This window comes from Pseudonocardia alni, assembly GCF_002813375.1.
Taxonomy (GTDB): Bacteria; Actinomycetota; Actinomycetes; order Mycobacteriales; family Pseudonocardiaceae; genus Pseudonocardia; species Pseudonocardia alni.
The window spans coordinates 914539-1837284 of the sequence record NZ_PHUJ01000003.1 but is presented as its reverse complement, the minus strand read 5'-3'; the positions used below and the strand labels follow the sequence as shown (position 1 = coordinate 1837284).

The following is a 922746-nucleotide window of genomic DNA, read 5'->3' as shown; positions in this document are numbered from 1 at the left end:
GACCGCGGCGACCGTTCCGCAGGCACCGGTCGTGCCTCAGCCCGCCGAGGTGCCGGAGTACCGCACGTACCCGTCGTGGCTGCCTGCCGCGGGCGGGGCCGCGGCGCTCGGGGCGCTGCTGATCGCCGGCGCCGTCGCGATGTCCCTGCACGGACGGCGCCGCCGGTCCCGCTGATCGCGGGGCCCGGGGCGCCGTCCGAGGCGGTCAGAGGCGGCGCAGGACCGCCACGACGCGGCCCAGGATCGACGCGTCGTCACCCGGGATCGGGTCGTAGGCGTCGTTCGCGGGCATCAGCCAGATGTGCCCGTCCTTGCGGCGGAACGTCTTCACGGTCGCCTCACCGTCGATCATCGCGGCCACGACCTCGCCCTGCTCGGCCACCGGCTGCTGGCGCACGACGACCCAGTCGCCGTCGGTGATCGCGGCGTCGACCATCGAGTCGCCCTTGACGTTGAGCAGGAACAGCGTGCCCTCGCCGACGATCTCGCGCGGCAGCGGGAACACGTCCTGCACGGCCTGCTCGGCCAGGATCGGGCCACCGGCGGCGATGTCGCCGATGAGCGGCACGAACGCCGGCGCCGGCCGCGCGGAACGCAGATCGGCGGTGTCGGTGTCGGAGTCCGGCCCGTCGGTACCGGCGATCTGCTCCGGGCTGCGGACGTCGACCGCGCGGGTGCGGTTCGGGTCGCGCCGGAGGAAGCCCTTGCGCTCCAGGGTGCGGAGCTGGTGGTGCACCGACGAGGTGGACGTGAGGCCCACCGCGTCACCGATCTCTCGGACGCTGGGCGGGTAGCCGTACCGGTCCACCCAGTCCCGGATGACGGCCAGGACCTTCTTCTGCCGCGGGGTCAGGCCGCGGGTGTCGGCCGCGGGGTCGGGGAACTCCCGGACCTTCGCGGATCCCCGGTCCGCGGCGGTGCCGGTCACGCCGGGACCACCGTGTCCGGTGTCGTCCGCTGCCATCGCATTCGCCTCCTCGGGGTACTTACGGCGACGACCCTAGCCGCCACGATCCCGTTCGCCAAACATGCGTTCGAAGTCGCCCGGGGCGTGTCGTGGATTCCGTCGGGCCGCGGTGGTACAACATCGCACAGGCGTTCGATCGAACACGAGTTCGATCGGACGCGGTCCGCGTCGCCGTCCGGCCGCGCGGGGGCGACCGGCAGCGGGAACGGCAGCGGGGGTGGCGATCGTGGGTTCGGCGGTCATCGGGGACGTGACGGTCATCGGGCGGGTCGCGGTGCGCACCACGACCGACGGGGTGCGGCCCGGTCGGGCGCCGGGCGTCGTGCGCCGTGCGGTGGGCGCATCGGGTGTCCTGCTCGCCTCGGCGGCCGCGGTCGTCGCGCTCGGGGTGCTCGCCGACGTCGCGGTCGCCACCCACGGCCCGGCCGGGCCGCCCGCGGCCGGCGCGCCACGCTGAGAACGTCCCCGGCACGGGGGAGGACCTGCGGGAACGCGGTCGTTGTCGGTGTCGGGTGCTACACCGCTCGTACGCCCGTTCGACCGGGCTCGGGGAAGGGCCGGTCGGGAGCGGGGGAGACGAGACCCGCCCGGGGGACGGGCGGTCCGACGGCAGGAGGAACCATGCGAGAGCTCGACGAGCGGATCCGCGACCACGGCGCGGTCGGCTGCCTGACCGGCGCCCCGGCGCCCGGCACCCCCACCTCGCGCGCCCGGCGCGCCGCCCGGGAGCGGGTGCGGGCCGCCGACGGTCTCGCCGGTGTGGCCGGTGCCGGCCCGTCGGCCGCCGCGCGCGCGGCCCACCGGTGGGCGGCCCACGGGGCGCACGAGCGCGCACTGGCCGAGTCGGTGGCCCGTCATCCCGCCGCCCGTTCCCGGCGCGCTCCGGCGTCCGGTGCCCGAGGGGCCGGTGTCCCGGTGTCCGGTCCCGCCGGCGGTCCGAATCTCGCGGTCCGGACGCCCCGCTGCACCACCGCGGACCCGGCCCCGAGTGCGACGGCGACCCTGACGCGGCCCGCACCGACCCTGACGCGGCCCGCGCCGGCCGTGGCGCCGCCCCGTCCTCGGTCGGTGGCCGTGCCGGCACCGCGTACCGTCCGTCCGCCGTCCCGGCGCTGCCTGGTCCCGGCGCGGCCGCGCCCGGCCCGCAGCCGCGCCGGCGGGCGCCTGGAGCGGTTCCTCGCCGGGGTCACGGCCCTGCTGTGCGCGACGACCGCGGTGGTGGCGCTCGGGCTGCTGGGCGACGCGGCGGCGGGCTGGAACGCCCCCGCGGCGGCCGTGCCGTCGATCGGCGCCGTGCGCTGACGTCGGCCGGCGCCGCGCAGCGCGACGCCGCACCCCGTGGTGCGCACGGCTGTGCGCTGCGGGTGGCCCGAGGTGGTGACGGTGCGGAGCGCCGGACGCGGTGTCGGCGGCGCATCGGGTGACGGCGTGCACGGGGGTGGTTCGCGGGTGTCGGACGTGGTCGCCGGGATGTCGCCGGGGGAGTCGGCGACGTGCCGCCGGGCGCGTCCGCAGGGCGTGTCCCCGCATCGGGTGGCCGCCGGTCGCGGTCCCTCCGGCGCGACGGGCGGCGCTGCCCGCGACGTTTCTCCACGCCACCAGCGCCGATGCCCCGCTCCATGATCGTCGGCGACGGACCGGTCGCGGAACGTGGTGTGCGAGGCTCGGATCCCGATCGGGCGAAGCTCGGCGTGGCACCGGGCCCGGGATGGCGTACCCCTAGATGTAGGGGTTACATTGGTGTCGTTCCGCCACAGCTTGGGGGGACGGATCGCTGCGGAGAGTTTCCGGAACGTCACGGAAGAGGGGTGTGAGCGTCCATGCGCTGCCCGTTCTGCCGACACCCGGACTCCCGCGTGATCGACTCCCGGACCGCCGACGACGGGACCTGTACCCGCCGGCGCCGGTCCTGCACCTCGTGCGGACGACGGTTCACCACGGTCGAGGAGGCCGTGCTCGCCGTCGTCAAGCGCAGCGGGGTGACCGAGCCCTTCAGTCGGCAGAAGGTCGTCGGCGGGGTTCGGCGGGCGTGCCAGGGCCGGCCGGTCGACGAGGACGACCTGCAACAGCTCGCCCACCGGGTCGAGGAGACGGTGCGGGCGCGCGGGGCGGCGGAGCTTCCCAGCCACGAGGTCGGGCTGGCGATCCTCGGGCCGCTGCGTGAGCTCGACGAGGTCGCGTACCTGCGGTTCGCGAGTGTCTATCGGTCCTTCTCCTCCATCGAGGACTTCGAGAAGGAGATCGCCGACCTGCGTTCGGCGGCTGCCGGGGAAGCAGCCGACGACGAGGCCGGTCACCACCCGGGCGGCTGAGCGGCGCGTCGTCGTCGCCGGTCGTACCGGGAAGAGAGCCGTCCGCGCACCCCAGCGTGCGGGCGGAGAAGCGTCGGATGTGCGGAGGCAGTTCATGACCGAGACCGTCGGGGGCCCGACGACAGACACCGGTGACAGCGCGGCGGCCAAGCCGTCGCGTGGCCGCGGGAAGACCGGCGCCAAGCGCGCGCCCGGCCTGACCGTGCAGCGTGTCTTCACCACCGAAGGGGTCCACCCCTACGAGGAGGTGGAGTGGGAGCGCCGCGACGTCGTCATGACGAACTGGCGCGACGGCACCGTCAACTTCGAGCAGCGCGGCGTCGAGTTCCCGCGCAGCTGGTCGGTCAACGCCACCAACATCGTCACCAGCAAGTACTTCCGCGGCGCGGTGGGCTCGGACACCCGCGAGTCCAGCCTCAAGCAGCTCGTCGAGCGGGTCGTCGGCACCTACAAGCGGGCCGGTCTCGAGCACGGCTACTTCGCCACCGACGGCGACGCCGAGATCTTCGACCACGAGCTGACCTGGATGCTGATCCACCAGGTGTTCAGTTTCAACTCACCGGTGTGGTTCAACGTCGGGACCGCCAGCCCGCAGCAGGTCAGCGCCTGTTTCATCCTCTCGGTCGACGACACCATGGAGTCGATCCTGAACTGGTACCGCGAGGAGGGCCTGATCTTCAAGGGCGGCTCCGGTGCCGGCCTGAACCTCTCGCGCATCCGCTCGTCGAAGGAGTTGCTGTCCTCCGGCGGCACCGCCTCGGGCCCGGTCTCGTTCATGCGCGGTGCCGACGCCTCCGCGGGCACCATCAAGTCCGGCGGCGCCACGCGGCGCGCGGCGAAGATGGTCGTCCTCGACGTCGACCACCCCGACATCGAGGAGTTCGTCGAGACCAAGGCCAAGGAGGAGGCCAAGGTCCGCGTCCTGCGCGACGCCGGCTTCGACATGGACCTGGGCGGCTCCGACATCACCTCGGTGCAGTACCAGAACGCCAACAACTCCGTCCGCGTCACCGACGAGTTCATGCGCGCCGTCGAGGGGGGCACCGACTTCGGTCTGCGTGCCCGCATGACCGGTGAGGTCATCGAGCGCGTCGACGCCCGCAAGTTGTTCCGCGGCATCGCCGAGGCGGCCTGGAACTGCGCCGACCCCGGCATCCAGTACGACGGCACGATCAACGACTGGCACACCACTCCGGAGTCGGGGCGCATCAGCGCGTCGAACCCGTGCTCGGAGTACATGCACCTGGACAACTCCAGCTGCAACCTGGCGTCGCTGAACCTGCTGAAGTTCCTCGACTCCGACGACCGGTTCGACGCCCGGACCTTCGCCAAGGCCGTCGAGCTGATCATCACCGCGATGGACATCTCGATCTGCTTCGCGGACTTCCCGACCGAGCCGATCGCCGACACCACGCGCAGGTTCCGCCAGCTGGGCATCGGCTACGCCAACCTCGGCGCGCTGCTCATGGCCACCGGCCACGCCTACGACTCCGAGGGCGGCCGGGCGCTCGCCGGGTCCATCACCTCGCTGATGACCGGTGCCGCGTACAAGCGCTCCGCCGAGCTCGCCGGTGTCGTCGGCCCGTACGAGGGCTACGCCCGCAACGCCGAGTCCCACCAGCGCGTCATCCGCAAGCACGCCGCGGAGAACGACCGCATCCGCACCTTCGCCTCCAGCACCCCGGTGCAGAAGCTCGCCACCGAGGTCTGGAAGCAGTGCCAGGACATCGGGCAGGTCAACGGCTGGCGCAACGCGCAGGCGTCCGTGCTGGCCCCGACCGGCACGATCGGCCTGATGATGGACTGCGACACCACCGGCATCGAGCCGGACCTGGCGCTGGTCAAGTTCAAGAAGCTGGTCGGCGGCGGCTCCATGCAGATCGTCAACCAGTCGGTGCGCCGCGCCCTGGACAACCTCGGCTACCAGGCCGAGCAGGCCGAGGCGATCGTCGAGTACGTCGCCGAGCACGGCCACGTGGTCGACGCCCCGGGCATGAAGCCCGAGCACTACGAGGTGTTCGACTGCGCCATGGGCGACCGGACGATCGCCCCGATGGGCCACGTCCGCATGATGGCCGCCGCGCAGCCGTTCCTGTCCGGTGCCATCTCCAAGACGGTCAACATGCCCGAGCGGGCGAGCGTCGAGGACGTCGAGCGGATCTACCTCGAGGGGTGGCGCCTCGGCCTCAAGGCCCTGGCGATCTACCGCGACAACTGCAAGGTCGGCCAGCCGCTGTCCGCGGGCAAGGGCGGCGACACGAAGGCCGACGCCGAGCCGGAGAAGCACGTCGTCGTCGAGCAGCGACCGGTCCGCAAGCGTCTGCCGAAGAAGCGGCCCAGCGAGACCGTGTCGTTCACCGTCGGTGGCGCCGAGGGCTACCTCACCGCCGGCAGCTACCCCGACGACGGCCTCGGCGAGATCTTCGTCAAGCTCGGCAAGCAGGGCTCGACCCTGGCCGGCGTGATGGACGCCTTCTCGATGTCGATCTCGGTGGGTCTGCAGTACGGCATCCCGCTGGAGTTCTACGTCTCGAAGTTCTCCAACCTGCGCTTCGAGCCTGCCGGGATGACCGACGACCCGGACGTGCGGATCGCGACCTCGGTGCTGGACTACCTGTTCCGCCGTCTGGCGCTGGACCACCTGCCGTACGAGAAGCGCGCCCAGCTGGGCATCTTCTCCTCCGACGAGCGGTCCGCCCAGGTCGAGAACGACTACGGCACCGGCGAGAAGCTCGACATGGAGGAGTTCCGCTCCTCCGTGCCGACGACCGAGGAGCGCAAGGAGACCGGTGTCGATCCGGCGCCGGTCGAGGTCGGCAGCTCCACCGAGCTGCTCGAGCTGCGTCTGGGCAAGGCCGCCGACGCTCCGCTGTGCATGACCTGCGGGACGAAGATGCGCCCCGCCGGGTCCTGCTACCTCTGCGAGGGCTGCGGCTCCACCAGCGGCTGCAGCTGAGCGACACCGCACCACACCGGGGCGGCTCCGACACCGGAGCCGCCCCGGCGCGTGTGGTGGAGGCAGGGATCGGGGACCATGTGACCGAGGACCGCACCGCGGAGGTGGCCGGGCGCCTCGGCGTCGACGTGCGGGTGCTCGCCGTACTCGTCGCCGCCCCGTGGCGCGCCGCGGACGGCCACGACACCGGGCCCGTCGCGGAGCCTGCGGGGGAGCGCGGGACCGTCTACGTCGGCGTCCCGTCCCCGGCGGAGCTGCGCGAGCTCGACCTGCCCGCCGACGGGTTGCGGCACTTCGGGCTGACCCCGGCCGACCTGCGTCGCGGCGGCTGGACCGACGCCGACCTGCGCTCGGCGGGGCTCCTCCCGCCCGGCGCGACGCCGGACCCGGTGGCCTGGTTCGTCGCCGGGGAGCCGCCGCAGCTGATGCTCGGGTTCGCCCCGGCGGGTCCGGTGCTGCTGGCCCGCCCGGAACCACGATGGGACGGCCGCCTCCCGGTGCTGGACCCGGCGGACGCGGTGGAGGTACCCGTCCTGCCCGGCTGCGACGACCCGGACGGCGACGCCGGGCTCGCCGTCCGCCAGGTGCGCGACGGTCTGCTGCGCCGGGCCCGGCGCCGGCTCACCCACTGCGTGATCTGCCTGCGCCCGGTGCACCGCGCCGCGACGACGCACGGCGCCTGCCACGGCTGTGCCGGCACCTGGCTGGGGTTCGTCTTCTGACCCCGGGCTTCGGTCAGGTCGCCGACACCGGTCCCGGCCGCGTCCCGGCGACGCCGGCGGGCGGAGGCGCGGGGCAGCGCAGCAGCTGACGCCACTGCTCCGGGCTCCACCGCGCCGGGTCGGTGGACCCCAGGAACTCCTCCAGCACCCCGACGAACCGGGCCGGGTCGCTGTGGTGCGGGAAGTGCCCGGCGTCGTCGAAGACCTCCAGCCTGCTGCCCGGCATCGCGGCGTGCGCGGTGCGGGCGTGCGCCAGCGGCACGACGGCGTCCCGGGCGCCCCACACGAGCATGGTCGGCATCCCGCGGGTCAGGTAGCAGCGATCGAGCATGGTCACCACCTGCCCGCGCCAGTCGACGACGGCGCGCAGCGTCCGGATGAACGCCGTCCGCGACGTCGCGTCGGGCAGCGCGTCGACCAGCCGGAGCAGGTCGGCGGCGTCGCGGCCGAGGTCGGCCCCGACCAGGCGCAGTGCGTCCAGGGCCCACCCGAGCTGCCACCGCAGCAGCGGCAGCTGCGAGGCCGCCAGCACCGCGTGCGCGCCGGGCAGGCTCACCGCGCGCAGCAGCGGCGTGACCTCCGGCCCCGCGCCGCCGGTGCCGACCAGCACGAGACGCTCGGTGCGTTCGGGGTACTGGTAGGCGAACTGCATGGCGACGCCGCCGCCGAGCGAGTGCCCCACCAGCGTCGCGCGGGGCACCCCGAGGACTCCGAGCAGGTCGCGGACCCCGTTGGCGTAGGCGGCGACGGAGTAGTCGGCGCGCGGCTTGTCCGAGTGCCCGTGCCCGAGCAGGTCCGGGGCGATCACCAGATGCCGCCGGGCCAGTGCGGGGAACACCGCCTCCCACGTCGCCGAGCTGTCGCCGATGCCGTGCACGAGCACGACCGCAGGCCCGGAGCCGGCCACCCGGAACGCCCGCCGGTAGCCGTGCACGGTGCGGAACCGCAGCTCCGAGTCCCGCGGCGGCACGACGCCGAGCCGGTCGCCGACCGGTGCCGGGCGCGAGGTGGGGGCCGCCATCCGCCCGACGGTAGGACCGCCGGGTTACCCCGGTGTTGCCGTCGGCGAACGGCGGTACGGCACCTAGGGTCGACGGCGTGAGCGAGCGCTACCGGGTCGTCCCGGCGTCCTACGTCCTGCTGCTGCGCGGCACCGGTGAACGCACCGAGGTGCTGCTCCAGCTGCGGGCGGGCACCGGGTTCATGGACGGCCACTGGGCCGCCGCCGCGGCCGGGCACGTCGAGGCGGGCGAGGACGCGGCGGCCGCCGCGGTGCGCGAGGCCCACGAGGAGCTCGGCATCACCGTCGATCCCGCCGACCTCGTCCCGCTGACCGCGGTGCACCGCACCCAGCGCAACGGGAACCCGGTCGACGAACGCGTCGACTTCTTCTTCACCTGCCGACGCTGGGCCGGCGAGCCACGTCGCGCCGAGGACGGGAAGACCGCGGGCCTGGACTGGTTCGCCCTCGCCGACCTGCCCGCCGACACGGTCCCGCACGAACGCGCGGTGCTCGAGGACCTGCGCGACGGCGGCGTCGCCGCGGTCCGCAGCCACGGCTTCCGGTAGCGGACTACTCCGGGTCGACGAGCTGGATCTCGATGGTGACGTCCGGGCTGTCGGTGTCGTCGGGGTCGACCGCCCAGTGCAGCACCCAGTCGACCTCATAGTCGTCGCGCCGCCGGCCGGGCGGGGCGAAGTTGACCCACTCGCCGGCCCGGGGCAGCGTCTGGAACAGGCGGACGAAGTCGGGCTGCTGCCCGATCCTCACCCGCGCGGTGATCGGTGTCTGCGACGACGGGGAGCCCACGGCCGCGATGCTGCCCGACCGGCTCCCCGCGCGCCACGCCCGCCGGTTCAGGGCCGGACGGCACCCAGGAACCAGCGGTCCACCGAGAACGGCTCGTCGCCGCAGGACGCGACGCCCGACGCCCACGCGTCGACGTCGGCCCGGGTGAGCCCGCACCGGCCCGGCGCGGCGTCGGCGACCATCTCCCGCAGCGCGGCGCCGTAGCCGGTGGAGGCCGGCCCGCGCATCGGCATCCGGCGCGTCCACTCCCCGTCGAACCCGGCGCGCTGCAGCAGCGGGCCCAGCTCGTAGGGCAGCCGCGACCGCGGCACCGTGGTGCACCATGCGTCGCGGATGCGGCGGTGCCGGTCCTGCCCGGGCCCGGGCCAGTGGAGCGAGGTCCAGTCCGTGTCCAGGACCAGCAGCCGCCCGCCCGGGCGCAGGACCCGGTACAGCTCGGCGACGGCCGCCGGCAGGTCCTCGAGGAACTCGAGCACCTGCAGACAGGCCACCGCGTCGTACGGCCCGCCGGGCAGCGAGCCCGGACCGGCCAGCGCGCGCTGCGTGACGACGGCCCGGGTGCCGCACCGGCGTCGCGCCAGCGTCACCATCACCGGGTCCGGGTCGACACCCGTGGCGCCCGGACCGACTGCCCGCGCGACCTCGTCGAGCAGCTGTCCCGGCCCGGTCCCGACGACCAGGATCTGCTCACCGGCCCGCGGATCCAGCAGCTCCAGGGTCCGCTCCCGTTCGGTGCGCGCCTCGGCGGTGTCGTAGGTGTCCGCGACCCGCCGCGCGCTCGCGGCGTCGACCGGCAGCATTCCGGTTCCGTGTCTCACCCGCCGGTGTAGCGCGCCGACTCGATCAACGCCTCCACCGACTCGGGTGGTACGCGGAACGAGCGTCCGAAGCGCACCGCGGGCAGCTCCCCGGAGTGCACCAGCCGGTACACCGTCATCCGGGAGACCCGCATCCGGTCCGCCACCTCCGCCACGGTGAGGAACGGCGCGTCCTGCCCGGACCGTTGCTCCGGGATCCCTGCCGCCATGCTGCGCCCCTCCTTCGCCGACCCGCCCCCAGGTCGACCTCTGATCACCGAACGCAGGGACGGTAGCGCGGATCGGACCACCCTCCCGGTGCGAACGTGTCCCACCCTCGGGTGGACTGTCCGGAAACTGTCGGCTCTCGGTGGTCGTCCGGACACGCGGAGTGATGATGTGACCCCGTGGAGGGTGCCGCGGGCCCGGACGCGCGTGCACGGTCATCTATCGTCGGGAGGTGACCGCCGCTCCCACCGTGACCGATGACGACCCGGACGGCGACTGGACCGCGCCGGGCGTGTTCCGCAGTGCCCCCGGCGTCTACCGGATCCCGTTGCCGCTGCCCCAGGACGGGCTGCGAGCCGTGAACGTCTACGCGCTCGCCGACGACACCGGCTGGACCCTGATCGACTCCGGCTGGGCGATCGACGAGGCCCGCGACCTGCTCGGCAAGGCGCTGGCCGCGCTGGGCTCCGGTTTCGGCGACGTCCGTCGCTTCCTGGTCACCCACGCCCACCGGGACCACTACACCCTGGCCGCGGTGCTGCGCCGCGAGTACGGCACCCGCGTGCTGCTCGGCGCGGGGGAGCGGCCCAACCTGGAGATCATCACCGATCCCGACCGCCCGCAGGGCGAGCCCGATCGGACCCGGCTGCTGCGTGCCGGTGCCGCCGGCCTGGTCGACGAGCTCGGCCGGGCCGGGCCGTGGCCGCGTCCGCTCCCCGAGGAGTGGGAGGCCCCGGACGAGTGGATCGCCGACCGTGCCGCCATCGCCGTCGCCGACCCGGCGGGTACCCGCACGCTGACCGCCGTGGAGACTCCGGGGCACACCCGCGGGCACCTCGTGTTCGCCGACGAGGCCCACGAGCTGCTGTTCGCCGGCGACCACGTGCTGCCCCGGATCACCCCGTCGATCGGCCTGCAGCCGTCGCCGGTGGCGAGCCCGCTCGGGCAGTTCCTCGACTCGCTGCGCCTGGTCCGGTCCCGGCCGGACGCGACCCTGCTTCCCGCACACGGCCCGGTGGGCGGCAGCGCGCACGCCCGCACCGACGAGCTGCTGGCCCACCATGACGTCCGGCTCGCCCAGTGCCGCGACGCCGTCGCCGCGGGCCACCCGACGGCCGACGCCGTCGCCCGGGTCCTGCGCTGGACCCGGCGGGAACACCGGCTGGAGGACATGGACCTGTTCAACCGGACCCTCGCGGTCCTGGAGACCGGGGCGCACCTCGACGTGCTCGCCGACCTCGGCGAGCTGCGCCGGGCCGAGGTTCCCGACGCCGCCACCGGGGTCGCCGTCGCCACCTACACCGCCTGACCCGCGCGCCGGGCCGCGACACGCCGGGCGCCGTTCACCCGGTCGTCGTGTCGGGGTGGCTCCCCGGAGCGGAATCGGGCAGAGTGAGGCCACTGAAGGCCACTCACGCCACGGAGGTCACCACACCCACATCCAGCACATCAGTACCGCGGGTCCGAGCACCGGCCGCGCTGCGCCGAGGACGTAGGGGAAGACGATCCTCGTCGACGACAGCGGAGGTTGGCAGTGAGCACACGCGGAGTGGTGTTCGTCCACTCGTCGCCGACTGCGGTCTGTCCGCACGTCGAGTGGGCGCTCTCGGGCGTTCTCGGAACGCGGGTCTCCCTCGAGTGGTCCGCGCAGCCGGTGGCGTCCGGTCAGATGCGGGCCGAGTGCACCTGGAGCGGTCCCGCCGGTAGCGGTGGGGCTCTCGCGGGGGCGCTGAGGGCCTGGTCGATGCTGCGGTTCGAGGTGACCGAGGAACCGAGCCCCGGCGTGGACGGGGAGCGGTTCATGCACGTCCCCGGCCTCGGCATGTGGCGCGGGCGCACCAGCGCCAACGGTGACGTCGTGTTGCCCGAGGACCAGCTGCGCACGGTCATGGCCGAGCACGGCGGCGCCGGGCTGTCCCGGCGCCTCGACCAGCTGCTGGGCACGGCCTGGGACGACGAGCTGGAGTCCTTCCGCTTCGCCGGCGACGGCGCGGCGGTGACACTGCTGACCCACCGGGTCGGCTGAGCCGAGCCGGGCCGGGCAGACTGTCGTCCCATGGGGGGCGAGGAATGAACGGCCGGGCCGCGATCACGGTCGGCGTCCTGCTGGTGGCGCTCGTGGCCGTCGGCGGTGTCGCGTGGACGGTGTCCGGGACGACCCGTTCCGGCGTCGCCCCCGCCTCCGCACCGCAGACCGTGCCCGACAGCGGCGCGGGCAGCAGCGAGGTGACCATCAGCGCGGGCGCGGCCGAGCATCCGGCCGCCCAGCTGGTGATGCAGCAGGTGCAGCTCTACTTCAACGCCGTCAACGGCCGCGACCACGCGACCTGGGCCCGCGTGGTGAACCCCGAGACCGCCGACCGGCAGCCCCGCGAGACGTGGCTGGAGGGGATCGGCTCCACCACCGACGGCACCATCCGCATCGATCGGATCGACTCCGCGACCGGCGGCGCTGTACTCGCCCTGGTGCGCTTCATCAGCGTCCAGGACCCGAACGACGGCCCGCCCGGCCTGCACGTCGGCCGGATCTGCTGGCAGATCGCCTTCCCGATGGCGGGCTCGCCGCCGCGGATGGACGTCGGCAACCCCGACGGGATCCTGCGCGCCCCCTGCTGAGCGGGTGTGCGGGTCCCCGGCCCGGGGACCCGCACGGAACCGTCAGGCCTTGGTGAACACCAGCGAGGCGTTGTGCCCGCCGAAGCCGAACGAGTTGTTGACGGCGGCGTCCACGGTCATCTTCCGCGGCTCACCGGCGACGACGTCCAGCTCGACCTTCGGGTCCTTGTCGGTCAGGTTGAGCGTCGCGGGGACGATGTCGTCGCGCACGCTGAGCAGCGCGATGATCCCCTCGACGGCCCCGGCCCCGCCCACGAGGTGCCCGAGCGCCGACTTCGGTGCGGTGAGCACCGGGTGGTCGCCGAACGCCCGTTTCACGGCGGTCGCCTCGCCCACGTCGCCGACCACCGTGGAGGTGGCGTGGCAGTTGACGTGGACGATGTCGGAGGCGGTCAGACCGGCCCCGGCCACGGCCTTCTGCATCGCCCGGATCTGGCCCTCGCCCTCGGGGTCGGGCCCGGTGATGTGGTACGCGTCGGACGTCAGACCGATCCCGGCGAGGCGGCCGTGCACGGTGGCGCCGCGGGCCTTGGCGAACTCCTCGCGCTCGAGCACGAGCACGCCCGAGCCCTCACCGAGGACGAAGCCGTCCCGCCCGGTGTCGAACGGCCGGGAGGCGCGCTCCGGGTCGTCGTTGCGGGTGGACAGCGTCCGCGACTGCACGAACCCGGCCACGGTGATCGGCACGATGCAGGACTCGGCGCCGCCCGCGAGGACGACGTCGACCTCCCCGTCGCGCAGCAGCTTGTAGGCCCAGGCCAGTGCCTCGGCGCCGGTGGCGCACGCCGAGGCGGGGGAGTGCACCCCGCCCTTGGCCTTGTACTCCAGGCTCACCAGCGCGGCCGGACCGTTGGGCATGAGCATCGGCACGGTCAGCGGCGAGACCTTGCGCAGCCCGTGCTCCTCGAGCAGGTCGTCCTGCGCGAGCAGCGTCGGCGCGCCGCCGATGCCGGCGCCGATGACGACGGCGAGCCGCTCCGCCTCGACCGCGGCCCCGTCCTCGCCGGGGATCGCGCCGAGCCCGGCGTGCGCCCAGGCCTCCTTGGCGGCCACCATCGCGACCTGCTCGCACCGGTCCATCCGGCGGGCCTGCACGCGGGGCAGGACCTCGGTGGGCTCCACGGCGAGCTGGGCCGAAATGGACACCGGCAGGTCGAACCGCTCGGTCCAGTCGGCCCGGGTGGTTCCCACCCCGGACTTCCCGGCGAGCAGCGCCTCCCAGGTGGAGGCGGCGTCCCCGCCGAGCGGGGTGGTGGCCCCGAAACCGGTGACGACCACTCCGTCGGTCATGACGTCTCCTTCTCCCCGGCGGACAGCGCTACCGGTGCGTGCCCGCCGGTACGGGTCACTGGTGCTTGGCGATGAAGTCGACGGCGTCGCCGACGGTCTTCAGCTCGGCGAGCTGGTCGTCCGGGATCTTGGCGCCGAACTTGTCCTCGGCCTGCACGGCGATCTCCACCATCGACAGCGAGTCGATGTCCAGGTCGTCCACGAAGGACTTCTCGGGGGTCACCTCGGCGGTGTCGATGCCGGCGACCTCCTCGACGATCTCGGCCAGCCCGGTGAGGATCTCGGCGTTGTCAGCCACGATGGTTCTCCTTGCGCGGTGGATGGGTGCGGGTGCCAGGTCTCCGGTGCCCCGTCAGGGACAGACGACGACCTGTCCGGCGTAGGACAGTCCTGCGCCGAAGCCTACGAGGAGCAGCACGTCGCCGGACCGTACCCGGCCGGCCGTGCGCATGTGGTCCAGCGCCATCGGGATGGACGCGGACGAGGTGTTGCCGGAGTGCACGATGTCGTCGGCGACGACCATGTCCTCCCGGGCGCCGTGGCGGCGCAGCTTCTTCGCGATCGCCTCGACGATGCGCAGGTTCGCCTGGTGCGGGATGAGCACGTCGATGTCGGCGGGGGTGAGCCCGGCCCGCTCGACTGCGTCCAGCGCGACGGGGGAGATCGCCGTCGTCGCCCACCGGAAGACCGCCTGGCCCTCCTGGTGCAGCTTGTTCGTGGTCTCACCGAGGATCCGGATGGTCGACGCGTGGTCGCCTGCGCTGCCCCAGCTGACGGGGCCGACGCCCACCTCGTCCTCGCCGTCCGCCGGTCCGAGCAGGGCGGCGCCCGCGCCGTCGGCGAAGATGATGCAGGTCGAGCGGTCGTCCCAGTCGACCCAGTCCGAGAGCTTCTCGGCGCCGATGACCAGCACGTGCCGGGCCGAACCGGCGCGGATCATGTCCGAGGCGACGGCCGTGCCGTAGCTGAAGCCGGCGCAGGCCGCGTTGAGGTCGAACGCCGCGACGCCGTTCGCGCCCAGGCCGGTCGCCACCTGGGCGGCGGCGTTCGGGATCGGGTTGGGCATCGTGCAGGTCGCGACGATCACGGCGTCGAGCCCGGCCGGGTCGAAGCCGGCGTCGGTCAGCGCCGCCGCCCCGGCCGCCGTCGCCATGGACGTCAGCGAGGTGTCGGCGTCGGCGATCCGGCGCTCGGCGATCCCGACGCGGCTGCGGATCCACGCGTCGTCGGTCTCGACCCGCTTCTCCAGGTCGGCGTTGGTGATCACGTGCTCGGGCTGGAAGCTGCCGAGGCCCAGGAAACGGGCCCCCGCGACGGTCGGGGTCGCTCGCATGGGGCTCACTTCCCGTGCTCGGAGATCAGGTCGACGGCGGCGTCGAGCTGCTCGGGGGTCTTGAGTGCCAGCGTCGGGGTGCCCTTGACGGCGCGCTTGACCAGCCCGGTCAGCGTCGCGCCCGGGGGCAGCTCGAGGGTCGCGCCGGTCCCGCGGTCGGCGAGGGTCTGCATGCAGGCGTCCCAGCGGACCGGCCGGGTGACCTGCGCGACGAGCCGGCGCAGCGCCTCGGCGCCGGTGTCGACGGTCCCGCCGTCGGCGTTGGACAGCAGCGTGAGCGTCGGGTCCGACACCGGCACCGACGACGCGTGGCTCTCCAGCGCGGCACGCGCGGGCTCCATGTGCGCGGTGTGGAACGCCCCGGCGACCGGGAGCTCCTTGACCCGCGCCTTCTCCGGAGGCGACGCGACGAGCTCGGTGATCGCCTCCTTCGCCCCGGCGGCGACGATCTGGCCGGCCCCGTTGCGGTTGGCCGGGTCGAGACCCAGCTCGGCGAGGCGGGCCAGCACGACCTCCTCCTCGCCGCCGAGCACGGCGGCCATCGAGGTCGGAGCGACGGCGCAGGCGGCGGCCATCTCACGGCCGCGGACCCCGGCGAGGGCGACGGCGGCGTCCTCGGTCAGCACGCCCGCGATCGCGCAGGCGGTGATCTCGCCGATCGAGTGCCCGGCGACGACGGTCCCGGACGGCAGCTCGACCCGCTCTCGCAGGCGGCGCGCGGCCAGCAGGCCCAGGGTGACGATCAACGGCTGGGTGACCGCGGTGTCGGTGATCTCCTCGGCGTCGGCGGTGGTGCCGAGACGCGCCAGGTCGAGCCCGACGGCGTCGGACCAGCCGGCCACGGCCTCCGCCGCGGCCGGGTCCTCCAGCCACGGAGCGAGCATGCCGGGGGTCTGGGCCCCCTGGCCGGGTGCGAGCAGGGCGATCACGGGGACATCACACACCTCTCGGGGGCGGCGCCGGGATACCGGTTACGACGAAGTCGGACCACCGAAGTTGTAGGAAACCTACGAACCACAGGTGTGACCGGGGCCTCGTTACCGATCCGTAGGGGCCGGTGTTTGTAGGGTTCACGACAACGCCCCGCCCACCGGGACACGGACGCCGTCGACCTCCTGATCATGCTCCCCGGTCGGGTCCAGAGGAGTCAGCGGGGTGTGCGCGGCGACGGCCGGGCCGTCGGACGCGCGGGCGGTGCGGTCGGCGACGAGCGCGGCGCGCAGCACGAACGCCTCCCGCGGGTCGGTGGGGGAGCGCCCGACGAGCTCGCCGATACGGCGCAGGCGGTAGCGCACCGTGTTGGGGTGCACGTAGAGCGCGCGGGCGCAGCCCTCCAGGCTCGCCCCGCCCTCCAGGTACGCGGCCAGGGTGCGCAGCAGCTCGCCACCGGTGTCGTGGAGCGGGGCGAGGACGTCCTCGGCGAGCCGGCGCCGCGCGGCCGGGTCGCCGTGCAGCGCGCGCTCGGGCAGCAGGTCGGCGGCGTCGACCGGGCGCGGGGCGTCGGGGTGGCCGGGGGCGGCGGCCAGCCCGGCCAGTGCCTCGGCGACAGCGGCACCCGCGGTGGCCAGGTCGGTGCTGGGCGGGCCGGAGACGACCGGTCCGGGCCCGAAGCGCGCCGCGACCTCGGCGAGCACCCGCGCGGTGACCGCGCTCGTCCCCGGGGCCGGCCCGGGCCCGGTCGGCGCCGCACGTGCCGAGGTGGTCTCGGCGAGCCGGTCGGCGACCCGGCGCGCGGGCCGCCCGGTCAGATGCAGCAGGACCACCAGCCGTCGCCCCTGGACGCCGACGAGCACGTCGTGGCCGAGCCGCGCGGCGACCCGGCGCAGCTCCACGATCAGCTGCGGGGACTCGGGGCCGGAGCCGGGGGCGGAGCCGACCAGGCAGTGCACCGGGGCGGCGGGGTCCCAGCCGAGCGCGGCGGCCCGGGACACGAGCGCGCCGTCGGTGTCACCGCGCAGCACGGCGTCGACGACGAGCGCCTCCAGCCGGGCGTCCCAGGCGCCGCGGGACTCCGCGGCGCCGGCGTACACGGTGGCGGCGGCGAAGGCGATCTCCCGGCCGAAGCGCAGCACGGCCTCGGTGAGCTCGTGGCGCTCGGTGCCGTCGTCGGCGAGCGGGGGCAGGTGCTCCTCGAACACGTCCGCGGCGATACGCACCAGCTCGACGGTCTGGCGCAGGCTGATCCGCCGCGCCAGGTCGCGCGGCGCGATCCGGAACGCCTCGGCGGTGAGCGGGGTGGTGCGGGCGGGCTCGCGCAGCCAGGACACGAAGTTCGCGACGCCGGTCTGGGTCACCAGCGCCACGCCCGCGCGCTGGTCGGCGGGCAGCCCCGCGAACCACGGGCAGCGCCGCTCCATCTCCGCCAGGCATGCCGCGGCCAGCCGGGACGAGGCGAGCTCGAGGCGGCGCAACGTCGCGTCCGCGACCGGGTGGCGGTGCACGTCGGGCAGCATGACACGACGATGGACGCACCCACAGGACACGTCACGCTGTACCGCTCCGGCTCGCGGGCGCGCACGGAGACCGGCTGGCTCGACTCGCGGCACAGCTTCTCCGCCGGGGCGCACTACGACCCGGCCAACACCCACTTCGGGTTGCTGCTGCTGCACAACGAGGACCGGCTCGTCCCGGGGCGCGGCTACGACGAGCACCCGCACCGCGACACCGAGATCCTCACCTGGGTCCTCGACGGCGAGCTGGAACACCGCGACAGCACCACCGGGCGGACCGCACGGGTCGGGCCGGGCGGGGCGCAGTACCTGGGCGCGGGGTCGGGGGTGCGGCACTCCGAGCACGCGACGCCGGACGGGGGCGTGCGGTTCGTGCAGATGTGGGTGGTGCCCGAGGAACCGGGCGGAGACCCGCGCCACCTCGTGCGTGCGGCGGACGCGGGGGAGCGCAGGGACACGGTCGTCCTGGCCTCGGGCCTGGAACGGCACCGCGAGGCGACCCTGCTGCCGCTGCGTCAGCGCGCGGCGGCCCTGTCGGTGGCACGGCTCGCGCCGGGGGCGGCGACGGAGCTGCCGAGCGCCCCGTTCGTGCACGCCTTCGTGGCACGTGGGGGCGCGACGCTGGAGGGCGTGCCCGGTGACGAGCTCGGTACGGGCGACGCGGCCAGGGTCGTCGACGACGGCGGCCGGCGGATCACCGCCGGACCGGACGGGGCCGAGATCCTGGTGTGGGAGATGCACGCGGCGCTGGGGTGGTGACACCCGGGCGCCGCGGAACCGGCCGGGGCACGCGGGGCCTCGGCCGTGACGGTCTGCTGCCGGTCACCACGACGGACGGGTGACCGGACGGCTCAGAGCGGTGTGACCCCGCTGGCCTGCGGCCCCTTCTGCCCCTGCTCGATGTCGAACGACACGCGCTGCCCCTCGTCGAGGCTCTTGTAGCCGTTCGTCTGGATTGCCGAGTAGTGCACGAACACGTCCGCACCACCACCGTCGGGGGCGAGGAAGCCGTAGCCCTTCTCGCTGTTGAACCACTTGACGGTGCCTTCTGCCATTCCTGCTCCCTGGAGATCATCGGCCCGGAGCACCTCGCCCCGGGACCGCTGGCCAGCGACGCACACTGTCGACGCCCTGGTCAGGACGGCGAGTCGCGAGGACGAGTGATCACCGCCACTGCCGTCGCGCGGAGCCTATCGTGATCTGCGTCGCCCTGGGAGGGGCGAAAATCGGCGACGGCCCGCCGCCCCGTGCGGGGGCGGCGGGCCGTCGTGTGCCGGTGGGGTCAGGCGGCCCCGCCGTCGCCGATCTGCGGGCCGGCGGCCTGCGGGTCGTCGATCTTGTAGCCGGCCGCGGCCTCGGCCGCGGTCTCGGTCTTCACCAGGCCCTGCTTGGCCAGCACCGAGAGCGCGCCGACGACGATCGACTCGGCGTCGACCGCGAAGTGGCGGCGCACGGCCGGACGGGTGTCGGACAGGCCGAACCCGTCGGTGCCCAGCGACAGGAACGGCGCCGGGGACCACTGGCGGATCTGGTCGGGGACCGCACGCATCCAGTCCGAGACCGCCACGACCGGGGCGTCGCCGTGCTCGCCGTCGCCCAGCTTCTGGGTCACGTACGGCACGACCGGCTCGTCACCGGGCTTGAGCAGGTTGGCGTGCTCGGCCTCGACGCCGTCGCGGCGCAGCTCACCCCAGGACGTCACCGACCAGACCTCGGCACGGACGTCCCACTCGTCGGCCAGCATCTTCTGCGCGGTCAGCGCCCACGGCAGCGAGACCCCGGAGGCGAGCAGTCGCACCACGGGGCCGTTGCCCTCGGGCGCGGCGGCGAAGCGGTGCATCCCGCGCAGGATGCCCTCGCGGTCCACGTCCTCCGGCTCGGCCGGCTGGCGGTAGGGCTCGTTGTAGACCGTCAGGTAGTAGATGACGTTCTCGGGCTTCTCGCCGACCATCCGGCGCAGCCCGTCCTGGACGATGTGCGCGACCTCGAAGGAGAACGCCGGATCGTAGGCGACGACGGCCGGGTTGGTCGCCGCCAGCAGCAGCGAGTGCCCGTCGTTGTGCTGCAGACCCTCACCGGTCAGCGTCGTGCGGCCCGCGGTGGCGCCGACGAGGAAGCCGCGGGCCATCTGGTCCGAGGCGGCCCAGATCGAGTCGCCGGTCCGCTGGAAGCCGAACATCGAGTAGAAGATGTAGACCGGGATCATCGGCTCGTCGTGCGTGGCGTAGGACGTGCCCGCCGCGGTGAACGACCCGACCGAACCGGCCTCGTTGATGCCCTCGTGCAGGATCTGGCCCTGCTCGGACTCCTTGTAGGCGAGCATCAGGTCCGCGTCGACCGAGGTGTAGTTCTGGCCGTTCGGGTTGTAGATCTTCTGGCTCGGGAACATCGAGTCCATACCGAAGGTACGGGCCTCGTCCGGGATGATCGGCACGAAACGCGGGCCGATCTCCTTGTCCTTGATGAGCTCGCGCAGCAGCCGGACGAACGCCATCGTCGTGGCGACCTCCTGCTTGCCGGAGCCCTTCTTGACGAAGTCGTAGACCTTGTCGCCGGGGAGCACCAGCGGCTTGCCGGTGGTCCGGCGCGACGGCAGCGGCCCGCCCAGCTGGCGACGGCGCTCCCGCAGGTACTGGATCGCCTCGTCCTTCTCGCCGGGGTGGTAGTACGGCGGCAGGTACGGGTCGGCCTCGAGCTGCTTGTCCGAGATCGGGATGCGCTGCTCGTCGCGGAACTGCTTGAGGTCGTCGAGCGTGAGCTTCTTCATCTGGTGGGTGGCGTTGCGGCCCGCGAAGTGCGTGCCCAGGCCGTAGCCCTTGATGGTCTTGGCCAGGATGACGGTCGGCTGGCCGTGGTGCGCGGTCGCGGCGGCGTAGGCCGCGTGCACCTTGCGGTAGTCGTGCCCGCCGCGCTTGAGCTTCCAGATCTCGGCGTCGCTCATCGGGTCGACGAGCGCCTTGGTCCGTGGGTCCCGGCCGAAGAAGTGGTCGCGGACGTAGGCGCCGTCGTTGGCCTTGTAGGTCTGGAAGTCGCCGTCCGGCGTGGTGTTCATCAGGTTGATCAGCGCGCCGTCACGGTCGCCGTGCAGCAGCGAGTCCCACTCGCGGCCCCAGATGACCTTGATGACGTTCCAGCCGGCGCCCCGGAAGAACGCCTCCAGCTCCTGGATGATCTTGCCGTTGCCCCGGACCGGGCCGTCGAGGCGCTGCAGGTTGCAGTTGACGACGAAGTTCAGGTTGTCCAGGCCCTCGTTGGCCGCGACGTGGATCAGGCCGCGCGACTCGGGCTCGTCCATCTCGCCGTCGCCGAGGAAGGCCCACACCTGCTGCTGCGAGGTGTCCTTGAACCCGCGGTCGCCCAGGTAGCGGTTGAACCGCGCCTGCATGATCGCGTTCATCGGCCCGATGCCCATCGAGACCGTGGGGAACTCCCAGAAGTCCGGCATCAGGCGCGGGTGCGGGTACGACGGCAGGCCGCCGCCCGGGCCGGCGTGGCTGAGCTCCTGGCGGAAGCCGTCGAGCCGGTCCTCCGACAGCCGTCCCTCGAGGAAGGCGCGGGCGTAGATGCCGGGGGAGGCGTGGCCCTGGATGTAGATCTGGTCGCCGCCGCCGGGGTGCTCCTTGCCACGGAAGAAGTGGTTGAAACCGACCTCGTAGAGCGTCGCCGAGGAGGCGTAGGACGAGATGTGCCCGCCGACGCCGATGCCCGGGCGCTGCGCGCGGTGCACGGTCATCGCAGCGTTCCAGCGCAGCCAGCGCCGGTAGGTGCGCTCGACGTCCTCGTCGCCGGGGAACCACGGCTCGCGGTCGGTCGGGATGGTGTTGACGTAGTCCGTCGCGGTCAGCGACGGGACGCCCACGTGCTTCTCACGGGCGCGCTGCAGCATCGTCAGCATGAGGTAGCGGGCGCGCTGCTGCCCGGCGTTGTCCAGGACCGCGTCCAGGGAGTCCAGCCACTCGGCCGTCTCCTCGGGGTCGATGTCCGGCAGGTGGGCGGCCAGCCCGTCCCGGATGACGTTGACGCGGCGCTTGTCGTCGCCGGGCGTGCTGCTCTGCGCGGTCAAGGGTTCTCCCTGCCTGATTCCGTCGGTGGCCGGGATCGCCCGGCCCTGTCTTTCCGCCGCCGGCTGTGGGGCGACGTCGCCGGCCGGACTCGACGGTCGTGGCCGTGGCTCGGTCCATCGTGCCTGTTCCGGCGCGGTCCCGAAACTCGTCGTTCACGAAGTCGGGCTCTGGCCGCGAGGATAGGTACTACTCGTACGTAACTGAACGGAGGGCGGGGTGACCTGCGCGTCACCGCACCGCGCACCACGAGCCGGTTGCATCCGGTCGTGCCCCCGTGATCGGATGCCCCATCCGATTTCGCGCGAAGGGTGGCGCCCGCACGCGGAACCGAAGACGATGGACTGCGTGAGCAGCGTGAAAGGGGAACGAGTGGTGACCGCGGCAGATGCCGGTGCGTCCGACATCGCGGCAAAGCTCGGCATCGAGCCGGGCATGATCGTCCAGGAACTCGGGTACGACTCCGACATCGACGACCAGGTCAGAGAGGCCGTCGAGGACACGACAGGTGAGGAGCTCCTCGACGAGGACGCCCAGGAGGTCATCGACGTCGTCCTTCTGTGGTTCCGCGACGGGGACGGCGACCTGATCGACACCCTGGTCGACGCCCGAACGCCCCTCTCGGACGAGGGCTTCGTGTGGGTCCTGACACCCAAGACCGGCCGTGACGGCCACATCCAGCCCTCCGAGATCGCCGAGGCGGCTCCGACCGCCGGACTGTCGCAGACGTCCAACGCGACGCTCGGGGACGACTGGGTGGGGTCGAAGCTCGTGCCGCCGAAGCAGGGGAAGGGCAAGCGCTGAGCCCAGTAGTCGAGGGTGCGGCCGCCCCGGACTTCGAGCTCCCCGACCAGAATCGACAGCCGGTCTCGCTGGCGTCGGTCCTCGGGTCGGGGCGCTCGGCGCTGATGGTCTTCTTCCCGTTCGCGTTCTCCGGGATCTGCGGCGGGGAGCTGTCGGCGGTCCAGGCGTCGCTCCCGGAGTTCCAGAACGACGCCACCCAGGTGCTGGCGATCTCCTGTGACCCGACGTTCTCGCTCGGGGCCTGGGCCGCGTCCGCGGGGTTCGGGTTCCCGCTGCTGTCGGACTTCTGGCCGCACGGGGCCGTGGCGTCGGCCTACGGGGTGTTCGACACCGCGAAGGGGATGGCGCTGCGGGGGACGTTCCTGGTCCGCCCGGACGGCACCATCTCGTTCGCCGAAGTGAACCAGCCGGGGGAACCGCGGGACCAGGACGGGTGGCGTCGGGCCCTGGGGGCCGTGTGAAGATGTCCGTCCCGGGCGCGTAGCTCAGCGGGAGAGCACTCGGTTTACACCCGAGCGGTCGCAGGTTCGAACCCTGCCGCGCCCACGCATCTGACCAGGGGTTCCATCCCCAGCAAGATCACTCAGCAGCCCGCGTGACACGTTTCGTGACACGAAGGGCTCGTATCCTCGGCCCATGACACGGGCGAAGGCCGGTCGCCGGAGGCAGCGCGGGACGATCGACAGGCTCCCGAGCGGTGCGCTGCGCGTCCGCGTCTACGGTGGGCAGGACCCGGTGTCGGGGAAGCGGAACACCCTCGTCGAGGTGATCGAGCCCGGCCCGCGCCAGGAGGCCCGCGCCGAGGCCGCGCGGACGCGGCTCCTCAACGCCGTCGACGAACAGCGCAGCCCCCGCACGAGCGCGACGCTCGACCAGCTGCTCGACCGGTACCTGGAGACCCTCGACGTCGGCGTGACCACGCACCGGGCGTACACCCGGTACCTGGAGCTGCACGTCCGTCCGTTCCTCGGCCGGACGAAGGCCGGCGCCGTCGGTGCCGAGGCCCTGGACTCGCTCTACGCCGAGCTGCGGCGGTGCCGCGACCACTGCTCGGGGTCGGCGAAGCGGATCGATCATCGGACGCCGCGGGAGCACGAGTGCGACGACCGGTGCCGTCCGCACCGTTGCCGCCCGCTCGCGCCGGCCACGATCCGGCACATCCACTTCGTGCTGAACGGCGCGTACTCGCGTGGGGTCCGGTGGCGGTGGGTGTCGGTCAACCCGGTCGAGTTCGTCTCGCCGCCCGCGAAGCCGCCGCCGGACCCGCAGCCGCCGTCCGCGGGCGAGGCGGCGCGATTGCTGAACGAGGCGTGGCGGGACCTGGACTGGGGTGCCCTGGTCTGGCTGTTCATGACCACCGGTGCCCGACGGGGCGAGCTGTGCGCGCTGCGCTGGTCGAAAGTCGATCTGGAGTCGGGGACGTTGACGATCCGACGGGCGATCGCGCAGGACGGCCGGGCGTTGCAGGAGAAGGACACCAAGACCCACCAGCAGCGGCGCCTCGCGCTGGACTCGGAGACTGTGGAGGTGCTTCGAGACCACCGGGAGCGGTGCGAAGAGCGGGCCCGGGCGCTCGGGGTCGAGCTGCGGCCGGAGGCGTTCGTGTTCTCGCTGGCGCCGGACGGGTCGGCGAGTCTGGTGCCGGGCTCGGTCACACAGCGGTACTCGCGGATGGCGGCGCGGCTCGGGTTGGACACGCACCTGCACAACCTGCGGCACTACTCGGCGACCGAGCTGATCGCGGCCGGAGTGGACGTGCGGACGGTCGCGGGGCGTCTGGGGCATTCCGGCGGCGGGGTGACCACGCTGCGGGTCTACGCGGCGTGGGTGTCGGAGGCGGACCAGCGGGCGGCGAGCGGGCTCGGGTCGCGGATGCCGGAGCGGCCGGCGGGGCCGGGGCCGGGGTCGGAGATGGAGCGGGTGCGGCGGGATCCGCGGTCGGCGCGGGAGCGGCTGGCGGTCGAGCTGCTGGAGCGGATCGAGTCCGGGGCTGTGCCGGTGGGTGGGCATCTGCCGGGGGTCAAGGTGCTGGCTGCCGAGCAGGGACTCGCGCCGAGCACGGTGCATCGGGCGTTCGAGCTTCTGCGGGAGTGGGGTGTGCTCGCCGGTGCAGTGGGGGAGCGGCCGACGGTCGTTGTGCCGTCGGCCGTCGTGGATCGCCCAGCCGAGACGGCTCCGCCGGAGCCCGAGCCGTTGGAGCCCGCGGCCGGGCAGGCCGCGAGCTACTTCACCGTCGTCGTCCGAGGGTCGGGTGGGCGTCGGTACCCGGCCCGGGTGGTGACGGGCAGCCTCGCTGACCCGTCGACGTTCCGGGCCCACCTGCTCGGCATCGCGCGGATGGAAGACCCGGAGGTGGCGGACGAGGGAGAAGGGTGGATCGGACGCTACGAGATCGAGGTCGTCCCGCTCGCGTCCCCGAACCAGGATCCGATGGTCTTCCGCTGGTAGTTCTGCCGTCTTGAGGCCCCTGATCGGGAGCTGTAGTCCTGGTGCCGCGCGACCATCAATCGGCGACAAGCTGCCTGGCCGGCTTGCGTCGACCCGGGTAGACGCGACAACTAGAACTTGGGCGTACATGAAGGCCCCGGCCTTCCCCCTCCGCAGGTGGGGCCGGAGCCTCTTCGTTGTTCAGTCGAGCCGGCGCAGAACGTCCTCGATGGGCGCGCCGACGATGTCGTCCGGCACGCCGGGGACCAGATCCTCCAGCCCGACCGCCTGGAAGAAGGCCCTCCGCTGGGCGGGGTCGTCGTGCCCGGAGACCATGGCGGAGAAGTAGATGCAGCCTCGCCGCTGCGACTCCTCGAGCAAGGCCCGGAGCAGGAGCTTGGCCGCTCCACCTCGCTGCCGGTCCGGGGCGACGGCGATGAGGCTTCCCCACGCCTGCGGCCCGGGCACCCCGGCGAGCGTCGCCCGATCGGGGATCGGGACGTCGAAGCGGCCGTCGATGAATCCGACGAGCACACCGTCCTCGTCGAGAGCGACGATGCGGTGGTACACCGACAGCCTGGAGAAGTCGAAGGGATCGAGCCCGACGTCGGTGAGGATCTTGTCGATGGCCTTGTCGTCGTCGGCGGTGCCGACGCGCAGGGTCATGGTCGTGTTGTTCGTCGGCGTCATCGTTCCAACCCGGGATATCTGATCGCGGTCCGGCCGGACCGCGACCATCGACCGCCCCTTCGATGGGTGCATGTCCAGGGACACGCCAGGAAGGCCGTTGTCCCGTCCGTCGAGCGGCTCCGCGTGCTCGACGAAGGGAGCAGAATACACGGAGTGACCGTTCGTCCGCTGTTCGCTCACCGCAAGTGCGCGCCGTTCAGCTATCCGGAGTAAGACACGTAGCTATCTGTCAGACCAGGTACCGACCGTCGCGCGCCGCCGACCGGTCGACGGTGTACCTCCGGCCCGGGATAGCGGACCCGCTAGATGTGGGATCACGCTTGTACCTGCACGCCACCAGTAGTGGTGGCCTGGGTACGAGGAGGCATCATGGCCCGTCACCGACGGCAACGTCCACCCCCGAGATGGCTGAGGCCTCGTCCCGAGGAGTTGCCGCTCCCCGAGGCCGAGGCCCCGTCCACATCGTGCGCTCAGTCGAGCACAGGCAAGCCCGACCGTAGCGCGACACTGAGCACCTGTCACCCGGCGCGTCCGACCTCAGAGCCGGCGACGGCTTCAAAGATCGTCGGCTCCCTGGTGCTGGCGGCAGTCACCGAGGTTGTTCGGCGCGTTGTGCGCGACGCGCTGGACAGCTGGTGGCCGGTCAGCTGGTGGCCCGGCTCCTGGCCCTTCGGGCAGTAAGACAGCCGTGGCCTCGCCCGCCGGTACTCGCCAGCGGGCGGGGTCACTCCAGTGCGGTAGGGACCAGCACGCAGCCCGCCGTGACAAGCAGCGCCTCGGCGTCTCGCTCACCCGAGGAGCTGCGATGAGTCCGGCCACCTACCTATCCGACCCGCCGGCACGCGTCGTGGTTGCCGGTTGTGGTGAGCCGTCTCCACCACCGGCGCTTCCATTCGGCGGGTGTGTCGGCTCTTGGTGGATCTCGAAGGTGTTTCGACGGATGCCGCGTCTCGCGATGAGTTCGCCAGACGCTGAGGAGGAGCCCTTTCATCGCCGCCCTCAGGGCGACGAGATGTCCGCCGATGCGGAGGCTCCTGTCTTCCGCGCCGCCTCCTCTGTCCGGCCGATACTCTCGGCAGAACTGTCCGCCGAACCGTGGAGCGTAGTCGCTGTGGCCCCTCGTGGGACTTCCCGCTGCATCGCGGAGGATCTCCGCCATCGCATTCGGGACGGCGTTCTGGTGCCCGGCTCGCTCGTACCCTCGGAGGCACGGCTCTGCGAGGAGTACGGCGTGGCCCGAGGGACGGCTCGTGCCGCCCTCGCGCTTCTCGTGGACGACGGCCTCGTGGAGGTCGTCCCGGGGGTCGGCCGCCGGGTAGCCGGAGGCACGGGAGCAGACCGGACCACGGCGTACGGCCGCATCGCCGAGGACCTCGCCGAACAGATCCGCGCCGGAACGCTTGCGCCGGATGCCCCGCTGCCGAGCGAGGCTGTCGTGATGGAGCAGTACGATGTCTCCCGCAACACCGCGCGTCGCGCGTTCAAGGTGCTGGCGGACTCCGGGGTCGTTGTCGTGCGGCATGGAGTCGGGGCCTTCGTGCGGCCCGTCGAGCCCTGACCGAGAACGCTACGGTCGCTTCATGACGAGCCCGGACGACGTCTGGCACGTGCACAGCGAGCGCGTGATCTACGACAACGAGTGGGTAACCGTCGGCCTGGCCGACATCTCCCAGCCGTCGGGTGAGCGTTTCGAGCACCACACGGTCACGCTGCCCGCGGCCGCCATGACCGTGGTCCTGGACGACGACGGCCGCAACGTCCTGCTGTCCTGGCGTCACCGCTTCGTGCCGGACCTGTGGAACTGGGAGCTTCCGGGTGGCCTGCTCGACGACGGCGAGGCGCCCGTCGAGACCGCGGCCCGGGAGGTCGAGGAGGAGACCGGTTACCGGCCTCGGACGGTCGAGCACCTGGTGACGTTCGAGCCGATGGCCGGGACCGTGCGCAGCGCGCACCACGTGTTCCTCGCCCGCGGCGCTGAGCAGGTCGCCAATCCGACCGAGCTCAACGAGGGCACGTTCCGGTGGGTGCCGCTCGCCGACGTCCCGGACCTGATCGCGGACGGGAAGGTCGGGAACTCCGGCGCGCTGGTCGGGCTGCTGCACGTCCTGGCGTTGTCCGGGCCGACGGCGCCGTTACGGGCCGAGTAGCTCGCGGATCCCTCGCCGCTGCCGCTCGGACCCGGTCCGGCCGGCCAGGCGACCCGCGCGTTCCGCCTGGGCCCGCGACTCGGTGACTTCACCTCGCGCCCGCAGGGCCAGCGCGAGGTCGACCCGCAGGCTGACCTCAGCGCGGCCGTACTGACCCTCCGGCATCGCGGCCAGGGCGGTCCCGAGATCGTCGATCGCGGACGCCTCGCCGAGACGAGCCAGGCAGTGTCCGCGCCACCGGGCCAGGTGTCCGGCGTCGAGCATGAGGTAGGGCAGGGCGTGCTCCGCCTGCGTCGGTAGGGCCGCTGCCGCGGCGTCGAGCGACCGGAGCGCGGCGTCCCGGTCGCCGAGTGCGGCGAGCGCCTCGCCGTGCGCGGCGTGCAACCAGGCCAGCAGCTCGCGCGGGGCCGGGCCGCGGGCGATGTTCTGCGCCGAGGCGATCAGGTCGAGGGCATCCTCGGCGCGTCCGGCGTCGAGCAGGATGAACGCCTGCTGCGCCCGCGAGTACCCCAGCCCGGCCGGTAGCCCGCTCTCGCGCGCTGCCGCGGTCGCGATCTCGTGCAGCCGCCACGCCTCCGGGAGGCGTCCCATGTCGAGCGCCTGCCACCCGGCGAGCGCCGCGGCCTGGCCGAGTTCGTCGGCCGCCTGCTCCCGCGCCGTCCCGGGCAGGGCGTTGCGGACCAGGCTCTCCACGGTCTCGACGTGCGCGACGGCCTGGCTGTGCACCGTCGCCCCGCCGAGTCGGCGGTCCAGGAGGCGGATGGTCTGCGTCTGGGACCGCAGGAGGTCGACCAGGCCGGGGTCGAGGCGGGTGAACTCCGGCAGCTCGAACGGCTCGGTGACGGGGTCGATCGCGACCGGCTCCGGGGACGGTGGCTCGACGAGACCCAGCTCGACGGCGGAGCAGCGGTACACCTCGCACAGCAGCTCGCGGTAGAAGTCGCCGACGACGCCGTCCTGGTTCTCCCAGACGGCGACGCGGCGCCCGAGGCTCTCGTCCTTGGGGAGTTGCTCGCCCCGCCGGGTCGCTGCCGCCCGCAGCTCGTGCAGCAATCGAGCCTTCTTCCAGCCGCGCTCCGCGCGGACCTGCGCGAGCCGGTTGCCCATCGACGCCCCCTCGTCCCGAGATCAACGGTGACTTGCTGACCTGGGGAAATCAACCCTGATGCGGATGGTCGCATCACCTCACGTCATCCCGCGTCATCTCCCGACAACACCGTTCGCGACTGCAATCTCGGTTCACGGAAGGCCACGGCGATTGACTCCGATCGCCACTCGTGCCTTACTTGTTCAGTACATGTACCTAACATGTACAGATTGGGGTCATGATGAGTGTTCTTCGAGGGTCGGAGACGGCGCCGCTGGCGCCGAGGTTCTACAGCGTGGCGCAGGTCGCGGCGCTGCTCGGGATGTCGCCGATGACCGTCTACCGGGCGATCGCGGCGGGGGAGTTCCCGGCGGTCCGGATCCGCGGGCGGCTGATCATCCCAGCGAAGGCGATCGAGGCCATCGCCGACCTCGCCGTCGCCGAGCAGACCGTCGTCGACGCGTCGGGCTGGGCGCCGGTGCAGCACGGGAGCGCGGGCTGATGGGCAGCGTCGGGGTGCTGATCCTGTTCATGGTGCTCGGTGCGGTGATCTGCGCGAAGGCGCGGGTCGCGATGGGCGCGGTGGTGTTCTCGCTGATCGCGCTCGTGCTGTTCATCGCCACACCGGTCGGCTCGGGGCTGCCGGACGCGATCTCGACGTTCGTGTCGGCGTTCGACCAGGCGGCCACGCCCGCCCTCAACGGCGCGGGTGCGTCGGCCGGGAGCGGGCAGTGAACCCGGCCGCCGGTTCCGATGGGGGAGACCTCGCCCTCACGGCCGGGCGGGCCGAGGACCGGGGTGGACCCGCCTGCGGCGGGCGGAGGGCCGTCCGGCCCGAGTTTGGCCCGGCCTCCCTCCCCGTCAAGGGCGCTGCGCGTCGCTGCGCGACCGGACTGCGTCCGGCCCTTGACGGCGAGCCTCCGAGGCCGTGCGCGCCTGACGGCGCGGTGGCGGACGGGACGCCGCCACCGGAGGGCCGGACCAGCCGACCCTCCTCAATCTCCTCGGAGGCCAGCGTGAGCGTGATCTTCCTGCCAGGCCCGCCCGTCGTGGACCTGGGCGACGACCGCATCGACGTCACAGATCTGGTGTGCCCGGGCTGCGCCGGCCCCGTGGTCGACGCGCCGCCGTCGGGGTGGCCCGCTCGCGCCGGGCGTCCGCCGGAGTTCTCCCACGCCGATGGCTCGGTGCTCTGCCCGGACGGCATGGGCCGGGTGCCGGATCCGGTGGAGGCGGCGGGGCTGCGCTACGGGCTGACCGAGGCCGGTGCCGCCGTGTGGCGGGACGAGGGCGCTGGGTGGTCGGCGTGAGCGTCCGCCCCGCGCCGGAGTGGGCGGTGCGCGAGCGGGTCGTGCAGCCCGAGGACCTGGACCCGCGCTTGCTGCGCCCGACCGGGCGGACGGACCGGTTGCAGGTCGTAGTCGAGCACTACGTGGTCGGGGCGGGTCGGTGTCCGGGGTGTGGGTGGCCGGTGGTGCGTCGGCAGGAGTGCCCGTCTCGGCAGGTCGCGGTGTGTCTGCTGGAGAACCGGCCGTTGCCGGTCCGGCTCGCGCACCTGGCCGACGTCGTCCCCTGCGCCCGAGCGGGCCGGGACTCGGCGGCCGACCGGCACCGAGAGCGGGCGGAGCTGGACGCGTTGCCGGGGCTTTTCGCCGCCCCGGCTCGGTCCCCGGAGCGAGGGGACACGTCGTGACCGAGGCGAGCACGCAAGAGATGGGACGGCCCGGCGACGGGTTCTTGGCGGAAGCACACCGCCGGGCCGCTCTCACCAACCAACAGGAGGTAGGAGAGATGTTCACCGTAGACCCGAACCCCGGGCGGGGCGAGGAGCTGGACTGGCGGGCCCGCGCGGGCTGCCGCGACGTCGACCCGGAGCTGTTCTTCCCGACCGCGACCGCCGGTGCGGCCCTGGCCGCGGAGGAGCGGCGGGCTCTGTGGGTGTGCGCGGGGTGCCCGGTCATTGCCGCGTGCCGGACGTGGGCCATCGCCGAGCAGCCGCACGGCATCGCCGGTGGGCTGACCGAGGACGAGCGGCGCCGCGCCCGCCGGGCCACGCCTCGGAGTCGTCGCGTCGAGCGACGGCCGGCCGTCGTGCCCGTGCCGTCTCCGCGGACCGATCGGGCGCCGGTCATCGCTGCGGGCTGCGCCGCGCTCACCGCGGGAGCCGACCGTGGCGACGTCGCCCGCACGCTGGGCGTGACCCGTCGGACCGTCGACCGGTGGGCCGCTGCCCTCGTGGTCACCGCGGGCGGTGGTCGGTGATGAGCGTGTTCGACGCGTCCCCGAGGACCGCCGTGTCCGGTCGGGTCCGTGAGCTGGTGCGCCGGATCGCCGTCGAGGCGTTCGGCGCGGCCGAGGCCGAGGTCCCGATCCCGGGGTTCACGGTGTTCACCGACCGCCGCCTCGACGACCCGCTGGCCGGAATCCGGGCCGCGCTGCTCGTGCACACGGTGGCGGAGTCCCAGCTGACTGAGTACGCCCGGGCCGCCCGCGCGTCGGGCCGGTCCTGGGACCAGATCGCCGACGCGCTCGGCATCACCACCGACGAGGTCGCGGTCGTGGGGGAGGCGGCGTTCGACTGGCTGGTCTGCGGCCGGGCCCCGGACCCCGAGCCGGACGGGGTGCGCTCGTTCCGGACGCCGTGCGCGTACTGGCGCTGCTCGACCTGCGACGGCCTGGTCACCGACCACGGCCCGTTCGAGGGCAACCCGGCCAACAGCGAGGACGGCCACGCCAAGGGCTGCACCCGCCACGCCGCCGAGGTGCAGGCGTGGAACGAGGGGTGGGAGCACTGATGGAGATCCTGGTCAGCTCCACCGCGCTCGTACTCGCGATGTTCGCCGCGGGCGCGCTGCTCGCCTGGGCCCGCGGCGCCCGAGCGTTGGCCGCCGGCCTCGCCCTGGTCGCGCTGCTCCCGGCCGCGACGATCGTCACCGCCCTGTCCTGGCCTGCACTCGTCGCCGTGGTCGGGCTGGCGGGGGTGATCGTGTGGCACCGCTGGTCGCGCTCGTCGGCCACAGTGTCCCGCTGGGCCGCGCGGTCCCGCCGGAAGGTCGGCGTCGCGTCGTCGCTGGACATCGTCCGCCACGCCGGGACCCTGGCCGTCCGCCGACGGACCGGCACAGTCCGCCCGTCCCTGGCCGGTCTCCCGCGGTGGCAGCGGGCCCGGCTCGCCACGAGCGAGGCCGCGGTGGAGTTGTGCCGTACGGGCGTGTTGCGGGTGTGGGCGCTGGTCGAGGACGTGGTGATCGTGGTCGGCGGTCCCCGCACCGGTAAGACCGGCTGGCTCGCCGGGCGCGTCCTGGACGCCCCCGGCGCGGCCCTGGTGACCTCGACCCGCACCGACCTGCTCGACCTGTGCGCGCCGCTGCGCCGCCAGACCCGGGGTGAGGTGTTCGTGTTCAACCCCGCCGGCCTCGGCGGCCGGGCCAGCACGATCACGTTCGATCCGCTGACCGGCTGCACCGACCCGGTGAGCGCGACCGAGCGGGCCACGGACATGCTCGCCGCCGTCGCGTCCGGGTCGGGTGGGGATCGGGAGTTCTGGGACGGTCAGGCCCGCCGCGTCCTCGCCGCCCTGCTGCACGCCGCCGCCCTCGGGCACAAGCTGATGGCCGACGTCCTCGGCTGGGTCGCCGACCCCGACACCGCCGGCCGCGAGGTCCCCGCACTGCTGCGCCGCTCGGGGGTGACCGCGTTCGAGCAGGACGTCATGCAGTTCCTGACCACCAACGAGCGCACCCGTTCCTCGATCACCTCCAGCGTGATGCCCGCCCTCGGGTGGCTGACCCATCCCGCGGCGGCTGCGGCGGCGGAGCCGGGGGACGGCTTCGACGTCGCCCGGCTCCTCGACGACCGCGCGACGGTGTTCCTGCTCGGCGCCGAGGAGGCCCAGACCGCCCCACTGGTGTGTGCGCTGACCGGGCACATCGCCCGCGAGGCCCGACGGCTGGCCGCCGGGCAGCCGAAGGGGCGGCTGGATCCGCCGCTGGGGTTGTTCCTGGACGAGGCCGCCCTGATCTCCCCGGTCCCGCTGGAGTCGTGGACCGCGGACATGGGCGGTCGTGGGGTGACGATCCTGTGCGCGTTCCAGTCCCGGGCCCAACTCCTGGCCCGCTGGGGTGAGCACAAGGCGGCGACCATCCTGAACAACACCGCCGCCGTCATGATCTTCGGCGGGACCCGGGACAAGGCGGACCTGGAGTTCTGGTCCACCCTGGCCGGAGAGCGGGACGAGCGGGTCACCACGACCGATGACCACGGCCGCGTCGCCTCGCGCAGCGTGCGGAAGGTGCCGGTGCTCGCTCCGGCGCAGATCGCGAACCTGCCCGCGGGGCGGGTGGTGGTGATCCGCCGCGGGATCGCCCCGGTGATCGGGCGGGCGCAGATGGCGTGGCGTCGCCGCGATGTGCGGCGTCGGGCGCGGGTGCTGGCGCGGATCCAGGCCGAGAACCGCTGGCACCGCCGCGGTGAGGCCGCTCGGGTGTGGGCCGATGGCCAGCTCGAACGCCTCCTGGTCCTGCTCGCCGCACGGTGGCCAGACCGCTACAGCGAGGCGGCCGAGCGGGTCCGGTCGTCCAACCGGATGTTCGCCGAGCTCCGCGCGATCCGCCGCGGTACCGAGGCTGACCAGGCCGTCGAGGAGACCGCGCCGCACGAGCCCGGTCCCGATTGCGAGGGCGGTCGTCCCGCTGGCCCGGCCGGTGGCGCGAGTGATGGGCGGTGGACCCGATGAGCGAGCGCTACGAGATGTGGACCCCGGCCCAGGCCGTCGACCGGCTCGCCGCCGACCTCCCCGGGGGCCGGACGGACGCGGAACAGGTCGTCGCCTCCTACCTGCGCGACGCCACCGGAGTGCACGGCCGGCCCTCGTTGGGCTGGCGGCTCGACGAGTTCGACCTCGACGACGCCTGCGCCAGGTTCGGGTGGGTGGACTTCGCGGGTGGCGAGACCGTCGCGCAGGCCCGCGCCCGTGCCGATGCCGCCGCGGTCGCGGCGCTGCGGCAGGCGCGGGGGACGTCGGCGATCACCGAGCGGGATCGGCTGGCCGGGCTGCACTCCGACGCGGAGATGTGGGGCTACCGCGCCCATCGGGTCGGGCTCGACGAGCTGACCAACACGACCGGCTGCGACCCGCAGCCGCGGCTCGTGACGGTCGCCCGGGAGGGCCGGGAGCGCTCGCACCGCGAAGCCGTCGCGGCTCACGACGCTCGCGTCGCCGCAGCAGAGGCCGCCGCAACCGCCACCGCCCTCACCGGGCAGCACCAGGACCAGAACAACCGCGACCAGGAGGACGACGTGCACACCCCGAACGACCGCCCCCCGGCGGAGATCGAGGAGCCCGGAGACCGTGAGCGGGTTCTCGCCGAGGGGCACGGTGCGTCCGTCGGCGGGATGTGGCTCACGCCGGACGAGACCGCCGAGGACGGGGTCCGGCCGCTGACCGAGGCCGAGGCCCGCCGCTTCTCCGACCTGGTGCGCGCCTCGCAGGCCGAGGCCGTCGCCGACCAGCTCGACGACGCACCGGCCCCGGGCCGGGCCCCGTCGGGCGACGGTGACGGGGCGGGGTGGGAGCGGTGAACCCGCCGTCGCACCCCGAGCCGGGTGACGGCGGGGCGCTGGCCCGGCTGGCCGGTCAGGTCGACACACTGCGCCGCCAGGTCGCCGAGCTGGAGCCGATCCGCGACCAGGTCGGGGAGCTGGGGCGGCTCGTCGGGCAGCTCTCGGAGGCATTGGCCGCGGTGACCGCGCGCCGGCGGATCCCGGCGGCGCCGTCGTGGCTGCTGGCCCCGACCGACACCGCCGAGACCCGGCGGCTGCTCGACGAGCTGTGCGGGTGGGCGCAGGCGGTGTTCCTGCGCTATCCCGACGCGGCGAAGGTGCTGCCCGAGTGCTGGCTGTGGCACCCCGAGGTCGTCGAGGAGCTGCTCTGGCTCATGCACGCCTGGCTCGCCGCCTACCAGGGCCCGGCCGCGTCGGTCGGCGCGGCGGGGGACTGGCACGACCGTCAGCGGCCCGGGGTGGTCAACCGGATCCGGAAGGAGGCCGGGTCGTGCTCGATCGAGCGCCACCAGACCCGCCCCGGCTGGAGCGCCCCCGGCGGCGCGGCGCTGCCGGTTCCGGGCACCGATCACGTTGAGGAGATCGCACGGTGGTGGGCCGGGCAGCGCGACCAGGCCCCGCCCGAGCCCGCCCCGGCGGTCGACGCCGGCCCGATCGGGACGGCTCTGCGATGACGGCCGCGGGAAGCGGGGCGCGCTGGGGTCGGGCGTCGGTGTGGCTGCCGGGCCTGGCCGTCGCGATCGGCGCCGCGGTGGCGACCGCGCACGGCCTGTTCGAGGTCGCGGTTGCCGCGCGGGTCCCGGTCGCGGTGGCGTGGATCTACCCGCTGATCACCGACGGCCTGGCCCTGGTCGCCTACACCGCGACCGCGCGGCTGTCCGGTGGCGCCGCCCGCTACGCGTGGAGCGTGGTGATCGTCGCCGCCGGGCTGTCGGGTCTGGCGCAGGCGGTGTTCCTCGCCGGGCCCGCCCCGGCTCCCGGGGCCCCGCCGGTCGAGGCGGATGCGGTGTTGCGGTTCGGGGTCGGGGCGTGGCCCGCGATCGCCGCGGCCGTCGTCGCGCATCTGCTCTACCTCCTCGCCGAGACCCGCCCCGAGCCGAGACCTGCGGACCGGGATCGGCCCGATTCCGACGGCGTGTCCGCGCCGCGTGCCCGGGCGACCATCACCGTCCCGCCGTCCGGCCGGACACCGGTGGAACACCACGACCCGGTGGGACACGGCCCGGCTGTCCCGCCCGCGCTGGACGGGCCGGTGATCCCGGCCCCGCCGCGGCTGGTGTCCCGCCCGGCACCCGGCCCGGCGGTCCGGCCGGAGCCCGGGACCGGTGCGGGCGCCCAGGAACGCGCCCGCACGACCGCCCAGACCCACCGCCAGCGCCACGGCAACCTCCCGACGGTGCGCGAGCTGCAGGACCTGGCCGACGTCGGCCGCGGCACCGCCGCCCGAGCACTCCAGCAGCTCCGCGACACCCCGCAGCAGGCCCCGAACACCCTGCACCTCGTCCCCGACGAGCCCCAGAACAGGACCACCCGATGACCACCAGCAGCCAGAACATCACCGCGACCGAGCACGCGACGAGAACCCAGAGCGACTACCCCGAACAGAGCAATTAGAGCCCAAGATCAAAGCGATCACACCCTTGCATCACGATCCGCGGGTCCGGGCCGGCCTTCGGCCTCCCGGCAACCCCGACACCCGCCGCGCAGACCTGCCCGGCCCGGCTCGCCGCCGTCGCGGGGTGGTCGCGGTGCTGAGGATCGTCAACGGCTACAGCCCGGAGTACCTGTTGAAGGAGGTCGCGACCGGGCGGGAGAACTACTACACCGGCGCCGTCGCCGACGGGGAGCCCCCGGGCCGCTGGTGGGGCGCCGGAGCGGAGAAGCTCGGGCTGCACGGCCTGGTCGAGGCCCAGGACATGCGCGCGGTCTACGAGCGGTTCCTCGACCCGCGGGACACCGCGTTCCACGACCCGTCCCAGTGGGACACCGTCCCGACGCTGGGACACACCGGTCGCAAGTACCTGTCCGAGGACGAGATCTACGCCGCCGCGCTGGAACGCGAGCCGGACGCCGCGGCGGAACGCCGCGCCCAGCTCCGGACGGACGCAGGCAAGTCGGCCCGGCACAACGTCGCGTTCTACGACGCCACGTTCTCCGTGCAGAAGTCGGTGACGCTGCTGCACACCGCGTTCGAGGCCCGTGAGGTCGCCGCTCGCCAGGCCGGGGACGAGGCGACCGCCGCGGCGTGGGGGCAGTTCCGGGCGGCGGTCGAGGACGCGATCTGGGCCGGGAACAACGCCGCGCTGGAGCTGCTGCAGGACAAGGCCGGCTATACCCGGGTCGGGCACCACGGCGGTGCCGCCGGCCGCTATGCCGACGCGCATGCCTTCACCGTGGCGTCGTTTTTCCAGCACGACTCTCGTGACCGGGACCCGCAGCTGCACGTCCACAACACGATCCTTAACCGTGTCGAGGGCCCGGACGGGGTGTGGCGCACCGTCGACGGCCGGAGTCTGCATCGCTGGCGTCCGGCTGCCGCCGCGGTCGCGGAGCGCACGACCGAGGAGCGGATCACGGCGTCGCTCGGGTTGGTGATGGCGACCCGCCCGGATGGCAAGGCTCGCGAGGTCGTGGGGGTATCGGAGCAGGCGATGAGCCTGATCTCGACGCGGCGGAACAAGGTGACCGCGAAGACCGCGGAGCTGGTCGAGGCGTTCGAGGCCCGCTACGGGCACGCCCCGAACGGCTACCAGCTCGAACGCCTCGCCCAGCAGGCCACCCTCGCCACCCGGGCCCGTAAGTCCCACCAAGGTGAGACTCGTGAGGAGCTGCTCGACCGGGTCGCGGCCCGGATGGACGCCGAGATCGCCGGTGGCCTGGCCGGGATCGCCGACGCCGCCCTGGCCGCCCGCCCGGGCGAGGTCCCGCCGATGCAGTGGTCCCCGGCCGAGGTCGTGTACGTCGCGCTCGCCGAGGTGCAGAACTCCCGGACCGTGTGGACCCGCCCGGACCTCATCCGCGCGCTGAACAGTGCGCTGCCCGACCACCTCGGGATCAGCGACGGCGCGCAGATCGCGAAGCTCCTCGATGTCCTCGCCGACGAGGCCATGACTGCCGACCTCGCCAGTGTGCAGACCAAGCGCCCCGCGGCCGACGTCCTGCCGGATGAGTACAAGCTCGCCAACGGCGACTCCGCGTTCGAGGCCCCCGGCGCCACTCTCTACGCGACGACCGGGCACGTCCACACCGAGCGGATCCTCGCCGGTGCTGCCGGGCGTCACGACGGCGAGCGCCTGCCCGACGCCGTGATCGACCGGTTCCTGACCGGACTGGCCGCGAACGGCACCCGGCTCGGGGCCGCGCAGGAGGCCGCCGTCCACGGCATCCTCGGGTCCGGGGCTCGGGTCGAGACCCTGGTCGGCCCGCCCGGGACGGGGAAGTCGTTCACCGTCGGGATGATGGCGCGGGCCTGGACCGCCCCCGACCTGACCAGCGGTGGTCCGCCGCGGCGGGTGTTCGGGCTCGCTACCGCGCAGGCGGCAACGACGGTGCTGGCCGAGCAGGGCCTGACCGCGCGCAACATCGCCGCGTGGCTCGCGACCCAGGACCGGCTCACCGCCGGCCGCCCCCGCGACGACGCGGATCTGGGGTTTCGGCTGCACTCCGGGGACATCGTGGTGGTGGACGAGTCGGCGATGACCGACACCCCCGCCCTGGCCGCCATCCACGGCCATGTGGATGCGGCGGGGGCGAAGCTGTTGCTGGTCGGGGATCCGCGCCAGCTCGCCGCGATCGGCGCCGGCGGCGGCATGGATCTGATCTCGCGGGCGGGCGGGGCGCGCTACGAGCTCAACGAGGCCCGCCGCTTCACCCACGCATGGGAACGCGAGGCATCGCTACGGCTGCGCGAGGGCGACACCACGGTGCTCGACGAGTACCACCGCCACGGCCGTCTGATCGACTGCGGCCCGCGGGATGCGGCCGAGGCCTCGGCGGCGCGGGCGTGGCTGGCCGACACCCTGGCCGGGAAGGCGTCGCTGCTGCTGGTCGACACCAACGACCAGGCCGACCGGCTCTCCTCCGAGTTGCGCGCGCAGCTGGTCGACCTCGGCCTGGTTACCGAGTCCGGGGTGCGGCTGGGCCGCACCGGCGCTTACGCCGGGGTCGGTGACGTCGTGGAGGCCCGTGCGATCGGCCACGACCTTGCCGGGTTCGAGGGCAACATCCGCGCCCCGCACACCCGGGAACGCTTCCGCGTCGTCGGGGTCCGCGATGACGGCGGCCTGGACGTCACCACCGACCTCAGCCGCGACGGCGACGAGGCGGGGGAGCGGATGGTGCTCTCGCCCCGGTTCGTCGCCGACGACCTGGCCCTGGGTTACGCGGGGACCCGCTACTGCGGGCAGGGCGCCACGGTGACGACCTGCCACTCGGTGGTCACCGACCGGACCGACCAAGCCGCCGCCCTGGTCGGGATGACCCGCGGGACCGACGCCAACACCGCCTACGTCGCCACCGTGACCGAGCTGCCCGACGCCGCGGACGGCGGCCGGGACCACCAGCTGCACCGCTCCCCGAAGGCCGTCCTGACGACCGCATTGGAGCTGGCCGAACCGGACCGCTCCGCCCTGACCATCGCCGAGGACTCCGCCCAGTGGGCCGAGTCGATTCCCGTCGCGGCCGAGCTGTTCGCCGACGCCGCCCACCAGGCGTCGGTCCGCCGCACGAGCGCGTGGCTGGACCGGCTCACCGACACCGGAGTCCTGACCGTCGAGCAGCGCGACCAGCTCGCCGCCGAGGACGCCTCCACCTCGCTGACCCGCGTGCTGCGCCGTGCCGAGGTCTCCGGCACCGACCCCTACGCCGCGTTGCACGCTACGATCACCGGCCAGCCACTCACCGGCGCCCGCAATCTCACCAACGTCATCCACGCCCGTCTACGCGACCGGCAGCGGTTCGAACCCGACGTCGGCACCTGGGCCGATCGGGTCCCGCACCTCGACGACCCGCAGATGACCCGCTACCTCGACCGGCTCGCCGAGCACCTCGACCAGCGCACCGCCGAGCTCGGCGCCGCGGCCGCGGCCGGGCCGCCGAGCTGGGCGACCGAGCTGCTCGGTGAGGTGCCCGACCGGGACGCGGCCGAGGCCCGCACGGAGTGGGAGCGCAGGGCCGGCGCCGTCGCTGCCTGCCGCGCTCTGACCGGCCGCGAGGACATCGACGCGACCGAGGCCGGCCCCGCCGAGGCCCTCGACGTGCTCGGCGCCGCACCGAAGCCCGGAATGGTGGAGCACCACGCGGCCTACTGCGCCGGGTGGGAGGCGCTGGGCCGGCCCCGCGCGGACCGGGAGGAGTTCGAGCTGTCCGACGGCGCGCTGAGGATGCGCGTGCGCGCCTACGAGCGTCAGCAGGCGTGGGCGCCCCGTTACGTCGCCAACGAACTCGCCGGGACCCGCCAGGCTGCCGAGCACCACCGCGGCGCCGCCACCCTGCACCGCGCCGAAGCCGACGCAGCCACGGACCCGGCCCGCGCCGCCGAGCTGCACCAGGCCGCCGACGGAGCTGCCTCCCTGGCCGCCGAGCTGGACCGGCGCACCGGCGAGCTGGAGGAGGTTGAGGCCGCCCGCGGGCGTTGGCTGCTGCGGACCGCCGTCGATCGGGACAAGCACGACCGGGCGGTGATCGCGCTCGCGCACCGCAACAGCGACCGCGACACTCCCGATGAGCGGGTCACCGCCGACGAGTGGCTTACCGCTCACGACGAGGCCATGCGCGCTGAGGACGAGCACCGCCCGATCACCGAGCACGACCTCGACGACACCGTCGATGAGTCCCATACGCTCGACGACGGCCCGGTCCTGGAGACCGCGGTCCCCGACCTGCGCGAGACCGCCGCGACCCAGCCGCGGGAACGGCACGAGGACGACGTCCGTGTGCCGACCACCGCCGAGTCCGAGCACTCCGTCACCCGCGCCCGTCGGGCCCTTGACGAGATCCAGGCCCAGGAGGTCTACGAGGCCGGCCTCGACACCTCCGAGGCCCGCGACGTCGACCACGCCCGCAACGACCCATACGCCGACGAGGTCGGGGACGGCGAGGACGACTACGCCGACCGCTGGGGCTGACCCGGATCGGTCACGATCGCCTCGACGACGGCCCGCCACAGCGGCCACCGCTGCGGCGGCTCGTCGTCGGGGCGCACCGGCCACGCCATGTGATAGCCGTCGTCCTCGATGTCGAGGTACGCCTCGGCGATCTCCACAGCCGACCACGCCCGCGGGGACCGCCACAGCTCCAAGGCCGCGGCCACCGGCGCCGGTAGCCGGCCGCCCGGGATCCGCTGCGTCGGACCCCACGACGCCGTGACGACCGGACAGCCGTCCGCGCGGGTCCCGGTCTGCACCAGCTCGGCCGGGTTCCACCGCACGACGTGCTCACCGACCCGCGGCACGTCGACCAGGACGAGCCCCGTCGGTAGTAGCTCGCCGGGGCGCTGCAACGCGATCTGTAGGTCCGCCTGCTCCCAGGCCAGCACCAGCCGCGAGGCGTTCGCGAACGATGCGACGACGCCGAGGGCCTCGACGGCCGTGTGCGCGTCGTCGCCCGGGTAGAACGGCCGCGTGCGGACGTAACCCGCGTACGGATGACGACCCAGGTCCTCGCAGAGCATGTGCATCGTCGGGGGCGGTATGAACCCGCCCTCGGCCAGCATCGTGTCGGTCGTCGCGACGGCGATGTTCTCCAGCTCGTCCACCAACTGCTGCTCGGTCATCTCCACGTCAGCAGAGTCTGCGACAGCCCCCCGACAGTTCTCGGAAGCTTGAACAACCCCTCCCGGGGGCGTTCACGAACCTTTTTGATCGACCACAGCTTGGAAATGGCATCCGCGAGCGCTGCGACGACCGATCTGACGGTGGTGAGCCCACTCTGGCTCACATGAACGCGCGGACCTCCGGCACCCTCTTGAGCAGACAACGTGTTGTTCAGTCGGCGACAAGCTCGCTCCGGCCGCCTCACGCCGCGAACCGCGGTGCCATCGCTTCCATCTGCTCGATCACGAGTCGAATGGCGTCGGGCTGCTTGTCCGGCGGATACTTGTACTTGACGAGCAGCCGTTTAATCGAGGACCGGAGCTTCGCACGCACGTCGTCGCGAACCATCCAGTCGGTCTTGATGTCCCGGCGCATGACCGCGACCAACTCGCGGGCTATCTTGGCCAGGACCTCCTCCCCCTGTAACGCGACAGCTGATCCGTTGGTGCTCACCGCGTCGTAGAAGGCCAGCTCGTCGTCGGACAGCGGCGGGGTGAAGTCCTGGCCGCGGTTGCCTTCGGCGGCGACCTCCTTTGCCATTTCGACCAGCTCCGCAATGACCTCGGCGGAAGTGAGCTGCTGGTTCGTGTACTTGTTCATCAGCTCCTTGATCCGCTCGGAGAAGGCGCGCTGCCGCACGAGGTTGTTGCGGGTGACGGCGGCTGACTCCTCGGTGAGTAGGTCCCGCAGCGCTTCGATGGCGAGATGCGGGTTCTCCGCCTCCTGCGCCCGGATCGTGAACTCGGGTCCCAGATCCGAAAGCGACGGCTTGGGCATGCCGGCCGCCTTGTAGATGTCGACGATCTCACCGGTTGCGGTCGAGGAGGCGACGAGGCCGGCGAGGAGGCGCTGGATCTCCTCGGGGACCGGCCGCCCGGAGGCCTGCCGTTCCTGGGCGTCGAACTTCGCCATCCAGACGCGGACCTCTTCGTAGAACTTCGCTGTCGCACGCAGGTCCGCGAGGGTCTCGCTGCCGGCCGCCAGCGCCCAGGCCCGGGCGAGCTGGTTGGCCAGCTTCCGGAAGCGCTGCCCGAGCGTCTCCTCCCCGTCGGTCGGCTGGTTGCCGGGCGTCGCCGGGGAGCGCAGGTAGTTGGTGAGCCCCACAGCCGCCTTAATCCAGCTCTTCGGATCACCGCGCAGCTGCTGCCGCCAGGGATAGCCAGAGCAGATCGCGTCGAGTGTCTCGATGAGCGTTCGCGCGAGCGCGGCCGCCTCGTCGACGTCGCGGCCGACCGGCCGCTGTGTCTGGTCGGTCGCGGTGTACTCGGCAAGCGCCGCATTGAGATTGTCCGCAAGCGGGGCGTAGGCCACCAGCAGCCCGTCCGGCTTGCCGCGAAACGTCCGGTTGACCCGGGCGAGGGTCTGCATGAGCAGCGCGCCCTTGAGCGGCCGGTCCAGGTAGAGGGTGTGCAGGGGTGGAGCGTCGAAGCCGGTGAGCATCATGTCCTTAACGATGACGATCTGCAGCTCGTCGTCGGGATCCTTGAGCCGAGACTGGATCACCTTGGTCTGCGCGTCGCGGCGCACGTGTTTGGCGACCAGGCCCGTGTCGGCCGCGGAGCCGGAGTACACGACCTTGATTGCGCCCGTGTCAACCGCGTCGGCATGCCACTTCGGGCGCAGCTTGATGATCTCCTCGTACAGATGGGCGCAGATCTCCCGGGTGCCGCCGACGATGAGCGCCTTCCCGGGCACCGTGACGAAGGGCCGCATCGCCGCGGTGCGCTGGTCCCAGTGCTGCAAGATGTCCGCGGCGAGCGCGCCGAGCCGCGCCGGTGCCCCGTAGAGCGCGTTGATCACCGCGACGGACTTCTCGATCCGGGACCGCTCGACGTCGTCCAGGCCGAGGGTCGCCTCGTCCGCGGACGCGTCGAGCTGGTCCTCGGTGACCTCACCGGACAGCTGGATGGCGATCAGCCGCGGCTCGAAGTACACCGGCACCGTCGCGCCGTCGGCCACGGCCCGGGTGAGGTCGTAGGTGTCGATGACGGCCCCGAACACCTCCTGTGTGTTGCGGTCGGCGAAGGAGATTGGGGTGCCCGTGAAGGCCAGGAACGCCGCGTTCGGCAGCGCGTCACGGATGTGCCGGGCGTAGCCGTCCAGATCGTCGTAATGGCTTCGGTGAGCCTCGTCGACGACGACGATGATATTGCGACGGCCCGAGAGCAGCGGGTGGTCCCGGCCGGCCTCCCGTTCGGCGTCGGTGAGGGAGAACTTCTGCAGCGTCGTGAAGTAGATGCCGCCGGTGGCGCGATTGCTCAGCTCGTCTCGGAGCTGCCCCCGCGTGGTCACCTTGACCGGAGTCTCGGCGAGCAGCCGGGAACGGGCGAAGGTCTCGAACAGCTGGCTGTCCAGCTCGGTGCGGTCGGTCACCACGACGAGCGTTGGATTCTTCAGCTTCGGCTGGGCGCTGACCAGATGCGCGTAGAGCTCCATCTCCATGGACTTGCCCGAGCCCTGGGTATGCCAGACGACGCCGGCCCTGCCGTTGCTCTCCGCCGCGTCGACGGTGGACCCCACGGCCTTGGTGACCGCGAAGTACTGGTGAGGCTTCGCGATTCGCTTCGCGTAGCCGTCCGCGCCCTCGTCGAAGGCGACAAAGTTGCGCTGCAACTGGAGGAAGCGCTCCTGGTTGAACAGCCCGTCGATCAGACACTCCAGCTCGACGTCCACGCTGAGGTCGTCGGCGTCGCTACCGAGCTTGACCGGCTCGCCGTCGTCGTCGACGTTCCATGGCGAGTAGTGGTTGAGCGGGGTGAACGGCGTGCCATATCGCGCGGTGATGCCGTCGCTGATCACGGTGAGCACACAGAACCGGAAGGCCATGCCGAACTCGCGCAGGTACGTTTGGAGCTGCGCATGCGCCGAGGCGGTGTCAGCCTGCTCGGATCCAGCCTTCTTCAGTTCGACGATCGCGAGCGGCAGCCCGTTGCAGTAGGCGACGATGTCGAAGCGCCGCTCGACCTCTGCCGAGCGGATCGTCACCTGGTTGACGGCCAAATACTCATTGTCCTCGACCCGGTGCCCGATCAGCCAGATTGTCGGGTTCTGCTCGATGCCGTCGGTGTCGACGTAGGAAATCCCGCGATAGCCGTGCACGAGAATCTCGTGCAGCCGAGCGTTCTCCGCGATCGCGTCCTGTGACTTCGGAGCCACGACCTCCGCGAGCGCCTGCTCCAGGTACTCGGCTGGCACCAGCGGGTTCAGCCGCCGCATCGCCGCCAGAAGCCGTCCGCGCAGCACGATGTCGGCCCAGGAGTCCCGACCGCCCTCGGCTCCCGGCGCGACTGCCGCGCCGGCGACCGATTCCCATCCGTGCTCGGCGAGCCGGTCGAGCGCAATTGTCTCCCACTCCGCCTCGCTGACCATCAAACCACCGCCTCCACGGTCTTCTCCGCGTCTGAAACGCGGATCTTGCCCGACATGAGCGGTGGCAGCAGCTCGTCGCGGGTCGCGGCAAGCCGATCGTTTTCGGTGCGCAGCGCCAGTGCCAGGTCATCGAACTGGCGCAGTTGTCGGCCGAGCTCGGCCTGCATCGCCGGTGGCGCCAAGCGTAGTTCGAGAGCGCCGAGCAGGTCCCGGCGCAATTCGGTTTGTCCGGTGCTCCCTTCGGCCAGCGCCTCGATCTGACTCTGGAGTTCCAGCAGCCCGACGCCAGCACAGGCAGGCTCCGTCAGCTTGTCGTCGAAGCGCACGATCGTGATGTGCGAATCGACGGTGACTTCCAAGTCGCTCCGAGTCCAACGTGCGGCGCGTCCCAGTGTTCCGAAGCCAGTAGAGTTGACCAGAACATCATTTCGTCTTAGAATTCGTTCTCTTCGAGACTCTAGCGGCATCATCATTCGCGCAGGGCTCAACTCCACGCGCTGCCCGCGCACGCACTTCTGATTTAGGACCGTCATTCCGTCAGACTCGACGTACTTCGGCGTCACACCTCGGGTGATGAGCGATGCCACCTTGTCGATCCGCTCCCGGGATCCATTTCTGGCCGCTCGGTCGAACAACGCTCGGACCAGCTTCTCGCCGATGCCTACCGCACACTCGTTGGCGACGATCTTGTCGTCGAGTGCCCCCAGAACCTCCGCGATCGCCCGCTGCTCAGCGATTGGGGGGCAGGGCACCTCAAGCGTTGAGATCATGGCCTTGGTCAGGGCGTTGCGAGTTCCGCCATCACTCGTCGCTAGTAGGTAGTTCTTCATCGGCGGGTTCACAAGCACGCGCTGCAGGTACCGGGAGTCCATCGCAGTGGTAGTCCGGATGATCGCGACATGCTGGCTCACCCGCGCCGGCAACACGCGTTCCTCAATCAAGCAGCACCGAGCAATGGAATCGCCCGTGATGTTGAGGAGCACATCGCCCGCCTCGACGGTGACTCCACGAAGAGCGCTGGCAGCTTGATCATCAATGCGGGCCAGCTCGTCTAGCCGCATCCTGTTGTCGAGCACGTTCTGAGAGCGGATAAACGCGGTCCCCTCAGGTTGATAGACGTTAGCGCCTCCTCGGGGCGTCGCGCCAGAACCGATCTTTGTGGTGACATCACCCAACTTGATCAGCTTCATGCCAACCGCTCCAGCTGCTCCCGAACGACCTTTTCCAGCCGCGCAGACTCATCGAAGCAGATGAGCAGTTCCTTGCTGAGCCGCTCGATTTTGGCGTCCACCGGCTCGCCGTCGTTCGCAACCTCGGCGGCCCCGACGTACCGCCCCGGCGTCAGGGCATAGTCCGCAGCCTTGATCTCGTCCAGAGTCGCCGACTTGCAGAATCCCGGCACGTCTTCGTACGTCACACCCTTCGCTGCGGCCGACGGGGAGCCACGCCAGGCGTGGTAGGTGTCGCCGATGCGGACGATCTCCTCGTTGGTGAGCGCACGCTCGGCGCGGTCAACCATGTAGCCGAGCTCGCGGGCGTCGATGAAGAGCACCTGGCCAGAGCGGTCGATCGAGCCGTGCTTGCCCGCGCCCTTGCCCTTGGCGAAGAACCACAGGCAGACCGCGATTCCGGTGCTGCGGAACAGCTGAGTTGGTAGCGCGACCATGCAGGAGACGAGGTCGGCCTTGACGATCTCAGCCCGGATGTCTCCCTCACCGTTGGAGTTCGACGACATCGAGCCGTTGGCCATTACGACGCCGGCCTTCCCACCCGGTGCGAGCTTGGACAGGATGTGCTGGATCCAGGCGTAGTTGGCGTTGTTGGCGGGCGGAACGCCGAATCGCCAACGGGGATCTTCGACGTTGCGGGTCCAGTGCTTGATGTTGAACGGCGGATTCGCCAGGACGTAGTCCATCTTGACGTCACCGTGGACGTCCCGGGCGAACGTGTCGCCCCAACGCGGGCCGAGGCCGGCGTTGTCAATGCCGTGGATGGCGAGGTTCATCTTCGCCATTCGCCAGGTCTCCTCGATGGACTCCTGGCCGAAAATGGAAATGTCCTTCGGGTCGCCGTCGTGCTCGTAGATAAAGCGCTCGGTCTGCACGAACATGCCGCCTGAGCCGCAGCACGGGTCGTAGACGCGGCCCTTGCTCGGCTCAAGCACCTCGACGAGCACCTTCACCACCGACGGGGGTGTGAAGAACTCCCCGCCTCGGCGGCCCTCGGCGCGGGCGAAGTTGCCGAGGAAGTACTCGTAGACCTCGCCCATGAGGTCGCGGGCGCGGTGCTCGCCCTGACGGCTGAACCGGGCACTGTTGAACAGGTCAATCAGCTCGCCGAGGCGTCGCTGGTCGATGTTGTCCTTGTTGTAGAGCCGCGGCAGGGTGCCGCGCAGGCTCTCGTTCGCGCGCATGATCGCGTCCATGGCCTCGTCGACCAGCGACCCGATGGTGCGCGCCGGCTGCGCGCCGACCGCCGGCTTTCCCTTGGCGTTCTCGGCCAAATACGCCCAGCGGGCCTCGGGCGGCACGACGAACACGCCGTAACCCTGGTACTCCTCGGGGTCGTCGATCAGGTCTGCGATCTGGTCCGCGTCGTACCCCTCGGCGGCCAGGTCGGTGCGGATCGCCTCCCGGCGCTCGTCGTAGGCGTCGGAGACGTACTTGAGGAAGACCAGGCCGAGGATGACGTCCTTGTACTGGTTCGCCGACAAGGAGCCGCGCAGCTTGTCGGCCGCCTTCCACAGCGTGTCCTTGAGTTCCTTCATGGTGGACGGAGCGAGCGGCTCCGTCGTCTTCCGTGGTGGCATTAGCCCGCTCCCAGGGTGGTGATGGTTGGGTCGATCGTGACGGCGCCTCCGGCCACGCCGTGGATGAGATTCGTGACGAGGTCCTGCAGCGCCTGCTCGTGGCGGCCGAGCTCAGCCTTCCGAGCCGCGGCCGCCGCGAGCGCCGCGTCGAGCGCACCGGCCTCGACGGGCGGTAGGTCGGGGACACTCCACGTCGGCCACTCACTGCGCTCAGGGGCGATCTCATTGATGATCGCCGCGAGGGTGTGCGGGCCAACCGGGCTGCCGGGCCCCAGCCGGAGGATCCGGCTGGGTGCGGCGACCATCGCCCCGCCCTCCGTGTCGACGCGAGCCGCCGGGCGCGGCCGCTCGAGGAAGACGACGTCACCGGGCTCGGTCCGTGTCGCCCTCGGATAGACCCGCGCCACGTCGAACGGGTCGAGGCGCAGGGCGTCCGTGGTGCCGTCGGCGGAGAGCACCCGGATGCTGCCGCCCGGGACGGCCAGACCTCGGTCGATGCGGTTGCCGCGCCGGAGCAGGAGCCGGCCTGCCTCGTGGAGTTCGCCCAGGGAACGTCGGCGCAACACGATCTGACCCGGCGCGGCCGCCACCGTGACGTCGAAGCCGGGGACCGGCGCACTGGTGGTCAGTGTGGCGGCGTAGATGCGGTCGAGTTGAGTGGATGCCTCGGTCCTCGCCAGCCTCACCGCGCGCACGCCACGCGGCACCACCGACGCGGCGGCGAGCACGGTGGCGAGCTCGGCTCGGCGCGCATACCGGTAGGAGCGGTGCTCGGTGTGCTGGAGCGCGGCCAGGACGTCCGAGGCGAGATCGTCGGGGACAATCTCCTCCGCATCGAGGTCGGCCAGCCACACAGTGCCCGCTTCACCTGCGCCCCTCAGTATCCACAACGCGAGGCTCTGTCGGTGCGCACCCTTCCACAGGCCACGCGGAAGCCGGGCCGCCAGGACCAGGTTGCCTGGACGGAGCGTGGCCGACCGGGACTGTTGAAGATCGCCGACCAGAGGGTCGCAGAGCAGGGAAGCGGCGCCAAGGACCACGCCGAGGTCGGTCGGACGCAACTCGAGGACGAGGTCGTCGGTGGCCCGCATCGCGTCCGCGTCCGGCATGCCGACCACGGAGAGCACCCGCACGAGCGCAGGCGCGCCGTCGAGCACCTCGATTCCCTCGATTACGGCACGACGACGTATCGCACGCGCTGCGGGATCGTCAGCGAGAACGATCCCGGCGAAGCCCTCGGCGAGCCGCCGGATCAGCCGGTGATCCGCCGGCGGCACGAGCGCGGCCGTTTCGTCGGTGAAGGACAGGCGTACCGCGGTCGTGATGGAGCAGAGCAGGTCGACCAGCTCGTCGGTGGGACCGCGCTCAGCAGCGTCCCGGCGAAGGCGACCGCGCTCCACCCGTTGGAGGGCGTCGGGTACGCCGTACGACGCCTCGACGAGGTCATCGACGTAGCGCAGCAGGTGCATAGCGCCGCCGACTGCGCGGACCTCGTGTAGCAGGAGTCGGTCGTGCGGGTCGGCCTTCTCGGCCAGATCGCTTAGCTCGGTTGCGGTGCGGTCCATCAGCTCGGCCCCGGTGAGGGCGTGGAGACAGAGGAACGTGACGGCGTCCTCGAGATCGACCCCGTCGGGCACCGCGGCCGCGGGCGCGTCCAGCCGGTTATCGACGTTGTTGCCGCGGCCCGTCGTCTCCAGGTACGCGACGATCTCTTCGCGGTCGAAGTGCTCGATCCGCCCGGTCCGAAGGACCGGCTTCGGGAACGGGACGACCTTGCCGTCGATCTGCGGTCGGCGCCGCCACATCGACACGACGGGCCGGCTGACACGCGCCAGATCGGCGATGTCCTGCAGGGTCAGGGTGCCCAGCTGTGCCACCATGGCGCCCTCCTCCCGCTCGCCGACGTCTTGACTCTAGGGCTGGGCTCGCGTTCTGCCGAGTCACGATGCTGATAATCGGGCTTATCAGTGCTCATGCTTGTCCTGTCGCCTCGCGATCCGGAACCTCGGCTTCACCCGGTCAACCCGACCGGCGACGAGGAAGCGAGGCAGTCATGACTGCACACTTCGATGCATCCGGCCCTGCCGTGGTGGTCGCCCACCTCGATGTGCGTGATCCAGCCGTCGTCGCGGAGGCGCGGCGCTGGTCGACCGGCCACCGGGCCACGGCGGTGGCCGCGGAGGACATGGCCGGCGCGGATCTCACGACGTTCGTCACCCAGGCCTTGGTTGTCGGCTCGCACGCCATCGCGACCGCCGGCGGCGCCCAGGAGGCCTACAACCTCGAGGCGCTCGTCACCGAAGTCGGCGAGCGCCCTGCCGAGGCGTCCCGGCAGGCTACTCAGGCCACCGACGAGGCGATCCGGAAGGCGACCGTGACCATTGAGTCGTCGACCGCCGCCGCGCGCACGGCCATCAACGAGCTCGGAGCGGAAGCTCGCCGGTCATTCTCCGAGGATGTCGAGACCGCCCGCAAGGCACTGAGCATCGAGGTCAACCGTCTGTTGGGCGGCGAGCACCCGGAGCTGCTCACCCGGCTCGCGCCGGTCATCGAGCGATTCGGCCGTGACCTCGAGGGCCGCTCGTCGCAGCAGACCAGCGAGCTGATCGCGAAGGCGGCCCGGCAATTCGACCCGGCAGACCCGGCCTCGCCGATGGCACAGCAGACCCGCATGCTGGCCGAGCAGCACAGGACGCTTGCCGAGGCGCTGGCCAAGGACAGTGCGGAGCTTGCTCGGAAGATCGACGGGCTGGCCGAGACGGTCAAGCTGGCGCAGGCCGCCTCCGGTGCCCGGGTAGCTACTATGCAGCTGTCCACGCTCAAGGGCAAGCCGTTCGAGGACGCCATGCACCAGGTCCTCGCGGAGCTGGCCGCGGGCTTCGGCGACGAGTACATCAACACCTCAGCCACGGCCGGCCGGTCGCCGCGCAGCAAGAAGGGCGACGGCGTGCTAGCACTCCACGGGGGCGATGTCCGGGTGGTCGTGGAGATGTCCGACTCGGACCGCGGGCGGGGCGGGGTGGGGCGCCTACCTCGACGAGACTGGACGCAACCGCGACGCCCGGGCCTCGCTCGGCATCGTGCGCTCGGCCTCGCAGCTCGGCGGCCACGCCGTCCTTAGTCTCGGTCCGCGCCGCCTGCTGATGGCCTTTGATCCGGAATCCGACTCGGTCGACCTGCTGCGGACCGTGCTCCAGCTGCTGCGCCTCGCGGCGCTGACCACCGCGCACGACGAGGGGACGGGCGAGGTCCGCATCGCCGAGGAGAAGATCACCGCGGCGATCGGGGTCCTGGACAGGATCGACAAGGTCAGCAAGTCGGTCGGACTCATCCGGCAGCACGCGTCCACGATCGGCGACGAGTCCGAGGCCCTGCGCACCGAGCTGTCGCGACTGCTCACGCAGGCACGCGCCGCCCTGGGCACGATGAGCAGTGCCGGAGTCGGCGATGAAGCCGCATGACCAAAGCGCGGCGGTTCTCGCCCTCGCCCTGCCGAACCCCGACTTCGGACTAGTGGTTCCTCCCGCTGCCCTCGCGGTCACGCCCCACGCGGTGCAGCGTTACCGCGAGCGGGTCGAGGGAGTGTCACGTCCAGTCGCCGTGCGCAGGATCCAACACCTGCTCGCGACGGCCCAATGGCGGAGCCGGCCGCGGCCATGGACCCTGGTCGTTCTGCACCCGCACGCGATCTACGGCTACAGCGTGGACCGGCCCGACGTTTGCCTTCTCATGCGGCGGCAGGTGCTCGTGATGGCGCTGTCGCGTCGGTTCCTGGAACAGTCGGCATCTCGCGGTGCGATGGGCAGCCGGGTGGGTATGAGGGTCGCCCTGGGCCTGCCGGCGCATCTGATGGCACTTCCGTCCGTCCGAATGCCTCGGTGGACGGGGGTTCGCGCTCAAGGCCGCGGCCCGGCAGTGCTGCTGGAGATGAACGCCTCAACGCGGACTTGTCTCAGCCGGCCTCCCAGCCGCGGGCGAGAACGTGACACGTGTCGTGACGCGAAACTGCGGCAACGACCGGTCCCGAGGACAGCACGTGGAGTCGCTTGCGAACCATCGCTGCAGGTAGCGGTCTCGTGTGGTGTCTCGCACGCTCTTTACACCCGAGCGGTCGCAGGTTCGAACCCTGCCGCGCCCACATATCTGACCAGGGCCTTCTCTGGCCCCATGATCGCGTAGCTCCGCTCGTGGAGCCTTTCGTGGTGCGAAGCCCTCGTATCCTGCTCCACGTGGCGGCAGCCGGGAGGCCGCGCGGACGACCGCGCGGGACGATCGAGGAGTTGCCCAGCGGAGCGCTCCGGGTCTCCGTCTACGTCGGGAAGGACCCGATCTCCGGTCGGCGGCACTACTTGCGCGAGACGGTGCCCGCCGGGGCGGGTGCCAAGAAGGAGGCCGAGAAGGTCCTCCGCCGCCTCAACCACGACGTCGACGAGCAGAGGACGACGCGGACGAGCGCGACGCTGGATCAGCTGCTCGACCGGTACCTGGAGACCCTGGACGTCGGGGCGACCACGCACCCGGGCGTACACGCGGTACCGGGAGCTGCACGTTCGTCCGTTCTTGGGGCGGACGAAGGCCGGCGCTGTCGGGGCGGGGGCGCTGGACTCGCTCTACGCCGAGGTGCGTCGGTGCCGGGACCACTGCTCGGGGTCGGCGAAGCGGATCGATCACCGGACGCCGCGGGAGCACGAGCGCGATCACCGGTGTCGTCCGCACCGCTGTCGGCCGCTCGCGCCGGCCACGGTCCGGCCCATCCACTTCGTGCTCAACGGCGCCCACTCTCGCGGCGTTTGCCGGCGGTGGGTCTCGGTGAACCCGGTCGAGTTCGTCTCCCCGCCCGCCACGCCGCCGCCAGACCCGCAGCCGCCGTCCGCGGGGGAGGCCGCGCGGCTGCTGAACGAGGCGTGGCGGGATCTGGACTGGGGTGCGCTGGTCTGGCTGTTCATGACCACCGGGGCCCGTGGGGCGAGCTGTGCGCATTGCGCTGGTCGAACGTCGATCGGCATTCGGGGACGTTGACGATCCGCCGGGCGATCGCCCGGGACGGGCGGGCGTTGCAGGAGAAGGGCACCAAGACCACCAGCAGCATTGAGATCACGGACTCGACCACCGCCGCGCTCTGGCTGCTGTCCGACGAGGCCCGCTTCGTGACCGGACTCGAGCTGCTCGTCGACGCGGGCGGGAGCACGAAGTAGCGCCGTTGCGCACGTGCGGGCCCGTTGGTTCGTCGTCCACCCACGACCCGATCCTCAGCCTCACGTCGACTGTGGATCCGAGCTCGATCAGACGTAGTTCGCGGCGGAGCGGATCTCCCTGTCCGCGTCCGGGCGGATGGCGCCGACACCGGCCAGCGCGCGGATCTCGCCGGGGACGAAGCCGAGCTCGGCGAGTACGGTCTCGGTGTCCTGGCCGAGGGCGGGGACCCCTCGCCCGGTCTGTGCGCGACTCCGCGACATGCGCACGGGATGGCGGGGCAGCTGCGCGGCCGGCTGGCCCGCCACGTCCACGTCGACCAGGAGTGGGCCGGCCCCGACACGCGACCCGTCGAGGAGCGTCCGGAGCCCGAGCCGGGGAGCACAGGCCAGTCCTGCGGTCTCGAAGACCTCGAGAGCCTGCAGGTTCGTCAGCTCGGCGACGGCTGGCGCGAGAAGAGCTGTTGCCGCCTCCCCGTTACGCGCCTGGAGGTACGGCGTCGAGAACTCTGCCCGCTCGGTGAGGTCGTCGACGCCGAGTTCCCGGCACAGCGGGCCGAGTGCGTCCGCGTCGACGACACCGACCACGGTCACGGTTCCGTCGCGGGTCGTGAACGTGGCCCGGTACCCCAGGTCGTCCCATCCGGGGCTCCGCCCGTACATCGACAACGATGCGACCTCCGATCCCTGCATGGCGAGTGCGGTGTCGAACAGGCTCACCGTCACCTCCTGTCCGCGGCCCGATCGGCCTCGCTCGAGGAGCGCTCCGAGGATCCCCTGAACCAGCAGCGCCGAGGCCGCGTAGATGACCGGCGTGCCGGGAAGGGATCGCGGGAGGTGACCACTCCGGCCGCAGCCGGTGTGGGTGAGCCCGCTCGTGGCCTGCGCGAGTAGCTCGTGGCCCGCCGGGGCGGCTGTGGAACCGATGGAACCGGCGCTGCTGATCGAGGCGTGGATCAGGCGCGGGTGGCCTCCCGCGAGATCGGCGTGGCCCAGCGCGAGCCGCTCGATGCACGGCGCCCCGTGGTCGTGGAGCAGGACGTCGGCGCGCTCGACCAGACGGCGCACGACGTCCTCGCCACCGGGCGTGGCGAGGTCGACGCAGATGCTGCGCTTGTTGCGGTTCGCGGCGGCGAAAGCCGGTGCCATGAGGTCGTTGTCGACCGCCTGCCGGTCGACCGGGCGAAGGGCGCCCCCCCGGGCGCCGTGCTCCACCTTGACGACCTCGGCTCCGAGGTCGCCGAGCGTCTGCCCCGGCTGTGGGCTGAGCGCACCGCTGCCGAGCTCGACGACGCGGATCCCGTCCAACACCGGGCTCACGGGCGCTGGACCCTCGGTGAAGTGAGACGCCTACCGCTCACGCCAGCGGCTCCGGGGTGAGCACGCCGTCGACACGGCGGGGGATGCCCAGCGGGTTGGCGTCCGCCAACGCTGCCGGGAGCAAAGCGTCCGGAATCGACTGGTAGGCGATCGGGCGCAGGAAACGGCGCATGGCCGTGGCGCCCACTGATGTGTGGATCGATGTCGTCGACGGGTGGGGGCCGCCGTGGTGCTGTGCCCAGGTGACCGCGACACCCGTCGGCCAACTGTTCCACAGGACGCGGCCGGCGAGCGGAGCGAGGAGAGGAAGCAGCGCTGCCGCGTCGCCGTCGTCGGGCCCCGCGGCATGTACCCCTGCCGTCAGCGACCCCTCCAGCAGGGCGACGGCGGACCGCAGCTCGTCGGCGTCGCGGTAGGTCACCACGAGGGAGAAGGGTCCGAAGCGCTCCGCCAGCAGTTCGTCCTGGAACCCGGCGAGCTCGGCGATCGTCGTCCTGGCCAACACGGGGCGGACGGCCCGGCCGTCGCCTTCCGGGGCACCGGCAAGGATCCGCACCGCGGGATGCGTCGCCAGGGCCCGCGTCCCGTCCACGTAGGCGTCGCCGATCCCGTCGTGCAGCAACGTGACCGGTGCGGTGTCCGCCTCGGCGGCGACGATCTCGGCCATCCCGCTGTCCTCGGGCACGAGCAGCAGGCCCGGCTTGGTGCAGAACTGGCCGGCGCCGAGCCCGACCGAGGCCAGGTAGTCGCGGACGATCCCCTCGCCCCGCGCGGCCGCGGCCGCCGGCGTGACGAACACCGGGTTGAGGCTGCCCAGCTCACCGTAGAAGGGAACGGGGGAGGGGCGACCGGCGGCCAGGTCCGCGAGCGCCCTCCCCCCGGAGGTGGAGCCGGTGAAGCCGACCGCGGTGATCCGCGGGTCCATGACGAGGGCACGGCCCGACTCGAGTCCCGACACGACCCCGAAGGTGCCCTCGGGAGCACCGGCTGCGGCCAGCGACTTCGCGACGACCTCGGCGTAGGGGCCGGAGAGCCGCGGTTGGGCGGGGTGCACCTTGGCGACGACCGGGCAGCCCGCGGCCAGGGCCGACGCGGTGTCCCCGCCGGCGAGCCCGAACGCGAACGGGAAGTTGCTCGCCCCGAACACGGCGACCGGCCCCAGAGGCACGAGCATGCGGCGCAGGTCGGGCTGCGGGCCGAGCGGCCCCTCGGGGTTCGCCCGATCGATCACGGCCTCGAGCCAGGAACCCTCTTCGACCGCTTCGGCGAACATCTCGAACTGCACCGCGGTGCGCTCGACCTCGCCGACCAGCCGCGCCTCGCCCAGGGCGCTGTCCGCATCCGCGAGCGGGACCAACTCGTCGCGCCGGGCCCGCAGGCCGGCCGCGACCGCGCGCAACAACCCGGCTCGCTCCCCGGGCGACATCGCGCCCAGTGCGGGCGCCGCCGCGGCCGCGGATTCCAGGACCTGCTCGAACTCCGCCGGGCTGGTGCTCGGCTGCTCGACGCCGGACATCGCCGTCTCCCTCGGTCGGGGTGGCCCGTTGCCACGCTCGGCGGACACCGTCGCGCCGTCGTCGGGAAACCGGCACCTCCTGGTGGAGGTACCGAGGCGGATGAGGGCGGCACAGGATCTCGAAGCAACGCGAGGCGACCACAACGAGGAGGAGCGTCCTGCTGTGCCATCCCTGACGTCCACATCGGAAAGTTCCGGTCCGCTGACCGGCATCCGCGTGCTCGACATGACCCGCCTGGCTCCGGGCCCTTACGGAAGCATGCTGCTGGCCGACCTGGGGGCCGAGGTCATCTCCGTCGGTGGCGGCAGGTCCGGGCTCCCCGTCCCCGCCCTGGCGCGCGGGAAGCAGTTCGTGACCCTCGATCTCAAGACAGCGGACGGCCGTGCGGCCCTGCACCGGCTGGTCGAGGTCTCCGACGTGCTGATGGAGGGCTTTCGGCCCGGCGTGGCCGACCGGATCGGGGCGGGTTACGAGGAGCTGCGCCGGATCAACCCGCGGCTGGTCTACTGCAGTGTCACCGGATACGGGCAAACCGGTCCGCTCGCGCAGGCCGCCGGACACGACATCAACTATGCCGCCGTCGGCGGCGCCCTGGGGACGTTCGGGCCCGCCGACGGGCCACCGGTGCCGCCGCTCAACCTGCTGGCCGACTTCGCCGGTGGCGGCCTGCTGGCGGCGTTCGGCATCGTGTCCGCGCTCTACGAGCGGGAGCGTTCCGGGGCCGGCCAGTACCTCGACGCGGCGATGGTCGACGGCGTCCTGTCCATGATGGGCATGAACTTCGCCGACTGGGGCCACCGGTCCCTACCAGCCCGGGGGGAGGGCGTCCTCACCGGCAGCATGCCGGCGTACCGGTGCTATCCCTGTGCGGACGGTCGCCACGTCGCGGTCGGCGCGCTGGAGAACGCGTTCTTCGCCAACCTCTGGGCTGCGCTGGAACTCGGTGAGGTCCCGGACCACCTCGACCCCGAGAACTGGACCGAGATCGGCGAGCGCCTGACCGCGGCGTTCGCCACCCGCGACCGCGACGCCTGGGCGGAGCGCTTCGCCGGCGTCGACGCCTGCGTCACGCCGGTCCTCGAGCCCCACGAACTCGCCGGCTTCGGGCAGATCAAGGAGCGCTACGACGGATTCGACCCCGGCTCCGTCCCGCCCGTCCCGGTGTTCTCCCGCACCGCGGCCCGGGCCGGGCACACCGACACCGCAGACGCCACGGAGGCGGTGCTGACCCGGCTGGGCGTCTCCGCGGACGCCGCCCGCCGTGTCACGGCGGGCGGCGGGGGTCCCGCCGTCACCGGCCTCAGCTGGCCACCGCTGTGAACCACCTGCACGATCGTCGAAGGGAAGACGACATGGACACCCAGTACGACGACTTCCGGGACATGGTCCGGAGGCTCGCCGCCGATCGCATCGCCCCGCATGCCGGCGATGTCGACGACAAGGAGCGCTTCCCCGAGGAGGGCTGGGCGGCGCTGCGCGAGGCCGAGGTCGCGGGCCTGCCCTACGCCGGGGCGCTCGGTGGCGGCGACGGAGACCTGTTGTCGCAGGTCATCGCCGTCGAAGAGGTTGCCGCCGCCTGCGGGAGCACCGCGCTCGTGCTGCTGGTCAACTGGGCCGGTACCTCGACAGTGGTCAGCCACGGCTCGGACGAGCTCAAGGCCGAGATCGTGCCGCGCGTCGCGGCCGGTGATGCGGGGGCCGCCTGGTGCATGACCGAGCCGACCGTCGGCTCCGATCTCTCCGCGATCGCCACCACAGCGCGTCCCGACGGCACGGACTGGATGCTCACCGGCCAGAAGCGCTTCATCAGCAACGCGCCGTGGGCCGACTGGTACGCCGTACTCGCCCGGTCCGGGGGAACGCAGGACTTCGGCGTGTTCATGGTCCACCGGGACGACCCGGGCGTGTCCTTCGGCCCGCACGAGAAGAAGATGGGCATGCGGGGCAGCCCGACCGCCGACGTCAACTTCGACGGTGTGCGGTTGCCGGCGAGCCGCGTCGTGGCCGACCCGGTGCAGGGCTACCGCTACATCAACGGTGAGCTCAACACCAGCCGCGCGCTCATCGCCGCGCAGGCCCTCGGCGTGGCGCAGGGCGCCTTCGACGCGGCGGTGGCCTACACCTGCGAGCGGCACCAGTTCGGTCAGCCGCTATCACGCTTCCAGATGCTGCGCGGGATGGTCGCCGATATGGCGGTCAAGATCGAGTCCGCCCGCGCACTGCTGTACGACGCCGTTCGTCTGATCATGGACGGGAACCCGCGGGCTCGCGGCAGGATCTCGATGGCGAAGCTGCTCTGCAGCGACAACGCCATGTCCGTCACCACGGACGCGGTGCAGCTCCACGGCGGGTACGGCTACGTCCGCGACTACCCGGTGGAACGCATGATGCGCGATGCCAAGATCACCCAGATCTACGAGGGCACCAACCAGATCCAGCGGCTGCTCGTGGCGAAGTCCGTCTACGAGGGTCGGTGATCGGCGTGTCACAGCCGCTGAGCGGGATGACCGTGCTCGACCTCGGCGAAGTGGTGCAGGGCCCCGTCGCCGCGCAGGTGCTCGGCGACCACGGCGCCGACGTGATCAAGGTCGAGCGCGGTGTCCGGGGCGACATGCTGCGCTCGCTGGACCGCCCGGCGATCGAGGCAGGGGAGCCGTCGTCGTACTACGCCGGTGTCAACCGCAACAAGCGCAGCATCGCCCTCAATCTGAAGACCCGGGAGGGCATGAGCGCGCTGCACCGGCTACTGGCCAGGGCCGACGTTCTCGTGCACAGCTACCGGCCGGCGGCCGTGGAACGCCTGGGTCTGGCGTACGAGCTGCTCGCCGAGCGCTACCCGCGGCTGGTGTACGCCTCGGCGTCCGGCTTCGGCGAGAGCGGCCCCTACGCGCACAAGGCCGGGCAGGACATGCTCGCCCAGTCGCTGAGCGGGATGGCCCGGACCGTCGGGGACCGGACGCTGTCCGCGCACCTCAATCCGGTCCCCGCGGTGGACTACGCGTCCGGGATGTTGCTGGCGCAGGGGATCCTGGTCGCGCTCTTCGAGCGCGAGCGCTCCGGCAGGGGGCAGAAGGTGAGCGTCAACCTGCTCGACACGGCACTCGCTCTGCAGACGCTGGAGAGCGCTTCGCTGCTGATGTACGACCACGAGACCAACTGGGTCACCGACTGGTACCACGGGGTCTTCCCCACCGCGGACGGCATGGTCACGGTCCTGGGCCTGTTCCGCGACAACGCTCTCGGCATGCTGTGCAAGGCGCTGGAGGTCGAGGACCTCAGCCGCAGGCCGGAGTTCGCCACCGCCGACCTGCAGGCCCGCAACGCCGCCGCCGCCAACGAGTTGCTGCGCGACGCGGTCGCCGCACTGACCACGCGAGATGCCACCGAGCGGTTCGACGCCGTCGATCTGCTGTCGGCCCCGCTGCTCACGTTGCGCGAGACGCTGGAGGATCCGCAGGTACTGGAGAACGGCACCGTCACCACCGTCGACGTCGAAGGCCGGCGCACGACCAGGATCCTCGGCAACCCCGTCCGACTGTCGCGTACTCCCGCGAGCGTCGCCCGCGGGGTGTCCGGGGTGGGCGCGGACACCGAGGCGGTGTTGCGCGAGGCGGGCTTCGACGACGACGAGCTCCGTGCCCTCCGCGAGAGCGGAGCGGTGCGATGAAGGAGGACACCATGGGCGATCGCGTCGCCGTCGAGCTGACCGCATTCGGCGAGGACCTGCAGGTGGGTCACCGTCCCGCGAGCGCACCGCAGCCGGGCGCCGTGACGGTCGACGTCACCCACGCCGGGGTCTGCGGCACCGACATGCACCTGCAGCAGGGCCGGATGGAGATTCCGCTGCCGATGATCCTCGGGCACGAGGCGGTGGGCCGGATCAGCGCGCTCGGGAACGAGGTGACGACCGATGCGCTCGGCGCCCCGTTGCAGCCGGGCGACGCGGTGTCCTGGGCGTCGAACATCCCGTGCCACGAGTGCTTCCACTGCACGAGCGACGAGCCGTCGCTCTGCGAGACGCGCAAGGTGTACGGCATCAACCAGAGCAGCGGGGTCTGGCCGCACCTGTCGGGCGGCTGGGCCGAGCAGATCTATCTGCAGCCGGGCTCGACGATCGTCAAGATCCCGGAGGACGTCGGCCCGGAGCAGGTGATCGCCCTGGGCTGCGCGGGCCCGACCGCCGTGCACGCCATGGGCATCGGAGGTCCCCGACCCGGTGACGTCGTGATCGTGCAGGGGAGTGGGCCGGTCGGGCTGGCCTGCGCCATGCTGGCGACGCTCGCGGGCGCCGTCAAGGTGATCATCGTGGGAGGGCCTGCGGGACGGCTGGACGCCGCACGCGCCGCCGGCATCGGTGACGTGTACGTCGACATCTTCACCGAGTCCGACTCCGTCGACCGCGCCGCGAAGATTCGGGCCGAGACGCCCGACGGGCGTGGTGCGGACCTCGTGATCGAGGCGACGGGCGTCCCGGCAGCGGTCGCCGAGGGCATCGACCTCACCCGCCGCGGCGGTACGTACCTGGTGGTCGGCCAGTACACCGACCACGGCACGACCCCGATCAATCCGCACCACATCACCAAGAAGCAGCTGAGGGTGCTCGGCAGCTGGGCATTCTCGCCGCGCAACCATCTCGACTATGTCCTGAGCCTGCCCGAGCTGGCGAGGCGGTTCGACCTGGAGAAGCTCGTCACCACGTACCCGCTCACCGATGCCGGGCGCGCGCTGGCGGACATGCGAGGCGGAACCGTCCTGAAGCCCGTGCTGCTGCCCGGCCAGGTGAGCTCGTCATGAGGACCTACGACCACGACGAGGCCGTCCGACTGCTCGTCGAGCGGACCGACGCCACCTTGGCGTCGGATCAGCCGGGCTACCCGCACTACGCGGACCCCGCTGACGGCACCTGGCGTCGGACCCCCGATGGATTCTGGACCGGCGGCTTCTGGGGCAGCCTTCTGGCGTTGGCGGCGGTGGCAACCGGCGAAGAGCGTTACGCCGCGGCGGCCGACCAGGTCGCGATCGGGCTGACCGGACGTGCCGAGTCCGACACCGCCTTCCGCGGGTTCCTCTTCCATTACGGCGCGCTGCTGCCCCATCTGCTGACCGGCAGCAGTGCGGCTGCCGAGTCGGCGCTGGCCGGGGCGCGTGGTCTGGCGAGCGCGTTCAACGGCGACGCCGGGTTGATTCCGCTGGGCAGCCAGGCGGAGGAGGCGGGCGACGTCGGCGCGGGTGCGGCCAACATCGACGCCGTTCCGGGCACGGTCGCGTTGCTGTGCTGGGCCGCCGAGAGGACGGGCGAAACCGGTCTGGCGGAGATCGCGCGCCGGCATGCGGCACGGCACGTGGAGTACTGCGTCCGGGACGACGGGTCCGTCGCCCAGTCCGCGGCCTTCGACGAGCGCACGGGTGAGCTGAAGTGCCGTTACACGCACAAAGGACTGTCCGACGGCAGCACCTGGGCCCGGGCCCAGGCCTGGGCCATGCTCGGCTTCGCGCAGGCTGCGCACTGGTCGGGCCCGGAGTTCCTCGACCCGGCTCTGCGCGTCGCGGATCGATGGATCGAGTGGCTGCCCGATTGTCGGGTCGCCCCCTGGGACTTCGCGGCAGGCGTCGACGCCCCGCGGGACACCTCGGCCAGCGCCATCGCCGCTGTAGCGCTTCTGAGGCTGGCCGACCAGTCGACCGATCGTCCGCACTACCGCGACCATGCCGCGGCCACGGTGCGGAGGCTCGTCGTGGACCACCTCACCCCCGTGACGGAGGACGACACCCGCCCTGCGGGGATCCTCACGGCCGGATGCTTCGACCAGCGACGGGGAGAAGCGACCGCGCACGAGCTGATCTGGGGCGATCACTTCCTGCTGGAGTCGTTGCTGCGGCTTCGGGGTGACGTCGCCACCTCCATCCCCTGACCTTCGACGAACGGGGGAACGATGCCCCGGCGGATACGCTTCGAGGACCTCGACGAGGAGAGCGCCCATGCGTCGCAGTACCGAGCCGAACCGAGTCGTGCCCGGCGACGCGGTGCTGGACCAGCTTGCGCTGCGACACAGCGAGCTCCTGGTCCTGCTCGACGAGTCCGCGGCGATGAACGCCGTGGCCCGGAGAATCCGCGAGGTCGGTGGGTTCGACATGTCGCTCGTCGGACGGGTCGAGTACGACGGCGCGATGGTGCACCGCAGTTGGCTCGGGACGCAGAGCACCGCGCTGCATCGGCTCCTGGTCCCTGAGGGACACGGTCTCGGGGGCAAGAGCCTGCTGCAGCGGCGCCCGGTCTGGGTGCGGGACTACCTCGCGTCGAGCGCGATCACGCACGAGTTCGACGAGCTCGTCGCCCGCGAGGACCTGCGGGCGATGCTGGCGGTACCGATGATCTACGACGGCGAGGTGCTCGGTGCCGTCTACGTCGGCGTGCGGGGCACAGTCAGCTTCGGGGAGCAGGTCGTGTCGCTGGTCGAGGAGGCGGCATGTGCCGCGTCGGCGACACTGGTCAGCGCACGCCGTGCCCAGATCCAGACCCGAGTCGCAGTCCAGGCCGACCGGCGGCGCAAGGCCGCCGAGCTGCACGACTCGGTGAGCCCGGTGCTCTTCCGGATCGGCGCAGAGCTACGGAGCCTGCGTGCCGTGACCGGGGCCGAGTGCGTCCGTGCACGGGTCGAGGAGCTCGAACGCCAGGTCCAGGACGTCACGTCGATGTTGCGCTCCACGCTCGCCGAGCTCAACGAGCAGCCGCCGGACCGACATCTGGCCGTGAGTATCCAGGAGGACTGTGAGGCGTTCGAGGAGCGGACCGGGACCCCGGCGCGGTACGTGCCGCTGGCGGTGATTCCGGACCTGGGGCCGGGCCGCAACGAGGCGCTGCTCGGGGTGGTGCGTGAGGCTCTCGTCAACGTCGAGAAGCATGCGCAGGCCTCGGCGGTGGTGGTCACCGTTTCCGTCGTCGGCGACACGCTGAGTGTCGCGGTCGCCGACGACGGATGCGGGTGGTCCGAAGACAGGGCCGACCCGGCTCCTGGTCATCTCGGCCTCTCGCTGGCGGCGCAGCGGATGCAGCGGCTCGGGGGCGGCGTCGTCATGAGCGCGAACGACGACGGCGGCAGCACGGTGCGGGCGTGGGTGCCGTGCTGCGCGGGGAACCGCAATGGGTGAGCTCCGTCCGGTGCGGGTCTTCGTCATCGACGACCATCCGGTCGTACGCGGCGGGGTGGAGCTGCTGGCCGCCGAGGACCCTTACATCACAGTCACCGGCGGTGCGAGCACCGCTCGTGAGGCGATCGATGCCCTGCGTCGCATCGAGAGCGACTTGGTCCTGGTGGACCTGCGGCTCCCGGACATGCCGGCGCCGGAGCTGGTGGGGCAGCTCCGGCGCACCCAGCCGCGAACCCGGATCATGCTCTTCACCGGCTACGCCGATCACGGCGCGATCGACCTGCTGCTCGGGGCCGGCGCAGACGGGTGTCTCGTGAAGGACGTCACGGGAAGCGATTTCTCCACCGCCGTGCACCGCGTGATGAGGGGCGTGCGGGTCGTCGACCCGCGGCTGGCCGGTACGCGATGCTCGGCCGGCCCCGAACTGCTGAGCCGGGTGGGACTCACCCGGCGCGAGTACGAGGTGCTGCGATTCGCGGCGATGGGGCACAACAATCCCGAGATCGCCGAGCAGCTGGAGCTGGCCCGCAACACCGTCAAGGCTTATCTGAAGACCGCCATGCAGAAGCTCAACGCCCGGAACCGGGTGGAAGCGATCGCGAGGGCGCACGAGCTGCGCCTGCTCTGAGCTGGGCCGGCCCAGAGCGGAGCCGAACCCGAACAGTCCACAGAGGACACCCCTGGCCCGTCGTGCGCCGGGTGGTCCCGGACGGCCTCGGCCGGCCCGCACGTTCCGTCGCATCTTCACGAAGGAGTGGACATGTCAACGACCTCCCGGACCCGCAAGGCGGGTCTGGCCAGTGCTGTCGGGACCACGTTCGAGTGGTACGACTTCTTCATCTACGGCACCGCGGCCGGTCTCGTCTTCAACAAACTTTTCTTCCCGCAGTTCGATCCGCTGATCGGGACGCTCCTCTCCTTTGCTACGTTCTCAGCCGCGTTCGTGGCTCGCCCGATCGGTGGCGTTCTGTTCGGGCATTTCGGAGACCGGGTCGGTCGCAAATCCGTGCTCGTCCTCACATTCAGCATCATGGGTGTCACGACGTTCCTGATCGGATTGCTGCCGAGCTACGCCACGATCGGAGTGGCCGCGCCGATCATTCTGGTGACCTTGCGATTCATTCAGGGACTCTCCCTCGGCGGTGAGTACGGCGGCGCCGTGCTGATGGCGGTCGAGCACGCGCCGCCGAGACGTCGCGGCTACATCGGCAGCTGGGTCCAGATGGGCGTGCCCGCCGGCCTGATCCTGGGCAACGGCGTGTTCCTGCTCCTCGGTGGAATGGCTGAGGACGCGTTCATCGAATGGGGATGGCGGATACCGTTCTTGATCAGCGGCCTGTTCGTCATCTTCGGACTGGTCGTCCGTCTGCGGCTGGCGGAGAGCCCGGACTTCGCCGAGCGCAAGGAGCAGAGCGGGGTTGTCAAGCTGCCCATCGCCGTCATCGTGCGGCAGTACCCGAAGGAGGTGGTGCTCACCGCGGGTGCCTACCTCGCCATCGGCGTCACCTTCTACATCACGACGGTGTTCGGTCTCAGCTACGGGGCACAGCAGCTCGGGTTCAGCCGCAACGCCATGCTCGTCCTGGTACTGCTGTCCATGGTCCTCGCTCTCGCCGCCCTGCCCTACTTCGGACGGATGTCCGACCGATTCGGGCGCCGACCGGTGTTCCTCGGCGGCGTCATCGCCATGGGTGTCCTGGTCTTTCCGTGGTTCTGGTTGCTCAACGCGGGATCCTTCGTGCTCGCCCTCATCGGGTATCTCGCGATCACCTGTGGCTTCGCCGCTTCGTTCGGACCGCTCGCGGCTTTTTTCGCAGAGAGCTTCGAGACGAGGGTTCGCTACTCGGGAATCTCCTTCGGCTACACCCTGGGGACCCTTGCGAGCAGCGCTGTCGCACCGATCATCGCGGCGTGGCTGCTGGAATGGACCGGCCACTATTCGGCCGTCGGTTGGTACATGATCGCGATGATCGTGTTGTCGGCGGCCTGCACCCTGCTGCTCCCGGAAACCTACGACCAGGACCGACTCGAGGAGACCCGGTGCGCCGCCGATCCGGAGCGAACCAACACCGAGGCGCGATAGCGTATTCTTGCCGGCGTGTTCTTGTCAGGATTGCTCGATGCGGGGACACGAACGACCCGGGATGCCTCGACCTCCCGTACGGCGCACATCTGGACGTCTCCTGGCTGGTGGTGCTTCTCATGAACGACGTTGTACAACACACATTTCTGGAGGCAACCGGAGAAAAAAGGCAAGTGGCGCAGTGGGTGGGGCCTTCAGGGCAGGAGGTGTATGTCGAACGCGGTCATCAGTAACTGGTCGTCGACCTTGCGGAAGATTCGTGATCGGGCTTCGTTCGCGATGGCGGAGCGAGTGAGGGGCGAGTTCTCTGGTCGAGCAACGCCTGGCCGACGCGCTGCTGTAGACGACGGGCCCACACTGATCTCCCGGCGTCCGGGGTGGTTCGCAGCAGTGGTCGCAACAAATGATCAAGAATAAGTGTCTGTGTTGCCGTCCCGTCGTGCCGCAAGGGTCATCCTGGCAACCGTGCGCAGTCGGAGAATCGTCAGTGGTTCCTGTGGCTGATCACCGAGGGCCGGTCGGTGTACGCCGCGCGGCGCGAGGTCGGTGTGTCCCGCACGACCGGCCTACCCGCCGGAGTTGCGTGAGCGGGCGGTGCGCATGGTCGCCGAGGTCCAGGCTGATTACGAGTCGCCGTGGGCGGCGATGAACGCGTCGCCGAAAAGGTCGGAGTGGGCACCGGGGAGACGGTGCGCAAGTGGGTCCGCCAGGCCGAGACCGACGGCGGCGTCCGGCCCGGGACGACCAGTGAGGAGTCCGAGGAGCTGCGCCGGCTCAGGCGGGAGAACGCGGAGCTCAAGCGGGCCAACGAGATCCTGAAGGCGGCGTCGGCTTTCTTCGCGGCCGAGATCGACCGGCCACGCACGCGTTGGTGAGGTTCATCGACCAGCACACGCCCGCACCACGGCGGGCCGGCGGTGGGGTGTCGCTTCGATCTGTGCCCAGCTCGGCGAGCTGGGCGCGGCGGTCGCCCGTCGACCTACTACGCCGCTGCGGCGCTGACCCGAGCGCAACGCCGCGACGAGGCGCTCTGGGCCGAGATAGCGCGCGGGTGCACGCGCAGAACTACGGCGTCTACGGCGCCCGCAAGGTCTGGGCCCAACTCAACCGCGAGGGCATCGAGGTCGCCCGCTGCACCGTCGAGCGGCTGATGCGCGCCGACGGCCTGGTCGGCGCTCGGCGCGGCAAGCGGATCCGCACGACGAGCGCCGGGCCCGAGGCGCGGGCGGCGGACCTGGTCGGACGCCGGTTCAACCCGCCGGACCGGACCAGCTGTGGGTCGCCGACTTCACCTACGTCCCGACGTGGTCGGGCATGGTCTACGTCGCGTTCGTCATCGACGCCTACTCGCGTCGGATCCTGGGCTGGCGCGCCGCGACCACCATGCGCACCGAGCTGGTCCTCGACGCCCTCGAGCAGGCCGTCTGGACCCGCACCCGGCAAGGACACGACGATCTGTCCGGGCTGACGGCACACTCCGGTGCCGGGTCGCAATACACGTCCATCGCCTACACAGAACGCCTGGCCACAGGTGTCGCCCCCTCGGTCGGATCCGTCGGCGACGCCTACGACAACGCCCTCGCCGAGTCGACAATCGGGCTGTTCAAGACCGAGCTCATCAAACCGAGAGGCCCGTGGCCCACGGCCGAGCAGGTCGAGATCGCCACTCTCGAATACGTCGACTGGTTCAACCACCGCCGGCTACACGGCGCCGCCGCAGACCTCGCACCCGCCGAACTCGAGACCGCGCACTGCCGTCAACATCACGTCCAACCCGGGTCGACCCCCGGCTTCAAGGCCGAGATGGGGTCCGGGTTGCGCAAGGGGTAGGGCCAATAGGGCACCAGTTGCCCGAGGACCACGGCACGGTTGCGCGCCCCGAGATCCCACCTCTCCGCGGGAATGACCGTGTTGATGCCCGCCATGTTTGACCCGTCGAAGGTGGGGTCGATGTTCACGAGCACCGTCGCGGCGACCGCCCGTGCGGTGTCGGGGGGAACAGCATCAGCGGGGCATGAGAGCACCAGACGACACGCCGCCTCGTCCGAGGTCGAACGGGGCAAGAAGCCTCAGCATACCGGGCTGATGAGTCGCGATACGACCGGTGGGAATCGACGCGAATACGTGACGGTCTTCCGTGGCGGGGACGGTGCGTCCGGTGACACGAGTTCTCGTGATGCGTCGATCGTCTTGATCGGGCACGGAGAAGCTCTGCCGATCTTCTGTTGGCCGCAGAGTTCCGCTCATGGCCGCGCGGCCGAGAGCCCCGGTGGAACGCCTTCGGCGTGGCCTGCCGGCCCGGTGGCTCGGCATGGCCGGTCTCCCGGTCAAGGGCGCTGCGCGACCGGACTTCGTCATGCGCTTCGCCGGAACCCCGAGCAGCAGCTCGGCATCACCCTGGCTACCGTGCTGGTCTACGTGAGGATGCATCGCACCGGCACCGGTTGATCAGTGAGGTGCCGGCGGAGAATGCGGGGGTCCGGGTGCGGCCGGCGGTCGACCGCGGGACGCCCGGCTCAGCGGCCGGTGGGGCGGTGCAGGTAGCGGCCCCTCGGCTCCCCGCAGACCGTGCCGCCGTCGAAGATCCGACGGCCGCGCAGGAACGTCGTCTCGACCGTCGCGCCGATCTCCATCCCGCGGAAGGGCGTGTACTCCTGGGTGGACTCCGAGTCGGCCGGGTCCACCACGACCGAGCGGTCGGGGTCGACGAGCGCGATGTCGGCGTCGAACCCGGGGGCGATGTCGCCCTTGGTGGGCAGCCCGAGGCGCTGGGCCGGGTTGGTGGACACCAGCTCTGCGACCCGGGACATCGACAGTCCGCGCTTGCGTCCCTCCCCGACGAGGCCGGGCAGCAGGTACTCGGTGCCCCCGAAGCCGGACTTCGCGGCGAACACGTCGTCGCGGTCCTCGCCGAACTTCTTCTCCTCCTTGCAGCAGGCGTGGTCGGAGACGACCCAGCTGACGTCTCCGGCGAGCAGGTGCTCCCACAGCTTCTCGACATCGGCGCGGGGCCGCAGCGGCGGGTTGACCTTGCCGCCGACCCCGTCCGCGGTGGTGACGTCAGCGAGAAGGTGGCCGATGGTCACCTCCCGGCGGAAGTCCACGTGCGGGAAGGTCCGGGCCATCAGCATGGCCGCCTCCATCGCCTTGGCCGACGACAGGTGCAGCAGGTTGATCGTCGGCAGCCCGGTCTCGTGCGCCAGGTAGGAGGCGATCGTGACGGCGAGGCCCTCGGAGTGCGGGGGCCGCGAGGCGCTGTAGGCCTCCAGCCCGGACAGCTCGCCCTGCTCCTCGACCATTCGCGTGTAGGCGGTCATGATCTCGGCGGTCTCGCAGTGCAGGGACAGCGAGATCTGGTCGGCGATCTCCGGGTTCGCCTCGCGGGCGGCCTGGATCCCGCGCATCACGAACTCGAAGTGCGCGATGTCGTAGCGCTCCCCCTCGGGGATCATCAGGAAGTCGCTCTGGTCGGTGGAGCGGCCGTGCAGCCCGTGGCTCCCGTAGAACATGAAGATCTTGAAAGAGGTCACGCCGTGCTCCCGGACCAGCGCCGGGATCTCGTCGATGTGGCTGGACTGCATCGGCGCGAGGTGGAAGGCGTAGTCCACGTAGGACCGGCCCTCGGCGGCGGCGAGCACCTCCGGGAAGACCTCGGAGTAGGGACCGCCGCGGTTGAGGTAGTACTGCCCGGTCCGCATGTAGGTCAGCGACGTGGTCACGCCGCCCTGCGCGCACGCCCGGCTCTCGGTGGCGGTGTCGTCGGACAGCGGGTTGTAGATACCCCAGTGCTGGTGGGCGTCGACGACGCCGGGGAACGCGAGCAGGCCGCGCCCCTCGTGCACCTCGGTCCCTTCCGGCACGGTCAGACCCGGACCGACCTCGGACACGACGCCGTCGGTGACGGCGATGTCGGCGGCGACCGGCTCGCCGCCGCCGGGACGGACGACGCGGACGTCGCGGATGATCAGGTCGGGCTGGGTCATCGGGCACCTTCCGGAGCGGTGGAGCGGACAGTGGGGACCGACCGGGCGAGGTGCCCGGCGGCGAGATAGGCGAGGCCCAGCGCGGGCAGCAGGCCGTTGCCGGCCAGGTAGCCGGCCGCGCCGTGGCCGGAGATGCCGGCGGCGGCGCCCCCGGCGGCGTAGAGGCCGGGGACCGGGTCCCCGGCGGTGTCCAGGACGCGCGCGTGCTCGTCGACGAGCAGGCCGCCCTGGGTGTGGAACAACGCGGGGACGATCTCCACCGCGCACAGTGGTGGGACCAGCGGGGTCGCGCTCGTGCGGCCGAACGGGTCGTCCCGTTCGCCGGACACGACCCGGGCCAGGTCCTCGACCTCGGCCGCCAGCGTGTCGGCCGGGACGCCGATGACGGCGGCCAGCCCGGCGACCGAGTCCGCGGTGCGCACCGCACCGGCGGCCAGGACGTCCTGGTAGTCGCCGAACGCGCGGCACAGCCCGTCGATGCGTTCGTCGAACACCATCCAGCCGCGGCCGCCGGGGCGCGCGGCGAGCGCGGCGGCGTATTCCGAGTAGCCGGTGGTCTCGTCGCCGAAGCGACGGCCCCCGGTGTCGACGACGGCCGCGCCGTGCATCACCGCGGTCCAGGTCACCAGCGTCTGCGCCGCGGCCGAGAGTGCGGCGTGGCCCTGGTAGGCGTCGAGGTAGCCGGTCGCGGCACCGAGCTCGGCACCGATCCGCAGCGCGTCGCCGCGGGAGTGCTCGCCGCCGTGGTAGGTCGCCCCGGCGATCTCGGGCAGGTGGGTCCGGACCAGTCCGGCGTCGGCGCCGTAGCCGTTGGTGGCCAGGAGCACGGCCCGGGCCACGATCTCCTCGCACGTGCCGTCCGGGTCCTCGACGACCGCGCGCACCCCGCGCCCGACCTCCGGCCGGACCGCGACCAGCCGGGCCGGCACGAGCAGGTCGATCCGGTCGCTGCGTTCGACGGCGTCGGTCAGGTGCCGCAGGAGGGTCGACCCGTGCCGGCCGGGCAGGCTGTGCACCCGCGGGACCGAGTGGCCGGGGTAGGCGAAGTCGGTCGGCAGCTCGATCGGGACCCCGACGTGGTCGGCCAGCCACTCGACGAGCTCGGCGCCGACCTCGGCCAGCGCCGTCGCGATCCGGAGGTCGGCGGTCCCGCCGGTCTTGCGGACGATGTCGTCGAGGAAGCGTTCCGGGGAGTCGTCGATGCCGGCGGCGGCCTGGAAGCGGGACCCGGGCCCGGGAACCATCGCGGTGGACATCGAGGTGTTGTTGCCGCGCCGGAAGTGCGGGTCGGGGTCGACCACCAGCACGTCGAGACCGAGCTCGGCGGCCCGCACCGCGGCGGCCAGTCCTCCACCGGCGCCGGCCACGACCAGGTCCACGTCGGGCGTCATCGTCCCTCCCACCTCGATTTGTCAGTTGTTCCGTTAGGCGGAACATCACGGTTGAACCGTCGACTGCTCGATAACAGCAGTCTTGCTGCACTGATGCAAGTCAGGTGATGCGACTTCTTGACACACAAGCTCGACACACCACATTCTCGTTCCGGTAAGCGGTACGGGACAGAGGGAGGCGTCGTGACGGAGACGACCGGGGGCACCGGGGCGACGGAACGGGTGGCCGACGTGCTGCTGCTGTTCACCGACGGCCCGCCCACGCTCGGCGTCAGCCGGGTCTCCCGCGACCTCGGGCTGTCCAAGGCGGTGGTGCACCGGATCCTGCAGTCGCTCACCGCACGCGGCCTGATCGCCTACGACCCGGCCAGCCGGGAGTACCGGCTCGGCCCGGCGGCCGCCGCGCTGGGCAGTCGCGCGCTGCGCGACTCCGACCTGCGCACCGCGGCGCTGCCGTTCCTGGCCGAGCTGCGCGACCGGCTGCACGAGACCGTCACGATCAGCGCGAAGGTGCACGGCGGTCGGGTGTACCTCGACCAGGTCGTCGGCACCCACGAGATCACCATGTCGGTGGAGCTCGGGCGCCGGTTCCCGCTGCACGCCGGGTCGTCGGGCAAGTGCATGCTGGCGCACTGCGCCCCGGACGAGGTCGACCGGCTGCTCGACGGCGAGCTGGTCGCGCTCACCCCCTCCACCCCCACCGACCCCGCCGCGTTGCGCGCCGAGCTGGTCCGGATCCGCGAGCGCGGGTACGCCGCGTCGGCCGGTGAGCGGCAGGGCGACGCCGGCTCGGTCGCGGTGCCGGTGTTCGGCCCCGGCGGCCTGGTCGGCGCCGTGTCGGTGTGCGGTCCCCGGTTCCGGGTCACCGACGACTTCGTCGCCGTCACCGCTCCCCGACTGATCGAGACGGCCGACCGGATCACCGCTCGGCTGGGCGGCACCGCGCCCCCGCGCACCGTGCCCACCTCCACCGAAAGGACGTCATGACGTTCGACCACCCGGCGGCGCTGGAGGGCCTGAAGGTCCTCGACGCCTCCACGCTTTTCGCCGGTCCCCTGGCCGCCACCCTGCTGGGCGACCACGGCGCCGACGTCATCAAGATCGAGCACCCGCGCGGCGACCCGGCGCGGACCCACGGCGCGCAGAAGGACGGCGTCGGGCTCTGGTGGAAGATGCTGGCCCGCAACAAGCGGGCGATCACCCTGGTGCTGTCCACCCCGCGCGGGCGCGCGCTCTTCCTCGATCTCGCCGCGGACGCCGACGTCGTCATCGAGAACTTCCGCCCGGGCACCCTGGAGCGCTGGGGGGTGGGCCCCGACGAGCTCCGGGCCCGCAACCCGCGGTTGGTGCTGGCCCGGGTGACTGGGTTCGGCCAGATCGGCCCGTACGCGTCCCGGCCCGGGTTCGGCACGCTGGCCGAGGCGATGAGCGGGTTCGCTGCGATGACCGGCGAGCCGGACGGACCGCCCACGCTTCCGCCGTTCGGGCTGGCCGACGGCGTCGCCGCGATCACCACGGCGTTCGGCATCATGACTGCGCTGCGGGCCCGCGAGTCCACCGGCCGCGGCCAGGTGCTCGACACCGCGATCATCGAGCCGCTGCTGCACCTGCTCGGGCCGGGCCTGATCGCCTACGACCAGCTCGGCGTGCTGCAGCCGCGCACCGGCAACCGTTCGACCAACAACGCGCCGCGCAACACCTATCGCTGCTCCGACGGCCGGTGGGTCGCGGTGTCCACCAGCGCTCAATCCATCGCCGAGCGGGTGATGCGCCTCGTCGGCACCCCGGAGCTGATCGACGAGCCGTGGTTCGCCAGCGGCGCGGGCCGCGCCGAGCACGTCGAGGAGCTCGACGCCGCCGTCGGGACCTGGATCGCCGCCCGCGACCGGGACACCGTCGTCGAGGCGTTCGAGAAGGCCGAGGCCGCGGTCGCCCCGATCTACACCGCCGCCGACGTGCTGGCCGACCCGCACTTCACCGCGCTCGGCAGCATCGTCACGATCGACGACGACGAGCTGGGCCCGGTCCGGTTCCAGAACGTCCCGTTCCGGCTCTCTGAGACCCCCGGTGCGGTCCGGACCACCGGCCCGCGCCTGGGTGCGCACACCGCCGAGGTCCTGGGCGGGCTCGGGGTCGGCGCCGACGAGCTGGAGCAGCTGCGGGCGCAGGGGGTCGTGTGACCGGCCTCGGCCGCGCCCGCAGCTGGCTCTACGTCCCCGGGCACCGCGCCGACCTGGTGCGCAAGGCGCTCGACGGCCAGGCCGACGCCGTCGTCGTGGACCTGGAGGACGCCGTGCCGCCCGCGGACAAGGACCGGGCCCGCGAGACTGCCGTGGCGACCTGCGCCGCCCGTCCCGGCGAGGTGTGGGTCCGGGTGAACGCGGCCGGGACCCCTTGGGCCGAGGCCGACACGGCCGCACTGGCCGGCGGCACCGTGGCCGGGCTGCGGGTCCCGAAGGCCGAGGACCCCGCGGCCGTGGCCGCACTCGCCGAGCGGACCGGCGCCCCCCTCCACCTGCTGGTCGAGAGCGCCCGGGGGCTGCGCCGGGCGTTCGCCCTGGCGGAGTGCCACCGGCTGGTCGCCGGCGTCTCCACCGGCGAGACCGACCTCGCCGCCGACCTGCGGATCCGCGACCGTCGCGAGCTCGGCTGGGCCCGCGCCCGGATCGTCACCGCGAACCGGGCCGCCGGGCTCCCCAGCCCGGTCGCCAGCGTCTGGACCGACCTCGCCGACCGCGCCGGGCTCACCGCCGACAGCGCCGCCCTGCGCGACGCCGGATTCTTCGGCCGCTCGGTGATCCACCCGGACCAGATCGAGCCGGTGCACCGCGCCTTCACCCCCGACCGCGCCGAGGTCGAGCGGGCCCGCGCCCTGCTCGACTCGGTCGGCACCGCGGGCACCGCCGCCTGGGTGGACGACCGCGGGCGCTTCGTCGACCCCGCCGTCGTCGCCGGGGCGCGCTGGGTCCTCGACCTCGCCGACTCCCTGACCGACCACCACGAACCGGCCGGCGCCACGGCCGGGAAGGAGACCTCGTGAGCACCTCCACCACCGCGGGCCCCGGCCTGCTCGACGCCGTCCGCGCCGGGACCCGGGTGATCGAGCTCGGCCACCCGCTCTACACCGGGATGGCGGGCTCGCCGAACCACCCGGGCTTCCGGATGACCCTGGAGCGCCGGCACGGCGACGTCGTCCGCCCGGACGGCGGCTCGGCGTCGAACGAGGTGATCGTGACCGGTGGGCACACCGGCACCCACATCGACGCGCTCGCCCACGTCAGCCACGACGGCCTGCTGCACGGCGGGGTCGACGCCGCCGAGGCCCAGCGCGGCGGCAAGCACACCGCGCACGGCGCGGAGACGATCCCGCCGATGGTCACCCGCGGTGTGTTCCTCGACGTCGCCGCGGTGCACGGGGTCGACGTGCTCGACGGCGGCTACGGCGTGACCGTCGAGGACCTGCAGCGCGCCGCAGAGCGTGCCGGGGCCGAGCCCGGCCCCGGGGACGTGGCCGTGGTGCGGACCGGCTGGGGACGGCTCTTCGCCGACGCCCCCGCCTACGTCGGGAAGGAGACCGGCGTGCCCGGCATGACCGTCGAGGGTGCGCACTGGCTGGCCGAGCGCGGGATCGTGGCGACCGGATCGGACACCACCGCCTACGAACAGATCCCGGCCGGCGTGGGGCACCGGGTGCTCCCCGTACACCGGGTACTGCTGGTCGAGCAGGGCATCCACATCGTCGAGCACCTGGCCCTCGAGGACGCGGCGGCGGCCGGGCTCGGCGAGTTCCTCGCCGTGTTCGCCCCGCTGCGCATCGTCGGCGGCACCGGCGCCCCGGTCCGCCCGCTGGCGGTGGTGCCGGCATGAGCACCACCACCCCCGCGCAGCGGATCGGCGAGGTCGGCGCCCGGCTGGCCGCGGACGGCGTCGACGACGTGCTCGCCGACGACCTCGTCCGGCGGATCGTCGACGTCGTCGGCAACTCGCTGGCCGCCACCCGCGAGGAGCCTGCCCGGATCGCCGGAGCGGTGACCGCCGAGTGGGGCGGCGCGCCCGCCGCGACCGCGATCGGGCAGGCCCAGCGGCTCCCGGCCCCGTCCGCGGCCCTGGTCAACGGCACCCTGGCGCACAGCCTCGACTTCGACGACACCCACCTGCCCTCCGTGCTGCACCCGTCGGCCGCGGTCGTCCCGGCCGCGCTGGCCACCGCCGAGCGGGTCGGGGCGAGCGGGCGCGCGTTGCTGGCCGCGGCCGCGATGGGCATCGAGGTGACCTGCCGGCTGGGCATGGCGGGCTACGACGAGGACCTGGGTAACTCGGTGTTCTTCGAGCACGGCCAGCACGCGACGGCGATCTGCGGCGCGATCGGCGCGGCGGTCGCCTCGGGGATGCTCTCCGGCCTGGACGCCGACCGGCTCACCTCGGTGGTCGGCATCGCCGCCAGCATGGGCGCCGGGGTGATCGAGGCCAACCGCACCGGCGGCACGATCAAGCGGGTGCACTGCGGCTGGGCCGCGCACGCCGGCGTGGTCGCCGCCGACCTGGCCCGGCACGGCCTGACCGGGCCGCCGACCGTGGTCGAGGGCCGGTTCGGGTTCCTCCGCGCGTTCTGCGGCGAGCGGGTGCACCCGGAGCGGGTCACCGAAGGGCTCGGCGAGCGGTGGGAGACCCCCGGGGTGTTCTTCAAGCCCTACCCCTGCAACCACTTCACCCACGCCGGGGTGGACGCGGCGCTGGCGTTGCGGGCGCGCGGCGTGCGTGCCACCGACGTGCGGGAGCTGACCCTGGGCGTGCCCGCGCCGGTGCTGCGGACGATCGCCGAGCCGGCCGAGGAGAAGGCCCGCCCCCGCTCCGGCTACCACGCGGCGTTCTCCGGGCCCTACACCGTGGCCGCGGCGCTGGTCGGCGGCGGCGGACTGGGCGTGTTCCACGAGGACTTCACCGACGCCGCCGCGGCGGACCCGGCACGGCTGGACCTGGCTGGGCGGGTGCGGGTCGTGGCCGACGACGAGGCGACGGCCGGGTTCCCGCGCCAGTTCCCGGCGGTGCTGACCGCCGAGCTGGCCGACGGGAGCACCGTGACCGAGCGGGTGCGGACCAACCGCGGCGGGCCCCAGCGGCCGCTGTCGGCCGACGAGCTCGCCGCCAAGTTCACCGGCAACGCCGAGCGCGCCGTGCCCTCCGACGACGCGACCACGATCGTCGCGACGCTGTGGGACCTGCGCGACGACCGCCCGGTCGCCGACGTGATGAGCGGGTTGCAGGAAGCCACCATTCGTTCCGCTCAGAGAAACAATTGAGCATTCGCTTCCACGCTGTCATCGGAATTAACTCCCGGCTCATTGACTCACAGCGTGGCATCCATCGAGAATTACCGGACGACGGAGTCTGAATTGTTCCGCGGAGCGGAACACGGGATTCGCAGGGACGCGAATCGGATGCGAAGGACGCAATCATGGGTACACGGTTCCGCTTCGTGACGTTGGGGCTGGTCGTCGGCCTCATCGTCATCAACTACATCGACCGGAGCGCGGTCTCCTACGCGGTCGAACCGCTCGAGCAGGAATTCGGGATCACCACCGCGCAGTACGGGATCATCAGCTCGGTCTTCTCGCTCGGGTACATGGTCGCGGCATTCCTGTCCGGGCCGCTGGTGGACCGGTTCGGCACCCAGCGGGTACTGCTGGTTGCCGTCGCACTGTTCTCCGTGACCACGGCGCTGATCCCGGTCGCCGGGTCCTTCGCCGGGCTGCTGATAATCCGGCTGCTGCTGGGCATCGGCGAGGCACCGGCGTTCCCGGCCGCGACCCGCACGGTGAGCCGCTGGCTGCCGATCCGCGAGCGCGGAGTGGCGCTGGCGCTGTGCGGCGGGGTCGCGGTCTCCGGCAGCCTGCTGATCTCCGGGCCGCTGCTCACCTGGCTCACCGACCTCGTCGGCTGGCGCGGCATGTTCTGGACCCTCGCGATCTTGGGTGTGGTCTGGGCGGTGTTCGCGCTGGCGTTCCTGCGCGACCTGCCCGAGGAGTCGTCGCGGGTCGACGCCGCCGAGCGGGAGCTGATCACCGCCGGCCAGGAGGCCGAGGCCGGGCCGGGCCGGGCCCGCGTGCGGTGGCGCCCGCTGCTGACCAACCGCAACCTCTGGGTCGTCTCCGGCGGCTACTTCGCGTGGGGCTTCATGTTCTGGGGCTTCATGTACTGGCTGCCCTCGTTCCTGTCCGACGCCTACGGGCTCAGCATCAAGCAGGCCGGCTCGTTCTCGATCGCTCCGTGGGCGTGCGGCGTCGTCGGCGCGCTGGCCGGCGGCGTCATCGTCGACCGGGTCTACCGCCGCAGTCCGCGCATCCGCAGCCGGTTCTCGGTGATGGGCGTGGCCCTGCTGCTCGCGGGCTGCTCGCTCGTGCCGCTGGCGATCTCGCCGACGCTCACCGTCGCGCTGGTCTCGATCTCGCTGGGGGTCGGGTTCGGCTTCATCACCGGCGGGATCTGGTGGGTCGCGGCCATCGACGCCGCTCCGGACCAGCCGGGCAGCGCGGCCGGGTTCGCCGACGCCGCGTTCGCCTCGTCCGGCATCGTGGCCCCCTCGGTGATGGGCTTCATCGTCTCCAGCACAGGCAGCTTCACCAGCGGGTTCGTCGTGATGGCCTGCCTGGCCGTCACCGGGGCCCTGCTGATGCTGCTGGTCCCGCGGGAGCCCGTGACCGCGGCGGTCGCCGCCGCGGAGACCGCGGGCAACCCGGCGTGACCGGTCGCGGTCCGGAGCGGACCGCCGCCCGGTCGGCCGTGCGGGCCGCGACCGGCCGGCTGGGCGCACGGGTGGCCGGGCTGCGCTGGGCCGACGTGCCGTCGGAGGTCCGCGAGCGGGTGTCTGCCGTGCTCGTCGACGCCGTCGCGGTCACCGCGCTCGGCGCGCGCGAGCCCGCCCAGCGCGCGCTCGTCGAGGCCTGGGACGCCCCGGCCGGGCCCGCCCCGCTGTTCGGGACCGGCCGCGAGGTCGCCGTCGACGCCGCCGCCTGGCTCAACGCCACCGCCTCGGTCCGGCTCGAGCTCGACGACGGGCACCGGCTCGCCGGCGGCCACCCGGCCGCGCACGGGTTCCCGGCGGTCCTCGCGCTGGCCGCGCGCCACCGGGTCCCGGGCGAGGAGCTGTGCTGCGCGTTGCTCGCCGCCTACGAGGTCGCCGCCCGCTTCGGCCGGGCCACCCGGCTGCGGCCGGGCACCCACCCGCACGGCAACTGGGGCGTCGCCGGGGCGGCGGCCGGCTGCGCCCGCGTCCTGGGCCTGTCCGCGACGGACACCGCGACCGCGATCGACGCCGGCGGCGGTCTGCCGGTCGCCGGGCCCTTCGTCGCCGCGCTGGACGGCAACCCGGTCCGCGACCTCTGGATGGGCGCGGCCAACCAGTCCGGTCTCGCCGCGGCCCGGCTGGCCGCGTCCGGGACCGGGCACCCGACCGGCGTGGCCGCCGACGCGCTCGGCGACCTGCTGGGCACCCTGGACCCGGACCTCCTGGACGGCGGGGACGGCTGGGAGGTCCTCGGCGGCTACTTCAAGCAGCACTCGTCCTGCTCGTTCACCCACGCTGCCGTCGACGCCGCCCTGGACCTGCGCGATCGCGTGGACGGTGAGATCGAGCAGGTGCTGGTCGAGGTGCACTCGCTCGGCGCGCAGCTCGACCGTACGTCCTGGCCGACCCCACTGGCCGCGATGTTCTCGCTGCCCTTCGCCGTCGCAACCGCGTTGCGCCGGGGTCGGATGGCCCCGGCCGACACCTCCCCGCACGCACTGGGCGACCCGGCCACCGCGGACCTGGCACGCCGGATCACGGTGCGCGCGGCCGCGGACCTGGACGCGCGGCTACCCACCGAGCGCCCGGCCCGGGTCACCGTGACCACGGCGGCCGGGCCGCTGGTCGCGGAGCGCCCGAACCCGGTCGGCGACGCCGCACACCACCCGTTCACCTCGCGGGACCGGGACCGCGTCCTCGGTGCGCTGCTCGGCTCACCGGACACCATGGCCGACCTCCGCACCCGTTGTGCCGCACTGCCCACCACGCCCGACGCCGGGGAGGCGCTGCGCGCGCTCGGCGCGGCGATCCCCGTCCGATGAGGAGGACCCGATGCTCGTCCATGCCGTCACCCCCATCGTCGTCGGATCGGCCGAGGTGGCCCGGCGGCAGGCCCGCTACGACGCGCTCGCCCCCGCGGGCGTCCGGGTGGTCCTGTCCGACCTGGCCCCCGACGGCCCCCGCGCGCTGGACACGGCGGACCAGGTGCGGCACTCGGAGGAGCTCGTCGCCGCCGCGCTGTCGGCGGCCCCCGCGGGCGACGCCGTGCTGCCGGACTGCGTGCTCGACACCGGAGTCCCGGTCGACGGCGGCCGGCTCGGCGGGCGGCCCGCACTCGGTCTGCTCCGGCTGACCGTCGGGGCCGCGGTGGCCGCCGGGCACCGCGTCGGCGCCGTGGCCCGGAACCGGGCGATCGCTGACGAGCTTCTGGACCGGGTCACCGCCTACGGCTGGGCCGGGAGCTTCGACGAGGTCGCTGTGCTGGACCTGCAGGTGACCGACATCGACGACGCCGCGCGCTGGGACGAGGCGATGCGCCCGGCCCTGCTCGCGGCCCGCGCCGCCGGGGTGACGGCGGTGGTCAACGGCTGCTCGGCCGTGGACACCGCCGTCCGGGACCCGGACCTGCCCCTGGTCCTCGACCCGATCCGGACCGGGCTCGGCGTGCTCGGGGCGCTCGGTGGGACGCCGGCCCGCTGAGTCGTCGCGACCCAGCCGGTGAGAGCGCATCGTCAAGCCGCAAGAAGGCCGTCTGGCCCAACTGGGGGCGGAAACACGACGTCGCACCTACGTGGCTGGGTGGAGTCGACCTCTCGACTCACCGAGAGCAGCACCTGACTCCAGATCGTGGGATCCGACCACTCCGGGGACGACTGAGTTCGCCGGCAGGAGGCCGGTACTGGTGCGGTATTCGGGGCCTGCGGTATTCGTCGGGTTATCCATGGCTCAGGACTCGGTTCAGCGCAGCCCGTCCGGCTGGACCCCATGCCGGCTTGCCGCCGGGCAGGCGGTGCTCGCCGTTCTGGCCCATCAGTATGAGGAACAGGCTCTTGAGCCCTGAGCGTCGAAGCGCTCGGACCGCCGCCCAGCCTGCCGACGCAGAGGGTGGGCCGCCCAGGCCATGTGCACGACGAGGTCGGCGGGCTCGTTCGTCGCGCCGACACGGTGCTGCTGCCGGTCGAGACGGTACCGATCTCGTCGGACGGCAGGCCCCCACGGAGGCCCTGATCGACCCGCCCCGGTGTGAGCCATGCCATGCACGCGCGGGGTGGACCATGCCGCAACGGCATGAGCTGTGATCGACTCCGACCGATCGCCGACCGAAGAACGAGGTGACACCCATGCCCGACCGCCCGGACCGCACGTTCGTTCGTCGTCCTGATGCCGTCGGACTCGCCGAGCTGCCAGAGAAGGCGTTGCTCCCTGTCGCCCACCGCCTCCGGAACCGGGCACCGACCGAGGACGTCCATTGCGCCGCGACTTCGTGACCGGTCCCGTGCATCGCTTCGCGGCGATCCCGGTGGCCGTCACGGCCGGGATCGTGGCGGTAGTCCACCTGACCCTGGCCGCCGTGCCGCGCAGCTGGCTCGACGAGGACCTGATGCTGGCCATCGGCCGCCACCACCTCGACATCGGTGCGGTGGACCAGCCGCCGCTGACACCGCTGCTCGCCCGCCTCGCCGACACGCTCGCCCCGGGATCACAACTGGTCCTGGCCGTGCCCGCCGTACTCGCCACCACCGCCGCCGTCGTGCTCACCGCGCTGGTCGCGCGCGAGCTCGGCGGCGACGCACGCGCGCAGACCCTCGCCGCGCTGGGCCAGGCCACCTCGATCGCCGCCGCCCAGTTCGGGCACTGGCTGACCCCCTACACCCTCGAACCCGCACTGTGGACCGCGTTCCTGTGGCTGCTCCTGCGCCGCCACCGCACCGGCGACGACCGGCTCCTGCTCGCCGCCGGACTGGTCGCCGGTGTCGCCGCGCAGACCCGGTTCCAGGTCTTCGCACTGGGCGCGGCCCTTGTCCTCGCCCTGCTGGCCGTCGGGCCGCGGAACCTGTTGGTTCGCCGGGCCACATGGGCCGGCGCCGGAATCGCGCTGCTGGTCGCCGCACCCACGCTGGTCTGGCAGGCCGCGCACGGCTGGCCGCAGCTGGGCATGGCGACCGCGGTCGCCCAGGAGAACACCGCCATCTACGGGCACCCGGTCGTCGTCGCCGCACACGGGCTGGCCGTGACCGGACCGCTCACCCTCGGGCTGGCGGTGTCGGGGCTGCTCGCGCTGCTGCGCGACCCGCAGTGGCGGCCGCTGCGCTACCTGGCAGTGGCCTACCTGCTGTTGTTCATCGCGGTCCTGGTCTCCGCGGGCCGGCACTACTACCTGACACCGATCTACCCGGTCCTCGGTGCCGTCGGTGCCGTCGCGCTCCAGCGACGCCGGGAACGCCGCGGGCCACGCCGCGCCTGGCCGGTGGTCACCGCCGGCGCAGTGCTGGCCACGGCCGGTGCCGCGTCGTCGGTGCTGCTCGCGTCCCCGGCCTTCGCCGCCCCGCTGGCCACCACCACCGCAGCCACCTGGTCCGCGTTACCCGACGAGGACCGCGCGCGCACCGCACTCGTGGCGGTTCCCTACGTCCACGCTGCGCTTCTCGACGCCGCCCCACCCGACCTCGGCCTGCCGGCGGTCCACGGAACCAACAGGGCGTACGGCTGGTTCCCGCCCCCGCCGGACACATCCGACGCGATGCTGCTCGTCGGCAGTCCCGACCTCTTTCGCCCCTACTTCACCTCCGCCCGCCCACTGCGGACAGTGACGGCGTCGACCCCGCTGGGGACCTACGGGGGCCTGGTGGAGGAGAACACGACCATCTGGCTGCTCGAGGACCGGACCGTCACCTGGCAACAGATGTGGTCCGAGCTCAGAGACCTCTCAGTCATCGGCCGGTGACACCCGGTCCCCACCGGGCCGGTGCCGACCCGGAGCCCGAGCACGTCTCGCGCGCCGTCGCAGTTGATGTCGATCACGACGTAGATCGGGTGATCGGCCACCTGGCCTTCGCGGATCTGGACGTACAGCGCGTATATGAACACCACGGGTCGGCCCGATCGAGGGGGGCTCCGTCGGGCGGTGATTTCGTCGACCACCTTGTCGGTGACCTCCGAGGCCAACCCCTGCGGCACGGTGGCGCCAAAGACCTCGCCGAGTTCCGCGGGACCTTCACCTCGACGCCCGATCTCGATGCGCACCGTCTTCGCGAACTCCCATTGCGGTGGTTGTCGCCGCGCGAAACCGAACGATCTTCGGGGTCGCAGCTCAGGTGCTCGTTCATCTCGGTGCCCAGCGCGGTCTGCAGGACCGCGCGGCCCCCCCCCGGGGCCAGCGGGCCGTCCGGGCCGATTGGCGAGGCCTCGGATCGGCACGCCTCCTCGATCAGCTCTTGAGCAAGTCGCACGTCTGACCCGGTCGCTTCCGGTGGCAGGTTCTGCTGGTCAACGGTCGTCTCCGCTGGCGGTGGTCGCTGGGGACGAGCACGGCACGGGTGCGGTCGCCCTGGAGGCGACGCAGGGTTGGTGATGCGAGGTCGGCGGCGTAGTGGCAGAGCCGGTGTGCCGAGAGGGCCGCGACGGTGGCCCGGTGGGCGAGGGTGAGCTCGAAGCGTGGGGGTCGCGGTGGCGCCGGGGTGTAGTGCCGTGCCGGGCCGGTTCTGCCGGGTCGTGCCGGTCAACGCTCGTCGGTGATCGTGATCGCGAGCGGCGACGGATGGAGGCGGTCGGTGACCAGCAGGGCCCGCTCGACGGGGCTGCCCCGCCCGATGATCAGTTGCAGGGCGGTGCCGCGGCTCGCGGCGTGGGTGTGCGTGGTGGTGAGCATGGTGATGGCGTGGACGGAGAGGAAGGTGACCTCGCGCAGGTCGAGCACGACCCGGTCGGTGGTTCCGCTGTAGTCGCGTAAGCGGCGTTCCAGTGCCGGGCTCGTCGCGGCGTCGATCTCGCCGTGGATCGTGAGCAGTACGGCTCCGGTGGGGTGCTCCCGCTTCTCGACGAGCATGACGTGGGTATGTGGCCGGGGCCGGGTCACGGGCTCACCACTCGCGGCGGGACGGTGCAGCTGGTCCGGGGCCGGTGGTGTCCGGGCTGGAACCATCGGGCTGTTCCGGTCACCGGCGGGTTCGGCGGCCGATGACCAAGCGGTAGATCACGAGCAGGACGATTGAGCCGATCAGCGCGATGATCCAGGTGCGGAGGTCGAAGAAGGCGCCGGTGCCGATCCCGAAGAGCCGGGAGCTGACGAATCCGCCGAGCAGCCCGCCCAGGATGCCGAGAATGACCGTGACGAGGATGCCGCCGGGGTCCTTGCCCGGCATGACCAGTGTGGCCAGGGCGCCGGCGACGAGGCCGACGACGACCCATCCGAGGATTCCCATGATGTGTCCGTATCTGTGAGCGCACCACGCTGATGGCGCTTCGTGCGGAGTGCTGCGTTCAGGGCTGTGTGTCGGTGACCGGCCGCGGCTGCGGCTGCTGGGGGGATCGGTCCGGCGCCGGTGCGTGGGTTCCGTGTGTCCGGTCGCCGGTACCGGGGGGCGTGGTGCCGGTGGCGAGCGGACCGCGGGCTCGGCGGGCGAGCATGCGCTGTGCCCAGGTCAGGACGTGGGTCAGCGCGGAGGGGCCGTGGCGGCGTTCGATGGCGCGTCCGAGCGCGCCCAGGACGCGGCTGAGCAGCGGGACGGCGATCGCGAAGATCGCCCAGGTGCGTAGGTGGCGGGACAGCAGGACCCACATGCTGCAGCTCCTCGGGTGTCGGTCGTGGTCGGTGGTCATGAGCTCGGACATCACGCGGGACCGGTCCTCACGCCGCTCACCGATGACGTGGGTCACGATGACCGGGTCAGTCGAGGACGTCGTCGATGATCACGATGATCTGGGTGGGATCGAGGTCGGTGAGCTGTCGTACGCGGTCGGTCACGGCGCGGCGGACGTCCGCGGCCAGCTGGTGCAGTGAGCGGCCGTAGTCGGCGGCCAGAGTGATCTCGATGACGGTGCTGGTGCCGGCGACTCCGACGTGGACCTCGGAGTCGGTGTCCTGGTGGGAGCCGGTGAGGTCCCTGCTCAGCGCGACGCGGACGCCGGGTACCTCCTGGGCGCTGTGACGGGCGGCGACGACCACGACCCGGGCCGCGACGCGGGTGGTGCCCTGCGGGCCGCGCAGGGTGGCGTAGTCGGTGTCCTCGACCGCTCCGCGGATCCGCGCGAGTGCGGCGTCGATCCCGGCCTCGGGGGTGTCGACCTGTTCCGCGGCGAGCTCGCGCATCGGTGACCACAGCCGGTCGAACTCGGCCAGGGCCGCCTGGCAGTGGACACAGTGGTTCTGGTGGGGGTCGAGGGTGGCGGCGTCGCCGCGGGCGACCTGGTCGAGCAGATCGTCGCGGGACCGGGCGCAGGGCAGCAGGTCCGGTCGCAGAGGGATGTGTCCGCCGCCGGAGGCCTGGTCCCCTGTGCGGTCGTGCTCGTGGCTGGTCATGTCCACTCCCGCATGGTCTCGGCGAGCTGTCGGCGCCCACGGGACAGGCGTCCCCGGACGGTCGGTTCGGAGACGCCGAGGATGCTCGCCGCCTCGTCGTAGCTGAGCTGCTCGATGTCGATCAGCACGATCGGGGCGCGCTGGTCGGCCGGGAGCCCGGCGAGCGCGGCGAGCGCCGCGCGCAGGCGGTCGCGTGCCTCGGCCTGGGCGTCGGCGCCGGGGGACCTGGCGAGGTCGGGATCCTCGAGGGGGGTGTCATGGCGGCGGCGCTTGAGGTGGGTGATGCAGCGGTTGACCACGATCCGGTAGAGCCAGGTGGTGAACATGCTGTCACCGGCGAAGCCCGCCAGTGCGGTCCAGACCTGGATGACCACGTCCTGGGTGATGTCCTCGGCGTCGTCGCGGTTGCCCAGCATGCGCAGCGCGATGCGGTGGATGCGGTCGCGGTGGCGCCGGATGAGGACCTCGTAGGCCTCGATGGAGCCGAGCTGGGCCTTGCCGACGAGCCAGGCGTCGGCCTGGTGGTCGATCTGGTCGGCGTTGCGGCCGGGGCCTGCGCCGGCAGGGGGCCGGCCGGGGCGCGCCGGTCCATCGGTCGCGGCGACGGCGCGGTCGCTGCGCCGGTGGTCGGGGTGTGGTCGGGAGGCGCCGGTCATCGCGGCGGGCCGTTCGGACGGCGGCGGTGGCTCTGCGCACGCTGGCGCCGTGGGGCCGGGTCCGGGTCCGGGTCCGGGTCAGACATGACACCTCTTCTGGATGATGGCCGAGTGGTCCTCCGCCTTCTGCCGCATCCGGAGCCCTACAGGTGACGGGCGTGCGGGCCGGGTCCCTGGGTCCGCGGTCGTCGGTCGGCAGGCCGGTGCGGAGTGGAGAGCGGCGGGCCGTTGCGGCGCGCCGGTCGCGGTGGCGGAGGGCCGTACCCGGCGGGGTGTGGGCGGTGCCGGTGCGAGGCCGGCGGCGAGACCTGGTGTTCGGGAGCGACGGGCGAAGGCGGTGGCGGGGCCCGTGGTCCCTGGAGAGCACGGGCCCCGTACCGCGAGAGGAATGCCGCAGGCCGAGCTTCGGTCCCGGGTGGCTCCGTCGGAGCGAAGGGGATGTGCGCTGCTCGGAGGTGTCGCGGTCAGTCCTTGGTGAAGGTGTCCTTGACGTTCTTGGCGGTGTCCTTGGCCTTCTCGCCGGCCTGCTTGGCAGCGGCCTCGGCCTGGTCGGCCTGCCCGTCGCGCTTGAGGTCGTCGTTGTCGGTGACGTCGCCGATCTTCTCCTTGGCCTTGCCGACCGCGTCCTGGGCCTTGTTCTTCGCCTTGTCGGTGAAGCTCATCGTCGTTCTCCTGTCGTCTGACGGATGTGTCGCCGGTCCCCGGACCGATCGAGCCGGGTGACGGTCGTGCCACGGCAGACAGCGACGGCGTCCGCGGCGGTGGACGACGGTGCGGCCATCTCGTCCGCAACGGCCATCCGACAGTTCTGACGACTCCCGGCCCCCGATCCTCACGCGCCGGGATGGTGACTCGTGTCACGGACCGGTGAGGGTGAGTGCAGAAGCCGCCGGGTTCACCGACGTGCCGTCGATCGGGATGGCGACCGGATGAGCCACGCTCAACACGACACCGATCGCGATCCCCGTTCTCGCCCAGCCGCGGAGGGGCCGAACGCGAGAGCGACACCGAGGTCTCCCACGGTGTCCCCGGCGATCACGGCGGTGCCGACTCCTCCGATGACGAGCAGGGCGGTTCCAGCGCCTCCGCGGCGCTGCTGCGCAGCAGGGTGGGCGGGTGCGGATGTTCGCGACCGCGGTCCGCTCCGGAACCCCACTCGACGCCGACGCCACCGTCGTCGACCTCATGGTGAACCTGCGTGCAGACCGCGACATCCGACAGAATCCGTCGTGACCGTCGGTCACGACACTGTCCTCCACATCCGGTCGACTCTGCGCCGGGCCGCGCGCGTGATCGATGAGCACGACTCCGGACTGCCGTGGCGTGCGGCGGGACGAGGAGCCGGGAGCGCGACCGGGCAGGCGAGGTCGCTGATGACGGTGGTCATTCCGGCCGGCTCAGCGGATGCTCGTCGCGGGGATCGGCAGCCTCGGCTCTCCGCCGCCGGAGATGCTCGGCGAGACGTGCCAGCAGGTACACCTGTGTCACGATCGCGACCGAACCGACGAGTGCGGCGGTCGGTGACGCGGGCATCATGAACGCGGTGTGCGACACGAGGATGCCGCCGATGAGCCGGATCCGGTGCCGGTCACTCCACCCGGGCGATGCCTGCCAACGCAGGAGCAGCCAGCCGAACGGGACGGCGGTCATCAGTCCGACGACCAGCCGCTGGGCGGGGGACATCAGGTCGCCGAGCAGCATCGTGGGGCCGAGGCCGAGCGGGAGCAGCGTGGTGAGGAACGCCATGGTCAGGTACCCGGACACGACTCCGACCAGGGTCGGGTGGGGCGTCTTCCGGGCCCCGCGAACGCGGGCGGTGACGCCGCGGCGGGGGAGGACCAGCAGCGCGACCACGCCGAGCGTCGCGATGAGTGCGAGGAACAGGAGCGTGAAGCCCCAGGGGGTCCGGTAGCCGGGGTCCTCGGTCGCCGAGATCAGGTGGCGGAGCCCGAGCACGCCCAGGACCGCGAGGGAGCCCGCGCCGGCCAGGCCCCGGTTGCCGAGGTAGGGCCGGTCCCGTTGTGCCGGGAAGAGGAGGTCGGTGAGGGTGATCGGAACGAGGACGCTGAGCACGACGTGCACGCCGACCTGGGATTCCCAGTAGGTCCAGTTCACGCCGAGCGCCCGGAATCCCCAGTCGGCGGCGCCGTACATCCGGGGGCTGGTCAGGGCCTGCAGGCCCAGGCCGTCCTCCGCGACCTGGTAGGCCACGCCCAGCAGTACGAGGCTCGGCCAGGTGCCACCGGCCCGCACGGTCGCCTCGCGGAGCACGAGGACACCGGCGCCGTACATCACCATCAGCAGCGGCACCAACAGCCAGGTGAACGGCACCGCGACCGCGGTGAAGGTGAGCTCCGCGCACACCGTGGTCAGCAGTGCGAGCGTCCAGGGCGCCCGGTTCCACCGCCGGTTCCCTGACCGGTTCATCCAGTGGCCGCCTCTCTGCGTGTCGGGTGGTGCGGTCCCGGTGGCGGCAGCGACCGTCGTGTGTGCAGGAGCTCGTCGAGCTTCGCGTTCTGGGCCTTCGCCATGGCCGTGGCCGCCTGTTCGACGACCGCGCGTTCGGCCGGGTCGTCCGGCATCGGCGGGGCGAGATCCGGATGCAGGCGGGAGGCGCGCAGCCAGGCGTCGATGTCCGGGTTCGCTGCCCAGCGCAGCTGTTCCGCGTTCGCCGAGAGGGCGAACCGGAGCCAGTCCACGTCGCTGCTCGGGTAGGGGGTGACGGGACAGAGTTCGTTGCGCACGGTGTCGTCGGGACCGGTCACCTCCACGTGTGCGACGAGTGCGGCGCTGAACACCGGCTGGCACGCGCGGACCGGCTGCAGGGTGATCAGTCCGTCCTGGAAGATCGGTACGACGGGCAGCTGCTTCACGGCGTCGGCGGTGCAGTCCACGTGCAGCACCTGGGGGCCGGTCGGGAGCGTGCCGCCGTCGAGTTCGATGGCCGTCGGGTCGATGCGTGTGACCCGGCCGAGGCGGACGACGTCGGAGATCCTGCGCAGCTGTTCCAGCTCGGCCCGGGAGACGGTGGCGCAGCGGAACGCCGTCGGCCGCTCGTCCGGGGAGATCCTCAGCAGCGCTCCCGCCGCGTCGAGCCGGTCGAAGAGGTCGCCTACCGACTCGGCGCCCATGATCGCGGAGTGCTTCGCGGCGTGGTCCGCCGCGATCTCCGCGGGGCGGCGCAGCGGCATCGGCTGCACCGTCGCACGGTCGATGAGCCACGGCGCTCGGGGCATGATCCAGGTCAGGTCGGCGGGGTCGACGCCCTGCTCCAGCAGCCAGAGGCAGGCGTCGATCCCGGTCTTGCCCGCTCCGACGACGACGTAGCGGTCGGAGGGCTCGCGAACGGCGGGCAACTCGTTCGGCGGCACGACTCGGATCCCGTCGGCGACCGGGAACGCCGGCGGCCGCATCGCGGGCACCGTGACGCCCTGGTAGGTGGTGTCCACGATCCTGCGCCGCACGGTCACCCGGTACCGGGTGCCCGAGGTCGTCACGTGGAACCGTCCGCCACCCCGGTACTCGGCCATCGGGAAGTAGGAGACCCGCCCGGACGGCAGGAACGTCCGGCGCATCACCTGGTCGAAGTAGTCGCAGATCTCGGCGGCGCCCGCCAGCTCGTACATCCCGGCGTTCCAGCCCGTCCGGTCGACCCGGTCCTCGCCGAGCGGGCGGGAGTTCACGCCGTACACCGCCGACGGTTGGTGCAGCCGTACGAAGGGGTAGGCGATGGTCCAGTGTCCGCCGGGTCGGTGGTAGCGGTCGACCATGGTGACGGTCGCCCGCGATTCGGTCAGCACCGTGTCGACGAACGCCATCGCGGTCGCGCCTGCGCCGATCACGAGGTAGTCGGTGTCGATGTCGGTCACCATCGGGTCGCTCCTGTCCGTCTGTTCGGTCGGTTCAGCCCGATGCGGCCATCGCGGCGATGGCGCCCTTCGTCCGGGCGATGGCCGTGCGCACTGCGGGACCGACGGCCTGCCCCGTGGCGATGTCGCCCATCCGTGTGCGGACCTGCCTCCGGTGACCGGTGGGCAGCGCGCGGCGCCACAGCCTCGCGGCGTGCAGCACGCCGATCAGGGCAGCGGTGCGCTCGTCGGGCTCGTTCCCGTCGAGGACGGCGTCGGCGAGCCTGCTGCGGATCTCGGATCCGGCCGAGGAGTCCTGTGTGGGGTAGCGGTGCGCCGGGACGAGACCGAGCAGCCGGCCGCGTCGGCGCCGGAGCACACCGCGTTCGACGAGCGCGGCGATGGCGCGCCCCGGCGCCCCGGCGCGCGTCCGTCGCAACAGCGTCGAGACCTTCACCCGGCCCGCGACCTCGGCGAGGACGGTGTCGAGGTGCCCGGCCCCTGTCGGGGCCGGGTCCACGACCGTGACGACGTCGTCGTCCCCCACGGCGATGCGCTCGGCGAGGGCCAGCTCGACGACGACCGCACCGGCCACGGCCCAGTCCAGGCCGAGGCGGGTCCCGCCCCTGCCGGTGTCCTCGTCGAGGGCGATGAGGACGACTTCCTCGGCGACGGTGAGCATGGGGATGTCCTTTCCGGTCCGGCGGGCGGTGCGGGGCGGATCGCCGGGTGGCGAAGCTCCGGCTCGCTGACTGCGTACGCTGTAGCGAACTACGCGTACACTGTCTCCGCGAGGACGTGAGACGGTCAATAAATCGTGTTCAGATGCCTCTGCAAAGTGAACTAGTGCAGCGGAAGTGAACTAGTGCACTTCCCTCGCTGTCGACGACGACGCTCAGGAGGTCCGCATGTCGGAGGACGCTCAGCCGGAGCCGCTCTACCGGCGGATCGCCGGGGAGTTCGCGGCCCGGATCCGATCCGGTGATCTGAGGCCGGGGGACCGGATCCCGTCCATCCGGCAGATCGCCGACCGGTGGAACGTCGCGATCGCGACCGCGACGAAGGTTCTTGCTGTCCTGCGCGACGAGGGCCTGGTCGAGGCGAAGGTGGGCTCCGGCACCGTCGTCAGCGCCTCCACGAACGGGCCGCGCCGGCCGGGCCGGGCGCACACGTCCGCTTCCCGGTCGTTCCCGCCGCGTCCGGCCGGCGGAGCGAGGCAGGCACTCGGTCGCGAGCACGTGCTGCGGACCGCTGTCGCGATCGCCGACGTCGAGGGTGCGGGGGCGGTGTCCATGCGGCGGGTCGCCGCCGAGCTCGGCGTGGGGGCGATGTCCCTCTATCGCCACATCGCGAACAAGGACGACCTGATGACCGAGATGGCCGACCTGGTCTTCGGGGAGCTGGAACTCCCCGACCCGGGACCCGACGGCTGGCGAGCCAGACTGGAGCTGATCGCGCGGTGGCAGTGGGGGCTGTGCCGGCGACACCTGTGGCTGCCCCGAGCGGTGTCGTTCACCCGGCCCTCGATGGCGCCGAACATGATGGTGCACACCGAGTGGACCCTGCGGGCGCTCGAGGGTCTCGGCCTGTCACTGCGCACGCGGATGCAGGAGGCGCTCGCGCTGCATTCGTTGGTGATCAACGCTGCACTGTCCACAGCGGACGAGGTGGAGGCCGAGCAGGAGACAGGTGTGTCGCTGGGCCGGTGGCGGCAAGCGCAGCGTGCACGGACCGACGCGCTGTTCGCCGGCGGGCGCTTCCCCTTGCTGGCGCAGGTCCATGAGCGAGTCGTCCCCGACGTCGACGAGCTGTTCGACTACAGCCTGGCCCGGCACCTGGACGGGTTCGCGGTCCTGGTGGGGGAGCCACCGTCGAGCAACTCGCGGTCGGCCCCGTGACCGCCGGCTCCGTGCCGGGACTCCTCGAGGGGTCAGTCCGTGACGGGTTCGAGCAGCACCACCGGCACCTCCCGGTCACCGGTCAGGACGGCGCGCTCGCGCAGGTCGGCGAAGAACGGGTACAGCCCGTCGGCGTAGGCGAGCCAGTCCGCGCGTTCGGTGCCCTCGGCGACGCGCGCGGTCATCAGCGCCCGGCGGGCCCCGTCCTGCAGCTGCACCGTCGGGTGCGCGGTCAGGTTGTGGAACCAGCCCGGGTGTCGGGCCTGCCCACCGGCCGACGCTCCGAGGGCGTAGACGCCGCCGCGCTCGATCCGCATCAGGGGGGTCTTGCGCAGCGTGCCCGACCGTGCCCCGCGGGTGGTCAGGACGACGACGGGGCCGCCCAGCATGGTCGCACCCTCCCGGCCGCCGGTGCGTTCGTAGAGCTCGACCTGGTCGCGGGTGGTGGGATCGGAGCTGGGGACGTACTCGCCGTCCAGCAGGTTCGGTGTCATGCCGGGTCGTTCCTTCCGTCGGTGGGTCCCGGGCCCTGCGGGCCGGGGTCAGAGGGTGATCACGGTCTTGCCGACGCTCCGGCCGCTCTCGACGAGCGTGTGTGCGGCCCGCATGGCCTCGGGGGTCAGTCCCTGCAGCGTCGTCGTCCCGATCGGACGCAGGCGGCCCGCCACGACGTCGCCCGCCGCGCGGGCGAGGATCCGGCCCTGACGGGTGGCGTCGCCGCCGGTGACGATCGTGCTGAACACCATCTCGCCGTGCAGCGACAGCGATCTGCCGGCGGCCGCCTCCAGGTCCCAGCGCCCCGGCGCGTCGACGAAGGCGAGGTGTCCGAACGGGCGCAGCAGCTCGACGTACGAGGTGAGCCGGCTGCCGGTGTCCGAGGTGGACAGCACGAGGTCGACGGGGCCGACCCCGGCGTCGCGCAGCTGGGCGGCGAGGTCGCGGTGGTGGTCGACGACGAGGTCGGCCCCCAAGGCGGTGGCCCACTGCCGTGACTCGGGCCGCGACGCCGTGCCGATCACGAATGCCTGCGTCCACGTCGCCAGCAGCTGCGTGGCCATCGAGCCCACACCGCCCGCGGCGCCGACGACCAGGACGTTCCCGACGCCGGCGGGCAGTGCGTCGCCGTCGCGGACGAGCGCCTCCCACGCGGTGAGCACGCCGATCGGCAGGGATGCGGCGTCGGCGAACGTGAGCTCGTCGGCGATCGGGGCGACGACCCGGTGGTCGACCGCGACGCGTTCGGCCCAGCTCCCGTCGCGGGTGATGTCGCCGGTGCCCATCACCCGGTCCCCGACCGCGAACCCGGTGGCCGCGGGCCCGGTCGCGACGACGACGCCCGCGAACTCCCATCCGAGGACGACGCGACCGCCCGGCGGCGCACTGCGGGTCCGCCGGATCGCGGCCTCGCCGGGGTTGACACCGATCGCCCGCACCTCGACCAGCAGGTCGCCGGCCCGCAACCGCGGTTCGGCGACGTCGACCAGATCGATGGCGAACGCGTCGAGCAGGTGCGCCCGCTCGTAGGCGAGTGCCTTCACCGCGCCTCTCCGTCCGGGTCCTGGCGCAGGGCGTGCAGGGCCGAGAGGGGGCCGCCGACCTGCATCAGCCGTCCGCCGTCGCGCAGCGGTCCGGCGTCGACCGGGGCGAACCCGATGCGGTCGGCGAGCTCGTGGAACGTGGCCTTGGCCGCGGTGCTGTCGCCGGCGTGGAACAGCAGCTGCCGCCCTTCCGGGTGCCGGGGGTCGGCGGCGATGTAGCGGGCGTAGAGCGTGTTGAACGCCTTGACCACGCGTGCGCCGGGGGCCAGCGCCGCCACGAGCTCGCTCGGCGTCGTCGCGCCGGGATCGACGTCCGCCGACTCCGGCATCCGGTTGGTCGTGTCCACCAGGATGCGGCCGTCCCAGGGTGGGAGCCCGGCCAGTGCGTCGCCGACCCGCGGCCACGGCACGGTCAGGAACACCATGTCGGCCCGCGCGGCGTCCTCGACCGGCGCTGCCCGCACCGACGACCCCAGTCGCGCCACGACATCGCGCAGCGAGTCGGGGCCGCGGCTGTTGCTCAGGGTGACGGTGTGCCCCGCCCTCACCAGATGAGCGGCCACGGCCTGCGCGACCGTCCCGGCGCCGATGGTTCCGAACCGCACGACAACCCCTCCTTTGATGATGAACGACATCAATAACTACACGACCGGAGGTGGGTGCCGTCAAGCCGGACGGCCAGTTTTGATGGTGGCCATCATTGAAATTCGGCTAGACTCGGCCGGGTCCTGGCCTGGGAGGTGGTCGACATGCCCCGCGTCACACGGGAGCAGAAGCAGCGCAACCGCGAGCGGATCCTGGCCGCGGCGGGCGAGGGGTTCCGGCTGCGCGGCATCGACGGGACGGGCATCGACGGACTGATGAAGTCGGCGGGCATGACCCACGGCGGCTTCTACAACCACTTCGCGTCCAAGAGCGACCTCGCCGTCGAGGTCCTGCATCAGGGCTTCATCGACTCGCTGGCGGTGCTCGACGGCCTCCGTGCGGCACATCCCGGTTCGGCGCGCGCCGCCCTGGACGGCATGATCGACCAGTACGTCGACGCCGAGCACCGGGACCACCCCGAAGCCGGATGTCCCTCGGCCGCACTCGTCTCCGACGCGGGACGGCACGGTGCCGGCGCGCAGGCCGAGTACCGCCGCGGTCTGGACGGCTACTTCGACGCCATCGCGGAGATGGTGATCGAGTGCGGCCGGGAGATCGGTACCGAGATCACCCCGGCCGAGGCCAGGGAGCAGGCGGTGGCACTGTTCAGCCAGATGGTCGGCGCGCTCCTGCTCGCCCGGGCGGTGGCCGACGTCGCCCCGGATCTGTCGGACGAGGTCCTCGCGGCCAACCGGAACCAGCTCAAGGACCGGTGAGCGCGCGGCGCAGCGGGCTCACGGGCCGATGATGCGCCGCTCGCCCGCGTGGTGATCGTCGGCGGCTCAGGTCCCCGAGCGCTCCACCGGCGCCTCCCGGCGAGGCGGGTAGGCGCCACGGATGCGGTGCAGGGTGTCCGTGACGACGGCGCGGACGTCGGCCTCCTGCAGCGGGGCCGGGCTCAGCGCCGAACCGAGCGAGAAGCCCTCGACCAGGGTGAGCAGCAGGAGCGCTTCGCGGTGCAGTGCCTCCTCGTCGATCACACGGTCGGCGAGTGCCGCGCGCAGGAGCGACCGGATCGCCTCCGCGGCCGCGAGCGAGGTCGTGGCGACCTCGGCTGCGAACCCCGGGTCCGTGCGTGCCATCACCCGGTACTCGACGAGTGCGATGTTCTCCTTGCGTTCCTGCTCGCTGGTGGGTGCGACGAGGACGACCAGCTCGGCGACCCGGCTCGCCGGATCCCCGGAGAGTCCCGGGTTGCGGTGCTCCGCGCGCTGGAGCAGGACGCCCAACGTGAACGACATGACCTCCCGCAGGTTGTCGCCGAAGTAGTGCCGGATGCTCCCGATGGCCAGGCCGGAGCGTGCGGAGATCCGGGCGAGGGTCACCGAGCGGAGTCCGTGCGCGGCGATCTCGTCGATCACGGCGTCGGCGACCTGCGCTCGCCGGGCATCCGGGTCCACGCGTCTGGGCATGGCCCCACTCTATCGCCCGATGTGGCATGAGCATGCTACGTTTCTAGCACGTTCATGCTAGAAACCGCGTCGGTCCGGGCGTAGCACCCACCCGGCCGCGCCGCCGTCGAGCCCACAGCGGTCCGCGTCCGGCGCATCCCGGTCACGGTCGGCAGGTCCTTCCGCACCTGCAGGTCGTCGACCCGGTCGGACGCACATCGCCGCCGCACCCGGACCCGCCCCAGGAGAGACATGTCCTCGTATCGCCGACGCCCGCACCGATCGCGACGGACCGTGCCGCGTCTCGCCGTGGCCCTCACCGTCATCCCCCTCGTCCTGTCGGCGGCCTGCACGTCGGCGACCCCGCCGGAGCCCGCTGGGCAGGCGGACATGGCCGCCTACCTGACGCAGGAACCGGACTGGGGCAGCTGTACGGACACTGCGACCAACGCCGCGGACGCCGAGCTGTTCGCGAACCCCGCACTGGAGTGCGCGTCGGTCGAGGTCCCACTCGACTACGACGCCCCGGCGGGGGAGAGGGCACGGATCGCCCTCACCCGTCTCCCCGCCCGGGGAGAGGCCGAGGGGTCACTGCTGATCAACCCCGGCGGCCCCGGCGGATCCGGCACCAGCTTCGTGGCGTCCTTCCTGCCCCAGTGGCAGAACGGTCCCGTCGCCGAGCGCTTCGACATCGTCGGCTTCGACCCGCGCGGGATCGGAGCGTCGACCCCGGCTCTCGACTGCTACACCGACGAGGAATACGACGCAGGGGACGTGCCCCGGTTCGGCGCCGTGTACGACATCACCAGCGCCGAGCAGGCGGTGGACCACGCGCAGCGCTGCATCGACGGCTCCGGAGGCGTCGAGAACCTCGTCAACGCCGGATCGGCGAACGTCGTGCGGGACATGGACATCATGCGGGAGGTCCTCGGCGACGAGCGGCTGACCTTCCTCGGCTACAGCTACGGCTCCGAGATCGGTGCCATGTACCTCGCCGCGCACCCCGACAAGGTCCGTGCCGTCGTGCTCGACAGCGCCGTCGGGCCCGACTGGACACCGAGCGAGCTCCGCCTCGCCCAGTTCACCGCCTCCCAGGCCCGGTTCGACGAGGTCGCCGCGCTCTGCGCCCAGTCACCCGACTGTGTCCTCGGGCCCGATCCCGCGGCGGCGAACGAGCGTCTGCACGAGATCGTCGCGCCGCTGGTCGGGACGCCGGTGCCCACCGCCGACGGCAGGGACGTGAGCGTCTGGGACGTGTATCTCGGGATCACGGCGGGCCTGGCGGCGGAGGCCCACTGGCCCACGCTGATCTCCGCCCTGACCGCGCTCGACGCGGGGCGGGCCGAGGAGATCCTCGCCCTGCGCGACGGCTTCTACAGCCGCACCGCCGACGGCGTCTACACCACCGACATCGATACGAACATCGCCGTGCGCTGCATGGACTGGCCCCGCCTGACTCCGGAGGAGCAGACCGCGCACGCGCGTGAGGTCGCGGAGGTCGCGCCGATGTTCGATGTCGACGTGCTGACGGGCGGGACCTTCCACAGTGAGTGCGAGGGCTGGCCGGCGCCACCGACCCGCGACGACCCGTGGCTGCCCGCCGAGGTCGAGGGCCTTCCCGAGACGCTCGTCGTGGGGGTCACCGGTGACCCGGCGACGCCGTACGAGGGCAGCGTCTCCATGGCACGAACCCTCGGCGCGAGCCTGCTCACCGTCGACGGCAAGCAGCACGGCGCCTACCTCCTCGGTGGCAGCGCGTGCGTCGACGATGCGGTCAACGCCTACCTTCTCGACCTCGAGACCCCGCCGGCCGATGCCCGATGCAGCCTCTGACCCGCTCGGGACCCCGTTCCCGCAGACAGGAGAAGGTGACGATGGCCCTCCGACCCGTTCGGCTCCACCAGGCACTGAGCCGCACCGTTCACACGATCACGCTGCCGGACCCCGACGGCCCAGCCGTCTGGGCCGTCGAGACCCGCACCACCGAGGACCACCGCGCCCGGCTCTACCGGGACGGTCAGCGCACCGGCACGGCCGAGATGCCCGCCACCTTCACCGTCCCCGGAGGGAGGATCGAGGTCGACGCCGGGTTGTACGGCGTCACCCGGGTCCATCTCGTCACCCCCGACGGACGGGAACGCAGACTGGCCCCGGCCCCGGGGACCCTGGAGCACCGGCGCGCAGCCCTGACCCGGGACCGCCCGCGTACGAGCCGGGCGATCGCCGCCACCGCCGTAGTGATCCTGCTGGTCAATCTCGTCCTCGCCACACCCGTATGGCTCGAGATGGTCACCTCGATCCCGGAGGTGGCGGACCGGGTCGGGACGTTCACCTCACCGGTGCTCCTGCCCGGCTGGCTGCTCGGGACCCTCACGGTCGCCGGTGTCGTCGCCGCCGTGGAACGAGCAGTCACCTGGCGGCACCACCGCATCGTCGACGCCGAGACCCTCTGGACCTCGCTCTAGCTCGCACCTCCACCTCGTGACACCCCACCGACCGGGGAGACGACCGGCGTCTGGTCCGGCATCCCGTCGGCCCCGGACAGGAGCCGCACCGACGTCCTGGTGATCGGCGCCGGCCGTCCCTGTCACAGTGGCTCGCACACGTGCACGAGGGGGCACGTGTGCGAGCCACCTCTGTGGAGACCCCGGGTCAGCAGTGGCTGGTCGTCGCTGGTCCTGGACAGGGGAGTGGGAGGCGGCCGGAACGGAAGCGCAGCGTCCCGACCGCCCGCGCTCCGACGGCCCGGGGCATGGACGTCGGTGGGCGGACACCGCCCGGGCGCGTGTCCCGTCGCGGTGTTTAACCGTGCCCACGACGGGTCACCCCGACGGGTGGACCTGACGAGGCCAGAGCTGAACGGAACGCCGGACGAGTCGGAGCGCAGCACCGACGGCGCGTCCCCCGTCCCGTACGCCGCCACGGCCGACGCCGACGCCGACGTCGTCGGGCAATTCCGACGTCTCGCACCGGCGCTCCTGGACTGTGCGACGGTCGCCGAGGTGCTGGACCGTGTGCTCGACGCCGTGACACGCGTCGTGCCCGTGGCGGCGATGGCGAGCGTGACGATGCGCGACGACGCAGGCCGCTACTACACACCGGTGTCCACCGGCGGGCCGGCCGAGGAGATCGACGTCGTGCAGTACCGCAGCGGTCACGGTCCCTGCGTCGACGCCGCCCGCGAGGACGGCCCCGCGTCCGCGGTGTCGGACGACCTGCGGCACGAGGAGCGGTGGCCCGAGCTGGCCGGGACCGCGGTGGGGCACGGGTTCCTCTCGGTGGCCGCGGTCGAACTGCTCCCCGACGCCCGGCCGCCCCGGCTGCCGGGCGCGCTCAACGTGTACGCCTCCGGACCGCAGGCCTTCGGCCGCGCCGACATCGACCGCCTGACCATCCTGGCCGGCTACGCCTCGCTCGCGCTGGCGACCACCGACGCGGTCTCGGCCGCGGAGCTCAAGCAGGCACATCTGCAGACGGCGATCGAGACCCGTGATGTCATCGGCCAGGCCAAGGGCATCCTGATGGCCCGCCGCGGGCTGGACGCCGACCAGGCCTTCGACCTGCTGCGGCGGACCTCGCAGGACATCAACGTGAAGCTGGCGCGCCTGGCCCGCACGGTCGCCGAGCGTCCCCAGGACATCGACTCCCTCTAGCGTCGGCGGTCCGGCGTTTGGGCATCGGCGCAGCGGGCAGACGCGCCGCATCCCGAGCGTCGACCCGGGGCGATGCGAGGGCCAGGCCGGGGCGGTTGAGTTCCGACAGCCGCTCCGGCCGAATACCGGTGCCCGTCGGCAGGTTGCCGTGCCGGGCCCGCGCGTCTAGGCCCGGTTCCCGGCGGGGGGAAGACCGAGCGCGGCGAGGGCCGCGCCCGTCAGCTCGCCCGCCGCCGCCGGGTAGCGCCGCAGGTGGGGGATCCGCGCGCAGTCGTCGACGATCGTCCTCGCGGTCCTGACCAGCGTCGCGGCGTCGGCGTCGGGCAGGTCGGGGCGGGCAGCGGAGAGCCATCGCTGCCACTCCGCGACGTCGTCGGCCTGGATGCGGTCGATGCGCTCGCGGGCGGCGTCGGGCAGGGAGAGCCGTTCGGTCAGCCGGACGGCGAGCAGGTCGGTCGCCTCGAGCGCGACGCGGACGTAGCCCCCGACGAGCAGGCCGAGGACCGCGTCGTCCGGGCCGGGGGTGCGCAGGGCGCGCGTCGTCTCCAGCGCGAGCCACTCGTGCAGCCGGGTGACGGCGGCCACCAGTATGTCGGCCTTGGTGTCGAAGTACCGATAGAGGGCGGGCCCGACGACGCCGACCCGGCCGCCGATGTCGTCGATGCTCACCCCGGCGAAGCCCTTCGCGCGGAACTCCTGCGCGGCCGCCCCGACGAGCTGCTCGCGGCGGGAGGACGGCGCCCGGTCGGTCGCCTGCACCGGGGCGTCCGCGACGGTCGCCGCGGGGGCGGCGATCACCCGCCTGCTCGCCTCGGCCAGCTGGTGGGCGAGCCGGGCGCGGGGGAGCGGGGTGTCGTAGAAGCCCGCCCCGGAGATGATGCTGACGATGACCCAGCTGCGGAGGTCGGTCACCCCGGGGGACAGGTCGCCGCGGGCAGGGGTGAGGAGGAGCTCGTCGAGCTGCTGTGCGATCCACCGGGTCCTGCTGCGGACCAGCTGGAAGTCTTGGGCGTCCAGGTGGCGTGCCTCGCGCTGCCACAGCAGGGAGAGCCGCCGGCTGTCCAGCGCGGCCTCCGTGAGTGCGGTGAGAGTGGCGTCCAGATCCCGGTCCCCTGGCGGCAGCGCGGTCAGCGTGGTGATCGTGTCGACGACGTGCTGCTGGTCCTCCAGCACGACGTGCGAGAGCAGGGCCTGCTTGTTGGCGTAGTGGCGGTAGAGGGCCCGCGCGGTGATCCCGCTGGCCTCCGCGATGTCGTCCATGCGGACGCCGTGGAACCCACGGAGGCTGAAGAGCTCTCCCGCGTTGCGGGCGATCTCGGCCCGCCGGTTGCGGGGCCGGGACCGCGGCGGCGCGCTCGCTGCGTCCATGCCGTGGTCTCCTCTCGCCGCCTCGATCCTAGCGAGGGGAGACCACGGCCGGGCTTCAGGCGGGCGTGCCCCGCCGCCCCACCGACGCCGTGGCGATCGCCCCCGTGGACCGTCCCTGGACGAACTCCTCGAGCGTGGTCGCGTTGCAGCTCATGTACAGGGTGTCGAGGTCCTCGCCGCCGAACGCGCACGCCACGGCCTGCGCCCCGGCCACGGGCACCGTGTCGGTCAGCTCGCCGCCCTCGACCACCCGGTAGAAGCCGGCGTCGTCGCCGGTGGTGAGTGCGTTGCCGAACCACACCCCACCGTCGGCGTCGAGGGCGATGCCGTCCGGCATGAACGCCTCGGGGAGCTGCGCCCAGACCTCCGGGCTCGACAGGGTCCCGTCGGGTGCGCGGTCGTAGGCGGTGATCCGGTGCAGGAAGGTCTCCGCCAGCAGGAGCCGGCCGTCGGGGGTGAGCGCCATGCCGTTGGGGAAGAGGACCTCGCCCTCGACGCGCCGGACGGTGCCCTGCGGGTCGACGTGCGCCAACGCCGTCGGCCGGGGGTCCTCGGACCCGACGGCGAACCCGAAGTTGCCGACGTAGGCGTGCCCGTCGGGGGTGACGAGCAGGTCGTTGCCGGGGCCACCGGCGATGGCGCTGAAGTCGGCGTAGGTGCTCAGCGTGCCGTCCGTCCCGATCCGCTGGACCGTCGCGTCGGCCTGGGACACCACCAGGGGGGTGCCGTCGGGCAGGAAGCCCAGGCCGGACGGCGCGCCCGGGACCGTGGCGACCGTGGCGGCGTCCCCGTCGGGGGCGAAGGTGAGCACCGTGCCGGCGAAGAAGTCGCTGGCCCAGAGGGCGCCGTCGTGCCAGCGCAGGCCTTCGAGGAACTGGTGTCCGGTGACGAACCCGGTCGGGGTGTGCAGCTTCATCGCGTCACTTCCGTGTCGATTCGAGGGTCGTGTGCTCGCGCGCCAGCTCGCGGAGCCGGAACTTCTGGATCTTGCCGCTGGGGTTGCGGGGCAGGTCGTCGAGCAGGATCAGGCGCTCGGGGAGCTTCTGGCGGGCCGTCCGCCGCGCGGTCAGCCATTCGACGAGCCCGGGCAGCGTCACCTCGCGACCGGTCTCCGGGACGACGACGGCGCAGACCCGTTCGCCGAGCACCGGGTCGGGGGAGGAGACGACGGCGACGTCAGCGACCGCGGGGTGCTCGAAGAGCTGGTCCTCGATCTCCTTGGCGCTGATGTTCTCGCCGCCGCGGATGATGATGTCCTTCTGCCGCCCGATGATCTCGACGTAGCCGTCGTCGTCGATACGGGCGAGGTCACCGGTGCGCAGCCAGCCGTCGTCGGTGAAGGCCGCGGCGTTGAGCGAGGCGTCGAGGTAGCCGAGGAACAGCTCGGGCCCGCGCACCTGCAGCTCGCCGTCGGGGGCGAGCCGGACCTCGGCGGGGCCGATCGGCCTGCCGTCGGTCCGCGCACGCTTGTCGACAGGGTCGTCGGCGTTGCAGGCCGACGCCGTCGGGTACTCGGTGGACCCGTATCCCCGGCTGACGGTGCAGCCCAGCGCCGAGGTCGCGGCCCGGACCAGCTCCGGCGGCACGTCGGCGCCGCCGCACGCGAAGACGCGAAGCGAGCTCACGTCGCGGTCGGGCAGCGACGGGTGGTGGACGAGCCCGTGCAGGAACGGGGTGGCCGCGACCGTGAACGTGCACCGGTGCTCCTCGATGAGCTCCAGACCCCGGCCGGGCTCCCACACGTCGAGCAGGACGACCGCGCTGCCCAGCATGAACGGCAGCTGCAGCCCGTAGAGGACACCGATGATGTGGCCGACCGGCGAGGGCATGAAGACGACGTCGGTCGCGGAGAGCCCGAAGAAGTCGACGATGCTGCGATTCTCGTGGTCGAGGGTGTGGTGGCTGTGCAACGCGCCCTTGGGCGCCGAGGTCGTACCGGAGGTGTAGAGCAGCAGGGCGATGTCGTCCGGCGCCCGGGGCGTCCGGACACCGTCCGCCCGGCCCTCGTCGAGGAGCTCGTCGAAGCTCAGCCGGCCGTCCCCGCCGTCCACCACGACGACGGTCTCCAGCCCGGGGACCTCGTCGCGGATCTCGTCGAGCATGGCCGGGTAGTCGAAGTCGCGGAACAGCCGTGGTACCACGACGACCTTCGAGCCGGCCTGGCGCAGGATGAACGCCGTCTCGCGGTGCCGGTAGATCGGGATGATCGGGTTGCTGACCGCGCCGAGCCGGATCGTCCCGAGGTGCACGACGACCGCCTCGGCCCGGTTGGGGAGCAGCCAGGACACGACGTCCCCGCGGCCGACCCCGCGCCCGCGCAGCGCGGAGGCGAACCGGTTCACCGCCCCGTCGAGCTCGCAATAGGTCCAGCGCCGTCCCCGGTCGACGACGGCGGTCGCCTCGGGGCTGCGCTCCGCGGCCGTGGCCAGGTAGCCGTCGACGAGGTTCCCCGTCCAGTGACCGGCCTCGATGTTCCGCCGGGCGTGCTCGTCGTCGAGCCTGGTCGCCTTCATGGCTGCCTCTCGGGGGCCAGGAGCGCTGCGCCGATGTGGTGCTGCAGCTCGGTCTCGTCGCCGTACCAGCCGCGCAGCGCCAGGGCGCGCCGGTAGTACCAGCTGACGTCGGTCTCGGTCGTGAAGCCCATGCCGCCGTGGAGCTGGATCGCGTCCTCGCAGACCCGGACGGCGGCGTCCGCCGCGTGCGCCTTGGCCGTCGAGGTGATCAAGTCCAGCTCCGACGGCGACGCCCCGCGGGCGTCGGCGAGGGCGGCCAGGCAGAGGTTGTGCAGGCCGGTCGACCGGGCGGACATGTCGGCGGCGAGGTGCTGGACGGCCTGGAAGCCGCCGATCGGCCGGCCGAACTGCTCGCGCTGCCCGACGTGGGCCACGGTGCGGTCCAGTGCGCCGCGGGCGAGGCCGCTGAGCTCGCAGGCGAGCAGCAGCCGGGCCCACGACCGGATCCGGTCCCCGAGCCCGTCGTCGGTGACCAGGGTGTGGGCCACCGCGCCGTCGAGGGAGACGGACGCGAACGCGACCCCCGGATCGGCACTCGCCAGCGGCTCGATGTGCACTCCGGGCGCGCCGGGGTCGACCAGGCACACCGTCGCACCGGCGAGGACGACGAGCACGCCCGCCTGCGCGGCGAACCGGACGGCGGAGACGGACCCGGCGAGCTCCCGCCCGGTGAGCGCGACCGACCCCAGGTCGCCCGGGACGGACGCCCCCGGATCGACGAGCGCGGGCGGTGTCCCGTCGGCGTCCGGGTCGATCCCCTCGACCAGCGCCGGGAGCAGGCTGTTCTCCAGCAGCGGCCCGATGAGCAGGTGCCGCCCGTACTCCAGGAACACGTGGCCGAGACCGGCCGGTGGGGCACCGAGACCGCCCCGGTCCTGCGACACGGCCAGGGAGTACCAGCCGAGCTCGGCGAGCTCGGCCGCGAGGCCCGCGTCCCAGCCGCCGCCGTCCAGCAGGTCGCGCCGGCGGTCGCCCGCATAGGACCGGGTGAGGTAGTCGTCCACTGCGGACACGAAGTCGTCGTGCTCAGCCACGGGGCAGCCCCAGGAGTCGTTCGGCCACGATGGTGCGTTGGATCTGGGCGGAGCCGCCGTAGATGGAGGCGGCCCGCGAGTACAGGTGCTCACGGGCCCAGCGGTCGGACCGCAGGCCGCCGGGCCGGGCGACGGGCACCGCACGCAGGGCGCCCAGCAGCCCCGCGATCTCGGCGAACACGGTCTGCTCGGCGTCGTTGAGCACGAGCTTGTCCACCGAGTCCAGCGGAGTCGGGCCCGCGCCTGCGACGAGCCGGGCGGTGGTCTGCCGGGTCTGCGCGTCGAGGACCCGCATGGCGACCTGGGCCCGCCCGACCGCGGCCCGGGCCCGGTCACCGACGGCGCCGTGCGCGCGGAGCTCGCCGATCGCGTCCTCCAGCGCGACCTCGAGCTCCACCCGGCGGCGTAGGGTGGCGGCCCCGCGTTCGCTGCCCAGGGTGTGGGTGGCGATCGCCCAGCCGTCGTTCTCGGCCCCGAGCAGGTTCCGCCGTGGCACCCGGACCTCGTCGAGGAAGACCTCGCAGAACTCCCGGTCGCCGGTCATCTGCCGGATGGGCCGGGCGGTGACCCCGGGGCTCGCCATGTCGACGAGCAGGTAGCTGATGCCCGCCTGCTTGCGCACGGCCGGGTCGGTGCGGACCAGCAACGCACACCACTGCGCCTCGTGCGCCCAGCTGGTCCAGATCTTCTGGCCGGTGACCACGTAGTCGTCGCCGTCGGCGACCGCGCGGGTACGCAGGGAGGCGAGGTCGGACCCGGCGTCGGGCTCGGAGAAGCCCTGGCACCAGATGTCCTCACCGGAGAGCATGCGGGGAAGCAGCTCGCGGCGCTGTCGGTCGGTGCCGTAGCGGTCGATCGAGGGGCCGACGACCTCGAGCCCGATCAGGCCGACGGGCTGGGGGGCACGGGCCCGCACGAGCTCCTCGACGAACACCAGCTGGTGGGCGTGGGTGAGCCCGCCGCCGCCCGCCTCCCGCGACCAGGCGAGACCGAGCCAGCCGGCGTCGGACAGGGTCCTCTGCCAGCGGCGCAGCACGGCGAACCGGGCGTCGGGGTCCACTGGGACATCGGGTGCGCCGTTCGCGGCGAGCCAGGCCCGGGCCCTGGCCCGGAAGTCCTTCAGGGATTCCACGGTCACCGTCCCGTGTAGACCGGTTCGCGGCGCTCGAGGAACGCGTTCACGGCCTCCTTGGAGTCCTCGTAGCCGGACAGCTCACGGGTCCGGTCCTGCTCGAACTCGTAGCCGGACTTGAGGTCGCGGTACTCGATGCCGTTGAGGCTGCGCTTGGCCAGCCGCAGGGTGACGGGGCTGTGCCGGGCGATGGAGTGCGCCAGCTCCCGGGCCTTCCCGAGCAGCTGCTCCTCCGGGACGATCTCGACGATGCCGCCGTAGGGCAGCAGCGTCTCGGCGGGGTAGAGGTCGCCGGTGTAGTGCATCAGCCGGACCACGCCCTGCGGCACGAGCCGGGACAGGTGCTTCGCGCCGCCCAGCACCCCGACGGTGACCTCGGGGGTGGCGAACCGGGCCCCCTCCGCCGCGACGACGAGGTCGCACGAGGCCGCGATCGCCAGGCCCGTCCCCACAGCGGCCCCGTGGACCGCCGCGATGACCGGGTAGGGCGAGTCGTAGATCGCCCAGAACGCCTCCCGGGCCTGCTCCAGCTGCTCCGGGGCGTTGTCCGGGTCCAGGGTCTGGAAGGCGGCGAGGTCGTTGCCGGCGCAGAAGTGCCTGCCCCGCCCGGCGAGGACGACGACGCGTGCCTCGGGGAGGTGACGCTCGACGTCGCCGAAGAACGCGCGGAGCTCGCGGTAGAACTGCTGGTCGACCGCGTTCACCGGCGGTCGGTCGAGCCAGACGGTGGCGACCGGTCCGTCGGTCTCCCACTTCAGGAACTGCAGATTGCTCATGTGGTCTCCTCTGCTCAGCGGTGGTAGGCGGCGGCAAACGCCTCGAGCTCGCGCGGGACGTCGCTGCCCGCGGGCTGGAAGTGGACCCAGTCGCACCCGGCCTTCTCCAGCTCGGCGAACCGGTCCCGCCACTGCTCACGGGTGAGCGCGAGCCCGGCCGCGGTCATCACCTCGCCGTCGACGAAGGGGCGGTCGACGTCGTTGACCCCGACCACGTGCCGGTCGTGCAGCGCGATGTGGCGCACGTTCTCCGGGATGTGGTCGTAGGCCGCGGCCCACGCGTGGCCGCCCTCGCCGAGCAGCTCGTCGATCACGCCGTGCTCGACGGCCCAGTGCAGGAACAGCCCCGCGCCGTGGCCCGCGGCGTCGATCACACGCTCGGAGCCCGGGTCCTCGCCCTCGTCGAGCACGGTGCCGATGAGCATCATCATCTGCGGCCCGAAGTCCGGCTCGGGCGCGGTGATCCGGAACAGCTCCGCGCCGAGGTCCCGCGCGACACGCGTCCCCTTCGGACCCTCGCCCGCGACGCCCCAGGCGACCGAGATCGGCAGAGCCGGGCCGAAGCGCTCGTCGGGCTGGATGAGCTGCATGATCGCGCCCTCCCACTCCACCTGCTCACCGCGCAGCAGGGCCCGCACGACCTCGGTGTAGTGCTGGACCCGGGCCCACTGCACCGGCGGTCTGCCCATGGCGAGGCGGCCGGTGAAGCCACTTCCGATCCCGATCAGGACGCGGTCCGGCCCGGCCGTGTGCACCAGCGTGGTGATCGCCGAGGCGGTGACCATCGGGTGGCGCAGGCTCGGGATCAGCACTCCGGGCCCCAGCACGATGCGGTCGGTCCGCTCCGCGGCCTGGTTCAGGACCATCCAGACGTCCGGGTACAGCGCGGGCGAGTCGTAGCACAGCGCCCTCTCGTAGCCGAGCTCCTCCGCGATGCGGATGTGCTCCGGAGTCTCCAGCGACGTGGCGAACGAGCATCCCAGCTTCATTGTCGGGTCTCCCGGTCGAAGGTGTCGGGAGCTGGAAGTTAGGGCCGATGGACATAGCTTGTCAATTATCGGTAACTGGCCAACATGGCCGAGCATCACGTTCAGCAGTCTTCGATGCTCGAATGTCTATCGCTGCTCACTTGTCCGACAGGGAGGTCGACATGCTGGTGCACTGCCTGACGCTCACGTTCACGGAGTCCGCGACCGCGGCGGACGTCGAGGCGTTCCGGGACGCGATTGCGCGGCTGCCCGGCCAGGTCGGCGTCCCCTGCGCACCCGGCAGGGTCGCGACGTCGGTGAGCGTCCGACGAACGCCGACTATGCGGTCGTCTCCGAGTTCGCGAGCGTCGAGGACTTCCGGACCTACCTCGCCCACCCGGCCCATCTCGCGGTGCCTCGGGGCCACGTCCGGTCCGCGCACAGCGTCCAGTTCCTCGTCGCCGACCCGGGACTGAGCCCCGCCGACCCGGACTGAGCCCCGCCGACCCGGACTGAGCCTCGGCGGCCCGGGCTCCGGCGCCGACCCGTCGTGGCGCGCGCCGGGTGCGCCGGCGTGCCCGTCGCCCGGCGGGCGGGTCAGCCGCGCGGGTCGCGCTCGGCCCGCTCGCGACGGAGTCGGTCGAGTTCGTCGTTCGCCAGCGCGCTCCAGAACCGCAGGGCGGCGTGCTCCATCTCCAGGCCCAGCTCGATCGTGATCATGCGCGGCTCGGCCCACTCCTCGCGGCCGTGCCGGGCGACCATGTCCTCGTAGTCGGCGATCCGGCTCTCGTGCTGGCGGATCTGCTCGCGGGCGAGCTTCTCGACGTCGTCGGAGGATCCCGCCTCGTTGAAGAACAGCTTGAGCTCGGCGATGTCGCGCATCTGGAAGTGCTCGGCGGTGGGTGCTGCCAGCCACTCGCGCAGGGCCGCCCGGCCCTCGTCGGTCAGGGAGTAGGTCTTGCGCCGCCGTCCGTGCTCCTCGGTGTCGAGGGCGAGCAGGCCTGCGTCGGCGAGCCGGTCCGGCTCGGAGTACAGCTGCGCGTGCGGGAAGTGCCAGAAGTAGCCGACGGAGCGGCTGACCGCCCGCTTCAGGTCGTACGGCGTCGAGGGCCCGCGCAACGCGATCATGCCCAGGACCAGATACGACGTCGTGGACAGTCGCATCCGCGCTCCTCTCGTGCCGGCCGGTGCTCCGCGGACTCTAGACGAGGCGGGTCGTCGATCCGCGGATGCGGCTCGACCCTCGCACGTGCGTCCCGTCACCGATGACCGCCCCTCCTCCCGGCGGATGCCACCGGACGGGGTCGCTCCCGAGGCCGGTGGAATCCGGGGCTTCCCCTCTGACAGTATGAACCGTATGGTCTGAAACAGACTAACGACGAGGGGGTCGGATGGACCTGGTGACGACGCTGCGATGGGCGGTCGAGCGCAACCCCGACCGGCCGGCGGTACGAGGAACCGGCAGGTGGCTCTCCTACCGGGAGTGGGACGCGCGGACCGACCGGCTGGCCGGGGCCCTGCGGAGCCTCGGCGTGGAGCGGGGGGCCCGGGTGGGCCTGGTGATGCACGGCGGCGAGCAGCTCGCGAGCCTGCACCTGGCCGTGCAGAAGCTCGGCGCGGTCTCGGTGCCGCTCTCGACCCGGTTCGGGGTCGAGGAGCTCGGCTACTGCCTGGGCGACGCCGACGTCCGCCTGGTGGTCGCCGACGCCGCGCACGCCGAGCGGGTCGCCGCCGCCGGCCTCGGGGACCTGCTGCGGGACGTGGCAGCCGTCGACGAGCTCGCCGAGCGTCTCGACAGCCCCGTCTGCGTCGCCCCGGACGAATCGGACCTCAGCGTCATGCTCTACACGTCGGGGACCACCGGGAAGCCGAAGGGCGTCCCGCGTACCCACCGGGCGGAGCACATGGCAGCGGTCGCGCACGTGATGCAGACCCGGCAGCGGCAGGGGGTCGCGACCCTCGGGGTCATGCCGCTGTTCCACACGATGGGCCTGCGCACGCTGCTGGCCTCCGTCGTCGTCGGCGGCACGTGGGTGGGCCAGCCCGCCTTCGACGCCGACGAGTCGATGCAGCTGATCCTCGAGGAGAACGTCGGTTCCCTGTACCTGGTGCCGACGATCTACTGGTCGCTGCTGCGCACCGGACGGCTCGGTGACGCCCGTGCGCTCGACAACCTCGCCTACGCCGGTGCCGCCATGACCCCGTCGCTCGCCGAGAAGCTGGTCGACCAGGTCGCGCCCACCTCGTTCGTCAATCACTTCGGCTCGACCGAGATCTACACGTTCACCATCGGGCCCGACGTCGCCGCCAAGCCCGGCTGCGCCGGCCGGGCGGGGCTGTTCTCCCGGGTCCGGTTGATCGCGCCCGACGCGGGCGCCCCCGTCGACGAGGAGGTCCCGCGCGGGACGCAGGGTCAGGTGATCGTCTCGATGGCCTCGCCCGAGGCCTTCGGCGGCTACCGGAACCGGCCGGACGCGAACGCCAAGGCCATCCGGGACGGGTGGTACCACACCGGTGACCTCGCCGTCGCCGACTCCGACGGCGACCTCTGGGTCTCCGGCCGCACCGACGACATGATCAACTCCGGTGGCGAGAACATCTACCCGGACGAGATCGAGTCGGTCCTGACCCGCTGTCCCGCCATCGACGACGTCTGCGTGGTCGGACTGCCCGACGAGCGCTGGGGACACGCGGTGACCGCGTTCGTGGTCCCCGCCCGCGGGACCGACCCGCTGGCCGCGGCCGAGCAGGCCCTGGCCTGGGCCCGGGAGCAACTGCCGTCGCTGAAGCGGCCGAAGCGGGTGATCGCCGTCGACTCGATCCCGCGGTCCGGGGTCGGCAAGACGCTGCGCCGCACGCTCGCCGCGGGCGAGTACGACATGAGGGGAGAAGCACGTGTCTGATGTGTCCGATGTGTCTGTGGCCGCCCGCACCTGGGTCCCCAGCCGGGACGAGGACGCCGCGCTGGTCACCGGCCGGGGCGCGTTCCTCGACGACCTGGACCCGCTGCCCGGCACGCTGGTCGCCACCGTCGTGCGCTCCACCCGTCCGCACGCCCGGTTGCGTTCGGTCGACCTGAGCCGGGCCCGTGCCCATCCGGGGGTGGCGGCGGTGATCGGCCCCGACGAGGTGCGCGCCGCGCTGCGGCCCTTCCCCCTGTCGACCGGCGCGGTGATGCCCTACCTGCCCACCGGTGTGGACAAGGTGCGCTTCGTCGGCGAGCCGATCGCCGTCGTCGTCGCCTCGGACCGCTACGTCGCCGAGGACGCCGCCGAGCTCGTCGCCGTCGAGTACGACGACCTGGGTGCGGTCACCGCGGCCCGCGCCGCGCTGGAGCCGGATGCGCCGCTGCTGCACGAGGACGCCGGGTCCAACGTCGCCACCGACCGAACCTTCTCCTTCGGTCCGGTGGAGGAGCGGTTCCGCGACGCCGCGCACGTGGTGACCGGCCGCTACGACTTCCCGCGCTACTCCTCGGTGCCGATGGAGTGCTACTCGGTCATCGCGCAGTGGAACGAGGGCGACGCCGGCCCCTCGGTCGAGGCCTGGGCGAACTTCCACGGACCGTTCTCGATGGTCCCGGTCATGGCCGGCGCGCTCGGGATCCCGACGTCGCGGGTGCGGCTGCACGTCCCCGCCGACATCGGCGGCAGCTTCGGGATCAAGGCCGGCATCTACCCCTACGTGGTGCTGATGGCGCTGGCCTCCAAGCACTCCGGCACGCCGGTGCGGTGGGCCGAGGACCGCGTCGAGCACCTGATGGCGAGCTCCACCGGTGCGGACCGGGCGATGACCTTCTCCGCCGCGGTCGACGCCGACGGCACCGTGACGGCCCTGCGCACCGACCTGATCGACAACGTCGGCGCCTACCTGCGCCCGCCGGAGCCCTCCACGCTCTACCGCTGCTACGGCAACATCACCGGGCCCTACCGCATCGACGCCGTCGAGATCCGGGCCCGCGCCGTGGTCACGAACACCATGCCGACCGGGCTGAACCGGGGCTTCGGCGGCCAGCAGCTCTACTTCGGGCTGGAACGGCTGATGGACGCGGTCGCCGCGGCGACCGGGCGCGACGTCGTCGAGGTGCGGCGGCGCAACCTGGTGTCGACGTTCCCGCACGAGACGGCGACCGGGGGCGTCTACGACTCCGGCGACTACGCCGCGGCGCTGGATCTGGCCGTGAAGAACGCCGACCTCGCCGAGCTGGAGCGCCGGCGCGAGGCGGCCCGGGCCGAGGGCGCCTTCTACGGCATCGGCACCGCACTGGTCGTCGACCCGTCCGGCACCAACATCGGCTACGTCGGCCTGGCCACCCCCGCCGAGGACCGCAAGCCGGGCCGGGACAAGTCCGGCTCCACCGAGCACGTCCGGATGTCGGTGGACCTGCAGGGGATCGTCACCGTGCTGCTCGGGTCGGTTCCGCAGGGCCAGGGCCACGCCACCGTGGCGCGGAAGGTCGCGGCGCAGCGGCTCGGGCTGCCGATCGCGCAGGTACGGGCGGTCGTCGACATGGACACCGCGACGACCCCGTGGACGGTCACGTCCGGGTCGTACTCGTCGCGGTTCGCGCCGCTCGTCACGAGCGCGGTCGTCGCCGCCGCGGACACCATCGCCGCCACGGTGAAGGCGGCCGGGGCCACGCTGCTGGAGGGGGCCGACCCGGGCGAGCTCACCCTGCTCGACGGGAAGGTCGTCCACCCGGACGGTCGTTCGGTCGCCTTCCGGCACGCCGCCGGTGTCGTGCACTGGGACCCGGCGTCGCTGCCCGACGGTGTCCCCGCCCGGCTCTACGCCGAGGCCGAGTTCTCCCCGCGGGAGACCCGCGCGGCCACGGCGGACGACCGGATCAACTCCTCGCTCTGCTACGGCTTCGTCGCCGAGATCGTCGCGGTGCGGATCGACCCGGACACCCTGGAGATCGAGGTCGACCGGGTGTCCTCGGTGCACGACGCCGGGACCGTCCTCGACCAGACCCTGCTCGACGGCCAGGTCTACGGCGCGCTCGTGCACGGCCTCGGCGGTGCCGCCTACGAGGAGTTCACCCACGCCGACTCCGGGCAGCCGACGGCGGCGACGTTCCTCGACTACCTGTGCCCGACCAGCGCCGAGGCCGGGTTCGACCTGCGAACCGACCACGTGGTGACCCCGTCACCGCTGACCCCGCTCGGCGCCAAGGGCTGCGGCGAGGGGTCGTCCATGAGCTTCCCGGTGGCCTACGCCAACGCCGTCGCCGACGCGCTGGCCCCCCACGGGATCGAGATCACCCGCCTGCCGCTGCACGGCGAGGTACTGCACCGACTGCTCACCGAGAAGGAGAACTCCTGACATGGCACTCACCGGCGGCGACGTCGTCCTGGAGCGCGCACACGACGGGCGGGTCGCGTACCTGACCCTGTCCCACGGCAAGTACACGGTCGTCACGATGGAGATGCGCCGGCTGGTCGCCGAGCGCTTCGCCGAGATCGACCGGGACCCGCAGGTCCGCGTCGTGGTGATCCGCTCCGACGGCCAGCACTTCACCTCCGGCGGCGACATCGCCGGGTTCATGGAGGTCGACCCGATCGACCTCACCGACCTCGGCCAGGACGTCACCGCCCCGGCCCGCAGCACCAAGCCGGTCATCGCCGCGATCGACGGCTACTGCTTCGGCGTCGGGCTGGAGATGGCGCTGTCCTGCGACATCCGGCTCGGCACCGGCCGCACCCAGCTCGCGCTGCCCGAGATGAACCTCGGCATGATCCCGGGCTCCGGCGGCACCCAGCGCCTGGCCCGGCTGATCGGCCTGTCCCGGGCGAAGTTCCACATCATGACCGCGACCCGGATCCAGGCCCAGCAGGCGCTCGACTGGGGCATCCTGGCCGGCCTGTACGACGACCGCGACGCGCTCTACGCCGAGGTCGACGCGCTGGCGCTGAAGATGGCCGGCTTCTCCCCGGCCGCGCTGCGCACCGCCAAGGAGGTCCTCGACCGCGGCGTCGACGGCCCGCTCTACACCGGCATCGAGCTGGAGCGGAAGGCCTACTCGATGCTGCGGGCGACCGAGGACTTCGCCGAGGGCGTGAAGGCCTTCGGGGAGAAGCGCACCCCGAACTTCACGGGCCGCTGATGAAGGCCGCACCGTTCGCCTACGTCCGCCCCGGCCGGCTCGACGACGTGCTCGGCGAGCTCGCCGGCGGCGACGGCAAGGTGCTGGCCGGCGGCCAGTCCCTGGTGCCGGTCCTCGCGATGCGCCTGGGCCGCCCCGGCACCCTGGTCGACATCACCGCCGTGCCCGAGCTGACGGCAGCGGGACCGGAGCAGGACGGGTACCGGATCGGCGCGGCGGTGCGGCAGCGCGCGGTCGAGCACGACCGGTCCGCCCGCGCGGTCCCGCTGATCGGGATGGCCATGCCCTTCGTCGGGCACCGGGAGCTGCGCAGCCGGGGCACCGTCTGCGGCAGCCTCGCCCACGCCGACCCGGCCGCCGAGCTGCCCGCCGTCGCCTGCTGCGCGCAGGCGACGGTCGAGCTGGCCGGCCCGGCCGGGCGGCGGAGGATGCCCGCCGAGGAGTTCGTGACCGGCGCGATGACCACCGCGGCCGGGCCGGAGGACGTCGTCGTCGCGGTGACGTTCCCGCACGCCCGGCCGGGGGAGGGCTTCGGGTTCGCCGAGATCGCCCGCCGGCACGGCGACTTCGCGCTCGCCGGGGTGGTCACCCGGGTGCGGGTCGGCGACGACGGCGCGGTGACCGAGGCCCGGCTGACCGGGTTCGGGATCTCCGACCGCGCCGTGACCCGCGACGTGACACCGCTGCTCACCGAGCACGAGGACGACCTGCGCCCGGCCACCGCCGCACTGGCCGACGAGGTCGTCGACACCGGCGGGGACACCCACGGATCCACCGGCTACCGGCGCCGGTTGTTCGGGGTGCTCGCCGCCCGCGAGCTGTCCCGTGCGCTGCACCGCGCCCGGGACCGGAAGGAGCGTTCATGACCACGGTGGAGCCGAGGCGAACAGGTACTGCGGAGCCGCGGGACCGCGTCGCCGCCGACGAGACCGTCGGGATCAGGATGACGGTGAACGGCACCGAGACGACCGTCACCGTGCCGCCCCGCGCCCACCTCGGTGACGTGCTGCGCGAGCAGCTCGGCCTCACCGGCACCCACCTGGGCTGCGAGCACGGCGTCTGCGGCATGTGCACCGTGCTCGTCGACGGCGAGGCCGCCCGCGCCTGCCTGCTGTTCGCGGTGCAGTGCGAGGGCGCGGAGATCGTGACCGTGGAGGGCCTGGGCACCCCCGAGGACCAGCACCCGCTGCAGCAGGCGTTCTCCGCCCACCACGCGCTGCAGTGCGGGTTCTGCACCCCCGGGATGCTCATGAGCAGCTACGACCTGCTCAGCAACACCCCGGAGGTGGAGAGCGAGGAGCTGCCCGAGCAGATGTCCGGCGTGCTCTGCCGGTGCACCGGCTACCGCGGGATCCTCGCGGCCGTCGACGACGTGCGGCAGAGCCACCCGGACGGCGTCCCCGGGCCCCGGGCGTGCGGCGCGCGGACCCTGGTCGGGCGGGGGACCGGTGGCGGCAGCGGCGCCGGAGCCCCCGCCGAGGAGGTGCCGGCGGCGGCGCTCGCGCAGGAGGTGCGGCTGCCCTCCGGTCCGCCGTCCGCGGTCGTCGACGTCACCAGCGCGCTCCGGCAGCCGGTCGAGCGGGTCTGGGCGGTGCTCGACGACTTCGACCTGCTCGCCCGCTGCCTGCCCGGCGCCCGGCTGACCGAGGTGCTCGACGGCGACCGCTACCGGGGCCGGGCCGTCGTCGCGCTCGGCCCGGTGAAGCTGTCCTTCGACGGTCTGGCCCAGGTCGTCGAGCGGGACCCGGCCGCGCACCGGCTGCGGTTCCACGCCCAGGGCGCCGACGCCGGCGGCAGCGCCACCCAGGCCGACGTCGTGCTGGCCGCCGAGGCCGGACCGGACGGCGGCACGGTCCTGACCGCGCACGCCGACGTCCACCTCACCGGCCGCGTCGCCCAGTTCGGCCGGGCGTTGGCCGGGGACGTCTCGCGGCGGCTGTTCGAGCAGTTCGCGACGAGCGTCGACGAGGCCGCCGAGACCGGGTCGGTCACCGAGCCCGGCCGCGGTGCGCAGCTCCGCCTGGTGCTGGGGACCGTCCGGGACACCGTCGGCGCGCTCGTCCGCCGGGGCCTCACCCGCGTCCGCACACTGCGGCGCCGGTAGCCGCCCGCTCCCTGCCCGGTGAGTGATCGCAAGGAGGCGACACCATGACCGCATCGACCGACGAGCCCGCCGAGGGCCCGGCCGCCGCACCGCCCACCCCGCCGGCCGAGCCGCGGCCGACCCGCCGCATCGAACCCGGCCCGGGGATCCGGTCCGGGCTGCGCGGCCTGCCCCGGCGGCTGAACCCCGCAACGGTCGGAGCCGGGGTGGTCGCGGCCGTGTTCGGCTGCACCGGGCCGGCGCTGATCGTGATCGACGGTGCCGCCGCGAACGGCCTGGACAGCCGGGTGATCGCGTCGTGGATCTTCGGGATCTACGTGTTCGGCGGCCTGATCTCGCTGTTCCTCGCCCTGCGCTACCGGATGCCGGTCGTCGGCGCCTTCTCCATCCCGGGGGCCGTCCTGGTGGTGGGGGCGCTGGGGACGTTCCCGTTCTCCGCCGTCGTCGGCGCGTTCCTCGTCGCGGGACTGCTCGTGCTCGTGCTCGGGCTGTCCGGCCTGATCGGCACCGTGTCCCGGTGGCTGCCGCAGCAGATCGTGATGGCGATGATCGCCGGGGCGCTGATCCGGTTCGGCACCGGGGTGGTGACCGCGGCCGAGTCCGCGCCGTGGATCGTCGCGGCCGCGGTGGCCGGGTTCCTGCTGCTGTCCCGGTTCGTCCCGGCGGTGCCCGGCGCGCTCGGTGCGCTGGTCGCCGGGCTGGTCGCGGCCGCGGTCACGGGCGGGTTCGCCCCGCAGGCCACCGCCGTCGACGGCTGGACGGCGCCGGTGCTCGTGGCACCGACGTTCGACCTCGCCGCGATCCTGGCCGTCGGGATCCCGCTGGCGGTCCTGGTGATCGCCGCGGAGAACGCCCAGGCCTACGGCGTGCTGCTCAGCCAGGGCTACCGGCCCCCGATCAACGCGATGACGGTCGCGAGCGGCGTGGGCGGGCTGCTGGCCCCGCTGACCGGCGGCCACAACGCCAACGTCGCGGGCCCCATGACCGCGATCTGCTCGGGTCCGCAGGCCGGGCCGGACCCCGATGCCCGCTACGCCGCGAGCGTGGTCAACGGCGTGCTGTTCATCGCGTTCGGCGCCCTCGCCGGGATCGCGGTCACCGCGGTCACGGCGCTGCCGACCGAGCTGGTGGCGGTGGTCGCGGGGCTCGCCATGATCGGGGTGCTGGTGTCGTCGTTCCGCGGCGCGTTCGGCGACGGCCGGTTCCGGACCGGTGCGCTGACGGCCCTGGTGGTGGCGATGAGCGGGGTCGCGCCGCTGGGGATCTCCAGCCCGTTCTGGGCGCTCGTCGCGGGGGTCGCGATCTCCGCGGTGGTCGAGCCGGGTGACTTCAGGGTGCGGTCCGAGGCCGGATGAACGCGTGCGCGCCGGCACGGTGACACGGTATGGAACAGATGGTCCGGGGTGATCTGTGGAGCTTCATCAACTTCGGTACATCGTGACGATCGCGCACGAGGGGAGTTTCACCTCCGCGGCCGCCCGTCTGTATCTGTCCCAGCCGTCGTTGTCGGTGCAGATCCGCAAGCTGGAGCAGGACGTCGGTGCTCGGCTGTTCGAGCGGACCGGCCGGCACATCGTGCTGACCGCGGCCGGATCCGCGCTGCTCGAGCACACGGAGATCGCGCTCGCCGAACTCGAGCGCGGCCGGGAACGGGTGGCCGAGGTCAGCGGTCTGCGCGAAGGTGAGGTCCGGGTGGGTGTGTTGCCCAGCATCGGCGCGCGGATGCTGCCCGAGGTGCTGGCCCGGTTCCGGCGCGCGCACCCGCTGGTCGGGGTGCGGATCGTCGAGCACGACATCTCCCGGGAGTTCGAGCAGCTCGTGCGCTCCGGGGAACTGGACCTGGCGATGACCCGGATGCCGCTGACCCTGAGCGGGCTGTGCGTCGACGTGCTGGTCCGCGAGCCGGTGCTCGTGCTGGTTCCCGCCGCGCACCGGCTGGCCTGCCGTGCGGAGGTCGCGCTCGCCGAGCTGGCCGGCGAGGATCTCGTCGGGATGCGTACCGGGTACGGGCTGCGCGACCTCGCCGATCAGTTGCTGGCCGAGGCCGACGTCCGTCCGCGGGTGGTACTGGAGACCGGACAGTTGGCGATCGTGCACGGGATGGTGGCCGCCGGCATGGGGGTCGCGCTGCTGCCGAGGATGGCCGCGGGCAACGGCCCCACGGTCCCGATCGCCGACTCCTGTGCGTTCCGTGAGCTGGGCGTGGTGTCGCGGGCCAGCGCGCACGTGTCCCCGCCGGTACAGGCGTTCCGCCGGTTGCTGCTGCGCACGGCGCGCGAATGAGCGCGGAGCTCGGCCGCACGTCTACGACCGGTGCACGACAGCTCGTCCGTCCCGCTCGCCGGTCCAGCGGGCGACCGCGTCGGTGTCGACGTCCAGGAGGTCGAGCGCCCGACCGGTGGTGTGCTCGACGATGTCGGCGACGCTGTGCGGGTGTGCGTAGAAGGCGGGCACCGGCGGCATCACGATCGCGCCGGAGGCGGTGACCTCGGACATCAGCCGTAGGTGGCCTGCGTGCAACGGGGTCTCCCGCAACAGGAGCACCAGGCGCCTGCGCTCCTTGAGCACCACGTCCGCGGCCCGCACCACGAGCGACTCGTCGTAGCTGGCGGCGATCCCGGACAGCGTCTTCACGCTGCAGGGCGCCACCAGCATCCCGGCCGTGCGGAACGAGCCGGAGGAGATCGGCGCGCCCAGGTCGCCGTCGGAGTGCACGACGTCGGCGAGTGCGCGCACGTCGGCGACGCTGTGGTCCGTCTCGTAGCCGATCGTCGCCCGCGCCGCCTTCGTCAGCACGAGGTGCGTCTCGACGTCGGGCACCTCGCGCAGCAGCTCCAGCGCGCGGATCCCGTACACCGCCCCGGACGCCCCGGTGAGCGCGACGATGATGCGTCTCATCGGAGGTCCCCCAGCTCCGCGAGATGGCGCTCGAGAGCCGACGGGTCGGCCGGGGCCACCGTCATCTGCCGGTAGCGGTCCCGGTCGGCGGCCGGGACGGTGGCGTCGAGGCCCAGCTTCGCGGTGAGCCCCTGCTCGGCCGAGGGATCCAGGCTGCTGCCCTTCGCCTTCGGCACCACCAGCAGGTCCCGGTCGGGTTGGGTCCGGGTGGCCACCGCCCAGGCCACCTGCTCGTCGTCGGTGATGTCCACGTCGTCGTCGACGACGGTGACCTGCTTGATCGTGGACGCGGTGAGGAACAGCGTCATCATCGCGGTGGTCGGCGCTCCCGGCGTGGGCCCGCGGAGCGCCACGACGGCGGTGAGCCGGCACGAGCCGGACTCGGGTAGCCGCAGCGCCGCCACGTCCAGCCCGGCCCGGCGCAGGGCCCGCAGGCAGGCCGCCTCGCGCGGTACGCCGCCGGCGTAGAAGTGCTCGCGGCCGCCGGAGAGGATCGTCTGGAACACCGCGTCGTCACGGTGCCAGCCGTCCACCAGCTCGATCACCGGGGCGGGGCCGCCGGGACCGTAGGTGCGCGGATACTCCCCGAACGGCCCCTCGGCCTCGCGGCGTCCGGCCCGGAATCGGCCCTCCAGCACGAACTCCGCCCGGGCCGGCACCAGCGCGTCCACGGTCGGGGCGGCGACCAGCTCGACCGGAGGGGCCAGCGCGTTGGCCACGGCGTAGTCGTCGAGCTCGCGGTCGGCGGGGGACTGGCTGGCGAGAACGAGCGCCGGGTGCACCCCGACCACCAGGGCGACATCGAGGTCGCGCCCCGCCGCCTCGGCCTCGGTGAAGATCCTCCGCAGCCGCCCGGGCAGCAGCAGCGCACGCAGCTCCCGCTCGCCCGCGGCCAACAGCCGGTTGATCGAGAGGTTCATCCGCCCGCTGACCGGGTCGCGGACCGCCAGCAGCGCCGAGGTCAGGTACCTGCCGCCGTCCTCGGAGTGCTGACGGGTCAGCGGCAGCGCCGAGAGCATCCGGTCGCCGTGCATGCGGTTCGCCAGCACCGGGGCCCCGGACGCCTCCACCTCCGGGCAGCGCTCCGGGGCGTCCAGGGCGGCGGCGAAGCGGTCGGCCACCCCGGCCGGTTCGCAGCCCAGTACCAGGCCGAGGTGCGTCCGGCTCGGAACGGTGTTCCCCACCAGCGGGAACTCCGCGCCGATCACGTCGCCGAACCGCACGGCGCGCCGTCCGTCGGCACGAGTCAGTACCGCGGCGACGTCCTGGTCCGGGTCGATCGGGGACCTCAGCCGGGCGAGCTCGCCGCGGCCGTCGAGCACGTCGAGCCAGGAACGCAGGTCGGAGCTCATGTGAACACCCCACCGCCGTCGACGACGACGGTCTGGCCGGTGACGAACCCGGACGACGGCGACGCCAGCCACATGACGGCGCCGACGAGGTCGCCCGGGGTCATCTCGCGGCCCAGCGCCCGCCCCTTCGCCGCCGCGGCGATGTAGTCGCCGGTGTTGAGTGTCCGGCTGGCGGCGTCGCTGACGAGGCCGGGCGCGACGCCGTTGACGGTGATCGCGTCGGATCCGAGCTCACGTGCGGCGGCCCGTGTGAGCCCGTCCACGGCCGCCTTGGAGGCCACGTAGTGCGCGAACCCGGGCGCACCCATCCGCGCCACGGTGGAGGAGATGTTGACGATCCGTCCGCCGCCGCGGGCGCGCATGGCCGGGGTCACCGCTTTGATCGCCTGCCAGGTGCCGCGCACGTTGACCGTCAGCACCCGGTCCCAGGCCTCGGTGGTGAGCTCGGTCAGGTGCGACTTGGTGCCCAGGCCCTGATAGATCGCGGCGTTGTTGACCAGCGCGTCGATCCCGCCGAACTCGGCGCCCGCGGTGGCGACGACGGTCTCCCAGTCGGCGTCGGAGGTGACGTCGGCCGTCACGAACACGACCTTCCCCGCGCCGGCGGAGCTCACCTCGTCGGCCAGGGCGAGCCCCGCGTCGGCGGCCCCGGCGACGTCGGTGGCCACGACGTTCGCGCCCGCCGCCGCGAACGCGGCGACGTAATCGCCGCCGATCCCGCCGCCGGCGCCGGTGACGAGGACGGTGCGGCCCAGGTGCTCGCCGCTGCGCTTCTCGTTCGTGCTCATTGTGATCCTCCCGGGAGGGGCTCCGGCCGGTCGGCCGTGGCGGTGGGTGACGGACTGGGAACGGCGTCGCGTGGGTCCTCCCGGTCGAGCGCGCCGCGCGTCTCGGGGACGAACGCCGCCCCGAGCAGGAACAGCGCGACGACCACGGCCAGGAACAGCGCCAGCCGGCTGGGGATGTCCGGCACGGTCGGGCTGGCCAGGCTGACGAACGTGGTGGTCAGCCCGCCGATGGCGAACCCGCCGTTCCAGATCAAAGCGGTCGCGGTCGCACGCAACCGGGTCGGGAACAGCTCGTTCAGGAAGATCGGCACCGCGGCGATGGGGGCGTTGGCCAGCATCGTGATCATCAGGCCGTAGCCGAGCAGCGCCCCGGTGTCCTCCGGCCCCAGCCCACCCATGGCCAGCGCGAGCAGCGGCAGTGCCACCAGGTTCACGATGCCGGTGGCCAGGAACACCGGGCGACGGCCGAACCGTTCTGAGGCGTGCCCGGCCAGCAACGCGATCGGCAGGATGGCCAGGCTCGTCCAGACCAGCAGCAGCCCACGCGCGCCCGCCGGAAGCTGGTTGATCTCGTCCAGGAACGTGGGCAGGTAGCCCGAGGTGAGGTAGTACTGCGCGCCCGCGCCGGTCACCAGCGCGGCGGCCGCGACCAGCGTCCGCGGCCGTACCGCGGTCGGCAGGTCCCGGGCCCTGGCCGGCGGCTCCGGCACCGCACCGGCGGCCCGCGCCCGCGCGGCGGACCACACCGGGGACTCCTCGAGCAGCCGGAAGAACGCGAGGCTCGCCAGCGAGGCCACCAGGCCGGTGAAGAACATGACCCGCCAGCCCCACGCGTCGAACGCGGGTCCGGGGAACGCCGAGGACACGGCCAGGAACACCACCGACGCGATCACGGCGCCGAGCCCGGGCCCGCCGCCGGCGACCAGTCCGGAGACCAGGCCGCGCCAGCGCTGGGGCACCGTCTCGGTGCCGAGGGTGTGGGTCGAGGCGACGACGCCGCCGACGAGCAGGCCCTGCACCAGACGGAGCGCGACGAACACCAGCGGTGCGGCGACACCGATCGCGGCGTAGGTCGGCAGCGTTCCCATCAGGGCGGTGGCCAGACCGACGCCGCCCACGGTGACCAGCATGGTCTGCTTGCGGCCGTGCCGGTCGGCGTAGCGGCCGAACACCGCGCCGCCCAGCGGGCGCATCACCAGGCTCACCCCGAACGAGGCGAACGTGGCCGCGAGCGTGAGTGTGGGGCTGTCGGTGGGGAAGAACAGGGGGCCCACCGTGGAGGCCACGTAGAGCAGGATGAACAGGTCGAACAGATCGAACGCGAAACCGACCGTGGACGCGGTGCCCGCGGTGACCATCTGACGGGTCGTCGGCGCGGGGGCCGGGGCCGGGCCGGGCACGGCGGCGCTCACCAGGTCACCGGCAGCCGCCGGACGCCGAGGTGACGCCCTCCGCCCTCGAGCGGGTCGGTCCGCTCGACGTCGCCGTCCACCCGGAACCCGGGGATGCGCTCCAGCACGACCTGGACCGCCGTGCGGATCTCGAGCTTGGCCAGGGCCATCCCGGGGCAGGTGTGGATCCCGGCGCCGAACGCGAGGTGCCGGTTCGGCCGCCGGTCGATGACGATCTCGTCGGCGCGGTCGAAGACCTCGGGATCGCGGTTGGCCGAGGCGAACAGCAGCAGCACTCGTTCACCCGCCTTCATCTGCTGACCGTGCAGGCAGGTGTCGGCCGTGAGCTGTCGCGGGAACCAGTGCAGCGGGGTCTCGTGGCGCAGCATCTCGTCGATCATGGAAGGGATCAGCTTCGGCTCGTCGAGCAGCCGCTGCTGCACATCCGGATGCTCGGCCAGGTACAACAGCGTGTTGCCCAGACCGAGCGCCGTGGAGTCGTGCCCGGCGTAGGTCAGGATGAACATCATGTTGGCGAGCTCGTCGTCGGTCGCCCCGAGTTCGCGGTTGGCCTCGACGAGTCCGGTGAGGAAGTCCTCGCGTGGGTTCTCGCGCCGGTCGGCGAACAGACCGACCCAGTACCGGCACACCCGGTCGATGATCTCTGGGCCGCGGGAGCCGGAGGCGTGGGTCAGGAACTCCTCGGAGTAGCCGCGGATCTCCTCTGTGTCCTCTGGACCCAGGTCATAGAGCCGGGTGATGACCTCCAGCGGTAGCGGAGTGGCGAGCTCGGCAGCGAGCTCGGCGCGGCCCCGTCCGGTGAACCCGTCGACGAGGCGTTCGGCGATGGCGCGGACCGCCGGTTCCATCGTCTTCGCTGCGGCGCCGCTCGTCAGCGGCGCGATGAGCTCGCGGAACCCGGCGTGTTCGGGCGGGTCGTGGTCGATCGGGGGGAACCGGCTCCCGGACACCGGGGGCAGGTAGACGCCGCCGGTCGAGGAATAGGTCGTGTGGTCGGTAGCGGCGTCGCGGACGTCGGCGTACCGCGCGATCGACCAGTAGCCGCCGTGGCGCTCGCCGTGCGAGACCGGGCAATGTCGGCGCAGCTGCGCGTAGGTCGCGTAGGCGCGCTCGGGAGACAGACCGGGATCGTGCGGATCGAAGTGCGGGAGGACCTCGCGCGGACTGTTGTCGGGCACCGTTGCCTCTTCTCTACCCTCGGCTCTCCACCCGCTGGCGCGGTGTGCCCCGAGTCTGCGCGGCAGAGCGCCGCCCGACGATGCGCAGCTGGCTATGCCAGCGATAGTCGTCCGGCCAGGTCCCGACCACCGGGTGCGGGTGCAGGCCCCGCATCCCGGCGGGACCGCCGTGCGGGATCCACCGGGCGAGCAGGTCCCGGCCGGACGATTTGTCGACGACCGGCAGGAGGCCCGCCCCGGTGGGTCAGGGCGTGGCGGCCGGAGCCGGCCAGACGACGCGGTCGTCCTCGGCGTAGTCCTCGCACCGGACCCGCAGCGCCGCGGTGACCTGGCCGGGGGCGTCCGCCCCGACCAGGAGCCGGAACGGGCCGTCGGGCGCCTGGACGTGCCGGCGCAGGGCGTCGACCGCCTCCGCGACGGGCGCCCCGAGCGGCCCCTCGGCCCGCCACGGCACCTCGGCCGTCCCGAAGAGCTCGCGCCGCAGGTCGTCGTAGACGGCGGACGGGGTCGCGAAGTGCATCCCCGCGCCGGCCCAGTCCGTGTCGAACCCGCCGAGCTGGGCCACGGAGACGCGGACACCGAACCGGGCCACCTCACCGGCGAGCGCCTGCGAGAAGCCCTCCAGCCCCCACTCGCCCGCGTTGTAGAGGCCGAGGGTCGGCATGGCACCCACCGCGCCGGTCGTGGAGATCTGGATGATGTGTCCCGCTCCGCGGGCGCGGAGATGGGGCAGCACCGCCTGGGCGACCGGTGGCAGCTGCGGACCGGGGCGCTCGACCACGCCTACGCCTACGCCTACGCCGTCGTCCGGCGCGCATGCCGCGCTCTCGCGCCCGTGGCTCCGTTGCTGCCACGGTTTGTCCCCGCGATCCGGGCCCGGTGCGCCTCGACGGCGTCCCACCTCACCATGCGCGTAGTAGATCGGACGGGACCTTCCGGCGGTAGCCCAGCGGTGGTCACGGGCACAGGCCACTGGCTCGGCGCGTCGGGACCTGGGCGGAACACCTCAGTCGCGAGTGGAGGTACGGCGCAGAGCGATCTCGGAAGCGGTGAGGAGATCCGCCACCGCGGTGACCTCGGCGGAGAGACCGGCGGTGCGGTCCACCTCGTCGTCTGCTCCCGGGTCGCGGCCGGTCGGGGCGTCGTGGAGCAACTTCTGCCGCAACCGTCGCTCCTCCGCCCGGCGGCTCTTCTCGATAGCGTCCTCCGCAGCCATCCGCTCCCGGTGCTGCGTCAGCCGCGCTGATGCGTCGAGGACCTCGGTCAGGTGGCCTTCGACGGCGTCGAGGCGCCGTGTCTCGTCCGCGAGATCGGCCAGCGTCGTTCTGGCGATGTCCTGCAACGCCTCGTGTCCCAGTGCGGCCTCGGCATCGCGACGCCGCCGATCCACTGTGAGGCAGCGTCCGGCGCCCGACCAGAGCAGGACAGGCAGCTGTCGGGCGGTGTCGATCGTCCGGTCCTGCCACGGCGTGGTCACCGCGATCTTCCCGGCAAGGACGCACAGCCGCCACGCCGCGGCGTCGTCGGGTGTCACGACATACGACCGCGGCTCACGTAGCCGTCTGGTTTGTGCGAGGGCGCGCTGGTCGGCTATCCGGTGGATTGCGCGAATGCTGGGGCGCATCAGCAACGGCACTGCGATCAGGAGGACGACCACGCCGAAGAGGAACGGACCCGGTCCCGTCCCTGTGATCATCACCAGGACGACACCGATTAGTGCGATCCATCCGAGAGCCACCGCGGCCCGTTCCGCGACGCCGGTCCGATACGGGGGAAGAGTGGCCGTTCCGTCGGACCGTACGCCGAGACCGAGCGTCGGATCCGCCACCACGAACCAACCGCGCTGGTTCCCGGGGGTGCGGAAATGCGCGATAGAGGGGAAGAAGGGGACCGTCTCCCGCTCAGGAATGTCCTCTGACCACCATGCTCGTTCCCGAGGGTGCATCGTCACTGCATTCGCCTCACCGCCGCGCCTCATGCGGCGCCTGGGGGCGTCGCAAGGCCGATCTTGGCGGGCGCCGGGCCGTGATTCCGCACGAGACTGCGAAGTCTCATTAACTCTGATGATGTCGGCGGCCGGTGCCGGGACAGCCGGCACCTCACCGCGCGACGACGACGATCCCGTCCTCGTCGGAGTAGAGGATCCCGCCCGGGGTGAAGTCGACCCCGCCGAACGTCACGGTGCCGTCGACCTCCCCGGCCCCGGTCCTGCTGCTCCTGCGGGGATTCGTGCCCAGCGCCTTGAGGCCGAGGGGGAGCGCGGCGAGTGCCACGCTGTCGCGGACGACCCCGTTGACGACGATCCCGGCCCAGCCGTTGGCCACCGCCAGGCCGGCGATGACATCGCCGATGAGCGCGCAGTGGGTCGAACCGCCGCCGTCGACGACCAGGACCGCCCCGTCACCGGGGCCGTCGAGCGTGGCGCGGAGCAGGGCGTGGTCGTTCTCGCACCGCACGGTCCGCACGGGACCGCCGAAGCGGGAGTGTGCGCCGAAGGAGCGGAACTGGACGTCGCAGGAGTGGACGGCGTCGCCGAGGTCGTCGGCGAGGTCGGCGCTGGTACGGCGGCCCAGGAGGAACTGCGGGTCGATCGACATGGTGCCCACTCTCGTCCGGACCGGGCCCGGTGCCAGCGGGGGGTCCGGCGCGTCCGAACGGGGCGGCGGAAGGGCCGAACGGGGCCCCCGCTCTGTGACCGTGACCGCGCTCCGTAACCGGCGCGCGTCCGAATCGTTGAACCGGCACGGCTACCAAAGGGGGGCGTCGTGCCAGGACCGAGATGGGACCCGGACTCGGGTCGCTGGGTGCTCGGGGACGAGTCGTCCCCGGCGCCCCGACGTGGACGTCGCCGATCGGTCGAGGTGATGGACCGGTCGGACGACGTCGTCGAGGCGTCGGCCCGGGACCTCTCACCCGAGGACCTCGTCGCCGGGATCGTCTTCCCGTCCGCCCGGGAGCCCGAGCCCCGGCCGGCCGCGCCCCGTGGCCGTCCCCGGTCGATCACGGAGCGTGACGATCTGGCCCGGCCAGGAGCGGACCGGGCCGACCACGGCTCCCGGCGCGGGCGTCGCCGCGTTCCGGAGACTCCCGGACCGGACGCGCTCTCGACCGATCGGCACCCCGGGGGTCCGTATGCCGGGGAGCCGCGCCCGAGCGCGACGACTCCGCCCCGGCCGCTCCCGGTGCGCCGGCCGCCGGCGGTCGCGTCGCCGCCCGGGTACGACCACGGCGGTCGTCCCCGGCACGGCGGACGGCGTCGGGCCGAGGACCGCGACGCCGGGCCGTACGGCGTGGACGGGTTCGCGGTCGCCGGACCCGGCGACACCACCGCCCCGTGGGACGGCCCGGAGGCCGGACCGGGCCCCGACCCCCGCGACGGCCGGGCCCGGCCGGTGGACCCGCACGATCTCGGGTACGACCCGCGCGACCTCGACCTCGACCTCGCTCCCGACGGGGACGGAGCGGAACCCGACCCGGCCCCCGGTCCCGACGACGTCGTCGAGGACCCGCCGCGCCGTGGGCGCCGCCGCGCCGCGCAGGAGGACCCCCGTCGACGCCGATGGCCGTGGGTCGTCGGCGTCGCCGCGGCGGCTGCCGCGGCCGTGCCGATCGGTCTCGCGGTGTTCGGTGGCACCGGGGACGAGACCCCGGCGGCGTGGCGCGAGGGCTCGGTCGCGTTCGGTGCGTCGACCGGTGGCGGCCAGCCCGGCGTCGTCCCGGCCACCGAGGTGTCCGCGGCACCCACGGCACCCACGGCACCCGCGGCGGCCCAGATCACCTACGAGGTCACCGGGTCCGGCTCGGGGGTCACGATCACGTTCGGCCGCGGCACCTCGGTCGCCCAGGTCTCCGGCACGGATCTGCCGTGGGAGCGCACCGCCCCGGCCGCCGGCGAGCCCACCGACTACTCGGTCACCGCCGCAGGCGGGTCCGGTGAGCTCTCCTGCCGGATCCTCGTCGACGGCGCCGTGATCTCCGAGGAGTCGGCCGACGGCGACTACTCCGCGGTCTCCTGCAACGGACGCCGCTGACGGCGGGCGGTCACCGGGGCCGCCCGTCCCGGAGTGCTCAGTGCGGCGTATCCCGGAACCGCTTCCGCGACGCCTCCAGCTCCGCCTCGGCCGCCGCCCGGTTCGCCCAGTCGGCGCCCTCGACGCTCTTGCCCGGCTCCAGGTCCTTGTAGATCTCGAAGAAGTGCTGGATCTCCCGGCGGTGGAACTCGGGCAGGTGGTGGATGTCGCGCAGGTTCTCCAGACGGGGGTCGTGGGCCGGGACGCAGAGCAGCTTGTCGTCGCCGCCCGCCTCGTCGGTCATCCGGAACATGCCGATGGTGCGCACGAGCACGAGGACGCCGGGGAACAGCGGCTCGCCGGTGGTGACGAGCAGGGCGTCGAGCGGGTCGCCGTCCTCCCCGAGGGTGTCCTCGACGAAGCCGTAGTCGCCCGGGTACTGGGTCGCGGTGAACAGTGTCCGGTCGAGCCGGATGCGCCCGGACTCGTGGTCCACCTCGTACTTGTTGCGGCTGCCCTTCGGCACCTCGACCAGCATGTCGAACTCCACAGGGTCCTCCTCGACGCGGCAGCGGAACGGCAGGTCCAGTCAGTACACGGTCGGCCGCCCCGATGCACGTCCCGGCGCGCCGGACGGCCGGGTCAGGGGCGATTCGGCTCCCACGACTCCCATGCGGAGAAGTCGCCGAGCCCGGCCCGGGTCAACCGTCGGGCGAAGGCGAACAGCGCCGGGCAGTCGTCCGGGTACACGTCCAGGGACTCGCGCAGCTGCGGCCCCAGGCACGGCAGGTCGGTGAACAGTCGTCGCGTCCACACGGTGCGCACGGCGTCGTCGGCACCGGTCAGGGGGCCGAGATCACGGACCCCGGTGAGCAGCGCGACGAGGGCGTCGTGGACGGCGACGGTGCGGGCCGCGGCGGCGACCTCGCCGAACCCGGCCCAGGCCAGCTCCTCCAGACGGTCTGCCGGGCCGTCCCGGTGGGCCCGGAACGGCGCGGCGAACCGGGCCACCGCGGTGTCCCGGTTCGCCCGTCCGTCGATGAGGTCGGCCACCACGTCCCGGAACAGGACCGCGTCCTCCATCATGGGACGAGCCTAGGCGCCCTGGTGCGCCCCCCGGATGTGCGCTGCCAGCCGGGCCCGGACGTCCGCCACGACGCCCGGAGGGCCACCGCGCAGGTCGTAGGCGTGGTCGGCGCCGGGGACGTCGATGTGTTCGACCAGCGCACCGGCCGCCCGGAGACGGTTCGCGTACCGGACGGCCTCGTCGCGCAGTGTGTCCAGCTCGGCGGTGACGACGACGGCCGGCGTGATTCCGGTGAGGTCGGCGTCGTCGCCCGGAGCGGCCGGGGAGGCCAGCGGGTTGCGGGCCGCCTCCGGCGCCGGGAGGTAGGCGGCGTTGAACAGCCGGGAGATCCGCGGTCCGATGAGGGGCTTCGCGGTCCGCGCCCGCTTCGTCCCGGGCTCGCCGGCGAGGTCGAGGGGCGGGTAGTGCAGCACCTGCAGTGCGATCCGGGGTCCGCGGCCCGTGGCGAGGACGTGGCGTGCGGCCGCGGCGGCCAGACCGCCGCCCGCGCTCTGTCCGCCGACCGTCAGGCGGCCTCCGTCGCCGCCGTGCGCCGTCTCCGGGGCTGCGGCCCAGGCCAGGACGTCGAGCGTCTGCTCGACCGCAGCCGGGAACGGATGCTCGGGAGCGAGGACGTACTCGACGTCCAGCACGGTCACTCCGGTCGCGGCGAGTGTCCGGCACCATTCCTGGTCCTGGTGACGGCCGGGCAGGACGTAGCCGCCACCGTGCAGGTTGACGTGCACCGGGCTCCCGTCCCCGCCGGGGTACACCGTCACCGGAGCCGCACCGTGCCGGGTGGGCGCGCTCAGCGTGCGGGTCCCGGCGGGCGCGACCCGCGACCGTGGTCCACCGGGCGCGTGGCGGAGCAGTCCGATCGCGGCCCGCACCAGCAGCGGATTCACGCGTGCACCCGGTCGGATCCGGGATCGGTGCGCGCGGCGAAGCCGGGGGGCAGCTCGTCGGGGCCGACGGCGATCACGGTCTCGTCGTCGACGCCGACGAACTCGAACAGGGTGATCTCGGCGAACTCGGGGATCGTCTCGATCGGGTGGGTCGGCCCCGCGTCGCGCAGCTCCCGCATGCGGTCGAGGTGGTCGTTCTGGAAGCAGACGGTCTCCGTGCCGTCGTCGGCGATCCAGCGCGGGAAGAAGATGGTGCCGTGCAGACGCCGCCGGGCCGGCATCACGCAGACCACGACCGAGGTGCCGGTCGGCTCGTTCCAGGACAGCTTGTAGACGCCCTCGTCGAGCCGGACCAGGTCCACCTCCTGGTCGCGCACCCAACGCCCGCCGACGTGACCACTGTGGATCCGGTAGTCGATGGTGTGGTCGTTCTTGACGTACATCTCGTACTGCCAGCCGGTGTCGTAGGTGTAGATGAACCGGTGCCCGACGACGGCGGTCAGATCCTCTTCGTCCATGGCGATAGTATTGCAACAAAACTATTTTGTGAGCAATGCGTCGTGCGACACTGCCCCGGTGACGACGACCGCCGCGCTGATCGGCCGCGAGCTCGGCCCGCTGCGCCGGACCCTGCTGCGCCGCACCCGTATCGCCGCCGATCTGCCGGACCTGTCCGAGGCCCAGATCGAGCTGCTCCGCACGCTGGCGGCGGAAGGGCCGCTCGCGCCGAGCGAACTGGCGGCGGCGCTGCATCTGGCACGGTCCACGGTGAGCAACCTGCTGCGCACGCTGACCGCCGCCGGATTCGTCGAGCGGCGGGCGGGGGCGAACCAGCGGACGGTGGTCGTCGCCGTCTCCGCGCGCGCGGCCGGGGCGCTGGAACGCTACGACGCGGCGGCCGAGGCCCTGCTCGGTGCGGCGCTCGACCGCCTCGCCCCCGCCGAGCGCGCCGCCCTGGCCGCCGCCGCTCCTGTACTGGCCCGGCTGACCGGCGCGCTCGACGCCGGCTGACCCCGCCTCCTCCCTGCGATGGAGACACGGATCGTCCTCCGGACCGATTCGCCGGGCCGCGCCGACGGGCAGGCTCGCAGGTGTCCGTCCCCGAGCCACCGGCGAAAGGCCCCACGATGACCACCGAGAGCCCGGCCATGGTCCGCCTGCGCGACGCCGTCGGCCGCACCGTCGCGGCCGGCACCGCCCGTGCCACCCTGCTGATGGACATGTCCGGGACCCGCGCCGTGGGCGAGGCGCTCCCGCGGCGGCGGCGCCCGCTCCCGGCCCTGGCGCGGGCCGTCCTGCGCCGGGTGCCGCGGGAGGTCGTCACCAGCGGAGTCCTCGACCTCACCCGGCGCCGCGCCATGGTGGGCCACGACCACATCGCGTTCGTGCAGATCGAGGACCGGGTCTGGAGCGGCCGGCCGGGCCGTCGGCTCGACCGGCTGGGCCTCACCGATCCCGGCCGGATCGTCACCCCGCTGGCGGCCTTCGACCGGCTCGCCGACGTCACCGAGGCCCACGACCACGGCGTCGTCGCCGACCGCGGCGAGCGGTGGCGACGGCTGACCGTCACCACCGGCGACGGTGAGCCGGGCGAGGTGTGGCTCGACGGCGCTCACGTGCGCCGGATCCGGCTGCCCGAGCAGCGCCAGGACTCGACGACGGTGACGCTCGACGCGTTCGGCACCGACGTCGACGACCGCGACTGGACCCGGCTGCCCGGCTGAGAGCCCGGGTCAGCCGGCGGCCGCGGTCATCCGCTCGTTGTCCCGGCGCACCGTGCGGGCGGCGAGGAACAGCCCGGCCGACGCGATCGCCATCGACAGCGGCACGATCACGGCGAGGGCCTGCCGCAGCCCGTTCGCCGCGGCGTCGGCCGGGCTCGCGCCCGCGGCGAGGGCGTCCGCGGCGAACGCGTCCGACAGGGCACCGGCGATCACCGGCCCGACCGCGCCGCCCAGCAGGTAGAACGCGGCGAAGAACACCGCCGTCGCCGTCGACCGCAGCCGCGGCCCGACGACGTCGGCGACGGCCGGGTAGGCCGAGGTGTAGTAGAGGTACTGCAGCAGCCAGCCGGCGCCGAACAACACGACGAACGTGCCCGTCGCCTCCGGTCCCACGGACAGCGCGAACCAGGTCAGGGGGACCGACACCAGCGTCGCCACCGCACCGACCAGCACCCGCGCACCCGTCGAGCGGCGGGCCGCCCGGTCCGACACCCAGCCGCCGACGAGCAACCCGGCCAGCCCCGTCACGCCGACGACGACGCCGGTCAGCACCGCCGCCCCGGTCAGGGACGCACCGAAGTAGCGCTGGAACAGCGGCACGGTGAACGTGTTGACCGAGTAGGCGGCGAGGTTCGCGCCGATCCCGGCGACGATCAGGAACCACATCGTCGGGACGGCCAGGATCCGCCGGAACGGCCGGTCGACCGGAGCCGGCGTCGCCTCGACCGTGGTCGTCGACGCCGGTTCGGACGCCCCGCGGCGGGGCTCGCGCACCAGGAAGAACCCGGCCGCGATGAGCAGCCCGGGGATCGCGGCCAGCACGAACGGGGCCCGCCACGTCCCGAACGCCTCGGCGATCGCACCGACCGAGAAGTAGGCGAGCACGAGCCCGACCGGCAGCCCGAGCTGGAACAGCCCGAACGCCCGCGCCCGCCTCCCCGCCGGGTAGAGGTCGGCGATCGTGGAGTTCGCGGCGGGCGCGTAGCTGGCCTCACCGATACCGACGCCGACCCGCATCAGCAGCAGCGAGACGTAGTTCCAGGCCGCGCCGCTCGCGGCCGTCAGCAGGCTCCACGCGACGATGCCCCACCCCATGATCCGGGCCCGCGAGCGGTGATCGGCGAGGCGCCCGAGGGGGAGCCCGCACAGGGCGTAGACGACGGTGAACGCGGCGGCCAGGACGCCGATCTGCAGGTCGGAGAGCCCGAACTCGAGTTTGACGGGCTCGGCGACGATCGCCGGTACGGCCCGGTCGTAGAAGTTGAACGTGTTGGCGGCGAACAGCAGCGCCAGCACCCGGCCGGCGTTGGGGGCCTGTTCGCCCTGCTCGGTGGGCAGGAAGCGTTCCCGTTCGGTCGTCATGTGACCCCCCGGTCTCGGCGTGGCCGCACCGTTGCGGCCACGCCGGTCAGACTGCCCGACGGGGACGAATCCGTCACCGTCCACGGCTCACGCCCCGGTCGGGGCCACCACCATCGACCGGGTCCGGTCCGCGGTGTGGTCGGCCGGGCGCAGCCCGACGGCGCGCCGGGAGCGCACCGTGGCCACGGCGAGCACCGTCGCGGCCGCGACCAGGGCCACCGGCACCGCGACCACTCCGACCGGGAGGACCCGGTGCAGCGAGCCCGTCGCGGCGACGGCGAGCACGAAGACCGCGATGCGGGCGCCGGCGCCGGGGTTCCAGCTGCGCCCGGCCGGGTCGACCATGCCCGACACCCAGTTGGTGACGACCCCGGTGAAGTAGTTGGTGGGGGTGCCGGCCGGACCGATCCGGCGCAGCGCCGCCCCCTGCAGTCCCATCGCCAGCGTCGCCGTCCCGATCATCGGCTCCACGGGGAAGGCGTGTCCCGGCCCGCCGAGCAGCCACGCGAGGCCGAACGCGGACAGGACCGCGAGCTCCAGGCCGAGCGTGACACCCACGGCGCCCCGGGCCGGCAGTCTCCGCTCGGCCAGACCCGCCGTCACGGTGCCGGCGACCAGGCCCAGCACGTAGCCGCCCAGCGCCCAGGCCGCGGGGGCGAGCGCCCCGACCGACCCCAGCCCCCGGCCGAGCGCGACGAAGCTACCGGTCATGGCGCTGACGACCACGTCGTGGAACGCCGTGAACGAGGCCCCGTCCAGGGCGCCCGCCGCCGCGGCCAGCAGTAGCGGCACCGCCGCGAAGATCCGGGCCGTCTGCTTGTCATGATCTGTGGCGAGCACGGCGGCAGCATTCGGCCGTTCGGCCTAAGGCGACGCTAAGCGGTGGGCAATGATCAGCTCGCCGCCCGGCCGAGTCCCCGCCCACCCGGCCTGCGCGGTGTGCGGAGGACTCGGATGGTTCGATCACCCCATGCTGCGTGCCGAGCGGACGAGCGTATGGCGCCGCGACTACGAGTTCACACTGGACGGCGCGCCGGTCAGCACCTTCAGCTCGCACTGGTGGCGCTCCGGCGGGCAGATCCAGGTCGAGGGCCGCGAGTACCAGATCGGATCGACCGTCTGGGGCAGGACCTACACGATGACCGACTCCGCAGGGACCGTCGTCGCCACGGCGGAGCGGGCTGGTCGCAAGCACTGGACCGTCACCGCCGACGGCCGGTCCTACCGCTTCCGCCGGGCCTCGGTGTGGAGCTCCGAGCAGCACCTCGTCGAGGGCGACCGGACCGCCGGGACGATCCGGAAGTCGAGCTGGTGGCGCGGCGGGGCCGAAGCGGCCTTGCCGGGTCTGAGCCTGCCGGCGCAGCTGTTCGTCGTCGCGGTCGTGCTCTCGGTGTGGGAGCAGCAGAACGCGGCCGCCGCGTCGAGTGGGGGAGGCTGAACCGGTGGGGGAGTCTCCGGACGGATCTGTCCCCGGCCGGCGGTGCCGCCTCCGGCACGATGCCCGCTCCGGGTCAGGACGCCACGACGCTCGCCGCCCGGAACGTCTCACCCGGCATGGGGCGGCGCAGCTTCCAGGTGATCGCGATCGGCTTGCTGCCCTGGTGGGAGACGTACCGGCAGGCGCCGAGGCACAGGAACGGCGCGCCCGGGCCGATGTCGTCGCCGGGGGAGTCCCGGACGAACAGCACCACGTGGCTGCCCTGCTCGGCGTGGGTCAGGTAGCGCCGGCCCATCCCCGTCTCCGGGGAGGCCGCGTTCTGCGACTCCCAGTGGAAGAGGTCCGGCTGCAGCGCGAAGTCGCGGTACATCGTGGTGGGTGAGAAGTCGCGTTCGGTCTTGTGCAGGTTGACCAGCAGCGCGTCGACCCGGGTCTGCTCGGCCCACACCACCCCGGTGGCGTGCCCCGATGCCTTGCGCGTCATCGACGCCCAGTCCAGCGCGGCGAGGATCTCCTCCCGCCGGTAGTGGGCGTGGCTGTGCAGCGGCACGTGCTGCAGTCCCTCGCCGAGCGAGCGCGGCAGGTGCCGGGCCTGATCGAGGGTGAACGCGGTCAGCTCGCCGATCTCGGCGCACACCGCCGGGTGGCGGCGGAGGTGGTCGATCCCGGCCTGGTAGCTGTCGAAGCCCCCTCGATCGGGCCAGAGCTGGAAGAACAGCATCCGCGCCAGCCACCGTTCGCGGGCGGTCAGCTCGGCGTACGCAGGGCCCGCCGGGTCCGCGACCCGCGCGTAGACCGCGGCCCGCTCCGGGTCGTCGACATGGGTGAGTGCGGCGAGCCGGCGCAGCAGCACGGTCTCGTCCGGGCCGGGACCGGCGACGGTGAGTCCGGCATCGCGACGCAGCATCGTCCAGGAACCCTTGCCGCGGTAGACGTCGGCCAGCTCGCCGCCGGACTCGTGCAGGTAGCGGGCCAGGGCCGACTCGCCGTGCGAACGGACGTCGGCGATGAGGTCCCTGCGGGACAGGCGGAGCCGGCTGCGCACGTTGGCCAGCACGATGTCGCGGGCGACCGGGTCCAGCACCATCGCCGAGCCGGACGGCAGGAACGGGAAGCCCTCCTCGACGTCGCGGACGACCCCGGCCCGGCTGCTGCCGGTCAGTGCGCGGAAGCGCAGGTCGAACCGGAACTCGCGGCGGTGCTGGCCGATGAAGTCCAGGACGGTGAGCACCGCCTTGTCCGGAGCGCGTCGCAGCCCGCGGCCGAGCTGCTGGAGGAACACGGTCGCGCTCTGGGTGGGGCGCAGCAGCAGGACGGTGTCGACCTGCGGCACGTCGAGCCCCTCGTTGAACACGTCGACGGCGAACAGGCAGTTCACCCGACGGTCTCGCAGCCGCCGCAGGGCGCCGTCACGGTCGTCGCGGGCGGTCTGCCCGGTGACCGCCTCACTGGGGATGCCGGCCGCGGTGAACACCCGCGCCATGTACTCGGCGTGCGCGACCGAGACACAGAACCCGAGCGCCCGCATCGCGGTCACGTCGGTGACCTTGGCGCGGGTCTCGCGGACGACCTTGGCGGCGCGGGCGTCGTTACCGGTGTAGAGGCCGTCGAGGGAGGTGGTGTCGTAGCTGCCGCGCTTCCACTCGATCCCGGTGAGGTCGACGTCGTCGGCGACCCCGAAGTAGTGGAAGGGCACCAGCAGGTCCGCCGACAACGCATCCCACAGGCGCAGTTCGGCGGCGGTACGCCCCTCGAAGAACAGGTCACGGACGTCGACGCCGTCGGAGCGTTCGGGGGTCGCCGTCAGACCCAGGAACTCGGCGGGCCGCAGGTGGTCGAGCAACGCGCGGTAGGTGGGCGAGGCCGCGTGGTGGAACTCGTCGATCACGACGACGTCGAAGTGGTCGGACGGGATGTTCTCCACCCCGTAGGACGCCAGTGACTGCACCGAGGCGAACACGTGGTTCCAGCGCTGCGGGCGGTCTCCACCGACGTAGGTCTCGCCGAAGGCGCCGTCGGCGAGCACGTTGCGGTAGGTGCGCCGGGACTGGTCGAGGATCTCCTTGCGGTGCGCGACGAACAGCAGCCTCGGGTGCGCGTGGCGCAGCCGCGCGTAGTCCAGCGCCGCGACGACGGTCTTGCCGGTCCCGGTCGCGGCGATGACGAGGTTGCGGTGCCGGTCGTGCACCTCGCGCTCGGTCGCGAGGGCTTCGAGGATCTGCTCCTGGTGCGGGAACGGGCGGACCTCCAGCCCGGACAACGGGGTGGTGTCGTCCTGGTGACGGCCCAGGGCGTCGGCGAGACGCTGGGAGTCGGCGGGCAGGTCCGGGTCGTAGGAGACGAAGTCGGGCGCAGCCCAGTAGGAGTCGAACGTCGAGGTGAACTTGCGGATCAGCTCCGGCGTGGCCACCGAGGACAGCCGGACGTTCCACTCCAGACCGTCGACCAGGGCGGACCGCGACAGGTTCGAGCTCCCGACGAACGCGGTGTCGAAGCCGGAGTCCCGGCGGAACAGCCACGCCTTCGCGTGCAGCCGGGTGGTCGCGCTCGCGTAGGTGACCCTCATCTCGGCGCCGTGCCGCCGGACGAGTTCGTCGACCGCCCGCTGCTCGGTGGCGCCCATGTAGGTGGTGGTGATGACCCGGAACGGGACGCCACGCTCGTGCAGGACGTCGAGCTCGGTCTCCAGGAGCCGGATGCCGTGCCAGCGGATGAACGCGCAGAGCAGGTCGACCCGGTCGGCGCTGGACAGCTCGGACTGCAGCGCGGTGTGCAGCTTCGGTTCGCCGGCGGCGTTGGTGAACAGCGCCGCGTCCGACAGCGGGGTCAGGGGACGCCGGACCTCGTGCACCCCGGGTGCGATCTCCCGGGTGAGCGCGATGAGCTGCTGCAGGTCGGCGGAGAGCTGTTCCTCGCGCTCGACCTGGGCGAGCAGCCGGTTGACCAGCGCGACCCGCTGCTCCGGATCCCGGTCGGCCAGCGCCTGCTCGACGACCCCGGCCACGTGCCGGGACAGCACCCGCGGCTGGGTCGCCTCCTCCACCTCGTCCCAGCGCGGGGTCAGGTCGCCGACGGCGGCGAGGGCGGTGTCGAGCCGGGCGGTGCGCAGACGTTCGTGCGCCCCGGCGCGCAGGGGTTCGCTCACGCCGTCAGCGTGCCGGGTGACCCCGGCGGACACGCGGCCGTCGCGCATTGTCGCCGGCCAGCCGGCGTGTCATCCCGCCGTCCCTTCCCCGGCCCGCGCGCCGGTCCCGCCGCCCACCCGCACCGGCCACGACGCCCGCCGCGTCCGCACCCGCACCCCGCCGGTGACCCGGCCGCCCGACAGGTCCCCCGCGCGCAGGCAGAAGTGGGTCCACATGTGCAGCTGGACCTCCTTCCCGACCCGCAGCACGTCGAACACCAGCGCCGAGGGCCGGTCCCCGGGCCGCGACCACGTCTCGATCCGGAACGCGACGCCCCGACCGGTGTCGTGGGCGGAGAACTCGATCTGCCCGGCCTCCAGGTGCCCGGCCAGCGTCGCGAACCGGAACGAGGTCGCGTCGCGGTGCACCACCCGTACCGGCCCGTTCCACGGCGCCGGCATGTGCACGACGTACTCGTCACCGACCGCGACCTCGCCGAGCCGCCCGCGCTTCTTGCGGAAGGTCACCACCTCCGACGGGGCGGCACGGTCGAGATCGGCGCACACCCGGTCCATCAGCGCGGCGGCGTCGAGGCCGCTGTCCCGGACGTCGACGGTGAAGATGCGGTGCAGCAGGGGACCCGAGCCCTCGCCGACGGTCTTGAGGTGCGCGTCGACGAACTCCTCCGGCAGTGCCGGCGGGAGATCGGAGGCGTCACCGGTGTCCTCGGCGCGGTCGACGTGCGGGAGGCGTCGCAGGTAGCGGGTGGCGGTGAGTGCGAGGCCCGCGGGGTAGCGGAGTACGGCCCCGGCGCGGGCCACCGGGCCCGGCTGGGGGGTCGGCTCCGAGCGCCGCGCGGTGGTGAGCCGGGTCTGCGTGGCGTAGTGCTCCACCGCATCGACCAGCCGCTCCGGCTCGGCGACGGTCACGGTGACCCCGGGGTGGCGCAGCGCACCGAGGGGGTCGAGCGCCGGGACGGGGCGGTGGAACCGGATGCACGCCCCACGCTCGGTGGTGCTGCCGAAGGTCACGCCCCGGTCGGCGAGCGACAGCCGCGCACCGAGGGCCTTCGCCGCCCGGAACGGGCCGGTGACCTGGGCGCCCGCGAGGTTGCGGACCGGCGTGACCAGCGAGAAGTGGCCGAAGCGGACCCGTAGGCCGTCGTCGTCGAGGTCGACGTGGGCGTCGGTGGGATCGCACACCCCGAACGGCAGCAGCACCGCGCCGAAGCGCGGGTCGAGGTCGAACGGGTGGCGTCGTGGCGACGCGGCGAAGTCGGGCACGCCCGCGGGTACCCGGTGCGCGCGGATCGACGCGGGCCGCGAGGTCACCCTCGCGCCCGCTTGAGGATCACCCCGATCTCGATGGTCTGGCCCGCACCGACCGCGGGCACGATCGTGCCGACCGTCTCCCACCCCTGCGCGCCGAGCTCGTTGAGCTCCTTCTCCATCCCCGGGTAGTCGAAGCCCTTCCAGCCGAGCTTGTACTGCAGCACCTTGTGTTCGAACATCGGTCGTTCCTCTCCGTGAACGGGTGGTCAGTGGGGGGCCCGCAGCAGCGCTGCGAGGCGGACGAGGACGTCCACCTGGGCCGGGTTGTAGAGCTCCCGCATCGCCGCGCTCGTCGTCTCCGCGAGGACCTGTGCTCCGCGCGGGGCGTCGTCGTCCGGGCCGACCAGGCCCGGATGGGCCTCCCGTATCCGGCGCACGTGCGGTGCCATCCGCTCGGCGAGGCCGGCGCGGACCTCCTCACCGGAGTCGGCGGGCAGGCGGTCGAACTCGCCGTCGGTCGGGTCGGCCGGCAGGTCACGCAGCAGCTCGCCGTAGGCGGTCAGCTTGCGCGGCCCCATGAACCGGCTCATGAGCAGCATCACCGACCGGTCGGACTCGGTCAGCGCGGCCGCCTGCGCCGGCGCCATGGCCACCGGCAGGTCCGCCGGAGCACGTCGGTCGATGATCGTGGCGAGCTCGAGGCGGGCCCGCTGCAGCCGTTCGATCGTGGCGGCGAGCTCGGCGTCGAGCGTGCGCAGCGCCTGCTCGGGGTGGTTGCGGTCGTCGAGGGTGTCGGCGATCTGAGGCAGCGAGAACCCGAGGTCGGCCAGCCGCTTGATCCGCAGCAGCCGCACGAGGTGCTCGACCCCGTACTGCTTGTACCCGTTCGCCCGTCGTGCGGGCTCGGCGAGCAGCCCCACCTCGTGGTAGTGCCGCACCGCCCGCAGGCTGGTGCCGGCCAGCTCGGCGATCTCCCGGGTGCTCCACGTCATGGGGCGAGCCCACACCGTGCCGTCGCGGCACGGTCAAGCCGACAGTGACCTGGACCACACGACGGGCCCTCGGGCTTGAGTGTGCCGTGGCGGCACGGCCTTCCCTCGTTGCAGCACATCACGACGAGGGAGGACGGCATGACCATGACCGAGCCGCAGCACGACCGGACCCGCGACCGCGCCACCCCGAGCCTGCTCGACCAGATGGGCGGGACCGCGGGGTTCGTCTACTCGACGATCCCGGTGATCGTGTTCGTGACGGCGAACGCCTTCCTGTCCCTGCCGCTGACCATCGGCATCGCCGTCGCGACCGGGCTGGCCCTGTTCGGGTACCGGCTGCTGCAGCGGGAGAAGTTCAGCTCGGCGGTCGGCAGCCTGCTCGGCGTCGCGCTGGCGGCCGGGATCGTCGCCTGGACCGGGTCGGCGCGCGACTTCTTCGTGATCGGCATCTGGGCCTCCCTGGCCGGGTTCGTCGTCACGGCCGGGTCGCTGCTGGCCCGCCGGCCGATCACCGGCGTGATCTGGAACGCCGTCCACGGGGGCACGCACCCCTGGCGCTCGACGCCCGCGGTCCTGCGCGCCCACGACCTCGCCACCGGTGCCGCGGCTCTGGTGCTCGGCGCGCGGTTCGGGATCCAGCAGTGGCTCTACGTCGCCGAGGCGACCGGCGGGCTGGGCATCGCCCGGGTCGCCATGGGCACCCCGCTGACCGTGCTGGCCGCGCTGGTGGTCGTCTGGGCGTTCCGGCGCAGCACCAAGGCCCTGGTCCGGTGAGCACGCTGCGACGCAGCCCGGCGCTGTGGCTCGCCGCCTACGGGCTGACCCTGCTCGGCGGCGGGATCATGGCGGCGGTCCTGCCGCTGCTGGTCCTGCAGCGCACCGGGGACGTGCTGGCCGCGGGCGTGCTGGCGACGGTGACGACCACGGCGTCCGCGCTGACCGGGCTGGTCTCGGGGCTGGTCGTCGACCGCGTCGACCGCAGGCTGGTGACCGTCGTCGCCGGGGTCCTGGGGGCCGCGGTGGTCGCGGCGCTGCCGGTCGTCGACGCGCTGTGGGGGCTGGGCATGACCGCCTTCCTGGTGCTCGGGGTGCTGGGCGCGGTCGTGCGGGTGCCCGCGATGACCGCGCAGGAGGTCCTGCTCCCGGCGCTGGTCCGGCTCGACCCGCGGCCGGGCCGCCTCGACCGGCTGATCGCGCTGCGGGAGAACCTGGCCAACGTGCTGCTGCTGGCCGGCCCGGCGATCGGCGGTCTGCTGGTCGCGCTGGCCGGCCCGGCGTCGACGGTGCTGGTGGTGACCGCGTCGACGAGCCTGCTCGCGGCGCTGACCGCGGCGCTGCTGGACCCGCGGGCCGGACGGGTCGAGGGGGTTCTGCGCACCGCTCCGGGGGGTGCGGTGCGCAGGGCCGTGCGGGATCTCGCGGCGTCGTGGGTGTTCCTCGCCGGGCAGCGGCTGGTGCTCGGGGCGACGCTGGTGTCGGCGGTACTGGTCGCCGTCATCGCGGCCCTGCAGACGACGCTGATGCCCGCCTACTTCACGGCGCTGGACCTGCCCGCGCTCGCCGGGCTGACGCTGAGCGCGCTCGCCGCGGGCGGGCTGGCCGGCTCCGTGCTGTACGCGGCGCTGGTGAACCGGGTGCGGCGCCGGACCTGGTTCGTGGTCGGGATGCTCGGCTTCGGCGCCGGCTTCGCGCTGGTCGGGAGTCTGGCCTCGCCGTGGGTGGTGCTCGGCGCCGCCGCGCTCGTGGGGTTCACCAACGCCCCGGTCGGCGCGGTGCTCGGTGTGCTGACCATCGAGGCCACCCCGGACGCCCTGCGCGGCCGCGTCCTCGGGGCGCAGAACACCCTGCTGCTCGCCGCGCCCGCACTGACCGCGGCGCCGGTCGCGGCGCTGGCCTCCGCGGTCGGCCTCGGCGCCGCCGGGATCGCGCTCGCCGCGGTCGCGGTCGGCACCGCACTCGTCGCGCTGGTGGCGCCCGCGTTCCGTGACCTCGGCGAACCGGGTACGGCCGACGCCGCCGCGCCGGCCCCGGCGACGGCGGGTGCCCGGTGAGCCGGCGGCTGCGGCCGCTGCGCCGCCACCAGATCCTGACCCGCTCGCTGTACGCGGCCCCTCTCCCCGAGCCCGGCGGGCCCGGCGCGATGTGGACCGTCGAGGTCGACCAGGCGCGGGACTGGGACGCACGCCTGTACCGGGACGGCGAGCAGGTCGCGCGGGCGGAGATGCCGGCGTCGCTGCCGGTGCCGGGCGGCCGGATCGAGGTCGACGCCGGCCTCTACGGCATCACCCGGATGCACCTGGTCACCGACGACGGCGGGGAACGCAGGCTGCCCCCGGTGCCCGGCACGCTGGAGTACCGCCGCGCGCGGCTGGCCCGCCGCTCACCGGCGGTGAGCCGCACGATCGCGACGGTCGCCGTCGTCGTGCTGCTCGTCAACCTCGTCCTGGCCGTCCCGGTGGCGCTGGAGCTGCTCACCGGCATCGACGCCGTCGCCGCCCGGTTCGGGACGTTCATCTCACCGGTCGCCCTGCCCGGCTGGCTGAACACGGGCCTGCTGGTCGCGGGCGTGATCGCCGCGGCCGAACGCGCCCTCACCTGGCGCCGCCACCGCGTCGTCGACGCCGAGACGATCTGGACCGCGCTGTGACCCCGACCCCGGAGACCACCATGGCCCTGCCCGACCCGATCCCCGCCCGTGACCTGCTGCGGATGCCCGACCGCACCGCTGCCACGATCTCCCCGGACGGCACCCGCATCGCCTTCCTGGCCCCGTGGAACGGACGCCTGAACGTGTGGGTGTCCGATGTGGATGGCAGCGGCGAGCGCTGTGTCACCGCCGACGAGACCCGCACCGTGCTCCGCTACCACTGGACCGACGATCCCCGCTACCTGCTCTACCTGCAGGACACCGGCGGCGACGAGAACTGGCACGTGTTCCGCGTCGACCTGACCGCGCCGGAGGCACCCGCGGTCGACCTCACCCCGTTCGAGGGGGCGACGACGTTCGGCGTCGAGCAGCGCCCGGAACGCCCCGGGAAGCTGCTGCTGCAGAGCAACGCCCGCAACCCCGTCGAGTTCGACCTGTGCGAGCTGGACGTCGCGACCGGGGAGATGACGGTGCTCGCGCAGAGCCCCGGCGGTGGCGACGGCTGGACCCTCGTCGGCGACGAGCTGCTGCGCGAGACCCTCACCGCGGACGGCGTCGCGCAGGTGTGGCGCGGCGAGGAGCTGGTCGCGACCTTCGACGGTGATGCCCACCCGATCGGCGTGTACCCCTACGAGCCGACCCCGGACGGCACCGGCATCTGGATCGGCACCTACGGCGACGGCGACCGGCTGCACCTCGGCCGGCTCGACACCAGGACCGGCGAGGTCACCGAGGTCGACCGGCACCCCGAGCACGACATCGACATCCGCGCCCAGATCTTCCCCAGCCTCCCGTCGGCGCTGATCCGGCACCGCGGTACCGGGGAACTGCTCGGCGTCCGCTACCTCGGTGCGCGCCAGGAGATCCGGGCCGTCGACCCGGACTTCGCCGAGGTGCTCGTCGCGCTGCGCGGCCTGTGCGACGGGGACCTGTCCGGGGTCTCCGGCGACGTCGACGGGCGCCGCTGGGTGGCGACGTTCGCCCACGACCGCGACCCGCAGACCTGGTTCCACGACCGCGCCACGGGGGAGTCGCGGCTGCTGTTCCGCCCGCGCGCCGACCTCGACCCGGCCGCGATGGCGCCGATGGAGGCGGTCACGGTCACCGTCCGCGACGGCCGGGACATGCTCGCCTACCTGACGCTGCCCGTCGGCGTCGCACCCGAGGGCCTGCCGCTGGTGCTGATGCCGCACGGCGGGCCGTGGTCGCGGGACTGGTGGGGCTTCGACGCGAGCGTGCAGCTGTGGGCGAACCGCGGCTACGCGGTGCTGCAGCCGCAGTTCCGGGGGTCCTACGGGTTCGGTCGCGCCCACATGGAGGCCGCGGTCGGGGAGTTCGCCGGCGCCATGCACGACGACCTGATCGACGCCGTCGACTGGGCCGTCGCCCGCGGGTACGCCGACCCGGACCGGGTCGCGATGTTCGGCGGCTCCTACGGCGGTTACGCCACCCTGGTCGGGGTCGCGTTCACCCCGGGCCGGTTCGCCGCGGCGGTGGAGTACGTCGGCATCTCGAACCTGGCGGACTTCCTGCGCACCGTGCCGGAGTTCACCCGGCCCGGGCTGGTCAACAACTGGTTCCGCTACGTCGGCGACCCGGCCGACCCGGGGCAGGAGGCGGACATGCTGGCCCGCTCGCCGATCACCCGGGTCGACGACATCCGCACCCCGCTGATGGTGGTGCAGGGCGCCAACGACGTCCGGGTGGTGCGCGCCGAGTCCGACAACCTCGTCGCGGCGCTGCGCGGACGCGGGGTCGACGTCGACTACCTGGTGTTCGACGACGAGGGGCACGCCATCGTCAACCCGGAGAACCTGGCCACCATGTTCGAGGCCGCCGACCGCTTCCTCGCCACCCACCTCGCGCCCCGCGCGGACCGATGAGTCCGCCCGCCCGGAGCGGTCCACCCCGGTGGACCACCCACCCGCCGGAAGGACCCGTCCATGACCACCCCCGAGCTCCTCGAGGTCACCGCCCGCCCCACCGCCGTCGTCCGCGGCACGGTCCCGGCGACCGACCTGCCCGCGTTCTTCGACCGCGCCTACTCCGTCCTCCCCGGGACCGTCTCGGGGCAGGGGGTGACGGTGACCGGACCGGCGTTCGCGCTGTACCGGGGGCCGCTGACGGCGACCGCCGACCTCGAGACGGGGTTCCCCACCGACCGGGAGGTCGTCCCGGACGGCGACGTCGTCGCCGGCTCGCTCCCCGCCTGCCGGGTGGCGCGCGTCGTCCACGCCGGTTCCTTCGACGGGCTCGGCGCCGCCTGGCAGCGGCTGGGGGAGTGGGTCGCCGCGCAGGGCCTGCGCGGCGGCGACGTGTTCTGGGAGGTCTACCTGACCGAGCCGTCGCCGGACATGGACCCCGCCGACCTGCGCACCGAGCTGAACATGCCGGTGATCTGACCGGAGCGGCACCGGTCGGCAGGAGTGGGACCGCGGATCGCGGGTAGCCGCGGTGCGACCCTGTCGCCGCCGCAAGAGGACGTGTTCGTGACCGATACCGCCGCCGTGGTCGCCCAGCTCCGTGTGCTGGAGCAGCTGACCCGCACCGAGAACCGGATCGCGCGCCTGCGCACCGTGCAGGCCCGCACCGACGAGACCCGCCGCGAGCTCACCGACAACGCCCGCCGCGCCGAGGACCGGCTCGGCCGCATCCAGGACGCCCTGCGTGAGCTCGACGCCGTACCCGACCTGGTCGGCGCCGTCGGCGGCCGGATCCTCGCGTTCGTGAAGAGCCAGGTCGAGCAGGCCCAGCGCTTCGACGAGGCGCTGCTCGGGGACCTCGCGCTGGAGCGGCAGCTGCAGGACCGCGCCCGCTACCTGCAGGCGCTGACCGCGTCCGGGCCGGAACGGGTGCACCGCCTCGCCGGTGAGCTCGTCGAGGCCCACAGCGAGACCGTCGAGTGGCTGACCACGGTGCTCGCCGAGGAGGCCGTCGGCGGTCCCGCGCCGCTGCGGGCCACCCCGCTGCAGATCGCGCGCGGCGCCGTCACCGACGCCGTCCGGCTCCCGGCCCGCCTCGGCGCCGTCGGCCTGAACCGGGCCGGGCACGAGCTGACCCGGGCCGGGGAACGGGTGCGGCGCACCGCGTCGGCACTCGGCGACGGCGCCGACCGCGCCGGGCGCGACGCCGCCGACGTCCTCGGCTCCGGGCTGGACGCCGCCCTGGAGCGTGCCGAGGACATCGCCCGCCGCGAGCGGGCCGGCGACGCCGCCCGGGCCCTGCACGACACCCGCCGGTCCCGCGGCGCGCTCGGCGCCGGCGAACTCCCGGTCGACGGCTACGACGATCTGTCCGTCCCCGACGCGGTTCGCGCTGTCCGCGAGCTCGACGCGCCCGAGGACGTGCAGGCCGTGCTGCGCTACGAGGAGCAGCACAAGAACCGGGCGGGCGTGCTCACCGCGGCCCGCACCCGGCACGCCGAGGTGGCCCGCGAGACGGTCGCGCACTGACGTGGCGCCCATGCTCCTGACCCCGCCCGGGGTCTACCGGCCGCAGTCGGACTCGCAGATGCTGGCCCGCGCCGTCGCCGTCTCCGGGCGGGCCCGCGGGGCCGTGCTCGACCTGGGCACCGGCACCGGGACCGTGGCGCTCGCCGCGGCCCGCTGCGGTGCCGGCGCGGTCACGGCGGTCGACCTGTCACGGCGCGCCGTGCTCGCGGCACGGGTCAACGCCCGGCTGCACCGCACCGCGCTGACCGTGCACCGCGGTGACCTGTTCGGCCCCGTCGACGGCCGGCGGTTCGACCTCGTCACCGCCAACCCGCCGTACGTGCCGTCGCACACCGACCGGCTCGTCCGCCACCGCCGGGCCCGCAGCTGGGACGGCGGCCGCGACGGCCGCGCCGTGATCGACCGCATCTGCGACGGCGTCGCCGCCCATCTCGGACCGGGCGGCGCGCTGCTCATGGTGCACAGCGCCGTCTCCGGGGTGCAGGCCTCGCTGGACCGGCTCGCCGCGGCCGGGCTCACCGTGCGGGTCGCCGACCGGTCCCGGATCCCGCTCGGCCCGGTGATGCGGGCCCGCACCGCGCTGCACGAGGCCCGCGGCCTGGTCGAACCCGGCGCCGCCGACGAGGAGCTCGTGGTGATCGAGGCCGTCCGTGGGTCGTGAGACCGGCGCCGGGCCCACGCGGGTGCGGCTCACCGACGACGGCCCGGTCCTGGTGACCGGCCCGGTGGAGGTCGAGCTGCCCGACGGCACCCGGGTGACCTCGCGGCGCCCGGTCACCGCGCTGTGCACCTGCCGGCGCACCCGCCGCCCGCCGTTCTGCGACACCAGCCACCGCACCCGCGTGCGACAGGAGGACCCGACGTGACCGCACCCCCGCACCCGGGCACCGGGACCGCGCCGCTGCCGGCGGCGCGCGGCCCGCTGTCCGGCGCCGTCCTGGCCCGGCTGGGCGGCGATCCCGCCGCGCTGCCCGCCGCGGGCGACGCCGACCCGTGGGGCGAGGACCTGCACCTGGCCCTGCACTGCTGCTACGAGCTGCACTACCGCGGCTTCGCCGGGGTCGGCGACGAGCACGAGTGGGAGGTGGCCCTGCTCGGGTTGCGCGTGGCGCTGGAGGAGCGGTTCCTGGCCGCCCTCCGTGGTGCGGTCCCGCCCGGCGACGACGTCGACGCGACCGTCGCCGAGCTGCTCGTCGAGCCGGTCGGGCCGGGCGCGGAGACCGGCGTGACCCACCACCTGCTGCGCCGCGGCGAGCTGTGGCAGCTGCGCGAGTACGTCGTGCACCGCTCGATCTACCACCTGAAGGAGGCCGACCCGCAGGCCTGGGTGATCCCGCGGCTGCCCCCGGCCGCCAAGGCGGGCCTGGTCACCGTCGAGCACGACGAGTACGGCGCGGGCGACGCCGCGGGCATGCACGCCGTGCTGTTCGCCGACATGATGCGCGACCTCGGACTGTCCGAGGCCTACGGCGCGCACGTCGACACCGTCGGCGCCGAGACCCTCGCCGAGGTCAACTTCATGTCGCTGTGCGGGCTGCGGCGCAGCCTGCGCGGCGCGCTGGTCGGGCAGTTCGCGCTGGTCGAGCTGACCTCCTCGCCCGGATCGGAGCGCCTGGTCCGCGCGATGCGCCGGCTCGGCTGCGGCCCCGCCGCGATCCGCTTCTACGACGAGCACGTGGAGGCCGACGCCGTGCACGAGCAGGTCGTGCGTCGCGACGTCCTCGCCCCGCTGCTGCGTACCGAGCCCGGCCTGGCCGCCGACGTCGTGTTCGGCATCCGGGCCGCCGGGCTGCTCGGCGACCGGCTCGGCGGGCACGTGCTGGCCCGCTGGGCGGCGGGGGAGTCGAGCCTGCGCCGCCCGCTCGACGACGGGCCGGGCCGGTGACCGCCGCCCCGGTCGAGCTGGAACAGGGCTCCTTCTGGGACGACACCGACGAGCTGCGCGCCCGCCTCGCCGAGCCGCTGCCGCGGATCCCGCCCTGGTTCGGCTACGACGCGCTCGGCTCGGAGCTGTTCGAACAGATCACCGAGCTGCCGACCTACTACCTGACCCGGTGCGAGCGGGCGCTCCTGGAGCGGTACGGCACCGACATCGCGGCCCGGTTGGGCTGCCCACGCGTCGCCGAGCTCGGGTCCGGGAGCGCGAAGAAGACGCGGCTGCTGCTCGAACACTGCTCGGCGGCCCGGCCGACGACCTACCTGCCGATCGACGTGAGCCGCGAGATGCTCGTGCTCAGCGCCGAACGCATGGCGGACCTGCCCGGGCTGAGCGTGACCGGGCTGTGGGGGCGGTACGAGGCCGGTCTCGACCGGCTGCGCGACGACGGCGGCGCCCCGGTGGCCGTGCTGTTCCTCGGTGCGAACATCGGCAACACCACCGTCGACGAGCGCGCCGCCCTGCTGGCCCGGATCGGTGCCACCCTGCGCCCCGGTGACGCGCTGCTGCTCTCGGCGGACCTGGTCAAGCCGCCGGAGGTGTTCGAGACCTGCTACAACGACCCGCCCGGGTACGACGCCTTCGCCCGGTTCCGGCTCAACCACCTCGACCACCTGGCACGCCGGTTCGGCGGGAGCGTCGCCCTCGACGCGGTGCACCCGGCGGCGCACTACGACGCCGCCGCCGACGTCGTCGACGGGCGGCTGTGGGCGCGCCGGGACCAGACCGTGGTGCTGCCCGGCCTGGACCGGACGCTGGAGCTGCGTCGCGGCGACAGCGTCAACGTCGGGTTCTCGGCGAAGTTCGAGCCCGACCGGCTGCGCACCGACGTGGCTCGGCACGGGTTGCGGGCCGAGGCCGAGTGGGTCGACGACGAGCACCGCTACGGGCTGTTCCTGTTCCGTCGGGACTAGAGCACCAGGACGACCTTGCCGGTCACGTGACCCTGTTCGACCAGGGCGAGCGCCGCCCCGGCCTCGGCCAGCGGCCGGACCTCGCGCACCAGCGGGTCGAGCTCCCCGGCCGCGACGAGTGCGGCGAGCGCGTCGAGCACCGCGGTGCTGCGGTCGCGGGTGACGTCGCGGCCGCCCAGCTGCGCGACCAGCGGCTTGTCCGCGATCGAGTACAGCGCCGCGGGCGGGACGAGCCCGGCCACCGCGCGCAGCGCGTCGCCGCCGACCAGGTCCAGGGCGCCGTCGACACCGCCGGGCGCGGCCGCGCGGATCCGGTCGGCGACGCCGTCGCCGTAGGCCACCGGGACGGCGCCGAACCCGGCGAGCAGGGAGTGTTTGCCGGGGCTCGCCGTGCCGACGACCGTCAGCCCGCGGCGGCGGGCCAGCTGCACCAGAGGCAGGCCGACCCCGCCGCCCGCCCCGTTGACCAGCAGCGTCGCCCCGGCGGGCAGGTCGAGGTTCGTGAGGGTGTCCCAGGCGGTGCCCGCGGCGACCGGCAGCGCCGCCGCCTGCTCGGGCGAGACCTCCGGCGGGCGGTGCGCGGCGAACCCGGCGGTGACGCGCGCCCGCGGCGCCCAGCCGCCCTGCATGTCCGGGCAGCCGCCGAACACCTCGTCGCCGGGGGCGAACCCGGTGACGCCGTCGCCGACCTCCAGCACGGTCCCGGCGACCTCGCGGCCGAGCACCGCGGGACCGGTGACGCCGTAGTCGCCGTCGCGCATCCGCCGGTCGCCCGGGTTGACCCCGGCCGCGCGGACGGCCACCAGCAGCTCACCCGGCCCCGGCCGCGGTTCGGGGACCTCGACGAACGTCTGCTGTTCCGGGCCACCCGCCCGCACGAACCCGTACCCGCGCATCCGCGCACCTCCCTGGTCGCACACCGGCCGCTCACGCTACGACCACCGGGCGGGATGCGCGAAGATCACGATCCGGTATATCGTTAGCATATGCAAAGGAGTGTGACGACCGTGCCCGAACGCCTCCTGCGGGCCCGTGACCGGTTCGTCGCCTCCGACCCGGGGCTGGTGCGCCTGGTGTCCGCGCTGCGGGCGGTGCTGGCCATCGGCACCGCGCTGGGCGTCGAGTACCTGGTCGCGGCCGCGACCGGCACCCCTCCGCTGCTGCCGATGATGATCGGGGCGGTGGTGGCGATGCTGGCCTCGTTCGGGATCGCCGACGCGACCCGCGGCGGGCAGGCGGTCACGCTGTGCTGCCTCGCGGTGTCGATGCTCGGCGGGATGGGGGTGGCGCTGCTCGTCGACCGCAACCGGCTCGCGTCGCTGGCGGCGTTCGTCGTCGTGGTGTTCGTCGCGGTGTGGGTCCGCCGTTTCGGGCTGCGCTGGTTCGTCTGCGGGATGGGCGGGTTCATGGGCTATTTCTTCGCCCTGTTCCTGAACCTGCGCCCCGAGATGCTGGCCGGGGTGGCCGCAATGGTCGCGGTGGCGGTCGTCTGGGTGATGCTGCTGACCCTGGTCCTGCTCCCGATCCGCAACGACCGGGTGCTGCGCCGGATGCTGCGCTCGTTCGAGGCGCGCCTGGCCGGGATCGCGGGGACCGTGCTGCTCGTCGCCGACCTGACGCCCGGTACCGCGGAGCGGCAGCGGGCCGAGGCCCGGCTGGCGAGCCTGCTGGAGCGGGTCACCGAGGCGGCCCTGGTCATCGACGGTCAGCTCGGGGCCCCCGGCGCCGTCGCCGACGACGCCGCCGCCCGTGACGTCCGCCGCGCCGTCCTGGACGCGGAGCTGGCCGTCGCCGCCTCGGCCCGGACCGGCCCGGACCTGCTCGGCCCCGGGACCGAGCGGGACACCGGCACCGCAGGGTCGCCGCGCGCGCTCCTCGCGATGCTGCACCGGGGGCGCTGGGACGCGGTCGCGCAGCAGGCGCCGGCAGCGGCGGACCGGATGGCGGCCCCCGGCCCGCGCCGGCTCCTGCTCGACGTCGCGGTGCTCGCCGGGGCCCGCGCGGAGTGGGCCGGGGCCCTCGCCGCCACCCCCACCGGCCCGGGTGCCCCGACGGTGGAGGAGGCGGGTGCGTTCAGCCCGGCCGTCCAGCTGTTCGGCGGTGGCTTGCCCGGGTCCGCGGGGACGGTCACCCGGCTGCACCGCCCACCCGACGGGACCCGGCCCGCGTCGCGGCTGTCGCTGACCACCCGGCAGGCCGTGCAGGTCGCGGTCGCCACCGCCGTCGCGATCGCCGTCGGGGACGCGCTGTCGCACCAGCGCTACTACTGGGCGGTGCTGGCCGCGTTCATCGCGTTCACCGGCACCGCGACCGTCGCGGAGACGGTCCGCAAGGCCGTGCACCGCATCCTCGGCACCATGATCGGGCTGGTCGGGGCGATCGCACTGGTGCCGGTGCTCGGGCCGGACGTCGCAGTCGTGCTGCCGGTGATCCTGGTCAGCATCTTCGGCGCGCTCTACCTGTTCCGGCTCTCCTACGTACTGATGATCTTCTTCATCACGCTGATGCTGGGTGAGCTGTACGCGTTGCTGGGCACGTTCTCGGTCGACCTGATGGTGCTGCGGCTGGAGGAGACCGTCGTCGGCGGGGTCGTGGGCTGCGCGGTGTCGGTGCTGGTGTTGCCCACGCGCACCCGCTCCGCGGCCGGCGAGGCGCACCGCGGGCTGCTCGACGCGTTGACCGGGCTCCTGGAGTCGGTCGACCGCACCCTGCGCCACCCGGGCGCCGGCGACGACCTGTGGGCCGCGGCCCGCGCTCTCGACGCGGCGGTACACCAGACGCTGCTGCTCGGCCGCCCGCTCACCCGGACCTGGCTCGGGGCCACCGACCGTGACGTCGCGCGGTGGCTGGCGGCCTGCACCGCCGTCGCCGCGCACGCCCGGCGGCTCGCCCGCTCCGCCCGGCCCGGCGCCGGGACACCGGCGGTGACCGGGGCCTGCGCGCGGCTCGCGCAGCTGACCGCGGCCGCCGTCGCGGGGCGACCGGTGCCCCCGGGCAGCTGTGACGCCGTGGTGGACCTGCTGGTCGGCGCCGCCGCGGGCAGCGGCCGGACCGCCGTGCTCGCCCGCGAGGCCGGGTTGCTCGCCGCCGAGCTGCCCACCCTGCTCGAAGGTGCCCGGTCCGACGACCCCGCGGACGCGCCCGCGGTCGGGCGGGTCCGCGGGCCCGGCGGTGTGCCGGTCGCGGCGGCGGTCACCGTGGTCGACGTCGCCGGCCGCCAGCTCGACCGGGTCACCACCGCCGACGACGGGTCCTTCGCCGTGCACGTCGGCGCCGGGACCCACCTGCTGGTCGCCGCTCCGGTGGCGGCCGGGACCGCGCCGTACGGCGGGCACGTGGCGCTCGGACCGGGGACGGTGCTGGCCGACGTGGTGCTGGACGACGGCACCGCACCCGGCGTCGTGCCCGGCGCGGTGCGGCACGGGGCCACCCGTGCGGCCGCGGCGCCGACCGGTGCCACACCGGTGCGCGGGCCGGCACGCAGCGTCGGGCGGTCGTGCGTCCGGCACGCGTGACCCGGCACGCCGAGGCCCCGGCCGCGTCCGCTCAGGCCGTGCTCGCCCGGACTCCCTCGGCCGTGGGGCGGTGTCGGCGGGACAGCAGGACCGCGGCTGTCGTGGCGACCGTGGGCACGGCGAGGAGCAGCAGCACAGGGGCACCCGTGCCGCCGAGCAGGTCGGTGTGGACCACCAGCGCGAAGGCGAAGCCGACGGTGTTGTTCAGGGCGTGCAGGACCACGGCCGTCTCGAGTCCGCCCGTGTGGCAGGTGATCAGCGCCGCGCCGACGCCGAGGGTGAGGTAGTGGATGTTGAGCCACGGGTTGCCCTGGACGTGGATCGCGGCGAACAGCACCGCCGACACCACCACGCCGAGAACCAGCGACGTGCGCGGGTCCCGGCTCCAGCTGCTCGCGACACGCAGGACGAGCCCCCGGAACCCGAACTCCTCGCCCGCCGCCTGCAGCGGGGTCAGCAGCAGGGTGACGGCGAGCAGACCCACCAGGTCCACGGTGGAGAACCGCGCGGGCTCGACCGGGGTCACGAGCGAGACCGCGGTGATGCAGAGGACCGAGAGCGGGCCGGCGAACACCAGTGCCCGTCCGAACTCGTCGAACCGGAACCGGGAGACGACCGAGACCAGCGAACGCCCCCGCACGCCGTAGAGCAGGCGCTGCACGACCATGCTCCAGGGGATGAGCACCGCGACCGAGGCCGCCCCGGCGGCCTGGAAGGCGATCGTGACGTCGTCCCCGCCCAGCGTCGGGTTGACCCGCCCCATGGCCAGGTCGATCCGGGCCGCCAGCCACGTGATGGCGGATCCGGCCCCGAACAGCCCGACGACCACGAGCGTGATGGCCGCGATCCCCCGCCCGACCTGACGACGGTCGCCGACCAGAGCCCGGTGGTAGGGAACGTCCTCCGGGTGTTCGGCGCCGGTCCGCGCGGAACGGACCGCCCGCGCTGCCACGGTGTCGCCTGCCATGCTGTTCTCCCGTCCTCCGGTGCCGGTGGCGCGCATCCGGCGCCGCGAGCGAGTGCACACGTTGACGCGACGTCACACTCAAGACCCGGCAGGGGGTGCAGATGGCCTGGAGCACCAGGGAGCTCGCCGAGCTGGCGGGCACGACGGCACGCACGGTCCGTCACTACCACCAGATCGGGCTGCTGCCCGAGCCGGAGCGGCGGAGCAACGGCTACAAGCAGTACGGCGTGACCCACCTGGTCCGGCTGCTCCGGATCACGCGGCTCGCCCAGCTCGGGGTCGGTCTGCACACCGTCGCGCAGCTCGGCGACGACGAGCATCCGGTCGAGGCGCTACGGGCGCTGGACGCCGAGCTCGTGGAGCAGATGGACCGGTTGGCCGGCGCACGCGCCGAGATCGCCACGATGCTGAGCGAGCAGCTCGCCACGGACCTGCCGCCGGAGTTCGCCGTGACCACGGCCGTGCCGATGTCCGACGCCGACCGGCGTCTGACGTCGGTCCTGGGGCGGCTGCTCGACCGCGACGAACGTCGGGCCTACGCGGACCTGCTGGCCTCCGACTCCCGCAGCGACGTCGACGACGACTTCGAGCACCTCGCCGCCGATGCGGGGGACGCCGCCCGGCAGGATCTCGCCGTGCGGATGACCGCGCGCCTGAGGACGCTGCGTGCGGACCACCCCGGCGCCTTCACCCTGGGCTCGTCGGATCCCCGGCGCTTCCACCGGACCGTGGAGCAGGTCTCGCAGGAGCTCTACAACCCGGCCCAGCTCGACGTCCTGCGCCGGGTGGCCGTGCTGTTCCGGCGGGGCTAGGGCGACGGTGTTCACGGGGGCGGGACGAGCTCCGCGTCGAGACCCTCGTCGACGCTCGCGAGCGTGTCCACGTGGTGGGCCAGCCACACCATGAACTGGGTGTCGGAGGACCGGATGTCCATCCCGATCGCCCGCGAGACCCGGTCCAGCTTGTAGCGCGTGGACTGCCAGAAGATCGCCCGTTCCGGTCAGGCCCCCGAGGGGGTCGTCCGCCGCTTCTTCGCCGGAGAGGTCGAGGTCGCCGTCTCCCGTTCCGACGGCGAGGTGCACGCCACCTCGAACCACTGCAGCCACCTCGACTGCCTGCTGTCCAGCGGCAAGGTCACCGACGCGGGACTGCTGTGCTCGTGTCACGGCAGCGTCTTCGACTACACCTCCGGCGAGCCGCTGTGCCCGCCGGCGACCCGGCCCATCACCGTCTTCCCGGTCCGGGAGGAGGAGGGCCACATCTGGGTCGGCGTCGACGACGAGCTCGCCGAGGCGGCCATGCGCCGGCGTGCGGTCGGGGCCCACAGGCTGGGCGACGCTGCAGGCTGATCGGCTGAGCTGATCAGCCCTGCGACTCGCAACCGATCCCGTCGGAGTCCGCGTCCAGGCGGTGCCGGTCGGTCCCCACGACCCGGAACGGCCCGCCGGACAGGTCCCCGCAGTCGAGGTCGGTCGCCGAGAGCGGCACGCAGGGGGTGTAGTTCGGGTCGCAGCCCCCGCCCGCCGGAGCGGCCGCCGGGGCGACCGGGGCCGGGGCGGGCGCGGCGGCGGGACGACGCTGCTCGGCGGCGGCGTCGCGGGCCGCCTGCTCGGCGGCGGCCTCGGCGCGGGCGGCCTCCTCCCGGGCGACGCGGTCGCGCTCGGCCTGCTCGGCGGCCAGGCGCTGGGACTCCCGTGCCGTCGACGCCTGCTCGGAGAAGCGGACCTGCAGTGTCCGGGCGTCGTCGGAGGCGGTGTCGAGGACCCCGGTCAGACGGGCGCGGTCGAGTTCGGACAGCACCGCCCAGGCCACACCCGCCCGGTGTGCCCGGAAGTCGGCGTCCAGCCCCGCCAGCACGGTCAGCGCGTCGACGGCCTCCCGGCCGGCGGCGTCGAGCTGCGCCGGGTCCGACGACGGCGACGACGACCGCTGTGCCAGCCCCGCGACGGTGCCGCGGGCCCGCTCCACCTGCGCGGGGACGGTGCAGGACACCGTCGTCGCGTACAGCCCGCGGCCCGCTGCGCGCGCCTCCTCCTGGGCCTCGGTGACCTCGTCGAGGTAGCGATCGTTGCCGCCGACCACCATCGCGGTGCCGAGTCCCTCCCGGGCGAGCTCGGCGTTGACCAGCCGGCCCCCGGTGTCGTGCACCCCGGCCAGGGTGCGGCCCCAGCCGTCGACGCGCTCGTCGTCGTAGGACAGGTCGACGGTGCTGCCGACCGGGATGAGCGCGGCGAGCCGGGCGGCCGCCTCCGGGCCGAGGCACTGGACGGTGGAGTCGGGATCGACGGTCTCCGGGGTGTCGATGTTGAGCAGCCGGACCGTGGTGCTGCGGCCGTCCAGGGTCGCCTCGAACGTGTCGCCGTCGACGATGCGGGTCACGACGGCCTGGTCCGACCCGCCGCTCGTCACGAGCCCCACACCCGCGACGGTCGCGGTGACCGCGACCACCGCGGCGATCATCTTCCCGAGCACGACCCACCCCTGTTCCCGTGCGCGACTGCGCGCATCGGACCGATCCGACGGTGCACACGGCGCATCGCGGAACGGACGGGGGCGTTATCGGTCGGCCGGGCCGATCCCCACTACTGATGATCGCCGGCGGTGGGCCCGGTTCAGCCGTCCCCACTCTCCGCGGCGAGGGCCTTCCCGGCGCGCACGAGCACGTCGAGCTGGGCGCGGTTGTACAACTCCCGCATCGCCCGGCCCAGGGTCTGCTCCGCCCGCTGCTCACCGACGGGTGCGTCGGTGTTCGGCGCGACCAGGCCGGGATGGGTCTCGTAGAGCGCGCGCATGTAGGGCACCATCCGGTCGGCGAGCTCCTGGCGGGTGGCCTCGTCGGCGTCGGCCGGGAGCGTGTCGAACCGGTTCTGCGTCGGGTCCGGGCGGGCGTCGGCCAGCATGTCCGCGACGGCCTGCAGCCGCTCCGAGCCCAGCACCCGCGGAAGGACGAGGGTGAGCGACCGGTCGGCCTCGGACATCGGCTGGTCGGCGGCCGCGGCGAACTCGGTGGGCAGGTCGGTGGGCGCGGCACCGTCCAGGATCAGGGCCAGCTCGGTGCGGGCCTGCTGCAGCCGCTCGATGGTGGCGGCCAGCTCGGCGTCGAGCGCGCGGGCGGCCTCCTCCGGGTGGGCGTCGGCGTCGTTCATGTCGGAGATCTGGGCCAGCGAGAACCCCAGGTCGACGAGCCGCTTGATCCGCAGCAGCCGCACCAGGTGCGCGACCCCGTACTGCTTGTAACCGTTCGTGCGCCGCTCGGGCTCGGCCAGCAGCCCGATCTCGTGGTAGTGCCGCACCGCCCGCAGGCTGGTCCCTGCCAGCTCGGCGACCTCACGGGTGCTCCAGGTCACGACGTCCCCCTCGTCCGTTTCCCGCCTTGTGCCCACCGTGCCGTATCCGGGGCGGGCGTGCGGCACGGGGTGGCTCAGCGGTCCGCGGCGACCACCCGGTCCCGCTCGGCGAACAGGCGCGGCGCGAGCGCCCCGGAACCGGCGGTGACGAGCGAGATCCCGACGAGCAGCAGGGCGGGCATGGCCGAGGAGCCCCCGCCCGCGGCCAGCAGCGCCGTCGCGGCCAGGGGCACGAACCCGGACACCACACCGGCCAGGTTCGACGACAGCGCGACCCCCGAGTAGCGCAGGTGCGCCGGGAACAGCTCGGTGAGCAACGCCCCCGAGACGGCGTAGGGCACCGACAGCAGCGCGGTGGCCACCGTGACGCCGAGGACGACCAGGACCGGCGAGCGCGAGTCCAGCAGCCAGAACGCCGGGAACGCCGCGACCGCGGACGCGATGCCGCCGGCGACGGTGACCCGCCACGCGCCGTGGCGCTCCGCGAGACGGCCGCCGAGCACGACGACCCCGATCTCGACGACCGCGGCGACCAGCGTCGCGCCCAGCATCAGCGAGCGTGGCAGGCCGAGTGTCGCGGTGCCGTAGCTGATCGCGAACGTGGTGATCAGGTAGAAGCCGCCGACCCCCAGGAACGCCGACCCGGCGCCGACCGCCAGCTGCGGCGATGCCCGCGTCACGACCTCGCGCACCGGCGACGACGCGCGCTCGTCGGTCTCGAGCATCGTCGCGAACAGCGGCGACTCCTCGACCCGGCGTCGCAGCCACAGCGCGATCCCCAGCAGCGGGAACGCCGCGAGGAACGGCAGCCGCCAGCCCCAGGAGTCGAAGCTCTCCGGGGGGAGCGTCGCCACCGCGAGGAACGCGCCGGAGGACAGCAGGGTGCCGACGGGGGCGCCGACCTGCGGCATCGCCGCGTAGCGGCCGCGGCGCTCCGGCGGCGCGTGCTCGACGGCGAGGGTGACCGCGCCGCCCCACTCGCCGCCGACCGCGACGCCCTGCAGCAGCCGGAACAGGGTCAGCAGCAGCGGGGCCGCCAGCCCGATCGACAGGTAGGTGGGCAGCAGGCCGATCAGCCCGGTGACGATCCCGATCATCGTCACCGTGACGATCAGGCAGCGGCGCCGGCCGATCCGGTCGCCGAGGTGGCCGAAGATCACCGCCCCGACCGGGCGCGCGGCGAACCCGACCGCGAACGACGCGAACGCGGCCAGCGTCGCGACGACCGGGTCGCCGGTGGCGAAGAAGAGCCGGTTGAACACCAGCGACGCCGCGGTGCCGTAGAGGAAGAAGTCGTACCACTCGAGCGCGGTGCCGACGAACGCACCGAAGGCGACCCGGCGGGCGTCCGCGTCGGTCACGGTGGGCGTGGCGGGGCGGTCGGTCATGGGCGGCCTCTCGCTGCGCGGGCGGGGACAGGAGTTCCGCACAGCATCCGCAACCCACGCGCGTCTGTGAACAGCCGGACGTCGCGCGTTGCGCCGCGATCGTTGTGCAGATGCACACCTCGGGGTTCGGAACACGCGGCGTCCGGGGGCTGCCGCGGCGCCGCCGTGCGTGGTGGGCTCGGGTGGTGACGAGCTTCGCCGAGGACTTCACCGCCCTGTCCGCGATCGGTGCCACCGCCGGCGGCGGGGTGCACCGCGAGGCGGCCTCCGACGCCGACGCCGCCGCCCACGAGTGGTGGGCCGGACGGCTGACCGCGTACGGCTTCCGCGTCGTCCACGACGGCGCCGGGAACCAGTTCGGGCTGCTCGAGACGACGCCCGGGGCGCCGTACGTGCTGCTCGGGTCGCACCTGGACAGCCAGCCCCGCGGCGGCCGCTGGGACGGCGCCTACGGCGTGCTCGCCGCCGGGCACGCCGCGCTGCGGGTGGCGCGGCGCCGTGCGGGCGGCCCGCCGCCGCGGCACAACATCGCCGTCGTGAGCTGGTTCAACGAGGAGGGGTCGCGGTTCACCCCGAGCCTGATGGGCAGCTCGGTGCACGCCGGGCTGCTCGACGCCGCGACCGCCCTGGACGCCCGCGACCTCGCCGGGGCGCGCGCCGGGGACCTGCTGGCCGCCCAGCACCGGCTCGGCGGCCCGGGCACCGGTGCGCCGGCGGTGTCCGACGTCGCCGCCTACGCCGAGATCCACGTCGAGCAGGGCCGGATCCTGGAGGAGACCGGGACGACGATCGGCCTGGTCGAGGCGACGTGGGCGGCGCACAAGTTCGCCGTCACCGTCGAGGGGGAGCAGTCCCACACCGGGGCCACCCGGATGCACGAGCGCCGCGACGCGCTGCTGGGCGCCGCGCACCTGACCGTGCTGGCCCGCGAGCTGTCCGACCGGCTCTCCACCCCGGAGGTGCCGCTGCACACCTCGGTCTCGCAGCTGACGGTGGAGCCGAACAGCCCCGTCACGGTCGCCCGCGAGGTGCGCCTGCACCTGGACCTGCGCTCGCCCGACGAGACCGTGCTGGAGCGGGCGTCGGCGCTGCTGGCCGAGCGCGTGCCCGGCATCGAGGACGCGGCGCGGGTCGGCATCCGGGTCGTCCGCACCCACCACTGGGGTGTGCGGCCGCTGCCCGCCGCCGGGGTGGACCTGGCCGCCGGGTGCGCGGACCGGCTCGGGCTGAGCCACCGCCGGATGATGACCCTCGCCGGACACGACGCGATCCCGATGAACGGCGTCGTCCCCACGGTGCTGCTGTTCGTGCCCAGCGTCGGCGGGGTCACCCACAACGAGGGCGAGCTCACCCACGACGCCGACGCCGACGCCGGGATCGACCTGCTCACCGAGGTGCTCGACCGGCTCGTCGACGGCGTGCCCGTGGGGTGAGCGGAGCTGGCAGGCTCGCCCCGTGGACACCGCGCCGCCCGTCACCGGACACGCGACCGACGCCGCGGACGAGGCCGTCTGGCTGCGGCTGGTGGCGCGCGTCCGGAGCCGGGTCCCGGACCTCGCCGAGCACTTCCTGCGGCTGCTCGACGACGGCGGTCACTACCGCGCCGAGCCGGTCACCGCCCCGGACCTGCGCGAGACCGCGGAGGAGGCGCTGGCCCTGCTGCTGGACCGGCTCGCCGACCCGGGCCGTCCCGCCGACCCCGCCGGCCAGGCCGAGCGGCTCGGGCGGCGGCGGGCCCGCCAGGGCGTCGACCCGGACAACCTCGTGCGGGCCGTGCGGCTCGACTTCCCCGTCGTGTGGTCGGCGCTGCTGGCCGAGGCGGCCGGCGAGCCCGGGGCGGTCGAGGTCGCGGCCCGGCGCGCCGACCGGCTGTGGGCGGTCGTGGACGCCTACGTCCGCCGGGTGCACGTCGCGTTCCTGTCCGAGCGGGCGCTGCTGGCCGAGCAGCACCGCGACGAGCGCCGCCAGCTGCTCGACGTGCTCTTCGCCGCGGGCCCGCGCCCACCGGAGGTCCTCGCGCGGGTGGCCGCCGGGCTGCGGGTCGCCGCCGGGGACACCTTCGACGTCTGCGCCGGGCTCGGCGATGCCGCCGCCACCCTCCGCGGGCGCGCGGCCCGCCTCGACGGCGGCCCGACCGGCCTGTTCCTGCGCGACGCGGAGCTGGGCGTCGTGGTGTTCCGTCCCGCCGCCCCCGACGACGGCCGGGTGCTGGCCCGCCTCACCGACGGCGTCGCGTGCGTGATCATCCCGGCGGTCGGCGGGCTCGCCGCCGTCCCGGCCGCGGCGTCGGCCGCGGTGGCCATGGCCCACCTGCTGCCCGGCGACGCCGCTCGCCCGCACGACCCGCACGACATGTGGCCGCGGGTCGCCCGCGCCGCCCTCGACGAGCACGGTGGCCTGCCCGCCCGGGTGCTGGCCGGTCTGGCCGCGGCCCCGCCGGAGGAGACGGCGGTCCTGCGCGCGACCGCGCGGGCCTGGCTGGAGCACGGCAGCGTCACCCGGGTCGCGTCCGCGCTGTACTGCCACCGCAATACCGTTCTGAACCGGATGCGCCGTTTCCGCGCGCTCACCGGGCTGGACCTGACCCGGCCCCGCGACGCGGCGCTGTGCCTGGTCGTGCTGTCCGCCGGTCGCACGGATCCCGGCGATCGGTGATGCTGGCGCCGTGGCGGTGGTGGTGATCGTCGGATGCGGCGCGATGGGCTCGGTGTACGCCGGGCTGATGGCCGACACCGGGCACGAGGTGCACGCCGTCTGCCGGCGCGCCGGGCACACCGCGGCGCTGACGTAGCCCTCGCCCGGCCCGCGGACCTGGTGGTCGTCGCGACGAGGCCTACGACGTCGCCGTCCCCGGTCAAGGACACCGTCACCCGGCTGGTCCGGGCGCCTGAGCCGGCCTTGCTGCGCCCCGGCGCTCGGCCGCCCGCGCACGACCCGGCGTAGTCGTCGACGGACGGCGGCCGCGGTCGGCTCGCGGCACGGAGTTCGTATCGCGACGTTCGTATCGCGACGCCGCCGCGGCTGCCAGACTCCCGGGGATGACCGAGCACCTCATCCGCTACTCCGGCCGCGGCGGCTTCACCCCCGGCGTGATCGCCCGGGCCCAAGGGAGCGCCGTCACCACCGAGGACGGCCGTGAGCTGCTCGACTTCACCTCCGGGCAGATGAGCGCGATCCTCGGGCACTCGCACCCGGAGATCGTCGCGACCGTCCGCGACCAGGTCGGACGGCTCGACCACCTCTACAGCGGGATGCTGTCGCGGCCGGTGCTGGAGCTGTGTGAGCGGCTGTGCGCCTCGGTCGGCGGCGGCCTGGACCGGGCGATGCTGCTGACCACCGGCGCGGAGTCCAACGAGGCCGCGATCCGGATGGCCAAGCTCGTCACCGGCCGGCACGAGATCGTCTCCTTCGCCCGGTCCTGGCACGGCATGACCCAGGCCGCGGCGAACGCGACCTACGTCGCCGGCCGCGCCGGGTACGGTCCCGCCGCCCCCGGCAACTTCGCGCTGCCGGTGCCCGACCGCTACCGCCCCGACCTCGTCGACGACGCCGGGGAGCTCGACTGGCGCCGCCAGCTCGACCTCGGGTTCGCCCTGATCGACGCCCAGTCCGTCGGCAGCCTCGCCGCCTGCATCGTCGAGCCGGTCCTGTCCTCCGGCGGGGTCGTCGACCTGCCGCCGGGCTACCTGGCGGCGCTGCGCGACAAGTGCCACGAGCGCGGCATGCTGCTGATCCTCGACGAGGCCCAGACAGGTCTGTGCCGCACCGGCGACTGGTACGCCCACCAGCGCGACGGCGTGGTCCCCGACATCCTCACGCTGTCGAAGACGCTCGGGGCGGGCCTGCCGCTCGCCGCCGTCCTCACCACGGCCGCGATCGAGCAGGTCGCGCACGAGCGCGGCTTCCTGTTCTTCACCACCCACGTCAACGACCCCCTCCCGGCGGCGGTCGGGCTCACCGTGCTCGACGTGCTCACCCGCGACCGGCTCGACCTGCGCGCCCGCGAGCTGGGCACGCTGCTGCAGGACGGCCTGCGGGACCTGGCCCGCACGACCGGGATGATCGGCGACGTCCGCGGCCGCGGCCTGCTGGTGGGCCTGGAGCTGGCGGGCTCCGACACCGACGCGCTCGGGGCGGCCGTCACCGCGCGGTGCGCCGAGCTGGGGCTGCACATGAACATCGTGCAGCTGCCCGGCATGGGCGGGACGTTCCGGATCGCGCCGCCGCTGACCGCGACCGAGGCCGAGATCCGCCGCGGCGTGGACATCCTCGGCACGGCCCTGGGGGAGGTGGCTCAGCCCTCGACGGCGGCCGTGCGCCGGTCCGGCGTCGCAGCGACGTGACGGCTCGCGCTCGGCGACCTCGCGGTCACGGGGTCCGGACACCCGTCAGCGCGGCGTGACGATCGTCAGCTTCCCGTCTGGCCGGACCCGTACCGCCGCCCCGGCCGGGTCGCCGGCGAGCAGCTCCGGCAGCTCGTCGTCGCGACCGCACCCGACGAACCGCGCACCGCCGTCGTCGAGCCGGCCGACGACGACCGCGTGCCGGCTGCCGTCGCGGTCGTGGCGCACCGTCCAGGTCTCGACGGTCGCCGCGCCGTCGGCGGCGGTCGTCGTCGGGACGGTGGGAACGGCGTCGAGCCGGGCCTGGAGCGCGGCGCTGTCGTCGTCGCGCCAGGGGGCGGGGCGGGTGGAGTAGACCCCGGCGGAGTACTTGGACAGGAACCCGCCGTTCGCGCCGACCAGGCCGTACGTACCCGGGTCGGCCCGCAGGCGTCGCACGACCTCGGCGACCGCGTGCATCGAGTAGTCGTTCCCCGGCCCGCCGAAGAACGGCAGCCCACCGGTGACGGTGAGCCCGCGCGGGTCGTCGGCGGCCAGCCCGAGGGGGTCGGCGACCGAGGACACCGCGATCGGGAAGCAGGAGTACAGGTCGATCGCGGCGAGGTCGTCCACGCCGGTCCCGGCGCGGTCCAGGGCGTGCCGGACGGCGGCCTCGGCGGCCGGGTAGGCGCCCAGGTCGGGGCGGTCGAGCACGGCGTGCTCGGTGAGGTCGGCGTGGCCGTGCAGGAACACCCACCGCTGCGGGTCGATCCCCAGGTCGTGTGCGGTGCCGACCGAGGTGAGGACGACCGCGGCGCCCTGGTTGACCTGGTCGCGCGAGACGAGGAACCGCGGGTAGGGGTCGGTGATCATCCGGTTGCGGTCGTCGGTCGTGACGAGCTCGTCGGGCTCTCGGACCCGCGGTGCGGCGGCGTGCGGGTGCCCGGCGGCGACCCGGGTGAACGGCGCGAACAGCTCGCCCATCCCGTGGGCGTAGGCGTCCCGTGCGAGGCCGAGCCGGGCGCGGCGGGCGTTCTCGCACAGCGCGTAGTAGGCGGCGGGGGAGAGCACACCGTGCGCCTCGGCGGCCGGGCTGCGCAGCTCCGAGCCGTACCCGCGGTCCTCCAGCGTGCCGCCGACGTGTTCGCCGTGGTCGGGCCGCTCGGCCTCGGGACGCGACATCAAGTCCCGCACGGTCGACATCGCCTCGGCCCCGACGAGCAGCACCGCCCCGGCCTCCCCGCGGGCGATCGCGCCGGCGAACTCGCTGACGAGCCGTTGCGGGGACTGCCCGCCGACGACGTCGAGCACCGCCCGCCGCGGGTCGGCGCCGACGCGGCGGGCGACCGCACGCGGGTAGTTGTCCGCCCGGCCCAGCGGCGCGACCGCCCCGGGCACCGACATCTCGAACTGCCGCACCCCGGCGACGACGGTCAGCGCCGCCGCGACCGCGGCCGGGTCGGCGCCGGTGTCGGCGAGCGCCGCGGCCGCCGCGGCGGCACCGAGCCCGACCGGTGACAGGGCGGCGTAGCCGGGCTCGCCGATCCGCTCGGAGGCCTCCCCGACCCCGACGACGACGGGTGTCCGCGGGTCGAGGCTCATCGGACCAGCCCCGCGAGCGCGGCGATACGCTGCTCGCAGTCGCGCGCCATCTCCCGGGTGATCTCGCCCGCGCCGCGCAGCTCGGTGAACGCGCCGACGACCTGCCCGACGAAGAACGACTGCAGCTCCTGGGCGCCGGGGTTCCCGGCGTCGGCTGCGGCGTCGATGCTCGACCAGGCCTGCAGGGTCAGCAGCGGCTGCAGCGGCATCGGCAGCGGCGCCGGCGCGCCGGGTGCGGACCACGCGTCGTGGTAGGCGCTGCGCAGCTGCCGGGCGGGCTTGCCGGTCCGGGCGGGGGAGCGGACGGTGTCGCCGCTGCCCGCGGCGAGGAACTTGCGCTTCACCGACTCCGGCGCCACGTCCTCGACACTGCACAGCCACACCGAGCCGCACCACACCCCGGCCGCGCCGAGCGCGAGCGCGGCGGCCATCTGGTCGCCCGAGGCGATGCCGCCCGCGGCCAGCACCGGACGGTCCCCGGCGACATCGACGATCTCCGGGGTGAGCACCGTCGTCGCGATCGTGCCGGTGTGCCCACCGGCCTCGGTGCCCTGCGCGACGAGCACGTCGACCCCGGCCGCGAGCTGCCGCTCGGCGTGCCGGCGGGTCCCGACCAGCGCGGCGACGGCCATCCCGGCGTCGTGCGCGCGCTCCACGAGGTGCGGCGGCGCGGTACCGAGCGCGTTCGCGACGAGCGCGGGCCGGTGGGCGAACACCGCGTCGAGCTGGGCCTCGGCGCCGCGCCGGCTCATCCCCGCCGCGATCGCGTCGCGCCCGGGGTCGACCGGCACCCGCGGGATGCCGTAGCGGTCGAGCAGGTCGTCGATGAAGGCGAGGTGCTCGGCCGGGAGCTGCGCACGCAACGCGGCGACGAGGTCCTCCCGGTCGGCCCCGGTGTCGGCGGTCTTCTCCGGGACGAGCAGGTCGACCCCGTAGGGCCGCCCGTCGAGCTGCTCCTCGATCCAGGTCAGCTGCGCATCGAGCTCCTCGGCGGTGTAGGAGACCGCGGCGAGTACCCCGAACCCGCCGGCGCGGCTCACCTCGGTCACCACCGCGGGGGACCGGTTGAACCCGACGATCGGGTGCTCGACGCCCAGCAGATCGGTCAGCGCTGTCCTGATCACACCGGTGAGCGTATTACGGACGGACACCGTCCAGAAGTGGGTCGGTGGTCACAGCACCGTCTGGCAGGATCGCCGCCGTGCCCCCGCCGTCGCGCCGCAGCGGACGTCCGCGCGACCCGGACGTCGACCGTCGCGCCCTCGCCGCCGCCCGCGAGGTCTACGGCGAGCGAGGCTGGTCCGGGCTGTCGCTCGAGGAGGTGGCCCGCCGGTCCTCGATCGGGAAGGGGTCGCTGTACCTGCGCTGGCCGACCCGGGCGGCGCTGCTGGTGGCGGCGGTGCGTGACCGGGCCCGCTTCGTCGCCGACATCGACACCGGCTCGCTGCGCGAGGACCTGGTGACCTTCGCCGAGCTGTGGACGGCGTTCGCCACGAGCGACGACGGCCGGCTGGTCGAACGGCTGCTCGTCGACTCCCACCGGGTCCCGGATATCGCGGGCGCGCTCGCCGACGACGCCTACCCCGAGCACGTCCGCGGGGCGCGCACGATGGTGCGCCGCGGCATCGAGCGCGGTGAACTGCCCGCCGGGACGTCGGTGGCGCTGGTCGCGGACCTGGTCGCGGGGGCGGTGCGCAACCACGTCGCGACCACCCCCGCGCACCTCGCCGCCCGCGACGACGCCCGGGGTTACGCGGCGGCGGTCGTCGACACCGTCCTGGCCGGGGTACGGGCGCGGGCTCAGCCCTCGCCGTAGGCGGCGGCGATCTCCTGCGGCCCGGCCCACCGGCTGTAGGTGGGGCCCTGCGGCCAGCCCTCCGGCGAGTCCTGCCAGACCTCCTGGCGGCCGTAGGGCAGCACGTCGACCAGCGGGAACAGGTAGGACAGCTGCTCGGTGCCGCGGCCGTCGGTGTGCCAGGTGCGGAAGACGCGGTCGCCGTCGCGCAGGAACACGTTGACCGCGAAGCCGCCCCCGGGCGGGGCGCCGACGTCGGTGCCGAAGCTGCTGTCGGCCGTCGAGTACCAGGCCATGGTGTTGCCGACGCGACGCCGGTAGGCCAGCGCCTCGTCGATCGGGCCCTGGGTGACGACCACGAAGCGGGCGTCGAACTTCTCCAGGCCGGCGAGCCGGGTGAACTGCGAGGTGAACCCCGTGCACCCGCCGCACTGCCAGACGGCGCCGTCGTGCCACATGTGGCTGTAGACGATCAGCTGCGGGTGGCCGTCGAAGATCTCGGCGAGGCGGACGGGGCCGTTCTCGCCGCGCAGGACGTAGTCGGGCATCTCGACCATCGGCAGCCGGCGACGGGCGGCGGCGATGGCGTCCAGCTCGCGGGTGGCGGCCTTCTCCCGGACGCGCAGCGCGGCGAGCTCGCGCTCCCAGGTGGCGGTGTCGACGACGGGTGGCAGGGCGGCGGTGATCGGCTCGGTCATGTGAGGCGTGACCGGCGTCGCGCCCGGAACTCATCGCTCACAGACCGCGCACAGGGACCGGACAGCATCGCGACAGTGCCGGCGTCGACGGTGGGGTCCTGCCGCCACGACCCCTGAGGAGATCATCCGTGAGCACTGCGACCCCGGTCCGGCCGGGACGGGACCGCGCCGGCGCGCCGCCCGTCCCGGCCCCGCCCGCCGCCCCTCCCGCCGTCCCGCCGGGGCGGGTGGCCCGCCTGCTGCGTGGCCCGGCCGGTGACCCGGGCTGGGCGCGGCCGGGGCTGCTCGTCCTGCTCGCCGGGACGGCGTTGCTGTACCTGTGGGACCTGTCGGCCTCGGGCTATGCCAACGACTTCTACGCCGCCGCGGTGCAGGCCGGGACGCAGTCGTGGAAGGCATGGCTGTTCGGGTCGCTGGATTCCGGGAACGCAATCACCGTCGACAAGCCGCCCGCGGCGCTGTGGGTGATGACGGCGTCGGCGCGGCTGTTCGGGTTCTCCTCGTGGAGCCTGCTCGTGCCGCAGGCGCTGATGGGTGTGGGCGCGGTGGCCCTGCTGCACGCGACGGTGCGGCGGTGGGCCGGGCCCGCCGCGGGGCTGCTCGCGGGTGCGGTGCTGGCGCTGCCCCCGGCGGCGGTGCTGATGTTCCGGTTCGACAACCCGGACGCGCTGCTGACGCTGCTGCTGGTCGTCGCGGCCTGGGCCGGCTCGCGCGCCGTCGACGCCGCCTCGGTGCGGGCGTCCACCTGGTGGCTGGTCGCGGCCGGGTCGGCGGTCGGGTCCGCGTTCCTCACGAAGATGGGGCAGGCGCTGCTGGTCGTCCCGGCGCTCGGGCTTGTGTACCTGGTCGCCGGCTCGCCGCGGATGCGGATCCGGATCGTGCAGATGGGCGCCGCGGTGGCGGCGATGGTCGTCTCTGCGGGGTGGTTCATCGCGCTGGTGGAGCTGTGGCCCGCGTCCGACCGCCCCTACATCGGCGGGTCGACGACGAACTCGCTGCTCGAGCTCGCGCTGGGCTACAACGGCCTCGGCCGGCTGCTCGGCGGCACCGGCAACGGTGGCGGTCCCGGCGGGGGAAGCGGTGGTGGCAACACCGGCTTCGGCGGCTCGGCCGGTCCGTTGCGGCTGTTCACCGGTGAGCTCGCCTACGAGATCTCCTGGCTGCTGCCGGCCGCGCTGATCCTCCTCGTCGCCGGGCTGTGGGTCACCCGGCGGGCGCCGCGGACCGACCGGACCCGCGCGGCGCTGCTGCTGTGGGGTGGCTGGACGCTCGTCACGGCGGCCGTGTTCTCGATGATGAGCGGCACGATGCACCCGTATTACACGGTGGCGCTGGCCCCGGGGCTCGCCGGAGTGGTGGCCGTCGGCGGGGCGGCGCTGTGGCGGGATCGGGGTGCCCGGTGGGCGCGGATCGTCGCCGCGACGACGGTGCTCGTCACCGGTGGCTGGGCGGTCGCGCTGCTGGTGGTGAGCGCGGAGTCCTTCTCCTGGCTGTCACGGCCGGTCGGGGCGGTCACGGTGGTCGCGGCGGGGCTGATGCTCGGGCCCGGCCGGGGGCGAGCGGTGGTGCGGTCCGGTCTGGTCGCGGTGCTGGTGGCGGGGATGCTCGGGACCGGGGTGTACGCGGTGGCGACGGCGTCGACCGGGCACACCGGCAGCATTCCCTCGGTCGGGACGGTGTCGAGCTCGTTCGGCACCGGCACCGGCACCGGCACCGGCACCGGCGCGTCCGGTGGTCCCGGCTCGGGCCCGGCCGGCCCGGGTGAGGCCGACGGCACGGGTGGGTTCGGTGGTGCCGGGGCAACAGCCCCGGGGCAGGGCGGTGGCGTGCCCGGCTCCGGTAGCGCGACCTCGGCGGAGCTGACCTCACTGCTCGCCGCGACGCGGTCCTTGTCGGGGACGACCTGGTCGGCCGCGGTCGCCACCTCCCAGACCGCCGCGTCGCTGGAGCTGGCGAGTGGGACCGCGGTCATGTCGACCGGCGGGTGGGCCGGCAGCGACTCCGCCGTCACCCTCGCCGAGTTCCGGTCCGACGTGGAGCAGCGCCGGATCGCCTACTACGTAGCGGGCGGCCAGGGCGGTGGGCCCGGCGGCCCCGGTGGGCAGAGCGACTCGACGAGTAGCCGGATCGCGACCTGGGTCGCCGAGCACTACACGGCGACGACCGTCGGTGGTCAGACCGTCTACGACCTGTCCGCCCCGACCTCCTGACACGCTCGCCACCACCTCGCGCACCCCATCGGATCGGTGGGGTGCGCGCGGCGTTGCCGCTGGGTGCCCGGGCGCGGAGCTGTATCCACGCCCGGTCGTCGGCGTCGAGGTCATGTCGGTGCACACGGTGGTGGTGTGGGCGGCGGTGGTGCCGGACCGCAGTACCTGTGTCCGGTCGGTGTCACGGTGACCACGATGCCGTCCGGAGCGCGGAAGACCTGCCAGCCGGGTTGTTCGCGGACGTGGTTGTGGAACTCGCACACCCGGCGTCCATTGTCGAGCTCGGTGCGTCCGCCGTCGGCGTCGCGGTGGATGTGGTCGAGGTGGCGGACGGGTGCGTCGCAGTAGGGCTCGGTGCACCGGTTCTCTGCACGGGCTCTGACGAGGGTGGCGAGGAGTCCGGTGAAGGTGCGTCGCCGGGCGTCGCCGCCGATGACGATGCCCTGGTCGGTGAGCAGGCGGCGCAGGGACTTCGTCCCCTCTGGGGTGGCGAGCAGGTCGGCGGGGACGGGTCCGAGGCCGGGGATCTCGGCGGGGAGCGGGGAGGTGTGGTCGAGCAGGGCCTGGACCGGGACGGTGACCTGGACTTCCAGGTTGACGGCGGTCGCGGTGGCCTGGCCGGTGACCCGCTCGACGAGGGTGTCGGCCAGGACCTGCCCGCGGGTGCGGGTCAGCGGCTGCGGGTGGACCTGGACCTCGACGAAGGCCTTCTGCAGCGCGGCCAGGCAGGCGGCGCCCTGCTCGACCGGGACGTAGGCGGTCAGGTAGCTCATCGCGTCCGGCGCGGGTCGCAGGGTGACCCGTCGTTCGGCCTTGGCGGCGTGGACGCGGGCGCGGAAGCGCTCCGGGGTGATCTCGGCGACCAGGCGGCGGGTCATCGCGCGCAGGCGCCCGATGCCGTACCGGGTCAGGTCTCGGTTGGTGGCGAGGCGGGCGTCGATCTGCGCCCGCTGGATCGTGTCGAGGTCGCGGCACTCGACGGCGATCGCCGTGGCCTTGGCGGCGCTGAGCTGTCCGGCTTCATGGAGGCGCCGGACGTCGTCGAGCCCGGCGTGCAGGTCGCGGGCGTCGGCGACGCGGGTGCGGGCCTCGGTGGTGGAGACCCGGCAGGCCAGTTGGATCTGGGCGACGACGCTGCGGTGGATCTTGTCGACGTCGATCCGGTCGTCGACGCGGTGGCTGTCGACATGGGCCTGGGCGAAGGCGCGGATCCGGTCCGTCTGGAGGGCGGCGAGGGAAGCCCGGAGAGTCTCGATCTCCTGGATCTGGTCGATCAGCTCGGCTTCGGACAACGTGGAGGTGTCGGCGGCGAGGGCGTGGTCGAGGTGGAACCGGAGCAGGGTGAGGTCACCCGAGGGGAACCCGCCTGCGAGCACGCCGGTGGCGTGGGCGGGTGGTTCATGGGTGGCGGTCACACCGTCGACGATACTCGAACGTGTGTTCGATCACTAGTTTTCGTTCGCTATCGCGAATCCTTGAGCTGGGGTGATGTCTCCGGCACGAGAGGGAAGCACCTGCATACCGGTTCTCACCTGGACGGCGCGACCACCGCCGGCCAGGTGGCGGGGGACGGGATCATTCGACTCCCCGGGGGCGGCTGGTGGGGTGGACATCGCGCATCACCCCGTTCGTCGTCGGCCCCGACGGTGGGCCCGACCGGGCCCCACGCGAACCCCGGGGCCTCAGCCCCACTTCTCCCGCACCGAGGTGAACACCTTCTGCCCGTACGAGAACTCCACGACGTTCCCGTCCGGATCGGTCAGCGCGCAGATGTACCCCACCGGCCCCGGCATCTGCCGCGGCTCCCAGTGCAGGCACCCCGCGTCCCGGGCGCGGTCGGCGGCGGCGTCGACGTCGTCGCGGGTCGGCACCTCGATCCCCAGGTGGGCGAAGGGGCGCAGCAGCCCCAGCTCGCCACCCTGCTCGGCGTCGAACGACACCAGGACCAGCACCATCGGTGTCTCCACCTGACCGGCGTTGGACAGCCAGGCGCTCCGCCCGGCGTCGTCGGAGAAGCGTTCGACGACGGTGAGGGGTGTCATCGTCGTGTAGAAGTCGATGGCGGCGTCGAGGTCGCCGGTGGGCAGCGCGACGTGGGTCCACCGCGCCTCGGTCAGCTGTGCGTCGGTCACGGGGATTCTCTACCCGACGACGCCGCGGTCGTGCAGCCCGCCGATGGTGCGCTCGTCGAGACCGAGGACGTCGGCGAGTACCTCGTCGGTCTCCCGGCCCAGCTCGGGGGCGGCACCGGGGTCACCGTGGTCGGCGTCCCACCGGATCGGCGAGCGCGCGGTGATACCGGTGGCGCCACCGGGCAGCGCCAGATCGGCGAGCAGCGGGTGCCCTCCGGCGCGGTGCTCGGCGACGACGTGGGTCATCCCCTGGTAGCGGCCCCACAGCACGCGGGCCCGGTTCAGCTCGGACTCCACGGTCGCCGAGTCGCGCGCGGCGAACCACGGCCGCAGCACCGCCGCGATCGTCTCGCGCAGCCGGTAGCGCTCGGTCTCCGAGGTCAGATCGGCGTCGAGGGCGGGCTCCAGTGCGGCGAACACGTCACCGGTCCCGGTGACCGACACCAGCGCGTTCCACTGCGCCGGGGTCAGCGCGACGACCATCACCCGGTTCCCGTCGGAGCAGGCGAAGTCGACGCCGAAGCTGCCGTAGACGTGGTTGCCGTGCCGGGGCCGCTCGTGCCCGCGCTCGTCGGCCTCGGAGAGCCAGCCCAGGTTGGCGACGCCGGCCAGCGCCACGTCGGACAGCGCGATCTCGGAGTACACCCCGGCGCCGGTGCGGGAGCGCTGGTACACCCCGGCGAGCACGGCAGTCGCGACCGACATGCCGGTGACCAGGTCCCACGCGGGCAGTACGTGGTTGACCGGGGCCGCGCCCTCCTCGCTACCGGTGATCTGCGGGATCCCGACCTCGGCGTTGACGGTGTAGTCGACGGCGGGACGGCCGTCCGGGTAGCCCTGCACGCGCACGTGCACCAGGTCCGGTCGACGCGCGACGAGCGCGTCGTTGGCCATCCAGCGGCGGCCCACGACGTTGTCGACGAGGACACCGCGGTCCGGGCCCGGCGCCGTCGCCAGGCCCAGGACGAGCTCGCGGCCCTCGTCGGAGCGCAGGTCGATGCTGATCGAGCGCTTGCCCTTGTTCAGCGAGGCCCAGTAGTAGGAGTCGCCGGTGCCGTGCCCGGCGGCGGGCCAGCGACCGTGGTCGGGGCCGCCCCCGAGCGGGTCGATGCGGATCACCGAGGCCCCGAGCTGCGCGAGCGTCATGCCACCGGTGGGACCGGCGACGAAACTCGCGCACTCGACGACGTGCAGACCGGACAGCGGACGCGACATGGCGACCATCCTGCCCGGCGATGCGGCCGGACGGATCAGAGGTGTTCGATCAGCCGCTGACGGGCGAGGCGCTCGACCATCTCGGGGAGCGCTGCGGCGGAGACGACGTCGAGGTCGCGGCGGGAGCCGCGCACGACGTGGTCGACGAGGTCGGCGGAGAAACGGCCGGCGAACTCGGCGGTGAGCCGGTCGACGGCGCCCCGGACGGTGGGGTCGGTGACGGGTGGGTGGACGGAGGCCTGCACAGGAATGGTCGTTTCGGTCGAGGTGGTGTCCGGTACGCGGCGGGGTGCCGCGCCGCGCGGGATCGCGCGGTGCCGGTACGGGGTCGGTGGCACCGGCCGTGGCCGGGGCGCCGGGTGGGCGCCTCCCGGGGACGGTCCGGGCGGTTCGTCGCGGCCGGCGTGTCACCGGGCGCGATCGACTGGCATCACCGTATCGGACATACGGGCTGCGCGTCGACCGATTACGCGGGTCCCGGCTGATCGCGGTCGAGGTGGACCTCGCGGTCCGGCTCGACCGCGGCGACCCCGGTGACCGTCCGCAGGGCGTCCGGGTCGCCGCACGTCCCGACGACCACCCCGACCCCCGTGAGCACCTTCTCCACCTGCAGCCCGGCGGCCGCGCAGGCCCGCGCGACGTCGTCGGCGACGTGCCCGTCGGCCACCGACACCAGCAGCCTCCCGGTCGTGCTCATCGGCCCGGGGCCCGGACGAGGCCCGCGCCGACGTCGCCCGAGGGCAGCGGCAGCCGCTGGGCGGCCTGCGTGAGCTGGGTCCACAGGTCGCGCCCGCGGGCGCCGGTGCGCTGCGACCACAGCGCCGCGATCCCGGAGACGTGCGGGGTGGCCATCGAGGTGCCCGAGATCGTGTTGGTGCGCTGGGGCATCGGCCACGACGAGTAGACGTCCACACCGGGGCCGGCGATGTCGATCTGCCCGCCCTCGACCGCGGAGCTCGCCGCGGAGAAGTCGGCGATGGCCAGCGCGGCGTCGACCGCGGCGACCGCCATGATCGACGGGCTGTTCGCCGGGACGCCGACGAAGCCGACGTTCCCGGTCGAGCGCTCGGCGTTGTTGCCGGCCGCGGCGACGATCAGGGTGCCCGCGTCGAGCGCGCGCCGCCCGGCGTTCTCGTAGGCGGCGGAGACCTCGTCGAGGTCCGCGCCCAGCGACATCGAGACGACCTGCGCGCCGGAGGAGATCGCCCACTCGATGCCCTCGAGGATGCCGGCGTCGGTGCCGGATCCGTCGTCACCGAGCACCTTGCCGACCAGGATCCTCGCCTCGTGGGCGATGCCGTAGCGGCGTCCCGAACCGGGGGCGAGCGGCCCGCACGAGGTGCCGATGCAGTGCGTGCCGTGCCCCTGCACGTCGGCGACCTCCTGGCCGTCGACGAACGAGCGCGACTCGATCTGCCGCCCGGCGAAGTCGGGGTGGCCGAGGTCGAGGCCGGTGTCGAGGACGGCGACGGTGATCCCGGCGCCGGTCTCGGCGGCGACGTCCGCGCCGGTGGCCTGCAGTCCCCAGGTGACCTGGTCGTTGTCGGCGAACCGGGCCGCGGCGGGCGCGTCGGCGGTCTCCGACGCGGCGGCGCGCTCGGCCAGGAAGCCCGCCGCGTCGGCGAACCCGCGCAGGTAGTCGGCGCTCAGCCCGGGCCGGGACAGGGCGCGCAGCACGCGTTCGGGCTCCACCGACAGCACCCGGCGGTCGGCCCGCACAGTGCGCAGCCGGGCCGGGTCCAGCTCGGCGACGGCGACGCCGAGCCGGGCGAACAGCGTCGGGTGGACCCCCGGGGTGTCGTCGCGGCTGCTGGTCACCTCGGACAGGCCGGTCAGCTCCGCCACCGCCGAGCGGGCCGTGTCGTGGTCGGCCAGCAGCTCGTCGCTGAGCACCAGCAGGTACCGGCCGGTCAGCGTGCCTGCGGTCCGGCCCGGGACGGCCGCGTGCGGGTCCACCATGTCGCCTCCGTCGATCGACTCGTGACCATCCATCGTGCCCCAGTGATCGCGCTCCGGCACGGTCTGCGGGCGAACGGGTGGTGACGGCTCAGTGCCGCTGCCCGACCGTGTCCGCCAGCAGCGCCTCGGCGACCACGTGCAGCTTCCGGTTCGTCTCGTGCGAGAGCCGGCGCAGCAGGGTGAACGCCTCGTCGGCGGAGCAGCCGCGCTGGGCCATGAGGGCCCCCTTCGCCTGCTCGATGCTGACGTGCCGGGAGAAGCGGGCCCGCAGGTGACTGTTCTCGGTGTCCAGGGCGCGGGCCAGCGCCGCGGCGGCGAGGTCGCTGCCCTCGGCGCCGGGGCTGATCAACCCGGTGACGTCCTCGATGTGGTGCAACACCCCGATGACCCGCCCGTCCGGGGCGACCAGCGGGGAGTTCACCGTGACCCACACCCGTTCGACGAAGCCGGGCGTGCCCGTCGCCGCGGGCACGTCGTGACGCTGCACCGGCAGGTGGTCGCGCAGCCCGAGGCGCAGCACCCGCGACAGCGACGCCGTCAGCCTCGCGACGCCGTCGGCGCCGGGCCGGTGCGGGTTGTCCGGCAGCGCGGCCGTCAGCGGCCTGCCGACCAGCTCGCCGGGCGCGCGCAGGGTCGCCGCACAGAAGGCCGCGTTCGCCCCCACGACCGTGAACTCCCGGTCGACGACCAGGTACGGGGAGCGCGTGGCACGGAACGCGGGATCGTCGCAGCAGGCGCGCAGGATCTGCGCGTCCGAGGACCCGGAAAACATCTCGACCTCCGCCGCGCCGGAACGCGACGGTTCGGCGGGTGCCGCGGCGAGCGGCACCGGAGACCTGGCCCGGCGCGTCCGGCAGATGATGTCTGCGGAAACGGTTCCCGGGGCGGACCCCGGGATGCCGGGCCGGTTGCTTGACCCTGCGTGCTCGCGTCCGGAACCTGACGGTTCGCGGACGTCGGGAAGAACGTTAGGACAGTGCGTCACGCCTGCTGACAGCGGGTGTCCGATTACTCCGGACGCCGCGTTCGCGACCCCCGGATGCAGTGACCGGATAGTCCAATCCATATCCGGAGTTACGGTAGGGTCGCGTCGACCCCACCCCGGAAGCCCCCAGGAGCAACGATGCTCGGTCTGATGCAGGACCGTCCCCTGACGCTGCCGCACGTCTTCCACCGTGCCGAGCAGTACTTCGGACACAAGGAGATCGTCACCGCCACCCCGGCGGGGACGGTCCGCACCACCACGGTCGCCGAGTGGGCCGTACGCACCCGCCGGCTGGCCACCGTGCTCGACACCCTCGGCGTCTCCGCCGACGGCCGGGTCGGGACGTTCTGCTGGAACACCGACCGGCACCTGGAGCTATACCTGGCGGTGCCGTGCACCGGCCGGGTCCTGCACACGCTCAACCTGCGGTTGTTCCCCGACCAGCTCGTCTACGTGGCCGACCACGCCGAGGACGAGGTCGTGTTCGTCGAGCGCTCCCTGCTCGGCCTGTTCTGGCCGCACGTGGACCGGATGACCACGGTGCGCCACGTCGTCGTCATCGACGACGGCGCGCCGACCGAGATCCCCGACGACCCGCGCATCCGGCTCTACGAGGAGCTCCTGGCCGCGGCCGAGCCGTTCGCGGGCCGGTTCGTCGTCTCCGACGAGAACACCGCCGCCGCCATGTGCTACACCTCCGGCACCACCGGCAACCCCAAGGGCGTCGTCTACTCGCACCGCTCGACGCTGCTGCACTCGCTCGCGACCCTGTTCGCCGACGGCGTCGGGCTCTGCGAGCGCGACGTGGTCCTGCCGGTCGTCCCGATGTTCCACGCCAACGCCTGGGGCCTGCCCTACGGCTGCCTGCTCGCCGGCACCTCGCTGGTGCTGCCCGGGCCCGGCATGACCCCGGACGCGGTCCTGACGCTGATCCAGGACCACCGCGTCACCGTCGCCGCGGGCGTCCCGACGATCTGGATGGGCCTGCTGCCCAAGCTCGGCGAGTACGACTGCTCGTCGCTGCGGATCCTGCTCTGCGGCGGCTCGGCGGTGCCGAAGTCGATGTCGGAGGGCTTCCGCACCGCGATCGGCCTGCCGGTCCTGCAGGGATGGGGGATGACCGAGACCTCGCCGGTGGCGACCCTGGGCGTGCTGCGCTCCCAGCACGACGACCTGTCCGACGACGACAAGGCCACCGTGCGCGCCCTGCAGGGCCCCCCGGTCCCGCTCGTCGACCTGCGCATCGCCGACCCCGAGACCGGTGCCGAGCAGCCCTGGGACGGCACCACCAGCGGTGAGGTACAGGTGGCGGGCCCGTGGATCGCCTCGGAGTACTACCGCGGCGAGGGCGGCGGCACGCAGTTCACCTCCGACGGCTGGCTGCGCACCGGCGACGTCGCCGTCGTCGACGGCTCGGGCTACGTCAAGCTCGTCGACCGCACCAAGGACCTGGTCAAGTCCGGTGGTGAGTGGATCAGCTCGGTGGAGCTGGAGAACGAGATCATGGCGCACCCGAAGGTCGCCGAGGCCGCGGTCATCGCGATCCCGCACGAGCGCTGGGTGGAGCGCCCGATGGCCTGCGTCGTGGTGAAGGACGGCGAGACCCTCACCGCCGACGAGCTCCTCGCCTTCCTGACCGACCGGGTCGCCAAGTGGTGGCTCCCCGATGCCGTCGAGTTCATCGACGAGGTGCCCAAGACGAGCGTCGGCAAGTTCTCCAAGAAGACCCTGCGGGAGAAGTTCGAGGGCTACTCGCTGAGCTGAGCGGCCGCCTCGCGGTCCGTGGTCCCGGTGCGTGGCGCCGGGACCACCGCCGCGCCGCCCTGCTCGGGGATGACACCGTCCGGGACGGCCGCGGCGGCCCCGGCGAGCAGGTCGAGGCAGTGCACCTCGCCGCACCCGTCCCCGACGACCACCGTCCCGCCCCCCACCGCGACCGCGGTCAGCGGCGCGTCCAGCGGCACCCGGCCGAGCGCCGTCGCCGAGGTCAGGTCCCACAGCACCGCCGTGCCGTCCGAGCCCGCGGTCACCGCGCGGCACCGGCCCGCACCGGCGGCCGCGGTCAGGTGCGCCGCGTCGGCGCGCACCGTCGTCACCGCGGCCGACCCGGCCCGCCAGACGTGCACCCGGCCGTCGGCGTCGCAGACCACGCCGTGGCAGCCGTCGTCGTCGACGGCGACGGCGGTGACCAGCCCGGCCGGCAGCGCCACCGTGACCACCTCCGCCGCGGCGGGCCGCCAGCAGGCCAGCAGGCCGTCCGCGGCGAGCAGCACCGTCGCCCCGCCGGGGGTCGGCGCGGCCACCCGCGGTGCCGACGGCAGCCGGGTGGTGCGGAAGGCCCGCCCGCTGCGCGCGTCGCGCACGGCGACCGTGCCGTCCGTCTCACCGGTCACCACCAGCGCGCCCCGCCCGGCCAGCACACGGCCGGGCAGCGACACCGCGCCGGCCCGCACCCCGGTCGTCGCGTAGCGCTCCTCGACGGTCGCGGTCCCGGTGACGGCGAACAGCCTCGTCCCGGACGGGTCGAACCACAGCGGGCCCGCACCGGCCGGGACGCTCCAGCGACGCGCGCCGGTGGCCGGATCGTGCGCGAGCAGCCCGTCGGAGCGGCGACCGGCCGAGACGACCAGGCCCGTGCTCGCGGCGACCGCACCGACCGCGGGGGAGACCCCGGTGTGCCCGCCGGCACCCGGCCGGGCCCGTGCCGGATCCCAGACCAGGACGCGGCCGTGGTCGTCCCCGGTCGCGACGACGGTGCCCGCGGCGTCGGCGGTGACCGCCCGCACCGCGGCGCCGTGCCCGGCGAGCTCGGCGACCGGGCCGGGGCCGGTGGTCGGGACGAGCTGCACGGTCCCGTCCACCCGCCCGACGACGACCCGGCCCGCACCGGCGCACGCGGCCGCGGTGACCGCGACCCCGTCGCCGGGGACGTCGAGCCGCACCGCGTCCTGCGGCACCCCGTCGACCAGCGCGAACACGTGCAGCGCACCGTCGGCGGTGGCCGCGAGCAGCTGCCCCGCCGCCGGCACCACCACGGCGACCACGGCGGGCCCGCCCTCCAGCAGTCCCAGCGGGGCCCCGGTCGCCGGGTCCCAGGACCGCAGCGTGCCGTCCACCCCGCCGGACACGACGGTGCCCTGGCCGGTCGCGGTCAGCGCGGTCACCGGGCCGGCGTGGCCGCGGGCGACCGAGACGGCCGCGCCGCTGGTCACGTCCCACACCCGCACCGCGCCGTCGGCGCCGCCCGCGACCACCCGGGTCGGGGCGGTCCCGGTCACCGCGAGCGCGGTCACCGGGCCGGGCCGCCCGGCCAGGGTCGTCACCTCGGCGCCGCGGGCCGGGCCGTCGGTGGCCAGCACCCGCACCACGGGGTCGTCACCGGCGAGGGCGACCAGGCCGCCGTCGGGGGACAGGGCGACCGTCCGGGCGTGGACCGCGGAGGCCGGGGGCCGCGGACCGCCGGGCCCGGCGAGCGGGTCCGGGACCGCGTGTCCGGTCCCGGCGTCCCAGGCACCGCTCTCACCGGAGGCGTCGAGCGACAGCAGCAGGCCGTCCGGTCCGGCGAGCAGCGCGACGACCGCGTCGCCGTGACCCTCCAGGACCCGGCTCAGCGCGGCCGACGGCGGCCGGGTGCGCCAGCGGGTGGTCAGCGCGGGGACGCCCTGGGCGGTGAGCCGGGCCCGGGCTGCCCCGGCCAGCGCGGCCTCCCCGGCCAGGACGGCCCCGGCGAGCAGGTGTTGGGCGACCGGCGCGGTGCCGGAGCGGCGCAGGTGGTGCGCCTCGAGGTCCAGGACGCGGCGCAGCGCCTCGGGCGTCACCCCGTCCGGCGCGACGCCCGGGTGCTCCCCGTGTGGCGGTTCGCCGGCGGCGATGCGCCGTTCCAGCCCGTCCCAGAACGTCTCGACGGCCATGCGTGTGAGCCCTCCCCGGGGTCGCGTTCGGTTACCTGTCGTGGCCCCGCGCCCCATCGTTAACGTGGGAGGGGGTGTCGCCACCCGAACCGGCGGTGACCGGCGGCGAGCCCTCGGCGACCGGCGCGCGGCCCGTGGGTGTCGGGAGCAGGGGCTACCGTCCGTCCCGTGCCCGCCACCACTCGTGCCGTCCTCTCGCTCGCCGAGATCGCGGTGTTCGCGCCGCTGGTCATCGCGCGTCGCACCGCCCGGATGCTCACCTCGGGCTTCCCGCCCCCGGCGCGTGAGGTCCGCGAGTTCCACCGGATGTGGGCCGAGAAGGTCGACGGGTTCTCCCGGGCCGCGGTCGTCCTGGTCACCTCGAAGCCGGGGCCGGAGACCCTCGGGCGGGCGCTGGAGCCGATCCGCACCCGGGTGCGGGCCAACGCCCGCCGTCTAGGCTGACCGCCCGGCGAGCACTCGGGGGTGCGGTGTGACGGAGGGGACGGCGGTCCGGCGCGGACGGCGGCCGATGAGCGACCGTCGCCGCACCCTGCAGCGCCTGGAGATCTCCCGGGCCGCGATCCGGCTGTTCCGCGAGCACGGCGTCGCCGCGACCGGCGGGGAGCAGATCGCCGAGGCGGTCGGGCTGTCGGCGCGCACGTTCTGGCGCTGGTTCCGCACGAAGGAGAGCTGCGTCGAGCCGGTGCTGAGCCTGGCCACCGACGCGTTCACCGCGAGCCTGACCCGCTGGCCCGCGGGCGTCGGGCTGACCGAGCATCTCGCCGGGGACTACGCCGAGCACCCCGACGCGGGCCCGGACGACTTCGACCTCGTGCTCGCGGTGATCCGGATGAGCCGCGACGAGCCCGCGCTGCGCGCGATCTGGCTCGTCGTGCAGGAGCGGGCGGAACCGGTGCTCGCCGGGATCCTCGCCGGCCGGTTCGGCCGCGCTGCGGGCGACGTCGCCGTGCGGGTGCAGGCCGCGGCGCTCAACGGGGCGCTGCGGGTCGCGACCGAGGACATCGCCGCCGCCACCGCCGGCGGGCGCCGCCCGCCGGCCACGCAGCTGCGCGAGCGCCTCTCGGCGGCCGTCGACGCCGCGACCCACGGCGTCGACGGCGAGCGGGCGGCCGGTCAGGGACCGACCCGCAGCACGTAGCCCGCGCCGTTGACCGCGACGAGCACGGAGCCGTCGTCGGCCGCGGCGATCCCGGCGAACGGGGTGGGCCGGGTGGCCGCGCCGCTGCGGCAGTCCGCGGGAACGTGCGGCGGCCGCACGTCGAAGGGCAGCCCCGACGCCGCGACGGTGACCGTCCGGCCGGCCGGGTCGATGCGCAGCAGCCGCCCCGCGGCGGCCTCCGCGCACCACAGCACGTCCCCGGCCACGGCGATCCCCTCCGGCCGGTGCAGACCCGCGGCGAGCACGGTGGCGTCGCCGTCGCGGGTGAGCCGCACGACCTGCCCGCCGCCGGTCAGCGTGGCGTAGGCGGCCCCGGTGCCGTCGACGGCCACGTCCACCGGCCCGTCGAGACCCGTGGCGAGCACGGTGGCGGTGCCGTCGTCGGCGAGGTGCAGGACCCGCCCGGCGCCGGTCTCGGCGACCAGCAGCCCGTCCCGGCAGGAGGCGACGCCGGTCGCCCCGGCCAGCCCGTCGGCCAGCGGGGTCCAGGAGCCGGGATGCCCGCGCCACACCCCGGTCCCGGTGGTCACGACCGTGTCACCGCGGTGCCGGGCGAGTCCGCGGACCCCGCCGCGGACCTCGGTGACGACGTCGCCGAGCACGGTGACGGCTCCGTCGGCCACCCGGGCCAGGGAGAAGTGGTCGGCGACGAGCGCACCCGCACCGTCGGCGGCCACGCCCCAGGGGCCGCACAGGCCCGCCGGCAGCGCCGTGGTCACCGTGCCGTCGACGCCGGCCCGGACCAGCCCGCCGTGGAAGGCGCCGGTCACCCAGGCCGCGCCGTCGGCGGTGAACACGACGTTGTCCGCGCCGCCGACGCCGGTGTCGAGGGTGGTGGTGATCCGCCCGTCGTCGGCGGTCCACAGGGCGCCGCGGTCGCCGTTGGACAGGATGCGCAGCCGTCCCGCGGGGTCGAAGCGCACGGCCACCGGCCGGTCCAGCCCGGTCAGCAGCCGTTCGGGGGTGCCGCCGTCGGGGTCGACCCGCCACACCTCGCCGGAGAGCAGGTGCGGGTAGTACAGGAGCTCGTCCGGGCCGACCTCCATCGCGTTGCCGAGCGCGAGCCCGGTCGCGAGCACCCGCGGCGGCCCGCCGGCCGGGTCGATCTCCAGCAGCCGGCCGTCCGGGCACAGCTCGTTGACGAACAGCCGCCCGCGGTGCCAGGCGATCCCGTCCGGGGCGGTGATCCCGTCGGCGACGACGGCCGTCGCCCCGTCGGGGGCCCGGCGCCACACCAGCCCGGCGGGCAGGTCGACCACGAACAGCTCGCCGTCGGCGCCGAACACGAGGTCGTCGGGTGCGGTGAGCGGCCCGTCCGGCCCGAGCACCGTCTCGAGCCCGCCGGTCGCCGGGTCGAACGCGGACACGGTCCCGCCGAGGAACTGCGCGATCCACAGCCGGCCGTCCGGGCCGGCCACGATCCCGTTGGACGCCCACAGCGGGTTCGGCGGGCACAGCGGCGCGGCGCGCAGCCCGGGTGCGGTCCGCACGGGTCCCCGGTCCGGCCCCGCGACCGGGCGCACGCTCACGCGTCCCCGCCGGGGAACACATCGTCCATCCCACCGGCGCGCCAGTCGCGCAGGATCTCGTGGAACTCGACCGGGCCGCCGCCGAACTGCTCGCTGCGCGTCCGCGGGCGGCCCTCGAAGTTGTAGTAGCCGGGCGTGCACCCGGCGAGGAAGGCGTGCTGGTCACGGGCCCGCTCGCGGATCGTCGCGACCCAGGCCGCCTCCGCCGCCGCGGTCGGCTCCACGACCCGCGCCCCGCGCCGCGCGGCCTCGGCGCAGACCGCCGCGATGTGCCCGGCCTGCTCGTCGAGCACGTGCGCGAAGTTCACCGACGCCGAGTTCTGCCCGGCGCCCACGTGGAACAGGTTGGGGAAGCCGCGGCTGACCCAGCCGTGCAGGGTGGACAGCCCGTCCGCCCAGTGCTCGGCGAGGGTGACGCCGTCGCGGCCGCGGATGTCGGCCCCGGCCCGGGTGGCGGGGTCCGCGCCGAGCTCGAACCCGGTGGCGAACACGATCGCGTCCACCGGGTACTCGACGCCGTCGACCACCAGGCCGTCGCGGGTGATCCGCTCGACGCCCTGCCCGGCCGTGTCGAGCAGGGTCACGTCCGGCCGGTTGAAGGTCTGCAGGTAGGTGTCGCTGAAGGTGGGCCGCTTGCACAGCTGGCGGTACCAGGGCTTGAGCGCCGCGGCCGTCGCCGGGTCGGTGACGATCTCGTCGACCCGGGCCCGGATCTCGTCCATCTTCTCGGCGTCGGCGATCTCCAGCGCCTCGGCCGGATCCTCGGTGCCCCGGGTCCGGGCGAGCCGCTGCGCGCCCCGGATCGGGGCGGTGTCGGTCCACCTGTCCGCGACGCCGTCGGGGCCGGAGGAGCCGTGCGGCGCCGGGCGCATGTCCATCAGGTGCAGGAAGTCCTCGCGACGGCGGCGCTGCCAGCCCGGGGTCAGTGCCCGCCACCAGGCCTCGTCGTAGGGGGCGTCGTCGCGGGTGTCGACCGACGACGGCGTCCGCTGCACGACGTAGAGGTGCCGCGCGGCCCCGGCCAGGTGCGGGACGCACTGGATCGCCGTCGCCCCGGTGCCGACCACCGCGAGGGTGCGGTCCCCGATCCGGTCGAGCGGGCCGCCCCGCTCGTCGCCGCCGGTCCAGCCGTAGTCCCACCGGCTGGTGTGGAAGGTGTGCCCGGCGAAGTCGGCGATGCCGGGGATCCCGGGCAGCTTGGGCCGGTTGAACGGCCCGGAGGAGATCACGACGAACCGGGCGGTGACCGCGTCGCCGCGGTCGGTGCCGACCTGCCAGGCCCGCGCGTCGTCGTCCCAGACCAGGGTGGTGACCTCGGTGTGGAACAGGGCGTCGCGGTAGAGATCGAAGCGCTCGCCGATGGCGCGGGCGTGCGCCCGGATCTCCCCGCCCGGTGGGTAGCGGCGGCTCGGCATCCCGCCGATCTCCTCCAGCAGCGGCAGGTAGATCGAACTCTCGATGTCGCAGGCGATACCGGGGTAGCGGTTCCAGTACCAGGTCCCGCCGAGGTCCCCGGCGACGTCGACGATCCGGATCCGCTCGTGGCCGGCCTGCCGCAGCCGGGCCGCGGCGACCAGCCCGCCGAAGCCGCCGCCGACGACCAGCACGTCCACCTCGTCGCGGACCGGGTCGCGGTCGGCGGGCCCGGACCACGGGTCGTCGGCGTAGAAGCCGAACTCGCCGGTCGAGGCCCGGTACTGGGCGGTGCCGTCGGGGCGCAGCCTGCGGTCGCGCTCGGCGCGGTAGCGCTCCCGCAGCCGGTCCAGGTCGGCCGCGGTGGGGTCGGTGGTCCCGGTCGTCGTCACGCTCGTGGCTCCCTCGACGTTGCATGATCACGTGCTCGACCAGCGTGGCACAAACTGCCAAATAGGCACTGTGAGACGAGCGTCTCGTGGCCGGTACCGGCCGATCTCCTTACTGTCGGGCAGTGACATGAAGACACTCGACGACACCAGACGCGGGCGTGCGCCGATGAGCGACCGCCGGCGCGAGCTGCAGCGCCTCGAGATCTCCCGTGCGGCTGTGGCGCTGTTCCGGGAGCACGGCGTGCACGCCACCAGCGGCGAGCGGATCGCGGAGGAGGTCGGGCTGTCCGGCCGGACATTGTGGCGCTGGTTCCGCACCAAGGAGAGCTGCGTGGAGCCGCTCCTCGCACGCAGCATCGACGCCGTCGTCGCGACGTTGCGGCGCTGGCCGGCGGGGGTGGGCCTCGACGAGCACCTGCTCGCCGAGTACCGCCCGCCCCAGGACCCGGTCGACGCCGCCGACGCCGACGCCGCGATGGCCGTCATCGCGCTGTCGCGCACCGAGCCCGGTCTGCGGGCGGTGTGGCTGGCGGTGCACGAGCGGGCCGAGCCGGTGCTCGCCGAGGTGATCGCGGCCCGCGCCGGCCGCGAGCCCGGCGACCTGGACGTCCGGGTGCACGCCGCCGCCGTCGCCGCCGCCCTGCGGATCAGCGGCGAGGACCTCGCCGTCGAGCTCGCCGCGGGCGTCCGGTGCACCGACCCCGTCGACCGACTCGGCCGCGCCCTGCGCGCGGCCACCACGACCCTTCCCCGGGCAGGAGATCCCGCGTGACCACCACCCCGTCCCGTACCGAACCGGTAGCGGCCGACCGGACCGGAGCGTTGATCGCCGTCCTCGTCGGCGCCGCGTTCGTGATGATCCTCAACGAGACCGTGCTGAGCGTCGCGCTGCGTGACCTGAGCGTCGACCTCGGTGTTCCCGCCACCACCACCCAGTGGCTGACCAGCGGCTTCCTGCTGACGATGGCCGTGGTTATCCCCACCACCGGCTACCTGCTCGACCGCTTCACCCCGCGGCAGGTCTTCCTCACCTCGCTCGGGTTGTTCACCGCGGGGACCGCGATCGCCGGGTTCGCGCCCGGGTTCGCGGTGCTGCTCATCGGCCGCATCGTGCAGGCCGGCGGCACGGCGATGATGATCCCGCTGCTGATGACCACGATCCTGCGTCTGGTGCCGGCCGAGCGGCGTGGCGCGACGATGGGCACGATCACGATCGTCATCGCGGTCGCGCCCGCGGTCGGCCCGACGATCGGCGGCGCGATCCTGTCCGGTCTGGGCTGGCGCTGGATGTTCTGGCTGGTCCTGCCGCTGGCCGCGCTCGCCATGGCGGCCGGCGCCCGGTGGCTGCGCATCGACGGCGGCGGCCGCCCGGTCCCGCTCGACGTGGTGTCGGTGCTGCTGTCCGCCGTCGGGTTCGGCGGCCTGGTCTACGGGTTGTCCTCGCTGGGCGGCCACGGCGGCGGGGGGCTCCCGCCGTGGGTGCCGGTCGTCGTCGGGCTGGTCGCGCTGGCGGTGTTCGTGCTGCGCCAGCTGCGGCTGATGCGCTCCGACCGCGCGTTGCTGGACCTGCGCCCGTTCCGGCGCCGACAGTTCGTCGTGGCGCTGGTGCTCACCGCGCTGGTGCTGCTGTCGCTGATCGGCGTCGCCGCGGTGCTGCTGCCGCTCTACCTGCAGACCGTGCTCGGGACGAGCACGCTGGTCTCCGGGCTCGTGGTGCTGCCCGGTGGGCTGCTGCTCGGACTGCTCGGCCGCCCGGTCGGCGCGCTGTTCGACCGCGTCGGCGCCCGCCCGCTGGTGATCCCCGGCGCGGTGCTGATGGCGACCGGTCTGCTGCTGTTCTCCACCCTCGGCCCGGGCACCCCGCTCGGCGTGGTCGTCGGCTTCCACCTGGTCCTGATGGGCGGGCTCGCGCTGATGATGACGCCGCTGATGACCGAGGCGCTCGGCTCGTTGCCCGACGAGCTGTACTCCCACGGCAGCGCGATCCTGTCCACGCTGCAGCAGGTCGCGGGCGCGCTGGGGACGGCGCTGTTCGTCACCGTCGCCGCGCTGGGCTCGGCGAGCGCCGCCGGGGCCTCCCCGGACGCCGACGGGCTGCACGCCGCGTTCGCCGTCGCCGGCGGGGTCGGGGTGCTGGCCGTCCTGCTGTCGCTGCTCGTCCGCCGCCGCACCGTGGCGGAGGCCCCGGTCAGCTGAGGGCGGCGCGGTGCTCGCGCTCGGTGGCGGCGCTGAGCACCTGCACCTTGTCCCCGACCCGGAGCCCGGCGAAGAACTCCTCCGCCGGCTCCGGGTCGAGTTTCACACACCCTGCCGACGCCCGGTCCCGGTCGCCGCCGTGGAACGCGACCCCGCCGTCGGCGAAGAACACCGACCACGGCATCGGGGCGGGCTCCCCGTCGGGTGTCTCGAACTCGCCGCTGCGGTGGTCGGCGGCCTTGCGGTACACCCGGAACGAGTGCCCGACCGGCGTCTCCTGGCCCGCCCCGCCGGAGGCGACCGGGACCGGGCCGTAGGACACGGCGCCGTCGGTGACCAGCCAGGCACGCTGTGAATCCAGGTCGACACACGCCCGCGCCGACACCGAGCACGGCGTGCCCGGCACCTGCGCCTCGGCGTGCGCCTGCCGCGCGACCTGGCTGTTCTCACCCTCGGTGGCACCCGAGGAGGTCTCCGAGGCGGCGGTCGCGCCGGCGACCCCGGCGCCCGCGACCCCGGCCAGGACGACCAGTCCCGCCACCATGCCCGCCGCCCGCCGGCTGATCGGATCCGTCACCGGCGCTCCCCGCTCGTCGAAGTCCGTCACCTCTCCAACGCACGGACGGGGATCCCGTGACGGTCGGCAGGCATTCTGCGTCACCGATGGGTGACCGTCGGTGACCGGACGGGTCACGTCCCGGCGGGCATGTGCACCGGGTCGCCGACGGCGATCGCGCCGGAGGTCAGCACCCGGCAGACCGCGCCGCCGCGGTCGTGCAGCGCGCGGCGCGCCCCCGGCCCGACGGCGGTCTCCATGACCCGGCACGGTGCGGCCCTCCGCACCACCTCCAGCTCGACGTCGCCGAGCCGCAGCAGGGTGCCGGGCGTCGTCGGGACGGTGCCGTGGTCGACGGTGACGGTGCGCCGGGTGCCGCCCGAGGGCACCGGGGCGCCGAGCGCGTCGGCGGCGGCGTCGAGCTCGTCGCGGCTCTGCACCGAGACGTGCCGGTGCCGGGTGCCGAAGTACCGGTCGCCGACGACACCGCTGCCCGCGACCACCTCGACCCGCTCGACGTCGTGCATCGGCGCACCCCGCTCCGCGGCCACGTGCAGCCCGAGGACCCTCACTCCACCGTCACCGACTTCGCGAGGTTCCGCGGCCGGTCCACGTCGCGTCCGAGCGCGACGGCGGCGTGCCGGGCCAGCAGCTGCAGGGGGATCCCGAGCAGGATCGGCGCCAGCTCCGGCTCGGTGCGCGGCACCCGCAGCACGGCGTCGGCGAGCCCGGCGGGCAGCTCGGCGTCGGTCACCGCGATCACCGGCCCGCCCCGGGCCCGGATCTGCTCGATCGTGCCGACGTTCTTCGCGAGCAGCTCGTCGTCGGGCACCACGACGACGCTGGGCATGTCCGGGGTGACCAGTGCCAGCGGGCCGTGCTTGAGCTCGGAGGCGGGGTAGGCCTCGGCGTGGCAGTAGGAGATCTCCTTGAGCTTCTGCGCGCCCTCCCGCGCGACCGGGCTGCACCGGGTGCGCCCGACGAAGAACATCGACGACGCGTGCGCCCAGCGCTGCGCGACCGCGGCGACCGTGCCGTGGGCGGCGTCCTCGGCGAGCACGGCCTCGACGTGGCGGGGCAGCGCCGCCAGGCCGTCGAGGAGCCGCCTGCCGTCGGCCACCGAGAGGTCGCGCACCCGGCCCAGCAGCACCGCGAGCATCGCGAACGACACGCTCATCGTGGTGACGGCCTTGGTCGAGGCGACCGACACCTCCGGCCCGGAGTGCAGGAACACTCCCGCGCCGCACTCGCGGGAGATCGCCGAGCCGATCACGTTCACCGCGCCGATCACCCGGCCGCCCTTGCGGCGCAGCTCCTGCACCGCGGCGAGGGTGTCGGCGGTCTCGCCGGACTGGCTGACCGCGACGTAGAGGCAGTCCGGGTCGACGACCGGGTTGCGGTGGCGGAACTCGCCGGCCGGTTCGGCCGCCGCCGGGATCCGGGCCAGCTGCTCGACCAGCCCGGCGCCGATCTCCCCCGCGTAGTACGCCGACCCGCAGCCCAGGAACAGCACCCGGCGCACCCCGCGCAGCTCGCGCGGGTCCATCCCGAGCCCGCCCAGGCGGGCGGTGGCGAACCGGGTGTCGAGCCGCCCGGCCAGAGCGCGACGCAGCGCGTCGGGCTGCTCGGCGATCTCCTTGGCCAGGAAGTCGGGGTGCCCGCCGAGCGCGTAGTCCTCGGAGCCGGTGTCGACGGTGGTCGGGCTGATCCGGGTGGAGCCCTCGACGCCGTCGGCGCGCACGGTGACGATCTCGCCGTCGTCGAGGAAGACGACCTTCTGGGTGTGCCGCACCACCGCGGCCAGGTCCGAGGCGACGACCATCTCGCCGTCGCCGATGCCGAGCACGATCGGGCTGCCGTTGCGCGCGACGACGATCTCGTCGGGGGTGCGGGCGTCGAGCACCGCGAGGCCGTAGGTGCCCTCGACGCCGGCGAGCGCCGTGCGGACCGCGTCGGCGAGGGTTGCGGCCCCGCCGTCGAGGGCCTCGGCGACCAGGTGCGCGAGCGCCTCGGAGTCGGTGTCGCTGCGCAGCACGACCCCGCGGGCGGTGAGCGCGGCACGCAGCGCCTCGGCGTTCTCGACGATGCCGTTGTGCACGATCGCGACCCGTCCGGACGCGTCGGTGTGCGGGTGCGCGTTGGCCTCGCTCGGCTCGCCGTGGGTGGCCCACCGGGTGTGTGCGACGCCCGACCGGCCCGGTGGAGGGGCGTCACCCAGCAGCGTGCGCAGGTCCTCCACCCGCCCGGCGGTGCGCCGCACCGTCACCTTCCGGCGGTGCGCCACGGCCAGGCCCGCCGAGTCGTAGCCCCGGTACTCCAGCCGGGACAGCCCGTCGAGCAGCACGCCCGCCGCCTCCCGCGGCCCCACATAACCCACGATCCCGCACATGCACGTTCCCCCGTCGTCCGCTCAGCCGTAGACGATCCGGCGCAGCCGCCGCTGGGAGACGTCACCAGGGCCGACCACCCGCGCGGCGAGCTCGGCCGCGATCCGCGGCCAGATCTCGTCGTTGCGCCGGTCGCGGGCCTGCAGCTCGCGGTGCCGGCGGCGGACGAACTCCTCGGTGGTCTCGCCGAAGTAGGCGACGACGTCGGCGACCACGCGGGCCGCCACCGGCTCGGCGAGCCCGGTGGTGGCGGCCACGTGCCGCACGAGATCCGGATCCACGCCGCCGATCCTGACCGGCCATGGGGCGGAGGACCAGGAATCTGCCCGGAATCGGGCAGGAATCAGCGGTCGCGGGCGATCCGGAACGTGAACTCCAGCAGCCGCCACTCCCCGTCGGGCTCGACGCCGTCGGGCATCGGGCCGCTGCGCGGGGCGAAGTCCACGACCAGGTCCTCCTTCACACCGAACACCGTGTCCGAGTCGAGGTGCTCCCCACCGGCGACGAACAGCTGCGTGATCAGCTGCCGGTGCCCCGGCGCCTGGATGAGGAAGTGCAGGTGCGGCGCCCGGAAGGGGTGCCGTCCGGTGGCGTGCAGCATCTCCCCGACCGGTCCGTCGGCCGGGATCGGGTAGGCGGCGGGCAGGATCGAGCGGAACCGCAGCCGGCCGGCGTCGTCGGTACGGAACCGGCCGCGCAGGACGGGGCCCTCGGTCTCGAGCAGCTGCAGGTCGTAGAAGCCGTCCTCGTCGGACTGCCAGATGTCGACGACCGCCCCGGCGACCGGCTCGTCACCGGTGTCGGTGACGACCACGTCCACCCACAGCGGGGTGCCCTTCTTCCCCGCGGAGACGTCGGTCCCCTGGTCCAGCTCCGGCGGGCCGTCGGTGTAGAACGGCCCGAGCACGGCCGAGGACGTGGTGTCCGGGGTGCGGGAGTTGGTCAGCACGTCCACCACACTGGACAGCCCGAGGGTGTCCGAGAGCAGCACGAACTCCTGGCGCCGCTCGTCGGTGAGGTGCCCGGTCCGGGTGAGGAAGTCGATCGCGGCCTGCCACTCGTCCTGGGTCAGGTCGTGCTCGCGCGCGTAGCCGTGCAGGGTGGCCGCGAGCGCGGCCAGCAGGGTGCGGAGCCGCTCGTCGGACCCGCCGAACGACGCGGTGACCTGCGCGGTCAGCGTGTCCAGGGTGGCGCGCACCGGGTCGCCCGGCCGCTCCCCGGCCCAGGCCCGCCCGAGCAGGGCGCGCACACCGTCGCGGGTGACCGGCACCGGGTTCGGGTACGGCCGGGCGACGGCCTGCTCGGCGAGCCGGTCCAGGTCGGCCTCGTCGACGCCCAGCCCGGCCAGTGACGTCGGCCCGCCCGCGGCGACGAGCAGGTCGAACACCGTCCCGGCCGGGTCCGGTCCGAGCGCCTCGGCGATCCGCGGTGCGGCCGCGGCGTTGTGGGCGATCACGTGCGGCAGCAGTACCGCGTGGGTCGGGGCGTGCGGCAGGTCCAGGGAGCCGCCGACGGTGTGGGCGAGCTTGTGCTGCAGCGCCATCCCCGCCCGGTCCAGGCAGGTCCCGGCCAGCCACGCCCCGCGGAGCAGCGCGTCGGGTTCGCCGTCGCGCAGCCCCGCGGTGAGCAGCCGCACCGACTCCAGCGCGGCGGCCTCGGTCAGCGGGTCGCGGTCGGTGCTCCACAGCGCCTCGACGGCGTGTGCCAGCGCGTTCACCGCGCTCGGCACCCCCACCTGCGACGGCAGGTCGGCGACGAGCGTCGTGTCGTAGACGACGGTCTCCGGCCGGATCGCCGGGTCGGTCCGGGTGGTCTTCACCCCCGGCGTGTCCACCCCCAGCTCGCCGAGCACCGCGGTGCACTCCGAGCCCGAGTACGTCGTGGGGACGACGACCTGGTCCGCACCGGTCCGCACCGCGAGCGCCTTGGACAGCCCGATCTGCGAGCCGCCCCCGATCGCGACGACGCAGTCCGCCCCGGCCGCGGTGAACGCCGCCAGCGCCTCGTCGGTCACCGTCACCGGGGTGTGCACGGCGGCCCGGTCGAACCGCCCGGCGAGCAACGACCCGAGCGCGGCCCGCGCCCGGTCCGCCGCGCCCGCGGGGTGGCGGCCGCCGACGAGGAACACCCGCGACCGGCCGAGCCGCGTCACCTCCGCGGCGAGGTCGTCGATCGTGCCGGGGCCGAACACCACCCGCGCGGGGGAGGGGTCGTGGACGAAGCCGGTCATGCGGTCACCTCCGGGGTCCGGTCCAGGATGTTCCCCAGCACCTCGCGCAGCGCGGCCGCCGGGTCGGCGACGAGCGCGTCGCTGCGCCAGGCGACGTGGGCGTCCGGGCGGACGAGGACGCAGCCGTCCTCGCCGACCTCGCGCAGCCGGGCCCAGTCGTCGTAGAGGTCGGTGTGCTCGCGGCCGGGGCCGACCACGTGCGCGGCCAGGTCGATCCCGAGCTCGGCGGCGACGGTCTCCGCGGCCGTGGCCCAGGCGCCGCCCGCGATGCCGGTGAGCAGGGCGAACCGGCCCTTGCCGGTGATGTCGTGGGTGGAGACCCGGTGCCCGTCGCGGCCCAGCCAGCAGTGCGGCAGCCGGTGCCCGGGCCGGGTGGTCGGCCGGTAGAACAGCTCCGGGTCGCGCTCGGGCGGCGGCTCGGGCGTGCCGTCGGCGACGACGCCGGGGCCGGTGTAGGCCTGGCCCATCTCGACGCCGTGCGCGTTGAACTCGTAGTCCTTGGCCTCCAGCGCCGCCCGCAGCTCGCCGCGCCGCCGGGCCCCGGTGGGGGAGTCGTCGGCGCGGGCCGCCATCGAGGCGCGCATGGCCTCGGGATCGGCGCCCGGGGTGAGCCCGAGCGCGGTGAAGATCGGGCCGAACTCCTCCACCGAGCGGTTGGCGCGACGCACGATCTGCTCGCCGACGGGGGCGCGCTCGGCGTCGTAGGAGTCCAGCAGCCCCGGCCCGGCGGTGCCGCGCAGCACCATCGCGAGCTTCCAGCACAGGTTGTAGGAGTCCTGGATCGAGGTGTTGGAGCCCAGCCCGTTCGACGGCGGGTGGCGGTGCACGGCGTCACCGGCGCAGAACACCCGGCCCGACCGGTAGCGGGTGGCCCACTGCTCGTTGACCGTCCACACCGAGGTCGAACGGATCGTCACCGGCACGGAGTCGTCACCGATCAGGTCGTGGACGATCGCCGTCGCCGCGGCGTCGTCGAGCTCCGGCGGGGGACCGGCGAGGTCGTAGCCCCAGATCGCCATCCAGCGGGTCCACGGCCGCACCATGCGCAGCACGCCCATCCCGATGCCGCCGACGTCCGCACCGGGCTGCAACACCCAGTACAGGACACTCGGCCGGTGCTCGACCAGCGCGGTGAGGTCGGCGTCGAAGACGATGTTCATGCTGCCCGCGAGCTCGCCGCGGCCGTCGAAGGGCAGGCCCGCGTCCCGGGCGACGGCGCTGCGCCCACCGTCGGCGCCGATCACGTAGCGGGCCCGGATCGTCAGCTCCGCCCCGGTGAGCCGGTCGCGCGCGGTGACGGTGACGCCGTCGTCGTCCTGGACGTGGTGGCTGTACTCGGTGTCGAAGCGGACCCGGCTGCCGCGCTCGGCGGCCCGGCCCACCAGGATCGGCTCGAGGATGTTCTGGGGCAGGTCGCAGTGCGACGACGGGCTGGCCAGGGTGTAGTCGGCGCGCCGCGCGGGGTGGGTGCCCCAGGTCCGGACCCGGCCGAGTTCGTCGCCGGCGAGCGCGGTGCAGAACACCGTCTCGCCCATGAGGTGCGACGGCGTCCCCTCGGCGACGACGTCGGCCTCCACCCCCTGGTCGCGCAGGATCTCGACGGTGCGCTGGTTGGTGATGTGCGCCCGCGGGGTGTCGGCGGTCCACCGGTACTTGGTGATCACGAGGTGGTCCACGCCGAGACCGGCGAGGAACAGGGCGGCCGAGGAGCCCGCAGGCCCGCTGCCGATCACGAGGACGTCCGTCGTCACGGTGCTCACCGGCGCATCATCGTTGAAGAGTCAACGATCGTCCAGGTCCGTCGTCCGGATCCCCATCGCGCGTCCGGCCTCGGGGGAGATGTCGTCGGAGATCCGGGTGATGAAGGCGTCCATCGCGTCCTGCATGCGCGAGCGGAACGACGACAGCAGCGCCAGCGTCGCGACCGGCTGCAGCTGCTCGACGGTCTGCTGGATCCGGGGCGCGTCGCCGGCGGGCAGCCCGGCCTCGACGTGGTCGTCCCACACCTGCCGGGCGAACAGCTCGACGAACATCTCGGCGACGGCGCCGGTGTGGTCGTCGAGGCGCCGGCGCAGCCCCACCAGCGCGGCGGGCGGGATGCCCAGCCGTACGGCCTCCGCGGCGGCCCGGGCGAGGTCGGGCCGCAGGATGCGCAGCCGTCCGTGCGCCGCGGTCTCGACGACACCCGTCGCGCACAGGTGCCGGACCAGCTCGTCGGCCGACACCGCGTCCGGGTCGAGCCCGAGGTGGGTGGGCAGCTCCGTCCCGTCGACCTCGACGGGCTCCTCCGGCTGCCACGGGGCGAGCATCCCGCGGTAGAGCCGCAGCGCCTCCTCGGCGGTCCGTTCGGGGTCCTGGGTGACGAGCACCTCGATCGCCCCGAGGGAGAAGCCGCGCCGGCGCAGCCCGTTGACCAGGTCCAGCCGGGCGAGGTGGGTGTCGGTGTAGCGGGCGGCCCGGCCGGCCCGCTCGCCCGGCGGGAGCAACCCGCGCGTGATGTAGGACCGCACCGTCCGCACGGTCATCCCCGCCCGGCGGGCCAGCTCCTCGATCGGGAAGTCCGCCACCCGGACGATCCTAGACAGTCGATCTCGACATCGTTGACGGAGAAACCGATGTAACGTTCCCGCAGGTCGGAGGCCGACGCCGTCGTCACTGGTGACGGGGGTGTCGCCGTCCCAACTTGCCGTCGCCACCGAGATCGGGTCCGATGGCCCCCGACCGCGACGACGAGGTGGGTCATGACCGACGCCGTACTGCCGAGGGGGCTGCGCCGCGTACGCAAGGCGGCCGCCCGTTTCACCACGCCACTACTGCCCGACGACTACCTGCTGCTGCTCAACCCGCTGTGGTCGGTGCGGGAGCTGCGCGGGCGGGTGGTGAAGGTCGTGCCCGAGACGGCCGACGCCGCGACACTGGTCATCCGGCCCGGCCTGGGGTGGTCGTTCGACCACCGCCCCGGCCAGTACGTCGGGATCGGCGTCGAGGTGGAGGGCCGTTTCCACTGGCGCTCCTACTCGCTGACCTCCGAGCCGCGCCGCGACCGCAGGCACATCTCGATCACCGTGAAGGCGATGCCGGAGGGGTTCCTGTCCCGCCATCTCGTCGACGGCGTCGGGCCCGGCACGGTGGTGCGCCTGGCGCTGCCGCAGGGCGAGTTCGTGCTGCCCGACCCGCCACCGGAGCGGCTGCTGTTCCTCACCGCGGGCAGCGGGATCACCCCGATCATGGCGATGCTGCGGACCCTGGACCGTCGCGACACCGTCACCGACGTGGTGCTCGTGCACTCGGCCCCGCGCGACGGCGACGTCATCTTCGCCGACGAGCTCGACGCCCTGTCCGCGCGGCACCCGTCGCTGCGGGTGCAGCTGCACCTCACCGGTGAGCACGGCAGGCTCACCCCCGACGGGCTGGCGGAGTACTGCCCGGACTGGCGCGAGCGCAGCACCTGGGCGTGCGGCCCGGAGGCGATGCTCGACGAGGCCGAGGACCTGTGGGAGTCCGCGGGCCGCGGCGCGGCGCTGCACGTCGAGCGCTTCTCCGCGTCGTTGCGCGGGGGAGAGGCGGAGGGCGGCACGGTCACCTTCGTCCGCCGCGGCTCCGCCGCCACCTCCTCGGGCGACGGCGACACCACCGTCGACATCGACGGCGCCACCACCCTGCTCGACGCCGGGGAGCAGGCCGGCCTCGACCTGCCCTACGGCTGCCGGATGGGCATCTGTCACACCTGCACCGTCGGCCTGCGGTCGGGCTCGGTGCGCGACCTGCGCGACGGCACCGAACGCCGCGGCGACCCCGACACCCCCGCCGAGAGGATCCAGACCTGCATCACCGCCGCCGCCGGTGACTGCGTCCTGGAGATCTGACACCGAGACCCGACACCGCTCACACCCAGGAGGAACGTCGTGGCCATCTCCGACGTCAAGGAGTTCGCCCACCTCACCGAGGCCGACGTGGAGGCGATCGGGCACGAGCTCGACGCGATCCGCGCCGACGTCGAGGAGCGTCGCGGCCAGTACGACGCCGACTACATCCGCACGATGATCACCTGGCAGCGGCGGCTGAACGTCGCCGCGCGGGTCACGCTGTTCGGCAGCCGGATCCCGCCGCTCTGGCTCGCCGGCACCGCCATGCTCTCGGTCGCGAAGATCCTGGAGAACATGGAGATCGGGCACAACGTCATGCACGGCCAGTGGGACTGGATGAACGACCCGGAGATCCACTCGTCGACGTGGGAGTGGGACAACGTGTGCCCCGCCGAGCAGTGGCGGCACTCGCACAACTACCTGCACCACACGTACACGAACGTGATCGGCAAGGACAAGGACGTCGGCTACGAGATCCTCCGGGTCCGCGCCGACCAGCCCTGGCACCCCGCCTACCTGGGGCAGCCGTTCTGGAACGTCCTGCTGATGCTGTTGTTCGAGCACGGTGTGTCGCTGCACGACCTCGACGTCGACGGCCTGCTGAAGATGCAGCTGGAGGACCCCGAGGAGTTCCGCCGCAAGCTGCTCGACGTCGGCCGCAAGCACGCCCGGCAGATGCGCAAGGACTTCCTGCTGTTCCCGCTGCTCACCGGCCCCGCCGCGGTCTCGACGTTGACCGCGAACGCCACCGCGAACGTCGTCCGCAACATCTGGTCCTACGCGATCATCTTCTGCGGGCACTTCCCCGACGGCGCCGAGGTCTTCACCGAGGAGGAGCTGGAGGGGGAGACGCGCGGCGAGTGGTACCTGCGTCAGCTGCTCGGCTCGGCCAACTTCACCGGCAACCGCCTGATGCACGTCATGTCCGGCAGCCTCGGCTACCAGATCGAGCACCACCTGTTCCCCGACCTGCCGTCGAACCGGTACCCGGAGATCGCGGTGAAGGTCCGGGCGCTGTGCGAGAAGTACGACCTGCCCTACACCACGGGCCCGTTCCCGCGGCAGTTCTGGCAGGCCACGCGGTCGATCTGGCGGCTGTCGCTGCCCGCGCGCGGGATCCGCGAGTCCGAGCACCGCCGGGAGCGCCGCGGGCTGCGGCGCCGCCCGGCGGCGGCCCGGGCGGCCTGACTCAGCGCGCTCGCGGCCGCCGCCCGGTGGCCGCGAGCGACACCGCCAGTACCGCGACGAGCACGAGCATCCCGGCCGGTGCCAGCACGGCCCAGGGGGCGCGCTCGACGTAGGGCATGCCGTCGGCCAGCAGCCGTCCCCACTCCGGGCTCGGCGGCTGCGGGCCGAGGCCGAGGAACCCGAGCGAGGCCAGCGCGAGCGCGGTGCCCGGCAGCCGCAGCACCGCGTGCCGCACCAGCGGGCCGGCCGCGGCGGGCAGCACGTGCGCCCCGAGCGCGCGGGCGGGCCCGACGCCCAGCACGGGCAGCACCCGCACGTGCGGCTGCGCCCGGATCTCGGCCACCAGCGACGCCGTGTGCGCGGCCAGCGGCGCCCAGCTCACCAGGGCGACGCCGACCGCGGCACCGACGGCCGACGGGCCGAGCACCGCGGCGACGACCAGACCGGCGAGCACCGGCGGCGCCGCGTTCGCGACCTCGGCGAACCCGGTCGCGATCCGTGGCGCCAGCCCGATCAGCACGCCGACGACCAGCGCCACCAGCACGACCAGCAGCGCGGTCCCGGTGGTGAGCAGCGCCCCGTGGGCGACCCGGGCGAGCAGGTCGCGCCCGACGGCGTCGCTGCCGAGCGGCAGGGCCGGCGAGGGCGACGCCAGCCGCGGGTGGGCGGAGGTGAACGGGTCGCGCGGCAGCCCGGCGAGCACGACGAGCGCGAGCACCCCGCCCGCGACCCCGGGCACGACCCAGCGGGACCGGCGCACCGCCGTCACCGCGGTGGGGACGGGCACGTCGCCGGTGCGGGCGGCCCGGCCGAGCACCGCCCGGCGGGCGGCCCCCGCCCCCGCGCCGGCGAGCACGGCGACGGCGAGCAGGGCCAGCACCCCGCCCTGCAGCAGCGGCAGGTCCAGGCCGGCCGCGGCGCCGAGGGTCGTGCGCCCGAGCCCGGGCACGGCGAAGACCTGCTCGACGGCGACGGCCCCGCCGGTGAGCCCGACCAGCACCAGCCCGATCTGGGGCAGCACCGGCGCGGTCGCGCGGCGCAGCACCGCTGCGGCGGTCCGCCGGCGCGGCAGCCCGGCGGTCTGCCAGGTGCCGACCCACGGTTCGGTCGCCGCGGACGCGACGGACTCGGCGAGCAGGCGTCCGACCAGGCCGCCGGCGGGCAGTCCCAGTGCCAGCGCGGGCTGGACCGCGTACCGCGGGCCGGCCCAGCCGTAGGGCGGCAGCCAGCCGAGCCAGACCGCGACGACCACCAGCAGGAACGTCGCGAGCAGGAACTCCGGCAGTGCCGTCAGCGCGGCGCCGGCCGCGCCCGAGCCCCCCGCCGTCCCGGCCCGCGCGCCGCGCACACCGCGCCGCAGGGCCGGGACGACCAGCACCGCCGCCACCAGCGCGGCGACGACGAGCGCGAAGCCCACCAGGGTCAGCGACACCCCGAGCCCGGACAGCACCGACCCGAGCACCGGCGCACCGGAGGCCCACGAGGTGCCCAGGTCCCCGGTCGCGACACCGGACAGCCAGCGTCCGACGACCACCCACGGCCCGGCGTCGAGCCCGAGCTCCGCGCGGATCGAGGCCAGCGCCGCCGGCGTCGCCTCCTGCTCGGCGGAGCGGGCCCGCAGCACGGCGAGCTCGGGGGAGCGCTGCGACAGCCAGGGCAGCATGCCGACGCCGGCGACCACCGCGACCCCGGCCAGCACCCGCGACAGCGCGACGACGGCGCCGTCGCGCGGCCCGGACCACCGCGGCCGGACCGTCGCCGGGACGGCCACCGCGGTCACGGCGCCCCCAGCACCGTGTCCGTGGTGACCAGATCGCGTTCGCGGGGGTCGCGGGCGACCCCGCCGACGCGCGCGGACTCGCCCTGGATCACCCGCTCGTGCAGCAGCGGGACGGCGGCGTCGGCGGCGAGGACGGCGGCCTCGGCGCGGGCGGTCGCGGCGCGGCGCTCCGGTCCGGCCTCGGTGCCCGCGGCGCGCTCCAGCGCGGCCTGCACACCCGGGTCGCAGAACTGGGAGATGTTGAACCCGCCGCCGCAGCCGAAGTCGCTGGCCAGGTAGGCGACGGGGTCGCCGGAGTCGAGCACGGTCGCGCGGGACAGCACGAACGCGTCGAACGCGCCGTCGAGCGCGTCGGCCTCGATCGCCGAGTACTCACGCACGTCCTGGGTGACGACGAACCCGGCCGCCTCCAGCTGCTGCTCCAGCAGCACCGCGACCTCGGGCAGCTCGCTGCGGTCGGTGAAGGTGCCCAGCGTGATCGGCACGCCGCGCACCGCCGCGGGCGCGGGGCGGGCGGCGAGTGCCTGCGCGTAGGAGGGGTCGTCGCGCAGCGGCGCGGCCCACGGCAGCGCGGGCCCGAGCAGGCCCTGCGCGACGTCGGCGCGCCCCTCGTAGGCGCTCGCGACCAGCGCGGCGCGGTCGACGGCGGCACGCGCGGCGGCGCGCACGGCGGGGTCGGCGAACGGGCCGCGGGCGGTGTTCAGGTACAGCGTGTTGGTGCGCGGCATGGGGACCTCGTGCACCAGCGCGGGGTCGAGCAGCGGGTACTGGCCGGGCGGGACGGCCTCGACGACGTCGGCGGTGCCGGTGCGCAGCGCCGCCGCGCGGGCGGTGCCGTCCGGGACGAACGTGACGTCGATGCCGGCGACGCGGGCGGGCTCGCCCCAGTAGCCGTCGTGGCGGTCGAGGGTGGCCGAGGTGGTGCCCTGCACCGCGGTGAGCCGGAACGGGCCGGAGCCGTGCCCGACCGGGTCCACGCGGTCCCCGGTGTATGCGGCGGGGGCGAGCACGGACAGCTGCGGGCTGGACAGGCGCTGCGGGACCAGCGGGTCGGCCACACCGGTGGTGACCAGCACCGCGTCGTCGCCGTCGGCGCGGGCGGCCAGGTCGACGCCGTCGAGGATCCGCGGGGGCGGCGAGGCGCGGGTCGCGCGGGTGAGCACGTCCGCGACGTGCGCGGCGGTCAGCGCGGTGCCGTCGTGGAAGACGACGTCGTCGCGCAGCGTGAACCGCCAGGTCGTGGGGTCGGCGCGGGACCAGGAGGTGGCGAGCATCGGCCGGGCGTCGCCGGCGGCGTCGAGCTGCACCAGGGTCTCGGCCGTGCGCCAGCGGGAGAGCTTGAACGCGTCGTCGCTGAAGGGGGTCAGGCCGGAGCGGGGCGGTTGCAGCATCGCGACGGCGACGCGGTCGCCGACGGCGCCCGTCCCGCCGGTCTGCGGTGGGGCGGCGAAGCATCCGGTGAGCAGCAGCGCGGACGCTCCGAGCGCGAGGGTTGCCGCGACGCGGCGGGGTCGGGACACGGGTGTACTCCGGGTTCGTGGGTGGTGGGACGGTTCAGACGGACAGGGGGGCCGCGGCGTCGACGAGCGCGGCGACGGCGGGGTGCTGCGGGGCGGCGAGCAGCTCGGCGGTCGGGCGGTCCTCGACGACCAGGCCGTCGTGCAGGACGACGGTGCGCGGGCAGAGCGCCGCCGCGACCGCCAGGTCGTGCGACACCAGGAGCAGCCCGGTGCCGCGAGCGGCGCAGGTGTCGGCGAGCAGGTCGACGACCTGGTCGCGCAGCGCCGGGTCGAGCCCGCTCACCGGCTCGTCGGCGAGCAGCAGGCGCGGCCCGACGACGAGCGCGCGCGCCAGCGCGACCCGCTGGGCCTGGCCCCCGGACAGCTCGCCCGGACGCCGGTCGGCCAGCGCCGCGGGCAGACCGACGTCGTCGAGCGCGGCCGCGGCCGCGCGGGCCCGCCCGGCCGCGGACCGGGCGGCCGGGTCCCCGAGGCGGCGCAGCGGTTCGGCGACGAGGTCGCGCGCGGTCATCCGCGGGTCGAGCGACCCGGCGGGGTCCTGCGGGACGTACTGCACGGCGCGGCGGAAGGCACGCAGCCGCCGCACGGGTCCGGGACGGACGTCCGCGCCGTCGGCGGTGACCGACCCCGCGTCGGCGGGCTCGAGGGCGAGCAGGATCCGGAGCAGCGTGGACTTCCCCGCCCCCGACGTCCCGGCCAGGGCGACGCGCTCGCCCGCGTGCACGGTGAGGTCGACCCCGCGCAGCGCGGCCACCGGCGCCGGGCGACGCCGTCCGGGCCCGGGGTGGACGCGGTGCAGGCCACGGGCGACGAGCAGCGGGCCACCGGGGCCGGCGGACGCCGCGGGAGCGGGCCGCGGGGTGTGCGCCGGCAGGGGGGCGGGATCGACGACGCGCCCCCCGCGCAGATGCACGGCGCGGTCGCAGAGCTCGTGCGCGGCGGCGGTGTCGTGGCTGATGAACAGCAGAGCGGTCCCGGTGCCGGCCAGGCCGGATGCCAGCAGGTCGAGCACGCGCCGCCGGTTGACCGGGTCCAGGGCCGTGGTCGGCTCGTCCGCGACCAGCAGGTGCGGGCGGCAGGCCAGGGCGAGCGCCAGCTGCACGCGCTGGCGCTGCCCGCCGGACAGCTCGCCGGGGTGCCCGCCCAGGACGCGGCCGGGGTCCTCGATGCCGGTCGCCGCGAGGGCCCCCCGCAGCGCCCCGGGCCGGTCGTCACCCCCGTTGGCCCGCACCGCGGCCCGCAGCTGGGCCCCCACCGCCACCAGGGGGTTGAGCGCGGTGCGGGTGTCCTGCCCGACGGCCGCCAGCCGGACCGCGCGGTCCCGCCGCGCGGCCGGGACCGCGCCCACGTCGGTACCGCCCAGCAGGACGCGGCCCCGCAGCGACGCGACGGCGGGGAGGCGCCCGAGCACCGCGGCAGCGGTCAGGGATTTGCCGGACCCCGACGGGCCGAGGAGCGCGACCCGCTCACCCGGTCCGACCCGCAGGCCCACCCCGTCGACGACGTGGCGACCGCCGACGGTGACCGTCAGCGCCTCGATCGCGAGCAGGGGGGTGGCGGAGCCGGGTCCGTCCGAGTGTGTCGACATCACCGGAACGATAACCAAGACGGTTATCGTTTGTCCCCGATGTCCCGATCACACTCGCCGGCCCGGTCCCGGACGGGGTGCGACGACGCCGCGCCTGCGGCCCGTCGGCCCAGCGTGCCGGGGTGGCGACGCCACGAGCCCGCTGACCTGCGGCGATGCGGAAAACCGACCCCCCTGTGAACGGCGTCCGACGGACCGTGTAACTTTCTTCCTGTCAGCGAGTGAGCCGGACAGAACGGGCCCTGAGAGGCCCGGTCAACAGGCCCCGCGGACAGCGACCCCCGGTGGTTCGCCGAGTTTCTCGGTGTGGTTGTCTTGGTGGGTCAAGGCGATCCGTCTTCAGGATCCTGCTTCCTTTTCAGGGGGTTGGGTGAGTGCGGTGCGGGTGTCTTTTGAGAACTCAACAGTGTGTCGAGCTATTTTGATTCGGTTTGGCGTTTTGTGCCAAATTGTTTGTTTGGTTGCAGCATTCGATCCCGTCGGGTGTTGTGGCCAGTTGTTTGTTGCAAGTCAGGGTTTTGTTGGAGAGTTTGATCCTGGCTCAGGACGAACGCTGGCGGCGTGCTTAACACATGCAAGTCGAGCGGTAAGGCCCTTTCGGGGGTACACGAGCGGCGAACGGGTGAGTAACACGTGGGTGACCTGCCCTCCACTCTGGGATAAGCCCGGGAAACTGGGTCTAATACCGGATAGGACCACTGATCGCATGGTTGGTGGTGGAAAGTTTTTTCGGTGGGGGATGGGCCCGCGGCCTATCAGCTTGTTGGTGGGGTGATGGCCTACCAAGGCGGTGACGGGTAGCCGGCCTGAGAGGGCGACCGGCCACACTGGGACTGAGACACGGCCCAGACTCCTACGGGAGGCAGCAGTGGGGAATATTGCGCAATGGGCGGAAGCCTGACGCAGCGACGCCGCGTGGGGGATGACGGCCTTCGGGTTGTAAACCTCTTTCGCCAGGGACGAAGAGCAATTGACGGTACCTGGAGAAGAAGCACCGGCCAACTACGTGCCAGCAGCCGCGGTAACACGTAGGGTGCGAGCGTTGTCCGGAATTATTGGGCGTAAAGAGCTCGTAGGCGGTGTGTCGCGTCGGCCGTGAAAACTTGGGGCTTAACTCTGAGCGTGCGGTCGATACGGGCATCACTTGAGTTCGGCAGGGGAGACTGGAATTCCTGGTGTAGCGGTGAAATGCGCAGATATCAGGAGGAACACCGGTGGCGAAGGCGGGTCTCTGGGCCGATACTGACGCTGAGGAGCGAAAGCGTGGGGAGCGAACAGGATTAGATACCCTGGTAGTCCACGCCGTAAACGTTGGGCGCTAGGTGTGGGGACCATTCCACGGTTTCTGTGCCGCAGCTAACGCATTAAGCGCCCCGCCTGGGGAGTACGGCCGCAAGGCTAAAACTCAAAGGAATTGACGGGGGCCCGCACAAGCGGCGGAGCATGTGGATTAATTCGATGCAACGCGAAGAACCTTACCTGGGTTTGACATGCACCAGACATCCCTAGAGATAGGGCTTCCCTTGTGGTTGGTGTGCAGGTGGTGCATGGCTGTCGTCAGCTCGTGTCGTGAGATGTTGGGTTAAGTCCCGCAACGAGCGCAACCCTTGTTCCATGTTGCCAGCACGTAATGGTGGGGACTCATGGGAGACTGCCGGGGTCAACTCGGAGGAAGGTGGGGATGACGTCAAGTCATCATGCCCCTTATGTCCAGGGCTTCACACATGCTACAATGGCTCATACAGAGGGCTGCGAGACCGTGAGGTGGAGCGAATCCCTTAAAGTGAGTCTCAGTTCGGATCGGGGTCTGCAACTCGACCCCGTGAAGTTGGAGTCGCTAGTAATCGCAGATCAGCAACGCTGCGGTGAATACGTTCCCGGGCCTTGTACACACCGCCCGTCACGTCACGAAAGTTGGTAACACCCGAAGCCGGCGGCCCAACCCTTGTGGAGGGAGCTGTCGAAGGTGGGACTGGCGATTGGGACGAAGTCGTAACAAGGTAGCCGTACCGGAAGGTGCGGCTGGATCACCTCCTTTCTAAGGAGTCCCATCATGTGATGGGGCGCCACAATGCTCTGTGAGTTCTGCTCATTCTGAGTCTGTGGTTCCTTCATTGAATCGCATTTGCGGCCCCGTTCGTGGGTCGGGTGCGTTGGGTGGAACGCAGCACGTCGAACCGTTTGGCTTGGCACACTGTTGGGTCCTGAGAAGACGCCCTGTGGGTTGTTTTCTTTGGCCGCTCAGGTTGAGGGTTGTCCTAACGCCCCGGTTGGTTCCGGGTGTGGTGGTTTCTTCTTGGTCTGGTGTGGTTGTGGGTTGAGTGTTGCATAGTGGATGCGAGCATCTTGTTGTGGTCAAGTTGTTAAGAGCACATGGTGGATGCCTGGGCATCAGGAGCCGATGAAGGACGTGGGAGGCCGCGATAGGCCTCGGGGAGCTGTCAACCGAGCTGTGATCCGAGGGTGTCCGAATGGGGAAACCCAGCGCCCGTCATGGGGCGTTACCCGTACCTGAATTCATAGGGTGCGTGGAGGGAACGTGGGGAAGTGAAACATCTCAGTACCCACAGGAAGAGAAAACAATAGTGATTCCGTGAGTAGTGGCGAGCGAAAGCGGAAGAGGCTAAACCGTGTCCGTGTCAAGCCGGCAGGCGTTGCGGGTGCGGGGTTGTGAGACGTGTCGTTCATCTTCTGCCGAGGATGGGACAGCAAGTGCCTGTGTTAGCGGAACGACTCTGGGATGGTCGGCCGTAGTGGGTGATAGCCCCGTACGCGAAAACACTGGGTTCTGTTGTGGGCGTGTTCTCGAGTAGCAGCGAGCCCGTGAAATTCGCTGTGAATCTGGCGGGACCACCCGTCAAGCCTAAATACTACCTGATGACCGATAGCGGACAAGTACCGTGAGGGAAAGGTGAAAAGTACCCCGGGAGGGGAGTGAAATAGTACCTGAAACCGTGTGCTTACAAGCCGTCAGAGCCTTTCGGGGTGATGGCGTGCCTTTTGAAGAATGAGCCTGCGAGTTATGCTTCGTGGCGAGGTTAACCTGTGTGGGGTAGCCGTAGCGAAAGCGAGTCCGAATAGGGCGTCTGAGTCGCGGGGTGTAGACCCGAAGCGGAGTGATCTACCCATGGCCAGGGTGAAGCGTCGGTAAGACGTCGTGGAGGCCCGAACCCACCAGGGTTGAAAACCTGGGGGATGAGCTGTGGGTAGGGGTGAAAGGCCAATCAAACTTCGTGATAGCTGGTTCTCCCCGAAATGCATTTAGGTGCAGCGTCGTGTGTTTCTCACCGGAGGTAGAGCACTGGATGGCCTAGGGGGCCGACAAGCTTACCGAAGTCAGCCAAACTCCGAATGCCGGTGAGTGAGAGCGCGGCAGTGAGACTGCGGGGGATAAGCTTCGTGGTCGAGAGGGAAACAGCCCAGATCACCGGCTAAGGCCCCTAAGCGTGCGCTAAGTGGGAAAGGATGTGGGATCGCCCGGACAACCAGGAGGTTGGCTTAGAAGCAGCCACCCTTGAAAGAGTGCGTAATAGCTCACTGGTCAAGTGGTCCTGCGCCGACAATGTAGCGGGGCTCAAGCGCACCGCCGAAGCCGTGGCAATGACACTTTGGTGTTGTTGGGTAGGGGAGCGTCCTGCATCTGGTGAAGCCCGGGAGTGATTTACGGGTGGAGGGTGTGGGAGTGAGAATGCAGGCATGAGTAGCGAATGCAGAGTGAGAATCTCTGCCGCCGGATGACCAAGGGTTCCTGGGCCAGGTTGTTCCGCCCAGGGTGAGCCGGGACCTAAGGCGAGGCCGTCAGGCGTAGTCGATGGACAACGGGTTGATATTCCCGTGCTCGTGATAGTGCGTCCATGCCGAGGCTGGTGATGCTAACCATCCGAACCCACCTTCGCTCCTTCGGGAGTGTTGTTTGTGGGGGAGCGTGGGATCCGATCTGGTAGTAGGCAAGTGATGGGGTGACGCAGGAGGGTAGCTCCGCCACGCGGTGGTTGTCGTGGTGTAAGCCTGTAGCCCGAGTCCTAGGTAAATCCGGGGCTCATTAAAGGGTGAGAGGTGATGCGTAGCCGATTGAGGCGAAGAGAGTGATCCCATGCTGTCGAGAAAAGCCTCTAGCGAGTGCTGTTGCGGCCCGTACCCCAAACCGACACAGGTGGTCAGGTAGAGAATACCGAGGCGATCGAGCGAACTGTGGTTAAGGAATTCGGCAAAATACCTCCGTAACTTCGGGAGAAGGAGGGCCGGTTGTCTTGAGGCTCCTTGCGGGCTAGGGACGGCCGGTCGCAGAGACCAGGCCCAAGCGACTGTTTACTAAAAACACAGGTCCGTGCGAAGTCGCAAGACGATGTATACGGACTGACGCCTGCCCGGTGCTGGAACGTTAAGAGGACCTGTTAGCTCTTCGGGGCGAAGCGGAGAATTTAAGCGCCAGTAAACGGCGGTGGTAACTATAACCATCCTAAGGTAGCGAAATTCCTTGTCGGGTAAGTTCCGACCTGCACGAATGGCGTAACGACTTGGGCGCTGTCTCGACCACAGACTCGGCGAAATTGCACTACGAGTAAAGATGCTCGTTACGCGCGGCAGGACGGAAAGACCCCGGGACCTTTACTATAGCTTGGTATTGATGCTTGGTTCGGCTTGTGTAGGATAGGTGGGAGACTGTGAAGCTATCACGCCAGTGGTGGTGGAGTCGTTGTTGAAATACCACTCTGGTCGAATTGGGTGTCTCAACCTCGGGCCATGATCTGGTTCAGGGACAGTGCCTGGTGGGTAGTTTAACTGGGGCGGTTGCCTCCCAAAGAGTAACGGAGGCGCCCAAAGGTTCCCTCAGCCTGGTTGGCAATCAGGTGTTGAGTGTAAGTGCACAAGGGAGCTTGACTGTGAGACTGACGGGTCGAGCAGGGACGAAAGTCGGGACTAGTGATCCGGCACCACCTTGTGGAAGGGGTGTCGCTCAACGGATAAAAGGTACCCCGGGGATAACAGGCTGATCTTGCCCAAGAGTCCATATCGACGGCATGGTTTGGCACCTCGATGTCGGCTCGTCGCATCCTGGGGCTGGAGTAGGTCCCAAGGGTTGGGCTGTTCGCCCATTAAAGCGGTACGCGAGCTGGGTTTAGAACGTCGTGAGACAGTTCGGTCCCTATCCGCCGCGCGCGTTGGAGACTTGAGGAAGGCTGTCCCTAGTACGAGAGGACCGGGACGGACGAACCTCTGGTGTGCCAGTTGTCCCGCCAGGGGCACGGCTGGTTGGCTATGTTCGGGAGGGATAACCGCTGAAGGCATCTAAGCGGGAAGCCTGTTCCAAGATGAGGTCTCCCACCACCTTCGAGTGGGTAAGGCTCCCAGTAGATGACTGGGTTGATAGGCCGGAGATGGAAGCCCTGTGAGGGGTGGAGTTGACCGGTACTAATAGGCCGAGGGCTTGCCACAACGAGTTGTTCGCATCCACTGTGTGACCCTGAGTCCACAACCGTCCATGTTCCCGGTGATCCGGGGATCGTGGGGTCGGTTTGTGTGCTCGACCCCCGCCTCTCGGGGTTTTCTGGGGGGTGGGGTGATAGTTGGATAGTGTTGTCGGTGGTCATTGCGGTAGGGAAACGCCCGGTCCCATTCCGAACCCGGTAGCTAAGCCTTCCAGCGCCGATGGTACTGCACTCGCCAGGGTGTGGGAGAGTAGGTCGTCGCCGACATTCAACTTCATGGGATGTGCCCCGGACTGTCGAGTCCGGGGCATTTCTCATTTCCGGACTTTTTTCGGTCCGATGCGTGATGCCGGCCCGGGCCGGGCATGAGTGTGTCCGTTCGTGGTCCCTGGCGCGGGTCCCTCGGGGCCGGTGGTCGGGGCGTGGAGCTCTCTGGGGGGAGTCGCATCCGGTCCCGTCCTGCCGGTGGGGTCGGCGCACCTCACACGCCTTCCTGTGACCTCGCACCCTCTGCAGGGGCTGCGAGGTCGCAGAAACGTGTGCGACGTGGGGTGCGAGGAGGGCGGCCGGCGGGAACACCGGCCGCCGCAGGCGTCAGAGGTCGGCGCCCACGGCGTCGTCGACACACGAGAAGCCGTCGGCGCGCAGCAGCGCCGCGAGCTCGCGGCGGCTGCGCAACGTCCTCACCGCGCATGTCGTCGGTGTCGGGACGCGCGGGCGGAACACAGACGGGGGTCGGGTGGAACCGGACGGGCCTCGTGTACGACAGTGACGGTATGGACTGTCAGGGCTACCGCGAGGTGTTGTCCGCCCGTCTCGACGGTGAGGCGGGCGACGACGAGCGCGCGGCGGCCGAGGACCACCTCGCCGGGTGCGCGTCCTGCCGCGCCTTCGCCGACGGCGCCGACCGGCTCGGACGGCTCGCGCGGGTCGGTCCGGCGGACTCGCTCCCCGATCTCACCGACCGGGTACTCGCCGCGCTCGGCGTCTCCGCCCCGGCACCGGCACCACCGCTCCCGGCCGTCCCGCGGCTGAGCTGTCTCGACGGCGGCTGCTGCAGCGGGGCGGCGGGACGTGCCCCGGTGGGTGTGGTGCCCTCGGCCTGCGGGTGCGCGAGTACCTGCGGCTGCGGTTGCCAGCAGGGCGCACCCTGCCGCTGCGCCGTGCGCGCCGCCTAGGGGAGCGGTGCCGACCGGGGCAGCCGATCCGGTGCGGCCGGAACCGCCGGGCGGTGCGCGCGGCGGGCTCGCCGACCGGCCCCCGGCGCCACCCCGTCGGTGCCACCCCGTCGGTGGCGCCGCGGCCGGCGCCGTCGTGGTGCAATGGCCGTCCCGACATCCCGGCACCAGTGACGACGAGGGAGCCGCATGAGCGCACCGCGTACGCCCGGCCCGGGCGCGCTGTCCCCGCAGGCGTCACCCGAGCTCGCCGACGAGCTCACCCGCATCGCATGGCGGGTCGACCGCTGGATCGACCCCGGTCCCGCCTCGGTCGTCGCCGGGGCGGGGGTCGCTGCCGTCGTCGCCGCGCTGCTCATGCCCTGGTCCACACGCGGCGCCGGGTGGGAGGTCCTCGTCGGCCGGGCCGCGATGGGGCCGCTGCCGTGGCTGTTCACCGTGGTCGCGGTCGTCGCGGTGGGGGCGTCGGTGCTCGCCCTCCTGACCCGGTTCTGGCCGCTGGCCTGGACCGCGGCCACCGTCACCGGCGTGGGCGCGGTCACCGGGCTCTGGGCGGTGTGGTCGCGGCAGACCGCGGTCGCCGGCACCGACGACATCGGGCCGGGCCTGATCGTCACCGTGCTCGGGGTGCTCGTGCTGTTCGGCACCTGGGCGCGCACCGTCGTCGCCTGCGGGCCGCGCGCCCCGCACGGCCCGCCCGCCTGACCCGGCAGGTCAGGCCACGAGCGCGGGGACCCGACGCGCGGCCAGGTCCTCCAGGACGCCGACGGCGTCCTCCACCGGCGGCAGCGCCAGCATCGCGCGCTGGGCCGAGCGCATCCGCGCGCGGACGTGGTCGTCGCCCAGGAGCCGGGTGCACGTCGCGGCGATCTCGGCGGCGTCGGGCGTGCAGTGCGCGCCCAGCCCGAGCTCGGCGATCCGGCCGGCGTTGTGCTCCTGGTCCCCGAACTGCGGCAGCACCGCCAGCGGGACGCCGTGCCGCACGGCCTCGCGGACGCCGTTGTAGCCGCCGTGGGTCAGGAACAGGTCCGCGACCTGCAGGAGCAGCGGCTGCGGCACCCACGGCGCGGGATGCACGTGTGCAGGCAGCGCCAGGTCGTCGACCGGGAGGCCACCGGTGGACAGCACCACCTCGGCGTCGAGCCGGGACGCCGCCTCGGCCACCGTGCGCAGCGCGGCGTGCGGGTCGACGGGGGCGCGGCGCTCGGCACGCCCGGCCATCGCCGGCATCGCCGTCCCCAGCCCCGCGACGACCAGCGGCCGGCTCCCGGGCAGCGCGCCGACCCAGCCGGGCAGCGTCTCGCCGCGGGAGACCTGGTCGTCCTGGCGGAACGCCCGCGCCGGCGCGATCTGCGGGCCCGCCAGCGAGAACTGCGGCGGCATGCAGTCCAGCCGCCCCCACCGGTGCAGCGCGGCCGGGTCGTCCGGGGCGGCGAAGCCGAGCTCGTCGCGACGCTCCGCCAGCGCGTCGGCCACGACGTCCGGCGAGAGGACGTTGCCCGCACCCGACGGCGCCGCCACGCACGGCACCCCCAGGTGCTCGGCCACCAGGAACCCCGCGGTCTCGCCGCCGTCGCGCAGCACCAGGTCCGGCGTCCCGTGCGACTCCACCAGCCCGAGCAGCGCCCGGGCCGAGCCCGTCACCTGCGGACCGGCGAACAGGGTGGGCAGGAGCGCCGTCGTCACCTCGGTCGCGGTCAGCGTCGCCAGCGCGGCGGGACCACCGAGCCGGGCGACGGCCGGGCCGAGGTGCTCGGCGGAATCGGCCATCGTCGCGAACACCGGCTCGACGACGACCGGCGCACCGTCGAACACCCCCGCGACGTCGGGCGGGCACGCCACCACGACCCGGTGGCCCGCGTCGCCCAGCGCGCGGGCGAAGGGGAGCACGGCCCGGCCGTGCGAGGGGGAACCGGTGACACTGCAGAGGACGAGCACCCGATCATGATCGACCCGATCGTTGCGGTAAGCAAATGATCAGGTGCGGGTCCAGCGGCCCAGCACCATCAGCGTCCGGGTCCCGGTGACCGTGCCGTTGCGCCGCAGCCGGTCGATCACCTCCTGCAGGTGCGCGAGATCGCGGACCCGGACCTGCACCAGGGCGTCGAGGTCACCGGCCAGGGTGTAGACCGCCTGCACCTCCGGCTGGCGCGACGCCGAGTCGACGATCTCCGAGACGCTCGCGGTGCCGGCGTAGCGGATCTCGCTGAACGCCTCGACCGGCCAGCCCAGTCTGGCGTGGTCCACCTGCACGGTGAACCCGGTGATCACCCCGGACTCGCGCATCCGGTCGACCCGGCGCTTGGTCGCGGCGGTGGACAGCCCGACCCGCTCGGCCATGTCGGCGTAGGTGCGGCGTGCGTCCTCGTGCAGCAACCGCAGGATCGCGTGGTCCAGGTCGTCGACCTCGGGCTCGGGCACGGCACCTCCAGCGCAACGGATCCACGTTCTCGTGGATCGTCGACGGTATCTGTTGCGTATCCGCGGCGATCACCACCGCAGGCATTGTGTCGGGGCCGTCGTCGCGCTGTCCTGGTGCGGACGCGCCGCCCGACTCGCCGAGGAGCCGAGAATGACCGTGCTGGACGACAAGTACCTCGCCGCCCACGGTCGGGCCCCGATGAGCGGGATCCAGGCGCTGGTCCGCCTCGTGCTCGAGCAGGCCCGCCTCGACACCGCCCGCGGGTTCGACACCGCCTCGTTCGTCTCCGGCTACCAGGGCTCCCCGCTCGGCACCTTCGACGCCGAGCTCGGGCGCGCCCGTGCCCACCTCGACGCCGAGCGCGTGGTGTTCCGGCCCGGGCTCAACGAGGAGCTCGCCGCCACCGCCGTCGCGGGGACCCAGCTGCTCGACGCCGTCCCCGGCCGCCGCCACGAGGGCGTCGTCGGCTGGTGGTACGGCAAGAACCCCGGCCTCGACCGGGCCGCCGACGCGATCCGGCACGGCAGCCTGGCCGGCACCGCCCGGCTCGGCGGCGCCGTCGCCATCATCGGGGACGACCCGTCCTGCAAGTCCTCCACCGTGCCCAGCTCCTGCGAGCCGATGGCGCAGTCACTGGCGATGCCGCTGCTCGCGCCCGGCTCGGTGTCCGAGGTGATCGAGTTCGGGCTGCACGCCGTGGCGCTGTCCCGGGCCACCGGCCTCTGGACCGGCCTGAAGATCATCGCCGACGTCGCCGACGCGTCCTGCACCGTCGATCTCGGTGCGCTGCGCCCGGAACTGGTCGGCGTCCCGGCCCCGCCCGCCACCGACCGCGCGCAGTCCGGCCCGCTCGTCGGGCCCGCCGCCGTCGAGGCCGAGCACGACCAGCTGACCCGCAGGCTCGACCTGGCCCGCCAGTACGCCCGCGAGACCGGGCTCAACCGCGTCACCTTCACCTCCCGCGACCCGCATCTCGCCGTGCTCGCCTCGGGGACCGGCTACGCCACCGTGCTGCGGGCGTGCGAGGACCTGGGCCTGGGCGAGGCCGAGCTCGACGCGCTCGGCGTACGCCTGATCCGCCTCGCCATGCCGTTCCCGGTCGACGCCGACGCGCTCGCCGGGCTCGTCGCGGGCTGCGCGGAGGTGCTCGTCGTCGAGGACAAGGTGCCGTTCCTGGAGGGCCACCTGCGCGACGCGCTCTACGGGCGCGACCACCGGCCCACGGTCACCGGCCGTCGCGACGAGCGCGGCCGTCCGCTGCTGTCCGCCCGCGGCCAGCTCGGCGCCGAGGACGTCGCCCGTGCCCTCGCCGCCCGGCTCACCGCCGCCGGGCGGATCCTCCCCGCCGCGGCGGCCGCGCACCTGGAGCGCCTCGCACCGCCCAGGCCGTCGCGGATCGGGCTGGACCTGCTCGGGAACCGGACGCCGTACTTCTGCTCCGGCTGCCCGCACAACACCTCCACCCGCACCGGCGACGACACGCTCGTCGGGGTCGGGATCGGCTGCCACGCGATGATCGCCCTCGACGGCGAGCACCGCGGCCACCAGATCGGGCTGACCCAGATGGGCGGCGAAGGGGCCCAGTGGATCGGCCTGGCCCCGTTCACCGACGACCGCACCCTCGTCCAGAACCTCGGCGACGGCACCTTCCACCACTCCGGCTCGCTCGTGATCCGCGCCGCCGTCGCCGCCGGGGTCACCATGACCTACAAGCTGCTCTACAACGACGCCGTCGCCATGACCGGCGGGCAGCGCGCCGAGGGCCGGATGAACGTCCCCGACATCACGCGCTCGCTCGCACTGGAGGGCGTGCGCCGGATCGTCGTCACCACCGACAGCCCGCGGGACTACCGCGGCATCGCCCTCGACCCGATCGCGAGCGTGCGTCACCGCGACGAGCTCTCCGCGGTCGAGGAGGAGCTGAAGGCCCTCGACGGCGTCACCGTCCTGATCCACGACGACCGCTGCGCCGCCGAGGAGCGCCGCCTGCGCAAGCGCGGGAAGCTGCCGGCCCCGGCCGAGAAGGTGCTGATCAACGAGCGGGTCTGCGAGGGCTGCGGTGACTGCGGCGAGGCGTCCACCTGCCTGTCGGTACTGCCGGTGGAGACCGAGTTCGGTCGCAGGACCGCCATCCACCAGGCGTCCTGCAACACCGACTACTCCTGCCTCAAGGGCGACTGCCCGTCGTTCCTCACCGTGGTGCCCGGCACCCGGCCCCGCCGGGAGATTCCGGCGCTGCCGGTCACGCTCGTCGACCCCGAGCCGCGGGTCGACCCGGACGCGACCCTGATCCGCATGCCCGGCATCGGCGGCACCGGCGTCGTCACCGCCTCGGCGATCCTGCAGATGGCCGCCCACCTCGACGGGCTCTTCGCCGCCGGGCTGGAGCAGGTCGGGCTCGCGCAGAAGGGCGGCCCGGTCGTCTCCGACGTCCGGATCTCCAAGCAGCCCCACCACGGGATCCTGCGCGCCTCCCGCGGCACCGCGGACGTGCTGATCGGCATGGACCTCGTCGGCGCCGCCTCCGACGCGACACTCGCGGTCGCCCGGCCCGGACACACCGTCGCCGTCGTCAACACCTCGCTCGTGCCGACCGCGGCCATGGTCACCGGCCGGGTCGTGCTGCCCGGCTCCACCGACGACGCCGTCGAGCGGATCGGCGCGGTCACCCGGGACCTGCTCGCCGTCGACGCCCAGACGCTGTCCGAGGCGCTGTTCGACGACCACCTCCCGACCAACATGCTGCTGCTCGGTGCCGCCTACCAGCACGGGGTGCTCCCGGTGTCGGCCGACGCGCTGGAGGAGGCGATCCGGGTCAACGGCGCGGCCGTGGAGACCACGCTGACGGCGTTCCGCTGGGGCCGGGCCGCCGCGATCGACGCCGCCGCCGTGCGCAGCGCGCTCGTCACGCCGCAGGCGGCCCCGGTCGCCGTCGACGAGGCGTCCGCGGCGCTGGCCGGCTCGGTCGCCGCGGGCACCGGGTTCGCCGACCTGCTCGCCACCCGGATCGCCGACCTCACCGGCTACCAGGACGCCGCCTACGCCCACCGCTACGCCGAGGAGGTCCGCCGGGTCGCGGCCATCGCCGCCGCGCGGGCCGGGGACGCGGCCGGGCAGCGCGTCGGCGCCGCCTACGCCCGTGGCCTGCACCGGCTCATGGCCTACAAGGACGAGTACGAGGTCGCCCGGCTGCACCTGGACCCGGTGGAGACCGCCCGCCGCGACGCCGCGTTCGGGCCCGACGCCCGGGTGTCGGTGATGCTGCACCCGCCGGTGCTGCGCGCGCTGGGGATGAACCGCAAGATCGCCCTCGACGGACGGCTGGCCGCACCCGCGTTCCGGGCACTGCGCGCGGCCCGGAGGCTGCGTGGCACCCCGCTGGACGTGTTCGGCCGGGCCGGGGTCCGCCGCGTGGAGCGTGAGCTGGTGGGGGAGTACCAGACGCTGGTCCGCGCGGCGCTCGACCACCTGGTCCCCGACACCGTCGAGGCGGTGGTCGAGGTCGCCGGGACCGCGGAGCTGGTGCGCGGTTACGAGGACGTCAAGCTGGGCAACGTCGAGCGGTTCCGCGAGCAGGCCCGGGCCGCGCTCGATGCCCTGACCGGCTGACTCTCAGCGACTCGCGCGGGCGGGTCTCAGGCGCCCCTCAGCGTTGCGGCGCACAATCGTCGCCGTGGGGGAACGCGCGACGGCACGGCAGTGGTTCGACCGGATCCCGGGGGCGGCCCGCCTCCGGCGTCACGCCCGGGGTGGGCACGGGAGTACCTGGGAGCGGGCCCGTCGCCGGGGCGGGGCGTCCGCGGCCGCGGGACGGCCGTGGCGCGCCCGGGTCGACGGCCGGACCGCGCGGCGGCTCGGCGCGGCGGTGCTGGCCGGGGGACTGGTGCTCGCCGGTTGCGCCGCACCGGCCGCGGCCGGCCTCGCCGCGGTCGCGTCCACCGTCCCGGACGGCGCCACCGGGGACCTCCCCGACGCCGCGACACTGCCGGCCGCGACCGTCCTCACCGACCGCGACGGCACCCCGATCGCCTACCTCGACGAGCAGTACCGGATCCCCGTGTCCTACGACCGGATCGCCCCGTCGATGACCGCCGCGATCGTCGACGTCGAGGACCGCCGGTTCTTCGACGAGTCCGGTGTGGACCCCGTCGGCACCCTGCGCGCGCTGGTCACCGACGCCGCGGGCGGCGCCGTGCAGGGTGGCTCCACCATCACCCAGCAGTACGTGAAGAACTGGCTGGTCGACGTCGTCGACCGCGACGACCCCGCCGCCCAGCGGGCCGACCACGCCGACACCCCGACCCGCAAGATCCGCGAGGCGGTGCTCGCCCAGCGCGTGGCGCACGGCACGTCCAAGCAGGACGTGCTCGCCGGGTACCTCGACACCGTCGAGTTCACCGGCAACGTCTACGGCGTCGAGGCCGCCGCGCGCGCCTGGTTCGGCACCGACGCCGCACACCTCACGGTCCCGCAGGCCGCGCTGCTCGCGGGCGCGGTCAACAACCCCACCCTGTTCGACCCGTTCCGCCACCCGCAGGCCGCGACCGACCGGCGCAACACCGTGATCGCGGCCATGCGCGACGCCGGGTCGCTCACCCCCGCCCAGGCCGCCGAGGCCACCGCCGCGCCGCTCGGCGTGCGCGCCGGCGGGCCACAGGTCCCCGGGCACAACTGCTACGGCGCCACCGACGGCGCCGGGTTCCTCTGCGAGTACGCGGTGTCCGAGCTGGAGCGGGCCGGGTTCACCGAGCAGCAGCTCGACACCGGCGGGTACACGATCCGCACCACCCTCGACCCGGCCGCGACGGCGTCGGCGCAGCAGGCGGTCGACACGAACGTGCCGCGCACCCAGGACGGCGTCGCCGACACCCTGGCGCTGATCCGGCCCGGCCACGGCGACGCCGCCACCGGCGACCACCAGATCCTCGCCATGGTCGCCAACCGGCGGCCCGGCACCGACGCGGCGGCCGGCGACACCACCCGCGACCTCGTCGCCGCGCCGTCGAACGTCTTCGGCGCCGGGTCCACCTTCAAGATCTTCACCACCGCCGCGGCGCTGGAGGCGGGCACCGTCGGCTACGACAGCACGCTGCCCGACCCGGCCTCGGCGTGCTTCCCCGGCGCCGGGAGCAGCTGCTACCCCGTCAGCAACGACACGCCGGACTACCCGGACCCGATCCCGCTGCCCGTCGCGCTCGCGACCTCGCCGAACACCGCGTTCGTCGGCCTGGAGGAGCGCACCGGCATCGCGAACGTCGTCGACATGGCGCGCCGGCTCGGACTGCGCGACACCCTGGCGTCGAACGCGGCGGGCGGGACGCCGGACCCGTCGTCGCCGGACGCGCGGATCTCCCAGCCGCAGTCGACCTTGTTCGCCGACCTGCCGTCGTTCACCCTCGGGGTCAGCCCGGTGTCCACCCTGGAGATGGCGAACGTGGCCGCGACCGTCCAGAGCGACGGCGTGTGGTGCGCCCCGGACGCCGTGCTGTCGGTGAGCGACCGGAACGGCGCCGCGATGCCGGTGAACCGGCCCACCTGCGAGCAGGCCGTCGCCCCCGGGATCGCGCACACCCTGTCCGCCGGGCTGGGAGGGGACACCGTGTCCGGTACCTCGGCGGCCGCGGCGCGGGCCGCGGGCTGGACGCGGCCGACGATCGGCAAGACGGGTACGACCAACTCCTCGGAGTCGGTCGCGTTCGTCGGGGGCACCGGGGGCATCGACGGCGTCGCCGGGTCCTCGATGGTGTTCGCCGACGGCCCGGACCCGTCCGAGATCTGCCCCGGGGACCCCGTGCACCTGGGCGACTGCGGACACGGCGCGTTCGGCGGGACCGTCGCGGCGCCGCCGTTCTTCGCCGCCGTCGAGCCGCTGATCGCCGGGCGGGCCGATGTGCCGCTGCCCGACCCCGACCCGGCCCACCTGCAGCCCCGCGACGGGTGACCGGGCCTACTTCAGCAGCTTCTGGACCTCGCGGAAGCGCGGGTGCGTGGCGTCGCGCAGCCACTCGAACAGCACCATCTCCGAGGTGACGATCTCGGCCCCGGCCGCGCGGGCACGCTGCAGCGCCAGCTGCTCGTCCTCGACGAACCGTGAGCCGACCGCGTCGGCGACGAGCACCACCCGGCGGTCGTCGGCGAGCAGCTCCAGCACGGTCTGCAGCACGCAGACGTGTGCCTCCACCCCGGCGACGACGATCTCGCCGCGGCCGGGCGGGAACAGCACGTCGTCGTCGGCGGCGAAGCGGGTCTTGGGCATCACCAGGTGCGGCAGCCCGGCGAGCCGCTCGACGGTCGGGCCCAGCTTCTCCGGGACCTGTTCGGTGGCCAGCACGGGGACCTCGAGCAGGGTCGCGGCCTCGGCGAGCCGGGCGGCCCGGGCGACGACCCGCTCGCCGTCGTGCATCGCGGGGACCAGGCGCTCCTGCAGATCGACCAGGAGCAGGACGGCGTTGCCTGCGTTCATCAACACCCCCCGACCGTACGGGCACCGCCGTCGCGGTCAGCTCCGCGACGCGTCGATCACCCGGTCCAGCACCGCCCGCAGCTCCTCCAGCTCGGCCAGCGGCATCCCGAGCCGCTCCACGACGGCCGGCGGGATCGCCTCGGCCCGCGCGCGCAGCGCCCGGCCCGCGACGGTGAGGGAGACCGCCATCGTCCGTTCGTCGCCGGGGACCCGGCGGCGGTCGACCAGTCCGGCCGCCTCCAGTCGTTTGAGCAGCGGCGACAGCGTGCCCGGGTCGAGGGCGAGCGCGCGGGCCAGCTCACCCAGCGAGCGGGGGGAGCGCTCCCACAGCGCGAGCATCACCAGGTACTGCGGGTGGGTCAGGCCCATCGGCTCGAGCAGCGGCCGGTAGAGCGCGATGACGTTGCGGGCCGCGACGGCGAGGGCGAAGCAGACCTGACGGTCGAGCCGCAGCAGGTCCCCGCCCGGGGCGCCGTCGGTCGTGTCACCGTCACGCGTGTCACCCTCGTCCGGGGATGCGCTCGCCATGACGGACATCGTACATTGTTGGTGCACCAAGAATTGGGGGTCCAACTGTGAACGAGCGGCCGAACCCGTTGCGGTGGCTGGCCTACGTCTACGGTGCCGGGCTGCCCGCCCGGCACCGCGGCTGGGTGCTGCACGACGTCACGACCCGGACCTGGCAGCTGCGTCACCTCGTCCGCACCACCGTCCAGCTGCTGCCGGTCGGGGTGCTGCTGTTCCTGCTCATCCCCGGCCCCGTGTACGTCCGGGCGCTGTCGGTGCTGGCCGGGGCGATCCTCGGCTACTTCTACTCGGTGGCCTACATGTACGAGTCCGCCGAGCACCGCGTCGCGAAGGCCGGGTACCCGGTCGGGCACGCGGCCGCCGTGCGGGAGCAGGCCGACGCGGGGAATCGGGACGCGGCCCGCGAGCGCTACGAGCGGCGCTGGCGCGGCTGAGGCCGGCTCACCCGCCCATCGTCTCGGGCAGCCACAGCACCACACCGGGCAGCGCGGCGAGCACGGCGACGAGCACGAGCAGCGCCGCCACGTAGGGCAGGACCCCGACGAAGATCTCCTCGGCCGGGCGTCCGGTCGCCTTCGACACGATGAAGACGTTCATCCCCAGCGGCGGGGTGACCAGGCCGATCTCGGCCAACAGGATGATCATCACACCGAACCAGATCGGGTCGTAGCCCAGCTGCTCGACCACCGGCAGTACAACCGGGACGGTGAGCGCGAGGATCGCGAGCTGGTCGAGGAACGCCCCGAGCACGAGGTAGACCAGCGCGATCAGGGCGAAGATCGCCAGCGGCGGCGCGGCGACGCCGGCGATCGCGTCGACGAGGGTTCCGGTGATCCGGGTCAGCGTCATGAAGTAGCCGAACAGGTACGCCGAGGCGATGATCAGCAGGATCATCGCGGTCGAGGTGAGGGTCTCGACGAGCGCGTCGCGGATCCGGGCGAGGTCGAGCCGCCGCCGGGCCAGCCCGATGACCAGCGCACCGGCGACACCGAGGCCCGCCGACTCGGTCGGCGTCGTCAGCCCGAGGTAGATCGAGCCGACGACCAGCAGGAACAGCAACGCGACGGGGCCGAGGACGGGGACTGTCCGCAGTTTCTCGGCCAGGGTGTAGCGGCGACCGGCCGGCGCGAGCGCGGGTTTGCGGTGCACCAGGACCAGGGTCGTGACGATGATCGTCACCGTGACGAGCAGCCCGGGCACCAGGCCCGCGACGAGCATCTGGCCCACGCTGACCTCGGCCAGGATCGCGTAGAACACCAGGATGATGCTGGGCGGCACCATGGCTGCGAGCGTGCCGACGACGGCGACCAGACCGTTCGCGAGCCGGCCGTCGTAGTGTTCGCGCTCCATCTCCGGGATGGTCGTCGAGGCCAGTGCGGCCGCGGCCGCGGTGCTCGACCCGGAGACCGCGGCGAAGGTGGCGCCGGTCGTCGTCGTGGCGACCCCCAGACCCGCCGGGACCCGCCCGACCCACACCCGGGCCGCGGCGAACAGCTCGGTCGTGACCCCGCTCTTGAGCACCAGCTGGGCCATGAGGATGAACAGCGGGATCGCCGCGAGGGTGTAGGTCGAGACCGCCGCGTACGGGGTGGTCTCCAGGAAGCCGACGGCGGCGGACGGCCCGCCGTGGGCGAGCAACCCGACGACGGCGCTCACCCCGATCGCGACGCCGACCGGTACCCGGGCCAGCAGCAGGACGAACAGCAGGACGAGGACTCCGGCGAGCACCATCAGGCGATCTCCTCCGCGGCCGAGGTGAGGGGGGTGGCGGGGGCGGCGGGCTCGGGGCCCCGCAGGTCGTGGACCAGCGTGTGCAGGCTCCGGAGCCCCGCGAGCCCCGCGCCGATCGGTACCAGCACCGCCGAGGTCCACACCGGCCACGACAGCTCCGAGGCCCCGGCCAGCGGGACGTCGCCGTGGCGGAGCGCGCCCGCGGTCAGGAGCAGCCCGCCGTAGCCGACCAGCGCCAGGAACACGGCGGTCAGGGCCGACCCGGTGACCGCGAGCATGCGTCGTCCGGCCGGTCCCAGGCGCTTGTGGACGAGGTCGATCCGGACGTGGGCACCCTCGCGGACCGTGTAGGACAGCCCGAGGAAGAACAGTCCCACCAGCGCGTAGTCGCCGACGAAGCCCACCGACCAGGACAGCGGCGCCCCCACCAGGTAGCGCAGGGCCACGTCGATCACGATCAGCGCGACCGTGACGACGACGCCGGTGAGGCCGACGGCGGCCGCCGCGTTCTCGACCGTGCGCAGAACGCGGTCCACCGGGCCCGGCCGGGTCGTGCCCGCGTTCGTCGTGCCCGCGTTCATCGTGCGGCCTCCGGGGTCTCGTCGCGGGCCCGGTCGAGCGCCGCCTCCATCGCGTCCAGCGCGGCGCGGCCGGGTCGCCCGCGGGCCTCCATGTCCGCGGCCCAGTCGGCGCGCACCGAGGCGACCGCGTCCTGCCAGCGCTGCTGCTGGGCGGCGGTCAGCGCGGTGAAGGTCATGCCCCCGTCCTCGAGGGTCGACCGGGCCTGCGTCGTCTGCTCGTCCATCACCGCGCAGAGGTGCCGGGAGGTCTCCTCGCCCGCCCGGGTCATGGCGTCGCGGTGGGCCTCGGGCAGCTCCCGCCACAGCGCCTCGGAGATGGCGAAGGTGAGGGTGAAGCCGCCGAGCGGGGCGCCCTCGGTGGCGTGCGAGGCGACCTCGTCGAGTCGGAAGGGGACCGCGCTCATCGGCGGGAGGGTCATCGCGTCGACGGTGCCGCGCGACATCGCCTCGTAGACCTCGGGTCCGGCGATGGAGACCGGGGTGGCGCCCAGGGTGCGCAGCGTCTGGTCGACGACACCGCCGGGGGAGCGGGTGAGCAGGCCGGGGAGCTGCGCCGGGTCGGTCACCGGGCCGTTGGTGAACAGCTCGTACTGCGGGACGACGCCGACGAACAGCGTCCGCAGCCCGCGGGGCGCGAACTCCTCGCGGTGCAGCAACCCGCCCTCCCGGGTGAGCTCGCCGACCGCGCGGGCGGTGGTGCACGAATCCGTGCTGAGGCCCGGCAGGTCGCCGACGTTGGACAGGGGGAGCTTGTCGGACAGGTAGGGCGGCGACACGACCCCGATGTCCACGGCGCGGCTCGCGACGAGCTTGACGTAGTCGGTGGACTTGCCCAGCTGCTCGGACGGGTAGTACTCGACGTCCAGGGCGCCGCCGGTGAGCTCGCGGACCCGGTCGGTGAAGTGGACGATCCCGTCCCGGGACGCGGGGTGGGACACCGGGTAGGAATCGGCGACCACGAGGGTCCGGACCCCGTCGGGCGGTGCCTCCCGTGCGGGTGTGCAGGCGGTCAGCAGCGCGACCGCGGCGACGAGGCAGGTCGTCAGCCCGGCTCCCTTGCCCAGCGTCCTCATCGGTTCCTCTCGGCGTCGTCCCGGGCGGGCCTCGCGGGAACGGCGCCGCGCCGCGCACGCGGGGGCGGGCGCGGCCACGACACCGGCCGGGCGTCGGCGACCGGTCGGGGTGGCACGGCCCGGGGGCGGACCGTGTGGGGCGTCACAGGGAGCGTCGCACGGCGCCGGCTGTCGTTTCAAGCAATCATCAGATGTTTTCTCTGCGATACCCTGGAGAGCGCGAAGCGCGGGTTTCAGCGTTGACAGCTAAACATCAGACATTAACGATGGACCGATGCTCGCCATCGATGCCGCGACCACCTTCCTCTTCGTCCCCGGCTCCCGCCCGGACCGCTACGACAAGGCGGTCGCCAGCGGTGCCGACGTCGTGATCGTCGATCTCGAGGACGCCGTCGCGCCCGAGGGCAAGACCGCCGCGCGGGAGCAGGTCCGGGAGTGGCTGGCCGCCGGCGGCCGGGCCGCGGTGCGGGTGAACGGCACCGGCACACCCTGGTTCGACGACGACGTCGCCGTGGTCGCCGCACTCGGCTGTCCGGTGGTGCTGCCCAAGGCCGAGACCGGCGCGGAGCTCGCCGCGCTGGCGGACCGGCTGCCGCCGGGCACCCCGGTCGTGCCCGTCGTCGAGACCGCGCTCGGGGTCCGCCGGGCCGAGGAGATCTGCGCCGCCCCCGGCGTCGTGCGTCCCGCCTTCGGCAGCGTCGACCTCGCGGTGGACATCGGCGTCGACCACCTCGACGACGTCGCACTGCGCCACACCCGCTGCGAGCTCGTACTGGCCGCCCGCGCCGCCGGGGTCACAGCACCGGTCGACGGGGTCACGACCGCCGTCCGCGACGACGCCCGGCTGGCCGCCGACAGCGCCGCGGCGCTCGCCCTCGGCCTCACCGCGAAGCTGTGCATCCATCCCGCCCAGGTCCCCGGTGTCGCCGCCGCCTTCCGCCCCTCGGCGGAGGAGCTGGCGTGGGCGGACCGGGTCGTCGCGGCCGCGGAGACCGGCGCCGTCGCCGTGCTGGACGGGGCGCTGGTCGACAAGCCGGTCGTCGACCGCGCGGTCGCGCTGCTGCACCGGGCCGGGCGGCCCGTCCCGGTGCGCTGACCCGGGTACGCGGGCGGGCCCCGGTGCCGGCCGGGGCCCGCCCTGGTGTCACCGGGCCGCCGCGCGCAGCCGGGTCGAGGCCTCCCGGTCGAGGGTGCCCGCCGCCACGTCGACCACCACGCCGTAGTGGGTGCGGGCGTCGTCGGCGGACAGGTAGTCGTCGAGCACGTCGTCGAGGACCGCGGCGGGGTCCCGCTCGAACGGGTCGCCGTAGCCGCCGCCGGAGGGCAGCCGGATCTCCAGGGTGTCCCCGTCCGCGCACCGCTCCTGGGTCACCTTGGAGTACAGGACCTCCTCGCGGTCGGTGCCCGCGTTCCGGACGAACGACCCGGGCAGACCGTCGTGCCCGCCGGCGAGGCCCCGGGGCGGGTCCGTGCGGTTGTCGGCCTCGGTCCCCATGAAGGTGTCGGTGAGCATGCGCCACTGCCGCACGCTGCCGACCCCGCCGCGCCACCGGCCGGGGGCCGGGGGCTCGTCACGCAGCTCGTAGCGCTCGGCGAGCATCGCGTGGTTGAGCTCGACCTCCTCGATGGGGTTGTTGCGGGTGTTGGCCATCAGCGAGTCGACGCAGTCGAGGCCGTCCTTGCCGTTGCGCCCGCCGTAGGACCCCTCGTTGATCTCGATGTAGACCCAGTAGGACTGCCCGTCCGGGGCCAGCCCGGAGTAGGCGATCGCGCAGAGCGCCGCCGAGGACCCGGCGACCGCACGATCGGGCAGCACGTCGGCCAGCGCCAGGTTGATCGAGTCGAAGACCCGGTTGATCTGGGAGAACCGGGCGAAACACGACGCCGGGAAGTCCGGGTTGAACAGCGTGCCCTCGGGCGCGTAGGCCTTCGCGGGGCGGAAGCAGCCGTCGTTCTGCGGCACGAACTCCTCGGTCAGCGCCTCGTCGAGCAGCAGCGTCCGGATCGCCGAGGCGACGGTCGGGAGCACCGACCCCTCGAAGGGGACGTTGAACGCCGTCGGGACCTGCGGGTTCGACCCGGTCAGGTCGACGACGACCTCGTCGCCCTCGACCCGCACCGTGACGGCGACGGCGAGCGGCACGTCGCGGTTCTTGCCGTCGTCGTCGAGGTAGGACACCGGCGCGGCGTACTCGCCGTCGGGCACCTGCCGGATCCGGCGGCGCAGCATCTCCTCGCTGTAGTCCATCCACCGGTCGGCCGCCGACATCACGACGTCGAGGCCGTAGCGCTCCAGCAGCTCGGTGAACCGGCGCTCGCCGAGCCGGGCGCAGGCGATCAGCGCCTCCAGGTCGCCGAGGTTCTGCTCCGGGGTGCGGACGTTGTCCAGGACGTGCTGGATCAGCGCGTCGTTGCGGACGCCGCCGTCGTAGATCTTCGCCGAGTCCAGCAGCTTGCCCTCGGCCCAGACGTCGACGACGTCCATGCACAGGCCGGGGAAGTTGCCGCCGACGTCGGACACGTGCCCGGTGCAGCCGGCGAACCCGACGTGCACGCCGCCGAAGAAGATCGGGATGACGACGCCGTAGTCCGGGCTGTGCGCCGCGCCGTGGTACGGGTGGTTGTGCAGGACGACGTCGCCCGGCCGGTAGGTGCCGGCCAGCCTCCGGTCGATGCCGCGGATGTAGGCGGGGATCGAGCCGCAGTGCATCGGCGTCGAGTCGGACTCGCACAGCTCGCGGCCGTTGACGTCGAAGATGCCGGCCCCGAGGTCCTCGGACTCGCGGATGAGGCTGGAGTAGGCCATCCGGTAGAGGATCTGCGCCATCTCCTTGGCGATGGAGTTCAGTGCGCCGCCGATCACCCGCAGCGTGATCGGGTCGACCTCGACGGTCGTGTGGGTGCCGGGCGCGGTCCCGGCCAGCGACACCCCGCGGGGGTCCAGAGCGGTCATCGCGGGTCTCCTCCGGTCTGCTGGTCCTCCCGGGCGGCCCCGGTCGAGATGACGAGATGGCCGACCCGGTCGACGACGGCGCGCTGGCCGGGGCCGACGATCGTCGTCGAGTCGAACTGCTCGATGATCGCCGGGCCGTCGACGACGTTCCCCGCGCGCAGCCGGTCCCGGTCGTAGACGGTGGTGGGCACGGCGCCCGCCGTCCCGGACGAGTCCCAGAAGATCGCCTCGACCGTGGTCCGCACGGCCGCCGACGGGTCGGGTCCGCCGCCCTCGACCTCGGCGAGGGGGACCTCGCCGACCCGGCCGACGGCGGTGACGCGGACGTTGACGATGTGCACCGGCTTGTCGTCGAAGCGCTGGGAGTAGGTCCGCTCGTGCACCTCGTGGAAGGTGCGCGAGGCCCGGGCGATCCAGTCGTCGTCGATCGGGCCGTCCGGGGCGGGGACCCGCAGCTCGTAGCCCTGGCCGAGGTAGCGGCAGTCCAGGCTGCGTTCCACGAGCACGTCGGCCGGGTCGAGGCCGTCGGCGCCGAGCTGCTCGACGGCCTGGCCGGCGAGCCGGTCGAACTCGGCGGTGATCCGCTCCAGGTCCGGGTCGTCGGTCGAGGTCCACACCGTCGCCGGGATCTCCGAGCGGATGTCGGTGGCGAGCAGACCCATCGCCGAGGCGATGCCCGGGTGGTGCGGGACGACCACCCGCGGGATGCCGAGCTGGTCGGCGATGTGCCAGGCGTACAGGGGGCCGGCGCCGCCCTCGGCGACCAGCGAGAACTCGCGCGGGTCGTAGCCCTTGCGGACCGAGTGCAGGCTGATCGCCTCGGTCATCGCGTGCGCGGCGATCCGGAAGATCCCGATCGCGGCCGCGTGCACCGAGGTGCCGAGTCGGTCGGCGACGTGCTCGCCGATGGCCTTGGCCGCCAGCTGCGGCTCGATCCGCATCGACCCGGACAGGAAGCTGTCCTCGCGCAGCCAGCCGAGCGCGACCATGGCGTCGGTGCTGGTCGGCTCGGTGCCGCCGCGGGCGTAGCAGGCGGGACCGGGGGTGGCCCCGGCACTGCGCGGGCCGACCCGGAACATCCCGCCCTCGTCGACGAAGGCGATCGAGCCACCCCCGGCGCCGATGGTGTCGACCTCGGCCATCGGGACCATCGCGTGGTAGTCGCCGATCCGGGTGTCGAGCAGGTGCTTCATCCGCAGCCCGCCGTCCGGTGCGACGCCGACGTCCGCGGAGGTCCCGCCGACGTCGAGGGTGATCACGCTCGGGTATCCGGACGCCTTGCCGATCGCGCAGCCGCCGAGCAGCCCCGCGACCACACCGCTGGTGAGCAGCAGGACCGGGTTCTCGGCCGCGCGCCGCGCGGTCACCAGGCCACCGGCCGAGGTCATCAGCCCGACGTCACCGCGCACGCCGGCGTCGCGGACGGTCGTCGCGAGCCGGTCGATGTAGCCCGACACCTTCGGGCCGACGAAGGCGTTGAGCGCCGTGGTGGAGAACCGCTCGTACTCGCGGTACTGCGGTGCCACCTCGCTGGACAGCGAGACGAACACCTCCGGCGCCTCCTCGGCGAGGATGCGCTTGACCGCCTGCTCGTGCGCCGGGTTGCGGTAGGAGTGCAGGAAGCACACCGCGACCGCGGTGACCCCGGCGTCACGCAGGAGCCGGACCTGCTCGCGCGTCGCGTCCTCGTCGAGCGGCACGAGGACCTCACCGGCGGCGTTCACCCGCTCCGGGACGACACGGCGGTGGCGGCGCCGTACGAGCTGCCACTTCTGCCAGGGCAGGTCCTGGTAGGAGGAGTAGTTGAGCGGCCGCTTCTTCCGCGCGATGTGCAGGATGTCGCGGAAGCCCTCGGTGGTGATGAGGCCGACCTCGGAACCGTCGTGCTCCAGGACGATGTTCGTGGCCACCGTGGTGCCGTGCAGGAACTGGTCCAGCTCGGCCGGGTCGACGCCGAGCCGGGCGCAGAGCTCCCGGACACCGTCGACGGTGGCGACCGACGGGTCGTGCGGGGTGGAGGGCACCTTGTGCACGGCCACCCCGCCGTCGTCGTCGCAGTACATGATGTCGGTGAACGTCCCACCGACGTCGACTCCCACTCGTTTCACAGGCCGGTCTCCTCGGGTCGGGGGTGCGGTCGGGAGGTCGTGGCGGGGGCGGCACGCAGCACCGGTGCCACCTCGCGGGCGAGCAGGTCCAGGGAGGCGCGGGCGTCCTCGACCGGCATGCCCGCCCAGTCGGTCCGGAGCACGAAGTGGTCGACGCCGACCTCGTCGCGCCAGGGCAGCAGCGCGGCCAGGCAGTCCTCCGGGGTCCCGACGACGAACCGGTCGAGGGCCAGCGCGTCGTAGCCGGTGCGGAAGGTCTCGGCGCCGGGCAGCACCCGGTCCTGGCCCCAGTCCGCGTACACCTCGTACTTCCCGGCGAGGTACGGCCGGGCCAGCTCGACGGCCCGCTCCCGGGTGGGCGCGCAGTAGATCTCGCGCATCAGCGGCAGCTCGGGCAGCGGACCGCGCCCGGCGGCGGCCCGCTCGGTGTGGAACAGGTCCAGCTGACGGCGCACGGTCGCCGCGGTCGCGTGCGGGTTGATCATCCAGGTGTCGGCGAGCCGGGCGGCGCGACGGACCGCGCCGTCGGAGTTCGCGGCCATCCAGACCGGCGGCACGGCCGCCGGGAGCGTGGTGGCGCGGACCCCGTCGAGGCGGCACCAGTCCACGTCGGCGTGCACCGGATCCCCGGTCCACAGTGCGCGGACGATCCGCAGGTTCTCGGTGAACCGGCGGACCTTGTCCCCGGGCGGGATCCCGAACGCGGCGTACTCGACCTCGCGGTAGCCCAGCCCCACCCCGAACACCGAGCGCCCGCCGGTCACGACGTCGAGGCCGGCGAAGCTCTCGGCGGTGTCGACCGGGTTGTGCAGGGCCAGCAGGTGGATGCCGGTGCCGATCCGCATGTCACCGGCCTCGGCGGCCAGCCGGGCCAGCCAGGGCAGCGGCTGGATGTGCGAGAACGACTCCGGCAGGTGGTGCTGACCGGCGAACACCGAGTCCAGGCCGCCGTCGCGGGCGGTGCGGACCAGCGACAGCTGCTCGGCCAGCGCGAGCAGCGGGTCCCGCCCGGCGGGCTGCTGGTGGGTCAGGAACACCCCCACCCGCACCGGGCGGTCAGCCACGGCAGGCCTCGGCGAACTCCACGGCCGGGGTGTCGTCGCCGAGCCCCAGCACCGCGCGCTGCACCCGGTCGGCGACGGCGGCCGGGGCGACCGTGCCGATCGTCTCCCGGAACTTGGCGACGACGTCGTCGTTGGTGAGCGGGCGCTCGTCGTGGCCGCGGTTGACCTGCTCGCGGTGGCGCAGGACCCGGCCGTCGGCCAGCTCGATCTCGATCGCGCCGGAGTAGGCGGCAGGGAAGGCGCTGTCCGGGTCGTCGGTGACCCGCACCTTCTGGGCGAGGTCGAGCGCGGCGCGGTCGGCGAGTGCCGCGTCGGACAGCTCGGTCAGCCCGAAGCGGCCGCGCAGCAGCGTGGTCGCGACGACGAAGGGGAGGCTGAACTTGGCGTCGTACTCGTCGCGCGGGGTCCACTTGGCCTCCGCCGGCTCGCACACGACCTTGCCGGGCACCGGGTGGATCGCGCAGCGGATCCCGGTGATCGCGGTGTCGCCGATCTCGGGGCGCAGCAGCAGCGCGGCGTCGGCGAAGGCGTGGATGAAGTGGCAGATCGGGTACGGCTTGACCGCGGTCCGCATCAGCTCCCAGGTTCCGCCCAGACCCTCGCCGACCGCGCCGGGCCGGGTCTCGCGCCCGGCCAGGTGGGAGTTGTAGAGGCCGAACCGGCCCTCGTAGACCGCGCCCGGCCCGCTCCAGCCCGCCTCGGCGAACCCGGCCGCGGTGAGCCCGGACATCGCGGCCCAGCCCGGGTGCAGCCGCTTGGTCCAGGCCCCGTCGGCCAGGAACTCCAGCAGCCCGGAGCTCATCGAGCCGACGACGCCCTGCGCCGTCGCGAGACCGTCGGCGTCCAGGCCCGCCACCTTCCCGGCGGCGACGGCGGACCCGAACGCCCCGGCCACCGCGGTGGGGTGGAACCCGACGTCGTGGAACCCGCCCGCGCCGCCGATACCGACCCGGGCCGAGACCTCGACACCGAGCACGTAGGCCAGGAGCAGCGTCCGGGTGTCCGCCCCGCGGGCGACGGCCGCGGCGAGCGCAGCGGGCAGCGCCGCGGCGGAGACGTGGGTGACGGCCGGGATGTGGGTGTCGTCGAAGTCCATGCCGTGGATCAGCACGCCGTTGAGCATCGCGGCGTCACGGGCCGGGAGCCGGTCGGGCAGGCCGAGCACGGGCTGGTCGCCCGCGCCCCCGAAGGACGCCAGGGCCGCCACGGCGACCCCCGGGAAGCCGTACGCGGTCGAGGCGAACGCCAGCCCGACGGCGTCGAGGATCAGGTGGCGGGCCCGCTCCTGCACCTCGGCGGGGACGTCGTCGAGGGTCGCGCGGGCCGCGAACGCGCCGACGGTGGCGGACAGCGAGGTGGTCGTGGACGGGGCCGGGATGGTGGTCATCGGTGACCTCCGGGTCGGAGTGGGACGGTCAGGTGATCCGGTCGGCGACCGGTGGGGTGCGCCGGTGGTGGTCGGTGCGCTCCTGGAACAGGGCGGCGACCCGCAGCGCGGTGATCTCGTCGTGCGGACGGGCGATGAGCAGCGCCGAGACCGGGCAGCCGTCGGGGGCGAGGCCGGTCGGCAGGGCCAGCCCGGGCGCCCCGGTGAGGTTGCCGAGCATCGTGGCGCGCGACTGCGCCGCGTAGAGCGGGTACCGCTCCCCGTCGACGACGACCGTGCAGTCCGGCAGCCGCGGCGCGGTCGCGGGCGTGGTGGGGACGACGACCAGGTCGGCCCCGGCGAACACGGCGTCCAGCTCGGCCTGCAGCTGCACCCGGAACTGCAGGGCCCGCAGGAGGTCGGCGGCCGGTGTGGTGATGCCCTGGCTGATCCGGCGCACCGTCACCGGGTCGTAGTCGCCCCAGCGGTCGGCGTCGACCCGGTGCACCGCGGCGGCCTCGGTGAACACGAGCTGGTACCCGATGGGCAGCGCCTGCTCGGCCGACGGGATCTCGCCCGGCACGACGGTGGCCCCGGCGTCGGTGAGGACGTCGACGAGGTGGTCCACGCCCGCCCGGACGGCCGCGTCGCACAGCGCGGTGAGGTAGCCGCCGGGACGGGCGACCCGCAGGCCGCGCAGGTCGGCCGGCACCGTCGTCGGTGGCAGCGGCGGCAGCTGCGGCACCCGGGGGTCGACGCCGTCCGGGCCGCGGAGCAGGCCGAACAGCAGACCGACGGTGCGGGCGTCGCGGGCCAGCGGGCCGACCGTCTCGGTGGTCCAGGACAGCGGCATCACCCCGGTGCGCGGCACCGCCCCGGCCGTGGGCTTCAGCCCGGTCAGGCCGCACCAGGCCGCGGGCAGCCGGACCGAGCCGCCGACGTCGGTCCCGAGCCCGAACGGGACGACGCCGGCCGCGACCGCGGCCGCGGTCCCGGTCGAGGAGCCGCCCGCCCACCGGCCGGGGTCCCACGGGTTGCGGCACGGCCCGGTCAGCGGCGGGTGCGGCCCGCCGACGGCGAACTCGGTCGTCGCGTCCTTGGACACCGGTACCGCGCCCACCGCCTCCAGCCGGGCGACGACCGTCGCCGAGGCCGCCGCCGGGGCGGCGTCCGCGCGGGTGCGCGAGGCCCCGGTCGTCGGCACCCCGGCGACGTCGATGACGTCCTTGACCGCGAACGGCACGCCCTCCAGCGGCCGGGGCGGCCCCTCGGGCGCGCGGTGGTCACGGGCCCGCGCGTGCAGCACCCGGATCGTGCAGTTCAGCTCGGCGTGCAGGCGCTCCAGCCGCTGCGCGGCCCCGGCCGCGCGCCCGGACCACTCCGCACGCAGCTCCGCGGCGCGGGGGTCCGGCCCGGTGGGGGCGCTCCCGGCGACGGCGGGCGGGGCGAGCCACGCCTCGCCCCGCGCCGGGTCGGCGGCCGCCGCCGGGACGGGGGCCGCCCGCAGCGCCGCCACCGCGGGCTCGGCGCCCGCGACCGCGTCGTGCATCGCCGTCACCTGGCCGGGGTCGAGGGTGTACCCGAGCCGCGCGGCGAGGGCGCCCAGCTCGTCGGCCGTGCTCACCGGACGGTGGCCTTGCCGCTGAGCAGCGCCTTCGCCACCACGCCGCGCAGCACGTCGTTGGTGCCCTCGCCGATCGACATGAGCGGGGCGTCGCGGTAGAGCCGCTCCACCTCGAACTCGGTGGAGTAGCCGTAGCCGCCGTGGATGCGCATCGCGTCGAGTGCGCACTCCAGGGCCTGCTCGGACGCGAAGATCTTCGCCATCCCGGACTCGGTGTCCATCCGCACGCCGTCGTCCATCCGCGACGCCGCCCAGTAGGTCATCAGCCGGGCCGCCTGCAGCCGCACCGCGGTCTGGGCGAGCCGCTGCTGGACGGCCTGGAAGTCGCCGATCGGCCTGCCGAAGGCCTCGCGCTCGCGGGCGTAGGACAGGGCCTCGTCGTAGGCGCGCTGGGCGATCCCGACGCTGCGGGCGGCGATGTTGATCCGCCCGGTCTCCAGCGAGGACAGCGCCTGCTGCAGGCCCCGTCCCTCGACCCCGCCGAGCAGCTGCGACGACGGGACGCGCACGCCGTCGAGCACGACCTCGCAGGACTCGGTGCCCTTGTAGCCGAGCTTGCCGATGTCGGCGGTGACCTCGAAGCCGGGGGTGCCCGCCTCGACGAGCAGGATGCTCATGCCCGTGTGCGCGGGCGAGGCCGACGGGTCGGTCTTGACCAGCACCGGGAGCGGGTCGGCGTGCCGGGCGTTGGTGATCCACATCTTGGTGCCGTCGATGACGTAGTCGTCGCCGTCGCGGCGGGCGGTGGTGCGGATGCCCTGCAGGTCGGTGCCGGCGCCGGGCTCGGTCAGCGCGATCCCGGTGCGCCGCGCGCCCGTCGCGAGCTCCGGGAGGTAGCGTTGCTTCTGCTCCTCGGTACCGTGGTTCGCGAGCAGGAAGCAGGACACCGAGTGGCTGCCGAGGATGCCGGCGATGCCCATCCAGCCCCGCGAGATCTCCTCGAAGGTCAGCGCGAACGAGACGGTGTCGGCGGCCAGGCCGCCGTAGGACTCGGGGACGGCCAGGCCGAAGAGTCCGAGCTTCTTCATCCCCTCGACGATCTCGGTGGGGTAGCGGCCCGACTGCTCCCACTCCCGCGCGACGGGGACGATCTCCTTGTCGACGAAGGCGCGCAACGTGTCCCGGTAGAGGCGCTGCTCGTCGGTGAACCGGAAGTCCATGTCAGTCCTTCCCCAGCGCGCCGGAGCTCCGGAGCGCGGTGATCCTGGTGTCGTCGTAGCCCAGCTCGCGCAGGACGCGGTCGGTGTCGGCACCCATCACGGGTGCGGCGCGGGTCGGGGCCCGGTCGGCGCCGGGCGGGCCCACCCGGACCGCGCTGCGCAGGGTGCGGACCGGGCCGAAGTCGGGGTGCGGGGTCTCGGCGACGAGGTCGCGCTCGACGGTGTGCGGGTCGGTCAGCGCGCCCGCGACGTCGCGGACCGGGGCGCACGGGACCGAGGCCGCGTAGAGCGGGGCGAGCCACTCCGCGACCGTGCGGGTCCGGAACAGCGCCTCCAGCTCGGGCAGCAGCGCGTCGCGGTGCAGGTTGCGGTCGGCGAAGGTCGCGAAGCGGGGGTCCTCGGCCAGGTCCGGGCGGCCCAGCACGACGGTGAGCCGCTGCCAGAACTTCTCCTTCGCACACCCGACGACCAGCCAGCCGTCGGAGGCCTCGAAGGCCTGGAAGGGCACCAGCGAGGGGTGGGCCGACTGCCGGGTGCGCACCGGTTCGAAGCCCGCGGTCAGGTGCCAGGTCCCGGGGTAGGCGAGCAGGCTCACCGCGGTGTCGTAGAGCGAGACGTCGCAGTCGGTGCCGACGCCGTCGCGCCGCGCCCCGTGGATCGCGCCCAGCAGCGAGATCGCGGCGACGTAGCCGCCGCAGTAGTCGACCAGGCTCGGCCCGGTCTTCTGCGGGGCGCCGCCGGGCTCACCGGTCAGCGACATCCAGCCCGCCAGCGCCTGCAGGACGTAGTCGTAGCCCGGCTCCGCCGAGCGCGGGCCGGTCATCCCGAACCCGGTCAGCGAGCAGCAGACGATCTGCGGGTTGACCTCCTTGAGGTCGTCGTAGCGGATCCCCAGCGTCGCCGGGACGTCGGCGCGCAGGTTGGAGAACACGGCGTCGGCGGTGCGGACCAGGTCGTGGAACACCTCGCGGCCCTCGGGGGTGCGCACGTCGAGGGTGACCGAGGACTTGTCCCGGTTGAAGGACTGGAAGAACAGCGAGTCGCCCGGCGCGGTGTAGGGCGGGATCGCGCGGCCGACGTCACCGCCGACCGACGGGTCCTCGATCTTGATGATCTCCGCGCCCAGTTCGGCGAGGTGCATCGACCCGAACGGGCCGGCGCCGTACTGCTCCAGCGAGACGATCCGGATGTCCTCCAGCGGCCGCCGGGTCACGCGCCCTCCACCGTCAGCGGCTCCGCGGCCTGCGGGAACAGCGACGACGCCCCGCCCACCTCCCGCTTGTGCACGTAGAAGGTCCGCCGGAAGCTCAGCACCTCGACCGCGTCCTGGTTCAGGGTGCGGGTCCGCACGGTGACGATCCCGGCGGTCGGGCGGGACGAGGACTCGCGCTTGTCCAGCACGATCGACTCCGACCAGATGGTGTCCCCGGCGAACACCGGCGCGGTGAGCTTCAGGTCGTCGAGCCCCAGGTTGGCGAACGCGTTCTGGGTGGTGTCGGTGACCGACTGGCCCATCGCGATGGAGATCGTCAGCGGGGAGACGACGAGCATCCGGCCGAACTCCGAGGACTCGCCGACCTGGCGGTTGAAGTGCGCCTGGTTGGTGTTCATGGTCAGCAACGTGAACCAGGTGTTGTCGGTCTCGGTGATCGTCCGGCCCAGCGGGTGCTGGTAGACGTCGCCGGTCTCGAAGTCCTCGTAGAAGCGTCCCTGCCAGCCCTGCTTGATCGTCACGTGCGTGTCGTCCTTCCGGTGGGGGGTGGTCATCCGCGCTCGATGTCCTCGAGGCGGCGGTTCGTGGTGCGTTCGCCGAACAGGGCCATGACCAGGCCGAGCAGCAGTGCCGCCGCGGCGAGGTAGACGTAGACGGCGGTGAGGCCGAGGCCGGCGAAGGTCGCGGCGACGAGGAGGCCGCCGGCGACCCCGGCGAGCCGGCCGGAGCCGTTCGCGATGCCGGAGCCCAGACCGCGCAGGTGCAGCGGGAAGACCTCGGCGATGTAGGTGTAGAGGACCGGCACCGTCGCCTGCATGAACATCGCGGCGAGGAATCCGGTCACCGCGATCGCGACCGGGTGCGTGACCAGGCCGAACGCGAGCACCAGGCCCGCGGAGAGGGTCTGCAGCACCAGGACGACCGCGCGCCGGTCGAAGCGGTCCACCACCGGCGCCACGAGCAGCGCTCCTGGCACGGCGGCGATCGCGAGGACCGAGGCGAAGGTCAGGCTCTCGGCCGTGGTGTACCCGCGCTCCACGAGCAGCGTCGGCACCCAGGAGCTGAAACCGTAGAACGACAGGATCAGGAACACGCAGGCCGTCGAGGCGACCACGGTCCGGCGCAGCGTCGCGCCGCGCAGCAGGTCCGACAGCCGTCCCTCGGGCTTCGGGGGGTCGGGGACCGGTTCGGGCAGGTCGGTGCCGAGCTGCGCGCGGGCCTCGTGCTCCATCCGGGCCACGAGCCGTTCGTCGCGGGGGTCGGGGGACCGGCCCTGTGCCGAGCGCCAGCGGACCGACTCGGGGACCGTCCGCCAGGCGACGAGGGCGACGACCGCGCCGAGCGCACCCACGACGAAGATCCAGCGCCAGGAGCCCGGTCCGAGCGGGACGACGATCCGCGCCAGCCACGCGGCGATCGGGATGCCGGCGAGGCCGACGGCGAGCAGCAGCGCCTGGTACCGGCCTCGCAGCGAGCGCGGGAACATCTCGCTCACCCAGACCAGCAGGACCCCGGTCGTGGCCTGCAGCCCGAACCCGGTCAGCACCCGCAGCACGCCCAGCGACCAGGCGTCCCAGCTCAGCGCGCTCAGCAGCGAGCAGACGGAGAAGAACAGGACCGCCCCGAGCAGGACGGGCCGGCGGCCGTAGCGGTCGGAGAGGCGGCCGCCGACGATCGCCCCGGCGAACATCCCGACGAACGCGGCCGAGGTGACCGCGCCGACCTCCCCGATGGACAGCCCCCACTCGGCCCGCAGCGCGGGGGCGGCGTAGGCGAAGGAGTTGAGGTCCACCAGGTCGAAGACGAACAGCGCACCGAGCACCCCCACCCAGCGGCGGTGCGTCGGGGTGGCGACCGGGATGCGGTCGAGCCGGGCGGCCAGGTCCGTGACGGGGGCCGGAGCGGGCGGCACATCGGCCGCCTGCCGGTCACCGGGTGGGTCGACGGTCATCGCGTACTCCCCTCGGCGGGCGCCGTCGCCCGCCTTCCGGTCCGCGGGGGCCGACCGGACCCCGCCTCCGCACGGTAAACATCAGACACTTTCAGAAGCAAGACTCTCCAACGGTCACGAGCTGCTGGAAGTGCTCGACCGATGTGTCAGACCTATACCGTCGGGCGATGGTCCCGGGCAACGCCCGACCGGTACCCTGGAACGGGTCGCGGGACGCGCGGCACGGTGGACGACAGGGCGGCGGCGTGAAGATGGGTGCGACCCGGGATCCGCGTGACGGCGTCACCGTGCCGACCGACGCACCGGCGGGGGAGCGGCCCCGCGACGGTCACCGGCCGCCGACGGCGCGGCTGCGGGTCCAGCGGGTCCGTCCCGCCTACCGGCAGGTGGCCGACGAGCTGCGCGCGCAGATCATGCGCGGTGCCCTGCCCGCCGGCACGCGGCTGCCCGCGGAGTCCGAGCTGACCGGCATGTTCGGGGTGAGCCGCTCCACGGTCCGCGAGGCGCTGCGGGTCCTGGCCAGCCAGCACCTGATCGACACCCGGCGCGGGGTGCAGGGCGGCTCGTTCGTCGCCGCGCCCGACCCCGCCCGCCTGGTCGAGGACGTCGGCGGTGCGCTCGGGGTGCTGGTCGCGACGCCGCAGCTCGGCATGGCGGACCTGCTGGAGGCCCGGCTGCTGCTCGAGCCCGCGGCGGCCCGGCTGGCCGCCCAGCGCGCCGCCCCGGAGACGATCGAGGCGCTGCGCGCCGCGGCGGCGGCACCGCGGGACCCGCGCGACCCCAGCGGGTTCGTCGAGCACATGGACTTCCACACCACCGTGCTCATGGCCACCGGCAACCTGATGATCACCATGATGGGCCAGCCGGTGGGCGACGTGCTCCGCACCCGGCTGAACCGGCACGTCGTCGCGGCCGAGCACTGGGCCGAGGTCGACGCCTGCCACACGACGATCACCGAGCACATCGCCCGGGGCGAGGCGGCGCAGGCCGAGGAGGCCATGCGCAGCCACCTGCTCGACCTGCGCGACATCTACGGCCGCCCGGGGGCGTGGAAGTCCGACTGAGCGCCGCGCACGGCAGGATGGTGGCGTGCGCACCGTCCTCGACCTGCTCCGGCTGCTGGCCGATCGGGCCGACGGCGGTGCCCGCGACGGCGAGCTGGACCGCGTCGTCGCGGAGCTGGCGGCCTCCGAGCCGGAGGCCGGCGCGCTGACCCTGCGGGTGCGGGCGGCGATGGACGCCGGGCGCCGCCGTGAGTCCGAGCTCGCCGCGCTGGTCGGCATCGCCCGCGACCTCGCCTCGGAGTCCGACCCCGGCTCGGTGCTGCAGGCGATCGTGCGCCGGGCCCGCGGGCTGCTCGGCACCGACGTCGCCTACCTGACCCTGCACGACCCCGAGCGCGGGGACACGTTCATGCGGGTCACCTCCGGGTCGGTCTCGCACCGCTTCCAGTCGCTGCGGCTCCCGCTCGGGGCCGGGCTGGGCGGTCTCGTCGCGGCCAGCCGCACCCCGCACTGGACCGGCCGCTACGCCGGCGACGGCCGCTACCGGCACACCGAGGAGATCGACACCGCGGTCGCCGAGGAGGGCATCGTCGGTATCTGCGGCACCCCGCTGCTGGTCGACGACGAGTTCGTCGGCGTCCTGTTCGCCGCCAACCGGTCCGCCCGGCCCTTCACCGCCGAGGACGTCGCCCTGCTCGGCTCGCTGGCCGCGCTCGCCGCGGTGTCGCTGGTGCAGACCCGCCGCCTCGCCGACACCGCCACCACGCTGCGCGAGCTGCGTGGTGCGCACGCCGCGATCGCCGAGGCCGCCGACGCCCACGACCGGTTCGCCGGGGTCGTTCTGGAGGGCGGCGACGTCGGCGACATCGCCGAGGCGCTCGGCAGGCTGCTCGGCGGGTGGGTCGCGGTGCTCGACGGCGACGGCGCCACCGCCGCGGCCCACGGCCCGGTCCCGCCCGGCCTGGACGCCCGCGCCGCGGCCCGCCGCGCCGGGGAGCGCGACGGCGGCGGTCGCCCGGTGCCGGTGCCGTGCGCCGGCGGCGTCTGGGTGACCGCGGTGATCGCCGGTGGTCAGCGCCTCGGGACGCTGCTGCTCGGCGGGCTCGGGGCCGGGGACGCCCTGACCCCCGGCCAGGTCCGCACCGTGGAGCGGGCCGCGATGGTCACGGCGCTGGTGCAGCTGTTCGCCCAGCGCGCCGACGAGGCCGACCGGTCCGACCGCGCCGACGCCCTCACCGAGCTCCTCGCCGCGTCCGGGGTCCCGCGACCGACGACGCTGACCCGGCTCGCCGCGCTCGGGGTGTCGCCCCGGCGGCCGCACGTGCTGCTGGTCTGCCGCTGCCACCCCGCCCGGCGACGGGCGCTGGCCCGGGAGGCGGCCGCTCTCGGCGGCCGTTCCGGGCTGGTCGGGGAACGGGACGGCGCGGTGGTCGTGCTGCTGCCGGGCACCGACCCGGCCGCGGCCGGTGCCCGGCTCGCGCGTCCGGCGTCGGAGCAGGACCCCGAGGGGGCGGTGACGGTCGGCGGTGCCGGCCCGCTGCAGCCGGCCGACGGCGCGGACGCGGCGCTGGCCGAGGCCCGTCGCTCGGCGGAGGCGCTGGTCGCGCTGGACCGGGAGGGGGAGTGCGCGTCGGCGTCGGACCTCGGGTTCGCCGGGCTGCTGCTCGGCGAGCGCCCGGACGTCGCCGGGTACGTGCGCGGCATCCTCGGGCCCGTCGCCGAGCACGACGCGCGCCGCGGAAGCGAGCTGCTGCGCACCCTGGAGGCCTACTACGCCGCGGGTGCCAGCCCGACCCGGGCCGCGGCGGCGCTGCACGTGCACGTCAACACCGTGGCCCAGCGGCTCGACCGGGTCGCGTCGCTGCTGGGCCCGCGCTGGCAGGACCCGGACCACGGGCTGGAGCTGCAGCTCGCGTTGCGGCTGCACCGGCTGGGCACACCGCGACCGGAGGGGACACCGTGACCGACCGCAGCACCGACCCGACCACCGAACTCAGCACCGACCTCGCGGCCGTCGCGGCGGGGCTCGACGCCGAGGACCCGCTCGCCGGGTACCGCGACCGGTTCCTGCCCGCCGACGGCGTCGTCGCCTACCTCGACGGGAACTCCCTCGGTCGTCCGCTGCGGGCGACGGCCGAGCGGATGGAGCGGTTCGTGCGCGCGGACTGGGGCGCCCGGCTGATCCGCGGCTGGGACGAGGGCTGGGTCGACCGGCCGCGCAGCCTGGGTGACCGGATCGGGGCGGCCGCGCTCGGTGCCGCGCCGGGGCAGGTCGTCGTCGCCGACTCCACGACCGTGCTGCTCTACAAGCTGGCCCGGGCCGCCGTCGACCACCAGGCGGCGGCGGGGCGCCGCGAGATCGTCGTCGACACCGACAACTTCCCGACCGACCGCTACGTGCTCGAGGGCATCGCCGCCGAGCGCGGCGCGGTCCTGCGGTGGATCACCTCCGACCCGGCCTCGGGCGTGACGCCCGAGCAGGTCGCGGCCGCCGTCGGGCCGGACACGGCGCTGGTGCTGCTGTCCCACGTCGCCTACCGCTCCGGGTTCCTCGCCGACGCGCCCGCGATCACCCGGACCGCCCACGACGCCGGTGCCCTGGTGCTCTGGGACCTGTCGCACTCGGTCGGGTCGGTCCCGGTCCGGCTCGACGCGTGGGGCGCCGATCTCGCCGTCGGCTGCGGCTACAAGTACCTGGGCGGCGGCCCGGGCGCGCCGGCGTTCGGCTACCTCGCCGCCCGGCACACCACGACGCTGCGCCAGCCGATCACCGGCTGGTTCGGCCACCGCGCGCCGTTCGCGATGGGACCCGGCCACGAACCGGCGCCCGACGTGCGCGCCCTGCTGTCCGGCACCCCGCCGGTGCTGGCGTCGGTGCCGCTGGAGTGCGGTGTGGAGCTGCTGGAGCAGGCCGGGATCGACGCCGTCCGCGCCAAGTCGGTGCGGCTCACCGGGTTCGCCCTCGACCTCGCCGACACCCTGCTCGCACCGCACGGCGTCACCGTGGCCTCACCGCGCGACCCGGACCGCCGCGGCGGGCACGTCACGCTGCGCCGCGAGGACTTCGCGCAGGTCAACACCCGGCTGTGGGAGCGGGGGGTCATCCCGGACTTCCGGGCCCCGGACGGCATCCGGATCGGGCTCGCGCCGCTGTCGACCTCGTTCGCCGAGGTCCTGGCCGGGATGACCGCGTTCGGCGAGGAGGTCGCCCGATGAGCGACGGCCGCACGAGCACCCGGCCGCCGAACCTCACCTGCTTCCCCGCGCTCTGTGCCGTGCGGCCGACGATGTAGCGGGCCGTCACGGCACCTGCGCGCGCCGCCGCGCCGACAGCCCCGACCGGTACTGCCGCGGGATCGCGTGTCCCGGAAGTCCTGCCGGGACCCTCCGCGGGGTACGGGGGCGGCGGCCCCGGCGGGGGTGCCGGCTCAGTCGGTCGGGGCGTCGACCCCGGTCCCGGCGTCATCCGGCTCCCCGGCGCCCTCGACCGGTTCCGGCTCGGCCGCGCCCTCCGACGTGGTGTCCGCGGACTCCTCGCGGCCGGCCTCGGTGTCCCCGGCGTCGATCCGCCGGCCGAGCACCCGTTCCTCGAGCTCGTCGAGTGCGCGTTCCGGGTCGATCGGGGGGCTCTCGCGTCCGGTGTCGTTCTCGTCGTCGCTCACCCGACGGGGATACCCGGACGCCGCGAGGCCCATACCGGGCGCGGACGCCTCAGAGCCCGACGGTCGGCTGGTCCAGACGGACCCGGGCCAGGCGCTCCACGAGCTCGGGCAGCGCGCCCACCGGGCTGCCCCGCAGGTCGTCGCAGGCCTGCGCGACGGCGGCGACCACGGCGTCCCGGCTGATGGCCGGGCCGAGTTCGTCGACCAGCCGGCTGACGGCGTCGGTGGCCCGGGCGAGCTCCGGCGTCACCGCAGGCCACCGGCGGACCGGCGGCAGGTGGACGTCCGACGACGACACGAACGGAGTCCGGAACGGATACCCATCTGCGTGTCGGTCATGACGATCCTTCCGTCGATCTTCACCCGGCCGAGGGGTGTGTACCCCGGGAGTGGCGCCTCAATCGCGTCGGGACGGGTGAACCCACGACCACGGAGCGCGATCGTGACGCCCTGTCCCGTTCTGGGGTGGGCCGCACGAGGCACTGTCCGGCATGTTCGGCGACCCGCGGAGACTGCCCGGACCGCTCGCCGAGATCGGCGCGACCCTGCCCTGCGGTGCGACGTCGGAGCTGCTCGGGACGGCGTGGCGCGGGGCCCCGCCGGACACCGGCGCCGTCGTCGGGCTGGTCGTCGCGGTGCTGGTCGGGGTGGTGTGCGCGGTCCGGTTGTTCCGCTGGGACCGCTGACCAGCTGCGCGTTCGGTCCGCGGGACCGAACGGGGCGCCGATCTTCGGTCCCGACGACCGAGGAATCGTGCGCCGATCTCCCTACCGTCTGCTCCATCGTTCCGTCAGAGCCGACGCGAGGAGGAAATCCGATGCGGACCTATGCACTGTCCGAACCGGTGAACGGTCACCACACCTGGCACGACGGCAAGCGCTACGCCTGGCTGCTGGGCCTGCTGGTCCCGGTCCTGCCGTTCCTCGCGATCGGTCTGCACCTGGCCACCGGCTGGTCGGTGGCGTTGTGGCTGGGTCCGATCGTCGTGCTCGGCATCGTTCCGACGATCGACCTGTTCGCGGGCAAGGACCCGACGAACCCGCCGGACGAGGTGATGGAGGAGCTGGAGGAGGACCGCTACTACCGCTGGGTCACCTACGCCTACCTCCCGCTGCAGTACGCGGGCCTGTTCGCCGGGATGTTCTACATCGCCACCGCCGGGGCGCCGGTCGTCGGCAACATCGGTCTCGCGGTCACGCTCGGCACCGTCGCCGGCGTCGCCATCAACACCGCCCACGAGCTGGGCCACAAGCGCGAGGACGTGGAGCGCTGGGCCGCCAAGATCGCGCTCGCCCCGGCGTTCTACGGCCACTTCTACGTCGAGCACAACCGCGGCCACCACGTGCGCGTCTCCACCCCGGACGACCCGGCCTCGGCCCGGATGGGCGAGAGCTTCTACCGGTTCTGGCCGCGCACCGTGTTCGGCTCGCTGACCAGCGCCTGGCGCCTGGAGCGCAAGCGCTACGCCCGCCGCGACCGGCACCCGTTCCGGATCGGCAACGACGTCCTCAACGCCTGGCTGATGTCGGTGGTGCTGTGGGGCGCGATCATCGCGTCGTTCGGCTGGGGCGTGCTGCCCTACCTGCTGATCCAGGCCGTCTTCGGGTTCACCCTGCTCGAGCTGGTGAACTACATGGAGCACTACGGGATGCTGCGCCAGAAGGTCGGCCCGCCGGACCGCCGCCGCTACGAGCGCGTGCTGCCCGAGCACTCCTGGAACTCCAACAACATCGCCACCAACGTGCTGCTCTACCACCTGCAGCGACACTCCGACCACCACGCGAACCCGGTCCGCCGGTTCCAGACGCTGCGCGACTTCCCGGAGGCCCCGGTCCTGCCGACCGGCTACACCGGGATGATGCTGGCCGCGACCGTCCCGCCGGTGTTCCGCCGGCTGATGGACCCGCTGGTGGTGGCGCACTACGACGGCGACCTGCGCTACGCCAACCTGCAGCCCGGCAAGCGTGACACGCTGCTCGCCGCCTACCCGCCGCCCGCCGACCCGGCCCCGGCCGCCGACACCGCCGCCGACGTCACCCGCCGCGCGCAGAGCGACGCCGTCACCGCGGCCCGCTGCCCCGGCTGCGGGTACACCTACGAGGTCGCCGCGGGCAACGAGGCCGAGGGCTTCCCGGCGGGAACCCCGTGGTCGCAGGTCCCCGACGACTGGTGCTGCCCGGACTGCGGGGTCCGCGAGAAGGTCGACTTCGTCGCGCTGACCACCGAGGAGGTCTGATGCGCATCGTCGCCGACCTCGACGCCTGCCAGGGCATCGGGATGTGCGAGGCCATGGCCGACGGCTGGTTCGAGGTGGGGGAGGACGACGTGGTCGTCGTCCGCGACGAGCACCCGCCCGAATCCGAACGGGCCCACGTCGACGCCGCCGTCCGCGCCTGCCCCGCCCGCGCACTGGCCCTGGAGAACTGAGCGCCGGGTCGCGACGCCCGCCCGGTACCGGATCCCCGGAGCCGGGCGGGCGTCGCGCTACGGTCGGTCCCGTGTCGACGGTGACCGCCCTGCTCGCCCGCCTCGCCACCGAGGTCCACGGCGACGTCGAGGCGCTCGGTGCGCGGGTGCTCGTCGAGATCGACGCCGGACTGCCCGAGCTCGGCCGCGACCCCCGCGTGCGCGAGCTGCTGGTCGCCACCGTGCAGGGCTCGCTGGAAGGAGCGCTGGTCGTGCTGACCGGCCGGGCCCAGGACGACGTTCCGCTCCCCCCGGTCGCCGGGGAGCTCGCCCGCCGACTCGCCCAGCAGGGGGTCCCGGTCACGGTCGTCCTGCGGGCCTACCGGCTGGGCCAGTCGGTGTTCCAGCAGGAGCTCATCGGCCGCATCGCCGGGTCCGGGCTGGGGACGACCGAGGTCGGGGACGCCGTCCGTGCGCTCACCGCGGTCGCCTTCGGCTACGTCGACCGGGTCTCCGAGGAGATGGTCGCGGTCCACCAGGCCGAACGCGACGGCTGGGTCCGCCGCCGTGACGCGGCCCGGCTCGCGATGGTCGACGCGGTGCTCGCCGGGCGCGGCGGCACCGTCACCGAGGTCGAGGCGGCGCTCGGGCACCCGGTCGCGGGGGAGCACCTGGCCGCGGTGCTCTGGGTCGACCAGGACGCCCCCGATCCCGGCCGGGCCCTGGAACGTGCCGTCGGCGACGTCGGCGCCGCCCTCGGCTGCACCCGCGCCCCGCTCGTCGTCGCCCCGGACGCGGTCACCTCCTGGGCCTGGTACCCGGGCACGGGCGGGCCGGTGACCCTGCCGCCCGGACCGGTGTCGGTCGCGCTCGGCGGGCCCGGCCGCGGCCTCGACGGGTTCCGCGGCGCGCACCGCCGGGCCCGCCGGGTGCAGGAGGTGGTCACCGCCGCCGCTCCCGCCGCCCGGCTCCCGGTCACCACCGCCGACGACCTCGGCCCGCTGCTGCTGCTCGACGCGGGCACCGACCTGCTCGCCGCCCGGGTCGCCGAGATCCTCGGCGACCTGGCGATCGACGACGAGCAGCACGCCCGGCTCCGTGACACCCTCGCCGCCTACCTGCGCGGCGGCGGCAGTCTCGTCGCGGCGGCGGGCGAGCTGCACCTGCACAAGAACACCGTGCAGTACCGCCTGCGCCGCGCCGAGGAGGTCCGGGGCCGGCCCCTCGGCGACGACCGGCTCGACGTCGAGGTGGCGCTCCTGGCCTGCCGGATCCTCGGGGCGACCGTGCTGCGCCCGGCCGACTGACCGGCTCCGCGCACCGCCCTGTCGGCTGCCCCGGTGATCCGCCGGCCTCGGTGGTCCGCCGGCCTCGGTGATCCGCCGGTCGCGCGTCGGCCCGCCGGCTGCGTGCCGGCCCGCCGCCCTGGCGGCACTCCCTCCTGCCGCGTGCCGATCCGCTGTCCGCGTGCTGATCCACTCGCCGCGCGGTGATCCGTTTCGCGCGTGCGTCCGGACACGCGCGGGCAACGGATCACCACGCGGGGTACGGATCATGCTGTCCGCGGGAGCCGCTGCGCGACGGCGGCGAAGTCGTCGAGCTCCTCCCAGGCCCAGCGCACGACCGTCCGCACACCGGGCAGGGCCCGCAGGGCGTCCTCACGCCGCTTCTCCCGGACGACGGCGTCGGCCGCGCTCTCTCCCGGGCGTCGCGACCGCCCGTACTTGCCGAGGCCGTCGAACTCCCCGACCACCCCGTGGTCGGGCCACCAGTAGTCGACGACCCCGATCCGGTGGCCCCGCTCGTCGAGCACGGCGTGCTGCAGCACCGGCCTCGCCACGTGCAGGCGCGCCATCCGGACCCGGCTGCGTGACTCGCCGGGCCCGTCCGCGCGGGCGTCGGCGAAGGCGACGACCGCCCGGGCCCGGCCGACGCCGTGGCGCCCGCAGGCGGCGAGTACCGCATCCCGCAGCTGGTCCGGCGTGACGAGGTGGCGGTGCAGGGCCGCGTCGGCGACGGCCACGGCGGTCTCGAACGGTGCCGTGCGGGCCACGTCGACGACGGTGCGGGCCACCGACGTCGTCGCGATGCCGCGGACGTCGACGACCTCGTCGGCGGACAACGGGGAGGCGTGCACGCGCATCCGCGGCCCGCCGCGCCCGCCGGACGCGCCGTCCCGGGTGACGTGCACCGTGGCCAGGGGCACGCCCCAGACCGGCAGGCCGTGTCGAACGGCGGCGGACGGACCGCTGACCACGGCCCCGGGGGCGAGCGAGGGGACCGTCGCCTCCACCAGGGTCGCGTGCCGCGTCGAGGCGAATCGCAGACGCTCGTCGCCGGTCTCCAGGTACACACCGGGGCCGATCCCCGTCCATCGCCCGCTGCGCAGGGCGGCGCGGATCTCGGCCTCGGTCGTCCCGAGCCTCAGGAGGTCGCGGCGCAGCAGCGGTTCGTCCACGGTCCCGACCCTGCCCGCGCCCGGCGCCCGCGCCGGAGCGGATCCGCCACCTGTGGAGCATTCCCGCGATTGTGGACGGGCACCCGATGATCGCCCTTTCGCGCGCTGATCCGCTCGGCGCGCGCGTTCGGACACGCGCGCCGAGCGGATCACTGCGCGGGGTGCGGATCACCGCGCGCGCAGCGGATCAGGGCTCGGGCGGGGGACCGGTGCGCGGGCGACGGGTCAGCGTGTGGGCGGCGGAGCGGTGCGGCAGCGGCGGAGCACTGCGGCAGCGGCGGAGCACTGCGGCAGCGGCGGAGCGGTGCGGCAGCGGCGGAGCGGTGCGGCAGCGGCGGACCGGCGTGGGCGCGGAGGGGCCGGGCGGGCGGTGGGTCAGAGCTCGCCCGCGAGCACCTCGTGGCCGCGCAGCCGTGGCAGCCGCAGCACGACGGCGTCGCGGTCGTCGCGGGTGGGGCGGGTGCAGTGCGGGCAGCGGACCCCGGCGGCGTCGCCGTGGCGGGCGGCGCGGCACAGGGGCACGACGGTGGCCGGAGCGGGTGCCTCGTGAGCAGGCATCGGCGTACCCCCGGGACGTCGTCGTCGTGTGGTCACCCCAGGCTAGCGCAGTCGGTGTGGTCCTCGTCACCCCGTCGTCGTCACGCGCGGTCGGCGAGGTGGGTGCGGTAGAGGTCGGCGTGTCGGTCCGCGGCCGCGGTCCAGGTGTGGTCGGCGGCCAGCGCGCGACCGGCGGCCGCCCGCCGCGGGTCGGGGGCGGCCAGCGCGTCGGCGAGCGCGGCGGCGAACCCGGCGGGGTCGCGGGCGAACCGTGCCGCGTCGCCGAACACCTCGCGCAGCACCGGCAGGTCCCGGGTCACCAGCGGGACCCCGGCGGCCAGCGCCTCCATCGCGGCCAGGCCGAAGCCCTCCTTGGCCGACGGGAACGCGAACGCCGCCGCACCCGCCATCAGGCCGGGCAGCGCGTCGTCGTCGACGGGGCCGAGGATGTCCGGGACGACGCCCAGCTCGTCGGCCCGGGCGAGCACCCGGGCGCGGTAGTCGCGGTAGTCGAACAGCGTCTCGCCGCCGCCGATCACCAGGCGTGCACCGGGCCCGAGCAGCGCCATCGCCTCGACCAGGTCGGCGGTGCCCTTGCGCGGCTCGATCCCGCCGACCGAGAGCACGTAGCGGCCGAACCGGGCCCGCCACGGCGCGCCGGCGCCGGCGTCGGCGGCCCGGGCGAACCGGGCGGCGTCGACGCCGTTGCCGATCACCGTCGCCTCCCGGCCCCAGCCGGCGCGCACCTCCGCGGCTACGGCCCGGGAGACGCACACCAGTGCGGCCGGATGCACCAGCGCGCGTTCGTGGCAGGCGGCCAGCTCGGGGGTGCTGAACTCGTCGAGGTGGTGCACGGTGCGCAGCAGCGAGCCGTAGCCGTGCGCGCGGCCCTCGGCGTTGGCGGACAGACAGTCCTGGGCGTGCCGGACGTCGACCGCGGGGGCGTCGGCCAGCCCGGCGGCCAGCAGGTCGATCGAGCGGAGGATGCGGGCGCCGACCGTCTCGCCGTCGATCTCCGGAACCGGGACCAGATGCACCGCGACGCGGGGGTCGACGGCCCGGAAGAAGCCGGTGTCCCCGCCCCGGGCCAGGGAGAACACCGCGACCTCGTGCCCGGCGGCGGCGAGCGCCTCGGCCAGCGCGAGGGTGTGCACGACCCCGCCGCGCGGTCTGGTGGAGTAGGTGGACAGCCGTATCCGCACCGCTCAGCCCCGGTACAGGTCGGGTCGGCGTTCCTTGAGGTGGTGCAGCACCGCGCGGGCGGAGGCGATCATCTCGTCGGGCTCGACGTCGGTGACGGCGAGCCCGCCCTTGGACCAGGTGCGGGCCAGGATGTCCCCGCCCGGCCCGACGACCTTCGCCCGGCCCAGGAAGTGCAGGGAACCGTTGCGCCCGCTCTGGTTCGCCGAGATCAGCAGCACCTGGTTCTCGGCGGCGCGGGACTGGTCGTAGAGGTCGAACAGCCGGGCCTGGCGGTCCTGCGCCATCCGGGGCGCCCGGTTGGTCAGCGAGGTCGGCCAGGCGGACAGGCAGGCCAGCAGCTGCGCGCCGTCGAGCGCGAGCGAGCGGGCCGACTCGGGGAAGGTCTTGTCGTGGTCGATGAGCATCCCCATCCGCCCGGCGGGGGTGTCGAACGCGGTGAACCCGTCCCCGGCGGCGAACAGCCCGGCGACCCCCGCGGGCTGGTGCACCTTGCGGTGCCTGCCGAGCACACCGTCCCCGGTCAGGCAGACCGCGGAGTTCCACCGCACACCCGGCTCGGGGCCGGCCTCGCAGAACCCGACGCACACCACCATCTCCCGGGCGAGCGCGGCGACCGCGCGCACCTCGGGGCCGTCCGGGTCGAGCTCGGGCGGCAGCACCGCGCCGTCGTCCGGGTCGGCGGGATCGGGGCTGCGCAGGTCGTGCACGTAGCCGCCGAGCGCGCCGTCGGGCAGCACCAGCACGCGCACGCCCTGCTCCCGGGCGTGCGCGACGATCACACCGATCCGCTCCAGGTCGAACGCGACGTCGCGGGTGAAGTTCGCGGCCGCCGCGGCGACGCGCACCTCACACCCCCGCGTGGACCGGGCCCGGCCCGTAGGCCGCCGGACGGCGGTCACGCAGGTGCCCCATCACGCGGCGGGCCGCGTCCACCTCCGCGTCCACGTCGACGGTCGCGACGGCGAGTCCGGCCTCGCTGCCGGTCGTCGCCAGCACCTCGCCCCCCGGGTCGACGATCTTGGCGCTCGCCACCAGCTGCATGTCGCCGAACGTACCGGCCTGGTTGGCCGAGACCCAGACGAACTGGTTCTCCAGTGCCCGGGAACGGTCGTGCAGGTCGAAGCGACGGGCCCACCGGTCCTCGGCGAGGACCGGGGCACGGTTGGTCCGCGACGCCGGCCACGCGGACAGGCACAGCACGGTCCGGGCGCCGTCGTCGGCCAGTGCACGGGCCGCCTCGGGGAACGCCTTGTCGTAGCAGATCAGCATGCCGGTGCGGCCGTACGGCGTGTCGAACGCGGCGAACCGGTCACCCGCGGCGTAGCTGGAGTTCTCGTTGATCGGCTGGTGCACCTTGCGGTGGTGGCCGAGGATCCCGTCCCCGGTGACGGCGACACAGGAGTTGTAGGGCCGCCCGCCGGACGCGTCGTCCCCGGTCTCGCAGTACCCGGCCGCGACGACCATGTCCCCGGCCAGCGCGACCAGCCGCCGGATCTCCGGCCCGTCCGGGTCCAGCTGCGGCGGGCGGTCGGCGGGGGTGCCGGGCACGTCGTGCAGCGACGACAGGTACCCGCCCATCGCCGCCTCGGGCAGCGCGAGCACCTGCACCCCGGCCGCGCGGGCCCGGTCGATCGTGGCGGCGATCCGGGCGAAGTCCTCGTCGAGGTCGCGGACGAAGCCCTGCGCGGCGGCGCCGAACATCGTGGGCGTCATCGAATCTCCTCGGGGTGGTGGGCGGGGGCGCCGGCGTGGCCCATGCCGGTGACACCCGCGGTGACGGCCTCGGTCTGCTCGCCGTCGGGCCAGCGCAGCCGGACCCCGGCACCGGGGACGAGCTCGCCGCACTCGGCGGAGACCGCGGGGCCCGCGTCGGGGGCGGGTGCGCCGGGGTCGTCCGCGGTGAGCAGGCCGAACCCGGGGAAGCAGGTGAACCAGTCGCCCGCGGTGGCGCCGTCCGGCCGGGGGACGGCGGCGACGTCGAGGACGGCGCCGACGCCGGAGGCCTCGGCGAGCATGCCGAGGGTGCCGGCGAGCCCGGCCATCGACACGTCCTTCGCCGCGGCGGGGCGGTGCGGTGCGTCCGGACCGATGGCGCCGACGGTCGCGGCCAGTTCGGCGCGGGTGCGCGAGGTCGTCGAGTCCCACTGACGTCCGGTGTAGCCGGGACGCCAGTCGCCGCCGAGATCGGTGGTGAGCCGGACCCGGTGCCCGGCGCGGCCGCCACCGGCGGGGACGGGACGGTCGGTGCGTCCGAGCGCGGTCAGCGACAGTGCCGCGGGCACGTCGAGCTGGGTGTGCCCGCCGAGCAGCGGGACACCGTAGGCGTCGGCCGCAGCGCGTACCCCGCTCAGCACGCGGTGGGCGAAGGAGGCGTCCCGGGCGCCGACGGCGTCGAGCAGCCCGACCGGGGCGGCACCCATCGCCGCGAGGTCGTTGACGTTGACCAGCACCCCGGCCCAGCCCGCCCACTCCGGGTCGCGCTCGACCATCGCCGGCACGATCGCGTCGCAGCAGGCCACGACGTCGGTGCCCGGGACGGGGGCGCCGTCGTCGCCGACGAATCCGGCCGGGCCGAGGCCACCGACCAGCGCACCCAGCGGTGCCTTGGTGGCGACGACGAGGTCCTGGACGCGGGTCACCGGCCACCGCATCGTGACGTGCGGGGCCCCGGCGACCTCGCAGTCGCGGACCCGGGTCCAGCCGAGCCGGTCGAACAGGACCGCGCCCGCGGCCTGGACGTCGGCGTCGAAACGCAGGACGCCGGCGGCCTCGGTGCGCGCGCAGGCGGCGCGGACCAGTGCCGCCCCGACGCGGACCCCGGTGCGGCGCCGCGCGGTGGGGGCGACGACCAGCCTGCTGCCGGTCCACCACCCGATGTCGGGGTGGGCCGCCCGGGCCGGGCCGAGGCGCACCCCGCCGAGCAGGGTCCCGTCGGCGTCGTGGGCGAGCAGGACGACGACGCGCGGGTCGGCGTCGTGGTCGTCGAGGTCGGCGGTGGGCCGGTCGGGGAACAGCCCCTGTTCGACGCAGAACACCGCGCGGCGCAGCGCACGGTACCCGGCGACGCCGTAGTCGTCCGCGTCGTCGGCGCGGGCCTCGCGGATCGTCACCGGCGGGGTGCCGGTGCCGGCGACCGGGCGGCCGCCGAGCAGCTCGTCGGCGATCCAGCGGGGGGCGGGGGTGAGGTGACGGGGTGCCCCGCTCACGAAGCGGGGGCGGGGGTCGGTGGTGCTCATGGCTCAGCCCCCCGCCGCCGACAGCGCACTGCACGCCCCGCAGGCCGCGCAGCCCGCGGCCTGGTCGGCGCCACGCATCCCGGCGGCGCGGAGCACCGCGGCGACCCGGCCGGTGACGTCGGCGAGCAGGTCCGGGTCGGGAGCGGGAATCCCGTCGGCGAAGGCGAGGGTGCCGGGCAGCGGCCGGTAGGGGACGACGAAGGGGTACACCCCGGCCGCGACGAGTTCCGCGGCGCCGGCGACGAGCTCGTCGGGGTCCTCCCCGAGGCCGACGATCAGGTAGGTCGACACCGCGTTCGGGCCGAACACCCGCACGGCCTCGTCCCAGGCCGCCCGGTACTGGGACAGCCCGACGGTGGCCTTGCCGGGCATCCAGCGCCGGCGGACGTCGTCGTCGAGGGACTCGACGTGGATGCCGATCGCGTCGGCGCCCGCGGCGGCCAGCTCGGTGAGCACGCCGAGGTCGTCGGGGGCGGGCGGCTCGCACTGGACCTGGATCGGCAGCCCGGGGACGCGGTCGCGGACGGCGCGCACGCAGCGCAGCAGGTGCCGGGCACCGCGGTCACGACCGTTGGAGGTGCCGGTGGTCAGCACCATCTGGCGCACCCCGTCCAGGCGGACCGCGGCCTCGGCGACCTCCGCGAGCTGGTCGGGTGTCTTGACCGCCGTGGTGGCGCCGGACTCCAGGGACTGCTCGATGGCGCAGAAGCGGCACCGGTCCGCCTCGCCGTAGCGCACGCAGGTCTGCACCACGGTGGAGGCGAGCACGTCGTCGCCGTGCAGGCGGGCGATCTTCTCGTAGGAGATGCCGTCGGCCGTGGTGAGGTCGTAGAACGCCGGCCGGGCGACGCTGTCGACGGCGACGCCCATGTCGGTCACGCCGCCGCCGGGCTCGCGGCGCAGCAGCCGCCCGTCCCGGAGCCGGTAGGGGGAGTCGGCGACGATCGGGACGGTGGTGGCCAGCCCGTCGACGAGCACGTGGCCGTCGGCGGACGGCCCGGCCCCGCCGGGGCGGCGCAGCGGGATGACCGACCCGAGATCGGTCACGCCGGAGGGGCGCTCGGGTCCGGTGTCGGACACGGTGTCGGGGTCGAGCCCCACGCCGCGGACGGCCAGCTCGGCGCGGGCCCGCAGACCGGGCTCGGTACGGGACGGTGCGGACATGCGGACGGACCTCCGGGGATGCGACGGGCCGGGTACGGCGGGGTGCGACCGGTGCACCCGGCCGCACCGAGATGCAGCCCACGGCTGCCGCGACGGACGCCGGGGCGCCCTGAGCTGCATCTCGGTGCGGATCCGGGACGCGGTGGCGTCCCGCCGTCTCCTCAGAGCTGGTAGGTCGAGTTGATGATCGCGCCCTTGCGGGCGTAGTGGATGAGCGCGTCCTGGACGTCGAGCGGGTGCGTCGGGATGACGCCCTCGATCAGGTCCTCCTCGCGGGCACCGTGCAGCGACAGCCCGAAGCGGCAGCAGTAGACCTTGCCGCCCTCGCCGATGAAGGTCTTGAGCTGGTCGTTGATGTTGTGCTCGCCGGGGAACGCGGACGTGCCGGTCGTCGGGAAACCGCGGGTGGCCAGGCAGTTCAGCGAGCCCGGGCCGTAGAAGTACATGGCCGACTCGAAGCCCTTGCGCAGCGCACGGGTCGCCTGCAGCACGGCCACGAAGCTGACCGAGGACTCGTGGGCGATGCCGTGCACGAGGGTGAAGTAGGTCTCGCCGTTCTCGGCCTGCAGGTCCGGGAAGACCTTGGTGCCGCCGTAGATGCTCGAACCCTCGGGCAGCGAGGGGTGCGGGATCTCCTCGAGGCTCTTCTTCTCGACGTCGGACAGCTCGGCGCTGGTCATGGGGATGCTCCTCGTGGTGTGACGGATCCACGCCGGGATTAGGGGTGCGTGGGAGCGCCGGGGGAGGGACACTGCGAAGGAATCGGGCCCCACCGTTTCCGGCAGTGCCCACAACACCAGTGATCTGTTTCCGGAACGTTGAGAGCGGACTACGACGGCAATTCTTGATCAGCGCTTTGTGACCGTCGTGTTGCGTAACACGGGGCAATACTCCCGTCGTCCGAACGACACGATTCGGTAATACGACGGGTCGACCGTGGTGGCGTTCCCCGATCCCTCACGAGGAGGCCCCCATGACCGCGGTGATCCGGCGCGAGGACCGGCGCACCCCGCCGACCGAGCTCGACGGCGAGCACCGGACGGTGGTCGTCGTCGGCGGTGGACAGGCGGGGCTGTCGATGAGCCGCTGCCTGGACGTGCGCGGCATCGACCACCTGGTGCTCGAGCGCGACGTCGTCGCGTCGTCCTGGAAGCGGCACCGCTGGGACACCTTCAGCCTGGTCACGCCGAACTGGCAGTGCGACCTGCCGGACTTCCCCTACGCCGGGCCGGACCCGCACGGGTTCATGGTCCGTGGCGAGATCGTCGACTACCTGGAGGCCTACCGGGCGTTCGTCGACCCGCCGCTGCTCGAGGGCGTCGCGGTGACCCGGCTGCACCGCGACGACCGGGGGACCTTCGTCGTGGAGACCTCCGCCGGGACGTGCACCGCCGACCAGGTCGTCGTCGCCACCGGCGGGTACCACACGCCGCTCACCCCGCCGCTGTCCGAGCCGCTGCCGGCCGGCATCACGCAGATCGGGTCCCAGGACTACCGCAACCCCGGCCGGCTACCGCCGGGGGAGGTGCTGGTGGTCGGGTCCGGGCAGTCCGGCGCCCAGATCGCCGAGGACCTGCACCTGGAGGGGCGCAGGGTGCACCTCGTCGTCGGGCACGCGCCGCGGGTGGCCCGCTTCTACCGGGGCCGTGACGTCACCGACTGGCTCGACGAGATGGGCTACTACCGGATGCCGGTGACCCGGCACCCGCGCCGCGAGGCCGTGCGCGCCCAGGCCAACCACTATGTCACCGGGCGCGACGGCGGTCGCGACATCGACCTGCGTCGCTTCGCCGCCGAGGGCATGCACCTCTACGGTGCGCTGACCGACCACGCGGGGGGCCGGCTCACCTTCGCCCCCGACCTGGAGTCCTCACTGGACCACGCCGACGAGGTCGGCGAGTCCATCAAGGACACCATCGACGGCTGGATCGCCGAGCAGGGTGTCGACGCGCCGGTCGAGGAGCGCTACACCCCGGTGTGGCGTCCGGAGCGCGAGGTCACCGAGCTGGCGCTCGACGGTTCCGAGATCACCTCCGTGGTGTGGTGCATCGGGTTCCGGCAGAACTTCTCCTGGATCGACCTGGGGGTGTTCACCGGCCGTGGCTCGCCGGTGCACAGCCGGGGCACGACGGCCGTCCCCGGGCTGTTCTTCCTGGGCCTGCCCTGGCAGTGGACCTGGGGGTCCGGGCGGTTCTCCGGGGTGGGCGCCGACGCGGCGTTCCTCGCCGAGCGGATCCGCTCGCAGCGCGGCCTGACCTCGACCGGCGGCCGCGGCGACGTCTGCAACGTCCTCGCCCTGGGGTCCTGAGTGGACGATCCCGTCGACCCGTCCGACCTGGGGGGCGCCTCCGGCTGGGGGCGGGTCACGGCGCCGGCCGACGTCGAGCCGGAGCCGCCCTTCGGTGAGCGGTGGCAGGGCCGGGCCTTCGCGCTCACTGCGCTGACCATGGGTCGCATCTCCGGGCGCAACCTGGACGCGTTCCGGCACGCGCTGTCCCGGTTGGACCGCACCCGCTACCTCGACGACGGCTACTACGGCCGCTGGCTGCACGCCGCCGAGCTGATGCTCGTCGACTCGGGCGTCCTGGCGCGCGGCGCGGTGGAGGCACGGGCCCGGCGTGGTCGCGGCGAGGACGTGCCCGAGCCGGCCGACCCACCGGTCGCGAAGCCCGACTACGCGCCCACCGCGCCCGGGTCGCTGCGGACCGTCGACGCCGGGCCGCGCTTCGCCCCCGGCGACCCGGTCCGCGCCCGCCGCGAGCCCCCGGACGTCGCTCCGCCCGCACCGTCGGCGGGCCCGGTCGGCCGCGGGCCGTGCAAGCTGCCCCGCTACCTGCGCGGGACGCCCGGCGCCGTGACCGCGGTGCGGCCCGCACACGTGCTGCCCGACACCCACGCGGTGTTCGCCGGTGAGCACCCCGAGCACGTGTACACCGTCGCGTTCGCCGCGCCGGACGTGTGGGGCCCCGGCGCGGACCCGCACGTCACCGTGCACGCCGACCTGTTCGAGTCCTACCTGGAGCCACGATGACCGACGACGATCCCGGTCCGGCGCTGCGCACCGCGGCACTGGAGGAGCTGCTGGTCGAACGGGGGCTGGTGGACCCGGCCGTGGTCGACGGGTTCGTGCGCACCTACGAACGCGACGTCGGCCCGCTGAACGGCGCGACGGTCGTCGCCCGCGCCTGGAGCGACCCGCAGTTCCGGGAGTGGCTGCTGCGCGACGGCACCGCGGCCATCGCCTCGCTCGGGTTCACCGGACCGCAGGGCGAGCACATGGTGGTGCTGGAGCAGACCGAGCAGGTGCACCACGTCGTGGTCTGCACGCTGTGCTCCTGCTACCCGTGGCCGGTCCTCGGGCTGCCCCCGAGCTGGTACAAGGACCCCGCCTACCGGGCCCGGGTCGTGCGGGAGCCGCGGACCGTGCTCGCCGAGATGGGCCTCGACGTGCCCCCGGAGCGTCGGATCGAGGTGTGGGACTCCTCGGCCGAGGTCCGCTACCTGGTGCTGCCGCGCCGCCCCGCGGGCACCGACGGGCTCACCGCCGAGCAGCTCGCCGGGCTGGTCGGGCGGGACGCGATGGTCGGGGTCGCCGAGGCGGTGGAGCCGTCGTGAGCGCTCCGCTGCTCGACGTCGCGGGCCCCGCCGCCCCGCCGCGTGCCAACGGGGAGATGGTGTTCGCCGAGCCCTGGGAGGGGCGCGCATTCGGGCTGGCCGTCGCGCTCGCCGAGGCGGGGGTGTTCACCTGGGACGGCTTCCGCGACCGGCTGGTCGCGCGGCTCGCCGCCGACCCCGCCGCCCCCTACTACGGCTGCTGGCTCGCCGCCTGCGAGGACGCGCTCGTCGCCGTGGGTCGGCTGGGCGGGGCCGACGTGTCCACCCGCGCCGCGGGTCTCGCCGCCCGCCCGGCCGGCCACGACCACGACCACGATCACGATCACGACGGTCATGGTCACGTTCGGTAGAAGCACATTCACCGGTGGTGACCGAATGGGAGGTGACCGTATTCCCGCGCTCTACCCCATACGAATGCGGAACGGAACTGCGCCGACCCGATCGGGGCCGTGCGCGACCCGGCCGGTGTCACCGCTCGATAACCGATCATGTTTCCGCAGGGCCGATACCCCGGTGCGCGGATAGATTGGTGCCATGAGCGGATCCGGGTCGGTGGTCCTGCGGACCGTCGCCTGGTGTGCCGGGGTCCTGCTGGTGGGTGCCGGTGTGCTGGCCGCCGTCGTCGTCGGGTTCGGCGCGCTCGTCGCACCGGGGGAGGCGCGCGCGTCCCGCGAGATCGACCCGGCCACCGAGTTCGCCCGGCTCGCCGTCGACGACCCGCCCGCCGCGCTGCGTTCGTGCACCCCCGCCCGCGGGACCCTCGTCGACGCGCTGTCCGGGGCGCTCCCGGTCGGTGCGGTGCCCGGCGCCGACCGGTTCACCGCGACCGACGGGGACCTCACGTTCGTCTCGGCGCCGATCACCGGCACGCTGCGCGGCGCCGGGGACCGCGCCGTCTGGGTGTGGGGGCGGCAGGGCTTCGCCGCCGTCACCGACGACGCGCGCGCCCTCACTCCCGGGCTCCCCGGGCCGTCGCTCTACGCCACCGGCCCGGACGCGGCCGGCGCGGTCCGTTCCGCGACCTGCGTGGAGGCCGCGCAGCGCACCGACCGCTCCGGCAGCGCGCCGACCCAGGGCCCGGTCGCGCCGCGCTGAGACGGCTCAGTCGCCGGGCAGGATCAGGCAGCTCGACGTGGCCTCGCCCAGCAGCCGGCCCCCGGCGTCGGTCAGCTCGGCCCGCGCCAGCGCGGTGCGGCGCCCGGCCTGCACGACGTGGCCGGTGCACGTCACGGTGCCGGTGTCGACGGTGATCCGGCGCAGGAAGCGCACCGACAGGTCCAGGCTGGTGTAGCCGGTCCCGGCGGGGAGCGTGGAGTGCACCGCGCACCCGCAGGCGGAGTCGAGCAGCGTGGCGTACACCCCGCCGTGCACCGAGCCGATCGGGTTGTACTGGTGCTCGCCGGGTTCGAAGGCGAAGGTGACGCGCCCGTGCTCGGCGGAGACGGCACGGAACCCGACGAGGCTCGCGACGGGCGCCCCGGGGAGGCGGCCGTCGACGATCCGGCGCAGGTACTCCAGTCCGTCCAGACCGGACGCGGCGGCGGCGAGCACCATCGGGTCGGTCCACTCGTGCTCGCGGCGGCGCGTGGCGGTGGCCGGACCGGCCGTGGGTTCTGCTGCGGAGGTCATCGTGGCTCCTGCTCGGGGACGGGGGCTCCGGGGCCCGGTTCGAGGTGGACGTCGTCGCCGCGACCCAGGCGGTGTCCGGCGGTGCACACGCTCACCAGGCGCACCGGGGCACCACAGCCGGTGTGCACGCGGACCACGGGCGGGCCGGCGTCGCCGGCGAGGTGCCGGTCGCCGAAGTCCATGAGCGCGGCCAGGACCACGCCCAGGTCGCGGCCGCGGCGGGTCAGGCGGTACTCGGCGCGGGTCCGGGCGCCGGGCTCGCGGTAGTCCACCCGTTCGACGACGCCGTCGCCGACCAGCTCGGACAGCCGCCGACTCAGGACGGTGCGTGCGACGCCCAGGCCGCGGGCCAGCTCGTCGAAGCGGGCGACCCCGCGGCCGAGGTCGCGCACGAGCAGCACCGTCCACGGGTCGGCCAGCAGCGCCGCGGTGCGGGCCACCGAGCACACCTGGGACGCCGCCGCCGTCCGTGCGTCCATCTCCGCCTCCTGGGTGTCGCCGCGCTACTCAGGGGGCAGGGTAGCCCGGCGCGGTGGACGGCGACAGTGCCCGGTCCCGTCGTGCGCGATTGACCGTGCCCACAGCGGGAAGCCGGGAGGGGACAACGCACGAGCACGAGACCGAGGAGGAACCCACGGTGGCGAACGAACTGCAGGGCCGGACCGTCGCGATCCTGGCCGCGGACGGCGTGGAGAAGGTCGAGCTGGTCCAGCCCCGCGAGGAGCTGCAGAAGGCCGGCGCCCGGGTCGAGGTGGTCTCGCTGTCCACGGACCCGATCCAGTCGATGTCGGCCGACATCAACCCGGACGAGAAGCTCGACGTCGACCGGGCCGTCGCCGACGTGTCCGCCGACGAGTACGACGCCCTGGTGCTGCCCGGCGGCACCGTGAACCCGGACAACCTCCGGGCCGACGCCACCGCCGTGGCGTTCGTGAAGGCCTTCTTCACGGCGGGCAAGCCGGTCGGCGCGATCTGCCACGGCCCGTGGACGCTGGTCGAGGCCGACGTGGTGAAGGGCCGCACCCTCACGTCGTTCCCGAGCATCCGGACCGACCTGCGCAACGCAGGCGCGACCGTCGTCGACGAGCAGGTCGTGAACGACAAGGGCCTGGTCACCAGCCGCAACCCCGACGACCTCGACGCGTTCTGCGCGAAGCTGATCGAGGAGTTCGCCGAGGGGAAGCACCCGGTGCACCCGGAGGGTGCGACCGCCTGACCCACCCGCACGACGTCGACGGGCCCGGCATCCCGAGCGGGTGCCGGGCCCGTCCGCGTACCGGGTCAGCCCTCGACGGGGCCGGCCATCTGCGCGGCGTCCTCGGGGTGGTCGCGGCACCGGTCGGTGTCGGGGCGCGCCTCCAGCCGCTCGTCGTCGATCTGCTCGCCGCACACGTCGCAGCGTCCGTACTCACCCTTGTCCAGACGGGTCAGCGCTGCCCGGACCCGCGCGGTGCGGGCCCGGCGGGTGTTCTCGTCGAGGTCGTAGGCCATGGTCTCGTAGGCCCGCGCGCCCTCGTCGCCGAAGTCGAGACCCTCGCCGACGCGGTCGTCACCCGGCGCCGGCCGCTCGGTCACCGCCGAGCTGCCCTCCAGCTGGTCCAGTTCGTCGGTCAGCAGGGTGCGTGCCCGCTCCGCGTCCATCGGGTCTCCTCTCGTGCCGCGCGACCGGACGGCCGCACGGGGACCGGACTACCCCACCGGCGGGCGCGCACACGCAGCCGTTTCGCCCCGGGCGACGCGGGTAGGCGCGGCGTGGCCGACGGGTGCGGCCGTGGTCCCCCTTCGGCCGCACCCGCCGGCGCACCGTCCCGGCCCGTCGGCGGGCTCGTCCCGTCGCCGGTCACGGACCGATCGAGAGGGAGCCCCGTGTCCGACAGCCCGCCCGCCCAGCAGCAGAGCCCGCCCGGCGACACCGGCGCGATGGACCCCGGTCCCCGCGACGAGATGCGCGGTTACCAGGGCCGCGACCTGCTCGCCGGCACCGTCGCCCTGGTCACCGGTGGTGACTCCGGCATCGGGCGCGCGGTGTGCGTCGCGTTCGCCAAGGAGGGCGCCGACGTCGCCCTGGCCTACCTGGAGGAGCACGACGACGCCGAGCACACCGCCGGGCTCGTCCGCGCCGAGGGGAGGCGCTGCCTGACCCTCCCCGGTGACCTCGGGGACGCCGCGCACTGTGCCGACATCGTGCGGCGCACCGTCGAGGAGCTGGGCGCGCTCGACACCGTCGTGAACAACATCGCCACCCAGGAACCGGTCGACGCGCTCACCGACATCGAGGACGACGCCTGGCTGCGGACCTTCGAGGTCAACATCCACAGCTACTTCCGGGTGACGAAGGCGGCCCTGGAGCACCTGCCCGACGGCGGCGCGATCGTGAACACCGGATCGATCAACGGCCTGCGCGGGAACAAGAGCCTCATCGACTACTCGGCCACCAAGGGCGCGGTGCAGTCGCTGACCTACTCGCTCGCGCAGTCGCTGACCCCCCGCGGCATCCGGGTCAACTGCGTCGCCCCGGGTCCGGTGTGGACGCCGTTGATCCCGGCGACGATGCCGCCCGACAAGGTCGACGGGTTCGGCGAGCAGACCCCGATGGGGCGTCCCGCGTCCGCGGACGAGATCGCGCCGTCCTTCGTGTTCTTCGCGGCGCCGCGGCTTTCGTCGTACTACACCGGCGAGGTGCTCGCACCGGTCGGCGGGGAGACCCTGCCGGGCTGAGCGTCCGGGCCCCGCCGCGCCGGCGGCCCGGCGGGGCTCCTCAGTCGTCGGCCAGCCGCTCGCGCAGCCGCGCCAGGGTCCGTGACAGCAGCCGCGAGACGTGCATCTGCGAGATGCCCAGCTCGGTGGCGATCTGGGACTGGGTCCGGTCGCCGTAGAAGCGCAGGACCAGCATCCGACGCTCCCGTTCGGGCAGCTCGTTGAGTGCCGCACGCATCCCGGGGCCGTGCGCCGCGAGGTCCAGCGCCGGGTCCTCGGAGCCCATCCGCTCGGCGAGCGACAGGCCCTCACCGGAACCGTCGTCACCGACCGGCGCGTCCAGGGACTTGGCGTGGTGCGACTCCAGCGCACCGAGCGCATCGACGACCTCGCCGATCGGTACGCCGACCTCGGTCGCGATCTCCGAGGGGCGGGGCGGGCGGCCGAGCCGTTGCCCCAACTCGTCGGCGACCCGGCCGACGGTGACGGCGAGCTCCTTCAGGTCGCGCGGGACCCGCACCGCCCAGGAGTAGTCCCGCAGGTGGCGCTTCATCTCGCCGCGGATGCTCGGGACCAGGTAGCCGAGGGGGCCGCCGGTCGCCGACGACGGGTCGTAGCGGTCGACCGCCTTGACCAGACCGAGCATGCCGGCCTGCTCGATGTCCTCGACGCCCCGGCCGGGGGCGGCGAAGCGCCGGGACAGGTTGCGCACGAGTGGACGGAACTCGCGGATCACGTACTCGCGCAACGCATCGCGGCCCGGCGTGCCCGGTTCGGTCCCGGCCAGCTGGTCGAGATCGGGGATGAGGTCGTCGTAGCCCCGTCGGCCGTCGCGGGTGGTCGTCGTGGGCCGGGTGGAGAGAGTGGGACTCTGCATGGTCCCTCGCAATCGCCGATGGCAGGTGCGGGGTCCGCTGCACGGTTGAACGGATCTCGTGTGGACCGGTGGGCGGCGGACCCGCGTCGGCGGTGTCCTGCGTGCCCGGTGCCGGGAGCTCGACCGTAACCACGGCCCGGACGGACCACAACCCGGGGCGGGGGACCGCGGTGCGGTTCAGGCCCGGGCGTGCGGCGGCGTCACGAACACCGCGGTGTCGTAGTAGGTGCGCAGGGCGGTGACCGTGCCCGAACCGTCGTCGTCGGTGGCGTCGGTGAGATCGAGGACGGTGACACCGCGCACGGTCACCGGGCCGCCCCCGGCGAGTACGGCGTCGCTGTGCCATTCCAGCGCGACGGAGTCCCTGGTCTGCACAGCGTGGCGGAAGGTCGTCGCGACGTGGTCGAACGGGGAGAGGTACTCCTGCCAGAACGCTCCGAGGTCGGTGCGGGCCCCGCAGCCGTCGAGGCGCTCGGCCGTGGCGCCGTCGCGGAAGCGGGCGAGCAGGTCCTCCGCCCCGCCGTCCCGCTCGAACGCCTGCAGTGCGTCGGCGAAGGCGCGGACCCGCCGGTCGATGAGTGCCGTGTCGTCGGGGCCGGGGTGGTCCCCGCGCGGTGTGTCGCCGGGCGCGGCGCCGGCGGGTGCGGAGTCGTCCGGTGCGATGTGTCGCTGCATGGTGTGCGACTACCCGCCGGAGGCGTTCCGACCCGTCTCGGACCGGACGCGTCCGGCGGGCTGCCGGTGGGGCCGCGACACCGGCCCCGCCAGGTCCGCTCAGGCGTCGGTCTCGACGACGGTGGCGCCCTCGGCGGCGCGCTGGACCGCCTCGCAGCCCTTGTGGGCGGCCGACGTGCTCTCGTAGGCCTCGCCGACGGCGACGACCTGCCCGTTGCTCGCCTTCAGCCGGAACCGGAACTTTCCGCCCCGGTCCTCGTACACCTCGAACTTGCCTGCCACAGGGCCTCCCCGCCTCGATCGACCACCGCTGGTCGGTGCGGATGGGCGCGCACGTCAGCCCCGATGACGTCGTGACGGGCAACGGAGTGTGCCGCTCGACGGGGCGGGCCGGACAACCCTCCCGGCGTGTGAGGGTAGAGTCCGGTCCTTCGACGGTCCGGCCGGTGCACTTCCCGGGCCGTCCCGGCGGTGAGAGGAGGGTGTCGTGGGTCAGGACGACCGGCCCGCCGACCCCGATCGGGTACCGGTCACCCGGGTCGAGGTGCTGGACTTCGTGGGCGAGCTCTTCGGCCACGGCCCGGTACCGCGTGCGGCGCTGCTGGCCGCGGCCCGCGCCGAGGACGCCAGGGCCCGCCTGTACGAGGTGCTCGACGCCGCCCTGCCGGACCGCCCGCTGACCGGGCTGGACGACCTGTGGCGTTACGTCGACGTACCCGAGGACCTCGGCGCGGTGCGCGGACTGCCGTCGCCGCGCTAGTCGTCCGCGTCGCCGGTCCGCGGCTCGGACAGCGCCCGCAGCTCGCGGGAGAGCAGCTCCAGCCCGTGGATCCGGGCGTGCAGCGCCTCGATCTGCGACTCGGCGGCGGTGCGGTAGAGCGCCAGCCGGTCCCGGGCGTCGTCGCCGACCGGACGGCCCGCGTCGAGGTCGGCTCGGGCACCGTCGATCACCGCCATCAGCGCGCGGATCTGGTCCAGGCCGAGGTCGAGCGGCTTGAGCGTCTTGACGAACCGCAGGCGCTCGACGTCGTCCTCGGTGTAGAGACGGAAGCCGCCGGTGCTGCGGGCCGACGGCGTGACCAGCCCCAGCTCGTCCCAGTGCCGGATGGTGCGCAGCGACAGCCCGACACGCGTGGCCACCTCACCGATCTGCTGCACGACACCATCTCCCCTCGACCGTGCGGCCCCGACCGTACCGCCGGGCCCGGGCCGGTCTCAGCGGGCTCTCAGCGGGGCGGGCCTTCTCAGGGGCGCCACAGCGAACCGTCCCTACCGTCGTCGACATGCCGACTGCACTGGTCACCGGAGCGAGCCGCGGGCTCGGCGCCGTCTACGCCCACGAGCTCGCCGAGCGCGGATGGTCCGTCGTCCTCGTGGCGCGCGACGCCGCCCGCCTCGCCGACGTCGCCGAGCGGATCGGCCGCGCCACCGGCGCCATCGTCGAGGTCCTGCCCGCCGACCTCACCGAGCCGGCCGGGCTGGCCGCCGTCGAGCGCCGGATCACCGACCGGGACCTGCCGATCGAGCTACTGGTCAACAACGCGGGCGTCGAGACCGACGCGGTCTTCGCCGAGGCGCCGGTCGAGGCGCTGACCGGCGAGATCGACCTCAACGTGACGGCCCTGATGCGCCTCACCCGCGCCGCGGTCCCGGCGATGACCGCCCGCGGCCGCGGCGGCGTGCTCAACATCGCGAGCTTCGCCGGGTACCTGGCCTCGGGCGGCAACGCTTACGGCGCGTCGAAGTCCTGGGTGCTGGCGTTCAGCGACACCGTCGCAGCGTCGCTTCACGGCACCGGCGTCACCGTCACCGCTGTCGCCGCGGGCCGGATCCGGACCGACGACGACCCGCAGGGCCCGCTGTGGCTCGACCCCCGCGATGTCGTGCGCCGCTCGCTCGACGACCTCGCCCGCGGCCGCACGCTGTCCGCGCCGGGCTGGGTGTACCGGGCGCTGGTCGGCTACCTGGAGGCGCCGCGCACCGCGCTGCGGCTGGCCGCACGGGTGGCGGGCCGGGGCCGGGAGCGCTGCGAGCGCCTGGAGCGGGGGAGCGGGCACACCCGGCCGTCGCCGGTCCCGACGCCGTTCCGTGACGCGCCCGCCCCGGCCCGGCAGCCGGCTGTCACGGTGCACGAGGTGGGCCCGGCGACGCCGGTGCCGCCGGTCCTGCCCGAGGAGCCGGCGCGGCCCGCGCACGTCGCCGCCGCGACCTTCCCGGCGCCGCGCGTGTCGGGTACCGGCCCGCTGCCTGTCGTGACCCGTCCGGCCGGGACCGGGACCGGGACCGGGGCCGCCCCGGTCCGCCCGGCCGCCGCGCGGGCGGCCGCCTCCGCGACGGCCCGCGCCGCCGTCCGCAGGTTGCCCGCCGCCCCGCGTCCGGTGCAGCCGGCCCGCGACGCCGCGACCGTCCGGCTCGCCGCAGGTTGAGGCCCGCGCCACGCTCGCCGGTCCCGCGGCCACCCTGCGGGCCCACGACGACGGCGCTGCCCGGGAGGTCGTCGGCGGAAACGGACAGATGTGACGAGGCTCGCGTACCCCCCACTGTCGGAACCCGGGGCCATGCCCTAGCGTTCTGCACAGTCGAAGGGGAGTACTCCCGAACACGGCGTCGCCGTCATCACGGCACCGGCCCGAGCCGGTCCCGGTTGCGCCGGTCCACCGCGGTCACCGCGGCGGGCGGAGGAGACCTTCAGCGTCCCTACCTGCGCTGGAGGACCCCGCCGTGAACGTTCCCCTCTGGGCGTGGCTGGCCACGCTCGCCGTCGTCGTCGGCATGCTCGTGTTCGACTTCGTCGGGCACGCCCGTGACCCGCACGAGCCCACGCTGCGCGAGTCGGCGATCTGGTCGGCCGGCTACATCGCGATCGCCCTGCTGTTCGGCGTCGGTGTCGGCGTCTTCTCGGGCTGGCAGTACGGCGGCGAGTACATGGCCGGCTGGCTGACCGAGAAGGCCCTGTCGGTCGACAACCTGTTCGTCTTCCTGCTGATCATGACCAGCTTCGCGGTGCCGAAGGTGCACCAGCAGAAGGTGCTGCTGATCGGCATCGCGATCGCGATCGTCATGCGCGGTGCGTTCATCGCGGTCGGCGCGGTGATCATCGAGCAGTTCGTCGCGGTCTTCTACCTGTTCGCGGTCATCCTGTTCTGGCTCGCCTGGTCCCAGATCCGCGAGGCGATGTCCTCCGACGACCACGAGCAGGCCGACGCCGGTGACTCGAAGCTGATCCGCCTGGTCCGCAAGGTGCTGCCCACCTCCACCGAGTACGACGGCGCGAAGCTCGTCACCCGCGTCGACGGCAAGCGGCTCCTCACCCCGATGGCGCTGGTCATCGTCGCCATCGGGCTGACCGACCTGCTGTTCGCGTTCGACTCGATCCCGGCGATCTTCGGCCTCACCCAGGAGCCGTTCCTGGTGTTCACCGCGAACGCCTTCGCCCTGCTCGGCCTGCGCCAGCTGTACTTCCTCATCGGTGGGCTGCTGGAGCGCCTGATCTACCTGGCGCACGGCCTCGCGGTGATCCTGGCGTTCATCGGCGTGAAGCTCACCCTGCACGCGCTGCACGAGAACAACGTGCCGTTCATCAACGACGGGCAGCCGGTGCCGGTGCCCGAGGTGCCGATCTGGCTGTCGCTGCTGGTCATCACCGGGACGATCGCCGTCGCCGCCGTCGCGAGCCTGGTCGTCTCCCGGCGCCGCGCCGCGGCCGCCCCGGCAGCCCCGGAGGTCGCCGGACCCGACACCGACGGTGCGGACGACGCGACCGTGGACGCGGATCAGATCCCCAGCACCACCCGGGCGACCGAGAAGTAGATCAGCAGCCCGGTCGCGTCGACGAGCGTCGTGACCAGGGGAGCGGACACCACCGCCGGGTCGATCCCGACCCGGCGGGCCAGCAACGGCATCGTCGCGCCCACCGTCGCCGCCCAGCCGCAGATCGCCACCAGCGTCACCGCCACCACGACGGCGACCTGGACCCCGACCAGCAGCGACGCGACGGCCAGCCCCAGCGCACCGAGCAGGGTGCCCAGCAGCAGCCCGACCCGGAGCTCCCGCCACACCACGGCGGGCAGGTCGGCCAGGCGCACCTCCCCGACGGCGATCGCCCGGACCGCCGCCGACGCGGACTGGGCACCGGCGTTGCCGCCGGTGCCCACGAGCAGCGGGATGAACAGCGCCAGCGCGGTGACCTGCTCGAGTGCGTCCTCGAAGATCTGCAGCACGTTGACCGTCAGCACCGCGGCGAGCAGCAGCACCGCCAGCCACACCGCGCGGGTGCGCGCCAGCTTCGTGACCCGCACGTACATGTAGTGGCCCGACCACGGCGCCGCGCCGGACTGGCGGGCGACGTCCTCGGTGTCGGCGCGCTCCAGGATCTCGACGGCGTCGTCGATCGTCAGCAGGCCCAGCAGCCGATCCTCCGAGTCGACGACCAGCAGGTCGAGCAGGTTCGCCTCGCCCATCAGGCGTGCGGCGTCCTCGGCGGCGTCGGTGGCCCGCACCCGCGGCGCCCCGTCGTCGACGAGGTCGGCGACGGCGACGTCCGGCCGGGCCAGCACCAGGTCGCGCAGCGAGACGGTGCCGATCACCCGGCGCCCGGCGTCGGTGACGGCGAGGGTGTACACGGTCTCGGCCTGCGCACCCTTGCGCCGCACGACGGCCAGCGCCTCGGTGACGCTGCTGTGCAGCGGCACGGCGACGGTCTCCGGCGTCATCACCCGCCCGACCGAGCCGTCGGGGTAGCCGAGCAGCGCCGCGGTCATCGACCGTTCCCCGGCCGACAGCCCGGCCAGCACCCGGTTCGCGACCTTGGCCGGCGCCTCGCCGAGCATCCGGGCGCGGTCGTCGGGGTCCATGTCCTCGACCAGGGCGGTCACCGCGTCGTCGCGCAGCCCCGCCAGCAGCTCCTGTTGGTCGACCGGGTCGAGCTCCTCGAACACGTCGAGCGCGCGGTCCTTGCCGAGCAGCCGGAACACCCAGCCCGCGTCGACCGGTTCCATCCGGGCCAGCGCGTCGGCGATCTCGTGGGCGGGCCGTCCGTCGAGCCGGTTGAGGACTCCGGCGGGGTCGTGGCGTTCGACGAGATCGGTCCAGCGTTCCATGCGGACGATCCTGCCGCCGGGTCCTGCAGCGTGCAGCGGCGGGACTATGTCCGTTTCGGTAGGATCGGTGACGTCTACCGCACATCCCGGATGACCGCCCCCGGGAGCGGGAACCCGGTCGGTGGCACCGAGGAGGTCACGATGTCCGTCACACCCCCGCCCCTGCCGCCCCCGTCGCCCGGCGGCGGGACCGGCGACCCCGACCCACGCCCGGTGGCGCGCCCCCTGGACCGCGACGAGGAGCTCCGGCTCTCCGGCCTGGAACAGGAGCTGCGCCGCTCCGACCCGGAGCTGGACACCGAGCTGACCGCACCGCACCGGCCCACGCGCGCCGCGGGCGGCCGCGCGGACCGGATCCTGCAGGCCGTCGCGATCACCGTGATCGTGCTGGTGATCGTGCCGGGTGACTGGGTCGCCGGGCTGCTGTCGTTCGGGCTGCTGCTCGGGATCCCGGCCGCGATGGCCTGGATCGCCGTCCGGGCACACCGGGAGAACGCCGCCCGGGAGCAGGCCGAGGGCCGCGACGACGAGCGCACCTGACCTGCGCCCGGTGCGGCGGGAGCGCGGTCAGGTCGTGGACGGGGCCGCCGTCGCCGCCTCGGTCGGGTCGGTCGTCGAGCGGACGGCCGGGAGCCCGAGGTGCTCACGCAGCGTCGTCCCGGTGTACTCGGTGCGGAACGACCCGCGCTCCTGCAGCAGCGGCACGACCCGGTCGGCGAACTCGTCGAGCCCGCCCGGGGTGACGTGCGGGACCAGCACGTAGCCGTCCGCGGCGTCGGACTGCACGGCGTCGTCGATCGCGTCGGCGACCGTCCGCGGGCTCCCGACGAAGGTGTGCCGGCCGGTCACCTCGATCACCGTCTCGCGCAGGGACAGGTTCTTCTCCGCGGCGAGGGCGCGCCACTGGTCGGCGACGGCCTTGGGGTCCCGGTACTGGCGCACGCTGGCCCGGCCCTTCGACACGAGCTCGCCCTCGACCGGGTCGAACTCCGGCAGCGGGCCGTCCGGGTCGCGCCCGGACAGGTCGGTGTTCCACAGCTGCTCGGCGAACACGATCGCGGTCTGCGGGCTGACCTGCTGGGAGCGGATCACCTCGGCGCGCTCGGCGGCCTCGGCGTCGGTGTCGCCCAGCACGTACGTCGCGGCGGGCAGGATCTTCAGGTCGTCCCACGCCCGGCCGTAGCGGGCGAGGCGGCCTTTCACGTCGGCGAGGAACGCGCGTCCGGCCTCCGGCTCGGCGTGCCGGGAGAAGATCGCGTCGGCCGACGCGGCGGCGAACTCGCGACCCTCCTCGGAGTCACCCGCCTGCAGGATCACCGGGCGGCCCTGCGGGCTGCGCGGCAGCGAGAACCGGCCGTGCACGTCGAACTGGTCGGAGGTGAAGGCGAACTCCCCGCGGTCGTCGGGACCGGTGCGCGAGTCCCAGATCGCGGCGGTCGCGGCCAGCTGCTCCTTGGCCCGGGAGTAGCGCTTCTCCTTCGGCAGGAAGCCGCCGCGGCGGAAGTTCTCGCCGGTGAACGCGTCCCACGAGGTCACCACGTTCCAGGCGGCCCGGCCGCCGGACAGGTGGTCCAGCGACGCGAACTGGCGGGCGACGTCGTAGGGCTCGGTGAAGGTCGAGTTGATCGTCCCGGCCAGGCCGAGCCGGTCGGTGACCGCGGCCAGCGCGGACAGGACCGTGAACGTGTCCGGGCGGCCCATCACGTCGAGGTCGTAGATCTCCCCGCGGTGCTCGCGCAGGCGCAGGCCCTCGGCGAGGAACAGGAAGTCGAACCTCGCCCGTTCGGCCGTTCGCGCGAAGTGCGCGAACGACTCGAACTCGATGTGGCTGCCGGACGCCGGGTCGCTCCACACGGTGGTGTTGTTGACGCCCGGGAAGTGTGCGGCCAGGTGGATCTGCTTGCGCGCCATGAACGGCCTCCCGAGGGGTTCAGCGGTCTCCTACCGGTGCAACACCGTGCGGCCGGTCGTGTTCCCGCCCGGCGTGGTCGCGGACGACGGAGGCCCCGACCCCGCGGGTCATCGCTTGCCGGCGCTCCAGGCGTAGGGGAGGTCGGTGCCGTTGAGGACGTGGTCCCCGATCGTCTGCAGCTTGTAGATCAGCGGGTTGTGCGTGGAGATCACCCGGGCGTTGCGCCAGTGCCGGTCCAGGCGCAGCTTCTCCGAGGTGATCGACGCGCCACCGACCTCGAACAGCTGGGTGGTGGCGTCGAGCACGGCCGGGACGACGGCGGCCTGGGCGTGGGCGACGTCGAGCTCCACGCGGTCGAGCAGATCGGGGTCCTCCCCGCCCGCGTCGAGCAGCCGGTCGAGCTGGTCGGCGATGGTCAGCACCAGGGCCCGCGACGACCACGCCGCGGCGGACAGCCGCCCGACGACCTGCTGCACCAGGGGGTCGTGGCGGGGCAGGTCGGCCGCGGCGTGGGTGAAGGTGCGGGTGCGCTCCCGCACCCAGCCGGCGACGTCGTCGGTGGCGCGCCGCGCGATGCCGGCCAGCACGGCGAGCTGCACGAGCTGCAGGTAGGACGTGCCCCAGGACCGGCCGGCGGAGCCGTAGCCCGGACCGAGGACCCGGTCGGCGGGCACGGCGACGTCGGTGAACACGGTGGTGCCGCTGGCGGTGAGGCGCTGGCCGAAGCCGTCCCAGTCGTCGTGCTGGACGACTCCCTCGGCATCGCCGTCGACGAGCACCGAGACCCGCTCGCCGTCGAGGTCGGCGGCGACGAGGATCCGGTCGGAGTAGAGGCTGCCGGTCGAGTAGTACTTCGTGCCGTTCAGCCGGTAGCCGCCGGCGCCGTCCGGGGTCAGCGCGGTCCGGTAGCGGTCGATCGCGCCGACGCCGGGCTCGGTGATGGCGTTGCCGACGAGCTCACCCCCGGCGACGGCGGCCAGCCGGGCGTCGCGGTCCGGGCCCGGGGCGGCGAGCAGCAGGTCGTCGACGTACCACCAGTGCACGCGCAGCGCCTGCGGCAGGTTCGACTCGGCGGCGGCCAGGTCGACGAGCAGCCGGAACTGCTGGCGGACGGTGGCGCCGTAGCCGCCGAGGTCGACGGGCAGCCGCAGCGCGCCGAAGCGTTCGGCACGCAGGGCGGCGACCTCGTCGTGGGCGAGCGCGCGGCCCTGCTCGCGGGCCACCGCGCCCTCGGCGATCCGCGCGAACACCGGCGCGAAGACGGCGTCGAGCTGCTCGTCGGTCCAGGCGGTCCGGCCCGCGCGGCCGTCGGTGCCGGCGGGGGCGGGGGAGGTGGTGGTCATGGATGGTCCTTCCGGAGAGGGGCGACCGGCGGCGCGCGGCGGTGGGCGACGACGGCGGGGCCACGGCGGGGTGCGCGGGCCGGACGGGCGCGCGCGGAGCGGGACGGGTACCGCCCGGGAACGACTCGGGAGGTCGCCTCGGGACGACGGCTCAGGGTCGACAGAGTGCCGACGCCACGCGCGCGAGGTCGACATGCCCCCGCGTGGTCAGCAGCACCGATCCGGTCACGGTCGCCACGCTAGCCGTCACCCTCGGCGCCGCCCAAGCCTCCGGCGACCCGGATCACTCGCGTCCTGCCTGGTGGGAGCCGTGGTCACGGCCGTCCGGACAGGTGTCCCGAGGTGTGAGAGAGCTACTGTGGACAGTTCGTGGTGCATGGACGGGACGGCGTGCCGATCCTGCGGGCGTCGCCCGGGTCAGACGGTGAGCGCCAGCCCCCGGGCGCGCAGGACCCGTCGCTCCAGCGGGCGGAAGACCAGCAGCTCGACACCGATGCCGACGATGAGGATCAGCAGGATCGCGGCGAACACCTGCACGATGTCGTTCACGTCGGCGCCGTTCTTCAGATAGGCGCCGAGCCCCACGCCCAGCGCCGGACCGGCGGCGATGATCTCCGCGGCCATGAGCGACCGCCAGGAGAACGCCCAGCCCTGCTTGCAGCCGGCCAGATAGCCGGGCAGCGCCGCGGGGAGCAGGACGTAGCGGGCCATCTGGTAGCCCGTCGCGCCCAGGACCTGGCCCGCCCGGGGCAGGATCGGCGGCACCTGGTCGATGCCCGCGACCAGGCCGTTCGCGATCGAGGGCACCGAGCCGAGCAGCACCACGAAGAAGATCGTGGCGTTGGTCAGCCCGAACCACAGCACCGCGGCCGGCACCCAGGCCACCGAGGGCAGCGACTGCAGACCGGTGAGCAGCGGGCCGATCGCCGCACGCACCACCGGCACCTTCGCGACCACCACACCGAGCGGGGTGGCGATCACCAGGGCGAGCAGGAAGCCGAGGGCGGCCCGGCTGACCGAGGTCCACAGGATCGACCAGATCTCGCCGCTGGCGACGGTCTCGCCGAACGCGGCGGCCACGTCGGCCGGGGCGGGCAGCTTGTACTCGGGCGTGACCGCCGAGGCCCATACGAGCTGCCAGACCACCACGATCACGACGAGCGCCACCAGCGGCGGCAGCCAGGTCCGCAGGAACCGCTGCCACCACGGTGTCGTCCGCTCGACCGGGGTGTCGAGCGCGTCGAGCCCGGCGACCGCGGCGGCGGAGTCCCGGTCGTTCTCGACGACCGTCATCGAGGAGTCCTCACGCGGCATGGCTGGTGATCACCTGCCGCAGTCGTCCGGTGATGTCGTCGTGCAGCTCGGCCTGGGCCTCGGCGTCGTGGCCGTCGGCGGGCACCGTCCACTCCCGCACCACGGTGCCGGGCCGCGAGGACAGCAGGACCACCCGCTCGGCGAGCCGGACCGCCTCGCGGACGTCGTGGGTGACGAACACGATCGTGGTGCCGGTGGCCCGCCAGACGCGCAGGAGCTCGCCCTGCAGGACGTCGCGGGTGATCGCGTCGAGGGCCGCGAACGGCTCGTCCATCAGCAGCAGCCCGCCGGTGCCCTGGTCCTCGCCGAGACCGGTCGCGGCGGCGAGTGCCCGGGCCAGTGACACGCGCTGGCGCATGCCGCCGGACAGCTCGTGCGGACGTTTGCCGCCCATGCCCTCCAGGCGCACCAGCGACAGCAGCTCCTCGGCGCGCTCCTGCCGGGCCGACCGGCCGTGCCCGGCGAGCTTGAGCGGCAGCTCGACGTTGCGCAGCGCGGTCAGCCACGGCATGAGCGCGGCCTCCTGGAACATGAACGACGGCCGGGCGGACCCCACCGTGACCTCGCCCGCCGTCGGGGCGTCGAGCCCGGCGAGCAGGTTCAGCAGCGTCGACTTGCCACAGCCGGACGCGCCGAGCACGCAGACGAACTCGCCGGCGCCGACCTGCAGGTCGATCCCGTTGAGTGCGGTCACCGCACCCGGCCCGGTGCCGAAGGTCTTGGCGACCCCGGACAGCGCCACCGCGGTGTCGCGGGTCCGGGGACGTCGGGTGGTGAGGTCGACGGTCATCGGTGGGTTCCCCTCGTGGGTGGTGGTGTCAGTTCCGGGCGGCGAGGCCGGCCGGGTCCACGGCGGCCTCCCCGGAGCTCGTCCGGACGGCATCGACCGCGGTCGGGTCGAGGAAGCCGGTCAGGTCCGCCTCGCTCTTCGCGATGCCCGCCGTGACCGAGTCCTTCGCCAGCTGGGGGAAGGTCGAGGCGAGCGGGTCGGAGTCGAAGGACAGCTCGGTGAACGCGCGGTCGAGGATGGTGGCCGCCAGCGGCTTGCCGGTGATCTCGCCGATCGCCTCGTTGGAGACGGTCTTCGCCTGCGCGGGGTCGTCGCGGATGAGGGCGATGGCCTTCTGCTCGCCGCGCAGGATCGCCTCGACGGTCTCGGGGTGCTGCTGGAGGAACTCGGTCCGGACGATGACGACGGTCGTCGGGAACTTCCCGCCGGGCCACAGGGACTTCTCGTCGACCAGGACCTTCGCCCCGGCGTCGACCAGGCGCGAGCTCCACGGCTCGGGCAGCCAGCCGCCGGCGACCTTGCCCTGTTTGAACAGGTCGAGGGTCTGCGGGTTCTCGATGTTCTGCACCGTCACCGCGTCCGGACCCTGCCCGATCGGGAGCTTGTTCTCCGACAGCCAGGTCTTCAGCGCGATGTCCTGGGTGTTGCCCAGCTGGGGCGTCGCGATGATCGTGCCCTTGAGCTGCTCGGGCGAGGTGATGTCGGGCCGGGTGACCAGCTGGGCGCCGGCGGAGGTGGAGCCCGCGACGAGGCGCACGGCCTCGCCGTTGGACTTGGTGAACGCGTTGATCGCCGGGCCGGAGCCGATGAACGCGACGTCGATCGAGCCGCCGAGCAGGGCGTTGACCTGGTCCGGACCCGCGTTGAACGTCTGGGGGACGAGCGTCGTGCTCCCCAGCTCGGCGGCGAACAGGCCCTGCTTCACGCCGACGAGGGCGGGGGCGTGGGTGATGTTCGGGAAGTAGCCGAGGCGGACCTCGGTCGCGGGGGAGGTGGCGCCCGCGGCGGTGGTGCTCTCCTCGGCGCGGGAGCATCCGGCCAGCAGCCCGACCGCGGTGAGGAGCGCGAGCAGGACGGCGGCGGTGCGCGCCCGGGATCCGGCGCGCAGGACGTGCGGGGACATCGCGGAACGGGGTCCTTCCGTGGGGATGGCGGGCGGTCGGGGACGACCGCGGCGCGCCGGGGCCGGCGGGCCCTGGAAGGGCGTGCCGGGGTTCGGGACGGGTGGCGGGCCGGAGTGGTGTCCGGCGGGCGGTTCCCGGTCCGGCGGGTGCGTCGCACGCCGGGGGCGTGGCGTGACGGCCTGCGGGACGGGGACCGGTCAGCGACAGAGTTCGCTGTAGGCGGGGGCGCGCCGGCTCGGCCAGAACGGCTCCAGGCCGGTCGGGCGCAGGGGCACCGCGTGCCACGCGGTGCGCGCCTGCCGCTGGGGGACGGGGGCCGCCGCGTCCCCCACGAGCCGTGCGGGGCGCGAGGGCCGCCGCTGGCTCGTCGTCACCCGACCAGGGTGCGCGGTGGTCACCTCTCCGGACAACCCGGAGTCCACCAACCAGGAACGGTTGCGAGCTGTCCGGACACCTTTCGCGGCATCCGGGTGATGATTCCGCAGGTCGGGAGGTGTGCTGCGGTGCGGGTCACTCGATCGCGATGCGGGTTGACATCGTCGGGCACCGGATACCTACAGTCGGGACGCACACCATCCGGAGCGGCCGAGAGACCCGGCTCGACGACGCCGCAGCAACCCCCCGCCACAGGCGGGTGCGGGTGCTCCAGCCGGGTCCGATGGAGGATCCCATGCGCTCGGTCGCCGAGCAGGTGCGCGCCGCGCACCATCCCCGGTACCGCCGCCACGTCGACCTGATGCGGGTCGCGGGCGCCACCTGTCGGGCCTGACCGGCGTCCCGCCGGGCACCCCCGCCCACCCGACCCGCCCCGGCCGTCCACGACGGCCACCCGTCCCGGCCGCCGCGTCCCGCGCCGCCCCGACGTCCTTTTCGTCCCGTCGTGCCCCCGGGCGACGAGAAAGCGATGCCGTATGTCCATATCGGACACCACTACCACCGGCGGCCCCCTGCACCTGGCCGTCGCCCTCGACGGCGCAGGCTGGCACCCCGCCGCCTGGCGCGACCCCGCCGCACACCCCCGTGGGCTGTTCACCGCCCGCTACTGGACCGACCTGGCCCGCACCGCCGAGCGCGGGCTGCTGGACCTGCTGACGATCGAGGACGCGTTCGGACTGCAGTCCGGGGACCACCTGAGCGGCGCCGACCGGCGCACCGACCGGGTACAGGGGCGCCTCGACGCCTCGCTGGTGGCCGCCTTCCTCGCCCCGACGACGTCGCGGATCGGGCTGGTCCCGACCGTCACCACCACCCACACCGAGCCGTTCCACGTCGCGTCCGCGCTGTCGACGCTCGACCACGACAGCCACGGCCGCGCCGGGTGGCGGGTGCAGACCTCGGTCCGCGCCGACGAGGCCGCCCACTTCGGGCGCCGCAGCGTCCCCGGCCTGCGCCGTGCCGACCTCGACACCCCGGCCGCCCGCGAACTCGTCGCCGAGCTGTTCGGCGAGGCCGCCGACGCCGTCGAGGTCGTGCGCAGGCTCTGGGACTCCTGGGAGGACGACGCCGAGATCCGCGACGCCCTGACCGGGCGCTTCGTCGACCGGGACAAGCTGCACCGGGTCGACTTCGCCGGGGAGCACTTCGGCGTCGCCGGGCCGTCGATCGTGCCGCGCCCGCCGCAGGGCCAGCCGCTGGTCGTGTCGCTGGCCCACGGCTACGACCCGGCGCTGCTCGCCGCCCGGGTCGGCGACGTCGTGTTCACCACCCCGCACGACGCCGACGACGCCGTCCGCATCGTCGCCCAGGTCCGGGCCGCGGAGGCCGCCGCGGGCCGCACCGCGCCGCCGCTGCGGATCCTCGGCGACGTCGTCGTGGTGCTGGCCGACACCGAGCGCGCCGCCCGCGAGCGGCTCGCCCGCCTCGACGCGCTCGACCCGCTCTCCTCCGACGCCGCCGTGCTCGCCACCACCCCCGCCGCGCTCGCCGACACCCTGCTGTCCTGGCGGCGCGCCGGGCTCGACGGCTACCGGCTGCGCCCCGCCGTCCTGCCGACCGACCTGGACGCGATCGTCGACGGTCTGGTGCCCGAGCTGCAGGCCCGGGGCGCCTTCCGCACCGCCTACGGCGAGACGACCCTGCGCGCGCGCTTCGGGCTGCCCCGCCCGGCCAGCCGCTACGCCGCCGGGGCCGATGCCGCCGTCGTCCCGACCCCCACCGGAGCCACCGCATGAGCAGGAAGCAGATCGTGCTCGGCGCCTACTTCCCGGGCGTCAACCACGACACCGTCTGGAACGACCCCGCCTCCGGCAGCCACATCGACTGGGAGTCCTTCGAGCACTGGGCCCGCACCGCCGAGCGCGGGAGGCTCGACCTGCTGTTCCTCGTTGAGGGGCTACGGCTGCGCACCCGCGGCGGCGAGGTGTTCGACCAGGACGTCGTCGGGCGCCCGGACACCTTCACCGTGCTCGCCGCGCTGGCCGCGGTCGCCGAGCACATCGGGCTGGCCGGGACGATCAACTCCACCTTCAACGAGCCCTACGAGCTGGCGCGCAAGTTCGCCACCCTCGACCTGCTCTCCGGCGGCCGCGCCGCGTGGAACGTCGTGACCAGCTCCGACGCCCCCACCGGCGAGAACTTCCGCCGCGGGGCGTTCCTCGGGCACCACCAGCGCTATGAGCGCGCGGGCGAGACCCTCGCCGCGGTCCGCGCGCTCTGGGACTCCTGGGGTTCCGACGCCGTCGTCGCCGACCCCACGTCGGGCACGTTCCTGCGCGACGGCCACGTCGGCGACTTCGCCGTCTCCGGCAACCAGTTCGACATCGCCGGGCGCTTCACCACCCCGCGCAGCCCGCAGGGCCACCCGGTCGTCCTGCAGGCCGGGGAGTCCCCGGCCGGACGCGACTTCGCCGCCGCGTCCGCCGACGCGATCTTCTCCCGCTACCAGCGCTTCGACGAGGCCCGCGCCTTCTACGACGACGTCAAGGCGCGCGTCCGCAGGGCCGGCCGCGACCCCGACGAGGTGCGGATCCTGCCCAGCGCGGGCGTCGTGCTCGGCGACACCGCCGTCGAGGCCCGTGAACGCCACGAACACATCCACGACCAGCAGGTCGACCCCTGGACCTCGATCGTGCTCGCCGAGATGGTGTGGAACCGGGACCTGTCGGCCTACGACCCGGACGGCCCGCTGCCCGACGTCGAGCCCACCCCCGAGGCTCCGAAGTGGATCGAGGGCCGGGCGCCGCTGACCCAGGATGCGCACGCGACGGTCGCCGCCTGGCGCGAGCTCGCGCAGGCCCACGGGTACTCGCTGCGCGACACCGTCAAGCACGTCTTCGACCGCGCGGTGTTCGTCGGGACCCCGGAGCACGTGGCCGACGAGATCGACCGCTACGTGCAGAACGACGCCTCCGACGGGTTCATCCTCGGCTCCCACATCAGCCCGTCCGGCCTCGACGAGGTCGTCGACAGGGTCGTGCCGATCCTGCAGGAGCGCGGGGTGTTCCGGACCGACTACACCCCGGGCGCCACGCTGCGGGAGAACCTCGGGCTCGCGCACCCGTCGCGCTTCGGCGAGCGCCGTGCGGCGGTGGCGTCGTGACGCGCCGGTTCCGGCTGTGGCGGGACCTGCCCGCCGGCCGCTCGGCCGTGCTGCTCGCCGCCACCGCGCTCACCCTCACCGCGTGCGGCTCCGGCGCCGGTGGCGCCGCGGCCGACGCGGGCCCGCCGCAGCCGGGCGGGACGCTGGTGTTCGCGGTGTCCTCGGACCAGGGCTGCGCCGACCCGCAGCAGGTGCAGAGCAACGACTCGATCTACTCGCTGCGCCAGGTCGTCGACTCGCTCACCGACCAGGACCCGTCCACCGGCGCGATCGTGCCCTGGCTGGCGACCCGCTGGTCGTCGAACGCCGACGCCACCGCCTGGACGTTCACCCTGCGCCCCGGCGCCACCTTCTCCGACGGCGCGCCCGTCGACGCGGCCGCGGTGAAGACGAACCTCGACCGGGCGGTGCAGCTGGGCGCTCGCGGCAGCCTCCCCAAGGGCTACCTGGCCGGGTACACCGGCACCGACGTCACGAGCCCGACGGAGTTCACCGTCCGGTTCGCGAAGCCCAACGTGCAGTTCCTGCAGGGCACCTCCACCCACAGCCTCGGCCTGCTCTCCCCGGCCGGCGCCGTCCGCTCCGACGACGAGCGCTGCGCCGGTGTGGTCGGCTCCGGGCCGTTCACCCTCGAGCGCTACGCGAAGAACGACGTCACCGTGCTCGCGAAGCGAGCCGGCTACGACTGGGGCTCGCAGCTGTTCACCCACCCCGGCGAGGCCTGGCTCGACCGGGCCGAGTTCCGCGTCGTCCCGGAGTCCGGGGTGCGGGCGGGCAGCGTGCAGTCCGGCGAGGTCGACGCGATCGCCAGCGTCGGCCAGCAGGACGAGGCCCCGCTCACCGGGGCCGGGGTCCAGCTCCCGGCCCGGCCGAACCCGGGCCTGCCGTTCGGGATCACGTTCAACCAGGGCACCCCGCTCGGCGCCGACTCCGCCGTCCGCGAGGCGGTGAGCCGGGGCATCGACCGCAACGAGGTCGTGGCCGCGGTCTACCCGACCCAGACGCGGGCGGCGACGAGCCCGCTGTCGTCGACGACGCCGTCCTACGCCGACCAGTCCGCGCTCGTCGGCTACGACCCGGCCGCCGCGACCGCCGCGCTCGACCGCGCCGGGTGGGTGCCCGGCCCCGACGGCATCCGCGCCAAGGGCGGGCAGCGCCTGACCGTGCCGCTGACGTTCGCCCAGAACATCGGCACCACCAAGCCCGCGCTGGAGCTGATCCAGCAGCAGCTGCGCCGGATCGGGATCGACCTGCAGCTGCGCGAGATCCAGATCGCCGAGACCCAGGCCGTCCTCGACGGCGGGGACTTCGTCGCCGCGTGGGGCAACCTGACCCGGGCCGATCCGGACATCCTGCGGTCGACCTACGGCACCGACGGGGCCAACCGCTACCGGCTGCCCGCCGGGCCGCTGCAGGCCCCGCTGGTGGCGCAGGCAGCCACGGTCGACCCGGCGCGACGCGCGGCACTCGCCGGGCAGGCGCAGACGCTGCTCGCGCAGCGGTTCGACACCGCGCCCGTCGTGGAGCTCACCACCGTGCTCGGCGTCGGCCCGGACGCGCACGGCGTCGCGTTCGACGCGTCCTCGCGCATCCAGCTGCACGACGCCTGGAAGTCCGACGCGCGATGACCGTCCCCTACCTGCTGCGCCGCCTCGGGCTCGTCGCCGTCGTGCTGTGGGCGGCGTGGACGGTCAGCTTCGTCGTGCTCTACCTGCTGCCCGGCGACCCGGTCGCGACCATGGCGTCGGCGTCGGACGGCGAGCCGGTATCCCCGGCCGAGCTCGACGCGCTGCGCGCCCGCTACGGCCTCGACCAGCCGCTGCCGGTCCAGTACGTGACGAAGCTGTGGGCGGCGCTGCACGGCGACCTCGGCACGTCGTTCGCCAGCGGGCAGGACGTGCGGACCGCGGTCGCGCAGGCCCTCCCACCGACCCTCCAGATCGCCGCCGCCGGGCTGCTCGTCGCCGTCGTCGGCGGCACCGCGGTGGCGCTCGCCGCGACCTGGGCCCGGACGCCGTGGCTGCGGCAGGTGCTGGCGTCGCTGCCGTCGCTGGCGGTGTCGCTGCCGGTGTTCTGGGTCGGGCTGATGCTGGTGCAGCTGTTCTCGTTCTCCCTCGGCTGGCTGCCCTCGGTCGGCGACCGCGGCCCGGAGTCGCTGATCCTCCCGGCGGTCACCCTCGGCCTCCCGACCGGCGCGCTCGTCGCCCAGGTGCTCGCGAAGAGCCTCACCCAGGCACTCGACTCGCCGTACGTGACGACCGCCCGCGCCAAGGGGGTGGGCGCGGCCGCGGTGCACCTGCGCCACGCCCTGGGCAACGCCGCGATCCCCGCTCTCACCGTGCTCGGCTACGTCGTCGGGAACCTGCTCGCCGGGTCCGTCGTCGTCGAGACGGTGTTCACCCGGCCCGGCCTGGGCCGGCTCACCGTCGCCTCGGTCGGGGCGCAGGACATCCCCGTCGTGCAGGGCATCGTGCTGTTCGCGGCGCTCGCGTTCGTCGTGGTCAACCTGCTCGTCGACCTGGCCTACCCGCTGCTCGACCCGCGGGTCGCCGTCGCCCCCGGGAGCACCCGATGACCCTGCTCGACCGCGCCCCCCTCGCCGCGCCCGGCGTCCGCGACGCACCGCGCCCGGAAGGCCGTCGCCCCCGGGCCCGGCTCGGACGGTTCCTGCGGGCCCGGCCCGGACTGGTGCTCGCCGGGGCGGTCGTGCTGCTCGTGCTGACCGCGGCGTTCGTGCCGTCGCTGCTCGCGCCCGGCGACCCCGCCGTCGGTGACACCGCGCGCCGGCTCGCCCCGCCCGGGCCCGGCCACTGGTTCGGCACCGACCACCTCGGCCGCGACGTCTGGACCCGGGTCGTGCACGGCGCCTCGCTGTCGCTGCAGGCCACCGTGATCGCGGTCGCCGTCGCGCTCGTCGCGGGCGGGCTGATCGGGCTGCTCGCCGGGTTCGCCGGCGGCTGGGTCGACGAGGTCCTCATGCGCGGCGTCGACGTGCTGCTCGCGATCCCCGCGATCCTGCTGTCGCTGGCCCTGATCACCGCGCTCGGCTTCGGGACGGTGAAGGTCGCGATCGCGGTCGGTGTGGCGAGCGTTGCGAGCTTCGCCCGGGTGATGCGCGCCGAGACCCTGCGGGTGCGCCGCGCCCTCTACGTCGAGGCCGCACGCTCCGTCGGCACCCGCTGGTACGTCTCGCTGTGGCGGCACGTGCTGCCGAACGCGGCCGGGCCGGTCGTCGTGCTCGCGGTGCTGGAGTTCGGCCTGGCGATCCTCGCGGTGTCCGCGCTGAGCTTCCTCGGCTACGGCGCCCCGCCGCCCGCCTCGGAGTGGGGCTCGCTGGTCGCCGACGGCCGCAACTACCTGGCCGTCGCCTGGTGGGTGTGCGCGATGCCCGGCCTGGTCATCGCCGCGACCGTGCTGTCGGTCCACCGCATCTCCCGCGCCCTGGACGGCGAGTGGGGGCGGTCCGCATGAGCGCCCTGTTGCAGGTCGAGGGCCTGGAGGTCGCCTACGCCGGGGGCGGCGGGACGGTGCACGCCGTGCGCGGGGTCGACCTGACCGTCGCGCCCGGGGAGGTCGTCGCCGTCGTCGGGGAGTCCGGGTCGGGCAAGACCACCCTCGCCGCCGCGGTGCTCGGACTGCTGCCCGCCGCCGGCGCCGTCACCGCGGGCACCGTCTCCCTCGACGGCGCCACCCTCACCGGGCTGTCCGAGCGCGCCTACCGGTCGGTGCGCGGCGCCCGGATCGGGTTCGTCCCGCAGGACCCGGGCGTCGCGCTGAACCCGGTGCAGAAGGTCGGTGTGCAGGTCGCGGAGGTGCTGCGCACCCACGGGCTCGCCGACCGCCGCTCCGCACCGGCCCGTGCCGTCGAGCTCCTGGGGCAGGCCGGTCTCGACGATCCGGGGACCCGCGCCGGGCAGTACCCGCACCAGCTGTCCGGCGGGATGCGCCAGCGCGTGCTCATCGCGATCGCCATCGCCGCCGGGCCCGCGCTGGTCGTCGCCGACGAGCCGACCAGCGCGCTGGACGCGACCGTCGCCCGGCGGATCCTCGACCACCTCGACGCGCTGCGCCGCGACCTCGGCATCGCGCTGCTGCTGATCACCCACGACCTCGCCGTCGCCACCGACCGGGCCGACCGGATCGTCGTCATGCGGCACGGCCGGGTCGTGGAGCAGGGCACCCCGGCCGAGCTGCTCGCCGGGGCGCAGGACCCCTACACCCGGGAGCTGCTCGCCGCCGCCCCCGGTCTCGCGCTCACCGCCCCGCCGGTGCTGCCGCCCGTCGACACGGCGGGGACCCCGGTCGCCGAGGTCCGCGACCTGGTGAAGGAGTTCCCGCTGCCCCGCGCCCGCGGCTCCTGGACGCGGCGCACCCACCGCGCCGTCGACGCGGTGTCGTTCACGATCGCCCGAGGCGAGACCGTCGCGCTGGTCGGGGAGTCCGGATCGGGCAAGTCGACGACGGCGCGGCTGCTGCTGCGCCTGGAGGACCCCACCTCCGGGCAGGTGCTGCTCGGCGGCGACGACGTGACCCGCGTCCGCGGTGAGGCGTGGCGGGCGCTGCGCCGCCGCGCCCAGCTGATCTACCAGAACCCCTACGCCTCGCTGGACCCCCGGTTCGCCGTCCGCGAGCTCGTCACCGAGCCCCTGCGGGCGTTCTCCGTCGGTTCGGCCGCCGAGCAGGCCGACCGTGCCGCGGAGCTCGTCGACCGGGTCGCGCTCCCGTCCGGGATGCTCGACCGGCGGCCCGGCGAGCTGTCCGGCGGGCAGCGTCAACGCGTCGCGATCGCCCGGGCGCTGGCGCTGTCGCCGGACCTCGTCGTCGCCGACGAGCCGGTGTCGGCACTCGACGTCTCGGTGCAGGCGCAGGTGCTGGAGCTGCTCGCCGAGCTGCAGGAGCGCGACGGCCTGTCCTACCTGTTCATCTCGCACGACCTCGCCGTGGTCCGGCGGGTCGCGCACCGCACCGGCGTCCTGCGCGACGGCCGGCTCCGCGAGCTGCGGCCCACCGCGGAGCTGTTCGACGACCCGCGCGACGACTACACCCGAGAACTGCTCGCCGCGATCGCCGGTAGGAAAGCCGCGGCGCCGTGAGCCGGTACATCAACACCGTCCTGTCCCGGCGGCGTCACATCGACTACGTGCGGATCTCCTCGACGCTGTGTCGGCCGGTCGATCGACCCGACGGATCGACACCGACACCTCGTCACCAGGAGACATCCCATGAGCGTTCCGACCCTGCCCACCGCTGATCCGGGAACCCAGCTGCTCGACGGGCTCGACGCCCTCGTGCGGCGCCACCGCGCGCTGCGCGGCGGCGGCGACCCCGGCAACGACGCCCTGCACGCCGAGCTGATCACCGCCGAGGTGGCCCAGCAGCTCGCGGCGGCCCGCACCGCGTTGCGCCGCCGCCCGCGCGTCGCCTGACCCGTTCCGCCGGGACGCGGCACGCCCGTCGCGTCCCGGCGGACCCGGGACGACACCGAGATGCAGCTCAGGGGGCGCAGGGTGACCCCGGGCGCCCGCTGGGCTGCATCTCGGCGCGGCACTCAGGACGCCGCGATCCGGCCGGCCGGGATGGGGGGCGCCGCGGAGGGGGCCTGGTCCTGCTGCCGTCCTGACCCGCTGCCGCCGCACCTCTCGTGCCGCTGCCGCACCGCGACGGCGGTCGTCGCACCCGTCGCGGCGGGTGCGACGACCGCACTCGGGGTGTGACGGCCCTACTTCACCTCGTTCAGCCGCCCGGTCGCGACGTCGAACACGAAGCCGCGGACGGCATCGGTGCGCGGGACGAACGGGTTGGCCCGGATCCGGGCGACCGACTGGCGCACATCGGCGTCGAGGTCGTCGAACGCCTCGGCGGCCCACTGCGGCTTGATGCCGGTCTCGTCGCGGATGGAGGCCTTGAACCCGTCGTCGGTGAAGGTCAGCATCCCGCAGTCGGTGTGGTGGATGAGGATGATCTCCTCGGTCCCCAGCAGGCGCTGGCTGATCGCGAGCGAGCGGATCTCGTCGTCGGTGACGACACCGCCCGCGTTACGGATGACGTGGGCGTCGCCCTCGTTCAGACCGAGGATGCGGTACACATCGAGCCGGGCGTCCATGCAGGCGACGACGGCGACCTTGCGGGCAGGCGGCAGCGGGAGCGGGCCGGAGAAGCTCTCGGCGTAGCGGGCGTTGTTCTCGAGCAGTTCGTCGGTGACGGACACGGGGTCCTCCGGAGTGGGCGGTCGGTGGCGCGGGAGTCGTACCCGCGCACGGGGCACGGGGCGGCCACGCGGCGACCCCTCGGGGTCGCTACGCGGCCCACCGACAGAGCTCGTCGAACGCCACGACACGCCGGCCCGGCCAGAACGGCTCCAGCAGGGTGCGCATCACCGCATGATTCGATCGCGATACCCGGTCAGGGGCAAGGAGCCGTCCACCGGGTGGGCGGGCGGCGGGGCGTGTCCGGACACGCCCCGCACCGGCTCACTCCGGCCCGGTGAAGAACTCCAGGGCGATGTTGTCCGGGTCGCGGAAGGAGACGCCGCTGCCGTAGTGCGCCTTCTTGACGCCCTCGTGGGCGATCCCGAGCTCGGTCAGCTTCTGCGCCCACTGCTCCAGCTCGGCGTGCGAGCCGACCGCGAAGCCGACGTGGTCGAGGCCGGTGCGCTCCTCGCTGAACGGCTCGCCGGACTCGCGGCCCTGGTGGGTGTGCAGACCGAACAGCATCCCACCGTCGAGGGCGAAGACGGTGTGGTGGAAGCGGCCGCCCTCCTCGTCCTCGTCCAGGACGGGCTCGGCGCCGAACAGCGCCGCGTACCAGCGCGTGCTGCGTTCGAGATCGCTGACGGTCAGGGCGACGTGCTGCAGACCGGGGAAGGCCACGGTGTCCCTCGCTTCGTTGCGTGCGGGTGTCCGCATGTGTCTATCAGCCGGACGCGGCCGCGGGGCCCCTCCGACCGGAGGGTCGTCACGGTGCCGGAAGGGCCGGGTACCCGACCGGGGTCCGGTCGCCCTCCCAGCCCCAGCGGCGCACCGGGACCGAGGAGACGTCGTAGGCGTCCACGGCGAGGTCGGTGTCGATCCGGGTGACCGAGCCCCAGTCGGCCTGGTCCGGGTCGTCGGCGGTGTCGATCCGGGTCGCGACGACCTGCTCGGTGGTGGTGCGGCGCATCGCCGCGAAGCTGCCCCCGGCGACGTCGGCGAACGACACGTCCACGGCGAACCCCAGCGACGACGGGCCCAGCACCAGGTAGCGCGGGGTCTGCACCAGCCCGGCCCGGACGGCGGGCAGGTCACGCAGGCAGGGCGCCGACCAGAGGATCGACCAGTCGACGTAGACCGGGCCGTCGGCGTCGCGCAGCATCGGCACCACCGGCGCCGGGGTGATCATCCGCGGGGCGGCCGCGGCCACCCAGCCACCCGGCCCGACGGCGGTGTCGACGGCGTGCACCCGCACCCGGTCGACGTCCGCCGGGAACGCGGAGACGGGCACCCGCACGGTGCGCCAGCCCGGCCGGTCCAGCGGCACGGCCTCCTGCACCCGCTCGGTGGGGTAGGTGCCGCGGGCACCGGTCGCGGTGTCGTCGAGCGACACGCGCCCGTCCGGACCCGGCGACCCGGCCCGGGCGTACTCCAGCTCCAGGGTGTTGCCCTGCCCGGTCCGTCCGGCGACGTCGACCGACAGCACCCGGTCGCCCGGTCCCGGCGCGACGGCGAACCAGCGGGTGCGGAGCTCGCCGGTGGTGCCCGGACCGCCGTCGAGACTGCCCCAGGCGAGCCCGCCGCGCGGCGGGGCGTCGACCCAGCCGCGGCCCTCGGTGAACCCGGTGCGGGTGTCGGCGCCGCCCGCGGCGGGCAGCGCGCCCGCGTCGACCGGGACCGTGACGTGGTCGAGGATCCCGCAGGTGTCGCGGCCGGTCAGCTCGCTCCACATCTGTCCGCCGACGCTGTAGCCGCCGCCCTGGCGCACCGGGGCGACGACGAAGGACGCCACCACGACCGACACCCCGGTGACCAGGGCGATCACCACGATCCCGGCGGGCAGCGCCGCCGCGGCCCGGGCCGTGGAGCCCCGCCGTGTCCGGTGTCCTCGGCGTCCTGACCGGTGTACCGCGACGGCGGACACGGCCAGCACCGCCGCCGCCACCACGGCCCACACCGCGGGGGAGTTCAGCGGCGCGAACGGCCCGTCGGCGCGCGGCACACCCCAGCCCGACCACAGGAACCACTCGTTGCGTCCGGAGAAGGCCAGCGCGACCAGCACGACCGCCGCCAGGGTCCCGGCGGCGGCCGCGCCGCGCACGGTCGGGTCGGCGGGCCGCCGGGCCGCGGTCACCACCAGCACCGCCCCCGCGGCGACGGCGAGCGCCCCGGTCCCGGCGAGCGTCCCGAAGTAGTGGGTCCACTTCGACGGAGCCGGGGTGAGCAGCACGAACCCGAGTGCGAGCCCGGCCAGGGGGACCGGTGTCCACCGCAGACCGGGGCCCCACCGGTGCGCGCCGCGTGCGACCAGCGGCAGCGCCGCGACCAGCATCGCGACGGCGAGCAGCACCGGCACCCGGCGTCCGAGGCCGCCCTGCTCGGTGCCGAACCCCAGCAGGTAGCTCCAGCGGCGCAGCTCCTGGAACCACGGTGTGGCCGGGCCGTAGAACTGGTGCATCTCGGTGGCCCGCGCGACCGTGTACAGGCTCTGCCCGGTGAAGACGGGGGTGAGCCCGGCCGCGGCGATCCCGGCCGCGGCGACGGTCGCCGCGACCCCGACGGCGAGCCCCCCGCCGCCGTGGCGGGTGACCCGCCGCCACAGCGCCGGGAGCAGCAGCACCAGCGGACCGGCGACGGTCACCGCCGACGGCGTCACCGCCAGCGCCAGCCCCGATGCCAGGGCGGCGGCCGCGGTCCACGTCCCGCCGCGGCGCCCGGGCCGGGCGGCGGCGCGCAGCGCACAGCACAGCGCCGCGGTCGTCGCGAGCGCCGCGAACGGCTCCGGGCGGACCCCGAGGTTCAGCGGCAGCCACCACGCCAGCAGCGCGACGCCGAGCGTGCCCCGCACCCAGGCCCGGCGGTGGTGGCGTGCCAGCACCGCGGGCAGCGCGACCCGCGACAGCAGCAGCCACACCGCGATCCCGGCGAGCACCGAGGGCACGCGCAGCACCAGCGGCCCCACCCCGGTCTCGGCCAGCGCCCGGACCAGGCGGATCACCAGCGTGTACGGCGCCTCCGAGGCGTTGCCCCAGCGGTAGACGTTGCCGAAGTCGCCGGTCGCGGTGGCGGTCGCGTTGCGCGCGATCGCCTCGGTGAAGCCGTCGTCGGTGGACAGCGGCCCGAGCACCGTCCACACCGCGAGCGTGACGACGACGAGCACGTCCGCGGCGGCCCGCCCGATCCCGGCCGGGGTGCCCACCGCGGCCAGCCGGGCCCGCCGGAGACGGGCCGCGCCACGGCGGCGCCGGAACCGGTCACCGGCCAGGCGGGCCAGCAGCACCGCCGCGACCGCGGCGGCGAGCCACTGCAGCCCGATCAGCACGGTCTTGGCCGGTGACGACGCGGCGGCGAACCAGTCGGCGGTGCGCGCGGTGACCCGCAGGCCGTCGGCGTCGGCGGGGGAGAGCTGGGTGGTGAACGCGGCGACCGCGCGCACGACGTCGCCGGGGAACGCGCGCGGTGCGGCGTCGCCGAGGGTGACCCGGGACCCGGCCTCGTCGGTGTCGAGGACCAGCCCGCAGGCGTCGCCGGGCGGGACGGGGGCGCGCAGCAGCTCACGGCCCCCGACCAGGACCCGCAGCTCCCCGCCCGGTCCGGTCAGCACGGCGAACCCGATCCCGGTGGCACCGGGCCGCTCCGAGCCCACGACGGTCGTCGCCGTCCCGGTGTCGGCGGAGCGGGCCTGCGCGGTGCGCAGCACCCGGCAGCCGACGTCGACGCGCACCGCCTCCGGCGCGTAGGGCTGGAACGCCGCCGTCGTCGACACCGGCTGCTCGCCCGCCCGGGGCCAGGTCACGGTCGTGCTGCGGGTGTCGACGGGGGCGAACGGCACCAGCGCGGCGAGCAGGCCCGCGAGCAGGCCGGCGAGCAGGGTCGCGACCACCAGGCGGCGGGGGACGGACGGCGGGGCGGGGTGGTCTGAGGAGTGCATCGACTTCCGGATCGACTCGGCGGGGGGAGCGCTGCGGGGCCGGCCCGCCCGTCAGACCGCGGTGACCGGCACCGTGTGCCGGCCGGTCGCGCCGTCGGGGATCGAGACCTGTTCCCGTTCCGTCTGCACCGTGCCGGTCCGGTCGGTCGCGCGCACGCGCAGGGTGTGCTCGCCGGGTCCCAGTTCGATCTCGGTGCGCCACATCCGCCAGGTGTCGGCACCGAGGTCGGCGCCGAGGCGGGCCGGGACCCAGGTCCCGCCGTCGACGGCGACCTCGACCCGGGTGATGCCGACGTGCGGCGCCCACGACGTCCCGGCGACGACGACCCGCCCGGCCGGGACCGAGGCCCCGGCGACCGGGGTGTCGATGCGGGACTGGGTCTTCACCGGGCCCTCGCGGGCCCAGCCGCGCTCGGCCCAGTACGGGGTGGCCGCGTCCCAGGTGGTCACCTCGATGTCGGTGATCCACTTGCAGCCGGAGACGTAGCCGTAGAGGCCGGGGACGACCATGCGCACCGGGAAGCCGTGCTCGACCGGCAGCGCCTCGCCGTTCATGCCGAACGCGAGCAGGGCGTCGCGGCCGTCGGTGACGACGTCGACCGGGGTGCCGGTGGTGAACCCGTCGACGCTGGTGGACAGCAGCTGCTGGGCCCCGGGCCCGATCCCGGCCTCGGCGAGCAGGTCGGCCAGGCGCACCCCGGTGAACCGCGCGTTGGAGATCAGCGCGCCGCCGACCGGGTTGGACACGCACACCATCGTGATCGGCACCTCGACGACCCGGCGGGCCCGCAGCTGGTCCAGCGAGAGGGTCAGCTCGCGCTCGACCATGCCGTGCACCCGCAGGGTCCAGGAGGCGGTGTCGACCCGCGGGACCTGCAGCGCGGTGTCGATCCGGTAGAAGTCCGTGGTCGGGGTCAGCCAGGCCGGTGCGCCCGGCAGGGTCGCGTCCGGCGGGAGCGCCGGTACCGGCGGGGCGGGCGGCAGCGCGAGTGCCGCGGGCCCCGACGTCGACGGCGCGGCGGCGAGCAGCCGCCCGGCGACGGTCGCGCCCAGGGACACGACGGCGACCCCGCCTGCCAGCGAGAGAGCCCGCCGGCGCGACAGCGGCGCGGCGTCGCCCAGGCCGTCCCGGGCCGCCCGGGTGAACGCGGCGTGCACCGCGAGGAACACCGTCGGCCCGACGAGGAGCGCCACGGCGGGGGCGAGCAGGTCGACCGGCCGGAACGCGGGCGCGAGCACCGTGGTGACCAGGGCGGTCGCCCCCATCGCGACGACGACCGCCACGCCCGGGGCGGGTCGTCGCCGGGCCAGGAGCCCGGCGGCCACGGCCATCCCGGTGATCACCAGCGCCATCCCGGTCAGCAGCGCGAGCTTGTCGGCGGTGCCGAACGTGGCGATCGCGAACTGCTTCAGCCATTCCGGGGTCAGCCGGACGAACTGGTCGCCGACGGTCAGGAACGGCGACGACGCCGGCGCCACCAGCCCCGCGACGAGGTCGCCCACGGCGAGGGCCGAGCCGACGCCGAGCAGGCCGGTGGCCACCGCCCGCGGCCGGGTGAGGGACGCGGTGGGGCGGATCGGGGTCGCGGTCACACCAGGGTGTTCGTACGACGACGGGCCCGGGGTTCGCACCCCGGGCCCGTCGTGTCGTGCCGGCGGTCGTCAGCTCGTGGGCATGAGGACCTTGTCGATCACGAACACGGTGGCGTTCGCGGTCGGGATGTTGCCGCAGAGGATGTTGGCGGTGTTGCCCTGCCCGTCGGTGACGGTGGGGGCCTCGGCGGTGCCGCCGATGGTGAGGTCACCGCCCGCCAGCTGGGTCAGGGTCTTCTTCTCCACGAGGCCCGCGGCGTCCAGGCGCTCCGGGGTCACGTGGTAGGAGAGCAGGCCCTGCAGCTGGGTGGTGTCGGCGAGCAGGGCGTTGAACTTCTCCTCGCCGAGCTGCTGCTGCACCGCGGTGAAGGCGTCGTTCGCCGGGGCGAAGACGGTGATGGCCTGCTGCTGGTTCAGGGTGTCGGCCAGGCCGGGGACCTTGCCGACGGCGGTGACCAGCGTGGTCAGCAGCGGGTTGGTGCTCGCGGCGGTGGCGACCGGCTGCGGGCCCATCGAGTTCAGCGAGCCGGGCTCGTCGCCCTGCGGCAGCTGGCTGCAGGCCGGGCCGAAGACGTCGTCGTTGGTGGTGACGCCGTCGGCGGCGGCGGTGGTCGCCGGGGCCGAGGAGGAGGCCGGGGCCGCCGCGGGCGGGGCGGAGGTGTCGCTGCCGCCGCCACAGGCGGTGAGGCCCAGTGAGAGGGCGGCGAGCAGGCCGACGGTGGCGAGGGTGCGAGAGGCGCGCATGGCTGATTCCCTTTCCAGGAAATTGTCTGTCCTGTATGGATTTCACTGAATTGTTCGGGCGGTGGGTCCGGGCGGTTCGGCGGTTCCGGAAGTTTTTTCGGATATTTCTTCCGGGGGGGCGTGGAACGATTCAGACGACCGTGATGATCGTGCTGGGCCACCCCGTGGCACCGTCCGGGATCGGGTCGACCCGGACGTCGGTCTGGACGAGTCCGCGACGGTCGGTGGCCCGCGCGGTGAGGGTGTGGCTGCCGGGGGACAGGTCGAGCTCGGCCCGCCACATCCGCCAGGTGTTCGGGTTGACCTCGGTGGCCAGCTCGGCCCGCACCCACGGGCCGTCGTCGGCGCGGACCTCGACGGCGGTGATCCCGACCGGCTGCGCCCACGCGACCCCGGCGACCTGCACACGTCCGGCCGGGAGCTTCGAGAACCCGACCGGGGCGTCGATGCGGCACTGGGTCTTGATCGGGGCACGCTCGGCCCAGCCCCGGTCGCGCCAGTAGACGCTGCGCTCGGCGAAGGTCGTCAGCTCGATGTCGGCGAGCCACTTGGTGGCCGAGACGTAGCCGTAGAGACCCGGGACGACCATGCGCACCGGGAAGCCGTGCTCGACCGGCAGCGCCTCGCCGTTCATGCCGAGTGCGAGCAGCGCGCCCCGGCCGGGTTCGAGCACGGTCGCGGTCGGGGTGCCCGCGGTCCAGCCGTCGCGGCTGGTGGAGACGATCTGGTCCGCGGACGGGTCGACCCCGGCCTCCAGCAGCAGCGGGGCCAGCTCGACGCCGACGAAGTCCGCGGTCGACACCAGGTTCCCGCCGACTGTGTTGGACACGCAGGTCATCGTGATCGTGCGCTGCACCAGCGGGCGTCGCAGCAGGTCGTCGACGGTGAGGACGAGCTCGCGCCCGACGCGGCCGTGCACCCGCAGCGACCAGTCCTCGGCCCGGACGGCGGGGATCGTGAGGGCGACGTCGATCCGGTAGAAGTCGGCGTTCGGCGTCACGAACGGGACGGTGCCGAGCTGCGGGAACGCGGCCGACGCGGGCACCGGCGGGGCGGTCTCGGCGAGCGTCGCCGCGGCCAGCCTGCCGGTCAGCGCGGCCCGCGACGCCGCGATCCCGCTGCCCGAGGAGGACAGTGCCAGACCGGCCCCGCCCGCGACGAGCGTCCCGGCGGCGACGGTCGCCGAGGCCCCCGCGAGCACGGTGCGCCGGGGGACCCCGGCACCGCTCCCGTCGCTCCCGGTGCGGGTCCCACCGGGACGGCGGGCGAGGCGGTCCAGCCCCCGCTGCACCACCACGCCCACCACCAGCGCGACGACCGGGGCGGCCAGGTCGGTCGCGGTGGGCACCGGACCCGTCAGCACCGCGGCCACCGCGAGCAGCCCCAGCGCGGCGACGACCGCGGTCCCCACCGCGGGCCGTCGCCGCGCCGCGAGCCCGGCCAGTGCGCCGAGCAGCACCAGCAGCACGCCGATCCCGGCGAGCAGGACCGGCTTGTCGGCCGTCCCGAACGCGGACTTGGCGAACTCCACGACCGGCTGCGGCGAGAGCCGCACGACCGCGTCGCCGACGGCCACGAAGGGCGACGACGCCGGTGCCACGAGGGCCGACACGAGGTGTCCCGATGCCACCGCCGCGGAGATCGCCAGCAGTTCCACCAGGATCGCCACGGAACGCGACGGAAGGGCCAGGGGCCCGTTTCCCTCGGTCCGGTTCTCGGTCAGCACGACCGTTCTTCGGAACCGGCGGCGGAAACGGTTCGACCGGGTTCCGACGATTCCGCCGCGGAACGGGTCAGGCCAGGCCGAGCGAGTCCGGCTGCACCGGGATCGGGGCGTCGGCGCCGAGCCCCTTCTGCGCCGCCGCGGTCCGGACGGCCTCGATCACCAGCGGCAGCGCGGCCCGTCGTGCGGTGGTGGTGCGGTAGGCCAGTGACACCGTGCGGGTCAGGGCGTCGCCGAGTGCGACGATGTCGACCCCCGGCGGGCGCAGCGCCAGGCCCAGGTCGGTCACCAGGGTGACGCCGAGCCCGGCCGCGACCATCGCCATCGCGGTGGCCTGCTCCTCGACCTCGTGGTCGATCCGCGGCTCGAAGCCCGCGCTCTGGCAGGCCAGCCGGGCCGCCTGCCCGAAGTGCGACCGGGCGGGCGACACGATCCACGGGTGCTCGGCCAGTTCCGACAGCATCACGCTCGCGGCCGGCACGGCCCCGGCCGGCACCGCCGCGTAGACCCGCTCGACGGCGATGACCGCCCGCTCCAGGCCCTTGTCCCACGTCATCGGGTAGTTCGAGTAGTCGATGACGAAGGACAGGTCGAGCTCGCCGTCGCGCACCGCGGCCGCGGTCTCCTCCGGGGCGAGCTCGCGGGTGCGGACCTCGACACCGGGGTGGGTACGGGCCAGCGCGGTCAGTGCGTCGGGCAGCAGGCCCGAGGCGACCGAGGCCCACACCCCGGCGGTGAGCTTGGCCGCAACGGTCTCGCCCGCCCCCTCCAGGGCCTGGGTGGCGCGCTCGACCGAGGCGAGGATCTCCTCGGCGTGCTCGGCCAGCAGGACCCCGAGGTCGGTGAGCTGGACCCGGCGACCTCTCCGTTCGAACAGGCGGGTCCCGACGTCGCGCTCGAGCTGCGCGAGCTGCTGGGACACCGCCGACGCCGTGTAGTGCAGCGCGGTCGCCGCCGCCGTGATGGTTCCCCGCCGGTGCAGCTCGCGCAGCATCCGCAGCCGAGACAGGGACAGCTCCATGTGGCCGAGCCTATTGCGCTGTGCAGGAACGGTGAACAGCGCCGTGAATGATCCGTAAATGGACGCGGGGCCGGGTGCGACCCCAACCTGGGGCCATCGGTCGCCGAACGTCTGCGGCCGGGGGACGACGAGGTCCGCGATGTCGACGAGACCGGAACGGCCCCTGGCGGCGACGACCGGTGCAGCACGAGCAGGAGGTGGGTCGCCATGACGACGATGCAGAACCCGGCCGGGAGCACCCCGCAGACGGCGGCCACGGCCGCCCCGTACGTCGCCGGCGCCCCGGCGCCCACCGTCGCTCCGGTCGTCCGCCGCCCCGAGCCGTACATGCGCCTGCAGTGGAACGACGCCGTGACCGGCGCCGTCGGCTACCTGGTCGTGCACACCCTGCGGGCGGGCCTCGCCACCGGCGGCACCCGGATGCGGGCCGGCTGCACGTTGTCCGAGGTCGAGGACCTCGCACGGGGCATGGCCAACAAGACCGCCACCTTCGACCTGCCGATCGGCGGGGCCAAGGGCGGCATCGACTTCGACCCGAAGGACCCGCGCGCCGTCGAGGTGCTGGAGCGGTTCTGCGAGGCCATGCGCCCCTGGATCGACGCGCACTGGGTGACCGCGGAGGACCTCGGCGTCCCGCAGCACCTGATCGACGAGGTCTTCGAGAAGATCGGCCTCGGCCAGAGCTACCACGCCGCGATCAGCCGTGCCGCCGACCCGGCCGCCACCCTGGAGCGGGTGCGCACCGGGCTGACCGCCGAGGTCGACGGCGGGTTCGAGCTGGGCGACGTGATCGGCGGCTACGGCGTCGCGCACGCCTGCCTGGCCTCCGCGGTGTCCTGGGGCCAGATCCCGGCCGACACCACGGTCGCGATCCAGGGCGTCGGCACGATGGGCGGTGCGGCCGCCTACTACCTGCACGAGGCCGGGATGCAGGTCACCACGCTGGCCGACGCCGCGGGCACCCTGCACTGTGCCGACGGGCTCGACGTGCCCGCGCTGCTGGACCTGCGCGACGGCTTCGGCGAGATCGACCGCACCCGGCTGCCCGCCGGTGTCGAGCAGCTCCCGCGCACCGCGATCCTCTCCGCCGAGGTCGACATCCTGGTGCCGGCCGCGATCTCCTACGCGATCACCCCGGACAACTCCTACGACGTCCGCGCCCGTGTGGTCGTCGAGGCCGCGAACGCCGCGACCACCCCGGAGGCCGAGGCCATGCTCGCCGCCCGCGGCGTGCCGGTGCTGCCGGACTTCGTCGCCAACGCCGGTGCGGTCGCCTGGGCCTGGTGGCTGCTGCTCGGTGAGGTCGACGACGACCCGCAGAACTCCTTCGACCGGCTGCGCACCGTGATGCACGCCAAGGTCGCGCAGCTGCTGGCCGCGTGGTCCGAGGACGGCGTCACCCCGCGCGAGACCGGGCACCGCTGGGCCGACGACCCCGCCCCGACCACCGGGCCGGTCGTCATCCCCTGACCCGCTCCACCCGCGGCGCCCCGTGACGTCGCGCGGCACCCCGTGCACCGGGGGCCGCGCGCCGGGACGGGGAGCCGCGGCGTGCCCGTCAGCCGGCGAGGGCGGCGATGCGGGCGGCGAAGGCGCCCAGGTCGTCGAGACCGCCGTCGCGGATGCTGCGGGCGAGCAGGTCGTCGTCGACCTCGGCGTAGAGGTGCACGATGAGGTTGCGCGCTCCGGCGAGCGCCACCATCCGGCCGGCGAGCCCGTCGTCGAGCACACCCACCTCGGCGAGCACGCGGAAGGCGTCGCCGTAGTCCCGCGGGGTCCGGTGGCCGTCGGCGGCGATGACGTGGTTGGCCAGGTCGATGCAGATCTGCGCGGCCGTCTGCACCAGGTGACGACGACGGAACGGGTCGGGGGCGTCCTCGGCGAGCAGGTCCCGGTAGCGCTCCAGCATCACCAGCAACCGGCGCACGCGGTCGGCGTCGACCATCAGCGCAGCCCCTCCCGCGCGACACGGGCGAGGAAGGAACGGGTCGTCTCCTCCAGGACGGGGCGGAACTCGATCCAGCGCATCCGGGCGTCCACCTCGAACCGGACCCGTGCGACCTCGTCGGCGCTGAACAACAGCCGGCCGGACTCCGCGACCCGGCCGCGCAGCTCGAGGCCCGCCCGCCCGAGGTCGACGACGTCCACCCCGGTCCCGAGCCGGGCGGCCAGGTCGGCGGCGAGCAGCTCGGTGGCGACGGGAGCCGGCTCACCGGCGAACAGCACCGCCACGTCGTGGTCGCTGTCCGGCCGCGCGGTCCCGGTGGCGCGCGACCCGAACAGGTAGGCCACCGCGACGTCGTGCGCGGTGAACACCGGGCCGAGATCGGGATCCACGACGGTCATCGTGGCACACCCCCGCGCCCTGACGTGGGCATCGACCCGGACCGGCCCGGCCCGACGGCGCGGCGGGACCGCGGCCGGGGCGCGCCGCGGCGGGGGTGCTCAGCCCCGGCGGTCGTCCCGGTCGCGGTCCGCCCCGAACTCCTGGTCGTGGCGCAGCCGGGCGTCGACGTGCTGTTCGGCGCGCCGCGCCTCCCGGGTCGACGCGGCCGCCCCCACCGGGTAGCCGGCCTTCATCACCCGGGTCTCGCACGCCTCGACCACGTAGACCATCGAGTAGAAGTAGCCGATCACCGCGCCGGAGGCGATGGCGCCCAGCCGCACCCACGCCGGGCCGGGCACCACCAGGAACAGCAGGGCCAGCAGCGGGATCAGCTGGACCGTCGTACGGAGGAAGTGGCGCAGCACCCAGGTGCGGGTCGTGACGTCGTGCAGCACCCAGCGCCGGTTCCGATCCGGCAGCCGGGCACCGAAGGCGTAGGCCACCCAGCGGAACGGGTTCGGACGCCGGATCCGGTCGTCCATCGGACGTTCCCCCTTCTCGGATCGCGCACCCGGGTCAGACACCCGGATGCCGGACGAGCACGGCGAACGGGTCCGTCCAGTGCCGTCCGCCGTTCTGCGGGGCGACGGTCACGCCGTCGGCACCCGGCAGCGGCTGCGGCAGCGGCCTGCCCGCCGCCGCGTCGGCCACGAGCTCGCGGACCCGCTGCCCGGCCCGATGGTAGAACTCCAGCTGCACCGCGCGGCCGAACAACCCGAAGCCGAGCCGGAACAGGGGGTTCGGGATGTGCGCGGGCCGGGAGAACGCGCGGATGACGAACTCGACGTCGCCGGTCGCGAGGTCCTTGACCACCTCATAGGTGAGCCGGCCCTCCTCCAGGTGCCCGTGCAGGGTCTCGTAGGTCCAGCCCCAGACACGCCGGCCGTCGACGGTCTCGTCGACGAGGCCGGTCACGCGGACGCCGAGGTGGAAGCGCATCGGCCCGAACCGGCCCTCCAGCAGCATGTCCCGCCCCAGCAGCGGGTCGGACGGGCGGAACACGCCGCGCAGCCGGTTCGGGGCGGTGAACTGGTAGTCGCGCAGCACCGCGCAGGCACGTTCCCAGGGTCCGTCGGGGACCGGGTCGCCGGGTGGCTCGGTGCCGACCAGGGCCCGGCCGTGGTCGACGTGCCAGCGCGGGTCACGGGTGTCGGTGGGGGTCTCGGCGTCGTCGAAGTTCACGCCGCGTGCGGCGAGCCCGTCCAGGTCGGCGCGACGGTCCCCGGGGGCGGGGCGCTTCAGGACCGACGGCCCTTCTCCTCGCGCCGCATCGAGTCGCCGATCAGCCAGAACATCGACGGCCACAGGCCGACGAAGACGGCGCGGCGTTCGGCGTTGCCGCGCTCGTCCTGGTCCACGGTCTTCGCGCGCAGCCACAGCGCGATGGAGAAGCCCACCGAGCCGAGGGAGAACCACTGGAGCTGGGCACCGCGCAACCCGACCCGGTGCAGGACACGTCCGACCGTCATGGCGGTTCCTTCCCCGCTCCCGGCGGATGTAATCCCGCAGAGGGGGTATGTCCACGCCGTGCGGACTTCCAGGACGGCCACGACGAGAGATCGGTCCACCCCGGTGACGGGGGACCGGCGGTCCCGGCGGGTGTCGGCGGTGCTGCGCTGGCCGGTGGGTCTGGCGCTGGTGTCGTGGCGCTACTTCTGGCGCACCACACCGATCCACCGCAGCGACGTCGTCGGGGACCTGGGGGACCTGCCGCCCGCCTCGCCGCAGGGCGCCGAGGGCGACGACGTCCAGCGCCCGTCGGACGGGGTCGGGACCCTGCTGCACCGGCGCTACAGCGTGCGCATCCGCGGGTCCCGGCTGAGCCCCGAGGAGCTCATGACGCGCCTCGCCGCGGACCCCGACCGCTGGTCACCGGAGTTCGCGGTGTTCCGCCGCACCCGTGGTGAGCCCGGCGGGATGGCGGTCGGCGACGAGTTCCTGATCCGCATGCCCGGCCCGTGGGACGGCCCGGTGCGGGTGGCCGCCGCCGGGCCGAGCGAGTTCTCCTTCGTCACCCTCGACGGGCACCTGGAGGCAGGCCGGATCGAGTTCCGCACCCGTCGCGACCCGGACCACCCGGAGATGCTGCGCTTCGACATCGAGTCCTGGGCGCGGCCCGGGGACCGGCTGTCGCACGTGCTCTACAACACCCTGCGGGTGGCCAAGGAGGTGCAGTTCAACATGTGGACGCACGCCTGCATCCGGGCGGCCGCCATCGCGGGCGGCCGCCCGGACGGCGGCGTGACGGTGCGCACCCGGCGGTTCGCGACCGCCGGATGACGCGGCGGGCCTCACCGGGCGGCCCGCACCTCGCGGATCATGACGACCCCGAGCCCGGCGACGGCGATCCCGCGCAGCAGCTCCACGTGCAGCCCGCTGAGCACCGGGGCCTCCGGCAGCGGCACGAACAGCAGCAGCGCCCCGGTCAGCGCGGCCGCGCCGATCCAGCGCGGCACCCCGGTGGTGCGCATCAGCGCCACACCCGTCAACGCCAGCCCGGCCAGGAGAACCAGCCCGCCGACCATCTGCAGCAGCGCGAAACCGGGGGCGGCGAGGATGCTGCCGTCGTCGGGGACCAGCTCCGGGGCGGCGCGGGCGATCGCGGGCGCCACCAGCCCCTCGACGACGAGGTGGCCCTGCGCGCTCAGCGCATTGCCCAGGAAGTACAGGCCGAACCCGAGCGTGCCGAGCACACCGGCCCGCGGGGCGAACCAGCCCCAGGCCGCGGGTAGGCCCATCATCAGCGCGAGCGCGCCGGCGTAGATCGACAGCTGCGCCCACGGCGAGCCGGGGGCGAGCAGGGACGCGACGGAGTGGGCGTTCCCGTCGACGACGGGGTGGGCGACGCCACCGGCGAGCGAGAGCACGGCGGAGGCGAGCAGCATCACGCCGCCGCCCACCACCAGGCGTCGCCGGGTGGGGTCGACGGCGGGGACGGCCGGGGTGGTGGGTGTGGTGGGGGCGTCCTGCACGGTCACGGTGGGTCCTTCCGGAGGGGCGCGTCCGGTCGGTCCGGCGCGGCGGGACCACCGTGCGCCCGGCCGCTTGCAGCCCACTTGCGGACGGGCTGCGGGCGCCGCGGGCACTGTCGCCCGGGCGCGGGGCGGGGCAGACTCGCCGATCATGAGCACCGACGCTCCCGCCTTCACCGAGATCTCCTACGACGTCGACGACCGGGTCGTCACGATCACCCTCGACCGCCCGGACCGCCTCAACGCGTTCACCCCGACGATGGCCCGCGAGCTGATCGCCGCCTACGACCGCGCCGACGCCGACGACGCCGTCCGCGCGATCGTGCTCACCGGCCGCGGCCGCGGCTTCTGCGCCGGCGCCGACCTGGGCCGTGGCGGGGCGTCGTTCGACCCCACCGACCCGCAGCGCGCCGCCGACCGGGCGGGCGTCGGCACCATCGGCGGCGTCGTCCGCGACGGCGGCGGCACCGTGACCATGCGGATGGCGGCGCTGCGCACCCCGGTGATCGCCGCCGTCAACGGGCCCGCGGTCGGCATCGGGGCGACGATGACGCTGCCCGCCGACATCCGGCTGGCCGGCGCCTCGGCCCGGTTCGGCTTCGTGTTCGCCCGCCGCGGGCTCGTCCCCGAGGCCGCGTCGAGCTGGTTCCTGCCCCGGATCGTCGGCGTCTCCCGGGCGATGGAGTGGGCCGCGACCGGCCGGGTGTTCGACGCCGCCGAGGCCCTCGACGGCCGGCTGGTGTCCCGTGTCCTGCCCGACGACGAGCTGCTCGGCGCGGCGTACGCGATCGCCCGCGAGATCGCCGACAACACCTCCGCGGTGTCGGTCGCGCTGACCCGCCAGCTGCTGTGGGGGATGCTCGGCGCGCCCAGCCCGTGGGACGCCCACCGCGCCGACTCGGCCGCGATCGCGCACCTCGGGCAGGGCCGCGACGTCGCCGAGGGTGTCACCTCGTTCCTGGAGAAGCGCCCGCCCGCCTTCCCCGACACCGTCTCCGACGACTACCCCGGCCACGTCCTGCCGCGCTGGCCCGCGCCGCCCGCCGACCTGACGGACTGAAATCCGGGTGCGCCGGCGACCCCGTCGCCCCTACCGTCGCCCCGTGGCCTCGATACGCCTGCGCGTCGCCCGACGGCGGCGCCGCACCTGATCCCTGCCGATCTCCTGGCGCCGCCGTCCGAGCAGCCGGTCCTCGTACCCCTGCCGGGCGGCGCCCCGCCGCGCCCCCGGCTCCCACCCCGGGAGCCTCCTGTGCGATCCCCCCTGCCCCGCCCGCTCGGCCGTCATGAGCACGGTCAGAACTTCCTCGTCGACGCCTCTGTCCCGGCCGCGCTGGCCGCCGTCGTCGCCGGGTACCCGCCCCGGCCGCTGCTGGAGCTGGGCCCCGGCGACGGCGCGCTGACCGCCGCGCTGCTGCGGCTGCCCGGCAGGCCGCTGACCGCGGTCGAACTCGACCCGCACCGGGTGGCCCGGCTGCGACGGCGGTTCGGCGACGCCGTCACCGTCGTCCACGGCGACCTGCTCGACGCCCGCCTGGACCGGCCCGTCGACGTGGTGTCCAACGTCCCGTACGCGGTGACCACCCCGCTGCTGCGACGTCTGCTGGGCGCCCCGCGCTGGGCGCACGCGCTGCTGCTGGTGCAGTGGGAGGTGGCGCGCAAGCGGGCGGCGGTCGGCGGCACCAGCGCGCTCACCGCCCGCTGGTGGCCGTGGTTCACCTTCACCCTGCACGACCGTGTCCCGGCCCGGGCGTTCCGGCCGGTCCCGGCCGTCGACGGCGGGGTGCTGGAGATCGCCCGCCGCGACGTGCCGCTGCTCGACGCCCGGCCCCGGGACCACCACCGGATGGTCGACGCGGTGTTCACCGGCCGCGGCCGCGGGGTCGTCGACGTCGTCGGGCGGCGGTTCGGCCGCGCCCTCGCCCGGGACTGGGCGCGCGAGTGCGGTCTCGGGCCGCGGGCACTGCCACGCGACCTCGACGCCGGGCAGTGGGTCCGGCTGCATGCCCGGGTGGCCGGGCGAGGGTGACCCCGGTCCCGCTCCGTTGCGCCGGGCGGGTGTCGTCTGTTCGGGTGGGCGGTGTGGAGCACTCGGAGCTGACCCGCCGGCGGTGGCTGGACCACGGCCGCCTGTCGTCGCACGCCTGTCGCTGACCCCGGCCTCGCGCACCGACTCCCCGCTCCGCCTCACCCACCGGCAGGTCCCGTGTCCAGCTCCGCCGTGTCCGATCCCGCCCCGACGTCCGGTGCCACGCCGCGCCGTGCCGCCGTCGCGAGCCTCGTCGGGACCACCATCGAGTGGTACGACTTCTACCTCTACGCCACCGCCGCGGCGCTGGTGTTCGCTCCGCTGTTCTTCACCGACGCCGACCCGGCGACCGGAGTGCTCGCCTCGTTCGCGACCTACGCCGCCGGGTTCGGGGCGCGGCCGATCGGCGCCGTCGTCGCCGGGCACCTGGGGGACCGGATCGGCCGCCGCGCCGTCCTGGTCGGGTCGCTGGTGCTGATGGGCGTCGCGACGACGCTCATCGGGCTGCTGCCGACCTACCCGACCGTCGGGCTGCTGGCCCCGGTGCTGCTCGTGGTGCTGCGCCTGGCCCAGGGGCTCGCCGTGGGCGCGGAGTGGGCCGGTGCGGTGCTCATGGCCGTCGAGCACGCCGAGACCGAGCGCCGACGCGGCCTGTTCGGCAGCTTCCCGCAGATCGGCTCCTCGGCCGGGATGCTGCTCGCGTCGGGTGTCTACACCGCGGTGCTCGCGATCGCGGGCAAGGAGGCGTTCCTCGCCGGGGCCTGGCGGATCCCGTTCCTGCTCAGCGCGGTGCTCGTCGTGGTGGGGCTGGCCATCCGGCTCACCCTCGCCGACCCCGCGGTGTTCACCGCCGCCCGCGACGCCGGGACGCTGTCCCGCCGCCCGGTGCTGGAGGTGCTGCGCACCGACTGGCGCACCGTGCTGCTGACCGTCGGCAGCCGGATCGCCCAGAACTCCGTCTACATCCTGGCGACGACGTTCGCGCTGACCTACCTGGCCCAAGGCGACTCGGGCGCCGCCGAGGGCGCCGGTCTGACCGCGGTGATCATCGCGTCGGCGATCGGGCTGTTCTCGACGCCGTTGTGGGCGGTCCTGTCCGACCGGGTCGGCCGCAAGCCGGTCTACCTGGCCGGCGCGATCGGGGCGCCGCTGTTCCTCGGGGCCTTCTTCCTGCTGCTCGACACCGGGTCCACCGTGCTGGTCGTGGTCGGCATGGTGGTGCTGGTCAACCTCTTCCACGACGCGATGTACGGCCCGCAGGCGGCCTGGTACGGCGAGCTGTTCGACACCCGGCTGCGCTACAGCGGGGCGTCGCTGGGCTACCAGATCGGGTCGGTCATCGGCGGCACGACGCCGCTGGTCGCCACCGCGCTGCTCTACGCCGGCGGCGGGACCCCGTGGCTGATCTGGGGGTACTTCGGGATGCTGTTCGCGATCTGCGTCGTCTCCACCGTCCTGCTCCCCGAGACCCACCGGGGCGGGCTGCGCACCGCTCGGGAGAAGGTGTCGGCATGACCGGCCGCATCCTGCTCAACGCCTTCGACATGGCCTGTGTGGGCCACCAGTCCGCCGGGCTGTGGCGCCACCCGTCCGACGAGGGGCACCGCTACACCGACCTCGACCACTGGACCTCGCTGGCCCGGATGCTGGAGGACGGCGGCTTCGACGCGCTGTTCCTCGCCGACGTCCTCGGCGTCTACGACGTCTACGGCGGCTCCCGTGACGCCGCCGTCCGCGCCGCCGCGCAGGTCCCGCTCGCCGACCCGCTGCTGCTCGTCCCCGCGATGGCGGGGGTGACCTCGCGGCTCGGGTTCGGGGTGACCGTCTCGGTCGCCTACGAGCACCCCTACGCGCTGGCGCGGCGGCTCACCACCCTCGACCACCTCACCCGTGGCCGGGTCGCCTGGAACGTCGTCACGTCCTACCTGGACTCCGCGGCGCGCAACCTCGGCCGGTCCGGGCAGATCCCGCACGACGAGCGCTACGAGCTCGCCGAGGAGTTCCTGGAGGTCTGCTACAAGCTGTGGGAGGGCTCCTGGGACGACGACGCCGTGGTCCGCGACCGCGCCCGCGGCGTGTTCACCGAGCCGGACCGGGTGCACGACATCGCCCACCACGGCCGCTGGTTCGACGTGCCCGGCCCGTTCCTGTCCGAGCCGTCCCCGCAGCGCACCCCGGTGATCTTCCAGGCGGGCGCGTCGCCGCGCGGTGCCCGGTTCGCCGGCACCCACGCCGAGGCCGTGTTCGTGTCCGGCCCGTCGCCCGCGGTGGTCCGCCGCTCGGTCGACGCCGTGCGTGCCGAGGCCGCCCGCGCCGGGCGGGACCCGCGCTCGGTGAAGGTCTTCGCGATGCTCACCGCGATCGCCGGGGAGACCGACGCGGCCGCCCGCGCGACGCTGGCCGAGTACCTGGAGCTGACCGACCCGTCCGCGGCGCTGGCGCTGTTCGGCGGCTGGTCCGGCGTCGACCTGGCGGGGGCCTCGCCGGAGCAGAAGCTCGAGTACGTGCAGACCGACGCGACCCGCTCGGCGCTGGCGTCGTTCACCGGGCCGGACCGCGACTGGACGGTGGGGGAGCTCGCGGAGTTCATCACCGTCGGCGGGCGCGGGCCGCTCCTCGTCGGGTCGGGGGCGGGTGTCGCCGACGAGCTGGAGCGCTGGGCCGACGAGGCCGACCTCGACGGCTTCAACCTGGCCTACGCCGTCACCCCGGGGACGATGGCCGACGTCGTCACCCACGTCGTGCCCGAGCTGCGCCGCCGCGGCCGGATGCCCGCCGCCGCCGACGCGGGCGGCCCCACCCTGCGCGAGCGCTACGGCACCGGCGACGGCGCCCGGCTCGCGAAGGACCACCCCGGGGCGGCGCACCGTACGCACTGACGCCACGCCATGACCACCGGGAGCGGAGCGCGGGGAGCAGCCCCCGCACCCGGCCGCCCCACTCCCGGTGATCATGGTGCCGACGGTCGCGTTCCGCGGTGCAGGGCCACCCCGCAGAGGCACGTCGCGACCCCGACCAGGTGGCACTGCACCACCGACGCGTGACGCCCCGCGCCGTCGCCGTACCGCCGTGTTCATCTCGGTCCCGGCCGGGGTGGCGATCGGGGGAGTGCGGGCATGGTGGGGTGGACGGGCAGCCGGGGCGCGGCGGTGGCGGCGGCGGTCGTGATCGGGGTACTGGTACCGGCCACCCAGCAGGCGTCCGCGGCCCCCGCCCGGGAGGCGTACCCCGTCGCGGCCACCGCGTCCGCGGCATCGCCCGCGGCAGGGGCCGGGTCCGCCGCATCCGATTCCGCCGCACCCGGTGCCGCCCCGGGCCCGGCCGCGGCGCCCGTCGCCCCGGCCCCGCAGGCCCCCGCGATCACCCACCGCGAGGAGCGGGTCGACACCCCGGCCGGGCCGGTGACCGTCGACATCGTCGTCGCCGACCTGAACCGGGCCGAGCTGCGCGCCACCCTGCTCACCGGCGCAACGGTCGGGGAGCGGTCGTCGGTGCCCGCGCACGCCCGGCGCGGCGGCGCCGTCGCCGCGATCAACGGCGACTTCTTCGACCTGGCCCGCAGCAACGCCCCGGCCGGCCCCTCGGTCCGCGACGGCCGGGCACTCACCTCCGCCGTGCCGCCCGGGCGGCGGCTCGCCCCGGGCGTCCCCGGCGCCCAGCAGGGCGACGTCCTCGCGATCGACGACGACGGCACCCCCCGTCTGGACCGGCTCACCCTCGACGCGTCCGCGACCGGGCCGGAGGGCCGCCTGCGCATCGACACCCTCAACGCCTACGCCGTGCCCGTCGGCGGGATCGGGCTGTTCACCTCCGACTGGGCGGGCGACCGGGCCGCCACGCTGTGCGGCAGCGACACCGACCGGGACGCGCCGTGCGCACCGGACCGGTTCGAGGTCGTGGTCCGCGACGGCGCGGTCACCGCCGTCGGCCCACCCGGCGGGGGAGCGATCCCGGCCGGGGAACAGGCCCTCGCCGGCCGCGACCAGGGCGCCGCCGCGCTGCGCGGGCTCGCCGTCGGCGACCGTGTCACCGTGCGGCAGGCGCTCACCGCCGCGTCGGGGACCGTGCCGCGGACCGCGGTCGGGGCGTCACCGATCCTGCGCGACGGCACACCCGTCGCCGGGTTGGACGCCCGCTCGCGCGACCCGCGCAGCGCCGCGGGCCTCACCGCGCAGGGACGGCTGATCCTGCTCACCGCCGACGGCCGCGAGTCGACCTCGGTCGGGATCACCCTGGCCGAGACCGCCGAGCAGTTGCGCCGGGCGGGCGCCGTCGACGGCGTCAACCTCGACGGCGGCGGCTCCTCGACGATGGTGTTCCGCGACCAGGTCGTGAACAGCCCGTCCGAGGACGCCTACCGGCTGGTGCCCAACGCGCTCGGCGTCGTGGAGAACTGAGCGTCCGGGTCGCGGGCGACGGTGACCCCGAGCATCGCGAACAGCTGCTCCACCAGCCAGTCCCGCAGCTCGGCGTGGGCGGGCACCCGGCCCGCCTCCAGCCACACCAGCACCGAGCCCTCGACCAGCGCGACCCAGCCGCGCAGGGTCATCAGCTGCAGCGGGGTCGGGTCGGGGACGCCGCCGCGCACGCACAGCAGGTCCACGATGTGGTCGCGCACGCCGTCGACCATGGCGTCGGTCTCCCCGGTGGAGACGACCGAACCGCTGCGCAGCAGCGCGATGTAGGCCCGCGAATGCCGGCCGACGACGTCGAGGAACACGTCCAGCGCGTCGGCCAGCTGCCCGTCCAGCGGGCCGTCGGTGGGCAGCGCGACCCGGTCGATGAGCTCCTCGGCGACGCTGCCCAGCGCCGCGACGTGCAGCTCCTCCATCCCGGAGAAGTACCGGTAGAACAGCGCCCGGGACACGTCCGCGGCCCGGGTGACGTCCTCGACGGCCACCTCCTCCGGCGAGCGGGCGCCGTAGAGGTCGAGCGCGGCGGACACGAGCTGTGCGCGGCGGGCCTCGGGCGTCATACGCCGGGGTGGACGTGCGGGTGAGGTCATCACCGACGAGGGTACGGACCCCACGCCTCAGCGCCCGAGATCGACGACGATCGTCCCGTCCGTGGCCCGCCCGACACACAGCGCGGTCAGACCCGGCCCGGCCGGGTCGCCCACGGTGGTGCCCTCCACGAGCCGGACGTGGCAGGTCCCGCAGAACCCCTGCCGGCACGAGTACGGCACGTCCGGGCGCAGCGCGCGGACCGCGTCCAGCGCGGTGCGGTCGGCGGGGACCGCGACGTCCGGGCCACCGGCGATCCGGACGGTGAACGGGCGGCCGTCGCGGATCGGGGGCGGGGAGAACCGCTCGGAGTGGAACCGCTGCCCTGCGGGGAGCGCCCGGCGCAGCGACTCGATCATCGGCGGCGGGCCGCAGCAGTAGACGGCGGCGTCGGCGTCGGTCCCGGACAGCAGCTCGGCCGCCGACGGGACACCCGCGACGTCGTCGGGGCGGCGCAGGACCCGGTCCGGGGCCAGCACGGCCAGTGCGTCCGACAGTGGCATCGACGCCCGGTCCCGGCCGGTGTGCACCAGCCGCCACGGCACCCCGGCGGCGTGCGCGGCCCGGACCATCGGCGCGATCGGGGTGATCCCGATGCCGCCGGCGACGAACAGGTACGACGGCGCCGTGGCCAGCGGGAAGGCGTTGCGCGGGCCGTGCAGCCGCAGCCGCACCCCGGGGCGCAGGGCGTGCATCTCGTGCGAGCCGGTGCCCCCGGGCACCTTCCGTACCGCGATCCGGTACACCGACCGGTCGTCCGGGTCGCCGCACAGCGAGTACTGGCGCATGACCCCCGAGGGCAGCTCGACGTCGACGTGCGCGCCGGGCCGCCAGCCCGGAAGCGGCTCGGCGCCCGCCGGGACGAGGTCGAGCTCGGCGACGTCGGGGCAGGGACGGCGCACGGCGTGCACCTCGACGAGCAGCGTGCGGTCCACCGGGGTGACCGGGCGGCGGCGCCGGGCACCGGCCGTCGCGAGGGTCTGGGTCACCGCGGTGAGCACCGACAGCGCGGTGGCCCCGCGGTTCGGGTGCGGCGGCGGCGCGGTCGAGCCCGTGCCGGGCAGCAGCGCGGGACTCATGCCGCGGACCCCTCGGCCGGGCCGGCGTGGCCCGCCTCGGCGGCGCGGGCGGCGGGGGAGACCGCGAGGTAGGCCACCGCGGCGTCGGTGTCGCCGTGCGCGGCCGGGTGGAACCGCGGGCTGAGGTAGGTCAGGACGGCGCGGGCGAACAGCCACGGCCCGGGCACCAGCCCGCGCCGGGAGTCCCGCAGGTAGTCGCGCAGCCGGGCCCGGCGCTGCGGTGTCCCGCGCAGGTGCGGGTCGCGGGCGCACAGGTGCCGGGTGCCGTCGACCCACAGCTTCGCCAGCGCCGGGCCCGCCACCGCCATCGCCCGGATCCGGCGCAGCCAGCGGCCGTCGAGGTGGGTGTAGAGGTCGTGCGCGACGTTGCGGTGCTCGACCTCCTCGGCGCCGTGCCAGCGCAGCATGTCCAGCATGTGCGGGTCGGCCCCGGCCGCGTCCAGCGCGGCGGAGTCGAGGATCCAGGAGCCCAGGACGGCGGTGAAGTGCTCGATCGCCGCGATCAGCCCGACCCGCTCCACCAGCCACTCCCGGGCCGCGTCGCCGGTCAGACCGCGGTCGCCGAGCAGCTCCTTGAAGATCCACTCGACCTGCTCGACGAAGCGGGTCACGTCGACGCCCGCCTCGACGAGGTGGTCCAGCGCGCCCTGGTGCGAGGTCGCGTGCACGGCCTCCTGGCCGATGAACCCGCGCACGTCCTCGGCCAGCGCCTCGTCACGGACCATCGGTAGCGCGCGGGAGAAGACGTCCACGAACCAGCGCTCGCCCTCGGGCAGCAGCAGGTGCAGCACGTCGATCAGGTGCGAGGCGAACGGCTCGCCGGGGATCCAGTCGGTCCGCAGCTCGGTGAAGTCGAAACGGACGTCGCGGGCCTGGAGTGCGATCCGGTCCTCGGTCGGGTCGGCGGTCATCGTGGACGCTCCTCTCGTACTCAGCGGGTGCCGTCGACGCGGGCGAGCGCGCGGACGAGGCCGGGGGACAGCCGGGACGCGAGCAGCCCGACGTGCGCCTCGGCGGTGACCGGGGCGATCGGCAGGTCCCGCTCGACGGCGCGGACCAGGCGGGCGGCGACGCGCTGCGGGGTGTACCCGCGCCGGGTGTAGGCGGCCGCGGCGTCGCGGCGGCGGACGGCCTGGGTGGCGTCGTCGGTGCCGGCGAAGCGGGTCGCCCCCGTGATCGGGGTGTCGACGAACCCGGGGCACAGCGCGGTGACCCCCACCCCGGCGCCCGCCAGCTCGGCGCGCAGGCACTGCGACAGCATCAGCACCGCCGCCTTGGTCGTGGCGTAGGCCGGCAGCGAGCGCGACGGGAGGTACGCCGCCGCCGAGGCGGTGTTGACGATCGTGCCGCCCTCGCCGTGCGCGGCGAGCAGCGCGCCGAAGTGCCGGCAGCCGTGCACGACGCCCCACAGGTTCACGTCGACGATCCGCTGCCACTCCTGCGCCGTGGTGTCGGCGAACGATCCGGCGACGGCGATCCCGGCGTTGTTGACGACGAGGTCGGGCACCCCGTGCTCGGCCGCGACCCGCTCGGCGAGGGCGGCGACGGCGGCCTCGTCGGCGACGTCGACGACCGCGGCCACCGCGCGCCCGGGCCCGTGCCGCCGGGTCACCAGGTCGACGGTCTCCGCGGCGCCGGCCTCGGAGACGTCGGCGACGACGACCCGGCCCCCCAGGTCGGCGACCTGACGGGCGATCTCGCGGCCGATCCCGCTACCCGCCCCGGTGACGACGGCGAGCCCGCCCTCCCAGCGCGACGCCCGGCCCGGCCGTCCCCCGGTGCGGACCAGGGCGGCGCCCCGGGCCCCCGCCCGGGCCAGCGCGGGCGCGGCGGTCCCGCCGCTGCGCTCGGCGACGAGCTCGCGGACACACCGGGCGATCACGCCCGCGCGCTTGCGGACGATCCAGTGCCCGCCGGGCAGGTAGCGGACCCGCAGGTCGGGGGCGTACCCGGCGGCACTCGTCGCCATCGCGGGGGAGACGTAGGCGTCGCCGAGCGGAGCCAGGATCTGCACCGGGACGTCGGTGCGGCGCGGCTGCGGGCGGCCGAGCCGCCGCGGCAGGTTCCGCCGGTAGAGCTCCAGGCCGTTGACCGCGTCGCGCACCGAGGGGCGCGGGATCCGCTCGGTCCGCGCCACCAGCGCGCCGAGCAGCCCGCTGCGGATCATCAGCTCGGGCAGCACCGGCACCCGGAACGCCAGCGTGTACCAGGAGTGCAGCGCCTGGGTGAGCACCGGCCGCAGGTCGCGGAGCCCGCGGCGGCGCAGGAACAGCGCCACGTGGTCCAGGCACGGGCCGGAGATCGAGGTGAACGACGCGACCCGGCCGTCCATCGCCGAGGGGGTGCCGTCCTCGCGCGTGACGGCGTGCCAGGTCTGGATCGAGCCCCAGTCGTGGGCGAGCAGGTGCACCGGGGCGTCGGGGGAGACGGCGTCGGTCACCGTGCGCAGGTCGGCGGCGAGGAGCTCCAGGTCGTAGCCGGCCGGGGCGCCGGGGGCGGCCGAGCCCCCGTGGCCGCGCACGTCGTAGGTGACGACGTGGTGGTCGGCGGCGAGGTCCGCGGCGACGCGGTCCCACACGTGCCGGTCGTCGGGGTAGCCGTGCACCGCGACGACCGTCGGGTGCGACGGGTCGCCCCGCTCCTCCACGACCAGCTCCAGGCCGTCCTGCGTGGTCACCGTCCGGGTGCGGCTCGCGGACTCCACCTCGTTGTGAGACACGCCGTCATCGTAGAAAACGTGTCAACAAGGCGCCACCCCTGGCCCGTCATCCGTCCCGGGTGGCCGGGCGGGACCGGTGATCGCGACGAGTGAGGGGCGCGGTGCCGGATCCGGCACCGCACCCCTCGCAGAAGACGATCACCGCGCCGCCGACGGCTGCGCCCGGGTCAGCCCCGGTCGTCGGCAGTGCGGGTGGGGTGCGGCGCCCGACCGGCCGCCCACATCGTCCCGACCCGGGCGGCCACCGCCTCGTGCGCGGCCGCGGCCGCGGTCCCCGTGGTGCGGACCCCGGCCAGCGCGTAGAGCAGCTCGCCGTCGGCGCCCAGGTCGAGGTCCAGGACGCCGTGCACCCGGGCGAGCTCCAGCACGAGCGCCGGGGCCGTGGTGCCGGCCGCGGCGGCCGCCCGGCGCAGCGGCCCCCCGTCGGCGCCGGGCAGCGTCCGGGCGCCCAGGGCGGCGGCGAGCAGGCCGAGCGCGGCGACGTCGGCCGACCCGACCGGGACCAGGCACAGGTCCGGGCACGGCCCCGGGCCGTACCCGGGGCGGTGCTGGGCGGCGCGCAGCGGACCGGCCATCCGGCGCCAGCCGCGCACCGCCGCCGCGGTCCCGGCCGGGGCGTCGACGTCGCGCGCGAGCGACCCCAGCGCACACCCCAGACGCCGGTCGGTGAGGTCCCACGCCCCGGGGTCGCGTGGCACGGCCCGCACCACCGTCCCCGTCGCCGCACCGGTCATCGCGCCTCCTCGTCGGCCCCTCGGTGACGCAGGTCGCCCGGCCCCGGTACCCCGTTACCCGGCGTGGTCAGAACTGACGAGGGGCGTAGGTTCGAACGGTCGTCCCCGTCCCACGAACAGAGGTCCCCGCGTGTCCACCGCTCCGCCCACCTGGTTCACCGACGCACTCGCCGAGCCGGGGGAGCCCGGCCGCACCGAGAGCGACGGCGTCGAGATCCGCTTCCGGAGCTGGGGCACCCCGGGCGGGCCCGGTGTGCTGCTGGTGCACGGCGGCGCGGCGCACCTGCACTGGTGGGACCACATCGCCCCGCTGCTGGCCGAGCGCACGCGCCGGGTCGTGGCGGTCGACCTGTCCGGGCACGGCGACTCCGGGCGGGCACCGTCCTACGACCTGGACCGCTGGGCCGTCGAGCTGCGCGCCGTGATCGACGCCGCGGGTCTCGGCCCCCGGCCGACGGTCATCGGGCACAGCATGGGCGGGTTCGTGTCGCTCACCGCGGCGCTGCGCTACGGCGACGAGCTGGCCGGCGCCGTCGCCGTCGACTCCCCGGTCCGGGACCGGTCGCCGGAGGAGCGGGCCGCCCGTGAGCAGCGGGCGTTCGGCCCGGCGAAGGTGCACCCCGACCGCGACGCGCTGATCGCGCGGTTCCGCACCATCCCCGAGCAGCCCGGCGACCTGCCCTACGTGCACCGCCACATCGCCGAGCACAGCATCCGCGCGGTCGACGGCGGCTGGAGCTGGAAGTTCGACCCGGCCATCTTCGCCGGCATCTCGCTGACCCCCGGCGACCTCGGGCGTCCCGGCTGCCGGATCGCGCTGTTCCGGGCCGAGCACGGCCTGGTCCCGGCGGAGATGGGGGAGATGGTCGTCGACCGGATGGGCCGGGCGGCACCGGTCGTCGAGATCCCCGGGGCCGGGCACCACGTGATGATCGACCAGCCGCTGGCCCTGGTGACCGCGCTGCGGACGCTGCTCGCGGACTGGGAGCACTCGGTTCCGGTGGTGGCCCCCGCGATCTAGGGTGGCCCCATGACAGAGCAGTCAGAGCTGACTCCTTCCGGACCGGCCGCTTCCGAGGAGGAGGTGCTCGTCGAGCGGCGGGACGGCGTCCTGCTGATCACGATCAACCGGCCGCGGGCCAAGAACGCGCTGAACGAGAACGTCGCGCGCTCGGTCGCCGCGGCCGTCGACGAGCTCGACGCCGACCCGGACCTGCGGGTCGGCGTGCTGACCGGGGCGGGCGGGGTGTTCTCGGCCGGGATGGACCTCAAGGCGTTCCTGCGCGGCGAGCGTCCGTCGGTGCCCGGGCGCGGGCTCTGCGGGATCACCCAGGCCCCGCCGGTGACGCCGATGATCGCCGCGGTCGAGGGCTGGGCCCTGGCCGGCGGGTTCGAGATCATGCTGGCCTGCGACCTCGTCGTCGCCGGGCGCGGCGCCCGGTTCGGGGTGCCGGAGGTGAAGCGGTCCCTGGTCGCCGCCGCGGGCGGTGCGCTGGAGCTGGCGAACCGGGTGCCCCGGGCGCTGGCGCTGGAGATGCTGCTGACCGGCGACCCGATCGACGCGACGCGCGCCGAGGCCGCCGGCCTGGTCAACCAGGTCGTCGATGACGGCGGCGCGCTGGAGGCCGCGCTGGCGCTGGCCGCGCGGATCGCGGTGAACGGGCCGCTCGGCGTCGCCGCGTCGAAGCGGATCGTGCGGGAGAGCCCGGACTGGGGCGCCGACCGCTGGGAGCGCCACGACGCGGTCGTCGGCCCGGTCCTGACCTCGGAGGACGCCCGCGAGGGCGCGACCGCGTTCGCCGAGAAGCGCGACCCGGTCTGGCGCGGCCGCTGACTCAGGCGACGAACGCCTCCCAGATCAGGAAGGCGTTCAGCCCCACCACGACCGCGGCGACGACGACCGCCGCGGTCGTGGTGACGCGGTGGTTGACCAGGTCGCCCATCACCTCGCGGCGGGCGGTCAACCACACCAGCGGGACCAGCGCGAACGGGATGCCGAACGACAGCACGACCTGGGAGAGCACCAGCGCCTGCGTCGGGTCGATCCCCATGCCCAGCACGAGCAGGGCGGGCGCGAGGGTCAGCAGCCTGCGCAGCAGCAGCGGGATCCGGCGGCGCAGGAACCCGGCCATGATGACCTGCCCGGCGTAGGTCCCCACGCCCGAGGACGCGAACCCCGAGGCGAGCAGTGCGATCGCGAACCCGTACGCGGCGACGGCGTCGAGCTCGGTGCCCAGCCCGGCGAAGATCCCCTCCAGGGTGTCGGTGCCGGGGACGTCGGTCCCGGCGAACAGGGCGGCCGCCACGACCAGCATCGACAGGTTCACCAGCCCGGCCACGCCCATCCCGAGCGCGATGTCGGTGCGCCCGACCCGCAGCAGGAACCGGGTGTCCTCGGGGGAGCGGGCGACGAGGCGCCCCTGGGTCAGCGCGGAGTGCAGGTAGATCACGTGCGGCATCACGGTGGCGCCGAGGATGCCGGTGGCGAGGACCAGCGAGCCGACGCCGTCGAAGCCGGGGACCAGACCCGCGGCCAGCGCGGGCCCGTCGACGTCGGTGCGCAGCAGGGTCGACATGAGCCCGACCAGGATGATCGCGAGCAGGAACACGATCGCCCGCTCGAACGGCCGGTGCCCGCGCGACTGCAGGCCCAGCAGCACGAAGGCGATCACGCCGGTGATCACCCCGCCGGTGAACAGCGGGATCCCGAACAGCAGGTGCAGGGCGACCGCGCCGCCGATCACCTCGGCCAGGTCGGTCGCGATCGCGACGAGCTCGGCCTGGGCCCACATGAACCGGTTCCGCCACGGGGTGAGGTGCTCGCGGCACAGCTCGGGCAGGTTCTTCCCGGTTGCGAGCCCGAGCTTGGCCGAGAGCGACTGGATGAGCATCGCCATCAGGTTGGCGACGACGATCACCCACACCAGCAGGTAGCCGTAGCCGGCGCCGGCGGAGAAGTTGGTCGCGAAGTTGCCCGGGTCGACGTAGGCGACGGCGGCGACGAAGGCGGGCCCGAGGACGGCGAGCCTGCCGCGCCAGCCGCGCCGGCGCAGCTGCTCCACGGTGACCGGTGCCGCCGCCGCGGCCGTGTCCGTGCTCGTCATGTGCGCCCCCGGCGAGGTGATGAGGTCCGACGAAGATGCAGTGTAGGCACGACTAACTCCGCTGGTACAGACCTGCGACGGTGCGGGCCGTGCGGGTCACAGGTAGCGGTGCATCACGTGCAGGCCGGTGGTCGTGCCGTCGGGCAGGGTGAAGGCGTCGGGCACCGTTCCGACCGTGGCGAAGCCCAGCGAGTGCCACAGCGCGACCGCGCGGGTGTTGGTCGCCACGACGGCGTTGAACTGCATCGCGGCGTAGCCGTCCGCGCGGGCGAGGGCCAGCACGTGCTCGCCCAGCGCGCGGCCGGTGCCGCGCCCGGCGCCGCCCGCGTCGACGGCGAAGCTCGCGGTCGCGACGTGCGAGCCCGGCCCGGCCTGGTTGGGTCCGGTCTTGGCGGTGCCGACGACCCGGCCGTCCCGCACCGCCACGACGACCCGCGCCGGCGGCGGGAGCATCCACATGCGGGTGATCCAGGCGTCGTCGGCGTCGGGCGGGACGGTGTAGGTGCGGCCCTCGGCGAAGATCGGGCGGAGCACGGCGAGGACGGCGGGGAGGTCGTCGTCGGTGGCGGCGCGGATGTGCATGCGCTCAGGGTAGGTAGAGGTCGCGCGGGCCGGCGTCGAGCGCCTCGACGCCGCCGCCGGTGTGCTCGGCGAGCCAGTCGGCGAAGGCGCCGGTCTCCGGCTCGGCGACGGCCACGGTCAGCGTGACGTCCGTGCCGTGCGTGACATCGCACAGCCGGTACGGGGAGTGGCGCAGGTCGTGCTCCAGGCGCCCGGCGCGGTCGTGGCCGACGGCGAGCAGCAGTTCCCGGTGCCGCACCCGGCGCAGCTCGCCGACCGTGTCGAGGGCAGCGGTCAGGGCGCCGGAGTACGCGCGGACCAGCCCGCCCGCGCCGAGCTTCGTCCCGCCGAACCAGCGCGAGACGACGGCGACGACGTCGGTCAGCCCGCGCCGGGTGAGCACCTCCAGCATCGGGACGCCGGCGGTGCCCGAGGGCTCGCCGTCGTCGCTGCTGCGGGCGGTGAGGTCCCCGGTGCCGGGGTCACCGATGCGCAGTGCGGTGCAGTGGTGGGTGGCGTCCGGTCCGGCCCGGCGGACGCGGTCGATCACGTCCTGGGCGGCCCCGACGTCGGCGACCCGGGCGACGGTGCAGACGAAGCGCGACCGGGCGATCTCGGTCTCCGCGCTCCCGTCGCGGGCGATCACCCGCACGCCGCGACCGGCCTCACACCGTGACCGCGCTCGCGATCGGCGGCGGGTCGGGATCGATTCAGTGCATCCTGGACGTGTCCGGTGACGAGGCCGCCCGCCTCACCCGGCGGTCTCCCTCGTCCACACCAGGCGGTTCCACCGCCGACATCGAAGGGACCCCCACCCATGAGCGACACCCTCCGCGTCCTGCGTTCCGGTCTGACCCGCGTGGCGCGCCGGATCGACGACTACACCCTCGCGGCGTTCAACCCGGTCTACCCGACCCCCGCCGACCGGGAGCGCTGAGGGCGCCCCCGGCCGGGGGAGTGCGGTCAGTCCTGCTGCTCCGGCGCGGCCAGCTTCAGCGGTCGCAGGTACACCCACAGCACGAACAACGCCCCGATGACCAGCATGCCGATGCCGGTGTCGAGGTTGAGGTTCGTCCCGCCGGTCTTGGCGAGGTTCTCCGGGTCGTCGCCCGACACGATCCCCATGACCAGCAGGACGATGCCGTAGACCCCGAACAGCAGGGCGATCACCGAGCGCAGGTCGAACAGGTTCGCCGCGGTCGAGGAGACCGGGGCGTCGGTCCCGTGGTGGTCGGGGTGGTTCTCACTCTTCGAGCTCATCGCAGGTCTCCGCTCAGCCGAACACGACGTAGAGGACGACGGTCAGGGCCAGCACCAGCGCGCCGAGGACGTTCGGACTGCGGTACCAGCCGGCGTCGTCACCGTCGGTGGAGTGGGTGCGCGCCTCCTTCGGGGTCAGGCTCCAGGTCAGCCCGACCAGCTCGGCGTCCGGCTTCGGGGTGGTCACCATCGAGACCCCCGCGGACACGCCGACACCGACGACGAACGCCGCGATGGCGCCGACGAAGCTGCCCGCCTGGCTGGACATCGTCCAGACCTCGGTGCGGACCAGGACGTCGACCAGCACCGCCGCGGTGGTGCCGGAGAGCAGCCCGATCCAGGCCGACGGCCCGGTCATCCGCTTCCAGAACAGGCCGAGGATGAAGATCGCGAACAGCGGCGCGTTGAAGAAGCTGAACAGCGACTGGATGTAGTCCATCAGGTTCGCCGACCCGGACGCGATGAACGCGGTGCCGATCGCGAGCACGCAGCCGATGATGGTGACCAGCCGGCCGACGCCGAGGTAGTAGCGGTCGGCGCGGCCCGGGCGCACCCAGTCCTGCCAGATGTCGTAGGTGAACACCGTGTTGAACGAGCTGATGTTCGCCGCCATACCGGCCATGAACGCGGCCAGCAGACCCGCGATCGCGACGCCGAGGATCCCGTTGGGCAGGACCTCCTTCATCAGCAGCGACAGCGCGTTGTTGTAGGTGATGCCCTCGACGGCGTCGCCGCCGCCCGCCTTCACCGCGGCGATCTGCGGGACCAGGATCCCGGCGATCATGCCCGGGGTCACGATCACCAGCACGACCAGCGCCTTCGGGAACGCACCGATGATCGGGGTCCGCCGCGCGGCGGACATCGACTTGGCCGACAGGGCGCGCTGGACCTCGGCGAAGTTCGTCGTCCAGTAGCCGAAGGACAGCACGAATCCCAGGCCGAACACGATGCCCAGCACCGACAGGAACGGGTTCGCGATCTCGGTGAGCGGGGTGCCGGGCCAGGCGTTCAGGTCCGCACCGGCGCTCGGGCCCTCGGTGACCGCGCGGGTCAGGCCGTCCCAGCCGCCGACCCGGTTGAGCCCGGCGACGGTCAGCGGGATCAGCAGCGCGAGGATCACGAAGAACTGCAGGACCTCGGTGTAGATCGCGGCCGACAGCCCGCCGAGGGAGATGTAGCCCAGGACGACGACGGCCGCGACCGGGATCGCCAGGTACAGCGACCAGCCGAGCAGCGCCTCCAGGACCAGGCCCAGGGAGAACAGGTTGACCCCGGCGATCAGGATCGAGGCCACCGCGAAGATCACCGCCTGCACCCGCTGGGTCGTCTTGTTGAACCGCTTGAGCAGGAACTCCGGGACGCTGCGGGCCTTGGAGCCGTAGTAGAACGGCATCATCACGATGCCGAGGAACACCATCGCCGGGATCGCGCCCAGCCAGTAGTAGTGCACCGTCGGGATGCCGAACTGGGCCCCGTTGGCCACCATGCCGATCAGCTCGATCGCACCCAGGTTGGCCGAGATGAACGCCAGACCGGTGATCCAGGCCGGCATCGACCGGCCGGACAGCAGGAAGTCGAGGCTGGAGGACACCGAGCGCCGCGCCGCGAAGCCGATGCCGAGCACCAGTACGAAGTAGAACGCGACCAACAGGTAGTCGACCAGGTTCGGGTTGAGGCGCAGGACCTCCTGGGCGGTCATGCCGCGTCCTCCCGGGACGTCCCCGGGGCCCGCCGGGCCGTCTCGTGATGATCCATCTCGGGTAGCTCCTCGCCGTCGAGTGCGTGCGCTGCCGGTCCGCCGGCCGGTGGTGCACGACGGCACGTTGCGCGGACCAACGCACAAGCTAGACCGCACTCGATCAGAAGTGAACACTTTCGCTCGAATTCGAGACCGCTCGGTGACCTCGGAGCGCCAGGGGGCCGGGTCCCGACACGCACGGTCGACCCTTGCCGCACGTTCGGTTGTGTTGCATTCTGTGCGGGTGAAGCCCCGACGGTGTCCGGCCCGGACGCGATGAGCCTGCTCGCCGAGCAGCGGCGCGAGGTGATCGTGGAGCAGGTCCGCAGCCGCGGCGCGGTGCGGGTGTCCGAGCTCGCCGACCACCTCGGCGTGTCCGAGATGACGGTGCGCCGCGACCTCGACGTGCTGGCCCGGCGACGCCTGGTGGACAAGGTGCACGGCGGCGCGACGGCCGTCGGCGAGCACACCACCTCCGAACCCGGGTTCGCCGCGAAGTCGGTGTGCGAGCTGGAGGAGAAGGACGCCATCGCCGCCGCGGCCGCCGAGCTGGTGCCCCCCGGCGCCGCGATCGGCCTGTCCGCGGGCACGACGACCTGGCGGCTCGCCCGGCTGCTCGCCGCGGTGCCGCGGCTGACCGTGGTGACCAACTCCGTCGCCGTCGCCGACGCGTTCCACACCGGTGGCGCCGACGCCCGCGGGACCACGGTGATCCTCACCGGGGGCGTGCGGACGCCCTCGGAGGCCCTGGTCGGCCCGGTCGCGATCACCGCGCTGCGCTCGCTCAACCTGGAGACGGTGTTCCTCGGGGTGCACGGCATGAGCGCCGCGGCGGGCTTCTCCACCCCCAACCTCACCGAGCGCGACACCAACCGCGCCCTCATCGAGTCCGGCAGCAGGCTCGTGGTCGTCGCCGACCACACCAAGTGGGGCACCGTCGGGATCTCGACGATCGCCGAGCTGTCCGAGGCCGACGTGCTCGTGACCGACTCCGGTCTGGCCGACGCCGACCGGGCGGTCCTCGAGGGCGAGGTCGACCACGTGATCATTGCGCGCCCCGGAAGGTGACGTACGTGCAGAAGGTGCAGAAGCTGACCACCCGGATGGCCGACGGCCGGGAGATCATCTGGTTCGACGGCCCCGACCACGCCCCCCGCGATCCGGCAGGCCTGGTCGACGCCCGTGACCTCCCGCGGGTCGTGCCCGCCTCGCAGCTGCGCTACGACGCCCTGGCCGGGGAGTGGGTGACGATCGCCGCACACCGGCAGGACCGCACCTACAAGCCGCCGGCCGACCAGTGCCCGCTGTGCCCCAGCCGCGACGGCCGCCACACCGAGGTGCCGGGCCCGGAGTACGGCGTCGTCGCGTTCGAGAACCGCTTCCCGTCGTTCGGGTCGGCGCCCGGCGCGCCGCTGCCCGAGCCGGGCCCGGTGCCGCAGGCGGCGTCGGGCCGGTGCGAGGTCGTCTGCTTCACCGACGACCACGACACCCCGTTCTCCCGGCTGACGCCCGACCGCGCCCGCCTGGTGCTGGAGGCGTGGGCCGACCGGACCGCCGAGCTGGGCGCCCGGCCGGGGGTCCGCTACGTCTTCCCGTTCGAGAACCGGGGCGCCGAGATCGGCGTGACGCTGTCCCACCCGCACGGCCAGATCTACGCCTACCCCTACGTCCCGCCGTTCCCGCAGCGGATGCTCGCCCACGTCGCCGCGCACCGTGAGGCGACCGGGGAGAACCTGTTCGACACGCAGCTGGCCGCCGAGCGGGCGGGGGAGCGGGTCGTCGTCGCGGGGGAGCACTGGACGGCGTTCGTGCCGCAGGCGGCGCGCTGGCCGGTCGAGGTGCACCTGTACCCGCACCGTCCGACCCCGGACCTGCCCGCCCTCGACGAGGCCCAGCGCGCCGAGTTCGCGACCCTCTACCTCGACGTGCTGCGCCGCCTCGACGCCCTCTACGACGACGAGCTGCCCTACGTCGCGGGCTGGAACCAGGCCCCGGTGCTGGAGTCCGACGGTCGCTCCGACGCCCGGCTGCACCTGCGCCTGCACTCGATCCGCCGGGCGCCGGGGAAGATCAAGTACCTGGCGGGGTCGGAGTCCGGCGCGGGCGCGTTCATCTCCGACGTGCTGCCCGAGGCGGTCGCGGAGCGGCTGCGCTCGCTGTAGCCGGGGGCGGACGGCGTGTGCAGGAACACGCGGTAATCCGTTGTCCGCGCGCGTTCAGAAGCGCGCGTCCGGCGGATCTGCGCACGGAACGCGGATCATCGAGCGGGCCGTGGACCGCACGATTGCTCCGCCCCGACGTGCGTCGAGGCCGGTACCCCTCCCCAGGGGCACCGGCCTCGGAACTCGGTGACGCGGTCGGTCAGACCCGGACCGCGTTGTGGAACGGCATCGCGTCGATGTCGGAGTACTTGACCGGCTCACCGCTGGTGGAGGCGTGGAGCACCTTGCCGTTGCCGGCGTAGATGCCGACATGGCTCACCGGGGAGTAGAAGAACACCATGTCGCCGGGCTTGAGCTGGCTCTTGGAGACCGGGGTGCCGTCCATCTGCGACTGTGCGCTGGAGGTGCGCGGCAGGTCGACGCCGATCTGCTCGAACGCCCAGACCATCAGGCCGGAGCAGTCGAACGCGCTCGGGCCGGTGGCGCCCCACTTGTAGGGCTTGCCGAGCTGCTGCTTGGCCTGGGCGAGCGCCTGGGCACCGTCCGAGGAGCCGGTCAGGCCGCCGACGATGTCGCCGAGCCCGCCGCCGTCACCGTCGTCGTCACCGCCGCCGCCGTTGCGGGCGGCCGCCTCGGCGGCCTTCGCACGGGCCTCGGCCGCCTTCGCCGCGGCCTCCTTCTGGGCGACGGCGGCGATGCGGGCCGCGTCGGCCTTCTCGAACGCCTGCGGGACCGACGCGGTGACGTGCTCGAAACCGCTGGTCAGGGTGGACGCGGCGTCGCTGGTGCCGGTGCCGCCGTGCTCGGAGCCCGCGGCCGGGACCGACAGCTTCATCGTGGCCTCGTGGGCCGCGCCGGTGAGGTCCATGTCCGCGGAGGTCTCGGGGGACTGCTCCGGCGAGCTGAGCGCCGACACGACGCCCATGACCGCGGTGGCGCCGACCAGCGTGGCCGACATGGTCGCGACGACCGCGCGCGGGTGACGCCCGAGCGGCCCGGTGTCCGAGGTGCCGCCGAGCAGGCCGATCGCGGTCCGCGAGGTGACGCCGGCGGGGGTGTCCTGCGCGTCGCGGGTGATGACGGTGTCGCCGCCGGACGCGGCGGGGAGGCCGGTCGCGGGGGTGTCGATGCGCTCCAGCTCCGGGCCGGGGGCCTCGGAACGGCGGGCTCGGCGGCTGCCGGGCGCGGGGGTGTCGAAACCGGCCTCGGAGTAGCGCGCGAGCAGGTCGGCGGCGGAGATGCCCGCGCCGGCGTCGCGGTCCCGGCGACGCCGGGGGACGTCGCTCTCGGGTGTATGGAGGTCCGGGGTCAGTGCAGTGGTCATTCGGGGGTCCTCGCCACCCCGGATCCGCCCCGGTCCTCGTGACCGGACACGGCTCCGCCCGCTGCGTGCTGGGTGGGCGCCAGGGGGAGTGTCGGCCAGCGGGGAGCGGGGGACCGACCAGGCGCACCAGCCGACATCTCGTCGACCAGCCAGGAGCGACCGTAACCGCTCCGTGACACGGACACCGAGCGGGCTCGCCGGGTGTGCGGCGAACGGCCGGTCCGGAGCGACCCACGCACCGGACCCGCGTCCAACGGTGGGTGCGGTGCGCCGTTCGGGTCGTACGGTCGGTGTGCTGCGCCGAACGGTACGTCTGAGGCGGTGACGCGGTGCGCACCGTGACCGGGACGGCCCCGGACGGACCAGCCCCCTCACGAACCCGGCACGCCCGCCGGCGACGCCCGGGCGGCACCGCGTCCGGTGACTGCGCCGGGAGGCGGTCCGGGCCGTGGCGGACGGAGCAGCACGCGGGAGGCGTCCCGTGCCTGGTGAGCGCGGGTACCGGGTGCTCTGCGACGATCGGGGGGCGTGCCGGCCGTGATTGGTGCGGCGTGCACCTGCCGGCTCGACGCCGGGGTCCGGTGCCCGGGGCGGACCCGGTGCGGCGCAACGTGACGTCGGCCGCACACGGTGAACCGGGCGGCGGTCCGCGACGTAGGCACATGGGGACACGTCTGCGAGCGGACGGGTCCCGGGGCCGGACCACCGACACGGACCCACCGACGAGGACCCACGACCCGGGAGGTCGCAGCAGTGCCGGAGCGAGCAGGCGGCCCCGTCTGGGTGGGCGAGCTCGTCCACCACCGTGCCGTGCACGGCACGGGTCGTGGGGCCGGTGACCTCGTCGTCCCGCCGCGGTTCGGCTCGGCCCGGCTGCTGGTCACCGACGGAGGCGTCCCCGTCGGGCAGGCCGAGGTCCCGCTGCACGAGGGCCGGGCGCGCGCCGCCGACCTGGCCCGGGCCGCCGCGGCCGTCGCCGGGCGTGAGCCGCCGGGGGAGCCTGCGGTGTCGGCCGAGCCGCTCACCGTCGTGGTCGCGACGCGGGGGCGGCCGGAGAGCGTACGCCGCTGCCTGGCCGCGTTGCTGGCAGGCGACCACCCGGACGTGACCGTGCTCGTCGTCGACAACGATCCGCCCGACGAGCGCACCCGCGAGGTCGTCCGTGACTGCGCGGACCCGCGGGTCCGCTACGTCCGCGAGCCGCGCCGCGGTGTCTCGGTCGGGCGCAACCGCGGCCTCGCCGAGGCCCGCACCGCGGTCGTCGCGTTCACCGACGACGACACCGAGCCCGACCCGCGGTGGGCGTCGCGGATCGCCGGGTCCTTCGCCGAGGACCCCGGTCTCACCGCGCTGAGCGGGCCGGTGCTCGCCGCGCGGCTGGAGACGCCCGAGGAGCGGGCCGCCGACGTCGCGCTGGCCTGGAACAAGGGCTTCCTGCCGCGCCGGTTCCGGCTCGACGACCCGCCCGCGGACTCCCCGGTGTTCCCGTTCTCCCCGGGCCTGTTCGGGATCGGGGCCAACCTGGCGGTGCGTGCCGAGCCGGTCCGTGCGCTCGGCGGGTTCGACGAGGCGCTCGGCCCGGGCCGGCCCACCCGCGGAGGCGAGGACATCGAGCTGCTGGTCCGGATCGTGCTCGACGGCGGCACCCTGGCCTACCTGCCCTCGGCCTGGGTGTGGCACCACCACCGGCCGTCGCCGGGGGAGCTGCGTGAGCAGATGGGCGGCTACGCGCTGGGTCTGGGCGCGTTCCTGGGCAAGGTCGCGCTGGATCCGCGGGCGCGCCGGCTGGCGGTGCGCCGGTTCCCGGCCGCGCTGGGGCGGCTGCGCGACATCGTGCGCCGCGAGTCCTCGACGCCGGCCACGGTCGCGCGGGCCCGGCAGGAGCCCGCGCCCACCGCGGTCGGCGCGCCCGGCCCGACCCCGGGTCCGGCCCCGATCGCGACCGAGGAGCGCCCGGCGCCGCAGGACGTCGCCGCGCTGCCGGGCGGCGCGGGCGCCCGCAAGCTGCGCGGGCTGGTGTCCGGTCCGGCGCTCTACCTCCAGGCGCGCCGCCAGGTGCAGGCCGAGGGTGGGACGACCCCGCCGCTGACCGGCCCGGCCCGGCCACTGCGGCGGCGCTGACCGCCCTCCGGGCCCGGCGGACCCGCCCTCCGGGCTCCACGGACCCGCCACTCGGGCCCGACGGCCCGGCGCCGACCCCGGTCACCGGTCCGAGGGCGGACCGGAGCCCCGGATCAGGTCCCGGTCCAGCTCGGGGTGCCGCCTTGCCCGAACCCGGCGACCGTCGTGCGGAAGTCGGTCGAGCCGTAGACCCGGTCGACCACCGCGGTGTCGTCGGCGGACCGGTCGTCCAGCAGCCGCTTGGTCGCCCAGACCGTCAGCGGTGCGCCGGTGGTGAGCCGCCCGGTGAGCGCATCGAGCCCCGCGTCGAGGTCGTCGACGACGGCATGCAGGAACCCTGGCACCCGCGCGGCCTCCTCGGCCTCCAGCATCCGCGCGGTGAGCAGCAGGTCCGCGGTCAGCGGGCGGCCCAGGGCCTCGACCATCAGGTCCAGGGTCCGCGCGGACAGGCAGTTGCCCAGCGTGCGGGCGATCGGCACGCCGAACCGGGACCCGGGCGTCGCGATGCGCAGGTCGGCCGCGCAGGCGATGCCCAGCCCGCCGCCGACGCAGTACCCGGCCACCGCGGCCACGGTGGGCACGCCGACGGCGCGGACCCGGTCGAGCACGGCGGTGACCCGGCGCTCGTAGGCCACTCCGTCGGCGCCCGAGGTGAACGCGCGGAACTGGCCGATGTCGGTGCCCGCGGCGAAGGCCCGGCCGCCCTCGCCGCGCACGACGAGCGCCCGGACCTCCGGGTCGGCGTCGGCCCGCTCGCACGCGGCCACCAGCCCCTCGTACATGCCCCAGGTCAGGGCATTGCGCCGCTCGGGACGGCGGAAGGTCACGGTGAGCACCCCGGCCGCGAGCTCCGCGGTCACCTCCGGGCTCACGCGTGGCCCCCGCGGGCGGGGTCGGACAGCTCGGCGAGGACGTCGTCGGTCGCCGCGCCGAGCGGGGGCCCGGCGGTGCCCCGCCGCGCGGGGGTGCGGGAGAAGCGCATCGGCGACCCCAGCTGGCGGACCGCGGGCAGGGTCGGGTGCGGGGCGTCCCAGAAGAAGTCCCGGCCGGTGAGCAGCGGGTCGGTGAAGACCTCGTCGTAGCCGGCGATGGACGCGCAGGGGACCCCGGCCGCGTCGAGCGCGGCGAGCACGTCGGACGACGACCGGGTACTCGTGACCGTCTCGATGCAGTCGATCAGCGCCACCCGGTTCGCCAGCCGCGAGCCGGGGTCGGCGAAGCGCGGATCGCGCTCGAGGCGTTCCAGCCCGAGCGCCGCGCACAGCGACGTCCAGAGCCGGGTGGTGTTCGCGCCGACCGTCACGTGCCCGTCGCGGGTGCGGACGGCCTGGTAGGGGGCGTAGCGCTGGTGGGCCGAGCCCTGCCGCGCGGGCACCTCCCCGTCGCCGAGGTACATGCCGGCCTCCCACACCGCGAGCGAGACCCCCGACTCCAGTAGCGAGACGTCGATGTGCTGACCGGTTCCGGAGCGGTCCCGCTCGCGCAGCGCCGCGGTCACCGCGAGCGCCACGTAGAGCGCGGTCACCAGGTCGCAGACCGGCACGCCCACCTTGACCGGGTCGCCGTCGGGCTCCCCGGTCACGCTCATCAGCCCGCTCGCGGCCTGCGCCATGATGTCGAGCCCCGGCCGTGTCGCGGCCGCACCGTCGACACCCCAGCCCGACGCCGAGGCGTACACCAGCTCCGGACGGCGGTCGGCCAGGGCCTCGTAGCCGAGCCCGAGCCGGTCCATCGCGCCCGGCCGCAGGTTCTCCACCACCACGTCGGCGCGGTCGACCAGGGCCAGGAACGCGGCGCGGCCCCGCTCGTCCTTGAGGTCGAGGACGACGGACTCCTTGTTGCGGTTGAGCCGCAGGAACGGGGAGCTCTCGCCGTCGAGGAACGGGCCCGCGGACCGGGTCGGGTCGCCGGTGCCCGGCGGCTCGACCTTGACCACCCGGGCCCCGAGGTCGGCGAGCTGCATCGTCGCGAACGGCGCGGCCATGAAGGCCCCCACCTCCAGTACGAGCACTCCGGTCAGCGGTGGGTCGGTCTGCATCGGCAGCCCTCCGGGGTCGTCGGCATCGGCCGTGATATACGGTATACGGAAGTACGGGAGAGGTGGGTGCGGTGACGGCGGTGCACGCGGGTACCGGTGGCCGGATCGTCGCGCCGCCGTCCATGGCGGAGCTGGCGACCGACGCCCTGCGCGCGATGATCTTCTCCGGCGAGCTCGCGCTGGGGGAGCGGCTGGTCGAGGCGCGCCTGACCGAGCGGCTCGGGGTCTCCCGCCCGCCGCTGCGTGAGGCGCTGCAGACGCTGACCCACGAGGGCCTGGTCGTCGCGCACCCGCGGCGTGGCGCGACCGTGCGCACGCTGACCCGGCACGACGTCTACGAGATCGTGACCCTGCGCGAGGACCTGGAGGCACTCGCCGTCCGCCTCGGCGTGCCGGTGCGGGTGCCCGAGCGGCTGGAGCGCTGCCGGGCGGCCCTGGCGGCGTTCGAGGAGGTCGGCCGGGCCGGCGACGAGAGCCGGTTCCTGCACCACAAGTTCGAGTTCCACCTGTCGCTGGTCGCACTCGCCGGGCACTCGCGGCTGACCGAGGCCTACCGGGCGCTGTCGTTCCAGATGCAGCTGTGCATGGCGATGAACCGCACCGCCCGTCGCGAGTCCCTGCTGGAGAACGTCGAGCGGCACCGCGAGCTGCTCGCCGTGGTCGAGGCGGGCGACCCGGAGGTCGCGCAGCGGGCCCTGACCGAGCACGGCCACACCTCGTTCCTGCTCGACCTCGTCGACCGGCTCGACGGCGGCACGCCGGAGTCCGAGGAGTGGCTCGCCCGCCGGCGTGGGGCCTGAGCTCCGGTCGGCGCTCACGCGAGCGTCCCGCCGATGCCCTCGGCGGCGGCCCGCAGCAGGGCGGCCGCCTCGGCGACACGGTCGTGCCCGAAGCGGTGGATCGGTCCGGACACCGACAGCGCCGCCGGGCTGGACACCCCGGCGAGCGGGACGGCCACGCAGAACACGCCGACCTCCTGCTCCTCGGCGTCCACGGCGAACCCGGCCCGGCGGATGCGGTCGAGCTCCTCGAGCAGCCGGTCGGGGTCGACGACGGTGTGGCCGGTCGCCGCGGGCAGCCCGGTGGAGCCCAGCAGCCGCCGGGCCGCGGGCGCGGGCAGCTGGGCGAGCAGCGCCTTCCCGACGCCGGTGCTGTGCAGCGGCACCCGTCGCCCGACCTCGGTGAACGTGCGCATCGAGTGCGGACCGGGCACCTGCGCGGTGTAGACGGCGCGCTCCCCGTCGAGCACGGCCATGTTGGCGGTCTCGCCGAACCGCTCCGCCACCGCACGCAGGTCGTCCCCGGCGCGCACCCCCAGCACCCGCGACGCCCGGTCCCCGAGCCCGATCAGCCGCGGCCCCAGGGTGTAGCGGCGGTTGGTGACCTGGTGGGCGTGGCCGAGCTCGCGCAGGGTCGCGACGATCCGGTGGATCGTGGGCTGCGGCAGGTCGACGGCCACGGCGAGCTCGCTGATCGACAGCTCCCCGTCCGCCTCGGCCAGCACGTCGAGGATCCGGAAGGCCCGGACGACGGACTGGACGCCGCCGCCCGGGCGTGCTCCCGTTCCCGGCACCGGATCAGCCCCAGCCGGGGACGACGAAGATCAGCCAGCTCAGCAGCGGTGCCACCGCGCACATGCTGAAGCCCCAGATCATGAGCCCGCGGAACACCCGGTCTGTCTGGTCGGCCGGCGCGTTCGCGACGACGAGCGCCCCGCTGGTGGAGAACGGCGAGGAGTCCACCACCGACGACGACAGCGACAGCGCGATGATCAGGCCGACCGCGCCCACCTCGCCGGCGAGCAGGAACGGCACGGCCAGCGGGATCAGGGCGCCGAGGATGCCGGTGGTCGAGGCGAACGCGGACACGATCGCGCCGATCAGGCAGATGATGATCGCGGCCAGCAGCGGGGACCCGATCGTCGTCACGAGGGTGCCGAGCCAGTCGATGGTGCCGACCCGCTCCATCAGCGACACGAAGGTCACGATCCCGCAGATCAGCAGTACCGTCGGCCACGCGACCTGCCCGACGGCCGCCTTGGCCGACGACGGCGAGATGATCGAGAGGACCGCGGCCACGGTGAGCGCGGTGAAGCCGACGTCGAGGCCGAACGCGAGTGCGCCGACGGCCAGGGCGACCAGGCCCAGGATCGTGAACACGTGGTCGCGTTCGAGCGGGCGGTGCGGCTCGTCGTCGTCCGGGCCGACCGGCTCGGCGGCCCCGGACCCACCCGACCCGGCCCCGCCGGTGACCGTCCGTGACCGGCCGTGCGGCACGGCGCCGCCGCCCAGGGCGAGTGAGGTGCCCGGCTCGGCGGCCACGGCGACCCGGTCGTCGCCGGCGCCCGAGGATCCCGCGGCATCCCGGGAACGGCGGAGCAGTTCCCGCCCGCCGAACATCAGGAACACGACGATGCTGAGCGCGAGATTGAACACGAACGACGAGAAGAACAGCAGCCCCGGATTGCTCGGCAGGTTGTTGCGGGCGACGACACCGTTCACGATGCTGCCGAAGATGCTGATCGGCGAGAAGCCGCCGGCGCTCGCCCCGTTGATGATGAGAAGGCCCATCAGCATCGGGTTGATCTTGTAGCGCTGGGCGAATCCCATGCCGATCGGCGCGATGATGGCGACCGCGGCGGGGACGACGGCGCCGACCGCGGTCAGGACGGCGGTGACGCCGAACATGACCCACGGGATCAGGGCGATTCGGCCACCGACGGCCCGTACCGCCAGCTGGACCAGGCGATCCACCGTCCCGTTGCCCTTGGCGATGGCGAACAGCAGGGTCACGCCGACGAGGATCACGAACAGGTCGCCGGGAAACCCGCCGACGATGTCGTCGGTGTCCTCCCCGACGAACGCCGTGCCGACGACGAACGCGGCGACGAAGGCCAGCGCGCCCATGTGGACCGGGAGGATCGTCGCTATCAGGAACACCAGGGCGAGTGCCACGATGGTGATGAGTTCGATGGACATCGTTTTCCTCTGGGGTCGGCACTGACGCAGACAGGAACTGATGACGCGGTCCGCGCGACGTCGCCGGGCCGCATTTTCCGCAATGCGGAAAACGAATTCGATATCCCGAGTATCAGCAGGATCACACACGCCCGTCAAGCGGCGTCGATGCCGCCCGACGGAGTGTGGGAAGGCGCTGCAGCACCCTCTCGACGGCAGACTGTAGACGGTATACCGTCATCAGCGCGAGACCCGGATTCCGCCATCCGGAACCATCGGTCACCGAGCGTGGAGAACCTCATGACGTACGCAGCCGGTCGGCACTTCCTGCAGATCCCCGGCCCGACGAACGTGCCGGACTCGGTGCTGCGCGCCATGTCGGCCGCGACGATCGACCACCGCGGTCCGGACTTCCAGGCGCTGGGGACGGAGCTGCTGCGCGACGTCCGCCCGGTCTTCGGCACCACCGGCCCGGTCGTGATGTACCCGGCCACCGGCACCGGCGCGTGGGAGGCGGCCCTGGTCAACACCCTGAACCCGGGGGAGACGGTGCTGTGCTTCGAGACCGGGCACTTCGCCACGCTGTGGCAGGAGATGGCGGGCCGGCTCGGGCTCCGGGTGGACCTCGTGCCCGGCGACTGGCGGCACGGGGCGGACCCCGCCGTCGTCGCCGAGCGGCTCGCCGCCGACACCGGCCGCCGGATCGCCGCCGTCTGCGTGGTGCACAACGAGACCTCGACCGGTGTCACCAGCCGGGTCGCCGAGATCCGCGCCGCGATGGACGCCGCCGACCACCCGGCCCTGCTGCTGGTCGACACCATCTCCTCGCTCGGCTCGATGGACTACCGGCACGACGAGTGGGGTGTCGACGTGACCGTCGCCGGCTCGCAGAAGGGGCTGATGCTGCCACCGGGGATGAGCTTCAACGCGATCAGCGCCAAGGCCCTGGAGCGCTCCCGCACCGCGACGATGCCGCGCACCTTCTGGGACTGGGGCCCGATGCTCGCGGCCAACGAGCGCGGCTTCTTCCCCTACACCCCGAACACCAACCTCATGTACGGGCTCAAGGAGGCGCTGCGCCTGCTCCACGACGAGGGCCTGGAGAACGTCTTCGCCCGCCACACCCGCCACGCCGAGGCCACCCGGGCCGCGGTGCGGGCGTGGGGCCTGGAGGTGCTGGCCCTCGACGAGCGCGAGTACTCCAGCGCGCTCACCGCCGTGCTCGTCCCCGACGACGTCGACGCCGACAAGGTCCGCGCGGTGATCCTCGACCGCTTCGACATGTCGCTGGGCGCCGGTCTCGGCCGCCTCGCCGGGCGGATCTTCCGGATCGGCCACCTCGGTGCGTTCAACGACCTCACGCTGGCCGGGACCCTCGCCGGTGTCCAGATGGGCCTCGGTCTCGCCGGGGTGCCGGTCGCGGGCTCCGGCCTCGACGCGGCGCTGGAGCGGCTGCAGACCGACTGACCCGCCCCGACCGCCCCCGCACCGTCGCGAGAGGACGCCCCCCATGACCGCCGAGCTGACCCGTCCCGCCACCGCCACCACCGCCGTCCCGGGTCTGGAGGAGACGCTCCGGTCCCGGGTGACCGGCGAGGTCGCCTTCGACGACTACAGCCGCCACCTCTTCTCCCGTGACGCGAGCATGTACGCGATCACCCCGCTCGGAGTGGTCTTCCCCCGTACCCACGACGACGTCGCCGCGGCCGTGCGCACCGCGGCCGAGTTCGGCGTGCCGGTCGTCCCGCGCGGTGCCGGCACCAGCCTGGCCGGCCAGACCGTCGGACCGGGGCTCGTGCTCGACCTGTCCCGGCACCTCAACCGGATCGTCGAGCTCGATCCGGTGGCGCGCACCGCCGTCGTCGAGGCGGGGGTGGTGCAGGACCAGCTCAACCGGGCCGCGGCCGCGCACGGGCTCATGTTCGGCCCGGACACCTCCACGAGCAACCGGGCCACGATCGGCGGGATGATCGGCAACAACTCCGCGGGCAGCGGGTCGCTGACCTTCGGCATGACGATCGACCACGTCCGCGCGCTCGACGTCGTGCTGTCCGACGGCTCCACCGCCCGGCTGGAACCCGTCGACGCCGACGAGCGCCGCCGTCGCGCCGCCGCGGACACCCTGGAGGGCGCCCTCTACCGCGAGCTCCCCGCGCTGGTCACGGAGAACGAGGACGCGATCGCCGCGGGCATGCCGCTGTTCTGGCGCCGGGCCTGCGGCTACCGGCTGGACCGGCTCGCGGGCTTCGCGGAGTCCGGGACGTTCGACCTGGCGACGTTCGTCGTCGGCGCCGAGGGCACGCTGGTGCTGGCGACCCGCGCCGTCGTCGACCTGGTGCCCAAGCCCGCGCGGACGGTCTACGCCGTCGGCCACTTCGACACCGTGCACGGCGCCATCTCCGCCACCGCCGACGCGCTGAGCTGCGATCCGCACCAGGTCGAGATGATGGACAGGACCATCCTCGACCTGTCCCGACGCAAGATCGAGTACGCCGACCTGGGCAACCACCTCGTCGGTGACCCGGCCGCGCTCCTGTTCGTCTCGTTCTCCGGCGACGACGAGGCCGGGCTGGTGGCGAAGCTGCGCGCACTGGCGGCGCTCTGGGAGCGCCACGGCCACGGCTACCACACCCTGGAGCTGGTCACCCCCGCCGAGCAGGCCGCGCTGCTCAAGGTCCGCAAGTCCAGCCTCGGGCTGCTCATGGCGGCGGGGGAGGGCACCCGGCGCCCGCTGGCCTTCGTCGAGGACACCGCGGTGGCCCCCGAGCACCTGGCCGAGTACACCGCGCGGTTCAAGCAGATCCTCGACGAGAACCGTCTCGAGGCGGGGTTCTACGGCCACTGCTCGGTCGGCTGCCTGCACATCCGCCCGTTCGTCGACCTCACCGACCCGGCCCAGGTCGCCACGATGCGCCGGGTCGCGGAGCGGATCAAGGACCTGGTCGCCGAGTACGGCGGCGTGAACTCCTCCGAGCACGGCGACGGGCTGGCGCGCTCGGAGTTCAACCGCGAGATCTTCGGCGACGAGCTGTACGAGGCGATGCGCCGGGTCAAGGCCCTGTTCGACCCGGGGAACGTCATGAACCCCGGCAAGATCGTCGACGCCCCGTCGATGACCGAGAACCTGCGCGACCGCGACGCGCTGCCGCCCGCCCCGCGGCTGACCACGGCGCTGTCGTTCGAGGTGATCGGCGGCCCCGGCGCCACCGGGATGCGCGACGCCGCCGACCGCTGCATGAACATCGGCCTGTGCCGCAAGACCACGGCCGGGGTGATGTGCCCGTCCTACCAGGTCACCCTCGAGGAGGAGCACTCCACGCGCGGCCGGGCGAACGCACTGGTCAAGGCGCTGTCCGAGCCGGACCCGGCCGCCGGGCTCGCCGACGGGCGGCTGCACGAGATCCTCGACCTGTGCCTGATGTGCAAGGCCTGCAAGAGCGAGTGCCCGATGGGCGTGGACATGGCCTCGCTCAAGGCCGAGGCGCTCCACCAGCAGCACGCGGTGCACGGCACGCCGCTGCGCTCGCGGCTGTTCGGTGCGATCCGCACGCTGAACCGGCTCGGGTCGGCGACCGCGCCGCTGTCCAACCTGCCCGGCCGGGTCGGGGTGCTGCGCCGGCTCGCCGAGCGGACGGTCGGGATCACCGCGCGCCGCCCGCTGCCGCGCTTCGACCGGGACAACCTGGTGCGGTGGTTCCGGCGTCGTGACCCCGCGCGGGCCGCCGCACCGGCCGGGACCGTCGTGTGGCTGGCCGACTCGTTCACCACCTTCACCGAGCCGCACATCGGGCGGGCCGCGATCGGCCTGCTGGAGCGTGCCGGGTGGCGGGTCGAGCTGGCCGGCGGCGGCTGCTGCGGCCGGTCCAGCCTGTCCAAGGGACTGCTCGACGACGCCCGTCGCAAGGCGACCGGCCTGGTCACCTCGCTCGCCCGGGACACACCGGCCGACGCGCCGATCGTCGGCTGCGAGCCGTCGTGCGTGTTCACCCTGCGCGACGAGACCCTCGCCCTGCTCCCGGACAGCGCCGAGGCCCGGTCGGTGGGCGAGCGGGTCCGCCAGGTCGAGGAGCTGCTCGTCGAGGCCCTCGACGACGGCCGCCTGGTCCTGCCGGAGCGGTCGGCGCTGAGCGGGCGGCGCGTGGTCTACCACGGGCACTGCCACCAGAAGGCCGAGGTCGGGACCGCGGCGACGCTCGCGCTGCTGCGCCGCATCCCCGGGCTGGAGGTCTCCGAGATCGACTCCGGCTGCTGCGGGATGGCAGGCTCGTTCGGCTTCGAGGCCGAGCACTACGCGACCTCGATGGAGGTCGGCCGGGACCGGCTGCTCCCGGCGATCGAGGCCGAGTCCGCCGACACCCTGGTCGCCGCGACCGGCGTCTCCTGCCGCCAGCAGATCTTCCACGGCGCCGGGCGCACCGCCTGGCACCCGCTGGAGCTGGTGCGCGAGGCACTCGGCCCGGCCGGGACGGTGTGAGCGGATGCGACTGGTCCGCTACGACTCCGGCCAGGGCCCCCGCACGGGGCGGGTCGAGACCGGCGGCGACGGCGACGTCGTCCGCGAGCTGGGCCCGTCCGGGCCGGGGGCGGTCGCCGGGCGGCTCGCCGAGGTCGTCCTGCTCGCCCCCTGCGACCCCCGCACCATCGTGTGCGTCGGGAGCAACTACCCCTGCCAGCTCGCCGAGAAGGGGCGTCCCCGCCCGGAGCGGCCCGCGCTGTTCCTCAAGGCGCCCAACGCCGTCGTCGGACCGGGGGAGCCGGTGCTGCGCCCGGCCGGGGTGGAACGGCTGGAGTACGAGGGCGAGCTCGCGGTGGTGATCGGCCGCCGGGCCCGTGACCTGGACGAACGCACCGCCTGGTCGCACGTGCTCGGCCTGACCTGCGCCAACGACGTCACCGCGCACGACTACCGCGCCGATGGGCAGTGGGCGCGGGCGAAGAGCGCGGACACCTTCTGCCCGCTCGGGCCGTGGATCGAGACCGAGCCGGGCGCGGGGCCGTGGGGGCTGCGGACCACGCTGAACGGCCGCACCGTCCAGGAGTCCGACACCGGGGCGATGATCTTCGACGTCGCGCGGATCCTCGCCCACGTGACCCGTTGGATCACGCTGCAGCCCGGTGACGTCGTGCTCACCGGCAGCCCCGGCGGGGTCGGGCCGATGACCGCGGGGGACCGGGTCACCGTCGAGATCGACGGCGTCGGGACACTGGAGAACCCGGTCGCCGAGCGGCCCACGCCCGTCGTGCACTGAGCCGGCCCGGCGCGGACCGCCGCAGCCGGCCCGGCTCAGCCCCGGCCCACCGGCTCCGGCGTGTCCAGCTCGGCGGGAGCGGGCGCGCCCGCCACCCCGGCCGCGCTGCGGTAGACGTCACCGAGCCGGACCGCCCACGGTGCCGCCGCGAACCGGTCGAGGAACCGCCGCCGGGCCCCGGCCCCGAGCCGGGCGCGCAGGTCGGCGTCGCGGGTCAGCCGCACCAGCTCGTCGGCGATCCGGGTGGCGTCGACCGGGGCCAGCAGGCCGGTCTCGCGGGTCACGATCTCCGGGATCCCGCCGACCCGCGTCGCGACCGCCGGGGTCCCGGTGCCGTGGCCGAGCAGCAGCATGCGGGGCATCGTGTCGTGCCGGGTCGTGTGCAGCTGCACGTCGGCGGCGCGGAGCAGCGCGACCGGGTCGGTGCTGCGGCGGAACGTCACCCGGCCGGACAGCGCCTCGTCGGCGGCGACGCGCGACTCCAGCCACGGCCGCAGCGGCCCGTCGCCGCCGAGCACCACGGTGAGCGGCTCGTCCGGTCCGATCCCGGCGACGGCGTCGAGCAGCATGTCCTGCCCCTGGCCGCGGCGCATCGGCGCGACCGAGACGGCGACGACCTCGTGGTCGTCCACGCCGAGCCCGCGCCGCAGCCGCTCCCGCTCCTCGGGCGTGCCCTCGCCCGGGTCGGCGGCGCCGTCCGGGATCACCGACAGGCCCTCGGTGGACCCGGCGGCGCGGCGGTACCAGTCGCGCTGCAGGGCTGACGTCGCGATCGTGCGATTCATGAACCGTTTGCGCGCCAACGTCTTCGCGGTCCGCCGGAGCTGGTCGCCGCGGTCGGCGGGGTGCTCGTGGATGTGGTGCAGCGTGGACACCGCGGGCACCCGCAGCCGGGCCGCGGCGGCGGAGCCGACGACGTCGGGCCGGGCGCCGTGGGTGTGCACCAGGTCGACACCGTGCTCCCGGAACGCGGCGAGGACCTTCAGCACGGCACGCGGGTCCCACGGCGCGACGTTCAGCTCGACCGGTGGTGCCCCGGCGCGGGCCATGCGCTCGGCGACGTCGGAGTGTCCGGAGGGGGCCAGCGCGACGACCACCACCCGGAACCCGGCGTCCGGGGCCGCGGCGGCGAGGTCACCGAGCGCGGCGGCGACGCCGCGGTCGTCGAGCGACTCGACGAGGTGTCCGATCGTCAGGGTCCTGCTGCTGTGATCGCTGGTGGGCACGGTGACGTGGCCTCCCGGGGTGGCGCTGCGGGGTCGGTCCTCGGCGGTCGGCCGGTGACCCGGTCGTGGCTCGCCGGTCACCATGACACTACCGAGTGACGACGTCGCGTGACGGGGTCGGACGCTGCGCGCATCGGGCGACACCGGGCGGGGGGTGCCTGCCGATCGGGGGAGTGCCGGGCAGCGCCCGGGGTCCGTTACGGTCACTCCGGTGCGCACGGTTCTCGTGATCGGGATCGGGGCCGGTGACCCCGACCACCTCACCCTCCAGGCGGTCCGCGCCCTGCGACGGGCCGACGTCGTGTTCGTCATCGACAAGGGGCTCGACGGCGGGGGGTCGCAGGACGACCTGCTGGCCCTGCGCACCGAGCTCCTGCGGCGGCACCGCCCGGACGGCGGGTACCGGCTGGTCACCGCGCCCGAGGTGGGCCGGGACCGCGGCACCGAGGTCGAGCGCGACGACGAGCGCTACCGCGACGTCGTCGTCGACTGGCAGGACCGCCGTGCCCGGCTCTACCGCGAGATGCTCGACGCCGAGCTGGCCGACGGGCAGACCGGCGCCTTCCTGGTCTGGGGCGACCCCTCCCTCTACGACGGGACGCTGCGCCTGCTCGACCGGGTCCTCGACGGCGCGGGGGAGCGGTGGTCGGTCGAGTCGGTCGCCGGGATCTCCAGCGTCGCCGCCCTCGCCGCCGCCCACCGGCTGATCCTCAACCGGGTCGGGCGCCCCGTCCTGATCACCACCGGGCGCCGGATCGCCGAGGGGATGCCCACCGACGTCGACGACGTCGTCGTGATGCTCGACGGCCGCACCGCCTTCGCCACGCTGCCCGACGAGCAGCGCCGTGAGCTGCACATATTCTGGGGCGCCTACCTGGGTACGCCCGAGGAGCTGCTCGTCGCCGGGCCGCTCGTCGAGGTGACCGACGAGATCCTGAAGGTCCGGGCCGAGGCCCGGGAGAACAAGGGGTGGATCATGGACACCTACCTGCTGCGCCGGGGTGCCGACGAGCGCTGACCGGCCGCGGGCCGACGACGAGGAGGTCGCATGCGCTACGCCGACGGACCCACGACCGAGGCCACCGCCCGGGTCGCCGCACCGCCCGAGGCGGTGTGGGAGCTGGTGACCGACCCGGCGTTCCTGGCCCGGGTGTCGACCGAGATGCAGCGCGCCTCGTGGGGCGAGGGTGACGAGCCGGGCCTCGGGGCCCGGCTGCACGGCCACCACCGCCACGACGCGATCGGGGAGTGGAGCACCGTCTCCACCGTCACCGGATGGGAGCCGGAGCGGCTGTTCGAGTGGACGGTCGGGCTCGGTGACGAGAGCGGGGCGACGGCCGTGTGGCGTTTCGAGCTCACCCCCGACGGCGAGGGGACCGCGCTGCGCCAGTGGGCCCGGATGGGTCCCGGGCCGTCGGGTCTCACGCAGGCGATCGAGCGGTGGCCGGACAAGGAGGAGCGGATCGTCGAGGGCCGGCTGCGGGAGTGGCGGACCGGGATGGAACGCAACCTCGACGCCGTCCGCGAGCGCCTCGGCTAGTTCCCCGTCCGGGGTGGCGGCCACGCGCCGGGACGTACGAGCGGTGGCCGTTCTGCGACGACCCGTCACTCCGGCGTCGCCCGCTCGTTGAACGGAGGGGGTCTCCGGCGATCCTGAGAACACGGAGGGTGTTCGTCGTAGATCGTTGAGCCGTTCGGTCCAGCCGCCCTGTCACTGGGCGTCCGGAGTCGACCCGTGATCGCCCGGGTCGCCGAGGTGCTCTCAGAAAAGCAACCTCGACGGGTCACCGTTTCGTAACGTCCCGAACCGGACGAGCCGGGTGACCCGGCCCGATCCGGCCGCTCCCCAGGGGTGCCCCCGCACCCCGGCCACGCCGGTGCCCGCGCCGTCCTCCACCGCTCCCCAGCACCCTCGCCCGCGGCGAGGCGGAAGGACCGCTCGAGATGGGCAAGCACACCCGGACCGGCCACCGTTCGACCGGCGTCGCCGCGGCGGTGGCCGCCGGCCGGCCCCTCCGCGGGCGGCGCAGGCACGCCGCTCCCTCCGCGGGCACCGCGCGCCGGATCGCCGCCCCCGCGACGCTCGCCGCGCTGCTGCTGACCACCGGCGCGACGACCGGGACGGCGTTCGCCGGCACCGGGTCCGACGACGGTTCCTCCGGCACCTCGGCGGACTGCCCGGACGGGTCCACCCCGGTGGGCGGCTCCTGTTCCGGCGGCTCCTCGGGATCCGAGTCCTCGTCGGGGTCCTCCGGCGGGCTGGGTGACCTCGTGACCGGGGCGGACGTCGTCGGCTCGGTGCTGGGTGCGGGCGGCCCGGGGTCGGGCTCCTCGGGCGGGGACTCGTCGGACCAGGGGTCGGGGACGACGAGCGAGACGTCCGGCAAGGAGTCCGGTGGCGACGACTCGGCCGGCAAGGACTCGGCCGGCAAGGACTCGGCCGGCAAGGACTCGGCCGGCAAGGACTCGGCCGGCAAGGACTCGGCCGGCAAGGACTCGGCCGGCAAGGACTCGGCCGGCAAGGACTCGGCCGGCAAGGACTCGGCCGGCAAGGACTCGGCCGGCAAGGACTCGGCCGGTAAGGACTCGGCCGGTAAGGACTCGGGCGGCTCGGACTCCGCAGCCCCGGCCGCAGGCACGACGGACTCCGGCAGCCCCTCCACCGGCCCGCTCGACGCGGTCCCCGGCCTCGGCGACCTCACGGACGGCCTCGGCAAGGGCGTCGACCTGAACACCCCCACGAAGCCCCTGACGTCGCTGCCCGACCCGGCGCAGACCCTGTCCGACGCCGGTACCTCGGTGCCCGGCGCCGGGCAGGCCGGCTCGCTGGTCGACACCGCGGTGGGCGCCGCGGGCACCGTCGTCGGCACCGACACCGGCAACAGCCCGCTGGCCGGCCCGACCGACACCCTCACCGGCCTCGGCGACGTCGTGCCGGACCTGCCGTCGGTCCCCGGCGTCACCGACGGCAGCACCGACGAGCTCCCTGACGTCCCCGGCCTCACCGCGGGCGGACCGCTGGAAGGCCTCAACGAGATCGCGGGCCTGCCCGACACCACCCCGCTGACCGGCAGGGACGGCCCACTGCCGGACCTGTCCGGCGTCGCGCGCACGGCGGGCCTGCCCGACTACTCGGGTCTCGGCGGCCTGCCGGACGTGGCCGGGGTCGTCGGCGGACCGAGCACCGGGCCCACGCAGGTCGACCTGGCGTCGAAGAACACCGACGGCGTGGCCGGGACCGCCACCGTCGACTCCGACACCGTCTCCGGCACCGCGACCGGCATGGACCCGGACGCCCGCTACGTGTCGTTCTTCTACGGCGCGACCTCCAGCGCCACCAACAACAACCCCTGCATCCTCGACGGCACCAACCCGCTGCCCGGCGGCCAGACCGTCGGCGAGTGGGAGGTCGACGAGAACGGCAACGGCACCCTGGAGGCGCCCAACCCGTCGGGGAACATGTACAAGCTCACCGGCGGCACCATGTCGATCCGCAAGGTCGAGCACGGCTTCGACAAGGCGACCGCCCCGCCGGTGAACCCGCTGTCGTACTCGCTGTCCAGCTGCGGTGCGATGGAGCGGATCTCCACCGCCGACCCGGTCACCGACGCCGTCCCGAAGCTCCCGACGGCGAACGTCCCCGGCACCCCCTACGTCTCCGGTCCGGGTCTGCAGGGCTGATCGACGCGCGGGCGGCGCGGCGCTGTGGTCGGATCGGTCCGTGCTCGGCAGCGCTCTGGATACCGTCCTCGACCGCACCCTGGTCCCCGGCTACTCACGGATCGGGTACCTGCTGCGGCGCCCGGGCTGGAGCGGTGACCGCGCCGACCCGCCGCGCGGCGCCCTGACCGGGCGCACCGCGCTCGTCACCGGCGCGGGCGGCGGGCTGGGGGAGGCGATCGCGACCGGGCTCGTCCGCCTCGGTGCGACGGTGCACCTGCTCGTCCGCTCCCGGGACAAGGGTGCCGCCGCGCAGGACCGGATCCTGGCCGCGGTACCCGGTCTGTCCCGCGACCGGCTCCCGGTGCAGGTCTGCGACCTGGGCGAGCTCGCGGACGTGCGTGCGTTCGCGACCCGGTTCGCCACCGAGGTCGACGCGCTGGACGTGCTGGTGCACAACGCCGGGCTGCTCCCGCCCGAGCGCAGCGAGACCTCCGAGGGAAACGAGCTGACCCTGGCCGTGCACGTCCTCGGACCGCTGCTGCTGACCCGGCTGCTCACCGACACCCTCGCGGCCGGCGCCGAGCGGTCCGGAGCCGACTCCCGGGTGATCATCATGTCCTCGGGCGGCATGTACGCCCAGCCCCTGCGCGACGACGACCTGCAGTTCCGCACCGGTGACTACGGCGGCACCGCGGCCTACGCCCGCACCAAGCGGATGCAGGTCGTCCTGACCGGGCTGCTCGCCGACGAGCTGGCCCCCCGGCACGTCACCGTGCACGCACTGCACCCCGGGTGGGCCCGCACCCCGGGCGTCACCGGGTCGCTGCCGCTGTTCGACAAGGTCGTCGGCCCCGTGCTGCGCACCCCGGCCCAGGGCGCGGACACCGCGGTGTGGCTCGCGGCCGCGCCGTCGTCGGCGGTCGGGACCGGCCGGTTCTGGCACGACCGCACCCCGCGCCCGGCGCACTACCTGTCGCGGACCCGGGAGACCCCGGCCCAGCGCGAGCGGTTCCGCACCGAGGTGGACCGGCTCACCGGCTGAGTCCGGGCGCCTCCAGGAGGGTGCGGGCGGCGCGCGTGACGTGGTCCAGCACCGTGTCCGGGTCGGCCCGCCCGACCGCGCCCCCGGGCAGCAGCGGCTGGACCAGGCTCAGCCCGAGCAGCCAGGTCAGGACCAGCTCCGCGCGCAGTTCGGCGTCGGCCCGGTCGGCGGCGCCGGCGGCCTGCTCGGCGAACGCCTCGGTGAACGCCCCGGCCAGCTCCACCCGCACGGCCGCGGCCGCCTCCGACGTCCCGGCCGAGCGCACGACCGGCCCGAACAGGTCGCGCTCGGGCCCGTCGCCGCCGTCGAGGATCGACCGCAGCAGGCGGGTCAGGAGCTCCTCCGGCGGGCCGTCGTGCAGCACGGCGAGGGCACGCTCGGCGGCGACCCGGGCGAACAGGGCGTCCTTGCTGCCGAAGTAGCGGAAGAGCAGCGCCTGGTTCACCCCGGCCCGGTCGGCGATCGCGCGGACCGAGGTGCGGTCGTAGCCGTGCTCGGTGAACAGGTCCGCGGCTGCGGCGAGCAGGGCGCGGCGGGTGCCGTCACCGGAACGGGCGGACGGGGCGGCGGTCACGGGGGAGTGCTCCTTCGTACGACGGGTGCGGCGCGGGAACCGGCCACGGCGGGTCCGGTGTCGGCGACCGTAGCGTCCGGGCGCCGGCGCATGGCGCGGCGCGACGCGGGGTACGCACGGTCGATACCGAACACCGCCCGACACATGGCCAGACCGAGGAGACCCGCGACCGATGGCATCCGCTTCAGGTGACGAGAACGAGTTCCAGCCGGAGGCGCCGGACATGGCGTCGGCGATGCAGCTGGACACCGACGAGGCGCTGACCGGTCCGTCGGACACCGACCCGCTGGACTCCGGCTACGTCCCGCCGGACCGCCCCTACGGCGTCGAGGACAACGCAGTGACCGCGGCGGGTCAGGAGGAGGGCGAGTCGCACGAGGCACGACTGGCCCGGGAGCTGCCCGAGGAGCTGCCCGAGGGAGACCCGGGCCGCTCCGGCCGGCTGACCGCCGCCGCCGACTCCGCGACGGGCGACCCGGCTGTCGACGGCGCCGGGACCGACGTGGGCGTCGACGGCGGCGCGGCCAGTGCCGAGGAGGCCGCCGTGCACGATGTCGACGAAGGCATCGTGCCGGTGGTCGACGAGTCACCGGTCGGGGACCCGGAGGTCAGCGACCAGCTCGCCCGCGACGCCGACCACGCCGACGAGGCGGCGGCCGACGCCGAGTGGGACGCCTCGACCGACCCCGAGTGGGCCGAGCAGAACAGCTGAGCGTCACCCGGCACACACGAGGGCCCCGGTACCGCGTCGTGCGGTCCGGGGCCCTCGTCGCGGGTGGGAGCGTGCGCTCAGGGGGTGGTGGGGCCCGCCGCGCTGCCGGTCAGCCGGGCGATGGCGCCGTCGAGGTCGAGGTGGTCGTGCTCCTCGCCGAGGTCGACGATCTCCAACGTCGAGTCGACGAACTGGGCCAGCAGGTCGCGGTCGACCTCCAGGACGGCGGACCCGCCGTCGGAGCGGATCTCGAGCTCGACGACGTCATAGCCGTCGATGCGCCGCGGCGCCATCCGGATGTCACCGATGCCGGTGGGCGTGGTCAGGCCCTCGATCACCAGGTCGCGGGCCACGAGCCACTCGATCCAGCGGTCGGACGACCGGCGCACCGAGAACGAGATCGCGAACGGGTCCGAGGCGCGGTACGCCCAGCGGCTCACGATCGGCGACGCCTGCCCGTGCAACACGGTGAAGACGTCCTGCTGGACCGACTCGCTGGCCATCGTGCTCCGCCTCTCCTGGACCCCCCGACCGCCGCGGTACCGCGACGGCCTCACACGGAACATCGTCGGAACGGGCCCGGACGCTGCACCCGGCGCCGGGTTTCACCCGTTCGCGCCAACTGTCATTCACCTCACGGTACCCAAGGCGCGCAAAGGGTGTAACGCGAGGCCGGGTTCCGGCGAGGGACGCCGTCCGGTACGAGACCTGGTGACGCAGGGTGCGTGCGGCCGACCGTCCCGTCAGCCGCGGTCGACGCGGTCGACCACCCAGATCCCGCCGGTGCCGGAGCGGACCGGCTGGGTGAGCCGGATCGTCGAGCGCTGCGCCGACCGGCCGTCGGTGGCGGCGTACACGCCGTTGCCGAGGCGGGTGACGGTCGGGTTCCGGTAGCCGAGCTCACTGCCGACGTAGGAGATCGTGACCTCCTCCGGGTCGAGCAGCCACGGGTCGCCGCCGGCGTCGGCCTGCTGCTGCATCCGCTTCGCGGTCGCCGCGTCGCCCGCGGGCCACATCGGCGACGCCGCCGCGGCGGCCCCCGGGGCGCCGGTGCGGCCCGGCCCGGTGCCGCCGCCGTCGGTGCCGCCGCGCCCGGGTGCGGGCGCGGCGGTCGTGCGGGACGGGTCGGCGGTGCGGCTCGGCATGGGGGGCGTCGTCGGCGTGGGCGTCGGGGTCGGTGTCGGGGTGGCGGTCGGCGACGTCGTCGGGACCGGCGACGGGGTGCGCCACGCCGCGGGCAGCTCGCCGTTGCCGCAGCCGGCCAGCAGCAGCACGAGGATCAGCAGCGCCAGCCCCACGAGCACGCCGCGCAGCAGCAGCCGCGGCCCGTACCGGCCCACCCGCAGGCGGGACACCGACACGTCGGGGGTCGGCACCTTCGGCAGGTTCGGCGCGGTCACGCGGGCACCTTACGATCACCGGCCCGCCCGGGCGGGCCGACCTCGCCGCCACCATCGCGTGATCGGCGCCGCACGGTCGGTGCCCGACCGGCAGCGGCCGTCGCGCACTGCCGGGGCGCCGGTGGAGTGACTAGGGTCGCGGTACGGCCGCACGGGCGGCCCCGCACGACGGGCCCGGGGCACGGGCCCCCCGCACGAGCCCACCGAGGTGCACCCCATGGCGACCGGCAGCCCGGCGACGGAGAAGTTCCTCGCCGCCCGCGACTTCCTGCTCACCCACCGCGAGGACTACGACACGGCCTACCGCGACTTCCGCTGGCCGGAGCTCGAGGAGTTCAACTTCGCGCTCGACCACTTCGACGTCGTCGCGGCCGACCCCGAGCGGGGCGCGCGGAAGGCGCTGTGGATCGTCGAACAGGACGGTTCGCAGGCGCACTGGACGTGGGCGGAGCTGTCCGAGCGGTCCAACCGGGTCGCGAACTGGCTGCGGGAGCAGGGCGTCGCCCGGGGTGACCGGATCATCCTCATGCTCGGCAACCAGCTGGAGCTGTGGGAGACGCTGCTGGCGGCGATGAAGCTGGGCGCCGTCGTCATCCCCGCGACCACCCTGCTCACCCCGGCCGACCTGCAGGACCGGGTGGACCGCGGGCGGGCCGCGCACGTCGTCGTCGGGGCGGAGGACGCCGGCAAGTTCGACGACGTCGACGGCGACTACACCCGTATCGCCGTCCGCGGCGCCGTGGCGGGCTGGCGCGACTACACCGGCGAGGCCTACTCGGCCGCCGCCGAGTTCACCCCGGACGGCGCCACGAAGGCGTCGGACACGCTGCTGCTGTACTTCACCTCCGGCACCACCGCCAAGCCGAAGCTGGTGGAGCACACCCACACGTCCTACCCGGTCGGGCACCTGTCGACGATGTACTGGATCGGCCTCGAGCCCGGCGACGTGCACCTCAACATCTCCTCGCCCGGCTGGGCCAAGCACGCCTGGTCCAACGTGTTCGCGCCGTGGATCGCCGAGGCGACCGTGCTCGTCATGAACTACGCCCGGTTCGACGCCGAGTCCGTCCTGTCGGTCCTGGACTCCTGCGGGGTGACCAGCTTCTGCGCCCCGCCGACGGTGTGGCGGATGCTCATCCAGGCCGACCTGTCCGGGCTGGCGACGCCGCCGTCCAAGGTCGTCGGGGCGGGGGAACCGCTCAACCCCGAGGTCATCGAGCAGGTCGAGAAGGCGTGGGGCCTACGCATCCGCGACGGGTTCGGCCAGACCGAGTCCTCGGTGCAGATCGGCAACCCGCCCGGGCAGCCGGTCAAGCCGGGCTCGATGGGCAGGCCGATCCCCGGGTTCGTCGTCGCGCTGGTCGACCCGACCACCGGGAAGGTCGCCGACGAGGGCGAGATCTGCCTGGACCTCGACCACCGCCCGACCGGGCTGATGGTGGGCTACGCCGACGACCCGGAGCGCAACGCCGAGGCCATGGCCGGCGGGTACTACCACACCGGCGACGTCGGCTCCCGCGACGAGTCGGGCTACATCACCTACGTCGGCCGGGCCGACGACGTGTTCAAGGCCAGCGACTACCGGATCAGCCCGTTCGAGCTGGAGAGCGTGCTGATCGAGCACCCGGCGGTCGCCGAGGCCGCGGTCGTGCCGTCCCCGGACCCGGTCCGCCTCGCCGTGCCGAAGGCCTACGTGGTGCTCGCCACGGGTCACGAGCCGACCGAGGAGACGGCGACGGCGATCCTGCAGTTCGCCTACGACAACCTCGCCCCCTACAAGCGGATCCGCCGCCTCGAGTTCTTCGAGCTCCCGAAGACGATCTCCGGGAAGATCCGCCGGGTGGAGCTGCGCGGCCGGGAGGGCGAGATCCACGCCGACCCCGCCGCCACGCCGCCCACCGAGTACACCCTCTGACCGGCGGGCCGGGTCACTGCTCGCCGAAGTGACCCGGCCACTGCTGGTAGGGGATGCGGGTGATCTCCAGGATCTCACCCAGCCGGGACCACTCGTTGCGGCCCAGGCGGGCCAGCGGGGCGAGCCGGCGGACGTCGGGCAGGGAGTTGCCGCGCTCGTCGGTGACGAACACGCTCTCCTCGATCGCGGCGTGCACGACCCGGCCGATGACGACGGTCGAGTTGCCGAGCTCGATGTTCGCGTGCAGCACGCACTCCAGCGCCACCGGTGACTCGGCGACCCGCGGCGGCGCCACGACCGAGGACGCCTCGGCGGTCAGCCCGACCGAGGAGAACTCGCTGATCTCGGCGGGGAAGTCGGTGCCGGTCGCGTTGATCCGCTCGAACATCGGCTCGTTCGCCAGGCAGACGACGAACTCGCGGGTCTGCGACACGTTGCGCAGCGAGTCCTTCTTCCCGACCGACGTGAACTGGATCATGGGCGGGTCCACGCAGGACACCGTGAAGAACGAGTGCGGGGCGAGGTTGTCGACGCCGTCGGCCGAGCGGGTGGAGACCCAGGCGATGGGTCGGGGGACGACGACGCTGGTCAGGAGCTTGTAGAACGGGCCGCTGCCCATCTCGTCCGGCTTGAGGTCCGTGCGCATGCCCATGATCCTGCCCGGCCTGCCCGCACCCTGCGCGCGCGCCGCTCTAGGTTCGGCGCATGGGAACACGTGGCCGCGCGGCCGGACTGGCCGCCGGGATCGTCGCCGACGCACTGCTCGGCGACCCGCGCCGGGGTCACCCGGTCGCCGGCTTCGGCACGCTCGCCGCCCGGCTGGAGGGCCGGATGCACCGCGACGCCGTCGCACCCGGGGTGGCCTACACCGCGATCCTGGTCGGGTCGGTGGTCGCGGCGGGGGTGGTCGCCGAGGCGGCCGCGACGCGTGCGGGGGCCCGGGCCGAGCCCGTCGTGCGGGCCGGGCTGACCGCCGTCGCCACCTGGGCCGTGCTCGGCGGGACCTCGCTGGTGGGGGAGGGTGCCGCGCTGGCCGCCTCGCTCGACTCCGGTGACCTGGCCGCCGCCCGCGCCCGGATCCCGCACCTGTGCGCGCGCGACCCGGAGCTGCTCGACGCCGACGGCATGGCCCGCGCCGGGACCGAGTCGCTGGCCGAGAACACCTCCGACGCCGTCGTCGGGCCGCTGGTGTGGGGCGCGGTCGCCGGCATCCCGGGGCTGCTGGGCTACCGAGCGGTGAACACCCTCGACGCGATGGTCGGCTACCGCTCCGCCCGGCACGCCCGCTTCGGGTGGGCCTCGGCCCGTCTCGACGACGTGGTCAACCTGGCCCCGGCCCGGGTCACCGCGGTGGTCACGGTGGCCGTCGCGTCGCTGGTGGGCGGCTCGCCGGCGTCCGCGCTGCGGGCCTGGCGCCGCGACGCCGCCGGGCACCCCAGCCCGAACGCCGGCCCGGTCGAGGCGAGCGCCGCCGGCGCGCTCGGGCTGCGTCTGGGCGGGCCGACGGTCTACGCCCACGGAACCGAGGACCGCCCGTCGCTCGGCGACGGGCACCCGCCCCGGGTGGCGGACCTGCACCGCGTCGCGCGGCTGTCCCGGCTGGTGGCAGGGGCGGCCGGGCTGCTCGCCGTCGCGACGGCGGCGGTGCTGGGGCGGCGGCGCGGCTGAGCCGGTCGCCCCGGCCGCGGTGCTGTGGCGCCCGGAGTCCGTTCACCGCGTGAACTGTCTCCGGCGACAGCGGGTCTGTTCGGGTGGCCCCGGCGGCCCGCCGCCCGGGTCCCGGTGGGTCCGGCCGATCTCCACGCCTACCCGGTCGGCGAGGGTGGATGTCGTGGGAATTCGCTTACCAGGTAAGCGAGTTCGGAGAGAGCCGTCCCGGAGGGGGCGGCCCGGCGCACGGCCGGCGGGGAACGGCCGGCGGGCCACCATGTCGGCCGGGTGAATCCGCTGACCGGGTGAGCGAACTCGGCCGGGGCGAAGGGTCGCGGCATCCGGAGCCCTGCGCAACCGCGCCCCGGAGCCCGGCGCGGCGCACTCACGTGGCACCTCGGGACCGCGCAGGGCGGCGGCCCGCGACGGGTGTGGCGGTGCGGGATCAGCCCGAGCCCGGACCGGACCCGGCGGCGGCGTCGCGGGTGGTGCCGGGGGCGCTGTCGTCGGCACGGTCGGCGGGGACGGGCTCGTCGCCGAAGCCGTCGCGGCCGGAGAGCTGGTCCCGCAGGCTGCCCGCCTTCTCGCGCTTCCCGCTGCGCTGCAACAGTTCCAGCCGGATGAACAGCACCAGCGCGACCAGGGCGACGGCGCCGAAGGTCAGCCACTGCAGGGCGTAGGAGAAGTTGCTGAACGGCGCTCCGCCCCCGACCGGCTCGACCGGGATCGGGTTCAGCACGCCGGGCTGGCCGGCCTCCAGCACGACGACGCCCTCGACCGGCGTCAGGCCGGTGGCGGCGGCGACCGAGCGGGAGTCCGACACGTAGACCTGGCGGGTGCCGTTCTCGACCAGCGGCGGGCGGCCCTGCGGGTCGGTCTCGTCCAGGCGCAGCCTGCCCTCGACCGTCACCGGGCCGGCGGGCGCGGCGGCGTAGTCGGGCACGGCGCCCCGGTCCGCGGCCGGGACCGACCCCCGGTTCACCACGACGGTCCGGCCGTCGGTGAGCCGCAGCGGCGTCAGCACCTCGAAGGCGGGTGCGCCGTCGACGACCCGCAGGCGGACCAGGGTCTCCGCGGCACGGTCGAAGGTGCCGGCCAGGGTGACCCGGCGCCACTGGTCGTCCGCGCCGATCGCCGTGCCCGGCGGGACGAGCGTGTCGAACCCGACGGCGGGGGTCGCGTCGGCGGTGGCGATGGCCCGGCTCTGCGCGGAGCGCTCGGACTCCCGGTCGAACTGCCACGGCGCGAGCAGCGTGTAGCAGGCGACGGCGAAGGCCAGCACCGCGACGACGAACGCGATCCACCCGGGACGCAGCAGGAAACGCACGCGGCCCAGGGTAGCCGCGCCCGCGGACGGTCCCGCCGGGGCGATACTGCCCGCCGTGGTGGTTCAGGGAGCGGTCCTCGTGGCGGGGACGACGTCGGACGCGGGCAAGAGCGCCGTCGTCGCCGGTATCTGCCGGTGGCTGCACCGGCGCGGCGTCTCGGTGGCGCCGTTCAAGGCGCAGAACATGAGCAACAACTCGGTCGTCACCCCGGACGGCGGCGAGATCGGCCGCGCGCAGGCGATGCAGGCCTTCGCCAGCGGCATCGCCCCCTCGGTCGACCTGAACCCGGTGCTGCTCAAGCCCGGCGGGGACCGGACCTCGCAGGTCGTCGTGCGCGGCCGCGCCGACGGCCAGGTGTCGGCGCTGTCCTACCGGCACCGCACCGCGGCGCTGTCCGACGTCGTCGCCGACTCCCTGGCCCGGCTGCGCGCCCGCCACGACGTCGTGGTCTGCGAAGGAGCGGGCTCGCCCGCGGAGATCAACCTGCGGGCCACCGACCTCGCCAACATGGGCTTCGCCCGGCGCAACGACCTGCCGGTGCTGGTCGTCGGCGACATCGACCGCGGCGGGGTGCTCGCGCACCTGTTCGGCACCCTCGCCGTGCTCGACCCGGCCGACCAGGCGCTGATCGCCGGTTTCGTCATCAACAAGTTCCGCGGGGACCCCCGCCTGCTCGAACCCGGCCTCGACCGGCTGCGCGAGCTCACCGGGCGGCCGACGCTGGGCGTGCTGCCCTTCGCCGAGGGCCTCTGGCTCGACGCCGAGGACTCGCTCTCGGCCGTCGCCGACGGGGTGCTCGGACGCCCGGCCCCGCCGCGCGGCGGGCAGTGGCTGCGGGTCGCCGTCGTCCGGTTCCCGCGGATCTCCAACGCCACCGACGCCGAGGCGCTGGCCTGCGAACCGGGCGTCGCCGTGCGCTACGTGACCGAGCCGTCGCGGATCGCCGACACCGACGTCGTCGTGCTGCCCGGGACCAAGGCGACCGTGTCGGACCTGGCCTGGCTGCGGGCGTCCGGGATGGCCGACGCCGTGCGCGCGCACGCCGCGGCCGGGCGCCCGGTGCTGGGGATCTGCGGCGGGTACCAGATGCTCGGGCACACGGTCTCCGACCCGGACGGCGCCGAGGCCGCTCCCGGCACGACCGTCGCCGGGCTGGGGCTGCTGGACCTGGAGATCGCGTTCGACCCCGTCAAGCACCTCGCCACCCCCACCGCGACGGCGTGGGGCGAGACCGTCACCGGCTACGAGATCCACCACGGCCGCGTCGTGCGCTCCGGCGACCCCGGCCTGATCGGCGACGAGGGCAGCGACCGCGGCAACGTCCTGGGCACGCACTGGCACGGCCTCGCCGAGAACGACGGCTTCCGGCGGCTGCTGCTCACCCGCCTCGCCGACGAGGCGGGACGGACCGGGTTCGTGGTGGCACACGACACGTCGTTCGCGGCCGAGCGCACCCGGCAGGTGGATCTGCTGGCCGACCTGGTCGAACACCACCTCGACACGTCGTCACTTGAACATGTGATCGGACACGGTGCGCCGCCGGACCTCCCGGTGCTGACCTCCGGTCTGGCAGCCTCACCCGCGTGAGCACGAGCACCGCCCCCGCCGCCGGACCTCCCCGCTTCCCGTTCTCCGCCGTCGTCGGCCACGACGACCTGCGGCTGGCGCTGCTGCTCAACGCCGTGCACCCGGGTGTCGGTGGTGTCCTGGTGCGCGGGGAGAAGGGCACCGCGAAGTCCACGGCGGTGCGCGCGCTGGCCGCGCTGCTGCCCTCGCACGCGGTCGTCGAGGCCTGCCGGTTCGGCTGCGACCCCGCCGCGCCGGACCCGTCCTGCCCGGACGGCCCGCACCCGGCGGGCGCCGCGGGCGGTCCTCGCCCGGCCCGGCTGGTCGAGCTGCCCGTCGGCGCGACCGAGGACCGCCTGGTCGGCTCGCTCGACCTGGAGAAGGCGCTGTCCGAGGGCCGCCGCGCCTATCAGCCCGGCCTGCTCGCCGACGCCCACCGCGGGGTGCTCTACGTCGACGAGGTCAACCTCCTGCACGACCACCTCGTCGACCTGCTGCTCGACGCCGCCGCGATGGGCCGCGCACACGTCGAGCGCGACGGCGTCTCCGTCTCGCACGCGGCCCGGTTCCTGCTGGTCGGCACGATGAACCCGGAGGAGGGCGAGCTGCGCCCGCAGCTGCTCGACCGGTTCGGTCTGACCGTGGAGGTGCGGGCCAGCCGCGACGTCGACACCCGGGTCGAGGTGACGCGGCGGCGGATGGCGTTCGAGGACGACCCGGCCGGGTTCGTCGCCCGCTTCGCACCGGACGAGACCGCCACCGCGGCCCGGCTCCGCGCCGCGCAGGCCCACGTCTCCGCCGTCGCGGTGAGCGACCGGGAGCTGCGGCGGATCGCGTTCGTGTGCGCCCGGTTCGACGTCGACGGCATGCGTGCCGACCTGGTCATCACCCGGGCCGCGGCTGCGCACGCCGCCTGGGAGGGCCGCGACGCGGTGACCGCCGACGACGTGCGCGTCGCCGCCCGGCTCGCGCTGCCGCACCGCCGTCGTCGCGACCCGTTCGACGAGCCCGGCCTGGACCCGGCCGAGCTGGACCGCGCCCTCGCCGACGCCGAGGACCACCTGGGCCCCGAGGACGACCCGGACCCCGACGACGACCCGGACCCCGGCGGCCCCGGCCCCGACGACCCGGCCGAGCCGCAGGACGGTCCGGACGGCCCCGACGCCGGGGAGGAGCCCGACGACGCCGACCGGACCGGGGACCCGCCCCCCGCCGGCGGCGACCCGCGCGGCGACGGCGGGACCGGCGCCGGTGAGGGCGCCGAGGCTCCCGGCTCGGACAGCACCGACGGCGGAGACGGCGGGGACGGCGGGGACGGCGGGGACGACGCCACCGACCCGGCGACGCCCGGCGACGACCGGGCCCCGGAGACCGCGGAGGCCCCGGCCGGCGGCGACGGCGGGGACGGCCGGGCCGTCGTCGTCGGGGACGCCGCGCGGCTGCACCGGGCGACGGTCCGTAAGTTCACCGTCCCCGGGCTGGGCGCGGGCGCGCCGGGCCGTCGATCGCGGGCCCGCACCGACGCCGGTCGCGTCGTCCGTCCGTCCGGGGCCGGGGCCACCCGTGCCGCGGACCTGCACCTGCCCGCGACCGTGCTCGCCGCCGCGCCGCACCAGGCCGGGCGCGGGCGTCGCGGGCCGGGCCTGCTGGTCCACCGCGACGACCTGCGCCGCGCCGAGCGGGAGGGCCGCGAGGGGAACCTGGTGCTGTTCGTCGTCGACGCGTCCGGCTCGATGGCCGCGCGCAGGCGGATGACCGCCGTCTCGGGGGCCGTGCTGGGCCTGCTCCGCGACGCCTACCAGCGCCGGGACAAGGTCGGGCTGGTCACCTTCCGGGCCCGGGAGGCGGAGCTCGCGCTGCCGCCGACGTCGTCGGTGCCGACCGCCCAGCAGCGCCTGTCCCGGCTGCGCACCGGCGGGCGGACCCCGCTGGCCGGTGGGCTGCTCAAGGCCCGCGCCGTGCTCGACGCCGAGCGCCGCCGCGACCCGCGCCGCCGCCCGCTGGTCGTGCTGCTCACCGACGGGCGGGCCACCGTCGCCGCCCGCGACGGCGGGGACCCCGTCGCCGACTCCCGCCGCGCCGCCGGGCTGCTGGCCGCGGACGGGGTGCACACCGTCGTCGTCGACTGCGAGGCGGGCCACGTCCGCCTCGGGCTCGCCGCGCCGCTCGCCGCCGCCGCGGGCGGCGAGCTGGTGACCCTCGACGAGCTGACCGCCGACAGCGTGGGCGACCTGGTCCGGGAGACCCGGTCCGCCCGCGCCGCCTGAGAGGAGACCACCGTGCCGCAGGGACAGGTGTCCGTCACGCCCACCGACGGGCTCACCACCCGCCAGCGTCGCAACCGGCCGCTGCTGGTGGTGCACACCGGGGTGATGAAGGGGAAGTCGACCGCCGCGTTCGGGATGGCGCTGCGCGGCTGGAACCAGGGCTGGTCGATCGGGGTGTTCCAGTTCGTCAAGTCCGCGAAGTGGAAGGTCGGCGAGGAGGAGGCGTTCCGCGCCCTGGGCGAGGTCCACGAGCGGACCGGCCAGGGCGGGCCCGTCGAGTGGCACAAGATGGGCTCGGGCTGGTCCTGGTCGCGCAAGGCCGGCAGCGAGACCGACCACGCCGCCGACGCCGCCGAGGGCTGGGCCGAGATCCGCCGCCGGATCGAGACCGAGGCGCACCGCCTGTACGTGCTCGACGAGTTCACCTACCCGCTCAAGTGGGGCTGGATCGACGTCGACGAGGTCGTCGACGTGCTCACGAACCGGCCCGGGCAGCAGCACGTCATCATCACCGGCCGGGACGCCCCGCAGGCCCTGGTCGACGCCGCCGACCTGGTCATGGAGACCACGAAGGTCAAGCACCCGATGGACGCCGGGCAGAAGGGCCAGCGGGGGATCGAGTGGTGACCACGGCCCGCGCGCTGGTCGTCGCGGCGCCGTCGTCGGGGAGCGGGAAGACCACGGTCGCGACCGGGCTGATGGCCGCGCTGTCGCGGCGCGGCACCCGGGTCGCACCGTTCAAGATCGGGCCGGACTACATCGACCCCGGCTACCACACCCTCGCCGCGGGCCGCCCGGGCCGGAACCTCGACGTCGTCCTGCAGGGCGCCGACCGGCTCGCGCCGCTGGCCCGGCACGGCGCCCGGGACGCCGACGTCGCCGTCGTCGAGGGGGTGATGGGCCTGTTCGACGGCCGCATCGCCGACGGCGCCGGGTCCACCGCACAGGTCGCGGCGACCCTGGGGGCGCCGGTGGTGCTGGTCGTCGACGTCCGGGGACAGTCCCGGTCGCTGGCCGCGCTGCTGCACGGATTCCGCTCGTTCGACGAGTCCGTGCAGGTCGCGGGCGTGATCCTCAACCGGGTCGGGTCCGACCGGCACGCGCAGGTCTGCCGGGCCGCGGCCGAGGAGGTCGGGCTCCCGGTGCTGGGCGCGGTCCCGCGCCGGGCCGAGCTGGCGGTGCCCTCGCGGCACCTGGGCCTGGTCACCGCCGCCGAACACGGTTCCGCCGCGACCGCCGCGGTGGACGCGATGGCCGCGCTCGTCGCCGAGCACGTGGACCTCGACGCCGTCCTCGCGCTCGCCCGCCCGCTGCCCGACGGACCCGTCTGGGACCCGGCGGCCGAGCTCGGGGCGGACCCGGTCCCGGGACGTCCGGTGGTCGCGCTCGCGGGAGGCCCGGCCTTCGGGTTCGGCTACGCCGAGCACGCCGAGCTGCTCACCGCGGCCGGTGCCGACGTGGTGACCTTCGACCCGCTGCGCGACCCCGCGCTCCCGGCGGGCACGGCCGCGCTCGTGCTGCCCGGCGGCTTCCCCGAGGAGCACGTCGGCGCGCTCGGGGACAACGCGCCGCTGCGGGCGCAGGTCGCCGCGCTGGCCGCGTCCGGGGCGCCGGTGCACGCCGAGTGCGGCGGGCTGCTGTACCTGTGCCGCGACCTCGACGGGACGCCGATGTGCGGGGTCCTCGACGCGTCGGCGGGGATGACCCCGCGGCTCACGCTCGGCTACCGCGACGCGGTCGCGGTGTCGGCGTCGCCACTGTTCGCGGCGGGCGAGCGGGCCGGGGCGCACGAGTTCCACCGGTGCGCGGTCACCCCGCGGGCCGGGGCCGCCCCCGCCTGGGCGTGGCGCGGCGGCGAGCCGGAGGGCTACGTCGACGCCCGGGTGCACGCGTCGTTCCTGCACACCCACCCGGCCGGTGTGCCCGGCGCCGTCGCCCGGTTCGTCGCGGCGGCGCGCGCCGGGGCCCCGGCCGCGCTCGCATGATCACCGGTCGTGGAGTGGAGCGTCCGCGTGCCGAGCGCTCCGCTCCACGACCGGTGATCACCGTCGGGGTGGGGCTGCGGCCGGGCACGTCCGAGGCCGCGGTGCGCGCGCTGCTGGACCGGGTCGCCGCCGCGCACGGGCTGGAGCTCGGGGACGCCGTCGTCGCCACCCTGGACCGGCGGGCATCGGAACCGGGGTTGCGGGCGGCCGTCGCACCGCGGGAGCCGCACGGGTTCGCGGCCGCCGCGCTGGCCGCGGTCGCGGTACCGCGGCCGGATGCCCGGGTCGCCGCGGCCGTCGGGACCCCATCCGTCGCAGAGGCCGCCGCGCTCCTCGCTGCCGGCGACGGGGCCCACCTGATCGTCGGTAAAACCGCTGGTCAGGGCGTCACCATCGCCGTGGCCGCCGGATCGGCGGATGTGGGATTGCCCTCCGGGGCCTCCTCCGAAACATGCGGGCCCGGCTATCGTCCGGCGTCGCCGTCGAGCGGAGGGCCCGCGCAGGGAGCCGCTGCCACCGCCGGGCGTCGGAGTCCGGGAGAGGAACGTCGTTGAACGCGCACCACGAGCAGTACCTGGTCGGGCTGGACCTGGCCGGCCGCCGGGCCGTCGTCGTCGGTGGGGGACAGGTCGCCCAGCGCCGTGTCGCCCGCCTGATCGCCGCGGGAGCGGTCGTCGAGGTCGTCTCGCCCGAGGTCACCCCGGCGGTCGAGGGCATGGCCTCGGCCGGGGAGATCACCTGGACGGCCCGCCGCTGGACCGACGGCGACCTCGCCGGCGCCTGGTACGCGATCGCCGCCACCGACGAGGCCGCGACCAACGCCGCCGTCGTCGCCGAGGCCGAGCGGGACCGCGTGTTCTGCGTCCGCGCCGACGACGGCGACAAGGGCACCGCGGTCACCCCTGCCACCGGCGGCTACGACGGGCTCACCGTCGGCGTGCTGGCCCGGGGCGCGCACCGGCGGTCCGCGGCCGTGCGCACCGCGCTGGTCGAGGCACTGGCCGCCGGTGTCGTCGACGAGTCGGCCGAGCCCCCGCAGGCCGGTGTCGCGTTGGTCGGTGGCGGTCCGGGCGACCCGGAGCTGATCACCGTGCGCGGACGGCGGCTGCTGTCCCGCGCCGAGGTCGTCGTCGCCGACCGGCTCGGCCCGCGCGACATCCTCGACGAGCTGTCCCCCGAGGTCGAGGTCATCGACGCCTCCAAGATCCCCTACGGCCGCGCCATGGCCCAGGAGCGGATCAACGAGCTGCTCATCTCCCACGCCCGGGCCGGGAAGTTCGTGGTCCGCCTCAAGGGCGGCGACCCGTTCGTCTACGGCCGCGGGTTCGAGGAGGTCCAGGCGTGCGCCGCGGCCGGGGTGCCGGTGACCGTCGTCCCGGGCATCACCAGCGCCTTCGCCGCACCGGCCGTCGCCGGCACGCCGGTGAGTCACCGCGGGGTCGCGCACGAGATCGTCGTCGTGTCCGGGCACGTCGCGCCGGGTGACCCGCGCAGCCTCACCGACTGGACCGCGCTGGGCCGGATGACCGGCACGATCGTGTTGATGATGGCCGTGGAGCGGCTCGGGAAGTTCGCCGAGGCGCTGATCTCCCACGGCCGGCCCGCCGACACCCCGGTCCTGATCGTGCAGGACGGCACCACCCGGATCGAGCGATCGGTGCGCGCCACCCTGGAGACCGCCGAGCAGGTCGCGGCCGAGCAGGAGATCAGCCCGCCGGCAATCGTCGTGATCGGGCCCGTCGCGGGGTTGCAGGCGCCCGTCGGGGGGTGACCCCGGCAACTCGTTGCACATTGCAAGTTTGCAATATGCAACGATCGCGGGCGTGACGGACGAGATCGATGACGTCGTCGACGCGGTGATGACCGCGAGCCGGGCGATGCTCTCCGTGGTGGCCCGGTCCCTGGCCGCCGCGGGCGAGCACACCGGCGGTGACACGGCCGGCGACGTGACCCTGCCCCAGTACCGCGCGCTGGTCGTGCTGGCCCAGTACGGCACCCGGCGACCGGCCGACCTGGCCAGGGCGCTGACCGTGTCGGCGTCGACGGCGACCCGGATGTGCGACCGGCTGGTGACCCGCGGCCTCGTCGCGCGCACCCGCACCGGTGACGACCGCCGCGAGGTCGCCGTCGCGCTCAGCCCGGCCGGGCGGGCGCTCGTCGACGAGGTCACCCGGCTGCGCCGCGCCGAGATGCACCGGCTGCTCGCGACGCTGCCCGCCGCCGAGCGCACCGCGGTCCGCGACGCGCTGCGCCGCTTCGCGGAGGCCGCGGGCGAGGTCGGCGAGACCGACTGGGCCGTCGCGCCCGTGCCCGCCGAGGACGGTGCCCGGTGACCGCGGTCCGCGCGCTGCACCGCGCGCTCGTCGGCACCCGGCCGGGGCTCGTCGGCCTGGCGACGGTCATCGGGATCGGTGCCGGCATCGGGTCGGTGCTGTTCCACGAGCTGATCCTCGGTGTCACCTGGCTGGTCACCGGTCGGGAGGACTTCTCCGACGCCGGCCGGGTCGCCTCGCCGCACCTGCCCGGGCTGGGGGTCTGGTTCCTGCTCGTCGCCCCGGTGCTCGGCGGCCTCGTGTACGGCCCGCTGGTCCAGCGGTTCGCGCCGGAGGCCCGCGGGCACGGGGTGCCGGAGGTGATGCTCGCCGTCGCGCGCCGGGGCGGGCGGATCCCGGCCACCGTCGCCGCGGTGAAGGCGCTCGCGTCGGGGATCTGCATCGGCACCGGCGGCTCCGTCGGCCGGGAGGGCCCGATCGTGCAGATCGGCTCCGCGCTCGGCTCGGCCATCGGGCAGTGGCTGCGGGTACCCGCCACCCGGCTGGTCCTGATGGTCGCCTGCGGCGCCGCGGGCGGGATCTCCGCGACGTTCGACGCCCCGATCTCCGGGGTGGTGTTCGGCCTGGAGCTGATCCTGCGGTCGTTCAGCGCCGAGGCCTTCGGCGTGCTGGTGATCAGCTCCGTGGTCGCGAACGTCGTCGCCGAGGTGATCGCCGGGGACCGCGCGATCCTGACCCTGCCGCACTTCGACCTGGGCAGCCCCGCCCAGCTGCCGCTCTATGCGCTGCTCGGGCTGCTCGCGGGGCTGCTGGGCTGGGCCTTCGCCCGCATCCTCTACGCCGTCGAGGACGCCTGCGACGCCGTCTGGCGCGGCCCGGAGTGGCTGCGCCCGGCCGTCGGCGGGCTGCTGCTCGGCGGGCTGCTGCTGGCGCTGCCCCAGATGTACGGCGTGGGCTACCCGGTGCTGGAGGCCGCGATCGGCGGCCGGTACGTCGTCGGGTTCCTGCTCCTGCTCGTCGTCGGGAAGATCCTCGCCTCCAGTCTCACCATCGGCATCGGCGGGTCCGGCGGCGTCTTCGCGCCGTCGCTGTTCGTCGGCGGCACCGCCGGGACCGCTTTCGGCTACGCCGCCGCGGCCCTGTTCCCGGCGCTCGACCTGCACCCCGGCGCGTTCGGCCTGGTCGGCATGGCGGCGGTGTTCGCGGGGGCCGCGCACGCCCCGATCACCGCGGTGCTCATCGTGTTCGAGCTCACCGGCGACTACGCCCTGATCCTGCCGCTGATGGCCGCCGTCGTCCTGGCAACCGGCCTGTCCAACCTGGTGTCGCGGGACAACATCTACACGCTCAAGCTGCTGCGACGCGGGATCGACCTCGCCGCCGACACCCCGACCGACGAGGCGCTGCGCCGGGTCGTCGTCGCCCAGGTGATGCGGCCCGCCGACGGCACGACGCCCGACCCGGAGCTGCCCGTCCTGGACCCGGACGGCTCCGTGCACGACGTCCTCGGGGTGCTCGCCGCGCACCGGGGGGCGGCGCTGCCCGTGCGGGAGGGGCCGGACGGGCCGCTGCTCGGGACGCTGACCGAGCACGACCTGCTCGACCATCTGCGGGGAGTGGCCGGGCGCGGGACGGTTGACCGCTGACCCGGTCGCGTGATGGGCTCCGGCCGACGACGGAACAGGAAGCCGGTGCGAGTCCGGCGCGGTCCCGCCACTGTCACCGGGGAGTGCCCTCCCCACACCGGCGCCACCGCCCGCGAGGGTGGGAAGGCCGGGGAGGGCGTACCGATCCGGGAGCCAGGACACTGCCCGTCGTCGCGGATTCCCACTGATGAGGGCGCGGACCCTCGAGGAGGACATGCGATGAGCCACGACCTGGTGGTGCTCGGTACCGACCCGTCCGGCGACGACGCGCCCCGCACGGGTGCGCACGACCTGCTGGCGGAGGCCGGGACGGTCTTCGCCTTCCCGCAGGCCGAGTCGACCGCCCTGTTCTACGCCGAGGCGTGGCGGGTCGAGCCGGTCACGCCGCGCGACGCCGTCGCCCGGATCGGGGCCTGGGCCGCCGCCGGGCCCGCCGAGGCCGCGGTGCTGCTGGTCGGGGGCGACCCCGCGGGCGACGCCGCGCTCGGCGCCGTCCTCGACGGGCTGGCCCGCACCGCTCCCGCGCTGCGCGCCCGGATCGCCGAGGGCAGCCGCGTCGCACCGCCGCACCGCAGCCCGCTGATCGGCTGAACCCACCCGGGGCCCGGGCTCAGGCCCGCCAGCTGCCCAGCGGGTCGGCCCGGGTGAGGCCCGGGTCGGCGGCGTCGAACGTGCGGGTGCGTCCGGGGCCGGTGAGCGCGGTCTCGAACCGCACGGTGACCCGCCCGTGCCCGGCGCCCTGGACCCAGCCGTGGCCGTGCTCGGGGTGGGCGACGTCGTCGCCGGCGCGCCAGGGCCGGTCCGGGTCGGGTTCGCGGTCGGGCCGGTCCGGGCGGAGCGGCCCGACCGCGTCGCCGGGCTCCTCGGTCGCGCCGGTCCCGCCGGCTGCGTCGTTCTCCGGGAATGCGTCGAGCACGGTCACCCCCGCCGCGGCGGCCGGGCCGGCGGTCGCGGGCGGTGAGTCGGGGGCCTGGGCCGTCGTCCACCCGCTCTCCGAGGGCACCGCGTCGAACAGCGCCAGTGGCGGCTCGTCGCCGAAGCCGGACACCGACACCCCCAGCAGCCGCACCCCGCCCTCGCCGACGGCGCCCTCGGCCAGCCGTCGGGCCACCGCGACCAGGGTCGCCAGGTCCCGGGTCCCGAAGGGGGTCGTCTCGGACCGGGTGTGGGTGGCGAAGTCCCCGGTCCGCGCCTTCACCGTGACGGTGCGGGCGGTCCGGCCGTCGGCGACCAGGCGCCGGTGCACGGCGACGCAGATCGACTCCACCGCGGTGTGCACCGCGCTCATCGCGGTCAGGTCGGTGTCGAAGGTCGTCTCCGCGCTGATCTGCTTGGCCGCGCCGCGCGGGGCGACCGGACGGTCGTCGACACCGCGGGCCAGGCGGTGCAGCTCGGACCCGACGGCACCGCCCAGCACCCCGGCGACCTCGCGGGCGTCCATCGCGGCGAGCTGTCCGATCGTCTCGATCCCGATCTTCCGCAGCGCCTCGCCGGAGACCGGTCCGATGCCCCAGAGCGACCGCACCGGGAGCGGGTCGAGCACGGCGGCCTGCTCGGCGTGGGCGATCACCCGCAGCCCGTCCGGCTTGGCCAGCTCGGAGGCGATCTTCGCGACCTGCTTGCCCGACCCGGCCCCCACCGAGGCGGGCAGCCCGGTGCGCTCGCGCACCGCGCCGCGCAGCCGGGTGCCCCACTCCCGCACCCGGTCCGGGGAGGCCCCCACGAGGTCGGGCGGCTCCACGAACGCCTCGTCGACCGACACCGGCTCGAGCACCGGGGAGAACTCGCCGAGGACGGCCATGACCTCCTCGGACAGCGCCTTGTACAGCGAGAACCGGGGCGGCAGGACGGTCGCGTGCGGGCAGCGCCGCCGCGCCTGCCCCATCGGCATCGCCGAGCGGGCCCCGAACACCCGCGCCTGGTAGCTCGCCCCCGCGACGACGCCGCGCGGTCCCGCGCCGCCGACCAGGACCGGCCGGTCGGCCAGGGTGGGCCGGGTCAGCTGCTCGACCGAGGCGAAGAACGCGTCCATGTCGAGATGCAGCACCCAGCGGTCGGCCGCCGCGGTCACCTCACCATCACCCGTGCATCGTGCCCCGGCGCACCGACAGGACCGCGTCGCCGTCGGCGACGGTGACGACCGGGGCCACCGGTCCCGCCCCGGCGACGGCGCCCGGGTGGTCGTCGAGGCCGGTGGCGACGTCGGCGACCCACCAGTTCCCGCCGGTGCCGGTCCAGCCCAGCACCCGGGCCGGGGCGTGCGGCGGGGACAGCGTGATCGCGTCCATCGGGCTCGACAGGCCCTCGCCGGTGGCCTTGAGCAGCGCCTCCTTGCGGGTCCAGGTGACCAGGAACCCGGTGCCGTCGGGCGTGCCCGCGGCGAGCTCGGCGGGGGAGAGGGCGTGCCGGACGAGGCCGTCGAGGCCGGACAGCGGGCGGTGCGCCTCGACGTCGACGCCGACCGGGCCGGTCCCGACCGCGACGCCGACCAGCGCGCCGGAGTGGGTCAGCGAGAAGCCGGGGTCGTCGCCGCGCCCGGCCAGGCGCGGCTTGCCGTGCGGCTCCCCGCAGCGACAGGTCCGGTCCAGGACGAGCGCGGCGGGGTCGGTGTCGAGCCGCTCGGCGAGCACGATCCGGGCCAGGGCGTGCGCGGCGAGGTAGCGGGCGCGGTCCTCGTGCCTGCGCAGTGCGAGGAGCCGCTCACGTTCATGGGCGTCCAGCAGTGCGACGAGGTCGGCGCGGTCGCCGGGATCGGCCGGGGCGGCCCACCAGACGGTGACGGTCACGGCGTCCAGCCTTCCACGTCGCCCCCGCGCCGGGCCGCACCGCCGGGAGTGATCACGGATCGGGCACGCGGAGGGTCGCCCGCCGACGTCCCCGGTGCCCGATCCGTGATCGTGCCCGTGCCCTCAGCCGCTGCGGCGGGCGGCGAAGTCCGTGCGGACGTGGGCCGGGCGGGCCTGCGGGGCCGGCCCTGCCGTGCGCGGTGCCGGCGGGCCGTCCGGCGCGCCGGACCGGCCGCGCCTCGCCGCGCGACGCTCGGCGCGGTTGGCGGGGGTGGGCGCCCCGGCGGGATCGGTGTCGGCGGTGGGGACAGGGGTGTGGCGGGTCGTGGGCATACGACCTCCTCGGAGCATCGGATCGGACTCGGACCGGGTGCGGAGGGCCGGTGACACACGCGGGGACGCCGGAAGGGCCGCACGAGGGCGGCGACGGTTCCGGGCCCGGTGGACGTCACGGGCCGGCGGCGGAGGGCGCGGAGGTCGACTCCGCGGGCCGCTCAGAGGAACCGGATCAGCATGGCGGCGACGCTACGACGACCGCCCGGCCGGGGCCACCGGTTTTCCCCGGGACCGCCGACCTATCGTCGCGGGCATGGAGACGGCGGACGTGCTGGTGGTCGGCGGCGGCATCGCCGGGGTGTCGGTCGCGTGGGAGCTGGCCGCGCACGCCCGCGTCGTGCTGACCGAGGCCGAGCAGGACCTGCCGGTCCACTCCACCGCCCGCTCGGCCGCCACCTACATCCCCGGTCACGGCTCCGGCCCGTTCCGCGCGCTGATCGACGCCTCCGGGCCGCGGTTCGCTGCGCTGCCCGAGCAGCTCGGCACGCCGCCCCTGCTGTCCCCGCGCGCGGTCCTGCACCTCGCGGACGACGAGCAGGCCGCCGACCGCCTCGCCACGACGCTGCGCGAGCAGCACGGCGAGCCCGGCGCCCCGGTCGCCCTGGACCCCGCGCAGGCGTGGCGCCGCGCGCCGGTGCTGCGCCGCGCCCCGCGTGCGGCCGCGTGGACCGCCGGTGCCTGCGACGTCGACACCGCGGCCCTGCACGACGGCTACCGGCGCGGGCTGCGCGCCCGCGGTGGCACCGTGCTGCGCGGCGCCCGGGTGGCCGCGCTGGACCGGGACGGCTCCGGCTGGAGCGCGACGACGACCGGCGGGCACCGGGTGCGGGCGGGAGTGGTCGTCGACGCGGCCGGGGCCTGGGCCGACGCGGTGGCGGCGCTGGCCGGCGTACCCGGCGCCGGGCTGACCCCGTACCGGCGCACGATCGCCGCCTGCCCGGTCGGCGACCCGTCGGTGCTCACCGTCGACGGTGCCGTCCTGCCGATGATCGCCGACGCCGCCGAGCGCTGGTACCTGAAGGCCGAGGCGGACGTCGTGCTGGTCTCCCCGGCCGACGAGACCCCGGCCGAGCCGGGCGACGCGCGGCCCGACGAGCTCGACGTCGCCCTCGCCCTGGACCGGGTGGGCTCGGCGACCACGCTCGGGCTGCGGTCGGTCCGGACCGCGTGGGCGGGGCTGCGGACCTTCGCCCCCGACCGCGCCCCGGTGCTGGGCGCGCGCCCGGAGCACCCGGGGTTCTTCTTCGTCGCGGGGCAGGGCGGGTCGGGCATCGAGTCCGCCCCGGCACTGGCGGCGCTGGCCGCGTCGGTCGTCCTGGGCCACCCGTCCCCGGCCGACGTCGAGCTCGACCCCGCTGTGTGCTCGGTCACACGACTGACGTAAGCGGTCGCTTACCCATGGCTGGCACCATGGTCCCCATGGCGCTGACCACCACCGGCACCGAGACGCACGACCTGTTCTCGGGCGACTTCTGGACCGACCCGCACCCCGCCTACGCGGCCCTGCGCACCGAGGAGCCGGTGCGCGAGCTCGCGCTGCCGGACGGGAAGGCGTGGCTGCTCAGCCGCTACGCCGACGTCCGTGCGGCGTTCGTCGACCCGCGGCTGAGCAAGGACTGGCGCTGGACGCTCCCCGCCGACCAGCGCGAGGGCCAGCCGGCCGCGCCGATCCCGATGATGATCCTGATGGACCCGCCGGACCACACCCGGCTGCGCAAGCTCGTCGGCCGCTCGTTCACCGTGCGGCGGATGAACGACCTGCAGCCCCGGGTCGAGGAGATCACCCAGGAGCTGCTCGACGCGCTGCCCGCCGAGGGCCCCGTCGACCTCATGCGCCAGTACGCGTTCCTCGTCCCGGTGCTGGTCATCTGCGAGCTGCTGGGGGTGCCCGCCGAGGACCGCGACATGTTCTCGGCGTGGTCGTCGGTGATGGTCGACGACTCCCCGCAGGAGGAGAAGTTCGCCGCGATGGGCAGCCTGAACGGCTACCTCGCCGAGCTGATCGAGCGCAAGCGCACCGAGCCCGACGACGCCCTGCTGTCCGGCCTGCTCGCCGTCAGCGACGCCGACGGCGACCGCCTGTCGGCCGAGGAGCTCGTCGCCATGGCGACGCTGCTGCTCATCGCCGGGCACGAGACCACGGTCAACCTGATCGGCAACGGCGTGCTCGCCCTGCTGACCCACCCCGAGCAGCGCGCCCGGCTGCACGCCGACCCGTCGCTGATCACCTCGGCGGTGGAGGAGTTCCTGCGCTTCGAGTCCCCGGTCTCCAACGCCCCGATGCGGTTCGCCAGCGAGGACGTCGAGTACTCCGGGGTGACCATCCCGGCCGGGTCGACCGTCATGCTGGGCCTCGCCGCGGCGAACCGGGACCCGGAGTGGCTGGAGGACCCGGAGCGGCTCGACATCACCCGGGACTCGTCGTCGGGGGTGTTCTTCGGCCACGGCATCCACTTCTGCCTGGGCGCGCAGCTCGCCCGCACCGAGGGGCGGGTGGCCATCGGCAAGCTCATCGCCCAGCGGCCGGACCTGGCGCTGGCCGTCGATCCGTCCGAGCTCGTGTACCGCGAGTCGACGCTGGTCCGGGGCCTGTCCCGGCTGCCGGTCACGCCGGGCGAGCCCGCCTGAGGGCGCCGCCGCCGGGCGCGACCGAGGGGGGTGCGCCCGGCGGGCGGTGCCGGACCGGCGGGGGCAGCCGTCGGTGCGGCGGGGCGGTGTCAGCGCAGCGGGGCGCCGGTCTTCTCCCGCACCTCGTCGGCGCTGACGCCGGGCGCGGTCTCGACCAGCTCGAGCCCGTCCGGCGTCACGTCGATCACGGCCAGGTCGGTGACGATCTTCGTGACGCAGCCCAGGCCGGTGATCGGCAGCGAGCACCGCTCGACGATCTTGGGGGACCCGTCCTTGGAGACGTGGTCCATCATCACGATCACCGAGCGCGCGCCGTGGACGAGATCCATCGCCCCGCCCATCCCCTTGATCATCTTGCCGGGGATCGCCCAGTTCGCGAGGTCGCCGTTCGCGGCGACCTCCATCCCGCCCAGGACGGCGACGTCGAGCTTCCCGGCCCGGATCTGGCCGAAGCTCTCCGCGGAGCCGAAGAAGGCGGCGCCGTCGGCGACGGTGACGGTCTCCTTGCCGGCGTTGATGAGGTCGGCGTCGACCTCGTCGTCGGTGGGGTAGGGGCCGACGCCGAGGATCCCGTTCTCCGAGTGCAGGACCACCGTCCGGCCCTCGGGGATGTGTCCGGGCACCAGGGTCGGCATGCCGATGCCGAGGTTGACGTACGCGCCGTCGGGCAGCTCGGCCGCGACCCGGGCGGCCATCTCGTCACGGTTGAGGGTCATGGTCAACGCACCGTCCTGAACTCGACCGGCTTCTCGACGCCGGGGACGTGCAGCACGCGGTGCACGTGGATACCGGGGGTGTGCACCGCGTCGGGGTCGATCTCCCCGGGGTCGACCAGGTGTTCGACCTGGGCGATCGTGGTCCGCCCGGCCGCGGCGCAGTCCGGGTTGAAGTTGCGCGCCGCGCGCCGGAACACCAGGTTGCCGTGCCGGTCGCCCTTCCAGGCGTGGACGAGCGCGAAGTCCGGGGTGAGGGCGCGCTCGAGGACGTAGGTCACGCCGTCGAACTCGCGGGTCTCCTTCGCCGGGGACTCGACGGCGACCGAGCCGTCGGACGCGTAGCGCCAGGGCAGCCCGCCCTCGGCGACCAGCGTCCCGACCCCGGCCGGGGTGTAGAACGCCGGGATGCCCGCGCCGCCGGCCCGCAGCCGCTCGGCGAGCGTGCCCTGCGGGGTCAGCTCCAGCTCCAGCTCACCGGCCAGGTACTGGCGGGCGAACTCCTTGTTGTTGCCGACGTAGGAGCCGATCGTGCGCCGGATGCGCCCGGCGGCGAGCAGGGTGCCGAGGCCGAAGCCGTCGACACCCAGGTTGTTCGAGATCGTCTCCAGGTCCGTCGCGCCCTGCTCCAGCAGTGCCGCGATCAGCACCGTCGGAACCCCGGACATGCCGAACCCGCCGACCGCGAGCGACGCCCCGTCGCCGATGTCGGCGACCGCGTCCGCGGCGGATGCCACCACCTTGTCCATCACGCACCTCCGTCGCCGAGGACGGTACGCGGCGTACGACAGACGCACAAGTGTTCGCTGTACGAACACCACCCGACAGGGCGGGACCCGTCGTCCATGCGCCGAGGTGCAGCTCAGGGCTGCCGGAGGGGCCGACCGACCGCCCCGGACCGCATCCCGGTGACGTCCCCGGGGCAGGGGGGCCGTCCCGCGGTGTCGAGATGCAGCTCAGCGGGGCCCGAGGGTGCCCCGCACCCCGCTGAGCTGCATCTCGGCGACCGCCGCCGTCGCGGCGCACCGTCGGCCGGGCGGGCGCGGCGTGGGTCACGCCGGGGCGGGGGCGGTGTGCGGGTCGCCGACGGCGACCTCCCCGCCCGCGGCGACCTCGGCGTAGACCCCGGCGCACGCCCAGACCCCGCCGACCTGGGGGATCTCGATGCGGTTGTTCTTCGCGATCGTCCGCAGGGTGTCCGGGTCGTCGGGCAGGTCGCCCTGGGGGAGCGTGGTCATGACGCAGCGCATGGTGGCGAAGGAGAACGTGATCCGGGCGTCGTCGCCCAGGGCGCTGGTGCTGCCGGGCCAGTCGTTCTCGACGAAGCCCGTCCCCTCGTCGCGCAGCACGATGTTGGGGCGGTAGCGGAGCGGGTCGAAGGTCGCGTCCGGGTTCAGCTCCCGGAGCCGGTCCAGGGTCGACTCGGTGAGCACGTGCAGCGACGACAGGTCGAAGAACGTGCCCGGCGCCCCGAACGCGGAGATGTCGAACCGGCTGATGATCTCGCCGGAGTCCTCGTGCCGGGTCGTCGTGTCCTCGATGAGCGTGCGCGGCGCGAGCTGCTGCGGGGTGAGGCCCTCGATGTCGGGCCACAGTTCCTCGAAGTAGCTGCCCTCCGGCGGCACCGAGATCAGCGACACGTCCCGGCCGAGCGCGGCGGACAGCGCGGCGTCCAGTCCCTCGTCGTCGCTGCGCAGGACCGAGCCGTCCGGAAAGGTGATCTCGACCGGAGGCAGCGGCTCCCCGGCCACCGGCTCGGCGACGAACCGGGCCGCGAAGCTGAGCAGGCCGAGCCAGCGCTTGGGCACCTTGGCGCTGGCGATGATCCCGGTCCCGTTGTCGAGCACCGCGTAGGCGCGGTCGCCCAGCAGCCCCCGTTCGGTGATGGTGGCCCGGGTCAGGGACTCCCCGAGCATCGACTTGACCGGATAGCGGTAGAGCGCGGCGACCGTCATGTCCGGTGTATAGCGGCCCGTCCGCATCTCCGGCACGGGCCGGACGGAGGGGTCCGCGGGGCGCGTCTCAGCTGAGGCCGTGACGGTCCCGAGCCGCCGCGGATGCGCTCCGGCCCGGGACCGGTTCACCCGGACGGTGCAGTGTGGGGACGGCCGGGGCCGGGCTCAGTCGAGCAGGGCGACCCGCAGCGCGTCCGCCGAGGCGTACACGGTCTCCGCGCCGGCGGCCTCCAGTTCACCGGGCTCGGCGTAGCCCCAGCCCGCTCCGACACAACGGAGGCCGTGCTCGGCGGCGCCCTCGACGTCGTGCAGCCGGTCGCCGACCATCAGCGGCTCGTCCGCACCCGAGGGCGACCCGAGCCGGCGCAGCGCCTCGGCGACGACGGCGCCCTTGGTCGGCCGGTCCGCGGCACGGGTGTCGCCGACGATCTCGGTGAACAGGTCGGTCCAGCCGTGGTGGGCGAGGATCTTCCGAGCGGACGGCTCCGCCTTGCTGGTGGCCAGTGCCATGGTCACGCCGGCCGCGGACAGTGCGCGCAGCAGCTCCTCCACACCCGGGTAGGGCGCGCAGTCCAGGCAGCCGTCCTCGTCCCCGTAGATCCGCCGGTACACCGGCAGCACGGCGGCGGTGCCCTCGTCGCCGAGGATCGGGGGCAGGCTGCGGTAGAGCGGCGGGCCGAGCAGGTGCGTGCCGAGCGCGGACTCGGGGACGTCCAGGCCCACCTCGTCGATCGCGCGGCGCATCGAGCCGAGGATGCCGGGGGCGGAGTCGACGAGGGTGCCGTCGAGGTCGAGCAGGATGTGGGTCAGCACGTCGGGTCATTCTGCCTCCCGGGGGACCCGGCCGTCCCTTCTCCCCGACGGTCGCAGGTCGTACACTTGTACGCATGGCGAACACACTGCTCGGGCCGCTGTCCGGCACCGACCGGGTCGACGGCCTGCTCGACGACGGCGCGTGGATCGCCGCCCTGCTGGAGGTCGAGCTGGCGCTGTCGGCGGTCGCCGCCGAGCAGGGCGCGGTCACCGAGCACGACGCCGACGCGGTGGAACGCGCCGTCGCCGCCGTCGCGGGCGTCGACCCGCACGCGCTGGCCGCCGAGTCGGTCGAGGGCGGCAACCCGGTGATCCCGCTGGTCAAGCGGCTCAAGGCGGCCGCGGCACGGATCCAGCCCGGCGCCGAGCGCGCGGTGCACCCGGGCGCCACCAGCCAGGACGTCATGGACACCGCGCTGATGCTGCTCACCCGACGGGCCGGGCACCGCGTCGTCGCCGACCTCACCGCCTGCGCCGACGCCGCGGCCGCGCTCGCCGCCACCCACCGCGACACCCCGTGCGCCGCCCGCACCCTCGGCCAGCAGGCGCTGCCCACCACCTTCGGTCTCGTCGCCGGCACCTGGTGCACCGGGCTGGACCGGGCCCGCGCCGGCCTCGACCGGGTGCTCACCGCGCTGCCGGTCTCCTACGGCGGCGCCGCGGGCACCCTCGCGGCCGTCCACCCGCACGGCCCGGCCGTCGCCGACGCGCTGGCCGCGCGGCTCGGCCTCGCCCCGCAGGGCGTGCCGTGGCACACCGAACGCAGCCGCATCGGCGAGCTCGCCGGGGCGCTCGGCGTCGCCGCCGGGGCCTGCGCCAAGCCCGCGGGCGACGTCGTGCTGCTGTCCGCCACCGAGCTCGGCGAGGTGTCGGAGTCCGCGCCGGGGGACTCGTCGTCGATGCCGCACAAGCGCAACCCGGCCGCGGCCGTCACCGCCCGTGGCGCCGCGAAGCGCGCCCCCGGCCTGGTCGCGACGCTGCTGGCCGGCGCCGAGCAGGAGTTCCAGCGTGCCGCCGGTGCCTGGCACGCGGAGTGGGAGACGCTCGTCGCGCTGCTGCGGGTCACCGCCGGCGCCGCGGCCCGGCTGCGGGTGAGCCTGGACGGACTGCAGGTGCACCCCGAGGCGATGGCCCGCAACCTCGACCTCGCCGCGGGCGCCCAGGGCCACGGCACCGGGCACGCCGCCGACCTGGTCGACGCCGTCCTCGCCGGGCGGCCGGCGTGAGCACCCCGGAGGACGTGGGCGCCCCGCGCACCGAGCAGGTCCGCTCGCTGGCCCGCGGGCTGGCCGTCATCCGGTCCTTCGACGCGCAGCGCCCGCAGCAGACCCTCGCCGACGTCGCCCGTGCCACCGGGCTCACCCGCGCCGCGGCGCGCCGGTTCCTGCTCACCCTGGCCGAGGAGGGCTACGTCCGCACCGACGGCAGGCTGTTCACCCTCACCCCGCGGGTGCTGGAGCTCGGCTGGTCCTACCTGTCCGCGATGGGCCTGCCCGAGATCGCGGCCCCGCACCTGGAGCGCCTGGTCGCCACGGTGCGCGAGTCCGCGTCGGTGTCGGTCCTCGACGGCGACCCGCACACCGGCTACGACGTCGTCTACGTCGCCCGGGTCCCCACCTCGCGGATCATGACCGTCACCATCACCATCGGGACCCGCTTCCCGGCCTGGGCGACGTCGATGGGTCGCGTCCTGCTCGCCGCGCTCCCGCCCGCCACCCTCGACTCCTACCTCGGCGCGCTGGAACCCGCGGCGCTGACCGCGCACACCGTCTCGACCCCGGAACAGCTGCGCACCGAGCTGGACCGGGTCCGCACCGACGGGCACTGCGTCGTCGACCAGGAGCTGGAGGCCGGGCTGCGCTCGGTCGCGGTGCCCGTCCACGACCGCGCCGGGAGGGTCGTCGCGGCCGCGAACGTCTCCACCCACGCCTCCCGCAACGACGCCGACGGCCTGCGCGCCGACATCCTGCCCGAGCTGCGCTCCTGCGCCGCCGCGATCGAGGCGGACCTGCGCGCCGCCGGGTGACCGGGAACAGACCGCGCCCGCGGTGGGTTGGCCCTCCCAGGAGCTGACCACGAGCGACGGAGGCACGGTGAGCGGACGTCTGCACCTGGCGGTCGAACTCGGAGCGGCGGGGCGCCACCCCGGCGCGTGGCGGCTCGGCGGCGCCGACCCGGCCCGGCTGTTCACCGCCCCGTACCACCTGGACCTGGTCCGCACCGCGGCGCGCGGCGGCCTCGACCTCGTCGCGCTGTCCGACTCGCTGCAGCCGCCCGGTGCCGACCCGGCCGCACTGCCCGGCACCCTCGACGCCGTCGCCGTCGCCGCGCGGGTCGCGCCCGCCGTCCCCGGTATCGGGGTCGTGCCGACGGTGACGGTCACCCACACCGAGCCGTTCCACCTGTCCAAGGCCGTCGCCACCCTGGACTTCGTGTCCACCGGGCGGGCCGGCTGGCAGCCCGACGTGTCGCGCACGCAGGCCGAGGCCGACCTGTTCGGCCGTGCGCGCGCCGACCGCGACGCGGCCTCGCTCTGGCGGGAGGCCGGTGAGGCGATCGAGGTCGCCGCCCGGCTGTGGGACTCCTGGGAGGACGACGCCGAGATCCGCGACGCCGCCACCGGCCGCTTCGTCGACCGCGACCGGCTCCACCACATCGACTTCACCGGCGAGTTCTTCTCCGTGACCGGACCGTCGATCACCCCGCGCCCGCCGCAGGGGCAGCCCCTGACCGTGCTGCGCGGCGACGAGACCGAGGCGCTGGCGACCGTCGGCCGCTACGCCGACGTCGTCCGGGTGGCGGCCGACACGGTCGCCGGTGCCGCCGAGGCCCGGGACCGGGTGCGTGCCGCCGTCGCCGACGCCGGGCGCGACCCCGAACAGGTCACCGTGCTGCTCGACGTCGAGACCCTGCTGGGCGACGACGCCGCCGCGCGGCTGCGCGAGCTCGACGCACTCGCCCCCGCCGACGCCGACACCGTCCCGGCGACGCTGCGCCACGTCGGCGACCCGGCCGCACTCGCCGGCCTGCTGCGCGACGCCGCCGAGGAGCGCGCCGCCGACGGGTTCGTCCTGGTCCCGCTGGCGCTGCCGTCCGGGGTGGACGAGATCGTCGACGGCCTGCTGCCCGCGCTCGGCGACGCCTGGACGCCCGCTCCCTACGACGGCACCCTGCGCGACCGATTCGGGCTCGCCCGCCCCGCGGACCGGTACACCCGGACGGCGGGCTGACCGGCACACTCGCCGGGTGCGCGTCCTCACCGCCGACGACCGGCTGCGGGCCCTGCTCGCCCGCCAGCTCCTCACCGGGCGAGCCGCCCTGCCGGTGCCGCGCGCCCTGGAGCGCATCGGTGGGCTGCAGACCCAGCACGCCCCGTCGGGCTACCTCGGGCTCTGGTCGCGGCTCATCGGCTTCGAGCGGTCCACGCTGACCGCGATGCTGCACGACGGACGCGTCGTACAGGCCTGGGCGATGCGCTCGACCATCCACATGCTCAGCCGCCGCGACCACCGGGTGTTCACCGCCGCCGTCCGCGCCGAGCAGCGCGCGGAGTGGCTGCGGCTGCTCCGCGACGTCACCGACGCCGACATGACCGCCGCCGCACGCGTCGTCGGCGGGCTGCTGGCCGACGGGCCGCGCCGGCACGCCGAGATCACCGCCGCACTCGCCGACGCGGGCCTGCCCGCGGGCGTCTTCCCCGGCGTGCAGCACTGGGTCGGGCTCGTGCGGATCCCGCCCGCCGGCACCTGGGTGACCCCGCGCGCCCACGTCTACGGTCTCGCCGCGCCCGGCCCGGAGCCCGGCCCCGCCGCGGCACGGGCCGCGCTGGCCCGCCGCTACCTGCGGGCCTTCGGGCCCGCGTCCGCGCCGGACGTCGCGCGGTTCGCCGGCTGGCCGGTCCGCGTCGCCCGCGCAGCCCTGGCGGGGGAGGACCTGCGCCCGTTCGCCGCCCAGGACGGCACCGCGCTGCTCGACGTGCCGCGCGCCCCGCTGCCCGGGCCCGGCTCCCCGCTGCCGGTGCGTTTCCTCGGCCCCTACGACGCGGTGCTGCTGCTCGGGCACGCCGCGGCCACCGGGATCGTGCCCGCCGAGCACCGCCACCACGTGTTCGCCACGACCCGGCCCCGCTCGGCGCCGGTGTTCCTGCTGCACGGCCGGGTCGCCGGCACCTGGGAGCACCGGGACGGCCGCGTCGCCACCACCCCGTTCACCCCGCTCGACGCCGCCGACCGGCGCGCCGTCGACGACGAGGCCGAGCTGCTCACCGCCTGGTACCGGGACCCGGGGCCGGGAGCGCCCCCGGCGTGACGCACGATGGGATCATGACCGGCACGACGCAGCCGAAGCCGACCAGGCCCGGACCGGGCACCCGGGAGCGGCTGCGGCGCGCGCCGGTCGAGTCCGGCCTCGGGATGGCCCCCGACCCGTCGTCGACGCCGGAGCGCGTGGTGGTGCGCGCCCCGCTGCACGACGGTGTCCGCACCGCCGACGGCCGGGTCCTCCCGGTGCTCCCGGCGCTGCTGGCCGACGCGGGTCTCGGTTATCTCGTCTTCTCCACGGCGCGGCTCACCGCGGGCGCGCCCACCGTCGACCTGCGCCTGGACGTGGCCGGGGTCCCCGCACCGGACGCGCGGTGGCTGCGCGCCGAGCTGTCGCTGCTGCACCTCGACGACGAGGTCGGCGTCGGCCGGGCCGAGATGCGTGACGACACCGGGGTCGCCGTCGCGCACGTCGTCGCCACGTTCGCGCTGACCGGTGCTCCCGCGGGCCCCGGCGGGCTCGCGACCGCGCCCGCGACGGGGACCACCGCCGCCGGCACCGATGCCCGGGCCGCGCTGCCGCCGTTCGACGCCACCCGCCTGCGGACCGAGCACCTCGAGCGCGACGCCGACGGCGACGTCGTGTTCACACCCGGCCCGTCGACGACGAACCTCAACGGCACCACCCACGGTGCGGTCCTGTCCGGGCTCGCCGCCGCGGCCCAGTCCGCGTACCCCGGCGCCGCGGACGCCCGGCCGCTGTCGACGACCGTGGAGTTCCTGCGCCCGGTGCAGATCACCGACCGGTTGCGGGCCCGCACCGTCGCGATCCGCGACGGTCGCCGCTTCCGCACCCTGGGCACGGAGCTGGTGCTGCCCGACGGGCGGACCGCGGTGCGCGCCGTCGGCACCGCGCTGCGCCGATGATCGCCCGGACGGGTCGTCGCTGTTAGCGTCGTCACCGTCCCCGGCTCGGAGGTGCGCACGTGTCGACCCCGCAGGTCCCCGCCCCACGACCCCACCGGATCGCCGTCATCGGGTCCGGACCGTCCGGCCTGTACACGGCCGAGGCGCTGCTGGCGGGTGACCCGTCGGTGCACGTCGACGTGATCGACCGGCTGCCCGCGCCCTACGGTCTGGTCCGGTACGGCGTCGCCCCCGACCACGTGAAGATGAAGTCGGTCATCCGCGCGCTGGTGCGGACCTTCGACGACAGCGACCGCGTCCGGTTCCTCGGCAACGTCCACGTCGGCCCCGGCGGTATCCCGGGGGAGGCGCTGCGGGAGCACTACCACGCCGTCGTGCACGCCACCGGCAGCGCGGTCGACCGCGACCTCGGCGTCCCGGGGGAGGACCTCGCGGGCTCGGTCGGGTCCGGTGCGTTCGTGTCCTGGTACTGCGGGCACCCCGACGCGGTCGGTCCCGGCCCGCTGCTCGACCGCCCCGGCGTGGTCGTGGTCGGCGCGGGGAACGTCGCCGTCGACGTCGCGCGGGTCCTGGCCCGCCCCGCCGACGACCTCGCCGCCACCGACGCGCACGACGCGGTGCTCGACGCGCTGCGGGCGAGCGCGGTCACCGACGTGCACGTACTGGTCCGGCGCGACCCGCTGCACGTGAAGTTCACCCCCGCCGAGCTGCGCGGTCTCGGCGGCCTCGACGACGTCGACGTCGTGGTGCACGACGACGGCCTGCTCGCCGCAGACGTCGCCGAGCCGGAGGAGCGCCGGATGCGCCAGAACATCGAGATGCTCACCGCATGGGCCCGCCGGTCCTCCACCGGCGCGCCCCGGCGGATCCACCTGCGGTTCCTGCGGTCCCCGGTCCGGCTCGTCGACGACGGGACCGGCCGGGTCGGCGCCGTCGAGATCGAACGCAACGCCCTCGGCGACGACGGCCGGGTGCGCGGCACGGGGGAGCGGGAGACCCTGGAGGCGGGCCTGGTCGTGCGGGCCATCGGCTACGCGGGCGAGCCCATCGAGGGGCTGCCGTTCGACGCGGCCACCGGCACCGTCCCGCACGAGGCCGGACGGGTGCTGCTCGGCGGGGAGCCGGTGCGCGGCAGCTACGTGGCCGGGTGGATCAAGCGGGGCCCGACCGGGGTGATCGGCACCAACAAGGGCGACGGCGCGCAGACCGCGGAGTCGGTGCTGGCCGACCTGCCTGCCCTGTCAACGCCGCCGCGGCCGGGCGGCGTCGCCGTCGTCGAGCGGATGCGCTCCTACGGCGTCGACCCCGTGCTGTGGGAGGACTGGCTGCGTCTCGACGCCGCCGAGCTCGCCCTGGGGGAGCGGCGCGGCGGCACCGACCGGGTCAAGATCGCCGACCGGGCGGAGATGCTCGACGCCGCCCGCAGCCGCAGCTCACGGTCGTAGCGGCCGGCTCCCGCGCGGCCGCCGTACGGCTCAGTACGGGTCGACCGCCATGACGCAGGACATGGCGCCCATGCCGCGGGAGAAGTCGTCGGCCTCGTCGGGGGTCATCGACATGGTGCAGGTGACCGAGCTGTAGGCGACGCCCTCACGGACGTCGACGCAGAACTCGCGCAGCGTGCGACCACAGCTCTGCAGCGCCGAGGCGATCTGCATGACCCCGGCCATCCCGTCGCCGGTGACGACGGTGTGCCGGCGGGGCATCCGGGACGCGATGTCCGCGGCGCCACCGGAACCGGTGGGGAAAGAGAAGGTGGTGGTGGGACGGTCGGCGGTGATGCTCATGATCGTGTGGCTCCATGCGTTGCGCGAGAGAGAAGCGGGAACGCGAGCCAGGTCTCGTAAAACCTCACCGCGGTGTGCGGGAGGGAAGCGCCGGGATTGCGGCGCGGGCGCGTCGGCGGCCTGGATCAGCCGACGCGCAGTGCTACTACCGCGAGAAGTCGTGCGGGCAGCGCTGCGGCCGGAGCAAGGGTGTGCTCGACGGTGCGCATGACGATCACAGTAGCAACCGGATGCGGCCTGCGCCACAGGGGATGCCCCCACTAGCCTCATCGGTGTCCGCCACGCCCTGACCCGAGGGGGAGCCCCACCGTGATCACCGCGATCGTCCTGGTGCACACCGCCGCCGACCGGATCCCCGAGACCGCGCAGGCCATCGCGGACCTCGACGGCGTGTCGGAGGTCTACTCGTGCGCCGGTGACGTGGACCTGATCGCGATCGTCAAGGTGCGCGAGCACGAGCAGCTCGCCGACGTGATCGCCAGCCGGCTCAGCCGGATCGACGGCGTCGTCGGGACCGACACCCACATCGCGTTCCGGTCCTACTCCAAGGCCGACACCGACGCCGCGTTCGCCATCGGGCTCGACTGAGCCGGCCCCCGCGGGTCAGGCCGACGCGAGCTCGGTCGAGAGCGCGGCCCAGCGGACCAGCAGGCCCGCGGCCGCACCGGAGTCCACCGCCTCGGCGACGGCGTCGAGCGCCGCCCCGACCGACGCGGTGAGGTCCGCACCGACCCCGCGGTGCGCGGCGAGCGCCCCGGCGGCGTTGAGCAGCACGGCGTCGCGCACCGGCCCGGTCTTGCCGGCCACCAGGTCGCGGACGACGGCGGCGTTGACCTGCCGGGTGCCGCCGCGCAGGTCCTCGGCGGTGGCCACGCCGACCCCGAGGTCGGCCGGGTCGAGCCGTTCCTCGCGCACGGTGCCGCCGTCGCTGATCCAGACGGTGCTGCGCCCGGTGGTGGTCAGCTCGTCGAGCCCGTCGTCGCCGCGCACCACCAGTACCGACTTGCCGCGCCGGGCGAAGACCTCGGCCATCGTCGCGGCGTGCCGGGGGTCGGCGCAGCCGATCAGGCCGGTCTCCGGCTGGGCCGGGTTGGACAGCGGCCCGAGCAGGTTCATCGCGGTCGGGACGCCGAGCTCGCGACGGACCGCGCCGGCGTAGCGCATGGCGGGGTGGAAGGACTGCGCGAAGCAGAACGCGATCCCCAGCTCCGCGGCGCACCGCTCGACCGCGGACGGGGTCAGCTCGATCGCGACGCCCAGCTCCTCCAGCACGTCGGCCGTCCCGCACTGCGACGACGCCGCGCGCCCGCCGTGCTTGACCACCGGCGCACCCGCCGCCGCGACGACGATCGCCGCCATCGTGGAGATGTTCACCGTGTGCGCCTGGTCCCCGCCGGTGCCGACGACGTCGACCGAGCGCCCGGGCACGTGCACCCGCAGCGCGTGGGCCAGCATCGCGTCGGCCATGCCGGAGATCTCCGCGGGCGTCTCACCCTTCGCGCGCAGCGCCACGAGGAATCCGGCGAGCTGCGCCGGGGTCGCCTCGCCGGCGAAGACCTGACCCATCGCCCAGGTCGCCTCGTCGGCGGTCACGTCCTCGCCGCGCATCAGGCGGCCGATCACGGAGGGCCAGGTGGGTGCGCTCACGACGTGAGGTGTCCTCTGTCTCGCTACTGCTGCGGGGTCAGGGTGCCGGGCCGGTGGTCGCGCAGGACCTGCGCGACGACCTCGGCCGCCTCGATCGGGTCGAGCGGGTGCACGAGCACGGCGTCCGCCTCCGACCAGGTGGCGAGCCAGCGGTCGTCCCGGCGGCGGACGGTCAGCACGATCGGGGGGCAGTCGACGATCTCGTGACGCAGCTGCTTGGCCACGCCCATCCCGCCGGTCGGCTGAGCCTCGCCGTCGAGGACCAGCAGGTCGGCCTCACCGGCGTCGCAGGCCGCGAGGACTTCGGCGATGCCGGCCGCCTCCACCCAGCGCACCCGGCCCACGTCCGGCGCGGGCCGGCGCCCGACCGCCTCGATGATGCTCTCGCGGACCTCGGGGCGGTGGCTGTAGACCAGCACCGTGCTGGTCCCCGTCACCGATCCGGCCGCGCTGCCGATCTCTGCCGCTCGTCCGCTCACGCCGGCGATACTAGGGGAACCCTCCGTCGGCCCCGAACGTTGTCGAGTCGGCGGTCCTGGACGGGGCCGTCCGGCGCCCGCCCGGTCGCCCCGACCAGGCGAAGAGTTCGGTGATCATGAGGCCCGTTCGCCGATCGTGATGTGGCGAGGGGTATCCCGACAAGCCGTAGAAGTTCGGCTCGGGTCATAATGCCCGACGTGACGACAGCGGCACCCAACATCAGCGCGCGGATCCATTCGCTGAACCGCCCCAACCTGGTCAGCATCGGCACCATCGTCTGGCTCTCCAGCGAGCTGATGTTCTTCGCCGGGCTGTTCGCGATGTACTTCACCGCGCGGGCGCAGAACGACGGCCCCTGGCCGCCGCCGCCCACCGAGCTCGACGTCCCCTACGCGCTCGCGATCACGATCGTGCTCGTGGCGTCCTCGTTCACCTGCCAGTTCGGCGTGTTCGCCGCCGAGCGTGGTGACGTGTTCGGCCTGCGTCGCTGGTACGCCCTGACGCTGGCGATGGGGACGTTCTTCGTGCTCGGCCAGGCCTTCGAGTACTACACCCTGGTCACCTCGCACGAGACGACGATCGCGTCGAGCGCCTACGGGTCGGTCTTCTACCTGGCGACCGGCTTCCACGGGCTGCACGTGGTCGGCGGCCTGGTCGCGTTCGTGTACCTGATCATCCGCACGAAGCTCAGCAAGTTCACGCCCGCCCAGGCCACCGCGGCGATCGTGGTGTCGTACTACTGGCACTTCGTCGACGTGGTGTGGATCGGGCTGTTCGCCACGATCTACTTCATCCGCTGACCGATCGCGCCGCCCGTTCCCTGACAGCACCCGCCACGACGTCGAGGTTGGAAGACCCCCAGCGATGACCGAGAACCAGAACCCACCACCGGCCGACCGGCCGGACGAGAAGGCCGGGGGCCGCACCCGTCCGCACGGCAAGATGAAGCGCCGCATCGCCGGCGCCCTCGCCATCGGGCTGGGCCTGCTGTCCGTCGGTTTCCTCTACGCCGCCTTCGCGCCGCAGCCGCAGGTCGCCCAGGCGCAGCAGGACACCGCGCTGATCGCCAAGGGCGAGCAGCTCTACAACAACACCTGCATCACCTGCCACGGTGCGAACCTGCAGGGCGTCGAGAACCGCGGCCCGAGCCTCATCGGCGTCGGTGACGCGGCGGTCTACTTCCAGGTGTCCTCGGGTCGTATGCCGATGGCGCGCCAGGAGGCCCAGGCGGCCCGCAAGCACCCGCTGCCGATCTTCGACCCGGAGACCCAGGAGGGCCGGGCGAACCTCGAGGCGCTGGGCGCGTTCGTGCAGGCCAACGGCGGCGGGCCGGTCACCCCGGCCGCGACCGGCGAGGCCCTGCGCGGCGACGACCCGGGCCGCGGCGGTGTGCTGTACCGCCTGAACTGCGCCTCGTGCCACAACTTCACCGGCGTCGGCGGCGCGCTGTCGTCCGGCAAGTACGCTCCCGCGCTCGAGCCGGCCAGCGAGGAGCAGATCTACACCGCGATGCAGACCGGTCCGCAGAACATGCCGCGCTTCTCCGACCAGCAGCTCACGCCGCAGGAGAAGCAGGACATCATCGCGTACATCAAGTCGGTGAACCACGCCAACGACCCGGGCGGCTACTCGCTGCTGGGTCTCGGTCCGACGGCCGAGGGTGTCTTCATCTTCGCCGTCGTGATGTCCGGTCTGGTCGGGTTCGCCATCTGGTTGGGGGCGAAGAGTTGAGCAGCGAAGTCAGCACCGGGTCGGACCGTCGTCCGACCAAGGAGGAGCTCGACGCGATGTCGCCCGAGCAGCTGGCCCGTCTGGCCGGTGAGCTCGACGAGGTCGAGGTCGTGCACAACACGCCGGCGTTCCCGATCCCGGGGACCCGCGCGGAGAAGCGCGCCGAGCGTTCGGTCGCGCTGTGGTTCGTCATCTCGGCGATCTCCATGATCGCCTTCGTGGTCGCGTTCATCGCGTGGCCGTGGGAGTACGTCAACGTCGGCGAGCCCGGCCACGCGCTCTACAACCTCTACACCCCGGTCATCGGCTTCACCTTCGGGTTCTCGGTGCTCTCCATCGGCATCGCGGTCATCCAGATGGTGAAGAAGCTGTTCCCGGACGAGACCTCGGTCCAGCAGCGCCACGACGGCCCGTCCACCGACGTCGACCGCGCCACCTTCCTGGCCCAGGTCGCCGACGCCGGCAAGGGCACCACGATCGGCCGTCGCAAGCTGATCATCCGCAGCGCGGGCCTGGCCGCGGCCGTCGCCGGTATCGGCACCGGTGTCGTCGCGCTCGGCGGCATCATCCGGAACCCGTGGGCCGAGGGCGACGACGCCCCGCTGTGGCACACGGGCTGGCGTCCGGAGAACGGCGAGACGGTGTACCTGCGCACCGACACGGGTATCCTCTCCGAGATCGCCCGAGTGCGACCCGAGGACATGGAGCCGGGTTCGATGATGACCGTCTTCCCGTACCGCGAGAGCGAGCGGGGCAACGAGGAGGAGCTGCTGCACGCGCAGCGCGCCTCGGACGCGCCGGTCATGCTCATCCGTCTCCGCCCCGGGACCGAGGTCACGAAGCGCCCCGGGCAGGAGAACTTCAACTATGGTGACTTCTACGCCTGGTCGAAGGTCTGCACCCACCTCGGGTGCCCGACCTCCCTCTACCAGGCGCAGGACAACCGCATTCTCTGCCCGTGCCACCAGTCGCAGTTCCTGGCCACGCAGGACGCCGAGCCCGTCTTCGGGCCCGCCGCCCGGCCGTTGCCGCAGCTGCCGATCACGGTGAACGAGGAGGGCTTCTTCGTCGCCCGCAGCGACTTCGTGGAGCCCGTCGGACCCGCGTTCTGGGAGAGGCCGAAGACGACATGAGTTCGATCACGACACCCACCACCTCCTCAGGTGGCCTCGCGGCCAAGGGCGGCGCGGCACTCGACCAGGCGGACCAGCGCTACCACGCGGCCGCCGGACTGCGGAAGCAGTTCAACAAGGTCTTCCCGACCCACTGGTCGTTCATGCTGGGCGAGATCGCCCTGTACAGCTTCATCATCGTGCTGCTGTCGGGCACCTACCTGGCGCTGTTCTTCGACCCCTCCATGCAGGAGGTCGTCTACAACGGGCCGTACGACCCGCTGCGCGGCGTCCACATGTCGCGGGCCTACGAGTCCGCGCTGGAGATCTCGCTCGAGGTCCGCGGCGGCCTGTTCATGCGTCAGTTGCACCACTGGGCGGCGCTGCTCTTCGTCGCGGCGATGATCATCCACATGTTCCGGGTGTTCTTCACCGGCGCGTTCCGCAAGCCGCGTGAGGCCAACTGGACCATCGGCGTCGTGCTGATCCTGCTGGGCACCTTCGCCGGCTTCACCGGCTACTCCCTGCCGGACGACCTGCTCTCGGGCGTCGGGCTGCGGATCGCCTCGGGCATCACGCTGACCGTGCCGATCATGGGCACCTGGGTGCACTGGGCGCTGTTCGGCGGCGAGTTCCCCGGGACCGAGATCATCCCGCGGCTCTACATCATCCACGTGCTGATCCTGCCCGGCATCATCCTCGCGCTGATCGCCGTGCACCTCGGCCTGGTGTGGTACCAGAAGCACACCCAGTTCCCCGGCCCCGGCCGGACCGAGAACAACGTCGTCGGCGTGCGGATCATGCCGCAGTTCGCGGCGAAGGGCGGCGCGTTCTTCTTCGTCGTCGCCGGTGTGCTGGCCCTGATCTCCGGGCTGTTCCAGATGAACCCGATCTGGCACCTCGGCCCGTACGACGCCTCGCACATCTCGGCCGGTTCGCAGCCGGACTTCTACATGCTGTGGTCCGAGGGCATGGGCCGGATCTTCCCGCCGTGGGAGTTCTACCTGTTCGGGACGTACACGATCCCGGCGGCGTTCATCCCCACCGCGGGCTTCCTGCCGGTGCTGTTCGTGCTCGCCGGGGCCTACCCGGCCATCGAACGGCGCTTCACCGGGGACGACGCGCTGCACAACCTGCTGCAGCGCCCGCGCGACGTCCCGGTCCGGACCGCGCTCGGCGCCATGGCGATCTCGTTCTACCTGTGGCTCGTGATGTGCGGGTTCAACGACTGGATCTCGTACTTCTTCCACATCTCGCTGAACGCGACCACGTGGGCCGGCCGCATCGGTCTGCTCGTCGTGCCGCCGATCGTGTACTGGGTGGCCTACCGCTGGTGCCTCGGTCTGCAGCGGTCGGACCGCGCGGTGCTGGAGCACGGCATCGAGACGGGCATCATCAAGCGGCTGCCGCACGGTGAGTTCATCGAGGTGCACCAGCCGCTGGGCGGCGTCGACTCGCACGGCCACGCCATCCCGCTGGAGTACCAGGGTGCCTCGGTGCCCAAGCGGATGAACCAGCTCGGGTCGGCCGGTGAGCCGGTCTCCGGTTCGCTGCTCACGCCGGACCCGGTCGAGGAGTCCCGTGCGCTGGCCGTGGCCCGCCACGAGGCCCACGAGCGGGAGCTCGAGGAGTCCCGCCGGCGTCACGAGGCGCGGGCGGAACTCGAGTCCCGCAGCAGTGAACTCGCGGGCCGCCCGGACGACGGTGGTCGTCCGCAGCAGCCGCGCGACTGAGCACGGCCCGGGCCCGGCCCGGAAGCACTCCACGGCGGCCCCGCCGGAGACACGGTCTCCGGCGGGGCCGCCGTCGTGTGTCGGGCCGCCGTCGTGCGTCCGGCGGGGGCCGCCGTCGTGTGCGGGCTGCGCGTGGTCGGACGCCGCGTCCCGTGTGTCCGGCCACGGGGTCGTCGGGCGGGGGCGCCGTCGTGGAGGACCGTGGCCCGCCGGGCTCAGATCCCGGCGGGTTCGTCGGGGGAGCGGTCACCGGTGCGGTGCGACGCCTCCCGGGCCCGGTCGGCCCACTCCCGCCAGGCACCCCCGCCCCACGCCGGCTCCGCCCACGGCGGGTCGCAGTACACCAGCCGGGTCCCGCCGGTGGTGAGCCAGCGGTGCAGGACCCGGACCTCCTCCGACGGGGCCCCGCGCAGCGGCCCGTCGCCGGGCAGGACCGTCTGCGCGCCGGTCCGCAGCGCCTCGACGACCGGCATCGGCCGCACCCCGCGCGGGGCGTTGCCCGCCGCGGCGAGCCGTCCGTGGCGAACGACGGCGAGCTCCCAGCCGCCCCGGCCGTCGGGCCGGGCGCCGACCAGCTCGTCGATGCCCGCGAGCGCGGCCAGGGTGCCGCCCCGGTCGACCCCGGCGGCCAGCGTGGCCAGCCGGTCCCGCGCCCGCGCGGCCGCCTCGTAGCGCCCGCCGGCCGACCGGTCGTCGACCTCGGCGGACAGCACCCGCAACGGGCCGTCGTCCCGCCCCGCGACGAGGTCGCCCCAGGCGTGCACGGCGGGCGCGTAGTCCTCGGCGGGCTGCAGACCGGCGCACGGGGCGGCACAGCGGCCCAGCTCGTGCAGCGCGCACGGCGTCGCCGAGGGGTTCCGGGCCGGGATGCGGATCGTGCACCGGCGCAGCGGCAGTGCGTCGAGTGCCGCGTCGAGCACGTCGGTCGCGGCCCGCTGCGACCCGAACGGACCCAGGGCACCCGCCCGCGGGGTGGCGACGACCGACAGCCGCGGGAACGCCTCCGCTGTCGGCGCCACCCAGTAGGCCCGGCCGGGGTTGCGGGAGCGCCGGTTGTACGGCGGGCGGTGCGCGGCGATGAGCGCCAGCTCGCGCACCGAGGCCTCCAGGGCGTGCGCGCAGACCACCGTGTCGACCTTCTCGGCGCGGACGAGCATGTCGCGGACCCGGCGGCGCTTCTCCCCGGCCGTGAAGTACGACCGCACCCGCCGGTGCAGGTCGCCGCTGGTGCCGACGTAGAGCACCTGGCCGTCGCCGCCGCGGAACAGGTAGACACCGGGCTCGGAGGGCACGTCGTTCGCGAGGTGCCTGCGACGGCGCTGGGTGGTGGTGGGCCGGTGCGGGGCCCGGTCACGGACGAGCTGCAGCAGCTCCTCCAGGCTCTGCACACCCAGGTTCCCGATCCGCTCCAGCAGGTGGTGCAGCACCTCGACGGTCGCCCGGGCGTCGGTCAGCGCCCGGTGGTCCGGGGTGGTGGCGCAGCCGAAGTGCCGGGCCAGCGTGCCCAGCTTCACGCTGGGGCACTCGGTGTGCGGGAGCACGGCCCGGGCGAGCCGGGCGGTGCAGAGGACCGGCGGGCCGGGCCAGGGGCGTTCGAGGCGCTCGCAGGCGGCCTTGAGGAAACCCGTGTCGAACGGGGCGTTGTGGGCCACCAGCACCGCGCCGCGGAGCATGTCGAGCACCGAGGGCAGGACCGCACCCAGCGGTGGGGCGTCGTGCAGCATCGCGTTCGTGATGCCGGTCAGCCGGGTGATGTCGGCCGGGACCCGCACGCCCGGGTCGACGAGGGTGCCGAGCTCGGAGATCCGGCTGCCGCCGCGCACCGCGACGGCGCCGACCTCGGTGATGGCGTCGGTCCGGTGGCTGCCGCCGGTGGTCTCCAGGTCCACCACGCAGAAGGTGACGTCACGCAGTGGCGTGCCCAGCTCGTCGAAGGTGAGCTGCGGGGAGCAGGAGGTCACGCCCTGCACCGTAGCCGTGGGGTCCGACAGTATGTTCGAACACCCGGCCCCGGCCCCGGCCCGGGGAGCGGGGCGCGGACACCGATCCGGGGACGTCCCGGCCGCGGACGGCCACGCCGACGGCGATCCGGGCCGGGCGGGGATAACCTGGACCGATGGCGTACGACGACACGGAGCGACCGGAGCCCACGTGCTCCGGGGTCCCGTCGTGCGCCGCGGACACGGCCGCGAGCGACTGGCCGGAGTTGCCCGCCCCGCTGCGGGCCCGGCTCGCCGAGATCGCGGGTACCGCGCTGGGCGGGCTGCCGCCCGGGGACGTCCCCACCCCGCTACGCCGCTTCGCCCGGTTCACCCCCGCCAAGCGGGCCCGTCTCGGCGGGCAGGTACTGGTGGCCCGGCTGCAGCAGGACACGGCGTTCCGGGCGGCCGTGGTGGCCTGGTGGGCCGAGAACCGGCCCGGTGAGCTGGAGCTGCCCGAACCCTCCACGACACGACCCGCCGACGACCCGCCCGTGCCCCCGGGCGGACCCGGTGCACCCACCGGGGACACAGGAGCCGCGGGGGGAGCCGGCCCGTCCGGCCGTCCCGCGGCGCAGCGCGCAGCCGCAGCACCGGTGGACGGGGCGACCCCCGCCGCGGAGGCCGCGTCCGCCGCGGATCCGCTGCCCGCACCCGTCGACAAGCTCGACGCGGCCGCGGTCGCGCTGCTCACCGCCGATCCGCTCGCGCACCGGCGGGTCGCCGAGGTGGGGCAGACCGCGGACCTGGCCAACCTGCGCGCCGAGCGCGACGAGGCCCTGGCCAAGGTCGACAAGCTCACCGCCGAGCTCGAACGGGCCCGGGCCGAGCTGGTCGAGGAACGGGAACGCGCACGGGCGCTCGTCGGGGAGCGGGAGACCGAGTACCAGCAGATGCGCCGCCGGGTCAGCGACCAGGGCGCGCGGCTGCGTGCCGCACTCGACGCCCGCACCGAGCTGGAGGAGGAGGTCGCGCGGCTGCGCGGCGGCGTCGACGACGAGCTCGCCCGCTCCCGCGCCGAGACCGCCGCCGAGCGCGAGCGGGCCGACCGGGAACGCCGCCGGGCCGACACGGCGGCCGGTCAGGTCGCCGCCGCTCGCCAGGCCGCCCGCGAGGCCCGTCGCGGCGACGAGGTGCGTCTGGAGCTGCTGCTCGACACCGTCAGCGGCGCGATCTCGGGTCTGCGCCGCGAGCTCGACGTCGGCGCGGGCGGACCGCGGCCGGCGGACCTCGTCGCGGGAACGGGCGACCGCGGGACCGGCGCGCGCGTCGCGGCCCCCGTCGACGGGCTGGCCGCGCTGGACGCGCTGCTGACCGTGCCGTCGGTGCACCTCATCGTCGACGGCTACAACGTCAGCAAGACCGGCTACCCGGACCTGCCGCTGGCCGACCAGCGCTCCCGGCTGGTGGCCCAGCTCGGCGCACTGGGTGCCCGCACGGGGGCCGAGATCACCGTGGTGTTCGACGGGGCCGCCGTGATCGCCGCGCCGGTGCGCGGCAGCCGCGGGGTGCGGGTGCTGTTCAGCGACGCCGGGGTGATCGCCGACGACGTCGTCCGCGACCTCGTCGCCGCCGAGCCGGCGGGCCGGCCGCTGCTGGTCGCGACGTCGGACCAGGAGATCGTGCGCTCGGTGCGCCGCCGGGGCGCGCACACGGTGGCGTCCGCGGTGCTGCTGCGCCGCCTCGGCGGCTGAGCGCTCACCCCACGTCACGGTGCCGGGGCCCGTGCCCGGCCGGCGGAACCTCCGGCATCGGCAGCGCCGTACGCCCGGCTCGACCGGGCGCCGGTGCGCCCGGCTCGACCAGACGCAGGTGTGGGATGAGGCCGCCCTCGGCCAGCACCTGCAGTGCCCGGCGCTCCGGCTCGGCGAACTCCACCGGGGCGACGGTCGTGGCCACCGTGTCGGCCGGCAGGTCGACGGGAAGGTAGGGGATCGGCCGGTCGTCCTCCGGGACCTCCAGCAGCACCCCGATGACGCAGGCACCGCAGGCGGCACCGCGGACCTCGCAGCGATCGCAGTCGACGATCATGGCTCCTCCTTCGTCGGACCCGAGGTGGTCGAGCACCGCGGACGCTAGGGGAGGGGTCCGACAGAATGGCCGCGCCGGAGAAAAACCGGGCCGGGGCCGTCACTGCGGGCTGCCGCGCTCGTTCACCTGAACAGCACGACATCCTCACCAGCTGTGCCGTCGAGCGGACACCACCACTCGTACGGAGCAGCGCTACCCCGGCGGGCGACCGATCCGGTCACGCAACGGTGAGGACGCGGAACTCGTCCGCTCCCCGGAGTGTCGGACGGCGGCCCGCATCCCCGACGCGCGGCGCGCGTGCGGAGCCGCCGTCCCGACCCCCGCCGCCCCCCTCCGCCGGTGACCACCGGCGGCCGGCGCCCCGACGAGGACTAGCGTCGCCGACCGTGGCGCGCACGCTGCTGGTGACCAACGACTTCCCGCCCCGGCCCGGCGGCATCCAGTCCTACCTGTCCGACCTCGCCCGCGGGCTCCCGCCGGACTCGCTCGCGGTCCACGCGCCCGCCTGGCGCGGTGCCGCCGACCACGACGCCGCGCTGCCGTTCCCCGTGCACCGGCACCGGTCGTCGCTGATGCTGCCGGTCCCCGAGGTCGCCCGGCGCGCCGCGGAGCTGGCCCGCGAGCACGACGCCGGGACCGTCTGGTTCGGCGCGGCCGCGCCGCTGGGGCTGCTCGGCCCGTACCTGCGCCGCCGGGCCGGGGTGGAGCGGGTCGTCGCCACCACACACGGCCACGAGGTCGGCTGGTCGATGCTGCCCGGCGCGCGCCGGGCGCTGCACCGGATCGGCCGGGACGCCGACGTCGTCACCACGGTCTCGCGCTGGACCCGCGGCCGGCTCACCGGCGCGTTCGGCCCGGACGCGGCGCTGGAGGTCCTGCCGCCCCCGGTGGACACCGTCCGGTTCGCACCCGACCCGGACGCCCGCGCCGCGGTCCGGAGCCGGTACCGGCTCGGCGACGCACCGGTCGTGACGTGCGTGTCCCGGCTGGTGCCGCGCAAGGGCCAGGACCTGCTGGTCGCGGCGCTGCCGCGGATCCGCCGCCGGGTGCCGGGCGCCCGGCTGCTGCTCGTCGGCGGCGGGCCCTACCGGGACCGGTTGCGCAGACTGGCCGCACGCGCCGGGGTGACCGACGCCGTCGTGCTCACCGGCGGGGTCCCGGCCGCCGAGCTCGCCGCGCACCACGCCGCCGGTGACGTGTTCGCCCTGCCGTGCCGCACCCACCTCGGCGGGCTCGACGTCGAGGGGCTGGGGATCGCGCTGCTGGAGGCCGCGGCGTCGGGGCTGCCCGTCGTCGCGGGGGACTCCGGCGGCGCGCCGGAGACCGTCGAGGAGGGTGTGACCGGCCACGTCGTGCCGGGACGTGACGTCGCCGCCGTCGCCGACCGGGTCGCGGACCTGCTCGCCGACCCCGCCCGGGCGACGGCGATGGGCCGCGCCGGACGGGCCCACGTCCGGCGGGTCTGGGGTGGGCCGTCGTCGGCGGCGCGCCTGCACGGCTTCCTGACCGGCGACGACGGGCCGCGCTGAGTGCACGACCCGTCGTCGACGGCGGGGTCAGCCCTTGTCGGCGGTGGTCCCCGCGTAGAGCGCCTCGATCTCGCCGGAGTAGGACTCCACGACGACCTTGCGCTTGACCTTCATCGTCGGCGTCAGCTCGCCGCCGGCCTCGCTGAAGTCGTGCGGCAGGATCGTGAACTTGCGGATCTGCTCGGCCCGCGAGACGGCCTGGTTGGCGTCCTCGACCGCGGCCGCGATCTCGCCGCGCAGCTCCGGGTCGTCGACGAGGTCGGCGGCCGAGCTGCCGTCGCCCGCGGGCTTGCCGTTGCGCTCGCGCCAGCCCGGCAGGGCGTCCGGGTCGATGGTGACCAGCGCGGAGATGAACGGCCTCTGGTCGCCGATCACGATGCACTGCCCAACCAGCGGGTGCGCCCGCAGCCGGTCCTCGAGCACGGCCGGGGCGACGTTCTTGCCGCCGGCGGTGACGATGATCTCCTTCTTGCGGCCGGTGATGGTGAGGAAGCCGGCGTCGTCGAGCTCGCCGATGTCGCCGGAGTGGAACCAGCCGTCGGACTCCAGGGCCTCCTTCGAGGCCTCCTCGTTCTTCCAGTAGCCGCGGAAGACGATGTCGCCGCGCAGCATGATCTCGCCGTCGGAGGCGATCCGGACCGCGCAGCCGGGGACCGGGCGGCCCACCGAGCCGACGCGCTGGGCGTCGAGGGTGTTCAGGGTGATGCCGGCGGAGGTCTCGGTCAGGCCGTAGCCCTCCAGCACGGGCAGCCCGACGCCGCGGAAGAAGTGCCCGAGCCGGCCCCCGAGCGGGGCCGAGCCGGACACCGCGGCCTTGACCCGGCCGCCGACGGCGGCGCGCAGCTTGCCGTAGACGAGCTTGTCGAACAGCGCGTGCCGGGCCTTGAGCAGCAGGCCGGGTCCGCCCGCGTCGAGGGCCTCGGAGTAGGCGATCGCGGTGTCGGCGGCCGCGTCGAAGATCTTGCCCTTGCCGTCGTTGTGCGCCTTGAGCCGCGCGCCGTTGTAGACCTTCTCGAACACCCGCGGCACCGCGAGCAGGAAGGTCGGCCGGAAGTCCGCCAGGTCGGGCAGCAGGGTCTTCACGTCGGGGGAGTGGCCGACGATCGTGCGGGTGGACAGGCAGCCGCACTGGATGGCCTTGCCGAACACGTGCGCGAGCGGCAGGAACAGCAGCACCGAGTCCCCGGGCTCGAACAGGTGCGGGATCGTCGCGGCGATCGTGCGGATCTCGGCGATCAGGTTGCGGTGGGTCAGCTCGCAGCCCTTGGGCCGTCCGGTCGTGCCGGAGGTGTAGATCAGGGTGCAGAGGTCGTCGGCGCGCACCCCGCCCCGGCGCTCGTGCACCACGTCGTCGGGGGTGTCCGCGCCGAGGCCGCGCAGCTGCTCGACCGCCGAGGGGGCGTCCGGGGCCGACGCGGCGGGCTCGATCTGCCAGACGGTGCGCAGCTCGGGCAGGTCCCCGCGGACCTTCTCCACCGACGCGGCGTGCTCGGCGGTCTCCACGACGATCCCGACGGCGCCGGAGTCGGACACGATCCAGGAGATCTGGTCCGGCGACGACGTCTCGTAGATCGGCACGGTGACCCCGCCCGCGGCGAGGATCGCGTAGTCGAACAGGGTCCACTCGTACCGGGTCCGCGACAGCAGCGCGACCCGGTCCCCGGCCTGCACGCCCGCGGCGACCAGCCCGGCGGCGATGCGGGTGACCTGCTCGCCGAACTCGGCCGCGGTCACCTCCGACCAGCTCCCGTCCGCGCCCTTGCGGCGGTAGAGCACGTCCGACGGGTGCTGCGCGGCGTTGTCGAACACGGCGTCCGAGAGCGATTCCTCGTCTCCCACGGACACCGCGGCGGGAACGCTGTACTCACGCACGGGGATCGACCTCCTGGCGGCCTCGACAGGCTGAACGCGGTCACCGCGACGGCTGCGGTGACACCTCGGAGCAGAACCTACCGGAGAGTAGGGTCCACGTACATCGATTCGGACATAACGGATCGGTCGGTGGTGCCGCCGGTCCGGTCCGGGCCGCGACGGTACCCGTGACCGGCGCCGTCGCACGGGGTGGCACGCTGACCGGGTGCCCGCGATCGACGTGATCGACGAGACCTTCCTGGCCGTGCCCCGCGAGCGGGTCGCGGCGGAGTTCGCCGACCCGGCCCGGTGGCCGTCGTACTGGCCCGACCTGCGCCCCGAGGTCGCGCACGACCGCGGGCCGGCCGGGCTGCGCTGGACCGTGACCGGCGCGCTCGTCGGGACCATGGAGGTCTGGTGCGAGCCGGAGGGCGACGGCACCGTCCTGCACTTCTTCCTGCGCGCGGACCCGGACGGCCCGCCGCCCGGTGGCCGGCTGCGGCGCCGCCGGTGGCTGCGCGCGGAGTCCGACCGGCGGCACCGAGCGTTCAAGGCGCACGCCTTCGCGCTCAAACGGCGCCTGGAGGACGGGCGCCCGGCGGGCGTCGCGCCGTCGGCGTTCCGGCCGGACCGGACGGCCTGAGCGTGCGGCTGCACGTCGTCACCGACGTCCACGGCGCCACCGTCCCGCTCGCCCGCGCCGCCGAGGGCGCCGACGGGGTGCTGGTACTCGGCGACCTGCTGGAGTTCATCGACTACCGCGACCCGACCAACGGGATCATCTCCCGGCTGCTCGGGCCCGAGGTGGCCGCGGAGTTCGGCCGGATGCGCCGGATCGGGGCGCCGCGCGCGCAGATGCTGGGCCTGCTGGAGCGCTCCTGGGCCCGGTTCACCGACCCGGCCGCCGCCGTCGCCGAGGCCGTCGCCGCGCAGTACGCCGAGGTCTTCGGGGTGCTGGGCGGGCTCGGGGTGCCGGTCTGGGCGATCCCGGGCAACGTCGACGTCCCCGACGCCTGGCCCGACACCGACGGCGTCACCCGCGCCGACGGACGGGTGGTCGAGATCGGCGGTCGCCGGTTCGGCTTCCTCGGCGGGGTGCCGCTGCCGCCCGGGATCGATCCGCGCCGTACCGGCCCCTGGCGGCCGCACTTCGTGACCCACGAGGACTGGACCGCGCGCCTGGACGCGCTCGGCCCGGCCGACGTGCTGTGCACCCACGTCCCGCCGGCGCACCCGGGCCTGACCTACGACGTCGTCACCCGCCGCGCCGAGATCGCCAGCGCCCCGCTGGCCGCGCGGATCCGGGCCGAGCAGCCGTCGCACGCCCTGTTCGGTCACGTGCACCAGCCGCTGCACCGTCGCGCGCGGATCGGCCGCACCGAGTGCGTCAACGCCGGACACTTCCGCGCGCACGGCACGCCCTACGTGCTCCGGTTCTGACCACCGGATAGCCTCCCGCCATGGCCGACGCGACCTCGTCCTCGATCCACATCGACGCCCCGCCGGAGCGGGTCATGGCGGTGATCGCGGACTTCGCGTCCTACCCCGAGTGGACCGACCAGATCACCAGCGTCGAGATCCTCGACGCCGGTGCCGACGGTCGCGCCCGCCAGGTCCGCTTCGCGATGGACGCCGGGGCCATCAAGGACACCTACACCCTCGACTACGACTGGGCCGCCGACGACCGCTCGGTGTCCTGGACGTTGGTCAAGGGCGGCATCCAGCGCGCCCAGGACGGCGCGTACCGGCTGGTCGGCGACGCCGGCGGCACCACCGTCACCTACGAGCTCAGCGTCGAGGTCAACTTCCCGATGATCGGGATGCTCCGTCGCAAGGCGGAGAAAGTGATCATCGACGCCGCGTTGAAGGGCCTCAAGCGCCGCGTCGAGAAGGGCTGAGCCGGTCGGCGGCGACCCGGACGCGATCGTTAGGCTCCGCGCTGTGCGCGTCGTGCTCTTCACCGGCAAGGGCGGGGTCGGCAAGACGACCCTGGCCGCCGCGACGGCCGCGCACGTGGCCGGGACCGGCCGGTCCGCGCTGGTCGTGTCCACCGACCCGGCGCACTCCCTCGGCGACGCGCTGGACGCCGAGCTGGGCGCCGAGCCCGCCGAGGTCACCGAGAACCTGTGGGGTGCCCACATCGAGGCCCGGCACCTGCTCGAGGGCGCCTGGGGCGACCTGCAGGGGCACCTGCGCACGATGCTCGCCGGGGCCGGTGTGGACGAACTCGTCGCCGACGAGCTGACCGTGCTGCCCGGCGTCGAGGACCTCCTCGCGCTGGTCGAGGTGCAGCGCTACGCCGACTCGGGCCGCTTCGACGTCGTCGTCGTCGACTGCGGGCCGACCGCGGAGACGCTGCGGCTGCTCACCCTGCCCGAGGCGCTGTCGGGCTACCTGGAGCGGCTGTTCCCCGCGCACCGCCGCGCCGTGCGCGGCCTGGTCGCCGGGCTCGCCGGGGCCAAGGCCGACGGCGCGGGCTGGGACCGCACGATCGACGCGCTCGGCGTGCTGGCCGAGCAGCTGCGCGGGCTGCGCGGCCTGCTCGCCGACCGCTCCCGCACCTCGATCCGGCTGGTGCTGACCCCGGAGCGGGTCGTCGCGGCCGAGACCCGCCGGACGCTGACCGCGCTCGCCCTGCACGAGCTGCGGGTCGACGGGCTGCTGGCGAACCGGGTGATGCCCGGCCCGCCGCCGTCGCTGCGCGGGCCCGCGGCGCGCTGGCTGCGCGAACGCGCCACCGAGCAGCAGTCCGTGCTCGCCGAGCTGGGCGAGCTCGGTGCGGACGTACCGGTGACCGCGGTCCGCTACACCGCCGCCGAGCCGACCGGCGTCGGTGCGCTGCGCGAGCTGGCCCTGTCGGTCTACGGCGACGACGACCCCGCGGGCACCGCCGACGGCGCCCCGCCGCGGCCGCTGATGGAGCTGCGCCGCACCGCAGGCCACGGCGTCTCCGCCGACACCGAGTTCGAGCTCGACGTGGCGCTGCCCGGCGCCCAGGACGCCCCGCTGGACCTCGCCCGGGTCGGCGACGACATGGTCGTCGGCATCGGGTTCTCCCGGCGCGTGGTCTCGCTGCCGTCGGTCCTGCGCCGCTGCGAGGCCACCGGTGCCCGGCTGGAGGGCCGCGGCTCCGACGCCCGCCTGGTGATCTCCTTCGTGCCCGACCCGGGCACCTGGATGACCTCGTGAGCGGCCGTGACACGCGGTGCGGCACCCACTGCGGCGATCACAGCGGCATCCCGGAGGACCTCCGGGTCACCGCGATGGCGCTGCTCGACCGGCTGCGCGCGGCCACCGAGACGATGTCGGACTCGCTGCGGGCCGCCGGGAGCGACCCCGGCCCCGGCGACGCGGGCTCCTGCACCGCCTGCCCGGTGTGCGCGCTGATCGCCGTCGTGCGGGGGGAGCGGTCGGAGCTGGTCACCCGGCTCGCCGACCACGCCGGCGGGCTGCTCGCCGTGCTCGTCGCGGTGCTGGAGGAGGCCGCCCCGCCCGCGCGCCAGGAGCCCCGCCGCCCACACGGCGGCGGACGCTCCGTGCAGCGGATCGTGGTGCACCGGACATGAGCCCCCGGATGTCCGACGTCCGCACCATCGGGGTGGACGTCGGGGGCACCAGCGTGCGCGCGGGTGTCGTCGATGCCGAGGGCGGGATCCTCGACACCGCCTCCGCACCGACCCCGCGCACCGACGACGCGTTGGAGGCAGCCATCGCCGGTGCGGTCGACGAGCTGCGACGCCGGCACACCGTCGCCGCCGTCGGGCTCGCGCTCGCCGGGTTCGTCGACGCCCCCCGCGGGCTGGTCCGCTACGCGCCGCACCTGTCCTGGCGCGACGCCCCGGTCGCCGAGCGGATCGGCGCCCGGCTCGGCGGGATCCCGGTCGTCGTGGAGCACGATGCGAACTCCGCCGCGCTCGCCGAGCGGCGTTACGGCGCCGCGGCCGGTGCCTCGGTGGCACTGGTGATCGCGCTGGGCACCGGGATCGGCGGCGCCCTGCTGCTTGACGGCGAGCTGTTCCGCGGCGCGCACGGCGTCGCACCCGAGCTGGGGCACCTGCGGGTCGTCCCGCACGGGCGGGCCTGCCCGTGCGGCAAGCGCGGCTGCTGGGAGCGCTACTGCAGCGGGACCGCACTCGGTGCCACCGCGCTGGAGATGCTCTCGGGCGGCGACGTGCCGGGCCCGTCCGGGCTGGCCCGTGAGGCCGCCGTCGACCCGGGGCGGGTCACCGGCAAGCGGGTCGCCGCGGCCGCCCGTGAGGGGGACCCGGTCGCCCGCGCCGCCGTCGACGACATGGGGCGCTGGCTGGGGGAGGGGCTCTCGCTCGTCGCGGACGTCTTCGACCCGGACCTCGTCGTGATCGCGGGTGGGGTGTCGGCGTCGGCGCCGCTGTTCCTCGACGCCGCCCGCGAGCACTACGCCCGCATCCTCACCGGGGCGGGCAACCGGCCGCTGGCCCGGATCCGGACCGCGCAGCTCGGCGCGGCCGCCGCCGTCGTGGGCGCGGCGACGCTGGCCCGCGAGAGCCTGCGGACCGGCGCCCGGCGCTGAGCGCGCTACAGCCGCGAGCCGTCGTCCCAGGGGTCGGGGCCCTCGTCGGGGTCGGGGCTCCACAGCCGCAGCAGCAGCCAGCCCAGGCCGGCCGCGATGAGCACCAGCCCCAGCGGCAGCGGCCAGGTCCCGCCGACGCCGATCAGCCCCGGCGCGATGCACAGCAGCAGCCCCACCCCGATCAGCCCGCCACCCACGACGGCCGGTGGTCCCGGCCGTGGCAGCGGCGGCGGCTCCGGCGGGTGGTAGTGGTCGTCCGGGTCGGCACCCGTGCCGGTGCCCGGGTGCGGGGCGGCCGGGCCCGGCCGGTGCGCGGGCCGGTCGGCGCCGCCCGCCGCGCCCGCGACGTCACCGGCGTCGCCGCGGTCCGTGCGGTCGGTGCGCTCCACGGGCTCGGCGGGCCAGTCCGGGACCGAGCCCTCGTCGCGCCAGGCGGCGACGATCGCGTCGAAGTCGTCGGGCCGGTCCTCGCGGTCGCGCGAGGGGTCTGCGGAGCTCATACCGGTCCGTCCCTCCCCGCTCGCGGCGGCTCCATCCTGTCACGGCCCGTGTCCCGGCCGACACCGCCCACGGGCCCGCGCGGGGACCGCCCGACCCCGGTGACCACCGCCCCGTTGTGAGGAGGTGTCGACGCTCCGTAGGCTGTCGCCGAAGTCGGTAGGGAGGCAGCGCAGGGTGCTGTACTGGTGGTCCAAGTTCGTGCTGCTCGGCCCGTTGATGAGGCTGTTCTGCCGGCCGGAGGTGCGTGGTGCCGAGAACGTGCCCGGTGGTGCCGGCGCGATCCTCGCCAGCAACCACCTCGCGGTGGCCGACTCCTTCTTCCTGCCGTTGATGCTGCCGCGCCGGGTGACCTTCCTCGCCAAGCGCGAGTACTTCACCGAGCCCGGGATCCGCGGCTGGTTCAAGAAGCAGTTCTTCACCGGCGTCGGGCAGGTCCCGGTGGACCGTTCCGGTGGGTCCGCGGCGCGCGCCGCGATGGACACCGCGGTCCGGCTGCTGAACGAGGGCAAGCTGCTCGGGATCTACCCGGAGGGCACCCGCTCGCCCGACGGACGGCTCTACAAGGGCAAGACCGGCGTCGCCCGGATGGCCCTGGAGGCCGGGGTGCCGGTCATCCCGGTCGCGATGGTGGGCACCGACAAGGTCAACCCCATCGGCTCCAAGATGTGGCGCCCGCGCAAGGTGAAGATCGTGATCGGCGAGCCGCTGGACTTCTCCCGGTACGAGGGCATGGCCGGGGACCGGTTCATCGAGCGCTCCATGACCGACGAGATCATGTACTCGCTGATGGAGCTGTCCGGGCAGACCTACGTCGACCTCTACGCGGCGTCGGTCAAGGAGAAGGCCGCGGCCGGTGCGCCACCGCCCGCGCCGTCGCGTCCCGCCCCGCAGCGGCCGGACGCGAACGTGCCCGACTCCCGCGCCTCCTGATCGACTCCGGACGTGCATCCCGGCGATGTGACCCACCGATGTGGAGCTGGGCGAAGGCTCCTCTGCCGATGAGGGCGCGTGGTGGACCGACCTGTCGCCCGGCAGAATCCGGCGGTCGGTGACCTCACGGGAGGCGAAGCAGGCGACCGGGCCGGCCGGAACCGGACGGCGGCCCGCTCACCTGTCCGGGCAGTGGAGCTTGCGGCTTGCGACAAGGGCGTCGAGCATGCTCGTTCCGATCCGGTAGGTGGACTACCTCCTCTACGATCGACGGTCGTCGAGCCGTGGGGGAGCTGAGTGGCGGACGAGCATGCAGCGGACGTCGTGGAGTTCTGGCGTTCGGTGGAGTTGTTCACTTTCCAGCGTGCCCCGCGTGCGGCCCGGGTCGGCCCGGGGCAACCGCAGACCACCTTCGACATCGCGGGGTCCGGCCGAGATCGAAGCTGCGCGCGCCGACGTGTTCGAGTCGGCCCTACGGCTGCACCGTGCGTTCATCCTCGCCACTGCACGTCGCATCCGCCCTGCCCTGATCGCTGCCAACAAGATCATTGGTGGCGACCTCTCCCCGGATCATCCGGTCGCTCGCGCCGCATGGCAGGCGTTCTTCCTGATGGTTCCGGTGGTGTCGACGACCTTCGCCTCGTTACCCCGCTTGTTCGAGCACCTCGGGCGGGAGGACCTCGGGTGGCTGCTGGTCGACGAGGCGGGCCAGGCCACGGCGCAATCGGTGGTCGGCGGGCTGTGGCGGGCGCAGCGGGCAGTGCTGGTCGGCGATCCGATGCAGCTCGAACCGATCGTCCCGCTCCCCGTGCCCGCCCAGACCGCGCTGGCGGACCGCCATGGGGTCGACCACCAGTGGCTGCCGGAGCGGCGTTCGGCCCAGCTCGCGGCCGACCGGCTCAACCGGTTCGGAACGACCGTGGGGTCTCCTGACGGGGAGGAGATCTGGGTGGGTGCACCACTCCGGGTTCACCGGCGGTGTGATCGACCGATGTTCGACATCGCCAACACGGTCGCCTACGCGTCCTCGCCGATGGTCTTCGCGACTCCGGCGCGGGAGCCACGCCCGTGGCGGCCGAGCCAGTGGATCGATGTGCGGGGCCCGGTCACGGACAACGTCGTCCGCCCGGAGATCGAACGGCTGGCGACCCTCGTCGCTGAGCTGACGGCCGGTGGATGCACGCGTGAGGAGATACTGGTGATCGCACCGTTCCGCACCGTCGTCGTTGCTGTGAGGAAGCAGTTGTCGGGGCTACTGGAGGACGATCGGATGGGGACCGTTCATACAGTGCAGGGCAAGGAGTCGCCGGTCGTGATCCTGGTTCTCGGTGGATCTGCCGGCGCCCGTGCGTGGGTGGCTGAGAAGCAGAACCTGTTGAACGTCGCGGTGTCCCGGGCGCAGGAGAGGTTCTACGTCATCGGTGATCGCGCAGACTGGGGCCGTCGGCGGTTCTTCAGCTCGGCGGCGGAGTGGCTGCCGGTGTCGTCCGACGGATGAGCTCGATGCCCGGGCTCGGCCGGTCCCGATATCGCGCGAGCGCAGTACGATCGCCGCACCGTTTCGTATGGGAGGCGCGATGACTGCCGGAACCCACCAGGCCGTCACGCTGGCCGACGTGAGTGCACGTCGGGACTACATCGTGGACGTCGGGCGCCGTCATGGTGTCTACAACATCCGTGTCTTCGGTTCCGTCGCGCGTGGCGAATCAACCCCCACCAGCGATCTCGACCTGCTGGTCGACCTGGAACCCGGCCACGGTTATGTCGACCTGGTTTCCTTCGCGCTCGCGGTCGAGGACTCACTTGGGGTTCTCACACAGGTCGCCACGGTGAACGGTCTCAAACGACGTGTCCGTGATCAGGTTCTCGCCGAGGCGGTGGCAGTGTGACTGTCTTCTCGAAGATCGCTCGTGATGAAGGGATCCCTGTTGGTCCGACGTGACCGGGAGCGGATCGCGGACATGTTGGAAGCCGCTGAGAAGATCCGGGTCCGGGTTGCGCGCGGCCGCGCGCGGTTTGATGCCGACGAGGACCTGCAGATCGTCTTGACGCATCTGATCCAGGTGCTCGGTGAGGCTGCTGCACGCGTGAGCCCCGGGCTGACTGCTGCTCATCCGCACCTGCCGTGGCGGGCACTGGCGGGCATGCGCAATCGTGTCGTGCACGAGTACTTCGAGATCGATCTCGAGATCCTCTGGTCTGCTGCGTCCCAGGAAGTCCCGGCGCTGGCGATCCAGCTGCGTGCGGTTCAGGCAACGGAGGACACCTGACCCGGAGCGGTCCCGATCACGGCAGCAGAGGCACGTACGCTCGTCGGGCGGCACAGCTCCACGACCGAACCCGAGCCCAGGACGGCAATGCGCTTCTTCTACGACACCGAGTTCATCGAGGACGGCACGACGATCGACCTGGTGTCGATCGGGATCGTCGGCGAGGACGGCCGCGAGTTCTATGCCGTGTCCACCGAGTTCGACCCGGACCGGGCCGGCAAGTGGGTGCGGGCCAACGTCCTGCCCAAGCTGCCCTCGCCCAGCGACCGGGCCTGGATGTCGCGGGCCCGGATGCGCGAGGAGATCCTCGACTTCTGCACCGGCGCCCCCGGCGACGTCGAGCTGTGGGCCTGGATCGCCGCCTACGACCACGTGGCGCTGTGCCAGCTGTGGGGTGCGATGCCCGCGCTGCCGCGGCCGATCCCGCGCTTCACCCGCGAGCTGCGCCAGCGGTGGGAGGACGCGGGCCGCCCGGCGCTGCCCCCGCCGCCCGCCGAGGCGCACGACGCGCTCGCCGACGCCCGGCACAACCTGCGGCGCTGGGAAGTGATCGCCGAGACCCTCGCGACGGGGGCCGCGCCCCGGTAGGGATCGGCCGCGGCCTAGGCTGGGCCGTGTGAACTGGTCCGTCGACGCGCCGATCGACGTCCTCCCGGAGCTGCCGCCGCTGCCCGCGGACCTGCGCTCCGCCCTGGACGACGCGCTCTCCCGCCCTGCCGCCCAGCAGCCCGAGTGGCCCGACCCGTCGCAGGTGGGCGACGTGCGGAAGGTCCTCGAGTCCGTCCCGCCGGTGGTGCTGCCGCCGGAGGTCGACCGGCTCCAGTCGCGGCTCGCCGACGTCGCGAACGGTGAGGCGTTCCTGCTGCAGGGCGGCGACTGCGCCGAGACCTTCGTCGACAACACCGAGCCGCACATCCGGGCGACGATCCGCACGCTGCTGCAGATGGCCGTCGTCCTGACCTACGGCGCCTCGATGCCGGTGGTCAAGGTCGGCCGGATCGCCGGGCAGTACGCCAAGCCGCGCAGCTCGCCGACCGACGCGAGCGGGCTGCCGTCCTACCGCGGGGACATCGTCAACGGGCTCGCCCCGGACGCGCAGGGCCGGATCCCGGACCCGTCGCGGATGGTCCGCGCCTACGCGAACGCCTCGGCGGCGATGAACCTGGTCCGCGGCCTGACCGCGACCGGGCTGGCCGACCTGTCCAAGGTGCACGACTGGAACAAGGACTTCGTCCGCACCTCCGCCGCGGGCGTGCGCTACGAGGCCGTCGCCGCCGAGATCGACCGCGCGGTCCGCTTCATGGACGCCTGCGGGGTGCGCGACCACAACCTGCACCAGGTCGAGTTCTACGCCAGCCACGAGGCGCTGCTGCTCGACTACGAGCGCGCCATGCTGCGCCTGGACCTGGAGCGCGACCCCACCGGCGGGGAGTCGCCGAAGCTCTACGACCTGTCCACGCACTTCCTGTGGATCGGGGAGCGGACCCGTCAGCTCGACGGCGCGCACGTCGCGTTCGCGGAGCTGCTGGCCAACCCGATCGGCATGAAGATCGGCCCGACGACGACGCCCGACCAGGCCGTCGAGTACGTCGAGCGGCTCGACCCGCACAACCGCCCGGGCCGGCTGTCGCTGATCTCCCGGATGGGCAACGACAAGGTCCGCGACGTGCTCCCGGCGATCGTCGAGAAGGTGACCGCCTCCGGGCACAAGGTCATCTGGCAGTGCGACCCGATGCACGGCAACACCCACGAGGCCTCGACCGGCTACAAGACCCGGCACTTCGACCGGATCGTCGACGAGGTGCAGGGCTTCTTCGAGGTGCACCGCTCGCTCGGCACGCACCCCGGCGGCATCCACGTCGAGGTCACCGGCGAGGACGTCACCGAGTGCCTCGGCGGTGCGCAGCGGATCTCCGACACCGACCTCGCCGGCCGGTACGAGACCGCCTGCGACCCGCGGCTGAACACCCAGCAGAGCCTGGAGCTGGCGTTCCTCGTCGCGGAGATGCTGCGCGGCTGACCCGTCCGTCCCGGGGCGGCTCCACCCGGAGCCGCCCCGGTGGTGTGTCTCAGGCCCCGGTGCTGGCCCGGGCCGCCAGGCGTGAGGGCAGCAGGGGAGCGGCGGCGCCGTCGCCGTCCCCGGCGAGCACAGCGGCCAGCCGCTGGGCCGCGGCCCGGCCGAGCTCCTCCGCCGGCAGCGCCACACTCGTCAGCGACGGCGCCGTCACCTGCGAGTACGGCAGGTCGTCGAACCCGGCGACGGCGATGTCCCCCGGCACGGCCAGCCCGAGCCGGTGCGCGGCGGCCAGCACGCCGTAGGCCATCGTGTCCGCCGCCGCGACGACCGCGGTGGCCCCGGCCGCCCGCCAGCGCGGCAGCGCCTCGGTGCCGACGTCGGCGGCGGCGTCGAGGGTCAGCCCGGCCCGGGTGCCGTCGTCGAGGACCCGCAGGCCGTGCTCGGCGGCGACCCGGGCGAGCAGCTCACGGCGCACGGTGAAGGTGGCCGAGGGCGTCGAGCCCTCCAGGTAGGCGAGGACCGTGTGCCCGGCCTCGGCGAGGTGCGCGACCAGCGCGCGCACGCCCGGCTCCAGGTCGAAGGTCACCGTGGCCGCGCGGCCCTCGAAGCCGGGGGCGTCCATCAGCACCAGTGGCGGGCCGCCCGGTTCGAGGTCGTCGAGGAACGTCGGCGACGGCGCGTGCACCAGCAGCCCGGCCGGGCGGAACGCCGCGACCCGGCGGACGTCGTCGGCACCGGGCTGTTCGCCGCCCTCGATCACCGACAGCATCAGCTGGTGCCTGCTGCCCAGCGCCTCCCGGATCCCGGTGGTGACCCGCCCGAAGTAGGGGTTGGGGAGGTCGGGGGCGAGCAGCACGACGAGGTCGGTGGTCCCGCGGGCGAGCGAGCTCGCCGCGTGGTCGACCACGTAGCCCAGCTCCTCGACCGCGGCGCGGACCCGCTCGGTGATCACCGCGGACACCCGTCCGCGCGACTTGCCGTTCACCACCAGCGACACGGTGGACACGCTCGTCCCCGCCCGCCGGGCCACCATCGCCGCGGTCACCCGCCGGCCCACCGGTCCTGCCATCCGGCGAGCCTACCCGGACGCGCGACACATCAAGCGCTTGACGTCATGCGCTTGACAGGTCACAGTCGACACGTCCGGAGCGCTCCGGACGACCGCGACGACGAAGTGGGACACCGGAGATGACCGAGAAGATCGTCCTGGACTGCGATCCGGGCCACGACGACGCGATCGCGCTGCTGCTCGCCCACGGCGACCCGCGGATCGAGCTGCTCGCCGTCACCACGGTCGTCGGGAACCAGACGCTGGACAAGGTGACCCGCAACGCGCTCTCGGTCGCGACCCTGGCCGGGATCACCGGCGTGCCGTTCGCGGCCGGTGCCGACCGCCCGCTGCTGCGGGAGATCGCCGTCGCCGCCGACATCCACGGCGAGAGCGGCCTGGACGGCCCGGAGCTGCCCGCGCCGGCGTTCGCCGCGGTGGACACCCACGCCGTGGACCTCATCGTGGAGACCGTGCTGGCCCACGAGCCGGGCACCGTCACCCTCGTCCCCACCGGCGGGCTGACCAACATCGCGCTCGCCGCCCGGCGCGCCCCCGAGATCGTCGGCCGGGTCAAGCGGGTGGTGCTGATGGGCGGCGGCGTCGCCGTCGGCAACCGGACCCCGGTGGCCGAGTTCAACATCGCCATCGACCCCGAGGCCGCCGCGATCGTGTTCGAGGCGGGCTGGGAGGTGGTCATGGTCGGGCTCGACCTGACCCACCAGGCGCTGGCCGGTCCCGAGGTGCGCCGCGCGATCCGCGCCGTCGGGACCGGCCCGGCGCGCTTCGTCGACGAGCTGCTGGACTTCTTCGCCGCCACCTACCGCGACGTCCAGGGCTTCGACGCCCCGCCGGTGCACGACCCGTGCGCCGTCGCCCACGTCATCGACCCGACGATCGTGCGGGCGTTCCCGATGCCGATCGTCGTCGAGACCACGGGCCGGCACACCACCGGGATGACGGTCGCCGACCGGCGCGGCCCGGCCCCGCAGGGATGCCGCACGCACGCCGCGCTGGAGCTCGACCACACCCGGTTCTGGGAGCTCGTCGTGGACGCGCTGCGCACCATCGGCGACCCCGCCACCCCGGCCGCGACCGTCCCCGCCGACGCCGCCGCCCTCGCTGCAACGGAGCAGATCGCATGACCACCCCCGACCGCCGCCCGGTCGTCACGCTCGTCGTGGCGGTGCTGGCCGCCTGCGTGGCCTTCCAGCTCAACGCCTCGATGCTCAGCCCCGCACTGGTCACCATGGCCCGCGAGCTGGGCACCGACGACGCCACCGTCGGCCTGTCCCAGACGATGTTCTTCACCCTCGCGGCGATGTTCTCGCTGTTCCTGCCGCGGCTGTCCGACATCGCGGGGCGCCGGCGGGTGCTGCTGGTGATGCTCGCGGTCATGCTGGTCGGCAGCGTCGTCGCCGCCCTCGCCGTCAGCGTGCCGATGCTGTTCACCGGCCGGGCCCTGCAGGGCATCACCGGGCCGGTCGTCCCGGTCTGCCTGCTCATGCTGCGCAGCGAGATCGCCGACCCGCGCCGCTACGGGATCGTGCTCGGCCTGATCACCGCCGTGAACGGCGGCGTGGCCGGTCTCGACGCGCTGCTCGGCGGCTGGCTGGCCACCCACCACGGCTTCCGCTCGATCTTCTGGGTCATCGCCGCGGTCACCGTCGTCGCGCTGGTGCTCGTCGCCGTGTGGGGGGTGGAGTCCCGCCCCTCGCAGGGCGCCCGGATGGACTGGCGCGGGGTCGTCCCGCTCGTCGCCGCGGTCGGCGCGCTGCTGCTGGCCTTCGACGAGGCCGCCGCGCTGTCCGACGCGCGCTGGGGCCGGGTCGCCGGGTACGCGCTGCTCGCCGTCGTCGCCGCGGTGGTGTTCTGGCGGCTGCAGGGCCGCACCGCGCAGCCGCTCGTCGCGCCCGAGGACCTGCGCCGGCGCGCCACCTGGGCCACGCTCGGCACCACGCTGCTGACCATGACCGGCGTGTTCGCCGTGGTCAACGGTCTGGTCGCCTCGATCGCGCAGAACCCGGCGGCCGGGTTCGGGCTCGGTGCGGACCTCACCGCGCTCGCGCTGCTCGCCCCCTACGCGCTGATCGGCTGGCTGGTCGGGCCGTTCGCCGGTCGCCTGGCCCCGGTGCTCGGCTACCGCACCGTGCTGCGGGTCGGGCTGGCCGGCAGTGTCGTCGCCACCGCGCTGCTGGCGGTCGTGGGCGTGCACTCGTTCGCGGTGCTGGTCGTCGCGACGCTGTTGCTCGGCGTCACCTACGCCGGCATCGCCAACATCATGCTCAACGGCCTGGGCGTGCTGCTCTCGCCCGCCGACCGGCCCGGCATGCTGCCCGGACTCAACGCCGGCGCGTTCAACCTCGGCGCCGGGATCAGCTTCGTGGTGCTGCCCGCGGTGCAGGTCGCCGTCGGCGGGGCCGGGCAGACCGGGGTCGGCGGCTACACCGCGGGCATGCTGGTCGGGGCCGCGTGCACCGCGGGAGCGTTCGCGCTGTCGCTGCTCATCCCGCGCCCGGTCGCCGCCGAGACCGGCGCCGCGCACGACGTGGTGGACGCCCGATGAGCCGGGTGCTGGTCGTCGGCTCGCTCAACGCCGACCTGGTGGTGCGCACCGAGCGCCTCCCGGGGCCGGGGGAGACCGTGGCCGGGTCGGACCTGACCGTGGGCCCCGGCGGCAAGGGTGCCAACCAGGCCGTCGCCGCCGCCCGGCTCGGGGCCGCCGCGGGGGTCGGCGTGGGCATGGTCGGCGCGGTCGGCGACGACGACCACGGCCGGACCGTCCGCGACGCCGTCGCCGCCGCCGGTGCCGACGTCGACCGGGTCGTGGTGCGGACCGGCGCGGCCACCGGCACCGCGGTCATCACCGTCGACGCCGCGGGCGACAACACGATCGTCGTCTCGCCCGGTGCCAACGCCGCCCTGGAGCCGGGGGACCTGCCCGCCTTCGACGACGTCGCGGTGCTGACCCTGTGCCTGGAGATCGGTGTCCCGACGGTGCTGGCCGCCGCCCGGGCCGCCCGAGCCGCCGGGACCACGGTGGTGCTGAACCTCTCGCCCTACGCCCCGGTGCCCGCCGAGCTGCTCGCCGCCACCGACGTGCTCGTGGTCAACGAGCACGAGGCCGCGCTGCTGGGCGGGCACCCGGTGCCCCGGTCGGTCGTGACACGCGGGGCCGCGGGCTGCGAGGTGCACGACGCGGGAGCGGCTACTGTGTCCACAGTGGATGCGATGCGGGCCGATGTGGTGGACACCACCGGGTCGGGCGACGCGTTCCTGGCGGCCGTCGCCGTGCGGCTCGCCGCGGGGGACGACCTGCCGGACGCCGCGCGTTACGCCGTGCGCGCCGGTGCCCTCGCGGTCACCGTCGCCGGGGCGCAGCTGCCCGCGATCGGCGACGCCGAGCGCACCCGTTTCGGGCTGTAGGCCCCTCGAACGCCGGTGTCCCGGCCGGACCGCCATCCGGCCGGGGCGCCGGCTCCGACCCGCGGCGCGGGCTCAGAGCACGGTCAGGGTGATCGTGTCGCCGGGCTCGGCGTCGCCGCCCGCCCCCGGGTCCTGACCGACGACGCGGCCGTCGCGGCGACCGAAGGGGAAGCTGCGCTCGATGTCGACCTCGAAGCCGTCCTGACGCAGCAGCGCCTCCGCCTCGTCGGCCCGCATGCCGATCACGAACGGCACGGAGGTGGGCGCCGCGGGCTCGGCGGTCGGTGCCGGGGGCGGCGGTGCCGGCTCGGCGCCCCGGCTGGTCACCAGGGTGACCGCGGCACCACTGGCGAGCCGGGTCCCGGCGGGCGGGTCGGTGCGGATCACCGCACCGGCGGGGACCTCGGTGCTGAACTCCTCGGCGCTCGTCGAGCGCACCGGGGTCAGCCCGGCGCGGCGCACGGCGTCCTCCGCGGTGTCCACGGCGCTGCCCGCGGGCACGTCGGGCACCGCGGGACGGCCGGTGGACACCACCAGGGTGACCGTGGTCCCGCGCAGCACCCGGGTCTCCGGGGCCGGGTCCACCTGCGCGACGAGGTCGGGCGCCACGTCGTCGTCGGCCCGTTCGGTGACCGTGGGCGTCAGGTCGGACTCGGCGACGAGTGCGGTCGCCCGCTCGCGGTCCAGGCCGGTGACCGCGGGCATCGTGGTCCAGCGGCCCGACCCGAGCCACCAGGCGCCCGTCCCGGCCAGCGCGGCCAGCAGCAGGAGCAGCACCATCCACAGCGCGAACACCCGGCGGCCGCGACGGCGGCGCCCGGCCAGCTCCTCGCGGGTCATCGGCTCCGGCTGCCCGGCGGGGGTGACGGCGGTGCCGTGCGCGCCGCGGGCCCGCGACTGCACCCGGGTGCCGCCGGGGCCCGGCGCGGCGGCGTCGAGCGGCCGGTGGCGCAGGGGGCCCGCGGGGAGGGTGGCGCCGTCGTCGGGCGGGGGCGGGCCGGGCGGGCGCGGCGTCGCGGTCCGGGGCAGGCCCAGCCGGTCGGCCGTGTCCAGCAGCTCGCGGCGGAAGTGCTCCGCGTCGACCGGGCGCTGCTCGGGGTCCCGCGAGGTGGCCCGGGCGACGAGCGCGTCCACGGCCGGCGGCAGCCCCGGGACCAGCGCCGACGGCGGCGGCACGTCCTCGTTCACGTGGCGGTAGGCCACCGACAGCGGGTTGTCGGCGGTGTAGGGCGGCTGCCCGGTCAGCATCTCGTAGAGCACGACCCCGGCGGCGTAGACGTCGCTGCGGCCGTCGGCGCGGCCGGACACGACCTGCTCGGGGGAGAGGTAGGCCATCGTCCCGAGGATCATCCCGGCGTGGCTGACCCCGGCCTCGGCGGCCGCGGTGAGCAGGCCGAAGTCGGCCACCTTCACCTCGCCGCCGGAGGAGATCAGTACGTTCTCCGGCTTCACGTCGCGGTGCACCATGCCGAGCCGGTGCGCGCGGGCCAGACCGGCGAGGACCGGTTCGAGCACCCGCACCGCGGCCGGGAGCCCGAGCGCCCCGCGGGCGCGCAGCACGTCGCGCAGGGTGCCGCCGTCGACCAGCTCCATGACGACGAACAGGCTGGCCTCGCCCAGCGGGCCCGCGGGGACGGTGCCCCGGTCGTAGACGGCGACGACGCACGGGTGGTCGATCCGGGCGGCCAGCCGCGCCTCCCGGTCGAACCGGGTGCGGAACGCGTGGTCCCCGGCCATCCGCGGGTCCATCACCTTGATCGCGACGGCGCGTTCGAGACGGGTGTCGGTGCCGTGGTGCACCGTCGACATGCCGCCGCGGGCCAGCACCGGGCCGACCCGGTAACGGCCGTCGAGCAGCACCTCGCCGGGGCCGTCGGCGGCGAGCCGCCCGGCCCCACCCGGGATGCCGGGGTCGGCCGGACCGGACGGTGAGCTCATCGCGGGTGAGGCTACCGGGGGCGATCCCGGCGGTCGCGCAGGTGGTCGGCGTCGGGGCCGCGGGCGGGCCGGCCCGGTGGGCGTCGGCGCCGTCCGGGACGGTGTGGGACAGTGTCCGGCTGTGAACGAGTCCCTCCCCGCCGCGGTCACCGAGGAGACGCTGAGCGTCGCCGAGGTGGCCGACCGCCTGTCGATCCCCGTCTCCCGGGTCCACCAGCTCGTCCGCGACGGTCAGCTCCTGTCGTTCAAGAACGGGCACGACGTCGTCGTCCCGACCGCGCTGCTCGACGACGACGGTGTCGTGCGCGGGTTGCCGGGCACGATCGTCGTCCTCCGCGACGGCGGCTACGACGACGACGCCATCCTGAGCTGGCTGTTCACCGAGGAGGAGTCGCTCTCCGGTGCTCCGATCACCGCGCTGCGCGCGGGTCGGCACAAGGAGATCAAGCGCCGCGCCCAGGCCATGGCCTTCTGAGGGTTCCGCCGGCTCACCCGCGGGACGGACGCCCGGCGCGTTCGCGCGCCAGCTCGGTCCCGCGGGCGGCCAGCGCCCGGCCGAGCCGGGGCAGCGCGACGGCGGCCCGGCGCCGGTTCGGCACCGCGACCCGGTGGGTCAGCACGTCGTAGCCGGCGTCGGCGATCTCGTCGAGGATCTCCGCGTACAGCACCCGGGCGGCGCCGACGCAGGCCCGCGACACCGGCTCCAGCATCGGGATCCCGGGGTCGGCCCGCCGGTAGGTGGCCCGGGTCCGGGCGACCAGGTGGGCCAGGGCGCGGCGGATCCGCGGGTCCGGGCGCCCGGTGCGCCGGCTCCAGGCCAGCAGCTCCCGGTCGACGCCGAACGCGGCGAGCTCGTCGGCGGGCAGGTACACGCGGCCGCGGTCGAGGTCCTCGCCGACGTCGCGCAGGAAGTTCGTGATCTGGAACGCCACGCCCAGCAGCGCGGCGTGCGGCTCGGCCTCCGCCCGCGGGACGACCGTCCCGAGCACCGGCAGCGTCTGCAGCCCGATCACGGCGGCCGAGCCGTGCACGTAGACGGCCAGCTCGTCGTCGGTGGCGTAGTCGGTGACGGTGAGGTCCATCCGCATCGAGACCATGAAGTCCCGGAACAGCGACGCGTCGAGGTCGTGGCGGCGCGCGGTCTCGGCGACGGCGAGCACCTCGGGCCTGCTGCCGGGCAGCGGGGCCCCCGCCAGTGCGGCCGCCAGCTCGGCGTCGAGCGCGTCGAGCCGGGTGTGCGGGTCCCCGCCGCCCGCGCCGTCGGGGTCGTCGACGATCTCGTCGGCGAAGCGGGCGAAGCCGTAGAGAGCGTGGATGTCGACCCGTCGCGCCGGGGGCAGCAGCCGGGTCGCCAGGAAGTAGGTGCGCCCGTGCTCGGCGTGCAGCGCGCGGCAGGCCGCGTAGGCGGCCCGTAGCTGCGGGTCGGTCAGGCCGGCGGCGTCGAGCTCGACGCGCCCGGCCCGCTCAGCCGCGGACGCCCGCATCGGTGGTGGGCGCGGTCGACGGTGCCTCCGGGGCGCCCCGGCGCAGCCCCAGCGGGTCCGGGCGGAGCAGCGACACCGCGGCCAGGACACCGGCCAGGGCACACACCAGCAGGTAGTGCGGCACGTAGAGGGCGGTCTCGCCGTCGGGGAAGTACACGATCATCAGCCAGACCGAGCCGACGACCACCCACTGCAGTCCGCGCGCGCTCCACGGGGTCATCGCGAGCAGGCAGAACCCCCAGCTCAGGTACCACGGCAGGGTGGTGGGGGAGAGCACGGCGGCCAGCGCGAGGGCGATCGCGGCATTGCGCACCGCGGCCCGCGGGTCGTCGCGGCCGCGCCACCACAGCAGGGCGATCAGCAGGCCCATCACCAGCGCGCCGATGAACCGGAACGTGTCCACGAACGCCTGGGTGTTCACCTCGCCGGCGAACATCCCGGCCACGCTCGCCGTCGCCTGACCGACGGCGGTCGGCACCGACAGCCAGTTCACGATCATCGACGGGGCGCTGAGCGCGGGCAGCCAGCCCAGCCCGAGACCGGTGAGCCAGGTGGCCCCGCCGAACACGACGCCGAACACGGCCACCGACGGCACCCCGGCCCGGACCAGCCGCGACCAGAACCCGCCGGACAGCGTCGCGGCCCACACCAGCACCAGGAACGGCAGCACGATCCCGGCCGAGGCCTTCACCGCCATGGCCAGCGACGCGACGACGATCGCCCACACGAACCGCTGCCGCAGCGCCAGCAGCGCCGCCAGCGGCAGCAGGCCGACGACCAGCAGGTCGTTGTGCACCCCGCCGACCATGTGCACGACCATCACCGGGTTCGCCACGGCCAGCCACAGCGCGACCGCGGGACGCCCGCCGAGGTGCCGGGTCAGCGCGGGCAGCACCGCCACGAGCAGCAGCAGCCCGGTGACCAGGGTCAGCCGCATCAGCACGACGCCGAGCAGCACGTTCTGGCCGACCAGCAGGACCACGCCCTGCGCGAGCAGGATGAACAGCGGGCCGTAGGGGGCGGGGGTGTCCTGCCAGAAGAAGTGGACGTTGTCGGTGAAGATCCCGCCCATGGTGTCCGGCCCGACGACGTACGGGTCGTACCCGGCCAGCGGCAGCGCGCCCTGTGCGAGGTAGCTGTAGGGGTCGCGGGTGAACAACGGCGCCGTGACGAGCATCGGCAGCATCCACACCGCCGCCGTCGTCAGCACCGCGCGGCCCCCGGCGCGCCGGGCGAGCACGGCGCGGCCCAGCCGCACCCACGCCCACACCATCAGCACCAGGCCGACGTAGATCACGATCGTCGCGAGCATCGCGCCGTGGCCGTAGCGCCAGAACGACAGCGCCGAGTTGCCGATCACCGGGTCCCGCATCGGGATTCCGCCGCCGCCGAACGAGCCGAGGAACATCAGCACGGTCCCGGCCAGCCCCAGCAGCAGGACGCCCCGCGGCGGCGAGCCGAGCCGCTCGACCAGGCCGGGGCCCGCGGGCTCCGGTGCGGGCGGCGGGGGCACGACCGCGCCCGCGCCGGGGTCCGGCGTCACCGTCTCGGGTGCCGCCGGGCGGGGGAGCGGGGGCGAGGGCTGAGCCGTCATCGTGTCCGTGTGTGCTGGTCGGGCATCGTCGGGAGCATGATTCCACGCCCCCCGGCACCCGCCCTCAGTGCCCCGTGTCAGTGCCCCGTGCGCGCGGCAGCCCCGCGCCCGGCGTGCTCGGCCGGGCGCGGACCGGTGATCCGCTCGGCCGCCAGCCGCCCGGAGATCAGGACCGGGGGGATCCCGACGCCCGGGGTCGTGCCGCACCCGGCGAGCACCGCGTTCGCCGTACCGCGGACCAGGTTGCGCGGCCGGAACGGGCCGGTCTGGGCCAGCGTGTGCGACGCCGAGAACGGCGTGCCCGCGGCCATTCCGGCGGCCGCCCAGTCCTGCGGGGTCCACATCCGGGTCCAGCTCGGCTGCGCGGAGGGGTCCACCAGCCCGCGGTCGGCGAGCACACCGAACAGCTCCTCGGCGTACGCCGGGCCGACCCGGTCCCAGTCGATGCCGGGCGCCACCGCGGTGTTCGGACACGGGGCGAGCACGCTCATGACCTCGCGCCCGCCGGGCTGCAGCGACGGGTCGGTCAGCCCGGGCCGGGTGACCAGCAGCGACGGGTCGGACATCAGCCGTCCCTCGTCGATGATCTCGCGGAAGGTGCCCGCCCAGGAGCCGCCGAAGGAGATCGTGTGGTGGTGCTGCGCGGTGCCGGGGGCGGGCGCGGGCATCCCGGCGTGCACGACGACGGCGCTGGGCGACCAGCGCAGCCCGACCGGACGCCGCGGTGCGCCGCCGAGCAGGGCGTAGGCCGCGGGCAGCTCCGGGGTGAGCACGACCGCGTCGCACGGGGTCAGCGACTCGTCGGCGCCGTCGGGACCGGTGTGCCGGACCGCGGTGACCCGGTCCCCGGAGCGGTCCAGGCCGGTGACGGTGCGGCCGTAGTGGATCTCTGCTCCCGCGTCGGCGGCGGCGCCGGCCAGTGCGGTGCCCATCATCCGCATGCCGCCGCGCGGGAAGTACACGCCCGCGACGGTGTCCATGTAGGCGATCACGCCGTAGGCGCCGAGCGCGTCGCGCGGGGAGACACCGGCGTAGAGCGCCTGGAAGGAGAACACCCGGCGCAGCCGCTCGTCGGGCAGGAAGCGGTCGATCCGCTTCCCGAGCCGCCCGAAGCCGCCGAGGGCGGCGAGCCGGGCCAGGTCGGGGCCGAGCAGCGACAGCGGCGAGTCCATGTTCGCGCCGATGAAGTTGTCCATCTCGGCGCGGTAGAGGTCGGTGAGCCAGTGGCGCAGCCGCCGGTACCCGGCCGCGGAGTCCGGGCCGCACTGCTCGCGGATCTCGTGCTCCATCGCGGCGGCGTCGGTGTGCACCGCGATCGCCGAGCCGTCGGCGAACTCGGCCCGGTAGGCCGGGTCGAGGCGGACCAGGTCGAGCCGGTCCGCGGTCGTCTCGCCGACGGCGGCGAACGCGGAGTCCAGCAGCTCCGGCATGGTCAGCACGGTGGGGCCGGTGTCCAGGGCGTAGGTGCCGTGGTCGTCGGTCACGTCGAGCCGCCCGGCGCGCCCGCCGGGGAAGCTCTCCCGCTCGACGATCGTGACGCGGCGGCCCGCGCCGAGCAGGTGCAGTGCTGTCGACAGCCCGGCCAGCCCCGCCCCCACGACGACGACGTGGTCGGTGTGCCCCTCGATCCGCCGCACCCCGCTCACCAGGCCCGCCGGGTCGCGCGCTCGGCCAGCTCGAACAGGTGCGAGCGGCCCGGTTCGGCGACCGGTGCGGAGTCGAGCGCGTCGAGCGCGGCGCCGGTGAGCGCGGCGATCCGCTGCTCCACCGACTGGACCGCGCCCAGCTCCGACAGCGCGGAGCGGGCCCGTTCCAGGCTCGCGGCGTCCAGGTCGGGGTCGCCGAGCGCGGAGAGGACGACGTCGGCCGCGGCCCGGTCCCCGCGCTGCTCGGCGCGCTGCAGGGCCGCGGCGACCAGCAGGGTCCGCTTGCCCTCACGCAGGTCGTCCCCGGCGGGCTTGCCGGTGACCCGCGGGTCGCCGAACACGCCCAGCAGGTCGTCGCGCAGCTGGAAGGCGACGCCGATGTCGGCGCCGTAGCGCCGGTAGGCCGCGACGACCCGCGGGTCGGCCCCGGCGATCGCCGCGCCCAGGTGCAGCGGCCGCTCCACGGTGTAGGCGGCGGTCTTGAACCGGTCGATGGTCAGTGCGGTCGACTCGGCGGTGTCCCCGGAGGCCTGGGCCAGCACGTCGAGGTACTGGCCGGACAGCACCTCGGTGCGCATCGCCCGCCACGGCTCGGCGGCGCGGGTGTGGGCGCCCTCGGGGAGCGCGGCGGCGTGGAACATGTCGTCGGCCCACACCTGGGCCAGGTCCCCGACGAGGATCGCGACGGCGGCGCCGAACCGCGCCGGCGGTCCGGACCAGCCGTTCGCCGCGTGCATCCGGGCGAACTCCACGTGCACCGTGGGCCGGCCGCGGCGGGTGGAGGAGGCGTCCATCAGGTCGTCGTGGACCAGGGCGCATGCCTGGATCAGCTCCAGCGCGGCGATCGCGCTCAGCACGCCCTGGGCGTGCGGGTCGGCGGGGTCGCCGCCCGCGCCACGCCAGCCCCACCAGGCGAAGGTGGGCCGCAGCCGTTTCCCACCGCCCAGCACGAACCCGGCCAGCGCGTCGGCGGCCGCCGCGACGACCGGGTCGATGCCCAGCACCTCGGTGCGGCGGCGGTCCAGGTACCCGGCCAGCACCCGTTCCACGTGCTGGGGCAGCGCGTCGTCGAGCGGAGCCGGACCTGCGGTGGACAGGCCCGGGGATCCGGACGGACCGGACGGTGCGGACACGGGGGAGACGGGGTCGGCCACGACGACCAGGCTATCGGTGCACCCGGGACCCGGCCCGCCGATGCCGTCGTGGTGCACGTCATGGCGGTGCGCAGACGGTGCGCGCCGGTCGGTGGACGACCGAACGGCGGTACGCACCGTAAGGTCGTCGGGGTGACGACGACCTTCGCATCCACGGTGACCGAACGGATCAACGTCGACCGCCCCTTCTTCGCGGTGGAGTTCTTCCCGCCCAAGGACGATCGGGGCGAGGCGGAACTGTGGCGCGCCATCCGCCGCCTGGAGGTGCTCGACCCGGCCTACGTGTCGGTGACCTACGGCGCGGGCGGCTCCAGCCGCGACCGCACCGTCCGCACGGTGGAGCGGATCGCCACCGACACGACGCTGTGCTCGATGGCGCACCTGACCGCCGTCTCGCACTCGACCGACGAGCTGCGCCACGTGATCGGGTCGCTGGCCGCCGCGGGCGTCCGCAACATCATGGCGCTGCGCGGGGACCCGCCCGGCGACCCACTCGGCGAGTGGGTCGCCCACCCCGACGGGCTCGAGTACGCCGACCAGCTCGTCGCGCTGATCAAGCGGTCCGGCCCGTTCTGCGTGGGCGTCGCCGCGTTCCCCTACGGCCACCCGCGCTCGGCCGAGCTCGAGACCGACACCGAGCGGCTCGTCGGGAAGTTCCGGGCGGGCGCGGAGTTCGCCGTGACCCAGCTGTTCCTGGAGCCCGATGGTTTCCTGCGGCTGCGCGACCGGGTCGCCGCCGCCGGGTTCGACCAGCCGATCATCCCCGGCATCATGCCGCTGACCTCGGAGAAGACCTTCCACAAGGGGCCCGAGCTGTCGGGCTCGCCGCTGCCGGCGGCGCTCGTCGAGCGGCTCGCGCCCTACTCCGGTGACACGGCGGCGTTCCGCGCCGCGGGCATGGAGGTCACCGGCGAGCTGTGCGAGCGGCTGCTCGCCGAGGGTGTCCCCGGGATCCACTTCTACTGTCTCAACCGGTCGACGGCGACGACCGAGCTGGTCGAGCGTCTCGGGCTGGCGCCGCGCCACGAGGGCACCCGGCTCTCCACACCGGCCTGACCGTCCGCGGCGGGGCCCGCACCGGTCCGTCGCGGTGAGCCCACCCCGGTGAACCGGGTCCGGCCACCCGGTCCCCGCCCCGGCCCGGCCCGGTGGCTCCGGCCCGCCGGACGGGCGGGGGGGGGTCAGGAGGCCGGGCGCACCAGGTGCAGGTCCGGGGCCGGGCGGGCGCCGACCGGCCCGACGTCGGCCCAGGTCGTCTTGCCGCCGTGGTGCCGGCGCACGCCCCAGCGCTGCGAGAGCCGGCCGACGATCTGCAGCCCGCGTCCGCGGGTCGCGGTGGGGTCGTAGGGCTGCTCGCGTCCGCGCACGACCGAGCCGTCGCGCACGCGCAGGCGTACCGCGCCGTCGCGCACCCGTGCGGTCACCAGCATCGGGGTGTGCGCGTGGTCGACACCGTTCGCCACCAGTTCGTGCAGCACCAGCGTCGCGTCGCCGACGGTCACGTCGTCCACCAACGGGGTCAGGAACCGCGTCAGCTCGTGCCGGGCCGTGCGGCACGCGGCCGCGTCGGGCTCCACCCTGAGGATCCAGGACTGTGCGGTCACGGGCCCGCCCCCTCCCCGTCCTGCCGGGCCGGCCCGCCCGACGCGACCCGGTTACCCGATGTGCCCGCCTCGCACACTCCCGCGGTCGCCCACCCGGGGGCGGACCGGAGCGGGTACGGTCACGGGTCCGACGCGTAGAGCCAACTGCGCGTGCCCGCAGCCGCGAGCACGACGTGGAGGCTCCGCTTGCGCATCGCCGTCATCCGTACCCCCGAGGTCCCGCGAACGTGCGGCGCGGGGATCACCGCCGCCTCGCTGGCCGCCGCCGGTCACGCGGTCCGGGTGTTCACCGACGTCCCCGACGACCCCGACCTGACCGCCCCGGCCGACGGCGGCACGCTGCGCGTGCAGCCGTGGGAACCCGGGCAGGACACCGCACTGGCCGCGGCGTGGTCCGACGACCCGCCCCAGGTGGTGCACGCCATCGGACCGCGCGCCGGGGCCGCCGCCGTCGCGACCGGGGTGCCGGTCGTGCAGGTCTATCCGGCCGACTGCCAGGGCCCGGCCGCGATCCCCGCGGCCCGTACCGGGTCGTCGCAGGGGGCCGCCCGCGTGCTGGCCTCCAGCGAGGAGCAGCACACCGCCCTGCTGCGCCGCGGGGTGCCGCGGGCGGTGCTGCGGACGGTGCCCGCCGCCGTCGACACCGACGTGTTCGCCCCCGACGGGCCGGCGCTGCGCCGGGATGACCGGCCGCGGTTGCTCGCGGTCGGCTCGCTGGCCGACGGCGCCGGGATGGACACGGTGATCCGGGCGCTGTCCCGGGTCCGCACCGCCGAGCTGCTCGTCGCCGGCGGCGCGGCGGACCCGGACCCCGACCGCGCGCGCCTGTTCGGCATCGCCCGCGAGGCCGGCGTCGCCGGGCGCGTCCGGTTCCTCGGGCCGGTCGAGGGCGGCCTGATGCCGCGGCTGCTGCGCTCGGCCGACGTCGTGGTCGCCGCACCGGAGCGCGACGTCGGGGTCGGGCCGGTCCTGCAGGCGATGGCCTGCGCGCGGGCGGTCGTGGCGACGAGCGTGGGCGGGCTGCGCGACGTCGTCGTCGAGGGGGTGACCGGGGTGCTGGTCCGCCCGGCCCGGCCCGCCGAGCTGGCGGTCGCGCTGCGCGGCGTGCTCGGCGACGACGCCCTGCGCGCCGGGTTCGGGATCGCGGGCCGGGACCGTGCGGTGTCGCGGTTCGACCGGGCGCGGATCGCCGAGGCCCTGACCGTCGTCTACGGCGAGCTGGTCGGTGCGCCGGCCGCCGAGCCCGCCGAGGAGGACGACCCCGAGGACCGCACGCCGGTCGGCGCCGCGGGCTGACCCGGTGGCCACGCCAGGTCGCGGAGGTCCCGGACCGCGCGCGGTGCGGCCTCGACGGCCGCATGCCGGTGCGGCCCGGGTACCCCGGGCCGGCGGATGACCGGGAAGTGCCCGGTGCGGCGGACCCGCCGGGACAGCGCGACGCGGTGCCGGGGCGGGGCGACCAGGCGGCGGTGCACCCGCTGCAGCCCGGCCCCGCCCGCGAGCGCGACCGGCAGCGCCACGACCACGTGCCACCACGACGTCGCCCAGAAGTGCACGGTCGCGACGAACAGTGCGGTCCAGCCGAGCGCGGCCGTCCGGAGCAGCGTCAGCCGCAGGCGCAGTGGCCGGTCGCGGCAGCCGCGTCGCAGCACCGGGGCGGTGCGCGTGAGCACCCACAGCCAGTACAGCGCGAGCAGGGTGAGCGCGAGGTAGCCGGTGACCCGGCGGAGGTCCATGTGGCCCTCCTCGCCCCCGATCCACGCGGTGTTACGGCTCACACACGCAGGGTCGGTATGGGATCCGGTGTCCGGTACCGCCTGCGCCGTGCGAGTGATCATCCGCGTGACTGATGAGCAACGCTAATCGTCTGCTCCTAGCGTGATCGTCATGCGCACAGCCGACGATCAGTGGGACATCACCAGCAGCGTGGGCGCCACCGCCCTGGCCGTCGCCGCGGGGCGGGCGCTGGAGACCCGCCGCGCCGACCGGCTGGTCGACGACCCGTACGCCCAGCGGTTCGTCGACGCGGCCGGGACGCTGTCGGCGGTGCCGCGGGACCCGGGCGACGCCGCCGACCCGTGGGTCGTGCAGGCCGGCTACCAGGGTGTGCGCTCCCGGTTCTTCGACGAGGCCCTGACCGGCGCAGGGACGACCCAGGTCGTGCTGCTCGCCGCGGGCCTCGACGCGCGGGCCCTGCGCCTGCCGTGGCCCGCCGGGACCACGGTGTTCGAGGTCGACCAGCAGAAGGTGCTGGAGTTCAAGGACGGGGTCGTCGCCGAAGCGGGGATCACGCCGACCGCGCGCCGGGTCACCGTGCCGGTCGACCTGCGCCACGACTGGCCCGCCGCGCTCACCGCGGCCGGCTTCGCCCCGGACCGGCCGACCGCCTGGCTGGCCGAAGGCCTGCTGCCCTACCTGCCCGCCGACGCCGAGCAACTCCTCTTCGAGCGGGTGCACGCGCTGTCGGTGCCGGGCAGCCGGATCGCCGTCGAGCACTTCGGCGACCAGGTGGAGCGGATCGCGGACGATCCGTCGTTCCGCGAGGCGGCCCAGGAGATGCTGCACACCACCGACGTCCGCGAGCTGTTCTTCGCCGAGCCCCGGGCCGAGTCCTGCGACGACTGGCTGCGCCGCCACGGCTGGACGGTCACCGCCCGCCCGGTCCGCGAGGTCGCCGCGGGCTACGGGCGGCCGCTGCACGACACGGTCACCGACACCCTCGGCTCGGCGACGCTGCTGTGGGCCGACCGGCCCTGAGCGGCGGGCTCAGCGGGCGGCACGGGCGTCGACCAGCAGGGCCATGTGCAGCGCGGTCCGCACCTCGGGGTCGGTGAGGTCGAGGCCCAGCAGGCCGGAGAGGCGGCGCAGCCGGGCGTAGGCGGCGGGGCGGCCCACCCCGAGCCTGCGGGCGACGTCGGCGACGACCCCGCCCGCCCCGACCAGGGCCCACAGCGTGTCCCGGGCGTCGGCGCGTGCGGCGGCGGGCAGCGCCGTCACCGGGCCGAGCACGTCCGCCGCGAAGCCGAGCAGGGCCGGGTCGTCGCCGAGGCGGTGCACCAGCCCGCGCAGCGCGGGCACCCGGACGGGGCCGCGGCCGCCGGTCGCGGCGTGCGCGGCCGCGTCGTCGCGGGCCCGGCGCAGCAGGTCCGCCACGGCGGCGAACGAGCCGGGCCCGGCCGTCGCCGCGGCCACCGTGGCGGGCAGCGCGGCGAGCAGCGGGCCGCCGTCGCCGGGCACGAGCACGACCAGCTCCCCGGGTGCGGGCGAGACCACCGTCGCCCCCGGTGCGACGACGGCGAGCGCCGCGTCCACGGCCTGCTCCGGGTCGACGGCCCGCCCGGGGTCGTCGTCTCCGGCCGGGCGCAGCGCCACCACCGACAGCGGACCCGCGGTGTCCAGCCCGACGGCGCGGGCCCGCACCGCCAGCCGTCCGGCGTCGGACGGCACCGTGACGGCCAGGTCGGCCACCAGCGCGTCGCGGGCGGACCGCAGCAGGCCCTCGGGCGACGGGTCGAGCAGCGACACCGCGTCCGCGGCGGCGTCGAGCAGTGCGCGCACCCGCTCGGCGGTGCCCGGCGTCGGCCGCGACGGCACCGCCAGCCGCCCCCACCGCGCGCCGGGCCGCCCGACCGGCGCGGTCGCCCAGCCCTCCGGCCCGGCGGGCCCGGCCAGCCGCGAGCGCGCCGCCCAGTCCCGCAGGTCCGGACCGCCCGCGGTGAGCAGCACCCGGTGCGCGAGGTCCTCGCACACCACGGGCACGTCGATCCGGCGGGCCAGCTCGCCGACCACGCGCCCCGGCGGCACCCGGTGCAGGGCGAGCGTCCGGAACGCGGCCTCGACGCCCGGCGGCCCCGGGTCGTCGTCGCGGCGGGCGACCTGCCCCAGCACACCGGCGACGATCTCGGCGAAGCGCACCGTGCGCCGCAGCTCCACCAGCGGGAACCCGGCCGCCCGGGCGGCCTGCACCAGACCGGCGGGCAGCGACGGCAGCTGCCGGCCGATCTCCACGACCAGCCCGACCGCCCCGGCGGCCCGCAGCGCGTCGACGTAGCGGGCGGGGACGGTGGTGGGGTCGGCCACCGGCACCCCGACCGAGAGCACCAGCACCCCCGGCGGCAGCGTCCCGGCCGGGTCGGCGACCTCGCTGACGTGCACCCAGCGCACCGGCGTGCCCAGCGCCGCCCGCCCGGCCCGGACGGCGGGTGCCCCGGCCCGGACCTCCGGACGGGCCAGCACGTCGGCGATGGTCGGGTGCACCGGGATCCACTCCGTCCGCCGCGCGGTCGAGGACGATACGGATCGTATCCCTGACCGGGGCCGCCGCGGCGCCGACGATCGGAGGCGTACCGCGCCGCTACCGAGGGAGCCCCACGTGACCGCCGTCGAGAACACGACCCGGACCGAGGCCGGAGCCACCCCGGACGCGCCCGCCCTCTCGCCGCACGCCGACGCCGCCGGGCGGCATCTCTGGATGCACTTCGCCCGGATGCACGGCCGGGACGGCGCTGCCCCGATCCCCGTCATCACCCGCGGCGACGGCGTGCACCTGTGGGACGACCGCGGCCGCCGCATCCTCGACGGCCTCGCCGGCCTGTTCGTCGTGCAGGCCGGGCACGGGCGGCGTGAGCTGGCCGAGGTCGCCGCGAAGCAGGCGTCGGAGCTGGCGTTCTTCCCGGTCTGGGGCTACACGACCCCGCCCGCGGCCGAGCTCGCCGAGCGGCTGGCCCATCTCGCCCCCGGCGACCTGAACCGGGTCTTCTTCACCTCCGGCGGCGGCGAGGCCGTCGAGAGCGCCTGGAAGGTGGCCAAGCAGTACTTCAAGCTCCGCGGCCGCCCGCTCAAGCACAAGGTGATCTCCCGGGCGACGGCGTACCACGGCACCACGCACGGGGCGATGGCCGTGACCGGGCTGCCCGCGATGAAGAAGGACTTCGAGCCGCTGGCGCCCGGCGGGTTCCGCGTACCCAACACCAACCTCTACCGCCACCCCGAGTTCGACGGCGACGCCGAGGCCCTGGGCCGCTGGGCCGCCGACCGGATCGAGGAGGCCATCGCGTTCGAGGGCGCGGACACCGTCGCCGCGGTCGTGCTCGAGCCGGTGCAGAACTCCGGCGGCTGCCTGACCGCGCCGCCGTCGTACTTCGCCCGGGTCCGCGAGATCTGCGACCGGCACGACGTGCTGCTCGTCGCCGACGAGGTGATCACCGGCTTCGGCCGCCACGGCGTCCCGTTCGCCAGCGCGAAGTTCGGGTTCACCCCGGACATCATCACCTGCGCGAAGGGCATGACCTCGGGCTACGGGCCGCTGGGCGCGATGATCGCCTCGGAGAAGGTGATCGAGCCGTTCCTCGCCCCCGGCGTCACGTTCCCCCACGGCTACACCTGGGGCGGGCACCCGGTCTCGGCCGCCGTCGCGCTCGCGAACCTCGACCTCATGGAGCGCGAGGACCTCTACGGCAACGTCCTGTCCCACGCCGACGCGTTCGGCGCGACCCTCGACCGGCTCCGTGACCTGCCGATCGTCGGCGACGTCCGCGGCGACGGCTACTTCTGGGCGATCGAGCTCGTGCGGGACCGCGACACCAGGGAGACCTTCGGTCCACAGGAGCGGGAGCGGCTGGTGCGCGGGTTCCTCCCCGGGGCGCTGTTCGAGGCGGGCCTGTACTGCCGCCCCGACGACCGCGGCGACGTCGTGATCCAGCTGGCGCCGCCGCTGATCGCGGGACAGCGCGAGTTCGACGAGATGGAGCAGATCCTGCGGGGGGTGCTCGCCGAGGCGGACAAGATCGTGTGAGTTGGCGGGCGACCGCCGCGTCGGGTTGTTGCCCAACCGGCGGGTAACTAGGTTGACCCCCGCAGGCGCCGCACCGCGGCGGGGCATGCCGACGGGGGGCTCCATGACGACCGACGACGTCACCGGCGGCGGACGCGAGGTCGTGGTGACCCAGGCCCGGTCGCACACCGAACGCGGCATCCTGCGGCGCTGGGCCGAGGAGCAGCACCCGGGCTCGGCGGTCGTCGGGATCGGGCCGAACGGCGAGGTCCCGTCCGCACTGGGGGAGGCCCTGCACGGCGACGACACGGTGATCGTCCCGGCCCGCGTGGCCTGGGTGACCCCCGAGCCCGAGGACGGTGGCCCGGTCCGCAAGCTCACCGGGCTCGCGACGTCGGCGGTGATGCGGATGGCGTGGTCGCCGCTGCACCCGTCGATGGCCCGGCACCGCCCGGATGCGGCGCGCGTCGTGGCGGGGGAGCCGGCGACCGTCGCCGACCTGGTGTCGCGGTTCGTCGCCCAGGAGAGCGGGCGGCCGGGCAGTAACGGCTTCACCCGGTTCGTCGCCCGCCAGGCCGTGCTGGCCTGCGACCGTGCGGAGCGGCGCATCCTCGGCGACCGCTACAAGGTGCCGCGCCGGATGGTCGAGCAGATCACCTCCTCGGCCCGGTTCCCGACCCTGGTCGAGCGGCTCGCGCACCAGACGGGCAGCCCCGCCACCGAGGTCGAGCAGCGCCTGGAGTCCTGTCTGCACGAGATGGCCGCCGTGCAGAGCCCGCCCGCCATCGACCTCTTCCGGGCGATGATGGGGCCGATGCACGCCAAGGCCTGGGACGTGCAGGTCGACGAGTCCGGGCTGGAACGGCTGCGCGAGCTGAACAAGGAGCACGCGCTGGTGTTCCTGCCCAGCCACCGCTCCTACGCCGACCCCCTGCTGTTCGCCGAGGTGCTGCACGACCGCAACTTCCCGCGCAACCACGTCCTGGGCGGCAACAACCTGTCGTTCTGGCCGATGGGGTCGCTCGGACGCCGCGCCGGGATCGTGTTCATCCGCCGCACCTTCGGCGGGGACACCGTCTACAAGGCCGCGATCCAGGAGTACCTGGGGCATCTGCTCGCCAAGCGCTTCAACCTGGAGTGGTACATCGAGGGCGGCCGCAGCCGCACCGGCAAGCTGCGCAAGCCCCGCATCGGGCTGCTGCGCTACCTGGTGTCCGCGCTGGAGGAACGCCCCGAGCTCGACGCGGTGCTCGTCCCGGTGTCCATCGTCTACGACCAGCTGCACGAGGTCGGCGCGATGGCCGCCGAGCAGCGCGGCGGGCAGAAGAAGGCCGAGGGACTGGGCTGGCTCTACGGCTACTTCCGCGACCAGCGCCGCCACATCGGCACCGCCCGGGTGCGCTTCGCCGAGCCGTTCGCGCTGCGCCGTGCGCTCGACGACGCCGGCCCCGGCCGGGCCCAGCTGGAGAAGGTCGCCTTCCGGGTGTGTGCGGGCATCAACCGCGTCACCCCGGCGACGGCGACCTCGCTCGCGACGTTCGCGCTGCTCTGGGCGCAGGACCGGGCGCTGACCCTGCAGCAGGTCCGGGAGGTCGTCGCGCCGCTGGCGGACTACCTGGAGGCCCGCGGCATCCCGGTGCCGATCGCCGAGCTGCGGACCCGGCACGGCCTGCGGATGACCCTCGACCGGCTCGCCGAGGCCGGGGTCGTCACCGTCTACGACGGCGGCACCGAGCCGGTCTTCGCCGTCAGCACCGGCCGCCACCACGTCGCCGCGTTCTACCGCAACGGCGCGCTGCACCACCTGCTCAACCGGGCCATGCTGGAGATCGCGCTGCTGCGCGTCGGCGACGCCGCCCCCGACGAGGACATCGTCGAGGTCGCGTGGCGCGAGCTGGCCCGGCTGCGGGACCTGCTCAAGTTCGAGTTCTTCTTCTCCACCCGCCGTGAGTTCCGCGCCGAGATCATCGGCGAGCTGGACCTGGTCGACCCGGAATGGCGGACCCGGGCGGCCGACCCGGCCGATGTGCGCGGTGTGCTCCGCCAGGCTCCGCTGCTGGTCGCGCCGGGCGTGCTGCGGTCGTTCCTCGACGCCCAGCTCGTCGTCGCCGACCGGCTGGTCGCGCTGGGCGAGGAGCCGATGGCCGAGGAGAAGGAGTTCCTGGAGGACTGCCTCGGCGTCGGCCGTCAGATGCTGCTGCAGCAGCGGCTCGACCGCGCCGACTCGGTGTCGCGCGAGCTGTACGCCACCGCCGTGCGCCAGGCCGGCAACCGCGACCTGCTCGGCGAGCCGGAGTCCGGCGCGGCCGGCGCGTCACTGGGGGAGCGGCGCGCCGCCTGGCTGACGGAGGTCACCGCGGTGATCCAGGATCTGGGACGGCTGGGCGAGTTGCAGCGCGCCCGCCTCGAGGTGGTCCTCGGCTCCGGCGGGACGACGGCGCCCGAGGCGGCCCCGGCGTCGCCGGTGGTCCCGCCCTCCGGGGCGAAACAGCGTGCGGAAGGGGATACGGGTGTCGCCAGCTGACGGGACGCCGGCCGGGGACACCCGGGACCGGCTCCGGGCCATCCGGGAGGCGGAGCCGGGACCGGGGACGGTCGCGTACTTCGACTACGACGGCACCGTCATCGACGGCTACTCCGCGGGGGCCTTCTACCGCAAACGGCTGCGCGAGTTCGACGTCGGGCCGGTCGAGATGGTGCGCACCGTGCTGTCGGGCATGCGCGGGATCCGCACCGACGACGACTTCAAGGAGTTCCTCTCCATCACGCTCGCGACCTGGAAGGGCCGCAGCGAGGACGAGCTCCACGCCCTCGGGCGGACGCTGTTCCGTGACGAGATCGCGGGCTCGCTGCACCCGGAGGTGTGGGAGCTGGTCGCCGCCCACCAGGAGCAGGGCCACCAGGTCGTGATGGCGTCCTCGGCGACGCGGTTCCAGGTGCAGCCGATGGCCGACGAGCTCGGCGCGGACCGGGTGCTGTGCACCGAGCTGGAGGTGCACGACGGCGTGCTCACCGGCCGGGTCGCGGGCACCTCGCTGTGGGGCACCGGCAAGGCCGAGGCGGTCCGCGCCGACGCCGCCGCGCACGGTGTCGACCTGGCGGGCTGCTTCGGCTACGCCAACGGCACCGAGGACGCGGAGTTCCTGTCCGCCGTCGGCCACGCGGTCGCGGTGTCACCGACCGACTCGCTGCGCGCGCTCGCCGGCGAGCGGGGATGGCCGGTGCTCGACTGCGCACCCCGCGGCGGGCTGTTCCCCAGCGTCACCGACGTCGCCCGCACGGCTGTCTTCTACGGCGGCATGGCCGGCGGGCTGGCCGCCGCGGCCGGGGCCGGGCTGCTGCACGGCTCGCGCCGCCGGTTCGTCGACATGGCCGGCTCGGTCGGCGCCGACGTCGCCTTCGGGCTCGCCGGGATCGACGTCGAGGTGACCGGCGCGGAGTACCTGCACTCCGCGCGGCCGTGCGTGTTCGTGTTCAACCACCAGTCCAAGTTCGACGTGCCGGTGCTGATGAAGCTGCTGCGCGAGAGCTTCACCGGCGTCGCGAAGAAGGAGGCCGCGCAGATCCCCGTGTGGGGGCAGCTGTTCTGGGCCGCCGACGTCGCGTTCATCGACCGCTCCAACTCCCGCGCCGCCCGCGCGGCGCTGCAGCCGGCCGTCGACAAGCTGCGCGACGAGGGGATCTCCCTCGCGATGGCGCCGGAGGGCACGCGCTCGCCGACGCCCCGGCTCGGCCCGTTCAAGAAGGGCGCGTTCCACATCGCGATGCAGGCCGGGGTGCCGATCGTGCCCGTGGTCATCCGCAACGCCGGGGAGATCATGTGGCGCGGCGCCCAGACGTTGCGCGGCGGGACCGTGCAGGTCGCCGTCCTGCCCCCGGTGGACACCTCGTCCTGGGTCCCCGAGGACGCCGGGAAGTACGCCGAGGAGGTCCGCGGCCGGTTCCTCGACACCCTCGCCGCGTGGCCGGAGCGCCGCATCGCCCAGCAGTACGACCGCAGCGACCACAGCCAGGAGGACCCGGCATGAGCGACTCCCCGGCGGGCTGGGGTTCGGCCCGCGAGATGTCGCCGTTCGAGGTCATGATGTGGCGGGCCGAGGGTGACGACCCCCGTTTCCGGTCCCCGGTCCTGGCCGTCGAGCTGCTCGACGCCAAGCCCGACTGGGACCGGCTCGTCGCCGCCGTGGACTGGGCGACGCGGATGGTCCCGCGCTTCCGCGAGCGCATCCGGGAGCCGCTGGGCGGGCTCGGTACGCCGTACTGGATCCACGACCTCGAGTTCGACCTCCACTACCACCTGCGCCGGGTGCGGATCCCCGGCGCCGGACCGGGCTTCTGGGCGGAGCTGTCCCCGATCGCCGAGCAGTTCATGATGACCCCGTTCGACCGGGAGCGTCCGCCGTGGGAGGCCATGCTCGTCGAGGGGCTGCCCGGCGGGCGTGCGGCGTTCCTGCTGAAGCTGCACCACGTGCTCACCGACGGCATGGGCGTGGTCCAGCTCCTGTCGCAGCTGCACAGCCGCAAGCGCGAGCACGACGACACCAAGCCGCAGCCCGCCGCGCCCGAGCCGACCTCGCCCGACCCGCTCGCCGAGGTCGACCGGCTGGTCCGCCGCGAGGCCGGGATCGTCCCGGCGGCCGCCCGTGCCGCCCGCGACGTCGTCGGCGCGCTCACCCACCCGCTGTCGGCGGCCCGCGACACCGCCCGCTACCTCGACTCGGCGCTGCGGGTGCTGTCCCCGCCGCCCGGCGGTGCCTCGGAGCTGCTGCGACCGCGGGGGATGTCCTGGCGGTTCGTGGCGCTCGACGTCGACTTCGCCGACCTGCGGGCGGCGGGCAAGTCGGTGGGCGGCTCGTTCAACGACGCCTTCGTCGCGTCCCTGCTGGGCGCCTTCCGGCTCTACCACGAGGCGATGGGACACCCGGTCACCGGCGACGCGACCCTGCGCACCTCGGTACCGGTGTCGGTGCGCCGCGAGGGCGACGCCGCAGGCGGCAACCGCTGGGCACCGGCCCGGCTCGCCGCGCCGATGGGCACCGCCGACCCGGCCCGGCGGATCCGGGAGGTGTCCGAACAGATGCGTGCCGCCCGTTCCGAGCCCGCGCTGGAGAGCCCCGACGTCGTCGCGCCGCTGCTGGCCCGGCTGCCCGGCCCGCTGCTGACCCTGGTCGCGGGCGGCTCGACCCAGGGCAACGACCTGCAGGCGTCGAACGTGCCGGGGCTGCGGTCCGAGGCGTTCCTGTGCGGCGCCCGGATCGACCGCGTCTACCCGTTCGCGCCGCTGCCCGGCTGCGCGGCGATGATCTCGGTGGTCACCCACGGGGACCTGTGCTGCGTCGGGGCGAACATCGACGCGGCCGCGATCACCGACCGCGAGGAGTTCGCCCGCTGCCTGGCCGGGGGGTTCGCGGAGGTCCTCGCGCTGCAGCCCGGGGCCGCCGAGCCCATGATCGTCGGATGAGCGCACACCACGTCGGCGGCTCGGGGGAGCCGCTGCTGCTGCTCCACGGGATGACCTCCTCCTGGCGGGCCTGGAAGCCGCTGCTGCCCATGCTGGAGGAGCACCACGAGGTCTGGGCGGTCACGATGCCCGGGCACCTCGACGGCCCGTCGATGCCCGAGGGCGAGTTCAGCATGGACCTGATGGTCGACGCCCTGGTCGAGGAGCTCGACGCGCTGGGTGTGCCGGAACGGCCGCACGTGGTCGGCAACTCCCTGGGCGGCTGGGCCGCGCTGGAGCTCGCCCGCCGCGGCCGGGCCCGCTCGGTCGTCGGGCTGTCCCCGGCCGGGGCCTGGTCGGTGCCCTCGGACCTGTACCGGCTGCTCGTGGTGTTCCGGCTCGGGGCACTGCTCGCCGGGTGGGCGCCGATGCGCACGCTGGCCTCGTGCGGGGCGATCCGCAGGCTGCTCCTGCTCACCGTGGCCGAGCACGCCGACCGCTACACCGCCGACGAGGTGGCCGAGCTGTTCGACGACCTCGCCGGCTGCACCATCCTGGAGCCGCTGCTGTCCGCGGCGCGGATGGACACCGCCATCACACCGTTCGAGCAGCTGCCCTGCCCGGTGCGGGTCGCCTGGGCCGGCTCGGACCGCACGATCCCCTACGGCCGCTACGGCCGCCCGCTGATGGACGCCGTCCCCGGCGCCGAGCTGGTCGTGCTCCCCGGCGTGGGCCACGTGCCGATGGTGGACAACCCGGCGCTGGTGGCCTGGACGATCCTGCAGCACACCCGCTACCAGGTCGCGTCGTGACCGGCCCCGGCAACGCCCCCGCCGACCTCTCCGCCGCCCTCGACGGCTGGGCCCCCGGACCTCTCGTCGGCACCGACACCGTCACCCCGTGGTCGGTCGCCGCGTTCTCCGGGCTGCTCGACCTCGACCCGGTCGCCGCCGACGGGGACCCGCTCCCGCCGCTGTGGCACTGGCTCGCCTTCCTCGACACCCCGCCGATGTCCGCGCTCGGCGACGACGGCCACCCCCGCGAGGGCCACTTCCTGCCGCCGGTCCTGGACCGGCGACGCATGTTCGCCGGCGGACGCCTGACCTGGCACGCCCCGTGGCGGGTCGGCGAACCGGTGACCCGCCGCCAGGAGCTCGGCCCGGTCCGGGTCAAGCAGGGCCGCAGCGGCGAGATGGCGTTCGTGACGACGCGGGCGGAGTTCCGCCGCGGCGACACGCTGCTCTGCGTCGAGGAGCAGGACATCGTCTACCGCTCGCAGCCGGCCGGCACCGTCCGGGGCACGGTCGCGCCGGACCCGGCGCCGCGCCCGGAGCACGAGTGGGCCTTCACCGTGCCGACCGGCCCGGAGCTGCTGTTCCGGATGTCGGCGCTGACCTACAACACCCACCGCATCCACTACGACCTGCCCTACGTCACCGGCGTCGAGGGCTACCCCGGCCTGGTCGTGCACGGCCCGCTGTTCGCCCTGCTCGGCCTGGAGATCGCGCGCCGCCACCGCCCGACGGCGTTCGTGCGCGGCTTCGAGTACCGCCTCACCGCACCGGCTTTCGCCGGCGCCGACGTCTGGGTCGGCGGGACCCCGGACGGGGACCGCATCGACGTCGCGGCCGGGTCCGACGGGGCACCGGAGTCGGTGCGGGGGAGCATCGAGCTCGCGACCTGAGCCTGCCCGGGTCCTGCCCCGGTGCACCACGGCGCCGCCGTCAGCTCTCCCCGGCCCCGGTCGCTGCCCCGCCCCCGGTCATCGCGGCGATCGCCTCGGTGACGGCCTGCTCCACCCGCTCACCGTCGACGCCCGACCGGGTCAGGACACCGTCGCCGTCCTCCTGCTCCAGCAGGGCCAGCAGGACGTGCTCGGTCCCGACGTAGTTGTGCCCCATCCGCAGTGCGTGCCGGAAGGTCAGCTCCAGGGCCTTCTTCGCGGCCGGGTCGAACGGGATCAGGGCGGGCACCGTCGTCGCCCGTTCCGGGAGCGCGGCGACGGCGGTCTCGCGCAGCGCCGTGGTGTCGGTCCCCAGCCCGGTCAGCAGCGCGACGGCCAGCCCCTGCGGCTCGGCGAGCAGCCCGAGGACCAGGTGCGCCGGGGTGATCCGGTCGCTCTCGGCCGTACGGGCCTCGTTCTGCGCGGAGACCACGACGTTGCGGGCCCGCGGGGTGAACCGCTCGAAGCCCTGCGCCATGTTCTCCGGGGCGTCCGGACGGGTGACGAACCGCTTCTGCGCGGCCTGCTTGGAGACCCCCATGCTGCGGCCGATGTCGGTCCACGACGCCCCGGCCCGGCGGGCCCGGTCCACGAAGTGGCCGATCAGGTGGTCGGCGACCTCGCCGAGGTGGTCCCCGGCGAGCACGGCGTCGGAGAGCTGCTCCAGCGGGTCCTGGTGGACCGAGGTGATGGCGTGGATGAGGTCGTCGAGGCGGACGGTGCCCCCCAGGGGCGTCGGTGAGGTCATGCGTCAACCGTAAGTTGACGGTAATGGTTCGTCAACCTCGGGTTGACGATCACTCGTGTTCGGGCAGCAGGGGCACCTGCAGTCCCTCGTCGTGGCCGAGGCGGCTGGCGCGGCCGACCGAGGCCGAGCCGAACCGGCTCCGGACGGCGTCGAGCGCGGTGTCCAGGGCCGGGCCGGCGTGGGCGTCGAGGGGGAGCTCCAGCTGCAGGGCGTCGTCGCGGTCCAGGTTGGTCAGCGACAGGCCGAGCAGGGTGATGCCGCGGGCGTGGATCTCGGGAAGGGCGTCGCTCAGCAGCCGGCGGGCGGCGGAGAGGATCGTCGGCGTGTGCGCGGTCGCGACCGGCAGCGTGTGCGACCGCGTGATCCGGGCGTAGTCGCCGAACCGCACCCGCAGCACGACGGTGCGGCAGACCCGGCCGCCCGTCGCGGCCCCACCCGCGTCGCGCGGTACGGACGGGCCGTCGATGTCGACGGTCTCGTCCGGCTCGTCGCGGTCGGACCCGCGGGGGGCGCGCAGGCGCCGGGCCAGCCGGTCGACGGTCGAGGCCAGGATGCCGTCGAGCTCGGTGTCGGTGCGCGGGTGGCGACCCAGGGCCCGCTGCGACCCGATCGAGCGGCGTGTCCGGTGCGTGTCCACCGGGCGGGGGTCCCGCAGGTGCGCGAGCGCGTGCAGGTGCCGTCCCGCGGCCGGCCCCAGGTAGGACACGAGCGCGGCCTCGCCGAGCGCGGCGACGTCGGCGACGGTCCGCACGCCCACCTCGTGCAGTCGCCCCGCCGTCACCGCCCCGACGCCCCACAGGCTGCGCACCGGCAGCGGGTGCAGGAACTCCCGCTCCCGCGCCGGGTCGACGACGAGCAGCCCGTCCGGTTTCGACGCCCCACTGGCCACCTTGGCGAGGAACTTGGTGCGGGCCACGCCGACGCTGATCGGCAGCCCCGCCTCCCGGGCCACCCGCTCGCGCAGCCGGGCGGCGATCTCCCGGGGCGTGCCCGCGATCCTCGCCAGCCCGCCGACCTCCAGGAACGCCTCGTCGATCGACAGCCCCTCGACCTCCGGGGTCGTGTCGCGGAACAGCGCGAACACCCGGCGGCTCGCCTCGGAGTAGGCCGCCATCCGCGGCGGGACGACGATCGCCTGCGGGCACAGCGCCCGCGCCTGGCGGCCGTTCATGGCGGTCCGCACGCCGTGCGCCTTGGCCTCGTAGCTCGCGGCCAGCACGACACCGCCGCCCACGACCACCGGCCGCCCCCGCAGGCGCGGGTCGTCGCGCTGCTCGACCGACGCGTAGAACGAGTCCAGGTCGGCATGCAGGATGGTGGCCAGGCCGCGCACGAACACATGTTCGCATGCGGCGGGGTCCGCGGCGAGCGGCTGCGCCCGACGGCTCAGGCGCCCCCGGTCCGGCTGCGCCAGCGTTCCCGGGCCCGGCGTGCGGCCTTGGCCACCGCGGCGTCCGGGTGGTGCTCGCCGAGCGCGGCCAGCACCTCGCCGAGCCGCGGGTGGTCCAGCTGCCACACGGCGTCGAACACCTCGAGGGTCTCGGGCGGGAACTCGGCGGCGAACGCGTCCGGCCAGTCCTCGGCGTCGACGGTGTCCAGCGCGACGGCCAGCACGTCGATCGAGGCGGTGAGGAGCAGCTCCGGCTCGACGGCGTCGGCGTCGAGCTCGCCGCGCGCGACCAGCCGGCGCGCCACCATGCCGCGGTGCGGGCCGTCGAGGTGGTCGTGCAGCAGGGTGTCGACGGCCTCGGCGCCGAAGCGGTCCGCAGCCACGCCGGTCGCGGTGAGGGCGACGAGCAGGGGCTGGCCCGGCGCGAGCGCCGCCGCCACGAACTCGGCCACCGCCCGCGCCGGATCGGGCTGCGCGGCGTGCCAGACATCGATGTCGCGGCGCCATTCGTCGGGCGGGACCTCCCCGGCCAGCTCGACGATCTCCGCGGCCGAGGCGACCGCCGGGTCCGGCCGGGTCGGGTAGTGCAGGTCCTCCGCGGCGAGCAGCAGCAGCGCGCACGCGACCCCGCCCGGGGTGAGCTGCACGATGCCGCCGACCCGGACCTCCTCCGCCCCGTCGGGCTCGTGGCGCGACCCGGCCCATTCGACCAACCCGAGCCGCTCCAGCTGCTCCAGCAGCGTCGCGGTCCGGAGCGAGGCGACGTCGGCGTCCCCGTCGGCGTCCTCGGTCCAGTCGAGCAGCACGTCCAGGGCGTGGCGCAGGTCGTCGTGGTCGACGCCGTCGTCGACGTGGCGCAGCAGGAACAGCAGGGCCGGGGTCGCGTCCTCCGAGGGCGGACCCTCCTCGGCGCGCAACAGCGCCTCGATCGCCTCGTCGTCGATCTCACCGGTGAACACCACGTCCGCGTCGGGTGCGGTGTCGTCGACCGGGGTCGGCGCGGCCTCCCGGACGGGCAGGTCCGGGTCCGCGGTGTCCTCGGCGGCGACGTGCGGCCAGCCCGTCGACAGCGCGCCCACCTCGCGGGCGGCGAGCACCAGGTCCTCGTGGGCGGAGGTGTCGTCCAGCCCGGCGAAGCGCGGCACCGCCACCAGCCGCCCCGACTCCCGCCGGACCGCGCCGGCGCGCACACTCGTCTCCAGCACCCAGGTCAGGGTCCGCAGCCGGGTCGAACGGTCGAGGCGGACGACACGGTCCGGCTCGTCGCCGGTGCCGAGCAGACCGACCAGCTCGCGGGCGTCGGCGAGGCGCAGGTTGCCCGTCGCGGTCAGGGACCGGCCGCGCGGGCCGCACCAGCCGGCCAGCGCCCGCGCGTCGTGCAGGATCCGGGCCTGCGCCGCGGACGCCGCCCGGTCGGCGGGCGAGGGGATCCGCACCGGGTCCGGGTCGTCGCCCAGCTCGGTGAGCAGCGGCGACCCGGCCCCGGCCTCCAGCTCGTCGTACTCCTCGACGTACTCGCCGCACAGCCGCCGCACCTGCGACGGCCGCGGCGAGCCCGGGGCGAGCAGCCCGCGCTCGTCGAGGTACTCCACGAACGCGGCGACGCTGGCGGGCACCAGCCGCACCGGCAGCCGGTGCTCCAGCACGATGTGCGGGCACCAGCCGTCGAGGAAGGTCTCGACGTGCTCCAGCGGCCAGTCGGCGAGGTCGCCGTCGCCGGCGAGCCACTTGTACTGCAGCAGCAGCTCCGCCGACATCGGTTCGGCGACCACCTCGTTCTCGGTCAGCCACGCCGCGAACCCGTCGAGCAGTTCCTGGGCGGCCGCGTGGAACTCGTCGTCGGAGTCCGGGCCGAACCGCATGCGCATGGGCCGAGTGTGCACGCCCGGCACCGGCCACCACACCCGCGGGCGCCGATCGGCGTGTCCGGAGCAGGTCGTGCCGCGGGCGGGCAGGATGGGCCCGGACATGACCACACTGTTCGCCCTGCTGATCGCCGGGACCGCGATGGTCGGCAACACCGTCGCCGCCCTCTGGGAGGCCCGCGGCAGCAGGCTGGCGAAGTACGGGCGCCCGGTGTGGCTGCAGCCGTGGTTCCTGGCCGGGTTGCTCGCCGACGTCGTGGCCTGGGTGCTCACCGTCGTCGCGCTGCGGTACCTGCCGGTCTTCGCGGTGCAGTCGATCCTGGCGGGCGCGATCGCGCTGACCACGCTGGCCGACCACGGCTGGAACCCGTGGAACCTCATCCGGCGCGACCGGTGGGCGGTCGCCGCGGTGCTGACCGGGCTGGTCGTGGTCGCCGCGAGCGCCGAGCCGGACCGCCCGGACGCGCTGCCCCCGGTGGCCACCCCGGTCCTGCTGGTGTCGTTCGTGCTGATCCTGGCCGCCGCGCCGTTCGTGTGGCGGGCCGGACGGCCGATGCTGCTGGCGCTGCTGGCCGGGCTGGGCTTCGGCGGGACCGCGCTGGCCGTCCGCGCGATCCACCCCGGCCCGCTCCGGTGGGAGACCGCGGGCAACCTGCTGCTCGACCCGCTGGTGTACGGCGTCGTCGCGATGGGGGTGCTCGGGGTGCTGGCCTTCGCCCGCGCCCTGCAGGACGGCGCCGTCGGCCCGGCGACGGCGGTGCTGTCGGTGACCGAGGTGGTCGTGCCCGGTCTCGTCGGGATCGCGCTGCTCGGCGACCGGATCCGGCCCGGCTGGGAGGGGGCGGCGCTGGCCGGGGTCCTCGTCGCGCTCGGCGGGGTGGTCGCGCTGACCCGCCCGGACCCGGAGTCGGTCCGCCGCCGCGTGCACTGAGCCGCGGCCCCGGGGAACACCTCCGCCCGGCTGTGGTGTTGCCCCCACATGACGAGCACCCTCACCGCCCACGACGCGTGGCGCGCCGCGCGCGAGCAGACCCTCCGCGAGCCGCACGGCTGGTTGTCCCTGACCGCGCTGCACTGGCTCGACGACGGTGACGGTGCCGTCCCCGGGCTGCCCGGGACCTGGCGCGCCGCGGGTCCCGACGAGGTCGCGGTCACCGCCGTCGCGGACGACGGGGTCGTGCTGCCCGGCGCGACCGGCCCGCTCGACGGCACCGCGCACGTCCGGCCCGTCGACGGCGCCCCCGGCGTGATGGTCACGGTGGGGGAGCGGGTGGTCGAGATCGCGCGGCGCACCGACGCGTGGGCGCTGCGCGTGCGCGACCCGCAGGCCCGCACCCGGACCGCGTTCACCGGGGTACCCGCCTGGCCCTACGACCCGGCCGCCGTCGTCGACGCCGTGTTCACGCCCTACGACGCGCCGCGGACGGTGACGGTCGACGCCGTCGTCGCCGGGCTGCAGCACTTCCCGACCGCGGTCGGCGAGGTCGCGTTCACCTGGGCCGGTGCTCCGCAGCGGCTCGTGGCGCTGGCCGGGAAGGAGGGCGGCCTGTCGCTGCACTTCCGCGACGCCACCTCCAGGGACACCACCTACGGCGGCGGCCGCATCCTGCGTACCGACGACCCGGCGCCGGACGGGACGCTGGCGGTGGACCTGAACCGGGTGGTGAACCTGCCGTGCGCGTTCACCGCCCACGCCACCTGCCCGCTGCCGCCCGCCGGGAACACCCTGGAGGTGGCCGTCGAGGCGGGGGAGAAGAGCCCGCTGCGGCCCGACCTCGCGTGAGGCCCCCGGTCCTGCCGCGGTGAGGGGGTTTGCAACCTCCCCGCAACCGGTGTCGTGGATCACGCGGGTGGTGTTCACTCACCTCCGTTGCCCCGACGACCGCGGCAGGACGGCGAGCGCCGCCCCGGTCGTGGCGAACCGCTCGCAGGAGGTGCCCGTGACCACCACGCAGGAGAAGACGGCGGCACGCACGACCGCGGAGGGTTGGCTCACCGCCTTCGCCGACGCCCTGTCCGCCCGTGACATCGACCGCGCCGTCGCGCTGTTCGCCGACGAGAGCTACTGGCGCGACCTGGTCGCGTTCACCTGGAACCTGAAGACCGTCGAGCACCACGACGGCGTCCGCGACCTGCTCGAGAACACCCTCGACGGGACCGACCCGTCGCACTGGGAGATCTCCGCGGAGCCGACCGAGGCCGGCGGTGTCACCGACGTGTGGTTCACCTTCGAGACCGCCGTCGGGCGCGGCTCCGGGCATGCCCGCCTCGTCGACGGGAAGGCCTGGACGTTCCTCACCACCCTCGACGAGCTGAAGGGGCACGAGGAGCCCCGCGGGGAGAACCGGCCGTTCGGCACCGAACACGGCGCCAACCCGGACCGGGTCACCTGGAAGGAGCGCCGCGAGGCCGAGCTGGCCGAGCTGGGGCGCACCCGCGACCCCGAGGTCGTGATCGTCGGCGGCGGCCAGGGCGGTATCGCGCTGGGCGCCCGGCTGCGCCAGCTCGGCGTCGACACGATCATCGTCGAGCGCAACGAGCGGCCCGGCGACTCGTGGCGCAAGCGCTACAAGAGCCTCGCCCTGCACGACCCGGTCTGGTACGACCACCTGCCGTACCTGAAGTTCCCGGACAACTGGCCGGTGTTCGCGCCGAAGGACAAGATCGGCGACTGGCTGGAGTTCTACACGCGGATCATGGAGCTGAACTACTGGGGCTCCACCACCGCGCGCAGCGCCGAGTTCGACGAGGCGTCCGGCCGATGGAACGTCGTCGTCGACAAGGCGGGCGAGCAGATCACCCTGCGCCCGCGCCAGCTCGTGATCGCGCTCGGCGTGTCCGGCAAGCCGAACATCCCCGACTTCCCGGGCCGGGAGCAGTTCCGGGGCGAGGTGCAGCACTCGTCGCAGCACCCCGGCCCGGACGCCTACCGGGGCAAGAAGGTCGTGGTCATCGGGTCGAACAACTCCGCGTTCGACATCTGCGGTTCGCTGTGGGAGGTCGGCGCCGACGTCACCATGGTGCAGCGCTCGTCCACCCACATCATCAAGTCCGACACGCTGATGGAGTACGGCCTCGGGGACCTCTACTCCGAGCGCGCGGTCAAGGCGGGCGTCGACACCCACACCGCCGACATGATCTTCGCGTCGCTGCCGTACCGGATCATGCACACGTTCCAGAAGCCCGCCTACGACAAGGCCCGCGAGGTCGACGCGGACTACTACCGGCGGCTGGAGGAGGCCGGGTTCGAGCTGGACTTCGGCGACGACGACTCCGGCCTGTTCATGAAGTACCTGCGCCGAGGCTCGGGCTACTACATCGACGTCGGTGCCGCCGAGCTCGTCGCCGACGGCAAGGTGAAGCTGGTCCGCGGGCAGATGCAGGAGTTCACCGAGAAGGGGGTGCGGCTCGCCGACGGCACCGAGCTCGACGCCGACCTCGTCGTGTTCGCGACCGGCTACCGGTCGATGAACGGCCTCGCCGCCGACATCGTCGGCCAGGACGTCGCGGACAAGGTGGGCAAGGTGTGGGGCCTGGGCTCGGAGACGACCAAGGACCCCGGTCCCTGGGAGGGCGAGCAGCGCAACATGTGGAAGCCCACCCAGCAGCAGAACCTGTGGTTCCACGGCGGCAACCTGCACCAGAGCCGGTTCTACTCGCTGTACCTGGCGTTGCAGCTCAAGGCGCGTGAGGCGGGCATCGACACCCCCGTCTACGCGCTGCAGGAGCGCCACCACCTCTCCTGACCGCCGAGCGGGAGAGACCTGTCCGGGACGGTCACCGCCGCACTACGGTGCGGTGGTGACCGTCCCCGACATCGCGGTGCAGACCGCGCGGGCGCTGTGGGCCGAGCTCGAACCGGTCCACGACGTCGTGTACTTCGCCCCCGAGGCGCGGGCGGCCGCCGAGGCGGCCGGGTTCCGCGGGTTCTGGCGCGGCTACTTCGCGATGCGCGCCGCCCCGCTGGGGCCGGTGGGCGCGGCCCCGGTGACGGCCGCGTTCCACGGCTTCCATCCGTCGATGGTCGCCCGTGCGCTGCCCGGGGTCTGGTCGCCGGGGTCCCCCGACGGGGCGCTCGCGGCCCGGCTCGCCGGTTCCGCCGCCGCGCTGCGCCGGTCCGGGCTCGACGGCGCCGGCCCGGCCGCCGACCCGGCCGCGCTGCACCGGGCCGCGGAGCTCGCCTGGGCCGCCGCCGGGGAGATCGACGTCGACGGCCGCGTCCTCGCCGCCGCGAACGCCGCGCTGCCCCGCCCCGACGGCGACCTCGAGACCCTCTGGCAGGCGACGACGACGCTGCGCGAGCACCGCGGGGACGGTCACGTCGCGGTCCTGGTCGCGCGGGGTGTCGGCCCGGTCGCCGCGCACCACCTCAAGATCGCCGCCGGGGAGACCGACGGCGAGTGGCTGCGCACCGCCCGCGGCGTCGACCCGGACGCCTGGGCGGCCGGCGCGGAGGACCTGCGGGCCCGCGGCTGGGTCGACGCCACCGGCGCGCTCACCGCCGCCGGCGCCGACGAGCACGACGAGATCGAACGGCTCACCGACCGGGCCGCCGCCCGCCCGTGGGGCGCACTCGGCCCGGAACGGACCGCCGAGCTCGCCGCGCTGCTGGCGCCGATGGCCACGGCGGTGCTCGCCGCCGGGGACGTGCCCGTACACGGCCCGGTCGGGCTCGTCCGGGACGGCCGGTGAGGACCGCCACGACGGTCGAGGCCTCCGGCGGTGACTGGCGCGAGACCGTCGAGTTCGTCGTCGAGGCCGAGAAGCTGGGCCTCGACGACTGCTGGGTCGCCGAGGCGTGGGGGTCCGACGCGCCGTCCGCGCTGGGCTACCTCGCCGCCCGCACCGGACGCATCCGGCTCGGTTCCGGGGTGATCCAGGTCGGCACCCGCTCGCCGGTCGCGATCGCCCAGGCCGCGCTGACCCTGCACGACATGTCGCAGGGACGGTTCCTGCTCGGGCTCGGCCCGTCCGGCCCCCAGGTCATCGAGGGCCTGCACGGGGTGCCGTTCGCCCGCCCGCTCACCCGGCTGCGCGAGACGATCGAGGTGGTCCGGGCCGCCTGCGCGGGGGAGCGCATCGCCTACGACGGCGAGACCGTCGCGATCCCGCTGCCCGGCGGACAGGGCCGCCCGATGCGGCTGTCGACCACGCCGGTGCCGGACCTGCCGGTGTTCGTCGCCGCGCTGTCCCCGCGGATGCTGGAGCTCACCGGGCGGGTCGCCGACGGCTGGCTGGGCACGAGCTTCGTCCCCGAGGGTGCCGACGCCTACCTCGCCCACCTCGACACCGGTCTGCGCGCCGCCGGGCGGGACCGGTCCGCGATCGAGGTCTGCCAGGGCGCCGAGGTCGCCTTCGCCACCGACGAGGCCGACCAGGCGGCGATGGTCGACGCCCGCCGCCCCGGTATCGCGTTCAGCCTCGGCGGGATGGGCACCGCGGAGCGGAACTTCTACTTCGACGCCTACCGCCGCCAGGGCTGGGGCGAGCGGGCCGACGCCGTCCGCGCCGCCTGGCAGGGCGGGGACCGGGCCGGCGCCGCGGCCCTGGTCACCGACGAGATGGTGCTGGGGACGACGCTGGTCGGCACCGAGGAACGGGTCGCCGCGCGGTTGCGGGACTGGGCCGCCGCCGGCGTCGGCACCGTCCGGCTCTACCCGGCGGGGGAGACCCTCGACGAACGCCTCACCACGCTGGCGCGGGCCGTGGAGCTGGCCCGCGCCGCGGGGTGATCACACGTCGGCGGCGCGCTTCTCGGCGAACCGGCGCCACGCCGTCCAGACCAGGCCGGCCAGCAGCAGCAGGTACAGCACCACGGTGATCGGGCTCGACACCAGCACCGCCGGGTCGTTGTCGGAGTTGCCCATCGCGTCGCGCAGCGAGTACTCCGCCAGCGGCCCGAGGATCACCGCGATCAGCACCGGCGCGACGGGGATGTCGTAGAGCCGCATCGCCAGCCCGAGCACGCCCACCACCAGCATGATCACCAGGTCGACCTGGCTCGCCCCGGAGGCGTACACGCCGAACGCGGCGAACACCGCGATGCCCGCGTACAGGTAGGACTTCGGGACCCGCAGCAGCTGCGCCCACAGCGGCGCGAACGGCAGGTTGAGGATCAGCAGCACGATCATCGCCAGGAAGAACCCGGCGAGCAGTGCCCACACGATGTCCCCGGAGCGCTCCAGCAGCAACGGGCCCGGCTGCAGGCCGTACTGCTGGAACGCGGCGAGCAGGATCGCCGCCGTCGCGGAGGTGGGCAGGCCGAGCGCGAGCAGCGCGCCCATCGCGGTGCCCGCGGTGGCGTTGCCCGCGGCCTCCGGCGCCGCGACGCCCTCGATGGCGCCCTTCCCGAAGGTCGGCTCGGCCTTGCGCCGGTCGAGCCTGCGCTCGGTCCCGTAGGCCAGGAACGTCGGCACCTCGGCGCCACCGGCCGGGATGACACCGAACGGGACGCCGATCGCCGTGCCGCGCAGCCACGCGGGCAGCGCCTGGCGGAACTCGGCCTTCGACAGCCACCACCGGCCGGTCGGGATGACGGCGCTGGTCTCCTCGGCCCGGCCGACCTTCGCTGCCTGACTGAACACCTCGCCCAGCGCCAGCAGCGACACCGTGATCACGACGATCGAGACGCCGTCGAGCAGCGGGGAGAAGCCGAAGGAGAACCGGGGTGTGCCGGTCGGCTGGTCGATCCCGACCAGGGCCAGGGTCAGGCCGATCGCGAGCGCGGCGACGCCGCGGATCGCGGAGTCGGCGACCACGGCGGAGATCGCGACGAAGGCGAACACGGCGAGTGCGAGGAACTCGGCGGGGCCGAACCCGGTGGCGAGCCGGGCGAGGGTCGGGGCGAAGAACACGACGAGCGCCGAGGCGACCATGCCGCCGATGAACGCGCCGATCGCGCCGGTGGCCAGCGCCTGGGCGGCCTTGCCGCGCAGCGCCATCCGATGCCCCTCGAAGGTGCTGGCGATGGCGGTCGAGTTGCCGGGGGTGTTCATGAGGAACCCGGCGATGGAGTCACCGAACAGGCCACCGAAGTAGATGCCGGTGAACATGATCAGCGCACTGGTCGGTTCGAGGACGAAGGTGAGTGGGAGCAGCAGCGCCACGGCCATCGCCGAGCCCAGCCCCGGCAGGACCCCGACCGCGGTGCCCATCAGCGCACCGAGGAACACGAACAGCAGCGCGGAGGGGCTGAGGACGTCGGCGAAGCCGCCGAGCAGGTTGGTCAGTTGTTCCACGGGTCTACAACCCTCCGACGAAGCCGGCGGGCAGCGAGATCCCGAGCAGCATGCTGAACACGACCTGGACCGCCGAGGACACGGCGAGCCCGCCGAGCGCCATCGCGGGCCAGCGCCGGTTGCCCAGGGCGGCGGCGACGGTGACGAACAGCCCGGTCGCGGACAGGATCCACCCCAGGTAGGGCAGGACGACGATGAACGCGGCCACGCCGCCGACCGCGGTCAGCACGGCCGGGGCGTTCACCCCGGTGTCGGCCGGCGCGTCCCCGCCTGCGGCGCCCTCGACGTCGCCGTCACCGGTGGCCGCCGCGACCGGGGCCGGGGCGTCGAACTCCGGCCGTGGCCGCAGGATGTCGAACGCCAGCAGCGCCGCGACCACGTAGCACAGGATCGCGACGATCCACGGCATGGTGGTCGGGCCGAACAGGCCGCCGTCGCCGACGACCCGCATGGTCAGCGTGCCGTAGGTCAGGAAGACCCCCAGCGCGGCGAGGATCGCGGGCACGACGAGCGCGCCCCGGGACAGGTGTGCAGGACGGCCGCTCATGCCAGCCCCAGCTCCTTCAGAAGGTCGTCGATGCGGGCCTGTTCGGAGACCAGATAGCGGTCGTAGTCCTCGCCGTAGGTCTCGCTGCGCACCCAGCGGTTGCGGGTCACGGCCTCGCCCCAGGACTCGGTCCCGACCATCTCGCGGGCGATCTGCTCCAGCTCCCCGCGGGCCTCGGGGGTGATCCCGGCGGGGGCGACGAGCCCGCGCCAGTTGACGAGGTCGACCTCGGGCATGCCCAGCTCGTCCATGGTCGGGGCGTCGACGCCCTGCAGGCGTTCGGGCGCGACGACGGCCAGCACCCGCAGCTGCCCGGACTCCACCAGGTCGCGGAAGTCGTTGTAGCCGGAGATCCCGACGCCGACGGTGCCGGCCGCGGTCGACAGCAGGCTCAGCGTGAGTTCGCCGCCGCCGGGGTGCGGGGTGTAGACCATCCGCTCGACGGGGATGTCGCGGGCCTGCGCGAGCTGGGCGGCGACCATGTGGTCGATACCGCCCGCCGAGCCGCCGCCGATCGGTAGCGCGGCCGGGTTCGCGGCCCAGGCGGTGAGCATGTCGTCGAGCGTGCGGAACGGTGACTCGGCCGGGACCGCGACGACCTCGAAGTCCTCCGCGAGCCGGGCGATCGGCGTCGTGTCCTGCAGGTCGATCGCGCTGCCGGACTGGCTGATCCCGCCGAGCATGACGGTGCCGGTGACCATCATGGTGGTCTCCTCGCCGGCGAGACCGGCGAGCTGGTTGAGGCCGATGGTCCCGGCGGCACCGGGGATGTTGACCACCTGCACGGTGTTCACGATGTTCCCGGTGCGCATGGCCTGCTGCGCCTCGCGGGCGACGAGGTCCCAGCCGCCACCGGCGGCCGCGGGGGCGATGAGGGTGAGGTTGGAGCGCGCCGCCTGTCCCTCCCCGGACCGGGCGGCGTCGGCGAAGGCGGTCACCGCGAGTGCGGCGACGAGGACGATTCCCAGGGCTGCGATGACCTGCCGTCGTGGCATGGGGGCAGACGTTGGCACACGTCCGCTCCGTCCTCCATGGTCCGGATCGGAAACTCTACGATCTCTGTGACCACAACGAACTTTTCTCCGGTATGTCCGTTCGGCGTGGTTAGTCTCCGTCCCGTCCGCGAACGCCTGATGGGGAGCGACATGACGATCTGTGTGGCCTACGGCCCGACGCCCGAGGGCGACGCCGCCCTGGACCTGGCGGTCCGCGAGTCCCGGCTGCGGGGCGCCCCGCTGACGGTGCTGGCCACCGGCCGCCAGGAGCTGTTCGACGCCGACGGCACCGGGACCCACGACCACGCCTCGCTCGAGGTGACCATCGGGTCGCGGCTCGCCGGGCTGCGCGCCGAGGGCGACCCGACCACCGCGGTGCGCGTCGTCGACGACGGCGGCGACCCCGCCGAGGCGATCCTCGACCTGGCCGCGCAGGAGGACGCGCAGCTGCTCGTGGTCGGGGTGAGGCGGCGCAGCCCGGTCGGCAAGCTGCTCACCGGCAGCACCGCGCAGCGGATCATCCTGGACTCCCCGATCCCGGTCCTCGTCACCCACGCGGCGCGCTCGTAGGCTCGGCTTTCCCCAGGTCAGGCGCGCCTCACCGGGTGTCGGACGGATCACGAACGGGTGTGGGCGTCCCGAGGGCGGGGCACTCCCGGTACGTCCCGAACCGACATCGGAAGGAGCGGTGGGCACCATGGCCACCCCGATCACCAGCCCGCTCGACAGCGGCGCCACCGACATCACCGGCGGCGTGCTGCAGGAGACCCTCGTCGACCTCGTCGACCTGTCCCTGGTCGCGAAGCAGGCGCACTGGAACCTCGTCGGCAGGCAGTTCCGCGACATCCACCTGCACCTCGACGAACTCGTCGACCTGGCCCGCGAGCACGGAGACTCGGTCGCCGAGCGGGCCGCCGCGATCGGCGTCGCCCCCGACGGTCGCGCGAAGACCGTCGGCCGCGACACCGGGCTGCCCGAGTACCCGGCGGGCTACGTGTCCGACTCCGACACCGTGCTCACCATCTCGGCGACCGTCGACGCCGCCGTCGCCCGGCTGCGTCCGCGCATCGAGCAGGCCGGCAAGGCCGACCCGCTCACCGAGGACCTGCTCATCGAGCTGGGCCGCGCGCTGGAGGAGGCCCGCTGGATGTGGCAGGCGCAGGCCGCCGGCTACCGCGGCGAGGTCTGAGCAGCACCCGCACGACCACCGGCCCCGGGCGTCCCCACCACGACGTCCGGGGCCGTCGTGTGTGCGGGGCCGTGGTGTCCGGGGTCCGGCTCAGCGCACCGCCGTCGCGGCCGCGGTGACCGTGGCCCGCCAGATCGCCATCGCCGCCCAGAGCACGAACACCCCGACCGGCAGGGGCAGGGCGTCGGGAAGATCCGCACCGTAGGACGGCCGTAGTCCGCCGGTCCGCCACACCCGCCCGGCCTCGTTGACCGCGTCGGCCGTGGTGAGCAGAGCGAAGCGGCGCCCGATCCCCGAACCGGTGAGCCGGTAGGTCAGGTCGCCGAGCTCGACGGTCCACCGCGGGCGGGAGAGCGGCCCGTCCGGGTGGTCGACCGATCGCTGGATGTGCGCCCGGACGTCGCCCTCCAGCGCGAACCGGGCGATCCCCTCCGACCGCAGCGCGTAGGGGTGTCCGTCGATGACGAGGTCCCGGTGGGAGTGCCAGGCCCGCGCGCTCCACCCGGTGACGGCCCGGCCGTCGGCGGTGACCTCGTAGCGCACACGGAGCAGGCCCGCCGGGGTGGAGGTCGCACGCAGCTGCACCCGCCCAGCGTGCCACCGGCGCCGCCGCCGCGGGAGGATCACGCGGTGAACCGTGCGGTGGTCCTCGCATTGCTGGCCGCGTGCGCCGGGGTGGTGGACGTCTGGGCCGTGGTCGCACTGGGCGGCGCGTTCGCCGGTGTCGTCACCGGCAACCTCGTGACGGCCGGGCACGCCCTCGCCGTCGCCGAGCCGGCCCGGCTGTTGCCGCCTGCGGTCGCGGTGGCCGGGTTCGTCGTCGGCGTCGCGCTGTGGTCGCTGCTGCGACGCCGGTGGCCGACGGCGGTGTCGGTCCCGCTCGTCGCCGAGCTGGTGGTGCTCGTCGTGCTCGCGGTGGCCTGGCCGCTCGCCCCGGGCGCGACGCTCCCGCTGCTCGCCGGCGCCGCACTGGCGATGGGCGGGCAGAGCAGCGTCGCGCAGCTGCTCGGACAGTCCACGACCTACATGACCGGCACGCTGACCGGCGCCGTGTCCGACCTGGCCACCGGCGACGGGCGGCGGTGGCCGGCGCTGCGCCAGCTCGGGGCGATCGTGCTCGGCGCCGTCGCCGGCGGGCTGGCGCTGGCGCACCTGCCGGCCGTCGTCCCGGCGCTGGCGGCGCTGCTCGCCGCGGCCGCGGTCGTGGTCCGTGCCGTCGGGGACCGGCGGGTGCAGGATGATCCGGTGGGGCCCTCCGCCCCGCAGGACGACGACGTCGAAGGAGCACCGACCGTGCCGCTGCACCCGCAGGTGGAAGCCCTCCTGAACCTCATGGCCGAACAGGGCGGGGCGCCGCCGGAGACCATGACCGTCGCGCAGAACCGCGCGATGATCCGGGAGATGGCCGCGGTGTCCGGTCCGCCCGAGCCGGTCGCGGCGGTCCGCGACGACCGCGCCGGCGACGTACCGGTGCGCATCTACACGCCCGAGGGCACCGGCCCGTTCCCGGTCCTGGTCTTCTACCACGGCGGCGGCTGGGTGATCGGCGACCTCGACAGCCACGACCCGGTCTGCCGGTCGCTGGCCAACCGGTCCGGCGCCGTCGTTGTCGCGGTCGACTACCGGCTCGCCCCCGAGCACCGGTTCCCGGCCGCCGTCGACGACGCCGTCGCCGCCCTGGAGTGGGTGCACGCCCACGCCGCGGAGTTCGACGGCGACCCGTCCCGCATCGCCGTCGGTGGCGACTCCGCGGGCGGGAACCTGTCGGCCGTCGTCGCCCAGCACGCCCGCGACCACGGCCCCGCCCTGCGGTTCCAGCTGCTGGTCTACCCGGCCGTCGACGCCGCCGACCAGAGCCCGTCGATGACCGAGAACGCCCAGGGCCCGCTGCTGACCGTCGCCTGGATGGAGTGGTTCATGGGCCACTACCTCACCGGCGAGCAGGACGCCCTGGACCCGCGCATGTCCCCGGCCCGCACCACCGACCTGTCCGGGCTGCCGCCCGCGCTGGTCGTCACCGCCGAGTTCGACCCGCTCCGTGACCAGGGCGCCGCCTACGCCGCGGCGCTGAACGCCGCGGGGGTGAAGGCGGAACTGCGCGAGTCGCCGGGCATGATCCACGGGTTCCTGCAGTTCGGTGCCGCGGTCGACGACAGCCGCGCCCTGCTCGACGAGGCGGGAGCAGCCCTGCGCGCCGCCCTGGCCTGACCCGGTGCGCCCGCACCCCGGGGTTGCCCCCAGGGGCACTTTCGTGGCTTAGAGGGCTACGAAGGTTCCCCTGGGAGCAGCCCGGGCGGGCGGGGGCGGCCACGCAGCGGCGTGGGAATGCGGGCCCCGGGCCGGTCGTTGCCGATGCTCAGTAGGCCGTCCGACCCGAGGAGCACCGTGCCCCGCCTGTCCCCGCCGGTGGCGTTCGCCGTCGTCGCAGCGACGTTCGTCTGGTTCCTCGCCGCGTCGTCCGCGCCGTCCCCGCTCTACGTCGTCTACCAGGAGCGGTTCGCGTTCACCGAGTTCACGCTGACCACGGTGTTCGCGGTCTACGTCCTCGCGCTGATCGCCGCCCTGCTCGTGGCCGGGTCGCTGTCCGACCACATCGGACGCAAGCCGGTGCTGCTCGGTGCGATCGCGCTGGAGGTCGTGTCCCTGGTGCTGTTCCTGCTGGCCGACGGCGTCGGCTGGCTGCTCGTCGCGCGCGTCGTCCAGGGCGTCGCGACCGGTGCGGCGACGGCGACGCTGCCCGCGACGCTGGTCGACCTCGCCGCCCGCGGCGACCGGCCGGACCGGGCGGGTGCGATCAACGGGACCGCTCCGCTCGCCGGGCTGGCGCTCGGTGCGCTCGGCTGCGGCCTGCTCGTCGAGTACGCGCCCGCCCCGACCCGCCTGGTCTGGGCGCTGCTGGTCGCCGGCCTGGTCCTGGCCGCCGTGCTGGTCGCGCTGATCCCGGAGACGATCGACCGTCGGCCCGGGGCGCTCGGATCGCTGCGGCCGCGGGTCGGGGTGCCGCCACGGGTGCGGGCCGGCTTCGTCGCGATCGTGCCGATCCTGCTGGCCAGCTGGGCGCTCGGCGGGCTCTACCTGTCGCTCGGGGGCTCGGTCGTCGCGCAGGTGTTCGGGGTGCACGACCACCTGGTCGGCGGGCTCACCGTCGTCGCGCTCGTCGGGACCGGCGCGGTGACGGCGTTCGCGCTGCGCGGGCGGGTGCCGTCGACGTTGCTCGTCCCGGCGGCCGGGCTGCTGGCCGCCGGCACCGTCGTCACCCTGGCCGGGGTGTCGACCGGGCTGCTCGCGCTCGCCGCCGTCGGTGCGGTCGTCGCCGGGCTCGGATTCGGTGCGGCCGCCTACGCCACGTTCGGGACGATGTCCACGCTCGCGGCCCCGCACGAGCGCGGCGAGCTGTTCGCCGCCCTCTACACACTGGCCTACCTGGCGTTCTCGGTGCCGGCGATGGTCGCGGGCGTCGCCGCAACGCTGGGGGAGCTGCGCCCCACGGCGCTGGTGTACGGCGGCGTCGTCGTGCTGCTGGCCGTCGTCGCGGCCGTGCTGGGCCGCCGCGTGCCGGTTCCCGCGACCGGAGAACCGGTCCCCGCGCCGACCTGCGGAGCCTGATCGGCGGACGGCGCGAGCGGTATGCGTTACCCCGTCCGTCGGTGAACGCGGGCAGGCGACCACTCGTCGCGTACTCCGCGGTGGGCGGGTGTCACGGGTTGTGACCGATGGTCTCGGCGTGGTTACGGTGTCGGCCGCTCCGGGTCCTCCCCGCACTCCGGCCCGGGCGGTACCTGCTCCCCGAGGTAGAGGAACGACCATGGCTGGACGACACCGCAAACCCACCGAGACCGGCCGCCAGGTCGCCCGGATCAGCGCGTTCGCCGCGATGGCGGCCGCCCCGCTGGGCGTCGCCGGGACCGCCTCGGCGGCCGAGTCGACCTCGTCGGCCCCGTCGGCCCCGTCCGTCGAGCGCTCGGCCACCTGGGAGAAGCTCGCGCACTGCGAGAGCACCGGCAACTGGGACGCCGACACCGGCAACGGCTTCAAGGGCGGCCTGCAGTTCACGCCGTCGACCTGGAAGGAGTTCGGCGGCCGCCAGTACGCGCCGAGCGCGGAGCAGGCCACCAAGGCCCAGCAGATCGAGATCGCGAAGAAGGTGCAGGACGAGCAGGGCTGGAAGGCCTGGCCGGCCTGCACCAAGAAGCTCGGCTGGCGCTGACCCGCCACACTGCCCGCATGGATCTGGACGCGGTACGGCGGATCGTCGCCGAGGACTCCGGGCTGTGCACCGTGGCGGTCGTACGCGCCGACGGTCGCCCGCACACCTCGCTGGTCAACGCCGGTGTGCTCGACCACCCCGTCACCGGCGCCCCGGTGGCCGCCTACGTCACCTACGGCCCCGTCAAGCTGACGGCGTTGCGTGCGCGACCCGCGACGTCGCTGCACTGGCGGGCCGGGTGGCGCTGGGTGGCCGTCGAGGGCAGCTCCGAGATCTTCGGGCCGGACGACCCGCGGGACGGCGTCGACGTACCGCAGCTCCTCCGGGACGTGTTCGTCGCGTGCGGCGGGACCCACGACGACTGGGCCGAGTACGACCGGGTGATGGCCGAGCAGCGGCGGGCCGCGGTGCTCGTGTCGCCGGAGCGGGTGGTCGGGAACTTCTGACCTCAGGTGGTCTGCGCCGCGCGCAGGTTCTCCAGCATGCGTGCGGTGTCGTCGCGCAGACGGTCACAGATGTCGCGTCTGCCGTCTGATGTGTCTGCTTGTCCCGGTGGTGTGACCTGGAGCTGAGCGCGGAGCGATGCTGCATCGGCCACATCGAGCACGAGTTGGCACAGCGGGAGACCTGTCCCGGGGGCGGATGCGCGTCGTTGGACGGCCCCTACGCCCGCGACGTCGACGATCTCGGAGTTGCCGGTCTCGAATGCCTCCTCCGCGCTCACGTCGAAGGTCTGCAGGGTGTAGCCGAGGCCGTCGCGAGTGCTCCATGTGCAGTCGCGCGATGCGTTGTTCTGGCTCCTGCCCGGTTTCGTCGTCCGGACGTCGAGGCGGTCTCGATCCTCGGCACCGAGTGCGTCGCACGGATCAAGGGTGGTGACGTCCAGAGCGAACTGCCGGGCGGGGAACAACGTCGGTCCGTCGCGGTCCGCATCACGGTTCGTTGCTCCACATCCGGTGAGTACCACGGCGACGGCGAGAGCGATGGCGAGCCGGGTCCGCATCAGGACACGCTCCCGAACTCGCGTGCGAGATCGGCATCGGCGACGCCGTACCGCAGGGCGGCCGTGCGCAGCGCGGTGTGCGCAGCTCGGAGTTCGACGTAGTGGTCCCAGTGTCGGGCCAGGATGTGGTCGATCTTGTGCTGAAAGAGTTCGCGGGCGTCCAGAGACACGGGATCCTGCCCGCAGGGTCTGAGTCCCAGCTCGTTCAGACTGGCGTTGAGCAGCGATTCCATCTCATCCGCCCGGGTTCGGAGCACACGCGCGACTGCGAGCACCTTGTCCGCGCTCACCTGGGAGACGAGGCTCTCGATCGACCCTTGTTGCAGCGGACTGATCGTCACCGCGTGAGCGTAGGGCGTGCTGGCGCCCGTCGGGGCCGGACGGGCAGAATCTCATGGGGGCCCGGAGCCGATGGGGTGAGTCGGATAACGGTCGTCCGGTGGTTCTCGACAGTCGACAGGTACTGACGTCGAACGCGGGGGCAGCAGAGCAGTGACGAAGTTGGGCACGATCCTGGACCAGATCGACGCAGGATCGATGCTGCTGCCGGAGTTCCAGCGCGGGTACGTGTGGAACCGGGACCAGGTCCGGGGCTGATGCGCTCGCTCTACCTCGGATACCCGGTCGGCGCGCTGCTCGTCTGGGAGACCGAGGGGGATGCGCAACCGGTCCGCGGCGGCGGGTCCACCGCGGGGCAGAAGCAGCTGTTGCTCGATGACCAGCAGCGCGTCACCGCCCTGTACGGCCTGATCCGCGGACAGGCGCCGTCGTTCTTCGAGGGCGATCCGGCTGCGTTCACCGGGGCTCCTGGAGGCGCGCGGGCGTAACCGCGGTGCGTTCTACACCACCGGGCCAGCGTTGATGGGGGTACGTCGCGCTGCCCGCGCGGAGCGCAGCCCCATCGACACCTCCGAATTGTTCGACCCGGGGGGCCACTGGGTCTGGAGGATCACGTGCAACCGCAGACGGTCGTGTCCAGCATCATCCGGGCTGTCGGATTCGACCCGTCGGTCGGAAGGTTGCGGGTAGTTTTCCGCAGCGGCTCGGTCTACGACTACGAGTCGATGCCTGTATCGGTCTATGCCCGTTTCTCTCCGCGACCAGTTAGGGGCGGTTCCACGCTGCGCGCATCAGGTACGTATGCCTCTATTGGCGAATCGCCTGAACTCGCCTTGTTTTGGGAGCTTACCGCCGGAGTGTGGGCGTAGAGCGTGGTGGTCGGAGACGTCGATACGATCATCCCGCTGTCGAAGGGGCCCCTCGGGGGAACTCTGTATTCTCGGGTCGATGGTCGAGACCCCGAGTGCAGCGCGTTCCGTGTATTCGTTCGGTCGGTGCGGTGAACCTGTTCTTCTCCATCGCGGTGCCATGACCATCGACGGTGAGGGGGTGGAGGGTCGGATCGAGCTACGGCTGCTGCCGACGTTGTCGGTCCACTGGACCGCCTACGGCGGTCGGCGTCCGCTCCCGGGTACGTCTGTGAAGATCGGGTTCCGCGCTGCTGTGGGTACCACGGAGGTCGACGCGCAATGTTCGTTCCGTGGGGACGCGTCGGCGGGTTGGATCCCGCACCTCGAGGGCGGTCGCGAGCAGGGGGCGCTCGATCACGTTGTGGCGCACTGGCTGAACCTCCCGCGGACGGGGTCGTCCGACCCGATCCATTGCGAGGACACCGGTTGGACGCCCGATCGGTGGACCTTCCTCGTCCATGGCTGGCGTGTGGCGATTGATCCGCGCTCTGACCTGGAAGAAGTTTTGCGCAAGCGGAAGGACACGGGTACCAGTGTTCTGACGCATGTCATGGAGATCCGTCGTGCCGACCGATCGACGTCCAGTGTCGCCGACGTCGAGCCGGTTCTCGACGGACTTCGGCTCGGCTTGTCCTTCGGGCTCGGACGGTGGGTCGCACCGGTTCTGCCCGTCGGATTCGACCGGGCAGGAGCCAGGGTCTGGGAGGAATGGTCCCCCTTGCTGTGCGCCGCCGGGCAACCGGGCTCCTTCCGCTGGTGGGCACCCGGAAGGGTGGGCGAGATGGAAGATCTTCTCGCCTCTTTGATCCGCGCGAGGTCGGTCCGACGCTTCAGTGTCCGCTTCGTCATCGCGAGTGCAGTTCTCTCCGCATCAGGCGGATTTGTGGAGCAGCGCATCATGATGTCGTTCGCGGCACTGGAGCACCTGGCCTGGCACCGGCTCGTGGTGGTCGGGAGTCTGGCGAAGAAGGACTTCAACAGCTAGAGGAAATGGCCGGTGCACCGGAAGCTGGCGGCGCTGCTCCACGAGGCAGGAATACCGACGGATCTTCCTTCTCATTTACTCCCCGCCCTTCACGGTGCTCGCGAATGGTTGCCGTCTGACGTGCCGCGAACCGGTCCGGGAATCATCTCTTACATCAGGAATAAGATCGTCCATCCGACTGATCCCGAGGAACAGCTGTACGGGCGGACAGGTGATGTGGTAACCGAAGCGTGGTTTCTGGCCCATGACTACCTCGTATTGCTGATCCTTCACGAGGCCGGGTACCGGGGCTGCTATCGGAAGAACCTGGCTTCGGGTGGTTTCGTCGGAGACGTCGTTGCGGTCCCGTGGGCGTCAGGCGAGGCGACCCCGGTCACGGGAGGACGTGGCCGAACACCCTCCCAACGAGCGTGGTGAGTCGCGAGCCGTTCTCCCGGTAGACGGGCAGCAGCTCCACCGGGTCGCGGTCGGTGAAGTGGACCCGGCCGTCGGTGTCGAGTACGGCGACGGCGTCCTCGGCGCGGAGCAGCAGCCAGAAGCGGTAGGCCGGTTCGCCGAGGAGGTCACTCGCCCGGACATCGCACAATCCTTCGCGGACCGACGGGAACCGATCGAGGCCGGGTCGGGGCCCGCCGCCGTAGCCCGACGAGTCGAGCTGGCCGTTGCGGACGTCCCAGGCGTGCCGGTCATCCACCAACGAGGCCAGGATCCGGGCGAGCACCCGGTAGGACAACGTGTGCGGACCGGTCGCCGGTGCCCGCGGCACCGGCGGTCGCAGACCGGCCCGCTGCTCCAACGTCCGGAGCGCGGAATGGCCGTCGTCTGTGGTCAGCATCTCGATCCACTCGACCGGCTCGAACTGTCCGAGATGCGGTTCGACGTGCATCCGACCCGCCCGGTTGAGCTGCAAGAGCCCCACCGGAGCCACGGAGCCCCGCTCGACCAACGTCAGGCAGTCGTACTGGCCACCGCCGGGGTGGGTCTCCAGCACGAGCAGGTGCGGATGCCGGCGCACCAGCTCGCTCGCCAGCCACCAGGACTGGGCGATGCGGAACCGGCGGGCGATCTCGTGGCCGCAGTCCTGGATCATCGGACGGTTCCCCGAAGCCAGGGGCCGCGGCGCCCCCGGATCACGCTTCGTCCCATCGGGAGTCGTCGGGGCCCGGCCAGGTCCGCAGGATACGGTCGGCCAGCGCGCGTCCCCGCGCATCGATGCAGTCCTCGTCCCATACCTCCGATCCGGCAAGATCCCGGTTAAGCAGCAGCAGGCTGTGCTCGCCCAGCGCCCGTCGCTTGCTCGGGGCGCCGTCGCCGCCGATCCACGGTGCGTTCGACAGGTGGGCGTTGAGCGGTTGCGTGACCAGAGTCAGGTTGCCGAGCCGGTGCAGCCGGGAGTTCCGCTCCGCGGCCTGTTCCTCGGGATCGGTACCGGTGTCCGGCAGCGGCCAGCTCCCGCCCCACGACTGGGGGAGCACGTGCTCCACCGACAGACCCCGGGGCAGCGCGATGTCCTCGGTACGGCCCGACGACCGGAGATCGAGTTCGGACGCCTCCAGCAGCATGCGCAGCCGTGGCGTTCCGAGGTAGCCATACAGCGGGGCCGACTCCAGGCGCCACCGGAGTTCGTCGTCGTCGGGCCAGCGGGAGGTCCGTGCGGTGTTCGCGCGCAGGGAGTCGATCGCCGCGCGGTCCGGGCGGCTCGGATCGCTTTTCGCGGCGGCGAGCATCGTGGCGAGGATCCGGTTGTAGCTCTGGCTGGTCAGCCGCAGGATCGACCGCCGGACCAGCCAGCTCTCCAACGCCGAGAGCGCCAGGTTGCGCCGCTCTTCGGCAATGACGCCGTCGACGACGCTGCGGAACAGCAGCAGCGCGACGGGATGCATCGTGGTGGTATCCAGGCTGCGCAGCCGCGCGAAGAACCGACCCTCGACGGTGGTCACCGGCAGGTCGTCGAACGACCGGACGATGCCGGCGTCCCGGCAGAGCCGTCGGACCAGCTCGGCCGCGTCCGCACCGGGGGCGCGCAGGACGTCGCGGCGGAACGTCTCGTACAGCCGGTCGGCGCGGACGACGGTGCCCAGCTCCGCGGCGAGCCAGTGCATGAGGAACCAGCTCGATCGCGACCGGGAGCGGCGGCCCTGTTCGGTGTCGTTGCTCCAGTAGCCTTCGTCGGAGACGGCCTCGAATGTCGGCTCCCACAGCTCGTCGTGCAGCTCGACCGCCCGGTTCCCGCGTTGTTCCAGCTCGGCGAACAGGGCGTTCTTCACCAGGTCGAGGGCGCCGAGGGCGGTGCCGCGGGCGTTGAGGGTCTCGAAGATGATCTGCGGGTTGTCGGCGTCGTCGAGGTTGATCGCGACGACGAACAGCAGGTCCATGATGGTGTCCTGCAGGACGGTCAGGCGCCCGGCGGGATCCGGTGGGAGCGGCACCTCGACGTCGGTCAGCCAATCGTGCACCGCGCGGTGGAAGAAGGCGAAGGCCCCGAGCGGCCCCGTGTCCGGGTGGCCGTCGACGTCGGTGGTGGAGAGGGCGCGCAGGAATTGCTCGCGGTCCCGACGGGACGGCCGGATCTTCTGCCGGGCCGCGCCGTCGGCTCCGCGCCCCCGGTTCTCCAGAATCGAGGTGAGCTCGTCGACGACATCGGTGCAGTCGTGCTCGACCGCGACGCGCCGGACCGCGGCGAGCAGCAGCTGCAGCGTGGTGAGCCGCTGCTGACCGTCGATGACGGTCCGGCGTTCAATCCCGCCGACGGCGTGGGTGCGCTGGTGCAACACGATGGGACCGAGGAAGTGTTTCAGCCGTTCACCGCCGTCCGGTGCCGCGGCGTAACGGGCGACGGTGTCGACGACGTCCTGCCACAGCGGCGCCCAGTTCGCCTCGGCGGTCCAGACGTAGGCGCGCTGGTAGACCGGGATCTCGAACTGAATACCGTTGGAGAACAGCTTCACCACGGTCGGGGTCTCGGGCTGCAGCATCGGTCACTCCTCGCTTCCGGGGATCGTTCGTCGCGCGGCACACGGGAGAACTCCTCGTGCGCGATCGTCTCCTTCTCCCGGTCCACGCCGGTGAACGGCAGCGCGTACCGGCCGAGGTTGGCTCGGGCGCCGCGCCGGTCGTGGTCCTTGAGCACGTCTTTCGGGACCTGGTGGCCGTGCGCGTCGAACCGCATGACGCGCTCGTCTTCGCGCAGTACGCCGAACTGGGTGCGGTAGATCACGCACAGCTCCTCCGCGCTGATGCGGAGCATTACCGCGGCCGGCGCATCCAGCTCGACGAGCCGCCTGGCGGCGTTCGAGGTCACGGAGCAGCGAAATAGCTGGTATCCACTGCCGGACCGACGTCGCCGGGGGAGCGACGGGCAGGTCGTCTCGGGTCCAGGCACGCTCGAACAGCTCGGACCAGAACGGTCCATAGGCCGCGGTGAGGCAGTTGAGCCGCAGAGCTCGCAGGATCAGCGCGGGGAAGAGGACGTTGTCGCGGGAACGGGGGAAGCGCCGCACCACCGAGTCGTTGATGGCGGAGGCGACCGACACCTTGCAGGGGTCGAGCGGCTCGATCGCGTCGAGTGTGCTGGTGCCGGTCATCCCGCGGACGAGCTCCGGGCTCCCGACGCAACGCACGCGCCAGCGGTCGCCGACCCGGTCGCACGCCGAGACGATCCGCTCCTCGGCGCCGACGATGACGGCGCTGTCCGCCGCGAACGCCGTCGTGCTCGCCGTCACCGCACCACTCCTCACCGATCACACCGATCACACCGATCTCGGACGGTAGCGGTCGGCGGACACGGCGTTGCGGGCCGCTGGCTCAATCCGGTCTGCGGGTCGCCATCTGCTGCTCCACCCACTGCTGCGAACGCCACGACCCCATCGGACCGTGCGGACGTACCCGGCCCGGCGTCGGCCCCGGCCCCGGGCCACGTGGGAGCGGACCGAGCAGCTGTTCGGCCACCGCGCGGATGTCCTCCCCGGTCTCGCAGCTCGCCAGCAGTTCGGCGCGCTCCCGCGCGGAGTTGTCGCGTGCCCCGTCTCCGCGATGGCGTTCGCGCAGTTCGGGGGCCCCCGCGAACGGCGCTCCGGGATCCGGACGCGGACCGCCGGAGAGATCCAGCTCCGCGATGAGCAGGCGCAGGGCGGTGCCCCCGACCACCCGGATCCCGGACGGGAGTGACGTCAGCCCGTACCGATGGATCTCGGTGCAGCCACCGTCGAGGACCGCCCACCCGGTCACCGTCGGCGAGTACAGGTCCCGGGAGAGCACGCACGGGACATCCTGCGCGTCGAGCCAGGACCGGACGGCGCCGACGTGCTCCGGGACGACCCCGAAGATCCGTGGATCCATCCCGGATCTCCGGAAGACCGCCGACCAGCGTGTCGTCATGACCACCGTCCATCCGTCACCCACCGACTTCGCGGCACCGTAACGGTTGCCCGTCCGCGGTTCCGGTTCCGACCGTGAACCGGTCGGAGCGGTCCTGCCCCGTCGCCGTCCGTCTGCCGGCCGACCGACGACGCCGCGTTCGCGCGCCGGGTGGCCCGCCTACCGACGAGCATGCGCGCCGGTTCCTCCGGCATGTCGCCCTCGTGGGCTGACGAGTCAGTCCGACGCCTCCGGGACGAGTCGCGTGATCGCCGTAAGCCTGCGCCGGATGGTCGAGCCCACCTGCGTGATGCCGTAGCGGGCGATCGTCGCCCGGAACACCGCGGTCCAGTCGTCCCGGCCCAGGTCGCGGGCTACCTCCGCCATGACCGCCGCCAGCTCCGCGGGTGGGATCTGGTCGAATCCGCGGGGACCGAGCTCGCGGACCAGCACCGCGGGCTGGTCCGGTGTGCGGTAGGTGCACGGCTTGTTTCCAGACTCGCGCAGCGGGTTGTCCCGCAGCAACACGCCGCGGCGGACCGCGCCGTCGAGCGCCTGGTTCAGGGTGGTCGAGATCCGGCTCCCCACTCGCGCGCCACCCGCGGCGGCGACGTAGGCGAGATGCAGGCGATGTCCGAGGACGGGGCCCTCGGCCTCGACGACGCGGACGAGCCCCGCGATGATCTGGGCCCGGGTCGCCGCATCGACCGCCGGGACGCTTCCGGTGAAGACCGCGTACTCCGTGGCACCGGTGGTCGTGATCTCGACGGCGGGACCTCCGGGATCGGAGACCGCGCCCGGAGCGGCCGCGGGACCGGGGTCGCCTCCGGGAATCGTCAGCGACGGTCCACCGCGATCGAGGTCGTCGTCGGCGGACGGGGCGTGGTCGATGGCACTACCGTCGAGGTCGGGTGGCTGAGGTGGCGGATTCGACGTCGGTGCCGCGACCTCGTCCGTGAGGTTGTCGGAGCCAGTGACGGTCGAGTCCGGCCCGACCATGTCCGCGGGTTCGATCGGCACGGGCGCAGAGAGGGACGCGGGCACGGCTGGTCCGCCGGGTTCGGGACCGGCGTCGTCACCGGTGGGACCGTCCCCGGCGCCTTCCCCGGCAACGGTCCGTCCGGACGGGTGGATCCGGAGCTCGGCGAGACGTTCCCACACCGGCGCCAGGGCGCGCGCCGGGTCCAGGTAGAACTCCGATTCCAGCACCCGCACGAAGATCCAGCCGCACCGCTCCAGCTCGCGTTGACGCGCCATGTCGCGCTGGTGCGCGTCCGGTCCGTGCCAGAAGTCGCCGTCGCACTCGATCGCCAGCCGGGCGGAGGCACCTGTCACGACCAGGTCGATCGAATACCCGAGCGCCGGGAACTGCGGAACGACCGAGTAGCCCCGGTCGAGCAGCCGGTTGCACACCCGCTGCTCGAACAGTGAGTCGAACGGGGCCACCTTCTCGTCCTCCGGGACGAGACCGGTGACGGCGCCCTCGTCGTCGACCTCGCCGCGACGTGCGATCGCGTAGCAGTGGTCGAGCAGCGCGAACCGCATGTCCTCGGGGTTGTGCAGCTGCTCCGGGCGGACCGAGTGGAACACCCACATCTGGTCCTTGGCCCGGGACGCCGCGACGTTGAACCGCTGGACGTGGGCGGGCTGGGTCAGCGGCATGATCCGCCGCGTCTCGGTCGGGACGGCGACCATCGACAGGAACATCACGTCGCGTTCGGAGCCCTGGAAGTCCGCCGCGTCTCGGAGATCCCGGGCGGCCCACTGCTCCGGGAGCACACGGTCCAGCAGCTTCTTCTCGATCGCCTTCGCCTGCGCCGGGCCGAGCAGTGAGATCACGCCGAAGGTTTGCCCGTCGTAGCGCGGATCGGCGATGCACTCCTCGATCGTCGCGACGATCGCGTCCACCTCGGGCGGGTTGACCTTGGCGGTCGTCCCGGTCTCGTAGCCGCCCTCGACCAGCACCGGCCGGATCGGTTCGAGCCGGTCCGCGCCGAACTGTCGGACCGGGATCAGACGCACGTTCGCCGGTTCGTACGCGATCCGGTTCGAGAACCCGATGATCTCCGGGACGCAGCGCCGGTGCTCGGTGAGGGTGAGCATCCCCTGGAAGAACATCTTGGCCAGATCGAACAGGCTGACCTGCGGGTCCGGCCAGGTCGCGCGGTAGGTGTGGTCGTATAGGTACTGCGCGGCGAGATCACGTAGCTGCTGCTGGTCCACACCGACCGCGGCGGGGGAGACCTGCTTGTCGTCGCCGATCACGACGATCCGCGGCGCCAGGTACTGCAGGAACGAGGCTTCCAACCCCGCCTGTGAGGCCTCGTCGACGATCACCACGTCGAACATGTCCGGAGCGATCGTCAGCTGGTCGGCGATCCGGTACAGCGGCATGATCCACACCGGGACGGCCGGGCGACACCGGTCCATCGCGTCCCGGATCTCCGCGGCGCGCTGCACCCGGTACTGCCCGCCGGTCTTCCCGAACCGCCGCACCAGGGCGGCGTACTGCTCCAGGCTGGCGCGCGAACCGCGGGTGAGCCGTTGCGGGGACACGGCGTGCGACCAGGCCCGCTCCGCGGCCAGGAGCTGCACGTGCTCGCGGATGCGGTCGTCGACCCCGGCGATCTCACGCTGGATCGCGTTCGCTGCCGGAGCTCCGTGGCCCCGGATCCAGGTCGCGGCGACAGCCCGGTTCCAGGCTTGTTCGAAATCGGGCAGCCGCGCGTCCCACACCGGGTCCTGCGGAGCCGCGACGACGGCGTCGTGCAGGCCGGGCGCGGCCGCGCGCAGCAGGCGGGCCGCGGTGTCCCGCTCACCCAGCTCTGCACGAACGTGGTGCAGCCGGTCGAGACGGCGGTGGGCCCGGTCGTAACCCGCCCGGTCACGGCGCCGCACCGCGTCGAGCAGGGAGACGACGGCCTCCTCCGCGCCCGGCCGGTTCGCCTCCACCTCGAGCCGATCGGCGATGTCCGCCACGGTCGCGGTCGCAGCCCGGGCGGCCTCCTCCGCGTCGACGGCGGCAGGCAGCGCCAGCAGCGTGTCGAGATCGCGAGGGTCGGGCCAGTGCGGTGCGGGAACCCCCAGTTCTGCGAGGCGACGCTCCTCCGCCTCGAGCTCACGTGCCAGGTGCAGGACGCGATCGAGCAGACCGGTCTCGCTACGGTGCCAGTCGTGCCGCTCACGCAGCGTGTCCTCGGCGGGCACCCGCACACTCGACGGCCACGACCGGTCCAGTGCGTCGAGGACCCGGGAGCCGTCGAGCCAGGTCAGGAACGCCCGGAGGCGGGCGGCATCGGTGGGCGCGACGCCGGACACCCGGACCCGTTCGAACAGTGGCGCCGCCTGCCGGACGACCTTGGGCGTCAGGAGCCCCGTCCGGGGAAGTCCGTCGGCACCGAGCTTCAGCGCACCGCCGGCCTCCAGGTGGGCGAGCACCGTCCGTGCGAGGTGTTCGAGCTCGGCCCGGTCGCCGTGCGCCTGGACGTCGACGACCGGGCCGAGGGCCCGCAACGCCCGCTCGGACTCGTCGAGCAGCTCGCCGATCGTCACGCGTCTCGACACCCAGGAGCCGGATCGTCCACCGACGACGTCGGCGAGGGCCTCCCGGATCCACGGCTCGCCGCGCTGGGAGAGGCCGTGCAACCCGCGGCGCACCTCCTGAAGCCGGGCGGCCAGCGCGGACCGGGTGGGTGGGTCCAGCCGGGCCATCGCCGGGTGGCAGCGGTGCCGGCGCAGCGCGTCCGAGCGAGCCCGGTTGGCGGTCGCGCGGTCCTCGGCCGTCACGAGGTCGGCGAACCGGTCCGGTGCGACGACCGAGCCGGGCGCGGTGAGGTGTCGGCCCGCGGCCGGTGCGTCGGCGATCAGCTCGGCGTCGTCGAGACGGTCGCGCCACGCACGGATACCGGCCGACGTCAGCGGTGGTGGCCCCGCGGGCGCCTCGACGAAGTCTTCCAGCCACCCCAGATGCTCGCGCTCTCCGTCCAGACGCAGGGTGATCGAGGCCAGGGTCCCCCGGTAACCGGAGATGTCGTGGACGTCGACCTCGTGCCGTCGCGCGTCGAGGGCCCGGTTGTGCAGTGCGGCCCGCTCGCGGCGCAACCGGTCGATCTCGGACAGGTGGTGCTGTACGGCATCGCGGGACGCGTGATCGTCGTGGTCGCCGGCGGCGGCCGCGATCCGCTCGACGGCCACCCGCAGATCCGCCATGTCCTCCCGGCTGGACCCGATGACCGACACCGCCAGCGGCTTGATCGGGTCGGGCAGTTTCCCGCGGACCTCGCGCAGCGCCCGGTCGGTGTGCGCGGTCACCAGCACCCGCTTGCCCTGCGCGAGCAGGTGCGAGATGAGGACGGCGGCGGTGTGGGTCTTGCCCGTTCCGGGCGGCCCCTGGACGAGGGTCTGCGCGTTGCCGTCCACCCGGGCCAGGATGCGACGCTGAACGTCGTTGACCGGCAGCGGCAGGAACAGCTCGTCGTCGAGCCGGACGGCGGCACCGTCGGCACGCTCCCCGTCCGAGCGCACCGTCGGTGCGGAGTCCGGATCGATCAGCGGCCGCAGCCCGGCTGGCACCCGACCGGACGTGGCGATCTGCTCGGTGATCCGACGGAAGATCTCGACCATGCCCTGCTGGGTGCGTCGTCGCAGCAGCAGCGCCGGCGCGAACGCCGCGACCGGACGGTCCGTCGCCGGTGCGGGCGCGTCGTCGTCGAGGTACTCGGCGTCGGCGGACAGGGAGTGGACCAGGCGCCGGGTGTACTCGGCGGCCCGGTCGCGGTCCAACGGATGCAGATCGTCCGCCGCGACGTCCCCGCGCACCGCGTTGACCAGCGCGGGGTTGGTCACGAGCGCGGGGTCGAGCATCTCCAGCTCGAGCCGGCTCGGCGACGCGGAGTCTCCGACCGTGACCGACAACCGGCCCGAGTCGTCGTCGAATGCGAGCACGACGGTGGTGGTGAGCAGATGCCGTCGGACGACCGCGTGGCCAGGTGGACGCCACGCGAGGAGCCCGGTGCCGAGCACGACCTCGAGCTCCTCCGAGTGCCCGGTCGCGGTCACGTAGGTGGAGAACAGGTCGCCGTAGAACGCGCGGGCCCGCTCGTCGCGTCGTTCGGTCTCCGCCCAGGCCCGCCAGGTGGTCAGGTACGTCCCGTGCAGGGCTGCGATGTCGGGTAAATCGGAGAGCAGGACCATCGTGCCCGAGCCATCGCCGTGCTCGCCGTGCTCGCCGTGCTCGTCGTGCTCGTCGGGGACGTAGCGGCGGTCGAGCAGGACGGGTTCGGAGTGGGCGTCGTCGATCCCGCCGTCGATCCACGCCCGTACGTCGGCGGGCGGTACGGGCGGGGCCGGCCGCGGCACCCGCTCGACGACGAGGACGGGCGCGCCGGGATCGGTCGTCGTGCCCGAGAGATCGCAGTGGACGGCCGGGTGTTCCGGGACCCGGTGAAGCCAGTGGACGGCACCGTCGCGCGAGTAGCCGTCGAGATCGTGCACCCGGGGAGCCCGCAGCTGTTGGGCCTGGCCGAGGAAGGTGAACAGCCGCACGGCCCGTTCGGCGAGCGGGTCGGCACCCGTCGGAGCGGTCGTTGTCGTGGTGTCGACGCCGTCGGTCACGCGCCTACCCGTTCCGGTGCTGGTGCGCGCCTCGCCGCCGCACCGTGGATCACCCTGAGCATAGTGCCGACCCCCGACGGTGACCGGTCGTCGTCGTCCGGCAGCCCCACCGCGGCCCCCGGTGCCGGACCGCAAACCTGCCGGAACCGATCCCGCCCGGCCGTCGTCCAAGCCGCATGACCCTGACCGAGACCGGCCCACCCGCCGCACCCTCCTGGCCCGACGACCCCGGCCACCTCCTCTACGGCCACCTCCTGCGCACCGCCCGGACGACCGGCCGCTGCCCTGTGTGGATCCGTCCCGACGACCTCGAGTTCCCCCTCGACGGCCCTACCGGCCCGGCCGCGCTCGCGGCGGCGATCGAGGCCGTCGACCCCGCCACCGTGCTCGACCGCTGGTGGCCCGGCCCGTGCCGGCCCGGATGTCCGTGCGGCGAACTGCTGCCGGCGGCGATCCCGCGGGTCCCGGGTCCGGAAGGGCCCGACCGGTCCCGCGCACCGGCCACGTTCGACGCCGCGGTCGACCTGGCGGGTGGCTACGGGAGCAGCCTGGCCGTCGTCGACGCGGCCCGCCCAGCCGACGTCCCGGCGGCGCTGGGCTGGCCGGGGATCTGCAACTACGTGCCCTATCAGGATCTCGTCTCGCTCGCGGCGGTGCTGCGGTACTGGGAGGACCGGTGGGGAGCGGTCGTCGTCGCGCTGACCAGGTCGCGGATGACGTTGTCGGTGGCGTACCCGCCGAGCACCGACGCGGAGTGCGCCGAGGTCGCCGCCGAGCACATCGCGTTCTGCCCCGACCAGCAGGACCCGCAGAACGGGGACTACTACACGCTGTCGACTTACAGCCGGATGATCCGCGGTGCGTGCTCCTGGTCCTTCTGGTGGGACTGACCATGACCGTCTATGCCCATGACCCCGCAACCTCGACGCTGTTCGCCTGCTGGCCGACCGGCGACGGCGCGCTCGCGCATCGGGTCGCCCGGGTCCCGAGGAATCTGTCCCCCGTGCTCACCCGCCACGTCGTGGCCGCGCTGACTGTGCTGTCGGATCGGCTGTGGCTGGCCTACTCGGAGACCACCGTCCAGCAGATCGACCGGCAGCGGGTCACGGCCGCGGCCACCCATCCCGACACCCTGCCGGAGCCAGAGGACCGCATCGGGACCGACGACCTGGTCGAGGTCGCCGCGGCGCTGGGCGAGGTCCTGTCGGCCGCGCCCGGCCGGGTGTTCCGGGAGGCGGTGCTCGCCGAGGTCCGCGCCGAGCTCGTCGCCGTCGCCGCCGCCGACCGGGGCGACCTGACCGGCCGGGCCGCGCAGGCCGTCGTCCACCCCCGTCCCGATGCCCCGCCCGGACAGGTCGCCGCCGCCCACACCTTCCTCCACGCCGACCCGCTCGACCCTCGGCCGCTGCTCACCGGGGTGGAGCCGAACGCCGCCGCCGTCGCGGTGCTGCCCTGGCTGCGGGCCGCCACGCGTGTCGCCGCGCAGCGGACCGGGCACACCGCCGACGACGTCGTCGCCCTCGCCGAGGCGATCACCCACGAGGACCTCGCCGTCGTCCGGCACGTGCTGGCGGCCACGCCTGGGCTCGACGACCCGACGGTGGTGCACTACCTGCTGCAGGAGGCGGTGCTCGCCGCCCGCGGCCGGATGATCGTGTGCTGCGACGCCCATGGCGAGCCGGTCGGTGACGGGCGGCGGCTCGTCGAGACCGTCCTGGACCCGCGTGAACCGGGGCCGGGCCTGGTGGGCGGCCTCGTTCGCGGCATCCAGTGCTGTCTTCGGGTGTGGCTCGACGGCGTACCCCCGGACGCGGTGTCACCGCTCGGGCTGCGGGAGCGGTTCGTCGACGAGCTGCGGATCGCAGTCGGCGCGATCCGGTGAGGGCTGTCGTACCCGGTTCGTCGGTCTCGATGGTGGCGGTGCGGCAGTGGTCCGGCGGGCTGTGGTCCGGCACGGCGACCAGCGGTCGTCGTGGGGGCGTACGGGTGGACGATCACGCCGTTCCGGGCCGGCGCCCCGCGAGCAGCTGCACCGCGGTCCCGGCGACCGGCAGCACCAGCAGCAGCGCGAGTGCCGCGCTCAGCCCGACGACGGCGGCGAACCCGCCGATCACCGCCGCCCCGATCCCGGCGCCGGTGAGGAAGCACAGCGTCGCCACCCCGATCGCGCCGCTGCGCCGGTCCTGCGGCACCGCCGTGCCGACGGCGGCGATCATCGCGGGCTGCCCGGTGCCGAACGCCAGCGTCACCAGCATCGGCGCGAGCGCCAGCACCCACGGCAGGTGGCTCGCCACCCCGGCCACGGCCACGACCAGCCCGACGACGGTCGTCGCGCACGCGCACGTCAGGGTCTGCCGCGGCCCGATCCGGGCCTGCAGGAACGCCGACGCCGCCGGGCACGCCAACGCCACCACCGCCGAGGGCACCAGCACCAGCCCGGTGGCCAGTGGGCTCCAGCCGCGCTCGGCGAGCTCCAGCGGGATGCCCAGCAGCAGGGCGAACCAGCTGGCGGGCACCGCCGAGGCGCACAGCGAGCTGCGCACCACCGTCGCGTTGCCGACCACCCCGCGCGGCAGGAACCCGTCGGGCCGGGCCCGCACCCACAGCGCCGTCACCGGGACGCCGACCGCGAGCAGCACCCCACCGGCGACGGCGGCCACCGCACCCGCGCTGGGCGACTGCACCAGCAGCACCAGCCCGGTCACCGCCGTCGCGACGATCACCGCACCCACCAGGTCCACCCGGGCGCCGTCGCCGCGGACCACCGAGTGCCGCCACAGGTAGGGGACGGCGAGCAGCCCCAGCGCGGGCAGCGCGACCGCGGCCCGCCACCCGCCCACGGTCGTCAGCGCCCCACCGATCAGCGGCCCGAGCGCGGACAGCGCCGCGGAGGTCCCGGCCAGCCGTCCCAGCGCGCCGCCGCGTCGCTCCGGCGGGGTCCGGGCCGACAACAGTGCCGAGGCCAGCACCGGGATGGCCGCCGCGCCGAGCCCCTGCACGATCCGGGCGGCCATGAGCAGCCCGAAGGTCGGCGCCGCCGCCGCGGCGAGCGCCCCCAGTCCGAGCAGGCTCACCCCGACGCACAGCGGTACCCGGATGCCGACGGCGTCGGCGAGGCGGCCGTGCACCGGCGTCGCCACGGCCAGCGCGACGGCGTACCCACTCACCATCCACGTCGCGGCCGCGGTGTCGACGCCGAGCCCGTCGGCGAGCAGCGGCAACGCGACCGTCACCCCCGACGTCGAGGTGCCGGCGAGGCCGAAGAGCAGTCCGAGCACGATCGACAGGAGCACACGACGATCCTCACCCGCCCGGGCGACCGCTGCACCGTGATTCGCTGTGAACCGTGCCGAACCGACCCGTCATCCGCCCGGCGACCGCCGAGGACGCCGACGCCTGCGCCGCCGTCTACGCCCCCTACGTCCGGGACACCGCGATCAGCTTCGAGGCCGAGCCGCCGGGCCCGGTGGAGATGGCCGAGCGGATCGCCGCCGCCCGCGAACGGCACGCCTGGCTGGTCGCCGTCGGCCCCGGCGGTGAGGTGCTCGGCTACGCCTACGGCGGGCCGTGGAAGTCCCGCGAGGCCTACGCGTGGACCTGCGAGGTCTCGGTCTACCTGGCCCCGTCGGCGCAGGGGCGGGGGCTGGGCCGGGCGCTGTACGAGGCGCTGTTCGCCGAACTCGTCGCGCGCGGCATGGTCGTCGCCGTGGCCGGGATGACCGTGCCGAACGAGGCGAGCGCCGCGCTGCACCGCGCCCTGGGGTTCAGCGAGGTCGGGACGTTCCGCGGTGTCGGCTGGAAGCACGGGGCGTGGCGCGACGTGACCTGGTTCCGGCGGGCGCTGGTCGAGGCGCCGCCGGACGGCCCCCGGGACTGACACCGCCGGGCGCGTGCGAGGATCACCGCCCGTTGCGCCCCGCACCGTTCCGGCCCACCGGCCGGGACCGGCGCCGGCGCGCCCCGCCCGTGACCCGGGCCGGGGGAGCGGTACCGCACGGGGAGCACCATGGACGGCCTGCGCCGTGAACTCGACGGACGCCAGATCGGCATGATCGCCGTGGGCGGCGCGATCGGCACCGGGCTGTTCCTCGGCTCCGGGCTCGCCATCTCCATCGCCGGGCCGGCGGTGATCGTCGCCTACGTCGTCGCCGCCGTCGTCGCGCTGGTCCTGGCCTACGCGTTGGCCGAGATGGTGGTGCGCCACCCCGAGGCCGGGGGATTCGGGCCCATCACCCAGCGCTACCTCGGGCACGGTGCCGGGTTCGTGCAGCGCTGGATGTACTGGGCGGCGCAGGTCGTGAACATCGGCAGCGAGGTCGTCGCGGCCGGGCTCTACCTGACGTTCTGGTATCCCGACCTGCCGCTGTGGATCCCGGTCGTCGGGTTCTCGGTGGTGATGCTCGCGGTCAACGCGGGCGCGGTCCGCTTCTTCGGCGAGACCGAGTACTGGTTCGCGATGATCAAGGTCGTGACGATCGTGGCGTTCATCGCCGTCGGCCTCGTCGCGATCGTGTTCGGGCTGCCCGGGCAGCAGCCCGTGGGCCTCGGCGCGCTCACCGCGCACGGCGGGTTCGCCCCGAACGGCCTCGGCGCGATCTGGCTCGCCCTGACCGTGGTGACGTTCTCGTTCCTCGGCACCGAAGCCGTCGCCGTCACCGCGGCCGAGTCCTCGGACCCGGTCCGCGACATCCCGCGTGCGGCCCGGCGCACCGTCGTGCGCCTCGCGGTCTTCTACGTCGGGGCGATGCTGGTGGTGGTGACCCTGCTGCCGTGGAACACCGTGACGACAGGCGACGACGTCACCGAGTCGCCGTTCGTCCGCCTGTTCGCCCTGGCCGGGGTGCCCGCGGCGGCCGTGGTGATGAACGTCGTGGTGCTGACCGCGGCGCTGTCGGCGATGAACACGAACCTCTACGTGACCGCGCGCATGACCTACTCGCTGGCCCGCGACGGCTACGCGCCCCGTTCGCTCGCCCGGGTCAACCGGCACGGCGCCCCGCAGCGGGCGCTCGCGCTGTCCGCCGTCGGGCTGGCGCTCGCCTCGCTGGTCTCGGTGTTCGCCGAGGCCACCGCCTTCCCGCTGCTCGTCGGGCTGGCCCTGTTCGGGGCGCTGGTGACCTGGCTGCTGATCTTCGCCGCGCACCTGGCGTTCCGCCGGTCCGGCGCGGGGCAGGAGTCCCCGGTACGGCTGTGGGGCGCCCCGTACACGACCGTCGCGGCGATGCTGTTCGTCGCCGCGGTGCTGGCGACGACGCCGTTCACCACCCAGTTCGCGACGGCGGCACAGGCGGGTGTGCCCTTCCTGGCCCTGCTCGTCGTGGTCTACCTGGTGGTGCGGCGCCGCCGCCGGCGGGTCACGCCTTCTTCAGCTCCGAGTGGAGCTTGAGGACGGTCTGGCCGTCCTCCTGCTCGAGCACGTAGGCCGGGTTGTCCTCGGTCCCGTTGCGGGACTGCTTCGACCCGTCGATGGTCTTCTCGATGCGGTCGGTGGAGTGGTCCACGACCTTGCCGGTCGGGGTGCCGTTGCCCCAGTTCCACGCGACCCACGTGCCCTTGGCGAACTTCTGCGTCATGGGACCGGATACCCCCGCGCCGGCCGGTCAACCCGGCGCGGGCGAACGCCTCACCAGATCCGGACGCGCCGGTCCGGGTCGGTGTAGAGCCCGTCGTCCTCGGTCACCCCGAACGCCTCGTGGAACGTGTCGAGGTTCGTGACGACCGCGTTGCACCGCAGGTCCGGCGGCGAGTGCGGGTCGGTGGTGAGCCGCCGGATCGCCTCGGCGTCGCGGGTCACCGCCCGCCACACCTGCGCCCAGCCGAACAGCACCCGCTGCTCGCCGGTCAGGCCGTCGATCACCGGCGGCTCGGAGCCCTCGTGCGCGATGCCGTAGGCCTTCAGTGAGATCGTCAGGCCGCCCAGGTCGCCGATGTTCTCGCCGACCGTCAGTGAGCCGTTGACCTTGTGGTCGGGCAGGCCGGCCGGGGACAGGCCGTCGTACTGGTCGATCAGCATCTTCGCGCGGGACTCGAACTCGGTCCGGTCGGCGGCCTCCCACCAGTCGGTGAGGTTGCCGTCGCCGTCGTAGCGGGAACCCTGGTCGTCGAAGCCGTGCCCGATCTCGTGACCGATGACCGCGCCGATGCCGCCGTAGTTGGCGGCGTCGTCGGCGTCGGGGTCGAAGAACGGCGGCTGCAGGATCGCGGCCGGGAACACGATCTCGTTGAGCCGCGGGTGGTAGTAGGCGTTGACCGTCTGCGGGGTCATCAGCCACTCGTCGTGGTCGACGGGGCCGCCGAGCTTGGCGTACTCGAAGTCGTGGCGCCACTCCGCGGCCCGGCCCGCGTTGCCGAGCAGGTCGGCCGGGTCGATCTGCAGATCGGAGTAGTCCTTCCACTTCTCCGGGTAGCCGACCTTCGGGGTGAACTTGCCGAGCTTGTCCTGCGCCCGCTCCCGGGTCGCCGGGCTCATCCAGTCCAGGGTGGAGATCGACCGGCGGTAGGCCTCGACGATGTTGTCGACCAGCTCGGTGATGCGCTCCTTGGCGTGCGGCGGGAAGTGCCGCTCGACGTAGATCTTCGCGACTGCCTCGCCGAGCGCGCCCTCCACCAGTGACACCCCGCGCTTCCACCGCTCGCGCAGCTCCGGGGTGCCGGACAGGGTGCGGCCGAAGAAGTCGAAGTCGGCCTCGACCAGGTCGGCGGACAGGAACTCCGCGCACGACCCGGCGACGGTCAGCGCCAGCCACGCCTGCCACTGCTCCAGCGGGCGCCCGGCCCACAGCTCACCGGCCGCGGTGACGAAGCTCGGCTGGCGGACGATGACCTCGTCGTAGGCGTGCGCGGGCACCCCCAGCGCGGACTCCCACTCGGCCCAGTCGAAGCCCGGGGCGGCGGCGCGGAGCTCGTCGCGGGTCATCAGGGTGTAGGTCTTCTCGGCGTCCCGGTTGAGGACCCGGTCCCACGACGCGTCGGCGAGCGCGGTCTCCAGGTCCATGACCTGCTCGGCGACGCGCTCCGGCTCGGCCAGCCCGACCAGCTCGGCGAGACGCTGGAGGTGCTCGACGTACTTCGTGCGGATCTCCGGGTCGCCCTCATCGCCGTAGTACGACTCGTCGGGCAGTCCCAGCCCGGCCTGGTTGAGGTTCACCAGGTAGCGGGAGGAGTCCTTGAGGTCGGTCGCGATGAACTCGCCGAACAGCGCGGCGCGGCCCTCGCGCTGGCGCCGGCCGAGCACGGTCGCGAGCGCGGCCCGGTCGGTCGCGGCGTAGATCTCGTCGAGCAGCGGGCGCAGTGGCGCGGTCCCGAGCTCCTCGGCCCGCTCGACGTCCATGAAGGAGCGGTACAGGTCGCCGACCTTGCGGGCCTCGGTGCCGGGCTCCGCCGAGGACGCGCACTCCTCGACGATCTCGTGGACCTGGTCCTCGGCCCGGTCGCGCAGGACGCGGAACGCGCCGTCCTGCGAGCGGTCGTCCGGGATCTCGTGGGTCGCCAGCCACCGGCCGTTCACGTGGGCGAACAGGTCGTCCTGGGGGCGGACGTCCGGGTCGACCCAGCTGAGGTCGAGACCGGACGGTCGCGAGGTCGGGGCGGACTCGGTGGTCGTCATGGGGCCATCCTGCCTGTCGGAACCGACGGTTTCGAGCAGCCGACGCCGACACGCCCGCGCCGCCCGGTCCGCCGCGGAAGTGGGAGTGCTGCGGCGGTGATACCCGGAGGGCGATCCGGCAATCGTGATTCCGGCCGATTCCTCGGGCTGCGTCAGACAGGACGGATCAGACGCATGGTCCCGTCGGGGCGCGAGTCCATCGTGATGGTGTCGGCCTCCACGGAGGTTGGTAGCGCGACCTGTGGTGCCAACGCCGCGGACAGATGGGCGAACAGAGCCTGACTCCGACCGTTCTCGGCGGCCTCGTCGCTGGCGAATGCGGGCAGGAACCGGCCGGAGAAGGTGCTCGCCGTCAGCGGAGTCGAGGCCAGGCGGGTGAACAGCATCCGCATCCGGCGGACCTCCTCGGCGCGTGCCGCCAGATCGGCGTCGACAGTGGCTCGAAATGCCGCGAGCGGCGCGCCGGGGTTGCGCAGCTGGGCCTCGGTCGCGGTGAGGACGGTCCGGCGGCTGTCCAGAGCGATCGCCCGGTAGGCGGTGTGGACGGCCAGCCCGAACGAATCCCAGCCGAGTGAGCCGACGTTGCCCAGCTTCTCCCGCAGCGCCGAGCCGGACGTCGTTGCCGCGCACTCCCGGGCGACCTGCTCCCACCCGTCGAGGAGCGCCACGGAGCGGTTGCGGATGACCTGGAGGTCGCGCATCGCGGCGCCGAGCCCGACGCTCTCGGGAATGGACGCACCGTCGAGCAGCGCGGCGTGCGCGGTCTCGATCGTCTGCTCGGCCGTCCTGAGCTCGGCCTCGTCGTCGAGCTCCAGCCGCACGGCCAGCCGGTCGACGCCCTTCTTGACCTCGCCGAGGGTGCGGGTCTGCTCGTCGCCGCCCAGCATCTCCGCAGCGACGGTGAGTGCGAGCAGCCCGACGCCGACCGGGCTCATCGACTTCGCCAGCGCCGCCGGGTTCATCGGTAGGAGCCGGACCTGACCGGTGATGCGCCCGGCGCCGTTGGTCGTCATGGCGCGGTACCCGCCGCTGACGGCCTCCATCAGCGAGTCGGTGCTGCCGCTGGGCATCTGCAGGATGAAGCGCTGACCGGTGGCGGTAACGGCCTGTCCCGTGCCGGCGACCGCCTTAGCCACGCCGTCGGCCAGCGCGCTCGTCGCGCGTAGGGGCTTGCGCCAGTCCGTGCCCGTCCCCGGGCTGGGCTCGGACCGCAGGATCGCACCCTCTCCGCGGGCCAGGAGCTCCCACGGGTCGCTCGCGGTCGAGTCCCCCAGTGGGAGGACGACGGCGGTCGGCTGGGACGATCCGGCGCTGCTCATATCCGGTAAACGGTCGCAGCCGTCCGGGGCAACGCGTCCCTCCGGGTGGTCGCGCGGACCGGAGCGCGCGGCACGCGTGTAGAACCGGCGGTGATGACCGACATGTGGGACGACCTGTACGAACCCCCCGACGCCGCCGACGTCCTCGGGGACCTCCACGAGCTCGCGACGAGCGTCTTCGACCTCTGCTACGACGGCTCCGAGCCGGAGTGGGCGGCCTGGGCCTGGTCGATCCTCACCCGCGCCGGCCTGGCCGCCGCCGGCACCGAGTACGAGCGCGGCGAGCTGGTCCTGCGGCTGCTCGCGCTGAACATGTTCCACCGCGAGTTCTGCGCCCGCGCCCTCGACCTGGGCGTGCCGGGGGAGTGGGACGTCGACCCCGACCGCGTGCTGGGCGACCACCCGCGCCTGCACCCGGTCCTGCTCGGGATCATCGCGGAGCGGCGCAGCCTGGACCTCGCCGACTCCACCGACCCGGGGGACCTGGACTTCGACGTGTCGGTCGCCGCGACCGCGCTCGACGCGCTGGTGCGTTCGGAGTACCGGCGGGTGGTGCCGCTGCTGGTGAAGATGGCCGGCCCGGCGGATCTGGCCGCGTCGGTGTGGGCGTCCACCCGGGAAGGGGCGCGGTTCCCGCTGTCCGACACCGTGGTACGGGAGCTGACCGTCGCCCTCACCCCGGCCGGGCACGCCGCGCTCGAGTGGGTCCGGGGCGGCGCACGCCGGAGTTGACCGGACAGGACTCCGCCGGGTGGACCCCGGCTTGTCGGCCACCGGAGCCGGCGCGCACCATCGCGGTGTGACGATCAACTTCGACGCGCCGGTCACCCGGCCCCGCACCACTCCCGCCATCGATCTGCTGGAGGGCGAGCGCCTGCTCGCCCGTCTGCCGGGCGACGGGCCGGACCGGAGCGGCGCGCGGTACGAGGCGTTCACCGTCACCCCGCTCGGGCGCACCCTGGGCGCCGAGATCACCGGGATCGACCTGCGGGAGCAGGTCGACGAGCAGCTGCGCGCCGAGCTGCACCGGGCACTGCTGGAATGGAAGGTGCTGTTCTTCCCCGGCCAGCACCTGACCAGCGAGCGGCAACGCGAGCTCGCCCTGCTCTGGGGCGACCTGGAGACCAACCCGATGCTCGACACCGGTGACTCCGCCGACGTCGTCCGCTTCGGCACCGGGAAGCGCACCTACGAGAACATCTGGCACGCCGACACCACGTTCCGCACCGCACCGGCGATGGGCGCCATGCTGCGGATGGTGCAGACGCCGCCGTTCGGCGGGGACACGATGTGGGCCGACATGGCCGTCGCCTACGACAACCTCACCGACGAGGTGACGGCCCGCATCGACGACGCGTCCGCCGTGCACGACATGGTGCCCGGGTTCGCGCGCTTCCTGGACCCGGAGCGGCTGGCCGCGGTGCAGGACCTCTTCCCGCCGGTGACCCACCCCGTCGTCCGGACCCACCCGGAGACCGGGCGGCGCACGCTGTACGTGAACGCGTCGTTCACCACGGCGATCGTCGGGCTGCCCCGCGAGGAGTCCGACGCGCTGCTGCGGCACCTGTTCGCGCAGGCCCACGTGCCCGAGTTCCAGGTCCGTTACCGCTGGTCCGAGGGCACCCTCGCGTTCTGGGACAACCGGGCCACCCAGCACTACGCCGTCGGCGACTACCACCCGCACACGCGGGTCGCCGAGCGTGTCGCGATCGCGGGTGACCGACCCTTCTGAGGGCCGGTCACCCGAGTTCGAGTTGCCGAACACGGGGGCCCCTCGATACTGGGAGGAGGCGGTCCACCAGAGCGGCCGCCACCGCGAACCGGTCGGTCCCGGCGTGTCCACACGCAGCAGGATCGGCGCCTCCCACGAGCGTCCGTACGCGCATCCCGCCCCGCCGCCACCACCCGCGGCGGGGCGTGCGCCGGCATGCTCCGACCGCGAAGGAGCACCCCCGTGCCCGCGATCCTGTTCGGCTCCATCTCCACCCTCGTCGACACCTCCGAGCTGCAGCGCGAGGCGTTCAACGAGGCCTTCTCCCGGCACGGCCTCGACTGGCACTGGGACCGCGACGACTACCTCGCCATGCTGGAGTCCAACGGCGGCGCCCAGCGCATCGCCGAGCACGCCGCGTCCACCGGTGAGACCGTCGACGCCGACGCCGTGCACGCCACCAAGTCCGAGGTCTTCCGGGAGAAGCTGCGGGAGTCCGGCGGGACCCCGCGCCCCGGCGTCCGCGAGACCATCAAGGCCGCGCACGGCCGCGGGGTCACCGTCGGGCTGGTCACGACGACCTCCCGCGACAACGTCGACGCCGTCCTCGACGCGCTCGGACCGGACGTGACGCGCACGGACTTCGCGCTGCTCATCGACCGCGCGGTCGTGTCCGCGCCCAAGCCCGACCCCGCGGCGTACACGCACGCGATCGCCGCGCTCGGCGAGACCGCCGACAGCGTCGTCGCCATCGAGGACAACGTCGGTGGCGTCGCCTCGGCGAACGGTGCGGGTGTGCGCGTCGTCGCCTTCCCGAACGCCAACACCGCGGGTCACGACTTCTCCCAGGCCACCGAGCGCGTCGAGTCGCTCGACGACGGTGCGCTGCTGGCCGGCGTCACCCGCTGACGCCCGGCGGCGCCACCCCGCTCCACCCTCCGCACGGCCCGACGGGCCCGGTCGCTCCGACCGGGCCCGGCACGGGCGTGCCCACGAGTCCCATGCCCCGCCCCGGATCGACCTGATCGGAGACCAGAGGACATGAGCAATCCCCAGGCAGCGCAGACCCTGCCGCCGAGCCCGACGCTGACCACGACCGACACCGCGTTCCGGGTCGAGAGCTGGGAGCGGATCGAGTTCACCCTCTCCTACGTCGACGGCGCCTTCGCGCCGGAGAACACGCATGTCGCGGACCTGTACCGGGACCGGGGCCGCTGCCTGATGGTCGTCGACGAGACGGTGCACGAGCTCTACGGCGACCGCATCCGCGCCTACTTCGACCATCACGGCATCGCGCTGACCACCGTCCCGCTGACGATCGCCGAGACCGCGAAGAGCCTGCGGACGCTGGAGAGGATCGTCGACGCGTTCGCCGAGTTCGGGCTGAACCGCACCGAGCCGCCGCTCGTCGTCGGGGGTGGGCTGACCACCGACGTCGCCGGGTTCGCCTGCGCGTCCTACAAGCGGGGCACCCCCTACATCCGCATCCCCACCACGCTGATCGGCCTGATCGACGCCAGCGTCGCGATGAAGGTCGCGGTCAACCACGGCAAGCACAAGAACCGGCTCGGCGCGTTCCACGCCTCGCACGACGTGCTGCTGGACTTCTCGTTCCTGGCGACGCTGCCCGAGGCGCAGGTCCGCAACGGCGTCGCCGAGATGATCAAGATCGCGACGGTGGCGAACGCCGACCTCTTCGACCTGTTGGAGAAGTACGGCGAGGACCTGCTGGCCACCGGGTTCGGGCACCGGGACGGCACGCCGGAGCTGCGCGAGATCTCCCACCGCGCCACCCACGACGCCGTCCGCACCATGCTCGAGCTGGAGCACCGCAACCTGCACGAGCTCGACCTCGACCGGGTCATCGCCTTCGGCCACACCTGGAGCCCCACCCTGGAGCTGGCGCCGGAGACGCCGATGCTGCACGGGCACGCGATCAGTGTCGACATGGCGTTCTCCGCGACCCTCGCCGAGCGGCGCGGCTACATCTCGACCGGTGAGCGGGACCGCGTCCACCGGCTGTTCAGCGGGCTCGGGCTCACCGTCGACAGCCCGTACCTCACCCCGGAGCTGCTGACCGAGGCCACCGAGTCGATCACCCAGACCCGGGCCGGGCTGCTGCGCGCGGCGGTGCCGAAGCCGATCGGCACCTGCCACTTCGTCAACGACGCCACCCCCGCGGAGCTGACCGCGGCCCTGGCCGCGCACAAGGAGGTCGTCGCCGACCTGCCGACGGCGGCGGGCGGGGTGGACATGTGGTCGCTGAAGTGACCGGCGCACCGACCCGGCCCGCCCGCCCGGTCACACCGACGACGATCCTCGCCGAGCTGCTCGACGACCTCGTCACCCGCGCCGGGCCGGGCGCCGACGCCGACCTCGTCCGGGCCCGGGACCTGGCCGCGGGCCTGGACCCCTACCTCGACGAGCACACCTCGCCGGCGTCGTCGGCACTGGTCGAGCTGGAGGCGCGCACCCGGTCCGCGGCGTGGACCGGGACCCTGGAGCAGGAGATGCTGTCCGGTCACGTCGAGGGCCGGTTCCTGGCGTTCCTCGTCGGGATGACCGGCGCCCGGCGGGTCCTCGAGGTCGGCATGTTCACCGGCTACTCGGCGCTCGCGATGGCCGAGGCCCTGCCCGAGGACGGCGAGCTGGTCGCCTGCGAGCTCGACGCCGACGTGGCGGCGTTCGCGCGGGACTGCTTCGCCGCGTCCCCGGCGGGACGCCGGATCCGGGTCGAGGTCGGCCCGGCCGCCGACGCCCTGGAACGGCTGCGGGGCACCGCGTTCGACCTGGTGTTCGTCGACGCCGACAAGGCCGGTTACGCCGGGTACCTCGACACCGTCCTCGACGGCGGTCTGCTCGCCCCGGGCGGGGTGGTCTGCGTCGACAACACGCTGATGCAGGGCCTGCCCTGGACCGGGGACCGGACGGCGAACGGCGACGCCATCGCCGCGTTCAACCGCCGGATCACCGACGACCCCCGCGTGGAACAGGTGCTGGTGCCGCTGCGCGACGGGCTGACCCTGATCCGACGGTCCGCATGAGCCGCACCACCGCCCTGAGGGGCCGGGCCCGTTCGTCGGGCCCGGCCCCGGCGCGGCTCGCCTCGGGCGTCGTCGCGCTCGCCGCCGCCGGGCTCGCCGGGCGTGCGCTGGGCACCGGCCGCGACGGCGCCCCGCGCGAGGGCACGGCGGCGACCCGGGTCCGTACCGCGGGCACCCTCGCCCTGCTCACCGCCGCCCTGCCCGCCGACCTGGCGATCACCGGCGTCGCCGCGCTGGCCGGGCTCCTGCGCCGACGTGAGCGGGCCCGGCCGCACCGGCCGCTGACCGTGCTGCTCAGCGGCGGGAAGATGACCAAGGCGCTGGAGCTGGCACGGGCCTTCCACCGTGCCGGCCACCGGGTCGTGCTCGTCGAGCAGGCCCGCTACCGCTTCACCGGGCACCGGTTCTCCCGGGCGGTCGACGCGTTCCACGTCGTCCCCGCCCCGGACGCGCCGGGCTACGCCCACGCGCTCGCCGACATCGCCCGCCGGGAGGGGGCCGACGTGTACGTGCCGGTGTGCAGCCCCGTCGCGAGCTGGTACGACGCCGACGCCAAGCGGCTGCTCGAACCGTTCTGCGCGGTCGTGCACCCCGACGCCGACGTCGTCGCGATGCTCGACGACAAGCACCGGTTCACCGCGACCGCCGCCGGGTTCGGCCTGCCGGTGCCCGCGGCGCGGCGCATCACCGACCCGGCGCAGGTCGTCGACCACGACTTCGCCGCCACCCCGGGGCGCACCTGGATCCTCAAGTCGCTGCGCTACGACCCGGTGCGCCGCCGCGACCTGACCCGGCTGCCGCGCCCGACCCGCGCCGAGACCGCGGCGTTCGTGGCGACCCTGCCGATCTCACCGGACAACCCCTGGATCCTGCAGGAGTTCGTCGAGGGCACCGAGTACTGCACCCACGCCACCGTCCGCGACGGCGAGGTCCGCCTGTACTGCTGCTGTCCGTCGTCGAGCTTCCTCCTCAACTACGACCACGTCGACCACCCGGCGATCGAGGACTGGGTGCGGCGGTTCTGCGGCGAGCTGGGGGTGACCGGGCAGCTGTCGTTCGACTTCATCGAGGCACCCGGCGGCCGGGTCCTGGCCATCGAGTGCAACCCGCGCACCCACTCCGCGATCACCCTGTTCCACGACCAGCAGGGCGTCGCCGCGGCCTACCTCGACGCCGGTGCCGGCACACTCGTGCCGGCACCGGCGACCCGGCCGACCTACTGGCTGCACCACGAGCTGGGCCGGCTCCTCGGCGACCCCGGGTCGTGGCGGGAACGGCTGCGGATCGTGCGCGACGGACGGGAGGCGCTGCTCGACGTGCACGACCCGTTGCCGTTCCTGCTGGTCCCGCACCTGCAGATCGCCTCGCTGCTGCTGGGCAACCTGCTGCGCGGACGGCCGTGGGTGACCGTCGACGTGAACATCGGCAAGCTCGTCGAACCGGCGGGGGACTGAACCGTGCTGCGTGTCCTGCACCTCGTCGGCTCGGGCGTCGACGAGTTCTTCTGCGACCTGTCCCGGCTCTACGCCGCGGACTGCCTCGCCGCGACCGCCGACCCGGCGCGCTACGAGTTCGTCGTCGCGTACGTGACGCCGCAGGGCTGGCGGTTCCCGGCCGGGCTCGACCCGGAGCAGATCGCCGCCGCGCCACTGCGGACCCTCCCCGAGGCGGTCGCCGAGATCGCCCGGGCGGAGGTGGACGTGATGGTGCCGCAGATGTTCTGCCGGCCCGGGATGACCCACCACCGGGCGCTGTTCGAGCTCCTCGGGATCGGCTATGTCGGCAACACCCCGGAGGTCATGGCGCTGGGCGCGGACAAGGCCCTGGCCCGCGCGGTCGTCGCGGAGGGCGGGGTCGCCGTCCCGGCGGGGGAGACGGTGCGCGCCGGGCAGGCGCCGACGGTCCGGCCGCCCGCCGTCGTCAAGCCGGCGGACACCGACAACTCGGTCGGCGTCACCCTCGTCCACGACCCGGACGGGTTCGAGGTGGCGGTGAAGGCCGCCCTGGTCCACGGCGACCGCGCCCTGGTCGAGGAGTTCGTGCCGCTGGGCCGCGAGGTCCGGTGCGCGGTGGTGGAGCGCGACGGCGGCCTGGTCGGCCTGCCGCTGGAGGAGTACCGGATGGACGCGGTCGACAAGCCGGTCCGCCTGGCCGACGACAAGCTCGCCCGCACCGGCGACGGCGACCTGCGCCTGGTCGCGAAGGACGCCCGGTCCTGGATCGTCGACGCAGGCGACCCGGTCACCCGGCCGGTGCAGGACGCCGCCCGCGCGGCGTTCCGCGCCCTGGGCTGCCGCGACTACGGGCTGTTCGACTTCCGCATCGACCCCGACGGCCGGCCCTGGTTCCTGGAGGCCGGGCTGTACTGCTCGTTCGCCCGCACCTCGGTGGTCGTCACGATGGCCGAGGCCGCGGGGATCGGCGTCGACGACCTGTTCGCCGACGCCGTCACCCGCGCCGCCGCCCGCACCACCGCCCCGCCCGGCTCCGACCGCTGATCCGGCTCCCGCCGCCGGTGGGTCGCGCCGTCGCACCCCGGAGGTGGCCCGCGCACCCTCCGCGGCGGGTGCGGCGACCGCGTCCGGGGTGCGCGGCGGGAGCTCAGCGGGCGGCGCGGGGCCGGAGGTGCTCGCGCACCATGCCGCGGTGCATGACCCGGTCCCCGACGACGCCGGAGTGGTCGGCGCGGTGCAGCACGCAGGCGTTGTCCCAGATCACGACGTCGCCCGGTGCCCACCGGTGGTCCAGCACGTTGTCCGGCCGCGTCGAGTGCTCGATCAGCTCCCGCACGGTCGCCGCGGACTCCTCGGTGTCCATCCCGCCGACCTCGGCGCAGCGGGCCGCGGTCGACAGGTAGAGCGCGGTCCGGCCGGTGCGCGGGTGCGGGCGGAACACCGGGTGCCAGGCCTCGGTCTCGGTACCGGCGTCGTCGGGGGACAGCCCGGTGACGACGTGGCGGATGCTGCGGCCGTCGAGCCGGGTCCGCAGCGGCTCCGGGAGCGTCTCGTAGGCGCGGTACTGGTTGGAGAACTGCGTCGCGCCGCCCCGGGCGGGGACGGTCACCGCCCGCAGCGCGGTGTAGGCGGGCGGGGCCGCGACGTAGCTGGTGTCGACGTGGAACGAGCTGCGCGGCGGGGTGTCGCGGCCGACGTTGGAGATCACGTTGAGGTCCGGGTGGGTCTCCAGCGGCGTCTCACCGGTGGTGAACGCCAGCGGGCCGAGACCGCGGAGGAAGGCGAGGAAGCCGTCGTCGCCGACGTCGTCCTGACCGGGCAGGACGAGGACGCCGTGCTCGGCGAGCAGCGCCCCGAGCGCGTCCGGGTCGAGGTCGGGCAGGGACGTCCCGGTGACGCGGGCGCCGACCGGGTGCAGGGCCTCGATGTCCATCACCCGAGTGTGCGGGCGCCCGCGGTCACCCGCGCGCCGGACGCGGGGCCTGCCCCGGGGGCGGACACGGGCCGGACGCCGGGGTCAGGACGCCGTGCGGCCCCACCGGCGGCGACGCGGGCGGTCGGCGGGCTCGTCCTCCATCGGGGCGGCGATCGCGAGCCGCCCGACCTGCTCGTTGAGGACCTTGAGGTGTACCCGGACGTCGTCGTGGGTCGGGTCCAGCACCGCCTGCTCGGCGATCTCCGCGGCCTGGTCGACCGACTGCTTCAGCGACGCCTTGGCCTTGTTCAACCGGGCGGCGATCCGCTTCGCCGGCGGCTCGGTGAGCCGGAACCGTGCCGGCTCGATCGAGTCGCCGACGGCGGCCAGGCGCTGCACCGCCTCCAGCTCGGAGTCCAGCCGCTTGCCGATCTCGGTGAGCCACGTCCGCACCTGCATCGCCGAGATCACCGTGGTGATCCGGTGGAAGCGCTGCACCTGCTCGGTGCACTCGGCCACGTAGGTCCGCCAGTACCGCGAGAGCGGTGCGGGTGACGGCTCGGATCCGGGTCGCAGGAGTGACACGTGCGCAGGCTACCGGTGATCACGACGAGGTCGCCGTGGGTCACGGGATGCGCCCGTCCGTCGCCAGCACCGGCGCGTCGGCGGTCACGGTGTCGGGGTAGATCAGGCCGCTGCCGGTGTTCAGCACGACGACCGTCTCCGACCCGTCGAGCCACCCCGACTCCCGCAGCCGGCCCGCCGCGGCCACGCAGGCCGCGCCCTCCGGGCAGATCCAGGTGCCCTCGTCGCGGGCGAGGGCGTGCTCGGCGGCGAGCAGCTCGTCGTCGGAGACGGCGACGGCGGTCCCGCCGGTGTCGTACACGGCGTCGAGGACGAGGAAGTCGCCCAGCGCCTTGGGCACGGTGATCCCGAACGCGACCGTGTGCGGATCGTCCGGGGCCGTCGACTCGCGCAGCCCGGCCTCGAACGCGTCGACGATCGGCGCGCAGCCGGTGGCCTGCACCGCGACCAGCCGGGGCAGCGGGCCGGAGATCCAGCCGAGTTCCCGCATCTCCGCCAGGGCCTTGTGGATCGCGATGATCCCGACGCCGCCGCCGGTGGGGTAGAGGATGACGTCCGGGCAGCGCCAGCCGAGCTGCTCGACGATCTCGTAGCCCATCGTCTTCTTGCCCTCGATGCGGTAGGGCTCGCGCAGCGTCGAGGTGTCCTGGTACCCCGCCCCGACGGAGTTGCGGCGGGCGACGGCGTCGGCCACGAGCTTCCCGGCGTCGCCGATCAGGCCGTCGACCAGGTACAGCTCCCCGCCGGAGACGACGACCTCGCGCCGGGTGATCTCCGGGGCGTCGACCGGCATCGCGATCAGCGCACCGAGCCCGGCGCGCGCGGCGTAACAGGCCCAGGCGGCACCGGCGTTGCCGTTGGTGGGCATCGCGACCGCCCGGACCCCGAGCTCGGCGGCCCGGGACACCCCGACGGCGGCGCCCCGCGCCTTGAACGCCCCGGTCGGGACCAGTCCCTCGTCCTTCATCCGCAGGCCGGGCAGCCCGAGGCGGGCACCGGCTCGGGGGAGCGGGAGCAGCGGGGTCATGCCCTCGCCCATCGTCACCACGTGCGCGGGGTCCCGCACGGGCAGCACCTCGTGGTAGCGCCACAGGTCCGGCGGGCGGGCGGCGATGTCGGCCGGGGTCACCAGCGTGCCGGCCCGGTCGAGGTCGTAGCGGGCGAGCAGCGGGGCGCCGGAGGCCGAGGTGCCCTGCACCGTGTCGGCGTCGAGGACCTCGCCGGTACGGGAGCACTCCAGATGGGACAGCGTCGAGAACTCGGGCACGGGTCCAGCTGATCTCCCGCCGTGCCGCGGCGCAACCGGAGGGGTGACGGCGGCGCGGGCAGGAGCAGGTCGCCACGACTACGCCGTTGCGACGATCCTGTTAGCCTCGGGAACGCAAGCGTGAAAGTTCAACAACTGAGAGGAACCCATGCGACCGCTCCCCGCGCCGCTCTCCGACACCGCACTCCTGCTCGTCCGGCTGCTCGTCGGCGTCGTCCTCGTCGCCCACGGCCTGCAGAAGCTCTCGGGTGGTGTCGGCGGGGTCGCGTCGAGCTTCGCCGGCATGGGCATCCCGCTGCCCACGGTCTCCGCGCTGTTCGTCATCGCGGCCGAGCTCGGGGGCGGTCTGCTGCTGATCGCCGGTGCCGCGACGACCGTGGCGGGGCTGGTCGTCGTCGTCGCGATGGCGGGGGCCTACCTCTTCGCGCACGTGGGCCTGAACCCGTTCGTCGACTCGGGCGGCTGGGAGCTGGTCGGCGTGATCGCCGCCGGTGGACTCGCGCTGGCCGCGACCGGACCGGGCCGGTTCTCCGTCGACGCGCTCGTCGCCGGACGCGGTCGCACGCCCGCCCGGCACGCGGTGGGTGTGTCCGCGGGGGAGTAGTACCCGCCCGCACGGGGGATCCCTCCGCATGCCCGAGGGACACACCGTGCACCGGCTCGCGCGGCTGCAGCGCCGCCGCTACGCCGGACGGCCGGTGGCCGTCTCCAGTCCGCAGCGCCGGTTCACCACCGGCGCCGAGATCGTCGACGGGCGGGTGCTGGTCGACGTGCAGGCCCACGGCAAGCACCTGTTCCAGCACTACGGGCCGGACACCACCGTGCACGTCCACCTCGGACTGTGGGGCCGGTTCCCGAACCGGACGCTCCCCCAGGAGCCGCCCCGCGGCCAGGTCAGGATGCGGATGGTCGGCGAGACGCACTACGCCGACCTGCGCGGCCCGGCCGCCTGCGAGCTGCTGGACGACGTGGGCGTGAAGGAGCTGCGGGCCCGCCTCGGCGAGGACCCGTTGCGCGACGACGCGGACCCGGCGCGTGTCCGGGAGCGGTTCGCCCGCTCCCGTGTCCCGCTGGCCGCCCTGCTCATGGACCAGTCGGTGATCGCGGGCATCGGCAACGTCTTCCGCGCCGAGACGCTGTTCCGCACCGGACTGGATCCGATGACCCCGGCCCGTGACCTCGACGACCGGTCCTTCGCCCTGCTCTGGGACGACCTGACCGAGATGCTCCGCGACGGCGAGCGGCGCGGCCGGATCGAGACGCTGCGCCCCGAGCACGACCCGGCCCTGCTGGCGCCCCCCGACCGCGGCGCGGTCTGCGCCAGCGTCGTCTACGCCTACCGCCGTACCGGACAGCCCTGCCTGGTCTGCGGCGCCCTGATCGCGCACGCCGAGGTCCGCACGCGGAACCTGTTCTGGTGCCCCGGTTGCCAGGCCGGAGGCAGCGCCCGGCCGCTCACCGAACGGTGACGATGGATGTCCGATCTGTCCTGTACCGGGCGGTAGCGGTACCGTTGACGTCATGCTGTCGACCGGTCCCGCTCGTCCGGAAGCGGGGCGTCGGCCGATCATCCGCTGGGACGCCGCGCTGTCCGGAGCCGCGCTGGCCGCGACCGGGATGCTCGTCGCACTGGGCGTGTTCGGCGCCGTCTTCCTCGTCGCGTTCCTCGACTACTGCCCGCCGCGGACGTGCAGCTCCTCGGCGGTGCTCGTCTCGGTCGGCGGGTCGCTGGTGGTCGCGGCCGCCGCCGGTGTCGCCGGGCTCGCCATGACCGTCCTGCGCATCGTCGAACGGCGCCCTGCCTGGCCCTTCGCGGTGGTCACCCTCGCCGTGACCGGTTCCGCCGTCGCCTTCGGCGCGGTCCACTACGCGAGCGCGATCGGATACTGAACCATTCAGGGTTCGATTCCCAGAATGCGTGCCCCGAGCCGGGTCTCGCGGCCGGAGCCGTTGCACGCACCGCAGTTCCGCCAGGACTTCGTGGCGAGTGCGCCGTAGTGTCGCGGGCTGCCCTTGCAGCGCCCGCACCGGGTGAGGGGATGCAGGTAGAGCGACCCGATATAGAGGACGAGGGCCACCGCGCCGAGGATCACCAGAATGGTCGTCCCACTCGCCCCGTCCTGTTCCTCGGCCGCAGACAGCAGGAATTGCGTCATTCTCGTCGCCCCCGATGAATGGAGCGCGCGACCCCCTGTCGCCGCCCCGGCCACCGAGATTACGTCGCCGTTTCCGGAATCCTTGACCGGTTCATCACTGTTGATGATCGCCGGCCCGGTCGGCTGCATCGGCCGCCGGAACCCGTAGCGCCGTCCGGCGGAAGCCGAGCACGATCGCGGCGGACATCAGCATCATCACCGCGACCACCCACATCCCGGCGCGGGAGTCGCCGGTCAGGTCCTTCAGCCACCCCGCGACGAACGGCCCGGCGAACCCGGACAGGTTGCCGAAGGAGTTGATCAACCCGATCCCGGCGGCCGCCCCGGCACCGGTGAGGAACGCGTTCGGCAGCGCCCAGAACGGCGGGATGGCGGCGAAGACCCCGATCGCGCAGACGGTCACGCACGCCATGACCAGCAGCGGTGAGTCCATGTACAGCGCGCCCGCGATCGCGACCGCCCCGACGAGGGCCGGGACGGCCACGTGCAGCCCCCGCTCGCCGCTGCGGTCGGAGTGCCGGGCCCACAGCACCATCGTCACCGACGCGATCGCGTACGGCACCGCGGTGATCAGACCGACCTCGACCAGCGAGTAGTCGGCGCCGAACTGCTGCTCGAACCCGGCGACGATCTGGGGCAGGAAGAACGCCAGCACGTAGAGCCCGAACACGATCCCGAAGTAGACCACCGAGAGGGCCACCACCCGGCCGTCGCGCAGGGCGGCGGCGACGCCGCGGTCCTGCCCGGCCGCCGCCGCGTCTTCGGCGGCGATCCGCTCCTCCAGCGCGACCGCCTGGTCGGCGGGCAGCCACCGGGCCCGGGTCGGGCGGTCCGGCAGCAGCCACAGCACCGCGATCCCCAGCAGTACCGCCGGGATGCCCTCGACGAAGAACATGAAGCGCCAGCCGGCGTCGAAGCCCAGGGCGCCGTCGCCGACCGAGATCAGCCACGTCGACAGCGGCCCACCGACCACCGAGGACAGCGGCACAGCCAGGAAGAACAGCGCGACGATCCGTGCCCGCTCGACCCTCGGGAACCAGTAGGTCAGGTACAGGATGATGCCGGGGAAGAAGCCGGCCTCGGCGATGCCGAGCAGCACCCGCACTACGTAGAAGCCGATCTCGCCCTGGATGAACGCCGTCGACGACGCGACGATGCCCCAGGTCACCATGATCCGGGCGATCCAGATCCGGGCGCCGACCCGGTGCAGGATCACGTTGGACGGGACCTCGAAGAAGAAGTACCCGATGAAGAACAGCCCGGCGCCCAGGCCGTAGGCGGCCGCGGACAGGCCCAGGTCGGCGTTCATCGTCAGCGACGCGAACCCGACGTTGACCCGGTCGATGTAGTTCAGCAGATAGGCCAGGGCGAGCAGCGGGATGAGCCGCTTCGTCGCCGTCCGTACGGCCGTCGAGACCAGCACGCCTTCCCCCTCCGTTGCGGTGCGCACGCCCGCGCAGTCTCTCCGCCGGAAGGTCAGTCCTTCAACCAGGCGTAGGCGGTGTGCCGGGAGACACCGAGCGCCGCCGCCATCGCGCTGACCTCGCAGCCGGCCTCGCGCCCGGCGCGCAGCAGCGCGCGGCGACGTTCGCGCGGCGCGTCCGCCGCCGCCCGCAGCTCCTCCAGCACGGCCGCGGACTCGGCGGATCCCCGGCGGCGGCCCACCCCGGGCCGGGAGAACGCGCGGACGGCGTCGGCGTCCCAGACCTTGCGGCCGCCCGGGCCGGGGTCGGGCAGCGGGGCCGGCGCCTGGCCGCGGGAGACGTAGGAGTTCCAGGTGCCCACCTGCACGCCCCAGTGGGCGGCGCACTCGACGCTGGTCCAGGTCGTCACGAGGGCCGAGCCTGCCACGGCGCGCCGGGTGCGTCGCCGTCGGACGATGCGTCGATCGTGGTAAGCCGTTGTCGACGGACCGCCGGGGTCATCACACGTGATGATCAGGTCGTCACGGTCGGCGCCGGTCGAACCGGACGAGGTGTACCGGCGCGATCCTGCGCGCGCCTACGGCCGCAGCGCGGTGACCACCCAGCGCAGCGACGTCCGGTCGGTACAGGTGGCGAGCAGCTCGGCCTGCTCGGCGCTCCCGGCGTCGCGGCGACGGGCGTCGAACAGGTCCTCGACCAGGCCGGGCACGTCGCGGTGCTCCCCGGGCAGCGGCTCGTCGCCACCGGGCAGTCCGAGGCGGGCGACGACCAGGCGCAGCGTGCGGTGCCCGATCAGTCGCATACCCGGGGACAGCAGCGCGGAGTTCCGCGGAGGAGTGGTGCCGGCGGCGGTCTCCTGCCCGGGCAGCGGCACCGCACCGGGCGGCGTGCCGGGCAGGCTCACCGCGGACACGGCGATCACACCGCCGTCGAGCATGGCCCAGGCGTCGATCGCGGGACGGTGCGTCTCGCGCCCCGACGCGGTGGCCAGCCCCTGGTCGGCCAGCCACCGGCGTAGTCGCGGCCGCAGGTCCCAGCGCACGTCGAACACGCCCTCGGCCAGGTCGGACGGGGTGAACACCTCGTCCCACCGCGGGCCGCCGGACGCCCCGTTCCCGACACCCGTCTCGGGCTGGATCGCCATCTTCGTCCCCCGACCCGGGGCACGCGCGTTCCCGGGAGATCAGGATAGGACGGTCCGGACGGGCGCACAGGCTGGTGCACACGGCCGTACCCACAGGTGTGATGACACGACCGACGCGGCGGTGAACGGCGTCGCCGACACGCCGATCAGCAGGCGATGTCACAGTGTGTGAGCGGATATGCCGGTGTCTGCGTGACAGATGACACGATCGAGCGAGCCCGCCGCAGGCGGTAACGAGGCAGGATGAGTCGAGCGATCCACAAGTGACGGCGACGTGGAGGCGACATGGACGGGCAGTTCGACAGGGTTCCGGCGGTGCACCCGGGGATGATCCCCGCGGCACGGCGCTCGGTGGAGAACCTGCCGTCCGGACGAGGTGTGGTCGACGGCGAGCGGGGCCGCGTGCTGGCCCGCTACGCGCGGCTGATGCGGTCCGGCCGGCCGGAGGTCTGCCTCCCCGGGCGGCGCGAGATCGAGGACCGCGAGCGGTTCGGCGCCTCCGCTACCGGCAGCGACGGCAAGGTCATCTACCCGGACCGGGACGCGGCCGAGAGCGCCGCCCGTGAGCTGGAGGCCCTCGGCGGGCGCCCGCAGCGGGCCTACCTGTGCCGGCGGTCCCGCCGCGGGCACTACCACCTGACCACCGACGCCGTCGCCCAGCGCCGTCGCGGCCCGGCGGAGCTCATCCCGCAGCCGCGCCGCGGCGACTGACCCGACCCGACATCCGACGACCCCCGGTGCCCGCGGCACCGGGGGTCGTCGCGCGTCCGGGGCCGGTTCCCCACGGATGTCACACCGATGTGATGCGCGGCACACGCTGATCGTCTAGCGTGGGGTGTGTCGGCGGTCACGTCACGGTCGAGCCGACGTTCCCACCACCACGCATCGGAGGGCCCCGTGAACCCGCACCTGCTGGAGGAGCGCGTCGCCACCGTCAACGGCGGCCGCGATCTCGCCGACCCCGCCCGTGCCCGGCTGCGCGCCCACAAGGCCACCGCGGACGCCTGCCGTCGGCGCGCCGCCGAGCGCCGCGCCGAGCTGGAGCGCGTCCTCTCCGGAGGCACCACCGGTGACGCCCTGGACCTCATGTTGGAGCTCGACGCCCTCGAGCGGGTGCAGGACCGCATCGACAACCGGCTCTCCGAGCTGTGCGACGCGCTCACCGAGCCGCGCACCCCGCGCTACGGCGACGCCCAGCCCGTGTAGCCCCGCCCCGCGGCCCGTGTGGATCACCCGCGCCCGTGGTTCGATGACCGGCGGACACCGCCGTCGGACCACGAGGGAGAGCACACGTGCGTGCAGTGCAGGTCAGCGAGCTGGACGGGCCGTCCGCGGTCCGTGTCGCGGAGGTCGAGCCGCCGGTCCGCGGTGACGGCGAGGTTCTGATCGACGTCGCCGCGGCCGGGGTGAACTTCCCGGACGTCCTGCTGACCAAGGGGATGTACCAGTACAAGCCGGAGCCGCCGTTCACCCTCGGCTCCGAGTGCGCCGGCACGGTGCGCGAGGCGGGCCCGGACAGCCGGTTCGCCGCCGGGGACCGGGTCGTCGCGTTCACCATGTCCGGGGTGTTCGCCGAGACCGTCTCCGCTCCGGAGCAGCACGTCTTCCCGCTGCCCGACGAGGTGGAGTTCGCGGCGGGCGCCTGCCTGCCGATGAACTACCTGACCGCGCACTTCACCCTCGACACCCGCGGTGGCCTGCGGGCGGGGGAGACGGTGCTCGTCCAGGGCGCGGCCGGGGGCATCGGGACCGCGGTGATCCAGCTGGCCGCCGCGATGGGGGCCACCGTCATCGGCGTCACCTCCACCGAGGCCAAGGCCGAGGTCGCCCGGCGCGCGGGTGCTGCCCACACCGTCGGCGTCGACGGGTTCAAGGACGCGGTCAACGGCCTGACCGGCGGTGCGGGAGTCGACATGGTCGTCGACCCGGTCGGCGGGGACCGCTTCACCGACTCGGTGCGCTGCCTCGGCCCGCTCGGCCGTCTCATGGTCGTCGGATTCACCGCGGGGGACATCCCGACGGTGAAGGTGAACCGGCTGCTGCTGAACAACGTCGACGTCCGCGGGGTCGGCTGGGGTGCCTACGCGCTGGGACGCCCGGACTTCATCCGCTCGGAGTGGGACGCCCTGCTCCCGCACCTGCGTTCCGGCGCGCTCGACCCGCTGATCAGCGAGCGCTTCGGTCTCGACGACGCCGCGACCGCCCTGTCGCGCATCGACGACCGCACCGTCACGGGCAAGGTCGTGCTCCTGACCTGAGCCGGGTCAGCCTGCCGGCTCGAGGTTGTGCCGGACCGCGGTGCGCGGCAGCGGCGCCGTGGTCTCGGTGGCCGCCGCCGCGGTCCGCGGCGCCGGGGTGGGGCCGACGTGGCGGTGCGGCGCCGGCACCACCACGGGCTCGGCGACGTGCAACCGGTGGCGGGCGGCGACCGCCCGCCCGGCCGGGCCGGTCGCGGTCAGCGCGTGCAGCGCGAGGGCCCGGTGCGCCGGGACCTCGCAGCGGCGCAGGAAGCGGTCCAGCTCCCGCACGGCGTCCCCGGGGTGGCGGGCGAGCGCCCACGCGGCGAGCTCGGCCTCGGCGACGTCGGCCCGCACCCCGCTCATCCGCACGCACACGTACTCGACGTCCTCGTCGGCCAGCTCCCCCGGCGCGGGCAGGTGCATGCCCTGCTCGGTCAAGTACTCGTGCACCGCCCACAGCCCCATCGGGGTCAGCGCGACGACCGTGGGGTCCGGGTCGTCGCGGTGCGCGACCCGGGACAGCTCGTCCAGCTCGTCGGCATCGAGGGTCTCGGTCAGCTCGATCGCCCCGAGCAGCTCGCAGGCATCCAGCAGGGCCGTGACGTCGCGGCGCCACAGCCGCTGTTCGACGTCGCCTGCGAGGTCGTCGACCACGCAGCCGGCCTCGTCGTTGACGGCGTCGCGGACCTGGCGGTGGAAGTGCTCGAGCGGGACCTGCCCGCCGCCGGTGGCGTAGAGGCCGACCCACAGCATCGGGAACGCCTGCGACATCGACATCCCGAACAGCGACGGTGCGCCGAACACGTCGGTCCCGCCCAGGCTGTCGCCGAGACGTCCGACCGACTCGAACACCCGGCGCCACAGCTCGATCGGCCGGTTCAGCAGCGGGCCCGCGCTCTTGACCGGCAGCAGCCGCCCGCGCACCACGCGGACCAGGCGCGCCGAGCGGGCCCAACGCAGCAGCAGCGACACCTCGGGCAGGTCGTCGCTGGTACGGGCGGTCTCGCGGTAGATGTGGTCGAGCTGCAGGTGCGCGGCGAGGTCGAGCGCGTCGGTGCGGTCGAGGCGACCGTCGGAGGTGAGCCGGCGCCCCGCCCGCACCCACAGGGTCAGCTTGCGGAGCAGCTCGAGGGCCTCGGAGCGCTCCGCGGCGTCGACGAGCGCCGCGGCGCCGGGCATCGGTACCGGCGGCAGCTCGGGGTTCCACTCGGTGCGGGTGGGACGCTGCGCCTCGCGCCGCATGATCTCGGCGAGCGCGTGCCGGTCGACGTCGGTCTGCCCGGCGCCGGCGCGGTCGAGGAACCGCTGTACGGCGGCCGGGTCCGCGGGGTCGACGCCGTGGCGGTGCAGCTGCACGCCCCAGAACTTGCCGAGGTCGTAGTTGCGCTCGTCGGCGAGACCGTCGTGCAGGGCGGGGGTGGAGTCGAGGACCTGACGGTGCAGCGCGTCCGCCGGGTGCGACTGCGGGTCGAACCAGTCGTGCTCGTCGACGAAGTCGATGAGTGCGTGGAAGGCGGGGGCGACGTCGTCGGGCTCGAGCACGGTCACCTTGCGCGGGAACCACATGCCCAGCGCGTCGGCGATGTGCGAGCGCGTCCAGCGGCCCAGCCTGCGGTCGCGCGCGTACTTGTAGTCCAGCACGGCGGCGACGAGCGCGGTGTCCACCTCGACGCGACGGCGGCGGGCCCAGAGGGAGAACTGCTCCAGCAGGCGGCTGCGGGCCTCGGCGTACCCCTGGTCGTCCCCCGGGGTGAAGACGAGACGCATCCGGCCCACTGTGTCAGGTCCCTCCCATCCGCTCCGGCTGCGGCGCAGCACTTTCCGATGATCGTCGGTGCGCGCGGGGGCCGTGCACCGGGTGGTCGCAGGAGGTCCAACGAGCGCGGTCGGCCCGGGTCACTCCCGACCGCTCACCGTCGGTGGGCGGTCGCTCACGGGTCGTCCGATCGTCCGGCCGTCCTCGCGACCGTGAGCCCTCGACCCTGCCACGGACGACGGCGGCCGGACACCCCGGGGAGGGTGTCCGGCCGCCGTCGTGTGCGACGAGAGGTGGTCAGTCGCCGCCGACCGGGCTGTCGCGCCGTTCGGCGGTCGCCCGCGTCGACTCGTCGCCGGTCCGCCCCTCCGGCTCGTCGGCCCCGGCCGCGACGGGACCGTTGCCGGAGCTGTCGTTGCCGTCGGCGGGTGCGTTCCCGTCGGTCGTGTCGAACGCACCGACCTTGACGTAGAAGTTCTCGCCGTGGTTGTCGGTGGCCCAGTCGACCGCCTGCTCCAGCACCTGCGCGCCCTTCTCGTCCCGCAGCACGACCTTGTCGCGACGCAGGTCCTTGAACAGTGCGAAGCACAGCAGCACCATGATCACGACGAACGGCGCCGCGACCAGGATGGTCAGGTTCTGGATGCCGTCCAGGGCGTTCTCCCCGCCGGTGACGAGCATCAGCACGGCGACCGCACCCATGACCGAGCCCCAGAAGACCACGACCCACTTGCTGGGCTCGATGGTGCCGCGCTGGGACAGCGTGCCCATGACGATCGACGCGGCGTCCGCGCCGGACACGAAGAAGATCGCGACCAGGAGCATGACCAGCAGGCCGGTGAAGGTCGCCCACGGGTAGGCGCCGAGCATCTGGAAGAGCTGGACGTTGGAGTCCTCGGAGAACTGCGTGCCCTGCTGGGCCTGGGTGATGGCGGTGCCGCCGAAGATGCAGAACCAGACCAGCGAGACCAGGCTCGGCGCGAGGATGACGCCGCCGACGAACTCACGGATGGTGCGCCCGCGCGAGATCCGCGCCAGGAACATGCCGACGAACGGCGTCCACGAGATCCACCACGCCCAGTAGAAGACGGTCCAGCCGGACAGCCACTCGAGCATCGGGGCGCCGCCGACGGCCTCGGTGCGCCCGACCATCTCGAAGAACTGGGAGAAGTACGCGCCGATCGACGTCGGGATCAGGTCGAGGATGATCACCGTCGGGCCGACGACGAACACGAAGAACGCCAGCACCGCCGCCAGCACCATGTTGGTGTTGGACAGCCACTGGATGCCCTTCTCGACGCCGGAGACGGCGGAGAGGATGAACGCGGCGGTCAGCACGATGATGATCGCGGCGAGTACCCAGGGGCTCACCTGGCCGTCGACCCAGCCGACGGTCTGCATGCCGCCGCCGATCTGGAACGCGCCCAGGCCCAGCGAGGCCGCGGAGCCGAACAGCGTCGCGAAGATCGCGAGGATGTCGATGCCCCGGCCGATGGAGCCCTCGGCGGCCTTGCGGCCGATCAGCGGGACGAAGGCCTGGCTGATGAGCTGACGGCGGCCCTTGCGGAAGGTGGAGTAGGCGATGGCGAGGCCGACGACGGCGTAGATCGCCCACGGGTGCAGCGTCCAGTGGAACAGCGAGGTCGCCATCGAGGTCTGCAGCGCGTCGATGGTGCCGGGCTCGGCCGCGCCGGGCGGCGGCGACTGGAAGAAGGTCAGCGGCTCGTTCACGCCGAAGAACATCAGCCCGATGCCCATGCCGGCGGAGAACATCATCGCGATCCAGGAGACCGTGCGGAACTCGGGCTCCTCGTCGTCGGCGCCGAGCTTGATGCGCCCGAACCGGCTGAAGGCCAGGAACAGCGCGAAGGCCACGAAGGCGGTCGCGGCGAGGATGAAGCCCCAGCCGCCGCCGCGCATCAGCCCGCCGAGCATCGCCTCGGCGGTGGCGCCGAGGGTGTCGGCGCTGAGCAGCCCCCACAGCACGAACAGCAGCGCGAGCGCGGCGCCGACGCCGAACACGATCCAGTCGGTGCGGGGCCGGTCGTCCCCGGTCGTGTCCGGACGGCCGTCCGGTGGTGATTGGGCCTGTGTCATACGTGGTCACGCCCGCATGTCGGGCGCATCCCCCCTCCGCTCTCGTTCGTGCAGAAATTGTGCACAAGTCGTTTGTGTGCCGAAAGTGTAGGTACTGGACCGTCCCGTGTCGCTGTGCAAGCCGAACCGTGATGTCAGGAGGTGGTCCAGCCCTCGTCGGAGACGCCGCCGGGGACCGGTGCGGCCGGGTCGTAGGGGGTGCGGGTGAACACGAACGTGGCCAGCCACAGGTGGTCGCGGGCGATCCGCAGGGTCTCCCCGGCGAAGTAGCCGTCCAGGCCGATCCAGGTGCCGTCCGGGCCGGGCCGGAACCGCGACGCGCGTCCGGGGCGCCCGAGGCCGCCGAGGTGCAGCAGCCCGCCGCCGGCCGAGCGCAGCGCGTAGGGGGAGGGACCCCAGAACCACGGTCCGAGCAGCTCGGGGTCGACCGGGCAGGGCTGCGGGGCCCACGGCGCGACGATGCGGGGCTCGGCGACGCGCAGGTCGTTCAGCAGCCCGGCGGCCAGCCCGCTGTCCATCCCGGAGGTGGTGTTGCCCATCGCCAGGGCGCCGGCGCCCTCCTCGCGGTCCACCCAGAGCCCGGCGAGGAAGCCGGGCATGGATCCGCCGTGCCCGACCAGCGTCGTCGTGCCGCCGCCCTCGGGCCGCTCGAACCGCAGGACCTGCACGCCCAGGCCGTAGCCGGCCCAGACCGGCGACGTCGGGTCGACGCCCGCGGGCAGCGTCATCTCCTCGACCGTCGCGGGTGCGAGCACGTCGCCGGTGTCGCCGAGCAGCAGGGCGCCGAGCCGGGCCAGGTCCGCCGCGGTGCACCACAGCTGCCCGGCGGCGGCCATCACCCCGGCGTCGTGCTCGGGCTCGGCCAGCACGAGGTCGGCCCACGGGTGCACGGCCCGTCCCGCCGCGGCGGGCTGCTGCGGGCGGGTGGAGGTACGGGTCATGCCCAGCGGGAGCAGCACCTCGTCGCGGGCGACGTCGGTCCAGGCGCGGCCGCGGAGGCGGGCGACGACCTCGCCGAGCAGCCCGAACCCGAGGTTGGAGTAGTGGAAGCGGCGCGCGGCGGGCAGCACCCGGTCGGCGTCGCCGAGGCCCAGCTCCTCCAGCGTGCCGCCGGGGGTGCGCTCCCACCACTGGCCGGGGCTCTCCGAGCCGGCCCCGGCCAGGTGGGACAGCAGCTGACCCAGGGTGCGGTCGCCGAGCGGGGTGCCGGGGAGGTGCCGGTCCAGCGGGTCGTCGAGGTCGAGCAGTCCCTCGTCGCGCAGCCGCAGGACGGTGACCGCGCAGACGGTCTTGGAGATGGAGCCGATCCGGTACTGGACGTCGTCCTCGGCGGCCGCGTCCGGCAGCGCTCCACGCCCGGCGTGCCAGACGAGGGCGCCGTCGCGGACCACCCCGGCGACGAGGGAGGGGACGCGGCCGTCGCGCTGGGCGCGGGCGACGCGGGCGAGCAGGGTGCGCTGGGTGCTGGGGAGCAGCTCGGTCACGGGGCGACCCTAGATCCCCGGCGCGCTCACAGTCCGCGGATGTCGGCGAACGAGCGCAGCCGCACGGCCCGCTCCGACAGTGCGGCGGGCACCGGCTCGGGTACCGGCATCCGGTCCGCCGCGGTCAGCGGGCCCAGGTCGAGCCCGGTCAGCTCGCCGATCCGGGCCACCGGTACCTGGAAGGTGCGGTACGGGCCCAGCGGCGGCGGGTCCCCTGGCGCCGGCTCGGCGAGGTCGCCGAGCTGAGGGGTCTGGTCCAGCAGGTACGCGGTGGTGCCCAGCGCCCCGCCGACGACGAAGGCGCCGATCTTCCAGAACAGCCGCGGGATGCGCACGCCGCGGTACTCCGGGTCGTCGTCGGCCAGCACCGGGCCGGTGAACACCACGAGCCGCCGGTCGTGGTCGCCCGCGTTGTCGAGCAGGTAGTCCTCCAGCCCGCCCCAGGTCTGCTTGTCCTGGTTGAACGCGGCGGCCTGCGGGGCGGCGTTGGTGTAGTGGAAGGTGTCGGACTCCGCCGTCGCAGCCTCGGCGGCCCCGCCCCACACCGGGTCCTGGCGGCGGACCAGGTGGCCGCGGTCGAGGTCGTTGTCGGCGTAGAGCTCGGCGCCGGCCTGCTGCCCGGCGGGCAGCCGGTCGTCGAGGCGCCAGTCGTCGGAACGTTCGAGCTGCCGCAGGGTCGCCCCGTCGATCGCGACGGCGGTGGCCGCGGCCAGGCGCCGGTCGGGCCGGTGCAGCGTCGCGAAGTGGGTGTAGGGGAGCAGCAGGGTGTCGGTCCCGGGCAGCGTCGGCATCGGCGTCGCGACGCCGAGGAAGTCCGGGTCGAAACCGGGGGCGGCGGGGGCGCTCATCGGCGTGACGGTAGCGGCGCCGGGTGAACGGCGGGTGCGCCTGCGCCGTCGGTCAGGCGGTGCAGCAGCGGGGCGGTGCGGAACCCGACCAGCGAGCGCATGACCAGCGACGTCGACGTGCGCTCCACCCCGCCGATCGCGAGGAGGTGCCCGGCGATCCGGTAGAGGTCGTCGGCGTCGCGGGCGACCAGGTGCACCAGGAGGTCCTCCGGTCCGGAGACGCCGTGCACCTCCAGCACCTCCGGTACCCGGTCCAGTGCGTCGGCGACAGCGGCGAGCTCGCGCTGCACCACCCGCACCGTCACGAACGCGGTCAGCGGGTAGCCGAGCGCCGCCGGGTCGACCCGGCGCTCGAAGGTGTCCAGTGCGCCGAGCCGGTCCAGCTTGGCCAGCCGGGCCTGCACGGTGTTGCGGGACAGGCCGACCCGTTCGGCGAGGGCGAGCACCGTCGCGCGCGGGTCCTGCGCCAGGGCCAGCAGCAGCCGGGCGTCGTGGCCGTCGAGCCCGGCCCGCCCGTCACCGGTCGTTCCCGTCACCTGGTGCCCCCTCCTCGTGTCCGCGGGTGTGCATTATGCCGTCCCGGCGCGCGTCCCGCCCGGCCCGGCGCGTGCACTCTGCTCAGTCGTACGGGCTGTGGTTGTGCACTCGTCGATGTGGTGGTGGGCTGACTGGGCAGGCTGCATGGGCGACGAGGCTGGAGTGGTGGGCGATGGGCACGCAGACGGTGACGACGGACACGCTCGTCGAGATCGAGAAGCGGGTGCTCTGGCTGTCCACCGCGATCGTCGACGCGGCCAACCGGCGCGGTGACCCCAGCGGGCTGAAGGTGGGCGGGCACCAGGCGTCGTCGGCGTCGATGACGACGATCATGACCTCGTTGTGGTTCGAGCACCTGCGGGCCGGGGACCGGGTCTCGGTCAAGCCGCACGCCTCGCCGGTGCTGCACGCGATCAACTACCTGCTCGGCGAGCTCGACGAGCGCTACCTGAGCACGTTGCGGGCCTTCGGCGGGCTGCAGTCCTACCCGTCGCGGTCCAAGGACCCCGACCCGGTCGACTACTCGACCGGCTCGGTGGGCATCGGCGCGACCGCCCCGATCTGGGGTGCGCTGGCCCGCCGCTACGTCGACACCCACTTCGGGGGCGCCGGACAGGGCAGGCAGTACTCCCTGGTCGGCGACGCCGAGCTCGACGAGGGCGCCGTCTGGGAGGCCATCCTCGACCCGATGGTCGGTGAGCTGGGCGAGGTCGTGTGGATCGTCGACCTGAACCGGCAGTCCCTGGACCGGGTCGTCCCCGCGATCGGCGCGCCGCGGATCGAGGGCATGTTCTCCGCAGCCGGCTGGCAGGTCCTCACCGTCAAGTACGGCAGGCTGCTGCACGAGCTGTTCGACCGCCCCGGCGGCGACGCGCTGCGCGCCCGGATCGACACCATGCAGAACGCGGAGTACCAGCGGCTGCTGCGCTGCGACGCCGACGAGGTCCGCACCCGGCTCCCCGACGGGCACGCCGACCTGGCGAAGCTCGTCGCCGGCCTCGACGACGACACCCTGCTCGCCGCGGTGCGCAACCTCGGCGGGCACGACACCGCCGCGCTGCGCGACGCGTTCTCCGCGATCGACGACACCCGGCCCACGGTGATCCTCGCCTACACGGTCAAGGGCCACGGCCTCGCGACCGCGGGCCACCCGCAGAACCACGGCTCGATCCTGAGCGCCGACCAGGTCCGCGAGCTGGCCGACGCCGTCGGCGCCGACCCCGACGACCCCTGGCGGCGCTTCGACCCGGAGTCCCCGGCGGGCGAGGTGGTGGCCGGCGCGGCGCAGCGGCTGCACCGCGACCCGGTCGAGGACCAGCCGGTCCCGCCGCTGCCGACCGACATCGGACGCACCCCGACCGGGCGGGCCACCACCCAGGCCGCGCTCGGCCGTGCGCTGCTCGACCTCACCCGCGAGGCCCCCGAGGCGGCAGGCCGGGTGGTCACGCTCTGTCCGGACGTGTCGTCGTCGACGAACCTGGGCGGCTGGGTGAACAAGGTCGGCGTCTGGTCGACCGCGGAGCGCAAGGACTGGTTCGACGACGATCCCGAGACGATCCTGCACTGGCGCGAGCGGCCCACCGGCCAGCACCTGGAGCTGGGCATCGCCGAGGGGAACCTCGTCGGGGCGCTGGGGGAGCTGGGGGCGACCTGGTCGCGCTGGGGCCGTCCGGTGCTGCCGATCGGGGTGCTCTACGACCCGTTCGTCGAGCGCGCGCTGGAGCCGTGGTCGTTCGGGATCTACGCGGGTGGCCAGTCGATCCTGGTCGGCACGCCCTCCGGGGTGTCGCTGGCCCCCGAGGGCGGTGCCCACCAGTCGGTGACGACGCCGTCGGTCGGGCTGGAGCAGCCCGGCTGCGTCACCTACGAGCCGGCGTTCGCCATCGACACCGAGTGGACGCTGCTCGCCTCGCTCGCCCGGATCGGCCGCCCGGACGGCACCAGCGCCTACCTGCGCCTGTCGACCCGGCCGGTGGACCAGACCCTCGCGGCGGTCCCGGCCGACCCGGCCGCCCGCGAGCGGCGCCGGCGTCAGGTGGTCGCCGGGGCCTACCCGCTCCGCCGTGCCGCGGGCACGCCCGCGCTGACCATCGCGGTCGCCGGTGCGCCGACGACCGAGGCACTCGCCGCGGCGGACCGGCTCGCCGAGCTCGGCCACGACGTCGACGTCGTCGTGGTGACCAGCCCGGGGCTGCTGTTCGACGCCCTGCAGGCCCGTGCCGGACGCCCCGCCCGTCCGCAGGCCGAGCCGTGGATCCTGGAGTCGGCGTTTCCCGCGCGCCGGGCCGCGCCGCTGGTCACCCTGCTCGACGGGCACCCGCACACCCTCGCGTTCCTCGCCGGGGTCAACCGGGTCCCCGCGACGCACCTGGGCGTTCATCGCTTCGGTCAGTCCGGCGACCTCGCCTCGGTCTACGCCCACCACGGGCTCGACGCGGACACGGTCGTGGCGGCCGGACTCGACCTGCTGTAGACGGAACCGGACATCGAGTGACGTACGTCGCTGGATCGCGCAAACGACAATGACTACGGTTACCGACCATGCTGCTTCTGGGGTTGGCGTCAGTCACCTTCCGTGAGAGGTCCGTTCCGGACGTCGTGCGCCTGGCGGTCGACGCCGGGTCCGAGGTCCTCGAGTGGGCCGGAGACCGGCACGTCCGTCCCGGTGACCGCGCGGCGGCGTCGGCGGCCCGCGGTGCCTGCGCGGGCGCAGGGCTGCGGATCGGCACCTACGGCAGCTACCACAAGGCCGGTGCGTCCGACCCCGGCGAGTTCGACGCCGTCGTCGCGACGGCGGCCGAGCTCGGCGCCCCGCGGGTACGGGTCTGGGCCGGGACGGCGGCTTCGGCCGACGTGTCGCCCGCCGGGCGCGCCGCCACCGTGGACGCGCTGCGGCGCTGCGCCGACGCCGTCGCCGAGCGGGGGATGGGGCTGCTCGTCGAGCACCACGTCGAGTCCCTCACCGACGGCCTCGACACCGCGCTGAGGCTGCGCGCCGAGGTCGGCCACCCCGCCCTGGTCGCCCACTGGCAGCCGCGCGAGCTGCCCGACACCGACGTCTGCCTGGCCGAGGTCCGCGCGCTGCGCCCGGCCACCGTGCACGCGTTCTCCTGGGGCGCCGACGGATACACCGAGCGGCTGCCGCTCGGCGACCGCGCCGACCTGTGGGCCCCGGTGCTCGCCGAGCTCACCGCGCAGTCCCGCGACGACGGCACCGACACCGAGGTGCTGCTGGAGTTCGTGCCGGGCGACACCGCCGCCTCGCTGCGCCGTGACGCCGCCGCGCTGCGCGACCTGCGGGCCGGGCGCGACCTGGCCGGTGCGCGATGAGCGCCCGTCGCCTGCCCGCCGATGCCGCCGCCGGCTCCGCCCCAGCCGCTCGCACCGTCGCTGCCGCCCGGTCCCGTGCCTCCCGGATCGCCGCCCTGCTGCCGGTCGCGGTGGTCGCCCTGCTGCTCGCCGGGTGCGGTGGGTCGGCCGCGCCCGCGCCGGAGGCGGCCGCCGAGCGGCCCGCCGTCAGCCGGGACGTCGCACCGCTGGAGCCGGCACTCACGGTCACCGACCCGCGCGGCGCCACCGTCACCGTGCCGGCCCCGCCGACGCGCATCGTCTGCCTGACCGGCCTGTGCGACGACATGGTCGTCGAGCTGGGGCTCACCCCGGTCGGCACCTCCACCCCGGCCCTGCTGAAGAACCCCGTCCTGCTCGGCGACCGCGCCGCGCAGGTCCCGACCGTCGCCGGCAGCTTCGGTAGCGAGGACGTCGAGTCCATCGCCGCGCTGCGTCCCGACCTGGTGATCGGGCTCGGCGGAGTGCACGAGCCGCTGCGTGCGGCGATCGAGCGCTTCGCCCCGCTGTGGCTGGTGCAGCCGACGACCTGGGAGGAGTCGGTCGGCTACCTGCGGGACCTGGGGTCGCTCACCGGACGCACCGCCGAGGCCACCGCGGGCGAACTGCGCTTCCGCACGACGCTGGCCGACGGCGTCGAGCAGGCGCGCGCCACCGGCAAGGCCGGCCGGAAGGTCCTGCTGATGTACGGCAGCGCCGACACGATCGGCGTCGACACCACCGACACGGTCAACGGGAACCTGCTCGCGACGCTCTACGACTACCCGTTCGTCCCGCGCGGCGCCGACGTCGAGACCGCGAGCACCTACAGCGTCGAGGAGATCCTCGCGCAGGCCCCGGACGTGGTGTTCGCGTTCTCACTGCTGTTCTCCTCCGCCGACCGCACCCTGACCGACCAGCTCGCCGCGAACCCGGTGTGGGCCCAGGTCCCCGCGGTGCAGCAGGGGAACGTGCACGAGATGGACCCGCGGCTGTGGGGCAGCGGGCGCGGCACCCGCAGCCTGGGCGCGATCGTCACCCAGTCGCTCGCGGCGGTCCCCGGCCGGTGAGACGGGCCCTGCTGCTGCTCGCCGTCGCGGCCGGGGCGGTGCTGCTCGCCGCGCTGGTCCTCGGGACCGGCACCCCGGCCGTCGCCCCGCACCGGCTGCCCGCCGTGCTGGTCGCGGCGGGCGGGATCGAGCACGTCGTCGTCACCGAGCTGCGGGTGCCGCGGCTGCTGCTCGGTGTGCTCACCGGCGCCGCGCTCGGGCTGGCCGGGTTGCTGCTGCAGGACGGTCTGCGCAACCCGCTCGCCGTCCCCGAGCTGCTCGGGGTGTCCTCCGGTGCCGCGGCCGCGGTGGCGGTCACGATCGTCACCGGGGCCGCGGTCCCGTTCGCGCCGCTGCTGCCCGCCGTGGTCGGCGCGGTGACCGGGGGCGCGCTCACCCTGCTCGCCGTCCGCGGCGCCGTCGGCCCGGCCGCGGTCCTGCTGATCGGAGCCGGGGTGGGGGCGGCGCTGCAGGCGCTGCTGCTCGCGGCGGTCGCCATGACCGGCTCCTCCGAGCAGGGCGTACTGGTGCGCTACCTGCTGGGTTCGCTGACCGGCACGACATGGGCGACGGTGACGCCGGTGCTGCCCGCGCTGGCGGTCGCGTTCGTCGCGGGGGTCGCGGTGCTGCCGCTGCTGGGGCCGCTGCGTCTCGGCGACGACGCCGCCTCCGCGCTGGGCCTGCGCACCGGTGCGGCCCGGGCGGCGGTGCTGGGCGTGGCCTGCCTGCTCGTCGCGGCCGTCGTCGGCCCGGCGGGGCCGGTCGCCTGGGTCGGGTTCCTCGCCCCACAGCTGGTGCGGGTGCTGCTCCCCGCGGCCCGGCCGCTTCCCCGCGCCGCGGCCTGCGCCGGGGCGGGTGCGGCCGTGGTCGTCGTGGCGGACCTGCTGGCCCGCACCGTGCTGTACCCGGTGGAGCTGCCGGTCGGCGGCTTCACCGCGGGGGTCGCGATCGTCGCGGGCGGGCTGCTGCTGGTGTGGCGACGCCCGCGGGCCGCCCGCACGGCCGTTCCCGTCCGCACCGACGGTCCCGCCGCGGCGGTGGAGCGGTGAACCGCTCGGTGGGCCGGGACGCGACGCTCGCGGCCCGGTTCGGGCTGCTCGGACTGTGCGTGGCGGTCGCGGCCCTGGCCGGGCTCCTGGTCGGCACCGCCGTCGGGCCCGGCACCGCGCTCGCGGCCCTCGCCGGGGTCGCGGACCCGCTGTCGACCGACCTCGTCCGGGAGCTGCGGGCACCGCGGGTCCTGGTCGGGCTCGCGGCCGGTGCCTGCCTCGGCGTCGCCGGAACGGTGCTGCAGGCGGTGCTGCGCAACCCGCTCGCCTCCCCTGAGGTGACCGGCGTCGGCTCCGGCGCGGTGCTCGGCGCGGTGCTGGGGACCGTGCTCGGCGGACCGGTCGGCACCCCGCTCGGCGTGCTGGCCGTGGCCCTGCTCGGCGGGACGCTCGGGGGCGGGGTGCTGTGGCTGCTCGCCGGCCGGGCCGCGGGGCCGGGCACCGCGGACCCGCTGCGGCTGGCCGTCGTCGGGGTGCTGGTGTCGGCGGTGCTCGGCGGGACGACGTTGCTGCTGCTCACCGCCCGCCCGCAGCTGGCCGGGTCGATGGTCCGGTGGCTGGTCGGCTCGCTCAACGGGCGTGGCTGGGAGCACTGGGACGCGCTCTGGCCGGTCGCGCTGACCGCGGTGGTCCTCGCGGTGCTGCTCGGCCCGGTGCTCGCCGTCCTCGGCGTCGACGACGACCACGCCCGCGGCGTCGGCCTCGCCGTGTCCGGGTGGCGCTCGGCCGCGGTGCTGCTGGCCGTGCTCGCCACCGGCGGGGCGGTCGCGGCGGTCGGGGCGCTCGCGTTCGTCGGGCTGCTCGCCCCGCACCTGGCCCGTGCGCTGCTCGGGGTGCGGGGCGCGGCCGACCCGCGGCTGCTCGTGCCCGCGGCGGCGACGGCCGGGGCGGGCACGGTCGTCACGGCCGACGTCGTCGCCCAGTTGCTGACGGCGTTCGCCCCGGCCGGGGACCGGCCGATCGGGGTGCCCGCGGGAGCGGTGACGGCGGTCGCCGGCGCGGTGGTGCTCATCGGGATCGTCCGCCGACGGTCCCGTACGACGGTGGGAGGTGCGCTGTGACGGTGCTCAGGGCCGAGGGGGTGACGGTGCGCTTCGACGGGCGCACCGTGCTCGACGGCGTCGACCTGGCGGTCGCCCGCGGGCAGTGGCTGTCGCTGGTGGGGCGCAACGGCTGCGGGAAGACCACGCTGCTGCGGGTGCTCGCCGGGCTGCACCGGCCCGACGCGGGCGCGGTGCACCTGGCCGACCGGCCGCTGGCCGGGACCCCGCGCCGGGAGGTCGCGAAGCGGGTCGCGGTGCTGCCGCAGGCCCTGCCGCCGCTGGGCGGGGTGACCGTGCGGGCGCTCGTCGCCCAGGGCCGCTACGCCGTCCGCGGGCCGCTGGGCATGCTCGGCGGCGGCGCCGACGCGGCGGTGTCCGACGCGCTGGCGGCCACCGGCACCCAGGCCTGGGCCGACACCCCGGTCGAGCTGCTGTCGGGCGGGGAACGCCAGCGGGTGCGGATCGCGCTCGCCCTGGCCCAGGACGCCCCGGTGCTGCTGCTCGACGAGCCCACCACCTACCTCGACGTCCGCCACCAGCTGGAGGTGCTCGACCTGGTCCGGGAGCTGCAGGAGCTGCGCGGCCTGACCGTCGTCGCGGTGCTGCACGACCTCGCCCAGGCCGCGCGGTGCGCGGACCGGATCGTGGCGCTGCGCGACGGGCGGGTGCACGCCGACGGGGCACCCGGCGACGTCGTCGACGACCGGCTGCTGGCCGAGGTGTTCGGGGTGCGCGGGGTCGTCTCGACCCACGAGGGGCGGCTGACCTGCAGCTACCTGGACTCCACCCCGGCCCGGCCCGTCAGCGCCTGACCGCGCACCCACCCCGCCGGGCGTGGCGCCGACGACCGGTCCGCCACCCCCGTCGGGTCGCCGGTACGGCGACGTGCACGTTTCCGCCCCCGCGAGGGCGGAAACGTGCGTCTCGCCGGCCGGGCGCACGCCGGGACCGGTGCTGCCGTGGACCGGGCCGGGGTGTGCCGGACGGGTCGGCCCGGTCAGCCGCGGGCGGCCCGGCGCAGCGGCGGGGTGAGCCACGCCAGCGCGACCCCGGCGGCCAGCACCGCGGCCCCGGCCGCCAGGCCGCCGCGCGGGCCCGCCGGTGTCGTCGCGACGACGCCGGCCAGCGCGGCACCGGCCGGGGTGCCGAGGCCCCAGGACAGCATCCGCGCGGTCGTCGAGACGCGGGCGCGGGCGTGCTCGGGGGTGACCTGCAGCCGGTAGGTGACGGCGTTGAGCACGACCGTCGAGTACGCCGCCCCGAACGCGGTCGCGGCGAGGAGTGCGGGGACCCAGTGCGTCGCCGACACCACCGCGACCGCGCAGGCCAGCGACACCGGCAGCCCGGCCAGCGCGAGCCGCGCCCCACCCCAGCGCTCCGACAGCCGCGGGACCAGCCGGGCCGCGGCGAGCCCGCCCACACCCCAGCAGGCGAACAGGAGGCCGAGCCGGGCGTCGCCGTCGGCGCGGATGCCGAGCACCCGGTCCGCCCACGGCACGGTCATCGCGAGCCAGGCGCCGCCCGCGACGGCCTGGGTGGTACCGACCAGCGTCAGCGTCCGGACCACCGGGTGGCCCACGAGCAGTGCCAGGCCTTCGCGCACGTCGGCGAGGATCCGGGTCGGCGCGCGGGTGCCGGGCCCGGGGGACAGGCTCCCGGCGACCGACCGGATCAGCAGCGCCGACGCGACCGCGGTGAGCGCGGTGACCGACAGCAGCCCGGCCGGGGCCAGGGTCGCGACGGCCAGCCCGGCGAGCGGCGGCACGACCAGTTCGACGACGGTCGTCGCGCCGTAGAGGGTGGAGAACGCCGCGGTGATCCGGTCGGGCCCGACCAGCGTGGGCAGGGCGCCGAAGTTCGCGGCGTCGAAGAAGACGAAACCGGTCTGCACCGCGACCGCCGTGCCGAGCACCTGCCACGGTGTGAGTACCCCGGCCCACCAGGCGAGCGGGATCCCCGCCAGCACCGCGCCGCACGCCAGGTCGACGCCGACCATGAGCCGCCTGCGGTCGACCCGGTCGGCCAGCGCTCCCGCGACCAGCCCGAACAGCAGGTAGGGGAGTGCCTCCGCGGTCGCGATCGCCGCCGTCCACGCGGGCGAGCCGGTCAGCCGGTAGACGAGCACGGGCAGGGCGACCGCGGCGACCAGGGAGCCGGCGACCGAGACGACCCGGGCGGCGAGGTAGCGGCGCAGGTCGGTGCGTTCGTGCTCGGGGGCGGTCGGGGCCGTCTCGCTCACGGGGTCCTTCCGTCGGCGGATGCGCGAACCATAGTGTGAAACGACAGTCATCACCAATAGTGGTGCCACGAGACACACCACTGTTGAAAACCGATGTCGTTTGTGGTCACGATGGGGTGGTCCGGAACCGGACGATGTCACCCACTGGAGGAGAAAACGATGAAGGACATCTTCACCGAGCTCGAGGCCGAGCGCGCCCTTCCGCACAACTCCGCGAGCCACTCCAACGCCCTCGTCGAGAACCCGTTCGCGACCGAGCAGGCCGCCGAGCAGGAGTGACACCCGCCGCGGGCCCGGCACCGGTGACGGTGCCGGGCCCGCGGTCTGCCGTGACCGACCGACGGACCAGGGAGTGCGAGTGGAACGACTGCGACCGGGCGTGAGCGTGTTCGAGGTCCCCGGCCGGGGCTCGGCGCTGCGGGAGGCCTCCGGCCGGTTGCGCGGGGTCGACCTGCCCCGCGGCACGGTCGAGGCACTGACCCGCTGGTTCGCCGGCGCCGACCCCACACCTCCGCCGGGACTCGACCCGGAGCGCGGCGCGTTCGCCGCGGCCGGGTACCTCGACGACACCCGCCCGGCCCGGACGGCCACCGTGACCGTCGCCGGTGACGGCCCGCTGGCCGACGCCGTCGCCACCGCGCTCGCCGGGCCCACCGTGCGGGTGCTGCGCGGGACGGTCGGAGAGCTCGCGGCCGTCCCGGCCCGCCCGGACCCCACGCGCCCGGCGACCGGCGTCGACGCCACGGGTGGTGCGGATGCGTCCGCGACGCCGACCGCGGTCTGCGTCGTCGCCGACGGGCCGGCACCCGCATCCTGGACCACCCTGGACCGGCTGCCCGACCGCGGGACGGCCGTGTTCCGGCTCGCCGTCGAGGGCCGGCACGGGATCCTGGAACCTCCCGCCGCACATCCCGGCGACGCCGGGCACGCCGACGTCCGCGCCCGCCGCCTCGCCGCGGCCGGATCCGGGCACCCGCACCTGCTCGCCTACTGGGCGGCCGCCCCGGCCGCCCCGACCGGGCCCGGTGACCACGCCCTGCTGGCCGCGCTGCTCGCCGCCGACGTGCGCGCCTGGGCCGGCGGCCACGACGTCCCGGCGGTCGGTGACCTCGTCCCGGCCGCCCTGCCGGCCCGGCGCCGTCTGCGGGTGGTCGATCTCGACACCGCCGCGATCGCCGACCACCCACTGCTGCCGGTCCCCGACAGCGCGCCGTGACCGACCCCGCCCGGCCCGGCCCGGCAGCCCAGGGCACCGACGACCTCGACCTGACCGCGCCCGACGGGGTCCGGCTCGCCGCCACCCTCGTCCGCCCCGCCGCCGCGACCTGGCCCGCGGTGCTCATCCGCACCCCCTACGGCCGCGGGCGGCTGCTGCCCGAGGCCCGCGGCTGGGCCGCGCACGGGTTCGGCTGCCTCGTCGTCGACGTCCGGGGGCGCGGCGGCTCGACGGGGGAGTTCCGGCCCTACGCCCACGAGACCGACGACGGCGCCGCCGCGCTCGCCGCGCTGCGGGCGACCCCCGGCTGCGACGGCCGGGTCGTGCTGGCGGGCGCCAGCTACGGGGCGCACTGCGCGGTCGCCGGTGCCCTCGCCGATCCCGGCGTGTGCGGGGTGCTCGCCGCGGTCCCGGCGCTCGGGCCCGGCGAGACCGCCCGCGAACCCGGCGGTGCCGCCCGGCTGGCCTGCCGGATCGGCTGGTGGTCCGAGCACGGTGCGGGCGCGCGTCCCGCCGCCCCGTCGGCGGCCGCGACCCTGCCGGTCTCCGGCGCACTGACACCCGCCCCGGACGGGTGGGCCGACCTGTGGGACGCACCCGAGGAGACCCCGTGGCTGTGGTCGGGGATCGCGCGGGCCGCGATGCCGCTGCTCGCGGTCGGGGGCACCGCGGACCCGTTCGCCGCCCGGACCCGGGAGCTCGCCCGGCGCTGGGGCGGGCCGTCAAGACTCGTCCTGGGGCCGTGGGGGCACGAGCTCGACGCCCCCGCACCCGGCGCGGTCCTGGCCGGACGGCGGATCGGCGCGGTCTACGCCGCCTGGGCCCGCGCCGCGGTGCAGGGCCGGCCGCGGGGGCGCGGGGCACTCGTGGCGGTGGGGGAGACGGGGCGCTGGGTGCGGGCCGGGGACGGGCCGGCAGTCACGGTCGCCGCGGCGCCGCCGGACGGGTTCCCCGCCGGCTTCGTCGCCGACCCCGAGCGGCCCGTCCGGTCCCGCGCGCCCGGCGCACCCACGCCGGCTCTCGCGCCGACCGACGGCGCCGCTCCCGCCGCTACGCCCCCTGCGGCGACCCCTGCGGCGACCCCTGCGGCGACCCCTGCGGCGACCCCTGCGGCGACCACCGCGGCGACCACCGCGGCGACCACTGCCACCAGCACCGGGACGACCGCCGCAACCACCAGCGCGACCACCGCGGCGACCACCGAGTCGGCCGCCGCGGGCCGCCCCGCCGACCGGGTCGTCGCCCACACCCCGCCCCTGCCGGCGGGGGTGCTCGCCGGGCCCCTGGTCGTCACCGTCACCGGCGACACCGACGCCCCGGACGCCGACTGGGTCGTCCGGGTCGGACTGCGCGGCCACGACCTCGTCACCGCCGTGCACCGGCACCGCGGCCCGGCGTCGCGGCAGGTCGTCGTCACCACCCCGCCGGTCGGCGCCGCCGTGGGCGAGGGCGACCGGCTGCGCGTCGAGATCGCCGGGCACCACTGGCCCGCACACGCCCGCAACCCGCACACCGGTCGGGACCCGGCGCACGCGACCGAGCTGCGCGCCGACCGCCGCACCGTGCACGCGCTGCGCCTGGACCTGCCGCACGTCCGACCCGGCCGCGACGAGGTCGCCGCGGCCGCCATCCCCGAGGAGGTCACCCTGTGACGGCACCGACCGTTCCCGTACTGCCGGTGGAGGTGCTGGTCGACCCGCTGGGCGGGATCGTCCGCCGGCTGGTCGACGTCGCCCCCGTGCCGGGGCTGCCCGCCGCCTACACCGCCGTCACCGCCGAGGTGTCCGACGCGCGCCGGCTCGGCGCCTGGCCCGCGGACCGGGTCAGCCTCGGCACCACCTTCGGCGACCGCGACGGCGCCCGCACCGCCGCACTCGGCGAGGCGGTCGAGCGCTACTGCGGCAACCGCGTCCCGCGCGACCTGCCGCTCACCACGGCCGCGGAGCTGCGCGCCGCGGGACACCGGTGCTGGGGGCCCGAGGAGCTGCCGCTGCTCGCGCACTGGCAGGACGGCCGTCCCTACCAGCGCTTCACCGAGGACCTGCCGATCCGCTGGATCGCCGGCGTCGAGGCCGACGAGGAGCCGACCTGGCTGCCCGCCTCCTGGGCGCTGCTCAACCACCACAGCGGGGCCCGTCGCGCCGAACCCCGCTTCCACCACCTCAACTACGCCGGCATCGCCACCGGCGACGGCGCCGTCGACGCCCACCGGCGCGGCCTGCTCGAGCTCGTCGAACGCGACGCGCTGGAACGCTGGTGGCACCTCGGGCTGCCCTCCCACGGCATCGACCGGGCCTCGGTCCCCGGGCTCGACGCCGCGCTGGCCGGGGCCGCGTTCGACGTCCACCTCGTCGAGCTGCCCACCGAGTACCCGGCGGCCGTGGTCGGTGCCGTCGTCGTCGACCCGGAGACCGGGATCGTCGCCGGGGGCGGCGCCGCCCGTTTCGACGCCGCCGAGGCCGCCACCAAGGCGGTGCTGGAGGCCGTCCACACCTGGGTCTTCACCCGCGGACTGCTCGACCCCGACGGCTGGGTGTACGCCTCGATCGACGCCGGTGTCCTCGCCCGCGGCCTCTACCTCGACCACCGCGCCGACCGCCGCTACCGCGACGACGCCGGCGGGCGCTACGCCGCCGTGCGCGACCTCGGCGCCCAGGTGCAGGTGTGGCTCGACCCGCGCGTGCAGGAGGAGCATCTGCCCCGGTTCACCGCGCCCGCGACCCGCGGCCCGCTGCGCACCGGGCCGGCCGGGGACCTCGCGTCGCTGACCGCCGCGCTGCTCGCCGACGGGCACCGCATCGCCCGCGTGGACCTCACCACTCCCGACGTCGCCGAGACCCCCTGGCGGGTGGTCCGCACCTGCGCCACCGGTCTCGTCCCCAACGCGCCCGCCGCGTTCCGGTACTGGGGGCTGCCCCGCTGGCGCGACACCGCCCGCGCCCACGGGCTCGGCCTCGACCCGGCCGCCGGTCCCGACGGGCTCGTGCACTGCCCGCCGCCGTTCCTGTGACGGTCCCGCCCCCGGGCGGGGCCGCACCGTGCCCGGGCCACGCCGCACCGGGGCCCGGACCGGACCCGCAGCGGGACCGGTCCGGCGGCGCCGAGGAGGCCCGGACCGCCGCGGCGTTCCGGCTCGCCTGGTCCGGCGCCGACCCGGGCCCCACCGACCACACCGCCCGCCCCGCCGAGGCGACCACGGCGGCCCGGCCGGTGCCCCTGACCCGCGACGGCACCGGGACCGGTGCACTGCTGGCGCTGTCGCTGGCCGCCGACCCGGACCGGGTGGTCGGCGGGGTGCGGCTGCGCCGGGTGCCGTCGGCGGGCGGCCGCTACCCGGTCGACGCCCGCGTCCACGACCCGACCACGGACGGCCGCGACGCCGGTCGCGTCTACGACCCGCTCGCCCACGCCCTCGACGGCGGGCCCGCCCGGGAACCCGCCCGGCCCGGCGCAACCGGACCCGGCAGCCACGCCCGGCCCGGCGCCGCCGTCCCGGCCCTGTCCGACCCGGACCACGACGACCACGACGACCACCCGGACGTCGTCCTCCACCTCGCCCCGGAGCGGACCGCCTGGCGCTACGGCCCCCGCTCGCTGCCGGTGCTGCTGCTCGACCTCGGCCACGCGGCCGCCGCCGTCCTCGCCGCCGCGGCGACGCTGAGACGACCCCGGACGGCCCACCTCGTCCCCGACGGCGACCGCTCCCGCGTCGTGCTCACGACCGGACCCGGTCCCGACGGCGCCGTCGCGCTCGGTGCGAGCGCGGATCCGCACCCGGCGGCCGTGCTCCGCGCACGCCGCTCGGCGCCGTTCGCGAGCCTGCGTCCCCCGGTCGCGGACCCCGGGCTCGACCGGATCGCCCGGACCCGGCTCGGCGCGGGACAGCACGCGGCCCTGCTCGACGCGGGCCACCCGCTCCTGGCCGCGCTGACCCGGCGGGCCTGCGGCCTGCCCGACCTCACCGGCGTCGGCGGGCTGCTCGTCGTCACCGGGGACGTCGACCCGGGCCCGGACACCGTCGCCCAGCACGTGCGGTCCGGCCTCGCCGTCCACGACGCCTGGCTGACGGCCACCGCGGCCGGGCTCAGGGCCCGGCCGGTCGGCTGCTGGGTCGAGGCGGTGCTGCACGGACCCGGCGGCCGGGGCCGGGTGCAGCACGCCCTCGCGCTCGGCGGCTGACCCGCCGGGGGAGTACCGGTCAGGTCGCGGGCGGCAGCGGGGGGGCGGGCGGCTCGTGCGGCGGCTCGTCGCCGGACTTCCCGCCCGGCTTGTCGTCCCCACCGCCGGCGAGGAAACGCTCGAACTCCGCGGCCAGCTCGTCGCCGCTGGGCAGCTCGCCGCCCTCCAGGCCGTCCCGCAGGTCACCGGACTCCCGGGCCGCGACGACCTGGTCGTACTGCTCCTCCAGCGCCGCGACGACCTGCCCGACCTCCTCCGACGCCGCCATCTGCTCGGCGATCTCGGACTCGGCCTGTTCGGCGGCGCGGGTCAGCGTCTCGGTCGGCAGGTAGAGCCCCGCCGACAGCCCCGCGTGGTCCAGCAGCACCCGTGCGGCCTGCGGGTACGCCGAGCGCGACAGGTAGTGCGGCACGTGCACGGCGTAGCCCACGACGTCCTGCCCGGCCTGCCCGAGGCGGTACTCCAGCAACGCCGCGGCACTGCCCGGGACGTCGGCGGTCGCGAACCACGGGGTGTGGCCCTCCACCAGCTCCGGGCGGGTGCCGTGCGCGGTCACTCCGATCGGACGCGTGTGCGGCACGGCCATCGGGATGCCCTGCAACGTGATCACCAGCCGGATCCCGAGCTGCTCGACCAGCAGCCCGACCGCGGCGACGAACCGCTCCCACTGCATGTCCGGCTCCGGACCGGCGAGCAGCAGGTACTGCGTGTCCCCGGTGTCGGTCAGCGCGACGACGTCGAGCTCCGGCGGGTCGTAGTCGGCCCAGCGGTCGGTCTCGAACCGCAGTGGCGGGCGTCGCGACCGGTAGTCCACGAGCTGGTCGACGTCGAACCGGGCCACCCGGACCGCCTCGCGTTCGTCGGTCAGCGCGCCGACCGCGAGCGCACCCGCGTTCCCGGCGTCGACGAAACCGTCCAGCACGACGATCAGGACCGGCTCGTCGAGCGCCGGCGCGGCCGGGTCGACCTGGTACAGCTGAGCGGGATCGAGCACCGGCGTCCTCCGAGTCGTGGCGTGCACCGCGACCCTATCCGGAGCCACCTACGGCCTGCCCGGTCGCGGTGTGACCATCGCCCCCCTGTGACGCGGCCCTGCCGGGACACCCCGCCCGTCCGGGATGGACCAGAATGGTCGTTCGTCATGCACACGTCACGTCGCGCTTACCTCGTCTGGTCCGCCGGTCTGTTCGCCTACGTCGTGGCGGTGCTGCAACGCAGCTCGTTCGGCGTCTCCGGGCTGGAGGCGGCGGACCGGTTCGGTGCGTCCCCGACCGTGCTCGCCGGGTTCCTCGTCCTGCAGCTGCTGGTCTACGCCGTCCTCCAGGTGCCGGTCGGGCTCCTGCTCGACCGGTTCGGCGCCCGCACCATGGTGCTCGCCGGCGCCGTGACCATGACCGCGGCGCAGGTGCTCGTCGCACTCGCCACCTCGCTGCCGCTGGCCATCGCCGCCCGCGTGCTCGTCGGCGTCGGCGACGCCCTGACCTTCATTTCGGTGCTGTCGGTGCTGTCCACCTGGTTCGCGCCGCGCAGGGTCCCGCTGATGACGCAGATCACGGCGCTGCTCGGCCAGTTCGGCCAGGTGCTCTCCGCGATCCCGCTCGCCACCGTCCTGCACGCCTACGGCTGGACGACCGCGTTCCTGTCCGCCGCCGGGATCGGCGTCGTCGCCGCGGTCGCGGTGCTCGCCGTGTTCCGCGACCGCCCGCCCGGCAGCCCGGCCCCGGCCCCGGCGAGCAGCCCCCGCGAGGTCGTCGACGGGCTCACGGGCGCCTGGGCGCACCCGGGCACCCGCCTCGGGCTCTGGTCGCACGCCGGCACCCAGTTCTCCGGCCTGGTGTTCGCGCTGCTGTGGGGCGTGCCCTACCTCGTCGCCGGGCAGGGGATGACGCCCACCGGCGCCTCGGTGATGCTGACCGTGCTCGTCCTCGCCGGCGCCGTCGTCGGCCCGATGTTCGGCGAGTTCACCGCCCGCCACCCGCTGCGCCGCTCCTGGCTCGTGCTGTCGGTCATCGGCGCGACCGCGCTCGTGTGGACGGTCGTGCTGCTCGTCCCGCCGCCCGCGCCGCTGTGGCTGCTCGTGCTGCTCGTGGTGGTGCTCGCCGCGAACGGTCCCTGCTCCGCCGTCGGCTTCGACTACGCCCGCACCTTCAACCCCGCGCACCGGCGCGGCACCGCCGTCGGGATCGTCAACGTCGGCGGGTTCACCGCCTCGCTCACCACCACACTCCTGGTCGGGCTCGTGCTCAGCGTGTCGGGCGGCTACACCCCCGAGGCGTTCCGGCTGGCCTGGCTCGTGCAGTTCCCGATCTGGGCGTTCACCGCCGTCGCGGTCGTCCTCGCGCGGCGCAAGGCCCGCCGGGTGATGGCCGCCGAGGGCACCGTCGTCCCGCCGCTGCGGGAGGCGCTGCGCCGCAACCGGCGCCGGCGACAGGCCCGGTAGACGACGACGGGGGCGGGACCATCGCGGTCCCGCCCCCGTCGCACACGGAGCGGTCTGCCCGTCCGGCGGGCCTCACCCGGTGTCGTCTGCTCGCTCGGCGAGCCTCACTCGGCCAGCAGCCGGTACAGCGCCTTGCGGGCCTCGGTCAGCGCCTCGGTCGCCGACGCCACCTGCGCCTCGGAGCCGGCCTCGGCGACCTGCCGCGCGGCGGCGGCGAGCCGGCCGAGCTCGGTGACCAGGCCGGTCGCCGGGTCCGACTCGGCGGCCTCGGCGTCCTCGGCGAAGGGCGCCCACACCGCGTCGAGCTCGGCGCGGTGCTCCTCGACGTGCCGGGTGCCCTCCTCGGTCAGGTGGACGACCCGACGGCCCTCGGTCTGCTCGGACCGGACCAGGCCCTCGTCCTCCAGCTGGGACAGCATCGGGTACACCGAGCCGGGGCTCGGCTTCCACTGCCCACCGGAGCGGCCGGTGATCTCCTGGATGATCTCGTAGCCGTGCCGCGGGCCGTCGGCGACGACCGCGAGCACCGCGGTGCGCACGTCGCCGCGGGCACGCTTGCCGCGCCGGCCGCGGGGCCCGCCGGGGCCGAACCCGCCCGGGCCGAACCCGCCGGGACCGAACCCGCCCGGGCCGAAGCCTCCGGGACCGAACGGGCCTCCGGGGCCGAACCCGCGGCCGGGACCGAAGGCCCGGCCGCCGGGCCCGCGTCCGCGGCGGTGGGCGCGACCGTGGCGGTGGCCGGGTCCGCCCTCGTCGCGGGGGTCGTCACGGTCGTCGCCGTGGACGTCGGGGGTGTCGTGCATGGCTGCCTCCTCCGGGCCGCAGGGGAACCCGGCGCCGCGGTGGCCCCGGGGGTGTCGGTGGATGCGGGGCCCGAAGGGGCTCCGGAACATGTCGCGCGTGGTCATGAGGTGTGGTCCTCTCGTCGTGAGCCTCCTTGTCGATCGGCTCGTGTGCCATCACGATATATCGCGACTGCTCTACGTTGCAACGGTGATGGTCTGAGAATGTCCTGAGGGTGCGCGGAGCGGCCCGTGGCGGGTTCACTGTCCCGGCGGGCCGGCGGGCGGTCCGCCGGATGTGAGGGGGAGTCGTGGGGCGTCACGACGCAGGGGCCGGCCGGGCCGGCGAGGTACCGGAGGACACGGCCGAGGAGGTCGACCTCAGCGATGTCTCCGCGGCGCAGCTGCGGGACCGGCTCTCCGCGCGGTCCGACGGCCGCGACGACCAGGTCGTCGACGCCGCGCGCGAGCTGCGGGCGAGCCTGGACCGGCTCGGCGCGGGTCTCGCGGCGCGGCGTGCGGCGCTCGTCGGACGGGCGGGGGAGATCGCCCGGGCCGCCGTGCCCTACGTCGGCGGCGCCGTCGCGACCGGGGTGGGGGCGGTGCTGGTGGCGCGCCGGGCCCGCCGTCCGCGCCGCTCCCGGTACCCCGGGGCGGTCTGACCCGGGCCGGTCGGGGTCAGTGGCTCCCGAGCCCGGCGCGCACCCGCATCAGGGCGAAGCCCAGCAGGTTCCGGCCGGGCCAGCGGTCCGGCGCGCCGAGGTCGGGGTCGTCGGCGGCCAGGCCGATGCCCCAGATCCGGTCGACGGGGGAGGCCTCGACGAGCACCGCGTCTCCGGTGCCCAGCAGGGCCGCGGTGAGCCGCTCGGCGGAGCGGAACTTCGCCCGGTTGCCCTCGACGACGACCTCGACCCGGCGCGCGGCCCACACCTGCGAGTCGAAGCCCCGGACCTCGCGCCCGGCCCGCTTGGCGGTGTCCGGGTCGTCGTCGGACAGGACGCGGTCCAGCGCGTCGTCGTCGCCGAAGGTACGGGCCTTGGCCGCCATCATCCAGTGCTCGGCGGTGGCGTAGCGGACCCCGTCGACGACGAACGGCGACGGATGCCACTGGCTCAGCACGTGCACGTCGCCCGGGGCGGGCTCGGAACCCCAGAACGGGACGAACCGCGGGCGCGCCCCCGCCGCGACGGCGGCCCGCAGGGATGCGACGTCGGTCGGGGCGTCCTCGCTCACGCCCTCCGATCCTAGGGCGTCGGCGGGGCGGCCGCGTCGGCCAGCGCGGACAGCAGGTCGGCCGCGCCCACTCGTCGCTCGGGCGGGACCCGGCCCAGCAGGTCGGCGACCGCGGCGCGACGGTGGGCGTCGACCTCGCGGATCAGCTCCCGTCCGGCCGGGGTGAGCTCGACGAGCAGGTGCCGCCGGTCGTCCGGGTCGGGGCGGCGTTCGACCAGGCCGGCCCGCCCGAGACGCACGAGCACCCGGGTGGCGTTCGACGGGTGGACGTCGAGTTCACGACCGACCGCGGTGACGTTGGTGCGCCCCGCGTCCGCGATCAGCATGAGGACCCGCAGCTGGGGCACGGTCACGGCGTCCCCGGCCGCCGCCACCGCGCGCACGCTGATGCCGGTGAACGCGCGCGCGAGCGCCAGGCCCGCCTCCACCGTCGCGCCGTCCGGGTGATCCCGATCTCGGCCGTGTGCGTCGGTCATCCCGTCCACCTCCCTCACCGGCGATCTTTACTCCGCGCTGACCGATGCGTCGATCAATCTTTGCCATTGCACAACTACTGCGCAAGCGCAACAATAGGGACGTCGAAGGGAGAGTTCCATGAAGGTGTCGGACATCCTGCGGATCAAGGGCGACACGGTGCACACCGCGTTGTCGTGGAACACCATCGCCGAGGCCGCGACCCGGCTCGCCGGTCCGCCGGCGATCGGCGCGCTCGTCGTCTCCGACGACGGCCGTCGCGAACGCGTCGACGGCATCGTCTCCGAACGCGACATCGTGCGCCGGCTCGCCACCGACGGCGCGGGCCTGCTGGATCTCACCGTCGCCGACGTCATGACCCGGCACGTCGTGACCTGTTCGCCGGAGGACTCGCTCACCGAGGCCATGGGTCTGATGAACCGCTGGCGTCACCGCCACCTGCCCGTCGTCGACGACGGACGGCTCGTCGGGATGATCAGCATCGGTGACGTCGTCAAGCAGCGGCTGGCCGAGATGAGCACCGAGGCCGGGGTGCTGCGCGACATCTACCTCGCCTCGCACTGACCCCGCCCCGGTCGTCCCCGGTGTGACGTGACCGTTTCGCCGGGAACGACCGGGGTGTGCCGTGCGTTGGACCGGACATGACTGCAGCGAGTGCCACCGCAGGCCGCCGCGCCGGCCGCACGGCCGCGTTCGCGACACTCTTCCGTGCCCTCACCCGTCGCGGCCGCCCCGGCGAGCCCGGACCCGTCGAACGGTTCCGGGCGCTGCCCGCCATGGCCGGCGACGCCTGGCGCGGCACCTACCCGCACCTCGGCAAGGGCCGGGTCGCGCTGTTCCTGATGGCCCTGGCCTACCTGGTGTCGCCGGTCGACCTGGTGCCCGAGGCGTTCCTGACCGTGTTCGGCCTCGGCGACGACGCGGTCGTCGCGATGTGGCTGGGCGGGGCCCTGCTGGTCGAGGCCGACCGCTACCTGGGGTGGCGGCGGACCGCACCGGTCGTCGTCGACGGTCAGGCGCAGGTCGACCGCACGTAGTCCCGGATCCGCTGCGACGCGGCCTGGTAGTCCGGGTCCGCCCGGTCCTGCGCGATCTCCGGGTCACGGGCGACGGCGAGGGTGTCCCCGCCGTTGGCCTCCAGCAGGTCGAGCTGACGCTCGACGAGCTGGTCCACCCGCTCGAAGTCCGCGCGGATCTCCTGCGGCGCGAGCGACGTGACCTGCTGGTTGGCCTGCCGGACGTTCGCGGTGACCTCGCCGACATCGGAGATCGAGCGGCCGATGCCCACCCCGCTGAACGGCTGGGTGGCGGTGCGGCTCGCCTCGACGGCGTCGCAGAAAGGGCTGGACGGGCGGTTCTGGGTCGTGACGACCGTGCGGGACGACGAACCCGGCTGGGTCGCCAGCGAGCTGCCGCAGCCCGCCACCAGGAGCAGGGCCAGTGCCGCCGGGACGAGCAGTCCTGGCCGCCGTACAGCCGTCATCCCCGATCCTCCACTCACCGGCCGGGAAGGTGCCCGCGCCGCGAGGGGAAGTCTAGGGCGCGTGGTGTGAGGTGGATGTCGGCGGTGGGTCGGCGGCGCGGACGCGGATCGCGTCAGCCTGCGAGGACCGTCCGCAGCACCGCGGGCCGGTCGGTGATGATCCGGTCCACCCCGGTGGCCGCGATCCGCCGCATGTCGTCGGGGTCGTCGACCGTGTACGTCCCGGTCTGCATCCCGCGCGCCGCGACCTCGGCGACCAGCGCGGCGTCGACGACCTCGAACGACGGGTTGATCTGGGTGACCCCGTGGGCGGCGGCGTCGTCGAGCTGCGCCGCGGTCGGGCGCCCGTCGAACAGCCATCCGGCCGGGACCTCCGGGGCGGCCTCGGCGAAGCTGCGCATCACGTCGTGGTCGAAGGACTGCACGACGACCCCGCGCCGGCCGTCGAGCTCGTAGGCGACCTCCTTCTCCATTCCCGGGTACCGCGCCGGGCCCTTCAGCTCGACCAGCAGGTCCGCGCGACCGCGGAGCCGGTCGGTGAACTCCCCGAGGGTGGGGATGCGCTCCCCGGCGGAGGCGGGGGAGAACCACGACCCGGCGTCGAGACGGCGCAGCTCGGCGAGGGTGAACGCGCCGACCGGTGCGATGGCGCGGGTGGGGAAGACCTGTGCGACGTCGGTGGTGCGGGCCAGCGTGGCGTCGTGGACGAGCACGAGGTGACCGTCCGCGGTGCGCTGGACGTCGACCTCGACGGCGTCGGCCCGCTGGGCCAGCGCCTCGTCGGCGGCGGCGAGGGTGTTCTCCGGGGCGTCGGCGGAGGCGCCGCGGTGCGCGACGACCTCCGGACCGGGCCGGGGACGGTCGGAGTCGGCGAGGGCGGACGTGGCCGTCGCGAGGAGGGCGGTGGGGACGAGGAGGGTTCCGGGCAGGCGTCGCACGAGGTGGGTCCTCAGGATCGGGGGCGGTGCCTGGGAACCATCGTGGCGTGGCCGGTCCGGCCGATGTCGAGCGGGTGTCCGCCGGGGGACGAGCGGGCGAGGACCTGGTGGTCAGGGGAGGGTGACGGCCGCCTCGAACGCGGGCAGGTAGCCGTCGCGGTAGCCCTGGGCGGTCGGGTGGTAGACCGCCGGGGCCGACGCGGGCGGGGGCGTGATCCACGGGTCGGCGGAGCAGATCCCGTGCCCGGCGAACGCGGCACGGACGTCGACGAACCGGCCCCGGAACCGCCCTGCCGCGTCGGCCAGGGCGGCGTCGAGGGTGTCGGCGGCCCGGTTCAACGCCTCCCGGCGGACGGCGTTCGGGACGCCGGGGACGTCGCAGTCGGCGCCCGGCTCGAACAGCCGCGGGTAGCCCAGGACCAGGATCGTCGCGCCGGGGGCCTGCAGCCGGACCCCGACGATGGTCGAGATCAGCCCGCCGGGCGCGACCCAGCGGGCGGCACGCTCCCCGCCCCGGACGGCGCGCAGGCAGGTCTCGTCGTCGCGGGCGGTGCTGCAGGCGGCCAGGACCGGACCGAACCCGGTGTCGTTGCCGCCGACGGTGATCGTCACCAGGGTGGTGTCGGCGGAGACGGTGCGCACCTGCCGGGCGATCACCTCGCCGCTGGTGGCGCCGCTGCACGCGACGCTGACGAACGACGCCGGGTCGTGCCGGGCCGCCCACAGTGCCGGGTAGGACGCGGTGCTGCGCCGGCAGTCGCCGGTGGCCGGGTCCGGCCGGGCCCCGACGCCCGCGGCGTAGGAGTCACCGAGCGCGACGTACCGGACGGGGGCGGCGGCCGCGGTGGCCGGTGCCGGGTCGGCGAGGGCCGCCGGCGCCAGGACGACCAGCAACGCGCACGTCAGCAGGGGGACCAGGAGGCGGCGCACCCGTCCAGACAACCCCCGCGGCACCGTGGCGGCAATCCGGGCACCGGGTGAGCGGGTGCACGCGCCGTCGACGACGAGGTGCGCCGAACGGGTCCCGGCCCGGCCGCGTCCGCGGAGCGCGCGTCGGGGAGCCGCCGCGCACACGCCCTCACTGTGGGTGAGGGGGTGGACCGCGACGCCCCCGGCCACGACCACTCGGCCGCGGCGCGCGGTCGACGGAAAGCCCAGCTCAGGGCCCTGTCCGAGGTGGATCGGCCGGACCGACGCCACGGTGAACGGCAGGTGGCCGGGGCGAGAGGCCGGCGTCGTCCGCTCACCGCCCGCAACGTCCCGTCGGTCTCGTGATCACCCGATCGGGTTTGTCCGTCCGGTGCGTCCGGCTAGCGTCGATGTCAGATCACGGAACGGTCACGAACCGGACGCGGCTCCTCCCCAGGGGGCCGCCCGCTCCCCACGGGTTGTCCGCCGTTCCGGGATCCGGAAGGAAGGGTCGTGGCACGGCATCGCTCCCCCCGGAGCCGGCAGGCGAGCCTCGCGCTCCTGGCCCCGCAGTTCGCGGTGGCCGGGATCGGGGTCCCGGTCGGCTCGTTCCCCGCAGGTCCGCACGTCCGGCGCGCCCGTGACGCCCGGGCCGAGGACGGCTCGCGCTGGGCGGCCTCGACCCGGATCACCGCCGCCGTCGTCGCGGTGGGCGGTATCGCCGCCACCGCCCACGCGGGTGTCGGCTCCGGCGACCTGTCCGCGACCGTGACGTCCTGGTTCGACACGGCGGGATCGTCGTCGGTGTCGAACCAGGACGCCGCGCTCCCCGCCGCCGTGCCCGCCCCGCGGGCCGCCGCGGACGACGCCGCCTCGCCGATCGCGGACCCGGCCACCATCGCCTCGCTGGCCGCCCCGGCCGCCGCCCCCTCGGCGGCCGCGCGCACCGTCGCCGTCGCCGACACCGGCCGCGCCAGGGCCGCCTCCGCGGTCCAGGCCGCCACCGCCTCGGTCGACCAGGTCCGCAAGGCCGCCGAGGAGCGCGCCCGGGCGGTCGAGGCCGCCCGCGCCGCGGGTGCCACCGGTGCGCTGCAGTCCGCCTCCGCGGGCGGTGCGGTGTCGATCGTGACCGGCCGGGTCACCTCGGGCTTCGGTTCCCGCTGGGGCACGAAGCACATGGGGCTCGACATCGCCGCCCCGATCGGCACCCCGATCCACGTACCGATCGCCGGCACCGTCATCAGCTCCGGCCCCGCCAGCGGGTTCGGGATGTGGGTCCGGGTCCGGCACGCCGACGGCACGGTCACCGTCTACGGCCACATCAACCGCTCGCTGGTCTCGGTCGGCCAGAAGGTGGCGGCGGGCCAGCAGATCGCCGAGGTCGGCAACCGCGGCCAGTCCACCGGCCCGCACCTGCACATCGAGGTCGTCGACCCGGGCGGCACCAAGATCAACCCGAAGCCGTGGCTCGACGCGAACGGGTTCCGCTACACCTGAGTCAGGAGTTCTGGACCGACTCCAGCGCACGGATCTTGTTCGTCGCGTCCAACGCGGCGACCTTGTACGCCTCCGACAGCGTCGGGTAGTTCAGGACGGTGTCGACGAGGTAGTCCACCGTCCCGCCACAGCAGGTCGTCGACGGTGATCTCGGACTTGACCCGGTAGCTGGCGCCGTACATCTCGCGCTGGCTGAACCCGGACAGGTACAGCACCGCCTCGCGCAGCGTCTTCGACGGGATGGTGCCGGTGTTGACGCAGACTCCGCCCATCATGTGGCCGCGGTCGGCGATCGCCACCCGCTTCCCGAGCTTCGCCGCGGCGATCGCGGCCTTCTGCCCACCGGGACCGGAGCCGATCACCAGCAGGTCGTAGTCGTGGGCGGGTGACTCGTCGGCACTCACCCGCACAGCGTGGTGGCCGCCGCGCCGCGCGGCAACCACACCGGTGTGAACAGCGTGTCACGCGCGGTAGGAGCGTCTCCGTTCGTCGGCGAGGAAGTGCGCGGTCTCCCGGGTGGCGGTGTAGAGCGAGCGGTAGTGCGGGTGGAAGCGGTCGTAGACCTCGCGGGCCGCCGGGTCCGGCTCGACCGTGCGGGCGACCGGGTTCCAGTCGCGCAGCCGCGGCTCGGCCCCGGTCGCGACGGCGGCCAGCCACGCGTCGCCGAGCGCGGCGCCGACGGTCTGCTCCGGCACGTCCTGCGGGACCCCGGTCACGTCGGTGACGATCCGGGTCCACAGCCCGCCCTGCACCCCGCCGCCGACGGCGACCAGGCGCTTCGTGCCGCCGCCCGCGGACCGCATGACCTCCAGGTTGTGCCGGACGCCGTGCGCGATGCCCTCCAGCGCGGCCCGGTAGACCTCGCCGCGGGTGTGCCCGGTGGTCAGCCCGGCGAGCACGCCGCGGGCGTCCGGGTCGAACAGCGGGGTCCGCTCCCCGGCGAAGTAGGGGAGCAGCAGCAGCCCGCCGCTGCCCGGCGGCACCTCCGCGGCCTCGGCGACGAGCCCGGTGAACCCCTCCCCGGTGAGGTCGCGCAGCCAGTTCGTGATCGCCCCGGAGGTCGCCATCCCCGCGGCCAGGGTGAACGACCCCGGTACGGCCCCGCGGGTCGTCCACATCGCCGGGTGCGGGTGCGGGCGGTCGATGACCTCGATGAGGAACATCGTCGTCCCGTACATCACCATGACCTCCCCGGCGCCGGTGACGCCGGCGCTGGTGGCCTCGGCCCAGGCGTCGACGGTGCCGGCGGTGACCGGCAGCCCCTCCGGCAGCCCGGTCGCGGCGGCCGCCGCCGCGCTCACCCGCCCGGCGACCTCGGTCGGCCACAGCAGCCGGGGCAGCGTGATGCCCGGGGCGGTGCGCTCGGCCCAGTCGGGCGCCCAGTCCGCGGCGGCCAGGTCGTACATCGGGTCGCACTGGCTGGCCGAGTGGTGGTCGAGCACGTACTCGCCGGTGAGCCGGTGCACCAGGTAGGACGAGCACATCAGGAACATCTCGGTGCGGGCGAACACCTCCGGCTCGTGCCGGGCCAGCCACCGCCACTTCGGCCCCACCGCCTGCGAGGACAGCGGTGTCCCGGCCCGGGCCAGGATCGCGTCCTCGCCCAGCTCCGCGTTCAGCTCGTCGATCTCGGTGCCGGCGCGGGTGTCGACGCCGTAGAGGATCGCCGGGCGCAGCGGGCGGCCGTCGCCGTCGGCGGGGAGCAGGGTCGGCCCGATCCCCGACACCCCCAGGCCGGCGAGCTCGGCGCCGTCGTCGAGGGCGGGCAGCAGTTCCCGCACGACCGCGACGAAGTCACCCCACCAGACGGCCTCGGCGTCGTGCTCCACGTGGCCGGGCAGCGGCTGTGCGGTCTCGTGCGCCCGGTCGGCCCGGGCCAGCACCCGGCCGCGGGCGTCGACGAGGACGCCCTTCGAACCCGACGTACCGATGTCGACGCCCAGATACACGTGCATGGGACGTTCCTACCGTCCCCCGCCCGCGGTGCACACAGAACGGGTGCAGAACATTCGTGCAGGTCGACGCGCGCGGTGGGCCGGGGCGCCGCAGACTTCTCCGGTGCAGCTGCCCACACCCCACCCGGACACCGCGACCGACTGGGTGCGCGAGCACCTCGGTGACCTCTGCCGCGACGAGCCCGTCGCCTCCGGAGCGTTCCGGGGCGGGCAGACCGCGGCCGACGCCGCCGTCGCGGCGCTGGACCTGACCGGCTATGCGAAGCGGCGCAACGAGGTGCTGCCGGTGTCGCGGCGCGGTGCGACGGCGCTGTCGCCGTGGATCCGGCACGGGCTGGTCGACCTGCCGACCGCCTGGGACGCCGCCGCCGACGCCCCGCCGCGCGACCGCGCCAAGTTCCGCGACGAGCTGTGCTGGCAGGAGTACGCCCGCCACCTCTACGCCCGGCTCGGCACCCGCACCCGCTCCGCGTTGCGCGCGGCCCCGGCCCGCGCCGAACAGGGATGGGACGAGCCGTGGCCCGCCGAGATGGCCTGCGTCGACGCCTGCCTCACCGAGCTGCACACCGACGGCTGGCTGGTGAACCAGACCCGCATGTGGCTGTCCTCGCAGTGGACCGTGCGCGCCGGGCACGAGTGGGCGGGCGGGGAGAGCGAGTTCTTCGCCCACCTGCTCGACGGCTCGCGCGCGGCGAACCGGCTCGGCTGGCAGTGGACCGTCGGCGCCGGCACCGGCAAGCCCTACGGCTTCTCCCGCTGGCAGGTCCGCAAGCGCGCCCCGCAGCTGTGCGGGAGCTGCGCGCTGTCCGACGCCTGCCCGATCGAGCACTGGCCCGCCGATCCGCCGTCGCGCCCGGCCCCCGAGCACGACCCGCGGCTGCGCTCGGACCCCGACCCGGAGACGACCGGGGGGCCGGCAGCCCCGGTCTCCACCGGCGCCGAGCCGGAGGCGGTGTGGCTGACGGCGGAGTCGCTCGGCGACGCCGACCCCGCCCTCGACGCCCACCCGGAACTGCCCGCGGTGTTCGTGTTCGACGAGCCGCTGCTGCGCCGGCTGCGGCTGTCCGGCAAACGGCTGGTCTTCCTCGCGCAGACCCTCGCCGACCTGGGCGAACGCCGTGCCGTGCTGGTGCGCCGCGGCGTCGTCGCCGCCGAGCTCGACGGCACGCCCGTCGCGGTCACCCACGCCCCGGTCCCCGGGTTCGTCACGCGCTCCGCCGCCGTCCGCCCGGTCGTGGTGCACCCCTGGCCGTGGCTGTACCGCCCGCACGCCGGTCCGGTCACCTCGTTCACCGCGTGGCGCAGGCGACTGCCCCGGCGCGGGGGGAAACCATCCACGACACCCCCTCGGCAAGGGGTGTGAGGCGGGACCGTCCACAGCCGGTCGGGTGACGGCGTTCCGCACGTCCCGGCCCGCGACGACCGTGGCAGCATGACCGCCTGCCCTCAGCCCGACCCCCTCCCCGGCCCCGGCCCCGGCCCGTCGTCGGGGGCGGAGGACCTGCCCGCCACCGGGTGGCCCCCCGACACCGAGTCCGGTCCCGGTCTGCGGCTCGACCGGCCCGCCGAGCTGATCGCCGCGGTGCCGGTGCTGCTCGGCTTCCACCCCCGGGAGTCACTGGTGCTCGTCTCGGTCACCGGGCCGCACCTCCACGACCGGCTCGGGCTCACGGTGCGGGTCGACCTGCCGCGCTCGTCGGGGTCGGCCCGCCGGGTGTGCCGGGAGGCGGTCGGGGTGCTCGCCGGGGAACAGCCCGCCCGGGCACTGGCGCTCGTCGTGCGCGACCCGGGCCCCGCCGGCCCGGGGCCCCGCCGGAGCCGCCGGGACGTGGGGGCCGCCGCGCGGCGGGCGCTGCTCGACGCCGGGATCGAGCCGATCGCGGCCCTCTGGGCGACCGGTACCCGGGCGGGGGACCGGTGGGGCTGCTTCGACCTGCCCTGCACCTGCGGCGGGCTGCTGCCCGATGCCGCGTCGACCACGCTCGGGGTCACGGCCGCGGTCCGCGACGGCCGGGCCGTCCTGCCCGACCGCGACGCGGTGCTCGCCCCGCTCGACTCCGACGCCGCCATCCGTCGCCGCCGGGCCCGGTTGCGCGACACCGGCGCCGCACCGGCCCGGGTGTGTGTCGCGACCGGCACCGCCCTGCTCGACGCCTGCCTGGACGAGGCCGCGGCGAGCCGGCTCGTCGTCGACGACCGGCTGGCGCTGGCCCTGTGCGGCGCCCTCGACGTCGGCGACGTGCGCGACGAGGCGCTGCGCCGCTGCCTGGGTCGCCGCGCGGCGGACGCCGAGCAGCTGTGGGCGGTGCTGGTCGCGGCCCTGCCGTCACCGCAGCGGGCGCACCCGCTGGCCCTGCTCGCGGTGTGCGCCCTGCTGCGCGGCGACGGTGCGCTCGCGACCGGGGCGACGGAGCGGGCGCTGGCCGAACGGCCCGACCACGTCCTCGCCGGGGTGGTGGCGGCGAGCCTGCACGGCACCCGCGACCCGCGCTCACCCGCCGCACGGTGGGCGGGCCCGGGCGGGCTGCGGCGGCTGCTCACCGCGATGCTCGACCCGGACGCTCCCGACGAGACGGCCGCCCGGTGAGCCGGCCCCGGGCCGCGCAGGTTCAGCGGGACCGGGCGAACTCCCAGGCGTCGCCGACGATCTCGGCGATCGCGGTCCGCGACGGCTTCCAGCCCAGCTGCTGCGCGGCCTGCTCGCTCGAGGCCACCAGCACCGCGGGGTCACCGGCGCGGCGCGGCGCGACGACGGCCGGGATCGGGTGCCCGGTCACCGTGCGGCAGGCCTCGACCACCTCGAGCACGGAGAACCCGTGACCGCTGCCGAGGTTGTAGATGTCGTGCCGCCCCGCGACGGCGTGGGTCAGCGCGAGCAGGTGGGCCTCGGCGAGGTCGTCGACGTGGATGTAGTCGCGCACGCAGGAGCCGTCGGGGGTGGGCCAGTCGTCGCCGTAGACCGAGATCGACTCGCGGGTGCCCGCGGCGACCTGCAGGACCAGCGGGATCAGGTGGGTCTCGACCGCGTGCCGCTCCCCGAGCGGGGTGTCACCGGACAGGTGCGCCCCGGCCACGTTGAAGTACCGCAGGCTCGTCGCGGCCAGGCCGTGCGCCGTCGCGTAGGAGGTGATCATGTGGTCGATCGCGAGCTTGCTCGCCCCGTAGGGGTTGGTCGGCCGGGTCGGCGCGGTCTCCGGGATCGGGACCTGCTCCGGCTCGCCGTAGGTGGCGGCGGTGGAGGAGAACACCAGCCGCGGTACCGCGTGCTCCCGGACCGCCTCGAGCAGCCGGAACGAGGCCACGACATTGCCGTCCCAGTACTTCTCGGGTTTCTCGACGGACTCCCCGACCAGCGAGCGGGCGGCGTAGTGCAGCACGCCGTCGAACCCGCCGCGGCCCAGGACCTCCCCGGCGCGGGTACCGAGCTCACCCTCGACGAACTCCGCGCCCGCGGGCACGGCGTCGCGGTGGCCGGTGGACAGGTCGTCGAGCACGACGACCTCGTGGCCGGCGTCGAGCAGGTGTGCGGCGCACACGCTGCCCACGTAGCCCGCGCCGCCGGTGACGAGCAGCTTCACGTGTGCGGATCCTCCTCAGACGGCGCGGACGAGCACGGCGTGCGCGACCGGCGGAGCGACGGTCGACTTCTCGTCGTCCGAGCTCACCGGCACCGGGTCGCCGAAGCGGGAGATCGGGCCGACGTCGATCACGTTGCCGGGCACGATCCCCGCGAGCTTCAGCTCGCCCATCAGGTCGGAGTCCAGCTGCACGTGCTCGGCGATCCGCCTGATCTCGACGCGACCGCCACCGCGGCGGGCCAGCTCGTCGAGCCGCTGCAGGCCGACCTCGAGCGTGGGCGGCACCGACGACGACGTCGACGCGTCGTCCCCGCGCTCCAGCTCCTCCAGACCCGGGATCGGGTTGCCGTAGGGCGACACGGTCGGCTTGTCGAGCAGGCGGAGCAGCTTGCGCTCGACGTCCTCGCTCATCACGTGCTCCCAGCGGCACGCCTCGGCGTGGACGAGCTCCCACTCGAGCCCGATCACGTCGATCAGCAGCCGCTCGGCGAGGCGGTGCTTGCGCATGACGGCGACGGCGCGGCCGCGGCCCTCGTCGGTCAGCTCGAGGTGGCGGTCCCCGGCCACGACGACGAGTCCGTCGCGTTCCATACGGGCCACCGTCTGGCTGACGGTCGGCCCGCTCTGTCCGAGGCGTTCGGCGATCCGCGCGCGCAGCGGGACGACGCCTTCCTCCTCGAGTTCGTAGATGGTGCGGAGGTACATCTCCGTGGTGTCGATGAGGTCGTTCACGTGGGGCCCCTTCGTTCGACGTCCAGTCTACCCAGCGCGGCTCCCGCGCACGGCGAGCCCGTCCGGGGCAGGATGGGCGCCGTGTCCGGATCCATGATCCCCCCTTCGGAACTCGCCGGCCTGCTGGGGCCCGCCCCGGCCGCCGGCACCGTGCGGCCCGTGGTGCTCGATGTCCGGTGGCGTCTGGCCGGCCCGCCCGGCCGCGCGGACCACGGGGCCCACCGGGTCCCCGGTGCGGTGTTCGTCGACCTCGACACCGAGCTGTCCGCGGGCCCCGCGCGCCCCGGCCCCGGCGGGCGCCACCCGTTGCCGGAACCCGCTGCGCTGCAGGAGGTCCTGCGCCGGGCCGGGATCCGGGACGAGGCCGGCGACCAGCTCGTCGTCGCCTACGACGACCTCGACGGCTCGGTCGCCGCGCGCGCCTGGTGGCTGCTGCGCTGGGCCGGCGTGGCGCCCGGCCGGGTCCGGGTGCTCGACGGCGGGTTCGCCGGCTGGCAGGCCGCGCGGCTGCCGGTGGCCGGCACCGGCCCGGGTGCCGGGACGCCGGAACCGGAGCCCCTGCCGCCCGGCGATCTGGTGGTCCGGCCCGGCGGGATGCCCGTCGTCGACGCCGACGGGGCCGCCGCGCTGGCCCGCGACGGCGTGCTCCTCGACGCCCGCGCCGCCGCCCGCTTCCGCGGTGAGACCGAGCCGGTCGACCCGCGCGCCGGGCACGTCCCCGGTGCCCGCAGCACCCCGGCCGCGGCGAACACCGGCCCGGGCGGGCGCTGGCAGCCCGCCGGCACGCTGGCGGAGCGCTTCCGCGCCGCCGGCGTCGCACCCGGTGTCGCGACCGGCGCCTACTGCGGGTCCGGCGTCAACGCCTGCGCCCTGGTGCTCGCGCTGGAGGAGTCCGGCCTCACCACGCCGGACGCCCCGGCCGCGCTGTACCCCGGGTCGTGGTCGGAGTGGAGCGCCGACCCGGACCGGCCGGCCGAGACCGGGGACCGGCCGTGGGCCGCGCGGGAGTGACCGCGCCCGCCGGCCTGGCATACGGTTCCGGCCCATGAGCGCTCGCACGTCGGTGGTGTGGACTCCGGAGTTCCTGACCTACCAGCTGTCCGACGACCACCCCCTCAACCCGGTGCGGCTGGAGCTGATGATGGAGCTGTCCCGCGGGCTGGGGGTGCTCGACGGCGTCGACCCGGTCGTCCCGGAGCCGGCGGGCGAGGTGGATCTGACCCGGGTGCACACCCCCGGCTTCCAGACCGCGGTGAAGTCCGCGCCGGAGGCGCCGTTCGGCGTCGGCCACGGGCTGGGCACCGCCGACAACCCGATCTTCTTCGGCATGCACGAGGCGTCCGCGCTGATCGCGGGCGGCTCGGTCGCCGCCGCCCGGGAGATCGCCGAAGGCCGCGCGGACCGCGCGGTGAACATGGCGGGCGGGCTGCACCACGCGATGCGTGACCGCGCCGCGGGCTTCTGCGTCTACAACGACTGTTCGGTCGCGATCGCCTGGCTGCTGGAGCAGGGCTACGAGCGCATCGCCTACGTCGACGTCGACGTCCACCACGGCGACGGCGTGCAGGACTGCTTCTACGACGACCCCCGGGTGCTGACGATCTCGCTGCACCAGCACCCGCTCACGCTGTGGCCGGGCACCGGCTGGGCGGGGGAGATCGGCCGCGGTGCCGGCGAGGGCTACGCCGTCAACGTCTCGCTGCCCCCCGGCACCGGCGACGCGGGCTGGCTGCGGGCCTTCCACGGCGTCGTCCCGTCGCTGCTGGAGTCGTTCCGTCCGCAGGTGCTGGTCACCGAGTGCGGCGCGGACACCCACTCCGAGGACCCGCTGGCGAACCTGGAGCTGTCTGTCGACGGCCACCGGGCCATCTACCACGCGTTGCGCGAGATGGCCGAGACCACCGCAGGCGGCAAGTGGCTGGTGCTCGGCGGCGGCGGGTACGCGCTCTACCGGGTGGTCCCGCGCTCGTGGACGCACCTGATGGCCGTCGCCCTGGACCGCGACCTGGACCGGGACACCTCCATCCCCGCGGACTGGACCGCGCTCGCGGCGACCCGGACCCGTTCGCCGCTGCCGGTCTCGATGTCCGACGGGGCCGACCCGGCGTTCGAGCGGTGGGGCGGCTCGTTCGGCGAGCGCGTCGACTCGGCGATCCTGGAGACCCGTCGTGCGGTGTTCCCGCTGCACGGCCTCGACCCCGACGACCCGCGGGACTGAGACCGACCATGACCGAGAAGACCGACGAGACCCCGGCCGGCGCCCCCGGGCACCCCTACCCGCGGCACTGGGAGGCCGACGTCGTCGCCTCCGACGGCGGGATCGTGCACCTGCGCCCGATCCTGCCCGGCGACGCCGACGCGCTGCTCGCCTTCCACTCCAAGCTGTCCGACCGCACCCGCTACCTGCGTTACTTCGGCCCGTACCCGCGGATCTCGGCGCGGGACCTGGAGCGGTTCACCGTCGTCGACCACCGGACCCGGGTCGCGTTCCTGGCGCTGCTCGGCGACGAGATCATCGCGGTCGGCCGCTACGAGGGGCTGACCCCCGGCGGCGGGGCGGCCGCCCAGGAGGGAGCGGGCACCGACAAGCCGGTCACCTCCGCGGAGGTCGCGTTCGTCGTCCGCGACGACCACCAGTCCCGCGGCCTCGGCTCGATCCTGCTCGAGCACCTCGCCGCCGCGGCCCGGGAGAACGGGCTGTCCCGGTTCGAGGCCGAGGTGCTGGTGGAGAACCACGCCATGGTGCGGGTGTTCCGTGAGGCCGGCTACGGCGTCACACGAGCCTTCGCCGAGGGTGTCCTGCACCTCGAGTTCGACATCGACCCCACCGAGAAGTCGATCGCGGTCCGCTACTCGCGCGAGCAGGCCGCCGAGGCCCGCAGCGTCGCGAACCTGCTGCACCCGACCTCGGTGGCGGTGATCGGTGCGTCCGCGGACGAGACCAAGATCGGCCACGCCGTCCTGCTGAACCTGCTGCGCGCCGGGTTCACCGGCCCCGTCTACCCGGTCAACCCCGACGCCCGCTCGGTGCGGGGCGTGCGCGCCTACCCGTCGGTGATCGACATCCCGGACGAGGTGGACCTCGCGGTCGTCGCCGTCCCGGCCGCGAACATCGACGAGGTCATGGACTCCTGCCTGGCCAAGGGCGTGAAGGTGCTGGTCGTGATCAGCTCCGGCTTCGCCGACGCCGGCGACGACGGCGGCACCGTCGCCGAGCGCAGGCTGGTCGCCGAGGCGCGGGCGCACGGGATGCGGGTGGTCGGGCCGAACGCACTCGGCGTCGCCAACCCCGACCCGTCGGTGCGGCTCAACGCGACCCTCGCCCCGTGGATGCCCGGGTACGGGCGCACCGGGTTCTTCTGCCAGTCCGGCGCGCTCGGCAGCGCCATCCTCGCCAACGCCCGCACCCGCGGGCTGGGCCTGTCGTCGTTCGTGTCGGCGGGTAACCGCGCCGACGTGTCCGGCAACGACCTGATGCAGTACTGGCAGACCGACCCGAGCACCGAGCAGGTGCTGCTCTACCTGGAGACCTTCGGCAACCCGCGCAAGTTCGCCCGGGTCGCCCGCCGGCTGGCCCGCACCAAGCCGGTGATCGCGGTGAAGTCCGGCCGGCACACCGGGACGCTGCCGTCGCTGGCCTCGGTCGGGGCGCCGATCGACGAGTCCAGCGTGCAGGCGCTGTTCGAGCAGTCCGGCGTCATCCGCGTGCAGACGCTGCCGCAGATGTTCGACACCGCCCTGCTCATCGCCCACCAGCCGCTGCCGAAGGGCCGCCGGGTCGCGGTCGTCGGCAACTCCACCGCGGTCAACCTTCTGGTCCTCGACGGGCTGCTCGACGAGGGCCTGGAGCTGGCGGGGGACCCGGTCGACGTCGGCACCCAGGCCTCGCCGGAGGCGTTCGCCGGCGCGGTCCGCGCGACCCTGGACGGCGACGCCCGCCCGGACGCGCTCATCGCGGTGTTCGTCCCGCCGGTCGCGGTGGCCGGCCGGGACCACGCGCACGCCCTGCGCGGCGCCGCGGACGGTGCCGGGGTCCCGGTCATCGCGGTGTTCCTCGCCGCCGAGGGCATCCCGGCGGAGCTGTCGGTACCCGGCGCCGACGGCACGCCCGGCCGCGGGTCGGTGCCGAGCTTCGCCAGCCCCGAGCGGGCCACGTCGGCGCTGGGCAGGGTCAGCCGCTACGCGCAGTGGCGTGACACCCCGGTCGGGGAGTTCGTCGTGCCCGAGGGCATCGACGCCGACCGCGCGCGGGAGCTCATCGCGTCGTTCGGGCCGGACAGCCGGCACACCCTCACCGACGACGAGGCCGTCGACCTGCTCGCCTGCTACGGCCTGGAGGTGATCACCTTCCGGCGGGCCAAGGGCGCCGACGACGCCGTCGCCGCCGCCGAGCAGCTCGGCTACCCGGTGGTCATCAAGGCGACCGCGGACCAGTGGCGGCACCGCGGCGACTTCGTCGGGGTGCGCCTGGACCTGGTCTCGGAGGAGGCCCTGCGCGTCGCGCACGCGGAGCTGTCGCGGGTGACCGGGTCCGACGAGGTCTACGTGCAGCGGATGGCCCCGAAGGGCACGTCGTGCACGGTGGAGGTCGTCGACGACCCGTCGTTCGGGTCGCTGGTCGCGTTCGGGCTGTCCGGGATGGCGACCGAGCTGCTCGACGACCGCGCCTACCGGGTCCTGCCGGTCTCGACCGAGGACGCGGCCCGGCTGGTGCGGGCCCCGCGCGCGGCGCCGCTGCTCACCGGCTACCGCGGCACGGACCCGGTCGACCTCGCCGCGCTGGAGGACGTCGTGCTGCGGATCGGGCGGCTCGTCGAGGACCTGCCGCAGGTCCGCTCGCTCGCCCTCGACCCGGTGCTGGCCTCGCCGCAGGGCGCGTTCGTGGCCGGGGCCCGGGTGACGATCGGCCCGGTGCCCGACCGTCGCGACGCGGGCCCCCGCCGCCTGCGCTGACCCGCCCGCCCACCCCCGGGAGCCCCCGGTGCCGTCGCCGGGCACCCGCCGGGTGGCCCCCAGGGGAACCTTCGTGGCTTAGAGCGCTACGAGGGTTCCCCTGGGGGCACGGCGCGCCGTGCACGGGGGCCGCGGGCACAACCCCGGGGGGGGCGTCGCAGCGGTCAGGTGCGGAAGGTGACCTGCAGGGTCGGGGCGCTGGTGTCGGCGAAAAAGTCGTTGCCCTTGTCGTCCATCACGACGAACGCCGGGAAGTCCTCGACCTCGATCTTCCAGACCGCCTCCATGCCGAGCTCGGGGTACTCGAGCACGTCGACCTTGCGGATGCAGTCCTGGGCCAGACGGGCGGCCGGGCCGCCGATGGAGCCCAGGTAGAAGCCGCCGTTCGCGGCGCAGGAGTCCACGACCTGCTTCGACCGGTTCCCCTTCGCCAGCATCACCAGGGACCCGCCGGCCTCCTGGAACTGCTGGACGTAGGAGTCCATCCGGCCGGCCGTCGTCGGACCGAAGGAGCCCGAGGCGTAGCCCTCGGGGGTCTTGGCCGGTCCGGCGTAGTAGACGGCGTGGTCCTTGAGGTACTGCGGCATCGGCTCGCCGGCGTCGAGCCGCTCGGCGATCTTGGCGTGCGCGATGTCGCGGGCGACGACCAGCGGCCCGGTCAGCGACAGCCGGGTCTTCACCGGCAGCTGCGACAGCTGGGCGCGGATCTCGTCCATCGGCCGGTTCAGGTCGACCCGCACGACCTCGTCGGACAGGTCGGCGTCGGTGGCCTCGGGCAGGTACTGGGCCGGGTCGCGCTCCAGCTGCTCCAGGTAGACCCCGGACGGGGTGATCTTCGCCTTGGCCTGGCGGTCCGCCGAGCAGGACACCGCGACGCCGACCGGCAGCGAGGCGCCGTGCCGGGGCAGCCGGATGACGCGCACGTCGTGGCAGAAGTACTTGCCGCCGAACTGGGCGCCGATCCCGAAGTTGCGGGTCAGCTCCAGGACCTGCTGCTCCAGGTCGGTGTCGCGGATGGCGTGCCCGAGCGGCGAGCCCTCGGTCGGCAGGTTGTCCAGGTAGCGGGCCGAGGCCAGCTTGGCGACCTTCAGGTTGAACTCCGCCGACATGCCGCCGACGACGATCGCCAGGTGGTACGGCGGGCAGGCCGCGGTACCGAGGCTGCGCAGCTTCTCGTCCAGGAACGCCGCGAGCCGCTTCGGGTTCAGCAGTGCCTTCGTCTCCTGGTAGAGGAAGGTCTTGTTGGCCGAGCCGCCGCCCTTGGCCATGACCAGGAACTCGTAGTACGGGTCCCGGCCCGGCTTGGCGTACAGCTCGACCTGCGCGGGCAGGTTGGTGCCGGTGTTCTTCTCGTCCCAGAAGCTGATCGGCGCCATCTGGCTGTAGCGCAGGTTCAGCTCCTGGTAGGCCTCGAAGACCCCGCGCGACACCGCGGCCTCGTCGTCGCCGCCGGTCAGCACGGTCTCGGTCTTCTTGCCGACGACGATCGCGGTGCCGGTGTCCTGACACATCGGCAGCACCCCGCCCGCGGACACGCAGGCGTTGCGCAGCAGGTCGGTGGCGACGAACCGGTCGTTGCCGGACGCCTCGGGGTCGTCGATGATGGCGCGCAGCTGCTTCAGGTGCGAGGGTCGCAGCAGGTGCTGGATATCGGTGACGGCCGCGCGGACCAGTCCGGTGATCGTCTCGGGCGGGACCTCGAGAAAGGTGCGGCCCGCGGCCTCGGTCACGGTTCCCGCGGGCAGGTCGAGCTCGCGGTACTCGGTGTCGTCCGGGCCGAGCGGGAGCACGTCGGTGTGGTGGAACTCGGGCATGGCGGGGACGCTACCGGCCGTCGCCGGGCGGGCACCGCAGGTGGAGACGCAGACGACGTGTGAGGCGCACTAACCGGACGACCCTCCGGTTAGTGTTGTAGTGTGGGCCACATGCCTGGCTCGATCCTGGGAACCTCCGTCCGCCGCGTCGAGGACGCCGACCTGATCACCGGTGCGAGCACCTTCGTCGGCAACCTGGTCCACGGTGCCGACGCACCGGCGGGCCTGGCCCACGTGGCGTTCGTCCGCTCGCCGGTGGCGCACGCGCTGCTCACCGGTATCGACACCACCGAGGCCGCGGCCGCGCCCGGCGTCCTCGCCGTGTACACCGCGGCCGACCTCGACCTGCCCGCCCACCACGGCCTGATGGTCCTCAACCCGGCGCTGCCGCGCCCGCCGCTGGCGACCGACCGGGTGCGGTTCGTCGGCGAGGCGGTGGCGCTGGTCGTCGCCGAGAGCCGCGCCGCCGCCGTCGACGCCACCGAGCTCGTCGAGGTCGGCTACGACCCGCTGCCCGCGGTCACCGACATCGAGGCCGCGCTCGCCGACGACGCTCCGCTGCAGTTCCCCGACCAGGGCAGCAACCTGGCCGCGGGCGAGCGGGGGACCGGCGACCCGCTCGACGGCGCCGAGGTCGTCGTTCGGGCGCGGATGGTGAACCAGCGCGTCGCGGCCGTCCCGATGGAGGGCAACGCGATCGTCGCCGACCCCACCACCACCGACTTCCCGCTCACCGTGCACGTCTCCACCCAGATGCCGCACGGCTTCCGCACCCAGCTCGCCGGACTGGCCGGGCTGGAGACCGACCAGGTCCGGGTGATCGCCCCGCACGTCGGCGGCGGGTTCGGCGCGAAGGCCGGTGTGCTCGCCGAGCACACCGCGACCGTCGCCGCCGCCCGGGCGCTGGGGCGGCCGCTGGCCTGGGTCGAGACCCGCTCGGAGAACCTCGTCTCGATGCCGCACGGCCGCGGCCAGGTCGGCTATTACGAGCTCGGCCTCACCCGCGACGGCCGGATGACCGGCCTGCGCGTGCGGGTCGTCGGGGACGCCGGGGCCTACGCCGGCTTCGGCGGCGCGCTCCCGCTGCGCACCACCTACCTCATGGCGACCGGCGTCTACGACATCACGAACCTGCGCTACGACGCCGTCTCCGCGCTGACCAACACCACCCCGATGGGCGCCTTCCGCGGCGCGGGACGCCCCGAGGCCGCCGCCCACCTGGAGCGCCTGGTCGACGTCGCCGCCGCCGAGCTGGGCATCGACCCGGTCGAGCTGCGCCGGCGCAACCTGCTCGCGCCCGACGTCTTCCCGTACACCACCCCGACCGGCGCCCGCTACGACGTCGGCGACTACGACCTGCCGCTGCGTGAGGCCCTGCGCATCGCCGGCTACGACGAGCTGCGCGCCGAACAGGCCCGCCGCCGCGCGGCGGGCGACCCGGTGCGTCTGGGCATCGGCATCGCGGTCTATGTCGAGGTCACCGCCGGGGGCGGGGGCGGCGAGTACGGCTCGGTGACCGTGCACGCCGACGGCACGGCGACCGTGTCGGCCGGCACCTCGGCGCACGGTCAGGGGCACGCGACCTCGTTCGCGATGCTGGTGTCGGACCGGCTCGGCATCCCGATGGACCGGATCCGCTACGTCCAGTCCGACACCGCGCTCGTCCCGCGCGGCGCCGGGACCGGCGGCTCGCGGTCGCTGCAGCTCGGCGGGACCGCGGTGTCCGAGGCCGCGCACGAGCTGTACGAGCGGGCCCGCAAGCTCGCCGCGCACCTGCTGGAGGCCGCCGCGGAGGACGTCGAGATCACCGACGAGGGCATCTTCGGCGTCGCCGGTGTGCCCGGCGGCCCGACCGCGACCTGGAGCGACGTGCACCGCCAGGCCGCCGCCACGGGGGAGGAGCTGCACGTCGGGCTCGACTCCGCGCAGGACGGGGCGACCTTCCCGTTCGGGGCGCACCTGTCGGTGGTCGAGGTCGACACCGACACCGGCCGGGTCACCCCGCGCCGGCACGTCGCCGTCGACGACTGCGGGCGGATCCTGAACCCGCTGCTCGTCGAGGGCCAGCAGCACGGCGGGCTCGCCCAGGGCGTCGCCCAGGCGCTGCACGAGGAGGTCCTGTTCGACGACGAGGGCCAGCCCCTGACCTCCAGCCTCGCCGCGTACACGATTCCGACCGCGGCCGACCTGTTCTCCTTCGAGACCGCGACGACCGAGACCCCGACCCCGCTGAACTCGCTCGGCGCCAAGGGCATCGGCGAGTCCGCGACGATCGGGTCGACCCCCGCGGTGCAGAACGCCGTGGTCGACGCACTGTCGGACCTGGGTGTGCGGCACATCGACCTGCCCTGCACCCCCGAGCGGGTGTGGCGGGCGGTCGCCGCGGCCCGCGCCGGGGCGCCGGAGCAGGCGTGGCGGGAGCCGCCCGCGGTCTTCGACGACCTGCCCGTGCGCGGCGGTGGCGCCGAGGACGACGCCGCGATCTGACCCGGGTGCCGGCCCGGGGCGGTCGCCGCCGGGCCGTGGGAGTGCCGTGGCGGAGCCACACCCGCTGTCCGGCATCCACACCTGCTGCAATGGCTGTGGTCACCGGACAGCGGGTGTGGCTGCGGACCGCCACGACGCCGGGTCGGCGAGGGCGGGCGGTCACCTGCGGGCGGGACGGGTGGCGCCGCACCGGCGGGGCGGATGCCCGGACGGGGCCGCCCCGTCGCCGTGGTGGCGGAACGCGTGTCGCGGTCCGTCGACGGTGTCAGCCGTACGGGTGAGTTCGGCCCGTCCACCGGCCGGGACGCGCGGTAACCCACCCCCTGACTGTCCCGCGGGCCCCCGGTGGCGCAGACTCTCCGCCGGACGGCAACCGATACCGGGAGGCACCCGCACGATGAGGCTCGCGACGATCCGGACCGCGACCGGGCACCGGGCGGTGCGCGTCGACGGCGACACCGCCGTCGAGACGGGGGAGACCGACGTGCGGGCGCTGCTGGAGCGCCCCGACTGGGCCGAGCACGCCGCGGGCGCGGCGGGCCCGGTGCACGAGACCGCGGGCCTGGACTACGCGCCGCTGGTGCCGTCACCCGAGAAGATCATCTGCATCGGGCTGAACTACCGCGACCACGTGCTCGAGATGGGCAACGAGCTGCCCGAGTACCCGACGGTCTTCGGCAAGTACGCGCCCGCCCTGATCGGCGCGTACGACGAGATCGAGCTGCCCGAGCAGTCCGACCGGGTCGACTACGAGGCCGAGCTCGTCGTCGTCATCGGTCGCTCGGTCCGGCGCGCCGACCGCGAGGCGGCCGCGGCCGCGATCGCCGGGTACACCGTGCTCAACGACGTGTCGATGCGCGACTACCAGCGGCGCACCAAGCAGTTCCTGCAGGGCAAGACCTGGGAGCACTCGACGCCGCTCGGGCCGGTGCTGGTCACCCCCGACGAGCTGCCCGCCGACCCGGCCGCCGGTGGCGCGCTGCGGATCTCCTCGGAGCTGTCCGGGGAGACCATGCAGGACTCCACGACCGACCAGCTCGTGTTCGGCGCGGTGGACCTGGTCGTCTACCTGTCGGAGATCCTCACGCTCAACCCGGGCGACGTCATCGCCACCGGCACCCCGGGCGGCGTCGGTGACGCGCGCACGCCCCCGCGCTACCTCACCGACGGCGCCGAGATCGTCACCGCGGTGGAGGGGATCGGCGAGTGCCGCAACGTGTGCCGGGCGGTGCGGTGACCCCCGCACGCACCCCCGGCGACGGCCACGCCGTCGTCCCGCCGCCGGTGGGCGACGCGCTGGCCTGGGCCGGCGACGGCCAGGCCCACCTGCGCGGGCTGATGACCCGGATGGCGGGCGAGGCGTTCCGCGCCCCGTCGGCGCTGCCGGGCTGGACCCGCGCGCACGTGCTCACCCACCTGGCCCGCAACGCCGACGCCATGGTGAACCTGCTGACCTGGGCGCGGACCGGCGTCGAGACCCCGGCCTACCCCGATCCCGCGTCCCGCGACGCCGACATCGAGGCCGGGGCCGGGCGCAGCTCCGACGAGATCCGCGCCGACGTCGTCGCCTCCTCCGACCGGCTCGCCGACGCGGTCCGGGCGATGCCCGAGAAGGCCTGGTCGGCGACCGTGCGCAACCCGCAGGGCATCGAGATGCCGGTGACGGCGGTGCCCTGGAACCGGGCGCGCGAGGTGTGGATCCACGCCGTCGACCTCGATGTCGGCGCCTCGTTCAAGGACCTGCCGATCCCGATGCGGGAGGTGCTGGTCGCCGACGTGGTCGCGCGGCTGGAGCGCAAGCCCGGCTGCCCGCACGTGCGCCTGGAGGAGGTCCGCACCGGCGCGACGCTGGAGTTCGGGCCGGGGCCCGCCGGGCCGGACGGCGCCGAGCCGCGCGACCTCGGCACGGTCCGCGGCAAGGCGCACGACATCATCGCCTGGCTGCTCGGCCGCCCGTTCGACAAGGGCCTGCGCGACGCCGACGGGAAGCTCCCGCCGCCGCTACCGGTCTGGCTCTGACCCCGGCTCCGCCGCGGGCAGGTCGCGGCCCTCGAGCGCGTCCAGGCGTGCGGTGGCCCGGCCGAGCTGGCGGGCCATCTCGTCGAGCCGGGCCTGCAGCAGCGCCATCTCCGCGGTGAGCACGGCGACCGCGCCCGCCGCGGCGACCGGGTCGCCGATCAGGTCGTCGGCCTCGGTGCCGTGCGGGTCGGGGTGCTCGGCGAACCCCGCCGCGTCGTCGGGCGTGGTCAGCGGGCCCGCCGCGACGTCGTCGGGCAGCAGGGTGAGCTCGGCCAGCTCGGCGAAGCGCTGCGCCGACAGCACCGGGCGCGCCCCGGCGCACCGCAGGCACACCGGTTCCAGCCGGCGCCAGCCGTGCTGCCCGGATCCGGTGTCGGCCAGCACCGCGACCCGCGCCCCGCAGCGGCAGGCCCGCATCCGGATCGTGCGCACCCGCTGCCGGGCGTAGCGCAGGCCCAGCTCGTAGCGACGGAACCGGCCGGAGACGGCCACCTCGAGCAGGATCGCGCCCTGGTGCTCGGGCGCGCACGCCAGCTCGCGGGCGTCGTCGGCGGTGTGGAAGCAGTAGAACCCGCAGTCGCACCACCGCGACGGGCAGGCGTGCCGGCAACCGTGCGCACACACCGCGTCGTCGACGGTGCGGTAGACGTGCGCCCGCCCGAGCGTCACACCGCTGAAGCCCGCCGTCGTGCCGTCCGCGGACAGCATCGGGAACGCCAGCTTGTGGCCCTCCAGCGGGCCGGTCGGGTACTCCAGCGGGGTCCGGCGGAACAGCCCGCGCACCCGGTCAGTCCTCGCGGGACCCCGAGTGCGCCGGCTGCGGGGCGGCCGGCGTCCACTCGGTGAACTCGGGCTCGACGGCGCGCGCCGGGCGCGGGCGCTCCTGGGCGTCGGCCACCCGGTCGGCCTCGTGGTCCACGGCGAATCCCTCGGAGATCTTGCGGCCCAGCCTCATGACGCCTCCCGTGTGCTCCGGGTCCCGGCCACCTGGTGGAGTGGCCGCCGTCACCAGGCTGACCGTTCGGCGCGGGGTTGTCCAGGGCGGAACGGGTGAGGAGGAGGCCGGGACGGATCACAGCCGGCGCCGGGCCCGACCTCGGTAACGTCCTGTGCCAGGACGGGGACCGGGGGTGGTCGATGCGGGGCGAGGCGCGCTACGGGCTCGAGCACGAGCTCGCGCTGCTGCGGGACGACGGGACGGTGGCCGACCACCGGTCGCTGACCCACGCTCAGGTCGCGGCGATCGTGGACGAGCTGCCGGAGCTGCCCGGGGACCAGCCGGACCTGCGGATCGGCGACGCCGGCATCCGCCGCAAGCGTTGGTACGCCGAGGGCTACGAGCGCCTCGACGAGAACGGCGGGCTGCTCCGGTTCGACCCCAAGGGCATCGAGATCCGGACCCGCGTGCACGACTCGGTCGAGGCCGCCGTCGACGCGCTGGCCGCCGACGCGGTCACCCTGGCCGCGGTGGCCGCCCGGCACGGACTGCGCCCCGTCGCGTTCGCCCACCACCCGCAGCTGTCGGCCTACCGGCTGGACCCGCCGCCGAACGCCCACGAGCGGGCGCTGATGGCGGCCTCGCCGGAGGAGCGGACCTCGCACCTGCACATGGTGACCTGGGGGCCGGACCTGAACCTGTCGTTCCCCGAGTCGGGCACCGACCCCGCCGTGCTGGCCGACGCGGCGGCGAAGCTGACCTTCTACAGCCCCTACCTGGTGCCGTGGTCGTTCTCCTCACCGTTCCGCGACGGCCGTGTCTGGGGCGGGCTGTCGGCACGCACCGCGCGTCGCACCGGGGCGCGCCCGGCGGCGCTGGCCTACCTGCCGCCCGACGCCCCGCTGATGGTGACCGACCCCAGCCTGGTGCGGCACGCGGGCATCCCCGGGGAGGTGGGGCGGATCGAGTTCAAGGCGTTCGACGCCGTCCCGGCGGTCGCGGGGGAGGAGCCCGCCGACGGCGTGGGCACCGACCTGCCCGCGGCGCTGCTGAGCCTGCTGACCGGTCTGCTGCGCGACGACACGCTGCCCGGCCGGCGTCGGACCCCGGACGCGACGGCGCACCGCCGCTCGGCGCTGCGGGGCTGGGCCGACCCGGCGGTGCGGGCGGGGTCGCAGGCCGTCCTCGACGCCGCGACCGCCGCGCTGGCCGGCGACGACGCCCACGGCGCGCGGCTGGCGTCGCTGGCCCGGCGGCTGGCGCGCCGTGAGACCCCCGCGGACCGGATGCTGGCCCGCCACCGCGCGGGCGGCGGCATCCCGGGGCTGGGGCACCCGACGACGTACGGCGCAGGCTGAACCGGTCCCACCCGGCCGACCGGGCCCCGGCGACGCGCGCCGGGGCCCGGCCCGGCTCACCGGTAGCTGTGCTCCTCGGCGGGGTACTCGCCGTGCGCCACGTCGGCGGCGAACGCGGCCGCCGCGTCGTGCAGGGCCGAGCCGAGCTCCGCGTACTTCTTGACGAAGCGCGGCACCTTCCCGCGGTTCATCCCGGCCATGTCCGACCAGACGAGGACCTGGGCGTCGCAGTCGGGCCCGGCCCCGATGCCGACGGTCGGGATGCGCAGCTCCCCGGTCACCCGCTTGGCGACGTCGGCGGGCACCATCTCCAGCACGACGGCGAACGCGCCCGCCTCCTGCACGGCCAGCGCGTCCTCGACGAGCCGGTCGGCGGCGTCGCCGCGGCCCTGGATGCGGAACCCGCCCAGCGCGTGCTCGCTCTGCGGGGTGAACCCGAGGTGGCCCATCACCGGCACGCCGGACGCGGTGAGCGCCTCGACCTGCGGCGCGAAGCGCGCACCGCCCTCGAGCTTGACCGCGTGCGCCCCACCCTCCTTCATGAACCGGAACGCCGTCTCCTGCGCCTGCGCGGGGGAGATCTGGTAGCTGCCGAACGGCAGGTCGGCGACGACGAGCGCGCTGCGGGAGCCGCGCACCACGGCCCGGGTCAGCGGGACCAGGTCGTCGACCGTGACCGGGATGGTGTTGTCGTGGCCGAACACGTTGTTGCCCGCGGAGTCGCCGACGAGCAGCACCGGGATACCGGCGTCGTCGAAGATCTCGGCGGAGTAGACGTCGTAGGCGGTCAGCATGGGCCAGCGCCGGCCCTCCTGCTTCCACTGCAGCAGGTGGTGGACGCGGGTCCGCTTCGGCGGGGTCGCGGGCGCCCGGTACGGGGCCGCCACCTCTCCGCTCTCCTGTGTGCTCACCGGTGAGCTCCTTCCGTCCTCGAGGCCCACGCTGGTCGGGGGTCCCCGGGTTCGCCGTCGATGGCGGACGCCAGGGTGGCAGCGCACGGGCCCGGACCGCCCCGTGGTGTGGGCACCCTCACCCGGGCCGTGACCCGCGACCGGTCACCGTCGGGGGTCGGTGGCATGCTCACGGTCATGCTCCCTCGGCTGTTGCGACGACGTGCCCACCGACGAGAGACACCGGCCCCGGCCCGCCGGCGGACGCGTCCGGCCGCGCTCGCCGCGCTCGGCGCGGCGACCCTCGTCCTGGTCGGCGCGTGTGCCGACGCGGGCACCGGTGACCAGCCGCAGGCCGCGCAGAACCTGCCGGAGCTGGCCCAGTTCTACGACCAGCAGCTGCAGTGGGGCCCCTGCAACGACTACGCCCCCACTGCGGACGACGCGCAGACCTACGCCGACCCGCAGTTCGACTGCACCCGGGTGACCGTCCCGCAGGACTACGCCCGGCCCGGCGACGGGAAGACGATGCAGATCGCGCTGCTGCGCAAGAAGGCGACCGGGGCGAAGATCGGCTCGCTGTTCGCCGACCCGGGCGGCCCCGGCGCCTCGGGCACCTCGTTCGTCGCGCGTCAGGCCGCCACCTGGGCCACCAACGGCCTGGGGGACCGGTTCGACCTGGTCGGGTTCGACCCGCGCGGCACCGGCGCCAGCCGGCCGCGGATCCAGTGCCTCACCGACGCCGAGAACGACGAGGAGCGCACCAAGGTCTTCGCCGACCCCTCGCCCGCCGGGGTCGCCGCCGCCGAGGCCGACAGCCGTCAGTTCGCCGAGCGCTGCACCCAGCGCACCGGGGCCGACGTGCTGGCGAACGTCGGCACCCGTGACGTCGCGAAGGACATGGACGTCATGCGGGCCGCCGTCGGCGACCAGAAGATGACCTACGCCGGCTTCTCCTACGGCACCGAGCTCGGCACCGCCTACGCCGAGGCGTTCCCGCAGAACGTCCGCGCGCTGCTGCTCGACGGCGCGATCGACCCGACGCAGTCGACCATCGACTCCACGGTCAAGCAGAACGCCGGGTTCCAGCTCGCGTTCGACAACTTCGCCGAGGACTGCACCAGCCGCCCCGGCTGTCCGCTGGGCACCGACCCGGCGACGGCGACCCAGGCGTTCCAGACGGTGATGCGGCCACTGATCGACACGCCCGCGAAGGTCAGCGACGGGCGCGTCCTGAGCTTCTCCGACGCCCAGACCGGCGTCAGCCAGGCCCTCTACGTCTCCCAGCTGTGGCCCGCGCTGCAGCAGGGGATCTCGCAGGTCGCGAACGGCAACGGCGACCTGCTGATGCGCCTGGCCGACCTCTACCACGAGCGCGACGACCAGGGCCGCTACTCGAACATGCTGCAGGCCTTCCAATCGATTAGCTGCGTGAACCAGCCGGCGCTGAAGGAGCCCTCGGAGGCCCTGGAGCTGGCGACGCGGGCCGACGAGGCCGCCCCGTTCCGCTCCACCGGCCGCGGCCCGGTCGGTGCCCGCGACGCGTGCGCGTTCTGGCCGGTCCCGCCCACCAGCGAGCCGCACACGCCGAAGGTCGACGGGCTCCCGCCGGTCGTCGTGGTGTCGGTCACCGGTGACCCGGCCACGCCGTACCAGGCCGGGGTCGACCTGGCCCAGCAGCTGAACGGCAGCCTGATCACGGTCAACGGCAACCAGCACACCGCGTCGCTGCAGGGTGACGCGTGCACCGACACGCTCGCGATCGACTATCTGGTGAACCTCACGCTCCCGCCGCAGGGCGCGGAGTGCACGCTCGCGCCGAGCTGAGGGCCGTCGTCGGGGGTGTGCGGGCGACCACGACCGGGTCGCCCGCACACCCCGGTAACGTCCGCGTAACACGGGGTTCCTAGGCTCCGCCGCATGGACCGCCAGCAGGAGTTCGTGCTCCGCACGCTCGAGGAACGCGACATCCGTTTCGTCCGTCTCTGGTTCACGGACGTGCTCGGATACCTCAAGTCGGTGGCGGTGGCCCCGGCCGAGCTGGAGGGCGCCTTCGCCGAGGGCATCGGCTTCGACGGCTCGGCCATCGAGGGCTTCGCCCGCGTCTACGAGTCCGACATGGTCGCCAAGCCCGACCCGTCGACGTTCCAGGTGCTGCCCTGGGAGACCGCCTCGGGCGAGCACTACTCGGCGCGGATGTTCTGCGACATCGCCATGCCCGACGGGTCGCCGTCCTGGGCCGACCCGCGGCACGTGCTGACCCGCGCGCTGAACAAGGCGGGCGAGGCCGGGTTCACCTGCTACGTGCACCCGGAGATCGAGTTCTACCTCCTGCGCGACCTGCCCGGCGACGGCACCCGGCCCGTCCCGGCGGACTCCGGCGGCTACTTCGACCAGGCGAGCCACGACGTCGCCCCGCACTTCCGGCGCAACACCATCGAGACGCTGGAGTCGATGGGGATCTCGGTGGAGTTCTCCCACCACGAGGGCGGCCCCGGCCAGCAGGAGATCGACCTGCGCTACGCCGACGCCCTGACCATGGCCGACAACCTCATGACGTTCCGCTACGTCGTGAAGGAGGTCGCGCTCACCCAGGGCGTGCGGGCCTCGTTCATGCCCAAGCCGTTCTCCGAGCACCCCGGCTCGGCCATGCACACGCACTTCTCGCTGTTCGAGGGCGACCACAACGCCTTCCACGACCCGGACGACCCCTACGAGCTGTCCGCGACCGGCAAGGCGTTCGTCGCCGGCGTGCTCAAGCACGCCCGGGAGATCACCGCGGTCACCAACCAGTGGGTCAACTCCTACAAGCGCCTCATCACCGGCGGCGAGGCCCCGACCGCGGTGTCCTGGGGCCACGCGAACCGCTCCGCGCTGGTCCGGGTCCCGATGTACTCGCCGGGCAAGTCGTCGTCGCGGCGGGTGGAGGTCCGCACGCTGGACTCCGCGTGCAACCCCTACCTCGCCTACGCGGTCATCCTGGGCGCCGGCCTCACCGGCATCCAGAAGGGCTACGAGCTGCCCCCGCCCACCGAGGACGACGTGTGGGCCCTGACCGACACCGAGCGCCGGGCGCTGGGCTACGAGCTGCTCCCGCAGAACCTCACCGAGGCCCTCGACGTCATGGAGAAGAGCGAGCTCGTCGCCGAGTACCTCGGCGAGCACGTGTTCGACTTCTTCCTGCGGAACAAGCGGGCCGAGTGGGACGCCTACCGCCGGAACGTGACGCCGCACGAGCTCGCGACGTATCTTCCCGTGCTGTGACCGACTTCTCGGACGAGATCATCCTGGGCCCGCTGCCGAAGGGCATCACGCGGGCCGGTGAGGGCCAGTACCAGCGGGTGTGGAACGTGCTGGGCCACACCTACTGGGCGAAGGCGGTCAGCGAGACCAGCTTCGCCTTCGAGACCCTCGACCCGCCCGGCACGGGCGTCCCGCCGCACGTGCACCTGACCCAGGACGAGCACATCCACGTCCTCGACGGCGTGTTCACGCTCTACCTGGACGGGCAGTGGGAGAAGGCCGGGCCGGGCGACACCGTCCTCATGCCCAAGGGCCTGCCGCACGCCTACTACAACAAGGAGCAGGGCAACGCCCGCGCGCTGTTCTGGGTCAGCCCGGCCGGCCGGCTGGCGTCGCTGTTCGACCGGCTGCACGATCTGACCGACCCGGCCGAGGTCGTGCGGCAGTCGGCGCTGCACGACGTCGACTTCCTGCCGCCGGGCAGCGTCCCCGGCGCCGACTAGCGGGTGTTGCCCGACGCGCGGTGGTAGCCGGCGAAGATCTCCTCGAGCTCCTCGCCGGTGATCACCGCGTCGAGGTCGTCGAAGCCGTCGGGCGCGCGGCGCTCGACCTCGTCGATGACCCGTTCCGGGCCGCCCACGCGGTTGCGGAGCACGACGTCGGCGGTCATCGGCAGCCGTTCGGCCTCGTAGGCGGCCAGCGCCGCCGCCGGGGCGCCGCCCGCGGCGAGGTGGCGGGCGAGCGACTCGGCGTCGAGGATCGCCTGCCCGGCGCCGTTGGAGCCCATCGGGACCATCGGGTGCGCGGCGTCGCCGAGCAGGGTGACCCGCCCGTGCGACCAGCGGGGCAGCGGGTCCCGGTCGCACATCGGGAACTCGAAGATCTCCGGTGTCGCGGCGACCAGCGCGAGGTGGTCGACGTCGTCGAGGTGGAAGCGGCGGGCGTGGGCGAGGGTCTCGTCGCGGTCGGCGGGCCGTGACCAGTCCTGGCGCTGCGGGGCGGGGTCGCCGTCGGCGCCGGTCGCGATGCACACCGCCCAGTTCGTGAGGACCGTCCCCGGCGCGCTGCCGGCGCCGACCGGATAGACCACCAGCTTGGCGGCGTTCCCGCCCGCGACGACCATCGAGCGGCCCCCGCGGAACGCCGGCCAGTCCGTCGCGCCGCGCCACATCGACACCCCGTTCCAGTGCGGCGGTCCCTCGCCCGGGAACAGGCCCGCCCGCACCGCGGAGTGGATCCCGTCCGCGCCGACCAGCACGTCGCCGGTCGCCTCCGGCAGGGCGTCGTCGTCGAAGCGGACCCGGACACCCCCGTCGGAGTGCTCGACGCCGGCGAACCGGTGCCGGGTGCGGATCGCGTCGGGCCCCAGCCGTGCGCGCACGGCCTCGGTGAGCATCCGGTGCACCCGTCCGCGGTGCCCGGCGACCTGCGGGAACGCGAAGCCGGCCGCCACCCCGCAGGGTCTGCGCAGGATCGGCTGCCCGAGCCGGTGGGCGTAGGTGAGGTCGGTGGTCGCGATGCCGACGTCGGCCAGCTCCGCGGACAGTCCGAGCCCGTCGAGCACCCGCACGGCGTGCGGCAGCAGGTTGAACCCGACACCGAGCTCGCCCGCGCCGGACCCCTGTTCCAGGACGGTGGACCCGATCCCGGCCCGCTCGAGGGCCAGTGCCGCGGTCAGTCCTCCGATACCCCCACCGACGATCACGACGTGCATGTCCCGAGCCTGACCGCTGGACGCCCCTGAGGGAAGGGCGGCCCGCGATGGGGCAGGATCACCGGTCATGGACCGTCGCACGGGGACCTCGCTCGCCCGGCTCGGCCTCACCGGTGAGGACGCGGCCACGACCCTGCGCGGTCTGGGCTGGTGGGCGACCGACGGGCCGGCGCCCGGCTGCGAGGAGATCATGTGGGCGCTGGCCCGCAGCCCCGATCAGTCCCTCGCCCTGCGGGCGGTCGAGCGGCTGGCGCAGACCGCCCCGTGGCCCGCGATCGACCGCGCGCTGCGCACCGACCGCGGGCTGCGGGGGCGGCTGTTGGCGACCCTGGGGTCGTCGACGGCGCTGGGCGACCACCTCGTCGGCCACCCGGACCGCTGGCCGCTGCTGGCCGACACCGCCGAGCGCGGGGACCCGCCACCGGACCTGGCCCGGCGCACCGCGAACCTGCTGCGCGCGGTGGGGGCCGACCCGGCCGCGCCGCCGCCGGGGACGGCCGGGGGAGCGCGGGCGTCGCTGACCGGCGCCGAGGCCGTCGCCGCGCTGCGCACGGCCTACCGCGACGAGCTGCTCGGCCTCGCCTCGGCCGACCTGGCCGCCGTCGGGGACCCGGGGCTGCCGGTGATGGAGGTCGACGACGTCGCCGCCCAGCTCGCCGACCTCGCCGAGGCCGCGCTGTCGGCGTCGCTGGCGGTGGCCGCGGCCGAGCTGGACCCGCCCGAGGAGCTGCGGCTCGCGATCATCGGGCTCGGCAAGTGCGGTGGCCGGGAGCTCAACTACGTCTCCGACGTCGACGTCGTGTTCGTCGCCGAACCCGGCGGGGAGCTCACCCAGGCAGCGACGAAGCTCGCGTCGCGGGTCATGCGCATCGCGGGGGAGGCCTGTTTCGAGGTCGACGCGAACCTGCGCCCCGAGGGCCGCCAGGGCGCACTGGTGCGGACCCTCGAGGGGCACGTGGCGTACTACAAGCGGTGGGCGAAGACCTGGGAGTTCCAGGCGCTGCTCAAGGCCCGCCCGATCGCCGGGGACCGCGAGCTCGGTGCCGCCTACGTCGAGGCGCTGTCGCCGATGGTGTGGCAGGCCTCCACCCGCGACGACTTCGTCACCGACGTGCAGGCCATGCGGGCCCGGGTCATCGAGAACATCCCCTCCGAGCAGCGCGAACGCGAGCTGAAGCTCGGCCGCGGCGGGCTGCGCGACGTCGAGTTCGCCGTCCAGCTGCTGCAGCTGGTGCACGGCCGGGGCGACGACTCGCTGCACTCGGGCAACACCCTGGTCGCGCTGGCCGCGCTGTCGGAGAGCGGCTACGTCGGCCGCGACGACGGCGCCAATCTCGCCGCGTCCTACCGGTTCCTGCGCCTGCTGGAGCACCGGCTGCAGCTGCAGAAGCTGCGCCGCACCCACCTGCTCCCGGCCGCCGACGACACCGACGGGCTGCGCTGGCTCGCCCGGGCCGCGCGGATCCGCCCGGACGGGCGCCGCGACGTCGTCGGGGTGCTCGTCGACGAGTGGCAGCGCAACGCGCGCCGCGTCACCCGGCTGCACGAGAAGCTGTTCTACCGGCCGCTGCTGTCGGCGGTGTCCCGGCTGGCCGCCGACGGCGCCGACGCCGTGCTGTCCCCGGAGGCGGCGAAGGCACGGATGAAGGCGCTGGGCTGGGCGTCGCCGGAGGGGGCGCTCGGGCACCTGCGGGCGCTCACCGGCGGGGTGTCGCGGGCCGCGTCGATCCAGCGGGCGCTGCTGCCGGTGCTGCTGGACTCGCTGTCGCGCAGCCCCGACCCCGACCGCGGCCTGCTCGCCTACCGGCGGGTGTCCGAGGCGCTCGCCGACACCCCCTGGTACCTGCGGCTGCTGCGCGACGAGGGCGCGGTCGCACAGCGACTGATGACGCTGCTCGGCACGTCGGCACTGGTCCCGGACCTGCTGGCCCGCGCGCCGGAGGTGCTGCGGATGCTGGCGACCTCCTCGGGGGTGCAGAGCCCGGAGCTGACCCGGGACCCGGCCGAGGTGTCGATGGCGCTGCGCACCACCGTCGCCCGGCAGAGCACGCCGGAGGCCGCGGTGGCGTCGGCGCGGTCCTACCGCCGCCACGAGATGCTGCGGATCGCCTGCGCCGACCTGCTCGGCCTGCTGCCCGTCGACGCGGTGTGCACGGCGCTGAACTCGGTCAACGAGGCGGTGCTGGCCGCGACCCTGGACGCGGTGCTACGCGCGGAGTCCGAGCGCCCGGCCGTCCTGTCGGTGATCGGGATGGGCCGCCTCGGCGGCGGCGAGTCCAGCTACGGCAGCGACGCCGACGTCATGTTCGTCTGCAGGCCCGCCGAGGGCGTCGACGACCACACCGCGGTGAGGTGGGCGACCCGGGTGGTGGAACGCGTGCGGCGGCTGCTCGGCTCACCCAGCCCGGACCCGGCGCTGCCGGTCGACGCGGACCTGCGCCCGGAGGGCCGGTCCGGGCCGATGGTGCGCACCCTGGCCTCCTACCGCGAGTACTACGCCCGCTGGGGTGAGGTGTGGGAGGCCCAGGCGCTGCTGCGGGCCCGCCCGATCGCGGGGGACCGGACGCTGGGCCGCGAGTTCACCGCGCTGGTCGACCCGATCCGCTACCCGGCCGACGGCGTGTCGGCGGCCTCGGTGTCGGAGATCCGCCGGATCAAGGCCCGGGTCGACGCCGAGCGGCTGCCCCGCGGCGCGGACCGCACCACCCACACCAAGCTCGGCCTGGGCGGGCTGGCCGACGTCGAGTGGACGGTGCAGCTGCTGCAGCTCCAGCACGCGGGCGACGTCCCCGAGCTGCGCACCCCGTCGACGCTGCACGGGCTGCACGAGGCCGCGGAGGCCGGGCTGATCAGCGCCGGGGACGCCGCCGAGCTGGAGGAGGGCTGGCGCACCGCGACCGCGGCCCGCAACGCGATCATGCTGGTCAAGGGCAAGCCCGGCGACCAGCTCCCGCGTTCGGGGCGGGAGCTGGCCGCCGTCGCCGTCGCGCTCGGGTACCCGGCGGGCGGCGACCCGGGGGAGTTCCTCGACGACTACAAGCGCGTCACGCGGCGGGCCCGCGCGGTCGTCGAGCGGGTGTTCTACGGCTGGTCCGAGGACTGACCGACCGGTGCCGAGCGCAGTGCCGCGGCGAACCACTCGAACGCCGGAACCGCGGGCTCGCGGGCCGGCCAGCCGTTGAGCACCCCGAGCAGCGTCCAGTAGCGCTCGACGCGGCGGTCGGCGAACAGCTCCACGCTGTTCGCGGTCCGGGCGCGGGCCGCCGCGTCCTGCCCCTCGACGCCGGGGATGCGGGCGAGGACGCGGGCCGCCTCCGCGCTCGCCGGGTCGACGCCCGCGGCGAGCGCGGCCCCGGCGTGCTCGGCCACCGCGGCGGGGTCGGCCCCCCGCTCGTGGTGCTCGGGGGCGGTGGCCCCGGTGACGGCCATCTCCCGGCACCGGGCCCGGAACCCCGGGTCGGCGACCAGCTCGGCCAGCTCCACCCAGGCCCCCACCTGCTCGGGGGTCGGGTCGTCGGGGAGTTCGGCGGGCATCGACCGCATGCCGGTGGCGATGCCCGCGCCGGGCGCGTCGTCGTCGATGCCGGCGAAGGTCTCGGTCACGAAGTCGTCGATCAGGTGCTGGCGCTGGGCCGCGGACAGCCGGGCGAGGTCGTTCATCAGGGTCACGCTCCGTTCGTCGGGTGGGGTGTCACCGGCTCCGGTGCGGGCGAGCAGGGCGCACACCGCGCGCTGCGCCCGCAGCTCCCGGATCCGGTCGTCCAGGGCCCGGACGTGTGCCGCCGCGATCTCGCCGACCCCCCGTCGGCGGGACAGCACGGCGCGCACGTCGTCCAGGCCCAGGCCGAGCTCGCGCAGGGTGCGCACGAGGTCGAGCCGTGCGACCGCGGCCGGTCCGTAGACCCGGTGGCCCGCGCCGTTGCGGTCGGCGGGGACGAGCCCCTCGTCCGACCAGAAACGGAGCGTGCGCACGGGGACCTCGCTGCGCCGGGCGAGCTGCCCGATCGTCAGCGTGACAGGGTGATCATCGGTAGGTGGTGCGGTCACGGGTACAGCGTCGGGTGTTCCAGCGGCTGGAGGTCAAGTGCGAATCGGTTTCGGGATCCCGCAGTTCGGTGCGGCCGCGGCCCACGTGGACGGGACGATGCGGTTCGCGGCGGGCGCCGAGGAGCGCGGCGCGGCGAGCCTGTGGACCGGCGACCGGCTGCTGGTGGCCGTCGACCCGACGGTCGGCTACGGCGGCGGGCCCGGCGACCCGGGCAGCGTGCCCGAGCAGTTCACCGCCGCGCACGACCCGCTGGCGCTGCTGACCGCGGCGGCCGCCGTCACCGCGCGGGTGCAGCTCGGCACCAGCACGCTCAACGCGCCCTGGTACCCGGCGGCGCTGCTGGCCCGGCAGGCGGCGACGATCGACAATCTGTCGGGCGGACGGCTGCTGTTGGGCCTCGGCATCGGCTGGTCGCCCGAGGAGTACGACGCGGTGGGTGTCCCGATGGGTGAGCGCGGCGCCCGGCTCGACGAGACCCTCGACCTGTTCGACGCCTGGTGGCACGACGACCCGGTGGAGTTCACCGGCCGGTTCGCGAGCGTCGCGCCGTCGTACGTGCACGCCCGGCCGCGGCACGTGCCGGTCTACCTGGGCGGCTTCAGCCCCCGGGCACGCCGGAGGATCGCGGAACGGGCCGACGGGTTCCTGCCGGTCGTCACCTCCGACGTCACCGACCTCGACGCCGCGGTCTCCGCGCCCTGGGCGGACCTGCGTGCCGCCGCGGCCGAGGCGGGCCGCCCCGCCGACGCGATCGGCGCGGTGCTGCGGGTGAACCCGAAGCCGGGGGAGACCGCCGCCGACGCCGCCGCGCTGGTGCGCCGGGCGGCCACCGACACCGACGTCGACCACACCTTCGTCGACCTCATGTATCTGGCGGACGACACCGGCTCGGCGCTGGAGGCGGTCGAGGAGATCCTCGGCGCGGTGTGACCGGGCCCCGCTGGTTGACTGGGGTGCGTGGCAGACCTCGACGTGATCACCCGCGGGTACGAGCTCGTCGCGGCCCGGCCGGCGTCGCTGCTGGCCGCGCTGCTGGCCCTGACGGTCGTCGCGTGGCGGCCGACCTGGCGGCTGACGCGCACCGCGGTCACGATCGCCCACGAGGGCGGGCACGCACTCGTCGCGGTCCTGGTCGGGCGGGGCCTGGCCGGGATCCGGCTGCACGCCGACTCCTCCGGCGTCACGCACTCCACCGGGGCCGGGCGGGGCCCCGGCGTGGTCGCGATGTTCTCCGCCGGCTACGTCTTCCCGCCGCTGCTCGGCCTCGGCGGTGCGGTGCTGGTCGCGGCGGACGAGGCGCAGGCGATGCTGTGGATCGCGGTGGTGCTGCTGGCCGCGACGCTGCTGCAGATCCGCAACCTCTACGGGGGACTGGCCGTCGTCGCGACCGGTGCGGTGCTCGTGCTCGTCGCGCTGCGTGCCCCGGCCGATCTGCGGACCGGGTTCGCCGCCGCGCTGACCTGGTTCCTGCTGTTCGGCGGGGTGAAGGCCTGTCTGGAGCTGCGCCGCGGCCGTCGCGGGGGCCGGCTGCGCCACTCCGACGCCGACCGGCTCGCCGAGCTCACCCCGCTCGGCGGCGGGGCGTGGGCAGCGGTGTTCGTCCTCGTCGCGTTCGCCGCGACGCTCGCCGCCTGCTGGGTCGTGTTCGCTCCCGGCGGGGCGCCGGCCTGACAGCATGGGGTCATGGCAGAGGACTTCAACACCAGGGTGATCCGCGAGTTCCGGGAGAACGACGGCCGGGTCGGCGAGCCGTTCACCGGCCTGCCGATGATCCTGGTCCACCACGTCGGCGCGAAGAGCGGTGCCGAGCGGATCGCCCCGCTGCGCTGGTTCGCCGACGGTGACCGCTGGGTCGTCGTCGCCTCCGCGGCCGGCGCGCCGCGCCACCCCGCGTGGTTCCACAACCTGATGGCGAACCCGGACGTCACCGCCGAGATCGCCGACGGCGAGGGCGGGGTCGAGACCGTGCCGGTGCATGCGGCCGAGCTCGACGAGGCCGACCGCGACCGCGTCTGGGCCTGGATCAAGGAGAACAACGGCGGGTTCGCCGACTACGAGCGCAGGACCGACCGGACGATCCCGTTGGTGGGCCTCACCCGGCGCTGACCGCCGCCCGCGCTGTGTGAGGCCGGGGTGGGCGTGCGCGGCGCGGTGATGGCAGGGTTCGCAGTATGACGATCTCCCTCGAGCAGGCCCAGACCATCGCCGCCGCTGCCCTGGCCCACGGCACCGAGCAGGGCTTCAACCCGCTCACGGTCGCGGTGCTCGACCCGGGCGGCGCGATCGTCGCCCTGGCCCGCCAGGACGGCTCGGGCTTCCTGCGGCCCGACCTCGCCGTCGCCAAGGCCAGCGGTGTGCTCGCCCTCGGCATGACCAACCGCGCGATCGCCGCCCGCGCCGCGGACTCCCCGGAGTTCTTCACCTCGGTGGCGAACCTCGCCGGCGGCAAGATCCTCTCCGTGCCCGGCGGGGTCTTCGTCAAGGACGCGGCCGGCGCGCTGCTCGGCGCCGTCGGGGTGACCGGCGACGCGTCGCTCAACGACGAGGCCGCCGCCCTCGCCGGGATCGAGGCCGCCGGTCTGGTGGCCGTCACCGGCGCCGAGTAGTCCCGCCGTCCCGGAATGTGCCGCACCCCCGGGCGACGAGGTCAGCCCGGGGGCGCGGAGGGGACACGATCCTGCCGCCGAGGAAGGACCGTGCACGTTCGTGGTCGCGCCGAGGGGCGCAGGGTGACGCAGAGGGTCGCGCGTGGCCGGTGCCGTTCCGTGGACACCCGGGCGGTGTCACCGATCGGAGTGGACGGGCCGGTGCGACCCTCACTTCGTGTGACCTGGAACACGGTAGCTCTGAGTCAAGCATCCGCGTCCCGCCCTTGTCAACGAATCCGCGGACGCGGGCGATGAGATGATCTCTGCACCGATTCCGCGTCCGGGATGCTCCGAGCGGACCTGACCCCGAGCGGGGGTCGCATCCGTCCGCGGTGACCGCCTCGTGACGCGCCCGCATCCGGGAAGACCCCGACCGTGCGAACTCCGGCACCTGATGGTGGGGCAGGGGTGTCCTGCGATGTTTCCGTGACCGGCAGTGGTTAGCGTCGGCGACGTTGTACCCGACACCGGGACCCGTGTGGTCCGGTCGGCCGCACGTCGGCGGCCGGTCGGCGGTTCTCCTGGGGTCGGTCGGCGCAGTCGGTGCGGGTCGATGTTCTCCCGTCTCCTGATCGCGTCCGAACGGTGACCATTCGGGACGTTTCGTTATGAGTCCTACGGGTCACTCGGTGTCAGCCTGGTCCGGTACTCCGGGCTGTTACTCGTCCATACGCCGCACAGAGGAGACATCCCCATGCTCTGGACCATTCTCATCGCGATCGTCGTCGGTCTCATCGCCGGCTTCCTCGCCCGCGCCATCGTTCCGGGCAACGACAAGATGGGGATTCTCCCCACCATCGTCCTCGGAATCGTCGGTTCGCTCGTCGGTGGCCTGCTCTGGTCGCTGATCTCCGGTGGTGGCACCGGGCAGTTCATGAGCTTCTCGTTCGGTGGCATCGTGGGTTCGGTGATCGGTGCGATCATCGTTCTGGTCATCTACAACGCCATCGTCGGTCGCAAGAAGGTCGGCCGCTGACGCAGCCGTAGTTCCCTGCGAGACCCAGCGCCGCCCCGTCCTTCCAGACGGGGCGGCGCTCTCGTGTGCGCCGCTCGGATCGACGACCGGGCAGCCGCTGTCCGAGATGTTCACGGCGAACGCAGTACGTGCCTGTCGTACGGCCGGTCGACCCACCGCGGGCCGCCGCCCGTGGGCCCGGCCCGACGGACCGCGAGGTCCGTCGGGGAGACTGGGGCCAGTACCCGACCACCGATCTGGAGTTCTCGATGCCGCACGGGACCGTCCGCTGGTTCGACGCCGAACGGGGTTTCGGCTTCCTCGCCCCCGAGGACGGTTTGCCTGACGTGTTCGTGCACGCCTCCGAGATCGTCGGGGGCGGCGGCGCACCCGTGCTCCGCGAGGGCCAGGTCGTCGAGTTCGAGGTCGGCGAGAACGACCGCGGACCCCAGGCGCTGCGGGTGCGCGTCACGGCCGAGGCGGCCGACAGCGCCGTGGGCCTGCTCGGCACCGTCACCTGGTACGAGCCGGGGAAGGGATACGGCTTCGCGACCCCAGACGCCGGCGGCGCCGACATCTTCGTGCACAGCTCCGCCATCGTGACCGGCGGCGTGGTCACCGAGGGCCAGCGGGTGGCCTTCCTGGTCGTGGAGGGCGAGCGCGGCCCGCAGGCCGGGAACCTGATCCCGCTCGGGGCGGAGGTCGGCCCGCCCGCCGTGGACGACACCGCGGACGACGCCGACGGCACGGTCGCCTGGTACGACGAGGACAAGGGCTTCGGCTTCGTCACCCCCGACTCCGGCGGCGACGACGTCTTCGTCCACGCCCGGGCCCTGGCCGAGGGGCTGACCTGGCTCGCGGAGGGCGACCGCATCGCCTTCGAGGTGGCCCAGGCGGAGAAGGGCCCCCAGGCCCGTGACGTGCATCTGGTCCGGAGCGGTGAGCCCTCGACGGCGCCGAAGCGGTCGGCACCCCCCGCGGGGCCGTCGTCGCGCGAGGTTCCCGCACGAAGCGGCGAGGGCGTCGTCGTCCGCTACGACGAGGACCGCGGCTTCGGGTTCATCTCCCCGGATGCCGGCGGGGACGACCTGTTCGTCCACGTGTCCGTGATCCGGGACGCGGAGCCGCTGCAGAAGGGCGACCGCGTCCGCTACGCGGTGCGGCAGAGCGACCGGGGCCCGCAGGCCGACCGCGTCGAGCGCCTCTGACGGGGCGGCCGACGACCCACCGGACGCGCCGAGGCCCGGCTCCCTGACGGGGGCCGGGCCTCGGTGTGACGTGGGTCAGGTGTGGATCACACGTCGTAGTACAGGGCGAACTCGTACGGGTGCGGGCGCAGCCGCAGCGGGTCGATCTCGTTCTCCCGCTTGTAGGAGATCCAGGTCTCGATCAGGTCCGGGGTGAACACGCCACCCTCGAGCAGGTAGTCGTGGTCCTGCTCCAGCTTGTCGATGACCGCACCGAGCGAGGCCGGGACCTGCGCGATGTCCTTGGCCTCCTCCGGCGGAAGCTCGTAGAGGTCCTTGTCGATCGGCGCCGGCGGCTCGATCTTGTTCTTGATGCCGTCGAGACCGGCCATCAGGATCGCCGAGAAGGCGAGGTAGGGGTTGCCGGACGAGTCCGGGCAGCGGAACTCGACGCGCTTGGCCTTCGGGCTGTCACCGGTCAGCGGGATGCGGATGCAGGCCGAGCGGTTGCGCGCGGAGTAGACCAGGTTGACCGGGGCCTCGAAGCCCGGAACCAGGCGGTGGTAGGAGTTCACCGTCGGGTTGGTGAACGCCAGCAGCGACGGCGCGTGGTGCAGCAGGCCGCCGATGTAGTAGCGGGCGGTGTCGGACAGCCCGCCGTAGCCGGACTCGTCGTGGAAGAGCGGCTGCCCGTCCTTCCACAGCGACGAGTGCACGTGCATGCCCGAGCCGTTGTCGCCGAACAGCGGCTTCGGCATGAAGGTGGCGGTCTTGCCGTTCTGCCACGCGACGTTCTTCACCAGGTACTTGAAGAGCATGACGTCGTCGGCCGCACGCAGCAGCGTGTCGAACTTGTAGTTGATCTCGGCCTGGCCGGCGGTGCCGACCTCGTGGTGCTCGCGCTCCACCTCGAAACCCGACGCCTGCATCGCGGTGACGATGTCGGCGCGCAGGTCGGCGTAGTGGTCGACCGGCGGGACGGGGAAGTAGCCGCCCTTGTAGTTGACCTTGTAGCCCAGGTTGCCCCCGACCTCCTCGCGGCCGGTGTTCCACCAGCCCTCCGCGGAGTCGATGTGGTGGTAGGCCTGGTGCGGGTCGGTGCCGAACCGGATCGAGTCGAAGACGTAGAACTCGGCCTCGGGCGCCATGTACGCGGTGTCGGCGATGCCGGACGCGGCCAGGTACTCCTGGGCCTTGCGGGCGACGTTCCGCGGGTCACGGGAGTAGGGCTCGCCGGTGATCGGGTCGTGCACGAAGAAGTTGATGTTCAGCGTCTTGTGCTTGCGGAACGGGTCGAGACGGGCGGTCGTCGTGTCCGGGTGCAGTGCCATGTCGGACTCGTTGATCGCCTGGAAACCGCGGACGGAGGAGCCGTCGAAGGCGGCGCCGTTCTCCAGGAGGTCGCCGGCCGTCTTGGCGGGGACGGTGAGGTGCTGCATGACGCCGGGCAGGTCGCAGAACCTGATGTCGACGTACTCGACCTTCTCGTCCGAGATGTACTTGAGTACCTCTTCGGCGTTGCTGAACACTCTCTGGGCTCCTTCATTCGCTGGTGGAGATCGTGGGTGACGGTAGGAGTGGCGTGTTGCTCACCCATCACTCACCTGTTTCACCGACGTTAACTGACCCGACCGCGACATCGATCACGTTCGTCATCGGTGTCCGGTCCGGTCCCGCTCGGTGGTGCGGCTACGGCGCCTACGCTAGAGAGCATGGCCCGTTGGATCGAGTCCTGGCTCCCCGGTTCATCCGCCGGGGGCTCCGCCCCGGCCGGACACCCCGGCGAGCGTTTCGGGCTGCCGGCGACCGGTCACTACTCCGTCGCCGGGTTCGGCCGCCGGGTCGCCGGCGTCTGCCTCGACTGGTTCCTGTCCTACCTGCTGGTGCTGCTGGTCGCCGGGGTCGACGCGCTCGGCACCCCGGAGTTCAGCTGGTGGGTCCTCGGGACCTGGTTCGTGATCACCGCGCTGTCCGTGTCGGTGCTCGGCACGGCACCGGGGCACCTCGCGCTGGGGATGCGGGTCGCGCGCACCGACATGGCGACCCACGTCGGTGTCCCGCGGGCGCTGCTGCGCACCGCGATGATCGCGGTGGTGCTGCCGCCGTTCCTGCGCGACACCGACGGCCGGGGCTGGCACGACCGCGCGAGCCGCACGGTCGTGGTGCGGGTGCTGCGGGGCTGAGGCCCGGCGGCTCAGGCGCTCGCCGGGGGAGCACCCAGAACCGACGCCCGGGTGCCCGCCAGGTGCACCCGGAGCACGGCCACCGAACCCTGGCGGTCCCGGGCGCGCAGCCCGGCGAGCAGCTGCCGGTGCTCGGCGACCAGGCGCTCGGCCCGGCCGGGGAAGCGGCCGCCCAGTGCACCCATGTTCATCCGCAGCTGCCGGTCGCGCAGCGTCCCGTAGACCTCCAGCAGGATGCTGCGGCACCCGGCCCGCACCAGCACGGTGTGGAACTGGCGGTCGGCCTCGACGAAGGCGAGCTCGTCGCGCGCGGCCACGGCGGCGAGCTGGTCCTCGATCGCGGCGTCCATCGCGGCGGTGATGTGCTCCAGGGTCTCGTCGTCGACCCCCACGACGGTGGCGATCGCGTGCGACTCGATGACGTCGCGGGCCTCGACGACGGCGTCCACCTCACCGGGGGAGACCGGCACCACGAGCGCGCCGCGCTTGGGGTAGAGCTTCAGCAGACCCTCGGCCTGCAGCTGCAGGAACGCCTCGCGGACCGGCGTGCGGCTCAGCGCGAGCGGCCGCGCGACCTGACCCTCGCTGATCAGCTCGCCCGCGGGCAGGGAGCCGTCGAGGATCCCGGCCTTGGCGAACCGGTACGCCCGTTCGGTGGCGCTACCGCTCGCCCGTGACCCGTCGTCCACATCCGAAATGATGCCTGAACACGTCCGGCCCGGGTTCGCGAGGCTTGCCCACCCCGGTCGACATCCCTACCGTTCCCCTCCAGGAATGCGGCATAGATGCAAGATGGATACCGGGAGGACCGGGTGATCCTCGCTCACGGTGCGGCGCAGGACCGGGGTGTGACGTCGCTGCTCGACGACCTCGTCCGGCGCACGACCAGCAGGCTGGGCGGTGGTGGCGGCACCGTCGCGTTGCTGGGCGACCCGGCACCGGTCGTGCACCGCGATCCCCTGCCCCCGGTGGAGGACGTCCTGGCCCGCCTGGTCCGGGAGCCCCGCACCCTCCTTGTGGAGGGGGACGGCCCCGGCGCATCGGACGTGCTCGGAACCCCCCTCTGGTGGGACGACGAGTTGCTCGGAGCCTGTGCTTTCGGTGGGGGTGGACGCTTCCGCGATTCCGACGTCGCCGCGGTCGAGGGGTTCGCCGAGCAGGCGGCCGTCGCGGTGATGGCGGCCCGGCTGCTCGCCGACGTCCCGGCGGTCGCGACCGCCCCCGCCGCGCCGCAGCTGCTGCCGGAGCTGCGGGCCGAGCTGGACCGCGCGCTGCGCGCGCTCGGTGCCCGCGGCGGCGTGGTCACCCTGGGTACCGAGCGGGTGCCGGCCCCGGTCGTCGCGACGGGGGTGCACGAGGTCGCGCGGCTGCTGCTCGACAACGCGGTGCTGCACTCCGGTGCGTGCACGCTGCGGGTGGGGCTGGCGTTCGAGACGGGAACGGTCCGTCTGCTCGTCGAGGACGACGGCCGCGGTTTCGACCCCGTCACCGCGCCCCGGTCCGGGCTGGACCGGGTCGAGTCCACCGTGCGCGCCGCCGGCGGCCGGCTGGAGATCGACAGCGTCCCCGGGTGGGGGACGCGCGTGCGGGCCTGCTGGCCCGACCCGCCCACCCCCTGTACGGCGGGTCCGCTCGTCGCGCCGCCCGCCGGCCTGCAGCCGGCCCGCGGCCAGCACACGCTGACCCTGCGGGAGCGGGAGGTCCGCGCACTCGTCGAACAGGGGCTGGCCGACAAGCAGATCGCCACCCGGCTGGCCATCTCGGTCAAGACGGTGGAGAAGCACGTCGGAGCGGTGCTGCGGAAGACCGGTGCCCGCAACCGGACCATGCTCGCGCGTTTCGGCGCGGGCAACTGAGCGAGGGCCGCACGCAGGACGGCGTGGCCGCCGTCGCTGCGGCCGGCCGGGCCACCTGGTCGACGTTGCTTCGGCGACCGGTCCGTCGACCCCTCCGCACCGGCGCCGACTGGGCCGTACGGCCCTCTCCGGAGGGTGTGGGGGTGGGGGTGAGGTAGGGAGAGTCCTCATATCTGCGCGGGTGACCGCGCTCATAGCGTCCTCGTCGTGGCCCGGTACGGACCCGGGCAGCTCGACTCGACGAGGAGTGAGGCCCGGATGCAGCGACTGACCCTCCAGGACGCAGAGAAGGCGCTGGCCGCCGGACTGGCGAAGGCGACCGAGATCGGCCAGCCGATGAACGTGGCGATCGTGGACGACGGCGGTCACCTGCTCGCCTTCGCCCGCCAGGACGGCGCGATCCGCGCGAGCATCGACATCGCCCAGCGCAAGGCGCGCACCTCGATCCTGATGAACCTGCCGACCGCGGCGCTGACCCCGCTGGTGCAGCCCGGTGCCGAGCTCTACGGCCTGGAGCACACCGCCGGTGGCATGGTCATCTTCGGCGGCGGCATCCCGATCCACCGCGACGGTGAGCTCGTCGGCGCGGTCGGGGTCAGCGCCGGCTCGGTGGAGCAGGACGTGACGGTGGCCGAGGCCGCCGTCGCGGCACTCGCGTGAGCCGCGGGGACGCCGGCGAGCTCGCAGCCGAGTTCGCCGGGACCTTCGTCCTGATCCTCATCGGCTGCGGCACCGTCGCCCAGGTCGTGACCTCCGAGGGCGCCAACGGCGACTGGGGCACCCTGGTCTGGGGCTGGGGCGTCGCGGTCACCATGGGCGTCTACATCGCCGGCCGTGTGAGCGGCGCCCATCTCAACCCGGCTGTCACCCTGGCGCTGGCCGTGTTCAAGGGCTTCGCCTGGCGCAAGGTCGTGCCCTACTGGCTGGCCCAGACGGTCGGCGCCTTCCTCGCCGCCCTCGTCGTGCGGGCCGTCTACGCCGGCCCGATCGCGGCGGTCGACCCCGGCCACACCGTCGCCACGCAGACCATCTTCTCGACCCTGCCCGGCGAGCACGTCACGATCTTCGCCGCGTTCGGCGACCAGATCGTCGGCACCGCCCTGCTCGTCTTCGTGATCTTCGCGCTGACCAACGCGTTGAACAACCCGCCCGGCGCCAACATGGCGCCCTTCATGATCGGCTTCCTGGTCGTCGGCATCGGCATCGCGTTCGGTGCCAACGCCGGCTACGCGATCAACCCGGCCCGTGACCTGGGCCCCCGACTCGCCTCGTTCGTCACCGGCTACGACACCGCGTTCGTCACCGCCGCCGGTGTCCCGTACTGGTGGCTCCCGATCGTCGCCCCGCTGCTCGGTGGCCTGATCGGAGGCGGCGCCTTCGTCCTGCTGGTCGAGCGCTTCCTCACCCCGGCCGAGCTGGAGGCCGCCGCGACCGGCGAGACCCCCGTCGGCCGCGTCCCGCACCCGGAGGCCCCGGTCGAGCAGCCCGTGGCGTCCCGCCTGGAGGAGACCCGATGACCACCACCCTCGGCCCCACCGACTACCCGCTGTCCGTGCAGCGGCCCGACCTGCTCCGCACCCCGACCGGCCGGCCGCTGGCGGAGGTCACCATGGCCGCCGTCGTGTCGGGGGAGATCCGCAACGAGGACCTCCGCATCTCGCCCGAGACCCTGAAGCTCCAGGGCGAGATCTCCGACTCGGTCGGCCGCCGCCAGCTCGCCGAGAACATGCGGCGTGCCGCCGAGCTCACCGCCGTCCCCGACGAGGAGGTTCTCGCGATCTACAACGCGCTGCGGCCCCGCGCCTCGTCGGCCGCCCGGCTCGCGGAGATCGCCGACCGGCTGGAGAACGACTACGCCGCCGCCACCTGCGCCGCGCTCGTCCGCGAGGCCGCGCAGGTCTACGCCGCCCGCGACCTGCTCGCCCGCGAAGGAGACTGACCGATGACCAGCACCCTCCCCGAGGCGGGCACCCCGGCGACCGGGGCCCGGACCTCCAAGCGCACGGACATGCTCGAGTCCCGCCCGGTCAACCTCGACGGCTTCGTCGAGGAATGGCCGGAGAAGGGTCTCGTCGCCATGGAGAGCGACTTCGACCCGCAGCCGAGCGTTCGCGTCGGGAACGGCGTGATCGTCGAGATGGACGGGCGCGAGCGCGCCGAGTTCGACTTCATGGACACCTTCATCGCCGATCACGCGATCGACGTCGAGGTCGCCGAGCGGGCCACCGCGATCCCCTCGACCGACATCGCGCGGATGCTCGTCGACCCGGGCGTCACCCGGGCCGACCTGCTCGACATCACCCGCGGCCTCACCCCGGCCAAGCTGCTCGACGTCGTCAAGCTGCTCAACGTCGTCGAGATCATGATGTCGATGCAGAAGATGCGGGCCCGTCGCAGCCCCGCCAACCAGGCGCACTCCACCAGCGCCCGGGACAACCCCATCCAGGTCGCGGCCGACGCCGCCGAGGCCGCGCTGCGCGGCTTCGCCGAGATGGAGACGACCCTCGGCGTCCTGCGCTACGCCCCGCTCGTGGCCATCGGCCTGCAGGTCGGTGCCCAGTCCGGGCGCGGCGGTGTCATCACCCAGTGCGCGCTGGAGGAGGCCACCGAGCTCGACCTGGGCATGCGCGGCATCACCGGCTACGCCGAGACGATCTCGGTCTACGGCACCGAGTCGGTCTTCGTCGACGGCGACGACACCCCGTGGTCGAAGTCGTTCCTCGCCAGCGCCTACGCCTCCCGCGGCATCAAGATGCGCTTCACCTCGGGCACCGGGTCGGAGGTGCAGATGGGCAACGCCGAGGGCCGCTCCATGCTGTTCCTCGAGATCCGCTGCATCCTGATGGCCAAGGGCGCCGGCGTCCAGGGCCTGCAGAACGGCTCGATCAGCTGCATCGGCGTCCCGGGTGCGGTCCCCGGCGGCATCCGGGCCGTCGCCGCCGAGAACCTGGTCTGCAACATGGTCGACCTCGAGTGCGCGGCCGGCAACGACCAGTCGTTCTCGCACTCGGCGATGCGCCGCACCAGCCGGCTCATGCCGCAGCTGCTGTCCGGTCAGGACCTGGTGTGCTCCGGCTTCTCCGGCGTGCCGAACTCGGACAACATGTTCGCCGGGTCGAACCTCGACGTCGAGGACTACGACGACTGGAACACCATCCAGCGCGACCTGCAGATCGACGGCGGCCTGCGCCACGTCCGCGAGCCGGAGATCCTCGCGGTGCGCGAGAAGGCGGCCCGCGCGATGCAGGCCGTGTTCGCGGAGCTGGACCTGCCCCGGATCACCGACGAGGAGATCGAGGCGGCCACCTACGCCAACTCCAGCGCCGACTACCCGCTGCGCGAGGTCCTCGAGGACCTCAAGGGCGCCCAGTCGGTCATGGACCGCGGCATCACCGGCCTCGACCTGGTCAAGATCCTGGAGCGCACCGGCTTCCACGACGTCGCGGAGAACCTGCTGCAGGTCCTGCGCCAGCGCGTGTCCGGCGACCTGCTCCAGACCTCGGCGATCCTCGACGAGAACTTCGTCCCGCAGGCCGCCATCAACGACGCCAACGACTACGCCGGTCCCGGCACCGGCTACCGCCTGACCGGCGACCGGTGGAACGCCCTGAAGAAGCTGCGCCACGTCACCAGCGCCGAGAACCCCGAGGAGGAGGTCTCGTGAGCACCGCTACCGAGAACCCGTTGTCGCTCACCGAGATCGGGCCCGCCGAGCGCGGCACCCGGCCCGACGAGGTCGTCATCGCGGTGTCCCCGGCGTTCGCCGGGTTCTTCACCCGCACGATCGTCGACGTCCCGCACGCCGAGGTGCTGCGCCAGCTCATGGCGGGCATCGAGGAGCAGGGCGTGACGTCGCGGCTGATCCGGGTGTGGGACACCGCCGACCTGGCGGCCATCGCCCACACCGGCGCGAAGCTGTCCGGCTCCGGGATCTGCGTGGGCCTGCTGTCGCGGGGCACCACGATGATCCATCAGAAGGACCTGGCCCGGCTGTCGAACCTGGAGCTGTTCCCGCAGTCCCCGCTGCTCGACGCCGAGGTGTTCCGCGGCATCGGTTCCAACGCCGCGCAGTACGCCAAGGGCGAGTCGCCGCAGCCGGTGCCGACCCGCAACGACCAGATGGCCCGCCCCCGCTGGCAGGCCAAGGCGGCGCTGCTGCACCTCAAGGAGTTCGAGCAGATCCGCAGCGGGGTGCGTCCGGTCGAGGTCGCCCTCGGCGCAGCGGTCGCAGGCTGAAGGAGACACGGGTGCACGGGACGGACGGCTCGCGGCTGGTCGTGGGCGTGGACATCGGCAACTCGACGACCGAGGCCTGCGTGGCCTCGATCGACGCCGGCGGCCGGGTCACCTACCTCGGGACCGCCCTGACCCGCACCACCGGGGTCAAGGGGACCCCGGACAACACCGACGGCGCGGTGAAGGCGGTCCGCCGGGCCCTGGAAGGGGCCCGGCGCTCCGCCGACGAGCTGGACGAGGTGCTGCTCAACGAGGCGACACCGGTGATCAGCGGTCTCGCCATGGAGACGATCACCGAGACGATCATCACCGAGTCCACGATGATCGGGCACAACCCGGCGACGCCGGGCGGCAGCGGGATCGGGGTCGGCGTCACCGTCGCGATGGAGGACCTCACCGGCCCCGGCCCGGTCCCCGAGGGGCCGGTGATCGCCGTCGTCGGGCGCGGGTGGGACTTCGACCGCGTCGCGCGGGTGCTGAACGATGCGCTCGGACGCGGCCTGGAGCTGGTGGCGGCGGTGCTGGCGCAGGACGATGCGGTGCTCGTCGCGAACCGGATCGACGTCTCGATCCCGATCGTCGACGAGGTCGGCGCCGTCGAGCGGGTGCCGCTCGGTATGTCCGCGGCGGTGGAGGTCGCCCTGCCGGGGCGCACCATCCGGACCCTGTCGGACTCCTACGGCCTGGCCACGGTGTTCGAGCTCGACCCCGACCAGACCCGGCAGGTCGCGCCGGTGGCGCGGGCGCTGACCGGGAACCGCTCGGCCGTCGTCGTCCGGACCCCGGCCGGGGACGTGACCGACCGCCGCGTCCCGGTGGGGGAGCTGGTCCTGACCGGGGCCGGCAAGACCCTGCGGGTCGACGTCGACGCCGGCGCCGACGAGATCATGGAGACCCTGGCCCGGGTGCAGCCCCTCGACGACGCGACCGGCCAGCCCGGCACGCACGTCGGCGGGATGCTCGCCCAGGTCCGGGACACGATGACCGACGTGACCGGGCAGCCGGCCGGGGAGATCCGGATCCGCGACGTGCTGGCCATCGACACGTTCGTCCCGCGCGAGGTGCGGGGCGGGCTGGCCGGTGAGGTGTCGCTGGAGAACGCCGTCGCGCTCGCCGCGATGGTGCGCACCAGCCGCAGCCGGATGCAGGTCGTCGCCGACCGGGTCGCCGAGACGCTCGGCTGCTCGGCCCGGATCGGCGGCGTCGAGGGCGAGATGGCGGTCCGCGGGGCCCTGACCACCCCGGGCACCGACACACCGATCGCGATCCTCGACATGGGCGGCGGCTCCACCGACGCGGCGCTGCTGCTGCGGGACGGCACGTGCTCCGCGGTACACGTCGCCGGCGCGGGCGAGCTGGTCACCAAGCTGATCGACTCCGAGCTGGCGCTCGACGACCGTGAGACCGCCGAGCAGGTCAAGTGGTTCCCGCTGGCGAAGGTGGAGAGCTTCTTCCACGTCCGCCACGAGGACGGTTCGGTGCAGTTCTTCACCGAGCCGCTGCCCTCGCACGTGTTCGCCCGGGTCGTCGTCATGACCCCGGACGGGCCCGTCCCGGTGACGACGCGGCACTCCATCGATCACGTCGTGCGGGTGCGCCGGGAGGCGAAGCGCCGGGTGTTCGTGGTGAACGCGCTGCGGGCGCTGCGCCAGGTGGCCCCGAGCGGGTCGCTGCGCATGCTCGACTTCGTCGTGCTGCTCGGCGGGTCCGCGCTGGACTTCGAGATCCCGCAGATGATCGCCGACGCGCTCGCCGGGTCGGGCGTGGTCTGCGGTACCGGTAACGTCCACGGCACCGAGGGTCCGCGCAACGCCGTCGCCTCCGGTCTGGTCGACGCGCACGCGAGCTCGCTCGTCGGCAGCGGGGAGCCGGCGGCATGAGCCACCCGGGCCCGGCGTCGGCCCCGGAGCCGCCGTCGGTCGTCGTCGGGCACCACCCGGACATCCCGGACCCGGTGCTGCGCGAGGTGCTGGCCGGCGCCGAGGAGGAGGGCGTCCCGGTCACGACCTGGCCGGATCCGGGGGCCGTCGGGGGTCCCGACGGTGTCGTCGCGCTGGCCCACCGGGCGGCGCAGCGGTCCCGGCTCGACGTCGGCGTCGGGATCGACGCCGACGGCTCCGTGGTCGTGCACCACACCACGCTGCCCGCCGACCGGCCCGCCTTCACCGAAACCGGTCCGGGGCCGTCCGCGCCGGCCGGCCCGGAGGGGGCCGGGGACCGGCCGCACGGGCGCCGGGCGGGCGCGGCGGCGGCCCGGATCGTGACCGGGCTGCCGCTGCCCGGGCCGGCCGGTGTCCGGCCGTGACGCGCCTCCCGGCCGTGGCGACGGCGACGGGACGGGCGACCGCGCGGGGCCTCCTCCGGCTGACGGTGCTCGCCGCACTGGTGGCGTCGTCGACGGCGACGCAGGCACTCGCCGTCGTGGCTGCTGCGGGGGTGGTGCTGTGGGTCGGACCGGTCGCCGGGACCCTCACGAACGGCTCGACCGGGACGATCCGGGATGCGAGGCTTCCCCGGTGACCACGGAGCACGTCGACATCGCGCGTACGGCCGCCACCCCGCCGGTGAGCGACGTGCTGGCCGGGCTCGCGGCGGTCGGGCCGTTCTTCGAGCTGCTCGACGTCACCGAGGAGCGGGCCGGCGGACGGTCGGTCCGCCCGTTCGCCGCCGTCCTCGCTCCCGACGCGCTGCTGGACCGGGTCGAACGGACCCGGGTGGCGCTCGGGGCCGAGCCACCGCTGGGCCGGCGGATCGCCGCGTCGATCGCGGTACAGGGGCTCGCGGCGAAGCTGCTGTCCGGGCCGGTCGCGGCGCTGGCCCTGCACGGTGTCCTGGTCGACCTCCGGCCGGAGACGCTGTGGTGGTCGGCCACGCCGCTGGGCGACGTCGTCGCGCTCGACCCGCCCCGGGTGGTGCGCTGCCCGTTCCCGGCGCCGGACGCGCTGGCCCCGCTGGTCGACGACGTGCTCACCCCGCTCGTGGAGATCGCGGGCGAGCGCTTCGGGGTGTCCGGGACGGTGCTGTGGGGCAACGTCGCGTCGTCGGTCGCGGGGGCGAAGCGGGTGCTCGACATCCAGCGCCCCGACGCCGCGGACGCCGTCGCCGCCGTCGCCGCGGACCTGCTGGAGCACCCCCGGCTGACCGGTACGGGGGAGCGGCGGGCCCCGGTGGCGCCGGACCACGCCTGGACGTTCCGGCGGCGGTCCTGCTGCCTGTACTACCGGGTGCCCGGCGGCAGCACCTGCGCCGACTGCGTCCTGGCGGATCTGCGCGGCGAGCCGGCGTCCGGCGATCCCACCGACTGACCCGGCCGCCCGGTCGGCGGCGGGGTCAGCGGCGGCGGACGGTGCGCTGGATGCTGCGCATCTTGGCGCCCTGGGGCATCGGCCCCTTGGGCATCGCGGCCGAGCGGCTGCCGAGGGCGTTGAGCTTGCCCTCCAGGGAGTCCATCTCGGCGGCGGAGATGTTGCGGGGCAGCTTCATGAGGTGGCGCTGCAGGCCCTTGAGCGGGACCTGGCCCTCCTCGTTGCCCACGATCACGTCGTAGATCGGGGTGCTGCCGGCGACCCGCGCGGTGCGCTTCTTCTCCTGTGCGAGCAGGGTCTTCACCCGGTGCGGGGCCCCCTCGGCGACGAAGATGATCCCGGGCCGCCCGATGACCCGGTGCACCGCGTCGAGGTGGGTGGTGCCCGCGATGCCCTGGGTGATCCGCCACTGCCCGCGCATGTTGTCCAGCGCCCAGCCCGCGGCGCCCGGCTGCCCGTCGGCCTTCACGTAGATCGACTTCTGGACGCGGCGACCGAAGATGCTGAACGCGGCCAGCGCGCCGATCAGGATGCCGAAGGGCACGAAGAACCAGACCAGGCCCAGCAGCCACCCGATGAGCGTGACGACCACGATCGACCCGACGAACACGCCGATCATGATCGGGAGGAGCTGGGAGTCCTCCTTGCGCTGCATCTGGAACGCCTGCCAGATCTGCTGGCGACGCTGCTTCGACGCGGCCTTCTTCTGGGCCTTGAGCGCCTTCTTCTCTTCGGGCGAGGGCTTACGGGGCTTGCCGGGCATGTGACCAGCCTACTTCCGACCGGTGATCGACGGTGCGAGGAGGTCTCAGCCGCGTGCCAACAGGGAGCTGGCCTCCTGCGCGGCCGGGCCGGAGTCGGCCAGGTGCGCCAGGGCGGGGGAGAGCTCCTCGCCGCGGTGGGCCACGGTCTGGGCGTAGAGCCGGCCGGCCCGGTAGGACGAGCGCACCAGCGGCCCGGCCATCACCCCGGCGAAACCGATCTGCTCGGCGGCCGTCGAGTGCTCGACGAACTCCTCGGGCTTGACCCAGCGCTCCACCGGGTGGTGGCGCTTGGTCGGGCGCAGGTACTGGGTGATCGTGATGATCTCGCAGCCCGCGTCGTGCAGGTCCTGCAGCGCGGAGGTGACCTCGTCGGGGGTCTCGCCCATGCCGAGGATCAGGTTCGACTTGGTGACCAGACCGAACTCGCGGGCCTTGGTGATGACCTCCAGCGACCGGTCGTAGCGGAACGCCGGGCGGATCCGCTTGAAGATCCGCGGGACGGTCTCGAGGTTGTGCGCGAACACCTCGGGGCGCGACTCGAAGACCGGGGTCAGCTGGTCGTCGATCGAGTTGAAGTCCGGGGCGAGCAGCTCGACGCCGGTGCCCGGGTTCAGCTCGTGGATCTTGCGGACGGTCTCGGCGTAGAGCCAGGAGCCGCCGTCGTCGAGGTCGTCGCGCGCGACGCCGGTGACGGTGGAGTAGCGCAGCCCCATCTGCTGCACCGACTCCGCCACCCGGCGCGGTTCGTCGGTGTCCAGGTCGGCCGGCTTGCCGGTGTCGATCTGGCAGAAGTCGCAGCGACGGGTGCACTGCTCCCCACCGATGAGGAACGTCGCCTCCCGGTCCTCCCAGCACTCGTAGATGTTGGGGCAACCGGCCTCCTCGCACACCGTGTGCAGGCCGCCCGACCGGACGAGCCCCTTCAGTTCGGTGTACTGCGGACCGGTCTTGGCGCGGGTGCGGATCCAGGACGGCTTGCGCTCGATCGGGGTCTCGCTGTTGCGGACCTCGAGGCGGAGGAGCTTGCGGCCTTCGGGTGCGATGGTCACGCGTCCAGCCTACGCCCGGGGTCCGGTGTGATGCCGGTCGCGGCGGCCGTGACCTGCCACAACCTGCCCGCGAGCACCGGGTCCTGGGCGGCCGCCGAGCGCCGTGCCGGACCGGCAGGGCCGCGGGTCTCCCCGAGCCCGGTGGGGCCCAGGTAGTCGCCGCCGTGGACCGGCCCCGTCGCCGCGGCGAGCTGCGGCCCGACACCCTCGGACACCGGCGAGGTGAGCCAGCGCTCCCACGGGGCGAACAGCCGCGCCTGCAGCGTCGCGCCCCGCCGCAAGGAGTTCGCGAGCAGCGACGACTCGGTCATCCCCGGGTGCGCAGCCACCGAGAGCACCGGGTCCCCGGACAGCCGCAGCCGCCGGTCCAGCTCCGCGGCGAACAGCAGGTTCGCCAGTTTCGACGCGCCGTAGGCCGCGTTCGGGGACCAGCGCCGGCGCCGCCACCCCAGGTCGTCGGGGTCGAGCCGGCCGGTGCGGTGGCCGAGGCTGGACGTCGTGACGACCCGCGAGGGCCGCTCCGGGTCGCCGGCGGCCCGCAGCGCGGGCATCAGCAGCCAGGTCAGAGCGGCCGGCCCGAGGTGGTTGGTGCCGATCTGCAGCTCGAAACCGTCCGCGGTGTCCGCACGCGGGCCCATCGCGACGCCCGCGTTGTTGACGAGCACGTCCACCCGGTCCCCGGTGCGCTCCCGGATCTCCGCCGCCGCGGCCCGCACCGAGCCGAGGTCGGCGAGGTCCAGCAGCACCAGCTCACCACCGGCCCCGCGCACCGCGGCGCGGCCGCGGGTCACGTCGCGGGCGGTCATCAGCACCCGGGCCCCGGCCCGGGCCAACGCGGTGGACAGCGCGAGACCGAGCCCGGAGGTCGTGCCGGTGACGACGACGGTCCGGCCGGTCTGGTCGGGGAGCGGGTGCACGACGCGACCGTAGCGAGCGGGCCCCCGCGGCCGCCGCCGGTGGTCGGGCGGCGCGGGCGGGCCGGTGCGGCTAGCCTCGCGACCCGTGGACTTCCGGATCTTCACCGAGCCCCAGCAGGGCGCCCGCTACACCGACCTCCTGCGGGTCGCCCGCACCACGCAGGACGCCGGCTACGACGCGTTCTTCCGCTCCGACCACTTCCTCGCGATGGGCGACGGCAGCGGCGTCCCCGGCCCGACCGATGCGTGGGTGACCCTCGCCGCGCTCGGCCGCGAGACCGAGCGCATCCGGCTCGGCACCCTGGTCACCAGCGCGACGTTCCGGCTGCCCGGGCCGCTCGCCGTCGCCGTCGCGCAGGCCGACGACATGTCCGGCGGCCGCGTCGAGGTCGGGCTCGGCTCGGGCTGGTTCGAGGCCGAGCACCGGGCGCTGGGCATCCCGTTCCCGCCGCTGGCCGAGCGCTTCGAGATCCTCACCGAGCAGCTGGAGATCCTCACCGGGCTGTGGGCGACCCCGCTCGGCGGGCGCTTCACCCACCAGGGACGGCACTACACCGTCACCGACTCCCCGGCGCTGCCGCGCCCGGTGCAGGACGCGCCGCCGGTGATCGTCGGCGGGATGGGGAAAAGGAAGACCCCGGCGCTGGCCGCCCGGTTCGCCACCGAGTTCAACGTGCCGTTCCAGCAGCCCGAGGCCGTCGCCGCGCAGTTCGGCCGGGTTCGCGACGCGTGCACCGCCGCCGGGCGCGACCCGGGCTCGCTCACGTACTCGGTGGCGCAGATGCTGTGCCTGGGCAAGGACGACTCGGAGGTCGACCGCCGCGCGGCCGCGGTGGGCCGCGACGCCGCCGAGGTCCGCGCGAGCAGCCTCGCCGGCACCCCCGGCGAGATCGTCGACCGGCTCGGCCGGTGGGCCGAGGTCACCGGCACGACCCGGGTCTACCTGCAGGTCCTCGACCTGTCCGACCTCGCCCACATCGAGGACTTCGCCGCGACGGTGGTGCCCCAGCTCGCCTGAGGCACCGGGGCCGGGGGATCAGCCCAGGCCGGACATCAGGTCGACCTGACGGACGACCGGGTGCTCGGCCACCGGCAGCCGGCCGTCGAGCGCGTCCAGCACGGCGGCGGCCGCCGGGCCGGCGACCTCGTCGACGGTCACCTCCCGGTCCAGCTCCGCGGTCAGGGTGGTGACGCCGGCGTCGGCGATCCCGCACGGCACGATCTTCCCGAAGTCGCCCAGGTCGGCGTCGCAGTTGATCGCGAATCCGTGCTGGGTGACCCCGCCGGCGATCCGGACGCCGATCGCGGCGACCTTCCGCTCGGGGGTGAAGCCCTGCGCGGGCAGCCAGACGCCGGAGCGCCCCTCGACCCGGCCCGCGCTCGTCACGCCGAGATCGTGACAGACCCGGATGAGGGCCTCCTCCAGGCGGCGGACGTAGTCCACGACGTCCATCGGCTCACCGAGGGCGACGATCGGGTAGCCGACGAGCTGCCCCGGCCCGTGCCAGGTGATGCGCCCGCCGCGGTCGACGTCGACGACCGGGGTGCCGTCGGTGGGCCGGTCCTCCGGCCGGGTGCGCCGCCCCGCGGTGTAGACGGGCGGGTGCTCCAGCAGCATCAGCACGTCCGGCCCGCCGTCCTTGCGGGCCTCGGCGTGCGCCTTCTGGGTGTCCCACGCCGCCTGGTACTCCACGCGCCCGAGCCGGTCGACCCGGACGTCGTCGGTTCCGGCGCGGCAGGACAGATGCGGTGCGGGCATGGCGGCGAGCTTACGCCGCGCCCAGCCGGGCGAGGACGGCCTGCGCGGCCCGGCGGCCGCTGACCAGCGCCCCCTGGGTGGACGGGGTGTCGCGGTGGTCGCCCGCGACGAACAGGTTCTCGCCGAGGTCGACGTCGCGGCGCACCGGGCGCCCCGCCTCGAACAGCGGCAGCGCCTCGTCGACCTGCGCGGTGTGCAGGTGCGCCCAGTCGTCGGTGCCGACACCCCAGATCCGGGCCAGCTCGCGGCGCACCGCGGGCTCGTCGGCCCCGGTGGACCCCGGGGTCCCGACGATCGAGGACGCCACCAGCGGGCGCCCGTCGGCGGAGTAGCCGGGCGCGGCCGCGGTCATCACCATCGTGTTGACGACCGGCCCGCCGGTGCCGTCCAGGTGCAGCAGCGGGGAGGCCGTCGGGGCCTGCGGCGGGACGTGGAAGAACGTGGTCAGCGCGTTCATCCGCGGCTCGGCGACCCCGGGGAGCAGCGCGGCGGCCGTCCTCGGGTCCGCCGCGACGACGACCGCCCGTGCGGACAGGGTGCCGTCGTCGGTGTCCAGGGCGGGGGCGGGCCCGCCGCGCACGGCGTGCACCCGCGTCCCGAGCGTCACGGTGCCCTCGGGCAGGGCCGCGGCCAGGCGCCGGGGCAGCGCCTCCATGCCGTCGTCGGGCACGACGATCGTGCCGAGGGCGAAGCTGCGCCACACCAGCCGCACGAACGCGGCCGAGGTCTCCAGCGCGGTCTCGGCGAGCACCCCGGACAGGAAGGGGCGCAGGAACCGGTCGGTGACCGCGCCGCCGAGCCCGGCGGCGTCGAGGTCGCGGGCGGCGGAGGAGTCGACCAGCGTCGCGGTCCGCGACGGCGGCGAGGCCAGCACCTTCGCCGTCCACGCGACGAGCTTGGCCTTCTCGATCGGGCCGAACAGGTCGTCCAGCGCGGTGGCCGGGGCGGATGCGGGGCGGCGCAGCGGGTTGACGAAGCGGTGCAGTTCGCCGTCGCCGGCCCGGATGGCGGCACCGGGCTCGAAGGGCCGCGCGGCCAGGGTGTCGAGCCCGTGCGGGGCGAGCGCGGCGTGCAGTGCCGGGTAGGAGGTGTTGAGCACCTGGAACCCGCGGTCGCAGCGGAACCCGTCGACGACGTCGGTCGCCATCCGCCCGCCGACCCGGTCGGCGGACTCCAGCACGCGCACGGTCAGCCTGTGCCGGTGCAGCACGGTGGCCGCGCGCAGGCCGGACAGGCCCGCCCCGACCACCAGGACGTCGACGTCGGACGGGGTCATGACCCGACCGCGGCCGAGAGCGCGTCGCCGACGGTGTGGTGGCGGAACTGGAACCCGGCCTCGAGCAGCGCCGCAGGCACCGCCCGCTGGCCGCCGAGCAGCATCTCGCGGCCCATCTCGCCGAGCACGGTGGAGACCACCGGGCCGGGCACCGGGAACGGCGCGGGCCGCCCGACCGCCGCGGCCATCTCCTTGGTGAACTCGGCGTTGGTGACCGGCACCGGGCCGGTCACGTTCGCCGGTCCGGACAGCGCCTCGGTCTCGACGGCGAACCGGATCGCCGCGACCTGGTCGTCGAGGGAGACCCACGGCATGAACTGGGTGCCCCTGCCGATCCGCCCGCCGAGGAACCCCTTGAACAGCGGGCGCAGCATCGCGAGCAGCCCACCGGAGGGGGACAGGACCAGGCCGGTGCGGACGAGCACCACCCGGGCGCCGGCGTCCACGGCGGGGGCGGCGGCGGCCTCCCAGTCCCGGCACACGTCGGCGAGGAACCCCGAGCCCGACGGCGCGGACTCGTCGACGACGACCTGGCCGGTGTCGCCGTAGTAGCCGACGGCCGAGCCGCTGACCAGCACCGGGACCTTGTGCCGGGCCACGGCCTCGGCGAGGACGTCGGTCGGGACGTTGCGCGAGTCGCGGATCAGCTGCTTGCGGGCGCCGGTCCACGGCCGGTCGGCGATGCCGGCGCCGTTGAGGTTCACCACCGCGTCGACGCCGTCGAGGGTGCCGTCCTGGACGGTGCCGGCGGGCGGGTCCCAGCCGCGCTCGTCAGGGGCGGCGGGGGTGCGCCGCACCAGGCGCAGCACCTCGTGCCCCGCGCCCCGCAGATGGGCGACCAGGGCTGTTCCGATCAGTCCGGACGAACCGGCCACGACGACTCGCACGGCCGCGATCCTTCCCGGTCCCGGGCGGACGCGCGAGCCGGACATGCCGCGACCATCGTCACCCGCTCACCCGGACCGGTGACGACGGCGGCCCGCCCCGGGGGAACCGGGACGGGCCGCCGTGTGTCGCGGGGAGTGCCTACAGGCCGAGCTCGGCCTCGAAGGCGCCCTCCTCCAGCCGGGCCTTGACCGCGGACAGGAAGCGGCCGGCGTCGGCGCCGTCGACCAGGCGGTGGTCGTAGGTCATCGGCAGGAAGCAGACCGAGCGGACGGCGATGACGTCGTCACCCTCGGGGCCGGTGACGACCTTCGGCTCCTTCGAGATCGCGCCGGTGCCCAGGATGGCGACCTGGGGCTGGTTGATGATCGGCGTGTCGAACAGCGCGCCCGCGGACCCGATGTTCGTGATCGTGAAGGTGCCGCCCGACAGCTCGTCCGGACCGATCTTGGAGTCGCGGGTGCGGGCCGCGACGTCGGCGATCTTCTTGGCGATCCCGGACAGCGACAGGTCGTCGGCGTCCTTGATCACCGGCACGAGCAGGCCGCGCGGTGTGTCCACGGCGATGCCCATGTGGACCGAGCCGTGGTAGGTGACCTGCTTGTTGTCCTCGGAGATCGAGGCGTTCAGCGACGGGAACGCCTTGAGCGCCTCGATGGTCGCCTTGGCGATGAACGCCAGGAAGGTGAGGTTGGCGCCCTCGCGACGCTTGAAGTCCTCCTTGACCCGGTTCCGCAGCTTGACGATGCGGGTGAGGTCGACCTCCTGGACGGTGGTCAGCTGCGCCGAGGTGGCGAGCGACTCGTTCATCCGCTGCGCGATGACCTGGCGCAGGCGCGGGAGCTTGACCGTGGTGCCCGGCTCCGGCGCGTTGTCCGCGCGGGTCGGGACGGCCTTCGGCTCCTGGGGCGCGCCACCGGAGGCGGGCTGCGCCGCCGGGGCGGACGGCTTCTCCTGCGCCGGGGCCTTCGCCTGCTCGGCGGCGGCGAGGACGTCCTGCTTGCGGATGCGGCCGCCGACGCCGGAGCCGGTGACCGAGTCGAGGTCGACGCCGTGCTCCTGGGCCAGCTTGCGCACCAGCGGGGTCACGTAGGGCTTCTCGCCCGAACCCGAACCCGAACCCGAGCCGTTCGAGGAGGGCTCGATCTTCCCGGCAGGGGAGTCCTCGGAGCCGGCCGGGGCCTTCTCCTGCTTCTCCTCGGCCTTGGGGTGCTCGGCCTTCGGCTCCGGCTTCGGCTCGGCCTTCGGAGCCTCCTTCTTCGGCTCCTCCTTCTTCTCCTCCGGAGCCTTCTCCTGCTTCGGCGCCTCGTCCTGCGCCGGGGCGGCGGAGCCGTCGCCGACCAGCGCCAGCTGCGCGCCGACCTCGACGGTCTCGTCCTCGGCGACGGTGTGCTCGAGCACGGTGCCCGCGACCGGCGAGGGGATCTCGGTGTCGACCTTGTCGGTGGAGACCTCGAGCAGCGGCTCGTCGACCTCGACGGCGTCGCCGACCTGCTTGAGCCAGCGGGTCACGGTGCCCTCGGTGACCGACTCGCCGAGCTCGGGCATCGTGACCGGGGTGCCGGAGCCCCCACCGGACGACGAGCCACCGGAGGACGGCTCCGGGGCCTCCTCCTCGGCCTGCTCCGGCTCGGGCTCGGGCTCCGCCTCGGACTCCGCGGGCTCCTCGGCCTTCCCGGAGGAGTCGGAGTCGGACGAACCGGCGTCGTCGGCCTCGTCGGCGTCGCCGATGACGGCGAGCTCGCCGCCGACCTCGACCGTGTCGTCCTCGCCCGCGATGATGCGCTTCAGGACGCCCGCGGCGGGCGACGGGATCTCCGTGTCGACCTTGTCGGTCGAGACCTCGAGCAACGGCTCGTCGACCTCGACGGTGTCGCCCTCGGCCTTGAGCCAGCGGGTGACGGTGCCCTCGGTGACACTCTCGCCCAGGGCGGGCATCTCAACGGTGACGGCCATGTCGGGTGGAGCTCCTCTTGTTCCGCGTGGGTGTTCGGGTTGTGGGGCCGGGATCAGCCGTGGGTGTGCAGCGGTCTCCCGGCCAGGGCGAGGTGGGCCTCTCCGAGGGCCTCGCTCTGTGTGGGGTGGGCGTGGATCAGGGCGGCGACGTCGGTGGGCAGAGCCTCCCAGTTGTAGACCAGTTGCGCCTCCCCGACGAGCTCCCCGACCCGGGAGCCCACCATGTGCACGCCGAGGACGCGTCCGCCCTGTCCGGCGGGCCCCTGGGCGACGAGCTTGACCGCGCCGGAGGTCTGCAGGATCTGCGACTTCCCGTTGCCGGCCAGGTCGTAGGTCAGGGTGTGCACCTCGCCGTGGAGGTCCCGCGCGGCCTGCTCGGTCAGCCCGACCGAGGCGACCTCGGGGTCGCAGTAGGTGACGCGCGGGATGCCGTCGTCGGTGACGGGGCGGGGCGCGAGCCCCGCGACGTCCTCGGCGACGAAGATCCCGTGTGCGAAGCCGCGGTGGGCGAGCTGCAGGCCGGGGGTGACGTCCCCGACGGCGTACACGCCGTCGAGATTCGTGCGCAGCCGCTCGTCGACGGTCACGACGCCGCCGTCCATCGCGACGCCGGCCTCGGCGAAGCCGTGACCGGTGGTGTTGGGGCCGCGGCCGACCGCGACCAGCAGCAGGTCGGCCTCGATCTCCTCACCGGACTCCAGCGACACGGTGACGGTGTCGCCGCTGCGGGTCGCCTTCGCGAACCGCACCCCGGTGCGGGTGGTGATCCGGCGCCGCCGGAACGCCCGGGCCAGCTGGGTGGAGCAGAACTCGTCCTCGTTCGGGACGAGCCGCGGCAGCGCCTCGACGATCGTGACCTCGGCCCCGAACGAGCGCCACACGCTGGCGAACTCGACGCCGATCACGCCGCCGCCGAGCACGACGACCCGGCGCGGGGCCTCGTCGAGGGAGATCGCGGCGTCGGAGGTGACGACGCGGTCGTCCAGCTCCAGGCCGGGCAGCGACCGGGCGTAGGAGCCGGTGGCGAGCACGACGTGGCGGCCGGTGATGCGCTCGTCGCCGACCCGGACGGTGCCGGGGCCCTCCAGGGTGCCGGCACCGGACACCACGGTGATCCCGCGCGAGGCGACCAGGCCCTGCAGGCCCTTGTACAGCCGGGAGACCACGCCGTCCTTGTAGGCGTTCACCCCGGCCATGTCGACGCCGTCGAACGTGGAACGGATACCGACCTGCGCGCCGTCGCGGGCGTGGTCGGCCACCTCGGCCGCGTGCAGCAGCGCCTTGGTGGGAATGCAGCCGCGGTGCAGGCAGGTGCCGCCGAGCTTGTCCTTCTCGACCAGGACCACCGACAGGCCCAGCTCCGCGGCCCGCAGCGCGCAGGCGTAGCCACCGGAGCCGCCGCCCAGGATCACCAGGTCGGCGGAACGAGCGTCCGGGTCGGACACCGATCAGCTCCCTCCGGGGGTCACCGTCGGTGGACCGGCTCCGCCGGACGGGACCCCGCTACGCGGCGACCATCTTGTCATCCGGCCGCGACTGCGCCACTGGGGTGTCGGGAGCAAATCCGTGATCCCGTTCGTTGGGCACTCGGAGCTACCGTGTCCGGTTCGTAGGGGTGCGACCGGATCGACGAGAGGACGACGCGCATGGGTCTGCTCGACCTGTTCCGGTCACGTGGACCGTCGGGCCCCAGGTCCGGCCGGGGATCCGGCTCCGGCGGGAGGCGTGGCGCGTACGCGGAGGGGGAGGCCCACCTGCGTGAGTGGTCGGCCGCCCGGATCGGGGTCGAGGCCTTCGTCGAACCGCGCACGACCGTGACGGAGACGACGGTGGTCTTCGTCGCCCACGACGGCGAGTGGACCCGCAGGCGGGTCGCGAACCCGAACGCGGCGAAGAAGCTGGCCCGCTCGCTGCAGATGCCGATCTACGACGTGCAGCTCGTCGGGTACCCGAACCGGATGCGCGAGCACGACGCCCGCGACCGCGCCCTGCGCAAGCGCGAGCGCCAGGAGCGGATGCTGCGCGAGCTGCGGGCCAAGGACCGCGACGCCTGACCCGTCTGGTCAGGGGCGCAGCGAGCGGGCGCGCCGCTCGCCGAGCGCGCGCATCGCGGGCTCCAGGCGCAGCGCGGGTCCGGGGGCCAGCGCGGTGAGGCGCAGCAGCGCACCCCGCCAGGCGGGAAGCGTCCGGTAGACCCGGCCGGTGCCGAACATCCCGACCAGCGCCGTCGCGACCTGCTCGGGGGTGACCAGCACCCCGGACCGCACGAGCGCCTGGCCCTGGCCGCCGGGCGTCATCGAGCGCAGCAGCTCGGTGTTCACCCCGTCCGGGCAGACCGCGTGCACCCCGATGCCCTCCCGGCGCACCTCCGAGGCCAGCGCGGACACCATCGACAGGGCGCCCGCCTTCGACGCCGCGTACACCGACAGGCCCGGAACCGGGCCGAGGCCGGACAGCGACACGGTCACGCCGATCTCGCCGCCCCGGGCGGTCCCCGCCGCCGCCTGCTCGCGGAACGCGGCCACCGCGGCCCGGGCACCCCAGATCGGGCCCAGCAGGTTGACCTCGACCAGAGCGCGGGCGCGGGCCTCGGCGATGTCGGTGACGGTGCCGTCGAAGCCGACGCCGGCGTTGCTCACCCAGGCGCCCAGCGGCGCGAGCTCGCGGGCCCGGGCCACCGCCGCCGCGGACGCGGCCGGGTCGGTGACGTCGCAGCCGGTGCCGGCGGCCGCCCCGATCCGGGTCGCGGTGGCCTGCGCCGCGGCCTCGTCGAGGTCGGTGACGAGCACCCGGTAGCCGCGCCCGACGAGCTCGCGGGCGATCTGCTCGCCGATGCCGCGGGCCGCGCCGGTGACCACCGCGGAACGGGGGGCGTGCGCGGGGACCTCGTGTCGACGACGCTGCCGGCTCATGGGCGGCAGTATGCCCTACCCGTGGGTAACCCTCGGTCCGGTGTCGCCACCCGGATCCGGTCCGGCCAGACTCGGACCCCGTGACGGCCGCGATGCACCTGCCCCGCTTCCTCGTCCGCCAGCGGATCACCCTCGGCGTGAACCGCTACGACGTGCACGCCGCGAACCCCGACGGCAGCGCGGGCGCGCTCATGGCGTTCGCGCAGCAGAAGCGGTTCGCCTTCAAGGAGCAGGTGACCTTCTGGTCCGACGACAGCCGCTCCCGCGCGGTGTTCTCCTTCCGTGCCCGCCAGCGTCTCGACGTCCGCGCCGAGCACGAGGTCCTCGACGAGCACGGCCGGGTGATCGGAACCTTCGGCAAGAGGTTCGGGGCGAGCCTGCTGCGCTCGACCTGGACGCTGACCGCGCCGGGCGTCGCCGCGACCGGGCGCGAGCGCAGCCTCGGCGTCGCCCTGCTGCGCCGGGTGGCCGAGAACCTGCCGCTGCCGTACCACTTCGACGTCACCGAGGACTCCGGCGGCACGCTGCTGATGAGCAGCGACCGGCGGTGGTCGCTGCGCGACTCCTACGACGTCTCCGTCCCGGACCCGCGTATCGACTTCCGTCTGGCCGCCGCCTTCGCCGTAGCGCTGGACGCGTTGCAGGACCGCTGAACCGGGGTCAGCCGTTCGCGGCCACGTCCTCCAGGAACGCGAGCAGGGTGCGCACCGGCACCCCCGTGCCGCCCTTGGTGGTGTAGCCGCGCGGCCCGCCGGTGTTGAACGACGGCCCGGCGATGTCGATGTGCGCCCACGGCAGCCCGGCGGGCACGAACTCCTTGAGGAACACCCCGGCCAGCAGCATCCCGGCGAACCGCTGCCCGCTGACGTTGCTGATGTCGGCCACCCGCGAGTCCAGCTCGCCGCGCAGGTACTCCGGCAGCGGCATCGCCCAGGCGTCCTCGCCGACGGCGGTGCCGTGCGCGGCGACCCGGTCGCGCAGCTCGTCCGACCCCATCACCCCGGCGGTGCGCATGCCGAGCGCGACGAGCTGGGCGCCGGTCAGCGTCGAGGTCTCCACCAGGTAGTCGGGGTCGTCCTGGGCGGCACGGACGATCGCGTCGGCGAGGATCAGCCGTCCCTCGGCGTCGGTGTTGAGCACCTCGACGGTGGTCCCGCCGAACATGGTCAGCACGTCGCCGGGCTTGTACGCCGTCGACGACGGCATGTTCTCCGCCATCGGTACGGTCGCGGTCACCGTGACCGGCAGCTCCAGCTTCGCGGCGAGCACGACGGTCGCGACGACCGCGGCCGCCCCGCCCATGTCCGAGGTCATGTCGGCCATGCCGGCGTTGGGCTTGAGCGAGATGCCGCCGGTGTCGAAGGTGATGCCCTTGCCGACGAGCGCGACCCGCTTCGACGCGGCCGGGCCGCCGTTCCAGGTCAGGCGCACCAGCCGGGGCGGGTTCGCCGACCCCTTCCCGACGCCGGTGACGCCGCCGTAGCCGTTCTCCCGCAGCCCGGCGTCGTCGAGGACCTCGGTGACCAGCCCGGCGCGCTCGCCCAGCGCCACCGCGTTCGCCGCGAAGGTCTCCGGGACCAGCACGTTCGGCGCGGTGTTGACCAGGTCCCGGGCGGTGGCGACGGCCTCGGCGACGAGGGTCGCCCGCCGCACGGCCGCGTCGTCGGCGCCGGTGAACGACCAGCTGCCGACCGGGGCGGCCGCGGCGTCGGTGGAGGTCCGGTGCCGGTCGAAGCGGTGGCCGCCGAGGACGGCGCCGACGACCGCGGCCTCGGCGTCGAGGGCGGACAGCGTGCTCAGCACCGAGCCGGTCCCGGCCAGCGTGCGGGCGGCGGCACCGGCGGCGCGGCGGACCGCCTCGGACGCCTTCGGTCCCTCGGCGGGGCGGCCCAGACCGACCGCGACCAGCCGCGGCGCGGACAGCGCGCCGCGGGTCGGCAGCGACACGACCTGCTCGGCCTTCCCGGTCGCGCCGACGGTGGTGAGCAGCTCCAGCAGCTCCCCGGAGAATGCGGTGTCGACGCCGGCGGCGCCCGCGGCCAGCGCCGGGCCGGTGCCGTCGGCGGCGTCGGCCGCGGGGGCGTGCAGACCGACCACGACGGCGTCGACGACCGCCTCCGGCTCGGCACCGCTGTGTGCGGCGGTCTGCGGGAGGGTCGGGACGTCGATCGGCACGGGTGGCACTCCTCGGGGTCGGACGGGAACGGTGGGTATCGGACGAGTGGCTCCGGATCGCCCGATCTCACCCTGCGTGGCCGGTGCACGCGTCCCGTCCGCCGGGTGGGTGGGGAGCCGGGTGGCGGGCAGGACGACGAGACCGGACCGAGATGGTAATGACACCCCCGCGGCGCCGCGCGGCACAGGGGTGGATGGGAAGGTGAACGGGTGCCCCGCCCCCCGTACCGGATCCCGACCGTGACCGCGGTCGTCGTCGCCCTCTCGGCGACGTTCGGTACCGGGCTGTACGCCGCGCTCGGCCCGGCTGCCGCGTCGGCGGGCACCTGGTTCCCGCTCGGGGTGCTCCTCGCCGCGCTGCTCGCGCTCGGCGTGGTCGGCTCGACCGCGCACCTGTCGCTCGCCCGCCCGGCCGGTCCGGAGCTGGCCCGCGGTGACCTGCCCGCCCCCGCACTACGGCTCGGGGCGGTCGCGCGGGTGACCTCGCGGGCCGCCGCCGGATCGGCCGCGGCGCTGGTGTTCGGCGCCTACGTGCTGCCCACGCAGCCGGTCACGATCGCGGTGGTGGCGGTGCTCGCCGTCGTCGCGGTGAACGCCTTCGGGGTGCGGATCTCGCCCGGTGCGGCGCGCGGGCTGGTGGTGGGCACGCTGCTCGCCCTGACCGTCGCGATCGTGGTGGGGCTGCGGTCGGACGGGCCGCACGCGGTGCTGTCCTCGGCGATGCCCGCCGCAGCCACCGGAGCAGGCATCGCCGACGACGGCGCCGGGACGCCCGACGACCCGGCCGTCGCCACGCTGCAGGCCGCGATCGAGCCGGGCCTGCTCGGCGTGCTCGCCGCCGCCGGGTTCGTGTTCCTCGCCTTCACCGGGCTGTCCCGCGTCGCCGAGCTCGGGGGCAGCCTGCGGGACCCGGTGCGGGCGATCCGCCGGGCCCCCGCACTCGCCGTCGTGATCACGACGGTGCTGCTGCTCCTGCTGTCGGCGGCCCTGCTGCGCGGGCTCGGTGCGTCCGGGCTGGCGTCGGCGTCGGCCCCGCTGGCCGCGCTGATGGACACCAGCAGCAGCGCCCAGGTGGGGGTGCTGGTGCGGGTCGGTGCCGCCGCCGCGACGATCGCCGCACTGCTCGGGGCGCTGTCGCGGGCCGCGGCCGGCGCCGCCCGGCTGTCCCGCGAGGGGGAGCTGCCCGCGTTCCTGGGCCGGGGCGGGTCCCGCGGCACGCCGTGGGTGGCCGACCTGACGCTGGGGGTGCTCACCCTGGCGATGACCCTGCTGCTGTCCGCGACGACCGCGATCGTCGTCACCGTCGTCGCGGCCCTGGTCCACCACGCCGTGCTGCACGCCGCGGTGCTCCGCCTGCCGGGACGCCCGGTGCGGGCGGCGGTCGTCGCCGTCGCCGGTGGGGTGGGGTGCCTGGCCGTCGCCGCGTCGATGCCGTCGTGGCCGCTGGTCGCGACGGCCGGGGCGCTCGCCGCGGGCTGGGTGCTGTGCGCCGTCACCGCGCGGTCCCGCTCCCGCGCGGCGGCCGAGGAACCCGTGCGCCGCAGCGATCCCGAGGAACAGGCGGCCTGAGGCCGATAGGGTCGCGGGCGTGACCGACGAGCTCCTGCCCAGCCCGCTGCACGACCGGCACGTCGCCCTCGACGCCACCCTCGGCGAGTTCGGGGGGTGGTCGATGCCGATCTCCTACCCGGGCGGCACCGTCGCCGAGCACACGTCGGTCCGCGAGACGGCGGGCCTGTTCGACGTCAGCCACCTCGGCACCGTCCCGATCTCCGGGCCGGGCGCGGCCGCGCACCTGAACGCCTGCCTGACCAACGACCTCGGCCGCATCGGCCCTGGTCGCGCCCAGTACACCCTGGCCTGCGACGACCGCGGCGGCGTCGAGGACGACATGATCGTCTACCTGGCCGCCGACGACGACCTGCTGCTCGTCCCGAACGCCGCGAACTCCACCCGGATCGTCTCCGCGCTCGCCGCCGACGCCCCGCCCGGGGTCACGATCACCGACCGGCACCGCGAACTCGCCGTGCTCGCCGTCCAGGGGCCCCGCTCCGCCGAGGCCCTGAGCGCGGCGCTCGGTGCCGTGGGGGAGGGCGTCGCGGACCTGGACTACATGGCGTTCACCGATCTCGAGGGCGGTCTGAACGACGGCGGTGTGCGGATCTGCCGCACCGGCTACACCGGCGAGCTCGGCTACGAGGTCGTCCTCGCCGCGGAGGCCGCACCGGCGATGTGGGACGCCCTGCTCGACGCCGTCCGCGCGGTCGGCGGCGGACCGTGCGGTCTCGCGGCGCGCGACACCCTGCGCACCGAGATGGGTTACCCGCTGCACGGCCACGAGCTGTCCACCGAGATCAGCCCGGTCCAGGCCGGGAGCAGCTGGGCGGTCGGCTGGGACAAGCCGGCGTTCTGGGGCCGCGACGCCCTCCACGCCGAGCGCGCGGCGGGCCCGGCGCGGCGCCTGCGCGCGCTGCGGGCGACCGGGCGGGGTGTCCCGCGGGCGGGCATGACCGTCCTCGACGGCGAGGGCGGCAGCCCCGTCGGCGTCGTCACCTCGGGGACGTTCTCCCCGACGCTGCGCACCGGCATCGCGCTGGCTCTGGTCGACACCGCGGGTGGGGTGGCCGTCGGCGACCCACTGGTGATCGACGTCCGGGGCCGCGCGCTGCCGGTGGAGGTCGTGAAGCCGCCCCTGGTGCCCTCCCACGTGCGGTGACCCGTCCGACGGTCGGGAATCCGACTGTCTGCCGGGTGGACGCCGGAGATACCGTTCGTGTCATGAGCGCGCCGAAGTTCTCCGTGACCCGCAACCCCGCCCCGGCGTCCCCGCAGCGGCGCGCCGACGTACTGGCCGCCCCCGGCTTCGGGCGGTACATGACCGACCACATGGTGACGATCCGGTGGACCGCCGGGACCGGCTGGCACGACCCGGCGGTCGTGCCCTACGGCCCGATGACGCTGGACCCGTCCTCGATGGTCCTGCACTACGGGCAGGAGATCTTCGAGGGGCTCAAGGCCTACCGCCAGCCCGACGGTTCGATCGCGTCGTTCCGGCCCGACGCCAACGCCGCCCGGTTCGCCGGCTCCGCGCGCCGGCTCGCGATGGCCGAGCTGCCCGAGGACCTCTTCCTCGCCTCGCTGTCCGAGCTCCTCGCGGTCGACTCCGAGTGGGTGCCCGAGGCCGGCGGCGAGGACTCGCTCTACCTGCGGCCCTTCATGATCGCGACCGAGGTCGGGCTGGGGGTGCGGCCGTCGTCGGAGTACCTGTACTCGGTCATCGCCTCGCCGGCCGGTCCGTACTTCGCCGGTGGGGTCAAGCCCATGGACGTGTGGCTGGAGACCGAGTACACGCGCGCCGCGCTCGGCGGCACCGGCACCGCCAAGTGCGGCGGGAACTACGCGGCGTCGCTGCTGCCGCAGGCGGTCGGCGCCCAGCACGGCTGCGCCCAGGTCGCCTACCTCGACGCCGAGGAGCGCCAGTGGATCGACGAGATGGGCTCGAACAACCTGTTCTTCGTCTTCCGCTCCGACGACGGCTCGGTCGAGGTCGCGACGCCGGACCTGCGCGGCTCGGTGCTCGCCGGCATCACCCGGGACTCGCTGATCACGGTGGCGAAGGATCTCGGGATCTCGGTGGTCGAGCGCCGCATCTCCGGCCAGGAGTGGCTCGGTGGCGCCGCGAGCGGCGTGCTGACCGAGGTGTTCGGCTGCGGCACCGCCGCGGTGATCACCCCGATCGGGACGGTCAAGCACAGCGGCGGCGAGGTGACCGTCGGCAACGGTGAGCCCGGCCCGGTCACCCTGCAGCTGCGCGAGGCGCTGACCGCGATCCAGCGCGGCGCGGCCCCGGACCCGCACGGCTGGATGCACACCCTGGTCCCGGCCCCCGCGTCGGTCTGAGCCGTCCCGGGACCGTCCACCGGTCCCGGGCGGGCCGTGCTGCCCCGACGCATGATCACCGGTTGTGGAGTTCCGCGCCCGCCTCACGGACGTTCCGCTCCACAACCGGTGATCACCGGCGCAGGGCCCGCCGGATCGCGGCGAGGGTGCCCTCCGGTGCGTCGCACACGTCGTGCCAGGTGAAGCGCAACAGCGTCCACCCCCGTGCGACGAGTGCGTTCCCCTTCGCCCGGTCGGCCCGGAACCGGTCGGGGTCGGTGTGCCGGGCCCACCCGTCCAGCTCGATCGCCACCCGCTCGGCGGGGAAGGCCAGATCGATCTCGCGCCCGCCGCCCACGGGCAGCCCGCGGACGACGCCGCCGATCCCGGCGGCGCGCAGCAGCCGCAGCAGCATCCGTTCCAGCTCCGAGTCCGCGCGGTCGAGGGCGGCCACCAGCAGCCGGTGCGCCGCGGCCATGCCGTGCGCGCCCGCGTTGCGGCAGTAGGCCTCGTGCAGCAGCGCCGGGTGCACGACGCGACGCTGCAGGACCCGGTCGAGGAACCCGGCCCCGTCGGGCAGCACGGCGCAGGTCTCCAGCACGGTCAGGTGCTCGGCGGTGACGGCGACGCCCCGGATCCAGGCCCGGTCGGGACCGGGCACGTCGCGCCGCCGCAGCGTGATGCCGCCGGGTGCGAGTCGCCGGGCGCCGCGCGGGAGCGTCACCCCGATGTCGCGGGGGCACCGGTCGGTCATCCCGCCCCAGCATGCGGCGGCCGGCCCGTGGACCCGCCCGGAGGGCCCGGCCCAGAGCGCCGCGGCCCGGACGCGCATCGCCGCGGTCGGTACGCGGGTCGCCTCGCGAGGACGCCCGGGTGCAGGCCGACCCACTCGCCGCGGACCACCCGCCGCCGGACGGATTGCCGGGACAGCCCGGTGGCCCGGGCCTGGGCCGCGGACAGGACCCCGTCCTGGGCGGGGAGCAGGTCACGCAGCGGGACCGGCGAACGGACGGGGGAGGGTGGCGGCATCCCCGCAGGGTGGCGGGATCCGCTCCCGGACGGTCCCGATCCCGCACACCCCGTCGCAGGTGCGAATCCCGTCCTCGATCACCGGTTGTGGAGTCCTGCGCCCGCCTCGCGAACGGAACGGTCCACAACCGGTGATCATGTGACCGCCTGCCGCGTGGACCGGCTCGATCAGGCCCCCGGGTCACCCGGTGAGCGCGGCAGCCAGCACGACGAGGACGGCGGTCCCGCCCACCTCGCAGGCCGCCCCCAGCACGTCGCCGCTCATCCCGCCGAACCGGCGCCGGGTGTGGCGGGCGAGCCCCACCACCAGCAGCGCCGCGAGCAGTACCGCCCCCAGCACGGCCGCCGTCGTCACGACGGGGCCCGCCGGTCCCGTCGCGGCGGCCAGCGCCACGGCGGCGGACGCGGCCAGCCCGACCCACCACAGCGGCGCCACCCACACCGGCTGCGTCCCGGCGACCGTCGCGCCCAGCCCGCCCGGGCGCGCAGCGGGCGTCCCGCGGCGCGCGACCCAGCAGAACCCGGCCCGCCCGGTCGCCGCGGCCAGCGCGCAGACGACGAGCACGACCGCGGGCGGCGCGGACGCCAGCTGCGCGAGGGCGGCGGCGCGGGCGCCCAGCACCACCAGCAGCGTGACGACGGCGAACGGTCCGGCCCCGCCGTCGGCCATGATCCGCAGCGCCCGCTCCGGCGGGCCGTAGCTGCCCAGGCCGTCGGCGGTGTCGGCGATGCCGTCGACGTGCATCCCGCGTGTCGCGAGCGCACCCGCCCCGACCGTCAGCAGGCCCGCGACCAGCGGGGATACCCCGGCGGCGACCAGCCCGGTGAGCAGTGCCCCGCCCGCGACGCCGAGCCCGGCGCCGACCAGCGGCGCCCAGCGCAGGGCGGCCGCGGCGACGCCCTCGGGCAGCGCGCCGTCGTCGGAGGTGCGGACCCGGGCGGGCACGACGGTCAGCCAGCTGACCGCCAGCGCGAGCCCCGCGAGGGGACCGGGCCGGGGTCCGCTCACCGGCCGAGGCCGGCCGGCGCCGTCACATCACCCGGGACGACGCCGGTGTCGTGCGCGGTCCCGGTCTCGGCGAGCAGCCGCGCCGCGGTGACCAGCAGCGGCAGCGCCGTCACCGCGGCGGTGCCGTCCTCGGTGCGCACCGCCAGGTCCAGCAGCGGCACCAGCGACAGGTGCTCCAGGACGAGCGTCGCGGCCGGTTCGGTCGACGGCTGCGCGGCGACCCACCAGTCCTTCGCGCCGGGGGCCAGCTCGTCGGCGAGCAGGGCCGCCGCGCCGACGGCCAGACCGTCGAGCACCGCGGGCACCTTGCGCTCCGCGGCCCGGGCGAGGAACCCGGCGAGCACGATCAGGTCCGTGCCGCCGACGGTGCGCAGCAGCGCCAGCGGGTCGCGCAGGTGCGGACGGGCCCGGCGCAGCGCGTCACGGATCGCGACGGCCTTCCGCATCCAGGCGCGGTCGTCGATCCCCGAGGCCCGCCCCACGACGGCGACGGGCTCGGCCCCGGTCACGGCCGCGACGAGCGTCGCGGCGGGGGTCGTCACGCCGACGGCGAGCGTCGCCGGGATCAGCAGGTCCGCGCCGGCGTCGATCTCGGCGTCGGCCAGCCGCCGCCCGGTCAGCCACGCCGCGGTGGCGCGCTCACCGTCCAGGGCGTCCTCGCGGTCGATCCGGCCGGTGCCGTGCGCGACGAGCCAGCCCGGCTCGGCGCCCTCGGCCCCGGACACGAGCCCGACGTCGACGACCCGCACGGTCGCCCCGGCGGCCCGCGCGGCGACGGTGACCGGCAGCCGTCCGGCCGCGGCGGCGGTGGCGCGCACCGCGGACACCTGCGGCGGGTAGGCCGAGACGCCGTTCCCGGCGATGCCGTGGTCGGCGGCGAGCAGCACCACCCGGGCGCGCACGGGCGCCTGCGGGGGACAGGTGCCCTGGCAGGACGCCAGCCACACGCCCAGCTCGCCGAGCCTGCCGAGCCCGCCGGTGGGCATCGCGAGCCCCTCGACCAGGGCGACGGCCGCACGGCGGCTGCGGGAGTCCGGCCGTCCGACGGTGACCGGGACGATCTCCACGTCGGACTCGGTGATCGAGGCGGGGGTCGTCGCGGCTCCGGCGACGGCGCCCGCGGCCGCCCCGGTCGCGGGGAGGACCGCACCCGGGACCCCGGCGGGGGTGCCCGCGACGTCGCCGTCGGGGTCGGCGACGTCGGTACCGACGGGCCCGCCGGCTCCGGCAGCCGGGACACCGGTCCTCTCGGGAGTCGCGGACCCGGTGGCGGGGCCGGGTGCGCCAGCTCCCGCGGCGTCGAGCCCGGAGGCGGGTCCCGCCAGGACGGGACCGGCGTGTGTTCCCGCGGCCGACGCCGTGGGGCCGGGTGTCGGGGCGACACCGGCGCCCGGCTCGGTGACGGCGGGAGTCGGCAGGGTGAGCGCCCGCCCCGCCACCACCAGCACGACGTCGTCGCACACCCGCGCGACGGCGGCGTTCAGCTCACCCAGCCGGTCACGGAACAGCCGCCCGGCGCGGGTGTCCGGCACGACTCCCAGCCCCGTCTCGGCGGAGACCAGCACCAGCGGTCCCGGCGCGGCGGCCACCGCGGCGACCAGGCCGTCGACGGCGGCGTCGACCGTGGCGGGCACGACCGGGGCGTCCCAGGCGACTGCGTCGTCGAGGACCCCGGTCAGCCAGGTCGCCAGGTCGTCGACCAGCACCGGGCCGGGCCGGGCGAGTGCGGCCGCCAGCTCGGTGCCGCCGACCTCCTCGGTGGTCCAGTGGGCGGGACGCCGGGCGGCGTGCGCGGCGATGCGCGCGTCCCAGTCGGTGTCGCCGGGGATCCGCCGGCCGGTCGCGAGGTAGCGGACCGCCGCGTCGTCGCCGAGCAGTTCCTCGGCGTGCCGCGACTTGCCGGAGCGCGTGCCCCCGAGGACGAGCGTCCGCAGTTCGACGGGAGGAGTCACGCCGCACATCGTGTCCTACCGGTCCCCGGTAGCGTCGCGAAGGTGCTCGATCATCTGGTCCTGGCCACCCCCGACGTCGACGACACCGCCGCTGACCTGGCCGGACGTCATCTCCACACGCTCGAGGGCGGGCCGCACGTCGGTGTCGGCACCCGCAACCGGCTGGCCGGGATCGGGCCGGGCCGGTACCTGGAGGTCGTCGGCCCCGACCCCGCGCAGGACGAGCCGGGCGCACCGCGCCCGTTCCGGATCGACACCCTGACCGCACCCGCGCTGGTGACCTGGGCGGTGCGCGTCGACGACCTCGACGCCGCGCTCGACGCGGCCCGCGCCGCCGGGCACGACCCGGGACCCGCCCGGGAGATGTCCCGTAGGCGCCCGGACGGCACGCTGCTCGCGTGGCGGCTCGCGTTCCCGCCCGACGACGCGGGTGGGGTGCTGCCGTTCCTCATCGACTGGGGCATCACCCGGCACCCGTCGTCCGACCTGCCGGTCCCGGCGAGCCTGCGCACGCTGCGCCTGACCCACCCCGAGCCGGAGCGGGTGACCGCACTGCTCGACGCGGTCGGTGCGAGTGGGGAGGCCGAGGTCGTCGCGGGGGAGGCGCCGTCGCTGCAGGCCGTGCTGGACCTGCCCGGCGGGCCGCTCGTGCTCTGAGAGCAGGGGCCCGCCGGGACGGTGTCAGACCGTGTCGCCGCGCTTGACGCGCGGCTTGGGCACGCGCATGCGGCGCGGCTGGGTGGCGCGGGAGAACGCGTACCACCCGGTGCCGAGGCCCTTGATCTCCTCGTCGGGGAACTTCGCGCGGGCCTTCTTCAGGACCTGCATGCCCAGCAGCGTGCCCTCGACGACCATCACGATCAGCATCAGGAACGTGAACAGCGTGACGTACTGCTGGATCACCGGGTTCTGGATCAGCGCGGCGACCAGCACGAGCGCGGCCAGCGGCAGGAACAGCCCGATGACGTGCGGGCGCGAGTCGACGATGTCGCGCACGTACGCCCGCACCTTGCCGCGGTCGCGGGGGAGCAGCACGCGGTCGTCGCCGGCGTCCATCCGCTTGCGGCGCTCCAGTGCCTTCGCCCGGCGCTCGTCCTTCGACGGCCGGGTGGCGCGGGCCAGCTTCGCGGCCTCCCGCTGGGTGCGCGGCGGGGGCGGCGCGGGACCGCGCCGCCTGCCCTCGGCGTCACGGCGCTTCGGTGTCGCCCGGCCCTTGCCGGGGGTGGTGTGGGGACGCGAGCGGGTCGCGCCCTCGTCCTCCGTCTCCGCAGCGTCCGTGCCCGCCGGGGGCTCGACGGCCGTCTGACCGGCCTGGTCGGAGCTCTCGGAGCGGCGCAGGAACCTCACAGGTGTCCACAATACGGGCCGCCGCTAGCCTGCCCCGCATGCGCATCGTGGTGGCTCCCGACTCCTTCGGCGGAACCCTCAGCGCACGGGAGGCGGCCGAGGCGATCGCCGCGGGCTGGCGGCGCGCCGTGCCGGGCGCCGACGTCGCGATCGTCCCCCTCGCCGACGGCGGCACCGGCTTCGCGGAGGTCCTGCACACCGCCCTCGGCGGGACCGTGCACGAGCTGGAGGTCACCGGTCCGCTCGGTGACCCGGTGACCGGGTCCTGGCTGCGCGTCGGCGACACGGCCTACCTGGAGTGCGCCTCGGCGTGCGGGCTGCACCACGTCCCGCGCGAGGACCGGGTCCCCGGGGTCGCCCGCACCGCGACGACGTCCGGGGTGGGGGAGCTGCTCGCCGCCGCCCGCGACGCCGGCGTCACGACCGCCGTCGTGGGGCTCGGCGGGTCCGCCACCACCGACGGCGGCGCCGGTCTGCTGGCCGCGCTCGGCGCCGTCCCCGTCGACGACGACGGCCTCCCGCTCCCGCCCGGCGGCGCGGCCCTGGACTGCTGTGCCCGTCTCGAGGGGACCCCCGACCTGGGTGGGATGACCCTGGTGGCGGCGAGCGACGTCGACAACCCCCTGCTCGGACCGCAGGGCGCCGCCGCCGTGTTCGGTCCGCAGAAGGGCGCCGACGACGCCGCCGTCGCCGAGCTGGACGGCGCGCTGACCGTGTTCGCCGGGGTGCTCGCCGACCTGGCCGGAGGCGAGGTGCGCGACCGGCCCGCCGCGGGCGCCGCGGGTGGTCTCGGCGCCGCGCTGCTCGCCCTCGGCGCGCGCGTCGAGTCCGGAGCCGGACTGGTGCGCGACCTGGTCGGCCTCGACGCCGAGCTGGACGCCGCCGACCTGGCCGTCACGGGGGAGGGCAGCTTCGACTGGCAGTCGCTGCGCGGGAAGCTGATCACCGCCGTCGCCCGGGGTGCGGCCGACCGCGGGACGCCGTGCGTGGTGCTGGCCGGTCAGGTCAGTGTGGGCCGCCGGGAGGCCGCGGCGGCCGGGGTCGACGCGGCGTTCGGGGTGGCGGAGGAGTTCGGCCTGGAGGCCTCGATGGCGGACCCGGCCGGGACACTCGCCGACCTGGCGGAGCGTGTCGCACCGCGCTGGAGCCGGTGAGCCCCGTCACCCGTCCGTCGGCGATTCGCACGGTCTCCGCACGGATGCGGACCGGCCCGACGTCGTACTATGGATTCCGACGCCCGGTGGGAACAGGGCGGACCACGCACGTTGTTGGGAGAGTCATGACCGTTGACAACACCTTGGACGCGGGCGCGACCACGGAGCAGACGCACGGCGTGGAGCTGACCGACTCCGCTGCCGTCAAGGCGCGCACCCTGCTCGAGCAGGAGGGCCGCGACGACATGCACCTGCGCATCGCCGTGCAGCCCGGTGGCTGTGCCGGCCTGCGCTACCAGCTCTTCTTCGACGACCGGTCGCTCGACGGTGACCTCTTCCGTGACTTCCACGGTCTCAAGGTCGGCGTCGACCGGATGAGCGCCCCGTACCTGCAGGGCGCCACGATCGACTTCGTCGACACCATCGAGAAGCAGGGCTTCACGATCGACAACCCGAACGCGGGCGGCTCCTGCGCCTGTGGCGACAGCTTCAACTGACGTCGCACAGCAGCACCTCCGAAGGGCCCCGCCGGTGATCTCCGGCGGGGCCCTTCGCCGTGAGTGACGTAGGGTCCCCGGTGTGCCTATTGCCGTGACGGGTTCGATCGCCTCCGACAACCTCATGCATTTCCCGGGGAAGTTCTCCGAGCAGATCCTGGCCGACCAGCTGGACCGGATCTCGGTCAGCTTCCTGGTCGACGACCTGACGGTCCGCCGGGGCGGCGTGGCCGGCAACATCGCCTTCGCGCTCGGTGTGCTCGGCCAGAACCCGGTGCTGATCGGCGCCGTCGGTGCCGACTTCGCCGAGTACAAGCAGGTCCTCGACGACCTGGGTGTCGACACCTCCGGGGTGCACACCCACGACGACGTCCACACCGCCCGCTTCGTCTGCACCACCGACGACGACATGCGTCAGATCGCGTCCTTCTACACCGGCGCCATGGCCAAGTCGAAGGAGATCGAGCTCGCCCCGATCGCCGAGCGCGTCGGCGGGTTCGACCTGGTGCTCATCGGTGCCAGCGACCCCGAGGCCATGCTGCGCCACACCGACGAGTGCCGCACCCAGGGCTACCCCTTCCTCGCCGACCCCTCCCAGCAGCTCGCCCGGATGGAGGGCCCCGAGGTCCGCCGCCTCATCGAGGGCGCGACGTACCTGGTCACCAACGACTACGAGTACGAGCTGCTGCTCAAGAAGACCGGCTGGAGCGCAGAGGAGGTCGACGCGAAGGTCGGCACCCGGATCACCACCTTCGGCGAGAAGGGCGCGGTGATCGTGGAGTCCGACGGCACCGAGACCCGCGTCGACGTCGTCGCGCCGACCGAGCAGGTCGACCCGACCGGTGTCGGCGACGCCTGGCGCGCCGGGTTCCTGACCGCCCTCGGCGGCGGCCTGTCGGTCGAGCGCTCGGCGCAGCTGGGAGCGCTCATCGCGACCTACGTGCTGGAGTCCGACGGCCCGCAGGAGTGGACCTGGGACCGCGACGCCGCGCTGACCCGCCTGGCCGACGCGTTCGGCGAGGCCGCGGCCGACGAGCTGCGCGCCGTCCTGCCCGCCTGACCCCCTCCGGACGCCGACGGGCCGGCACCCCTCAGGGGTGCCGGCCCGTCCGTCATGCGGGACCGCTCAGATCTTGACCGGGTAGGTCGGGGTCGGGACCTCCGGCACGATCCGCTTCTCGACGAAGATCCCGTGCCACAGCAGGAAGACCAGCACCGCCCAGATCCGGCGGGAGTGGTCGACCGGGCCCTCGCGGTGCGCGTCGAGCATGCGGTGCACGGCCTGCAGGTCGATCAGGTGCCCGGCACCGGAGTTCTGCAGGATGTCGCGCGCCCAGGCGTACATCTCGTCGCGCAGCCAGTGCCGGATCGGCACCGGGAAGCCGAGCTTCGGCCGGTTGAGCACGTGCGGGGGGATGATGCCCTCGCAGGCCCGGCGCAGCGCGTACTTCGTGGTGCCGTTCGAGCCGTGGGTGATCTTCTGCGACTGCGGCAGCGACGAGGCGATGTCGAAGACCTCGGGGTCGAGGAACGGCACCCGCAGCTCCAGCGAGTGCGCCATCGTCATCTTGTCGGCCTTGACCAGGATGTCGCCGCGCAGCCAGGTGAACAGGTCCACGTGCTGCATCCGGGCGACCGGGTCCCAGTCGTGGCTGGCGAAGTAGTGCGGCGCCGTCACGTCCTGGTGCGACACCCGCGGGTCGTAGCCGCGCAGGACCTCGTGCAGCTGGTCGTCGCGGAAGATGCGGGCGTTGCCGTAGTAGCGCTGCTCCATCGACAGCGACCCGCGGCGCAGCAGGTCCTTGCCCCGCATGCCCTCGGGCATCTTGCGCGACGCCCGGCGCATGAGCGGCTTGAGCGTGCCGGGGACCTTCTCGAACGGCGACAGCGACAGCGGCTCGCGGTAGATCGAGTAGCCGCCGAACAGCTCGTCGGCGCCCTCGCCGGACAGCACGACCTTGACGTGCTGGCGGGCCTCGCGGGCGATGAACCACAGCGGGACCAGCGCCGGGTCGGCGACCGGGTCGTCGAGGTACCAGATGATGAGCGGCAGGGCCTCCATCATCTCGTCAGGCTTGACGGTGCGGACCACGTGCCGCACGCCGATCGCGGCGGCGGACTCGGCGGCCACGTCGACCTCGGAGTAGCCCTCGCGCTCGAACCCGGTGGTGAAGGTGATCAGGTTCGGGTTGTGCTCCTTGGCGAGCGCCGCGATCGCGGTGGAGTCGATCCCGCCGGACAGGAACGCACCGACGGTGACGTCGGCCCGCATGTGTTTGGCCACCGAGTCGCGCAGCACGTCGGCGATCTCGCCGTGCACGATCGCCTCCGCCTCGGCGCTGGCCGGGGCGTGGCTGGGCAGCGAGATGAACTTCGGCGCGAAGTAGCGCTGGTGCAGCGGCTCCTCGCCGGGGCGCACGGTGACGTGCGTGCCGGACTCGACGCGCGAGATCATCCGGTGCAGCGACATCGGCTCGGGCACGTACTGCAGGGTCAGGTAGTGCTGCAGCGCGGCCGGCTCCAGGTCCAGCCCGATCTCCAGCTCACCGGCCAGCGACAGCAGCGACTTCTTCTCGCTGGCGAACGCGGTGCCGACCGGGGTGGTGGCCAGGAACAGCGGCTTGATGCCGAACGGGTCGCGGGCCAGGAACAGCTCGCGCTCCACGACGTCCCAGATGGCGAAGGCGAACATGCCGCGCAGGCGCTGCACGGCGTCGGGGCCCCAGTAGTGGAACGCCGCGACGATGACCTCGCCGTCGCCGTCGGTGGCGAACGCCGCGTCGTAGGTCTCGATCAGCTCCTCGCGGAGCTCGAGGTAGTTGTAGATCTCGCCGTTGAAGACGATGGTGTAGCGGGTGTCCTCGCCCGGCACCGGCCCCCAGTGCAGGGGCTGGTGGGAATGGTCCACGTCGATGATCGACAACCGGTTGAACCCGAGGACGAGGTCGTGGTCGTTCCACGTCTCGCTCTCGTCGGGTCCCCGATGCCGCGCACAGCGCAGCCCGTCGGCGATCGGGTCGACCCGGGTCGCGGCGTCCGCCCCGGCGGTCAGCAATCCCAGCAGTCCGCACACACCGATCAGTATGCCGAGTCAGCCGGACGGGTCTCGCGCGCCCCGGTGCGAAACGGTCTTCCCGCTGCGAGACTGCCTGTTTCCCCTGCGGCGGTGACGACGTTCACGCCCTCTCCGGGAACCCCCGGGGGGCGCGGCCCGACCGGGGTTCGTCTAGGCTCTACGCGAGGTCGAAGACGGTGCTCCATACGGGTGGCACATGATCCCCTTCGACCGCGGTGTCGTGACGGCGGAGCAAGGAAGAACGTGCTGGCAGTGCGGCGTACGCAGGAGACGACAGGAAGGCGGCGTGCAGTGGCCCGAACCGAAGGCCGCTCCCGGATCGCCCGGGCGGCGAAGGTGGCCGTGGTCGGCCTGCTGGCGACTCCGGCTCTGGCCGGTTGCTCGGTCCAGGAGGTCATCCGGTTCGGGTGGCCCGAGGGGGTGACCCCCGAAGCCGAGTCGATGCGCAACCTGTGGACCTGGTCCGCGATCGCGGCGCTGGTCGTCGGTGTCATCACCTGGGGCGCCATGTTCTGGGCGATGATCCTGCACCGGAAGCGCAAGGACGACGACGGCTCGCTGCCGCGCCAGACGCAGTACAACCTGCCGGTCGAGCTCGTCTTCACGGCGATCCCCACCGTCATCGTGGCCGTGCTCTTCGGCTTCACGGTGAACGTGCAGAACTACATCGACAAGGAGAACCCGACCGCGGGTGGCCCGGCCGACCTGCGGGTCGACATCGTCGGGTTCCAGTGGAACTGGGAGTTCTCCTACCCCGACGAGGCCGGCCAGGGCGGACGCCCGGTGAGCACGCTGGGGACGAGCGACACGATCCCGATCATGGTCCTGCCGACCGACCGGTCGATCCAGTTCACGCAGCGCTCGCCCGACGTGATCCACTCGTTCTACGTGCCGGAGTTCCTCTTCAAGCGCGACGTCTTCCCGTTCCCGGAGCGGAACGAGCAGGACAACAGCTACATCATCGACCGGATCGACCGTGAGGGCGCGTTCGTCGGTCGTTGCGCCGAGCTGTGCGGCACGTACCACTCCCAGATGAACTTCGAGGTGCGTGCCCTGGAGCCCGCGCTGTTCGACCGGTACATCCAGCTCCGCAAGGAGACCAACCCGCAGACCGGGCAGGCCTACTCGACCGGCGAGGCGCTGCAGGCGCTGAACTGCGGCGAGTGGTGCGCGCCGGAGGCGATCAGCACGCAGCCGTTCTCGACCGACCGCGGCCAGCTGGCCGCGCAGGTCACGGGCTGAGGGAGGACGCGCACCCCATGAAGATCGAGTCCCGGCTCTTCGAGATCGTCACCGGCTTCTTCATCCTGGCCGCGCTGGCGTACATGTTCATCGCCGGTGAGGTCGTCGGCGTGACCGCGCTGTGGCTGACCGCGGGCCTGTCGCTGATCGTCGGCACGTACTTCCGGTTCGTCTCCCGCCGCCTCGAGGAGCGCCCCGAGGACAACCCCGAGGCCGAGGTGTCCGACGGTGCCGGCGAGGTGGGCTTCTTCTCCGCCGGCAGCTACTGGCCGCTGGGTCTGGCCGCCGCGGCCGCCTTCGCCGCCCTGGGTGTGGCCTTCTGGTACGCCTGGATGATCGTCATCGGCATGACGCTGGTGCTGATCGCCGTCGGCGGCCTGGTGTTCGAGTACCACCGGGGCCCCGCCGCCCACTGATCGACCGCAGCACACGACGGCCCCGCCCGGGATTCCCGGGCGGGGCCGTTCGTCGTCCCGGTTGCTGCCTCTCACGTCCGCGACCCTCCGGGCCTGCCCCCAGGGGAACTCTCGTGGCTTAGAGCGCTACGAGAGTTCCCCTGGGGGCACCTCCGGGGCCGCCCCGCGGCTCAGGCGGCGTCGTCGAGGTGGATGACGTCGGGACGGGGCTGGGCGAGAGCGCGGGCGTGACATCGGCGTAGCTCGTCGACGATCTCGGCCGGTCGTCGTCGCAGGTCGGACGGCAGGGTCTGCACCACGACGACACCGTGCCTGCTGAGGGCGGCCCGCCTGCGCACGGTGCGGGCGTAGTCCTCCGGGGAGAGGTGGAACTCGATCGAGTCGATCTCCCAGGCGAGACCCGCCTCCGGCCACCAGAAGTCGACGACGGCGATCAGGACGCCACGCCGGTCGGTCAGCCGGACGTTGGACCGCGGCACCGGCAGACCGCTGCGGAGCACCAGCTTCCGCGCCCTGGCCTCGGCCACGGAGCGCACTCCCGCGGTCATCTCGCCGAGGACCGCCCGGGGCAGGGCGACTCCCCGGCTGCTGCAGACAGCCAGCTCCTCCCGGAGCTCGTCGATCGTGCCGTGCCCGTGTTGCAGGAGATCGGCGAACAGGTCCCGGACGAAGTCGCGATCGCGGGAGCACCGAGCCGCGTCGACCGCAGCGCGCACCACCGGTGCGACCGGGTGCCGGCGTGCCCCCGGGACCGGCAGACGCCGCGTCCGTTCCGTCCGCACCACCGACCACCTCCCGCGACGACGGTCGTGCGGGACGAGGACGTGCACCGGACCGTGGGGCGACGGCGCGGTGCGCACCCCGTGCAGGTGCAAGGCGTCGAGCCCGGTCAGCATCGCGTCCGGCCCGGCGACGATCAGCGCTGCCCGCTGCCGGTCGTCACGGACCACGGGGCCGTTGGACAGTTTGACGACCCCGGGACAGAGACTGCGCCACGGCCCGCCCGGCCGGCAGCGGCGGGCGATCGTCCGGCGGTCCAGACCCAGTCTCTCGAGCTCACGGACCGGGACGACGGGCTCGCGGAGCTCGGACAGGACCTCAGCGGGTGAGGGAGCGCTGCGTCGGGGCACCCGACCAGCGTGCCCCCGTCCGGCCCCGCAACCGGGACGACTTCCTCTCCTGTGGACAACCATCCTCGCGCCGCTCCCGACCGGAGCTGCCCCGAGTGTCACTTTCGTGGCTTAGAGCGCTACGAGAGTGACCCTGGGAGCTACCCGGAGGGCGGGGGCGGTGTGGTGCGGGGGCGGTGTGGGGCGCGGGGTGCGGTCAGCCCCGGGCGGCGCGGCCGAGCGCGTCGCGGGCGATGATGACCTGCTGGATCTGGCTGGTGCCCTCGTAGATCCGGAAGAGCCGGGCGTCGCGGTAGAACCGCTCGACGGCGACGCCGCGCATGTAGCCCGCCCCGCCGTGCACCTGCACCGCGCGGTCGGCGACCCGGCCCACCATCTCCGAGCAGAAGTACTTCGCGGCAGCGGGCCCGGAGACCATGTCGGTGCCGTCGTCGAAGCTGCGGGCGGCGTCGAGGACCAGGCCGCGGCCCGCGCGGGCGTCGGTCACCGAGTCCGCGACCAGGCCCTGGACCAGCTGGAACCGGGCGATCGGCTTGCCACCCTGCTCGCGGGTGCGGGCGAACTCGACGGTCTCGTGGACCAGCCGGTCGGCCATCCCGACGCAGACCGCGCCGATGTGCAGCCGGCCGTGGGCGAGGCACTTCGCGGCGACGAGGAAGCCCTTGTCGATGCCCTCCTCGCCGCCGACGACGTTCTCGAACGGGACGCGGACGTCGTCGAGGTACACGTCGGCGGTCCAGGCGCCGAACTGGCCCATCTTGTGGTCCTTCGGCCCGACCGAGAGGCCGGGGGTGCCCTTCGGGACGAGGAAGGTGGAGATGCCGCGGTTGCCGGGGGCGTCCGGGTCGGTCCGCGCGAACACCATGATCACGTCGGCGACGGGGGAGTTGGTGATGTAGCGCTTGGAGCCGTTGAGGACCCAGCCGTCGCCGTCGCGGACGGCCCGGGTGGTGAGGGAGGAGGGGTCGGAGCCCGCGTCGGCCTCCGTCAGCCCGAACGAGGCGGTGACCTCGCCGGAGGCGAGCCGGGGCAGCCACTGCTTCTTCTGCTCCTCGGTGCCGCCCTCCAGCAGCACGTGCCCGGCGATGCCGTTGTTGGTGCCGAACAGCGAGCGCAGCGCGGGGGTCGTCCAGCCGAGCTCGAACGCGAGGCGGACCTCCTGCGAGGCGGTCAGGCCGAGGCCGCCGTACTGCTCGGGGATGGTGAAGCCGTAGAGGCCCATCTCCTTGCACTGGGCGACGATGCGCTCGGGGACGGCGTCCTCGGCGTCGATCCGCTCCTCCTGCGGCACCACCTCGGTGCGGATGAAGTCACGGACGGAGTCCAGGACGTCGGTGAGGTCGGCGGGGTCCACGGGCACACCTTCTCGCGTCGTCGCGTCTGTTACCGAGGGGTAGCTCACCATGTCGCCCCCGTCCCACGCGACCCCGGCGGGGTGTTCGTCACCGCCTATCCTCGGGGTGCACCCGTGCCGCGCCGAGCAGGAGGACCGCATGTCCGAGGAGCCGGCCGACCGCGACCTCGCCACCCGCCCCCGCCCCGCCCCCGACGAGCCGGGCGGCAGCCACCTGGACCCGCACCTGGTCCGCGCGCTGGAGGGCTGGGGCAACGGCGCGTTGCGCGAGTACCTGCTGCGCGACGGCGGCCTGCACCTGCCGCACCCGCCGGGCTGGCCGTCGTCGTGGCCGGGGCGCACCCGGCTCGGCGCCCAGATGGCCTACCTGCTGACCGGGCTGCCGCTGGCGGTCGTCAGCGGGGTCGTGGTCCTGGTCGGGCTGGTGCTGGGCGCGGGGACGTTCGTGATCTGGATCGGGCTGCCGATCACCGTCGGGCTGCTGGCCGCGGCGCGCGGGTTCGCCGAGCTGGAGCGCCGGGCCACCGAGGCCGCGACCGGGGGCCCGCTCCCGCCGCACCACTACCGGCCCAACCGCGGGCGCTCGCTGATGGGGCGGCTGTTCCGGGCCCTGGCCGACCCGCAGAGCTGGCGCGACGTCGCGCACGCCGTCACCGCGCTGCCGGTGCGGACGGTGACCGCGGCGATCGCGCTGGTCTGGTCGGTCACCGGCCTGGGCGGGCTGTTCTACGTGTTCTGGCAGTGGTCGCTGCCGCGCGGGCCGAACAACTGGACACTGTTCGGCTCGATCACGGGCATCGACTCCACCCTCGGCGACGTCGCGCTCAACACCGGGCTCGGCGTCCTGCTGCTGATGACCCTTCCGACCGTCGTGCGCTGGCTGACCGACGTGCGCGCGCTGCTCGCCCGTGGCCTGCTCACCAACCAGACCGCCGCGCTGCGGGCCCGCGCGCTGGCGCTGGCCGCCGGCCGCCGGGCGGCCGTCGCGGCCGAGGCGCAGACCCTGCGCCGGCTCGAACGCGACATCCACGACGGGCCGCAGCAGCGCCTGGTGCGGCTGGGTATGGACCTGGAGTCCGCCGTCCGGCGCCTCGACGACGACCCCGAGCGCGCCCGCCCGCTGCTGCACGAGGCCCTGGAACAGAGCCGCGAGGCGCTCTCGGAGCTGCGTGCGCTGTCCCGGGGCATCGCGCCGCCGATCCTGGCCGACCGCGGGCTCGGCCCGGCGCTGCGGGCCGCCGCGGGGCGCTGCCCGGTCCCGGTCGACCTCGACGTGGGCCTCGACGACGGCACCCGGCTGCCCGCCCTGGTCGAGAACACCGCGTACTTCGTGGTGACCGAGGCGCTCACCAACATCGCCAAGCACGCCGGCGCGACCGCGGTGACGGTCACCGTGACCGTCGACGAGACCCTGCTGCGGGTCTGCGTCCGCGACGACGGCCGCGGCGGCGCCCATCCGGGCAAGGGCCACGGCCTGGCCGGGCTCGCCGACCGGCTGGAGATCGTCGAGGGACGCCTGGAGGTCGACAGCCCGCCGGGTGGCCCGACCGTCCTGACCGCGGAGGTCCCGGTCGCCGGCCTGGGGGACGCGTGACCCAGGATGGGGCCATGACGATGCGGGTGGTCCTCGCCGAGGACTCGGTGCTGCTGCGCGAGGGCCTGGTCCGGCTGCTGGAGGAGGCGGACGCGACGGTGCTCGCCGCGGTCGGGGACGGCACCGCGCTCGTCGCCGCGGTCGAGGAGCACCAGCCCGAGGTGGCCGTCGTCGACGTACGGATGCCGCCCTCGTTCACCGACGAGGGGCTGCGGGCCGCGCTGGAGATCCGCAGGCGGTTCCCGTCGGTCGGGATCCTGGTGCTGTCGCAGTACGTCGAGGAGTCCTACGCCACCGACCTGCTGGAGGCCGGCGGCGGGGTCGGGTACCTGCTCAAGGACCGCGTGTCCAAGCTCGCCGAGCTCTCCGACGCACTCGGCCGGGTCGCCGCGGGCGGCACCGTGCTGGACCCCGAGGTCGTCACCGCGCTGCTCACCAAGCGCCGCCGGCGCGACCCCCTGGCCGAGCTGTCCCCGCGCGAGCGCGAGGTGCTGGAGCTGATGGCACAGGGTCGCACCAACATCGCCATCGGCCGGCTCATGGTGATCACCCAGGGCGCGGTGGAGAAGCACATCTCCTCGATCTTCACCAAGCTCGGGCTGCCGCCGTCGTCGGACGACCACCGCCGCGTGATGGCCGTCCTGGCCTGGATCGGCTAGACCGACCGCAGGTCCAGCGCCAGCTCGGCGGGCCCGCCGTCGTCGACGGTCACCGGGATGCCCCAGTCCTGCTGGTAGCGGTGGCAGGCGGCGAACCCGTCCGACGGGTCGTCGCAGGCCGCCGCGGTCACCGCGACCTGCAGCACCCCGGCGCCGACGCCCGGGTCCAGGCGCAGCTCGCGGGTCAGCCCGGTCGCGGTGCCCCCGCCGGACAGCAGCAGCGACGGCGGGTCGGCCGCCACGGTCAGCGACGTCGGGTCGCCGTACCGGTCGTCGAGGTGCTGCCCGGTGGGCGGGGCGAACCCGATCCGCAGCGCCACGCCCGGGGCGAGGGCCGTCGGGGTCCGCCGGACGACGTGGGCGTCGCCGGACACCAGCGACCCGGCCGGGACGGGCAGCCGCACCAGCTGGTGCGCCGCGGACTCGACCACGACCAGCGTCTCGCCGTCGACGAGCAGGTCCGACGGCTCGGCGAGCCCCTCGGCCAGGGTGGAGACCAGGTTCGTCGCCGGGTCGAACCGGCGCACCGCGCCGTTGTAGGTGTCGGCGACGGCGACCGAGCCGTCGGGCAGCACAGTCACCCCGAGCGGGTGCTGCAGCAGCGCCTGCGCGGCCGGGCCGTCGCGGTGCCCGAACTCGAACAGCCCCTGCCCGACGGCCGTCGCGACCGCGGCCCCGGGGCCGTCGCCGACCCGGCGCAGCGCGGAGATCTCGGAGTCGGCGACCCACAGCGTCCCGTCGGGGCCGGCGGCCAGCCCGGACGGCTGGGCGAAGAACGCCTCGTCGAACGCGCCGTCGCGCAGCCCCTCGTTGGTGGTCCCGGCCAGCACCCGGGCCTCGCCGGTGGCGGGGTCGAGGGTCCACAGCTGGTGCGGTCCCGCCATCGCGACGACGACCGTCCCGCCCCACCACTCCAGGTCCCACGGCGAGGACAGCATCGCCGACGCGGCACCGACGGCGACCCGCTCGCGCAGCTGCTCACCGGTTCCGGCCAGGGTGGACACGGTGCCGTCGGCCAGGCCGATCCGCCGGATCGCGTGGTTGACGGTGTCGGCGACCAGCACGGCGTCGCCGGAGGGGAGGACCAGCAGCCCCTGCGGCTCGGAGAACCGTGCCGTCGCCGCCGCGCCGTCGGCGAGCCCGCGCTCCCCGGACCCGATCCGCCGCACCTCGGTCGCCAGGTCGGGCTCCAGCTCGACGAGCTGATGGTGGGCGGTGTCGGACACGAGGAACGTGCCGCCGGGCAGCGCGACGACCTTCCCGGGGAACCGCAGCGCGGTGTCCGGCGCGGGCGGCGGGACGTACGGGTCGTCCCCGCGGCGCAGCCGGTCGCCGTGCGTGGCGACCAGCTCCCGGACCAGCGCGGCCAGCCCGGGGCCGTGCCCCTCGCCCGCCATCCGGGCGACGACGAACCCGTCCGGGTCGATGACGGCCAGGGTCGGCCAGGCGCGGGCGGCGTAGGCGTCCCAGGTGGTGAGCTCCGGGTCGTCGAGGACGGGGTGGGTGACGTCGTAGCGCTCCACGGCGGCCTCGACGGCGGCCGGGTCCGCCTCGTGCAGGAACTTCGGCGAGTGCACCCCGATGATCGTCAGGACGTCACCGAACTCGGCTTCCAGGGGCCGCAGCTCGTCGAGCGCGTGCAGGCAGTTGACGCAGCAGAACGTCCAGAAGTCGAGCACCACGATCCGCCCGCGCAGCCCGGCGAGGGTCACGTCCTCGCCGCCGGTGTTGAGCCACCGCCGTCCGCGCAGTTCGGGCGCCCGCACCTTCATCCGTTCACCAGCAGTCACACCGGCCCCAACGACGGACCGGCGCGCGGGTGTTCCCCGGCCACGCCACACTGATCGTCATGCCCGAGCTGCCCGAGGTGGAGAACGCACGCACGGTCCTCGCCGAGGCCGTCGGCCGCACGATCACCGCCGTCGACGACCGCGACGACTGGGTCTGCCGCCCGCACCGCCCCGGTGACATCGCCTCGGCGCTGAAGGGCGGGCGGCTCACCCGGGCGAACCGGATCGGCAAGACCATGTGGTGCGACACCGAGACCGCCGACGGCGAGGCGGGGCCCGCGCTCGGCGTGCATCTCGGGATGGGCGGACGGATCGTCGTCACCGACTCCGACGGTGAGCGCATCGGCGGCGGCCCCGCCCGCCCCGACCGGCAGCCGCGCAAGGCCGAGTGGGACCGGTTCACCATGACCTTCGACGACGGCGGGGAGCTCCGGCTGTTCGACAAGCGCCGTCTCGGCCGGGTCCGGCTCGACCCCGACCTGTCCGGTCTCGGCCCCGACGCGGAGGGGATGAAGCCGGCCGAGTTCCGCGACCGGCTGCTGCGCGGCACGTCGGCGGTGAAGGCACGGCTGCTCGACCAGTCCGTGCTGGCAGGCGTCGGGAACCTGCTGGCCGACGAGGCGCTGTGGCAGGCGCGGATCTCGCCGAAGGCCCCGGTGCGCGACCTGACCCGCACCGACCTGGACCGGCTGCACCGCAACCTCGACCGCGCGCTGGAGCGGGCCGTCGCGAACGGCGGCGTGCACACCGGTGAGGTCGTCGAGCACCGGCACCCGGGCGGGCACTGCCCCCGCTGCGGGACCGAGATGGTGCACGGCACCGTCGGCGGGCGGTCGACCTGGTGGTGCCCGCAGGAGCAGGTCTGACCGGAGGCCGTGCACAATCAGCCCATGCCGGACACGTCCGACACCGCTCTGCTCTTCCTCGACCGCGGCCTCGTGCGCGCCGACGACGCCCCACCCGACCCCGCGGCCCAGCGCCGTGCCCACACCCTGGTGCGGACCGCCCGCGGTGCCCGATGGGTCGTCCCCGTGCTCCTGCTCGTCGTGCTGGTGCTCGCGTTCACCCCGGTGGCGGGCGCGGCGTTCTGGGTGGCGGCCGTCGTCGTGCTGGTCGGGGTAGTGGCCGTGGTGCTGCTGCTGACCCGCGCGGCCGCCGTCGCGCACGCCACGGCGGGGCTCCCGGTGCCGATCGAGATCACCGGGAAGGTCGCGACCGCGATGCGTGCCGTGCTCGCGATGACCGGCGCACTGCGGACCCACCGGAGGGCCGGCGGTGCCGCCGAGGGGGTCGCGCTGCTGCGGCAGTGGACGACGGCGACCGAGGCCCTGCGCGCGGCGTGGCTGCGCGACGACATCGGTGCCTGGCACGACCACGCCCGCACCCTCGCCGCGGCGGGGGAGCGGGCGACGCGCATCACCGGCGGCCTGACCGGCGCCGGGACGCCGGACGGGGACTCCGCGGGCTGACCGGCGCCGTGGTGGGGCCGCGCCGGGTCAGGCCGCGGCGGTGTCCGGTCGCCGGGTCCGCCGGTCGAGCACCAGCGACAGCACCGTCACCCCGGTGAACGCGAGCGCCGCCCCGGACGCCCATCCGGCGAGCACGTCGGAGAGCCAATGCACACCCAGATAGACGCGGGTGAACCCGACGGCCCCCGCCCACAGCACCGCGAACGCGGTGAGCAGCACCCGGCCGCGTGACCGCAGCACCGGCCACAGCACGAGCACCAGCGTCGTCCAGGCGGCGGCGACCATGGTCGCGTGCCCGGACGGCAGCGACTCGTTCGCCACGGCCATCACCTGCAGGTCGGCGGGCGGACGGGCCCGGTCGAGGATCCGTTTGACCATCGTGAACACCACGCTCGCGACGAGCGGGACCGCGGCCAGGCACAGGCCCTCCGCGACCCGGCCGCGCACCGCGAGCACGGCCCCGCCGACGAGCGCGACCGCCGTGCTCCCGACGGTGTTGCCGAGCTCGGTGACGACCAGCGCGACCACAGTGACGCCGGGGATCCGGTCCGCGGCCAGCCCGACGGCGGTCTCGGTGTCCCCGCCCTGCAGCACACCCGTCCACGCCAGGGCGATGAGCACCCCGGCGAGGACGAGCAGGACCGCAGCGACCGGACCGGTGACGCGGGCCCGCAGCGGGGCCGACGGTTGATCGTTCACCGGGCGATTCTCTCCCGGTCGATGCTCGTCCGCCGGAAGAGGTGCCTCAACGGCCGCGCCAGGCGCGGTAGCGGCCGATCAGCGCGGCGGTGGACGCGTCGAGACCGGCGTCCGGCGGGTTCGGGTCGTGGAGCGCGGGGCCGAACTGCTTGGCCATGACCTTGCCGAGCTCCACTCCCCACTGGTCGAAGGAGTCGATGCCCCAGATCGTGCCCTCGACGAAGGTGACGTGCTCGTAGAAGGCGATGATCTGCCCCAGCACCGACGGGGTCAGCTTCTCGGCCAGGATCGTCGACGACGGCCGGTTGCCCGGCATCACCTTGTGCGGCACGACGTCGGCCGGGGTGCCCTCGGCCTCGATCTCCGCGGCGGTCTTGCCGAACGCCAGCGCCGCGGACTGGGCGAACAGGTTCGCCATGAACAGGTCGTGGGAGTCGGCGGCGTCCTCGCCGGGCAGGTCGTGGTGCGGGCGGGCGAATCCGATGAAGTCGCACGGCACGAGCCGGGTGCCCTGGTGCAGCAGCTGGTAGAACGCGTGCTGGCCGTTGGTGCCCGGCTCGCCCCAGAAGATCTCGCCGGTGGTCGTGGTGACCGGGGTGCCGTCGCCGCGCACGGACTTGCCGTTGGACTCCATGGTCAGCTGCTGCAGGTAGGCGGGCAGCCGGTGCAGGTACTGGGAGTACGGCAGCACCGCGCGGGTGTCGGCGCCGAAGAAGTTCGCATACCAGACGCCGAGCAGTCCGGAGATCACCGGCAGGTTCTGCTCGAGCGGGGTGTGCCGGAAGTGCTCGTCCATGGCGTGCATGCCGGCGAGGAACTCCGCGAAGTGCTCGCGGCCGATCGCGCACATCAGCGACAGCCCGATCGCGGAGTCCAGCGAGTAGCGGCCGCCGACCCAGTCCCAGAACCCGAACATGTTGTCGGTGGAGATGCCGAACTCCGACACCTTCTCCGCGTTCGTGGAGACCGCGGCGAAGTGTTGCGCGACGGCCCCGGTGTCGTCCGTCCCCAGCCCGGACAGCAGCCAGGACCGCGCGTTGCGGGCGTTGGTCAGCGTCTCCTGCGTGGTGAACGTCTTCGACGAGACGACGAACAGCGTGGTCGCCGGGTCGAGGTCGCGGGTCTTCTCGTACAGGTCGGTCGGGTCGATGTTGGACACGAACCGGCACTCGAGGTCGCGCTGCGCGTAGTCGCGCAGCGCCTCGTAGGCCATGACCGGGCCCAGGTCGGAGCCGCCGATGCCGATGTTGACCACCGTGCGGATCCGCTGCCCGGTGGACCCGGTCCGCGCCCCGGAGCGCACCGCGTCGGTGAACTCGCCCATCCGGTCCAGGACGGCGTGCACGTCGGCGACGACGTCCTGGCCGTCGACGGTGAGCGACGCGTCACGCGGCAGCCGCAGCGCCGTGTGCAGCACGGCCCGGTCCTCGGAGGTGTTCACGTGCGCACCGGTGAACATCGCCTCGGTGCGGGCGGGCAGCCCGGCCGCCCGCGCCAGGTCCGTCAGCAACCCGACGGTGTCGCGGGTGATGCGGTGTTTGGAGTAGTCGAGCACCAGGTCGGCCCCGGTGGCGGTGAGCGCACCGGCGCGGTCGGGGTCGTCGTCGAACAGCGACCGCAGGTGCCGCGGCTCGACCTCCGCCGCGTGCTCGGTCAGCGCCGTCCATTCCGTGGTCGCCGTGATGTCGTGGCTGTTCGTGTCGGACACGACGGCCATCATGGCGCAGCGCCGGGGCCCGAGCGCGACGGCGCGACGCGGCGGCGCGTCACTGGTCCGCTCGGGCGTACCGCCCGGCGCGCGCAGGGTCGTGCGGGACGAGCGGCATGTCCGGATCGCCGGACTGCACGTGGCCCCGACGGTCGGTGAACCCCGGGTGGGTGAGCCGCCGGCCACTGCGACGTCCGGGTGACGTCCCCTTCCTGCAGGGACACGCTGTGTGCCCGCTACCTGCGGCGACGCGGGATCGGGGTGACCGCTCGACCGGTCGTGCCGTGTGGACCACCGGCCACAGTGCTCCCCGGTCGGGTGACACGCGGTGGCGTACATCTCGTCGCGTCCTGCGGCCGTCTCGTCGCGCAGGGTGGCTGAACCGGTCGGCGTAGCGCGTTCGTGCCCCTAGGGTCGTGTGCAGTCCGTGGTGACGAGCTCACCCGCGGTGATCATCTCGTACCTGGAGGAACCGTGTACCGCTCCCTGACCGGAACCCCGCGCGACGTCGCGCTGCTCGTCGCCCGCCTGCTGCTGGCCTACATCATGGTCATGCACTCGTGGAAGAAGATCGACGCCGGTCTGTTCGACACCGCCGCCGTGTTCGCGAAGTTCGGCATCCCGCTGGCCATCGGCGCGGCGTCGTTCACGATCGTGGTCGAGCTCGTGTTCTCGGTCTCGGTCGCCCTCGGCGTCCGCATGGTTCTGCCCGGCGCGATGATGACCTTCGTGATGGCCGGCGCGATCTGGTTCGTCCACGGCAAGAACGGCCTGTTCATGGCCGACAACGGCTGGGCGCTCGTCGGCACCATCATCTGCGCCACGCTGATCCTCATGTCCACCGGCCCGGGCCGGTTCAGCGTCGACGAGCTCCTGTCCCGCCAGGCGGCCCGCCGGATGGAGCAGACCCAGGCGATCCCGCGCCAGACCGTCTCGGTCTGACCCGCACCTCCCGGTCCGCCCGCGCGCCCCGGAGCCGGGCGGGCCGGTGACCCTCCTCCCGGACCGCCCGCGAGCGTGACCACGGCCCGCACCCCGACGCCACGGGGTGCGGGCCGCATCCGTGCCCGGCGCTAATCTCCGCGGGTGAGCCACGAGCGGACGACCGAGGGGCGGGCGCTGCCCCGGCTGACCGCGATCCGGTACGTGACCCCGCTGCGCGAGGGCGGGTCGCTGCCCGGGCTGATGGAGGCCGACGACCTCGGTACCTACGCGGTCAAGTTCACCGGCGCCGGGCAGGGCCGCCCGGTGCTGGTCAACGAGATCGTCTCCGGGGAGCTCGCCCGCGCGCTGGGTCTGCCCGTCCCGCGGATCGCGACGATCGTCGTCGACGGGACGCTCGGGCGCACCGAGCCGGACGAGGAGGTCCAGGAGCTGCTCCGGAACTCCGACGGGCTCAACCTGGCCGTCGACTTCCTGCCCGGGGCGCTCGACCTGGACCCGGTCGCCTTCGACGTCGGGCCCGGGTTCGCCGGTCGGGTGCTCTGGTTCGACGCGCTCGTCGGCAACGTCGACCGCTCCTGGCGCAACTCGAACATGCTGCTCTGGCACCGCAGGCCCTACCTGATCGACCACGGAGCGACGCTCACCTTCGCCCACGACTGGTCGGCCGCGCCGCGGTTCGCCCACCGCCCGTACGACGCCGGCGACCACGTGCTGCTCGGCGCCCGTCCCGACCTCGACGCCGCGGACAGCGCACTGGCCCCGCTGGTCACCCCGGACCTGCTCGAAGGGGTGCTGGCGCTGGTGCCCGACGAGTGGATCGCCGACGTCGACGGCGTCGGGGGTCCCGACGCCGTACGCGCCGCCTACGTCCAGGCGCTCGCGGCCCGGGTCGCGGCGCGCGAAGACTGGCTGCCGGGCGTCGCCGCGACGGTGGCGGCGGGCAGACCGCGGCCGGTCGACCGTGCCCCACGCCGTCCGCCGTGGCTCCGGATCGGCGGCGTCGGCGGCGGTGAGGGCCGGTGAGCGGCTTCGTCGCCTACGAGTACGCGCTGCTGCGGGTCGTGCCGCGGGTGGAGCGCGGCGAGTCGATGAACGCCGGGGTGCTGCTGCACTGCCGGGCCCGCGACGTCCTCGCGGTGCGGGTCCACCTCGACCGCGCCCGGCTGGCCGCGCTCGACCCGGCCGCCGACGCCGACGCCGTCGACGAGCTGCTGGCGACGGTGGCCGCGGTGGCCGCGGTGCCCGAGCCACCGCGCTCGGACCGGCACGCCACCGGCGCGCTGGCCGCCCGCGGGCCCGGCGCGGGGGAGGACATCGGCCGCCGCTTCCGGCGCCTGACCACCCCACGCAGCACCATCGTGTGCCCCGGCCCGGTCCACACCGGTCTCACCGAGGACCCGGCCGCGGAGGCCGAGCGGCTGCTCGCCCGCCTCGTCCTGGCGCTCTCCTAGACACGACCCCGGCCGGGGCCCGGACACACGACGGCGCCGCCCGGTGACCGGTGCGGCGCCGTCGGGTGTGGACGGTCTCAGGAGGAGGCGGCCCGTCCGGCCTTCTCGATCGAGTCCGCGAGCTGGTCCTCGCTGAGCATCGGGAAGAAGCCGCGGAAGTCCGGGTCCTGCACACCGCTCCAGTCGTAGACCTGGGTGACCGTCGTGCCGTCGCCCTCGGGCGCGAGGTGCCAGGTGTAGGTGTGGCCCTCGGCGCGCACGTCGCCGATCGTGTCCTTCTTCGCGTCGATCGGGTGCATCGACGGCGCCCAGCCGATCACGCGGTCCTGCTCGAAGGACGTGACGGTGTTCTTCATCTGGTAGTCGCCGAGGTCGCCGTTGTGCATGTTCATCACGAACTCGTCGCCGACGCCGCTGATCTCCGTCGAGCCCTCGACACCCCGCAGCATGCCGGCCCCGTCGATCTCCTGGTGCCGGGTCGGGGTCGACAGCAGCGCGAACAGCTGCTGCGGGGTGGCGGACACGGTGCGGGTGACGGTGATCTGGTCGCTCACGGGTTCCTCTCCCACCGGTCGTCGTCGACGGCGCCGGGGTGCGCCGGATGCGACCGGTCATGATCAGGTGAGAGGTGCCCGCAATCGTCGCGTCCGAAACGGGGGTGGTCGGCGCGGGGGCGATCATGTTGCATCGGGGGATGACCGATGCACACGACGGGGTGGACCCGGTCGCCCTGACCCGCTGGCTGGCCGCCGAGGTGCCGCAGGTCGAGCTCGGCGACGGCCCGGTGGCCGTGGAGCGCATCTCCGGCGGGCACTCCAACCTGACCTTCCGGATCACCGACGCCCGCGGCACGCCGTACGCGCTGCGCCGCCCGCCGACAGGGGGCGTGCTCGCCACCGCGCACGACATGGGCCGGGAGTGGCGCTTCCTGACCGCGCTGGCCGGTACCGCGGTGCCGGTGCCGGAGCCGGTCGCCCTGTGCTCGGACACCGCGGTGCTGGGCGCCGGCTTCTACCTGATGGGCTGGGTGGACGGCGTGGTCCCGGGGGACCGCGCCGCGGGGGAGGCCGTCCCGGAACCGGAGCGGCGGGCCTGCGGACTGGACACCGCCGAGGTGCTCGCGGCGCTGCACGCCGTCGACCCGGCGGAGGTGGGGCTCGGCGACATGGCGCGGCCCGGCCGCTACCTGGAACGGCAGCTGCGCCGCTGGCACCGGCAGGCGCACGCGGGCGCGTTCACCGACCTCGCCGCGCTCGACGCCGCGCACGCCGCGCTGGTCGAGGCGATGCCGCCGGAGCCGGCCGGCGGGCCGCGGATCGCGCACGGCGACTTCCGGCCGGGGAACCTGTCGTTCCGCGGAGGCCGGATCACCGGCGTCTTCGACTGGGAGCTCGCGGCACTGGGGGAGCCCCTGGCCGACCTGGGGTGGCTGCTGGCGTCCTGGGAGCGTCCGGGCGACACGCTGCCCGCGATCACGAGCGGCCCGACCGCGGCGCCCGGCTGGCCCGACCGCGACCTCGTCGCCGCCCGCTACGCCGAGCGCTCCGGGCACGCGCTGGACCAGCTGCCGTACTGGGTGGCGTTCGCGCACTGGCGTTGTGCCTGCATCGGGACCGGGGTCTGGACGCGCTACGCCCAGGGCAACATGGGCTCGGGCGCCGAGTCCGGGGAGGCCCTGGAGCGCCGTCGTGAGCGCGTGGTCGCCGACGCGGAGGCCGCACTCGCCGCATTGCGGCGCGGGCCGACGGGGCGTTGTCGCGGGGCGTAGTCTGCTGCCCACCACAGGTGATCACCCGGCGCGGGTGGTCACCGCCGCGCGGCGCCGCACCGACGCCGCGCACGGCCCGTCCGCGACCGGGGGAGTACGACGATGTCCGAGGCCGACGACCGCACCCGAGAGATGAGCCGGGAGACCGCCCGGCCGCGTCCCCGCAGCGGGGTGAACCCCGGTCGGCTGTGGGCCGGCGGTGTGGCGACGGCGGTGATCGCCGCGTTGATCGCCCTGGTGGGGCTGCTGATCCTGCAGGTCCTGCTGCAGATCCCGTACCTCGCCCCGGCCGTCTCCGAGCCGCTCGACGGCTGGGCCGCGGCGCAGAGCCTGGCGATCTGGGCCGCGGTCGCCGGCCTGGCGGCGACCGGGCTCGCGCACCTGCTGCTGGTCGCGGTGCCGAGCCCGATGTCCTACTTCGGCTGGATCGCCGGGCTGCTCACCGCGCTGGCCGCGGTGTCTCCGCTGATCCTCACCGAGCAGCCCTGGGCCGTCCGCATCGCCACCGCGGTGATCCACCTCGTGATCGGGATGTCGATCATCAGCCTGGTGACGACGACGGTCACCAGCGCCACCCACCGGGCCTGAGCTCAGGCGTCGACGGGGACCCGGGCGTCGCCCAGGCGGACCGGCAGCGTCCGGTAGCCGCGCAGCACCCGGGTCCCGCGCAGCTCGGCCGGACCGTCGGCGCGCAGGTCGGGGTAGCGGTCGAACAGCGCCCGCAGCCCGACCTCGCCCTCCATCTTCGCCAGCGCCGCACCCAGGCAGTAGTGGATCCCCTGGCTGAACGCCACGTGCCGGTCCGCGCCCGCGCGCCCGACGTCGAACCGGGCGGGGTCGGGGAACACGTCCGGGTCGCGGTTCGCGCCCCCGAGGTGGGTGAGCACCAGCGCGCCCCGCTTGACCGGGAACCCGCACACCTCGGTGTCGCGTGCGGCGACGCGCCCGGTCCGCTGGACGGGGGAGTCGTAGCGCAGGACCTCGTCGACCGCGTTCGGCCACAGCGCCGGGTCGGCCTGCAGCCGGGCGAGCTCGTCGGGGTGGGTCAGCAGCAGCCGGGTGCCGTTGCCGATGAGGTTGACCGTCGTCTCGAACCCGGCGGCGAGCAGCAGCATCGCCAGCGACAGCAGCTCGTCGTGGGTGAGCCGGCCCTCCTCCTCGTCGTAGGCGGCGACCAGCGAGGACAGGATGGAGTCGTTGGGCTCCCGGCGCAGCCGCTCGAAGTGCCCGGCCATCCAGTCGGTGAGCGCGTCGATGTCACGCTCGGAGCGGTGGAACGTCGCGTAGTCCAACCCCATGTCGAGGGAGTAGGCGCCGCCCTCGCCCCACTCCAGGAACTTCTCCCGCATCTCCACCGGGGCGCCGAGCATCTCGGTGATGACGGTGGCCGGCAGCAGTGAGGCGTAGCCGGAGATGACGTCGGTGCGCCGGTCGGCGCCGGCCCGCGTCTCCAGGTCCGCGAGCAGCTGCGCCGCGATCTGTTCGGTGCGCCCGCGCAGCGAGGAGATCGCCTTGGCGCTGAACGAGCGGGTGACCAGCTTGCGGATCCGGTTGTGGTCCGGCGGGTCGATCGACAGCAGCGACGGCGGCTCGGCCGGCCCCAGCGGCCAGGTCCCGCCCGCGGCGAGCAGCGCCCGCAGCAGGCCCGGCGCGTTCTCCGGCATGCGCAGCCCGACGCAGAAGTCGGGGCTGCGCAGCACCTCGGTGGTGATCTCGTGGTCGACCGTGGTCCAGGTCAGCGCCGAGCGCACCATCCGGCCCTGTCCACGGATCTGCTCGTAGGCCGGGTACGGGTCCCGGACCGCATCCGGGTTGATGATCATGTGCGCGCCCAGGTCACCCTTGGCCGCCTGGCGGGTCACCTCCCGCCGCATCGCCCCGTGCCGCAGCACCCACCGGATCCACCGTCGTACTCCCCGCGATGCCGCCATCCCGGCCTCCCCGCCTCGTCGTCGAGCTCGGTTCCGAAGCTACCAGGAGTAAGTTACCGCGGGTAGGTACGTTTCCGGCCCCGGCGGACGGTGGGCCGGACCCCACCGGGTACCAATGGCGGGTGTCCGCCGTCGGGGAGCCGCGCCTGCTCGCGGTCAGTGACCTGCACGTGCGGCACGCGGAGAACGCCGACATCGCCGCGGGGCTGCACCCGGGACACCCGGGGGACTGGCTGATCGTCGCGGGTGACGTCGACGAGCGGATCGAGAGCGTCGTCGCGACGCTCGCCGTGCTGCGGGAGCGTTTCGCGCAGGTGCTGTGGACCCCGGGCAACCACGAGCTCTGGACCCGCGCCAAGAACGCCCGGGCCGACGCGGTCGAGCAGCTCGCCGGCGTCGCCCGCTACGACGAGCTGGTCCGCCGCTGCCGGGATGTCGGGGTGCTGACCCCGGAGGACGCGTGGCCGGTATGGGACGGCCCGGGTGGCCCGGCCGTCATCGCGTCGCTGTTCGTGCCCTACGACTACTCGTTCCTGCCCGCCGGCACCACGACCTCGGAGGAGGGGCTGGCCGCGGCGTACGCCGCCGGTGTCGTCTGCACCGACGAGTACCTGCTCCATCCGGCTCCGTACGCCACGCGGGCCGAGTGGTCCGCGGCCCGGGTGGCGTCGACGGCGACCCGCCTGGACGCGCTCGATCCGGACCTGCCGACGGTGCTGGTCAACCACTGGCCGCTGGTCCGCGAACCCTGCGATGTCCTCTGGTACCCGGAGTTCGCGCTCTGGTGCGGCACGACGGCGACGGCGGACTGGCACCGTCGCTACCGGGCGCGGGCGGTCGTGCACGGCCACCTGCACATCCCGCGGACGGTCACGGTCGACGGCGTCCCGTTCGTCGAGGTGTCGCTGGGTTACCCGCGGGAGTGGCGACGCCACTCCGAGCGGGTCGGTGGCCACTTCCCGGACCTGTTGCCGCGCACGGTGTTGCCTGCGTCATAGTTAGGTAAGGCTTACCTTGCTATAGCCTCGGGGTCCGTCGACACCCGAGGAGAACGATGACTGCGCTGCGCGTCGCCGTGATCGGCGCCGGTCCGGCTGCCGTCTACGCCGCCGACACCCTGCTGAAGTCCGATGCCGACGTCGCCGTGGACCTGTTCGAGAAGCTGCCCGCCCCGTTCGGGCTGGTCCGCTACGGCGTCGCCCCGGACCACCCGCGGATCAAGCAGATCGTGCACGCCCTGCACCGCGTGCTGGACCGCCCCGGCGTGCGGCTGTTCGGCAACGTCCATTTCGGGACCGACATCACCCTGTCCGACCTGCGTGACCACTACGACGCGGTCATCGCGGCCACCGGCTGCGAGCGGGACCGGGACCTCGACGTCCCCGGCGTCGACCTTCCGGGCAGCCACGGCGCCGCCCGCTTCGTGCAGTGGTACGACGGCCACCCCGACGTGCCCCGGGACTGGACGCTCGACTCGTCGTCGGTCGCGGTGATCGGCGCCGGGAACGTGGCCCTGGACGTCGCCCGGATCCTGGCGAGCACCGCCGAGGGGCTGTCGGGCACCGAGATCCCGGACTCGGTCCACGCCGGGCTCGCGGTCAATCCGGCCACGGACGTGCACGTGTTCGCCCGCCGCGGGATCGCGCACGCCCGGTTCAGTCCGATGGAGCTGCGCGAGCTGGACCACGTGCCGGGCGTCGAGGTGGTCGTCGACCCGGCCGACGTCGAGTTCGACGACGTCGCCGCGGCCGAGGTCCGCTCGGCCAAGCACGTCGAGATGGTGGTGCGGACCCTGCAGGGGTGGGCGCTGCGGGACCGGCGCGGCGACCCGCGCCGGGTGCACCTGCACTTCCTCTCGCGCCCCGAGCGGATCCTCGGCACCGACCACGTCGAGGGCATCCGGATCGAGCGCACCGAGTACACCGGCCACGGCGACGTCCGCGACACCGGCGAGTTCACCGACTTCCCGGTCGGTGCGGTCTACCGGGCGATCGGCTACACCGGCTCGCACCTGGCCGGGTTGCCCTTCGACCACGAGCACGGCGTGCTGCCGCACCGCGAGGGACGGGTACACGACATCGACGGCCAGGAGATGCCCGGCGTCTACGCCGTCGGCTGGATCAAGCGCGGCCCGGTCGGGCTGATCGGGCACACCAAGGGCTGCGCCTCGGAGACCGTCGCGAGCCTGCTGGCCGACGCGCCACAGCTGCCCCGGGCGCCCCGTCGCGACCCGGCCGAGGTCGACGCGCTGCTGGAGCGCCGGGGCGTGGCGTACACCACCTGGACCGGCTGGCTCGCGCTCGACAAGCACGAGCGCGGCCTCGGCGAGGCGCGCGGCCGCGAGCGGACGAAGGTCGTGCCGCGCGAGGACATGGTGGAGATCAGCAGGACGGGATGACTCTCCGGCCCACGACGCCGGATGCCGGGGTGGGTGGTCGCGGAACCCCGCGGCCGCCCACCCGATCACTCCCGCGGGTCCCGCGGCCCGGGCAGTGCCCGTGGGGGCCGGCGACCGACCGGCTCGCGCCGTCCCTGCTCCCGGGGCGGGACGAAGAGCCACCACAGGATCCACAGCCCCGGGCCGCTGGTCAGCAGGATCGCGGTGGCCAGCCAGCCGTCGCGCCACAGGGCGCCGGCGACGATCCAGCCCGCGATCCACACCACCATCGCGACGAGCCGGATCCGGATGCGACGACCGTGCTCGACCGTCAGCGGCTCGGTCAGGTCGGTGACGACCCGGACCTGTTCGCGACGGCGGCGGCGCATGCCTCCCGACGCTACGCGGGCCCAGGGGGAGACACGCCCCTAGCCGCGCGTGCGCTCCCCGAAGCGTCGGCGGAACTTCTCGACCTGGCCCGCGGCGTCGAGCACCCGGGCGTTGCCCGTCCAGAACGGGTGTGACGCCGAGGTCGTGTCCACCTTGATCAGGGGATAGGTGTTCCCGTCCGACCACTCGACGGTCTCGCGCGAGGTCTCGGTCGACCGGGTCAGGAACTCGTCGCCGGTGGACGTGTCGCGGTAGACGACCGGGCCGTACGGGGGGTGGATGCCGGGCTTCACGGTGTTCCTCCTGCGTCGCGGGTGTTACCGTCGACAGTAATCGACAACGATTACTGTTTGCAGGAAGGGGTACCGGTGGACGGGTTCACGGTGGTCCGGTGCGGGGCCTGCGCCCACGCGCCCTCGGGGTTCGACGAGGACGCGCACGGCACCGTCGCGGCCCTGCCCGGTGTCGACGAGGTGCTGGTCGAGGGGCTGCGCGCGGTGGTGCAGGACAGCGCCCAGGGGGTGCTCGTGACCGCGGGGTGCCGGCTCGGGCCGGGGGTCTGCGCGGTGCGGCGGCCCGGTCTGATGGTGCTGGTGCAGGCGTGCGACGCCGCCCGCACGCGTCCCCGGTCGCCGGTGGTCGCGGTCGGCCCGGTCCGCAGCACCGACGACGTCCGTGCGGTGACCCGCTGGCTGCAGGACGGCGGCGCCCCCGACCCGCAGGCACTGCCCGCACGGCTGCGCTGCGCGATCACCCCGGAGGCCGCCCGCGGCTGACGCACGCGGAGTACCTCCCCGGACCGCCGGCCGGCGACGTCGGCGCGGGGCGGGGCGACAACTCCCTCGCGCGGGCGCGCCCCGGTCGGGCAGGGTCGGGGAGTGAGCACCCTGCGCCGGGACCCGATGCCGTTGCGTGACCGGACCGCACTCGTGACCGGAGGCGGTCGGCGCGGCGGGATCGGGCACGCGACCGCCTGCCGGCTCGCCGCCTACGGCGCGGCCGTCGTCGTGCACCACTTCGCCCCGCACGACGCGACGCAGGAGTGGGGTGCCGACGACGTCGACGCCGCTCTCGCGGAGGTCCGGGGGCACGCGACGGCGCCGGTCGCCGGGGTGCACGCCGACCTCGCCGACCCGGCCGCGCCGCAGCGTCTGCTCGACGCCGCCCGCGAGCTCGGCGGGCCGGTCGACCTGCTCGTCGCCAACCAGGCCCTGTCGGGTTCCGACGGTCCACTGGGGGAGCTGTCCGACGAGTTGGACCGGCACTGGGCGGTCGACGCCCGCGCGTCGATCCTGCTGGTCCAGGCGTGGGCGAACGCGCACGACGACACCCGTCCCGGCGGCGCGGCCGTCCTGCTCACCTCCGGGCAGGCACGCGGGCCGATGCCCGGTGAGGTGGCCTACGCCGCGGCGAAGGCGGCCGTCGCGGGCGTCACCCCGACCCTGGCCGACCAGCTCGCGGACCGGCGGCTGCGGGTCAACACGGTGAACCCGGGGCCGGTCGACACCGGCTACCTCGGCGCGCACGCGTTCCGGGCGATGGCCCCGATGTTCCCGTTCGGCCGATTCGGCGAACCCGACGACCCGGCCCGGCTGATCGCGTGGCTGTGTACCGACGAGGCGGCCTGGATCACCGGACAGGTGATCGACTCGGAGGGAGGGTTCGCCCGGCACCGGAACGGGTGGCGACCGTGGTGATGTGGAGCGGACGACGGGATTCGAACCCGCGACCCTCACCTTGGCAAGGTGATGCGCTACCAGCTGCGCTACGTCCGCAGTCGCACCGTCTCCGGCGCGTGCTGAGGCACGATAACGCACCCGCTCCCGGGTGCTGCGCCGCACCCCCGTCGATGATCACTACGTCGCCGGGGGTGCGGGTACACCGCTGTCATGAGCGGACGGTTGGACGGGACGACGGTGATCGTGACGGGCGCGTCGAGCGGTATCGGTGAGGCGACCGCCCGGGCGCTGGCCGCCGAGGGGGCGACGGTGGCGCTGCTGGCCCGGCGCCGGGAGCGCCTCGAGGCGCTCGCGACGGAGCTGCCGAGGGCGTCGGTGCACCCGGTGGACGTCACCGACGACGACGCGCTGCACGCCGCCGTCGCGGCGGTGGTCGAGCAGCACGGCGGCCTGGACGTGCTCGTCAACAACGCCGGCTTGGGGTCCTGGGGTCCGGCGGCCGAGGCCGACGTCGCGGACTGGCGCACGATGATCGACGTCAACCTCACGGGCGTCCTGTCGACGACGCACGCGGCCCTGCCGCACCTGGCGACGGCGGCCGGTGGGCCGCGCGGCGTCGCCGACGTGGTGACGATCAGCTCGGTGGCCGGTCGGCGGGTCCCGTCGCCGGAGAGCAACGTCTACGCGGCCACCAAGCACGGGGTCGGCGCGTTCTGCGAGGCGCTGCGCCAGGAGTACGCCGAACGCCACGTGCGTGTCGGCCTCGTGGAGCCCGGCCTGGTCGCCTCGGAGATGACGACCTCGGGTGCGGAGTACGCCCCGGACGCGACCTCGAAGGGCGAGCGCGGGGTGCTGAAGCCCGCCGACATCGCCGACGCCGTCGTCTACATCGTGACCCGGCCGCGGCACGCGGCGGTCAACGAGATGCTCGTGCGCCCGGTGGAACAGGTGCGCTGAGTCGCGGCAGGGTAGGCCCGGAAAGCAGAATCCCCGGGGCCGGACTTCCGGCCCCGGGGATCCGGGAAATGGTGCGCGATACTGGGATTGAACCAGTGACCCCTACCGTGTCAAGGTAGTGCTCTCCCGCTGAGCTAATCGCGCGAGGCGGCGGCGGGAATCGAACCCGCGTACAGGGCTTTGCAGGCCCTTGCCTAAGCCACTCGGCCACGCCGCCGGAAACCGGCCTGCTGTCGGGGCCCGGCAGAGCGGACGACGGGATTCGAACCCGCGACCCTCACCTTGGCAAGGTGATGCGCTACCAGCTGCGCTACGTCCGCATGCCGCACCGTTCCCGTAGCGTTTCCGCAAGTTCCCGGTGCGTTGGGAGAACAGTAGCGTACGGTCCGTGGCCGCTGTCGAGGGGGTACCCGGTGATCGTCCGTCCAGGTCAGCGGGGCCACGACCGCCGGACGAGCCCGGGGGAGGGCGCCGTGGGTGGTCGGCGGTGCGCGTCGCCGTACCCGGAAATGCGAGATCCCCGGGGCCGATGTGCGGCCCCGGGGATCCGGGAAATGGTGCGCGATACTGGGATTGAACCAGTGACCCCTACCGTGTCAAGGTAGTGCTCTCCCGCTGAGCTAATCGCGCGTGGGAAGAGAAGTCTCCGAGCGGACGACGGGACTCGAACCCGCGACCCTCACCTTGGCAAGGTGATGCGCTACCAGCTGCGCTACGTCCGCACCGTGCACCGCGTCCCGGGCCGTGAGGCCCGTCCGCGGTGCGGTGAGAGAACACTAGCACCCGCCCCGAGGGGGGTCCGACCGCCCCCTCTCTCCACCACCGGATGTCCTCTCACGTGCGGAGACGGGCTCCGCCCGGTGGTGGGGTACGTCGGGTCAGTCCCGGGCGGTGGTGTCGAGCAGGTCGGCGAGGGCGGCGTCGAAGTCGAGCCAGGAGTACTCGGCGGCGGCCGGCACGGCGTCGTAGGTCGCCTGCAGGAACTCCGACAGCGTCGCCGCGGAGGTGGTGAACAGGGCGTGGCCCGACGGGGAGGTGAGCTCGAGCTCGATCCGGGTCGGGTCGTCGCTCATCGGCTGCACCCGGACGTCGCCGGTGCCGGCGGAGTCGACCAGTCCGTCGCCGAGCAGGTCGCGGGCGAAGACCCAGTCGACCGTGGTGTCGTGACCGGTCTTGAACGAGGCCTGCACGGCGTAGGGGTCGCGGCTGCTGTAGGACAGCTCGACCTTCACGGGAACGACAGGCGCGTCCGGAGCGATGAGCTCGAACATGGCCGTCGCCCGGATCGTCTTGGACTCGTCGCGCATCGGTGATCCTCTTTCGTGGGGGCGTTGCGTGGGGCGTCAGTGTGGGAACGAGACAGAAGGCCTCGGGGTGACGGGTTCGATGCGCAAGAACGTGGATCACCGTGGGATGACCCCCGATCGAGTCACAACGGTGTAACTCGCTGCGTGTGGCGACAGGGCTGAACGGGCTCCGCGCCGTCCTGGCGTGTGAGCCGGGTGACCGGGAACGACTACTCTCGTCGGAGTCCGAACCGGAACGGGTACGGACACCGAACACAGCAATCGTGAGGACAACGCTGGTGGCAGGCATCGCCGATCCGCCGGACCGCCCCGAGCACGGGCGGGCCGCCGGGCCTGCCGCGCGCCGTGATCCGGCGCGTCGTGACGACGCGGGGGACGCGCGACTCGTGCAGCGGATCGTGTCGGGCGACTCGACCGCACTGGGTGAGCTGTACGACCGCTTCGGGCGTCAGGCCTACTCCCTCGCGCGACGTATCTGTGCCGACGAGGGGTTGGCCGAGGACGTCGTGCAGGAGGTCTTCCTGGCCTTCTGGCGCGACCCGTCGCGCTTCGACCCGGCCAAGGGCCGCTTCGGTACCTGGCTGCTGACCCTGGTGCACCACAAGTCCGTCGACGCCGTCCGCCGGGAGAGCGCCATCCGGCGCCGCACCGTCCCGGCGTCGGACGACGGCGCCGAGTGGAACGCCCCGCCCGGCCCGGGTGCCGACGAGGGGGCCATCGGCGCACTCGTCGCCGGTCAGGTGCGCGACGCGCTCGGTCAACTGCCCGCGGACCAGCGGAAGGTCCTCGCGCTGGCGTACTACGGCGGCTACACCCAGCGAGAGGTGGCTGCGATGACCGGGGTGCCGCTGGGCACCGTGAAGTCCCGCATGTTCACCGGGGTGGCCAAGCTCCGGAACCTGCTGGGCCCGGCGCTCGGGGAGGCCGGGGGAGACCTGGCGGGAGGGCTGTCGTGAACGGCAACGAGGGGAGGCCCTGTCCGATGAACGAACAGACGGTCGGGTGGGCGCTGCACGCCCTCGAGCCCGACGAGGAGATCGAGGTGGTGCAGCACCTCGAGAGCTGCGACGAGTGCCGACGGCTCGCCGCGGACGTCGCCGGGACCACGACCGTCCTCGGTGGCGCGGTGCCGCAGGTCGAGCCGCCGCCGTCGCTGCGTGAGTCGATCATGGAACAGGCCCGGCAGACCCCGCAGCTCGGACGCGAGTCCGACCGCCCGGTGCCGCGGCACGCCCTCCGCGACGAGACGTCGTCCACCGGCGCCGCGCCCGACGGGGGGGCGCGCGCCCGCCCGTCGCGGTCCGAGCCGTCCACCGGGCCCGCGACACGCCCGTCGGGAGGTGCCGGACGCGGTCCGGCCCGGAACGGGTGGCTGCGCCGCCCCGGACGGGTACTGGTCGCGGCGGCCGTCGCACTCGCGGTGATCGTCGGCGGGGGAGCGGCGTTCGGGCAGATCCGGTCCCTGCAGGCGGAGCGGGACGCGAGCCTCGCGCAGGCCCAGGAGCTGCGCGACGTGCTCTCCGCCATCGCGCAGCCCGGGACACCGCACGCCTTCCTCTCCGCGGAGCCGGGGGCGCCGATGGTGGCCGCGGTCGTCGTGAAGGACGGACAGCGCCAGGTCATGCCGATGGGGCTGGGCCCCAACGAGACCGCGGACCAGACCTATGTCCTGTGGGGACTCGACGGTGACGGAACTCCGCGCGCGGTCGGCACGTTCGACGTGCGAGCGGGGCAGTCGGGACCGGTGTCCGTAGAATCGCCCGACAGCGGGGCCTACGGGACATACGCCGTCTCGCTCGAGCGCGGAAGGGAGGCTCCTCCCGCGCCGACCAAGGTAGTCGCGGCCGGGCAGGTGGAGACCTGAGTACGACGGAGAAGAACGACGTCGGTGTGCCGGCGTCCGGGAGAACCACCTCCGGGCGCCGGTACACCGGTATCCGCAAGAAGTACCGGCGGGCGAAGGTCCGCTACCGCGTGTTCCGGGCCCGCGTGGCCCGCAACCCGGTGCTGGACCTGACCTACCGCATCACCATGGGCGTCCTCGGCACCGCGATCGTGATCATCGGGATCATCGCGCTGCCCGCACCGGGTCCCGGCTGGGCAATCATCTTCCTCGGCCTGGGCGTGCTCGCCGCCGAGTTCGGCTGGGCGCAGCGGCTCCTGCACTGGGTCCGTGTCCGCTACGACGGCTGGGTGGCTTGGATGGGCCGCCAGAACCGCGTGGTGCAGCTGCTGGTGATGACGCTGATCCTCGGCACGGTCGCCGTGTGCGCGTGGCTTTTCGGGATCTTCGAGACGGCCGGCGGCTGGGTGGGGATCCACTGGGAGTGGCTGCGCTCGCCGCTGCTGCCGCTGATCCAGCCGCCGCCCCCGCCGGTGCCCGTTCCGGGATCGGAGCTGGTCACGGGCCCGCGGTGATCCACGGGTGACCCCCGTGAACGGCGGTGGGACGGGCTGTGTAGAGTTGGTTTCACCGCTGAGGGCGATTAGCTCAGGGGGAGAGCGCTTCGTTCACACCGAAGAGGTCACTGGTTCGATCCCAGTATCGCCCACAGTCAAAACCCCTGGTCACAGGCTCAACGAGCCGGATGTGACCAGGGGTTTCGTCGTTCCCCGGGGTGTTCCCGGAGCATTTCCGGAGCATCGCTCAATGCGGAGCGACGGACGCTCCGCCATCGTCCGGATCGTCCTCGTCGTCGAGGGCCTGGAGGATGCGCTCGCTGTTGTCGGTCCGCCGGGTATACAGGTCCAGCGTCGTCGAGGACCGCTCGTGGCCCAGGACCCGCTGCACCATGTTCGGCGGGACGCCGTCGTCGACGAGCCAGGTGGCGTATGAGTGGCGCAGGTCGTGGAACCGCAGTCCGCCGGACTGGTGCCGTGCGACGTGGTGCACAGCAGGGGACTCGGTCCGGAAGTCCTCCGTCTGCTCCGTACCCGCGGCATCGGTCCAGCGTGCCCGGTACCGATCACCGAAAGGCGTGACTCCGCCGAGCAGGCCCGCCCGGACCAGCGAGGGGCGCCAGATCCGCGACCGGAACAGCGTCCTCCGCAGCGGTGCCCCGACCTCGTTGGCGAAGACCGGCGCGTTCGGCTCGGTCGGCCACCGCTCCAGGTGCTCGCGGATGATCGGCACGAGCCAGCTCGGCAGCGGCACCGTGCGGCGTCCGGCACGGCTCTTCGGAAACGGCTTGAACGAGGTGGTCCCGGCGACCTCGACCACGGTGCGGATCACGACCAGCCGGGCGGCGTCGAGGTCCAGCGCGTCGGTCCGCAGCCCCACGACCTCTCCCCAGCGCAGACCGGCCCCGGCCGCCGTCGCGACGACGCCTCGATGCTGCTCGGGAACCGCGGGCAGCAGCCGATGACGGAGGTCCGCCCGGCTGATGATCTGTTCGTGGGTGTCCCGGGTGCGGGCACGCGGCACGCGGACCTCGTCGGCCGGGTTGAACGGGATCAGCCGGTTCCGGACCGCGGAGCGCAGCACCGCCGACGCCAGGCGCAGCGCCTCGACGACGGTGGCGCGGGACCGCCGGGTGCCGAGGTCGGTCGCCCATGCCTGGAGCGAGAGGTGGTCGATCTTCGACAACGGTACGTCGCCCCAGCGCGGCAGGACGTGGGTCTGCATGATCGACCGGTCCCGCGCAGCCGTGGTGATCTCGACGTTCCACGTCGCCATCCACTCCGCGGCGTGGGCACCGAACGCCATCCGGCCGGCGTGCGGTGAGACGTAGGCGCCACGGGTCTTCGACGTCTCGATCTCGGCGAGGAACGTCGTCGCGTCCTTCTTCAGCCGGAACGTCTTGGACCGCTGCTTGCCTGACGGGTCGCGGAAGTACGCCCGGTACCGGCCCTCCGGGGTCTTGTCGATGAAGCCCATCAGGCCACCGCCCCGATCGCGGTCGTCTGCTCGATCTCGCCGTCGAGCCAGGCGTGGAATCGCTTGCGCGGGATCAGCCAACGACGGCCGACCCGGGTCGCGGGGATCTCCCCGTTTCGCACGGACTCGTAGGCGACGCCGCGGGCGATTCCAAGCAGCGCGGCGACCTGGTCGACGGTGTAGGTCAGGGACTCGGTGCTGGTCATGACGTCCTCCCGTACTCGGTGGGCTGGGTGCTACTGGTGCGGCGTTGCTCGCGTCGTCGTTCGGCGATGCCGAGTGCGATCTCTCGTTCGGCGTCGTTGCGGTGTCCGATGTGGACGACGGCCCAGTCGTTGACCATCAGCACTGACCCGGGCTCGGCCGGGGTGTCGAGTGCGGCCAAGGTCTCCCCGAGCCGGTAGGTGCGTCGGTCGCCGCGGATCGCACCGAAGGTCGTGGAGTAGGCGCGGGACTTGGTGAGGAAGTGGCCGCGGAACCCGAGCATGTGTGCCCACCGGCGCAGATTCAGGTCCTCGTACTCCTCGCGTCCGCCGAGCTCCCACGCGGTCTCGATGAGCCGTCGGTGGTGCGCGGTGATGTCGAGGTGGCGGACGTGGGCGATGTCGCGGATGGGTCGGTCGGTGGCTTCGGACTTGCCGGTGCCCTTGGTGGCGTACTTGGCGACGTAGGCGGCCAGGGCTGAGTCGGTGATCTCGCCGTCGTCGTTCTCCAGCGTGGCTGCGGTGGTGGAGGTGATGGGGCGGACGTCGACCTGCGAGCCCCACGCGAGTGCCAGCGGGACGCCGTCGGGCCGGTCGACGACGAGTGAGACGGTGCGCGCAGCGTCCCGGATCGCGGCGTTGAGCCCGTCGGCGGTGAGGCCGGCGGGTGGGGTGGTCCACGGACCGTCGGGGCCGTCGAGGCGGACGACGGCGTGGAAGTGGACGAGTCCGCGGCGTTGGTACTCGGCGACCTTGGCGTAGGACAGGCGGGCGTGGTCGCGGAAGTCGCGGACCTTGATGCCGAGCATCGCGGCGAGGGTGCGGCGCAGCCGGATTGCGAACCGGTCCCACAGTTTTCCTACGTGGGCCTGCCACAGGACGGCGCCGACGTAGTTGTAGGTGTCGGGGTCGAGCGCGGTCCCGACGCGCGGGTCGTCGCGGTGGTGCTTGTCCCCGCAGCGGCAGGGGATGACGAGCCCGCGGGCGGTGATCCGTCGGGTGTGGACGGGACCGAACGACGGTGCGGTGAGCGTGGCGAACACCCGCGGGTGTGCGGCGGCGGTGTCGGGGACGCCTTTGCCGCCTGCCATGCCGGAGCGGATGAGGTGGTAGGCGTCGGAGGCGTAGCGGTCCGAGCACGCGGGGCAGACCGAGGCGCGTCGGTTGCCGCAGGGGGCGAGGATGTCGCCGTCGCGTTCGGTGAGGACGGTGCCGGTGGCGCGGTCGTAGATCCGCGACGAGCCGGTGAGGTGGATGGGGGCGGCGCAGCCGCCGATGGCGGTGACCTCGCGGCGCCAGGTCTGGAAGCCGGAGGATCGGAGCAGGTGTGACAGCTCGTGCTCGTGCTGGGTGGTCGTGGTAGCCGTCATGGCGGCATCCCTCCCGGGATGTGGTCGTGGGGTGGCACCGGCCCGCCGGGAGCTGGTCTCACGCGGCGGAGCCGGGCCGGAGCGTGGGACTGCTCAGCGGCGGTAGGTGCGGTGCTCGTGCTCGATGTCGACCGGCCCCGGCGTGAAGCCGTGGTAGCGGGCGAGGAGCCGTGCGGCGGCCCGGTAGCTGGACGCGTGGCCGACGAGGGTTCCGTGGTCGTTCTCGACCCGGTAACGGCCGTCGTCGCGCAGGACGGTCCCGCCCGCGCCCGTGGTGCCGAGGATGACCAGGGCCTTGCCCGGTTCGACGACGTCGACACCGATCACCCCGGTGGAGCGCTGCGGCGCCTTCTTCGGCTTGGCCGCCGGTGCGCGCTCCGGGATCGGGCGGAGGTGGTCCCAGCGGCTCACCATGTCGCGGGTCGCCTTCGGTACCAGCACGGAGCGGGCCGGGCCTTCGGAGCCGTTGTGGTGGACGTGGTGGGTGCCCCTGAGCCGGAGGTGCCCGGTGTCGAGGAGCTGGACCACGGTGTCCCCGTCGTGGCGGGACACGGCGTCGGCGCAGCCGGGGCGGGCCGGGTCGGCGCGCAGGACGTGTCCGGTGCGCTCGACGACCAGGAAGCCGGGCTCCTGGGCGGCGGCGACGATGCGGGCGACCTCGCGGGGGTCCTGTGTGGCGGCCGGGCCGTGGTCGTCGATCTCGACGGTGACCGGGTCCCCGAACAGCGCGTCCTGCACGGTGCCGGTCATGCCGACCACCACCAGGTGGCGCGGGCTTCCCAGGACCACTCGCGGGCGAGCTGGCGGATGACGTACCACTCGGCGACGACGGCTCCGCCGGTGGCGATCCAGAACCAGCCGGAGGCGGTGCCGAGGTAGAGCCAGGTGCCGCCGACGATCAGGGCGAACAGCAGGGTCAGCTTGGCCCAGGTGCGCAGGGCCCATGCGGTGGTGGCGCCCATCAGGCGGCGCCCCGATCCCCGGTCAGCTCGATGACCTGCGCGTCGCGGGGTGCGCAGCGCTGCACCAGCTCGGCGATGTCGTCGTCGGTGACGTAGGCGGCGCGGAAGCGGACGGGCAGGCGGGAGCCGTGGTCGATGACGAACCCGACACCGGCGTGCCGGTCGTCGCCGGGGATCTCGTCGGCCAGCGCTCCGCGCTCGCGGGCACCTTCGCCGAGGACCATGTCGACGTGGCTGGCCGCGGTGACGGCCAGGCAGATCCGTTGGGTGAACAGCTCGCGGACGTCGAGGACGTCCTTGGAGGGCTCCTGGAGGTAGCCCTGCACCGTGAACAGCGACGCCCGGCCCTGGGTCATGATCTCGGCGAGCAGCCGGAGGGCGTCGCGGACGCCCGCGCGGTCGCCGTAGGCGGTGAGCATGGCCATCTCGTCGATGACCAGCAGCTCGACCGGTGTCTCGACCGATGGGGTGCAGCGGCGGATGTTGTTGTCGCGCATCCAGTCCTGCCGGTCGCGCATAGCGTCGCGGAACTCGGTCAGCAGCTCCAGCGCCTCGCCCATTGTGGTGGCGTAGCGGTGGAACAGCGGGGCGCCCTGCTCGGTCTCCACCCCGCCCTTGAGGTCGACCATCCAGACCCGGGCGACGCCGTCGCGCAGACACGGACCGAGGGAGCGCAGCGTGCCCCACAAGACCGACCCCTTGCCCGAGCCCGTGCGGCCGGCGACCAGGCGGTGCCCGTCGACGACGGAGGCGGTGAAGGGCTGGCCGTGCTCGTTGTCGCCGATCTCCAGCGCCCGCAGGTCGACGTCGTCGACGGTCTCGGGGATGTCGGGTGCCGGGATGGTGCGGGTGAACGGCAGCTCCCATTCGATGACGATCGCGACGACTCCCGGCCGGTGCCGGGTGATCGCGACCCGGTGGGCGATCAGCGCCTCCCAGAGGACCGATGCCTTCTCCTGCCAGTAGGCGACGTCCTGACCGCGGACCATGCGGACGTAGACGGTGTCGATCGACGGCGAGGAGGAGCGGACCCGCAGGACGCGGGGGACGAGCTGGTCTCCGGTGTGGCGGTGCTCGCGGGTCAGTCCCGTGTCGGACATGAGCTGGGCCCAGCGTCGGCCGCGGTAGACCGTCCAGCGGCGCCACGAGGACCGCAGCCGCGGGGCGGCGAACCGGTCGAAGGTCGCCGGGTGGACCCGCCACCACACGAGGACGGCGGCGGCCGCGGCAGTCACGGTGAGCCCGGCGCCGAGCGGGCCGAAGGTCGCGGCCAGGCCGAGTCCGAGCAGCGGCGCCAGGACGAAGCCCGGGTGTCGGAGCAGCCACGCGGCGGCCTGGACCTCGCGGCCCGGCGGACGGGTGGCGCGTCCCGCGTGGTGGCGGGCCGGGCCGTTGATGCGGGTTGCAGTGCTACTACGCTTGTTCATTGCTACCGGTCCTCACGAGTTCGAGTCGGGTAGCGGGACGCCCGCCGGTGTTTCCGCCAAGAATCAGATCGGCGGGCGTCCCACCACCCAGGTGGTCATTTCTGTTCGCGCAATGCGCCGCGTGCCGAGTCGAGCTGCACCGTCAGGTGCGCGACGTCGCGGGCGAGGTTGTCGTGGGTGTTCTTGAATCCGCCCGTGCGGTACGGGATGCCGTGCAGCGAGCGCTTCAGCTCCCGCATCGCCGCGTCCAGCTCGTCCACGGTCCGGTCGACTGCCTTGGTCACGTCACTTCCTCCACTCCCGGGAGACCAGCTCGGCCTCCCACTTCTGCGCCGACGAGGCCATGACCCGCAGCGAGCTGTGTGCCTTCTTCGCCGACGCGGAGATCTCGTCGGGGGAGGCGACCGACCAGTGCCGTCCGTCGGCGCCGGCCTTCGCCGAGCTGCCCTTGCCGTTCCTTCGGGCCTTGGCGTCGGTGGCCTTCGCGGCGACCTTCTCGGCGTCGGCGAGGGCGTCCCCGACGAGCTGCAGCGCCCGCCAGAACTCGCCGTACTTGCGCAGTGCGCGCCGGTTGACCTTGGGCAGGGTCCTGAGCCGGTCGCGGGGTCCGAGGTTGAGCGCCATCGGTCAGACCCCCTTGCGGATCGCGACCTGCGCCAGTCGCAGGCCCTCCGCGACACCGGCCCGCCATGCCTGCTCGGTCGCGACCTCCGAGCCGTGGGAACGGATCCAGGTCCGCCGCTCGTGCTCCAGTCGCCGGACGATCTCCGAGGGCGAAGAAGCTCGGCTCAGGCAGCACTCCGATGAAACCTCTAGAGGACGCGGGCCTCGATGCCCCCCGGAGGTTCCCGGCCACGTCATGGCCTCGGTGATGGATCGCTCGGTCCGCGCGGAGAGCGAGAGAGGCAATCCGGGTGCGCCGGATGCAGCCCCAGCGACGCCGTCTGCTGGGCTCGTCGGGATCTACACCGACCGGGATCGATCGCGCAACACCTTCACCTGCGCCCGCGCCGGCGTCGCACTCCCACGGCTTCCTGTCCCGCGACTGGATGGACCCGGCCGAGCTGCTGTCCACGGCCAGACGTGAGGTCGCCGGTTACGGCGGGGAGCTACTGGAGGGCCGAGCGGTCGGCATCGACCGCCTCGACGGGATACGGTTCGCCGTGCACCTGGCCGAGGGCGGGCGCCTGGACGCACGCGCGGTCGTGGTGGCCACGGGCCTTCATGACGAGCTTCCCGACATCCCGGGCTTGCCCCCTCGGTGGGGCCAGGACGTGCACGTCTGCCCGTACTGCCACGGCTACGAGGTCCGGGACAGCGCACTGGGAGTGATCGGAGGCGAGGACCGCGCGTTCAGCCTGCGACAGGCACAGCTGATCCGGCAGTGGTCCGACGATGTGGTGTTCTTTCCCCACCGGATCACCCTGGACGCCCACGAGCGGGGGCCGCTAATCGCTCGTGGCCTGCGGATCGCCGACGGCGAGGTGACGCGAATCGTGTCGGACGAGACCGGCGTCCGCGGTGTCGAGCTCGCCGAGGGGCCGATCGTCACACGCACGGCGTTGTTCGTGGGCCCACGCTTCGTGCCGTCCGACGAGCTGCTGACCGCCCTGGGCTGCGACCTCGATGACGAGGGCTGGGTCGCCACCGATCGCACCGGCCGCACCAGCATTAACGGTGTGTGGGCACCCGGCAACGTCGTAGACCACACCGCCCAGCTCATCAGCGCCGCGGCCGCCGGGTCCGCCGCCGCAATCGCGCTCAACAACCAGTATCTGATCCCCGCCGACGTCGAGATGGCTATCGCCGGCCACACCGAACCCGCACCAATTCACTGATCGTCGGATCACTCGATTCCGTGGCGAGAAGAGGAGTCAGAATGTCTCTCACTGCCAACGCCGAGCAGGCCGCCGCGTGGGACGGCCCGGAGGGCGACCACTGGACCGAGCACGCAGAGCACTACGAGCGGCTCACTCGCCGTTACCGAGATCTTCTCATGTCGGCCGGGTTGCTCACCTTGGACGACGACGTGCTGGACGTCGGTTGCGGTACCGGCGCGCTGAGCCGAGAGGCGGCACAACAGGTGCCGGCCGGCACCGTCCTGGGACTAGACCTCTCGGGTCGAATGATCGAGCGAGCGCGTGAGCTCACCGCAGCGGCGGGCATCACCAACGCCCGGTTCGAGCACGCAGACGCCCAGGTGCACACGTTTTCGCCGGCCGGATTCGACGTGATCGTGAGCTGCTTCGGCTCGACGTTCTTCGCGGACCCCGTCCGCGCCTTCACCAACCTCGCCGAGTCCCTGCACCCCGGTGGCCGGGTGGGGCTGCTCACCTGGCGTGACCTTGCGCGCAACGAGTGGATGTCGGCGATCCGCGACGCTCTCGCCGCCGGCCGTTCCCTCCCCGTCCCTATTCCGGGGGCACCCGGCCCGTTCGGGCTAGCCGAGGCGGACCGGGTCCGGGCCCTGCTGAACGGAGCCGGCCTGGTGGACGTCGAGATCGAACCGGTCGACGAGGCCATGAAGCTCGGAGACGACGTCGCCGGCGCGTACGCCCTTGTCAGTGGGATGGGCACCGTGCACGGACTGACCGATGATCTGGACGCCGCTCGCCGAACCAGAGCATTCGACACACTGCGCGCGACCCTGGATGCGCACCAGACCGAGAGCGGCGTGCTCTTCGACTCCTCGGCGTGGCTCATCACTGCCCGACGCCGCTGACCGGCCCGGACGAGGCGCCATCGAGCCGAACCGACTCCGGCCCGCGTCGGTGCACGGCCGGGATCGGAATCACGCGGCGTGGCAGGGGCCGCAGCTCCACCACCAGCTCGCCATCGAAGTTCGCGGGCAAAGCCCGAGTGTCCAGATAGGCCGTCCCTACGGACAGGCTGATCGGACCGGGCCCGACGGCAGGGCAAACGGAAGTTCATAGGACGTCTCGCGGGCCCGCTCGATTCGCGATCGCAAGTGCGCGGCGTCGGAGGCCCTAGACCCACGAACAGTGGTATAAAACCCCTCGTAGGACCCACCAGAGCCACCCGGCCACGCATTCAAATCCTACAGACCCACCAACGAGGCTGAACGGGCCCGACGGTGGCTCGATCTCAGAGCACGTCCGGACGGTGCCCGGCGGACGGGTCGGCCAGCGCCGGCCCTGGAAGTGCGTGGACCTCCTCGAACTCGGGTCGCTCGCCGCAGGCCACGCAGCGTACGGATGTCGCGTCGACCTCGCCCCCACAGTCGCCGTGCAGCAGCACCCTGGGCGGCCCGGCCGGGTGCGGGTAGTGGCGATCTCCCCACTGCATGAGACCGGCCAGCACCGGTAGCAGCCCCTGACCCTTGGCCGTCGGCCGGTACTCGAAGCGAAGCGGCGAGTGCTGGTAGACGACCCGCTCGATGATTCGGTGCTCCTCGAGGTGCGCGAGCCGGCGCGTCAACACGCTGCGCGTAACCCCCAGACTCTCGACCAGCGCGTCGAACCGACGCACACCGACGAACAGATCTCGCATGATCAGCAGGCTCCATCGCTGGCCGACCGCTTCCAGCGCCCTGGCCACGGAGCAGACCTGATCCTCGTGGTCATGACCGAGCACGATGCGATACTACCCGCGAGTCGCATGATGAAACTGACTCGCTACTCTGCACGGGTGATCCGACTTACCCGGAACGTCGCATGACGACCGGTGGGAGCAACGATGCCCCCACCCCACAGGGGCGCACCCGCCCCGGCCGACTGCTCGCGTTGTCAGCCGTCGGGCTTGCTCTGATCGGCGGGCTCCTGCTGGCGATGGCCCAGGGCGCGATCGCCGCCACCTTCACCGTCTCGGGCGCGCTCGGAAAACTGTCCGCCGACAATTTCGTCGGGCAGGGCGTCGCGCAGTACGGCGCAGTCGAACGCACCGCAGAGGGCCAAACACCGGTACTCACCGCGGGATTCCGTGAAGCCCGCGCCGCGAACTTCTGCGTCTCGTTCCCGGTGACCGACCTGCCTGGCGTCGGACCGGTGGTCCTGCGCATCGCCACACCAGGTTCGGAGGGTTTCCGCGCCGAGGACCTCCTGGTCTCTCTCGACGAGCTCTCCGGCGACATCGTGCAGCGCAACGTCGAGATCGGCCGCGACGCCTCCGAACTGGACAAGGGCCCCGCCGACGCCACGGGCATGGCCGGGGGGTTCGGGCTCCAGTCCGACACGCTGGAGGTCACCAACTTCCGCAACCGGCCGCGCGCAATCGTGGCCGCCACCCTGAGCCTGGACCAGGTCCGCATCGCCGTCGGAGCGCAGGAACGTGAGTGCTACTGACACCCGGTGGCGGTTCCGCCGCTGGCGGTACGGGCGACCGTTCTGGGCAGGTGCACTGCTGCTGACCTCGGCCCTGGTATTTGTTGCCGTCCCCTTCGCGACGCTGCGGGTCGGCGATCTCGTCGTGTCGCTGGCCACGCCGGGAGGATCAGCGGCGGTACTGGTCGCCGCCGTCCTCGCCTGCTGCGGGGGCGCCTTGTGGGCCGGCCCCTCGACACGCGTGCCGTGCGGCATTGTCGCCATGGTCGCGGCACTGGTCGGGGTGGCGACCACCAACCTCGGCGGCCTGGTCATCGGTAGCGTGCTCGGCGTCCTGGGCGGTGCGGCCGCTCTGGCCTGGACCGCCGATCGAGGCCCGAGGGCCCGGTGACCGCCCACCGCGTATCAACCGCCACCGTGCTCGCGCTGCTCCTGGTCATGCTGCTGACGCATGCATCGACCGCCGGACCAACGGCCCGGTCGCTGACACGAGCCGCGACCGCGAGCGACGACGGGTTCGAAGTCGCTGCGACATCACTCGTCATCGACGGTCTCCGCATCGAGGGCAACGGCACCGCCCCCGGGCCGAGTGGCGGCGAACCGACCCTGAACCTGAGCGCGGACAAGGCCGTCGGCGAGGAACTCACGATCGCCGCAGGAGTCGCCGACCGAACTCTGACCATCAGCTGCCCTGCCACGTGCCGGCTCACCGGGCAACCGGTGCGCCTGCATGTCGTCGAGCTGACCGCCACGCCCGTCGTCGCGGGACTACCCCTCGTGCCGATCACCCTGGGGGCATCGACACCCGCACCGGACCTGCTCGCGCTGGTCCGCCTCCCGCAACTGACGTTGCGCGACGTCCGAGGCCGCTTCGCACTGATCACCGCCGACGAGGTCGAAACTGTCAGCACCCGTATCGATCTTCTCGCGGGTGAACGAAGGGGCGCGAACTAATAGCTCACTCGCTGCCATCTACCGCTGGCAATCGGAATTGTTCCCGCGCCGCTTGTCGACGCTGCTCCCGCGCAAGATCGCTCTCGCTCTTGTCCCGGTACTTCTCTAGCCGCCACCGCCTGGGGAGCGTTCGTCAGGCGGCGGACTCGGCTGCGCGCTCTCGAAGGGCAACTCTCTGTGCTCGAAGCTCCGTTCGACAGCGACTCCCGCTGAGGGGCACTGCATCTCTTGGTCGCGCCCATGAGTTTCCAGCTGGGTGAGAACCGACCTACGTCCTAGCGGACTCCTACGAACGGCGCCAGACTTCTGAAGAACGAAGACCCCGCTTGCGCCGTGTGTCCGGGGGCCTGGCAACGCCTGGGACATGGACCAACATGACGCCCTCGCCGGGCGGGCTGGTCTCCGGGATGGGGGGAGGAGGGTGTGGCATCCCGACGACCTCCCGGAGGGCTACCACACGACGACCCGAGCGCAGGCTTGGCAAGATGGCCGGCGGTTGGCATGGTCGCTGCGCCCGGGACGTCGCGCGGTCGGGCTGCGCCAGGTCGACGGGATGCCACACAGACCCGAGGTGTTCCGGGGCAGAGCCCCAGCAAACCCCCAGAAATCAACGACGAACGACGCCTGTCAGCGCGGCCGGACCGACCACGTCCCTTGCTGTCCCCGCAGCTCAGGGCAGTCAACGGCAGGTGTCTACGCCCGACCAACGGTGTCGATCTTGGTTCGGGCGGTTAGTGGTCCTGCGCAGCGCTACGTGGACAAGGTCCTGCGCTCAGCGTGAGTGTCTAACTGAGTGACGACCGACCGACGGCTCGCCGGACACCCACGGACGCCACCGGACTTCTGACCAGCCCGGACTCCGACCTCCCTGCACGTCGAGAGCGGTCTGCCGGTGCCTGGGGGTCAAGGGGTCGCAGGTTCAAATCCTGTCGTCCCGACGGTCGGAAACAGGCGGTATCACTCCGGGTGGTGCCGCCTTTTCTGTGTCTGACCTGTGGGTACGGCGACAGCGGTGATCCTCGGATGATCGTGCTGAATGATCATGCTGGAGTCCACTGTGGTCGTATTGCGGAGCACGCCGCTCCACGGCGCGCAAAGAGGTCAGGCTCATGCTCCGTGATAGGTGTGCCGTTCGGGTGAATCTAATGCGGTGTGGTGCGGTTGGGTTCGGTATCGCGGGCAGCCGGCGTTCGCTCGGGAAGCGGTGCCGCCCAGGAACGAGAGCGTCGGAGTGCCTCCGCTGCACACTCCCGCCGACGCCGCTCGGATTCTTGCGGTCCGCGAGTCATGGCTGCACCGTGCCGCACGTGCCCATCCCTCGGCGCGCGGCCGCATGGCCGCTGACGTCCGGGTCCCCTTGCCGGTCGCCACCGGCTCGGCCGGAGTCGTGCTCAGCGTCGTCGGGCCCCGCAATCCCGTCGAGGTCGTACGTGTCGTCACCGGTCACGGGACCTTGATCGTCGCGTCGGTTCGCCGAGCATCTGTACGAGCTGCATGCTCGCGTCGGGGGATCGGGGTCGACCCGCACAAACCGCTGGCCACCGCAGGGCTTTCACCGGTCTGACCCCTGTGGCCCGGCGGGGCTCCCAACCCGGTGGTCTCGCCGGCGGAGCCGACGCGGCTGCGGCGCTACCCACCATCCGGAAGGTCTCCCGTGACCCGGGCTCGGAGAACCTGCTTCAGCCCGCCTTCGCCCGCACCGGCGACCCGAACGGGCCCGTGCCTCCCCGGCATGGCCGGCCACCACCCCGACCTTCGTCCCGGCGCTCGAACGGACCGCGGCACCGGAGCCGGGCCGGTCGACGCCGCGACTCGGTGCGGCGCGGCTGAGGAGCAGCCCACCGTCGGGCGCCGCGGGAGAGCCGGCACCGGCCGAGTACAGCAGGCGTTCTCCGGACCGACAGGGCCACGATGGGCGGGGCCGGCCCGGGAGGCCGACGGCCGAGGTCGAGGACTGTGCAGTTGCGACGAGGCACCGCGGCGCGGCGTCCGGGCAGGTGTGCCGATGACAGGTGGGTCAAAGAGCGAACGACGTTCCTCCCTTCGTAGGGGCGTGGCCCTCCGCCGGAACGATGCGCAGAATCGGATGAGATCAATACCGTGCGTCCCATGTCGCGAACCCGTCGGACCGCGGTCGGTGGGGCCTCCCCGACACCGGATTCGGAGCGCCTCCTGGCGCCGGATCTGGCGCGGGGGGTGATGCTGCTGCTCATCGCCCTCGCCCACTCCCGGATGCTGCACGCGGGCGGGAACCTGCTCGCCAGGCCTGCCGGTGGCGGCCCGGCGGACGTCGCCGTGCAGTGGCTTCTGACCTCCGTCGTCGACGGGCGGGCCGCGCCCCTGTTCGGGCTCCTGTTCGGCTACGGCCTCGTACAGATGACCCGTCGCCAGACCAGCCCGGGCGGGGACCCCGCGAACGCGCGGCGGCTGATCCGCCGGCGCGGTGCCTGGCTGGTCGTGTTCGGCATCGCCCACGTCGTCCTGCTCTACAGCGGTGACATCATCGGTTCCTACGGCGTGTTCGCCCTGCTGTTCGCCGGTGTGGTGACCTGGTCGGGCCGTCGGCTGTGGACGGTCTTCGTGGTCACGCTCGTGTTCGGGGTCGCGTCTGCTACTGCCCTGCAACAGTTCGCCGCGGACGCTCCGCTGGCGGGCGGGGCGACCCTGCTCGACAGCGCGGTGCTGCGCACGTCTGCCCTCGTGGTGCTGCCCCTCGCCGGGGTGAGCGTCGCGCCCGCGGTACTGATCGGGGTCTGGGCCGGCCGGATGCGGCTGCTCGAGCAACCCGACCGCTACCGGCGTCTCCTGACCCGGGTCGTGCTGGTCGGTTTCCCGGTGGCGGTGCTGGGCGCGCAGCCGGTCGCGCTGCAGGCGGTGGGTGTGTGGGCCCCGGACTCGGTCGTGGCCGGTGTGCTGGCCGAGGCGACGTTCGCGGCGACCGGTATCGCCGGGGGGCTGGCCTTCACGGCCGCGATCGCGCTCGTGGCGGACCGCCTCGGCCGGCGGCGCGGACCGGTCACGAACGCGTTGGTCGCCTGCGGTCGCCGGTCGATGACGTTCTACATCGCGCAGTCGCCGGTCTGGTTCGTCGCCACCGAGCCGGCGTTGCTCGACCTCGGCGGCCGGCTCGGCGCCGCCGCGGCTGCCGCGGTCGCCGTCGCCACCTGGATGGCCACCGTGGTCGTCGCCGCTGCTCTGGATCGCGGGGGCCGGCGGGGGCCGGCCGAGGCCCTGCTGCGCCGCCTCACCTACGGCGCCGGGCGGGCTGCTCCACGCCCGGCGACTGCCTGACCACGTGCGCAGGGCGCGTCAGCAGCCCTGCGTGTTCCGGAGCTGCGGGCGGTACGAGTCCGCACCGCGACGCGGAGCGGACGGCGGGTGGCGGCGCGTGCGCTCAGGACCCACCGGAGCGCAGCGTCCGGAGGTAGGGTGCTGCGCTCGGCGGCACGCCAGGCACCCTGACGACGCGCCCGTCGATCAGCTCGAGCCGCACCACCTCGTCCCCGGGGCGTGGGTCGAGTACCGCTGCGACCCGGCACCAGGGCAGGGCCGTGCCCGACAGTACGAACCGGATGCCCCTGTCGGAGACGACCGCCACCGGCACCAGCCACAGCGCTGCGATGATCACCACGGTGATCGGCGCGAGCACCAGCCATGCCGACGTGTTCTGCAGGATCGACAGGTAGGTGCCGACCGCCAGGGGTGCCCCGACGAGCATCGTGAACCAGCTGCGGGTATATCGCGCGCCCCAGTACGTCCTGCGGCCGGGATTCGGCTTGTCTTCCATCGTCGCCTACCGCCGGGTCCCTGCGGCCGAGGTCGGTTCCGGCAGACATCCCGAACGCGGCGGACCGGACCGTCGCACCACAGCCGGAGGACGGTCCATGTCGTGATCCCGGGTCGCGCTCCGATGCAGGCCGGCGTTGTACCGACGCGAGAGGCGGTCTCGTGCCGCCCGGGCACCGCAGGCGCGGGCGTCGGACCGACCGGGCGGCGTGCTGACGGGCTCGCCCCCCGTGGGCTTCCGGCTCCTGGTCCACATCGTCGTCCTGTACCCGCGACAGCGGGGAGTATCGCCGAGAACGGCGGTGCATCCGGTCACCGGGCGCCGGTCGAGGTGCCGGGGCGCGGCAGGAACCGGTGGTGCAGCGGGGCGGCCCCAGCGCCTTCCTGGCTCCATGGCAACGGGATACCGTCGCGGTCGCCGCCGGGCTCGGCCGGCCGCTGGTCGGCCTTGTCGTCGGAGGTGACGACGGTGGGGTCCGTGGTCACTGTTCCGGTGGTGGCCGCTGCCGAGGCGGCGCGGCGGGCGAGAAGTCCCACGGCGGACGGACATGGAGGATCGGGTTCCGGGCCCTCGGCTACGTTCGCGCAGGGTGCGGCTCGGTTGCACCGCGTGTGCGGCGCGGTAGTAGGCCGCGAACCGCGACGGGTCACCGGAACCCACCTCGTGGCGATCTCGGCGACGGTCGCGGTGCGCCGGTCTGCGTCGCTCAGGTCGCGGTGGGCGCGATCCAGACGCACCGGGTTGCGGCGGGGCGGAACCCGGGTGGTCCTGGGCTCGTGCCGTGAGGTGTGGGCCGCGACGATTCGGGTAGCTGCACGGCACCGGGTCGAGTACAAGCTCGCCGTTCCGCCCGGAGCGCTCCGCGCGCGACGGACCTGTGCTGGGAGCCGACCATGGAGAATCTCGGATCTGTGCCCCACGGCGGTCGTACCTCACCGCCCCGACCGGGCGCGGAGCGACCGTTGGTGACCCACCCTCATGACGGCACGACGGTCATCCGGACACGGGGCCATCTCGACTCGGCCTCCGGTGGCCGGTTGTTGCGCCTCCTCGATGCGGAGATCGAGATGGCCCGGACCGGTCACCGACGGCTCGACATCGTCGTCATCGACGTGTCGGCGTCGGACACGATCAGCCGAGGTGGCCCCGAGGCGCTCGGGCACGCGCTTCATGCCTGTAGCCGTCGTCGGATCGGCTTCGCCGTGGCCGGGACCTTCGACCTGCGTTTCCTGTCGCCCGCCGCGCAGCGGAGGTTGGCTGCGCTCACCTGGTACCCGACCGTCGAGGTCGCCATCACCTCCGTCACCGGGCGGAGGTGACGTTCCCGGCGGATGTCCGCCGACGCCGGGTCAGGCGCGCTCCACCCGGTTGCGGCCCGCGCGCTTGGCGGGGTGGAGCGCCGCGTCGGCCTCGGTCGGCCCTGGACGGGTGCACCCCGTCGCGGGTGACGGTTGTCCCGGGCTGGCTCCGCGACCAGCTGCGTGGTGTCGATCGGCGACTGGGTATCGACGCCGAACTGGTCGTCACCGCACTCATCGCCGACGCTCATGATCACGGGGGTGGGGTGGACACCGTCCGCATCTACGTGCATCGCCGACCTGTCCAGGTGCGCGTGGAGGTCGATGACGGGCTTCCGCAGAAATCACCGACGGTCGGCCGGTCGCGGCTGGGTGGATTCGGCGGACGCGGGCTGGCCATCGTCGACTCGGTAGCCAGCTGGGGTGTCGTGCGCCGGTTGCGGAACCAGACGGTGTGGGCCACGGCCGGTCCCCGGCAGAACCGCGGAGTCGGGGGAGGGGACCGATGAGGCTGCCGGCGCGGATCTGTCCGCCGGAGGTGCTGCCGCTACCCGACAGCGCCCGGTTCGGCCAGGTCGGGGCCGTGGCCGTTCCGGGGCTCGGCCTGTCGGTCCGCGGGTGGGAGCCGACGCTGTCGTGCCTGGGTCTGCCGTTCCCGGCGACGGCGCTGGCGCTGCCCGCCTACGGGGTGCCCGCCTCGCCGCGGGCACCGCTGGACCCGCGGTCGTCGGCGCGGCGGCTGCTGCGGCGGATGGACGACCTCGGGATCGGATCCGCCGTGCTGCTCGGCCACTCGGCGAGCTGTCAGGTCGTCGCCGAGGTGGCTCGTTCCGCCCCGGGTCGGGTGCCTGCCCTGGTGTTGGTGGGCCCGACCGCGGACCCGCGTGCCGGGAGCTGGGCTGCGTTGGTGCGGGGGTGGCTGCGCAACGTGGTGGCCGAGCGCCCGGGGCAGGTGCCGCAGCTGGTGCGCGACTACACCTACAGCGGCATGGTCAGCTTCGTTCGCGCGCTGGAGGCCACGCGGCGCCACCCGTTGTCCGATGCGGTCGGCGGGTTCGGTGGGCCGGTACTGCTGCTGCGCGGCGTTCGCGACGGGATCTGCTCGGCCGACTGGCTCGCCCGGCTCGCCGCCTCCGCCGCGGCGGCCGAGGTCGCCGACGTCGCGTCGGCGGCGCACATGGCGCCGCTGACGCACGGCGCCGAGATGGCCGCGGCGCTGCGCCCGTTCCTCGCCTCCGCCGGGAGCGGTCGGCCGAGACCCGAGCCGCAGCCGGCCCGCCCGGCGTGACCCGCACGGCCACTCCATGTCCCGATGGTGGACGACCACGACCATCCCGAGCTGAACTTCGACCCGCCCGACGACACCAAGGTCTGGCTGGAGTGGCGCGGGCCGCGAGGGGTGGCCCCCGCGGCCCGCGTCCGGTGCTCAGCGGCTCCCGGCGCGCGTGCGGCGCGGATCCGGGGCGGCCTCATCCGGGAGGCGGCGCAGGAATTCCGCTTCCAGCGCGAGCATCCGGGTGGTGTGGACCTGCAACGCGTCCTCGGTCCCACCGAGGACGGTGTCGTGGCGGGTTGTGTGCAGGTGGGTCATCTCGCGGCACAGGTCGTCGTCGGCGAGGTCGAGCGGGGCGACGCCGCGAGTGGCCGCTGCGTCCTCGCCGGACGTGCCGACGTCTGCGTCGCAGGCGTCCGAGGAGGCACCGCCGTCGGGACGCAGCCCGGGCGGAGCGGTCATGGTGGCCTCGGAGTCCTGGTCGTGGTCCTGGTCGTGCCGCAGCGGATCGGTCATGACAAGCGCCTACCCGGTACCCGCCGCCGTAGGCCCGGCCGCACCGCGGCCGGACACGCGCCCCGCCCGTCGCGCGGACGGGACTCTCGTCGTCACCGGTTCAGTAACGCAGCCGCCCCGGGAACGAGCGTGGAACGACGACGGGAATCAGGCGTGCTGAGCCGGCGGTATGGGCAACGACGGCGCGTGGCGGTGTCCGCCTCAGGAGCCGGCCGGTGAACCCTTGGCGCTACCGATCCCTGCGCGCCGAGGTGCTCGCCGCCGCGCCCTCGAACGGCGCCGGCCCGAGGACGTGCAGCTGACCACGGGGGAGGGTCCCTGCGTCGTCGCGCTGCGTAGCGGCCGTCCGGTCCTGGTTCCCGACCTGGGCCTCGACCCGCGGTGGCCCGCGTTCGTCGCTGCCGCCCGCGAGCACGGCGTGTCCGCCTACGCCCTGGACCTCCCACCGGAGGAGGCCCTGCTGCTGATGCGCGCCCGGGCCTTCGCCGACGGCACCACCGTCGACGCCCTCGCCCGGGCCCTCGCCGACCGCAGGCTCCCTGCCCGGCTGGAACCGCCGGACGCAGGGACCGACCGACGACCGCGGGCGATCGCCCCGGTGTGCCACCGTGGGCCGGCGGCGCACCTGCCGGCCGCAGCGTGGGGCGTCGAAGGAGCAGGACATGCAGCAGTGCGTGCCCGACGAGGGCGGCATGCCGGCCGAGCAGCTGCAGCGGGCGGTGGACCGCCGCGCCCGCATCGAGCAGGCCGTGGGGTGGTCGGCCCAGCAGCACGACCTCCCCCGGAGCGGGCGCACGTGCTGCTGCGCGAGGCGGCGGACCGCCGTGGCGAGGCTGTCGCCGACTGGCGGACGCCGTGCTGCGTCGCGACGACGTGCTCGGGCCGTCCTGAGAGCGCGCGCCGCGCCGCGCCGCGGGGTGACCGCCGCGCACCGGGGTCAGGGGCGGTTCCCGGTCGCCGGGTGTCCGACGACCAGCGGGTCCGGTGTGGCGACGACGGCGACGTCCTTCGCCGGGTAGTCGAGCCCGGAGAGCAGGCAGCGCATCGCCTCGACCCGCCCGCGGCGCTTGTCGTCGGAGTCGACGATCGTCCACGGCGCGTGCTCGGTGTGGGTGCGCTCGAACATCGCCTCCTTGGCCGCGGTGTAGTCCTCCCACCGCGCCATTCCGGCGAGGTCGACCGGGCTGAGCTTCCACTGGCGCAACGGGTCCAACACCCGGATCACGAACCGGGTGCGCTGCTCGGCGCGCGACACGGAGAACCACAGCTTCAGCAGATGGATGCCGTCGTCGACCAGCGAGCGCTCCAGGCCGGGGACCTCGCGGACGAAGCGCTCGTACTCGTCGTCGGTGCAGAAACCCATGACCCGCTCGACGACGGCCCGGTTGTACCAGGACCGGTCGAACAGCACGATCTCCCCGGCTGTGGGCAACTGCTCCAGGTACCGTTGGAAGTACCACTGCCCCTGCTCGGTGGGCGTCGGCTTGTCGAGGGCGACGACCCGGGCGCCGCGCGGGTCGAGGTGCTCGGTGAAGCGCTGGATGGTGCCGCCCTCGCCGGCGGCGTCGCGGCCCTCGAACAGCACGACGACCCGGGCGCCGGAGTCCTTCACCCATGACTGGAGCTTCAGCAGCTCGATCTGCAGGGCGCGTTTGGTGCGCTCGTACTCCTCGCGCGGCATCCGCTCGGTGTAGGGGTACTCCTCACACCACGTCCGGACCTCCCGGCCGTCGGCGTCGACGAGGACCCCGTCACCGTCGACGTCGTCGTGCACGCTCCAGGTGTGGGTGTCGTCGAGCAGGTCGACGGTCCGCAACGCCTCCCGAAGCTCACGCCGGGTCGACGCGGAGCGCCCCGCGACGTCGGGCAGCCCGCGGAAGCCGTCCACCGCCTGTCCGATCGACGTCATGGCACCCCTTTCTCCGTCTCCGTGCGGAGGTACCCGGCCCCGGCCGGGCGAATCGTCCGGAATCGCCCCGCCGCCCCATCCGTGCAGGACCGCTCGCGAGCGGGTAGCCGTGACGGGTGAACCCGCGACGCATACTGGACCCCGCGCGGCACGACGAGTCGCTACGCGCGCTGCTGCTCGGCCTGGAACTGTCCGGCCTCGACGACGGCACCCTGTGGTCGAACTACCTGGCCCTCGGCGGCACCCGAGGGCCGGACGGTCTGTCCGCGCTGCTGCGCGGGGAGCACCCGATGTCCGCGCTGGAGCACGACGTGATCGCCCAGGTCCTGAACGAGACGTTCCTCGACCAGGGTGCGGACCATCCGGTGCCCTACGCCGACGAACTGCCCCGCTCCTGACGCCGGGCCACGGCGTCCTCGACGACCCACCGCGCCACGTCGGCGAGCTTCATGTTGGTCTCCTGCGAGCTGGTGACCAGGCGGCGGAACGCGGCGTCGTCGTCGAGCCCGAAGCGCTCGATGAGCACGCCCTTCGCCCGGCCGATGATGTCGCGGCTCTCCAGCGCCCGCTGCAGGTGGGCGGTGTGCTCGGCGCCGTGCAGGAGCATCGCGGCCTGCACCGCGAAGAGCCCGGCGACGGCGTGGGCGGTGTCGCCGAAAGCATGCGGGTTCCGCGCGTAGAGGTTGAGCGCTGTGTGTGGGCCGGTCCGGTGAGCCAGTCCGGTCGACACGATCGAGCGGTAGCCCAGCCGCGTGGCTCGCGGTGCGAACCGCGGCCAGCGCGCCGCGTCGGGGCCCGCGAGGTCGTCGGCGTGCACCACGCCGGAGGCAGGGGGACGGTCGGCGGCGTCCACGCAGGGTCCCTCACCGAGCCGGCTCTGCGTGGTGTCGAGCCGAGCGATCCGGGGAGTGCTGGGATGGTGCGACGTGACCCGCCGCCCGTGGGTGCGGGAGATGCCGCCGCCCTCGGCGCCGGGCACGGTCGCGACCGCGGCGGTGACGATGCCGCGCAGCGCGTCGTCGAGGTCGGTGATGTGGCGGGCGGACACCAACCCGGCCGCTGCATCGCGCAGCTCGGCGAGGACAGCCTCGGTATCGGGGGGCACGGTCATAGCGGGCACCTCTCCGTGTGCCGGGTGGTCCCGGAGTCGTCGTGTGCGGTGTCGCGGTCGAGGGCCTCGGCGATCGCCTCCCGGGCGTGGGCCCCGATCAGGAGCCCGGTGTGCCCACCGGGAACCTCCATGTTCACCGCCTGCGGATCGGTGCACACGCGTGGCGGGGCGACCCGGTCACCACGGCTGTAGATGCAGGTGAACGGCACCGTCGCGGGTACCGGTGCGCGCTGGGCGTCGCGGAACCCGCGGCAGCACCGTCCCACGAGGCATGCGGTTCGGGCGACCCCCGTGAGGCCGGCGGTCCCGACGCCGGTCAGCGCGGCGACGGTGACGAGCATCGGCGCGCGCAGCCCGACGAGGCGGAACGGCGTTCCGACGGTGATCAGGCCGGACACGAGTTCCGGACGGCGGTGGGCGAGGGCGCGGGCGAACTGCCCGCCGCGGCTGTGTCCGACCAGGCGCACCGGTCGCCCGGTCGCGTCGGCGAGTTCGGCGAGCTGTAGCTCCAGTTGGTCGGTGGTGGCGCGCCCGCACCCCAACCCGGCACCGACGGCGGCCGCGACCACGGGATGGCCGCGGGCGCGCAGCCAGCCCGCGAGCGGGCGCAGGAACGGGGCTGTGGTGCCGAGACCGCCGAGCAGCAGGACCGGATCGCGGTGGACGTGCAGGTCGGGCCACGCAGCCGGTTCGGCGGCGGGCATCGTCAGCTCGCCGGCCTTCTCCAGACCTGCGGCGACGAGAGCGGTGAGCACACGGACCTCCGGTCGGGGCCCTCCGCCTACCCGGCACGCCCGGACGCATGCGTGGCGCCGGAACGCGGTGGGGCGCGCCGCCACGACGACGGGTGGGGTCCGGACCGTCCGGGTTCGCCTCGCACTGCAGCAGCTCGATGTGTCGGAACACGTGTCGACCTCCTGGCCGCTCGGGTCGCCGCCGGTTCCGGCGGCGGGGCCCTCCTACCCCGGTGCGACAGGATGATTCCGATGACCGTCATCCGTCCCGGATCCGTTCGGCGGTGCGCGTCCGGTACGCGGCCCGTCGCACTGCGGCGCCGTCCTCGAGCCCGGACCCGATCGCGCCGGCCACGGTGCCGACGACGGTCGCCATCAGCGCGGTGGCCAGGTAGTCGCCGAACCCGGCCCGGTGCCCGATCTCCTGTCCGAGGTAGTCGGGCGTCACGATCACCAGGAGCGCGGCCAGCGCGAGCGCGAACAGGACGGCGGTGTAGGCGGCGACGCCGAGCACCACGGTGACCACGGTCGCCGAGTTCCTCAGCCCGGTGCTGGGCCGGTCGCGCCGGCGCGGGTCGCCGCGGCGCTCCCACAGGCCGTGCCCGACGACCAGCCAGCCCCCGTGCACCATTACTGCGCCGGCCAGGGCCACCGCGAGCCGCCAGCCGGGCATCGAGGCCGCGAGCGTCCAGATACTCGGGTAGAGCACACCGAACGCGGCGCCCGCCAGCCCGCCGGCCAGCGAGCGGGTCAGGCCCACCGTCAGCGCCCACGGCCGGTTCACGTGCACCATCCCGGCCAGCAGGCGCAGCGCGCCGCCCCGGCGGGCGGGCACGGTGCCGGTGGAGCCGGACCCGGGGTCGAGATGTTGGGCGGCCATCGTCGTCACCGCGTCGCCGACGGCGCGCCGGGCGCGGTCGCGCAGCCGCAGTGAGCCGAGTGCGGGCAGCGACACGACGGCGACGCAGTCGTCGGCGACATCGGCCACGACCGTCCGCCCGCCGGAACGCAGCGGGACGTCGGTGAGGCAGACGGCGAGGTCCCAGCCGGTGTCGGCGACCCGCTCGCGGGCCTTGTCGATCAGGTCGGTGTCCGGGCTGCCGAGTGACTCGAACGCGTCCCGGCCGGTGACGACGGTCCAGCCGACCGCCCGCCCCGCCACCTCGCCGGGCAGCTCGTCCTGCAGCCGCGGCGCGATGTCGCGAGCGACGTCCTCGGCGAGGTCGGGGTCGGCGAGCAGCCCCACCACCAGCCACTCGCGACCCGCCGTCTCCCCGTCCGGGCCGTCGTCATGAGCCGGTCCTGTCATGGGGTGGCGCCTCCCCGGGGCCGACCGCGCGAAACCCGGCATGGGGTCGTGTCCGCGGGCACCGGGCGGCACGGGACGACCGACGCCCAGCTGGTGTCGACCAGCGCCTCCCTCGACGTCGATCACCCGGCGGCCGGAGCGGACGTCCGCCCGGGACACCCGGGGACCCACCCGTCGGACCGGCGGGGGTTTGGGGCGGTGGTGACCGGGCACACGGGCGGGTGTGGGAATGCGTGAGTGGATCGAGTCCTGGCCGGTCGCCCGGCAGCTGACCGGCACCGACCCGCTCGGCCGGGGCGTGGCGTCCCGATCGGCGGGCACCGACCGCACGGTCGCCCGGACCGTCGAGGCCGACGGCGTCACCAAGTCGATCTGCCCGTTCTGCGCGGTCGGGTGCGGGCAGAACGTCTTCACCCGCGGCGGGCGGGTCACTCACGTCGAGGGTGACCCGGACTCACCGATCAGCCGTGGACGGCTCTGTCCCAAGGGCTCCTCGACGCTGTCGCTCGTCACCTCCCCGCAGCGGGTCACCACGGTGCGCTATCGGCGCCCGCACGGCACCGAGTGGGAGGACCTCGACCTCGACACAGCGCTGGACATGATCGTCGATCGGGTCGTGGAGACCCGTGAGCGGACGTGGCAGGACGTCGACGAGGAGGGCCGGCACCTGCACCGCACCATGGGCATCGCGAGTCTCGGAGGAGCGACCCTCGACAACGAGGAGAACTACCTCATGAAGAAGCTCTACACCGCCCTCGGCGCGGTCCAGGTGGAGAACCAGGCCCGTATTTGACACTCCTCCACGGTTCCCGGTCTGGGAACCTCGTTCGGCCGTGGTGGGGCCACCAACTACCAGCAGGACCTGGTCAACTCCGACTGCATCGTCATCCAGGGCTCGAACATGGCCGAGGCCCACCCGGTGGGCTTCCAGTGGGTCATGGAGGCGAAGCGACGCGGCGCGACCGTGATCCACGTCGATCCGCGGTTCACCCGCACCTCGGCCGTGGCGGATGTGCACGTGCCGTTGCGCGCCGGCACCGACATCGCGTTCCTCGGCGGGCTGATCCGGCACGTCCTGGAGACCGGGGCGTACTTCGAGGAGTACGTGAAGGCCTACACCAACGCACCGATGCTCGTGTCCGAGGAGTTCCGCGACACCGAGGACCTCGACGGAGTGTTCTCCGGGTTCGACCCGGCGACCGGCACCTACGACGTGCACTCCTGGCAGTACGAGGACGCCGATGTCGAGGCCAGTGCCGGGCTGCGCGACGAGCGGGCGATGGTGCAGGAGCACGAGCACGCCGAGATCTCCGGGTCCGGCGGCGCCCCGTTCTCCGCGACCCCGACCCGTGACGACACGCTGCAGCACCCGCGCTGCGTGTTCCAGGTGCTGCGCCGCCACTACGCCCGCTACACCCCGGAGATGGTCGAGCAGGTCTGCGGGATCTCCCCGGAGAACTTCCGGGCGGTCGCCGACGCGCTCACCCGCAACTCCGGGCGGGAGCGGACCTCGGCGTTCGCCTACGCCGTCGGCTGGACCCACCACACGGTGGGCGTGCAGTACATCCGGGCCGCCTCCATCCTGCAGTCGCTGCTCGGCAACATCGGGCGGCCGGGCGGCGGGATCCTCGCGTTGCGCGGCCACGCCTCCATCCAGGGCTCCACCGACATCCCGACGCTGTACGACATGCTGCCGGGTTACATCCCGATGCCGCACGCCCACCGCGAGCAGGACCTCACGACCTTCATCGAGTCGAACTCGGGCGACAAGGGCTACTGGGGCCACATGGACACGTACCTGGTGAGCCTGCTCAAGGCCTGGTTCGGCGACGCCGCCACGGCCGACAACGGCTTCTGCTTCGACCACCTCCCACGCCTCACCGGCGATCACTCGTCGTTCCGGACGGTGATGGCGCAGGCCCGCGGCGAGGTGCCGGGCTACTTCGTGATGGGGGAGAACCCCGCCGTGGGCACCGCGAACGCCAAGCAGCAGCGCCTCGGGCTGGCGAAGCTGGAATGGCTGGTGGTGCGCGACCTCAACATGATCGAGACCGCCACGTTCTGGAAGGACGGCCCGGAGATCGAGACCGGCGAGATGCGCACCGAGGACATCGGTACCGAGGTGTTCTTCCTCCCCGCGGCCAACCACACCGAGAAGGACGGCACCTTCACCAACACCCAGCGACTGCTGCAGTGGCACCACAAGGCCGTCGAACCGCCGGGGGACTGTCGCAGCGAGCTGTGGTTCTACCACCAGCTCGGGTTGCGCCTCAAGGAGCGTCTGGCCGGGTCCAGGGACCCGCGCGACCGCCCGCTGCAGGACCTGACCTGGGACTACCCGGTCGAGGTCGGGCCGACCGGCATCGCCGAGCCGAGTGCCGACGCGGTGCTGCGGGAGATCAACGGCACCGACGCCGACGGCCGCGCACTGTCGTCCTACCTGGACATGAAGGCCGACGGGTCGACGTCGGGCGGCTGCTGGATCTACACCGGTGTCTACGCCGAGGAGGTCAACCGCGCCGCGCGCCGCAGGCCGGGACGCGAGCAGGACCTCGTGGCCGCCGAGTGGGGCTGGGCGTGGCCGATGAACCGCCGGGTGCTCTACAACCGGGCCTCGGCGGACCCGGACGGGAAGCCCTGGAGCGAGCGCAAGAAGCTCCTGTGGTGGGACGGGGAGCGCTGGACCGGGCCGGACGTGCCGGACTTCCCGGTCAGCACACCGCCGGACCACGTCCCCGCCGAGCAATCACGCGGTGCCGAGTCGATCGCCGGCAACGAGCCGTTCGTGATGCAGGGCGACGGGCGGGCATGGCTCTACGCCCCGGCCGGGCTGCTCGACGGGCCGATGCCGGCGCACTACGAGCCGCAGGAGTCCCCCGTGCCCAACGTGCTCTACCCCCGGCACCGGGCCAACCCGGCGCGTCAGCAGTTCCCGCGCCCGGACAACACCTACAACCCGCCCGGGGACCACTTCCCGTACGTGTTCACGACGTTCCGCGTCACCGAACACCACACCGCGGGCGGCATGAGCCGGTGGACGCCGCACCTCAACGAGCTGTTCCCGCAGATGTTCCTGGAGGTGTCCCCGGAGCTGGCCGCCGAGCGTGGCCTGGTGGACAACGACTGGGCGCATGTGGTCACCGCGCGGTCGGCCGTCGAGGGCCGGGTGATGATCACCGAGCGGGCCAAACCGCTGCGGGTCGGCGACGGCTCCGGTGGCACGACGGTGATCCACCAGATCGGCGTGCCCTGGCACTGGGGCCCGAACGGACTCTCCACCGGGGACGCGGCCAACGAGATCCTCTCGGTCGCGCTCGACCCGAACGTACACATCATGGAGACCAAGGCCGCGACCTGCGACATCCGCCCCGGACGGCGGCCGCGCGGGCCCGACCTGGTCGCCTACCTCGCCGACCGGCGGCGCGCCGCCGGGTTGGAGGACCAGTGAGCAACTCGTGGTACGGCCCGTTGGCGGACCCCTCCGCCGACGCCGGCTACGCCGAGGACCACCCCGACCGGGTCGGCTTCTTCACCGACACCAGCGTCTGCATCGGGTGCAAGGCGTGCGAGGTCGCCTGCAAGGAGTGGAACGCGCTGCCCGCGGACGGAGTCACCCCGCAGGGCGCCGGGGGCGACGTCCTCGAGTCGGCCGGGATGGGCTACGACAACACCGGCGGACTCGGGGCGTCGAGCTACCGGCACGTCGCGTTCGTCGAGCAACGCGTTCCCGCGACCCGTTCCGCCCAGACCGACCTGGGCATGCCGGCGATGGACCTGCCCGGCTCCGTCGACGCCGGTGAGCACCGCGCCGACGCCACCGAGGTGCGGTGGCTCATGTCCTCGGACGTGTGCAAGCACTGCACCCACGCCGCGTGTCTCGACGTCTGCCCGACCGGCTCGCTGATCCGCACCGAGCACGGCACCGTGCTCGTGCAGGAGGACATCTGCAACGGCTGCGGCTACTGCATCCCCGCCTGCCCGTACGGCGTCATCGACCAGCGCGAGGGCGACGGCCGCGCGTTCAAGTGCACGATGTGCCAGGACCGGCTCGGCGCCGGCCTCGCCCCGGCCTGCGCGACGGCGTGCCCGACCGAGTCCATCCAGTTCGGCCCGCTGGAGGAACTGCGTGCCCGCGCCGACGAGCGGCTGGCGACGCTGCAGGCCCAGGGTGTGGACGGCGCCCGGCTCTACGGCCGCGACCCCGACGACGGCGTCGGCGGCGATGGCGCGTTCTTCCTGCTGCTCGACGAACCGGAGGCCTACGGGCTACCACCGGACCCGGTGGTCACGACCCGGGACCTGCCGTCGATGTGGCGGCACGCGGCGGTCGCCGCGGCGACCGTCGCGGTTACGGTCGCCGCCGCGTTCGTCGGAGCCCGCCGGTGACCGCCGACGGCACCGGTCCCGCCGCCGGGCAGGCCGCGCCCGGACCGGACGTGGCCGACGAGGCCCCCGCCGGGCACGACGACACCCGCCCCGGGCCCAGCCGCGCCGAGCGACGGCGACGCCGCCGGGGCGGCCGCGGCGAGCGGCTGATGGTGCCCGAGGCCGACTTCCGCAGCTACCACGACCGGCCGATCATCAAGCCGCCGGTGTGGAAGGTGCCCGACGTCCCCGCCTACCTCTATCTGGGCGGTGCGGCCGGGGTCTCGGCGTCGACGGCGGCGCTGGCCGACCTCACCGGCCGGCCCGGACTGCGTCGCTCCGGTCGGCTCGTCGCCGCGGGCGGGGCGGTCGCCTCGGTCGCGTTCCTCATCCACGACCTCGGCCGCCCCGAGCGGTTCCTGCACATGATGCGGGTGTTCAAGCCGACCTCGCCGTTGTCGGTGGGATCCTGGATCCTCGCCCCGTTCGGCACCGTCACCGGGGCCGCGGCGGCCTCGGAGGTCACCGGGCTGCTGCCCGGCGCCGGGCGCGCCGCCGGACTGGTCGGCGGGCTCCTCGGCCCGGCGATGACCACCTACACCGCCGTGCTGCTCGCCGACACCGCCGTCCCCGGCTGGCACGAGGCCTACCGGGAGCTGCCGTTCGTGTTCGCCGGGTCGGCGCTCGCCGCAGGCGGCGGGTCGGCGCTGCTGACCGGGCACGGGGACGGGCCGCCGCGGCGCATCGCCGTCGCCGGAGCGGCGCTGGAGCTGGCCGCCACCCACCGCACCGAGACCGCGATCGGGATGAGCGCGCACGCCTACCGCAGCGGCCGCGCCGGGCGGGTGCTGCGCGCCGCCCGCGCCGCGACCCTCGGCGGTCTGGTGGCAGCGCTGGCCGGACCGCTGCTCGACCGGCTGCGCCCGGGCTCACGACGGCGCCGCCGCGGGTTCGACGCCGCGGCCGGGCTCCTGCTCAACGCCGGGTCCGCCGCGACCCGGTGGGGCGTGTTCGACGCCGGCATGGCGACCGCGTGGGACCCGGCCTACACCGTCGTCCCACAGCGGGATCGGTTGCGCCGTCGCGAAGCCGCCCGCACCGCGGAGGAGGAGCGCGGCGATCTCGGCACCGTGCCGCCGGGCGAGGCCGTCACCGCGGGGGACCTCCCCGGTCCGGACCCGGCGGGTGCCGGATCCGACGGCGGACCGGCCTGGTGAACCCCCGGCGAACAGGGTCGGTACCGCCGGGGACGGTCCGGGCGTCCTGACCGATCGCACCCGCCGCCGGACGTGCCGGAGGACGTGCCTGGTCCCGGCCGGATCCGGCGCGCCTGGGCCGGCGGCACGGCTCAGCGGCGGGTGCGATGCCCGGACAGGGCGGGGTCCCACAGCGCCCCCGAGGTCTGCGCGGTGCCGCCGTGCAGCGACCAGCGGCCCAGGACGAGCCCGAGCGCACGCTCGACCGGTCCCGGTGCGAACCGGTGCGCGAGGACCAGCAGCCGTACCGCGATCCCGCCTGTGACCGTCTCGGGCCGCGGGCGCCGCAGCCGGGCGGCGATCACCCGGGCGACGCGCTCCGGGGCGTCCACCGGCGGGGGAGGGGCCACCTTCCGCCCGGTGTGGTTGGCCGCGGTCGACCAGATCGGGGTGTCGACGGCCCCGGGCAGCACCGTGCACACCGAGACCCCGCGGATGCCCGCACGACGCAGCTCGGCGCGCAGCCCGGCCGACAGCGTCCGCACCGCGGACTTGGACATGCAATAGGGCGTCACCCACGGCGCCGGGATGATCCCGAGCACCGAGGAGACGTTGACGAGCACACCGTGCCGACAGGCGATCATCGACGGCAGTGCCGCGCGAGCGCCGTTGAGGCAACCGCCGATGTTGATGTCCAGCAGCCGTCGCACGTCGGCGGGCGGAGTCGACAGCACGGTGCCGAACCCGGCGACGCCTGCGCAGTTCACCCAGCCGTCGATCGGGCCGAGCTGCTCGGTGACGTGCGCGGCGGCCGCGCCGACGGCCTCGTCGTCGGCGACGTCGCAGGGCACCACCAGGGCCCGGTCCGGGGGCAGCTCCGCCGCCACGTCCTCCAGGGACGCTCGGTCGCGCGCGATCAACCCGAGCCGGGCGCCACGGCGCGCCAGCTCCCGCACCGTCGCACGTCCGATCCCGCCGGACGCACCCGTCACCACCACCACAGCACCGTCGAGCAGCATGTCCGGCCGGCTACCCGGGCCGCACCGGTCCATGCCGCCGGGTGTGGGTCCCAGAGGCCGGGGTAGGCGCGATGGCGCGACGGACGATGCGGGAGCGGACATGGTCGAGGTACGGGTGAAGGCGGTCGGGGTCGACGCGGTCACGGCCGACCGGGTGGTCCTGTTGGAGGAGACAGCCGGGCGCGGGCGAATAGTCGCAGTGTCGGTCGGTGGGGCGGAGGCGCTGGCCGCGGTCGCCGAGCTGGAGGGGGTCCGCGGTACCCGTCCCGGTACCCACCGGCTGATCGGTGCGGTGCTCGAGGCAGCTGGGCGCCGGCTGCTGTGCGTCCGGGTGCACGCCCTGCGCGACCACGTCTTCCACGCTGAACTGCAGCTCGACGACGGCACCCGCATCGACGCCCGCACCAGCGACGCGGTGGTCCTCGCGTTGCAGGAAAGTGCGGCGATCGAGGTCGGGGACACGGTGCTCGCCGCGGCCGGTATCGACCCCGGCATGGTCAGCGTGCAGGATGCGGGGCCGGAGACCGACGATGTCGACGCGTTCCGCAGGTTCCTCGACACCGCGGTGCCCGACGACTTCGACGGCCCCTGAGGGCGGCCCCGGCGGTTGTCGTGTTCAACCACCGGGGCCTGACACGATCCGGCTCCCGGGTACCGATCCGAGCCGCCTTCCAGGGTCGCTGGTGCACAACCGCGATGCACGGAGTGGTGGAGGGGTTCACGTCGGGTGTTGGCTCGCGGGCGCCGGGTAGGCGGGCAGGCGTGGACACCTCGCTGACGTTCGTCGGGACCGCCACCGTGATCCTGCGGCTGGGCCGGTTCCGGCTGCTGACCGACCCCAACTTCCTGCATCGGGGGCAGCGTGCCCGGTTGGGTTGGGGTCTGTCGTCGAGGCGGCGAACCGACCCGGCGCTGGACATCGATCAGCTGCCCCGCCTCGACGCGGTGGTGCTGTCGCACCTGCATGGGGACCACTTCGACGACGTCGCCCGTGACGGACTGGACCGTTCGGTGCCCGTCCTCACCACCCCACACGCGCGCCGCCGGCTGCGCAGGTGGGGGTTCGAGGCGGCCACCGGACTCGAGACCTGGGACAGCTGGGAGCTCGGTGACGACGAGGAGCGGGTCCGTATCACCTCGGTACCGGCGCGGCACGGCCCGGTGGGTGTACACCGGCTCCTGCCGCCGGTGCAGGGCACGGTGATCGACCACGAGCGCCGGGGCCGGCGGGTGCTGCGGCTCTACATCACCGGGGACACCGTCCTGGTCCCCGAGCTGCGTGAGATCCGCGACCGGTTCGGTGACATCGACGTGATGGTCGCCCACCTCGGCGGTACCCGGGTCGGCGGTGTGCTGGTCACCCTGGACGCCTCGCAGGGCAGCGACCTGGTGGAGATGGTCGGGCCCGGTCGCGTGGTCCCCGTGCACTTCGACGACTACGACGTGTTCCGGTCCCCACTGACACACTTCCTGGAGGAGATGCGGGCCCGCGGGATGGGCGACCGGGTGCGGGTGGTCGGGCGCGGGGACACCGTGGAGCTGCCGCCGTCGACGGGACGGTGGGTCGCGGCGAGCCCGGGCCCCGGTACCGGGTCGGCGAACGCGCCCGGAACACCGTTCGACGCGCTGCCGCCCCGCTGATCCACCGACGTCGTCGACCGGGGAGGTGTGGGCGGCCCGGGCAGCGGTGATGCGAACCCATGGCTTCGACGACCGAACACGGCCGCGAGCGGGTGGTCGTGGTTCCCGATCTCACCGGTCTCGACGTGGCGGGCGCGCACGACGTGGCGCTCGACGGCGGCGTGCTCGCCGTCGAGCACCGCCGTCCCGGCGAGGACCCACCGCAGCGGTGCGTCCTCGAACAGGAGCCACGGGCCGGGGCCGTCGTGACGTTCGGCAGCACCGTGCGGATGTGGACCGGCCCTCCGCCCGGTGACGACGGCGGGGGCGGTGGGGGTGGGCTGCGCCCGGTCGGGCCCGGCCCGGTGGTGACCGGTGGGCGGCGTTGACGGCGCCGCCCACCCCGACCCACACGTCGCGGACCCCGTCCCCCTCCGGTGCCGGACGCTCAGCCGCCGCACCGGCCCGAGGGCTCGCCCCGCGCGGCGTTCTCCACCACCGACAGCGCGACCTGCCGCAGCTTGGTGTTCGTGGTCTGCGACAGCTCCCGCAGCAGCGCGAACGCCTCCTCCGGCCCGCAGCCGCGGGTCGCCATGAGCACACCTTTCGCCTGCTCGATGGCGACGTGCCGCCCGAAGCGCAGCCGCAGTGCCTCGCCCTCGGTGGCGAGCTCGCGGACGAGCGCGACCGCCGGGACCGGGTCGGCCGGGAGCGCCGGCAGGTGCGAGCCGGGCGGGGCCGCCGGACCGTACCCGGAGAACCCGGGGCCGTTTCCCCCGGTCCGACCGCCGGGCGTGTCCGCAGCGTTGTCGTCCTGTCCGCACCGTCGTGTCCGGTCCACGAGCGTCCCGAGTCCGTCGCCCGGCACCGCGTCGTCGACTTCGGCCCGCACCGGCCACAGCGGGGTGACATCCTCGATGTGCACGAGGATCCCGGCCAGCCGGCCTCGGGGGTCACGGACGGGGGAGTGCGCTCCGACCCAGTACTTCTCGACGAAGCCGTCGGCCCCGCGCGGTGCGGGTACGTCGTAGCGCTGCAGGCCGACGTCGTCGCGGGCGCCGCGGCGCAGCACTCGCAGCAGCGACGCCGTCACTGCCGCCACCGCGCCGACGTCCGGCGCCGCAGGGTTGTCCGGGAAGACGTCGAACAGGGGCCGGTCCAGGGCCTCGCCGGGCTCGCGCAGTGTCGCCTCGAGCCAGGCCGGGTTCACCGCGCGTATGCGCAGTGACCGGTCGAGCACGGCGTACGGCGAGCGGGTCGTCTGGAACAGCGGGTTGTCGTTGATGGCGCGCAGCAGACGCGCCTCCGGTCCACCGGGGGGCATCTCGTCCTCCGATACCGCCGGCCGCGGTCGGCGTGCGGGGGACGGCTCGGGGGAGCGTCGGGCGTGGCCGGGAGCGCGGTCCGGCAGCGCATTCTCGTGCACTGACGGGGGATCCCCGGCCCGGGACGCACGCGGGCGTGCACGGGTGGGGACGCTGGGCCGGCTGTTCGACCCCGGGGCGGCGCCGGCCGGGACCGGAGGCCCCTGGCGCACTGCGACAGAACGTTAGGACACCGCCGCCGGGCGGCACCACGCCGGGTCACCCCGTCCGGTCGGCGCCGGCCGGCCCCCTCCGGCCGGCCGGCGCCCCGAGCACCGGTCAGGAGACCGCGGCGCCCGTGTCCTCCTTCGACGACAGCTTCGCGAGCAGGTCGTGGCAGGTGGAGGCGCGTGTCGCGTCCTCCTCCATGACCCGCTCGAAGAACTCCGCGATGTCGTCGTAGCCCGCGTTGCGCGCGTCGCGGACGTACTGGCCGTAGTCGTGGCCGCCCTTGAGCGCGTGGTACTGCACCGACACCAGGTCGAACACGACGTCGCTGAATCCGGTCTCGCCTGTGGCCATGACGGCCACCTCCTCCTCGGTCGTTCCCGTTGGCGTGCCCCTCCTACCCACGACCCCGGCGGTCATGCCGGACATGGCGCCGGTTCCGGCGGGTAGGCGCACGCCCGTTGCAGGAACGACGACCGGAGGAGGACGAGTGAAGGCAGTGGTGTGGCAGGGCCCCGGCGAGATCGAGCCGGCCGAGGTGCCCGACCCGGCCCCGCGCGACCCGGGCGACGCCGTCGTCCGGTTGACCGTCAGCGCGATCTGCGGGACCGACCTGCACATGGTCCGCGGCACCATGCCGGGGATGCGGCCCGGGACGGTGCTCGGGCACGAGGGTGTCGGCGTGGTCGAGGAGGTGGGCGACGGGGTACGGGCCTTCCGCCCCGGCGACCGGGTGGTGGTGCCGTCCACCCTGTGCTGTGGGCGCTGCGCCTACTGCCGCGCCGGGTACACGTCGCAGTGCGACGCGGCCAACCCGAACGGTCCACAGGCGGGCACCGCCATCCTCGGCGGCCCGGTCGACAACGGGGGCTTCGACGGACTGCAGGCGCGGTACGCGCGGATCCCGTGGGCGGACGCCAACCTGGTACCGCGCTGCCCGACGCCGTCGGCGTCGACTCCTACGGCCCGCCGAGCAGCGACGACGGCGACCGCGAGCGCCGCGTCGCCGAGCTGGAGGACGCCGCCGCGGGCGGGGAGACCGCGTGGAACGCCGGCGACGACCCGTCGCAGGCCGCGCGGTGGACCGCGCAAGCGGTGGCCAAGGCCGGCACGATCGGCGTCATCGGGGTCTACCCGCCGACCCTGCAGTCCTATCCGATCGGCACCGTGCTGAACCGCAACCTCACGGTGCGCGCGGGAAACTGCCCGCACCGGGCACTCATCCCGGAGCTGATCGACGTGGTCGCCGCGGGCGTGCTCGACCCCGGTCGCGGGGTGACCGTGCGGGAGGGCCTGGGCGGCGTCGTCACCGCGTACCAGGAGTTCGACGACCATCGCGCGGGCTGGGTCGAGGTCGCGCTGGACCCCGGCACCTGATCGACGCCGGTCCCCGGGGTCAGTCCCGGGGGCCGGCCGTGGTCGGCACGTCCGCGACCTCCGATGCCCTCGCGTTGCGCCGCACCAGGTCCGAGCCACGCTCGTAGTCCTCGTCGGCCTGGTGGGTGGCGACCCCGCACACCGACCCGTGACGCTGATACCAGGCGGTGAACCCGCCGCCGGGGTGGGTGGTCAGGGCGACCTCGTCGAACCCGTCGCCCCAGGCGGAGTACTTGAGCACGCGGTCGCCGATCTCGGACCAGAAGCCGGGCGCGGCGTCCCAGCGGGCGTCCGACCCGGCGGCGGCGGCCCCGGCGACGGCGCCCATCTCCTCGGCATCGCCCCAGTGCTCCACCCCGACGTGCCGGCCCGCGGCCGCGTTGAACGCACGCGCGACGTCCCCGGCGGCGAACATGCCCGGCACCGCGGTCCGCATGTGCTCGTCGACGACGACTCGTCCGTCCTCGACCAGGACCCCGGCCGCCTCGGCCGGCCCGAGCCGGGGGCGGGCGCCCGCCGCGACCAGTACCAGGTCCGCCGCGACGGGCTCGCCGTCCCGGACGTGCACCACGCGCGCGCCACCGGTCGACTCGATCCCGGTGACCTCGGCGTCGCCGCGCAGGCGGACCCCCGCTCCTCTCAACCAGTCCGCGATGCGGTCGCCGACGGCGTCACCGAGCCGCGAGGCCTGCGGGACCCGCTCCGTGCTGCACACCGTCACGTCCAGGCCGCGTGCGGCCAGCGACGCCGCCGCCTCACAGCCGATGAACCCCGATCCGACGACGACGACGGACCCCGCGTCGTGCAGTCCCGCCAGCAGCGCCCGCGCGTCGGCCAGCGAGCGCAGGTGGTAGGCGTCGCCGTCGCCGGGGACGGGCAGGCGCACCGGCTCCGATCCGGTGGCCAGCACGCATGCCCGCCAGCGCACCTCGCCACCGTCGCCGAGCCGCGCAGTACGGGTACCGGGCTCGAGCGAGGCGACCGTGGTCCGGGTGCGCACCTCGACGTCGCCGAGCCGGGTCAGGTCGTCGAGCAGCAGGTCGTCCTCGCCGAGGTTTCCCCCGCGCAGGAGTTCTTTCGTCAGTGGAGGCCGGAGGTAGGGAGGGCTGTCGTCGGCGGACACCAGCAGCACCGGGCCGGGGCCACCGTGCCCGCGGTACGCGGTCACCGCGGCATGGGCTGCGGGGCCGCCGCCGACCACGAGCAGTCCGGTCGTCGTCACGCTCATGTCGCCCGCCTACCCTGACCGAACGCGTCGACACCCGGGCGCCGTGCCGTGGGGCACGCTTGCCGAGCCGCGGGCAGTGGTCGAGCTGCGGTGGCCCGGGGATCGAGGCCGCGCCCGCGATCGACGGCGCTGTGTCCGCCTCGCGCGGCAGGCCGTGGTGGTGCGGCCCTCACCCGAGGACGGCGGTGGGGCTGCGGCGGTCGTCACGCGGGTCGATCGTCTCCTGGACGGCGCGGGCGAGCTCGTGCAGCTCCGTGACCGTCAGGCGCCGACGCAGGGCCGGGAGCCGCCGCGTCTCGACGCCCTCGATGTGGAAGCGGGTGGACACGGCGAGCCGGTGCAGCACCTGCTCCGCGTCGGGCGACCCCGTACCGACGGCGAGCAGCTCGGTGACCAGGGCTTCGAGCTGCTCGTGCTCCTCGGCGTCGGCCTGTGCGCAGCGGTCACCGTCCTCGAGGCAGCGGCGCAGCACCGGATGCAGCAGGGTCTCCTCGGCGACGCAGTGCCGGCGGACCGCGTTCGCGGCGCGGACGGCCAGGTCGGAGCGCTGCGGGCCGGGGTCGGCCGCGGCGGCGCGGTCGAGCAGGGCCAGCAGCATGCGGTGGTCGGCGGCGAGGACGTCGATCAGGTCGTCGGGTGCAGGGTCGGTCGTCACCGCAGATGTATCACCGGTGGTCGTGGGTCCAAACCCGGGTGCGGGGGTGTGACGGGGCCGAGCGTGGGTACGGGTCGGATCGTCCGATCGGCGACGGAGAGGCGGGTCCGATGATCGAGGTACGGCGGCGGGTGCACGCCCGCACCGAGGATGTCTACGCGATCCTGACCGACGGCTGGAGCTACGGCCTGTGGGTGGTCGGGGCGGTGCACATCCGGCGGGTCTCGTCGGACTGGCCGCGGGTGGGCTCGACCATCGAGCACAGCGTAGGGGCGTGGCCGCTGATGATCGAGGACCGCACCGTGGTCGAGGAGAACGAGCCCGGAAGGATGCTGCAGCTGCGCGCCCATGCCGGGCCCGGAGGCACCGCGCGGGTGCGCCTGGAGCTGACCCCCGATGGAACGGGTACGACGATCCGGATGACCGAGGACGCCGTCGCCGGACTCGGGCGGCTCATCCCCGTGCCGGTCCGGGCGCCGCTGTTGAAGCTGCGCAACGCGGAGAGCCTGGCCCGGCTCGCCGCCCTCGCCCGGGGGCGCCCGGACCGGCCCGAACGGCCCTGACCGGGGGCCCTGACCGGGCCGCGCGGAGGCTCAGCCGTGGATCCGTCGATGCGCGAAGCGGACCGCGCCCCGGTAGAGCGGCCCCGCGGGCCCCGATGCGGCCAGCGCGGCCCGGGCGGCGTTCGCGCCGGGCCCGCCGTGCACCGCGCCGCCCGGGTGCGCCGACGCCCCGGACAGGAACAGCCGGTCGACCGGGGTGTCGGCGCGGCCCAGCCCGGGCGTCGGGCGGAACACCAGCTGCTGGTGCGGCGCGCAGGTGCCGGCGGTGATCGCGCCGTCGACGAGGTTGCCGTCGTAGTCCTGCAGGTCTGCGGGCCCGGCCACCGACCGGGCCCGGACCACACTCGTGAAACCGGGCGCGTGGTCCTCGACGACGCGCTCCATCCGGTCGGCCCAGCGCAGGACGTCGTCGCGACCCCACCCCAGCCCGCGTGGCACGTGGGTGTATGCCCACGCCGACTCGGTGCCGGGTGGGGACCGGTCGGGGTCGGCCGTGGTCATCTGGCCGAACAGCAGGAACGGTTCGCCGGGCAGCCGGCCGGCCGACAGGTCGGAGGCGTAGCGGCGCAGCCCGTCGACGTCGGCGCCGACGTGCACCGTGCCTGCCGACCGGGCGCTCAGAGCCGTCCACGGAACCGGGCGGTCCAGTGCCCAGTCGATCTTGACGGTGGAGAAGTCCCACTGGAACCGGTCGAGGTCGGCGACGAACCTCGCCGGCAGGTGCTCCTCGCCGACGAGGTCGCGGTAGAGGCGGGGTGCGTCGACGTCGGCGAGCACCGCGCGGCGGGCGAGGACCCGGCCGCCGTGGGCGTCGAGCACGCCGGTGGCCCGGCCACCCTCCACCAGTACCGAGGTCACCGGGCGGCCCACGTCGAGTCGTCCGCCGCGGGCGGTGAACCGGGCGACCAGCGCGTCGGTCAGGGCCCCGGAGCCGCCCGCGGGAACGGGGAACCCGATTCGCTGGCCGAGCATCGCGAGCAGCCATCCGTAGGCGGCGCTGGCCGCGTTGTCCGGTCCCAGGTCGGTGTGCAGGGCGTTGCCGGCCAGGAGCAGCGGTGCCGCGGTGCCGCCGAACCGCTCGGCGGCCATGCGCGCGACCGGTTGCAGCAGGGTCCGGGCCAGCCGCAACGTGTCCCCGGTCCCGAGCCGACGCCACAGCCGCGACGCGGCCCGGACCGGTGGGAACGGTCGCAACGCTGCCTCCAGCACATCGGTGCCGATCGCGTCCCACTCCGCGACCATGGCGCGCCAGGCGTCGCCGTCGCCGGGATGGTCGGTGTCGAGGGCGGCCGCGGTGTCGTCGAGGCTGCGGTGCAGCACGGCGCAGCGTCCGTCGGCCGTCGGGTGGGCGACGACCGCGGGCGCGTGCCGCCACACCAGGCCGTAGGAGGGCAGGTCCAGCTCGCGCAGTACGGGGGAGGCGGCCCCGAGCGGGTGGAAGGCACTGGCCAGGTCCGACCGGAACCCGGGCGCGGTGATCTCCGCGGTACGGACCGCGCCGCCCGGGGCGTCGGACGCCTCGCAGAGCAGCACGTGCCACCCGGCGTCGGCGAGGAGGTTGGCGGCGACGAGGCCGTTGTGCCCCGCGCCCACGACGACGGCGTCGACGGTGTCGGTCACGAGTTCTCGCTCCCCTCTCCACGGGCGTGGGCGACGGTATGTGGGTGGTGCAGCTCGAATGCAGGACGTTCGGAACGGATCGCCGGGAGCTCGGTGACGTTGTGCCGGGGCGGCGGGCAGGACGTCGCCCACTCCAGGGAGTTGCCGAACCCCCACGGGTCGTCCACGTCGACGACCCGCCCGAAGCGGTAGCTGCGGAACACGTTCCACAGGGACGGCAGGGTCGACGCCCGGAGCAGGAACGCGCCGATCGAGGACACAGTGGCCGAACAGCAAGACCGACGGCGTCCGGTAGGCCGTCGCGAGGTGCGCGGGACCCGTGTCACCGCACACCAGCCGGCTCGCCGCTGCCACCAGCGCGGCGAGTCCGACGGGGTGAGCGCGCCCGCCGAGGTCGGCCCCCGCAGGCGGCCCGGTCGCGCGGCTGACGGCTGCGGTGAGGTCACGCTCGCCCGGCCCGCGGGTCCGTCCAGCGGCTGACCAGCCCGGCCTCGTCGGGCCGCTGCAGCACGACGTCGAAGGCGGCCCCGGCGAGCTCGTCGAGATCCAGCTCGCGGACCCGGTCCGGCCAGGACCGCCCGCAGCGCCCGCGCCCCCACGGCCCGCCATCGGACAGCAGCGCCAGCAGGTAGTCGTGCGATGGACGAGCGCGTCCACGACCCGTGGACGCGCCACAGCAGGACCCGGCTCACGGCGTGGTCGCCGCGCGGGAGACACCGAACCGCATGGCGTAGGGGTTGAGACCGCGCGGCAGCGGCGCGGACGGGTCGAACGACTCCGGCGGCAGCAGTACCGTGTGGTGCCCGTCGAGGAGCGCCGCCAGCACCGTGGAGGCCACGAAGAGCACCAGCTCACGGGCCGGGCAGATTCCGTGCCCACCGCTGAACGGGGTGAGCATCCAGTCGTCGGTGGCGGAACCGTCGAGCCACTGGTCGACGTCGAGGGTGTCGGCATCGGAGCGGCGGGTGTCGTCGCGATGCAGGAACCACGCCGGAACCAGCACCGAGGTGCCCGCCGCGAGGTCGCCGCCCGGCCACCGCGTAGCGCGTGTGGACTCGCGCAACAGCAGCGGCGTGGTCGGCCACAGCCGCGTCGACTCCAGCACCGCGGCACGCAGCACCGGCAGTTCGGGAGGCCCGTCCTGAGCCCCCTCGGCGATCTCGGCGCGGGCCCGTCCGCGCACCTGCGGGTGGGTGGCGAGCAGCGCGAGCGCCCGGAAGGTCACCGCGGCGCCGGGGTCCCAGGCGAACAGCCAGTGCCCGACCTGGTCCTCCGGCGTGATCCCCGTCCCCGGGTCCTGGGCGGCGATCCGGGCGGCGAGGCTGCCCGGGGCGGCCCGATCCAGGTGCCGCCGCACTCCGGCGGCGAAGCGTTCGCGCAGGTGGTCGTGGCGGGGGGCGAGGAAGGACCAGTTACCGCGCCCGCGCAGCCGGGTGAGGGTGTCGGTGAGGTCGTGGTCGTCGCGGGCCTGCGGGCCCAGCACGATGCGACGCACGGTGCGCCACCACGACCGCACGAAGTCGTCCCAGCTCAGCACACCGGTGCGGGCGGCGATGTCGCGCAGGGCGCCGGTCTCGGCCCGGGCGACGGCGGCGATGTGTGCGGCGTCGGTGTGCAGCGGCGTCCCGGTGTCGAGGACGGTCTCGGTGAAGCGGCGTCGCTCGGCGCGGGCGTCGCCGTGCGAGACGAGCACGCCGTGCGGCTGGAAGTGGCCGAGTGCGCCGCGCTTCTCCCAGGAGGCCGGGGCGAACGGCTCGGGGCCCTCGGTCAACACCCGCCGGACGCCGTCGCCGTCGAGGACCAGCGCGAACGGGCGTCCGGGCAGCGGAACCCGGACCGGGCCGTCGCCGTAGCGGGCGCGCAGCTGCTGCAGCAGCCGCACGGCTGCATCGTCGGTCCCGAGCCGCCCTGCCAGCGCCACCACGCGCGGTCGCCGGGCGATGACGCCCTGAGCGATGATCGGGCCCAACGCGGTGCCGAGCAGCCGCGCGGTGTCGGCGGGGGACAGGACGGGCAGCGGACCCGGGCCGCTCGTCGCCGCCGGCTCCGACGAGGTGCGGGGCGGGTCCGAGGTCACGGCGTCGTTCGAGGGAGTGGCCATGCCCGGTCCGATACCCGCGGTCACGCCGAGCATGCCCCGGGGGCCGGGCCGGGCCGGGCCGGTGCGTGGATACGCCGCAGCGTGTGTATCGCGATCTCCGAACAGGCCAGCCCCTTCGTCGACCCCGGCGGACCGGATGCCGGCGGACAGAAGGTCCACGTCCGGGAGCTGGCCCTGGCACTCGGTCGCGCCGGGCCGGGATGGGCGCGGCCGGCCGGCCCGCGCCGTCGAAGGCTACGGGCGGGACCGGGTCGCCGGACGCGTCGCCCGGGTGCATCGGCGCGCGGTTCAGGAGTCGACGGGCAGCGTGCGCCGTACGACCGCGTCGTGCTCGGCGAGCCGTTCCAGCGCCGCACGCGTCGTCACGGGCGGTACCCGGTCGCGGTGAGCGTGGACGAAGCGCTGCCGGCGGGTGTCGGGCTCGCCGCGGTCGGCGGCGCAGAACTGCAGGAAGTGCTCGGCGATCTGCCGGTAGGTACGGCGGGTCGACTCGTCGTCGATCCGGGTCGCGAGCCAGGCGACGAACGGAGCGAGTCGTTCGCCGGTGTGCAGGGGATCCACGGTGATTCCTCGGCTTCTCGGGTGTGTGACCGACCACAGCTACCCGCCCCCGGCCGCGTCACACGGCAGGACCGCCGGATACGCGTTCGTGGACTGCACTGCGGCGAGATGGCCGCCCTGCCGCCGATGGCACATGACGTCGTCGCCCGCATCCGCGCGAGACGTCGAGGTCGTGCACCACTACGGGCCGGAGGTGACGGGCCCCCGGCCGACGGGACGCTGCGGAGCGTCTCGGCACGGCACGGGCAATGAACCGGCGTCGTGCGGGTACACGCCGCGCACCCGCACGCGTAAAACCCTGCTGCGCGGGCTCCGCGGTCCGCCGCGCACCTGGAGGTCAGCGTGCACATCACCGTCGTGTCCGGTTCACTCGACCCGTGGACCACCCCCGATCGCCCCGACTGGAGCGGCCGGGCCCGGCACCTGAGCGAAGTGGTCGACACGCTCGCCGCGGGTGGACACCACGTGGACGCCGTGGCCCCGGGTGACCCGTCCATCGACCCCCCGGGCGGTGGCCCGGTCGTCCACCGTGTCGCAGGAATGGCCGGCGCCCCGCCAGACCGTGTCGTGGAGGCGTTGACCGCGGCGCTGCGCCGGCTGTGGCGCGGCGGCCGGCCGGACGTCGTCCACGCTTACCACTGGACGGCAGTGCTCGCCGCCCGCTCGGCCGCACCCGGCGTCCCGGTCGCCCAGCTCGTGCACGGCGCGGCAATGGAAGCCGGCGGTGGGCGTGGGGCGGTGGAGCGGGCCGTGCTGCGCGACGTCGACCGGGTGCTGGTGACCAGCGTCGAGGACCGCCGGCGGCTGTTCGCCGCCGGCGTCGAACCGGATCGACTGCAGATCGTGCCCGGCCGATGTCGTCGTCTGCCCGGAGCCGTACTGGACGACCGGGTTCGGCGCTCTGGAGGGGATGGCCTGTGGGTGCGCGGTGGTGAGCGCGCAGGTGAGTGCGCACACCGATCTCGTCGTCGACCAGGTGTCCGGGCTCGTCGTCGCCCCGCGGGACGCGGCCGCACTGGCCCGTGGGTTGCGGACGGCGCTCAAGGGGCGTTCCCGCTACCAGGCGCTCGGTCTGGCCGGTCGCAACCGCGTCGAGGCGGCCTACCGGCGCGCGCACGGCGTGGAGGCGATGGACCAGGCACTCGACCGGGCTCGGGCACGCTCGGCCGTCGCCGGCTGACCCGCCGCAGCGGAGGGAGGGGCGGGCCCGCACCGCGGGGCCCGTCCTCCTCGTGTCGCGGGTGGCGGCCCGGTCAGCCGTCCAGTTCCTCCCGCAGCCGGGCCACGATCCGGCTCAGCAGCCGGGACACATGCATCTGGGAGACACCGATCTCTGCGGCGATCTCGGTCTGGGTCTTGTCGCCGTAGAAGCGCAGCAGCAGGATGCGCCGCTCCCGGGCGGGCAGCTCGTCGATCCGGGCGCGGAGCTCGCCGCGCAGGGATGCGTACTCCAGTTCGGGGTCCTCGTCGCCGAGGCGCTGCCCGAGCGTCGGCTCGCCGTCCGGGCCGGGGGCGTCGAGCGACAGGGCGTGGTGGGTCTCCATGGCGCCGAGCGCGTCGACGACACGGGCGACGTCGACGTCCAGCTCCTCGGCCAGCTCGCTCGGCTTCGGGGCGCGGCCGAGCCGCTGGGTCAGCGCCAGTGCCGCCCGGTTCAGCCCGACGCTGAGCTCCTTGAGGTCGCGCGGGACGCGGACCGCCCAGCTGTGGTCGCGCAGGTACCGCATCAGCTCACCGCGGATGGTCGGCACGAGGTAGCCGAGCGGGCCGCCGGTCGCGGCGCCCGGGTCGTACCGGTCGACAGCCTTGATCAGCCCGAGGGTGGCCGCCTGCTCGACGTCGTCCGCGGCGTGCGAGCCGGTGACGTAGCGGCGGGACATGTTGCGGGCCAGGGGCAGGAACTCGCAGATGATGCGGTCGCGCAGCGGCCCGCGGTCCGGATCGTCCGGCGCCATGGCGGCCAGGCGCTGCAGCTCGGGGGCGAGGTCGTCGTAGCCGTGAGGGCCGTTGCGGCGGGACCGTCGAGTGACGGTGGACTGCCGCTGGGCCGGGACGAGCACGGATGTCCGCATGGAGGCTCCCGATGTCGGTACGGGTGTCGTCTCCGCTGCGGTGTTCAACGGTGCCGGGTCGCGATCGAGATGACCCGGACTCTGAACGTACGAAGAGGACCGGAGCACCGCAAGACCGCTCACCGCACGGGCCTGCCCCACCGGTCTGCATGATGAGCGCTCTCCCGGCCCGCGCGCCGGGCGGGTCGCTCCACTGTCGCCGGTGCGATCACAGCCGCCCGCCGTGGCCCTCGGTGCCGGCGACACGCGGCGGCTGCGTCGACCGGACCTCGACGGTCGATCTCGCTCCTGACGATTCGCGAGAGGTGACCGCGGCCCGGGCGACAGCTCCGTCCGGCTCGGTGCCGCTGTGCACATCATCGCGTCGCCGCTACCGTCGCTCTACCTGATCAGTGCCACGATCGACCGCTCAGCACCAGGCCCCACGACACGCCGTGCCGGCGGCGAACATCTGACAGGAGTGAGGGCGACCGGATGAACTCCTACGACGCACCCACCTCCGCGGCCGAGCAGGTCCCCGACCTCGATGTCGGTCGATCGGGCAGGAAGCCCACCGCGCACCCGAGCGATGCACCAACGGTGGCGGAGCTCGGTGAGTCACTGCGGACGGCGTTGGCCACGTCCGCTCGTCGGCTCGTCGACACCCGGGTCGACTCGCCGCACAGCACGGCGATGCTGCATACCGTCGTCGCGAGCGCCCTGGACATGATTCCGTCGGCCGCGGGCGCGAGCGTGACGATGATCGACCGCCACGGAGCCATCACCACACACGCCCCCTCCGACGATCGGGTGGCCGGTGTCGACGAGTTGCAGGCGGCACTGGGTGAAGGGCCCTGCATCGACGCCCTGCGCAGCGTCGGCGACGGTGTCACCGACGTACCCGACCTGGGCGGGGGCGTCGTCCCGTGGCCGCGGCTGGTACCGCACGTCCGCAGGGCGGGCTTCGCCGCGGTTCTGTCCTTCCACCTGTCCGCCGGTCGCTCAGCGGGCGCGCTCAACCTGTGGGGCCGTGAGCCGGACGGCTTCACCGAGCACGAGCGGTTGCTCGGGGCGCTGTTCGCCGACCAGGCCGCGGTCGCGCTCGCCGGGGCGCGGCGGGCGACCGAGCTGACACGTGCACTGATCAACCGTGAAGCCATCGGGAGGGCCAAGGGCGTGTTGATGGAACGTTTCCGCATCTCCGACGGCGAGGCGTTCACGATGCTGATCGAGTCCTCGCAGAGCACGAACCTCAAGCTCGCCGATGTCGCGAACTGGGTGATCACCGATGCCGAGGCCGGCTACGCCGCTGAACGAGCAGCCGGGACCGTCGACCCGGCGTGAGACCACGCGCGGCTCGCGGCCCCGACTCGTTCCTCGACGCGCCCGGTGCCCTATCCGTGGTGTGAAGGGGTGCCGGGCGAGTTCACTTCTGCGGTGCGGCGACGACGTAGTCGTCGGGCAGGGGCTCCCCGGCCAGGTGCGCGTCGAGGATCTCCCGCACCCCGTCCGCGATGCGGGCCTGCGCCTCCACCGTCATGCCGGAGTAGTGGATGGTCAGGGCGTGGCGCGGCATGGCCCGCCAGGGGTGGTCGGCCGGCGCGGGCTGGGGGTACCAGGTGTCGCCGGCGTAGCCCCCCAGCTGTCCGGACTCGCAGGCCTCGCGGACGGCGTCGGCGTCGGCGATGGCCCCGCGGGCGGTGTTGACCAGCCACGAGCCGGGCTTCATCGTCGCGAGCCGCTCGGCGTCGAACAGCGCACCGGTGTCGGATGTCAGCGGGGTGGCGGCGCAGACGACGTCGGAGGTGCGCACCAGCTCGTCGAGCCGGGCGTACCGGACTCCGAGGGTCGCCTCCTCGGCCGGGCTCCGCCGGTGCCGCGCGTAGTAGAGGATCGTCACGTCGAATGCCTTGAGCCGTAACGCCGTCCGGGCGCCGATCGCGCCGAGCCCGAGGATGCCGACGGTCTTGCCCTCCAGGTCGTGCGCCTCCTGTGCGGCGTCGGCGACGTCCCAACGGCCCTCGGCGACCTGACGGTGGGCGGGCACGAAGTTGCGTACGAGCGCGAGGATCTGCAGCACGTTGTGCTCGGCCACGCTGACGACGTTGGAGCCGGTCACCTCGGTGACGCTGATGCCGCGGGCGGTGGCCGCGTCGGCGTCGACGTGGTCGGAGCCGATGCCCGCGGTGATGACGAGCGAGAGGTGGTGCGCCTTCGCCATGCGGTCGTCGTCGAGATAGACCGGCCAGAACGGGGTGGTGATCAGCACCTCGGCGTCGGCGAGCTCGCGGTCCAGCTGCTCACCGGTGTCGCTGGTGGTCACCAGCTCGTGCCCGGCCGCGGAGAGGCGGTCGGCGAGGTCGAGTCCGCGGGCTGCACTCGCGACGACATGGGGGTGGTGCTCGGGGTGGTCGTCCGGATAGAGGACGGCGACGACCTTCACGGGATCCTCCTCACGAGGGGTGGCGTACCGGCGGCGGCTACCCGGGCCTGCCGCGGACAATCACCGGGACGTGCGGCCGGTCCGGCACGTAGGCCCTGCAGGCGGTCCGATCGGGCCCGCTACGGCCCAGCCGGAACCCGACGGGGAAGGCATGCTGTGCCCCGGCCCGGGTAGGCGGCCCGTCCGGAGGAACTCAGGTCAGGAGGCTCGGTGCATCACTTCCCGAAGGACGAGTCCGTCATGGAAGCCGCGGACGGCCCTGGGGGACGCGTGGGCCCGGGCCCGCACCCCCACGATCCCGTCGACCGGATCGCCTCGGATCCGGACGCGCGCGCTCCCGGGCCGGATCCCGCCGAGCAGGCCGCGCGCGCGGGCGGGGATCCCGGATCCGTCGCAGAGGGTGGCCCGGACGTCTCGGCCGGGGCCGAGATCGGGCCGGACACCGTTGTCGTCGGTGTGGACGGGTCTGCGGCCTCGCGCGCCGCGCTGCGCTGGGCTCTCGCCCACGGCGGGGCGGCCGGCGTCCCGGTGGTCGGTGTGACGGCGTGGCACAGCCCCGTTCAGACCTCGCCGCGTCGGGCTGCAGGCCGGTCCGAGACCGCCGAACGGGCCCTGGCCGATGCCCGGGCCGCGGTGCGCGCCGCCCAGGCCGGAGCCGACGTCCCGGTGCTGACCGGCCACGGCCGAGCGGCCGCTGTCCTCACCGAGCACTCGGCCGGGGCTGCGATGCTGGTGCTCGGCAACTCCCGCCCGGTCGCTCTCACCGCTGCCGCGTCGACGGTCGTGGAGTGCCTGCGGACAGCGTCGGTGCCGGTCGTCGTCGTTCCCGGGGCAGGGGAGTGACGCCGAGAACGCGGTACTCGTGAGCGATGCCGCGTGTCGGTGGTGACGACGACCGAGCCGGCAACGCGGGCATGTCGTCGGGGGCGCCGGCGTCGGGAGGTGGCGATCCGCCTCCCCACCGAGTCGTCGGCCACGTGCTCGTTCTCCCATGAATCGCGTGATCATCGCAGTGGATCTGACGGCCTTGTGACGGCGAATCTCGCTGGTCAGCTGCGGTGATCGGAGCGGCGTTCGAGGAATACGGTGTCCCGCCAACGACCGTCGTGCTGTCCGATGCGTTCGCGGACGCCGAGGGTGCGGTAGCCGGCAGCGCGGTGCAGAGCGAGGCTGACGCGGTTCTCGGGGAAGATCGAGGTCTGCAGGGTCCAGAGGCCGGCGTCGTCCGCGGCGCAGACCTGCTGACGGATGAGTGCTCTGCCGACGCCGCGGCCTCGGAATCCGTCGGCGACGTAGATCGAGGTTTCTCCGACGCCGCTGTAGACGGGCCGGGTCGAGACGGGGCGCACGGCGGTCCAGCCCACGACCTGGCCGTCGATCTCGGCGACCCAGCGGTGCTCGCGCAGCCAGCAGGCGTCGAGGTCGGTGCGGTCGGGCACGTCGGTCTCGAAGGTGGCGTGGCCGGTGGCGATGCCCTCGCCGTAGATCCGGAGCACCGCGCCCCAGTCGTCGTCGGTCATGGCGCGGACGGTGACGTCGTCGGGGATGTCGTCGGGGCAGCAGGGGCCGGGGGCGAGCAGGCCCATGACGGCGTCCGCGGCGTGAGGCAGGCCGGTGCAGCAGTTCGGATTGACCGTGACCTGTGTGGTGGTGCCTTCCTTGCGGAGGATGACGAAGCCGGTCTCGGCCAGCTTGCGCAGGTGGTGCGAGCAGGTCGCCTGGCTGATGCCGACCAGCTCGGCGAGCCGGCCGACCGGGACCGGGTTCCCGGCCGTGGCGACGGCGTGCAGCAGACGCACCCGCACCGGCTCGGCGAGGCAGGCGAACCAGTGCGCGTAGGTGGTGGCGTCGTCCGCAGGGAGCTGTGCTGCCTGCGGGTCGGTGGGGAGCACGCTCATGAGCCCAGTATCGACGACGATCGATGGTTGCGTCCATCGATGTGGGTCGATACATTCGGCAGCATTAATCGATAATCGTCGATGGAGGCGGGATGGACGACAGTGCGGGGCTGCCGGTCGTGGTCATCGGTGCCGGCCCGGTCGGGTTGGCTGCGGCGGCCGAGCTGGCCGAACGGGGCGTGGAACCGCTCGTACTGGAGGCCGGGGCGAGCGCGGGAGCATCGGTGCTGCAGTGGGGTCATGTCCGGCTGTTCTCACCGTGGGGCTGGCTGATCGACCCGGCCGCGCAGCGGCTGCTCGCCCCGACCGGTTGGGTGAGTCCGGATCCCGAGGCCTATCCGACCGGTGCGGAGTGGGTCGCGGGCTACCTCGCGCCGTTGGCCGCTGCTCTGGGGGACCGAGTGCGGACCGGGGCTCGTGTGGTGGGAGTGACCCGGCGTGGTCGGGACCGGGTGGTCGACGCCGGTCGCGACAGCGAACCGTTGATCGTGCGGACCGCGGACGGACAGCGCATCGCCGCTCGAGCGGTGATCGACGCCTCGGGTACCTGGACGAGCCCGAATCCGCTCGGCGGTGATGGTCTGCCTGCGGTCGGTGAGGCGGAGGTCGCGCAGCGGGTGCGGGCCGTGATCCCGGACCTGACCGATGCCGCGCAGCGGGCCCGCTACGCCGGTCGGCACGTCGTCGTCGCGGGGTCGGGGCACTCGGCGTCGACCGCGTTGGCCGGGTTGGCGGCGCTCGCCCGTGAGGAGCCGGGAACTCGGATCTCGTGGGTGCTGCGCCGGCCGGGCTTCGGTCAGGTGTTCGGCGGAGGCGAGGGTGATCAGCTTCCCGCTCGCGGGGCGCTCGGGGTTCGGGCGTCCGAGGCTGTCGAAGCCGGGCTGGTGGATCCGGTGTTCGGATTCCGCACCGAGCGGATCGAGCAGGTGGCCGACGGAACGGTGGTCCTGGTCTCGGACGAGGGTCGCACGCTGTCCGGCGTGGACGAGGTGCTCGTGCTGACCGGGTTCCGGCCCGAGCTGGGCTGGTTGTCGGAGGTGCGGACCGAGCTGGATCCGACGCTGCAGGCGCCGGTCCGGCTGGCGCCGCTGATCGACCCGAACGTGCATTCCTGCGGGACCGTGTACCCGCACGGTGCCGCCGAGCTGGTGCACCCCGAACCGGGGTTCTACCTGGCGGGGATGAAGAGCTACGGGCGCGCGCCGACGTTCCTGGCCCGCACCGGCTACGAACAGGTCCGATCGATCGCCGACGCCCTGATCGGTGATCACGAGGCTGCCGCACGCGTGGAGCTGGTGCTCAACGAGACCGGTGTCTGTGGGGGAGCGGGACTGTTCGACGCCGACGAGTCGGACGCCGCGACGGCATCAGGTAGCGGTTGTTGCGGTCCCACCGTCCCTGATGCGGATCCGGCCGGGGCAGCCTCCTCGTCGTGACCTCCGACGAGACGACGACGCGGCCCGCTCGCCGTCGCGGTGGGCGGGCCGGCGGAGGGTTGACGTCCCGTGGCCGGTGGCGGGTCCTCGTGGTCCTGTGCGTCACCGAGATCACCAGCTGGGGCGTGCTCTACTACGCCTTCCCCGTGCTGGCGCCGTCGATCGCGGCCGACACCGGATGGTCCGTCCCGTCGGTCACCGCGGCGTTCTCCGCGGGGCTGGTGGTCTCCGCGCTGGTCGGGATCCCGGTCGGGCGTGTGCTGGACCGTCACGGTCCCCGCTGGGTGATGACCGCGGGCGCGGTCGTCGGCGTGCCGGCCACTCTCCTGATCGCGACGGCCGGATCGTTCCCGGCCTTCGTGGTGGCGTGGCTGCTGGCCGGGATCGCGCAGGCAGCGACGTTCTACCCGCCGGCGTTCGCGGCCCTGACCCGGTGGTGGGGTTCCGACCGGGTTCGTGCGCTGACCGTGTTGACCCTGGTCGCGGGCTTGGCCAGCACCGTGTTCGCCCCGCTCGCCGCGGCGCTGCTGGAGCCGTTCGGATGGCGGGAGACCTACGTGGTCCTCGCCGTCGTCCTCGGGGTCGTCACGATCCCGGCGCACCTGTTCGGGCTGCGCGGCTCGTGGCCCGACCCGGTCGCCGATCCCGTCCGCGACGGCGCCGCTCCGGCGGTCGTCGACGACGACCCGGCACGGATCCGGCACAGCAGAGCGTTCGGGCTGCTGGTCGTGGTGATCACTCTCGGCGGGTTCACCAGCTTCGCCGTCACGGTCAACCAGGTGCCACTCCTGCTCGACCGCGGGATGTCGACCGATCTCGCCGCCTGGGCCCTGGGTCTGGGCGGACTCGGACAGGTCCTCGGCAGGCTCGGCTACGGCCCCCTCGTCCGGCGCAGCACCGTCCGCGGCCGCAGCATCGCCGTGATGGCCGCGCTCGGCGCCACCACGATCCTGCTCGCCGTCCTGCCGGGGCCGGTGTGGGCACTGATCGCTGCAGCGATGCTCGCCGGCGCCGCCCGCGGAATCTTCACCCTCCTGCAGGCCACGGCGTTGTCGGACCGCTGGCACCCACGCGTCTACGGCCGCCTCAACGGGATCCTGTCCGCACCGGTCATGGTCGCGGTGGCGATCTCCCCCTGGGCGGGGAGCGCGCTCGCGGGTCCGCTGGGTGGCTATCCCGAGGTGTTCGTCGTACTCGCCGGAGCCGCGGTGGTCGCCGCCGCGCTGGCAGGTGGAACCCTGCCGCGTCGAGCGGACTGACGGCGGCGACCCGGTCCGCCTCCATCTGTTCACTTGACCGATGGATTCGATGCTGATCAAAATAGACGAGTGTCGAACCAGGAGTCGATCTGTCGCTCGGTGCTCGTGGAGCGCCCCCTCGACGAGCCGGAGTCGACCGAACTCGCGCGGGTGTTCAAGGCCCTCGGGGAGCCGGTACGCCTGCGGCTGCTGTCGCTGATCGCCTCGCACGCGGGGGGCGAGGCGTGTGTGTGCGACCTGTCCGGCGTGTTCGAGGTGTCCGGCCCGACGATCTCGCACCACCTCAAGGTGCTGCGCGAGGCGGGTCTGATCACCGGGGAGCGCCGGGGGACCTGGATCTACTACCGCACGGTCCCGGCCGCCCTCGGTCGTCTCGCGGGCCTGCTCGATCCGGCCGCCGACACCGACACGACCCCTGCAACCACCGCACCTGCGAACTGACGTACGAGGACTGACGTGACCAACCAGAACACCACCGACGGCGGCGCCGCTGTCGTCGCCCGGCTGTCGACCCTGGACCGCTTCCTGCCGGTCTGGATCATCGCGGCGATGGCGGCCGGCCTGCTGCTCGGCCGCCTGGTACCCGGGCTCGCCCCGGTGCTGGACGCCCTGGCCGTCGACGGCGTCTCGTTGCCGATCGCGCTCGGCCTGCTGATCATGATGTACCCGGTGCTGGCGAAGGTCCGCTACGACCGCCTCGACACCGTCACCGGTGACCGCAGGCTGTTGCTCACCTCGCTGCTGCTGAACTGGGTCCTCGGCCCGGCGCTGATGTTCGCGCTGGCCTGGCTGTTGCTGCCCGACCTGCCCGAGTACCGGACGGGTCTGATCATCGTCGGGCTCGCCCGGTGCATCGCCATGGTGATCATCTGGAACGACCTCGCCTGCGGTGACCGCGAAGCCGCCGCAGTGCTGGTCGCGCTGAACTCGGTGTTCCAGGTCGTCATGTTCGGCGTGCTGGGCTGGTTCTACCTCTCGGTCCTGCCCGGATGGCTCGGCCTGCCGGTGACCGACCTCGACGTCTCCACGTGGGAGATCGTCAAGTCCGTGCTGATCTTCCTCGGCATCCCGCTGCTCGCCGGCTACCTCACCCGCAGGCTGGGGGAGCGGGCCAAGGGGCGTGACTGGTACGAGGAGAAGTTCCTCCCCCGGGTCGGGCCGTTCGCGCTGTACGGCCTGCTGTTCACGATCGTGCTGCTGTTCGCCCTGCAGGGCGAGGCCATCACCTCACAGCCCTTCGACGTCGCCCGTATCGCGCTGCCGCTGCTCGCCTACTTCGCCCTGATGTGGGCCGGCTCCTACGCCCTCGGGCGGGCCGTCGGCATGGGTTACGAGCGCACCACCACCCTTGCGTTCACCGCCGCGGGCAACAACTTCGAGCTCGCCATCGCCGTCGCCATCGGTGCGTTCGGCGTGACCTCCGGGCAGGCGCTCGCCGGCGTCGTCGGGCCGCTGATCGAGGTGCCGGTGCTGGTCGGGCTGGTCTATGTCTCCCTGTGGCTCCGCCGTCGCCTGTTTCCCGCACAGCCCGATGTCGTGTCCCGCACCTGACCCACCACGTCCACACCACGATCGCCCTTCGAGGAAGAAGGCCCGCCATGACCGGTCCGTGGCACCGCGACACCCTCTCGATCGACCAGCAGCTCGCCCTGACCACGGCGGCCACGAACCTGACCCGGGAGTTCGACGACACGTTCGGCACGGAGACCATCGAGCGGTTCCTGCACTCGTCCTACGACGAGTTCGCCGGCCGCGCGGTCGTGCTGAACTTCCTGCCGCTGCTGGCCGAGCGCTTCGCACGCCAGCGGCTGCGGGCCCTGGCACGGGTCGAGGGCCATGACGACGACGGACGACCGGTCGCGCTGTTCCTCTGCACCCACAACGCCGGCCGGTCACAGATGGCCCTCGGCTTCTTCACACACCTGACCGGGGACCGGGCCGTGGGCTGGTCGGGCGGTTCGTCCCCTGCGCACACGGTCAACCCGGCCGCCGTGGCGGCCATGGCCGAGGTCGGCATCGACATCAGCTCCGAGTTCCCGAAACCCTGGACCGACGAGATCGTCCGCGCCGCCGACGCGGTGATCACGATGGGGTGTGGCGACGCCTGCCCCATCTTCCCCGGTCGCCGTTACGAGGACTGGGACATCGCCGACCCGGACGGTCTCGACCTCGCCGCCGTCCGTCCGATCCGGGACGCCATCGAGCAGCGGGTCCGCCGACTCGTCGACGAGCTGCTGCCCGCCCCGGTCCGACATCGATCCCACCCCTGACCACCGATCCCAGGAGAGCACCCTGATGGTCGACGCCATCCCCGAAGTCCTGTTCGTCTGCGTCCACAACGCAGGACGGTCCCAGATGGCCGCCGCCCTGCTGGACCACCACGCCGCCGGATCGGTCCGCGTCCGCTCGGCCGGCTCCGCGCCGGCCGAGAGCATCAACCCCGCGGTCCGCGAGGTCATGGCCGAGAGCGATATCGACCTCAGCGCCGAGATCCCGAAGCGTCTGACCACCGACGCCGTCGACGCCGCCGACGTCGTGATCACCATGGGCTGCGGCGACGCGTGCCCGGTGTTCCCGGGCAAGCGCTACCTCGACTGGCAGCTCGACGATCCCGCCGGGAAGACCGTCGACGAGGTACGGCCGATCCGCGACGACATCGATGCCCGGGTCCGTGCCCTGCTGGGCGAGCTGACCGGTATCGAAGCGGAAGCGAAACCGTCGTGACCGCTACCCCGTCGGTCCTGTTCGTCTGCGTCCGCAACGGCGGCAAGTCCCAGATGGCTGCCGGCCTCATGCGGGCCGCTGCCCAGGACCGGGTCGAGGTCCACTCCGCCGGTACCAGCCTGGGTAGCGCCGTCAACGCCCTGGCCGCGCAGGTGCTGGGTGAGTCCGGTGCGGACATCACCGGCGAGACGCCCAAGCCCATCGACCCCGAGCTGCTCCATCGCGTCGACCTCGTGGTCACCCTCGGCCGGGAGGCACACGTCGACGGAGGGGACATCGAGGTTCGCAAGTGGGACACCGACGAGCCCTCTGCGCGAGGGATCGAGGGAGTCGAACGAATGCGCCTGATCCGCGACGACATAGCGGCTCGGGTCGACCTGCTGCTTGCTGAGCTGGCCGGCCCACCCCCGGAATCGTGAGGCCCGCTCGTGTAGTTGTCGACGTTGGCTGAACCCGGTGCACCCCAGCGCCTGCACTGAACCCGGGGCGCTTCACTGCCGAACTCCGCCAGTACCCGCACCCGCTCGAAGGCCTCTCGAACACGCATCACGTGCGGAAACGCCAACACCCACGTCCCGGGGTCAAGGGGTCGCAGGATCAAGTCCTGTCGTCCCGACGGTCGGAACGAGGCGGTATCACCTTCGATTGGTTCTGCCTTCTCCGTGTCTGACCTCGGGGCGCCGCCCACGGGGAATGATCGCCTCCAGCGACCATGAAAAGGTGGTCTGAGCGTGGAGCGGACGTGGAGCATGCAGCTCCACAATGCGGGATGGGGTTCGGTGTTCCGCCCCGCGTCGGCGGAGCGGTGCCTGTGCCCGTAGGGCGACCACGACGTGTTCCGGTCCCCGCTCCCGCACGGTTCGGAGAAGGTGCGGGTCCGCGGGATGGGCTACCGGATCGGATCGGCGAACGCGTCCGGCAAGCCGTCCGAGGGCACCGCCGTCCGAGGGCACCGCCGTCCGAGCCACAGCTTTCCGCGACAGGACGCCATGGACGAGCGCGGCGGGTGGTCCCGCTGGTGGTCAGGCGCTGGGCGTCGGTACCGACGCTTCGCGAAGCTCCATCAGCACGGCGTCACCGGCCACGCGGAGCCCGCCGGCGGATCGCTGGACCTGCCCGATCTCCCGCGCGCGGTCGGCGAACCCGGGTTCGTGCAGCAACCGCAGGAGCCTGTCACGGGTGTCGTCGACGTCGATGCGGTCCGGCCGCTCGACGGTCAACCCGATCCCCGTGTCGACCGCACGGACCGCGTGGTCGAACTGGTCGACGAGGGTGGGACGGACCAGCACGGGAACCCCGAAGTAGAGGCTCTCGTGGATGCTGTTGCTCCCCCCGTGGGTGAAGAACGCCCGGACGTGCGGGTGCTCCAGGACCCCGAGCTGGGAATGGACCCAGGGCACCACCTTCAGGTTCGCCGGCAGCTCGGCGGGCAGGAGACGCTGCTGGTCCCGGTGCAGCACCCAGAGCAGGCCGTGGTCGTCGCCGAGCCTGCGGGCCAGCTCGACGAGTGACCGGACCTGATCGGCCGTCATCCGGGTCACCGAGCCGAACGCCACGTAGACGACCGACGGGTGCGCGTCGAGCCACTCGGTGACGGCCGCGTCGCGCTCGTCGTGGCGGCTCGGGGGGACGAGCGCCCCCACCATCCGTACCCGGTCCGGGACCGGTAGCGGGTAGTCGACCCCGGGGACGGTGAAGCAGAGCAGGGAGCGGGCGCCCTCCTGCTGGACCGGGGCGCGCAGCGTGCGCGGGTCGAGCCCGAGCTCGCCCATCCGCTTGTGCAGCCGGACGGCCCTGCGCAGCACCGAACGGTCGAGGAACAGGCTGCCCACGCCGATCCGGAACCAGATCCGGTCCAGCTCCTGGCGCAGGGTGCGGCGCAGCGGCAGCCCGGACGACGGCGGGGGGAACCCGCGCGGCAGGTCGTGCTCGACGAGGCTGCTGAGCAGGCACGGTGCGGTGATGACGTAGGGGATACCGCGGGCCAGCGCGACCAGGACGGCGTGCGTGGCGAACCGGTTGATCACCATCAGGGCGGGGCGGACACGCTCGACGACCTCGTCGAGCGCCTGGTAGCGCTGCAGCAGGTGGTCGACGTCGAACAGCTGCCGGGCCCGTGCGCGCAACGCGCGGACCCGGGACCGCTGGTAGATCCGGTCATAGGTCGCGTCGTCCATCATGGTGAGTGCCAGCGCCGGGTTCACCGGGCCCAGGGAGACGAACTCCACCGCGCTGCGGTCGGCGAGCTCCTCGACCGGGCCGCGGAGGTTCTCGTCGGCGGCGAACACGAGGTCCGGTACGCCGCGCCGGGCCAGCTCGCCGGCGAGCGCGAGACTGGTGGCGGCCTCCCCGGTGGAGTGGGTACAGCAGAACAGGACCGGCCGCGCACCGGCCTGATCCGCCTCCTGTCCGGGGCCGTCGGCCCGCTGCGTGCCGGTGGTCTGCTCCATGCGGCCAGTGCACCACCGCGGGGGCCGGGAAAACCCCGGAGTCACGCCGCCGGTGGCGGCGGCAGATGCACCGCGGTGACGAGCAGGCCCCGGTCGGCGTGCCAGCGCCCGGGGAACACCGGCACGCTCCGTCCGCCGACGACCGGGCCGGGGACGAGCAGACGGGCGGAGAACGTGCCGGCCGCGGCGTCGAACGCGATCTCGGCCTCGTCGAAGTCCAGCTCGCGACCGGTCAACGGGTACCAGGCCTTGAAGACGCTCTCCTTGGCGCTGAAGTACATCCGGTCCCACGCGATGTCCGGCCGCCGCCGTCCCAGCCCGGCGAGCAGCGCCCGCTCGGAGGGCAGGGTGACGGTCTCCAGGACCCCGGCGGGCAGCGGTGCGTCCGGCTCGGCGTCGATGCTCACCGCGGCGGACTCGGCGACCGAGGACACCGCGGCCGCCCGGTACCCGGTGCAGTGCGTCATGCTGCCGACCACCCCGGGCGGCCACTGCGGGGCTCCGCGACGGTTCGGGAGGATCGGGGCGGGGGAGCGGCCGAGCCGGCCCAGCGCGCGGCGGGCGAGCCTGCGCACCGTGGTGAACTCGCGCCGCCGGGACTCCACGGCCCGGGCGACGAGCTCGCGCTCCTGGGGGAAGAGGCCCTCGCCGGGGTGCTCCTCGTCGTCGTAGGCGCACTCGGTGACGACCCGGCCGGGCAGCACGTGCTCGATCACCGCACACCCCCGGCGACCGGCAGCGGCAGCACCGCGCGCAACGGTTCCCGGGGCGGCCGGGGCCGCCATTCGCGCGGATAGCCCACCGACACCTCCTCGAAACGGACCCCGTCGTGGTAGGTGACGCGGGGGATGTGCAGGTGGCCGTAGACGACGGCCGCGGCGCGGAACCGGACGTGCCAGTCGGCCGTCAGCTCGGTGCCGCACCACTGCGCGAACTCCGGGTACCGCAGCACCCGCGTCGGATGACGCAGCAGCGGCCAGTGGTTCACCAGCACCGTCGGCAGGTCCGGGTCGACCGCGGCCAGGCGGTGCTCGGTCAGCGCGGCCCGGCGTCGGCACCAGGTGGCGCGGTCCGGGTAGGGGTCGGGATGCAGCAGGAACTCGTCGGAACAGACGACACCCGCGTCGTGAGCGATCCGGAGCGACTCCGCCGCCGTCGTCGCGCCGGGGGCGCGGAAGGAGTAGTCGTAGCCGACGAACAGCGGGGCGACGGCGACCGGTCCGCCGGGACCGTCCCACACCGGGTACGGGTCCTCCGGAGTGGTGACGCCCAGCTCCCGGCAGGTCTCGACGAGCGCCCGGTAGCGCGCGTCGCCGCGCAGCGTGCAGGGGTCCTGCGGATGGGTCCACAGGTCGTGGTTGCCCGGGGTCCAGAGCACGCGTGCGAAGCGGCTCGCGAGCAGACGCAGGGTCGACTCGATGTCGGCGTACATCTCGCCGACGTCACCGGCGACGATCAGCCAGTCGCGCCCGGTGGAGGGGCGCAGCGACTCGACGAGCGCCCGGTTCTCGGCGTGCACGACGTGGAGGTCGGCGACGGCGAGCAGCTGGGGTTCGGGCACGGTGGGTCCTCCCGGTCGGTCGGGGAACGGTCAGGGGGCCAGGGTGTCGGCGTCGCTGGTACGCGCGGCGTGCAGCCGGGCGTAGGCGCCACCGGCGCGCAGTAGTGTGTCGTGGGTGCCCTGCTCGACGATCCGGCCGGCGTCCATGACCACGATCCGGTCGGCGTCGCGGATCGTCGACAGCCGGTGCGCGATCACGAAGCTGGTCCGCCCGGTCCGCACGGTGGCCATCGCGCGCTGGATCAGCAGCTCGGTGCGGGTGTCGACGGAGCTGGTGGCCTCGTCGAGGACGAGCACGGCGGGGTCGGCGAGGAACGCCCGCGCCACCGTGATCAGCTGCTTCTGTCCGGCGCTGGCGCCGCCGGAGTCCTCGTCGAGGACGGTGTCGTAGCCGTCGGGCAGCGTCGCGACGAACGTGTCGACGCAGGTGGCGCGGGCCGCCTGCTCGATCTCGTCGCGGGTCGCGCCGGGCGCGCCGTAGGCGATGTTCTCGGCGATGGTCCCGCCGAACAGCCAGGTGTCCTGCAGGACGAGCCCGAACCGGGACCGCAGGTCGGCGCGGGTCATCGTCGCGGTGTCCACGCCGTCGAGCAGGATCTGCCCGCCGTCGATCTCGTAGAAGCGCACGAGGAGGTTGCCGAGGGTGGTCTTCCCCGCGCCGGTGGATCCGACGATCGCGACCGTGCTGCCCGGCTCCACGGTCAGCGACAGGTCCTCGATGAGCGGGACGTCGGGGACGTAGCGGAACGACACCCGGCGGAACTCGACCCGGCCCGCCGGTGCCGCGGGCACGGCAGGGCGGGCCGGCTCGGGCGACTGTTCGGGCGCGTCGAGCAGCGTGAACACCCGCTTCGCCGACACCACCCCCGACTGGAGCCGCCCGGCCACCGAGGCGATCTCGACGATCGGCTGGCTGAACTGGCGGGCGTAGAGGATGAACGCCTGCACGTCGCCGAGGGTGAGCGAGCCGGAGAGCACCTTCCACGCGCCGAGGACGGCCACCACCAGGTACCCGAGGTTCGCCACGAACATCATCACCGGCTCCATCGCGCCGGACGAGGTCTGGGCCGACGCCCCGGCCCGGTACACCGCGTCGTTGCACTCGGCGAACCGGCGCCGCGCCTCGTCCCGGCGGTGGTGGCCGCGGATGAGGGAGTGCCCGGTGCAGACCTCCTCGACGTGGGCGTTGAGCGCGCCGTTGGCCTCCCACTGTGCGGTGAACTGCGGGTGCGCGTGGCGACCCAGCCCGACCGCGAGCAGCCCCGCCAGCGGCACGCTGAGGATCATCACCACCGACAGCGACGGCGAGATCGCCACCATCAGCGTCAGCATCGCGACCAGCGACAGGAGCGAGGTGATCAGCTCGGCCAGGGTCTGTTGGAGGGTCTGCTGGAGGTTGTCGACGTCGGTGGTGGTACGTCCGAGGGTCTCGCCGGCCGCATGCCGGTCGTAGTGCCGCAGCGGGAGGCGGGACAGTTTCGCCCGGGCCCGGCCCCGCAGGTCGTGGATCACCTGCCACACCACGGATGCGACGATCCGGCCCTGGACGAGCGTGAACAGCGACGCCCCCAGATAGACCACGAGCAGGACCAGCAGCAACCTGGCGACCGAGTCGAAGTCGACACCGTCGGCGGGGCCGGGGCTGCCCGCTGCGGGCCCGCCCGCTCCGCCCGGACCCAGGACGCCGACCGCGATCAGGTCGGTCACCCGGCCCAGTAGCAGCGGGCCGACGGCGTTGAGCGCGATCCCGGCCACGCCGGTCAGGACGGCCAGCGCCACCGGCCCGCGGTGCGGCCGCAGCAGCCCCACGAGCCGGCGCGCCGGGCGGTCACCCGGCGCGGGTCCGTCGGGTGGTCCCGCCGGGCCCTCCCCCGGCCGGGTGGCCGCCGACGGGGCGGGCTCAGTGACGTCCGGCGAGGCCATGGGCGACGTCCTCCTCGGTGGGCTGGGAGTTCGCGATCTCGCGGTAGGTCGGGCTGTCGCGCAGGACGTCGTCGTGGGTGCCGTCGGCGACCAGCCGTCCGGCGTCGAGGACGACGACCCGGTCGGCGTCGCGCGCGGTGGCGACCCGCTGGGTCACGGTGATCACGGTGGCGCCTGCGGTCCACGGGGCCAGCGCCGCCCGCAGTGCGGCGTCGGTGGCCTGGTCCAACGCGGAGAAGCAGTCGTCGAACAGGTAGACCTCGGGCCGGCGGAGCAGGGTGCGGGCGATGCACAGCCGCTGGCGCTGGCCACCGGACACGGTGGTGCCGCCCTGCGCGATCTCCGCATCCAGACCGCCCGGCATCCGCGCGACGAAGCCGTCGGCCTGCGCGACGCGCAATGCCTCCCAGAGCTCGTCGTCGGTCGCGTCCGTCCGCCCGAACCGCAGATTGCTCGCGACCGTGCCGGCGAACAGGTAGGGGCGCTGCGGCACGAACCCGACGACGCCGGTGAGCACCGCGGGGTCGAGCCGTCGCACGTCGGTGCCACCCACCCGGACCGTGCCCGCGGTCGGATCGACCAGCCGCAGCACGAGGTTCAGCAGGGTCGACTTGCCGCTCCCGGTGCCGCCCAGCACCGCGAGCCGCTCGCCCGGCTCGACGACCAGGTCGACCCCGCGCAGCACCGCACGCTCCGCGCCCGGGTAGCGGAACTCGGCGTCCCGGATCTCGACCCGTCCCGCGGGGCCGTGGAGCGGAGCCGGGGTCGCCGGTGCGGCCACGGCCGGCTCGGTGTCGAGCACCTCCAGGATCCGGCCCGCCCCCACCCGGGCCCGCGGCACCTGCAGGAACACGAACGCGAGCATCACGACCGACATGAGGATCAACGACAGGTAGAACAGGAATGCGCTGAGCGCGCCCAGCTGCATCACGCCTGCGTCGATGCGGTGGGCGCCGAGCCACATCAGGACGACCGTGAACACGTTCATCATCAGCAGCACCAGCGGCAGCATCGTGGCGATCAGCCGGCCGACCTGCCGGGAGAGGTCGAGGAACGCGTCGTTGCTGCGGGTGAAGCGCACCTGCTCGTGGTCCTCACGGACGAACGAGCGGACCACCCGCACCCCCGTGATCGACTCCCGGAGCAGCCGTCCGAGGTCGTCGAGGGCGAGCTGCATCCGGCCGTAGAGGCCACCCATCCGGACCAGCAGCAGACCGAAGGCCACCCCGACGACCAGCACGAGGACGACCAGCAGCAGTGCCAGCGGTACGTCCTGCGCCAGCGCGAGCACGATGCTGCCGATGCACATCAGGGGGGCGGACACGACGACACCGAACCCGGAACGGGCGAGGTTCTGCACCTGTTGGACGTCGTTGACCGTGCGGGTCAGCAGCGACGCCGTCCCGAACCTGCCGATCTCGCGGGCGGAGAAGTCCAGGATGCGGTCGAACACCGCGGCGCGCAGGTCCCGGCCCACCGCGGTGGAGGTGCGGGCCCCCAGGGCGGTCGCCGCCAGCGCCGCCGCGATCTGGACCACGGCGGTGCCGGCCATCAGCACCCCGAGCTCGGCGATCCGGCCGGGGTCGGCGCGGACCACACCCTCGTCGATGAGGGCCGCGCCGAGCGTCGGCAGCAGCAGCGTTCCGGCGATCTGCGCGGTCTGGAGGACGACGAGGGCGCCCGCCGGCCCGGCGTAGCCGCGCAGCCGGGTGCGCGCGAGTCTCCACAGCACGTCAGGACACCCCCGGTTCACGGCGACCGCCGGGCCGCCCGGTGGACGATGCCGGTGGCACACCGGCCAGGACAGCCGACCAGACCGCGGACCCGGAATCCCCCAGTTCTGCGCACCATTTCCTGCGGCCGCACTCGTGAATTCCCTACATCCCGGCGGATTCGTTGACACCGTCTCGCCGATCTTGCCAGCGTGCGGCGTGTCTCTCGTCCGGACAGCGTATTCGCCGCCGTGCCGACGGCCGGTCGACGCGTATGGGCGGGCCCGGTAACGGTCGAAAGGGAATCCCGATGTCCAAACGCGCACTCATCACCGGAATCACCGGTCAGGACGGCTCCTACCTGGCGGAGCACCTGCTGTCGCAGGGCTACCAGGTCTGGGGCCTGATCCGGGGGCAGGCCAACCCCCGCAAGACGCGGGTCAGCCGGCTGGCATCCGAGCTGGAGTTCGTCGACGGCGACCTGATGGACCAGGCCAGCCTGGTCTCGGCCGTCGACACGGTGCAGCCCGACGAGGTCTACAACCTCGGCGCGATCTCGTTCGTCCCGATGTCCTGGCAGCAGGCCGAGCTCGTCACCGAGGTCAACGGCACCGGTGTGCTCCGGGTGCTCGAGGCGATCCGGATGGTCTCCGGCCTCTCGATGTCGCGCACGGCGTCGCCGAACGGGCAGATCCGCTTCTACCAGGCCTCGTCGTCGGAGATGTTCGGCAAGGCCGCGGAGACCCCGCAGCGGGAGACGACGCTGTTCCACCCGCGCAGCCCCTACGGCGCCGCCAAGGCCTACGGCCACTACATCACCCGCAACTACCGCGAGTCGTTCGGCATGTACGCGGTGTCGGGCATGCTGTTCAACCACGAGTCGCCGCGCCGTGGCCAGGAGTTCGTCACCCGCAAGATCTCCCTGGCGGTCGCCCGGATCAAGCTCGGCCTGCAGCGCGACCTCGCGCTGGGCAACCTCGACGCGGTGCGCGACTGGGGCTACGCGGGCGACTACGTCCGCGCGATGCACCTGATGCTGCAGCAGGGCGAGCCCGACGACTACGTGATCGGCACCGGCCAGATGCACTCGGTGCGGGACGCGGTGCAGATCGCGTTCGAGCACGTGGGGCTGGACTGGCGGGACAAGGTCGTCATCGACCCGGCGCTGGTGCGCCCGGCCGAGGTCGAGGTGCTGTGCGCCGACAGCGTGCGGGCCCGGCGGCTGCTCGACTGGACGCCCGAGGTCGACTTCCCCGAGCTCATGCGGATGATGGTCGACTCCGACCTCGAGCACGTAGCGCGGGAGAACGAGTACGGCCACCTGCTGCTGGCCGCCAACTGGTGAACCGGCGGACGACACACTAGGGATTTCCGGCCCGGATCCTCCGCAGAATCGTCTGCGATGAGCCCCTCCGCCGTACGGCGGGAACGGGGCGGCGATTCGGTTCCTGTCGGATGTGTGCGGAATTCCGGCGCGATTGTCAGCGGGCGTCGGCGGCGAGACGGGTGGAGTTGGAATGGACAACGAACAGAAGCTCCGGGACTACCTCAAGCTGGCCACGGCCGACCTGCGCCGTACCCGCCGGCGGGTGAGCGAGCTCGAGTCCGCCGCCCAGGAGCCGATCGCCGTCGTCGGGATGGCCTGCCGCTATCCCGGCGGTGTCCGCAGCCCGGAGGACCTGTGGCGGATGGTCGAGGCGGGGGAGGACGGCGTCACGCCGTTCCCCACCGACCGCGGCTGGGACACCGCCGCGCTCGCCGGCTCCCCGACGAGGTCCGGCGGGTTCCTGCACGACGCCCCCGACTTCGACGCCGAGTTCTTCGGCATCTCCCCGCGCGAGGCCGTCGCGATGGACCCGCAGCAGCGGGTCGTCCTGGAGTCCGCCTGGGAGGCGTTCGAGCGGTCCGGGATCGACCCGGTCTCGCTGCAGGGCACCCGCACCGGTGTGTTCGTCGGCGCGATGGCGCAGGACTACCGGGTCGGCCCGGCGGACGGCGCCGAGGGTTTCCAGCTCACCGGCAACACCGGCAGCGTCCTGTCGGGGCGCATCTCCTACACCTTCGGCACGGTCGGCCCCGCCGTCACGGTCGACACCGCGTGCTCGTCGTCGCTGGTGGCGGTGCACCTCGCCACCCAGGCCCTCCGGGGCGGTGAGTGCTCGCTGGCACTGGCCGGCGGTGTCACCGTGATGTCCGGGCCCGGCACGTTCATCGAGATGGGCCGCCAGGGAGGGCTGTCCGCCGACGGCCGCTGCCGTTCCTTCGGCGACACCGCCGACGGCACCGGCTGGGCCGAGGGCGTCGGCCTGCTCGTCCTGGAGCGGCTGTCCGACGCGCGCCGCAACGGGCACGAGGTGCTGGCCGTCGTCCGCGGCTCCGCGGTCAACCAGGACGGCGCGTCCAACGGGCTCACCGCCCCCAACGGACCGTCCCAGCAGCAGGTCATCGAGCAGGCGCTGGTCAACGCCCGGCTGTCGGCCGGCGACGTCGACGTCGTCGAGGCGCACGGCACCGGAACCACCCTCGGCGACCCGGTCGAGGCGCAGGCGCTGCTGGCCACCTACGGGCGGGACCGGGACGTCGAGCGCCCGCTGCTGCTCGGCTCGGTCAAGTCGAACATCAGCCACACGCAGGCCGCCGCCGGCGTCGCCGGGATGATCAAGATGGTGATGGCGATGCGGCACGGGGTACTGCCCCGCACGCTGCTCGCCGAGGACCCCAGCCGGCACGTCGACTGGTCCCCGGACACCGTCCGCATCCTCACCGAGAACACCGACTGGCCGGCCACCGGAGCCCCGCGCCGCGCCGCGGTCTCGTCGTTCGGGATCAGCGGCACCAACGCCCACACCATCATCGAGCAGGCCCCCGCCCCCGAGACCGGTACCCCTGCCCCCGAGGACGACGGCCCGGCCGTCGGCGAGCCCGGCCCGACCGAGCCCGGCACCGTCCCGGTCCTGCTCTCCGGGCGCACCCCCGAGGCGCTGCACGCCCAGGCCGCCGCGCTCGGCGAGGCACTCGCCGCCGCCCCCGACACCCCGCTGACCGACCTCGCATGGTCGCTGGCCACCACCCGGACCGCGTTCGCCCACCGAGCCGTGCTGCTCGCCGCCGACCGCGACGCCCTCGCCGGTGGTCTCGACGCGCTGGCCGCAGGCGATCCGGCCGCGTCCCGGGACACGGTGACCGCCGAGGCCCGTGCGGACAGCCGGCTCGCCGTGCTGTTCACCGGGCAGGGCTCGCAGCGGATCGGCGCCGGGCGCGAGCTCGCCGCCCGCTTCCCGGTGTTCGCCGAGGCCCTGGACACCGTGCTGTCCGCGTTCGACCCGGAGCTGCAGCGCCCGCTGCACGAGATCCTCCGGCGCACTACCGACGGCACCACCCCCGACGAGACCGCCGCCGCGCTGCTCGACGACACCGCGTACGCCCAGCCCGCGATCTTCGCCGTCGAGGTGGCGCTGTACCGGCTCGTCACCTCCCTCGGCGTCACCCCGGGCCACCTGCTCGGACACTCGGTCGGCGAGATCGCCGCCGCGCACGTCGCCGGGGTGCTCGCGCTCGACGACGCCGCCACCCTGGTCGCCGCCCGCGGCCGCCTGATGGCGGCGCTGCCCACCGGTGGCGCCATGGTCGCGGTGCAGGCCACCGAGGCCGAGGTCGAGGCCCTGCTCGACGGGTACCGCGACCGGGTCGCGGTCGCCGCGGTCAACGGGCCGTCGGCGGTCGTGCTGTCCGGCGCCGACGAGGCGGTCACCGCCTTCGCCGGCCTGCTCGCCGACCAGGGACGCCGGACCCGGCGGCTGCGGGTGAGCCACGCGTTCCACTCGCCGCTGATGGAACCGATGCTCGACGAGTTCCGCGCCGTCGTCGAGGGCCTCGACCTGCAGGCACCGCTGATCCCGATCGTCTCCGACGTGACCGGCGAGCTCGCGACCGTCGCCCAACTCACCTCGGCCGACTACTGGGTCGAGCACGTCCGCAGCGCCGTCCGGTTCGCCGACGGCGTCGACTGGCTCGCCCGCCACGACGTCACCGCGTTCCTCGAGCTCGGCCCGGACGGCCCCCTGTCCGCCATGACGCGCGACTGCCTCGACGCCGCGGACCCCGGCGCCCCCGCCTCGGTCGCCGTGCCCGCGCTGCGCGCCGGGCGCCCCGAGGAGCACACCCTCACCGCCGCACTGGCCGCGCTGCACACCCACGGCACCGCCGTCGACTGGGCGGCCTGGTTCGCCGGCACCGGCGCCCGCCGCACCGACCTGCCCACCTACGCCTTCCGGCGCCGCCGGTTCTGGCCCAAGGCCCTCCAGACCGGTGCCGCCGACCTGCGCTCGGCCGGGCTCGGCGCCGCCCGGCATCCGCTGCTGTCGGCCACGGTGTCGCTCGCCGACTCCGAGGGCGCGCTGCTCACCGGACGGCTGTCCCTGCAGACCCACCCCTGGCTCGCCGACCACACCGTGCGCGGCACCACCCTGCTGCCCGGCACCGCCTTCCTGGAGCTGGCCGTGCGGGCCGGCGACGAGGTCGGCTGCGACCGGGTGGAGGAGCTGACCCTCGCCGCCCCGCTGGCCCTGCCCGACGAGGGCGGGGTCGCGGTCCAGCTGTGGGTCGGGGCCCCGGACGCCGGTGGCCGCCGCACCCTGACCGTCTACGCCCGGCCGGACACCGACGCCGACGCCGAGCACGACGTCCCCTGGACCCCGCACGCCACCGGCGTCCTCGCCGCGGGCGGCGCCGTCCCGGCGACCCCGGACGCGACCGAGTGGCCGCCCGCCGGGGCCGAGCCGCTCGGGATCGAGGACCTCTACGACCGCCTGGCGCAGGCCGGCTTCGGCTACGGCCCCGCCTTCCGCGGCCTCACCGCGGCCTGGCGCCACGACGACGCCGTCTACGCCGAGATCGTGCTGCCCGAGGCCGGCCGTACCGACGTCGACGCCTTCGGCCTGCACCCCGCCGCGCTCGACGCCGCACTGCACGCCGCAGGGTTCGTCGAGCTGGGTGAGCGCAGCCGCGGGGGTATGCCCTTCTCCTGGGAGGGCGTGACGCTGCACGCGAGCGGCGCGGGGACCCTGCGGGTGCGCCTGACCCCGGTCGCCGACGACGCGATCGCCGTCGCCGTCGCCGACGGGACCGGTGCACCGGTCGTCACCGTCGACTCGCTGGTGCTGCGCGGAGTCGGCGAGCTCGATCTCGACTCCGCCGGTGCCGTCGCCCGGGACGCGCTGTTCCGGCTCGACTGGACGCCCGTCACCCCCGCGGGTGAGGTCCCCGGCAGCGTCGTGATCGCCGGCGACGACGTGCTCGGGCTCGCCACGCACCCCGGCCTCGGCGCCGCGCACGGCGGCGTCGCCGGACCGACGGACCTGGCGACGCTCGTGACCGCAGACGGTCCCGCCCCCGACGTCGTGCTGCTCGGCCTGGCCGGGGGAGCGGAGGCCGCGCAGGCGCACCGCTGTGCCGCCGACGCGCTCGCCGCCGTCCGCACCTGGCTCGACCACGCCGACCGCCTGGACGGCTCCCGCCTGGTCGTGGTGACCCGGGGCGCCACCACCGGTGACGACGTGGCCGCCGCGGCCGCGTGGGGCCTGCTCCGCTCCGCCCGCTCGGAGAACCCCGGCCGGTTCGCGCTGCTCGACCTCGCCCCGGACGTCGACCCCGCCGACCTGCCGCTCACCGCGCTCACGGCCGACGAGCCCGAGCTGCTGCTGACCCGCGACGGTCTGCGGGCGGCCCGGCTCGTGCGCCGCCCCGCCCCGCGCGAGGCCGGCGCCACCCCGTCGTTCGGGGACGGCGCCGTGCTGGTCACCGGCGGCACCGGCGGCCTGGGTGCCGTCGTCGCCCGGCACCTGGCCGCCACCCACGGCGTGACCGACCTGCTGCTGGTCGGGCGCCGCGGCCCGGCCGCCGACGGCGCGGCCGAGCTGGTCGCCGACCTCACCGCCGCCGGTGCGCGGGCCCAGGTCGTCGCCTGCGACGTGAGCGACCCCGCGGCGGTGACCGAGTTGCTCGGCGCGCACCGGGTGACCTCGGTGGTGCACGCCGCCGGGGTGCTCGACGACGCCACCGTCGGTTCGCTGACCCCGCAGCGGCTCGCGGCGGTGCTGCGCCCGAAGGTCGACGCCGCGTGGAACCTGCACACCGCGGCCGCGGCCCTGGGTCTCGACCTCGACGCGTTCGTGCTGTTCTCCTCGGTCGCCGGGGTGTTCGGCAGCCCCGGGCAGGCGAACTACGCGGCGGGCAACGCCGCCCTCGACGCGCTCGCCGCGCACCGCCGGGCCGCGGGCCTGGCAGGTCTGTCGCTGGCCTGGGGACCGTGGGAGCGGACCGGCGGGATGACCGGTGGCGTCTCCGACGAGGACATGGCGCGAATGGCCCGCGCCGGGACCCCCGCCCTCACCGTGGAGCAGGGGCTGACCCTGTTCGACGCCGCGCTCGGCGCCCCCGAGCCCGCCCTGGTGCCGGTCCGTCTGGACCTGCCCGCCCTGCGGGCCGGCGGCGAGGCCCCGCCGCTGCTCCGGTCCCTGATCCGTACCCGGGCCCGGCGCACCGCGGCCACCGGCTCGGCGACGGCGAACGGTCTCGCCCAGCGGCTGGCCCGCCTGGACGCCGAGGGACGCGAGGAGCTGGTCCTGGACCTGGTCCGCGGCCAGGTCGCCCTGGTGCTCGGGCACGCCGGTGCGGCCGACGTCGACGCCGGCCGCGCGTTCCGCGACCTCGGGTTCGACTCGTTGACCGCCGTCGAGCTGCGCAACCGGCTCGGTACCGTCACCGGGTTGCGGCTGCCCGCCACGCTCGTGTTCGACCACCCGACGGTCCGGCACCTCGCGGCCCACGTCACCGACGAGCTGCTGGGCGCCGAGACCGAGGCCGTCCCGGCCGCCCGCGTCGCGGTGGACGTCGAGGACCCGATCGTCATCGTCGGCATGGCCTGCCGCTACCCGGGCGGGGTGTCCACGCCCGACGAGCTGTGGCGCCTGGTCACCGAGGGCACCGACGCGATCTCCGGTTTCCCGACCAACCGGAACTGGGACCTCGAGGCGCTGCACCACCCGGACCCGGACCACCCCGGCACCACCTACACCCGCTCCGGCGGGTTCCTGCACGAGGCGGGCGAGTTCGACCCGGCCTTCTTCGGGATGAGCCCGCGCGAGGCGCTGGCCACCGACTCGCAGCAGCGCCAGCTGCTGGAGACCTCGTGGGAGGCCGTCGAGCGGGCGGGCATCGACCCGTCGACGCTGCGCGGCACCGCGACCGGCGTGTTCGCCGGTGTCATGTACAGCGACTACAACGCCGTCCTGGCCGGGGGGCCCGAGTTCGAGGGCTTCCAGGGGGTCGGCAGCTCGCCGAGCCTGGCCTCGGGCCGGGTCGCCTACACCCTCGGGCTGGAGGGGCCCGCGGTCACCGTCGACACCGCGTGCTCGTCCTCGCTGGTCGCGATGCACTGGGCGATGCAGGCGCTGCGGACCGGGGAGTGCTCGCTCGCGCTGGCCGGCGGTGTCACCGTCATGTCCACCCCGGCGGCGTTCGTCGACTTCGCCCGCCAGCGCGGCCTGTCCCCGGACGGGCGCTGCAAGGCCTTCTCCGACGACGCCGACGGCGTCGGCTGGTCCGAGGGCGTCGGCATGCTGGTGCTGGAACGGCAGTCCGACGCGCTGCGCCACGGCCACGACATCCTGGCCGTGGTCCGCGGGTCCGCGGTCAACTCCGACGGCGCCTCCAACGGGATCACCGCCCCGAACGGGCCGTCCCAGCAGCGAGTGATCCGCCAGGCGCTGGCGAGCGCGGGGCTGTCCACCGACGACGTCGACGTCGTCGAGGCGCACGGCACCGGCACCTCGCTGGGCGACCCGATCGAGGCCCAGGCGATCCTCGCCACCTACGGCCGGGACCGGGACACAGACCGGCCGCTGCACCTGGGGTCGCTGAAGTCCAACATCGGGCACACCCAGGCCGCCGCCGGCGTCGCCGGCGTGATCAAGATGGTGCTGGCGATGCGGCACGGCGTGCTGCCCCGCACGCTGCACGCGGACTCCCGTTCCTCGCACGTGGACTGGACCGAGGGCGCCGTGGAGCTGCTCACCGAGCAGACCGCGTGGCCGGAGACCGGCCGTCCGCGCCGGGCCGCGGTGTCGTCGTTCGGGATCAGCGGCACCAACGTGCACACGGTGCTGGAGCAGGGACCGGACTCCGCGCCCGCCCCCGACCCCGGTCCCGGGGCCACCCCGGCCGTGGTCCCGCTTCTGCTCTCGGGCCGCGGCCGCCCCGCGCTGCGCGCCCAGGCCGGCCGGCTGCTCGACCACCTGCGGGACCACCCGGGCGTCCGCACGGCCGACCTCGCCCACTCACTCGCCACCACCCGCACCCGCTTCGACCAGCGCGCCGCCGTACTGGCGGGCGACCGCGAGGACCTGCTCGCCGCGCTCGGCGCGCTCGCCGCCGGACGTCCGGACCCGCGCGTCGTGGAGGGGGAGGCCGCCGGGCGTGCCCGGACCGCGGTGCTGTTCACCGGCCAGGGCAGCCAGCGCGCCGCGATGGGCCGCGAGCTGTACGCCGCCCAGCCGGTGTTCGCCGCCGCGTTCGACGAGGTCTGCGCCGCGCTGGACCCGCTGCTCGAGCGGCCGCTCGCCGAGGTCGTGTTCGCCGAGGGGGGCACCGCGGAGGCCGCGCTGCTCGACGAGACCGGCTGGACCCAGCCCGCGCTGTTCGCGGTCGAGGTCGCGCTGTACCGGCTCGTCGAGAGCTGGGGCGTGCGGGCCGACCTCGTGGCCGGGCACTCGATCGGCGAGATCACCGCCGCGTACGTCGCCGGGGTGTTCACCCTGGCCGACGCCGCCCGGCTGGTCGCCGCCCGCGCACGGCTCATGCAGGCGCTGCCCACCGGTGGCGCCATGGTCGCGATCGCGGCCGGCGAGGACGAGGTCACCCCGCTGCTCGACGAGCGGGTGTCGATCGCGGCGGTGAACGCGCCGGGATCGGTGGTCGTCTCCGGCGACGCCGACGCCACCGCCGCGCTCGCCGCGACGTTCGCCGAGCAGGGCCGCCGGACCCGCACACTGCGGGTCAGCCACGCGTTCCACTCGCCGCACATGGACGGCATGCTCGAGGACTTCCGGGCCGTGGCCGAGCGGATCGAGTACCACGCGCCCCGGATCCCGGTGGTCTCCAACCTCACCGGCGCCCGGGCCGCCGACACCGAGCTGTGCGAGCCCGGGTACTGGGTGCGGCACGTGCGCGAGGCGGTCCGGTTCGCCGACTGCGTCACCACGCTGCACGACCAGGGCGCGACCGTCCTTCTGGAGCTGGGACCCGACGCACCGCTCACCGCGATGGCCCGCGAGACCCTCGGGGACGGCGCCGACACCGCGCTGGTGCCCTTCCTGCGCGCCGACCGGGGCGAGGAGCTCGCCGCCGCGACGGCCGCCGCCCGGCTGCAGGTCCACGGCCTGGACCTCGACCCCGCCGCGCTGCTGCACGGGACCGGTGCCCGCCGCACCGCCCTGCCGACCTACGCCTTCCAGCACGAGTTCTACTGGCCGCAGCTGCCCGCGGCCGCCGCGTCCGCCGGGGAGGACACCGACCCGGCCGACCGGCAGCTCTGGGCCGCCGTCGAGCGCGGGGACGCCGCCGAGCTCGCCGGCATCCTCGGCCTCGACGCCGACGACGTCGCCACCCCGCTGCTGCCCGCACTGACCACGTGGCGGCGCGGCAACCGGGAGAAGGCCCGGCTCGACACCCTGCGCTACCGCGTCGAGTGGACCCGGCTGCGGCGCCCCGCCGCGCCGGTCCTCGACGGCACCTGGTTGCTGGTCGCCACCGGCGCCACCACCGACGCCGAGACCACGCTGCTCGACGGGCTCGCCGACACCCTCGGCGCGCACGGCGCCCGGGTCCGCCGGCTCGTCCTCGACGACGACTGCCCGGCCGACCGCGCCGCGGTCGCCGCGCGGCTGGCCGCGGGCACCGCCGACGGTGACCCCGCCCACGTGCTGTCCCTGCTGCCGCTCGACGAGCGCCCCGCTGCGGGCGCCGCCCCGCTGACCCGCGGCCTCGCCCTGACCGTCGCGCTCGTCCAGGCCCTCGCCGACGCCGACGCCGGTGACGGCACCGGGACGACCGCACGGCTGTGGACCGCGACCCGCGGCGCCGTCTCCACCGGTCCCGCCGACCCGGTCACCCACCCGGTGCAGGCCACCGCATGGGGCCTGGGCCGCAGCGTCGCCCTGGAGCACCCGCGGCTGTGGGGCGGCCTGGTCGACCTCCCGGCCGAGCTGGACCCGCGCAGCGCACAGCGCCTCGCGGGGGTGCTCGCCGACAAGGACACCCCCGACGGGGAGGACCAGCTCGCCCTGCGCTCCTCCGGGGTGTCCGGGCGCCGGCTCGTCCGGCACACCGTCGACGCGCTGCCGCCGGCCACCGCGTTCACCGCGACCGGCTCGGTCCTGGTCACCGGCGGTACCGGTGGGCTGGGCGCCGAGGTCGCCCGCTGGCTGGCCCGTTCCGGCGCGGCGCACCTGGTGCTCACCAGCCGTCGTGGCCCCGACGCACCCGGGGCCGCCGAGCTGCGCGACGAGCTCACCGCGCTGGGCGCCTCGGTCGCGATCGAGGCCTGCGACGTGACCGACCGCGACGCGCTCGCCGCCGTGCTGGACGCCGTGCCGGCCGACGCGCCGCTGACCGGCGTCGTGCACACCGCGGGCGTCGGCCACTACGACGCGCTCGACACCCTCGACGTCGAGGGTGTCGCCGCCCGCACGGCCGCCAAGATCGCCGGCGCCGCGCACCTCGACGATCTGCTGGCCGACCGCGAGCTCGACCTGTTCGTGCTGTTCGGCTCCGTCGCCGGGGTGTGGGGGAGCGGCGGGCAGAGTGCCTACGGCGCCGCCAACGCCTACCTCGACGCACTCGCCGCGCACCGCCGCGCCCGCGGCGCCACCGCCACCAGCATCGCCTGGGGCCCGTGGGCCGGGTCCGGCATGGCCACCGAGGAGTCCGTCGCCACGACCCTGCAGCGGCAGGGACTCGGCCTGCTCGACCCCGGCCCGGCCATGACCGAGCTGCGGCGCGCCGTCGTCGACGCCGACACCCAGGTCACCGTCGCCGACGTCGACTGGGACCGCTACGCACCGCTGTTCACCTCGGCCCGGCCGAGCGCACTGATCGCCGGTCTCGCGGACCTCGCGGAGCCGGAGTCCGGCGTCGCCGCCACCGAGATCGTCACCCGGGTCCGCGCCCTCGACGAGCCCGCCGGGATGCGCCTGCTCACCGAGCTGGTCCGCGGTGCGGCCGCGGCCGTGCTGGGCCACGGGTCGGCCGAGTCCGTCGCCGGGTCGCGCGCGTTCCGCGACCTCGGGTTCGACTCGCTGACCGGGGTCGAGCTGCGCAGCCGTCTCGCCGCCGCGACCGGCCTGACGCTGCCCAGCACGCTGGTGTTCGACCACCCGAGCCCGCTGGAGCTCGCCCGGCACCTGCGTGCCGAGATCCTCGGCACCGCGGCGGAGGGCACCGGCCCGGTCGCCGTCGGCGCCGCCGACGCCGAGCCGATCGCGATCATCGGCATGGCCTGCCGGTTCCCCGGCGGCGTCTCCTCGCCGGAGGCGCTCTGGGACCTGGTCACCTCCGGTACCGACGCGATCTCCGACTTCCCGGTCAACCGTGGCTGGGACACCGCCGCGCTGTTCGACCGGGACCCGGACCGCCCCGGGACCACCTACTCCACCCAGGGCGGGTTCCTGCACACCGCCGACGAGTTCGACCCGTCGTTCTTCGGCATCTCGCCGCGCGAGGCGCTGGTGATGGATCCGCAGCAGCGGCTGCTGCTGGAGACCACCTGGGAGTCCTTCGAGCGGGCCGGGATCCGTCCCGACACCGTGCGCGGCAGCCTGACCGGCACCTTCATCGGGTCCAGCTATCAGGAGTACGGCCTGGGTGCCGGTGACGGCGCCGAGGGTCACCTGGTCACCGGCACCAGCCCCAGCGTGCTGTCCGGCAGGTTGTCCTACGTGTTCGGGCTGGAGGGCCCGGCCGTCACCGTCGACACGGCGTGCTCGTCGTCGCTGGTGGCACTGCACCTGGCCTGCCAGTCGCTGCGCAACGGGGAGAGCACCCTCGGGGTCGCCGGCGGCGCCACCGTCATGACCACCCCCAACCCGTTCATCGCGTTCAGCCGCCAGCGCGCGCTGGCCCGCGACGGCCGCTGCAAGGCCTTCTCCGACGACGCCGACGGCATGACCCTCGCCGAGGGTGTGGGCATCGTGCTGGTTGAACGCCTCTCCGACGCCGAGCGCCACGGCCACCCGGTCCTCGCGGTGATCCGCGGCTCCGCCATCAACCAGGACGGCGCCTCCAACGGCCTGACCGCCCCGAACGGGCCCTCCCAGCAGCGGGTCATCCGCCAGGCACTGGCCAACGCCGGGCTCGAGCCCGGCGACGTCGACGCCGTCGAGGCGCACGGCACCGGCACCCCGCTGGGCGACCCGATCGAGGCCCAGGCCCTGCAGACCACCTACGGCCGCGACCGCGACGCGGCGCGCGCGCTGCTGCTGGGCTCGGTGAAGTCCAACATCGGGCACACCCAGTCCGCCGCGGGCGTCGCCTCGGTGATCAAGACGGTGATGGCGCTGCGGCACGGGATGCTGCCCCGCACGCTGCACGCCGACGAGCCGTCCTCGCACGTGGACTGGTCGGCAGGCAGCGTCGAGCTGCTCGCCGAGCAGACCGCATGGCCGGAGACCGGTCGTCCCCGCCGGGCCGCGGTGTCGTCGTTCGGGATCAGCGGCACCAACGCCCACACCGTGCTGGAGCAGGCGCCCGAGGCCGCCCCGGTGGCCCCCGCGACCCCGTCGGGGCCCGTCCTGCCGTCGGCGCCGGAGCCGGTCCTGCCGTGGGTGCTCGGCGCCCGCGGTGCCGCCGCGCTGCGCGGCCAGGCCGACCGCCTGCTCGCCCACCTCGAGACGACCGACGCCCGCCCCGCCGACATCGGGTTCTCCCTGGTGAGTGCGCGGATGCCGTTCGAGCACCGCGCCGTCGTCGTCGCGACCGACCCCGCGGACCGGGCGGCCGGGCTGCGCGCGGTCGCCGCCGACGGCCCGTCCGGCGTCGTCGCCCGCGGCGTCGCCGACGTCGAGGGCCGCACCGTGTTCGTCTTCCCCGGCCAGGGGGCGCAGTGGCTCGGGATGGGCGCACGCCTGCTCGAGGAGTCCCCGGTCTTCGCCGACCGGGTCGCCGAGTGCGCCGAGGCCCTCGCCGAGTTCACCGACTGGTCGCTCGACGACGTGCTCCGCGGCGCCGAGGGGGCGCCGCCCGTCGAGCGGGTCGACGTCGTCCAGCCCGCCACCTTCGCCGTCATGGTCGGACTGGCCGCGCTGTGGCGCGCGCACGGCGTCGAGCCCGACGCGGTCGTCGGCCACTCCCAGGGCGAGATCGCCGCCGCCGTCGTCTCCGGTGCGCTGTCGCTGCGCGACGGCGCCCGGGTGGTCGCGCTGCGCAGCCGGGCGATCGCGCGGTCGCTGGCCGGGCGCGGCGGCATGATGTCGGTCGCGCTGCCGGTCGCCGACGCCGAGGGGCACCTCGCCGGCTACGAGGGCCGGGTGTCGGTGGCCGCCGTCAACGGCCCCCGTTCCGCGGTGCTCGCCGGCGAGCCCGACGCGCTCGACGAGCTGCTCGCCGCGTTCGACGCCGCCGACGTCCGCGCCCGCCGGATCGCGGTGGACTACGCCTCGCACTCGCACCAGGTCGAGGACCTGCGCGACGAGCTCGCCACGACCCTCGCCGGGCTCGCCCCGCAGCCGTCGCAGGTGCCGGTGTTCTCCACGGTCACGGGCGACTGGCTCGACACGACCACGATGGACGCCTCCTACTGGTACGAGAACCTGCGCAACCGGGTCCGGTTCGCCGACGCGGTCGAGGCCCTGCAGGCCGCCGAGTACCGCACGTTCGTCGAAACGAGCCCGCACCCGGTGCTGTCGATGTCGGTGCAGGACGTGCTCGACGACGCCGGCGTCACCGGTGTCGCGGGTGGCACGCTGCGCCGTGACCAGGGCGGCTACGACCGGTTCGTGCTGTCCGCGGCGGAGCTCTACGTCCGGGGGGCGGCCGTCGACTGGACCCGGGTCTTCGACGGGACCGGCGCGTCCCGCACCGACCTGCCCACGTATGCGTTCGCCCACGACCAGCTGTGGGTCCTGCCCCCCGCGGTCACCGCCGCCGCCGACCCGCAGGACGAGGCGTTCTGGGCCGCGGTCGAGGACGGCGACCTCGCCGCCCTGACCACCACCCTGGACACCGACCCGGACGCCGTCGCCGCGGTCCTGCCCGCGCTGGTGAGCTGGCGCCGCGGCCGCCGGGACCGCTCCACCCTGGACTCCTGGCGCTACCGCGTGGCCTGGAACCCGGCCGGGTCGCTGCCGCAGCGGACCCTGGACGGCACCTGGCTCGTCGTCTCTGCCGAGGGGACCGACGACGCCGAGGTGGCCGGTGCGCTGGCCGCACACGGGGCCGACGTCCGCCACGTCGTCCTCGACGAGAGCTGCACCGACCGTGCCGTCCTGGCCGGGCGGCTCGCCGCGGCGACCGGGGACGGCTCCGGCGCCGACCCGGGTGCCGTCTCGGGGGTCGTCTCGGTGCTGGCCGAGGCCGACACCACGGCCGTGCCGCGGACCGGCCTGGTCACCGGAGTGGCGCTGACCGTCGCGCTGATCCAGGCGCTGGGCGACAGCGGCATCGACGCGCCGATGTGGGCACTGACCCGTGGCGCCGTCGCCACCGGACGCACCGACGAGGTCACCGCCCCGGTCCAGGCCCAGGTCCTGGGCATCGGCTGGACCGCCGCGCTGGAGCACCCGCAGCGCTGGGGCGGGACGATCGACCTGCCCACCGCCCTGGACGAGCGCGCCGCCGCGCGGCTGGTCGCCGTGCTCGCCGGCGAGCTGGGCGCCGAGGACCAGCTCGCGCTGCGTCCCACCGGGGTGTTCACCCGGCGGATCGTGCGGGCCGAGCCCGCGGGCGCCCGGCCGGCCCGGACGTGGGACCCGCGGGGGACCACGCTGGTCACCGGCGGGTCCGGCACCCTCGCGCCGCACCTGGCGCGCCGCCTGGCCGAGCGGGGCGCCGAGCACGTCGTGCTGCTGTCGCGCCGTGGCCCCGACGCCCCCGGCGCGGCCGAGCTGCTCGCCGAGTTCGACGGCAGCGACACCACGGTCGAGGCCGTGGCCTGCGACATCACCGACCGCGCCGCCGTCGCGGGCCTGCTGGAGCGGCTCGACGCCCACGGCGCCACGGTGCGCACCGTCCTGCACACCGCCGCCACCATCGAGCTCGCCACCCTCGACGCCACGACCCAGGAGGACCTCGCCCGGGTACTGCACGCCAAGGTCACCGGCGCGCAGGTGCTCACCGAGCTGCTCGACGACCGGGGCGGCGACCCCGCCGACCTGGTCCTGTTCTCCTCCACCGCGGGCATGTGGGGCAGCGGGGCGCACGCCGCCTACGTCGCGGGCAACGCCCACCTCGCCGCCCTCGCCGAGCATCGGCGGGCCCGCGGCCTGCCGACCACGTCGATCGCCTGGGGCATCTGGGCCGACGACCTGAAGCTCGGCCGGGTCGACCCGGCCGCCATCCGGGGCAGCGGCCTGGTGTTCATGGAGCCGCAGCTCGCGCTGAACGGGCTCGAACGGGCCCTCGACGACGCCGAGACCGTCGTCGCGGTCGCCGACGTCGACTGGGACACCTACCACCCGGTCTACACCTCCGGACGGCCCACACGGCTCTACGACGAGATCCCCGAGGTCGCGGCGCTCACCGCCGCCGCGGAACGGACCGCGGGCACGGTCGCCGAGGGCTCGTTCGCCGCCACGCTGGACGGGCTGACCGACGCCGAGGCGCTGCGCCGGGTCCTCGACGTGGTCCGGGCCGAGGCCGCCGGCGTGCTCGGGATGGCCTCCGCCGACGACCTCACCGACCAGCGGGCGTTCCGCGACGTCGGGTTCGACTCGCTGACCGCCGTCGCGCTGCGGAACCGGCTCGCCTCGGTCACCGGCCTGACGCTGCCCTCGACGATGGTCTTCGACCACCCGACACCCGCGGCGCTCGCCGCGTTCCTGAGGGCCGAGCTGGCCGGGGCCACCCCGCTCGCGGCCGGCGCCGGGTCCACCGCGGCCGCCCAGGACCAGGACGACCCGATCGTCGTCGTCGGCATGAGCTGCCGCTACCCCGGCGGGGTCGCCTCCGCCGAGGACCTGTGGCGGGTCGCCCTCGACGAGGTGGACGCGATCTCCGGGTTCCCCGACGACCGCGGCTGGGACGCCGCATCGCTCTACGACCCGGACCCCGACCGGGCCGGGCACACCTACTCGACGCAGGGCGGGTTCCTGCGCGACGTCGCCGACTTCGACCCCGGGTTCTTCGGGATCTCGCCGCGCGAGGCGCTGTCGATGGACCCGCAGCAGCGGCTGCTGCTGGAGACCACCTGGGAGACCTTCGAGCACGCCGGCATCGACCCGACCGCGCAGCGTGGGAGCCGGACCGGCACGTTCATCGGCGCCAGCTACCAGGACTACGCCTCCGGGGCGCCCGCCGCCGAGGGGGCCGAGGGCCACATGATCACCGGCACGCTCCCGAGCGTGCTGTCCGGGCGGGTCAACTACCTGTTCGGCTTCGAGGGCCCGGCCGTCACCCTGGACACCGCGTGCTCGTCGTCGCTGGTCGCGATGCACCTGGCGTGCCAGTCGCTGCGCACCGGGGAGAGCACCCTCGCCCTGGCCGGTGGCGTCAGCATCATGTCCACCCCGATGTCGTTCGTCGGGTTCAGCCGCCAGCGCGCCCTCGCCGAGGACGGCCGCTGCAAGGCCTACGCCGACGGCGCCGACGGCATGACCCTCGCCGAGGGCGTCGGCCTGGTCCTGCTGGAGCGACTGTCCGACGCGGTCCGCAACGGGCACGAGGTACTGGCCGTGGTCCGTGGCTCGGCGGTCAACCAGGACGGTGCGTCCAACGGGCTCACCGCGCCCAACGGCCCGTCCCAGCAGCGCGTGATCCGCCAGGCGCTCGCCGGGGCCGGGGTCGCACCGGAGGAGATCGACGTCCTGGAGGGCCACGGGACCGGCACCGCGCTGGGCGACCCGATCGAGGCCCAGGCGCTGTTCGCGACCTACGGGCGGGACCGGGACACCGACCGGCCGCTGCTGCTCGGGTCGGTGAAGTCCAACATCGGGCACACCCAGATGGCCTCCGGCGTCGCGAGCGTGATCAAGCTGGTCCGTGCGCTGCAGGAGGGTGTCGTCCCCGGCTCGCTGCACATCGACCAGCCCTCCACGCACGTCGACTGGTCCTCCGGGGCGATCGACCTGCTCACCGAGCGCACCGCGTGGCCCGAGACCGGCCGCCCGCGCCGGGCGGCGGTGTCGTCGTTCGGGATCAGCGGCACCAACGTGCACACGATCCTCGAGCAGGCCCCGGCCGTCCCCGCCGCCGCACCCGCCGTGCCGCTCCCGGACGACGTCGTGGCCCCGGTGCTGGTCTCCGGCCGCGGCGAGACCGCGCTGCGCGACCAGGCCGGCCGCCTGCTGGACCTGCTCGACGAGCGGCCGCAGCTGCGGCCCGCCGAGCTGGCGCACGCGCTGGGCACCACCCGCGCGGCCCTGGAGCACCGGGGTGCCGTGGTCGCCGGCGACCGCGACGAGCTGGTCCGCGGCCTCACCGCGCTGCGCGACGGCGGCACCGCGCCCGGAACCGTCCGGGGCACCGCCGGTCGTGGCCGCACCGCGTTCCTGTTCACCGGACAGGGCAGCCAGCGGGCCGGGGCGGGCGCCGAGCTGTACGCCCGGTACCCGGTGTTCGCCGACGCCCTCGACGACGTCGCGGCCCGGCTCGACACCGACGCCGGCGGCCCGCCGCTGCGCGAGGTCCTGTTCGCCGAGCCCGGCTCCGACGAGGCCGCCCTGCTGGAGCGCACCGGGCACGCCCAGCCCGCGCTGTTCGCGCTCGAGGTCGCGCTGTTCCGGCTCCTCGAGTCGTGGGGCGTCGTTCCCGACCTGCTCGCCGGGCACTCGGTCGGCGAGATCGCCGCCGCGCACGTCGCGGGCGTCCTGTCCCTCGACGACGCCTGCACCCTGGTGGCCGCCCGCGGCCGCCTGATGCAGGCGCTGCCCGCAGGGGGCGCGATGGTCGCCGTCGAGGCGGCCGAGGACGAGGTGGCGCCGCTGCTCACCGACGGCGTCGGCATCGCCGCGGTGAACGGCCCGGCCGCGGTCGTCGTCTCCGGCGCCGCCGACGAGGTCGACGCGGTCGCCGCCCGGCTCGCCGCGCAGGGCCGGCGCACCCACCGGCTGCGGGTCTCCCACGCGTTCCACTCGCCGCTGATGGAGCCGATGCTCGACGAGTTCCGCGCCGTGGTCTCGGGGCTGGACTACGCGCCACCGGCGATCCCGATCGTCTCCACCGTCACCGGAGCCCTCGCCACCGCCGACCGGCTCACCGACCCCGGCTACTGGGTCGAGCACGTCCGGGCCACCGTACGTTTCGCCGACGGGGTCGCCACCCTGGCCGGGCAGCACGACGTGCGCACCTTCGTCGAGCTCGGACCGGACGGCGTGCTGTCCGCGGCCGCGCGCGACACCGTCGGCGACGAGCCGGGCACCGCGCTGCTGGCGCTGCTGCGCAAGGACCGCCCCGAGGTGCGCACGGTGCTCGCCGCGGTCGCCGGCGCCCACTGCCACGGCGCCCGCCTCGACCGGCGGGCGCTGCTCGCCGGGTACGGCCACGGGCAGGTCGCCCTCCCGTCGTATGCGTTCCAGCGAGAGCGGTACTGGCCGGAGACGGCGGCCGCCGCCGTGCCCGAGGGCACCGGTGCCGACGCCGAGTTCTGGGCCGCCGTCGAGCGCGACGACGTCGAGGGACTGGTCGGCTCGCTCGGCCTGGACGACGCCACCGTCTCCGCGATGGTCCCGGCGCTGACCGCATGGCGTCGCCGCCGCGGCGAGCAGGCCACCCGGGACGGCTGGCGCTACCGCATCACCTGGGCCCCGCGCGGCGGGTCCCCGGTCGGCGGCGACCTCGACGGCCGCCGCCTCGTGCTGGTCCCGCAGACCTACCGCGACGACGCGACCGCCGCGTGGGCCGCCGATGTCGAGGCCGCCCTCGGCGGGGGCGGGCTCGAGCGCGTCACCGTGACCGGCACCGACCGCGCCACGCTGGCCGCCGCGGTCGGTGCGGCCGCGGGGGAGGGCCCGGAGTTCGCGGGCGTCCTGTCCCTGCTGCCGTTCGCCGACGGCGACGCCGGACACCCCGGCGTGCCCGCCGCACTGAGCCTCACCACGACCGCCGTCCAGGCACTCGGCGACGCCGGTGTCGACGCCCCGCTGTGGACCGTCACCCGGGGTGCGGTGGCCGTCGGACGCTCCGAGGAGGTCACCGAGCTGGACCAGGCCGCCGTCTGGGGTCTGCTGCGGACCGCCGCCCTGGAGCTCCCCGGCCGGATCGGCGGCACCGTCGACCTGCCCGCCGTGGTCGACGCACCGGCCGCCCGCCGGCTGCGCGGCGTGCTCGCCGCGACCGACGGCGAGGACGCGGTCGCCGTGCGGGCCTCCGGGGTCTTCCTGCGCAGGCTCGTGCACGCACCCGCCCGCGCCGGGGCCACACCGGCCCCGTTCGACGCCACCACCGGCACCGTCCTGATCACCGGCGGCACCGGCGGGATCGGCGGTCACGTCGCGCGCCGGCTCGCCCGCGAGGGAGCCGCGCACCTGCTGCTCGCCGCGCGCCGCGGCCCCGACGCCCCCGGCGCCGCGGCCCTGCGCGCCGAGCTGGAGGAGCTCGGCGCCCGGGTCACCGTCGCCGCCTGTGACGTCGCCGACCGCGACGCGCTCGCCGCGCTGCTCGACACGGTGCCCGCCGAGCTGCCGCTGGTCGGGGTCTTCCACACCGCGGGCGTGCTCGAGGACCGAGTCCTCGACGCGCTGACCCCGCAGAGCTACTCCGGGGTGCTGCGGGCCAAGACCGTCGCCGCCCAGCACCTCGACGAGCTGACCCGCGACAGCGGCCTCGCCGCCTTCGTGCTGTTCTCCTCGACCGCAGGCATGATCGGCGCCGCCGGTCAGGGCAACTACGCCGCCGCCAACGCCTACCTCGACGCCCTCGCCGAGCACCGCCGCGCCCGCGGCCTGCCCGCGCTGTCGGTGGCGTGGGGCCCGTGGGACGGCTCCGGCATGGTCGCCGACGCCGCCGAGGTCGCCGCCCGCGTACGGCGCGGCGGCTTCGAACCGCTCGACCCGGAGACGGCGGCGGTCGCGCTGCTGCGGGCCGTCGACGGGAGCCGGGACGGTGGGGAGACCACCCTCGCGATCGCCGACATGGACTGGGAGCGGTTCCTGCGCGCGTTCGGGTCCGTCCGGCCGATGCCGCTGGTCGCCGATCTCCCCGAGGTCGCCCGGCTCGCCGCCCCCACCACCGGTGGGGACACCGGTACCGGGCTGCGCGGCCGGCTCGCGGCCCTGCCCGACGACGAACGCCTCGGCGTCGTGCTCGACGTACTGCGCACCCAGGTCGCGGCCGTACTCGGACACGCCGACCCGCGCACCGTCGACGACGACCGCGCGTTCCGCGACCTCGGCTTCGACTCGCTGACCATCCTGGAGCTGCGCAACGCGCTCAACGCCGCCACCGGGCTGTCGCTGCCCGCGACGCTGGTCTACGACCGGCCCACCCCGCGGGAGATGGCCGGGTTCCTGCTCGGCGAGCTGCTCGGCACGCTGCCCGAGCAGCGGGGCCCGGTCCGCACGAGCGCCGCCGTGGACGACCCGATCGTCGTCGTCGGGATGGCCTGCCGGTTCCCCGGCGGGGTCCGCACCCCCGAGGACCTGTGGGAGCTCGTGGCCCGCGGCGATGACGGCATCACCGGGTTCCCCGACGACCGCGGCTGGGACCTCGCCGCGCTCGGCGACGGGGCCTCGGCCACGCTGCGGGGCGGGTTCCTGGACGGCGTCGCGGACTTCGACGCCCGGTTCTTCGGCATCTCCCCCCGCGAGGCGCTCGCCATGGACCCCCAGCAGCGGCTGCTGCTGGAGACCACCTGGGAGGCCGTCGAGCGGGCCGGGATCGACCCGGCGACGCTGCGCGGCTCGGCCACCGGCGTCTTCGTCGGCACCAACGGCCAGGACTACGCGACGCTGCTGCGCCGGTCGGCCGACGACGTCTCGGGCTACGCCGCCACCGGCAACACCGCCAGCGTCATGTCCGGCCGGCTGTCCTACACCCTCGGCCTGGAGGGGCCCGCCGTCACCATCGACACCGCCTGCTCCTCGTCGCTGGTCGCCCTGCACTGGGCCGGACGGGCACTGACCGACGGGGAGGCCGACCTGGTCCTCGCCGGTGGGGTCTCGGTCATGTCCGGACCGGACTCGTTCGTCGAGTTCTCCACCCAGGGCGGCCTCGCCCCGGACGGGCACTGCAAGCCCTTCTCCGACGACGCCGACGGCACCGCCTGGTCCGAGGGCGTCGGCATGCTGGTGCTGGAGCGCCTGTCCGACGCCCGCCGCCACGGCCACCGCGTGCACGGCGTGATCGGCGGCTCGGCGATCAACCAGGACGGCGCCTCCAACGGGCTCACCGCCCCCAGCGGGCCGTCCCAGCAGCGGGTCATCCGCCAGGCGCTGGCCGACGCCGGGCTCACCCCGGCCGACGTCGACACCGTCGAGGCGCACGGCACCGGGACCACCCTCGGCGACCCGATCGAGGCCCAGGCCCTGATCGCCACCTACGGCCGCGACCGCGACACCGACCGCCCGCTGCACCTGGGCACGGTCAAGTCCAACATCGGTCACACCCAGGCCGCCGCCGGCGTCGCCGGGGTGATCAAGATGCTGCTCGCGATGCGGCACGCCACGCTGCCCCGCACCCTGCACGCCGGCACGCCGTCCTCGCACGTCGACTGGAGCGCCGGCACCGTGGCCCTGCTCGACGAGGCCCGGAACTGGCCGGAGACCGGCGGCACCCGCCGGGCCGGTGTCTCGGCGTTCGGGGTCAGCGGCACCAACGCCCACGTCATCGTCGAGCAGGCACCGCCCGCCCCGGAGACCGCCGCCGCCGAGCTGCCCGGCGAGATCCCGTGGGTGCTGTCCGCCCGCACCCCCGCGGCCCTGCAGGAGCAGATCGACCGCGTGGTCGGCGCTGCCGGTGGGCACACCGCCACCGACGTCGCCGCGACCCTGGCCGGTGGCCGCACCCTGTTCGGCCACCGCGCCGTGCTCCTCGCCGGCCCGGACGGGATCCGCGAGGCCGCCCGCGGCACCGCACCCCGCACCCCCGGCCGGACGGCGTTCCTGTTCTCCGGGCAGGGCGCCCAGCACGCCGGGATGGGCCGTGCGCTCCACGAGCGCCACCCCGCCTACGCCGAGGCCCTCGACGAGGTCCTCGCCCGGTTCGACACCCTGCTCGACGCACCGCTGCGGGACGCGCTGTTCGCCGAGCCCGGCTCGGCGGCCGCCGACCGGCTCGACGAGACCGGCACCACCCAGCCCGCGCTGTTCGCCGTCGAGGTGGCGCTGTACCGGCTCCTGGAGTCCTGGGGGCGCACCCCGGACCTGGTCGCCGGGCACTCGGTCGGTGAGATCGCCGCCGCGCACGTGGCCGGCGTGCTCTCCCTCGACGACGCCTGCGCGCTCGTCGCGGCCCGGGCCTCGCTGATGCAGGCGCTCCCGGCCGGGGGTGCGATGGTCGCGGTCGAGGCCACCGAGGACGAGGTCACCCCGCTGCTCACCGACGGTGTCGCGATCGCCGCGGTCAACGGGCCCGCCTCGCTGGTCCTCTCCGGGGACGCCGACGGGGTCGGCGCGCTCGCCGACCGGCTGGCGGCCGACGGCCGCCGGACCCGGCGGCTGCGGGTCAGCCACGCCTTCCACTCGCCGCTGATGGACCCGATGCTCGACGGGTTCGCCGCCGCGATCTCGGGGATCACCTTCGCCGCACCGCGGATCCCACTGGTCTCCACGCTCACCGGTGCCCTCGCCGGGCCGGAGCTGGGCGAGCCCGGCTACTGGGTGCGTCACGTGCGGGAGGCCGTGCGGTTCGCCGACGGTGTCCGCGCCCTGCACGAGGCCGGGGCGACCGTGTTCGCCGAGATCGGCCCGGACGCGGCGCTGCTCGCCCCGGCCCAGCAGACCCTGGACACGGTGGCACCGGCCGACGGCCCGGCAGCGGTGGTCGTCGCGCTCCAGCGGCGCGACCGCGACGCCGGCACCGCGCTGCTCGAGGGCCTCGCCGTCCTGCACGTCCACGGCGCCGGACCGGACTGGGCGGCCGTGCTGCCCGCCCGCGGGCCGGTCGAGCTGCCGACCTACCCGTTCCAGCGGGAACGCTACTGGCCCGAGCCCGGCACGCCGGGCGGCGGCGCCGGACCGGCCGACCCGGCCGACTCCGCCTTCTGGGCGGCTGTCGAGCGGGAGGACCTGGAGAGCCTGTCGGGCTCGCTCGGTGTCGACGGCGACACGCTCGCCACGATGGTCCCTGCGCTGTCCGCGTGGCGCCGCCGCCACGGCGCCGAGTCCGCGGCCGCGACCTGGCGTTACCGCGAGACGTGGACCCCGGTCCCGACCCCGGCGGCCGCGGTCACCGGGCGGACGCTCGTGCTGGTGTCCGCCGGTGCCGACGCCTGGACCGACGCCCTCGTGACCGCGCTCGACGCCGAGACCGTGGTGGTCGGCGACGGCTCCACCGACGAGCTCACCGTGGCCCTCGGCGTCCTCGACGACGCCGACCGGCCCGTGGACCGGGTGGTGTCGCTGCTCGCCGCCGGGACGTCCGGGCTGCCGTCCGGGCCCGCCCGGCCGTCGGCGCTGCTCGCCGCGCTCGCCGCGGCCGGGATCGACGCGCCCCTGTGGTGCGTCACCCGCGGCGCGGTCGCCGCCGAGGGCACCACCCCCGCCCCCGGCCAGGCCGCGCTGTGGGGGATGGGCCGGGTCGCCGCGCTGGAGACCCCGCAGCGGTTCGGCGGTCTCGCCGACCTGCCCGCGGGCCCCGACGCCGTCGCCGCCACCGCCGCGACCGCACTCGCCGCGCTGCTCACCGAGCCGGGCGGGGAGAGCGAGATCGCGGTGCGCGCCACCGGCGCCTACGCCCGCCGCCTCGTGCGGGCGGGCGGTGCCGAGGGCACGGCCGCCGCCCGCTGGCGCCCGCACGGCACCGTGCTGGTCGTCGGCGGCACCGGGGCGCTGGGCCGCCGCGCCGCGCGCCGGCTGGCCGCCGACGGCGCCACGCACCTGGTGCTCACCGCGCCCTCGGCCGCGGCGGCCGTCGACGCCGACGCCGTCACCGCCGAGCTGGCCGACCTCGGCGTCGCGGTCACCGTGTCCGGCGCCGACCCCGCCGACCCGGCCGCGCTCGCGGCACTGCTCGACGGCGCCCCCGACGCCCCGACCGCGGTCGTCCACGCCGGTGAGGCGCTCGGCGACGCCGGCCTCGCCGACGTCCTCGCCCCCGTCGAGGCCCTCGCCACGGCGCTCACCGGCTCCGCGACCGCACGCGACCTCGACGCGGTCGTCCTGTTCGGCTCGATCGCCGGGGTCTGGGGGGTGCGCGGACGGGTGGTCGAGGCCGCCGCGGGCGCCCACCTCGACGCCGTCGCCCGCAGCCTGCGCGGGCGCGGTGTCCCCGCGACGGCCGTCGCGTGGGGCGCCTGGACCGATCTTGCCGACCGCTCGACGGCGGCCCACCTGCGGATGAACGGCCTGCCCGCGATGGACGGCGACGCGGCGATGGCCGCCCTGGGCCGGGCCGTCGCGGACGGTTCCGCCGCCGAGATCGTGGCCGACGTGCGCTGGGAGACCTTCGCCCCGGCCCACCACGACGCCCGCGCCACCACCCTGTTCGACGCGCTGCCCGAGGCCCGCACCGCGCTGTCCGGCGCGGCCCGCGAGCGGGCCGGCCGCGAGGCCGCCGCGAGCGGGTACGGGCAGTGGCTCGCCGAGCAGCCCGAGGCGGAGCGGGACACGATCCTGCTCGACCTCGTCGCCGCGACGGCGACGACGGTGCTCGGTCTGACCGACGGCGAGCCGCTCGAACCCGACCTGCCCTTCCGGGACCTCGGCTTCGACTCGCTCACCGCGGTGGACCTGCGCAACCAGCTCACCGCCGCCACCGGTGTCGCGCTGCCCGCCACCCTGGTCTTCGACCACCCGAACCCCGCCGCGCTGGCCGCGCACCTGCGCGGCGAGCTGCTCGGCGGGGGTGACGGTGCCGCCGAGCCCGTCACCCTCGCCGCGTCCGCCACCGGGGACGACCCGATCGTCATCGTCGGCATGGCCTGCCGGTACCCGGGTGGCGTCGCCTCGCCCGAGGACCTGTGGCAGCTCATGGCCGACGACGTCGACGCCGTCGGGGCGTTCCCCGACGACCGCGGCTGGGACCTGGAGACCCTCGCCGGTGACGGCCCCGGCCGCAGCGCCACGGCCCAGGGCGGGTTCCTGCACGACGCCACCGACTTCGACCCGGGACCGTTCGGCGTCTCGCCGCGCGAGGCACTGGTGATGGACCCGCAGCAGCGGATCCTGCTGGAGACCTCGTGGGAGGCGCTGGAGCGCACCGGGATCGACCCGTCGTCGCTGCGGGGCAGCGCCGAGTACGGCGTGTTCGTCGGCGGCGGCTCCGGTGACTACCGGCCGCCCGCCGAGGCCGGGCAGTGGCAGACCGCCCAGTCCGCCAGCCTGCTGTCGGGCCGCGTCGCCTACACCTTCGGTGTCCAGGGCCCGACGGTCTCGGTGGACACCGCCTGCTCCTCGTCGCTGGTCGCGCTGCACCTCGCGGCGCAGGCCCTGCGGGCGGGGGAGTGCTCGACCGCGCTGGCCGGCGGCGTCACCGTCATGGCCACCCCGGTCGGGTTCGTCGAGTTCAGCGCGCAGGGTGCGCTGTCGCCGGACGGACGCTGCCGCGCCTTCTCCGACGACGCGAACGGCACCGGCTGGTCCGAGGGCGTCGGCATGCTGGTCGTCGAACGGCTCTCCGACGCCCGCCGCCGCGGCCACCGCGTCCACGCGGTGCTGCGCGGCTCGGCCATCAACCAGGACGGCGCCTCCAACGGTCTGACCGCACCCAGCGGACCGGCCCAGCAGCGCGTCATCCGCCAGGCGCTGGCCAACGCCCGGCTCACCCCGGGCGAGGTCGACGCCGTCGAGGCGCACGGCACCGGCACCACCCTCGGCGACCCGATCGAGGCCCAGGCCCTGCTCGCCACCTACGGACAGGACCGCGACCGGCCGGTGCTGCTCGGCTCGCTGAAGTCGAACATCGGCCACACCCAGGCCGCCTCGGGCGTCGGCGGCGTCATCAAGATGGTGCTCGCCATGGAGCACGGCGTGCTGCCGCGCTCGCTGTACGCGGAGAACCCGTCCTCGCACGTGGACTGGACCGCGGGCGACGCACAGCTGCTCACCGCGCCCACCGGGTGGCCCGAGACCGGGCGCCCGCGCCGGGCCGCGGTGTCCTCCTTCGGCGCCAGCGGCACGAACGCGCACGCCATCCTGGAGCAGCCCCCGCACGCCGACGTCGTCCGGCGCGCCGACGACACCCCCGACGACCCCGGCGCGGTCGCGGTCCTGCTGTCCGGCCGCACCGAGGCCGCGCTGCGTGCCCAGGCCGACGAGCTGGTCGCCCACCTCGGCGAGCACCCGGACCTGCGGCTGCGCGACCTGGCCCGCGCCCTGGCCACGAGCCGTGCGACGTTCGACCACCGGGCCGCGGTCACCGCCACCTGCCGCGACGAGCTCCTCGCAGGGCTCACCGCCGTCGCCCACGGCGACACCGCACCGCAGGTCGCGACCCACCGCCTGGAGCGCAGCGGCCGCAGCGCCGCCCTGTTCTCCGGGCAGGGCGCGCAGCGGCTCGGGATGGGCCGCGAGCTGTACGAACGGCACCCGGTGTTCGCCGACGCCGTCGACGCGGTGCTCGCCCGGCTCGACGGTCACCTCGACCGGCCGCTGCGCGACACGATGTGGGGGACCGACGCCGACGCCCTCGCCGAGACCGGGGCGACCCAGCCGGCGCTGTTCGCCGTCGAGGTCGCGCTGTACCGGCTCGTCGAGTCCTGGGGGGTCCGCCCGGACTTCGTGGCCGGGCACTCGATCGGCGAGATCAGCGCCGCGCACGTCGCCGGGGTCCTCGACCTCGACGACGCCTGCCGGCTGGTCGCCGCCCGCGCCCGTCTGATGCAGGCGCTCCCGGCCGGGGGCGCGATGGTCGCCGTCGAGGCCGACGAGGACGAGGTGACCCCGCTGCTCACCGACGGCGTCGCGATCGCCGGGGTGAACGGGCCCGGCTCGGTGGTCCTGTCCGGTGACGACGACGCGGTGACCGCCCTGGCGGCGGTCCTCGCCGGCGAGGGACGGCGCACCAGCAGGCTGCAGGTCAGCCACGCGTTCCACTCGGCCCGGATGGACCCGATGCTCGCCGAGTTCCGCGCGGTCGCCGAGGAGCTCGACTACCACGAGCCGCGCATCCCGGTGGTGTCCAACCTGACCGGCGCCGTCGCCGCGGCGCACGAGCTCTGCTCGGCGGAGTACTGGGTGCGCCACGTCCGGGGCACCGTCCGGTTCGCCGACGGAGTCCGTGCACTCGCCGCCCGCGGCGTCAGCACCTTCCTCGAGCTCGGGCCGGACGCGGTCCTGTCGGCACTCGTGCCGCGCAGCGCGCCGGACGCGCTCGCCGTCCCCGCCCTGCGCCGCGACCGCGACGAGGAGGCGACCCTGGTCGCCGCGCTCGCCCGGCTGCACACCCACGGCGCGGGCCCCCGGTGGGAGGCGTTCTTCGCCGGCCACGACACCCGCCGGGTCGACCTGCCGACCTACCCGTTCCAGCGCGACCGGTTCTGGCCGGACGTCATGCCCGGCCAGGAGACCCGGGCGGTCGCGCCCGCCGGCCCGGGCACCCCCGACGAGATCGACGCCGCCTTCTGGGAGGCCGTCGCGCAAGAGGACTTCTCCGCACTCGAGACACAGCTCGACGTCGAGGGCGCGGCGCTGTCGGCGGTGCTGCCGGCCCTGATGGACTGGCGCAGCCGCCGGGCGCAGGAGGCCCGGCTGGCCCGCTGGCGGCACCGGATCGTCTGGAAGCGGCTGACCGGCTCCGCGACCGGGCGGCGCCGCACCCCCGAGGGCACCTGGCTGGCAGTGCTCCCGGAGGGCACCGCCGCCGACCCGTGGGTGACCACGGTGCTCGACGGGATCGGCACCGCCGTCGTGACCGTCGAGACCGGCTCCACCGACCGCGCGGTGGTCGCCGCCGCACTCACCGCGCAGCTGCCCGCCGGGACCCCGGTCGCCGGGGTCGTGTCGCTGCTCGCGCTGCGCGACGAGCTCACCGGCGACGTCCCCGACGGGGTCGGACTCACCACCGGCCTGCTGCAGGCCCTCGGCGACGCGGGCGTCGACGCCCCGCTGTGGTGCCTGACCCGCGGCGCGGTCTCCACCGGGACCACCGACCGCCCGGCACGGCCGCTGCAGGCCGCGATCTGGGGCCTGGGCCGGGTCGCGGCGCTGGAGTACCCGCAGCGCTGGGGTGGCCTGGCCGACCTGCCCGAGGACCCCGACCCGCGGGCCGCCGCCGCGCTCGGCGCGGTACTGGCCGGGCTCGACGACGAGGACCAGGTGGCCGTCCGCGGCGCCGCGGTCCTGGCGCGGCGGCTCGTCCCGGCCCCGCCGCGGGAGGACACGACGACGGCGTGGACCCCGACCGGCACCGTCCTGATCACCGGCGGCACCGGTGCCCTCGGCGGGCACGTGGCGCGACGGCTCGCCGCCGACGGGGCGCAGCACCTGGTGCTGCTCGGTCGCCGCGGCCCGGACGCTCCCGGTGTGGACGGACTGCGTGCGGAGCTGGAGGCACTCGGTGCGGGCGTGACCGTGGCGGCCTGTGACGCCGCCGACCGGGGGCAGCTGTCCGCGGTGCTCGCGGCGATCCCGGCCGACCGGCCGCTGACCGGCGTCGTGCACGCCGCGGGCGTGCTCGACGACGGGATCCTGGACCGCCTCACCCCGGAGCGGTACCGGGAGGTCTTCCGGTCCAAGGTCACCGCGGCGCTGCTGCTCGACGAGCTGACCCGCGGCCTCGACCTCGACGCGTTCGTCCTGTTCTCCTCCGCGTCCTCGGCCGTCGGCAACCCCGGACAGGCCAACTACGCCGCGGCCAACGCCGTGCTCGACGCGCTCGCCGAGCAGCGCCGGGCCCGCGGCGACGCCGCCACCTCGATCTCCTGGGGTGTCTGGGGCGGCGGCGGAATGGCGGGGGCCGGCTCCGCCGACGACGCGGCCCGCCGCACCGGGATCGGTGCGATGGACCCGGCGCTCGCGGTCGAGACCATGCTCCGCCTGATCGCGGGGACGGCGCCGACCGCGGTCGTCGCCGAGGTCGAGCTCGACCGGTTCGCCGGCGCGTTCGGCGGCACCCGCCCCAGCCCGCTGCTGCGCGAGTTCCCCGGCTACGCCGAGCTCGTCGCAGGCCAGGCCGGGACCCGGCCCGGCGCGGCGGAGGACGACCTCGCCGCGACGCTCGCGGCACTGCCGCCCGCGCGGCGGCTGGACACGGTCGTGGACCTGGTGCGGTCGCGTGCCGCGCAGGTCCTCGGCTATCCCGGCAGCGACGACGTCGGGCCCGAACGGACCTTCCGCGACCTGGGGATCGACTCGCTGGGCGCGGTCGAGCTGCGCAACCAGCTCGGCGCCGCCACCGGCCTGGGCCTGCCGGCCACGCTGGTCTTCGACCACCCGACCCCCGCCGCCGTCGCCCGGTACCTGCTCGACGAGCTGGCCGGAGACGACACCGGGACCGACGGACACGGGGCCGACGGCGAGGAGGCCGGGATCCGGGCAGCACTGGCCACCGTGCCCCTGGAACGACTGCGCGAGCTCGGCGTGCTGGAGCCGCTGCTGCGGCTCATCGGCCGCGGCGAGGAGCCCGCGGGTGACGACGACACCGGGACCGGTCCCGGCGGCACCGAGGTCGACGCGATGTCCGTCGACGACCTGGTGCGGGCCGCGCTCGACGGCCGGCCCGACGACCTGTAGCGCGAGTGAGGGAACAGACGATGAACGAGAAGCACGCGTCCGGCACCGCCGGTGGCAACGACGTCGTCACCGCGCTCCGCGCCGCGGTGAAGGAGACCGACCGGCTGCGCCGGCAGAACCGGATGCTGCAGTCCGCGGCCACCGAACCGATCGCCGTCGTCGGCATGGGCTGCCGGTTCCCCGGGGGCGTCGACTCGCCCGAGGCGCTCTGGGACATGGTCGCCGCGGGCACCGACGTGATCTCCGGGTTCCCCACCGACCGTGGCTGGGACCTCGACGCGCTGCACTCCGGTGGCACCGACGCCCGGAACACCGAGATCAGCATGCGGGGCGGGTTCCTCGACGGGGTCGCCGACTTCGACCCCGGCTTCTTCGGGATCTCGCCGCGCGAGGCCGTCACCATGGACCCGCAGCAGCGGCTGCTGCTGACCACCGCCTGGGAGGCGATCGAGCGCGCCGGCATCGACGCGGCCGGGCTGCGCGGCAGCCGCACCGGCGCGTTCATCGGCACCAACGGGCAGGACTACGCCTACCTGGTGGTCCGCTCGCTCGACGACGCGACCGGCGACGTCGGCACCGGGATCGCCGCCAGCGCCGTGTCCGGGCGGCTGTCCTACACCCTCGGGCTCGAGGGCCCCGCGCTCACCGTCGACACCGCCTGCTCGTCCTCGCTCGTCGCGCTGCACCTCGCAGTGGCCTCGCTGCGCAACGGCGAGAGCTCCCTGGCCCTGGCCGGCGGCGTCAACGTCATGTCGACGCCCGGGTCGCTGGTCGAGTTCAGCCGCCAGGGTGGCCTGGCCCGCGACGGGCGCTGCAAGGCCTTCGCCGAGGGCGCCGACGGCACCGGCTGGTCCGAGGGCGCCGGGATCCTGGTGCTGGAGCGGCTGTCCGACGCCCGCCGTCTCGGGCACCCGGTGCTCGCGGTCGTCCGCGGGTCCGCGGTCAACCAGGACGGCGCGTCCAACGGGTTCACCGCGCCGAACGGGCCGTCCCAGCAGCGTGTCATCCGGGCCGCGCTCGCCAACGCCGAGCTGTCCGCCTGCGACGTCGACGCCGTGGAGGCGCACGGCACCGGCACACCGCTCGGCGACCCGATCGAGGCGCAGAGCATCCTCGCCACCTACGGGCGGGACCGCGAGCGGCCGCTCGCGCTCGGCTCGGTCAAGTCGAACATGGGACACACCCAGGCCGCCTCCGGTGTCGCCGGGGTCATGAAGATGATCATGGCGATGCAGCACGGGGAGCTGCCCAGGACACTGCACGTGGACCGCCCCTCGACCCACGTCGACTGGTCCGCGGGCGCGGTCGAGCTGCTCACGCAGGCGCGCCCGTGGCCGGCCGTGGAGCGGCCGCGGCGCAGCGGCGTGTCCTCCTTCGGGGTCAGCGGCACCAACGCCCACGTGATCGTCGAGCAGGCGCCTGCCCCGGCCGAGCCCGCCGCCGAGCCCGCCGCCCGCCTCCCGCAGGCGCTGTCCTGGACGGTCTCGGCCCGCACCCCCGCCGCCCTGCGCGACCAGGCCGCCGCGCTGCTCGCCCACGTCGAGCGCGACCACGCCCCGACCGCGCTGGACACCGGGTACTCCCTCGCCACCACCCGCGCCGTGCAGGAACACCGGCTCGCCGTCGTCACCGGACCGGACGGACGGGCCGGGCGCGAGGCGCTCGCCGGCTGGCTGGAGCACGGGAGCGCGCCGGGCGTCGCCCTCGGCCACGTCACCGGACGTCCCCGGCTCGCCGCGCTGTTCTCCGGGCAGGGCGCCCAGCGGCTCGGCATGGGCCGCGAGCTGTACGAGCGGCACCCGGTGTTCGCCGCCGCGTTCGACGAGGTCCTCGCGCTGCTCGGGGACGACCTGCGGGACGTCGTGTGGGGCACCGACGCCGCCGCGCTCGACGAGACCGGGGCGACCCAGCCGGCGCTGTTCGCCGTCGAGGTCGCGCTGTACCGGCTCGTCGAGTCCTGGGGCGTGACCCCGGACCTCGTCGCCGGCCACTCGATCGGCGAGATCGCCGCCGCCCACGTGGCGGGCGTGTTCTCCCTCGACGACGCCTGCCGGCTGGTCACCGCGCGCGCCTCGCTGATGCAGGCGCTGCCCCGCGGTGGCGCCATGGTCGCCGTGGAGGCGACCGAGGACGAGGTCACCCCGCTGCTCACCGACGGCGTCGCGATCGCGGCGGTGAACGGGCCGTCGTCGGTCGTCGTGTCCGGCGACGAGGACGCCACCCTCGCCGTCGCCGCCCGGCTCGCCGAGCAGGGCCGGCGCACCAGCAGGCTGCGGGTGTCGCACGCGTTCCACTCGCCGCTGATGGACCCCATGCTGGCCGAGTTCGCGGCCGTCGCCGAGGGACTGTCCTACGCCGAGCCCCGGATCCCGCTGGTCTCCACCCTGACCGGGGCACCCGCCACGGCGGAGCTGTGCGACCCCGGGTACTGGGTGCGCCACGTCCGCGAGGCCGTGCGGTTCGCCGACGGGGTCGGCGCCCTCACCGACGCCGGCGCCCGGGTGTTCCTGGAGATCGGCCCGGCCGGGGTGCTCACCGCGCTGGCCGCACGGTCCGCGCCCGACGCCGTGACGGTGGCGCTGCAGCGCACCGACCGCGGCGAGGAGGAGGCGACCGTCGCCGCGCTCGGCGCGCTGCACGTCGCCGGCACCGCCGTCGACTGGGAGGCCGCCCACGCCGGCACCGGCGCCCGCCGCACCGACCTGCCCACCTACGCCTTCCAGTACGAGCGGTACTGGCCGAAGGCGGTGCAGCGCCCGGGCGACGCGGCCGGGCTCGGGCTCGCCCCCGCCGACCACCCGCTGCTCGGCGCCGCGATGTCCGTGGCCGGGTCCGACGAGCTGCTGCTCACCGGCACGCTGTCCCTGACCACCCACCCGTGGCTCGCCGACCACGTCGTCGGCGGGATGGTCTTCTTCCCCGGCACCGGCTTCCTCGAGCTCGCCGTCCGCGCCGCCGACCAGGCCGGCTGCGACCGCGTCGAGGAGCTCATGCTCGCCGCGCCGCTCGTGCTGCCCGCCACCGGCGCGGTCCAGATGCAGATCGCCGTCGGCGCGGCCGACCCCGACGGCACCCGCGACGTCAGCGTGTACGCCCGTCCCGCGCAGGACCCCGACGCCGACTGGACCCGGCACGCCACCGGCCGGGTCGCCTCCGGCGAGCAGGTCGCGGAGTTCGACGCCCGCACCTGGCCGCCCGCCGGGGCCGAGCCCGTCGACATCGACGGCCTCTACGACCGCTACGCCGGCAACGGGCTGCAGTACGGCCCGGTCTTCCGCGGCCTGCAGGCGGTGTGGCGCCGTGGCGACGAGGTCCTCGCCGAGGTCGCGCTGCCTCCGGCCGGGGCCGAGGACGCGGGCGACTTCGGCCTGCACCCCGCCCTGTTCGACGCCGTCCTGCACAGCACGGTGTTCGCCTCCGCGGACGGGGACGACCGCAGCCTGCTGCCGTTCGCCTGGAACGGGGTGTCCCTGCACGCCGGCGGCGCGACCGCGCTGCGCGTGCGCGTCACCTCCGCGGGCCCCGACGCCGTCCGGATCAGCGCGGCCGACCCGCAGGGCAACCCGGTGATCTCGGTCGACTCGCTGACCCTGCGCGCCGCCGGGCCGGACGCGGCGGCCCCGGACCGCCGGGACCCGGGATCGCTGTTCCGGATGGACTGGGTGCCGCAGACCCTCACCCCCCGGCACACCCCGGCGACCTGGGCGGTCCTCGACGGCTCGGGAGCCGGCGATGTCGCCGCCGCGCTGACCGCCGAGCCCACCGCCGTGTCCACCGTGCGGACGGTCACCGGTCTCGCGGACCTCCACGACGCCGACCCGCCCGACCTGGTCGCCGTCCCGCTGACCGCCCCCGGCTCCGTCGACACCGGCCCCGCCGCCGCACACACCCTGACCCGCGAGGTCCTCGCGCTGCTCCAGCAGTGGCTCGCCGACGACCGGCTCGCCCGGACCCGCCTCGTCGTACTCACCCGCGGCGCCGTCGCCGACGGCTCCGGATCGCCGCTCGACCTCGCCACCGCACCCGTGTGGGGCCTGCTGCGCTGCGCGCAGTCGGAGAACCCCGGCCGGCTGCTGGTCGCCGACCTCGACGACACCCCGGCGTCGCTCGCCGCGGTCGCGCAGCTGCCCGCGCTGTTCGACGCCGACGAACCGCAGGCGATCGTCCGGGACGGCGCCGTGCGGGTCGGGCGGCTCGCCACGCTGGAGTCCGGCGCCGCGCTCGTCCCGCCGGCCGGGACCCCCTGGCGGCTCGGCTGCCGCGCCAAGGGCAGCCTCGACGGCCTCGAGCTGGCGCCGCACCCGGACGTCCTCGCCCCCCTGCGCGGGCACGAGGTCCGCGTCGGGATCCGCGCCGCGGGGCTGAACTTCCGCGACGTCCTCAACGCGCTCGGGATGTACCCCGGCGACGCGGGGCTGTTCGGCTCCGAGGCCGCCGGCGTCGTCACCGGGGTCGGGCCCGAGGTCACCACGCTCGCCCCCGGCGACCGCGTCACCGGCATGCTGTTCGGCGGGTTCGGCCCGCTCGGCGTCACCGACGAGCGGCTGCTCACCACCGTCCCCGACGGCTGGGACTGGGAGACCGCGGCGTCGGTCCCACTGGTGTTCCTCACCGCCTACCACGCCCTGGTCGACCTGGCCGACCTGCAGCCCGGCGAGAAGGTGCTGATCCACGCCGGAGCGGGCGGCGTCGGCATGGCCGCGGTGCAGATCGCGCACCACCTCGGTGCCGAGGTCTATGCGACGGCGTCGGAGCCCAAGCAGGATGTCCTGCGCGGGCTGGGCGTCGCACCGGACCACATCGCCTCCTCGCGGACCCTGGAGTTCGCCGGGACCTTCGCCGGGGCCGGGATCGACGTGGTCCTCAACGCCCTGTCCGGGGAGTTCGTCGACGCCTCGATGGGCCTGCTGGGCGACGGTGGCCGGTTCCTGGAGATGGGCAAGACCGACATCCGCGACCCCGCGGACCTGCCCGACGCGATCACCTACCGGTTCTTCGACCTCGGCGCCGTCGACCCGCACCGCATCCAGCAGATGCTGGTCGCGCTGGCCGGGCTGTTCGCCGACGGCGCGCTGTCCCCGCTGCCCGTGCGCAGCTGGGACGTGCGCCACGCCGTCGAGGCGTTCCGGTTCATGAGCTCCGCCCGCCACGTCGGCAAGCTCGTGCTCACCGTCCCGCCGCCGCTCGACCCGCAGGGCACCGTGCTGATCACCGGCGGCACCGGCGGGCTCGCCGCCGCGCTGGCGCGCCACCTCGTCGCCACCCACGGCGTGGCGCACCTGCTGCTCGCCGGCCGCCGCGGGCCCGACGCCCCCGGCGCGACCGCGCTGCGGGAGGAGCTGACCGCGGCCGGTGCGCAGGTCACCGTCGCCGCCTGCGACGTCGCCGACCGCGACGCGCTGGCCGCCCTGCTCGACGGCGTCGACCCGGCGCACCCGCTCACCGCCGTCGTGCACACCGCGGGCGTCCTCGACGACGGCACCGTCACCTCCCTGACCCCCGCCGCCGTCGACGCCGTGCTGGCCCCCAAGGTCGACGCCGCCTGGCACCTGCACGACCTCACCCGCGACCACGAGCTCGCCGCGTTCGTCCTCTACTCCTCCACCGCCGGGGTGATGGGCGGACCCGGCCAGGGCAACTACGCCGCGGGCAACACCTTCCTCGACGCACTCGCCGCGCACCGCCACGCACTGGGGCTGCCCGCCACCTCGTTGGCCTGGGGCGCCTGGGAGCAGGGCGCCGGGATGACCGGTGGCCTGTCCGACCACGACGTCGCCCGGGTCGGGTCCGGCGGCATGCCGCTGCTGAGCGTGGAGCGCGGGCTCGCCCTCTACGACGCCGCGACCCTCGCCGCGGAGCCCCTCGTCGTCCCGCTCGGCCTGACCGGCGGCGGGACCCCGCCGACCGCAGGCGGCGTCCCCGCCGTGCTGCGCGGCCTGGTCCGCTCCGGCGGCCGCCGCCGCGCCGGCACCGCGGGCGTCGCCCGGGCCGGGCTGGCCGAGCGCCTCGCCGGGCTCCCCGCCGACGGCCGGGGCGCGTTCCTCGTCGAGCTGGTCCGTACCGAGGCCGCGACCGTGCTCGGCCTCGGCTCCGGGGACGGCGTCGACGCCCGTCACGAGTTCCGGCGGATCGGGTTCGACTCGCTCACCGCGATCGAGCTGCGCAACCGGCTGGGCAGCGCGTCCGGGCTGACCCTGCCCGCGACGCTGATCTTCGACTACCCGACCCCGGAGCGGCTGGCCGCCTACCTGCTCGAGGAGCTCGCGGGCGAGGACACCGGCCCCGTCGGCGACGGCCCCGTGGTCGCCCGCGCCGACGCCGACGACCCGGTCGTGGTCGTCGGGATCGGCTGCCGGTTCCCCGGCGGCGTGGGCTCCCCGGAGCAGCTGTGGGACCTCGTCGCGAACGGCACCGACGCGATCACCGGCTTCCCACCGGACCGCGAGTGGGACCGGCACCCGCCGCTGGGTGGCGGTGAGCCCGCCGACCTCACCGGCCAGGGCGGGTTCCTCGACGACATCGCGGGCTTCGACGCGGAGTTCTTCGGTATCGCCCCGCGTGAGGCGCTGGCCATGGACCCGCAGCAGCGGATCCTGCTGGAGGTCGCGTGGGAGGCCGCCGAGCGCGCCGGGATCGACCCGCACACGCTGCGCGGCAGCCGTACCGGGGTGTTCATGGGGGTGTCCGGTCAGGACTACTCCGGCCTGGTGATGCGCTCCGCCGACGACATCGCGAGCCACGCGACCACCGGCCTCGCCGTCAGCGTCGTGTCCGGGCGGCTCGCCTACGTCCTCGGCCTGGAGGGCCCCGCGCTCTCGGTCGACACCGCCTGCTCCTCGTCGCTGGTGTCCCTGCACCTCGCCGCGGCCGCACTGCGGTCGGGCGAGTGCGACATGGCACTCGCCGGCGGCGTCACCGTGATGACGACCCCCGCGAACTTCACCGGCTTCTCCCGGATGGGCGGGCTGGCGGGCGACGGGCGCTGCAAGGCGTTCTCCGACTCCGCCGACGGCACGGGCTGGTCCGAGGGTGCGGCTGTGCTCACCCTCGAACGGCTCTCCGCCGCGCGCCGCCACGGGCACCGGGTACTCGCCGTGGTCCGCGGGTCCGCGGTGAACCAGGACGGTGCCTCGAACGGGCTCACCGCTCCGAACGGGCCCGCCCAGCAGCGGGTCATCCGCCAGGCGCTGGCCGACGCCGGGCTGGAGCCCGGTGACGTCGACGCCGTCGAGGCGCACGGCACCGGCACCCCGCTGGGCGACCCGATCGAGGCCCAGGCCGTGCTCGCCACCTACGGCCGGGAGCGGGACCCGCAGCGGCCGCTGCTGCTGGGGTCGGTGAAGTCGAACATCGGGCACACCCAGTCCGCGGCGGGCGCCGCGGGACTGATCAAGATGATCATGTCGATGGCGCACGGGGAGCTGCCGCGGACCCTGCACGTCACCGAGCCGTCCTCGCACGTGGACTGGTCCGACGGCACCGTCGCCCTGGTCACCGAGCGGACCCCGTGGCCGGAGACCGGACACGCCCGCCGCGTCGGGGTGTCGTCGTTCGGGATCAGCGGCACGAACGCCCACGTGGTGCTCGAACAGCCGCCCGCCACGCAGCCGGCACCTCCGGACGCCGCCACCCCGGACGCCGCCACCCCGGACGCCGCCACCCCGGACGCCGCCACCCCGGATGCCGCCGGCCCGGACGCCGCCGCCCCGGAGGTCGTCGCCTGGCCGGTGTCCGCCCGGACCGAGGCCGCCCTCGACGCCCAGCTCGACCGCCTGCGCACCGCCGCACCCGGCCTGACCCCGGCCTCCGTCGCGCGCACCCTCGCCACCGGACGGGCCCTGTTCGAGCACCGCGCCGTGCTGCTCGCCGGGCCCGGCGGGACCACCGAGGCCGCCCGCGGCACCGCCGGCACCCGCGGCACCGCGTTCCTGTTCTCCGGGCAGGGCGCCCAGCGCCTGGGCATGGGCCGGGAGCTGCACGCCCGGTTCCCGGTGTTCGCCGATGCGTTCGACGAGGCCGTCGCCCTGCTCGACGCCGAGCTGGGCGGCACGCTGCGCGAGGTCGTGTGGGGCGAGGACCCGGACGCCCTGGACCGCACCCGGCACACCCAGCCGGCGCTGTTCGCCCTCGAGGTGGCCCTGTACCGGCTCGTCACCTCCTGGGGGATCCGGCCCGGCCGGCTCGCGGGCCACTCGATCGGTGAGATCGCCGCCGCGCACGTCGCCGGGGTGTTCTCCCTCGCCGACGCGTGCCGCCTGGTCGCCGCCCGCGCCCGCCTGATGGACGCACTGCCCGCCGGCGGCGCGATGACCGCCGTCGAGGCGGGCGAGGACGAGGTGGCCCCGCTGCTCACCGACGGCGTCGCGATCGCCGCCGTGAACGGGCCGAGGGCCGTCGTCGTGTCCGGCAGGGCGGCCGAGGTCGACGCCGTCGCCGCCGTGCTGGCCGCCCGCGGCAGGCGCACCACGGCGCTGCGGGTCAGCCACGCGTTCCACTCGCCGCTGATGGACCCGGTCCTCGACGAGTTCCGCGCGGTCGCGCAGGACCTCGGCTACGCCCTGCCCACGATCCCGGTCGTGTCGCTGCTCGCCGGGGCGGGATCACCGCACGACCTGGCGACCCCGGAGCACTGGGTGCGCCACGTCCGGGAGGCCGTGCGCTTCGCCGACGGCCTGGCGACCCTGACCGCGAGCGGGACCACCGCGTTCCTGGAGATCGGCCCCGACGGTGTCCTGTCCGCCCCGGCCCGGGCCGCGCTGCCCACCGTCGGGGACGACGCCGCCGTCGTCACCCCGGCCCTGCGGTCCGGCCACGGGGAGCAGGCCGCGCTGCTCACCGCGCTGGCCCGCCTGCACGTGGCCGGGGTGGACGTCGACTGGGCGGCCGGGCTCGGCGGCGCCGCTGCCGCCCCCGGTGCCGACCTGCCCACCTACGCCTTCCAGCACGAGCGGTTCTGGCCGCGGCTCGCCGCGGGCCCGGCCACCGGCACCGGCGAGGACACCGAGTTCTGGGCGGCCGTCGAGCGGGAGGACCTCGGCCTGCTGGCCGCCCACCTCGACGTCGACGGCGAGCGGCTCGGCGCCGTGCTGCCCGCACTCGCGGCCTGGCGCAGCCGCCGGCGCAGCGACGCATCGCTCGACCGGCTCCGTTACCGCGAGTCCTGGCGCCCGCTGGCGCTGCCCACGGCCGTGGAACCGGGCCGCCACCTCGTGCTCGTCCCGGCCGTCGCGGCCGGGGACCCCTGGGTCGGCGAGGTCGTGGACGCCCTCGGACCGGACACCGTCCGGGTCGACCTCGACGGCACCGGCACCGACCGGGCCGGCCTCGCCGCGGTGCTCACCGGGCACGCCGACGCCGGGCTCACCGGGATCGTGTCCCTGCTGGCCCTCGACGAGACCCCGTGCATCCCCGCCCCGCGCGACGCCGCATCCGGTGCGGACGCGGTGCCCGGTGTGGACGCGGTGCCCGCCGGGCTCGCCGCGACCGCGGCACTCGCCGCGGCGCTGGCCGACGCCGGCGTCACCATCCGCGTGCACGCCGTGACCCGCGGCGCCGTGGCACCGGCGGGCGACGGCCCCGCCGCCCCCGTGCAGGCCGCCGTCTGGGGCCTCGGACGGGTCGCCGCGCTCGAGCTGCCCCGCCGGTGGGGCGGCCTGGTCGACCTGCCCACCGAGCTCGACGCCGCCGTCCTGCGCAGGCTGCCCGCGGTGCTGGCGGGCGAGGAGGACCAGGTCGCGCTGCGCGCCACCGGTGCCCACGGCCGTCGGATGACCCCGGCACCGACCCGCCCCGCGGACGGCCCCGACACCGCGGACACCCCCGCCTGGACCCCGTCCGGCACGGTGCTGATCACCGGGGGCACCGGTGCGCTGGGCGGCCACGTCGCCCGGCGGCTGGCCGCCGACGGCGCGGAGCACCTGGTGCTGCTGGGCCGACGTGGTCCGGACGCGCCGGGCGCGGACGCCTTGCGCGCGGAGCTGGAGGCCTCCGGCGCCGCGGTCACGGTCCTCGCCTGCGACGCGGCCGACCGCGCACAGCTGCAGGCGGCGCTGGCCGCGATCCCGGCCGACCGGCCGCTGACCGGCGTCGTGCACGCCGCCGGCGTCCTCGACGACGGCGTCCTCACCGGCCTGACCACCGACCGTCTCGCCGGGGTGTTCCGCGCCAAGGTCACCCCCGCGCTGCTGCTCGACGAGCTGACCCGCGATCTCGACCTGGACGCGTTCGTGCTGTTCTCCTCGGTGGCCGGCAGCGTCGGCAACCCCGGCCAGGCCGGCTACGCGGCGGCGAACGCCGTCCTCGACGCGCTCGCGGCACGCCGGGTCGCCGACGGCCGACCGGCCACCGCCGTCGCCTGGGGTGCCTGGGCGGGCGCCGGCATGGCCGCCGCCCGCACCGCTACCCGCACGGACGGGTTGCTGGACCCGGACCTCGCCGTGCGGGCGCTGGTCCGCGCGGTCGCCGAGCCGGCGCCGACCCTGGTGGTCGCCGACCTCGCCCACCCGCGCCTGCTGGAGGCGCTGCTCTCGGTGCGTCCCAGCCCGCTGCTCTCCGACCTGCCCGCGGCGCGCGACGTCGCCCGGGCGGCCCGGGAGACCCGCCGGCAGCGCGACGACGTCGCGGGCGGGCTGGGAGCACGGCTGGCCGCCGCCGGACCGGAGGACCGGAGGACCGTCCTGCTCGACCTGGTCCGCGACACCGCCGCCGCGGTGCTCGGGCACACCGGCCCGCAGGCGATCCGCCCCGGCAAGCCGTTCGGCGACCTGGGCTTCGACTCGCTCACCGCGGTGGAGCTCAGCAACGCGCTGTCCGCCGCGACCGGGCTGTCGCTGCCGGCGAGCCTGATCTTCGACCACCCCACGCCCCGCGTGCTGGCCGCGCACCTGGTCACCGAGCTCACCGACGGCTCCGACGGCTCCGGCGGCACCGGACCGGTCGAGCCCACCGCGGTCGACGGCGACGACCCGGTCGTCGTCGTCGCCACGGCCTGCCGGTTCCCCGGCGGCGTCAGCACGCCCGAGGAGTTCTGGCAGCTGCTCGCCGACGGCGGCGACGGCATCACCGGCTTCCCCACCGACCGCGGCTGGGACCTCGACGTCCTCGCCGGTGACGGGCAGGGCCGCAGCGCCACCCGGGAGGGCGGCTTCCTGCACGACGCCGCCGGCTTCGACCCCGGCTTCTTCGACATCTCGCCCCGCGAGGCCGTCGCCATGGACCCGCAGCAGCGGCTGCTGCTGGAGACCACCTGGGAGGCGTTCGAGCGCACCGGGACCGACCCGGAACGGCTGCGCGGCAGCCGCACCGGCGTGTTCGTCGGCACCAACGGGCAGGACTATGCGAGCCTGCTGCTGCGCTCCCCGGACGACGTCGAGGGCCACGCGGGCACCGGCCTCGCCGCGAGCGTCATCTCCGGCCGGCTCGCCTACGCGTTCGGCCTGGAGGGGCCCGCGGTCACCGTGGACACCGCGTGCTCGTCGTCGCTGGTCGCGGTGCACTGGGCGGCACAGGCGCTGCGCGCGGGGGAGTGCGACGCCGCGCTCGCCGGCGGCGTCACCGTCATGTCGACCTCCACCAGCTTCGCCGGCTTCACCCGCCAGGGCGGGCTCGCCCCGGACGGACGGTGCAAGGCGTTCTCCGACGACGCCGACGGCACCGGCTGGTCCGAGGGCGTCGGCGTGCTGGTGCTGGAGCGGCAGTCGACCGCCCTCGCCCGCGGGCACGAGATCCTCGCCGTCCTGCGCGGCTCGGCGGTCAACTCCGACGGCGCCTCGAACGGCCTCACCGCGCCCAACGGGCCGTCCCAGCAGCGGGTCATCCGCCAGGCACTGGCCTCCGGCGGGCTGACCCCGGCCGACGTCGACGCCGTCGAGGCACACGGCACCGGCACCGTGCTCGGCGACCCGATCGAGGCCCAGGCGCTGCTCGCCGCCTACGGCCGGGACCGGGAGCACCCGCTGCTGCTCGGCTCGGTGAAGTCCAACATCGGCCACACCCAGGCCGCGGCCGGCGCCGCCGGCCTGATCAAGATGATCCTCGCGCTGCGGCACGGCACGCTGCCGCGCACGCTGCACGTCAGCGCCCCGTCGAGCCGGGTCGACTGGACCGCCGGCGCGGTCGAGCTGGTCACCGAGCAGGTGCCGTGGCCGGAGACGGGCCGGGTCCGCCGGGCCGGGGTCTCGTCGTTCGGGATCAGCGGCACCAACGCCCACGTCGTGCTGGAGCAGGCCCCGCAGCTGCCGGAGCCCACCCGGGTACCGGCGCCCGTGGTCACCCCGTGGGTGGTCTCCGCCCGGTCGGCGGCCGCGCTCGACGCCCAGCTCGACCGGCTCCGCGCCGCGACCGGCGGCCCGGACGCCGCGGCCGCCGCCGAGGTCGGACAGGCGCTGGCCACCGGCCGGTCGCTGTTCGAGCACCGCGCCGTGCTGCTCGCCGACGCCGACGGCGTCACCGAGGTTGCCCGCGGCGAGGCGGCCGAACGGTCCACCGCGTTCCTGTTCTCCGGGCAGGGCGCCCAGCGCCTCGGCATGGGCCGGGCACTGCACGCCCGCCACCCGGTGTTCGCCGACGCGCTGGACACGACCCTCGCCCACCTGGACCCGACGGTGCGCGCCGTGCTCTGGGGCGAGGACCTCACCGCGCTCGACGACACCGGGGTCACCCAGCCGGCGCTGTTCGCCGTCGAGGTCGCTCTGTTCCGGCTGCTGGAGTCGTGGGGGCCGACCCCGGACGCCGTCGCCGGGCACTCGGTCGGCGAGATCGCCGCCGCGCACGTGGCCGGGGTGTTCACCCTGGAGGAGGCCTGCACGCTCGTCACCGCCCGGGCCGGCCTCATGGCGGCGCTGCCCGCCGGCGGCGCGATGGTCGCCGTCGAGGCGGACCCCGACGACGTCACACCACTGCTGACCGGCGGCGTGGCCGTCGCCGCGGTGAACGGCCCGTCCGCGGTGGTCCTCTCCGGGCCCACGGACGAGGTCTCCGCCGTCGCGGACGCGCTCGCCGCCCGCGGCCGCCGCACGCGGGCGCTGCGGGTCAGCCACGCCTTCCACTCGCCGCTGATGGAGCCGATGCTCGACGGGTTCCGTGACGTCGTCGCCGGTCTGAACCCCGTCGAGCCGCGGATCCCCGTGGTCTCGACGGTGACCGGCGCCGCGGCCACCACCGAGCTGTGCGACCCGCAGCACTGGGTGCGGGGCGTGCGCGACACCGTGCGCTTCGCCGACGCGGTGCGGACACTGACCGGGAGCGGGACCACCGCGTTCCTCGAGATCGGCCCGGACGCGGTGCTGTCCGCGCCGACCCGCGCGTGCGTCGACGACACCGCGGTGGTCGTCCCGGCCCTGCGCGGCCCGGACACCGAGGAGCGCGCGCTGCTCACCGCGCTGGGCAGGCTGCACGTCGCCGGGACCGGGGTGGACTGGACGGCGGTCCTCGCCGGGACCGCGGCCGGCCGGGCGGCGCTCCCGACCTACCCCTTCCAGCGGGAGCGGTTCTGGCCCACGGTCGCCGCCACGGCCCCCGCCGACGCGGGCGGCCTCGGCCTGCGCGCCGGCGGACACCCGCTGCTCGGCGCCGCGACCACCGTCGCCGGGTCCGGCGAGATCCTGCTGACCGGCCGGCTCACGCCCACCCTCGTGGACCCGGCCGCCGGCGACCTGCCCGCGCTGCCCGCGGCGGTGCTCGCCGAGCTCGCCGTCCGCGCGGGCGACGAGGCCGGCGTGACGACCGTCGAGGAGCTGACGATCACCGCCCCCCTGGGCAGCGGGACGGCGCAGCTGCTGCAGATCCGCGTCGGGGAACCGGACGACGACGGCCGCCGCACGCTGGCCGTGCACGCCCGCGCCGCCGACGACCCGGACGGCCCGTGGACCCGGCACGCCGGCGGCACGCTGTCCGCGGCCGCCGCGCCGGTGCCCGAGCCGGAGCCCGTGTGGCCCCCGCAGGGCGCCGAGGCGCTGACCGGGCTGCCCGACACCGTCGGACCGGTGCGGGTCCGCGGGGGGTGGCGGCACGACGGTGACCTGCTCGCCGAGCTCGAGCTCACCGAGCAGCCCGCCGGTTACACCCTGCACCCGGCGCTGCTCGACGTCGCCGTCCGGTTCGGCACCTCCACCGACGTCGCCGACCTCACCGCGCTGCGGGGCCTCACCCTGCACGCCTCGGACGCCACCGTGCTGCGGGTCCGCCTCACCGACCGCGGCGACGGCACCCGGGCACTCGCCGCGTCGGACGCGCAGGGCGCACCGGTCCTGACCGCGGGGGAGCTCACCCTGGCCGAGCGCACCGCCGCGCCCGGCACCGCCGCGCCCGGCACCGCCGCGTCCACCGACGCGGTCCTGCTGACCCTCGACTGGACCGCCGCGCCCGCCGCGGACCCCGCCGGCACGGCCGGGTGGGGGGTCCTCGGCGGTGCGCTGCCCGAACTCGACGCCGCCCTGACCGCGTCCGGCCCGACCCCGCCGGTCCGCGCCGGCTCGGTCGGCGCGCTCCTCGACTCCGGCGACCCGCTGCCCCCGGTCGTCCTCGCGCCGATCACCGGGGCGCCGATCACCGGGGCGCCGGGAGCCGGGACACCGGACATGGGGGGCGCGGATCTCCCCGGCCGGACCCGCGCCACCACCGGTGCCGTGCTGGAGCTGCTGCAGCGCTGGTCCGGCGACGCCCGCACGGCGGGCTCGCGGCTCGTCGTCGTCACCCGGGGCGCGGTCGCCGCCGGGCCGGGCGAGGACGTGCACGACCTGGGCGCCGCCCCGGTGTGGGGGCTCGTGCGCTCCGCCCAGTCCGAGGTCCCGGGCAGCGTGCTGCTGCTCGACCTCGACCCGGCCGACCCCGGCGCCGGTCTCGGTGCCGCCCTGGCGGCACTGCCCGGCCTGGCCGCGGCCGGGGAGACCCAGACCGCCCTGCGCGGCGGTGCCCTCACCGTCGCCCGGCTGACCCGTGCCCCCGCCCACGACCCCGCCGGGATCACCGCCCCTCCGGCGTGGGACCCCGACGGCACGGTCCTGGTCACCGGCGGCACCGGTGGCCTGGGCGCCCTGCTCGCCCGGCACCTGGTCACCACACGCGGTGTGCGGCACCTGCTGCTCGCCGGTCGCCGCGGCCCGGACGCGCCCGGCGCGGCGCAGCTGCGTGCCGAGCTCGCCGCGCTCGGAGCCGAGGTCACCCTCGAGGCCTGCGACGTCGCCGACCCGGGGGCGGTCGCGGAGCTGGTCGGCGCCGTGCCGGCCGCCCACCCGCTGACCGCGGTGGTGCACACCGCAGGGGTGCTCGACGACGCCACCGTCGGCTCGCTCGACGCCGCCCGGATCGACCGGGTCCTGGCACCCAAGGCCGACGCGGCGTGGCACCTGCACGAGGCCACCCGGGACCTGCCGCTGGCCGCGTTCGTCCTGTACTCCTCGGTCGCCGGGATCACCGGCGGCCCCGGCCAGGGCAACTACGCGGCCGCCAACACCCTGCTCGACGCGCTCGCCGCGCACCGCGCGGCACACGGCCTGCCCGGGCTCTCGCTGGCCTGGGGGCCGTGGTCGGCCGACGCCGGCATGACCGGCACCCTCGACGCCGCCGAGCGGGAACGACACGAACGGTCCGGGATGCCGCCGCTGGCGCCCGCGCAGGGGCTCGCCCTGTTCGACACCGCCCTGGCCCGGGGGGACCGGTTCGCCGTCGCGGCCCGGTTCGCCGCCGGGGCCGGGACCGCCGTCGACGACGTCCCGGCCGTGCTCCGCGCCCTGGTGCGCGGCAGGCGCCGGACCGCGGCCGCCACCGAGGGCGCGGGCGGTCTGCTCCGCAGGCTCGCCGGGATGGAGCCCGGGGCCCGGCACGCCGAGCTGCTGGCGCTCGTGCGCACCGAGACCGCGGCGGTGCTCGGGCACACCGGTGCCGAGGCGGTCCCCGCCGACCGGCACTTCAGCCGGCTCGGGTTCGACTCGCTCACCGGTCTGGAGCTGCGGATGCGGCTGGCGGCCGCCACCGGGAGCAGGCTCCCGGCGACCCTGGTGTTCGACCACCCCACCCCGGCCGAGGTGGCCCGCCACCTCGACGAGGAGGTGCTCGGCTCGCCGGACCGGGGGGCGTCCTCCCCGCTGGCCGAGCTGGACCGGCTGGAGGCCGCGCTGTCCCCCGACGGCGCCGACGCCGAGACCCGTAGCGGGGTCGCCCGCCGGCTGCGCCGCCTGCTGGAGCAGTGGGACGGGGCCCGCACCGACGGCGCCGACCCCGACGGCCGCACCGCCGTCGACGAGCGCCTCGAATCGGCGAGCACCGAGCAGGTCCTCGCCTTCATCGACAACGAACTCGGCCGGTCGTCGGCGCGCTGACCCCGGACCCCCACGAACGAGAGAGGCGGACAGGACCATGCCCGACGAACAGAAGCTCGTCGACTACCTGAAGTGGGTCACGGCCGATCTGCACGACACCCGGCGACGGCTGGCCGAGGCGGAGGCAGCCCGGCACGAGCCGGTCGCGATCGTCGGGATGGCCTGCCGGTTCCCCGGCGGGGTGCGCTCCCCGGAGGACCTGTGGGAGCTGCTCACCGCCGGCCGCGACGGCATCGGCCCGTTCCCCGACGACCGCGGCTGGGACCTCGACGCGCTGGCCGGTGACGGCCCCGCGGCGAGCGCCACCCAGCGGGGCGGGTTCCTGCCCGGCGCCGCCGAGTTCGACCCCGCGTTCTTCGACATCTCCCCGCGCGAGGCGCTCGCGATGGACCCGCAGCAGCGGCTGCTGCTGGAGACCGCGTGGGAGGCGTTCGAACGGTCCGGGATCGACCCCGCGGGGCTGCGCGGCAGCCGCACCGGGGTCTTCGTCGGCACCAACGGCCAGGACTACACCCACCTCGTCCTCGCCTCCGGCGACGACATGGGCGGCTACGCCGGCAACGGCCTCGCCGCCAGCGTGCTGTCCGGACGGGTCTCGTTCGCCCTCGGGCTGCAGGGCCCCGCCGTCACCCTGGACACGGCGTGCTCGTCGGCGCTGGTGGGGCTGCACCTCGCCGCCCAGGCCGTCCGCAGCGGCGAGTGCGGCCTCGCGCTCGCCGGTGGCGTGACCGTGATGACCACCCCGGCGAACTTCTCCGGGTTCAGCCTGCACGGCGGCCTCGCTCCGGACGGGCACTGCAAGGCCTTCGCCGACGGCGCCGACGGCACCGGCTGGTCCGAGGGCATCGGCCTGCTCGTGGTCGAGAAGCTGGCCGACGCCCGCGCGCACGGCCACCCGGTGCTCGCCGTGCTCTGCGGCTCCGCGGTGAACTCCGACGGCGCGTCGAACGGGCTCAGCGCCCCCAACGGGCCGGCCCAGCAGCGCGTGATCCGCCAGGCGCTGGCCAGCGGCGGGCTGTCCCCGGCCGACGTCGACGCCGTCGAGGCGCACGGCACCGGCACCGCGCTCGGCGACCCCATCGAGGCCCAGGCCCTGCTCGCCACCTACGGCGCCGACCGTGACCCCGACCGGCCGCTGCTGCTCGGCTCGGTGAAGTCCAACCTCGGCCACACCCAGGCCGCCGCCGGCGCCGCCGGGGTGATCCGCACCGTGCTGGCGCTGCAGCACGCGACCCTGCCCCGCACCCTGCACGTCGACGCGCCGTCGAGCCACGTCGACTGGTCCGCCGGCGCGGTGCGGCTGCTGACCGAGCAGACCGCGTGGCCGGAGACCGGGCGGGCGCGGCGCGCCGGGGTGTCGTCGTTCGGGATCAGCGGCACCAACGCCCACGTCGTGCTGGAGCAGGCTCCCACCGACCCGGCGGAGCCCACGGGTTCCACGGTCCCCACCGGGCCCGTGGTGTGCCCGCAGGCCGTCGCCTGGCCGGTCTCGGCCCGCTCCGCCACGGCACTGGACGCCCAGCTGGACCGGGTCCGCGCCCTCGGGTCCGCGCCCGCCCCGGCCGAGGTCGGCCAGGCGCTGGCCACCACCCGCACCCCGTTCGCGCACCGCGCGCTGCTCGTCCACACCGGCGACGGGCTCACCGAGGCCGCTCGCGACGTCGTCCCCACCGGTGACCACGGCGGGCTCGCCGTGCTCTTCTCCGGGCAGGGCTCGCAGCGGCTCGGCGCAGGCCGCGAGCTGCACGCCCGGTTCGCGGTGTTCGCGGCGGCGTTCGACGAGACCGTCGCCCTGCTCGACGCCCGGCTCGGTGCGTCGCTTCGCGAGGTCGTCTGGGGCAGCGACCGGGCCGCGCTCGACGACACCCGGTTCACCCAGCCCGCGTTGTTCGCGACCGGGGTCGCGCTCCACCGGCTCGTCGAGTCCTGGGGGGTGCGCCCCGGCCACCTCGCCGGCCACTCGGTCGGCGAGATCACCGCCGCACACGTCGCCGGGATCCTGTCCCTCGACGACGCCTGCACCCTCGTCGCCGCCCGCGCCCGGCTCATGGCCGACCTGCCCGCGGGCGGGGCGATGGTCGCGCTGCAGGCCCGCGAGGACGAGGTCGCCCCGCTGCTGGGCGACGACGTCGCGATCGCCGCCGTCAACGGTCCCGACGCGGTCGTGGTCTCGGGCGACGCCGACGCCGTCGCCGCCGTCGCGGCCCGGTTCGAGGACCGGGGCCGGCGCACCCGCACCCTGTCCGTCAGCCACGCCTTCCACTCGCCGCTGATCGACCCGATGCTCGCCGAGTTCGCCCGGGTCGTCGACGGCCTCACCTTCGCCGAGCCACGGATCCCCGTCGTCTCGAACCTGACCGGCGAGGTGTCCGGCGAGCTCACCGACCCCGGCTACTGGGTGCGGCACGCCCGCGGCGCCGTCCGCTTCGGCGACGGGGTCGCGGCCCTGGCCGGCCTGGGCGTGCGGACCTTCCTCGAGCTCGGCCCGGACGCCGTGCTGTCCGCGCTGGTCGCCGAGAACGCCCCCGGCGCCGTCGCCGTCCCCGCACTGCGGCGCGGCGCGGGGGAGGAGGCCACCCTGCTCGCCGCGACCGGTGCGCTGTGGACCCGGGGGACCGACGTCGACTGGGCGGCCGTCGCCGAGGGGACCACCACCCCGGGCGCCGCCCCGGTCACGCTGCCCACCTACGCCTTCGACCGCGCGCGGTACTGGCCGACGCTGCGTGCCGCCACCGGCGATGCCGCCGGGCTCGGCCTGACCGCGGCCGGGCACCCGCTGCTCGGCGCCGCCGTCGTCCTCGCCGACGCCGACCGCACCGTCCTCACCGGACGGCTCTCCCCCCGTACCCAGCCGTGGCTCGGGCCGGAACGGACCGACGGCCGCGTCGACGTGCCCGGCGCGGTGTTCGCCGAGCTCGCGATCCGCGCCGGTGACCAGGTCGGTGCCCCCCACATCGCCGAGCTCGACCTCCTCGCGCCGCTGGCCGTCGGTCGCGACGGCGCCGTCCTGCAGGTCGGCGTCGGCGCCCCCGGTGACCGCGGCCGCCGGGACCTCACCGTGCACGCCCGGTCCTCCGACGACGCTCCGTGGACCCTGCACGCCCGCGGCGTCCTCGCGCCCGAGGCCGACCGGGTCGGCACGACCGAACCGGGGGAGTGGCCACCCCGCGACGCCCGCGCGGTGCCGGCCCGGGACACCGGGCCGGACCAGGTGTGGGTGCGGGACGGGGAGGTCCTCGCCGAGGTCACCCTGCCCACCGGTGCCGCCGCCGACGGCTACGGCCTGCACCCGGCGCTGCTGGGCGCCGCGCTGGCCACCGCATCCGCGCTCGACGGTGGCCCGACCGCCGCCGCGGACCCCGGGGCGGGCCCGGCGCGCATCGAGGGCCTGACCCTGCACGCCACCGGTGCCACCACGCTGCGCGTGCGGCTCACCGGGACCGGCACCGGCACGTTCGGCCTCGTCGCCACCGACCCCACCGGGGCACCGGTGCTCACCGCCGACGCCGTGCACACCGGCACGGGCGACACGCAAGCACCCGCCGCGACCGGGCAGGGCGGGCTGTTCGGCCTGCACTGGACACCGGTCGAGCTCGGCGACCGCGCCGCGGGCACCCGCTGGGCCGTCGTCGGCGACGACGAGCTCGACCTCGGCTACGCGATGCACCGCGCCGACGAGACCGTCAGCGCCTACGCCGAGTCCCTGGGCGGCGCGGTCGGCGACACCGGTCTCGCCCCCGACGTCTTCCTCATCCCCGTCGTCGGCGACCCGGACGGCGGCGCGGCCGCTGTGCACACCCTCACCACCCGGGTGCTGGGACTGCTGCAGGAGTGGCTCGCCGAGCCGCGCCTGGCCGACGCACGCCTGGTCGTCGTCACCCGGGGGGCGGTCGCCGCCGACGACGAGACCGTCACCGACCCGGCCGCCGCCGCCGTCTGGGGCCTGGTCCGCGCCGCGCAGACCGAGAACCCGGGCCGGATCCGGCTGGTCGACCTCGACGACACGTTCCGCTCGGCCGGGGTCCTGCCGCACCTGCTGCTGCTCGACGAGCAGCAGCTGCTGGTCCGCGAGCACGAGGTCCGCGCCGCCCGCCTGGCCCGGCTGCCGGAGATCGCGCCGGACACCGTGCCGGATGCCGCGCGTGCGGCGGCGGACTGGGACCCCGACGGCACCGTCCTGGTCACCGGCGGCACCGGTGGGCTCGGCGCGCTGCTCGCCCGGCACCTCGTCACGACCGGCCGCACCCGGAACCTGCTGCTGGCCAGCCGCCGCGGCCCGGACGCCCCCGGTGCCGCCGAGCTGTGCGCGGAGCTGACCGAGCTCGGCGCCGCCGTCACCGTCACCGCGTGCGACGCCGGGGACCCCGACGCCGTCGCCGCGCTGGTCGGCTCCGTCCCGGCCGGGCACCCGCTGACCGCGGTCGTGCACACCGCCGGCGTCCTCGACGACGGCCTGACCGGCTCGCTCACCCCGGAGCGCCTCGCCGGGGTGCTGCGCCCCAAGCTCGACGCGGCGTGGCACCTGCACGCCGCGACCCGCGAGCTGCCGCTGGCCGGGTTCGTCCTGTACTCGTCGGTGTCGGGGATCCTCGGCAGCGCCGGGCAGGCCAACTACGCCGCCGCCAACGCCGGACTCGACGGCCTCGCCGGGTACCGGGCCGGGCTCGGCCTGCCCGCGGTGTCGCTGGGCTGGGGCCCGTGGGGCCGCGGGAGCGGCATGACCGAGCAGGTCACCGACGCCGACCTCGACCGGATGGCCCGCGGCGGCCTGCCCGCCCTCGACGCCGCCGACGGCCTCGCCCTGTACGACGCCGCACTCGCCCGCCCGGAACCGGTCGTCGTGCCGACCCGGATCAACGTCGCCGGTCTCGCCGTGCAGCAGGCGCTGCCCGCGCTGTGGCGCGACCTGGTGCCCCGCACCCGCCGCACCGCCGCCGTCGCCGGGTCCTCGCCGGTCACGGTGCGCGAACGGCTGCACCGCCTCGACGCCGCGGGCCGGGAGGCACTGCTCGTCGAGCTCGTCACCGGCTACACGGCCGGGCTGCTCGGGCACGAGGACCCGGCGGCGGTCGACCCGGAGCGCGGCTTCCTCGAGCTGGGCTTCGACTCACTCGTCGCGGTCGGGCTGCGCAACCAGCTCGGCGAGGTGCTCGGGCTGCGACTCGCCGGGTCGATCGTCTTCGACAGCACCACCCCGGTGAAGCTCGCCCGCCGGCTGCAGGAGCTCGTCGAGCAGGCCCCGGCCCCCGGCGCCTCGCCCGCCGTCGTCGCCGGGCGGCCCGCACAGCCCGGCGAGGAGACCCTCGTCGGCCTGTTCCACGCCGCCGTCCGCGGCGGCAAGCTGGTCGAGGCGATGCGGATGCTCAAGGCCGCGGCGAACACCCGGCCGATGTTCGAGTCCCCGGCCGAGCTGGAGGAGCTGTCCGAGCCGGTCACGCTCGCCGAGGGGCCCGCCGCCCCCCGGCTGATCTTCGTCAGCGCCCCCGGCGCCACCGGCGGGGTGCACCAGTACGCCCGCATCGCCGCGCACTTCCGCGGCAGCCGGCACGTGTCCGCGCTGCCGCTGATGGGCTTCGCACCCGGCGAGCTGCTGCCCGCCACCAGCGAGGCCGCGGCCCGGATCGTCGCCGAGAGCGTGCTGCTCGCCAGTGACGGCGAGCCGTTCGTGATGGTCGGGCACTCCACCGGAGGGTCGCTGGCCTACCTGGCCGCGGGGGTGCTGGAGGAGACCTGGGGGGTGCGGCCCGAGGCGGTGGTGCTGCTCGACACCGCCTCGATCCGGTGGGACGCGGCCGAAGGCAACGACCTGGACCGCACGACCCGGTTCTACCTGGCCGACATCGACTCGCCGTCGGTCACCCTCAACAGCGCGCGGATGTCGGCGATGGCGCACTGGTTCATGACGATGACCGAGATCGACTCGCCGCCGACGACGGCGCCGACGCTGCTGGTGCGCGCCGCGCGCGACGTCGAGGGCTTCATCCTGGACACCTCCGCGGTGCCCGCCGACACCGTGGTCGACATCGACGCCGACCACCTGTCGCTGGCCATGGAGCACTCCGCGCTCACCGCCGACGCGATCGAGACCTGGCTCGCCGAGCTGCCCACCCCGACGACGGAGGACGCGTCATGACCAGCCCGACGACCTGCCCGGTCACCGGCGGCGGGCCCCCGCCGTCCCTGGAGGGCCAGACCCCGCCGGTGCTGCGGCTGAGCCCGCTGCTGCGGGAGCTGCAGCAGCAGGCACCCGTGTGCCGGGTCCGGACCCCCACCGGCGACGAGGCCTGGCTGGTCACCCGCTACGCCGAGCTGAAGGCACTGCTGCACGACGAGCGTCTCGGCCGCGCGCACGCCGATCCGGCGAACGCGCCGCGGTACGTGCGCAACCCGTTCCTGGACCTGCTGGTCGTCGACGACGCCCAGCAGGCCCGGGACCTGCACACCGAGATGCGGCGTCTGCTCACCCCGCAGTTCTCCGCGCGCCGGGTGCTGGGCCTGGCGCCCACGGTGTCCGCGGTCGCCGAGCAGGTGCTCGACGGGTTCGTCGCCGCGGGCAACCCCGGCGACCTGCACGGCGGGTTCTCCATGCCGTACTCGCTGACGGTGCTGTGCGAGCTCATCGGGATCCCGCCGCAGGACCGTCCCGAGCTGGTGCGGACCATCATGACGATGGGTGAGGTGGACGACGCCGAGCGCGTCGCGACGGTCCAGGCCGAGCTGTTCGGGCTGCTGTCCGCCGTCGCCCGGCGCAAGCGGGCCGAGCCCACCGACGACGTCGTGTCCCGGCTGTGCGCGCAGGTGCCCGACGAGCGGATCGGCCCGATCGCCGCCGGTCTGCTGTTCGCCGGGCTCGACAGCGTCGCCAGCCACGTCGACCTGGGTGTGCTGCTGTTCGCGACCCACCCCGACCAGCTGGCGGCCGCGCTCGCCGACGAGCGCACCATGCGCGAGGGCGTCGAGGAGATCCTGCGCTGCGCCAAGGCGGGCGGATCGGTGCTGCCCCGGTACGCCACCGACGACGTCGAGGTCGGCGGGGTCACCCTGCGCACCGGCGACCTGGTGCTGCTGGACTTCACCCTGGTCAATTTCGACACCCAGGTGTTCGACGAGCCGGAGGTGTTCGACATCCGCCGGGAGTCCAACCCGCACCTGACCTTCGGGCACGGCATGTGGCACTGCATCGGCGCACCGCTGGCCCGGATGGCGCTGCGGACCGCCTTCACCCGGCTGTTCACCCGGCTGCCGGGCCTGCGCCCGGCCCGTCCGGTGCAGGAGATGCGCCGCGGCTCCGAGGGACTGTCCGGTGGTCTGACGGAGCTGCCCGTCACCTGGTGACGGCCGGGGCACACCCGCCCCGGCACGACGTGAGGGGAGGCGGGGCCGCTACCGGCCCCGCCTCCCCTCACGCGGTCACGATGGCGCGGGTGTGCTCAGCCCCAGGTCACCGGGAGCTCGTGCAGACCGAACAACACGCCGTCGTACTTCACCCGCAGGTCATCGGCGGGCACCGCCAGGCGCAGCGTCGGGATCCGGTCGAACAGCGTGCGGTAGGCGATCTCCATCTCCAGCCGCACCAGGTTCTGGCCCAGGCACTGGTGCACGCCGTAGCCGAAGGCCACGTGCGAGCGCGCGGAGCGTTCCGGGTCGAACGCACCGGCGCCGTCGAAGGCGTCGTCGTCGTGGTTGGCGGCGGCGAGCAGCGGCAGGATGCCCTCGCCGGCGCGGATCGTGCGCCCGCCGATCTCGACGTCGGCCAGCGCGACCCGGAACGCGACGAGGTCGGCCACCGAGTAGTAGCGCAGCAGCTCCTCGACGACGCGGTCGTCGCCGATCCACTGCGGGTTCGTCAGTAGTTGGACGATGCCGAGGCCGATGTTGTTCGCCGTCGTCTCGTGACCGGCGATCAGCAGGAGCATGGCGACACCGGAGAGCTCCTGGCGCGACAGGGTCCCGGTCGCAGCCAGCCGGCTGATCAGGTCCTCACCCGGACGCCGCTCCTTGATCCGGATGAGCCGGCCCAGGTAGCGCAGCAGGGCCGCGGTGGCCGCGTCGCGCTCCTCGTCGGTGGAGCTGAGGGTGACCAGGACGCGGGTCTTCGCCTCGAAGAAGTCGCGGTCGGCCCTCGGGACGCCGAGCATGCCGGCGATGACCAGCGAGGGCACGGGCAGCGCGAAGTCCTCGATCAGGTCGGCGGCGCCGTCCTTCGCGAGGATCGCCTCGATCCGGTCGTCGACGATCTGCTGGATCTCCGGGCGCAGCGCGCGCACCTTGCGGACGGTGAACTCGGGGATCAGGGTCCGGCGGAACCGGTCGTGCTCCGGCGGGTCCATCGACACGAACCAGCCGGGCACCTCGTCCGCGGACGGGGCGCCACCGGTCCGGGCCGCCTTCGGGAAGCCCGGTCGGGAGGGGTCGGCGCTGATCCGCGGGTCGGTGAGCACGGCACGCACGTCGGCGTGCCGGGTGACCAGCCAGACCGGGCCGCTGGGCAGCTCGGACCGGACGGGCTCACCGCCGTCGCGGTAGTCGGCGTACTCCGGGGGCGGGAACGGTCTTCCCGGACGGCGCAGCGGGAACGCCACCGGGCAGGTGGCGGCGCCTGCCCCGGCCCCGGTGACAGGGCAGCCGGTGGCGCTGTCCGACGGCGTGGACCTCGCGGTGCCGGTGCTCATGCCACTCCGTAGAACGCGCGGACCTGCCCGGTGATGAACTCCTGGTCCTCGGCGGTCAGTCCGGTGTGGGTGGGGAGGTAGAAGCCGTCGGCGGCCAGCCGCGATGCGTTGAGCGTCGGCCAGACCGGGTCGAGGTACATCGGCTGGCGGCTCATCGGCTTGAAGAACACCCGGGTGTCGATGCCCCGGGCGGCGAGGTGGGCGAGGAGCTCGTCGCGGCGCTCGGCCCGCAGGTCGTACATCCAGAGCACGTCCCGCGGTGGCATCAGCGTGATGCCGGGGACGTCGCGCAGGGCGTCGTCGTAGCGCTTCTCGATGTCGCGCCGGGTCGCCAGGATGCCCTCGAGCTGCTCGGTCTGGGCGAGCGCGACGGCGGCCTGCATGTTGGTCATGCGGTAGTTGTAGGCGAGCTTCTTGTGCAGGAAGCTGTGGTCGCGGGTGAACGCCATCGCGCGCAGGTGCGCCATCTGCTCGGCCAGGTGCGGGTCGCGGGTCACGCAGATCCCGCCCTCGCCCGCAGTGATGATCTTGTTGGCGAACAGCGAGAAGCAGGCGATGTCCCCGGTGGGCAGCACGCCGTGCGCCTCGGCGGAGTCCTCGACGACCCGCAGGTTGTACTCGTAGGCGAGCTCCAGGATCGGCTCCATGTCGCACCGGCGGCCGTAGACGTGCACCGGCATGATCACCCTGGTGCGCGGGGTGATCTTCTCCTCGATCAGCGTGACGTCGATGTTCAGGTCGTCGCCGCAGTCGACGAACACCGGCGTCGCGCCCGTGTAGGTCACCGCCCACGCCGAGGCGATCATCGTGAACTCCGGGACGATCACCTCGTCGCCCGGGCCGACGCCCAGCGCGCGCAGCGCGAGGGTCAGCGCCGTCGTCCCCGACGAGCAGGCGACCCCGTGCGGGAGGCCGTTCCAGGCGGCGAAGGCTTCCTCGAACCGCGCGATGTAGGGGCCCTGCGAGGAGATCCAGCCGCCGCCGACGGCGTCGGTGACGTAGTCGAGTTCGTGGCCGTCGAGCCACGGTTTGGACACCGGTTGGGTGAAGGACATCGTGACTCCCTGGTTCGGTGGTGGCGGGTGGTCAGGCGGTCCGGGCGGCCGCGGTGTCGGTCCCGGCCAGCGCCGGCAGGCGCAGGACCAGGTCCGCGGCGGCGGCGCGCCCGCCCGCGGCCTGCAGCAGCCGGCCCATGCGCTCGGCGCGCTCGGTGAAGGCCGGGGTCTCGAGGACCCGGGTGACCTTGTCCAGGACGTCCTCGGTGTCGACGGTCTCCGGGTGGTCGACGGTGAGGCTGACCCCGAAGTCCTGGCCGCGGATCGCCTGGTCGTCGCAGTCCACCCAGAGCGGACGGACCACCAGCGGCTTCCCGAAGTAGAGGCCCTCGTGGTAGCCGTTGCCGCCGGCGTGGGTGAAGAACACCTTCACGCTCGGGTGGGCCAGCACGTCGAGCTGGGAGGGCACCCAGCTCTCGATCCGCAGGCCCGCGGGCAGCTCGGTGGCGGGTGGCAACATCTCCTGCTGCTCGCGCGGCAGCTTCCACAGCACCTGGTGACCCCGGGCGTCGAGCCGGCGTGCCACCTCGACCAGCGACGCGACCTGGGGCCGGGTCAGCCGGGTGATCGTGCCGAATCCCATGTAGACCACCGACGACTGAGCGTCGAGCCAGTCGGTGAGCTCACCACCGTCGGCGACCTGGGGCAGCGGCGGCACCATCGTGCCGACGAGACGCATCCTCTCGGGCAGCTCGAACGGGTAGTCCAGCTCCGGCACCGAGTAGCAGAGCACCTGCTCGGCGTGGTCGATGCGGGCCATCATCTGCCGGGCCTCGGGCGCGATGCCGAGCTCGGCCCGCACGGCGTCGTCGCGCTCGACGACCGCGCGGGTCTCCTTGGTGACGAACATGCCCAGCGTCCGGATCCGGAACAGCTGGTTGGCGATCTTCTGGCGCAGCGTCATGGCGGCGGGCAGCCCGGAGTGCGGCACCGGGAACCCGGACGGCGTGTAGGACCTCGCGAACGGGACGTGCGAGGTGAGCACGTTGCTGGGGACGAACGGCACGCCCAGCACGAACGGGATCCCCTTCGTGATCGCGAGCTCGTAGCCGTACTGGCACATGCTCTCGATCACCATCAGGGCCGGGCGGACCTCGTCGACGACGCGTTCGAGCGCCCGGTACTTCTCGATCCGGGACTCGGGGGCGAAGGAGTGCCGGATGACCGCGGCGTGCGCCTTGAACCGGTCCCGCTGGGTCACCGCGGCGTAGGTCTCGTCGTCCCAGGTCACCGCCGACATCTCCGACACGGTGTCGCCGAGCGAGGCGAAGGTGACGGGGCTGCCCGTGCTCGCGCCCGCGACGTCGTCGCGGGCCTTCTCGTCGGCGGCGAAGTACAGGTCCCCGACCTCGCGCCGGGACAGTTCCCCGGCGAGGACCAGGAGCGGATTGAGCAGTCCGCTCTCCGCATAGCTGACGAACAGGATCGGCCGCCGATTCGCGCCCATGGGTAGACACCCTCTCCGACTGTGACGGGCCGGGTGACCCGTCGCGTGGCGCACCGCGGCGCGGTGCAGCGATCAGGTAGTTGATCCCACGGCCGACGCCGGGGAATCCCTAGTCCTCGGTCCCGGCCCGCCCCATTCATTAGGGAAAACCACAGCCGCGCCGACCGTACGGTCGGCGCCACATCGAGACGACCGCATTCGTGTGCAGGGGTGAGGTATGACGGCAGGACACGGCAGCGACCCGGTGGTGGTCGTCGGAATGGCGTGCCGATATCCGGGTGGTGTGCGCGACGCCGACGGCCTCTGGGACCTGCTGTGCTCGGACCGGGAGACGGCCTCCGGGTTCCCGGACGACCGGGGCTGGGACCTCGACGCCCTGCACGGCGACGGGCCGGGGCGCTGCGCGACCCGCACTGCCGGGTTCCTCGACGGCGCCGGGGACTTCGACGCTGCCTTCTTCGGGATGTCCCCGCGCGAAGCCGTCTCCACCGACCCTCAGCAGCGCCTCGTGCTCGAGACCGCCTGGGAGGCGGTCGAGCACGCCGGGATCGACCCGACGTCGCTGCGCGGCACCCGGACCGGGGTGTTCGTCGGGGCCGGTGGGCAGGACTACGCGGGCGTCGTCCAGAACTCGCCCGACGACCTCGCCGGGCACGCCCTCACCGGCCTGATCCCGGGTCTCACCTCCGGCCGGCTCGCCCACCTGCTCGGGCTGGAGGGGCCCGCGCTGACGGTGGACACGACGTCGTCGTCGTCGCTGGTGGCGCTGCACCTCGCGATCCGGTCGCTGGAGGCGGGGGAGTGCACCGCAGCGCTGGCCGGCGGGGTGTGCGTGATGTCGACCCCGGCCGCGCTGGTCGGGCACTCCCGCCAGGGCGGTCTGGCCCCCGACGGGCGCGCCAAGGTCTTCGCCGACGACGCCGACGGCACCGCCTGGGCGGAGGGCGTCGGCGTCGTCCTGCTCAAGCGCCTCTCCCACGCCCGCGCGGACGGTGACCCGGTCCTCGCGGTGCTGCGCGGCTCGGCGCTCACCGCCGACGGCGCCACCGACGGCCTGACCGCGCCGAGCGGGGCCGCACAGGAGCGGATGATCCGCGACGCGCTCGCCGACGCGGGGCTGAGCGCGAACGAGGTCGACGCCGTCGAGGCGCACGGCACCGGCACCCCGGTCGGCGACCCGGTGGAGGCGCGCGCCCTGCTCGCCACCTACGGGCAGGACCGGGACCCGGGCCGGCCGCTGTGGGTCGGCTCGCTGAAGTCGGTGGTCGGGCACGCCCAGGCCGCGGCCGGGGTCGCCGGGCTGATCGCGACCGTGCAGGCCCTGCGCCACGAGCTGCTGCCCGCGACCCGGCACGCCGTCACCCCCAGCACCCGGGTCGACTGGTCGGCCGGGGCGGTCGCGCTGCGCACCGCGCCGGTGCCGTGGCCGCGCGGGGACCGCCCGCGCCGCGCGGGGGTGTCGTCGTTCGGGATCAGCGGCACCAACGCGCACGTGATCGTCGAGGAGGCCCCGGCCGCCGACGGGCCCGAGGCCGCGGACCGGGGCACCGCGCCGCCGGCCGTGACGCCCTGGCCGGTCTCGGCCGCCGCCGCCCGCGATCTCGACGCCCAGATCGAGCGGCTGCGGGCGCACACCGCCGGGCCCGGCGCACCGGACCCGCGCGACGTCGGCTGGTCGCTGGCCACCGGCCGGGCCGCGCTGCGCCACCGCGCGGTGCTGCTGCCGGGCGAGCACGGAGCCGTCGAGGTGGCCCGCGAACAGGCGGCGCCCCGCCGCGCCGCGGTGCTGTTCTCCGGACAGGGCAGTCAGCGGCTGGGGACCGGCCGCGCGCTCGCCGCCCGCTTCCCGGTGTTCGCCCGCGCCTTCGACGACGTCACCGCGGCCCTCGACGCCCACCTCGACCGGCCCGTCCGCGACGTCGCCTGGGGCACCGGGGACCCCGCCGCCGCCCTGCTCGACGAGACCGGCTGGACCCAGCCCGCGCTGTTCGCCGTCGAGGTGGCGCTGTACCGCCTGGTCACGGCGCTGGGTCTGGAGCCGGCCGCGGTCGGCGGCCACTCCATCGGTGAGATCACCGCCGCGCACGTGGCCGGGGTGCTGTCGCTGGAGGACGCCGCCCGCCTGGTCGCCGCCCGCGCCACGCTCATGCAGGCGCTGCCGGCGGGCGGGGCGATGGTCGCGGTCGAGGCGTCGGAGGACGAGGTAGCGCCGCTGCTCGGCGACCGGGTCGCGCTGGCCGCGGTGAACGGCCCCGCCTCGGTGGTCCTCGCCGGCGACGACGACGCCGTCACCGCGCTCGCCGCCGACCTGGCGGGCCGGGGCCGTCGTACCAGCAGGCTCGCGGTGTCGCACGCGTTCCACTCACCGCGGATGGAGCCGATGCTCGAGGAGTTCCGCGGCGTCGTCGCGGGGCTGACGTTCTGCGAGCCGCGGATCCCGCTGGTCTCGAACCTGACGGGCGAGCTCGGCCCGACCGCGGCGACCGACCCCGGCTACTGGGTGCGGCACGTGCGCGGGACCGTCCGGTTCGCCGACGGCGTCCGCTCCCTGGCGGCCGACGGGGTCGACGTGCTCGTCGAGCTCGGACCGGGCGGGGTGCTCTCGGCGATGGCCCGGGACACCCTCGGACCGGACAGCGCGGCGCACGTCGTCCCGGTGCTGCGCCGCGACCGGCCGGAGGAGACGTCGTTCGCCGTCGCGCTGGGGCGGCTGCACGCGCTCGGCGTGCCGATGGACTGGCACGCCTTCCACGCCGGGACCGGCGCCCGCCGGGTACCGCTGCCCACCTACGCGTTCCGCAGCGTGCGGTACTGGCCCGCGCCGCCGACACCCGGGAACCCCGGCGGGTCGCCGGGCCTGCTCCCGGCCTGGGGCGCCCACACCGCGATGGACCCGGCCCCCGGCGGACGGGGCGCGACGGAGCCGGGCCACGACGCCCGGGCCGTCACGAACACCGCTTCCGCAGCCGCCCGGCCGGATCCGGCACCGACCCCGGCCGCGGCCGGTGACCCCGGCGCGGACCGCCCGGGCACCGATCCCGGCGGACGCTATGCCGCGATGCCGCCCGCGGTGCGCGAGAAGGCGCTGCTCGACCTGGTCCGCACGCACACCGCCGCCGTGCTCGGGCACCCCGATCCCGCAGACGTCGGCGTGCGCAGCGTGTTCAAGGAGCTGGGCTTCGACTCGCTCGCCGGGGTCGAGCTCTGCGACCGCCTCGCCCGCCACACCGGGCTGCGGCTGCCCGCGACGCTGGTGTTCAGCTTCCCGACCCCCGAGCTCGCCGCCCGCGAGGTGAGCGCACTGCTCGGACCGGGACCGCAGGAGCCCTGCGGGCCCGAACTGGCCGGGCTGGAGGCGGCGCTGGATGGGTTGTCCGGCGACGGTCCGGACCGCCGGGCCGTCGCCGACCGGCTGGAGGCGCTGGCCGCCGGGCTGCGCCGTCCCGCCGCGCAGCCGGGAGGCCCGCCCGACGAGGACCTCGACTCGGTGTCGGTCGACCGGCTGCTCGACATCATCGACGAAGAGTTCGACACCGCATGACGAATTCGCTGCCTCCGCGCGCGACCGGATGACGAGGACGAGCTGATGCAGGAATCGCAGGACCAGCAGAACAGAATCGTCGACTCGCTCCGCCGGGTCACGACGGATCTGCGCCGCGCCCGCCGCCGTATCGACGAATTGGAATCGGTCGGGAACGAACCGGTCGCGATCGTCGGAATGGGCTGCCGGCTGCCCGGCGGTGTCGATTCCCCGGAGTCGTTGTGGGATCTGGTGTCCGCAGGCGGCGACGGGATCGCGGAGTTCCCGGCCGACCGCGGCTGGGACCTCGATGCGCTCCGGAGCACCGGCGACGGCGGCAGCGCCACCGCCCGCGGCGGGTTCCTCGACGACGCCGCCGGGTTCGACGCGGCGTTCTTCGGGATCTCCCCGCGCGAGGCGGCCGCGATGGACCCGCAGCAGCGCCTGCTGCTCGAGGTCTCCTGGGAGGCCCTCGAACGCGCCGGGATCGACCCCACGTCGCTGCGCGGCAGCCCGGCGGGCGTCTTCGTCGGCTCCTACCACTGGGGCAGCCCGTCCGCCGACGCCGGCACCGAGCTGGGCGGGCACGCCCTGACCGGCACCGCCGCGAGCGTCCTGTCCGGGCGGCTGTCCTACACCCTCGGGCTGGAGGGCCCCGCCGTCACGGTGGACACGGCGTGCTCGTCGTCGCTGGTCGCGCTCCACCTGGCGGCGCACTCGCTGCGCAGCGGGGAGTCCTCGCTCGCGGTGGTCGGCGGGGTGACGATCCTCGCCGACCCGTCGGTGTTCGTGGAGTTCAGCGCCCAGGGCGGGCTGTCGGTGGACGGGCGCTGCAAGGCGTTCTCCGACGACGCCGACGGCACCGGCTGGGCGGAGGGCGTCGGCGTCCTGGTCGCCGAGCGGCTCTCCGACGCCCGTGCGAACGGGCACCGGGTCCTCGCGGTCCTGCGCGGTTCCGCGGTGAACCAGGACGGCGCCTCGAACGGCCTGACCGCCCCGCACGGGCCGTCCCAGGAACGCGTCATCACCCAGGCCCTGGAGCGGGCCGCGCTCACCGCCGCCGACGTCGACGCCGTCGAGGCGCACGGCACCGGCACCCGGCTCGGCGACCCGATCGAGGCCCAGGCGATCCTCGCCACCTACGGCCGGGACCGGGACACCGACCGGCCGCTGCACCTGGGGTCGCTGAAGTCCAACATCGGGCACACCCAGGCCGCCGCCGGTGTCGCCGGTGTGATCAAGATGGTGCAGGCGATGCGGCACGGGGTGCTCCCGCCGACCCTGCACGCCGGCACGCCGTCGTCGCACGTCGACTGGTCGGCCGGCACGGTACGGCTGCTCGCCGAGGTCACCGCGTGGCCGGAGACCGGCCGCCCGCGCCGGGCCGGGGTGTCGTCGTTCGGGATCAGCGGCACCAACGCCCACGCCGTGCTGGAGCAGGCGCCCGACGCGGAGGAGCCCGCGCCGGGCGGGCGGCCCACCGGTGTCCTCGCCTGGGTCCTGTCCGGGCACACCGCGCAGGCCCGCCGCGACCGTGCGGCCGCGCTGCACGCCCGGCTCCGCGAGGACGCCACCGCCGACCCGCACGACGTCGGCCACGCGCTGCTGACCACCCGCGCCCGGCACGAGCACCGGGCCGTCGTCGTCGGTACCGTCCGCGACGAGCTGCTCGACGGGGTCGGCGCGCTGGCCGCGGGGACACCCGCCCCGCACGTCGTCGACGGCGTCGCCGACGTCGAGGGCCGCACCGTGTTCGTCTTCCCCGGCCAGGGGGCGCAGTGGCTCGGTATGGGTGCGCGGCTGCTCGTGGAGTCCCCGGTGTTCGCCGCGCGGGTGGCCGAGTGCGCTGCTGCCCTCGACCCGATCACCGGCTGGTCGCTGCACGACGTGCTGCGCCGCGCCGAGGGGGCACCGGACGCCGACCGGGTGGACGTGGTCCAGCCGGCGTCGTTCGCGGTGATGGTCGCCCTCGCCGCGCTGTGGCGTGCCCACGGGGTGGAGCCGGACGCGGTCGTCGGCCACTCCCAGGGGGAGATCGCGGCCGCCGTCGTCTCCGGGGCGCTGTCGCTGCCCGACGGCGCCCGGGTCGTCGCGCTGCGCAGCCGCGCGATCGGACGGTCGCTGGCCGGGCGGGGCGGCATGATGTCGGTCGCGCTGCCGGTCGACGAGGTCTCCGGACGGCTCGAGGAGTACGCGGGCCGGGTCTCGGTGGCCGCGGTCAACGGGCCCCGCTCGGTCGTCGTCTCCGGCGAGCCGCAGGCGCTCGACGAGCTCGGCGCGGTGCTCGCGGGCGAGGGGGTCCGGGTCCGCCGGATCGCGGTCGACTACGCCTCGCACTCCCACCAGGTCGAGGAGCTGCGCGCGGAGGTCCTGGAGACCCTCGCGGGCCTGTCCCCGCAGCCCTCGGCGGTGCCGCTGTACTCCACGCTGACCGGCGGGCTGCTGGACACCTCCACGATGGACGCCGCGTACTGGTACGAGAACCTCCGCAACCGCGTCCGGTTCGCCGACGCGGTGGCCGCGCTCACCGCGACCGGACACCGGGTGTTCATCGAGTCCGCCGCGCACCCGGTGCTGTCCCCGGCCGTCCAGGACGCGCTCGACGACGCCGGCATCACCGGTGTCGCGGGCGGCACGCTGCGCCGCGACCAGGGCGGCTACGACCGGTTCCTGCTGTCCGCGGCCCAGCTGCACGTCCGGGGACTCGACGTCGACTGGCCGGTCCTGTTCGACGCCGCCGCCGCGGCCCGGGTCGACCTGCCCACCTACCCCTTCCAGCACGAGCGGTACTGGAGCACCCGCACCGCGACCGCCGCCGCCCCGGACACCGGCGCCGTGGACGCCCAGTTCTGGGACGCCGTCGAGCAGGCCGACCTGCCCGCCCTGACCGCCGCGCTCGGCACCGACGAGGACGCGGTCGCCGCGATCCTGCCCGGCCTGTCCGCCTGGCGCCGCTCCCGCGCCGACCGCGCGGACCTCGACACCTGGCGCTACCGCGTCGAGTGGGCCGCGACCCCGCAGCCGCCCCGCACCGGACCCACCGGCACCTGGCTCGTGGTCACCGCCGCCGGCACCGACCCCGCCGACGTCGTCGGCGTCCTGGAGCGCCACGGCGCCGTGGCCCGGCCCCTCGTGCTCGACGAGAGCACCGACCGGGACGACACCGACCGGGAGGTGCTGCGCGCCCGGATCGCGGACGCCACCGCCGACGGGGACATCGCCGGTGTGGTCTCGCTGCTCGCCGCCGCCGAGGACGACGACCCCCGTCACCCGGGGCTCACCCGCGGCCTCGCCCTGTCGGTGGCCCTGGTCCAGGCACTCGGCGACGCCGGGATCGACGTCGCGCTCTGGCACCTCACCCGTGGTGCGGCCACCGCCGCGCCCGGCGACACCGTGACCCGGCCCCTGCAGAGCCAGGTCGCCGCGCTCGGCTGGACCGCCGCCGTCGAGCAGCCGCACCGCCGGGGCGGCACCGCCGACCTGCCGGAGGTCCTCGACGCCCGGACCGGTGACCGGCTCGCCGCCGTCCTGGCCGGGCGGCTCGGCGACGAGGACCAGCTCGCGGTCCGCCCGGCGGGCGTGCTCGCGCGCCGCATCGTCCGCGCCGATCGTGGCGGCCGGGCCCCGGCCCGGCGCTGGAGCCCGCGGGGCACCACGCTGGTCACCGGCGGGTCCGGCACCCTGGCCCCCGACCTGGCCCGCAGGCTGGCCGCCGACGGTGCGGAGCACGTCGTGCTGCTGTCCCGCCGCGGCCCCGAGGCCCCCGGTGCGGCCGCGCTGGTCGCCGAGCTGGCCGAGGCCGGCACCGAGGCCGAGGCGGTGGCCTGCGACATCACCGACCGGGATGCGGTCGCGGCCCTGCTGGCGCGGCTGGCCGCGCAGGGGCGCACGGTCGGCACCGTCCTGCACACCGCGGCGGTGATCGGGCTGGCCGCGATCGCCGACACGACCCTCGACGAGTTCGCCGAGGTCGTGCACGCCAAGGTGACCGGTGCCCGGATCCTCGACGAGCTGCTCGACGACCCGGCCACCGACCTCGTGCTGTACTCCTCGACGGCCGGCATGTGGGGCAGCGGCGTGCACGCCGCCTACGCCGCCGGGAACGCGTTCCTGTCCGCACTGGCCGAGCAGCGCCGCGCGCGCGGGCTGCGCGCCACCTCGGTGCACTGGGGCAAGTGGCCCGACGCCGACCCCGAGCGCACGGAGGCCGACCCGCACCGGATCCGGCGCAGCGGCCTGGAGTACCTCGACCCGCAGCGGGCACTGACCGGGCTGCGCTGCGTGCTCGACGACGACGAGACCGTCGTCGGCCTGATGGACGTCGACTGGGACGTCTACCACGACGTCTTCACCGCCGGCCGGGTCTCGCACCTGTTCGACCGGGTCCCGGAGGTCCGGGCCCGGCTCACCCACGCCGCGGCACCGGCCGCGGGCCCGCGCGGTGCCCTCGCCGGCCGCCTGGCGCCCCTGTCGGCGGCCGAGCGGACCCGGCTGCTGGTCACCCTGGTCCGCACCGAGGCCGCCGCGGTCCTCGGGCACGCCTCCGCCGACGCCTTCGGCGAGCGCCGCGCCTTCCGCGACGCCGGGTTCGACTCGGTGACCGCGGTCGACCTGCGCAACCGGCTCGCCGCCGCGACCGGTCTGACGCTGCCCTCCACCCTGGTCTTCGACCACCCCAGCCCCGCCGTGCTCGCCGGCCGCCTGGAGGAGCTCGCGCTCGGCGCCGCGGACGGGCTGCCGCAGCCCGCGGCCGCTCCGGCCGGGGACGACGACCCGATCGCCGTGATCGGGATGAGCTGCCGCTACCCGGGCGGCGCCGACACCCCCGAGGCGCTGCTGCAGCTCGCACTCGACGGGGTCGACGCGATCACCGGCTTCCCCGCCGGCCGCGGCTGGGACGCGGCCGCGCTGCACGACCCCGACCCGGACCGGCACGGTCGCACCTACTCCGTGCAGGGCGGCTTCCTGCACGACGTGGCCGACTTCGACGCCGGCTTCTTCGGGATCTCCCCGCGCGAGGCCGTCGCGATGGACCCGCAGCAGCGCATCCTGCTGGAGACCTCGTGGGAGGCGTTCGAGCGGGCCGGGATCGACCCCACCTCGCTGCGCGGCACCAGCACGGGCACCTTCGTGGGCGCCACCTACCAGGACTACGCGACGACCGTCGCGCACGCCGCGGGCGACACCGAGACGCACATGGTGACCGGCACCGCCGCCAGCGTGCTGTCCGGCCGGGTGGCCTACCTGCTGGGCCTCGAGGGTCCCGCGGTCACCCTGGACACGGCGTGCTCGTCGTCGCTGGTCGCGATGCACCTGGCCTGCCGGTCGCTGCGCAGCGGGGAGAGCTCGCTCGCCCTGGCCGGCGGCGCCGCGGTGATGGCGACCCCGCAGGCCTTCGTCGGGTTCAGCCGGCAGCGGGCACTGGCCGCCGACGGCCGCTGCAAGCCCTTCTCCGAGGCCGCCGACGGCATGACCCTCGCCGAGGGCGTCGGCGTCGTCCTCCTCGAGCGGCTGTCCGACGCGCGCCGCAAGGGGCACCCGGTGCTCGGCGTGATCCGCGGCTCGGCGATCAACTCGGACGGCGCGTCGAACGGGATGACCGCCCCCAACGGCCCGTCCCAGCAGCGGGTGATCCGCCGGGCACTGGCCGAGGCGGGACTGACCGCCGCCGACGTCGACGTCGTCGAGGCGCACGGCACCGGCACCCGGCTCGGCGACCCGATCGAGGCCCAGGCGCTGCTCGCCACCTACGGCCGCGACCGGGACGAGCCGCTGCGGCTGGGCTCGGTGAAGTCCGCGATCGGACACACCCAGGCCGCCGCGGGCGTCGCCGGCGTGATCACGATGCTGGCCGCGATGCGCGCCGGTGAGCTGCCCGGCATCCAGCACCTCGACGCGCCGTCGAGCCATGTCGACTGGTCCACCGGGGCCGTCGAGCTGCTCACCGGGCGCACCGCGTGGCCGGAGACCGACCGCCCCCGCCGGGCCGGGGTCTCGTCGTTCGGCATCAGCGGGACCAACGCCCACGTCGTGCTGGAACAGGCGCCCCCCGCCGAGGCGACCCCGCCGGCCGGTGCACCCGGACCGGTCCCGTGGGTGGTCTCCGCCCGTTCGGCCGACGCGCTGCGCGCCCAGGCGGGCCGGCTGCGCGACACCGTGGCCCGCGACCCGCAGGACCCGGCCAGGACCGGGCACGCCCTGGCCACCACCCGCGCCGCGTTCGACCACCGCGCCGTCGTCGTCGGGGAGACCTCCGACGAGCTCTCCCGCGGCCTGGCCGCGCTGGCCGACGGCACGTCGGTCGCCGGTCTGGTCACCGGCACCGCCGCCGAGGACCCCGCCGGCCCGGTGTTCGTGTTCCCCGGGCAGGGCGCCCAGTGGTGGGGGATGGGCCGCGACCTGCTCACGACGTCGGAGGCCTTCCGTGCCGCGGTCGACGACTGCGCCGCCGCGCTGGCCCCGCACGTCGACTGGTCGCTGCACGAGGTCCTCACCGGCGACGGCGACCCGGCGCTGCTGGAGCGCGTGGACGTGGTCCAGCCCGCGCTGTTCGCGATGATGGTCGGCCTCGCCGCGGTCTGGCGCGCCCACGGCGTCGAGCCGGCTGCGGTCGTCGGCCACTCGCAGGGCGAGATCGCCGCCGCCCACGTGGCGGGTGCGCTCGACCTCGACGACGCGGCGCTGGTGGTGGCGCTGCGCAGCCGCGCGCTGCCCCGGCTGTCCGGGCACGGCGGGATGGTCTCGGTCGCGGCGCCCGTCGGCCGGGTCACCGAGCTCATCGTGCCCTGGGGCGGCGCGCTGTCGGTCGCCGCGGTCAACGGGCCGTCCTCGGTCGTCGTCTCCGGCGACGCGGACGCGCTCGACGCGCTGCTGCCCGCCTGCGAGTCCGCCGGGGTGCGGGCCCGGCGGGTCTCGGTGGACTACGCCTCGCACGGCCCGCACGTCGAGGCCGTGCGCGACGAGCTCGCCGAGGTCCTCGCCGGCATCACTCCGCGCACCCCGACGGTGCCGTTCTACTCCACCGTCACCGGCGGGCGCCTCGACACCGCCGAGGACGGTGGCCTCGACGGCACCTACTGGTACACCAACCTCCGCACCACCGTCCGGATGCAGGACGCCACCGAGGCGCTCCTCGCGGCCGGGCACCGGATCTTCGTGGAGGTCAGCCCGCACCCGGTGCTCGCCGGACCGGTCCAGGAGACCCAGGAGGCGGCCGACCCCGACGGCACCGCCGCCGCGGTCGTGCTGGGCACGCTGCGCCGCGACGAGGGCGGCCCCGCCCGGGTGCTGACCTCGCTGGCCGAGGCCTATGTGCACGGCGCCACCGTCGACTGGACCACCACCCTGCCCGACACCGGCGGCACAGACGTCGAACTGCCGACCTACGCGTTCCGGCGCCGCAGCTACTGGCCCGAGCCGAAGGCGGACCCGTCGGGCGCCGCCGACGACGCCGCGTTCTGGGCACTGGTCGACGGGCAGGACCCGGCGGCGTTCGCCGACGCGCTCGGCCTGCCCGGCGGCGCACTCGACACCGTGCTGCCCGCGCTGTCCGCATGGCGCGCCGGGTCCCGCGCCCGCACCCGGGCCAACGACCTGCGCTATCGGGTCGACTGGGCACCGGTCCCCGAGCCCGCCGCGGGCCCGCCGGCCGGGCGGGTACTGGTCATCGGCCACGACGCGGGGACCGGCACCGACGACGACGGGCTGCTCGCGGCGTTCGGCCCCGGCGCCGTCCCGGTCACCGACCCCGGGACCGGACGCGCCGGGTGGGCCGCCGAGCTGGCCCGGCACGCCGCCGACGGCCCGGTCACCGCGGTCGTGGCCCTCCCGGACCCGACGGGACGGCCGCATCCGGAGCACCCGGGCGTCCCCGGCGCGCTGGCCCGGACCCTCACGCTGGTCCAGGCACTCGGCGACGCCGCCGTCACGGCGCCGCTGTGGTGCCTGACCCGCGGTGCCGTCGGGACGGTGCCCGGTGACGCGGTCACCGATCCCGAGCAGGGCACCCTGTGGGGCCTCGGCCGGGTCGTCGCGCTCGAGCACCCCGACCGGTGGGGCGGGCTGATCGACCTGCCGGGGACCCCGGACCCCCGGACCGCGGCGCGGGTCGCCGGGCTGGTCACCGGGGCCGGGACCGAGGACCAGCTGGCGGTCCGGCCGCACGGGGTCCTCGCCCGACGGCTCGCCCACGCGGCCCCGGCCGCGCCGCGCCCCGGACACGGCGGCTGCGACCGCGGCACCGTGCTGGTGACCGGCGGGACCGGCGGCATCGGCGGACGGACGGCGGTGTGGGCCGCCGGCCGCGGCGCCGAGCACCTGCTGCTGACCAGCCGCCGCGGCGAGGACGCCCCCGGCGCCGCCGCACTGCGCACCGAGCTGGAGTCGCTCGGCGCCCGGGTCACGATCGCCGCCTGCGATGCCGCCGACCGGGATGCACTCGCCACCCTGCTCGACGGGCTGCCCGCGGACCTGCCGCTGACCGCCGTCGTCCACTCGGCGGGCGTCGCCGACGGGGACGCCCCCGTCGCGGACCTGACCGTGGGCCGGCTCGACGCGCTGCTGCGGGCCAAGCTGACCGCGGCCCGGAACCTGCACGAGCTCACCCGCGGGACCGAGCTCGACGCGTTCGTGCTGTACAGCTCCGGGGCGGCGGTGTGGGGCAGCGGCGGCCAGCCCGGCTACGCCGCGGCCAACGCCTACCTCGACGCCCTCGCCGCGCACCGTCGCGGGCTCGGGCTCCCGGCGACGTCGGTCGCCTGGGGGACGTTCGGCGAGGTCGGCATGGCCACCGATCCGCAGGTGCACGAGCGGCTGCACCGCCAGGGTGTCCCGGCGATGGACCCGGGCGACGCACTGGCCGCGCTGGAGCTGGCTCTCGGCGAGGGGGACACCGCGGTCGCGGTGACCCGCATGGAATGGGAGGTCTTCGCGCCGAGCTTCACCGCGCTGCGCCCCAGCCCGCTGCTGGGCACGGTGCCCGAGGCGGTCGCCGCGCTCGCCGACGGGCCGGCCCCGGTCGCCGGCGACGCCGGTGCGGACGCGGCCGTCCCGCCGCTGCGCGGGCGCCTGGAGGCGTTGCCGACCGCGGAACGTGCCCGGGCGCTCGTCGAGGCGGTCCGCGGCGAGGCGGCGGCCACCCTCGGCCACGACGGCGCCGACGCGATCCCCGCCGGGCGCGCCTTCCGCGACGTCGGGTTCGACTCGGTGACCGCGGTGGAGCTGCGCAACCGGCTGCGCGGCGGGCTCGGACTGCCGCTGCCCGCGGCGCTCGTCTTCGACCACCCGACACCCACCGACCTGGCCCGCCACCTGGGGACGCTGCTGTTCGGCGACGCCTCCGGCGAGCAGGGCACCACCCGCACCGACGACCCCGACGCCCACATCCGTGAGGTCCTCGCCTCCGTCCCCATCGGACGGCTGCGGCGGGCGGGCCTGCTGGACATGGTGCTGGGCCTCGCCGACGCCGAACCCGGTGCCGCCGACGACCCCGACCCCGACGCGGGCCGGACCGACGACGGCGGCGCGGAGTCCCTCGACGACATGGATGCCGAAGCGCTGCTGCGGCTCGTCACCGAGAACTCGGCGAACTGACCTCGGCGAACTGAACGACAAGCAGGAGATTCTGATGAGCACGTCGGACCAGAAGTACGTCGAGGCACTCCGGTCGTCCCTCAAGGAGGTCGAGCGGCTCCGCCGGCAGAACGAGCAGCTGGTCGCCGCCGCGTCCGAGCCGGTCGCGGTCGTCGGCATCGGCTGCCGCTTCCCCGGTGGCGTCGCCTCGCCGGAGGACCTGTGGGACGTCGTCGCGCACGGCCGCGACGTCCTCGGGCCGTTCCCGACCGACCGCGGCTGGGACCTCGACGCGCTCGCCGGTGACGGCGAGGGCGGCAGCCTGGCCCAGGTCGGCGGCTTCGTCGACGACGTCGCCGGCTTCGACCCCGGCTTCTTCGGGATCTCCCCGCGCGAGGCCGTCGCGATGGACCCGCAGCAGCGGATCCTGCTGGAGATCACCTGGGAGGCGCTGGAGCGGGCCGGGATCGACCCGACGTCGCTGCGCGGCACCGACACCGGGGTCTTCGTCGGCACCACCGGCCAGGACTACGGCGAGGTGATCCGCGCCTCCGACGAGGACGTGGCGGTCTACTCGACCACCGGGCACGCCGCGAGCGTCATCTCCGGGCGGCTGTCGTACACCCTGGGCGCCGAGGGCCCGGCGGTCACCGTCGACACCGGCTGCTCGTCGTCGCTGGTCGCGATGCACCAGGCGGTGCAGGCGCTGCGGGCGGGGGAGTGCTCGACGGCGCTGGCCGGTGGCGCGTCGGTGATGGCCACCCCCGGCCCGTTCGTCGCCTTCACCGCCCAGAGCGGGCTGGCCGCCGACGGCCGGTGCAAGCCGTTCGCCGACGGCGCGGACGGCACCGGCTGGGCCGAGGGCGCCGGGGTGCTCGTGCTGATGCGGCTCTCCGACGCCCGCCGCCAGGGCCGCGAGGTCCTCGCGGTCCTGCGCGGGTCGGCGATCAACCAGGACGGCGCCTCCAACGGCCTGACCGCCCCCAACGGCCCGTCTCAGCAGCGGGTGATCCGGGCCGCGCTGGAGAGCGCGCGGCTGGGCTCCGGTGACGTCGACGCCGTCGAGGCGCACGGCACCGGCACCACGCTGGGCGACCCGATCGAGGCGCAGGCCCTGCTCGCGACCTACGGCGCGGACCGCGCGACCCCGCTGCTGCTGGGCTCGGTGAAGTCCAACATGGGCCACACCCAGGCCGCGTCGGGCGTCGCCGGCGTCATCAAGATGATCATGGCGCTGCGGCACGGGGTGCTGCCCCGCAGCCTGCACGCCGAGCGGCCCTCGGCCGACGTCGACTGGACCGCGGGCGCCGTGGCGTTGCTCGACGCCGCCCTCGACTGGCCGGAGACCGGCCGCCCGCGCCGGGCAGGGGTCTCCTCGTTCGGGATCAGCGGCACCAACGCCCACGTCATCCTGGAGCAGGCCCCGCACGCCGAGGAGCAGGCGGCCGCCGCGCCGCTGCCGGCCCCGGCGGTGGTGCCGTGGCCGCTGTCCGCACGCACCGCCACCGCTCTGGACACCCTGCGCGCCCGGCTCACCGGCTCGGCCGCCGGCCTTCGCCCGATCGACGTCGGCGCCTCCCTGGCCACCGGACGTGCGACCTTCGAGCACCGCGCCGTGCTGCTCGGCTCCGGGGACGAGGTCACCGAGATCGCCCGCGGTGTCGCGGGGGAGGGCCTGACGGCGCTGCTGTTCTCCGGGCAGGGCTCGCAGCGCCTGGGTGCCGGCCGGGAGCTGTACGCACGCTTCCCGGTGTTCGCCGAGGCGTTCGACGAGACCGCCGCGCTGCTCGACGCGGCGTCGCCCGACAGCGACGCCACCCTGCGTGAGGTCCTGTGGGGCACCGACGCCGAGGCGCTCGACGACACCGGCCGGGCGCAGCCCGCGCTGTTCGCGATCGAGGTCGCCCTCCACCGCCTGGTCACCTCGCTGGGCGTGGTCCCGGACCTCGTCGGCGGGCACTCGATCGGCGAGATCGCCGCCGCGCACGTCGCGGGCGTGCTGTCCCTCGACGACGCCGCCACGCTCGTCGCCGCCCGCGCCCGGCTGATGGCCGCGCTGCCGCGCGGCGGCGCGATGCTGGCCGTGGGCGCGACCGAGGACGAGGTCGCACCCCTGCTCACCGCCGGTGTCTCGCTCGCCGCGGTCAACGGGCCGTCGTCGGTCGTGGTGGCCGGGGACACCGACGGGATCGCCGCCGTCGAGGAGCACGCCCGCGCCCAGGGGTGGCGCAGCACCCGGCTGCGGGTCAGCCACGCGTTCCACTCGCCGCTGATGGAGCCGATGCTCGCCGAGTTCCGGGCCGTCGCCGCCGGACTCACCTACCACGAGCCACGGATCCCGGTCGTCTCCAACCTGACCGGCTCGGTCGCCGAGGTCGCCGACATCTGCTCCGCGGACTACTGGGTGCGCCACGTCCGCGGCACCGTCCGCTTCGCCGACGGCGTCACCGCCCTGGCCGCGCGCGGCGTCACCACGCTGGTCGAGCTCGGCCCGGACGGCGTGCTCTGCGGCATGGCGCAGGAGTCCCTGCCCGGGGGCGCCGTCGCCGTACCGCTGCTGCGCCGCGACCGCCCCGAGGAGCTGTCGCTGGTCACCGGCCTCGCCACGGCCCACGTCCGCGGGACGACCGTGGACTGGGCCCGGCTCTTCGACGGCACCGGTGCGTCCCGGGTCGACCTGCCCACCTACCCCTTCGAGCACACCCGCTACTGGCCCGCGCCGGCGCGGGGCGCCGCCGACGTCACCGCCGCGGGGCTCACCACCGCCGACCACCCGCTGCTCGGCGCCGCGGTCGAGCTCGCCGGTGACGACGGCGTGCTGTTCACCAGCAGGCTCTCGGTCCGCACCCATCCGTGGCTGGCCGACCACGGCGTGCGGGGCCGTGCGCTGCTGCCCGGCACCGCGTTCGTCGAGCTGGCGGTACGCGCCGGCGACGAGGTCGGCTGCACCCGGGTGGAGGAGCTCACCCTGGCCGCGCCCCTCGTGCTCCCCGAGCGCGGCGGCGTGCGGGTGCAGGTCCGCGTCGGTCCGGCGGACGCCCGTGGCCGCCGCCCCCTCGGCGTGTTCTCCCGGCCGGAGGACGCCGACGGCCTGCCCTGGTCGCAGCACGCCACCGGTGTGCTCGGCTCGGGATCGACGGCGCCCGACGGGCTCGACACGACCGCCTGGCCGCCCGCCGGCGCCGAGCCGGTCGACCTCGAGGGCTGCTACGAGCGGCTCGCCGGGATCGGCTTCGACTACGGGCCCTCCTTCCGGGGGCTGCACGCCGCGTGGCGCCGCGACGGCGAGGTGTTCGCCGAGGTCACGCTGCCCGACGGCGCCGGAACCGACACGACCGGTTTCGGCCTGCACCCCGCCCTGCTCGACGCCGCGCAGCACGCCGCCGCCTACGGCGACCTGGGTGCGATCAGCCGTGGCGGCCTGCCCTTCACCTGGGAGGGCGTCCAGCTGTTCGCCGCGGGCGCCGGCACCGTCCGCGCCCGGATCGCGGCCACCGGCGAGGACACCGTGTCGATCACGGTGTTCGACGCCGCGGGCGGGCCCGTGCTGACGGCGGACTCCCTGGTCTCCCGCGAGGTCCCGGCCGACACCGGCGCCGACCGGTACGACGACGCACTGTTCCGCCAGGACTGGGCGCCGCTGGGCGGCCCCGCCGGCCGGACCCCGGCGGCGGTCGCCGTCGTCGGCGCCGAGACCGGCGGCCCCGGCCCGGTCGGCACGGCCGCACTGCGGGCCGCGGGCGTCCCCGTGCGCACCTACCCGGATCTCACCGCGCTGGCCGCCTCCGGCGAGCCCGTCCCCGAGCTCGTGGTGGCCGGGGCCGCGTCCTGCGGCGGCACCGTCGCCGACGCCGCGCACACCGTCGCCACCGCGGCCCTGGAGCTGGTGCAGCAGTGGCTGTCCGGCGAGGAGTTCGCCGACTCCCGGCTCGTGCTGCTCACCCGCGGCGCCACCGACGGCGCCGACCCGGCCGCCGCCGCGGTGCACGGCCTCGTCCGCACCGCCCGCACCGAGAACCCGGGCCGGCTGGCGGTCCTCGACCTGCCCGACGACGCCACCGGCGCCGATCCGGTCGTGGCCCCCGCCGCACTGGTCGCCGCGCTCGCCGCCACCGAGGACGAGCCCGACCTCGCCGTCCGCGCCGACACGGTGCTCGTGCCGCGGCTGGTCCGGGTCCGCACCGACGCCGAGCCGCACCGGTGGAACCCCGACGGCACCGTCCTGATCACCGGCGGGACCGGCGGCCTCGGCGGTGTCCTGGCCCGGCACCTCGTCGCCGAGCACGGTGTACGGCAGCTGCTGCTGGCCGGCCGTCGCGGTCCGGACGCCCCCGGCGCCGCCGAGCTGGTCGACGAGCTCACCGCGCTGGGCGCGACCGCGCACGCCGTGGCCTGCGACGTCACCGACCGGGCCGCGGTCGCCGCGCTGCTCGCCGGCATCCCCGACACGCACCCGCTGACCGCCGTCGTACACACCGCGGGCGTCGTCGACGACGGCGTGATCGGCTCGCTGACCCCGGAGCGCCTCGACACCGTGCTGCGCCCCAAGGCCGACGCGGCCTGGCACCTGCACGAGCTCACCCGCGACCTGGACCTGGACGCCTTCGTCCTGTTCTCCTCGGTCGCCGCCACCTTCGGCAGCCCCGGGCAGGCCAACTACGCCGCGGGGAACGCCTTCCTCGACGCGCTGGCCGTGCACCGCCGGTCGGCCGGGCTGCCCGCCGTCGCGCTGGCCTGGGGGCCGTGGAGCCGCGTCGTCGGCATGACCGGCTCGCTCAGCGACGTCGACGTGGAGCGGATCGCCCGCTCCGGGATGCCACCGCTGACCCCGGAGCAGGGCACCGCCCTGTTCGACGCCGCCCTCGCGGCGACCGCCGACGGAACCGCCGCGCTCGCCCCGGTCCGGCTCGACCTGCCCGCCCTGCGCGCCCAGGGCGAGCCCGCGCCGCTGCTGCGCGGCCTGATCCGGCGCCCCGCGCGGCGCGCCGCCGCCCAGACGTCGCCGTCCACCGGTGACCTCGCCGAGCGGCTCCGCGCGCTGGACGGGTCCACCCGTGACGAGGCGCTGCTCGACCTCGTCCGCGAGCGGATCGCCCACGTCCTCGGCCACGCCGACCCCGGCCAGGTCGAGACCGGCCGTCAGTTCCAGGACCTCGGCTTCGACTCGCTCACCGCGGTCGAGCTGCGCAACGGACTCACCGCCGCCACCGGGCTGCGCCTGCCCGCGACCATGGTCTTCGACTACCCGACGCCGGGCGTGCTGGCCCGCCACCTGCGCGACGAGCTGCTCGGTGCCGACGACGCCCCCGACGACACCGCCGACCGCACCCCCGACAGGACCGCCGCTTCCCCGGCCGCGACCGGCGACGATCCCGTCGTGATCGTCGGGATGGCGTGCCGCTACCCCGGCGGTGTCGGCTCCCCGGAGGACCTGTGGCGGCTCGTCGGCGACGGCGCCGACGCGACCGGCCCGTTCCCGACCGACCGCGGCTGGGACCTGGCCAACCTGTTCGACCCGGACCCGGACCGTCCCGGGCACACCCACGTCCGCGCCGGCGGGTTCCTGCACACCGCCCCCGAGTTCGACGCCGGTTTCTTCGGGATGAGCCCGCGCGAGGCGCTGTCCACCGACTCCCAGCAGCGGCTGCTGCTGGAGACGAGCTGGGAGGCGATCGAGCGGGCCGGGATCGACCCGACCGGCCTGCGCGGCAGCGCCACCGGTGTGTTCGCCGGCGTCATGTACAACGACTACGGCACCACGCTGACCGGTGACGAGCACGAGGCCTTCCGCGGCAACGGCAGCGCCCCCAGCGTCGCGTCCGGCCGCGTGTCCTACACCCTGGGCCTGGAGGGCCCGGCGGTCACCGTCGACACCGCGTGCTCGTCGTCGCTGGTCGGGATGCACCTGGCCGCGCAGGCGCTGCGGGCGGGGGAGTGCACCCTCGCCCTCGCCGGGGGCGTGACGGTCATGTCGACCCCCAGCACGTTCGTCGACTTCTCCCGCCAGCGCGGACTCGCCCCCGACGGCCGCTCCAAGGCCTTCGCCGACGCCGCCGACGGCGTCGCCTGGTCCGAGGGCGTCGGCATGCTCGTCCTGGAGCGGCGGTCCGACGCGCTCCGGAACGGTCACGAGATCCTCGCGGTGCTGCGCGGGTCGGCGGTCAACCAGGACGGCGCCTCGAACGGGCTCACCGCGCCGAACGGTCCGTCGCAGCAGCGGGTCATCCGCCGCGCGCTGGCGAACGCCGGCCTGTCCACCGGCGACGTCGACGTCGTCGAGGCACACGGCACCGGCACCACCCTCGGCGACCCGATCGAGGCGCAGGCCCTGATCGCGACCTACGGGCGGGAGCGGGACCCGCAGCGGCCGCTGCTGCTCGGGTCGGTGAAGTCCAACATCGGCCACACCCAGGCCGCCGCCGGTGTGGCGGGTGTGATCAAGATGGTGCTGGCGATGCGGCACGGGACGGTGCCGCGCACGTTGCACGTGGACGCGCCGTCCTCGCACGTGGACTGGTCCGACGGCACGGTCGCGCTGCTCACCGAGCCGACGGTGTGGCCCGAGACCGGGCGCCCCCGCCGGGCGGGCGTGTCGTCGTTCGGGATCAGCGGCACCAACGCCCACGTGATCATCGAGCAGCCGGAGCCGACGCCGACCACCGCCACCGTCGGTGGCCGGGAGCTGCCCGCCGTGCCGTGGGCGCTGTCGGGCGCCTCCGCCGACGCGCTGCGCGACCAGGCCGCCCGCCTGCTCACCCACGTCCGCGACGGCCACGCCGTCGACCCCGCGATCGATCCCGCGATCGACCCCGCCGACGTCGGCTGGTCCCTGCTGCGCACCCGCGCCGCCCTCGAGCAGCGCGCGGTCGTCGTCGGCACCGGGTCGGAGGAGACCCTGCGCGGCCTGGCGGCGCTCGCCGCGGGCGAGGCCGACCCGGCCGTCGTCACCGGCACCACCGCGACCGGCCGGACCGCGTTCCTGTTCTCCGGGCAGGGCTCGCAGCGCCTCGGCATGGGCCGCGAGCTGCACGCCCGGTACCCGGCCTTCGCCGACGCCTTCGACGCCGCACTGTCCGCGCTGGACGCCGAGCTGGGCTCCGACCTGCGTGCGGTCGTCTGGGGCCACGGTGACAGCGCCGGGGCCGCACTGGACGCGACCGGCGCCACCCAACCGGCGCTGTTCGCGCTGGAGGTCGCGCTGTACCGGCTGCTGGAGTCCTGGGGCGTCGCCCCCGACCTCGTCGCCGGCCACTCCGTCGGCGAGATCGCCGCCGCCCACGTGGCGGGGGTGTTCACCCTCGCCGACGCCGCGCGGCTGGTCGCCGCCCGCGGCACCCTGATGCAGGCGCTGCCCGCCGGCGGCGCGATGGTCGCCGTCGAGGCGACCGAGGACGAGGTCGCCGCTCTGCTCACCCGCGACGACGTCGCGATCGCCGCGGTCAACGGCCCGTCGGCCGTCGTCGTGTCCGGCTCGCAGGACGGCGTCGACGCCGTCGCGGCGGCGCTCGCCGAGGGCGGGCGACGGACCAGCAGGCTGAGGGTCAGCCACGCGTTCCACTCGCCGCTGATGGAGCCGATGCTCGCCGAGTTCCGCTCCGTGGTCGCCGGCCTGTCCCCGGAGGCCCCGGCGGTGCCCGTGGTCTCCTCCCTGACCGGTGACCTCGCCGGTGCCGACGAGCTGTGCGACCCCGGGTACTGGGTGCGCCACGTCCGCGAACCCGTCCGGTTCGCCGACGCCGTCACCACCCTCGCCGGCCGCGGCGCCGTCACCTTCGTCGAGATCGGCCCCGGCGGCGTGCTGTCGGCCATGGCCCAGGACTCGCTGCCCGCCGACGGGACCGTCACCGTGCCCGTGCTGCACGGCGACCGCTCCGAGGACGTCGCCGTCGTCGCCGCGCTCGCCGCGCTGCACGTCCGCGGCGTACGGATCGACTGGGACGCCGTGTTCGACGGCACCGGCGCCGCCCGCGTCGACCTGCCGACCTACGCCTTCCAGCACCGCCGCTACTGGCCGGGTGCCACCGCGGCCCCCGGCGACGTCCGCTCCGCCGGGCTCGGCGCCGCCGGGCACCCGCTGCTCGGCGCCGCCGTCGCGTTCCCCGACGGCGCGGGCGCGCTGCTGACCGGCCGTCTCTCGGCGTCCGCGCAGCCGTGGCTCGCCGACCACACGGTCGCCGGGACCGTGGTGCTGCCCGGGACCGCGCTGCTCGAACTCGCCGTCCGCGCGGGCGACGAGGTCGGCTGCACCGGCGTCGAGGAGCTCACCCTCGCCACGCCGCTGACCCTGCCCGCCGCGGGTGGCGCCGTCACCGTGCAGGTCCGCGCCGGTGCCGACGACGGTTCCGGCCGACGCCCGGTCACCGTGCACGCCCGCCCCGAGGGCTCCGACGAGTGGACCGAGCACGCCACCGGCACCCTCACCACCCTCGCGCCGGGCCCAGTGCGGTTCGACGCCACGACCTGGCCGCCCACCGGCGCGGCCGAGCTCGACGTCGAGGGCTGCTACGAGCGGTTCGCCGGGGCCGGATTCGGATACGGCCCGGTGTTCCGGGGGCTGACCGGCGCCTGGCGGGACGGTGACACCGTCTACGCCGAGGTGTCCCTGCCCGACCCCGACACCACCGCCGAGGACGCGGCCCGCTTCGGGCTGCACCCCGCTCTGCTCGACGCCGCCCTGCACGCCGCCCTGCTCACCGGTGACGGTGCCGCGGGCCTTCCGTGGGCGTGGGAGGACGTCACCCTGCACGCCGCCGGGGCCACCGCGCTGCGGGTGCGGCTCGCACCCGCCGACGGCGGTGGCCTGGCCGTCGCCGTCGCCGACCCCGAGGGTCGTCCGGTCGCCACCGCCGGCCGTCTTCGCGCGCGCCCCGTCGACCCTGCCGCCCTCGGCACCGGGACGGCCGTGCGCGACGGCCTGTTCCGGCTCGACTGGACGGCCGTCACGGCGCCGTCGGACCCGTCCGTGCCGCCGGCGCCGGTCGCGGTGCTCGGCGCGCCGGGCGACCCGGTGACCGACCTCCTCGCCGCCGGGCACACCCGGTACGACACCGTCGACGACCTGCTCGCCGACCCCGGCAGCACCGTCCCGGCGACCGTGCTCGCCCCGCTCCCGGCCGGCCCCGGCGACGACACGCCGCGGGACGTGCGCGACCGCACCGGCGCGACCCTGGACCTGCTCCGGCGCTGGTCGACCGAGGACCGGCTCGCCGGCTCCCGGCTGGTGCTCGTCACCCGCGGCGCCGTCACGGCCGCCGGTGAGCCCGTCGCCGACCTCGCCGCCGCCGCGGTGTGGGGGCTGGTCCGCTCCGCGCAGACCGAGAACCCCGGCGCCTTCGGCCTGCTCGACCTCGACCCGGCCGCCGCCGTGCCCGCGACCGGTGCCCTGCCCGTCGCGCTGTCCCCGGACGAGCCGCAGCTCGCCGTCCGCGGGGACGACGTCCTCGCCGCCCGTCTGACCCGCGCCGGGGCCCCCACCGGCGCCACGACGTGGTCGACCGAGGGCACCGTCCTGGTCACCGGCGGCACCGGTGGCCTGGGCGGACTGCTCGCCCGTCACCTCGTCGCCACCCACGGGGTGCGCCACCTGCTGCTGACCAGCCGGTCCGGTGCGGACGCACCGGGGGCCGCGGAGCTGGTCGCCGAGCTGGAGGGCCACGGCGCCCGGGTGTCGGTCGCCGCCTGCGACGTCACCGACGCCGACGCCGTCACCGCGCTGGTGGCCGGTGTGCCCGGTGCGCACCCGCTGGGTGCCGTCGTGCACACCGCCGGGATCCTCGACGACGGGGTGCTGACCTCGCTCACCCCCGGGCGTCTGGCCCGGGTGCTCGCGCCGAAGGTGGACGGTGCGTGGAACCTGCACCGCGCGACCGCGGGTCTGGACCTGGACGCGTTCGTGCTCTTCTCCTCGGTCGCCGGGGTGTTCGGCGGTGCCGGCCAGGCGAACTACGCCGCCGGCAACGCGTTCCTCGACGCCCTGGCCGCGCACCGCGCCGCCGCCGGCCTGCCCGCCACCGCGCTGGCCTGGGGCCCCTGGCAGCAGGGCCTCGGCATGACCGCCGACCTCGACCAGCGCGACGTCGCCCGGGCCGCCGCCGCCGGGATGCCACTGCTCACCGCCGACGAGGGCCTCGCCCTCTTCGACGCCGCACCGGCCACCGGCGACCCGGCGCTGGTCACCGCCCGCCTCGACCTCGCCGCGTTCCGCGCCCGGACCCCGGTCCCCGCGCTGCTGCGCGGACTGGTCACCGCCCCCCGCCGCACCGCCGCCGGCGCCGCGCAGGCCACCGACGCCGGGCTCGTCGCCCGGCTCGCCCGGCTCGACGACGACCGGCGCCACGAGGTCCTCCTCGACGTCGTCCGCGACGCCGCCGCCCTCGTGCTCGGGCACACCTCCGGCGCCGACATCGAGGCCGACCGCGCCTTCCGCGATCTCGGGTTCGACTCCCTGACCGCCGTCGAGCTGCGCAACAGGCTCGCGACGGCGACCGGGCTGCGGTTGCCCGCGACGACGGTCTTCGACCACCCGACCCTCTCGGCGCTCGCCACCCACCTGCGCTCCGAGCTGCTCGGCTCCGCGGCCCCGCCCGCACCGGCGCCCGCGCCCGCGGCGCCGCTCGGCGACGACCCGGTCGTCATCGTGGGAATGGCGTGCCGCTACCCCGGCGGGGTCACCTCGCCGGAGAAGCTGTGGCAGCTCGTCGGCGACGGCGTCGACGCCATCACCGGGTTCCCCACCGGCCGCGGCTGGGACCTCGACGGCCTCTACGACCCGGACCCCGACCACGCCGGCACCTCCTACACCCGCGAGGGCGGCTTCCTGCACGACGCCGCCGAGTTCGACGCCGGGTTCTTCGGGATGAGTCCGCGTGAGGCGACGGCCACCGACGCGCAGCAGCGGCTGCTGCTGGAGACGAGCTGGGAGGCGGTCGAGCGGGCCGGGATCGACCCGGTCTCGTTGCGCGGCAGCGCTACCGGCGTCTTCGCCGGCGTCATGTACCACGACTACGCCGACAACCTCGGCGGACCCGAGCACGAGGGGATCCAGGGCCAGGGCAGCGCGGGCAGCGTCGCCTCGGGCCGGGTGTCCTACACCCTGGGGCTGGAGGGACCGGCGGTCACCGTCGACACCGCCTGCTCGTCGTCGCTGGTGGCGATGCACTGGGCGATGCAGGCCCTGCGGACCGGCGAGTGCACGCTCGCTCTCGCCGGTGGCGTCACCGTCATGTCCACCCCGGCCACGTTCGTCGAGTTCTCCCGGCAGGGCGGCCTCGCCGCCGACGGCCGGTCCAAGCCCTTCGCCGACGCCGCCGACGGCGTCGGCTGGGCCGAGGGCGCCGGCATGCTGGTGCTGGAGCGCCGGTCGGACGCGCTGCGGAACGGTCACGAGATCCTCGCCGTGGTGCGCGGGTCCGCGGTGAACCAGGACGGTGCGTCCAACGGGCTCACGGCACCGAACGGGCCGTCCCAGCAGCGGGTCATCCGCCAGGCACTGGCGAGCGCGGGGCTCACCGCGGCCGACGTCGACGCGGTCGAGGCCCACGGCACCGGCACCACCCTCGGCGACCCCATCGAGGCGCAGGCGCTCATCGCGACCTACGGCGCCGACCGCGACCCCGCGCAGCCGCTGCACCTGGGTTCGCTGAAGTCCAACATCGGCCACACCCAGGCCGCCGCCGGCGTCGCCGGCGTGATCAAGATGGTGCAGGCGCTGCGGCACGGGGTGCTGCCGCGGACGCTGCACGTGGACGCGCCGTCCTCGCACGTGGACTGGTCCGACGGCACCGTCGCACTGCTCACCGAGCCGACCGTGTGGCCGGAGACCGGCCGCCCGCGCCGGGCGGGTGTGTCGTCGTTCGGGATCAGCGGCACCAACGCCCACGTCATCGTCGAGCAGCCCGCCGACGCCCCGGCCCCCGCCCCGGCGGAGCCCGGACCCGACGGCCCGCTGCCGTGGCTGCTGTCCGCGAGGTCCCCCGAGGCGCTGCGCGACCAGGCCGCCCGGCTCCGCGACGCCGTCACCGGGCGACCGGACCTGCGCCCGATCGACGTCGCCCACTCCCTGGCGACCGGCCGGTCCGCGTTCGACCACCGCGCCGTCGTCCTCGCGGCCGACGCCGACGACGCCGTGCGTGCTCTCACCGCGCTCGCCGACGGCGACAGCGACCCGGTGGTCGTCACCGGCCGTGCCCGCGGCGGCCGGACCGCCATGCTGTTCTCCGGGCAGGGCTCGCAGCGGCTCGGCATGGGCCGGGAGCTGTACGCCCGGTTCCCGGTGTTCGCCGACGCCTTCGACGCCGCACTGTCCGCGCTGGAGGCCGAGCTGGGCTCCGACCTGCGGGCGGCCGTGTGGGGCACCGACGCCGCCGCGCTGGACGAGACCGGCACGACGCAGCCCGCGCTGTTCGCGGTCGAGGTCGCGCTGCACCGGCTGGTGGAGTCCTGGGGTGTGCGGGCCGACCTGGTGGCGGGGCACTCGATCGGTGAGATCGCGGCGGCGCACGTGGCCGGGGTGTTCTCGCTGGGCGACGCGGCGCGCCTGGTCGCGGCGCGGGCGTCGCTGATGCAGGCGCTGCCGACCGGGGGCGCCATGCTCGCCGTGCAGGCGAGCGAGGACGAGGTGCGCCCGCACCTCACCGACGGCGTCGCGATCGCGGCGGTCAACGGCCCGTCCGCTGTCGTCGTCTCCGGTGACGAGGATGCCGTGACAGCGGTGGGCGAGCAGCTGGCCGGCCGCAGGACACGGCGGCTCGCGGTGTCCCACGCGTTCCACTCGCCGCTGATGGACCCGATGCTGGCGGAGTTCCGGGCCGTCGCCGAGCAGCTGAGCTACGCCGAGCCGGTGGTGCCGGTGGTGTCGAACCTGACCGGTGCGCTCGCCGAGCCCCGGCAGCTGTGCGACCCGGAGTACTGGGTGCGCCACGTCCGCGAGGCCGTCCGCTTCGGCGACGGCGTGCGGGCGCTGGCCGAGGCCGGTGCGACCACGTTCCTGGAGCTCGGCCCCGACGGTGTGCTCTCGGCGATGGCCCGCGAGTCCCTGCCCGACGACACGACCGCGACGGTGCCCGTCCTGCGCCGCGACCGCGACGAGGTCGACGCCGCACTGACCGCGCTGGCCCGGCTGCACGTCGGCGGCACCCGCGTCGGGTGGACGGAGCTGCTCCCGGGCGGCTGCCGGGTCGACCTCCCGACCTACGCCTTCCAGCACGCCACCTACTGGCCCACCGCGACCCGCCCGGCGGCCGACGCCGGCGCGCTCGGACTCACCGCCACCGGGCACCCCGTCCTGCACGGCGTGGTCGAGCTCGCCGAGGGCGAGGGCGTGCTCTGCACCGGTCGGCTGTCGCTCGCGACCCACCCGTGGCTGACCGACCACGCCGTCCGGGGCACCGTCCTCGTGCCCGGCACGGCGCTGCTCGAACTGGCCCTGCGCGCCGGCGACGAGGTCGGCTGCGACCGCGTCGAGGAGCTCACCCTCGCCGCCCCGCTGGTGGTGCCCACCCGTGGTGCCGTGCGGACCCAGGTCCGGGTCGGCGTCGCCGACGACGACGGCCGCCGCACCGTCACCGTGCACGCCCGGCCCGACGACGCCGGCGACGCACCCTGGACCCAACACGCCGCCGGCACCCTGACCACGGCCGCACCGGAGCCGACCGGCTTCGACGCCACGACCTGGCCGCCCACCGGTGCGCGCGAGCTGCCGCTCCGGGGTTGCTACGAGCGGTTCGCCGAGGCCGGGTTCGGTTACGGCCCGGTGTTCCAGGGACTGACCGGCGCCTGGCAGGACGGCGACACCGTCTACGCCGAGGTCGCACTGCCCGGGCAGGCCACCGACGACGCGGCCCGCTTCGGGCTGCACCCCGCCCTGCTCGACGCCGCCCTGCACGCCGGGATGCTCGACGACGACGGCACCGCAGGCCTCCCGTTCTCCTGGGACGGGGTCACCCTGCACGCCACCGGCGCCGTCGCGCTGCGCGTGCGGCTGACCCGCACCGGCGGCGGCATCGCGATCGCCGCCGCCGACCCGGCGGGCCTCCCGGTCGCGACCGTCGACACCCTCGCCGTCCGCCCGGTCGCCGACGCACAGCTCGCACCCACCGGCGCCGGCGACGCACTGTTCGCGCTCGACTGGACCCCGGTCGACGACGCCCCGGCCGGCACCCCGGCGCCCGCGACGGTCGCCGTCGTCGGCATCGGCGTCGGGGACGACCACGGGGACAGCGCAGCCGCCGAGGTCGCCGCGGGCCTGTCCGCCGCGGGCGCCGACGCGACCGTCCACACCGGCCCCGCCACGGCGATCGAGGAGCTCGGGGACACGGTGGTCGTCACCGTGGACGGTGAAGGCGCCGACACGGCGACCGCCGCCCACACCCTGACCGCCGCCGTCCTCGACCTGCTGCAGCAGTGGACCGCCGGGACCGGTTCCGGGCGGCTCGCCGTCGTCACCCGGGGCGCCGTCGCCGCCGGGGGGACCGCACCCACCGACGTCGCCGCCGCCGCGGTGCACGGCCTCGTCCGCTCCGCCCGGTCCGAGTTCCCCGACGGCATCGTGCTCGTCGACCTCGATCCGGCGACCGCCGGCGCCGCGGACGACGGTCCGCTGCTGCTCGCCGCGCTGCACACCGGTGAGCCGCAGATCGCGGTGCGCGACGGTGCCCTGCTCGCCGGGCGCCTGACCCGGGCGCAGACCGGCTGCGGTCTCGTCGTGCCGGCGGTGGACGCCTGGTGCCTCGACAGCACCACCCCGGGCAGCATCGACGGCCTCGCCCTCGTGCCCCACCCGGAGGCGGGTGCCCCGCTCACCGGTCACCAGGTGCGGGTCGCGATCCGCGCCGCGGGCCTGAACTTCCGCGACGTGCTCAAGTCCCTCGACATGTACCCCGGCGACGCCGGCCGCTACGGCCACGAGGCGGCGGGGGTGGTCCTCGCGACCGGCCCGGACGTCACCGGGCTCGCCCCGGGCGACCGCGTCCTGGGCATGATCTCGGGCAGCTTCTCCTCGGTGGCCGTCGACGACGCCCGCCGCCTCACCCGGATCCCGGACGGCTGGGACTGGGAGACCGCCGCGTCGGTCCCGCTGGTCTTCCTCACCGCCTGGCACGCCCTGCGCGAGCTCGGGAACCTGACGGCGGGGGAGAGGGTGCTCGTCCACGCCGGTGCCGGTGGCGTCGGCATGGCCGCGGTCCAGATCGCCCGGCACCTCGGTGCCGAGGTGTACGCGACGGCGTCGGAGCCCAAGCAGCACGTGCTGCGCAGCCTGGGCGTCGCCGAGGACCACATCGCCTCCTCGCGGACCCTGGAGTTCGCCGAGACCTTCGCCGGGACGGACCTCGACGTCGTCCTCAACTCGCTGGCCGGGGAGTTCGTCGACGCCTCGATGGGGCTGCTCGGCGACGGCGGCCGATTCCTGGAGATGGGCAAGACCGACATCCGCGACGCGGGCTCCGCGCCGGCCGGCGTCTCCTACCAGGCCTTCGATCTCGCCTGGGTCGAGCCCGAGGCCATCGGCGCCATGTTCGCCGAGCTGATGGACCTCTTCGCGGCCGGCGTGCTGGACCCGCTGCCGGTCCGTACCTGGGGCGTCCGCGACGCCCCCGCCGCGTTCCGCTTCATGAGCGCCGCCCAGCACATCGGCAAGATCGTCCTGACCCTCCCGCGGCCGTGGACCACCGAGGGCACCGTCCTGGTCACCGGCGGCACCGGTGGCCTGGGCGGGCTGCTCGCCCGTCACCTGGTCGCGACCCACGGAGTGCGGCATCTGCTGCTGACCAGCCGGTCCGGTGCGGACGCGCCGGGTGCTGCGGAGCTGGTGTCCGAGCTCGGTGAGCTGGGTGCGGAGGTAGCGGTGGCGGCGTGTGACGTCACCGACGCCGATGCGGTCGCCGCGTTGGTGGCCGGTGTGTCGGGTGCGCACCCGCTGCGTGCCGTCGTGCACACCGCCGGTGTGCTGGACGACGGGGTGCTGGCCTCGCTCACGCCCGGGCGTCTGGCGCGGGTGCTGGCGCCGAAGGTGGACGGTGCGTGGAACCTGCACCGCGCGACCGAGCACCTGGATCTGGACGCGTTCGTGCTGTTCTCCTCGGTGGCCGGGGTGTTCGGCGGTGCCGGGCAGGCGAACTATGCCGCCGGCAACGCGTTCCTCGACGCCCTGGCCGCGCACCGCGCCGCCGCCGGCCTGCCCGGCGTGTCCCTGGCCTGGGGCGCGTGGGGCCAGGAGGCCGGCATGACCGCCGGTCTCGACGAGCGCGACGTCCGCCGGGCCGCCGAGTCCGGGATGCCGCTGCTCGCCGCAGGGCAGGGCCTCGCCCTGTTCGACGCCGCCCTCGCCACGGGGCGTCCCGCGCTCGTCCCGGTGCGGCTCGACCTGGCGACGCTGCACCGTCGCGGGACCGTCCCGCCGCTGCTGCGCGGGCTCGTCCGCGCCCCCGCCCGCCGCGCCGCGACGACCACGGCGGCCGACGCCGGCGGCCTGGCCGGGCGGCTCGGTGCCCTCGGCCGCGCCGAGCGGCGCGCCGCCCTGCTCGACCTGGTCCGCGGTGAGGCCGCGACCGTGCTCGGGCACGCGGGCGGTGACCGCATCGACCCCGAGCTGGCCTTCCGCGACCTCGGCTTCGACTCGCTGACCGCCGTCGAGCTGCGCAACAAGCTCGGCGCCGCCACCGGTCTGCGGCTGCCCGCCACCGCGATCTTCGACTACCCGACCGTCGTCGCGCTCGCCGAGCACCTGCTCGTCGGGCTCCTCGGCCCGGACGCCGACGGCGACTCCGGGACCGGCGCCGACATCGCCGGGATCACCACGGCCGACGACCCCGTCGTCGTCGTGGGGATGAGCTGCCGATTCCCCGGCGGGATCGGCTCGCCCGAGGACCTGTGGCGGGTCCTCGACGAGGGCACCGACGTGATCGCCGGGTTCCCGACCGACCGCGGCTGGGACCTCGACGACCTGTTCGACGACGATCCCGCGCACCGCGGCACCTCCTACGCCCGCTCCGGCGGGTTCCTCGACGACGCCGCCGGCTTCGACGCGGACTTCTTCGGGATGAGCCCGCGCGAGGCGATGGCGACCGACGCCCAGCAGCGGCTGCTGCTGGAGTCGTCGTGGGAGGCGATCGAGCGCGCCGGGCTGGACCCGCACAGCCTGCGGGACAGCCGGACCGGTGTGTTCGCCGGCGTCATGTACTCCGGCTACGGCACCCGTCTGGACGGCGACGAGTTCGAGGGCTTCCAGGGTCAGGGCAGCGCGCTGTCGGTGGCCTCGGGCCGCATCTCCTACTCGTTCGGCTTCGAGGGTCCGGCGATGACGGTGGACACGGCGTGCTCGTCGTCGCTGGTCGCCCTGCACCTCGCCGCGCAGGCGCTGCGCGGCGGGGAGTGCGACCGGGCGCTCGCCGGCGGTGTCACCGTCATGGCGGGCCCCGAGACCTTCGTCGAGTTCTCCCGGCAGCGCGGTCTCGCCCCCGACGGGCGATCCAAGCCGTTCTCCGAGTCCGCCGACGGCGTCGGCTGGTCCGAGGGCGTCGGCATGCTCCTGCTGGAGCGGCAGTCCGACGCGCTCCGCCACGGCCACCGCATCCTCGCCGTGGTCCGCGGCTCGGCGGTCAACCAGGACGGCGCCTCCAACGGGCTCACCGCGCCCAACGGGCCGTCCCAGCAGCGGGTCATCCGGCAGGCGCTGGCCTCCGGTGGGCTGTCCACCGCCGACGTCGACGCCGTCGAGGCGCACGGCACCGGCACCACCCTGGGCGACCCGATCGAGGCCCAGGCCCTGCTCGCGACCTACGGACAGGACCGCGACCGGCCGCTGCTGCTCGGCTCGGTCAAGTCCAACATGGGCCACACCCAGGCCGCCGCCGGTGTCGCCGGTGTGATCAAGATGATCATGGCGATGCAGCACGGGGTGCTGCCCCGCACCCTCGGGGTCACCGAGCCCTCCTCGCACGTCGACTGGGACGCCGGGGCGGTCGAGCTGCTCACCGAGCAGACGCCGTGGCCGGAGACCGGGCGTGCCCGCCGCGCCGGGATCTCCTCGTTCGGCATCAGCGGCACCAACGCCCACGTCGTGCTGGAGCAGCCGTCGCCGGTGGAACCCGCCGACGCGGTCGCCCCGGCACCCGCCCGGGACGGCCTGGCGCCGCTGGTGCTGTCCGGCAGGACCCCCGAGGCGCTGCGCGGGCAGGCCGACCGGTTGCGCGCGCACCTGCAGGACCGGCCCGGCCTCGTCCCGGCCGACGTCGCGTCGGCACTGGCGAGCAGCCGGTCGCGGTTCGCCCACCGGGCCGCCGTCCTGGCCGGAGACCGCGACGACGCCCTGCGCGCGCTGGCCGCGCTCGCCGCGGACACCCCCGACCCGGCCGTCGTGACCGGGACCGCCCGGCCCGGCCGCACCGCGGTGGTGTTCTCCGGGCAGGGTTCGCAGCGGCTCGGGATGGGCCGGGAGCTGTACGGGCGGTTCCCGGTGTTCGCCGAGGCGTTCGACGCCGTCGTCGCGGTGCTGGACGCCGAGCTCGGCGGTGACCTGCGGGCCCTGGTGTGGGGCACCGACGCCGCGGCGCTGGACGAGACCGGCACGGCCCAGCCCGCGCTGTTCGCGGTCGAGGTCGCGCTGCACCGGCTGGTGGAGTCCTGGGGTGTGCGTGCGGACCTGGTGGCGGGGCACTCGATCGGTGAGATCGCGGCGGCGCACGTGGCCGGGGTGTTCTCGCTGGGCGACGCGGCGCGCCTGGTCGCGGCGCGGGCGTCGCTGATGCAGGCGTTGCCGACCGGGGGCGCGATGGTCGCCGTCCGTGCGACCGAGGAGCAGGTGCGCCCGCACCTGACCGACGACGTGGCGGTCGCCGCGGTCAACGGACCCGCCTCGCTCGTGCTGTCCGGGGCACGAGACGCCGTCCTGGCCGTCGCGGAGCAGCTGCGCGCGCAGGGCCGCTCGGTCACCACGCTGCGGGTCTCGCACGCGTTCCACTCGCCGCTGATGGACCCGATGCTCGAGGAGTTCCGAGCCGTCGCCGAGCAGCTCACCTACACCGAGCCGGTCGTGCCGGTGGTGTCGAACGTGACCGGTGCGCTGGCGGGGCCGGGTCAGCTGTGCGACCCGGGGTACTGGGTGCGGCACGTCCGCGAGGCCGTCCGCTTCGGCGACGGGGTGCGGGCGCTGGCCGGGGCCGGTGCGACCACGTTGCTGGAGCTCGGCCCGGACGGGGTGCTCTCGGCGATGGCCCGCGAGTCCCTGCCCGAGGACACGACCGTGACGGTCCCGGTGCTGCGCCGCGACCGCGACGAGGAGCGCACCGCCCTCACCGCGCTCGCCACGCTGCACACCACGGGCGTCCCCGTCGACTGGACCGCCCTGCTCCCGGCCGGGCCGGACCACGTCGACCTGCCGACCTACGCCTTCCAGCACCGGCACTTCTGGCCGTCCGGAGCGACCGGCGCACCGGCCGGTACCGGTGCGACCGGGCACCCGCTGGCCGGCAGAGTCGTCGCGCTCGCCGACGGCGAGGGCCTCGTGCTCACCGGGCGGATCTCGATCCGCACCCAGCCGTGGCTGGCCGACCACGCCGTCGGCGGCCGGGTGCTGCTGCCGGGCACCGCGTTCGTCGAGCTCGTCCTGCGGGCCGGCGAGGAGGTCGGCTGCGACCACGTGGAGGAGCTGACGCTCACCGCACCACTGGTGCTGCCCGACCACGACGCCGTCCGGACCCAGGTCCGGCTCGGCGCCGCCGACGCCACCGGCCGCAGGCCGGTCACCGTCCACGCCCGGCCGTACGGCACCGACGACGACCCGGAACCCGACACCGGGTGGACCCTGCACGCCACCGGCACGCTGGTCGCCGCTCTCCCGCCGGTCCCGGACCCGCTCGACGGGGTCTGGCCGCCCACCGGCGCCGAACCGGTCGACCTGGACGGCTTCTACCCGGCCCGCGCGACCGAGGGCTTCGACTACGGCCCGGCCTTCCAGGGCCTGCGGGCCGCCTGGCGGCGCGACGGCGAGGTGTTCGCCGAGCTCGTGCTCCCCGAGCCCGCCGACGGGACCGCCACCACCTACGGCCTGCACCCCGCCCTGCTCGACGCCGCCCTGCAGTCGGCATGGCTGGTCGAGGACCGGGGCGGGGACACGGCCGGCACCACCGCCGCGGGCGTCCCGTTCGCCTGGAGCGGTGTCTCGCTGGCCGCCGCCGGCGCGTCCGCACTGCGGACCCGGCTGCGCCGCGACCCCGACGGCACCCTCACCGTCTCCGCGACCGACACCGGCGGCGCACCCGTCGCCGAGGTCCGGGCGCTGGAGATGCGGCCGGTCGGTACTCCCGACGACGTCGCCCCCGGTGTCCGGGACGCCCTGTTCGGCCTCGACTGGACCCCCGTCCCCGATGCCGGACCGCTCCCCGACGCCACCACGGCCATCCTGGTCGGGGACGACCCGTTCGACCTGACCGGCGCACTGGCCGAGCTCGGCGCGACCGTCGAGCACCACGACGACCTGCCGTCCGGAACGCCCGCCGGCCCGGTGCTGCTGCCCGTCGCCGCGCCCGCGGACCCCGGTGGCGAGGACGCCGCCGCGGCGGCCCACACGCTCACCGCCCGGGTGCTCGGCCTGGTCCGCGCCCGCCTGGAGCAGGAGCGCTTCGCCGGGACCCGGTTCCTGGTCGTCACCCGCGGTGCGACCACCGGGCACGACCCGGCGGCGGCCGCGGTGTGGGGACTGGTCCGGTCGGCGCAGTCGGAGAACCCCGGCGCGTTCGGCCTGCTCGACCTCGACCCGCACGCCGCGGCCACGCTGCCGGCCGCGGCGCTGGGCGGCGACGAGCCGCAGCTGCGGACCCACGGCGGGGAGCTGCGGGCGGCCCGCCTGGCCCGCCGGACACCCGCCGACGACACCACGGCCGCCGCCCTCGGCGCCGGCACCGTCCTGGTGACCGGCGGGACCGGTGGTCTCGGCGCCGTGCTCGCCCACCACCTGGTGGCCGCGCACGACGTGCGTGAGCTGCTGCTGGTCAGCCGCCGCGGCCCGGACGCCGAGGGCGCCGCCGACCTCGTCGCCGACCTGGCCGACGCCGGGGCACGCGCCACCGTCGTCGCCTGCGACGTGTCCGACCGCGACGCCGTCACCGCGCTCCTCGACGACCACCCGGTGCACGCGGTGATCCACGCCGCGGGCGTGCTCGACGACGGTCTGGTCGCGACGCTGACCCCCGAGCGGCTCGCCGCGGTGCTCCGCCCGAAGGTCGACGCCGCCTGGCACCTCCACGCGGCGACCCGCGACCGCGACCTCGCGGCGTTCGTGATGTTCTCCTCGGTCGCCGGAGTACTCGGCAACCCGGGACAGGCGAACTACGCCGCCGGCAACGCGTTCCTCGACGCCCTGGCGCTGCGGCGCCGCACCGAGGGGCTCCCCGGCACCGCCCTGGCCTGGGGCCCCTGGGAGCAGGGCATGGCGGGAGAGCTGACCGAGGCCGAGGCGGCGCGCCTCGCGCGCTCCGGGGTCCCGGCGCTGACCGTCGAGCACGGACTCGCCCTGTTCGACGCCGCCCTGGCCACCGGCGAACCGGCGCTCGCGCCGATGCGTCTCGACCCGGCCGCGCTGCGTGCCCACGGGGAGGTGCCCGCGGTCCTGCGGGCGCTGGTCCGGGGCCGCTCCCGCCGCGCCGCGGTCGCCGGCTCGGCCGCCGCCTCGGGGCTGCGTGACCGTCTGGCCCCGCTCACCCCCGAGGAGCGGCGCGAGGTGCTCCTCGACCTCGTCCGCGGCCAGGTCGCGCTGGTCCTGGGCCACGCGGGCGCCGCCGACGTCGACGCCGGGCGCGCGTTCCGCGACCTCGGCTTCGACTCGCTCACCTCGGTGGAGCTGCGCAACCGGCTCAACACCGTCACCGGGCTGCGACTGCCCGCCACGATGGTCTTCGACCACCCGACCGTCGACCTGCTGGTCGACGTGATCGCCGACGACCTGTTCGGCACCGACGACGACCTCCCGGCCGCCCCGGTGCGGACCGCCGCGGTCGCCGACGACCCGATCGTCATCGTCGGCATGGCGTCGCGCTACCCCGGCGGTGTCGCCACCCCGGACGACCTGTGGACCCTGGTCACCTCGGGCGGCGACGCGATCACCGGATTCCCCACCGACCGAGGCTGGGACCTGGAGAACCTCTACCACCCCGACGCCGACCACCTCGGCACCTCCTACACCCGCGAGGGTGGCTTCCTGCACGACGCCGCCGAGTTCGATGCCGGGTTCTTCGGGATGAGCCCGCGGGAGGCCACCGCGACCGACGCGCAGCAGCGGCTGCTGCTGGAGACGAGCTGGGAGGCGGTCGAGCGGGCCGGGATCGACCCGGTCTCGCTGCGCGGCAGCGCGACCGGTGTGTTCGCCGGCGTCATGTACAGCGACTACGGCACGGTGCTCGCCGGGCCCGAGTACGAGGGCTTCCAGGGCAGCGGCAGTTCCCCGAGCGTCGCCTCGGGCCGGGTGTCCTACACCCTCGGGCTGGAGGGACCGGCGGTCACCGTCGACACCGCCTGCTCGTCGTCGCTGGTCGCGATGCACTGGGCGATGCAGGCCCTGCGCTCGGGGGAGTGCACGCTCGCCCTCGCCGGCGGCGTCACCGTCATGTCGACCCCCGGCGTGTTCGTGGACTTCGCGCGCCAGCGGGGCCTGTCCCCGGACGGGCGCTGCAAGGCGTTCTCCGACGCCGCCGACGGGGTCGGTTGGGCCGAGGGCGCCGGCATGCTCGTGCTGGAGCGCCGGTCCGACGCGCTCCGGAACGGTCACGAGATCCTGGCCGTGGTGCGCGGGTCGGCGGTCAACCAGGACGGTGCGTCCAACGGTCTCACCGCGCCCAACGGCCCGTCGCAGCAGCGCGTGATCCGCCAGGCACTGGCCAGCGGTGGGCTGTCCACCGGCGACGTCGACGTCGTCGAGGCGCACGGCACCGGCACCACCCTGGGTGACCCGATCGAGGCGCAGGCGTTGATCGCGACCTACGGGCGGGATCGGGACACCGAGCGGCCGCTGCTGCTCGGGTCGGTGAAGTCCAACATCGGGCACACGCAGGCCGCGGCCGGTGTGGCGGGTGTGATCAAGATGGTCCAGGCGATGCGACACGGCATCCTGCCGGCGACGCTGCACGCGGGCGTCCCCTCGTCGCACGTCGACTGGTCCGACGGCACCGTCGCGCTGCTCACCGAGCAGAGGGCGTGGCCGGAGACCGGGCGGGCCCGCCGGGCGGCGGTGTCGTCGTTCGGGATCAGCGGCACCAACGCCCACGTGATCCTGGAGCAGCCGGCCACGGAGGCATCCGGGCCGGTCGCGACCCCCGACGACACCGACCACGACCGGGCCGTGCCCTGGGTGCTGTCCGGCCGCACGCCCGAGGCACTGGCCGGGCAGGCCGGGAAGCTGGCCGAGGCGCTGGAACGGCGCCCCGGACTACGGCCCGCCGACGTCGGTCTGTCCCTGGCGACCGGCCGCACCCTGTTCGACCACCGCGCCGCCGTCCTGGCCGCCGACCGCGACGAGGCACTGCGCGGGCTGACCGCGCTCGCCACGGACCTCCCGGACCCGGCGGTCGTCACCGGGGCCGTCCGGGGCGGCCGTACCGCGGTGCTGTTCTCCGGTCAGGGGTCGCAGCGGCCCGGCATGGGCCGTGAGCTCCACGACCGGTTCCCGGTGTTCGCCGAGGCGTTCGACGCGGTCATGGCCGCGCTGGATGCCGAGCTGGGCTCGGACCTGCGCCCTGTCGTGTGGGGTTCGGACGCGGGACCGCTGGACGAGACCGGGGCGGCGCAGCCGGCGCTGTTCGCGGTCGAGGTCGCCCTGTTCCGGCTGGTGGAGTCGTGGGGGATCACCCCCGACGTCCTGGCCGGGCACTCGATCGGCGAGATCGCCGCGGCCCACGTGGCCGGGGTGTTCTCCCTGGCCGACGCCGCGCGGCTGGTCGCGGCGCGCGCCTCGCTGATGCAGGCGCTCCCGGCGGGCGGCGCGATGGTCGCCGTCCGCGCGACCGAGGACGACGTGGCCCCGTACGTCACCGACCGGCTGTCGATCGCGGCGGTCAACGGCCCGGAGTCGGTCGTCGTCTCCGGTGACGAGCACGCCGTCCGCGAGGTGGCCGCCCGGTTCACCGCCGACGGGCACCGGGCCACCGCGCTGCGGGTGTCGCACGCGTTCCACTCGCCCCTGATGGACCCGATGCTCTCCGAGTTCGGGGCCGTCGCCGCCGGGATCACCTACCGCGAACCGTCGATCCCGGTGGTGTCGAACGTGACCGGCGCGCTCGCCGGGCCGGGGGAGCTGTGCGACCCCGGGTACTGGGTGCGCCACGTCCGCGAGACCGTCCGCTTCGCCGACGGCGTCACCGCCCTGCAGGGCGCCGGCGTCGGCACCTTCCTGGAGCTCGGACCGGACGGCGTGCTGTCCGCGCTGGTCAGCAGCCAGACGGCCGACGGCGTCGTCGTCCCGCTGCTGCGCAAGGACCGCCCCGAGCCCGGCGCGGCGCTCGCCGCGCTGGCCCGGCTGCACACCGCGGGCACGGACGTCGACTGGCCGGCGCTGCTCACCGGCGGACGCCGGGTCGAGCTGCCCACCTACGCCTTCCAGCGGGAGCGGTACTGGCCCGCCGGGCCGCTCGGCGGGACGGCCGACCTGAGGGCGGTCGGGCTCGGCGCGGCCGGACACCCGCTGCTCGGCGCCGCCGTCGGCCTGGCCGCCGACGACGGATGCCTGTTCACCGGACGGCTGTCGCTGCGCACCCACCCGTGGCTGGCCGACCACACCGTCGCCGGCCGGGCCGTCGTGCCGGGCACCGCGCTGCTGGAGATGGCCGTCCGCGCCGGCGACGAGGCCGGCTGCGACCGGGTCGACGAGCTCACCCTCGGCGCCCCGCTGGTCCTGCCCACCTCCGGGTCGGTGCAGGTCCAGGTCGCCGTCGAGGCACCCGACGAGGCCGGTCGCCGCACCGTCGGCATCTGGTCCCGCGCCGACGACGACGGGACCTGGACCCCGCACGCGACCGGCGTGCTCAGCGCCGCCGGGAGCCCCACCGCTGCGGCGGTGCCGACCGAGTGGCCGCCCGCCGGGGCCGAGCAGGTGGAGGTGCAGGGCTGCTACGACGCCTTCGCCGACGCCGGATTCGGCTACGGCCCGGTGTTCCGCGGCCTGCGCGCGGCGTGGCGGCGCGGTGAGGAGCTGTTCGCCGAGGTCGCGCTGCCCGAGGAGACGGCAGGCACCGCCGACGCGTTCGGCCTGCACCCGGCCCTGCTCGACGCGGCGCTGCACACCTCCCTGCTCACCGGGCTCGGCGACGGCGGGACGGCGGCGCTGCCCTTCTCCTGGCAGGGCGTGTCCCTGCACCGCTCCGGGGCCACGGCGCTGCGGGTGCGGCTCGCCCCGTCCGGCGCCGACGCGATGTCGGTGCGGGCGAGCGACCCGGCCGGGGCACCGGTCGTCACCGTGGACTCGCTGGTCACCCGGGCCGTCGCCGCCGACGCGGCGACCCACGGCGTCGGTGACGCGCTGTTCGAGGTCACCCGGCAGCCCGTCGCGGCCACCGGGGCACCGCGCACGGTCGCGGTGCTCGGCGAGGACCCCCTCGGTCTCGCCGGCCCGCTCGCGGACGCGGGTGTGCCCGTCGGCACCGGCACCGACGTCGCCGTGATCGCCGCGCGCGACGAGGTCCCGGAGGTGGTCGTCCTCGGTGTGGACGGCGCCGGCGACCCGGTGACCGGTACCCACCGGACCACCGCCGAGGTCCTGGGGACGCTGCAGGAATGGCTCCGGCACGACGCACTCGCCGGGTCCCGGCTGGTCGTCGTGACCCGGGGTGCGACCGACGGCAGCGACCTCGCGGCCGCCGCCGTCGCCGGGCTGGTGCGGTCGGCGCAGACCGAGCACCCCGGCGCCGTCGGCCACGTCGATCTCGGCGGTGACGGCACCGTCGACGCGGACGCCCTCGCCTCGGCTCTCGGCTCCGACGAGCCTGCGCTGACGCTCTCCGGCGCGGAGATCCGTGCCCCCCGCCTCACCCGGCTGCCCGCCGGGGGCGACCCGGCCGTCTGGAATCCGGACGGCACGGTGCTGGTCACCGGTGGGACCGGCGGCCTCGGCGCGCAGCTCGCGCGCCACCTCGTCGAGGTCCACGGGGTCCGGCACCTGGTGCTCGCGAGCCGCCGCGGGGCCGACGCCCCCGGCAGCGCCGTGCTGGTCGACGAGCTCACCGCCCGCGGCGCCACGGTGTCCGTGCGGGCCTGCGACGTGACCGACCCCGCCGCGGTCACCGCTCTCGTCGCCGACGCCGGCGCGGACCGGCCGCTGACCGCGGTCGTGCACACCGCGGGCGTCCTCGACGACGGTGTGCTCGCCTCGCTCACCGCCGAGCGGCTCGGCACGGTACTGGCGCCGAAGGCCGACGCGGCCTGGCACCTGCACGAGGCGACCCGGCACCTGGACCTCGACGCGTTCGTCGTGTTCTCGTCGGTGGCGGGGGTGCTCGGCAGCGCCGGGCAGGCCAACTACGCCGCGGGCAACGCCTTCCTCGACGCCCTCGCGGCGCACCGCCGTGCCGCGGGTCTGCCCGGTGTCTCGTTGGCCTGGGGGCCGTGGGAGCAGGGCAGCGGTATGACCGGCACCCTCGACGACGCCGAGGCCGCGCGCCTGGCCCGTTCCGGGATGCCGCCGCTGTCGGCGCAGGACGGCCTGTCGCTGTTCGACGCGGCCCTGGCCGTGAGCGGCACCGCCGACGGTCCCTCGCTCGTCGCCCCGGTGCGGCTGGACACCGCGACCCTGTCGGAGTCCGGCGCGGTGCCCGCGATCCTGAGGGGCCTGGTCCGGACCCGCACCCGCCGTGCCGCGGCCGGCGGCGCGGCGACCGTCGACGGCCTGGTGGACCGGCTCGTGGCCCTCGGGCCCGACGCGCGCCACCGGGAGCTCCTCGACCTGGTCCGCGCCCGGATCGCGATGGTCCTGGGGCACGCGGACCCGGCCGTGGTCGACGAGCGGGCACCGCTGCGCGACCTCGGGTTCGACTCGCTCACCGCGGTCGAGCTCCGGAACCGGCTGAGCACGGCCACCGGCCTGCGGCTCACCGCGACCCTGGTGTTCGACCACCCGACCGCCACCGCGCTCGCCGAGCACCTGCACGAGGAGCTGTTCGGCGCCGACGGAGTCGTGCCGGCCCCCGTCGCGGCCCCGGCCGCGGTCGCCGACGACCCGGTCGTCGTCGTCGGGATGGCGTGCCGGTTCCCCGGCGGGGTGTCCTCGCCGGAGGACCTGTGGCGGCTGCTCGACGACGGTGTCGACGCCGTCTCCGGGTTCCCCACCAACCGGAACTGGGACCTCGGGTCGGTCTACGACCCGGACCCCGACCACATCGGCACCTCCTCCACCCGCCACGGTGGGTTCCTGCACGACGCCGGTGGGTTCGACGCCGGGTTCTTCGGGATGAGCCCCCGTGAGGCGACGGCCACCGACGCCCAGCAGCGGCTGCTGCTGGAGACGAGCTGGGAGGCGGTCGAGCGGGCCGGGATCGACCCGGTCTCGCTGCGTGGCAGCGCGACCGGTGTGTTCGCCGGGGTCATGTACAGCGACTACGGCTCGATCCTGGGCGGCCGGGAGTTCGAGGGGCTCCAGGGCCAGGGCAGCTCGCCGAGCGTCGCCTCGGGCCGGGTGTCCTACACCCTGGGCCTGGAGGGTCCTGCGGTCACGGTCGACACGGCGTGCTCGTCGTCGCTGGTGGGGATGCACCTGGCCGCGCAGGCGCTGCGGGCGGGGGAGTGCACGCTGGCCCTCGCGGGCGGCGTGACGGTGATGTCGACGCCGGGCACGTTCGTCGAGTTCTCCCGGCAGCGGGGCCTGTCCCCGGACGGGCGCTGCAAGGCGTTCTCCGACGCCGCCGACGGCGTCGGCTGGTCGGAGGGTGTCGGGATGCTCGTCCTGGAGCGGCGGTCCGACGCACTGCGCAACGGTCACGAGATCCTGGCGGTGCTGCGCGGGTCGGCGGTCAACCAGGACGGCGCCTCGAACGGGCTCACGGCGCCGAACGGTCCGTCGCAGCAGCGGGTGATCCGCCGGGCGCTGGCGAACGCCGGCCTGGGTGCGGGTGACGTGGACGTCGTGGAGGCGCACGGCACCGGGACCACGCTGGGTGACCCGATCGAGGCGCAGGCGTTGATCGCGACCTACGGGCGGGACCGGGACACCGAGCGGCCGCTGCTGCTGGGCTCGGTGAAGTCGAACCTGGGTCACACGCAGGCCGCGGCCGGTGTGGCGGGTGTGATCAAGATGGTGCTGGCGATGCGGCACGGGGTGCTGCCGCGCACGTTGCACGTGGACGCGCCGTCCTCGCACGTGGACTGGTCCGACGGCACGGTCGCGCTGCTGACCGAGCCGACGGTGTGGCCGGAGACCGGACGGGTGCGCCGGGCGGGTGTGTCGTCGTTCGGCATCAGCGGCACCAACGCCCACGTCGTGCTGGAGCAGCCCGTCGCCGTCGCCGAGCCCGGCGAGCCTGCCGCGCCCGAACCCGGCCTGGTGCCGTGGGTGCTGTCCGGCCGCACGCCGGAGGCACTGCGCGCCCAGGCGGCACGGCTGCGCGACGCGCTCACCGAGCAGCCCGGCCCGCGCCGGATCGACGTGGCCCACGCACTCGCGACCACCCGGTCGGAGTTCGCCCACCGCGCCGTCGTCCTGGCCGGGACCGGCACCGACCCGCTCGCCGCGCTCGACGCGGTCGCCGGCGGCCGCCCCGACCCGGCGGCGGTCACCGGGGAGAGCGACGGCGGCCGCACGGCCCTGCTGTTCTCCGGGCAGGGCTCGCAGCGACCCGGCATGGGCCGCGAGCTGTACGCGCGGTTCCCGGTGTTCGCCGAGGCGTTCGACGCGGTCGTCGCCGCGCTGGACGCCGAGCTGGAGCCGGCGGACGGCGGCACGCTGCGCGAGGTGATGTGGGCCGCCGACAACCGGGAGTCCGGTCGCCTGGACGAGACCGGCTGGACCCAGCCCGCGCTCTTCGCGGTCGAGGTCGCGGCGCACCGGCTCGTGGAGTCGTGGGGTGTGCGGCCGGACCTGGTGGCCGGGCACTCGATCGGCGAGATCGCCGCGGCGCACGTGGCCGGGGTGTTCTCGCTGGCCGACGCGGCCCGCCTCGTGGCGGCGCGGGCCCGTCTGATGCAGGCGCTCCCGACCGGCGGCGCGATGATCGCGGTGCAGGCGAGGGCGGACGAGGTCACCCCGCTGCTCACCGGTGACGTCGCGATCGCGGCGGTGAACGGGCCGGCCTCGGTGGTGGTGTCCGGCACCGAGGACGCCGTGCTGGCCGTCGGGACCCGACTCGCCGAGCAGGGCAGGCGGACCACCAGGCTGCAGGTGTCGCACGCGTTCCACTCGCCGCTGATGGACCCGATGCTCGAGGGGTTCCGGGCGGTCGCCGAGCGGCTGACCTATGCCGAGCCGGTGGTGCCTGTGGTGTCGAACCTGACCGGTGCGCTCGCGCGGCCGGGTCAGCTGTGCGATCCGGAGTACTGGGTGCGTCACGTCCGCGAGACCGTCCGCTTCGCCGACGGTCTCGCGTCGCTGGACGCCGCGGGCGTCACCGCCTACCTGGAGATCGGACCGGACGGGGTCCTGTCGGCACTGGCCGCACAGACCGTCCCGGAGGGCGCCGTCACGGTGCCCCTGCTGCGCCGCGACCGCGACGAGGAGACGACCGCGCTCACCGCGCGGGCGCAGCTGCACGCTGCCGGACGCACCGGCGGCTGGGACGACCTGTTCACCGGGACCCGGCCGGCCCGTGTCGACCTCCCGACGTACGCGTTCCAGCACCAGTGGTTCTGGCCGGCGGCCCGGACCGCGGACGGCGACGTCCGCGCGGCCGGGCTCGGCGCGCCCGAGCACCCGCTGCTCGGCGCCGCCGTGGAGCTCGCGTCCGGCGGGGGAGTGGTGTTCACCGGACGGCTGTCCCGCGGCTCGCACCCGTGGCTGGTCGACCACACGGTGTTGGGGCACGTACTGGTCCCCGGCACGGCGCTGCTCGACATGGCGATCCGGGCCGGTGACCAGGTCGGATGCGACCGGGTCGAGGAGCTGACCCTGGCCGCCCCGCTGGCCCTGCCCGAGCAGGGGGCCCTGCAGCTGCAGGTGACCGTCGACGCGCCGGACCCCGACGGGAACCGGGCCATCGGCATCCACTCCCGGCCGGAGGGCGCGGGCGAGGACGCCTGGACCCGGCACGCGGCCGGTGCGCTGGCGCCGGCCGGTCCCGCCGCCCCCCTCGGGGCGGACGCGGCGGTGTGGCCGCCGCCGGACGCCGTCGAGATCGACACGGAGGGCTGCTACGACACCTTCGCCGACGCCGGTTTCGTCTACGGCCCGGTGTTCCGCGGCCTGCGCGCAGCCTGGCGCCGTGGCGAGGAGCTCTTCGCCGAGGTCGAGCTCCCCGACGGCGCCGGTGGCACCGACGGGTTCGGCCTGCATCCGGCCCTGCTCGACGCGGCACTGCACGTGTCGCTGCTGGCGGCACTCGCTTCCGACGGCACCGGCGGCGGGGCGTTGCCCTTCTCCTGGTCCGGGGTGTCGCTGATGGCCGGCGGAGCCGCAGCCCTGCGGGTGCGGATCGCGCCGAGCGCGGACGGTGTCCTGTCGGTGCGGGCCGTCGACGGGGCCGGTGCGCCGGTCGTGACCGTCGAGGCCCTGCACACCCGGCAGGTCGGCGCCGAGCAGCTGCGTGCCGCCCGGACCGACCGTGACGCGCTGTTCGGGCTGGACTGGACGGTCGTCGACGCCGCGGAGGGGGCCGCTCCCGTGGTCGCCGTCCTCGGGGCCGACCCGTTCGGGCTGGCTGGGGTGGTGCCGGACGCCGTGCAGGTCGACGACCTGGCCACGCTCGTGTCGGCCACGGACCCGGTGCCGGACGTGGTGCTGTTCCCGGTCGCGGCCGAGCCGGGCGTCGCCGGGCGGCCCGAGGAGGTGCGCGCCTGCACCGTCCGGGTCCTGGAGCAGCTCCAGCGGTGGCTCGCCACCGAGGAGCTCGCGACGGCCCGGCTGGTGGTCGTCACCCGTGGCGCCGTCGCGGTGGACGACGGCGGTGTCGGCGACCTGCCGGCCGCCGCGGTCCGTGGTCTGGTCCGGTCGGCGTCCCACGAGAACCCGGGCACCTTCGGGCTGCTCGACCTCGACCCGGACGCAGCCGGCACGGATTTCTCCGGGTTGGCCGCGGCGCTGACCGCGCTCGCCACCGAGCCCGAGCTGGCGGTGCGCGACGGCGCCCTGCGCGCCCCGCGCCTGGCCCGCCTCGGCGCGACGCCCGAGCAGCCCGACGGCGCCGCCGGCGGCGGCGACGGCACCGACGCGCGCCCGGCCCTGCGGACCGACGGCACCGTGCTCGTCACCGGCGGGACCGGCGGGCTCGGCAGCCTGGTCGCCCGGCACCTCGTCACCCGACGCGGTGTGCGCGACCTGGTCCTCGCCGGCCGCCGCGGACCGTCCGCACCGGGCGCGGCGGAGCTCGTCGCCGACCTCGAGGCGCTCGGCGCCCGGGTCCGGGTGGTGGCCTGCGACGTCGCCGACCGCGACGCCGTGGCGGCGCTGGTCGCCGAGGCCGGGCGGGAGCGTCCGCTGCGGGGCGTCGTGCACACCGCCGGTGTGCTCGACGACGGCGTGCTCGGCTCCCTCGACGCGGCCCGGCTCGACACCGTGCTGCGGCCCAAGGCCGACGCCGCGTGGCACCTGCACGAGGCGACCCGGGACCTGGACCTCGACGCGTTCGTGCTGTTCTCCTCGGTCGCGGGCGTGCTCGGCGGCGCCGGGCAGGCCAACTACGCGGCCGGCAACGCCTACCTCGACGCGCTGGCGGCGAGCCGCCGCGCCGACGGGCTCGCGGGGCTGTCCATGGCCTGGGGGCCGTGGGAGCAGGGCAGCGGCATGACCGGAACCCTGGGCGAGGCCGAGGCACAGCGCCTGGCCCGCTCCGGGATGCCGCCGTTGCCCGCCGAGCAGGGCCTCGAGCTGTTCGACACGCTGCTCGCGGCCGGCTCCACCGGCCGGGCGCTGGTCCTGCCGGTCCGCCTCGACCTGGCCGCGCTGCGCGCGCTCGACGAGGTCCCGGCGCTGCTGCGGGGCCTGGTCCGGACCACGCCGCGGCGGACCGCCGCCGCGGGCACCGCACCGGACGCCGACGCGCTCGTCCGCCGGCTCGCCGGGCTCGGTGCGGCCGAGCAGGACGAGATCCTGCTCGCGCTCGTGCGGGGCGGGGCCGCCGAGGTGCTCGGGCACACCGACGCCACCGCGGTGGGGGTCCGTCAGCAGTTCCAGGAACTGGGGTTCGACTCGCTCACCGCGGTCGAGTACCGGAACCGGCTCAACGCAGCCACCGGGCTGCGGCTGCCCGCAACCCTGCTGTTCGACTTCCCGACCCCGGCCGAGGTCGTGCGGCATCTGCGGAGCAGGCTCGTCGTCGCCGAGCCCGCGGGCGCCGACGCCGTCCTCGCCGCGCTCGACGGCCTGGAGCGGGCCCTCGCGGGCCTGCACGTCGACGACGAGGGGGAGCACCGCCGGGTCGCGGGCCGGATCGAGGTGCTGCGGACCAAGTGGGCCGGGCTGCACACCGAGGACCGGCCGTCGGACCCCGACGGCGACGGCGCCGGGGACGACACCCTCGACGACGCCTCCGACGACGACATGTTCGCCCTGCTCAACGACGAGCTCGGGCTCGGCTGAGGTGCCTCCCGGGGGCGGGCCGGCCGGCGCGGTCGTCCCGCCCCCGAGGCCAGGACTAGGGATTCACCGGCCGCGGTGCCGGTTCACTGGCTACGTCGTCCGGCAGCACGCCGGGTGCGTCCGCGAGGAAGGAACCCCATGACGACGACCGCCACCGAGGAGAGCCTGTGGGTCCGGTGCTTCCACCCGGCACCGGAGCGGCCCGTGCAGCTCGTCTGCTTCCCGCACGCGGGCGGTTCGGCCTCGTTCTACTTCCCGGTCTCGGCGCAGCTGCAGACCACCGCGGAGGTGTTCGCCGTGCAGTACCCGGGCCGGCAGGACCGGCGCCGCGAGACCAGCCCCGGTGACCTCCACACCCTCGCCGACCAGGTCCACGGCGCGCTGCGGGACTCGCTGCGGGGCCACCGCCCCACGGTCTTCTTCGGCCACAGCATGGGCGCGACCCTGGCGTTCGAGGTCGCGCGGCGGCACGAGGCCCAGGGCGGGCGGATCGCCCACCTGTTCGCCTCCGGCCGGCGCGCACCCTCGCGTGTCCGTGACGAGCACGTGCACCGGCTGAGCGACGAGCAGGTCGTCGAGGAGCTGAAGCTGCTGGCGGGTACCGACACCGCGCTGCTCGGCGACGACGAGATCCTCCGGATGATCCTGCCCGCCATCCGCAGCGATTACGAGGCGATCGAGACCTACCGCTGCACCCCCGGGGCCACCGTGGCCGCGCCGATCACCGTCCTGACCGGGGACAGCGACCCGAAGACCTCACGGGACGAGGCGGAGTCCTGGCGCGACCACACCTCCGGACCGTTCGATCTGCACGTCCGTCCGGGCGGGCACTTCTTCCTCGGCTCCGACGCCCCGGCGATCATCGCCATGCTGCGCACGGTCCTCACCGCGTCGTCCTGATCCCGCAGGAGCGAGCGCGGTCACCGTACCGACACGCGGCGGCCGGTATCCGGCACGGGTGGGATCTCCTAGGCTCAAGATCGTCGAGCCGGGTCCGCCCGGCCGGGACCGGTCGCTCGTGGAGGTAGCCCAGGATGTCCGATGCCACCGATCGCGGCGTGCGCCTGGTGGGTCGGGGGTCCGAGTCGGCGTGGCTGGCCTCGGCCGGTGCCGGCGCCGCCGCCGGATCACACGTCGTGCGGCTGCTCGTCGGACCGCCCGGGATCGGCAAGTCGGTGCTGCTCGACGGCTTCTGCACCGAGGTCCCGGCGGGCGTGCGGGCCGCCCGTGCCCATGGGCGGGAACGGACCTCGGACATCTCGTTCGCCGTGGTCCGGGAGCTGTTCGGGGCCCTGGCCGGCGCGGGCCCGGTCGACCCGGCGCTGCTCGAGGGCGGTGCCCGGTGGAGTGCACCGGCGCTGGACGAGGCGACGGGCGGTGCCGGACCGGACAACCTCTACCCGGTGCTGCACGGCCTCTACTGGCTCACCGTGAACCACACCGCTCGCGGCCCGCTGGTCCTCGTCGTCGACGACCTGCAGTGGTGCGACGACGCCTCGCTGGCCTTCCTCGGGTTCCTGCTGCGCCGGTCGGAGGGTCTCCCGCTCGGGGTGGTGCTCGCCTCGCGGACCGACGGAGCGGGCGCACTGCCCGACCGGCTCGCCGAGATCCGCACCCAGGCCGGTGCGGCGGTGACCGAGGTGGGCCCGCTGGACCGGTCCGGCGTCGCCCGGCTCGCCGTGGCCCGAGGTGCCGGTACGGGAGCCGAGCCGCCGCAGGCGCCGTTGCTCGACGCGCTCACCGAGGCCTCCGGCGGGAACCCGCTGCTGGTCGAGCAGCTGGTCGCCGAGCTGGGCCCGGTGACCGGCGACGGCGCGACCGACCGGATCCACCGGCTCGGGCGCGAGGTGGTCGACGGCCTCGTGGAACGGCACGTGTTCGACGCCCCGCCGCACGTCCGCGCCGTGGCCGCCGCCGTCGCGGTCGTGGGTGCCGAGCAGACCACGGTTCTCGCGACCCTGTCCGGGGTGCCCGCCGGGTCGGTGGCCGACGCGGTCGCGACGCTCGTCCGGACCGAGGTCTTCGCCCCCGACCGGTCGGACTTCCGGCACGACCTGCTGCGCACCGCGGTGCTGCGCGGACTCCCCGGGGACGAGCTCGACGACCTGCGCCGGCGCGGCGCCCGGGTGCTGAGCGACGCGGGGCGCCCGGCCGAGGTGGTGGCGGCGGTCCTGCTCGTCCTGCCCGGCGCCGGCGAGCCCTGGATGGTCGACGTGCTGCTGGAGGCCGCGGCCGCCGCGGCGCACCGCGGTGCCCGGCCCGCCGTCGCCCGCTACCTGGAACCGGTGGTCGCGGCCCGACCCGACGACGTGGGCGCGCGGACCCGGCTGGCCGCGGCGCTGGCCCAGCACGAGCCGGAGCGCGCCGTCGCGCAGCTGCGCGACGCGCTCGACCGGGCCGTGGACCTGCCCTCGCGTGCCCAGGCCGCCGTGCAGCTGGCCATGACCTCGCTGGCGGTGCAGCAGGCCCCCCGTGCGGTGCGGGTGCTGCAGGACGTCCTGGACACGATGGACCGCGAGTTCCCGGCCGACCCCGGTCCCGAGGCGACCGAGCTGCGCACGCACGTGGAGGCCGCGCTGCTGGTCGTCGGGCTCGACGAGAAGAAGACCGTGGCCGCGACGATCGACCGGATGGGACGGATGGCCCGGCCCGCCGGCCGCACTCCCGCCGAGCGCCAGAAGCTCGCGATGATGACGGTGACCCTTGCGATGGACGGTGACGACGCGGCCGCGGCCGTGGACCTCGCGCGCCGGGTGCTCCTGGTCGACGAGGCCACCCTCGGCGGCTGGGCGGTGCTGGCCTCGTCGCTGGTGCTGCGGCTGGCCGACGAGGTCGAGGAGTCGACAGCGGTGCTCGACCGGCTCGTCGTGCAGAGCCGCGAGCAGGCCTCGGCGTGGACCTACAGCCTCGCCGTGGGGACCCGCGCGACCAACCACGTCGTCGTCGGGGGCCTGGCCGAGGGCGAGGCCGACGCCCGCACGGCGCTCGACATCGCCGAGCAGGAGGCGTGGCGGGGGAACACCGTGGTGCCGACGATCGCACTGGCGAACGTGCGCCAGCAGCAGGGCGACCCGGAGGCGGCGCTCGAGCTGCTCGACGGGATCGTCCGGCCCCGGCTCGAGGACTTCGCCTGGGAGTACCACGACTACCTGATGGCGCGGGCGGGGGCGACCGCCGACGTCGGCGACGTCGACCGGGCCCTGTCGACCTACCGCCGCTGCGGGGACAGCCTCGACGCGGCCGGTATCGCGAACCCCGTCCTGGCGCCGTGGTGGGTGCACGCCGCCGTCCTGCTCGCCGACACCGGCCGGGCGCACGAGGCACACGGGATCGTCGAGGGAGGCGCCGAACGGGCGGCGCGCTGGGGGACCGGCCGCGGGCGGGGGCTCGCGCTGCTGGCCCGCGGTGTGGTCACCGCCGGTACGCGCGGCGAGGACATGCTCCGGGAGGCGGTGGAGGTGCTCGAGGGCTCGCCCGCCCGGACCGAGCTGATCCTCGCCCACCACCTGCTGGGCCGGGCGATGCTGGTGTCCGACCACGCCGAGGACGCCCGCGAGCAGCTGCGCCGGGCGGCGACCCTGGCCGCACGGTGCGGGGCGCTGCGGGCGGCCCGGGTCGCCCGGGAACTGCTCGTGCAGGCCGGTGGCCGGATGCGCCCGCCCACCGGCTCCCCGCTGGACCCGCTGACCGGTGCCGAACGCCGGGTGGTCGCCCTCGCCGCCGAGGGCGCCCGCAACCGCGAGATCGCGGAGGCGCTGTTCGTCACGCTGCGCACCGTGGAGGTCCATCTCACCAGCGCGTTCCGCAAGCTCGGCGTCACCGACCGGGCCGCCCTGGCCGGGATCGTCGATGCCGCCCGGGTCCGCAGCGCATGATCGACGGCGTGTTGCGCGAACGGGACGCCGCCTGCGCCGAGCTCGACCGCGCCCTCGACGCGCTGGTGGCGGGGGGATCGCCGTTCGTCGCGGTCACCGGCGAGCCCGGTACGGGGCGCTCGGCCCTGCTCCGCCGTGCGTCGGGGCGTGCCGCCGACCGCGCGGTACGGGTGCTGTCCGCGCGGGCCGTCCCCACCGAGACCGGGTGCCCGCTCGCGACGGGCCACGGCCTGGTCGAGCGGCTCGGCCCGGTACCCGCGCCGCCCCGGTCGGGGCCGGTGGGCGCCGACGTCCTGTACGAGTGGTGCCGTGCTGTGCTCGACCTCGCCCGCACCGGCCCGGTGCTCCTGGTCGTCGACGACCTGCACTGGGCCGACGAGGACACGGGACAGTGGCTGCAGATGCTGCTCCGGCGACGGCGCGAGGCGCCGGTCGGTCTTCTGGTCGCCCTGAACGGCACGCACGACGGTCTCGGCTGGGCCGTCTCGCCGACCGGCCCGTCGGACGTCGTGCTGCGGACGGGGCCGCTCTCCCTCGGCGCGGTGCGGGAGGTGGTCACCGCCGAGTACCCGACGCCTCCCGACCGCGCTTTCACCGTCCTCGCCCGTCGCTGCACCGGCGGCAACCCGGCGGTGCTGCGGGCGACCCTGGCCGGGCTCGACCGCGCGGTGCCCCCGACCGCGGCCGCCGTGCCGGAGCTGGTGCGTCGCGCGGCCACCGCCCGGCGCGACCACGTCGCCCGGGTCCTCGACGGGCTGCCCCCCGCCCTGGTCGAGGCGTTGCGCGCGGCGGCGGTGTGCGGATCCGAGCTGCAGCCGGTGCGACACCGGGTCGGCGGCCCCGTAGCGTCCACCGGTGCCGGGGCCCGGGCAGCGCTGGCCGCCACCGGCCTGGTCCGCGGCACCGACCACGCGCTGCCCGCCGACCGCAGCGTCACCGACGTCGTCCTGGCCGGCATCGAGCCGGGGCACCGGAGGGCGCTGTTCGGCTCCGCCGCCGGCCTCGCGGCGCGGGCCGGGCTGCCCGAGGAGCGCATCGCCCGCGCCCTGCTCGACGCTCCCGCGCTCGGCGAGCCCTGGGCGGCCGAGCTCCTGCACCGGGTCGCGGTCCGGCACCGGGCCGAGGACCGGCCCGCCGACGCCGCCGCGGCTGCCGAGCGCGCGCTGCAGGAGCCCCTGCCGGACCCGCTCCGCGGGGCGCTGCTGGTGGAGCTGGCGCTGTCGCGCTCGCACACCGCGCCCGGTACGGCCGCGCGGGTGCTCTCGCGGATCACCCTGGACACCGACCCGGCGGCGAGCCGGTACGGGGCCCGAGCGGTCGACCTGCTGCTGTCCGCCGGGGAGGTCGGTGCGGCCCGGCAGGCGCTGGACATCGCGGTCCGTCGATGTCCGGAGGACGCGCCGGCGCGGGCGGACCTGCTGTCGTTGTCCCGGCTGACCGACGAGCTCGGCTTCGACCGGCGGACCGTGCTGCACGGCCCGGTCGCCACGGCGGCAGCCGGCTCCGACGACGACGGTCCGGTCGCCCGCGGGACCACCGCGTGGTCGCTGGTCCTGCGCGGCCGCGACCGGGACCGTGCCACCCGGCTGGCCCGCGCCACGCTGACCGGCCCGAGCGGCGTCCTCCCGGCGATACCGCAGGTGGTCGCGGCGCTCACCCTCGACGCCGTGGGCTGTGCCGACGAGGCGGGCGAGGCGATGCACCACCTCCTGCTCGAGATCACCCGGGAGCGCCCGGTCCCGCCCGCCGTACTCGCGGTGTCGGCACTGGTCGAGCTGCGGACGGGGGACCTCGACGGCGCACGACGGGACCTGCGGGCCGCCGCCGTCGCCCCGGTCTCCTCCGACGGGCCCGACCCGCTCGCCGGGGCCGCCCGGGTGCTGGTGCACCTGGCGGAGCCCGACGTGGAGGCTGCCGACGCCGCGGCCTTCGCCGACCTCGCCGCCGGGGGAGTACGGCCCGGTGCGGCCCTGCTGGAGTACGCGCGGGGGCGCGTGCGGTCGGTGCAGGGCCGCCACCGCGACGCGGTGGAGCACTACATGGGGTGCGGTCGGCTGCTGCTGGACCGGGGCCGGGTCAATCCGGTCCTGGCGCCGTGGCGGTCCGCGGCGGCGACCTCGCTGCTGGCCTGTGGGTCGCCCGCGGCCGCCCGCCGGTTGGCCGCCGACGAGCTCCGGCTGGCGCTCCGGTGGGGCGCGCCGGCCCCGGTCGCGGCGGCCGAGGCAGTCCTGGCCGGGCTGGACGCCGAGCCCACCGCCGTCGGGGAGCCGCTCGGGGACGGGGTGGCGCGTGCTGCACGGCCGTGACCGGGAGCTGGGCACCCTGCGCGACGCCGTCACCCGGGCCGCCGACGGGAGCGGCGCGGCCGTCGTCGTCGGCGGCGGTGTCGGCAGCGGCCGGACCGCCCTGCTCGACGCGGTGGGGGTCGCGGCGGGCAGGGCCGGGCTGACGGTGCTGCGGGCCGCGTCGGCGCTCGTCGAGCGCGACTTCGAGTTCGGCGTCGCCCGGCAGCTGTTCGACCCGCTCCTCGCCGCCGCGGGCGCGGACGCCCGCACCCGGTGGCTGGCGGCGTCCGGCGGGAGGCTGCCCGCGGCGCTCGCGGCGGAACCGCTCGACCCGGCGGAGACCCACGAGGAGCAGGACCGGGTGCGCGAGCTGCAGGCGTTGTTGGCGACCGTGGGCGCCGAACGGCCGGTCCTGGTGCTGGTCGACGATCTCCAGTGGGCGGACACGGCGTCGCTGCGGTGGCTGAACCGGCTCGTCGCGCGGATCCCGGACCTGCCCGTGTCCTTCGTCGGCACCACCCTGCACGGCGACCCGGGCGCCGGGCGGCCGCCGGTACGCGGTCTGGCCGGGTCCGCCGTACCGCTGCGGTCCCGGCCGCTGGGACCCGCCGCGGTCCGCGGGATGGTCGCCGGGCGCTTCGGTCGCGCGGGCGACCCGGAGTTCCTGCAGGTGTGCGAGGAGGTCTCGGGAGGTGTGCCGTCGGTGCTGCGCGCCGTGCTCGACGAGGTCGTCGCGGCCGGCGGTGGCCCGGTCGCGGCGTGCGTCCCCGCCGTGCGCTCGGCCCGGCCGGCCGGCCTGCGGGAGCGCTTCGCCCGGTGCCTGCGGGCACAGGACGACGCGGCGCGCCGGTACCTGGGCGCCCTGGCCGTGCTCGGGCCCGCCGCCGATCCGGCGGTCGTGGCGCGGCTGGCGGAGCTGGACCCGCACGGCCTGCGTGCGGTGCAGGGGCAGCTGACCGAACAGGGTCTGCTCACCGACGACCACACCGGGTTCACCCACCCGCTGGTCCGCGACGTCGCCGCCGACCCCGCCGAGCGCGAGCGGCTGCACCTGCGCGCGGCGCGGCTGCTGCACGAGACCGGGCACCACGCCCAGGAGGTGGCCGCGCACCTGCTCGCGGTCGCCGCCCCGCTCGACGGCTGGGCCGTCGAGGTCCTGCGGGCCGCGGCCCACCAGACGACGACCGCGCTCCGCCCGGACACGGCCGACGACCACGACGACGACCCGGTCGCGGTCCGGTACCTGCGCCGGGCCCTGCTCGACAGCGACGTGCGTGGCCACGAGCGCGGGGCCCTGCTGGTCGAGCTGGCCGCGGCGGAGCGGTTCACCGAGCCCGGCACCGCCGTCCGGCACGTGTCCCAGGCGCTGCCGCTGCTCGCCTCGCCGCAGGACCGGGCGGTCGCGCTCACCCTGATCGACCCGTCGACGGTGCGGGAGGTGCCGGCGCGGGTCCAGGAGGCGGTCCGTGCGGCCGACGCCGGAACGGACCCGGTCGTCGACGACGAGTGCACGGTGGCCGTCCGGATCCGTGCCCGCGCCCGGCGGCTGGACGAGCAGCACCCGGAGGGGCTGGCCCGGTCCTGCGCGCTGCTGCGCGAGGTCGTGGCCGCACCGGACGAGCACCTCAGCACCGCGGCCGGTCGCGAGCTGGTCGGCGTGCTGCTGCACGCCGCGGCGCTGACCGGCGGGGTACCGGCGGCCGACGTCGCCCACCTCGGGGAACGCCTGCTGCGGATCACACCGGCGCGCGAGGTGCGGCCCCCGCACGGCATCCCGCCGGGCGACGGGCCACGTGGCCTGCTGGTGCTCGCCCTCGTCGCCGCCGACCGGCCGCGGCCGCTGGAGGACTGGCTGGTCCCCGACCCGACATCGCCCGCGGCGGCCACCGCCGACGAGCTCGCCCTGGTCCTGCTGGCCCGCGGGCGGCCCGCGGCGGCGGCGGCGCTGCCCGGTGGGGTCCTGCGTGAGCGCGGGGTCCCCGCATCGGCCGCCTTCCACACCGCGCTGATCGCCGCGGCGATCGAGGCCCGGGCGCCGGCACTCGGCCCGGAGCCCGCCGGGCGGCCGCCCGGCGGTGGTCTGGTCGCGCACGCGACCCACCAGCTCGTGCGCGCGGCCGGCGCGCTGCGTGCGGACCGGCAGGACCTGGCGCTGGAGTGCCTGCTCGACTGCGGGCGACACCTGGAGCACCTCGGCTGGTCCAACCCGGCCCTGTTCCCGTGGCGGAGCTGGGCGGCCCGGCTGCTGCGCCGCCGTGGTGCGACGGGGGCCGCGCTGGAATGGGCCGACGAGGAGCTGGCACTGGCGCGGGCGTGGGGCGCCCCCGCCGCACTCGGGCGTGCCCTGCGGGTGCGGGGCTCGCTCGTCGGCGGGGCCGCGGGCGCGACCCAGCTGAGGGAGGCCGTCGAGGTGCTCAGGGACTCGGCGGACACGGCCGCGCTCGGTCGCGCCGAGATCGCGCTGGGGCGACACCTCGCCGGCACGGGCGCCCCCGAGGGCGAGGCGCTGCTGCGCCGGGGTCTGCGCCGCCTCGAGGAGGCCGGGGCCGGGGACCCGGACACCGCGACGCCGGTACCGACGGTCGAGCCGGCGGCCGGTACCGGCGACGACGGGGAGGAGTCCGCAGCGTGGCGCGTCGTCGACGCCCTGACCGACGCCGAGCGGCAGGTGGTGGACCGGGTGGTCGGCGGGGCGACCAACAAGATGATCGCCGAGGAGCTGGGGGTCAGCCGCCGGGCCGTGGAGAAACGGCTGACCAGCGCCTACCGTAAGCTCGGGGTCAGCGGGCGCAGTGCGCTTCGGGGGGCGGACTGACCGCCGCTCCCGGTGCCGGGGGCGGCGCTCGTCACGTGCGCGCGGTCCAGCTCGCGGGCGCCTGGTACCCGCCCTGGCCGGACCAGCTCGTCGGGGCCCGGTAGCCGTCCGCACCCGGCCAGGACGCGGCCCGCCGGTGCCGGTGGGGTCCCGCGGCGACCCGGCTCCGTCCGGCCAGGGTGCACAGCGCCACGGTCACGGCGGCCACCTCGGCCGGGGTCGGGTTGCCACCGGTGATCAGGATCCGCGGTCCGGGGCCCGCCGCGGTGGTCACGTCGGCGGGTTGCCGTGCTTGCGGACCGGCAGCTCGGCGCGCTTGGCACGCAGCATCGACAGCGCGTCGACGAGGACCGCGCGCGTGTCGGAGGGGTCGATCACGTCGTCGACGAGACCGGCCTCGGCGGCGTAGTAGGGATGCATGAGGTCGTTGCGGTACTGCTTGATCCGCTGGGCTCGGGCGATCTCGGGGTCGGGCGCGGCGGCGATCTCGCGCCGGAAGACGACGTTGGCCGCGGCCTCGGCGCCCATCACCGCGATCTCGTTGGTCGGCCAGGCGAGGGACAGGTCCGCTCCGATCGAGCGCGAGTCCATGACGATGTAGGCGCCACCGTAGGCCTTGCGCAGGATGAGCTGGACCCGCGGGACGGTGGCCGCGCAGTAGGCGTAGAGCAGCTTGGCGCCGTGCCGGATGATCCCCCCGCGCTCCTGGTCGCCGCCGGGCAGGAAACCCGGCACGTCGACGAGGGTGACCAGCGGGATGCTGAACGAGTCACAGGTGGAGACGAACCGGGCCGCCTTCTCCGAGGCGTGGATGTCGAGCACCCCGGCCAGCGAGGCCGGCTGGTTCGCCACGATCCCGACCGTGTGCCCGTCGAGCCGGGCCAGACCGCACACGATGTTGGTGGCCCAGTTGGCGTGCACCTCGAACAGGTCGCCGTCGTCGACCACCTCGGCGATCACGTCCCGCATGTCGTAGGCGCGGGTGGTGTCGGCCGGGACGATGTCGAGCAGCGACGGGGTGGCCCGGTCCGGTGGGTCGGCGGTGGGGGCCACGGGCGGCTGCTCGCGGTTGTTCGACGGCAGCAGCGACACGAGGTGCCGCACGTCGGCGAAGCAGGACTCCTCGTCGTCGTAGACGAAGGCGCCCGCCCCCGACTCCGTGGCGTGCACCTCGGCGCCGCCGAGTTCCTCGTGCGTGATCTCCTCACCGGTCACGGCGGACACCACGTCCGGTCCGGTGATGTACATCTGGGCGATGTCGCGGACCATGAACACGTAGTCGGTGAGGGCGGGCGAGTAGGTCGCGCCCCCGGCACACGGGCCGAGCATGACGCTGATCTGCGGGACGACGCCGGAGGCCCGCACGTTGCGGCGGAAGATGCCGCCGTAGCCGGCCAGCGCGGTGACGCCCTCCTGGATCCGGGCGCCCGCGCCGTCGCTCAGGCTGATCAACGGTGCGCCGGCGGACTCCGCCAGATCCATCACCTTGTGGATCTTCGTGGCGTGCGCCTCGCCGAGCGAACCGCCGAAGATCCGGAAGTCGTGGGCGTAGACGAACACGGTGCGGCCGTCGATGGTGCCCCAGCCGGTCACGACGCCGTCGGTGTGCGGACGGCGGTCCTCCAGACCGAAGCCGGTGGCGCGGTGCCTGCGGAACTGCTCGATCTCACGGAAGCTGCCCTCGTCGAGCAGCATCGCGAGGCGCTCGTGCACGGTCAGCTTGCCGCGGGCGTGCTGCTGCTCGGTCGCGGCGCTGGACGGGCCGGAGCGGATCTGCTCGCGGGCCGCGTGCAGCTCGGCCACCCGCGACCGCAGGTCCGCGGTCGTCCGGATGTCGTCGGTGGCGGTCATGTTCTCACCTCTCGCCTCGGGACGTCGTCGGGTCGAGCAGTCACTTCACGTGATCGGGCACGACCTGGGGCGGCCACGAACCCAGCTCGAAGAAACCCATCGAGTAGGCCTTGGAGATCAGCGCAGGCCGGTTCTTGACCCGCATCTTCCGGAGCAGGGCGGTCACGTGGTACTCGACGCCGCCGCGGCTGAGGAACAGGGTGGAGGCCAGCTGCACGGTGGAGGCACCGGAGGCGACCCCCTCCAGGATCTTGGCGTCCATGTCCGACAGGATCCGGCGTGGTCCGCTCCAGGCCGTGGACGGCTCGGCGTCCCCGGTACGCAGGACGACGACGACCCCCTCGACCCGGCCCGCGTTCCGCGCGATCGCGGTCGCCATCAGGTCGCCCCGCAGCGACGAGCCGGCCCCGGCGATCGCGACCGACCGCTCCTGGAAACGGGGCTGCTGACCGTCCAGCAACCGTTCCATCTGGTGCCGGACACGGGTACGGATGCTTCCGTCGAGGAGGTCGCAGAACGCCGATCCGCACACGTCGCCGGAACCGATGTCGCACATCCGGCGGAACATCTCCTGGTTCGCCGCGACGACGCGCAGGCCTCGGTCGAGCGATACCATGCAGGCACTGGTGGATTCCTGGGAAATGCGCTCGGTGGTGTCGCCGTCATAGGGCAGGACTCGCATCGAATTACTCCCCGAAGTTCAACGGAACACGCTGTTCCGGGAGCGGACCGGACAGTCGCGGTAGCCGTTCTCGATAACCGATTCGACCGTATGGGGGCCGCTCGACAGGGGTCAACGGCAGCGGAGCGTAAGCGCTTAACACTGTGGCCGCCGGAGTGCGGGGGTTCGGTGGGGTGTGGTGCGGTATGTGATCTAGATCACTACGGTGTGGGGTGTGGGTGCTGGGGTTCTGCTGGTCCCGACCGTGGTTCGCACGGGTGCGAGCGACGTCCGCGGGACAACCGGGGTGCCCGTCCGTGCGATGCCGCAACGACCGCCCCGGCGGCACCGGGCGTCGCGTCAGTACCGGACGAGGCCGGCTTCGCGCAGGTCGTCCAGCCAGTCGTCCATCATGTCCCGCATCGCCCAGGGGTCGGTGTCCCAGAGGTCGGCCAGGTGGGCGGCCGCGTCGCCGAGGTTCCACGCCGTCCGGCACAGCGCGAGCCACATGGCGGTGCCGACCTCGTCGCACAGCAGGCGGTCGCACCGGCTCGGATGGCCCAGCTCCATCCAGCCGGTGTCGAGCACCCGGACGGTCAGTCCCGGAACGGGTTCCACGTCGATCCCCCTCGGTGTCGGACGGGCTCGGCCCACGAGTCCGGGACCGGCCACGTCGCCGGTCCGTCGCATTCCCGACATGATGCGTTCATGTTGGCCGTCCCCGATCGTCATCGAGGAAGGACTATGCCGCCGATGTCGCCCGGATACCACCAGTATCCACTGCGTGGATCGAACCCGGGCAGGTCCACGGAGGAGGAACTGGGTGTTTCCCGACGAATTCCGTGGTGGTGCTCCGTTCCACGACGCACCGGCGTAAAATGATCACCGAATCGCGTGCTCGTCCGTCGGACGGAGGTCGTATGAGTGTCGGGGGCCCACCCTGGGGAGCCGTCCGTCGGGCGGACCGCGCGGTGCTCCGCGAGCCCGTCGTCCGACTGCGGGGCCGTCGCTGATGCCCCGTCCGGTGCTGCTCGGCCGCGCCGGCGACCTGGCGGAGGTCGACGGCGCGCTCGCGCGTGCCGTCGGCGGCACGACGAGCCTGCTCGTGTTCACCGGCCCGATCGGCATCGGGCGCACCGCACTGCTCGAGGAGTGCGCGCGCCGGGGCGCCGCCCACGGGATGCAGGTCGCGCGAGCCGGGGGCACCGACGAGGAGGGTGGCATCCCGCTGGGCACCGCGCGCGAACTGCTCGCCGCGTGCGGCGGTCCCGGCCCCTCGTCCCCCTGCGGAGAGCCCGACGGGGACGACACCGGCGCCCTCTCCGCCGCGCTCGCCGGTCGCGCGGCGGTCGCACCGGTGCTCCTGCTCGTCGACGACGCGGCCCGCTGTGACGCCCGGTCGCTGCGCTGGCTGGCCCGCCTGTGCTGCCCGCGGGCCTGCCTGCGCGTGGCGGTGGTCCTCACGGTGCTCGACGGCGATGCCGGACACGACGGCGGTACCCGACACGGCGGCGCCACCGGGGGATTCCCGACGGAGCTCGCGGCGGTGGCCGACGCGGTGCGGCCGCTCGGTCCCCTCTCGGACGAGGCGATCTCGGTGACGGCCCGGGCGGCACTCGGGCGGGACGCGACCCCGGAGCTCGTGGCCGCGCTGTCCGCGGCCACGGAGGGGAACCCGCTCCACCTCACCTGCGTACTGGAGGAGCTCGCCGCCCGGCCGCAGTGCACCACGGAGCCGCCGGCGCGTCGGGTGGCCGGCGCCGCGCCGGCACGGCTGCGGGACCGGTTCGCCCACGCCGTGCGACGGCTGCCCGCCACCGAGCGCCGGTACCTCGCTGCGGTCGCCGTCGCGGGGGAGAAGGCCGACGACGTGATGCTGGCCCGGCTCGCCGAGCTGGACGCGACCGATCTCGCCGTGGCCGGTGCCGTCACCCGCAGCATGGGGCTCACCGGGCCCGAGGGCCACCGGCTGCGCCACGGCCTCGTCGGCGCCGCCCTCGGAGTCGTCCAGTCCTCGCACCAGCGCCGCGATCTGCACCTGCGTGCCGCCCGGATGCTGCGGGACGCGGGCGCGCCGTCCGACCGGATCGCCGCGCACCTTCTCACGGTCGGCGGGGCGGCTCCGGCCTGGACGGTCGAGGCGCTCCGCGACGCGGCGGGGACCGCGGTGCGGCGCGGAGAGTCGTGGACCGCCGTCCGCTATCTGCGACACGCCCTGCTCGCCGGACCGGACGAGCCGGGGCGGGCCGCCGTGCTGCTCGACTTGGCGGGCCTCGAGCGCTCGCGCGACACCGGTCTCGCCCTGCGCCGGATCGTCCAGGCAGTGCCGTTGCTCGGGTCGCTGCGGGAACGGGCCGCGGCGTTGTGCCGGGTGACCCCGCTCGCGCTGGAGGGCGCCGCGCCGCCGGTGATCGCGCTGCTGCGGGGGGTGGCCGAGGAGCTGGGCCGGTACGGGGGCACCGGGGACACGGAGATCTGCGAGCTCGCCCTACGGGTCGAGGCCCGTCTGCACTACGTCGACAAGCACACCCGTGCCGGGCTGTCCGCCGCCGCGGCCCGGCTCGACGAACTCGAGGCACTCCCGGACGGGCTACCGATCCGGACCCCGGGGGAGCGGGAGCTCGCCTGCGTCCTGCTGCACTCCGCCGCCGTCGGCGGACACCGGCCGGCGAGCGTGGTGGCCGCCGCCTGCCGGGCGGTCCTGGCCCGTGAGCCGGCGTCGTCGGACCACGTCCACAGCACGGTCGGGATGCTGGTGACCTGTCTGTGCATGGCCGACGCGGTCGAGGACCTCCCGTCCTGGCTGTCGGTCGCGCTCGAACAGGCGCGGGCCGAGCGCGCTCCGGTGGTCGAGGCGGTGCTGCACGCCGAGCTCGCCGCGGTCCTCGTGTGCTCCGGTCGCGTCGAGGAGGCCGCCGAGCAGGTGCGGTCGGCGGTCGAGCTGGTCGACGAGCTGGCCGACGACTCGCTGCTGCCCGGGACGGTGCTGGCCCCGGTGCTGACCGCGGTGCCGCACGGGCCCGGGGCGGACCGGGTGCTGGCCCGGTACGGCGCGACGCCGTCGGTCCCCCCGGGATTCGGGGCCTGCCTGCAGATGTTGCGGGCCCGGGTGGCCGCCGAGGCCGGCGACGCGGAGACCGCGCTGGAGTACTGCCTCGACGCCGGCCGCCGGTTCGACCAGGCGGGATGGACCGCCACCCCCGTGCCGTGGCGTCCGTGGGCGGTCGAGATCCTGGCCGAGCGCGGCCGCAGGGCCGAGGCCCGGGCACTCGCCGAGCAGGAGCTGGCGCGGGCACGCCGCTGGGGGGCACCGGCACAGCTGGGCCGGGCCCTGCGGATGCTCGGGCAGCTGGGCGGGACCCACCGGGGCGCGGAACTCCTCGAACAGGCGACCATCGTCCTGCGGACCTCGGGGGACCGGTCGGAGGCCGAGCGCGCGACCAGGGCGCTGACCGCACACCGCGCCCCGCCGGGACCCGGTGACCTCCCGCCCCGGACCGGGGACCCGGCGGGACCGCCGCCGCGCCTGCACGACACCGTCGGGACGCCCGTACCCGGACACCGGCCCACCTCCCGTGCCTCCGCCGCGCTGACCCGGTCCGAGGAACGGGTCGCGACGCGCGCCTCCCGCGGCCTGACCAACCACGAGATCGCCGCTGACCTCGCCGTCAGCGTCCGGGCCGTGGAGAAGCACCTGACCGGCGTCTACCGCAAGCTGGGGGTGCCGGGCCGCGCGGCGCTCCGCCGGCTCCGGGAGAGTGGTTCCGATCGTATCGCCTGACCGGTCGGGGAGCGGCGCACCGCCGCCCGGGGACCGCCTGGCCGCGATGCTGCGCCACGAACCGCCCGGCGTGGTCGAGCTGGCCAGGGCCGTCGCCGTGCTCGACCCGGACGCCGATGCCGGCACCCGCGCCCGGGTGGCCGGGCTGGACGACGTGGCGGCCGCCCACGCCGCGGAGCGCCTCGTGGAGCTGGGGGTGCTCGACGGGGACCGGTGCGGGCACGATCCGGCCCGCACCGCCGTTCTCGAGGCCGCCGGTGCGGACCGGTGCCGCCGACTGCACGCCCGCGCCGCCCGGGTGCTCGACAGCGAGGGTGCACCGCTGGACCGGGTGGCCGACCACCACCTGGCGGCCGGGCCGCCCCGGGACGGGGGCGTGGTCGAGCTGCTGCACGTCGCGGCCGCCCGCGCGGAGCAGCGCGGCGACCGCGTACGGGCGAGACGTCTGTTGGAGCACACGCTGACCGGGCCGGTGGGCGGCCGTCGGCGGGCCGCACTGCTGGTGGACCTCAGCGTCGTCGAGCGGGTCGCCGCCCCGGCGACGGCCCGCGGCCACCTGGTCGAGGCGCTGTCCCTGGTGCCCTGCGCGCGGGAACGGGCCGAGCTGCTCGCGCGGACGGTCGCCCGGTCGCCCGGGGGCGCGGTGGACCTCGCCCCGCTGCTGGAGGACGTCCTGCGTGACCTGGCCGACGCGGGTACGGGGACGAGCGGGCAGGACCGTGAGCTGCGCCAGCGGCTGGAGGCGCTGGTGCTGCACGCCGCCTGCGAGGACCCCTCGGGTGCCGCCCGGGTCTGGGATTGGGTCGCGCGGACCGATCCCGGCGAGCTGGGGGCGGGAGCCGGCGCCGACGTGCTGCGCAGCGCCCACCTGCTCTTCTCCGCGCTGGCCCTGCACACCGACGCCGCGACGGCGGCTGCCCGGACCGCCGAGGCGATGCCCGCGGACCTGGAGGACGACGCGTACCTGCACCCGATGCAGGTGGCGGCGCTCGGCCTGCTGTGCTGGGCCGAGGCCACCACCGGTCTCGACGGTGTCCGTCGACGGACCCTCGACGCCGCACACCGCACGCACCGGACGGACGTCGAGGCGTTCCTGCGCGGGGTCGACGCGATGCTGCTGTTGCGGCGCGGGCAGGTGCCTGCGGCGCTCGCCGCCGCCCGGGCCTCGCTCGACGTGCTGACCGGTGCGACCCGGTTGATGGTGCTCCGCGCGGCGACACTGGCCCTGGTCGAGCTGGGGCGGACGGCGGAGGCGGAGCGGTTGCTCGCTCCGGTCGACGACCGGAGCAGCGCCGACCGGACCTGGCGGTGGAACTACCTGCTCGACGCCCGTGCCGCGGTCCTCGCGGCGACCGGGCGGACCCGCGAGGCGCTCGCGCTGACGCTGGAGTGCGGACATCGCCTGATGGCTGTCGGGATCGTCAACCCGGTGGTGCTCGACTGGCGACGGCGGGCCGTCGAGCTCCACCACGAGCTCGGTGAGCACGAGGCGGCGACGGCGGCGGCCGAGGAGTACGTCACGCTGTGCCGGCTGTGGGGGCCCGAGGGGTACGGCGGTGCGGCGCTACGGGTGCTGGGGCTCGTGCAGGGCGGGGAGCGGGGACTCGCGACGCTGCATTCGGCCCGTGCCGAGCTCGGCGCCTCGCCGCTGGCCCTCGACCGGGCACGGTGCACGGTGGACCTGGGCGCGCGGATGCGCGCGCACGGCGCCGCCGGCGAGGCGCGTGCCCTGCTGCGGCACGGGCTGGAGCTGGCAGCCGACTGCGGCGCCCCGATCCTGGCGGCTCGCGCCCGCACCGAGCTCGCGGCCGCCGGCGGGCGGCCGCGGCGCGGCGGCTCGTCCTCCCTGACACCGGCCGAGCTCGGTGTCGCCCGGCTGGCCGCAGGGGGAGCGACCAACCGGGACATCGCCGCGGTGCTGGGGACGTCACAGCGGGCGGTCGAGGGACACCTCACGCGGGTCTACCGCAAACTGCAGATCGACGGTCGCGAGGGGTTGGCATCCGCACCGGGTCTGCGGGTCGGTACCTGTCGACCGGGTGGGCAGGGTGACGTCGATGCTCCGACCCGGGCGGTCGGGCCACGGCCGTAGTCGCGGCACGGAAGCGCCCGGATCTGGGTGTCGTACACGCCGAACCCCCGTCGTACCGGGACGTCGCCGAGCGATCTCTCGCCGAGGGGCCCGACGACGGAGATCAGCAGACCGCCGGCTCCTCGAGGCCGTGGGCGACGGGCACGATCGCTTCGAGGGACAGGGCGACGCTCACCAGGTCGATCGGGTCCGCCTCCGGGGTGCGGTACTCCGCCACCAGCAGCGGCCCGGCGACGAGCAGCAGCGCACGACCGGGACCGCGATCAGGAAGACCGAGGCCCACCGGAAGACCTGCCGCAGTGCGCCACCGGTCACCGGGCCGAGTGCGCTGCCGACCGCGAACATCGTGACCCACAGCCCGATGGCCATGTCCCGCCCGGCGCCCGATGCGGTCGCCCAGGCTGCCCATCGTGCCGAGCAGGCCGGCGATCATGAAGCCGTGGATGTCGATGATGCCCAGCATCTGCTGTGCCGTGGCGCCGAGGCCCGGGGTGATGGCCGGGCCGGCCAGGTGCATATTCACCTACCGTCGGTACACGAGTTCGGGAGGGTCCATGACCGGAGTGCGGATCCGGCAACGGGAGCAGACGCGGAAGGCCTTGATCCACGAGGCGCGGACGCTGTTCGCGCAGCGTGGCTACGGCGCGGTCGGACTGGCCGAGATCGTGGCCGCCGCGGGCGTCACCAAGGGCGCCCTCTACCACAGCTTCGACGGCAAGATCGGCCTGTTCCGCGAGGTCCTGGCCCAGGTCCAGGCGGAGGTGGCCGACCGTGTGTCCACATCGGTCTCCTCCGGTGCGGACCCCTGGACCTCGTTCGTCGCCGGCTGCCGGGCGTTCCTCTCGGTGTCCAACGACCCGGAGCTGTCGCGGATCATGCTCATCGACGGGCCCGCCGTCCTCGGCTGGTCGGAGTGGCGCCGATTGGACGAGCAGACCTCCGCGCGTCATCTGGCGGAGTCGCTGCAGCAGCTCGTCGATGACGGGGTGATCGTGTCCCAGCCCGTCGAGCCGCTGACCCGGCTGCTGTCCGGCGCGATGAACGAGTCCGCTCTGTGGCTGGCCGAGTCCGGGCGTGCGGGGGACGGGGAAGCCGTCTGGAACGTCTTCCACGGACTGCTGTGTTCGCTCCGCGAGCGGCAGCCGGACGGGCCCGGTCGCGGCACGGCTGGTCAGGCGTCGGTGGCCCCGTCGGCGTCCGACGGTTCGGAGACGTAGCGCCCCATCGGCTCGGCTCGTTCACCTCCGACGGTCCGGGCGGTACGCCGCGATCCGCCCCAGCGGCAGCGGCTCCAGCTCGTCGATCGTCAGCACCCCGTCCGGGAACGGCGCGAGGTAGGGCGCCTGCGGCTGCGACTCCCCGGCGTTGCGCAGGCCGCCGACGACGTCCATCCCCGAGCTCCCGCGCGAGGGCGACGTCGGCCGCCCCCAGCGCGACGACCGACGAGCGGGCCGGGGAGACCGGTGGGGGACACACACCCCGACAGCCGTCCGCGGGCGGCTCCGATTTCCGGGGAGCGGCGTCCCCGCACCCGCAGCGGTCCGGTTGCCCCGCGCGCAGACGCGCCCGGGGGCCTGCGGCACCCGTGACGGACCGCCGGGGAGCCCGCCGGGGCACGTGACGTGCCGCGTCGTTCCCGGTAGGTTCCGCTAGTGAACAGCTGATCACCTCACGACGGCGTGGGTGCGCGGAGCGCGGTCGTGGCCGAGGAGGACCCGCCGATGAACATCGCCACGCTCCTGCGCCGCAGTGCGGCCCACCACCCGGCGGACGTCGCGCTCCGGCTGGACGACGACGAGGTCGACTACGCCGGGTACGCCGAACGCGGTGCCCGCTTCGCCGCGTACCTGAGGCACACCGGGGTCGAGCCGGGGGAGCGGGTCGGGTTCCTCCTGCCGAACTGCCCCGAGTACCTGGTCGGGCTGCTCGGTACGTGGCAGGCCGGCGCGGTCGGCGTGCCGCTCAACCGGATGTTCCCCGACGCGGCGCTCCGCCACGTCGTGCGCGACTCCGGGCTGCGGGTGCTCGTGCTGCCCGCCGCGGACCGGGACCGGGTCGCCGCGCTGCTGGGCGACGAGTGCCCGGAGCTGCTGACGACCGACGGGTTCGCCGCGGCCCTGGCGGCCCACGAGCCCGCGGCCGACGTGCTGCCCCGGCTCGACGGCGAGGACGCCTGCATCATGTACACCTCGGGCTCGACCGGGGTGCCGAAGGGCGTGCGGCAGACCCACCGCAACCTCGTCGCCGAGGCGGAGGGCGCCATCGGCCGCTACCGGCTCACCGCCGCCGACCACGTGCTGAACTGCATGCCGCTGTTCCACGTCGGCGGCCTGCAGCTGGCGAGCCTGCCGTTGCTGCTGCTCGGCGGGCAGATCACGTTCATGCCGCGCTGGGACGTCGTGCGGTGGCTGGAGCTGGCGCAGGAGCTGCGTCCGACCTTCGGTGGCCTGATCTCCACGATGATGATCGACGTCGGCAACCGGACGGTGGGGTCGCCGGTGGTGCTCGACTCCTTCCGGATCTGCATGTTCGGCGGTTCCCGCACCCCCACGGCCGCGATCGAGCGGCTCGAGGCGGGGACCGGGATCGCGGGCGTGGAGATCTACGGCCAGACCGAGCAGAACGGCCTGGTGGTCACCTACGGCCCGGACGACGTGCGGCGCCCGGACTCGATGGGCACCCCGCTGGAGCAGATCGTGCGCACGCGGCTCGTACCCGTCGACGGCGGCCCGGACCTGCGCCCGGGGGACGAGGGCGTCGGCGAGCTCTGGGTCCGGGGGGACGCGGTCACCCCGGGTTACTGGAACATCGACGTCCCGGAGAAGTGGTCGGCGGACGGCTGGTTCCGCACCGGTGACCTGATGTCGCAGGACGCGGACGGCTACCTGTACTACGTCGACCGGATCGACGACATGATCGTCTCGGGTGGGGAGAACGTGTTCCCGCAGATGGTGGAGGAGCACCTCGCCGCCCACCCCGACCTGGCCGAGGTCGCGGTGATCGGCACCGCCCACGAGCGCTGGGTCGAGCAGGTGACCGCGGTGGTCGTCCCCACCAAGCCGGGTGTCACCGTGGAGCAGATCGCCGCCTGGTGCGCCGCCGACCCGAACCTGCGGGGGATGCACGGACCCAAGCGGATCGAGATCGTCGACGCGCTGCCCCGCACGGGCAGCGGCAAGCTCGACCGGCCCGAGCTGCGCGCGATGTTCCCCTGACCCGGCGCGGGGCCGCCGCCCCGGTCAGCCGGGCAGCAGGGCGACGGGGATGTCGACGAGGCGGCTGCGCAGGTACTCGCCCAGCCCCTTTGCCTGAGGGTCGGGGCGGGTGGCGGAGGCGACGCCCGCCCCCAGGATCCCGATCACGACGATGTTCAGCGCGCGCAGGTTGGGCAGGTCGAAGCGGCGGATCTCCAGCCCGGCGGCCTCCGGCAGCAGCTCGCGGACGCGCTCGACGGTGAGGTGGCCGCGCAGCCACGCGTACTCGTCGTCGGTGCGGGTCCAGAGCCCGATGTTCGCGTTCCCGCCCTTGTCGCCGGAGCGGGCCGCCGCGATCTCGCCCAGCGGCAGCCGCCGGGTGGGCCCCGCCACGGGTGCCGGCACGACCGGCTCGGCCGGGGCGGGGACCCCGGCGGTGACCGGGCTGTGCGGCACCGGTGTCGTGGTGCCGTCGGGCAGCGTGACCAGGTGCTCCACCTCGGAGGCGGGCACGAGGGACGGCCAGTACACGCCGAAGGCGCTCTCGGCCGAGGGCGGGGTGGTGGTGTGGAAGCCGGGGTAGCCGCCGAGGGCGAGTTCCATGGTCGTGTCGGAGAAGGCACGGCCGACCTTGCGCCGGTCCGGGTCCTTGACGGTGACCCGCAGGTGGGCGGTCGCCTGCGGGTTCGTGGGTGCGTCGGGATGGTCGAAGCGCAGCAGCTGGATGTCGAGCTCCTGGAACCGGTCCGCGCCGCCGAGCAGCTCGGTGAGCTGCTCCGAGGCCCAGGCCGCCTTCTCCTCGATCTTCGTGCCGGTGAGCACCAGCGTCATGGTGTTGCGGTAGCCGCCCTCGTAGTTCAGCGCCACCTTGAGCCGGTCGGTCGGCGCGCTGCCTCGGGTGCCGGAGATCAGTACGCGGTGCTCGCCGTCCTGTGTGAGCCGCAGCGAGTCGAAGTGCGCCACGGCGTCCGGGCCGGGGTAGGCGGGTTCGCCGATCTCGTAGAGCAGCTGGGCGGTGACGGTGCCCGGGGAGACGAGCCCGCCGGTGTCCGCGTGCTTGGTGATCACGCTGGACCCGTCGGCGGCGACCTCGGCGATCGGGAAGCCGGGGTAGCGGCGGTCGGTGATCTCCTCGAGGAAGGAGTAGTTCCCGCCGGTGGCCTGCGGGCCGCACTCGATGACGTGCCCGGCGGCCATGGCGCCGGCGATCGCGTCGAAGTCGGTGCGCTCCCAGCCGTGCCACCACGCGGCGGGGCCGACGACCACGGAGGCATCGGTGACCCGCCCGGTGACGACGACGTCCGCATCGGCGCGCAGGGCCTCGGTGATGCCCCATGCGCCCAGGTAGGCGTTGGCGGACACCGGGTTCACCCCCGCGTCGGCGAGCGTGACGCCGGTGTCGAGGTGGGCCAGGGTGTGCCCGGCGGCCTGGATGTCGTCGAGCCGGTCGACCAGGTCGTCGCCGTGCACGTAGGCGATCCGCGGGGCGAGGCCGAGCCGCTGCGCCAGGGCGGTGAGGTCGGACGCCAGCCCGGCGGGGTTGAGCCCGCCCGCGTTCGACACGATCCTGATGCCGCGGTCCAGGCAGGTGCCCAGCACGTGCTCGACCTGGGTGAGGAAGGTCTTCGCGTAGCCGCCGGTCGGGTCCTTCCGCCGCGCCTTGTAGAGGATCAGCATCGTCAGCTCGGCGAGGTAGTCGCCGGTCAGCACGTCGATCGGCCCGCCCTCGACCATCTCCCGCGCGGCGGTGATGCGGTCGCCGTAGAAGCCGGAGCAGTTGCCGATGCGCACCGGTGCGCGGGTCATGCGGGCCCTCCTGCGGGGGTACGGGTCGGGGCGGGGAACGCCGCGGTGACGGCGCCGGGGGCGCGGCCGGGGCCGGGCGGGTTGGCGAAGGTCTGGGCGATCGAGATCCAGTCGGCGGCGACCGGCCCGGTCGTGGCCACGTCGGTGTCGTCGGGGTGCCTGCGCTGGGTCGCGACCAGGCAGAAGCCCAGGGCGGAGCCGGTGACCCGGTCCGCGGCGTCCTCCGGGCCCCAGGTCCACAGCGTGCCGGAGGGGGCGACCAGCTCCACCCGCACGGGCGCCTCCGGGACCTCGCGGCCGTTGTTGCGGAAGGTGAAACCGAAGGTCTGCACCCCCAGGTGGGCGACGTGGCGCAGCCGGTCCGTCGGCTCCCGGAGCATCCCGAGCGCGTCGGCGACGTCCTGGCCGTGCGCCCAGGTCTCCATCAGCCGGGCGGTGACGGAGGACAGGGCGCTCATGTCCGGCCCGTACCAGGGCAGCCGGGTCTTCGGCCCGATGCCGCGGAAGGTGCTGACGAGGGCGTCGCGGGCCCCGGCGAACCAGGCCCGGACCTCCTCGGCCCGCAGACCCGCGTGGTCCGCGGCGATCCGGTCGGGGAAGCCGGGCCCGAGCTCCTGCAACCCGTCCGCCCGCGTGCGGAAGGTCGCCGGGTCCGTCGCCGCGAGGGTGGCCGCCTCGTCGAACCAGGCGAGGTGGGTGAGCTGGTCGCGGACGGTCCAGCCCTCGGCCGGCGTGGGGCCGCCGATGGCGGCGTCGTCGAGATCGGCGACCATCGCGCGGACGACCGCGCTCTCGGCCTCCAGGTCGTCGAGGACCGTCTCCATGGTCACCATGGTCAGACCCCCTGCCAGACGGGGGCACGCTTCTCCCGGAACGAGAGCGGGCCCTCCTGGGCGTCCTGCGACAGGTAGACCGGCTCCCAGATCTCCTCGGCACGCTCGTAGGCCTCGGCGCGGGTGTGGCTCGCCGACAGGTACACGGTCCGCTTGGCCGCGAGCACCGACAGCGGGGCGTTGGCGGCGATCCGCTCGGCCAGCCGCTGGGTGTGCCCGCGCAGCTCGGCGGCGGGCACCACGTCGTTGACCAGCCCGTGGTCCTGCGCCTCGGACGCGCCGATCGGGTCGCCGGTGAGCAGGATCTTCATCGCGACCCGCGGCGGGACCAGCCAGGACAGCGGCGCGGCCCACGGGGAACCGCGGCCGATCCTGACCTCGGACACCGCGAAGCGGGCGTGCTCGGCGGCCACCACCAGGTCGCACTGCTGGGCCAGGAGGAACCCGCCGCCGTAGGCGATCCCGTTGACCGCCGCGATCGTCGGCTTGGGGACGTCGATGTTGCGGCCGAGCTGGGGCAGGAAGTCCGGGGGCGGGACCCGGAGCGCGACGTCGTTCATCTCCTTGAGATCGCCGCCCGCGCAGAACGCCTTCTCCCCGGAGCCGGTCAGCACCAGGACCTTCGCCGTGTCGTCGGCGTTGAACCGGTGGACGCCGTCGAACAGGCCCTCGCGGACGGCCCTGCTGAGGGCGTTGCGGGCCTCGGGGCGGTCGATCGTCAGCCAGGCGACGCCGTCGGTCACCTCGTAGGTCACGTCGCTCATGTCAGGCCTGCGCCTCCTCGATGACGGCGAGGACCTCGCCGGACTCCACGGTGTCCCCGACCTGCACGCCCAGCTCGGCGACGGTGCCGGCGACCGGGGCGCGCACCAGGTGCTCCATCTTCATGGCCTCGAACACCACGACGACCGCACCCCGCTCGACCTGCTGCCCGACCCCGGCCGCGACCCGGACGACGGTGCCGGGCATGGGCGCGAGCAGCGAGCCGGGGGCGGCGTCGGTGCCGGGCTCGGGCAGCCGGGCCCGCTCGGTCAGCGTGGTGGCGCCGAGCGCGCTGTCGACGTGGACGGTGTCGCCGACGCGGTGCACCCGCACGGCGCGCCGCACACCGCCCACCTGCAGGTCGACCCGTTCCGCGGTGGCGGCGAGCACGGCCGCGCCCGGGAGCGCGGTCCCGTTCACGCCGGCCTCGAGCGTGCCGCGGCCGAGCCGGTAGGTCACGTCGAGGTCGGTGTCGCCGGCCCGGTACTCCGCGTGCTGGAAGGCGCTGCGGACGTTCCGCCAGCCCGACGGCACCGGCTGCTGGACCGCGGCGCCCGCCCGGCGGCCCGCCTGGTCGGCCAGGGCGGCGACGAGGGCGTGCACGGCGAGGGTGGACTCCGCCGGGGTGCCGACGAGTGCGGTGGGCTGGTGGCGGGTGAGGTAGCCGGTGTCGGTCCGCCCGGCCAGGAACTCCGGCTCGCGCAGGACGGCGACGAGCAGGTCCCGGTTGGTGACCGGGCCGTGGATCTCGGCCTCGGACAGCGCCCGCGCGAGCTTCCGGGCGGCCTCGGTGCGGGTGCGGCCGTGCGCGATCACCTTGGCCAGCATCGGGTCGTAGTGCGTGCCGACCACCGAGCCGTCCCGCACACCGGTGTCGACGCGCACACCGGGCAGGGCGGGCACGGAGAACCGGTGGAGGGTCCCCGATCCGGGCAGGTAGTCCCGGCTCGGGTCCTCGGCGTAGAGCCGGGCCTCGATCGCGTGCCCGGTGATGGTGGCCCCGGTGACCTCCACGGGCAGCGGCTCGCCCTCGGCGACCGCGATCTGCAGCGCCACCAGGTCGAGTCCGGTGATCTCCTCGGTGACCGGGTGCTCGACCTGCAGACGGGTGTTGACCTCGAGGAAGAAGAACTCGCCGTCCTGCGTCATGACGAACTCGACGGTCCCGGCGCCGGTGTAGCCGATCGCCGCACCCGCGGCGACGGCGGCGTCCCCGAGACGGGTGCGCAGCGCGTCGTCGACGGCGGGGGAGGGGGCCTCCTCCACGATCTTCTGGTACCGGCGCTGGATCGAGCACTCCCGCTCGAACAGGTGCACCACGGTGCCGTGCGTGTCGCCGAAGATCTGCACCTCGACGTGGCGCGGGTCCTCGACGAACCGTTCGAGGAACACGGTGCCGTCGCCGAAGGCCGACGCGGCCTCGCGCCGGGCCCCGGTCACGGCGTCGACCACCTCGGACGCGGAGCGGACGATGCGCATACCGCGCCCGCCACCGCCGAAGGCGGCCTTCACCAGCAGCGGGTAGCCGATGCCGTCGGCGAGGGCCGAGACGGCGGCGGCGTCGGCCCCGCCGGCGTCGTCGATCGTGGCGCCGGGCAGGACGGGCACGCCCGCCTTCTCCATCAGCTCCTTCGCCGCGATCTTCGAGCCCATCGCCTCGATGGCCTCGACCGGCGGGCCCACGAAGGTGATGCCGGCGGCCGCGCAGGCGCGGGCGAAGTCCGCGTTCTCGGACAGGAAGCCGTAGCCGGGGTGGATCGCGTCGGCGCCGGTGAGCAGCGCGGCCTCGATGATCAGGTCGGCGCGCAGGTAGGTCTCCGACGGGGCGGCGCCGGGGAGCCGCACCGCCTCGTCGGCGGCCTCGACGAACAGGGCGTCGGTGTCCGGGTCGGAGTGGACGGCGACCGTGACGATGTCCAGGGCCCGCGCGGAGCGGACGATCCGTTCGGCGATCTCGCCGCGGTTGGCCACCAGCAGCTTGTGGATGGTCATGCCTCACTCACATCCGGAAGACGCCGTAGCCACGCTGGCCGGCGACGATGTTGGAGTGCGCGGTCGACAGGGCGATGCCGAGCACGGTGCGGGTGTCGCGGGGGTCGATCAGGCCGTCGTCGTAGAGCCGGGCCGTGACGAAGAAGGCGTGCGACTCCTGCTCGATCTGGGCCTCGACGGCGGCGCGGTTGCGCTCGTCGGCCTCGGCGTCGAACTCCCGGCCCGACGACGCGGCGGACTGCCTGGCGACGATCGACATCACGCCGGCGAGCTGGGCGGCGCCCATGACGGCGAGCCGGGAGCCCGGCCAGGCGAACATCAGCCGCGGGTCGTAGGCGCGTCCGGACATGCCGTAGTTCCCGGCGCCGAAGGACGCGGCCAGGTTCAGCGTGATGTGCGGGACCTTGCTGTTCGCCACCGAATTGATCATCTTGGAGCCGTCCTTGATGATCCCGCCCTGCTCGTAGCTCCTCCCCACCATGTAGCCGGTGGTGTTCTGCAGGAAGATCAGGGGCGTGTCCGTCTGGTTCGCCAGCTGGATGAACTCCGAGGCCTTCTTGGCCTCCTCGCTGAACAGCACGCCGCGGGCGTTGGCGAGGATGCCCACGGGGTAGCCGTGGATCGACGCCCAGCCGGTGACGAGGCTGGTGCCCCACAGCGGCTTGTAGTCGCCGAACCGGGAGCCGTCGACCACGCGGGCGATCACCTCGCGCGGGTCGAAGGGCACCTTGATGTCCGACGGCGCGATGCCCAGCAGCTCGTCGGGGTCGTGGACCGGCTCGTCGGCGGGCAGCGTGGGACCGGGGCCGAGCTTGCGCCAGTTGAGTTCGGAGACGATCCGGCGCCCGATCCGGATGGCGTCGCGCTCGTCGACGGCGAAGTGGTCGCACAGGCCGGAGACCTTGGCGTGCATCGCGGCGCCGCCGAGCTCCTCGTCGTCGGACTCCTCTCCGGTGGCCATCTTCACCAGCGGCGGGCCGCCGAGGAACACCTTGGCCTGCTGGTCGACCATCACGGCGTGGTCGCACATGCCGGGGACGTAGGCGCCGCCCGCGGTGGAGTTGCCGAAGACGAGCGCGATCGTCGGGATCGCCATCGACGACAGCTCGGTCAGGTCGTGGAAGATCTTGCCCGCGGGCACGAACAGCTCGGACTGGGTGGGCAGGTCCGCCCCGCCGGACTCGACGAGGTTGATCGTGGGGAGCCGGTTGATGCGCGCGATCTCCAGGGCGCGCAGCGTCTTCCGCAGCGAGTACGGGTTCATCGCGCCACCGCGGACGGTGGGGTCGTGGGCGACGATCATGCACTCGACGCCGGAGACGACGCCGATCCCGGTCACGATGGAGGCGCCCACGGTGAACGGGGTGCCCCAGGCCGCGAGCGAGGAGAGCTCGAGGAACGCGGCGTCGCGGTCGAGGAGCAGCTCGATGCGCTCCCGGACGAGCAGCCGCCCGCGGTCGCGGTGGCGCTGCTGGTAGCGCTCGCCGCCCCCGGCGATGGCGGTCCGGACCTGCTCGTCGAGCTCGGCCAGGACCGTCTCCGCGTGCGCGCGGTTGGCGAGGTAGACCTCGTCCGAGGTGTCGAGCGCGGAGCGCAGGACGGTCGTCACGGGTGTCCCCCCTGGTCCGAGCGGGCCGGGCCCGGGCCGTGTTCCCGGAGGTCCCTGTTCCCGGAGCTCTCCCGAACGTCCACATCGACTCCTCTGCGCAACCGGCCGGCCGGGCGTCGTCGCCCGCAATGAGTGCATCGTCGTTCACTAATCATGCCTGTGGCAAGTCCTGTCGCCAGCACCGCCGGGCCCGGCGTGGGCGCGTCCGGACCCGCGTGGGCGGTCCGGCCGCGGCGTCGCGCCGGCGCCCGGGAAGTTGTGAACGACGAGTGACTAAGGGCTTGTGGTCGGCAGGTGATGCCGCGATGCTGTCCGCCTCAGGTGAGCTCGGCAAGGAGGCTGGTGTGGACCTGCAGGGACAGCTCGGGACGATCGATGTCACGCGCCTGCGCGGACGGCGTGCGGTGAACCGCTGGGAGCGGACCTCGGTCGGGGACGTGTTCGAACGTCTGACCTGGAGCTATCCCGAGAAGACCGCGATCACCGGCCGGCCCGGTGCCTACGGCGAGGAGCGGTTCGCCTCCGTCACCTACCGCGAGGCCGACGGGATCACCAGCCAGGTCGCCCACGCCCTCGCGGCCCGGGGGCTGGAGCCGGGCGCGCGGGTGCTGCTGTTCTGCGAGAACTCCGTCGAGGCCTACCTGGCCAAGGTCGGTGTCGCGAAGGCGGGCATGGTGGCCGTACCGGTGAACCCCGCCCTCGCCCCGGACGTGCTCGAGCACCTGATCGGACAGGCCGAGCCGGGCCTGGCGATCGTCGACGCGGAGCTGTGGCCGCGGGCCGAGCAGGCGTTCACCGCCACCGGCCTGCGGGTCGGCGCCACGATCGCGATCGGCGGCGGGCCCGTCGCGGGGAGCCCGAGCTTCGGGGGCCTCCTCGACGGTCTGCCGACGACCGAGCCCGACGTCGAGATCCACGCGGACGACATCTGGGAGATCCTCTACACCTCGGGCACCACGGCGATGCCCAAGGGCGTGATGATCTCGCACGGGTCGACCCACCTCGCCGCGCTGAACTTCACGGTCTCGCTGACCCGCGGCCTGCGGGTGGAGACCGACCTCAGGGTCGCCACCGCGCTGCCGATGATCTACCACGTCGGCGACCAGATCTTCACCTTCTCGGCGTTCCTGGCCGGTGGCTCCCTGGTGCTCGGCCGGCGCCCGCTGCCCGACCAGCTCGTGGCCACGATCGCCGAGGAGCGCCCGACCGCGCTGTGGGCGGGCTCCCCGCAGTTCGTCGCCGCGATCGACGCCGTGGCGGAGCGGACGGGTGCGGACCTGTCCAGCCTGACCGTGCTGGTGTACGGCTGGGGAGCCCTCGAACCGGCCGTGTACGCGCGGCTGCAGGACCGGGCCCCCGGCCTCGTGGTGCTGGGCATCTTCGGGCAGACCGAGGCGATCGCCTGCCACCGGTTCTGGCCCGCCACGTGGAGCGAGGTCTACGCGCGGACGGCTCCGTCGGTGAACTACGTCGGCGTCCCGAGCCCGCTCCTCGCCTCCGACGTCGTCGACGAGACCGGGGTGTCGGTCCGGGACACCCCGCACGTCCCGGGCGAGGCGGTGTACCGCAGCCCCATCGTCACGGCGGGCTACTACCTGAACGAGGAGGCCACGCGGGAGGCGTTCCGCGGAGGCTGGTTCCACTCCGGGGACAGCGCATCCGTCGACGAGGACGGTCTGCGGATCATGGTGGACCGCTTCAAGGACATCGTGAAGTCCGGTGGCGAGAACGTCTCCAGCCTGCGGGTGGAGTCCGTCCTGCACGGGCACCCGGCCGTGGAGAAGGCGGCGGTGATCGGGCTGCCGCACCCCCGCTGGGGCGAGGCCGTCACGGCGGTCGTCGTGCTGCGGGACGGCGCGGAGGCCGACGCGGAGTCGATCATCGCGCACTGCCGGGCGACGCTGGGCGGGTACGAGACGCCGAAGGCGGTCGTGTTCGTGGACGGCCTGCCCGAGACGGTGGGCGGGAAGGTCCTGAAGTACCGGCTCCGGGCGCGGCACGGCGCCCTGTTCGAGCAGGTCTGAGCGCGGACGATGCGCCCCCGGCGCGGCCGTCCCGCGGCCCCGCCGGGGCGGGCCGCGGGACGACCGGCACACCGCCGGTCACGCCCAGCGGAGCGGGTCGTCCTCCAGCGCGGAGCGGTCCCAGCGCCCGAGGTCCGCGGCGGCACCGTAGGTCGTGCGGAGGAACTCGGCGACCGCGCGGTCCGGGTCCGGTGCGGCGCGGGCGATCTCGTAGGGCAGCAGGAACTGCTGGAAGTCCGCGCTGTAGAAGGCACCGTCGGGGCCGACCGGGGCCTCGTCGAAGCCGTCGGGCGCGGGGTAGGCGTAGGAGTAGAAGGCGCCCTCCTCGCCGCCACCGGGCCAGAAGCCGCAGCTGGACAGCTCCCGCGAGTAGCCCTCGACCATGACCCAGTCGCCGCAGTTGGGCACCCCGCCCGGGTGCGGTGGCGCCGTACGGCCGGAGAAGCGGGTGCAGGCCAGGTCCATGCCGCCCCAGAAGAAGTGCACCGGGCTGACCTTGCCGACGAAGTGCGACCGGAACTCACCGATCACCCGGTTCGCCTGCAGCAGCTGCCGCCAGAACAGGGTGGCCGCCTCGGCGTCGTAGGAGGCGTGGGTGTGGTCCTCGGCGAACGGGATCGCCGGGTCGACCTCGTTGGGGTGCGGCCGGATCGGCGCGGAGACCCCGAGCCTGTCGAGCACGTCCAGGACCGTGCCGTAGAACTCGGCGACCGGCATCGGCGCCAGCCCGAAGCCGAGCGCGCCGCCGTCGCTGCTGCGGACCTCGAGCCGGTGGCCCAGCAGGTCCAGCTCGATCTCGAAGGCCCCGGCGCCGAACGGGACCGCCGACGTCGTCAGCCCGCGCGGGCCCACGTACAGCGTCACCTGCCACCAGTGGTTGAGCAGCGGGGCGTGGGCCATGCGGATCTTGCCCACGATCTGGGTCCACATGTGCAGGGTCTCGCGGGTGGCGGTCCAGTCCGCCACGCGCAGGCTCGGCCAGCTCGTCGTCGTGCTGCTCATCGGGTCTCCTCGTGGGCGTGGGTCGGCCGTCGCCCGCGTCAGCGGTACTCGGGGTTGGTGTGCCCGGGGTGGGTGCCGTCGTCCCAGGCCGTGCGCTGGTTGCCGTGGGCCGGGAACCCGCCCGCGCCCCGGATCATCGCAGCGAGGTGCATCAGGTTGTAGGTCATGAACGCGATGTTGCGGTTGGTGAAGTCGTTCTCCGGACCGCCGGAACCCTCGTCCAGGTAGGACGGGCCGGGGCCGACCTCGCCGAGCCAGCCGGCGTCGGCCTGGGGCGGGACGGTGAACCCGATGTGCTGGAGGCTGTAGAGGATGTTCATCGCGCAGTGCTTGAGTCCGTCCTCGTTGCCGGTGAGCAGGCACCCGGCGACGCGGCCGTAGTAGGCGTACTGGCCGCGGGGGTTCAGCACGCCCGAGTGGCCGTACAGGCGCTCGATGACCCGCTTCGTCACGGAGCTGTTGTCGCCCAGCCAGATCGGCCCGCCGATGACGAGGATGTCGGCGGCGAGGACGCGGTCGAGCAGTGCGGGCCATGCGTCGGTGTCCCAGCCGTGCTCGGTCATGTCGGGGCGGACGCCGGTCGCGATGTCGTGGTCGACGGCGCGGAACCGGTCGACGCCGACCCCGTTCGCCTCCATGATCGCGATGCTGCGGTCGATGACGCCCTGGGTGTGGCTGCGGCCGGGGGAGCGGTTGAGGGTGCAGTTGACGTAGGTCGCACGGAGCCCGGTGAAGTCCGGACTCCCGGACGGCGCGGACGCATCGGTGGGTGCGGGGCGGGTCACCCGGCGAGTGTCGGGTCCGGCCGGTCCCGGCGGATCGGTCACCGGATCGGTCGCCGGGACGATCCGGACGACGTGGTTACGGTGGTGCGACGGATCGGCCGTGCCACGGTCGCCGGCGGGACGGGGCTGCGGGGGATCATGGAGCTGTTCGGGCGGCGTACCGAGACCACGGCGCTGGAACGGTTGCTGGCACGCGCGGTCGGCGGCGCGGGTGCGGCGCTCGTGCTGTGGGGGGAGCCGGGAATCGGCAAGACCGCACTGGTCGACCACGTCGTCGACGCCGCGTCCGGGGTCACGGTGCTCCGGACCCGGGGTACCCGGATCGAGACGGGGCTCGCCTTCGGCGCACTGCACGCGCTGCTGTGGCCGGTGCTGGACCGGCTCGACGAGCTCCCGGACCCGCAGGCCGCCGCGCTGCGCGGCGCGTTCGGGATCAGCCGGGACCCGGCCAACCGGTTCCTCATCGGCGCGGCCGTGGTGTCGCTGCTCTCCGCCCTGGCCCGGGAACGGCCGGTGCTCGTCGTCGTCGACGACGCGCAGTGGGTCGACGAGGCGACCGCGCACTGTCTGGGCTTCCTCGCGCGCCGGGTACGGACCGAGCCGGTCCTGGTGATCCTGACCGACCACGCGGACCCGTCCCCGGGCCCCTGGGACGGGGTGCCGGCGCTGGAGGTCGTGGGCCTCCCCGACGACGACGCCCGCCGGCTGGTCGCCGCCGTCCCCGGCGCCGACGAGGCCCTCGTCGAGGGCACGGTCGCGATGGCGGGGGGCAACCCGCTCGCGCTGCAGGAGCTGCCCACCGTCGGGCGCGACGCCGACGACGGGGCGTCCGGGGAGCCGATGCCGGTGGGGCCCCGGTTGCGGCAGGCGTTCTGCGCCCGTGCCGAGGCGCTGAAACCGGCCACCCGGGCGTTGCTGCTGCTGGCGGCTGCCGAGGGGCGGGGCGACCGGCGCGTCGTCGACCGGGCCGGTGCCGGGTGGGGTGTCGACGCCTCCACCTGGGACGAGGCGCTGCACTCCGGGCTGCTGCAGGCCTCGGGCCCCCGCCTCCGGTTCCGCCACCCGCTGGTCCCGGCCGCCCTCTACGACGGCGCCCCCTTCCCGGACCGCCGGGCCGCGCACCGCGCGCTGGCCGCGGCGCTGCCGCCCGGGGCCACCGAGCACCGCGCCTGGCACCTGGCGGCCGCCGCGGACGGCGCCGACGAGGACGTCGCGGTGCTGCTGGAGCAGGCGGCCGCCCGGTGCCTGGAGCGCAGCGCCGGCCCACTGGCGGCACGCACGCTGCGGCGGGCCGCCGACCTGTCACCGGACCCCGTGGACGCCGCGCGCCGGCTGGCGCTCGCCGCCCGCGCCGCCTGGGACGCCGGCGACGCCGAGGGGGCCCGGCGGCTGCTCGACGACGCCGAGCGCCTGGGCGGGGTGGAACCCGTCGTGCGGTGCAGCGGCGGGCTGCGCGGGATCCTCGAGTTCACCGTCGGCCTCCCCGAGCGCGCCCACCACTACCTGGTGGGGGACATGGCCGTCGTCGACGGGACGCGCTCGGCGATGGAGCTGGGCACGGTGGCGGCCCGCGCGGCCTGGTCGGCGGGCCGCCCGGACCTGCAGCAGGCGGCGCTGGCGCGGCTGCTCGCCCTCGACCCCGGCGGCGAGCTGGCACCGGCCATGCCGACACTGCGGGCCTGGTGGGCCTGCTACGACGGGACCGGCCGGGCCGCCGGGCCGCTCCCGGCCACGGACGCAGCCACCGTCGGCCTGCTCGGGACCGTGCCGTGGGAGCTGCTGCCGCCCGTGCCGCTGGCCCAGGCCTGCGGGGTCGAGGGGCCCCTGCACGACGTGCTGCGGATGCAGGCCGCGCAGCTGCGGCGGCGGCACGAGCTCGCCGCGCTCGCGATGGTCCTCGCGCAGAGCGCGGTCCTCGACGTCGCGGCGGGCCGGTGGGAGACGGCCGAGGCCGGGGCCACCGAGGGCCTGCGGCTGGCCGAGGAGGTCGGGGCGGACCACGTGGCGAGCCAGTGCCGGCTCTGTCTGGCCAACCTGGCCGCGGCCCGCGGCGACACCCCCGGACTGGACGGCCACACCACCCGGGCGCTGGCCGTCTCGGTCCGGCAGGGGGTGCGCGCGCTCACCGCGTCGGCGTACTGGGTGCGGGGCCGGGCCGCGCTGTTCGAGGGCAGGCCCCGCGACGCCCTGCACCACCTGATGCCGCTCGGCGAGCCCGGCCACGAGGCCGCCCACCCCACGTTCGCGCTGCTCGCCGCCCCGGACACCGCCGAGGCCGCGACGCAGGAGGGCCGTCCCGAGACGGCCGCGGCCCGGCTGGTGGCCGTCGAGACGTGGGCCCGGCGGACCGGCGCCCACTGGGCCCGTACCGCCGCCCACCGTCTCCGTGCCCTCGCCGCCGGCGGCCCGGACACGGAGGCCGCGTACCGGGCTGCGCTCGACGGCGCGGGTACCGTCCCGGATCCGTTCGAGCAGGCCCGCACCCGGCTGCTCTACGGCGAGTGGCTGCGGCGGGTCCGCCGGCGCGCCGACGCCCGGCACGAACTCACCGGGGCGGCCGAGACCTTCGCCCGCCTCGGCGCGGCGCCGCTGCGGGCACGGGCGGTGCGGGAGCTGGGCCTGGCCGCGCAGTCCGGGGCGCGGCACGAGCCGGCCGGGGCCGGGCTCACCGCCCAGGAGCTGCGGGTCGCCCAGCTGGCCGCCGAGGGGCTCACCAACCGGGAGATCGCGGCCCGGCTGCTGATCAGCCACCGCACGGTCGGGCACCACCTGGGCAGCGTCTACCCCAAGCTCGGCGTCACCTCCCGTGCCGAGCTCGCGCGGATCGACGTGGCGGGCGACCTGAGGTTCCGCACCCCCGGGCGCGGGGAGTGACCCGGCCGCCGGTAGATGACCGATCGCGCGCCGGCTCGCGTCGGAAGCGAGCCGTCCCCACCTGCCGTGGGCGAGGCGCGTCCTCGTCCTGGACCACGGTGCCGGCCACCCGTCGGAGCGGCCGGCACCGTGGCCGGGGAGCGGAGCTCAGAAGCCCCGCGCGAGCCGGTGGTAGGCGTTGTTCCACCGCAGCTCGTGCAGGAAGGTCCGCGGGCTCGTGGTGTCGCCGATGTGCACCAGCTCGGTCCCGACGATCTCGGCCAGGTCGTCCAGGGCCTCGACGCCGACGGCGGTCGACAGCACCGTGTGGTGTGGGCCGCCCGCCATCAGCCAGCACTCGGCCGAGGTGGCCAGCGACGGCTCCGGGACCCAGGTCGCCGTCGCCACCGGCAGCCTCGGCATGGGCTCGTCCGGGTCGACGACCTCGACGTCGTTGCTGACCAGCCGGAACCGCTCTCCGAGGTCGCAGATGCCGAGCACCACGCCCGGGCCCGGGTCGGCGGTGAACCGCAGCCGGACCGGGTCCTCGCGCCCGCCGATGCCCAGCGGGTGGATCTCCAGCGACGGCCGGGACCCGGTGATGCTCGGGCAGACCTCCAGCATGTGCGCCCCGAGGATGCGTTCGCGGCCGGGCCGCAGGTGGTAGGTGTAGTCCTCCATGAACGACGTGCCGCCGGGCAGCCCGGTGGCGACGACCTTCACCGCGCGCAGCATCGCCGCGGTCTTCCAGTCGCCCTCGGCGCCGAAGCCGTAGCCGTCGGCCATCATGCGCTGCACCGCGAGACCGGGGAGCTGGCGCAGTCCGCCGAGGTCCTCGAAGTTCGTGGTGAACGCCTGCGCGCCCGCCGCCTCCAGGAACGAGCGCAGCCCGATCTCGACCCGCGCGCCGTAGCGGAGCGCCTCGTGCCGGTCGCCGTCGGGGAGCAGTTCGGGGACGACGGCGTAGACCTCGGCGTACTCGGCGACGAGCTTGTCGACGTCGGTGTCGGGGACCTGGTCGACGACGGCGACGAGGTCGTTCACGCCGTAGGTCTGCACCGACATCCCGAAGACCCGGGTGGCCTCGACCCGGTCGCCGTCGGTCACGGCGACGTCGCGCATGGAGTCGCCGAACCGGACCAGCCGCAGCGAGCGCAGCTCCGCCGCACCGGCGGCCGCCCGGGTCCAGGTCCCGATGCGGTCGCGGAGCACCGGGTCGGAGACGTGCCCGGCGACGGTCTTGCGGGCCAGGCCGAGCCGGGTCTGCACGTAGCCGAACTCCCGGTCGCCGTGCGCGGCCTGGTTGAGGTTCATGAAGTCCATGTCGATCTCCGACCAGGGGAGGTCGACACCGGCCTGGGTGTGCAGGTGCAGCAGCGGGCGGGTGAGGGCCTCGAGCCCGGGGATCCACATCTTCGCCGGCGAGAAGGTGTGCATCCAGGCGATCACGCCGAGGCAGTGGTCGTCGGCGTTGGCATCCAGGCAGATCCGCCGGATGGCGTCGGCGTCGGTGAGGACGGGCTTCCACACCACCCGCACCGGGATCTCGTCGGCGGTGTCGAGCCGGTCGGCGACGACCTTCGACTGGTCGGCGACCTGGGCGAGGGTCTCCTCGCCGTAGAGGCCCTGGCTCCCGGTCAGGAACCAGACCTCGTAGCTGTCGAGCAGCGAGCCACTCATCGGACGTCCCTCCTGCGGGGTGCGGCGGCGCTCAACGCTGCCCGTAGACGTTCTGGTAGCGGTCCCAGAGGCTGTCGATCTCCTCCTGGGGGATGGGCACGGTGTCGCCGAGCTGGCGGGCGAGGTGCACGGTGCGGGCGACGTCCTCGCACATCACCGCGGCCTTCACCGCGGAGCGGGCGTCGGCGCCGATGGTGAACACGCCGTGGTTCTGCATGATCACGGCGGGGGAGCGGCTGCCGGCCAGTGTCTCGACGACGCCGCGGCCGATCGACTCGTCGCCGATCAGCGAGAACGGCCCGATGGGGATGTCCCCGCCGAACTCGTCGCTCATCGCGGTGAGCACGCACGGGATCGGCTCGGCGCGCGCCGCCCATGCGCTGGCGTAGGTGGAGTGGGTGTGCACCACGCCGCCGACCCCGGGCATGGCCCGGTAGACGTGGGCGTGTGCCGCGGTGTCCGAGGACGGCGTCAGGTCGCCCTCGACGGGGGTGCCGTGCAGGTCGCACAGCACCATGGTCTGCGGGGTCAGGTCGTCGTAGGAGACCCCGCTGGGCTTGATGACCATCAGGTCGTGGCCGGGGACACGGGCCGAGACGTTGCCCGCCGTCCAGACGACCAGCCCGTAGCGGACGAGCTCGGCGTGCAGCGCGCACACCTGCTCGCGCAGCCGCGCCACGGTGGCGGCGACGCCGGGGGAGGCCAGTGTGTCGGTCATGCGTCGAGGTCTCCTTCTCGCTGGGCGAGCGCCTCGCGGCGGATCGCGCGCAGGCGGTGCATCACGTCGTCGCCGCCCCGGCCGAAGTGGTCGTGCAGGCGGGTGTACTCGGCGAACAGGGCGTCGTAGGACTTCGCCGACTCCTCGTCGGGCAGGTGTGCGCCCTCCCGGACGCGGCCCATCGCGGCGGCCGCGGTGGGCATGTCGGGGTGGACCCCCGCGGCGACGGCCGCGTGGATCGCCGAGCCCAGGGCCGGGCCCTGCCCGGTCTCGACGACGGTGAGCGGCAGCCGGGTCACGTCGGCGTAGATCTGCATGAGCAGGGCGTTGCGGGTGAGCCCGCCGGAGACGATCAGCTCGGTCACCGGGACGCCGGAGGCCGCGAAGGTCTCCACGATCATCCGGGTGCCGAACGCGGTGGCCTCCAGCAGCGCCCGGTAGGTGTCCTCGGGCCGGGTCGCGAGGGTCTGCCCGACGACGACGCCGGACAGCTCGTGGTCCACCAGCACCGACCGGTTGCCCGAGTGCCAGTCCAGCGCGACGATGCCGTGCTCGCCGACCGCCTGCCCGGCGGCCAGCTCGGTGAGGTACTCGTGGATGCCGAGCCCGCGCGCCCGGGCGGCCTCGTGGTGGGCGGGCGGTACGGCGTGCTCGACGAACCAGCCGAAGATGTCGCCGACGCCGCTCTGCCCGGCCTCGTAGCCCCAGAGCCCGGAGACGATGCCGCCGTCGACGACGCCGCACATCCCGGGCACCTCGCGCAGCACGTCGGAGCTCATGACGTGGCAGGTGCTGGTCCCCATGATGGCGACCATCTGCCCGGGCCGGACGGCATTCGCCGCGGCGGCGGTGACGTGGGCGTCGACGTTGCCGACGGCGACCGCGATCCCCTCGGGCAGCCCGGTCCAGCCCGCCGCCTCGGCGGTCAGCGTCCCGGCGACGGCGCCCAGCTCACCGATCTCGTGGGCGACCTTGGTCTCGGCGAACCCGGCGAAGGCCGGGTTCAGCGCAGCGAGGAAGTCCCGGCCGGGATAGGCGCCGTCCTGCAGGATCCCCTTGTAGCCCGCCGAGCAGGCGTTGCGGACGTAGCGGCCGCACAGCTGCCAGACGATCCAGTCCGCGGCCTCGACCCAGCGCTCGGTCCTGGCGTAGACCGCGGGGGCCTCCTCCAGGATCTGCAGACCCTTCGCGAACTCCCACTCCGAGGAGATGAACCCGCCGTAGCGGGGGAGCCAGCTCTCGCCCCGCTCGGCGGCGAGGGCGTTGATGCGGTGGGCCTGCGGCTGGGCGGCGTGGTGGCGCCAGAGCTTGGTGAACGCGTGCGGCTCGTCGGCGAGGTCGGGCACCTCGTTCAGCGGGGTGCCGTCGCGCAGGGTCGGGACCATGGTGCAGGCGGTGAAGTCGGTGGCGATGCCGACCACCCGCGCCGGGTCCACCCCGGCGGCGGCGACCGCCTCGGGGACGGCGCGGCGCAGGACGTCGACGTAGTCCGACGGCACCTGCAGCGCCCAGTCGGGCGGCAGGCGCAGGTCCGGCCGGCCCGGCAGGGCGTCGGTGACGACGGCGTGGGTGTAGGCGTGGACGGCGGTGCCGAGCTCGGCCCCGTCGGCGGCACGGACGACGACCGCCCGTCCGGACAGCGTCCCGAAGTCGACGCCCACCACGAGGGCGTCGGTGGGGTCGACCGGTGGTCGGATCATGAGCACTTCCTCGGGTCACGAACGCGGCCGACCGGAGACCGGTCGGCGGCCGGATGTTATCGCTCACAGAACGCAGACTCAATGGTCCCTGGACGAGCAGGCCCTGCGAACCGTTCGCTGCCGTGCACGTTCACTCAGCGGTCGCCGCCGGATCGGGAAGTGCGGTGGTCAGGGATCTTCGGGCCGGCTCGGGACGGGTCGGTGCGGCGCATAACGGACGGGTAACGCCACTTCCGTGGCGGCGAAGCTATGGTTAGCGTTCACATTTCCGGGTTCAGATCCCGACCGGGCGCGTCCCGCCCGCTGCCGTCTCGACGAGGAGATCGCCTGTGTTCACGAGGATGCGCACCGTCGCCGTCGGTGCCCTGCTGGTACTGGGTCTGGCCGCCTGCGGCGGCGAGGGCGCCGGGGGAGGTGGCGGCGCGGGGGCCGGGGAGGCACCCGGCGACCTGACGGTCGGGGTCTCCATGCCGACCCAGACCTCCGAGCGGTGGATCGCCGACGGCAACGCCGTCCGCGACCAGCTCACGGCCGCCGGCTACCAGGTGGACCTGCAGTACGCGAACGACGACATCCCCACCCAGTCCCAGCAGATCGACCAGATGGTCACCAGCGGGGCCGACCTCCTGCTCGTCGCGGCCATCGACGGGACCGCCCTGTCCGGGCAGCTGCAGGCGGCCAAGGACGCCGGCATCCCCGTGGTCGCCTACGACCGGCTGATCCGGGAGAGCCCGAACGTCGACTTCTACGTCACCTTCGACAACTTCCAGGTCGGGGTGGCACAGGCGAACGCGCTGCTGCGCGGCATGGGTCTGCAGAACGCCGACGGCTCGCCCGGCCCGGAGCGCGGCCCGGTCGTCGTCGAGCTGTTCGCCGGCTCGCTGGACGACAACAACGCCTTCTACTTCTTCGACGGCGCCATGTCGGTGCTGAAGCCGCTGATCGACGACGGCACGGTCCGGGTGAAGAGCGGTCAGACCACCATCGAGCAGGCCGCCACGCTGCGGTGGGCGCAGGAGACCGCGCAGAAGCGGATGGAGGACCTGCTCACCTCCTCCTACAACGACGGCAGCAGCCCCGACGGCGTCCTCTCGCCCTACGACGGCATCTCCCGCGGTGTCCTCACCGCCCTGCAGAACGCGGGCTTCGGCACCCCGGCCAAGCCGATGCCGACCGTCACCGGCCAGGACGCCGAGATCGCCTCGGTCAAGCTGATCGACGACGGGGTGCAGAGCTCCACGGTCTTCAAGGACACCCGTCAGCTGGCCGAGCAGGCGGTCGTCGCCGCGAAGGCGTTCCTCGACGGGGGCACCCCCGAGGCCAACGACACCACCACCTACGACAACGGGGTGAAGGTCGTCCCGTCCTACCTGCTGCCGGTCCGGGCGGTGTTCAAGGCCGACATCGCGCCGGTCCTGGTCGACTCGGGCTACTACACCGCCGAGGACGTCGCCCGCGGCCGCCAGGGCTGAGTCCCGCGACCGGCCCCACCCCTTCCGTGACGGAGGACGACGTGACCGACCACGATCCCGGCGGCGACCCGCCGGACACCATCCTCGAGATGCGCGCCATCACCAAGACCTTCCCGGGGGTGGCCGCGCTGTCGGAGGTCTCGCTCGCCGTGCGCCGCGGCGAGATCCACGCGATCTGCGGCGAGAACGGCGCCGGGAAGTCGACGCTGATGAAGGTGCTCTCCGGGGTGCATCCCGCAGGCACCTACGACGGCGAGGTCGTGCTGGACGGGCGGCCCGCCCGGTTCACCGGGATCCGCGACTCCGAGGCCGACGGCGTCGTGATCATCCACCAGGAGCTCGCGCTGGTGCCGCACCTGTCGATCGCCGAGAACGTGTTCCTGGGCAACGAGCGGCGCGGCCGGCTGGGACTGGTCGACTGGCGGCGCACGCACGCCGAGGCCGCCCGCCTGCTCCGCGAGGTGGGGCTCACCGAGAACCCCGCGACGCCGGTGGGCCGGCTCGGTGTCGGCAAGCAGCAGCTCGTCGAGATCGTCAAGGCGATGACCAAGGACGTCCGGCTGCTCATCCTCGACGAGCCGACCGCCGCGCTGAACGACACCGACTCCGCGCACCTGCTCGAGCTGATCCGGCGCTTCCGCGACGACGGCATCACCTCGATCATCATCTCGCACAAGCTCGACGAGATCGTCTCCATCGCCGACCGCACCACCGTCATCCGGGACGGCCGTACCGTCGAGACGTTCACCGTCGCCGACGAGCCCGCCCCGCGGAACCGGATCATCCGCGGGATGGTCGGCCGCGACCTGACCTCCTTCTACCCGGACCGGGTGAGCAGCCCGGGGGAGGAGTTGCTGCGGATCACCGACTGGACGGTCTGGCACCCGACCCAGGACCGCAAGGTCGTCGACGCCGCGTCGCTGTCGGTGCGGGCCGGGGAGGTCGTCGGGATCGCCGGGCTGATGGGCGCGGGCCGCACCGAGCTCGCGATGAGCGTGTTCGGGCGGTCCTGGGGCCGCGAGGTCAGCGGCACCCTGGAGGTCGGGGGGCGCGAGGTCCGTGCCCGCTCGGTGCCCGAGGCGATCGAGGCCGGGCTGGCCTATGTCACCGAGGACCGCAAGCACTTCGGCCTGAACCTGATCGACGACATCCGGCGCAACGTGTCCGGTGCGGGACTGCACCGGCTCTCCCGCCGCGGCTGGGTCGACGGCGACGCCGAGCTGCGCGTCGCCGAGACCTACCGGCGCGACCTCGGGATCCGGGCCGCGAGCACGAGCGTCGGGGTGGGCACCCTGTCCGGCGGCAACCAGCAGAAGGTCGTGCTGGCCAAGTGGCTGTTCACCGAGCCCGACGTGCTGATCCTCGACGAACCGACCCGCGGGATCGACGTGGGTGCCCGCTACGAGATCTACGTGATCATCAACCGGCTCGTGGAGGCCGGCAAGGCGGTCCTGGTGATCTCCTCCGAGCTGCCCGAGCTCCTGGGGATCTGCGACCGCGTCTACACCCTGTCGGCCGGCCGGATCACCGGTGAGGTGCCGGTCGCCGAGGCCACCCAGGAGGGCCTGATGGCCCTCATGACCCAGGAGGCGGAGAGCTCCGCATGACCAGCACCCTCCCGAAGAAGGACCCCTCCTCCGACGAGCGTCCCGGCGCCGGCGCGGCCGCCCTGCACTCCGGCACGAGCAACCTGCGCCGGCTGCTGGCCGGCAACGTCCGCCAGAGCGGGATCGTGATCGCGTTCGTGGCGATCGTCGCGCTGTTCGCGGTGCTCACCGGAGGCGTCTCGCTGAGCCCGGGCAACATCACCAACATCGTCCTGCAGTACTCCTACATCCTGGTCCTCGCGATCGGGATGGTGATCGTCATCGTCGGCGGCCACATCGACCTCTCGGTCGGGTCGGTGGTCGCGCTGACCGGTGCGGTGGCCGCGGTCCTGGTGATCGGCGGCGGCCTGCCGTGGTGGGTCGGCGTCGTCGCGGCCGTCGGCGTCGGGGTGCTGGTCGGTGTCTGGCACGGGTTCTGGGTGGCCTACGTCGGCATCCCCGCCTTCATCGTCACCCTCGCCGGGATGCTGCTGTTCCGCGGCCTGACCCTGCAGGTGCTGGGCAACATCTCCCTGTCGCCGTTCCCGGCGGGCTACCAGCAGATCGCGGGCGGCTTCCTCAACGGGCTCATCGGCGGCAGGGGTTACGACGCCTTCACCGTCCTGATCGGCGCACTCGGCGTGGCCGGGTACGCGGTGCTCGCCTACCGCAGCCGGGTCGCCAAGGTGCTCGACCTGCAACAGGTCGAGTCGTTCCCGCTGTTCGCCTGCCGGATCGCACTCGTCGGGCTGGTCGTCATGGCGTTCGCCTGGCAGCTCGCCTCCTCCCGCGGGCTGCCCGTGGTGCTGGTCGTCCTGTCGGTTCTGGTGCTCGCCTACGGGCTGCTCACCCGGCGCACCGTGTTCGGCCGGCACGTCTACGCCCTGGGCGGCAACGCGGCCGCGGCCCGGCTGTCGGGGGTGAAGGTCAAGGCCGTCACGTTCTGGATCTTCGTGAACATGGGCTTCCTGGCCGGGGTCGCCGGTGTCATCTACTCCGCGCGCTCGAACGGCGCCCAGCCCGCGGCCGGGAACATGTTCGAGCTCGACGCGATCGCCGCCGCGTTCATCGGCGGTGCTGCGGTGACCGGCGGGGTCGGGACCGTGGTGGGCGCGCTGGTCGGCGGCCTGATCATGGCCGTGATGAGCAACGGGATGCAGCTCATGGGCGTCGACCAGTCCGTGCAGTCGGTCGTGAAGGGACTCGTGCTGCTGTTCGCCGTCGCGTTCGACGTGTGGAACAAGCGGCGCGCCCGTGGCGACGCCTGAGCGGGTGTGATCGCCCTCCGTAGGGGATGATCACGGACGGCTACGCTGCACCGATCGGAGGGGGACGGGCGTGGGGATCGCGATGGAGCCGGGACCGAGGCCGCAGCGGGCACCGTCGATGTTCGACGTGGCCCGTCGTGCCGGTGTCTCGCACCAGACGGTCTCCCGCGTCCTGAACGCACACCCGAACGTCCGGGAGAGCACCCGGGTGCGGGTCCGGACCGCGATCGAGGAGCTCGGCTACCGGCCGAACCGTGCCGCCCGCACCCTGGTGACCGGCCGGGACCGGGTGCTCGGCGTCGTCGCGCCGCGGTCCACCCTGTTCGGCCCGGTGTCGCTGCTCGCCGCGTTCGAGGAACAGGCGGTGGGCGCCGGGTTCGGCGTGAGCGTCGTGCGGGTGCGCGAGATCGACGGCGGGTCGGTGCGCCAGGCCGTCCAGCGCCACCTCGACGGGCAGGTCGCGGGGATCGTCGTGATCGCGCCGGTGGCGTCGGTGGCCGAGGCACTCGACACCGTGCCGCGTGACGTCCCGCTCGTCACCGTCGACGGCGATCCCGACCAGCAGCTGCCGATGGCCACGGTCGACCAGGTGGAGGGCGGCCGGATCGCGACCGAGCACCTGCTGGCCGCGGGGCACGCGACCGTCTGGCACGTCGCGGGCCCCGCCGACTGGTTCGACGCGGCGGGCCGCGCGGCCGGCTGGGTCGCGGCACTGCACGCGGCCGGGGCCGAGGTGCCCCCGGTGATGGCCGCGGACTGGAGCGCGGACGCCGGGTACCGGGCGGGCGAGCTGATGGCCCGGATGCCCGAGGTGACCGCGGTGTTCGCCGCGAACGACGCGCTGGCCACCGGCCTGCTCCACGCCTTCCACGACCGCGGCCGGAGCATCCCCGGGGACGTCAGCGTCGTCGGGTTCGACGACGTGCCCGTCTCGGCGCACCTCATCCCGCCGCTGACCAGCCTGCGCGCGGACTTCGAGGCCGTCGCCCGCGAGGCGCTCGACCTGCTGCTGAACCACGAGGCCGGGCCGGACGTGTCGCAGGCGGTGCACCGGAAGATCGTCCCGGTGCTGGTGTCCCGCGACAGCGTCGGCCCGCCGCCCCGCTGACGGCGCCGCCGTCAGCTCGTGTTCTGGACCTTCGTCGCCAGCAGCTCCCAGCTGCGCCACCAGCTCTCCCGGCGCGGCGCCGGACCGGTGACGATCAGCTCGTCGGCGTCGGCGCGGGCGGCGAACTCCTCCAGGTACGCGGTGACGGTATCCGGTGTCCCGACCGCGGTGTAGCGGGTCATCGACCGGATCTGCCCGCCCGAGGCGCTGTCGAGGACGGCGTCGGCCTCGGCGTCGGTGAGCGAGGCCCCGCGACGGCCGGTGAACAGCCGGACCCGGGACCGCTGCACCTCACGCTGGATCTGCTGTGCCTCGTCGTCGGAGTCGGCGGCGATGACGTTCACCCCGGCCAGGACGTGCGGGGCGGACAGCTGCTCCGACGGCCGGAACTCGCGGCGGTAGAGCGCCACGGCCTGCTCCAGGGCGTCCGGCGCGAAGTGCGAGGCGAAGCCGTAGGGCAGTCCCAGCGCGGCCGCGACCTGGGCGCCGTAGAGCGAGGACCCCAGGATCGTCAGCGGAACCCCGGTGCCGCGGCCTGGGTGGGCCTCGACGCCCGGGACCAGGCTGGTGGTCCCGAGGAACGCCTGCAGCTCCTGCACGTCCTGCGGGAAGGTCTCCGACGCGCGCGGGTCCCGCCGCAGGGCCGCGACGGTCGCCTGGTCGGTGCCGGGGGCGCGGCCGAGCCCCAGCTCGATGCGGCCGGGGTGGAGTTCGGCGAGGGTGCCGAACTGCTCGGCGATCTGCAGCGGCGAGTGGTTCGGCAGCATCACGCCGCCGGAGCCGAGCGTGATGCGCTCGGTGTGCGCGGCGACGTGGGCGATGAGCACGCTCGTCGCCGCCGACGCGATCGAGCCCATGTTGTGGTGTTCGGCGTACCAGATCCGGCGGAACCCCCACTCCTCGGCGCGTTGCGCCAGCAGGGTGCTGGCCTCCAGGCCCTGGGCGACGGTCTCACCCCGGGCGACGGTGGCCAGGTCCAGGATCGACAACGGCAGCGGTAGCGGCATGACAGCACCTCACGATCGACATGGTGATCTCTCCGTCAACGAACCGGAGGCGCATCCTCTTCCGCTCCGCGGGATCCGGATCGGAAACGTGGTGAGTACGGGACGCCGACGCCCGCCACGTGCCGGGCCGCCGGGTCCTCGGCGACGGCTGACCGCGCCGTCCCGTCGCGCCGGCTCAGGACGGCGGGAGGTCCTGCACCCCCAGCGCGACGGCGATCCGGCCCAGCGCCGCCCGGTCCGCCGCGTCGAGCCGGTCGAGGACGAGGGCACGCACCGCGCGCAGATGGGTCGGCGCCGCGGCGTGCACGACGTCGAACCCGGCGTCGGTGAGGGCGGCGAGGGTGTAGCGGCCGTCGTCGGGGTCGGGGGAGCGGTGCATCCAGCCGCGGCCCTCCAGTCGTTTGACCACGTTGGAGAGCCGGGACAGCGAGCCGTTCGTCAGGAAGGCGAGCTCGCTCATCCGCAGCCTGCGCCCCGGCGCCTCGGACAGGTGGCTGAGCGTCAGGTACTCGAACAGCGTCAGGCCGTGCGCCTGCTGCAGCGGTGCCTCCAGCCGGCCGGGCAGCAGCATGATCAGCGAGACCAGGCCCGTCCACGTGGCCTTCTCCCCGCTGTCGAGCCACGTCGGCCCGTCACCGCCGGCCTCCGGTGTCGCCCGGTCCGTCATCGCCCGTCGCTCCCGTCCGTGGGTGTCGGAGCGTACTTTACAGGTGAAGCCATGACTTGTAGATTGAATTCATGGATGAAGTCATCGAGCGTGAGACCGCCACCTTCCACGTCACGCCGGGCTACGGTGTGACCGCCCGCGATCTGCTCGGGTACAGCCAGGCGGTCCGGATCGGCAACCGGGTGGAGACCTCGGGCCAGGGTGGCTGGGACGACGACCTGGTCGTCGCCGAGGACCTGGAGCAGGAGATCGTGCGGGCGTTCGACAACGTCGGGCGCACGCTCGCCGAGGCGGGCGCGACCTGGGCCGACGTCGTGCACGTGAACTCGTACCACAAGGTCGCGGCCGGGGCCGACGCCATCGGCGACGAGCACAACCGGATCATGGTCCGGGAGTTCCGCAGCCGGCTCGGCGGGCGGGCCCCGGTCTGGACCCAGACCGGCGTCACCGTGCTCGGGCTCGCCGCCATGCGGGTCGAGATCCGGGTGACCGCCCTGGTGGAGGGGTCCGGCTGAGGAGCGCCTCAGCGGGTCCGTTCGTAGTGCCGGCGCGCCTTGGCGCGGTTCCCGCAGACCGCCATCGAGCACCACCGGGCGCGGTTCGCGCGGCTGCGGTCGAGCAGGAACAGCCGGCACGCGTCGTTCGCGCAGGGGCGCAGCCGGCCGGGCAGCTCCTCCTCGACGGCGGCCCAGGCGAGGACGGCCTCGACGGCGAGCCGGGCGTGCGGCGGGGAGACGGTCCGCCAGGTCAGCCGCCCGTCGGTGAACTCCGGCGTCCGGTGCACGCCGTCGAGGAGCGGGGCCAGCGCGGCGCCCGGGTCGGCGCCGCCCCGGGCGACCCGGGTCAGGGCGTCCCGCGCGTCGCGCAGCACCGTCAGTTCCTCCGGGCCGCCGTCGCGACGTCGTCGCCGGCCACCTGCGGCGCGTCCTGGAGCGGGTCCCGGCGTGAGGCACGTGCCCCGGGGCGGGGCGCGTGATCAGGACCGGCCGTCGTCCCGCGGTCCGCCGCCCGGGTCGCCCAGGACGGCGTCCACGGCCAGGTAGAGCGTCTCGGTCTCGGTCCGCAGGATCGGGTCCGCGGCGGGCAGTGCCCGTTCCATGCCGAGTCCGTCGACCACGGTCATGAGGAACCGTGCCCGCCGGGCGTTGTCGCCCGGGGCGAGCGCGCCCTCGTCGACCAGGGTCGTCAGCCAGTACTCGACCCGGCGCCGCCCCTCGCGCTCGATGGCGAGGTAGGCCGTCCGGAGCTCCTCGGTCGGCTCGGGCACGACGAAGGTGTCGACCGCGGTCCGCAGCGCCCGGCGCGCCTGCTCTCCGACCCCGGTCCGGTTCAGCACCTCTCGCAGGCAGGCGGCGAGGCGGTCCCGGGCCGGCACCGCGGTGTCGTGGATGGCGTCGTCGGGGGCGACGAGGTCGTAGACGCGGGTCAGGACCTCGTCCTGCAGCGCCCGCTGGGTCGGGAAGTGGTGGCGCAGCGAGCCGGTGCTGACCCCGGCCCGCGCGGCGACCGCGCGCACGCTCAGCCGGGTCCCCGGGTCCTGGCCGAACAGCTCCATCGCGGCCAGGAGCACCCGGTCCCGGCTGCCGAGCCTCCGACGCTGCGTCTCGTCCACCCCTGGCAGGCTACTAGTACACCGTGTTAGCGTGCCGCCGAACGGACCAATACAGTGTGTTGGTCAGGACGCGGGTTCGGGGGGACCGGATGCTGACCGAGTGGCGACGACGCCGCGCCGTCCGACGGGTGAGGCCGGGCGACGGCAGCCCGCTGAAGCGTTTCCGCTGGTGGCAGCTGTTCCTGGGGCGCGCCCTGCTGCACCTGGACCTGACCGGCGCCGACGGGCGGCCGGTGCGGTACTCCGTCGACGTGCGCCACCAGGGCAGCGGGGAGACCGGGCAGGTCGTCGCGCAGGTGTATCGCGACGGGCGGCACCACGCGTCGTCGCGGGTACCGGCCGTCGTCCCGGTCGAGGGCGGCGCGATCGAGGTCGCGACGAGCGCGTTCGGGGTGAAGCGCTGCCGGTACGTCACCGCCGCCGGTGCGGTCCGGCAACTGGTCCCGGACCCGCGCTCGGCGGAGGGCCGCCGGGCCCGCCTGGAGCGCGAGCACCCCTCGCTCAGCCGCGTGCTCGGCGTCGTCTCGGTGGTGGCGCTGGTCGTCGGCGTCGGGCTGAACCTGCTGCAGCTGCTGGAGCCGCTCAGCCGGATCCCGCCGGTCGCGGCGGCGGTCGGGGTGTTCGAGTCGCCGGTCCACCTGCCGATCTGGCTCAACATCGCGCTCGGCGTCGTGGCCGCCCTGGCCAGCACCGAACGCGCGCTGCGGCTGCGCTACCACTGGCTGCTCGACGGCGTCGGCAACTGAGCCGGGCGTGCCCCGGCGGTCCGCCCGCCGGGGCACGCGCCCGGTCAGGCGGCCGGCTCCCCGAACCAGCGGCGGGCCGCCCGCCGCAGCGCCGCGGGATCGGGCCGGTCCCCGCCGGCCGCGCCGTCGCGGGTGGTGAGCAGGTCGCGCACCACCGACGGGAGGGCGGCGGCCTGCGGGCCGGGCCGCATGAGCGCCACCTGGGCGCGGCTCGCGCCGGCGTGCCCGGGAGACCACCGCGCCCCGTGCCGGTGGGTGACCCGGGTCACGATCGCTGGAGTGTGCCGCGACGGCCGACGGTGCCATGGGGCCCAGGCACCGGGGACGGTCCCCGGCTCCGTGAGGAGGCACCGATGACCCACGCACCGACGACCCGGACACCCGCCGCCCGCACCCGCATCACCCTCGAGGACTTCTTCGCCGACCCGGAGTTCGCCGGGCCGTCGCTGTCGCCGGACGGGACGCGCATCGCCTACCTGGCGTCGCACCACGGACGGCACAACCTGTGGGTCCGGGGTGTCGAGGAGACCCACGCCGACGCCGTCGTGGTCACCCACGACACCCGCCGCGGGATCTCCCGCTACCACTGGACCGGCGACCCGCGCTGGATGCTCTACGAGCAGGACACCGACGGCAACGAGGACTGGCACCTGTACCGGGTCGACCTCGACGCCCCCGGGGAGCCCGCCGTCGACCTCACGCCGATGGCGCCGGGCTCGAGGGTGTTCGGGGTCGAGCCGTCCCACGAGCGCCCCGGCACCGCGCTGGTCTGGATGAACCCCGACCCGATGTCGATCGACATGTTCCGGGTCGACCTCGCGACCGGCGAGACCACCCTGGAGCTGGCCCAGCCCGGGCTGCGCGAGACCTGGCTGACCGACCGCGAGGGCCGCCCGGCGTTCCACTCGGTCATGACCGAGGCCGGCGACTACGAGTTCTCCGCGGTCGACCCCGACGGTGGGCGACGGCTGCTGCACACCGTCGGCGGCCCGGAGCATCCGGTCGGTGTGTACCCGCAGAGGGTCACCCCCGACGGCACCGGCCTGCTCCTGGGCCTCCACCAGGACTCCGACGACCTGCGGCTGGTCCGGATCGACCGGGAGACCGGCGAGCAGACCGTGGTGTCCGCCGTCGACGGGACGAGCCTGGACACGCTGGGGATGCTCGGCCCCGGCCTGCCGCAGACGCTGCTCACCGACAGCGCCACCGGCGAGGTCGTCGCCGCCCGGTACGTGGGGGGCCGGCCGCACCTGGAGATCCTCGACCCGGAGTTCGTGCCGGTGTTCGAGGCCCTGTCCGCGCTGTCCGACGGCGTACTGGAGTCGGTCTCCTCCGACGAGTCCGGGCGGCTCTGGATCGCCGGGTACACCCACGACCGCGAGCCGGGCGTGTACCGGCTCTACGACCGTGCCACGGGGGAGAGCCGGGAGCTGTTCCGCGGTCACCCGCACCTCGACCCGGCCGACCTCGCACCGATGGACGCGGTGTCGTTCACCGCCCGCGACGGCCTCCCGCTGCACGGCTTCCTGACCCTGCCCGTCGGCACGACTCGGCAGGACACCGAGCGCCTGCCCCTGGTCCTGGTCGTGCACGGCGGGCCGTGGGCGCACGACGCCTGGGGCTACGACCCCGAGGTCCAGTTCCTGGCGAACCGCGGGTACGCCGTGCTGCAGGTCAACTTCCGGGGCTCCACCGGCTACGGCCGCCGCCACCTCACCGCCGCGATCGGTGAGCTCGCGGGCGCGATGCACGACGACCTGATCGACGCCTGCGACTGGGCCGTCGGGCAGGGCTGGGCCGACCCGGACCGGATCGGCATCTACGGCGGCTCCTACGGCGGGTACGCCGCGCTGGTCGGCGTGACCGTCACCCCGGACCGCTTCGCCGCCGCCGTCGACTACGTCGGCATCTCCGACCTGGCCAACTTCATGCGGACCCTGCCCGAGTTCGTCCGGCCGTACCAGGTCAACGCCTGGTACCGCTACGCGGGCGACCCGGACGTGCCGGAGCAGGCGGCCGACCTCGCGGCCCGCTCGCCGATCACGATGGTCGACCGGATCCGCACGCCGCTGCTGGTCGCCCAGGGCGCCAACGACGCCCGGGTCGTGCAGGCCGAGTCGGACAACATCGTGGCCTCGCTGCGCGAGCGCGGGGTGCCGGTGGAGTACCTGCTGGCCACCGACGAGGGGCACGGCTTCGCCAACCCGGAGAACCGGATCCGGCTGTTCCGGGCGATGGAGCGCCACTTCGCCGAGCACCTCGGCGGCTCCGCCTGAGCCCGTCGTTTCGCCGCACCGCCCCGGGGTAGGCCTCCGGGGACAGGGTGTCGAGCGACACGTCGGTGCACACCGGCGGAACGGAGTGGACATGGCCAAGCAGGTGGCAGCGGTCTGGGTGCCGGTGACCGACATGAAGCGGGCGACCGCGTTCTACCGGGACGTCCTCGGCCTGGCCGTGACGATGGAGAGCGACGACTGGACCGAGCTCGATGCCGGCGGCCTCACCATCGGGCTCAACGGCCGGGAGACCGCGGAGACCGCCGACCACGGCGGTGCCGTGATCAGCTTCCACCCGGAGACGTCCATCGAGCAGGCCCTCGACGACCTGGAGCAGCGCGGCGGCCACGTCCAGGGCGACATCAGCGAGCACTCCTGGGGCCGGATCTTCCCGTTCCGCGACACCGAGGGCAACGACCTGCAGTTCTACACGCCGCCGGCGAGCTGACCCGGCCGCTCACGCCGCCAGGTCGGCCTCCAGCGCCTCGGTGAGCAGCGCGACCAGGGCCTCGCGCTGCACGTCGGCCGACGACCCGGACACGTCGTCGGCGCCGTCGAGCGCCGCCGCCGCGAGGCCGGCCTTGGAGTCGATCAGGTCGGCGATCCGGGCGTCGATCGTCTGGGCGGCGAGGATCCGCCACGCGGTCACCGGTTCGGACTGTCCGATCCGGTGGCTGCGGTCGATCGCCTGGGTCTGCTCGGCCGCGGTCCAGGACAGCTCCGCGAGCACGATGTTCGAGGCGACCTGCAGGTTCAGCCCGACCCCCGCCGCGGTCAGCGAGCACACCGCCACCGCGACGCCCGGGTCGTTCACGAACGCGTCGATGTTGCGCTGGCGCACCGACGGCGTCTGGTCGCCGCGGATCGAGGAGTACCGCACGCCCTGCTTGGCGAAGGTCTGCTCGGCGGCGTCCATGACGTCGACGTGCTTGGCGAAGAACACGACCTTGCCCGCGCTGCGCGCGATCTGCACCGCGTAGTCCGCCGCCAGCCCGGCCTTGGCCCGGCCGAGGCGGCGCATCATCGTGAACACGTTGTCCCCGGAGCCCGCCTCCGCGGCGTCCTTCTGCTCCCAGCCCGCGACGTCGCGGACCAGGCCGTGGTCGATGCCCTCGACCGTCGGGCCGGACCGGCGGGCGGCGAGCGCGGCGGTGTAACGGGCGACCATCCGCCGGGCCAGCGCCTTCTCGGCGGCCCGGATGGACCGGCCGGTCGGGCCGTCGATCTCGACGGGCAGGTCGGCGATGCGCCGGGCGGGGATGTCCGCGGCGACGTCGATCTTGCGACGGCGCACGATGCCCATGTCCACGACGCACTGGCGGGCGGCGCGCTCGAACAGCCCGTCGGCCGGGGTCATGCCGGTCGCGGTCAGCGCGTCGAGCAGCTGGGCGCGCGGCTTGGTCGCGTCGATCCAGCCGAGGAACTGCCAGATGGCCAGGAAGTCCTCGACGTCGTTGATCAGCGGGGTGCCGGTCAGCGCCATCAGCAGCGGCCGCGGGATGAACGACCGGATCTTCTCGGCGATCTCCAGGACGTGCTTGGACCGCTGCGAGGTGCGGTTCTTGATGAAGTGCGCCTCGTCGACGACCATCCCGCGGAACCCGAAGTCGCCCAGCCAGCCGATGTGCCGGTCGAGCACCTCGTAGTTGACGACGACGATGTCGGCGAAGCCGTCGACGGAGTCGCCGTTGCCCTGGATCGCGGTCGCGGCCCGGCGCGGCGCCCACAGCGCGGCCTCGCGCACCCAGTTGGTCTTCACCACGTTCGGCACGACGACCAGCAGCGGATAGGCGTTCGCGGCCTCCGCCGCGCGCAGTGCCTGCGCGGTCTTGCCCAGGCCGGGCTCGTCGGCGAGCAGGAAGGTGCGGTGCCCGTTCTCCGCGGCGGCGACCAGCTCCGCCTGGTGCGGCATCAGCTCCCGCCCGCCGGGGACGGGACTGGTCGAGGGTTCGGGCAGCTCCATGCAGGCCGGCGCACCCGCCCCGGCGCGCTCGAAGGAGCGCAGCAGCGGGCCGAGCAGCTCCCAGCCGGTCAGCGGCGTCGGGCGCGGGCCGCTCGGCGGCGCGGCGGAGAAGTCGGGGGCGAGGAACGGGTTGGCCATCTGCCGGGCCACCACGGACTGCGGCACGACCTGCGGCTTCGCCGGGACGAGCGGGACCTCGACGGGTTCCGGTTCCGGCTCGGGCTCGTCGACCTCGATCCCGGCCGATCGCAGCATCTCCCGCTTGAGCGCGCGTGCCGAGTCGGAGACGACGGCGTCGTCGGCGAGCAGTGCCAGCAGGCCCGCGTCGCGGACCGCGTCCATCGCCAGTGCCTTCGCGATCTCGTCGAGACGCTGCAGGGTCTCGGCCCGCTTCGCGTCGTCGTGGCGGTCGCGGACGCGGGCCCGTTCGTCGCGCAGCAGCAGCGCCACCGTCTGGAACTTGGTGCGGGTGGCCGGGGTGACCCGGCCGGTCCGCAAGGCGGTCCGCACCTCGCGTGCGGCCCCGGTCAGCACCGACATCACGTCGTTGCCGCGCGTGCGGCGACGTCGCTGGGGGGTGCTCTGGCGAGCCCCGGTCCGGGGCCTGCCTCCTCGCGCCACGTACTGCTCCTGTCGACGTCCTGCGGCGCCGGTCCGTGGCCGCGTCCCGTGGGGGCCGCGGCCGGACGTGCTCGACGTGACGAAGGGCCGGATGGCCCCTCCGCACCACGAACCGGCCGGTGGGGGATCGCAGTCACGGAGGTCGGCGGTCCGGCTGCGGGAAGCGCCACAGGCCGTCGACGGTGTCCGGGACCCGCCGTACGACCCGGCCGTGGAACACCCGGGACGGTCGGCAGATCTGATCCGGGTCCCACCCTACCCCGCGCGGGCCCGTACGGCGCGTGACACACCGGTGGCGGACGACACCACCGCCGCTACCGGTCCGTGCCGACCGGTCCTTCGATGCGGAACAGCCGTCGCGCGTTGCCCTCGGTGAACAGGTCGCGGTCGGCGGCGGCGAACCCGTCGAGGAACCCCGCGACCTCCGCCCGTGACGGGTGCTGGAAGGGGTGGTCGGTGGAGAACAGCAGCCGGTCGGGCGTCGTCACCGCCAGCGCGTGCCGCAGGTGCGCGGGGTCGAGCATCCCCGAGCAGGTGAGCACGATGTTCTCGCGCACGTACTCGGGTACCGAGCGCTCCAGCCCGGCGACCCGGGCGACGCCGTTCGCGCGGTCGGCCCAGTAGGGCAGCAGCTCGCCCCAGTGTCCGAGTACGACGGTCAGGCCGGGGTACCGGTCGAAGGTGCCGCGGGCGATCAGGCGCAGCACCGCGACGGCGGCCTCCACGTGCCAGCCCCACCCGAACGTCGCGAGCGCCAGGTCGGTGGTGTCGCCGAACCCGGAGTAGGACGCGTCGCGCACGGCGGGCGGCGGGACCTGCGGGTGCACGAACACCGGCAGCGCGCGTGCCGCGGCGACGGCGAACAGGTCCTCGAGGCGGGGGTCGTCGAGCAGGATGTCGCCGCTGCGGCCGTAGACCATCGCCCCGACCAGGCCCCGGTCGGCGGCGCGTTCCAGCTCGGCCGCGACCGCCGACGGTTGCGCGGTGGGCAGGGTCGCCATCGCACGCAGGCGCCGCGGGTGGTCGGCGACGGCCGCGGCCGCGGTGTCGTTGAGCTCGCGGCACAGCGCGACCGCGTCCGCCGGGTCCAGCGGTCCGGTCGACGGCGGGGCGACCGAGAGCACCTGCAGGTCGACGCCCTGGGCGTCCATTGCGGCGAGCCGGCCCGCGCCGAGGTCGTGCAGCTGCGCGAGGTGGTCGCCGATGTCGTTGAGGGCAGTGCTCGGGTCCCGACGGTGCGCCGGCAGGGCGGCCAGCGTCGCGTCCAGCGCGGGGGAGGTCCAGTGCTCCTCGACGGCGATGATCGACATGGGGTGCTCCTGTCCTGCCCGTCGCGCGACGCGACCACGGCCCGTGCCGATGCTGCCGGCCCGGTGCTGGGGTCAGCCGCGCAGGATCCGCGGGATCGCCTGCCGCACCGCGGCGAGGTCGGTGAGGACCTCGACGGCGCCTGCCGCGGTCAGCTCGTCGACACCCGCCCCGCCGGTGCGTACCGCGTAGGCGGGGTGCCCGGCGGCCGCGGCGGCGCGCACGTCCCACTCGGAGTCACCGAGGACGAACGCGGTCGACCCGGCGACGCGGCGGACCGCGGACCGGACGAGGTCCGGGTCGGGCTTGGTGCGACGGACGTCCTCCCGGGTCAGGCAGGCGTCGGCCAGGTCGCGGCCGCCGAACAGGTCCAGGTAGGCCTCGACGTGCTCGGGATCGCCCGAGCTGGCCAGCACCACCTTCATCCCGAACCCGTCGCGCAGGTCGACGAGCAGCTCCGCCGCCTCGGGCAGGGCGACGACCTCGCCGAGCAGCGGGTCGAACTCCTCCTTCCACGCGGCGCGGGCGTCGTCGCCGTGGGTGTCCTCGAACCCCTGCCCGGCGACGGCGGGGACCAGCTGGTCCCCGCCCATCCCGACCGCACGGTGCAGCCGCCACAGCGGCACCGTGACGTCGAACCGGCGCAGGGCGCGGGACCAGGCGATGGCGTGGTGGTAGTTCGTGTCGACGAGCGTGCCGTCGACGTCGATCACCGCGGTCTCGGGGGTCGTCATCCGCGTGGGGTACCCACGCGCCCGGCGTCCACGCGGTACCGGCCGGTGAGTTCCGGCCCGCGCGCCGCGCGGGTGTGGACCGGCGCCCGGCGGGTACCCCGTGCGACGCCGAGGACGGGATGTGCGCAGATGCCGCAGGTACGGGTGAAGGCCGTCGGCACCGACGCGGCCACGACCGACCGGGTCGTCCTGCTGGAGGAGACGTCGGGGGCGGGGCGGATCGTCGTCGTCGCGGTGGGTGAGGCCGAGGCGCTGGCCGCGGCGGCCGCGCTGGAGGGGGTGCAGAGCGCCCGCCCCGGTACCCACCGCCTGATCGGCGCCGTGCTGCGCGCCGCGGGCCGCCGCCTGGTCCGGGTCCGCGTGCACGCCCTGCGCGACGCGGTGTTCCACGCCGAGCTCGACCTCGACGACGGCACCCGCATCGACTCACGCACCAGCGACGCGGTGGTCCTGGCGCTGCTGCTCGGCGCCGACATCGTGGTCGCCGACGCGGTGCTGACCCTGGCCGGGGTCGATCCGTCGACGGTCGTGGTGGAGGGGCTGGGCACCGGCTCCGGCGAGCTGGAGGCGTTCCGCCGGTTCCTCGACACCGCCACGCCCGACGACTTCGACGAGCCGCCGCGCTGACCCCGGCGGCCACGCTCAGGCGACCGGCCTCCCCGCCCCACCCGCGCCGGCACCCGGCCCGGCCTGACCCGGTCCGGCCTGCGGGAGGGCCGCCGCACCGGCGTCGCGCAGCAGGTCGGCGAGCCCGCCACGGGCCCGGCCGCGGGTGCGGGCGCTGGTCCGCACCGTCGCGGGCGCACCCGCGACGACCCGGTAGCCGCCGGCCCGCAGCCGGGCGACGAGCCCGTGGTCCTCGCCGCAGGCCAGCGGCGGGAACCCGCCCACCGCGGCCCACGCATCGGCGCGCACACCCAGGTTCGCGCCGTACACCGGGTGCTCGGGCGGCGCGGGCTCCCCGGGCGGGCGCGGCAGCCCGGGCACGTCGAGCACCACCCCACCGGCGACGGCGTCGGCGCCGGCCGCGGCCAGCGCCAGGTGTGCGGCGACCCAGCCGGGGGCCACGGTGCCGTCGGCGTCGGTGCCGAGAAGCCAGGTCGTCGCCGGGGCGGCGCCGTCGGCGGCGAGCAGCGCGGCCAGGGTGACGGCGGCGAGTTCGCGGACCGCGCCGATCGTGACCGGCCCGGCGACCTCGTGCGGCCGCGGCGCGGACCGGCAGCCGGGCAGCGGGGCCACCCCGGCGGTGGGCTCGAGCACCGTCACCCGCACCCGGTCCGCGGCCGGGTGCGTCGCGGCGGCGGCCCGGGCGAGCGCGGCGGTGGCGTCGGAGCAGCGGTCGGCGACCACGCACAGCGCCCGCGCGGTGAGCCCGGGCGCGTGGTCGAGGGCGGTCAGCACGGACCGGACGCAGGCGGTGATGGTGCCCTCCTCGTCGTGGGCGGGGACGAGCACGCCCGCGGCGGACGGTGCGGCACCCGGCCGCATGGTCCGGCTCACCGGCGCCGGACCACGTGCAGGAGGAACTGCTCGTCGGTGTGCTCGACGAGGGTGTCGAAGCGGTCGTCGGCCACCACCCGCGCGTGCACGGTGGCGGCGTCGGCGGGCGCCTCGGCGGGCCACTGCCGCCAGTGCACCAGCACCAGGTCGCCGCCCGGCACCAGCGCGCCCGCGATGCGGTCGAGCACGGCGCCCACCCGCGCGGCGGGCAGGTAGTAGAGGAACTCGGCGAGGACGACGAGGTCGACGCCGCCGGGGACCGCCCGGTCGTCGTCGACGTCGGCCGCCACGACCTCGACGCCCGGGGTCCCGCCGAGGGCGTCGGTGGTGGCGGCGACGGCCTCGTCGACCACGTCGGAGGCCACCACCCGGTCGCAGCGCGCCGCCAGGTCACGGGTCAGCTCGCCGAGCCCGCAGGCCGGCTCGGCGGCCAGCGCGTAGCGCTCCCGCGGCAGGCAGGCCAGCAGCACGTCGCGCTTGCGCCGCTCGTAGAACGACGTGCGCACGGCCCAGGGGTCGGCGTTGTCGCGGTAGAGCCCGGCGAACAGCTCCGGCGGCGCCCCCGAGGGCGGCGGCTCCCGGAAGTAGACCTCGTGACCGCCGTGGAAGTGGGCGAGCGTCGCCGGGGACAGCACCGCGCGGGTCCCGCCGCGCGGCACCGCGGACTGCGACGCGTGTGCGGCGATCGCGCGGCGCTTGGCGTCCCGGTCGTCGGCGGACAGCGTCAGCCGGTGGGCGTGGTCCCACGGCACGCCGGGATCGGTCGGCGCGATCCGGGTGCGGGCCCAGATCGGGAACCCGAAACCGTGCGCGGTCACCGGGGCCGCCGCCGGGCAGGCCCGGCCGACCGCGGCGTGGTCGGGGTGCGGGTCGCCGCGCCACGGGCTCGCCCACGCGTCGGCATCGGCGAGCAGCCCGGTCAGGGGGCCGACGAGCTGGTCCTCGCGCAGCGCCGAGTCGGGCAGCCCGAGCCGGTGCACCGTCGCGGGCACGCCCAGCTCGGCCAGCGCCGCGTCGAGTTCGGCGCGGCGGGTGCGGGCCAGCCCGGCCCGGTCGATCGACCCGACCTCGGGCAGGGCGGCCTCCCCGTCGCTGGCCAGGACGACCTCGACGGTGCCGCCTGCGGCGACGACCCCGCGCATGAGCCCGGCCGCGCCGAGGGTCTCGTCGTCGGGGTGGGCGCACACCACGACCAGGCGGCCGAACGACGACGGGTCGAGCCCGCGCCGGGCGAGGGTCACGGCCGCGTCCTCCCAGACGTCCGGGGACTGCACGGGCTCCATCAGGTCGCCGGGGTGACCAGGGCGCGCCCGAGGGCGGCGAGGTCGCGTCCGCCGTGGTGCTGGCGCAGGTAGATCTGCAGGTCCGCGAGGCGTGCGGTGAGCAGCGGCGACCCGGCCAGCACGGCGACCCCGGCGATCTCCGGGGCGGCGTCGAGCACGGTCCGGCACGCCCGCTCGACCGTGGCCCGCACGGTGGCCACCGCGTCGTGGTGGGCGGTGGCGGGGTCGGCGTCGATCCGGGCGGCGGTGACGGCGAGCAGGGCGTCCGCGGCGGCGACGGCGGCGTGCACCGCCCCGAGCGCGGCCAGCCGGTGCGGGTCCGGGTCGGCGGTGCGCAGCGGCGCCGCGACGTGGTCGACGATCGCGGCGGCCGCGCCCAGCCACACCGCGGCGACCCCGGCGCCGCCGTGGGCGAACCCGGGGCGGTCGGTGTAGGCGTCCGGTCCGCCGACCACGGCCTCGGCCGGCACGGGCACCTCGTGCAGGACGACGTCGTGGGTGTCGCTGGCTGCCATCCCGGCGGCCCGCCAGGCCGTCACCCGTTCCACCTGCGGGGCGCGCAGGTCCAGGTCCACGAGCCGGGTGCCGTCCCCGGCCCCGGCGACGACGAGTGCCCGGTCGAGCAGGTGGGTGCCCGAGCAGAACCGCACGGTGCCCGACAGGCGCAGCCGGTCGTGGCCGCCGTCGAGCCGGGCCCCGCCGCCGGACCGCGACGCCCACACCCCGTAGCCGGCGCCCGGGACGGGGGAGCGGTGGTGGTCGGCGAGGATCGCGACGGCGTCGGCGTGCCCCTCGGCCAACCGCGCGACCGGCAGGTCGCGTCGTGCGATCCGGGCCAGCCGCGCCCACCGGGTCGCGGTCGCCCCGGAACCGGGCAGCGGGAGGTCGAGCTCACCGGCGGCGACGGCGGCGGCGAGCGTGGCCCCGGCCCCGCCCGGGAACGGCTCGGCGGGGCCTGCGGGTGCGGGCACCGGGTCCAGGACGCCGGTGGCGGGCCCGGATCGGCCACCCCGGTGGTCGGCGCCGGGGACGTCGGGTCGGTGGTCGAGGCTCACGGACTGCCGTATGTCCGGTCCCGGCGGGTCCAAACCCGACCGCCGGGTGGGGCTCAGCCGTACAGCCGCCGGTGGGCGAACCGCACCGCGCCGCGGTAGAGCACCCCGGTCGCCCCGGACGCGGCCAGCGCGGCCCGCGCCGCGTTGGCGCCGGGCCCGCCGTGCACCGCGCCGCCCGGATGCGCCGACGCCCCGGCCAGGAACAGCCCCGGCACCGGGGTGTCGGCGCGCCCCAGGCCCGGCACCGGGCGGAACACCAGCTGCTGGTGCACCGCGGAGGTGCCCGCGGTGATCGCCCCGTCGACGAGGTTGCCGTCGCGGCCCTGCAGGTCCGCGGGCCCGGCGACGGCGCGGGCCCGCACCCGCGACCCGAACCCGGGCGCGTGGTCCTCGACGACCTGCTGCATCCGGTCGGCCCAGCGCAGCACGTCGTCGCGGCCCCAGCCCAGGCCGCGCGGCACGTGGGTGTAGGCCCAGGCGGACTCGGTGCCGGGCGGGGAGCGGGTCGGGTCGGCCGTGGTCATCTGCCCGAACAGCAGGAACGGGTCGCCGGGCAGCCGGCCGGCGGTCAGGTCGGCGGCGTAGCGGCGCAGGCCGTCGACGTCGGCGCCGAGGTGCACGGTGCCCGCCGACCGGGCACCCGGCGCCGTCCACGGCACCGGTCCGTCGAGCGCCCAGTCCAGCTTGACGGTGGAGAAGTCCCAGTCGAACCGGGCGAGGTCGGCGACGAAGCGGGCCGGCAGGTGCTCCTCCCCGACGAGGTCGCGGTAGAGGCGGGGCGCGTCGACGTCGGCGAGCACCGCCCGGCGGGCGAGGACCCGCCGGCCGGCCGCGTCCACGACGCCGCAGGCCCGGCCGGACGGTCCGACCAGGACGGTCCGGATCGGCCGTCCGCAGTCGATCCGCCCGCCGCGGGCCGTCAGCCGGGCGACGAGCGCACCGGTCAGGGCCCCGGCCCCGCCCGCCGGGACCGGGAAGCCGACACGCTGACCGAGCATCGCCAGCAGCCAGCCGTAGGCGGCGCCCGCCGCGGAATCCGGCCCGAGGTCGGTGTGCAGGGCGTTGCCCGCCAGCAGCAGCGGGGCGGCCCGGCCCCCGAAGTGCTCCTGGGCCATCCGCGCCACCGGTTGCACCAGCATCCGGGCCAGCCGCAGGGCGTCGCCGGTGCCGAGCGTGCGCAGGAGCCGCGATGCCGGCCGGACCGGGGGGAACGGGCGCAGTGCGGCGGCGACGACGTCGTCGCCGATCCGGTCCCACTGCGCGACCAGCGAGCGCCAGGCGTCGCCGTCGCCGGGGTGGTCGTCGTCGAGCGCGGTGGCGGTGTCGTCGAGGCTGCGGTGCAGCACCGCGCACCGGCCGTCGGTGGTCGGGTGGGCGAGGACGGCGGGGGCGTGGCGCCACTGCAGCCCGTGCGCGCCGAGGTCGAGCTCGCGCAGCACCGGTGAGGCGGCGCCGAGCGGGTGGAACGCGCTGGCCAGGTCGCTGACGAAGCCGGGCGCGGTGATCTCCGCCGAGCGCACGGCGCCGCCCGGCGCCTCGGCGGCCTCGCAGACCAGGACGTCCCAGCCGGCGTCGGCGAGCAGGTTCGCCGCGACGAGGCCGTTGTGCCCGGCCCCGACCACGACGGCGTCGACCCGTTCGGTCATCCGGTTCCCCCTCCCGTGCCGGCGGCCCGCGCGGGGCGCCGTGCACCGTGCCATCCGGGCCCGCGGAGGTCATGCCCGTCACGATCGGCATCCGCTGCCGATGGGCGGGTAGCCGCGCCGTCATGCCGGGCCGACCGGTGCCGCACGACCCGGAGGACGAGTATGCCCACCCAGTCCCAGCACCACTCCCACGGCCACGCGGTGTTCCCCTGGCCGCAGCTGCTGGTGGTCGTCGCGGCGTTCCTGCTCCTGCTCTACGGGCTCCTCGGGTTGCGCTACAGCGGCCTTCCCGGGCTGCCCGCGGCGAGCGGGGAGCTGCTGGGCATCGGGGTGGACCCGCTGCGCGACCTGGTGCACCTCGTCCTCGGCGTGGCGGGACTGCCGTGCGCCACGCGGCTGCCCTGGGCGCGGGGCTTCGGGGTGGTGCTCATGCTCCTGGGCGCCGCCGAGGTCCTGCTCGGACTCCTGACCGGCGTGTTCCGGCTGGTCCCGGCCGGGCCGTTCGCCACCAACGCCGGTTCGGTGCTGGTGGGGGTCCTGCTGCTGGTGCTGGGCGCGGTCGCCGTGTTCGGACGCGCGTTCAGCGACGCCCCGTACGCGGGTCTCCAGCGCGGGGTGGAGGCCGCGGGCCGCCGGGTGACGGGGCTGCGCGACCGCAGCGTGCACGCGGGCACCGACGACGTGGGAACCGAGGACGGGGACCCCGCGGCGTGGACCGACGAGCCGGCCGGTGACGGCGACCGGTCCGGCGGGCGCGGCGCCGCCCGCGGGCCGCGGTGAGGCGGGCGGGGCGGGCGCGCGCTGCCGCGGCCTCAGGCGTCGAAGGGGAGCGTGCACCGCACGACGGCGTCGTACTCGACCAGGCGGTCCATCGCGGCCCGCGTGGTCTCCGGGGCGGCCCGGTCGCGGTGGGCGACGACGAACCGCCGGCCACGGGTCCCCGGCGCACCCCGGTCCGCGGCGGAGAATCGCAGGAACGCCTCGGCGACCTCGCGGTAGCGGCGCCGCGTCTCCTCGTCGCCGACCTGTGTCGCGAGCCAGGCGACGTACGGCTCGAGGCGGTTCGTGACGCCGTCGGCCGGACCGGCCGGGTCCTCGGTGACGGGCTGGGGCTCCATGGCGGTCCTCCGGTGGTGGGGTGCGTCCGGCCGACGCCTACCCGCCGGCCGGACGCGCATGCCGGTTTCACCGGGAGGCGCCCGGGTAGCCGGGCGCCCGCACCACCGGCGACACCGAGGAGGACCCCATGCGTGCCCTGACCTGGCACGGCCGCCGCGACGTCCGGGTGGACACCGTCCCCGACCCGGTCGTCGAGCGGCCTGACGACGTGGTCGTGCAGATCACCAGCTCCGGCCTGTGCGGCTCCGACCTGCACCTCTACGAGGTCCTCACCCCGTTCCTGTCGCCCGGCGACGTCCTCGGCCACGAGCCGATGGGCGTGGTGGCCGAGGTGGGGCCCGCCGTCACCGAGCTGTCGGTCGGCGACCGCGTCGTGATCCCGTTCAACGTCAGCTGCGGGCACTGCTGGATGTGCGAGCGCGGCCTGCAGTCCCAGTGCGAGACCACGCAGAACCGCGAGCAGGGGACCGGCGCGTCCCTGTTCGGCTACACCGCGCTCTACGGTCAGGTGCCCGGCGGCCAGGCCGAGTACCTGCGGGTGCCGTTCGGCAACTCGCTGCCGATCCGGGTGCCCCAGGGGCCGCCGGACGACCGGTTCCTGTTCCTGTCCGACGTGCTGCCGACGGCGTACCAGGCCGTGCAGTACGCCGCGACCCCCGCCGACGGGACGCTGGTGGTGCTGGGGCTCGGACCGATCGGGGACATGTGCACCCGGATCGCCGCCCACCTGGGCGTGCGGCAGGTGGTCGGTGTCGACGTCGTGCCCGAGCGCCTGGCCCGGGTCGAGGCGCGTGGGATCCCGGCGCTGGACCTGAGCCACGGCGACGACGAGGTGCTCGGCGCGATCCGGTCGATGACCAGGGGCCGTGGCGCCGACGCCGTCATCGACGCGGTCGGCATGGAGGCCCACGGGTCCCCGGTCGCGGCCGCCGCCCAGAAGGTGGTGGCCGCGATGCCCTCCGGGCTGGGCCGCACGGTCATGGAGACGGTGGGCAGCGACCGCACCGCGGCGCTGGAGCTGGCGATCGGCGCGGTGCGCCGGGGCGGCACGATCTCCCTGTCGGGGGTCTACGGCGGCAGTGCCACCCCGCTGCCGATGCTCACGCTGTTCGACAAGCAGGTGCAGATGCGGATGGGCCAGGCCAACGTGTGGCGCTGGGTCCCGGACCTGCTGCCGCTGCTCGGTGACGACGACCCGCTCGGCGTCGACCACTTCGCCACCCACCGGGTGCCGCTGGAGGAGGCCGCCCAGGCCTACTCGATGTTCCAGGACAAGACCGACGGTGCGGTGAAGGTGCTCTTCACCCCCTGAGCCCGGCACCGCCCCCGGGTCCGGTCCCGGGTCCGGTCCCGGGGCCGGGCGACCGGTCAGCGGGCCTCGTCCTCGCGGTGTTCCTCGGCGAGCGCCTCCGCGCGGGCCTCGGCTCCGGTCCGGCCCGCGTAGCCCTCGTCGCGCCCGGCGACGCGGCCCACGAACTCGCCCGACGCGCCGGTGCCGGTGGTGGACGCCGAGTCGCCGTCCTCCCGGGGCAGGCCGCCGGTCTCGCGGGAGTTGGCCAGGTTCGGGTCGGGCTCGACGTCCTCGGCCGGGCCGCGTCCGCGCAGCCGGTCCACCAGTCGTCCCAGGAAGGAGGTCATGCGGAAGGGGTACCTCCGGCGGCCGCGCTCACACGTGCGGCCCCGGACCGCGTGGTCGGGCGCCGCGGACGGGGCGGGTCGGCCGCGGAACCCTGCCCCGAGCTGCTCCGGCGAACGCCCGCGGCTGCCCGCGATCGTGCTGTGCGTCGGTGTGCCGGACGGACGGCCGCGGACGGTGTCCGGGTGCACCGGCGCCGGGTGACCTCAGGTGTTGGTCGGGAAGCCGAGGTTCAGCCCGGCGTGGCTCGGGTCGAGCCAGCGGGTGGTGACGACCTTGCCCCGGGTGAAGAAGTGCACGCCCTCGGTGCCGTGCGCGTGGGTGTCGCCGAACAGCGAGTTCTTCCAGCCGCCGAAGCTGTAGTAGGCCATCGGCACGGGCACCGGCACGTTGATGCCGATCATGCCGACCTCGACCTCGTTCTGGAAGCGGCGGGCGGCGCCGCCGTCGTTGGTGAAGATCGCGGTGCCGTTGCCGTAGGGGTTGGCGTTGATCAGCTCCACGGCGCGCGCGTAGGTCTCGACGCGCACCACCGACAGCACCGGGCCGAAGATCTCGTCGGTGTAGACGGTCATGTCGGTGCCGACGTGGTCGAGCAGGGTGGGGCCGACGAAGAAGCCGGGCCCGTCGGCGTCGAACTCGCCCTGCCTGCCGTCGACGACGACGGTGGCGCCCTCGGACTCGCCGGCGTCGATGTAGCCCGACACCCGCTCCTGGGCGGCCCGCGTGACCAGCGGGCCCATGTCGCAGGAGCGGCGGCCGTCGCCGGTGCGCAGGGCGCGGGCCCGGTCGGCGATCTTCGAGACCAGGGTGTCGGCGATGTCGCCGACGGCCACGAGCGCGGAGACGGCCATGCAGCGCTCGCCCGCCGAGCCGAACCCGGCGTTGACCGCCTGGTCGGCGGCGAGGTCGAGGTCGGCGTCGGGCAGCACGACCATGTGGTTCTTCGCCCCGCCGAGCGCCTGGACGCGCTTGCCGTGCGCGGTGCCGGTCTCGTAGACGTAGCGGGCGATCGGGGTGGAGCCGACGAAGCTGATGGACTTGACGTCCGGGCTGGTCAGGAGCGCGTCGACGGCGGTCCTGTCCCCGTTGAGGACGTTGAACACGCCGTCGGGCAGGCCGGCCTCGGACCACAGCTCGGCGATCCAGAGCGCGGCGGAGGGCACCTTCTCCGAGGGCTTGAGCACCACGGTGTTGCCGGTGGCGATCGCGACCGGGAAGAACCACATCGGGACCATCGCCGGGAAGTTGAACGGGCTGATGATCCCGACGACGCCCAGCGGCTGGCGGACCGAGTGCACGTCGACGCCGGTGGAGGCGTTCTCGGTCGCCGAGCCCTTGAGCAGGTGCGGTATCCCGCAGGCGAACTCGACGACCTCCTGGCCGCGCGCGACCTCGCCCGCGGCGTCGGAGAGCACCTTGCCGTGCTCGGCGGTGATCAGCGCGGCCAGCTCCGGGGCGCGGGCGTCGAGCAGCTCGCGGAAGCGGAACAGGATCCGGGTGCGCGTGGTGAGCGAGGTGTCGCGCCAGGCCGGGAACGCGGCCTTCGCGGCGGCGATCACCGCGGCGGCCTCGTCGGCGCTCGCGAGGGGCAGGTGCGCGGTGACCTCGCCGGTGGCCGGGTCGGTGACCTCGGACGTCCGCCCGGAGGTGCCCTCGACCCGCGCTCCCGCGACCCAGTGGTGGAGCGTCTTCTGCATCGTGCTCGTCATGATCGGCCCTTCTCAGCTGGTCGGGCGCCAGCGTCTCACCCGGCCCGGCCGGGGGCGAGCCCGTGCTCCAGCGGCAGCCCCCGGTCGGCGACGACGTCCTTCATGACCAGCGTCGAGGACAGCCGCTGCACGCCGGGCAGGGTGGTGAGGCGCTCGTCGTAGAGCCGCTGGAACGCGGGCAGGTCCCGGGTGATGATCCGCAGCAGGTAGTCCGGGTCGCCGAAGAGCCGCTGGGCGGCGACGACCTGCTCGATGTCCTCGACGGCCGACTCGAACGCCTGCACCGTGTCCTGCACGGCCTCGTGCATGGTCACGAACACCAGCGCGTCGAAGCCCAGGCCGAGCCGGTGCGCGTCGAGGTGGGCGCGGTAGCCCGCGATCGCCCCGGAGGACTCCAGGGCGCGCAGCCTGCGGTGGCACGGCGACACCGACAGCCGCACCCGTTCGGCCAGCTCGGTGACGGTCAGACGGCCGTCGGCCTGCAGCTCGGCAAGAATCTTCCGGTCGATCGCGTCCACGGTGAAGATTCTTGCACCCGCTGGGGCGTGTGGTGGGAACATCGGAAACACGTGTCGGCGCATCCCGCCTAGCGTCGGGGCATGCCGATCGGAAGCGTGCTGGGGTTCTCCGGCCTGTCGTTGCTGCTGGTCCTGACACCCGGTGCGGACTGGGCGTACATGATCCGCGCGGGGCTGCGCGGGCGGACGGTGCTGCCGTCGCTGGCGGGTCTGCTCAGCGGGCACCTGGCGCTCGCCGCGCTCGTCGCGGCCGGGATCGCGGCGGTCGTCGCGCGCCGGCCGGAGGTCCTCACCGTGCTGACCGCCGTCGGTGCCGCCTACCTGCTGGTGCTCGGCGCGACGACGCTGCTCCGCCCGGCCGGCCCCGCCGCCGCGGCCGTGGACGGCGGCGGGTCCGGGCTGGGCGACCTGGTCCGCGGCGCCGGGGTCAGCGGGCTCAACCCGAAGGCGCTGCTGCTGTTCCTGGCGCTGCTGCCGCAGTTCACCGACCCGGCCGCCGCGGTCCCCGTCGGCGGGCAGATCCTCCTGCTCGGCCTGGTGCACGTGCTGGGTTGTGCCCTCGTCTACACCGGCGTGGGCGTCGGCGCCCGCACGGTCCTGGCCGCGCGGCCCGCCGCGGCGCGCGTCGTGTCCCGGGTCGCGGGCGCCGCGATAGTGACCCTCGGCGCCGTCCTGCTGGCGTCCCAACTCATTACGGTGTAATCCTGTAATCATCGATGCGGGAGGTGCGCGATGACAGGACGAGGACGCGGACGGGGCGGCTGGCAGCAGGCCGACCTCCCCCCGGCCGACGACGCCGCGGCGTGGTTCACCGGACGGCTGCCCGACGGGTGGTTCACCGGCGCGCCGGAGGTGACGGTCGACCGGGACGAGATCGTCGTGGTGGGGGAGCTGCCCCCGCCGGGCGGCGACCACCCCGACACCGATGCGGGACGGGCCGACGCCGCGGCCGCCGAGACCGGGCGGATCTCGCGGTTCCGCGAGGAGACCCGGGACCGGCGGATCGAGATCGCCCGCGAGGCCGAGAGCCGCTACCGGCGCAAGGTCGCCTGGGGCGCACGGATCGGCGGGACGCGCGAGCTGTTCACGACGATCTCGGTGCCGGTGATGACCCGGCTGCGCCAGCCCGAGCGGGCGGTGCTCGACACCCTCGTCGACGCCGGTGTGGCCCGGTCCCGGTCGGACGCGCTGGCCTGGTCGGTGCGGCTGGTCGGACGGCACGCCGACGAGTGGCTGACCGAGCTGCGCGAGGCGATGGGGCGGGTGGAGGAGCTGCGCTCCCAGGGCCCGGAGTGACCCCGCGCTGAGACGGTCGGCCGCTGCCGCTCGCCCGGACGTCGCTCCGGCCGGTCTCACCCGACCCGCAACACGTCACACACCGGGTCGAACTCCACTGCGCCCGTCGCGTGCAGCTCGCGCAGCCAGCCCGCCATGGGCCACCACCCCCAGCGGTCGTGGAACAGTCGGGCGTTGCCGACGATCTCGGCGATCCGGGCCGGGTCGGTCCGGGCCGGCGGATGGTGCTGGTGGTACGCGTGCGCCCCGCCCACCCACACCAGGTCCAGCCCGCAGGAGAGCGCGAAGTCGGTGTCCTCGCCGCCGTAGCCGGCGTAGTCCTCGCAGAACCCGCCGCCGGCCCGCCACGCGTCGGCGGTGACGGCGAACGACAGCGACCAGAACAGCTCCCGGCGCGGCTCGGCGACCAGCGCCCCGTCGGCCGGCGCCGGGCGCGCCGGGTGCGGGTCGGTGTGACGGTACAGGTCCCGTTCCGGCAGCACCCCCGCCGGCAGGTAGGTGACCGGCCCGCACAGCAGTGCGTCCGGGCGTCGTGCCGCGGCGCGGAGGTAGCCGTCGACCAGGCCGTCCCCGGGCAGGCAGTCGACGTCGAGGAACACCAGCAGCGTCGCCCCGCCGGCGAGCGCGGCGCCCGCCCCGGCGTTGCGCGCCGCCGCCAGCGGCAACGGCCCCGGCGCGGGCACGGTGAGCACCCGGGTCGGCGGGCCCGCACCGGCGGTGGCGGGCTCCGCCCCCATTCCGACGACGACGTGGGTCACCGCCGGTCCCGCGGCGAGCACCCGGCGCTGGCGGGCGAGGTGGCCGGCGCGGCCGCGGACCACGGTGACCACGGCGACCCGCGCTCCGGGCGCGCTCACGCGGCGATCCCGTCGAGCACCGCGGCCGCGCGTTCCGCGGCCCGCCCGTCGGACCAGCGCGACCAGCCCGCCCCGCCGCGGGACACCGCCTCGTCGAGCACCCCGGGCCAGTCGGCCGGAGCGGGCCAGCGGTCGCGGACCGTCGCGAGACCGGCTGCCCGCAACACCGCGCCGGTGGCGACCTGCTCGCCGTAGGGACGCTCGGCCGGGACGATGACGGCGGCGCGGCGGGCGGCGGCGATCTCGGCGACGACGTTCTGCCCGGCGTGCCCGACGACGACGTCGGCGTCCTGCAGTTCGGCCCACACCTCACCCGTCCACCCGGCGCAGGCGAGGTTCGGCGGGGCGTCGCGCAGCGCGCCGGTCAGGCCGCCGGCGACCCGCCAGGTCCAGTCCGGGGTGGCGGACGCCGCGGCGGCGAGCGCGGCCGGGTCGGCGCCCCCGTCGCCGCTGCCGGTCAGGACCAGTACCCGGCGACGGCCCGGACCCGGGCGGGCGGTGCGGTCGTCGTAGCGGGACAGGCCGCCCAGGTGCACCGTCCGGCCGGTCAGCTCCGGGCGCCACGGCCGCGGCGGATCGGCGGGCCACGGCGCGAGCAGGACCTCCGCCAGGTCGTAGACGGTGCGGTGCGCCCGGTCCAGCCGTTCCCCGGGCTGCGCGACGACGGCGACCGGCACTCCGTGCAGCCGGGCCAGCAGCGCGATCTCCACCGACACGTCGGCGACGAGCAGCCGGGCCGGGCCCGCGGCGAGCAGCGCCGAGACCGCGGCGGTCCGGGCGCGCAGACCGTCGTGGTGGCGGGGCACCCAGTGCAGCGTCCCGCCCGCGGTCACGTCGGCGGTGTCGGCCGTGTCACCACCGGCGGTGTCGCCGCCGCCGGTGTCCAGGGGCAGCTCGTGCCAGGCGCCGGGCCAGCCGCGCGGGGCGGGCCGGGACCCGACCCCGACGACCGGGGTGCGGCAGTGCGCGGCGATCGCGGCGGCGCGGTGGGCGTGCCCGCTGCCGTGGTGGTGCACGTAGTAGACGATCGTGCCGGACGTGGCGCCCGGGCCGGTGCCGCCGGTCATACCGCGGCCAGGGCCCGGTAGAGCCGCTCGTAACCGTCGATCATCACCTCGGCCGAGCAGGTCGCCTCGGCGTGCCTGCGGGCGTCGGTGCGCGAGAGCAGCGATGCCGCGCGGATCGCCTCGGCCAGCGCCTCGACGTCGCCGGGCTCGGCCAGCACCCCGCTGAGCGGATCGACGATCTCCGGCAGCGCACCCCGGGCGAACCCGGCGATCGGGGTGCCGCACGCCAGCGCCTCGGCGACGACCAGGCCGTAGGGCTCGTCCCAGCACGGCGACACGACGGCGACGGTCGCGTCCCCGACCAGGCGGGCCAGCGCCCGGTGGTCGAGGTGGCCGAGGTAGTCGACGCCGTCACCGAGCAGCGGGGCGACGCAGGAGTCGAAGAACGCCCGGTCCGGGCACGGCCCGGCCAGGCGCAGCCCGGTCCCGGCCAGCCGCGCCGCCCGGATCGCCTCCACCGGGCCCTTCTCCGGGACGACGCGGCCCGACCACACCGGGACCCCACCGCCCGGCCCGTACTCCCAGGCCGCGGTGTCGACCCCGTTGCGGACCACCGTCGCTCGGGCACCGGTCGGCGCCCAGGCGCGGGCGGTGTGCGCGCTGACCGCGGCGAACCGCAGCCGCTGCGGGTCGCCGAGCCGCACCGCGGACTCCATCCACGGCGTCGGCGGCGTGTGCAGCGTGGTCAGGACGGGGGCGTCGAGCGTGTCGGCCAGCGCCAGCGGCAGGTAGTGCAGGGAGTTGTTGTGCACCACGTCGTAGCGGCCGCGTTCGCGCGAGAGCGCCAGCAGCAGCTCCAGGTAGGAGTGGTGCTCGGCGAGGAACCACTCCGGCGGCATGCCGACGTCGCTGCGGGCGGCACGCGAGATGGGAGGCAGCACCGCCATCTCCCGCACCCGCAGTCCGGGGTCGGAACCGGGCGCGCCGAAGACGGTCACGTCGTGACCGCGGCGTCGCAGCCGGGACGCGAGCCCGGCGGTGTGCGCCTCGAGCCCTCCCGGGAACGGTTCACGGATCGGGTAGCGGGCGGAGGCGATGAGCGCGATCCGGGCGGTCACCGGTGGAAGGCGGGCGGGGTCATGGGTCGACACGCTCCGAGGCTCGTGGGGCGGAACCGTGCGAGCTGGCGGCTGAACCCGGACGTTCCACCGATCATGCGGTGCACCGGCCCCCCCCACAACTCGACCTTGGGCCCCCGGCCCGGCTACAGCCCCAGCAGCTCCAGCGTGTCGGCGTGCCGGGCCAGCCCGGCGTCCACCCATCCGGGGTGCGTGGCGTACCAGTCCCGTTGCGCGGCGGCGACCTCGTCCTCGCCGATCGCCCGGTCGGAGACGCACCAGTGCGGGCGCGGCGGCGTGTCCAGCCCGAGGGCGTCGACGACGTCGGCGCGCAACGGGGACCGGATCCCGCCGAGCAGGGTGCGTCCGGGGTCACACACGACGCCCGGCATCCCGGCGGCGTCGAGGATCCGCCCGGCGAGCAGCATCAGCACCCCGTTGCCGGGGTGGTTGAGGGTGTGTGCGGCCGCCGCGCCGAACCCGGCGATCGCGTCGGACACCCCGGCGTCGGTGTCGCGGGCCTCCCGCCGGGCGAGCTCGGCGATCCCGCGGCGGCCCACCTCGCGCAGCGCCTCCGGCGTCGGCGGCGGCCCCGGCTCGCGTCCCGCGGCGGCCGCGAGGGCCCGCAGGTCGTGGTAGGGCACCCCCGGCGGGGCGGCGGCCGGGTCGGACGCGTGGCGCACGATCGCCGACCACGGGTGCAGCGCGGGATGGCGGATCACCGGCCAGCGGACGACGACCGCCCCCGGCGCCAGCCCGGCGGCGACCTGGGCGGTGCCCAGGGGCAGGTCGCGGTAGTCGTCGCGGACCGGCTGGGACGCCAGCAGCCGGGTCCGGGACAGCAGCCGGCGCAGGTGGGGCAGGTCGTCGGCGGTGAGCTCGTGCACCGGCGGGATGCGCACGGGGGTGACCGGCAGGCCGTCGACGCCGGCGAGCAGCACCCGGACCGACTCGGCCTGGCAGTTGCCCCACACCAGGGCGAGCGGTCCCGGCGGCGGCGCCTCGAGGCCGTAGAGGACGCCGTAGTGGCGGCGGCGCGGATCGGTCACCCGGTCATCGTGGCCCGTGCGGTTGATCCGCGCCCGGACGGGCATCCCGGGGGACCCGAGGAGAGGAGCCGTCGCGTGCGCGTGGCGTCCGTGCCCACCGCCCATCCCTACGTGGCATCGCTGCGCCACCCCGAGGTGGCCCGGCTCCCGGACCCGCCGGTCCCGGGCGCGCGTCCGGGGGTGTGGTGGCCCTCGCCGTGGCTCGACGCCGACCACCTGCGTGCGCACGCCGCGGACGTCGACCTGCTGCACGTCCACTTCGGCTTCGACGACCGCACCCCCGACCAGCTGCGCGCACTCGTCGCGGCACTGGGGGAGACGGGTGTCCCGCTGGTGCTGACCGTGCACGACCTGCGCAACCCGCACCACGCCGACCCCGCGCCGCACGCCGCAGCCCTCGACGTGCTGGTACCGGCCGCCGCCGGGCTCGTCACGCTGACCCCGGGGGCCGCCGCGCGGATCCGGGAACGCTGGGGACGCGAGGCGCTGGTGCTGGGGCACCCGGCCGTCGTCGGGCCGGAGTGGCTGCGCCGTCCCCGGCCCCGCCGCGCCGACGGGTTCGTCGTCGGCCTGCACGCCAAGAGCCACCGCACCAACGCCGACCCGGTCGGGGTGGCCCGTGCGCTCGCCGCGACCGCCCCGCCCGACGTCCGGCTGCGGGTCGACGCGCACGACGACGCGCGTGGCCGCGCCGTGGCGCACGCCCTGCGCGACGAGCCCCGCCTCGAGCTGCGGGTGCACCCCCCGTTCGACGACGACGCCCTCCACACCTACCTCCAGGAGCTCGACGTGTCGGTGCTCCCGTACCGGTGGGGGACCCATTCCGGCTGGCTGGAGGCCTGTCACGACCTCGGCACGACCGCGCTGGTGCCCGACGTCGGACACTTCCGGGAGCAGGCGCCCTGCCTGACCTACACCCTCACCGACGACGGACCCGACCGCGCCTCGCTCGGCGCCGCCGTCGCACTGGCGCACCGGACCCGTCCGACCTGGCGGGCCGACCCCGGCGACCGGGAACGGCGCCGCGCCGAGGTCGCCGACGCCCACGCCCGCGAGTACCGCCGCGTCCTGGCCGGGGTGGCGCGGTGACCGTCACCGTGCGGGTCGTCGCACCCGGGGCGTCCGGGCACGGCGTGGTCCGGCACGCCGCCGCCGTCGCCGCCGCGGTGGTCGCCGACGGCGTGGTCCCGGTCGGTTCCGGCCAGGCCGACCTCACCCACGCCCAGTTCACCGACGCACTGTGGGGTGCCGGGGTCGCCGCGGCCGCCGACGCCTTCGTCGAGCAGGCGGAGGTCCTGCCACGACCGCTCGTCGTGACCCTGCACGACCTGCCCGGCGCCGACCCCGACCCGGCCCGCGACGTCCGCCGGTCCGCCGGCTACCGGCGCGTGGTCGCCGTCGCCGACGCGGTCGTCGTGTCCGCGGGGCACGAGGCCGACAAGGCTCGCGCGCTCGGCGCGGCCGACCCGGTGACCCTGCCGCTGCCGCTGCCGGTCGTCGTGCCGGCCGAGCAGGCGCCGGGCTGGGCGGGGCGCCCCACGCTCGGCGTGCTCGGGTTCGTCTATCCCGGCAAGGGGCACGAGGCCGTGATCGACGCGGCGGCGGCGCACCCGGACCGGCCCGCGGTCGTCGCCGCGGGGGCGGTGTCCGACGGGCACGACGAGCTCGCCCGGTCCCTCGCCGGGTACGCCCGGTCGCGTGGGGTGGACTGGATCCTCACCGGACACCTGGAGCCGGCGGCGCTCGCCGCGGCGGCGGCGGCGGTCACCGTCCCGGTCGCGCCGAGCCGCACCGTCAGTGCCAGCGGTTCGCTGCTGGCGTGGCTGGCCCACGGCCGCTACCCGCTGGCCGCGGCCGGTGCCTACGCCCACGAGGTCGACGCCGCCGCTCCGGGCGCGGTGGCGCTCTACGACGACGACGCCCGCCGGGACGCCCTCGTCGCCGACGCCCTGACCCGGTCCGGCGCGACCCGCGGCCCGGTCCCGGACTGGCCGGACGCCGGAGCCGGGCACGCCGCCCTCTACCGGAGGATGGTCGGCCGGTGAGCGTGCCGGGGAACCGCTGGGACCTGCTCGCGCCGCACACCGGGCCGCCGCCGTCGGTGGGGGTGGTGGTGTGCCACTACCGCCAGCCCGCGCAGCTGGCCCGCACCGTCGCCGCGCTGCAGACGCAGACCCGACCGCCGGTGTCGGTGGTCGTCGCCGACGACGGGTCCCCGGAGCCGCCCGACCCGGCCGCGCTCGCGGGGCCGGTCCCGGTGCGGGTGGTGACCCAGGACGACCGCGGGTTCCGCGCCGCCGCCGCGCGCAACCGCGGCGCCGCGCAGGTCGAGGGTGACGTCCTGGTGTTCCTCGACGCCGACACCGTCCCCGGGCCCGGCTTCGTCGCAGCGCTCACCGCGCGGATCGCGGCCTGCCCGGACGTGCTCGCCGTCGGGCGTCGCCGGCACGCGGACCTGTCCGGCACCGCCCCGGGCGACGACCCGGCCGGCGCGCCGCAGCTGCCCGACCCGGCCTGGCTCGCCGACGGCTACCGCCGCACCCGCGACCTGCTCGACGCGTCGGGCACGGACTGGCAGCTGGTCATCAGCGCCGTGCTCGCCCTGCACCGCAGCCTGTTCGACGACCTCGGCGGCTTCGACGAGCGCTACGTCGGCTACGGCGGCGAGGACTGGGACCTGGCCTACCGGGCCTGGAACAACGGTGCGCTGCTCGTCCACGAACCGGCCGCGGTGGCCTGGCACGACGGCCCCGACTGGGGTGGCCGCCCGGAGGACCACGACGCCGTCGGCGGTGGCAAGGACGGCGAACGCATCCGGATCGCCGCGCTCGTCCCCGACCCCGGCGTGCGCGGCGCACCGCTGCCCGGCGCGCTTCCGGACGTGCTCGCCACCGTCGACGCGGACGCGCACGGGTGGGAGCTGGTGGAGATCGTCGACGCGGTGCTGAACCAGACCCATCGCGACGTCCGGGTCCGGCTGCCGGGCGGCGACCCGCGGCTCGACGAGCTCTACCGTGGCGTCGCCGACACGGGCCCGTGGAGCCCCGACCGGCTGTGCCGCGCCCGGGCCCGGCTGCACGTCCACGCGCCGCTCCCGCCCGACGCGCTGGCCCGCGCCATGGACCTGCTCACCGGCCACGACCTCGGCCGCGTCGAGATCGCGGGTCCGGACGGGCGGACCTTGGCCGTACTCGTCTCCACCCGGGCGGCGGGCCGGGCCCGGCGCGGGCGGGTCGACGACGCCGTCGCCCAGCACCGGGAGGGCGTCGCGACCCTGCTCGCCGGGATGCCGTAGCCCTACGGAGGCCCGACCGCACCGGATGGCCCTAGCCTCGCCGGCATGACCGCACCAGCTGCCTCCCCGGTCCGCGGGGCCCGCCGCGCGATGATCGTCGCGGTGGTCGCCTCGCTGCTCGTCGCCTCGCTCTGCGGGATCGTCGCCCTGCTCGGCGGCGGCTTCGGCGACCTGCAGGCACGGATCGTCGCGACCACCCTGGTCGTCGCCGCGTTCGGAACCTCGGCGCTCTGCCATCTCGCCGTCGTCACCCGCGCCGTGCGGGCCCTCGGGTTCGCCGGTCTGGCGGCGAGCGTCGTCGCCGCGGTGGCCGCGCTGTGGCTGGTCTGGGGCGGCGACGAGCTCGTCGAGGGCGACGGCGACGGGTCGGTGCTGAAGACCCTGCTGGTCGCGACGATCGTCGCGATCAGCCTGGCGCACGCGAACCTGCTGCTGCTCCTCGCCGAGCGGCGCCGCACCGTGATCCGCGCAGGACTCGGGCTGACCCTGGCCGCGATCGCCGTCGTCGCGACGATGCTGGCGCTGCCGGTGATCACCGACGGCGAGGTCGGCGACAGCGAGTGGTACTGGCGCTGGTTCGGCGTCGCGGGGATCGTCGACGCGCTCGGCACCATCGCCCTGCCGGTACTGGCCCTGGTCCTGCGCGGCCGGGGGCACGACCCCGCCGCCACCGACCCCGCGCCCACCGAGCCCGCCGCCACCGGGCCCGCCGCCACCGGGACTCAGCTTGGCTCCACCGGGGCCGCCACCGGGTCGGTGTCGTCCGGGCCCGCATCCGCCGGGAACACGACCACGGGGGCCGCGACCGCCGGCACCGCGTCGGCCGGTGCGCGGGCCGACGGGGCGGCGGCGGCACCCACTGCCGCGGTGGCGGGCTCCGACGGCACCGGGGGCGACGACACCGGTACCCCGAGCGCGGAGTCGGACGTGGCGCCGGTCCGGATCGTGCTCGACCTGCCTGCGGACCTGGTCGCCCGGCTCGACGCCGCCGCGGACGGGCAGGCGCGGGACGCCGCGGCGCTGCGCGTTCTGCGGAACGCCCTCGTCGAGGGCTGACCCGCCGGATCCACGCCGGTTCCGGGCTCACCGCACCGCACCGCGGCCCGCTGCGCCGCCGGTCCGGCCGTCACGACCGCTGCCGGCGCCGGGCGGAGCCGGTGTCGGTCAGGCCGGGGTGTCCCTGCCGCGGTCACCGTCGTCGGCCCGGTCCAGCCGTGCCCGCCGCTCCTGCTCCCGGCGGCTGTACGCGGCCTGGCGGACCGCGCCGTCGTCGGCGAACCCGGAACCCAGTGCCCCGGCGACCGTCCCCATGGACGTCGACAACCAGGCGATCATGATCCAGTCGTCCGGCCCGGACTCGCGCATCAGCGTCGAGGACAGGTAGTCCGGCGGGATGACGAGGACCGCCGCGACCAGGGCCAGGACGAACAGCAGCGCGAACATCGTCAGCACCCCGCACGCCACGGTGATCACCGTCGAGAGGTTCGACAGCAGCATCTCCTCGCGCAGCGAGCGGTGCCGTCGCGACTCCCACAGCCGGTTGTCGAGGATCAGCCACGCGGTCATCCCGACCAGGGCGATCAGCATGACCGTCACCTGCCGGGCGGTCCCGAGCGCGGTCGCCAGCTGCCAGATGTTGGAGTAGAAGATCCCGAACGCGGCCCCGGCCGCTGCCGCGGCGATGGCGGGGGACAGGCTCGGTACCAGCCGCCACGGACGGTTCGCGCGGACCATCCCGGCCAGCAGCCGCACCCGCCCGCGGAGCCCGGTCAGCGCGAGGCGGACGTCGATGTCGTCCTCCACCCCGCCGCTGCCGGCATCGGAGTCGTCCGCGGGCCCGCGCCGGGCGGCGTCGCCGTCCGCCCGGTCGTCCCGATCGCGGTCGCGCTCCTGATCGCGGTCCTGGTCGCCGTGGTCGCCGTCGGTCCCGGCGCGGGTCCCCGAGTCGATCCGGGTCAGCGGTCCCGCACGACCGGCGTCCGGCGCCCCGCCCTCCTCGGCGCCCGCGCGGTCGGGGGGCACCAGGTGCCCGGTCACGAGACGGACCACCGTGTCGCGGCACCGCCGGTACTGGTTGATCGCGCCCAGCGCGGGCAGCGACACCAGGCCCACCCGGTGCCCGGTCCCGCCGTCGGCGACGACCGGATCCGCCCCGGAGCGGCGCGGCAGGTCGGTGAGCAGCACGACGGCGTCGGCGCCGTCCTGCTCGCGCACCCGGTCGCCGATGTCGAGAGCGGGCAGCGCGCCGCGCTCGTCCAGGACGATCGGCTCGTCGGCGAGACGGACCTCCCAGCGGGCGTCGTCGTGCTCCCCGAGCGCGGCGGGCAGGTCGCGGACGAGCCGGTGGGCGAGCTCGGTCGGCAGCCCGGGGTCGGCGACGAGGTCGAGCACGGTGGTTCGGGGCGCGTCGGTCACGGCGCGCGAGGCTAGCGGCTGTCGGTCGCGTTCGGGCGGTGGGTGGTCGGGCGGCGCGGCCTCCTGCTCGAACGTGTGCCCGTGTCGGTGTGGCCGAGGGGGCCGACAGCTCGGGGCGAGTCGCGAGGGGGACGGGGCTGTGGGGCCGCCACCGCCGGTCAGGACCCGGCGCGCAACCATCCCGCGGCGATCGAGGCCAGCGGCTCCAGCTCCTTGTACCCCGCGACCTCCGGCGGCAGCGTCTCCAGGACCGACGCGAGGCGCTCGCGCCAGGCCGGTACCCGCGCGATCTCGTCGAGCGGCAGCAGGCGGACACCGATCAGGAACAGCACCGCGCCGGTCAGCGGCAGCCGCACCAGGTGCTGCACCTCGGTGCGCAGGTGGATCTGCCGGCCGGGGTCGGTGAGGTCGAGCCGGGTCCGTGCGGGCTGCCACAGCGGGGCGGCGTCGAGGGACAGGTCGCGGCGGTCGTCGGGCTGCAGCCCCCAGTTCAGACGGCGGTAGGCCTCGCCGGGGTGCAGCCGCAGCAGGAAGCGCTCGGCGCGCTCGAACACCCCGCCGGGACCGTTGCCGGGGACCGGGCCGTGCAGCTCCCGGAAGCTCATACCGGCGTCGAACCCGAGCGACCAGACCGAGGCGAACGCGACGGCACCGGCGTCGAGCCACAGCGCGTCGTCGCGGGCGCCGAGCACCACCACGTCCTCCGCGACGAGCCGGGACACCCAGCGCAACGGGTGCTCGGGCAGGGTGGCGTCGTCGCCGAACACGAACTCCTGGTCGGTACCGGTGGCCGCGTCACGGAACCGCCAACCGCCCGTTCCGCCGGTCCGGCCGGGGGTGCGGGTCAGGGAGCAGGTGCCGGGCTGCTCGGCGGCGAGGCGCCCGAGCAGGTACAGGCAGGCGTCCCAGCAGGAGGCGCGGGCGTGCGGCGCGGCGACGAACCGGGCGGGCTCACGGTCCAGGATCGACGCGCGCTCGGCGGCGACGGCGGGACGGTCCGGGCCGTCGTGCACGATCCGCGCGCCCCAGCAGCCGGCCTCGGTACGGCGCTCCACCCCGGCCGGTTCGACGTTCGCGCTGATCCGGTAGGTCGGGTGCGGCAGCGGGAACGGGTAGTCGTCGACGCCGGTCACAGGTCCAGCTCCAGTGCCGTCCCGGCGGCGCGGGACACGCAGAGCGCCATCCGGTCGGCGCGCTCGTCGGCGGTCAGGACCGTGTCGCGGTGCTCCACCCGACCGTCGACGACGGGTGTCACGCACTCGCCGCAGACACCGCGCCGGCACATCGCGGGCGCGGCGACCCCGGCGCGGTGCACGGCGTCGAGCAGGGTCTCGTGGGCACCGACCTCGACCGTGCGACCGCTGCGGCGCAGCACCGCACGGAACGGGGTACCGGGACCGGGTTCGGGGACGAACGCCTCGGAGTGGACGCGGGCGTCGACCCAGTGCGCGGCGCGTGCGGTCCGCGCGGCCGCGGCGATGAGACCGGGCGGGCCGCAGGTGTGGACGTGGCTGCCGAACGGTGCCGTGGTCAGCAGCCGCTCCAGCGCGACGTGGGCCTCGACGCGGCCGGTGGCCTCGACCAGCCGGCCCCCGCAGAGCGCGCGCAGCTCGTCGCGGTGGGGCGCGGGGCCGGGGCGGTGGACGGTGAGCACCGTGAACGGGTTCCCCCAGAACGCGTGCCAGCGGGCGTGGGACAGGACCGCGGTCACCCCGATCCCGCCCGCGACGAGCAGGTGGTGGCGTGCGGTGTCGACCGGCGGGAACGAGCTGCGCGGCGTCGTCGCCTCGACCGCGTCGCCCGGGGCGAGACCGTGCGCCCACACCGAGCCGCCGCGCGAGTCCGGGCGTCGCGCGACCGAGACGTGCCAGCGGTCGGGTGCGGGGGACGGCGCGGTCAGCGAGTAGGAGTTCCAGCGGCCGGGCGCCCACTCGACGCCGATGTGGCCGCCGGGCGGGGCCGCGGGCAGCGGCCCGGTCCCCGGTGCGGCGGCGAGCTCCAGGGAACGGACGCCGGGCGCGGCGTCGGTGACCGCGGCGACCCGCAGGTGCACGGCGGGCCGGGTCACGGCGCCCGCTGCGGGGTGGGCGCGCCGAGGAACGCCGCGAGCCGGCGCGAGTGGTGCCCGGCGACGTGCAGCACGAGCCGGCAGCCGGGGCAGGCCACGGCGTCCCCGACGTCGGCGTGCACGACGACGCGGTGGTGGCAGTGTCCGCAGTGCACCGTCCGGTCCCGGGTGGAGTCGGCGACGTCGGTCGGGACCAGGACGAGCTCCTCGTCGAGGGCGCCCCGGTGCAGCGCCGCGGCGCGCACGGCCTGCACGACGGTCTCGGGGCCGGTGACCAGGATCCGGGTGCCGGTGACCAGCGTCGTGAGCTCCCGGTCCAGCAGGCTCGCCGCGTCCCCGCCGGTGGGCAGCCGGACCAGGCGGTCGGCGGGCCCGAGGTCGGGATCCGGCGCCGACCCGGCGACGACGACCAGGTGCGGCGCGTCGCCGCGGCCGGCCGGGCCGGTGTAGCGCGGCACCGTGGTCCGGCCCGGTGCGACGTGCGCGGACGGGGCGGCCGCGCCGGTGCGCAGCGGGCGGACGGGATCGGCCATGACGGGCGTGATGCTACGAGCGTCGGGTGAACGGTGGGTGGCGCCCAGCGCATGCGCGGGTCACCATTTCTGGTGACACTGCCGGGGAATCGGTGACGATCTCGGCGCCGGCGCGATGCACTGCGTGGGGCGCCCGCACGCCGGAGAGGGGGACGTCATGGACGGCACGTCGTACCGCCCGCGGCACGCCCTGCGTGAGACCCCGCCCACGATCGCCGTCCCGGCGCAGCGGGGCGCCCCGCGGGACGAGGCCGTGACCCGGCCGGACGTCGACGGCCACCGCGCCGCCGCACCGCCGCAGGATGTGCCCGCCCACCGGATCGCCGTCCCGCAGCCCCGCCCGGCACCGCGGACCACCGCGCCCCAGCACGGCACCGCGCCCTGGTGGGCGGTCGTCCCCGCACCCCGCGACGGCGCGCACCCCGCGCCGCCCGCCCCGGCACCGGAGCGACCCTGGTTCACCCCGGCCCCGGTCGTCGTCGAGCCCGCCGCCGGGCCCGGCGCCGACGGGAGGCTGCCCGGCTTCCCGACCACGCTGTTGCCGCGCCGCCGTCGCCCGCTCGCGGTCGGCGCGGGCCTGGCCGCCGGGATCGCCGGGATGCTCGTCGTGTTCGCGGTGGTCGTCGGCGCCGCGGGTGCGGCGGGCCGCGGGATCGACGACGCCGCCACCGCGACGGCCGCGGTCGGCGACTGGCGCGCCGCGGGCGGTCAGGTGCACGTCACCGCGATCACCGAGGCCCTGCGCGACATCGCGCGCGCCGGGTCCGACGGCGGGACCGTCGCGCTGGCCGAGGCCTGCCGCGACCTGCGCGACGAGGTCGCCTCCGCGCAGGCGTACCCGGCGATCCCGGACGCCGTCGCCCAGGTGTACTGGCGTGACGGGCTCGCCGCGGGCGCCGACGCGGCCCGGCACTGCATCGCGGGCGCCTCCCTCGGCGACCCCGGGCTGCTCGGCGACGCCGCCCAGGAGCTCAACGGGATGAGCACGCAGCTGGGCGCCGTCGCGGACCGGCTCACCCTGCTGTCGGGCGGCTGACCCCGCGGGCACCGCGGACCGTGCGCCTCCGCGCCACGACCCGCATGATCACGCCATGACCACCATCGCGATCGTCGGTGCCGGACCGGGACTCGGTGCGGCGGCGGCCCGGCGCTTCGGGCGCGAGGGGTTCGAGGTCGCCCTGATCGGACGGCGCCGCGACCGTGCCGAGGCGCTGGCCGCCGAGCTGGCCGACGACGGCGTCGCCGCGCACCCCTTCACCGCCGACGCCCGCGACCCCGCCGCCCTCGCCGCGACGCTGGAACGGGTCGCGGAGACCGTCGGCCCGGTCGAGGTGCTGCAGTACAGCCCCGCACCGCAGAAGGACTTCCTGCGGCCGCTGCTCGAGACCACCCCGGCCGACCTCGTCGGGCCGGTCGAGATGTCGGTGTACGGGCCGGTCGCGGCCGTGCACCAGGTGCTGCCCGGGATGCGCGCGCTGGGCCGCGGCACGGTGCTGTTCGTCAACGGCGGCAGCGGGGCCCGGCCGTCGTCGCGGGTGGCGGGCACCTCCATCGCCTTCGCCGGGCTCGGCGCCTTCGCGGCGATGCTGCACGACGAGCTGGCCGGCGACGGCGTGCACGTCGCCCAGCTGATCGTCCCCGGCGCGATCGAGCCCGGGCACCCCCGCAAGGACCCCGCCGTACTCGCCGGGACCCTGTGGACACTGCACCGCGACCGGCCCGCCGGGTTCCGCCATCTCGCCGACGACCTCTGAGCGCCCTCCGGGGTGTGGCGTGGGCGTTGCGGCGGGCACCGGGACTCCTGCGCGGCTAGGGTTCCCGCCGCAGGTCGACGGTACGAACGGAGTGGGTCATGGATTCGGGGTCGCAACCGGCCGCGCGCGCCGAGAACCGTGGGGCGCGGCGGGACCCGGCGGGGGGCGGGCTGCTGAGCCCGTCGCCGACGGCCCCGGCCGCCAGCCGCGGCACCGTCATCGGCAACGGGCTCACCTGGCTGGCGGCGTGGAGCCTGCGGGTCGCGCTGATCGCCGTCGGACTGGTGATCGTCGGCTACGTCATCGGCATGCTGTGGGTCGTCGTCTGGCCCGTCGTGCTCGCGATCCTGCTGGCCACCGTCCTGCGTCCGCCCGCGGCGCTGCTCATCAGGTGGCGGGTGCCGGCCGCGGCGGCCTCCGCGATCGTGCTGCTCGTCGGCATCGCCGCGGTGACCGGGCTGTTCGTGAGCATCGCGCCGTCGATCGCCGGGCAGACCCAGCAGATCACCTCCGGGGTGATCGCGGCGCTCGGGCAGATCCAGCAGTGGGTGACCGGGCCACCGCTGAACCTCGGCGACGGTCAGATCGGTGACATCGTCAACCAGGTCACCCAGCAGTTGCAGCAGAGCGCGACCGCCATCGCCGGCGGCGTCCTGACCGGGGTGTCCACCCTGGCGTCCGGGCTGATCTCGCTGGTGCTGGCGCTGGTGCTGACGTTCTTCTTCGTCAAGGACGGGCCCCGGTTCCTGCCGTGGCTGACCTCGATCACCGGTCGCAGCGCGGGCGGGCACATCGCCGAGGTGCTGCGCCGGATGTGGGACGTGCTCGGCGGCTTCATCCGCGTCCAGGCGCTGGTGAGCCTCATCGACGCCGTGTTCATCGGCATCGGCCTGGTGCTGCTGGGCATCCCGCTGGCGCTGCCGCTCGCCGTGCTGACCTTCGTCGGCGGGTTCATCCCGATCGTCGGTGCGGTCGTCGCGGGCTCGCTGGCCGTGCTCATCGCGCTGGTCACGCAGGGCTTCGGCACCGCGGTCGCGGTGGCGGTGCTGGTCGTGGCGGTGCAACAGATCGAGGGCAACGTGCTGCAGCCCTTCCTGCAGGGACAGAGCCTCAAGCTGCACGGTGCCGTCGTGCTGCTGGCGGTGACGGCGGGCGGGTCGCTCGCCGGGATCGCCGGTGCGTTCCTCGCGGTGCCGGTCGCGGCCGTCGTCGCGGTGCTGCTGCGCTACCTCGGTGAGCAGATCGACCTGCGGGACCGCCGGTTCTCCGGTGTGGACGACGTCGCCGCGGGCACCCCGGTCACCGCCGTCGACGGCGCGGCCCCGGCCTCCGCCGCTACCGGCACCGACACAAAGACCGGGACCGGGACCGACACGGCAACCGGGGACGACAGCGAGACCGTCGGGGGCGACGCCGTGCCCGCCCCGCCGGACTCCGCCCGTCAGGACGGCGGCTGACCGACCCGCCCGGGCAGCCGGTGGGTCCCCAGCATCCGGTCCATCAGCCGGAACCGCAGCACCACCCACATCAGGGCGAACCAGCAGACCAGGACCGGCAGCACCACCAGGAACACCGGCCGCGCCGCGCCGGTGAGCCCGAAGTACGACGACAGCGCCGGGGTCCCGACCACGCCCGCGAACACCACGGTCAGGCCCAGCACCAGCCAGGCCGGGCGACGGTCGGACACCGGTGCCGTCCACGCCGCGAGGAACCGGTGCGGCGGCAGCAGGAACAGGATCAGCACGAACGACGCCGGCCCCACGAACGTCGACAGCCCGGTCTGCGCGCCGAGCGTCGCGGCCGCACCGGCGAAGTCGGCGTCGGTGCCGTAGGTCAGCCCGGTGTAGCTCTGGAACTGCTCGATCACCTGCGCCGGGGTCCGTCCGCTGGTGAAGCCCTGGAGGATGCCCTGGTAGAGCACCGTGTAGACGACCGTCCCCGCGCCCGCGGTCACCACGGATGCCGGCACCACGAAGCGGGCGAGGTTGCTCAGCAGGTCCGGGTCCGGCTCGGACGGCGTCGCCCACAGCGTCAGGAACAGCGTGGGCACGCCGACGGTCAGCAGCGTCAGCCCGACCTGGGTGGGGGAGTAGGGGAACCCGAGCCCGAGCATGGTCACGGCCATGATCACCAGGCCCTGGGTGGCGACCCGGGTGAGGAACACGTACATCGACACGGCGATGCCGTCGATGATCCGGCGGCCCTCGGTGCGCGCCGGCAGCAGCGCGTCGAACGAGTCGTCGACGAGCACGATGTCGGCGACGTCGCGGGTCACCGCCGAGCCGCTGCGCATCGCGACGCCGACGTGGGCCCGTTTGAGGGCACGCGCGTCGTTCACCCCGTCACCGAGCATCGCGACGTGCGCGCCACCCCGGCGCAGGCTCGCGACGACCCGCTCCTTCTGCTCCGGGGTGACCCGCCCGAACACCGTGGTCCGGGCGACGAGCGCGTCGAGCGCGGCCCGGCCCCCGGCGGAGTCGTCGAGCTCCTCGACCTCGGACCCGGCGACCGCCTCACCCACGTCGAGCCCGGCCTTCGCCGCGAGCGCGGCGACGGTGCGCGGGTCGTCGCCCGAGAGCACCTTCACTGCGACCCCGTCCGCGGCGAACCGCTCCAGGGCGTCGGCGACGCCGGGGCGCAGCTCGTCGGACAGCACCACCAGCGCCACCGGGTCCAGGGCGGGCAGGGCGGGGCGACCGTCGCCGTCGCGCAGCGCGGCGCCCGCCCGCGCGGCCCGGGCCAGCAGCAGCACCCGCAGCCCGGCTGCGGTGCGCGCCTCCACCCGGTCGGCGACGGCGTCCGGGTCGTCCAGGTGCGGTGCGAGCGCGTCCGGGGCGCCGAGCACGAACGCCTCCCCGCCGGTGGTGACCTGCCCGGACCAGCGCAGCGACGAGGTGAACGCGACCTCGTCGCGCAGCTCCCACGGCGTGCCGGGCAGCGCCGTGGCGAGCGCGGCGGAGGTGAGGTTCGGGTCGGCCACCGTCGCCGCGAACCGCGCGAGCACCGGCCCCGGGTCGGTCCCGTCGAGCGGGTCGAGCCCGTCCATGCGCAGCGCGCCGGTGGTCAGGGTGCCGGTCTTGTCGGTGCAGACGACGTCGACGTGGGTGACCGCCTCCACCGCGTTGACCTGCTGCACCAGCGCGCCGCGCCCGGCCAGCCGGGCCGCGCCGCGGGTGTAGGCGACGGCGATCAGGAAGAACAGGCCGTAGGGGACCAGCCCGGACAGCACCGCGGTGATCTGCACGACCCGCAGCAGCGAGAACCCCTCCAGGAACGCCTGGGCCAGGATCGCGCCGCTCATCAGCACGACCAGCACCATGGTCAGCCGGACGACGAAGTCGATGCGCCGCTGCAGCGGTGTCGCCTCGGTGGTGTCCGCGCGGGCCTGCAGCGTCAGCCGGCCGGCGTAGCTGTCGGCGCCGACGGCGGTCGCGCGCTGGCGGGCGGTGCCGGCGACGCAGTGGCTGCCCGAGCGCAGCAGGTCGCCGGGGGTCCTGACGACCGGGTCGGACTCGCCGGTGAGCAGCGACTCGTCGGCCTCGGCCCGCCCGGTCAGCACCGGCCCGTCGACGACGACCTGCTCGCCCGCCCGCACCACCAGCACGTCCCCGGCGACGACGTCGGCGGCCGGCACCCGCTGCTCGGAACCGTCCCGCACGACGGTGACCTCCGCGGCGTCGAGCAGCTGCAGCCGGTCCAGCTTCCGCTTGGCCCGCATCTCCTGCACCGCCCCGACGACGGCGTTGACCAGGCCGAGCCCGACGCTGGTCAGGGCGTCGCCGTAGCGGCCCAGCACCAGCAGGACCAGGCCGATCGCGAACAGGATCGTGTTGTAGGAGGAGAAGACGTTGGTACGCAGGATCCGCCCGTAGCCGCGCGTCCCCGCGGTGACCGGCGCGTTCGTCCGGCCCGCCCGGCGCGCCGCGGCGACCTGCGCCGCACTCAGCCCCTCGTCGGCCGCCGCCTCCACGATCCCGGCCGCCACGCCGTCCCCTCCCCGCCGTCGGTCCCGTGCGTGGCGATCATGGCAGGCCCCGATGTGTGCCGACTGTGCGTGGGCTGAGGGCTCACCAGCGTTCCAGGCCCCCGCGCTTGACGAGCTGGGCGGCGATCACGTTGCGCTGGATCTCGTTGGTGCCCTCCCCGACGATCATCAGTGGGGCGTCGCGGAAGTACCGCTCGACGTCGAACTCGGTCGAGTAGCCGTAGCCGCCGTGGATACGCACCGCGTCGAGGGCGACCTCCATCGCGGTCTCGGAGGCGAACAGCTTCGCCATGCCCGCCTCCATGTCGCACCGCTGTCCGGACTCGTACCTCCGGGCGGCGTGCAGGATCAGGCTCCGTGCGGCGGTGATCTTCGTGGCCATGTCGGCGAGGTGGTTGCCGACCGACTGGTGCTGCCAGATCGGCTTGCCGAACGACTCGCGTTCCTGGGCGTAGGCCAGGGAGTCGGCGAGGGCGGCGTCGGCGACGCCGAGTGCGCGCGCGGCGACCTGGATCCGGCCGGTCTCCAGGCCCTTCATCATCTGGGCGAAGCCGTGTCCGGGCTCGCCGCCGAGCACCGCGTCGGCGGGGACGGCCATGTCGGTGAACACCAGCTCGCAGGACTCGACGCCCTTGTAGCCGAGCTTGGGCAGGTCCTTGGACACGGTCAGGCCCGGTCCGTGCTCGACGAGCAGCACCGAGATGCCGCGGTGGCGCGGCTCGGCCGCCGGGTCGGTCTTGCACAGCAGCGCGATCAGCCCCGAGCGCCGCGAGTTGGTGATCCACGTCTTGGCCCCGTTCACCACCCAGCCGTCGTCGGTGCGACGGGCGTGGGTCGTCATCGCCTGCAGGTCCGAGCCGCCGCCGGGCTCGGTCAGGGCCATCGTCGCGCGCAGCTCACCGGTCGCCATCCGCGGCAGGTAGCGGTCCTGCTGCTCGCGGGTGCCGAAGGCGACCAGCAGTTTCGCGACGACGGTGTGCCCGCCCATCGCGCCGGCCAGGCTCATCCAGCCACGGGCCAGCTCGGCGGTGACCAGGGCGTAGCAGGGCATCGACACCGGGGCCTCGCCCCACGGCTCGGGGACGGCGAGCCCGAAGATCCCGAGCTGCTTCATCTGCTCGATGAGCTTCTCGGGATAGGTGTTCGCGTGCTCCAGTTCCCGCACCACCGGGCGGACGTCCCGGTCGACGAAGTCGCGCACCGTCTCCACGACGGCCTGTTCCTCGGTGGTCAGTTCACCCGTGCCCGCTCCCATGTGTGTGAGCATCGGTCATCGGCGGGGCCGGCGCGAGACCGGGACACCCGTCGTGCGCGACGGAACATCGGCGGTGCCCGCACCGTTGTAGCCGTCGAGACCCGACACAGGGAGGTTCAAGCCTGATGACCGAGACCGCGATCCTCGCCGGTGGGTGCTTCTGGGGTGTCCAGGAGCTGCTCCGCGAGCGCCCGGGCGTCGTGTCCACCCGGGTCGGCTACTCCGGCGACCCGAACACCCCGAACGCGACCTACCGGCGCCACGGCGACCACGCCGAGGCCGTCGAGATCGTCTTCGACCCGGAGCGGATCTCCTACCGCGAGATCCTGGAGTTCTTCTTCCAGATCCACGACCCGTCGACGAAGGACCGGCAGGGCAACGACATCGGCCGCAGCTACCGCTCCGCGATCTTCTACACGAGCGAGGAGCAGAAGGCGGTCGCCCTCGACACCATCGCCGACGTCGACGCGTCCGGGCTCTGGCCGGGCCGCGCGAGCACCGACGTGGAGCCGGCCGGTGACTTCTGGGAGGCCGAGCCGGAGCACCAGGACTACCTGCAGAAGTTCCCCTACGGCTACACCTGCCACTTCCCGCGCCCGAACTGGGTGCTGCCGCGGCGGGCGGCCAGCACGAGCTGACCTGTAGCGACACCGCTCACGAGCGGGTCAGGACGACCACCGGGCGGCCCGGTGACCTCCCGGACGATCTCCGGGTCGTCACCGGGCCGTCGGGGTCTGCGCCGGACGGGGCTAACGGCGGCGCCACGGACGGCGAGGTCGCGGTGGACGGACGCGGGGTCGCCCGCGTCGCTCCTCCGCGCAGATCGGACCCCGCCGATGACCTACCCGCAGCACCCGTCGGACCCGCGCCGGCTCCACCCCGCCGGCCCGCAGCCGGTCGGACCCCCGCCCTCCGGTGACGTCGGGTACGGCGCCCCGACCGGCCGCGTTGCTCCAGGACCGCAGCCGTACCCGGCCCCCGTTCCGTACAGCGGCCCTGGCACGGGGCTGGCCCCGTGGCGCCCCGGCGAGCTCGCGGCGCCGCCGCACGCCCCGGTCGGGCTGGCGATGAAGCGCCGCAATCCGGTCGCGGTGTGGCTCGGCCTGCCGCTGATCACCCTCGGCATCTACGGGCTCGTCTGGTACTACAGGATCCACCGCGAGATGGCGGAGTTCGACCCGCGCCGCCAGGTGCCCGTCGCCGGGCCGCTGCTGGTGCTGCTGTTCCTGGGCTGGACGGTCGTGGCGCCGCTCGTGTCGTTCTACAACACGGGGCAGCGGATCGCCGACAGCCAGCGCTCCGCGGGCCTGCCCGTCACCTGCAGCCCGGTCGTCGGGCTGCTGCTGTGCTTCGTGTTCGGCCTGCAGACCCTCTACTACCAGACCGAGCTGAACCGGGTCGTCGACGCCTACCGGGCGCCCGAGGGCACCAGGATCGTCCTCCCGGGCTGACCCGCGGACCGGGTCGGTGCAGCTCAGACGCGGCCGTGGGCCTCCGCGCGGTGCCTGCGCTCCACCGACCCGTTCACGACCTGCACCTTGTCCCCGACCTGCAGGGTGTCGAAGAACCGCTTCGCGTCGCGGGCGCCGAGCTTGACGCACCCCGCCGACTCGCGGCTGAGGTCGCCGCCGTGGAAGGCGATCCCACCGTCGGCGAAGAACACCGACCACGGCATCCGCGCCGGGCGGCCGTCCGGGCCGGGGAACTCGCCGCTGCGGTGGTCGGCCTCCTTGCGGTACACCCGGAACGAGTGCCCGACGGGGGTGGCCTTCCCCTCGCCCCCCGTGGTGACCCGGAACGGTCCGCCGGTGACCTTCCCATCGCGGACCAGCCACGCCTACCGCGTCTCGAGGTCCACGCACGCCCGCACCGACGCCGCGCACGGTGTCCCGGGGGCGGCGGGCTCGGCGTGCGCCTGCTTCGCGACCCGGCTCTGCTCCGGGTCGGCGGTGGCGATCGCGGTGCCACCCAGCCCCACCCCGGCCACGAGCACGAGCCCGGTCACCAGAACGCCACGACGGCGACGGAGCCGCTCGGTCCGGGACATGCCCACCTCCACGTCACAGATCACCCACCCGGGTGACATCGGGGCAGACGCCCGTCCGGGTGCCGCGGTTGCCCGGGCGAGCCCCGTGGCGGCGAGTGGGCTGCGGTGCACGGCGAACGGGTGGAGGGCGGGCCCGGCGGCGGATCGCTGCGCGGCCGACCGCCCGGGTACGGGAGGGGACCGCACGGCGTCCGAGGGCGTGATCTCCGTCCCGCAGGGATGTCACGGGGCGATAACGGGGGTAGTCCTCGGTGACCGCCCCCTCACCCGCGGTGGTGGGGAGGACCCGTCGTGACCGACCCCAGGAGGAACGATGCGCGCAGCCGACCGGCCGGGCTCCGAGCCGGGACCCGCTGACCGGCTCCGTCGTCGGGCGTCCCGTCGCGAGGACCTGCTCGCCGTGCTGCTCGGGCTGCTCGCCGCCTGCGGGCTGGTCGTGGCGTGGCTCGCCGGTGCCGCGGCCCACGGGTCGGTCCTGGAACGGGGCGCGGTCGAGGCCCGCCAGCGCGTGCCGGTCGCGGCGACGGTCACCGCGCGGGCGAGCGCGGTGGGTGACCTGCAGACCGGCCAGCAGTCGCTCACGCTGAGCTGGACCGGCCCCGACGGGCAGCCGCACTCCGGCGGCAGCACGCTGCCCGGCGTCTACGACGTCGGCGACCGGGTGCCGGCCTGGGTCGGCACCGACGGCCGGCTGGCGCCGCCGCCGTCGACCCCCGCCGACGCCGTCACGGTCGCCGTCGCGGCCGGGTTCATCACCGCCGTGGTGTGGGCCGCCGTGGTATGGGTCGCCGGGCGGCTGGTCTTCGCCTGGAACGGGCGCGCGTTCGCCCGTGCCTGGGAGGAGGACTGGGCGGCCGTCGAGCCCGCGTGGTCGGGTCGCCGCACCCCCTGAGCCGCGCGCCCGGAGCGGCGGGGTCGGGCCGGGGTCAGAACATCAGCCGCCGCACCCGCTCGGGGTGGATCACCAGCCGCACCTGGTCCTCGGCGAGGATCGCCGCGAGGTCCGCGGCGCGTGCGGGGTCGTCGAGGTCCCAGTAGCGCTGCGCCAGCCGCTGCGCCAGCGCGTGTGCCCCGTCCGTCTCGACGGTCGTGGAGCCGTCGACCGCGACCCAGCGCTCGCGTTCCCCGACCGGCGCGGCGACGACGAGCGAGGCCCGCGGGTCCCTGCGCCTGCGGCGGATGTGCAGCGACTCCGGCCCGGTGAACAGCTGCACGGTGCCGTCGTCGGTCGCCTCGAACCAGACCGGGCGGGGCTGCGGCGGGACCGGGCCGCCCGCGACGCTCAGGAAGCCGTGCAGCGGGCGGGCGAGGAAGACGCGGTCGTCGTCGGTGAGTGCGGTGCGGCTGTCGGTGCTGGGCATGGGTCCACGACACCACCCCGGTGCGGACGACGACATGGGTGAGACGCCGGAACTCCTGTCCGGTCGTCTAATCTCGGTGCGGTGGACCCCTTCGGTGACCTCGTCCGCGGGCTGCGGTCGCACGGCTCGCTGTTCGGCAGCACCACCCTGACCCCGCCGTGGTCGCTGCACTTCGTCGACGGCGCACCGCTGACCCTGTGCGCGATGCTCACCGGCGCGGGGTGGATCCTCGTCCCCGGTGCCGACCCGGTGCGGCTGGCCGCGGGGGAGACCGCCGTCGTGCGCGGCCCGGCCGGTTTCCACGTGGTCGACGAGGTCGGCACCCCGGCCGGGCCGATCGTCTGCGGCGTGGACTGCGCGACGCCCGAGCAGGGCGGCACCCGCCACCGGCTCGGCTGGCACGACCCGGCGCCGGCCCCGGGCAGCGACGCGAGCACCCTGATCACCGGGGCCTCCCCGGCCGGGGGCGAGGTCGGCGCCCGGCTGCTCGACGCGCTCCCGCCGGTGCTGCGGGTCGGTGCCGGGGGCAGCGGGGACACGGTGCTCGACCATGTCGCCGCCGAGGTCGCCGTCGACGCCCCCGGCCGGCAGGTGGTGCTCGACCGGCTCCTGGACTGGCTGCTGGTCTGCACCCTCCGCGAGTGGTTCGACCGGCCCGACGGACGTCGTCCGCGGTGGTGGACGGCCCAGCACGACCCGGTGGTCGGGCGGGCGCTGCGGCTGCTGCACGCCGACCCCGCGGCGGCCTGGACCGTCGCCGGGCTCGCCGCCGCCACCGGTGTGTCCCGGGCGACGCTGGCCAAGCGGTTCAGCGACCGGGTGGGCGAGCCGCCGCTGACCTACCTCACCGGCTGGCGGATGACCCTGGCGGCGGACCTGCTCCTCGCCGAGCCCGGCGCGACGCTGGCCGGGATCGCGCGCCGGGTCGGGTACGCCGACCCGTTCGGCTTCAGCGCGGCCTTCACCCGGGTCCGCGGCGTCACCCCGAGCGCGTTCCGCCGGGGTGAGCGGCAGGGCGGACGGCACGGTGACCGGATGGGTGCTCCGGACGGGGTGAGCGGCTAGCCTGCGGCGCCGTGACGACCCCGCCGACGGTCCGGCTGGCCAACCTCGACCTCAACCTGCTCGTCTCCCTGCGCGAGCTGCTGCGCGAACGCAATGTCACGCGCGCCGCCGCCCGCATCGGCATCTCCCAGCCCGCCGCCAGTGCGGCCCTGTCCCGGCTGCGCCGCCACTTCGACGACGACCTGCTGTCCCGCCACCCCGGCGGCTACGTCCTCACCCCGCTCGCCGCCCAGCTCGTCGAGCAGGTCGAGGGCGTCTGCTCGGCCGCCGAGCGGTTGTTCGGCACCGGCCACGGCTTCGACCCGTCGAGCGCCCGGCGCGGGTTCACCCTGCTCGTCGCCGACTACACCGTCGCCGTGCTCGGGCCCGCGCTGTCCGCGGCGGCGGCCCGGCGCGCCCCCGGCATCGAGCTGCGGCTGCGGTTGGTCCGCGAGTCGTTCTCCGCCGACATCGGCGAGACGATACGGCTCATCGACGGCCTCATCGCCCCGCCCGCCGCCCGCTTCGAACGGCCCGAGCTGCGCTCCACCGCCCTGTTCGACGACCGCTGGGTCTGCGTCGTCGACGCCGACAACCCGGTGGCCGCCGGGCCGGACCCGACCCTGGACCTCGACGAGCTCGCCGCGATGCCCTGGGTGGTGCCGTTCGCCCCGGACCGCGGCATGTCGGCGGCCGCGCCGATGACCCGCCAGCTCGCCCGGCTCGGCGTCGAACCCGACATCAAGGTGCGGGTGGAGAGCTACCTGTCGGTGCCCTACCTGGTCGCCGGGACCGACCGCGTCGCGCTGCTGCAGGAGCGGCTCGCCCGCCAGGTCGCCGACCGCCTCGGGCTGGTCGTGCTGCCCTGCCCGGGCGATCCCGGACCGATCCGCGAGCGCCTCTGGTGGCACACCGACCTCGACCCGGACCCGGCCCACCGGTGGCTCCGTGAGCTCATCGTCGAGCTGTCGGCCACCCTGTAGAGCTGCGACTATTCGTCCGGTCGATGGTCCGGCAGGCGAACGTTCTATTTCCGGGGCGGCGCGCGCCGTTCCTAGTGTGTGAGCCATGCCTCACCCGCTGACGCCCCTGCCGGTCCACGCCGTGATCCGGGACGCCCCACTGCGCGCCGGCGACCCGGCCGAGCACGCGGTGACCGCCGACGTCTGCGTCGTCGGCTCCGGCATCGCCGGGCTCTCCGCCGCCGTCGAGTCCGCCCGCCTCGGCCGCGACGTCGTCCTCGTCGACGCCGCCCCCGTCCTCGGCGGGCAGATGGTCAACTCGCTGATCGGGCTGTTCTGCGGGGTCTACGGCAACGGCCCCGAGTTCCGGCAGCTGACCCACGGCCTGTTCGACTCCCTGTTCCCCGACCTCGAGGCCGGCGGCGACCTGTTCCGCCGTACCGGCCACACCCTCACCGTCGGCTACGACGAGGTGCGCCTCGGCCGCTGGGTCGAGGACACCGTCCGTGCCCACGGCATCCGGGTCCTCACCAACGCCACCCTCACCGGCGTCGAGCGTGACGGCGACCGTGTCCTCGGCGCCCGCTTCGCCACCCGCTACGGCGCCGTCGACGTCACCGCGGCCGGGTTCGTCGACGCCAGCGGCGACGCCGCGCTCGCCTGGGCCGCGGGCCTGGAGTGCCGCCTGCCCGACCGGGAGATCTACGGCAGCCAGCAGCTCGTCGTCGAGCACCTGGACACCAGTGCCGCGCCGGAGCCCGGCGAGCTCGCCGCCCGGGTCGCGGCCAAGGCCGACCAGTACGGCCTGCTCCGTCGCGACGGCCTCGCCTTCTACTTCCCCGGCCGCGACACCGCGGTGCTCAACATGACCCACATCGAGGCGCCGCTGGACCCGATCGCCGCCGCCGAGGCCCAGCTGGAGGGCAAGGCCCAGGCCGACCGGGTCGTCGAGTTCCTGCGCGCGGAGTTCCCCGAGGTGTTCGGCAAGGCCACGGTGCGCTCCTACGGGCTGCCCGGCCGCCGCCAGACCCGCTGGATCGCCGCCGCCCACCAGCTCACCGTCGAGGAGGTGCGCGCCGGGGTCCGCTTCGACGACGCCGTCGCCCGCACCGCCTGGCCGATCGAGCTGCACGACAGCCCCGACGGCTACGTCTGGGAGACCTTCGACGCCGACCACCTGCACTACGTGCCGCTGCGCTCGATGCTGCCGCCCGCCGCGTCGAACCTGGTCGCCGCGGGCCGTTGCATCGACGGGGACGCCGCGGCGCTGTCGAGTGTGCGCGTCATGGGGCCGTGCGCGGCGATGGGCCACGCCGCCGCGCACGCCCTGGACCTCGCCGGACCGCAGGGCAGCCTGCACGACGTGCCCGCCGACGCCCTGACCGACCGGATCCGGGAGAACGTCGAGGACTGACCCGTCCCACCGCCACCACCACGAGGAGACAGGCAACGATGCCCGGAGGCGCCCCGTGATACTCACCGACGACGACCGCAGGATGCTCGACGGGGCCGAGGGGCCCGCCGTCGCCGCCGCGATGGACCTGCTCACCCGCTACGCCGAGGCACTGGACGCCGAGCGGCTCTGCTCGGTCCGCAACGTGGCCGGGACCGCCACCCAGCCCTCCCCGCTCAAGGCCCGCCTGGTCGCCGAGGGCGGCTGGGACCGCGCCTTCTCGGTGATCAACCTCGACAGCGACGAGACCCACGAGATCCCGCCGATGGCGGTGCCCACCTGCCAGCTCCAGCAGGGCTTCGGCGCCGACGCGGCCGCCGTCGCGCCCTACCCGGCCCAGTTCGTCGAACTGCAGGCCGACGCCGAGACCTTCTACGGTCGTCGCGGCGTCTCCATCCTCGCCACCTGCACGCCGTACCAGGTCGGGAACCTCCCGGTCCGCGGCGAGCACTGCGCCTGGATGGAGTCCTCCGCGGTCGTCTACGCCAACTCGGTGCTCGGCGCCCGCACCAACTGCGAGGGCACCGCGTCGACCGGCGCGGCGAGCCTCACCGGGCGCGTCCCGTGCTGGGGCAACCACCACGACGAACACCGGCGCGGCACCCACCTGGTCCGGGTCGACACCCCGGTCGGCGGGTTCCTCGACTGGGGCCTGCTCGGCTACTTCACCGGTGACGTCGTGCAGGAGGCCCGCCCCGTCGTCACCGGGGACCTCGCGCTGCCCGACCTCACCGACCTGAAGCACTTCGGCGCCGCGGCCGCGTCCTCGGGCGGGGTCGAGATGTACCACGTCCCCGGCGTCACCCCCGAGGCCCCGACCGTCGAGGCCGCGTTCGGCGGCGGCGGCGCCGTCCCGGCCGACGCGGTCGTCTACGGCGCCGCCGAGCGGGCCGCCACCTACGCCCGGCTCAACGACCAGGGCACCAGCGCAGGCGTCGACTTCGTCCTGCTCGGGTGCCCGCACGCCTCGCTCGACCAGATCCGCGACGTCGCCCGGCTCCTCGACGGTCGCAGGCTGCACGACGGCACCTCGCTGTGGATCATGGCGCCGCGGGCGCTGGCCGCGGTGGCCGAGCGCAGCGGCTACACGGCCACCATCGAGGCCGCCGGCGCGAAGGTCCTCACCGACTCCTGCCCGGCGATGTCCCGCCTGGCCCCGCCCGGGACCCGGGTGTTCGCCACCGACTCCGCCAAGCAGGCCCACTACCTGCCCGCGATCCTCGGGATCGAGGCGTGGTTCGGCACCACCGAGGACTGCGTGCGGGCCGCGGTCACCGGCCGCTGGTCGGGTGAGCTGCGATGACCGCGACGGTCGGGACCGTCCTGAGCGGACGGACCGTGGTGCCCGGCGTGGTCACCGGCGAGGCGCTGGTGTCGCCCGAGACGATCTCCGGCTGGGGCGGCATCGACCCGGCGACCGGCACGATCGTCGAGGCCCGGCACGCCCTGCAGGGCGTCTGCTTCACCGGGAAGATCCTCGTGTTCCCCGGCGCCAAGGGGTCCTCGGGCTGGTCGGCGTTCTTCCAGAGCACCCGGCTGCTCGGCACCGCCCCGCTCGGGATGGTCTTCACGGTCACCACGACGAAGGCCGCGCTCGGCGCCGTCGTCACCCGGGTCCCCGCGCTGGCCGACCTCGACGCCGACCCGGTGCAGGTCCTGCGCACCGGCGACCGCATCCGGCTCGACGCCACCGCGGGCACCGTCGAGCTGCTGGCCAGGGCGGGGGAGGGGACGTGAGGCTCGCCGTGCTGCCCGCCGATGAGCTCGCCCCCGGCGAGCACCGCGTGGTGCGGGTCGGCACCCGCTCCATCGGCGTCTTCCGGGTCGGCGACGACTACTACGCCCTCGCCGACCACTGCCCGCACCAGGGCGGCCCGCTGTGCCGCGGCTCCGTCGCCGGGGCCCCGGTGGCGACCGGCCCCTCGGACGTGCGGCTCGACGAGGGCCACGTCCTCGTCGCCTGCCCCTGGCACGGCTGGGAGTACGACGTGCGCACCGGCCTCTCGTACCAGCCCGGCGACGCGCCCGCCCGCAGCCTCCCGGCGTCGGTCGAGCCGGGCCCGCCGGGCATGACACCCGGCCCGTACACCGCCGAGACCTTCGAGGTGACCGTCGAGGACCGCTGGGTGGTCGTCGACACCGGCCGCCGTCCCACCACCGAGGAGGCGTCATGACCAGCACCGCACCCGTCACCGGCCGGGCCCCCGCCCGGCGTCGCGCCCGGACCCCGATCGTCGACGCCGACATCCACCCGGTCGTCACCGCCGACCGGCTCGCGGCCGCGCTGCCCGAGCCCTGGCGGCGCCGGTTCCTGCGCTTCGGGCTGCGCGGCGCGCCGCCGCCCGCGGTCTACCCCCGGGTCCGGCACGGCGGCATGCGCCGCGACTCCCACCCCGAGGCCGGCCCGCCCGGCAGCGCCGTCCGGCCCCCGGGCAGTGACCTGGACCTGACGCGCAGCCAGCTGCTCGACCCCTACGACGTCGTCGCCGGGGTGCTCATCCCGATGCAGGGCCACACCGCGGGCGCCGAGGAGCCCGCGTTCGCGGCTGCACTGTGCCGCGCGTACAACGACGTGCTGGTCACCGACTGGCTCGACCCCGAGCCGCGGCTGCGGGCCAGCATCTGCATCCCGCACGAGTCGCCGGCGGAGGCCGTCGCCGAGATCGAGCGCCGCGCCGCGGACCCACGGTTCGTGCAGGTCCTGTTCCCCAGCGGCACGTTCCTGCCGTGGTCGGACGCCAAGTACCGGCCGATCTACACCGCGGCCGCCGCGCACGGGCTGCCGGTGGCGATCCACCTCGGCGGCACCGAGGGCCACCGCGGCGACGGTTGGCCGTCGTTCTACCTGGAGCAGCACGCCTGGTACGGCAACGCCGTCGCCGTCGCGCTGACCGGGCTGGTCGCCGGCGGCGTCCTCGAGGCGGTCCCGGACCTGCAGTTCGTGCTCGTCGAGGGCGGGGTGTCCTGGCTCCCGTCGCTGCTCTGGGGGCTCGACGACGCCTGGGCGCTGTGCCGCGACGACGTCCCGTGGCTGACCCGCCCGCCGTCGGAGATCGTGCGCGAGCGGGTGTGGTTCACCACCCAGCCGATCGACGAGCCGCCGGTGCCCGCACACCTGGCGACGACCTGGGAGCAGACCGGGATGACCGATCGGATCCTGTTCTCCTCCGACTACCCGCACTGGGACTTCGACGACCCGATCACGGCGCTGCGGGTGCTGCCCGCGGCGCTGCGGCGGCCGATGGCGGCCGCCAACGCCGCCCGCCTCTACGGCCTGACCCTGCCCGGGAGCGAGGCATGAGCGCCGACCCGCCCGAGGAGTTCTTCGACGCCGACACCCACGTCGCGCCGGCGTCGTTCGCCGACCTCGCGGAACTGCTCAGCCCGTACTGGCGCGACTACGCGGCGGGCGCCGCCCTGCGCGCCGACCCCGTCCAGGCCGGCGCCTACCCGCCCGCGATGGTCGACGGGCCCGCCCCGCACGACGTCACGGCCCTGCGTGCCGCGGTCCTCGACGCCCCCGCACCCGGGGGCGGCCGGGTCGGTACGGCGGTCCTGACCTGCACCACAGCGTTCGACGTCAGCCGCAACCACGCCTTCGAGGCCGCCCTGTGCCGGGCGGTGAACACCTGGACCGCGCAGCGGTTCCTCGACCACGAGCCCCGCGCCCGCGGCTCGGTCGCGGTGCCGCTCGGCGACCCGGCCGCGGCCGTCGCCGAGATCGAGCACTGGGCGGACGACCCGCGCTTCGTGCAGGTGCTGCTCCCGGTGCGCGGGCACGACCTGCGCTGGGGGCACCCGGTGTTCCGGCCGGTCCTCGCCGCGGCCGCCGCGGCCGGGCTGGTCGTCACCCTGCACGCCTGGGGCCGGGTCGGCAGCGCCCCGACCACGACCGGGTTCACCCACACCTACCTGCAGGACTACCTGTCCCACGGGCAGGTCGCCCAGTCCCAGCTGGTGTCGCTGGTCGCCGAGGGCGCCCTCGGCGCGCTGCCGGGGCTGCGGGTGACCGTCGCCGAGTGCGGCTCGTCCTGGCTGCCGCCGCTGCTGTGGCGCCTGGACAAGGAGTGGCGCGGCATCCGCCGCGAGGTGCCGTGGGTGGACCGGATGCCGTCGGAGTACGTCCGCGAGCAGGTCCGGTTCACCACCGCGCCGGTCCACCTGCCGCGCGACCCCGGCGAGCTGCACGACGCCCTGGACGTCCTCGGCGCCGCCGGGCTCCTGCTCTACGCGGGTGACCACCCGCACCGCCACGGCGACGGGGTGGCCCGTCTCCTCGCCGCCCTCGACCCCGCCGCCCGGGCCGCGGTCCGCCACGGCAACGCCACCGCGTGGTACCGCGGCAACGGCACCGCGTGGCACCGCGGCACGGACACCGTCGCCCCACCCGCGCCGTCCCTCGCGTCGATCCAGCCCGCACCGGAGGTCCCCCGATGACCCGCACGACGACCCGGCTCGCCGCGGTCCTGCTCGCCGCCTGCCTCGCACTCGCCGGATGCGGCGCGGGCGGCGGTGAGGACGGCCGCGACCGGATCATCTTCCTCAACATCCTGCCGATGGAGTCGCTCGGCTACGCCGCCGAGATGATCGCCGACACCAAGGGCTACTTCGCCGCCCACGGTCTGGACGTGACCTTCGAGGCCACCCAGGGCTCGGCGCCGGCCATCCAGACCCTGCTCGCCGGGTCCGCGGAGATCTCCCGGATCGGCGACATCGAGACGATGGTCGCCGCGGGCGAGCGCGGCGCACCGCTGGTCGCGATCGGCGGCGTGGTGCACAACGGGCCGCTGCGTCTGGTCTCCTCGCAGCGGGCGCCGGTCACCGACGCCGCGCAGCTGCGCGGCAAGCTGGTCGGGACGCCGTCGGAGGGCGGCACCAGCTCGATCACCCTCGACCTCGTCGCCGGGTCGGCCGGGATCGCCCCCGCCGAGCTGCGCCGCCAGGTCGTCGGGCTCAGCCCCGGCGTGTTCGACCTGGTGAACACCGGCCGCGTCGATGCGTTCATCGTCTCGCTCGACACCGCGATGCTGCTGCAGGCGACCCGGCCCGAGGCCGTCGTCTACGACCCCAACGACGCCATCTCCGCCGGGTCGCAGATCTACGCCACCTCGAAGGCCACCGCCACCGACCCGCAGGAGCAGGACAAACTGCGCCGCTACCTCGCGGCGATCGCCGACGCCACGGCGTTCATCACCGCCGACGAGGCGAACGGGTTCGCCGAGACGATGCAGCTCATCGGCTCGAAGTACCAGGTCTCGGCGCTGGACCGGCCCGAGGTCGCCCGCGCCGCGCTCGCCTCCTATGTCGACGGCTACGCGGCGGGCCAGGGCCCGACCGGCATCGCCCCGCAGCGCTGGCAGGCCACCTACGACGAGGTGTCCTCGGTCGGTCAGGTCCCCGCCGGCCTGGACCCGGCGCAGTGGCTCGACGCCGGCCTCAACGGCACGGAGGGTGCCCGATGAGCACCCCGACGACACGACGGTCCCCGGCAGCGGAGCAGGAGACGAGCATGACCCAGGAGACAGCGACACGGGCGACGGCGACCCGTTCCGGGGTGCACGCGGCCCCGACCGGGGGCGCGGTCGGCCTGCGGGTGTCCGGTGTGGACAAGGTGTACCCGACCCGGCGGGGGGAGGTGCGCGCACTGTCCGGGATCGACCTGGACGTCGCCCGCGGCGAGTTCGTCTCGCTGGTCGGGCGCTCGGGCTGCGGCAAGACGACGCTGCTGCGGATCCTGTCCGGCCTGCTCGCCCCGTCCGCGGGGCTGGTCGAGGCGGGCGGACGGCCCGCGTGGGCCGCCGGCCGTCGTGACGACGCGGTCTTCGCCGAGTTCGGCCTGGTGTTCCAGGAGGCGAACCTGTTCCCGTGGTTCACGATCACCGACAACGTCGCGCTGCCGCTCAAGCTGCGGGGGGTACCGCGTGCCGAGCGTCGCGCCCGGGCCGCCGAGCTGTGCGCCACCGTCGGGCTCGGCGGATTCGAGGACTCCTACCCGCGGGAGCTGTCCGGCGGTATGCGCCAGCGGGCCGCGATCGCCCGCGCCCTGGCCTGCGACCCGTCGGTGCTGCTGATGGACGAGCCGTTCGGCGCGCTGGACGCCCTGACCCGCGACCGGATGAACCTGGAGCTGCAGCAGATCCACGCGGTCTCCGGCGCCACCGTCGTGTTCGTGACCCACTCGATCCCCGAGGCGGTGTTCCTGGCCGACCGGGTCGTGCTGCTGACCCCGCGCCCGGGACGCATCCGGTCGATCACCACGATCGACCTGCCCCGGCCGCGGTCCGCCGCGACCGAGACGACACCGGAGTTCGGCGCGCTGGTCGCCGGGCTGCGCACCGAGCTGGACCGGGAGGACTGAACCGATGACCACGACCGAACGGCCCGCTCCGGCGACCGACCCCGCCACCCCCGTGACCGACCCCGGCGGCCCCGAGAAGGAGTCGCCCTGGCTGCGGCGCCTGCCGTGGATCTCCGGGCCGGTGCTCCTGCTGCTGCTCGTGGGGGCCTGGCAGTTCACCGTCTCGGTGGTCGGGGTCTCGGAGTTCATCCTGCCCGCACCGGCCGCCGTCGTCGGCGCCCTGGGGGAGCTGCTGGCCGACCCGGCGATCTGGGGCCACATCGGCGTGACGCTGCTGGAGGTCCTCGTCGGGTTCGGCGCCGCGCTCGTCGCCGGTGTCTGCGTCGGCGCACTGCTCGGGCGGATCGAGTGGCTGCGCCGCGCGGTGCAGCCCGCCCTGGTCGCGCTGCAGGTCGTGCCCAAGGTGGCGTTCGTGCCGATCTTCGTGATCTGGTTCGGCTTCGGGCCCACCTCGAAGATCATCATGGCCGGGCTGCTCGCATTCTTCCCGATCATGCTCAACGTGATGCTCGGGGTGCGCTCGGTCGAGCGTGGGCACCGCGACGTCATGACCGGGCTGGGCGCCTCGCGCTGGGCGACGTTCCGGAACCTGGAGCTGCCCGCGACCCTGCCGTACGTGTTCGCCGGTGCCGAGGTCGCGATCGTGTTCTCGGTGATCGGTGCGATCGTCGGTGAGTACCTCGGCGGCAGCGCCGGGCTCGGCTACCTGGTGGTGTCGAGCCTCAACGCCCTCGACGCGCCACGCCTGTTCGCGGTGATCGTGCTGCTCGCGGTGCTGGGGTCACTGCTCTACCTGATGGTGACCACCGCGAAACGCCTGGTCATCCCGTGGCACGAGTCGGTGAACACCGGGGTCTGAGCCGCAGCGCCCGCACGCCGACGCCGCCGGGGTCACGCCCCGGCGGCGTCGCGGGCCCAGCCGGTCAGCACCGGCACGACGACGTCGAGTGCGCCCGGCTCGCGGGCCCACCCGAAATGCGGGCGTGCCGCGGGCACGTCGAGCCGGTGACGGGTCACCGTGGCCGCGCCGAACATGTCCAGCAGCGCGTCGACCGAGGCGGGCGGGGCGAGCCCGTCGCGCTCGAACCCGATCCCGAGGACCGGCAGGTGCACCGCGGCGATCGACGGGGTGTGGTCGACCCGCGGCGTGCCGAACGCGAGCCGCCCGGTGCGGGCCCACCGGCCCCAGTCGCGCATCTGCCCGCGGGCCTCCCGCCCGGCGAAGCCGACCCGATCGCCCGGGAAGTGTCCGAGCAGCATCGCCGCGGCCACGACGGCCTGGGTCCGCAGCAGGTGCGCGGGCCCCCAGACCCGCCAGTCGACGCTGCCCGACCCGACGAGGGCGACACCGTCGACGCGGTCGGGATGCCGCGCGGCGTACGCGGTGGCGAGGTGCCCGCCGAGGCTGTGCCCGACGACGAACACCGGCGCGCCGGGCCGCTCGGAGTGCACCGCCTCGACGGCGGCGGCGAGGTCGCCGACGAGGTCGTCGTAGCCGAAGTCGTGGCGGCGCCCGGGCGGGGGAGCGGGCCGGGCCTGGTGTCCGCGCAGCTCGGTGACCGCGGCGGCGACGCCGGCGTCGGTCAGCGCCGTCAGCAGCGGGGTGTAGAACGACGCCCGCATCCCCATCGCGGGCACGACCAGCAGCACGGGTGCACCGGGGTCGGGCACCGGGTGCAGGGTCAGCTCCAGCGGTGCCGGGGCCGGGCGGTCCAGAACGGTGGTGACGGGCACGCCGGTGATCCTCTCCCGGCCGCCCGCCGGGTCAGGCCGGGGCCCCCGCCAGGGCGCGCAGGCCGGCGTCGAACACGGCCATGGCCTCGTCCACCAGCTGGGTCAGCGACGGCGAGCGCGGGTCCGTGCCGTGGTCGCCCAGCCAGTGCTGCACCGCGACGCGCAGCCCGGTCACCGCGGCGGCCGCGGCCAGGGTCGGGTAGAGGTCGCGGGCCGGGTCGGACCCGGTCCGGGCGACGACGGCGTCGGCCAGCGCCCGCTCCTGGGCGGCGAACGCGGCCATCTGGTGCGCGACGATCGTCGGGTGCCCCCGCAGCGCCCGCAGCGCCTGTACCCGGTCGAGATAGCCGGGGTCGGTGACCACGGCGCGCAGCGCGTGCCGCAGCGACTCGGTGACCGGCTCGTCGTCGGGTCGGGCGGCGAACGCGGTCAGCAGGGTGTCCGCCGACGACGCGTTGCCCGCGACGACCGCCTCCTCCTTCGAGGTGAAGTAGTTGAAGAAGGTGCGGGGCGCGACGTCGGCGGCGTCGGCGATCTGCTCGACGGTCACCGCGTCCGGGCCGTGCGTGCTGCACAGCCGCAGCGCGGCGCCGGCGAGCGCGGCCCGGGTGGCGGCCTTCTTGCGCTCGCGACGCCCGGGGGCGGCCTGCTCAGCCACGGTCGGCCCCCGTCCGCTCGCGCTCGGGCGCCTCGATGACCGAGACGAGCTCGTGCCGGCCCGGATGCCCGTCGGTGGTGCGTGTCGTGCCGGCGGTGGGCGTGCCGTCCGACAGGTCGACGTCGAGTCGGAGCCCGTCCGCGCCGACGGTCACCCGGCGCGCGGCGGGACGGCCCTCCCAGCGGTACACGGTGGACACGATGCCGGTGGCGACGCAGATGCGGTAGTGCCCGTCGGCGTCGGCGCGGGTGCGGCCGACCTCGTCGCCGGTGACGTCGAGGACGGTCAGCACGGCGCCGCCCGCCGGGGCGCCGTCGGCCCGCACGAATCCGTGCAGCACCGGACCGCTCGGCGGGGCCGGGGTGGTGGCCGGGGCACCGGCCGCGGGGTCGGCGGGCTTCTCGATGTCGAGGGTGTCGCGCAGCGGGACCTCGCGCAGGGCCAGGATCGCCAGCAGGGCCAGGAAGGCCAGCGGCGCGGCCACCAGGAAGATCATCGAGGTGGCGTGGCCGTAGGACTCCATGACGATCGATCGGACCGGCTCGGGCAGGTCGGCCAGGTTCGGCACCTGTCCGCCGCCGACGGCCGCCCCGCCGTCGACACCGGCGTCGGCCAGCCCGGCCGCCGTCCGGGACCCGACCACGGAGGCGAGCAGCGCGCCCAGCCCCGCGACGCCGGCCGAGCCACCGAGCGAGCGGAAGAACGTCACCGTGGAGCTCGCGGCGCCCATGTGCCGCAGCGCGACGGTGTTCTGCACGGCGAGCACCAGGTTCTGCTGCGTGGTGCCGACGCCGATGCCGACCAGTGCCATCGCGACCGCGACCAGCCAGTACGGCGCGGTGGAGGAGATGACCGCCGCCCCGAGCGACAGACCCGCGGTCAGCGAGACCGCGCCGCCGACGAGGTAGCGCTTCCAGACGCCGGTGCGGGTGATCAGCTGGCCGGCCACGTTCGACGCGCCGAACATGCCGACGATCATCGGCAGGGTGAGCAGCCCGGCCTCGGTGGCGCTGGCGCCCCGGGCGAGCTGGAAGTACTGGGACAGGAAGATGGTGGAGCCGAACATCGCGACGCCGACGAACAGGCTCGCGACGGTGGCGAGCACGACGGTGCGGTCGCGGAACAGGAACGGCGGCACGACCGGGTCCGTGGCCCGTCGCTCGACGACGATCGCGCCCACCAGCAGCACCAGGCCGGCGCCGATCAGGCCGAACGAGGTCGGCGAGGCCCAGCCGAACTGCTTGCCGGCCAGCGAGGTCCACAGCAGCAGCGCCGACACCGCGGCGGCGATGAGGGTGGCGCCCAGGTAGTCGATGCTGGGGCGCTCGCCGTCGACGCGGACGGGGGTGGGCACGTTCAGGGTGCGCTGCAGCACGAGCAGTGAGAGCGCGGCCAGCGGGACGCCGACGAAGAAGCACCAGCGCCAGCCCAGCGGCGAGTCGACGATGATGCCGCCGAGCAGCGGACCGCCGACGACGGCGATCGACATGATCCCCGAGAGGTAGCCCATGTAGCGGCCGCGCTCGCGCGGGGTGATGATCGCCGCGATCACGACCTGGGTCAGCGCCTGCAGCCCGCCCATGCCGAGGCCCTGCAGGACCCGGAAGCCGATGAGCTGCCCGGTGGAGACCGCCAGCCCGCAGAGCAGCGAGCCGATCAGGAAGATCCCGATCGCGGCCTGGACCAGCAGCTTCTTGGAGTAGAGGTCGGCGAGCTTGCCCCAGATCGGGGTCGAGGCCGTCATCGCCAGCAGTGACGCCGAGACCACCCACGTGTACTCGGCCTGGGTCCCGCCGAGGTCGCCCAGGATCCGGGGCAGCGCGTTCGACACGATCGTGCTGGACAGCACGCCGACGAACAGCGCCATCAGCAGGCCGGTCAGGGGGAGCAGTACGTCGCGGCGGTGGGCCGCGGCCTCCTCGGGGGTGCGCACGGGGCGGGTAGTTGACGTCACGCAACGAGTCTGGCCCAAAGATGCAGCCTGTGCAACTTTGCCGAACGTGCGTCGGCGCACACCGTGCACCGATGCGGCGCGGCGGCCGGCTCAGCCGCGGCGGGGGAGCACGACGGTGACGGTGCTGCCCCGGTCCGGCGCGCTGCGGACCTCCAGGGTCCCGCCGGCGTCGGCCACCGCGCGGCGGACGAGCAGCAGCCCGATGTGGCCGGGTGCCGGGCCGCGGCCGGGGTCGAAACCGGTGCCGTCGTCGGTCACGGTGAGCCGGGCCCGGGCGGCCGCGACGTGCAGGCCGACCTCGACGGTGCGGGCACGGGCGTGCGCGCGGGCGTTGCGCAGCAGCTCCGAGGCGACGCGGTGCAGCAGGACCGCGCCGCGGTCGTCGAGGGTCCCGGCGGGGTCCCCGGTCGTGACGACTGCCGCGGGCGGGTCGCCGCCGGCGGCGAGCGCGGCCAGCGCGGCGGGCAGACCGGCGGCGTCGACGTCGGCCGGGTGCAGGGCGTCGAGCACCGACCGGATCCGGACGACGCCGTCGCCGACCGTGGCCCGGGCCCGGTCCAGCAGCTCGGGCCGGGCCGGGGCGAGGTCGAGCATCAGCCCGGCGCCGGCCAGGGTCGGCAGCACGTCGTCGTGCAGGCGGCGGGCCAGGTCGCGGCGGGCGAGCTCGCCGGCGGCCAGCCCGTACAGGGCGGCGTCGCGGCGCTCGGTCCGCTCGCGCTCGCGACGCCGCGCCAGCGCCACCGACAGCGGCAGGACCGCGGCCGCGACGAGCAGCATCCCGGCCACCGCGGGCGGCAGCAGCAGCCCGACGGCGTGTGCGGTGGCCCCGTCGACGTCGACCGGGACGTAGACCTCCAGCCGGGCCGGACGCCCGGCACCGTCGGTGAAGCCGAGGAAGACCTCGCGGAGCCCGTCACCGCGCTCGTAGCGGTGCTCGCCGTCGTCGGGAACGGGGAGCACCACCGCGGCGCCGCCGTCGAGCCGGGCGGCGAGGACGGGATCGAACCGGCGGGTCAGACCCTCGATGCGGGCCTCGTCGGAGAACACCAGCCGCGCCGTCGGGCCCTCCACCAACCACACCTTGACCCGGCTGACCATCCCGGTCGCCCGGAACGGCGCGAGATCGGCCAGCAGCCGTTCGCGGCCGGCGGGCCCGGCGGTGGCGAGGTCGCGGTCGGCCAGGCCGACGACGACGGCCGTCGCCACCCGTCGCGACACCTCCTCGGCGCGCCGCTCGGCCTCGGCGTGGGCCAGCCACCAGACCCCGGCGGCGACCAGCGCGCACACCAGCGCGACCGCGGCGGCGGTGACGACCGCGTGCCGCGCCAGGGTGCGGGCCAGCAGCCGCCGGTCCGGACCGGCGACGACGTCCGGGCCTGCGGTACCGGGTGCGCTCACGGCACGGGCTGCCCGGCGGCCCGGGGGACCGGTTCGCCCCCGGGGTCGAGTGCGACGAGCCCGAGCCGCTCGGCGGCGACGACGGCCTCCAGCTGCGAGCGGGCGCCGAGCTTGCCGAGCAGCGCGCGGACGTGGTCGCGCACGGTGTGCGGCGACAGCCGGTGCGCCGCAGCGATCCGGGTGACGTCGCGGCCCCCGGCCAGCCCGCGCAGCACGTCGAGCTCGCGTGGGGTCAGCCGCGGCAGGGTCGCCCCGGTCGGTTCGGACGCGGCGGCGGGCGGGTGCGCGGTGCCGCCCGCGGCGACCGTCCGCACGGCGGCGACGATCCCCGCCAGCGGGGTCTGCTTGCCCAGGAAACCGGCCGCGCCCGCCTCGAGGGCCTCGCGGGCCGGACCGGGCCGCGGGTGCGCGGTGAGCACCAGGGCGCGGGCCCCGGCGGCGTGGACGTCGCCGAGCAGGGTCAGGCCGCCCCCGGGCAGGCGCACGTCGAGGACCACGACCTGTGGCGCCCGCCGGGGGTCCGGGCCGGCCAGTGCGGCCCGGGCGGTCACCGCGTCGTGCGCGACGCCGACGACCTCCGCGTCACCGTGGACGGCGAGGCCGAGCGCGAGCAGGTCGGTGTACGACCGGTGGTCGTCGACCAGCAGCACCCGCAGCACCTGCGCGCACCCCCTCAATTCTCGGGAGATCAGGACGTCCTCGCCAGAGGTTAGCCTCCCCTCGCTCGAAAAGGGACCGACCCGGCGAACCGGGCGGATCCCCCATGCACCCCGGAGGACCACGTGACCCCATCGACGACCCGACCGACCCGGCGCGGCGTGCTCACCGGCGCCGTCCTGGCCGCCACCCTGCTCGTCGCCGGCTGCGGCGGCGCCCCGGCCGACCCGGCCCCGGTGGCGGGCGACGGGCCGCGCACCCTGACCCTGTACTCGGGACGGGAGGAGGACCTGGTCGGCCCGCTGCTGGCGCAGTTCGAGCAGCAGTCGGGGATCACGGTCGACACCCGCTACGGCTCGACCACCGAGCTCGCCGCGCAGCTCGCCGAGGAGGGCGGCGCGACACCCGCCCAGGTGTTCCTCTCCCAGGACGCCGGCGCGCTGGGCGCGCTGGCCGGGGCGGGCGCTTTCGCGCCGCTGCCCGAGGAGGTGCGTGGCGCGGTCACCGCGCCCTACACCGCCACCGACGGCACATGGACCGGGCTGACCGGCCGGGTCCGGGTCGCGGCCTACAACACCCGGGTGCCCGAGGCCGAGGTCCCCGCCGACGTCACCGAGCTCACCGACCCGCGCTGGCGCGGCCGGGTCGGCATCGCCCCGACCAACGCCTCCTTCCAGGCCTTCGTCACCGCGCTGCGCGTCCAGGAGGGCGACGCCGCCGCCCGCGCGTTCCTGGAGGGACTGCGCGCCAACGAGGTGCAGGTCTTCCCGCGCAACACCGCGATCCTGGAGGCCGTGGACAGCGGCGTCGTCGACGTCGGGCTCATCAACCACTACTACGTGGCCGCCGCCGAGACCCCGCCCGCGAACACCGCGCTGAAGTTCGGCGCGCCCGGCACCGCGAGCGCGCTGGTGAACGTCACCGGCGCCGGGATCCTCGCCGGGGCCGCGGAGTCCACCGAGGCCCGGGAGCTGCTCCGGTTCCTGGTGTCGCCGCAGGCCCAGGAGTACTTCGCCCGCGAGACCGGCGAGTACCCGCTGGTGGCGGGCGTCGCCGGGCCCGCCGGCATGCCCGCGCTGGCCGACCTGCGGGCGCCGCGGCTCGACCTGGCCGACCTGGAGGACCTCGACGGCACGACGCAGCTCATGACGCAGGTCGGGCTGCTCTGACCGTGCTGCTGCGCCGGTCCCCGCCCCGCACCGCGCCGGCCGGCCCGCCGGCCCCGGTGCGGCGCCGGCGACGACCACCCCGTGCCCTGCTGGGCGCGGCGGTGGTCGTCGCCGCGTGCGCCGCGCTGCCCCTGGTGTGGCTCGTCGTCCGGGTCGCGGGTGCCGACCCCGGGCGGGTCGCCGCGCTGCTCGCGCGCGAACGGACGCTCACCCTGGCGCTGAACTCGGCGGTGCTGGTCGCCGTCGTCGGCGCCGGCTCCCTGCTGCTGGGCCTCGCGACGGCGACGGCGCTGGTCCGCGTGCGGCTGCCCCGACCCGGGCTGTGGTGGGTCCTGGCCGCGCTGCCGCTGGCCGTTCCGTCCTACCTGCTCGCGTTCGCGGTGCTCGCGATCCGGCCCGAGGCCCGCGGTCTCGGCCCGCTGGCCGTCGTGCTGGTGCTGGCCTGCACGCCGTACGTGACGCTGCCCGCGGCCGCCGCCCTGCGCGCCGCCGACACCGGGCCGGAGGACGCCGCCCGCACCCTCGGCCTCGGCCCGGTGAGCGCGTTCTGCCGGGTCACGCTCCCGCAGACGCTGCCCGCCGCGCTGGCCGGGACGCTGCTCGCGGCCCTGTACACCCTCGCCGACTTCGGGGCGCCCGCGCTGCTGCGCTACGAGTCGTTCACCTGGGCGGTGCAGGCCGCCTACGAGGGGACCGTCGACCGGACCGGCGCGGCGGTGACCGCGCTGGTCCTGGCCGCCGCGACGCTCGGCCTGGTCGCGGCCGAGCGGGCCGCCCGGCGCCGCTTCACCGGGGCCCGGGCGGGCACCGCGCCGACCGCGGCCGTGCCGGTGCGGCTGCGCCCGGCCGCCGGCGCCGCGGTCGTCGCCGGTCTGGGCGCGGTCGCGGCGGTGACGCTGGTCGGGCCGCCCGCGGTGCTGGCCGGCCGGGTCGTCGCCGCCGGCGGGGTGGACGCCGACCTGCCGCGGCTGGCCGTCGCGGCCGGGTGGACGCTCCTGCTGTCCGGTGCGGCCGCGCTGCTGGCGGTGGCGATGGCGCTGCCGGTCGGGGTGCTCGCGGCCCGGTACCGGTCCCGCGCGGTCGCCGCGACCGAGTCGGTGGCCTACCTCGGGCAGGGGCTGCCGGGGGTCGTCGTCGGGCTGGCTCTGGTGTTCCTGTCCCTCGTGCTGGTCCCGGCGCTCTACCAGACCGCGGCGGTGCTGGTGTTCGGATACGCGATCCTGTTCCTGCCCAAGGCGCTCGGTGCGACCCGCACGGCGGTCGAGCGGGTGCCGGTCGAGGCCGAGGAGGTCGCTCGCACCCTCGGCCGGACGCCGTGGTCGACCTGGTGGTCGGTGACGGCGCCGCAGGCCGCGCCCGGTGTGGCCGCCGGCGGGCTGCTCGTGGCGGTGACGGCGATGAAGGAGCTCCCGGCGACGCTCATGCTGCGCCCGACCGGGATCGACACCCTGGCCACCCGGTTGTGGTCGCAGACCTCGCTCGGAGCCTTCGGCGCGGCCGCCCCCGCGGCGCTGGCGCTGCTGCTGCTGGCGTGCGTCCCCGCGGCGCTGCTGGTCCGGGCCACCGCGGGCGTGCCGGGAGGAGAGCGATGAGGACCGGGTTGTCGGTGCGCGGGCTGCGGGCGGCCTACGGCCGGGACCCGGTGCTGCACGGGATCGACCTCGACGTCGCTCCGGGTGAGCTGGTGTCGGTGCTCGGCGCGTCGGGCAGCGGGAAGACGACGCTGCTGCGGGTGGTCGCCGGGCTGCACCGGCCCACGGCCGGGACGGTGCACCTCGACGGCGAGGACGTCACCGCCGTCGCGCCGGAGCGGCGCCGGGTCGGGCTCGTCCCGCAGGAGGGGGCGCTGTTCGCGCACCTGACCGTGGCCGGCAACGTCGGGTTCGGGCTGCGTCGCGGGCCCGGCCGGCGCCCGGCCGCCGCCGCGCGCGGGCGCGTCGCGGAGCTGCTGGCGCTGGTCGGCCTGACCGCCGAGGCCGACCGGCTGCCACACGCCCTGTCCGGTGGGGAGCGCCGCCGGGTCGCCCTGGCCCGGGCGCTCGCGCCGGACCCCCGGGTGGTGCTGCTCGACGAGCCGTTCTCCGCCCTCGACGCCGGGCTGCGCGAGCAGGTCCGCGGGGAGGTCGTCGCGGCGCTGCGGGCCGCGGACGCCACCGGGGTGCTCATCACCCACGACCGGCGGGAGGCGCTGGCGGTCAGCGACCGCGTCGCCGTCCTGCACGACGGCCGCCTGGAGCAGACCGCACCGCCGCGCGAGCTCTACGCCGCCCCCGCCTCGGCCCGGGTCGCCGGGTTCGTCGGCGACGCGGTGCTGCTGCCCGCCCGGGTGGAGGCCGGCACGGTCACGACCGCGCTGGGCGCCGCACCCTGCCGCACCGCGGACGTGCCGGCGGCGCCGCTGGTGGCGGTGCTGCGCCCCGAGGAGCTGGAGCTGGGCGGCGCCGACGGTCCCGGCGCGCCCGGCCGGGTCGGCTCCGTCGACTTCGTCGGCGACGCCGTGCTCGTCACCGTGCTGCTCGACGGGCGGGTCCCGGACCGGGGCACCCTGCTGCGGGTGCGGGCCGGGACGGACCGGGTGCCGCACCCCGGCGACCGGTGCCGCGTGCGGTCGCGGGGTGCCGTGCACGTCGTGCCCGCCGTCCCGGGACCCCGCTGAGCGGGACACCCGGGCCGGTTCAGGCGGCGGCGGGCTCGTCCGGCCGGGCGGCCAGCTTCGCCAGCCGCTTCTCGGTCGGCCAGCGGACGTTCCACGCCCACCCGAGCTTCTCGAACAGCCGGATCGTGCCGGCCGAGATGTCGATCTCGCCGCGGCCGACGCCGTGCCGGGCCGAGGTGGGGTCGGCGTGGTGCAGGTTGTGCCAGGACTCGCCCATGCTGGGGACGGCGAGCAGCCAGACGTTGGTGGAGCGGTCCCGGGCCCGGTACGGCCGCTCACCGACGAGGTGGCAGATCGAGTTGGTCGACCACGCGACGTGGTGCGACACCGCGATCCGGACCAGCCCGGCCCAGAAGAACGCGGTGAACGCGCCCCACCAGGACCAGGTCACCAGGCCGCCGACGACGCCGGGCCCGAACACGGACAGGATCGTCAGGACGGTGAAACCGCGGTGGACCCGGTCGATGTCGGGGTCGGCGAGCAGGTCCGGGGCGAAGCGGCGCTGGTCGGTCAGCGACCGGTCGAAGATCCAGCCCATGTGGGCGTGCCAGAAGCCGCGGACCAGCGCGGCGGGGGAGGTGCCGTAGCGCCACGGCGAGTGCGGGTCGCCCTCGGCGTCGGCGTAGGCGTGGTGACGGCGGTGGTCGGCCACCCAGTGCCGGACCGGCCCCTGGACGGCGAGGCTGCCCGCGACGGCGAGCGCGATCCTCAGGGGCCGGTTCGCGGTGAACGAGCCGTGGGTGAAGTAGCGGTGGAAACCGACGGTCACCCCCAGCATGGACACGACGTACAGGGCGAGTGCGAGGCCGGCGTCGAGCCAGGTCAGGCCCCAGCCCCACGCGAGCGGGACCGCGGCGACGAGCGCGATCGCCGGGACGATCGCGAACGCGTAGACGAACAGGTGCGGAACGGGATGCCGGAGCCGGTCGGAGAAGTCGGAGCGCGGCGCGGGCCGGGTGTCGGTCACACCCCCCGATGGTTCCGGCTCGCACCAGAACGGACAGTGGGGACAACCCCCCTCACTCACCGTGAGTGGGGTCTCCTCAGGTCGTGGCGGGCTGGGCGGCCTCCCGTAGCAGCGGCTTCACACGCTCGCCGAACTTGGTGACGCCGTCGACGAAGTCGGGCCAGGTGAGCAGCGCCCCGTCGATGCCGGTGGTCGCGGCGATCTCGTCGAGCTGGGCCGCGACCCGCTCGTAGGAGCCCTTCACCACCGGCAGTGACAGGAAAGCCATGTTCCCCTCCGACGCGGGACGCTCCAGGGACGCCAGCAGCTGGGCCGAGGTGCCGTCCGGGTTGGTGTCCAGCGACGCCCCGGTGGTCATGTAGCTGATGGCCTCGAGGTCGGCGTTCTCGACGATGTGCGCGCACAGCCGGTCGGCCTCGTCGTCGGTCTCCTCGGCGATGATGCAGTACAGCGCGTAGGTGCCGACGTCGCGGCCCGCCTCGTCGCCGAGCCGGCGCACCCCGGCGGCGATGTCCCCGACCTTGGAGCGCTCGGCCATGATGAAGTTCCGGTCGCCGTGCTCGGCGGTGAACGCCTGGCCCGCCGGCGACTGGCCCGCGCAGACGATCGTCGGGGTGTGCAGCGGCTTGGGGCGCATGTCGGCGTCGTCGAAGGAGAAGAACTCGCCGGAGAAGGTCGTGGTCCCCTCGCTCCACAGTGCCCGCAGCGCCCGGACGTACTCGGCGGCGTAGGCGTAGCGACGTTCGAAGTACTCGTCGCCGGGCCACAGCCCCATCTGCGTGTACTCGGGCTTGTTCCAGCCGGTCACGATGTTGAGCCCGCAGCGTCCGCCGGAGATCTCGTCGATCGTCGCGACCATCCGGGCGGCCATGATCGGGTGGGTGGCCAGCGTGGTCACCGACGGGTAGAGCCCGATGCGCTCGGTCACGGCGGCGAGCCCGCCGAACAGGGTGAAGGACTCCAGGCACTCGCCCCAGAAGTCGCTCGGCCCGCCCGACCCGCGGTGCTTCATCATCGAGAGCACGAAGTCGAGGCCCTGGCGCTCGGCCTCCTGGGTGATCGCCACGTTGTGGGCGAAGCTCGGCCGGTACTGCGGGCTGCCGGTGGACAGGATGTAGCCGTTGGTCGCGTTCGGGATGAAGACGCCGTAGTGCACTCAGACCTCCGGGGTGGACAGCTGTGTGACGGTGCTGGGCAGGTCGGCGACGTCGGCGTACTTGGCGTCGAGGTCGGCGAGGTTGCGGGCGTGGACGCCGGCGTCGCGGTCGGCGCAGGCGTCGGCGACGACGACCGGGCGGAACCCGGCGGCGAGCGCGTCGGTGGCGGTGGCGCGGACGCAGCCCGACGTCGACACCCCCGTGACGACGACGGTGTCGACCCCGCGGGCCCGCAGCGTCGCGGCGAGCGAGGTCCCGGCGAAGGCGGACGCGTGCTGCTTGGCCAGCAGCGTCTCGCCCGGCGCCGGGTCGAGGACGAGCCGGCCCCAGTCCCCGGGGGCGCCCTCGGCGAAGCAGGACAGGGCGGGGACCTTCGCGGCGAAGAACCCCGCGTCGGCGAGGTCGGCGGCGTAGCGCACGACGGTCCAGACGACCGGGTGCCCGCCCGCGCGGGCCGCGGCGACCACGGCGTCGCAGCCGCCGGTGACGCGCTGCGCGGTCGCGGCGTCCCCGAGGAAGAAGGGCCCGTCCGGCTCGGTGTAGGCGGCCACGAGGTCCACCACGACGACGGCCGGTGCCGCGCCCCAGCCGACCCGGCCCGAGAACGGCGCACCGTGCGGTCCCGACCCGGCCCCGGTCACCGGCGGTCCCCGGTCATCACGGCGCGGGCGTTGGCGATGTGGCTGACCATCACCGCGGAGGCCCAGCCGCCGTCCCCGGCGCGCAGTGCGGCGACGATCTCGGCGTGATGGGCGAGGCTGCGGGCCAGCGACGCCGCATCGTAGGTGTGGAAGGTGCGCAGCACGACCGGTGCGTGCACCACGCCGGCCAGCGCGGAGGCGAGCGCGGGGGTGTCGGCGATCTCGAGCAGCCGGGCGTGGAACCGCCGGTTCAGGGCGACCAGGGCGTCGAGGTCCTGCCCGGGGCCGGGGCCGCCGACGGCGAGCATGCGGCCGGCGAGGTCGTCGAGCTCGTCGAGGTCGGCGGCGGTCGCGCGGGCGGCGGCCAGCGCCGTGGCCCGCGGCTCCAGCGCGGTGCGGACCCCGAAGATGTCGTCGAGGTCGGCCTCGGAGAACGTGGCGACCCGCGCACCGCGGTGCGGGTGCAGCTCGACCAGCCCCTCCGCGGCCAGCCGGGACAGCGCCTCGCGGACCGGGGTGCGCGACACCCCGAGGCGGTCGGCGAGCTCGACCTCGCCCAGGTGGGCGCCCGCGGCCAGCGCGCCGGTGAGGATCTCCTCGCGCAGCGCGGCCTGGGCGCGCTCGGAGGCGCGCCGGGGAGTCGTGTCGACCATCGTCACCTCCGGCGTTGGGCTGTATGCAACCTACGAGTGCCGCCGGTCACGCACAAGGCTCCACCTGTTGTTACGTCCGGATGACAGGCAGAGTGGGCGATGCGTGTACACAATCCAGCTCGACGAAGGGACCCCGCCGTGGCCGACCTCCTCAGCCGACCCGGGAACCGCCGGGCGCGCCTGCGTGCCCTGCTCGACGCCGGCACCCCGGTGCTCGCCCCCGGCGCCTACGACGCGCTGTCCGCGCGGCTGGTCGAGCAGGCCGGGTTCGACGTCGTCTACATGACCGGGTTCGGGACGACGGCCGGGCTGCTCGGCCGGCCCGACGTCGGCCTGCTCGGGGGTGCGGAGATGGCCGCGCACGCGGGCAGGCTGGCCGACGCCGTCGACCTCCCGCTGATCGCCGACGCGGACACCGGCTACGGCAACCCGCTCAACGTCATCCGCACCGTCCGCGACTACGAACGGGCCGGGGTCGCCGCGCTGCACCTGGAGGACCAGGTCATGCCCAAGCGGTGCGGGCACCTCGCGGGCAAGCAGGTGGTGCCCGCCGCGGAGATGGCCGCGAAGGTGCGGGCCGCCGTCGACGCCCGCACCGACCCGGACCTGCTGGTGATCGCGCGGACCGACGCCGCCGCCGTCGACGGGCTGGACGCGGCGATCGACCGGGCCCGCCGGTTCGCCGACGCCGGCGCCGACCTGCTGTTCGTGGAGGCGCCGACGTCCGAGCGCGACATCGAGACCGTCGCGACCGCGCTGGCCGGGCACCGGCTGGTGTTCAACTGGGCCGAGGGCGGCCGCACCCCGCCGCTGTCGCGCGACCGGCTGGCCGAGCTCGGGTTCGCCCTGGTCCTGTTCCCGGTGGGCACCCTGCTCGCGGCGACGGCCGGGATGCGGGAGCTGCTGGAGCGGCTGCGGGCCGAGGGCACCCCGGCGTCGCTGATCGACCGGCTCGGCGGTCTCGACGCGTTCGCCGAGCTCGCCGGGATCGGGGAGGTCCGCGAGCTGGAGCAGCGCTACCGCGCGGAGGGGGAGTGAGCTGCCCCCGGCCGCCCCGCGCCGCACACGTCTCCCTCCGGCCGGATCGCTGATACACGGCCAGGAGTGGCGGGTCGATATGTCGTCCACCACACTCAGTGGGGATGACCTTGCCGACCTGCGGACGTCGACCGGAACGGGGCGGGCGGGCAGGGTCCCGGAATCGCCCCAGGCGGTGGATCGTGCAGCACAACACTCCCCGGCTCCGCATCTGCGAACGATGCTGGTCGTCGGTCGCGGACGGCTCGGTCTGTCGGATCTTCCGGCATTCCGACCCCGCGGCCCCGCTGGAGAGGCCCGCCTTCTCCTACCGGCACCTCGACGGAGACCCGGCGTGCAGCGGGGCGCAGCAGCCCGAGCTGGAGAGGGGGTGGGCCGCGTGAGCGCACCCCCCGTGCCGGGACGCGCGCTGCGCCCGGTCCCCGCGCCGGTCCCGGCCGCCCGGACCGTGCTGTCGCCGGTCGACCCGCTGCCGGTGTCACCGGGCGACCTGGAGCGGCTGCGCGAGAACCTCGGACGCGTGCTGGCCGGTCTGCGCTGGCCCGCCCACCGCTGGCAGGTCCTCGCCGAGGCCGAGGCGTGGGGTGTGAGCGGCGTGGTCCGCCAGCAGATCCTCCCGCTGCCCGACGGGCGGTACCCGTCGTTCGAGGCCGTCGTCGAGGTGCTCACGGCCGCGGCGCGTGGCCGGCTGCGCCCGGCACCGGTGCGGCCCGCGATCGGCGCCGACCGGCTGCACCCCGCCGAGCGGGCCGGTGTCGCGCCGCGCCCGCCGCGTGCCCACGGCAGGCCCGCGCCCGCGCCGGGGCACCGCCCGGCCTGATCTCCGACGGGGCCGTGCGACCGCCCCGGACGGTGGTATGTGGGGCCGAGTCGGCCGGGGTCGGCGGTCCCGAATCCGCCGGCCCCGGCCGGGGCGACCACCCGTCCGCTCCCCAGCGACGGGTGGTGGGTCCTCGGGGTGCGTGGCCTGCGACGAGGCGGGTGCGTGCCGGTGGGAGACCGGCTGCTCACGCGAGGTGATGTATATCACGCGGTGCGGCCGGATTGGTCCGGTTTCCCCGAACCGGGCGACGGTATCGATCAAGCCGTCCGTGCGCGTGTAGACCGCGGAGCTCCGGGAAGGCCGCGGGTGTCCGGGCCCGGGCGGGCCCGGCGCGGCGAGGAGGCGGACGTGGCGGGGCAGACGGGGATCGGGCTGGCGGTCGAGACGGCGGGACCGGGGGTGCGGCTGATCCGGGTGTCCGGGCGGCTGGACCGTCCGGGAGTGGAGGCGCTGGCGCGGATGCTCGACGCGCAGGCTCGGTGCGGCCGGACCCCGGGACACGTCGTCGTCGACCTCTCCGGGGTCAACGCCTTCGACGGGCCCGCCACCGAGCGGCTCGGCGCGGTCGTCGCCCGCTCGCGTGCCGAGGGTGTGCGTCTGCACCTGGCCGGGTGCGGCGGCCGGGCGGAGCTGCTGCCGCTGCCCGCCCGCCAGGTCCTGCAGCGCTGCAGTGCCTTCCCCTCCGCCGAGGTCGCCGTCCGGACGCTGACCGCGGCCCGTGCCGGCACCGCCGGTGGTGCCGGGACCGTGCCCGGACCGCGCCGGGCAGGCGACGACCGCGCGGGTGGCAGGCCGGTCTCCTCCGGTACCTGACCCCGACCGGCCCCGGCGCCGTCAGCCCGCCGCGTCGAGGGCGCGGCGCACGGCGGCCGCGCCGTCCTCGTCGAGCTCGCCCCAGCACCGCAGCCGGGACAGCCCGCCGTCGGGGAACACGTCCAGACGCAGGTGGGTGGCCGGTGCGGCGCCCGGCAGCAGGAACCGGTGCCGGGTGTCGGGCTGCACCCGCTCGCGGTCCCGCAGCACCGTCCACGACCCGCCGGTGCGCTCGTCGCGGGTGCTGACCGAGACCCAGCCCGGCGCGTTCCCGACGAACCAGGTCGTGTCGACCTCCACGTGCCGCGGGACCCCGCCCGCGGCGAGCGCGAACTCGACCCAGTCGTTGCCGCCGTCGCGGCGCCGCGCGTTCTCCCAGCCCTCGCCCATGTGCCGCGCCTTCCCCGGCAGCAGCAGGTTGCCGGGGGAGGAGTAGAACTCGTCGGAGCAGCCGGTGACGTGTCCGCCGTTCTCCGCCGCGAGCAGGTCCACGGTGCCCTCGAGGAACCGCGGGTCGGGCAGCACCCGGCCGAGCACCCGGAACCGGGCGATCCCGCCGTCCGGGTGCATGATCAGCCGCAGGTGGGTGGCCCGGCGGGTGTCGGTCACCGGGTAGACGTTCGCGGTGTGCCCGGCGCACGCCGAGCGCGGCACGATCTCGTGCCAGGGCGCCTTCTCCAGCTCGTCGGGGGAGGGGTGGCCGTCGACGGCGGTCGCCTCGACGGCGATCTCCGGCGGGTAGTTGCCCCTGAACCAGGAGGTGTCGACGACGACGTGGTCCACCACGCCCGGCGCACCCAGGCGGACCAGCGCCCAGTCGTGGCCGGGCTCGCGGCGGCGCCGGGTCTCCCAGCCGTCGTAGACCTTGCCCTTGAGACCGAACTCGTCGGGGTCGAAGCGGGGCGGGGCGGCGGTGATGAGGTTCTCGCGCTGGGCGAAGAACTCGTCGTTCGCGGCGACGACCGAGCCGCCGAGCGCGCGGGAGGCCAGGTCGATGAGCGAGGGGTCGGTCACGGTCTGCTCCTGATCATCGGGCGGGTGGGGGACGGGTGGTCGGTGGCGATCCGGGCGCCCAGCAGACGCAGCAGCTCGGCGGCGCGGTCGACCGCGTCGCGGTGGTCGAGTGCGGTGTCGGTCAGGGCGTAGGTCGCGACGAAACCCGCGGCCCGCAGTGCGGCCGGGCCGAGGGTCACCTGCCCGGCGACGGCGACGACCGGGGCCCCGGCCGCGCGGGCGGCGGCGGCGACCCCGGCCGGGGCCTTGCCGTGCAGGGTCTGGGCGTCCAGTCTGCCCTCCCCGGTGACGACGAGGCCGGCACCGGCCAGCTCGTCGTCGAAGCCGGTCAGCTCCAGGACGGTACCGACGCCGGGTGCGACGCGCGCCCCGCAGACGGCGGTCAGCGCGAGCCCCGTCCCGCCCGCGGCACCGGCGCCGCGCGCCGCGGCGAGCGCGTCGGCATCGGTGCCGGTGGCGGCGGCGAGCACCCGCACCCAGCGGGCCAGCGCGGCGTCGAGCGCGGCGACCCCGGCGGCGTCGGCGCCCTTCTGCGGACCGTAGACGGCCGCGGCGCCGTGCGGGCCGAGCAGCGGGTTGTCGACGTCGGCGGCGAGCCGGACCCGCACGGCCGGGTCCCGCAGCCGCGGGTGCAGCCCGGCCGGGTCGAGCCGGTCGGCCCGGGCCAGCGCCGCGCCGCCCCGCCCGATCTCGGCGCCGCCGGCGTCGAGCACGCGGGCGCCGAGCCCGCGCAGCAGCCCGGCGCCGCCGTCGGTGGTGGCACTGCCCCCGAGCCCGACGACGACGTCGGTGCACCCGGCGTCGAGCACCGCGGCGAGCACGGTGCCGAGCCCCTCGGTGCCCGCGCCGCCCGGGTCGCGCACCCCGCCGGGCAGGACCGCGAGCCCGGCCGTCGACGCCAGCTCCACCAGCGCGGACGCCCCGGCCCGGGCCCAGACGGCCCTCAGCGGAGCCCCGGTGGGGCCGGTCGCGATGGTCGTGACCGGCTCCCAGCCGGCGGCCAGCGCCGCGGCGACGGTGCCCTCGCCGCCGTCGGCGACCGGGCAGCGGCGCACCGGACGGCCCGGGTCGACGTCGGCGATCCCGGCCGCGAGCGCGTCGGCGACGGCGGCGGCGTCCAGCGAGCCCTTGAACTTGTCCGGGGCCAGCAGGATCGCGCTCACCGGCGGTGGGCCAGCGCGGTCGGGGCGTCGACGGGGGTCTCGGCGAGGTCCTCGAACTCGGTGACGGCGTCGATCTCGGTGCCCATCGCGATGTTCGTGACCCGCTCCAGCACCACCTCGACCACGACCGGCACCTTGTGCTCCGAGGCGAGCTGCGACGCCCGGCGCAGGGTCGTGGCGATCTCGTCGGGCTCGGTCACTCGCAGCCCCACGCAGCCCAGCCCCTCCGCGACGCGGACGTGGTCGACGCCGTAGCCCTTGGGCAGCCCGGTCAGCTCCTCGTCGGCGTGCATGTTGTCGAAGGCCAGGGAGACCTGGAAGTCCATGTCGAACGCGCGCTGCGCCTGCCGGATCAGCCCCAGGTAGGAGTTGTTGACCACGACGTGCACATAGGGCAGTCCGAACTGGGCGCCGACCGCGAGCTCCTCCAGCATGAACTGGAAGTCGTAGTCGCCCGAGAGCGCGACGACCGGGGTCGACGGGTCGGCGACGACGGCGCCCAGCGCGGCCGGGATGGTCCAGCCGAGCGGTCCGGCCTGGCCGCAGTTGACCCAGTGCCGGGGCCGGTAGACGTGCAGGAACTGGCCGGCCGCGATCTGGGACAGCCCGATCGTCGTCACGTAGCGGGTCTCCGGGCCGAAGACCCGGTTCATCTCCTGGTACACCCGCTGCGGCTTGATCGGCACGTGGGGGAAGTCGGTGCGCCGCAGCAGCGTCGCCTTCCGCTCGCGGCACGACTCCGCCCACGCGCCGCGGTCCGGCAGCGTCCCGGCGTCGCGGCGGCGGCGGGCCTCGGCCAGCAGGGCGCGCAGCGCGGCCCCGGCGTCGGAGACCACGCCGTAGTCGGGGGCGAACACCCGCCCGATCTGGGTGGGCTCGATGTCGACGTGCACGAACCGGCGCCCGCGCCGGTAGGTGTCCAGCCCACCGGTGTGCCGGTTGGCCCAGCGGTTCCCGATCCCGACGACGACGTCGGAGGCCAGGAAGGTGGCGTTGCCGTAGCGGTGCGCGGTCTGCAGCCCGACCATCCCCGCGGCGAGCGGGTGGTCGTCGGGGATCGTGCCCCAGCCCATCAGGGTCGGCACGACCGGGACGCCGAGGAGCTCGGCCAGCTCGACGAGCTCGGCGGAGGCGTCGGCGTTGACGATGCCGCCGCCCGCGACGATCAGCGGCCGTTCGCCCTCGGCGAGCAGGTCCAGCACCCGCGACGCCTGCGGGCCGGTCATCGCGGGACGGTGAACCGGCAGCGGGGCGTAGGTGTCGGGGTCGAAGTCGATGACGGTCTGCTGCACGTCGATCGGCAGGTCGATCAGCACGGGACCGGGCCGGCCGGACCGCATGAGGTGGAACGCCTGGGCGAACGCGCCCGGCACCTGCGCCGCCTCGCGCACGGTCATCGCCATCTTGGTGACCGGTGCCGCGATGGCCGCGATGTCGACGGCCTGGAAGTCCTCCTTGTGCAGCCGCGCGACCGGCGCCTGCCCGGTGATCGCCAGGATCGGGATCGAGTCCGCCGACGCCGAGTACAGCCCGGTCACCATGTCGGTGCCCGCCGGGCCGGAGGTGCCGATGCAGACGCCGATGTTCCCCGGGCGCGCGCGGGTGAAGCCCTCGGCCATGTGCGAGGCGCCCTCGACGTGGCGGGCCAGGACGTGGCCGATCGTGCCGCGGGCGCGCATCGCGGCGTAGAAGGGGTTGATCGCCGCGCCCGGCACGCCGAACGCCTGCGTGGCGCCCTCGGCCTCCAGGATGCGGACGGCGGCCTCGGCCGCGGTCATCCGGGTCATGACGATTCCCCGTTCAGGCGGCGGACGGTGCGGTGCAGGGCGGAGTGGTCGAGGCCGCCGTCACCGGCGGCCCGGGTGGCGGCGACGAGCTGGGCGACGAGCGCGGCCACCGGGGCGACCACCCCGGCCTCGCGGGCGGAGTCGGCGACGATGCCCATGTCCTTGTCGTGCAGGTCGATCCGGAAGCCGGGGGCGTACTCCCCGGCCAGCATCTTCAGGGCCTTCTGGTCGAGGACCTTCGAGCCGGCGAGTCCGCCGCCGAGCACACGGACGGCGGCGTCGAGGTCGGCGCCGTGCGCACGCAGGAACTCGATCGCCTCGGCGAGCAGGGCGATGTTCCCGGCGACGATCAGCTGGTTCGCGGCCTTGACGGTCTGCCCGGCCCCGGACGGGCCGACGTGCACGACGGTGCTCCCGACGACGTCGAGCAGCGGGCGGGCGGCGGCCACGTCGACCTCCTCCCCGCCGACCATGATCGACAGAGCGGCGTTCTCGGCGCCCGCCTGGCCGCCGGAGACCGGGGCGTCGAGCATCCGCAGGCCGCGCTCGGCCGCGCGGGCGGCGAGGTCCCGGGCGACGTCGGGGCGGATCGTGGAGAAGTCGACCACCAGGGTGCCCGGCTCCGCGGTGTCGAACACGCCGCCGTCGCGGGTGCAGACGTCGACGACGTCGGGGGAGTCGGGCAGCATCAGCGCGACCACGTCGGCGCCGGTCACCGCCTCGGCGACCGTCGTGGCGGCCCGGCCGCCGTCGGCGGCGAGGGCCTCCGCCTTCTCCGGGCTCCGGTTGTGGCCGACGACGTCGTGCCCGGCCTTCACGAGGTGGCGGGCCATCGGGCCGCCCATGATCCCGAGGCCGACGAAGGCGATGGCGCTCATGCGGAAGCTCCTTCCCTGGTCAGCCAGCCGAACGGGTCGGCGGTGACGGGCTTGTACTCGAGGCTGACCGGGCCGTCGTAGCCGACGGCGACGACCCGGGCGAGCAGGTCGGCGATCGGCAGGTCCCCGGTGCCGGGCTCACCGCGGCCGGGGGCGTCGGCGATCTGGACGTGGCCGATCCGGTCGGCGTGGCGGTCGATCGCGGCCGCGGGGTCGTCGCCGTTCACCGCGAGGTGGTAGACGTCGAGCAGCAGCCGCAGATGCGGCGACCCGACCCGGTCGAGCACGGCGACGGCGTCGTCGGCGGTCTTCAGGGGGTAGGCGTCGACGCCGCTGACCGGTTCGAGCAGCGCGACCGCGCCGATGCGGGCGGCCGCGTCGGCGGCCAGTGCGAGGCTGCGGACAGCGGTCTCGTCCTGGACGCGCGGGTCCAGGTCGTCGCGCCGGTTGCCGTGGAGGGCGTTGAAACCGAGCGTGCCGAGCCGCTCGCCGATACCGACGGCGACGGCGACGTTGTCGGCGAACTCGCCCGCGCGGTCCGGGTCGGACAGGATGCCGCGCTCACCCGCGGGCATGTCGCCCGCGGTGAAGTTGAGCCCGGTGAGGGTGACGCCGGCGTCGGCGACGGCCGTGACGAAGGCGTCGACCTCGTGGTCGCCGGGCACGGAGTCCGCGAACGGCCACCAGAACTCGACGGCGTCGAAGCCGGCCGCCGCGGCGGCCGCGGGCCGCTCGAGCAGCGGCAGGTCGGGGAACACGATGGAGCAGTTGACGGTGTAGCGCACTTCAGGGGCCTCCTCGGTCCTCAGGCGGGCTCGGGCAGTCCCCGGTAGGCCCGCCACCCGCCGTGGGTGGTGATGTCGGTGAGCTCGTCGCGCTGGCGCTCCAGCACACCGGGCCGCAACCCGACGGCGAGGACGTCGCGGCCGTCGTCGAGCTCGATGACGGTGAGCTCGAGCTCCGGCGGCTCGTCGGGCAGGAAGTCGGTGCGGATCGCCGAGAGCGGGACGTCGTAGATCTCCCCGGCCAGCGGCACGCCGCCGGAGGGGTCCTCCAGCAGGGCCGGGAACTGGTCGCGTACCGAGTACATGCGGTAGTGCGGAGCGGTCCGGACCCCGCCCAGGAACGGGTGGGCGGACACGTTGTGGTGGAGCCGGCCGCCGCGCATCGCGTCACCGGAACAGAAGAGGGCAGTCACCGGAGCCTCCGATCATTCCGCAATGCGGAAAAGTGATTCCGTTGTGCGGTGTGAATCGGACCACGGCGTCAGGGGGCTGTCAAGCATCGTCGTCGCCGGCGACCCCTTGACGCTTGCGTGACCGGCGCCATAGCTTGATTCCGCTACGTAAGAGATTCGTTTCACATCGCGGAAATCAGCGCGTCACATCGGACGCGCCACGACGTGGGAACCGAGGTGGCCCCGATGACGGGACCCGGAACGAGCGACCGACCCGCAGCAGCCCCGACCGGTGAGCGGGTGGCCGCCGTGCCCGTCACGCAGGACCGCGCCGACGCACCGAGCCCCCGGCTCTACAACCGCGACCTCGCGCCCACCACCGTCGAGGGACGGTCGTGGAAGGCCTACAACATCTTCACCCTGTGGGCCGTCGACGTGCACAGCCTGGGCAACTACGGCTTCGCGCTCGGCCTGTTCGCGCTCGGCCTCGGCGCCTGGCAGATCCTGGTCTCGCTCGGCATCGGTGCGCTGGTGCTGTTCGTGCTGCTCACCGTCGCCGGGTACATGGGCTACCGGACGGGCCTGCCGTTCCCGGTGATGAGCCGGATCTCCTTCGGCGTGCGCGGTGCCCAGCTCCCGGCCCTGGTGCGGGGCGCGGTCGCGATCGCCTGGTTCGGCATCCAGACCTACCTCGCCACCCGGGTGCTCGTCGTGATGGTCCTGGCCGTGGCGCCGTCGGCCGGTGCGCTGGAGCAGGTCTCGTTCCTGGGGCTGTCGGTGCTGGGCTGGATCTGCTTCGTCGTCCTGTGGGTCGTGCAGGTGGCGATCCTGCTGCGCGGCATGGACGGCATCCGCCGCTACGAGGCCGTCGCCGGCCCGATCGTGCTGGTGACCCTCGCGGTGCTCGCGGGCTGGGTGCTGTGGCAGACCGGTGGCGACATCGCGCTGTCGGTGCCCGAGCCGCTGACCGGCGGGGCGATGTGGGTGCAGATCCTCGCCGGGGCGTCGCTGTGGACGGCGATCTACGGCACCTTCGTCCTCAACTTCTGCGACTTCACCCGCGGCGCGGTGTCCACCGGAGCGGTCCGGCGTGGCAGCTTCTGGGGGATCCTGCCGAACACACTGTTCTTCGGCGTCGTCGTCGTGGTGCTGGCGGGCGGCCAGCTGCGGATCGGCGGCCAGGTGATCTCCAGCCCGGCCGACGTCGTCAACACCATCCCCAACACCCCGCTGCTGCTGGTCGCCTCCGCGGCGCTGCTGATCCTGACGATCGCGGTCAACCTGATGGCGAACTTCGTGGCCCCCTGCTACGCCCTGTCGAACCTGTTCCCGCGGGTGCTCGACTTCCGTCGGGCCGGGGTGGTGAGCGCGCTGATCGGGCTGATCATCCTGCCCTGGAACCTGTACGACTCCCCGGTGGTGATCACCTACTTCCTGGGGGTGCTCGGCGCGCTGCTCGGCCCGCTGTTCGGGATCGTGATGGCCGACTACTGGCTGGTGCGGCGCGGACGCATCGACGTCCCCGCGCTCTACACCGAGGCGAGCACCGGCGCCTACCACTACCGCGGCGGGGTCAACCGGCGCGCGGTCGCGGTGTTCGTGCCGTCCGCCGTGGTCGCGGTCGCCGTCGGGTTCGTCCCCGCGCTGGAGCCGGTCGCGCCGTTCAGCTGGTTCCTCGGCGCCGGGATCGCGGCGCTGCTGACCGTGCTCGTCGCCCCACGCGGACGGACCCACCGCGCGGTCTCCGGGGAGTCGCTGGCCGTCGCACCGACCGGGGGCCACTGATGAGGATCGTCGTCGTCAACGTCAACACCACGGTGTCGGTCACCGAGGCGATCGCCGCGTCGGCCCGCTCGGTCGCCGCGCCCGGCACCGAGATCGTCGGGCTGACGCCCCGGTTCGGTGCCGAGTCGGTCGAGGGCAACCTGGAGAGTTACCTGGCCGCGGTCGGGGTCGCCGACGCCGTCGCGCGTTACGCCGCCTCCGGCGAGCGGTTCGACGCGGTGATCCAGGCCGGCTACGGCGAGCACGGCCGCGAGGGCCTGCAGGAGATGCTCGACGTGCCCGTCGTCGACATCACCGAGGCCGCCGCGACCACCGCGATGTACCTCGGCCACCGCTACTCGGTGGTGACCACCCTGGACCGCACCGTGCCGCTCATCTCCGACCGGCTGCTGCTCGCCGGGCTGGACCGGCGCTGCGCCTCGGTGCGCGCCTCCGGGCTCGCGGTGCTGGAGCTCGAGCAGGACCCGGACCGCGCGGTCGCCGCGATCGTCGAGCAGGCCCGGGTCGCGGTCGAGCAGGACCACGCCGAGGTGATCTGCCTCGGCTGCGGCGGCATGGCCGGGCTGGATGCGACGGTGCGTGCCGAGACCGGCGTCCCCGTCGTCGACGGGGTGCAGGCCGCGGTCACCGTCGCCGAGTCGCTGGTCCGGCTCGGCCTGACCACCTCGACGAGCCGCACCTACGCGGCACCCCGTACCAAGAAGATCACCGGATTCCCCCTGGAGATGTCATGACCAGCTACGACCTGGTGGTCCGCGGGAAGCGGATCATGACCACGGCGGGCGAGCAGCCCCGCGAGATCGGCGTGACCGGCGGGCGGATCGTCGCCATCGAGCCGCTCGGCAACGGCCTCGACGGGGCCCGGGTGATCGACCTCGCCGACGACGAGGTGCTGCTGCCCGGTCTCGTCGACACCCACGTGCACGTCAACGAGCCCGGCCGCACCGAGTGGGAGGGCTTCGCCTCGGCGACCCGGGCCGCCGCGGCGGGCGGGGTCACCACGATCGTCGACATGCCGCTGAACTCGATCCCGCCGACCGTCGACGTCGCGGCGCTGGAGGTGAAGCGCAAGGTCGCCGAGCACCAGGCGTTCGTCGACGTCGGCTTCTGGGGCGGCGCGGTGCCGGGCAACCTCGGCGACCTGCGCGGCCTGCACGACGAGGGCGTCTTCGGGTTCAAGTGCTTCCTGCTGCACTCCGGCGTCGACGAGTTCCCGCCGCTCGACGCCGACGAGATGGAACGCGACATGGCCGAGCTGGCCACCTTCGACGCCGTCATGATCGTGCACGCCGAGGACTCCCGGGCCATCGAGAAGGCGCCCACACCGCACGGCGCGAAGTACGACACCTTCCTGCGCTCGCGCCCGCGCGGCGCGGAGAACCTGGCGATCGCCGAGGTCATCGAGCGGGCCCGCTGGACCGGGGCGCGCGCGCACGTGCTGCACGTGTCCTCCTCCGACGCGCTGCCGATGATCGCCACCGCGCGGCGCGACGGCGTCCGGATCACCGCCGAGACCTGCCCGCACTACCTCACGCTGTTCGCCGAGGAGATCCCCGACGGCGCCACCACGCACAAGTGCTGCCCGCCGATCCGCGAGGCGTCGAACCGGGAGCTGCTGTGGGAGGGCCTGCTCGACGGGACGATCGACTGCATCGTGTCCGACCACTCGCCCAGCACCGCCGAGCTGAAGCTGCTCGACTCCGGGGACTTCGGGCTCGCCTGGGGCGGGGTGTCGTCGCTGCAGCTGGGGCTGTCGCTGGTGTGGAGCGAGGCCCGCCGGCGCGGCATCGGGCTCGCGCAGGTGGTGCAGTGGATGGCGTCGAAGCCCGCCGACCTGGTCGGGCTGCGTTCCAAGGGCCGGATCGCGCTCGGCTACGACGCCGACCTCGCGGTCTTCGCCCCCGACGCCGCCTTCGTCGTGGACCCGGACCGGCTGCACCACAAGAACAAGGTGAGCGCCTACGCCGGCCGGTCGCTGTCCGGCGTGGTCCGGCGCACCGTCCTGGGCGGCCGCGACGTCGACGTGTCCGGTGAGCCGCACGGCAGGCTGCTGCGCCGCGGCTCGGTGGAGCGGGTGACGGGTGCACCCGGCGCCCCGGACGGCACCGAGGTCCCGGCCGCACCGCCCGAGCAGGGCTAGACTTCCGTCATGCGGAAGAACGATCCCGACAGTCGCGTCGGTGCCGCCGCGGACGTCGCCGCGGCGGCACCGGCCCGCTCGGGGACCGTGCAGTCCGTGGAGCGGGCCGTGGACCTGCTGGAGGCGATGGCCGACGCGGGCGGCACGGTCAGCCTGTCCCACCTCGCGGCCACCTCCGGTCTCCCGCTGCCCACCATCCACCGGCTCGTCCGGACCCTGGCCGGGCGCGGCTACGTCCGCCAGCAGTCCTCGCGGGAGTACGCCCTCGGCCCCCGCCTGGTGCGCCTGGGTGACACCGCCGGGCGTCTGGTGGGGATGTGGGCCCGGCCCCGGCTCGCCGCACTGGTCGACGACCTGGGGGAGAGCGCCAACCTGGCGCTGCTGGAGGGGAACCAGGTCGTCTACGTCGCCCAGGAGCCCGGCCGGCACTCGATGCGGATGTTCACCGAGGTCGGGCGACGGGTGTCGCCGCACTGCACCGCCGTCGGGAAGGCCCTGCTGTCCCGGATGCCGGTCGAGCGGGCGCGGGAGGTGCTGCGGCACACCGACTTCGTGCGGCACACCGACAACACGATCACCTCGCCCGAGGAGTACTTCGCCGAGCTCGACAAGGTCCGTGCCGCCGGGTACGCCGTCGACGAGGGCGAGCAGGAGCTGGGGGTGCGGTGCGTCGCCGTCGCGCTCGACGGGCCGCTGCCCGCCGCGGTGTCCATCTCCGGCCCGACGACCCGGATGACCGACGCGCTCCTCGACTCCGCCGTGCCGAAGCTGCGGTCCGTGGCCGACGCGCTGGTGACCGAGCTGGCCCGGCAGGACGCCGCGGGGGTCTGAGGCCGGGCCTCCTGCCGGCGTCGCCCACACCGCGGCCGACGTTGCCGGATCTCGACGGGCCCGACCATGATCGGAGATCCGGAAGGGATCGGTGCCACTGCCGGCACCGATCCCTTCCGAGTCCTCGATCACCACGGGGATGCGGTTCGCGATCGCCACCGGAACGGAGCGAACGGGCCCGGCCGGGGCGCCGCGGCCGGATGCTCCGGCGATGACCGAGAGCCCGGACAGCGGCCACGACATCCCCTCCGCCGGTCCCTCCGCCGGCCCCTCCGGCGTGGCCGGAGGGGTCGCCGCGTTGCTGGTCCGGCAGGCCGGCGTCATCAGCCGGGCCCAGGCCATCGCCTGCGGTATGTCGGGGCGCACCGTCGCCCGCCGGGCGTCGACCGGGGCATGGTGCATGGTGCACCCCGGGGTCTACCTGGTCGCCGGGCACCGACCGGGACACGAGAGCAGGGTCCGAGCGGCGGCGCTCTGGGCCGGTCCGCGGGCGACGTTGAGCGGGCCCGCAGCCGCGTTCTGGCACCGGATGCTCGACGAGCCGCCCGGCACGATCGGGTTCACGGTCCCGCGCACGATGCACCGGGTCCCCGTCCCCGGGGTGACGCTGCGCAGGCGGGTCCTGGACCCGGCCGACCGGACGGTGCTGCACGGCGTCGCGGTGACGACGCCGACGTGCACCGTGCTGGAGACCGCCCCGGTGGCGGGGCCTCGCTTCCTCGACCGTGCCCTGCAACGTCACGTCGGCTTCGCCGAGCTGCACGCGGCCTACTGCCGGCACATGGGTGCCCGCGGGAACCGGGGGATGGGGGAGCTCCTCGTCGCATGCGCCGACCGCGCCGACTCGGTGGCCGAGCGCCGCATGATGCGGTTGCTCCGGGACGCGGGTGTGACCGGGTGGGTGCACGGCCACCGGTTCGGCCCGTGGACGCTGGACCTGGCGTTCCCGGAGCGCAGGCTGGCGATCGAGGTCGACGGCTGGGCCTGGCACGTGGACGCCGAGCGCTTCGCCGCGGACCGGCGCAAGGGCAACGCGCTCGGCACCGCCGGGTGGGTCCTGCTGCGGTTCACCTGGGCGGACCTGACCGGAGCACCGGAGCTCGTCGTGCGCCGTGTCCGTGAGGTCCTGGCCGCCGCAGCGTGACCGGCCCCGGACCGGCAGCGGTGATCGTCATCCCGGAAGGGATCCGTGCCACGGACTGCACCGGGCCCTTCCGGGACGACGATCATGCTGCGGCGCTCAGTCGTCCCTGACCTGGGTGCCCGGCTTCGCCGTGACCGGCTCGTAGGACTCCGGGCCCAGCACCTCGCCCGAGGCCAGGATCCGGATCTCCCCGGTCTGCACCAGCACCGCAGGGCCCGCCGCGACGACCGACGGCGCCGACGGCCGTCCGGGGGCGAACACGTTGAAGAACAGGTTGAGCAGCACCGCGACGATCGCCGCCGAGCTGATGCCGGAGTGGAAGATCGTCGCGAACCAGTCCGGGAAGTTCGCCCAGAAGTCCGGCGAGACCACCGGGACCAGGCCGAACGCCACCGACGCCGCGACGATCACCATGTTGTTGGTCCCGCGGTACTCGACCGCGGCGAGCGTCCGGATGCCGCTGGCGGCGACCGTGCCGAACAGCACGATGCCCGCCCCGCCGAGCACCGGCTGCGGGATCGCCGAGAACACCGCGGACGCCATCGGCGAGAGCCCCAGCACCAGCAGGAGCAGCCCACCGGCGGCGACGGCGAACCGGCTCCGGATCCCGGTCAGCGCGACGAGCCCGACGTTCTGGGCGAACGCCGTCGCCGGGAAGGAGTTGAACACCGGCGCGACCACCGAGGCGGCCATGTCGGCGCGCAGACCGTCGCCGACCCGGCGGGCGTCCACCCGGGTCTCGACGACCTCGCCGACCGCGAGGATGTCGGCAGTGGTCTCCACCATGATCACCAGGACCACGATGACCATCGAGACGGTCGCCCCGACCGTGAACAGCGGGGTGCCGAACGCGAACGGCGCGGGCAGCGCGGCGACGCTCGCGCCGCCGACGCCGGAGAAGTCGCTCAGCCCGGCCACCAGCGCGACGACGGTCCCGACCAGCAGCCCGAGCAGCACCGACAGCCGCGAGAGCACCGCGATCTTCCCGGCGACGACCACCACCAGGAAGGTGAACCCGGCCAGCGCGATCGAGGGCAGCGCGGCGAACTCGGGGTTGGGCACCGTCGCCCCGCCCACGGTGACGGTCTCCCGGCCGGTGATCCAGCCGGTCGCCACCGGCATCAGCGACAGCCCGATCACGGTGATGATCGACCCCGTCACCACCGGCGGGAACAGCCGTACCACCCGGGCGAAGAACGGGGTGATGAGAAGCCCGGCCGCCGCCGCGACGATCACCGCGCCGTAGACGGTGCGCAGGCCGTCGGTGCCGTCGTCGCCGACGATCGCGATCATCGTCGACACCGAGGCGAACGACGTGCCCTGCACCAGTGGCAGCTGCGACCCGAAGAACGGCAGGCCGAGGGTCTGCAGCAGGGTGGCGAGCCCGCTGATGAACAGCCCGGAGGCGACGAGCACGGCGCTCTGCGCGGGGGTGAGCCCGGCCGCACCGCCGATGATGATCGGTACTGCGATCACGCCGCCGAACATCGCGAGGATGTGCTGGACGCCGTAGCCGATCGTCGGCCCGATCCCGAGCCGTTCGTCCTCCGGGCGCAGTGCCTGTTCCGTGCTCGTGGCCTGTTCCGTGCTCATGGCGGATCCCCTCGGTGGGAGTGGCGGGTCAGACGAACGACGGCACGTCGGTCCACGCCTCCGGCGCCGGGGTCACGCCGTCACGGACGACGGTGCCCTCGATCAGGCCGTAGGGGCGGTCCGCGGCGTGGAAGACCTCGTTCGGGTTCTTGAGCCCGAACGGCGACAGGTCGGAGAGGAAGTGGTGCTTGTTGGGCATCGCGAACCGGATCTCGGCGACGCCGTCGCAGGCCTCGACCGCGGCCCGGCCCATCTCGTAGAGCGACTGCTGCAGCGCGAGCGAGTGGGTGGTGGCGAACGCCGACAGCATCGCCGCGCCGATCGCGTCGTAGGCGCCGTTGAAGTCGATCCCGGCGGCGACGGCGTCGGGCAGGTAGCGCCAGCGCGCGGTGACCGAGGTGGCGAGGATGCGGTCGTCGGTCTCGACCAGGGTGGTGTAGCGGTCGCGCGGGAACCCGTGGAACTCGCTGCCGGTGGACTTCAGCACGGTGAGATCTTTCAGCCCGGCGGTGACGTGGGTGGCCCCGCCGGTCTTCTGCACCGTCGCCAGCCGGGTGGCCCGGCCCTTCCGGACGAACGAGTGGTCGTGCTCGGCGCCGTCGACGACGATCCGCTCCCACTCGTACAGCTCGGCCTGCCAGAGCCCGCCGGTGATCCAGTCGAACTCGCCGGTGAAGTGGTCGCCGAGCAGCAGCAGGAACTCCTCGGGCGAGGTGATCCCGTGCTCGGAGGCGAAGGCGTACACCACGTTCTTCTGGGTGTCGGTGGCGACGACCTTGGAGTTGTCGCCGGTCAGGTAGCTGCTCTCCAGGGCGGCGCCCCGCAGCTGGCTGGTCACGTTGAGGTCGGTGATCTCGTGCCGGGCGGTGTCGCGCACGACCCGCACGACGCGGACCTCCGCCTTGCCGTACTTGTTGTCGCCGAGGTGGACCGAGACGGACATGATCAGCTCCCGAGGTAGGTGGAGTAGGAGTAGGGCGACAGCAGCAGCGGGACGTGGTGGTGGCGGTCCGTGCGCTCCGGGCGGAACGCGATCGACACCTCCGGGAAGAACGGGCTCGGCGTCGTGAACGTGATCCGGTGCAGCACCCCCGCGGTGAGCGCGGCGGACTCCGGGGCGCGCCAGCGGCCGTCGTCGTCGGTGGTGCCCGACGCCAGCACGGTCCCGTCCGCGCCGGTCAGGGTGACCGGGACGCCGGTGGCCGGGCGGCCCGCCGCGGCGTCGAGGACGTGGGTGGAGAAGCTGCTCATGCCAGCACCTGCCGCATCCGCAGGGCGGTGATCTCGGCCAGCTGACCGGCGGCCTCGGCGCGCTCGGCGGCCGGGTCGTTGCCCAGCCTGCGCTCCAGCTCGGCGAGGATCTGCCCGGCGTCGCGGCCTGCGGCCCGGATCAGGAAGACGTGGCCGAAGCGCTGCTCGTAGGCGGCGTTGCCGGCGGCGAGCCGGGCTGCGGTGTCCGCACCGGTGTCCACACCGGACTGTTCGGAACGGGAGAACGCGGCGCCGTCGGCATGGGCGCCGCCGGGGCGCTCGCCGATGCGGGGGTGTCCGGCCAGCGCGGCGTCGATCTCGGCGCTGTCCAGGGCGAGGACCGCCTTCTCCGCCGCGGCGACGGCGTCGTCGACGCTGCCGTAGGGGCGTCCGGCCAGCAGCCGGTCCGCCCACCCCGGCGAGGTGGCGCAGGCACGCAGGGCCGGGCGCAGCTCGTCGGGCGGGGCGGTGTTGAGTCGGTCGAGGGTCAGGTCGTCCGGCATGGGTCCTGCTTCCGTACTCGTCCGTGAATTTTCACGATGCGGAATCGTGGTTCCGAAGTGTCATCAGTGTTGGTTTCGCGACGGCAGGGTGTCAAGGGTCACCCGGCCGAACGGCCCTGCCGGAGCACGCGGGACCGGCGGACCATCCCCGGTCATGACCACCGAGACGCTCACCACCGGTTGGGAGCCGGACAGCCCGGTCGGGGACAGCCTCGCGCGCCGGTTCGTGCACGCCTACGCCGACCGGACCACCGCGATGGCGGCCCGGGCCGGGGGGCGGGCCCGACGGGTGGCCGGTGCCGTCCTGGCCGACCCCGGGTCCCCGTTCGGCTACGACAACGCGGTCGTCCTGACCGCCCCGCCGGACCCCGACGGCCTGCGCCGGGTGCTCGACGACGCGGCCGCCTTCTTCCCGCGGCACCGCTGGTGGGTGCTGCTCTCGCTGTTCGCGCTGCCCGACCTGAGCGGGTACGGGCTGGTGCGGGTCGGCCATCCGCCGCTGATGTTCCGCCCGCCGGGACCGCTGCCACCGCCTCCGCCGGACCTGTGGATCCGGACGGTGCCCGACGCCGATCCGGCCGACTTCGAGCGCGTCCTGGTCGCCGGCTACGGCCTCGCCGAGGTGGGGCGGCCTGCCGTCGCGGACCCGCGGTCCGGGAGCCTGCTGCACCTGGTCGTCGGGTACGCCGGGGGCGAGCCGGTCGCGACGGCCGGGGCGGGCGTGCACCACGGCGTGGTCGAGGTCGACTGGGTGTCGGTGCTGCCGGAGCACCGGGGCCGCGGGTTCGGCGGGGCGGTCACCGCGGCCGTCTGCGCGGCCGCGCCCGGGCTGCCGTCGCTGCTGATCTCCAGCGACGACGGCCACCCGGTCTACCGCCGGCTGGGCTTCTGGGACCTGTTCCGCACGACGATGTGGGAGCACCCGCCCTCCTGACCGACCGCCCAGCGTCCCCGCCCGCCCTCGCCCGTCGCCACCGTCGTCGCGGGGCCGCCGTCCGCCCCGTCCACCCCGTCCACCCCGTCCACCACGGTGGCCGGTCCGGCGCGGGCACGCACCCGTCGTGCCCGGATCGTCACGCAGTCGTCCCGGCCGGTCCGCCGGCCGTCACGCGGCGCCCGGATCGTCCGGGGCCGGTGTCACGCAGTCGTCACCCGACGGCAACCGGCGCCGCCGTTGCGGAACGCACCATTCCTCACCGGTGGTCCTCCGACCCGGCCACCGTGGGAGCTTCGATGACACAGGAGATGGACCGGACCACGGCGGCGCCGGCGGGAGCCGCGCGCGAGACGCTGGAGGACTACACGCTGCGGTTCGCGCCGCGCAGCTACCGCCGCTGGTCACCCGGCGTCGTCGGGGTGACCGCGCTCGGCGGCATCGCCTACCTCGCCGACTTCGCGATCGGCGCGAACATCGGTATCGCGTACGGCACGGTCAACGCCCTGTGGGGCATCGGCGTGTTCGCTCTGGTGATCATCGCGACCGGGCTGCCGCTGGCGTACTACGCGGCCCGCTACAACCTGGACCTGGACCTGATCACCCGCGGCAGCGGCTTCGGCTACTACGGCTCGATCCTGACCAACGTCATCTTCGCGACCTTCACCTTCATCTTCTTCGCCCTCGAGGGCTCGATCATGGCCCAGGGGCTCGAGCTGGGCCTGGGGCTGCCGCTGTGGGCGGGCTACGCCGTGTCCACGGTGATCATCTTCCCGCTGGTGGTGTACGGGATGTCGCTGCTGTCCACGCTGCAGGTGTGGACGACGCCGCTGTGGCTGGTCCTGATGGTGCTGCCCTTCGGCTACCTGCTGCTCGCGCACCCGGACTCGGTGTCGACGTTCCTGGCCTACCAGGGCGAGGACGGCGCGGGCACCCCCGGCCTCGGCTCGGTCATGCTCGCCGCCGGGGTGTGCCTGTCGCTGATCGCCCAGATCGCCGAGCAGATCGACTACCTGCGGTTCATGCCACCCAGGACCCCGGAGAACGCCCGCCGCTGGTGGGCCGCGACGCTGCTCGCCGGGCCGGGCTGGGTGCTGTTCGGGGCGGCGAAGCAGGTCGTCGGGCTGTTCCTCGCCGTCTATCTCATCGCGAACCTGGCCGACGGCGCGACGGTGGCCAACGAGCCGGTGCACCAGTTCCTGGTCATCTACCAGGAGCTCATGCCCGCGTGGCTGGCGATCACCCTGGCCGTGGTGCTCGTCGTCATCAGCCAGATCAAGATCAACGTCACCAACGCCTACTCCGGCTCGCTGGCCTGGACCAATTCCTTCACCCGGGTCACCGGCACCTACCCCGGGCGGCTGGTGTTCCTCGGCGTCAACCTGGTGATCGCGCTCGTGCTGATGGAGGCGAACATGTTCGACTTCCTCAACGCGATCCTCGGGTTCTACGCGAACATGGGCATCGCCTGGATCGTCGTGGTCGCCACCGACATCGTGGTGAACAAGTACCTGCTCGGCATCTCGCCGAGGTTCCCGGAGTTCCGCCGCGGCATGCTGTACGCGGTCAACCCGGTCGGGTTCGGCTCGGTGGTCGTCGCGGGCGGGCTGTCCATCGCGGCGTTCTTCGGGCTGCTGGGCGAGGCGATCGCGCCGTTCTCGCCGCTGGTCGCGATCGTGCTCGGCGTGGTGCTGCCCCCCGTGATCGCGCTGGCCACCCGCGGCCGCTGGTACCTGCGCCGCACCGACGACGGCATCGACCTGCCGATGCTCGACGAGCACGGCAACCCCTCGGCCGTCACCCTGCCGTGCCACGTGTGCGGGCAGGACCTGGAGCGACCGGACATGGCGGCGTGCCCCGCGCACGACGCCTACGTGTGCTCGCTGTGCCTGAGCACCGACCGGACGGGCGAGCACCTGCTCCCGGCCCAGGTGTGACCATCACCGGTGAGCGGAGCGGCACCCGGCCCCTCACCGGTACCGGTCACCCGGTGGCTCACCGGGCGGCGCGCACGGCCTCGGCGAGGCGGCGGGCGGCGGTGACGGCGTCGTGCGCGACGGCCGTCGCGAGCGCCCCGCGCCCGGGCAGCGGGGACAGGCTCCACCCGTCCCCGCAGGTCGCGAGGACCTGCTCGCGGGCGGGCCCGACCAGGACCTCGGTGCCCAGGACCCGGTGCCCGGCGAGGTGGGCGGGGGAGGCGTCGAGCAGCGGGTCGCCGATCTCCTGGGTCTGCACCAGCAGCGGCCGGCCGGGCGCGGCACCGTTCCCGGAGGCACCGTTCCCGGAGGCACCGCTCCCGCCGGCACCGCTCCCGCCGGCACTGCACTCGGTGACCCGGACGGTCCCGCGGCAGCGGCCCGGCCGCTCCCCGGTGCGGCCCGCAACCAGCAGGTCCCGGGCGCGCAGCGCGGCGGTCGGGGCGAGCACCACGTCGAGCACGGTCTCGTGGTGGGCCCGCCCGGTCACCACGGTCGGCTCCGGTAGGTAGGTCAGCGACCCGCCGTCGCCGACGCTGCAGCGCAGCACGGTCCGGCTCGGCCGGGCCGCGCGGTCGGCACTGCGGCCACCCGGCAGGGCGACGGCCGCCGCGACCCCGGTCAGGGTCAGGTGCGCCCCCGCGCCGACGGTCACGGTGAGGGTGACGTCGTCGCCGGCCAGCGGGGTCGAGGCCGACCCCACCAGGTGCACGACGGCGTCGGACCGGCTCGCACCGGTGACGCCACGACGGGGGACCAGGGCCAGCGGGGACTGCGCCCGCAGCGTGGTGACGACCGAGCGGCCGTCCCGCGCGACGACCACGAGCTCCGCGCAGGCCAGCACCTCAGACGCTCGCCCGGACCGCGGCGACCTGCTCGAGCACCCAGGCGCCGACGTCGCCGGCGCCCGGGTCCTCGACCAGCGACTGCGCGATCACCGGCAGCTCCCCGCGGATGCGCGCGGCGTCGCCGGTCATGACCCCGAGGTCGGCGCCGACCAGCGGCGCCAGGTCGGTCTTGTTGATCACGAGCAGGTCCGCGGTGGTGACGCCGGGGCCGCCCTTGCGGGGCACCTTGTCCCCGCCCGCGACGTCGACGACGAAGATCTGCCGGTCCACCAGGCCGCGGGAGAACACCGCGGTGAGGTTGTCCCCGCCGGACTCCACGAGCACCAGGTCCAGGTCGCCGAAGCGCTCCTCCAGCAGCTCGACGGCGTCGAGGTTGGCGGTGATGTCGTCGCGGATCGCGGTGTGCGGGCAGCAGCCGGTCTGCACGGCCTCGACCCGCTCCGGCGGCAGCACGGCGTTGCGGCGCAGGAAGTCCGCGTCCTCGGTGGTGTAGATGTCGTTGGTGACCACGGCCAGGCGGACCCGCTCGCCGAGGCTGCGGGCCAGCGCCGCGACCAGCGCCGTCTTGCCCGACCCGACCGGCCCGCCGATCCCGATCCGCACCGAGCGCCCGCCGGCCGGGACCGGTGCGTGGTGGTCGTGGTCGGTGACCGTCGGGTCGAAGCTGATCACATGACCGTGGCCGTGCCCGGTCTGCCCGGTCTGCCCGGTCGGCGGGCTCTGTTCAGGAGGCAAAGAGACGCACCCTCTCGCGGTGGTGGTGGACGTGGGACTCGGCCATGAGGTCGAGGACCGGCGCGCCGGGCGCCGGGAGGTCGGCGGGGTCGCCCACCGCGAGGTCCGCGGCCTCGTCGACGACGACGGCCAGGTCGTCGTCCAGGGCGACGAGCGCGGCGTTGACGGCGAACGGGTCCAGCCCGAGCAGCCGGACCGCCGCCGACGCGGGCCCGGAGACGGCGAGGTAGCCGACGCAGCGGGCCGCGTCGGACGGGGACTCCCCGGCGACGCCGACGACGACGCCGACGATCAGCGGATGGTGCGGGCGCCGGTCGACCGCGACGAGCGTGTCGAGCTCCGGCGACGGCCACGCCGCCCGCGCCGCGCGCAGGGCGGCCTTCCCCTGCACCCGCGACGCCTCGCGCTGCGCGAGCGACGGCGTGCGCGCGTCGAGTGCCGCGTCCAGCGCCCCGAGCCGGTCCCGGCCCGCGGGGTGCGCGGCGGCCGCGGCGGCGCAGGCCGCGACCCGGCCCGCGGTGCGCAGCCGCGCCCGCAGGAACGCGTGCAGCGACGCGACGTCGGTGACCAGCCCCCGCTCGGCGGCCTCCTCCAGCCCGCCGGAGTGCACGTGCCCGCCGCCGGGGAACCGGGCGTCGGCGAGCACCAGTGACGCGAGACCCGCCATCAGAACAGGAAGTACCGCTGCGCCATCGGCAGCTCGCTCACCGGCGCGGGCTCGACGACGGCGCCGTCGATCGTCACCTCGAACGAGTCCGGGTCGACGCGCACGTCCGGGGTGGCGTCGTTGCGCAGCATCCCGGCCTTGCGCACCGAGCGGGTGTCGGCCACCGGCACCGCGGGCGTCGCCAGCCCGAGCCGCTCGGGAACGCCCGCCTCCAGCGCCGACGGCGCCATGAAGGTGAGCGAGCCGAGCGCGGCGGGGGTGTGGGCGTAGCCGAACATCGGGCGTCCGTAGACCGGGCCGGGCGTGGGGATGGAGGCGTTCGCGTCGCCCATCTGCGCCCACACGGCGAACCCGCCCTTGAGGACGACCTCGGGGCGCACCCCGAAGAACTTCGGCTCCCACAGCACCAGGTCGGCGAGCTTGCCGACTTCGACCGACCCGACGTGCTCGGCGGCGCCGTGGGCGAGTGCGGGGTTGATCGTGTACTTGGCGACGTAGCGCTGCGCACGCAGGTTGTCCGCCCGCTCGGAGTCACCGGGCAGCGGGCCGCGGGCGGCCTTCATGACGTGCGCGGTCTGCCAGGTCCGGATGACGACCTCGCCGATCCGGCCCATCGCCTGCGAGTCGCTCGACATCATCGAGATCGCGCCCAGGTCGTGCAGCACGTCCTCGGCGGCGATCGTCGTCGGGCGGATGCGGGACTCGGCGAAGGCCAGGTCCTCGGGCACCGACGGGTTCAGGTGGTGGCACACCATGAGCATGTCGAGGTGCTCGTCGAGGGTGTTCACGGTGTGCGGGCGGGTCGGGTTCGTCGACGACGGCAGCACGTGCGAGGTGCCGACGACCTCGATGATGTCCGGGGCGTGCCCGCCGCCGGCGCCCTCGGTGTGGAAGGCGTTGATCGAGCGCCCGGCGATCGCGGCCAGTGTGGACTGCAGGAACCCGGCCTCGTTGAGGGTGTCGGTGTGGATCGCGGCCTGCACGCCGGTCTCCTCGCACACCCGCAGGCAGGCGTCGATCGCCGCCGGGGTGGTGCCCCAGTCCTCGTGCAGCTTGAACCCGCCCGCCCCGGCGCGCAGCTGCTCGTGCAGCGCCTCGGCCGAGACCGTGTTGCCCTTGCCCATCAGCAGCAGGTTCACCGGCTGGTGGTCCATCGCCTGCAGCATCCGGCCGATGTTCCAGGGGCCGGGCGTGACGGTGGTGGCCTTCGACCCGTCGACCGGGCCGGTGCCGCCGCCGAACAGCGTCGTGACCCCGGACGCGAGTGCGGTCTCGACCAGCTGCGGGCAGATGAAGTGCACGTGCGCGTCGATCGCACCGGCGGTGAGGATGCGGCCGTTGCCGGCCAGGACCTCGGTGCCGGGCCCGATTACCAGCGCCGGGTCGACCCCGTCCATCGTGTCGGGGTTGCCGGCCTTGCCGATGCCGACGATCCGGCCGCCCTTGACGCCCACGTCGGCCTTCACCACGCCCCAGTGGTCCAGCACGACGGCGCCGGTGATCACCAGGTCCGGGCAGTCCGCGGCCGCGACGGCGGCCTGCCCCATCGACTCCCGGATCACCTTGCCGCCGCCGAACATGACCTCGTCGCCGGACGCCGGGCCGCGCGAGCGATCCTCGGTGACCTCGATCAGCAGGTTCGTGTCGGCGAGCCGGACCCGGTCCCCGACGGTCGGGCCGTACAGGTCGGCGTAGCGCGCGCGGTCGATGGTCACTGCTCGTAGCTCCGCTCGTCGAGGGCGCCGGCCCGTTCCGCACGCAGACCGGGGACCCGGCGCGCCCCGGCGATCGGCACCAGCGTCACCTCGCGCTCCACACCGGGCTCGAACCGCACCGACGTCCCGGCGGGGACGTCAAGCCGGTGTCCCCACGCGGCGTCGCGGTCGAAGGACAGTCCGGGGTTCGCAGCGGCGAAGTGGTAGTGCGACCCGACCTGCACCGGGCGGTCCGCGGCGTTGACCACGGTCAGCGTCAGCCGGGGGCGGCCGGGGTGCAGCTCGACCGGCTCGGTGCCGACGAGGATCTCGCCGGGCGTCATGCGATCGGCCCGTGCACGGTGACGAGCTTCGTGCCGTCCGGGAAGGTGGCCTCCACCTGCACCGAGTCGAGCATCTCCGGGACGCCGTCGAGGACGTCGTCGCGGGTCAGGACCTCCCGGCCGCTGCTCATCAGCTCGCTGACGGTGCGGCCGTCGCGGGCGCCCTCCAGGACGTGCTCGGTGATCAGCGCGACCGACTCCGGGTAGTTCATCCGCAGACCCCGCTCGCGACGCCTGCGGGCGACGTCGGCGGCGACGTGGACGAGGAGCTTGTCGCGCTCGCTCGGGCTGAGGTGCATGCCCCGCATTGTGTCCGGACCCGGGTTGCGACGGGATTGCCGGGAGGTTCCGAACGGTGTCCCGCCGGGGGCCCGATGACCGGGTCGACTGTCGGAACCTACGAAAGCCCCGCGACGAGCGGCCCGGGGTTCGTCGGAGACGGCGGTGCCGGGCGGTCCCGGCCCGGGCGCATGGTGATGCAGGTCGCAATCCGGCCCCCTCCGCGCGCCCTGCCCCGTCACACCCTCCGGCTCCCATCGAGGTCACCGATGCGCCTGCGCCGATCCACCAGCCGAACCACCGATCCCGCCCGCCCCGTCCACCCGGTCGACCGGGTGCCGCCCGCCGGACGGCTCGCCGTCTACGGCATGCAGCACGTGCTGGCGTTCTACGCCGGCGCCGTCGTCGTGCCGATCCTGCTCGCCAACGCCATCGGTCTCGACGAGCGCCAGCTCATCCACCTGATCAACGCCGACCTGTTCACCTGCGGCATCGCCTCGATCCTGCAGTCGGTCGGGATCGGCCGGATCGGGGTGCGGCTGCCGCTGCTGCAGGGCGTCACGTTCACCGCGGTCTCGCCGATGATCGCGATCGGGCTGGCCGCGGGTGGTGGCACCGCCGGGCTCACCACCATCTACGGCGCGGTGATCGTCGCCGGGCTGGTGACCTTCCTCGCCGCGCCCTACGTCGCGCGGCTGCTGCGCTTCTTCCCGCCGGTCGTCACCGGCACGGTGATCACCGTGATCGGGCTGGCGCTGCTGCCGGTCGCCGCGACCGACGCCGTCGGCGGCGCGAACGCCCCCGACCCCGGGAACCCGCTGTACCTCGGGCTCGCCCTCGGCACGCTCGCGGTGATCGTGCTGATCCAGCGGCTGTTCCGCGGTTTCCTCGCCACCGTCGCGGTGCTCGCCGGGCTCGTGCTCGGGACGCTGGCCGCGGTGCCGTTCGGTCTGGTCGACCTGTCCGCGGTGGGGGAGTCGGACTGGGTCGGGGTCACCACGCCGTTCCACTTCGGCTGGCCGCAGTTCTCGCTCGCCGCGATCCTGTCGATGATCGTCGTCATGATGATCACCGCGGTCGAGACGACCGGTGACGTGATCGCCACCGGCGAGATCGTGGACAAGAAGGTCGGGCCGGACGACGTCGCCCGCGCCCTGCGCGCCGACGGCGCCGCCACCACCCTGGGCGGTGTCCTCAACTCCTTCCCCTACACCTGCTTCGCCGAGAACGTCGGCCTCGTCCGGCTCACCCGGGTCTCCAGCCGCTGGGTGGTCGCCGCCGCGGGCGGTTTCATGATCCTCATCGGGCTGGTGCCGAAGGCCGGGGCGCTGGTCGCGGCCGTGCCGCACCCGGTGCTGGGCGGGGCGGCGCTGGCGATGTTCGCGACCGTCGCCGTCGTCGGGATCCAGACGCTGTCGCGGGTCGACTTCCGCGACCACCGCAACGTCGTCGTGGTCGGGTCCGGGCTCGGGGTCGCGCTGTTCGTGACCGTGCAGCCGGACGTGGCGCAGGCTCTGCCACAGTGGGCGGGCATCGTGCTCGGCTCCGGGATCACCGCGGGCAGCGTCGTCGCGATCGGGCTCAACCTGCTGTTCTTCCACACCGGGCGCCGCCGCGGCGCCGCCCCCGCGACGGCCGGCGGGGACACCGTGACCTTCGACCGGCTCGCCGGCGCCGACGCCGGGGAGTTCGCCGCGGTCCTCGGGCGGCTGTTCGAGGGCCCGACCGCGGTGCCCGGGCGGGTGCACGCCCGCGGCCCCTTCACCGACGCCACGGCGCTGCGCGCCGCGGTGCAGGACGAGCTGTTCGCCGCGCCGCCCGAGGAGCAGCGGGCGCTGATGGGCCACTACCCCGATCTGGGCGGTCTGGTGGGCACCGGCTCCGCCGCGCCGGCGTCCGCCCGCGACGGGGGCACCGCGACCACGGGCGCCGGCGCGGCGGCACTGCGCGACCGGGCCGGTCTGGCCCTGCTCGACGGCGACGACCGCGCCGAGCTCGGCCGGCTCGCCGCGGCCTACCGGGAGCGGTTCGGGTTCCCGCTGATCGTGTGCCTGCGCGACGCCGGGGACCGCGGCGCCCTGCTCGCGACCGCGCGGCGCCGGCTCACCCACCCGCCGGCGCAGGAGCACGCGGCGGCGCTCGTCGCCGTCGCGACCGTCGCCGGGCACCGCTTCGACGACCTCGTGTCCGGCTGAGCCGCCGTCAGCGCGAGCGCAGCGCCAGGTAGAGGTCGACGCGGTCGGCGAACGACGACGGGTCGCGCCCGGTCAGCTCCGCCACCCGGCCGATCCGGTACCGGACGGTGTTGACGTGCAGGTGCAGCCGGGCCGCGGTCCGGTTCCACGACCCGGACTCGTCGAGGAAGACCCCCAGGGTCTCCAGCAGCCCGGTGCCCGACCGCGCGTCGTGGTCGAGCACCGGGCCGAGGACCTGGGCGGCGAAGCCGCGCCGCACGTCGTCGGGGACCCCGGCCAGCAGCGCGACGTGCGAGGTGATCTCCCCGGCCCGCACCGAGGTCACCGGGCCGGACCGGGCCGCCGCCAGCCCCGCGGCGTGCCCGGCCTCGGCGAGTGCACCGGACAGCGCGTCCGCCGCCGACGGCCGCGACACCCCGGCCGAGAGCCGTCCGCCGGCCAGGCCCGGTCCGAGCCGGTGCACCGCGGCGAGCACCTGTTCCACCGGGTCCGGGGCGTCCCGGGCCCCGGGCACCGCGACGACGGCGACCGCGTCGCCGCCCTGCACGCCGACCGCGGCCGGGCCGGTGCCGACCAGCGCGTCGAGCAGCACGGTGTGCGCGGTGTCGGCCGGGTCCGCGACGCCCGAGGCGCGCAGCACGACCACGGCGAGGGTCCCGTCCGGCTCGACCCCGGCCTGGCGCAGCCGCACCCGGGTCTCGGGGCGGTCCCCGGTGTCGGCGGCGATCCGGGCCAGCGCGTCGTCGGCGATCGGGCGGGCCACCGCAGCACCCTCCCGGCGCCGGGACCGGTCCAGCGCGGCGATCGCGGCCAGCTCGCCGACGGCGTCGACGGCGTCGGTCCCCGCCTGCGCCGTGCCCGGCGGCAGCTGCGCCGCGACCAGCCAGCCGGTGGCCCGGGCCGTCCCCGGTGCCGCGGGCACCACCAGGTGCGCCGCACCCGCCGGCCCGGCCGGGACGGTCACCGGCAACCGGCCCGCGGTCAGGAACCCGGCGACGACGGCGTCGCGCTCGGCCTCGGGCAGGGCCGGACCGGCGAGCAGGCCGCCCGCCGCGGTCAGCACCCGGCAGACCAGGCCGGTGCCCGCCGACACCGCTGCGGCGAGCTCGGCCAGCTCCGCGCCGCCGGCGAACGCGGCGAGCAGCCGCCGGTGCCGGCCCAGGGTGTGGGCGAGCCGGTCCCCGCGGGCCGCGGACAGCGCCCCGATCACCGCCTCGGTCACCGCGCCGAACGACACGTCCACCGGCACCGCGACCAGCACGAGGTCGTGGCGGCGGCAGGCGTCGACGACGTCGGCCGGGATGTCGCCGAACACGGCCTCCCCGGCCACCAGCGCCGCCGCACCGGACCGCGCGACCGCCGCGACGAACCGCTCCGAGTCCGCGGGCGTCCGCCGCCACACCAGGCCGGACACGACCAGCTCACCGCCGCCCAGGTAGCGCGACGGGTCGGGCAGGTCGGTCGGGTAGACCCATCGCACGGACCGGTCCAGGTCGGCCGCCGAGCCGTGCAGGACCCGCAGCCGCAGCTCCGGGCGTGCGACGAGCTCCGAGAGCAGCATGGGAGAAACCTACAACTCGGTGCGCCGCGGGGGATCCCGATTCGTCACGGCGGTGCCTTCTCCCGGTGACCGGCGCGCGGTGCACTGGGTCCATGCAGCAGCCGAGCGCCGGCCGGACCGCACACCGGACCGCCATCGAAGGTGCCCACGTCGTCACCGTCACCGGGGAGGAGATCCCCGGCGGGCACGTCGTCGTCGAGGGGGAACGGATCGCGGGCGTCGGGCCCGGTCCCGCCCCGGCGGGGTCCTACGACCGCCGGGTCGACGCCCGCGGCTGCCTGCTCACCCCGGGCCTGGTCAACACCCACCACCACCTCTACCAGTGGGTGACCCGCGGGCTCGCCGTCGACCACACGCTGTTCGAGTGGCTGACCACGCTGTACCCGGTGTGGGCGGGCATCGACGAGCACGCCGTGCACACCGGCGCCACCGGCGCGCTGTCCGCGCTCGCGTTGTCGGGCTGCACCACCACGACCGACCACCACTACGTCTTCCCCCGCGAGGGCGGGGACGTGCTCGGCGCCGAGATCCGCGCCGCGCAGCAGGTGGGGCTGCGGTTCCACCCGACCCGCGGCTCGATGGACCTCGGGCGCAGCGCGGGCGGGCTGCCGCCGGACCACGTCGTCTCCGACCGCGACGAGATCCTCGCCGCGTCCGCCGACGCCGTCGCCCGCTGGCACGACCCGTCGCCGGGGTCGATGCTGCGGATCGCGCTGGCCCCGTGCTCGCCGTTCTCGGTGACGCCGGAGCTGATGCGCGACTCCGCGACGCTGGCCCGCGAGCTCGGGGTACGGCTGCACACCCACCTCGCCGAGACCGACGACGAGGAGGCGTACTGCCGGGAGCGCTTCGGCGCCACCCCCACCGAGTACGTCGCCGACCTGGGCTGGACCGGGCCCGACGTGTGGTTCGCCCACACCGTGCACCTCGACGACGACGCGGTGAAGACGATCGGTGCGACCGGCACCGGCGTCGCGCACTGCCCCACCTCCAACGGCCGGCTCGGCGCGGGCATCGCGCGGGTCCGCGACCTCGTCGACGCGGGCGCCCGGGTCGGGATCGGTGTCGACGGCGCCGCCTCCAACGAGGGCACCCACCTGCTGGAGGACGTCAAGCACGCTGTCCTGTTCGCCCGCGCCGCGGGCGGCCCCCGCGCCCTGTCGGTGCGCGAGGCCCTCGAGCTCGGCACGCTCGGCGGTGCCAGGGTGCTCGGTCGCGAGGACGAGATCGGGTCGATCGAGACCGGCAAGCTCGCCGACCTCGCCCTGTGGCGGCTCGACGGGTTCCGGCACCGCGACGTCGCCGACCCGGTCGCCGCCCTCGTCCTGGGCACCCCGCCGCCGCTGGAACTGCTGCTCGTGCACGGCCGCCCGGTCGTCGAACGGGACACCGTGCTCACCGTCGACACCGACGCCGTCGCCGCCGAGTGCGCCGCCGTGCACCGCGCCCTCGTGGCCAAGGCGGGGTGAGCGGATGGACCTGCACACCGTCACCGGGTTCCGGCGCGCCCGCGAGCGCGCCGACCTGGCGCTGGCGCCGGGGGAGCGGATCCTCGCCGGCGGGACGTGGCTGTTCTCCGAGCCGCAGCCCGCCGTCACCGGCCTGGTCGACCTCACCACGATGGGCTGGGAGCCCCTCTCCGACCTGCCCGACGGCGGCCTGTCGGTGGCCGCGACCTGCCCGATCGCCGACCTCGCCGCGTACGGCGAGCGCACCGGGACCCCGCTGTTCGCCGAGTGCGCGCACGCCCTGCTCGCGTCGTGGAAGATCTGGCACACCGCGACCGTCGGCGGGAACGTGTGCCGCGCCTACGCCGCCGCCGGGATGGTCGCCCTCGCCGCGACGCTCGACGGGCTCGCCGTCGTCTGGACCCCCGACGGCGAGGAGTACCGCGCCCCGGTCGCGTCGCTCGTCACCGGCAACGGCACCACCGCGCTGCGTCCCGGCGAGGTCCTGCGCGCGGTCGAGCTGCCCGGCGCCGCACTCCGCGCCCGCACCGCCTTCCGCAGGATCGCACTCGCCGAGCTCGGCCGCTCCGGCGCCGTGCTCACCGGGCGGGTCGACACCGCACCCGACGGCGGCGCCGCCACGTTCGTGATCACCGCCGCGACCGAGGCGCCCACCGTCCTGCGCTACCCGGCCGGCGTGCCCGACGCGGACCGGCTGCGCGCCGACGTCGACGCCGTCGACGGCTGGTACACCGACCCGCTCGGTTCCGCGGACTGGCGCCACGGGGTCAGCGCGGTGCTGCTGGAGCAGATCCGGGAGGAGCTGTCGTGAAACTGCACGTCAACGACACCGAGCTGGAGGCGGAGCCCGCCCCGGGGCAGTGCACCCGCACGTTCCTGCGCGAGCACGGGCACCTCGAGGTGAAGAAGGGGTGCGACGCCGGGGACTGCGGCGCCTGCACCGTCCTGCTCGACGACCGGCCCGTGCACTCGTGCCTGATCCCCGCCCAGCGTCTCGACGGCGCGCGGGTCACCACCGTCGCCGGGCTGGCCGGGCCGGACGGGGAGCTGCACCCGGCCCAGGCCGCGTTCGTGGAGAAGTTCGGGTTCCAGTGCGGGTTCTGCACGGCCGGCCAGATCGTCACCGCCACCGCGCTCACCCCCGACGACCTCGACGACCTGCCGCGGCGGATGAAGGGCAACCTGTGCCGCTGCACCGGCTACCGCAGCATCCGCGAGGCGATCGAGACCGGCGTCCGCGGCGGCTGCACCCCGCGCGCCACGGGCGGGACCGCCGGCACCGTCGGCTGCTCGGCGCGGCCCCCGGCCGCGGAGCGCATCGTCACCGGCAGCGAGCCGTTCACCTTCGACACCGACCTCACCGGGGCCCTGCACCTGCGGATCCTCGGCTCCCCGCACGCCCACGCCCGCATCCGGTCGATCGACACCACCGCGGCCGCAGCCGCGCCGGGCGTCGCGCTGGTGCTGACCCACCACGACGTGCCGGACCTGCGCTACTCCACCGCCCGGCACGAGCACCGCACCGACGACCCCGACGACACCCGGATGCTCGACGACGTCGTCCGCCACGTCGGGCAGCGGGTCGCCGCCGTCGTCGCGCAGACCCCGGCGCAGGCCGAGGCGGCCTGCGCGCTGGTCGCCGTCGACTACGAGGTGCTGCCCGCCGTCCTCGACCCGGAGGCGGCGCGGCGGCCCGGTGCGCCGTCGGTGCACCCGGACCGGACCCCCGCCGACCGCGTCGACGACGCCGGGCGCAACGTCGTGCTCGCCCTGCACGGCGGGCACGGCGGCGACGTCGACGCCGCTCTGCGCGCCTCCGCGCACACCGTCACCGGCACCTGGCGCACCAGCCGGGTCTCCCACGCCCAGCTGGAGTGCCACGGCGCGATCGGCTCGCTCGACGACGACGGCAGGCTCGTCGTGCGGGCGGGCACCCAGGTCCCGTTCCTCACCCGCGGCGAGCTCGCCCGCGTCCTCGGACTCGACCCGGACCGGGTCCGGGTGCACACCGCGCGGGTCGGTGGTGGGTTCGGCGGCAAGCAGGAGATGTTCGCCGAGGACCTCGTCGGGCTCGCGGTGCTGCGGACCGGGCGTACCGTCGTCCACGAGTTCACCCGGTCCGAGGAGTTCACCCGCACCGCGCTGCGCCACCCGATGCGGGTCGCGGTCACCCTCGGCGCCGACGACGACGGCCACCTCACCGCGATGAAGCTCGACGTCCTGTCCGACACCGGCGCCTACGGCAACCACTCCCGCGGGGTGCTGTTCCACTCCGTCGCCGAGTCGGTCAGCGTCTACAACTGCCCCGTCAAGCGCCTCGACGCCGAGGTCGTCTACACCCACAACGTGCCCAGCGGCGCGTTCCGCGGCTACGGCCTGGGCCAGGTGATGTTCGCCGTCGAGTCCGCGATGGACGAGCTCGCGATCGCCACCGGCCTCGACCCGTTCGAGCTGCGCCGGCGCACCATGGTGCGCGCCGGGGACCCGCTGCACGTCGCCCACCACGGCGAGCCGGAGCACGACCTGCACTGGACCAGCTACGGCATGGACCAGTGCCTCGACCTCGTCCAGGACGCCCTGGCCGACGGCACCGGCGACCCGGTCCCCGACGGCCCGACATGGCGGGTCGGGGAGGGTGTCGCCCTGGGCATGATGACGACGATGGCCCCGTTCGGGCACGCCGCGACCACCACGGTGACGCTGCTGCCCGGCGGGCGCTACCGGCTCGGCGCCGGCACCGTCGAGTTCGGCAACGGCACCACGACCACCCACCGCCAGGTCGTCGCCATCGTGCTCGGCACGACCCCGGACCGCGTCGACGCCCACCACGGCGACACCGACGCCTGCGGCTACGACACCGGGGCGTTCGCCTCGGCGGGCACCACCGTGGCGGGCAAGGCACTGCACGCCGCGGCGACCGCGCTGCGGGAGCGGATCCTCACCGTCACCGGCGGCGGGGAGCTGCACGCGGCCGGGGTCACGGCGCCCGGCGGCGAGTGGACGCTCGACGACGTGCTGGCCGCCGCGTCCTCGCCCGCGGGGCTGGCGGCCACGGGGGAGGAGCCCGGCACCGCGCGGGCGATCACGGCGAACTGCCACGGCGTGCGCGTCGCGGTGGACACCGCGACCGGCGAGGTCCGTGTGCTGCGCTCGGTGCAGGCCGTCGACGCCGGCACCGTCCTGAACCCCGAGCAGCTGCGCGGGCAGGTCGAGGGAGGCGCCGCGATGGGGCTGGGCAGCGCGCTCTACGAGGAGGTGTACGTGGGGGAGTCCGGGGAGGTCCTCAACCCGGTGTTCCGCACCTACCGGGTGCCGCAGATGGCCGACGTCCCGGACACCGAGGTGCGGTACGCCCGCACCCACGACGCGCTCGGCACCTACGGCGCGAAGTCGATGAGCGAGGCGCCCTACAACCCGGTCGCGCCCGCGGTCGCGAACGCGATCCGCCGCGCGCTGGGGGTGCGGCCGTACCACCAGCCGTTCAGCCGCGACCGGGTGTGGCGGCTGGCGGCCGGTGGCACGGCGCCCTGAGGCGCCGGGGCGGGGTCAGCCCCGGCGGCGCGCGTGCTCCAGCAGCGCGGTCGCGGTGAGCTTGCCCAGCTCGTTCGCGGCCAGCGGGCTGTCGCCGGTGATGACGTTGCGGTCGGTGGTGCAGCGGCCGGTCATGTCGTCGTTGACGACACGGACGCCCTCGTCCTGGAGGGCCTTGCCGAGCAGCCAGGGCATCTCACCGGGCAGGTAGCCGATGTCGATGTTGGCGCCGGCGTCGAGCGCGTCGGGGAACACGCACATCTCGTAGCCCTCGAACACCGACCGGCCGCGGCCGATGCGGGTCGAGAGGAACGCGGCGGGACCGTGACACAGCGACACCACGAGCCGGTCGGTGCGCATCGCCCACTCCAGGGTGTCCCGGACGTCGGTGGAGAACGGCAGCCCGGACAGCGCACCGTGCCCGCCGGGGACGAACACCGCGAGGTAGTCCGAGTCCTCGCCCAGCTCGCGCTCGACGACCTCGGCCAGCGACTTCGGGGCCCGCCACTGCGCGAGCAGCGTGTCGCGGGCGCTGCCGACCGCCTCGTCCTCGCCGGGGTAGGCCCACCACTCGAACTTCGCCGGGTTGCCGGTGAGCGTCGCGATCTCGACGCCGAACCCGGCCTCCAGGACGTGGTGCAGGGGGAGCAGGGTCTCCACCGGGTGGTTGCCGGTGGAGAAGAAGGTGCCGTTGCCCATGCGCAGGTAGCGCTCGTCGGTGGCCAGCACGAGCACCTTCCAGCGGCCGCCGGACCAGGCGTTCCGCTCGGTGGCGAGACCGTCGAAGTCGGTTCTCGGCGCGGTGTAGGCGTCCAGCGAGTACGGCGACGGGAAGTACGCCTCGTGCTCCGCCGGGTCCGCGGTCGGGTCCTTGCTGAGCGTGCTGTCGGACATCGGGGTGCCTCCGGGTCGTTCGTGCGGTGCCCGCACGGCGTACCCCCGCCCGGTGCCGGTGAACCGCGCCGCCGTGCGTTCACCAACTTGTCCATACAGGGTGGTGGACGGTCCGGCGAGGTGGTGCGACCGTCGCGGGCATGGCAGCTCCCGTGACGACCGCCCGCTACGCCCGCTGGGACGGTGTCGGCGCCCCGTTCCGCCTGGTCACGACCGCGCTCGGCGCGCCGGGGCCGGGTGAGGTCCTGGTGGCGGTCGACCTGGCGACGGTGTGCGGGTCGGACCTGCACACGACCCGCGGCCATCGCTCGTCGCCGGTGCCGGGGGTGCTCGGGCACGAGCAGGTCGGGCGGGTCGTCGCGACGGCGCCGGGCCTGCGCCACGTCGACGGCGCGCCGGTCCGGACCGGCGACCGGATCGTCTTCTCGGTCGCCGCGTCCTGCGGGGAGTGCCGCCGCTGCCGTCGCGGGATCCCGCAGAAATGCGCCGACCTGCACAAGTACGGCCACGCCCCGCTGGACGAGGCCCGTCCGCTGACCGGCGGGTTCGCCACCCACTGCCTGCTCGCCCCGGGCACGGCGACGGTCGTCGTCCCTCCAGCGGTGCCCGACGAGGTCGCCGCACCCGCCTCGTGCGCGACGGCCACGGTCGCCGCGGTCCTCGACGCCGCGGGCTCGCCGGGCCTGGGAACGCGGGTGCTGGTGACCGGTGCGGGCATGCTCGGCGTGACCGCGGCGGCGATGGCCTCCCGCGCGGGTGCCGAGGTCGTGGTCGCCGACCCGCACGCCGACCGTCGCGCCCGGGCACGTCGCTTCGGCGCAGCGGACACGGTCGGGACCCCGCCGGAGCGGGCGTTCGACGTCGCGCTGGAGCTGTCCGGTGCACCCGCCGCCGTGCGCGCCTGCCTCGACGCGCTCGACGTCGGCGGCACCGCCGTCCTCGCCGGGTCGGTCTCGCCCGGCCCCGCGGTGGGACTCGACCCGGAACGCCTGGTCCGCGGGCTGCACACGGTCGTCGGCGTGCACAACTACGCCCCCCGCCACCTCGCCGCCGCGGTCGCGTTCCTCGTCGCGGAGCACACGCGGTTCCCGTTCGCCGAGCTGACCGGTGGCCCGTGGTCCCTCGACGCGCTCGACGACGCCTTCGCCGCCGCCGGGTTGCCGGGTGCGGCGCCGCGCCAGGCCGTGCGTCCCTGACGTCGCTCCCGATCGCCGGGCCGGGCCATCGCACGAACCGATGCGGCAGGGCGGTCCTTCTCCCGGCTCCGGAGGGGATGTGTGTGTCGATTCGCTTACCCGGTAAGCGAGTCCAGAACAGGGGCACCTCTGAGCGGCAGCGGCAGCGGCAGGGGCAGCGGCGGCGGCAGGGGTGGCGACGGTGGCGGCGGTGCGACTCCCGGTCCGGGCACCGCCGTCGCCGGCGGGAGCGCGTCGCAACCCACCCGCGGGTGGACCCGCTCCCGCCCGCTCATTCCCGCGCGAACCCACCCCGCCCGCTGCGGGTGTTCGTCACCGTCACGGTCGCGACGTCCGGGCGGTAGCGGTCCTCCGACCACTCGAGGGCGTCCCCGGCGGCGTCCCAGGTCAGCCGCCGTTCGCGGAGCAGGGGGTGTCCGACCTCGACGCCGAGCAGGGACGCGTCGAGCTCGTCGGCGGCGACGGCGTCGAAGGTGTGCCGGGCCGCGTGCAGGTCGACGCCCTGGCCGGTGAGCAGGGCGTAGATCGACCCGGCGTTGAGGTCGGCGTCGAGCAGGGCGCGCCCGACCTTCTCCACGTACGTCATCCGCTCCAGCATCGCGGGGCGGTCGTCGAGCAGGCGGAGCCGGATCAGCTGGACCGCGTAGTCCTCGGGCTCCAGGCCCAGCGCCGCCGCCACCGCGGGCGGCGGGTGCCGCAGTGCGATCTCGTGCAGGCGCTGGCCCGGGACGTGGCCGGTCAGCTCCGCGCGCCGGGTGAAGGACAGGAACGACTCGAACGGCTGGGCGGGCACCGCGTCCAGCACCACCGGGCGCCGGCCCTGCCCGCCGCCGATCAGGCCCTCGTCGCGCAGGGCGGCCAGGGCCTGGCGGACGGGGCCGCGCGACGCCGAGAACTCCCGGCACAGCTCGGCCTCGGACGGCAGCGCCTCGCCGACACCGATCGCGCCGCTGCGGATCCGGGCGCGCAGCTCGTCGGCCAGTGTGCGGTGCAACGGGGTCCCCACGGCTGGTGACTCTACAAGTGCCAGGGCGCTGAGCACGACGTCCAGAGGTCGGGCAGGTGAACAGATCCCGACTTGTATCGACAAGTCATTGCGGTCGGGGACATCCGGCTGGCACCGTCCCCGCCGTGACCCGGACGAGTGATCTCCTGATCGTCGGGGCCGGCGTCGTCGGCCTCGCCCACGCCGTCGAGGCCGTCGAGCGCGGCCTGGACGTGACCGTGCTCGAGCGTGACGCCCACGCCGTCGGAGCCTCGGTGCGCAACTTCGGCCACGGTTGCCTCACCGCCCAGACCGGCGATGCGCTGGAGCTCGCCACCCGCGGCCGCGGCACCTGGCTGCGGCTGGGCGCCGAGGCCGGGTTCGGCGTCGCCGAGTGCGGCACCGTGGTCGTCGCCCGGTCGGCCGAGGAGCGCGCCGCACTCGAGGAGCTCGCGGCCACCCGGGGCGACGACGTCGAGCTGCTCGACCCGGCGCGGGTCGTCGACCGGGTCCCGGTCGCCCGCGACGGCCTGCACGGCGGGGCGTTCCTGCCGCGTGACCTGCGGGTCGAGCAGCGCCGGGCGGCCGGGGCGATCGCGGCGTGGCTCGCGGCCCGGCCCGGTGCCGAGATCCACTTCGGCTGCCCGGTGCACGGCATCGCCGGGGCCGGTGAGGCCCGGGCCGGGGCCGGGGGGATCGGGGACGCGAGCGGCGACGGCCCGGTGGTCGTCCGCACCGGGCGCGGGGAGTTCCGTGCCCACCGGGTCCTCCTCTGCGTCGGTCACGACCTGGACCGCCTCGTCCCCGGCCTCGCCGACGACGCGGGCCTGCGGCGCTGCGTCCTGCAGATGCTGCAGGTCCGCCCGCACACCCCGCTCACGATCGGCCCGGCCGTGCTCACCGGCAGCTCGATGCTGCGCTACCCGGCCCTGTCGGGCACCGCGGGCGCCGCCGCGCTGCGCGAGCGCTGGCGCACCGAGCGCCCGGAGCTGCTCGACGCGGGCGTCAACCACATGCTCACCCAGCTGCCCGGCGGCGACCTCGTCGTCGGCGACACCCACCACTACGACCGCACACCCGAGCCCTGGACCGACGAGACCCTCGACGACCTGCTGCTCGCCGAGACCCGGGCGCTGCTCGGGACCGGCGTCGACGTCGTCCGCCGGTGGCGGGGCGTGTACGCCGACGCCCCCGGCGAGTTCCTGATCCGTCCGGTCGCACCGGCGACGAGCGCCGTCGCGGTCACCTCCGGCATCGGCATGACCACCGCGTTCGGCCTCGCACCGGCCGTGCTCGACCGCGTCCTCTGAAACGGGAGACCCCCATGCGCCGCCCCCGCCTGCTCGCCGTCGCCGCACTGGCCGCGAGCCTCGCCCTCACCGCCTGCGCCGGCCCGTCCGGCCCCACCGTCGCCGAGTCGCCCACCTGCCCCGGCGGGCAGATCCGGATGGGCATCGAACCGTTCGAGGACCCGGCGAAGCTCGTGCCCGCCGCGGAGATCCTCGGCGACGCCCTCGAACGCCGGTTGAGCTGCCCGGTCCGGGTGCAGGTCACCGAGGACTACGCGGCCGAGGTCCTCGCCATGCGCAACGACCGCCTGGAGATCGGGATCTTCGGCCCGCTCGGCTACGTCTTCGCCTCCGAGCGCGCCGGGGCCGAGCCGGTCGCCTCGTTCGGCACCGCGACCGGGGAGCTGTCCGCCTACACCGCCGGGATCTGGGTGCCGCGCGATTCCGAGGTCACCACGGTGACCCAGCTCCGCGGCCGCACCCTCGCCCTGGGCTCGGTCGGCTCCACCTCCGGTGACGCCCTACCGCGCACGGCACTGCTCGACGCCGGGCTCGCCCCCGCCGACGTCCGGATCGACTACGCCGGCGGTCACCCCGAGGCGCTGCTCGCGCTGACCAACGGCACCGTCGACGCCGCCGAGATCAACTCCCAGCAGCTGGCCTCGGCCACCGCGTCGGGGACGTTCGACCCGGCGGGGTTCCGCCGGGTCTGGACCTCCGCGCCGATCCCCAACGACCCGGTGACCGTGCGCGGCAACCTCGACCCGGCGTTCAAGGCCGCCGTCACCGACGCCCTGCTGAACCTCGACCCGCAGGCGGTGGGGGAGATCGGCGCGCTGCTCGACGTCACCCCGCCCGGGAAGCTCGTCCCGGTGACCCGCGACACCTATGCGCCGCTGTTCGAGCTGGCCCGCACGCTCGGCCTGACCGAGAAGGACGTCCAGTGAGCGCGCTGCTGGAGGTGCGCGGTGCCCGGGTGCGCTACGGCGACCGCGAGGTCCTCCACGGCGTGGACGTCGACGTCCACGCCGGGGAGCTGCTCGCCGTCCTCGGCGCCAACGGCTCGGGCAAGTCGACGCTGCTGCGCGCCGCCGCCGGGCTGACCCCGCACCTCGGGCGGGTGCTCGTCGACGGCCGGCCACGCGGACGGCTCGACGTCGCGCTGGTCTTCCAGCGGATCCACCTCGTCACCCGGCGCACCGTGCTCGACAACGTCTGCGCCGGCGCTCTGGGACGGCTCCCGCTGCGGTCCTCGCTGGTCCCGTCCCTGTTCCCGCGGGCGCTGCGGGAGGAGGCGATGGGCTGCCTCGACCGCGTCGGACTCGCCGACCGCGCCCACGACCGCGCCGGGTCGCTGTCCGGCGGGCAGCAGCAGCGGGTCGCCGTCGCCCGCGCACTGTGCCAGCGCGCCCGGGTCCTGCTCGCCGACGAGCCGGTGTCCGCGCTCGACCCGGCCGCCGCCGAGCAGGTGCTCGGCCTGCTCGCCGAGCTCGCCCACACCGAGCACCTCGCCGTGCTCGCCGTCCTGCACCAGCCCGACCTCGCCGCCCGGCACGCCGACCGCGTCGTCGGGCTGCGGTCCGGGCACGTCGTCCTCGACGGACCACCCGGCGGCGACGTCCGCGCGCTCTACCCCGACGCCGCCGACCACCGCGGGCCGGCGGCCGCACTGGAGGCCGCACCGTGAGCACCACCGCACCGGACGTCCGCCGCGTCCCCGTCCCGCCGCGGCGCCGCGACCCGCGCACCCTCGCCCTGGCGGCGACGGTCGTCGTCGTGCTGCTCGTCGTGCACGTGGTCGCCTGGCGCGCCACCGAGATGTCGTTCGCGACGCTGCTCGGCGGCGCCGACGGGATGGCCGAGTTCCTCACCGAGGCGGTCCCGCCCGACCTGTCCTGGGCGGTGTTGGGGCCGAGCCTGCAGGGAGCCCTGGTCACCCTGTGGATCGGGCTGCTCGGTACCACCCTGTCGATCCCGTTCGCGCTGGCGCTCGCCCTGGCCGCCGCGCGCGGCACCGCCCCCGGGCCGGTCACCTACCAGGCCGCCCGTGGCGTGCTGTCGTTCCTGCGTGCCGTGCCCGACGTCGTGTTCGCACTGGTCTTCGTCACCGCGGTCGGGCTCGGCCCGTTCCCCGGGGTGCTCGCGCTGGTCCTGCACAACATCGGCGTGATGGGCAAGCTCTGGGCCGAGACCGTCGAGGACGCCGACCCCGGCCCGCCCACCGCGCTGCGCTCCGCGGGCGCCGGACGGCTGCAGGTCGCCGTGCACGCGCTGCTGCCGTCGGTCACCCCGCAGCTGGTGGGGCTGCTGCTCTACCGCTTCGACGTCAACGTCCGCTCGTCGCTGGTGCTGGGCCTGGTCGGCGCCGGCGGCATCGGGTTCCTCATCAACCAGTCCATCCAGCTGTTCCGGTTCGACGAGATGGCCACCCACATCCTCGTCGTGCTGGTGCTGATCGTCGCGGTCGACCAGCTGTCCGCGCAGGTCCGCCGCCGTCTCGGGAGTGACACGTGATCCGCCTCGCCGCACTGGACATCGCCGGGACCACCGTCGACGAGGGGGGAGCGGTCTACCGGGTCCTCGCCGACGTCGTCGCCCGCGCCGGACATCCGGCCGACGACGTCGCGATCCGCCGCTGGATGGGGGCCGACAAGCGCGAGGCCCTCGGCGCGCTCACCGGCGTCACCGACTCCCGCGGCGTCGAGGACCTGCACGACACCTTCGTCGCCCGCCTCGCCGACGCCTACGCCGCGTCGCCGCCGCGTCCGCTGCCCGGGGTCCCCGAGGCGCTGGCCGCGCTGCGCGCGGCGGGGATCGCGGTGGTGCTGACCACCGGATTCGACCGGCAGGTCACCGACCCGCTGCTGGCCGCGCTCCCCGTGCGCTTCACCGGACAGCTCGACGCCGTGGTCTGTGCCGAGGAGGTCGCGGCCGGACGGCCCGACCCGGCGATGATCCGGCGCGCGATGGCGCTGACCGGGGTCGCCGACCCGGCGGCCGTGCTGACAGCGGGGGACACCGTGCTCGACGTCGAGGCCGGCCGCAACGCCCGGGCCGGGCGGGTCGTCGCGGTGCTCACCGGGGCGCAGGGCCGCGCCGAGCTCCGCGCGGCGGGGCCGACCGACGTCGTCGACGGGGTCGCGGTGCTCCCCGGTCTGCTCGGGGACACCCGGCGGGCGGGCTGAGCGGGACGGGTCAGAAGTCGTGGCCCGCCTCCGGCGGCGCCCCGGTGATCCGCCGCAGGTGCACCCGGCGCGCGAGTCGGATCAGCGGGCGGATCATCAGCTCGATCGAGCCGACGAGGAACAGCCAGGTCCCCGCGTAGGTGGTGGCCTCGTGGAAGAACAGCACGCTGCCGATCACGAACCACAGCGCGACCAGGATGTCGTTGACGATGCTGAGCACCTCGTACCGCTGCCGGACGACGAGCTCCTCGCGCCCGATGGTGAACGTCAGCGGCCGGTCGTGTGCGGTCGGTCCCATGAGCCGCCGGGTACCCGGCCGACCGGCCTGCCCCACATCGCGGAAGGCTGTGCACGTGCACACGACCCCACAGCGCCGGCTCGGCACCGGCGACGCCGTCGTCCTCGGGATCGGCTCGATGCTCGGCGCCGGGGTGTTCGCGGTGTTCGGTCCCGCTGCGGCCGTCGCCGGGACCGCCCTGCTGCCCGCACTCGCCGTGGCCGGCGC

The 922746-nt window shown here is 74.6% G+C and carries 775 protein-coding genes, 8 tRNA genes, 3 rRNA genes, 10 pseudogenes and 1 riboswitch (2 of these 797 cut by a window edge); of the genes and pseudogenes, 413 read left to right on the top strand and 383 right to left on the bottom strand.

Features of this window, described 5'->3' with window-relative positions; all coding sequences use genetic code 11:
- Positions 1–175 carry the end of a hypothetical protein gene (locus ATL51_RS09375; protein ID WP_100878369.1) on the top strand. It extends 890 nt beyond the left edge of the window, so only the last 175 of its 1065 coding nucleotides appear in the window; its start codon lies beyond the left edge, outside the window; the stop codon is at positions 173–175.
- 30 nt (positions 176–205) lie between these two features.
- Here the strand turns inward: ATL51_RS09375 and lexA are convergent, their stop codons facing one another.
- Positions 206–964 (bottom strand): transcriptional repressor LexA, encoded by a 759-nt coding sequence (lexA, locus tag ATL51_RS09370; RefSeq protein WP_100878368.1) that lies wholly within the window; start codon positions 962–964, stop codon positions 206–208.
- Between the two features lie 229 nt (positions 965–1193).
- Here lexA and ATL51_RS28105 point away from each other — a divergent pair, with 229 nt between their 5' ends.
- From ATL51_RS28105 to ATL51_RS09345, 5 genes are all read left to right on the top strand, one after another.
- The gene (locus ATL51_RS28105) at positions 1194–1424 is read left to right on the top strand and encodes a hypothetical protein (RefSeq protein WP_157818293.1); all 231 of its coding nucleotides are present in this window, start codon (positions 1194–1196) and stop codon (positions 1422–1424) included.
- Between the two features lie 164 nt (positions 1425–1588).
- Positions 1589–2269, top strand: coding sequence for a hypothetical protein (locus ATL51_RS09360; protein ID WP_100878366.1), 681 nt, complete (start codon positions 1589–1591; stop codon positions 2267–2269).
- A 518-nt stretch (positions 2270–2787) separates the two neighbouring features.
- Positions 2788–3279, top strand: a complete 492-nt coding sequence (gene nrdR / locus ATL51_RS09355; RefSeq protein ID WP_073577434.1) for a transcriptional regulator NrdR — start codon at positions 2788–2790, stop codon at positions 3277–3279.
- A 94-nt stretch (positions 3280–3373) separates the two neighbouring features.
- Positions 3374–6235 (top strand): vitamin B12-dependent ribonucleotide reductase, encoded by a 2862-nt coding sequence (locus ATL51_RS09350; RefSeq protein ID WP_073577435.1) that lies wholly within the window; start codon positions 3374–3376, stop codon positions 6233–6235.
- 80 nt (positions 6236–6315) lie between these two features.
- A complete protein-coding gene (locus ATL51_RS09345; RefSeq protein WP_100878365.1) occupies positions 6316–6957 on the top strand; it encodes a hypothetical protein in 642 nt (213 codons plus the stop codon).
- Between the two features lie 13 nt (positions 6958–6970).
- Here the strand turns inward: ATL51_RS09345 and ATL51_RS09340 are convergent, their stop codons facing one another.
- Positions 6971–7978 carry an alpha/beta fold hydrolase gene (locus ATL51_RS09340; RefSeq protein WP_100878364.1) on the bottom strand — a complete coding sequence of 336 codons (1008 nt, stop codon included), beginning with the start codon at positions 7976–7978 and terminating at the stop codon, positions 6971–6973.
- Positions 7979–8055: 77 nt separating this feature from the next.
- Here ATL51_RS09340 and ATL51_RS09335 point away from each other — a divergent pair, with 77 nt between their 5' ends.
- Positions 8056–8526 carry an NUDIX domain-containing protein gene (locus tag ATL51_RS09335; RefSeq protein ID WP_100878363.1) on the top strand — a complete coding sequence of 157 codons (471 nt, stop codon included), beginning with the start codon at positions 8056–8058 and terminating at the stop codon, positions 8524–8526.
- A gap of 4 nt (positions 8527–8530) precedes the next feature.
- Here the strand turns inward: ATL51_RS09335 and ATL51_RS28100 are convergent, their stop codons facing one another.
- The 3 genes from ATL51_RS28100 to ATL51_RS09325 are packed head-to-tail and all read right to left on the bottom strand — an operon-like array spanning position 8531 to position 9794.
- Positions 8531–8767, bottom strand: a complete 237-nt coding sequence (locus tag ATL51_RS28100) for a hypothetical protein (protein WP_073577439.1) — start codon at positions 8765–8767, stop codon at positions 8531–8533.
- Between the two features lie 47 nt (positions 8768–8814).
- A complete protein-coding gene (locus ATL51_RS09330; protein WP_100878362.1) occupies positions 8815–9567 on the bottom strand; it encodes a methyltransferase domain-containing protein in 753 nt (250 codons plus the stop codon).
- A 14-nt stretch (positions 9568–9581) separates the two neighbouring features.
- Positions 9582–9794 carry a helix-turn-helix domain-containing protein gene (locus ATL51_RS09325; protein ID WP_020623051.1) on the bottom strand — a complete coding sequence of 71 codons (213 nt, stop codon included), beginning with the start codon at positions 9792–9794 and terminating at the stop codon, positions 9582–9584.
- A 230-nt stretch (positions 9795–10024) separates the two neighbouring features.
- Here ATL51_RS09325 and ATL51_RS09320 point away from each other — a divergent pair, with 230 nt between their 5' ends.
- From ATL51_RS09320 to ATL51_RS09310, 3 genes are all read left to right on the top strand, one after another.
- A complete protein-coding gene (locus ATL51_RS09320) occupies positions 10025–11101 on the top strand; it encodes an MBL fold metallo-hydrolase (RefSeq protein ID WP_100878361.1) in 1077 nt (358 codons plus the stop codon).
- Between the two features lie 225 nt (positions 11102–11326).
- The gene (locus ATL51_RS09315) at positions 11327–11818 is read left to right on the top strand and encodes a DUF3145 domain-containing protein (protein WP_073577442.1); all 492 of its coding nucleotides are present in this window, start codon (positions 11327–11329) and stop codon (positions 11816–11818) included.
- 44 nt (positions 11819–11862) lie between these two features.
- Positions 11863–12408 carry a hypothetical protein gene (locus tag ATL51_RS09310; RefSeq protein ID WP_073577443.1) on the top strand — a complete coding sequence of 182 codons (546 nt, stop codon included), beginning with the start codon at positions 11863–11865 and terminating at the stop codon, positions 12406–12408.
- 42 nt (positions 12409–12450) lie between these two features.
- On the opposite strand, the gene ATL51_RS09305 is transcribed toward ATL51_RS09310, so the two are convergent.
- The 5 genes from ATL51_RS09305 to ATL51_RS09285 form a co-directional block, all read right to left on the bottom strand.
- Positions 12451–13698 carry a beta-ketoacyl-[acyl-carrier-protein] synthase family protein gene (locus ATL51_RS09305; protein WP_062396635.1) on the bottom strand — a complete coding sequence of 416 codons (1248 nt, stop codon included), beginning with the start codon at positions 13696–13698 and terminating at the stop codon, positions 12451–12453.
- Positions 13699–13753: 55 nt separating this feature from the next.
- Entirely contained in the window at positions 13754–13996 is a 243-nt protein-coding gene (locus tag ATL51_RS09300; RefSeq protein ID WP_020623056.1) for an acyl carrier protein, read from the bottom strand.
- 54 nt (positions 13997–14050) lie between these two features.
- On the bottom strand, positions 14051–15031 hold the full coding sequence (locus tag ATL51_RS09295) for a beta-ketoacyl-ACP synthase III (protein WP_100878359.1): 981 nt from the start codon (positions 15029–15031) through the stop codon (positions 14051–14053).
- Positions 15032–15036: 5 nt separating this feature from the next.
- Positions 15037–15960 carry an ACP S-malonyltransferase gene (locus ATL51_RS09290; RefSeq protein WP_100878358.1) on the bottom strand — a complete coding sequence of 308 codons (924 nt, stop codon included), beginning with the start codon at positions 15958–15960 and terminating at the stop codon, positions 15037–15039.
- A gap of 141 nt (positions 15961–16101) precedes the next feature.
- A complete protein-coding gene (locus ATL51_RS09285) occupies positions 16102–17484 on the bottom strand; it encodes a PucR family transcriptional regulator (protein ID WP_073577446.1) in 1383 nt (460 codons plus the stop codon).
- Positions 17485–17493: 9 nt separating this feature from the next.
- On the opposite strand from ATL51_RS09285, the gene ATL51_RS09280 reads away from it, so the two are divergent.
- On the top strand, positions 17494–18240 hold the full coding sequence (locus ATL51_RS09280) for a pirin family protein (RefSeq protein WP_100878357.1): 747 nt from the start codon (positions 17494–17496) through the stop codon (positions 18238–18240).
- A 92-nt stretch (positions 18241–18332) separates the two neighbouring features.
- Here the strand turns inward: ATL51_RS09280 and ATL51_RS09275 are convergent, their stop codons facing one another.
- Positions 18333–18536 (bottom strand): cold-shock protein, encoded by a 204-nt coding sequence (locus ATL51_RS09275; RefSeq protein ID WP_073577448.1) that lies wholly within the window; start codon positions 18534–18536, stop codon positions 18333–18335.
- A 227-nt stretch (positions 18537–18763) separates the two neighbouring features.
- The gene (gene aceE / locus ATL51_RS09270; RefSeq protein ID WP_100878356.1) at positions 18764–21544 is read right to left on the bottom strand and encodes a pyruvate dehydrogenase (acetyl-transferring), homodimeric type; all 2781 of its coding nucleotides are present in this window, start codon (positions 21542–21544) and stop codon (positions 18764–18766) included.
- Positions 21545–21914: 370 nt separating this feature from the next.
- Between aceE and ATL51_RS09265 the strand changes: the two genes are divergently transcribed.
- From ATL51_RS09265 to ATL51_RS09250, 4 genes are all read left to right on the top strand, one after another.
- Positions 21915–22346: a DUF3052 domain-containing protein gene (locus ATL51_RS09265; protein ID WP_073577450.1), complete on the top strand. Its 432-nt coding sequence runs from the start codon at positions 21915–21917 to the stop codon at positions 22344–22346.
- Positions 22295–22807 carry a peroxiredoxin gene (locus ATL51_RS09260; RefSeq protein WP_322789697.1) on the top strand — a complete coding sequence of 171 codons (513 nt, stop codon included), beginning with the start codon at positions 22295–22297 and terminating at the stop codon, positions 22805–22807. Before ATL51_RS09265 ends, ATL51_RS09260 begins: the two co-directional genes overlap by 52 nt.
- 13 nt (positions 22808–22820) lie before the next feature.
- A tRNA-Val gene (locus ATL51_RS09255) sits at positions 22821–22892 on the top strand.
- A 90-nt stretch (positions 22893–22982) separates the two neighbouring features.
- Positions 22983–24794 (top strand): tyrosine-type recombinase/integrase, encoded by a 1812-nt coding sequence (locus tag ATL51_RS09250; protein WP_100878354.1) that lies wholly within the window; start codon positions 22983–22985, stop codon positions 24792–24794.
- A 180-nt stretch (positions 24795–24974) separates the two neighbouring features.
- Here ATL51_RS09250 and ATL51_RS09245 read toward each other — a convergent pair whose 3' ends face one another.
- Positions 24975–25643 (bottom strand): GNAT family N-acetyltransferase, encoded by a 669-nt coding sequence (locus ATL51_RS09245; protein WP_157818292.1) that lies wholly within the window; start codon positions 25641–25643, stop codon positions 24975–24977.
- Between the two features lie 625 nt (positions 25644–26268).
- Here ATL51_RS09245 and ATL51_RS09240 point away from each other — a divergent pair.
- Positions 26269–27021, top strand: coding sequence for a GntR family transcriptional regulator (locus tag ATL51_RS09240; RefSeq protein WP_208622957.1), 753 nt, complete (start codon positions 26269–26271; stop codon positions 27019–27021).
- Positions 27022–27043: 22 nt separating this feature from the next.
- Entirely contained in the window at positions 27044–27610 is a 567-nt protein-coding gene (locus ATL51_RS09235) for an NUDIX hydrolase (protein WP_100878352.1), read from the top strand.
- Here ATL51_RS09235 and ATL51_RS09230 read toward each other — a convergent pair.
- Entirely contained in the window at positions 27596–28717 is a 1122-nt protein-coding gene (locus tag ATL51_RS09230; protein WP_301548964.1) for a hypothetical protein, read from the bottom strand. The genes ATL51_RS09235 and ATL51_RS09230 overlap by 15 nt on opposite strands.
- A gap of 275 nt (positions 28718–28992) precedes the next feature.
- On the opposite strand from ATL51_RS09230, the gene ATL51_RS09225 reads away from it, so the two are divergent.
- The 10 genes from ATL51_RS09225 to mobF all read left to right on the top strand — a co-directional run bounded on the left by ATL51_RS09225 (position 28993) and on the right by mobF (position 40384).
- Positions 28993–29199 (top strand): helix-turn-helix domain-containing protein, encoded by a 207-nt coding sequence (locus tag ATL51_RS09225; protein ID WP_238589144.1) that lies wholly within the window; start codon positions 28993–28995, stop codon positions 29197–29199.
- Entirely contained in the window at positions 29199–29432 is a 234-nt protein-coding gene (locus ATL51_RS09220) for a hypothetical protein (RefSeq protein WP_060711238.1), read from the top strand. The genes ATL51_RS09225 and ATL51_RS09220 overlap by 1 nt, the downstream gene beginning before the upstream one ends.
- Before the next feature lie 281 nt (positions 29433–29713).
- Positions 29714–30007 carry a hypothetical protein gene (locus tag ATL51_RS09215; RefSeq protein WP_100878351.1) on the top strand — a complete coding sequence of 98 codons (294 nt, stop codon included), beginning with the start codon at positions 29714–29716 and terminating at the stop codon, positions 30005–30007.
- A 481-nt stretch (positions 30008–30488) separates the two neighbouring features.
- Positions 30489–30959, top strand: coding sequence for a WhiB family transcriptional regulator (locus tag ATL51_RS29985; protein ID WP_455342404.1), 471 nt, complete (start codon positions 30489–30491; stop codon positions 30957–30959).
- Positions 30959–31492, top strand: coding sequence for a hypothetical protein (locus tag ATL51_RS09200; RefSeq protein WP_100878349.1), 534 nt, complete (start codon positions 30959–30961; stop codon positions 31490–31492). The genes ATL51_RS29985 and ATL51_RS09200 overlap by 1 nt, the downstream gene beginning before the upstream one ends.
- The gene (locus ATL51_RS09195) at positions 31468–33432 is read left to right on the top strand and encodes a type IV secretory system conjugative DNA transfer family protein (protein ID WP_301548963.1); all 1965 of its coding nucleotides are present in this window, start codon (positions 31468–31470) and stop codon (positions 33430–33432) included. The genes ATL51_RS09200 and ATL51_RS09195 overlap by 25 nt, the downstream gene beginning before the upstream one ends.
- Positions 33429–34277: a hypothetical protein gene (locus ATL51_RS09190; protein WP_157818291.1), complete on the top strand. Its 849-nt coding sequence runs from the start codon at positions 33429–33431 to the stop codon at positions 34275–34277. The genes ATL51_RS09195 and ATL51_RS09190 overlap by 4 nt, the downstream gene beginning before the upstream one ends.
- Positions 34274–34933 carry an FUSC family protein gene (locus tag ATL51_RS09185; protein ID WP_301548962.1) on the top strand — a complete coding sequence of 220 codons (660 nt, stop codon included), beginning with the start codon at positions 34274–34276 and terminating at the stop codon, positions 34931–34933. The genes ATL51_RS09190 and ATL51_RS09185 overlap by 4 nt, the downstream gene beginning before the upstream one ends.
- A complete protein-coding gene (locus ATL51_RS09180) occupies positions 34930–35796 on the top strand; it encodes a hypothetical protein (RefSeq protein WP_100878346.1) in 867 nt (288 codons plus the stop codon). The genes ATL51_RS09185 and ATL51_RS09180 overlap by 4 nt, the downstream gene beginning before the upstream one ends.
- A 211-nt stretch (positions 35797–36007) precedes the next feature.
- Entirely contained in the window at positions 36008–40384 is a 4377-nt protein-coding gene (gene mobF / locus ATL51_RS09175; protein WP_301548961.1) for a MobF family relaxase, read from the top strand.
- On the opposite strand, the gene ATL51_RS28095 is transcribed toward mobF, so the two are convergent.
- The 5 genes from ATL51_RS28095 to ATL51_RS09150 all read right to left on the bottom strand — a co-directional run bounded on the left by ATL51_RS28095 (position 40363) and on the right by ATL51_RS09150 (position 49129).
- Positions 40363–41037, bottom strand: coding sequence for a hypothetical protein (locus ATL51_RS28095; RefSeq protein WP_157818290.1), 675 nt, complete (start codon positions 41035–41037; stop codon positions 40363–40365). The genes mobF and ATL51_RS28095 overlap by 22 nt on opposite strands.
- 235 nt (positions 41038–41272) lie before the next feature.
- Positions 41273–44440: a type I restriction endonuclease subunit R gene (locus ATL51_RS09165; RefSeq protein WP_100878343.1), complete on the bottom strand. Its 3168-nt coding sequence runs from the start codon at positions 44438–44440 to the stop codon at positions 41273–41275.
- Complete coding sequence (locus ATL51_RS09160) at positions 44440–45630, bottom strand: restriction endonuclease subunit S (protein ID WP_100878342.1); 1191 nt, start codon at positions 45628–45630, stop codon at positions 44440–44442. The genes ATL51_RS09165 and ATL51_RS09160 overlap by 1 nt, the downstream gene beginning before the upstream one ends.
- Positions 45627–47207 carry an HsdM family class I SAM-dependent methyltransferase gene (locus ATL51_RS09155; protein WP_301548960.1) on the bottom strand — a complete coding sequence of 527 codons (1581 nt, stop codon included), beginning with the start codon at positions 47205–47207 and terminating at the stop codon, positions 45627–45629. Before ATL51_RS09155 ends, ATL51_RS09160 begins: the two co-directional genes overlap by 4 nt.
- A gap of 41 nt (positions 47208–47248) precedes the next feature.
- The gene (locus ATL51_RS09150) at positions 47249–49129 is read right to left on the bottom strand and encodes a hypothetical protein (protein ID WP_100878340.1); all 1881 of its coding nucleotides are present in this window, start codon (positions 49127–49129) and stop codon (positions 47249–47251) included.
- 173 nt (positions 49130–49302) lie between these two features.
- On the opposite strand from ATL51_RS09150, the gene ATL51_RS09145 reads away from it, so the two are divergent.
- The 3 genes from ATL51_RS09145 to ATL51_RS09130 all read left to right on the top strand — a co-directional run bounded on the left by ATL51_RS09145 (position 49303) and on the right by ATL51_RS09130 (position 52444).
- The gene (locus tag ATL51_RS09145; RefSeq protein WP_157818289.1) at positions 49303–50370 is read left to right on the top strand and encodes a hypothetical protein; all 1068 of its coding nucleotides are present in this window, start codon (positions 49303–49305) and stop codon (positions 50368–50370) included.
- Positions 50330–50710: a hypothetical protein gene (locus ATL51_RS09140; protein WP_100878338.1), complete on the top strand. Its 381-nt coding sequence runs from the start codon at positions 50330–50332 to the stop codon at positions 50708–50710. The genes ATL51_RS09145 and ATL51_RS09140 overlap by 41 nt, the downstream gene beginning before the upstream one ends.
- A 1554-nt stretch (positions 50711–52264) precedes the next feature.
- Positions 52265–52444, top strand: coding sequence for a hypothetical protein (locus ATL51_RS09130; protein ID WP_100878336.1), 180 nt, complete (start codon positions 52265–52267; stop codon positions 52442–52444).
- Between the two features lie 87 nt (positions 52445–52531).
- On the opposite strand, the gene ATL51_RS09125 is transcribed toward ATL51_RS09130, so the two are convergent.
- Positions 52532–53761: a CaiB/BaiF CoA transferase family protein gene (locus ATL51_RS09125; RefSeq protein WP_100878335.1), complete on the bottom strand. Its 1230-nt coding sequence runs from the start codon at positions 53759–53761 to the stop codon at positions 52532–52534.
- A 37-nt stretch (positions 53762–53798) separates the two neighbouring features.
- Positions 53799–55277, bottom strand: coding sequence for an aldehyde dehydrogenase (NADP(+)) (locus tag ATL51_RS09120; RefSeq protein WP_100878334.1), 1479 nt, complete (start codon positions 55275–55277; stop codon positions 53799–53801).
- A gap of 163 nt (positions 55278–55440) precedes the next feature.
- Between ATL51_RS09120 and ATL51_RS09115 the strand changes: the two genes are divergently transcribed.
- The 9 genes and pseudogenes from ATL51_RS09115 (at position 55441) to ATL51_RS09075 (ending at position 66340) form a co-directional block, all read left to right on the top strand.
- Positions 55441–56598: a CaiB/BaiF CoA transferase family protein gene (locus ATL51_RS09115; protein WP_392567362.1), complete on the top strand. Its 1158-nt coding sequence runs from the start codon at positions 55441–55443 to the stop codon at positions 56596–56598.
- 32 nt (positions 56599–56630) lie between these two features.
- Positions 56631–57755 carry an acyl-CoA dehydrogenase family protein gene (locus ATL51_RS09110; protein ID WP_100878332.1) on the top strand — a complete coding sequence of 375 codons (1125 nt, stop codon included), beginning with the start codon at positions 56631–56633 and terminating at the stop codon, positions 57753–57755.
- Positions 57756–57760: 5 nt separating this feature from the next.
- Complete coding sequence (locus tag ATL51_RS09105; RefSeq protein ID WP_208622955.1) at positions 57761–58945, top strand: CaiB/BaiF CoA transferase family protein; 1185 nt, start codon at positions 57761–57763, stop codon at positions 58943–58945.
- An 11-nt stretch (positions 58946–58956) separates the two neighbouring features.
- Positions 58957–60072, top strand: coding sequence for a zinc-binding dehydrogenase (locus ATL51_RS09100; RefSeq protein WP_100880591.1), 1116 nt, complete (start codon positions 58957–58959; stop codon positions 60070–60072).
- The gene (locus tag ATL51_RS09095) at positions 60069–61190 is read left to right on the top strand and encodes a glycoside hydrolase family 88 protein (protein WP_100878331.1); all 1122 of its coding nucleotides are present in this window, start codon (positions 60069–60071) and stop codon (positions 61188–61190) included. The genes ATL51_RS09100 and ATL51_RS09095 overlap by 4 nt, the downstream gene beginning before the upstream one ends.
- Before the next feature lie 67 nt (positions 61191–61257).
- Positions 61258–62427 carry a GAF domain-containing sensor histidine kinase gene (locus ATL51_RS09090; protein ID WP_100878330.1) on the top strand — a complete coding sequence of 390 codons (1170 nt, stop codon included), beginning with the start codon at positions 61258–61260 and terminating at the stop codon, positions 62425–62427.
- The gene (locus ATL51_RS09085) at positions 62420–63055 is read left to right on the top strand and encodes a response regulator (RefSeq protein ID WP_073577460.1); all 636 of its coding nucleotides are present in this window, start codon (positions 62420–62422) and stop codon (positions 63053–63055) included. The genes ATL51_RS09090 and ATL51_RS09085 overlap by 8 nt, the downstream gene beginning before the upstream one ends.
- Before the next feature lie 132 nt (positions 63056–63187).
- Positions 63188–64510 (top strand): MFS transporter, encoded by a 1323-nt coding sequence (locus tag ATL51_RS09080; protein ID WP_100880590.1) that lies wholly within the window; start codon positions 63188–63190, stop codon positions 64508–64510.
- A 600-nt stretch (positions 64511–65110) separates the two neighbouring features.
- Positions 65111–66340 (top strand): annotated as a pseudogene (locus ATL51_RS09075) (IS3 family transposase).
- Positions 66341–67026: 686 nt separating this feature from the next.
- On the opposite strand, the gene ATL51_RS09070 reads toward ATL51_RS09075, so the two are convergent.
- Both ATL51_RS09070 and ATL51_RS09065 read right to left on the bottom strand, forming a co-directional pair.
- A complete protein-coding gene (locus ATL51_RS09070; protein WP_100878329.1) occupies positions 67027–68493 on the bottom strand; it encodes a dihydroorotase in 1467 nt (488 codons plus the stop codon).
- On the bottom strand, positions 68490–69884 hold the full coding sequence (locus ATL51_RS09065) for an FAD-dependent oxidoreductase (RefSeq protein WP_208622954.1): 1395 nt from the start codon (positions 69882–69884) through the stop codon (positions 68490–68492). The genes ATL51_RS09070 and ATL51_RS09065 overlap by 4 nt, the downstream gene beginning before the upstream one ends.
- A 183-nt stretch (positions 69885–70067) precedes the next feature.
- Here ATL51_RS09065 and ATL51_RS09060 point away from each other — a divergent pair, with 183 nt between their 5' ends.
- The 9 genes from ATL51_RS09060 to ATL51_RS09015 all read left to right on the top strand — a co-directional run bounded on the left by ATL51_RS09060 (position 70068) and on the right by ATL51_RS09015 (position 80893).
- Entirely contained in the window at positions 70068–70871 is an 804-nt protein-coding gene (locus ATL51_RS09060; protein WP_100878327.1) for an IclR family transcriptional regulator, read from the top strand.
- Positions 70868–72064 (top strand): CaiB/BaiF CoA transferase family protein, encoded by a 1197-nt coding sequence (locus ATL51_RS09055; RefSeq protein ID WP_100878326.1) that lies wholly within the window; start codon positions 70868–70870, stop codon positions 72062–72064. Before ATL51_RS09060 ends, ATL51_RS09055 begins: the two co-directional genes overlap by 4 nt.
- Positions 72061–72924: an HpcH/HpaI aldolase/citrate lyase family protein gene (locus tag ATL51_RS09050; RefSeq protein ID WP_100878325.1), complete on the top strand. Its 864-nt coding sequence runs from the start codon at positions 72061–72063 to the stop codon at positions 72922–72924. Before ATL51_RS09055 ends, ATL51_RS09050 begins: the two co-directional genes overlap by 4 nt.
- The gene (locus ATL51_RS09045) at positions 72921–73751 is read left to right on the top strand and encodes a cyclase family protein (RefSeq protein ID WP_100878324.1); all 831 of its coding nucleotides are present in this window, start codon (positions 72921–72923) and stop codon (positions 73749–73751) included. Before ATL51_RS09050 ends, ATL51_RS09045 begins: the two co-directional genes overlap by 4 nt.
- Positions 73748–75184 carry an MmgE/PrpD family protein gene (locus tag ATL51_RS09040; protein ID WP_100878323.1) on the top strand — a complete coding sequence of 479 codons (1437 nt, stop codon included), beginning with the start codon at positions 73748–73750 and terminating at the stop codon, positions 75182–75184. Before ATL51_RS09045 ends, ATL51_RS09040 begins: the two co-directional genes overlap by 4 nt.
- A gap of 155 nt (positions 75185–75339) precedes the next feature.
- Complete coding sequence (locus ATL51_RS09035) at positions 75340–76626, top strand: MFS transporter (protein ID WP_100878322.1); 1287 nt, start codon at positions 75340–75342, stop codon at positions 76624–76626.
- On the top strand, positions 76623–77990 hold the full coding sequence (locus ATL51_RS09030) for an MmgE/PrpD family protein (protein ID WP_301548959.1): 1368 nt from the start codon (positions 76623–76625) through the stop codon (positions 77988–77990). The genes ATL51_RS09035 and ATL51_RS09030 overlap by 4 nt, the downstream gene beginning before the upstream one ends.
- A gap of 10 nt (positions 77991–78000) precedes the next feature.
- Entirely contained in the window at positions 78001–78648 is a 648-nt protein-coding gene (locus ATL51_RS09025) for a hydantoin racemase (RefSeq protein WP_100878321.1), read from the top strand.
- A gap of 784 nt (positions 78649–79432) precedes the next feature.
- Positions 79433–80893 (top strand): glycosyltransferase family 39 protein, encoded by a 1461-nt coding sequence (locus ATL51_RS09015; protein WP_100878320.1) that lies wholly within the window; start codon positions 79433–79435, stop codon positions 80891–80893.
- Here ATL51_RS09015 and ATL51_RS29860 read toward each other — a convergent pair.
- The 11 genes and pseudogenes from ATL51_RS29860 to ATL51_RS08960 all read right to left on the bottom strand — a co-directional run bounded on the left by ATL51_RS29860 (position 80782) and on the right by ATL51_RS08960 (position 88653).
- Positions 80782–81192: a transposase gene (locus ATL51_RS29860; RefSeq protein WP_392567361.1), complete on the bottom strand. Its 411-nt coding sequence runs from the start codon at positions 81190–81192 to the stop codon at positions 80782–80784. The two genes, ATL51_RS09015 and ATL51_RS29860, sit on opposite strands and share 112 nt — an antisense overlap.
- Positions 81159–81398 (bottom strand): annotated as a pseudogene (locus tag ATL51_RS29855) (transposase); the annotation flags it as partial. The pseudogene ATL51_RS29855 and the gene ATL51_RS29860, both read right to left, overlap by 34 nt.
- Positions 81399–81667: 269 nt before the next feature.
- Entirely contained in the window at positions 81668–81994 is a 327-nt protein-coding gene (locus ATL51_RS09010) for an STAS domain-containing protein (RefSeq protein WP_157818285.1), read from the bottom strand.
- A gap of 109 nt (positions 81995–82103) precedes the next feature.
- The gene (locus ATL51_RS09005; RefSeq protein ID WP_100878318.1) at positions 82104–82370 is read right to left on the bottom strand and encodes a GlsB/YeaQ/YmgE family stress response membrane protein; all 267 of its coding nucleotides are present in this window, start codon (positions 82368–82370) and stop codon (positions 82104–82106) included.
- Between the two features lie 58 nt (positions 82371–82428).
- The gene (locus tag ATL51_RS09000; protein WP_157818284.1) at positions 82429–82728 is read right to left on the bottom strand and encodes a hypothetical protein; all 300 of its coding nucleotides are present in this window, start codon (positions 82726–82728) and stop codon (positions 82429–82431) included.
- A 106-nt stretch (positions 82729–82834) separates the two neighbouring features.
- A complete protein-coding gene (locus ATL51_RS08995; RefSeq protein WP_157818283.1) occupies positions 82835–83467 on the bottom strand; it encodes an Asp23/Gls24 family envelope stress response protein in 633 nt (210 codons plus the stop codon).
- Positions 83464–84123 carry an RNA polymerase sigma factor gene (locus ATL51_RS08990; protein WP_100878315.1) on the bottom strand — a complete coding sequence of 220 codons (660 nt, stop codon included), beginning with the start codon at positions 84121–84123 and terminating at the stop codon, positions 83464–83466. The genes ATL51_RS08995 and ATL51_RS08990 overlap by 4 nt, the downstream gene beginning before the upstream one ends.
- Before the next feature lie 464 nt (positions 84124–84587).
- On the bottom strand, positions 84588–84785 hold the full coding sequence (locus ATL51_RS08985; protein WP_100878314.1) for a CsbD family protein: 198 nt from the start codon (positions 84783–84785) through the stop codon (positions 84588–84590).
- 721 nt (positions 84786–85506) lie between these two features.
- The gene (locus ATL51_RS08970; protein WP_100878312.1) at positions 85507–86550 is read right to left on the bottom strand and encodes a hypothetical protein; all 1044 of its coding nucleotides are present in this window, start codon (positions 86548–86550) and stop codon (positions 85507–85509) included.
- Positions 86547–87995: an NAD(P)/FAD-dependent oxidoreductase gene (locus ATL51_RS08965; protein WP_208622953.1), complete on the bottom strand. Its 1449-nt coding sequence runs from the start codon at positions 87993–87995 to the stop codon at positions 86547–86549. The genes ATL51_RS08970 and ATL51_RS08965 overlap by 4 nt, the downstream gene beginning before the upstream one ends.
- Positions 87996–88026: 31 nt before the next feature.
- Positions 88027–88653, bottom strand: coding sequence for a GOLPH3/VPS74 family protein (locus ATL51_RS08960; protein WP_100878311.1), 627 nt, complete (start codon positions 88651–88653; stop codon positions 88027–88029).
- A 226-nt stretch (positions 88654–88879) separates the two neighbouring features.
- Here ATL51_RS08960 and ATL51_RS08955 point away from each other — a divergent pair, with 226 nt between their 5' ends.
- Positions 88880–89869 carry a TetR/AcrR family transcriptional regulator gene (locus tag ATL51_RS08955; RefSeq protein ID WP_100878310.1) on the top strand — a complete coding sequence of 330 codons (990 nt, stop codon included), beginning with the start codon at positions 88880–88882 and terminating at the stop codon, positions 89867–89869.
- Positions 89870–89901: 32 nt separating this feature from the next.
- Here ATL51_RS08955 and ATL51_RS08950 read toward each other — a convergent pair whose 3' ends face one another.
- The 3 genes from ATL51_RS08950 to ATL51_RS08940 are packed head-to-tail and all read right to left on the bottom strand — an operon-like array spanning position 89902 to position 92012.
- Positions 89902–90363, bottom strand: coding sequence for a nitroreductase family deazaflavin-dependent oxidoreductase (locus tag ATL51_RS08950; protein WP_100878309.1), 462 nt, complete (start codon positions 90361–90363; stop codon positions 89902–89904).
- A gap of 48 nt (positions 90364–90411) precedes the next feature.
- A complete protein-coding gene (locus tag ATL51_RS08945) occupies positions 90412–91407 on the bottom strand; it encodes a zinc-binding dehydrogenase (RefSeq protein WP_100878308.1) in 996 nt (331 codons plus the stop codon).
- Positions 91404–92012, bottom strand: a complete 609-nt coding sequence (locus tag ATL51_RS08940; protein ID WP_100878307.1) for an NADPH-dependent F420 reductase — start codon at positions 92010–92012, stop codon at positions 91404–91406. Before ATL51_RS08940 ends, ATL51_RS08945 begins: the two co-directional genes overlap by 4 nt.
- 144 nt (positions 92013–92156) lie before the next feature.
- On the opposite strand from ATL51_RS08940, the gene ATL51_RS08935 reads away from it, so the two are divergent.
- Positions 92157–92768, top strand: coding sequence for a TetR/AcrR family transcriptional regulator (locus tag ATL51_RS08935; RefSeq protein ID WP_301548958.1), 612 nt, complete (start codon positions 92157–92159; stop codon positions 92766–92768).
- Positions 92769–92834: 66 nt separating this feature from the next.
- Here the strand turns inward: ATL51_RS08935 and ATL51_RS08930 are convergent, their stop codons facing one another.
- Positions 92835–93464: a TetR/AcrR family transcriptional regulator gene (locus tag ATL51_RS08930; protein ID WP_100878305.1), complete on the bottom strand. Its 630-nt coding sequence runs from the start codon at positions 93462–93464 to the stop codon at positions 92835–92837.
- 288 nt (positions 93465–93752) lie between these two features.
- On the opposite strand from ATL51_RS08930, the gene ATL51_RS08920 reads away from it, so the two are divergent.
- From ATL51_RS08920 to ATL51_RS08910, 3 genes are all read left to right on the top strand, one after another.
- A complete protein-coding gene (locus ATL51_RS08920; RefSeq protein ID WP_167409982.1) occupies positions 93753–95276 on the top strand; it encodes an alpha/beta hydrolase in 1524 nt (507 codons plus the stop codon).
- 41 nt (positions 95277–95317) lie between these two features.
- Positions 95318–95908 (top strand): hypothetical protein, encoded by a 591-nt coding sequence (locus ATL51_RS08915; RefSeq protein ID WP_157818281.1) that lies wholly within the window; start codon positions 95318–95320, stop codon positions 95906–95908.
- 369 nt (positions 95909–96277) lie between these two features.
- A complete protein-coding gene (locus ATL51_RS08910; protein ID WP_167409981.1) occupies positions 96278–97096 on the top strand; it encodes a GAF and ANTAR domain-containing protein in 819 nt (272 codons plus the stop codon).
- 165 nt (positions 97097–97261) lie between these two features.
- On the opposite strand, the gene ATL51_RS08905 is transcribed toward ATL51_RS08910, so the two are convergent.
- Genes ATL51_RS08905 through ATL51_RS08875 form a run of 7 tightly spaced genes read right to left on the bottom strand, consistent with a single transcriptional unit; the run spans position 97262 to position 104908 of the window.
- Entirely contained in the window at positions 97262–98464 is a 1203-nt protein-coding gene (locus tag ATL51_RS08905; RefSeq protein ID WP_100878300.1) for a TetR/AcrR family transcriptional regulator, read from the bottom strand.
- A gap of 55 nt (positions 98465–98519) precedes the next feature.
- Entirely contained in the window at positions 98520–99380 is an 861-nt protein-coding gene (locus ATL51_RS08900; protein ID WP_100878299.1) for an SMP-30/gluconolactonase/LRE family protein, read from the bottom strand.
- A 4-nt stretch (positions 99381–99384) separates the two neighbouring features.
- On the bottom strand, positions 99385–100977 hold the full coding sequence (locus tag ATL51_RS08895) for an AMP-binding protein (protein ID WP_100878298.1): 1593 nt from the start codon (positions 100975–100977) through the stop codon (positions 99385–99387).
- Positions 100974–102011: an acyl-CoA dehydrogenase family protein gene (locus tag ATL51_RS08890; protein ID WP_157818280.1), complete on the bottom strand. Its 1038-nt coding sequence runs from the start codon at positions 102009–102011 to the stop codon at positions 100974–100976. Before ATL51_RS08890 ends, ATL51_RS08895 begins: the two co-directional genes overlap by 4 nt.
- Positions 102004–103143, bottom strand: a complete 1140-nt coding sequence (locus ATL51_RS08885) for an acyl-CoA dehydrogenase family protein (protein WP_208622952.1) — start codon at positions 103141–103143, stop codon at positions 102004–102006. Before ATL51_RS08885 ends, ATL51_RS08890 begins: the two co-directional genes overlap by 8 nt.
- 2 nt (positions 103144–103145) lie before the next feature.
- Complete coding sequence (locus ATL51_RS08880; RefSeq protein WP_100878295.1) at positions 103146–103919, bottom strand: enoyl-CoA hydratase-related protein; 774 nt, start codon at positions 103917–103919, stop codon at positions 103146–103148.
- Positions 103920–103933: 14 nt separating this feature from the next.
- Entirely contained in the window at positions 103934–104908 is a 975-nt protein-coding gene (locus ATL51_RS08875; RefSeq protein ID WP_157818279.1) for an LLM class flavin-dependent oxidoreductase, read from the bottom strand.
- Here ATL51_RS08875 and ATL51_RS29850 point away from each other — a divergent pair.
- Positions 104853–105383, top strand: a complete 531-nt coding sequence (locus ATL51_RS29850) for a Dabb family protein (RefSeq protein ID WP_100880588.1) — start codon at positions 104853–104855, stop codon at positions 105381–105383. The genes ATL51_RS08875 and ATL51_RS29850 overlap by 56 nt on opposite strands.
- A 101-nt stretch (positions 105384–105484) precedes the next feature.
- On the opposite strand, the gene ATL51_RS08865 is transcribed toward ATL51_RS29850, so the two are convergent.
- Positions 105485–106051, bottom strand: coding sequence for a PadR family transcriptional regulator (locus ATL51_RS08865; RefSeq protein WP_100878293.1), 567 nt, complete (start codon positions 106049–106051; stop codon positions 105485–105487).
- A 227-nt stretch (positions 106052–106278) separates the two neighbouring features.
- On the opposite strand from ATL51_RS08865, the gene ATL51_RS08860 reads away from it, so the two are divergent.
- Genes ATL51_RS08860 through ATL51_RS08830 form a run of 7 tightly spaced genes read left to right on the top strand, consistent with a single transcriptional unit; the run spans position 106279 to position 115380 of the window.
- Entirely contained in the window at positions 106279–107790 is a 1512-nt protein-coding gene (locus ATL51_RS08860) for a class I adenylate-forming enzyme family protein (protein WP_100878292.1), read from the top strand.
- A 16-nt stretch (positions 107791–107806) separates the two neighbouring features.
- Positions 107807–110212, top strand: coding sequence for a xanthine dehydrogenase family protein molybdopterin-binding subunit (locus tag ATL51_RS08855; protein WP_301548957.1), 2406 nt, complete (start codon positions 107807–107809; stop codon positions 110210–110212).
- A gap of 1 nt (position 110213) precedes the next feature.
- Positions 110214–110993, top strand: coding sequence for an enoyl-CoA hydratase/isomerase family protein (locus ATL51_RS08850; RefSeq protein WP_073577274.1), 780 nt, complete (start codon positions 110214–110216; stop codon positions 110991–110993).
- Positions 110993–111859 (top strand): FAD binding domain-containing protein, encoded by an 867-nt coding sequence (locus tag ATL51_RS08845; RefSeq protein WP_100878291.1) that lies wholly within the window; start codon positions 110993–110995, stop codon positions 111857–111859. Before ATL51_RS08850 ends, ATL51_RS08845 begins: the two co-directional genes overlap by 1 nt.
- A complete protein-coding gene (locus tag ATL51_RS08840; RefSeq protein ID WP_100878290.1) occupies positions 111856–113097 on the top strand; it encodes a xanthine dehydrogenase family Fe-S subunit in 1242 nt (413 codons plus the stop codon). The genes ATL51_RS08845 and ATL51_RS08840 overlap by 4 nt, the downstream gene beginning before the upstream one ends.
- A gap of 44 nt (positions 113098–113141) precedes the next feature.
- Complete coding sequence (locus ATL51_RS08835) at positions 113142–114452, top strand: benzoate/H(+) symporter BenE family transporter (RefSeq protein WP_100878289.1); 1311 nt, start codon at positions 113142–113144, stop codon at positions 114450–114452.
- A gap of 55 nt (positions 114453–114507) precedes the next feature.
- Positions 114508–115380 (top strand): LysR family transcriptional regulator, encoded by an 873-nt coding sequence (locus ATL51_RS08830; RefSeq protein WP_100878288.1) that lies wholly within the window; start codon positions 114508–114510, stop codon positions 115378–115380.
- A gap of 21 nt (positions 115381–115401) precedes the next feature.
- Here ATL51_RS08830 and ATL51_RS08825 read toward each other — a convergent pair whose 3' ends face one another.
- The 8 genes from ATL51_RS08825 to rraA all read right to left on the bottom strand — a co-directional run bounded on the left by ATL51_RS08825 (position 115402) and on the right by rraA (position 123322).
- Entirely contained in the window at positions 115402–115995 is a 594-nt protein-coding gene (locus ATL51_RS08825; RefSeq protein ID WP_073577270.1) for a UbiX family flavin prenyltransferase, read from the bottom strand.
- The gene (locus ATL51_RS08820; protein WP_100878287.1) at positions 115992–117347 is read right to left on the bottom strand and encodes a UbiD family decarboxylase; all 1356 of its coding nucleotides are present in this window, start codon (positions 117345–117347) and stop codon (positions 115992–115994) included. The genes ATL51_RS08825 and ATL51_RS08820 overlap by 4 nt, the downstream gene beginning before the upstream one ends.
- Positions 117344–118135 (bottom strand): SDR family NAD(P)-dependent oxidoreductase, encoded by a 792-nt coding sequence (locus ATL51_RS08815; protein WP_100878286.1) that lies wholly within the window; start codon positions 118133–118135, stop codon positions 117344–117346. Before ATL51_RS08815 ends, ATL51_RS08820 begins: the two co-directional genes overlap by 4 nt.
- Complete coding sequence (locus ATL51_RS08810; protein WP_073577267.1) at positions 118132–119547, bottom strand: MFS transporter; 1416 nt, start codon at positions 119545–119547, stop codon at positions 118132–118134. Before ATL51_RS08810 ends, ATL51_RS08815 begins: the two co-directional genes overlap by 4 nt.
- Complete coding sequence (locus tag ATL51_RS08805; RefSeq protein WP_301548956.1) at positions 119544–120725, bottom strand: cytochrome P450; 1182 nt, start codon at positions 120723–120725, stop codon at positions 119544–119546. Before ATL51_RS08805 ends, ATL51_RS08810 begins: the two co-directional genes overlap by 4 nt.
- Before the next feature lie 244 nt (positions 120726–120969).
- Positions 120970–121506 (bottom strand): SDR family NAD(P)-dependent oxidoreductase, encoded by a 537-nt coding sequence (locus tag ATL51_RS08800; RefSeq protein WP_208622951.1) that lies wholly within the window; start codon positions 121504–121506, stop codon positions 120970–120972.
- A gap of 225 nt (positions 121507–121731) precedes the next feature.
- A complete protein-coding gene (locus ATL51_RS08795; protein ID WP_167409979.1) occupies positions 121732–122676 on the bottom strand; it encodes a hypothetical protein in 945 nt (314 codons plus the stop codon).
- A 148-nt stretch (positions 122677–122824) separates the two neighbouring features.
- The gene (gene rraA / locus ATL51_RS08790) at positions 122825–123322 is read right to left on the bottom strand and encodes a ribonuclease E activity regulator RraA (protein WP_100880586.1); all 498 of its coding nucleotides are present in this window, start codon (positions 123320–123322) and stop codon (positions 122825–122827) included.
- Between the two features lie 267 nt (positions 123323–123589).
- Here rraA and ATL51_RS08785 point away from each other — a divergent pair, with 267 nt between their 5' ends.
- A complete protein-coding gene (locus ATL51_RS08785) occupies positions 123590–124756 on the top strand; it encodes an MmpS family transport accessory protein (RefSeq protein WP_100878283.1) in 1167 nt (388 codons plus the stop codon).
- 37 nt (positions 124757–124793) lie between these two features.
- On the opposite strand, the gene ATL51_RS08780 is transcribed toward ATL51_RS08785, so the two are convergent.
- The 4 genes from ATL51_RS08780 to ATL51_RS08765 form a co-directional block, all read right to left on the bottom strand.
- Positions 124794–125285, bottom strand: coding sequence for an inorganic diphosphatase (locus ATL51_RS08780; protein ID WP_100878282.1), 492 nt, complete (start codon positions 125283–125285; stop codon positions 124794–124796).
- Positions 125286–125377: 92 nt separating this feature from the next.
- Complete coding sequence (locus ATL51_RS08775) at positions 125378–125821, bottom strand: hypothetical protein (protein ID WP_100878281.1); 444 nt, start codon at positions 125819–125821, stop codon at positions 125378–125380.
- A 9-nt stretch (positions 125822–125830) separates the two neighbouring features.
- Positions 125831–126706: an alpha/beta hydrolase fold domain-containing protein gene (locus ATL51_RS08770; RefSeq protein WP_208622950.1), complete on the bottom strand. Its 876-nt coding sequence runs from the start codon at positions 126704–126706 to the stop codon at positions 125831–125833.
- Positions 126703–127224: a phenolic acid decarboxylase gene (locus ATL51_RS08765; protein ID WP_100878280.1), complete on the bottom strand. Its 522-nt coding sequence runs from the start codon at positions 127222–127224 to the stop codon at positions 126703–126705. Before ATL51_RS08765 ends, ATL51_RS08770 begins: the two co-directional genes overlap by 4 nt.
- A 58-nt stretch (positions 127225–127282) precedes the next feature.
- Here ATL51_RS08765 and ATL51_RS08760 point away from each other — a divergent pair, with 58 nt between their 5' ends.
- Both ATL51_RS08760 and ATL51_RS08755 read left to right on the top strand, forming a co-directional pair.
- Positions 127283–127717, top strand: coding sequence for a MarR family transcriptional regulator (locus ATL51_RS08760; protein ID WP_301548955.1), 435 nt, complete (start codon positions 127283–127285; stop codon positions 127715–127717).
- A 116-nt stretch (positions 127718–127833) separates the two neighbouring features.
- Entirely contained in the window at positions 127834–128430 is a 597-nt protein-coding gene (locus ATL51_RS08755; RefSeq protein ID WP_167409978.1) for a hypothetical protein, read from the top strand.
- 9 nt (positions 128431–128439) lie between these two features.
- On the opposite strand, the gene ATL51_RS08750 is transcribed toward ATL51_RS08755, so the two are convergent.
- Positions 128440–129792, bottom strand: coding sequence for a spinster family MFS transporter (locus ATL51_RS08750; protein ID WP_100878278.1), 1353 nt, complete (start codon positions 129790–129792; stop codon positions 128440–128442).
- An 87-nt stretch (positions 129793–129879) separates the two neighbouring features.
- Positions 129880–130632, bottom strand: coding sequence for a YoaK family protein (locus tag ATL51_RS08745; protein ID WP_100878277.1), 753 nt, complete (start codon positions 130630–130632; stop codon positions 129880–129882).
- 130 nt (positions 130633–130762) lie between these two features.
- Here ATL51_RS08745 and ATL51_RS08740 point away from each other — a divergent pair, with 130 nt between their 5' ends.
- Complete coding sequence (locus ATL51_RS08740; RefSeq protein ID WP_100878276.1) at positions 130763–131230, top strand: hypothetical protein; 468 nt, start codon at positions 130763–130765, stop codon at positions 131228–131230.
- Positions 131231–131303: 73 nt separating this feature from the next.
- Here ATL51_RS08740 and ATL51_RS08735 read toward each other — a convergent pair whose 3' ends face one another.
- From ATL51_RS08735 to ATL51_RS08720, 4 genes are all read right to left on the bottom strand, one after another.
- On the bottom strand, positions 131304–134375 hold the full coding sequence (locus tag ATL51_RS08735) for a DUF3427 domain-containing protein (protein WP_301548954.1): 3072 nt from the start codon (positions 134373–134375) through the stop codon (positions 131304–131306).
- Positions 134376–134444: 69 nt separating this feature from the next.
- Positions 134445–135686 carry a DUF1990 family protein gene (locus ATL51_RS29350; protein ID WP_301548953.1) on the bottom strand — a complete coding sequence of 414 codons (1242 nt, stop codon included), beginning with the start codon at positions 135684–135686 and terminating at the stop codon, positions 134445–134447.
- Positions 135683–135865, bottom strand: a complete 183-nt coding sequence (locus ATL51_RS08725) for a DUF4177 domain-containing protein (RefSeq protein ID WP_073577255.1) — start codon at positions 135863–135865, stop codon at positions 135683–135685. The genes ATL51_RS29350 and ATL51_RS08725 overlap by 4 nt, the downstream gene beginning before the upstream one ends.
- A 27-nt stretch (positions 135866–135892) precedes the next feature.
- The gene (locus tag ATL51_RS08720; RefSeq protein ID WP_100878274.1) at positions 135893–136618 is read right to left on the bottom strand and encodes a MerR family transcriptional regulator; all 726 of its coding nucleotides are present in this window, start codon (positions 136616–136618) and stop codon (positions 135893–135895) included.
- 138 nt (positions 136619–136756) lie between these two features.
- Between ATL51_RS08720 and ATL51_RS08715 the strand changes: the two genes are divergently transcribed.
- The 10 genes from ATL51_RS08715 (at position 136757) to ATL51_RS08670 (ending at position 145567) form a co-directional block, all read left to right on the top strand.
- Entirely contained in the window at positions 136757–137392 is a 636-nt protein-coding gene (locus ATL51_RS08715) for a DUF3159 domain-containing protein (protein WP_100878273.1), read from the top strand.
- Positions 137389–138669: an MFS transporter gene (locus ATL51_RS08710; protein ID WP_301548952.1), complete on the top strand. Its 1281-nt coding sequence runs from the start codon at positions 137389–137391 to the stop codon at positions 138667–138669. The genes ATL51_RS08715 and ATL51_RS08710 overlap by 4 nt, the downstream gene beginning before the upstream one ends.
- On the top strand, positions 138666–139265 hold the full coding sequence (locus ATL51_RS08705; RefSeq protein ID WP_100878272.1) for a hypothetical protein: 600 nt from the start codon (positions 138666–138668) through the stop codon (positions 139263–139265). The genes ATL51_RS08710 and ATL51_RS08705 overlap by 4 nt, the downstream gene beginning before the upstream one ends.
- Positions 139262–141148, top strand: coding sequence for a S9 family peptidase (locus ATL51_RS08700; RefSeq protein WP_301548951.1), 1887 nt, complete (start codon positions 139262–139264; stop codon positions 141146–141148). The genes ATL51_RS08705 and ATL51_RS08700 overlap by 4 nt, the downstream gene beginning before the upstream one ends.
- A 60-nt stretch (positions 141149–141208) precedes the next feature.
- Positions 141209–141667 (top strand): GyrI-like domain-containing protein, encoded by a 459-nt coding sequence (locus ATL51_RS08695; protein ID WP_100878271.1) that lies wholly within the window; start codon positions 141209–141211, stop codon positions 141665–141667.
- Positions 141668–141754: 87 nt separating this feature from the next.
- A complete protein-coding gene (locus ATL51_RS08690; RefSeq protein WP_208622949.1) occupies positions 141755–142717 on the top strand; it encodes a coiled-coil domain-containing protein in 963 nt (320 codons plus the stop codon).
- Between the two features lie 10 nt (positions 142718–142727).
- Entirely contained in the window at positions 142728–143378 is a 651-nt protein-coding gene (locus tag ATL51_RS08685; RefSeq protein ID WP_208622948.1) for a HemK2/MTQ2 family protein methyltransferase, read from the top strand.
- Positions 143368–143583 carry a CDGSH iron-sulfur domain-containing protein gene (locus ATL51_RS08680; protein WP_100878269.1) on the top strand — a complete coding sequence of 72 codons (216 nt, stop codon included), beginning with the start codon at positions 143368–143370 and terminating at the stop codon, positions 143581–143583. Before ATL51_RS08685 ends, ATL51_RS08680 begins: the two co-directional genes overlap by 11 nt.
- Positions 143580–144602, top strand: coding sequence for an iron-containing redox enzyme family protein (locus ATL51_RS08675; protein ID WP_208622947.1), 1023 nt, complete (start codon positions 143580–143582; stop codon positions 144600–144602). The genes ATL51_RS08680 and ATL51_RS08675 overlap by 4 nt, the downstream gene beginning before the upstream one ends.
- The gene (locus ATL51_RS08670; RefSeq protein WP_100878268.1) at positions 144599–145567 is read left to right on the top strand and encodes an L-histidine N(alpha)-methyltransferase; all 969 of its coding nucleotides are present in this window, start codon (positions 144599–144601) and stop codon (positions 145565–145567) included. The genes ATL51_RS08675 and ATL51_RS08670 overlap by 4 nt, the downstream gene beginning before the upstream one ends.
- Here ATL51_RS08670 and ATL51_RS08665 read toward each other — a convergent pair.
- Positions 145564–146463 carry an NADP-dependent oxidoreductase gene (locus ATL51_RS08665; RefSeq protein ID WP_100878267.1) on the bottom strand — a complete coding sequence of 300 codons (900 nt, stop codon included), beginning with the start codon at positions 146461–146463 and terminating at the stop codon, positions 145564–145566. The genes ATL51_RS08670 and ATL51_RS08665 overlap by 4 nt on opposite strands.
- A gap of 111 nt (positions 146464–146574) precedes the next feature.
- Between ATL51_RS08665 and ATL51_RS08660 the strand changes: the two genes are divergently transcribed.
- Entirely contained in the window at positions 146575–149082 is a 2508-nt protein-coding gene (locus tag ATL51_RS08660) for an FUSC family protein (protein WP_157818276.1), read from the top strand.
- A 31-nt stretch (positions 149083–149113) separates the two neighbouring features.
- Here ATL51_RS08660 and ATL51_RS08655 read toward each other — a convergent pair whose 3' ends face one another.
- Positions 149114–150049: a CPBP family intramembrane glutamic endopeptidase gene (locus tag ATL51_RS08655; protein ID WP_100880578.1), complete on the bottom strand. Its 936-nt coding sequence runs from the start codon at positions 150047–150049 to the stop codon at positions 149114–149116.
- 101 nt (positions 150050–150150) lie between these two features.
- Between ATL51_RS08655 and ATL51_RS08650 the strand changes: the two genes are divergently transcribed.
- Together ATL51_RS08650 and ATL51_RS08645 are read left to right on the top strand one after the other, a co-directional pair.
- On the top strand, positions 150151–150861 hold the full coding sequence (locus ATL51_RS08650) for a MerR family transcriptional regulator (RefSeq protein WP_100880577.1): 711 nt from the start codon (positions 150151–150153) through the stop codon (positions 150859–150861).
- A 159-nt stretch (positions 150862–151020) separates the two neighbouring features.
- A complete protein-coding gene (locus ATL51_RS08645) occupies positions 151021–151398 on the top strand; it encodes a Rieske (2Fe-2S) protein (RefSeq protein ID WP_100878265.1) in 378 nt (125 codons plus the stop codon).
- Between the two features lie 13 nt (positions 151399–151411).
- Here ATL51_RS08645 and ATL51_RS08640 read toward each other — a convergent pair whose 3' ends face one another.
- The 3 genes from ATL51_RS08640 to ATL51_RS08630 all read right to left on the bottom strand — a co-directional run bounded on the left by ATL51_RS08640 (position 151412) and on the right by ATL51_RS08630 (position 154784).
- On the bottom strand, positions 151412–152521 hold the full coding sequence (locus ATL51_RS08640; protein ID WP_100878264.1) for a thermonuclease family protein: 1110 nt from the start codon (positions 152519–152521) through the stop codon (positions 151412–151414).
- Between the two features lie 140 nt (positions 152522–152661).
- Positions 152662–153396 (bottom strand): helix-turn-helix domain-containing protein, encoded by a 735-nt coding sequence (locus ATL51_RS08635; protein ID WP_100878263.1) that lies wholly within the window; start codon positions 153394–153396, stop codon positions 152662–152664.
- Between the two features lie 74 nt (positions 153397–153470).
- Complete coding sequence (locus ATL51_RS08630) at positions 153471–154784, bottom strand: MFS transporter (protein WP_100878262.1); 1314 nt, start codon at positions 154782–154784, stop codon at positions 153471–153473.
- Positions 154785–154969: 185 nt separating this feature from the next.
- Here ATL51_RS08630 and ATL51_RS08625 point away from each other — a divergent pair, with 185 nt between their 5' ends.
- The 4 genes from ATL51_RS08625 to ATL51_RS08610 all read left to right on the top strand — a co-directional run bounded on the left by ATL51_RS08625 (position 154970) and on the right by ATL51_RS08610 (position 159127).
- Positions 154970–156217 (top strand): hydantoinase/carbamoylase family amidase, encoded by a 1248-nt coding sequence (locus ATL51_RS08625; RefSeq protein ID WP_301548950.1) that lies wholly within the window; start codon positions 154970–154972, stop codon positions 156215–156217.
- Between the two features lie 22 nt (positions 156218–156239).
- Positions 156240–157439: a helix-turn-helix domain-containing protein gene (locus ATL51_RS08620; protein ID WP_100878261.1), complete on the top strand. Its 1200-nt coding sequence runs from the start codon at positions 156240–156242 to the stop codon at positions 157437–157439.
- 10 nt (positions 157440–157449) lie between these two features.
- Positions 157450–157575, top strand: coding sequence for a 2-dehydropantoate 2-reductase N-terminal domain-containing protein (locus ATL51_RS08615; RefSeq protein ID WP_100878260.1), 126 nt, complete (start codon positions 157450–157452; stop codon positions 157573–157575).
- 247 nt (positions 157576–157822) lie between these two features.
- Entirely contained in the window at positions 157823–159127 is a 1305-nt protein-coding gene (locus tag ATL51_RS08610) for an aspartate aminotransferase family protein (RefSeq protein ID WP_100878259.1), read from the top strand.
- Between the two features lie 45 nt (positions 159128–159172).
- On the opposite strand, the gene ATL51_RS08605 is transcribed toward ATL51_RS08610, so the two are convergent.
- On the bottom strand, positions 159173–160708 hold the full coding sequence (locus tag ATL51_RS08605; RefSeq protein WP_100878258.1) for an acetyl-CoA acetyltransferase: 1536 nt from the start codon (positions 160706–160708) through the stop codon (positions 159173–159175).
- Positions 160705–161832 carry an NAD(P)H-dependent flavin oxidoreductase gene (locus ATL51_RS08600; RefSeq protein WP_301548949.1) on the bottom strand — a complete coding sequence of 376 codons (1128 nt, stop codon included), beginning with the start codon at positions 161830–161832 and terminating at the stop codon, positions 160705–160707. Before ATL51_RS08600 ends, ATL51_RS08605 begins: the two co-directional genes overlap by 4 nt.
- Positions 161833–161909: 77 nt before the next feature.
- On the opposite strand from ATL51_RS08600, the gene ATL51_RS08595 reads away from it, so the two are divergent.
- Positions 161910–162524, top strand: a complete 615-nt coding sequence (locus tag ATL51_RS08595; RefSeq protein WP_167409977.1) for a TetR/AcrR family transcriptional regulator — start codon at positions 161910–161912, stop codon at positions 162522–162524.
- Here ATL51_RS08595 and ATL51_RS08590 read toward each other — a convergent pair.
- Complete coding sequence (locus tag ATL51_RS08590; protein ID WP_100878256.1) at positions 162509–163201, bottom strand: DUF899 family protein; 693 nt, start codon at positions 163199–163201, stop codon at positions 162509–162511. The genes ATL51_RS08595 and ATL51_RS08590 overlap by 16 nt on opposite strands.
- A 128-nt stretch (positions 163202–163329) precedes the next feature.
- Between ATL51_RS08590 and ATL51_RS08585 the strand changes: the two genes are divergently transcribed.
- Complete coding sequence (locus tag ATL51_RS08585; RefSeq protein WP_100878255.1) at positions 163330–165411, top strand: glycosyltransferase family 39 protein; 2082 nt, start codon at positions 163330–163332, stop codon at positions 165409–165411.
- A gap of 110 nt (positions 165412–165521) precedes the next feature.
- On the opposite strand, the gene ATL51_RS08580 is transcribed toward ATL51_RS08585, so the two are convergent.
- The 7 genes from ATL51_RS08580 to ATL51_RS29345 all read right to left on the bottom strand — a co-directional run bounded on the left by ATL51_RS08580 (position 165522) and on the right by ATL51_RS29345 (position 171489).
- Positions 165522–166826 (bottom strand): HNH endonuclease, encoded by a 1305-nt coding sequence (locus ATL51_RS08580; RefSeq protein ID WP_100878254.1) that lies wholly within the window; start codon positions 166824–166826, stop codon positions 165522–165524.
- A 267-nt stretch (positions 166827–167093) separates the two neighbouring features.
- Positions 167094–167543 (bottom strand): VOC family protein, encoded by a 450-nt coding sequence (locus ATL51_RS08575; RefSeq protein ID WP_060711293.1) that lies wholly within the window; start codon positions 167541–167543, stop codon positions 167094–167096.
- A gap of 9 nt (positions 167544–167552) precedes the next feature.
- Positions 167553–168758 (bottom strand): CoA transferase, encoded by a 1206-nt coding sequence (locus tag ATL51_RS08570; RefSeq protein ID WP_073577239.1) that lies wholly within the window; start codon positions 168756–168758, stop codon positions 167553–167555.
- Between the two features lie 35 nt (positions 168759–168793).
- Positions 168794–169003, bottom strand: a complete 210-nt coding sequence (locus ATL51_RS08565; protein ID WP_073577238.1) for a hypothetical protein — start codon at positions 169001–169003, stop codon at positions 168794–168796.
- Between the two features lie 221 nt (positions 169004–169224).
- Complete coding sequence (locus tag ATL51_RS08560; RefSeq protein ID WP_073577237.1) at positions 169225–169455, bottom strand: hypothetical protein; 231 nt, start codon at positions 169453–169455, stop codon at positions 169225–169227.
- Complete coding sequence (locus tag ATL51_RS08555; RefSeq protein WP_073577314.1) at positions 169452–170717, bottom strand: S8 family serine peptidase; 1266 nt, start codon at positions 170715–170717, stop codon at positions 169452–169454. The genes ATL51_RS08560 and ATL51_RS08555 overlap by 4 nt, the downstream gene beginning before the upstream one ends.
- Before the next feature lie 88 nt (positions 170718–170805).
- Positions 170806–171489: an ANTAR domain-containing protein gene (locus ATL51_RS29345; RefSeq protein WP_073577313.1), complete on the bottom strand. Its 684-nt coding sequence runs from the start codon at positions 171487–171489 to the stop codon at positions 170806–170808.
- Positions 171490–171840: 351 nt separating this feature from the next.
- On the opposite strand from ATL51_RS29345, the gene ATL51_RS08545 reads away from it, so the two are divergent.
- The gene (locus tag ATL51_RS08545; protein ID WP_073577236.1) at positions 171841–173466 is read left to right on the top strand and encodes a long-chain fatty acid--CoA ligase; all 1626 of its coding nucleotides are present in this window, start codon (positions 171841–171843) and stop codon (positions 173464–173466) included.
- On the opposite strand, the gene ATL51_RS08540 is transcribed toward ATL51_RS08545, so the two are convergent.
- Entirely contained in the window at positions 173451–175613 is a 2163-nt protein-coding gene (locus ATL51_RS08540; RefSeq protein WP_073577235.1) for a WD40 repeat domain-containing protein, read from the bottom strand. The genes ATL51_RS08545 and ATL51_RS08540 overlap by 16 nt on opposite strands.
- A 168-nt stretch (positions 175614–175781) precedes the next feature.
- Here ATL51_RS08540 and ATL51_RS08535 point away from each other — a divergent pair, with 168 nt between their 5' ends.
- Complete coding sequence (locus tag ATL51_RS08535) at positions 175782–176057, top strand: hypothetical protein (protein ID WP_062396425.1); 276 nt, start codon at positions 175782–175784, stop codon at positions 176055–176057.
- A gap of 67 nt (positions 176058–176124) precedes the next feature.
- Complete coding sequence (locus ATL51_RS08530; RefSeq protein ID WP_073577234.1) at positions 176125–176754, top strand: TetR/AcrR family transcriptional regulator; 630 nt, start codon at positions 176125–176127, stop codon at positions 176752–176754.
- Here the strand turns inward: ATL51_RS08530 and ATL51_RS08525 are convergent.
- Together ATL51_RS08525 and ATL51_RS08520 are read right to left on the bottom strand one after the other, a co-directional pair.
- Positions 176730–178265 (bottom strand): Vgb family protein, encoded by a 1536-nt coding sequence (locus ATL51_RS08525; RefSeq protein WP_139282937.1) that lies wholly within the window; start codon positions 178263–178265, stop codon positions 176730–176732. The genes ATL51_RS08530 and ATL51_RS08525 overlap by 25 nt on opposite strands.
- Before the next feature lie 35 nt (positions 178266–178300).
- Positions 178301–180109, bottom strand: a complete 1809-nt coding sequence (locus ATL51_RS08520; RefSeq protein ID WP_100878252.1) for a flavin-containing monooxygenase — start codon at positions 180107–180109, stop codon at positions 178301–178303.
- 166 nt (positions 180110–180275) lie between these two features.
- On the opposite strand from ATL51_RS08520, the gene ATL51_RS08515 reads away from it, so the two are divergent.
- Positions 180276–180881, top strand: coding sequence for a TetR/AcrR family transcriptional regulator (locus ATL51_RS08515; RefSeq protein ID WP_073577231.1), 606 nt, complete (start codon positions 180276–180278; stop codon positions 180879–180881).
- The gene (locus ATL51_RS08510) at positions 180878–182305 is read left to right on the top strand and encodes a DHA2 family efflux MFS transporter permease subunit (RefSeq protein ID WP_100878251.1); all 1428 of its coding nucleotides are present in this window, start codon (positions 180878–180880) and stop codon (positions 182303–182305) included. Before ATL51_RS08515 ends, ATL51_RS08510 begins: the two co-directional genes overlap by 4 nt.
- Here the strand turns inward: ATL51_RS08510 and ATL51_RS08505 are convergent.
- From ATL51_RS08505 to ATL51_RS08475, 7 genes are all read right to left on the bottom strand, one after another.
- Entirely contained in the window at positions 182298–182882 is a 585-nt protein-coding gene (locus ATL51_RS08505; protein WP_301548948.1) for a L,D-transpeptidase, read from the bottom strand. The genes ATL51_RS08510 and ATL51_RS08505 overlap by 8 nt on opposite strands.
- 113 nt (positions 182883–182995) lie before the next feature.
- The gene (locus ATL51_RS08500; RefSeq protein ID WP_202417693.1) at positions 182996–183388 is read right to left on the bottom strand and encodes an MOSC domain-containing protein; all 393 of its coding nucleotides are present in this window, start codon (positions 183386–183388) and stop codon (positions 182996–182998) included.
- A gap of 41 nt (positions 183389–183429) precedes the next feature.
- Entirely contained in the window at positions 183430–185250 is a 1821-nt protein-coding gene (glmS, locus tag ATL51_RS08495) for a glutamine--fructose-6-phosphate transaminase (isomerizing) (protein WP_073577228.1), read from the bottom strand.
- Between the two features lie 21 nt (positions 185251–185271).
- Positions 185272–185529: a hypothetical protein gene (locus tag ATL51_RS08490; protein ID WP_083658930.1), complete on the bottom strand. Its 258-nt coding sequence runs from the start codon at positions 185527–185529 to the stop codon at positions 185272–185274.
- A 62-nt stretch (positions 185530–185591) separates the two neighbouring features.
- Entirely contained in the window at positions 185592–187478 is a 1887-nt protein-coding gene (locus tag ATL51_RS08485) for a maleylacetate reductase and hydroxyquinol 1,2-dioxygenase domain-containing protein (RefSeq protein ID WP_100878250.1), read from the bottom strand.
- Positions 187475–189238 carry an FAD-dependent oxidoreductase gene (locus ATL51_RS08480; RefSeq protein WP_073577226.1) on the bottom strand — a complete coding sequence of 588 codons (1764 nt, stop codon included), beginning with the start codon at positions 189236–189238 and terminating at the stop codon, positions 187475–187477. The genes ATL51_RS08485 and ATL51_RS08480 overlap by 4 nt, the downstream gene beginning before the upstream one ends.
- A gap of 21 nt (positions 189239–189259) precedes the next feature.
- Positions 189260–190045, bottom strand: a complete 786-nt coding sequence (locus tag ATL51_RS08475; protein ID WP_073577225.1) for a MerR family transcriptional regulator — start codon at positions 190043–190045, stop codon at positions 189260–189262.
- A gap of 174 nt (positions 190046–190219) precedes the next feature.
- Between ATL51_RS08475 and ATL51_RS08470 the strand changes: the two genes are divergently transcribed.
- Both ATL51_RS08470 and ATL51_RS08465 read left to right on the top strand, forming a co-directional pair.
- Positions 190220–191344: a ferredoxin reductase gene (locus ATL51_RS08470; protein ID WP_100878249.1), complete on the top strand. Its 1125-nt coding sequence runs from the start codon at positions 190220–190222 to the stop codon at positions 191342–191344.
- A gap of 39 nt (positions 191345–191383) precedes the next feature.
- A complete protein-coding gene (locus ATL51_RS08465; protein WP_073577223.1) occupies positions 191384–192532 on the top strand; it encodes a fatty acid desaturase family protein in 1149 nt (382 codons plus the stop codon).
- Between the two features lies 1 nt (position 192533).
- Here the strand turns inward: ATL51_RS08465 and ATL51_RS08460 are convergent, their stop codons facing one another.
- From ATL51_RS08460 to ATL51_RS08450, 3 genes are read right to left on the bottom strand one after another with little or no spacing between them, the layout of a single operon-like run.
- Positions 192534–194312, bottom strand: coding sequence for an ABC transporter permease subunit (locus ATL51_RS08460; protein ID WP_301548947.1), 1779 nt, complete (start codon positions 194310–194312; stop codon positions 192534–192536).
- The gene (locus ATL51_RS08455; protein WP_208622946.1) at positions 194309–195832 is read right to left on the bottom strand and encodes an ABC transporter substrate-binding protein; all 1524 of its coding nucleotides are present in this window, start codon (positions 195830–195832) and stop codon (positions 194309–194311) included. The genes ATL51_RS08460 and ATL51_RS08455 overlap by 4 nt, the downstream gene beginning before the upstream one ends.
- A 34-nt stretch (positions 195833–195866) precedes the next feature.
- Positions 195867–197420 (bottom strand): ABC transporter ATP-binding protein, encoded by a 1554-nt coding sequence (locus ATL51_RS08450; RefSeq protein ID WP_157818274.1) that lies wholly within the window; start codon positions 197418–197420, stop codon positions 195867–195869.
- A 518-nt stretch (positions 197421–197938) separates the two neighbouring features.
- Here ATL51_RS08450 and ATL51_RS08445 point away from each other — a divergent pair.
- From ATL51_RS08445 to ATL51_RS08425, 5 genes are all read left to right on the top strand, one after another.
- A 16S ribosomal RNA gene (locus ATL51_RS08445) occupies positions 197939–199458 on the top strand.
- 315 nt (positions 199459–199773) lie between these two features.
- Positions 199774–202856, top strand: a 23S ribosomal RNA gene (locus tag ATL51_RS08440).
- Positions 202857–202999: 143 nt separating this feature from the next.
- A 5S ribosomal RNA gene (gene rrf / locus ATL51_RS08435) occupies positions 203000–203116 on the top strand.
- The 16S, 23S and 5S rRNA genes sit together here, the layout of an rRNA operon.
- A 509-nt stretch (positions 203117–203625) precedes the next feature.
- Positions 203626–204027, top strand: a complete 402-nt coding sequence (locus tag ATL51_RS28075; protein WP_157818273.1) for a zf-HC2 domain-containing protein — start codon at positions 203626–203628, stop codon at positions 204025–204027.
- A 189-nt stretch (positions 204028–204216) separates the two neighbouring features.
- Complete coding sequence (locus ATL51_RS08425; protein ID WP_100878246.1) at positions 204217–204732, top strand: Rv2732c family membrane protein; 516 nt, start codon at positions 204217–204219, stop codon at positions 204730–204732.
- A gap of 9 nt (positions 204733–204741) precedes the next feature.
- Here the strand turns inward: ATL51_RS08425 and ATL51_RS08420 are convergent, their stop codons facing one another.
- Both ATL51_RS08420 and ATL51_RS08415 read right to left on the bottom strand, forming a co-directional pair.
- Positions 204742–205965: a glycosyltransferase gene (locus ATL51_RS08420; RefSeq protein ID WP_100878245.1), complete on the bottom strand. Its 1224-nt coding sequence runs from the start codon at positions 205963–205965 to the stop codon at positions 204742–204744.
- Positions 205966–206004: 39 nt separating this feature from the next.
- The gene (locus tag ATL51_RS08415) at positions 206005–206448 is read right to left on the bottom strand and encodes an Lrp/AsnC family transcriptional regulator (protein ID WP_073576942.1); all 444 of its coding nucleotides are present in this window, start codon (positions 206446–206448) and stop codon (positions 206005–206007) included.
- Positions 206449–206599: 151 nt separating this feature from the next.
- Here ATL51_RS08415 and ATL51_RS08410 point away from each other — a divergent pair, with 151 nt between their 5' ends.
- Together ATL51_RS08410 and ATL51_RS08405 are read left to right on the top strand one after the other, a co-directional pair.
- On the top strand, positions 206600–210058 hold the full coding sequence (locus ATL51_RS08410) for an indolepyruvate ferredoxin oxidoreductase family protein (RefSeq protein WP_100878244.1): 3459 nt from the start codon (positions 206600–206602) through the stop codon (positions 210056–210058).
- 64 nt (positions 210059–210122) lie between these two features.
- Entirely contained in the window at positions 210123–212390 is a 2268-nt protein-coding gene (locus ATL51_RS08405) for a transglycosylase domain-containing protein (RefSeq protein ID WP_301548946.1), read from the top strand.
- Positions 212391–212396: 6 nt separating this feature from the next.
- Here the strand turns inward: ATL51_RS08405 and ATL51_RS08400 are convergent, their stop codons facing one another.
- Positions 212397–212912 (bottom strand): isochorismatase family protein, encoded by a 516-nt coding sequence (locus ATL51_RS08400; protein WP_301549238.1) that lies wholly within the window; start codon positions 212910–212912, stop codon positions 212397–212399.
- Positions 212913–212948: 36 nt separating this feature from the next.
- Positions 212949–213440 (bottom strand): MarR family winged helix-turn-helix transcriptional regulator, encoded by a 492-nt coding sequence (locus ATL51_RS08395; RefSeq protein ID WP_100878242.1) that lies wholly within the window; start codon positions 213438–213440, stop codon positions 212949–212951.
- Positions 213441–213487: 47 nt separating this feature from the next.
- Between ATL51_RS08395 and ATL51_RS08390 the strand changes: the two genes are divergently transcribed.
- The gene (locus tag ATL51_RS08390; RefSeq protein ID WP_073576939.1) at positions 213488–213874 is read left to right on the top strand and encodes a DUF5313 family protein; all 387 of its coding nucleotides are present in this window, start codon (positions 213488–213490) and stop codon (positions 213872–213874) included.
- 7 nt (positions 213875–213881) lie between these two features.
- Here the strand turns inward: ATL51_RS08390 and ATL51_RS08385 are convergent, their stop codons facing one another.
- Genes ATL51_RS08385 through ATL51_RS08375 form a run of 3 tightly spaced genes read right to left on the bottom strand, consistent with a single transcriptional unit; the run spans position 213882 to position 216825 of the window.
- Entirely contained in the window at positions 213882–215171 is a 1290-nt protein-coding gene (locus tag ATL51_RS08385) for a TRAP transporter large permease (protein WP_100878241.1), read from the bottom strand.
- On the bottom strand, positions 215171–215752 hold the full coding sequence (locus ATL51_RS08380; RefSeq protein WP_100878240.1) for a TRAP transporter small permease: 582 nt from the start codon (positions 215750–215752) through the stop codon (positions 215171–215173). Before ATL51_RS08380 ends, ATL51_RS08385 begins: the two co-directional genes overlap by 1 nt.
- The gene (locus ATL51_RS08375) at positions 215749–216825 is read right to left on the bottom strand and encodes a TRAP transporter substrate-binding protein (protein WP_083658093.1); all 1077 of its coding nucleotides are present in this window, start codon (positions 216823–216825) and stop codon (positions 215749–215751) included. The genes ATL51_RS08380 and ATL51_RS08375 overlap by 4 nt, the downstream gene beginning before the upstream one ends.
- Before the next feature lie 274 nt (positions 216826–217099).
- Here ATL51_RS08375 and ATL51_RS08370 point away from each other — a divergent pair, with 274 nt between their 5' ends.
- Positions 217100–217921, top strand: a complete 822-nt coding sequence (locus ATL51_RS08370) for an HpcH/HpaI aldolase/citrate lyase family protein (RefSeq protein WP_100878239.1) — start codon at positions 217100–217102, stop codon at positions 217919–217921.
- 48 nt (positions 217922–217969) lie between these two features.
- On the opposite strand, the gene ATL51_RS08365 is transcribed toward ATL51_RS08370, so the two are convergent.
- From ATL51_RS08365 to ATL51_RS08325, 9 genes are read right to left on the bottom strand one after another with little or no spacing between them, the layout of a single operon-like run.
- Positions 217970–219778 (bottom strand): hydantoinase B/oxoprolinase family protein, encoded by a 1809-nt coding sequence (locus tag ATL51_RS08365; protein WP_100878238.1) that lies wholly within the window; start codon positions 219776–219778, stop codon positions 217970–217972.
- Complete coding sequence (locus tag ATL51_RS08360) at positions 219775–221886, bottom strand: hydantoinase/oxoprolinase family protein (protein WP_100878237.1); 2112 nt, start codon at positions 221884–221886, stop codon at positions 219775–219777. The genes ATL51_RS08365 and ATL51_RS08360 overlap by 4 nt, the downstream gene beginning before the upstream one ends.
- Positions 221883–222950, bottom strand: a complete 1068-nt coding sequence (locus tag ATL51_RS08355) for an LLM class flavin-dependent oxidoreductase (protein ID WP_100878236.1) — start codon at positions 222948–222950, stop codon at positions 221883–221885. The genes ATL51_RS08360 and ATL51_RS08355 overlap by 4 nt, the downstream gene beginning before the upstream one ends.
- Positions 222943–224337 (bottom strand): MmgE/PrpD family protein, encoded by a 1395-nt coding sequence (locus ATL51_RS08350; protein WP_073574390.1) that lies wholly within the window; start codon positions 224335–224337, stop codon positions 222943–222945. Before ATL51_RS08350 ends, ATL51_RS08355 begins: the two co-directional genes overlap by 8 nt.
- A 28-nt stretch (positions 224338–224365) precedes the next feature.
- Complete coding sequence (locus ATL51_RS08345; protein ID WP_301548945.1) at positions 224366–225940, bottom strand: amidase; 1575 nt, start codon at positions 225938–225940, stop codon at positions 224366–224368.
- On the bottom strand, positions 225937–227100 hold the full coding sequence (locus tag ATL51_RS08340; protein WP_073574389.1) for an acyl-CoA dehydrogenase family protein: 1164 nt from the start codon (positions 227098–227100) through the stop codon (positions 225937–225939). Before ATL51_RS08340 ends, ATL51_RS08345 begins: the two co-directional genes overlap by 4 nt.
- Before the next feature lies 1 nt (position 227101).
- On the bottom strand, positions 227102–228313 hold the full coding sequence (locus tag ATL51_RS08335) for a CaiB/BaiF CoA transferase family protein (RefSeq protein WP_073574388.1): 1212 nt from the start codon (positions 228311–228313) through the stop codon (positions 227102–227104).
- Positions 228310–228867, bottom strand: coding sequence for a MaoC family dehydratase (locus tag ATL51_RS08330; protein ID WP_073574387.1), 558 nt, complete (start codon positions 228865–228867; stop codon positions 228310–228312). Before ATL51_RS08330 ends, ATL51_RS08335 begins: the two co-directional genes overlap by 4 nt.
- Entirely contained in the window at positions 228864–230264 is a 1401-nt protein-coding gene (locus ATL51_RS08325; RefSeq protein WP_100878235.1) for an MFS transporter, read from the bottom strand. The genes ATL51_RS08330 and ATL51_RS08325 overlap by 4 nt, the downstream gene beginning before the upstream one ends.
- A 251-nt stretch (positions 230265–230515) precedes the next feature.
- Between ATL51_RS08325 and ATL51_RS08320 the strand changes: the two genes are divergently transcribed.
- The 3 genes from ATL51_RS08320 to ATL51_RS08310 are packed head-to-tail and all read left to right on the top strand — an operon-like array spanning position 230516 to position 234484.
- Positions 230516–231328, top strand: coding sequence for a FadR/GntR family transcriptional regulator (locus ATL51_RS08320; protein ID WP_246352728.1), 813 nt, complete (start codon positions 230516–230518; stop codon positions 231326–231328).
- 25 nt (positions 231329–231353) lie between these two features.
- Positions 231354–233231 carry a helix-turn-helix domain-containing protein gene (locus ATL51_RS08315; protein ID WP_100878234.1) on the top strand — a complete coding sequence of 626 codons (1878 nt, stop codon included), beginning with the start codon at positions 231354–231356 and terminating at the stop codon, positions 233229–233231.
- Entirely contained in the window at positions 233228–234484 is a 1257-nt protein-coding gene (locus tag ATL51_RS08310) for a kynureninase (protein WP_100878233.1), read from the top strand. The genes ATL51_RS08315 and ATL51_RS08310 overlap by 4 nt, the downstream gene beginning before the upstream one ends.
- A 212-nt stretch (positions 234485–234696) precedes the next feature.
- Here ATL51_RS08310 and ATL51_RS08305 read toward each other — a convergent pair whose 3' ends face one another.
- Entirely contained in the window at positions 234697–234930 is a 234-nt protein-coding gene (locus ATL51_RS08305; protein WP_157818272.1) for a hypothetical protein, read from the bottom strand.
- Between the two features lie 49 nt (positions 234931–234979).
- Positions 234980–235180, bottom strand: coding sequence for a three-helix bundle dimerization domain-containing protein (locus tag ATL51_RS08300; protein WP_139282704.1), 201 nt, complete (start codon positions 235178–235180; stop codon positions 234980–234982).
- Positions 235181–235421: 241 nt separating this feature from the next.
- On the opposite strand from ATL51_RS08300, the gene ATL51_RS08295 reads away from it, so the two are divergent.
- The 4 genes from ATL51_RS08295 to ATL51_RS08280 all read left to right on the top strand — a co-directional run bounded on the left by ATL51_RS08295 (position 235422) and on the right by ATL51_RS08280 (position 238643).
- On the top strand, positions 235422–235616 hold the full coding sequence (locus ATL51_RS08295) for a hypothetical protein (RefSeq protein ID WP_100878230.1): 195 nt from the start codon (positions 235422–235424) through the stop codon (positions 235614–235616).
- Between the two features lie 131 nt (positions 235617–235747).
- A complete protein-coding gene (locus ATL51_RS08290) occupies positions 235748–237166 on the top strand; it encodes a fatty acid desaturase (RefSeq protein ID WP_100878229.1) in 1419 nt (472 codons plus the stop codon).
- Positions 237166–237357: a ferredoxin gene (locus ATL51_RS08285; protein ID WP_062396337.1), complete on the top strand. Its 192-nt coding sequence runs from the start codon at positions 237166–237168 to the stop codon at positions 237355–237357. Before ATL51_RS08290 ends, ATL51_RS08285 begins: the two co-directional genes overlap by 1 nt.
- Before the next feature lie 71 nt (positions 237358–237428).
- Positions 237429–238643 carry a PucR family transcriptional regulator gene (locus ATL51_RS08280; RefSeq protein ID WP_100878228.1) on the top strand — a complete coding sequence of 405 codons (1215 nt, stop codon included), beginning with the start codon at positions 237429–237431 and terminating at the stop codon, positions 238641–238643.
- Positions 238644–238888: 245 nt separating this feature from the next.
- On the opposite strand, the gene ATL51_RS08275 is transcribed toward ATL51_RS08280, so the two are convergent.
- The 8 genes from ATL51_RS08275 to ATL51_RS08245 all read right to left on the bottom strand — a co-directional run bounded on the left by ATL51_RS08275 (position 238889) and on the right by ATL51_RS08245 (position 246614).
- On the bottom strand, positions 238889–239794 hold the full coding sequence (locus ATL51_RS08275; protein ID WP_100878227.1) for a hypothetical protein: 906 nt from the start codon (positions 239792–239794) through the stop codon (positions 238889–238891).
- A 375-nt stretch (positions 239795–240169) separates the two neighbouring features.
- A complete protein-coding gene (locus tag ATL51_RS28070) occupies positions 240170–240352 on the bottom strand; it encodes a hypothetical protein (protein ID WP_157818271.1) in 183 nt (60 codons plus the stop codon).
- An 80-nt stretch (positions 240353–240432) separates the two neighbouring features.
- Positions 240433–241533 (bottom strand): MSMEG_0565 family glycosyltransferase, encoded by a 1101-nt coding sequence (locus tag ATL51_RS08270; RefSeq protein ID WP_100878226.1) that lies wholly within the window; start codon positions 241531–241533, stop codon positions 240433–240435.
- A gap of 3 nt (positions 241534–241536) precedes the next feature.
- A complete protein-coding gene (locus ATL51_RS08265) occupies positions 241537–242379 on the bottom strand; it encodes a carbon-nitrogen hydrolase family protein (RefSeq protein ID WP_073574377.1) in 843 nt (280 codons plus the stop codon).
- Position 242380: 1 nt separating this feature from the next.
- A complete protein-coding gene (locus tag ATL51_RS08260; protein ID WP_100878225.1) occupies positions 242381–243247 on the bottom strand; it encodes a carbon-nitrogen hydrolase family protein in 867 nt (288 codons plus the stop codon).
- Entirely contained in the window at positions 243244–244770 is a 1527-nt protein-coding gene (locus ATL51_RS08255; protein ID WP_100878224.1) for an MSMEG_0567/sll0787 family protein, read from the bottom strand. The genes ATL51_RS08260 and ATL51_RS08255 overlap by 4 nt, the downstream gene beginning before the upstream one ends.
- Before the next feature lie 3 nt (positions 244771–244773).
- Positions 244774–245934, bottom strand: a complete 1161-nt coding sequence (locus ATL51_RS08250; RefSeq protein ID WP_100878223.1) for an MSMEG_0568 family radical SAM protein — start codon at positions 245932–245934, stop codon at positions 244774–244776.
- Between the two features lie 161 nt (positions 245935–246095).
- The gene (locus ATL51_RS08245) at positions 246096–246614 is read right to left on the bottom strand and encodes an MSMEG_0572/Sll0783 family nitrogen starvation response protein (protein ID WP_062396325.1); all 519 of its coding nucleotides are present in this window, start codon (positions 246612–246614) and stop codon (positions 246096–246098) included.
- 293 nt (positions 246615–246907) lie between these two features.
- Between ATL51_RS08245 and ATL51_RS08240 the strand changes: the two genes are divergently transcribed.
- The 5 genes from ATL51_RS08240 to ATL51_RS08220 all read left to right on the top strand — a co-directional run bounded on the left by ATL51_RS08240 (position 246908) and on the right by ATL51_RS08220 (position 250644).
- The gene (locus ATL51_RS08240) at positions 246908–248242 is read left to right on the top strand and encodes an MSMEG_0569 family flavin-dependent oxidoreductase (RefSeq protein ID WP_100878222.1); all 1335 of its coding nucleotides are present in this window, start codon (positions 246908–246910) and stop codon (positions 248240–248242) included.
- A complete protein-coding gene (locus ATL51_RS08235) occupies positions 248243–248965 on the top strand; it encodes an SH3-like domain-containing protein (protein WP_100878221.1) in 723 nt (240 codons plus the stop codon).
- The gene (nthA, locus tag ATL51_RS08230; protein ID WP_100878220.1) at positions 248962–249549 is read left to right on the top strand and encodes a nitrile hydratase subunit alpha; all 588 of its coding nucleotides are present in this window, start codon (positions 248962–248964) and stop codon (positions 249547–249549) included. Before ATL51_RS08235 ends, nthA begins: the two co-directional genes overlap by 4 nt.
- Positions 249546–249899: a nitrile hydratase accessory protein gene (locus ATL51_RS08225; RefSeq protein ID WP_301548944.1), complete on the top strand. Its 354-nt coding sequence runs from the start codon at positions 249546–249548 to the stop codon at positions 249897–249899. Before nthA ends, ATL51_RS08225 begins: the two co-directional genes overlap by 4 nt.
- Positions 249900–250083: 184 nt before the next feature.
- A complete protein-coding gene (locus ATL51_RS08220) occupies positions 250084–250644 on the top strand; it encodes a hypothetical protein (RefSeq protein ID WP_157818270.1) in 561 nt (186 codons plus the stop codon).
- Between the two features lie 6 nt (positions 250645–250650).
- On the opposite strand, the gene ATL51_RS08215 is transcribed toward ATL51_RS08220, so the two are convergent.
- Complete coding sequence (locus tag ATL51_RS08215) at positions 250651–251178, bottom strand: PaaI family thioesterase (RefSeq protein WP_100878218.1); 528 nt, start codon at positions 251176–251178, stop codon at positions 250651–250653.
- Positions 251175–251657 (bottom strand): winged helix-turn-helix transcriptional regulator, encoded by a 483-nt coding sequence (locus tag ATL51_RS08210; protein WP_100878217.1) that lies wholly within the window; start codon positions 251655–251657, stop codon positions 251175–251177. Before ATL51_RS08210 ends, ATL51_RS08215 begins: the two co-directional genes overlap by 4 nt.
- Positions 251658–251815: 158 nt before the next feature.
- Here ATL51_RS08210 and ATL51_RS08205 point away from each other — a divergent pair, with 158 nt between their 5' ends.
- On the top strand, positions 251816–252394 hold the full coding sequence (locus ATL51_RS08205) for a type 1 glutamine amidotransferase domain-containing protein (RefSeq protein ID WP_073574369.1): 579 nt from the start codon (positions 251816–251818) through the stop codon (positions 252392–252394).
- A 65-nt stretch (positions 252395–252459) separates the two neighbouring features.
- Here the strand turns inward: ATL51_RS08205 and ATL51_RS28955 are convergent, their stop codons facing one another.
- On the bottom strand, positions 252460–252819 hold the full coding sequence (locus tag ATL51_RS28955) for a TraR/DksA family transcriptional regulator (RefSeq protein WP_208622945.1): 360 nt from the start codon (positions 252817–252819) through the stop codon (positions 252460–252462).
- A 279-nt stretch (positions 252820–253098) separates the two neighbouring features.
- Here ATL51_RS28955 and ATL51_RS08195 point away from each other — a divergent pair, with 279 nt between their 5' ends.
- The gene (locus ATL51_RS08195) at positions 253099–253896 is read left to right on the top strand and encodes an SDR family oxidoreductase (protein ID WP_073574461.1); all 798 of its coding nucleotides are present in this window, start codon (positions 253099–253101) and stop codon (positions 253894–253896) included.
- 40 nt (positions 253897–253936) lie between these two features.
- Here ATL51_RS08195 and ATL51_RS08190 read toward each other — a convergent pair whose 3' ends face one another.
- The 3 genes from ATL51_RS08190 to ATL51_RS08180 all read right to left on the bottom strand — a co-directional run bounded on the left by ATL51_RS08190 (position 253937) and on the right by ATL51_RS08180 (position 255709).
- The gene (locus tag ATL51_RS08190; protein ID WP_073574367.1) at positions 253937–254752 is read right to left on the bottom strand and encodes a SigB/SigF/SigG family RNA polymerase sigma factor; all 816 of its coding nucleotides are present in this window, start codon (positions 254750–254752) and stop codon (positions 253937–253939) included.
- Between the two features lie 177 nt (positions 254753–254929).
- Positions 254930–255427, bottom strand: coding sequence for a nuclear transport factor 2 family protein (locus ATL51_RS08185; protein WP_100878216.1), 498 nt, complete (start codon positions 255425–255427; stop codon positions 254930–254932).
- A 99-nt stretch (positions 255428–255526) separates the two neighbouring features.
- Positions 255527–255709, bottom strand: coding sequence for a YegP family protein (locus ATL51_RS08180; RefSeq protein ID WP_100878215.1), 183 nt, complete (start codon positions 255707–255709; stop codon positions 255527–255529).
- 205 nt (positions 255710–255914) lie between these two features.
- Between ATL51_RS08180 and ATL51_RS08175 the strand changes: the two genes are divergently transcribed.
- Positions 255915–256187: a hypothetical protein gene (locus ATL51_RS08175; protein WP_100878214.1), complete on the top strand. Its 273-nt coding sequence runs from the start codon at positions 255915–255917 to the stop codon at positions 256185–256187.
- Here ATL51_RS08175 and ATL51_RS08170 read toward each other — a convergent pair.
- Positions 256184–256585: a MerR family transcriptional regulator gene (locus ATL51_RS08170; RefSeq protein ID WP_100878213.1), complete on the bottom strand. Its 402-nt coding sequence runs from the start codon at positions 256583–256585 to the stop codon at positions 256184–256186. The genes ATL51_RS08175 and ATL51_RS08170 overlap by 4 nt on opposite strands.
- Positions 256586–256710: 125 nt before the next feature.
- Between ATL51_RS08170 and ATL51_RS29340 the strand changes: the two genes are divergently transcribed.
- Together ATL51_RS29340 and ATL51_RS08160 are read left to right on the top strand one after the other, a co-directional pair.
- Positions 256711–257853, top strand: a complete 1143-nt coding sequence (locus ATL51_RS29340) for an SDR family NAD(P)-dependent oxidoreductase (protein ID WP_100878212.1) — start codon at positions 256711–256713, stop codon at positions 257851–257853.
- Positions 257854–258148: 295 nt separating this feature from the next.
- Positions 258149–259237 (top strand): TerC family protein, encoded by a 1089-nt coding sequence (locus ATL51_RS08160; RefSeq protein WP_100878211.1) that lies wholly within the window; start codon positions 258149–258151, stop codon positions 259235–259237.
- Here ATL51_RS08160 and mgtE read toward each other — a convergent pair.
- Positions 259201–260526 (bottom strand): magnesium transporter, encoded by a 1326-nt coding sequence (gene mgtE / locus ATL51_RS08155; protein WP_100878210.1) that lies wholly within the window; start codon positions 260524–260526, stop codon positions 259201–259203. The two genes, ATL51_RS08160 and mgtE, sit on opposite strands and share 37 nt — an antisense overlap.
- A gap of 141 nt (positions 260527–260667) precedes the next feature.
- Here mgtE and ATL51_RS08150 point away from each other — a divergent pair, with 141 nt between their 5' ends.
- Positions 260668–261066, top strand: a complete 399-nt coding sequence (locus ATL51_RS08150) for a DUF3040 domain-containing protein (RefSeq protein ID WP_157818269.1) — start codon at positions 260668–260670, stop codon at positions 261064–261066.
- A gap of 27 nt (positions 261067–261093) precedes the next feature.
- On the opposite strand, the gene ATL51_RS08145 is transcribed toward ATL51_RS08150, so the two are convergent.
- From ATL51_RS08145 to ATL51_RS28065, 7 genes are all read right to left on the bottom strand, one after another.
- On the bottom strand, positions 261094–262437 hold the full coding sequence (locus ATL51_RS08145) for an NtaA/DmoA family FMN-dependent monooxygenase (RefSeq protein WP_100878208.1): 1344 nt from the start codon (positions 262435–262437) through the stop codon (positions 261094–261096).
- A gap of 108 nt (positions 262438–262545) precedes the next feature.
- Positions 262546–263781, bottom strand: a complete 1236-nt coding sequence (locus ATL51_RS08140; protein WP_100878207.1) for an acyl-CoA dehydrogenase family protein — start codon at positions 263779–263781, stop codon at positions 262546–262548.
- Between the two features lie 151 nt (positions 263782–263932).
- Positions 263933–263998 (bottom strand): putative leader peptide, encoded by a 66-nt coding sequence (locus tag ATL51_RS29845; RefSeq protein ID WP_374210257.1) that lies wholly within the window; start codon positions 263996–263998, stop codon positions 263933–263935.
- A gap of 200 nt (positions 263999–264198) precedes the next feature.
- A complete protein-coding gene (locus ATL51_RS08135; RefSeq protein WP_100878206.1) occupies positions 264199–265095 on the bottom strand; it encodes an ABC transporter permease in 897 nt (298 codons plus the stop codon).
- Positions 265085–265885, bottom strand: a complete 801-nt coding sequence (locus ATL51_RS08130) for an ABC transporter ATP-binding protein (RefSeq protein WP_100878205.1) — start codon at positions 265883–265885, stop codon at positions 265085–265087. The genes ATL51_RS08135 and ATL51_RS08130 overlap by 11 nt, the downstream gene beginning before the upstream one ends.
- A gap of 28 nt (positions 265886–265913) precedes the next feature.
- Entirely contained in the window at positions 265914–267008 is a 1095-nt protein-coding gene (locus tag ATL51_RS08125) for an ABC transporter substrate-binding protein (protein WP_100878204.1), read from the bottom strand.
- Between the two features lie 198 nt (positions 267009–267206).
- Positions 267207–267383 carry a hypothetical protein gene (locus ATL51_RS28065; RefSeq protein WP_157818268.1) on the bottom strand — a complete coding sequence of 59 codons (177 nt, stop codon included), beginning with the start codon at positions 267381–267383 and terminating at the stop codon, positions 267207–267209.
- 296 nt (positions 267384–267679) lie between these two features.
- Between ATL51_RS28065 and ATL51_RS29680 the strand changes: the two genes are divergently transcribed.
- From ATL51_RS29680 to ATL51_RS08090, 8 genes are all read left to right on the top strand, one after another.
- Positions 267680–267778, top strand: coding sequence for a putative leader peptide (locus ATL51_RS29680; RefSeq protein ID WP_322789665.1), 99 nt, complete (start codon positions 267680–267682; stop codon positions 267776–267778).
- Positions 267779–267920: 142 nt separating this feature from the next.
- Complete coding sequence (locus ATL51_RS08120; protein ID WP_100878203.1) at positions 267921–269180, top strand: LLM class flavin-dependent oxidoreductase; 1260 nt, start codon at positions 267921–267923, stop codon at positions 269178–269180.
- Positions 269177–270547: an NtaA/DmoA family FMN-dependent monooxygenase gene (locus ATL51_RS08115; protein ID WP_100878202.1), complete on the top strand. Its 1371-nt coding sequence runs from the start codon at positions 269177–269179 to the stop codon at positions 270545–270547. The genes ATL51_RS08120 and ATL51_RS08115 overlap by 4 nt, the downstream gene beginning before the upstream one ends.
- Positions 270544–272175 (top strand): ABC transporter substrate-binding protein, encoded by a 1632-nt coding sequence (locus tag ATL51_RS08110; RefSeq protein ID WP_301548942.1) that lies wholly within the window; start codon positions 270544–270546, stop codon positions 272173–272175. The genes ATL51_RS08115 and ATL51_RS08110 overlap by 4 nt, the downstream gene beginning before the upstream one ends.
- Complete coding sequence (locus tag ATL51_RS08105; protein WP_100878201.1) at positions 272172–273122, top strand: ABC transporter permease; 951 nt, start codon at positions 272172–272174, stop codon at positions 273120–273122. Before ATL51_RS08110 ends, ATL51_RS08105 begins: the two co-directional genes overlap by 4 nt.
- Entirely contained in the window at positions 273119–274018 is a 900-nt protein-coding gene (locus tag ATL51_RS08100) for an ABC transporter permease (RefSeq protein ID WP_100878200.1), read from the top strand. The genes ATL51_RS08105 and ATL51_RS08100 overlap by 4 nt, the downstream gene beginning before the upstream one ends.
- Positions 274015–275640: a dipeptide ABC transporter ATP-binding protein gene (locus tag ATL51_RS08095; protein WP_100880566.1), complete on the top strand. Its 1626-nt coding sequence runs from the start codon at positions 274015–274017 to the stop codon at positions 275638–275640. The genes ATL51_RS08100 and ATL51_RS08095 overlap by 4 nt, the downstream gene beginning before the upstream one ends.
- A gap of 129 nt (positions 275641–275769) precedes the next feature.
- The gene (locus tag ATL51_RS08090) at positions 275770–275973 is read left to right on the top strand and encodes a hypothetical protein (protein ID WP_062396219.1); all 204 of its coding nucleotides are present in this window, start codon (positions 275770–275772) and stop codon (positions 275971–275973) included.
- Between the two features lie 293 nt (positions 275974–276266).
- On the opposite strand, the gene ATL51_RS08085 is transcribed toward ATL51_RS08090, so the two are convergent.
- The 7 genes from ATL51_RS08085 to ATL51_RS08055 all read right to left on the bottom strand — a co-directional run bounded on the left by ATL51_RS08085 (position 276267) and on the right by ATL51_RS08055 (position 285747).
- A complete protein-coding gene (locus tag ATL51_RS08085) occupies positions 276267–276755 on the bottom strand; it encodes a beta-class carbonic anhydrase (RefSeq protein ID WP_100878199.1) in 489 nt (162 codons plus the stop codon).
- A 262-nt stretch (positions 276756–277017) separates the two neighbouring features.
- Entirely contained in the window at positions 277018–277416 is a 399-nt protein-coding gene (locus tag ATL51_RS08080; RefSeq protein WP_208622944.1) for a VOC family protein, read from the bottom strand.
- A gap of 85 nt (positions 277417–277501) precedes the next feature.
- On the bottom strand, positions 277502–280666 hold the full coding sequence (locus ATL51_RS08075) for an arabinosyltransferase domain-containing protein (protein WP_100878197.1): 3165 nt from the start codon (positions 280664–280666) through the stop codon (positions 277502–277504).
- Between the two features lie 51 nt (positions 280667–280717).
- Entirely contained in the window at positions 280718–282259 is a 1542-nt protein-coding gene (locus tag ATL51_RS08070; RefSeq protein WP_301548941.1) for a sulfite oxidase, read from the bottom strand.
- Between the two features lie 69 nt (positions 282260–282328).
- Positions 282329–283003, bottom strand: a complete 675-nt coding sequence (locus ATL51_RS08065; protein WP_100878196.1) for a fasciclin domain-containing protein — start codon at positions 283001–283003, stop codon at positions 282329–282331.
- A 130-nt stretch (positions 283004–283133) separates the two neighbouring features.
- Positions 283134–284672 (bottom strand): molybdopterin-dependent oxidoreductase, encoded by a 1539-nt coding sequence (locus ATL51_RS08060; RefSeq protein ID WP_301548940.1) that lies wholly within the window; start codon positions 284670–284672, stop codon positions 283134–283136.
- A 124-nt stretch (positions 284673–284796) separates the two neighbouring features.
- Positions 284797–285747, bottom strand: a complete 951-nt coding sequence (locus ATL51_RS08055) for a LysR family transcriptional regulator (protein WP_073574337.1) — start codon at positions 285745–285747, stop codon at positions 284797–284799.
- A gap of 327 nt (positions 285748–286074) precedes the next feature.
- Here ATL51_RS08055 and ATL51_RS08050 point away from each other — a divergent pair, with 327 nt between their 5' ends.
- Positions 286075–287217: a Glu/Leu/Phe/Val family dehydrogenase gene (locus ATL51_RS08050; RefSeq protein ID WP_100880563.1), complete on the top strand. Its 1143-nt coding sequence runs from the start codon at positions 286075–286077 to the stop codon at positions 287215–287217.
- A gap of 88 nt (positions 287218–287305) precedes the next feature.
- On the opposite strand, the gene hepT is transcribed toward ATL51_RS08050, so the two are convergent.
- The 5 genes from hepT to ATL51_RS08025 form a co-directional block, all read right to left on the bottom strand.
- Complete coding sequence (hepT, locus tag ATL51_RS08045; protein WP_073574336.1) at positions 287306–287692, bottom strand: type VII toxin-antitoxin system HepT family RNase toxin; 387 nt, start codon at positions 287690–287692, stop codon at positions 287306–287308.
- Positions 287692–288093 carry a type VII toxin-antitoxin system MntA family adenylyltransferase antitoxin gene (gene mntA, locus ATL51_RS08040; protein WP_100878195.1) on the bottom strand — a complete coding sequence of 134 codons (402 nt, stop codon included), beginning with the start codon at positions 288091–288093 and terminating at the stop codon, positions 287692–287694. The genes hepT and mntA overlap by 1 nt, the downstream gene beginning before the upstream one ends.
- Before the next feature lie 99 nt (positions 288094–288192).
- Positions 288193–288615 (bottom strand): DUF5313 family protein, encoded by a 423-nt coding sequence (locus tag ATL51_RS08035; RefSeq protein ID WP_100878194.1) that lies wholly within the window; start codon positions 288613–288615, stop codon positions 288193–288195.
- 34 nt (positions 288616–288649) lie between these two features.
- Positions 288650–289315 carry a DUF1990 family protein gene (locus ATL51_RS08030; RefSeq protein WP_251785197.1) on the bottom strand — a complete coding sequence of 222 codons (666 nt, stop codon included), beginning with the start codon at positions 289313–289315 and terminating at the stop codon, positions 288650–288652.
- Between the two features lie 56 nt (positions 289316–289371).
- Entirely contained in the window at positions 289372–289602 is a 231-nt protein-coding gene (locus ATL51_RS08025; protein WP_062403384.1) for a hypothetical protein, read from the bottom strand.
- 103 nt (positions 289603–289705) lie between these two features.
- Between ATL51_RS08025 and ATL51_RS08020 the strand changes: the two genes are divergently transcribed.
- Complete coding sequence (locus tag ATL51_RS08020) at positions 289706–290413, top strand: DUF1990 family protein (protein ID WP_073574333.1); 708 nt, start codon at positions 289706–289708, stop codon at positions 290411–290413.
- Positions 290414–290424: 11 nt separating this feature from the next.
- On the opposite strand, the gene ATL51_RS08015 is transcribed toward ATL51_RS08020, so the two are convergent.
- On the bottom strand, positions 290425–291111 hold the full coding sequence (locus tag ATL51_RS08015) for a hypothetical protein (RefSeq protein ID WP_100878193.1): 687 nt from the start codon (positions 291109–291111) through the stop codon (positions 290425–290427).
- A gap of 145 nt (positions 291112–291256) precedes the next feature.
- On the opposite strand from ATL51_RS08015, the gene ATL51_RS08010 reads away from it, so the two are divergent.
- From ATL51_RS08010 to ATL51_RS07985, 5 genes are all read left to right on the top strand, one after another.
- A complete protein-coding gene (locus ATL51_RS08010) occupies positions 291257–292165 on the top strand; it encodes an enoyl-CoA hydratase-related protein (protein ID WP_100878192.1) in 909 nt (302 codons plus the stop codon).
- A gap of 204 nt (positions 292166–292369) precedes the next feature.
- Positions 292370–293134, top strand: a complete 765-nt coding sequence (erm, locus tag ATL51_RS08000; RefSeq protein WP_100880561.1) for a 23S ribosomal RNA methyltransferase Erm — start codon at positions 292370–292372, stop codon at positions 293132–293134.
- A 177-nt stretch (positions 293135–293311) separates the two neighbouring features.
- Positions 293312–294649 (top strand): MFS transporter, encoded by a 1338-nt coding sequence (locus tag ATL51_RS07995; protein WP_301548939.1) that lies wholly within the window; start codon positions 293312–293314, stop codon positions 294647–294649.
- A complete protein-coding gene (locus tag ATL51_RS07990) occupies positions 294646–296013 on the top strand; it encodes an LLM class flavin-dependent oxidoreductase (protein WP_073574331.1) in 1368 nt (455 codons plus the stop codon). Before ATL51_RS07995 ends, ATL51_RS07990 begins: the two co-directional genes overlap by 4 nt.
- Positions 296014–296250: 237 nt before the next feature.
- Positions 296251–297531 (top strand): phosphodiester glycosidase family protein, encoded by a 1281-nt coding sequence (locus tag ATL51_RS07985; protein ID WP_100878190.1) that lies wholly within the window; start codon positions 296251–296253, stop codon positions 297529–297531.
- On the opposite strand, the gene ATL51_RS07980 is transcribed toward ATL51_RS07985, so the two are convergent.
- The 5 genes from ATL51_RS07980 to ATL51_RS07960 all read right to left on the bottom strand — a co-directional run bounded on the left by ATL51_RS07980 (position 297489) and on the right by ATL51_RS07960 (position 302669).
- Positions 297489–298139 (bottom strand): TetR/AcrR family transcriptional regulator, encoded by a 651-nt coding sequence (locus ATL51_RS07980; protein WP_246352729.1) that lies wholly within the window; start codon positions 298137–298139, stop codon positions 297489–297491. The genes ATL51_RS07985 and ATL51_RS07980 overlap by 43 nt on opposite strands.
- A gap of 27 nt (positions 298140–298166) precedes the next feature.
- Positions 298167–299216, bottom strand: a complete 1050-nt coding sequence (locus ATL51_RS07975) for a PDR/VanB family oxidoreductase (RefSeq protein ID WP_100878188.1) — start codon at positions 299214–299216, stop codon at positions 298167–298169.
- The gene (locus ATL51_RS07970; protein ID WP_100878187.1) at positions 299213–300127 is read right to left on the bottom strand and encodes a metal-dependent hydrolase; all 915 of its coding nucleotides are present in this window, start codon (positions 300125–300127) and stop codon (positions 299213–299215) included. Before ATL51_RS07970 ends, ATL51_RS07975 begins: the two co-directional genes overlap by 4 nt.
- 20 nt (positions 300128–300147) lie before the next feature.
- Positions 300148–301935, bottom strand: coding sequence for an SDR family oxidoreductase (locus ATL51_RS07965; RefSeq protein ID WP_301548938.1), 1788 nt, complete (start codon positions 301933–301935; stop codon positions 300148–300150).
- A gap of 167 nt (positions 301936–302102) precedes the next feature.
- The gene (locus ATL51_RS07960; RefSeq protein ID WP_100878185.1) at positions 302103–302669 is read right to left on the bottom strand and encodes a hypothetical protein; all 567 of its coding nucleotides are present in this window, start codon (positions 302667–302669) and stop codon (positions 302103–302105) included.
- A 130-nt stretch (positions 302670–302799) separates the two neighbouring features.
- Between ATL51_RS07960 and ATL51_RS07955 the strand changes: the two genes are divergently transcribed.
- Complete coding sequence (locus ATL51_RS07955) at positions 302800–303690, top strand: alpha/beta fold hydrolase (protein ID WP_100878184.1); 891 nt, start codon at positions 302800–302802, stop codon at positions 303688–303690.
- A 9-nt stretch (positions 303691–303699) separates the two neighbouring features.
- Positions 303700–304503 carry a crotonase/enoyl-CoA hydratase family protein gene (locus ATL51_RS07950; protein ID WP_100878183.1) on the top strand — a complete coding sequence of 268 codons (804 nt, stop codon included), beginning with the start codon at positions 303700–303702 and terminating at the stop codon, positions 304501–304503.
- Position 304504: 1 nt separating this feature from the next.
- Here ATL51_RS07950 and ATL51_RS07945 read toward each other — a convergent pair whose 3' ends face one another.
- The 5 genes from ATL51_RS07945 to ATL51_RS07925 form a co-directional block, all read right to left on the bottom strand.
- Complete coding sequence (locus ATL51_RS07945) at positions 304505–305773, bottom strand: Nramp family divalent metal transporter (protein ID WP_100878182.1); 1269 nt, start codon at positions 305771–305773, stop codon at positions 304505–304507.
- 96 nt (positions 305774–305869) lie between these two features.
- Positions 305870–306355, bottom strand: a complete 486-nt coding sequence (locus tag ATL51_RS07940) for a GNAT family N-acetyltransferase (RefSeq protein ID WP_100878181.1) — start codon at positions 306353–306355, stop codon at positions 305870–305872.
- Positions 306356–306359: 4 nt separating this feature from the next.
- Positions 306360–306986 (bottom strand): IMPACT family protein, encoded by a 627-nt coding sequence (locus ATL51_RS07935; protein WP_100878180.1) that lies wholly within the window; start codon positions 306984–306986, stop codon positions 306360–306362.
- A gap of 311 nt (positions 306987–307297) precedes the next feature.
- The gene (locus ATL51_RS07930) at positions 307298–307594 is read right to left on the bottom strand and encodes a hypothetical protein (protein WP_224402010.1); all 297 of its coding nucleotides are present in this window, start codon (positions 307592–307594) and stop codon (positions 307298–307300) included.
- 13 nt (positions 307595–307607) lie between these two features.
- Entirely contained in the window at positions 307608–309293 is a 1686-nt protein-coding gene (locus tag ATL51_RS07925; protein WP_100878179.1) for a sodium:solute symporter family protein, read from the bottom strand.
- A 315-nt stretch (positions 309294–309608) separates the two neighbouring features.
- Here ATL51_RS07925 and ATL51_RS07920 point away from each other — a divergent pair, with 315 nt between their 5' ends.
- Complete coding sequence (locus ATL51_RS07920) at positions 309609–310400, top strand: DeoR/GlpR family DNA-binding transcription regulator (RefSeq protein ID WP_100880559.1); 792 nt, start codon at positions 309609–309611, stop codon at positions 310398–310400.
- A 14-nt stretch (positions 310401–310414) separates the two neighbouring features.
- Positions 310415–311494, top strand: coding sequence for a galactose-1-phosphate uridylyltransferase (gene galT / locus ATL51_RS07915; protein WP_100880558.1), 1080 nt, complete (start codon positions 310415–310417; stop codon positions 311492–311494).
- 199 nt (positions 311495–311693) lie between these two features.
- Here galT and ATL51_RS07910 read toward each other — a convergent pair whose 3' ends face one another.
- Positions 311694–312818: a C40 family peptidase gene (locus tag ATL51_RS07910; protein WP_073574320.1), complete on the bottom strand. Its 1125-nt coding sequence runs from the start codon at positions 312816–312818 to the stop codon at positions 311694–311696.
- Positions 312819–313571: 753 nt separating this feature from the next.
- Between ATL51_RS07910 and ATL51_RS07905 the strand changes: the two genes are divergently transcribed.
- Positions 313572–314939: a glycosyltransferase family 2 protein gene (locus tag ATL51_RS07905; protein ID WP_157818267.1), complete on the top strand. Its 1368-nt coding sequence runs from the start codon at positions 313572–313574 to the stop codon at positions 314937–314939.
- 113 nt (positions 314940–315052) lie between these two features.
- On the opposite strand, the gene ATL51_RS07900 is transcribed toward ATL51_RS07905, so the two are convergent.
- Both ATL51_RS07900 and ATL51_RS07895 read right to left on the bottom strand, forming a co-directional pair.
- Positions 315053–315811: an enoyl-CoA hydratase gene (locus ATL51_RS07900; protein ID WP_073574318.1), complete on the bottom strand. Its 759-nt coding sequence runs from the start codon at positions 315809–315811 to the stop codon at positions 315053–315055.
- On the bottom strand, positions 315808–316977 hold the full coding sequence (locus tag ATL51_RS07895; RefSeq protein ID WP_100878177.1) for a CaiB/BaiF CoA transferase family protein: 1170 nt from the start codon (positions 316975–316977) through the stop codon (positions 315808–315810). The genes ATL51_RS07900 and ATL51_RS07895 overlap by 4 nt, the downstream gene beginning before the upstream one ends.
- A 71-nt stretch (positions 316978–317048) precedes the next feature.
- On the opposite strand from ATL51_RS07895, the gene ATL51_RS07890 reads away from it, so the two are divergent.
- On the top strand, positions 317049–317777 hold the full coding sequence (locus tag ATL51_RS07890) for a GntR family transcriptional regulator (RefSeq protein ID WP_374210250.1): 729 nt from the start codon (positions 317049–317051) through the stop codon (positions 317775–317777).
- Between the two features lie 14 nt (positions 317778–317791).
- Here ATL51_RS07890 and ATL51_RS07885 read toward each other — a convergent pair whose 3' ends face one another.
- Together ATL51_RS07885 and ATL51_RS07880 are read right to left on the bottom strand one after the other, a co-directional pair.
- Positions 317792–318550 (bottom strand): IclR family transcriptional regulator, encoded by a 759-nt coding sequence (locus ATL51_RS07885; protein ID WP_100878176.1) that lies wholly within the window; start codon positions 318548–318550, stop codon positions 317792–317794.
- Between the two features lie 4 nt (positions 318551–318554).
- A complete protein-coding gene (locus ATL51_RS07880; protein WP_100878175.1) occupies positions 318555–319955 on the bottom strand; it encodes an SLC13 family permease in 1401 nt (466 codons plus the stop codon).
- 279 nt (positions 319956–320234) lie between these two features.
- Here ATL51_RS07880 and ATL51_RS07875 point away from each other — a divergent pair, with 279 nt between their 5' ends.
- From ATL51_RS07875 to ATL51_RS07865, 3 genes are read left to right on the top strand one after another with little or no spacing between them, the layout of a single operon-like run.
- On the top strand, positions 320235–321401 hold the full coding sequence (locus ATL51_RS07875) for a pyridoxal-phosphate-dependent aminotransferase family protein (protein ID WP_100880556.1): 1167 nt from the start codon (positions 320235–320237) through the stop codon (positions 321399–321401).
- Between the two features lie 43 nt (positions 321402–321444).
- Positions 321445–324408, top strand: a complete 2964-nt coding sequence (locus tag ATL51_RS07870) for an FAD-binding and (Fe-S)-binding domain-containing protein (protein WP_100878174.1) — start codon at positions 321445–321447, stop codon at positions 324406–324408.
- Positions 324409–324412: 4 nt separating this feature from the next.
- Positions 324413–325183 (top strand): fumarylacetoacetate hydrolase family protein, encoded by a 771-nt coding sequence (locus ATL51_RS07865; protein WP_100878173.1) that lies wholly within the window; start codon positions 324413–324415, stop codon positions 325181–325183.
- A 35-nt stretch (positions 325184–325218) separates the two neighbouring features.
- Here ATL51_RS07865 and ATL51_RS07860 read toward each other — a convergent pair whose 3' ends face one another.
- Complete coding sequence (locus tag ATL51_RS07860; protein ID WP_301548937.1) at positions 325219–326409, bottom strand: glycosyltransferase family 4 protein; 1191 nt, start codon at positions 326407–326409, stop codon at positions 325219–325221.
- Positions 326410–326620: 211 nt separating this feature from the next.
- Between ATL51_RS07860 and cobF the strand changes: the two genes are divergently transcribed.
- From cobF to ATL51_RS07840, 4 genes are all read left to right on the top strand, one after another.
- On the top strand, positions 326621–327427 hold the full coding sequence (gene cobF / locus ATL51_RS07855) for a precorrin-6A synthase (deacetylating) (RefSeq protein WP_100878172.1): 807 nt from the start codon (positions 326621–326623) through the stop codon (positions 327425–327427).
- A 30-nt stretch (positions 327428–327457) separates the two neighbouring features.
- Entirely contained in the window at positions 327458–327949 is a 492-nt protein-coding gene (locus ATL51_RS07850) for an SRPBCC family protein (protein ID WP_100878171.1), read from the top strand.
- 404 nt (positions 327950–328353) lie between these two features.
- Positions 328354–330090 (top strand): hypothetical protein, encoded by a 1737-nt coding sequence (locus ATL51_RS28060; RefSeq protein ID WP_157818266.1) that lies wholly within the window; start codon positions 328354–328356, stop codon positions 330088–330090.
- Between the two features lie 40 nt (positions 330091–330130).
- Positions 330131–331114 carry an SDR family NAD(P)-dependent oxidoreductase gene (locus ATL51_RS07840; protein ID WP_208622943.1) on the top strand — a complete coding sequence of 328 codons (984 nt, stop codon included), beginning with the start codon at positions 330131–330133 and terminating at the stop codon, positions 331112–331114.
- On the opposite strand, the gene ATL51_RS07835 is transcribed toward ATL51_RS07840, so the two are convergent.
- Positions 331104–331688 (bottom strand): TetR/AcrR family transcriptional regulator, encoded by a 585-nt coding sequence (locus tag ATL51_RS07835; protein ID WP_301548936.1) that lies wholly within the window; start codon positions 331686–331688, stop codon positions 331104–331106. The genes ATL51_RS07840 and ATL51_RS07835 overlap by 11 nt on opposite strands.
- 172 nt (positions 331689–331860) lie before the next feature.
- On the opposite strand from ATL51_RS07835, the gene ATL51_RS07830 reads away from it, so the two are divergent.
- Entirely contained in the window at positions 331861–332400 is a 540-nt protein-coding gene (locus tag ATL51_RS07830; protein ID WP_174565843.1) for a DUF5709 domain-containing protein, read from the top strand.
- A gap of 77 nt (positions 332401–332477) precedes the next feature.
- Here the strand turns inward: ATL51_RS07830 and ATL51_RS07825 are convergent, their stop codons facing one another.
- Both ATL51_RS07825 and ATL51_RS07820 read right to left on the bottom strand, forming a co-directional pair.
- Positions 332478–332903: an SsgA family sporulation/cell division regulator gene (locus tag ATL51_RS07825; RefSeq protein WP_062396127.1), complete on the bottom strand. Its 426-nt coding sequence runs from the start codon at positions 332901–332903 to the stop codon at positions 332478–332480.
- 240 nt (positions 332904–333143) lie between these two features.
- Entirely contained in the window at positions 333144–333800 is a 657-nt protein-coding gene (locus tag ATL51_RS07820; protein ID WP_100878170.1) for a hypothetical protein, read from the bottom strand.
- A gap of 217 nt (positions 333801–334017) precedes the next feature.
- Here ATL51_RS07820 and ATL51_RS07815 point away from each other — a divergent pair, with 217 nt between their 5' ends.
- Positions 334018–335715 carry an AMP-binding protein gene (locus ATL51_RS07815; protein WP_100878169.1) on the top strand — a complete coding sequence of 566 codons (1698 nt, stop codon included), beginning with the start codon at positions 334018–334020 and terminating at the stop codon, positions 335713–335715.
- A gap of 13 nt (positions 335716–335728) precedes the next feature.
- Here ATL51_RS07815 and ATL51_RS07810 read toward each other — a convergent pair whose 3' ends face one another.
- Complete coding sequence (locus ATL51_RS07810) at positions 335729–336361, bottom strand: flavin reductase family protein (RefSeq protein WP_073574303.1); 633 nt, start codon at positions 336359–336361, stop codon at positions 335729–335731.
- Positions 336362–336420: 59 nt separating this feature from the next.
- On the opposite strand from ATL51_RS07810, the gene ATL51_RS07805 reads away from it, so the two are divergent.
- Entirely contained in the window at positions 336421–337383 is a 963-nt protein-coding gene (locus ATL51_RS07805) for a cobalamin biosynthesis protein (protein ID WP_100878168.1), read from the top strand.
- 427 nt (positions 337384–337810) lie between these two features.
- On the opposite strand, the gene ATL51_RS07800 is transcribed toward ATL51_RS07805, so the two are convergent.
- On the bottom strand, positions 337811–338692 hold the full coding sequence (locus ATL51_RS07800; protein WP_100878167.1) for an SURF1 family cytochrome oxidase biogenesis protein: 882 nt from the start codon (positions 338690–338692) through the stop codon (positions 337811–337813).
- 58 nt (positions 338693–338750) lie between these two features.
- Between ATL51_RS07800 and ATL51_RS07795 the strand changes: the two genes are divergently transcribed.
- The 9 genes from ATL51_RS07795 to ATL51_RS07755 all read left to right on the top strand — a co-directional run bounded on the left by ATL51_RS07795 (position 338751) and on the right by ATL51_RS07755 (position 349021).
- The gene (locus ATL51_RS07795) at positions 338751–340280 is read left to right on the top strand and encodes a cobyric acid synthase (RefSeq protein WP_208623121.1); all 1530 of its coding nucleotides are present in this window, start codon (positions 338751–338753) and stop codon (positions 340278–340280) included.
- On the top strand, positions 340277–342526 hold the full coding sequence (locus ATL51_RS07790) for a putative cobaltochelatase (protein WP_100878165.1): 2250 nt from the start codon (positions 340277–340279) through the stop codon (positions 342524–342526). The genes ATL51_RS07795 and ATL51_RS07790 overlap by 4 nt, the downstream gene beginning before the upstream one ends.
- Before the next feature lie 12 nt (positions 342527–342538).
- Positions 342539–343153: a cob(I)yrinic acid a,c-diamide adenosyltransferase gene (cobO, locus tag ATL51_RS07785; RefSeq protein ID WP_100878164.1), complete on the top strand. Its 615-nt coding sequence runs from the start codon at positions 342539–342541 to the stop codon at positions 343151–343153.
- Complete coding sequence (locus ATL51_RS07780; protein WP_100878163.1) at positions 343147–344511, top strand: cobyrinate a,c-diamide synthase; 1365 nt, start codon at positions 343147–343149, stop codon at positions 344509–344511. The genes cobO and ATL51_RS07780 overlap by 7 nt, the downstream gene beginning before the upstream one ends.
- A gap of 14 nt (positions 344512–344525) precedes the next feature.
- Positions 344526–345065 carry a cobalamin biosynthesis protein gene (locus ATL51_RS07775; protein ID WP_208622942.1) on the top strand — a complete coding sequence of 180 codons (540 nt, stop codon included), beginning with the start codon at positions 344526–344528 and terminating at the stop codon, positions 345063–345065.
- Positions 345062–346282, top strand: coding sequence for a uroporphyrinogen-III C-methyltransferase (cobA, locus tag ATL51_RS07770; RefSeq protein ID WP_073574297.1), 1221 nt, complete (start codon positions 345062–345064; stop codon positions 346280–346282). Before ATL51_RS07775 ends, cobA begins: the two co-directional genes overlap by 4 nt.
- A gap of 52 nt (positions 346283–346334) precedes the next feature.
- Positions 346335–346844, top strand: coding sequence for a MarR family winged helix-turn-helix transcriptional regulator (locus ATL51_RS07765; RefSeq protein WP_083658079.1), 510 nt, complete (start codon positions 346335–346337; stop codon positions 346842–346844).
- Positions 346841–348430: a chloride channel protein gene (locus ATL51_RS07760; RefSeq protein WP_100878161.1), complete on the top strand. Its 1590-nt coding sequence runs from the start codon at positions 346841–346843 to the stop codon at positions 348428–348430. Before ATL51_RS07765 ends, ATL51_RS07760 begins: the two co-directional genes overlap by 4 nt.
- Positions 348428–348614: riboswitch (cobalamin riboswitch) on the top strand. It overlaps the preceding gene by 3 nt.
- Before the next feature lie 35 nt (positions 348615–348649).
- Positions 348650–349021: a hypothetical protein gene (locus ATL51_RS07755; protein ID WP_100878160.1), complete on the top strand. Its 372-nt coding sequence runs from the start codon at positions 348650–348652 to the stop codon at positions 349019–349021.
- A 19-nt stretch (positions 349022–349040) separates the two neighbouring features.
- On the opposite strand, the gene ATL51_RS07750 is transcribed toward ATL51_RS07755, so the two are convergent.
- The 3 genes from ATL51_RS07750 to ATL51_RS07740 all read right to left on the bottom strand — a co-directional run bounded on the left by ATL51_RS07750 (position 349041) and on the right by ATL51_RS07740 (position 351549).
- The gene (locus tag ATL51_RS07750) at positions 349041–350501 is read right to left on the bottom strand and encodes a DNA polymerase IV (RefSeq protein WP_100878159.1); all 1461 of its coding nucleotides are present in this window, start codon (positions 350499–350501) and stop codon (positions 349041–349043) included.
- A 7-nt stretch (positions 350502–350508) separates the two neighbouring features.
- Positions 350509–351216, bottom strand: a complete 708-nt coding sequence (locus ATL51_RS07745) for a 4'-phosphopantetheinyl transferase family protein (RefSeq protein WP_301548935.1) — start codon at positions 351214–351216, stop codon at positions 350509–350511.
- A 123-nt stretch (positions 351217–351339) separates the two neighbouring features.
- The gene (locus ATL51_RS07740) at positions 351340–351549 is read right to left on the bottom strand and encodes a hypothetical protein (RefSeq protein ID WP_073574292.1); all 210 of its coding nucleotides are present in this window, start codon (positions 351547–351549) and stop codon (positions 351340–351342) included.
- Between the two features lie 256 nt (positions 351550–351805).
- Between ATL51_RS07740 and ATL51_RS07735 the strand changes: the two genes are divergently transcribed.
- Together ATL51_RS07735 and ATL51_RS07730 are read left to right on the top strand one after the other, a co-directional pair.
- Positions 351806–352936: an NAD(P)/FAD-dependent oxidoreductase gene (locus ATL51_RS07735; protein WP_100878157.1), complete on the top strand. Its 1131-nt coding sequence runs from the start codon at positions 351806–351808 to the stop codon at positions 352934–352936.
- Positions 352937–352971: 35 nt separating this feature from the next.
- Positions 352972–354180: a cytochrome P450 family protein gene (locus ATL51_RS07730; RefSeq protein WP_100878156.1), complete on the top strand. Its 1209-nt coding sequence runs from the start codon at positions 352972–352974 to the stop codon at positions 354178–354180.
- An 89-nt stretch (positions 354181–354269) separates the two neighbouring features.
- On the opposite strand, the gene ATL51_RS07725 is transcribed toward ATL51_RS07730, so the two are convergent.
- The 4 genes from ATL51_RS07725 to ATL51_RS07710 all read right to left on the bottom strand — a co-directional run bounded on the left by ATL51_RS07725 (position 354270) and on the right by ATL51_RS07710 (position 357661).
- A complete protein-coding gene (locus ATL51_RS07725) occupies positions 354270–354896 on the bottom strand; it encodes a 3-oxoacid CoA-transferase subunit B (RefSeq protein WP_100878155.1) in 627 nt (208 codons plus the stop codon).
- 2 nt (positions 354897–354898) lie between these two features.
- Positions 354899–355642 (bottom strand): CoA transferase subunit A, encoded by a 744-nt coding sequence (locus tag ATL51_RS07720; RefSeq protein WP_073574289.1) that lies wholly within the window; start codon positions 355640–355642, stop codon positions 354899–354901.
- A 303-nt stretch (positions 355643–355945) separates the two neighbouring features.
- The gene (locus tag ATL51_RS07715) at positions 355946–356848 is read right to left on the bottom strand and encodes an MOSC domain-containing protein (protein WP_100878154.1); all 903 of its coding nucleotides are present in this window, start codon (positions 356846–356848) and stop codon (positions 355946–355948) included.
- A 165-nt stretch (positions 356849–357013) separates the two neighbouring features.
- Positions 357014–357661 (bottom strand): HAD hydrolase-like protein, encoded by a 648-nt coding sequence (locus ATL51_RS07710; protein ID WP_100878153.1) that lies wholly within the window; start codon positions 357659–357661, stop codon positions 357014–357016.
- A 74-nt stretch (positions 357662–357735) separates the two neighbouring features.
- Here ATL51_RS07710 and ATL51_RS07705 point away from each other — a divergent pair, with 74 nt between their 5' ends.
- The 6 genes from ATL51_RS07705 to ATL51_RS07680 all read left to right on the top strand — a co-directional run bounded on the left by ATL51_RS07705 (position 357736) and on the right by ATL51_RS07680 (position 364292).
- On the top strand, positions 357736–358887 hold the full coding sequence (locus tag ATL51_RS07705; RefSeq protein WP_100878152.1) for a lyase family protein: 1152 nt from the start codon (positions 357736–357738) through the stop codon (positions 358885–358887).
- Positions 358884–359687 carry an IclR family transcriptional regulator domain-containing protein gene (locus ATL51_RS07700; protein ID WP_073574285.1) on the top strand — a complete coding sequence of 268 codons (804 nt, stop codon included), beginning with the start codon at positions 358884–358886 and terminating at the stop codon, positions 359685–359687. Before ATL51_RS07705 ends, ATL51_RS07700 begins: the two co-directional genes overlap by 4 nt.
- Positions 359688–359754: 67 nt before the next feature.
- Positions 359755–360891 (top strand): LLM class flavin-dependent oxidoreductase, encoded by a 1137-nt coding sequence (locus ATL51_RS07695; protein WP_301548934.1) that lies wholly within the window; start codon positions 359755–359757, stop codon positions 360889–360891.
- Positions 360892–360907: 16 nt separating this feature from the next.
- Positions 360908–361969: a winged helix DNA-binding domain-containing protein gene (locus ATL51_RS07690; RefSeq protein ID WP_100878151.1), complete on the top strand. Its 1062-nt coding sequence runs from the start codon at positions 360908–360910 to the stop codon at positions 361967–361969.
- Positions 361970–361983: 14 nt separating this feature from the next.
- Entirely contained in the window at positions 361984–362847 is an 864-nt protein-coding gene (locus ATL51_RS07685; protein ID WP_100878150.1) for a PaaI family thioesterase, read from the top strand.
- A gap of 59 nt (positions 362848–362906) precedes the next feature.
- Entirely contained in the window at positions 362907–364292 is a 1386-nt protein-coding gene (locus ATL51_RS07680; protein ID WP_100878149.1) for an FAD-dependent oxidoreductase, read from the top strand.
- Positions 364293–364322: 30 nt separating this feature from the next.
- Here ATL51_RS07680 and ATL51_RS07675 read toward each other — a convergent pair whose 3' ends face one another.
- Positions 364323–364634 (bottom strand): hypothetical protein, encoded by a 312-nt coding sequence (locus ATL51_RS07675; protein ID WP_062396096.1) that lies wholly within the window; start codon positions 364632–364634, stop codon positions 364323–364325.
- A gap of 309 nt (positions 364635–364943) precedes the next feature.
- Here ATL51_RS07675 and ATL51_RS07670 point away from each other — a divergent pair, with 309 nt between their 5' ends.
- Positions 364944–365222 carry an Lrp/AsnC family transcriptional regulator gene (locus tag ATL51_RS07670; RefSeq protein WP_060711495.1) on the top strand — a complete coding sequence of 93 codons (279 nt, stop codon included), beginning with the start codon at positions 364944–364946 and terminating at the stop codon, positions 365220–365222.
- 15 nt (positions 365223–365237) lie between these two features.
- On the opposite strand, the gene trpD is transcribed toward ATL51_RS07670, so the two are convergent.
- Both trpD and ATL51_RS07660 read right to left on the bottom strand, forming a co-directional pair.
- A complete protein-coding gene (gene trpD, locus ATL51_RS07665) occupies positions 365238–366281 on the bottom strand; it encodes an anthranilate phosphoribosyltransferase (protein ID WP_100878148.1) in 1044 nt (347 codons plus the stop codon).
- Between the two features lie 23 nt (positions 366282–366304).
- Complete coding sequence (locus ATL51_RS07660) at positions 366305–366700, bottom strand: response regulator transcription factor (RefSeq protein ID WP_373324244.1); 396 nt, start codon at positions 366698–366700, stop codon at positions 366305–366307.
- Between the two features lie 249 nt (positions 366701–366949).
- Between ATL51_RS07660 and ctaE the strand changes: the two genes are divergently transcribed.
- The 4 genes from ctaE (at position 366950) to qcrB (ending at position 371337) form a co-directional block, all read left to right on the top strand.
- Positions 366950–367561 carry an aa3-type cytochrome oxidase subunit III gene (gene ctaE, locus ATL51_RS07655; protein ID WP_062396094.1) on the top strand — a complete coding sequence of 204 codons (612 nt, stop codon included), beginning with the start codon at positions 366950–366952 and terminating at the stop codon, positions 367559–367561.
- Between the two features lie 64 nt (positions 367562–367625).
- Entirely contained in the window at positions 367626–368492 is an 867-nt protein-coding gene (gene qcrC, locus ATL51_RS07650) for a cytochrome bc1 complex diheme cytochrome c subunit (RefSeq protein ID WP_073574278.1), read from the top strand.
- Entirely contained in the window at positions 368489–369625 is a 1137-nt protein-coding gene (gene qcrA / locus ATL51_RS07645; protein WP_237453677.1) for a cytochrome bc1 complex Rieske iron-sulfur subunit, read from the top strand. The genes qcrC and qcrA overlap by 4 nt, the downstream gene beginning before the upstream one ends.
- Positions 369622–371337 (top strand): cytochrome bc1 complex cytochrome b subunit, encoded by a 1716-nt coding sequence (qcrB, locus tag ATL51_RS07640; protein ID WP_073574276.1) that lies wholly within the window; start codon positions 369622–369624, stop codon positions 371335–371337. The genes qcrA and qcrB overlap by 4 nt, the downstream gene beginning before the upstream one ends.
- Before the next feature lie 215 nt (positions 371338–371552).
- Here qcrB and ATL51_RS07635 read toward each other — a convergent pair whose 3' ends face one another.
- Entirely contained in the window at positions 371553–373298 is a 1746-nt protein-coding gene (locus ATL51_RS07635) for a DEDD exonuclease domain-containing protein (protein ID WP_301548933.1), read from the bottom strand.
- A gap of 155 nt (positions 373299–373453) precedes the next feature.
- On the opposite strand from ATL51_RS07635, the gene ATL51_RS07630 reads away from it, so the two are divergent.
- Positions 373454–375010 (top strand): NYN domain-containing protein, encoded by a 1557-nt coding sequence (locus ATL51_RS07630; protein WP_100878146.1) that lies wholly within the window; start codon positions 373454–373456, stop codon positions 375008–375010.
- A 4-nt stretch (positions 375011–375014) separates the two neighbouring features.
- Here the strand turns inward: ATL51_RS07630 and ATL51_RS07625 are convergent, their stop codons facing one another.
- The gene (locus ATL51_RS07625) at positions 375015–375347 is read right to left on the bottom strand and encodes a hypothetical protein (protein ID WP_301548932.1); all 333 of its coding nucleotides are present in this window, start codon (positions 375345–375347) and stop codon (positions 375015–375017) included.
- Positions 375348–375733: 386 nt separating this feature from the next.
- On the opposite strand from ATL51_RS07625, the gene ATL51_RS07620 reads away from it, so the two are divergent.
- Positions 375734–376876 carry a glycosyltransferase family 4 protein gene (locus ATL51_RS07620; protein WP_100878145.1) on the top strand — a complete coding sequence of 381 codons (1143 nt, stop codon included), beginning with the start codon at positions 375734–375736 and terminating at the stop codon, positions 376874–376876.
- Between the two features lie 27 nt (positions 376877–376903).
- Here ATL51_RS07620 and ATL51_RS07615 read toward each other — a convergent pair whose 3' ends face one another.
- Entirely contained in the window at positions 376904–378748 is a 1845-nt protein-coding gene (locus ATL51_RS07615) for an AMP-dependent synthetase/ligase (protein WP_100878144.1), read from the bottom strand.
- A 205-nt stretch (positions 378749–378953) separates the two neighbouring features.
- Here ATL51_RS07615 and ATL51_RS07610 point away from each other — a divergent pair, with 205 nt between their 5' ends.
- The 6 genes from ATL51_RS07610 to ATL51_RS07585 are packed head-to-tail and all read left to right on the top strand — an operon-like array spanning position 378954 to position 383276.
- Positions 378954–379370, top strand: a complete 417-nt coding sequence (locus ATL51_RS07610) for a polyketide cyclase / dehydrase and lipid transport (RefSeq protein ID WP_100878143.1) — start codon at positions 378954–378956, stop codon at positions 379368–379370.
- A 2-nt stretch (positions 379371–379372) separates the two neighbouring features.
- Positions 379373–380167, top strand: coding sequence for a metallophosphoesterase family protein (locus ATL51_RS07605; RefSeq protein ID WP_100878142.1), 795 nt, complete (start codon positions 379373–379375; stop codon positions 380165–380167).
- Between the two features lie 20 nt (positions 380168–380187).
- Entirely contained in the window at positions 380188–380625 is a 438-nt protein-coding gene (locus ATL51_RS07600) for an SRPBCC family protein (RefSeq protein WP_020623841.1), read from the top strand.
- A gap of 43 nt (positions 380626–380668) precedes the next feature.
- Positions 380669–381916, top strand: a complete 1248-nt coding sequence (locus ATL51_RS07595; protein ID WP_073574268.1) for an ArsA family ATPase — start codon at positions 380669–380671, stop codon at positions 381914–381916.
- Positions 381913–382293, top strand: coding sequence for a hypothetical protein (locus tag ATL51_RS07590; protein WP_100878141.1), 381 nt, complete (start codon positions 381913–381915; stop codon positions 382291–382293). Before ATL51_RS07595 ends, ATL51_RS07590 begins: the two co-directional genes overlap by 4 nt.
- Positions 382290–383276 (top strand): ROK family protein, encoded by a 987-nt coding sequence (locus ATL51_RS07585; protein WP_301548931.1) that lies wholly within the window; start codon positions 382290–382292, stop codon positions 383274–383276. The genes ATL51_RS07590 and ATL51_RS07585 overlap by 4 nt, the downstream gene beginning before the upstream one ends.
- Before the next feature lie 5 nt (positions 383277–383281).
- On the opposite strand, the gene ATL51_RS07580 is transcribed toward ATL51_RS07585, so the two are convergent.
- Positions 383282–383776, bottom strand: a complete 495-nt coding sequence (locus ATL51_RS07580) for a hypothetical protein (protein WP_100878139.1) — start codon at positions 383774–383776, stop codon at positions 383282–383284.
- Between the two features lie 175 nt (positions 383777–383951).
- Between ATL51_RS07580 and ATL51_RS07575 the strand changes: the two genes are divergently transcribed.
- From ATL51_RS07575 to ATL51_RS07550, 6 genes are all read left to right on the top strand, one after another.
- Complete coding sequence (locus tag ATL51_RS07575; RefSeq protein ID WP_062396084.1) at positions 383952–384707, top strand: lysophospholipid acyltransferase family protein; 756 nt, start codon at positions 383952–383954, stop codon at positions 384705–384707.
- A 457-nt stretch (positions 384708–385164) separates the two neighbouring features.
- Positions 385165–386205, top strand: coding sequence for a DEAD/DEAH box helicase (locus ATL51_RS07570; RefSeq protein WP_167409976.1), 1041 nt, complete (start codon positions 385165–385167; stop codon positions 386203–386205).
- Between the two features lie 79 nt (positions 386206–386284).
- Positions 386285–386596: a nucleotidyltransferase family protein gene (locus ATL51_RS07565; protein ID WP_083658112.1), complete on the top strand. Its 312-nt coding sequence runs from the start codon at positions 386285–386287 to the stop codon at positions 386594–386596.
- Positions 386597–386620: 24 nt separating this feature from the next.
- Positions 386621–386977, top strand: coding sequence for a HepT-like ribonuclease domain-containing protein (locus ATL51_RS07560; protein ID WP_073574437.1), 357 nt, complete (start codon positions 386621–386623; stop codon positions 386975–386977).
- An 87-nt stretch (positions 386978–387064) separates the two neighbouring features.
- Positions 387065–387565, top strand: a complete 501-nt coding sequence (locus ATL51_RS07555; RefSeq protein ID WP_062396083.1) for a polyadenylate-specific 3'-exoribonuclease AS — start codon at positions 387065–387067, stop codon at positions 387563–387565.
- Between the two features lie 28 nt (positions 387566–387593).
- Positions 387594–388997 carry a class II 3-deoxy-7-phosphoheptulonate synthase gene (locus ATL51_RS07550; protein ID WP_073574261.1) on the top strand — a complete coding sequence of 468 codons (1404 nt, stop codon included), beginning with the start codon at positions 387594–387596 and terminating at the stop codon, positions 388995–388997.
- 49 nt (positions 388998–389046) lie between these two features.
- Here ATL51_RS07550 and ATL51_RS07545 read toward each other — a convergent pair whose 3' ends face one another.
- Complete coding sequence (locus tag ATL51_RS07545; protein ID WP_208622941.1) at positions 389047–390063, bottom strand: LacI family DNA-binding transcriptional regulator; 1017 nt, start codon at positions 390061–390063, stop codon at positions 389047–389049.
- A gap of 119 nt (positions 390064–390182) precedes the next feature.
- Between ATL51_RS07545 and uriH the strand changes: the two genes are divergently transcribed.
- The 3 genes from uriH to ATL51_RS07530 are packed head-to-tail and all read left to right on the top strand — an operon-like array spanning position 390183 to position 393468.
- Entirely contained in the window at positions 390183–391187 is a 1005-nt protein-coding gene (gene uriH, locus ATL51_RS07540; protein WP_100878137.1) for a uridine-preferring nucleoside hydrolase UriH, read from the top strand.
- Positions 391184–392608, top strand: coding sequence for a uridine transporter UriT (gene uriT / locus ATL51_RS07535; protein ID WP_100878136.1), 1425 nt, complete (start codon positions 391184–391186; stop codon positions 392606–392608). Before uriH ends, uriT begins: the two co-directional genes overlap by 4 nt.
- Positions 392605–393468 carry a PfkB family carbohydrate kinase gene (locus tag ATL51_RS07530; protein ID WP_100878135.1) on the top strand — a complete coding sequence of 288 codons (864 nt, stop codon included), beginning with the start codon at positions 392605–392607 and terminating at the stop codon, positions 393466–393468. Before uriT ends, ATL51_RS07530 begins: the two co-directional genes overlap by 4 nt.
- A gap of 72 nt (positions 393469–393540) precedes the next feature.
- Here the strand turns inward: ATL51_RS07530 and pknB are convergent, their stop codons facing one another.
- Positions 393541–395406, bottom strand: a complete 1866-nt coding sequence (gene pknB / locus ATL51_RS07525) for a Stk1 family PASTA domain-containing Ser/Thr kinase (RefSeq protein ID WP_100878134.1) — start codon at positions 395404–395406, stop codon at positions 393541–393543.
- Between the two features lie 121 nt (positions 395407–395527).
- Here pknB and ATL51_RS07520 point away from each other — a divergent pair, with 121 nt between their 5' ends.
- On the top strand, positions 395528–395881 hold the full coding sequence (locus ATL51_RS07520) for an Rv2175c family DNA-binding protein (RefSeq protein ID WP_062396076.1): 354 nt from the start codon (positions 395528–395530) through the stop codon (positions 395879–395881).
- A 13-nt stretch (positions 395882–395894) separates the two neighbouring features.
- Here the strand turns inward: ATL51_RS07520 and ATL51_RS07515 are convergent, their stop codons facing one another.
- The 4 genes from ATL51_RS07515 to ATL51_RS07500 all read right to left on the bottom strand — a co-directional run bounded on the left by ATL51_RS07515 (position 395895) and on the right by ATL51_RS07500 (position 401227).
- The gene (locus ATL51_RS07515; protein WP_073574257.1) at positions 395895–396890 is read right to left on the bottom strand and encodes a phytoene/squalene synthase family protein; all 996 of its coding nucleotides are present in this window, start codon (positions 396888–396890) and stop codon (positions 395895–395897) included.
- Positions 396871–398484, bottom strand: a complete 1614-nt coding sequence (gene mptB, locus ATL51_RS07510) for a polyprenol phosphomannose-dependent alpha 1,6 mannosyltransferase MptB (protein ID WP_167409975.1) — start codon at positions 398482–398484, stop codon at positions 396871–396873. The genes ATL51_RS07515 and mptB overlap by 20 nt, the downstream gene beginning before the upstream one ends.
- Positions 398485–398561: 77 nt before the next feature.
- On the bottom strand, positions 398562–400121 hold the full coding sequence (gene crtI / locus ATL51_RS07505; protein WP_100880550.1) for a phytoene desaturase family protein: 1560 nt from the start codon (positions 400119–400121) through the stop codon (positions 398562–398564).
- A gap of 5 nt (positions 400122–400126) precedes the next feature.
- On the bottom strand, positions 400127–401227 hold the full coding sequence (locus tag ATL51_RS07500) for a polyprenyl synthetase family protein (RefSeq protein ID WP_073574434.1): 1101 nt from the start codon (positions 401225–401227) through the stop codon (positions 400127–400129).
- 189 nt (positions 401228–401416) lie between these two features.
- Between ATL51_RS07500 and ATL51_RS07495 the strand changes: the two genes are divergently transcribed.
- Positions 401417–402340 (top strand): methylenetetrahydrofolate reductase, encoded by a 924-nt coding sequence (locus tag ATL51_RS07495; protein ID WP_073574255.1) that lies wholly within the window; start codon positions 401417–401419, stop codon positions 402338–402340.
- 125 nt (positions 402341–402465) lie between these two features.
- Here the strand turns inward: ATL51_RS07495 and ATL51_RS07490 are convergent, their stop codons facing one another.
- The gene (locus ATL51_RS07490; RefSeq protein ID WP_073574254.1) at positions 402466–402888 is read right to left on the bottom strand and encodes an ATP-binding protein; all 423 of its coding nucleotides are present in this window, start codon (positions 402886–402888) and stop codon (positions 402466–402468) included.
- Positions 402889–403074: 186 nt separating this feature from the next.
- On the opposite strand from ATL51_RS07490, the gene ATL51_RS07485 reads away from it, so the two are divergent.
- Positions 403075–404184: a glycosyltransferase family 4 protein gene (locus tag ATL51_RS07485; RefSeq protein ID WP_157818265.1), complete on the top strand. Its 1110-nt coding sequence runs from the start codon at positions 403075–403077 to the stop codon at positions 404182–404184.
- On the opposite strand, the gene ATL51_RS07480 is transcribed toward ATL51_RS07485, so the two are convergent.
- A complete protein-coding gene (locus tag ATL51_RS07480) occupies positions 404097–404666 on the bottom strand; it encodes a hypothetical protein (protein ID WP_157818264.1) in 570 nt (189 codons plus the stop codon). The two genes, ATL51_RS07485 and ATL51_RS07480, sit on opposite strands and share 88 nt — an antisense overlap.
- Positions 404667–404775: 109 nt before the next feature.
- Between ATL51_RS07480 and ATL51_RS07475 the strand changes: the two genes are divergently transcribed.
- The gene (locus ATL51_RS07475; RefSeq protein ID WP_100880549.1) at positions 404776–405645 is read left to right on the top strand and encodes an SAM-dependent methyltransferase; all 870 of its coding nucleotides are present in this window, start codon (positions 404776–404778) and stop codon (positions 405643–405645) included.
- Between the two features lie 9 nt (positions 405646–405654).
- Here the strand turns inward: ATL51_RS07475 and ATL51_RS07470 are convergent, their stop codons facing one another.
- On the bottom strand, positions 405655–407145 hold the full coding sequence (locus tag ATL51_RS07470) for a PucR family transcriptional regulator ligand-binding domain-containing protein (protein WP_167409974.1): 1491 nt from the start codon (positions 407143–407145) through the stop codon (positions 405655–405657).
- A gap of 115 nt (positions 407146–407260) precedes the next feature.
- Here ATL51_RS07470 and ATL51_RS07465 point away from each other — a divergent pair, with 115 nt between their 5' ends.
- From ATL51_RS07465 to ATL51_RS07440, 6 genes are all read left to right on the top strand, one after another.
- Entirely contained in the window at positions 407261–408682 is a 1422-nt protein-coding gene (locus ATL51_RS07465; RefSeq protein ID WP_073574250.1) for an aspartate aminotransferase family protein, read from the top strand.
- Positions 408683–408785: 103 nt separating this feature from the next.
- Positions 408786–411185, top strand: coding sequence for a glycerol-3-phosphate 1-O-acyltransferase (locus tag ATL51_RS07460; protein WP_157818263.1), 2400 nt, complete (start codon positions 408786–408788; stop codon positions 411183–411185).
- A complete protein-coding gene (locus tag ATL51_RS07455; protein WP_100878128.1) occupies positions 411172–412689 on the top strand; it encodes an HAD-IB family hydrolase in 1518 nt (505 codons plus the stop codon). Before ATL51_RS07460 ends, ATL51_RS07455 begins: the two co-directional genes overlap by 14 nt.
- The gene (locus tag ATL51_RS07450) at positions 412686–414122 is read left to right on the top strand and encodes a wax ester/triacylglycerol synthase domain-containing protein (protein WP_100878127.1); all 1437 of its coding nucleotides are present in this window, start codon (positions 412686–412688) and stop codon (positions 414120–414122) included. Before ATL51_RS07455 ends, ATL51_RS07450 begins: the two co-directional genes overlap by 4 nt.
- Positions 414119–414913 carry an alpha/beta fold hydrolase gene (locus ATL51_RS07445; protein ID WP_073574246.1) on the top strand — a complete coding sequence of 265 codons (795 nt, stop codon included), beginning with the start codon at positions 414119–414121 and terminating at the stop codon, positions 414911–414913. Before ATL51_RS07450 ends, ATL51_RS07445 begins: the two co-directional genes overlap by 4 nt.
- A complete protein-coding gene (locus ATL51_RS07440; RefSeq protein ID WP_100878126.1) occupies positions 414910–415785 on the top strand; it encodes an FAS1-like dehydratase domain-containing protein in 876 nt (291 codons plus the stop codon). The genes ATL51_RS07445 and ATL51_RS07440 overlap by 4 nt, the downstream gene beginning before the upstream one ends.
- 40 nt (positions 415786–415825) lie before the next feature.
- Here ATL51_RS07440 and ATL51_RS07435 read toward each other — a convergent pair whose 3' ends face one another.
- Genes ATL51_RS07435 through ATL51_RS07425 form a run of 3 tightly spaced genes read right to left on the bottom strand, consistent with a single transcriptional unit; the run spans position 415826 to position 419830 of the window.
- Positions 415826–416572, bottom strand: coding sequence for a Clp protease N-terminal domain-containing protein (locus ATL51_RS07435; RefSeq protein WP_100878125.1), 747 nt, complete (start codon positions 416570–416572; stop codon positions 415826–415828).
- A 49-nt stretch (positions 416573–416621) separates the two neighbouring features.
- Positions 416622–417911, bottom strand: a complete 1290-nt coding sequence (dinB, locus tag ATL51_RS07430; protein ID WP_208622939.1) for a DNA polymerase IV — start codon at positions 417909–417911, stop codon at positions 416622–416624.
- 47 nt (positions 417912–417958) lie between these two features.
- A complete protein-coding gene (locus ATL51_RS07425; RefSeq protein WP_157818262.1) occupies positions 417959–419830 on the bottom strand; it encodes a hypothetical protein in 1872 nt (623 codons plus the stop codon).
- A gap of 100 nt (positions 419831–419930) precedes the next feature.
- Here ATL51_RS07425 and ATL51_RS07420 point away from each other — a divergent pair, with 100 nt between their 5' ends.
- From ATL51_RS07420 to ATL51_RS07400, 5 genes are all read left to right on the top strand, one after another.
- Complete coding sequence (locus ATL51_RS07420) at positions 419931–420758, top strand: hypothetical protein (protein WP_139282695.1); 828 nt, start codon at positions 419931–419933, stop codon at positions 420756–420758.
- Positions 420759–420806: 48 nt separating this feature from the next.
- Positions 420807–421610, top strand: a complete 804-nt coding sequence (locus ATL51_RS07415; RefSeq protein WP_100878123.1) for a DUF1684 domain-containing protein — start codon at positions 420807–420809, stop codon at positions 421608–421610.
- A 157-nt stretch (positions 421611–421767) separates the two neighbouring features.
- Positions 421768–423573, top strand: a complete 1806-nt coding sequence (locus tag ATL51_RS07410; protein ID WP_100880548.1) for an NAD(P)/FAD-dependent oxidoreductase — start codon at positions 421768–421770, stop codon at positions 423571–423573.
- Between the two features lie 55 nt (positions 423574–423628).
- Positions 423629–424519, top strand: coding sequence for an SCO6745 family protein (locus tag ATL51_RS07405; RefSeq protein ID WP_301548930.1), 891 nt, complete (start codon positions 423629–423631; stop codon positions 424517–424519).
- A complete protein-coding gene (locus ATL51_RS07400; protein WP_100878122.1) occupies positions 424516–425559 on the top strand; it encodes an LLM class flavin-dependent oxidoreductase in 1044 nt (347 codons plus the stop codon). Before ATL51_RS07405 ends, ATL51_RS07400 begins: the two co-directional genes overlap by 4 nt.
- Here the strand turns inward: ATL51_RS07400 and ATL51_RS07395 are convergent, their stop codons facing one another.
- From ATL51_RS07395 to ATL51_RS07385, 3 genes are read right to left on the bottom strand one after another with little or no spacing between them, the layout of a single operon-like run.
- Positions 425560–427065: a tripartite tricarboxylate transporter permease gene (locus ATL51_RS07395; protein WP_100878121.1), complete on the bottom strand. Its 1506-nt coding sequence runs from the start codon at positions 427063–427065 to the stop codon at positions 425560–425562.
- A gap of 4 nt (positions 427066–427069) precedes the next feature.
- Positions 427070–427612 carry a tripartite tricarboxylate transporter TctB family protein gene (locus ATL51_RS07390; RefSeq protein ID WP_073574238.1) on the bottom strand — a complete coding sequence of 181 codons (543 nt, stop codon included), beginning with the start codon at positions 427610–427612 and terminating at the stop codon, positions 427070–427072.
- Positions 427609–428607 carry a Bug family tripartite tricarboxylate transporter substrate binding protein gene (locus tag ATL51_RS07385; protein ID WP_073574237.1) on the bottom strand — a complete coding sequence of 333 codons (999 nt, stop codon included), beginning with the start codon at positions 428605–428607 and terminating at the stop codon, positions 427609–427611. The genes ATL51_RS07390 and ATL51_RS07385 overlap by 4 nt, the downstream gene beginning before the upstream one ends.
- Before the next feature lie 150 nt (positions 428608–428757).
- Here ATL51_RS07385 and ATL51_RS07380 point away from each other — a divergent pair, with 150 nt between their 5' ends.
- Together ATL51_RS07380 and ATL51_RS07375 are read left to right on the top strand one after the other, a co-directional pair.
- Positions 428758–429177, top strand: coding sequence for a universal stress protein (locus ATL51_RS07380; RefSeq protein ID WP_073574428.1), 420 nt, complete (start codon positions 428758–428760; stop codon positions 429175–429177).
- Between the two features lie 127 nt (positions 429178–429304).
- On the top strand, positions 429305–429796 hold the full coding sequence (locus tag ATL51_RS07375) for a Dps family protein (protein WP_100880546.1): 492 nt from the start codon (positions 429305–429307) through the stop codon (positions 429794–429796).
- 90 nt (positions 429797–429886) lie between these two features.
- Here ATL51_RS07375 and ATL51_RS28645 read toward each other — a convergent pair whose 3' ends face one another.
- Positions 429887–430381, bottom strand: a complete 495-nt coding sequence (locus ATL51_RS28645; protein WP_167409973.1) for a hypothetical protein — start codon at positions 430379–430381, stop codon at positions 429887–429889.
- On the opposite strand from ATL51_RS28645, the pseudogene ATL51_RS29840 reads away from it, so the two are divergent.
- The 5 genes and pseudogenes from ATL51_RS29840 to ATL51_RS07355 all read left to right on the top strand — a co-directional run.
- Positions 430271–430990, top strand: a pseudogene (locus ATL51_RS29840) (DUF1275 family protein); the annotation flags it as partial. The gene ATL51_RS28645 and the pseudogene ATL51_RS29840 overlap by 111 nt on opposite strands.
- Before the next feature lie 138 nt (positions 430991–431128).
- Positions 431129–432004: an alpha/beta hydrolase gene (locus ATL51_RS29835; protein WP_392567395.1), complete on the top strand. Its 876-nt coding sequence runs from the start codon at positions 431129–431131 to the stop codon at positions 432002–432004.
- Between the two features lie 177 nt (positions 432005–432181).
- The gene (locus ATL51_RS07365) at positions 432182–433402 is read left to right on the top strand and encodes an MFS transporter (protein WP_301548929.1); all 1221 of its coding nucleotides are present in this window, start codon (positions 432182–432184) and stop codon (positions 433400–433402) included.
- 199 nt (positions 433403–433601) lie between these two features.
- Positions 433602–434003 carry a transglycosylase family protein gene (locus ATL51_RS07360; RefSeq protein WP_100878118.1) on the top strand — a complete coding sequence of 134 codons (402 nt, stop codon included), beginning with the start codon at positions 433602–433604 and terminating at the stop codon, positions 434001–434003.
- Positions 434004–434020: 17 nt separating this feature from the next.
- The gene (locus tag ATL51_RS07355) at positions 434021–434449 is read left to right on the top strand and encodes a pyridoxamine 5'-phosphate oxidase family protein (RefSeq protein WP_100878117.1); all 429 of its coding nucleotides are present in this window, start codon (positions 434021–434023) and stop codon (positions 434447–434449) included.
- A gap of 2 nt (positions 434450–434451) precedes the next feature.
- Here ATL51_RS07355 and ATL51_RS07350 read toward each other — a convergent pair whose 3' ends face one another.
- Positions 434452–435006: a DUF3558 family protein gene (locus ATL51_RS07350; protein ID WP_100878116.1), complete on the bottom strand. Its 555-nt coding sequence runs from the start codon at positions 435004–435006 to the stop codon at positions 434452–434454.
- A complete protein-coding gene (locus ATL51_RS07345; protein WP_100878115.1) occupies positions 435006–435347 on the bottom strand; it encodes a PE domain-containing protein in 342 nt (113 codons plus the stop codon). The genes ATL51_RS07350 and ATL51_RS07345 overlap by 1 nt, the downstream gene beginning before the upstream one ends.
- A gap of 255 nt (positions 435348–435602) precedes the next feature.
- Here ATL51_RS07345 and ATL51_RS07340 point away from each other — a divergent pair, with 255 nt between their 5' ends.
- The 3 genes from ATL51_RS07340 to ATL51_RS07330 all read left to right on the top strand — a co-directional run bounded on the left by ATL51_RS07340 (position 435603) and on the right by ATL51_RS07330 (position 437241).
- Positions 435603–435833, top strand: a complete 231-nt coding sequence (locus ATL51_RS07340) for a hypothetical protein (protein WP_208622938.1) — start codon at positions 435603–435605, stop codon at positions 435831–435833.
- A gap of 126 nt (positions 435834–435959) precedes the next feature.
- A complete protein-coding gene (locus ATL51_RS29830; protein ID WP_157818260.1) occupies positions 435960–436214 on the top strand; it encodes a KTSC domain-containing protein in 255 nt (84 codons plus the stop codon).
- A 79-nt stretch (positions 436215–436293) separates the two neighbouring features.
- Positions 436294–437241, top strand: a complete 948-nt coding sequence (locus ATL51_RS07330) for a hypothetical protein (protein WP_157818259.1) — start codon at positions 436294–436296, stop codon at positions 437239–437241.
- A gap of 373 nt (positions 437242–437614) precedes the next feature.
- On the opposite strand, the gene ATL51_RS07325 is transcribed toward ATL51_RS07330, so the two are convergent.
- The 3 genes from ATL51_RS07325 to ATL51_RS07315 are packed head-to-tail and all read right to left on the bottom strand — an operon-like array spanning position 437615 to position 440542.
- Complete coding sequence (locus ATL51_RS07325; protein ID WP_100878112.1) at positions 437615–438331, bottom strand: TY-Chap2 family putative peptide chaperone; 717 nt, start codon at positions 438329–438331, stop codon at positions 437615–437617.
- Positions 438332–438371: 40 nt separating this feature from the next.
- Positions 438372–440216, bottom strand: coding sequence for a DUF262 domain-containing protein (locus ATL51_RS07320; protein WP_100878111.1), 1845 nt, complete (start codon positions 440214–440216; stop codon positions 438372–438374).
- Positions 440186–440542 (bottom strand): hypothetical protein, encoded by a 357-nt coding sequence (locus ATL51_RS07315; RefSeq protein ID WP_100878110.1) that lies wholly within the window; start codon positions 440540–440542, stop codon positions 440186–440188. Before ATL51_RS07315 ends, ATL51_RS07320 begins: the two co-directional genes overlap by 31 nt.
- A gap of 212 nt (positions 440543–440754) precedes the next feature.
- On the opposite strand from ATL51_RS07315, the gene ATL51_RS07310 reads away from it, so the two are divergent.
- Entirely contained in the window at positions 440755–441012 is a 258-nt protein-coding gene (locus tag ATL51_RS07310; protein WP_100878109.1) for a hypothetical protein, read from the top strand.
- 33 nt (positions 441013–441045) lie between these two features.
- On the opposite strand, the gene ATL51_RS07305 is transcribed toward ATL51_RS07310, so the two are convergent.
- Both ATL51_RS07305 and ATL51_RS07300 read right to left on the bottom strand, forming a co-directional pair.
- Complete coding sequence (locus ATL51_RS07305; protein WP_100878108.1) at positions 441046–441579, bottom strand: hypothetical protein; 534 nt, start codon at positions 441577–441579, stop codon at positions 441046–441048.
- Between the two features lie 255 nt (positions 441580–441834).
- A complete protein-coding gene (locus ATL51_RS07300; RefSeq protein WP_100878107.1) occupies positions 441835–447210 on the bottom strand; it encodes an AAA domain-containing protein in 5376 nt (1791 codons plus the stop codon).
- Positions 447211–447386: 176 nt separating this feature from the next.
- On the opposite strand from ATL51_RS07300, the gene ATL51_RS07295 reads away from it, so the two are divergent.
- Both ATL51_RS07295 and ATL51_RS07290 read left to right on the top strand, forming a co-directional pair.
- Entirely contained in the window at positions 447387–448100 is a 714-nt protein-coding gene (locus tag ATL51_RS07295) for a DUF4253 domain-containing protein (RefSeq protein WP_100878106.1), read from the top strand.
- 2 nt (positions 448101–448102) lie between these two features.
- Positions 448103–449092 carry a serine/threonine-protein kinase gene (locus ATL51_RS07290; protein WP_157818258.1) on the top strand — a complete coding sequence of 330 codons (990 nt, stop codon included), beginning with the start codon at positions 448103–448105 and terminating at the stop codon, positions 449090–449092.
- Between the two features lie 112 nt (positions 449093–449204).
- On the opposite strand, the gene ATL51_RS07285 is transcribed toward ATL51_RS07290, so the two are convergent.
- A complete protein-coding gene (locus tag ATL51_RS07285) occupies positions 449205–450503 on the bottom strand; it encodes an MFS transporter (RefSeq protein WP_100878104.1) in 1299 nt (432 codons plus the stop codon).
- A gap of 53 nt (positions 450504–450556) precedes the next feature.
- Between ATL51_RS07285 and ATL51_RS07280 the strand changes: the two genes are divergently transcribed.
- Positions 450557–451087 carry a GNAT family N-acetyltransferase gene (locus ATL51_RS07280; RefSeq protein WP_100878103.1) on the top strand — a complete coding sequence of 177 codons (531 nt, stop codon included), beginning with the start codon at positions 450557–450559 and terminating at the stop codon, positions 451085–451087.
- Between the two features lie 129 nt (positions 451088–451216).
- Positions 451217–452596: an amino acid permease gene (locus tag ATL51_RS07275; protein WP_100878102.1), complete on the top strand. Its 1380-nt coding sequence runs from the start codon at positions 451217–451219 to the stop codon at positions 452594–452596.
- Here the strand turns inward: ATL51_RS07275 and ATL51_RS07270 are convergent.
- The 3 genes from ATL51_RS07270 to ATL51_RS07260 form a co-directional block, all read right to left on the bottom strand.
- Entirely contained in the window at positions 452565–452783 is a 219-nt protein-coding gene (locus ATL51_RS07270; protein WP_062396049.1) for a hypervirulence associated TUDOR domain-containing protein, read from the bottom strand. The two genes, ATL51_RS07275 and ATL51_RS07270, sit on opposite strands and share 32 nt — an antisense overlap.
- A 50-nt stretch (positions 452784–452833) precedes the next feature.
- Positions 452834–454816 carry a M13 family metallopeptidase gene (locus ATL51_RS07265; RefSeq protein WP_100878101.1) on the bottom strand — a complete coding sequence of 661 codons (1983 nt, stop codon included), beginning with the start codon at positions 454814–454816 and terminating at the stop codon, positions 452834–452836.
- Positions 454817–454968: 152 nt separating this feature from the next.
- Positions 454969–456135 (bottom strand): hypothetical protein, encoded by a 1167-nt coding sequence (locus tag ATL51_RS07260; RefSeq protein WP_100878100.1) that lies wholly within the window; start codon positions 456133–456135, stop codon positions 454969–454971.
- 93 nt (positions 456136–456228) lie between these two features.
- Here ATL51_RS07260 and ATL51_RS07255 point away from each other — a divergent pair, with 93 nt between their 5' ends.
- The 7 genes from ATL51_RS07255 to ATL51_RS07225 all read left to right on the top strand — a co-directional run bounded on the left by ATL51_RS07255 (position 456229) and on the right by ATL51_RS07225 (position 463388).
- Entirely contained in the window at positions 456229–456867 is a 639-nt protein-coding gene (locus ATL51_RS07255) for a hypothetical protein (protein WP_100878099.1), read from the top strand.
- 67 nt (positions 456868–456934) lie between these two features.
- Positions 456935–457867: a TauD/TfdA dioxygenase family protein gene (locus ATL51_RS07250; protein ID WP_208622937.1), complete on the top strand. Its 933-nt coding sequence runs from the start codon at positions 456935–456937 to the stop codon at positions 457865–457867.
- Positions 457868–458089: 222 nt separating this feature from the next.
- Positions 458090–458755, top strand: a complete 666-nt coding sequence (locus ATL51_RS07245; protein WP_100878098.1) for an HAD family hydrolase — start codon at positions 458090–458092, stop codon at positions 458753–458755.
- A 132-nt stretch (positions 458756–458887) separates the two neighbouring features.
- Positions 458888–460117, top strand: coding sequence for a sedoheptulose 7-phosphate cyclase (locus tag ATL51_RS07240; RefSeq protein ID WP_100878097.1), 1230 nt, complete (start codon positions 458888–458890; stop codon positions 460115–460117).
- Entirely contained in the window at positions 460114–460890 is a 777-nt protein-coding gene (locus ATL51_RS07235; RefSeq protein WP_073574223.1) for an O-methyltransferase, read from the top strand. The genes ATL51_RS07240 and ATL51_RS07235 overlap by 4 nt, the downstream gene beginning before the upstream one ends.
- Positions 460887–462344, top strand: coding sequence for an ATP-grasp domain-containing protein (locus tag ATL51_RS07230; protein WP_301548928.1), 1458 nt, complete (start codon positions 460887–460889; stop codon positions 462342–462344). Before ATL51_RS07235 ends, ATL51_RS07230 begins: the two co-directional genes overlap by 4 nt.
- 3 nt (positions 462345–462347) lie before the next feature.
- Complete coding sequence (locus tag ATL51_RS07225; RefSeq protein ID WP_100878096.1) at positions 462348–463388, top strand: D-alanine--D-alanine ligase family protein; 1041 nt, start codon at positions 462348–462350, stop codon at positions 463386–463388.
- A 103-nt stretch (positions 463389–463491) separates the two neighbouring features.
- On the opposite strand, the gene ATL51_RS07220 is transcribed toward ATL51_RS07225, so the two are convergent.
- The 3 genes from ATL51_RS07220 to ATL51_RS07210 form a co-directional block, all read right to left on the bottom strand.
- On the bottom strand, positions 463492–464277 hold the full coding sequence (locus ATL51_RS07220; RefSeq protein ID WP_100878095.1) for a TauD/TfdA dioxygenase family protein: 786 nt from the start codon (positions 464275–464277) through the stop codon (positions 463492–463494).
- 84 nt (positions 464278–464361) lie between these two features.
- The gene (locus tag ATL51_RS07215) at positions 464362–464844 is read right to left on the bottom strand and encodes a hypothetical protein (protein WP_062396040.1); all 483 of its coding nucleotides are present in this window, start codon (positions 464842–464844) and stop codon (positions 464362–464364) included.
- A gap of 40 nt (positions 464845–464884) precedes the next feature.
- A complete protein-coding gene (locus ATL51_RS07210) occupies positions 464885–466111 on the bottom strand; it encodes a threonine synthase (protein ID WP_100878094.1) in 1227 nt (408 codons plus the stop codon).
- A gap of 148 nt (positions 466112–466259) precedes the next feature.
- Here ATL51_RS07210 and ATL51_RS07205 point away from each other — a divergent pair, with 148 nt between their 5' ends.
- The 3 genes from ATL51_RS07205 to ATL51_RS07195 are packed head-to-tail and all read left to right on the top strand — an operon-like array spanning position 466260 to position 468001.
- Entirely contained in the window at positions 466260–466715 is a 456-nt protein-coding gene (locus ATL51_RS07205; protein ID WP_100878093.1) for a DoxX family protein, read from the top strand.
- Positions 466716–466743: 28 nt separating this feature from the next.
- Positions 466744–467580 (top strand): Fpg/Nei family DNA glycosylase, encoded by an 837-nt coding sequence (locus ATL51_RS07200; RefSeq protein WP_100878092.1) that lies wholly within the window; start codon positions 466744–466746, stop codon positions 467578–467580.
- A 52-nt stretch (positions 467581–467632) separates the two neighbouring features.
- Complete coding sequence (locus ATL51_RS07195) at positions 467633–468001, top strand: hypothetical protein (RefSeq protein ID WP_100878091.1); 369 nt, start codon at positions 467633–467635, stop codon at positions 467999–468001.
- Between the two features lie 5 nt (positions 468002–468006).
- On the opposite strand, the gene ATL51_RS07190 is transcribed toward ATL51_RS07195, so the two are convergent.
- The 4 genes from ATL51_RS07190 to ATL51_RS07175 all read right to left on the bottom strand — a co-directional run bounded on the left by ATL51_RS07190 (position 468007) and on the right by ATL51_RS07175 (position 470835).
- Positions 468007–468267 carry a hypothetical protein gene (locus tag ATL51_RS07190; protein WP_073574215.1) on the bottom strand — a complete coding sequence of 87 codons (261 nt, stop codon included), beginning with the start codon at positions 468265–468267 and terminating at the stop codon, positions 468007–468009.
- 94 nt (positions 468268–468361) lie between these two features.
- Positions 468362–469717 (bottom strand): MFS transporter, encoded by a 1356-nt coding sequence (locus ATL51_RS07185; RefSeq protein ID WP_301548927.1) that lies wholly within the window; start codon positions 469715–469717, stop codon positions 468362–468364.
- Positions 469718–469743: 26 nt separating this feature from the next.
- A complete protein-coding gene (locus ATL51_RS07180) occupies positions 469744–470100 on the bottom strand; it encodes a hypothetical protein (protein WP_100880543.1) in 357 nt (118 codons plus the stop codon).
- Positions 470101–470268: 168 nt separating this feature from the next.
- The gene (locus ATL51_RS07175) at positions 470269–470835 is read right to left on the bottom strand and encodes a hypothetical protein (RefSeq protein WP_100878089.1); all 567 of its coding nucleotides are present in this window, start codon (positions 470833–470835) and stop codon (positions 470269–470271) included.
- A gap of 285 nt (positions 470836–471120) precedes the next feature.
- Between ATL51_RS07175 and ATL51_RS07170 the strand changes: the two genes are divergently transcribed.
- From ATL51_RS07170 to ATL51_RS07160, 3 genes are all read left to right on the top strand, one after another.
- Entirely contained in the window at positions 471121–471546 is a 426-nt protein-coding gene (locus ATL51_RS07170) for a hypothetical protein (RefSeq protein WP_100878088.1), read from the top strand.
- A 186-nt stretch (positions 471547–471732) separates the two neighbouring features.
- On the top strand, positions 471733–472041 hold the full coding sequence (locus ATL51_RS07165) for a hypothetical protein (RefSeq protein ID WP_073574211.1): 309 nt from the start codon (positions 471733–471735) through the stop codon (positions 472039–472041).
- Between the two features lie 86 nt (positions 472042–472127).
- Positions 472128–473093 (top strand): NADPH:quinone oxidoreductase family protein, encoded by a 966-nt coding sequence (locus ATL51_RS07160; protein WP_100878087.1) that lies wholly within the window; start codon positions 472128–472130, stop codon positions 473091–473093.
- Positions 473094–473099: 6 nt separating this feature from the next.
- On the opposite strand, the gene ATL51_RS07155 is transcribed toward ATL51_RS07160, so the two are convergent.
- The 5 genes from ATL51_RS07155 to ATL51_RS07135 all read right to left on the bottom strand — a co-directional run bounded on the left by ATL51_RS07155 (position 473100) and on the right by ATL51_RS07135 (position 479796).
- Positions 473100–474842 carry a hypothetical protein gene (locus ATL51_RS07155; protein WP_073574209.1) on the bottom strand — a complete coding sequence of 581 codons (1743 nt, stop codon included), beginning with the start codon at positions 474840–474842 and terminating at the stop codon, positions 473100–473102.
- A gap of 286 nt (positions 474843–475128) precedes the next feature.
- On the bottom strand, positions 475129–476928 hold the full coding sequence (locus ATL51_RS07150) for a BCCT family transporter (RefSeq protein ID WP_100878086.1): 1800 nt from the start codon (positions 476926–476928) through the stop codon (positions 475129–475131).
- Positions 476929–477062: 134 nt separating this feature from the next.
- Positions 477063–478412: a serine hydrolase domain-containing protein gene (locus tag ATL51_RS07145; RefSeq protein ID WP_100878085.1), complete on the bottom strand. Its 1350-nt coding sequence runs from the start codon at positions 478410–478412 to the stop codon at positions 477063–477065.
- A gap of 26 nt (positions 478413–478438) precedes the next feature.
- Positions 478439–479260 carry a DNA/RNA non-specific endonuclease gene (locus ATL51_RS07140; RefSeq protein WP_100878084.1) on the bottom strand — a complete coding sequence of 274 codons (822 nt, stop codon included), beginning with the start codon at positions 479258–479260 and terminating at the stop codon, positions 478439–478441.
- Positions 479257–479796, bottom strand: coding sequence for an Lrp/AsnC family transcriptional regulator (locus tag ATL51_RS07135; RefSeq protein WP_100878083.1), 540 nt, complete (start codon positions 479794–479796; stop codon positions 479257–479259). The genes ATL51_RS07140 and ATL51_RS07135 overlap by 4 nt, the downstream gene beginning before the upstream one ends.
- A 173-nt stretch (positions 479797–479969) precedes the next feature.
- Between ATL51_RS07135 and ATL51_RS07130 the strand changes: the two genes are divergently transcribed.
- The 6 genes from ATL51_RS07130 to ATL51_RS07105 all read left to right on the top strand — a co-directional run bounded on the left by ATL51_RS07130 (position 479970) and on the right by ATL51_RS07105 (position 487077).
- A complete protein-coding gene (locus tag ATL51_RS07130; RefSeq protein WP_100878082.1) occupies positions 479970–482270 on the top strand; it encodes a transketolase-like TK C-terminal-containing protein in 2301 nt (766 codons plus the stop codon).
- Between the two features lie 68 nt (positions 482271–482338).
- A complete protein-coding gene (locus ATL51_RS07125) occupies positions 482339–483127 on the top strand; it encodes a sugar phosphate isomerase/epimerase family protein (RefSeq protein ID WP_073574204.1) in 789 nt (262 codons plus the stop codon).
- The gene (locus ATL51_RS07120) at positions 483124–484194 is read left to right on the top strand and encodes an ABC transporter substrate-binding protein (RefSeq protein WP_100878081.1); all 1071 of its coding nucleotides are present in this window, start codon (positions 483124–483126) and stop codon (positions 484192–484194) included. Before ATL51_RS07125 ends, ATL51_RS07120 begins: the two co-directional genes overlap by 4 nt.
- Positions 484191–485222: an iron chelate uptake ABC transporter family permease subunit gene (locus ATL51_RS28945; protein WP_253069466.1), complete on the top strand. Its 1032-nt coding sequence runs from the start codon at positions 484191–484193 to the stop codon at positions 485220–485222. Before ATL51_RS07120 ends, ATL51_RS28945 begins: the two co-directional genes overlap by 4 nt.
- Entirely contained in the window at positions 485219–486283 is a 1065-nt protein-coding gene (locus ATL51_RS07110; protein ID WP_073574419.1) for a FecCD family ABC transporter permease, read from the top strand. Before ATL51_RS28945 ends, ATL51_RS07110 begins: the two co-directional genes overlap by 4 nt.
- Positions 486280–487077: an ABC transporter ATP-binding protein gene (locus ATL51_RS07105; protein WP_073574203.1), complete on the top strand. Its 798-nt coding sequence runs from the start codon at positions 486280–486282 to the stop codon at positions 487075–487077. The genes ATL51_RS07110 and ATL51_RS07105 overlap by 4 nt, the downstream gene beginning before the upstream one ends.
- Before the next feature lie 185 nt (positions 487078–487262).
- Here ATL51_RS07105 and ATL51_RS07100 read toward each other — a convergent pair whose 3' ends face one another.
- Entirely contained in the window at positions 487263–488504 is a 1242-nt protein-coding gene (locus tag ATL51_RS07100) for an MFS transporter (RefSeq protein ID WP_073574202.1), read from the bottom strand.
- A 159-nt stretch (positions 488505–488663) separates the two neighbouring features.
- Between ATL51_RS07100 and amiA the strand changes: the two genes are divergently transcribed.
- The 5 genes from amiA (at position 488664) to ATL51_RS07080 (ending at position 493899) form a co-directional block, all read left to right on the top strand.
- Positions 488664–488783, top strand: coding sequence for a streptamidine family RiPP (gene amiA / locus ATL51_RS29335; RefSeq protein ID WP_020625778.1), 120 nt, complete (start codon positions 488664–488666; stop codon positions 488781–488783).
- A gap of 100 nt (positions 488784–488883) precedes the next feature.
- Positions 488884–489720, top strand: coding sequence for a hypothetical protein (locus ATL51_RS07095; protein WP_301548926.1), 837 nt, complete (start codon positions 488884–488886; stop codon positions 489718–489720).
- The gene (locus ATL51_RS07090) at positions 489717–491372 is read left to right on the top strand and encodes a CocE/NonD family hydrolase (protein WP_100878080.1); all 1656 of its coding nucleotides are present in this window, start codon (positions 489717–489719) and stop codon (positions 491370–491372) included. Before ATL51_RS07095 ends, ATL51_RS07090 begins: the two co-directional genes overlap by 4 nt.
- Positions 491369–492730, top strand: coding sequence for a YcaO-like family protein (locus tag ATL51_RS07085; protein WP_301548925.1), 1362 nt, complete (start codon positions 491369–491371; stop codon positions 492728–492730). The genes ATL51_RS07090 and ATL51_RS07085 overlap by 4 nt, the downstream gene beginning before the upstream one ends.
- Positions 492727–493899 carry a nitroreductase family protein gene (locus tag ATL51_RS07080; protein ID WP_100878079.1) on the top strand — a complete coding sequence of 391 codons (1173 nt, stop codon included), beginning with the start codon at positions 492727–492729 and terminating at the stop codon, positions 493897–493899. Before ATL51_RS07085 ends, ATL51_RS07080 begins: the two co-directional genes overlap by 4 nt.
- 19 nt (positions 493900–493918) lie before the next feature.
- On the opposite strand, the gene ATL51_RS07075 is transcribed toward ATL51_RS07080, so the two are convergent.
- The gene (locus ATL51_RS07075) at positions 493919–494893 is read right to left on the bottom strand and encodes a proteasome assembly chaperone family protein (protein WP_100878078.1); all 975 of its coding nucleotides are present in this window, start codon (positions 494891–494893) and stop codon (positions 493919–493921) included.
- A gap of 147 nt (positions 494894–495040) precedes the next feature.
- On the opposite strand from ATL51_RS07075, the gene ATL51_RS07070 reads away from it, so the two are divergent.
- Positions 495041–496339, top strand: a complete 1299-nt coding sequence (locus ATL51_RS07070) for an MFS transporter (protein ID WP_100878077.1) — start codon at positions 495041–495043, stop codon at positions 496337–496339.
- A gap of 104 nt (positions 496340–496443) precedes the next feature.
- On the opposite strand, the gene ATL51_RS07065 is transcribed toward ATL51_RS07070, so the two are convergent.
- Positions 496444–497142 (bottom strand): PadR family transcriptional regulator, encoded by a 699-nt coding sequence (locus ATL51_RS07065; RefSeq protein ID WP_100880540.1) that lies wholly within the window; start codon positions 497140–497142, stop codon positions 496444–496446.
- A 290-nt stretch (positions 497143–497432) separates the two neighbouring features.
- Here ATL51_RS07065 and ATL51_RS07060 point away from each other — a divergent pair, with 290 nt between their 5' ends.
- Positions 497433–497783 carry a hypothetical protein gene (locus ATL51_RS07060; protein WP_073574198.1) on the top strand — a complete coding sequence of 117 codons (351 nt, stop codon included), beginning with the start codon at positions 497433–497435 and terminating at the stop codon, positions 497781–497783.
- A gap of 16 nt (positions 497784–497799) precedes the next feature.
- Here ATL51_RS07060 and ATL51_RS07055 read toward each other — a convergent pair whose 3' ends face one another.
- Entirely contained in the window at positions 497800–498354 is a 555-nt protein-coding gene (locus ATL51_RS07055; RefSeq protein WP_073574197.1) for an NADAR family protein, read from the bottom strand.
- Positions 498355–498365: 11 nt separating this feature from the next.
- Positions 498366–498830 (bottom strand): MarR family transcriptional regulator, encoded by a 465-nt coding sequence (locus ATL51_RS07050; protein ID WP_157818257.1) that lies wholly within the window; start codon positions 498828–498830, stop codon positions 498366–498368.
- Positions 498831–498948: 118 nt separating this feature from the next.
- Between ATL51_RS07050 and ATL51_RS07045 the strand changes: the two genes are divergently transcribed.
- Together ATL51_RS07045 and ATL51_RS07040 are read left to right on the top strand one after the other, a co-directional pair.
- The gene (locus ATL51_RS07045) at positions 498949–499392 is read left to right on the top strand and encodes a CBS domain-containing protein (protein ID WP_073574196.1); all 444 of its coding nucleotides are present in this window, start codon (positions 498949–498951) and stop codon (positions 499390–499392) included.
- 77 nt (positions 499393–499469) lie between these two features.
- Complete coding sequence (locus ATL51_RS07040) at positions 499470–499865, top strand: YkvA family protein (RefSeq protein WP_073574195.1); 396 nt, start codon at positions 499470–499472, stop codon at positions 499863–499865.
- On the opposite strand, the gene ATL51_RS07035 is transcribed toward ATL51_RS07040, so the two are convergent.
- The 3 genes from ATL51_RS07035 to ATL51_RS07025 all read right to left on the bottom strand — a co-directional run bounded on the left by ATL51_RS07035 (position 499841) and on the right by ATL51_RS07025 (position 502179).
- Positions 499841–500311, bottom strand: coding sequence for a hypothetical protein (locus ATL51_RS07035; protein WP_100878075.1), 471 nt, complete (start codon positions 500309–500311; stop codon positions 499841–499843). The two genes, ATL51_RS07040 and ATL51_RS07035, sit on opposite strands and share 25 nt — an antisense overlap.
- A gap of 113 nt (positions 500312–500424) precedes the next feature.
- Complete coding sequence (locus ATL51_RS07030; RefSeq protein WP_157818256.1) at positions 500425–501249, bottom strand: glycerophosphodiester phosphodiesterase; 825 nt, start codon at positions 501247–501249, stop codon at positions 500425–500427.
- 111 nt (positions 501250–501360) lie between these two features.
- Positions 501361–502179, bottom strand: coding sequence for an SGNH/GDSL hydrolase family protein (locus tag ATL51_RS07025; RefSeq protein WP_157818255.1), 819 nt, complete (start codon positions 502177–502179; stop codon positions 501361–501363).
- A 492-nt stretch (positions 502180–502671) separates the two neighbouring features.
- Here ATL51_RS07025 and ATL51_RS29330 point away from each other — a divergent pair, with 492 nt between their 5' ends.
- The gene (locus ATL51_RS29330) at positions 502672–503655 is read left to right on the top strand and encodes a M23 family metallopeptidase (RefSeq protein WP_301548924.1); all 984 of its coding nucleotides are present in this window, start codon (positions 502672–502674) and stop codon (positions 503653–503655) included.
- Positions 503656–503777: 122 nt separating this feature from the next.
- On the opposite strand, the pseudogene ATL51_RS07015 reads toward ATL51_RS29330, so the two are convergent.
- Both ATL51_RS07015 and ATL51_RS07010 read right to left on the bottom strand, forming a co-directional pair.
- Positions 503778–504059, bottom strand: a pseudogene (locus tag ATL51_RS07015) (FAD-dependent oxidoreductase); the annotation flags it as partial.
- 57 nt (positions 504060–504116) lie between these two features.
- Positions 504117–505610 carry an FGGY-family carbohydrate kinase gene (locus ATL51_RS07010; protein ID WP_073574191.1) on the bottom strand — a complete coding sequence of 498 codons (1494 nt, stop codon included), beginning with the start codon at positions 505608–505610 and terminating at the stop codon, positions 504117–504119.
- A 103-nt stretch (positions 505611–505713) separates the two neighbouring features.
- Here ATL51_RS07010 and ATL51_RS07005 point away from each other — a divergent pair, with 103 nt between their 5' ends.
- Together ATL51_RS07005 and ATL51_RS07000 are read left to right on the top strand one after the other, a co-directional pair.
- A complete protein-coding gene (locus ATL51_RS07005; RefSeq protein ID WP_073574190.1) occupies positions 505714–506973 on the top strand; it encodes an FAD-binding domain-containing protein in 1260 nt (419 codons plus the stop codon).
- Between the two features lie 69 nt (positions 506974–507042).
- Positions 507043–508197 carry a DUF4192 domain-containing protein gene (locus tag ATL51_RS07000; RefSeq protein WP_100878072.1) on the top strand — a complete coding sequence of 385 codons (1155 nt, stop codon included), beginning with the start codon at positions 507043–507045 and terminating at the stop codon, positions 508195–508197.
- Positions 508198–508219: 22 nt separating this feature from the next.
- Here the strand turns inward: ATL51_RS07000 and galE are convergent, their stop codons facing one another.
- A complete protein-coding gene (gene galE, locus ATL51_RS06995) occupies positions 508220–509188 on the bottom strand; it encodes a UDP-glucose 4-epimerase GalE (protein WP_073574188.1) in 969 nt (322 codons plus the stop codon).
- 15 nt (positions 509189–509203) lie between these two features.
- On the bottom strand, positions 509204–509920 hold the full coding sequence (locus tag ATL51_RS06990) for a metal-dependent transcriptional regulator (RefSeq protein WP_073574187.1): 717 nt from the start codon (positions 509918–509920) through the stop codon (positions 509204–509206).
- A gap of 93 nt (positions 509921–510013) precedes the next feature.
- Between ATL51_RS06990 and ATL51_RS06985 the strand changes: the two genes are divergently transcribed.
- From ATL51_RS06985 to ATL51_RS06975, 3 genes are read left to right on the top strand one after another with little or no spacing between them, the layout of a single operon-like run.
- Positions 510014–510931: a sulfurtransferase gene (locus tag ATL51_RS06985; protein ID WP_083658063.1), complete on the top strand. Its 918-nt coding sequence runs from the start codon at positions 510014–510016 to the stop codon at positions 510929–510931.
- A gap of 34 nt (positions 510932–510965) precedes the next feature.
- Complete coding sequence (locus tag ATL51_RS06980) at positions 510966–512138, top strand: acetoin utilization protein AcuC (RefSeq protein ID WP_100878071.1); 1173 nt, start codon at positions 510966–510968, stop codon at positions 512136–512138.
- Between the two features lie 8 nt (positions 512139–512146).
- Positions 512147–514873, top strand: a complete 2727-nt coding sequence (locus tag ATL51_RS06975) for a bifunctional acetate--CoA ligase family protein/GNAT family N-acetyltransferase (RefSeq protein WP_100878070.1) — start codon at positions 512147–512149, stop codon at positions 514871–514873.
- Positions 514874–515037: 164 nt separating this feature from the next.
- Here the strand turns inward: ATL51_RS06975 and ATL51_RS06970 are convergent, their stop codons facing one another.
- Positions 515038–516687: a fumarate hydratase gene (locus tag ATL51_RS06970; protein ID WP_073574184.1), complete on the bottom strand. Its 1650-nt coding sequence runs from the start codon at positions 516685–516687 to the stop codon at positions 515038–515040.
- Between the two features lie 111 nt (positions 516688–516798).
- Here ATL51_RS06970 and ATL51_RS06965 point away from each other — a divergent pair, with 111 nt between their 5' ends.
- The 3 genes from ATL51_RS06965 to ATL51_RS06955 all read left to right on the top strand — a co-directional run bounded on the left by ATL51_RS06965 (position 516799) and on the right by ATL51_RS06955 (position 521193).
- The gene (locus ATL51_RS06965) at positions 516799–519174 is read left to right on the top strand and encodes a xanthine dehydrogenase family protein molybdopterin-binding subunit (protein WP_100878069.1); all 2376 of its coding nucleotides are present in this window, start codon (positions 516799–516801) and stop codon (positions 519172–519174) included.
- A 397-nt stretch (positions 519175–519571) separates the two neighbouring features.
- Positions 519572–520411, top strand: coding sequence for a fumarylacetoacetate hydrolase family protein (locus ATL51_RS06960; RefSeq protein WP_073574182.1), 840 nt, complete (start codon positions 519572–519574; stop codon positions 520409–520411).
- On the top strand, positions 520408–521193 hold the full coding sequence (locus ATL51_RS06955) for a maleylpyruvate isomerase family mycothiol-dependent enzyme (RefSeq protein WP_073574413.1): 786 nt from the start codon (positions 520408–520410) through the stop codon (positions 521191–521193). Before ATL51_RS06960 ends, ATL51_RS06955 begins: the two co-directional genes overlap by 4 nt.
- Here ATL51_RS06955 and ATL51_RS06950 read toward each other — a convergent pair.
- The gene (locus ATL51_RS06950; protein ID WP_073574181.1) at positions 521176–521976 is read right to left on the bottom strand and encodes a hypothetical protein; all 801 of its coding nucleotides are present in this window, start codon (positions 521974–521976) and stop codon (positions 521176–521178) included. The genes ATL51_RS06955 and ATL51_RS06950 overlap by 18 nt on opposite strands.
- Before the next feature lie 4 nt (positions 521977–521980).
- Positions 521981–522148: a hypothetical protein gene (locus ATL51_RS28050; RefSeq protein ID WP_157818254.1), complete on the bottom strand. Its 168-nt coding sequence runs from the start codon at positions 522146–522148 to the stop codon at positions 521981–521983.
- Positions 522149–522330: 182 nt separating this feature from the next.
- Between ATL51_RS28050 and ATL51_RS06945 the strand changes: the two genes are divergently transcribed.
- On the top strand, positions 522331–523488 hold the full coding sequence (locus ATL51_RS06945; RefSeq protein WP_100878068.1) for a glutamate-cysteine ligase family protein: 1158 nt from the start codon (positions 522331–522333) through the stop codon (positions 523486–523488).
- 56 nt (positions 523489–523544) lie between these two features.
- Here the strand turns inward: ATL51_RS06945 and panB are convergent, their stop codons facing one another.
- Positions 523545–524399: a 3-methyl-2-oxobutanoate hydroxymethyltransferase gene (gene panB / locus ATL51_RS06940; RefSeq protein WP_073574179.1), complete on the bottom strand. Its 855-nt coding sequence runs from the start codon at positions 524397–524399 to the stop codon at positions 523545–523547.
- A 177-nt stretch (positions 524400–524576) separates the two neighbouring features.
- On the opposite strand from panB, the gene ATL51_RS06935 reads away from it, so the two are divergent.
- From ATL51_RS06935 to ATL51_RS06925, 3 genes are all read left to right on the top strand, one after another.
- Positions 524577–526205, top strand: coding sequence for an alpha/beta hydrolase (locus tag ATL51_RS06935; protein WP_100880537.1), 1629 nt, complete (start codon positions 524577–524579; stop codon positions 526203–526205).
- 93 nt (positions 526206–526298) lie between these two features.
- The gene (glnA, locus tag ATL51_RS06930) at positions 526299–527642 is read left to right on the top strand and encodes a type I glutamate--ammonia ligase (protein WP_073574178.1); all 1344 of its coding nucleotides are present in this window, start codon (positions 526299–526301) and stop codon (positions 527640–527642) included.
- On the top strand, positions 527639–528124 hold the full coding sequence (locus tag ATL51_RS06925) for a cupin domain-containing protein (RefSeq protein ID WP_208622936.1): 486 nt from the start codon (positions 527639–527641) through the stop codon (positions 528122–528124). The genes glnA (ATL51_RS06930) and ATL51_RS06925 overlap by 4 nt, the downstream gene beginning before the upstream one ends.
- On the opposite strand, the gene ATL51_RS06920 is transcribed toward ATL51_RS06925, so the two are convergent.
- Positions 528121–529335 (bottom strand): FAD-dependent monooxygenase, encoded by a 1215-nt coding sequence (locus ATL51_RS06920; RefSeq protein WP_073574177.1) that lies wholly within the window; start codon positions 529333–529335, stop codon positions 528121–528123. The two genes, ATL51_RS06925 and ATL51_RS06920, sit on opposite strands and share 4 nt — an antisense overlap.
- A 67-nt stretch (positions 529336–529402) precedes the next feature.
- Between ATL51_RS06920 and ATL51_RS06915 the strand changes: the two genes are divergently transcribed.
- Entirely contained in the window at positions 529403–532438 is a 3036-nt protein-coding gene (locus ATL51_RS06915; protein ID WP_073574176.1) for a bifunctional [glutamine synthetase] adenylyltransferase/[glutamine synthetase]-adenylyl-L-tyrosine phosphorylase, read from the top strand.
- Here the strand turns inward: ATL51_RS06915 and ATL51_RS06910 are convergent.
- Positions 532417–533382, bottom strand: a complete 966-nt coding sequence (locus ATL51_RS06910; RefSeq protein ID WP_253068063.1) for a MerR family transcriptional regulator — start codon at positions 533380–533382, stop codon at positions 532417–532419. The two genes, ATL51_RS06915 and ATL51_RS06910, sit on opposite strands and share 22 nt — an antisense overlap.
- 37 nt (positions 533383–533419) lie before the next feature.
- Here ATL51_RS06910 and ATL51_RS06905 point away from each other — a divergent pair, with 37 nt between their 5' ends.
- From ATL51_RS06905 to ATL51_RS06880, 6 genes are all read left to right on the top strand, one after another.
- Positions 533420–534313 (top strand): TIGR03619 family F420-dependent LLM class oxidoreductase, encoded by an 894-nt coding sequence (locus ATL51_RS06905; RefSeq protein ID WP_073574175.1) that lies wholly within the window; start codon positions 533420–533422, stop codon positions 534311–534313.
- Between the two features lie 27 nt (positions 534314–534340).
- The gene (locus tag ATL51_RS06900; protein WP_073574174.1) at positions 534341–535054 is read left to right on the top strand and encodes a M50 family metallopeptidase; all 714 of its coding nucleotides are present in this window, start codon (positions 534341–534343) and stop codon (positions 535052–535054) included.
- A 12-nt stretch (positions 535055–535066) separates the two neighbouring features.
- Positions 535067–535489, top strand: a complete 423-nt coding sequence (locus tag ATL51_RS06895) for a nitroreductase/quinone reductase family protein (RefSeq protein WP_073574173.1) — start codon at positions 535067–535069, stop codon at positions 535487–535489.
- A 65-nt stretch (positions 535490–535554) separates the two neighbouring features.
- Positions 535555–535989 carry a GlcG/HbpS family heme-binding protein gene (locus tag ATL51_RS06890; protein ID WP_073574172.1) on the top strand — a complete coding sequence of 145 codons (435 nt, stop codon included), beginning with the start codon at positions 535555–535557 and terminating at the stop codon, positions 535987–535989.
- A 736-nt stretch (positions 535990–536725) separates the two neighbouring features.
- A complete protein-coding gene (locus ATL51_RS06885; RefSeq protein WP_100878067.1) occupies positions 536726–537007 on the top strand; it encodes a GlsB/YeaQ/YmgE family stress response membrane protein in 282 nt (93 codons plus the stop codon).
- 248 nt (positions 537008–537255) lie between these two features.
- Positions 537256–538194: a cold-shock protein gene (locus ATL51_RS06880; RefSeq protein WP_100880535.1), complete on the top strand. Its 939-nt coding sequence runs from the start codon at positions 537256–537258 to the stop codon at positions 538192–538194.
- Between the two features lie 86 nt (positions 538195–538280).
- Here ATL51_RS06880 and glnA (ATL51_RS06875) read toward each other — a convergent pair whose 3' ends face one another.
- A complete protein-coding gene (glnA, locus tag ATL51_RS06875; protein WP_062395988.1) occupies positions 538281–539702 on the bottom strand; it encodes a type I glutamate--ammonia ligase in 1422 nt (473 codons plus the stop codon).
- Between the two features lie 183 nt (positions 539703–539885).
- On the opposite strand from glnA (ATL51_RS06875), the gene ATL51_RS06870 reads away from it, so the two are divergent.
- Entirely contained in the window at positions 539886–540356 is a 471-nt protein-coding gene (locus ATL51_RS06870; RefSeq protein ID WP_073574170.1) for an RDD family protein, read from the top strand.
- Positions 540357–540367: 11 nt separating this feature from the next.
- Here the strand turns inward: ATL51_RS06870 and ATL51_RS06865 are convergent, their stop codons facing one another.
- Positions 540368–541045, bottom strand: a complete 678-nt coding sequence (locus ATL51_RS06865; protein ID WP_100878066.1) for a GntR family transcriptional regulator — start codon at positions 541043–541045, stop codon at positions 540368–540370.
- 123 nt (positions 541046–541168) lie between these two features.
- Between ATL51_RS06865 and ATL51_RS06860 the strand changes: the two genes are divergently transcribed.
- From ATL51_RS06860 to ATL51_RS06815, 10 genes are all read left to right on the top strand, one after another.
- Positions 541169–542212 carry a LuxR C-terminal-related transcriptional regulator gene (locus ATL51_RS06860; RefSeq protein WP_100878065.1) on the top strand — a complete coding sequence of 348 codons (1044 nt, stop codon included), beginning with the start codon at positions 541169–541171 and terminating at the stop codon, positions 542210–542212.
- A gap of 207 nt (positions 542213–542419) precedes the next feature.
- A complete protein-coding gene (locus ATL51_RS06855) occupies positions 542420–542872 on the top strand; it encodes a GlcG/HbpS family heme-binding protein (RefSeq protein ID WP_224402122.1) in 453 nt (150 codons plus the stop codon).
- Positions 542869–543729, top strand: coding sequence for an MIP/aquaporin family protein (locus tag ATL51_RS06850; RefSeq protein WP_100878064.1), 861 nt, complete (start codon positions 542869–542871; stop codon positions 543727–543729). The genes ATL51_RS06855 and ATL51_RS06850 overlap by 4 nt, the downstream gene beginning before the upstream one ends.
- Positions 543726–544151 (top strand): diol dehydratase small subunit, encoded by a 426-nt coding sequence (locus tag ATL51_RS06845; RefSeq protein ID WP_073574166.1) that lies wholly within the window; start codon positions 543726–543728, stop codon positions 544149–544151. The genes ATL51_RS06850 and ATL51_RS06845 overlap by 4 nt, the downstream gene beginning before the upstream one ends.
- A 3-nt stretch (positions 544152–544154) precedes the next feature.
- On the top strand, positions 544155–545876 hold the full coding sequence (locus ATL51_RS06840; RefSeq protein ID WP_100878063.1) for a propanediol/glycerol family dehydratase large subunit: 1722 nt from the start codon (positions 544155–544157) through the stop codon (positions 545874–545876).
- Positions 545873–546448: a propanediol/glycerol family dehydratase medium subunit gene (locus ATL51_RS06835; RefSeq protein WP_062395981.1), complete on the top strand. Its 576-nt coding sequence runs from the start codon at positions 545873–545875 to the stop codon at positions 546446–546448. The genes ATL51_RS06840 and ATL51_RS06835 overlap by 4 nt, the downstream gene beginning before the upstream one ends.
- A gap of 11 nt (positions 546449–546459) precedes the next feature.
- Entirely contained in the window at positions 546460–548328 is a 1869-nt protein-coding gene (locus ATL51_RS06830; protein WP_157818253.1) for a diol dehydratase reactivase subunit alpha, read from the top strand.
- Positions 548325–548753 carry a glycerol dehydratase reactivase beta/small subunit family protein gene (locus ATL51_RS06825; RefSeq protein WP_100878061.1) on the top strand — a complete coding sequence of 143 codons (429 nt, stop codon included), beginning with the start codon at positions 548325–548327 and terminating at the stop codon, positions 548751–548753. The genes ATL51_RS06830 and ATL51_RS06825 overlap by 4 nt, the downstream gene beginning before the upstream one ends.
- Entirely contained in the window at positions 548750–548968 is a 219-nt protein-coding gene (locus tag ATL51_RS06820; protein WP_100878060.1) for a hypothetical protein, read from the top strand. The genes ATL51_RS06825 and ATL51_RS06820 overlap by 4 nt, the downstream gene beginning before the upstream one ends.
- Positions 548965–549753 (top strand): (2Fe-2S)-binding protein, encoded by a 789-nt coding sequence (locus tag ATL51_RS06815; RefSeq protein ID WP_100878059.1) that lies wholly within the window; start codon positions 548965–548967, stop codon positions 549751–549753. The genes ATL51_RS06820 and ATL51_RS06815 overlap by 4 nt, the downstream gene beginning before the upstream one ends.
- Before the next feature lie 25 nt (positions 549754–549778).
- Here ATL51_RS06815 and ATL51_RS06810 read toward each other — a convergent pair whose 3' ends face one another.
- From ATL51_RS06810 to ATL51_RS06800, 3 genes are read right to left on the bottom strand one after another with little or no spacing between them, the layout of a single operon-like run.
- Complete coding sequence (locus tag ATL51_RS06810) at positions 549779–550516, bottom strand: DUF4191 domain-containing protein (protein WP_100878058.1); 738 nt, start codon at positions 550514–550516, stop codon at positions 549779–549781.
- Between the two features lie 45 nt (positions 550517–550561).
- Positions 550562–551566, bottom strand: coding sequence for a lipoyl synthase (lipA, locus tag ATL51_RS06805; RefSeq protein WP_062395976.1), 1005 nt, complete (start codon positions 551564–551566; stop codon positions 550562–550564).
- The gene (locus ATL51_RS06800) at positions 551563–552483 is read right to left on the bottom strand and encodes an SDR family NAD(P)-dependent oxidoreductase (protein WP_100878057.1); all 921 of its coding nucleotides are present in this window, start codon (positions 552481–552483) and stop codon (positions 551563–551565) included. The genes lipA and ATL51_RS06800 overlap by 4 nt, the downstream gene beginning before the upstream one ends.
- Positions 552484–552568: 85 nt before the next feature.
- On the opposite strand from ATL51_RS06800, the gene ATL51_RS06795 reads away from it, so the two are divergent.
- Positions 552569–553501, top strand: a complete 933-nt coding sequence (locus ATL51_RS06795) for an LLM class F420-dependent oxidoreductase (protein ID WP_100878056.1) — start codon at positions 552569–552571, stop codon at positions 553499–553501.
- 18 nt (positions 553502–553519) lie between these two features.
- On the opposite strand, the gene lipB is transcribed toward ATL51_RS06795, so the two are convergent.
- From lipB to lpdA, 5 genes are all read right to left on the bottom strand, one after another.
- Positions 553520–554242, bottom strand: a complete 723-nt coding sequence (gene lipB / locus ATL51_RS06790) for a lipoyl(octanoyl) transferase LipB (protein WP_100878055.1) — start codon at positions 554240–554242, stop codon at positions 553520–553522.
- A 10-nt stretch (positions 554243–554252) separates the two neighbouring features.
- Positions 554253–555518 carry an NAD(P)/FAD-dependent oxidoreductase gene (locus ATL51_RS06785; RefSeq protein WP_100878054.1) on the bottom strand — a complete coding sequence of 422 codons (1266 nt, stop codon included), beginning with the start codon at positions 555516–555518 and terminating at the stop codon, positions 554253–554255.
- Positions 555515–556405, bottom strand: coding sequence for a TIGR01777 family oxidoreductase (locus tag ATL51_RS06780; protein WP_073574156.1), 891 nt, complete (start codon positions 556403–556405; stop codon positions 555515–555517). Before ATL51_RS06780 ends, ATL51_RS06785 begins: the two co-directional genes overlap by 4 nt.
- A 139-nt stretch (positions 556406–556544) precedes the next feature.
- Positions 556545–558359, bottom strand: a complete 1815-nt coding sequence (sucB, locus tag ATL51_RS06775; protein ID WP_100878053.1) for a 2-oxoglutarate dehydrogenase, E2 component, dihydrolipoamide succinyltransferase — start codon at positions 558357–558359, stop codon at positions 556545–556547.
- A gap of 53 nt (positions 558360–558412) precedes the next feature.
- A complete protein-coding gene (gene lpdA, locus ATL51_RS06770) occupies positions 558413–559804 on the bottom strand; it encodes a dihydrolipoyl dehydrogenase (protein ID WP_100878052.1) in 1392 nt (463 codons plus the stop codon).
- Between the two features lie 201 nt (positions 559805–560005).
- Between lpdA and ATL51_RS06765 the strand changes: the two genes are divergently transcribed.
- Positions 560006–560413 (top strand): oxidoreductase, encoded by a 408-nt coding sequence (locus ATL51_RS06765; RefSeq protein ID WP_073574153.1) that lies wholly within the window; start codon positions 560006–560008, stop codon positions 560411–560413.
- Between the two features lie 9 nt (positions 560414–560422).
- Here ATL51_RS06765 and ATL51_RS06760 read toward each other — a convergent pair whose 3' ends face one another.
- Positions 560423–561271 carry an SDR family NAD(P)-dependent oxidoreductase gene (locus ATL51_RS06760; RefSeq protein ID WP_100878051.1) on the bottom strand — a complete coding sequence of 283 codons (849 nt, stop codon included), beginning with the start codon at positions 561269–561271 and terminating at the stop codon, positions 560423–560425.
- Positions 561272–561351: 80 nt separating this feature from the next.
- Here ATL51_RS06760 and ATL51_RS06755 point away from each other — a divergent pair, with 80 nt between their 5' ends.
- Entirely contained in the window at positions 561352–561924 is a 573-nt protein-coding gene (locus ATL51_RS06755; RefSeq protein WP_208622935.1) for an LURP-one-related/scramblase family protein, read from the top strand.
- A 7-nt stretch (positions 561925–561931) separates the two neighbouring features.
- Here the strand turns inward: ATL51_RS06755 and ATL51_RS06750 are convergent, their stop codons facing one another.
- Positions 561932–563440: a leucyl aminopeptidase gene (locus ATL51_RS06750; RefSeq protein ID WP_100880532.1), complete on the bottom strand. Its 1509-nt coding sequence runs from the start codon at positions 563438–563440 to the stop codon at positions 561932–561934.
- A gap of 216 nt (positions 563441–563656) precedes the next feature.
- Here ATL51_RS06750 and ATL51_RS06745 point away from each other — a divergent pair, with 216 nt between their 5' ends.
- The 3 genes from ATL51_RS06745 (at position 563657) to ATL51_RS06735 (ending at position 567346) form a co-directional block, all read left to right on the top strand.
- Positions 563657–565015, top strand: coding sequence for an APC family permease (locus ATL51_RS06745; RefSeq protein WP_100878050.1), 1359 nt, complete (start codon positions 563657–563659; stop codon positions 565013–565015).
- A gap of 19 nt (positions 565016–565034) precedes the next feature.
- Positions 565035–566162, top strand: coding sequence for a glycine cleavage system aminomethyltransferase GcvT (gcvT, locus tag ATL51_RS06740; protein ID WP_100878049.1), 1128 nt, complete (start codon positions 565035–565037; stop codon positions 566160–566162).
- Positions 566163–566224: 62 nt separating this feature from the next.
- A complete protein-coding gene (locus ATL51_RS06735) occupies positions 566225–567346 on the top strand; it encodes a branched-chain amino acid aminotransferase (protein ID WP_100878048.1) in 1122 nt (373 codons plus the stop codon).
- Positions 567347–567458: 112 nt separating this feature from the next.
- Here the strand turns inward: ATL51_RS06735 and ATL51_RS06730 are convergent, their stop codons facing one another.
- The 4 genes from ATL51_RS06730 to ATL51_RS29320 form a co-directional block, all read right to left on the bottom strand.
- Positions 567459–568079 carry an endonuclease domain-containing protein gene (locus tag ATL51_RS06730; protein ID WP_157818252.1) on the bottom strand — a complete coding sequence of 207 codons (621 nt, stop codon included), beginning with the start codon at positions 568077–568079 and terminating at the stop codon, positions 567459–567461.
- Complete coding sequence (locus ATL51_RS29825; RefSeq protein WP_392567360.1) at positions 568076–568354, bottom strand: type IV toxin-antitoxin system AbiEi family antitoxin domain-containing protein; 279 nt, start codon at positions 568352–568354, stop codon at positions 568076–568078. The genes ATL51_RS06730 and ATL51_RS29825 overlap by 4 nt, the downstream gene beginning before the upstream one ends.
- A gap of 181 nt (positions 568355–568535) precedes the next feature.
- Complete coding sequence (locus tag ATL51_RS06725) at positions 568536–569363, bottom strand: adenosylcobinamide-GDP ribazoletransferase (protein WP_100878046.1); 828 nt, start codon at positions 569361–569363, stop codon at positions 568536–568538.
- On the bottom strand, positions 569360–571315 hold the full coding sequence (locus ATL51_RS29320; RefSeq protein ID WP_167409971.1) for a bifunctional adenosylcobinamide kinase/adenosylcobinamide-phosphate guanylyltransferase: 1956 nt from the start codon (positions 571313–571315) through the stop codon (positions 569360–569362). The genes ATL51_RS06725 and ATL51_RS29320 overlap by 4 nt, the downstream gene beginning before the upstream one ends.
- A gap of 42 nt (positions 571316–571357) precedes the next feature.
- Here ATL51_RS29320 and ATL51_RS06715 point away from each other — a divergent pair, with 42 nt between their 5' ends.
- On the top strand, positions 571358–571972 hold the full coding sequence (locus ATL51_RS06715) for a VOC family protein (protein WP_100878044.1): 615 nt from the start codon (positions 571358–571360) through the stop codon (positions 571970–571972).
- A 24-nt stretch (positions 571973–571996) separates the two neighbouring features.
- On the opposite strand, the gene ATL51_RS06710 is transcribed toward ATL51_RS06715, so the two are convergent.
- The gene (locus ATL51_RS06710; RefSeq protein WP_100878043.1) at positions 571997–572662 is read right to left on the bottom strand and encodes a DUF3043 domain-containing protein; all 666 of its coding nucleotides are present in this window, start codon (positions 572660–572662) and stop codon (positions 571997–571999) included.
- A 38-nt stretch (positions 572663–572700) separates the two neighbouring features.
- Here ATL51_RS06710 and ATL51_RS06705 point away from each other — a divergent pair, with 38 nt between their 5' ends.
- From ATL51_RS06705 to ATL51_RS06695, 3 genes are all read left to right on the top strand, one after another.
- A complete protein-coding gene (locus ATL51_RS06705) occupies positions 572701–573816 on the top strand; it encodes a glycerate kinase family protein (RefSeq protein WP_100878042.1) in 1116 nt (371 codons plus the stop codon).
- A 125-nt stretch (positions 573817–573941) separates the two neighbouring features.
- Positions 573942–574313 carry a HesB/IscA family protein gene (locus ATL51_RS06700; protein ID WP_062395963.1) on the top strand — a complete coding sequence of 124 codons (372 nt, stop codon included), beginning with the start codon at positions 573942–573944 and terminating at the stop codon, positions 574311–574313.
- Positions 574314–574437: 124 nt separating this feature from the next.
- Entirely contained in the window at positions 574438–575373 is a 936-nt protein-coding gene (locus ATL51_RS06695) for a carbohydrate kinase family protein (RefSeq protein ID WP_100880531.1), read from the top strand.
- A gap of 66 nt (positions 575374–575439) precedes the next feature.
- Here ATL51_RS06695 and asnB read toward each other — a convergent pair whose 3' ends face one another.
- The gene (gene asnB, locus ATL51_RS06690; protein WP_043282739.1) at positions 575440–577386 is read right to left on the bottom strand and encodes an asparagine synthase (glutamine-hydrolyzing); all 1947 of its coding nucleotides are present in this window, start codon (positions 577384–577386) and stop codon (positions 575440–575442) included.
- A 294-nt stretch (positions 577387–577680) separates the two neighbouring features.
- Here asnB and ctaC point away from each other — a divergent pair, with 294 nt between their 5' ends.
- A complete protein-coding gene (ctaC, locus tag ATL51_RS06685; RefSeq protein ID WP_073574142.1) occupies positions 577681–578631 on the top strand; it encodes an aa3-type cytochrome oxidase subunit II in 951 nt (316 codons plus the stop codon).
- Positions 578632–578648: 17 nt separating this feature from the next.
- Positions 578649–579047 carry a cytochrome c oxidase subunit 4 gene (locus tag ATL51_RS06680; protein ID WP_062395961.1) on the top strand — a complete coding sequence of 133 codons (399 nt, stop codon included), beginning with the start codon at positions 578649–578651 and terminating at the stop codon, positions 579045–579047.
- Positions 579048–579217: 170 nt separating this feature from the next.
- Here ATL51_RS06680 and ATL51_RS06675 read toward each other — a convergent pair whose 3' ends face one another.
- Entirely contained in the window at positions 579218–580177 is a 960-nt protein-coding gene (locus tag ATL51_RS06675; RefSeq protein ID WP_100878041.1) for a hypothetical protein, read from the bottom strand.
- Positions 580178–580373: 196 nt separating this feature from the next.
- Entirely contained in the window at positions 580374–581531 is a 1158-nt protein-coding gene (locus tag ATL51_RS06670; RefSeq protein WP_073574140.1) for an acyl-CoA dehydrogenase family protein, read from the bottom strand.
- A gap of 139 nt (positions 581532–581670) precedes the next feature.
- Between ATL51_RS06670 and ATL51_RS06665 the strand changes: the two genes are divergently transcribed.
- Positions 581671–583125, top strand: coding sequence for a sensor histidine kinase (locus ATL51_RS06665; protein WP_100880530.1), 1455 nt, complete (start codon positions 581671–581673; stop codon positions 583123–583125).
- A 20-nt stretch (positions 583126–583145) separates the two neighbouring features.
- Positions 583146–583784: a response regulator transcription factor gene (locus ATL51_RS06660; protein ID WP_100880529.1), complete on the top strand. Its 639-nt coding sequence runs from the start codon at positions 583146–583148 to the stop codon at positions 583782–583784.
- On the opposite strand, the gene ATL51_RS06655 is transcribed toward ATL51_RS06660, so the two are convergent.
- A complete protein-coding gene (locus tag ATL51_RS06655; protein ID WP_100878040.1) occupies positions 583781–585556 on the bottom strand; it encodes an NHL domain-containing thioredoxin family protein in 1776 nt (591 codons plus the stop codon). The genes ATL51_RS06660 and ATL51_RS06655 overlap by 4 nt on opposite strands.
- Positions 585557–585633: 77 nt before the next feature.
- Here ATL51_RS06655 and ATL51_RS06650 point away from each other — a divergent pair, with 77 nt between their 5' ends.
- Together ATL51_RS06650 and ATL51_RS06645 are read left to right on the top strand one after the other, a co-directional pair.
- The gene (locus ATL51_RS06650; RefSeq protein ID WP_100880528.1) at positions 585634–586440 is read left to right on the top strand and encodes an Fpg/Nei family DNA glycosylase; all 807 of its coding nucleotides are present in this window, start codon (positions 585634–585636) and stop codon (positions 586438–586440) included.
- Positions 586441–586464: 24 nt separating this feature from the next.
- Positions 586465–587043: a hypothetical protein gene (locus ATL51_RS06645; RefSeq protein WP_100878039.1), complete on the top strand. Its 579-nt coding sequence runs from the start codon at positions 586465–586467 to the stop codon at positions 587041–587043.
- A 27-nt stretch (positions 587044–587070) separates the two neighbouring features.
- On the opposite strand, the gene ATL51_RS06640 is transcribed toward ATL51_RS06645, so the two are convergent.
- On the bottom strand, positions 587071–587742 hold the full coding sequence (locus ATL51_RS06640; protein ID WP_100878038.1) for a phosphatase PAP2 family protein: 672 nt from the start codon (positions 587740–587742) through the stop codon (positions 587071–587073).
- A gap of 46 nt (positions 587743–587788) precedes the next feature.
- A complete protein-coding gene (pgi, locus tag ATL51_RS06635; RefSeq protein ID WP_392567359.1) occupies positions 587789–589450 on the bottom strand; it encodes a glucose-6-phosphate isomerase in 1662 nt (553 codons plus the stop codon).
- Positions 589451–589924: 474 nt separating this feature from the next.
- Here pgi and ATL51_RS06630 point away from each other — a divergent pair, with 474 nt between their 5' ends.
- The 3 genes from ATL51_RS06630 to ATL51_RS06620 all read left to right on the top strand — a co-directional run bounded on the left by ATL51_RS06630 (position 589925) and on the right by ATL51_RS06620 (position 591846).
- Positions 589925–590392, top strand: coding sequence for a DoxX family protein (locus ATL51_RS06630; RefSeq protein ID WP_100878037.1), 468 nt, complete (start codon positions 589925–589927; stop codon positions 590390–590392).
- 144 nt (positions 590393–590536) lie between these two features.
- Positions 590537–591418 (top strand): HipA family kinase, encoded by an 882-nt coding sequence (locus ATL51_RS06625; protein WP_301548922.1) that lies wholly within the window; start codon positions 590537–590539, stop codon positions 591416–591418.
- Entirely contained in the window at positions 591415–591846 is a 432-nt protein-coding gene (locus ATL51_RS06620; protein WP_100878036.1) for a DUF3037 domain-containing protein, read from the top strand. Before ATL51_RS06625 ends, ATL51_RS06620 begins: the two co-directional genes overlap by 4 nt.
- Before the next feature lie 77 nt (positions 591847–591923).
- Here the strand turns inward: ATL51_RS06620 and ATL51_RS06615 are convergent, their stop codons facing one another.
- A complete protein-coding gene (locus ATL51_RS06615; protein ID WP_157818251.1) occupies positions 591924–592400 on the bottom strand; it encodes an SRPBCC family protein in 477 nt (158 codons plus the stop codon).
- A gap of 140 nt (positions 592401–592540) precedes the next feature.
- On the opposite strand from ATL51_RS06615, the gene ATL51_RS06610 reads away from it, so the two are divergent.
- Both ATL51_RS06610 and ATL51_RS06605 read left to right on the top strand, forming a co-directional pair.
- Entirely contained in the window at positions 592541–593614 is a 1074-nt protein-coding gene (locus ATL51_RS06610) for a phosphotransferase family protein (RefSeq protein ID WP_100878034.1), read from the top strand.
- Positions 593615–593716: 102 nt separating this feature from the next.
- Positions 593717–594202, top strand: coding sequence for a DUF6069 family protein (locus tag ATL51_RS06605; protein WP_083658059.1), 486 nt, complete (start codon positions 593717–593719; stop codon positions 594200–594202).
- A 2-nt stretch (positions 594203–594204) separates the two neighbouring features.
- Here ATL51_RS06605 and ATL51_RS06600 read toward each other — a convergent pair whose 3' ends face one another.
- Entirely contained in the window at positions 594205–595506 is a 1302-nt protein-coding gene (locus ATL51_RS06600; protein ID WP_100878033.1) for a cytochrome P450, read from the bottom strand.
- Positions 595507–595667: 161 nt separating this feature from the next.
- Between ATL51_RS06600 and ATL51_RS06595 the strand changes: the two genes are divergently transcribed.
- Both ATL51_RS06595 and ATL51_RS06590 read left to right on the top strand, forming a co-directional pair.
- Entirely contained in the window at positions 595668–596543 is an 876-nt protein-coding gene (locus ATL51_RS06595) for a metallophosphoesterase family protein (RefSeq protein ID WP_208622932.1), read from the top strand.
- Positions 596544–596599: 56 nt separating this feature from the next.
- Complete coding sequence (locus tag ATL51_RS06590) at positions 596600–597943, top strand: FAD-dependent oxidoreductase (protein WP_208622931.1); 1344 nt, start codon at positions 596600–596602, stop codon at positions 597941–597943.
- Between the two features lie 65 nt (positions 597944–598008).
- Here the strand turns inward: ATL51_RS06590 and ATL51_RS06585 are convergent, their stop codons facing one another.
- Together ATL51_RS06585 and ATL51_RS06580 are read right to left on the bottom strand one after the other, a co-directional pair.
- On the bottom strand, positions 598009–598311 hold the full coding sequence (locus ATL51_RS06585) for a hypothetical protein (protein ID WP_100878031.1): 303 nt from the start codon (positions 598309–598311) through the stop codon (positions 598009–598011).
- Positions 598312–598350: 39 nt separating this feature from the next.
- Positions 598351–598605, bottom strand: coding sequence for a type B 50S ribosomal protein L31 (locus ATL51_RS06580; RefSeq protein WP_020624102.1), 255 nt, complete (start codon positions 598603–598605; stop codon positions 598351–598353).
- Positions 598606–598680: 75 nt separating this feature from the next.
- Here ATL51_RS06580 and ATL51_RS06575 point away from each other — a divergent pair, with 75 nt between their 5' ends.
- Entirely contained in the window at positions 598681–599088 is a 408-nt protein-coding gene (locus tag ATL51_RS06575; RefSeq protein ID WP_100878030.1) for a hypothetical protein, read from the top strand.
- Positions 599089–599190: 102 nt separating this feature from the next.
- On the top strand, positions 599191–600009 hold the full coding sequence (locus ATL51_RS06570) for an SDR family oxidoreductase (RefSeq protein WP_100878029.1): 819 nt from the start codon (positions 599191–599193) through the stop codon (positions 600007–600009).
- A 2-nt stretch (positions 600010–600011) separates the two neighbouring features.
- On the opposite strand, the gene ATL51_RS06565 is transcribed toward ATL51_RS06570, so the two are convergent.
- Positions 600012–600087 (bottom strand) — tRNA-Gly (locus ATL51_RS06565).
- Between the two features lie 114 nt (positions 600088–600201).
- Here ATL51_RS06565 and ATL51_RS06560 point away from each other — a divergent pair.
- A complete protein-coding gene (locus ATL51_RS06560) occupies positions 600202–600948 on the top strand; it encodes an SDR family oxidoreductase (protein WP_100878028.1) in 747 nt (248 codons plus the stop codon).
- A 69-nt stretch (positions 600949–601017) separates the two neighbouring features.
- Here ATL51_RS06560 and ATL51_RS06555 read toward each other — a convergent pair.
- The 6 genes from ATL51_RS06555 to ATL51_RS06530 all read right to left on the bottom strand — a co-directional run bounded on the left by ATL51_RS06555 (position 601018) and on the right by ATL51_RS06530 (position 602255).
- Positions 601018–601092: transfer RNA gene (locus ATL51_RS06555), tRNA-Val, on the bottom strand.
- 1 nt (position 601093) lies between these two features.
- A tRNA-Cys gene (locus ATL51_RS06550) sits at positions 601094–601165 on the bottom strand.
- Between the two features lie 30 nt (positions 601166–601195).
- A tRNA-Gly gene (locus ATL51_RS06545) sits at positions 601196–601268 on the bottom strand.
- Between the two features lie 235 nt (positions 601269–601503).
- Positions 601504–601578 (bottom strand) — tRNA-Val (locus tag ATL51_RS06540).
- 19 nt (positions 601579–601597) lie between these two features.
- Positions 601598–601670: transfer RNA gene (locus tag ATL51_RS06535), tRNA-Gly, on the bottom strand.
- Between the two features lie 156 nt (positions 601671–601826).
- Positions 601827–602255 (bottom strand): SsgA family sporulation/cell division regulator, encoded by a 429-nt coding sequence (locus tag ATL51_RS06530; RefSeq protein WP_073574127.1) that lies wholly within the window; start codon positions 602253–602255, stop codon positions 601827–601829.
- A gap of 278 nt (positions 602256–602533) precedes the next feature.
- Here ATL51_RS06530 and ATL51_RS06525 point away from each other — a divergent pair, with 278 nt between their 5' ends.
- From ATL51_RS06525 to ATL51_RS06510, 4 genes are all read left to right on the top strand, one after another.
- Positions 602534–603211: an RNA polymerase sigma factor gene (locus ATL51_RS06525; RefSeq protein WP_073574126.1), complete on the top strand. Its 678-nt coding sequence runs from the start codon at positions 602534–602536 to the stop codon at positions 603209–603211.
- Between the two features lie 26 nt (positions 603212–603237).
- Entirely contained in the window at positions 603238–604119 is an 882-nt protein-coding gene (locus tag ATL51_RS06520; protein ID WP_100878027.1) for an anti-sigma factor, read from the top strand.
- 26 nt (positions 604120–604145) lie between these two features.
- Positions 604146–604673 carry a TIGR02611 family protein gene (locus tag ATL51_RS06515; RefSeq protein ID WP_100878026.1) on the top strand — a complete coding sequence of 176 codons (528 nt, stop codon included), beginning with the start codon at positions 604146–604148 and terminating at the stop codon, positions 604671–604673.
- Between the two features lie 62 nt (positions 604674–604735).
- Positions 604736–604807, top strand: a tRNA-Val gene (locus ATL51_RS06510).
- A gap of 95 nt (positions 604808–604902) precedes the next feature.
- Here the strand turns inward: ATL51_RS06510 and ATL51_RS06505 are convergent.
- From ATL51_RS06505 to ATL51_RS06470, 8 genes are all read right to left on the bottom strand, one after another.
- A complete protein-coding gene (locus ATL51_RS06505) occupies positions 604903–606132 on the bottom strand; it encodes a tyrosine-type recombinase/integrase (RefSeq protein ID WP_100878025.1) in 1230 nt (409 codons plus the stop codon).
- A complete protein-coding gene (locus ATL51_RS06500) occupies positions 606132–606338 on the bottom strand; it encodes a helix-turn-helix domain-containing protein (RefSeq protein ID WP_100878024.1) in 207 nt (68 codons plus the stop codon). The genes ATL51_RS06505 and ATL51_RS06500 overlap by 1 nt, the downstream gene beginning before the upstream one ends.
- The gene (locus ATL51_RS06495; RefSeq protein ID WP_100877419.1) at positions 606335–607705 is read right to left on the bottom strand and encodes a replication initiator; all 1371 of its coding nucleotides are present in this window, start codon (positions 607703–607705) and stop codon (positions 606335–606337) included. The genes ATL51_RS06500 and ATL51_RS06495 overlap by 4 nt, the downstream gene beginning before the upstream one ends.
- A gap of 93 nt (positions 607706–607798) precedes the next feature.
- Positions 607799–608455: a hypothetical protein gene (locus ATL51_RS06490; RefSeq protein WP_301548842.1), complete on the bottom strand. Its 657-nt coding sequence runs from the start codon at positions 608453–608455 to the stop codon at positions 607799–607801.
- The gene (locus ATL51_RS06485) at positions 608452–608667 is read right to left on the bottom strand and encodes a hypothetical protein (protein WP_100877421.1); all 216 of its coding nucleotides are present in this window, start codon (positions 608665–608667) and stop codon (positions 608452–608454) included. Before ATL51_RS06485 ends, ATL51_RS06490 begins: the two co-directional genes overlap by 4 nt.
- Positions 608667–610094, bottom strand: a complete 1428-nt coding sequence (locus ATL51_RS06480; protein WP_100877422.1) for an FtsK/SpoIIIE domain-containing protein — start codon at positions 610092–610094, stop codon at positions 608667–608669. Before ATL51_RS06480 ends, ATL51_RS06485 begins: the two co-directional genes overlap by 1 nt.
- Positions 610095–610189: 95 nt before the next feature.
- Positions 610190–610378 carry a hypothetical protein gene (locus tag ATL51_RS06475; RefSeq protein WP_100877423.1) on the bottom strand — a complete coding sequence of 63 codons (189 nt, stop codon included), beginning with the start codon at positions 610376–610378 and terminating at the stop codon, positions 610190–610192.
- 1 nt (position 610379) lies between these two features.
- A complete protein-coding gene (locus tag ATL51_RS06470; RefSeq protein ID WP_100877424.1) occupies positions 610380–610718 on the bottom strand; it encodes a hypothetical protein in 339 nt (112 codons plus the stop codon).
- A gap of 299 nt (positions 610719–611017) precedes the next feature.
- On the opposite strand from ATL51_RS06470, the gene ATL51_RS06460 reads away from it, so the two are divergent.
- Both ATL51_RS06460 and ATL51_RS06455 read left to right on the top strand, forming a co-directional pair.
- Positions 611018–611932 (top strand): NAD(P)/FAD-dependent oxidoreductase, encoded by a 915-nt coding sequence (locus ATL51_RS06460; RefSeq protein ID WP_100880524.1) that lies wholly within the window; start codon positions 611018–611020, stop codon positions 611930–611932.
- A gap of 41 nt (positions 611933–611973) precedes the next feature.
- Positions 611974–612816: a class I SAM-dependent methyltransferase gene (locus ATL51_RS06455; RefSeq protein ID WP_100878022.1), complete on the top strand. Its 843-nt coding sequence runs from the start codon at positions 611974–611976 to the stop codon at positions 612814–612816.
- A gap of 383 nt (positions 612817–613199) precedes the next feature.
- Here the strand turns inward: ATL51_RS06455 and ATL51_RS06450 are convergent, their stop codons facing one another.
- Positions 613200–613688, bottom strand: coding sequence for a winged helix-turn-helix transcriptional regulator (locus tag ATL51_RS06450; protein WP_100878021.1), 489 nt, complete (start codon positions 613686–613688; stop codon positions 613200–613202).
- An 80-nt stretch (positions 613689–613768) separates the two neighbouring features.
- Here ATL51_RS06450 and ATL51_RS06445 point away from each other — a divergent pair, with 80 nt between their 5' ends.
- The 4 genes from ATL51_RS06445 to ATL51_RS06435 all read left to right on the top strand — a co-directional run bounded on the left by ATL51_RS06445 (position 613769) and on the right by ATL51_RS06435 (position 618619).
- Positions 613769–614395 (top strand): DUF6230 family protein, encoded by a 627-nt coding sequence (locus ATL51_RS06445; protein WP_157818250.1) that lies wholly within the window; start codon positions 613769–613771, stop codon positions 614393–614395.
- The gene (locus ATL51_RS28045; protein WP_157818249.1) at positions 614382–614765 is read left to right on the top strand and encodes a DUF6114 domain-containing protein; all 384 of its coding nucleotides are present in this window, start codon (positions 614382–614384) and stop codon (positions 614763–614765) included. The genes ATL51_RS06445 and ATL51_RS28045 overlap by 14 nt, the downstream gene beginning before the upstream one ends.
- A gap of 26 nt (positions 614766–614791) precedes the next feature.
- Positions 614792–615328 (top strand): hypothetical protein, encoded by a 537-nt coding sequence (locus ATL51_RS06440; RefSeq protein ID WP_157818248.1) that lies wholly within the window; start codon positions 614792–614794, stop codon positions 615326–615328.
- A 2109-nt stretch (positions 615329–617437) separates the two neighbouring features.
- The gene (locus tag ATL51_RS06435) at positions 617438–618619 is read left to right on the top strand and encodes a DUF418 domain-containing protein (protein ID WP_157818247.1); all 1182 of its coding nucleotides are present in this window, start codon (positions 617438–617440) and stop codon (positions 618617–618619) included.
- Between the two features lie 103 nt (positions 618620–618722).
- Here the strand turns inward: ATL51_RS06435 and ATL51_RS06430 are convergent, their stop codons facing one another.
- Both ATL51_RS06430 and ATL51_RS28040 read right to left on the bottom strand, forming a co-directional pair.
- The gene (locus ATL51_RS06430) at positions 618723–619115 is read right to left on the bottom strand and encodes a hypothetical protein (RefSeq protein ID WP_157818246.1); all 393 of its coding nucleotides are present in this window, start codon (positions 619113–619115) and stop codon (positions 618723–618725) included.
- A 311-nt stretch (positions 619116–619426) separates the two neighbouring features.
- Positions 619427–619600, bottom strand: a complete 174-nt coding sequence (locus ATL51_RS28040; protein WP_157818245.1) for a hypothetical protein — start codon at positions 619598–619600, stop codon at positions 619427–619429.
- A gap of 582 nt (positions 619601–620182) precedes the next feature.
- Between ATL51_RS28040 and ATL51_RS06425 the strand changes: the two genes are divergently transcribed.
- From ATL51_RS06425 to ATL51_RS06420, 3 genes are all read left to right on the top strand, one after another.
- Positions 620183–620434: a hypothetical protein gene (locus tag ATL51_RS06425; RefSeq protein ID WP_157818244.1), complete on the top strand. Its 252-nt coding sequence runs from the start codon at positions 620183–620185 to the stop codon at positions 620432–620434.
- 125 nt (positions 620435–620559) lie between these two features.
- The gene (locus ATL51_RS28035) at positions 620560–620922 is read left to right on the top strand and encodes an ATP-binding protein (RefSeq protein ID WP_157818243.1); all 363 of its coding nucleotides are present in this window, start codon (positions 620560–620562) and stop codon (positions 620920–620922) included.
- On the top strand, positions 620919–621701 hold the full coding sequence (locus ATL51_RS06420) for an alpha/beta fold hydrolase (protein ID WP_100878015.1): 783 nt from the start codon (positions 620919–620921) through the stop codon (positions 621699–621701). The genes ATL51_RS28035 and ATL51_RS06420 overlap by 4 nt, the downstream gene beginning before the upstream one ends.
- Positions 621702–621839: 138 nt before the next feature.
- Here ATL51_RS06420 and ATL51_RS06415 read toward each other — a convergent pair whose 3' ends face one another.
- Both ATL51_RS06415 and ppk2 read right to left on the bottom strand, forming a co-directional pair.
- Positions 621840–622202, bottom strand: coding sequence for a DUF6158 family protein (locus ATL51_RS06415; protein WP_100878014.1), 363 nt, complete (start codon positions 622200–622202; stop codon positions 621840–621842).
- 937 nt (positions 622203–623139) lie between these two features.
- Entirely contained in the window at positions 623140–624111 is a 972-nt protein-coding gene (gene ppk2, locus ATL51_RS06405) for a polyphosphate kinase 2 (RefSeq protein WP_100878012.1), read from the bottom strand.
- Between the two features lie 116 nt (positions 624112–624227).
- Between ppk2 and ATL51_RS06400 the strand changes: the two genes are divergently transcribed.
- Positions 624228–624509: a hypothetical protein gene (locus ATL51_RS06400; RefSeq protein WP_073575163.1), complete on the top strand. Its 282-nt coding sequence runs from the start codon at positions 624228–624230 to the stop codon at positions 624507–624509.
- Here the strand turns inward: ATL51_RS06400 and ATL51_RS06395 are convergent.
- The 3 genes from ATL51_RS06395 to ATL51_RS06385 form a co-directional block, all read right to left on the bottom strand.
- Positions 624482–625222, bottom strand: a complete 741-nt coding sequence (locus ATL51_RS06395) for a GAF and ANTAR domain-containing protein (protein WP_100878011.1) — start codon at positions 625220–625222, stop codon at positions 624482–624484. The two genes, ATL51_RS06400 and ATL51_RS06395, sit on opposite strands and share 28 nt — an antisense overlap.
- Positions 625219–625977 carry an esterase/lipase family protein gene (locus ATL51_RS06390; RefSeq protein ID WP_100878010.1) on the bottom strand — a complete coding sequence of 253 codons (759 nt, stop codon included), beginning with the start codon at positions 625975–625977 and terminating at the stop codon, positions 625219–625221. Before ATL51_RS06390 ends, ATL51_RS06395 begins: the two co-directional genes overlap by 4 nt.
- Before the next feature lie 238 nt (positions 625978–626215).
- Positions 626216–627265 (bottom strand): hypothetical protein, encoded by a 1050-nt coding sequence (locus tag ATL51_RS06385; RefSeq protein WP_157818242.1) that lies wholly within the window; start codon positions 627263–627265, stop codon positions 626216–626218.
- Between the two features lie 223 nt (positions 627266–627488).
- On the opposite strand from ATL51_RS06385, the gene fdh reads away from it, so the two are divergent.
- Genes fdh through nrfD form a run of 3 tightly spaced genes read left to right on the top strand, consistent with a single transcriptional unit; the run spans position 627489 to position 632847 of the window.
- A complete protein-coding gene (fdh, locus tag ATL51_RS06375) occupies positions 627489–630713 on the top strand; it encodes a formate dehydrogenase (RefSeq protein ID WP_100878007.1) in 3225 nt (1074 codons plus the stop codon).
- Positions 630710–631651, top strand: coding sequence for a 4Fe-4S dicluster domain-containing protein (locus ATL51_RS06370; protein WP_100878006.1), 942 nt, complete (start codon positions 630710–630712; stop codon positions 631649–631651). Before fdh ends, ATL51_RS06370 begins: the two co-directional genes overlap by 4 nt.
- Entirely contained in the window at positions 631648–632847 is a 1200-nt protein-coding gene (gene nrfD, locus ATL51_RS06365) for an NrfD/PsrC family molybdoenzyme membrane anchor subunit (RefSeq protein WP_322789657.1), read from the top strand. Before ATL51_RS06370 ends, nrfD begins: the two co-directional genes overlap by 4 nt.
- Before the next feature lie 131 nt (positions 632848–632978).
- Here nrfD and ATL51_RS06360 read toward each other — a convergent pair whose 3' ends face one another.
- Complete coding sequence (locus ATL51_RS06360; RefSeq protein ID WP_157818241.1) at positions 632979–633845, bottom strand: SDR family NAD(P)-dependent oxidoreductase; 867 nt, start codon at positions 633843–633845, stop codon at positions 632979–632981.
- A 100-nt stretch (positions 633846–633945) separates the two neighbouring features.
- Between ATL51_RS06360 and ATL51_RS06355 the strand changes: the two genes are divergently transcribed.
- From ATL51_RS06355 to ATL51_RS06345, 3 genes are all read left to right on the top strand, one after another.
- Positions 633946–634437: a bifunctional nuclease family protein gene (locus tag ATL51_RS06355; protein WP_157818240.1), complete on the top strand. Its 492-nt coding sequence runs from the start codon at positions 633946–633948 to the stop codon at positions 634435–634437.
- Between the two features lie 170 nt (positions 634438–634607).
- Positions 634608–635486, top strand: coding sequence for an MBL fold metallo-hydrolase (locus ATL51_RS06350; RefSeq protein ID WP_073575157.1), 879 nt, complete (start codon positions 634608–634610; stop codon positions 635484–635486).
- A gap of 59 nt (positions 635487–635545) precedes the next feature.
- Positions 635546–635854, top strand: a complete 309-nt coding sequence (locus ATL51_RS06345) for a PASTA domain-containing protein (protein WP_073575156.1) — start codon at positions 635546–635548, stop codon at positions 635852–635854.
- A gap of 59 nt (positions 635855–635913) precedes the next feature.
- Here the strand turns inward: ATL51_RS06345 and ATL51_RS06340 are convergent, their stop codons facing one another.
- Positions 635914–636789, bottom strand: coding sequence for an ANTAR domain-containing protein (locus ATL51_RS06340; RefSeq protein ID WP_100878003.1), 876 nt, complete (start codon positions 636787–636789; stop codon positions 635914–635916).
- 319 nt (positions 636790–637108) lie between these two features.
- Positions 637109–637351 carry an acyl carrier protein gene (locus tag ATL51_RS06335; protein ID WP_073575391.1) on the bottom strand — a complete coding sequence of 81 codons (243 nt, stop codon included), beginning with the start codon at positions 637349–637351 and terminating at the stop codon, positions 637109–637111.
- On the opposite strand from ATL51_RS06335, the pseudogene ATL51_RS29670 reads away from it, so the two are divergent.
- Both ATL51_RS29670 and ATL51_RS29310 read left to right on the top strand, forming a co-directional pair.
- Positions 637350–637859 (top strand): annotated as a pseudogene (locus tag ATL51_RS29670) (alcohol dehydrogenase catalytic domain-containing protein); the annotation flags it as partial. The gene ATL51_RS06335 and the pseudogene ATL51_RS29670 sit on opposite strands and share 2 nt — an antisense overlap.
- 44 nt (positions 637860–637903) lie before the next feature.
- Positions 637904–638374, top strand: coding sequence for an MDR/zinc-dependent alcohol dehydrogenase-like family protein (locus ATL51_RS29310; RefSeq protein WP_301549281.1), 471 nt, complete (start codon positions 637904–637906; stop codon positions 638372–638374).
- 19 nt (positions 638375–638393) lie between these two features.
- Here the strand turns inward: ATL51_RS29310 and ATL51_RS06325 are convergent, their stop codons facing one another.
- Complete coding sequence (locus tag ATL51_RS06325; protein ID WP_100878002.1) at positions 638394–639602, bottom strand: NAD(P)/FAD-dependent oxidoreductase; 1209 nt, start codon at positions 639600–639602, stop codon at positions 638394–638396.
- A 169-nt stretch (positions 639603–639771) separates the two neighbouring features.
- The gene (locus tag ATL51_RS06320) at positions 639772–640257 is read right to left on the bottom strand and encodes a hemerythrin domain-containing protein (protein ID WP_100878001.1); all 486 of its coding nucleotides are present in this window, start codon (positions 640255–640257) and stop codon (positions 639772–639774) included.
- Between the two features lie 110 nt (positions 640258–640367).
- Here ATL51_RS06320 and ATL51_RS06315 point away from each other — a divergent pair, with 110 nt between their 5' ends.
- Positions 640368–640820, top strand: coding sequence for an SRPBCC family protein (locus tag ATL51_RS06315; protein ID WP_100878000.1), 453 nt, complete (start codon positions 640368–640370; stop codon positions 640818–640820).
- A gap of 30 nt (positions 640821–640850) precedes the next feature.
- On the opposite strand, the gene ATL51_RS06310 is transcribed toward ATL51_RS06315, so the two are convergent.
- The 5 genes and pseudogenes from ATL51_RS06310 to ATL51_RS06295 form a co-directional block, all read right to left on the bottom strand.
- Positions 640851–642440 carry a phytoene desaturase family protein gene (locus tag ATL51_RS06310; RefSeq protein WP_100877999.1) on the bottom strand — a complete coding sequence of 530 codons (1590 nt, stop codon included), beginning with the start codon at positions 642438–642440 and terminating at the stop codon, positions 640851–640853.
- Positions 642437–642703: pseudogene (locus ATL51_RS06305) on the bottom strand (cytochrome ubiquinol oxidase subunit I); the annotation flags it as partial. The pseudogene ATL51_RS06305 and the gene ATL51_RS06310, both read right to left, overlap by 4 nt.
- A gap of 49 nt (positions 642704–642752) precedes the next feature.
- Positions 642753–643049: pseudogene (locus tag ATL51_RS29820) on the bottom strand (hypothetical protein); the annotation flags it as partial.
- Positions 643050–643128: 79 nt separating this feature from the next.
- The gene (locus tag ATL51_RS06300; protein ID WP_301548920.1) at positions 643129–644541 is read right to left on the bottom strand and encodes a cytochrome P450; all 1413 of its coding nucleotides are present in this window, start codon (positions 644539–644541) and stop codon (positions 643129–643131) included.
- A 288-nt stretch (positions 644542–644829) separates the two neighbouring features.
- Positions 644830–645102, bottom strand: a complete 273-nt coding sequence (locus tag ATL51_RS06295) for a hypothetical protein (protein ID WP_083658379.1) — start codon at positions 645100–645102, stop codon at positions 644830–644832.
- A gap of 342 nt (positions 645103–645444) precedes the next feature.
- Here ATL51_RS06295 and ATL51_RS29815 point away from each other — a divergent pair.
- Both ATL51_RS29815 and ATL51_RS29305 read left to right on the top strand, forming a co-directional pair.
- A pseudogene (locus ATL51_RS29815) lies at positions 645445–645939 on the top strand (glycosyltransferase); the annotation flags it as partial.
- The gene (locus tag ATL51_RS29305; protein ID WP_100877998.1) at positions 645932–646282 is read left to right on the top strand and encodes a glycosyltransferase; all 351 of its coding nucleotides are present in this window, start codon (positions 645932–645934) and stop codon (positions 646280–646282) included. The pseudogene ATL51_RS29815 and the gene ATL51_RS29305, both read left to right, overlap by 8 nt.
- 73 nt (positions 646283–646355) lie before the next feature.
- Here the strand turns inward: ATL51_RS29305 and ATL51_RS06280 are convergent, their stop codons facing one another.
- Entirely contained in the window at positions 646356–647174 is an 819-nt protein-coding gene (locus ATL51_RS06280) for a sigma-70 family RNA polymerase sigma factor (protein WP_100877997.1), read from the bottom strand.
- Between the two features lie 474 nt (positions 647175–647648).
- Between ATL51_RS06280 and ATL51_RS06275 the strand changes: the two genes are divergently transcribed.
- Complete coding sequence (locus ATL51_RS06275; protein WP_100877996.1) at positions 647649–648497, top strand: GAF and ANTAR domain-containing protein; 849 nt, start codon at positions 647649–647651, stop codon at positions 648495–648497.
- A gap of 82 nt (positions 648498–648579) precedes the next feature.
- On the opposite strand, the gene ATL51_RS06270 is transcribed toward ATL51_RS06275, so the two are convergent.
- Positions 648580–649596: an NAD-dependent formate dehydrogenase gene (locus ATL51_RS06270; protein WP_100877995.1), complete on the bottom strand. Its 1017-nt coding sequence runs from the start codon at positions 649594–649596 to the stop codon at positions 648580–648582.
- Positions 649597–649836: 240 nt separating this feature from the next.
- On the opposite strand from ATL51_RS06270, the gene ATL51_RS29300 reads away from it, so the two are divergent.
- Positions 649837–650439, top strand: a complete 603-nt coding sequence (locus tag ATL51_RS29300) for a universal stress protein (protein ID WP_100880520.1) — start codon at positions 649837–649839, stop codon at positions 650437–650439.
- A gap of 206 nt (positions 650440–650645) precedes the next feature.
- Here ATL51_RS29300 and ATL51_RS06260 read toward each other — a convergent pair whose 3' ends face one another.
- Positions 650646–651494 (bottom strand): helix-turn-helix domain-containing GNAT family N-acetyltransferase, encoded by an 849-nt coding sequence (locus tag ATL51_RS06260; protein ID WP_100877994.1) that lies wholly within the window; start codon positions 651492–651494, stop codon positions 650646–650648.
- A 92-nt stretch (positions 651495–651586) separates the two neighbouring features.
- Between ATL51_RS06260 and ATL51_RS06255 the strand changes: the two genes are divergently transcribed.
- From ATL51_RS06255 to ATL51_RS06225, 7 genes are all read left to right on the top strand, one after another.
- Positions 651587–652930: an FAD-dependent oxidoreductase gene (locus tag ATL51_RS06255; RefSeq protein ID WP_100877993.1), complete on the top strand. Its 1344-nt coding sequence runs from the start codon at positions 651587–651589 to the stop codon at positions 652928–652930.
- Between the two features lie 89 nt (positions 652931–653019).
- Entirely contained in the window at positions 653020–654189 is a 1170-nt protein-coding gene (locus tag ATL51_RS06250; RefSeq protein WP_083658370.1) for an MFS transporter, read from the top strand.
- Between the two features lie 69 nt (positions 654190–654258).
- Positions 654259–654630, top strand: a complete 372-nt coding sequence (locus ATL51_RS06245; protein WP_167409970.1) for an ArsR/SmtB family transcription factor — start codon at positions 654259–654261, stop codon at positions 654628–654630.
- Positions 654631–654645: 15 nt separating this feature from the next.
- The gene (arsB, locus tag ATL51_RS06240) at positions 654646–655740 is read left to right on the top strand and encodes an ACR3 family arsenite efflux transporter (RefSeq protein ID WP_100877992.1); all 1095 of its coding nucleotides are present in this window, start codon (positions 654646–654648) and stop codon (positions 655738–655740) included.
- A 47-nt stretch (positions 655741–655787) separates the two neighbouring features.
- Complete coding sequence (locus tag ATL51_RS06235; protein ID WP_100877991.1) at positions 655788–656459, top strand: arsenate reductase ArsC; 672 nt, start codon at positions 655788–655790, stop codon at positions 656457–656459.
- Positions 656460–656484: 25 nt separating this feature from the next.
- On the top strand, positions 656485–656913 hold the full coding sequence (locus ATL51_RS06230; RefSeq protein ID WP_100877990.1) for an arsenate reductase ArsC: 429 nt from the start codon (positions 656485–656487) through the stop codon (positions 656911–656913).
- Positions 656910–657332, top strand: coding sequence for an arsenate-mycothiol transferase ArsC (locus ATL51_RS06225; protein ID WP_100877989.1), 423 nt, complete (start codon positions 656910–656912; stop codon positions 657330–657332). The genes ATL51_RS06230 and ATL51_RS06225 overlap by 4 nt, the downstream gene beginning before the upstream one ends.
- Before the next feature lie 603 nt (positions 657333–657935).
- Here the strand turns inward: ATL51_RS06225 and ATL51_RS06220 are convergent.
- Genes ATL51_RS06220 through ATL51_RS06200 form a run of 5 tightly spaced genes read right to left on the bottom strand, consistent with a single transcriptional unit; the run spans position 657936 to position 664579 of the window.
- Positions 657936–659363: a glycosyltransferase gene (locus ATL51_RS06220; RefSeq protein WP_100877988.1), complete on the bottom strand. Its 1428-nt coding sequence runs from the start codon at positions 659361–659363 to the stop codon at positions 657936–657938.
- Between the two features lie 41 nt (positions 659364–659404).
- Positions 659405–660079, bottom strand: a complete 675-nt coding sequence (locus ATL51_RS06215; protein ID WP_073575139.1) for a 4'-phosphopantetheinyl transferase family protein — start codon at positions 660077–660079, stop codon at positions 659405–659407.
- Positions 660076–660924 (bottom strand): metallophosphoesterase family protein, encoded by an 849-nt coding sequence (locus ATL51_RS06210; protein ID WP_100877987.1) that lies wholly within the window; start codon positions 660922–660924, stop codon positions 660076–660078. Before ATL51_RS06210 ends, ATL51_RS06215 begins: the two co-directional genes overlap by 4 nt.
- A gap of 30 nt (positions 660925–660954) precedes the next feature.
- Complete coding sequence (locus tag ATL51_RS06205) at positions 660955–662847, bottom strand: ABC transporter ATP-binding protein (RefSeq protein ID WP_100877986.1); 1893 nt, start codon at positions 662845–662847, stop codon at positions 660955–660957.
- Positions 662825–664579 carry an ABC transporter ATP-binding protein gene (locus ATL51_RS06200; RefSeq protein WP_100877985.1) on the bottom strand — a complete coding sequence of 585 codons (1755 nt, stop codon included), beginning with the start codon at positions 664577–664579 and terminating at the stop codon, positions 662825–662827. The genes ATL51_RS06205 and ATL51_RS06200 overlap by 23 nt, the downstream gene beginning before the upstream one ends.
- Positions 664580–664869: 290 nt before the next feature.
- On the opposite strand from ATL51_RS06200, the gene ATL51_RS06195 reads away from it, so the two are divergent.
- From ATL51_RS06195 to ATL51_RS06175, 5 genes and pseudogenes are all read left to right on the top strand, one after another.
- Positions 664870–665904, top strand: a complete 1035-nt coding sequence (locus ATL51_RS06195; protein WP_100877984.1) for a GDP-mannose 4,6-dehydratase — start codon at positions 664870–664872, stop codon at positions 665902–665904.
- Positions 665905–666076: 172 nt separating this feature from the next.
- Positions 666077–694591, top strand: a complete 28515-nt coding sequence (locus ATL51_RS06190) for a type I polyketide synthase (RefSeq protein WP_100877983.1) — start codon at positions 666077–666079, stop codon at positions 694589–694591.
- Between the two features lie 20 nt (positions 694592–694611).
- On the top strand, positions 694612–710907 hold the full coding sequence (locus ATL51_RS29295) for a type I polyketide synthase (RefSeq protein ID WP_100877982.1): 16296 nt from the start codon (positions 694612–694614) through the stop codon (positions 710905–710907).
- 40 nt (positions 710908–710947) lie between these two features.
- A pseudogene (locus tag ATL51_RS06180) lies at positions 710948–717040 on the top strand (type I polyketide synthase); the annotation flags it as partial.
- Complete coding sequence (locus tag ATL51_RS06175; protein WP_100877980.1) at positions 717037–718242, top strand: cytochrome P450; 1206 nt, start codon at positions 717037–717039, stop codon at positions 718240–718242. The pseudogene ATL51_RS06180 and the gene ATL51_RS06175, both read left to right, overlap by 4 nt.
- Before the next feature lie 95 nt (positions 718243–718337).
- Here the strand turns inward: ATL51_RS06175 and ATL51_RS06170 are convergent, their stop codons facing one another.
- The 3 genes from ATL51_RS06170 to ATL51_RS06160 are packed head-to-tail and all read right to left on the bottom strand — an operon-like array spanning position 718338 to position 722081.
- The gene (locus ATL51_RS06170; protein WP_208622929.1) at positions 718338–719579 is read right to left on the bottom strand and encodes a cytochrome P450; all 1242 of its coding nucleotides are present in this window, start codon (positions 719577–719579) and stop codon (positions 718338–718340) included.
- Positions 719576–720634, bottom strand: a complete 1059-nt coding sequence (locus tag ATL51_RS06165) for a DegT/DnrJ/EryC1/StrS family aminotransferase (protein ID WP_100877979.1) — start codon at positions 720632–720634, stop codon at positions 719576–719578. Before ATL51_RS06165 ends, ATL51_RS06170 begins: the two co-directional genes overlap by 4 nt.
- Before the next feature lie 31 nt (positions 720635–720665).
- Positions 720666–722081 carry a glycosyltransferase gene (locus tag ATL51_RS06160; RefSeq protein ID WP_100877978.1) on the bottom strand — a complete coding sequence of 472 codons (1416 nt, stop codon included), beginning with the start codon at positions 722079–722081 and terminating at the stop codon, positions 720666–720668.
- A gap of 238 nt (positions 722082–722319) precedes the next feature.
- On the opposite strand from ATL51_RS06160, the pseudogene ATL51_RS06155 reads away from it, so the two are divergent.
- From ATL51_RS06155 to ATL51_RS06125, 7 genes and pseudogenes are all read left to right on the top strand, one after another.
- Positions 722320–725622, top strand: a pseudogene (locus ATL51_RS06155) (type I polyketide synthase); the annotation flags it as partial.
- 3 nt (positions 725623–725625) lie between these two features.
- Complete coding sequence (locus ATL51_RS28885) at positions 725626–735192, top strand: type I polyketide synthase (RefSeq protein WP_455342414.1); 9567 nt, start codon at positions 725626–725628, stop codon at positions 735190–735192.
- Positions 735193–735226: 34 nt separating this feature from the next.
- The gene (locus tag ATL51_RS29290) at positions 735227–767863 is read left to right on the top strand and encodes a type I polyketide synthase (protein ID WP_100877975.1); all 32637 of its coding nucleotides are present in this window, start codon (positions 735227–735229) and stop codon (positions 767861–767863) included.
- A 138-nt stretch (positions 767864–768001) separates the two neighbouring features.
- On the top strand, positions 768002–768763 hold the full coding sequence (locus ATL51_RS06140; RefSeq protein ID WP_100877974.1) for a thioesterase II family protein: 762 nt from the start codon (positions 768002–768004) through the stop codon (positions 768761–768763).
- Positions 768764–768897: 134 nt separating this feature from the next.
- Entirely contained in the window at positions 768898–771738 is a 2841-nt protein-coding gene (locus tag ATL51_RS06135) for an AAA family ATPase (RefSeq protein WP_100877973.1), read from the top strand.
- A gap of 8 nt (positions 771739–771746) precedes the next feature.
- The gene (locus ATL51_RS06130; protein ID WP_167409969.1) at positions 771747–774044 is read left to right on the top strand and encodes an ATP-binding protein; all 2298 of its coding nucleotides are present in this window, start codon (positions 771747–771749) and stop codon (positions 774042–774044) included.
- Positions 774028–776838 (top strand): AAA family ATPase, encoded by a 2811-nt coding sequence (locus tag ATL51_RS06125; RefSeq protein WP_167409968.1) that lies wholly within the window; start codon positions 774028–774030, stop codon positions 776836–776838. Before ATL51_RS06130 ends, ATL51_RS06125 begins: the two co-directional genes overlap by 17 nt.
- Before the next feature lie 31 nt (positions 776839–776869).
- On the opposite strand, the gene ATL51_RS06120 is transcribed toward ATL51_RS06125, so the two are convergent.
- The 4 genes from ATL51_RS06120 to ATL51_RS06105 all read right to left on the bottom strand — a co-directional run bounded on the left by ATL51_RS06120 (position 776870) and on the right by ATL51_RS06105 (position 779968).
- Positions 776870–777112, bottom strand: a complete 243-nt coding sequence (locus tag ATL51_RS06120) for an acyl-CoA carboxylase epsilon subunit (protein WP_100877970.1) — start codon at positions 777110–777112, stop codon at positions 776870–776872.
- Complete coding sequence (locus ATL51_RS06115) at positions 777109–778689, bottom strand: acyl-CoA carboxylase subunit beta (RefSeq protein WP_100877969.1); 1581 nt, start codon at positions 778687–778689, stop codon at positions 777109–777111. Before ATL51_RS06115 ends, ATL51_RS06120 begins: the two co-directional genes overlap by 4 nt.
- A gap of 40 nt (positions 778690–778729) precedes the next feature.
- Positions 778730–779371: a helix-turn-helix transcriptional regulator gene (locus ATL51_RS06110; RefSeq protein ID WP_073575121.1), complete on the bottom strand. Its 642-nt coding sequence runs from the start codon at positions 779369–779371 to the stop codon at positions 778730–778732.
- Between the two features lie 339 nt (positions 779372–779710).
- Positions 779711–779968 carry a PqqD family protein gene (locus ATL51_RS06105; RefSeq protein WP_139282759.1) on the bottom strand — a complete coding sequence of 86 codons (258 nt, stop codon included), beginning with the start codon at positions 779966–779968 and terminating at the stop codon, positions 779711–779713.
- Between the two features lie 394 nt (positions 779969–780362).
- Here ATL51_RS06105 and ATL51_RS06100 point away from each other — a divergent pair, with 394 nt between their 5' ends.
- On the top strand, positions 780363–783131 hold the full coding sequence (locus tag ATL51_RS06100; protein WP_100877968.1) for a LuxR C-terminal-related transcriptional regulator: 2769 nt from the start codon (positions 780363–780365) through the stop codon (positions 783129–783131).
- 46 nt (positions 783132–783177) lie between these two features.
- On the top strand, positions 783178–785223 hold the full coding sequence (locus ATL51_RS06095) for a helix-turn-helix domain-containing protein (RefSeq protein ID WP_100877967.1): 2046 nt from the start codon (positions 783178–783180) through the stop codon (positions 785221–785223).
- 103 nt (positions 785224–785326) lie between these two features.
- On the opposite strand, the gene ATL51_RS06090 is transcribed toward ATL51_RS06095, so the two are convergent.
- The gene (locus ATL51_RS06090) at positions 785327–785746 is read right to left on the bottom strand and encodes a hypothetical protein (RefSeq protein WP_157818238.1); all 420 of its coding nucleotides are present in this window, start codon (positions 785744–785746) and stop codon (positions 785327–785329) included.
- A gap of 31 nt (positions 785747–785777) precedes the next feature.
- Here ATL51_RS06090 and ATL51_RS06085 point away from each other — a divergent pair, with 31 nt between their 5' ends.
- Positions 785778–786440, top strand: coding sequence for a TetR/AcrR family transcriptional regulator (locus ATL51_RS06085; protein ID WP_100877965.1), 663 nt, complete (start codon positions 785778–785780; stop codon positions 786438–786440).
- Between the two features lie 21 nt (positions 786441–786461).
- On the opposite strand, the gene ATL51_RS28015 is transcribed toward ATL51_RS06085, so the two are convergent.
- Entirely contained in the window at positions 786462–786614 is a 153-nt protein-coding gene (locus tag ATL51_RS28015; RefSeq protein WP_157818237.1) for a hypothetical protein, read from the bottom strand.
- A 309-nt stretch (positions 786615–786923) separates the two neighbouring features.
- Here ATL51_RS28015 and ATL51_RS06080 point away from each other — a divergent pair, with 309 nt between their 5' ends.
- Positions 786924–788438, top strand: coding sequence for a class I adenylate-forming enzyme family protein (locus ATL51_RS06080; RefSeq protein WP_301548919.1), 1515 nt, complete (start codon positions 786924–786926; stop codon positions 788436–788438).
- Between the two features lie 24 nt (positions 788439–788462).
- Here ATL51_RS06080 and ATL51_RS06075 read toward each other — a convergent pair whose 3' ends face one another.
- The 5 genes from ATL51_RS06075 to ATL51_RS06055 are packed head-to-tail and all read right to left on the bottom strand — an operon-like array spanning position 788463 to position 795419.
- Positions 788463–790223, bottom strand: a complete 1761-nt coding sequence (locus ATL51_RS06075) for an acyclic terpene utilization AtuA family protein (protein ID WP_100877964.1) — start codon at positions 790221–790223, stop codon at positions 788463–788465.
- Complete coding sequence (locus ATL51_RS06070) at positions 790220–791047, bottom strand: TIGR03084 family metal-binding protein (protein ID WP_322789656.1); 828 nt, start codon at positions 791045–791047, stop codon at positions 790220–790222. Before ATL51_RS06070 ends, ATL51_RS06075 begins: the two co-directional genes overlap by 4 nt.
- 11 nt (positions 791048–791058) lie before the next feature.
- Positions 791059–791820 (bottom strand): enoyl-CoA hydratase/isomerase family protein, encoded by a 762-nt coding sequence (locus tag ATL51_RS06065; RefSeq protein WP_100877962.1) that lies wholly within the window; start codon positions 791818–791820, stop codon positions 791059–791061.
- 1 nt (position 791821) lies between these two features.
- Positions 791822–793810 carry an ATP-binding protein gene (locus ATL51_RS06060; RefSeq protein WP_100877961.1) on the bottom strand — a complete coding sequence of 663 codons (1989 nt, stop codon included), beginning with the start codon at positions 793808–793810 and terminating at the stop codon, positions 791822–791824.
- Between the two features lie 7 nt (positions 793811–793817).
- Positions 793818–795419, bottom strand: a complete 1602-nt coding sequence (locus ATL51_RS06055) for an acyl-CoA carboxylase subunit beta (RefSeq protein ID WP_100877960.1) — start codon at positions 795417–795419, stop codon at positions 793818–793820.
- A 344-nt stretch (positions 795420–795763) separates the two neighbouring features.
- Here ATL51_RS06055 and ATL51_RS06050 point away from each other — a divergent pair, with 344 nt between their 5' ends.
- A complete protein-coding gene (locus ATL51_RS06050) occupies positions 795764–797443 on the top strand; it encodes an AMP-binding protein (protein WP_100877959.1) in 1680 nt (559 codons plus the stop codon).
- Between the two features lie 78 nt (positions 797444–797521).
- On the opposite strand, the gene ATL51_RS06045 is transcribed toward ATL51_RS06050, so the two are convergent.
- Together ATL51_RS06045 and ATL51_RS06040 are read right to left on the bottom strand one after the other, a co-directional pair.
- Positions 797522–798445, bottom strand: coding sequence for a DUF5996 family protein (locus ATL51_RS06045; protein WP_100877958.1), 924 nt, complete (start codon positions 798443–798445; stop codon positions 797522–797524).
- Between the two features lie 38 nt (positions 798446–798483).
- On the bottom strand, positions 798484–799230 hold the full coding sequence (locus ATL51_RS06040) for a flavodoxin family protein (protein ID WP_100877957.1): 747 nt from the start codon (positions 799228–799230) through the stop codon (positions 798484–798486).
- Positions 799231–799311: 81 nt separating this feature from the next.
- On the opposite strand from ATL51_RS06040, the gene ATL51_RS06035 reads away from it, so the two are divergent.
- Entirely contained in the window at positions 799312–802104 is a 2793-nt protein-coding gene (locus tag ATL51_RS06035) for a helix-turn-helix transcriptional regulator (RefSeq protein WP_208622928.1), read from the top strand.
- A gap of 147 nt (positions 802105–802251) precedes the next feature.
- Here ATL51_RS06035 and araA read toward each other — a convergent pair whose 3' ends face one another.
- From araA to araB, 3 genes are read right to left on the bottom strand one after another with little or no spacing between them, the layout of a single operon-like run.
- Positions 802252–803763: an L-arabinose isomerase gene (gene araA / locus ATL51_RS06030; RefSeq protein WP_100877956.1), complete on the bottom strand. Its 1512-nt coding sequence runs from the start codon at positions 803761–803763 to the stop codon at positions 802252–802254.
- Between the two features lie 31 nt (positions 803764–803794).
- Entirely contained in the window at positions 803795–804481 is a 687-nt protein-coding gene (locus ATL51_RS06025) for an L-ribulose-5-phosphate 4-epimerase (protein ID WP_100877955.1), read from the bottom strand.
- Positions 804478–806181, bottom strand: a complete 1704-nt coding sequence (gene araB / locus ATL51_RS06020; protein WP_100880515.1) for a ribulokinase — start codon at positions 806179–806181, stop codon at positions 804478–804480. The genes ATL51_RS06025 and araB overlap by 4 nt, the downstream gene beginning before the upstream one ends.
- A 341-nt stretch (positions 806182–806522) precedes the next feature.
- Between araB and chvE the strand changes: the two genes are divergently transcribed.
- The 4 genes from chvE (at position 806523) to ATL51_RS06000 (ending at position 811615) form a co-directional block, all read left to right on the top strand.
- A complete protein-coding gene (gene chvE, locus ATL51_RS06015) occupies positions 806523–807653 on the top strand; it encodes a multiple monosaccharide ABC transporter substrate-binding protein (RefSeq protein ID WP_100877954.1) in 1131 nt (376 codons plus the stop codon).
- 89 nt (positions 807654–807742) lie between these two features.
- On the top strand, positions 807743–809260 hold the full coding sequence (locus tag ATL51_RS06010; RefSeq protein WP_100880514.1) for an ATP-binding cassette domain-containing protein: 1518 nt from the start codon (positions 807743–807745) through the stop codon (positions 809258–809260).
- Complete coding sequence (gene mmsB, locus ATL51_RS06005; protein WP_100877953.1) at positions 809257–810507, top strand: multiple monosaccharide ABC transporter permease; 1251 nt, start codon at positions 809257–809259, stop codon at positions 810505–810507. The genes ATL51_RS06010 and mmsB overlap by 4 nt, the downstream gene beginning before the upstream one ends.
- A gap of 70 nt (positions 810508–810577) precedes the next feature.
- On the top strand, positions 810578–811615 hold the full coding sequence (locus ATL51_RS06000; protein WP_301548916.1) for a LacI family DNA-binding transcriptional regulator: 1038 nt from the start codon (positions 810578–810580) through the stop codon (positions 811613–811615).
- Positions 811616–811626: 11 nt separating this feature from the next.
- Here ATL51_RS06000 and ATL51_RS05995 read toward each other — a convergent pair whose 3' ends face one another.
- Complete coding sequence (locus ATL51_RS05995) at positions 811627–812622, bottom strand: LLM class flavin-dependent oxidoreductase (protein WP_100877952.1); 996 nt, start codon at positions 812620–812622, stop codon at positions 811627–811629.
- Between the two features lie 175 nt (positions 812623–812797).
- Positions 812798–813289 (bottom strand): MarR family winged helix-turn-helix transcriptional regulator, encoded by a 492-nt coding sequence (locus tag ATL51_RS05990; RefSeq protein WP_100877951.1) that lies wholly within the window; start codon positions 813287–813289, stop codon positions 812798–812800.
- Between the two features lie 71 nt (positions 813290–813360).
- Between ATL51_RS05990 and ATL51_RS05985 the strand changes: the two genes are divergently transcribed.
- Positions 813361–813804 (top strand): Rid family hydrolase, encoded by a 444-nt coding sequence (locus tag ATL51_RS05985; protein ID WP_100877950.1) that lies wholly within the window; start codon positions 813361–813363, stop codon positions 813802–813804.
- Between the two features lie 8 nt (positions 813805–813812).
- Here ATL51_RS05985 and ATL51_RS05980 read toward each other — a convergent pair whose 3' ends face one another.
- Together ATL51_RS05980 and ATL51_RS05975 are read right to left on the bottom strand one after the other, a co-directional pair.
- Positions 813813–814160: a CGNR zinc finger domain-containing protein gene (locus ATL51_RS05980; protein ID WP_392567358.1), complete on the bottom strand. Its 348-nt coding sequence runs from the start codon at positions 814158–814160 to the stop codon at positions 813813–813815.
- 105 nt (positions 814161–814265) lie between these two features.
- A complete protein-coding gene (locus ATL51_RS05975; protein ID WP_301548915.1) occupies positions 814266–814901 on the bottom strand; it encodes a TetR/AcrR family transcriptional regulator in 636 nt (211 codons plus the stop codon).
- A gap of 128 nt (positions 814902–815029) precedes the next feature.
- Here ATL51_RS05975 and ATL51_RS05970 point away from each other — a divergent pair, with 128 nt between their 5' ends.
- Positions 815030–815647 (top strand): hypothetical protein, encoded by a 618-nt coding sequence (locus ATL51_RS05970; protein ID WP_301548914.1) that lies wholly within the window; start codon positions 815030–815032, stop codon positions 815645–815647.
- 44 nt (positions 815648–815691) lie between these two features.
- On the opposite strand, the gene ATL51_RS05965 is transcribed toward ATL51_RS05970, so the two are convergent.
- A complete protein-coding gene (locus ATL51_RS05965; RefSeq protein WP_100877947.1) occupies positions 815692–815916 on the bottom strand; it encodes a hypothetical protein in 225 nt (74 codons plus the stop codon).
- Between the two features lie 84 nt (positions 815917–816000).
- Between ATL51_RS05965 and ATL51_RS05960 the strand changes: the two genes are divergently transcribed.
- Positions 816001–817923 (top strand): S9 family peptidase, encoded by a 1923-nt coding sequence (locus tag ATL51_RS05960; protein WP_100877946.1) that lies wholly within the window; start codon positions 816001–816003, stop codon positions 817921–817923.
- Positions 817924–818014: 91 nt separating this feature from the next.
- Complete coding sequence (locus ATL51_RS05955; RefSeq protein ID WP_100880511.1) at positions 818015–818371, top strand: VOC family protein; 357 nt, start codon at positions 818015–818017, stop codon at positions 818369–818371.
- Positions 818372–818380: 9 nt separating this feature from the next.
- Here the strand turns inward: ATL51_RS05955 and ATL51_RS05950 are convergent, their stop codons facing one another.
- From ATL51_RS05950 to ATL51_RS05940, 3 genes are all read right to left on the bottom strand, one after another.
- On the bottom strand, positions 818381–820426 hold the full coding sequence (locus tag ATL51_RS05950; protein WP_202416385.1) for a DEAD/DEAH box helicase: 2046 nt from the start codon (positions 820424–820426) through the stop codon (positions 818381–818383).
- Positions 820427–820821: 395 nt separating this feature from the next.
- Positions 820822–821817 (bottom strand): amidohydrolase family protein, encoded by a 996-nt coding sequence (locus tag ATL51_RS05945; RefSeq protein ID WP_100877945.1) that lies wholly within the window; start codon positions 821815–821817, stop codon positions 820822–820824.
- Positions 821818–821889: 72 nt separating this feature from the next.
- Entirely contained in the window at positions 821890–822549 is a 660-nt protein-coding gene (locus tag ATL51_RS05940) for an HAD family hydrolase (RefSeq protein WP_100877944.1), read from the bottom strand.
- 129 nt (positions 822550–822678) lie between these two features.
- Between ATL51_RS05940 and ATL51_RS05935 the strand changes: the two genes are divergently transcribed.
- A complete protein-coding gene (locus ATL51_RS05935; RefSeq protein WP_100877943.1) occupies positions 822679–823176 on the top strand; it encodes a bifunctional nuclease domain-containing protein in 498 nt (165 codons plus the stop codon).
- Between the two features lie 15 nt (positions 823177–823191).
- Here ATL51_RS05935 and ATL51_RS05930 read toward each other — a convergent pair whose 3' ends face one another.
- The 4 genes from ATL51_RS05930 to ATL51_RS05915 are packed head-to-tail and all read right to left on the bottom strand — an operon-like array spanning position 823192 to position 828033.
- Entirely contained in the window at positions 823192–824049 is an 858-nt protein-coding gene (locus ATL51_RS05930) for a glycosyltransferase (RefSeq protein WP_208622927.1), read from the bottom strand.
- Positions 824046–825323, bottom strand: a complete 1278-nt coding sequence (locus tag ATL51_RS05925) for a bifunctional PIG-L family deacetylase/class I SAM-dependent methyltransferase (RefSeq protein WP_301548913.1) — start codon at positions 825321–825323, stop codon at positions 824046–824048. Before ATL51_RS05925 ends, ATL51_RS05930 begins: the two co-directional genes overlap by 4 nt.
- An 8-nt stretch (positions 825324–825331) precedes the next feature.
- Positions 825332–826387 carry an acyl-CoA dehydrogenase family protein gene (locus ATL51_RS05920; protein WP_301548912.1) on the bottom strand — a complete coding sequence of 352 codons (1056 nt, stop codon included), beginning with the start codon at positions 826385–826387 and terminating at the stop codon, positions 825332–825334.
- A 53-nt stretch (positions 826388–826440) separates the two neighbouring features.
- Positions 826441–828033, bottom strand: a complete 1593-nt coding sequence (locus ATL51_RS05915; RefSeq protein ID WP_100877941.1) for a phytoene desaturase family protein — start codon at positions 828031–828033, stop codon at positions 826441–826443.
- A gap of 162 nt (positions 828034–828195) precedes the next feature.
- On the opposite strand from ATL51_RS05915, the gene ATL51_RS05910 reads away from it, so the two are divergent.
- The gene (locus ATL51_RS05910; protein ID WP_100877940.1) at positions 828196–828813 is read left to right on the top strand and encodes a DUF4383 domain-containing protein; all 618 of its coding nucleotides are present in this window, start codon (positions 828196–828198) and stop codon (positions 828811–828813) included.
- A 32-nt stretch (positions 828814–828845) separates the two neighbouring features.
- Here the strand turns inward: ATL51_RS05910 and ATL51_RS05905 are convergent, their stop codons facing one another.
- On the bottom strand, positions 828846–829151 hold the full coding sequence (locus ATL51_RS05905; RefSeq protein WP_100877939.1) for a hypothetical protein: 306 nt from the start codon (positions 829149–829151) through the stop codon (positions 828846–828848).
- A 128-nt stretch (positions 829152–829279) separates the two neighbouring features.
- On the opposite strand from ATL51_RS05905, the gene ATL51_RS05900 reads away from it, so the two are divergent.
- Positions 829280–830464 carry an alcohol dehydrogenase catalytic domain-containing protein gene (locus ATL51_RS05900; RefSeq protein ID WP_100877938.1) on the top strand — a complete coding sequence of 395 codons (1185 nt, stop codon included), beginning with the start codon at positions 829280–829282 and terminating at the stop codon, positions 830462–830464.
- Positions 830465–830520: 56 nt separating this feature from the next.
- Here ATL51_RS05900 and ATL51_RS28010 read toward each other — a convergent pair whose 3' ends face one another.
- The 3 genes from ATL51_RS28010 to ATL51_RS05885 form a co-directional block, all read right to left on the bottom strand.
- Positions 830521–830790 (bottom strand): hypothetical protein, encoded by a 270-nt coding sequence (locus ATL51_RS28010; RefSeq protein WP_157818236.1) that lies wholly within the window; start codon positions 830788–830790, stop codon positions 830521–830523.
- 204 nt (positions 830791–830994) lie between these two features.
- Positions 830995–832500, bottom strand: coding sequence for a CoA-acylating methylmalonate-semialdehyde dehydrogenase (locus tag ATL51_RS05890; protein ID WP_100877936.1), 1506 nt, complete (start codon positions 832498–832500; stop codon positions 830995–830997).
- A 35-nt stretch (positions 832501–832535) separates the two neighbouring features.
- Positions 832536–833018 (bottom strand): Lrp/AsnC family transcriptional regulator, encoded by a 483-nt coding sequence (locus ATL51_RS05885; RefSeq protein ID WP_100877935.1) that lies wholly within the window; start codon positions 833016–833018, stop codon positions 832536–832538.
- An 81-nt stretch (positions 833019–833099) separates the two neighbouring features.
- Between ATL51_RS05885 and ATL51_RS05880 the strand changes: the two genes are divergently transcribed.
- Together ATL51_RS05880 and ATL51_RS05875 are read left to right on the top strand one after the other, a co-directional pair.
- Positions 833100–833720 (top strand): LysE family translocator, encoded by a 621-nt coding sequence (locus ATL51_RS05880; protein ID WP_100877934.1) that lies wholly within the window; start codon positions 833100–833102, stop codon positions 833718–833720.
- A gap of 30 nt (positions 833721–833750) precedes the next feature.
- Positions 833751–834314 carry a hypothetical protein gene (locus ATL51_RS05875; RefSeq protein ID WP_100877933.1) on the top strand — a complete coding sequence of 188 codons (564 nt, stop codon included), beginning with the start codon at positions 833751–833753 and terminating at the stop codon, positions 834312–834314.
- 56 nt (positions 834315–834370) lie between these two features.
- On the opposite strand, the gene ATL51_RS05870 is transcribed toward ATL51_RS05875, so the two are convergent.
- From ATL51_RS05870 to ATL51_RS05855, 4 genes are all read right to left on the bottom strand, one after another.
- The gene (locus tag ATL51_RS05870) at positions 834371–835171 is read right to left on the bottom strand and encodes a glycosyltransferase family 2 protein (protein WP_100877932.1); all 801 of its coding nucleotides are present in this window, start codon (positions 835169–835171) and stop codon (positions 834371–834373) included.
- Positions 835168–836238 carry a glycosyltransferase gene (locus ATL51_RS05865; RefSeq protein ID WP_100877931.1) on the bottom strand — a complete coding sequence of 357 codons (1071 nt, stop codon included), beginning with the start codon at positions 836236–836238 and terminating at the stop codon, positions 835168–835170. Before ATL51_RS05865 ends, ATL51_RS05870 begins: the two co-directional genes overlap by 4 nt.
- A complete protein-coding gene (locus ATL51_RS05860) occupies positions 836235–837329 on the bottom strand; it encodes a glycosyltransferase (RefSeq protein WP_253069355.1) in 1095 nt (364 codons plus the stop codon). Before ATL51_RS05860 ends, ATL51_RS05865 begins: the two co-directional genes overlap by 4 nt.
- Before the next feature lie 113 nt (positions 837330–837442).
- Positions 837443–838345 (bottom strand): WcbI family polysaccharide biosynthesis putative acetyltransferase, encoded by a 903-nt coding sequence (locus ATL51_RS05855; protein ID WP_157818235.1) that lies wholly within the window; start codon positions 838343–838345, stop codon positions 837443–837445.
- Between the two features lie 75 nt (positions 838346–838420).
- On the opposite strand from ATL51_RS05855, the gene ATL51_RS05850 reads away from it, so the two are divergent.
- From ATL51_RS05850 to ATL51_RS05840, 4 genes are read left to right on the top strand one after another with little or no spacing between them, the layout of a single operon-like run.
- Entirely contained in the window at positions 838421–839434 is a 1014-nt protein-coding gene (locus ATL51_RS05850) for a glycosyltransferase family protein (RefSeq protein ID WP_100877928.1), read from the top strand.
- Positions 839431–840390, top strand: coding sequence for a hypothetical protein (locus tag ATL51_RS28610; RefSeq protein WP_167409967.1), 960 nt, complete (start codon positions 839431–839433; stop codon positions 840388–840390). The genes ATL51_RS05850 and ATL51_RS28610 overlap by 4 nt, the downstream gene beginning before the upstream one ends.
- The gene (locus ATL51_RS05845) at positions 840387–841640 is read left to right on the top strand and encodes a glycosyltransferase family 2 protein (protein WP_167409966.1); all 1254 of its coding nucleotides are present in this window, start codon (positions 840387–840389) and stop codon (positions 841638–841640) included. The genes ATL51_RS28610 and ATL51_RS05845 overlap by 4 nt, the downstream gene beginning before the upstream one ends.
- Before the next feature lie 45 nt (positions 841641–841685).
- The gene (locus tag ATL51_RS05840; protein ID WP_157818234.1) at positions 841686–842696 is read left to right on the top strand and encodes a hypothetical protein; all 1011 of its coding nucleotides are present in this window, start codon (positions 841686–841688) and stop codon (positions 842694–842696) included.
- 108 nt (positions 842697–842804) lie between these two features.
- Here the strand turns inward: ATL51_RS05840 and ATL51_RS05835 are convergent, their stop codons facing one another.
- The 4 genes from ATL51_RS05835 to ATL51_RS05820 form a co-directional block, all read right to left on the bottom strand.
- A complete protein-coding gene (locus ATL51_RS05835; protein ID WP_208622926.1) occupies positions 842805–844055 on the bottom strand; it encodes a hypothetical protein in 1251 nt (416 codons plus the stop codon).
- A gap of 158 nt (positions 844056–844213) precedes the next feature.
- Positions 844214–845188 carry a heme-dependent oxidative N-demethylase subunit alpha family protein gene (locus tag ATL51_RS05830; protein ID WP_100877925.1) on the bottom strand — a complete coding sequence of 325 codons (975 nt, stop codon included), beginning with the start codon at positions 845186–845188 and terminating at the stop codon, positions 844214–844216.
- Entirely contained in the window at positions 845185–846123 is a 939-nt protein-coding gene (locus tag ATL51_RS05825; RefSeq protein ID WP_301548911.1) for a PDR/VanB family oxidoreductase, read from the bottom strand. The genes ATL51_RS05830 and ATL51_RS05825 overlap by 4 nt, the downstream gene beginning before the upstream one ends.
- The gene (locus ATL51_RS05820; RefSeq protein WP_100877924.1) at positions 846120–846656 is read right to left on the bottom strand and encodes a dimethylamine monooxygenase subunit DmmA family protein; all 537 of its coding nucleotides are present in this window, start codon (positions 846654–846656) and stop codon (positions 846120–846122) included. Before ATL51_RS05820 ends, ATL51_RS05825 begins: the two co-directional genes overlap by 4 nt.
- 157 nt (positions 846657–846813) lie before the next feature.
- Between ATL51_RS05820 and ATL51_RS05815 the strand changes: the two genes are divergently transcribed.
- The 3 genes from ATL51_RS05815 to ATL51_RS05805 all read left to right on the top strand — a co-directional run bounded on the left by ATL51_RS05815 (position 846814) and on the right by ATL51_RS05805 (position 849867).
- Positions 846814–847692 carry a hypothetical protein gene (locus ATL51_RS05815; RefSeq protein ID WP_157818233.1) on the top strand — a complete coding sequence of 293 codons (879 nt, stop codon included), beginning with the start codon at positions 846814–846816 and terminating at the stop codon, positions 847690–847692.
- Between the two features lie 55 nt (positions 847693–847747).
- Positions 847748–848410: an SDR family NAD(P)-dependent oxidoreductase gene (locus ATL51_RS05810; RefSeq protein ID WP_100877922.1), complete on the top strand. Its 663-nt coding sequence runs from the start codon at positions 847748–847750 to the stop codon at positions 848408–848410.
- A 98-nt stretch (positions 848411–848508) separates the two neighbouring features.
- Complete coding sequence (locus tag ATL51_RS05805) at positions 848509–849867, top strand: AI-2E family transporter (RefSeq protein ID WP_100877921.1); 1359 nt, start codon at positions 848509–848511, stop codon at positions 849865–849867.
- Here ATL51_RS05805 and ATL51_RS05800 read toward each other — a convergent pair.
- Entirely contained in the window at positions 849852–852395 is a 2544-nt protein-coding gene (locus tag ATL51_RS05800) for an HAD-IC family P-type ATPase (protein WP_301548910.1), read from the bottom strand. The two genes, ATL51_RS05805 and ATL51_RS05800, sit on opposite strands and share 16 nt — an antisense overlap.
- A gap of 82 nt (positions 852396–852477) precedes the next feature.
- Positions 852478–853650: an acyl-CoA dehydrogenase family protein gene (locus ATL51_RS05795; protein ID WP_073575070.1), complete on the bottom strand. Its 1173-nt coding sequence runs from the start codon at positions 853648–853650 to the stop codon at positions 852478–852480.
- Between the two features lie 125 nt (positions 853651–853775).
- Between ATL51_RS05795 and msrA the strand changes: the two genes are divergently transcribed.
- Together msrA and ATL51_RS29285 are read left to right on the top strand one after the other, a co-directional pair.
- Positions 853776–854288, top strand: a complete 513-nt coding sequence (gene msrA / locus ATL51_RS05790; protein WP_073575069.1) for a peptide-methionine (S)-S-oxide reductase MsrA — start codon at positions 853776–853778, stop codon at positions 854286–854288.
- Between the two features lie 198 nt (positions 854289–854486).
- The gene (locus tag ATL51_RS29285; RefSeq protein ID WP_301548909.1) at positions 854487–855101 is read left to right on the top strand and encodes a DUF4234 domain-containing protein; all 615 of its coding nucleotides are present in this window, start codon (positions 854487–854489) and stop codon (positions 855099–855101) included.
- A 23-nt stretch (positions 855102–855124) separates the two neighbouring features.
- On the opposite strand, the gene ATL51_RS29280 is transcribed toward ATL51_RS29285, so the two are convergent.
- Complete coding sequence (locus ATL51_RS29280; protein ID WP_301549236.1) at positions 855125–855481, bottom strand: L,D-transpeptidase; 357 nt, start codon at positions 855479–855481, stop codon at positions 855125–855127.
- Between the two features lie 6 nt (positions 855482–855487).
- The gene (locus tag ATL51_RS29275) at positions 855488–855697 is read right to left on the bottom strand and encodes a hypothetical protein (RefSeq protein WP_301548908.1); all 210 of its coding nucleotides are present in this window, start codon (positions 855695–855697) and stop codon (positions 855488–855490) included.
- A 313-nt stretch (positions 855698–856010) separates the two neighbouring features.
- Here ATL51_RS29275 and ATL51_RS05770 point away from each other — a divergent pair, with 313 nt between their 5' ends.
- On the top strand, positions 856011–856589 hold the full coding sequence (locus ATL51_RS05770) for an Rv1733c family protein (protein WP_100877920.1): 579 nt from the start codon (positions 856011–856013) through the stop codon (positions 856587–856589).
- Between the two features lie 34 nt (positions 856590–856623).
- Here the strand turns inward: ATL51_RS05770 and ATL51_RS05765 are convergent, their stop codons facing one another.
- Positions 856624–857058 (bottom strand): pyridoxamine 5'-phosphate oxidase family protein, encoded by a 435-nt coding sequence (locus ATL51_RS05765; protein WP_100877919.1) that lies wholly within the window; start codon positions 857056–857058, stop codon positions 856624–856626.
- Positions 857059–857139: 81 nt separating this feature from the next.
- On the opposite strand from ATL51_RS05765, the gene ATL51_RS05760 reads away from it, so the two are divergent.
- The 11 genes from ATL51_RS05760 (at position 857140) to ATL51_RS05710 (ending at position 867734) form a co-directional block, all read left to right on the top strand.
- Positions 857140–858123 (top strand): AraC family transcriptional regulator, encoded by a 984-nt coding sequence (locus tag ATL51_RS05760; RefSeq protein WP_100877918.1) that lies wholly within the window; start codon positions 857140–857142, stop codon positions 858121–858123.
- Between the two features lie 11 nt (positions 858124–858134).
- Positions 858135–859085, top strand: coding sequence for a LysR family transcriptional regulator (locus ATL51_RS05755; protein WP_073575065.1), 951 nt, complete (start codon positions 858135–858137; stop codon positions 859083–859085).
- Positions 859086–859170: 85 nt separating this feature from the next.
- The gene (locus ATL51_RS05750) at positions 859171–860478 is read left to right on the top strand and encodes an FAD-dependent oxidoreductase (RefSeq protein WP_100877917.1); all 1308 of its coding nucleotides are present in this window, start codon (positions 859171–859173) and stop codon (positions 860476–860478) included.
- 55 nt (positions 860479–860533) lie between these two features.
- The gene (locus tag ATL51_RS05745) at positions 860534–861820 is read left to right on the top strand and encodes an aconitase X (protein ID WP_100877916.1); all 1287 of its coding nucleotides are present in this window, start codon (positions 860534–860536) and stop codon (positions 861818–861820) included.
- Complete coding sequence (locus ATL51_RS05740; RefSeq protein WP_100877915.1) at positions 861817–862254, top strand: aconitase X swivel domain-containing protein; 438 nt, start codon at positions 861817–861819, stop codon at positions 862252–862254. The genes ATL51_RS05745 and ATL51_RS05740 overlap by 4 nt, the downstream gene beginning before the upstream one ends.
- The gene (locus ATL51_RS05735) at positions 862251–862691 is read left to right on the top strand and encodes a Rieske (2Fe-2S) protein (protein ID WP_062394627.1); all 441 of its coding nucleotides are present in this window, start codon (positions 862251–862253) and stop codon (positions 862689–862691) included. The genes ATL51_RS05740 and ATL51_RS05735 overlap by 4 nt, the downstream gene beginning before the upstream one ends.
- Positions 862688–863818, top strand: coding sequence for an amidohydrolase family protein (locus tag ATL51_RS05730; RefSeq protein WP_100877914.1), 1131 nt, complete (start codon positions 862688–862690; stop codon positions 863816–863818). Before ATL51_RS05735 ends, ATL51_RS05730 begins: the two co-directional genes overlap by 4 nt.
- Positions 863815–864954 carry an amidohydrolase family protein gene (locus ATL51_RS05725; RefSeq protein WP_100877913.1) on the top strand — a complete coding sequence of 380 codons (1140 nt, stop codon included), beginning with the start codon at positions 863815–863817 and terminating at the stop codon, positions 864952–864954. The genes ATL51_RS05730 and ATL51_RS05725 overlap by 4 nt, the downstream gene beginning before the upstream one ends.
- The gene (locus ATL51_RS05720; RefSeq protein WP_100877912.1) at positions 864951–865979 is read left to right on the top strand and encodes an ABC transporter substrate-binding protein; all 1029 of its coding nucleotides are present in this window, start codon (positions 864951–864953) and stop codon (positions 865977–865979) included. The genes ATL51_RS05725 and ATL51_RS05720 overlap by 4 nt, the downstream gene beginning before the upstream one ends.
- 47 nt (positions 865980–866026) lie before the next feature.
- Positions 866027–866875, top strand: coding sequence for an ABC transporter ATP-binding protein (locus ATL51_RS05715; RefSeq protein ID WP_100877911.1), 849 nt, complete (start codon positions 866027–866029; stop codon positions 866873–866875).
- Positions 866876–866879: 4 nt separating this feature from the next.
- Entirely contained in the window at positions 866880–867734 is an 855-nt protein-coding gene (locus ATL51_RS05710; protein ID WP_083474056.1) for an ABC transporter permease, read from the top strand.
- A 32-nt stretch (positions 867735–867766) separates the two neighbouring features.
- On the opposite strand, the gene ATL51_RS05705 is transcribed toward ATL51_RS05710, so the two are convergent.
- The 5 genes from ATL51_RS05705 to ATL51_RS05685 all read right to left on the bottom strand — a co-directional run bounded on the left by ATL51_RS05705 (position 867767) and on the right by ATL51_RS05685 (position 873278).
- Positions 867767–868609, bottom strand: coding sequence for an alpha/beta hydrolase family protein (locus ATL51_RS05705; RefSeq protein ID WP_100877910.1), 843 nt, complete (start codon positions 868607–868609; stop codon positions 867767–867769).
- 31 nt (positions 868610–868640) lie between these two features.
- Positions 868641–869267, bottom strand: a complete 627-nt coding sequence (locus ATL51_RS05700; protein ID WP_073575057.1) for a TetR/AcrR family transcriptional regulator — start codon at positions 869265–869267, stop codon at positions 868641–868643.
- Complete coding sequence (locus ATL51_RS05695) at positions 869260–871221, bottom strand: MFS transporter (RefSeq protein ID WP_301548907.1); 1962 nt, start codon at positions 871219–871221, stop codon at positions 869260–869262. Before ATL51_RS05695 ends, ATL51_RS05700 begins: the two co-directional genes overlap by 8 nt.
- Positions 871222–871311: 90 nt before the next feature.
- A complete protein-coding gene (locus ATL51_RS05690) occupies positions 871312–872619 on the bottom strand; it encodes a sensor histidine kinase (protein WP_100877909.1) in 1308 nt (435 codons plus the stop codon).
- On the bottom strand, positions 872616–873278 hold the full coding sequence (locus tag ATL51_RS05685; protein WP_167409965.1) for a response regulator transcription factor: 663 nt from the start codon (positions 873276–873278) through the stop codon (positions 872616–872618). Before ATL51_RS05685 ends, ATL51_RS05690 begins: the two co-directional genes overlap by 4 nt.
- Before the next feature lie 123 nt (positions 873279–873401).
- On the opposite strand from ATL51_RS05685, the gene ATL51_RS05680 reads away from it, so the two are divergent.
- Genes ATL51_RS05680 through ATL51_RS05670 form a run of 3 tightly spaced genes read left to right on the top strand, consistent with a single transcriptional unit; the run spans position 873402 to position 877101 of the window.
- Positions 873402–874445, top strand: coding sequence for an extracellular solute-binding protein (locus tag ATL51_RS05680; RefSeq protein ID WP_100877907.1), 1044 nt, complete (start codon positions 873402–873404; stop codon positions 874443–874445).
- A 2-nt stretch (positions 874446–874447) separates the two neighbouring features.
- Complete coding sequence (locus ATL51_RS05675) at positions 874448–876037, top strand: ABC transporter permease (RefSeq protein WP_301548906.1); 1590 nt, start codon at positions 874448–874450, stop codon at positions 876035–876037.
- Entirely contained in the window at positions 876034–877101 is a 1068-nt protein-coding gene (locus ATL51_RS05670; RefSeq protein ID WP_100877906.1) for an ABC transporter ATP-binding protein, read from the top strand. The genes ATL51_RS05675 and ATL51_RS05670 overlap by 4 nt, the downstream gene beginning before the upstream one ends.
- 19 nt (positions 877102–877120) lie before the next feature.
- On the opposite strand, the gene ATL51_RS05665 is transcribed toward ATL51_RS05670, so the two are convergent.
- From ATL51_RS05665 to ATL51_RS05650, 4 genes are all read right to left on the bottom strand, one after another.
- Entirely contained in the window at positions 877121–878068 is a 948-nt protein-coding gene (locus ATL51_RS05665; protein WP_100877905.1) for an acyl-CoA desaturase, read from the bottom strand.
- 76 nt (positions 878069–878144) lie between these two features.
- Positions 878145–879224, bottom strand: a complete 1080-nt coding sequence (locus ATL51_RS05660; protein ID WP_073575052.1) for an LLM class flavin-dependent oxidoreductase — start codon at positions 879222–879224, stop codon at positions 878145–878147.
- Positions 879225–879866, bottom strand: a complete 642-nt coding sequence (locus ATL51_RS05655; RefSeq protein WP_100877904.1) for an isochorismatase family protein — start codon at positions 879864–879866, stop codon at positions 879225–879227.
- Positions 879863–880519: a GntR family transcriptional regulator gene (locus ATL51_RS05650; RefSeq protein WP_062402948.1), complete on the bottom strand. Its 657-nt coding sequence runs from the start codon at positions 880517–880519 to the stop codon at positions 879863–879865. The genes ATL51_RS05655 and ATL51_RS05650 overlap by 4 nt, the downstream gene beginning before the upstream one ends.
- A gap of 138 nt (positions 880520–880657) precedes the next feature.
- Between ATL51_RS05650 and ATL51_RS05645 the strand changes: the two genes are divergently transcribed.
- The 3 genes from ATL51_RS05645 to ATL51_RS28005 all read left to right on the top strand — a co-directional run bounded on the left by ATL51_RS05645 (position 880658) and on the right by ATL51_RS28005 (position 883193).
- On the top strand, positions 880658–881557 hold the full coding sequence (locus tag ATL51_RS05645) for an isocitrate lyase/PEP mutase family protein (RefSeq protein ID WP_100877903.1): 900 nt from the start codon (positions 880658–880660) through the stop codon (positions 881555–881557).
- Positions 881558–881936: 379 nt separating this feature from the next.
- Positions 881937–882377, top strand: a complete 441-nt coding sequence (locus tag ATL51_RS05635; RefSeq protein ID WP_157818232.1) for a DUF2795 domain-containing protein — start codon at positions 881937–881939, stop codon at positions 882375–882377.
- Positions 882378–882728: 351 nt separating this feature from the next.
- On the top strand, positions 882729–883193 hold the full coding sequence (locus ATL51_RS28005) for a sodium-independent anion transporter (protein WP_157818231.1): 465 nt from the start codon (positions 882729–882731) through the stop codon (positions 883191–883193).
- Between the two features lie 21 nt (positions 883194–883214).
- Here the strand turns inward: ATL51_RS28005 and alc are convergent, their stop codons facing one another.
- From alc to ATL51_RS05600, 6 genes are read right to left on the bottom strand one after another with little or no spacing between them, the layout of a single operon-like run.
- On the bottom strand, positions 883215–884207 hold the full coding sequence (alc, locus tag ATL51_RS05625; RefSeq protein ID WP_100877899.1) for an allantoicase: 993 nt from the start codon (positions 884205–884207) through the stop codon (positions 883215–883217).
- The gene (locus ATL51_RS05620) at positions 884204–885370 is read right to left on the bottom strand and encodes a glycerate kinase family protein (RefSeq protein ID WP_100877898.1); all 1167 of its coding nucleotides are present in this window, start codon (positions 885368–885370) and stop codon (positions 884204–884206) included. The genes alc and ATL51_RS05620 overlap by 4 nt, the downstream gene beginning before the upstream one ends.
- Positions 885367–887157 (bottom strand): glyoxylate carboligase, encoded by a 1791-nt coding sequence (gene gcl / locus ATL51_RS05615; RefSeq protein ID WP_100877897.1) that lies wholly within the window; start codon positions 887155–887157, stop codon positions 885367–885369. Before gcl ends, ATL51_RS05620 begins: the two co-directional genes overlap by 4 nt.
- The gene (locus ATL51_RS05610; protein WP_100877896.1) at positions 887154–888035 is read right to left on the bottom strand and encodes an NAD(P)-dependent oxidoreductase; all 882 of its coding nucleotides are present in this window, start codon (positions 888033–888035) and stop codon (positions 887154–887156) included. The genes gcl and ATL51_RS05610 overlap by 4 nt, the downstream gene beginning before the upstream one ends.
- Positions 888032–888820 (bottom strand): hydroxypyruvate isomerase family protein, encoded by a 789-nt coding sequence (locus tag ATL51_RS05605; RefSeq protein ID WP_100877895.1) that lies wholly within the window; start codon positions 888818–888820, stop codon positions 888032–888034. The genes ATL51_RS05610 and ATL51_RS05605 overlap by 4 nt, the downstream gene beginning before the upstream one ends.
- A gap of 20 nt (positions 888821–888840) precedes the next feature.
- Positions 888841–889233 (bottom strand): allophanate hydrolase-related protein, encoded by a 393-nt coding sequence (locus ATL51_RS05600; RefSeq protein WP_062394669.1) that lies wholly within the window; start codon positions 889231–889233, stop codon positions 888841–888843.
- A gap of 288 nt (positions 889234–889521) precedes the next feature.
- On the opposite strand from ATL51_RS05600, the gene ATL51_RS05595 reads away from it, so the two are divergent.
- From ATL51_RS05595 to ATL51_RS05575, 5 genes are all read left to right on the top strand, one after another.
- Entirely contained in the window at positions 889522–890997 is a 1476-nt protein-coding gene (locus ATL51_RS05595; protein WP_301548905.1) for an NCS1 family nucleobase:cation symporter-1, read from the top strand.
- On the top strand, positions 890997–891731 hold the full coding sequence (locus ATL51_RS05590; RefSeq protein ID WP_100877894.1) for an aspartate/glutamate racemase family protein: 735 nt from the start codon (positions 890997–890999) through the stop codon (positions 891729–891731). The genes ATL51_RS05595 and ATL51_RS05590 overlap by 1 nt, the downstream gene beginning before the upstream one ends.
- Positions 891728–893137 carry an allantoinase AllB gene (allB, locus tag ATL51_RS05585; RefSeq protein ID WP_226369462.1) on the top strand — a complete coding sequence of 470 codons (1410 nt, stop codon included), beginning with the start codon at positions 891728–891730 and terminating at the stop codon, positions 893135–893137. The genes ATL51_RS05590 and allB overlap by 4 nt, the downstream gene beginning before the upstream one ends.
- A gap of 9 nt (positions 893138–893146) precedes the next feature.
- Positions 893147–893968 carry an IclR family transcriptional regulator gene (locus ATL51_RS05580; RefSeq protein WP_073575040.1) on the top strand — a complete coding sequence of 274 codons (822 nt, stop codon included), beginning with the start codon at positions 893147–893149 and terminating at the stop codon, positions 893966–893968.
- Positions 893969–894179: 211 nt separating this feature from the next.
- Positions 894180–895112, top strand: a complete 933-nt coding sequence (locus tag ATL51_RS05575; protein WP_157818230.1) for a type IV toxin-antitoxin system AbiEi family antitoxin domain-containing protein — start codon at positions 894180–894182, stop codon at positions 895110–895112.
- A gap of 96 nt (positions 895113–895208) precedes the next feature.
- On the opposite strand, the gene ATL51_RS05570 is transcribed toward ATL51_RS05575, so the two are convergent.
- From ATL51_RS05570 to uraD, 4 genes are read right to left on the bottom strand one after another with little or no spacing between them, the layout of a single operon-like run.
- Positions 895209–896705 carry a nucleobase:cation symporter-2 family protein gene (locus tag ATL51_RS05570; protein ID WP_100877892.1) on the bottom strand — a complete coding sequence of 499 codons (1497 nt, stop codon included), beginning with the start codon at positions 896703–896705 and terminating at the stop codon, positions 895209–895211.
- A gap of 28 nt (positions 896706–896733) precedes the next feature.
- Entirely contained in the window at positions 896734–897648 is a 915-nt protein-coding gene (pucL, locus tag ATL51_RS05565) for a factor-independent urate hydroxylase (protein ID WP_100877891.1), read from the bottom strand.
- A 2-nt stretch (positions 897649–897650) separates the two neighbouring features.
- Positions 897651–897956, bottom strand: a complete 306-nt coding sequence (locus ATL51_RS05560; protein ID WP_100877890.1) for a hydroxyisourate hydrolase — start codon at positions 897954–897956, stop codon at positions 897651–897653.
- On the bottom strand, positions 897953–898459 hold the full coding sequence (gene uraD / locus ATL51_RS05555) for a 2-oxo-4-hydroxy-4-carboxy-5-ureidoimidazoline decarboxylase (RefSeq protein ID WP_073575035.1): 507 nt from the start codon (positions 898457–898459) through the stop codon (positions 897953–897955). The genes ATL51_RS05560 and uraD overlap by 4 nt, the downstream gene beginning before the upstream one ends.
- A gap of 154 nt (positions 898460–898613) precedes the next feature.
- Between uraD and ATL51_RS05550 the strand changes: the two genes are divergently transcribed.
- Positions 898614–899393, top strand: a complete 780-nt coding sequence (locus ATL51_RS05550; protein ID WP_100877889.1) for a GNAT family N-acetyltransferase — start codon at positions 898614–898616, stop codon at positions 899391–899393.
- A gap of 299 nt (positions 899394–899692) precedes the next feature.
- Positions 899693–901330: a purine-cytosine permease family protein gene (locus tag ATL51_RS05545; protein ID WP_100877888.1), complete on the top strand. Its 1638-nt coding sequence runs from the start codon at positions 899693–899695 to the stop codon at positions 901328–901330.
- Positions 901331–901388: 58 nt separating this feature from the next.
- On the opposite strand, the gene ATL51_RS05540 is transcribed toward ATL51_RS05545, so the two are convergent.
- The 6 genes from ATL51_RS05540 to ATL51_RS05515 are packed head-to-tail and all read right to left on the bottom strand — an operon-like array spanning position 901389 to position 905956.
- On the bottom strand, positions 901389–902213 hold the full coding sequence (locus tag ATL51_RS05540) for an urease accessory protein UreD (RefSeq protein WP_100877887.1): 825 nt from the start codon (positions 902211–902213) through the stop codon (positions 901389–901391).
- 1 nt (position 902214) lies between these two features.
- Positions 902215–902952: an urease accessory protein UreG gene (gene ureG, locus ATL51_RS05535; protein WP_100877886.1), complete on the bottom strand. Its 738-nt coding sequence runs from the start codon at positions 902950–902952 to the stop codon at positions 902215–902217.
- Positions 902942–903619, bottom strand: coding sequence for an urease accessory protein UreF (locus ATL51_RS05530; RefSeq protein ID WP_100877885.1), 678 nt, complete (start codon positions 903617–903619; stop codon positions 902942–902944). Before ATL51_RS05530 ends, ureG begins: the two co-directional genes overlap by 11 nt.
- On the bottom strand, positions 903619–905334 hold the full coding sequence (locus ATL51_RS05525; protein WP_100877884.1) for an urease subunit alpha: 1716 nt from the start codon (positions 905332–905334) through the stop codon (positions 903619–903621). Before ATL51_RS05525 ends, ATL51_RS05530 begins: the two co-directional genes overlap by 1 nt.
- Positions 905331–905657: an urease subunit beta gene (locus tag ATL51_RS05520; RefSeq protein ID WP_073575028.1), complete on the bottom strand. Its 327-nt coding sequence runs from the start codon at positions 905655–905657 to the stop codon at positions 905331–905333. Before ATL51_RS05520 ends, ATL51_RS05525 begins: the two co-directional genes overlap by 4 nt.
- Positions 905654–905956 (bottom strand): urease subunit gamma, encoded by a 303-nt coding sequence (locus ATL51_RS05515; RefSeq protein ID WP_020622559.1) that lies wholly within the window; start codon positions 905954–905956, stop codon positions 905654–905656. The genes ATL51_RS05520 and ATL51_RS05515 overlap by 4 nt, the downstream gene beginning before the upstream one ends.
- A gap of 249 nt (positions 905957–906205) precedes the next feature.
- On the opposite strand from ATL51_RS05515, the gene ATL51_RS05510 reads away from it, so the two are divergent.
- Positions 906206–908131, top strand: a complete 1926-nt coding sequence (locus ATL51_RS05510) for a solute carrier family 23 protein (RefSeq protein WP_100877883.1) — start codon at positions 906206–906208, stop codon at positions 908129–908131.
- 7 nt (positions 908132–908138) lie between these two features.
- Here ATL51_RS05510 and ATL51_RS05505 read toward each other — a convergent pair whose 3' ends face one another.
- Positions 908139–909692, bottom strand: coding sequence for a PucR family transcriptional regulator (locus tag ATL51_RS05505; RefSeq protein WP_100877882.1), 1554 nt, complete (start codon positions 909690–909692; stop codon positions 908139–908141).
- A gap of 92 nt (positions 909693–909784) precedes the next feature.
- Here ATL51_RS05505 and ATL51_RS05500 point away from each other — a divergent pair, with 92 nt between their 5' ends.
- From ATL51_RS05500 to ATL51_RS05490, 3 genes are read left to right on the top strand one after another with little or no spacing between them, the layout of a single operon-like run.
- Complete coding sequence (locus tag ATL51_RS05500) at positions 909785–911161, top strand: 8-oxoguanine deaminase (protein ID WP_100877881.1); 1377 nt, start codon at positions 909785–909787, stop codon at positions 911159–911161.
- A gap of 4 nt (positions 911162–911165) precedes the next feature.
- The gene (locus ATL51_RS05495) at positions 911166–911972 is read left to right on the top strand and encodes an FAD binding domain-containing protein (RefSeq protein WP_100877880.1); all 807 of its coding nucleotides are present in this window, start codon (positions 911166–911168) and stop codon (positions 911970–911972) included.
- Complete coding sequence (locus ATL51_RS05490; protein WP_100877879.1) at positions 911969–914692, top strand: molybdopterin-dependent oxidoreductase; 2724 nt, start codon at positions 911969–911971, stop codon at positions 914690–914692. Before ATL51_RS05495 ends, ATL51_RS05490 begins: the two co-directional genes overlap by 4 nt.
- A gap of 15 nt (positions 914693–914707) precedes the next feature.
- On the opposite strand, the gene hchA is transcribed toward ATL51_RS05490, so the two are convergent.
- Positions 914708–915586 (bottom strand): glyoxalase III HchA, encoded by an 879-nt coding sequence (hchA, locus tag ATL51_RS05485; protein WP_100877878.1) that lies wholly within the window; start codon positions 915584–915586, stop codon positions 914708–914710.
- A gap of 140 nt (positions 915587–915726) precedes the next feature.
- Between hchA and ATL51_RS05480 the strand changes: the two genes are divergently transcribed.
- On the top strand, positions 915727–916782 hold the full coding sequence (locus ATL51_RS05480) for an alcohol dehydrogenase catalytic domain-containing protein (RefSeq protein ID WP_100877877.1): 1056 nt from the start codon (positions 915727–915729) through the stop codon (positions 916780–916782).
- A 271-nt stretch (positions 916783–917053) separates the two neighbouring features.
- Here the strand turns inward: ATL51_RS05480 and ATL51_RS05470 are convergent, their stop codons facing one another.
- Positions 917054–917788, bottom strand: a complete 735-nt coding sequence (locus ATL51_RS05470; RefSeq protein WP_208622925.1) for a GntR family transcriptional regulator — start codon at positions 917786–917788, stop codon at positions 917054–917056.
- Between the two features lie 125 nt (positions 917789–917913).
- Here ATL51_RS05470 and ATL51_RS05465 point away from each other — a divergent pair, with 125 nt between their 5' ends.
- The 5 genes from ATL51_RS05465 to ATL51_RS05445 are packed head-to-tail and all read left to right on the top strand — an operon-like array spanning position 917914 to position 922241.
- Positions 917914–919077 (top strand): TIGR03364 family FAD-dependent oxidoreductase, encoded by a 1164-nt coding sequence (locus tag ATL51_RS05465; RefSeq protein ID WP_392567357.1) that lies wholly within the window; start codon positions 917914–917916, stop codon positions 919075–919077.
- Between the two features lie 14 nt (positions 919078–919091).
- Entirely contained in the window at positions 919092–920003 is a 912-nt protein-coding gene (locus ATL51_RS05460; protein WP_100877876.1) for a phosphate/phosphite/phosphonate ABC transporter substrate-binding protein, read from the top strand.
- On the top strand, positions 920000–920743 hold the full coding sequence (locus ATL51_RS05455; protein ID WP_208622924.1) for a phosphonate ABC transporter ATP-binding protein: 744 nt from the start codon (positions 920000–920002) through the stop codon (positions 920741–920743). Before ATL51_RS05460 ends, ATL51_RS05455 begins: the two co-directional genes overlap by 4 nt.
- On the top strand, positions 920740–921570 hold the full coding sequence (phnE, locus tag ATL51_RS05450; RefSeq protein WP_100877875.1) for a phosphonate ABC transporter, permease protein PhnE: 831 nt from the start codon (positions 920740–920742) through the stop codon (positions 921568–921570). The genes ATL51_RS05455 and phnE overlap by 4 nt, the downstream gene beginning before the upstream one ends.
- Positions 921567–922241, top strand: coding sequence for a phosphonatase-like hydrolase (locus tag ATL51_RS05445; protein WP_100877874.1), 675 nt, complete (start codon positions 921567–921569; stop codon positions 922239–922241). The genes phnE and ATL51_RS05445 overlap by 4 nt, the downstream gene beginning before the upstream one ends.
- A gap of 10 nt (positions 922242–922251) precedes the next feature.
- Here ATL51_RS05445 and ATL51_RS05440 read toward each other — a convergent pair whose 3' ends face one another.
- Positions 922252–922539, bottom strand: coding sequence for a YrhK family protein (locus ATL51_RS05440; RefSeq protein WP_100877873.1), 288 nt, complete (start codon positions 922537–922539; stop codon positions 922252–922254).
- 55 nt (positions 922540–922594) lie between these two features.
- Here ATL51_RS05440 and ATL51_RS05435 point away from each other — a divergent pair, with 55 nt between their 5' ends.
- A protein-coding gene (locus tag ATL51_RS05435) for an APC family permease (protein WP_301548903.1) crosses the window boundary here: on the top strand, positions 922595–922746 show its 5' end (the start). The gene runs 1120 nt beyond the window's last position; the window shows 152 of its 1272 coding nt (coding positions 1–152); it begins with the start codon at positions 922595–922597; its stop codon lies off the right edge, out of view.

Excerpts from the sequence above, each read along its gene's own strand:
- ATL51_RS29850 (WP_100880588.1), top strand. The coding sequence starts at position 104,853 with ATGCGGATGTGCTCCGGAGTCTCCAGCGACGTGGCGAACGAGCATCCC.
- ATL51_RS06220 (WP_100877988.1), bottom strand. The coding sequence starts at position 659,363 with ATGGAGCAGACCACCGGCACGCAGCGGGCCGACGGCCCCGGACAGGAG.
- ATL51_RS07265 (WP_100878101.1), bottom strand. The coding sequence starts at position 454,816 with ATGACGACCACCGAGTCCGCCCCGACCTCGCGACCGTCCGGTCTCGAC.
- ATL51_RS08655 (WP_100880578.1), bottom strand. The coding sequence starts at position 150,049 with ATGGCAGGCGACACCGTGGCAGCGCGGGCGGTCCGTTCCGCGCGGACC.
- ATL51_RS08485 (WP_100878250.1), bottom strand. The coding sequence starts at position 187,478 with ATGACCGGCTTCGTCCACGACCCCTCCCCCGCGCGGGTGGTGTTCGGC.
- ATL51_RS07320 (WP_100878111.1), bottom strand. The coding sequence starts at position 440,216 with ATGCTGCAGCCCGAGACCCCGACCGTGGTGAAGCTGTTCTCCAACGGT.
- ATL51_RS08350 (WP_073574390.1), bottom strand. The coding sequence starts at position 224,337 with ATGACCACCATCCCGGCCCCGTCCACGACCACCTCGCTGTCCGCCACC.
- ATL51_RS09280 (WP_100878357.1), top strand. The coding sequence starts at position 17,494 with ATGGACGCACCCACAGGACACGTCACGCTGTACCGCTCCGGCTCGCGG.
- ATL51_RS08470 (WP_100878249.1), top strand. The coding sequence starts at position 190,220 with ATGACCGACGCCGTACTGCCGAGGGGGCTGCGCCGCGTACGCAAGGCG.
- ATL51_RS06415 (WP_100878014.1), bottom strand. The coding sequence starts at position 622,202 with ATGACCGATCCGCTGCGGCACGACCAGGACCACGACCAGGACTCCGAG.
- pknB (WP_100878134.1), bottom strand. The coding sequence starts at position 395,406 with ATGAGCTCACCGTCCGGTCCGGCCGACCCCGGCATCCCGGGTGGGGCC.
- ATL51_RS05750 (WP_100877917.1), top strand. The coding sequence starts at position 859,171 with ATGCCTCACCCGCTGACGCCCCTGCCGGTCCACGCCGTGATCCGGGAC.
- ATL51_RS08605 (WP_100878258.1), bottom strand. The coding sequence starts at position 160,708 with ATGAGCCTCGACCCGCGGACACCCGTCGTCGTCGGGGTCGGGGAGGCC.
- allB (WP_226369462.1), top strand. The coding sequence starts at position 891,728 with ATGACCAGCTACGACCTGGTGGTCCGCGGGAAGCGGATCATGACCACG.
- ATL51_RS06505 (WP_100878025.1), bottom strand. The coding sequence starts at position 606,132 with ATGGGCTTCATCGACAAGACCCCGGAGGGCCGGTACCGGGCGTACTTC.
- ATL51_RS06235 (WP_100877991.1), top strand. The coding sequence starts at position 655,788 with ATGACCGGTCCGTGGCACCGCGACACCCTCTCGATCGACCAGCAGCTC.
- ATL51_RS06455 (WP_100878022.1), top strand. The coding sequence starts at position 611,974 with ATGTCTCTCACTGCCAACGCCGAGCAGGCCGCCGCGTGGGACGGCCCG.
- ATL51_RS08025 (WP_062403384.1), bottom strand. The coding sequence starts at position 289,602 with ATGACGGTCGGACGTGTCCTGCACCGGGTCGGGTTGCGCGGTGCCCAG.
- ATL51_RS05740 (WP_100877915.1), top strand. The coding sequence starts at position 861,817 with ATGACCGCGACGGTCGGGACCGTCCTGAGCGGACGGACCGTGGTGCCC.
- ATL51_RS28070 (WP_157818271.1), bottom strand. The coding sequence starts at position 240,352 with ATGCCTGCTCACGAGGCACCCGCTCCGGCCACCGTCGTGCCCCTGTGC.
- ATL51_RS06425 (WP_157818244.1), top strand. The coding sequence starts at position 620,183 with ATGGCCCGGACCGGTCACCGACGGCTCGACATCGTCGTCATCGACGTG.
- ATL51_RS06435 (WP_157818247.1), top strand. The coding sequence starts at position 617,438 with ATGTCGCGAACCCGTCGGACCGCGGTCGGTGGGGCCTCCCCGACACCG.
- ATL51_RS28015 (WP_157818237.1), bottom strand. The coding sequence starts at position 786,614 with ATGGACGTCGTCGGCGGCCTGCGCAACGCCGGGGAGTCGCAGCCGCAG.
- ATL51_RS09350 (WP_073577435.1), top strand. The coding sequence starts at position 3,374 with ATGACCGAGACCGTCGGGGGCCCGACGACAGACACCGGTGACAGCGCG.
- ATL51_RS06655 (WP_100878040.1), bottom strand. The coding sequence starts at position 585,556 with ATGAAGGTGCGGGCGCCCGAACTGCGCGGACGGCGGTGGCTCAACACC.
- ATL51_RS06590 (WP_208622931.1), top strand. The coding sequence starts at position 596,600 with ATGACTGCGCTGCGCGTCGCCGTGATCGGCGCCGGTCCGGCTGCCGTC.
- ATL51_RS08765 (WP_100878280.1), bottom strand. The coding sequence starts at position 127,224 with ATGGACGAAGAGGATCTGACCGCCGTCGTCGGGCACCGGTTCATCTAC.
- ATL51_RS08255 (WP_100878224.1), bottom strand. The coding sequence starts at position 244,770 with ATGAGCACCACCGACCCCCGCCCCCGCTTCGTGAGCGGGGCACCCCGT.
- ATL51_RS07895 (WP_100878177.1), bottom strand. The coding sequence starts at position 316,977 with ATGCAGACCGACCCACCGCTGACCGGAGTGCTCGTACTGGAGGTGGGG.
- ATL51_RS05590 (WP_100877894.1), top strand. The coding sequence starts at position 890,997 with ATGAGGATCGTCGTCGTCAACGTCAACACCACGGTGTCGGTCACCGAG.
- ATL51_RS05725 (WP_100877913.1), top strand. The coding sequence starts at position 863,815 with ATGAGCGCCGACCCGCCCGAGGAGTTCTTCGACGCCGACACCCACGTC.
- ATL51_RS08285 (WP_062396337.1), top strand. The coding sequence starts at position 237,166 with ATGCGCATCGTCGCCGACCTCGACGCCTGCCAGGGCATCGGGATGTGC.
- araB (WP_100880515.1), bottom strand. The coding sequence starts at position 806,181 with ATGATCCGACCACCGGTCGACCCCACCGACGCCCTCGTGGTGGGCGTC.
- ATL51_RS07125 (WP_073574204.1), top strand. The coding sequence starts at position 482,339 with ATGCTGCTTCTGGGGTTGGCGTCAGTCACCTTCCGTGAGAGGTCCGTT.
- ATL51_RS07985 (WP_100878190.1), top strand. The coding sequence starts at position 296,251 with ATGGTGGGGTGGACGGGCAGCCGGGGCGCGGCGGTGGCGGCGGCGGTC.
- ATL51_RS08905 (WP_100878300.1), bottom strand. The coding sequence starts at position 98,464 with ATGGACGCAGCGAGCGCGCCGCCGCGGTCCCGGCCCCGCAACCGGCGG.
- ATL51_RS07355 (WP_100878117.1), top strand. The coding sequence starts at position 434,021 with ATGGATCTGGACGCGGTACGGCGGATCGTCGCCGAGGACTCCGGGCTG.
- ATL51_RS06100 (WP_100877968.1), top strand. The coding sequence starts at position 780,363 with ATGCCCCGTCCGGTGCTGCTCGGCCGCGCCGGCGACCTGGCGGAGGTC.
- ATL51_RS08995 (WP_157818283.1), bottom strand. The coding sequence starts at position 83,467 with ATGACCAGCCACGAGCACGACCGCACAGGGGACCAGGCCTCCGGCGGC.
- ATL51_RS07625 (WP_301548932.1), bottom strand. The coding sequence starts at position 375,347 with ATGATCGTCGACTGCGATCGCTGCGAGGTCCGCGGTGCCGCCTGCGGT.
- ATL51_RS05460 (WP_100877876.1), top strand. The coding sequence starts at position 919,092 with ATGCGCCGCCCCCGCCTGCTCGCCGTCGCCGCACTGGCCGCGAGCCTC.
- ATL51_RS05985 (WP_100877950.1), top strand. The coding sequence starts at position 813,361 with ATGGATGAAGTCATCGAGCGTGAGACCGCCACCTTCCACGTCACGCCG.
- ATL51_RS05500 (WP_100877881.1), top strand. The coding sequence starts at position 909,785 with ATGCAGCAGCCGAGCGCCGGCCGGACCGCACACCGGACCGCCATCGAA.
- qcrB (WP_073574276.1), top strand. The coding sequence starts at position 369,622 with ATGAGTTCGATCACGACACCCACCACCTCCTCAGGTGGCCTCGCGGCC.
- ATL51_RS05710 (WP_083474056.1), top strand. The coding sequence starts at position 866,880 with ATGACCACGACCGAACGGCCCGCTCCGGCGACCGACCCCGCCACCCCC.
- ATL51_RS08365 (WP_100878238.1), bottom strand. The coding sequence starts at position 219,778 with ATGACCGCTCTGGACCCCCGCGGGGTGTCGCTGGCCGGGACCGCGCCC.
- ATL51_RS08965 (WP_208622953.1), bottom strand. The coding sequence starts at position 87,995 with ATGGTGACCGACATCGACACCGACTACCTCGTGATCGGCGCAGGCGCG.
- ATL51_RS06275 (WP_100877996.1), top strand. The coding sequence starts at position 647,649 with ATGAACTCCTACGACGCACCCACCTCCGCGGCCGAGCAGGTCCCCGAC.
- ATL51_RS07715 (WP_100878154.1), bottom strand. The coding sequence starts at position 356,848 with ATGACGGTCGCCGCGCTCTACCGCTATCCGGTCAAGTCGATGCTCGGG.
- ATL51_RS08875 (WP_157818279.1), bottom strand. The coding sequence starts at position 104,908 with ATGAAGCTGGGATGCTCGTTCGCCACGTCGCTGGAGACTCCGGAGCAC.
- ATL51_RS07045 (WP_073574196.1), top strand. The coding sequence starts at position 498,949 with ATGAAGGTGTCGGACATCCTGCGGATCAAGGGCGACACGGTGCACACC.
- ATL51_RS05530 (WP_100877885.1), bottom strand. The coding sequence starts at position 903,619 with ATGGCGGGTCTCGCGTCACTGGTGCTCGCCGACGCCCGGTTCCCCGGC.
- ATL51_RS05650 (WP_062402948.1), bottom strand. The coding sequence starts at position 880,519 with ATGGTCGACACGACTCCCCGGCGCGCCTCCGAGCGCGCCCAGGCCGCG.
- ATL51_RS08590 (WP_100878256.1), bottom strand. The coding sequence starts at position 163,201 with ATGACCGAGCCGATCACCGCCGCCCTGCCACCCGTCGTCGACACCGCC.
- ATL51_RS07175 (WP_100878089.1), bottom strand. The coding sequence starts at position 470,835 with ATGGCGATCCAGCCCGAGACGGGTGTCGGGAACGGGGCGTCCGGCGGC.
- ATL51_RS09145 (WP_157818289.1), top strand. The coding sequence starts at position 49,303 with ATGACTGCACACTTCGATGCATCCGGCCCTGCCGTGGTGGTCGCCCAC.
- ATL51_RS06170 (WP_208622929.1), bottom strand. The coding sequence starts at position 719,579 with ATGAGCACCGGCACCGCGAGGTCCACGCCGTCGGACAGCGCCACCGGC.
- ATL51_RS07350 (WP_100878116.1), bottom strand. The coding sequence starts at position 435,006 with ATGCGGACCCGGCTCGCCATCGCTCTCGCCGTCGCCGTGGTACTCACC.
- ATL51_RS07150 (WP_100878086.1), bottom strand. The coding sequence starts at position 476,928 with ATGACACAGGCCCAATCACCACCGGACGGCCGTCCGGACACGACCGGG.
- ATL51_RS09305 (WP_062396635.1), bottom strand. The coding sequence starts at position 13,698 with ATGACCGACGGAGTGGTCGTCACCGGTTTCGGGGCCACCACCCCGCTC.
- ATL51_RS09310 (WP_073577443.1), top strand. The coding sequence starts at position 11,863 with ATGAACGGCCGGGCCGCGATCACGGTCGGCGTCCTGCTGGTGGCGCTC.
- ATL51_RS06665 (WP_100880530.1), top strand. The coding sequence starts at position 581,671 with ATGTCCGAGGAGCCGGCCGACCGCGACCTCGCCACCCGCCCCCGCCCC.
- ATL51_RS06495 (WP_100877419.1), bottom strand. The coding sequence starts at position 607,705 with ATGACGGCTACCACGACCACCCAGCACGAGCACGAGCTGTCACACCTG.
- ATL51_RS06490 (WP_301548842.1), bottom strand. The coding sequence starts at position 608,455 with ATGACCGGCACCGTGCAGGACGCGCTGTTCGGGGACCCGGTCACCGTC.
- ATL51_RS28060 (WP_157818266.1), top strand. The coding sequence starts at position 328,354 with ATGGGCAAGCACACCCGGACCGGCCACCGTTCGACCGGCGTCGCCGCG.
- ATL51_RS08860 (WP_100878292.1), top strand. The coding sequence starts at position 106,279 with ATGGACCTGGTGACGACGCTGCGATGGGCGGTCGAGCGCAACCCCGAC.
- ATL51_RS05815 (WP_157818233.1), top strand. The coding sequence starts at position 846,814 with ATGGACGGCACGTCGTACCGCCCGCGGCACGCCCTGCGTGAGACCCCG.
- ATL51_RS08150 (WP_157818269.1), top strand. The coding sequence starts at position 260,668 with ATGTCCGTCACACCCCCGCCCCTGCCGCCCCCGTCGCCCGGCGGCGGG.
- ATL51_RS08970 (WP_100878312.1), bottom strand. The coding sequence starts at position 86,550 with ATGAACCGGTCAGGGAACCGGCGGTGGAACCGGGCGCCCTGGACGCTC.
- ATL51_RS08990 (WP_100878315.1), bottom strand. The coding sequence starts at position 84,123 with ATGACCGGCGCCTCCCGACCACACCCCGACCACCGGCGCAGCGACCGC.
- glnA (WP_073574178.1), top strand. The coding sequence starts at position 526,299 with ATGGACCGCCAGCAGGAGTTCGTGCTCCGCACGCTCGAGGAACGCGAC.
- ATL51_RS07735 (WP_100878157.1), top strand. The coding sequence starts at position 351,806 with ATGGAGACGGCGGACGTGCTGGTGGTCGGCGGCGGCATCGCCGGGGTG.
- ATL51_RS08785 (WP_100878283.1), top strand. The coding sequence starts at position 123,590 with ATGGACCGGTCGGACGACGTCGTCGAGGCGTCGGCCCGGGACCTCTCA.
- uriT (WP_100878136.1), top strand. The coding sequence starts at position 391,184 with ATGACCACCCCCGACCGCCGCCCGGTCGTCACGCTCGTCGTGGCGGTG.
- ATL51_RS07950 (WP_100878183.1), top strand. The coding sequence starts at position 303,700 with ATGACAGAGCAGTCAGAGCTGACTCCTTCCGGACCGGCCGCTTCCGAG.
- ATL51_RS05865 (WP_100877931.1), bottom strand. The coding sequence starts at position 836,238 with ATGACCGGCGGCACCGGCCCGGGCGCCACGTCCGGCACGATCGTCTAC.
- ATL51_RS08290 (WP_100878229.1), top strand. The coding sequence starts at position 235,748 with ATGCGGACCTATGCACTGTCCGAACCGGTGAACGGTCACCACACCTGG.
- ATL51_RS08095 (WP_100880566.1), top strand. The coding sequence starts at position 274,015 with ATGAGCGCCCTGTTGCAGGTCGAGGGCCTGGAGGTCGCCTACGCCGGG.
- ATL51_RS07050 (WP_157818257.1), bottom strand. The coding sequence starts at position 498,830 with ATGACCGACGCACACGGCCGAGATCGGGATCACCCGGACGGCGCGACG.
- ATL51_RS06975 (WP_100878070.1), top strand. The coding sequence starts at position 512,147 with ATGACCGAGAAGACCGACGAGACCCCGGCCGGCGCCCCCGGGCACCCC.
- ATL51_RS08845 (WP_100878291.1), top strand. The coding sequence starts at position 110,993 with ATGAAGGCCGCACCGTTCGCCTACGTCCGCCCCGGCCGGCTCGACGAC.
- ATL51_RS06325 (WP_100878002.1), bottom strand. The coding sequence starts at position 639,602 with ATGAGCGTGACGACGACCGGACTGCTCGTGGTCGGCGGCGGCCCCGCA.
- ATL51_RS06340 (WP_100878003.1), bottom strand. The coding sequence starts at position 636,789 with ATGCCCCCCGGTGGACCGGAGGCGCGTCTGCTGCGCGCCATCAACGAC.
- ATL51_RS07170 (WP_100878088.1), top strand. The coding sequence starts at position 471,121 with ATGGACGGGCAGTTCGACAGGGTTCCGGCGGTGCACCCGGGGATGATC.
- ATL51_RS28010 (WP_157818236.1), bottom strand. The coding sequence starts at position 830,790 with ATGACCTCCTTCCTGGGACGACTGGTGGACCGGCTGCGCGGACGCGGC.
- ATL51_RS07530 (WP_100878135.1), top strand. The coding sequence starts at position 392,605 with ATGAGCCGGGTGCTGGTCGTCGGCTCGCTCAACGCCGACCTGGTGGTG.
- ATL51_RS05950 (WP_202416385.1), bottom strand. The coding sequence starts at position 820,426 with ATGTCGGTGCTGACCGGGGCCGCACGCGAGGTGCGGACCGCCTTGCGG.
- ATL51_RS08815 (WP_100878286.1), bottom strand. The coding sequence starts at position 118,135 with ATGAGCACGAACGAGAAGCGCAGCGGCGAGCACCTGGGCCGCACCGTC.
- ATL51_RS05795 (WP_073575070.1), bottom strand. The coding sequence starts at position 853,650 with ATGGGAGCGGGCACGGGTGAACTGACCACCGAGGAACAGGCCGTCGTG.
- ATL51_RS07200 (WP_100878092.1), top strand. The coding sequence starts at position 466,744 with ATGCCCGAGGGACACACCGTGCACCGGCTCGCGCGGCTGCAGCGCCGC.
- ATL51_RS06335 (WP_073575391.1), bottom strand. The coding sequence starts at position 637,351 with ATGGCCACAGGCGAGACCGGATTCAGCGACGTCGTGTTCGACCTGGTG.
- ATL51_RS08695 (WP_100878271.1), top strand. The coding sequence starts at position 141,209 with ATGACCACCCCCGAGCTCCTCGAGGTCACCGCCCGCCCCACCGCCGTC.
- ATL51_RS06880 (WP_100880535.1), top strand. The coding sequence starts at position 537,256 with ATGCCGCACGGGACCGTCCGCTGGTTCGACGCCGAACGGGGTTTCGGC.
- ATL51_RS05545 (WP_100877888.1), top strand. The coding sequence starts at position 899,693 with ATGACACAGGAGATGGACCGGACCACGGCGGCGCCGGCGGGAGCCGCG.
- ATL51_RS05765 (WP_100877919.1), bottom strand. The coding sequence starts at position 857,058 with ATGCCCAGCACCGACAGCCGCACCGCACTCACCGACGACGACCGCGTC.
- ATL51_RS29985 (WP_455342404.1), top strand. The coding sequence starts at position 30,489 with ATGTTCACCGTAGACCCGAACCCCGGGCGGGGCGAGGAGCTGGACTGG.
- ATL51_RS07850 (WP_100878171.1), top strand. The coding sequence starts at position 327,458 with ATGCGCTACGCCGACGGACCCACGACCGAGGCCACCGCCCGGGTCGCC.
- ATL51_RS06895 (WP_073574173.1), top strand. The coding sequence starts at position 535,067 with ATGGCAGAGGACTTCAACACCAGGGTGATCCGCGAGTTCCGGGAGAAC.
- ATL51_RS08500 (WP_202417693.1), bottom strand. The coding sequence starts at position 183,388 with ATGCACGACGTCGAGCGGGTCGAGGTGGTCGCGGGCAGCGGTGTCGTC.
- chvE (WP_100877954.1), top strand. The coding sequence starts at position 806,523 with ATGCGCACCGTCGCCGTCGGTGCCCTGCTGGTACTGGGTCTGGCCGCC.
- ATL51_RS09160 (WP_100878342.1), bottom strand. The coding sequence starts at position 45,630 with ATGAAGCTGATCAAGTTGGGTGATGTCACCACAAAGATCGGTTCTGGC.
- ATL51_RS07585 (WP_301548931.1), top strand. The coding sequence starts at position 382,290 with ATGAGCCCCCGGATGTCCGACGTCCGCACCATCGGGGTGGACGTCGGG.
- ATL51_RS06885 (WP_100878067.1), top strand. The coding sequence starts at position 536,726 with ATGCTCTGGACCATTCTCATCGCGATCGTCGTCGGTCTCATCGCCGGC.
- ATL51_RS09235 (WP_100878352.1), top strand. The coding sequence starts at position 27,044 with ATGACGAGCCCGGACGACGTCTGGCACGTGCACAGCGAGCGCGTGATC.
- ATL51_RS08125 (WP_100878204.1), bottom strand. The coding sequence starts at position 267,008 with ATGTCCCCGCACGTCCTGCGCGCCGGATCCCGGGCGCGCACCGCCGCC.
- ATL51_RS06420 (WP_100878015.1), top strand. The coding sequence starts at position 620,919 with ATGAGGCTGCCGGCGCGGATCTGTCCGCCGGAGGTGCTGCCGCTACCC.
- ATL51_RS07290 (WP_157818258.1), top strand. The coding sequence starts at position 448,103 with ATGACCGTCTATGCCCATGACCCCGCAACCTCGACGCTGTTCGCCTGC.
- ATL51_RS07925 (WP_100878179.1), bottom strand. The coding sequence starts at position 309,293 with ATGACCGCCCAGGAGGTCCTGCGCCTCAACCCGAACCTGGTCGACTAC.
- rraA (WP_100880586.1), bottom strand. The coding sequence starts at position 123,322 with ATGTCGATCGACCCGCAGTTCCTCCTGGGCCGCCGTACCAGCGCCGAC.
- ATL51_RS06195 (WP_100877984.1), top strand. The coding sequence starts at position 664,870 with ATGTCCAAACGCGCACTCATCACCGGAATCACCGGTCAGGACGGCTCC.
- ATL51_RS05505 (WP_100877882.1), bottom strand. The coding sequence starts at position 909,692 with ATGCTGCTCTCGGAGCTCGTCGCACGCCCGGAGCTGCGGCTGCGGGTC.
- ATL51_RS08370 (WP_100878239.1), top strand. The coding sequence starts at position 217,100 with ATGCTCGCCATCGATGCCGCGACCACCTTCCTCTTCGTCCCCGGCTCC.
- ATL51_RS05915 (WP_100877941.1), bottom strand. The coding sequence starts at position 828,033 with ATGACCGAACGGGTCGACGCCGTCGTGGTCGGGGCCGGGCACAACGGC.
- ATL51_RS07330 (WP_157818259.1), top strand. The coding sequence starts at position 436,294 with ATGGTCGAGACCCCGAGTGCAGCGCGTTCCGTGTATTCGTTCGGTCGG.
- ATL51_RS05770 (WP_100877920.1), top strand. The coding sequence starts at position 856,011 with ATGCGCGCAGCCGACCGGCCGGGCTCCGAGCCGGGACCCGCTGACCGG.
- ATL51_RS07065 (WP_100880540.1), bottom strand. The coding sequence starts at position 497,142 with ATGCACGACACCCCCGACGTCCACGGCGACGACCGTGACGACCCCCGC.
- ATL51_RS09000 (WP_157818284.1), bottom strand. The coding sequence starts at position 82,728 with ATGTGGGTCCTGCTGTCCCGCCACCTACGCACCTGGGCGATCTTCGCG.
- ATL51_RS09010 (WP_157818285.1), bottom strand. The coding sequence starts at position 81,994 with ATGCTCGTCGAGAAGCGGGAGCACCCCACCGGAGCCGTACTGCTCACG.
- ATL51_RS09070 (WP_100878329.1), bottom strand. The coding sequence starts at position 68,493 with ATGACCCAGCCCGACCTGATCATCCGCGACGTCCGCGTCGTCCGTCCC.
- ATL51_RS05945 (WP_100877945.1), bottom strand. The coding sequence starts at position 821,817 with ATGTCGATCATCGCCGTCGAGGAGCACTGGACCTCCCCCGCGCTGGAC.
- ATL51_RS29295 (WP_100877982.1), top strand. The coding sequence starts at position 694,612 with ATGAACGAGAAGCACGCGTCCGGCACCGCCGGTGGCAACGACGTCGTC.
- mgtE (WP_100878210.1), bottom strand. The coding sequence starts at position 260,526 with ATGGAACGCTGGACCGATCTCGTCGAACGCCACGACCCCGCCGGAGTC.
- ATL51_RS07875 (WP_100880556.1), top strand. The coding sequence starts at position 320,235 with ATGACGTACGCAGCCGGTCGGCACTTCCTGCAGATCCCCGGCCCGACG.
- ATL51_RS08340 (WP_073574389.1), bottom strand. The coding sequence starts at position 227,100 with ATGGACTTCCGGTTCACCGACGAGCAGCGCCTCTACCGGGACACGTTG.
- ATL51_RS07305 (WP_100878108.1), bottom strand. The coding sequence starts at position 441,579 with ATGGATCCACGGATCTTCGGGGTCGTCCCGGAGCACGTCGGCGCCGTC.
- ATL51_RS05580 (WP_073575040.1), top strand. The coding sequence starts at position 893,147 with ATGCGGAAGAACGATCCCGACAGTCGCGTCGGTGCCGCCGCGGACGTC.
- ATL51_RS08865 (WP_100878293.1), bottom strand. The coding sequence starts at position 106,051 with ATGCGACTGTCCACGACGTCGTATCTGGTCCTGGGCATGATCGCGTTG.
- ATL51_RS05575 (WP_157818230.1), top strand. The coding sequence starts at position 894,180 with ATGACCGAGAGCCCGGACAGCGGCCACGACATCCCCTCCGCCGGTCCC.
- msrA (WP_073575069.1), top strand. The coding sequence starts at position 853,776 with ATGACCGAGACCGCGATCCTCGCCGGTGGGTGCTTCTGGGGTGTCCAG.
- ATL51_RS06605 (WP_083658059.1), top strand. The coding sequence starts at position 593,717 with ATGTCCGAGGCCGACGACCGCACCCGAGAGATGAGCCGGGAGACCGCC.
- ATL51_RS05440 (WP_100877873.1), bottom strand. The coding sequence starts at position 922,539 with ATGGGACCGACCGCACACGACCGGCCGCTGACGTTCACCATCGGGCGC.
- ATL51_RS07295 (WP_100878106.1), top strand. The coding sequence starts at position 447,387 with ATGACCCTGACCGAGACCGGCCCACCCGCCGCACCCTCCTGGCCCGAC.
- ATL51_RS08210 (WP_100878217.1), bottom strand. The coding sequence starts at position 251,657 with ATGGACGCACGGACGGCGGCGGCGTCCCAGGTGTGCTCGGTGGCCCGC.
- ATL51_RS06890 (WP_073574172.1), top strand. The coding sequence starts at position 535,555 with ATGACGATCTCCCTCGAGCAGGCCCAGACCATCGCCGCCGCTGCCCTG.
- ATL51_RS09155 (WP_301548960.1), bottom strand. The coding sequence starts at position 47,207 with ATGAAGGAACTCAAGGACACGCTGTGGAAGGCGGCCGACAAGCTGCGC.
- ATL51_RS08850 (WP_073577274.1), top strand. The coding sequence starts at position 110,214 with ATGGCACTCACCGGCGGCGACGTCGTCCTGGAGCGCGCACACGACGGG.
- ATL51_RS05495 (WP_100877880.1), top strand. The coding sequence starts at position 911,166 with ATGGACCTGCACACCGTCACCGGGTTCCGGCGCGCCCGCGAGCGCGCC.
- ATL51_RS07310 (WP_100878109.1), top strand. The coding sequence starts at position 440,755 with ATGGCGGAGGCGACCGACACCTTGCAGGGGTCGAGCGGCTCGATCGCG.
- ATL51_RS06680 (WP_062395961.1), top strand. The coding sequence starts at position 578,649 with ATGAAGATCGAGTCCCGGCTCTTCGAGATCGTCACCGGCTTCTTCATC.
- ATL51_RS08190 (WP_073574367.1), bottom strand. The coding sequence starts at position 254,752 with ATGCAGAGTCCCACTCTCTCCACCCGGCCCACGACGACCACCCGCGAC.
- ATL51_RS08930 (WP_100878305.1), bottom strand. The coding sequence starts at position 93,464 with ATGCCCAGACGCGTGGACCCGGATGCCCGGCGAGCGCAGGTCGCCGAC.
- ATL51_RS06280 (WP_100877997.1), bottom strand. The coding sequence starts at position 647,174 with ATGCGGACATCCGTGCTCGTCCCGGCCCAGCGGCAGTCCACCGTCACT.
- ATL51_RS08720 (WP_100878274.1), bottom strand. The coding sequence starts at position 136,618 with ATGACGTGGAGCACCCGGGAGATCGCCGAGCTGGCCGGCACCAGCCTG.
- ATL51_RS08820 (WP_100878287.1), bottom strand. The coding sequence starts at position 117,347 with ATGAGCTCCGACCTGCGTTCCTGGCTCGACGTGCTCGACGGCCGCGGC.
- ATL51_RS06255 (WP_100877993.1), top strand. The coding sequence starts at position 651,587 with ATGGACGACAGTGCGGGGCTGCCGGTCGTGGTCATCGGTGCCGGCCCG.
- ATL51_RS08385 (WP_100878241.1), bottom strand. The coding sequence starts at position 215,171 with ATGGTGCTCGCCGGAGTCCTCGTCCTGCTGTTCGTCCTGCTGCTGGCC.
- ATL51_RS05480 (WP_100877877.1), top strand. The coding sequence starts at position 915,727 with ATGGCAGCTCCCGTGACGACCGCCCGCTACGCCCGCTGGGACGGTGTC.
- ATL51_RS07825 (WP_062396127.1), bottom strand. The coding sequence starts at position 332,903 with ATGGCCAGCGAGTCGGTCCAGCAGGACGTCTTCACCGTGTTGCACGGG.
- ATL51_RS08950 (WP_100878309.1), bottom strand. The coding sequence starts at position 90,363 with ATGACACCGAACCTGCTGGACGGCGAGTACGTCCCCAGCTCCGATCCC.
- ATL51_RS06650 (WP_100880528.1), top strand. The coding sequence starts at position 585,634 with ATGCCCGAGCTGCCCGAGGTGGAGAACGCACGCACGGTCCTCGCCGAG.
- ATL51_RS07415 (WP_100878123.1), top strand. The coding sequence starts at position 420,807 with ATGACGAGCACCCTCACCGCCCACGACGCGTGGCGCGCCGCGCGCGAG.
- ATL51_RS06810 (WP_100878058.1), bottom strand. The coding sequence starts at position 550,516 with ATGCCCGGCAAGCCCCGTAAGCCCTCGCCCGAAGAGAAGAAGGCGCTC.
- ATL51_RS07475 (WP_100880549.1), top strand. The coding sequence starts at position 404,776 with ATGCGCACAGCCGACGATCAGTGGGACATCACCAGCAGCGTGGGCGCC.
- mntA (WP_100878195.1), bottom strand. The coding sequence starts at position 288,093 with ATGACCGTCGTGGATCCCGATCTCGGCCCGGTGTTCACCGCGCACGAC.
- ATL51_RS06010 (WP_100880514.1), top strand. The coding sequence starts at position 807,743 with ATGCGCGCCATCACCAAGACCTTCCCGGGGGTGGCCGCGCTGTCGGAG.
- ATL51_RS07360 (WP_100878118.1), top strand. The coding sequence starts at position 433,602 with ATGGCTGGACGACACCGCAAACCCACCGAGACCGGCCGCCAGGTCGCC.
- ATL51_RS06960 (WP_073574182.1), top strand. The coding sequence starts at position 519,572 with ATGAGGCTCGCGACGATCCGGACCGCGACCGGGCACCGGGCGGTGCGC.
- ATL51_RS05510 (WP_100877883.1), top strand. The coding sequence starts at position 906,206 with ATGCGCCTGCGCCGATCCACCAGCCGAACCACCGATCCCGCCCGCCCC.
- ATL51_RS08425 (WP_100878246.1), top strand. The coding sequence starts at position 204,217 with ATGAGCGCACCGCGTACGCCCGGCCCGGGCGCGCTGTCCCCGCAGGCG.
- ATL51_RS09005 (WP_100878318.1), bottom strand. The coding sequence starts at position 82,370 with ATGGGAATCCTCGGATGGGTCGTCGTCGGCCTCGTCGCCGGCGCCCTG.
- ATL51_RS05935 (WP_100877943.1), top strand. The coding sequence starts at position 822,679 with ATGCCGCAGGTACGGGTGAAGGCCGTCGGCACCGACGCGGCCACGACC.
- ATL51_RS07705 (WP_100878152.1), top strand. The coding sequence starts at position 357,736 with ATGGCGAACACACTGCTCGGGCCGCTGTCCGGCACCGACCGGGTCGAC.
- ATL51_RS08725 (WP_073577255.1), bottom strand. The coding sequence starts at position 135,865 with ATGTTCGAACACAAGGTGCTGCAGTACAAGCTCGGCTGGAAGGGCTTC.
- ATL51_RS06060 (WP_100877961.1), bottom strand. The coding sequence starts at position 793,810 with ATGACCATCCACAAGCTGCTGGTGGCCAACCGCGGCGAGATCGCCGAA.
- ATL51_RS06165 (WP_100877979.1), bottom strand. The coding sequence starts at position 720,634 with ATGTCCTTCACCCAACCGGTGTCCAAACCGTGGCTCGACGGCCACGAA.
- ATL51_RS07560 (WP_073574437.1), top strand. The coding sequence starts at position 386,621 with ATGAAGGGATCCCTGTTGGTCCGACGTGACCGGGAGCGGATCGCGGAC.
- ATL51_RS06470 (WP_100877424.1), bottom strand. The coding sequence starts at position 610,718 with ATGGCGCTCAACCTCGGACCCCGCGACCGGCTCAGGACCCTGCCCAAG.
- ATL51_RS06175 (WP_100877980.1), top strand. The coding sequence starts at position 717,037 with ATGACCAGCCCGACGACCTGCCCGGTCACCGGCGGCGGGCCCCCGCCG.
- ATL51_RS05990 (WP_100877951.1), bottom strand. The coding sequence starts at position 813,289 with ATGACGGACCGGGCGACACCGGAGGCCGGCGGTGACGGGCCGACGTGG.
- ctaE (WP_062396094.1), top strand. The coding sequence starts at position 366,950 with ATGCCCGACGTGACGACAGCGGCACCCAACATCAGCGCGCGGATCCAT.
- ATL51_RS08895 (WP_100878298.1), bottom strand. The coding sequence starts at position 100,977 with ATGAAGGCGACCAGGCTCGACGACGAGCACGCCCGGCGGAACATCGAG.
- ATL51_RS07260 (WP_100878100.1), bottom strand. The coding sequence starts at position 456,135 with ATGAGCAGCGCCGGATCGTCCCAGCCGACCGCCGTCGTCCTCCCACTG.
- ATL51_RS06980 (WP_100878071.1), top strand. The coding sequence starts at position 510,966 with ATGAGCGCTCGCACGTCGGTGGTGTGGACTCCGGAGTTCCTGACCTAC.
- ATL51_RS08835 (WP_100878289.1), top strand. The coding sequence starts at position 113,142 with ATGACCGCATCGACCGACGAGCCCGCCGAGGGCCCGGCCGCCGCACCG.
- ATL51_RS29290 (WP_100877975.1), top strand. The coding sequence starts at position 735,227 with ATGAGCACGTCGGACCAGAAGTACGTCGAGGCACTCCGGTCGTCCCTC.
- ATL51_RS07865 (WP_100878173.1), top strand. The coding sequence starts at position 324,413 with ATGCGACTGGTCCGCTACGACTCCGGCCAGGGCCCCCGCACGGGGCGG.
- ATL51_RS06355 (WP_157818240.1), top strand. The coding sequence starts at position 633,946 with ATGGTCGAGGTACGGGTGAAGGCGGTCGGGGTCGACGCGGTCACGGCC.
- ATL51_RS07390 (WP_073574238.1), bottom strand. The coding sequence starts at position 427,612 with ATGAGCGGCCGTCCTGCACACCTGTCCCGGGGCGCGCTCGTCGTGCCC.
- ATL51_RS06065 (WP_100877962.1), bottom strand. The coding sequence starts at position 791,820 with ATGAGCGACGTGACCTACGAGGTGACCGACGGCGTCGCCTGGCTGACG.
- ATL51_RS07425 (WP_157818262.1), bottom strand. The coding sequence starts at position 419,830 with ATGCGCATGCGGTTCGGCCCGGACTCCGACGACGAGTTCCACGCGGCC.
- ATL51_RS29345 (WP_073577313.1), bottom strand. The coding sequence starts at position 171,489 with ATGTTTTCCGGGTCCTCGGACGCGCAGATCCTGCGCGCCTGCTGCGAC.
- ATL51_RS06085 (WP_100877965.1), top strand. The coding sequence starts at position 785,778 with ATGACCGGAGTGCGGATCCGGCAACGGGAGCAGACGCGGAAGGCCTTG.
- ATL51_RS09240 (WP_208622957.1), top strand. The coding sequence starts at position 26,269 with ATGAGTCCGGCCACCTACCTATCCGACCCGCCGGCACGCGTCGTGGTT.
- ATL51_RS05940 (WP_100877944.1), bottom strand. The coding sequence starts at position 822,549 with ATGACGACCCCCGAGACCGCGGTGATCGACGTCGACGGCACGCTCGTC.
- hchA (WP_100877878.1), bottom strand. The coding sequence starts at position 915,586 with ATGTCCGACAGCACGCTCAGCAAGGACCCGACCGCGGACCCGGCGGAG.
- ATL51_RS29285 (WP_301548909.1), top strand. The coding sequence starts at position 854,487 with ATGACCTACCCGCAGCACCCGTCGGACCCGCGCCGGCTCCACCCCGCC.
- ATL51_RS08715 (WP_100878273.1), top strand. The coding sequence starts at position 136,757 with ATGACCATGACCGAGCCGCAGCACGACCGGACCCGCGACCGCGCCACC.
- ATL51_RS06260 (WP_100877994.1), bottom strand. The coding sequence starts at position 651,494 with ATGAGCGTGCTCCCCACCGACCCGCAGGCAGCACAGCTCCCTGCGGAC.
- ATL51_RS28955 (WP_208622945.1), bottom strand. The coding sequence starts at position 252,819 with ATGGACGCGGAGCGGGCACGCACCCTGCTGACCGACGAACTGGACCAG.
- ATL51_RS05805 (WP_100877921.1), top strand. The coding sequence starts at position 848,509 with ATGGATTCGGGGTCGCAACCGGCCGCGCGCGCCGAGAACCGTGGGGCG.
- ATL51_RS07565 (WP_083658112.1), top strand. The coding sequence starts at position 386,285 with ATGACTGCCGGAACCCACCAGGCCGTCACGCTGGCCGACGTGAGTGCA.
- ATL51_RS07720 (WP_073574289.1), bottom strand. The coding sequence starts at position 355,642 with ATGGACAAGGTGGTGGCATCCGCCGCGGACGCGGTCGCCGACATCGGC.
- ATL51_RS07755 (WP_100878160.1), top strand. The coding sequence starts at position 348,650 with ATGAGCCACGACCTGGTGGTGCTCGGTACCGACCCGTCCGGCGACGAC.
- ATL51_RS06190 (WP_100877983.1), top strand. The coding sequence starts at position 666,077 with ATGGACAACGAACAGAAGCTCCGGGACTACCTCAAGCTGGCCACGGCC.
- glmS (WP_073577228.1), bottom strand. The coding sequence starts at position 185,250 with ATGTGCGGGATCGTGGGTTATGTGGGGCCGCGGGAGGCGGCGGGCGTG.
- ATL51_RS06160 (WP_100877978.1), bottom strand. The coding sequence starts at position 722,081 with ATGGGCGCGAATCGGCGGCCGATCCTGTTCGTCAGCTATGCGGAGAGC.
- ATL51_RS09150 (WP_100878340.1), bottom strand. The coding sequence starts at position 49,129 with ATGGTGGCACAGCTGGGCACCCTGACCCTGCAGGACATCGCCGATCTG.
- ATL51_RS29825 (WP_392567360.1), bottom strand. The coding sequence starts at position 568,354 with ATGCCGCCACCCTCCCCCGTCCGTTCGCCGGTCCCGCTGCGTGACCTG.
- ATL51_RS08900 (WP_100878299.1), bottom strand. The coding sequence starts at position 99,380 with ATGAAGCTGCACACCCCGACCGGGTTCGTCACCGGACACCAGTTCCTC.
- ATL51_RS08825 (WP_073577270.1), bottom strand. The coding sequence starts at position 115,995 with ATGAGACGCATCATCGTCGCGCTCACCGGGGCGTCCGGGGCGGTGTAC.
- ATL51_RS09360 (WP_100878366.1), top strand. The coding sequence starts at position 1,589 with ATGCGAGAGCTCGACGAGCGGATCCGCGACCACGGCGCGGTCGGCTGC.
- ATL51_RS07420 (WP_139282695.1), top strand. The coding sequence starts at position 419,931 with ATGACCACACTGTTCGCCCTGCTGATCGCCGGGACCGCGATGGTCGGC.
- ATL51_RS08880 (WP_100878295.1), bottom strand. The coding sequence starts at position 103,919 with ATGAGCAATCTGCAGTTCCTGAAGTGGGAGACCGACGGACCGGTCGCC.
- ATL51_RS08750 (WP_100878278.1), bottom strand. The coding sequence starts at position 129,792 with ATGACGACCGAACGGGAACGCTTCCTGCCCACCGAGCAGGGCGAACAG.
- ATL51_RS09085 (WP_073577460.1), top strand. The coding sequence starts at position 62,420 with ATGGGTGAGCTCCGTCCGGTGCGGGTCTTCGTCATCGACGACCATCCG.
- ATL51_RS07435 (WP_100878125.1), bottom strand. The coding sequence starts at position 416,572 with ATGACCTCACCGACGCCCCTGGGGGGCACCGTCCGCCTCGACGACCTC.
- ATL51_RS05730 (WP_100877914.1), top strand. The coding sequence starts at position 862,688 with ATGACCAGCACCGCACCCGTCACCGGCCGGGCCCCCGCCCGGCGTCGC.
- ATL51_RS05570 (WP_100877892.1), bottom strand. The coding sequence starts at position 896,705 with ATGAGCACGGAACAGGCCACGAGCACGGAACAGGCACTGCGCCCGGAG.
- ATL51_RS06025 (WP_100877955.1), bottom strand. The coding sequence starts at position 804,481 with ATGACCGACACACTGGCCTCCCCCGGCGTCGCCGCCACCGTGGCGCGG.
- araA (WP_100877956.1), bottom strand. The coding sequence starts at position 803,763 with ATGAGTGGCTCGCTGCTCGACAGCTACGAGGTCTGGTTCCTGACCGGG.
- ATL51_RS29835 (WP_392567395.1), top strand. The coding sequence starts at position 431,129 with ATGGCCGAACAGGGCGGGGCGCCGCCGGAGACCATGACCGTCGCGCAG.
- ATL51_RS07035 (WP_100878075.1), bottom strand. The coding sequence starts at position 500,311 with ATGACGGCTGTACGGCGGCCAGGACTGCTCGTCCCGGCGGCACTGGCC.
- ATL51_RS07730 (WP_100878156.1), top strand. The coding sequence starts at position 352,972 with ATGGCGCTGACCACCACCGGCACCGAGACGCACGACCTGTTCTCGGGC.
- ATL51_RS08755 (WP_167409978.1), top strand. The coding sequence starts at position 127,834 with ATGACCACCGAGAGCCCGGCCATGGTCCGCCTGCGCGACGCCGTCGGC.
- ATL51_RS08050 (WP_100880563.1), top strand. The coding sequence starts at position 286,075 with ATGCGCCTGCAGTGGAACGACGCCGTGACCGGCGCCGTCGGCTACCTG.
- ATL51_RS08610 (WP_100878259.1), top strand. The coding sequence starts at position 157,823 with ATGACCGAGCACCTCATCCGCTACTCCGGCCGCGGCGGCTTCACCCCC.
- ATL51_RS07515 (WP_073574257.1), bottom strand. The coding sequence starts at position 396,890 with ATGCGGGCGTCCGCGGCTGAGCGGGCCGGGCGCGTCGAGCTCGACGCC.
- ATL51_RS09285 (WP_073577446.1), bottom strand. The coding sequence starts at position 17,484 with ATGCTGCCCGACGTGCACCGCCACCCGGTCGCGGACGCGACGTTGCGC.
- ATL51_RS09040 (WP_100878323.1), top strand. The coding sequence starts at position 73,748 with ATGAGCACCACCACCCCCGCGCAGCGGATCGGCGAGGTCGGCGCCCGG.
- ATL51_RS06530 (WP_073574127.1), bottom strand. The coding sequence starts at position 602,255 with ATGCGCGACGAGTCCAAGACGATCCGGGCGACGGCCATGTTCGAGCTC.
- ATL51_RS08090 (WP_062396219.1), top strand. The coding sequence starts at position 275,770 with ATGAGCGTTCCGACCCTGCCCACCGCTGATCCGGGAACCCAGCTGCTC.
- ATL51_RS06965 (WP_100878069.1), top strand. The coding sequence starts at position 516,799 with ATGCCTGGCTCGATCCTGGGAACCTCCGTCCGCCGCGTCGAGGACGCC.
- ATL51_RS06140 (WP_100877974.1), top strand. The coding sequence starts at position 768,002 with ATGACGACGACCGCCACCGAGGAGAGCCTGTGGGTCCGGTGCTTCCAC.
- ATL51_RS08395 (WP_100878242.1), bottom strand. The coding sequence starts at position 213,440 with ATGGCGAGCGCATCCCCGGACGAGGGTGACACGCGTGACGGTGACACG.
- ATL51_RS09330 (WP_100878362.1), bottom strand. The coding sequence starts at position 9,567 with ATGCTGCCGGTCGACGCCGCGAGCGCGCGGCGGGTCGCGGACACCTAC.
- ATL51_RS08630 (WP_100878262.1), bottom strand. The coding sequence starts at position 154,784 with ATGACCGACCGCCCCGCCACGCCCACCGTGACCGACGCGGACGCCCGC.
- ATL51_RS07805 (WP_100878168.1), top strand. The coding sequence starts at position 336,421 with ATGGGAACACGTGGCCGCGCGGCCGGACTGGCCGCCGGGATCGTCGCC.
- ATL51_RS06845 (WP_073574166.1), top strand. The coding sequence starts at position 543,726 with ATGACCACCACCCTCGGCCCCACCGACTACCCGCTGTCCGTGCAGCGG.
- ATL51_RS06070 (WP_322789656.1), bottom strand. The coding sequence starts at position 791,047 with ATGGAGACGGTCCTCGACGACCTGGAGGCCGAGAGCGCGGTCGTCCGC.
- ATL51_RS08065 (WP_100878196.1), bottom strand. The coding sequence starts at position 283,003 with ATGCGCGCCTCTCGCACCCTCGCCACCGTCGGCCTGCTCGCCGCCCTC.
- ATL51_RS06395 (WP_100878011.1), bottom strand. The coding sequence starts at position 625,222 with ATGACCGTGCCCCCCGATACCGAGGCTGTCCTCGCCGAGCTGCGCGAT.
- ATL51_RS07255 (WP_100878099.1), top strand. The coding sequence starts at position 456,229 with ATGACCGACATGTGGGACGACCTGTACGAACCCCCCGACGCCGCCGAC.
- ATL51_RS06645 (WP_100878039.1), top strand. The coding sequence starts at position 586,465 with ATGCCGGACACGTCCGACACCGCTCTGCTCTTCCTCGACCGCGGCCTC.
- ATL51_RS07325 (WP_100878112.1), bottom strand. The coding sequence starts at position 438,331 with ATGATCCAGGACTGCGGCCACGAGATCGCCCGCCGGTTCCGCATCGCC.
- ATL51_RS06110 (WP_073575121.1), bottom strand. The coding sequence starts at position 779,371 with ATGCGAGTCCTGCCCTATGACGGCGACACCACCGAGCGCATTTCCCAG.
- ATL51_RS08650 (WP_100880577.1), top strand. The coding sequence starts at position 150,151 with ATGGCCTGGAGCACCAGGGAGCTCGCCGAGCTGGCGGGCACGACGGCA.
- ATL51_RS29680 (WP_322789665.1), top strand. The coding sequence starts at position 267,680 with ATGCGCTCGGTCGCCGAGCAGGTGCGCGCCGCGCACCATCCCCGGTAC.
- ATL51_RS06660 (WP_100880529.1), top strand. The coding sequence starts at position 583,146 with ATGCGGGTGGTCCTCGCCGAGGACTCGGTGCTGCTGCGCGAGGGCCTG.
- ATL51_RS07600 (WP_020623841.1), top strand. The coding sequence starts at position 380,188 with ATGGCCGACGCGACCTCGTCCTCGATCCACATCGACGCCCCGCCGGAG.
- ATL51_RS09325 (WP_020623051.1), bottom strand. The coding sequence starts at position 9,794 with ATGGCGGCAGGGATCCCGGAGCAACGGTCCGGGCAGGACGCGCCGTTC.
- hepT (WP_073574336.1), bottom strand. The coding sequence starts at position 287,692 with ATGGTCGACGCCGACCGCGTGCGCCGGTTGCTGGTGATGCTGGAGCGC.
- ATL51_RS06135 (WP_100877973.1), top strand. The coding sequence starts at position 768,898 with ATGTCCGATGCCACCGATCGCGGCGTGCGCCTGGTGGGTCGGGGGTCC.
- ATL51_RS08450 (WP_157818274.1), bottom strand. The coding sequence starts at position 197,420 with ATGTCGACACACTCGGACGGACCCGGCTCCGCCACCCCCCTGCTCGCG.
- ATL51_RS07000 (WP_100878072.1), top strand. The coding sequence starts at position 507,043 with ATGACCGCCTGCCCTCAGCCCGACCCCCTCCCCGGCCCCGGCCCCGGC.
- ATL51_RS08915 (WP_157818281.1), top strand. The coding sequence starts at position 95,318 with ATGGCCCTCCGACCCGTTCGGCTCCACCAGGCACTGAGCCGCACCGTT.
- ATL51_RS06700 (WP_062395963.1), top strand. The coding sequence starts at position 573,942 with ATGACCGTTGACAACACCTTGGACGCGGGCGCGACCACGGAGCAGACG.
- nrdR (WP_073577434.1), top strand. The coding sequence starts at position 2,788 with ATGCGCTGCCCGTTCTGCCGACACCCGGACTCCCGCGTGATCGACTCC.
- ATL51_RS09100 (WP_100880591.1), top strand. The coding sequence starts at position 58,957 with ATGGGCGATCGCGTCGCCGTCGAGCTGACCGCATTCGGCGAGGACCTG.
- ATL51_RS08540 (WP_073577235.1), bottom strand. The coding sequence starts at position 175,613 with ATGGCCGTCGAGACGTTCTGGGACGGGCTGGAACGGCGCATCGCCGCC.
- ATL51_RS05715 (WP_100877911.1), top strand. The coding sequence starts at position 866,027 with ATGACCCAGGAGACAGCGACACGGGCGACGGCGACCCGTTCCGGGGTG.
- ATL51_RS09230 (WP_301548964.1), bottom strand. The coding sequence starts at position 28,717 with ATGGGCAACCGGCTCGCGCAGGTCCGCGCGGAGCGCGGCTGGAAGAAG.
- ATL51_RS06075 (WP_100877964.1), bottom strand. The coding sequence starts at position 790,223 with ATGACCCGCGCACCGGTGCGCATCGGCAACTGCTCCGGCTTCTACGGC.
- uraD (WP_073575035.1), bottom strand. The coding sequence starts at position 898,459 with ATGCCGGACGACCTGACCCTCGACCGACTCAACACCGCCCCGCCCGAC.
- ATL51_RS09095 (WP_100878331.1), top strand. The coding sequence starts at position 60,069 with ATGAGGACCTACGACCACGACGAGGCCGTCCGACTGCTCGTCGAGCGG.
- ATL51_RS05840 (WP_157818234.1), top strand. The coding sequence starts at position 841,686 with ATGACCGCACCAGCTGCCTCCCCGGTCCGCGGGGCCCGCCGCGCGATG.
- ATL51_RS08215 (WP_100878218.1), bottom strand. The coding sequence starts at position 251,178 with ATGACCTCCGCAGCAGAACCCACGGCCGGTCCGGCCACCGCCACGCGC.
- ATL51_RS08115 (WP_100878202.1), top strand. The coding sequence starts at position 269,177 with ATGAGCAGGAAGCAGATCGTGCTCGGCGCCTACTTCCCGGGCGTCAAC.
- ATL51_RS07725 (WP_100878155.1), bottom strand. The coding sequence starts at position 354,896 with ATGACCCTCAACCGTGACGAGATGGCCGCCCGGGTCGCGGCCGAGCTG.
- ATL51_RS07385 (WP_073574237.1), bottom strand. The coding sequence starts at position 428,607 with ATGCCACGACGGCAGGTCATCGCAGCCCTGGGAATCGTCCTCGTCGCC.
- ATL51_RS05955 (WP_100880511.1), top strand. The coding sequence starts at position 818,015 with ATGGCCAAGCAGGTGGCAGCGGTCTGGGTGCCGGTGACCGACATGAAG.
- lexA (WP_100878368.1), bottom strand. The coding sequence starts at position 964 with ATGGCAGCGGACGACACCGGACACGGTGGTCCCGGCGTGACCGGCACC.
- pucL (WP_100877891.1), bottom strand. The coding sequence starts at position 897,648 with ATGTCCGTCTCGGTCCACCTCGGCGACAACAAGTACGGCAAGGCGGAG.
- ATL51_RS08145 (WP_100878208.1), bottom strand. The coding sequence starts at position 262,437 with ATGGCGCGCAAGCAGATCCACCTGGCCGCACACTTCCCGGGCGTCAAC.
- ATL51_RS07970 (WP_100878187.1), bottom strand. The coding sequence starts at position 300,127 with ATGACCGCCGACCCGACCGAGGACCGGATCGCACTCCAGGCCCGCGAC.
- ATL51_RS08140 (WP_100878207.1), bottom strand. The coding sequence starts at position 263,781 with ATGACCACCACCTCCCCCGCCCCCGCCGGCACCGACGGCCGCGCGGGC.
- ATL51_RS05520 (WP_073575028.1), bottom strand. The coding sequence starts at position 905,657 with ATGACGCCCGGCGAGATCCTCGTCGGCACCGAGCCGGTCGAGCTGCAC.
- ATL51_RS06460 (WP_100880524.1), top strand. The coding sequence starts at position 611,018 with ATGCAGCCCCAGCGACGCCGTCTGCTGGGCTCGTCGGGATCTACACCG.
- ATL51_RS09120 (WP_100878334.1), bottom strand. The coding sequence starts at position 55,277 with ATGTCCGGCGTCGAGCAGCCGAGCACCAGCCCGGCGGAGTTCGAGCAG.
- ATL51_RS05670 (WP_100877906.1), top strand. The coding sequence starts at position 876,034 with ATGAGGACCGGGTTGTCGGTGCGCGGGCTGCGGGCGGCCTACGGCCGG.
- ATL51_RS07140 (WP_100878084.1), bottom strand. The coding sequence starts at position 479,260 with ATGAGCGCCCCCGCCGCCCCCGGTTTCGACCCGGACTTCCTCGGCGTC.
- ATL51_RS08330 (WP_073574387.1), bottom strand. The coding sequence starts at position 228,867 with ATGACCACCCCCCACCGGAAGGACGACACGCACGTGACGATCAAGCAG.
- ATL51_RS07130 (WP_100878082.1), top strand. The coding sequence starts at position 479,970 with ATGGGCACGCAGACGGTGACGACGGACACGCTCGTCGAGATCGAGAAG.
- ATL51_RS08935 (WP_301548958.1), top strand. The coding sequence starts at position 92,157 with ATGCCCCGCGTCACACGGGAGCAGAAGCAGCGCAACCGCGAGCGGATC.
- ATL51_RS05880 (WP_100877934.1), top strand. The coding sequence starts at position 833,100 with ATGCCGATCGGAAGCGTGCTGGGGTTCTCCGGCCTGTCGTTGCTGCTG.
- ATL51_RS06205 (WP_100877986.1), bottom strand. The coding sequence starts at position 662,847 with ATGGCCTCGCCGGACGTCACTGAGCCCGCCCCGTCGGCGGCCACCCGG.
- ATL51_RS09340 (WP_100878364.1), bottom strand. The coding sequence starts at position 7,978 with ATGGCGGCCCCCACCTCGCGCCCGGCACCGGTCGGCGACCGGCTCGGC.
- ATL51_RS07220 (WP_100878095.1), bottom strand. The coding sequence starts at position 464,277 with ATGGACATCGAGGCCCTGCACCCGGTCGGCGCCCGCGTCACCGGGACG.
- ATL51_RS06785 (WP_100878054.1), bottom strand. The coding sequence starts at position 555,518 with ATGACCCCGTCCGACGTCGACGTCCTGGTGGTCGGGGCGGGCCTGTCC.
- ATL51_RS05550 (WP_100877889.1), top strand. The coding sequence starts at position 898,614 with ATGACCACCGAGACGCTCACCACCGGTTGGGAGCCGGACAGCCCGGTC.
- uriH (WP_100878137.1), top strand. The coding sequence starts at position 390,183 with ATGACCGAGAAGATCGTCCTGGACTGCGATCCGGGCCACGACGACGCG.
- ATL51_RS07340 (WP_208622938.1), top strand. The coding sequence starts at position 435,603 with ATGCGCTCGCTCTACCTCGGATACCCGGTCGGCGCGCTGCTCGTCTGG.
- ATL51_RS08100 (WP_100878200.1), top strand. The coding sequence starts at position 273,119 with ATGACCCTGCTCGACCGCGCCCCCCTCGCCGCGCCCGGCGTCCGCGAC.
- ATL51_RS07195 (WP_100878091.1), top strand. The coding sequence starts at position 467,633 with ATGCTGTCGACCGGTCCCGCTCGTCCGGAAGCGGGGCGTCGGCCGATC.
- ATL51_RS07070 (WP_100878077.1), top strand. The coding sequence starts at position 495,041 with ATGCACACGTCACGTCGCGCTTACCTCGTCTGGTCCGCCGGTCTGTTC.
- ATL51_RS07930 (WP_224402010.1), bottom strand. The coding sequence starts at position 307,594 with ATGAGCTCGAAGAGTGAGAACCACCCCGACCACCACGGGACCGACGCC.
- ATL51_RS06520 (WP_100878027.1), top strand. The coding sequence starts at position 603,238 with ATGAACGAACAGACGGTCGGGTGGGCGCTGCACGCCCTCGAGCCCGAC.
- ATL51_RS08250 (WP_100878223.1), bottom strand. The coding sequence starts at position 245,934 with ATGTCCGCACCGTCCCGTACCGAGCCCGGTCTGCGGGCCCGCGCCGAG.
- ATL51_RS07830 (WP_174565843.1), top strand. The coding sequence starts at position 331,861 with ATGGCATCCGCTTCAGGTGACGAGAACGAGTTCCAGCCGGAGGCGCCG.
- ATL51_RS08220 (WP_157818270.1), top strand. The coding sequence starts at position 250,084 with ATGAGCGGATCCGGGTCGGTGGTCCTGCGGACCGTCGCCTGGTGTGCC.
- ATL51_RS07445 (WP_073574246.1), top strand. The coding sequence starts at position 414,119 with ATGAGCGCACACCACGTCGGCGGCTCGGGGGAGCCGCTGCTGCTGCTC.
- ATL51_RS08840 (WP_100878290.1), top strand. The coding sequence starts at position 111,856 with ATGACCACGGTGGAGCCGAGGCGAACAGGTACTGCGGAGCCGCGGGAC.
- ATL51_RS08960 (WP_100878311.1), bottom strand. The coding sequence starts at position 88,653 with ATGCTCACCGTCGCCGAGGAAGTCGTCCTCATCGCCCTCGACGAGGAC.
- ATL51_RS08295 (WP_100878230.1), top strand. The coding sequence starts at position 235,422 with ATGTTCGGCGACCCGCGGAGACTGCCCGGACCGCTCGCCGAGATCGGC.
- ATL51_RS09090 (WP_100878330.1), top strand. The coding sequence starts at position 61,258 with ATGCGTCGCAGTACCGAGCCGAACCGAGTCGTGCCCGGCGACGCGGTG.
- ATL51_RS06945 (WP_100878068.1), top strand. The coding sequence starts at position 522,331 with ATGCGGGGCGAGGCGCGCTACGGGCTCGAGCACGAGCTCGCGCTGCTG.
- ATL51_RS07270 (WP_062396049.1), bottom strand. The coding sequence starts at position 452,783 with ATGACGCAGAAGTTCGCCAAGGGCACGTGGGTCGCGTGGAACTGGGGC.
- ATL51_RS08380 (WP_100878240.1), bottom strand. The coding sequence starts at position 215,752 with ATGAACGCGGGCACGACGAACGCGGGCACGACCCGGCCGGGCCCGGTG.
- ATL51_RS07010 (WP_073574191.1), bottom strand. The coding sequence starts at position 505,610 with ATGCACGTGTATCTGGGCGTCGACATCGGTACGTCGGGTTCGAAGGGC.
- ATL51_RS05560 (WP_100877890.1), bottom strand. The coding sequence starts at position 897,956 with ATGAGCAGCTTCTCCACCCACGTCCTCGACGCCGCGGCGGGCCGCCCG.
- ATL51_RS07630 (WP_100878146.1), top strand. The coding sequence starts at position 373,454 with ATGGCGTACGACGACACGGAGCGACCGGAGCCCACGTGCTCCGGGGTC.
- ATL51_RS09080 (WP_100880590.1), top strand. The coding sequence starts at position 63,188 with ATGTCAACGACCTCCCGGACCCGCAAGGCGGGTCTGGCCAGTGCTGTC.
- ATL51_RS07580 (WP_100878139.1), bottom strand. The coding sequence starts at position 383,776 with ATGAGCTCCGCAGACCCCTCGCGCGACCGCGAGGACCGGCCCGACGAC.
- ATL51_RS07940 (WP_100878181.1), bottom strand. The coding sequence starts at position 306,355 with ATGCACATCCGCGCCGCCACCGACGACGACCTCCCCGCCGTCCTCGCC.
- nthA (WP_100878220.1), top strand. The coding sequence starts at position 248,962 with ATGACCGACGACGATCCCGGTCCGGCGCTGCGCACCGCGGCACTGGAG.
- ATL51_RS07205 (WP_100878093.1), top strand. The coding sequence starts at position 466,260 with ATGCGACCGCTCCCCGCGCCGCTCTCCGACACCGCACTCCTGCTCGTC.
- ATL51_RS09250 (WP_100878354.1), top strand. The coding sequence starts at position 22,983 with ATGACACGGGCGAAGGCCGGTCGCCGGAGGCAGCGCGGGACGATCGAC.
- ATL51_RS06735 (WP_100878048.1), top strand. The coding sequence starts at position 566,225 with ATGAGCGCGCCGAAGTTCTCCGTGACCCGCAACCCCGCCCCGGCGTCC.
- ATL51_RS07545 (WP_208622941.1), bottom strand. The coding sequence starts at position 390,063 with ATGGCAGGACCGGTGGGCCGGCGGGTGACCGCGGCGATGGTGGCCCGG.
- ATL51_RS09055 (WP_100878326.1), top strand. The coding sequence starts at position 70,868 with ATGACGTTCGACCACCCGGCGGCGCTGGAGGGCCTGAAGGTCCTCGAC.
- ATL51_RS08555 (WP_073577314.1), bottom strand. The coding sequence starts at position 170,717 with ATGGTGGACCCGCACGCGGCCGTCCCGGGCCGGACCGCAGGCACGCTG.
- ATL51_RS08075 (WP_100878197.1), bottom strand. The coding sequence starts at position 280,666 with ATGCACTCCTCAGACCACCCCGCCCCGCCGTCCGTCCCCCGCCGCCTG.
- ATL51_RS06560 (WP_100878028.1), top strand. The coding sequence starts at position 600,202 with ATGAGCGGACGGTTGGACGGGACGACGGTGATCGTGACGGGCGCGTCG.
- ATL51_RS08260 (WP_100878225.1), bottom strand. The coding sequence starts at position 243,247 with ATGACGCCCACGATGTTCGGCGCCGCCGCGCAGGGCTTCGTCCGCGAC.
- ATL51_RS07230 (WP_301548928.1), top strand. The coding sequence starts at position 460,887 with ATGAGCCGCACCACCGCCCTGAGGGGCCGGGCCCGTTCGTCGGGCCCG.
- ATL51_RS09110 (WP_100878332.1), top strand. The coding sequence starts at position 56,631 with ATGGACACCCAGTACGACGACTTCCGGGACATGGTCCGGAGGCTCGCC.
- ATL51_RS08375 (WP_083658093.1), bottom strand. The coding sequence starts at position 216,825 with ATGAGGACGCTGGGCAAGGGAGCCGGGCTGACGACCTGCCTCGTCGCC.
- ATL51_RS05900 (WP_100877938.1), top strand. The coding sequence starts at position 829,280 with ATGCGTGCCCTGACCTGGCACGGCCGCCGCGACGTCCGGGTGGACACC.
- ATL51_RS07155 (WP_073574209.1), bottom strand. The coding sequence starts at position 474,842 with ATGCGTCTCGTCTTCACCCCGGGGGACGACCAGGGGTACGCCGAGGCC.
- sucB (WP_100878053.1), bottom strand. The coding sequence starts at position 558,359 with ATGGCCGTCACCGTTGAGATGCCCGCCCTGGGCGAGAGTGTCACCGAG.
- ATL51_RS05910 (WP_100877940.1), top strand. The coding sequence starts at position 828,196 with ATGCCCACCCAGTCCCAGCACCACTCCCACGGCCACGCGGTGTTCCCC.
- ATL51_RS09035 (WP_100878322.1), top strand. The coding sequence starts at position 75,340 with ATGGGTACACGGTTCCGCTTCGTGACGTTGGGGCTGGTCGTCGGCCTC.
- ATL51_RS28075 (WP_157818273.1), top strand. The coding sequence starts at position 203,626 with ATGGACTGTCAGGGCTACCGCGAGGTGTTGTCCGCCCGTCTCGACGGT.
- ATL51_RS07380 (WP_073574428.1), top strand. The coding sequence starts at position 428,758 with ATGACGATCTGTGTGGCCTACGGCCCGACGCCCGAGGGCGACGCCGCC.
- ATL51_RS06485 (WP_100877421.1), bottom strand. The coding sequence starts at position 608,667 with ATGGGCGCCACCACCGCATGGGCCCTGCGCACCTGGGCCAAGCTGACC.
- ATL51_RS07450 (WP_100878127.1), top strand. The coding sequence starts at position 412,686 with ATGAGCGACTCCCCGGCGGGCTGGGGTTCGGCCCGCGAGATGTCGCCG.
- ATL51_RS06230 (WP_100877990.1), top strand. The coding sequence starts at position 656,485 with ATGGTCGACGCCATCCCCGAAGTCCTGTTCGTCTGCGTCCACAACGCA.
- ATL51_RS05995 (WP_100877952.1), bottom strand. The coding sequence starts at position 812,622 with ATGCCGCTACCGCTGCCGTTGTCGATCCTGGACCTGGCCACCGTCGCC.
- ATL51_RS06935 (WP_100880537.1), top strand. The coding sequence starts at position 524,577 with ATGCTCCCTCGGCTGTTGCGACGACGTGCCCACCGACGAGAGACACCG.
- ATL51_RS07375 (WP_100880546.1), top strand. The coding sequence starts at position 429,305 with ATGGCCACCCCGATCACCAGCCCGCTCGACAGCGGCGCCACCGACATC.
- ATL51_RS06730 (WP_157818252.1), bottom strand. The coding sequence starts at position 568,079 with ATGACCGACCGGTGCCCCCGCGACATCGGGGTGACGCTCCCGCGCGGC.
- ATL51_RS06760 (WP_100878051.1), bottom strand. The coding sequence starts at position 561,271 with ATGAGCCGGCAGCGTCGTCGACACGAGGTCCCCGCGCACGCCCCCCGT.
- ATL51_RS08685 (WP_208622948.1), top strand. The coding sequence starts at position 142,728 with ATGCTCCTGACCCCGCCCGGGGTCTACCGGCCGCAGTCGGACTCGCAG.
- ATL51_RS05905 (WP_100877939.1), bottom strand. The coding sequence starts at position 829,151 with ATGGAGCCCCAGCCCGTCACCGAGGACCCGGCCGGTCCGGCCGACGGC.
- ATL51_RS08985 (WP_100878314.1), bottom strand. The coding sequence starts at position 84,785 with ATGAGCTTCACCGACAAGGCGAAGAACAAGGCCCAGGACGCGGTCGGC.
- ATL51_RS07275 (WP_100878102.1), top strand. The coding sequence starts at position 451,217 with ATGGACGGCCTGCGCCGTGAACTCGACGGACGCCAGATCGGCATGATC.
- ATL51_RS06840 (WP_100878063.1), top strand. The coding sequence starts at position 544,155 with ATGACCAGCACCCTCCCCGAGGCGGGCACCCCGGCGACCGGGGCCCGG.
- ATL51_RS06985 (WP_083658063.1), top strand. The coding sequence starts at position 510,014 with ATGATCCCCCCTTCGGAACTCGCCGGCCTGCTGGGGCCCGCCCCGGCC.
- ATL51_RS06385 (WP_157818242.1), bottom strand. The coding sequence starts at position 627,265 with ATGACAGGACCGGCTCATGACGACGGCCCGGACGGGGAGACGGCGGGT.
- ATL51_RS06695 (WP_100880531.1), top strand. The coding sequence starts at position 574,438 with ATGCATTTCCCGGGGAAGTTCTCCGAGCAGATCCTGGCCGACCAGCTG.
- ATL51_RS06095 (WP_100877967.1), top strand. The coding sequence starts at position 783,178 with ATGCTGCGCCACGAACCGCCCGGCGTGGTCGAGCTGGCCAGGGCCGTC.
- ATL51_RS06115 (WP_100877969.1), bottom strand. The coding sequence starts at position 778,689 with ATGACCGCCACCGACGACATCCGGACGACCGCGGACCTGCGGTCGCGG.
- ATL51_RS08320 (WP_246352728.1), top strand. The coding sequence starts at position 230,516 with ATGGGTGCGACCCGGGATCCGCGTGACGGCGTCACCGTGCCGACCGAC.
- ATL51_RS08570 (WP_073577239.1), bottom strand. The coding sequence starts at position 168,758 with ATGTCGCGTCCGCTGTCCGGTCTGCACGTCGTCGAGTGCGCGAGTTTC.
- ATL51_RS07980 (WP_246352729.1), bottom strand. The coding sequence starts at position 298,139 with ATGACCTCACCCGCACGTCCACCCCGGCGTATGACGCCCGAGGCCCGC.
- ATL51_RS07240 (WP_100878097.1), top strand. The coding sequence starts at position 458,888 with ATGAGCAATCCCCAGGCAGCGCAGACCCTGCCGCCGAGCCCGACGCTG.
- ATL51_RS05890 (WP_100877936.1), bottom strand. The coding sequence starts at position 832,500 with ATGACGAGCACGATGCAGAAGACGCTCCACCACTGGGTCGCGGGAGCG.
- ATL51_RS06045 (WP_100877958.1), bottom strand. The coding sequence starts at position 798,445 with ATGAGCAGCACGACGACGAGCTGGCCGAGCCTGCGCGTGGCGGACTGG.
- ATL51_RS05820 (WP_100877924.1), bottom strand. The coding sequence starts at position 846,656 with ATGGCCGATCCCGTCCGCCCGCTGCGCACCGGCGCGGCCGCCCCGTCC.
- ATL51_RS06360 (WP_157818241.1), bottom strand. The coding sequence starts at position 633,845 with ATGCTGCTCGACGGTGCTGTGGTGGTGGTGACGGGTGCGTCCGGCGGG.
- ATL51_RS07815 (WP_100878169.1), top strand. The coding sequence starts at position 334,018 with ATGGCGACCGGCAGCCCGGCGACGGAGAAGTTCCTCGCCGCCCGCGAC.
- ATL51_RS06345 (WP_073575156.1), top strand. The coding sequence starts at position 635,546 with ATGGCTTCGACGACCGAACACGGCCGCGAGCGGGTGGTCGTGGTTCCC.
- ATL51_RS05875 (WP_100877933.1), top strand. The coding sequence starts at position 833,751 with ATGACAGGACGAGGACGCGGACGGGGCGGCTGGCAGCAGGCCGACCTC.
- ATL51_RS08665 (WP_100878267.1), bottom strand. The coding sequence starts at position 146,463 with ATGCGCGGGTACGGGTTCGTGCGGGCGGGTGGCCCGGAACAGCAGACG.
- mmsB (WP_100877953.1), top strand. The coding sequence starts at position 809,257 with ATGACCAGCACCCTCCCGAAGAAGGACCCCTCCTCCGACGAGCGTCCC.
- ATL51_RS09275 (WP_073577448.1), bottom strand. The coding sequence starts at position 18,536 with ATGGCAGAAGGCACCGTCAAGTGGTTCAACAGCGAGAAGGGCTACGGC.
- ATL51_RS07960 (WP_100878185.1), bottom strand. The coding sequence starts at position 302,669 with ATGACCGGTGCGGCGACGGGGACGGTGGTGCGGGCCGTGCCACGCGAC.
- ATL51_RS06430 (WP_157818246.1), bottom strand. The coding sequence starts at position 619,115 with ATGGAAGACAAGCCGAATCCCGGCCGCAGGACGTACTGGGGCGCGCGA.
- ATL51_RS28050 (WP_157818254.1), bottom strand. The coding sequence starts at position 522,148 with ATGAGGCTGGGCCGCAAGATCTCCGAGGGATTCGCCGTGGACCACGAG.
- ATL51_RS08245 (WP_062396325.1), bottom strand. The coding sequence starts at position 246,614 with ATGACCAGCGCCGAGCTGTCCGACGTCGAGAAGAAGAGCCTCGAGGAG.
- ATL51_RS29275 (WP_301548908.1), bottom strand. The coding sequence starts at position 855,697 with ATGTCCCGGACCGAGCGGCTCCGTCGCCGTCGTGGCGTTCTGGTGACC.
- ATL51_RS07870 (WP_100878174.1), top strand. The coding sequence starts at position 321,445 with ATGACCGCCGAGCTGACCCGTCCCGCCACCGCCACCACCGCCGTCCCG.
- ATL51_RS08545 (WP_073577236.1), top strand. The coding sequence starts at position 171,841 with ATGCTCGGTCTGATGCAGGACCGTCCCCTGACGCTGCCGCACGTCTTC.
- ATL51_RS08135 (WP_100878206.1), bottom strand. The coding sequence starts at position 265,095 with ATGCCGCGTGAGGACTCCTCGATGACGGTCGTCGAGAACGACCGGGAC.
- ATL51_RS09200 (WP_100878349.1), top strand. The coding sequence starts at position 30,959 with ATGAGCGTGTTCGACGCGTCCCCGAGGACCGCCGTGTCCGGTCGGGTC.
- ATL51_RS06585 (WP_100878031.1), bottom strand. The coding sequence starts at position 598,311 with ATGCGCCGCCGCCGTCGCGAACAGGTCCGGGTCGTCACCGACCTGACC.
- ATL51_RS09220 (WP_060711238.1), top strand. The coding sequence starts at position 29,199 with ATGGGCAGCGTCGGGGTGCTGATCCTGTTCATGGTGCTCGGTGCGGTG.
- ATL51_RS07920 (WP_100880559.1), top strand. The coding sequence starts at position 309,609 with ATGAGCCTGCTCGCCGAGCAGCGGCGCGAGGTGATCGTGGAGCAGGTC.
- ATL51_RS05515 (WP_020622559.1), bottom strand. The coding sequence starts at position 905,956 with ATGCACCTCAGCCCGAGCGAGCGCGACAAGCTCCTCGTCCACGTCGCC.
- ATL51_RS06315 (WP_100878000.1), top strand. The coding sequence starts at position 640,368 with ATGATCGAGGTACGGCGGCGGGTGCACGCCCGCACCGAGGATGTCTAC.
- amiA (WP_020625778.1), top strand. The coding sequence starts at position 488,664 with ATGAAGGACATCTTCACCGAGCTCGAGGCCGAGCGCGCCCTTCCGCAC.
- ATL51_RS09295 (WP_100878359.1), bottom strand. The coding sequence starts at position 15,031 with ATGCGAGCGACCCCGACCGTCGCGGGGGCCCGTTTCCTGGGCCTCGGC.
- ATL51_RS06870 (WP_073574170.1), top strand. The coding sequence starts at position 539,886 with ATGGCCCGTTGGATCGAGTCCTGGCTCCCCGGTTCATCCGCCGGGGGC.
- ATL51_RS07120 (WP_100878081.1), top strand. The coding sequence starts at position 483,124 with ATGAGCGCCCGTCGCCTGCCCGCCGATGCCGCCGCCGGCTCCGCCCCA.
- ATL51_RS09180 (WP_100878346.1), top strand. The coding sequence starts at position 34,930 with ATGACGGCCGCGGGAAGCGGGGCGCGCTGGGGTCGGGCGTCGGTGTGG.
- ATL51_RS06970 (WP_073574184.1), bottom strand. The coding sequence starts at position 516,687 with ATGCCCGAGTTCCACCACACCGACGTGCTCCCGCTCGGCCCGGACGAC.
- ATL51_RS08400 (WP_301549238.1), bottom strand. The coding sequence starts at position 212,912 with ATGAACGCAGGCAACGCCGTCCTGCTCCTGGTCGATCTGCAGGAGCGC.
- ATL51_RS08775 (WP_100878281.1), bottom strand. The coding sequence starts at position 125,821 with ATGATGGAGGACGCGGTCCTGTTCCGGGACGTGGTGGCCGACCTCATC.
- ATL51_RS29340 (WP_100878212.1), top strand. The coding sequence starts at position 256,711 with ATGCCGACTGCACTGGTCACCGGAGCGAGCCGCGGGCTCGGCGCCGTC.
- ATL51_RS07990 (WP_073574331.1), top strand. The coding sequence starts at position 294,646 with ATGACCGGCCGCATCCTGCTCAACGCCTTCGACATGGCCTGTGTGGGC.
- ATL51_RS05810 (WP_100877922.1), top strand. The coding sequence starts at position 847,748 with ATGACCACCATCGCGATCGTCGGTGCCGGACCGGGACTCGGTGCGGCG.
- ATL51_RS08515 (WP_073577231.1), top strand. The coding sequence starts at position 180,276 with ATGAGCGACCGCCGGCGCGAGCTGCAGCGCCTCGAGATCTCCCGTGCG.
- ATL51_RS06480 (WP_100877422.1), bottom strand. The coding sequence starts at position 610,094 with ATGAACAAGCGTAGTAGCACTGCAACCCGCATCAACGGCCCGGCCCGC.
- ATL51_RS06765 (WP_073574153.1), top strand. The coding sequence starts at position 560,006 with ATGGGTCTGCTCGACCTGTTCCGGTCACGTGGACCGTCGGGCCCCAGG.
- ATL51_RS07555 (WP_062396083.1), top strand. The coding sequence starts at position 387,065 with ATGCGCTTCTTCTACGACACCGAGTTCATCGAGGACGGCACGACGATC.
- ATL51_RS06825 (WP_100878061.1), top strand. The coding sequence starts at position 548,325 with ATGAGCCACCCGGGCCCGGCGTCGGCCCCGGAGCCGCCGTCGGTCGTC.
- ATL51_RS06705 (WP_100878042.1), top strand. The coding sequence starts at position 572,701 with ATGCGCATCGTGGTGGCTCCCGACTCCTTCGGCGGAACCCTCAGCGCA.
- ATL51_RS08410 (WP_100878244.1), top strand. The coding sequence starts at position 206,600 with ATGACCGTGCTGGACGACAAGTACCTCGCCGCCCACGGTCGGGCCCCG.
- ATL51_RS29300 (WP_100880520.1), top strand. The coding sequence starts at position 649,837 with ATGGAAGCCGCGGACGGCCCTGGGGGACGCGTGGGCCCGGGCCCGCAC.
- ATL51_RS08120 (WP_100878203.1), top strand. The coding sequence starts at position 267,921 with ATGTCCATATCGGACACCACTACCACCGGCGGCCCCCTGCACCTGGCC.
- ATL51_RS05960 (WP_100877946.1), top strand. The coding sequence starts at position 816,001 with ATGACCCACGCACCGACGACCCGGACACCCGCCGCCCGCACCCGCATC.
- ATL51_RS06500 (WP_100878024.1), bottom strand. The coding sequence starts at position 606,338 with ATGACCAGCACCGAGTCCCTGACCTACACCGTCGACCAGGTCGCCGCG.
- gcl (WP_100877897.1), bottom strand. The coding sequence starts at position 887,157 with ATGACCCGGATGACCGCGGCCGAGGCCGCCGTCCGCATCCTGGAGGCC.
- ATL51_RS07880 (WP_100878175.1), bottom strand. The coding sequence starts at position 319,955 with ATGTCCATCGAACTCATCACCATCGTGGCACTCGCCCTGGTGTTCCTG.
- ATL51_RS07685 (WP_100878150.1), top strand. The coding sequence starts at position 361,984 with ATGACCGGCACGACGCAGCCGAAGCCGACCAGGCCCGGACCGGGCACC.
- ATL51_RS08530 (WP_073577234.1), top strand. The coding sequence starts at position 176,125 with ATGAGCGACCGTCGCCGCACCCTGCAGCGCCTGGAGATCTCCCGGGCC.
- ATL51_RS06920 (WP_073574177.1), bottom strand. The coding sequence starts at position 529,335 with ATGCACGTCGTGATCGTCGGTGGGGGTATCGGAGGACTGACCGCGGCA.
- ATL51_RS08035 (WP_100878194.1), bottom strand. The coding sequence starts at position 288,615 with ATGGACGACCGGATCCGGCGTCCGAACCCGTTCCGCTGGGTGGCCTAC.
- ATL51_RS08195 (WP_073574461.1), top strand. The coding sequence starts at position 253,099 with ATGGACCCCGGTCCCCGCGACGAGATGCGCGGTTACCAGGGCCGCGAC.
- ATL51_RS06445 (WP_157818250.1), top strand. The coding sequence starts at position 613,769 with ATGACGACCGGTGGGAGCAACGATGCCCCCACCCCACAGGGGCGCACC.
- ppk2 (WP_100878012.1), bottom strand. The coding sequence starts at position 624,111 with ATGACGTCGATCGGACAGGCGGTGGACGGCTTCCGCGGGCTGCCCGAC.
- ATL51_RS07740 (WP_073574292.1), bottom strand. The coding sequence starts at position 351,549 with ATGCCCACGACCCGCCACACCCCTGTCCCCACCGCCGACACCGATCCC.
- ATL51_RS08105 (WP_100878201.1), top strand. The coding sequence starts at position 272,172 with ATGACCGTCCCCTACCTGCTGCGCCGCCTCGGGCTCGTCGCCGTCGTG.
- ATL51_RS08130 (WP_100878205.1), bottom strand. The coding sequence starts at position 265,885 with ATGACCGTCGACCTCACCACCCGACGTCCCCGGACCCGCGACACCGCG.
- ATL51_RS06300 (WP_301548920.1), bottom strand. The coding sequence starts at position 644,541 with ATGGCCACTCCCTCGAACGACGCCGTGACCTCGGACCCGCCCCGCACC.
- ATL51_RS09065 (WP_208622954.1), bottom strand. The coding sequence starts at position 69,884 with ATGACGCCCGACGTGGACCTGGTCGTGGCCGGCGCCGGTGGAGGACTG.
- ATL51_RS07675 (WP_062396096.1), bottom strand. The coding sequence starts at position 364,634 with ATGAGCATCACCGCCGACCGTCCCACCACCACCTTCTCTTTCCCCACC.
- ATL51_RS08325 (WP_100878235.1), bottom strand. The coding sequence starts at position 230,264 with ATGACCGTCGACCCACCCGGTGACCGGCAGGCGGCCGATGTGCCGCCC.
- lipB (WP_100878055.1), bottom strand. The coding sequence starts at position 554,242 with ATGCCCGCACCGCATCTGTCCTGCCGCGCCGGAACCGACGACGTCCGG.
- ATL51_RS07975 (WP_100878188.1), bottom strand. The coding sequence starts at position 299,216 with ATGAGTCCCGCGCTGCTGCCCGGCACGGGCTCGACCGCGCCGCCGCCG.
- ATL51_RS08240 (WP_100878222.1), top strand. The coding sequence starts at position 246,908 with ATGACCGCGGTGATCCGGCGCGAGGACCGGCGCACCCCGCCGACCGAG.
- ATL51_RS08010 (WP_100878192.1), top strand. The coding sequence starts at position 291,257 with ATGAGCACCGACGCTCCCGCCTTCACCGAGATCTCCTACGACGTCGAC.
- qcrC (WP_073574278.1), top strand. The coding sequence starts at position 367,626 with ATGACCGAGAACCAGAACCCACCACCGGCCGACCGGCCGGACGAGAAG.
- ATL51_RS06915 (WP_073574176.1), top strand. The coding sequence starts at position 529,403 with ATGGACCGTCGCACGGGGACCTCGCTCGCCCGGCTCGGCCTCACCGGT.
- ATL51_RS07040 (WP_073574195.1), top strand. The coding sequence starts at position 499,470 with ATGACTGCAGCGAGTGCCACCGCAGGCCGCCGCGCCGGCCGCACGGCC.
- ATL51_RS05610 (WP_100877896.1), bottom strand. The coding sequence starts at position 888,035 with ATGAGCGCCATCGCCTTCGTCGGCCTCGGGATCATGGGCGGCCCGATG.
- ATL51_RS06610 (WP_100878034.1), top strand. The coding sequence starts at position 592,541 with ATGACCGATGCACACGACGGGGTGGACCCGGTCGCCCTGACCCGCTGG.
- ATL51_RS07460 (WP_157818263.1), top strand. The coding sequence starts at position 408,786 with ATGACGACCGACGACGTCACCGGCGGCGGACGCGAGGTCGTGGTGACC.
- mptB (WP_167409975.1), bottom strand. The coding sequence starts at position 398,484 with ATGACGGCTCAGCCCTCGCCCCCGCTCCCCCGCCCGGCGGCACCCGAG.
- ATL51_RS08055 (WP_073574337.1), bottom strand. The coding sequence starts at position 285,747 with ATGGAGCTGTCCCTGTCTCGGCTGCGGATGCTGCGCGAGCTGCACCGG.
- ATL51_RS08560 (WP_073577237.1), bottom strand. The coding sequence starts at position 169,455 with ATGAGCACGACCGGGAGGCTGCTGGTGTCGGTGGCCGACGGGCACGTC.
- ATL51_RS07945 (WP_100878182.1), bottom strand. The coding sequence starts at position 305,773 with ATGACGAGCACGGACACGGCCGCGGCGGCGGCACCGGTCACCGTGGAG.
- ATL51_RS09190 (WP_157818291.1), top strand. The coding sequence starts at position 33,429 with ATGAGCGAGCGCTACGAGATGTGGACCCCGGCCCAGGCCGTCGACCGG.
- ATL51_RS08740 (WP_100878276.1), top strand. The coding sequence starts at position 130,763 with ATGCTGCGTGCCGAGCGGACGAGCGTATGGCGCCGCGACTACGAGTTC.
- ATL51_RS09165 (WP_100878343.1), bottom strand. The coding sequence starts at position 44,440 with ATGGTCAGCGAGGCGGAGTGGGAGACAATTGCGCTCGACCGGCTCGCC.
- ATL51_RS07910 (WP_073574320.1), bottom strand. The coding sequence starts at position 312,818 with ATGACCACTGCACTGACCCCGGACCTCCATACACCCGAGAGCGACGTC.
- ATL51_RS07190 (WP_073574215.1), bottom strand. The coding sequence starts at position 468,267 with ATGACGCAATTCCTGCTGTCTGCGGCCGAGGAACAGGACGGGGCGAGT.
- ATL51_RS07810 (WP_073574303.1), bottom strand. The coding sequence starts at position 336,361 with ATGCGCACGGACCTCAAGCCGGACGAGATGGGCAGCGGCCCGTTCTAC.
- ATL51_RS05720 (WP_100877912.1), top strand. The coding sequence starts at position 864,951 with ATGACCCGCACGACGACCCGGCTCGCCGCGGTCCTGCTCGCCGCCTGC.
- ATL51_RS09025 (WP_100878321.1), top strand. The coding sequence starts at position 78,001 with ATGCTCGTCCATGCCGTCACCCCCATCGTCGTCGGATCGGCCGAGGTG.
- ATL51_RS08185 (WP_100878216.1), bottom strand. The coding sequence starts at position 255,427 with ATGCAGCGACACATCGCACCGGACGACTCCGCACCCGCCGGCGCCGCG.
- ATL51_RS08955 (WP_100878310.1), top strand. The coding sequence starts at position 88,880 with ATGTCGGAGGACGCTCAGCCGGAGCCGCTCTACCGGCGGATCGCCGGG.